The following is a 922,746-nucleotide window of genomic DNA, read 5'->3' as shown; positions in this document are numbered from 1 at the left end:
GGACTGTAACCCAAGGGAAAGCCCGGAATGTCACCTCGGATTCGGTTCGGATGTCCGTCATGGAGCCTGGCGGGATTCGCCGTCCGGATGCCCGTCATGGGGAGCCCGGCCGGGTGCACCGTCCGGGTCGTCCGATGGCGTGCCCGGAGGCGCGCGGGGCCGTACTCCGGGCGGGACCGTACCCGGCGTGCCCGGAGACGCCGTCCCCGGGCGGAGCCGTACCCGGAACGCGCAGGACCGCCCGCGGACGGTCCTGCGCGGATGCGCCTACCGGGAGAGCTGGGACAGGTCGCGCGAGGCGCCGGTGGAGGCCGAGGTGGTCAGCGCGGCGTAGGCCTGGAGCGCGGCCGTCACCGGGCGGTGGCGGTCACGGGGGCGGTAGCCGCCCAGGTCGGCCAGGAGCCGCTCGCGCCGGGCGGCCAGCTCCTGCTCCGGCACCTTCAGCTCGATCGAGCGGCCCGGGATGTCGATCTCGACGAGGTCGCCGTCCTCGACCAGGGCGATGGTCCCGCCCTCGGCTGCCTCCGGGGACGCGTGGCCGATGGACAGGCCGCTGGTGCCGCCGGAGAAGCGGCCGTCGGTGATCAGCGCGCAGGCCTTGCCCAGCCCCTTGCCCTTCAGGAACGAGGTCGGGTAGAGCATCTCCTGCATGCCGGGACCGCCCTTGGGGCCCTCGTAGCGGATGACGACGACGTCGCCCTCCTTGACGCGGTTGTTCAGGATGCCCTCGACCGCGTCCTCCTGCGACTCGAAGACCACCGCGGGCCCGGAGAAGCGCCAGATCGACTCGTCGACCCCGGCGGTCTTGACGATGCACCCCTCGGCGGCGATGTTGCCGTAGAGCACGGCCAGGCCGCCGTCGCGGGTGTAGGCGTGCTCGATGTCGCGCACGCAGCCGCCCTCGCGGTCGAGGTCGAGGGAGTCCCAGCGGGCCTCCTGGGAGTACGGCTTGACGGTCCGGATGTTGCCGGGGGCGGCGTGCCACAGCTCCCGCGCCTCGGGCAGGGCGCCGGCCGACTTCGGGTCCCAGGCGTCGAGGTAGTCGCCCAGCGTGCCGCCGTTGACGGTGGGCACATCGCGGTGGAGCAGCCCGCCCCGGTCGAGCTCGCCCAGGATGGCGGGGATGCCGCCGGCCCGGTGCACGTCCTCGATGTGGTACTTGTCCGTGGCCGGGGCGACCTTGCACAGGCACGGCACCCGCAGCGAGATCTCGTTGATCTCCTTCAGGCCGAAGTCCACCTGGGCCTCGCGGGCCGCGGCGAGGATGTGCAGGATCGTGTTGGTCGATCCGCCCATCGCCACGTCCAGCGTCATGGCGTTCTCGAACGCCTCCTTGGTGGCGATGCTGCGCGGCAGGACGCTCTCGTCGTCCTGCTCGTAGTAGCGGCGGGTGATCTCCACCAGCTGCCGGCCAGCGTCCTGGAACAGCTTCTTGCGGGCCTTGTGGGTGGCCAGGATCGTGCCGTTGCCCGGAAGCGCCAGGCCGATGGCCTCGGCGAGGCAGTTCATCGAGTTGGCGGTGAACATCCCGCTGCACGAGCCGCAGGTCGGGCAGGCGTTCTCCTCCATCTCCAGCAGCTCGGCGTCGGAGACGTCCTCGTTGGCGGCGGCGATCATCGGGTCGATCAGGTCGAGCTTCCGGCCCGCCGTCTTGCCGGCCTCCATCGGGCCGCCGGAGACGAAGACCGTGGGGATGTTGAGCCGGAACGCGGCCAGCAGCATGCCCGGGGTGATCTTGTCGCAGTTGGAGACGCAGATCAGCGCATCCGCGCAGTGGGCGTTGACCATGTACTCGACCGCGTCGGCGATGAGCTCGCGGCTGGGCAGCGAGTAGAGCATGCCGCCGTGGCCCATGGCGATGCCGTCGTCGACCGCGATCGTGTTGAACTCCCGCGGGATCGCCCCGGCCTCGCGGATCGCCCCGGCGACGACGTCGCCGACCTCGCGCAGGTGGACGTGCCCTGGGACGAACTGGGTGAAGCTGTTGGCCACGGCGATGATCGGTTTGCCGAAGTCGCCGCCGTCCACGCCCGTCGCCCGGAGCAGGGCCCGGGCTCCGGCCATGTTCCTGCCGTGAGTGACCGTACGAGACCTGAGGGCCGGCATGACGCTTCTCCCATCATCGACGCTGAGTCTTCAAATGGTACGGCCAGCGCCCGCCTGGTGAGACCCGCGGTCCATGTGTCGGACGTCCCCCGCGATGCCCGGGGCGGACGCCCGGAGCGCGTCCGGCGCGGCGGCCGCGGCGCCGAAGAGACGCGAAACGCCCGGCGGCGGGGGCCACCGGGCGTCCGGGACGGGGAACGGGGACGGGTCAGCTCTCAGGATAGCGGGAGGGCAGGACCCGCTCGGCGATCTCGTAGATCTTCCGGATCTCGGCGTCGGTGAGCGAGCGCTCCCGCTTGGTGATCCACTTGCGGACCCGCGAGCCGTCGAACACGTCGACCTCGCGGACGGTGAGGACCTTCCACGGGACGGGCGGCCCGTAGATCGCGAGAGAGGGGACGATGACGACCTCGCGGCCGAGGGCCTTGCCGATCAGCTCGGCCGCCCGGCTCGCCTCCCAGCGGGCCTCGTCCAGGCGCTTCTTCTGGTCGAACGGGCCGTGGAACAGCTTGCGGTGGGACTGCACCCGCACCGGGAGCCGCTTGTCCCACTTTTCGGAGTCGACGGCGTAGACCCCCGTGGGGCCGATGACCAGATGGTCGATCTGGGCCTCGCTGTCCGGGATCGCGCGGGCGTGCAGGGTGCGGTAGCCGCTGCGCTCCAGCCGTTTCAGCTGCGCCTCGGTGCGCCGCTCGGCGACCGAGGCGCGCCGCCAGGCGGGCACGGTCGAGTGCGAGCGGGCGCGCACCACCGTGTCGGCGATCGCGGCCAGCACGGCGGCGGTCACCCCCCAGCGCCAGCCGGCGAGCAGGAAGCCCCCCGCCACTCCCGCGACGACCGCGATCAGCAGCCGGCGGCGGAGCGGACGGTAGCGGGGATGGCCGAGCAGGCCGCGCAGGGAGGCCCGCTCGGCGGTCGGCGCGTACGTAGACGCGGGCGCGACGGGCCGAGCCGCCGGCCTCTCCTCGGCCCGGCGATCACCGACCCGGAGCGGTGACGTGCTGTTACCGTCTTCTGGCACATGACCGGAGTCCACGTGACTCACGGTAGCCGAAGTTCAAAGAGGGTGCCTAGTAGTCCCCAACTCACACTTTTGTGACCACGGTCACCCGCATGAGGGTGCGCCGCAGCGGGTATCCATACGTTTCCTCTCTAGAGAACCCCCGTCCGCCCCGAGGCCCCGTCTCCGCCGGATCTCAGCAGTCCGACCAGGTGGACGGTGATGTCCTCCAGCAGCGTCGAGACGGTCACCGGGGCGGCGGCGACGGCGGAGAAGAGGCTGGGCAGACCCGGCAGCGGAAATCCGTCCTCCCGCCCGGCCGCGCCGCCCACCTCGTTCTTGGCCAGCAGGACCCGGCTGCGCTCCCAGGCCTCGAGGACCTCCTCGGGCGAGGGCACGCCGAACCCGTGGCCCACCGGCGCCGCGTGGCGGAGCCGTACCAGCGGGGTCTCGGCGAAGGCCAGCGCCACCCGTGAGCGCAGGGCCAGGTCCTCGCGCGGGCCCGGGGCCACCCAGTCCATCGCGGTGCAGGGGCTGCGGCAGTCGGACACGCAGGTGGCCAGCGCGCCGGCGACCTGGCTGTGCTGGCGGTCGAAGTAGGCCCGCCAGCCCTCGGCGGGTTCCACGGCCACCCGCAGGGTCCGGTTGGCGGCCGACTGCTCGGACTTGGTGTGGTCGCACTCGCGGTCGCCGATCACGCCGAACCTGCTGCCGGGCGAGCTCAGCCCGGCGGGCCAGCGGACCGGGTCGCCCGCGTGGCCGAGCACCGACTCGAAGGCGAGCATCGGGAGGTACTCGCTGGCGATGTGCAGGGCGGCCACCATGGGGCTGAGCTCGCGCCGCTCCCAGCGGATCGCGATCACCTCCAGCAGCAGCCCGTAGGCCGGGCGCAGCGACTCCAGCGCGCCGCGCGGCTGTTCCCTGGGGGTCTGCGGCATGGTGCACGCCCGCGCGCGCCGCCGCAGGGCGGGGGGCACCCGCCGGGCCTCGGCGGCGAAGTCCTCGGCGTCGAGGGAGAGCAATCGGTGCCCGAACTCGCACACCGCGGCGACCTCGGGATCGTCGGTGAGGGCCTCGAGGTCGGCGAACGCGTGCCGCCTGGCGAGCGCGACGAGCAGGTCCTGTACCGAATCCATCAGCGGACGGCCTCGCTTTTCCCGGGCCGGCGGTTCGCGGAACCGCCGGCGCCGTCTCGGGGAGCGCGGCGGCGCCCCCGGCGTACGGAGTGTGCAGCGTGTGCGGAGCCCGGTGCGCCCGGTGCGGGGGCACGGCGGCGCCCCCGCCGTCCGGAGCATCCGGAGCGTCCGGAGCCGGAACGCGACGGCGCCCCCGCCGTTTCCCGCGGGGGCGCCTGCCGGTCCGGTCTGTCAGGCCGACGCGTCCCTGGCCTGGGCCCGCAGAGCGCGGCGGACGCCGTCGGCGCCCTCCAGGAGCAGGCGCCTGAGCGCGTGCGGCGGGTTGCTCTCCTCGATCAGCCGCTCGGTCCTGGCGACGGTCTCCGGGGAGACGGCCAGGGCCGGATAGCAACCGTTGGCGAAGTTCTGGGCGCTGTCGGAGGTCCAGGACTTCCAGATCCGGCCGATCTCGGCGAAGTACCGGTCGGCGTACGGCTCCAGCAGCTCGGGGTGGCGCGGGTCCATGAAGCCGCCGATCGTCGAGCGGAGCAGCGCGCCGCTCAGCCCGCCCTCGGTGATCGCGTTCCAGGCGCCGGCCTTGCCCTCGGCGGTCGGGAGGGCGGCGCGGGCCAGGGCGGCGGCGCGCTCGCCGGTCGCGGTGGGGTCGCGCAGCAGCTCCTCGGCGATGTCGGCGTCACCGAGCACGCCGCCGGAGACCAGGGCCTGGGTGAGGGTCCAGCGCAGGTCGGTGTCGACGGTCAGGCCCTCCAGGACGACCGTGCCGTCCAGCAGGCCCTTCAGGAACGCCATGTCGTCGGCGGAGACGGCCGTGGCGGCCAGGGCGTTGAGGTAGGCGAGCTGGTGGTCCGAGCCGGGCTCGGCCGCGGCGACCAGGGAGCGCAGCGCCGAGGCCAGCAGGGCCAGGCCCTCGGCCCGCCAGGCGGGATCGGCGTACTGCTGGACCGCCAGGCGGGCCTGGCGCAGCACGGTCTGGACGACGGTGATGTCCTCGACCGAGGCGATGCCGGAGGTGACCAGCGCCACGTAGTCGCGGGTGGCCATCTCGGCGTCGCGGGTCATGTCCCAGGCCGCCGACCAGCACAGCGCGCGCGGCAGCGACCCCGAGGGCCCGGCGAACTTCGCGATGCCGCCGGAGACCAGCGTGCGCAGCGAGCGCTCGTCCAGCCGGACCTTGGCGTAGGTCAGGTCGTCGTCGTTGATCAGCACCAGGTCCGGCTGGACCTCGCCGACCAGCTCGGCCACGGCCGTGCGCGCGCCGACCACGTCGAGCTCGACCCGCTTGACCCGGACGAGGGCGTCACCGGAGTAGGAGTACAGGCCGATGGCGACGCGGTGCGAGCGCAGCGTCGGGTAGTCGGCCGGAGCCTCCTGCAACACCTCGAAGCTCGTGAAGCGGCCCGCCTCGTCGACCTCGAAGGCCGGGCGCAGCGTGTTGACCCAGGAGGTCTCCAGCCACTCCTTGGACCACTCCGACAGGTTGCGGCCGCTGGTGCGCTCCAGCGCGCGCAGCAGGTCGGACAGCTCGGTGTTGCCCCAGGCGTGCTCGTTGAAGTAGTCGCGCACGCCCGCCAGGAAGTTGTCCAGGCCGACGTAGGCGACGAGCTGCTTGAGGACCGAGGCGCCCTTGGCGTAGGTGATGCCGTCGAAGTTGACCTCGACCGCGTGCATGTCGACGATGTCGGCGGCGATAGGGTGGGTGGAGGGCAGCTGGTCCTGGCGGTAGGCCCAGGCCTTCTCCACGTTGGCGAAGGTCGTCCAGGCGCCCTGGCCCCAGCGGGTGGCCTCGGCCTGGCAGAGCACCGAGGCGTAGGTGGCGAAGGACTCGTTCAGCCACAGGTCGTCCCACCAGCGCATGGTGACCAGGTCGCCGAACCACATGTGCGCCATCTCGTGCAGGATCGTCTCGGCGCGGCGCTCGATGACGGCGTCGGTGACGCGGGAGCGGAAGACGTAGTCCTCCAGGAACGTCACGCAGCCGGCGTTCTCCATCGCGCCGGCGTTGAACTCCGGCACGAACAGCTGGTCGTACTTGCCGAAGGGGTAGCGCAGGCCGAACACCTTGTGGAAGAAGTCGAAGCCCTGCCGGGTGACCTCGAAGATGTTGTCGGCGTCGAGGTGCTCGGCGAGCGAGGCCCGGCAGTACAGGCCCAGGGGGATGCCGTCGTGCTCGGAGGTCACCTTGTGGTACGGCCCGGCGCACAGCGCGGTGATGTAGGTGCTCATCACCGGGGTGGGCGGGAAGTGCCAGCGCTTGGACGCCTGCAGGGCCCCGTGCCTGCCGCGGTGCTCGGGGAGGTCCTCGATCTCGTCGGGCGCCGCGTTGGAGATCACCTCCCAGTGGGAGGGCGCGAGCACGGTCAGCTCGAAGGTCGCCTTCAGGTCGGGCTGGTCGAAGCAGGCGTACATCCGGTGGGCGTCGGCCGTCTCGAACTGGCTGTGCAGGTAGACGCTCTTGTCGACCGGGTCGACGAAACGGTGCAGGCCCTCGCCGGTGCGCATGTAGGAGCAGTCGGCGTCGATCCGCAGCTCGTTGCTCTCGGCCAGGCCCGGCAGGGGGAGCCGGCCGGTCTCGAGGTCGTAGGTGCTCACGTCGAGCTCGGCGCCGTTCAGGACGGCCTTGCGCACCTTGGCCCCGGCCAGGTCGATGAACGTCTCAGCGCCGGCCCGGGTGCTGGTGAAGCGGACCGTGGTGACGCTCTCGAAGCGCTCCTCACCCTCGGTCAGGTCGAGCTCCACCGCATACGACTGCACGCTGAGCAGCCGTGCGCGCTCGCGGGCCTCGTCACGGGTCAGATTGCCTGCCACTACCGCTCCCTCGTCGCAACTTCCTCCGCTCCGTTGCTGGAGGACTGTTCTGAATCCTGCCACGAGGGGCGGGGAATCGTCGCCTGGAAGATCGGATGACGGCCCGGCCGCCTCTCCGGAGGGCGGAGAAGATCCCCGGCGCGATCGCCCGCGAGCGGAATACGACCTCTCGCGCGAGGGGTTGTCCCCTGGAGGAACATCCTTTGAGGAGAGAGCGACCGATGACCGAGCGCACACCGGTGGACCTCTGGTTCGACCCCTTCTGCCCCTTCGCGTGGATGACCTCGCGCTGGCTGCTGGAGGTGGAGAAGGTGCGGCCGATCGAGCCGCGCTGGCACATCATGAGCCTGTACGTCCTCAACGAGGACAAGGACGTCCCCGAGGACTACCGCGAGATGATCGGCAAGGCCCTCGGCCCGGCCCGGGTGGTCACCGCGGTGCAGGAGAAGCACGACTCTGAGACGGTCGGCCGGCTCTACACCGAGCTGGGCGTCCGCTTCCACAACGAGGGCAGGGTCAAGCAGCTCGACACCCTCCGCGAGACCGTGGAGGAGGCGCTCGAGGCGGCGGGCCTGGACCGCGCGTTCGCCGACGCGATGGACTCCGACGCCTACGACGCGGCACTGCGCGCCTCGCACGCCGACGGCATCGACCGGGTCGGCCAGGAGGTCGGCACCCCGGTGATCGCGGTCGGCGACGTCGCGTTCTTCGGCCCGGTCATCTCGCCCGCGCCCAAGGGCGAGGAGGCGGGCAGGCTCTGGGACGGCGTCCGGCTGGTCGCCGGATTCGACGGCTTCTTCGAGCTGAAGCGCTCCCGCACCCGGCCGCCGATCTTCGACTGACGCACCCGGATGTCGATGTCCGGCTGAGCCGGTGGGCCGCGCGGCCGGGGAACCGGCCGCGCGTGCGACGGGAGCCGTACTCCCTCGTGCCGTGACGGCGCATGGCGGGAGCCGTGCCGCTCGCACGTGCGACGGAACGCGACAGGAGCCGTGCCGTCCGTCCGTCCGTACGGCATGCGTCCGTCCGTACGTGCATGCGTGCGTGCGTGCGCGCGACGGAAGCGGTGCCGCTCGCGCGTGCGATGAGACGTGAGGGGAGCGGTGCTCCCCTCATGCACGGTGAGATGCGACGAGACATGGCGAATGTGCGGGATATCGGCTATTCACCACCGACCGGGACGCTCCTCCGTATTCTTGGCGGACGAAGCGACGGACAGCATCCAGCCGCGCCTTTGACGGTCGGTGATGCGACGAACACGCCGCGTAGCGATCGGGACTCTCGCCTTCCCCCCGGTCCTCGCGCAAGGATGAGGGAATGCGTCACCTTTATCTGGACGGAGCATGGCGGCCGTCGGCGTCGGGCGCGAGCATCGACGTCGTCAACCCCGCGACCGAGGAACTGATCGACCGGGTCCCCGCGGGGTCGCCCGCCGACGTGGAGGCGGCCGTGGCCGCCGCCCGCGCGGCCCTGCCGCGGTGGTCGGCCACGCCCCCCGCCGAGCGGGCCAAGGTCCTCGCCGCGGCGGCCGCGCTCATCCGGGAGCGCTCCGACCAGATAGCCAGGATCATCTCCACCGACATGGGCGCCCCCTACGGCATGGCGCTCAAGGTGCAGACCCTGATGCCCGCCGGGGTGCTGGACTCCTACGCCCGGCTGGCCGAGGCCTACGAGTTCGACACCCGCAGGATCGGCAACTCCTGGATCCTGCGGGAGCCGGTCGGCGTGGTCGGCGCCATCACGCCGTGGAACTACCCGCTCCACCAGATCGTGTGCAAGGTCGGACCGGCGCTCGCCGCCGGCTGCACGGTCGTGCTGAAGCCCAGCGAGGTGGCGCCGCTGGCGGCCTTCGCGCTGGCCGGGGTCTTCGACGAGGTGGGGCTGCCCGCCGGGGTGTTCAACATGGTGAGCGGTCACGGCCCGGTCGTCGGCGAGGCCGTCGCCGCGCACCCCGGCGTGGACATGGTCTCCTTCACCGGCTCCACCGCGGCCGGGCGCCGGGTCGCCGCGCTCGCCGCCGAGACGGTCAAGCGGGTGGCGCTGGAGCTCGGCGGCAAGTCGGCGAGCGTGATCCTGCCGGACGCCGACCTGCCGACGGCGGTCAAGGCGACAGTGGCCAACGCCTTCCTCAACTCCGGCCAGACCTGCTCCGCCTGGACCCGCATGATCGTCCACCGCGACCAGTACGACGAGGCCGTCAGGCTGGCCGTGGCGGCCGCCGGCAAGTACACCGTCGGCGACCCCTTCGACGAGGCCACCCGGCTCGGCCCGCTGGTCTCCGCCGCGCAGCGCGACCGCGTCGTCCGCTACATCAACCGGGGCCAGGAGGAGGGCGCCCGGCTGGTCGCCGGAGGAGCCGACCGCCCGGCGGGCAGGGGATTCTACGTGGAGCCCACGGTCTTCGCCGGGGTGGAGCCCGGCATGGTCATCGAGCAGGAGGAGATCTTCGGTCCCGTCCTGACGATCATCCCCTACAGCCGGGGGGAGGACGAGGCCGTCGCCATCGCCGACGGCACGCCGTACGGCCTGGCGGGCGCGGTGTGGGCGGGCAGCGAGAACCGGGCCGTCTCCCTGGCGCGGCGGCTGCGCACCGGCCAGGTGGCGATCAACGGCGGCCGGTTCAACCCGCTGGCCCCCTTCGGGGGCTACAAGCAGTCCGGTCTCGGGCGCGAGCTGGGGGAGTTCGGTCTGGAGGAGTATCTGGAGACCAAGTCGCTCCAGCTCTGACCCCTCTCCGGGCGGGTCGCGGGCTCCGACCTCTCCGGGAGGGGAGCGGGTCCCGGGCCGCGGCGGACGTGCGGGCGCCCGCCCCGGGGACTCCGCGGCGGGTGCGCGGTCCCGGCCGCGGCGGACGGGACCGGGTCAGGGCGTCTGGAGCAGGACCTTGCGGGCGGCGTCCTTGGCCAGCCGGTCGACGTAGAGCATGCCGTTCAGGTGGTCGGTCTCGTGCTGGAAGCAGCGGGCGAGCATGCCGCGGGCCCGGACCCGCACCGGGCGGCCGAGGCGGTCGACCCCGGTGACGGTGACCCCCGAGGCGCGCGGGGTCCTGGCGTAGAGCGGCTTGCCCGTCTCGCGGCTCGGGACCGACAGGCAGCCCTCCTCGTCGACCATCTCGGCGTCGTCGTCGATCGTCAGCTCGGGGTTGATCACATGGCCCTTGCGGTTGCTGCAGTCGTAGACGAAGATCCGCTTCGACACGCCGATCTGCGGACCCGCCAGGCCGACGCCCTGCGCGGAGTACATCGCGGCGAACATCTCGTCGACCAGGCGGCGCAGGTCGCGGTCGAAGTCCACGACCGTCTCGGCGGGCGTGCGCAGGACCGGATCCCCGATCACTCGGATGTCGCGCATGGAGGGCTCCCGGATGTAAGGGTTCTTGTGGCGGGCCGGTCATTACTCTAGCGGGGGGTGGGGGTCCGGCCGGACATCTCCACCTGCCACACTGGGCCCGTGCGTGTCTACATCGGTGCCGACCATGCCGGCTATGAGCTCAAGAACCACCTCGTCTCCTGGCTGAAGGAGCACGGCCACGAGGTCGTCGACTGCGGTCCGACCGTCTACGACGCCGAGGACGACTATCCGCCGTTCGTCCTGCGCGCGGCCGAGGGCGTCGCGGGGGACCCCGGCAGCCTCGGGGTCGTCATCGGCGGCTCGGGCAACGGCGAGCAGATCGCGGCCAACAAGGTGCGCGGCATCCGCGCCGCCCTGGCCTGGAGCGAGGACACCGCCAAACTGGCCCGCGAGCACAACGACGCCAACGTGATCAGCATCGGCGGGCGCATGCACCCGCAGGAGGAGTCGACCAGGTTCGTCGAGCTCTTCCTGTCGACCCCCTACTCGGGCGCCGAGCGGCACAGCCGCCGGATCGAGCAGCTCGCCTCCTACGAGGCGACCGGGGAGCTCCCGCCGCTGCCGTAGCCGCCCGGCCGCGGCTCCGCCCGCCCTACCTGTCCCGGCCCCTGCGCGCCGGCTCCCTGCGGGGGGTCTCGTCGCGCAGGGGCCGCCGGTCGGCGGCCTCCTGCTGCTCCTTGGAGGGCCGGGAGACGTCCCGGGCCCGCATCGCGGTGATCGCCGTGATCTGCAAGCTCTGCAGTGCCATGCCGCCACCATAACCCGGAGGCGACCCGGCGCCGCCGTACCGGCGGGCCGGGCTCCCGAGGAGCCGGGGGCTCAGAAGACCAGGCCCGCCCAGGGGGCCGGCTCCCACGACAGGGCCGCGGACAGCTCCCGTACGGCTCCCGCCCGCGCCTCGCGTACGACGCCGGCGGCCTGCAGCGCGGTGAGCGACCGGCCGCCCAGGTAGGCGGCGCCCAGCGCGGTGACCGGCAGCACCAGGTCGGCGGCCTCCCCGGTGGGCGCGCACCGGGCCGCCCCGGTGCCGGCGGTCAGCCGCCAGCGGCCGGCGTTCCACGGGCAGACGGTGTCCTCGACCTCGACCACCACGTCCACCGGCGCGGCGTACCGGCGCGCGGGAAGGGCCCGCTCGACGTCCACGATCCGGACCCACAGGTCGTCGAGCCAGCCCGCGCGGAGCCGGCGCGGCTCGGCCAGCAGGTGGATCAGCGGATCGTCGGAGGGGCGGCTCCAGGCCTTCACCCGCGCGACCAGGTCGCGTTCGAGCAGGTGCCGCCAGAGCAGCGCGTAGGCGGCCGGGTCCAGACCGAAGAGCTCCTTCAGCCGCAGCTCGCCGTCCGGCTCGTCGTGCTCGGTGACGCCCGCCTTGATCCGGAACAGCGCGTAGCCGCGCGGGCCGCCGTCGTCCTCGGCGACGACCGCCCGGAGCGGGCCGGCGCCGTTCTGGTCGGCCTCGTGGTCGGACAGGACCGCGTCCCAGCGCGCGGACGTGCGGGCGTACAGGCCGGGACGGCTGTCGAGCGCGGCCTCGAAGACCTTCTCGAAGACCTCCCTGCTCTCGGCGGGCCTGACGATCCGCAGGCGCAGCGCGGGATCGGCCGGGGCGTGCGGGGCCAGGGCCGTGCCGCGGGTGGGGATGTCGAAGAACAGGGTGTCGGCGGCCCTGCCGTACCCGAACCGCCCGTAGATCGCCGCCTCGGAGGCGTAGAGCGCGGCGACGGCCTCACCCCGCTCGTGCAGGTCCGCCAGCTGGCGGGTCATCAGGGCGGTCAGCACGCCCCGGCGGCGGTGCGAGGGGAGCACGCCGACGGCGGTGACCCCGCCGACCGGGATCGGGCCGCCGGGGACCGTCATGGTGAAGCTGCACACCGCGGTGACGCCCACCAGCCGACCGCCTTCGAAGGCGCCCAGCGAGCGGTCGAACTCGGTGTTGTTGCGGAACAGTTCGACGCGGTGCGCGGGGAAGGCGTTGCCGAAGGCCTCCTCGTCGACGGAGATCCATTCGGACCAGTCGGATTCTGTCATCGGCCGCAGGGTGAGACTCATTCCTCCCACGGTAGGCAGAACGGCCGTTTCCGGCCATCGAATATACGTGCTTAATGATCAAGGCATTGGTCAAGTGGGCTGCCCAAAAGGCGGGCGGCCCGCTACAGTCGAGCGCATCATGAGTTCCCGACCGGCGCCGTTGATCCCCGCAGGGCTCCGCGCGTTCCTGGTGCGGGTCCCCTTCCTGGTGTCCATCGTGCGGTTCCTCCGCCGGGGGCCGCTGGCCCGCGACCGCAACCTGCTCATCACGCTGATCGTGCTGACGCTGGTGATCGGCGGACTGGCCGCCCGCGTCTCGGTCGAGTGGTTCTCCCCGGCGCTCGTGATCCCCGTCATCCTGGTCGGCGGGCTGCAGCTCCGGCTGCGGAGCCTGGCCAAGCTGCTCGGCGCGGCCGTGACCGCGCTGGCCTACGTCGGCTTCGCCGCCGGCCCGGCGCACATCGGCCCCGGGCTGCTGGCGGCCTTCGGTTTCACCGCCGTGCTGGCCGCCCTCATGTCCCGCACCCGGGGACAGCTCGGCGTGCAGGGACTGCGCGGCGACGTGATGCTGCTGGAGCTGCGCGACCGGCTCAAGAAGCAGAGCGAGCTCCCCCCGCTGCCCAAGGACTGGGGTTCGAAGGTGGTGCTCAAGCAGGCCGGGGGCTCCTCCTTCGGAGGCGACTTCCTGGTCTCCGCGCGCGACGGCGACACGCTGGAGCTGGCCCTGGTCGACGTGTCGGGCAAGGGCGTCGACGCGGGCACCCGGGCCCTGATGCTGTCGGGGACCTTCGGCGGCCTGCTCGGCTCGGTCTCCGACTTCCTGCCCGCCTGCAACGCCTACCTGCACCGTCAGCGGGAGGCCGAGGGCTTCGTCACCGCCGTCCACGTCCGGATCGACCTGGCCACGGGCGAGTACGAGATCACCTCGGCCGGGCACCCGCCGGTGGTCACGTTCGAGGCGGGGACGGGCACCTGGCGGGTCTCCTCCGCCAAGGGGGTGGTCCTGGGGGTCGTCCCGGACCTGCACTGCGAGCCCGACCGGGGGACCCTCCGCAAGGGCGACGCGCTCATGCTCTACACCGACGGGCTGATCGAGCAGCCGGGCCGTGACATCGACGCCGGTCTCGACCGGCTGCTGGGCGAGGCCGAGCGGCTGCTGCCTTCGGGTTTCGCGGGCGGGGCGCGCAACCTGGTCACCTCCATGTCGTCGGGGCACAACGACGACTGCGCGCTGATCCTCATCTGGCGGCCCTGACCCGCTCGCGGTTCCGGAGCGCGGTCCCGGTGGCAGGGGCTTCGGCTAGTCTCTTATGGGGCATTGCTGGTAAATCCGCGACCAGGGGGAACCTCTGTGGACCTGCTTTTCCTGATCGGCATCGTCCTCTTCCTTCTGGGACTGATGGCCTCGATCGGACTGCACGAGATCGGCCACCTCGTGCCGGCGAAGCTGTTCGGCGTCAGGGTCACGCAGTACATGGTCGGTTTCGGGCCGACGATGTGGTCGCGCCGCCGGGGCGAGACCGAGTACGGCGTCAAGTGGATCCCCCTCGGCGGATACATCCGCATGATCGGCATGCTGCCGCCCCGCGCCGGCGACGATCCGGGCAAGGTGCGCTCGGTCTCCACCGGCCCGTGGCAGGGCCTGATCGAGAACGCCCGAGAGGTCGCGCTGGAGGAGGTCCGTCCGGGGGATGAGGACCGCGTCTTCTACCGCAAGCCCTGGTGGCAGAAGGTCATCATCATGACGGGCGGCCCGGCGATGAACTTCGTGCTGGCCTTCGTCCTGTTCGCCGTCGTGCTGATGGGCTTCGGCGTCACGGTGCACAAGACGGAGATCGCTTCGGTCCCGGCGTGCGTGAAGACCGCCGCCCAGTACGCCGCCAACCCCGAGTGCACCGCCGCCGACGCGGCCAGTCCCGCCGCCGCGGCGGGGCTGCGGCCCGGTGACGTCATCGTCTCGGTGGCCGGCAGGCCCGCAGCCACCTGGGAGGCGGCGACCCGCGCCATCCGCGGCAGCGGCGCCGGGCCGGTGCAGATCGGCATCACCCGGGACGGGCAGCCGATGACCGTCACGGCCACCCTCATCGCCCAGGACCGCGAGTCCCTCGACGAGCCCGGCAAGACGGAGCGGGTCGGCTACCTGGGGGTCAGCCCCAAGCAGGTCATCGAGAAGCAGGACTTCGGCGCCGTGGTCGTGCACATGGGGGACATCACCTCCAGGACCGCCGCCGCGCTGCTGCGCTTCCCGGAGAAGATGGTCGGCGTCTGGAACGCCGCCTTCTCCGGGGAGGAGCGCGACAAGGACGGCCCTATCGGCGTCATCGGCGTCAGCCGCATCGGCGGCGAGATCGCGGCCTCCGACGCCCCGCTGGAGAACAAGGCGGCCGTTTTCGTCAGCCTGCTGGCCAGCTTCAACCTGGCGATCGGTCTGTTCAACCTGATCCCGCTGCTCCCACTGGACGGCGGCCACATCGCCGGCGGTCTCTGGGAGGGGGTCAAACGCGGCTTCGCCCGTGTCACCCGCAGGCCCGAGCCGGCGCACGTGGACATCGCCAAGGTGCTCCCGCTGACCTACGTGCTGGCCTTCACGATGATCATCATGGCCGGCCTGCTGATGTACGCCGACCTGGTCAACCCGATCCGCCTGGCCGGCTGACCCGGCTTCGGGCGCGGCCCGCCGCGGCGGGCCGCCGATAGGGTGGGGCCGTGGAGGACGGGACGCCCGGAGCGGTGATCGACGTGGCGCTGTTCCGGTTGCGCCGGATATGGTCGCGGCCGCTGCGCGCGCGCAAGGCCGCCGATCCGCAGCGGCCGGTGCAGATGTCCAACGTGATGGTCGTGCACGCCGTGCACAAGCTGAGCCTGGACGTCGCCGAGGTGACCGTGGGGGCCGTCGCCGAGCAGCTCGACGTCGACCCGTCCACGGCGAGCAGGCTGGTCAACGACGCGATCGGCGCGGGCCTGGTGACCCGTGAGGAGTCCGAGGTCGACGCCAGGCGGGCCCGGCTGGTGCTGAGCGCGCCCGGACGCAGGGTCCTGGAGGCGGTGGTCCGCTACCGGAGGGCCTACCTCGACGGCCTGATGGCCGGCTGGGACCGGGCGGACCGGGAGGCGTTCGCCCGGCTGCTCACCCGGTTCGCCGAGGCGGCCACGGCCCGTCCGGCGGATTCGGCCGCCCTCGACCGCCTGATCGCCGAGGCGCTGGAGGGCGGCGGGGCGCTGGAGGGCGGCGGGACCGACACGCCGGTGGCGTCCGGTACGGTCCCGGCGCCCGGTGATCCGGTGGCGCCCCCTCCCGGCACCCGGTCCGGCACGGTCCCGGACGGCGGGACCGCAGACCCGGCCCGGGGCGCGGCTACTCGCCCGTGACGCCGTCGATGTGCTCGCGGATGATGTCGGCGTGGCCGTTGTGCCGGGCGTACTCCTCGATCATGTGGACCAGGATCCAGCGGAGTGAGACCTCCTCGCCCCTGCGCAGGGTCTTGCCCGCGGTCTCCAGCGGCAGCCCGGCGGCGAGGCGCCGGGCGTCCTCGATCGCGGTCCGCCAGTGGGCGAACGCCTCCTCGGCCGAGGCGGTCTCCACGTTGTCGAAGTCCCCGTCGGGGTCCTCCCGGGTGCAGAAGAGGTCGGGCACGTCCTCGCCCATCAGGATCTCGCGGAACCAGTAGCGCTCCACCTCGGCCAGGTGCCGGACCAGGCCCAGCAGCGAGAGCGCGGACGGCGCGGCGGCGCGCAGCCGCAGTTGCTCCTCGGTCAGGCCGGCGCACTTGACGGCGAGGGTCTCGCGGTGCCAGTCCAGCCAGCTGTGCAGCATGGACGTCTCATCGGCGATGAAGGGGGGATTGACCCGTTTGTCAGTCATGGGTCCTCATCCTGCCCGCACGCCCGACCACTGTCATACCGTTTTGTCCCCGGCTGGAAGTCCTGTCCGGCCGGGGGCGGCGGGTCAGAGCATCGAGATGTGCACGTGGTCGTAGTGGTTGGCGGTGTTGCCGCCGCGGTCGGACATGAAGCGCCAGCCGGAGCCGTGGTTGATGCGCTGGCGCCAGATCACGTACTTGACGCCGAGCTTGCCCCTGTTCTTCAGGACCCAGGCGGCGATCTCGTCGCCGAGCCTGAGGCCGGCGGCCGAGGGCATCGCCCCACCGGTGCTCATCATGAAGTCGCAGGCACGGCCCAGGGGGTGTTCGCCTCCGTCGTTCATGCTCCGGTAGCAGCCGACCGTGTGGGTCAACTCGAAGCGCCGCTTGACGACGTCGCGCATGTTCCGGGTGCGGTCGGTGATGTTGTCGGGGCCGTTGGGCAGCTGGGGCACCCAGCTGCCGTCCGCGCGGCGGCCGGAGCCGAGAGGGACCAGCTGGTCCAGCTTCCGCTTGATGTCGCGGATCACCTTCTCGGCCTCCTCGCGCCGGTCCTCGACCTCCTCGGCCTCCTCGCGGAGGTCCTCGGTGAGCCGGGCGGCCCGCTCCGCGGCCTGCTTCCTGCGGTCCCTGCTGACGGCGAAGCCCTCCAGGTAGGCGGACTGCTGGGCGACGAGCTGCTCCATCACGGCGGCGGCGGCCATGTCGCCCTCACCGGAGAACAGCAGCACGGGCAGGTCGCCGGAGTTGCTCTGGTAGCGGAGCTGGGCGATCGAGTCGACCTCCTGCTTGGCCTCCTGGTAGGTCTTCTCCGCCTTGCGGAGGTTGTCCTTGGCGACGCTCTCCGCCTTCTCCGCCTTGCGCACGGACTCCCGCTTGGCCGCGTAGGCCTCGATGAGCCCGTCGACCTTCTTGCCGAGCCTCTTCAGGTCCTTGCGGAGCTCCGCCTCGGTGGGCTTGGGCTCCGCGAGGCCCGCGGCGGGGACGCCGAGGGTGAGGCCGAGCGCCGAGACCAGGCAGACGGCCGCGGCCACGCGGTGACGGAACGTGGGGGACATCGGCGATGCAGGTGACGCAGACGACGCGGGCGACGCAGCCGCCACGAACTCTCCTCTCCTTCAGCCGGCCGGGTTAGCTGACGGGTTCGGGCTGGAGGAAGCCCTTCCACTGATGTGGTTCACCCCAGATGCGGTGGTTCCCCGGCTCCCGGGCGAGGCGCCCGGGATTAGGCATATCTGCTGTTGAAGCCGATGACTGAAGGATAGTAGTGGTAATGAGATGGTCATGCGACTCCAAGCCGAGACCATGCAGTGATCAATCCGTGATCGCCGTGCGCAGGAGACGGGCCGCCTCCTCGGGCGGGACGTCGTTCACGAAAGCCCCCATCGCGGCCTCCGACCCGGCGAGGTACTTCAGCTTGTCCGGCGCCCGGCGGATGCTGAACAGCTCCAGGTGCGCGTACGACAGGTCCCGCCCGACGTTGACCGGCGCCTGGTGCCAGGCCGCGACGTACGGCATGGGCACGCCGAACAGCCCGTCCAGCCGGCGCAGCACGCCGGTGTAGAGCGGGCCGAACGCCGCGCGCTCGGCCCGGTCCAGCCCGCTCAGGTCGGCGACCCGCCGGTGGGGGTAGACGTGCACCTCGAACGGCCAGCGGGCCGCGGCCGGGACGAACGCCGTCCAGTGCTCGTTGGCGGCGACCACCCGCACCCCGGCCTCCCGTTCGGCGGCCAGGACGTCGGCGAACAGGTTGCCGCCGGTCCGCTCCCGGTGGCGCTCGGCGGCCCGCAGGGTCAGCTTCGTGCGCGGGGTGACGTAGGGGTAGGCGTAGATCTGGCCGTGCGGGTGGGCCAGGGTGATGCCGATCTCCGCTCCCCGGTTCTCGAAGCAGAACACCTGCTCCACTCCGGGGATCGCGGACAGCTCCGCAGTGCGGTCGATCCAGGCCTCCATGACCAGCTCGACCTGTGCGGGGGAGAGCGAGGAGAAGGACGAGTCGTGGTCGGAGGTGAAGCAGACCACCTCGCAGCGGCCCAGACCCGGGCGGGTCCCGCCGATCACGCCCGCCCCGGCGTGGCCGCCGGGATCATCGTGGGTGCCGGGGGGAGTGGAGAACGAGGGGAAGCGGTTCTCGAAGACGACGACGTCGTAGGAGGAGGCGGGGATCTCGGAGAGGCGGCCGGGGGCCGACGGGCAGAGCGGGCACCGGTCGGCGGGGGGCAGGAAGGTCCGGCTCTGCCGGTGCCCCGCGATCGCGATCCACTCCTCGGTCAGCGGGTCGTAGCGCAGCTCCGAGGGAGCCGGGCGGGGCGGCAGCTCGCGCTCGTCGACGGCGCCGCGGTCCGCGTCGTCGTACCGGTCGAAGTAGAACAGCTCCCGGCCGTCGGCCAGGTGGGTGAGGGTGCGCTTCACCGGCCCGCCACCTGCCTGTCCTGCTCCGGTTCGGCGATGACGAGCTCGCCCGTCTGGGCGGAGATCTCCTCGCGGGCCTCCTGGGGCAGTCCGGGGTCGCTGATGACGACGTGCGCCTCGGACAGGCGGGCGATGGTGCTGATCCCGACCGTGCCCCACTTGGTGTGATCGGCGGGCACGACCAGGCGGTGCGCGGAGGCGACCAGTTCGCGGTCGGTCTCGGCCTCCAGGAGGTTGGGCGTGGTGAACCCGGCGCGGGAGCTCATGCCGTGCACCCCGAGGAAGAGGGTGTCCACGTGCAGCCCGCGGATCGCGGCGACCGCGACCGGTCCGACCAGCGCGTCGGAGGGGGTGCGCACGCCACCGGTCAGCACGACCGTGCGGTCGGCGCGGGGCGAGCGGTGGAAGACGTCGGCGATCCGGATCGAGTTGGTGATGACCGTCAGCTCGGGGACGTCGGTGACGAAGTGGGCCAGCGTCCAGGTCGTGGTGCCCGCGGAGAGCGCGATGGCGGTGCCGGGCCGGACGAGCCGGGCCGCCTGCCGGGCGATCGCCTCCTTCTCCGGCTGCTGGCGGGCCGACTTGGCGGCGAACCCGGGCTCCTCGGTCGATCCGGGGCCGGCGGCGGTGGCCCCGCCGTGGACCTTCTCCAGCAGGCCGCGCTCGGCGAGGACCTCCAGGTCCCGGCGGATCGTCATGTCGGACACGCCGAGCTCCCGGACGAGATCGGCGACGCGGACGCCGCCGCTGCTGCGCACCCGCTCCAGAATCGCCTGCTGCCGCTGTTGGGCGAGCATTGACCCACTCCTTAATCAAACAACTTCCATCAAATTACCACATCGCGATGCAGGGAAGATGTGTGTTTGTGCTGGATAATCCTCACAAGCGGGCGATTTCCCCCTGCATGTTCTCCCGGGCGGCGATCTCCCACACCGAGGCGCCCGCGCTGTGGAAGATCGCCGGAAGGTCCAGCAGGGAGCGCAGCACGGCCGCCCGCCCGGTCCGGAACGCCTCGTCCGGGACGAAGGCGTACTCCTCGCGCACGGCCGCCGCGTAGGCGGCGTAGACCTCGGGGGGCGCGGCCAGGATCGCCAGGTCGGCGTCGCACAGCACGGCCCCGTCCGCGTCCCCGGGCTCGGGGGCGTGGGTGACGGTGAGCCTGACCAGGCGGGCCACCGCGGCGACCGCCGGGGCCGGCAGCCCCAGCTCGGGCAGGGCCCGCTCAGCCATCCGGGCGCTGCGCTCCTCGTTGTCGCCGCGCTGCGGATCGTAGACGGCGTCGTGGAACCAGGCCGCGAGCCGTACCAGGTCGGGGTCTCCGGCATGCCCGGCCAGCGCGTCGACGTGGTCGAGCACCGCCTCCAGATGGGCGGTGGTGTGGTATCTGCGGTGCGGCTCGCCGTACCGGGCGATCAGGTCCGCACCGAGCCGGTCGGCTCCGGGGCCGGTCAGGGCGCGCCAGCGGGCCATCAGGTGAGAGCTCATGCCCGGACTCTAAGGGCGGCCGCCGGACGGCCTGCGACTTGGGCCTTGTACGGCGCGCGTTCCCGGGGGACGGTGGAGGCCGGACCCGGATCCACGGACGGAGGCGGTCGCACATGGCCAGACGGGCGCGCAAGGCGCGGGCGAGGAAGAAGCGGAAGGCCAACCACGGCAAGCGGCCCGCGGCGCGGTAGCGCACCGCACCCGGTGCCCCGTCACGGACCCGGTGCCTCCGCCGGGCGCTGCGCTCCCACCGGAGGCACCGCACGGGGCCCGCGGAGCCGCAGCGTCCCGGGCCGGGACCGGAGCCTCCGTCGGTCTGTTCCCGGGCCGGGGCCTCCGCCGGAGCCGTCTCCGGGCACGGCGCGGTCTCAGCCGGCGCGGCCCCAGGCGGCGAGCAGCCTGGCCTGCAGGCCGGTGCCCGCGGGCACCGGGTGCGGATCGCCCATGACGCCCGCCTGCCGGTAGTCGTCCCCGGCGTCGGCGAACCAGGCCGCGCAGGCCTCGACCAGCTCGGGGTCGAGCCGCTCGTCCGCACCGATCGCCCGGGCCAGGTCCCAGGTGTGGATGAGCGCGTCGGCGAACAGCTCGGTGATGTACTCCGCGCCGGGCACGTCGCCGAACGAGAGCCGGACGACGGCCGTCAGGGAACCGCCCTCACCCGTCGCCTGGACGGCGGCGGCGGCCGAGGCGTCGAAGGCTTTCAGCGGGTCGTCGCCGAGCAGGTCGCCGTCGAAGGCGCCGCCGATCTCCGCGGCGCTCCGCCCGGCGAACAGCTCGGGCACGCACAGGCTCTCGCTCACCACGTGGTTGACCAGGGTACGGACGTCCCAGCCCGCGCACGGCGTCGGGTTCTCCCACTGCCCGGGTGCGATCCGGTGGACGAGGGCGCCGAAGTCGTCCAGCGCCCGCCGGTAGGCCTCCCGGATGTCGATGGTCATGTGCTGCCCTCCCGAATCATCGATTCGACCGTAACCCGTGGAGCGCCAGTAGTCAGCGCACCCGTCGGGCATGACCGGACGGGCGCTCCGGGCCCCGGGCAGGGGGCCGTACCGCGGTCGTCACGCGGCCCGCGTCCGGCGCCGGGTGTCCTGGAGCGGTGTTAGAGCAGCTTCTGCTCCACCCAGACGATCTTCCCCTGGGGCGTCGGACGGGTCCCCCAGCGGTGGGCCATCCAGTTGATGAGCTGCAGGCCGCGGCCGCTGTCGTCGGTGCCCGCGGCCTCCCGCATGACCGGCATCGAGGGCGAGCGGTCGGCCACCTCGCAGACCAGGCTCGGACCGCGCAGCAGCCGGAGCCCGACGGGCCCCGCACCGTGCCGGACCGCGTTGGTGACCAGCTCGCTCACCATGAGCTCGGTGCCGTCGGAGACGGAATCCAGCCCCCACTCGGAGAGCGTGGCGCGGACGAAGCCGCGCGCCTTCGCCGCCGAACGGGTGTCCGGCGGGAGCGCGAGCACGGCGACCTCGTTCTCGGACAGCTCGCGCACCCGGGCCAGCAGGAGCGCGATGTCGTCGCGTTCGTGTCCCGGCCGCTGGGCGCCGATCGTGAGGTCGCAGACCTCCTCCAGGTCCTTGCCCAGCTCCTCGCCCCGGCCGGAGAGCAACTGCCGCAGCGCGCCGATGCCCTCGTCGATGTCGCGGTCGCGGCTCTCCACCAGGCCGTCGGTGTAGAGGGCGAGCACGGAGCCGTGCGGCAGGGTGAGCGAGGCGGTCTCGACCGGGTCGTTGCCGATGCCGAGCGGGAGGCCCGCGGGCACCTCGACGATCTCCGTCGTGCCGTCCGGGTGCGCCAGGACCGGCGGCACGTGCCCGGCGCGGGCGATCGTGCAGAGCCGGGTGACCGGATCGTAGGTGGCGTAGACGCACGTCGCGATCTGGCTGCCGTCCAGGTCCTGGCTCATCCGGTTGAGCCGGAACAGCACCTCGCCGGGGCTCAGGTCGAGGCTGGCCAGCGTGCGGGCCGCCACCCGGAGCTGGCCCATCGTGGCGGCGGCCCGGGTGCCGTGCCCCATCACGTCGCCGACCACCAGGGCGACCCGGCACCCCGGCAGCGGGATCACGTCGTACCAGTCGCCGCCGACGCTCGCCAGGTCGCTCGCCGGCAGGTAGCGGGAGGCGATGGACAGGCCGAGGGGCTGGTAGAGGTCGGAGGGGAGCAGACTGCTCTGCAGGGTCAGCGCGGTCCGGCGCTCGTGGCCGTAGAGCCGGGCGTTGTCCAGGCAGATCGCGGTCCTGGCCGCGAGTTCCTCGCCGAGCGCGACGTCCTGCTCGTCGAAGGGGTCGCTGTCCGGCCGGCGGGTGTAGACGACGAAGCCCAGCACCCGGCCGCGCGCCTTCAACGGAACCACCAGGAAGGAGCTGTCCTCCAGCACCCTGGTCACCTCGTCGCGCTTCCAGGCGCGGCCGATCTCCCGCGCGGTGCGGGCGCCCAGCCGGGGGTACAGGATCGGGTTGCCGGTGGCCATCACCTTGGCGTACGGCGTCCAGGCGTCGTAGACGGTGACCTCGTCCACCGGGAAGGCCCGGGCGTACTCCCCGGGGACGGCGGACGCCACGCCGACCGCGAGACGCCGGACCAGCGCCGAGCCGTCGGTGCTGCGGTGCGGGAACTCGCCGTCGGTGACGAGCCGGTCCTGCACCAGGATGCCGGCCGCGTCGGCGAAGCGCGGCACGGCGACCTCCATCAGCTCCCGGCCCGTCTCGAACATGTCCAGGGTGGTGCCGATGCGCTTGCTGGCGGCGTTGAGCAGCGAGAAGCGCTCGTGCACGGAGGCCGGGCTGCCCATCCGGACCTCGCCCGTCGCGGGGGTCTTGGTCACGAAGCGGTGGTCGGCCCGCTCCGCCGGGGCGTCGGTGCTCATTCGTCCCACCGCGGCTCGGGAACGAAGGCACCACCGGTGCCGGGCACGTTCTCGATGGAGATCGCGTGCAGGAAGGACTTGAACGGCACCCGGACCTGGTCGCTCTCCGTCACACGTCCCTCCCGTGTGCTTGACTCCGGCTCGGGTCAAGCGTAAAGAATGATCTACGATGGAGTCTCATGTTTACCTGAGAAACCGCCGGATGTCTCGTCCGGGTCCGGGGACGCGCCGGAAGGCGCGGCCGGTCGCCGCTCTCAGGTGACGGGCAGCTCCTCCAGCGCGGTGTCGATGCGCTCCTGCGGCAGCGCGAAGTCCTCCATCTCCCCCGCCAGGTGGCGGTCGTAGGCGTTCAGGTCGAAGTGCCCGTGCCCGCACAGCGCGGTCAGGATGACCTTCGGTTCGCCGGTCTCCCGGCAGCGCAGCGCCTCGGCGACGGTCTCGGCCAGCGCGTGCGTCGGCTCGGGGGCGGGGACGATCCCCTCGGTCCTGGCGAAGCGCAGGCCCGCCTCGAAGCACTCGGTCTGCCCCTTGGCCACCGCCTCGAACAGGCCCAGTTCGTACAGGTGCGAGATCAGCGGGGACATGCCGTGGTAGCGCAGCCCGCCCGCGTGGATCGGGTCGGGCACGAAGCCGTGGCCGAGCGTGTGCATCTTCAGCAGCGGGGTGAGCCCCGCGGCGTCACCGAAGTCGTAGGCGTAGACGCCCCGGGTCAGCGACGGGCAGGCTTCGGGCTCCACCGCGCGGATCACCGGGTCCATCCGCCCGGCCAGCTTCTCCCTCAGGAACGGGAAGACGAGCCCGGCGAAGTTGGAACCGCCGCCGGTGCAGCCGACGATCAGGTCGGGCACCTCGCCGAACGCCGCCAGCTGCTCGATCGCCTCCTCGCCGATGACCGTCTGGTGGAGCAGCACGTGGTTGAGCACGCTGCCCAGGGCGTACCGGGTGTCGGCGGCGGCCGCGGCCACCTCGACGGCCTCGCTGATCGCGATGCCCAGGCTGCCGGGGGAGTCCGGGTCCTCGGCCAGGATCTTGCTGCCCGAGACGGTCTCCGGTGACGGGCTCGCGTGCACGGTCGCGCCGTACACCCGCATGAGGGACCGGCGGTGCGGCTTCTGGTCGTAGGAGGCGCGGACCATCCAGACCTCGCAGTCGAGGCCGTACTGCGCGCAGGCGAACGCCAGGGACGAGCCCCACTGCCCGGCGCCGGTCTCGGTGGTGAGCCGGCGGACCCCCTCGCGGGCGTTGTAGTACGCCTGGGGGACGGCGGTGTTGGGCTTGTGGGAGCCGGACGGGGAGCCGCCCTCGTACTTGTAGTAGATCCGGGCCGGGGTGCCGAGCGAGCGTTCGAGCCGCCGGGCGCGGATCAGCGGCGTCGGCCGCCAGAGCCGGTAGACGTCGCGGACGCCGTCCGGGATGGGGACGAAGCGGTCGGTGCAGACCTCCTGGCCGATCAGCTCCGCCGGGAAGAGCGGGGCCAGGTCGTCGGGACCGACCGGCTGCCGCGTGCCGGGGTGCAGGGGCGGCGGGGGAGGGGCCGGGAGATCGGCCAGGATGTTGTACCAGTTGCGCGGGATGCGGGACTCGTCGAGCAGCACTCGGGTGGCCTCGGACACGGTTCGCCTCCAGGGGTCGCTGCTCTCAGTGTCGTTCACCTCACCCGCCGTGGTCCACGCGTTTCCCTTTTGTCCTTCGAGGACGCACCGCGCCTCTTCTTCCCCCGGTACGGCGCCCGCCGCGGACGTACGCTGGAGCCGTGGAGACAGAGAAGGACTGGAGGCGGCTCCCCGAGAGGGTGCCGCCCGAGGAGACGGTCGAGGCCCATCCGGTGGAGGAGGTCCCGGACACCGCGTTCGTCGAGGACCTCCGCTTCAAGCAGTGGCTGAGCGGTCCGGCGAGCGGCTGACCGGCCGGCGGGCGGGCGGGCCGGTGTGAGAGATCCGGGCGGGCCGGTGTGAGAGATCGGAGAATTCGCCGGAAAGAAGAAGGGCCAGGTCTCCGGTTACCCGGTGACCTGGCCCTTCTTCGTGAGAGCGGACGACGGGAATCGAACCCGCGTAGCCAGTTTGGAAGACTGGGGCTCTACCATTGAGCTACGTCCGCGCGATCCGGTGTTGGTCTGGTCTAGACTTCATCCGGTCGTCAGGGCGTAATCGTACCGGAGATCCGGACCGTGCGCGTACCCGACCGCCGGGGTGTGGCGCAGCTTGGTAGCGCACCTGCTTTGGGAGCAGGGGGCCGCAGGTTCAAATCCTGTCACCCCGACATCGACCGGGCGCCGGTTCCGACCGGCGCCCGGTTCCCGTCTCCTCCGGGGTTCTTCTTTCCTCCGGGCCGTGCGGCCGGCGTCAGGCGGTGCCGCTGAAGAGCGCCCAGACGGCCTTGCCGCCGCGGGAGAGGTGGTCCCAGCCCCAGTAGCGGCTGTAGGTCTCCACGATGTAGAGCCCGCGGCCGTTCTCGGAGACGAAGTCCGGCTCCTTCGGGACGGGCGGGGTGTCGCTGGGGTCGGCCACGGCGAGGAGCACGTGGGGCGAGAGCCGCAGCAGCATCAGGGTGATCGGCGCCTCGGACCGATCGGACGGGCACAGAGCGTAGCGAACGGCGTTGGTGACGAGTTCCGAAACCACTAACGCGGCGTCGTCGCTGAGCTCGGACAGCCCCCAGTCGTCCAGCGTGGAGCGGGTCACGTCCCGGGCGGTCTTCACGGAGTCGGCCTGACGGGGGAGCGGGCAGGCCGCCGAGTCCGAGCGGTCGGCCGCGAGCAGCTCATCGAAGCCGATCTCACGAGTCGCCTGCAGGCAGGCGGCAGCCGATCGTGGCTCCTCCACCATCCTGCCGGTACCTCCCGCTGTCATCGTGAGCTCTCCGTGCCGGTTGAGAGTTTTCAAAGCTTGTGCACTATAAGCCCAATATGCACCAAGCCATCATGAGTCACGCGGGCGGGTCCTGCAAGACCCAAATGCACGTGCAGTTGCAGCGTGCAGCGGCATGTGCGTTTAAGGTACAAGGCTGACTAATAGGGCGCACGCCCAAGGCCTTGTCATAACGGCCGGAAGTGGTGACACTGTGTGCGCTGGCCCAAGTGAATAGGGAGGCGAAGTGACGCAGACCCAGCAGGGATCGGGTCCCACAGCTCTGCGCATCCTCCTGGGTTCCCAGCTGCGCCGTCTGCGCGAGACCAGAGGGCTCACGCGGGAGGAGGCCGGCCACCTGATCCGGGGCTCCGAATCCAAGATCAGCAGGATGGAGCTCGGGCGGGTCGGGCTGCGGGAGCGCGACGTCGCGGACCTGCTCACCTTCTACGGGGTGGAGGACGAGGAGGCGCGGGCGGCCGTCATGGACCTCCTGTCCCGGGCGAACGAGCCCGGCTGGTGGCACCGCTTCAACGACCTGCTCCCCAACTGGTTCCAGACGTACGTCGGCCTCGAGGAGGCGGCGGCCCGCATCCGCACCTACGAGGTGCAGTTCGTGCCCGGCCTGCTCCAGACCAAGGAGTACGCCAGAGCGATCATCACCGCCGGAGGCGCCGGCATCGCGCCCGAGGAGATCGCGCGCCGGGTGGACCTGCGCCTCGAACGCCAGCGGGTGCTGGAGCGGTCCGACGGCCCGTTCTTCTGGGCGGTCATCGACGAGGCGGCGCTGCGGCGCCCCATCGGCGGCGCCGAGGTGATGCGGGCGCAGCTGGAGCACCTGATGGACCTGATGCGCCAGCCGAACATCACGATTCAGGTGATGCCGTTCAGCTTCGGCGGGCACAGCGCGGAGGGCGGCGCCTTCAGCGTGCTGCGCTTCCACGACAGCGAGCTTCCCGACGTCGTCTACGTCGAGCAGCTCGCCAGCGCGCTCTACCTCGACAAGCCCGAGGAGGTGGACCGCTACAGCGAGGTCATGGAGCGCCTGTGCGCGGTGAGCACCACGCCCGGTGAGACCGTCGACATCCTCCGGCGCATCATCAAGGAGATCTGACCCGCGCCGTTCGCTGAGGGGTACGGGTCTGCCCTAGACTGGCCTGTGGCGCTGGACACCCGCCGCAGTGGAGCATGCCCCGAACCGCATCTCCTGAGGCTGTGCCCTGCGCCGCTCATGTGGGCGCGGCGCGCGAGCTTGCCGCGATAGCCGTACGAATTGGCGCGCGCCCGCGATCACTCGAAGCTTGATCAAGGAGACCACCCCGTGAAGACCGCTGTCGAGGAGCTCAGCCCGACCCGGGTCAAGCTCACTGTCGAGGTGCCGTTCGAGGAGCTCGGCGAGAGCATGCAGGCGGCTTACAAGAAGGTCGCGCAGCAGGTGCGCGTTCCCGGCTTCCGCCCCGGCAAGGTTCCGGCCCGCATCATCGAGCAGCGCTTCGGCCGCGCGGTGGTGCTGGAGGAGACCCTCAACGACGCGGTGCCGAAGCTGTACGGCCAGGCGGTCGACGAGAGCGACATCTTCCCGGTCAGCCAGCCGGAGATCGAGGTCACCAAGATCGAGGACGGCGAGCAGGTCGAGTTCACCGCCGAGGTGGACATCCGCCCGAACTTCGAGGTGCCCGACTACCAGGGCCTCGAGGTCACCGTCCCCGTCGCCGAGGTGTCCGACGAGGACGTCGACACCCAGCTGGACGGCCTGCGGCAGCGCTTCGCCACGCTGACCGGGGTCGAGCGTCCCGCCGCGAACGGCGACTTCGTCGTCATGGACCTCGCCGCCGCCATCGACGGCGTGAACATCGAGGAGCAGCAGGCCAACGACGTCTCCTACGAGGTCGGCGCCGGCTCGGTGCTGCAGGGCCTGGACGACGCGCTGGCCGGCATGTCCGCCGGTGACGTCAAGGAGTTCACCACCAACCTGGTCGGCGGCGAGAACGCCGGCGAGGAGGCCGTGGTGACCATCACCGTCAAGAGCGTCAAGGAGAAGGTCCTCCCCGAGCTCGACGACGAGTTCGCCCAGCTGGCCAGCGAGTTCGACACCCTCGACGAGCTCAAGGACAGCCTCCGCGAGCAGATCCGCCGCAACAAGCTCATCGACCAGGTCGTGCAGGCGCGGGAGAACGCGCTCGACGCCCTCCTCGACAAGATCGACATTCCGCTCCCGGAGAGCGCGCTCAAGGCCGAGCTCGACAACCGCAAGCACAACCTCGAGCACCAGATCGCGGAGAGCGGCCTGAGCAAGGACGCCTACTTCCGCCTCTACCAGACCACCGAGGAGGAGCGCCACGCCGAGCTCGAGGCGAACTCCGCCAAGGCGCTCAAGACCGGCTTCGTCCTCGACAAGATCGTCAAGGCGGAGGAGCTCGGTGTCAGCGAGCAGGAGCTGACCAACTTCGTGGTGCGGCGCGCCATGCAGATGAACGTCGCCCCGAACGTGCTGGCCCAGCACCTGGCCGACAACGACCAGCTCACCCTGGCCATGGTCGAGATCGTCCGCGACAAGGCCAAGAGCGTCATCGGGGACGCCGCCAAGGTCGTCGACGAGGCAGGCAACGAGGTGGACCTCAAGGCCATCTACACCGAGATCAACGGCGAGGAGCCCATCGAGGAGCCCGCCGAGGAGAAGACCGAGGAGTAGGCAAACGCTCCGCCGGAACACCCGCGGCGCCTCCACCGTGTTCGCACGGCGGGGGCGCCGTTCCGGTTTCCGGGGGCGCCCGGTTCCCGGAGCCGCGGGCGGACCAGCGGACGGGCCGCTTCCCGGGGGCCCGGAACGCCCTCCACCGGCGCCTGCGGGTCCCTCCTGACGCGGCGGAACCTCCGGGCGGGCACCGGGACGGCCGGGGGCTCATCATGCGCTGTCGGCGAACAGCACGTGGAGGGGGCATGTCCGGTAGGCGCCGCGCGTTAAGGTCACAAGCAAAGCCAATCGATTACGACGCATCGGAAGGTGACGCTGTGACCAGCCCGCCGACCTTCTACCAGCCGACCGCCTCCGGGCCCGAGTCGATGAGCCAGCCGACCGGCTCGTTCAGGCTCGAAGACCAGCTCTACCAGCGGCTGCTGCGTGAGCGCATCATCGTGCTGGGCACCCAGGTCAACGACGAGATCGCCAACCGAATCTGTGCCGAGCTGCTTCTCCTGGCAGCGGATGACTCCGAGCGGGACATCTGGCTCTACATCAACTCGCCTGGCGGGTCGGTGACCGCCGGCATGGCGATTTACGACATGATGGAATACGTGCCGAACGACGTGTGCACGGTCGCGATGGGTCTGGCCGCCTCCATGGGCCAGTTCCTCCTCTGCGCCGGCGCGCGGGGCAAGCGCTACGCCCTGCCGCACGCACGCATCATGATGCACCAGCCTTCGGGCGGCATCGGCGGCACCGCCGCCGACATCGCCATCCAGGCGGAGCAGATGCTCTACGTCAAGAAGACCCTCGCGGAGCGCATCGCGTTCCACACGGGCCAGGACCTGGCGCAGATCGAGGCCGACTCCGACCGCGACCGCTGGTTCACGGCCGAGGAGGCCAAGGACTACGGCTTCATCGACAACGTCGTCCGGAGCGCCCGCCAGGTGCCCTCCGAGGGCGCAGTCTCCTGAAGGGACACAACGTGAGTGAGTTGATCCGGCCGGGAGACATCAACGGCCGCTACGTTCTCCCCTCCTTCGTCGAGCGCACGTCGTACGGCGTGAAGGAGATGAACCCGTACAATAAGCTGTTCGAGGATCGCATCATCTTCCTCGGCGTGCAGATCGACGACGCGTCCGCCAACGACGTCATGGCGCAGTTGCTGACGCTGGAGTCGCTCGACCCCGACCGTGACATCAGCATCTACATCAACTCGCCGGGCGGGTCGTTCACCGCCATGACGGCGATCTACGACACGATGCAGTTCGTCCGGCCGGACATCCAGACGGTCTGTCTGGGCCAGGCGGCCTCGGCCGCCGCGGTCCTGCTGGCCGGCGGTACGGCGGGCAAGCGGTTCGCCCTGCCGAACGCCCGGATGCTCATCCACCAGCCCTCCACCGAGGGCGGCGGGCAGGGCAGCGACATCGAGATCCAGGCGCGCGAGATCCTGCGGATGCGCGCGCTCCTGGAGACCCTGGTGGCGCGTCACTCGGGCAAGGGCGCCGAGGAGATCCGCAAGGACATCGAGCGCGACAAGATCCTGAACGCGGAGGAAGCCAAGGCGTACGGGCTGATCGACGACATCATCCCGTCACGCAAGAAGCTCGCCAAGGCTGTCGCCTCCTGAGGAGGTAGATTGCATCGGAACGGTGCCCAATTGGGCACCTTCCGGTGCGACTCGCCGTCAGAGGGCTCACTGAGGGCTCAGAAGGCGGTAACGTCGAAACCTAAGCGGGATGACTTTTCGTACCGGGTTCCGACCGGTCTCGAAAGAACCGGACCGCGGCAGCCAGGCGGTCCCACGCAAAGGAGTATCTGGGGTGGCACGCATCGGCGACGGGGGAGACCTGCTGAAGTGCTCTTTCTGCGGGAAGAGCCAGAAGCAAGTCAAGAAGCTCATCGCCGGGCCCGGCGTATACATCTGCGATGAGTGCATCGATCTCTGCAACGAGATCATCGAGGAGGAGCTCAGCGAGTCCTCCGAGCTCAAGTGGGACAGTCTGCCCAAGCCGAGAGAGATCTACGAGTTCCTCGACGCCTATGTCATCGGTCAGGACAAGGCGAAGAAGGCCCTCTCGGTGGCGGTCTACAACCACTACAAGCGGGTGCAGTCCGGCGAGCGCGGTCGTGACGACGGTCTCGAGTTGGCCAAGTCGAACATCCTGCTCCTGGGCCCGACCGGTTCCGGCAAGACACTGCTCGCCCAGACGCTGGCGAAGATGCTGAACGTCCCGTTCGCCATCGCCGACGCCACCGCGCTGACCGAGGCGGGCTACGTGGGCGAGGACGTCGAGAACATCCTGCTCAAGCTGATCCAGGCCGCCGACTACGACGTCAAGAAGGCCGAGACCGGCATCATCTACATCGACGAGGTCGACAAGATCGCCCGCAAGAGCGAGAACCCGTCGATCACCCGCGACGTCTCGGGCGAGGGCGTGCAGCAGGCGCTGCTGAAGATCCTGGAGGGCACCACCGCGAGCGTGCCGCCGCAGGGCGGACGCAAGCACCCGCACCAGGAGTTCATCCAGATCGACACCACCAACGTGCTGTTCATCTGCGGTGGGGCCTTCGCCGGCCTCGAGCAGATCATCGAGTCCCGGATCGGCAAGAAGGGCATCGGCTTCAACGCCATCATCCGTTCCAAGGAGGACATCGACTCCTCCGACATCTTCGGCGACGTGATGCCCGAGGACCTGCTGAAGTTCGGCATGATCCCCGAGTTCGTGGGCCGTCTCCCGGTCATCACGAGCGTGCACAACCTCGACCGCGAGGCGCTCATCCAGATCCTCACCGAGCCGCGCAACGCCCTCGTGAAGCAGTACCGCCGCCTCTTCGAGCTCGACAACGTCGAGCTGGAGTTCACCCAGGACGCCCTCGAGGCCATCGCCGACCAGGCGATCCTGCGCGGCACCGGCGCGCGCGGCCTGCGGGCCATCCTGGAGGAGGTCCTCCTCTCGGTGATGTACGAGGTGCCGTCCCGCGAGGACGTGGCCCGTGTCGTCATCACCCGGGAGTCGGTGCTCGAGCACGTCAACCCGACGCTCGTCCCGCGCGACCAGCTCAGCAAGCAGCGGGCCCCGCGCGAGAAGTCGGCCTAGCCCCGGCACCCGACCCGATCCCGTACGACGGCGCCCCTGCGGATCACCGCGGGGGCGCCGTCGCGTCCGGGACCGGGTGAGAAGAGGTCCATGGACGGGAGAAGCCGGCCGGACGCCGCCGGACAGACGGGCGTGAGCCGTCCGCGCGTCCGCGACTCACCGGGCGATGGGACGACGGCTGTCCGGACGTCCTTAGAATTGGGCACCGTGACGACTCCAGAGCTGCCCACCCAGTACACACCCGCCGATGTGGAGACCCGGAGCTACGAGCGCTGGGTAGCGGAGGGATACTTCACCGCGGATCCGAGCAGTGAGCGCGAGCCGTACACCATCGTCCTTCCGCCGCCGAACGTGACCGGTGTCCTGCACATGGGGCACGCGCTGGACCATTCGATCCAGGACGCGCTGACCCGCCGGGCCCGCATGGCGGGCAAGGAGACGCTCTGGATGCCGGGCATGGACCACGCGGGCATCGCCACCCAGAACGTGGTCGAGCGCGAGATCGCCAAGGACGGCCTGTCCCGGCACGACCTCGGCCGTGAGGCGTTCGTCGAGCGGGTCTGGCAGTGGAAGGAGGAGTCCGGCGGCCGGATCCTCGGCCAGATGAAGAAGCTCGGCGACGGCGTCGACTGGTCCCGTGAGCGCTTCACCATGGACCCCGGGCTCTCCCGCGCGGTCCAGACGATCTTCAAGAAACTCTTCGACGACGGGCTCATCTACCGCGCCGAGCGCATCATCAACTGGTGCCCGCGCTGCCTCACCGCCCTGTCGGACATCGAGGTCGAGCACAGCGAGGACGAAGGAGAGCTCGTCTCGATCCGGTACGGCGAGGGTGACGACTCCATCGTGGTCGCCACCACGAGGGCCGAGACGCTGCTCGGGGACACCGCCGTGGCCGTCCACCCGTCCGACGAGCGCTACGCCCACCTGGTCGGCCGCGAGGTGGAGCTCCCGCTGACCGGCCGCCGCATCCCGGTCGTGGCGGACGAGCACGTCGATCCCGCCTTCGGCACCGGTGCGGTCAAGGTCACCCCGGCCCACGACCCGAACGACTTCGAGATCGGCCGGCGGCACTCGCTCCCGTCGATGACGGTCATGGACGAGCGCGGAGTGATCACCGCGCACGGTCCGTTCGAGGGCCTCGACCGCTTCGAGGCCCGGCCGGCCGTGGTCGCCGCACTGCGGGAGCAGGGCCGGATCGTCGCCGAGAAGCGGCCCTACCTGCACTCGGTCGGCCACTGCTCGCGCTGCAAGACGGTGGTCGAGCCCCGCCTCTCGCTGCAGTGGTTCGTCGACGTCTCGCCGCTGGCCAGGGCCGCGGGCGACGCGGTCCGGGACGGCCGGACGAAGATCCATCCGCCGGAGCTCGCCAAGCGCTACTTCGACTGGGTCGACGACATGCACGACTGGTGCATCTCACGGCAGCTGTGGTGGGGCCACCGCATCCCCGTCTGGTACGGCCCGGCCGGAGAGGTCGTCTGCGTGGGCCCGGACGAGGAGGCGCCCGAGGGCTACGTCCAGGACCCCGACGTCCTGGACACCTGGTTCTCCTCGGGGCTCTGGCCGTTCTCGACCCTCGGCTGGCCCGACCGGACGCCCGAGCTGGAGAAGTTCTACCCGACCTCGGTCCTGGTGACGGGTTACGACATCCTGTTCTTCTGGGTCGCCCGGATGATGATGTTCGGCCTGTACGCGATGGACGGCCGGCCGCCGTTCCAGACCGTCGCGCTGCACGGCATGGTCCGCGACCAGTTCGGCAAGAAGATGTCCAAGTCGTTCGGGAACGTCGTGGACCCGATGGACTGGGTGGAGCGTTTCGGCGCCGACGCGACCCGCTTCACGTTGCTGCGCGGCGCCAACCCGGGCTCCGATGTGGCGATCAGCGAGGAGTGGGCGGGAGGTTCCCGCAACTTCTGCAACAAGATCTGGAACGCGACCCGGTTCGCCCTGATGAACGGCGCCGCGGTCGGAGAGCTTCCCGTGACGGAGCTCACCGCGGCGGACCGGTGGATCCTCTCCCGTCTCCAGGAGGTCACGGCGTCCGTGGACGCCGCCTTCGAGGAGTTCGAGTTCGCCAAGGCCTCCGACCTGCTCTACCACTTCGCCTGGGACGAGGTCTGCGACTGGTACGTGGAGCTCGCCAAGATCCAGATCGCGGCGGGCCAGGAACACACCCGGCTGGTCCTGGGGCATGTCCTCGACGCTCTGCTGCGGTTGCTCCATCCGCTGGTGCCGTTCGTCACCGAGGAACTGTGGAGGGCGCTGACCGGAGGGCCGTCCCTCGTGGTCGCACCCTGGCCCACGGCCGAGGAGTCCCTGCGCGACCCCTCGGCGGAGGGGGAGATCCTCGCGGTTCAGAACCTGGTCACCGAGGTCCGCAGGTTCCGCTCGGACCAGGGGCTCAAGCCCGGCCAGCGGGTGGCGGCGCGGTTGTCCCTCGCCGGTACGGCTCTGGCCACCCACGAGAGCGCGATCCGTTCGCTGCTCCGGCTGGACGAGCCGTCGGAGTCCTTCGCGGCGACCGCGCGTCTCGACGTGAGCGGTATCGCCGTGGAGATCGACACCGCAGGGGCCATCGACGTGGCCGCCGAGCGCAAGCGGCTGGAGAAGGATCTCGCGGCGGCGCGCAAGGAGGCGGCGCAGGTGGCCGCGAAGCTGGGGAACGAGCAGTTCATGTCGAAGGCGCCGGATGACGTGGTGAGCAAGGTCCGGGCCCGTGCGGCTCAGGCCGACCAGGACATCGCCCGGCTCACCGCTCAGCTGGCCGCGCTGCCCGTCGGCTGAATCGGGAGGGTGGGGCCGGGACGCTGAACCGGCATGAGACGAGGACGCGGGGGGTTGTTGACCCCGCGTCCTCGTGTTTGGAGTCTTCTGGCGCTGGGAAGACCCACCTGTTACCGGGAAGTTGGTCACGTCAGCCGCAGAGGCTGCTAAGGTTTCTTCTTGCAGGGCGAGCCCCTGCACCTCTCCTCTCTCAAAACCTCCGCAAATCGGACGTGGCCGCGCGAGTGGACACGAACGGGATGTCGAGGTAAGTTAGAGGGGTTGCCTCGGAAACGGGGTGGTTCCGGTCGGACCGGGATCGGACGAATCGGGTCGGATTGACACGAAACGGACGATACGGTAAGATAGGAACGCAACGAAGTGGAACGCCCCGCGAGAGTGGCCTCACGGTCCGCTCGGACGGAGAACGCGTCCGTTTCTTGAGAACTCAACAGTGTGCTAAAAGCCAGTGCATGATGCACAACCCCGTCCCACCCGAACCCCTGAGGGTCGGGAGGACGGATTCCTTTGGTTGGATCATCCATCATGGATGCTTTCAGCCGGGATGGGAACTGTTCAGACATTGTTTGGAGAGTTTGATCCTGGCTCAGGACGAACGCTGGCGGCGTGCTTAACACATGCAAGTCGAGCGGAAAGGCCCTTCGGGGTACTCGAGCGGCGAACGGGTGAGTAACACGTGAGTAACCTGCCCCTGACTCTGGGATAAGCCCGGGAAACTGGGTCTAATACCGGATACGACCCGCGGCCGCATGGCCTGCGGGTGGAAAGTTTTTTCGGTCGGGGATGGACTCGCGGCCTATCAGCTTGTTGGTGAGGTAGTGGCTCACCAAGGCGACGACGGGTAGCCGGCCTGAGAGGGCGACCGGCCACACTGGGACTGAGACACGGCCCAGACTCCTACGGGAGGCAGCAGTGGGGAATATTGCGCAATGGGCGAAAGCCTGACGCAGCGACGCCGCGTGGGGGATGACGGCCTTCGGGTTGTAAACCTCTTTCAGCAGGGACGAAGTTGACGTGTACCTGCAGAAGAAGCGCCGGCTAACTACGTGCCAGCAGCCGCGGTAATACGTAGGGCGCAAGCGTTGTCCGGAATTATTGGGCGTAAAGAGCTCGTAGGTGGCTTGTCGCGTCGGATGTGAAAGCTTGGGGCTTAACTCCAGGTCTGCATTCGATACGGGCTGGCTAGAGGTAGGTAGGGGCAAGCGGAATTCCTGGTGTAGCGGTGAAATGCGCAGATATCAGGAGGAACACCGGTGGCGAAGGCGGCTTGCTGGGCCTTACCTGACGCTGAGGAGCGAAAGCGTGGGGAGCGAACAGGATTAGATACCCTGGTAGTCCACGCTGTAAACGTTGGGCGCTAGGTGTGGGGGCCTTCCACGGTTTCCGCGCCGTAGCTAACGCATTAAGCGCCCCGCCTGGGGAGTACGGCCGCAAGGCTAAAACTCAAAGGAATTGACGGGGGCCCGCACAAGCGGCGGAGCATGTTGCTTAATTCGACGCAACGCGAAGAACCTTACCAAGGCTTGACATCGCCCGGAAAGCTCTAGAGATAGGGCCCTCTTCGGACCGGGTGACAGGTGGTGCATGGCTGTCGTCAGCTCGTGTCGTGAGATGTTGGGTTAAGTCCCGCAACGAGCGCAACCCTTGTTCCATGTTGCCAGCACGCTCCTTCGGGGGTGGTGGGGACTCATGGGAGACTGCCGGGGTCAACTCGGAGGAAGGTGGGGATGACGTCAAGTCATCATGCCCCTTATGTCTTGGGCTGCAAACATGCTACAATGGCCGGTACAGAGGGTTGCGATACCGTGAGGTGGAGCGAATCCCTAAAAGCCGGTCTCAGTTCGGATTGGGGTCTGCAACTCGACCCCATGAAGTCGGAGTCGCTAGTAATCGCAGATCAGCAACGCTGCGGTGAATACGTTCCCGGGCCTTGTACACACCGCCCGTCACGTCACGAAAGTCGGCAACACCCGAAGCCCGTGGCCCAACCCACTTGTGGGGGGGAGCGGTCGAAGGTGGGGCTGGCGATTGGGACGAAGTCGTAACAAGGTAGCCGTACCGGAAGGTGCGGCTGGATCACCTCCTTTCTAAGGAGCACCGGCCAGGGCCTGCGCAAGCGGTTCTGGTCCATGCCGTGACTGCAGGCGAGTGTTCTGCACACGGCGCGCTCATTAGTGGAGCACTGGCTAGTCAGCAGTCCGGGTCGCCGGGCCGCCAGTACCGCCCGCCTCTTTCGAGGGGATGGGAGTGGGAACGGGGTCGTCAGGGGGTCGGGGCTGGTCTGCAGCACACTGTTGGGTCCTGAGGAAACGGACCTTGCGGAGCGCGGCTCCCGCCGGATGGCGGGCAGGTCGCGTTCCGGCTCGCCCCGAGTCGTCGGGGCGGGGGTTCGTGATGATCCTCGGACGGGGCCGATCTTCTGTCATACCGCTTGCCTGTGAGGGCGGGGTCTGGTGGCGGGTGGGGTCGGTGGCTGTTTGTTGTTTGAGATTTGCATAGTGGACGCGAGCATCTTTGTGGCCAAGTTTTTTAGGGCACACGGTGGATGCCTTGGCATCAGGAGCCGATGAAGGACGTGGGAGGCTGCGTTAAGCCTCGGGGAGTCGCCAACCAGACGTTGATCCGGGGATGTCCGAATGGGGAAACCTAGCACCCGTCATGGGGTGTTGCCTCCGCCTGAATGTATAGGGCGGTTGGTGGTAACGCGGGGAAGTGAAACATCTCAGTACCCGTAGGAAGAGAAAACAACATGTGATTCCGTGAGTAGTGGTGAGCGAAAGCGGATGAGGCTAAACCGTATGCGTGTGATAGCCGGCAGGCGTTGCGTGTGCGGGGTCGTGGGACCTTCTGACGGTTTCTGCCGAGACCGTAAGCAGTGAGAAATCCAGTGGGTAGTCGAAGTCTCTGGGAAGGGACGCCGTAGACCGTGAGAGCCGGGTAGGCGAAACCTGTTGGACTGCTGGAGGGGATCCCAAGTAGCACGGGGCCCGAGAAATCCTGTGTGAATCTGCCAGGACCACCTGGTAAGCCTAAATACTCCCTGATGACCGATAGTGCACTAGTACCGTGAGGGAAAGGTGAAAAGCACCCCGGTGAGGGGTCGTGAAATAGTACCTGAAACCGTGTGCCTACAAGCCGTAGGAGCGTGCACAGCTTGCTGTGCGTGATGTGACTGCGTGCCGTTTGAAGCTTGAGCCTGCGAGTGAGGGTGTGAGGCGAGGTAACCCCGTCTGGGGGAGCCGTAGGGACCCCGAGTCTGAATAGGGCGTTTGAGTCGCATGCTGTAGACCCGAAGCGGAGTGATCTAGGCATGGGCAGGTTGAAGCGTGGGTAAGACTGCGTGGAGGACCGAACCCACCAGGGTTGAAAACCTGGGGGATGACCTGTGTTTAGGGGTGAAAGGCCAATCAAACTCCGTGATAGCTGGTTCTCCCCGAAATGCATTTAGGTGCAGCGTCGCGTGTTTCTTGCCGGAGGTAGAGCACTGGATGGCCGATGGGCCCGACAAGGTTACTGACGTCAGCCAAACTCCGAATGCCGGTAAGTGAGAGCGTGGCAGTGAGACTGCGGGGGATAAGCTCCGTAGTCGAGAGGGAAACAGCCCAGACCACCGACTAAGGCCCCTAAGCGTGTGCTAAGTGGGAAAGGATGTGGAGTCGCAGTGACAACCAGGAGGTTGGCTTAGAAGCAGCCACCCTTGAAAGAGTGCGTAATAGCTCACTGGTCAAGTGATTCCGCGCCGACAATGTAGCGGGGCTCAAGTGCACCGCCGAAGTCGTGGCATTCACACATTGAGCCTGGCAGCGTGAGCTGTCTGGGTGTGTGGATGGGTAGGGGAGCGTCGTGCGGCCGGCGAAGCAGCCGAGTGATCGAGTTGTGGAGGCCGTGCGAGTGAGAATGCAGGCATGAGTAGCGAATCAGAAGTGAGAAACTTCTGCGCCGGATGACCAAGGGTTCCTGGGCCAGGCTAATCCGCCCAGGGTAAGTCGGGACCTAAGGCGAGGCCGACAGGCGTAGTCGATGGACAACGGGTTGATATTCCCGTACCCGTGGTGATGCGCCCATATCGAATCCAGTGATACTAAGGGTCCTTAACTCGATCGTCCCTTCGGGGATGGTGTCAGAGTGAACGCCTGGCCTGATCTGGTAGTAGGTAAGCGATGGGGTGACGCAGGAAGGTAGCCCATCCCAGGCGATGGTAGTCCTGGGGTAAGCAGGTAGGGAGAGAGGTAGGCAAATCCGCCTCTCATGTATCCTGAGATGTGATGCCGAGCCGATTGTGGCGAAGTGGGTGATCCTATGCTGCCGAGAAAAGCCTCTAGCGAGCATCAGTGCGGCCCGTACCCGAAACCGACTCAGGTGGTCAGGTAGAGAATACCAAGGCGATCGGGTGAACTGTGGTTAAGGAACTCGGCAAATTGCCCCCGTAACTTCGGGAGAAGGGGGGCCTTCGCTGGTGACGGGACTTGCTCCCCGAGCTGGTGGGGGCCGCAGTGGCCAGGGGGAAGCGACTGTTTACTAAAAACACAGGTCCGTGCGAAGTCGTAAGACGATGTATACGGACTGACGCCTGCCCGGTGCTGGAACGTTAAGGGGACCGGTTAGCGGGCGCAAGCCTGCGACGCTGAGAACTTAAGCGCCAGTAAACGGCGGTGGTAACTATAACCATCCTAAGGTAGCGAAATTCCTTGTCGGGTAAGTTCCGACCTGCACGAATGGCGTAACGACTTCCCCGCTGTCTCAACCGCAGACCCGGCGAAATTGCACTACGAGTAAAGATGCTCGTTACGCGCAGCAGGACGGAAAGACCCCGGGACCTTCACTACAGCTTGACATTGGCGTTTGGAGCGTCTTGTGTAGGATAGGTGGGAGACTATGAGGCTCGGACGCTAGTTCGGGTGGAGTCATTGGTGAAATACCACTCTGGTCGTTTTGAACGTCTAACTTCGGTCCGTGATCCGGATCAGGGACAGTGTCTGGTGGGTAGTTTAACTGGGGCGGTTGCCTCCTAAAGGGTAACGGAGGCGCACAAAGGTTCCCTCAGCCTGGTTGGCAATCAGGTGTCGAGTGTAAGTGCACAAGGGAGCTTGACTGTGAGACCGACGGGTCGAGCAGGAGCGAAAGCTGGGACTAGTGATCCGGCGGTGGCATGTGGAAGCGCCGTCGCTCAACGGCTAAAAGGTACCCCGGGGATAACAGGCTGATCTTCCCCAAGAGTCCATATCGACGGGATGGTTTGGCACCTCGATGTCGGCTCGTCGCATCCTGGGGCTGGAGTAGGTCCCAAGGGTTGGGCTGTTCGCCCATTAAAGCGGTACGCGAGCTGGGTTTAGAACGTCGCGAGACAGTTCGGTCCCTATCCGCTGCGCGCGCAGGAGACTTGAAAGGGGCTGTCCCTAGTACGAGAGGACCGGGACGGACGAACCTCTGGTGTGCCAGTTGTTCCGCCAGGAGCACGGCTGGTTGGCTACGTTCGGAAGGGATAACCGCTGAAAGCATCTAAGCGGGAAGCTCGCCTTGAGATGAGGTCTCCCACCCGTGAGGGGTAAGGCTCCCGGTAGACGACCGGGTTGATAGGCCGGAGGTGGAAGCGCAGTAATGTGTGGAGCTGACCGGTACTAATAGGCCGAGGACTTGACCTCAAAGTTTATGCTTGGTTTCTGCAGCGCTCTGTATCCTCGCCGGGTCCGGAGCAGCGCGAAACCGGGGTTCTTGCTCGCGTCCACTAGGCAATTCTGAGACAACAGGCATCTGCTTGTGTGTTTCATGGGGTTACGGCGGTTATGGCGAAGGGGAAACACCCGGTTACATTCCGAACCCGGAAGTTAAGCTCTTCAGCGCCGATGGTACTGCACTCGGGAGGGTGTGGGAGAGTAGGTCGCCGCCGGACATTTGTTGAGTGAGGGCCGCCCTTCGGGGCGGCCCTTTCTTGTTTTCGCGGGGGTGTTTCCGGGGTGTGGTCCCGGGAGCCGGGGGTGGTCCCGGGACGGGGTGGGCCGTCCTTCGAGGGCGGCCCCCTTCTTCCGTTTCCCCGGGTTGCCGCCCTCCGGGTGTCCTCAGGTTTCCGGGCGGTCGGGAGCCCGTCGCCCGAGTCAGTAGGCTGGGAACGTGGACTATCGAGCGGTTGAACGAGCAATCATGCAGCGCGGCGTCGAGTGGAACTTCGAGCCCACTCTGGACAGGATCTCCGCTCTCATGGACGTGCTCGGCTCACCGCAGCACGCGTATCCGGTCGTTCACGTCGCCGGTACGAACGGCAAGTCGAGCACGACGCGAATGATCGAGACCATCCTGCGGGAGAGGAACCTCCGAGTCGGCCGGTTCACCAGCCCTCATCTGATCTCGATGCGTGAGCGCATCTGCATCGACGGGGTTCCTCTGGAGGAGGAGCGCTTCGCGGAGGTCTACCAGGACGTAGCGCCCTACCTTGAGATGATCGACGCGCAGGGCAGGAAGCTGTCCTTCTTCGAGACCCTCACCGCGATGGCGTTCGCTGCCTTCGCCGACGCCCCGGTGGACGTCGCGGTCATCGAGACGGGGATGGGCGGCAGCTTCGACGCCACCAACGTCGCCGACGGCACGGTGGCCGTGATCACGCCTGTCTCCCTCGACCACGTCGACTACCTGGGACCCGACGTGGCGACCATCGCGGGGGAGAAGGCCGGCATCATCAAACCGGGCGCGACCGCCGTACTGGCCCAGCAGGAGCTTCCCGCGGCCGAGGTGCTGATGCGCAGGGCCGCGGAGACCGGGGCCGTCGTGGCGCGTGAGGGGCTGGAGTTCGGGGTCGTCTCCAGGGAACTGGCGATCGGCGGGCAGCTGCTCCACCTGAGGGGCCTGAAGGGGGACTACGAGGAGGTCCTCCTCCCGCTGTACGGCGCGCACCAGGCGGGTAACGCCGCCTGCGCGCTGGCGGCGGTCGAGGCGCTGACCGCCGGTGACGAGGCCCTCGATCCCGAGCTCGTCCGGCAGGCGTTCCTGCAGGTGCGGTCACCCGGCAGGCTCGAGGTCGTACGGCGGGGCCCCACGGTCCTCGTGGACGCGGCGCACAACCCGGGAGGCGTCCAGGCGACGCTGGAGGCCGTGCACGAGTCCTTCGACTTCGCCAGGCTCATCGCGGTGGTGGCGGTCTTCGAGGACAAGGACGTACGGGGCATGCTGGAACTGCTGGAGCCCATGGTCGACGAGATCGTGGTGACCAGGAACTCCTCGCCCCGGTCCATGGACGTCGACGAGCTCGCGGCGCTCACCGGGGACGTCTTCGGCCCCGAGCGGGTGCGCCGGGCCGAGCGGCTCGACGACGCCATCGACCTCGGCATCGGACTGGCGGACGAGGCGGGGGAGTTCGCGGGAGCGGGAGTGCTGATCACCGGATCGGTGGTCACCGCCGGAGACGCGCGGCTGCTGCTCAAGGCGGGCGAGGCCGGATGAGCCCGTCCGCAGGGGAAGGGCGAAGGATGATCACGGTCACGCCGGGCATGCGGCGGCTCTGCGCCAGCGTGCTCGGGATGGAGGCGATCGTCGCGGGACTGCTCACTCCCGTGGCGATCAACGTTCAGGGTGTCGCCCCCGCGCCGGCGGTGGCCGTGGGCATTGGGCTGGCGGTCCTGTGCGTCATCGTCACCGGCCTGCTCAAGCACCCCTTCGCCTATGTCGCCGGGAGCGTCGTCCAGGTGCTGGCGATCGTCTCCGGACTGCTGGTCCCGATGATGTTCTTCCTCGGGGCGATCTTCGCCGTGCTGTGGATTACGGCGATATTCGTCGCTCACCGTGTCGAGGGCGTGACTTCCCGCTAAAGTCGGCCAACATGGCCGTCCCCCCAACTCAGCCGACGCGGACGGTGGCCGCCGAGCCTGCGGTCCCCACGCGTGCGCCACATCCCTCCTTGCTGCTCGACGTCGTCCTCGGACTGCTCGTCGCGGTGGCGCTTCCGTTGGCGATCGTCGCCATCCCGAACACCATCTCGGTGGTGGCGGCCCTCCTGCCGCCCGGCGTCTCGCAGATCGAGCTGATCCGGGCGCACGGGCTGGCGTTGCCCTCGATGGTGATGACCGTTCCGCTGGCCGCCCTGATCGTGCGCCGACTGCGAGCCGCCCCGGTCCTGATGGCCGGGCTGACGCTGCTCGCGGTCGCCGATGCGGCGGGCGGCTTCGCCGACTCGGCGCTGACGGTCGGCGTCCTCCGGGGAGCGCACGGGATCGGCGCGGGCCTGCTCATCCCCGCCACGCTGGTGGCGGTGTGGGAGCGGCCCCGCATGCTCCGGGCCGTGTGGGCGGGCATGCTCGCGACGAGCCTCATGGCGGCGCAGGCGCTCGCCCTGTGGCCGCTGGACGCGGCCACCTCGTGGCGGGTCACGCTCCAGCCGTACCCGCTGCTGACCGGGATCGCCCTCACGCTCGCGGCCGTCTATCTCGTGCTGCGGCTCAAGGGCGACCAGGACGCGGCGGCGCTGCCCGGACCGGGTCCGGCGGAGCGGAAGCGACTGCTGCTCGCCGCCGTGCCCTCCGTGGGCATCGCGTTCCTGGCCTTCGGCACCACCTTCGACTGGTCGCCGGGGCTGGTGATCCTCACGGCGCTGCTGGCCGTCGCCGTGCTGGCGGGATTCGCCTCAGCGGGGTCCTTCGAAGGGACGGACGGGCGCATTCTCGCCTACACCATGCTGACGGTCGGGGTCGTGATCCTGTCGATGGCGGCCCAGGTCACCTACGTCGAGCTGCGCGGGCTGGGGGGTCCGGGCCTGGCCGCGCTCTGGCCCGCCTTCGTGCTGGCCGGTGCGGCGGCGGTGGCCGCCGCCGTGCTGGCGAACCGCCTGGACGACGCGGTCATGCCCATGACGGCGGCGGGCGGCCTGGTGCTCGTGGTGGCCGGCCTGTGCACGGTGAGGTTCCTGCTCCCGGCCGCCGCCGGTCCGGTGCTGATCGCCCCGTTCGTCCTGCTGGCGGCCGGCTCGGCGGTGGCCCTGTCCTCCGCTCTGCGGCTGTCCGGGGTGGGCGCCTCGCTCTTCGCGCTGTCGCTGTTCTTCCCCGGGGTGCTGGTGGGTTTCCTGCTGGGCAGCGGGATACAGGTCGCCCGCCTGAAGGAGGCGGTCGTGCGGTCGCGGGGAGGCGCGTCCTCGCAGGCGCTGGTCGACGCGTTCGTGAGCGCCCTGCACCTGTGGGCGCTGGTCGGCGGGGGCCTGGTGGTCGTCGTGATCGTGCTCTGCGCGCTCCTGGCGCGCCGGTCGGCGGCGGTCCGGCCGGGTACGGCCGACGCGGAGCAGGCCGGCGTCCGGGCGAAGGAGCGGGTCCCGGGCGCGGCCGGGCCCGGGGAGGCCGCGCAGGCGGCGGACCACGCCGGGGAGCCGGAACGTCCGGCCGCCGGGGAGCGGCCCGGCGTCGGTCCGGCGGCGGACGAGCAGGGGAGCCGCTCTCCGGAGGAGCCGGAGGTCGCGGAGGGACCCGGCACGGGGCCGGTGGTGCCCTCTCCCATGCCCTCGCCGGAGGACTCCGGGGAGGACGGGCCCGCCGATCGCGGGGAAACCGGTCGGGGACGGTAAACTGCGCCCGTTCACCGCAAGTCTGCGGTCCCATCCCGTTCAAAGGAGAACTTCAGTGTCCGAGCGGACTCTTGTCCTGATCAAGCCCGACGGTGTCGCGCGCGGTCTCATCGGCGACGTGATCGCCCGTGTCGAGCGCAAGGGCCTGAAGGTCGTGGCGATGGACCTGCGCACCCTGGACGCCGAGACCGCCAAGGCCCACTACGCGGAGCACTCGGAGCGGCCGTTCTTCGGTGAGCTGGTCGAGTTCATCACCTCCGGTCCGCTCGTCGCCCTGGTGCTCGAGGGCCCCCGCGCCGTCGAGGCGTTCCGTGCGCTGGCCGGTCTGACCGACCCGGTGAAGTCCGCTCCCGGCACCATCCGCGGCGACCACGCCCTGGAGATCGGCGAGAACGTGGTCCACGGCTCGGACTCGCCCGAGTCCGCCGCCCGCGAGATCAAGATCTTCTTCCCGGACCGCTTCTAGGCTCCCGGTTCCGCAGGCCCCGTAAGGCCCCGCCATCCCAGCTGGGACGGCGGGGCCTTATGCATGTGACTGAACGTGAGATTTTCTGGGACAGGACGGCTCATTGCGGATAGGGATGGGTACATACGGTTACAAAGCGAGTTCGCTCCGTAGTTCTCGCCGATGACCGACGGAAGGAAGGCGGCTTCCCCATGGGCAGCAGGCTCGCATTCCTCGGCCGCGACATGGCGGTCGACCTTGGCACCGCCAACACCCTCGTCTACGTGCGAGGCCGCGGCATCATCCTCAACGAGCCCTCCGTCGTGGCGATCAACACGGTCACCGGGAAGATCGTGGCGATCGGCATCGAGGCCAAGCGGATGATCGGCCGGACCCCCGGCAACGTGACGGCCGTCCGGCCGCTCAAGAACGGTGTCATCACCGACTTCGAGGTCGCCGAGCGCATGCTCCGCTACTTCATCCAGCGGGTGCACGTCCGCCGTCCCTGGGCCAAGCCGCGCGTCATCGTCGCGGTGCCGAGCGGGATCACCGCCATCGAGCAGCGCGCGGTGAAGGAGGCCGGCTACCAGGCGGGCGCGCGGCGGGTCTACATCGTGGAGGAGCCGATGGCGGCGGCGATCGGCTCCGGCCTCCCGGTGCACGAGCCGACCGGCAACATGGTCGTCGACATCGGCGGCGGGACCACCGAGGTGGCGATCATCTCGATGGGCGGCATGGTGACCAGCCAGTCGATCCGGGTGGGCGGCGACGAGCTGGACCAGGCGATCATCAACTTCGCCAAGAAGGAGCACTCGCTCATGCTCGGCGAGCGCACCGCCGAGGAGATCAAGATCTCGATAGGTTCGGCCTGCGCCATGCCGGAGGAGGGACACGCCGAGATCCGCGGCCGCGACCTGGTCAGCGGCCTGCCGAAGATGATCGTCGTGTCGGCGGGGGAGATCCGGGCGGCCATAGAGGAGCCGCTGAACTCGATCGTGGACGCGGTCAAGACCACGCTGGACAAGTGCCCGCCGGAGCTCTCCGGAGATCTGATGGACCGGGGGATCGTGCTCACCGGGGGCGGCGCGCTCCTGCGGGGCCTGGACGAGCGGCTGAGGGACGAGACGGGGATGCCGATCCACCTGGTGGACAACGCGCTCGACTCGGTCGTGCTGGGCACGGGCAAGTGCGTCGAGGACTTCGAGGCGCTGCAGCAGGTCCTCGTCCCGGAGCCGAGACGCTGATGAAGGACACACGGCAGGCACGGGCGACGGTCGGGCTGCTGCTGGCCTCGGCCCTGGTGCTCATGACGGTCGACCACAGGTCGGGGGAGAACTCCCCCCTCGGCCCGCTCCGGGGCGCGGGCACGGCGGTGTTCGGCGCCGTCGAACAGGCGGGCGCGAGTGTCGCGCGGCCGGTGGTCCGCTTCTTCGAGGCGGTGGCGGCCGCACCCGAGGCGCAGCGCCGGGTCGAGGAGCTGCGCGGGGAGAACGAGCGGCTCAGGTACGCGCTGGCCGCGCAGGCGCTGGACCACCGGCGCTCGGCGGAGCTGCACCGCCTGCTGGGCACGGCGGGGCTCGGCGGCTACGAGGTCGTGCCCGCGCAGGTGATCGCCCGCAGGAACGTGCCCGGCTTCGAGGAGGCCGTGGAGCTCGACGTGGGCAGCGCCGACGGGGTGCGGCCGGAGATGACGGTGCTGAACGGCGACGGCCTGGTCGGAAGGGTGGTCCAGGTGGGACCGTCCACCTCGACCGCCGCGCTGATCAGCGCCCCCGCCTCGTCCGTGGGCGCCCGGCTGGAGGGCAGCGGCGAGATCGGAGTGGTGCGGGGGGCCGGGGAGAACGGGCGGCTGCTGCACTTCCGGCTGCTCGACTCGGCCACGCCGATCACCCGGGGCCAGCGGATCGTGAGCTTCGGCTCGCAGCGCGGCGTGCCGTACGTGGCGGGGGTGCCGATCGGGGTCGTCGAGCGGGTGGAGGCGACTCCGGGCGAGCTCACCAGGATCGCGTACGCCCGGCCGTACGCGGATCTGACCGCGTTGAACGTGGTGGGGGTGGTGGTGCGGCCGCCGGCGCGCGATCCGCGCGACGCGGTGCTGCCGCCCGCCGGGCAGAACGGAGCCGGACGGTGAACCGCGACGCGCTCTCCGCGGGCCTGGTCCTGCTGCTGATGACCGTCCAGGTGACCTTCGTCAACCGGCTGCCGCTGCCCGGTGACGCCGCGCCCGACCTGGTGCTGCTCGCGGTGGTGGGGTACGCCCTGGCCCGCGGGGCCCGGGCGGGGGCGGTGATGGGGTTCACCGCGGGGCTGTTCGGGGACCTCCTGCCGCCCGCCGCCCACGAGATGGGGCAGTACGCGCTGGTGCTGTGCCTGGTCGGGTTCGTGGCCGGGCGCTGGGCGGAGAGCCGCCCGGAGGCCGGGCTGGCGGTGGCGCTGGGCTGCGCGGCGCTGGGGCCGGTGGTCGCGGTGGTCGTCGGTGTGGTCTTCGGCGGCGCCGAGGCCGGGGTGGTCGCGCTCACGGGCGGACTGCTGCCGGTGATGCTCTACAACGTGCTGGCCGCGCCGCCCATGGTGTGGGCGGCGACGAGGGTCGTCCGGGGCCGGGACCGCTCCCGGGTCCGGAGCCGGGAACGGGGCGCGCGGCGCGCGGGACGTCTGGCAGGAGGCCGTCCATGATCCATATGCGGCGGAGGCTGGCCGTGGTGCAGGTCCTGCTGGTGTTGCTGCTGGCGGTGGTCACCGCGCGGCTCTGGCAGGTGCAGGTGGTGCACGGCGCGCAGTACGCGGCGGCGGCGACCGAGACGCGCACCCGCGACGTCGTGGTGCCCGCCGTCCGGGGGCAGATCCTCGACTCGGCCGGACGGCCGCTGGTCCGCAACCGGACCACGCTGGTCGTCTCGGTGGACCGGACGAAACTGGGCCGGATGAAGGACAAGGGGGCGGCCGTGATGGCACGGCTGGGATCGGTGCTGGGCCGCGATCCGCGGGACCTCACGCTGCGGCTCCGCCCGTGCGACGCCCGGGTCTCCCGTCCGTGCTGGGCGGGTTCGCCGCACCAGCCGATCCCGGTCGACGCCGACGTGGACACCCCGGAGGCGCTGCAGATCCTGGAGCGGCAGGAGATGTTCCCGGGGGTCACGGCCGAGGTGCAGGCCGTACGGGACCACCCGGGCGGCGGAGCGGCCGTGCAGGCGCTCGGCTACCTGCAGCCGGTCACGAAGGAGGAGCTGGAACGGCGCCAGGGACTGAAGGCGGAGTTCTCCGGGGTGGACATGGCGGGCAGGGACGGCCTGGAGTCGGTGTACGACCAGGAGCTGCGGGGCACCCCGGGATGGCGGCGGGTCCAGGTGGACCGGCTCGGCCGGGTGCTCGGGGTCGAGCACGAGGTGCAGGGCAAGGCCGGCCACACGCTCATCACCAGCATCGACGCCAGGGTGCAGGCCGTGGCGGAGCGGGCCATCGCCGAGGCGATGAAGGCCGCGCCCAAGGCCGACGGCGCGGCTGCGGTGGTGCTGGACGCCCGGACCAGCCGCGTCGTCGCGCTCGCCAGCGCGCCCTCCTACGACCCGGTGGTCTGGGCCGGGGGCATCGGCGAGGAGGAGTACGAGCGGCTGCTGTCCGGCAGGTCCGGCAAGCCGCTGGTCTCACGGGCGATCAAGGGGGAGTTCGCGCCCGGATCGACGTTCAAGATGTCGTCGGTGGCCGCCATGTTCAAGGCCGGCTATCCGATGAACGGCCACTACAACTGCCCCGGCTCCTTCATGGTCGGCAGCCGCGCGTTCCGCAACTTCCGCGGCCGGGCGCTGGGCTCCATGACGCTGCACACGGCATTGGTGAAGTCGTGCGACACGATCTTCTACAAGGCCGCCTACGAGCAGTGGCTCAAGGACGGCGGGCTGCGGCCGAAGGGCAAGCCGCGCGAGGTGATGGCGAAGACGGCGCGGGCCTTCGGGTTCGGCCGCCCCACCGGGGTCGACCTGCCGGGGGAGTCGCCGGGGCGGATCCCCGACCGGGCCTGGAAGAAGAAGATGTGGGCCGCCACCAGGGACGTGAACTGCAGGCGGGCCAAGGAGGGCTACCGGGACGTCGCGAAGACCGACGCCGGCCGGGCGGCCTTCCTCACCAGGCTGGCGCACGAGAACTGCCTGGAGGGATACCAGCTGCGGCCGGGCGACGCGGCCAACTTCTCCATCGGGCAGGGTGACGTGCTGGTGACGCCGCTGCAGCTGGCGGCGGCGTACGCGGCGCTGGTCACCGACGGGAGGCTGCGCAGCCCCCGGCTGGGCTGGATGCTGGTCCGGCCGGACGGCACCAGGGTGAAGGAGATCAAGGTGCCGGTGCGGGGCACGCTGCCGGTCTCCGCGGCCGAGCGGGCCTACATCAAGCGGGCGCTGAGCCAGGTCGCCTCCGACGGTACGGCGGCCGGGGCGTTCACCGGGTTCCCGATGAAGAAGGTGAGGATCGGCGGCAAGACCGGTACCGCCGAGGTGTACGGCAAGGCCGACACCTCGTGGTTCGCCTCGTTCGCCCCGGTGGACGACCCCCGGTTCGTGGTCGTCGCCATGGTCTCCCAGGGCGGCCTGGGCAGCGCGGCCGCGGCGCCCGCCGTACGGAAGATCTACGAGGGCATCTACGGGTTCACCCCCAAGGGGAAGCCGGCGCCCGCGGCGCTGCCGGGCGGCGCGCCCGCGGCCAGACCTCCGATGATCAAGCAGGACGGGACCCTCGCATGGTGAACCGGGTGATCGCCGCGGCGGACCGCTCCTTCGCCCGCAGGGCGGTGGGAGCGGCCTCGCCGGTGTGGCGGGTGGACGGGGTGCTGGCGGTCGCGGTGGCGGCGCTGGCGGTGATCAGCGTGCTCATGGTGTGGTCGTCCACCAGGACCTGGGCGCCGGGCAGCACCGGGCTGGTCAAGAAGCACGTGCTCAACCTGGGGGTCGGCGCCGCGCTGGCGGTGGCGGTGACGGCGGTGAGCCACCGGACGGTGCGGGCCTACGCGCCGCTGGTCTACGGGGCGGCCCTGCTCGGGCTGATCCTCGTGATCACTCCGGTCGGCGCGGAGGTCAACGGCGCCCACTCCTGGATCATGCTGGGCGGCGGCTTCGCCTTCCAGCCGTCGGAGTTCGCCAAGCTCGGCCTGGTGCTCATGCTGGCCATGCTGCTGGCCCAGCCCGCGGAGGGCAGCGACCGGCCGCGCGGGCCGGACGTCCTGGTGGCGCTGGTGGTCGCGGCCGTCACCATGGGGCTGGTCATGCTCCAGCCCGACTTCGGCACCACGATGGTGCTGGGCGTGATCACGGCGGCGGCGCTCGTCCTCAGCGGGATCCGCAAACGCTGGCTCGTCCTGCTGCTGCTCGCCGTGGCGGCCGCGGGCGCGGCCGTCTGGCGGCTCGACGTGCTGGAGCCGTACCAGGTGGCCCGGTTCACGGCCTTCCTCGACCCGTCCACCGACCCGCGCGGCGTCGGCTACAACAGCACCCAGTCGCTGAACGCGGTCGGGTCGGGGCGGCTGTTCGGCAAGGGACTGTTCGGCGGCGGCCAGACCATGGGCAGGTTCGTGCCCGAACAGCACACCGACTTCGTCTTCACGGTGGTGGGGGAGGAGTTCGGGTTCCTCGGCTCGGTCACCGTGGTGATGCTGCTCGGGGTGGTCCTGCTGCGCGCGGTGCGGATCGCGCGGCGGTGCGGCGACCGGTTCGGCACGCTGGTGGCCGGTTCGATCGTGTGCTGGCTGGCCTTCCAGACCTTCGTCAACGTCGGCATGACGATCGGGATCATGCCGATCACCGGACTGCCGCTGCCGTTCGTCTCCTACGGCGGCACCGCGACCTTCGCCAACATGATCGCGATCGGGCTGCTCCAGGCGGTCCACCTGCGTTCGAGGGCCTTCTGACCTGCCGGGAGCCCCCCGGGGAGCGTTACATGAGAGTCTTCCGCATGTGTGCGGAATCGGACTCTCACTGGCGTCTTCCGCGTCAAGCGAACATTCTGGGAACGACGCCGGAACCCGCGATGACGGAGGGGCCGTGACATCGGAGCTCGCTGAGCGGGAGCGCGCGCTGGAACTGCTGCGCACCGCGTTCCCCGACTACCGGATCGTGTTCAGCAAGGGCCGGTGGGCCGCGGTGTCGGCGGGCAGCCCTCCGGGGGTCTGGTTCGCCGAGACGCCGGGCAGCCTGTGCGGGCAGCTCTTCCAGGCCCAGCTGCGGAGCGGCGGCACGATCGTGCCGTTCGGCCGATGACCCCGGGCCCGCGGGGCGGGGACCGCGCCACCCTGGCCTACGCGACCATCATCCGGAACCGGACGCTGGCCGCGCTGCCCGGCCCGCCGACGGCGGCCGACGTCCAGCGGATGGTGGACGAGATCCACGCCTGCGCTCCGCAGCAGACCAGGTTCAAATGCTGGCGGCTGGCGCACGGCTGGACCGTGGAGGAGGCCATCGAGCACTTCCACGCCATGTGCGACCGGCACGGCGTCAAACGGCGCGGGCTCAGCGAGCGCTCCTGGCGGGAGTGGGAGGCGGGGGCGCGGCCCGACCGCGACTACACCGACCTGCTCTGCCGGCTCTTCGAGACCGGGCCGGTCCAGCTGGGCTTCGCCCAGGACTACACGCCGGAGGGGCTGCGCGCCGCGGCGGCGCCGCCGGTGCTGGACCTGATCGCGGCCGCCGCGGACGAGGCGGGCAGCCACGCGGAGCTGGCCGAGGCGAGCGAGCTGGGCTCGGGTGCGCTGGAACGGCTGCGCACGCAGGTGATCTGGGTGGGCAAGCGCTACGTCTCCGAGGCCCCGCTGCCCCTGTTCGTGGAGATGCGCGAGCTGCAGGAGCGCACCCGCAGGGCCCTGGAGAAGCGCATCCACCCGGGTCAGGCCCGGGAGCTGTACTTCCTCACCGGGGCGTTGTGCGGGCTGATGGCGAACGTCAGCATGGACATGGACCGCCGGATCCCCGCCGACACCCTCGCCCGCGCCGCCTGGACCTACGGCAAGGTGGCCGGGCACGCGGCGCTGATGGGCTGGGCGCGCGGCATGCAGTCGTCGGTGGCGCTGTGGGACCGGCGCCACGGCGACGCGGCCAGGTACGCCGAGGAGGGTCTGACCCACCTGCGCACGGGCTCCGGCGCGACCCGGCTGCACATGCTGCGGGCCCGCGCCTACGCGATGCAGGGCCGTGCCGCGGACGCGGCCGAGGCGCTGGCCCGGGCGGCGGACGCCCGCGCGGGCGGGACCGACGAGCTGCACGACGAGATCGCCGGGGAGTTCGCCTTCCAGCCCGCCAAGGAGCGCTACTACGCGGCGGTCACCCACCTGCACCTGGGAGACCCGGCGCTGGCCGTCTCCTCGGCGCGGGAGTCGCTGCGGCTGTACGCGGCGGGGGAGCCGGAGAACCGCTCCTACGGCTGCGAGTCGATGGCGAGCGCCCACCTGGTGATCGCCCACCTGATGGAGGGGAACGCCGAGGGCGCGGAGGAGGCGATGGCGCCGGTCCTGGCGCTCCCGCCCGACCGGCGGATCGGCAGCCTGGGCGCCACCCTGCGCACCGGGCGCGCACTCGTCGCGGCCCGGCCGGACGGCGAGCGGCTGGCCCGCCGGATCGAGGGTTTCTGCGCCGCGGGCCTGCCGCAGCAGGCCCGGCACGCGATCTCCGAGAGGAACCGATGATGACGATCGCCGCCGAGGACGGGACGCTCGGCCGCGCCGACACCGCCGCGCTGGCCCTGACCTGTGCGCGGGCCGGCCTGAGCACCAGGGATGCCACCCTGCTGCGCGACTTCGCCAACGCCGTCTACCACCTGCCCGCCGAGGGCGCGGTGGTACGGCTGGCGCAGGCGTCGCCGGGCCGCCTCGACCGGCTGGCCACCTCCGTCCGGGTCACGCGCTGGCTGGCGGACCAGGGCTTCCCCACGGTCCGGCCGCTGGAGGTGCGGCAGCCGGTGGCGGCCGAGGGATACCTGGCGACCTTCTGGCGCTACGAGGCGCATGTCGGCCCGCCGCCGGAGCCGCGGGACCTCGGGGTGCTGCTGCGGCGGCTGCACGCGCTGCCGCCGCCCCCGTTCGAGCTGCCCGTGCACGATCCCTTCGGGCCGGTGCGCCGGGCGATCGGCGCCAGTCTCGTGCTCGGCGGCGACGACCGGGAGTGGCTGGTGCGGCGCTGCGACGGTCTGGCCGAGGCCTACTACGAGCGGGTGAGGTTCGCGCTGCCGTACGGGCTCGTCCACGGCGACGCGCACCGGGGCAACCTGATCCGCGGCGCGCGGGGCCTGCTGCTGTGCGACTGGGACTCGGTGTGCGCGGGACCCAGGGAGACCGACCTGATCCCGACCCTGCAGGGCGTGCGGTTCGGGCTGACCGGGCGCCAGCGCGCGGACTTCAGCCGGGCGTACGGCTGCGATCTGACGGCGTGGGAGGGCTACCCGGTGCTGCGCGACATGCGTGAGCTGCAGACCCTCACCGCCGTGCTGCGCAACGGGCACCGCGACCGCCGGGCCCGGGAGGAGCTGCGGCACCGGCTCGACTCGCTGCGAGCGGGCGACGACCGCCCGTGGCACCCTTTCTAGGCCGATACCCTTGAAGGTATGCCTGTCGAGTCACTGTTTCCCCGCCTGGAAGCGCTCCTGCCCAAGGTGCAGAAGCCGATCCAGTACGTCGGGGGTGAGCTCAACTCGACCGTCAAGGACTGGGACTCCGCGGGGGTCCGTTGGGCTCTGATGTATCCCGACGCCTACGAGGTGGGACTGCCCAACCAGGGCGTCCAGATCCTCTACGAGATCCTCAACGAGCTGCCGGAGACGCTCGCCGAGCGGACCTACGCGGTCTGGCCGGACCTGGAGGCGCTGATGCGCGCCGAGGGCGTCCCGCAGTTCACCGTCGACGCGCACCGGCCGGTGCGGGCGTTCGACGTGCTGGGGCTCTCCTTCTCCACCGAGCTCGGCTACACCAACATGCTGACCGCGCTGGACCTGGCGGGGATCCCGCTGCTGGCCGCCGACCGCGGCGACGACGACCCGATCGTGCTCGCCGGCGGCCACGCCGCCTTCAACCCGGAGCCGATCGCCGACTTCCTCGACGCCGCGGTGCTGGGCGACGGCGAGCAGATCGCCATCGCGATCACCGAGGTCGTCCGCGAGTGGAAGGCCGAGGGCTCGCCCGGCGGGCGCGACGAGCTGCTGATGCGGCTGGCCGAGTCCGGCGGGGTCTACGTGCCGAGGTTCTACGACGTCGACTACCACCCCGACGGCCGGATCCGCCGGGTCGCGCCGAACCGCCCGGGGGTGCCGTGGCGGGTGCACAAGCACACCGTCATGGACCTGGACGAGTGGCCGTACCCGAAGAAGCCGCTGGTCCCGCTGGCCGAGACCGTGCACGAGCGGTTCAGCGTGGAGATCTTCCGCGGCTGCACCCGGGGCTGCCGCTTCTGCCAGGCGGGGATGATCACCCGCCCGGTGCGGGAGCGGTCCATCACCACGATCGGCGACATGGTCGACGCGGGCATCCGGGCGTCCGGCTTCAACGAGGTCGGGCTGCTCAGCCTCTCCAGCGCCGACCACTCCGAGATCGGCGACGTCGCCAAGGGCCTGGCCGACCGCTACGAGGGCACCAACACCTCCCTCTCGCTGCCCTCGACCCGGGTCGACGCCTTCAACATCGACCTGGCCAACGAGTTCTCCCGCAACGGCCGCAGGTCCGGTCTGACGTTCGCCCCCGAGGGCGGCTCCGAGCGGATGCGCAAGGTGATCAACAAGATGGTCACCGAGGAGGACCTGATCCGGACCGTCACCACGGCCTACAGCCAGGGCTGGCGGCAGGTGAAGCTCTACTTCATGTGCGGCCTGCCCACCGAGGAGGACGCCGACGTCCTCGGCATCGCCGATCTGGCCAAGAAGGTCATCCAGGCGGGCCGGGAGGCCACCGGTTCCCGGGACGTGCGCTGCACGGTCTCCATCGGCGGGTTCGTGCCCAAGCCGCACACGCCGTTCCAGTGGGCGGCCCAGGCCGACCACGAGACGGTCGACCGCCGGCTCAAGGCGCTGAAGGACTCCCTGCGCGGTGACAAGGAATACGGCCGCGCGATCGGCCTGCGCTACCACGACGGCAAGCCCTCGATCGTGGAGGGCCTGCTCTCCCGGGGCGACCGCCGGGTGGGCGCCGTCATCCGGGCGGTGTGGGAAGACGGCGGCCGGTTCGACGGCTGGAGCGAGCACTTCTCCTACCAGCGCTGGATGGACGCCGCGGCCAAGGCCGGGGTCGACGTCGACTGGTACACCACGCGCGAGCGCGAGGAGAACGAGGTCCTGCCCTGGGACCACCTCGACGCCGGCCTCGACCGCGAGTGGCTCTGGCAGGACTGGCAGGACGCCGTGAACGACGTCGAGGTCGAGGACTGCCGCTGGACGCCGTGCTACGACTGCGGCGTCTGCCCGACGATGGGCACCGAGATCCAGATCGGCCCGACGGGCAGGAAGCTCCTGCCGCTGACCGTGGTGTGACGCGCGGCGCTTCGGCGCCGCGCGTCCCCCGGGGAAGAAGCCCGCCTCATCGGAGGTTGTCTGAGGTAGACCGTGCCGGGCACGGTCTGCCCGCCACCAGACGGACGACCGCGACCGGAAAGGAAGACACCACTCTGAAACCCGTTCCCGACGGGCCTCCGCCCGCACCCGTGGCACAGCGCCTGCGCGTGCGCTACGCCAAGCGCGGCCGCCTGCGCTTCACCAGCCACCGCGACATCTCCCGGGCCCTGGAGCGCGCGCTCCGGCGCGCGGACGTCCCGGTGGCGTTCAGCGCGGGTTTCTCGCCCCATCCGAAGATCTCCTACGTCGGAGCGGCCGCCCCGACCGGAGTCGCCAGCGAGGCCGAGTACCTCGAGATCAGCGTGACGCGGGAGTGCGACCCCGGCGGCCTGCGCGCCGCCCTGGACGCGTCCCTCCCGCCGGGTCTCGACGTGCTCGACGTCGTCGAGGCCGGCACCGGCAGCCTGGCCGACCGGCTGGAGTGCTCGGCGTGGCGGATCCGGCTGCCCGGAGCGGACCCGGCCCTGGCCAGGGCCGCGGTGGAGCGGTTCAACGCCGCCGAGCGGATCGAGGTGGAGCGCCTGACGAAGAAGGGGATGCGCCGCTTCGACGCGCGTGAGGCGGTGGTGAGCCTCGAGGCCGCGGAGGAAGCGGAGACAACAGCAGGTCAGGCGTCCAGTCAGTCATGTGTCATACTTCGCATGGTTGTACGGCACGCAACTCCTGCCGTTCGACCCGACGACGTTCTCACTGGATTGCGTCTCGTGGCCGACTTCGCGCCGCCGGTCCCTCCCGAGGTGACCAGGCTGGCGCAGGGGCCGCTGGACGTGCGCACCGGTGCGCCCGCCGATCCGTTCGGCCTGGACCGCGACAATTCGCGCGGCGGCGAGACGGAACCGGTGAGCGAGCACGTCGGCGGCGACCTATAGGACTTGGCGCCGGGCTTCGGCCCGGCGGACAGCGAGAGACGAGAGCTCCCGCGCGGCGCGGAGACGCGCCCGGGAGCTGACGGGAGAGCGCCCGCATGCTCGACAACGAGCCCAACGTCGGGGTCAACGGCCCTGCCGGGGACATAACGGAAAAGACAGTTCAGCCGCGTCGCCGGCGAGCCGCCAGCAGGCCCGCGGGCCCGCCGCCGGAGCCGGAGGATCTGGAGCCCGCTCCGGAACCGGCCCGGCGACCGGAGCCGGCCGCCGGGACCCCGGGGGCCGTGCAGGCCCCGGCCCGGGTGGAGGCGCCCGCCGGGGCTCCCGCTCCGGCCCGGGAGGCCGAGGACTCCGCTCCGGCGCAGGAGGAGGCTCCACCGAAGCGCGCCACCCGGCGCAGGGCGGCCGCCCCGGCCGCCGCGACGGCGGAGGAGGCCGCGCCGCCCGCGCGGCGCAGCCGTACCCGCAAGGCCGCGGCCGAGCCCGCCGCGGAGGAGGTCTCCGCCCCGGAGGCCGCGGCCGCCGACGAGCGCCCCGCGGCACCGGCCAAGCGGACCCGCACGCGCAAGAAGGCCGCCGAGACCGTCGAGGCGGCGGCCGAGCCGGAGCCGCCCGTCGACCTGACCACGGCCGAGGCCGCGGAGGTCGCGGCGTCGCTGCTGCTCTCGGTGCCCGCCGAGGCGCCGGCCGAGGAGGCCGAGGAGGAGACCGGCGAGGACCGGCCCGGTCTCTTCACCGACCCGTTCGGGCTGGCCGTCCAGGGACACGCCGAGGTGCCCTCGGTGACCTTCCAGGCGCCCGCAGCGGTGTTCCAGCCGCTGTTCCAGGCTCCCGACCCCTCCCTGGCCCAGCAGCCTCCCGCCCGCCCCGCTCCGGTGCAGCCGTTCGAGCCCGCCGGGATCGAGGAGGAGTCCGAGGAGGAAGAGGGCGAGGACGAGGAGGCCGAGGGCGACGACGAGGCCGGCGGCCGCCGTCGCCGCCGCCGCCGGGGCGGCCGCGGCCGCGGGAAGACGCGTGAGCAGGAGGAGGCCGAGAACGGCGACTCCGAGCAGGGCGCGGACGAGTCCGCCGCCGGATCGGCCGAGGCCGAGCGGGAGGAGGCCGAGACGGATGAGGGCGGCACCTCGCGCCGTCGCCGCCGTCGCCGCCGCCGGGGTTCCGAGGAGGCGGAGGACGTCCAGGAGGTTCCGCCGAACACGGTGGTGCGCATCCGCGCGCCCCGCGCCGGGCGCGGCAGCGCCATGGACGAGGTGCAGAGCGTGCGGGGCTCGACCCGCCTGGAGGCCAAGAAGCAGCGCCGCCGGGAGGGCCGCGAGCTCGGCCGCAGGCGTCCGCCGATCATCACCGAGTCGGAGTTCCTGGCCCGCCGGGAGTCCGTCGAGCGGGTGATGGTGGTCCGCCGCACCGGCGACCGGACCCAGATCGCGGTGCTGGAGGACGACGTCCTCGTCGAGCACTACGTCAACCGCGAGGCGAGCCAGTCCTACGTGGGCAACGTCTACCTCGGCAAGGTGCAGAACGTCCTGCCGAGCATGGAGGCGGCCTTCATCGACATCGGCAAGGGCCGCAACGCGGTGCTGTACGCCGGCGAGGTCAACTTCGACACCGCCGGGCTGGAGGGCCAGCCCAAGCGCATCGAGGTGGCGCTCAAGTCGGGCCAGGCGGTCCTGGTGCAGGTCACCAAGGACCCGATGGGCCACAAGGGCGCCCGCCTGACGTCGCAGATCAGCCTGCCCGGCCGCTACCTGGTCTACGTGCCCGACGGCTCGATGACCGGCATCAGCCGCAAGCTCCCGGACAAGGAGCGGACCCGGCTCAAGGGCATCCTCAAGAAGGTCATGCCCGAGAACGCCGGTGTGATCGTCCGCACGGCCGCGGAGGGCGCCTCGGAGGAGGAGCTCGGCCGCGACGTGGCCAGGCTCTCGGCCCAGTGGGAGAACATCCAGCGCAAGGCCAAGTCGGCCAGCGCGCCCGAGCTGCTCTCCTCGGAGCCGGACCTGACCGTCCGGGTGGTCCGGGACGTGTTCAACGAGGACTTCACCTCGCTGGTCGTCGCGGGCGAGGTGTGGGACACGGTGGACGAGTACGTCCGCTACGTGGCTCCGCATCTGGCCGACCGGCTGACGAAGTGGGACGAGAACGGCGACGTCTTCGCGGCCTACCGGATCGACGAGCAGATCGCCAAGGCGATGGAGCGCAAGGTCTGGCTGCCCAGCGGCGGTTCGCTGGTGATCGACCGGACCGAGGCGATGACCGTCGTCGACGTCAACACCGGCAAGTTCACCGGGCAGGGCGGAAACCTCGAGGAGACCGTCACCCGCAACAACCTGGAGGCGGCCGAGGAGATCGTCCGCCAGCTCAGGCTCCGGGACATCGGCGGCATCATCGTCATCGACTTCATCGACATGGTGCTGGAGAGCAACCGGGACCTGGTGCTGCGGCGGCTGCTGGAGTGCCTGGCCCGGGACCGGACCAAGCACCAGGTGGCCGAGGTGACGTCCCTGGGACTGGTCCAGATGACGCGCAAGCGCGTCGGGCAGGGCCTCCTGGAGGCGTTCTCCACCGTCTGCGAGTGCTGCAACGGCAGGGGCCTGCACATCTCGGCCGAACCGGTCGAGGGCAGGCCCGAGCCGCGCGGCACCCAGGGCAAGATGGCGGTGGAGAAGGCCGTCGCGGAGAAGCTGGCCAAGGACGCGGGAAGCGCGGTCGCGGCCAGTGGGCAGTCCGGACGTGATACGGTGACCGATGCGCTTGACGATGTCCCGGATGAGGACACGCAGGCCGTACAGGCTGCCGGAAGGGGGCGGCGACGCTCCCGCAAGGCCAAGCCGGCCGACTAGGTCCAGCCCGCCCCAGGGCGGGGGACCCATCGGTCCGGTGACCGCCGGCGCGCCATGCCGCGCCGGCAACCCGACGTTCCGCCCGGTTCGACCAGGGCACCGCAGTCCGGTACCCTGGTGAATCGGTGCGCTAGTGGCGCGCCCTGTTCGCGCGCCTACCCGGTTCGTCGGTCCAATTTCGGTGACCACAGCCGGATGCGGGGCGCAGCATCCAGCGAGCAAGTAGGCAGAAGAAGGGTTCCGCGGTGTACGCGATCGTTCGTTGCGGCGGCAGGCAGCAGAAGGTCTCCGTCGGTGACGTCCTCGAGGTGGACAAGGTCGCCGGCGAGGTCGGTTCCACGGTTACGCTGCCGACGGTGCTCGTCGTCAACGACGGCGACGTGACCACCGAGGCGGGCAGGTTCACGGTCGCCGCCGAGATCCTCGGCGAGACCAAGGGTCCGAAGATCCGGATTCTGAAGTACAAGAACAAGACCGGTTACAAGAAGCGCCAGGGTCACCGTCAGCGGTACACCCAGGTGAAGATCACTGGCATCGACCAGGCCTGAGTTTCGGGAGTTTTGCGAGATGGCACACAAGAAGGGCGCGTCGTCCACTCGGAACGGCCGTGACTCGAACGCCCAGCGGCTCGGTGTGAAGCGCTTCGGCGGCCAGCTGGTCAACGCCGGTGAGATCATCGTCCGCCAGCGTGGCACCCACTTCCACCCGGGCGACAACGTCGGCCGCGGTGGCGACGACACGCTGTTCGCGCTGGCCGCGGGCCACGTGCAGTTCGGCTTCAAGCGCGGTCGCCGCGCGGTGAACATCGTCCCGGTCGCGGAGTAGATCCGCACCGACAGACGTTAGGGCAGGGGTGGATCGCGTCCAGCGGTCCACCCCTGTTCGTGTTGCGAGACGGGGCGTTCCCGACAGCGGGTCCCGAAGATGGGGGTAGGAGAGCAGACATGCCGGACTTTGTGGACCAGGTGGTCCTGCACATCAAGGCCGGTGACGGGGGACATGGCTGCGCCTCTGTGCATCGGGAGAAGTTCAAGCCGCTGGGCGGCCCCGACGGGGGCAACGGAGGCCGCGGCGGCGACGTGATCCTGGAGGTGGACGCGAACACCGCCACCCTGCTGGACTACCACCGCCGCCCGCACCGCAAGGCCGACAACGGCAAGCAGGGATCGGGCTCCAACCGCGACGGCGCCAACGGGGCCGACGTCGTCCTGCCGGTCCCGGACGGGACCGTGGTGAAGAACGCCGCCACCGGCGAGGTGATCGTCGACCTGGTCGGCGCGGGCACTCGCTACGTCGTCGCCGAGGGCGGCCACGGCGGCCTCGGCAACGCGGCGCTGGCCTCCGCCAAACGCAAGGCCCCCGGCTTCGCGCTGCTCGGCGAGCCCGGCGACGAGCTCGACGTGATGCTGGAGATGAAGAGCGTCGCGGACGTGGCGCTGGTCGGCTTCCCCAGCGCGGGCAAGTCCTCCCTCATCGCGGCGCTGAGCGCGGCCCGGCCGAAGATCGCCGACTACCCGTTCACCACCCTGGTGCCCAACCTCGGCGTGGTCACCGCCGGAGACACGGTCTTCACCGTCGCCGACGTGCCGGGGCTGATCCCCGGGGCCTCCGAGGGCAAGGGCCTCGGCCACGAGTTCCTGCGCCACGTCGAGCGGTGCAGCACGCTCGTGCACGTGATCGACTGCGCGACCATGGAGCCGGGCCGGGACCCGATCAGCGACTACGAGGCGATCGAGGCCGAGCTGGCCGCGTACGGCAAGCTGGAGGACCGCCCGCGCCTGGCCGTGCTCAACAAGACCGACGTGCCCGACGCGCGCGAGCTGGTCGACATCGTCCGGCCGATGCTGGAGGAGCGCGGCATGCGGGTCTTCTCGATCTCCGCGGCCACCCACGAGGGACTGCGCGAGCTGACCTTCGCCATGGGCGAGATGGTCGCCGCCGCCCGCGCGGCCGTCCCGGTGACCGAGCCGACCCGCCTGGTCATCAAGCCCAGGCAGCTCGGCGACGCCGGGTTCGCCGTGCGCCGGGTCGACGAGAACACCTTCCAGGTCACCGGGGTCAAGCCGGAGCGGTGGATCCGCCAGACGGACTTCACCAACGACGAGGCCGTCGGCTACCTCGCCGACCGGCTCGAACGGCTCGGCGTCGAGGAGGAGCTGCTCAAGGCCGGCGCCAAGGCCGGCGCCGAGGTCGTCATCGGTTCCATGGAGAACGGCTACATCTTCGACTGGCAGCCCACCCTCAACGCCGAGGCGGTGCACCAGGGCCCGCGCGGCACCGACAACCGGCTCGGCTGACCGCTCCCTCCTCTCACCTGCTCCAGAAGAAAGGCACGCGTCGTGACCCCTGCGCGCGATCGGATCCGCACGGCAGCACGTCTCGTCGTGAAAGTGGGTTCGTCCTCGCTCACCACGCCGCAGGGCATGATCGACGTCGACCGGGTGGACGCCCTGGTCGACGTGCTCGCCGCCCGGCGGAGGACCGGCACCCAGATCGTGCTGGTCTCCTCCGGCGCCATCGCGGCCGGGCTCGGCCCGCTGGGCCTGGCCGCGCGCCCCCGCGACCTGGCCACCCAGCAGGCGGCCGCCTCGGTCGGCCAGGGCGTGCTGGTGGCCCGCTACACCTCGTCCTTCGCCCGGTACGGCCTGCGCGTCGGCCAGGTGCTGCTGACGGCCGACGACATGATGCGCCGTGCGCACCACGTCAACGCCCAGCGCACGCTCGGCCGCCTGCTGGAGCTCGACATCGTCCCGATCGTCAACGAGAACGACACCGTCGCCACCGACGAGATCCGCTTCGGCGACAACGACCGGCTCGCCGCGCTGGTGGCCCATCTGACCCGTGCCGACGCGCTGGTGCTGCTCTCGGACGTGGACGCCCTCTACGACGGCGACCCGCGCAAGGCGGGCTCGCGCCGGCTGACCGACGTGCGCGGCCCCGAGGACCTGGACGGGGTCGAGCTCGGCGGGGGCGGCGCGGTCGGCACGGGCGGGATGGTCACCAAGGTGCAGGCGGCCAGGATCGCCACCGGCGCCGGCGTGCCCGTGGTGCTCACCGCCGCCGCGCACGCCGCGCAGGCCCTCGCCGGGGCCGACATCGGCACCTACTTCCACCCGGCCGGACGCCACCCGGGCACGCGGCTGCTCTGGCTGGCCCACGCCGCCACCGGCCGCGGCCGCCTCCACCTGGACCCGGGAGCGGTCGAGGCGGTCGTCGGCCGCCGCAAGTCGCTGCTGCCCGCCGGGGTCACCGGGGTCGAGGGCGACTTCGCGGCGGGCGACCCGGTGGACCTGTGCGGGCCGCTCGGCGGGGTCGTCGCCCGGGGCCTGGTCAACTTCGACGCCGCGGAGATCCCGGACCTGCTCGGCCGGTCCACCCGGGAGCTGGCGAGCAGCCTCGGTCCGGAATATGAACGCGAACTGATCCACCGTGACGACATCGTCATACTGGAGCCCACCCACTAGTTCCCATGGAGTGCGACATGTCTGCGTCGTCGGGAGACCTCACGACCGCTTCCGAGGTCTCCGAAGATTTCCTGAAGGTGGCCCTGGCGGCGAAGGAGGCCGCCACCGAGCTGGCCCCGCTGCCGCGGGCGCCGAAGGACACGGCGCTGCGGGCGATCGCCGACGCGCTGGTGGCCCGCTCCGCCGAGATCATCGAGGCCAACGCGATCGACGTGGCCCGCGCCCGCGAGAACGGCACCTCCGAGTACATGGTCGACCGGCTCAGCCTGGACGCCGCCCGGATCGAGGCCGTCGCCGACGCCGTGCGGCAGGTCGCCGACCTGCCCGACCCGGTGGGCGAGGTCGTCCGGGGGAGCACGCTGCCCAACGGGCTGGAGCTGCGCCAGCTCCGGGTGCCGCTCGGCGTGGTCGGCATCATCTACGAGGGCCGTCCCAACGTCACGGTCGACGCGGCCGCGCTCTGCCTCAAGAGCGGGAACGCCACCCTGCTGCGCGGCTCCTCCAGCGCGTACGAGTCCAACACGGTGCTCGTGCGGGTCATGCAGGAGGCGCTGGCGGGCACGGAGGTCCCGGCGGGAGCCGTACAGCTGGTGCCCGGGGTGACCCGCGACTCGGTCAAGGCGCTGATGAAGGCCCGCGGGCTGGTCGACGTGCTGATCCCGCGCGGCGGCGCCTCGCTGATCGAATCGGTGGTGCAGGAGTCCACGGTTCCGGTCATCGAGACCGGCACCGGCAACTGCCACGTCTACGTCGACGCCGACGCCGACCTCGACCTGGCGGTCGAGATCCTGCTCAACGCCAAGGCGCAGCGGCCCTCGGTCTGCAACGCCGCCGAGACGTTCCTCGTGCACGCCGCCGTCGCCGACGCCTTCGTGCCGCGCGCCCTGGCGGCGCTGGCCGGGGCCGGGGTCACGGTCCACGGCGACGAGCGGATCGCCGCGTACGGCGACGCCGTGGTCCCGGCCGGTGAGGAGGACTTCCGCGCGGAGTACCTCTCACTGGACATCGCCGCCGCCGTGGTCGACTCGCTGGAGGACGCGGTCGCGCACATCAGGAAGTACGGCTCCGCCCACACCGAGGCGATCGTCACCCGCTCGGTCACCGCCTCCCGCAGGTTCGTCGCCCTCGTCGACTCCGCGGCCGTGGCGGTCAACGCCTCGACCCGGTTCACCGACGGCGGCGAGTTCGGCTTCGGCGCGGAGATCGGCATCTCCACCCAGAAGCTGCACGCCCGCGGCCCGATGGGGCTGCCGGAGCTGACCTCCACCAAGTGGGTCTACACCGGGGAGGGCCACCTGCGCACGTCCTCGGGCACGGTCATCGCCTCCTGCCCGGGCGAGTCGCGGTAGGGACGGACGGACCGCGGGGCCCGGGGCCGGGCTCCGCGGGTTCCTTCACGGTCTGGTGAAGGGCGCTGAAAGTCACGGTGTGTGAACGTGTCGACGCGCTCCGCAGTGGGCATGGGTGGTTGGATTGGCCTCCATGCAGACCGTGATCGGAATTCTCTTCGTGGGCGTCGTGCTGTTCGGCGTCGATCGTCTGATGCTGTTCCTGGAGAGCCGGGGACACGTGAACTGGCGGCGGAAGGGCCGTCTGGACCTGTCGGCCGGGCCGGTGGCCGAGCTGGAGAGCCTGCTCGTCCCCGACCGGGGGGACGGGGAGAGCGGGGAGCACGACGACCGGTGGGAGTCCGCCGAGCGGTACGGGTCCGCGGACCGGCGCGAGTACGCCGGCCGGTCGTGAGCCGCCTTCTCCTCCGCCGTGGTCTCCCTGCACGCTGATCCTTCCGGCTCCGGCGAGTCGCCGGAGATTCGTCATACCCGCCCGCTATGGTGTGGTCTCCTATGGGTGGAGGGCGGGTGGGCAGGCTCGGGCGCGTCGGCCCGTACACGCTGGTGGATCGCCTCGGCAGGGGCGGCATGGGCGAGGTCTACCTCGCCACGGCCCGGCGTGGGGAGAAGGCCGCACTCAAGATGCTCCATGACACGGTGGACGCCGACTCGGAGGCCGGCATACGCCTGGAGCGTGAGGTCCGCGCGCTCCGGCGGGTGGAGAGCCCCTACGTCGCCCGGGTGCTCGACGCCGACCTGGAGGGCGACCGGCCCTACCTGGTCATGGAGTACATCGAGGGCGACACCCTGCTGGACCGGGTACGGCGCGACGGCCCGTTGGAGGGCGCCGACCTGATCGGCCTGGCGCACGGCCTGGCCACGGCGCTGGCGATCATCCACGCGGCGGGGGTCGTCCACCGCGACCTCAAGCCGGCCAACGTCCTGCTCAGTGCTTCGGGCGAGCCCGTGCTCATCGACTTCGGCATCGCCCAGGTGCTGGACGCCACCCGGCTCACCATGACCGGCACCTTCCTCGGCACTCCGGGCTACGCCGCTCCCGAACTGTTCGCCGACGAGCCGGTCGGGGAGCCGGCCGACGTCCACGCCTGGGCGGCGACGGTCGCCTTCGCCGCGACCGGCCGTCCCACCTTCGGCCGGGGCACGGTCGAGGCGCAGATGTACGCCATCCTCAACGGGCAGGCGGACCTGGCCGGTGTTCCTGCGGCCCTTCTCCCGCTGATCCGCGCGGCCCTGCACCGGGAGGCCGCCAAGCGGCCCACGGCGGCCCTCCTCTCGGCCAGGCTGTCCCGGCTGGCACGTGCCTCCTTCGCGGATCCCGCGTCCGCGGGGGCTCCGGAGCCGTCCGCGCGGGCGATCGGCTCCCGCCGGGAGAGCAGGCGGCAGCCAGGGGCGCAGCGGAGCGGTCAGGAGAAGGCGGGGCCGGAACGGGCGGGCTCGGAGCGGGCCGGTTCCGCTCCGGTGGGGTCCGAGTCCCGGATGAGGACCGCGCTGAGGAACGGCGGGGCGCCGCGCGGCGCGCGCTCGGCCACGGGGGAGAACATGAAGCCGGGCCGCCGGTTCCCGGTGGCGGAACGGGCGGTTCCCGGGACGGGCAGAGGACGGCAGGCGGACGGCTCTCCGGCGGCGGAGGCCGTGGCGGTCTCTCCGGCGGGGACGCTGCCCGCGGGGAACCTGACCCTGATCGTCCTCGCGGTGCTGGCGGTCCCCTGCGTCGTGACCTCGGTGATCTGGCCGCCGGCCACCTTCGCGGTCACCGCCGTGTTCGTCGTCCTGACCCGCGCCGTCTGGACGGGGCACTGGCTGGTCAGGAGGCACAGGTCGGCCGGGGTCCGGAGGGCCCTGCGGGTGCTCGGCTTCCCGCTGGCCCTCGCCGGATCGCTGCTGACCGCCGCGGTCTGGCCGGGCGCCCCCGCGGCGGGGCTGGCCGGGCTCACCCTGTGGCTGGCCATGGGCGGGTCGCTGCCCCCGGAATGGTGGCTGCAACCCGCCCCGGTCCCCGTCGCCGTCGCCGGTGTCGTGTTCGGCGTGGTCTGCGGATGGATCACCGGCCGGGAGGTGGAACGGGCCGGTTCCCGGCTGCCGGAGCTCCGCAGGGAGGGCCTGCGCGCGATGGTCGTGCTGGGCGGTTTCGCCGCCGTGTGCACGGCGGCCGTGCGCGTGGTCGCGCTGGTGCTCTGAGGACCGGTCTCCGTTGAGCACCGCTCCCGGCTGGACCGTCCTAGCTCACCTTGGCGGGAGAGGCGGCCCAGGTGTTGCAGGAGGCGGGGTCACCGGTGGCGTAACCCTGCTTGGACCAGTGGACGCGGTTGGCGCCCTTGCCGTAGACGCGGGCCTCCCCCTTCACATCGCCGGTGTCCTTCACCATGCCCATCAGGTGGTTCCAGTTGGAGGTCGGCCGTTCCAGCGAGGGCCACACGCTCTTGATGAACACGCCCGCCAGGCAGTCCATCTGCAGGGAGTGCCGGCGGTTCTGCTCGTTCAGCTCGGAGGTGTTCTTGTAGGGAGCGGCCCGGTAGGCCTCGCCGATTCCGACGAGCTCCTGCACGTGGTAGGCGTACATCTGGCTCATGAGGTGAAGCAGGTAGAGGTCGCCCGTGTTCTGGAGCAGGTCCTTGTGGAGACGGATGGCGATCGTTCTCGACTCAGGGCAGTGCCACGCCTCCGAGTCGCCGAACTTGTGACCGCAGAAGCGGGCGGGGGCCTTGGTGTAGACCTTGACGACGGGCTTGGTGAACTGCAGGCCCGCCGCTTCGAGATGCGTCTTCCACGAGGCGTTCAGGCAGTTCAGCACTGCGGTCAGATACTTCTTGGCCGAAGCGGGATCGCCGTCCTTGACGGATTTCTCGGCGCATTCCGTCTCGGCGAGCGCACCGGCGCCGTACAGGGCGTTCTGCGTCAGTGTCTCGTCCTTGACGGGGTAGGCGTGCGCCGTACCCGTCAGAAGCAGACCGGCCGCGCCGGTCAGGGCGGCGATCATACGGATTCTCATGGGGCCGAACAGTAAAGCAGGCCCGTTTTGTGTGCAAATCAGTTTCCCTATGCGAAAGGTCCGGAAGGTGAACTCCCGGACCTTTCACGAACGATAGGGAAACGATACGGCTCAGTTGCCGTCACGGCGGGCGAACCGGTTGAAGATCCGCTCGCCGGCGTTGACCGCGCCCTCGGCCACGTCGCGCAGGACGCCGATGAACGGGTCCTGGGACTGCGACCACGACTCGCGGTAGGACCGGGCGGCGGCCTTGACCTCCTCGGAGATCTTGGCGCTGGAGTCGTCGGCGCGGCGGGGGTAGGTGCCGCCGAGGATCGTGTCGTACTCCCCGCTACGGCGCCACTTGTCGAGCTCGGCGACACGGGAGACCGCGAACGGGTGGGTCGTGCCGAGCAGGTTCAGGACCTTCAGCAGGCCGTCGCGGACGTCGCCCGCCGTGTCGTACTCGCGGGCCTGGTCGAGGAAGGCCTCGATGTTCATCTCGTGCAGGCGCGAACCGCCGGCGAGCTTCATCAGCGCCCGCAGGGCGGCGTCGGGGTCCTGGCCGACGAGGAGGCCGCCGCGGTCGGCGGAGAGCTCGGACTTGCGGTGCCACTCCTCCAGACCCGCCACGATCGCGCGCAGGCCGATGTAGCCGAGCGGGATCCAGGCCACGCGGGTGGCCAACCGGGTGAGGATGTCCAGCATCGTGCGGTAGACCGCGTGACCGGAGAGGATGTGCGCGGTCTCGTGGCCGATGACGAAGCGCTGCTCCTCTTCGTCCATCAGGTCGAGCAGGCCGGTGGTGACGACGATGAACGGGTCGTCGAAGCCGATGGCCTTGGCCTGGACCTGCGGGCTCTGCTGGACGTAGACCTCCGGGATGCGGTGGAGGTCGAGCACGTAGGCGGCGTCGCGGCCCATGTCGTGCAGGGCGCGGAACTGGGTGTCGCTCGTGCGCACCGCGGAGGCGAGGTAGATCAGGCGCAGGCGGCGCTCGCTGATCAGTCCGGACATCTGCTTGAGGACCGTGTCGAACCCGCTGAGAGACCGGAGGGCGACCAGCGCGGACCGGTCGGCGGGATGTTCGTAGGCGCGGGAGCTGATGCCGGGAAGCTGCGCGCGGTTGCGATCCGGGGTGGTGGTCATGTCCGGCATGCTACGTCGGCCCCGGGTGGCACGCGCGGGGGCTGGTTAAAAGCTCTGTGCGGTTCACGCGTATGGTCCATTTCATGATGAACGCTCCCACCGGCTACGGAAAGCGCCGTCTGGGCGTGATGGGCGGGACCTTCGACCCGATCCACCACGGGCACCTGGTGGCCGCCAGCGAGGTCGCCCACCACTTCGATCTCGACGAGGTCGTCTTCGTGCCGACCGGCCGGCCGTGGCAGAAGGCGGACCAGGTCGTCTCGGCGCCGGAGGACCGCTACCTGATGACCGTCATCGCGACCGCCTCCAACCCGCGCTTCTCCGTGAGCAGGGTGGACATCGACAGGCCGGGTCCCACCTTCACCATCGACACCCTGCGGGACATCTCCGAGGCCCACGGCCCGGACACGGAGCTGTACTTCATCACCGGGGCCGACGCCCTCGCCCAGATACTGAGCTGGCGCGACGTGGACGAGCTGTTCACCATCGCGCACTTCGTCGGCGCGACCCGGCCCGGCCACCACCTGCACGATCCCGGCCTGCCCGAGGGGCGGGTGAGCCTGCTGGAGATCCCGGCGCTGGCCATCTCGTCGTCGGAGTGCAGGCAGCGGGTCGCCTCGGGAGAGCCCATCTGGTACCTGGTGCCGGACGGCATCGTGCAGTACATCAACAAGCGCGGGCTGTACCGGCGGATAGAGGACTGACCAGGGCTTTCCTCAGCCGTCCGCTGGGGGAGGGCACATCGGCGAAGACGGCGTCGACGGCGGCCCTCGCCCGGTCGTCGATCTCGGCCGCCGTCGCGGGGAACTCTGCGAGGTGGGCTGTGAGAATGGTCACGACGCTGTCGGACAGAGGGATCGTGCGGTGGCCTGCGCCTACTGGCGCGACGGCCGGGTGTGGCGGTGCATCACCCCGGGCGCCTACTGCCCGAAGGCGGCCCGCACCCGCTACGGCTACGCCAAGGTCACGGGCCGCCGCTACAAGTGCTCGGTGTACGACAACGGCCAGTGGCGGTGGAAGCGCGTCTGAGCACCCCGGCACAGCGAGACGCCCGGAGGCGAGCCTCCGGGCGTCTTCCGTGTTCTGCGGAACGCCTATCCCCCCGTGATCAGGCCTCGCCCCTGCAGTCAACGCCTGGGCGACAGCCGCGGAGAAGGACGCCGGCGGGGAACCGGTCATTGCCGGGCCATCATAGTCTCGTCGACCATGACGATCTCCACAACGATCACGCCGACGAGGGGAACGACATGATCCGAGACGATCTGTTGACCGGTCCACCCGGTGAGACCGCCGGTGCCGCCCTCGCCCGGCTGAATGAGTTCAATAACGCGCTGCACGGTTCGGACTGGATTTACCAGGTCGAGTACCGGCCGGTGGGGGCCCACGCCCTCGTCGAGGCGGAGCACTACCTCAAGACGACCCTGCCTCCGAGCTACGTCCGCTTGCTGTCGGCCTATGGTCTGCCCCTGCTGCGGTATGGCAAGGACAGTAGGCCCAGTCCTCTGTTGCTGGAGCCCGGCAAGCTACGCCGGGGAGACTTCTATCTGTGGGAGGAGGACTACCTCGACCACGTGCCAGTGGAGGAGCGCGACGCGGTCATGGACCGGCTCCAGAACTCGGTGTCGTTTCGCCGCCCGGACGAGGGTGCCGATGACTACGACATGTTCCGTACGGACATGGTCAACGCCGACGGTGAAATGCCGGTCACCAGCTATCAGCACGACATGGTTTACGTCGATCCCGAGGGGTTCGCCACGTTCGACCGGTACATCGCCGCACTCGTCGATAAGTACAACCGGAAACAGGCGGCGGCCGGACCCGACTACTTCCAATGACTGAGGCTATGGGCGTCACCGTTGTCGTCATTGCGGCTTCACGGCCCAGTATTCCCGAAGGCGTCCCACCGTGCTAAGCGTCAAGCCCGTAGCACCACGAGATGCCCCGAGAGCGCCGAACCGGTCAGTAGGCGCGGGGATGGCTCCGCCAAGGGTCGGCCGTCGAAGATGCAGCTGAGCGAGGACGACCCCTGTGAGCCGACCGGCGATCGCCAAGGCCGCCACCGAGTTCCAGGCGCCGACCGCGGCCGTCGGCCTCAGCGCGGCGGCCCGGGCCGGTTCCGGCCGGCTTCCCGATCGGCCTGCGCCGGAGCACGCCGGCGGGTGAGCATGGGCGCCATGACCCCCGAGGACGACCCGCCGCTCGCGTGGCTGCACGAGTACGTCATGGCCTCCATCCGTCGCAGGCTCCAGCAGCGGCGCCAAGAGGTCGCCGAGCTGGAGCGGATGCGGCAGGCCGGCCCGGACGAGTAGCCGGGGCAAGGGCTCAGGCCCTCGGCGAAGACGGCATCGCGGGAGCACGGGCGGGCATCCCCGCAGCACGACGGCAGGTCATGCTCCGCGCTTGGGGGCGGCGGCCCGGGTGCGGTGGTGCAGGTCCAGGGCGGCCAGGGCGTCGGCCTGGCGGGCGTGCGACCCGTCGACGGCGTCCAGCTCGACCGGCTCATGGTCGGGGGTGTGGGCCCTCCAGCGGGTGCCGCCGGTCTCGACGTAGCCGATCGGCACCTCACTGCCGGGCGGCAGCAGGTAGCGGCGCCCGTCACCGAACCGCCGCGCCACCCGGTAGCCGTCTTCCAGCCGGCGCGAGGCCGGGCGCACCCGCTCCCAGTCCCAGACCGCCGGACCGGGCACGGACGCGGGCGCGGTGGCCGGGCCGTCGCCGGCGGGCCGGGCGGCGGTCTCCTGACGCTGGACGGCGACGAGCGGGTCATCGTCCTCAAAGGCCCGGTACAGCGTCGACCTGCCCACCCCGAGGGCCTTGTCGATCGCCGGAATGGTCTCCCCACGGGCCCGGCGGGCGCGGGCGGCCGCGAGCTTGTCGGCGTCGATCGCCGGAGGCCGGCCACCCTTGCGGCCTTGGGCGGCGGCCGCGGCCAGGCCGTCCATGGTGCGCTCGCGGATCAGGTCACGCTCCATCTCCGCGGCCATCTCCGCGACCAGGAACAGCATCTTGTCCGCGATCGGCTGGCCGCCGGGCCGGTGCACCCCGGCTCAGACGCCGGACAGGATGTGCAGGTTGATGCCGCGCGGCGCGAGCTCGTCCTCCAGGAACACCAGCAGTTCCTTCACGCTGCGGGCGATGCGGTCGGGCTTGTAGATGACCAGGGTGTCGCCCACCTGCATCCGGTTGATGGTCGCGGCCGGCTTCGGGCGCTCGCGGCGGGTGGAGACGGTCTCCTCGACGACCTCGCGGCAGTGCGCCGCGGCGAGGGCGTCCACCTGGAGCCGGTGGTCCTGGGCGCGGGTGGAGACGCGGGCGTAGCCGATGCGGATCGCGCTGGCCGGACCGGACGCGATAGTCGACGGAGCGTCGGGTTGCACCATGGCGGGGGAGGTGGGGGCGCTCATGCCTTCATCGTCCTGGAAACGGTCTCGTGGATCCATTTCAATGGGCGAGGTTCCGGGATGGGTTTCGGGACGATCCGGCGGGATCGTTCCTGCGGAAACACCCTCACCTAGACGATCTTCGTTGGCCGTCCCGGAAACGATCGTTCCGGCAAGCCGTGAGCATGGGGAGCTGGTCTTACGCCTCTGAGATCGGTCAGCTGCCCGATCCGGCTCAGTCACCGGCATGCAACTGGCGTGCCTGGACGTGGTCGATGACGAGGACGTGTTTGCCGTCACGGGCACGCAGGTGGAGTCCTTCGCGGTCGGCGGGGCCGTTGTCGCCGTCGGATCCTCGAGTACGGCGATCATCGTGGACGCCGGAGACGATCCGGCCGCCAGCGGGGTGCGCACCGGCAGCCGGCTCACGCTGGTCGGCCCGCTCCCGCAAGCAGCCGCCTCACGGATGCTGGAGCACGATCCCGCCTCACGTCCGATCCACCTGTTCGTCCGCGTGGCAGACGGCCTGCTCTACCTCGGAAGAGGTGAGCACGCCCACAGCCGCTGGAACCGCGATGGGCTCGACTGCTGCGATCTGCGGATCGACCCGCCGCTGGAACGCGACGTGCTCGACCGGGTGCGCCCGGCTTCTCTCCCGGTCGGCCTGCCGGGTCTGCAGTGGCTGGAGCACGTGAACGGCGACCGCACCGAGGCGTTGCGGCTTTTCATCACCGGCTGGCACCCCGTCACCGTCCCCGGCCCGGACCCGGTCGCGCCGCCGGTTCCGGTTCCCGTGGTGCTGGCGGAGTTCTACCGGCTCGCCCAGGGCCGGCCCGGCGTCCTCGGCGGGCAGAACGCCATCCGTCCTCCGGCGGAGCCGCGTATCGAGGCCGCGGGCAGGCTCGAGGTCGGCTACGAGAACCAGGGCGGGTTCTCTTGGTCGCGCTGGATCCCTCGGAGGACGACCCGGTCGTGTGGAGAACAGACGACACCGCTGAGGGCCGGCACGCCGAACGGGAGCGGTTGAGCGGTTTCCTGCTCGAGTTCTCGCTGTTCGAGGCCGTACTGGGTGCGCCGTATCACGCCTCCCATGAGCAGGTGCCGGCATCGCTCGTCGGTGAGCTGACCGGCAGGTTGCACCGGGTGCCGCTGCGGGCGTGGCTGTGGCCGCTCGCTCCGACGTCCTTCTATGCCGCCTCCGGCCTGGTCGCCTACGTCAGCCCGTGGAGCGGCGAGGAGTGCGATGTCGGGGTCGGCGTGACGCACCGCGGCGCGCTGCGTCCGCTCGGTCCTCGCCAGGATGGGCTGCTGTTGGTGCTGCGTCCGGCGCAGCCGCGCCCCAAGAGCCTGCGCCGGGCCACTCGGGCGCAGCGGCGCGAGCACCACCGCGCCACCGCCGCGGAGTGGGAGACGGCCCGGCAGCGCGGCCGGCTGCTGGATGTGGAGGTGGACGTGCTGCTGTCGCTGGTCAACCGCTCCGAGGGCGGCAGGCTCCAGGCCCTTGGGCACCTGGACCCGTGGTCGGACACGGTGCTCGATTATCGCGATCTGCCGCGGATCGAGGCTGATGTCGATCGGCTGGAGACAGCTGCTCGCGATGACGTGCAATGCGCGCTGATCGCGGCCCTGCGGGAGCTGCTGGAGTGCTGGCGTGCGGAGCCGGGCCTGATGTTGCACTGCTACGGAGATTGACCTGTCCCGCCTCAGATCGGATGGGACAGATCAGGGCGAGACCGTCTCTCGTAGACACTAGGTGTGCGGTCGCGTCCGAGATGCGGTGTAAAAGAGAACGAGCGTAGGTTGCCGTGCTGAACCGACCAAAGTTCGCACTACGCAAGGACCTACGCTCGTGGCACGCACACTACCGCCCGTCCAGGCCATCGTCACCGAGTACGACACCTGGTGCCGCCGCGACCTGTCCGGCATCGAGCTGGACTACCTGTTCGTGGACGCCTCGCACTTCAAGATGCACGACGGGCAGCGCGCCGAGCCGGTTCTGCCCGCCTGGGGCATCACCGTCGACGGCAAACCCGTCTTCGTCGGCCTGGCCCCGGCTGCCGCCGAGTCCACCGACGCCTGGCACGACTTCCTGACCGACCTGGCCGCACGCGGTCTGCGCCCGCCGCTGCTGGTCGTCTCCGACGGCGCACCCGGCCTCATCACCGCCTGCGTCAGCCTGGTGTGGGCGGTGCTGGACCGGGCCGCCCGCGGCTGGCGCGGCTTCACCATGACCTCCAAGGGCCTGCGCACCTTGCAGGACCTGCGCCGGGCCCTGCTTGCCCCGCCCATCCGGCTCCGTCCGACAACCGTCCCGGCCACCGACTCGACGCCCGAAACGGCAGCCGCCTAAGATCAGTCCGCGGCACCTACCTGATTGAGCTTTTTACACCGCTCCGAGGACGCGACCGGTGTGGCCCGGGGCAACGCGATCGGAGGTGTCAGGGTGGCTCCTGGACGGCAGACCGGGCAGGGCGTCGAGGGCTCGGACGCTGTCGGCCGCATCCCGAGCGCCCGCGACCGGGGACGTCCCGGCCCGACGCGGGCGCGGGTGGAGCGCCGTTTCCGCATGAGGACGGTGATCACGGCGGCCGTGCTGATCACGGGGGTCTGCGCCTGCGAGGCCGCCGCACCGCCGTCGGCCTCCCCCTTCGAAGCCGATCTGCCGGAGTATCGCGTCCCGCCCGAGACGCACCCACCCGCTCCGGCTCCCGTCCGGAGGGCCGAGACGCCATTCGCCCGGGCCCATCCCCGGGCCAGGGTCCTGCGGATCCCCGCCGGAGACACGATGGCCCGTGACGTCGTGGGCACCCTGCCCGACGGGCGGCTCATCGTCCGAAAGTCCTCCCGGCGCCTTCCGTACCTCGACCACGTCGACCTCTTCGACCCCGCCACCGGCCGCAGCGCGCTGCTGCAGCGCACGACGGAGCGCGAGTCGTACACCGCCGCCGCGGCGGCGCACGGCACACGCGTGGTGAAGCTCCTCGGGAACGACGAGCCGGGCGGGTGGATCCTCGAGGCCACCGACCTCCGCACCGGCCTGACCCGGGAGGTCATGAACACCTGGGGCGGTCCTGCGGGGTACTGCGGGAGGGGCTGGCCATATCCCGTCGACCTCGTTTTCCATCGAGGAGATCTCTACTTCTCCGCGTGCGTCTCCGGCGACGCGGGAGACGTGGGCGTCTACCGCATGGGCCCCGGCGACGAGATCCCCCGGCTGTGGCGGAGGGGGCTGTACGACATAGTCTGGGAGGGCGACGCCTTCCTCGCGAAATCCCCCGTCCTGACGCCGGACTCAGCTGATCCGGGTGATTTCACCGGCTCGCCGGCCCGCTACGGTCCGGACGGCACCAGACGCGGCGTTCCCGATCCGGCGTCGTACATCGTCCGGGTGGACGAGGACCGGGACCTCCTGGAGTACGGCGACGGCACCGCCGCCGGCATCGGCCCGCGTGCCAGGGGCGTCGCCGTCTCGCGGCACGGGCGCTTCGCGGTGTGGCGCGAGGGCGGGACCGGCTGGCTCCTCGACGCACGGACGCGTACGGCGGTGCGCCTCCCGGGGAGGGCGGTGGAGGAGGTGGGCATCTCCCACGCCGGGTATCTCCAGTGGAGGACGGCGGGCGTCTGCAACGTCGTTGACCTGGCGGTCCTGAACGACCGGGACTGAGCGTCCCAGCCCTCGCCTTCGTCCCCGTCTCCGTCCTCGCGGCCGCCGGAGACCGTGGCCGCCGCTTCGGAGAACTCCCGACGGCGCCCGCGGCGGCCGAGGAGACCGCCGCGGGCGCCGTGAGCGGCGACGGCGCCCGTCCACGGCCGCCGACACCGGGCGGGGGAGGTCACCGGGGCGGAGCGGGCCGGTCCGCGGGGTCGAGGAACAGGGCGGCCAGGCGGGGGAGGCGGCGGCGGGTCTCGTCGTCGTCGTCCACGTCCCAGTCCTCTCCGGCGGGGCGGTCCAGCAGGTCCATGGCGGCCACCGCGGCCGCCACCACGTCGTCGAACGACTCTGATTCGCCCTGAACGCGTTCGTACGCCCGCTGTGCCGCGTAGGAGGCGTCCTCGCAGCCGATCCAGCCGCCTTCGCCGCGGCTCATCCGCACCACCACGGGAAGCTCCGCGAGCGAGTCGGGGTCGGCGACGGCCCGGGTGAACGTCGTGCGTCCCAGCAGCATCAGCCCCGCGCGGAAGTCGGTGAAGCCGTCGTCCCCGCACCCGCCCTGGACGAGGTAGGCGGCGTTCCACAGCGGCCAGCGGTACGCGGAGTCCGCGATCTGGACGAAGATCCGCTCGAACGCGATGATCTCGGTGGGTTCCAGCTCGGCGAGCGAGTCGGTCAGGATCTCCACCATCGGGTCGTCGGGCGGGTCCCGGTCGTCGGCTCGGCTACCGGCGGATCTCCGTGCCCGCTCGATGATGTCCCACCAGGTGTCGATGTCCACCCTGGTCACCATAGCGACCGGGCTCTCCCGCCGGTGCGGGCGGAACCGGGCGGCCGGGGTCCGTGCTCCGGCCGTCCCGGCAATCGGTTTGCGGTGTGGAATCGGGTGGCACACGATAGGCGTTGTACTGACTGCCCGCTTTCGCCGCGGGCCGTGCCGGGCATCCTTAGGGGTGACAGCGCCGACTACCGGAGGACTGACCCACACCGTGACCGCAACCGACAGATCCGTCCAGCTCGTCAGGATCGCCGCCGAGGCGGCGGCGGACAAACTGGCCGACGACATCCTCGCCTATGACGTGAGCGACCAGCTCGTCATCACCGACGCGTTCCTGCTCTGCTCCGCCACCAACGACCGCCAGGTCCGCGCCATCGTCGACGAGATCGAGGAGCGGCTGCGGGTCGAGGCCGATGTCAAGCCGGTCCGCCGCGAGGGCGAGCGCGAGGGCCGCTGGGTCCTCCTCGACTTCATCGACATCGTCGTGCACGTCCAGCACGAGGAGGACCGCACCTTCTACGCGCTCGAGCGCCTCTGGAAGGACTGCCCCGCCATCGCCCTGCCGGACAGCGTGACGCAGGTCGCCGCGCAGCGTGCCCGGCCGGCGGCGCCGGAGGACGCTCTGTGAGGCTGAGGCGCACGAGCGCCGGCGAGCACGGCCGCACCGCGGCTCGCACCTCCCGGCAGGGGGCCGCATGAGCCGCCGTGTCGTGTGCCTGAGGCACGGCCAGACACTGTGGAACGTCGAGCGGCGGTTCCAGGGGCACACCGACATCCCGCTGGACGAGACCGGTGCGGCTCAAGCCGCCCGCGCGGCCGGGCTGCTCGCCTACCTGCGCCCCGACATGATCGTCTCCTCCGACCTCCAGCGCGCCCTGCACACCGCCAGGGCGCTGGGCGGGGTCACCGGCCTGGACGTGGCCGTGGACAAGGACCTGCGCGAGCGCGGCGGCGGCGAGTGGGAGGGGCTCACCCGGGAGCAGATCTCCACCGGCTGGCCCCGCGAGTTCGCCGCCTGGGAGGCTCCGGGCGGAGAGGACGTCGCCGACGTCGCCGAACGGGTCTCGGCGGCGGTCCGCCGCTGGGCCGCCCGGCTGGAGCCCGACGGGCTGCTGGTCGTGGTCTCCCACGGAGCCGCGATCAGACTCGGTGTCGCCAAGCTGATGGGACTGCCCCAGGAGCACTGGCCGGCGCTGGGCGGCCTGGGCAACTGCTCGTGGTCGGTGCTGGAGGAGGGACGCAAGGGCTGGCGCCTCCTGGAGCACAACGCCGGGACCCTGCCCGAGCCGGTCCAGAGCGACGACAGCCCCGAGGCCACGCGGACCTGATCGCCTGGTCGTACGGCTCGCCCCGGTGACGGGCGCGAGCCGTACGGGCGTCGATTAGGTGAACGGGACGATGTCCCTATATGCTTCCGGAGCGCCGCGACGAGAGCACTCGGAGCGGTGACCAGGGGCTATGGCGCAGCTGGTAGCGCGCCTCCATGGCATGGAGGAGGTCTGGGGTTCGAATCCCCATAGCTCCACCTGAGAGGCCGTTCTCGAGACGGCCCGCAGGCGGTGGACGAGATCCCGTCCGATCGGTTCGATCGGGCGGGATCTCTTTCGTTCTCCTCGGCGCCGCCACCGCCTATGGCGCCACGCGGGAGGCGTCCGCCGTCCTGTCCGGGGACGGACCGGGGCGGTCCACGGGGCCGGGATAGGCACTCCTCATCGTGCCGCGGTAGGCCTCGGGCGCCCCCTCGACGTGGTCGGGCAGCCCGTCCATGAAGGCGCGCAGCAGCGGGGTGGCGTTGTGCCGGTCGAGGTCCTCCTGCGAACGCCAGACCTCGTAGAGGAAGAAGCGGCCGTCCTCCTGCTCGTGGAGGTGGTACTGGAGGTTGCCCTCGTGCCCCCGGGACGGTTCGACGAGCTCCGTCAGGAGCCGCCTGAGCTCGTCGGCGTGGCCGGGCTTGGGGGTCAGGAATCCGTAGAGCGCCACGGGCGCCTGCGTTGTCGAGATCGTCGTCATGCGATCGACGTTAGGATGTGACACCGGTGTCAGGTTCAAGCCGCTTCTCTGTGGGGTGGATCACATGAAGATCGGGGAGCTGTCCCGCGAAACGGGCGTGGCCGTACGTCTCCTGCGCTACTACGAGGCCCAGGGGCTGCTCACCTCCCAGCGCAGCGAGGGCGGCCACCGCCATTACGCCCCCGAAGCCCCCGTCGCCGTCGCCCGCATCCGCACCCTGCTCGCCGCGGGGCTCCCCACCAGGGTCATCCGCGATCTCATGCCCTGCTTCACCGGGGACGGCACCGGGCTTCAGGCATGCGTGCTCGACCACCTCAGGGGCCGGCTGGACGAGCTGGACTCGCGCATGGCGGAGCTCGCCCAGGCGCGCAAGGCCCTGAGCGACATCCTCGAAACCTCCACCCGGGCACTCGCCCACGCCTGAACCGGCTGGAGGAGGGCGCGGGGCGAGGACGGCGCCGGTGGCGGGCAGGCGTGAAGCGGCCGTCCCGGAGCCGCTCCGGGGAGTCGTCAGACTCCGGCGTTCCGGCGGGACCAGCGGCTGCCGACCAGGCGCCGGGTGGTGCGCGGCGTGCGGTCGCGGGTGTCGGTGCGGAACCAGAGCTGGACCCGGGCGCCGCCGAGGGAGGAGGCGTCGATCCTCAGATCGCCCCCCGAGGACTCCGCGAGCCTGCGGGCGATGTCCAGGCCCAGCCCGGTGGAGCCCGCGCCGCTGGCCCCGCGCCGCAGCGCCGCCGCCGGGTCGGGGATGCCCGGTCCGGCGTCGGCGATGAGCACGCCCACCGTGCCGGAGCCCTGGTGCAGGGTCACGGTGAAGGCGGTGCCCTGGGGGGTGTGCCGGAAGACGTTGCCGAGCAGGGCGTCCACGACGGCGCTGAGCTCGGCCGCCGGGACCGGGACGCGGACGGGCGCGTCCGCGCCGATCAGTTCCCACGGCCGCTGCTGGTCCTCGGCGAGGGCGGACCAGAAGGTGAGCCGCTCGCGCAGCACCTCGGCCGCGTCGCAGGAGACGGCTTCCGGGGCGCGGGAGGGGGCGCGGGCCGCCGCGATGATCTGGTCGACCTCGGACTCCAGGCGGCTGAGGGAGTGGCGGCTCTGCTCCGCCTCCGGGCCCAGGTGGTCGAGGCTGAGCCGCAGGGCGGTCAGCGGGGTGCGGAGCCGGTGCGACAGGTCGGCGGCCATCTCGCGTTCGGCGGCGAGCAACTGCACGACCCGGTCGGCCATGGTGTTGAAGGCCTCCGCCGCGGTGACGAGTTCGGGCGGGCCCTCGGGCCGGATGCGGACGCTGAGGTCGCCGGCTCCCAGCGAGCTCGCGGCCCGGCCGAGCCGCCGGGCCGCCCGCACCATGCGCAGGCCCAGCCGGTCGGCGACCAGCACCGAGCCCGCGGCCAGCACCACGGCGAGCCCGGCCAGCACCGCCCACGACTGGGCGACGCCCCGGGTCAGCTCCTCGGCGGGTACGAAGACCTCGACGACCACGGTCCGTCCGCCGTCCAGGGCGACCGGGCGCAGCAGGAGGTAACCGGCGCCGGTCTCGACGGTGTCGGCCCTCGTCAGCCGGGAGACCGCGGCCACGGTCGCGGCGGGCGCGCGGACGGTGCCGACCGTACCGCCGCCCGGCAGGTGTACGGCTATGCGGTCCCGGGCCCCGCTGCTGGCCAGGGCGTGGGGGAGCCGGTTCGGGTCGAGGGTGATCGCCAGCACCGGGACGAGTGCCGAGGCCTGCCGTTCGGCCTCGGAGATGGCCCTGGTGTGGGCGATCTCCTTGACGATGATCCCCAAGGGGATGAGGAAGGCCAGGGCGATCATCGAGGCGCCGGCGAGTGCGAGCAGGGCGAGGGTCCGCCTCATCGGGGTGTGACCAGCATGACGCCGACCCCGCGCACGGTGTGCAGGTAGCGGGGCGCGGAGGCGCTCTCACCGAGTTTGCGGCGCAGCCACGACAGGTGGACGTCGATGGTCTGGTCGTCGCCGTAGGACTGCTGCCACACCTCGGCCAGCAGCTCCTTGCGGGAGACGACCCGGTCGGCCCGGGCCGCGAGGTAGGCCAGCAGGTCGAACTCCCGGCGGGTCAGCGTGAGCGGCACGCCGTCCACGGTGGCCTCCCTGCGGTCCAGGTCCACGGCGAGTCCTCCCGCGCGGACCACCTTCGACGGCCCGGCGGGCCGCGCGCGCCGCAGGACCGCCTCCAGCCGGGCGTTCAGGTGGTCCCCGGAGAACGGCTTGACCAGGTAGTCGTCCGCCCCGGCCTGCAGCAGGCGGACGATCTCCGCCTCGTCGTCCCGGGCGGTGGCCACGATCACCGGGACGCTGGAGACGCTGCGCACCATCTTCAGCGCCTCAGACCCGTCCAGGTCGGGCAGGCCGAGGTCGAGGATCACCGCGTCCGGGGGATGCTGGGTGATCTCCCGCAACGCGTCGAGAGCACGCCCCGCGCTGCGCACGGCGTGCCGGCGCCTGCTCAGTTCCTGAATGATCGCGGAGCGTACGTACTCGTCGTCTTCCACCACGAGAACGGTCGCCATGGGGCGTAACCGTAGTGAACAAACAGGCATCTAGGGTAATAATTCACCGCATGCGGCAGAGCTTGGGATTCATCGCGGTGTGGCTCGGCGCCACCGTGCTGGCGACATGGGTCGCCTGGTTCGGTGTCCGCGACGTGCTGCGCAGCGAGGTCGTCGACGACATGAGGATCGAGCCGCTCAGTGCCGTGAACGGACGGACCGGGGCGGCGGCGCTCCCCGTCGGGGCGCCCGCCGAGCCGACCGCGGGCGTGGGCACCCCGACCGCGACCGCGCGCTCCGAGGTGCCGGAGAAGCCCACCCGGACCCGCCCCCCGGCCACCGCCGCGCCGATGAGCCGGGCCACCGGTTCCGCCCCGCAGACGACCCGCCCGCCGAGCAGGCCGACCAGCTCCGGCAGCCCCCGGACCCGGCCGGACCCGGCCCCCGAGCCCACGGCCACCCGGACCTCGTCGGCGCCCAGGGCCTCGGAGTCGAAGGCTCCCGAGGCCAAGGCGGCGCCGGACGCGAACGTGCGGGTGGTGAACGTGAAGGGCGGCTCGGTGTCGTTCGTCATCGAGAACGGCGTCTGCCGGCTGGTCTCCGCCGCGCCCAACGCGGGCTACGAGACGAAGGTCTCCCAGGCCGACGGGTGGATCCGGGTGGACCTGATCCAGGGGGCGCACGGCTCGTCGGCCTTCTGCATCGGGCACGAGAACCGCACCGACGTCTGGGAGTTCTGACCCGCCGCCGCCGAAGAACGCGGCCGGATCACCCTGTGGGGGTCACCTCGGGCGGCGGGCCGGGAGCGCGCCCCGGAGACGCGGGGCGAGAGGTCACGGAGGCCTCACCGCCGGGGGATCACGGTCCTTCGAGTTCGCGGAGCCGTACGTCGGCCTCGGCGATGCGGTCCTCGCCGAAGACCGCCACGCCGTGCTCCTCCAGCAGGGCGGTGGTGACGCCCCGGCCCGGCAGCAGGCGGCAGCGGAAGGTGCCGTCGTAGACGGTCAGGCTTCCGCAGGAGGGACTGCCCTCCTTCAGGATCGCGATCCGGGCGCCCGCGGACCTCGCGGCGGCCAGCGCGGCGCGGGCCCCCGCCAGGAACTCCCCGGTGACGTCCGTGCCGTCGGTGGCCAGGACCCTGGCGGCGCCTGCGAGCACGGCCGCCCCTCCGGCGCCGCCGGAGATCTCCGCGGCGGGGCGGGGGACGGGCAGCCCGCCGGAGACCTCGGGGCAGAACGGGACGAGCCGGCCCTCCTGCCGCCAGCGGGCCAGTACGGCGTCGCCGCTCGTCTTGGCGGCTCCGTCGTAGCGGACCTTCCGTCCCATCAGGCAGGCGCTGACCAGGATCATCTCCACGCCCTCCAGCGTACGCGCCTCGGATCGGAGGGCGGGACGGGCGGGCAGTACCCTGTCTGCCATGTCCGCAAACCTCAGGGTGTCCCGATGATCGGGCCGCTCGCCACCGGTCTGATCGTGTTCGCGCTGGTGATCGCGCTGGTGAGCCTGCTGACGACCGCGCTGAACAAGTCGATGGGCACCGTGCTCCTCGTCGCGCTGGGCGTGCTCGAGGTCGGCCTGCTCGTCCAGGCGGGATTCGTGGTCGCCGCGCTGGTCGGGGGAGAGGGCCCGGCCGACACCGCCACGTTGATCGGCTACACGGCGGGCACCGTGGTGATCCCTCCGGTCGCCGCGTTCTGGGGGGTGGGCGAGCGCTCCCGCTGGGGTCCCGCCGTGATCGCGGTCGCGGGTTTCGCGATCCCCGGCATGGTCGGGCGGATGCTGCAGATCTGGCAGGGGATGGGATGACCGGGCGCGCAGAGCAGGGCCGGACGGGGCAGGGCCGGCCGGTGGACGGCGGGCACACGACGGGCGCCGGGCCGGGCCGGGTGCTGGTCGCGGTCTACGGGATCTTCGCGCTGGCCGCCGGAGCGCGGGCGGCGGTGCAGATCTCACGGCAGTTCGGCGAGGCCCCGCTGGCCTACACGCTGTCGGCCTTCGCCGCCGCGGTCTACCTCCTGCTGGCCGTGGCCCTGGGCCGGGGGATGCGCCGCCTGGCGCTGGTGGCGTGCGGGATCGAGCTGGCCGGGGTGCTGATCGTGGGCACGCTGAGTCTGGTGGACCCGGAGGCGTTCCCGAAGGCAACGGTCTGGTCAGGTTTCGGGAGCGGTTACGTTTTCATCCCGTTAGTCCTTCCTGTCCTGGGGCTTTATTGGCTTTCCCGCCGTAGGTAGTTAGCCCGCAGCCCTGCTGGGCAGTCCAGCCTCCCCAACCGCGAAACAGGGAGGCAGACTGTGAGCACGATCGAGCAGTCCATCGACGTGAACGTGCCGATCCGCACGGCGTACAACCAGTGGACGCAGTTCGAGAGCTTTCCCGAGTTCATGGAAGGCGTCGAGTCGGTCAAGCAGCTGAGCGACACCCGGACGGCGTGGATCGTGGAGATCGCCGGGGTCCGCCGCGAGTTCGAGGCGGAGATCACCGAGCAGCACCCCGACGAGCGGGTGGCCTGGAAGTCCGTCGAGCGGCCGCACCAGGCGGGTGTGGTGACCTTCCACCACGTGGCCCCGGACACCACCCGGGTCACGCTCCAGATGGAGTACGACCCGGAGGGCTTCGTCGAGACGGTCGGCGACTGGCTCCAGATCGTCCGGGTCCGCGTCAAGGGCGACCTGGAACGCTTCAAGGCGTTCATCGAGTCGCGCGGCGCCGAGACCGGCGCGTGGCGCGGGGACGTCCCGGGCCCGCAGGACCGCGGCGCCGACCCGCTGCTCGGCGGCGGCCTGCCGCCGACCACGCCGGGCCAGGGCCTCTGAGGCTCCCCGGGGGTCTCTGAGCCGAGCGAAGGAGCCCGGGTTCCTCTCTGTCAGAAGAGAGGGACCCGGGCTTCCACGTTGTCAGGGATCTGCCGAGGATCCGTAATGTCAGGAACAAATGCGAATTTCAGTCCTGTTACAGTTGGAGTCAGCCAATCATCCTATGAATTCACGGCCCGAGTCGGGAGGACCGAAACCGCATGAGCGTGCTCACCCAGGAGACCCGGCGCCGCACAGGGGACGCGGCAGGATCCCTGACCTGGCTGCTCGTGCTGGGGATCGTCCTGGCCGCGCTGAACCTGCGCACCGCGGTCACCAGCGTGGGGCCGGTCCTGGACGAGATCTCGGCCGGCCTCGGCATGTCCGGCGCCGGCATCGGGCTGCTCACCACCCTCCCGGTGCTCATCTTCGCCACCGTCGGGGCGGCGACCCCGGCCCTGGCCCGCAGGACCGGAGAGCACCGGCTGCTGCTGCTCGCCCTCCTCGCGCTCGGAACCGGCCTGGTGATCCGCGCGATGGCGGGCTCCGCCGAACTCTTCCTGTTCAGCAGCGCGCTGGCGCTGTCCGGCGGCGCGGTGGGCAACGTCCTCATCCCCACGCTGATCAAGCGCCATTTCCCCGGCAGGGCCGGGACGATGACCACGGTCTACACCACCGCGCTCGCGGTCGGCACCATGCTCGCCGCCGCGGCGACCGTGCCGATCGAGCGGGCCGCCGACGGCAACTGGCATCTGGCGCTCGGCGTGTGGGGCGCGCTGGCCGCCGTCGCCGCCCTTCCCTGGCTCGTGCTGCTGCGCAGCGAGCCGGACAAGGGCGAGGGCACCGGCCGCCTCGGCCTGCGGACGCTGCTCCGCAGCAGGCTGGCCTGGTCCGTCACCGCCTACTTCGGCACCCAGAGCATGGTGGCCTACATCATGTTCGGCTTCCTGCCTCAGATCCTCGTCGACGGCGGTTACACCTCGGGGCAGGCCGGGCTGGTGCTGGGCGTCTTCACCGCGATCGGCATCCCGGTCTCGATGATCACACCCTCGGTCGCCTCCAGATTCGCCGACCAGCGGCCGGCGGTGGCGGCGTTCGTCGCCTTCTACCTGGTCGGCTTCCTCGGCCTCTGGCTGGCCCCGGCCGCTCTGGCCTGGGTCTTCGCGGTCCTGGTCGGCATCGGGATGGGGTCCTTCCCGCTCGCGCTGACCATGCTCGCCCTGCGCACGCGCACCCCCGAGGCCACCGCCGCGCTGTCCGCCTTCGGACAGAGCGCCGGATACCTCATCGCGGGTGCGGGCCCCTTGGTCGTCGGCGTGATGCACGAGGCGACCGGAGGCTGGACGCTCACCTTCCTGCTCCTGCTCGCGGTGGTCACCGTGCAGCTCGCCGCCGGCTGGTACGCCGGCCGCGCCCGCTACCTGGAGGACGAGCGGGTCCAGGCCCGCTGACCCTCCCGCCCGGCCGCGGCCTGCGCCTCCTCGGGGGCGGCGCAGGCCGCGACCCGCGCCCCGGCCGCCCGCAGCGCGGCCCGCGCGGCGGCCAGGGCGCTGTGCGTGGAGACCTCGCTGAGCATGCCGGGGGCCGCGACCGAGTCGCCCGCCAGCCAGACGCCGTCCCCCCGGTCGATCGCGGGCCGGTCCCGCCAGGAGGAGCCGGGCAGGTCCAGGGCGCCGGTGCGGGCGTTGCAGACGGACTCCCGCCGCCAGGTCGCCCGCTCCGGCCAGCCCGGCAGGGCCAGGTCGGCCAGGCGCTCCAGCCTGCCGACGGCCTGGACCCTCGTCTCGCCGGGCCGGAGCGGCATCTCCAGCTGCGCGAGCGTGTGCCCGGCGGGGGCGAGCGTGCGGTCCACGAGGCCGTACTGCTCGGCGAACCCGCCCTCGTCCAGGTCGAAGACGGCGAAGGCGTCCCGGGGGCTCCGGACGAGTCCCAGGTCGAGCAGGACCGTCCGGCCGCTCTCCCAGCGCAGCGACTCGTCCCCGAGCAGGCCCCTGGCCGCGTCCAGCGAGGTGGCGACGATCACGGGTCCGCCTCCCGGCAGGCGGTCCACCCGCGAACCGGTCTCGATCCGCACGCCCAGGTCGCGTGCGCGGCCGGCCATCCGGTCGATCACCTTCCGCCAGCCGCCGACGACGTAGCGGGGAGCGGGGTACTGCGGCGCGCTCACCCGCAGCAGCCGCTCCCAGACGAAGGCGGCCGAGAGCCGCCCCGGGTCGGCGTCGAAGGTGGCGACGCCGACCAGGCCGCAGGCCGCGCGCATCGCCTCCTCGCCGAAGCGCTCCGTGGCCCAGGTGCGGAAGTCCTGCTCCACCGGGGCGGCGGTCCTGCGCTTGATCAGCGCGCTCACCAGGGGCCAGGGCGGCGTCAGAGCGAGGCGGCCGCCGTACCGGAAGCGCGAGCGGGCGAGCTCGCCGAGCGTGGGCCTGCGGAACGGCTGGACCAGCCTGCGGGCCGCCATCCAGCGCCACGGCTCGCCGTCGGAGTAGAAGACGTGCGGGCCGTCGTTGGCGACGTACGGCGCCGCGGAGGAGCGGGCCCGCCCGCCCAGGGACCGGTGGGCCTCGTGGAGGGTGACGCGCGCGCCGCCCTCGGCGCAGGCGATGGCCGCAGTGAGCCCCGCGAGCCCGCCGCCGATGATGGTGATCTCTGTGGTCATGCCCTCACGACGCGGCGGGCGGGCGTGTTCGTGACATGGCGGGGGCGACGTCCCGGCGGTCCCGGGGGCCGGGAAAACCGTTTGCGGGCGCGCCGGGCCGTGTCCGAGCATGGACGGCATGTTCCGGCACGCCGCCTCCGTGACGCCCGCCACCGCGGGCGCACCGGCGCGTGCCTCGATGCCGTTCGGCGGCGCGGAGCGCTGACCTCTTCCCGTGAGTCCGGGTGATCCGGCGGGGAGGGGTCGGCAGGACGCACGGGTCACCGGGGAGACGAGCATCGAAGGAAAGGGAACATGGCCGGGAGCAAGGCCGCCAAGCAGGTCTACACGCGGACCAAGCCGCACCTCAACATCGGCACGATGGGTCACGTCGACCACGGCAAGACCACGCTGACCGCGGCGATCACCAAGGTGCTCAGCGACCGGGGCGGGGCCGACTACGTGCCGTTCGACCGGATCGACCGGGCGCCCGAGGAGGCCGCCCGGGGCATCACCATCAACATCTCCCACGTCGAGTACGAGACGGCCACGCGGCACTACGCACACGTGGACATGCCGGGCCACGCCGACTACGTGAAGAACATGATCACGGGTGCGGCGCAGCTCGACGGCGCCATCCTGGTGGTGTCCGCGCTGGACGGGGTCATGCCGCAGACCCGCGAGCACGTGCTGCTCGCGCGGCGGGTCGGAGTGGAGCACGTCGTCGTCGCGCTCAACAAGGCCGACGGGGCCGACCCGGAGCTGGCCGACCTCGTCGAGCTGGAGCTGCGGGACCTGCTCACCGAGCACGGCTACCCCGGGGCGCCGGTGGTCCGGGTCTCCGGCCTGCGGGCGCTGGAGGGCGACCCGGAGTGGACGGCCTCCGTCGAGAGGCTGTTGCGGGCGGTCGACGACCACGTGCCGGTGCCGGTCCGCTACACCGACGCGCCGTTCCTGCTCCCGGTGGAGAACGTGCTCACCGTCACCGGGCGCGGCACCGTGGTCACCGGGGCGATCGAGCGCGGCACGGTCAGGGTCGGCGACACCGTCCAGGCCGTCGGCCTCGGTGAGGGGTTCACCGCGGTGGTGACCGGGATGGAGACCTTCGGCAAGACCATGGAGCGGGGCGAGCCCGGCGACAACGCGGCGCTGCTGCTGCGCGGGGTCCGCCGCGAGCAGGTACGGCGCGGCCAGGTGTTGGCCGCCGTCGGCAGCCAGACGGCCCACCGGCGCTTCACCGCCAGGATCCACCTGCTGTCGGCGGCGGACGGCGGACGCGGCACGGCGGTCGCGACCGGTTACCGGCCGCAGTTCTACCTCCGCACGACGGACGTGCCGGGCCGGCTGGAGCTGGGCGGGACCGGGAGCGCGCAGCCCGGGGAGACCGTCGAGGCGGCGGTCGAGCTCGGCCGGCCGGTCGCCCTGGAGGCGGGGCTGGGCTTCGCGATCCGCGAGGGCGGCCGGACGGTGGGCGCGGGAACGGTCCTCGCCGTGCTCGACTGAGGGTTCGCGCTGTTCGCGGGTCTGTTCGCGGATCTGCTCCCGGGCCTGTGCTCGAGGTCTGTTCTCCGGCCCGTTCTCCGGCTCGTGCGAGCCGGAGAACGGCGCTCGCCGGCGGTACGCCCCGGTGCCCCGCTCTCCGGGGCGGGCCGCCGGAGCGGCGTCAGGCCGGGGAGGCGAGGCGGGTCAGCTTCTCCGGGTCGGCGACGAGGTAGACCGTCCGGACCAGGCCGTCCAGGACGACCAGGGAGAACACGGAGATGGGCCGCGCCCCGGCGGTCACCACGGCCGCCGGGGCGCCGTTCACGTCGGTGAACTCCACCGCGTAACCCTCCGGCGCCGCGACGCCCAGGGACTCGGCGAACCGCCGGGCGCCCGCCTCGGTGGCGATCGCGGTGAGGAAGCGGGCGACCTTCCCGGTGCCGATGAGGGCCCGGAGCGGGGCCTTCGCCCGGCCGCCGCCGTCGGCCACCAGCGTGACGTCGTCGGAGAGCATCGCGATCAGCCCGTCGAGGTCACCGTCGACGCACGCGCCGATGAACCGCTCGGTGATCCGGCGGCGGCTCATCCGGTCCACGTCGAACCGCGGCCGCCGCTCCTCGACGTGTTTCCTGGCCCGGCGCGCGAGCTGCCGCACCGTCGCCTCCGTACGGCCGACCGCCCCGCCGATCTCCGCGTACGGCAGGCCGAACGCCTCCCGGAGCACGAACACCGCCCGCTCCAGCGGCGACAACGTCTCCAGCACCACCAGCAGCGCCAGCTCCACCGAGTTGGTCAGCTCGACCCGTTCGGCCACGTCCGGGACGGTGCCCGCCGGATCGGTGCCCACCGGCTCGGGCAGCCACTCCCCGACATGGGACTCCCTGCGGGCCTTTGCCCGCCGGAGCCGGTCGACGGCCAGGCGGGTGGTCACCCTGATCAGGTAGGCCCGGTCGTTCTCGACCGCCGCGGTGTCCGCGCCTGACCAGCGCAGCCATGCCTCCTGCACGACGTCCTCGGCGTCCGCGACGGTGCCCAGGATCCGGTAGGCGACCCCGGTCAGCAGGTCGCGGTGTTCCTCGAAGCGCTCGACGGTCACGAGTACACAGACGTATCACGGTCCCCCGCGCGTGACACGGCCGGGAAGGCCCTTCCGCCGGGAGGAACGGTGGCGCGGGACGGGCCCGGAGTGGGCTAGTATTTCTCTGCACCGCAAGGGGCTATGGCGCAGCTGGTAGCGCGCCTCCATGGCATGGAGGAGGTCTGGGGTTCGAATCCCCATAGCTCCACCTCGGGGCCGTTCTCGAAACGGTCCGCAGGTGGTTGGCGGGATCCCGTCCGATCGGCTCGATCGGGCGGGATCCCGTCGTTTTCCGAGCCCGTGAGGCCGTCGGCGGGTTCCTCCGCGAAGGCCGAACCGTGCCGCGCTCTAGGATCGGGCCATGCCGTTGACCGCGAGCGACGTCGACCGGTTCGAGGCCTCCAGGCCGCGCCTGGAGGCCATCGCCTACCGCCTCCTGGGCTCCGCGGAAGAGGCCGAGGACGCAGTGCAGGAGACGTTCCTGCGCTGGCAGGCCGCAGACGTCGGCCGCATCGAGGTTCCCGAGGCCTGGCTGACGAAGGTCCTCACCAACCTGTGCCTCAACCAGCTCACCTCCGCGCGGGCACGCCGTGAGACCTACGTGGGCCAGTGGCTCCCCGAGCCGCTGCTCGCCGGGGACCCGATGCTCGGTCCGGCCGACACCGCTGAGCAGCGCGAATCGGTCTCGTACGCGGTCCTCACCCTCATGGAGCGCCTCTCCCCCAACGAGCGGGCGGTGTACGTGCTGCGGGAGGCCTTCGACTGCCCGCACCGGGAGATCGCCGAGATCCTCGACATCACCGAGGCCGCCAGCCAGCAGATCCTGCACCGGGCCAAGAAGCACCTCGCGGACGGCAGGGCCCGCACCGAGATCGACGGGGCCGCCGCCCGGCGGATCGTCGAGGAGTTCCTGGCGGCCGCCACCAGCGGCCGGATCGAACCGCTCGTGCGCCTGCTCACCGAGGACGCCGTGTCGATCGCCGACGGCGGCGGGAAGGTCCCGGCCCGGGCCAAGGCGTTCGAGGGCGCCGTCGCGGTCGCGAAGTTCCTGCGGGGCCTGTTCAAACCCGGCGAGGCCAAGCGCGCCCTGGCCGGCGGCACGCCCGAGGTCTACGCCTGGACCGCCAACGGCGGCCCCGCCGTGGTGGCCGTCGTGGACGGCCGGGTCGTCGGCGTCATGTGCCTGGAGGTCACCGCCGAGGGCATCACCGCGTTCCGCAACCAGGTCAACCCCGACAAGCTCGAGCGCGCGACCGCGCACTGGGCGGCCACCGACCACGGGGAGCCCCTGTTCAGCGTCTTCTGATCGCGGTGTGAGGTGCTTCACACCGCGATCCTGTCAGGAAACGGCGGGCCGCCCGGTTCAGGTGGCGAATCCCCGCAAGACAGGAGCAAGGAAATGCAGCACCGCATCGTCGTCCTCGGAGCCGGATACACCGGAGCCGTCGTCGCCGGCCGTCTCGCCAAGCGGCTCCGCCGCGAGGACGTCACCGTCACCCTCGTCAACGCCGAGCCCGACTTCGTGGAACGCGTCCGCATGCACCAGCTGGCGGTCGGCCAGGACCTCAGGCCCCGGCCGCTGCGCGAGATGTTCGCGGGCAGCGGGGTCGAACCGAGGCTCGCGAAGGTCACCGGCGTCGACGCCGACCGCAGGACCGTCTCCGTCACCGACGCGGACGGCGACGGAGAGCTCGCCTATGACACGCTCGTCTACGCCCTCGGCAGCGGCTGGGACACCCAGGGCGTCCCCGGGGTCGCCGAGCACGCCCACGAGATCGCCGGTCGCCCCGGAGCGCTCCGGCTGCGCGAGCGCCTGGCCGGCCTCGACGCCGGGCGGACCGTGGTCGTCGTCGGCGGCGGGCTCACCGGTCTGGAGGCCGCGGCCGAGATCGCCGAGGCCCGCCCGGACCTCGGCGTCGCCCTCGCCGCCCGCGGCGGCCTCGGCGACTGGCTCTCGCCCAAGGGCCGCGAGCACCTGCGGAAGGTCTTCGGCGGGCTCGGGATCACCGTGCACGAGCACGCCGAGGTCACCGGCGTCGAAGCCGACCGCGTCGTCACCGCCGACGGCAGGACCGTCCCGGCCGATGTCACCGTGTGGACCACCGGCTTCGCGGTCCACCCGATCGCGAAGGCGACCACCCTGGAGGTCACCGGCACCGGTCAGATCGTGGTCGACGGGACCATGCGCTCGGTCTCGCACCCGGACGTGTACGCCGTCGGAGACGCGGCCATGGCGACGGGTCCCGGAGGCAAGCCGCTGCGGATGTCGTGCGCCTCGGGGACTCCGGCCGCGTGGCAGGCCGCCGACGCGATCGCGGCGCGCCTGACCGGCGGGAAGCTCCCGGCCGCCTCGATCCGCTACTTCAACCAGTGCATCTCACTGGGCCGGAAGGAGGGTCTGATCCAGTACGTCACCGCCGACGACCGCGCCGTGCGGGCGGCCCTGACCGGGCGGCTCGCCGCCGTCTACAAGGAACTGGTCTGCAAGGGGGCCGCCTGGGGCGTCGCCAACCCGACGCTCGGGCTGCCGGCCCGGCGCCGCCGCGTCACGCGGGAGGGGGCCGCGGCGGGCTCGGCCGCCAAGGCGCCGGCGTAGCGCACGAGGCGAAGCGTGCGGACCGCGTGGCAGGCGCTGTGCCGTACCGGCGCGCGCCCGATCCGGCCCTCGCCGCCCTCGCCGCCCACGGCCCTCTCGCCGTGGGCGGCGACCGGGGCGCCGGCTCAGCCCTCGGCCCGGACCGGTGCCTCGACGGCGCCCAGACCGGTCTCCAGGTGCGCCAGTGCCCTGTCGATCTCGGCGGGCCCGTCCACGCGCGCGTCCTGTGCCCACTGCAGCCAGACCATGGCCACGACACCGAAGACGGCACCGACGGCGTTCCGTATCCACGGGTCGTCCGCGGCGCTTCCGGCCTTGTCCGCCACGGTCTGGCAAACCTCGCGGATCAGGCCGGGGCTCCTGCGCAGGTTGGCCGCGAGCAGCTCGGGCACGGTGGCTGCGAACACCTCGCGGGCGTGCCCTGCGGCGATCTCCTCGGCGGACAGGGCGGCGAACGCCGTGCGGAACGCGCCGCGCAGCACGGTGACCGGCGCGCCCGGCGGCTGGGCGGCCAGGGCCTCGATGAGGGGCGGGAAGCGATCGAGCGCGGCCAGGTGCTCCTTCGCCGGGAAGTAGCGGAAGAAGGTGGCGGGGGAGATCTCGGCGGCCTCGGCGATCTGCTCGACGGTGGTGGCGTCGTAACCGCGCTCCCGGAAGAGCCGGAAGGCTTCGCGCAGGATCGCCTCCCTGGTCCTGGCCTTCTTCCGTTCGCGCAGCCCGTCGTCACCCACGCATCGGACTTTACCGCACTCGCAAATGATGGTTCACTCTCAATTGAGATAAGGCTCTCAAATTAATCGGAGAGCCTCACCTGGCAACGGAGGTGGCCCACCATGGGTGACGACGTCGGCGGCCTGCATCACGTGGGCCACGTGGTGCGGGACATGGGCGAGGCGACGGGGCGGTACCGCCGGCTGGGCTTCACGGTGTCGGCACCCGCCTATCCTGTTCTTCCGCGCGGGACGGGAGGCCCCGCCGAGCCCTTCGGGGTGGCCAACGCCCATGTGTACTTTCCCGGCGGCTTCATCGAGCTGGTGGCCGTCCTCGACGAGACCGGTCGCGTGCCGGGCGGGGCCCGTCCGATCCCGCTGCAGGTGCCCGATGACAGGCTGCCGGGGCTGGTGGCCGCGATCCGCGCCACCGCCGTGAACATCACGTCCTTCCTCCGGCGTTTCCAGGGGCTCCACATCGTGATCGCGGATACGCCGGACATCGACGGCGTCGCCGCGCGGCTGACGGCCGAGGGCGTCGGCCACGGCGGCGTGCACGCGATCCAGCGGCCCGTCGAGACCGGGACGGGGACCAGGATGGAGCCCGCTCGCTATCTCGAGATCTCCGATCCGGGCCTGCCCGCGGGGCGCGTTCCGGAAGGCAGGATCGGGTTCGCCGAGAACGGGCGGGCCGAGGCGCCCGGGGACCGGCGGCACGCCGGCCATCCCAACGGTGCGACCGGCCTGCGCGAATGCGTGCTGTGCGTCGCCGACCCGGAGCTGTCCGAGCTGGAGCGGCGCTACGGCACCTACTTCGGCCGGATGCGCCGCGACCGGACGGCGCCGGGCGTGGCGCGCTTCGACCGGGCGAACGTCACCGTCGTGTCCGCGTCGGCGCTCGGCGGCCTGCTGCCCGGTGAACGCCCGGCGGTCCTGCCGGCGTTCGTCGCCTACACGGTGTCGGTGCCCGACGTCGCCGCCACCGAGCGGCTCCTGCGCGGCAACGGCCTCCCGATCATCCGGACCGGCCCAGGGGAGCTGTTCGTGCCCGCCGACGCCGCCCTGGGCACCGCGGTCGGCTTCCGTCAGGACGACTGAGGCGGCCTCCGCGCGGCGGGGCCCATGACGGCCTCCGGGAGGCCGCCGGGTGGAGTCGTCGGCGGCGATCCGCCGGGACGGCCGTCGTCCGGACGGTGGACGGTGAGATCGCCGTACGCCGACAGGAGCCCGGCCAGGTCGCCGGGTGCGCCGCGGAGCGTGTGATCCAGGAACGCGGCGCTGGCCCCGGCGGTGATCCGCAGCCCCGAGGCGCGGTCCAGGGAGCCGACCAGCGAGGGCACGGGCGGCAGGTAGAGCGGTGCGTCGGTGAAGGAGAGATGCGCGGTGCCCGGGACGGTGAGCCGGTAGCCCGGAGCGGTGCCGAGCTCGAGGACCCGGGTGAGCCGGGGGATGTAGTCCGGGTCGGTGCCGGGTCCGACGGACTGGGTGAGGGCGAGCACCGGCTGGCGCAGCGGCCGTGAGGCGGGCCCGTGGGGATAGCCGTCCAGGTCGATGACGGCCGCGAACCGCGGGTCCTGCCGGGCGGCCTGCAGGGCTGCGGCCCCGCCCAGGGAGTGCCCGGTCGCCGCGGCCCGGCCGGTGTCGAGGCGGCCGGTCATCCCCCGGGCGGGGCCGGGGATCTCACCGCGGTCGACCCGGCCGAGCTGGGTGAGGACGAAGCGGAGGTCGGCGGCCCGGACCGCCGTCCAGCGGGCCGAGCGCCTGGCGTCCTCCGCCTCGTCGCCGGTGGCCGCGATCCGGGTGCGGACCGTACGGCCGTCGGCGAGGACGACGGCGGCCGAGTCGTAGGGGTGATCGAGGGCCGCGACCACGTAGCCGCGGCCGGCCAGCTCCTCCGCCCAGGCGGTGTTCTGGGTGCGCACCCCGCCCAGCCCGGGGGAGAACAGCACGAGGGGGAACCGCCCGCCGCCCTGGACCACCGCCGCGCCGGGCACCGCGTTCGTGCGGGCACGCGGAAGCCCGTCGAGCAGGAAGCCCGGCGCGCCGAGATAGCCGGCCAGGCCGTGGGCGACGGTGCGCGCCTCCTGCGGGGTGCGGCCCAGGTACTGCGCCTTGGCGGCCCTCCCGGTGTCCGCGGGTCCTCTCCGCGCGGGATACCAGAGCTGGACCACGACCGTGCGCCGGTCACCGGGATCGGGGGTGGCCGTCTCGGGGCGGTCCGGGTCGTCCCACTGCACGACGGCGGTGCCGACCTCGTGCGGCCCCGTCGGGTCGGGGAACACCGGCACCGGCAGCGCCCACGCCGCCCCCGCGCCCGCGGCGACCAGGCCGATGCACGCCGCCGATCCCAGCAGGGCCGGCCACCGCCGGGCGCGCCGCGGGGGCGGCCCGGTACGCCGCCGCAGCAGGGGGAGGACGGCGGACGGGAGCGCGAGCGCGGCGCCCGCGAGCACCGGCACCAGCTGCCAGCGCAGCCCGAGCACGGCCAGCAGCGCTCCGGCGGACACGGCGGTCGCCGCGGCGGCGAGCGCGAGCGGCCGCCGGGCACCGGCCGGTGACCAGCGGGCCGCCACCAGGGCGACCGCGGCCAGCACGGCCAGGAACTCCAGAGGGGACATGCCGGGTCCCGCGATCATCTCGGTCATCCGGCCATCGTCGGCGAGCGGACGGCGCCGGCACATCGGCCGCGGGGCGGGAACCGTCTGCCACCCGGGTAGCACCGCGCGGGCGGTCTGCGACCCGGGTCGTACCGGATGCCGCCGGTGCCCCTGGTCCGGGAGCGGGCCCGCCGCTCCCCGCCCCCGCACGCGGCCGCCGGTCCGGGACGCGCAGAGGTTTGGATCTTCCGGATCCGGGCAGCCGTCGGCCGTCCCGATGACGGTTACCAACAGGAGGCGGCCATGCTGCGCAAGCGGCCCCAGGTCGGCACGGTCGCGGTGGTCGCCCACCGGAGGAAGTCGCTCGGCGGAGGACTGGACGAGCTGCGCAGGCTCCTCGCCGACGAAGGCGTGGAGGAGCTCCTCTGGTACGAGGTGCCCAAGAGCAAGAAGGCGCCGAAGAAGGTGCGGAAGGCGCTCAAGGAGGGCGCCCGGCTGCTCCTGGTGTGGGGCGGCGACGGCATGGTGCAGCGGTGCGTGGACGCCGCCGCGGGGTCGAAGGTGACCGTCGGCATCATCCCGGCCGGTACGGCCAACATGTTCGCCGGGAACCTCGGCATCCCCGAGGACCTGCCGGAGGCGGTGCGGATCGCCTTCCACGGCCGGGACCGGAAGCTGGACCTGGGCAAGGTCAACGGAGAGCACTTCGCGGTGATGGCCGGCGTGGGCTTCGACGCGGAGATGATCAAAGACGCCGACCGGGGGCTGAAGGACCGGATGGGCCGGGCGGCCTACTTCTGGACCGGCCTCCGGCACGTCCGGGGCGAGCTCGTCCCGATGAAGATCAAGGTCGACGGGACGAAGTGGTTCGAGGGCGAGGCGAGCTGCGTGCTGTTCGGCAACGTCGGCACGATCACCGGCGGCATCGAGGCCTTCGACGACGCGCGGCCGGACGACGGCTGGCTGGAGGTCGGCGTGACCACCGCCAAGGGGCCCATCCAGTGGGCCCGCACGCTCGGCCGGATGAGCGTGAGCCGCTCCGACTCCTCACCCTTCGTCCGCATGACCCGGGCCAGGAAGATCACCGTAAAGCTCGGCGCGCCGATGGCCTACGAGCTGGACGGCGGCGCCAAGGGGACGGTCACCGAGCTCAGGGCCGAGGTCGTGCCCGGCGGACTCACCCTGCGGGTCCCCGAGCCGGACGGGCCGGAGGCGCAGGACGCGCCGGAGTGAGCGGGTCCCTGAGCCGGACGCGCCGGAGTGACCGCGGCCCGCGGCCGGGCCGCCCTCCGGCTCCGCGTCCCGGGCGGGGACGCGCCGGGCGGCGGATAACCGGTTGGACCCGGCGACGCGAGCGGGCAGCATGGCGGGCATGTCACTTCGCTTCCACGAGATCGCCGAGGGCGGTCACCGCATCCTGAACCCGTTCACCGACGAGAAGCTGGCGCTGCTCGGCAGGGTCGCCCGGCTCCGCCACGGCATGCGCCTGCTCGACCTGTGCTGCGGGAAGGGCGAGATGCTCTGCAGCTGGTCCCTGGAGCACGGGATCGAGGGCACGGGCGTCGACATCAGCGAGGTCTTCCTGGACGCGGCGCACGAACGGGCGGTGGAGCTCGGGGTGGCCGGCCGGGTGCGGTTCGAGCGGGGGGACGCCGGCGCCTACCGGGCCGAGCCGGGCTCCTACGACGTCGTGTCGTGCCTGGGGGCGACCTGGATCGGGGGAGGCCTGGAGGGCACGGTCAAGCTCATGCTCCCCGCGCTCGCGGAGGACGGGATCCTCCTCGTCGGCGAGCCGTACTGGACCGACGAGCCGCCCGCCGCGGCGTACGAGGCGTTCGGCTTCGGGCCGGACGACTTCACCTCGCTGACCGGGACGTTCGACCGCTTCGAGGCGGCCGGGACGGAGGTGCTGGAGATGGTCCTGGCCGACGGCGACAGCTGGGACCGCTACGCGGCGAGCCAGTGGTGGACGGTGAGCGACTGGCTCCGCGCCAACCCCGAGGATCCCGACGCCGGGGAGATGCGCACGTTCCTGGAGCGCGGCCGCCGGTCCCACATCGAGTACGGCAGGCGGTACCTCGGCTGGGGCGTCTTCGTGCTGCGCCGCCGTTGACGGTTACCGGCGAGTAGGAATAGGTTCTGCATACCGTCCGGTCGGTCCACGGGTGTGCCCGTGCGACTCCGGCCGGAACGGCCTGCTCCGCCGACTCCTGGAGGCACGATGACCGACGTCCAGCTCGCCCGGCAGTCCTGGCGCCGCCTGGAGCCCGTCCACGGGATGATCTATTTCGTCCCCGAGGCCGCCGAGCGCTACGCCGCCCTGGGGCTCGACGCCCAGGCGGGCTACTTCGCCTCCCGCTCGGCCGCGTTCGGCGCCGCCTCGCCGGATCTGGTCATCGCGACCTTCTACAACTTCCACCCCGGGCTCGTGCGCAAGGCGCTCCCGGCCGCCTGGGACGTCGTGACCCCGGCGCAGATGATCGAGGCGCGCTACGAGGCCGCCGACGCCGCGCTGCGCCGGGGCGGGGTCCACGAGGTGCCCGGCCTCGCCGAGACGACCGCGCTGGCCAGGCGGGCCGCGGAGCGCGCCTGCGAGCACCCCCAGGGCCGGGCGCTGTTCGCCGCGCACGCCACGCTGCCGTGGCCGTCCGATCCGCTGCTGGAGCTGTGGCACGCCCAGACCCTGCTGCGCGAGTTCCGCGGCGACGGGCACGTCGCGGCCCTGCTCGCAGAGGGGATCGGGCCGCTGGAGGCCCTGGTGCTGCACGGCGCCACCGGGACCATGCCGACGGTCTTCCTGAAGGTCAGCCGGGCCTGGCCCGCGGAGGAGTGGCTGGCGGCGGAGGAGTCGCTGCGCGAGCGCGGGCTGCTGGCCGGAGACGAGCTCACCCGGGAGGGACGGGCCCTGCGGCAGCGGGTCGAGGACCGCACCGACGAACTGGCCCTGCCCGCCTACGCCGCGCTCTCCGACGACGAGCTCGCCCGCCTGGCCGAGCTGGCCAGGGCCTTCGGCCGCCGGGTGGTCGACGCGGGCCTGCTCAGCATCGGCGGCTGACGGCCCGCCCGCCGCGCCGACCGGGACGGCCGGGGCGCCTGCCCGGTTCCCCGCCGCGCCGGCCGGGACGGCCGGGGCGCTCACGGCCCGCCCCGGTTCCCGCCCGAGCCGGTCAGCCGGTCGCGGTGGGATCGGCGACCTGGCCCAGGAAGAGCGGGACCAGCGTCGGCCGGTGGACGATCGCGAAGGCGAACGGCCGGTCGGCGCGGAAGACGGCCTCCGCGGGCGGCGGAGCGGCGGCGGGGAACGCCAGGCCGGTCACGGCGGCGGCCTCGGTGCCCCACTCGTCCACGGTGATGTTCGCCGTGTGCACCGCCCGGTCCAGGAAGAGGCCGTCGGCGATGCCGGAGTAGCCGGTGTTCCGCAGACCGAGCCGCCCCAGTGGCTCCTTCAGGTCCAGAGAGGTGGAGAAGTCCCATCGGGGCAGGGCGACGCCGACCCGGGTCGTCTCCAGCCGCCCGCCCAGCTCGGCGAGCGCCTCGGGGGCGAGCCGGTCGCCGACGGAGTCGCCCTCGTTCGGCAGGACGACCCACATGGCCAGCTCGCTCCCGGCGTAGGCGAGCTCGACGGCCTGCCAGCCCGGTCCGCTCGCGTAGGGGAGCTCGGCCTCCACACGCATCAGGTCCGTGCGGACCACCCTGCCGTCGGCGCGGGTGAAGGCGGCGGCCTCCTCCGGCGGGGCGGTGAACGGGACGGCCCAGTCGGCCTTCAGATAGAGCGCGTTCGCGATCACCAGCCTGGTGCGGGGGTCCAGCCGGTCGAACACCTTCTTGATCCGCCCGGCGGTCTGCTCCTCGGCCCAGGCGTCGATCGCCTCGGCGGCGTCCGAGGAGAAGTCCACCTGGTGTGCGCCGGTGCCGTACTCGGCGGCGAGCGTGCGCAGGAACTCCGCCCCGACGTCCAGGCCGTCCTGGACGAAGAGCCCGGAGGCGAGCCTGACGACCGGCGGCGACGCCCCGGTCTCCTGAGCGTCGCGCGGGGCGTCCCGGTCAGGCGGGGGAGGGGCCTCATCGGTCGTGGCGATCACCCGCGACAGCGTGTTGAACGCCGCGTGGGGCCCTTCCGGGGGGAAGCCGAAGACCTCGTCCAGTTCGGTCCCGGTCGCGGGATCCGCGCCCGCCCGCGCCATGCCGTACGCCTGGGCGATGCCCAGCGGGGACAGCACCGTGTTGACGCCGGGCTCGGCGACGGCGGTGAACAGGGCGTGGCCGAACGCCGCCAGGCCGGGCCGCAGGTTCGCCACCGGCGGGCCCGGTCCCGGTCCGGCGTAGAGATTGCGCTCCACTCCCTCCGCGGTGACCAGGCGGGACCCGGGCGGGCCGCACGCCGCGAGGGCGGCGACGGCGAGCAGGGCGGTGAACAGGCGACGGTACATGCCTTCCCAGACGTCCCGGGCACCGGAGCGGTTCACGGACGGGAGCCGGGATCCGGCCATGGTCCCGCGGTCAGACGGCGTATCCGGCGAAGAGCGGGAACGGCAGCAGCGCGCGGACCAGGGTGCGCCGCATCGGCCGGCCGGGGAAGTCCCTCCGCACGGCCTCCGCCAGCCTCCCGGCGGAGACGAACCGGAAGTCGTAGATCCACAGGGCCCCCTCGGGCTTCAGCACCCGGGCGAACTCCGCCACGGCGCGGTCCACCCGGTCCCAGTGGTGCATGCTCAGCGTCGAGACGACGAGGTCGAAGCCGTCGTCCGGGCAGGGCAGGTCCGCGACGTCGGCGGCCTCCAGGGTGATCCGGTCCTCCAGCCCGGCCCCGCGCACCCGGCGGCGGCCGATCGCGATCATGTCCCCCGACAGGTCCACGCCGGTCAGCCGGAGGTCCGGGCGGAGCCGGGCGAGTTCGAGGAGCAGGTGACCGGAGCCGGTCCCCGCGTCGAGGACGGCGCCGTCCCGGGGCACGGCGGCGGCGACGTCCCGGCAGATCCTGCGGAACAGGGAGCGGTTCAGGCGGCCCGCCCGCCGGTCGTACCGCTCAGCGTCCCGGCCTTCGAAGGTGGACATCGGAGAACACTTCCTCTCGGGGTTGACTTCCGGTCCCACCCTGCATGTTCATGTGAACATGAAGTCAAGCCCCGGAGAGACGGTCGAGATCGGCGAGCTGGCGGCCCGGTACGGCCTGGCCGCGCACGTCCTGCGCCACTGGGAGGCGGTGGGCCTGCTCAGTCCGGCGCGGCAGGGCAACGGCCGCCGCCGCTACGGCCCGCAGGACGACGCCCGGGTCGCGCTGATCGTGCGGGCCAAGGAGGCGGGGGCCTCACTGGAGCAGATCCGCGACCTGCTGGCCGCGGGCGACGGGGCGGGCAGACGCGAGGTCCTCGCGCGGCACCGGGCCGCCCTCGCCCTCCGGATGGAGCGCATCCGCTCGTCCATGGAGATGATCGGGCATGTGATGGAGTGCCCGGCGGAGGACTTCTTCGAGTGCCCGGAGTTCCAGCGGATGCTCGGGGCCGACCAGATCCGGACGCCCCGGGCTTCGACCGGCCGGCCGGTCGCCACGGAGTCCTCAGGCACCGAAGGCGCGGCGGTAGGCCGACGGTGAGGTGCGCATCGCCCGGGTGAAGTGGTGGCGGAAGGTGACCGGGCTGTCGAAGCCGACCGCGGCGGCGACCTCCTCGACCGGGACGGAGGTGGACTCCAGCAGGGGCAGGCTGGCCGCGATCCGCTGGGAGACGACCCAGCGCAGCGGGCTGGTCCCGGTCTGGCGGCCGAAACGCCTGATGAAGGTGCGCGGCGACACGCGTGCGGCCCCGGCCAGGTCGGCGACCGTGATGGGGCCGGAGAGGTGGCTCAGGGCCCAGTCCATCGCGCGGGCCACCGCGTCGTCGTCCTCCACGGGGGCGACCGCCGCCTGCACGAACTGGGCCTGCCCGCCGTCCCGGTGCGGCGGGATGACCAGCCGGCGCGCGACCGTGTTGGCCACGCCCGCGCCGTGGTCCCTGCGCACGAGGTGGACCAGCAGGTCCAGCCCGGCCGCGCTGCCCGCGCTGGTCAGCACGTCGCCGCCGTCCACGTAGAGCACGTCCGGGTTCACCCGGACCGAGGGGAACCTCCGCTGGAGCAGCTCGGCGTACCTCCAGTGGGTCGTCGCCTCCCGCCCGTCCAGCAGGCCTGCGGTGGCCAGCGCGAACGCACCCGAACAGATCGAGACGACCCGCGCGCCCCGGTCGCGCGCCGCCCGCAGGGCCGCCACCACGCCGGGGGAGACCTCGCCCCGCACGTCCGGCACCCCCGGGACGATCACCGTGTCCGCCGCGGCGAACGCCTCCAGCCCGTGCGGGGCCCGCATGGTGAGCCCGCCCGCCACCCGCAGGTCCGCCGGGCTCTCCGCGCAGACCGCCAGCTCGTACCAGGGCACGTCCAGCTCGGGTCGGGGGAGCCCGAAGATCTCCACGACGCACCCCAGCTCGAAGGGGGCCATGCCGTCGAAGGCCAGCACGGAGACGGTGCGGCGCGCGCCGCGCGGGACCGGGGACGGGAGGGGAAGCACCATGGCGAGATCTTAGCGATGGACGGCGTTCACGCCACTGGTGGCACGGTGCGGGACGCGGCACCATTTCCCCATGTCCACAGTCACCTTCCCCACGTCCGCAGTCACCGCGGTCCCCGCCGCCGCGAACGCCGCGGCCCTCGCCCACTTCGCCGCGCGTCTGGCGTTCGAGACCGACGTGTCCGACGTCGCCGCCGACCTGGCCTCCGGCGTGCCCGGCATCGTCGTGGTCGACTCCCGCAGCCTGGAGAGCTGGGAGCAGGGGCACGTCCAGGGGGCCGTCCACCTGCCCACCGCCGAGATCGCCGCCCGCGCCGCCGAGGTGGTGCCCGCCGGGGCGACCGTGGTCACCTACTGCTGGGGCCCCGGATGCAACGGCGCCACCCGCGCGGCCCTGGAGTTCGCCCGGCTCGGCCACCCGGTCAAGGAGATGCTGGGCGGCTTCGAGTACTGGGCCCGGGAGGGCTTCCCGGTCGAGACCGCCCACGGGGTCTCCCGCCGCCCGGCCGACCCGCTGACCGCGCCGGTCTCCGGCGTCTCCTGCGCCTGCTGACCTCTCGTCCGCCGGGCCGGGTACGGCAGGGCGGGCCGTCTCCGACGGGGACGGGCCCACCGTCCCCGGTACGGCGGGCCCGCGCCCGGGAGGAACGGCCCGCCGTGCTCGGGACGGGATCGTTCAGGAGGGCGGCCCGCCGTGCTCGGGACGGGACCGGAACCTCAGGACGGGATCGGAACGCGGATCGGCTCCAGCCCTTCGGGTTCCTTGCCCGGGTAGGCGCCGCTCAGCATGGTGGCGACCGTGTAGAGGTGCCAGGCCGTACCCGGCTTCTTCACGACCGGGTCGGCGAAGAGCCTGCGGACCTCGTCGGGCCTGACGATGGGGGCCAGCAGGTCGAGGTGGGCCAGGACGTGGTCGCGGAGCACGGCGCTGAGCGCCTCGCCCGGGCTGGTCCGCCAGCTCCAGCCGCCCCCGGTCTTCGGCGCGGTCAGGAACCCGGGCCTGCGCTGCCACGGACGGTACTTCCGGCCCTCGGTGAACCGCCACGGCTTGCCCTCGATCGGCACGTGCCGCAGCCGGGGCGCGAACGTCACGATCAGCTCGTGGATGACCTCCTCCGAGAGCCGCCACGACTGGTCCAGGGCGAGCGCCGCCCGGACCACCCGGTTGTCGAGGAACGGCCGTACCGGGTCGCCCCGGCGCAGCGAGCCCGCCCGGGCGCTCGCCTGCCAGCGGCCGACCTTGTACCAGACGTACATGTGGTCGAGCGCCTCCATGGCGTCCGGCCGCTCCTGCCAGGGCTTCGCGAGGGCGCGGGCGTGCTCGTTGGCCTCGTCGGTGAAGAGCGCGACGTCCTTGGCGAAGAAGGTGGTGTCGATCCGCCTGCGCAGGGCCTTGTCGCTCAGGTCGCTCTGGAGCAGCAGGAGGCTCCCGGCGCGCAGGGTCTCACCGCTCTGCCCCGACATGGTCGGCTTGGCACTGTAGGGCAGGTAGGTCACGATCGACTCGTAGGCCGAGGTCATGCCCTCGCAGGTGCGCAGCGTCTCGTAGGTCCGCGCCAGCGGGTGCTCCACCAGGACCGCGTCCTTCTTCTCGGCGCGGGCCGGCGGGATCACGGTGTGCCCGACTCCGAGCTCGTGGGCGATCCGCCGGGCGAGGACCACGTCCGGGTGGTCGTCGAGCCCGTTCGTCGTGGCCCGGAACGGCACCTTCGCGGCGTGCAGCAGCGCCGCCAGCACGCGGGTGTCCCGGCCGCCGGTCAGCGCCAGGTTCACCGGCTCGCCCGCCTCGCGCAGCGGCGCCACGGTCGCCAGCAGCGCCTCGGCCAGCTCCCCGACGAGGGCCCTGCGCCGCCTGCCCGAGGCGGGCGCGGGCCCGGCGGCCGGGAGCGGGACCGAGGCGACCGTACGGCGGCCGTCCCGGACGGTGATCGTCGACGACGGCGGCAGCGCGGAGACCCCCGCGTAGGGCGTCTCGTCGGAGAGGAAGAAGCCCTGGCGGATCATCGTCTGCAGCGCGGGCACGTCCCACTCGACCCGGTCGCCGCCGCAGGCCAGGTGGACCAGGAGGGCCCGGCTGCCGACCACGTGCAGATCGGGGGTCTCGGCGTGGAAGACCGGGCAGACCCGGTTGATCGCGGTGGCCGCGGAGAGCTCGCCGGGGGCCGCCCGGAACACCGAGAAGCACCCGCCGACGGCGTCGGTGCGCAATTCGGGAACGTGCGCGAGCCGTTCGACGTCCCGTGGTTCGGCCAGGTGGCCGTTGACGCCGGTCACCCGGTCGGGCTCGGTGAACAGGAGCTCGGGGCGGCGGGAGTCGTCGGGCTCGTTGGTCCAGGCGAACAGGGAGACGCCGGGGCGGTGCCACTCGCGGGCCCTGATGACCTCCGGGGGGACCGGGAACGCGGCGTCGATCGCGCCTCTGACGGTGTGCAGCACCGCATCGGGGACGCCCGCCTTGGGGTCCTTGGCCGCCAGTCCGAGATACACGCGCATGGTCCTGGATCATATGTCGTGTTTTTCTGCGACAACCCGCGCTTCGGGGAACGCCGGGTGCCGCGAACGGGATCCCTTCGCGTGCGACCGGCCGGGCGGCGGGCCCGGTGCGGGGACCCGGGCCGACGCCGTCCGGGTGCGGGCTCGGACCCGGTGCGCGGGACCGGAACCGGCGCCGTCCGGGCGCGTGCCCGGCCCCGGCGCGCGGGACCCCGTCCGGAAGGGCCGATCACACGCCGGACACGGTTCGCGCTCGCTTGGGTCAAGCGCCCGGCGTGCGTCGCCGGGACGCCGTCATAGGGGGTGACGCCCATCCCCCTGGAGGCGACATGAAGTCCCGTCCGCTCGCCATCGCCCTCGCCGTGATCGCCCTGCTGCTCGCCGCCGCGTGCGGTGGGTCGTCGGAGAGCGGCACCAGCAAACCCGTCGGAGAGCCGAGGATCCGGCAGGGCGAGGCCGCCGCCCCGCCGGAGCGGCCCGCGGGCCGGGAGGCCGAAGCCCCGGGGCCCGCGGAGACCGGCGCCCCCGACGCAGAGCGCGACTCCGCCCCCGGGCAGGTCTCCACCTTCGCCCTCGACGTGGACACCGCCTCGTACGGCCACGCCAGGCGGGTCCTCGCCGAGGGCGGCCGGCCCGACCCCGCCCAGGTCAGACCGGAGGAGTTCGTCAACTCCTTCCGGCAGGACTACGCCGAGCCCGGCGGCGACGGCTTCGCCGTGCACCTGGACGGGGCGCGCCTGCCGGGCAGCGGGGCCGCGCTGGTCCGGGTCGGCCTGCAGACCCGCGGAGCCGACCCGGAGACGCGGCGCCCGGCGAACCTGACCTTCGTGGTGGACGTCTCCGGCTCGATGGCCGAGCCCGGACGTCTCGACCTGGTCCGGGAGTCGCTGCACGGGCTCGTCGACCAGTTGGGGCCGGGGGACCGGGTCGCCGTCGTGGCCTTCAGCGACGAGGCGGAGACGCTCGTCCCGATGACCCCGGCCACCGGCAGGGCCGAACTGCACGCGGCCGTCGAGCGGTTGACCGTACGGCAGTCGACGAACCTGGAGGCGGGGCTGGCCGAGGGGTACGCCGAGGCGGCCCGGTCCTTCCGGTCGATGGCCACCAACCGGGTCATCCTGCTCTCCGACGGCCTGGCCAACACCGGTGAGACGAGCTGGCAGGGCATCCTGGACCGGGTGAAGGAGTCCGCCGGGAGGCGGATCACCCTGCTCTGCGTCGGGGTCGGCCGCGAGTACGGCGACGCGCTGATGGAGCAGCTGGCCGACAACGGCGACGGCGCCGCCGTCTACGTCGGCTCGGCCGGCGACGCCCGCGAGGTCTTCGCGGAGCGGCTCACCACCACCCTCGACCTGCGGGCCCGCGACGCCAAGGCCCAGGTCGCCTTCAACCCCTCGGTGGTGGAGTCGTACCGCCTCATCGGCTACGAGAACCGGGAGCTCGCGGCCGAGGACTTCCGCGACGACGCCCGGGACGGCGGCGAGATCGGGCCGGGCCACTCGGTGACGGCCCTGTACCGGGTGAGGCTGCGCGCCGGGGCGTCCGGCCAGCTGGCGACGGCGACCGTGCGGTGGCAGGACCCCGACACCCGCCACCCCGCCGAGGCCAGCCGGTCGCTGGACGAACGCGACCTGTCCGGCGCCCTGTGGGAGGGGACCTCGCCCAGGTTCCAGGTGGACGTGGTGGCCGCGTCCTTCGCCGAGCACCTGCGCTCCCGCGAGGCGACGGCCGGCCTGGGCCTCCGCGAGCTCGGCCGGCACGCGACCCGCCTGGCGGAGACGACCGAGGACCCGATGGTGACCGAGCTGGCCGGCCTGATCGACCGGGCCGCCGCACTCGGCTAGGCCGTCCCCGGGAGCCGTGACCGCCGGCCGCGCCCGGCGGTTACGGGGTGCGGGCGGTTGTCCTATACACTGGCTTGGTGCCGCTGGGGTGAACGCCCCGAGCGCGCACCGAGGGGCTATGGCGCAGCTGGTAGCGCGCCTCCATGGCATGGAGGAGGTCTGGGGTTCGAATCCCCATAGCTCCACCTCGAGCCGTTCTTGAAATGGCCTGAAGCACGTTGACGAGATCCCGTCCGATCACTCCGATCGGACGGGATCTCGCCGTTTCTCCGGATGGCGTGACCGTCGGCGGGCTCTTCCGAGCGGGTGTGGCGGCCGTGGTGAAGGGCTCGGGTGGTGTCCGGTCGCGTCGAGAGCAGGGAGAACACGGTCCGCCGACGCTTGACGGTGGTCTGCTATGCCTGGCGGCGGTACCTGCCGGGTGCGGTGCCGTACCGGCGCTTGAAGGCGTTGGCGAAGGCGAACTCCGAGCCGTAGCCGACCTCGCCGGCGATGGTGCTCAGGGGTGTGTCGGTCTGCCGGAGGAGGCGTGCGGCGGTGGTCATGCGCCACCACGTGAGGTAGGTCAGCGGCGGCTGACCGAGGAGGGCGGTGAAGCGGCGGGCGAAGGGGGCGCGTGACAGCCGGGCCTCGGCGGCGAGGCCGGCGACGGTCCACGGACGGGCGGGATCGCGGTGCATGGCCTGCAGCGCCGCGGCCACGGCGGGGTCGCCCAACGCCGCGGCCCAGCCGGTGGCGCGAAGCGCAGGCTGCTGGTCGAACCAGCTGCGCAGGATGTACAGCAGGAGCGTGTCGAGCAGTGCCGGGATGAGCGCGTCGGTGCCGAGGCGAGGACGTGTCAGCTCGGCGGTGAGCAGGTCGACGGCGGCACGAAGCTCGGGGTGATGTCCGAGGTGCGCGGGGATGTGGATCAGTTCCGGCAGGTCGTGCAGGAGCGGGTGGACGAGTGCGGGATCGAGCTCGTAGGCACCGCAGAGGATGACCGCGGCCGGGCCGCCGGTCTCGGAAGGGATTCCGACGGTGTCGACGGCGTACCTCGGCAGGAGGGCGGGCTCGTCCGGGCGGCAGGCGGGCCCGACGGGTCGGGTGGCCGGGCTGTCGGCCAGGGTGTGGCCCCGGCCGTGGGGCCGGAACACGACGTCTCCTGCGGTCAGGGGGAGCGGGTCGGCGTCCGGCCGCAGGATCCAGCACGGTCCCCGCAGGATCACGTGGAAGCCCACGGCGCCGGGAACGGGCGCGAACCGCTGCGCCCAGGAGCCGTGCCAGGTGACCTGTACCGAACGGGGCCGGCCGGTCCGCATGACCGCGAGCACGTCGCTCAGCACATCCATCCCCTGAGCCTAAGCGACAGAGACGATCACGCATAAAAAGAGGATCATCGAGCATTAAGCGTCTTGCGCTTCGTTCGTAAGTTGAGCACATGAAAGCCATGCGAATCCACCGGTACGGCGACGCGTCGGTCATCGGTCACGACGATGTCCCCCGCCCGGTACCGAGCCGCGGCGAGGTGCTCCTCCGCGTCGCCGCGACATCGTTCAACCCGTCCGAGATCGGGTTGCGCCGCGGCCTGCTGCGCTCGATCTTCCCGCTCGACCTGCCCTACACGCTCGGCGGTGACGTCGCCGGGGTCGTCGCCGAGGTCGGTGAGGGCGTGTCCGCGCTCGCCGTCGGAGACCGGGTCATCGGCCGGCTCGACGGCGGCGCGGCGGCCGAGTACGCGATCGCCGCAGTCGAGGTCCTGGTGGCGGCGCCCACCGCCATCCCGCTGGCGCACGCCGCGGTCCTGCCGATCGCGGGGGTGACCGCGTGGCAGGCGGTGTTCGAGCACGCGGACACCAGACCGGGGCAACAGGTCCTGGTCAACGGCACGGGAGCCATCGGCAGGTTCGCCGTCCAGCTCGCCCGGTACGCCGGGGCGCAGGTGATCGCCACCGCCGGCCCGCGCAGCGCCGAGGCGGTCCGGCGGCTGGGAGCCGACCGGACCGTCGACTACACCGCCGCCCCCCTCACCCAGCTAGTGGACGAACCGGTCGACGCACTGCTCAACTTCGCCGCGGTCGACCCCGCCCAGGTCGCGGAGCTGGCACCCCTGGTCCGGCCGGGCGGTGTGCTGGTGTCCGCCACGACCGAGGTCGCACATCTCGCGGGACCGCACCTCAGAGCGGTGCGCTTCGTGGTCCGCAACGACACCGATCACCTCACCGCTCTGGTGAAGCTGGTCGACGCCGGCGCGGTGAGCGTCGGTGTCGAGGCGTCCCGGCCGCTCGCCGAGCTCGCCTCGGTGCATCGCGACGCCGAGGCCGGACGGCTCCCCGGCAAGACGATCCTCCTGCCGGAAGGGAGCCCGGCATGACGGGCGTCCCCTCCCCGTCCGCGGTCCCGCGGCTGCACCGTGGTGCTCTCGCGGTCGCCGGCGCCGTCCTGTCCACGGCACTGGTATGGGCCGCAGCTCACGCCCTGGGGGTCGAGCTGCGCGTCGATCCCCGCAACGGCCGGCCCCCGGGAGTCGTCAACCTGCCGTTCGCAGTCATGGTGACGTTCGCCGTCTCTGCGCTCGGGTGGGGCGTTCGCGCACTGCTGCAGCGGGTCACCAGCCGAGCCTCCACTGTCTGGACGGTGCTGGCCTTCGGCACTCTGGCTGCGTCGTTCCTGCCGGTGTTCATGGTCGGAGCCACCGGAGCGACCCGGGCGGCCCTGGCCGCGATGCACCTCGCCGCGGCAGCCGTACTCATCCCCGTATTCGGCCACCGGACACCGTGACGGTCTTTCCCCTCGAGCGCGAGATCCGCATCGCCGTGCACCGGGAAATGATCATCTTCATCCTGGGAAGCGATCAACGATCGCCTCACTCGTCCGCAGATCAGGGCCACTCGTGAACACCTCACCTCGGTCCGTTCCCGAAACGGCCCGAAGCGCCTTGACGAGATCCCGTCCGATCACTCCGATCGGGCGGGATCTCGTCGTTTCCCCGGTCGGTGAGTCGCCCGGGCAGGTCGCCGTCGCAGGCCGGTCCGCTCAGTGGCCGCTGCGGCGGGGGGCGGCGGCCGGGCGGCGGGATGGATCGGTCCGGACCGTGGGCTTGAGGTCGCGCGCCGGATGTCCGTGCCGGTGCGGCGACCTGGTGCGGGGGTCGGTCCCGGCCCGGCGGATCGGGGCGGGAAGTTCGACGCGCATGCTCTCTCCTTGCGGTTCTAAGCCCGGGTGAGCCAGGTGACCTGGGTGCCGTTGCCGAAGGACTCGCGCCGGGTGGGGGTGAACAGGGTGGGGCGGAACCCTCCGGCGAACATGGGGATGCCCGCGCCGGCCACCACGGGGTAGCTCTTGAGGATGATCTCGTCGATCTCCGGGAGCAGGGAGGCGGCGAGCCTGCCGCCGCCGGCGAGGTAGATGTCCATGCCGGTGTCCTCGGCCTTCAGCCGCCGGACGAGCCCGATCGGGTCGCCGGCCTCCACCTGCACCGTGGGGTCGTCGATCGTCAGCGTGCTGGAGACGACGTACTGGCGCAGGTGGGAGTAGGGGCTGGTGGTGGGGACGTCCAGGGCCGGCTCGTAGGTGCCGCGGCCCATCACCAGCGTGTCGAAGACCTTGTTGGGCGCGTCGTCGAGGCCGACGAGCCTGCGGATGTGGGTGGGGAGCGTCTCGGGGTAGCGCGCGTTGATCCAGGCGATCATCTCCTCCGACACCGGGTAGAAGTCGACCTCGCCATCGGGGCCTGCGATGTAGCCGTCGAGGGAGACGCCGACGTAGTAGACGAGCTTTCGCATATTGAACAACTCCTGATGAAGTACTCTGTATGTAGTGGTTGAAACGTAGTACTACAAGCGGAGTGGTGTCAAGTGCGGAAGAATCCCGAGCGGCGGCAGGCGTCAGGCGCGGCTGGGTTCGGGGGTCTCGTCGAGGACCTTGGGCACGCCCCGCAGCGCGAACAGGGACGCCACCGCGAGGACGGTGAGGATGCCCGCACCGGTGAGCACGGTCGTCTGCAGGGCCCCGACGAACGCCTGCCGCGCGGCTCCGGCGACGGCTCCGGCGAGCTCCCCGGGCAGCGTCGCGGCGGTGGCGAGCGCGCCGCCGAGGGTGTCGCGGACCTGCTCCGCGGCTCCGGCGGGGAGCCCGGCGGGCAGCTCCAGCCCGCCGCGGTAGGCACTGCTCAGCACGGTCCCGAGTACGGCGATGCCCAGCGCGCCGCCCATCTCGCTCGCGGTCTCGGAGATCGCCGCGGCGGCTCCGGCGCGCTCCCGGGGGGCCGAGGCGATGACGGTGTCGTTGACGACGGCGAAGGTCAGCCCGATGCCGGTGCTGGTCAGGATCATCGTGGCGGCGAGGTAGGGGTAGTGGACCTCGAGGCCCACCCGGCTGTAGAGGGCGAACCCGGCCGCGGCCAGCGCCATGCCCAGCGCGACGGTCCGGGCGCGTCCCATCCGGGTGATCAGCGGGGCCGCGGCCGAGCCGCCGATCGCGGCCCCCACCCCGCCGGGCAGGCCCGCCAGGCCCGCCGCCAGCGGCGACCAGCCCAGGACGAGCTGGAAGTACTGGGCGAAGAGGAGGGACATGGCGATCATGGCGAACATGGCGACGAGCGTGGAGCCGACCGCGGCGGAGAACGCGCGGTTGCGGAAGAGCCGGACGTCGATGAGCGGCTCGGCCAGCCGGGCCTGACGGCGGACGAACACCGCCAGCGTGACGACGCCGACCACGGCCGCCGCGATCACCGCGGTCTGGCCGGCTCCCCCGTGGGCGGCCTCCTTCAGCGCGTAGACGACCGCGACGATCCCGGTGAAGGAGAGCGGCACGCTGACCAGGTCGATCCGGCCGGGGCGGGGGTTGCGCGACTCGGGCAGCACGGCCAGCCCCGCGACGAGGATCACCGCGACCACCGGCAGGTTGACCAGGAAGACCGATCCCCAGAAGAACTCGTTCAGCAGGGCGCCGCCCACCAGCGGGCCGAGGGCGAAGCCGGCCGCGCCGATGCTGCTCCAGATGCCCACCGCGGTGGTCCGCTCCGCGGAGTCGGTGAAGACGTTGCGGATCAGGGAGAGGGTCGACGGCATGATGGTGGCGCCCGCGACGCCCAGCAGCGCCCGCGCGGCGATGAGCAGTTCGGGGGTGGGGGCGTAGGCGGTCAGCAGGGAGGCCGCGCCGAACGCGGCCGTGCCGATGAGCAGCAGCCGTCTGCGGCCGATCCGGTCGCCCAGGTTGCCCATGGTGACCAGCAGCCCGGCCAGCGCGAAGCCGTACACGTCGGCGATCCAGAGCTGCTGGGTCGCCGACGGGGCCAGGTCCTCGACCAGCTTGGGCACGGCGAGGTGGAGCACGGTCAGGTCGACGGAGAGCATCAGCATGGCCAGGCACGCGATCACGAGCGTGCCCCACTTGCGGGAGTCGTTTCTCATGCCGTCAGCGTCGGCGACGGCGCTGACGGATCACCGACCGAGCGCTGACGGACATCGACCGGCTGCTGACGGATCATCGGCCGAGTGCGGACGGGCATCGACCGGCTGCCGACGGATCATCGGCCGAGTGCGGACAGGTGCTCGCCGATGACGGTGAGCGGCGCCGGCCGCGGTACGGCGCCGAGGACGGACCCGCCGCCGCGGACCGCCTCGACGCCCCGCGCGCGGGCCGCCTCGTAGGCGGCGTCGCCGATCAGGGCGCGGCACCGGCCGGCCACCCGGGCGGCGTCGGGATCGTCCACGGGCGGGAGGCCGCGCAGCGCGGCGCCCGCGCCCAGCAGCAGGGCGGCCCGCTCGCCGTCCCGCTCCAGCAGCGCCACCCCGGCGAGGCCTTCGGCGACGCGGGCCGCCAGAGTCAGGTCGCGGACGCCGCGCCCGGTCGTGAACGCCCGCCGGTACCAGGCCAGGGCCCCGGCGGCGTCGCCCTCCGCCTCGGCCACCCACCCCAGCGCGACGCACACGCGGGCCCGCGTCTCCTCGACGTCGAACCACCCCGCCGAGCACTCGGCGAGCGCCGCCTCGCAGCTGCGGCGCGCCTCCTCCAGGTCGCCCCGGAACCGGGCGATCTCACCCAGTCCGAGGTGGGCGGCGGCCAGCACCTCCCAGGCGCCCGCCCGCCGCCCGAGCTCGGCCGCCCGCTCGTAGTCGGCGCGCGCCCCCGCCGTGTCCCCGTCGCGGAGCCGCCCGTCGGCGCGGCGGTGCAGCAGCTCGGCCACGTCGATGGCGGCGCCCAGCCGCTCGGCTAGGGCCAGCGCCTGGTCCGTCAGCGAGGAGGCCTTCGCCCGTTCCCCGCGCCGGCCGGCGATGTCGGCCAGGCCGGAGATCGCCTGCGCCATGCCCCACCGGTCTCCGACGGACCGGAAGTCCGCGAGCGCGAGCGCGAACTCCTGCCCGGCCTCCTCCAGATCCCCGTCGAACAGCCGGAAGTACGCCCATCCGAAGTGGCCGATCGCCGACAGCCACGGGTCGTGCACCTCGATCCGCTCCCAGCGGCGCATCATCTCCCGGGCGACGTCCGGCTCCGGCGGGCCGGCGACCATCGCCCACAGGACGTTGGCGAACGGCTGCCGGGGCATGCTGTCCCGCTCGTTCATGATCTTGCGGACGGCCTCCAGGTGGGCGTCGAGCCGGCGGTCCCCGCCGCCGCCCGAGACGGCGGTCATCACGCAGAGGGCGTACTCGTCGGCCAGCCCGGCCGGGGGACCGGCGTCGAGCCCGTCCAGGAGGTCGCGGGCGAGCGCCGACGCCTCGCTGCGCAGGGAGCGCAACCACCAGTAGCACGTCAGGGCGGCCAGCAGCCGCAGGGCCGGTCCGAGGTCCCCGGCCCTGGCCGCCCGGTGCAGCGCGGCGTGCAGGTTGTCGTGCTCGTGGTCCAGCCGCTCCAGCCACTCCAGCTGCCCGTCGCGGCGCAGATGGGGGTCGGCGGTCTCGGCGAGGCCGAGGAAGTGGTCCAGATGGGCCCGGCGCAGCCGCTCCTCCTCGCCCGCCGCGGCGAGCCGCTCGGCGCAGAAGGCGCGGATCGTCTCCAGCATCCGGTAGCGGCCGCCGACCACCTCGACGAAGGACTTGTCCACCAGCGAGGCGAGGACGCCGTCGGCGTCGGCCACTCCGCAGACCCGCTCGGCGGCCTCCAGGGTGGCCCCGCCCGCGAAGACGGTCAGCCGCCTGGCCATCGTCCTCTCGTCCTCGTCCAGCAGGTCCCAGCTCCAGCCCACGACCGCGTGCAGCGTCCGGTGGCGGGGCTGGGCCGTACGGCTGCCGCGCGACAGCAGCCGGAAGCGGTCGTCGAGCCGGGCGGCGATCTCCACGGCGGTGAGCGAGCGCAGCCTGGCCGCGGCCAGCTCGATCGCCAGGGGCAGGCCGTCGAGGGACCGGCAGATCTGCACGACGGCCCGGGCGGTGGCGTCGTCCGCACCGGACTCCGCGCCGGAGCCGAGGGTGAAGTCCGGCCGCACGGCCGAGGCCCGCTCCGCGAACAACCGCACCGAGGCCGCCCGCTCGGAGGGGTCGCCCGGTCCGGGCAGTTCCAGGGGCGGGACGGGGCAGAGCACCTCGCCCGTGATGCCGAGCGCCTCCCGGCTGGTGGCCAGCACCCGCACCCCCGGGCAGGCGCTCAGCAGCCGGTCGGCGAGGCGCGCGGCGTCGTCCACCACGTGCTCGCAGTTGTCGAGGACCAGCAGGACGCTCCGGCCGGTGAGCGCGGTGACCAGCCGGCCGGTCGGGTCGGGCGCGGGCTGCTGCCGGTTCGGCGCCGAGAGCAGACCGGTCTCACGCAGTCCGAGCGCGCCGAGCACCGCCTGCGGCACCTCCGCGCCGTCGCCGAGCGGTCCGAGCTCCACGAAGCAGACCTCGCCGTCCAGGCGCCCGGCGGCCTCGGTGGCGAGCCTGGTCTTGCCGGTCCCGCCGGGACCGGTGAGCGTGACCAGCCGGCCGCCGCCGAGCAGGGCCCGGATCCGCTCCAGTTCGTCCGCGCGCCCGATCAGCGGGGTGAGGTGGGCCGGAAGCCCGCGGGGCCGGTCCGGGGGAGGATCCGCGGTGTCCGCGGTGCCGGCGGGGACGAGGGAGGGGTCGGCCCGCAGGATCGCGAGGTGGGTCGCGGCCAGCCCGGCGGAGGGGTCGGCACCGAGCTCCTCGGCGAGCCGCCGCCGGATCCCCTCGAACACCGCCAGCGCGTCGGCCTGCCTGCCGCACGCGTACAGCGCCCGCATGAGCTGCCCGGCGGGCCGCTCCCGAAGGGGGTGCGCGGCGACCAGCTCCTGGAGCACGGTCACCGCCTCCCGTTGGCGGCCGGTCGCCAGCTCGGCCTCCGCGCGGTCCTCGGCGGCGGCCAGCCGCGCCTCCTCCAGCCGTACGGCCTGCGCCGCGGCGAACGGCGCGTCGCCGACGTCGGCCAGCGCGGGCCCGCGCCAGAGGCCGAGCGCCTCCTCCAGCAGCGCCGAGGCCCCCTCCGGGTCGCCGGCGGAGAGCGCCCGGCGGCCTTCGGCGGCCAGCCGCTCGAACCGGCACGCGTCCACGGCCTCGGGGTCGACGGCGATCAGGTAGCCCGCCGGGCGGCGGACGACCAGCTCGCCGCCGTCGCCCCGGTCGCCGAGGAGGGCGCGGAGCCGGGAGACCTGCGCCTGGAGGGCTCCCACGGAGTCACCGGGGGCCCGGTCGTCACCGTAGAGGCCGCCGACCAGCCGCTCGACGGTGACGACCCGTCCGGCGTCGAGCAGCAGCAGGGCCAGCAACGCCCGCAGCCGGGGCCCGCCGACGGCGACAGCGTGCCCGTCGCCGAGCCGGACCTCCAGAGCCCCCAGGACACCGAACCGCATGGCGGGATTGTCCCAGGAGCCGGGGGAATCCGGCGAACCCGGAGAACCGGAAGAGCCCGGGAACGCGGCGAGCCGTACGGGAGGGTTCCCGTACGGCTCGCTCCGGTGCGGCAGGCGAAAGCCCGCAGAGCCCCATAGGGGCCCATAGGCCCACAGGGGTCCGCGGAGGCCCTCGGAGGCCCTCGGAGGCCCGCGGAGGCACGGTCAGCGGGCGGTGACCTCCGCGAAGTGGCAGGCCACCGGGTGGCCGTTGCCCCGGTCGACGAGTGCGGGCTCCTCGACGGCGCAGATCTCCTGGGCCTTCCAGCAGCGGGTGCGGAAGCGGCAGCCGCTCGGCGGGTTCAGGGGGCTGGGCACGTCTCCGGTGAGGATGACGCGCTCGCGGGCGCGCTCCTCCTTGGGGTTGGCCGTGGGGGCGGCCGAGAGGAGCGCCTGCGTGTAGGGGTGCGCGGGGCGGTCGTAGAGGTCGTCCCGGGGGCCGGTCTCGATGACCTTGCCCAGGTACATCACCGCGACCCGGTCGGAGATGTGGCGGACCACCGACAGGTCGTGCGCGATGAAGATGTAGGCCAGGCCGAGCCGCTCCTGCAGGTCCTCCAGCAGGTTCACCACGCCCGCCTGGACCGACACGTCCAGCGCCGAGACCGGCTCGTCCAGCACCAGCAGCTTCGGTTCCAGCGCCAGGGCGCGGGCGATGCCGACGCGCTGGCGCTGGCCGCCGGAGAACTCGTGCGGGTAGCGGTTGCCGTGCTCGGGGCTGAGCCCGACCAGGCGCAGCAGCTCCGCCACCCGGTCCGGGCCGCCCTCCTTCCAGCGCCCGTGGACCTTCAGCGGCTCGGCGATGATGTCGTTGACCGGCAGCTTCGGGTTGAGCGAGGCGTACGGGTCCTGGAAGACGATCTGCATGTCCCGCCGGACCGGCTGGAGCTGCTTGGCCGACAGGCCGACCAGCTCCCGGCCCTGGAACCGGACCGAGCCGGAGGTGGGCGTGTGCAGCTGGAGGATCGCGCGGCCCGTCGTGGACTTGCCGCAGCCGGACTCGCCCACCACGCCGAGGGTCTCGCCCTCGTCCACGTGCATGGAGACCCCGCTGACGGCCTGGACGTGGGCCACCACCCGGCGCAGGAGACCGCCGCCGCGGACCGGGAAGTTCATCACCAGGTCCTTGACCTCGAGCAGGTGGGCGCCGGTGTCCGGCTCGCGCTGGGGCGCGGGCGTCTCCTCGGTCTTCACGCTCATGCCACGGTCTCACTCTCGGTGCGGAAGAACTCGGTCGGGTCCTCGGCCGCGGCCAGCCGGTCCCAGTGGTGGCAGGCCGCGTAGTGCCCGCCGCTGTCGGTCTCGGCCAGCGAGGGCTCGGAGCTCCGGCAGACGTCCGTGGCCAGCGGGCAGCGCGGCGAGAACGGGCAGCCGGTCGGCAGGTTGATCAGCGACGGGGGCGTGCCCTTGATCGGGCGCAGCCGGGCCGAGCCGCTGCCCTTGTCCAGCGACGGGATCGACCCGAGCAGACCCGCGGTGTACGGCATGCGGGGCTCCTCGAACACCGGGTCGGTGTCGCCGAGCTCGACCGGGCGCCCGGCGTACATGACCAGGACCCGGTGGGCCATGCCCGCGATGACGCCCAGGTCGTGCGTGATCAGCACGATGGCGGCGTTGACCGCGTCCTTGACCTCCAGGAGCTTCTCCAGGATCTGCGCCTGGACGGTCACGTCGAGGGCCGTGGTCGGCTCGTCGGCGATGATGACGTCCGGGTTGTTGATGACCGCCATGGCGATCATCGCTCGCTGCCGCATGCCGCCGGAGAACTCGTGCGGGTAGCTGCGCAGCCGCGCCTCGGCCTGCGGGATGCCGACCAGGTCGAGCATCTCCTTGGCCCGGGCCAGGGCGGTCTTGCGCGGCATGAGCTCGTGCGCGAGCACGGCCTCGGCGAGCTGGTCGCCGATGGTGTAGACGGGGTTGAGCGCCGTCATCGGGTCCTGGAAGACCATGGCGATCTTCCGGCCGCGCAGGCCCCGCTGCTTGCGGGCGGACATCTTCAGCATGTCGTCGCCGCGGAACAGGATCCGCCCCTTGATCCGGGCGCTCCTGGGCAGCAGTCCCATGACGGCCAGCGACGAGACGGACTTGCCGGAGCCGGACTCGCCGACGATGCCGAGCACCTCGCGCTCGCGCAGGGTGTAGGAGACGCCCCGGACCGCGTGCACGACGCCGTCCTCGGTGGGGAACTCCACGGTCAGGTTCTCGACCTTGAGGATCTCCTCCTCCGAGGGCGGGCGCACGGCGTCCAGCGTCAGGCCGACGTGCACGTCCTCGGCGGAGTCGGTCACGTGGGAGGAGAGCTCGAAGGTGTGCGGGTCGTCCACGCGGGGCTCGATCGGCACGTTCGGGGAAGTCGTCATTAGGCACGCACCCGGGTCTGTCGGGGGTCGAAGGCGTCGCGCAGGCCGTCACCGATGAAGTTGATCGAGAGCGCGATCAGGATGATGAACAGGCCGGGCCACCAGAACAGCCACGGACGGGTCACCATGGCGCTGCGGTAGCGGCTGATGAGCTGGCCGAGCGAGGTGTCCGGCGCCTGGACGCCGAGGCCGAGGAAGGACAGTGCCGACTCCAGCAGCACCGCGTTGGCGACCGAGAGCGTGGCCGCGACGATGATGACGCCGACGGTGTTCGGCAGGATGTGCCGGAAGATGATCCGCTTGGCCGAGGTGCCGACCGCCCGGGCGGCCTCGACGAACTCCTTCTCCCGCAGGGAGAGGAACTCGCCGCGGACCAGGCGGCCCAGGGTGGGCCAGAGCACCAGGCCGAGGAAGAGCCCGAGGACGACGGCGCCGCTGTCGCCCATCATCCGGCCGATCACCGCCGCGATGATGAGCACCGGGATGGTGATCATCACGTCGGTGAGGCGCATGAGCGTGGCCTCGACCGCGCCGCGGAAGTAGCCGGCCGCTGCGCCGACGACGGTACCGACGGCGGTGGCGACGATGCCGACGAGGAACGCGATGATCAACGACTGCTGGGCGCCGCGCATGGTCAGCGCGAAGTAGTCGATGCCGATGTCGTCCTGGCCGAAGGGGTGCTCGCCGAAGCGGAAGCCGTCCCCGCCGAGGAACTCGGGGACGAGGCTGAGGGTCGGCTTGCCCTGGTTCACCAGCGCGCCGGTGTCGAGGTAGCTCTTGTCCCACCAGCCGGGGATGCCGGCGAAGCCGATCGAGCTGAACGCCAGGACGACCACGAAACCGAGGATGATCATTCCGGCGAGGGCGGCGCGGTGCCGGAAGAACCGGCGGCGGACCATCTGCCCCTGGGTGCGGGCGGTGATGGTCAGGCCCTGTGCGTCAGGGGCGGTGTCGGGCCCCGGTGCCTGCGCATTGAGCGTCATGATGGTTCTCCGATCTCAGGACAGCCGGATGCGCGGGTCGAGGTAGGCGTAGAGGATGTCGGCGATCATGTTGAAGACGACGATCGCGGTCCCGGTCACGATGAAGAACGCCATGACCGGAGCGGGGTCGACCTCGCGGAGCCCGTCGATGAACAGGTTGCCCATGCCCTGCCAGCCGAAGACGTTCTCGGTGACGACCGCCCCGCCGATGACGCCGGCGAAGTCGACGGCCATCAGGGTGGTGATCGGGATGAGCCCGTTGCGGAAGGCGTGCTTGACCACGACGGTCCGCTCGGGCAGGCCCTTGGCGCGGGCGGTCCGCACGTAGTCCTGGTTCATGACCTCCAGCATGCTCGCCCGGCTGTAGCGGGTGTAGGTCGCCAGCGAGATCAGGATGAGCGCCATGGTCGGCAGCAGCAGGTGGCCGGCGGTGTCCAGGTTCATCTGCCAGAAGTCGCCCTCGAAGTTCGGCGTGCGGGCGCCGATCGTGGAGATCGGGCGGCCGCGCACCGCGGCGCTGTAGCCGTTGAAGGCCTGGAGCATGCGGTCGACGAAGACGACGCCGCCGGTGAACAGGCCGGTGAGCACCGCGGCGGTGATCGCCTGGCGGCGCTGGAGCCCGCCGATGCCGTACCCGAGGCCGGCGCAGACCGCGACCGTCAGCAGGGCGAGACCGGCGATCTCCAGCCAGCTGGGGTCGGCGAGCAGGGGGCCGAGGACCTCGGAGGAGGCGGCGCCGATCACGGCGGCGGCCAGGGCGGCATAGAGGGGCCCGCGCTGGCGCAGCCCGGCGGACAGGACGGTGAGGCCCACCGCCCCGGCGAGCGCGATGGCCAGGGTGAGCGGGAGCCCGAAACCGGGGTCGGCGAACCAGCGGGTCACCGACAGGAACGCGAACAGCGCGCCGCCGACGGCGAGGCCGACGGCGAAGGAGATCAGCCGCCGCCTGAGGTCGCCGACGGTGAGGGCGCCGAAGACCAGGCCGGACAGGAGGGCGAGGGCGCCGATGACCGTCGGCGGGATGGCCGGGTCCTTGAGCCAGTTGTTGAACTCGATGGCCATGTACTGCTTGAGCATGACCGCGATCCAGAAGATCGGGAGCGAGAAGCAGACGAAGGCGGCGAAGGTGACGGTGTAGTCGAAGCCGCTGTACTGGCGGAGCGCCGAGATGATGCCGATGATCACACCGATGATGATGGCCATCACGGTGGCGGCGATGACGAGCTGGAGCGTGGCCGACAGGGCCTCGCCGAGCATGATCGCCACGTCGTGGCCGTCGCGGTTGACGCCGAGGTCGCCGCGGACGATGTTGCCCAGCCAGCTGAGGTAGCGAACGGGGATCGGTTCGTCGAGCTGCATGCGCTCGGTGCGGTCCGCGATCTTCGCGGCCTTGTTGGGGCTGGCGTCCTGGCGGAGGTCTTCCAACGGATCGCCCGAGAGCGCCGTGAGAACGAACATGATGACGGTGGCCGCCAGGAGGACGAAGAACGAGATGACCAGTCTCCGCGCGATGAAGACGATCATTACGTCACCTCCTGCTCTGTGAAGGACTGTAGGTGCGGGCCAGGGCCGGAACCGGAGTCTGGTGATTCTCCGGTTCCGGCCCTGGGGGTGGGTGTTCCGTCAACCGCACGTGCGGTCTGTGGGACCTAGGACGGCGGGCAGGCTACGACATCGCCCACTTGTCCATGTTCCAGGTGATGGTCGACTGCGCGGGGTTCGGCACGACGCCCTGCAGGGTCTCGTCCCAGGCGGTCAGACCGGGGTGCTGGAACAGCGGGATGGTGGCGAGGTCGGTCCAGAGGTTCTTCTCGATCTCGGCGATGATCGGGTCCTGGGCGGCCACGTCGACGGTCGAGTTCAGCTGCGCGATGAGCTCGTCGACCTTCTTGCTGGAGTAGCAGCCGTTGTTGTTGCCCTTGCTCTCGCCGTCGCACTTCTTCGGCGTGGTGAAGGTGGAGGCCCAGCCGCTGACCAGCGAGGAGCCGGACCAGGCGAACAGCGCGACGTCGTAGTTGTTGGCGGGCATCACGGTGCCGAAGAAGTCCTCGGAGCCGCCGTCCTCGATCTTGAAGCCGGCCTTGTTGCAGGAGTCGGCGATCAGCTGCACCGCGGCGGTGCGGCGCGGGTTCGGGGTCTGGTAGCCGATCTTGACCTTGAGCCCGGACTTGCCGGCCTTGTCCAGGAGCGCCTTGGCGCCCTCGATGTCCTGCTGGGCGTAGGCGCCGGGGCCGCCGCTGGCCTGCAGCACGGCGGCGTAGTTGCTCTGGAACGGCGCGACGTTGCGGATGTCGAGGGTCTTGGCGTTGGGGTCGACCGGCTTGATCAGGTTGTCGACGATCAGCTGCCGGGGCACGCACTTGGCGAAGGCCTCACGCAGCGCCTTGTCCTTGAACGGACTGGAGTCGAAGTTGAAGTCCAGGTGCTCGTAGGTGTACTGGGTGGTGGCGTTGACCTTCACGCCCTCCAGCGCGTTGAGCTGGTTGAGCACGTCCGGGCCGGGCTGCGGCTCGACGATCTGGACCTCGCGGTTCTGCAGCGCCTGGGCCTGCTCGTCCAGGGCGATGAAGCGCTCGACGACGGTCGGGGTCGCCGGCGGGGCGCCCCACCACTTGTCGTTGGCCACGAAGGTCAGCGACTGGCCGGCGTCCAGCTTGGAGAGCTTGTACGGGCCGGAGGACGGGATCAGCGCCGGGTCGGGCAGCGAGCCCTCGATGACCCAGCCCTCGTTGAAGAACTTGATGCCCTTGGCGATCTTCTTGTCGTCGAGGTCCTTGACCGCGGCGATGAAGTCCTCCTCCGACAGCCCGTCCTGCTTGGCGATCACGTGGGCCGGCATGACCTCGGCGGTGCCGGGGCCGTTGGCGTGCCAGTCGGCGAAGGGCTTGCTGTAGGTGAGGGTGAACTTCTTGCCGCCCTTGTCGCACTCGGGCATCTTCGTGTCCTGCACGCCGTTGGTGTCGGCGGAGGCGAAGCCCTTGACCTTGCCGGACTTGTACGCCCACCAGAGCATGACGTCGTCGCAGTCGATCGGCGTGCCGTCCGACCAGACGGCCTTGTCGTTGATCGTGTACTCGACGGTCAGCGGGTCGTCGGAGGTCTTCTCGTAGGTGCCGAAGTCCGTGTTCGGGGTGATCTTGCCGTTCTCCCCGTAGAGCCAGAAGCCCGTCAGCACGCGCTGCAGCGGACCGGCGTTACGGGTGGCGTTCTCGGCGGTGGTGTTGTTGTTGTAGGAGTGGAACTCCTGCTCGTAGGCGTAGGTGACCGTCTGCGCCGCGGGAGCGGAGGCCGAGGCCGAACCGGAGGCGGTGGGTTCGCTCGCCGAGTTCTCGCCCGCGCAGGCGCTCAGCAGGAGTGCACCTCCCGCCACTGCAGCTAGAAACTTGCCAGATGTCCGCGTGTGGAACACGGCAGCACTCCTTAGGGATTCGATGTGAGAACAGCCGCCAGCATGATTGAGCAAAGCTGACCATCATGACTTGCAGTCGGACAAGTGGGACTCGGGGGGTGTTGCAGACCTGAGACCGCTACCGTCCCAAGCTGTAACAAAGTCGGGCGTGAAGCGCGAAACCCTGAAATAGGTGACTATCAGGAAAAACGTAACCTTTGACCGAATAATCCCAATATGTGGGATGACGGAGAGTGATAGCCCGCGTTTGTCCGGGAAGGGCGCGCGTCCGGGAAGTCGTGTATTTCCTGGTCGCTCCACCGCCTGAGAGTGGGTCTCTCGCCACGGTGGGTGACCGATCGGCTGGAAAGAGCTTTCTCTCTTTTCCTCCCGGAGAACACCCCCTTACCGTGGCTTCGGCCTCCGCCGGGCGCCGGGCCGCAGCCCCGCCGGACTCCTGACCGGGAGAGCCGGCGTCCCGCCCTCCGGCCTCGCCCCGTCCCACGCGAGGGCATCCTTGGAGGCGTGAGCGAACACGACACGGTGGAGCAGTGGGTCCTTCCCCTGGTGGTGCGGATCGAGAGGTCCGCTCCGCCCGAGCGGACCGACGCGCTGGAGGCCGCCGCGCTGGCCGTACTGGCCCTGCTCGGTGACGCCCGGGCGGCGCAGGGCGGCGAATGGGCCGAGGCGGTGCGGAGCTGGGAACGGGGCCGGATCAGGAAGGTCGTACGGCGGGCGCGCGGAGCCGAGTGGCGGCGCGTGCTCGATCTGCCGGGACTGACCGTCGCGCACGGGACCGCCGAGGTCAGGGTCCACCCGCCGGTCCCGCTGGACGCCTGGCCCCGGGAGCTGGCGAGGCTCCAGGTCTCCGGCACCGAGCTGGCGGATTCCGCCGAACCCGGGCCGCCGGGGGAGGGGGCGGTGCTCTGGATCAATCCCCGGCTCGCGATGTCGGCGGGGAAGGCGATGGCCCAGGCCGGGCACGCCGCCCAGTTCGCCTGGTGGGGAGCCGGCGAGGAGGTCCGGCGGGAGTGGCGTGAGCGGGGGTTGGCGATCGCCGTGCGGACGGCCGACCCGGCGGACTGGGCGGCCCTGTCCGGCGGCGACCTGCCGGTGGTCCGGGACGCGGGCTTCACCGAGATCGAGCCGGGTTCGTGCACCGTGGTCGCGGACGCCCCGTGGCTGCGTCCCGGCGGTTTCCGCGCGGGTGGATCCCTCCGGGGCGCGGCCTCCGGGTAGCGGCCGGGACGGGGCGGGCCGACGGGCGGGAGCCGCGCGGCAGGCGGCTCCCGTGCCCGGATCGGAAGGCCGGCGGAACCCACTCGTTCCCGAAGTGTGATGGGTATCGCGGACGAGAAAAGAGGATTTGTCGTACGCTCCCGATCGTGCTCGATGGGTTGGGTGGTACTCCGGGGGCCCGGGAGACGGGTGTCACCCCCACGTATATGGCGGCCGAGGCGGAGACGTCCGAGCTACCCAAGATCGTCGTTGAGACGCCGCCCGTCCGCCCGGCATCACCGGTGAAGCGCTCCCGGATCGGCGACCTGCCGATGCGCGTGATCTACCGCGTCCTGGCGGGGGCCACCGCGGTGGTGGTGGCCGCGATCGCCGCCCTGGTCGGGTTCATGTCCTCCGACCCCGCTGACCGGCCGGGCGAGGAGGCGCCGGGGCGGGTCGCCGCGCCACCCGCCGCTGCGCCCTCGTCCGGCCTCGGTTCGCCGCCGCCCTCCCCGCCGGCGGCGACCCCCTCGCCCCTCGCGGCGACCTCCTCCCCGTCCGCGGCGACCTCCTCTCCCGGCCCGGCGCCGGACGGCAGCGCCGTGACCGCAGCCCTGGCGGACCCTCGCGTGCCCGGGCCGCCGCGTGACAGGAGGCTCGCCCGGTTCCCCGGCAAGGCGCTGCCGTCCAAGCGCCGCATCGAGGACGAGAAGTCCGGCGTGTCGCTGGTCCGGCTGGGCAAGCCGTGGAAGACCTACGGCGCCTCGCCGTTCTCGACCAAGCAGGTGCTGCCTCCGGTGAAGGGCGCGGGGCACCGGGCGATGCTGGTGAGCTGCCCGGTTCCGATCGAGGCGCAGGCGGACCTGAAGGACACCGCCATCCTGGCCGCGCGCTGGACGCTCAACCACCACCCCAAGGGGAGCAGGATCCGCTGGAGCGCCTCCCAGCCGCTCGAGGACGGCTGGCTGCTCGCCTACCGGGTGACGTACAAGGTGAAGGGCAAGAGCCGCTCCTCCATGGCCGCGGTGGTCCTGAGCGAGTCCGGCCGGGCCAAGCCCGCCATGGTCTTCGTGACGATCCCCGACGTCCAGCGCAAGCGCTGGCGTGACATCAACACCGCGACCTCCTCCGTCGAGCGGCTGTAGGACCCGCCACCCACCCGCCCGGCGGACGGACCCCGCCGGACCCCGCCGGGAGACGGACCGGCGGGCGGGTGGACGCGGGCGGACGCCGATAGGGTGGGCGTCGTGACCCGGCTCGTGCTCGCCTCCGCCTCGCCCGCCCGCCTCGCCCTGCTCCGCAGCGCCGGGCTCGATCCCAAGGTGATCGTCAGCGGCGTGGACGAGGACGCCGTCACCGCGGACACCCCCGCCGAGCTCTGCCTCACCCTGGCCAGGACGAAGGCCGCGGCGGTGGCGCGTGACCTGGCCGGCCCCCTGGTGATCGGCTGCGACTCGGTCCTGGAGCTCGACGGCAGAGCGTACGGCAAGCCGTCCTCGCCCGAGGACGCCGCGGCACGCTGGCGGCACATGCGCGGCCGGAGCGGCCGCCTGCTCACCGGGCACTGCGTGATCGACACCGCCACCGGCAGGGAGGCCGCCGAGGTCGGCGCCACGACGGTCCGCTTCGGCTCCCCGGACGACGCCGAGATCGACGCCTACGTCGCCACCGGCGAGCCCCTGCGCGTCGCGGGGGCCTTCACCCTGGACGGCCCGGGGGGCTGGTTCGTCGAGGGCATCGACGGCGACCACGGCAACGTGCTGGGCATCTCCCTCCCGCTCCTGCGCCGCCTCCTCTCCACCCTGGGGGTCTCCGTCCCCGATCTCTGGCGCCGCTCCTGACCTCCGCCCCGGTCTCCGGCGTCGCTCCTGACCCCCGCTCGAGCCTTCCCGTCCGGCCCTCCGGGCGGTGTCCGCACCGGCCGGCCCTACGGGCAGGTCCCTCCCGGGCCGCGGGGCACGGCGCGGCGCAGGGGACAGGGGCCTCTCCGGAACGGCGTGGCGGGCGGCGGTGCACGGCGGGCGACGGATCCCGATAATCTTCGCGGCATGGGTGTAATCCGCTCCTTCACCGGCGGCATGGGGTTCTTCCTCCAGGGACTGCGCTGGGTCGCGCGCCACCCGGGGTGGTGGCTGTTCGGCCTGATCCCGGCGCTGATCGTGTTCGTGCTCTACGCCGTGGGGCTCTACTTCCTGGGAACGAGCGCCGGCGACCTGGCCGGATGGCTGACACCGTTCGCCGACGGATGGGACGAAGGACTCCGGAACACCTTCCGGATCATGGTCGGCGTGGTGGTCTTCGGGGCGGGGCTGGTGCTGGCCGTGGTGACCTTCGCCGCGGTGACCCTGGTCGTCGGTGAGCCGTTCTACGAGAAGCTCTCGGAGCAGGTCGAACGGACCTACGGCGAGGTGCCCACCGGACACGAGCTGCCGCTGTGGAGATCGATCCCGCGGTCGATCAAGGACAGCCTGGTCACCCTCGCATACGTGCTGCTGTTCACGGTCCCGCTGTTCTTCCTGGGCTTCGTGCCGGTGATCGGGCAGACCGTGGTCCCGGTGCTGGGCGCCATGGTCTCGGGTTTCTTCCTCACGGTCGAGCTCACCGCACTGGCCATGGAGCGCAGGGGCCTGGCCCGCAGGAGCCGGTTCGCGCTGCTCCGCGGGGACAAGGCGCTCGCGCTCGGCTTCGGGGTGCTGCTGTTCCTGCTCTTCCTCATCCCGCTGGGCGCGGTGGTCGCCATGCCCGCCGCCGTCGCGGGGGCGGCCATCATGGTCCGCACGCGGCTGGCCGCCGGCGGTCCGCCCGCCGGGAACACCCCGCGCCAGGCCTTCCCGCCGGGTGGTCTCCCGCCGCAGACCCCGCCGGGCGGCCTTCCGCCCCGGAGCTCGCCGCCCGGACCTCCGCCGGGTCGTCCCTGACCCCGCCGCTCGGGCATCCGCCGGGTCGTCCCTGCCCCTGCCGGGCCTTTCGGGAAGGGGCCTCGTCCACAGGTGCGCCGACCGGCCACCGGTCGTCCACAGGGCTGCGGCGGAGGGCGGAGCGCCGGCCCCGGTCCGGCGATGCTGTCTGCCATGACGACCCACACCACCGCCTCGCCGGACCTCCCGGCCGGCCTGCCCGACCTGCTGCTCGGCTCCACCGAGGACGTCCTCGGCGCGGTGCCCTACCTGTTGGGCTTCCACCCCGCCGAGAGCCTCGTCGTGATAGGGCTGCGGGGCTCTCCGCCCAAGGGTCGCGTGCACCTCACCGTCCGGTGGGACCTGCCGCTGGCCGACCGCGATCTCGGCCGGATCCTCCCGCTGCTCCGCAAGGAGGAGATCACTCAGGTCATCGTCGTCGGCTACGGTTCCGGCCCGCTGGTCACCCCGGCGGCGGACGCGGCCGTCGCCCTGTTCCGGAAGGGCGGGATCGGGCTTCTCGACGCGCTCCGGGTGGAGGACGGCCGCTACTGGTCCTACGTCTGCTCACGCACCGACTGCTGCCCTCCCTCCGGCGCGCCGTACGACCGCGAGGCCGGTGCGGTCGCGGTCCGCGCCGTCGCGCACGGGCTGGTGGCGCTGCCCGACCGGGAGACCCTGGAACGCTCGCTCGCCCCCGTCGGCGGGACCGCCCGGACGGCGATGCGCGGGGTCACCGGCCGCGTCGCGGAGGAACTGCGCCGCCGCATCGCGGGTTGCGAGGACCCCGACGGGCTCGCGGCGGAGATCGTCGCCGACGGGACGGCCCGCGTGCGCGCGGCGATCGGGTTCTACGCCGCGGGCGGGCGGCTCGACGACGAGCAGGCGGCCAGGCTCGGGTTCGACCTGGCCGTGATCCGGATCCGGGACGAGGCGTGGGCGCTGATCACCGACGACGCCCACGACGCGCACCGCAGACTCTGGCAGGACCTCACCCGCAGGCTGGAGCCGAGGTTCGTGCCACCGGCCGCGTCGCTGCTCGCCATGGCCGCCTGGCGCGACGGAGACTCCGCCCTGGCGAGCGTCGCCCTGGCCCGCGCGCACGAGGCCGATCCCGGCTACTCCATGGCCAATCTGCTCATGGACGCGCTGCGGTGCCTGCTTCCGCCGCACGCGCTCAAGGACAGGATGCCCAGCCCCGAGGAGCTGGACCTGCAGATGGGCGTGCCCCGGACGTCCTGGCTGCTCCCCCTGGTCGTCCTCCTGGAGGAGCCGCCGGCGGGTCCGGCCGGCCCTGCGGGATGAGGAGTCAGCCCTCTTCGCGCTTGCGGCGCTCGTTGTAGGCCCGCATGCGGGGGGGATAACCGGTGAGCTGCACATCGTAGACGGGGAGGGCGAGATCGCGGGCGACCTTGCGGATCACAGCGGGGGCGCCGACCCGGCGCCGGGTCCACTCGCCGTCGTCGGCCACGGCCACGGCGGTGGTGTCGGTCGCGAAGGTCTCCGGTTCGACGTAGAACTCCACGCCGCGGCGCGACTTCGCGAAGGCGATGAGCGCCTCGATATCGGAGTCGTTCGCGGCCCGATCGAACTTCGCGATCTTCGGCCCGCGCAGACGCCTCAAACCATAGCGATCCCGCCATCTCATGCCCCTTGTTATACCTCCCCTGGCCCTTCCATGGTGGACGCCAGGGGAACTCCAGGGACGGCGTCAGGGGTAACCCCGATGTGCGGGACGGCCACCCCGGACGAACATGGAGGTCACAAGGGCGACGAAGGGAAGGTCGGTTCCATGGCGGGCACAGCGACACCACCGGTGAATCCGCGGCACGGGGGCGTGCCGGCGGCGGGGCCCAGGGCCGGTCACGCCGACCTCCGGGTGAGCAACCAGGACCGGGAGCAGGTGGTCGAGCACGTCAAGGCCGCCTACGCGGAGGGGCGGCTCGACGAGCTCGAGTTCGACGACCGGCTGGAGCGGGCGATGACCGCCCGGGTCCACGGTGACCTCATCCCGATCATGCAGGAGCTGTACGGCTCCCGCCCACCCCTGCCCGCCCCCTACCCGCCGCAGGTCCGCCCGGCACCGGGTCCGGCGCACCACGGGCGGCCCCAGGCGCGGACGGGTGGGGACCGGGTGGGCGCGGCCGCTGCGCACCTGCTCCCGCTGGCGGGCCTGTTCGTGCTGGGACCGCTCGTCATGCTGTTCGCGGCGGGCAAGACCTCCCCCTACATCCGCAGGCACGCCGTGGAGGCGCTGAACTTCCACCTGACCTTGATCGGCGCCACCATCGTGCTGGCGATCACTTTCGTGGGGGCCGTGCTGGTGCCCTTGCTCTGGGTCGGCGGAGTGGTGCTGTCGGTCGTCGGAGGGTTGGCGGCGCTGGGCGAGGGCGACTTCCGCTACCCGTTCACGCTGCGTCCGGTCAAGTGACCCGAAGGGGGCGCGCCGAGGACCGGGGCGGGCCCGGGAGCACGCGGAGCGGACCCCGGAACACGCAAGGCGGACCCCGGAACACGCGGGGCGGGCCCGGGAGCGCCGGGACGCGGACGTGTCCGTCCGCGAGGCGGGGCACCGCCGTGCCGGAGGCCGGCTGGGGGGCCTCAGAGCAGCAGCGCGCGGACCGTGTCCACGGTGTCGGCCTGCTCCGGGGTCTTGTCCGGGCGGTAGCGGATCACTCGGGCGAAGCGCAGGGCCATGCCGCCGGGATAGCGGCTGGAGCGCTGGACCCCGTCGAAGGCGATCTCGACGACGAGCTCGGGCCGGACCGTGACGGTCCAGCCGTCGGCGGGGCCGTCGGCGAGTGTCAGGAAGCGCTCGGTCTGCCAGGCGAGCAGCTCGTCGGTCAGGCCCTTGAAGGTCTTGCCGAGCATGACGAAACCGCCGCCGACCGGATCACGGGCGCCCAGGTGGAGGTTGGAGAGCCATCCCTCCCGGCGGCCGCTGCCCCACTCCGCGGCCAGCACGACCAGGTCCAGCGTGTGTCGGGGCTTCACCTTGACCCAGCCCGCCCCGCGGCGGCCGGCGGCGTAGGGGCTCTGCGGTGACTTCACCACCACGCCCTCGTGCCCCCGCCTGAGGACCTCCTTGAAGAACGCCTCGCCCTCGGCGGCGTCACCGGTGACCAGCCGGGGCGTGATCAGCTCCGCGGGAACGGCCCGGGCGAGCTCCGCGTGGCGTGCCTCGTCGGGCAGGTCGAGGAGATCGGCTCCTCCCACCCGCAGCGCGTCGAAGAAGAACACACTGAGCGGGGTCGACCGGCGGGCCCCTGCCACGTCGGCCCGGCTGGCCACCCGGCCGGAGGTGACCTGGAAGGGCTCCGGGCGGCCGTCCGGCCGCAGCGCGATGACCTCGCCGTCCAGGACGAGGTCGGCGGCGGGCAGGGCGCCGACAGCCTCGACCAGCTCGGGCACCTGGGCGGTGATGTCGTCCAGGGTGCGGGTGAAGACGGACACGGCGTCGCCGGACCGGTGGGCTTGGATCCGCACGCCGTCGAGCTTCCACTCGATCGCGGCACGACCGCCCACCCGCTCCAGTGCCGCGGCGACGGAGGGGGCGCTCTGCGCGAGCATCGGCGAGACCGGGCGGCCCACCTCCAGCCTGAAGGAGCGCAGCGCCTCGACCCCGCCGGACAGGGCCGCCGCGCCCACGGCGGGCAGCCAGCCGCGCAGCATCAGGGCCCGCCGCACCTCGGCGGCCGGTGTCCCCGACGCCTTGGCGACGGCCTCGATCATCACTCCGTCGAGCGCGCCCTGGCGGAGCTCACCGCGGACGAGCCGGGACAGGAAGGCCTGCTCGGGGCCGGTGAGCGCGGCGAACAACTCGGTCAGCAGCGCCTTGCGCGCGGCCTGGGAACCGGGACCGCTCTGCGTCTTGACGCGGGTGAGGAGGGCGTCGACCTGCAGCAGGGTCGCGGTGGCGGCGAGCCGGGGCTCGGGGAGGTCCCGCAGGGCCGCCAGGCCGACGCCGATCTGCCGCTGGGGCAGCTCACCGGAGAGGTAGGCGATGGCGATCTCCGCCTCGTCCGGGCCGACCCGGCCGAGGAGCTCCGCGAGATGCCGGACCTTCGCCAGCCGGGCGGAGTCGGCGGCCACGGCCGCGGAGGTGCGCGCGAGATCGATCAACAGCACACGGACAGCCTATGAGGCCGCGGTGACATTCCGGCGGAGGAGGTCCCCCGGGATCCCGTTCCGGCCGGTGGGCCCGGTGGACCCGGTGGTGCTCGGCCGCCGTACGGCGGACGGTGCGGTGCGGGCCGGACGGCGTGGGGTGGACGGCGTGGGGTGGACGGGGCGGGGCGGGCGATCCCGTTCGGGAGGGCCCGGCCGCGGAAGACGCGGTGGGCCGCTCCCCGGGGAGCGGCCCACCGGTCACCTCAGCGGACCCCGAGCAGGTCCACGACGAAGATGAGGGTCTCGCCGGGCTTGATGCGGCTGCCCGCGCCGCGGTTGCCGTAACCCAGGTGCGGCGGGATGGTGAGACGGCGGCGGCCGCCGACCTTCATGCCCGCGACGCCCTGGTCCCAGCCCGCGATGACCTGGCCCGCGCCGAGCGAGAACTCGAAGGTCTCGCCCCGGTTCCAGGAGGCGTCGAACTCCTCGCCGGTGGAGAAGGCGACACCGACGTAGTGCACGCTGACCTGGTGACCAGGCTTGGCCTCCGGGCCGTCTCCCTCGACGACGTCGACGATCTGCAGCTCCTTGGGCGCGTCGCCCTCAGGGAAGTCGATCTCCGGCTTCTCCAGTGCCACGTGGTTTCTCCTTGATCTGGTGCGTGCCGGCCGATGCCCGACCGGCCGAACGACTCTACGGGGTCCGGGGCCCGGCGGTGGGCGAAGGGGCACGGACATCCGGCCGGTCCGTCAGGCGGAGTCGCGGACGACCAGCTCCGTGGGCAGGATCACCGGAGCGCCGACGTCCTGCCCGGAGGCGAGTGCGAGAACGAGCCGGGCCAGTTCCCGGCCCATCTCGTGGAGGGGCTGGCGGACCGTGGTGAGCGGCGGCTCGGCGTAGGCGGCGGCGGGCACGTCGTCGAAGCCGACCACGGCCACGTCGTCCGGCACGCGGCGCCCGGCCTGTCGCAGCACCTGCAGGGCGCCGAGCGCCATCATGTCGCTGGCGGCGAACACCGCGTCGAGCCCGGGATCGTCCCGGAGCAGCTGGCGCATGGCCGCGACGCCCGACTCGCGGGTGAAGTCGCCCACCGCGACGATGGAGCGCCGGTCGGAGTCGCGCAGCACGTTGCGGTAGCCGGTGAGCCGGTCGATCCCGGCGACCATGTCCTGCGGCCCGGCGATCGTGGCGATCCTGCGGCGGCCCACCGCCACCAGGTGCCCCACGGCCTGCTCGGCGCCGCCGACGTTCTCCACGTCCACGCAGGGCGGTGCGTCCTGCACCCAGGACTGCAGGGGCCGCCCGCTGCACACCACGGGCACGCCCCGGCGGGCCAGCGCCGCGGGCAGCGGGTCGGCCCCGTGCATCGAGGCGACGATCACGCCGTCCACGTGCCCGGCCGTGGTGTAGCGCTCGATCCGCTCCTGCCCGCGCGGAGAGCCGGCGAGCATCAGCACGAGGTGCTTGTCCGAGGCCTCCGTCTCCTGGCCGACGCCGCGGATGATGCTGGCGAACATGGGGTCGTCGGAGAAGACCCGGGTGGGCGGCTCGGAGAAGACCAGCGCGACGGAGTCGGCCCGCCGGGTCACCAGGCTGCGCGCCGCGAGGTTGGGGACGTAGCCCAGCTCCTCCACGGCGCGCATCACCGTCGCGCGGATCTCCGGGTTGACGTGCGTCGAACCGTTGACCACGCGGGAGACGGTGGCCCGGGAGACTCCCGCTCTGGCCGCCACCTTCTCCAGCGTCGGCCGGGCGGTCACCGGGTCACGCCTGGACCCCGTTGCGCCGGATGACCTCGCGGTACCACAGCGCGCTGTCCTTGGGGACGCGGCGCTGCGAGGCGTAGTCGACGTAGACCAGCCCGAAGCGCTTGGCGTAGCCCTCGGCCCACTCGAAGTTGTCCATCAGCGACCAGACCAGGTAGCCGCGCAGGTCGGCCCCGGCCTCGATCGCGGCGTGCGCGGCGCGGAAGTGGCCGTCGAGGAAGGCGACCCGCCGCTCGTCGGCGACCCGGCCGTCGGCGAGCACGTCGTCGAAGGCGGCGCCGTTCTCGGTGATGATCAGCGGCGTGCCCGGGTAGTCGCGGTTGAGCCGGAGCAGCAGCTCGGTCAGGCCGGACGGCTTGACCGACCAGCCCATCGCCGTCTTCTCCTCGTCGCCCTGGACGAACGCGATGCCCTCGCTGCCCGGGTGGACCGGGTTGGCCTGCTGACCGGCGCGCAGCTCCACGGTGGTGGGGCTGTAGTAGTTGACGCCCAGGAGGTCGATCGGCGCGCCGATGATGTCGAGGTCGCCGTCGCGGACGAAGGACCAGTCGGTGAACCGGCGGGCGCGCTCCACGACGTCGGCGGGGTACTCCCCGCGCAGGACCGGGTCGAGGAAGATCCGGTTCTGCAGGCCGTCGATGTGCGCGACGGCCTCGGGGTCGGAGCCCGAGATCGGGGCCAGGTTGAGGGTGATGCCGACCTGCCGGGCCCCCGCGGCGCGCAGCTCGGCCACCGCCAGCCCGTGTCCCAGCAGCAGGTGGTGGACGGCCGCGTAGGCGTCGCCCGGGTTCGTGCGGCCGGGGGCGTGGACGCCCGCGCCGTAACCGAGGAAGGAGGAGCACCAGGGCTCGTTGAGCGTGGTCCAGGTGCCGACCCGGTCGCCGAGCCTGCCGTACACGACGGCGGCGTACTCGGCGAAGCGCTCGGCGGTCTCCCGGTTGGTCCAGCCGCCCCGGTCCTCCAGGCTCTGCGGCAGGTCCCAGTGGTAGAGCGTCACGATGGGCGTGATGCCGCACCCGTGCAGCTCGTCGACCAGCCGCTCGTAGAAGTCCAGGCCGCGCGGGTTGACCGGGCCGGAGCCGTCCGGCTGGATCCGGGGCCAGGCGATGGAGAAGCGGTAGGCCTGGACGCCGAGGTCGGCCATCATCGCCACGTCATCGCGGTAGCGGTGGTAGTGGTCGCACGCGACGTCACCGGTGTGGCCGCCGACGACCTTGCCGGGCGTCCGGGAGAAGGTGTCCCAGATGGACGGCCCGCGGCCGTCCTCGTTCGCGGCGCCCTCGATCTGGTAGGAGGCGGTCGCCGTCCCCCAGAGGAAACCCTGCGGGAAGGTCAGGTCGCCGGTCCCCCCGGTCTCTGCCGCGACCCCCGCCGACATCCCCATGGACAGGGTCATGTCTCACCGCCCCTTTCGCCTCGCCGTCAACCCCGCCTCGCCCCGAACGGCAGAGAGCGCTCTCAGTCAGCATCGCGGGTGCGTGACAGACCTGTCAAGGCGGATCATCCGCATCCTGGACAGGGGAGAGTGTGAGAAGTCGTTGACTTGGCGTTCACTCAGGGCTACGGTCCTCGGTCAGAGAGCGCTCTCTTACCCTTGCTCGCCCCGGCAGCCCGTTCTGCGGCGCCGGCAGCCCGATACCCGAGGAGGTATCCATGGGCTTCCCATCCCCCTTGCGCAGAGTAGTCGCCGCGGTGGCCGTCCTGGCCACGGCCGTGGTGACCCCGGTCGTCCTGGCGTCCCCGGCCGCCGCCGTCGCGGTCGGCGCGGGCGGTTACGCCTCCGCCCGCCCGGCCGGCACCGCCGGCCCCTCCGACTCCGACGGCGCCGCCGTCAGCCCCAAGGTCACCAGCCGGATGGCCGGCCGCGCCGTGCCGACGAACGACTGGTGGTCCTCGCTGGTCTTCCAGCGCTACGCGGGCAACCCCTACTCCGAGAACATGTACGCCCACCCGCTCTCGTTCCACGCGAACGCCAAGGGCATCAGCGTCGGCTACCCGGACAAGCCCAACATCACCCCCGACGGGCGGATGTACGAGTTCGTCCACGCGAGCGACCTCAACGTGGGCGTCTCCGGCCTCAACGCCGCCAGGACCGAGGTGGACGGCTGGGGCGACTGGAGCGTCGTGCCGCGCTGGAGCGACGGGACCCGCACGCTGCGGACCACGATCGCGCACGGCTCGCCGTACGTCTACGCCGAGGCCTCGGGCGGCAACGCGCTGGTGGAGTTCACCGGCCCGGCCAGCGTCTGGCAGAACGGCGGCAACGTCCTGGGGGTGACGGTGAACGGCCGCGACTACGGTCTGTTCGCCCCCTCCGGGACCAGCTGGTCGCTGACCGGCACCGCCTCCGCGAGCGCCCCGGCCGCCTTCTTCTCGGTCGCGGTCCTGCCCTCCCGGGCGGCGCTCCCGCTGTTCGAGAAGTACGCCTACTCCTTCGTCACCGACACCCGGGTGAGCTGGTCCTACGACGCCGACGCGGGCCGGGTGAAGGCCGTCTACACCGCGTCCACCACCGCGAGGCAGGGGAGCCAGACCGGCACCCTGCACGCCCTCTACCGCCACCAGTGGGCGAACTCCTCCGACACGATGACGGCCCACCGCTACGTCTCACCGCGCGGTGAGATGCGCGTGCGCGAGGGAGCGTCGTTCACCACGAACGCGGAGTTCAACGGCGTGCTGCCCGCCCTGCCGCTCGCGCCCGGCGCGGACAAGGCCAGGCTGCGGGCCGGCATCGACGCCGAGTTGAACGCCTCCGACCCCTACAAGGGCGCCGCCGACACCTACTGGACCGGCAAGGCCCTGTGGCGGATCGCGGCGCTCATCCCGGTCGCCAACCAGATCGGCTACACCGCCGGCCGGGACAAGGCGATCAGCCTGGTCAAGAGCCGGCTGGCCGACTGGCTCACGGCGGGCTCGGGGGAGACCGGCAGGCTCTTCGCCTACGACTCCACCTGGAAGACGCTGATCGGCTACCCGGCGGGCTACGGCACCGACAAAGAGCTCAACGACCACCACTTCCACTACGGCTACTACGTGCTGGCCGGAGCGATGGTGGCCCAGCACGACCCGGCCTGGGTCTCCGACTCGCAGTACGGCGGCATGCTGAAGCTGCTGGTCAAGGACGCGGCCAACTACGACCGCTCCGACAGCCGGTTCCCGTTCCTGCGCAACTTCGACCCCTACGCCGGGCACGCCTGGGCGTCCGGGCACGCGGGCTTCGGCCACGGCAACAACCAGGAGTCGTCGTCGGAGTCGATGATGTTCAACGCCGCCGCGGTCCTGTTCGGCCAGGCGACCGGCGACACCGCCCTGCGCGACGCGGGCATCTACATGTACACGACCGAGCGCGAGGCCATCGGCCAGTACTGGTTCGACGCCGACGGCGCGGTCTTCCCGTCGGGCTTCGGCCACGACACCGCAGGCATGGTGTGGGGCGCCGGCGGCAGCTACTCCACCTGGTGGACGGCGAACGCCGAGGAGATCCACGGCATCAACATGCTCCCGATCACCGGCGGCTCGCTCTACAACGGCGCGTGGAAGGCCGACATCAAGCAGAACATCAGCGAGCTGCGGGCCTCCAACGGCGGCCAGGAGACCGAGTGGCGCGACGTCATCTGGCAGTTCCTGGCCATGGCCGATCCCGCCGCCGCCCAGTCGCTGTGGCTGGGGGCCGACCCGGCACCCGAGGACGGTGACTCGCGCGCCCACGCCTATCACTGGATCTCCGCGCTGAACGCCTGGGGCACCCCCGACCACTCGGTCACCGCGAGCGTGCCGACGTACGCGGTGCTGGGCAACTCGGCGGGCAGGACCTACGTGGCCTACAACGCCTCCGGCGGCGCCGTCACGGTCCGGTTCTCCGACGGGCAGACGCTCGCCGTACCGGCCCGGGCGATGGCCTGGCGCGGCCCGGCGGGCAGCGGGACCGAACCGGGGGGCGGCTCCGGCCCGAGCCCGACCCCCACGCCCACCCCGACGCCGACGCCCACGAAGACACCGACCCCGACTCCGACTCCGACGCCCACGCCCACGAAGACACCGACCCCGACTCCGACTCCGACGCCCACGACCGGCGGGGTCGACGCGCGCTCCACCATCCAGGCGGAGAGCCACCAGGCCCAGTCGGGGACGGCCCTGGAAGACGCCGCCGACACCGGAGGCGGCAAGAGCGTCGCGTTCGTCTCCAACGGAGACTGGCTGCGCTTCGACGGCGTGCGCTTCGGCTCCGTGGCGGCGGGCCAGTTCAAGGCCCGGGTCGCCTCCGGGGCGGGGGCCGGGGTCAGCGGACTGGTCCAGGTCCGCCTGGACAGCCCCACGGCGGCGCCGATCGGCGACTTCGCGGTGGGCAACACCGGCGGCTGGCAGAGCTGGCGGACGATCGCGGCGAACATCTCGGGCGTCACGGGCACCCACACGGTGTACATAACCTTCAGCAGCGGCCAGCCTGCGGATTTCGTCAACCTCAACTGGTTCACCTTCTCCACGAACTGATCCCGCGGGCGCGTCTCCTGCGGGCGCTTCCGGACCGGTCCCGCGGGGGCGTACGGCGAGCCGTGCGCCCCCGCGGCCGGAGGGGCGGGGACCGTGCGGTCCCCGCCTCTTCCGTACTGAGAGCGCTCTCACAACGAACGGATAACCTGAATGCCCTGAATGACACCCGGATTTCTCAAATGAGTAACCGTAGCATCACAGTCATTGACATCCCGTTGCTGGGCGATAAGGCTACAGAGAGCGCTCTCACACTGGTTTGAGCCATCCGGCCACCACGGCGGACCGGTAACGCGGTGACCCCACGCGCCTGTCGCGGGCGGTCCAGCCGGTCCCGCCAGCCGGGCCGGCCCGGCAAAGTAATGGAGGAAGGGTCCATGTCGCTCCTCTCTCGGCCTGCACGCGCCGCCCTCGTCGCGGGTACCGCGGGCCTGGCGCTGGTCGCCACCGGTTGCGGCTCTTCCGAGCCCTCGACCCCCGCGGCGGGCGGCGGTGCCAGCACATCCGCCGAGTGCGCCCCGTTCGAGCAGTTCGGAAAGCACGACGGCAAGAAGGTCTCGATCTACTCCCCGATCCGGGACACCGAGGCAGACCTGTTCCAGCAGACCTGGGTGCCGTTCGAGAAGTGCACCGGGATGAAGATCAGCTATGAGGGAACCGGCGAGTTCGAGGCGCAGATCCAGGTCCGCGCCGACGGCGGCAACCCGCCGGACCTGGCCTTCTTCCCGCAGCCCGGCCTGCTGGAGCGCTTCGTCAAGGCGGGCAAGCTCAAGCCCGCCTCGGCCGAGGTGAAGAAGCTGGCCGAGCAGAACTGGTCGGCCGACTGGGTGAAGTACGGCACGATCGACGGCACCTTCTACGCCGCCCCGCTGGGCGCCAGCGTGAAGTCCTTCGTCTGGTACTCGCCGGGCATGTTCAAGGAGAAGGGCTGGGCCGTCCCCACGACCTGGGACGAGCTCATGACCCTCACCAACACGATCGCGGGCACCGGGATCAAGCCGTGGTGCGCGGGCATCGAGTCCGGTGAGGCCACCGGCTGGCCGGCCACCGACTGGATCGAGGACATCCTCCTGCGCGAGCTCGGCCCCGAGGGCTACGACGACTGGGTCGCCCACAAGATCCCCTTCAACGACCCCAAGATCGTCTCTGCGGTCGACAAGGTCGGCGCGATCCTCAAGGACGAGAAGTTCGTCAACGGCGGCTACGGCCCGGTCAAGAGCATCGCCAGCACCGCCTTCCAGGAGGGCGGCGTGCCCATCACCGAGGGCAAGTGCGCGCTGCACCGCCAGGCCTCCTTCTACGCCAACTTCTGGCCCGAGGGCACCAAGGTGGCCGAGGACGGCGACGTCTTCGCCTTCTACCTGCCCGGCAACGACCCGGCCAAGAAGCCGGTGCTCGGCGCGGGCGAGTTCGTCGGCGCCTTCGCCGACCGGCCCGAGGTCCAGGCCGTTCAGGCCTACCTGGCCACCGGCGACTACGCCAACGCCCGCATGAAGCTGGGCACGTACGTCTCGGCCAACAAGGGCGTCGACATCGCCAACGCGCAGAACCCGATCGACAAGCTCTCCATCGAGATGCTCCAGGACCCGAACACGGTCTTCCGGTTCGACGGCTCCGACCTGATGCCGGCCGCGGTCGGCGCGGGCACCTTCTGGAAGGGCATGACCGACTGGATCAACGGCAAGGACACCAAGACGGTCCTCGACTTCATCGAGGCCTCCTGGCCCAAGTCCTAGTCCCAGGACTTCCCGTGGCGTCCGGCTCCCGCCGGGGTTCGACTACCCCGTCGGAGCCGGACGCTCCCGTATCGGCCCGATCCTTCCGGGAGTTCCCTCGATGAACCTGGACTTCGACTTCGCCGCGGAGCAGCCGAAGCTCCTGCAGCTGCTGTACGGCGTGGTCGCGTTCTGCGCGGTGGTCGCGCTCCTGCTGCTCCTGCTCGACCGCGCCCCGATGCGGCAGAAGGCGCGGCTGCACATCGCCATCCTGCTCGCCCCGGCGCTCCTGCTGCTCGCGATCGGCCTGATCGTGCCCGCGGTGCGCACCACCCTGCTGTCGTTCATGAGCGGCGACGGCGCCTCCTGGGTGGGGCTCGACAACTACGTCTGGATGTTCACCCAGCCCGAAGCGGTCACGGTGCTCCGCAACACGCTCATCTGGGTCGCCCTCGTCCCCGTCCTGGTGACGACGGTCGGCCTGCTCTACGCGGTCCTGGTCGACCGGAGCCGCTTCGAGTCCGTCGCCAAGTCGCTGGTCTTCCTCCCGATGGCCATCTCCTTCGTCGGCGCCGGCATCATCTGGAAGTTCGTCTACGCCTACCGCCCGGAGGAGAGCGAGCAGATCGGCCTGCTCAACCAGATCGTGGTGGCCCTCGGCGGCACCCCCCAGCAGTGGCTGCTGGACCCGCCGGTCAACACGCTCTTCCTCATCGTGGTCATGGTGTGGATCCAGGCCGGGTTCGCCACCGTCGTGCTCTCCGCGGCGATCAAGGGCATCCCCGCCGAGATCGTCGAGGCGGCCAGGCTCGACGGAGCCACCCCGGTCCAGATGTTCTTCCGGGTGACGCTGCCGAGCATCCGCTCGGCCGTGCTCGTGGTGCTGGTCACCCAGTCGATCGGCACGCTCAAGCTCTTCGACATCGTCCGGACCATGACCGGCGGCCAGTTCGACACCAGCGTCATCGCCAACGAGATGTACAACCAGGCGTTCCGGTACGGCGAGACGGGCAAGGGCGCGGCGCTGGCCGTCTTCCTGTTCGTCCTGGTCACCCCCATCGTCGTCTACCAGATCCGCCAGCGCCGGGAGGCCGTCCGATGACATCCGTCTCACCCGCCGTCACGGCGGTACGGTCCGGAGCCGAGCAGGCCACCGGGCGGGTCAGGAAGCGGCTGAGCGGCAGGGTCGCCAGCGCCGTGGCGATCGTCATCGCGGTGCTGTGGACCACGCCCACCTTCGGCCTGTTCCTGTCGTCGCTGCGGCCGGAGGACCAGATCAAGACCACCGGCTGGTGGTCGTTCTTCTCCGACCCGCAGCTCACCCTGGAGAACTACCAGGAGGTGCTGTTCGGCACCTCCTCGTCCTCCGGGAAGATGGCCAGCTTCCTGATCAACTCGATCGTCATCACGATCCCGTCGGTGCTCTTCCCGCTGGCCTTCGCCGCCTTCGCGGCGTACGCGCTGGCCTGGGTGCCGTTCCGCGGGCGGAACTGGGTCTACATCGGCATCTTCGCGCTGCAGGTCGTGCCGATGCAGATGGCGCTGGTCCCGCTGCTGTCGTTCTTCTCCGAGGGCGTCTCGGTCTTCGGCCTGCAGCTCATGCCGGCCTGGGAGCTGGAGGGACCCGCGCGCTTCGCGCAGGTGTGGTTCGCGCACACCTGCTTCGCCCTGCCGCTCGGCGTCTTCCTGCTGCACAACTTCATGTCGGAGCTGCCGGGCGAGCTGATCGAGGCGGCACGGGTGGACGGCGCCACCCACGGCAGGATCTTCCGGAGGGTGGTCCTCCCGCTGGTCGCGCCGGCGCTGGCCACCTTCGGCATCTTCCAGTTCCTCTGGGTCTGGAACGACCTGCTGGTGGCGCTGATCTTCGCGGGGGGCACGCCCGACAGCGCCCCGATGACCGTACGGCTGGCGCAGATGGCCGGGACGCGCGGCAACGAGTGGCAGCGGCTGACGGCCGGGGCCTTCGTCTCGCTCGTCATCCCGCTGATCGTCTTCCTGTCCATGCAGCGCTACTTCGTCCGCGGCCTGCTCGCGGGCAGCGTCAAGGGATGAACCCGGACCGGGGCGCCCGGACCGCGGACGGGACCGGCGCCCCGGCCCCGGCGGGCCCGCGATGGGCTATCGTCGTGGCGACCGAAGATCCGAGCCGGAGGCCCAGTCGGAGGCCAAGATGAAGCGCCCCACCCTGGAGGCGGTCGCCGCCCGCGCGGGAGTGTCGCGGGCCACCGTCTCCCGCGTGGTCAACGGCCAGCCCACCGTCGCCCCGGGCATCCGCGACGTGGTGATGCGGGCCGTCGAGGAGCTCGGCTACGTCCCCAACGCGGCGGCCCGCACCCTCGTCAACCAGCGCACCGACTCCATCGCCCTGGTCGTCTCGGAGTCGCCCACCCGGGTCTTCTCCGACGACCCGATGTTCTCCACCGTGATCCGCACGGCCAGCGCGGAACTGGAGGCGGCCGACAAGCAGGTCGTCCTGATGCTGACGGGCTCGGCCCGCAGCCACGCCCGCGTGGAGCGTTACATCGCCGGCGGCCACGTGGACGGCGTCATGATCATCTCGATGCACGGTGCCGACCCGCTGCCCGCCGCGATCACCCGCATGCGCGTGCCCGTCGTCTCGTACGGCCGGCCCGCCGTGCCCGTGGACCTGCCGTACGTCGACAACGACAACGTGGGCGGCGCGGCGACGGCCGTGCGCCACCTGATCGAGAGCGGCCGCCGCCGGATCGCCACGGTCGCCGGCCCCCAGGACATGATCGGCGGCCAGGACCGCCTGGCCGGCTACCGGAACGTCATGCAGGGCTCCGACCGCCGCTCGATCGTGGCGGTCGGCGACTTCACCCGCGAGTCCGGCGCGGCGGCGATGCGCCAGCTCCTGGAGGACGACCCCGCGCTCGACGCGGTCTTCGTCGCCAGCGACCTGATGGCGATCGGCGCGCTGCAGGCGCTGCGCCAGGCCGGCCGCAGGGTGCCGGACGACGTCGCGGTGGTGGGCTTCGACGACATCGAGGCGGCCCGCTACACCGAGCCGCCGCTGACGACGGTCCGCCAGCCCGTCGTCGAGCAGGCCACCGCCATGGTCCGCCTCCTGCTCGGCCTGGCCTCCGGCGGCCCGGCGGATCCGATCATCCTCCCCACCGACCTGGTGGTCCGCGAGTCGGCCTGACCGGGTCCGGACTCGCCCGGACCGCTCCGGGGAGCCCGTGAGCGTTTCGGACGGGACCGCGGCGGACCGTCGTCACGGGGCGGGGACCCGACGGCTCGCCGACCGCTCCCGGACGGGGCGGGACGACTACCGGACCAGGTCCGCGAACAGGTTCCGCAGCTCCATTTGACTGCTCCCCTCCCTGAAGGAAGGGGATTCCCGGCTCACGCCGCCTGACGCCCCGGCGGGGCATCAGGTCTTCCGCGATCGACACCAGCCGGGTCCAGACCGGCCCGGATCAGCATCACGCGTGCGGAGTTCTCGTCCCTGGGAGACGAGGCTCCGCACGCGGTGCAGGTGTAGGTGCGTTCCGACAGCGGCAGGGCGTGCTTGGCTCTCGCTCCGCACTGCGCGCAGTCCATCGTGGTGTGCGCGGGATGCACCAGGCGGAGGTCCCGCCGGTGTTTGCGCGCCATCTCGATCAACGCTTGCTTGGTCGCTCCGATCGCCGCGTCGGCGGCCTTGCGCGCCATCGTGGATTTGGCGAGGAACTTCGGCCGGAAGTCCTCCACCGCCAGGACGTCGAAGTCACGCACGACCCGCTTCGCCCATTTGCGGGCCGTGTCGGCCCGCTGCCGAGCGACCTTCTTGTGGAGTTTCGCGGTCTGCCGGGCGGCCGTGCGGTAGCCCTTGGACGCCGCCTGCCCGCGCGCGGGCTTCCGCCGGGCCATCATCTTCTGGTAGCGCGCCAGTTTCGCGGCGGCCGTCCGGCCGTACCGGGGGTGCGGCAGATCATGGGCGTCACTGGTGGTGGTCGCGACCTCCTTGACGCCCCAGTCGACGCCGATCGCCCGGCCGGTCTGCGGCAGCGGTTCGGCCGGGGCGGGCACGACGAAGGAGGCGTACCAGTGGCCGAGGCTGTCGCGGTACACCCGCACGGAGGAGGGGTCGGCGGGCAGGTCCCGGGACCACACCACGGTCAGGGTGATGCCTCCGGCCAGGTGCAGGCGACCGTCTTTGAGGCGGAAGCCGCGCCGCGTGTAGTTGAGCGTGGGCGCGGCCAGGTCCTTCTTCTTGAAGCGGGGCATCCCGGCGCGCCGGCGCATCGGCAGCCGGGCCTTGATGTCCTTCAGAGCCTTGGCCCGGGATCTGGCGAAGTCCCGGATGGTCTGCTGCTGGGGGACCGACGCTCCGGCGGCGAGCCAGTCGTGTTCGGCGCGCCAGCCGGTCAGTGTCTTGTCGAGTGTGGCCGGGCCGCATTCCTGCCTGGTCTGGTGGGCGGTCCGGGAGGTGGCGACGCACTGGTTCCACACCCAGCGGCACCGGTCCCATTCGGCCAGCAGGGCGGCGCGGGCGGTGGACGACACGCGGAGCCGGTAGGTGTACCGGGCGTGGGCGGTGCCCTCGGTTTCCCGTAGTGTCGTCATGGTGCCATGATAACGCCATGATTCGTTTCTCGCTCAGGATTCCCGACGATCTCCATGGCCGGATCGCCGCGCGGGCAGACAAGGACCGCCGGTCGGTCAACTCCGAGATCCTGTACTTGCTGGAGGTCGCCCTCGATGCGGCCGGCGACGACGCCGGATCGCCTTGACGGCGATCCGGCCCCCCGCTACGCGGGAGGCCGGATTCCTTCCCGGCCTGAAGGCCGGGGCATCCTCCGGATTCTCTGGTGAGGCGGTTCTCCTTCGCCACGTGCCCGCATTCGGCGCACGTGCGGGAGGTGTCGGCGGGGTTCACCGCGATCAGCTCGCGACCGGCGCTTTCAGTCTTGTACGCGAGGACCGTCAGGAACACCCCCCAACCCGCATCCAGGATCGAACGGTTGAGTCCGGACTTGGCGGCGACGTTGCGGCCGGGGGCCTCGATCGCGCCGGACGCCGAGCGGGTCATGTTCGCGATCCGCAGATCCTCGTGCACGATCACGTCGTAGTCGCGGACCAGGGCGAGTGCGGTCTTGTGCGCGTGGTCGAGGCGCTGCCGCCGCACCGTGGCGTGCAGCGCGGTGGCCCGGGCCACGGCCTTGCGACGACGCTGGGAGCCGCGCTTCTTGCGGGCGAGGTCGCGCTGCGCCGTCGCGAGACGATCGGCGGTCGCGGCGAGGCGACGCGGGTTGGCCACGTGTGTGCCGTCGTTGGTGGTGACAAGCGAGGCGACGCCCAGGTCGATCCCGGCCACCGCGCCCGTGGCGGGCAGTGGTTCGGCGGGCACGTCGTCGCACGACAGCACCACGTACCAGCGGTTGCCTTCCCGCTGCACGCTAATCGTCTTCACCTTCCCGCGCACGGGCCGGTGCCGGTGGACGCGGACGTGGCCGACGCCCTGCAGCCGCACGAGCGTGGCGGTCGGGTGCTCGGGTTGGGAGTCCCACCGGCAGCCGTCGCCGTCCTTGGGCCAGGTGACGGTGCCGAACCGGCCGTGCCCCTTGAACCGGGGAAAGCCCGGCGTGCACCCGGCCTTGATGCGCTCGAAGAACGCACGGAACGCCTTGTCCAGGCGGCGCAGGGTGGCCTGCTGGGAGGAGAAGCTCCAGCGGTCCTGCCCGCCGGGGTCATCGATGCGGATGTGCTTCAGCTCGCCCGACTGGTCGCCGTAGCGGATGCTCACGCCCGCTTTGGTGTAGGCGGTGCGGCGGTGTTCCAGGGCGGCGTTGTAGAGCTGCCGGTGGTCCTCCAGGCATGCCGCGAGCGCGGCGGCCTGCTTGCTCGTGGGACGGAGCCGGAACTTGTACGACCTACGCACGGCCACCGCCTTTGGGCCGCTCGTACTGCGTCTCGATATAGCGCTGCACCGTCTCGGCCGACACCGCGCCGACCGTGGCCACGAAGTAGGACCGTGACCACAGTGTGGGCAGCTGTGAGCGCAGGTGCGGAAACTCGGCGCGCAGGTGGTGGGAGGTGAAGCCCTTGAACTGGTTGGTCACGTACGACGGCGAGTTCTTCGGGTGGGGCTTGACGAACAGGTGCGCGTGATCGGGCATCACCTCAAGCGACACGATCTCCCAGCCGTGCTCGTCGGCCTTGGCGCGGATCAGCTCCTCCATAGCCGTACCGGGTGGAAGAAAGAGCCACCCGGCACGGGGCGCAGGGTGGCGGGTGGCTCTTCGCGCAGTAGGCGGGCCGGAGGTTCCGGAGCGCCGGGACGGTGAGGGCGCCGGGGTCCGGTACGGTGCCGCGGCTCCGTACGGCTCTCCGATCCGGCCCGGTGCGGTTGTGCGGTGCCGTACGGCTCTGCTCTCCGATCCGGCCCGGTGCGGTTGTGCGGTGCCGTACGGCTCTGCGGCCCGGTGGGGCTGCGGTGCTGTCCGGCTGCGCGGACGCTGCGCGGACCGGGGGCGCGGTCCAGGGCGGAGCACGGGTCGGCGTCCGGGTTCTCAGGGCCGGCGCTGCTCCGGGGCGATCGGCCGCTGGGCCGCGGGGTCGTAGACGCCTGCGGAGGCCGGCGGCTCGACCACCACGGTGTCGGCCGGGCGCGCGCCGCCGTCCAGGACGGCGCGGGCGTGGTCGACGTGCGAGGCCGCGACCAGCACGTCGTAGCGGCCCGCGACGATGGCGCTGCGCGAGGCGAAGTCACGCTTGCCGCCGGTGAAGAAGTGGTTGAGGAACCCGAATGCGGCCCCCATCAGGGCGCCCCACAGGCCCGCCCAGAGCACCAGCACGAAGAAGGAGAGCGTGGTCGAGGTGAACAGGCCGAGGAACGCCCCGACCACGAGGCCGAAGACCAGGCCGCTGCCCGCGCCGGCGAGCGCGGCCCGGCCGTTGGTCATCCGGCCGGTGACGGTCTCCTCCATGCGCAGGTCGCTGCCGACGATCGCGACGTTCTCCACGGGGAACCCGGCGTCCGAGAGCGCGTCCACGGTGCGCTGCGCGGCCGCGTAGTTGTCGTAGCCGACCAGAGTCCTGCGGTCGACGACGACCGGCGCCTCGACGCCCATGTGCAACTGTGTCATGGTCCTGTCGCCTTTCCGAGTGGTTGTGGCTCGGGAGAAGCGGCTACCCATGATGCGCCGGGGAATGCGCGTCCCGGGCGGAATCCGCCCGGGACGGCGGGCTCACCAGCTCTGGTGGAGCGGCATCCCCTCGGTGTATCCGGACGAGCTCTGCACGCCGACCACCGCGCGCTCGTGGAACTCCTCCAGGGTGGAGGCGCCGGCGTAGGTGCAGGAGGAGCGCAGGCCCGCCACGATGGCGTCGATCTGGTCCTCGACACTGGGCCGGAGCGGGTCGAGGTACATCCGGGAGGTGGAGATGCCCTCCTCGAACAGCGCCTTGCGGGCCCGGTCGAAGGGGGAGTCCTCGGCGGTGCGGAGCTTCACCGCGCGGGCCGAGGCCATGCCGTAGTTCTCCTTGTACCTGCGGCCGTCGGCGTCGGTGCGGGCGTCCCCGGGGGACTCGTAGGTGCCCGCGAACCAGGAGCCGATCATCACGTTGGCCGCCCCGGCCGCCAGGGCCAGGGCGACGTCGCGGGGGTGGCGGACGCCGCCGTCGGCCCAGACGTGGCGGCCCAGGCGGCGGGCCTCGGCGGCGCACTCCAGGACGGCGGAGAACTGCGGGCGGCCGACGCCGGTCATCATCCGGGTGGTGCACATGGCGCCCGGCCCGACGCCGACCTTGACGACGTCCGCGCCCGCCTCGACCAGGTCGCGCACGCCGCCGGCGGTGACGACGTTGCCCGCGACGACCGGCACGCCGGGACCGAGCGCGCGGACCGACCGGAGGGCGCCGATCATCTTCTCCTGGTGACCGTGCGCGGTGTCCACCACCAGGCAGTCGATCCCCGCCTCCAGCAGTTCCTTCGCCTTGGCGGCGACGTCTCCGTTGACCCCCACGGCGGCGGCGATCCGCAGTCGGCCCGAGCCGTCGACGGCGGGCCGGTAGAGGGTGGCGCGCAGCGCGCCGGTCCTGGTCAGGATGCCGACCAGGCGCCCGTCGCCGTCGACGACCGGGGCGAGCCGGTGGCGGCCTTCGTGGAGCCGGTCGAACGCCTCGCGCGGGTCGAGCCCGGCGGGCAGGGCGAGCAGGTGGTCGGACATGACCTGGGAGAGCTGGGCGTACATGTCGACGCCCTGGCAGTCGGCCTCGGTGACCACGCCGATCGGGCGGTTCACGTCGTCGACGATGACGACCGCGCCGTGGGCGCGCTTGGGCAGCAGGCTGAGCGCCGCGCCGACGGTGTCGTGCGGCGTGAGGGTGAGGGGGGTGTCGTGGACCAGGTCGCGCCGCTTGACCCAGTCGACGACCTCGGCGACCACGTCGATCGGGATGTCCTGCGGGATCACGGTGATGCCGCCGCGCCGGGCGACGGTCTCGGCCATGCGGCGCCCGGCGACCGCCGTCATGTTGGCGACGACGACGGGGATCGTGGTGCCGGTCCCGTCGGAGGTGGACAGGTCGACGGCGAGCCGCGAGCCGACCGAGGAGCGCGCCGGGACCATGAACACGTCGCTGTAGGTCAGATCGTGGGTCGGAGTCGTCTCGTTGAGGAATTTCACCAGGCACCTACAGTGTGGAAGTCCGGCCGGTCAGGGCCGGGAAGCTGACTGGCACTACCTTATGTGTGGGCGGTCAGCGGTGTTCCTTCCCCGTTTCCAGGCCGGCCATGGGGGCTGGACGGTCACGATGAGCACTAAGATCCGGTTTGCGTGTTTGTCGGGGTGGTCGCATGAGGAGGCGCTGTGAACGTCGTTGACCGGCCGGAGATGCTCGTCGTGGGCCATGCCGTACGGACGTCCAACGCCGACGAGCTGGACCCGGCGCGGGCGAAACTGCCGGCGCTGTGGCAGCGGGCGGGCGTCCCGGGGGCCTTCGCGCACGTCCCGGGACGGGTGGACGAGAACCTGTACGCGGTGCTGACCGACTACGAGAGCGACCACCACGGGTTCTACACGCAGATCGTCGGGGTGGCCGTGCGCACCGCCGCCGCGCTGCCCGAGGGCATGGTAGCGGTCCGGGTGCCGGGCGTCCCGGCGCTGAAGCTGGAGGCCCGGGGGTCCATGCCGGGCGCGCTGGTGGAGTCGTGGCAGCGCCTGTGGAAGCACACCGAGTCCGGCGGCACCCCGCCCCGGGCCTTCAGCACCGACCTGGAGGTCCACCACCGCGAGGGCGTGGACCTCTACGTGGCCGTCTTCCCGCCGATGCACTGACCACCGCGGCTTTGGTGCACTGACCGCCGGCCCCGACGCGCCGACCGCCCGCCCCGGTGCACTGACCGCCGGCCCCGGTGCGCCGACCGCCCGCCCCGGTGCGCCGGGGCGCCGTTCCTATGCGCCGATCCCCGGTGCGCCGGCCGCCGCCCCGCCACCGGCGGACGAGGACCGCTCGTCCTCGTCCTCGTCGTCCGGGGGCGGGTCGGGCATCCGCCAGCAGGAGACGATCAGCGGCAGTACGAAGTGGGTCAGCGCCACGGCCAGGGAGAGGTAGAGCAGGGTCGATCCGGGCACCATGTGCTCGCGGCCGCGCAGCAGGCCCACCACCAGCGTCAGGCAGGCGAGGGCCGCGAGCAGGCGGGTCATCAGGCGGTGGGCCACGGCGGTGGCCCGCAGCCGCTCGCCCACCTGGCGCTCGTCCAGGTTCCGTTCGGTGAGCGCGGTCACGCCCCGGGTGGCGACGTTCATCAGCGTCACGGCCGGCAAGTAGATCACCAGCATGACCGCCAGCAGGGTGAGGACGATCCAGCGCGCCCCCTCGTCCGGGCCGGCGACCCACACCACCCCCGCCATGGCCCAGGCGAGCCCCAGGGAGAACGCCCCGGTCGCGGCGAGCAGCCGACGGCGGCCCCGGGTGGCGTACCAGCCCGGCAGGATGTCCATCTGCACGGCCTCGGCCTGGCTGATCCGCCAGGAGGCCTTACGCCCGTCGGTCACTTCTGTTCACTTCCCAGCCGCGGGAACGGCTTCAACGAGAAAACGACTTCCATGGGGACCTCGAAGTACTCGGCGATGCGCAGGGCGAGGTACAGGCTCGGGCTGTACTCGCCCCGCTCCAGGTAGCCGATGGTCTGGTAGTGCACCCCGAGCGCCGTCGCGAGCTCCTTGCGCGACACGCCGCGCTCGGCCCGGAGCATCGGGATGCGGTTGTGGACCTCTTCCGAACTCACCGCGGCCTCCTGCGGGTCATGACGACTGGGCGGCGAGCTGCCGCTCGGCGAGCCGCGAGCCGGACTCCCGCCGGGTGACCCGGCGGACCAGCACCGGGGCGAGCAGCATGCCGGCCACCGCCCAGGCGGCCAGCACCGCCGCCACGTACGGCAGGCGCCAGCTCCCGCCGATCTCCGCGGCGAGCATCGCGTCGGGCAGGAACGCCGCGCGCAGGCCGAGTCCCTGCCAGTAGAGCGGGAACGCCTGGGCGATCCACTGCACGGCCTCCGGCATGTAGGTCACCGGGAGCATGACCCCGGAGGTGACCATCAGGCCCATCATCGGCAGGCCCAGGACCGCGCCCGCGGCCTTCGGGCCGGGCAGCAGGCAGCCGATCGCCGCGCCCAGCGGGACGACGGCCACGGTGCCCAGCAGCAGCACCCAGAGCAGCGTCGGCCAGTCGTGCGGCAGCGGGGCGTCGCCCACGACGACGCCGGTGGCCAGGATCAGCGCGCTCTGCACGGCGATCTGGCAGAGCAGGGTGACCGCCCGCCCGACGAGGTAGGCGGATATCCCGCCGGGGACGGTCCGCAGCCGCAGCAGCGTCCCCTCCTCCCGGTCGGCGGCCAGCGCCATCGGCAGGGTCATCAGGGCGTTGGAGAAGACGGTGAAGGCCAGGAAGCCGGAGGTCATGAACATGCCGGAGGACACGCCCGTCCCCTTCACCTGCTCGTCGCCGATCCAGAGCAGCAGCAGGGCGAAGATGCCCGCCGTGCCGACCAGGGTGGTGGTCAGCTCTCTGCGGTTGCGCAGCAGCTGCATGTGCTCCGCCCAGCCCCGCTTGATCCCGATGCGCAGTGCCCTGCCGTTCATGCGGCCCTCCCGATCAGCTCCAGGTAGCTCTCCTCCAGCGACGGCCGCCGGATCTCCAGTCCGGGGACCGGCCCGCCGAACCTCTCGTGCAGCTCCCACGCCGCCCGCGAGGGGTCGTCGGTGGTCAGGGTCCGCTCGCGGCCGTCCTCCAGCCAGCGCACCCGCGACTGCGCCTGTACGGCCCGCGCCAGCTCGGCGGGGGTCCCGCAGGCGGTGATGCGGCCGCCGGTCAGGATCGCGGTCCGGTGCGCCAGCTTCTCGGCCTCGACCAGGTCGTGCGTGGTGAGCAGCACCGTCATGCCGTCGTCGGCCGCGAGCTTCTCGAGCAGCAGGTGGAACTCCTGCCGCGCCTCCGGGTCGAAGCCGGTGGTCGGCTCGTCCAGGAAGAGCAGCTCGGGCCGGCCGACGATGCCCAGTGCCACGTCCAGCCGGCGGCGCTGCCCGCCGGACAGGCGGCCCACCTGCTGACCGGCCTGCCCGGTCAGTCCGACGGCGGCCAGCAGCCCGTCCGGGTCGTGCGGGTCGTCATAGAACTCGCTCAGGTGGGCGATGATCTCCCGGACGCCCCACTTGTTGTGGTCGCGCCAGTTCTGCAGGACGATCCCCAGCTTGGCCCGCCAGGCGTCGCCGCCCCGCTCCGGGTCGGTGCCGAGCACGCTCACCTCGCCGGCCGACCGGTTCCTGAAGCCCTCCAGGATCTCGATCGTGGTGGTCTTCCCGGCGCCGTTGGGGCCGAGCAGGGTGAAGATCTCCCCGCGCCGGATCTCCAGGTCGACCCCTCGCAACACCTCGGCCGCGCCGTACTTCATCCGCAGGCCGCGCACACTCACTGCAGCACTCATGTGAACGAATGTAGTAGAAGTACTACATTTCGAGCAAGTTCTATGACGAAGGGCGGCACACCTGTGTTCAGGCGTGCCGCCCTCGGAGAGATGTGCGGGGCGAAGGACCCGGCGGGAAGGGCCGGTCGGCGACCGTGCGGAGGGGCGCGGCCGGCGGTCAGGCCAGCACCCCGGCCTCACGCAGCTTCGCGGCGGTCCCGTCCGGCAGGCCCCAGGAGGACAGATCCGCCAGCCGGGTGGCGGGGGAGAGGTCCGGCCCGGGCACGCCCAGCAGCCGGGGCGCCGGGGCGGGCTGCCGGACCCCGCCCACCTCGACGAACGTGCCGCGCGCCCGGTTGTGCGGGTGGTCGGGGGCCTCGGCCATGTCCAGCACGGGGGAGACGCACGCGTCCGTGCCGTCGAAGACGGCCTCCCACTCGGCGCGCGTCCTCGACCGGAACGCCTCGGTCAGCCGCTCGCGCAGGGCGGGCCAGTCGGCCCGGTCCTCGCGGTCGGGCAGATCGGTCAGGCCCATGAGCGAGACCAGCTGCGCCCAGAACTGCGGTTCCAGGGCGCCCACCGCCATGTACCTCCCGTCGGCCGTCTCGTAGGTGTCGTACACCGGCGAACCGGTGTCGAGCAGGTTGGTGCCGCGCGGGCCCCAGAAGCCGGACTGCACGCCGTGGTAGAACATCGCGAACAGCGTGGCCGCCCCGTCGACCATGGCGGCGTCGACCACCCGGCCCGCGCCGGTGCGCTCCCGCTCGATCAGGGCGAGCAGCACGCCGTACGCCAGCATCAGGCCGCCGCCGGCGAAGTCGCCGAGGATGTTGATCGGCGGCGTGGGCTTCTCGCCCGCGCGGCCGAGCATGGACAGCACGCCGGAGATCGCGATGTAGTCGATGTCGTGCCCGGCGGTCGGCGCCAGCGGGCCGTCCTGGCCCCAGCCGGTCATCCGCCCGTAGACCAGGCGCGGGTTGACGGCGTGCAGGTCGTCCGGGCTGATGCCCAGCCGCTCGGCGACGCCCGGGCGGAAGACCTCGATGACGACGTCGGCGTGCGCGGCGAGCTCCTTGAAGGCGGCGACCCCCTCGGGCGACTTCAGGTCCAGCCCGACGGTCCGCTTGCCGCGGTCCATCACGTCGCGGCGCGGCCGGTCCCCGGCGGCGGCCACGGCGGCGACCCGCTCGACCCGCAGCACCTCGGCACCGTGGTCGGCCAGCATCATCCCGGCGAACGGTCCCGGGGCCAGTCCGGCCAGCTCCAGCACGCGGACCCCGGCCAGCGGGCCCTTCCTGGGCGTGTGATCCATCGGTGACTCCTCGGTGCGCCCCGGAACGCGGCCGGGCGCGGTCGTGGCGGACGATCGCCCGGTGACACCGGGCTTCCCCTCCGGGCAAGTAGAACAACATTCGGATCGCCCTGGCAAGACGCCCCACCCACCGACCTCCACCTGTGGGAAACTTGCGGCCGTCGGTTTGGCAACGGGGAGAGTCGTATGGCATATCCGCACGGGGAACGGATGATCGCCGGGCGCTACAGGCTGATGCGCGAGCTCGGCCGCGGCGGGATGGGCGTGGTGTGGGAGGGGCACGACACGCTCCTCGACCGTCCGGTCGCCGTCAAGGAGGTGCTGCTCCCGCCGCACCTGTCCCCGGCGGAGCAGGAGCGCCAGCTGACCCGCACCTCGCGCGAGGCCAGGACCGCGGCCCGGCTCAACCACCACGGCATCGTCGCGGTCTACGACGTGGCCGAGGAGGACGGCCGCCCCTGGATCATCATGGAACTGGTCAGGGCGCGGGGCCTGGACGAGGTCGGCACGCTGCCGGTGCCCCAGGTGGCCGCGATCGGCCGCCAGGTGCTCTCGGCGCTGCACACCGCCCACCGGGCGGGGATCCTGCACCGCGACGTCAAGCCGAGCAACGTCCTGCTCACCCCGGACGGCCGGGCCGTGCTCACCGACTTCGGCATCGCCACCGTGGAGGGCGACGCCTCGCTCACCCAGACCGGCATGGTCACCGGCTCGCCCAGCTTCCTGCCGCCGGAGCGCGCCGTGGGCACCGACGCCGGCCCCTGGTCGGACCTGTGGTCGCTCGGCGCCACGCTGTACGCGATGCTGACGGACGGCAGGGGGCCGTTCGAGCGGCGCGACGCCATGGCCACCCTGGGGGCGCTCCTCACCGAGGAGCCCGACCTCGGCCGGGTCCACCCGGCGATGCGCGAGGTCCTCGCCGGGCTGCTCCAGCGTGACCCGGCGCACCGTCTCACCGCCGGGCACGCGGACGCGCTGCTGGCCGCGGTGAGCGGGGAGCCGTCCGGGCCGCTCGGCCGCACCGCCGAGAGCCGCACGTCCCCCGGCCGCACCGCGCCGGGCCACCCGGGCGGCCACCCGGGGCAGGGTCACCCGGGACAGGGCCACCCGGATCCCGCACACCGGCCACAGGGTCCGGGGCAGGGTCATCCGGACCCCGGCCGTCCGGGACAGGGCCATCCGTCCCACGGCCGTCCGTCCTGGGACGGCCTCCCGCAGGACCGCGCTCCGCAGGGCCGTACCGCGCAGGGCCATCCCGCCGGGGAGCACGCGGGACGGCACGGCGCCGGCCGCGGGGACGGCCGTACGGCCCCCGCCCGGCACTCCCCGCGGTCCCGGCGGGTCCCGGTGGCGGTGGCCGCGGTGCTGGCGGTGCTCCTGGCGGGCGCCGGCGCCGCCGGATGGATCATGTCCGGGGCGGGGGAGAGCTCCGCCTCCCGGGCCGACCCGGGCCCGTCCGAGAGCCTCCCGGCGCCGGAGGAGGAGAAGATCCGCTCCGCGACCCCCGAGGAGCCGCCCGCCCCCACCCCGAAGCCCACCCGGAGCCGGCGGGTGGCCGCCGCCGAAGCCGGGACCGAGCAGTGGAACGGCGAGGACCCGGAGCGGTGGTCCATCCGTTACCCGGCCGGCTGGAAGCCGGAGCACATCGCCGAGACCGGATACACCCACTGGACCAGCCCCGGCGGCGACGCGCACATGTCGGTGGAGGTGCTGCGCCCCGTCTCCGGGCTGGAGACGGTCCAGGAGACGCTGCGGGAGGAGATCGGCCGGTGGAGCGACATCTCCGCCGAGGAGACCGCCGAGGTCCCCACCCGGTACGGCAGGGCGCTCGACTGGCGGTTCGGCTGGGTGATGAAGGGCGGGGGCGGAGCGGAGTGGGCCTCGCCCGGCACGGACTACCGCGAGGTGCGGCGCTTCGTCGAGCTCGGCGACACCGCCATCGTGCTCACCTGGACCGCCGCGGAGTCCCAGTGGGACAGGCACCAGGCCATGATGCGCCGGGTGCTCGACAGCTTCCGGCTGGAGCGCGAGGGATGACACGGCGCGCCGGGAGGCCCCTCCCTCCCCCGTCCCGAGAGTTTTCGCGCGTTTAACGCACCCCTCCTGGTCGCACGGGCATCGGCGAGATAACGTGCTAGAGGCGATCTTTCCTGTCGAGAGCCTGGGGGTGATGTCCTGTGACGCCCACGACACCTATGTCGGCGCACCGGCGGGCGGTCGAGCAGATCAGGGAGTCCTACGCGGCGATCCCCTCCGGGGCCGCGCCCCGGCTGGCCAAGGCCACCACGAACCTCTTCCGGTTCCGCGACGGCGCCCGCGCGGCCCGGCTCTCCGCCAGGGACCTGGACCGCGTCATCGAGGTCGACCCGGTCGCGATGACCGCCGAGGTCCAGGGGATGACGACCTACGAGCGCCTCGTGGACGCCACGCTCCCGCACGGGCTCATGCCGTACGTCGTGCCCCAGCTCAAGACCATCACGCTCGGCGGCGCGGTGACCGGTCTCGGCATCGAGTCCACCAGCTTCCGGGACGGGCTGCCGCACGAGTCGGTCGAGGAGCTGGAGATCCTCACCGGTGACGGGCGTGTCGTCGTCGCCCGCGACGACAACGAGCACCGCGAGCTGTTCCGCGCCTTCCCCAACTCCTACGGCACGCTCGGCTACGCGCTCCGGATCCGGATCCGCCTCAAGCCGGTCCGGCCGTACGTCCGGCTGACGCACCTGGAGTTCACCGACGCCCACAAGTGCATGCTCGCCATGAACGAGATCTGCGAGCGGGGCGAGCACGACGGCGAGCCGGTCGACTTCGTGGACGGCACCTTCTTCGCCCCCGACGAGCTCTACATCACCCTCGGCCGGTTCGCCGAGCGCGCGCCGTACGTCTCGGACTACACCGGCATGCGGATCTACTACCAGTCGATCAGGACCAGGACCCGCGACTGGCTGACCGTCCGCGACTACCTGTGGCGCTGGGACACCGACTGGTTCTGGTGCTCGCGGGCCTTCGGGGTGCAGGATCCGCTGGTGCGCTCGCTGATGCCGCGCCGGTGGATGCGGTCCGACGTCTACCGCAGGCTCGTCGGCCTCGACCGCAGATACGGCGTGACCGCCCGGCTGGATCGCTGGCAGGGCAGGCCCGTGCACGAGTCGGTCATCCAGGACATCGAGGTGCCGGTCGAGCGCGGCGCCGACTTCCTGGAGTTCTTCCACGAGAAGGTCGGCATGACGCCGGTCTGGATGTGCCCGCTCAGGTCGGCGGAGGAGTGGCCGCTCTATCCGCTGGAGCCCGGCCGGCTGTACGTGAACTTCGGCTTCTGGGGGGTCGTCCCGCTGCCCCGGGGCCAGTTCGACGGCTACCACAACCGGCTGATCGAGCACGAGGTGCACGCGCTCGAGGGCCACAAGTCTCTTTACTCCACGTCGTTCTACCCCCGGGACGAATTCTGGCGCCTCTACAACGGGGACGCCTACTGGCCGGTCAAACGGGCGTACGACCCCGGCGGCCGGCTGCTCGATCTCTACGACAAGTGCGTACGGGGGCGCTAGGGAGGTTTGCTTCTGTGAGGCTCGCGGAGATCTTCGAGAATGTCGTCGGTCCCGATGCGGGCATCGGTTTCGCCGCCTACGACGGCAGCAAGGCCGGTCCCTCCGACGCGGACGTCACCCTGGAGGTGAAATCCCCCATCGCGGTGGCCTACCTGGCACAGGCGCCCGGCGAGCTCGGTCTCGCCCGGGCGTACGTGTCGGGCCACCTCGACGTGCACGGGGACATGTACACCCTGCTGTCGCGGATGTGGTCGCTGACCATCAACGACCTCACGGTGGCCGAGAAGCTCGCCACCGTCCGGGCCCTGGGCGTCAAGCCCCTGACGATGTGGCTGCCGCCCCCCGCCCAGGAGGTACGGCGCAGCATGATGGCCAGGCTCGGCAGCCGGCACGCCAAGCGGCGGGACGCCGAGGTGATCCACCACCACTACGACGTGTCCAACACCTTCTACGAGTGGGTGCTCGGCCCCTCCATGGCCTACACCTGCGCGGTCTTCCCCACCGCGGAGGCGTCCCTGGAGGAGGCGCAGTTCGCCAAGTTCGACCTGGTGGCCAGGAAGCTGGGACTCGCGCCGGGGATGCGGCTGCTGGACGTGGGCTGCGGCTGGGGCGGCATGGCCATCCACGCCGCCCGTGAGTACGGCGTCAAGGTGCTGGCCGTCACCCTCTCCCGGCAGCAGGCGGAGTGGGGGCAGAAGGCCGTCGCCGAGGCCGGGCTCGGCGACCTGGTCGAGATCCGGCACTCCGACTACCGCGACGTCAGGGAGACCGGGTTCGACGCGGTCAGCTCGATCGGCCTGACCGAGCACATCGGCAGGGACCAGCTGCCGTTCTACTTCCGCTTCCTGTACGGCAAGCTCGTGCCCGGCGGGCGCCTGCTCAACCACTGCATCACCCGGCCCACCGGCAGGGAGAAGACGATCAACGTCGGCGGTTTCATCAACCGCTACGTCTTCCCCGACGGGGAGCTGGAGTCCGTGGGCACCCTGGTCCGCGAGATGGAGGACGTCGGCTTCGAGATCCGCCACGAGGAGAACCTCCGCGAGCACTACGCCCAGACCCTCCGGCACTGGTCCGCCAACCTCGACGACCACTGGGAGGAGGCCGTCCGGGAGGTGGGCCGGGGCCGGGCCAGGGTCTGGCGGCTCTACATGGCCGGCTGCGTGGTCGGCTTCGAGCGCAACAAGATCCAGCTCCACCAGGTACTGGCGAGCAGGCTCGACTCCCAGGGCGGCGCCCGCATGCCGCTCCGCCCGGCCCGCGACTGGCCCTGACCCGGCGCGGGGACCGCGGCTCGTCCGGACGGCCGCCGCGGTCCCCGCCGCGCCGGGCGGGGTGACGCGGCCCCTCCGGAAGGGCGGACCGCCGTGGTCCCCGCCACGCCAAGTGAGGTGACGCGGCCTTTCCGGGAGGGCGGACCGCCGTGGTCTCCCGGCCGACCGGACCGCCGGTCGCGGCGCGGTCAGGCGGCCATGATCGGGTCGGCGGAGTCGGCCGTGACCCAGCGGCCCCTGCCGAGGCGCTTGGCCGAGTACATCGCGGTGTCGGCCGCGCGCAGGATCCCCACCGCGGCGTTCCCGGCCGCCTCGCCGGCGCAGGCGGCGATGCCGACGCTGGCTCCGACGGAGAGCTCGTGTCCCCGGAACGGCACCGGAGCGGAGACCTCGCGCAGGACGCGCTCGGCCAGGCGCACGGCGTCGTCGTGCGAGGCCCCGGGGCAGAGCAGGACGAACTCGTCGCCGCCGAGCCGGGCGACCAGGTCGCCGCCGCGCACCGCGGCCGACAGGCGCTCGGCGACCGCGCCGAGCACCGTGTCGCCGGCCTCGTGGCCGTGGGTGTCGTTGACGGCCTTGAACCCGTCGAGGTCGAGGTAGAGCACCGCCACCCCGGTGCCGGGGGCACGCATGACCCGCTCCAGGGTGTCGTGCAGCACGGTCCGGTTGGCCAGCCCGGTCAGCGGGTCGTGGTGCGCCTGGTAGGCCATCTGGGCCTGCAGCCGCTCCTGCTCGCGGACCGCCATGGTGAACCGGGTCAGCACGAAGGCCGCGCAGCCCGAGCCGGCCAGGATGAGCGCCAGTTCCTCGCCGCTGAAACCGGAGTGCCGCAGGGCCAGGGCGGGCGTGCCCAGCAGCGCCATGCCGAGGAAGAGGACCCGCGCGGGGTGGAGGGTGCCCATGCGGGAGCCGGGACGGGTCAGCTCGGCGTGACCGGGATGCAGCATGGCCGCGACGAGCACCGCGTGGCCGAGCAGCAGCCCGGCCCCGAGCCGCTCCACGTACGAGTAGTCGAGCACGTAGGGCAGCAGGTTGTAGCCGAGGTCGACGGTCAGGTAGGTGAAGACGGCGGTGAGCAGCAGGTAGGTCGGGGTGCCGCGCTCGCCGGGGGACAGGACGAGGAACAGCGCGGCCGCCAGCAGCACTATGTCTCCGACCGGGTAGAGGGCGGGCACGATCGTCTCGGCGAGGCTGTACCCGCCGCCGAAGAGGGGTTCGATCAGGAACTGCCAGGAGGCGAGGGCGGCCACGGTGGCGAGGGTCAGCGCGTCGAGCGCGCCGGCGCGGAGCCTGCCGGGCGCCCGGTGGCGGGCCATCAGGACCAGGGCCGCGGCGATGAGGGGATAGCCGCCGAGCCAGAGGACGTCGCTGATCCCGACCGAGGGCACCTCCCCGGTGAGGAAGAACACCAGCTCGATCACGTCACCGGTCAGCCAGAGCGTCTGGGCGAGCGCGATGAGCAGCCACGGACGGCGGGCGGCCCCCGCCCCGGAACGCAGCGCCGCCCACCACGCCAGGGCGCAGACCACGCCGTACACGGCGAAGTAGAGGATCTGGCCCAGCGCCGATGCGTACGTGGCGGCGGTCACGGCTGAGGCCGCGACCGCCGCAGTGAGGAAAAGCCCCGTCTTCCCGACCGTCATGTCCGTCCTGTCGGCACCGCGGGCCGGAACCTGAGGAATCCGGCCGGTCGCGGCGGCGATCGTCCGGGGTCCGGACGGTCCGGCCGGTCGCCGCGACTGACCGGAGGACGTCCGCCGGATGCGCGGAGCCCCCGGATCCCGGAGGGGACACGGGGGCTCCGCGGAACGCGGGACTAGCGGAGCTCGCGCTTGAGGATCTTGCCGGTGGCGGTCATCGGCAGCGCGTCGCGGAACTCGACGACGCGCGGGTACTTGTAGGCCGCCATGTTCTCCCTGCACCAGGAGACCAGCTGCTCCTCGGTGAGGCCGGCGCCGGGCGTGCGGATGACGTACGCCTTGACCTCCTCGCCGTGCGAGTCGTGCGGGACGCCGACCACCGCGGCCAGCGAGACCTCGGGGTGGGTCATCAGGACCTCCTCGATCTCGCGCGGGTAGACGTTGAAGCCACCCCGGATGATCATGTCCTTGGCCCGGTCGACGATCGTGTAGTAGCCGTCGGCGTCCCTGGTGGCGATGTCACCGGTGCGGAACCAGCCGTCCTTCATGACCTCGGCGGTCGCCTCGGGCCGGTTGTAGTAGCCCTTCATCACGTTGTGCCCGCGGATCGCGATCTCGCCCGGGCCCTCGCCCTCGACCGTGTTCCACTGGCCGTCGACCAGCTTCATCTCCACGCCCCAGATCGGGGTGCCGATGGTGCCGGGCTTGGTGGGCCTGCCGAGCTGGTTGAAGCTGGCCACCGGGGAGGTCTCCGACAGGCCGTAGCCCTCCAGGATGCCGATGCCGAAGGTGGCCTCGAAGTCCTTGAGGACCTCGACCGGGGAGGACGCGCCGCCCGCCACCGCTGTGGTGAGCGAGGAGGGCACCTCGTCGCCGTCGGCGTGGATCTTCGTCAGCATGCCCCAGTACATGGTCGGCACGCCCGCGAACAGGGTCACGTTCTCCTTGCGCATCAGCTCCAGCGCGGGGCCGGGTTCGAAGCGCGGCAGGAGCACGAGGGTGGCGCGGCGGCGGAACCCGGCGTTCATGACCACGGTCTGGCCGAAGGAGTGGAAGAGCGGCAGCACCGCGAGGTAGGCGTCGCCGCCCTCGGCGCGCGGGTACATCTCGTCCGAGACCATGGCGTTCATCAGCATGTTCATGTGGGTCAGCTCGGCGCCCTTGGGGCGGCCGGTGGTCCCGCTGGTGTAGAGGATGACGGCGGTGTCGTCGGGTGCGGTCTGCGCCGTCTCGAACTCGCCGGAGACGCCGTCCAGCGCCGCCCAGATCGTCTCGCCGTGCGCCGACTCGGTGGCGAAGGGGGTGGCGGGCAGCACGAAGAAGTGCTCGGCGCCCTCGGCGCCCTCGAAGCCCTGCCGGCCGCGCTCGCCCAGCGGCAGGTCCGGCAGCCCCTCGAAGCAGAAGAGCGCCTTGGCCTCGGAGTCCTGCAGGTGGTAGGTGATCTCCGGGGCCTGCAGCAGGATGTTGAGCGGCACGACGGTCGCCCCGGCCTTGAGGATCCCGAAGTACACGAACGGGAAGTACGGCAGGTTCGGGCAGGCGAGCGCGACCTTGTCGCCCTTGCCGATCCCGCGCGAGACCAGCAGGTTGGCAACCTGGTTCGCGACTGTGTTGACCAGGGAGTACGGCAGCCGCAGGTCTCCGTAGACCACCGCGGTGCGGTCGGGGCACTCCCGGGCGCTGTCCTCCAGCACGATCGACAGGTTGAGCATGGGTTGGGTCCTCCTCCGGACAAGCTCTGGCCCGTTCATCCTGGCAGGCGCAGCATACCTACCGGTAGGTAAGGAAGGTTACAAATTGACGGGCAAAGCACCGGAGCGTATGCAGGTAAGAGTCCGCTCACGGGGGAGGCGAGCCGACCGTCCGCCGGAGAAGGGGCAGTGCGCATGGAGTACGACTACGTGATCGTGGGAGCCGGATCGGCGGGATGCGTCCTGGCGAACCGGCTCTCGGCGGACCCGTCGGTGAGCGTCGCCCTGCTCGAGGCGGGCGGCTCCGACGCGAAGCTCGAGGTCCGCATGCCCGCCGGGTTCGCCAAGCTCTTCAAGACGCCGTGCGACTGGAACTTCACCACCGCCGGGCAGGCCGGGCTGTCCGGCCGGGAGCTGTACTGGCCGCGGGGCCGGATGCTCGGCGGCTCCTCCTCGCTCAACGCGCAGATGTGGGTCCGCGGGCACCGGGCCGACTACGACGGCTGGAACGTGCCGGGCTGGTCCTACGACGAGGTCCTGCCGTACTTCCGGCGGGCCGAGCGGCGCGTCGGCAGCAACCGCGGCGGGGTGTACGGCGGCGACGGCCCGATCCACATCTCCGAGCTGCGCAGTCCCAACGTCACCACGGCCGCGTTCCTGGCGGCCTGCGAGGAGCTCGGGCTCACCCGGCTGGAGGAGCTGAACGGCCCCTCCAACGAGGGCTACTGCCCGACCCCCGTCACGCAGAACCGCGGCCGCCGCTGGAGCGCCGCCGACGCCTACCTCAGGCCCGCGCTCAGGCGGCCCAACCTCACCGTGGTCACCGGCGCGCACGCGCGCCGGGTGCTCCTGGAGGACGGCCGCGCGACGGGCGTGGAGTACGGCGCGGGCCCGGGACCGGGCGGTTCCGGTGGCGCCGCCGGTCCCGGCGGCACGGTGGTGCGCGCGCGGCGGGAGGTGATCCTGTCGGCCGGCGCGATCGGCTCGCCCCACCTGCTGATGCTGTCCGGCGTCGGTCCGGCCGGGGAACTGCGCGCGGAGGGCGTCGAGCCGCTCCGCGACCTGCCACAGGTGGGCGCCAACCTCCAGGACCACCTGGCTTCGGGGATCTTCCTGCAGTGCCCCCGGCCGGTCACGCTCGCCGGGGCGGAGTCGGTGCCGAACCTGCTCCGCTTCCTGATCGGCCGGAGCGGCATGCTCACCTCCAACGTCGGCGAGGCGGTGGCCTTCATCCGTACCGGCCCCGCCGAGCCGGCTCCCGACATCGAGCTGATCTTCGCCCCCGGCCCGTTCGTCGACCACGGCTTGACGCCGCCGTCCGGGCACGGGCTGACCATCGCCTCGATCCTGCTCCAGCCGGAGAGCCGCGGCCGGATCACGCTGAGCGGCCGCGACGTGGTGATCGACCCCGGTTACCTGACGGCCGAGGCCGACGTCCGGCGGCAGGTGGCCGGGCTGCGCCGGGCCAAGGAGCTGTTCGCCACCGCGGCCCTCGCGCCTTTCACGGGGCCGCCGATGGCCCCGTACTGGGGTCCGGAGACCGACGAGGAGCTCGTCCGCTGGATCCGGGAGCGCAGCGAGACCCTCTACCACCCGGTCGGCACCTGCCGGATGGGCGCGGACGAGGAGTCGGTCGTCGATCCGTCGCTGCGGGTCCGGGGGATCTCCGCGCTGCGCGTCGCCGACGCCTCGGTCATGCCGGTCATCAACCGGGGCCACACCCACGCCCCCACGGTCATGATCGCCGAGAGGGCCGCCGAGCTGGTCGCGGCGGACCGGGCGGCGGTCGGGTGAACGGGTGACGGCGTGGCGGTCGCGTGACGACCGGGCGGCGGCCGGGTGAGCGGATGTGGCGCGGTTCACACTTGACGTAAGTGAGCACTTGCCGAAATCTGGGGTCATGACGGTGAACACGGCGGACATCGACCTGTCAGAGATCCCGTTCTGGTCCCTCCCGCAGTCCGAGCGGGCGGCCGCCTTCAAGCGCCTCCGCGAGCTGGACCGGCCCGTGTTCGTCAAGGAGAACAAGGTGCCCTTCGTCGGCCACGGGCCCGGCTACTACGCGCTGGTACGGCACGCGGACGTCTCCGAGGCCAGCCGGAACGCCGGGGTCTTCAGCAGCGAGCCGTCGGCCAACAGCATCGTGGACCTGCCCCGGTGGCTGGCGGTCTACTTCGGCTCGATGATCAACATGGACGACCCCCGGCACGCGCGGCTGCGGCGCATCGTCTCGCGGGCGTTCACCCCGCGGATCCTGGCCAAGATGGAGGAGGACCTGCAGCGGGCGGCCACCCGGATCGTGGACGAGGCGATCGCGGAGGGCCCCGGCGACTTCGTCACCCAGATCGCCGCCCGCCTGCCGGTCCAGGTCATCTGCGACATGATGGGCGTCCCGCCCCAGGCCCACGGCCGGGTGCTCCGCGCCACCAACATCATCCTGGGCAACTCCGACCCGGAGTACACCGGCATCCAGCCCGAGCTCAAACGCTGGAACGTCGCACGCGGGCTGGTCAAGCTGATGGGCGCCGGGCGCGAGCTCAACCACCTGGCCGCTCGGCTCGGCCGCGAGCGCCGGGGCCGCTCCACCGGCGACCTGACGAGTCTGCTGGTCAACGGGGAGGAGTCCCTCACCCCGCAGGAGCTCGGCTCGTTCTTCATCCTGCTCGTGGTCGCCGGGAGCGAGACCACCCGCAACGCGATCTCCCACGGCTTGAAGCTGCTCACCGACCACCCGGAGCAGCGCGCGCTGCTGACGGAGGACTTCGAGGGCCGCATCGCCGGGGCGGTGGAGGAGATCGTCCGCCACTCCACCCCGGTGATCCAGTTCCGCCGGACGCTCACCCGCGACCACTCGATGAACGGCATGGACTACCGGCGGGGCGACAAGGTGCTCCTCTTCTACAACTCCGCCAACCGCGACGAGTCCGTCTTCGCCGATCCCGACGTGTTCGACATCACCCGCCACCCCAACCCGCACGTCGGTTTCGGCGGTCCCGGCCCCCACTACTGCCTGGGCGCCCACCTCGCCCGCCGGGAGATCACCGTGATGTTCCGCGAGCTGCTCACCCGGCTGCCGGAGATCCGCTCCACCGGAGAGCCCTCCTACCTGCTGTCCAACTTCATCAACGGCATCAAGCACCTGCCGTACACGACCTGACGCGTCCGGATCGCGGCGGTCCGAGGGGCCGCGGCACGGTCCGGTGCGAAGCGCGGGACGGGCCCATCACCGGTGGAACGTGTTCTCGGCCGTGACGTCCGGCCGGAGCTGCGGCGTCCCCTGATCCGCCGGGCGTGGAGGGGTGGCGGGGGTCGAGGCGGTGTGGCAGGATCGGTGAAACCGAATGCTGTTCTAGTGGAGGCTCGCGTGACGGTTTCGCTGGGCGAGATCGACCTTTCCGACCTGGCATTCTGGGAGCGGCCGACGGCCGAGCGCGAGGCGGCCTTCGCCGTGCTCCGCGCCCAGCCCGGCCCGGTCCGCTTCCCCGAGCCGGAGATCCCCTTCGCCCCGGTGGGGCCGGGCTACTATGCGCTGGTCAGGCATGCCGACGTCGTGGACGCCAGCCGCAACGCGGAGGTCTTCTGCTCGGGCCGGAGCTCGACGAGCATCCAGGACCTGCCCGCGGAGTTCAACGAGTACTTCGGCTCGATGATCAACATGGACGATCCCCGGCACGCGCGGCTGCGGCGCATCGTCTCCCGGGCCTTCACCCCCAAGATGATCGGCCAGTTCGAGGCCGACGTCCAGGCCGAGGCCACCCGGATCGTCGACGCCCTCATCGCGGGGGGTCCCGGGTGCGACTTCGTCACCGAGGTGGCCGCCCGGCTCCCCTTGAAGATCATCTGCGACATGATGGGCATTCCCGAGGAGCACTACGGGACCGTCTTCGAGGCGTCGAACATCATCCTGTCCGGTGGGGACCCCGAGTTCATGGACGACCCCGCCCGCGCGGCCGAACTGCTCCTCGGCGCGGGGCAGCGCCTGCAGGACCTGGTCGTCTCCCTCGCAGATGCGGGCGGAGACAACCTCATCACCTCGCTGACCAGCGCCAACATCGACGGCGAGAAGCTGACGATGCAGGAGCTGGGCTCGTTCTTCATCCTGCTGGTGGTGGCGGGCAACGAGACCACCCGCAACGCCATCTCGCACGGCCTGCACCTGTTCACCGAGAACCCCGGCCAGCGGGAACTGCTCCTGGCAGACTTCGACGGGCGCATCGCCGGCGCGGTCGAGGAGATCGTACGGCTGGCCTCCCCGGTCACCTGGATGCGCCGCACCGTCACCCGCGACCACGAGATGAACGGCCACCTGTACCGCAAGGGCGACAAGGTGCTGCTCTACTACTGGGCCGCCAACCGGGACGAGTCGGTCTTCACCGACCCCCACCGATTCGACATCCTGCGGACCGAGGGGCCGCACGTGGGCTTCGGCGGGCCCGGACCGCACTTCTGCCTGGGGGCCCACCTCGCCCGGCGGGAGATCACGGTGATGTTCCGCGAGCTGTTCACCCGGCTCCCGCAGATCCGCTCGGCCGGCGAGCCCGACCGTCTCCGCTCCACCTTCATCAACGGCATCAAGCACCTGCGGTGCGATTTCTGAAGTCGGCCCCGTCGGCCCGGCCGGGCCCGTCGGCTTCGTCGGGCCCGGCCGGCCCCGGCAGGGCGACGCCGGGGCCGGGCTCACCGGCCCGAATCCGGTTCACCGTACTGGGCCTGGTTCACCGGACCGGTCCCGGTTCATGGATCCGAATCCGGTTCGTCGAGCTGAGCCCGGCTCATTGACCTGAGCGAGTACGCCCGCCAATGATGGGCGGTATGAGCGCGATGCCCGGCGAGCGCGAGCCGATCACCTCGGTCGCCGACTTCGACCTGTCCGACTACGCCTTCTGGGCCAGGCCGATGCGCGAGCGGGAGCGGGCCTTCGAACTGCTGCGCGCCCTGCCGAGCCCCGCCTTCTACGCCGAGCCGGAGGTCTCCTTCGCGCCCCGGGGTCCCGGCTACCACGCACTGGCCAGGCACGCCGACATCCTGGAGGCGAGCCGCAACCCCGAGGTGTTCTGCTCGGGGGACGGCGGCGCCACCAACATCCCGGACATGCCGCCGGAGTTCGCCGAGTACTTCGGCTCGATGATCAACATGGACGATCCCCGGCACGCGCGGCTGCGGCGCATCGTGTCCCGGGCCTTCACCCCGAAGATGATCAAGCAGTTCGAGACCGATGTGGAGGCGGCGGCCGCGAGGATCGTCGACGACCTGCTCGACAAGGGACCGGGCTGCGACTTCGTCACCGAGGTGGCCGCCCGGCTGCCGTTGAAGATCATCTGCGACATGATGGGCATCCCGGAGCGGGACTACGGCTTCGTCTTCGACCGCTCCAACCGGATCCTCGGCGGCTTCGACCCCGAATACGGCGGGGGCGATCCGGCCACCGCCGCCGAGCACCTGCTGACCGCGGGCATGGAGCTCGACCGGCTCGTCCAGGACCTCGCCGCGTACCGGACCGAGCACCCCACGGGCGACCTGACCTCCGCCCTGGTGAACGCGAACATCGACGGGGAGCGGCTCACCGGCCAGGAACTGGGCTCGTTCTTCATCCTGCTGGTGGTGGCGGGCAACGAGACCACCCGCAACGCCATCTCCTACGGCCTGCGCCTGCTCACCCGCAACCCCGACCAGCGCGCGCTCTGGCTGACCGACGTCGACGGCCACGCCCCCGGCGCGGTCGAGGAGATCGTACGGCTGGCCTCCCCGGTGAACTTCATGCGCCGCAAGGTCACCCGCGACCACGAGATGAACGGCACCCTCTACCGGAAGGGGGAGAAGGTCGTCCTCTACTACTGGTCGGCCAACCGGGACGAGTCGGTCTTCACCGACCCGCTCCGCTTCGACATCCTGCGGACCGAGGGGCCGCACGTGGGCTTCGGCGGGCCCGGGCCGCACTTCTGCCTGGGGGCTCACCTCGCCCGGCGGGAGATCACGGTGATGTTCCGCGAACTCCTCCGCCGGGTCCCGCACATCGAGGGAGGCAGCCCCCAGCGGCTCTACTCCAGCTTCATCAACGGCATCAAGCACATGCGGTGCGACTTCTAGGACGGGCGGCCCGTCCGCGTCCTAGCCCGCGGTCGTCCTGATCGCCTTGAAGACGGTGTTGACGTCGGGCAGCAGCTCCTTCTGGGCGTCCGGCACCGACATGTAGACGATCGAGGGCAGGTCGGCCCCGGTGCTCACGGCCGCCACGACCACGGTGGTCACCGACCCGTCCGAGGTGATCTCGTAGGCGGCGAGCTGCGCCGGCAGGCCGCCGACCGACAGCGTCTGCTGGGCCGTCTTGCGGGCGCTGTTGCCCTCGGGGAAGAACTTCCTGCGAGCGGCGAGCGTGACCGCGTTGATCACCGGGGCGAGGTTCTCCGGCGAGGTGTAGCGGCTCTTCAGTCGGGGAGAGAGCGGACCCGACATCACCTGCGCGAACTGGGACCTGCCCGCCGAGTCCTGCCCGGCAGGGACGTACTGCCGCGTGCTGAAGCCGTACGTCGTGGGCACGGTCGGGCGCGTGTCCAGCCGCCACGGGGCACCGAGCCGGGGGAGGGTCAGTGCGGCCCTGGCGTCGGTGAGGGTGCCGGCGACCGGTGAGGCTTCGCCCTGGAACCTCGGCAGGCGGGGGACCTTCTTCGGGGCGGTGCTCGGCTTGGGGGTGGCGGAGGGCTTGGTCGCGGCGACGGCGCTGCCGTCGTCGGTGGCGGCCAGCGGGCCGGCCAGGAAGGCCCAGAGCACCGCGCCGACCAGCGCGATCACCGCGGATCCGGCGAGGGCGAAGACCCAGACGGGCCTGCCGTTCCCGGCGAGGTCCTCCTCCTCGCCCATGGCCTGGTAGTTGTCGCCGAAGACGGTGTTCCACAGCTCCTGCTGCCGCTCCGGCGGCGGGGTCTTCGGCCCGCTGATCTGACCGGCGGTGACGAACGGCCGGTTCGGATCGGAGGGGTCCCGGCTCAGGTGCCCGCCCGCCCGGTCCTGCGCGGGGCCCTGCCCGTTCTGCCCCGTCTGGCCCGCGTGCCCCGCCTGGCCGGGCCCTCCCGGTCGCTGCCCGGGTCCTCCCGGCTGCGGGAGCTGCCCGGGCTGCGTGATCTGCCCAGGGTCGCCGGGTCGCGGCTGATCCGGGTGCCCGCCCGGTCCGGTCTGGCCGGGCCGGACCGGATCGCCCACGGGAGCGGAACCACCGGCCGGCGCGCCGAAAGCGGCGGTCCGGGCGAAGGGGTCGGCGGAGGCGAACGGGTCAGGCCGGGCGAAGGGGTCGGCGGAGGCGAACGGGTCAGGCCGGGCGAAGGGGTCGGCGGAGGCGAACGGGTCGGGCCGGGCGAAGGGGTCGGCGGCAGGGGACGGGCCGGGTCCTGCGGAGGGAGGGTTCCAGCCGGGCCGGGAGTCCGTGCCGTGCGGAGGCGTCGGGTCGGACCGGGAGTCGGCCCAGGCCGGGGTGAAGGCGGAGCCCGGCCGCTCGGAGGAGGGCACGCCCCACCCGCCGTTCTCCGCGGGGGCCGGGGCGGACGGGCGCGCGACGGCGTCCTCGCGGGACGGGGCGGACTGCCGGACGCCGTCCTGAGGGGCGGAGGCGTCCGTGCCGAACATCTGCTGCCACGAGCGGTTGCCGGGGACCGGGGCCGGCCGGGCGGCGCCTCCGGGCGGCCCGTCCTGGGGGAGCGGGAGCCGGGGACCGGTGCCGGGCGGGTCGTCCGCCCGCGCCGACGGGGTCTCGGGTGCTTCCTGCCATGCCGGAGACTGCTGAGGCCGGCTGGAATGATCCGAGGCCATGGATTCCTTACCTCCCGCACGGGTGCCCGAATTATGGGTATTGGGCATGGTCTCATGCGGGGCAGGGGGATTCGCAGGAAAACGGGGGAACGCTTCCCTGAACTGGAGGCCGGTGGGATCGGTTGGAGGGTCCTGCAGAGGCAGGCCCGCCTCCATGGGATCCGGGCCCTGCCCCGGCTCTGCTGAGTGCGCCACGGTGAAAAGGGTAAACGGCCGGGACGGGCGAGGTCACAACGGATCTATCCCCATAGTGTCTCGATCACCCCGGATGCGTGGCCGTCCCCATTGTGCTGACCTGGTGGTTCCGGTGTCTTGGTTTTGCCGTGATCGGGCACGTCGTTCCCGGTCATGAAGGAGGATTGCGAACTGCGCTAGGCTTGCACTATGCGTGCCGCGGCCCTGCTGCTTACCAGGCCGCATCGGCTCTCCCGGCGCTAGGGGGCGCCCCGCAGATCTCGCCGCGCGAGGCCGTACGGCCCGCCGCGACAGGCGCAGGATCGACGGGGTGCGCTCCACGCCTCACCGATGCGGCTGCCCTTCGCGTGAGCGGAGGGTTTTTCTATTGGGGCCGGATGGGTCCAGATCATCTGCGCAGACGTACACCGAGGGAAGAAACGTGAGCGAGCGAGCCGACATGCGACGCGAAGAGCAGCACTACGACCCGCAGGCCCTGCAGGTCAAGTGGGGACGGCGGTGGGAGGAGCTGGACCCCTTCCGGGCCTCCGGCGACCCCGCCGACACCCGCGAGAAGCGCTACATGCTCGACATGTTCTCCTACCCCTCCGGTGACCTGCACATGGGCCACGCCGAGGCGTTCGGCATCGGCGACGTCGTCGCGCGCTACTGGGTCCAGAAGGGCTACAACGTCCTGCACCCCGTCGGCTGGGACTCCTTCGGCCTGCCCGCGGAGAACGCCGCGATCAAGCGCAACGCCCACCCCGCAGAGTGGACCTACGCCAACATCGAGACCCAGGCCGCCTCGTTCAAGCGCTACGGGGTCTCCTTCGACTGGTCGACCCGGCTGCACACCAGCGACGCCTCCTACTACCGGTGGACCCAGTGGCTGTTCCTGCGCTTCTTCGAGCGCGGGCTGGCCTACCGCAAGGGCGGTCTGGTCAACTGGTGCCCGAACGACCAGACGGTGCTGGCCAACGAGCAGGTCGTCGGCGGCAGGTGCGAGCGCTGCGGCGCCGAGGTGGTCCGCCGCGAGCTGACCCAGTGGTACTTCAAGATCACTGAATACGCCGACCGGCTGCTGGAGGACATGACGCAGCTGGAGGGCGGCTGGCCCGAGCGCGTGCTGAGCATGCAGCGCAACTGGATCGGCCGCTCCGAGGGCGCCGACGTCGACTTCGTGATCGAGGGCCGCGACGAGCCGGTCACCGTCTACACCACCCGTCCCGACACCCTGTACGGCGCGACCTTCTTCGTGGTCGCCCCGGACGCCCCGCTGGCCGAGGAGATCGTCTCCGACGGGCAGCGGGCGGCCTTCGAGGCCTACCGGGCCGAGGTGGCCAAGCTGTCGGACATCGACCGGCTCTCCACCGACAAGGAGAAGACCGGCGTCTTCCTGGGCCGCTACGCGATCAACCCGGTGAACGGCGAGCGCATGCCGGTCTGGGCGGCCGACTACGTGCTGTCCGACTACGGCCACGGCGCCATCATGGCCGTGCCCGCGCACGACCAGCGCGACCTGGACTTCGCCCGCGCCTTCGACCTGCCGGTCCGGGTGGTGGTCCACACGGGCATGGCCGACCCCGGGGAGACGGGGGTGGCGACCTCCGGCGACGGCGAGATGGTCAACTCCGGCCCCCTGGACGGCCTGGACAAGACCTCCGCGATCCGCAGGATCATCGAGATCCTCAGCGAGCGGGGCACGGGCAAGGCCACGGTCAACTTCCGGCTGCGCGACTGGCTGCTGTCCCGCCAGCGCTTCTGGGGCTGCCCGATCCCGATCATCCACTGCGTCGACTGCGGCGAGGTCCCCGTCCCGGACGAGCAGCTCCCGGTCACCCTGCCCGACCTGCGCGGCGAGGCCCTGGCGCCCAAGGGCGTCTCCCCGCTGGCCTCGGCCGCGGACTGGGTCGAGGTGGCCTGTCCCAAGTGCGGCGGCCCCGCCCGGCGGGACACCGACACGATGGACACCTTCGTCGACTCCTCGTGGTACTACCTGCGCTACGTGGACCCGGACTACGAGGGCGGCCCGTTCGACGTGGAGAAGGTCCGCCAGTGGGGCCCGATCGACCAGTACGTCGGCGGGGTGGAGCACGCGATCCTGCACCTGCTGTACTCCCGGTTCTTCACCAAGGTCCTGCACGACATGGGCATGGTCGACTTCACCGAGCCCTTCACCCGCCTGCTCAACCAGGGCCAGGTGATCAACCAGGGCAAGGCGATGTCCAAGTCGCTGGGCAACGGAGTGGACCTGGGCCAGCAGATCGACGCCTTCGGCGTGGACGCCGTCCGGCTGACCATGATCTTCGCCGGTCCGCCCGAGGACGACATCGACTGGGCCGACGTCTCGCCCGCCGCGTCGCAGAAGTTCCTGGCCCGCGCCTTCCGGGTGATGACCGACGCCGGCGCGGCCTCCGCCCCGGGCGCGGACTTCACCACCGGCGACCTGGAACTGCGCAGGATCGTGCACCGGACCGTCGACGAGGTCACCAAGCTGGTCGAGACCCACCGCTTCAACGTCGCGGTGGCCCGCATGATGGAGCTGACGAGCGCGGCCCGCAAGGCCATCGACTCCGGCCCCGGCGCCGCCGACCCGGCGGTCCGGGAGGCCGCCGAGGCGCTGGCCGTCATGCTGTCGCTGGTCGCCCCGTACACCGCCGAGGAGGGCTGGGAGCGCCTGGGCCACCAGGCCTCGGTCGCCCGGGCGGGCTGGCCGGTCGCCGAGGCCGGCCTGCTGGTCGAGGAGTCCGTCACCTGCGTCGTGCAGGTCGCGGGGAAGGTCCGCGACCGGCTGGAGGTCTCCCCGGAGATCTCCGAGGACGACCTGCGGGCCCTGGCCCTGGCCTCGGAGAAGGTGCAGGGCTTCCTGTCCGGTGCGCCGCGCAAGGTCATCGTCCGCGCGCCGAAACTGGTCAACATCGTCCCCTGACGGTGACCGGAGGGGCGGGTCCCCGAGGGGAGCCCGCCCCCTTCTCGCGGTGCTCGCATCGCTCCGGCGCTCACTGCCGAGGCCCCGGCGCCGCCCGCCTCGCGGATGCCCGCCCGGGGCGGCATCCGGACCGCTGTCCCGGAGCGGCCCGGTCCCACGACGTCCTTGCCCCGGCGGGCCCGGCGCAGGGGTCCCCGGCACGACCGAGGCGCGGTCAGCGGCCGGTCGGCGTCACGACCGGGACTTCACGGCCTGGGAGATCCGGTCCAGGATCTCCGAGAGGACCGGGCCCGAGGTGGCGAAGTTCAGCCGGGCGAAGCCCTCGCCGCCGGGACCGAACGGCGGCCCCTGGCTGAGCATCACCCGTGCCTCGCGCTTCAGGAACCCGGCGGGGTCCTCGCCCAGGGCCAGCTCCGTGAAGTCCAGCCACGCCAGGTAGGTGGCATCGGGAACCCGATAGCGCACGCCCTCGGGAAGCCCTCCCGCGACCAGGCTCCGGTTGCGGGCGAGCACCGCCCTGACCTCCTGGAGCCAGCCGTCCCCGTGCGTCCAGGCCGCGACGGTCGCGTCGACCCCGAACACGTGCGCCGCGCCGTACATGTGCCTGGGCTGGGCGGCCATGGCGGCGCGCAGGGCGGGCGGCCCGAAGTGCGCCACGGAGCAGCGGATGCCGCCCAGGTTGAACGCCTTGGTGGCGGAGGTCAGCGTGACGGTCCGCTCCGGCAGCAGGGTGGCGAAGGGGACGTGCGCGGACGGGGCGTGGGTCAGGTCGGCGTGGATCTCGTCGGAGACGACGAGCAGATCGTGGCGTTCGGCCAGCTCGGCGAGGACCGTCAGCTCCTCGCGGGTGAACGAGCGCCCGGTCGGGTTCTGCGGGTTGACCAGCAGCAGCACCCGGCAGCGGCCCTCGGCGAGGCGGGCGGCCAGGGCGTCGGCATCGAAGCCCCAGGAGTCGCCCGCGGGCTCCATCGGGATCGGGAGCAGCGGCCGGCCCATCTCGGCGAGCGTCTCCAGGAAGGGCGGGTAGGTCGGGACGTGCAGCGCCACCGCGTCGCCGGGCCGGGTGGCGACGTGCAGGACGACCTGGAGGGCCTGGTTGATGTCGGTGAAGGAGCGCACGTGCGCCGGGTCGGCGCGCCAGCCGTGCCGCTGCTCCATCCGCACGGCGAAGACCTCCGCCAGCGGGCCGTCTCCGAGCTGGTCGAGCCAGGCGGGGTAGCCGAGGTCGCCGTGGACCCGGCGGGCCAGGGCCTCCCGTACGGCGGGGGCGACCGGGAAGTCCATGTCCGCGACCCAGGCGGGGATCACCCCGGGCTCGGCGAGGGACCACTTCGCCCCGTCACGGGTGATCAGGCTTTCCAACGTCAGATCGTTCAGACCGGATATGTCGCTCACCGCCCCAGCCTAGGCCGGGGCGGTGAGCGACGCGGAGATCGAGGCCCGGGATGCGCGGGCCGGACGGGCCCGGCGGCCCCGGCCGTGCGGCCACACGGCCTTCACCGGGCGGAGCCTGTGACTCAGAGCTTGCGGAGGACTGCCACGACCTTGCCGAGGACGGTCGCCTCGTCGCCCGGGATCGGGTCGTAGTTGGGGTTGTGCGGGACCAGCCAGACGTGGCCGTCCTTGCGCTTGAAGGTCTTGACCGTGGCCTCGCCGTCGATCATCGCCGCGACGATGTCGCCGCTGTCGGCGACCGGCTGCTGGCGCACGACGACCCAGTCGCCGTTGGCGATGGCAGCGTCGATCATCGAGTCCCCGGCCACCTGGAGCAGGAAGAGCGTGCCCTCGCCGACGAGCTGCTTGGGCAGGGCGAAGACGTCCTCGATGCTCTCCTCGGCGAGGATGGGGCCACCGGCGGCGATCCGGCCGACCAGGGGGACGTAGGAGGCCGTCGGACGGTTGACGGGCGCCTCGTCGGTGCCCGCGTCGGGGTCCACCCAGAGCACGGGCTCGCCGGGCAGACGGACCTCAAGCGCCCGGGGGCGGTGCGGGTCGCGCCGCAGATAACCCTTGCGCTGCAACGCCGTCAGCTGGTGGGAGACACTGGAGGTGCTGGTGAGCTGCACCGCCTCGCCGATCTCGCGCATCGACGGGGGGTATCCCCGCTGCTGCACCGAATCACGGATGACCTCGAGGATCCTGCGCTGCCTGGGGGTGAGGCCGAGGGAGTCACGCCTGCGCACCGCCAGGTCACTGACGGCCGCGCCGTTCTCTTTGTGCTCGCTCATGCGATCTCCTCGCCTCCCGGTCTGTATTCCTCATGTCGCACACAGCGACCGTACCGCCGTCGAAGATCATCTTCAAACAATTGTTCGAGTCTTCCTCGAAATCGGCGACGGCGTGGTGTACAACATCGTACGGGAGTTCGATCGACACCGTGTTCGATACACCGATCTTTCTTCGACCTGTGTTCGGCCAGGCCGGGGCGATGGGAGGGCCATGGAGGCGACCACGCGGACGGGGCGGTCCCGGCGGGGGCGGGCGTCGGGGCAGACCGCGGGACGGGCGTCGGGGCAGCCCCGGCCGCAGCTGCGGCTGATCGAGGGCGGCAGGGCGCATCTCCGGGCGGCGGACGGCGGCCGGTCGCGCTCGCGGGCGGCGGGTGAGGGGCGACCTGGGAGTGCGGGTGAAGGCCGTCCGCGGCCGACCTCGACGGGCGGGGGGCGACCGCGGCCGGCCTCGGGCGGCCGGGCGCGCCGGAGGCCCGGATCCGGACCGGAGGCGGCGGCGGTGGCGCGCAGAGGGGTCCGCCGCCCCGCCGCGAGGCCTCTCCGGCTCACCCGCCGGGGCAGGGGCGCGGCCGTGGCCGCGCTGCTCCTGGCCGCACTCGTCGTCCTCTGGGCGATCGCGCACCTCGTCCCCGTCTAGATCCCTGTCCAGCCGACCGCGGACCTCATCCCTGCTCGGAGGGGACGGAGGCCGCGGGGCTCCCGCGGGTCCGTGCAGGGGAGGCGGGGCTTCCCGGGTCCGCGCAGCGGAGATCCGGTGGTGGACCGCACCCGCTCCGCGACCTGGTGCGGGTCAGGTGTCCGGCCGCGCCCGTCCGCGGGCCCGCGCGGCGGAGATCCGGTGGTGGACCGCACCCGCTCCGTGACCTGGTACGGGAGCACGCCGGGCCGTGTCCCGCCCGTGGCGCCGTGCGCCGGATCCGTGCCGGGCCGTGCCCGGCCGGTCGCTGCGCGTGCGGGACTCCGGTGTGCCCGGGCGGGCGGCCCGGAGGGCGGGGCGGCGGCGACACGCCCGGGTGGCACCCCTGATCAGCGCCTTCACTCGGGACACTCCGATCAACTTGCGTTCATCGTCGCGCACTTCTACGGTTGCACCACAACATCTTGTGGCACCACCCGCCCCGTTTCACCATAAGTTGTGTTTCTGTTACCGCACTTCACCTTCGCGGGTGAACGGGTGCGGGCATTCCGCATGGCATGACACGGGGCGTGTGGGGCAGGTGAGCCGGTCAGGGAGGCGACGCACGTGCACTGTCCGTTCTGCCGTCATCCTGACACGCGGGTCATCGACAGCCGCTCCACGGAGGACGGCGGGGCCATCCGCCGCAGGCGCACGTGCCCGCAGTGCGGGCGCAGGTTCACCACGCAGGAGACGGTCCTGCTGATGGTGAGCAAGCGCAGCGGGGTGACGGAGCCGTTCTTCCGGGAGAAGGTGATCGCCGGGGTCCGGCGGGCGTGCCAGGGACGGCCCGTCAGCGAGGACTCCCTGGCGCAGCTGGGCCAGCGGGTCGAGGAGAGCATCCGGGCGACCGGATCCGCCGAGATCCCCGCCCACGAGGTCGGGCTGGCGATCCTGGGTCCGCTCCGCGAGCTGGACGAGGTCGCCTACCTCCGCTTCGCCTCCGTCTACCGGGGGTTCGAGACGCTGGCCGACTTCGAGGCCGAGATCAGGCAGCTGCGGGCGGACCGCTCCGCCCCGCAGGACTGAAGAATTCGATCCCCGGGCGCCGGGGGACATGAGGCGGCGCATCGATGTGGTCCGACTCGCGGGCTCCGTTCGGAGTCCCGGAAGGGGGAAAGTCATGACGGAGACGGTCAGCGGCACGGCGGCGCGCGGGGGTAAGCGCCCGCGCAAGGGGCTGAAGATGAAGCGCATCTTCACCACGCCCGGCGTGCACCCGTACGACGAGGTGGCCTGGGAGCGCCGCGACGTCGTCATGACCAACTGGCGCGACGGCTCGGTCAACTTCGAGCAGCGCGGCGTGGAGTTCCCCGCCTCCTGGTCGGTCAACGCGGCCAACATCGTCACCACCAAGTACTTCCGGGGCGCCGTCGGCACCCCGCAGCGCGAGTGGAGCCTCAAGCAGCTCGTCGACCGCGTGGTGGGGGTCTACACCAGGACCGGCGTCGAGGAGGGCTACTTCGCCACCGACGAGGACGCCGAGATCTTCGACCACGAGCTCAAGCACGCCCTGGTCAACCAGGTCTTCAGCTTCAACTCGCCGGTCTGGTTCAACGTCGGCACCGCCTCGCCGCAGCAGGTCAGCGCCTGCTTCATCCTGGCCGTGGACGACCAGATGGAGTCCATCCTCGACTGGTACAAGGAAGAGGGCGTGATCTTCAAGGGCGGTTCGGGCTCCGGCGTGAACCTCTCCCGGATCCGCTCCTCCAAGGAGCTGCTCTCCAGCGGCGGCACGGCCAGCGGCCCGGTCTCCTTCATGCGCGGCGCGGACGCCTCCGCCGGCACCATCAAGTCCGGCGGCGCCACCCGCCGGGCGGCCAAGATGGTCGTCCTCGACGTCGACCACCCCGACATCGAGGAGTTCATCGAGACCAAGGCGCGCGAGGAGGACAAGATCCGCGCGCTGCGCGACGCCGGCTACGACATGGACCTGGGCGGCAAGGACATCGTCTCCGTCCAGTACCAGAACGCCAACAACTCCGTGCGCGTCTCCGACGAGTTCATGCGCGCGGTGGAGAAGGGCGAGCGGTTCGGCCTGCGCGCCCGCCTCAGCGGAGAGGTCATCGAGGAGGTCGACGCCCGCGACCTGTTCCGCAAGATGGCGACCGCCGCCTGGGAGTGCGCCGACCCCGGCGTGCAGTACGACGACACGATCAACGACTGGCACACCTGCCCGGAGACGGGCCGCATCACCGCCTCGAACCCGTGCTCGGAGTACGTCCACCTGGACAACTCCTCCTGCAACCTGGCCAGCATCAACCTGCTGAAGTTCCTCCAGGACGACGGCTCCTTCGACATCCAGAACTTCGTGAAGATCACCGAGTTGATCATCACCGCGATGGACGTCTCGATCTGCTTCGCCGACTTCCCGACCGAGAAGATCGGCGAGACCACGCGCGCCTACCGCCAGCTCGGCATCGGCTACGCCAACCTGGGCGCGCTGCTCATGGCCACCGGCCACGCCTACGACTCCGACGGCGGCCGCGCCGTCGCCGCCGCCATCACCTCCCTGATGACCGGCGCCTCCTACCGCCGCAGCGCCGAGCTGGCCGCGGTCGTGGGACCGTACGACGGCTACGCCCGCAACGCCGACGCGCACAAGCGCGTCATGCGCAAGCACTCGGCGGCCAACGACGAGCTGCGCACGCTGGACGCCGTGGACGGCGCCATCCACGCCGAGGCCACCCGGCAGTGGACCGAGTGCCTCAAGCTCGGCGAGCGCAACGGTTACCGCAACGCTCAGGCCTCCCTGCTGGCGCCCACCGGCACCATCGGCCTGATGATGGACTGCGACACCACCGGCATCGAGCCGGACCTGGCGCTGGTCAAGTTCAAGAAGCTCGTCGGCGGCGGCTCCATGCAGATCGTCAACCAGACGATCCCGCGGGCGCTGGACAAGCTCGGCTACCCCGGCGAGCAGATCGAGGCGATCGTCGAGTTCATCGCCGAGCACGGTCACGTCGTCGACGCGCCGGGCCTGCGGCCCGAGCACTACGAGGTGTTCGACTGCGCCATGGGCGAGCGGGCCATCGCCCCGATGGGCCACGTCCGGATGATGGCCGCCACCCAGCCGTTCCTGTCCGGGGCGATCAGCAAGACCGTCAACCTGCCCGAGTCCGCGACCGTCGAGGACATCGAGCAGGTCTACCTCGAGGGCTGGAAGCTCGGCCTGAAGGCCCTGGCCGTCTACCGCGACAACTGCAAGGTCGGCCAGCCGCTCTCCGCCTCGGGCAAGAAGGCCGAGGAGAAGGCGGACAAGGCGGAGGGTCCCGCCGAGCCGCAGGTCAAGGTGGTGGAGATCAGCCGCCCGACCCGCCGCCGGATGCCCAACCAGCGTCCCAGCACCACGACCCGTTTCACCGTGGCCGGGGCCAAGGGCTACATGACCGCCTCGTGCTACCCCGACGACGGCCTCGGCGAGGTCTTCCTGAAGATGTCCAAGCAGGGCTCGACCCTCGCGGGCGTCATGGACGCCTTCTCCGTGGCCATCTCGATCGGCCTGCAGTACGGCGTGCCGCTGGAGACCTACGTCAGCAAGTTCGTCAACATGCGGTTCGACCCGGCCGGCATGACCGACGACCCGGACATCCGGATGGCCTCCTCGGTGGTGGACTACATCTTCCGCCGGCTGGCCCTGGACCACCTGCCCTACGAGGAGCGCGCCGCCCTCGGCGTCTTCTCCGCCGCCGAGCGGGCCGCCCAGCAGCGCGGTGAGGACCCGGCCGCCGTCCACTCCGAGCAGGTCATCGCCGAGCTGGCCACCTCGGCCCCGATCGAGCAGCCCCAGCAGCGTGCCGAGGCCGCTCCCGAGACCGCGGCCGGAGCGGCCTCCCCGACCGCGGCCCGGCAGGAGCCCGGCCGGGGCGGTTCCCTGGAGTCCCACCAGGGCCGCACCGCCGACGCGCCGCTCTGCATGACCTGCGGCACGAAGATGCGTCCCGCCGGCAGCTGCTATGTCTGCGAGGGCTGCGGCTCCACCAGCGGCTGCAGCTGACTCCCCGCACGGGGCGGACGCGGTGTCCGCCCCGTGCGAGCCGGTGACCGGTGGAGGAACGAGGGGACGGCGAGCCGATCGCCGCCCCCCTCGTTCACGATGCGCCGTGCGCCGGGGGCCCGGAGGCGGCCGGGGCCGGGGCGGCGGCCAGGGAGAGCGCCTCCTGCGGGGTGAGCGTGCCGCCGCGTTCGAAGCCGGCGGCGAAGCGGTCCTCGCCCAGCGCGGCGCGGACCCGCCCGGTGATCCGGTCGATGTCGTCATGCTCGGCGGGGGAGGCGGGCGGGGAGCCCGCTGCGCGGGCCGCGGCCGCCGCGCCCAGGAGCAGGGCGGCGCGGTCGTGGTCCCCGGCCAGGACCGCCGCGCCGGCCAGGCCGTCCAGTCCGATCGGCATGACGCGGGAGGCGTCGAGCCTGGCCGCCTGGTCGAGCGCCTCCAGATGCAGGCTGAGGGCGGCCGCCGCGTCTCCGCGCTGCTCGGCGGCGAAACCCAGCTCGGTCAGGACCATGGGCAGGTACGGGGGCGGTGCCGTACCGGTGTCCTGGCGCGGTGCCCGTTCCAGCACGTCACGCAGGTGGATCTCGGCGAGTTCGAGGTGGCCCTGCCTGCGGACTGCGAAGGCGAACCCCATCGCGGCGAAGATCTGCTCGGTCCGGTGTCCCTGCTCGACGGCCAGCTTCAGCGCCCGTCCGCACGACTCGGCCGCCTCCGCGTAGCCGCGACGCTGCAACGCCGTCCAGCCGACCCAGGCCAGCCGCCCGGCCGCCTCCGTCCACAGCCCGAGCTCCTCCGCCATGCGCAGCCCGTCCCGCTGCAACCGCTCGGCCCGCTCCAGGTCGCCGGTCAGCTCGGCGAGCGCGCCGAGCCAGCCGGTGGCCTCCATCAGGCCCCAGCGGTCGCCGAGTTCGGTGAACAGCTCGGCGCTGCGCCCGCCGTCGCCGCCTAGCGCGGTCAGATCGCCCCGGACGTGCGCGAGTTTGGCACGGGTGGCCAGGGCCGCGGCGGTGCCCCACCGGTCGCCGACCGCGCGGAAGCCCCGCAGCGCCCGGTCCAGCAGGTCCTCGGCGACGGCCAGGTCGCCCAGGTCGATCGCGGTGTGGGCCAGGAACCACCGGGCTCTGGCGTGCCCGGCCGGATCGCCCGCCTCCTCGTACAGCCGCAGAGCCGCGTCGCGCAGGCTCTCCCGGTCGGCGACGTCGCCCTGGAGGAACCCGAAGCCCGCGGCCCAGGCCAGGGCCGCGGCACGGAGCGCGGTGACGGAACGGGCGGCGGGCGGCGCGAGGGTCGGGACGGAGCCGTCGCACGCGCCGGCCGGCGCGGCGGGGCCGTCCGCGCCGGTGGTCAGTGCGGCGGACAGGGAACGCCGGGCCTCGGTCAGCCTGCCGCGCAGGAACCAGTACCAGGCCAGCGCGACGGCGAGGCGCAGCGCACCCTCGGCGTCGGCCTCCCTGACCGCGGTGTTGAGCGCGGCGCGCAGGTTGGCGGCCTCGGCGTCGAGCCGCCGCAGCCACCGCCGCTGGCCGGGGCCGCGCAGGTGCGCCTCGGCCCGCTCGGCGAACCCGATGTGGTGCAGGAGGTGCCGTCGCCGTACCCGGTCCAGTTCCCCGGCCTCCTGGAGCCGGTCGAGGCAGTAGGCGGCCACGGACTCCAGCAACCGGTACCGGGGCCCGTCCGGGCCGTCCACCATGACCACCAGGGACCGGTCGACCAGGCGGACCAGCAGGTCGAGCACGTCGGCCGGGTGCACGCCGTCCCCCGCGCAGACGGCCTCGGCGGCCTGCGGGGTGCAGCCGTCGGCGTGCACGGCCAGACGGCGCAGCACGGTGCGTTCGGGACCGGGCAGCAGTTCCCAGCTCCAGTCGATCATCGCCGTCAGGGTCTGCTGGCGCGGCGGGGCTCCCCGGTGCCCGGTGGACAGCAGCCGGAACCGGTCGTCCAGCCGCTCGACCAGGCCCCGCACGCCCAGCGCCCGGACCCTTGTCGCCGCCAGTTCCAGCGCCAGGGGGATGCCGTCCAGCCGTCGGCACAGGGTCGCGACCGCCGGGGCGCTCTCCGCGTCGAGGGTGAACCCCCTGGCCGCGGCGGACGCCCGGGCCGTGAACAGCTGCACCGAGGCGGTCCGTTCCAGCGCCGCGAGATCGGCGGTCCCGTCCGGCACCTCCAAGGGCGGGACGCTCCAGACCACCTCGCCGGCCAGGGCGAGCGGCTCCTGGCTGGTGGCCAGGATCCGCAGCCCCGGAGCGGTGCGCAGCAGCAGCCCGGCCAGCTCGGCGACCGGTTCGACGACGTGCTCGCAGTTGTCCAGCACCAGCAGCAGCCGCCGGTGGCGCAGCGCCCCGGCGAGCCGGTCCGCGGCGGGGCGTTCACCGGGCTCCGCGGGGGCGCCGGTGTCCCGTACGTCCAGCACGGTCATGACCGCCTCCGCCAGCCGGGACACCGCGTCCCGGTCGGCGGGCCGGTCGAGCGCCGCCAGTTCGACCAGCCACGCGCCGTCGGGGAACCGGCCGGCGGAGCCGGGCCGGGGCGCGTGGAGTCCGCCCGGACCCGGAGACGGCCCGACGCCGGGGGAGGAGGGGAGGGCCAGGATCCTGGCCGCCTCCACGGCCAGCCGGGTCTTGCCGACGCCGCCGGGGCCGGTGAGCGTCACCAGGCGGTCGGTCTCCAGCCTGGCGAGGATCCCGGCGAGCGCGTCGTCCCTGCCGATCAGGGCGGTGACCGGCACGGGCAGGCTGCCGGAGGGTCCGCCGGCCGGATCGGCCGTCGCACCTGATGCGGTGCCCGGTATGACGTCCGGTGCGGTGCCTGGTGCGGTGCCCGATGCGGCGCCCGTCGTGCGCGGTGCGGCCAGTGCCGGATCCTGGACCAGGATCGCCCGGTGCAGGCCCGCCAGTTCCGCCCCCGGGTCCAGTCCCAGCTCGTCGGCGAGCAGCGCACGCAGCTCCTCGTAGCTGCCGAGCGCCTCGCTCTGCCGCCCGGAGCGGTACAGAGCCCGCATGTGTGCGGCGCGCAGCCGCTCCCGGAGCGGGTGCGCGGTGAGCAGCTCGCCGAGTTCCCCGGCGAGGAGGGCGTGCTCGCCCAGCGCCAGCCGTACCTCCGCCCGGTCCTCCTGCGCGGCCAGCCACTGCTCGGTCAGCCGGGCGGCGGCGGCCCGGGCGAACGGCTCGTCGGCGAAGTCGGCGAAGGCCGGGCCGCGCCACGCCGCCAGCGCTTCGGAAAGCAGCCCGGACCTGGCCCGCGGGTCGCCGGTACGGCCCGCCTCGGCCAGCAGGGCGCGGAAGCCGTCGGCGTCGGTGTCGGCCCTCAGCAGGTAGCCCGCCGGGTGGTGCGCCACCAGTTCCCGGCCGCCCGGCTCGGCGTCCTCCAGTATCCGGCGCAGCTGCGAGACCTTGGCCGACAGCGCCCCCGAGGGGTTGCCCGGCAGGCGGTCGTCGCCCCACAGGTCGTCGATCAGCCGGTCGGCCGGGACCGGCCGCCCCTCGTGCACCAGCAGGTCCGCCAGGAGGGTGCGGACCTTCAGCCCCGGGACCGCCACCCGCTCGCCGGAAGCCGTCCACACCGCCAGCGGCCCCAGCACTCCGAAACGCATGAAGATCACGATAACCGCATGCCGCGGCCGATTTCCGTCTTTTACGGGACGTTCCCGGGAGCCGTAAGCCGACGGGAAACAAGCCGTAAAGGGCCTGCGGCACAGTGGAACACGCCGGCCCGGAAGCGGCCGGAGAGAACGGACACGGAGGAGGCGGGGAGATGGCGGAGCACGAACGGCTGAGAGTGGCGGTCATCGTCGGCAGCACCCGCAACGGCCGGTTCGGTCCCACCGTGGCCGGCTGGTTCACCGCCCGGGCCCGCAGGCGCGGTGACCTGGAGGTGGACCTGGTCGACCTGGTGGAGGCCGGGCTGCCGCAGACCCTCACCGACGAGGGCGAGCCCCTCCCCGGGGCGGTGGCGGACCTGGCCGTGCGGCTGGCCGCCGCCGACGCCTTCGTGGTGGTCACCCCCGAGTACAACCGGAGCTTCCCGGCCCCGCTCAAGACCGCCATCGACTGGTACTACGAGGAGTGGCAGGCCAAGCCCGTCGCCTTCGTCGCCTACGGCAGGGAGTCGGGCGGCCTGCACGCCATCGACCAGCTCCGTCAGATCTTCACCGAGCTGCACGCCGTGCCCCTGCGCGACGCGGTCAGCCTCCCCCGCTACTGGAACCTGTTCGCCGCCGACGGCACCTGGCCCAAGGCCGCCGCCGACTGCAACACCGCCGCCACGGCGGTGCTGGACCGGTTGTCCTGGTGGGCCCGGGCGCTGCGGGACGCCCGGGCCGCCCGCCCCTACGTTCCCTGAGACCGGACCGTCCCTGAGACCGAAGCGTCCCTGAGACCGAACCGTCCCTGACCCCGGACCGCACGACGCGACCCACGACACGGAGGACATCATGAGGAAGATCATCTGCTCGACCTACGCCACCCTCGACGGCTTCATCGACGACCCCCACCTGTGGTCGATGCAGCACAACAGCGAGGACGCCATGGCGTACGCGCTGGAGCTCACCCTCGGCTGCGACGCCCTGCTGCTGGGCCGCGTCACCTACGAGGGCATGGCCCAGGCCTGGCCGAACATGGGCGGCAACCCCTACGCCGACCACGTCAACGCCATCGCCAAGTACGCCGTCTCCTCGACGCTGGACGAGCCCGCCGACTGGAACAACTCCTCGATCATCCCGGGCGACCGGCTCGTGGCGGAGGTGACCGAGCTCAAGCGGCGGCCGGGTGCGGACATCCTCATCTGGGGCTGCGGCCGGCTGACCGACGACCTCGCCGCGCACGGCCTCCTGGACGAGTACCGCATCTGGATCTACCCGGTCCTCAAGGGCGAGGGAGAGCCCCTGTTCCGCAAGGAGAGCGCCGGCGCCGTGGAGCTCACCGGCACGAGGACCTTCGACTCCGGCGTGGTCGTCCTCACCTACCGGCCGGCGACCGCGGGCGGGGACGCACCCGCGGCCGGCTGAGCGGTCACGGCGCGAGCCGTTCCAGGACCTTCACGACGCGCTCGACGTCGGCCTCGGTGGTGCGCCAGTTGCTGAACGCGGCACGGAGCGCCGGCACCCCGCCGTAGACGGTGGGGGTGAGGAAGGCCTCGCCGGACTCGATGATCGCCGAGACCAGCTCCCCGGTGCGTTCCGGGGAGCCCTCCGGCGTGAAGCAGACCACGTTGAGCCGGACGGGGGCCAGCAGGCGGTAGCCGGGCAGCGCGGCGACGCGCTCGCCGAGCAGCCCGGCCAGCGCGATGTCACGCCGGACGATCTCGGCATGGCCCTCACGGCCGTAGGCGGCGAGCGTGAACCAGGCGGGCAGGGCGCGCAGCCGCCGGGAGTTCTCCGGGGTCAGGTGGACCAGGTCGACCCGGTCCAGGTCGTCGCCGAGCGGCCCGAGGTAGGCCGCGGAGTTGGCGAAGACCCGGACCTGCAGGTCGCGGCGGCGGGTGAACTGGACCGCGCTGTCGTAGGGGACGTTCAGCCACTTGTGCAGGTCCACGCAGACCGAGTCGGCCTCGCCGAGCCCGTCGAGCAGATGGGCGTGGTCCGGGGAGAGCAGGGCGAAGGCCCCGAAGGCCGCGTCCACGTGCAACCAGAAGGGATACCGCTCGCGCAGGGCGGCGATCGCACGCAGGTCGTCGAAGTCCACGGTGTTCACCGTCCCCGCGTTGGCGACCACGATCGCGGGCTCGCCGCCGAGGGACTCCAGCGCCTCCTCCAGGCGGGCCGGGTCGACGGCCTCCCGGCCGGGCAGCGCGTCGACCCTCCGGAGTGCGGAGCGTCCCAGCCCGAGCATGGACAGGGCCTTGCCGACGCTGGAGTGCGGGCTCGCCGAGAGCACGGGGACGGGGCCGAGGGCCGCGACCCCCTGCTCGGACACGCGGACGCCGCGCCGCTCGCCCACCCATTCCCGGGCGACCGCCAGGCCGGTGAAGTTGGACATCGTCGCACCGCTGACGAAGGCCCCGGCGTGTTCCCGGGGCAGGCCGAACAGTTCGCGCAGCCAGGCGACGGTCTCCCGTTCCAGGTCCGGGGCGCTGGAGTCGATGCCGGAGGTGGGGTTCTGGTCCAGTGCGCCGGTGAGCCAGTCGCCGGCCAGCGAGGCGGGGGTGGCGCCACCGGTGACGAAGCCCAGGTAGCGCGGGCCGGCGCTGGCGGCGAAACCCGGTTCCCAGCGCCGGGCGAAGGCCTCCAGCGCCCCCGCGGCGCCGATCCCGGTGACGGGCAGGGGGTCGGGCGCGGGCGGCCCGGTGGTCAGGGCGACCGGGCGGTCGTCCAGTCCGGTGAGGAGGCGTACGGCGTGGGCCCGCGCCTCGTCGAGCAGGCCGGGCAGCCGGGCGAGGTCGTCGCCGAGTCGTGCGTGCATGGCACGACCGTAGGGGGCCTGCGCGTGTCCGGTACCGGTCCAATCACGGAAACTGGCCCGATGTCCGGCATGCTCCCGGCCGGGACGCCCGACCGGGCCGTGGCGTCGCCGCGGGAGGCCGCGCGTGCTCGGGGCCGCGGAGGCGGTGGGGGAGCGGGGCCGCCACCGGGAACGGTGCGCACTCTTCCCGTCACTTGACCTGCTCCCCGCCCTGAAGGGACGGGGACTCCCGTGCCGCTCACGCGGCAGCCCGCGGCGCACCGCGCGCCGTGGAACGGGCGCTTGACGCTTCACCGACCCGGGCACCCCCGAAGTCTCCACGCCCTGAGACGACCGGCCCGGCCGCCTGTTCTCTGGCCTTGATACATTTCGCCGCGTTCACATCGGCATGCTCGACATACCCGCAGGCGGTGCAACGGAAAAGCGCTTGGCTCTCACGGCTCTTCGCATCCACCCGCCCGCAGGCCGCAACCGAGCACGTCCGGGACGTGTACGCGGCCGGAACCGCACTGACGACACTGCCGGTGTAACGGGCCGCCGAGCGCAGCGCGACCTCCAGCCCGTACCAGCCCTTGTCCAATATCGCCCGGTTCAGGCCGGACTTCTGCGCGACCCGCGCACCCGGCGCCGCGGCCGTGCCGGACGCCGACGCGGTCATCCCGCGCACCTTCAGATCCTCCAGCACAATGTGCGCGTAATCACGGGTCAGCCGGTGCGCGACCTGGGCGGTGAAATCCGCGCGGCGCCGCCGGACCCGCCCCATGATCGCCCCCAGGGCGCACACCACCCGCGCACGCCGGGCCGAGCCCTTCTCCGCCCGCGCCAGCCGCCGCTGAAGGCGCACATACCGCTCCGCCTCACCGGCCGACAGATAGCCCCGATCGTCCGCCCGAGCGGCCATGCTCTCCTCCGGCGGCTCGGAGGAGGACACGCCGAAGGCAGTGGCGTGGCGGCGGTCGAAGAACTCCCCGTCGGAGGTGACCGCGGCCGTCACCACCCCCCGGTCCACCCCGACGACCGCATCCGGGCGGGCATGCACCTGCGGCGCGCGCTGTCCGTCCTCGACGAGGAAGCTGATGAACCAGTGCTCACCGTCACGCGAGACGGTCGCCGAGCGCACCGCCCCGCCCAGCGGCCGCGACAGCCGGAACCGCACCCAGCCGAGCTTGGGCAGGAACACCCGCGCCCACCGGCGGTTGATCACCTCGACCGGGATGTGCTTGGGGGTGGGGAACCGCAACGACGGCGCCTGCCGCGTCTTGCTCTTCCAGCGGACCTTCCAGGTGCCGTGCCGGCGGTACGCCTGATCCAGGTCCTTGAGCGTCTGCTGCAGCACCTGCGCCGGGGCCTCGGCCAGCCAGGGAAACTCCTTTTTCGCCTCGGCGAGCTGCCTGCACTGCTCGGCGTAGCCGATGAACGCGCCCCGGCGACGGTAGGCGCGGCGCTGCTCCAGCGCAGTGTTCCACGCCGACCGGCACACGGCGGCGATCCGCTCGGCGAGCAGCTTCTGCCCGGCGTCGAACTCCAGCCGGTACCTGCGCCCGGTCAGCACGCGAAACACCTCCCACGCCCCATCGATCACCCGCGCTTGCGTGTGCGGACTCGAACACGTTAGCGGCCGATCCATGATCGGGGAGAGTGAACACCGGCACGGCGGGCATCGGGATTCCCGCGCTGCCCGCTCCTCGGGTCGTGGTGACCGCATAGGGGAGGAACGTCGCCGATGCCGCGAGGCCGTACCGCCCGGCCTGGCGCCTGCAGGTACCGTGTTTCACGCTCCGGGATGTCCCGCCGGGCGGCGGGGTATCCCCTGACGGGGACCGCATTCTGAAGGCCAGGGCTTTCTGCGGACCTTCGGTAAGGTCGCACCAGGGAAACAGCCGCCTTATGGGGTTGCGCGGTGACCGGGAGCAGGAGGGCCGTGCGGGATCGGGAACGGGAGACGGCGCTGCTGGCGTTGCTGGACGGCGTCACCGCGGCCCTGAGCGCCGGCGACGATCTGGAATCGGCGGCCCGGGCGACGCTGCGCGCGATACGCAAGGCGACCGGCTGGCCGCTGGGCCACATCTGGGTGCCGGAAGGCGGCGGCGACCGGTTCGTCTCCTCGGGAGCGTGGACGGGCGCGGTCAGGGAGTTCCCGCTGCTGTACCAGGCGACGGCCGCCACCCGGCTGCCTGCGGGGACGGACATCGTCGGCCGGGCAGCGGCCACCGGCGAGCCGGTGTGGTCGCGCGACGTCACCCGCGACCCGCTGTTCACCCGCGCCCGGCACGGGGCGGACATAGGGGTGCGGGCGGCGTTCGCGCTCCCGGTGGCGACCGCCGACGGTGTGGCCGCGGTGCTGGAGTTCTTCTGCCATGAGCCGGTCGAGCCGGACGAGTCGTTGCTGCGCGTACTGGCCAGCCTGAGCCGTCAGATGGGCCGGGTGATCGACCGCCACCGCGCCCGGCAGGAGGCCGAAGCCGCCCGGCGCCGGCTGGAGCAGGTCGTCGAGACCTCGGTGGAGGCCTTCGTGTCCGTCGACACCGACGATCGCATCGTCGGCTGGAACGCCACGGCCGAGCGGATGTTCGGGATCCCGCGTGACCAGGCCATCGGCACGGTCCTGCACGAGACGATCATGCCGGTCCGCTACCGGGAGGACTACCAGGCCGACCTGGCCCGCTTCCTGACCACCGGGAAGTCCCGGCTGATGGGGCGGCGGTTGGAGCTGGCCGCGCTGCGCTCCGACGGCAGCGAGTTCCCCGCCGAGATGGTGTTCTGGGCCACCCGCGAGGCCGATACGTGGATCTTCAACGCATTCGTTCACGACATCACCGACCGCCGCCGCGTGGAGCAGGCGCTGCGCGAGGCCTACGCCCAGCAGCAGGCCGTCGTGGCGCGGCTGCAGGAGCTGGACCGGGCCAAGGACGAGTTCATCGACACCGTCGGCCACGAACTGCGCACCCCGCTGGTGAGCGTCCTCGGCTACCTGGAGATCCTCACGCTCGGCAACGACGACCTTCCTCCCGGACGGCGGCTGCGGATGCTGGACGCCATGACCCACAACGCCCTGCGGTTGCAGCGGCTGGTCGAAGACCTGCTGGCGGTCACCACCACCGCCGGTGGCCGTCTGAGCGTCGATTCCGCCCCGACGCCGGTGGACGAGATCATCGCCGAGGCGGTGCAGGCGATGTCCGCCCAGGCGCGCTCCAGCGATCACCCGGTCCTGGTGCGCGTCGACGCGGGGCTTCCCCTCGTCCGGGCCGACCGGGGCCTCCTGGTGCGGGCGCTGAACGCCCTGCTGTCGAACGCGGCCAAGTTCTCGCCGGCGGGCAGCCCGATCACCGTGTCGGCTTCGGCCACCGGTGACACCGTGTCGATCGCGGTCAGCGACGCCGGTGCCGGCATCGACGCCGAGGACCTGCCGCACGTGTTCGACCGGTTCTACCGCGCCCGCTCCAGCACCGAAGCCGCCATCCAGGGCATCGGCCTGGGGCTGACCGTCGCCAAGGCCATCGCCGAGGCCCATCACGGCACCATCACCGCCACCAGCGTCCCGGGCGAGGGCTCGACCTTCACTCTCACCCTCCGGGTCCCGGATCCCGGAGAGGTGCCGGCCGTCCGGGACCTGGGCGACCGGCGCGAGGCTCCACCGCCGTGAGGGGCGGACCTCGTCGCGTCCCCGACGGCGGTGGCCGTCGCGGCGGAGGGGAGTGCTGAGAGCGCTCCGCTCCGGCGGACGCCCCGGGGCGGTGGCGGACCGTGCCCGCAGGAGGAGGGCGGCCCGTGCGGCCCGCCCGGTGTCAGGCGGTCGACCAGCGGCGGCCGATCTCCTCGGCGGTGGGCGGCGGGCCCGGCAGCGGGCCGGCCGAGGTCAGGCGGAGGGAGTCGAGGAGCAGGGCCAGGTAGCGGTGCCTCATCTGCGCGGTGCGCTCCTCGTCGCCGAGCCGGACGGAGGCGAGCTGCTCGAAGATCATCGAGAGGTCGGCGACCTCCAGTCCGGGACGGAGGATCCCGGCGTCCCTGGCCCGTTCGAAGACCTCCAGGGCGAGCCGCTCGGCGTGGGCGGACTCGCGGTGGAGGTCCTCGTCCGGGGTGAACGTCCCGGCCAGGCTCAGGGTGAGGGAGTGGGTGTCGGCCTCCACGATGCGGCGCATGAAGCGGGCGAAGACGGTCCAGGGGTCGCCGTCGTCGGCCAGGGCCGCCTCCGCCTCGGCGATGTAGAGTTTCAGCCCGTCGGAGCAGAGCTTGCGGAGCAGGATCTCCTTGCCGGCGTAGCGGCGGTAGAGCGCGCTGATGCCCACCCCGGCGCGCTCGGCCACCGCGGAGATCGGCGCGCCGGGATCGGCGACGAAGACCTCCCGGGCGGCCTGCAGGATCACTTGGTCGTTCCGGGCGGCCTGGGCCTTGCGGCCGCTCATCGGCGTGCTGCTGGTCGTCTCCATGGTGCCAATGTAAACCATGGAACATAATGTTCCGTTCTGCGCGTGGGTGAATCACCGTAATCCCGTCGCGCGGACCCGGTGATCGGGGAGTTCGGGGCCCGACGCCAGTCCCCGGTCCGACGCCCGAGGACTGGCGGCCGTCCTCCCGAGGCCCGAGGCCCGAGACCCCGGTCCGAGGCCCGAGACCCCGGTCCGAGGCCCGGGACCCCTCGGTCCGAAGCCCGGCGGCCGTCCTCGGCCCGACGTTCGGGGGCCCGGTCGGGGAGCGGTTCCCGGGTGCCGCGCATTGCGGAGATCCGGCAGGAGCGGGCCCTGTCCGCCGGGGTGGCGGCCGGACCGACGTCGGTCGCACGGGTGAACGCGGAAAGACCCGCACGAAGCGGGTCTTTCCGGGGCTTCTCAGCTCTTCGACGGTCCGGCTCAGGCTGCGGGGGTGGGACCGCTCGTGAGGGGGAGACGGACGACGTTGCGGCCTGTGTAGGCGCGCAGATCGACGACCTTGGTGTCACCGCTCGTCCTGCGGCGCGTTCCGGAGCGGATGTCCCGGATCTTGAGTCGCGTGACATATGGCGGCACGGCCACAAGCCTCTTCATTGAGCCCCCCGGCGTGATTGTTCCGTTATGCGCACTATGCACTTAATCGTATAAGACGACCGTAAAGACCTGCCTAGTAGGGCAGTCGCCGTCCCGACGGCGATCGGAGGTCCAGGTCGCAGGACCGGGTGGGACGGCGGCGGCCGCGCGGCCGGGTGATCCTGATGCGTCGCATGGTCTGCCCCTTTCCTCGCCTTCGACTATGGCCGCTCTCGCTTGACGTGCGATTGGCGGCCGCTTGCCGTACGGCTGCCGTGACGTCCACGGCGGCAAACCTATAGGTGTGGCGCGTCCGGGTTCAATGGGTTTCGTGACTCGGAGGCTCGCGGGCCTCACGCGGGGTGACGGCGGGCCGGAGGGTCGGATGCGCGGTTCTGGGTAGACCCCTCCGGGAAACGCCACGAGTTCTCGGGGGGGAACATGGCACGGTGCGAAGTCTGCGGGAACGACTACGACATGAGTTTCGAGGTGCACGCGCAGGGGGCGGTGCACACCTTCGACTGCTTCGAGTGCGCGATCCAGATGATGGCGCCGATCTGCGAGCACTGCGGGGTCCGGATCGTCGGGCACGGGGTCGAGGCAGACCGGCGCTGGTACTGCTGCGCGCACTGCGCCCGCAGCGAGGGCGAGAGCACGATCGTCGACCGGGCCGACATCCCGGCGCAGCAGGGCATGGAGCAGGGCATGGGGCAAGGCATGGCGAAGACCGCCCGGCGGTAGGGCCGCGGGTCCGCCGGGGGACACCGCCTCCGGCGGACGGCTGCGACGATCCGGTCGCGGAAGGCCCGGCTTCAGCGGACGGGCGCGGAGGCCCGGACGGGCGAGGGGGCCGCGGCCGGTCGCCTTTCGAGGACGGCCACCGCGCCCACCAGGACCACCAGGACGACCAGCTGGGCCATGGCCGACCAGAGTCCGAAGGCGACGCTCACCGGTGCGGCCAGCGCCCCCGCGATCCGCAGGCGGTTGCCGCCGATCCCGAGCACCCGGCGGAACCAGGCGCTGCCCGCCAGGAAGAGCGCCGCACCGGCGGCCAGGATGACGGCGGCCCCGGGCTTGAGCGGGTCGATCGGATGGCCGATCGCCTTCTTGACCCCGGCCGCGACCGCGACGATGCCCAGCAGCATCGGGATGTGCGCGTAGAAGTAGGCGCCGAGGACCAGCCGGGTGCGCCGTACCGGCTCGGCCCCGGCGAGGATGTGCTCGGCGCGCGTCTCGTCGTCCCCGCCGAAGTAGATCCACCACAGGCAGGCGGCCAGCGCGAGGCCGAGCGCCGCCGTCACGCCGAGGGCGGGACCGACGTGCAGCCCCTGGGCGCCGATGCCGAGGGCCACGATCGACTCCCCGAGCGCCACGATCACCAGCAGCCCGTGCCGCTCGACGATGTGCCCGGCCCGCAGTTCGAAGCCCTTCTGCCCGATGAAGTAGGGGCTGCCCCACAGCAGCAGCACCGCCATGCCCCAGAGCAGGTGGTCGTACGGCCTGCCGACCACGCCGGCCAGGCCGATCAACGCGACCCCGCCGAGGTTGAACGGGATCACCCGGGCGATGGCCGCGGTCGACTGGAGGTACAGCCCCGCGTGGACGAGGATCAGCAGCAGGTAGCCGACCGCGAACGCCGGGCCGTCGCCGTCGAAGGCCGACGGGATCGCCAGCGCCGTGATCAGGAAGCCGACCATGCCGAGCAGGATCAGCACCCGCCGGGCCGGCCGGACCGGCGGGACCGCGTTGGTCAGCCACGCGTAGCCCGCGTACATCCACCACAGGACGCCGAACACCAGCAGCACCCGGAGGGCGCCCTCGAGCGGCCTGCCCTCCTGGATGCCGTCCGCCACGAGGCTGGTGAGCTGGGTGACGGTGAAGACGAAGACCAGGTCGAAGAAGAGTTCGATCGTGGAGACGCGCAGTTCGCTCTCGGGGGGAGCGGGCTCCGCCCGCTCGGCGAACCAGCCAGGTAGCCGCATGCCGGACATTGTGACGGCAAGATCGGCGATCGCGCATTGAATAAACCACGATGTGAGACGGCGGCCTGTCGCGTCCGCCACCGGACGGGAGCGGAGGGGCGGACGAGAGGCCCGGCACACGCCCTCCCGCCGACGGGCCTCCGCGACCGGCCGGCGGGAGGTCAGCCGTCCGCCGGGGCGTCCTTGTCCCTGGCCACCAGGACGTCCGTCCGCTTGCCGGGCACGGGCCGCTCGGCCGTGCCGCGACGGCGCCGCGGCCGGGCGGGGGCGGGCTCGGCGGTCTCCCCGGGGTCGTCGTCCGGCTCCCCGGCGACCGGCGGGGCGGCCGGAGCGACCGGTGGCGCCGGGGTGCCGGAGCCTTCCGGGCCGGCCTGCCGTACCGGTGCGCCGGGGGAGGGGGCGGCCGCCTCCGGCTCGCGCAGCGAGGCGAGGACGTCGTCGGCCTCGGAGTCGGCGGCGAAGTCCTCCGCGGCCTCGGCCTCGCGCCTCTTGATCACCACCATGTGGTCGACCGACAGGCGCCCGGCCCCGTTGACGGCCAGCAGCACCGAGGCCGCGCCGAGCGCGACGATCAGGTTCACCTCGCCGCCGGTCAGCGGGAGCCCCTGGTCACCGTTGGCGATCACGAACACCGCGACGGCCTCGGCGAACAGCAGCAGCCCGCAGACGGGCACGGCCAGGCCCGCCACCAGCAGGGCCCCGCCGATGAGCTCCATCAGCATGGTCGCCCCGGCCCAGACCCCCGGGGCGGGGGCGCCCAGCGTGGCGAACTGCAGGCCGGTCGCGGTCAGGCCCGCCTCCAGCTTGTCCCAGCCGTTGGCGAAGAAGATCCCGCCGACGCCCAGCCGGGCGGCCAGGGCGGCGATGTCGTGGAGGGTTTGTCGCACGGCTCCTCATTCTGGTCCGGTCCGCCCTTCTTGCCCATAGCCGCGACCGGGAATCATCCGGACCCGGTCAGTCCGGGCCGGTCCGGTCGTCGGACCCGCGCGGCACCAGGACCGCCACCGCGGCGGCGGTGGCGCCGAGCAGCAGCACGCTGACGACGATCGTGGAGTGCAGCCCGGAGACGAAGGCGAGCCGGGCCTGCGCGAGCAGCGCCGCCCCGCCCTGGCCGCCGAGTTCCCGCGCCACGGCGTCGGCGGCGGCCAGCGACTGGCGGGCCCGCTCCATCAGCTCGGCGGAGACGCCCTCGACGGGGGCGAGCGAGGGGGCGTAGACGGCGGTGGTGACCGTGCCGAGCACCGCGACGCCCAGCCCGGCGCCGAGCTCGTAGGCGGTCTCCTCGATCGCGGCGGCACCGCCCGCGTGGGACTCGGAGGCCGAGGACATGATCGTGTCGGAGGCGGCCAGCAGCGCCACCTGGATGCCGAAGCCGATGCCGACGAAGCAGAGCGCGAGCGCCAGCGGGTGCTCCTCGGTGCCCCAGGCCAGGGTGGGGGCCAGGGACAGCGCGGTCAGCGCCAGGCCGCCGCCCATCGTGGCGCGCAGCCCGAGCCGGCGCAGCAGGTGCGCGCCCGCGAGCCCGCCGGCCACCGAGGCGGCCATCAGCGGCAGCATCCGCACCGCGGCGCCCGGCGGGCTGTCACCGAGCACGAGCTGGAGGTACTGGGCGAGCATCAGCTGGAGGCCGACCAGGGAGAAGACGGTCAGCAGCACCGCGGCCACCCCGGTGGAGAAGGACCGCCGCCGGAACAGGCTCAGGTCCAGCAGCGGAACGGCCAGCCGCCGCTGCCGGCGTACGAACCAGGCCAGCAGCGCGACGCCCCCCAGGAACGCCGCGACCCCCTCCGGGCGGCCGGCGCCCGCCTCCTTCAGGCCGAACGCGAACGCCAGGATGCCCAGCACCGACAGCAGCGCGCTCGGCGCGTCCCACGGCTGCCCGGCGCGGGTCCGGGACTCCGGCAGGATCCGCGCCGCGGCGGGCAGCAGGACCAGCAGGATCGGCACGTTGATCAGGAAGACGGCGCCCCACCAGAAGCGCTCGACGAGCAGCCCGCCGAGCAGCGGCCCGGCCGCCGCCCCGGCCGCCGCGACCGCGCTCCACACGCCCAGCGCGATCGCCCGCTCCCTGCGGTCGGTGAAGACCTGCCGGATGATGGAGAGCGTGGCGGGCATGATCATGGCTCCGCCGACGCCGAGGAGCATCCGCGCGGCGATGAGCGCGGTGGCGGTGGGGGCGAACGCGGCGGCGGCCGAGGCGGCGCCGAACACCACGTAGCCGGTCAGGACCAGGCGCCTGCGCCCGTGGCGGTCGCCGAGCGTGCCGAAGGTCAGCAGCAGCGGCGCGACCACCAGGGAGTAGCCGTCGACGATCCACAGCATCTGCACGGAGCTCGGGTCGAGCGCCGCGGTCAGGGCCGGGCCGGCGATGTGCAGCACGGTGGCGTCCACCGCGATGAGCAGCAGGCTCAGGCAGAGCAGGGCGAGGACCGACCAGCGGCCGGTCCCGGATGAGCGCGTGCCGGTCCCGGCGCGCCTGGTGTCGGCGGCGACCCCCATGGCGGTCATGCGCGGCTGGCGGGGGTACCGGCCCGGGCGAACATGCGTGGCAGCTTAGGCCATCCGCCGGAGTGGACGGGGCCCCGCCGGAAGATTGATCCGGGATGGAACGCGCCACCCGGCGCCGGAATCCGTGACCTCTCTAGAGAGATAGACCCCTCTATCCGCCGTCTAGGCAAACGGTGGTCCTCCCCGCACCATGGCGGTCGTGGGGAGTCAGAGCCAGGTGCGAGAGCCGTCGTGGTGAGCGGTTCCGGCGACCGGGACCCCGTCGGGGTCCCGGCCCCGCCGGATCCGGACGACCCGCACGGGTGGTGCGCCGCGGCCCTGGACCGGCTGGCCCGGGGCAGGCCGGAGGCCGCGCTGGAGGCCGCGCGCCGGGCGGTGGAGCACGGCCCCCCGGACGGGCCCGCCGCCGGCTGGGGCTACCGTCTCGCCAGTCTCGCCTTCGAACGGCTCGGCCGCGATGCGGAGGCCGTGGCCGCCGCCGAGGAGGCCGTACGGCTGGCCCCGGGATCCTGGGCGGCGCGGCTGCGCCTCGGCTCGGCCCTCCGCCGGGTCCCGGGGCGGTGGGCGGAGTCGTGGTCGCAGGCGGCCAGGGCGGTGCGCTACGCCCCGCAGGAGCCCGACCCGCACGTGCTCGTGGGAGACCTCGCGCTCCTGCGCGGAGAGCACGGGCGGGCCCGGGACGCCTACCGGGCCGCGCTGCGCCGGGCGGGCGACCACCCCGGCGCGAGGGTCAACCTCGGCCTGACGTTCCTGCGCTGGGAACGGCCCCGCAACCACCACGACCCCGCCTGGCCGGTCGACCCCCGCGAGACCGGCCGGACCCGGCACGCCCTGGAGACGTGGTCGCGGCAGACCCGGATCCTGCTCACCGCGGCCCTCCTCGCGGCCGTCGCGGCGGCCCTCGGTCCCGGCCTCACCGCCGAGGCGAGGATCTGCGCCGCGGCGGCGCCCGCCGCGGTCCTGGCGATCACCTTCCGGCAGGCCCGCAGGATCGGGCTCTGGTCCTACGTGCCGGCGATGCTCGCGCGCGACGTGTGGCTCGGTCTGACCGTCGCGGCCGCGCCGGTGGCGGTGGCGGCCTACGTCACGGCGGTCGCCACCCTCCCGGCGGCGCTGCCGGGCACGGCGGTGCCGCCCGGTCCCGCGGCGGGTCCGTGGACGGCTCCGGCGGGGGTGGTGCTCCTCAACGGCGCCGCGCTGCTCGCCGCGCGGGTGCTGGCCGAGGCGTGGCGGGGCCGGCCGGTCCGGGCGCTGGCCGAGTTCTCCGCGGCGGGCGGGGGCCGTACGGCCCGGCGCGACACCGGGGTGACGCTCTGGCTCGTGGCGGGCCGCGCGTGGTCGGTCCTGGCCGGGGCCGCGGCGGCCGCCGCAGCGCTGGACGATCCCCGCTGGGGTCTCGTGGCGCCGGCCGTACCGCTCGCCCTGCTCCGGGTCCACCGCGGCGGCGGCCTGGCCCCGCACCTGCGCGGGATCCTGGCCGGGGACCGCTGCCTGGCCGGGGCGCTGGCGCTCCTCGTGGCGGCCTCGCTCGCGCTCGGCGGAGCGGCCGCCGCGGCGCTCCTCGGACTCCCCGGCCCGCTGGTCCGCCTGGCGTGGCAGGCGGCGGCCGGGGCGCTGGTGGCGGCGGTGGCCGTCCACGCCACCAGGTCGGTCCGGGCGTGGTGGAGGGGCGCGCCCGGACCGCGGCGGGCCTCGCTGGCCATGTACGACGGCCGCGGCCGCCGCACGCCCGGCGACGTGCGGCCGCCGGTACGCCTGAGCGGGGAGGTGCGGCACGCCTTCGCCTCCGGCTGCGGGGTGGTCCTCGCCTACGCCGACCGGACGGGGCCGCGCGCGCTGGCCGTCGGTTCGATCGGCTCGGTCGGCCCGGCCGGGGAGCTGCGGCTGATCGCCGCCGGCGACGCGTGGGACGCGGCCGAACACGATCCGAGGGTGACGGTGTTCGTCGGCGACCCGCTGCGGCGCAGGTTCTGGGCCGAGGTGCGGGGCATCGCGATCGGCGACGCCGAGGCCGAGACGCTCCGGGTCACCCCCGAGCACGTCGTGGTCGGGGAGTATCCCGGCCGCCACCAGGGCCGCTTCCGCGACGGGTGAGCGGTCCGGCCGGACCGGCGGCCGGGACCGGCGGCGGGACCGGCGCGGCGGAGGTCCGCCCGGCGCGCGGTGCGGTGCTCGGACACGCCCAAATCCCCTCCCGGTGCGGTATAACCGGGGGCAGACCGGGGAGGCGTGATGCGGGACTCCGACAGGGCCAGGCCGGCGGGGCGGGCTGCGGCGCGGGACCTGTTCGAACAGGTGCGACTGCGCTACTTCCGCCTTTCACCGGGAAAGCGCAGGCTGATCCATGCCGCCGTGCTGGTCGGGGCGGTCGGGCTGGCGCTGGGCCTGGGCTGGCAGCCGGTCACCGCCTTCCTCCTGACGCTCGCCCTGCTCGGCTTCGCCACGCTCGCCCTGCGCTTCCCGCGCGCCGCCGCCACGGTGGCGGTGGTGGTGCCCTGGCTGACGATGACGAGCCTGCTCGACGGGCGGTTCCCGCAGTCGTGGATCCCGCTGGGGCTGATGCTCCTGGCCCTCCCGGTGGCGGGGGCCGCCCACCTGATCAGCTGGGTCCCCCCGTGGCTGACCACGCTGGCGGCGCTGGCCTGCGCGGGAGTGATCGCCCTCGTCCTCGTCCTCGCCGGCTTCCCGTCCGCCGTCGTCCTGTGGGCCGCGTACGGCACGGCCGCCGCCGTGCTGGTCTACCGGCTGGTCCAGGCCCGTCAGGTCAGGGCGGGGGCGGCGGTCCGGGAGCAGCCGGTCCGGGTCCGGGTCAGGGACGGCGGGCCGCCGCCGCAGCAGTCCGCGGACAGGGCCGCGCCGCCGCCCATCTCGGTCGAGGAGGCGCTCGGCGAGCTGGACGGCATGGTCGGCCTGGCTCCGGTGAAGGAGCAGGTGCGCTCCATCGCCGCCTCGATCGAGGCCTCCCGCCTGCGCAGGGAGGCCGGTTACGCCACCGAGCCGCCGATGCGCCACTTCGTCTTCGTCGGCCCGCCCGGCACCGGGAAGACCAGCGTGGCCAGGACCGTCGCGAAGATCTTCTACGCCTTCGGCCTGCTGGAGACGCCCTACGTGGTGGAGGCGCAGCGGGCCGACCTGGTGGGGGAGTTCCTCGGGGCGACGGCGATCAAGACGAACGAGCTGATCGACCGGGCGCTCGGCGGGGTGCTCTTCGTCGACGAGGCCTACAGCCTGATCAACTCCGGTGACGGCCAGCCCGACCGGTTCGGCTCCGAGGCGGTGCAGACGCTGCTCAAGCGGGCCGAGGACGACCGCGACCGGCTGATCGTCATCCTGGCGGGCTACGAGAAGGAGATGGGCGCCTTCCTGTCGTCCAACCCCGGCCTGTCCAGCAGGTTCGCGACCCGGGTCCGCTTCCCCGGTTACTCGGCCGGGGAGCTGGCCGAGATCACCGAGTCGCTGCAGACGCGGCGGGGCGACCGGATGGCCGGAGGGGTGCGGCCCGCGCTCCTGGCCCGGTTCGAGGACCTCCACCGCCGGGGCATCGTCGACGAGCTGGGCAACGCCCGGTTCGTGCGCAGTCTGGTGGAGGCGGCGGCGCAGGCACGCGACGTGCGGGTGGTCGGCGCGGGCGGCTCGCCCACCACCGAGGACCTGGTGACCGTCACCGGGCCGGACGTCGCCAAGGCGTTCGACGAGCTCACCGCCCGCTACCAGGATTACCAGGCCACCCCCACCCTGGAGGAGGCGCTCGGCGAGCTGGACGGCATGGCGGGGCTGGAGCCGGTCAAGCGGCAGGTGCACGCGATCGCCGCACAGCTCCGGATGGCCAGGATGCGCCAGGAGCGCGGCCTGCCCACTCCACCGCAGATGCGGCATTTCGTCTTCACCGGGCCGCCGGGCACCGGCAAGACCACCGTGGCCCGCGTCCTCGGCCGGGTCTTCGCCGCACTGGGCCTGCTGGTGCGGCCGGACGTGGTGGAGGCGCAGCGGGCCGACCTGGTCGGCCAGCACCTGGGCGCCACCGCGATCAAGACGAACGAACTGGTGGACCGGGCGCTCGGCGGGGTGCTCTTCGTCGACGAGGCCTACAGCCTGGTGAACGGCGGCTACGCCGGCGGCGACGCCTTCGGCGCGGAGGCGGTGCAGACGCTGCTCAAGCGGGCCGAGGACGACCGCGATCGGCTGGTGGTCATCCTGGCCGGATACGAACGGGAGATGGACGTCTTCCTGGCGACCAACCCGGGCCTGTCCAGCCGGTTCAACCAGCGGGTGCGGTTCCCCTCCTACACGCCGGCCGAGCTCACCGAGATCGCCGAGCTGCTCGCCGGGCGGTCGGGCGACCGATTCGACGCCCCCGCCCGTCACGATCTGGCCGACGTCTTCACCTGGGTCTGCGAGGACGGGCTGATCGACGGCCTGGGCAACGGCCGCTTCGCCCGCTCGCTGTACGAGCGCGCCGCGATGCGCCGCGACGTGCGGCTGGCCGCTCTCGAAGGCACCGCGAGCGCCGCGGACCTCACTACCATCACCAGCGCCGACGTGCGCGCCGCCGTCGACGAGCTCGCCGGCCGCTGACCCGGGTCCGCCCCGCCGCCCCGAGCCGCGACGCGCAGCGTCGCCATGTCACAGCGAGCACGTGACGAGGGAAGACGGCGGTTACCGGCCCCCGAGCCGCGACGCGCAGCGTCGCCATCGACACAGCACCTGGCCGAGATCGGACCCCGATTGGCGACTCTATGCGTTCTGATGGTTACATCATGTAGCAGTATGGCCACAGACAGCGGAGTGCTCCGGAGGGAGGGCGATGGCGGGATTCCTTTTCCGCAGGTTGCTCAACTATGTGGTGCTGATCGTCGTGGCCACCAGCCTCGCCTACATGCTGGCGGCCGGAGCGCTCAACCCCCGTGCCAACTACGAGGGGCGCAATCCGCCGATCCCTCCGGCGGTGATCGACGCCCGGCTCACCGAGCTCAACCTCAACGACAGGACCCCGGTGTTCGAGCGCTACCTGACATGGGCGGGGGGCGTCGTCCGGGGTGACTTCGGCAGGATGGTGACCGGAGGCTCGGTCAACGAGGACCTGGCCCGCCGCATCGGCGTGACCCTGCGCCTGATCACGATCGGGCTGGTCCTCGGCAGCGTCACCGGAGTGCTGGTCGGCGCCTACGCCGCGGTCAGGCAGTACGGCGCGTTCGACCGGGTGTCCACCGGCGCGTCCTTCTTCGTGCTCGCGATCCCGACCGTGGTGCTCGCGAACATGCTGATCATCGCCGCGGTCTGGGTCAACGGTCTGCTGCCCCAGCCGATCGTGTACGTCAGCGGCGAGTTCTCCGCCGGCCTGACGGGCGGGTTCTGGGCCCGGGCGGTCGACCGGATCCAGCATCTGATCCTGCCGACGATCTCGCTCTCGCTGGGCCTGATCGCCATCTACAGCCGCTACCAGCGCAACATGATGCTGGACGTGCTCGGCGCGGACTTCATCCGCACCGCGATGGCCAAGGGCCTGCGCCGCCGTACCGCGCTGATCAAACACGCGCTGCGCACCGCGCTGATCCCGGCGGTCACCTACTTCGCGTTCACCTTCGGCTCGCTGCTGGTCGGCACGACCTTCACCGAGAAGATCTTCGGCTGGCACGGCATGGGGGAGCAGCTGGTCAACTCCATCTACACCAACGACGTGAACAGCGTCGCGGCGATCAGCTGCTTCGCGGCCTTCGCGGTGCTGGTGGCCTCGCTCGCCTCCGACGTGCTGCACGCCGTCCTCGATCCGCGGGTCCGGGTGGGATAGATGAGCATCGCCGACGAGGAGCACGCCGAGGAGCTGGCGGGCGTCGAGCGGATCGGGACCCCTTCGCGCCTGCGGGTGGTCGCGGGGCGGTTCTTCCGCTCGGGGCAGGGACGGATCGGGTTCGCGCTGCTGACGGCGATGTTCCTGCTCGCGTTCGCGGGGCCGCACCTGAGCAAGTGGGGCTACACCGACAAGGACTTCACGGCCTTCCTGGCGCCGCCCTCGGCCGAACACTGGTGGGGCACCCTGCAGACCGGCGCCGACGTGTACGCCGTCACGCTGCGCGGCATGCAGAAGTCGCTGATCGTCGGGCTGCTCGCCGCGGTGGTCGGCACCGGGCTGGCGGCGGTGGTGGGCGCCTTCGCGGGCTACTTCCTCGGCTGGACCGACCGCACGCTGATGTGGGTCACCGACCTGCTGCTCGTGCTCCCGGCCTTCCTCATCCTGGCGATCATGTCGCCGCTCTTCGCCGAGGGCCAGTGGCTGCTGTTCGTGCTGATGCTGGCGCTGTTCCTGTGGATGGTCACCTCGAAGATCGTGCGGAGCATGACCATCTCGCTCAAGGAGCGCGAGTTCATCCACGCCGCCAGGTTCATGGGCGTGCACCCGATGAAGATCATCTTTCGGCACGTCATCCCCAACCTGTCGTCCCTGCTGATCGTGGACGCCACGCTGAACGTGAGCGCGGCGATCCTGACCGAGACCTCCCTGTCCTACTTCGGCTTCGGCATCCAGCCGCCGGACGTCTCCATGGGCAGCCTCATCGCCGACGGCGCCAGGACGGCGGTCTACGCCCCCTGGACGTTCTGGTTCTGCGCCGGGCTGCTGGTCGTCACCGTGCTCGCGGTGAACCTGGTCGGCGACTCCCTGCGCGACGCCTTCGACCCCACCGCGAAGAGGAACCGATGAGCGACCCCGTCCTCGAGGTCACCGGCCTCGACGTCACCTTCGGCTCCGGCCCCGGCGCGGTGCACGCGGTGCGGGGGGTCGGCTACGCGCTCCACCCCGGCGAGGTGCTCGGCATCGTCGGCGAGTCCGGCTCGGGCAAGTCGGTGACCTCGCTGGCCGTGATGGGGCTGCTCCCCGCGCACGCCCGGGTCACCGGCTCGGTGCGGCTGAAGGGCCGCGAGATCCTGGGCGCGGGCGAGAAGCGGCTCACCGCCTTCCGCGGCAAGACGATCTCGATGGTCTTCCAGGACCCGCTCTCCGCGCTCACCCCGGTCTACCGGGTCGGCGACCAGATCGCCGAGGCCGTCCGGATCCACCAGGACGTGAGCAGGCAGGCCGCGGACAGGCGGGCCGTCGAGCTGCTCGACCTGGTCGGCATCCCCAACCCGGCCCAGCGCGCCAGGGCCTTCCCGCACGAGTTCTCCGGGGGCATGCGCCAGCGGGCGGTGATCGCGATGGCGATCGCCAACGACCCCGACGTGATCATCTGCGACGAGCCGACCACCGCGCTCGACGTCACCATCCAGGCGCAGGTGCTGGAGGTCCTCAAGACCGCGCAGCGGGAGACCGGCGCGGCGATCGTCATGATCACGCACGACCTGGGGGTGGTGGCCGGGTTCGTCGACCGGGTCCTGGTCATGTACGCCGGGCGTCCCGTCGAGACCGGGCCGGTCGACGACGTCTACTACCGCCCGCGCATGCCGTACACCATCGGCCTGCTCGGCTCGGTCCCGCGGCTGGACGTGGGCGGACGGCGGCGGCTGGTCCCGATCGAGGGCAACCCGCCGTCGCCGGACGCGCTCCCGCCGGGCTGCCCGTTCGCGCCGCGCTGCCCGATGGTGGTCCCCGAGTGCGACGCGGCCGAGCCGCCGCTGGAACCGGTGGGCTCCGGCGACCGGCGGGCCGCGTGCATCCGCGCCGGGGAGATCGAGGAGGGGCGGACACCGCCCGGGGAGGTCTACGCCCGCAGCGGGGGCGGCAGGGCGGGCCGTCCCGCCGCGCCGGGAGCCGGGACCGGCGAGCGGCGCCTCCCGGCGCCGCGCGGCGAGCGCGCGACGGTCCTGGCGGTGGACGACCTGATCCGCCACTACCCCCTGATGAAGGGGGCGGTCTTCAAGCGCCGGGTCGGCACGGTGTACGCCGTGGACGGCATCGGCTTCGACATCCGCGAGGGCGAGACGCTCGGCCTGGTGGGCGAGTCGGGCTGCGGCAAGACGACGACGCTGATGGAGATCCTGGAGCTGGCCAGACCCCAGCGCGGCACCATCACGGTGCTGGGACGCGACACCGCCGCGATGACCTCCCGCGACCGGATGGCCGTCCGCCGCGACATGCAGGTGGTCTTCCAGGACCCGCTGGCCTCGCTGGACCCGAGGATGACCGTCCACGACATCCTCGCCGAGCCGCTGCGCACGCACGGGGTCGGGGATCCGGGGCCGCGCGTGCGGGAGCTGCTGCTGCTGGTCGGACTGGACCAGCAGCACGCGGCCCGCTACCCGCAGGACTTCTCCGGCGGCCAGCGCCAGCGCATCGGCATCGCCCGCGCCCTGGCGCTGGAGCCGAAGCTGGTCGTGCTGGACGAGCCGGTCTCGGCGCTGGACGTCTCCATCCAGGCGGGCGTGATCAACCTGCTGGAGGACCTGAAGGACCGGCTCGGGCTGTCCTACCTGTTCGTCGCGCACGACCTGTCGGTGGTCCGGCACATCGCCGACCGGATCGCGGTCATGTACCTCGGGAAGATCGCCGAGATCGGCCAGGTGGACCGGGTCTACGACACCCCCATGCACCCCTACACCCAGGCGCTGCTCTCGGCGATCCCGCTGCCCGACCCGGAGAAGGAGCGCTCCCGGACCCGGATCCTGCTCGAAGGAGACCTGCCGAGCCCGGCCGCCCCGCCCTCGGGCTGCCGGTTCCGCACCCGCTGCCCGAAGTTCCGCGACGTGCTGTCCGACGGGGAGCGGGAGCGGTGCGTGGACGAGGAACCCGTGATCCGGGTGCTGGACGAGGACCAGGGCGCCGCGTGTCACTACGCCGAGAAGATCAAAGTCGTATGAACCAGGAGGAACCGTGATGATTGTCCGGCGCATGGGCGTGCTCGCCGCCGCCCTGACCGTGGCGTGCGCACCGGCTCTGGCCGGCTGCGGGCAGACCGGGCCCGGCGGGGGAGGGCAGAGCGGGGCGTCACCGGGCGCCCCCGCGTCCTCGGTCAAGGCCTACGACATCAACCCGGTCGCGCGCGACCAGGTCAAGGACGGCGGGCTGCTCCGCTGGGGCCTCAACGAGTATCCGACCAACTGGAACCTCAACCACGTCGACGGCAACCTCGCGATGGTCAAGAAGGTCACCGACGCACTCCTGCCCTCGGCCTTCCGCTCGAACGAGAAGGGCCAGATCTCGGTCAGCCCCGACTACGTCACCGCCGCGAAGGTCACGGCGACCACTCCCAAGCAGGTCGTCACGCTGACGCTCAACCCCAAGGCCAGGTGGTCCGACGGCAAGGCCGTCACCTGGCAGGACTACGAGGCCCAGTGGAAGGCGATGAACGGCAGGAACGCCGACTACCGGGTCGCCACCACCACCGGATACCAGGACATCGAGAGCGTGAAGAAGGGCAGGAGCGACCATGAGGTCGTCATCACCTTCGCCAAGCCCTTCGGCGACTGGCAGTCGCTGTTCATCCCGCTCTACCCCAGGAGCACCAACGGCAGCGCTGACGCCTTCAACAACGCCTGGGTGAACAAGATGCCGGTGACCGCGGGCCCGTTCAAGTTCGGCGCGTTCGACCAGACGGCCAAGACCATCACGATCAACCGCGACGACGCCTGGTGGGGCGACAGGGCCAAGCTGGACCAGATCGTCTTCCGGGCGCTGGAGAGCGACGCACTGGTCGGCGCCTTCAGCAACGGCGAGCTGGACACCTTCGACGTCGGGCCCTCCGCTCCGGACTACGCGCGGGCCAAGGGCACCGCGAACGCGGTCGTACGGCAGGCGGCCGGTCCCGACTTCCGGCACCTGACGATGAACGGCGAGAGCGCGGTGCTCTCCGACGTGAAGGTCCGCCAGGCCGTCGCGATGGGCGTCGACCGGCAGGTCATCGCCCAGTCCGACCTGCAGGGCCTGGACTGGCCGATCGTCCTGCTGAACAACCACTTCTTCATGAACACCCAGGGCGGCTACCAGGACAACGCCGGGGAGCTCGGGGCCCACGACCCCGAGAAGGCCAAGCAGCTGCTCGACGCGGCCGGCTGGAAGCTCTCCGGCCAGGTCCGCAAGAAGGACGGCAAGGAGCTGAACCTGCGCTTCGTCGCCCCGTCCGGCCTGCAGCTCACCAAGTCCGAGGCCGAGCTGACGCAGAACATGCTGTCCAAGATCGGCGTCAAGGTCACCCTCCAGTCGGTGCCCAGTGACGACTACTTCACCAGATACATCATCCCCGGCAACTACGACATCACCGCTTTCTCCTACGTCGGCACGCCCTTCCCGGTCTCCAGCGGCTACGGCCAGTACGCCAACGCCGCCAAGGACTCCAAGGGCGAGCTGCAGTGGAACGCCAACCTCGGCCGCATCGGCTCCAAGGAGATCGACGCCGCGATGAACGCCGCCACCGCCGAGCTGGACCCGGCCGAGGCGATCGCCAAGGCCAACGCCGCCGACAAACTGATCTGGCAGGCGGTCAACGTGCTCCCGCTCTACCAGCGCCCGCAGAACGTCGCGGCCAAGAAGACCATCGCCAACCTGGGCGCCCGCGGCTTCTACGACCTGAGATACCAGGACATCGGCTTCACCGAGTGACCCCGGCGCCTCCGCGGCCCGGTGTCGTCGGCGCCCGGGTATAGAAATGATCCATGAATCTTCAGGTGACCTGGCCGCAGGTGCTCGCATGGCGGCTGAGGCGGCAGTTCGTCGACCCGGCGGCCGGGCCGGACGCGGTGTCGGTGGTCCGGCGGCTGAGCGGGGTGCAGGCCCAGGTGGCGTCCTCGGCCGAGCTCGCCGTCGCCGTACGGCGGGCGGACCCGCGGCGCGGCGAGATCGACGAGGCCCTGTGGCGCGACCGCACGCTGGTCAAGACCTGGACGGCGCGCGGCACGCTCCACCTGGTCCCCGCCGACGAGCTGCCCGCCCACGCCGCGGTCCTCGGCTCGTTCCGGCACTGGGACAAGGGGTCCTGGCAGCGCGGTCACGGGGTCACCGCGACGGAGACGGCCGCGATCCTCGAGGCGGTCCCGAAGGCGCTCGAGGGCCGGACCCTCACCCGCGAGGAGCTGGTCGAGGCCGTCATCGGGATCACCGGTGACGGCCACCTGGCCGAGGCGCTCACCTCGGGGTGGGGCGCGCTGCTCAAGCCGCTCAGCTTCCTCGGCGAGCTCTGCTACGGGCCGCCCCGGGAGGGCAGGGTGACCTTCGCCTCCCCCCGCGACCACGTGCCCGGCTGGCCCGCCGCGCTCCCCTCCCCGGAGGAGGGCGGCGCGGTCCTGGTGCGTTCCTTCCTCGGCGCCCACGGCCCGGGCACGCCGGAGACCTTCGACACCTGGCTCTACCGGGGCGGAGCCCGCAAGGCCGCCCTGCGCGGCTGGTTCCGCGACCTCGCCCCGGAGCTGGCCGAGGTGGAGGTCGAGGGCCGTCCCATGGTCCTGCTCGCCGAGCACCTCGACGAACTGGCCGCGACCCCGCCCGCCGGGGGCGTGCACCTGCTCCCCGGCTTCGACCAGTACATCCTCGGTGCCCCCCGCGACCTCGAACCGCTCCTGCCCCGGGAGGCCAGGGCGAAGGTCAGCCGCGCGGCCGGCTGGATCTCCCCGGTGGTGGTCCACCGGGGCCGGGTCGCGGGCGTCTGGGAGGCGAAGAACGGCGAGGTCGCCGTGGAGCTGTTCGAGGACGTCCCGGCCGCCGCCCTCGCCGCCGAGACCGAGCGGGTGAAGGCCCTGCTGAACCGATAGCACCGCGCGCTCCAGGCGGCCCCTCACGGCGGCCCTTCACAGCGGCCCTCACAGCGGCGGGGCGAAGTCCCATCCCCGTGCGAGCAGGCCGTCGACCACCTCGACGGCCTGCTCCAGCCGCGCGCGCGGCGGTCCGGAGACCACCAGGTGCGGTAGTCCGCGGGCAGCCAGCTCCTCGCGGAAGCGCAGGTCCATCCGGTGCCGGACCGCCTCGCCGTCCCGCCACCCGTCCTGCTCGAACGGCACGCCCTCCACCGAGGTGTGGATCCACAGGTCGTGCCGGGCCTGCGGGTGCACGGTGCCGGGCGAGCCCAGGTAGCGCTCGTGCCACAACGAGGTGGCGAACGCGTCGGTGTCGCACACCAGCAGCGGGGATCCGGCGCGGGCGGCGGCGTCCTCCCAGAGCAGTTGCCGCTCGGCGATCAGCGCGAACTCCGCGGACTCCCACTCCAGGTCGTCGAGCCACGGCTCGGGCAGCCCGGCGGCCTTGGCCCGGCGCCGTGCCAGGGCGAGCTTCTCCTCGCAGTACGTCCTGCCGTACTCGGGCACCCACCGGGTCCCCGCCCACGGCCCGCCCCGGGCGGCGTAGTGGGCCGCCAGCGCCCTGGCCAGGGTGGTGGTCCCGCTGGACTCCGCGCCGACGACCACGACGCGGCGGGCCAGGTGGCCGCGGACCGCGGGGGAGAGCCACCGCCAGCACGAGACGGGGTCGGAGCGGACCGCCGTCCCGCTCACGGGGAAGCGCTCCCGGCCGGGGTCGACGCCGACGTGGACGGCGCCGAGCCGGCGGGCCAGCTCCGGGCCGTACTCCTCGGAGGAGAAGACGGCGTCGACGGCCGGGACCTCCCCGTGCGCCAGGGCGAGCGCGTGCCGGAACACCTCGACGTGCGCCGACCAGACCTCCGGATCGTCGTAGTCGATCTCGACGTCGTCGACCACCGGGGCGATCGTCACCCCGGGCTGCGGGTGCGCCTCGCGCAGCCAGGCCGCGCGCAGGGCCAGCGGGACGCTCTCCGCGGTCGAGGCGGCGACCACCACGCTCAGCCGGGCGCACCGCGCCGCCGCGGTGTCGATCAGGTGGTGGTGGCCCGCGTGGGGCGGGTAGAACTTGCCGATCACCAGGCCGTGGGCGAAACGGGGCAGGGCGGCGCTCATGCCGCCACCGCGGCGGGCCGGGCGGGGAGGGCCCTGCGCCAGGCCAGCAGCCCCGAGACGCAGAGGGCGAGGAAGACGACGTAGAGGGCGCTGGTGAGGTAGAGGCCCTTGTAGGCGTAGAGCGGGATGTAGATCAGGTCGGCCGCGATCCACAGCCACCACGACTCCACCAGCTTGCGGGTCTGCCCGTAGGTGGCCATCAGGGACAGCGCGGTGGTCAGGGCGTCCCAGAAGGGCACCGTCGAGTCGGTCCAGGTGGCGAGGGCGAAGGTGAGCGCCGTGGCGGTGGCGGCGCCGCAGCCGGCCAGCGCCGCCCACTCGGCCCGCCCGGTCGGGCGGACCGCCGGCGCGGTCCGGCCCTCCCCGCCGTACCGCCACTGCCACCAGCCGTACAGGCCGAGCGCGACGTAGACGACCTGCAGGGCGGCGTCGGCGTAGAGACCGACGGCGAGGAAGACCAGCCCGAGCAGGATCACGTTGACGACGCCGATCGGCCAGTTCCAGATGTTCTGGCGGGCCACCAGCCAGACCGTGAGGATCCCGGTGGCGAAACCCAGGAGCTCGGCCCGGCTGGTCGGGGCTCCGGCGATGGTGAACACGGGCTGGAGGAGGGGGTCGAGGAATTCTGCGAGCGTCATGCCGTCTCCTTAATCGTCAATATGACGATAAAGGGTTTTCGGACATAACGGAACCAGGTGGCGGTACGGACGACGGCCGGCGGGGCGGGAGCCGTCAGAGACGGAAGCGGACCCGGTCGCCGGGGCGCAGCTGCGCGGCCGCTGCGAGATCGCCGGAGGCGAGGACCGCGATCACCGGATAGCCGCCGGTCGGCGGGTGGTCGGCGAGGAACACGATCGGCCTCCCGTCGGGCGGCACCTGCAGGGCCCCCGCCACCATGCCCTCGCTCGGCAGCTCCCCGCTCCGGTCGCGCTCCAGCGGGGTGCCCAGCAGCCGCACGCCGACCCGGTTGCTGTCCTGGCTCACCTCGTACGGCTCCGCGCACAGGGCGGCCAGCGCCCCCGGGGCGAACCAGTCGTCCCGGGGGCCGGGAAGGATCCGCAGGACACCGGGTGCGTCCCCGGGCGGGGGCGCGGCGTCCACGACGATCGGCGGCAGACCGGCGGACGGTCCCACCGGCAGCACCCGGCCCGGGGTGAGCGGGTCCGGGCCGAGGCCGGAGAGCGAGTCCGCCGACCGGCTGCCCAGGACCGGGGGGATGTCGACGCCGCCCCGGACCGCGACGTAGGTCCGCAGACCGGTCATCGGGGCGCCCACCCTGAGCTCGCCGCCCGCGGGGACCCAGAAGGGCGCGTACATCCCGGCGGAACCGCCCCGCAGGACGACCGGGCAGGCGGCGCCGGTGAGCGCGGCCCACGCGCCGTCCCGGAAGCGCAGCACGGCCCCGCCGAAGGTCAGCTCGATCCCGGCGGCGCCCTCGGGGTTGCCGACCAGGCGGTTGGCCAGCCGCAGGCTCGGCGCGTCGGCGGCGCCGGAGCGGGGCACCCCGAGATGCCCGTAACCGGGGCGGCCCAGATCCTGCACCGTGGCGTACGGCCCCGGCTCGACCACCTCGATCATGCGGCCGCCGGACGCGCGGGCCGGGAGGGGGCGGGCCCGGCCGTCATCCGGTGACCGCCCGGAAACGCACCCGGGTGCCGGGCGTCAGCACGGCGGGCGGATCGGCCGCCACGTCCCACACGGGCATCGGAGAGCGCCCGAGCAGCCGCCAGCCGCCCGGCGAGGCCGAGGGGTAGACGGCGGAGTAGGGTCCGGCGACCGCCACCGCCCCGGCGGGCACCGAGGTCCTCGGGGTGGCCAGCCGCGGCACGTGCAGCGCGGGGTCCAGACCGGTGAGGTAGGCGAACCCCGGGGCGAACCCCAGCCAGCCCACCACCAGCTCCCGCCCGGTGTGCCGTTCCACCACCTCGCCGGCCGTCAGCCCGCTCAGCGCCGCCACCTCGTCCAGGTCGGCGCCGTCGTAGACCACCGGGACGGTCACCAGACGCCCGGGAGCGGCCCCGTCCGGGGCCGGGGCGCGCGCGGCCCGCGCCGCCGCGGCCAGCCGGGACCTGAGCGGTCCCGGCTCGGCGCCCGGTGCGACGACCAGCACGGTGGCCGGACCGGGCACGATCTCCGTCACCCCGGCCGGGCGGTCGGCCCGCAGCAGCGCGTCCAGGCGGTGCGAGACCTCCAGCGACCCGGTCTCCACCAGCAGCCCGTGCTCCCCGGCCGCCCGGACGAGCGCCCCGTCCGGCGGCGTGCCCGCGCCGGGGCCGCCGCTCACGCGAAGGCCTCCAGGGCCACCCCGGCCCGCGCCAGGCCGTCGCGGACGGCCCGTGCCAGCCGTACGGCGCCCGGGGTGTCGCCGTGCACGCAGATCGAGCGGGGCTCCACCGGGACCTCGGAGCCGTCGGCGGCGACGACCGTCCGCGCGGTCGCCATGCGCACGGCCCGGGCCGCGACCGCGTCCGGGTCGTGGATCACCGCGCCGGGGGAGCGGCGGGGGACCAGCGTCCCGGCGGGCGTGTAGGCGCGGTCGGCGAAGGCCTCGGCGACGGTGGCGAGCCCGTGGCGGGCGGCGGCCCCGTGGACGGCCGAGCCGGGCAGGGTGAGCACCGGCAGGCTCCGGTCGTAGTCGGCGACCGCCGCCGCGACCGCCTCCGCCTGCTCGGGATCGCGGCAGACGCGGTTGTACAGCGCGCCGTGCGGCTTGACGTAGGAGACGCGGCCCCCCACCGCGCGGGCGACGCCGTCCACCGCCGCCAGCTGGTAGAGCACCTCGGCGCGGAGCTCCTCCGGATCCACCTCCATCTCGCGGCGGCCGAACCCGGCCAGGTCCCGGTAGGAGACCTGCGCCCCGATCCGCACCCCCCGGGCGACCGCGGCCTCGCAGGTGCGGCGGATGGTCAGCGGATCACCGGCGTGGAAACCGCAGGCGACGTTCGCGCTGGTCACCACGTCGAGCAGGGCCTCGTCGTCACCCAGCCGCCAGATGCCGTAGCCCTCGCCGAGGTCGGCGTTGAGATCGATCGCCACGATGCTCCCCTACAGCGGAGGTTCGTCGGGGATGTCCGCGATGTCATCGAGCGCGGTGGCCAGTTCCTCCGGGTCGTCACCGATCCGCTCGGCGATCTCGATCAGCACGTGCAGCACCTCGTGCCGGTCGTGGCCGAGGTCCAGCAGCCGCTGCGCCGCCTCCCACAACTGCGGCGGGTCCCCCTCCCACAGCCGTGCGGCGATCTCCTCGTGCCAGGCCAGGTGCTCGTCGCGGTCGAACCGGCCGGGCTCGCCGGCGTGGTCGATCTCCAGCAGGATCCGCCGGTCGCCCTCGTCGGCGGGGTTGAGCAGGTCGAGCTTGACCTCGCCGTGCTCGCCCTGCAGAAAAGGGAAGGCGAACACCCGCCGGGCCAGCGCGGACAGGTCGCCGTCCGGGAGCAGCCGCTCCACCAGGCCGCGGTCCAGCCCGAAGGTCGTGGGATCGCGGTAGGTCTCCGGGAAGCGGGCCGTGGCCTCCCAGATGCCGTCGAGCGTCGCCCGCAGCCCCTCCTCGGACAGCCCGGTGCGGGGCGCGGTGAAGCGCGCCCACGCCGACAGGACGTACGGCACGGCCTCCTGCTCGGCGGGGCTCAGCATCACCTTGCGCGGCAGCCAGTCGAGCAGGAACGTCTCGCACTTGGTCGGGCTGACCCGCAGCGGGCGGCCGAAGTCCTGGTCGCAGCCGTAGTCGATGATGTGGTCGGCGCAGCGGGAGGCCGCCGAGGGGTCCGACAGGTGCTCGGCCGCGTCCGAGGAGAGGAACTCCGCCGCCAGCATCGCCCTGCGGTCGCGGCTGTAGGGGGCCTCGCTGTGCAGCGGGGCCGGGCGCTTGCGGCCCGGGGGCAGCGCCTTGATCCGGGAGCGGGCGAAGGCGTGGTAGGCGCTGTAGCTGTCGCTGACCGGCGCGGCCGTCTTCCGGTCGCCGTACTCGGCGGTGGCCTTCATGGCCGACTCCAGCAGGGCTCTGGCCTGCTGGGGCTCGATCTCCTCGAAGCGGAGCATCGGGTTCGCCTCGGCCTCGGCCCTGGCCTGCTCCAGCAGCTTGTCGACGTGGGAGGAGACCCACGCGTCACGGGCGATGCCCCGCATGTTGTAGTCGACGACCATGACCAGCGCGTGCCGGTCCTCGCCGCTGTCCGCCCCGCGGTAGCCGAAGGTGCAGACCACGGTGTCCTGGTCGCCGTAGGCGTCGCGGGAGACGTAGCAGCCGGTCGGCTTCACCGCCCCCAGCCGGTCGGCCCAGCGGGGCCTGGCCACGTCGCGTTCGATCAGCGCCAGCGCCGCGCCCTCGGCCTTGGCGGCCTGCCGGGCGGTGCCGAGGTAGGCCAGTGCGATCAGCAGGGTCAGCGCGGCGGGGGAGCCGGCCTTGGCGGCGTAGTCGACCAGCCCCTCGCCGAGGACCTGCTCGGCGTCTCCGCGCCGCAGCCGCCGCCCCCACCAGGCGCCGACCATGTCGGAGACCATCAGCTCGGCGTCCAGCGGGCTGCTCACCGCGAGCAGCTCACGGGCGGCCAGCAGCATCTCGGAGAAGACCTCGTCGGGCGCGTGGGTCTCCCTCGGGTCCCTGCGGTGTCGGCGGCTCAAGCGGCCTCCTCCGTCGACCGGGTGAACCCCGGGCCGCCGGGCCCACCGGCTCGCTCGCTGCGCTCGCTCATGCGGGACTCCTCGCCTGCGGCGAGAGGTGCGCATGAGCGAAGGCTGCTGTGTTCCCCGGCTCGCTCGCTGCGCTCGCTCATGCGGGACTCCTCGCCTGCGGCGAGGGATGCGCATGAGCGAAGGCTGCTGTGTTCCCCGGCTCGCTCGCTGCGCTCGCTCATGCGGGACTCCTCGCCTGCGGCGAGGGATGCGCATGAGCGAAGGCTGCTGTGTTCCCCGGCTCGCTCGCTGCGCTCGCTCACGTTCCAACCTTCTCGCGTTCCCGAGCCGATGGGTGCGCGGAACGCGGCTCGGTGATCCCGATGTTACCGGGGACTTCGCGGCGGCGGCGCGGAGTTGACGATGGCTAGCAGGTGTTCGCGGGCGACCCGTTCGACGACCTCGGGGGTGGCCTCGACGCCGAGATGCTCGGTGCAGGCGCGGACGTCGGCCACGCAGCGGTCGACGGTGCCGGGGGGGACGGTGAGGAACTCGGCGGCCAGCCGACTGCTCAGGGACTCGTGGAATGTGGTCGTACCACTGGTGGAGCGGGTGGCGAGAGCGGGCATGGATGTCACATTCCTCCGGGTTACCGGGGACGTGGCCCCGGGTGGACGGCGGGGACGTGCGTTTTCATTCCACAACTTATCGCGCCGGTGTCAAGCCTCCCGGAGGGGGGCGGGAAAGCTGACTCCATCGTTGACTCCTCCTGGAGGGAGGAAAGTAAAGAACGTGTCCGCGAAGGGGCAGCCAAAACGGGCGGGAGTCAGTAGGCTGATCTTGCCGGTAGGAGACGGCGGAGGCGAGGTGGGCAGTTGTCGGGACGGTCCGGCTCGATCCTGCTAGGGTCCTGGCCGCGAACGCTTGAACGCGCCGACGGTGACGACCGCGGCGCGTGGAAGGGGTGGCGGGGGTGATGGATGCCCCGTCGTCTCCCGTGGTGACGGGGACGGGAGACCCGCGAGATCCGTGTTCCCGCGCGGATCCGGCGGCCGCGGGTCCCGGCGGCCGGTCCGCCGGTCGCGGGAGGCGGGGATCTCCTCTCCCGCCGGAGCCCCGTCGCGTTAACGTGGAGACCCCGGTCTTCGGGCCGGGGAGGTTCGTCGCATCATGGGCGGGACTTCCGCCTGAAGGCGCCCATCGCCGATGATGTACTGCAGGATCCGGTCTCCGGAGCTGCGCTACGCCAATTCGCAAGTTTGGAGATGTGCCTCGTGGGAGACCCTGGCACGCGACGGAGGTGCCGACCATGAGCGCCGAAACCTCCGTGCCCCGTCCCCGGGAGTCGGGTGTGGACATCTCGGACTCCGGCCTGCTGCAGGGCCTGCTGTCTCAGTCGCCGTTCGCCTTCGCCTTCCTCGACCCCGCCGGCCGGTTCCAGCGGGTGGACGAGGTCTTCGCCGAGATGGTCGGCCTGCCCGCCGAGCGGCTGGTGGGCCACGCCCCGGGTGAGCTGCTCCCCGCCGACCTCACCGCGCTGGTCGAGGGGGCGGTCCGCGCCGTCGTCGAGGGCGCCGGGTTCGAGAGGGACCAGCGCGTCCGGGTGCGCACCGCCGACGGGGAGACCCGTCACTGGTCGCTGACCTTCTCGCCGGTCCACGACGACGAGGGCGTGTTCCGCGCGGTCTGCCTGGTGGGCGTCGACGTCACCGAGAGCAGGCTGGTCGAGGAGAACCTGCGGCGCAGCGAGGAGCGCTACCGCTCGCTGGTCGAGGCGCAGTCGCAGCTCGTGTGGATCACCGCCCCGAACGGCGCGGTCCGGGAGGACGCGCCGCAGTGGCGCGCCATCACCGGCCAGGGGCTGGAGGAGTACCTCGCGGGCGGCTGGCTGGAGGCCGTGCACCCGGACGACCGCGCGCACACCGAGGAGGCGTGGCGTGAGGCCCTGCGCGGCCGGAACATGTTCGAGTGGAGCTACCGGGTCCGCACCCGGGCGAGCGGCTACCGCTACTTCGAGGTGCGCGCCGTACCGATCATCCGGCACGGCCGGGTGGTCGAGTGGGTCGGGGCGAACACCGACGTCACCCCGCAGCGCGAGGCCGAGGAGATGCGCGGCCGGCTGACCGACCAGCTCGGTGCCGCGGCCCTGCGCACGGCACGGCTGCAGGGCGCCACGGCCCAGCTGGCCGAGGCGCTCACGGTGGAGCAGGTCGTCCAGGTCATCATCGACGTGGGCCGTACGGCGCTGGCGGCCGACCGGTCGGCCGTGGCGCTGCTCGACTCCGACCGGTCGGTGCTGAAGCTGGTCAACAACGGCGGCATCCCCGACGTCCCGGGCGCGCCGGGCGAGGAGATCCCGCTCGCGCACTCCAGCGTGATGACCATGGCGGTGAACAGCCGCCGCCCGGTCTTCGCCGAGTCGCCCGAGAGCCTGCGCGCCCAGCTGGTCGACGCCGGCGCCGACGAGGAGGCGATCGACGGCTTCCTCGCCCACGGCGACGAGCGGGCCTGGGTGGGCCTGCCCCTGCTGGCCGCGGGCCGTGCGCTGGGCGCGCTGCGGTTCGCCTTCACCCGTCCTCAGAAGATCTCCCAGGAGGACGGCGTCTTCCTGGAGGCCCTCGCCGGGCAGTGCGCGCTCGCCGTCGAGCGGGCCACCCTGTTCGAGCGGGAGCACCGCACGGCGGAGACGCTCCAGCGGAGCCTGCTGCCGGACCGCCTGCCGGTGGTCCGGGGGCTCATGCTGGCCCAGCGGTTCCGCTCGGGCAGCCGCCACGTGCAGGTCGGCGGCGACTGGTACGACGCGTTCGTCCTGCAGGACGGCCGGGTCGCGGCCGTGGTCGGCGACGTCATGGGCAAGGGCGTCAAGGCCGCGGCGGGGATGGGTCGCATCCGCAACGCGATGCGGGCCCTGGCTCTGACCAACCCGCCGCCCGCCGCCGTGCTCACCGGTCTGGACCGCGTCTTCGAGGCGACCGAGGAGGAGGAGCAGGTTACCACCCTCGCCTACATGGTGGTCGAACCCGGGACGGGCGAGGGCACGCTGGCGCTGGCCGGGCACCCGCCGCCCCTGCTGGTCTCACCCCAGGGCATGCCGCTGCTGTGCGACGGGGAGCCGGGCACTCCGCTCGGCTGGCCGGCGAGCCGCCGGCAGTTCAGGTTCTGCGTCCCGCCCGGCCACACCGCGGTCCTGTACTCCGACGGCCTGGTGGAGAACCGCAAGCGCGGGCTGGACGCCGGGCTCGCGGAGCTTTGCTCGGTCGTTACCGAAGCGCCGCCGGAAGTTGTCAGTAGTCCCCATATGTTGTTGGATTTCCTGGTGGATCGCATGCTGGCGGGGTATGAGCAGGATGACGACGTCACGGTACTTGCAATTCATGTTCCGCCAACCACGAAGAGTGACTGAATGAAACAGTCATAAGGGTTGCTTTCGGATATCGGTGCCCCGCTTCCGTACGCACTACTGTCTTCGTCGGCCTAGGGTGGAGGGCAACCGCCAGGAGGCGGCCGTTTGGATCACGGTGTCATGTCAGAATGCTGGGCAGGTGCGTCGCGGTTCGTGCGGCCTCTCTGAGCACCACTAGAGGCATCCGCCCCTAGCGGGCATCTGAGTCCATTCTCGTCACGCTTTCCTTCGAGAGGTGTTCGTGTCGCCTGCAAGTTCGACTCGCTCGAAGCCATCCGAGCTGAACGAGCCCGTCATTCAGCAGCTGATGGAGCGGGGGCGCTCGCAGGGGTTCCTCGAGTCCGAGGATGTCCGCAAGGCCGTCGAGGAAGCGGACATTCCGATGGCGCAGGTCGCTGGAATCCTGCGCAACCTCAGCAAAGAGGGCATCATCGTACGGCTGACCGCCGAGGACTCCGCGGGCCCCAAGAAGCCCAAGGCCCCGGCCAAGCGCCGGACCCCCGCCGCACCCGCCCCGGTAAAGAAGACCAAGACCGCAGCCGCGGCGGCCAAGGAGCAGCCGGAGACCGTCACCGCGGTCGTCGGCGGTTCCGAGCCCGCACCGGTCCCTGCGCCCAAGAAGCCCGCGGCCCCGGCCAAGAAGGTCGCCCCGGCCGCTAAGAAGCCCTCCTCCGGACCCGCCAAGAGCGCCGGCCCCGAGACGCTCGCGCCCAAGGCCGACCCGAAGCCGAAGGCCGCCGCCGGGGAGGACGAGGAGGAGATCGACCTCGAGGACGTCGAGATCGAGGACTTCGACCTCGAGGTGGAGGTCGAGGACGTCGAGGTCGAGGCGGAGCCCGAGGTCGAGGCCGACGAGGAGGCCAAGCCCGAGGTCGCCGCCGACGTGGCCGCCCCGCAGAGCGAGGAAGAGGTGCTGATCCTCTCCGACGACGACGACGACGCCCCCGTGGCGCAGGTCGCCGCCGCCGGAGCCACGGCCGACCCGGTCAAGGACTACCTCAAGCAGATCGGCAAGGTCCCCCTGCTCAACGCCGAGCAGGAGGTCGAGCTCGCCAAGCGCATCGAGGCGGGCCTGTTCGCCGAGGAGCAGCTCGGCACCGACGGCGACAAGCTGCCGGTGGACGTCCGCGCGGAGCTGGAGTGGATCGCCGAGGACGGCCGCCGGGCCAAGAACCACCTGCTGGAGGCCAACCTCCGCCTGGTGGTCTCGCTGGCCAAGCGCTACACCGGCCGCGGCATGCTCTTCCTGGACCTGATCCAGGAGGGGAACCTGGGCCTGATCCGCGCGGTCGAGAAGTTCGACTACACCAAGGGCTACAAGTTCTCCACCTACGCCACGTGGTGGATCCGGCAGGCGATCACCCGGGCCATGGCCGACCAGGCGCGGACCATCCGCATCCCGGTCCACATGGTCGAGGTCATCAACAAGCTGGCCCGCGTCCAGCGGCAGATGCTGCAGGACCTCGGTCGCGAGCCGACTCCCGAAGAGCTGGCCCGCGAGCTCGACATGACCCCCGAGAAGGTCATCGAGGTCCAGAAGTACGGCCGTGAGCCGATCTCCCTCCACACCCCGCTGGGCGAGGAGGGCGACAGCGAGTTCGGTGACCTCATCGAGGACTCCGAGGCCATCGTCCCGGCGGACGCGGTCAGCTTCACGCTGCTGCAGGAGCAGCTCCACTCCGTCCTGGACACGCTGTCCGAGCGCGAGGCGGGAGTGGTCTCCATGCGGTTCGGCCTCACCGACGGCCAGCCGAAGACCCTGGACGAGATCGGCAAGGTCTACGGGGTGACGCGCGAGCGCATCCGCCAGATCGAGTCGAAGACCATGTCCAAGCTCCGTCACCCGTCCCGGTCCCAGGTCCTGCGCGACTACCTGGACTAGGTCCCCGTCTCCGGGACGGCCGTGGTGGAACGCCACGGCCATCCCGCGGATCTCTGCGACGAGAGGGCCCGCGCCGACCGGCGCGGGCCCTCTCGTCGGGTGTCGCGCCCGGACCGGCGGCTCCGGAGCGGGCGAATCCCCGTCCTCGCGGCGAAGCCCTCTCCGGCGGTTCCGGCAGTCCTCACACCAGGACGTCCAGGGTCCACGGGCGCCTGCCGCCCGGCGCGGGCCCGAGCCTGACCACGTGGCCGAGATCGCCGAGGACCTTGGCCAGCTCGTCCGGGGTCCGCGGGTCGGCGCCGCCCTCCAGCAGGCTGCGGGCGATCACCCCCCGGGTGGCCTTGGCCATGTGGCTGACGACCTTCCCGTCCCTGAGCACCCGCACCGCCACTCCCCGGCCGCCCGGCTGCCAGGCCGCCGTGTAGGTGCTGGAGCGCAGGTCCACGACCAGGCCCGGTTCGGCGTCGAGCACCGGGGTGAGCGCACAGCGCCAGAAGGCGCCCAGTCCGCCGATCGGCGGGAGCCTCACCGCCATGGACAGCCGGTACGGCGGGACCCGGTCGGTGATCCGGAGCAGTCCCCAGAGGCCGGAGAAGATCAGCAGGCTCTCCGCCGCCCGCCCGGCGGCCTCCGGGGGCAGGGAGGCGAGGCCGAGGTTGTCGTAGAGCACTCCGGTGTAGAGCTCGGCGGCCGGCAGCGCGGGCGCGGTCCGCAGCAGCAGGTTCTTCGCGACCTCGCCGGTCTGGCCTTCCGACAGGCCGAGCACGGTTCGGGCCTCCGGCCGCTCGCACAGTGCGGTCAGCGCCTCCAGGACGGTCTGCCGGGGCAGGGACGGGAAGCTCAGGGAGGACAGGTCAAGGGCGGGACCGTCACCCGCCGCGGCCTTGCCCTCCGAGGGAGGCAGCAGAATCAGCACGGTTCCCGAGCTTAGGGGCCTGCCGAGGGTCACCGGGCCGGGGAGCGGCGGTACCCGGGAACGGAAGGCGGCGGGAAGATTATATGATCTTGGATCATGACGGACGACGTGTTCGACCGCCTGGTCGACCGGGCGTGGCCGGCCCTCGGCCGGACGGACTCCGGCGGGTGGACGCTGCGCACCGCGGGCGGGGTCACCAAACGGGCCAACTCGGTCCTGCCGCTCGGAGGCAGGCGGGACCTGGAGCCGGCCGTGGACGCGGCGGAGGAGTTCTACGCCGGGCAGGGGCTGCCCTGCGCGTTCTCCGTGGGCCCGGGCGCGGCACCGGGACTGGACGGCCTGCTGGAGGCGCGCGGCTACCGGGTCGTCGATCCCACCCTGGTGATGGTCGCGCCGCTGGAGCCGGTCGCGCCGGGCGCCGGGAGGGGAGGGGCCCCGGTCCCGGGGGCGGGTCCGGCATCGGGAGGCGTTCCGGCGCCGGAGGAGGGTGCGGAGCCGGGCGGGGGCGCCGGCGCGCCGGAGGACGGCTGGTCCGGGGCGGAGGTCCGGCTCGCGGCGGAACCGGGCGCCGACTGGCTGGACGTCTGGTGGAGCGTGGACGGCAGGGGCGGCGATGACGCCCGGGAGACGGCTCGCCGCATCCTCACCGGGGTGCCCGCCGTCTACGGCTCCCTCGGAGCGGAGGCGGTGGGGCGGGGGGTCGTCCAGGGGGAGTGGCTGGGCGTCTACTGCATGGCCACGGCGGCGCACGCACGGAGGCGGGGCCATGCGCGGCGCATACTGAACGCCCTGCTCTCGCACGGGCGGGAGCAGGGCGCTCGGCATGCGTATCTATGTGTGGTGGAGGCCAACACCGCGGCCCGGTCACTCTACGAGCGGCTGGGTTTCACGGCGTCGGCCCGATATCACTATCGGGTCCGATGAAGCGAGGACCCTTATCTTTCGTCGTTGCCTGCGGTGGAGGGGGTCGCGCTGAGACGTGCCGACTCGTCCTGAATGTCGGCACCCTTGTCCCTCAGCACGGCTACGTGCTGCCGCCCGTGGTGGGCGCAGAACAGCAGCTCCCCACCGACGGGAAGGGTGGCGCGGATGTAAGCCTGGGCGCCGCACCGGTCACAGCGGTCCGTGGCCGTCAACGGCTTGGCGGGGGCGAGAGCTCCAGTCACGTATCGCCTTTCGGGTCATCCCCGACGTGGGGGATCGGGCGTCAGTCACTTGAGACAACATCTAACCGGATGCGGACGTTCCCAATCGACCTGCGAGTACGCCGAGAGCGGAATGCCGCCGGGAGTGACGGAGATCTCGCCGGGGGTAACGCGGCCCGGTCCCTGCTGGCAAGCTGGGACGCGCCGCGGCGGGAAGAACGGTAAGCTGCGCACACGTGTTCGAGCAGAGTGGGAGTGGGTGTGACCGCAGTTAGCACGGAGGCGGGTTATACGGCCCGTCATCTGTCGGTGCTGGAGGGGCTCGAAGCCGTCCGCAAGCGCCCGGGCATGTACATCGGGTCCACCGACAGCCGCGGTCTCATGCACTGCCTGTGGGAGATCGTGGACAACGGGGTCGACGAGGCGCTGGCGGGTCACTGCACGCGCATCGAGGTCGAGCTCCACCCCGACGGCTCGATCGAGGTCCGGGACAACGGCCGCGGCATCCCGGTCGACGTCGAGCCCAAGAGCGGCCTGGCCGGCGTGGAGCTCGTCTACACCAAGCTCCACGCGGGCGGAAAGTTCGGCGGCGGCTCCTACGCCGCCTCCGGAGGCCTGCACGGCGTCGGCGCCTCCGTGGTGAACGCCCTGTCCTCCCGGCTGGACGTGGAGGTCGACCGCGAGGGCCGGATCCACGAGATCAGCTTCCGCCGGGGCGTCCCCGGGGTCTTCGACGGAGACGGGCCCACCGCCAAGTTCAAGAAGAAGTCGGGGCTGCGCGACGGCGGTCCGCTCGCCCGCGACGTCACCGGCACGCGCGTCCGGTTCTGGGCGGACCGCCAGATCTTCCTGCCCGAGGCCGAGGTCTCCCTCGACGAGATCCACGTCCGCCTCCGCCAGACCGCGTTCCTCGTGCCGGGACTCACCCTGTCCGTGCGCGACAGCCGCGGCGAGGAGCCCTCCGAGGAGGAGTTCCGCTTCGACGGGGGCATCTCCGAGTTCACCGACTTCCTCGCCCGCGACGAGGCCGTCTGCGAGGTGCTGCGCCTGCAGGGGGTCGGCCACTTCCACGAGACGGTCCCGGTCCTCGACGACCTGGGCCACATGACCTCCACCGAGGTCCAGCGCGAGCTCACCGTGGACGTGGCGCTGCGCTGGGGCAAGGGCTACGACGCCACCGTCCGCTCCTTCGTCAACGTGATCGCCACGCCGAAGGGCGGCACCCACGTCACCGGCTTCGAGCGGGCCCTGGTGCGCACGGTGAACGAGCAGCTACGGGAGACGCGCCTGCTCAAGAGCAACGACGCGCCGGTCACCCGCGAGGACATCGTGGAGGGGCTCACCGCCGTGGTGACCGTCCGGGTGCCCGAGCCGCAGTTCGAAGGACAGACCAAGGAGGTCCTGGGCACGGCGGCGGCCAGCAGGATCGTCTCCCACGTCGTCTCCCGGGAGCTCAAGGAGTTCTTCACCAACCCCTCCCGCACGCTCAAGCCCCAGCTGCGCGCGGTCCTGGAGAAGATCACCGCGGCGGCCAAGGCCCGCATCGCGGCCCGCGAGCACCGCGACAACCAGCGGCGCAAGACCGCCCTGGAGAACTCGGCGCTCCCGGCCAAGCTGGTCGACTGCCGCAGCGACGACGTGGACCGCAGTGAGCTGTTCATCGTCGAGGGCGACTCGGCGCTGGGCACCGCCCGGGCGGCGCGCGACTCGGAGTTCCAGGCGCTGCTGCCGATCCGCGGCAAGATCCTGAACGTGCAGAAGGCGTCCGTCGCCGACATGCTCAAGAACGCCGAGTGCGCCGCCATCATCCAGGTCATCGGGGCGGGCTCCGGCCGGTCGTTCGACCTCGAGGCCGCACGATACGGCAAGGTCATCCTGATGGCCGACGCCGACGTCGACGGTGCGCACATCCGCTGCCTGCTGCTGACCCTGTTCCACCGCTACATGCGGCCGCTGGTGGAGGCCGGCCGGGTCTTCGCGGCGGTCCCGCCGCTGCACCGGATCGAGATCACCAACCCGGGACGGGGCAAGGAGAAGTACGTCTACTGCTACTCCGACGCCGAGCTCCACCGGGTGCTGCGCGACCTCGAACGGCGCGGCAAGCGGTGGAAGGACCCGGTCCAGCGCTACAAGGGCCTGGGCGAGATGGACGCCGACCAGCTGGCCGAGACGACCATGGAGCCCCGGCACCGGACCCTGCGCCGGGTCCGGATCGAGGACGTCCAGGAGGCCGAGCGCATCTTCGACCTCCTCATGGGCAGCGACGTGGCCCCGCGCCGGGAGTTCATCGTCGGCAGCGCGGCCGAGGTCGACCGCGACCACATCGACGCCTGAGCCGCCTGGAAGGCCGCTGCGGCCTTCCAGGCGGAGCGGGACTCACAGCTCGACCGGCACGAGCTTTCCGGTGCGGACGTCGTAGATGGCGCCGCCGACGGGCAGCCCCTCCGGAAGGAAGGGGCTGGTCCTGATCCTGACCAGGTCGTGGCGGAGCGCGGCGTCCTGGTCGGGGACCGTGTGGAACTCCAGGCTGCGGGTGTCGACGCCGTGCCGGGCGGCGAGTCCGTGCACGTCGTCGTCGGTGACCTTCGACATGCCGCAGTCGGTGTGCGGCATGACCAGCACCCGGTTCACGCCCAGGAGATAGACGGCCAGGACGAGCGTCCGCAGCACGTCGTCGGTGACCCGGGCCCCGGCGTTGCGCAGGATCTTGGCGTCACCGGGCTTCAGGCCGAACACGCCCAGCGGGTCGATACGCGAGTCCATGCAGGTGACGACGGCCAGTCCCCGGGCCGCCTTACCGGTCAGCTCCGCGTCGGTGAACGCGGCGGAGAACTTCTCGTTGGCGGTCAGCAGGTCGTCGAACGCACTCACAGGCCCACCCTTCGGTCGGTGAAATCAACAACGTCGATGATCCCTCATGTCCGTTTCATCGAGGTTTCCGGGGTCCCACTCCCGGCCTTCTGGGCTAAGATCGCGCCATCGCAGATCACTTTAGGTGATGATGATATGACGCAAAGTAGAGAATCTCGGGAAGGGCCATGAGCAGAACCGAATCCCTGGCCGGATACCTGCGCGCCCAGGCCAGGAAGAAGCTGGACCGCGTGGAGCCCCGTGACGGGGGGCGCAATGCGCGCTCGGCGCTGGCGTTGCTGGACGCGACGGCCTACGTGGAGGCGCTCGGCGAGGACGACCCGCTCCTGGTGGCCCTCGCGGACGCCGGATGCTTCGGGCCGGGAGGTGGCGGGGAGTTCCGGCCGGACGAGGAGGTGGCCCGGATCGTCCGTTTCTGGGAGGCCGGTGAGCCGCGGCAACTGCTGGCGGCCATCAGGTCCGCCCTCCAGGGATCACCGGCCTGATCGGTCGTGCATGAACCGATGAGCCGGGGGAAGGGAGGTTCCGACCATGCGCAACACCGCCATGGGGTTTTCACCGGTGACACCTGGGAGGAACCGTGGGAATCGCACGCATGCGGGCCGTCGTCCTCGACTGTCCGGACCCTGATCGCCTGGCCGGCTTCTACAGCGCGCTCCTCGACTGGAAGATCACCACGGTCGAGGACGACTGGGTGACCATCCGCGGAGCCGAGGAGGCGGAGCGCATCTCGTTCCAGAAGGCGCCGGACCACCAGCCGCCGGACTGGCCCGATCCCGCCCGCCCCCAGCAGCTCCACCTGGACCTGACCGTGGACGACCTCGACGAGGCCGAGGCGGCCGTCCTGGCGCTGGGCGCGGTCAAGCACACGCACCAGCCGGACGAGAGCGGCTCGTTCCGCGTGTATCTGGACCCGGCCGGCCATCCGTTCTGCCTCTGCGTGGCGTGAGGCCGTGACGGGGCTCCCGGGTCGGCTGAGGCGCCTGCGTGCCTTCCCCGACCCGGGAGCGCGGACCTAGTCGGCCGCCTGCGGGGCCCGTCCGTCGGCATCGGCGGAGGAGCCCGGCGAGGATCCCAGGGCGCCGCCCACGGCCGCGACCGCGTGGGTGAGGCGGAGGCCCGAACCGTCCCGGCGGCCGAGCTCCTCGGGGAGCGGGACCGGCTTGCCGGTGGCCGAGACGGCGCGCGCCGGTCCGGGGCCCGCCCAGGCGAGCAGCAGCACGTCCTCACCCTTGAGGAACCGCTGGGCGCGGACGCCGCCGGTGGCACGGCCCTTCGCCGGGTATTCGGCGAAATCGGAGATCTTGACTCCGCCGGTCTGGGTGCCGGGCAGGGCGGTGGAGGAACCGGCGATCGTCACGACTCTGGACTCCAGGGCCGGATCCACGGCGCCGAACCAGATCACCCGGGAGCCCCCGTCCAGCCGGATGCCGGCCATGCCGCCCGCCGGACGTCCCTGGGGCCGCACGATCGAGGCGGAGAAGCGCAGGAGCTGGGCGTCGGAGGTGATGAAGACCAGATCGTGCTCCTCGGAGGTCAGCTCCGCCGCGCCCACCACGGTGTCGCCGTCCTTGAGCCCGATGACCTCGAAATCGTCGCGGTTGGCCGGATAGTCGGGCACGACCCGCTTGACCACGCCCTGAGCGGTGCCCAGTGCCAGGCCGGGCCCGTCGGGATCGAGGGAGCCGATGCCCACGACCGTCTCCCCGGGGTTCAGCGCGACGTATTCGGAGACCGGGTGGCCGCCGGACAGGGACGGCGGATCCGACGACGGAGGGAGCGTCGGCAGGTCCACGACCTGGACCCGGATCATCCGGCCCTGGCTGGTGACCACGCCCACCTCGCCCCGGACCGTGCTCCGCACCGCGGAGACCAGCACGTCGTGGGGGGACCGTCCGCCCTCGCGGGGCAGCGGAGAGGCGTCGGCCGTACGGGCCAGCAGGCCGGTGGAGGAGAACAGGACCAGGCACGGGTCGTCGGGCACCTCCAGCTCCAGCGGCGCCGCGGTCTTCCGGGGGGCGCCGGAGGCCTCCAGCAGGACCGTGCGGCGGGGGGTGCCGTAGGTCTTGGCCACCTGGGCGAGCTCGTCGGAGACGACCTTGCGCAGCCGGTCCTCCGAGGACAGGATCGCCGTCAGCTCGGCGATCTCCTCACGCAGGGTCTCCTGCTCCCGGTCCAGCTCCAGCTTGTCGTAGCGGGTCAGCCGGCGCAGCGGGGTGTCGAGGATGTAGGCGGCCTGGATCTCCGACAGCTCGTAGGCCGCCATCAGGCGCTCACGGGCCTGGGCGGAGTCGTCGGAGGAACGGATGACGCGGATGACCTCGTCGATGTTGAGCAGGGCGACGACGAGGCCCTCGACGAGGTGCAGGCGCTCCTCGCGCTTGCGGCGGCGGTGGGCCGAGCGCCGGCGGACCACGTCGAGGCGGTGGTCCACGTAGACCTGGAGCAGCTCGCGCAGCCCGAGCGTGCGGGGCTGGCCGTCGACCAGCGCCACGTTGTTGATGCCGAAGGTCTCCTCCATCGGCGTCAGCCGGTAGAGCTCCTCCAGCACGGCCTCCGGGATGAAGCCGTTCTTGATCTCGATGACCAGCCGCAGGCCGCGGTGGCGGTCGCTGAGGTCCTTCAGGTCGGAGATGCCGTGCAGCTTCTTGGCCGTGACCAGCTCACGGATCTTGGTGACCACGCGCTCGGGGCCCACGTTGAACGGCAGCTCGGTGACGACGATGCCCTTGCGCCGGGGGCTGACCTGCTCGACCGCGCACTTGGCGCGCATCCGGAAGGTGCCCCGGCCGCGGGCGTAGGCGTCGCGGATGCCGTCCAGCCCGATGATCGTGCCGCCCGTGGGCAGGTCGGGGCCCGGGACGAACCGCATCAGGTCCTCGAGCGTGGCGTCCGGCTTCTTGATCAGGTGGCGGGCGGCGGCGACGACCTCGCCGAGGTTGTGCGGGGCCATGTTGGTCGCCATGCCGACCGCGATGCCGGTGGCGCCGTTGACCAGGAGGTTGGGGAACGCCGACGGCATGACCGTGGGCTCGGTCTCCTGGCCGTCGTAGTTGGGCTTGAAGTCGACGGTGTTCTCGTCGATCGACTGCACCATGGCCATGGCCGCGGCGGCCAGGCGCGCCTCGGTGTAGCGCATCGCGGCGGGCAGGTCGTCGGGGGAGCCGAAGTTGCCGTGCCCGTCGATCAGCGGCAGCCGCATGGAGAACGGCTGCGCCATGCGGACCAGCGCGTCGTAGATGGCGGTGTCGCCGTGCGGGTGGAGCTTGCCCATGACGTCGCCGACGACCCGTGACGACTTGACGTGCCCCCGGTCGGGCCGCAGGCCCATCTCGCTCATCGAGTAGAGGATGCGGCGCTGGACCGGCTTGAGGCCGTCCCGGGCGTCGGGCAGCGCGCGCTGGTAGATCACCGAGTATGCGTACTCGAGGAAGCTGGTGCGCATCTCGGCGGAAACGTCGATGTCGACGATCCGCTCTTCGAAGTCCTCGTCAGCGGGGGGCGTGGTCGTCCGTCGGGCCATATCGAACATTGTGCCGAAGAACAAGGGGTGCCCGCGACTTCAACGCCGAAGCCGGCCGCCGTGCCGCCGCCATCCGCGGCCCCGGCGGCTGCACGGGGCCGCCGCGGTCACGGCCGGGGAACCGGTGCCGCCGGGCGCGGCGGGGACGCCGGCCCTCTCCCGTCACCCCCGGTCGCGCGGACCGGCACCGGGCCAGGGCCCGGGGGTGGACCCCTCGTCCGCGTCGCCGGGGACACCGGTCCTCGCGTCGTAGACCCGGAACCCGCGCGCCCGGTAGTTGGCCAGCGCCGCCGGGCCGTCCAGGGAGCAGGTGTGCAGCCACACCCGGCGGGTCGGCTCGCGGTCCGGCCGGCGCCCGGCCAGGTCCCAGGCGCGTGCCGTACCGGCCTCCAGCAGGTGCCCGCCCACGCCCCTGCCGATCGCCCAGGGCAGGAGGCCGAAGGAGGTGATCTCGACGGCCGCGTCGTTCTGCGGGAGCAACTCGGCGTATCCGGCGGGGGTGCCGCGGTGGTAGGCCACCCAGGTCTCCACGCCCCGGTCCAGGAAGTCCGCCCACTGCCGCCAGGTCCACGGCAGCCGGTCGGTCCACTGCCAGTCGCCGCCGACGGCGGTGTAGAGGAAACGGCTGAACTCCGGGGAGGGGACCTCGGCGCGCACGACGTCGAGCTCGATCGCCGGGGGCTTGGCGGGTCGCAGGTCCGCCGGGGAGGTCTGCTCGAGATACCAGGTGGTGACGTCCATAGTGAGCCTCATGAAACCACGTCCTCGCCGGTGCCCGTATCCGGACGTAACGGTGGAGATCACATCGAATATGATCCGGCGATGCGTGGACACGGGCTGGGACGGGTGGTCGCGGCCGTGTGCCTGGCGGGCGCACTGACCGGCTGCGGAGTGATCGGAACGGTGGGCAGGGCCGCCGAGGAGGCGATGGCGGACCCGGCCGTGATCACCGAGGATGCGCCGTTCAAAGGATCCCCCTCGGAGGGGTTCGCCGAGGGGATCGCGGGGATCGAGGTCCCGGAGGCCGAGGCCGTGGGACGTTTCCCGGCCAAGGACGTCCGTGCGGCCTACAAGGTCAGCAGAAGCCTGCTGGAGGCCGCCTACCTCGACGAGCAGAGCCTGCTCTCCGCGGCGCCGGGCAGGGACAAGGAGGTCGGCCCCCTGCTGGTGGTGACCTACGAGGCGCGGTTCGTCTACGCGGTCCGGCCCGCGGGCAAGACCGGGCCCATCGTCCGGGTGATGGCCTACACCAAGTCACGCCACGAGTTCTGGCGGGACGAGCCCGGCGGCAGGCTCCGCCACTGGGAGGGCGACAGCGTCGACGGGTGGAACGCGGGAGTGGAGTGCGACTCCACCGGCCGCTTCCACCGCCCCGATTTCCGGTCCGAGGGCGGCGGTGACGGCCCGCTGCAGGACGCCTACGCCGACGGCGAGGCTCCGATGAAGGAAGGGGAGTGCGGGTCGGTGGAGGAGATCTGACCTCCGGCGGGAGCCGCGCCGTCCGCCCCGGCTCCCGGGCCCGCCGACGGCGCGGCCCGCACCCGGCGTACGGCCGGACGGCGCGACTGGACGAAACCGTCACCGGGACCTGATAGCAATGACCAGTGAGCGAAGAGCAGATGCTGCGCCAGGAGGCCGAGGAGCGCCTGCGGGCGCTCGCCGGAGAGCACGCCCGGCTGCGCGACGACCAGTGGTCGGCGATCAAGGCGCTGGTCATGGACCGGCGCCGGGTCCTGGTGGTGCAGCGCACCGGCTGGGGCAAGTCGGCGGTCTACTTCATCGCCACCGCGCTCCTGCGCGAGCTGGGCGAGGGGCCGACGGTCATCGTCTCACCGCTGCTGGCCCTGATGCGCAACCAGATCGCCGCCGCCGAGCGGGCCGGGATCCACGCGGTCACCGTCAACTCGGCCAACCCCGAGGAGTGGGAGCAGATCTACGGGCAGGTGGCCGAGGGCACGGTCGACGTGCTGCTGGTCAGCCCCGAACGGCTCAACAACCCCGAGTTCCGCGACCAGGTCCTGCCCGAGCTCGCCGAGAGCGCGGGCCTGGTCGTGGTGGACGAGGCGCACTGCATCTCCGACTGGGGCCACGACTTCCGCCCCGACTACCGGCGGCTGCGCACCCTCTTCGAGGAGCTGCCCGAGGGCGTGCCGGTGCTGGCCACCACCGCCACCGCCAACGCCCGCGTCACCCGCGACGTCGCCGAGCAGCTCGGCGAGGAGACGCTCGTGCTGCGCGGGCCGCTGGAGCGCGAGAGCCTCCACCTGGGCGTCGTACGGCTCCGCGGCGCCGAGCAGCGCCTGGCCTGGCTCGCCCAGACCCTGCACGAGCTGCCCGGCTCCGGCATCGTCTACACGCTCACCGTGGCCGCCGCCCAGGAGATCGCCGCCTACCTGCGCGAGCAGGGCCACGAGGTGGCCGCCTACTCCGGCCAGACCGAGCAGGCCGAACGGCTCGCCGCCGAGCAGGCGCTGCTCGACAACAAGATCAAGGCGCTGGTCGCCACCTCCGCACTGGGCATGGGCTACGACAAGCCCGACCTGGGCTTCGTCGTCCACGTCGGCGCCCCGCCGTCGCCGGTCGCCTACTACCAGCAGGTCGGCCGCGCCGGGCGCGGGGTCGAGCGGGCCGAGGTGATCCTGCTGCCCGGCGCCGAGGACCGGGAGATCTGGTCCTACTTCGCCTCGCTGGCCTTCCCCCCCGAGCAGGTCGTGCGCACCGTGCTGGCCGCGCTGGCCGACGGCGGGGTCATGTCCACCGCCGCCCTGGAGAGCCGGGTCGACCTCAGCCGGACCCGGCTGGAGAGCATGCTCAAGGTCCTGGACGTCGACGGCGCGGTGCGCCGGGTCAAGGGCGGCTGGGAGGCCACCGGTGAGCCGTGGGACTACGACGCGGACCGCTACGCCCGGGTCGCCGCCGAGCGCGAGGCCGAGCAGAAGGCCATGCTCGACTACCTCGACACCACCGGGTGCCGCGAGGAGTTCCTCCGCCGCCGGCTGGACGACGACTCCGCCACGCCGTGCGGGCGCTGCGACAACTGCACCGGGACGCACCGCTCGCCCGAGGTCGAGGCCCGTGCGGTCGAGCGCGCCGCCGAGAGCCTGCACCGGCCCGGCGTGGAGATCGAGGCGCGCCGGCAGTGGCCGACCGGGCTGAGCGACCTCAAGGGCCGGATCAAGCCCGAGCTGGGCGCCGAGCCCGGCCGGGTCCTGGGCAGGCTCACCGACATCGGCTGGGGCAACCGGCTGCGCGGGCTGCTGGCCGATGGCGCTCCCGACGGCCCCGTCCCCGACGACGTGTTCGCCGCGGTGGTCACCGTGCTGTCGTCCTGGCAGTGGGCGCAGCGCCCGGTCGCCGTGGTCGCGGTGCCCTCGGCCAGCCGTCCGCTGCTGGTGCGCAGCCTGGCCGAGCGGCTGGCCCAGGTCGGGCGCCTGTCCTACCTGGGCGACCTGGGCTACCGGTCCGGACCGCCCGCGCAGCGCTTCAACAGCGCCCAGCGGGTCCAGGCCATCCGGGCCACGCTCGCCATGCCCTCCGCCCTCGGTGCGGCGGTCGCCGAGGCGGGCGGCCCGGTCCTGCTGGTCGACGACCGCGTCGACACCGGCTGGACCATGACACTGGGGGCCGCGCTGCTCCGCCACGCCGGAGCCCCGGCCGTGCTGCCCCTCGCCCTGGCGGTGACGAGCTAGCCCGCGCCGCCCGGGCGCGTTACGGTTTCCCGCCATACGGGTCGGCGGTCCGCCCCCATGGCGGGCGGCCCGGCGGACGCCTAGCGTGGCCGGCGTGATCAGCCTAAAGGGATTGAGCAAGCGCTACGGCGACCGGACGGCCGTGGAGGACCTGTCGCTGGAGCTGAAGCCGGGCGCGGTCACCGGCTTCCTCGGGCCGAACGGAGCGGGCAAGTCCACCACGATGCGGATGATCCTCGGCCTCGACCGCCCGACGGCCGGGACGGCGCTCGTCGGGGGCGTGCCGTACCACGAGATCAGGCACCCGCTGCGGACGGTCGGTGCACTGCTCGACGCGCGCGCGGTGCATCCGGGGCGCAGCTGCCGCGCGCATCTGCTGGCGCTGGCGCGCAGCAACGGCATCGCGGGGAGCCGGGTGGAGGAGGTCCTCGAAGCGGTCGGGCTGGCGGACGCGGCGCACCGGCGCGCCGGTGCGCTGTCTCTGGGGATGAGCCAGCGGCTCGGCATCGCGGGCGCGCTGCTGGGCGACCCCGAGGTGCTGATGTTCGACGAGCCTGTCAACGGGCTCGACCCCGACGGCGTGCGCTGGGTGCGCCGGTTGATGCGCTCGCTGGCCGGCGAGGGCCGCACGGTCTTCGTCTCCAGCCACCTGATGAGCGAGATGCAGCTGACCGCCGACCACCTGGTGGTGATCGGCCGGGGCCGCCTGATCAGGGACGCGCCGCTGGCGGAGGTCATCGCCGACAGCGCGCTGACCGCCGTGGTCGTCCGCAGCCCGCACGCGGGCGACTTCTCCGTACGGCTCGCCGCCGCGGGGATTCGGGTGGAGCGGCCGGGTGAGAACGAGCTGGTCGCCACCGGCGCCGGGATCGAGCGGATCGGCGACCTGGCGTACGAGGCGGGCATCCGGTTGCACGGCCTGAGCACGCGCGAGGCCTCACTGGAGCAGGCCTACGAGGAACTGACCGCGGGCAGCGTGGAGTACGGCGCCCGGAAGGCGGAGGTGTGAACGATGGGGATCGGTGAACTGGGCCGGGCGGCCGCCGCCGAGTGGGCGAAATTGTGGTCGGTCCGGTCGACCTGGTGGTGCCTGGCGGGCACCGTCGTGCTCATGGTGCTGAGCGCCCTGACGCTGGGCGGGGCCACGGCGACGGAGACGCTCCGCGACGGCGGGACGGCGAGCCTCCCCGCGGGCGAACCGGTGGTCTCGGCGACGATCTTCGCCCAGTTCGCACCGGTCGCGGCGGCGATGCTGATGATCACTTCGGAGTACTCCTCGGGCGGCATCCGCACCACCCTGCAGGCCGTCCCGGTCCGCGGCCGGATGCTCGCGGCCAAGGCGCTGGTGGCGGCGGCGGTGGCGTTCACGGCGGGAGTGGTGTCCGGCGGCGCGGCGGCGGCGGCCGTCCACGTCGTGCTGTCCGGCGAGCCGTTCGACGGCCACGTCACCCTGCCGCCCGCGCAGACCGCCCTCGACCTGCTGGGCGTCGGCGTCTTCTTCGCCCTGGTGTCGGTGATCACGATCGGTGCGGGAGCCGCGATACGCAGCGCGGCGGGCACGCTGACCGCGGTGTTCATGCTGCTGATGGGCCTGCCGCTGCTGCTGGCGGCGACCGGTGCGCCCCCGGCGCTGGAGGCGGCGCTGCGCATGCCGCTGCCGGCCGGGCTGGCGTTCATGGGCAGCACCGACAACCCGACCGGCGGCCCCATCCCCTACCCGGCGGGCGAGGGACTCGCCTGGCTGCTCGCGTGGACGGCGGCGGCGGTGGCGGCGGGCCATGCCGTACTGCGCCGGCGCGACGCCTAGACTCCGCGACCATGTCGGCCGATCGGATCGCGCGCGTGTTGGCGGGGATCGTCACCGGTACGATCCTGGGCCTGGCCGAGTTGTTCTTCGTCTGCCTGCTCCGGCCCGCGGCCGTGATACCGGCGGCGCGGCCCGCCGTGGACCGCGCCGCCGCCCGGCTGGTGGCACTGGAACGGGCCCGGCTGGCGCGTCGGCTCGGCCACGGCACGCCGCGCTCCTTCCGGCCCGCAGCCGGTACGGCGCGGCCGGGCGTCCCCTCCTCCCCGGCCGCCCGCCGCGGGGCGGGCCCGGCGGCGCAGGGCGGCTGCGCCTTCCTGGCCGCGCGCGGTGTGCTCGGCGTGGCCGGCGGATACGTCTGCGCGGTGAGCCTGTTCACCGGCGGGCTCTTCCTCTTCGGCGGGCTGTGGGACCTGGCCTCGGGCGCGTCCGACTCCGTGCCGTTGGAACTGCCCGGTGTGAAACTGATCACCAGCGACTGGGTGCTCGGCCTGACGATCGGCACGGTCGCGCTGGCGCTGGCCGCGTCGGCGGTCCTCGCGGTCGACGCCGCCGACCGCCTCCTGGCCGGCCGCTTCCTGGGACCGGCCGGGCAGGAGCTGATGCGCAGGCGCATCGCCGAGCTGACCGCGACCCGCTCCGGCATCGTGCGGGCCGTCGACGACGAGCGGCGCAGGATCGAACGCGACCTGCACGACGGAGTGCAGCAGCGGGGCGTGGCGCTGGCCATGCTGCTGGGTCGCGCCCGGTACGACCCCGACGCCGCCAGGACCGCCGAACTGGTGGACCAGGCCTACGCCGAGTCCCGCCGGCTGCTGGACGAACTGCGCAGCGTGGCCTGGCGGATCTACCCGACGGCCCTCGACGAGCTGGGGCTCCAGGACGCGCTCGAGGGCGTCGCCGAACGGTCGGCGGTACCGGTGACCGTGCACTACGGACTGGCCGGCAGGCCCGTCTCCGAGGTGGAGACGGCCCTGTACTTCGTGGCCCGGGAGGCGATCACCAACGCGGTCAAGCACGCGGGGGCACATGACATCCTGGTCGTCCTGACCGAGGACGAGCGGACGGTGAGCGTGGTGATCTCGGACGACGGCTGCGGTGGCGCCGATCCTTCGGGGGGAGGCCTCTCCGGGCTGGCCCGGCGTGTCCTGGCCCTCGACGGCGACCTCGTCGTCGACAGCCCGGCGGGAGGCCCCACCGAGGTCACCGCGAGGCTGCCCAAGGCGGTGCCGTGCGAGTGATCCTGGCGGACGACTCGGTGCTGCTCCGTGAGGGCCTGAGCCGACTGCTCGGCGACGCCGGCCACGACGTCGTCGCCGCGGTCGGCGACGCACGGGCACTGCTCGACGCGGTCGAGCGGCACCGGCCCGACGTGGCCGTCGTCGACGTGCGGATGCCGCCGACCCATACCGACGAGGGGCTGCGGGCGGCGCTGGAGATCCGCGAGCGGCGGCCGGAGGTCGGCCTGCTCGTGCTGTCGCAGTACGTGGAGAAGACCTACGCGGCCGCGCTCCTGGCCGGGTCCGCCACGGGTCTGGGCTACCTGCTCAAGGACCGGGTCTCTGAGGTGGCCGACTTCCTCGACTCGCTCGAGCGCGTGCACGCGGGCGGCGCCGTCTTCGATCCCGAGGTGGTCCGTCGGCTCCTCGCCCGGACCACCCGCGCCGACCCCCTGAGCAGGTTGAGCGGGCGCGAGGCGGAGGTCCTGGAGCACCTGGCGCAGGGCTTCGTCAACGCGGCGATCGCCGCCCGCCTGCACGTCTCGCTGAGCACCGTCGAGAAGCACGTCAACGCCATCGTGGACAAACTCGACCTGCCGCGCGACCCCGACTACAACCGGAGGGTGCTGGCGGTCCTGCGTTATCTCGGCGGCTGACCGGCGGCCCGCGGCCGGCCGGTCAGAGGCGGGGGCGGGCGCCGAGGTGGGCGATGGCCTTGGCGGCCAGGCGGTTGCCCGCGGCGAGGGCCTCGGCCGGGGGCTTGCCCTCGAGCCAGGCCGGCAGGAAGCCCGCGGTGAACGCGTCACCGGCGCCGGTGCCGTCGACCACCCGCTCCACGGACTCGGCGGGGGCCCGGACGGGTTCGCTGCGGCTGTTGGAGTACCACAGCGAGCCCTCGTCGTTGAGCTTGATCACGACCTGGGGGAACCAGGCGGTGAGCACCTTGGCGGCGGCGGCCGGATCGTCACGGCCGGTCAGGACCTTGGCCTGGTCGGCGTTGGCGAACAGCAGCTTGGCGTTCTGGGTCCACTCCAGGAACGGCTCGGCGCCGGTGCGCTCCAGCGGGGCCGAGGAGGCGCAGTCGACCGAGACGGTCATCCCCGCGCGGCCGGCCATCTCCAGGGCCGCCAGTCCGGCCTCGCGGGAGCCCTCGTTGATCAGGGTGTAGCCCGACAGGTGGAGGTGGCCGCCCTGGGCGAACAGGTCGCGGGGGAGGTCCTCGGGGGACAGGGCCGCGTTGGCGCCCGGGTCGGAGAGCATGGTGCGCTCGCCCTTGTGGGTGACGAGCACCACGCAGGTGCCGGTGGGGCGCTCGGGGTCCATGACGAGGCGGGCGTCGACGCCGTACCCCATGAGCTCCATGTCGCGGTTGCGGCCGGTGATGTCGGCGCCGCGGCGGCCGATGAAGGCCACCTCCGAGCCCTCCACCGCCAGCCACGAGGCGATGTTGGCACCCGACCCGCCGCCGTGCATCGTGACCACGGCCGGTGTGTCGCTGGCCCGGGCCAGCGGATAGCGAGCCCGCGCGACCGCGTCGGTCATGAGATCGCCCACCACGACCACCCGCGTCATGATGTCCACCGCCTTGTGACTTCGATGCCGAACGTGCTTAGGGGACCGCGAAAAACCTAACAGTTCCAGGCCTGGATGGGGGGGCCGGATCGGACACGGGACCGCAGTCGATGCACAAGCGTTGCGCTAACCCACCCGGCTGGTCCGACATGTGGGATTCGCGTCTACCCTCGGGACTGTGGAGGCTCAATACCCCGCCCACTGGGAGGCGGACGTCGTCCTGTCCGACGGCGGCACCGCGCACGTGCGCCCGATCCGGCCCGCCGACGCCGACCGGCTCAGGACCTTCTACTCCCGGCTGTCCGAGGAGTCGATCTACTTCCGCTTCTTCGGCCCCCGCCCCCGCCTGTCGGACCGGGAGGTGACCCGCTTCACCAACGTCGACTACGTGGACCGGGTCGCGCTGATCGCGACGATCGGCACCGAGATGGTGGCCGTGATCCGCTACGACCGGATCGACGCGGAGGAGGCGGAGGTGGCCTTCCTCGTCGAGGACGCCCACCAGGGCCGAGGCGTCGCCTCGGTCCTGCTGGAGCACCTGGCCGAGACCGCGCGCGAGAACGGCATCGCCCGGTTCGTCGCCGACGTGCTGCCCGCCAACCAGAAGATGATGGGCGTGCTCAAGCAGGCCGGCTACACCGCGCGCAGCCGCTTCGCCGACGGCGTGGTGCGGATGACCCTCGACCTCACCCCGACCGAGACCTCCCAGGAGGTGACCGCCTCCCGCGAACACCGGGCCGAGGCCCGCTCCATCGAGCGGCTGCTGACCCCGGGCTCGGTGGCGGTGGTCGGTGCCGGCCGGGAGCCCGGCGGCGTCGGCCAGACCGTGCTGCGCAACCTGCTCGGCGCGGACTTCACCGGCCCGGTCTACCCGGTCCACCGCGAGGCGCGGGCCGTCGCGGGGGTCCGGGCCTATCCGAGCGTGACGGCCATCGACGGGGAGGTGGACCTCGCGGTGCTGGCCGTACCGGCCGACGGGGTGATCGACGTCGTCAAGGAGTGCGCGGAGAAGGGCGTGCGCGGGCTGATCGTGGTCTCCTCCGGCTTCGGCGAGACCGGGCCGGAGGGGCGGGCCCGGCAGGACGAGCTGGTCCGCATCGCCCGCGCGTACGGCCTGCGCGTCGTCGGTCCCAACTGCCTCGGCATCGCCAACACCGACCCGGCCGTCCGGCTGAACGCCACCCTCGCCGCGACCGTCCCCGGGCGGGGCAGGGTCGGCTTCTTCAGCCAGTCGGGCGCGCTGGGCACGGCGCTGCTGCAGCGGGTCGCCCAGCGCGGCATGGGCATCTCCTCGTTCGTCTCCGCGGGCAACCGGGCCGACGTGTCCGGCAACGACCTGCTGCAGTACTGGGAGGAGGACGCCGCAACCGACGTGATCCTGCTCTACCTGGAGTCGCTGGGGAACCCGCGCAAGTTCGCCCGGCTGGCCCGGCGCATCTCCCGGCGCAAGCCGATCGTGGTGGTCAAGAGCGGCGGCACCACCCAGGGCGTGCCCATCGGCCACGCCGCCCAGGTGCTCGGCCTGCCCGACACCGCGCTCAGCGCGCTGTTCGAGCAGGCCGGGGTGATCCGGGTGGACGACCTGATCCAGCAGTTCGACGTGGCCCAGCTCCTGGCCCACCAGCCGCTGCCCGCCGGGCCGCGGGTCGGCCTGGTCGGCAACTCCGACGCGCTGGCGCTGCTGGCCGTGGACGCCTGCGTGCGCGCGGGGCTGGAGCCCCGGCCGCCGGTGAACCTCGGCGCGCGCGCCGGGGCCGCCGAGTTCGGCGCGGCCCTGGCCTCCCTGCTCCCGGAGGTGGACGCCGCGGTCGCCATCTACATGCCGCCGACCCCGGGCCGGGCCGCGGAGGTCGCCGCGGAACTGCTGCGCGTCGCGGGCGAGGGCGGCAAGCCGGTGCTGGCCACCTTCGAGGGGCAGCTCGGCATGCCCGCGGAGCTGCGGGTCGGCGCGGAGGTGCCCGAGCGGGGCTCCATCCCGTCCTACGCGGCGCCCGAGGAGGCGGTCCGCGCCCTGGCCCACGCCGTGCGGTACGCGCGCTGGCGGGAGCGGCCCGCCGGCGTGCCGGTGGAGGAGCTCGACGTCGACGCCCCCGCCGCGCGGGGACTCGTCGAGCGGCTGCTGGCGGCCCCGCCGGGCGGGGCCCCGCCCGGCGGCGCTCCGACCGCGGAGACGGCGGAGACGGTGGGAACGGCGGGGATGGCGGAGACGGTGGGAACGGCGGGGATGGCGGAGGCGCTGGGGACCGTCGGGGAGGCCGTGACCGCCGGGGAGGCCGCCGAGCGGGTCCCCTCCGAGGCGGAGGTCGCGGAGCTGCTGGCGTGCTACGGGCTGACGGTCTGGCGCGCCGAGGTGGTCGCCTCGCCGGAGGCGGCCGTGGACGCGGCCGAGCGGCTGGGCTGGCCGGTGGTGCTCAAGGCCGCCGACCCGGAGGCGGCCAAGCGGGCGGGGACGGTCCGGCTCGGCCTGGCGGGCCCGGACGGGGTGCGCGACGCCTTCGCCGACCTGCTCCGGCAGCTGGGTCCCGACGCCGTGCTCGCCGTGCAGCGCATGGTCCCGCAGCCCGCGGTGCCGACCGTGGTGAGCGTCGTGGAGGACCCCGGGTTCGGCGCCGTCGTCTCCTTCGGGCTGGGCGAGGTGACGGCCCGGCTGCTGCGGGACGAGGCCTACCGGCTGGCCCCGCTGACCCGCGAGGACGCGGCCGAGCTGGTCGAGTCTCCGCGCGCGGCGCCGCTGCTCTTCGGCGAGTACGGCTACCCGCCGGTGGCGGTCGAGGCGCTGGAGGAGCTGCTGGTCCGGGTCGGCAGGCTGGCCGACGACCTCCCCGAGGTGGCCGGGCTCGACCTCGACCCGGTGCTGGTGGGGGAGTCGGAGGTGGTCGTGCTGGGGGCCCGCGCCGTACTGCGCCATCCGGGCGGGCCCCGTCCCGACGGGGGGCCGCGGCGGCTCAGCTGAGGGCCGCCTGAGGGGCGCCGCGGCGCTCGGGGTGAAACAGACGCCCGGGACAGGGCAGGATGGACCCATGAGGGAAACCCGACTCTCGACCGCGGGCCTGCGCGAGGCCATCGACCGCAGTGGCTACTACCCCGACCTGGTGGCCGACGCCGTCGAATCCGCCCTGGGCAAGGAGCAGGTGGACGCCTACGTGGTGCACCACGAAGCCACCTTCGACCCCGCCATGGAGGTGCGCCGGCACGTCACCGTCCTGGTGCTCTCGCCCACCCGCCTGCTGGTCTGCCACACCGACGAGCACCCGGCGGTGGAAGGAGTCTCGGCGTCCCACGCCTCCACGACCACCGAGGCCGTGCTCCTGCGCCGGATCCAGTCCGTGGCCGTCACCCGCGTGGTCCCCGATCCCGCCTCCTACGTCCCGGGCGTGCCCCCCACCGAGGTCACGCTCACCATCGGCTGGGGGGCGATCTCCCACATCGACCTCGAGCCGGCCGCCTGCGGCGACGAGAACTGCGAGGCCGACCACGGCTACACCGGCGCGGTCACGGCCGACGACCTCTCCCTGCGGGTGAGCGAGGCCGCCGACGGCCCCGAGGCCGTCTCCCACGTGCTCGCCTTCGCCAAGGCGCTGTCGGAGGCCACCGCCCGCGCCGCCGCCTCGTGAGCCCCCTCGTCCCGGCGTACGGCGAGGCGTCGCTGGCCGACCTGTCCTCCTCGCTCCTGGCCGTGCTGGGGATGGACGGCGCCAACCCGCTGGGGCTCGCCCCCGCCGACCGGGTGCTGCTCTTCCTCGTCGACGGCCTGGGCGCGGAGCTGCTGCGGGCCCATCCCGAGGCGGCCCCCTTCCTGTCGTCGCGGGCGGGCCGGACGCTGACCGCGGGCTTCCCCGCCACCACGGCGACCAGCCTGGGCACGCTCGGCACCGGCCTGCCGCCGGGCGAGCACGGCATGCTGGGCTACCAGCTGGCCGTCCCAGGGGCGGGCTACCTGTTCAACTGCCTGCGCTGGACCGCGTTCGGGCCGCTGATCGCGCCCGAGGAGTGGCAGCCCACCGCGACCGTCTTCGAGCGCGCCGCGGCGGCCGGGATCAGCACCAGTTACGTGGCCCCGGCCCAGTTCGAGGGCACCGGCTTCAACCAGGCCGTCTACCGGGGCGTCCGCTTCGTGGGCGCCGACGCGGTCGACGACCGGGTCGAGGGGGTCCGCCGGGCCCTGGCCGAGCCCCGCGCGCACGTCACCGTCTACTACGGCGACCTCGACGCCGCCGGCCACATGCGCGGCTGGGGCTCCCCCGAGTGGCTCGACCAGCTCGCCCGGGTCGACCGGATGGCCGAGCGCCTGGCCGGGACCCTCCCGCCCGGGTCGGCGATGTACGTCACCGCCGACCACGGCATGGTCAACGCCACCGACCGGATCGACGCCGACGCCGTCCCCGCCCTGCGCGAGGGCGTCGCCCTGCTGGGCGGCGAGGCCAGGGCCCGCCACGTCTACGCCGCGCCGGGGGCGGCCGGAGCCGTGCTGGAGTCCTGGCGGGGCGTCCTGGGGGACGCGGCCTGGGTGGCCTCGCGGGAGGAGGCGGTCGAGTCCGGCTGGTTCGGTCCCCGCGTCCGCCCGGAGTGGCTGCCCAGGATCGGCGACGTGGTCGCCGTGCCGCGGGCCGGGACCGTCGTCGTCGCCTCGGACGCCGAGCCGCTGGAGTCGTCGTTCACCGGCTACCACGGCTCCCTGACCCCCGCCGAACAGTACGTCCCGCTCCTGGAGGTGAGCACCCGGTGAGCCCGCTGATCACTCCCGGAGACCTGGCCGCGCTGCCCGCGGCGTCCGTCCTCGACGTGCGCTGGGCGCTCGGCGGCCCGCCCGGGATCGAGTCCTACCGGCAGGGGCACGTCCCCGGCGCGGTCTTCTGCGACCTGGAGGCCGACCTCGCCGCGCCCCCGGGCCCGGAGGGACGCCACCCCCTGCCGGAGGCCGGCCGCTTCCAGGACGCGATGCGCCGCCTCGGCGTCTCCGGCTCCCGGCCCGTCGTGGTCTACGACGACGCCGGCTCCACGGCCGCCGCCCGGGCCTGGTGGACGTTGCGCTACTTCGGCCATCCCGACGTCCGGGTCCTCGACGGGGGCCTGCGCGCCTGGACCTCCGAGGGGCGTCCCGTCTCGGTCGAGGCGCCCGAGCCGCCGCCCGGTGACTTCACCGCCCGCCCGGGGGGCATGCCCGTGCTCGACGCCGCCGCGGCCGCGGAGCTGGCCGCCGACGGGATCCTGCTGGACGCCCGCGCCGCCGAGCGCTACCGGGGGGAGGTCGAGCCGGTCGATCCGGTCGCCGGGCACGTCCCCGGGGCGGTCAGCGCCCCCACGACGGAGAACCTCGACCCGTCCGGGCGCTTCCACCGGCCGCACTTCCTGCGGGAGAGGTTCAACACCCTCGGGGCGGTGCCCGGCATCGCGGTGGGGACCTACTGCGGTTCCGGTGTGACGGCCGCCCACCAGGTCCTGGCGCTGGAGGTCGCGGGCATCCCGGCCTCCCTCTACGTCGGGTCCTGGTCCAACTGGGTGGCCGACCCCTCCCGGCCGGTCGCCACCGGCTGATCCCCGTACCCGAAGCAGGCGAACCCGGCCGTCCCCGTCCGTCCGGCCGCCGCGGCCAGCGCCGCCGCGGGCGGGCGCCCGGCGGCCAGCAGGCCGTGGAAGACCGTCATCAGCGCCAGGGTCTCGTCGTCGCGCACCGGGACCAGGCCCGCCACCACGCACCGCGTGCCCGACGACAGGAACGCCCCCGCCAGCCCCAGCGGCGTCCCGTCGGCGGGGGCGTGCGCCATCCCCGCGTCGCACGCCGACAGCACCACCAGCTCCGGCGGCGTGCGGATCCGGAGCAGGTCGTAGGCCATGAGGCGGCCGTCGTCGAGGTCGATGCCGGACAGCAGCGGGCTGCGCGCGCTGAACGTCCCGTGGGCCGCCAGGTGCGCCACGCCGGCCCGCTCCAGCGCCGCCAGGACCGTGTGCCGGGCCGCGGGGACCAGCTCGGTCCCCGGACGGCGCGCGGCCACCATGCGGACCTCCGTCTCGGCGCAGCGCAGACCGGGGCCGGCCACCGCCGCGGTCCCTCCGCCCGTGCCTCCTCCCGGGGGTACGGCACGCCACGCGGCCAGCCAGGCGGAGGCGCTCGGCGCGACGGTCACCGGTCGGTCCGCGTTCGACGGGAGCACCGGCCAGGGCAGGGTGTGCAGCGGCCCGGCGGGCACGATCACCAGTGGCCGGTCGCCCAGGCGGGGGAGCAGCGGGCCGAGGAGCAGCCGCTCCACCGCCGCCGCCTCCGCGGTCAGGCCGGGCGCGTCCCCGTCGAGCAGGTGCCTGCGGCGCAGGCCGTACCGGAGCCGGACGGTGGCCTCGGCGGCGGCAGCGAGGGAGCCCAGGCGGCGCAGCAGGACCCTGTCGGGTGTGACCGCGACGACGGCCAGCTCGTCGCCGTGGCGGACGAACTCGACCAGCGCGGCCTCGCCCAGCGCCGCACGCAGTTCCTCCGGACCGGGTACGGCACCGTGACCCGTTTCCGCGGCCCTCCGAACGCCCCGGGTGGCACCTGCGGGTGACTGGTCCCCGTACTGCACGCTCCTCGCGCCGACCGGGTCCCCGTACTCCGCGCTCTCCGCGCCCGCCGGGTCCCCGCAGCCTGCGATCCCCGTGCGCACCGGGCCCCGGCCCTCGGAAGAGCCTGCGGTGCCTGCGAAGCCCTCGAGGCCGACGGCGCCGCCGGTGGCCGCCCGCCACCGCTCCGCCCAGGCCAGCACCGTCCGGGCCCGGCCGGTCCGGAGGGCGAGGGCCAGGCCCAGCGCCGCCAGCGGCTCACCCCGGCGGGCGGCGCGGACCCGCTCCAGGGGGTCCCGCGACCGGACCGCGTCCGCTCCGGCGGCCGCCAGCCCCGCCCGGGCCGCGGCGAGCGCTCCCCGCCGGTCGCCCGCCGCGGCCCGGCGCAGCGCGGTCGCGTGGTGGGCGACGGGGCCGCGGCCGGAGGAGGCCAGGAGGCCGAGCAGTCCCTCGGCGGTCCGTTCGTCGCCCAGCCGGAGCGCGAGTTCGGCGGTGGCGAGCCGCAACGGCGCCGACGGGTGGCCCGCCCCGTCGAGCCCGGCCGCGCACGCCAGCATCTCGGCGACCAGCCGGTCTCCCGCGACGGGGTCGGCGGCCTCACCGAGTTCCAGCCGGGCGCTGAGCGCGATCTCGGTGGTGAGCGGGACCAGGAGCGCGCGTTCCTGGCGGATCAGTCCGGCCCGGGCCGCCTCGGCGCTCCGCAGGGCGCGGCGTGGGTCGCCGGTGGCCAGCTCGACCCGGGCGAGCATCAGGCGCGCCTCCGCGAGGGCCGTCTCCGCGCCCGCCGCCTCCAGTTCCGGCACCGCCTGGTCCAGCAGCACCCGCGCCTCACCGGGCAGCTGGGCCGAGACCAGGGCCTCGGCCAGGTCGCAGCGGACGGTGGCCAGCCGTTCCGGATAGTCGGACAGGATCCGCTCCGCCCGCCGGTAGGCGGTGAACGCCGCGGGCAGATCACCGCGCCGGGCGGCGAGGAACGGCAGGTTGCCCTCCGCCAGCGCGAGCACGTGGTCCAGCCCGGCTGCCCCGGCCAGCCCGGCGCTCCGCGTCAGATCGGCTTCGGCCGCCGCGAACTCCCCGAGGTACACGCGGGCGAGCCCCCGGTTCAGCGTCGCCCCGGCCAGGAAGGCGGGGTCCTCGCCGAGCACGCCCTCGGCGCGGTCGCAGTGGCGGACCGCCTCGTCGTAGCGGCCCAGCCGGACCAGGGCCGAGGCGCGGTTCACGCCGAGCCTGCCCGCCTCGACCGGGGTGAGGTACGGCTCGGCGGCCGCCGCGATCGTCAGGGCCTCGGCCGGATGGCCGAGCTCGGTCCTGACGTGGACGAGGGATAGCCGGGCCTGCGCGGCGCGGTGGGGCAGACCGGCGGAGAGCGCGATCCGCTCGGCGCGGCGCAGGTGCTCCTCGGCCAGGTGCAGGTCGCCCAGCTCGCGCGCGGCCAGCGCCAGCGCGCGGTGCGCGACCGCGGCGGCCTCCTCCCGGGCCCCGGCGTCCAGGACGGCGCGGGCCAGTGCGCGGGCCCGGCCGGGATCGCTGCCGGAGAGGCGGACCGCCCGCTCGGCCGCAGCGACGGCATCGGTGGCGGTGTCCATGGCGGTGCCCATGGCGGTGTCCATGGCGGTGTCCGCGGCGACGGCCGCCGTGACAGTGATGGTGACGGCGTCGGTGCCGGCCTCCGTGGTGACGACCGTCGAGATGACGGTGGCGGCATCGGTGGAGATTTCGGCGGAGGTGTCCGTGGTGACGGCCTCGTCCGGGGCCGGGCCCTTCCGGACGGCGGTTTCCGGCACGGCGGGCGGGCCGAGGGGAACGGCGGTCATTCAGGCCGGACCCGGGTCCAGCTGGTGGCGACGGGCGGATGACCCGGGCGGTGGCACACCACGCTGAACCAGCCGGGAGGCAGGCCGACGACGGCGAACTGCCCCGTGGGGGAGAGCTCTCGCGACTCGGTCAGGCAGGGGGTGCGGACCTCCGCCCGCGCTCCCGCCCCCGGGGGAGGGCAGACCCGTCCGGCCAGATCGACCAGGCCTCCGGAGGAGTCGACGTCCAGATCGACGGTGAGCCCGTCCGCGCCGAAGCGGAGCAGGCGGGCCCGTCCGGTGGAGCGGATGCCGGAGGGCGCGGGCACGGCCAGCGGCCGGGCCGTGGCGGCGCCGGGGAGCCGCAGGCCGAAGGCCGCCCGGGCGGTGGCCGCGACCTCGTCGGGTACGGGGTCGTGCCCCGAGGCCAGGCGGAGGGCGGCGATCAGGAACTCGTCGTCGGAGGAGGGGCCGAAGGAGGAGGGCGAGCGCGTCATGACGCAGCCTCCTGCGGGACGAGCAGGGAGCGGAGCCGGTCGAGACAGCGGCGCCGGGTCGGGCCGTAGCTGCCGGTGGGCATGCCCAGGCGTCCGGCCAGCTGGTGGACGCCCGCGTCGGGGGCCGCGGCCATGAGGCGGAACAGCGACCGGCAGGGCTCGTCCATGCTCTCCACGGCCCGCCACAGTCGGCGGCCCTCGTCGGCGGTCAGCACGGCCAGCACCGGATCCGCGGAGTGCCCGGCGCCGACCGGATCGGCGGGCTCGACCGGTTCCGCGGTCAGCTGCTCGCCCCGGGTCCGTCTCAGCAGGAGGGCGGCCTCGCGCCTGGCCGTGGTGCACAGCCACGAGGAGATCCGCTCCGGATCGCGGATGCCGGGCAGGCTCTCGACGAGCCGCAGCCACGTCCCCTGCACGACGTCGGACGCGTCCGCCGCGCTCAGCCCGTGGGCGCGGACCACGGACCACACCAGGGGGCCGAAGTGCTTGACCACCACGTCCCAGGCGTCCTGGTCTCCCGCCAGCACGGCCTCGATCGTGTGCTGGTCGACCACCGGCGCCTCCGTCCCCGCCGGGCACCCGGAGTGCCCGCCTGATCACTTCGGGTGGAGACTTTACCTTGGGAGGGGGACGGCGGTCCCCAGATCGGAGATCTTCCGGGTGCCGCGCGGGTCGAGGACGCGGGCCACGGCCTCCTTCGGCGCCACGTCCCGGGCGGCCGCGGCGACGGCCCCGGCCACCACGGCGGCGGCGAAGGAGGTGCCGCTCCAGCGCGCATAGCCGCGGAAGGCCCCGTACTCCAGGAAGGCGCTGGTCAGCCACTCGCCCTGGGCGCAGGCGTCCACCCACGGGCCGTAGGCCGAGAAGGGCGCCCGGTCCTCCTCCGCGGCGTCCAGGGCGCCCACGGCGACCACCTCCGGCAGCGCGGCGGGCCAGAACGGGCGGTCCGAGGCGGTGTTGCCGGCGCAGGCGACCACCGCCGTGCCGGCCAGCCCGCCCAGTGCCGCCTCCACCAGAGGGGAGGGCCGGTCGTCGAAGGTGTGGCAGCCGAAGGAGAGGTTGAGCACCTGCGGCGGGTCGGCGCGGAGCCGGGCCAGCGCCCGCAGCAGCCCCGCCTCGTCGCCGACGCCGTGCCCGTCCAGCACCTGGAGGGGGTGGAGTCGGGCTCCGGGGGCCGATCGCAGGACCAGCCCGGCGACGAAGGTGCCGTGCCCCGCCTGGGCGTCCAGCACGCCGTCGCCGTCCGCGTCGGGGGCCTCGCCGAGCTCGCGCCGCCGCTCCAGGAACCAGGGGCTCTTCTCCCACCACGGGTGCGCGGTCAGGCAGGTGTCGAGCACCGCCACGGTCACGGGGTCCTCGTCCGGAGGCGAGGGAGGGAGGGGCGCGGACGCCGGGGCGGCCGGGAAGGGGCGGGACGCCGGGCCGCCGAAGAAGAGGGGCTGGCCCATCAGGATGTGGTTGGGGGAGGCCCGGTGGCCCCGGTCGCGGACCATGGCCGTCAGGTCGCAGACGTCCACGCCGGGCGAGAGCCGTATCCGGAAGACCCCGTCGGCCTCCGCCGCCGCGGCGGTCCACCGGGAGACGGCCTCCATCCCGGCCGCGTCGGTGAGCAGCTGACCCGCCCTGATCAGGGCCGGCGAGCCCGGGACGGGTTCGACCCGCACGATGTCGGCGTCCATCTGGTCCTCCGGTGTCGGTCACCGCGTCGGTGGAAATCCTCTTCTCCGACCATGCCCCACACGGATCGCCGGGGAGCGGAAGCGGGGATTTCTTTCCGTCGGCCCCGTCTCCCGAGGCGTTCCCGAACGGGAACACCAGATCGAGTTCGGCGGTGGTCACGGTAATGCATTCGCAAAGCCCGGTAAAGAAACGGAACGGACTCCTCGGATCGAAACGGTACGGCCCGCCCGCCGCGATACGAGAGACACTCGCGACGCACCATCTCGGCATGACCCCCCTCTGGTGCGACGTCGCGACCGACGGTAGTCTCTCCTACAGTCACTTGTGATCATCCGCGCACGAGGCCGTTGGGGAAGGCGCACCTCGTACGAAACGGGAGGTCCGGTGTCTGCTCGTGGCGTGCTTTACGTCCACTCGGCTCAGCCCGCGCTGTGCCCTCATATCGAATGGGCGGTCGCGGGTGTCCTTGGCGTGCCCGTAGACCTGACGTGGACGCCGCAGCCCGCCGCGCCGGGCCATGTGCGCGCACAGGCCGAGTGGGAGGGGCGGGTGGGGACGGCCGCGGCCATCACCTCCTCGCTGATGGGCTGGCAGCGGATCCGCTTCGAGGTCACCGAGGACGCCTCCCCGGGCTCCGACGGGTCCCGCCACGCCTACACTCCGACGCTCGGCGCCTTCACGGCGGTGATCGGGGCCACGGGCGACATCCTCGTGCCCGAGGACCGGCTGCGCTCCGCCATGCTGCTGGCCCGCCAGGGCCGGGTGGTCCTGGAGGAGGAGCTGGACCGGCTGCTCGGCAAGCAGTGGGACGAGGAGCTCGAATCCTTCCGCTACGCCGGAGAGGGCGCCCCGGTCCGCTGGCTGCACGCCGCCGTCTGAGGCCGGATCCGCCGTCTCCTCCTCCCGCGCCTCACCCGCACCTCATCGGTCCCTGGAGCGCTCCGGAGGCGTTCCGCCGTGCCGGGAGCCCGTGACCGCCCCCGGGCCGGTGCCGCCCGGTGGGAAACGCCGACGGCCCCGCACGGAGCGATCCGTGCGGGGCCGTCGGCCGTCAGGGGTGTTACAGGGGGATGTTGCCGTGGGCGCCGCGGGCGGGAGTGGCCTGGGCGAGGATCTTGGCGATGGCGCCGCGGGTCTCCTCGGGCTTGATCACCTCGTCCACCACGCCGAGCTCGATGGCCCGGTCCAGGCCGCCCGCGAGGACCTCGTGCTCCTCGGCGAGCCGCGCCTCCAGGGCCGAGCGCTCCTCCTCCGGAGCCGCCGCGATCTCGCGGCGCTTGAGGATGCGCACCGCGGCCAGCGCGCCCATCACCGCCACCTGGGTGGTCGGCCAGGCGAACACCTTGGTCGCTCCCAGGGAACGGGAGTTCATCGCGATGTAGGCGCCGCCGTAGGCCTTGCGGGTCACCAGGGTGACCCTCGGCACGGAGGCCTCGGCGAAGGCGTGCAGCAGCTTGGCACCGCGGCGCACCACGCCGTCGTGCTCCTGGCCGACCCCGGGCAGGTATCCGGGCACGTCCACCAGCACGATCAGCGGCACCCCGAAGGCATCGCACATGCGCACGAAGCGGGCGGCCTTCTCGGCGGAGGCGGAGTCCAGGCAGCCGCCCAGCCGCATGGGATTGTTGGCGATCACCCCGACGGTCCGGCCCCCGAGGCGGCCCAGCGTGGTGACGATGTTCGGCGCCCACTTGGGGTGCAGCTCCACCCCGGGCTCGTCCAGCAGGCCCTTGACGAGGGGCTTGACGTCGTAGGCGCGGCGGACGTTCTCCGGCAGCAGGCCGGAGAAGTCGACCTCCTCGACCTCGGTGCGGATGCGGCCCTGGTGGCCCAGGAGCACGGCCAGCCGGCGGGCCTGCAGGTAGGCGTCGGTCTCGCTCTTGGCGACCACGTGCACGACGCCGCTGCGCTTGCTGTGCGGCTCCGGGCCGCCGAGCGCGGCCATGTCGATCTGCTCACCGGTGACGCTGCGGACCACGTCGGGCCCGGTGACGAAGATGCGGCCCTCCTGGGCCAGGATCACGATGTCGGTCAGCGCCGGGCCGTACGCCGCGCCGCCGGCGGCGGGGCCGACGACCACGGAGAGCTGCGGGATCACACCGGAGGCGCGGGTCATCGCGGCGAACACGCGGCCGACGGCGTGCAGGGACTCGACGCCCTCGGCCAGGCGGGCGCCACCGGAGTGCCACACGCCGACGACCGGGACCCGCTCGCGGACCGCGACGTCGTAGGCGTGCACGATGTGCTCGCAGCCCTCGCTGCCCATGGCGCCGCCCTGGACGCGGGCGTCGCTGCAGAACACGACGACGGGCACGCCCTCCATGCGGCCCATCGCGGCGAGCACACCGCTGCGGTCCACCGGCGTGATCAGCCGGATCGACCCCTCGTCGAGGAGGGCGGCCAGGCGCACCTGGGGATCGCGCGGATCGGCGGCCTCCTCGGCGGCCTGGGCGGTCTCGGCGACCCCGGTGCCTTCGGCGGATCTGTTCTCGAGCACAGTCATGGCGGGCTCCTGTCAGAGGCTGGTGAAGGCGACGGCGACGTCGTGTCCGCCGAACCCGAAGGAGTTGTTGATCGCGGCGATCTGGCCGTCCGGCAGCTTGCGCGGGGTACCGAGCACGAGGTCCACCTCGATGCCGTCGTCGAGGTCGTCCACGTTGATGGTGCCGGGGGCGATCCGCTCGTGCAGTGCGAGGACGGTGAAGACCGACTCGATGCCGCCGGCGCCGCCGAGCAGGTGGCCGGTCATCGACTTGGTGCCGGTCACCAGCGGGTGGCCGCCGATGACCTCCTTGATCGCGACGGTCTCCACCACGTCGCCCGCGGGGGTGGAGGTGGCGTGCGCGTTGACGTGCTTGATGTCCTGGCCGGTGAGACCGGAGTTCGCCAGGGCCCGGCGCATGGCCAGCATGACCCCGGCTCCGGTCGGCTCCGGCTGCGCGATGTGGTGGGCGTCGGCCGAGTAGCCGACGCCCGCGGCGACGGCGTAGACCTTGGCGCCGCGGGCCCGGGCGTGCTCCTCGGACTCCAGCACGACGATGCCCGCGCCCTCGCCGAGCACGAACCCGTCCCGGCTCCTGTCCCAGGGGCGGGAGGCGCCCTGCGGGTCGTCGTTGCGGGTGGACATGGCGCGCATCGCGGCGAACGATCCGATGTTCAGCGGGTGGATGGCCGCCTCGGTGCCACCGGCCACGACCACGTCGGCCCGGCCCGAGCGGATCATCTCGATGGCGTAGCCGATCGACTCGGCGCCGGTGGCGCAGGCGCTGACGGTGGCGTGCACGCCGGCCCGGGCCCCGACCTCGATGCCGATCCAGCCCGCGGGGCCGTTCGGCATCAGCATCGGGACGGTGAACGGCGAGAGCCGCTGCCAGCCCTTCTCCTTGAAGGTGTCGTAGGCGGCGAGGATCGTGGTGATGCCGCCGATCCCGCTGCCCACGACGACGCCGAGCCGCTCGGCGTCGACCTTCTCGATCCCGGCGTCGGCCCAGGCCTCGCGGGCCGCCACGAGCGCGAGCTGCTCGGCCCGGTCCAGCCGCCGTGCCTCCGGCCGGGGCAGCACCTCGGTCGGGTCCACGGCGGCGAAGGCGGCGAACTTCACCGGGACGGAGTCGGCCCAGTCCTCGGTGATGGTGCGTACCCCGGACCGACCGGCGAGGAGCGCCGACCAGGTCGAGGCGACATCTCCACCGAGGGGCGTCGTCGCGCCGAGCCCGGTGACGACGACACGTACCTGGTCTTTACTCACGTTCTGCGCTCCTTGTTCGTGCGGTCCGAGGGTGCGGTCGGGGACGGCCCCCGTCAGCCCTGGATGAAGTTGATGACGTCCTTGACGGTCTTGAGGTGCTTGAGCTGGTCGTCGGGGATCTCGACGCCGAACTCGTCCTGGGCGGCGACGGCGATCTCGACCATGGACAGCGAGTCGATGTCGAGGTCGTCCACGAAGTTCTTCTCCGGGGTGACCTCGGCGGCCGGGATGCCGGTGATCTCGTTGATGATCTTGCCGATACCAGCGAGGATCTCCTGCTCGGTCATGGCCATGTCGCGTGTTCTCCTTGGGGTCGGTTTCTTCTCGGTCCGCGCGGCGGGGCCGCGCAGGTCTCAGGGGGTCTTCTCAGGGGATCTCGACGACCTGACCGGCGTAGGTCAGGCCGGCGCCGAAGCCGAGCAGCAGGGCGAGCCCGCCCGAGGGCACCTCGCCGCGCTCGATCATCCGGGACAGGGCCATCGGGATCGAGGCGGCGGAGGTGTTGCCCGCCAGCACGATGTCCTTGGCGACGACGGCGTTGTCGGCGCCGATCCTGCGGGCGATGGCCTCGATGATGCGCACGTTCGCCTGGTGGGGCACGAAGGCCGCGAGCTCGGCGGGGTCCACCCCGGCACGCTCGCACGCCTGCCTGGCCACCGGGTGGAGCGCGGTGGTCGCCCAGCGGAACACGGTCTGGCCTTCCTGCTGGAGGAAGGAGTGGCGGTCCTTGACCATGATCGCGTCGGCCTTGTCGCCGGCGCTGCCCCAGACCACCGGGCCGATGCCGGGGGTGTCGGACGGGCCGACGACCGCGGCGCCCGCGCCGTCGGCGAAGATCACCGCGGTGCTCCGGTCGGTCCAGTCGATCCAGGGGGAGAACCTCTCGGTGCCGATGACCAGCACGTTGGTGGCCGACCCCGCGCGGATCGCGTCGTTGGCGACCGCCAGGGCGTAGCAGAAACCCGAGCAGGCGGTGTTCACGTCGAGCGCGCCGGGGGCGTCGATGCCGAGCCGGGTGGCGACCCTGCCCGCGGCGTTGGGGATCTGCGTCTCCATGGTGCAGGTGGCGACGATCACCAGGTCGACGTCGGAGGCGGGCAGCCCGCTCGCGGCGAGGGCCTTGCCGCCGGCCTGCACGGCCAGGTCGATCTCGGTCTCGGCCTCGGCGATCCGCCGCTCCTGGATGCCGACCCTGCTCCGGATCCACTCGTCGCTGGTCTCCATCGTCTTCGACAGGTCGTCGTTGGTGACCACCTTGGACGGCTGGTAGTGGCCGAAGGCCAGGATCTTCGCGCCGGGGGCGCCCTGCGAGACCTTCATCCGTCGATCAGCTCCTCGTTCGCCGTACGGGCCGTTCGCGCCACCGCACCGGTTCCGCCGGGTGCGCACCGGTTCACTGCAGGACCGCCCGGGCGGCGTCCAGGTCGTCGGGGGTCTTCAGCGCCACGGTGGCCACGCCCCGGAGGGCGCGCTTGGCCAGACCCGTGAGCGTGCCCCCGGGGAGCAGCTCGACCATCGCGGTGACGCCCCGGTCGGCCATCGTGGCCATGCAGGCGTCCCAGCGCACGGGGTTGGCGACCTGGTTGATCAGCCGCTCCAGGAACTCGCCGCCGTCGGCTACCACGGCGCCGTCGGCGTTGGACAGCAGGGCGACGGACGGGTCGCGAGGGGTGATCGAGGCGACGACCTCGCGCAGGTGGTCGACGGCCGGAGCCATGTGGGAGGTGTGGAACGCCCCCGCGACCGAGAGCGGGATCAGCCGGGCCCGCGCGGGCGGTTCGGCCCTGAACTCCTCCAGCCGCTCCAGGGTGCCGCCGGCCACGATCTGGCCGGCGCCGTTGATGTTGGCCGGGGTGAGCCCGTGCTTGTCGATCGCGGCGAGCACGTCGTCCTCGACGCCGCCGAGCACCGCGACCATGCCGGTCTCGGTCACCCCGGCGGCCTTGGCCATGGCCTGGCCGCGCTCGCGCACCAGGGTCAGGGCCTGCTCGGGGGTGAGGACCCCGGCCAGGACCGCGGCGGTCAGCTCGCCGACGCTGTGGCCCGCGACGAGGCCGGGCCTGAGCGCGCCCTCCGCCCCCGCGGACGGGTCGAGCGGGACGCCGAGGGCCTCGGCGGCGGCCAGGCCGGCGGCCACGAGCAGCGGCTGGGCCACGGCGGTGTCACGGATCGCATCCGCGTCGGCGGTGGTCCCGCAGGCGATCAGATCGAGGCCGACGACCTCGGACCAGGCGGACAGCCGGTCCGCCAGGCCGGGTATCTCAAGCCATGGGGTCAGGAAGCCTGGGGTCTGGGCGCCTTGGCCCGGAGCGACGATGACGAGCACGAAATCCAGCCTGCCCTGTAGAAGTTAGCCACATGGATAGAGATCCGAACGAACTTGGTCCACAGTTTTTTGTAGGAAACCTACGGCAGAGGTTTCGCCCGGGTTAAGTAAGGGGCGATTAGATCGCGGACGTTTCGGACAGCCGTCCGAGGATGAGGCCCACCTGCAGGGTGAACGCCGAGCGGCCCTCCGTCGGTTGGTATCCGGTCAACTCCGTGATCTTACGCAGCCGGTAGCGGACCGTGTTCGGATGTACGAAGAGTAACCGAGCCGTCGCTTCGAGCGATGTACCTTGCTCCAGATACGTGGCGAGCGTGTCGAGCAGCGGGGTGCCGACCAGCGGCAGGTAGACGTTCTGGATCAGCTGGCTCCTGGCGGCCTCGTCGCCGTCGATGGCCCGTTCGGCGAGCAGGTCCTCGGAGTGGACCGGCCGGGGGGCGTCCGGCCATCCGGCGGCGGCGCGCAGGCCCGCGATCGCCGCCCGCGCCGAGCTGGCCGCGGTGTGCAGGTCGCTCACCTCGGGGCCGATCACGATCGGTCCGGGGCCGAAGCGCGGCACCACGTGCCTGGCCGCCGCGTTGACGCTGTCGGCGCCGCCCACGATCACGATCAGCTGGTCGCCCTGGACCCCGGCCAGCATGTCCATCCCGGCCCGGCGGCCCCGGTCGCGCAGGCCGTCGATCACCGCCTGGGGGTCGTCGTCGGGCGCCCGCCCGGCGAGCACGACCACCGGGGAGGAGGTCCAGCCCAGCGCGGCGGCCCACGAGTGCAGGCCGTCGTCCACCTCGCCGCGGACCAGCGCGTCCACGATCAGCGCCTCCAGGCGGGCGTCCCAGGCTCCGCGGGCCTCCGCCTCGCGGGCGTAGACGTGGGCGGCGGCGAAGGCGACGTCGCGCGTGTAGCGGAGCATCGCCTGCTCCAGCTGGTCCTCCCCGCCCGGCGCGGCCAGCTCCCCGGTCCGGGCCTCGACCACCTCGACCACGATCCGGACGATGTCCACGGTCTGCTGCAGCGAGATCGACCGCTTCAGCTCCCGGGGGGCGGTGCCGAAGAACTCGATGCTGGGCGTGGGGCGCCCCTCGCCGGCGTGCTGGAACCACTCCACGAAGGCGGCGATCCCGGCCTGCGCGACCAGCCCGACCCAGGACCTGTCCTCGGCGGACAGGACGCGGAACCACGGCAGCCGGTCTTCCATCCTGGCCATGGCCGCCGTGCCCAGGGTGCCCATGGCCCGTTCCAGCCTGCGCGTGGTGTCCTCGCGGATCTGATCGTTCACGCAATAAGAGTGCCAGGTCGACCGGGATGCGGGAGCCGCGCGGCCGCCGTCGCGGGCGGAGCGGCCCCGCCGTAGGGCACCCGTACGGTGCGGTGCGGCGGGAGCCTAGATGACGGCCACGGCGGTGATCAGGCCGATGGCCACGTGCGTGACGGCCAGCAGGCGGGTGCCGGGCTGGAGGTCGGGCTCGGCGACCAGTTCGCGGACGGAGATGCCGGCGACCTTGTCGAAGGCGATCATCCCCACGGTCTGCACGGCGATGCCGACCAGCCCGAAGACGGCGGTGGCCAGCAGGCCCTCCTGCAGGGCGCCCCCGGAGGACCAGATCGAGGCCGCGACGATCAGGCCCACGGCGGCCAGCCCGGAGGTGGTGAGCAGGGTCGCGTTGGGGTTGCGGTCGGTCTTGATCAGCTGGCTCAGCTTGCCGGGGATGGCCAGGTCGATCACGTAGAAGCCGATGATCAGCAGGATCACGCCGAGCACCGCGTAGCAGGCGATGGCGAGCGAGCCCCGTCCGAGGAGCTCGGCGAGGGAGATGGTCTGCTCGCCGATCGGCGTGGGGAGCGGGACCGGCTGCGGGCTGGGGCTCATGTGGTTCTCTCCGTGCTGTGGGGTTCGGTGTGCTTGGGAAGATCGGAGGGCGCGGCCTGCGCGGCCTACGGTCCGATGCGGTGCGGGACGAAGGACGAGGTGTTGTCGGTGATCAGCCCGGAGGTCTCCCGGATGCCCAGGCCCGCGGCCTCGTCGCAGACCACCCAGGCGCCGAGCACCGGCCGCTGGCCGTCGAAGACCGGCAGGGGCTCGAACGCCTGGTGGACGTAGCCCTCGGAGCCGTAGCCGCCGCCGGTCCGCACGGTCCCGTCCGGGCCGGTGATGCTCATGCCCGCGCCCTCCCGGCCCAGCAGCGGCTTGGCGATGTGCGCGGGCAGGTCGCGGGGGCCGTCGAGGTAGGCGGGCAGCAGGCTCGGGTGGCCGGGGTACAGCTCCCAGAGGATCGCGAGCAGCGCCTTGTTCGACAGCAGCATCTTCCACAGCGGTTCGATCCAGGTCATCGAGACCTGCTGGCGTACGGCGTCGGCCCCGAACGGGTCGGCGACCGCCCACTCCCACGGGTAGAGCTTGCACAGGGTCCGGATCACCCGGCCCTCCACGTCGACGAAACGGAGGTTGAGCGGGTCCCAGCCGATGTCCTCCATGGCCACCGAGACGGTCGCGAGCCCCGCCTGGTCGGCGGTCTCCTGGAGGTAGGCGAGGGTCATCGCCTCCTCGCCGGTCTCGTCCATGGCGGTCCAGGCGAAGTGCGCGGGCCCGGTGGGCAGTTCGGCCGCGAGCCGCCGCCACCGGTCGATCAGCCGCTCGTGGATGGAGTTCCACTGGTCGCCGCCGGGGTGGACGTCCTGCAGCCAGAACCACTGCACGACGGAGCTCTCCAGCAGACTGGTCGGCGTGTCGGCGTTGTACTCCAGCAGCTTGGCCGGGCCCGTGCCGTCGTAGCGCAGGTCGAAGCGGCCGTACAGGTGCGGGTCGCGCCGCTCCCAGGAGCGGGCGATCTCCGGCGCGACCCACTCGGGGATCGCGAAGTCGCGGTAGCGGCCGGCGGCGATGACGTGCTCCACCGCGTGCAGGCACATCCGGTGCAGCTCGTCGACCTGCTCCTCCAGGGCCAGGACCTCGTCCATGGAGAAGACGTAGTGCACGCTCTCGTCCCAGTAGGGGCGGCCGAGGCCGCCGGGGTGGGCCGAGCGGTGGTAGGCCAGGCCGTGGCCCTCGATGGTCTTCTCCCAGCCGTCGCGGGGAGGCGAGCTCTCGCGTCTCATGGCCGGGGGGTCAGCCGCCGCTGGAGCCGCGGCCGCCGAAACCGCCGCGCTGGATCACGGTGCCCTTGCCGCGGCTGACGATGCTGACGTCGGAGGGCTTGACGGTGGTGCCTCTGGCCACCCGGGCGCCGGTCCGGACGCCGCCGTAGTACCAGCCGTAGGCGCCGTGGGAGCCGTGGTAGCGGACGGTGCCGTCGTCGTCGCAGTAGTCCTCGTCCACGACCTCGTAGGAGCCGTCGGGCAGCCGGTTGTCGAGGTTGACGCAGTCGGCCCCGACCTCCTCGTAGTCGTCCTGCGCCGCGCACGCGCCGACGATGAGCAGTGAGACGACGGTGATCCCGGAGATCACTATGGCCTTGGACGTCTTGCCGCCCGGCTCCAGCCGAGCGGGTTTGCGCGGGGGTTTCCGGGCCATCGGGTGTTTCTGCGCCATCGAGCTCCAATGCGAAGTGTCGAGACAGGGTATCCGCGGTCTTTTGACTGTTCAACCGGTTGAAGGTGCCCGAAGGTTCCCTTTTCGCGTGGAGTGTCGGTGGCGGCGCGTACCGTCGGAGTGTGAACCGTACCGATCGGCTCTACGCCCTGGTCGAGGAACTGCGCGCGGCCTCGCCCCGGCCTCGCTCCGCGCGGGAGCTCGCGGCCGGGTTCGAGGTGAGCGTGCGCACGGTCGAGCGCGACATCTCCGCGCTCCAGCAGTCCGGGGTGCCGATCTACGCCGAGCCCGGCAGGCGCGGCGGTTACGTGCTGGACAAGAGCATGTCGCTGCCGCCGCTCAACTTCACCCCCGCCGAGGCGGTCGCGGTGGCCGTGGCGCTCAGCGAGGCCTCCGGCAGCCCCTTCGCCCTGCACGCCCGCAGCGCCCTGCGCAAGCTGGTGGCCGCGATGCCCGCACCGGAGGGGGAGCGGGCCAGGCTGCTGGCCGCCCGGGTCCACCTGCTCGCCGAGCCGGAGCCGTACCCCCGGGTGTCCCGGGTGATCGAGCAGGCGCTGCTGCACCGGCGTGTGCTGGTGATCGACTACACCGACGTCAAGGGCGAGGCGACCCGCCGGGAGGTGGAGCCCGCCGTCTTCGTGGGCGGTCGCGGCGGCCACTGGTATCTCGTGGGGTGGTGCCGGCTCCGCCGCGACGCCCGGATCTTCCGGCTCGACCGGATCGCCAGGGCGGAGGAGACCGACGAGCCCTCGCCCGAGCACCCGCCGGAGCGGTTCGCGCCGCAGGTGCCGGGACTGGTCTTCGGAAATCCGGAACTGGATTGAAAACACCGACATAGGGTTGTCGCCGGGCCGGTTCATCGTAGAGGTGTTCGAGGAAATCGCTCCGAGAGGGACACCTGATGATCAACACCGTCGCCTGGTTCGAGATCGCCACCGACGACCCGCAGGGCGCGGAGAAGTTCTACGGCGAGCTGTTCGGCTGGTCCTTCGCCACCGACGAGGGGTCGGCGAAGAACGGCATGGACTACCGGCTCGTCGGCTACCCCGGCGGCGACGGGCCCAGGGGCGGCCTGTACGCCAGCGGTGGGGCGTTCCCCGGCCACGCGGTCTTCTCCGTGGTCGTCGCCGACACCGAGGCCGCCTGCGCGCGGGTGGAGAGCCTGGGCGGGGAGGTCGTCCGCAAGGTCGTCGGCAACGAGCACGGCCCCGACTTCGCCTACGTCCGCGACGTCTCGGGCAACCTGTTCGGCGTCTTCACCCCGCCGGGCGCGGCGGCCGGGGCGTGACCGCCGGGGCGGCCGGTGCTCCGGGCGCCCCGGATCCGCTCCGTGGGCGCGCACCGGCCCGCCCGCGGAGTGGCAGGCCGTCCTCCGGGTCCGTTCCGCGGGCGCACACGGGCCGCGGAGTCGCAGGCGGCCCTCCGGGTCCGTTCCGCGGGCGCGCGCGGCGGGCCCTCACCGGTCGGCGCGGGAGGGGCCCGGCCGGTCGCCGAGGGCGAGGAGCACCTCGCGCAGGAGGCCGGCCAGGGTCTGCGCGGCGGGTCCGGGCACGTCCGCGAAGAGGTCCCGGTGGGCCCTGCCGGTCGCCGCGACGAGCTCCTCGGTCAGCCGGACGCCCTCGGGGGTCAGGCGGACCCAGGAGCTGCGCCCGTCGGCGGGGTCGGGCTCGCGCTCGGCGAGCCCGGCGGAGGTGAGCCGCTGCAGGATGTTGCTGGTGCCGCCGGTGGTGAGCGAGGACAGGGAGGCGAGCCGGCCGGGCTTGAGGCGGTACGGGGCGCCGGCCCGCCGCAGCGTCGCCAGGACGTCGAAGTCGGCGTAGGTCAGGCCGTATCCGCCGAGCACGGCCTGGGTGGCCTCCTCGATGCGGTGCTTCAGCCGGGCGACCCGCTTGACGATCTCCAGCTCGACGGTCGCGGCCCCCGGCAGCTCGGCCTGCCAGGCCGCGACCAGCTCGTCGACCCGGTCCATCTCTCCCCTTGCCATGGGGTTGAGGGTATCCCTCCGGCCTGATAGCTTTCAGAAAAGCTTTTCTGATTGCTATCGAAAAAGGGGTTGCCGTGCGTCTGCTCATCACCGGCGGAACCGTGATCGACACCGAACCGGAGCCGCGGACCCTGCCCGAGGCCGACGTGCTCGTCGAGGACGGGGTGATCGCCGCCGTCGGCCCGGGGCTCGGCGCCTCCGCCGCGCGGCCCGCCGACCGGACGATCGACGCCACCGGGATGCTCGTGCTCCCCGGATTCGTCGACACCCACCGCCACCTCTGGCAGAGCGCCCTGCGCGCCGCCGCGGCCGACGCGACGCTCGGCGACTACCTCGCGCTCGTGCTCGGCCGCCTCGCCCCCGCCTACCGGCCCGAGGACGTCCACGCCGCCGGCCTGTGGGGCGCGCTGGAGGCGCTCGACGCCGGGGTCACCACCGTCTTCGACTGGTCGCACATCCAGTCCACCCCGGAGCACACCGACGCCGCGATCCAGGCCCTGCGGGACTCCGGCATCCGGGCGGTCTTCGGATACGCCCACCCCGCCCCCGGCGCGCGCCGGGAGGACGAGGTACGGCGCACCGCCGCGCTGCTCGGCACGTCCGGCCAGGTCACCCCGGCCCTCGCGGCCATGGGGCCGGTCTACGGGCCGCCGGACGAGGCACGGGCCGACTGGCGGCTCGCCCGCGAACTCGGGCTCCGGGTCAGCCTGCACGCGACCGGGACCGGCGCGGCCGAACGGCTGCACGACGCCGGGCTGCTCGGCCCGGACACCGTGTTCGTGCACGGCAACGGGTTCACCGACGAGGCCGTGAAGCTGATCGCCGACAGCGGGGCCGCCGCCTCCGTGGCACCGGCGGTGGAGATGCAGATGGGGCACGGCCATCCGGAGACCGGCAGGTTCCGGCGGGCCGGGATCCCCACCGGGCTCGGCGTCGACACGGTGGTGGACGTTCCGGGGGACATGTTCGCCGTCATGCGCGCCGCGTTCGCGGCCGAGCGGGTGCGCGGGGGCGCCCTGACCGCCGCCGAGGTGCTCCGGATGGCCACGATCGAGGGGGCGGCCGTGCTGGGCCTGGAGGACCGGGTCGGCTCGCTGCGCCCCGGCAAGCAGGCCGACCTGGTGCTGCTGCGCACCGGCACGCCCCGCCTGGCCCCGGTCCACGACCCGGTCGGCGCGGTGGTCACCGCCGCCGGGCCGGGCGACGTGGACACCGTACTGGTCGCCGGACGGGTCGTGAAGCGGGCGGGCCGGCTGCTCCACCCGGATCTGCCCGCCGTGCTCGACCGGGTGTCCCGCTCGGCGGCCCGGCTCGCGGCGGCGGCCGGGACGGGTGCCTGACCTCCTCCCGGGCGCCGGGCCGCACCGGGGAGGACGTCACGACGGCCGGATCCGGTCCGCGGCGACGACCACGACGACGCCCAGGACCGCCAGGATCAGGTTCGCGAAGATCTCGTATCCGGCGAAGAAGTCCACCCGCTCGACGACCACGCGGTTGAAGAAGTTGAGGAACGGGCTCATGAACGGCTGGACGGCCACCTGGTCGATGGTTCCGCTGACGCCCTGGAGGACCAGGAGGACCCCCAGCGCCTGGATGGGACTGCGCATGAGCCGACGGTAGGAGGGCCCGGACGCCGCGGGGATCGGCCGACGGGATCGACCTCCCCGACCGAGGTAGCGTCTTCGGCACGCACCCGGCCGACGAAAGTCGCGGCACGGCGGTACCGCTGTGATCTCGATCCGGCCGCCGCCCCGGCCCCGGCCGCCCGCGATGTGTAATGTTCGGGCAAAGCGCCGTGTCACGAGGGGTCGGCGATGTCGGAGATCGTGCCACTGCGGCCGGGGGACCCGCCGCGGCTGGGGGACTACGAACTGCGGGGCAGGCTGGGGGAGGGCGGTCAGGGGGTCGTCTACCTGGGGGAGTCCGGCAGCGGTGAGCGCGCCGCGGTCAAGCTGCTGCACGTCCGCTTCACCGGGGAGGCGCACGCGCGCTCCCGCTTCGCCCGGGAGCTGGCCGCCGCCCGGCGGGTGGAGGCGTTCTGCACCGCCCGCGTGCTCGCCGCCGACCTCGACGGCGAGACCCCGTACATCGCGAGCGAGCTGATCGACGGCCCGTCGCTGCGCCGGATCGTCGAACGCGAGGGACCGCTGGCGGGGGAGGCGCTGGAGAAGCTGGCGATCGGCACGATCACCGCGCTGGCCGCCATCCACCGCTCCGGGATCGCGCACCGCGACTTCAAGCCCGACAACGTGCTGCTCGCCCCGGACGGCCCCCGGGTCGTCGACTTCGGCATCGCGAAGATCATCGACGAGAGCGGGACGATCACCACCCGGGCGGTCGGCACCCCCGCCTACATGGCGCCCGAGCAGATCGCCGGGGAGCGGGTCGGCCGCCCCGCCGACGTGTTCGCCTGGGGGTCGACGATGGTCTTCACCGCCACCGGCAGGGCGCCCTTCGGCGGCGAGACGATCGTGGCGACGCTCAACCGCGTCATCAACCACGAGCCCGACCTGAGCGGGCTCCCCGACGGGCTGAGGGCGGTCGTCGCGGCCTGCCTGCGCAAGGACCAGGCCCGCAGGCCCACCGCGGACGAGGTGCTCAGGCGCCTGCTGGGCCATCCGGCCGAGGACGGCGCGGAGGTCTCCGACGAGGTGCTCGCCGAGGGCGTCCAGGCCGCCACGGCCGACCTGACCCGCGACGGGGCCGGAGTCCCGGCCCGGCGGTTCCCCCGGCGCCGGCCCCTCGTCCTGGGCGGGGCGGCGGCCGCGGTCGCGGGCCTGGCCGCGGCGTTCGCCCTCGTCCGGCCCGACCTCCCGTCCGGCGCCGCGGCCACGCCCGCGCCCGTCTCGCCGGCCGCCACCTCCCCGGCGCCCTCGCCCTCCACCGGCTCGCCGCTGCTCGACCGGATCGCGGCGGAGCGGAGGATCACCATCGGCTACCGCCCGGGCCTGCCCGGAGTCGCCCTGGGCAGCCCTCCGGCCGGCTTCGAGATCGAGGTGGCCCGGCGCATCGCGGCCGAGCTGAAGGTGCCCGCCGGCCGGGTCGTGTTCAAGGACGTGGGCGTGAACCGCGAGGCCGCGGTCGAGAGCGGCGAGGTGGACCTGGTCGTCGCCAACCTCTCGATCGACCCCAGGACCCGGCGCAGGGTGGCCTTCGCCGGGCCGTACTACCTGGCCCGGCGGGACGTGCTGGTGCGCGCGGGCTCGGGGATCTCCTCCCTGGAGGACCTGCGGGGCCGGCGGCTCTGCGTCCCGCACGGCTCGACCACCGCCGCGCTGATCATCGACCGGGTGGCCGGCGTCGAGCGCGTCGAGGCGCCTGACATGGCGGACTGCGCCGCCAAGGTGGCCGACGGCACCGCCGACGCGCTGCCCGGCGACGACCTGGTGGTCGCCGGGTTCGGCGCCCGGCTGAACGGGCGGTTCAAGGTCGCCGGCCTCAGGCTCACCCGCGAACCGTACGGCGTGGCGCTCCGGCAGGGGGATCGCAGGGCTTGCGAGGCGGTCAACAGGGCCGTCGCGGCGATGTACGCCGACGGGACCGTGGCGGAGCTCCTGGACCGCCACTTCGGCGCGGTGGACTTCCGGTTCGCGGCCGACCGGCCCCGCCCCGAGCGCTGCCGGTAGCCGCCGGGGCAGGGCGGGGCGGCTACGCGGGGCAGGTGGTCCCCTCCGCGGGGACCTTCCCCTCCAGCAGGTAGGCGTCGGTGACCTTCTTCACGCAGGCGTCGCCCGACAGGTAGGCGCCGTGGCCCTCGCCCTTGTAGGTGACCAGCACGCCCGTCTTCAGCTGCGCGGTCAGCTTCGGCCCCCATTCGTACGGCGTGGCGGGGTCACCGGTGCCGGCGATCACCACGATGGGGGCGGAACCGGAGGCGTCGATCTTCGAGGCCGCGTCGTCGCCGGGGACCGGCCAGGACGAGCAGATGGTCCCCATGCCGGCGCTGCCGAACAGCGGGGAGATCTTCAGCGCCTGCTTCTCGGTCTGCAGCAGCTCCGCGTCGCCGGGCCGCTCGGCGGTGTCCACGCAGCTGATGGCGGGGAAACTGCTCATGACCGTGCTGTAGGAGCCGTCGGCGCCGCGGCCGGTGTAGCTGTCGGCCAGGAAGAGCAGCCCCCGGCCGTCGCCCTTGACCGCCAGGGCCAGGACCTGGTCCAGGAGCGGCCAGGTCTGCTCGGAGTAGAGGGCGGCGGCGATGCCGGTGCCCGCCAGCCCCTGGGTGAGCTCCCGGTCGCCGACCTTGAGCGGCTCGTCGTTCAGCCGGTCCATCAGCGCCTCGATGTTCCGGTTCGCGGCGTCGGCGTCCGGCCCGATCTTGCACTGGCGGTCCTTGACGCAGTCCTTCAGGAAGGCCTCGTAGGCCTTCTGGAAACCGGCCGTCTGGACCAGGGTGCGCTCCTTCATCGAGACGCTGGGGTCCAGCGGGGCGTCCAGCACGAAGCGGCCCACCTTCTCGGGGTAGCGGGTCGCGTAGACCGCGCCGAGCTGCGTGCCGTACGACATGCCGAGGTAGTTGAGCCGCTGGTCGCCCAGCGCCGCGCGGATGCGGTCCATGTCCTCGGCGGCGCTGACGGTGCCGACGTGCGCCAGGACCTTCCCGGAGGTCCTGCCGCAGGCGGCGGTGAACTCCTCGGTGATCCGCTCGATCTCCGCGCGCTCGGCCGCGTCCTCGGGCACGCTGTCGACGGAGGTGAACTCGTCCATCTCCGCGGTGCCGCCGCACCGGACGCCGGAGCTGCGCTCCACCCCGCGCGGGTCGAAACTGACCAGGTCGTAGCGGGCGCCGAGGGAGCCGAGGGCCTTGGCGGCCTGGGCCAGGGTGTCGACGCCCGAGGCGCCGGGACCGCCGAAGTTGAACAGCAGGGAGCCGATCCGCTCCCCGGGGCCGGTGGCCTTGACGCGGATGAGGGCGAGGTCGATCGTCCCGGCGGCGGGGTCGGCGTAGTCGAGCGGCACGGCCAGCTTCCCGCACTGCTGGTCCGGGGCGGGGGTGGCGACGCCCCGGCCGTCGGCGCGCTTGATGTCGGTGCAGGGCCCCCAGGAGATCGGGCCCGACGGCGCGGCGGAGCCGCTCGGGGCGGCCGTCCCGTCGCCGTCGCCGCCGTCCCCGCCGCTGCAGGCGGCCAGTGCCGCGGCCAGCGCCGCGGTCGCGGCCGCCGCCCGGATTGCTCGCATGACGTGCTCCCCCTCCGCGTCACCCCGGACAGGGCACCCGTCCCGTTCCGGGTGGGGCCTCCACCTGGGAGGTCCCACCCGGAAGGATCTCACAGACCCATCGACTGGGTGTCGTTGCTCTCGGCGCCGCCGGCCTCGGTGACGCCGTTCTTGAGGTGGTAGCGGGAGATGGCCTCGCGCAGCACCTCCTCGTCGAGCTCGCCCCGCCGGGCGAGCTGGGTGAGCACGGCCAGGGTGATCGAGGCCGCGTCCACGTGGAAGTGGCGGCGCAGCGCCGAGCGGGTGTCCGACAGGCCGAAGCCGTCGGTGCCGAGCGAGGTCCAGTCTCCCGGCACCCACTGGGCGATCTGGTCCTGCACCGCCCGCATGTAGTCGCTGACGCCCACGAACGGCCCCTGGGCCTTCGACAGCGCCCGGGTGACGTACGGCACGCGCTGCTCGGCGTCCGGGTTGAGCAGGTTGTGCTCCTCGACGGCCAGCGCCTCACGGCGCAGCTCCGACCAGGAGGTGGCCGACCAGACCTCGGCCGCCACGCCCCACTCCTCGGCCAGCATCCGCTGGGCCTCCATCGCCCACGGCCCGGCCACGCCGGAGACCAGGATGTTGGCCTTCGGGCCCTGGACCGCCGGCGCCGGAGCGAACCGGTAGAGGCCCTTGAGCAGGCCGTCGACGTCCAGGTCGGCGGGCTCGGCCGGCTGCAGGTAGGGCTCGTTGTAGACGGTCAGGTAGTAGAAGACGTTCTCCGGCGTCTCGCCGTACATCCTCCGCAGGCCGTCCCTGACGATGTGCCCGATCTCGAACGCCCACGCCGGGTCGTAGGAGACCGCCGCGGGATTCGTCGAGGCGATCAGGGGCGTGTGGCCGTCCTCGTGCTGCAGGCCCTCGCCGTTCAGCGTGGTGCGGCCGGCGGTGGCGCCGAGCAGGAAGCCCCGGCCCATCTGGTCGGCCAGCTGCCACATCTGGTCGCCGGTGCGCTGCCAGCCGAACATCGAGTAGAAGATGTAGATCGGGATCATGTGCTCGCCGTGCGTGGCGTACGACGTGCCGGCCGCGATCGTCGAGGCCATCGAACCGGCCTCGCTGATGCCCTCGTGCAGGATCTGACCCTCGGTCGACTCCTTGTAGGACAGCAGCAGCTCCCGGTCCACGGCCTCGTAGGTCTGGCCGTGCGGCGAGTAGATCTTCGCGGTCGGGAAGATCGCGTCGAGGCCGAAGGTGCGGGCCTCGTCCGGGATGACCGGCACGAAGCGGTTGCCGATCTCCTTGTCGCGCATGAGGTCCTTGAGCAGGCGGACGAACGCCATGGTGGTGGCGACGTTCTGCTTGCCGGAGCCCTTCTTGAGCTGCGCGTAGGCCGCCTCGCCGGGGAGCTTGATCGGCTTGGCGCGGACCGTGCGCCGGGGCAGGAAGCCGCCCAGCGCCGCGCGGCGCTCCTTCATGTAGGCGATCTCGGGGTCGTTCTCGCCCGGGTGGAAGTAGGGCGGCAGGTCGGCGTCGAGCGCCGAGTCCGGGATCGGCAGGTAGAGCCGGTCGCGGAACTCCTTCAGCTCGGCCTTGGACATCTTCTTCATCTGGTGCGTCGCGTTGCGCGCCTCGAAGTCCTTGCCGAGCGTCCAGCCCTTGATGGTCTGGGCGAGGATGACCGTCGGCTGGCCGACGTGCTCGCGGGCCGCCTTGAAGGCCGCGTAGACCTTGCGGTAATCGTGGCCGCCGCGCGAGAGCTTGCGGATCTCGTCGTCGGACAGGTGCTCGACCATCTTGCGCAGGCGCGGGTCGCCGCCGAAGAAGTTCTCGCGGATGTACTCGCCCGACTCGACGGAGTAGGTCTGGAACTGGCCGTCGGGCGTGGTGTTCATCTGGTTGACGAGCACGCCGTCGACGTCGGCCGCCAGCAGCGGGTCCCAGTCGCGGCCCCACACGACCTTGATGACGTTCCAGCCGGCGCCGCGGAAGTAGGTCTCCAGCTCCTGGATGATCTTTCCGTTGCCGCGGACCGGGCCGTCGAGGCGCTGCAGGTTGCAGTTGATGACGAAGGTGAGGTTGTCGAGCTCCTCGCGGGCGGCCACGCCGATCGCGCCGAGCGACTCGGGCTCGTCCATCTCGCCGTCGCCGAGGAAGCACCACACGTGGCTGCGGCTGGTGTCCTTGACCTTGCGGTTGAGCAGGTAGCGGTTGAACCGCGCCTGGTAGATCGCGCCGATCGGGCCCAGGCCCATGGAGACCGTGGGGAACTCCCAGAAGTCCGGCATGAGGCGCGGGTGCGGGTAGGAGGGCAGGCCGCGGAAGCCGTGCGACAGCTCCTGCCGGAAGGCGTCGAGCTGCGCCTCGTTGAGGCGGCCCTCCAGGAACGCCCGGGCGTAGATGCCCGGGGCCGCGTGGCCCTGGAAGAAGACCTGGTCGCCCGACTCGCCGTGGTCCTTGCCGCGGAAGAAGTGGTTGAAGCCCACCTCGTAGAGCGACGCGGCCGAGGCGTAGGTGGCGATGTGGCCGCCGACGTTGGTGCGGGCGTTGGCCCGGGTCACCATGACCGCGGCGTTCCACCGGATGTAGGCGCGGATCCGCCGTTCGACGTGCTCGTCGCCGGGGAACCAGGGCTCGCGCTCCGGCGGGATCGTGTTGATGTAGTCGGTGCTGCGCAGGCCGGGGACGCCGACCTGGTGCTCTCGCGCCCGCTCCAACAGGCGGAGCATCAAGTAGCGGGCGCGCGTGCGGCCCTCCGTCTTGACGACGTTGTCGAGCGACTCGAGCCACTCCTGGGTCTCGCTGGGGTCGACATCAGGGAGCTGACTGGGTAGGCCGTCGCTGATGATCGAGAAACGCTGGCGTCCGGAAGCCACTGGGTCTCGCCTTCCGAGGATGGACTTTTGTCTGGTGTCGGTCACCATCCATCCTGGTCTCTTGCTCCGGAAAGTGCATCTCTACTGACCGGTAACCAGGATGTCCCCGCTGGCAGGGGCAAGGATGTGGCCTAGACCACCGATCGTAGGACGAATGGATGTGAAAGGTAACACCGGGGTCGCTCTTTTCCGGAGGACCGCAGGGTACGACCCTGGAGAGGTGGCATTTCACCGGTCTCGGAAGGAGGAGTGCGATGCGCGCGACAGTGGGGGATCAGATCCTGGTCCACGGCGACACGGTCGGCCACCACGACCGGCGGGGCGAGGTCCTCGAGGTGCGCGGGAACGAGGGGGAACCCCCCTACCTGGTGCGGTTCGAGGACGGTCACACGGGCCTGGTGGTCCCCGGCCCGGACGCGATTGTCGTCCCCGCCCAGCGCGGATCATAGGATTCCGCGTGTGAGATCCCAGATGATCGAGGTGGTGACCGGCTCGCGCGAGCGGGTGCACGACATCACCGCCCAGTGCGAGGACTTCGTCCGGTCGTGCGGGGACGGCGGCCTGGACGGCCTGCTGCACGTCTTCGTGCCCCACGCGACCGCGGGGATAGCCCTGATCGAGCTGGGGTCGGGCAGCGACGACGATCTGCTCGCCGCGCTCGCGGACCTGCTCCCGGCCGACGGCCGCTGGCGGCATGCGCACGGATCTGCGGGGCATGGGAGGTCGCATGTCATGCCGGCCCTCATCCCCCCGTACGCCACCGTCCCGGTCCTGGCCGGGAGACTCGCCCTGGGCACGTGGCAGTCCGTCGCCGTGGTGGACCTCAACGTGGACAATCACGAGCGGCGGGTCCGGTTGTCATTTCTGTCCGGCTGATTCATCGGACTAATTCACGTGTGGCCCAGTCGTTGCCGTGGCGACCGTTGACGACTGAGGGTCACAGCGTGTGGACTGTGCCGAAGCACTGTGAGCACCGCCCGCAGGAGGCGGGGCCATCGAAGCAGGAGGGACGAACGTGAGCGCGACCGCGGGTCAGGCGCAGGGCGAACGCAGCCTGGCCGAACGGCTCGGCCTCAAGCCGGGTCAAGTGGTGCAGGAAGTCGGATGGGACGAGGACGTCGACGACGATCTGCGCGACTCCGTCGAGGAGCTGACCGGCAACGAACTGGTCGACGAGGACTACGAGGACGTCGTCGACATCGTGCTGCTGTGGTGGCGGGACGGAGACGGTGACCTGTTCGACGCCCTGAGCGGGGTGGTGACCAACCTGACCGACGGCGGCCAGATCTGGCTGCTCACTCCCAAGGCCGGTCGAGAGGGCCACGTGGAGCCCAGCGACATCGGGGAGGACGCCACGACCGCCGGTCTCTCGCAGACCAGCAGCATCAGCGCCGCCCCCGACTGGTCGGGGACGCGGCTGGCCACACCCAAGGCGCGCCGGTAAGGGGTCCGGTAAGGGTCCCCCTGCCGTACGGCTCGCGTGAGCCGTACGGCAGGATGATGGTGTGCCCATCGGCCGTCGGGGTGAAGGGATCCAGCGGACATGCCAGTGCACACGGCGGTCGAGGTGGGTTCGCCGGCTCCGGACTTCGAGCTGAGGGACCAGCACGGCGCCCCGGTCAGGCTCTCGGACCACCGCGGCCGCAGGGTCCTGCTGATCTTCTACCCCTTCGCGTTCAGCGGTGTCTGCCGCGGTGAGCTCTCCGCGGTCCGGGACGAGTTCGTCCCCGCCGTCCCCGAGGACGTCCGGGTCCTCGCCGTCTCGTCCGACTCGGTGTTCGCCCTCCGCTCCTGGGCCGACCAGGAGGGCTACGGGTTTCCACTACTCTCCGACTTCTGGCCGCACGGGCAGGTCGCCCGGGCGTACGGTGTGTTCGACGAGGAGAAGGGTGCGGCGCTGCGGGGGACCTTCGCCATCGACGGCGAGGGCGTGGTCCGCTGGCGCGTGGTGAACCCGCTCCCGGAGGCACGTGACATCGCCGAGTACCTCAAGGTGCTCGCCGAACTTTCCTAAGCGGTTATCCGGCGGGGTCCTTCGGATCCGCCGACCTCGACCACTCGGAGGCGATCATGCCCTGCTTCTCGTGCGGGGCCCGGCAGACCGACCCGGTCCGCGGCGCCAGCCCCTGGAAGCGCGGGGTGCGCCGGCAGGCCCAGGTGCTCATCTGCCCGGACTGCCAGCGCGTGCACGACCTGGACCTCGACACCTGCTCCTCGTGCGGGTCCATCGCGCTCATCTGCCGGCTCGGGGAGGTGGAGTGCCGCTCCTGCGGCGCCGTACGGCTCGCCGAGCGGCCCCAGGCGGACCCCGAGCGGCCCGACGGTCTGGCCGACGAGGTCGCGGCGGCGCTGGACCGAGTGCTCGGACGGTTCTCCCCGGCCTGACCCGCCTGGCCCGGGCCAGGGCGACCTGCCCTGGGTTAGGGTGAGTCGCCGCAAAGAGGACAGGCGACGTGTCCTGCCCCACAGGGGGACGCGTCCGCTCCGGTGATCGGGAAAGGCCGGAATGAGCGAGTACGTGGTGGCCGTGGACGTCGGCGGCACCTCGATGAAGGGCGGGCTCGTCACCCGCGCCGGCACGGTCGCCGCCACCGACCGCCGCCCCACCGGGGCCGAGCTGGGACCGGGCAACGTGATCGCCGCCGTCCGCTCCTTCACCGGCGACCTCGCCGCCCGCGGAGCGGAACTGTTCGGGACGGCGCCCGCGGCGGCCGGCATCGCCGTACCCGGGCTCGTCGACGACGCGACGGCCACCGCGCTCTACGCGGCCAACCTCGGCTGGCGCGACGTCCCCGCCGCCGACCTCGTCCCCCTGGACGTCCCGGTCCTGCTCGGCCACGACGTGCGCACCGGCGGCCTGGCCGAGAGCGTGCTCGGCGCCGGCCGGGAGCTCTCCGACTTCCTGTTCCTGCCCATCGGCACCGGCATCGCGGGCGCGATGGTCATCGGCGGCGGACCGTACGGCGGGACCTCCGGCTGGGCCGGCGAGATCGGCCACGTCCCGGTCTTCCCGGAGGGGGAGCAGTGCGCCTGCGGCCAGATCGGCTGCCTGGAGACCTACGCCTCGGCCTCGGCCGTCTCCCGCCGCTACTCGGCCCGCGCGGCGTCCCCCGCCACGGCCGAGGAGGTCGCCACGCTGACCGCCGCCGGAGACCCGCTGGCGATGAAGGTCTGGGACGACGCGGTCGAGGCGCTCTCACTCGCGCTGGCCACCTACACGCTCCTGCTGGACCCCTCCGCGATCGTCCTGGGCGGCGGCCTGGCCGAGGCGGGCCCCCTCCTGGCAGACCCGCTGGCCGTACGGCTCGGCAAACGGCTCACCTTCCGCACGGCCCCGCCGCTGCGGAAGGCCGCCCTGGGCGTCGCCGCGGGCATGCTCGGCGCGGCCCTGCTCGGCTGGCGCGCGGCCGGGGTACCGGAGGCGGGGGCCTCGTGGTCGCCCGATGTGTCGAGAACCCCCGCCGTGCCGTAAGGTTGTATCCCGTCTGTGCGACGGGATTCCCCGGGCGCTTAGCTCAGCGGTAGAGCGCTCGCCTTACAAGCGAGATGTCACTGGTTCGAACCCGGTAGCGCCCACCAGCCAAAACGCCCCGTTTCCGATCATGGAAGCGGGGCGTCGTGCCATTAGCGTGCCATTAGCCGATCCGGGCGAGCACTCCCGAAGATCCGTCATCGTCGTCCGGGCGGACCTCGGAGATCTTGCCGTTCATCGCGTCGGCGATCTTCCGGTCGGCTTCCGTCGTGCGGTGCTGGTAGATCAACGCAGCTCGCACCGAGTCATGGCCCATGCGCTCCATGAGGTCCCGCAGGCTCGCGCCCGAGCTGGCCGCGATCGTGTTCCCGGTGTGCCGCAGGTCGTGGAAGTGCAGCTCCGGGTAGCCGATCTTCTTGCGGATCTCGACCCACTTGCTTGCCCGGTAGAAGTTGCTCCGCCGCATCCGAGCGCCCCGAGCCCCCGTGAAAATCAGTGCCTCAGGTTCCGACTCGGTGAACTCGGCGAGGTGATCCCGGAGCGCCGGAATGATCGCCGTAGGGATGGCGACCGTACGGGCACCGGCCCGGGACTTCGGCGGACCGACGATCAACTCTCCCGAGTCCAGCTCGACATGCTGTTGCCGAACGCTGACCGTGCCGGCGACGAGGTCGAGGTCCATTCGGCGCAGCGCCGCAGCCTCACCCCATCGCAGACTCGCGAAGGTGGCCAGCAGGATGAGAGCGCGGAGCCGTTCCGGCACCAGGTCGGCCAGCTCGAAGACCTTGGCCACCGTCAGGACCGGCCGCTCGTCCGGCTTCTCCTCCCCGGCACCCCGGATACGGCAGGGATTGCGCGGGATGATCTGGTCATCGGTCGCGGTCATCAGCACAGCCCGCAGGAACCGGTAGGACTTGGCGACCTCGGACGGACCGACGCCGTTGCCGATGAGAGTGACCCGCCACTCCCGGACCATGGCCGTATCGATCTTCCCAAGCGGGACGTTGCCGAGATGCGGAGCGACGAACCGCCGAAGCAGACCCTCGTAGATCTCCACCGTGCGTGGCCGGAGGTTGGTCCGCTCCGTGATCCACTTCGCGGCATAGTCACCGAGCTTGACCTTGGCCCGCTGCGGGTCGGTCCACCCGCCCTCGGTGAGCTTGGCCTCCAGAAGGGACAGCGCCTTGTCCGCGTCGCGTTCCCGCTCGTAGGTCGTCTCACCGGTCCGCATCCGGCCGTCCGGCCCGGGATAGCGGATCTGGAACCGGCCGGAGGGCAGCTTGCGAATGCTTCCGAACCGCCGTTTGCCTGGTCTGTTCGCCATCACGCCGCCCTCCTCTCTTCGGTTGCCGAAAGGTCTTGTTGTTCTGCTCTGGCCCGCGCTTCGTCCAGCGCCCGGCGTCGCCGTTGTTGCTCGGCCACGGCGAGAAGCAGTCGTTCCCCGAGCGGAGGAAGGCCGGGATCACCGGGCGGGACCGGCCGCCAGGTGTAGCGGCCCGGGTCGTTGTCCTCGGTTGCCGAAAGACCGAGCATCTCCAGCACCCACGCCCGCCGGTCGGCCCGGTGATCGGTCAGCGTCTTGTTCGACCACTTGCGCGAGACCAGCACCCGCCGGCCCGCGTAGCCGAGGTGTTCAGGCTTGTGCGCCTTGCCCCGGCACCGGCCCGGAGCCATCCCGGCACGGGCGTTCTTCGGCTGCACGCCGTAGCGCAGCCAGTTCGCGCACGTCGGCGAGCACGGCTCGTAGCGCAGCGCGTCGGCCAGCCGGGAGGCGTGATCACGCTGGGCCTGGTTGTCGGCCTCGCAGGTCTCACCGATCGACTTGGTCAGGTACTTGGAGATGTAGCCGATCGCCTTGTCCGCGTCCGGGGTGCCGGCCATGATGCCGTCGGCCTTGACCTGCTCACCGAAGCGGACCACGTGCAGCGGCTCGTCCTCGTCGCCGATCGCGTCCAACGCCTCGTCCCAGGTCGGCAGGACCTCGCCCGTGACGGGGTCGATGTAGTCCCCGGCCTGCTTGTCCGGGTACGGCGTGCCGTCCTCGCGTTCGGCCCGTTCCACCCAGACGGGCAGGTGCTCACCCTCGAAGCGCACCACGTCCACCGAAGGCCACCACACCTGGTGATAGGTGGCCGCCGCGATCTGCTTGATCTCCGCTCGGGACAGGGTGCCCCGCATGGCCATGTGCAGATGCGGGGCGAGCCGCTTCTGTGGCTCCACGCTCGCGAAGTACTGCACATCGAACCCGGCCACCCGGCGCAGGTTCTGCACGAACCGGTCCACCAGCTTGGCGAAGTGCAGCGCGTCGCGAGCGGCCCGCACGTAGTCGTAGGAGTCCGGATCGACGGGCACCCCGCGATTGGTCTGGATCTTGCCGTAGGAGGGCAGGGTCAGCGTGATGAACATCGACGGCCGGAACCGCCTGCCGTCCCGTCCGGTGTAGGTCCGCCCGAGCGTGGTGTTGACCTTCTTGCGTCGAGGCAGATCCGGGGCGTCCTGGCGGCGGCGGGTCGAGCGCTTACGAGCCGTCGAGGTGCGTCCGAGCACGCTGCCCCGCATCCCCGAGACCCGGATCTCGGCGTCCAGCGCGCGGATCACCTCGTCGTGCTCGCTCGTGTCCTCGCCCGCGGCTTCGGCGGCATCCTTCTTGGCCTGCCATTCGGCGCGGAACCCGATCAGCCACCGCTGTTCGTCGGTCGGCGGGTCCGCAGTGATGACGGGTTCGTCCTCCAGGTGCCAGCCCTCGCGGCACTGGGCCATGCGCAGCCGCTGATTCCGCTTCGCACACGGCGCACACTTGCTCTCCAGCGTGGCCCCGCACGGCAGATCGAACAACGTGCTCTGACCGGTTACCGCGTCGGTCCGGTACATCGGGATCGGACGCAGGCACACGCCGTACTCAGAAGCGATCTGATCGACGACGTCCCGGGCGAGCGGTTGAGCCATCCGCAGCGCCCGGGGCGTCGTCCGATCGGTCGAGCTGGTCACTTGGCCGCACCCTTGGCCGTGCTCTTACGGGTCCGGCGGACGGGCTTGGCCGGCGCAGGCTCCGGCGTGATGAGCACGAGGGATGCCTGTCCGCACTCCTCACAGGTGACCTGCTGAGTCTCTGCGTCGAGCCAGGACTTGCCCTTGGTCTTGCAGGTCGGGCAGCGGTGCCCGGTCAGCGGTTCGGCGGTCATGTCAGGCCACCTCCTCCGCCTCGATCTCGATCTCGGGCAGCGACGCCGAGGCGGTAAGCGCCTCCACCATGGCGCGGATCTCCGCATCGCAGACGTAGGCCGCCCGCACCCGCACCGGGTCCGGAGAGGTCTCCAGCCGGACGAAGCCGACGCCCGCGCCGCGCTCCGGGATCGGGGAGATCTGATCGGCCAGCGCACCGCGATCCCGAGAGCCGTCCCCGAGGACCATGTCCACCTGTTCCGACTCGTCCAGCCGGAGTGCGATCTTGTCGGGGAACAGGTTGCGGATGTTCATGACCTCCTTGCGGGGGTCCTGGAGTGCGGCCAGCACCCCGACGCCGACCGCCCGGCCCTGGGTGGTCAGCGTGGCCAGGGCCGCCGTGATGCGCTGCCGAAGAGCCTTGTCGGGCTGGTAGGCGGTCAGGAACGCGACCTCGTCCACGATCACCAGCACGAACGGGTAGGCCACCGAGGGAGTGTGCGAGCGCTGATGTCCGGCGTACAGCCCGGCCCGGTCCTGCATCAGCGCGACCGCCTCTTCCAGCGCATCGGCGCAGTCCTCCGGCGAGGAGGCGTAGCGGTGGAACAGTTCCCGACCGAAGGACAGTTCCATGAGCTTGGGGTCCAATCCGATGACCTGGACCAGCCCGGCCCGGATCGCCGGAAGCAGGCTGCGCACCGTCTGCCAGATGATCGAGCCCTTACCAGCTCCGGTGGCCCCCGCGACCAGGACGTGCGTGCCGTGCAGCTTGAGCGTCCACGGCTTGCCGTCCTCACGCTTGCCGACCGGCACCGCGCCCAGGTCCACCGTAGGAGGGATCGGCAGTGCGTCGATCGGCGTGGATAGCGGGTCGTGACGTGGGAAGGTCAGCAGCAGCCGACCGGCGCGCACGATCGAGACTCGGCAGGAGAGCGCGCCGAAGGCGTGCGCGAGGTGATCGGTCCGCTTGGACCAGTCATCGACCGACTGACCCGACAGCATCTTGACCGTGACGCGGTCGGTGAAGCCGTCGCAGGTCACGCCCAGAAGCACCGGCAGGTAGTCGCGGCCCTTCATGACCTTGGACAGGCCCGCGATGACCATGACCGGCTGCCAGTGCCGCCGGTAGATCCACAGCCACCGCCAGTAGGCCAGCAGCCGCCAGCCGACCACGGACAGGAACGACGGCCGATCGATCAGCGCCCAGGCGATGCCCGCGACGAGCACCGAGCCGACCAGGAGCGCCGCCCAGGTCCAGCCGTACCGGACGGCGATCACCACCGGGACGACGAGCGAGGCCACCGCGATCGGGTGCCTGTAGACGGTACGGACCAGACCGGCCAGGAACCGCCACACTGCGATCACGATCACGACGATCGCCGGAGTGGGCAACACGGTCGGCCGGAACACGAACGCCGTGTCCGGCGTGGTGGACACCAGATCACGCGCGGTGTCACCGGGAAGCTTTTTGAACATTACGCTTGAGTCCTCTCTGAGATTGACCGTCCGGGGAGATCCAGGGGCCGCCGGAAGTTGCCGCTTCCAGGCGGCCCCGCCTGCATGTCATGCCGTGCCGTTGCGCTCACCTGCCTTGATCGGCGACAGCCCGCGCCACATCCGCTCGACCTCGATCGCGAAGGACTGCGCGGCCTGCGCCAGTTCGCGAGCGAACATCACCGCAGAGGCGTCCAGCCGGTCAGCCGGGATCGTGACCGTGACCGTCGCCTTGTCCGCCGTGACCTCGAAGATCGGAGTCCGCGCCGGGTAGGTGCGGCAGCCCGCCGCTCCCTTGCCGTCCACGTGCAGCGAGGTCATCTGCCACGACCCGTTGCCCCGGCCCGCCATCACGCCGCGTCCTTGCTGGCCGGAGCCTGCTTGAAGCCCTGCGGCTTGACGATCGCCGATGCGCGCAGCGAGTAGGCCATACGGCCCTTGTCGTTGACGTACGGCGTCACGGTCAGGTGCTCGAACTCCACGAACTCGAACGGCTGGCCGGTCGGCGGGACCGGCTGATGCGGCGCGAGGATCTTCACCGTCGTCTCACGGGACCGTCCCGTGAGCTCCGGGTCCATGTCCATGACCCGGCACTGGTAGACCCGCGAGCCCGTCGCCTTGTCCACGGCCGGCGTGCGCCGCTTGGTCTTCTCGTCGTAGTCCTGGGCCTCAACGATCGAGTCCGGGACCAGGTTGCAGCCGTTCGGGAAAACGTCCTCGAACCTCACGCTGAAGCGTGTTCCACCCTTGAGAGCCACTGCTCTGCCTCCACTGTTGGGACCTCGGCCGATCCGAGGTCTCTACTAGGCGTCTACTCGACTAGAGGAGTTGTTGCCTGACTCCTTTATGACTCCTCTAGACGAGTTCGTCAAGCCCTACCGGGCGGGAAGTTCGTACGAGAGCACGTAGGCGTCACTCGACATCACGGTGTCGCACACCTCTACTGGGGTGCCGTCTGTGGCGTAGGCCGTACGGACCAGGTGAAACACCGGGACTCCGGGAGCGAGTTTGAGTGCCCGTACCTCATCCCGCAGGGGCATCCGCGACTTGATCTCTTCCACGAAGCGGTCGAGCCGGTAGCCCTTCTCCTCTATCCGCGCGTAGATCCCGCCCGGTCCGCTGTCGGGCTGCATGATCTGAGTACCCTTGGCGATCTTCGCGGGAACGTACGAGATCGCCGTTTCCACCGGTTGCCCGTTGATCAAATAACGGCGAGATCGAGAGATCACACGATCCTTCGGACCGAGCTTGAGGAGTTCGGCCACGTGTGCCGAGGGCTTCACTTCTGTGATCTGGATGGAGTCCACGGACGGCTTGCCGCCAGCGCCTTCGGTCTCGGCGATGAACGCTGCCTTGCCCTGCTCGCGGTGTCGGCGGGCGAACCGGTCGGAGGCCAGGCGACGCACCGGAGGGTGTGAACGGACGAAGACGCCGCGTCCGTGTTCGGCCACTGTCAGGCCCTCGCTCTGGAGGACCTGCAGCGCGTTACGGATGGTCATGCGTGCGACGCCGTAGTGTTGCATGAGCGTGGCCTCTGAGGGCACCTTGTCACCCTCAGCGAGTTGACCGCGTTCGATTGCCTCACGGATGTGATCGGCGATCTGGCGGAAGACGGCCCGGTCGCTGATCGGGTCCAGATCCGGCAAGGTCAGCGATTCGGCCACTGGCCAACTCCTCAACTCGTACATACGTGTACTACCGTCGATGATAGTGAGACATCAAACGCGGAGGTAGCCGATGAACCCCCAAGACGCGCACTCTGTCAGCGTGGCGGGTGTGATCATCGATGACCAAGGCCGAGCGCTCCTCACCCAGCGTCGAGACAACGGCCACTGGGAAGCGCCGGGAGGAGTGCTGGAACGAGCTGAGGACATCACGACGGGTCTTCTCCGCGAAGTCGAAGAGGAGACCGGCCTCCAGGTCGAGCCGGTGGCCCTGACAGGCGTCTACAAGAACATGAACCGCGGCATCGTCGCTCTAGTCTTCCGCTGCAAGGCCGTCGGCGGAGAACTCACCGAGACCGACGAGACTCGGGCCTTCCGCTGGGTCACCGCCGACGAGGTTCGCGCCTTGGCATCGGAGGCATTCGCCGTCCGTGTCCTGGACGCCATGAACAACGACCACGTGCCAGCGGTACGTCAGCACGACGGGGAACGCTTGATCAGCGCGTAGCTTGCCGAATTGTTCTTATGGGTATCAAGCGGCGGCGCGCCGCGCCGCCGTACCCCGGCCCAGCGTCGCGGACCCCGGCCGCGCATGCGGCCTGGGGGCCGGTCACGGCCGGGGCCGCACTCGGGCCGCCCGCCGACCGCCCGCCGCGTCGTAGCCACCAACGCGCCGATCATCGGCCCGCCGCCTTGTCCGACCAGGCCGGAAGGCCACATAGCCTCGAAGCGTGAGCGCGGACCTGGACCCATCGAGAAAGCGCCGTCGCTACGAGCGCGTTTGGTGGGCGACCTTCGTAGCCGCAGGCGTAGTCAACCTCATCTTGAGCGATGACTTCAGTCGGTGGGTCCGTGTCCCTGTCGGGATCGCCTTCCTGGTGGCGCTTATCTGGCTGTTTCGCCTGTCCCGGCAGGAGCGCGAGCGTGAGCGGAAGGCCGGTGCAATAGAGCCTCCGGCGGGGGCCTCGGCTCCGGGATGATCGCGATTGCCGGACCGAAGCCCGTAGGCGGCTGAGGTGAGCCTGATCGTCCCGCCCGCCACGTCCCAGGCGGAGCCCAGCAGACCGGCTCCTCCAGTTCAAGCCCGTCTATGGCCGTTGGCATCTAATGATCGAGGAAATCGGCCGGCAAGGGACACGCGAAGACGGGCTTGATCCTCCGTCCCCGGCCCGCTGCCCTTCGGGTGGGACGAGGCAGACGGGAAGATCAGGCGGGGGAGAAGCGTGCAGGTATGCACCCTGGATGGACGAGGCTGAGCGCCGTGCCATTAGCGTGCCATTCGAGCCCGGAAAGACGACTTGATCCTCATGGTCTGGAGCCTCGATGACGTGCGGCGTGAGTCATGATCACCGTGCCATTAACATGCCATTAGCCGAGCGGAACAGGGCCGAGAGGCGAGGACTCTCCCAGATGAATTCGCAGGTCAGCGGCCTGACAATAGCGATCATGGCTCCTTACAAGCGAGATGTCACTGGTTCGAACCCAGTAGTGCCCACCAGCCAGAACGCCCCGTTCCTGATCTCGGGAACGGGGCGTCGTGCCGTGGCCCACTGATCGACGTTGCCGTCAGCTCTCGTCGAACAGGTCTTCCAGCATGAGGCGAGCACGGTCGGGAACGGGTTCGTCGGGAAAGATCTCCGTGCAGAGGGCAAGGACCTCGGCTACGGAGCCGAGCGCGAGTCTCTCGACGAGGGTGCGGATGTCGCCGGTGTCCCGTCGCAGAGCAGCCAGGACTTTCATTGCGAGCAGGTGCTCTGCTGAAGCCGCGGACACACGCAGTCCCGGATGGTCGAAGACCCGGCGGGCCGAACCATCCGTGCCGGGGGCGACATAGGCGCTGGCCTGCTCGTTGAGCCACCACGACGGCAGCCCGAGTTCGGACGCGACTGCTCGTGCCTCGTCCAGGACGACTCCATGGGGTTCGAAGACGGCGTCGATGTCCCGGGTGGAGCGTCGGGCGTCGTAGGCGAGCGCCATGGCCGCTCCACCGAACACATAAAGATCGGCTACGACTCCGCGCCGGGCGAGACGATCACCAAGCCGTCGGAAAGCGTCCTCGATCGCATCCGGTCGAGAAGAGGTGCGTCGCTCACGCGACCTCCAGCTCCTGAGGGTGGATGAAAACACCACGGCGGCGGAAGGACGCGGGAGCGTGAACGAAGGCGTCCACGCGGCCGGCCGGGGTGTTGAAGGGAAACCAGAAGCGCCGGAGCCGCCGGGTCTCGGTCCACGGGGGGGCTCCCGCACCGTCCCTGGCCGCGAGGTGCTCGGCCAGTGCGGCGAGAAAGACGTCCCAGCGAGAGTCACCGGTGCTGGGAGGTTCCACGGACAACAAGCTCATCCGAGCAGAAGACGGCTCGTGGCGGTACTCCTCCAGAAACTCGGCGATCAAGCGCCAGCGTGTCTCCTCGTCAGGATGATCGGTCAGCCAACCCGCGAGCACTGCGATGGAGGCGGCCTGATACTGCTGTGCGCGCTTCATGGTTACAACGTTAGTCCAATACCGAGGGCGTGACCGGGCCGTCAGTGTCGCCCGTGAAGCCGGAGATGGTTGCGACCTCGTCGATTCCCCGGCACATGGACTCCAGATCAGAGGCCTCGTCTCCACACCGAGCTGAGCCGTCCGCTGTGTGCCGTACCGCTGCCCAGCGAGGTTCTGGCGCGCTACGACGCCACGCACGCCCGGGAACCGGCACTGCACCTTTCCTGGCTGGCCGTGGCTCTGGCTGACGCCAACGAGCCGGAGGAAGCGGTGCACACGGCCTCCCGGATGCTGCACCTGTCCGCCGATCTGACCAGCGGCCGCACGACCCAGCGCGCTCGCGTGGTTCCGGCCCGGCTCAAGCCGTACGCCGATGTCCCTTAGATACGTGAATTGCCGGCCCGCCATCCCATGAGCACCTGAGATCCTCGGCGAACTGGTCTTCCCACGGATGCCGATCAATCCTCACGAGGTTCGGTGCGGTAGGAGCACAGCTCCAGCATCTCCGGAGAGAAGCGGAGACCGGTGATTTTGCTCGCCAGGGCGAATGACCTCTCGATCGGGGAACCGATGTCCGGTCCGTCGATGTCGTGGTCGGGATCCAGGCCGACCTTGCGCATCTCCTCGACGAGGCGGTCTGGATCGATGCCTGATCGATCTTCCGGGAACATCGGTTCAAACTGGACGACGGGTTCGCCGTCGACGATGTAGACGAAGGTGTCCGAGGCGCAGTCGTGGCGGGAGACTGAAACGATCTCGGTTCCCCTCCCGACCCGGGTGTATATCTCGGGGGTGGCAGCGAGCTCCCATCCTCCTGGTTCGACGACCAGGGTCCAGTCGCCCATCTTCGCGGTGCCGATGTAATCGGCTGCGTCGCACCCCTCCGTGGTGTTCCCGTCCCCGCTGAACCGGCGGAGGACCTCCTCCGGAGTGAGACTTCGGACGAAGGCCACACAGTAGATCTCATCGAGGTCTTCGCAGTCGGAGAGCCAGCGGAACTCTTCGAGATGCTCGGTCATTGTTGCTCCTTAATCATGTGGTACGAACTACTGCAAGTACTGCATGCTGGAAAAATATAAGATCTGGCCGGGTGGTGCGTTCCCCTGGACGCTCCGGCACCGGAGTTGCCCGCCGGGTGTTCCTTCGAATGCGACGCGCCGCAAGACCCGGACGACTTCGAACCCGCAGACCGTATTCCTCGCACTCTGCATATCTCTGAGGATGTCGAAGGCCACGTCTACCTGCTCGATCCGCACGTCATCGCCGACGGCGGCGAGTGGGAGGTGTGGTATCTCGATACGCTGTACGAGTCCGGAGGCATTCGTCTCCGGTCGTTCTGGAATTTGATGGAGCACGCGTTCCAGGGCAAGCTGAACTGACTTTTTCGTCTTCAAGTGGATCGGTGGTTTTGAAATGCGGCGATGGCCTTGATCAGATGTCCGGCCTTGCTTGGCCCTGCACCGTGGTTTCGGGGGATGCGCCGGCTCACCGAGTCTGCGGAGCCTGGCGTGGGATCGGTTGGCCCGCTCCTGTGAGCCGGGCTTGTTCTTCCCCCGGCAGAGGGTGATCGCCGTCTCGGCTACCACCCCCTGATAAGCCTTGTCGGCAGAGTGATGCCGGTCGTGGCCGTGACCGGCGGCTTCCGCACTCCGGCGTGCGCCCGGCTTTCAGAGGGCCGGCGTGAACTCGTTCTGTTGATCATCCGGACGGATTTCTTTGATCTTGTTGTTCATCGCGTCGGCGATCTTCCGGCCGACTTCCGCCGTACGGTGCTGATAGATCAGCACGGCCCGCACCGAGTCGTGCCCATCCGCTCCATGAGGTCCTTCGGGCTCGCGCCCGAGCGGGCGAAGCTCAACGACGGATGGGACATCAGCGTGCGTAGCGCATTCGCAGCTCGTCCATCGCGAGGTCCCAGAAGGACCTGTAACGGTTGGCGCCCGGTTTCCACGGCGCGAGATACCAGGCTTCCCACTCACCTTCAGAGGTCCTGACGTGGGGATTGAGGAGAGCCACTCCGTCATCCCAGTAGCCGATCAGAAGGGTGTCGGGCACATACTCCCCTCTGTAACGGATGGAGTCCTGCTCCTGTCCGTAGACGAAGTAGAGCTCGTCGGGCACGCTCCAGGAGTCCTCGGGCCTGGGTCCTGACCAGCTCTCGGCGATCGAGGGATCGACATCACGGAGCCAGCCGGCTTCCTCAACACGCAGCAGACGGCAGTCATCGTCGCTGCCCCACCCGTTGGCGAACAGGAGAAACTGCCGGTAACTCGTCGGCAGCTCCACGCCCAGCCGCTCTTCAAGATCGCGGACCTCTGCTCCGGTAGCGGGAGGATGCAGATCGCCGAGTGGACCGACCGCCGGGTGATCGGAACCCTCGGTCACCGGATGCCTTGCAGGGAAGCGTTCAGGCCATGCGTACCGGGCACTCATTGTGCAGAAGGTATCCCTTTCGAATGGCTGCTGCACGTACAGCACAAAGCCAGAGCCACCCCTCCCGAAGGAGCGTCGTTCTCCTGATGCGGTCTTGGGGATGTCCTCTGGACGGCCAACTGGGTGGCAACGACCGGGGACACGGCTGGACACCGGTGGACGGCCAGGGATCGTGGCGGAAGCCGGTCCCGTCGATCGACCGGGCACCGTGCCGGACCTCCTTCGCGGCCACGGCCGCACCGGCCGGGCTCACGCCGGCGAGGGCGACCGGCCGCCCCGCATCGGCTGGAGAATAACCGTGCAGTTATTGCAGTCATCACTGCAATAACCGTAAAGTCGTACCGTGATCGATCCGTTGGACGCCGAACTGGACTTCGTGGACGAAGTCGCAGCCTTCTTCGCCCGCGAGGGCATGCCTCTGATCGCCGGCCGTGTCATCGGCTGGCTGCTCATCAGCGATCCGCCGGAGCAGAGCGCCGCGCAGCTCGCGGACGTGCTGCGGGTCAGCCGGAGCTCCATCAGCAGCGCGACCCGGCTGCTCACTCCCAGCGGTCTGGTGGAGGGAGTGCGCCGCCGGGGCGAGCGGCAGGAGTACTTCCGCATCGCGGTCGACGGGTGGAGCCGGATGCTGGCCAACCGCTACGCCAAGACGGCCGCGTTCCGCGAGCTCACCGAGACAGGGCTGCGGGCCCTCGCGGGCAGTACGCCCCAGCGGCGCGAACGGCTGCACAACGTCAACGAGCTCTACCGCTTCCTCGAGGCGGAGCTGCCGGCGCTGTGGCAGCGGTGGGAGACGCGCGCGAGCGCGCCGGCGGGAGAGGACGACCGTGCCGGCTGATCTGCGCAGCACCTACCTCACCTGCGCCGAGGGCAGGCTGCACGTCTACACCGCGGGCGGGCACGGACCCGCCGTTCTGCTGCTGAGCGGCGCCGGCATCGACAACGCCCTGCTCAGCTGGCGCCACCTCATCCCGGCGCTGGCCGCGCACCACCGCGTCTTCGCGCTCGACTGGCCGAAGCAGGGCAGAAGCCTCCCCTGGACCGGGCGGGTGACGCATGATCGCATGCTCCGCTGCGTCACCGAGGTGCTCGACCACTTCGCGATCGACTCGGCAGTCCTGGTCGGTCTCTCCCAGGGCGGGGCCCTGGCGCTGGCCTACGCCATCGACCACCCCGCTCGTGTCGAGCGTCTGGTGGCGCTCGCACCCGCCGGGATCATCTCCTTCCCGCCCGTCGTGCATCAGATCCTCTGGCTCACCGCCGGATTGCCGCTGCTCAACAGGACCTTGCCGAGCCTGATGCTCAGGAGCCGCGCGGGGATCGCCCGCTTCGCCGAGCGGGCGCTCTTCGCCGGTCCCGTCCACGACTTCGAAGACATCGTCGACGAGATCCACGCAGAGGTCCGGGCGGCGGGAGCCGGCTCGTCCGACTGGCAGAACGCCTCCATCGGGCCGTTCCGCATGCGGATCGACCTGCGACCCCGTCTCCATCTGATCACCTGCCCGACCCTCCTCATCCAGGGCGACAAGGACATCGGTGTCAAGCTCCGGCACACCAGGGCCGCCGCCGCCCTGATCCCGGACGCCCGGCTCGAAATCCTCGAGGGCAATGGGCACTGGTCCAACCGCCAGTCCCCCGACCGGGTCAACGCCCTCGTCGCGGAGTTCCTCGGCCCGCCTCACTGAACCGGTCTCCCGCGCGGGGGCGCCCCGGTTTCCCGGCCGCTCTCCGTACGGCGATCGATGTCAATCGAAGGATGAATGTGGATCAGGGCCGGGACCCGTAGCATGCGCTGGTGCGTGGTCGTGGCGCTGGGGCGCTCGGACGGCTGTCCGCCGTCGATCCGCTCGTGCTCGACGGTGCGCTGGCGCTGGTGATGTCCGTCGGGAGCGTGCTGTGGGCGGTCTACGAGCCCGGGCGCGCCACGAGACCGGTGGACGGGCTGTCGGCCGCGCTGACGGCGGTGGTGAACCTGCCCCTTGCGCTGCGCAGGCGGATGCCCTTCACCGTGCTGGTGGTGTCCGTGGCGGGGGCCGTGGTCTACCACGCGCTCGGCTACCACTACGGGCTCAACAGCATGGCGCCGCTGCTGGCCCTCTACACCGTGGCCGCGCACCGCCCCGCCGCCGCCACCGTCGCGGGCACCGTACTGGTCGTCGCGGAATGGATCCATGCCGTCGATCTGCATCCCGGAATCCAGTGGTGGTCGGCCGTCGGGCAGTCCGTCCTGGTGGCCGGTGTCACGGTGTGCATCGGCTCCGGCGTGCGACTGCTGGACGAGCGCACCGGTCGGCTGACCGAGCTGGCCGCGCGGCTCCGAGAGGAGCAGGCCGCCGCCGCGCTGCGAGCCGTCACCCAGGAGCGGGTGCGCATCGCGCGGGAGTTGCACGACGTGGTGGCGCACCACATGTCGGTGATCTCGGTACAGGCGGGCATGGGCAGGTACGTCGCCCTGGGTGATCCGGCGGCCGCGCGCGAGACGCTGGGGGTCATCGCCGACGCCAGCCACGAGGCGCTGGGGGAGATGCGGCGGCTGCTGTCGATCCTGCGCGTGGAGGCGTACGACGAGGACGAGGACCTCTACGCGATCACCCCGGGTCTGGGCGGGCTCACGCCGCTGCTCGAGCGGGTGCGCGCGGCCGGACCCGCGGTCGAGGTCCGTGTCGTGGGGGAGGCGAGGCCGCTGCCGTCCGGGCTGGACCTGTGCGCCTACCGGATCGTGCAGGAATCGCTGACCAACGTGCTCAAGCACGCCGGGGCGGCGCGGGTGGAGGTGCTGCTGGAGTACGGCGCGGCCGAGCTGACCGTCAGCGTCACCGACGACGGGACGGCGGCCCCCGGTGCGCCCGGTTCCGGGGGCGCCGGGCACGGGTTGATCGGCATGACCGAACGTGTCAGGCTCTATCAGGGAAAGATCACCGCAGGGTCCCGGCCGGAGGGCGGGTTCGCGGTGGTGGCCGTACTCCCGTTGCCCGCGCCCGCACCGGGCGGGTGACGTCCGGACGACACACTTACCTGCGAGGCGCGCGAATGGTCACCGTACTGGTGGTCGACGACCAGGTGCTGATCCGCGCGGGGCTGGCCGCGCTCATCCGCGCCGCTCCGGGCCTGGAGGTCGTCGGGGAGGCCGCCACCGGCGAGGAGGCCGTTGACCTCGCGGCGGAGCTCCGGCCCGACGTCGTGCTGATGGACATCCGGCTGCCCGGGATCAGCGGCATCACCGCGACCGAGCGCATCCTCGCGGCGGGCGGTTCCCAGGCGCCGAAGGTGCTGATCCTGACCACCTTCGACATCGACGAGTACGTCTACAACGCGCTGCGCCTGGGGGCGAGCGGCTTCCTCCTCAAGGACACCCCGCCCGAACGCCTGATCGCCGCCGTCCAGACGGTCGCCAGCGGAGACGTCCTGCTCGCCCCGAACGCCGTCAGGCGGCTGGTGGAGGCCTTCAGCGGCACACCGGCCGTACGCCCGCGCGCGCAGCCGGGCGCGCGGCCGGAGCAGCTCGCCCCGCTCACGGCGCGTGAGGTCGAGGTGCTCCAGCTCGTCGGGCAGGCCATGTCCAACAGGCAGATCGCCGAGGCGCTGTCGCTGAGCGAGGCCACGGTCAAGACGCACCTGAACCGGCTGATGAGCAAGCTCCACCTGACCAGCCGCGCGCAGGTGGTCGTCCTGGCCTACGACTGCGGCCTGATCGAGCCCGCCGGCAGGGAGTCCCGGTCGTGACGGGACCCGCCGTCCGCCGTGCCGGACGCGTGTACGGCGGGCGGTCTTCGCCCGGAGGTCCGCCCCCGCGATGTCACCTCCGGACGAAGACCTGACCGTGGGCGGGCGCCGGACCGCGCCCGGGGACCGTTACCGGCCGACGGCCGCGTTCGCCGCCGCGACCACGGCGGCCGCGGCCGCGGCGGGAACGGCGGGCTTCACGGACCCGGGCATGCGCCGGTCTTCTTCGACGGGCCGCCCCGGAGCGGGCGGCTGCCGGAACGACTGACTGCGAATGTATCCGGCCGCCGGGACCCGGGAGTCAACCCGCTGATTGATCTTCGGGTCCGCCGGGTGCGGTAGCACGCACGGCCGATGGACCGGGTGCGGTAGCCGGAGGCGGTGGCCGGCTGAGATCAGGACCTCCCACCGCCGGGGTGGCCTTCCCCTGGTGTCCGGTCCCTGCGGGCGTCTCCCGCGGCGGCGGGGAGAGGACGCCGCTCCTATCGGGAACGGAGATCGCCTGCCGCCAGGGCGAGCAGTTCGTCGACCGACCACTGGTCGTAGGCGTGCTCGCCGTACTTGCACGCGACCACCCGGCCGTCGGGGGCGATCAGGAAGTCGGCGGGCAGCCCGAGCCGTCCGCCGTGCGGGCGGGCGGCCGGCGCGCGCTCCCGCCCGCGGGCGACCTGCCGGAGGCCGCGCAGGACGGCCAGGACGATCGTCCCCCACACCCGGGGGTCGAGCAGTGCGCGGGGCGCCGATTCCACGCCGAACTCGGCGTACAGCTTCTTGTCCGGGTCGGCGACGACGGCGAACGGCAGGCCGGCGGCGTGCTCGGCCAGTTCGCCGGCGGGGGAGTGGAAGACCACCGCCTCGCGGACGCCGGCCGCCTCGATGTCGGCGTGGCGGGCGGCGAAGGAGCGCAGGTGCAGGTTGCAGACCGGGCAGCCGGCGAAGCGCCGGAACTGCAGGTGGACCAGGCGATCCGGATCCGGGACGGCGGCCGTGCGTCCGTTGACGGCGGGCAGGTCGCGGACGGGGACGTCGGAGCCGGGCTGGAGGCGCATGGGAGCTCCCTCATAGGTGTACGGCATACGCCTAAGATTGTAGGCGTATGCCGTACACTTTCGCGCACCATGCCCCGCCCTCGTTCCCTCACCCAGGACCGGATCGCCGCCGCCGCCCTCGCCGTCATCGACCGCGACGGGCTCGCGGCGCTGTCGATGCGCGCGGTCTCGACGGAGCTCGGCGTGAGCACGATGGCGCTCTACCGCTACGTCGACGACCGCCGGGAACTGGAAGGGCTCGTGGTCGAGCTGGTGCTCGGCGGCGTGGACGTGTCCCCGCCCTCCGAAGGGGCGTGGCAGGAGCGGATCGCCGTCCTGGTGGGCAGGATGCGCGACCACGTGGGCGCGCACCCGGAGGCCGTGCCGCTGACGATGATCCACCGGCACGGCTCGGCGGGGGTGCTGCGCTGGTCGGAGGCGGTGCTCGCGATCCTCGCCGAGGCCGGCCTCGACGGGCCGGAACGGGTCATCGCCCTGCGGGGCCTGCTGAGCTACGTGATCGGCGCGGTCCAACTGGAGCATCTGGGCCCGCTGTCGGGCGAGGGGACGGCCGCCATGGCCGGGCTGTCCCCGGCCGAGTTCCCCCATCTGGCCGAGACCGCGGGCCACGCGCGGCTCGTCGGCGCCGACGAGGAGTTCCGCGGCGGCCTGGCCATGGTGCTGCGGGGCATCCGGGCGGGGGCCGGTCCGTTCAGGAGCCGGGGAGGGCGCGGTTGACCGCGGCGGTGTAGGCGCGGAACGCCCCGGTGCGGTTGGCGGGATCACCGATCCAGGCGCGGTCCAGCCTCCCCCCGGCGAAGAACCGCTTCCGCTGGCCGAGGCTGATCTCCAGCTGCACCCCTCTGCCCCGCCGGTTCTTGTTGGTGATGTTGTCCGGGCTCCTGCCCCTCAGGCCCGCGGGCACCGACCTGGCGACGTTGAAGCCCGCGGCGCGCAGTTCGGCGGCGATCTTCCTGATCAGCGCCGTGTCACGGCCGCCGATGTAGGTGGTCGCCCTGGAGCCGGCCGCGCCGTGCCAGGCGACGGTGTAGTCGACCCTGGACACCAGGGCGCGGGCCTTCGGCTCGTCGAACCTGTCGGCGGTGATGTGCAGGTCGCGGTTGCCGGAGGCCTTGACGGCCGTGAACGAGTAGTAGGCGTGCCGGCCGACGCGGGCGGAGTGGTTCGCCAACTGGGTCGTCGGCGGCTCGATGGCGCCTCCGTGGACGGCGATGTGGGCCACCCGCGCCCCGCGGGGGAAGCGCTGCTCGCGCCGGTAGTCCCTGCCCTCGGTCTCGTGGGCGGCGAGCTGGGCGTAGCCGGTGTACTTGTCCGCGGGGCGGGTCCGTGCGGGTTCGGCGGGAGTGACATGCGGGTGCGCCGGAGCGGCGTGCGGGTGCGCGGGGGCGGCGTGCGGGTGCGCGGGAGTACCGTGCGGGTGCGCCGGAGCGGCGGTCAGCGCCGGTGCCAGACCGCTCACGAGCAGGACGGCGCCGATCCGCGCACCCGTTCCCGGCATCGGTGCCTCCTGAGATCGTCTCCGGTGGAGCGGCGCGGGAGGGGCCGTCGCGCACGCCTTCCCCTGCAGGTTAAGCGGTGGGCACCGGCGGGAGCGGATTGCGGCCCGGTGTGTCGGGCCGGCCGGCCGGTCGGGCTTCCGGGCCCCCGTCCCTCCGCACTTCCACTCCCTCCGCACTTCCGGTCCGGGCGGTCGTGCGGGCCGGGCGGAAGGTCCGGGCGGTCGTGCGGGCCGGGAGGAGGTCCCGCGCCGCGGAAAATGTCGGCGTGCTCTGGTAGGCCTGGGCCATGGGTGTGAGCGTTGACGAGTTCCTGGAGATGCTGGACCGACTGCCGGAGGTGAAGCAGACCCCCGGCGGTGACTGGATCGCGCTGAAGGTGCGGGGCAAGGGGTTCGGCTACCTGTGGGAGCGGACCGAGACGGTCGGCCTGAAGGCGACGATCGAGGAGCAGATCGCGCTGGTGGCGGAGCGGCCGGAGGTCTTCGAGCCCCAGTTCACCGCGGGCCGGTTCGGCTGGGTGGTGGTGCGGCTGGCGGGGATCGACGCGGACGAGCTGTTCGAGCTGGTCACCGAGGCGTGGTGCCTGACGGCGCCCAGGCAGCTGGTCGCCGCTCACGAGGCGGGACACTAGCCGGACGCCGTCAGGGGATGCGGCGCGGGGTCAGCCGACCCGGCAGGAGACCGAGGGCAGGGTCTGGTTGCCGTTGTGCATGACGGTGAAGCCGAAGGTGTTGCCGCTGCCGTTGGGCCGCATCGTCATCACGTTGCCGGTGTAGTCCCAGCTGGGGCTGCCGTTCCAGGTGGCGATGATCTTCTGCGGGCTCCGCACGGTCACGGTGGCGATCCAGGAGGCGCTGCCGGAGACGGTGACGGAGGCGTTGAAGCGGTCGCCCCACTGCTGGCCGCGCGAGATCGTGGCGGTGCAGCCGCCGGGATCGCCGGTCGGAGTGGCCGTCGGGGTCGCCGTCGGGCCGCCGGTCGGTGCGACGGCCCTGCCGGTCGACGGTGAGATCATGCCGGCGCACAGGTTGCGGCTGCGCAGGTTCGCGGCGATCTGGGGGATCGCCGCGATCGTGGTCGCGTAGTTGTCGTGCATGAGGATGACCTGGCCGTTCTGCAACCGGCCGGCCGCCTGCACGATCTGCGAGGTGCTCGCGTTGTTCCAGTCCTGGGAGTCGACGTCCCAGAGGACCTCGGTGAGGCCGAGCTGCTGTTCGATGGACCTGAGCGTGGAGTTGGTCTCGCCGTAGGGCGGCCGGAACAGCTTCGGCGTGGTTCCCGTGGCCTGCTGGATGGCCTGCTGGGTCCGCTGGAGCTCCGACTGGATCTGGGAGCCGCCCAGCTGGGTCAGGTGGGGGTGCGACCAGCTGTGGTTGGCGACCCACATGCCGGCGTCCTGCTGGGCTCTGGTCAGCGAGGGGTTGTTCTGCACGTTCTGCCCGGTGTTGAACATCGTGGCGCGCAGGCCGTTGGCCTTCAGCGTGTTCAGCAGGTTGGCGGTGGTGCCCGGGTTCGGGCCGTCGTCGAAGGTCAGGCCCACATATCCGGCGCTGCAGTCAGCGGCGGCGGCGGTGCCCGCGGAGGAGGGCAGCGCCACGACGAGCCCGGCGGCCAGAGCGGTGAGGGCGCCCGTGACGAGCGCCTTCCGGACACGGGAGAGGCGGGTGCCGCGGGGGGTGATGGTGTCGATCATGGTTGTTCCTCCAGTGGAACACTGATCGGGGACATGGGGGACATGGGGGACACGGCGGTCGGGCGGGCGCGGGGAGGGGCCGTGCTGAACCGCGCCCGCCTCACGCGCCGTCCGTGCGGGGGAGATCTCTGCCCGGGCACTCATTCTGGGGACGGTCTCTGAAACATGTCAACGCTCATCTGAAATGTTTCAGATCAAACAACCGGCCAACTCCGGCTCTGCCTCGCATGACTTCAGGAAACGGGCTTCGAAAGTTTCATGACCTTGATGATCGGCCGACGGTGTCCGGCTCCCGGGGCGACGGGCACGGTGCGCTCCTGATCCGCGGGCCACGGTCCGGCGCGTCCGGGAGCGTCCGGCCCGGCCGGGGGAGGGGTCGCTAGGATCCGGCCATGGCGGCCGAGACGTTGATCGGGAACGGGTTCGCGGAGCGCGCCGAGGCGCACCGGCGCGAGCTGCACGTGCACTGCTACCGGATGCTCGGCTCCTTCGACGAGGCCGAGGACCTGGTCCAGGAGACGTTCCTGCGCGCGTGGCGCCGCCGGGACACCCTGCGGGACGGGGACGGCCTGCGGGCCTGGCTGTACCGGATCGCCACCAACGCCTGCCTGGACCACCTCAGGGCGCACCCCCGCCGCCCGGAGCCGCGCCCGGCGCCGGCCGGGGCCGATCCCGGGCTCGACCCGCCCGCCTCGGGCATGGTCTCCTGGCTCCAGCCGTACCCCGACGAGCTGCTGGACGCGGCGGACCTGGTGATCGAGCGCGAGACGATCGAACTGGCCTTCCTGGTCGCGATCCAGCACCTGCCGCCCCGGCAGCGGGCGGTGCTCATCCTGCGCGACGTGCTCGGCTGGTCGGCGCAGGAGACCGCCGAGTCGCTGGAGCTGACCGTCGCCGCGGTGAAGAGCGCCCTGCAGCGGGCCAGGCCGGTCCTCAGGAGGCACCTGCCCGCGCGGCGGCTGGAATGGGCCGCGTCCGCCGGTCCCACCCCGGAGGACCGAGCCGTCCTGCGGCGTTACATCGACGCCGTCGAGCAGGCCGACCCGTCCATCCTCACCGAGGTGCTCCGGGCCGACGTCTGGCAGGCGATGCCGCCGGCGCCGGTCTGGCTGCAGGGGCTGGAGACGTTCGTGGCCGCCTGGGCCCCGGCGATGACCGGGCCCGAGGCGTGGGGAGACTGGCGGGTGCTCGCCGTACGGGCCAACCGCCAGCCCGCGGCCGCCGCCTACCTGCGCCGGGCGGGCGAGACCTGCTTCTCGCCCTCCTGGCTGGGGGTCCTGCGGCTCGAGGACGGGCTGGTCACCCAGATCACCACGTTCGGGGACGAGATGTTCCCCTCGTTCGGACTGCCGGCCTCACTCTGACCGGTCCGAGGAGATCCGCGGGAGACCGATTCCTTTTCCGGGCCGCACTCGTCTCATGGGGACAGGTTCATGAGAGAAGGGAAGCATCGTGTCCGATCTTCAGAAGAACGTCCAGGCCGTCGTCGACGAGCTGGTGGAGTCGGGAGCGGAACGCGGCGTGCAGGTCGCCGTCTACCGGCGCGGCGAACTTCTGGCCGACGCGGTGGCGGGGGTGGCCGACCCGGAGACGGGCCGCCCGTTCACGTCCGGCACCCCGGTCTACGCGACCTCGACCGGCAAGGGCGTGACCGCGACCGTCGTCCACGTGCTGGCCGAGCGCGGGGCCCTCGGCTATGACACCAGGATCGCGGACGTGTGGCCGGAGTTCGCCGCCTGCGGCAAGGAGAAGGCGACCGTACGGCACGCGCTGACGCACGCGACCGGCGTGCCCGGGGTGCCGGTGGACACCACACCCGAGGACCTGTGCGACTGGGACCGGATGTGCGCCGTGATCGCCGCCGCCGAGCCGTGGTGGGAGCCGGGCACCCGGTTCGGCTACCACCCGCAGACCTACGGCTACATCCTGGGCGAGGTCGTCCGGCGGGTGACCGGGAAGCCCGTCTCGCGGGTGCTCCGCGAGGAGGTGTCCGGTCCGCTCGGCGTGGCCGGCGAGCTGTTCTTCGGCGTACCGGAGTCCGAGCTCGGCCGGCTGGCCAGGATCGAGGACGCCGGACCGCCGATGGAGCTGCCCGCCGAGATGATGGCGCAGATCCCGTTCTTCAAGGTGGTCGGCGGCTACACGGCCGCACCCCTGGGGGCGTTGCCGGACGCCGCGTTCAGCAACCGCGCCGACGTGCTGACCTCCGACATCCCGGCGGGCGCCACGATGACCGCCCGCGCGGCGGCCCGCATGTACGACGCGCTGCTGGGCGGGGAGCTCGTCTCCGCCGGCCGGCTGCGCGAGCTGTCCTCCCCCGCGGTGAGCGGTGTGGACGAGGTGGCGGGCAACCCGGCCACCCTGGCACTGGGCTACTCGGTCGGCCTGACGGAGGAGATCGGCCTGCCCACCGTGTTCGGGGCGGCGGGCAGCGGGGGCACCGCGGCCTTCGCGGACACCGCCACCGGGATCAGCGTCGGCGTGATGAAGAACCGGGCTTCGGCCGGTGACTTCGGCACCGTCGAGCGGATCGCCCGGCTCGTCCTCCGGGCGGGCTGACCGTCCGGAGGACGAGCCGGGCGGGCGACGCGCCGGGCGGGTTGGCCGCTCGGCGCGCGCGGCGGACCCGCCCGGCGCGTCCGGTGCGTGTCCCGGGCGCGTCCGGCGCGGCGGCCGCGGCCGGTTCCGGGGACCCGCGGGGGGCGTCGCCGCCCCGGCGGAGCCCCCCGCGGAGCCCTGGGCGGGCCCGCGGTCAGAGGTCGCCGATCCTCGGGACCAGCTCGCTCAGCACCCACAGGGCCAGGCCCAGCGCGAGGAGGTTGATCCGGGCGCCGCCGATGCCGAACGCGGCCAGCAGGAAGCAGGCGAGAGCGAAGATCAGCAGGATGAGGGTGAGCACGGGAAGTCCTTTCCGTCCGGTGGGGCCAGCGGGGACTACCCGTGATCGTCCCGGTCATGCGCGGCGCCGCCGGTCGGTGCGATGCTGCCGCCGACCGGGCCCCCGGTCGGGCACCGGTCGGCGCCGTCCACAGCTCCGCGGGCGGCCGTCCGCGTCGTCCACAGGCTCGCGATCCCTCCGCCGGGGCGTCCTGATCCTCCTAGAATGACGTGATGACTTCCCCGCACGGCGCCCCGCAGAGCGACCCCGAGGCAGACGACGCGTCGCGCGTGCTGCGCCGGGTCTTCGGTTACGACTCGTTCCGGGAGGGACAGCGGGAGATCATCGACCACGTCGTCGCCGGCGGAGACGCGCTCGTGCTCATGCCCACCGGCGGCGGCAAGTCGCTGTGCTACCAGGTCCCCGCCCTCGTGCGGAAAGGCACCGGCGTCGTCGTCTCACCGCTGATCGCGCTCATGCAGGACCAGGTCGACGCGCTGACGGCCCTCGGCGTGCGGGCGGGCTTCCTCAATTCCACGCAGGAGCACGAGGAGCGCCGCGAGGTCGAGGCCGCCTTCCTCGCCGGTGAGCTGGACCTGCTCTACGTGGCGCCGGAACGGCTGCGCACCTCCGCGACGCTGGGCCTCCTCGACCGCGGCTCGATCGCGCTGTTCGCCATCGACGAGGCGCACTGCGTGGCCCAGTGGGGGCACGACTTCCGTCCCGACTACCTGGCGCTGTCCGCCCTGCACGAGCGCTGGCCCGACGTGCCGCGCATCGCACTGACCGCCACCGCCACCGAGGCCACCCACGCGGAGATCGCGGCCCGGCTGAACCTGGGGGAGGCCCGCCACTTCGTGGCGAGCTTCGACCGCCCCAACATCCAGTACCGCATCGCACAGAAGCGGGAGCCCCGGCGGCAGCTGCTGCAGCTGCTCCGCACCGAGCACGCCGGGGACGCCGGCATCATCTACTGCCTGTCCCGGGCCTCGGTGGAGAAGACCGCCGCGTTCCTGGCGGAGAACGGCGTCCAGGCGCTGCCGTACCACGCCGGGCTCGACGCGCGCACCCGCGCCGAGCACCAGGCGCGCTTCCTGCGCGAGGACGGCCTCGTCATGGTCGCCACCATCGCGTTCGGCATGGGCATCGACAAGCCCGACGTGCGGTTCGTCGCCCACCTCGACCTGCCCAAGTCCATCGAGGGCTACTACCAGGAGACCGGGCGGGCCGGCCGCGACGGCCTGCCGTCCACCGCGTGGATGGTCTACGGGCTCCAGGACGTCGTGCAGCAGCGCCGGATGATCGACACCTCCGAGGGCGACGCCGCCCACCGCCGCCGCCTGAGCGCCCACCTCGACGCCATGCTGGCGCTGTGCGAGACGGTCGAGTGCCGCCGCGTCCACCTGCTCGCCTACTTCGGCCAGGAGTCCGGCGCCTGCGGCAACTGCGACACCTGCCTCACGCCGCCGGAGACCTGGGACGGCACGATCGCCGCGCAGAAGCTCCTCTCGGCCGTGCTGCGCCTGAGGCGCGAGCGGGGGCAGAGCTTCGGCGCGGGCCACGTCATCGACATCCTGCTCGGCCGGGAGACCGACAAGGTCGTCCAGCACGGCCATGCCTCCCTGACGGTCTTCGGCGTCGGCACGGAGCTGAACGAGTCCGAGTGGCGCGCCGTGGTGCGCCAGCTGCTGGCCAGAGGGCTCCTGACCGTCGAGAGCGACCACGGCACGCTCGCGCTCACCGACGCGAGCGCCGACGTGCTGGCCCGGCGGCGGGAGGTGCCGCTCCGCCGCGACCCGGAGCGGGCGGCCCGCGCCGAGGCCGGGGCCCGCGCCTCCGGCCGCCGTCCGTCCCCGGCGGCGGACCTGCCCGAGGAGGCCGTGCCGGTGTTCGAACGGCTCCGCTCCTGGCGCGCCGCCGCCGCCAAGGAGCGAGGCATCCCCGCGTACGTGGTCTTCCACGACGCGACCCTGCGCCAGATCGCGACCGACTCCCCGTCCTCCCTGGCCGAGCTCGGCCGGGTGAGCGGCGTCGGCGAGAACAAACTGGCGAAGTACGGCCAGGAGATCCTGGACGTGCTCGCCTCCGGCGCCCCCCACGTCCAGGACATGCTGGAGCTCTGACCTCCGGGGGGTCAGCGCTCGCAGACGAGCCCGTCGCGGTCGGCGTCGTGATACCACGCGTACTCCGGGTGGACGCTGCGCTCGTACGGCCCGAAGCCCGCGGAGAGCGCCGACTTGCAGGTGCGGAAACGGGGGTCGGGAGACCAGCCGGGTCCCGCGTAGCCCGCCGTCCGCGCCTCGACGGGGAGCGGGGCCACCAGGTCCTTGCTGCTGTCGCACCGGCCCGACCAGATCCGCAGCCGCTTCTTGCGCGCCCGGGCCTCCTCCAGGCGCATCGTCCTGATGTAGCGGTCGTTCTTGCGGTACAGCAGCGACTTGGCGTACCCGTAGCGGATGAGGTTGCGGGCCACGGACAGACCCCGGTGGTTGTAGACGTAGAACAGGCGGCGCCCGTAGTGGTCCTTGTAGTCCCGGTCCCGCAGCAGGTAGGCGGTCCTGCCGAGGGGCAGGAGCGTGCGGGCGCGCTCCGTCGCGGAGTCGAACCAGCACCGGCCGTACTCCGGGGTGTCGAGGCCGAGCAGGCGCACCCGGACGGTCCGGCTGCTCTTGCCGAACCGGACCTCGATCGTGTCGCCGTCCACGATGCGCACCACCCTCGCCTTCTGGACGCCTCTCGGCAGGCCCGCCGCCGAGCCGGCCGCGGCGGCCGGAGAGGCGGTCAGAGGAAGGGCCACGAGGGCGGTGACGACCGGAAGGGCCAGCCGGAGAACGCGTCGCACAGAGAACCTCTCACTAGAAGGAGGGCCGGACGCGCGGAACGGGTCGGACACGACGCACGACGACCGATCCTGGAACGCTGCAAGCAGTCCCCCTCGTGGTCCCGGCGACCCGGACACGGCGAAGAGGTCCCGCCCCTCCCGCAGGAGGGGCGCGGCCCCGGCCCCATTGCCGAGGGTTTAAGTACCCCCGTGTCTCACCAGGGTAATCACCTTGATGTGATTTGGCTGGCAGGACGGGCGTGTCCGCCGATCTGCGGATCGGTCCGGGTCGTGCCGGCCCTGGGTCCCGGAGGGCCGGTCTGCCTTCGAGGACCGGCGGACCCCCGGCGCGGGCCCGAGGCTCTGGGCCGGGGACCGGTCAGGGGAGGGCGTCCCGGACACGGGAGGCGAGGCCGGCGTACTCCTCGCGGCTCAGCACGCGTCCTTCGAACGTCAACCCGTGCCGTACGGCGAAGCGGTGCACGTCCTCCGGATGCCAGGGGCCCGGGAGGTGGTTCAGCGGCGCACCGGCCCGGCTGACCACGAAGAGGCCGCGCACGTCCTCGTACCGGTAGTGCCGTACAGGCGAGACTCGAGCACCAGCCCGCTCTCCGCCGCGACCGCCTGGCGGGGGCGAGCACCCGGCGAGTCGAGCATGACCCGCCCCTGGTCATCCAGGACCGCGAGCCCGTAGACCGTCCCGTACGGGCCGGGGTGGCCGTACAGCAGCAGCGCGGCGGCCCGGCCTGCGCCGGTGAGCGGCAGCCGGACCCGGTGACGGTCCGGTGGCAGCCCGGCGACGAGGTGACCGCCGGCCACGTGAAGCCCGGATCCGTCTCCGGCGAACTCCTGGGGCCTGTCGGTCAGCGTTCTCACCTTTCCGTAGGGCGAGCGTGCCGTCTCTCTGGACGACGGATGGAGCAGACATGAAGTTCCGGCGAGATCGGGTGATCAGGGAAGGCGGTGCCGGATCGTGAGCGACCTCGGAGGCGGCCACCGGAGCCGAACCGGTTCGATCCCCGTGCGGGGAGGACGGAGCGAGAGGCGACCGCTCGCCGTACGGCCATGCCCGGTGAGCATATTCGGTGCTGGTACACAGTGAATTGCCAGGAACGGTGGGTAGCCTCCCCATGCATGAACTGGCAGCGCACCGTCAACGAGGCCCTGGTCAGGTTCACCGGATTCCAGCTCAGGCGAGCAGGGGCATCCGACTCCGCCGGGGTGGTGACCCCGGCCGTCGCGGCCGAGGGTCTCGTCCGGCCGCCCGCCGATCCGGAGGCGGACCGGCTGCTGCGCGCGCCCGTCTTCATCCTCTCGCCCGTCCGGTCCGGGTCCACGCTCCTGCGGGCGATGCTGGGCGCCCATTCCCTGCTGCACGCCCCCCACGAACTGCACGTGCGCCGCCTGACGGTGGGGTTCGGCACCTCCCTGTCGAAGAAGGCGATGGCCGCGCTCGGGCACAACCAGGCCGACCTGGAGCACCTGCTCTGGGACCGGGTGCTCCACCGGGAGCTGGTGCGCAGCGGCAAGTCCTTCATCGTGGAGAAGACCCCGGCCAACGCCTTCGCCTTCCAGCGCATCGCCACCTGCTGGCCCGACGCCCGGTTCGTCTTCCTGCTCCGCCACCCGGCCTCCATCGCGGCCTCCTGGCACGAGGCGAGCCCGGAGAAGCGCACCCCGGAGGAGGCCGCCCTCGACGCCCTGCGCTACATGAAGGCGGTCCAGCGCGCGCGCAGGGCATTGGCCGGTCTGACCGTCCGCTACGAGGACCTGACCGCCGACCCGGAGGCGCAGACGCGCCGGATCTGCGACTTCCTGGCCGTCGGCTGGGAGCCGGGGATGCTCGCCTACGGAGCACCGGAGGTGGTCAGCAAGGGCCTCGGAGACTGGAAGGACAAGATCCGGTCGGGGACCGTGCAGCCGGGACGCGACCTGCCCGATCCCGACACGATCCCCGAGGTGTTGAGACCGATATGTCGGATTTGGGGGTACCTCCCATAAGAGGGAGGAGGACCGAACCCATGAGGATCCACTACGTGCTCCTGCACGCGTACGGCATGGGCGGCACCATCCGTACCGTCTTCAACCAGGCGAACGCGATGGCCGCGGCCGGCCACGACGTGGAGATCGCCAGCGTGATCCGGCGCCGCGACACCCCGCAGTTCCCCCTCGACCCCCGGGTCGCGCTCACCACCCTGGTGGACCAGCGGGACGGGGCGCCGCCCGACTCCACCGCCCGCCGGGTCTGGCGGCGGCTGCGCGGCCGCATCGTCCCGCGCGGCGAGTTCGCCGCGCACTACTTCACCGAGCGCGTGGAGAAGGCCGCCATCGACTACGTCTCCTCGGTCGAGGACGGCGTCCTGGTGACCACCCGCCCCGCGCTGAACCTCATCTCCGCCCGCCGCGGGCCCGGCGGCGCCGTGCGGATCGCCCAGGAGCACATGAACCTGGCCACCCACCCCGCCACCGTCCGGGCGGAGATCGCCCGCCACTACGGCAGGCTGGACGCGCTCGCCGTGCTCACCGGCACCGACCGCCGGGACTACCAGCGCCTGCTGCCCGGCACGCCGGTGGTGCGCATCCCCAACGCGGTCCCCGACCTCGGCGGCCGGCGGCCGGCCGCGCACGAGAACCGGCTCGTGGTCGCCGCCGGGCGGCTCACCGCGCAGAAGGGCTTCGACCTGCTCATCCGCGCCTTCGCCCGGGTCGTGGAGGAGCATCCCGACTGGCGGCTGCGCATCTACGGCAGCGGCGCGAAGAAGGCCGAGCTGCGCAAGCTCGTCACCCGGCTCGGCCTCGAGGACAACGTGGCCCTGATGGGCCGCAGCGACCACCTGCCGGACCACCTGGCCGAGGCGTCGGTGTACGCGCTCAGCTCCCGGTTCGAGGGGCTGCCCATGGTGATGATCGAGGCCATGGGCCACGGGCTGCCGGTCGTGGCCTTCGACTGCCCGACCGGTCCCGGCGAGGTCCTGACCGACGGAGTCGACGGGCTGCTCGTCCCCCCGGGCGACGTCGGCGCGCTCGCCGCGGGCATGAGCCGCCTCATCGCCGACGAGGGACTGCGCCGCCGTCTGGGCGCCGCGGCCCGCGAGACCGTGCGCGACTACGCGCCGGACGCGGTGATGCCGCTCTGGGAGAACCTGTTCGCCGAGTTCCTCGGGGCCGGTGTGGCCCGCTGACCCCGGGACGTCGACCTGATAGTCGACCGGTCCGACCGCATCCCGGTTTCGGGAAGGGCCCAGAACTCCGTATTGATCTCCTCGTGCGGTGACGACCTTGACTGAAGATCCACGGATGTCATCGGCCTTCAGGACCTGTTGCTCAATTGTGTGGACCATGCGGGGAGCTCCAACGGCATGCCACCTTGATGCAAGGACATCAGCTGCTCCCGCGAAGTCACGCTGGATTGGGCAACGGAGTCCTTCGGTCGGGGATAAATGTGGTTGGTCCCCCAGAGGACAGGCGCTCGGTAGACGGGACGTCCCCGAGTGCGACGGAGACCTGTGAGATCCCAGAGTTCGCCCTCCTGGACCATGGAATGGACGCTAATGTGTTCGAGTCCGAAGCAGGAAAGCGGCCGGGCCGGCCGCCTAGGCGTGGGGGGGCTGTGATCCCGCCGATGGGCTACACGGCGTGTTTAGCGGAGGGGACGCCTGTCTGGTTGCCTGATGGAACCACAGCACCGATCGAAGATGTAGTAGCCCACCAGATGGCCGTACTGTCTTATGACAAGCCATGGGATACCCGGCCGGTCAAATATGGGGCGAACCAAGGCCCGCGTGATCGCTCGGTAGGCGCTCTGAAACCGACTACACCGGCCGCGTGGTTGGATGCTGGAGTGAGTTCGGTCGCAACCATTCGGCTGATGTCCGGTCGTGTCATCACAGCAACCTACGACCACCGCTGGGTCCGCCAACGTAAAGGCGGACGCCGAGCGTGGGAGTGGACCACGACCGCGGCTCTCCGAGTTGGAGATCGTATTCCCGCACCTCTGACGGCGTCTCGGTTCGGAGAGGAGGGAGATGCCTGGGATGGATATTTCGTAGGTGCGATGCTCGGCGATGGCTGTATGACCGCTCTCACTCCGGAATTCCACGGCGATCCGGAAGACGGAGCGGTGGCGTTCATGTGCGACTACGCAGCCAAGCACGGCTGCCGTGTAACCGAAACGCGGAATGGGAAGATCGTCCGTTTGAGATTCCCATTCAAGCAGTGGAAACGTAACCCTCTCACCGAGAAGCTTCGTCACTATGATGTCTGGGGCAAGCGGTGCGAGATGAAATCACTACCCAACCGGTCGTTCAGTCGAGAGTTCTGGGTCGGCGCACTCTCCGGCCTGATCGACACGGACGGGTGCGTGCGTGAGCGCACCAACGCCAAGGGCACTCTTCACGGGTGCGTCGAATATGCCACAGTCTCACGCAGGCTGGCAGAACAGGCGTCGGATTATCTGCTCCGTCTTGGTGTGACCAGCATCGTACGGGAGAGGCCCGCCAGTTCCTCCTGCTCCGTTGCCGGAGATAGGAGCATTACCAGCAGACGGCCCCTATTCGTAGTGGAGGTGAACCGCGCAACCGCGCTGGTGCGGCTCGGCGAACTGTTGGATCTGCGAGTCGGGTACAAGGCTGCTGCGCTGTCGCGTTTGGCAGGGAAGCTCTCTCATGTGCTTCCGGCCCGAAGTGAGATGTCCGGATACGACGAAGCGGTTGCTCTCGACCGGATCGTCTCCATCGCAGACGATGGCGAGCGGGCGGTGTACTGCGTGTCAGTGGAGTCGTCCACTCTGTTGGTCGTCAACGGGCTGGTGGCCGGTAGCCGTTTGAAGAATCTCGACGAGGCCGAGGTCTCCGGCGAGGTCACCCGGGCGCGGTAGCGCCGACCGGCTCGGGTGACCGCCACGAGTTCGGCGGCTTCTCCGACGCCGCCTTCCGGCTGATCCCGCTGCTGGAGGCGGGGCGGGACGCGGACTGGCCGTTCCGACCCGGATCCCGTGGGATGCGGACCGGCCGTTCCGACCCGGGCCCCGCGGGATGCGGCCCCCGCGGGGTCCGCCGGGACGGCGAGGGGGCCCGGGCCGCGACCGCGCGGGCCCGTCCGGAGCCGTGATCAGGCGGCCGGAAAAGGACTGGACGGGGTGACGCCCGGGCTTGTAGCTTGCAGGCGACCGTGACACCGCCCGAGGAGGTGAGACCCATGAACGCCGTATCACCGTGGGTGCTCCCCCTTCCGGTCATGGTCGGGCGATCGATGTAACGGTCGGGTGACCGACGCAGGTGTCGCCGGGAGCGCCTCACAGGCCAGGCACTCCCGAAAGGCGACACCCATGCACTCTTCACAGGTCACCACCGAGCCGCCGTCGGACGGCAGGGGCGAGCACGGCTCCACGGCGGGCGGCGTCCCCGGAGTCCTCCGGTCGCCGGCCCCGGCCCCCGGCGCCGATCGCCCGCCTCTCCTCTTCGACGTGATCATCGCCGGGTGCGGGCCGACCGGCGCGATGCTGGCCGCCGAACTGCGGCTGCACGACGTCCGGGTGCTCGTCCTGGAGAAGGACACCGAGCCCGCGTCGTCCGTCCGCATAGTCGGCCTGCACATCCGCAGCCTCGAGCTGCTGGCCATGCGCGGACTGCTGGACCGCGTCCTCCCGCACGGAAGACGGCGTCCGGCCGGCGGCTTCTTCGCCGCCATCCCCAAACCCGTGCCCAACGGCCTGGACTCCGCGCACGCCTATCTGCTGGGCATCCCGCAACCGGTCGTCGTCCGCCTGCTCGAGGAGCACGCGATCGCACTGGGCGCGCAGGTCCGGCGCGGTCGTGCGGTGGCCGGTCTCGAGCAGGACGGCGAGGGGGTGACCGTCGAGCTGGCCGACGGGGAGCGGCTGCGTTCGCGCTACCTCGTCGGCTGCGACGGCGGGCGCAGCACGGTGCGCAGGCTGCTCGGCGTCGGCTTCCCCGGCGAGCCCTCGCGGAACGAGACGCTGATGGGCGAGATGGAGGTGGGCGTGCCGCAGGAGGAGGTCGCCGCCAGGGCGGCCGAGATCGGCGGGACCCACCGGCCGTTCTGGCTCCGGCCCTTCGGCGAAAGGGTCTACAGCGTCGTCGTTCCCGCCGCGGCGGTCGGCGACCGCGCGCAACCGCCCACCCTCGAGGATTTCAAACAGGGGTTGCGCGCCGTCGCCGGAACCGATTTCGGCGTGCACTCCCCGCGCTGGCTGTCCCGCTTCGGGGACGCCACCCGGCTGGCCGAACGCTACCGCGCCGGACGGGTGCTGCTGGCAGGCGACGCGGCGCACATCCACCCGCCCATCGGCGGGCAGGGCCTCAACCTGGGCGTTCAGGACGCGTTCAACCTCGGCTGGAAACTGGCCGCGCAGATCCGCGGCTGGGCGCCGGAACCGCTGCTGGACACCTACCAGGCCGAACGCCGCCCGGTCGCCGAGGACGTGCTGGACAACACCCGCGCCCAGACGGAGCTGCTGTCCGACGGACCGGGCCCGCAGGCCGTGCGCAGGCTGCTCACCGAACTGATGGACTTCGACGAGGTGAACCGCCACCTGATCGAGAAGATCACCGCGATCGGCGTCCGCTACGACTTCGGCGCGGGCCCCGACCTGCTCGGCCGCCGCCTGCGCGACGTCGACGTGGAGCAGGGCCGCCTCTACGACCTGCTGCACCGCGGCCACGGCCTGCTGCTGGACCGCACCGGACGCCTGACCGCCGGCGGCTGGTCGGACCGGGTCGACCATCTCGCGGATCCCACCGCGGACCTGGACGTCCCGTGCGTCCTGCTGCGCCCCGACGGACACGTCGCCTGGATCGGCGACGATCAGCAGGACCTGGACGGCCATCTCTCCCGCTGGTTCGGCGATCCCTCCGACGCAGGTGACGGACCGGGACGAAACGGAACCGTCCGTCACATCGGCCCCAACCATGAGCATGCGTTTGGCAAAAAAGACGCGGGCATTCTGGAATGATCGGCCCGACACCCCATAGGACAGCGATACTCACGGATCGTGACCGATGCCCCTCATTGATCAAATAACCGCCTTCGTGTCCGAGCGTCCCCTCGCGACGGCCGTCATCTGCGTGGCCGCCCTGATCGTCCTGGCCCTGGGCTACTTCGTGCTCCGCGCCGTCTCCCGGGTCACGACCCGCCTCTTCCAGCGCTACGTCGCCCCCCGCCCGGTGGAGGACGTGCTGACCATCGTCGCCGCCAGCATCGCCACCGGGGTGTCCGCCCAGGGCATGTGGCGCTTCTCCGGCGACGTGCTGGGCTTCGACGGCCCGCTGCGGCTGCTGCTGTTCGCTTTCATCGAGGTCGCGGTCATCACCAGCGCCGTGCGGGCCCGCCGCAACATGCGGGAGAACTTCTCCGCGGGGATCGACGGCGTCGCCGTGTGGGCGCTCACCTGCCTGACGGCGGTGCTGTCCAGCATGGACGCGCGCAGCGCCGCCGAGGCCGTGTTCCGCCTCGCCGCCCCGCTGGTCGCCGCGTGGCTGTGGGAGCGCGGAATGGCGATCGAGCGGCACCGCATCAGCGGGCGCTCCCGGATCCACTGGCGGCTCACCCCCGAGCGCATGCTGGTCCGCATCGGGCTGGCGGAGGTCAGCGACCGTACGGCCAGCGAGGTGGACGCCCACCGGAGGCTGACCCGGGTCGCGCTGGCCGCCAAGAAGGCCCGCGCGCTCCGCGAGGCCGGGGCCTCCGACCGGAAGATGCGGGCGGCCCTCGCCAAGCTGGACCGGGAGATGGACCGGGCGGTGGAGCACACCGGCCTGGCGGTCGACGAGGCGCGCCAGGAGGCGCTGCTGTCGCAGATCGGTGCCCTCTACAACACCTCCGCGCTGATCGACCTGTCCCCGCCCGTGCCGTGGGCCCCCGAGCCGGCCTCCCCGGCGCTGCCCGCCCCCGGGCCGCGGGCCACCGTGCTCGTCGACGACGATGACGACGACGCCGAGATGGTGGACGCCGCCCCGCAGACCGCCGACCCGGCCCAGCGCGCGGCCCTGATGCGGGCGGCGCGGGAGTACTGGGACAAGCAGATCGAGCGGAGGTTCGTGCCCCGGGCGTCCGACATCGCCCACGAGACCGGCATGCCGCTGGCCACCGCCCGCGAGTGCCGGGCCCTGTGGAAGCTGGAGCCCCGCGCGCACGCGCTGATCGAGGCGGCGCAGAGCGAGCACGGCGGGGTCGACACCGGGACCTTCCCCGCCATCGAGGTGCCCGAGCCCGTGCTCACCGCCAACGGCTCGTCCTCCGGCCGCTGATCCCGCCCGTCCCCGCCCGTCCGGGCGGTGCGGCGGGCCGTACCCCCGTCCTCCGGTTCCGCCGTGCGGGTCCCGCCTCCGGGCGGCGGCCCGCACGGCGAGGTGAGGGCCGGGCCCGCCCGGGTAGGTAGAGGGCCCGGCACGGATCCGTGAGGGGGACCGATGAGCGATCCGGCGGACGACGGCGTGTTCTTCGTGGGCAACGCCACCACTCTGATCCGCTACGGCGGTTTCACGCTGCTGACCGATCCGAACTTCCTGCACCGGGGGCAGCGGGCCTATCTCGGCTACGGTCTGACCTCCCGGCGGCGCACCGACCCGGCGATCGAGGTCGGCGAGCTCCCGGCGCTGGACGCCGTGGTGCTCTCGCACCTGCACGGCGACCACTGGGACCGGGTGGCCCGCCGGGGCCTGGACCGGGACGTGCCCGTCGTGACCACCCCGCAGGCCGCCCGGCGCCTGCGCCCGCAGGGCTTCCACGGGGCCGTGGGACTGGACACCTGGAGCGGCCACGAGCTGCGCCGGGGCGGGCGCACGCTGAGGATCACCGCGCTGCCGGGCCGCCACGCGCCCGGCCCGGCGCAGGCGCTGCTGCCCCCGGTCATGGGCAGCATGCTGGAGTTCGGCACGGACGGCCGGGTGGACCTGCGGGTGCACATCAGCGGCGACACCCTCCTGGTCCCGGAGCTGGCGGAGATCCCGCGGCGCTACCCCGACATCGACCTGGCCATCGTGCACCTGGGCGGGACGAAGATCCTCGGCATGCTGATGGTGACCATGGATGGCGGGCAGGGGGCCGACTGGCTCGGCCTGATCGACCCGGACGCCGTCATGCCGGTGCACTACGACGACTACGAGGCCTTCACCTCCCCGCTCGACGACTTCCGCCGCCACGTCGAGCAGGCGGGCCTGGCCGACCGCGTGCGCTACGTCGCCCGCGGCGAGACGCTCCGCCTCCCCGTACGGCCGGAGTCCGGCGGCGCCCCCGGCGTCCCGGACGCCCGGGAGGCCCGGAGCGCCCCGGGGCCCGGAGGGGCTTCGGGCGTTCCGGAACCGGCGCGGGACGCCGCGGGGACCCGAGAGAGAGGACGACAGCCATGACCGAGACCGATCCGGAGAACACCCCGGACCTCACCGAGCGCTACGAGCGGTCGGGCCGGGTGCCGGACGACCGCGAGGACTCCGCGGGCCCGGGCGCGCCGACCGCCACCGACCCCGGCGGCCCGCCCGCGCAGATCCCCGACGACCGCAAGGCCTCCGCCAGGTCCGGAATGCCGGAGGAGGAGGGGGAGTAGGACGTCCGGCGGGCCCCGGGGAGGCCCCGAGGACCTGGCGGGCCTCGGGGAGACCTGGCGGGACCTAGGAGATCCAGGGGATCCGGGGAGGTCCGGGGAGGTCCGGGGAGGTCCGGGGAGAGGAGTAGGGCCGCCGTTGCCGGGCACTGTGCCGAACATGCGTGATGAAACGGACTATACGGTCACAGTGACCACGTGCGAGGACGGCCCCCTCCTGCTGAGAGGGCCGTTCACGCTGCTCACTCAGGACGGCCGGCCGGTGGACCCGGGCAGGGCGACGGTGGCGCTGTGCCGGTGCGGGCTGTCGTCGGTCAAGCCGTTCTGCGACGGGTCGCACAAGACGGCCGGGTTCCGGGCCGGAGGCGAACCCGACCCGCAGAGCTGATCGTGCCCGCCGGAGCCGCGCCGGTCCGGGAGAGTCCGGCATCAGGTGAGCGGCGATCATCCCGGTCCGTTCCCCGGTCTGTTCCCCGGTTCGGAGCCGCGCCGGTCCGGGAGAGTCCGGCATCAGGTGAGCGGCGATCATCCCGGTCCGTTCCCCGGTCTGTTCCCCGGTTCGGAGCCGTGTCGGGATCGGTGCCGGGGTCGGTGCCGGGCCGCCGATGCCTCTTGATCCACCGGACCGAGTGCGCGGCCACCCGCAGCCTCCGCCCCGCGTAGGGGACGCCGCCGCGCGTGAGTCGGGCGGCCAGCGCCAGCCAGCTGCAGACCGCCCGCTCCAGGATCCACACCGGGGCGAACAGCGAGGCGCTGAAGGGGAACACCCGTCGGCCCCCGGCGCGCCGCCGTCCCGCCTCGGCCAGACCCACCGCCAGTCCCGCGCCCGCCAGGACCGCCCGGTGGCGGCGGCGCCGCAGCGCGGCGGCCAGGCCGGGCAGGACGGCGAGGAAGAACGCCATCCGGGCGGGCTGCGCCAGGTCGTCGTAGGCCTGCCGTACCCGCTGGGACCAGAACCGCCCCGCCTCGGGAGGCAGCCGGCGGACGTGGAGGTCGAGGGGGCGCGCCTCGCGGCCGCCGCAGGCGCGGACCGTGCGGATGAGCTCCAGGTTCTCGAAGAGCACGTTCCCGTCGTAGCCGCCCATCCGCACGAAGGTGGAGCGGCGCACCCCGAACGTGCCGGGGTAGTCGGCGCCCAGGCCCCGGTTGAGCAGCGTGCGGGCGGTGTCCCAGCGGGCGTGCCAGGGCAGCGGGTCGAAGTGGTTCTGCGGGCGGACCAGGTCGGCCTCCTCCAGCAGCGCGCGGACCCGGGCCAGCCCCGCCGCGTCGTAGCGGACGTCGTCGTCGGCGATGACCACGTGCTCCGCCGTGGCCCGGCGCAGCCCTGTGACGACCCCGGAGACCTTGCCGTTGGCGAAGCCGAGGTCGCCGTCGGGCCACAGGTGCACGGCGAGCCCGCGCCAGCGCCGGGCGTGCCGGTCGAACAGCTCGCCGGGGGAGCCGTCGACCACGATGATCCGCGCGTGCCGGGCCAGCCCGCGCAGGTAGGCGGTCAGCTCGTCCAGGCCCGAGTCCTCCTCCCAGCGCAGGGGCAGCACGTAGTCGAGTCCCGTGCCCGGGCCCACGGCCGTGCCGATGCCTGCGCCCGTGTCCGTGCCTGCGCCCGTGCTCGTGTCCGTGCCGGGGCCGTCGGCGCCGCGGCCGGTCACGGGGCTCCCACGGCCAGGCCGGCCTCGCGCAGCGAGGTGGACCCGTGCTGCCAGCGCTCCATGACGTGCTCGGCGAAGAGCCGGTCGAGGGTGAGCGCGCAGGCGGCGCCGTACAGGACGTCACCGGCCAGGGCGGGGTGGTCGGCGGCGAAACCGCCGCACATGTCGTTCAGGGCGATCTGCTCGTGAACGGCGTCGGCCTGCACGTGCTCGTCGTAGAAGCGGCGGGCCGCCGGGTCGCCGCCCAGCCGCCGCAGGCCCCGGCTGTACTTGAGGTTGGGCGTCGAGGAGGTCATCTCGAACGCCGCCAGGTGGCCCAGCAGCGCCCCCCGGTGCCTGCGGTGGAGACCGAACAGCGACATGGTGTTGCCGATCGCCAGCGTGATCGCCGGGACCCGGTCGACGTGGGCGCCGTAGGAGTCGTCCAGGCCGAGCCCGCGCATGGTGGCCCGGAACAGCTCGGCGTGCATCCGCTCCAGGCGCCCGCAGCCGTACTCGTCCGACTGGATCTCCACCAGGGCGGCCTTGGCCCGGCCGTGCAGCCGGGGGATCGCCCAGGTGTGCGGGTCGGCCTCCTTGAGATGGTAGACCGACCGGTGCACGACGAACTCCCTGAACTGCTCCAGATCGGCCCGGTGCTGCAGGAACGCCGCCAGCGACGGCCCGTCGCCGTCGGCGGCGGCCACCAGCTCGGTCATGGCCCGGCGCAGCTGCGCGGGCGGTACGGCGGGCGGGCGGGGAACCGCCCCGGCCAGCCCCTCCTCGAACCGCCGCTCCAGCGCCTCCCGCAGGCCCAGCAGCGAGGTGTTCCACTCCCAGCGGTCGTCCACCCCGTCGAAGCCCCGGTAGTGCAGCTCGTAGCAGGCGAAGAGGGCCAGCTGGAGGTCGTCGTCCTCCAGCACCGGGCGCGCGGGATGCGGCAGCGGGAGGTCGAAGGCGTGCGGCGGGTCCGCCAGCGCGTCGAAGAGCCGGGCGGTGATCGGACCTCGGGGCAGGGGCAACTGCATCGCGGACTCCAGAGGAAGGGGGAGGGGTGATCGGTTTCCGAACGGTCGAGAATCGTCAGGGGCGGGCCATGGCAGGTCAGAGGTGGTAGACCGACACGTGGGCCGGGCTGTCGTCGGTGAACGCCGCGCCGGACCAGTCGGACCAGCGGTGCTCGCGTTCCATCCCGGCCATGCGGGCCATCAGGTCGAGCTCGGCGGGCCAGGCGTAGCGATGGTTGGCGGGCAGGAGCCGCACCTCTCCGGAGGCCAGACTGATCTTGGTGGTGCGCATCGTCTGGTCGGCCGGGAACAGCCGCGCGGCCTCCACCATGATCCGGTCCTCGGTGAGCGAGAGCAGCCGGACCGCCGAGCGGTCGTGGAACGCTCCCAGGTCCGGCACCCACGCCTCGACCACGAACCGGCCGCCGGGTCGCAGGTGTGCGGCGGCGTTGCGGAAGCAGGCGACCTGGGCGTCCTGCGAGGGGAGGGCGAAGACCGTGTTGAAGGCCAGCACGACCAGGCTGAACGCGCCGTCGGCCCGCGCGGTCGAGAAGTCGCCCACGGTCACCGGGATGCGGTCGCCTCCGGGCTTGGCCCGCAGCACCTCGAGCATCTCCGCGGAGGCCTCGACGCCGGCGACCGGCACGCCCCGCGCGGCCAGCGGCAGCGCCAGCCGGCCGGTGCCGATGCCGAACTCCAGCACGCGCCCGCCCTCGGCGAGCTCGTTGAGGCGGTCCACCGCGAGCTCCGTGGGCAGGTCCGCGGTGACGTCGTCGTAGACGTCGGCGATCCTGCGTCCGTAGGCGGACGCGTCGAAGCCAGGCACCGTGCACCCCCGATTCCGTGATCCAGGAAGTTCCCCGCGGCCTTCAGCCGGTCCCAGCCGGTTCCAACCGGTCCCAGCCGTCCCAGTCGGTCCCAGCCGGTCCCAGCCGGTCCCAGCCGTCCCAGTCGGTCTCAGCCGGTTCCGGCCGGACTCAGGCGTCCTTCAGTCGATCTGCGTGCGCGGCCTCTCCGGGGTCACTCACGCGCCGAGGTCGCGGGCGACGCCGTCCAGCCGGCCCGCCAGCCGGTCGAGCTCCTGATCGCTCCGTCCGGCTCCGGCGAGCTCGGGTTCCAGGTCGCGCCGGCTGGCGATCACGAGTCCCTCGGTCCGTTCCTCCGGCAGGACCGCGCACCTGCCCTCGACCAGGACCAGCGTCGCGCCGGGATCGGGGGAGTCCAGCAGCTCGCGGACATCGTCTCGGCTGACCAGTGCCATCTGTGACCACCTCGATGCTTTCTGTAGTGGAATGTCCACTACCCGAGACGCCCCGCCGTACACCCGGGTGCCTGATCCGTCCGGTGCCGGGCCCGTCCGGCCCTGCCGCGGCGGGGCCGGACGGGCCTAGCGTGGGGAACGTGAGCGACATGACGCGCGGCGGCCGGGTGGTCGTCCTGGTGCTGCCGGAGGTGAACCTGCTCGACCTGGGCGGGCCGGTCCAGGTGTTCGACGCGGCGGCCCACCTGGGCGCGCCGTACCGGGTGGAGTACGTCGCGCAGGCGCCGGAGGTGGAGTCGGCGCAGGGGCTGAGGTTCGCCGGGCTGGGGCCGCTGGCCGAGGTCGGGCCGCAGGACCTGGTGCTGGTGCCGGGGCACCGCCTGCGGGAGCCGGGGCCCGGACGGCCGCTGGTCCCCGCGGAGGTGGCGGACTGGCTGCGGGCCGCCCACCGCGCGGGGGCGCGGCTCGCCTCGGTCTGCAGCGGGGCGGCGGCGCTCGGCGAGGCCGGGCTCCTGGACGGCCGCCGGTGCACCACCCACTGGTCGCTGATCGAGGCGATGCGCGAGCGCTACCCGGCCGCCCGGGTGCAGGACGCGGTGCTCTACGTCCACGACGGTCCGGTGAGCACCAGTGCGGGCATCTCCACCGGGCTCGACCTGGCGCTGTCGCTGGTCGAGCGCGACCACGGGCCGGCGCTCGCGGCGGCCGTCGCCCGCCAGCTCGTGGTCTACCTGCGCAGGTCCGGAACGGAACCGCAGGTCAGCGCCTTCCTGCAGCACCGGGCGCACCTGCACCCGGCGGTCCACCGGGTCCAGGACCACCTGGCGCAGCACCTCGGCGTCCCGCACACCCTCGCCGAGCTCGCCGCGGTGGCGAACCTGTCGCCGCGCGGGCTGAGCCGGGCCTTCACCGCCACGGTCGGGATCACCCCGCTGGAGTACCGGCAGCGGCTCCGGCTGGAGCTCGCCGCGCGGCTGCTCGCCGAGACGGGCCTGACCGTCGAGGCGGTGTCCGCCCGCTGCGGCTTCCGGGACGTGCGCCACTTCCGCCGGCTCTTCACCGCCCGGTACGGCATGCCGCCCTCGGCCTCCCGGGGGTCCGGCCCGTCGGGCGCGCTCCCCGCCGTCCGCTGACCTCATCCGCGGCCTCTGGCCTCTGCCACGCCTTCCGCTCAGGAGATCTCCGTGCCCCCATCGCCCCTCCCGTCGCGTCCCCGCACTCCGCTCCGCGCCCTGGCCCGCAGGGCGCCCCGGGTGCTGCTCGGCACCGGGCTGGCCGCCGCGCTCCTGGCCGGGGCGTGCGCGGCCGGGGTGGCGGTCACGATGCGCGAGAGCTTCCCGTCCGCCCCGGGGGTCGTCCCCGCGGCGGGATGGCCCCCGGCGGCGCCGGTCCCGGAAGGGCGCACGGTCGTCGCCGTGGTGCTCGGCGCGACCGGTTCGGTGGTCGGGGACGCGCTGGCGCCCTACGAGGTGTTCGCCCGTTCGGAGCGTTTCTCGGTGTACACCGTCGCGGCCCGCAGGGAGCCGGTGGCCCTCTCCGGCGGGCTGCGCGCGCTGCCCGACCGCACCTTCGCCGAGGTGGACGCCCGCACCGTCGCCGAGCCGGACGTGGTCGTGGTGCCCGCGGTGGCCGAGCCGCGCGGGGAGAGGGAGGCGCCGCTGCGCGAGTGGGTCGCCCGGCAGGCCGCGCGGGGCGCCCGGATCCTGGGCGTGTGCGCCGGATCGGACCTGCTGGCCGCGGCCGGCGTGCTCGACGGACGCCGCGCGACCTCGTTCTGGCAGCGGATCGACGCCCTCCGGGGCTCCGACCCCCAGGTGCGCTGGGTCCGGGGGCTGCGCTACGTCCAGGACGGTCCCGTCACCACCACCGCCGGGGTGACCTCGGGCATCGTGGGCGCGCTCCGGCTGGTCGAGCAGCTGGCCGGGACCGCGGAGGCCGAGCGGGTCGGCCGCGAGGCGGCCTACCCCGGCTGGTCGGCGGGCGGCCCGCCGGAGATCCCGGTCAACCGGCCGGCCCCGGCCGACCTGCCGTACGTGCTCAACGCGGCCTTCCCGTGGGGGCGCCCGTCCGTCGGCGTCGGGCTGGCCGAGGGGGTCGGCGAGATCGACGTGGCCGCGGCCTTCGAGGTCTACTCCGGCACGTCCTTCGCCGCCCGGACGGTCCCGGTCGCCGCCGGGCCGGTGGTCAGGACCCGGCACGGCGTGCTCCTGCTCGCCGAGCCCGCCGGACCGGGGGCCGCCCCGGTGGACCGGCTGGTCGTACCGGGTGCCCGGCACGCGGGCGAGGCCGGTCCGGCGCTGACCGCCTGGGCGGCCGGGCGCGGCCTGGAGATGGTGCTGCCGCACCGGGACAGGGCCGCCGGGGAATCCGGGTTCGACGGTGTGCTGCGGGACCTGGCGGCCCGCGCCGACCTGGCCACGGCCCGCGCGACGGCCAAGTTCACCGAGTATCCGGTGGGCCATCTGGAGCTGGCCGGACCCGCCTGGCCGTGGCGTCCGACCGCGCTGGGCGCCCTGGCCCTCGCCGCGGCCGTGGGGGGCGGGGTGCTTGCCGGGAAAAGAAGGATGAATACCCTGATCGTCGTGGGTAGCAGAATGTTCAAACCCAGACGATGAAGGAGAAAAACGTGGCTCTCCCCACCCTCACCCCCGAACAGCGCCAGGCCGCCCTCGCCAAGGCCGCCGAGACCCGGGCGGCCCGCGCCAAGCTGCTGGCCGACGTCAAGTCCGGGACGGTCACCTTCAAGCAGCTGCTCGACCGGGACGACGAGATCGCCAAGCGCATCAAGGTGTCCCAGGCGCTGCGCGCGCTGCCCGGGGTGGGCACCGTGAAGGCGGCCCAGCTGATGGCGCAGGCCGACGTGGACGAGGCCCGCCGCCTGGGCGGGCTCGGCGCCCAGCAGCGCCGCAAGCTCATCGAGGCCACCTCGCGCTGACCCGCCGGCCGGCGTCGTCCGTCCGCCCGACCACCGTCCGATCGTCCGTACGATCGCTCCGGGCGGGCGGAGGCAGCGCCGGCCCGGGCGCGGGATCCCCGGCGGGGGATCCCGGCGCGCCGGGGCATACCTCCGGCCGCCGGGGGTAACGGCGCCTCCATGAGCGACGTGAGCGACGACCGTCCCGATTCCGCGCACCGCAGGCCCGAAGGGCTGGACGACGCCACCGTCGAGGCGCTGGGCAAGCTGTCCGAGGCACTGGAGACGACCGAGCGGGCCCGCGGGCACCTCTACACCTTCCACCAGCTCACCGGCCACGCCGACCTGATGCTCGACGAGGCGGTGGAGCTGCTGCGCGCCGCCGGTCACGACCGGCAGGCCGACGAGGTCTCCGCCGAGCTCGTCGGGCGCAACGTGATCGAGGGCCGGTGGACCTTCCAGATCGTCGAGGACTACGACGACGGCTACCACCGCTGCTTCCGCGACCTGGAGGAGCGGATCAGGAACGAGCTGGCGGGGGGCCGCCGCCACCTCTACGAGGCGGAGATGAAGGAGCGCCGCCGCACGCGCGGCCGTCCGGGGCACGAGGCCGTACCCGAATGAGGCGCCCGGTCGGTCCGGTGGCCCGGAGGCCCCGGGGCCCCGGCGGGCCTGACGGCCCGGGGCTCCAGACGGGCCGGGGGCATGATGTCCTCTTCGCGGGGGAGGGGGCCGCTATGAACGACGAACACGATCCCGCCGAGAACCCCTCCACGGAGCCCCAGCAGCCGGACGCGGACGGCGGTCCGCCGCCGGAGGGAGAAGACGCGCCGCCCACGGCGCCGGACGCGGCGGTGGGCGAGAGCCGGACCGTCGCGGCCCGCTCGGGAGCCGACACCGACTTCCCGGACCGGCCCATCCCGGCGGACCCGGTCGAACCCTCCCCGCCCGGAGAGGACAGCGAGGACGAGTCCCGGGCGCCCGAGCCGGAGGACATGGGGCCGTCCTCCTGAGCGCACGGGCCGGACGGGCCTGATCCCGTCCGGCCCGTCCGTGTCCGCCCACCCCGTGTGTCCGCCCGCCCCGGCCGTCTGCCCGTCCCGGCCGTCCGTGCGTCCGGCGGTCCCGTGCGTCCGGCGGCCCCCGCGATCACTCGGCGGGGCCGCCGTCCGCGCGCCCGCCGCCGGTCAGACGAAGGCCCCGGTCCCGGTGATCGCGCGGCCCACGATCAGGCTGTTGATCTCCCGCGTCCCCTCGTAGGAGTAGATCGCCTCCGAGTCCGCCACGAACCGGCCCATGCCGTAGTCGAGGACGATCCCGTTGCCGCCCATGATCTCGCGGCCCCAGCCCACCGCCTCGCGCATCCGGGCCGTGCAGAAGGCCTTGGCCATCGCCGAGTGCTCGTCCTTGTAGACGCCCGCGTCCTGGAGCTGCGCCAGCCGTACCACCATGCCGAGCGAGCAGGTGACGTTGCCGAGCATGCGCACCAGCAGGTCCTGCACGAGCTGGAAGCCGGCGATCGGCCGGCCGAACTGCTCGCGCTCCCTGGCGTAGGCCAGCGCCGTCTCGTAGGCGCCCATCATGCAGCCCACCGCCTGCCAGGCGACGCCGCCCCGGGTCTGGCGGAGGATGGCGGCGGTGTCGCGGAAACCGTTCGCGCCCTGCAGCCGGTTCGTCTCCGGGACCAGACAGTTGGTCAGGGCGACGTCGGCGTTCTGCACCGTCCGCAGAGCGATCTTGTTCTCGATCCGGGTGGCGGCGAAGCCGGGGGTGCCCTTCTCCACCACGAAGCCCTTGACCTGGCCGTCGGCCTCGTCCTTGGCCCACACCACCACCAGGTCGGCGAAGGTCGCGTTGCCGATCCACCGCTTGGCGCCGTTGAGCACCCAGGTGTCGCCCTCGCGCCGGGCGGTCGTGCGCAGCCCCGCGGCCACGTCGGAGCCGCCGTCGGGCTCGGTCAGGGCGAAGGCGCCGATCTTCTCCATCGCGGCCATCGGCGGCAGCCACCGCTCCCGCTGCTCCTCCGAGCCCAGCCGGTCGATGCTCCCCATCGCCAGCCCGTTGTGCACGCCGAAGAACGTCCCCATCGACGGGTCCACCCGGTTCATCTCAAGCACCACGAACCCGGTCAGCAGGCTCCGGGCCCCCCGGTACGGCAGGCCCGCGACGTCCAGCTTGGCGAACCCGGGGATCAGGTGGTGCGGGAACCGGGCGTCGGTCCAGGCCTCGTCGGCGATCGGCGCGACCTGCTCGACCATGAAGTCCCGGACCCGCTGCACGACCTCCTTCTCGTCCTCGTCGAGCAGCTCGCGGTAGTCGTAGAAGTCACCGGTCGTCATGGTGTCGCTCTCCCCTCTGCGGCATGTGCCCGCTCCACTGCCCGCGGGGGAGTGCGTCAACCCGGGCGGAGAGACCGGGGACGACAGGAGACGCCGGGAGCGCCGGAAAGAGTCGGGAGACGCCGGGGAGCGCCGGAAAGAGTCGGGAGACGCCCCTGGAGACACGGAGAGACACGGAGAAGCGCCGGGAGACACGGAGAGGGCCCGGGTCGCCCCGGGCCCTCTCACGGTTCGTCGGAACCGGTCACCGTTCAGTGGAACCTGTCGCCGGCCCCTTGCACGGGAATCCGGTTCCGCGGTGGTCCGGTCCGGACCCCGGTCCCCTCACCGGGAACCGGGACCGGCGCCGGTCCGCCGCCTACCGGTGGTGCCAGCTCTTGACCTTCACCCAGTCCGGGCGGCTGGAGCTGTCGTCCAGCCTGCGGTCGCCGTCGAAGACGGCGCGGAACTCACCGCTGCGGACCGCCCGGGTCTTGGCGCTGAACCGGCCGTCCCAGCGGGTGTCGGCGGAGGTCACGTACTTCCAGGCGCTGGAGCCGTTGGCGCGGAAGTAGATCTCCACCTCCTCGTGGCGCACGCCGCGCCACTTCCAGCCGTCTCGGGCCTCCAGGCGGCCCGAGAAGTAGACCGAGCGGCCCTTGCGGACCGGCTCGGGACCGGCGTTGAAACCGGCCAGGCGGGTGTCGGCCTTCCGCCAGCGCTCGACGTACTTGACGGTGAAGCCGGCCGTGTCGGTCAGCTTCTTGCCGTCCTTGCCGTAGGCGTCGGCGATCGCGACCCAGCGGCCGCGGTGGTCGGACTTGTCGAAGGTGGTGACGAAGCGCCATAGCTCACCCTCGCGGACGAGCTGGGGCTCCTTCGCCTTGAGGGCGTGCGGGGCGTCGGTGTCCGGCTTGAGCCGGAGCTCGACCTTCTCCGCCTCGGTGGTGCGGACCTCGATGGTGACCTGCGCGTCCCGGTCACCCCGGACCACGACGGGGTTCGGGCTGACCTCGCTGATGTTCACGCTGAGGTCGGCCGCCGTGGCGGAGGCCGTACCGGCTCCGACGGTCATGAGCACGGAGGCGCCCACGGCCGTCGCCAGGGCGCCAGCAGTGATCTTCCTGAACAAGATGCGTTCCTTTCCCCGTTGCTTCGGAGGCGACGCTCGGGTGATCGCCTCCACCCCCGTTAACACGCGTGCTCCGGGAGGGAAGGGGCGTGGGACTCCGGGGAAACAGATCATCAGATCTCGTTCCGGTCACGATTCGGCCGCGAGATCGCAGGTCGATCGCCTTTTCCGATGAGACCCCATCTTCCTCTAAAAAATCCGGAAAATGTCTGGTTTGCCGGGAATACGGCTCGCCGGTCCCCCGGAAATCGATTCGGCCGACGGCCGGGAGGCGGATAGCGTTCCCCCATGAGCGCCACCATCGTCGTCAAGGACCTCGCCGCCGGGCACGGGGACCGCGCCCTCTTCTCCGGCCTCGACCTGGTCGTCGCCTCCGGCGACGTCGTCGGGCTGGTCGGGGCGAACGGAGCCGGCAAGTCCACCCTGATGCGCATCCTGGCGGGCCTGCTCCCGCCCGAGGAGGGCTCGGTACGGCTCAGCCCGCCCACGGCGACGGTCGGCTACCTGCCCCAGGAGCGCGAGCGCCGGGCGGGCGAGACGGTCGCGGCCTTCCTGGCCAGGCGGACCGGGGTGGCCGACGCCCAGCGCGCGCTCGACGCCGCCACCGAGGGCCTGGTCGAGAGCCGCCCCGGGGCCGACGACGAGTACGCCGCAGCCCTGGAGCGGTGGCTGGCCCTGGGCGGCGCGGACCTGGAGGAGCGGGCCGAGGCGGTCGTCGCCGAGCTCGGCCTGGCGGTGGAGCTCGACCGGCCGATGACGGCCCTGTCCGGCGGCCAGGCCGCCCGGGCGGGCATGGCCTCCCTGCTGCTCAGCCGCTACGACGTCTTCCTGCTCGACGAGCCCACCAACGACCTCGACCTGGACGGCCTGGAGCGGCTGGAGCGCTTCGTCACCGGGCTGCGGGCCGGGACGGTCCTGGTCAGCCACGACCGCGAGTTCCTGGCCAGGACCGCCAACCGGATCGTCGAGCTCGACCTCGCCCAGCGGCGGGTGCGTGCCTACGGCGGCGGCTACGAGGCCTATCTCGCCGAGCGCGAGGTCGCCCGGCGGCACGCCCGCGAGCAGTACGAGGAGTACGCCGAGACCGTCTCCGAGCTCAAGGCCCGCGCCCTGACCCAGCGCAACTGGATGGAGAAGGGCGTCAAGAACGCGCGGCGGAAGATGAGCGACAACGACAAGATCGGCCGCAACGCCCGCGTCGAGACGACCGAGAAGCAGGCCGCCAAGGCCCGCCAGACCGAGCGGCTGATCGAGCGGCTGGAGGTGGTCGAGGAGCCCCGCAAGGAGTGGGAGCTGCGGATGGAGATCGCGGTGGCGCCCCGGGCGGGGGCGGTCGTCGCGACCCTGCGCGGCGCCGTCGCGCGGCGCGGCGCGTTCACCCTCGGCCCGGTGGACCTCCAGATCGGCTGGGCCGAACGGGTGGCGATCACCGGCGTCAACGGCTCCGGCAAGTCCACGCTGCTCGCCGCGCTGCTCGACCGCCTCCCCCTGGAGGAGGGCCACTCCTCCCTCGGCCCGGGCGTGGTCGTCGGCGAGGTGGACCAGGCGCGCGGCCTCTTCCTGGGGGACGAGCCGCTGCTGGACGCCTTCGGCGCGGCCGCCGGGGGCGCCTCGGGGAACATGGCGCCGGCCGAGGCGCGGACGCTGCTCGCCAAGTACGGCCTGCGCGCCGACCACGTGCTCCGCCCGGCCGCCACGCTGTCGCCGGGGGAGCGGACCCGGGCCGCGCTCGCGCTGCTCCAGGCCCGCGGGGTGAACCTGCTCGTCCTCGACGAGCCGACCAACCACCTGGACCTGCCCGCCATCGAACAGCTGGAGTCGGCGCTGGCCTCCTATCCCGGCACGCTCCTGCTGGTCACCCACGACCGCCGGATGCTCGGCGCCGTGCACACCACCCGCCATCTCCACGTCGATTCCGGGAAGGTCGCCGAGCGGTGACCGCCCGCGGCGGACGCCCGGGTTGACCTCTACCGAGGTCGAGGTTGCAGGCTGTCCGCAGGAACGCCCTGACGCCGGGAGACGCCATGCTCGACATCGCAGTGATCAACGCCGCCGACCCGGAGAGCCGGTCCGGAGCCAACGTGCTCCGGTGGTTCCTCGGCCAGGCCGGGCGCCGGGACGACCTGCGGCCGGACGTCGTGGACCTCGGCCGGACGCCGCTGCCGGCACCCTCGGCCCCGCGCGCCGGAGCCGGGACGCGGGAGGCCCGCGAGCTGGCCGCCCGCATCGGCGCCGCCGACGGCTTCGTGATGATCACGCCGGAGCACAACCACGCCTACCCGGCCGTCCTGAAGCTGGCGATCGACGCGGTCCGCCGGGAGTGGGCCGCCAAGCCCGCCGCGTTCGTCTCGTACGGCGGGCAGTCCGGCGGCCTGCGCGCGGTGGAGCAGCTCCGCCTCGTCCTGGCCGAGCTCCACGTGGTCACCCTGCGCGACACGGTGAGCTTCCACCGGGTGGAGACCCGGTTCGACGAGCGAGGCGAGCCGCTCGACCGGGCGGGCGTCGACGGCGCCGCGAAGGTCCTGCTGGACCAGCTCATGTGGTGGGGGACGGCCCTGCGGGAGGCGCGGGCCGCTCGGCCGTACACCGTCTGAGCGCCGGCCGTGCGGCACCCGAGCGCCGTCCGGACGTCGGTGGTGCACCGGAAGGGCCGTGAGCGGGGGCGGGGAGCAGGGCGCGGGGAGCGGGGGCGGGCCTCCGGAGGGAATCGGGGCAGGGGAGGATAGGGGCAGAGATCTATCCTGATTTGGGGGATTTGTGGTCGGCGCTCTCGATCATCGCTACCGGGGCGAACACCCCGTCCGCACACTCGCCTACCTCTTCAAGGAGGACCGCCTCAAGCTGGCCGTCGCGGTCCTCGCCTTCCTGGTCAAGCACAGCCCGACCTGGATCCTGCCGCTGATCACCGCCAACATCGTGAACGTGGTGGTCTACCAGCACCCGATCGCCCAGCTGTGGGCCAACACGGCGGTGCTGCTGACCCTGCTGCTGCTGAACTACCCGCTGCACCTGCTCTACGTGCGCTGCCTGCACGGCGCGATCCGGCGGGTGGGCACGGACCTGCGCTCCGCGCTCTGCCGCCGGATGCAGCAGCTGTCCATCGGCTACCACTCCCGGGTCAGCGCCGCCGTGCTGCAGACCAAGGTCATCCGGGACGTCGAGAGCATCGAGCAGGCCACCCAGCAGGCGAGCGACATGGGCCTGTCGGCGCTGACCATGCTGGCCGGCGGCCTGGTGGTGATCGCCTTCCAGGTGCCCGCCGCCCTCCCGGTCTTCCTGCTGGTCGTGCCCGCCGCCGCGTTCCTGGTGATGAGGCTCCGCACCCGCCTGCGCGACGACAACGAGAGCTTCCGCCGCGAGGTGGAGAGCCTGTCGGCCCGGGTCAGCGAGATGACCACGCTGATCCCGATCACCCGTGCGCACGGCCTGGAGCAGGACGCCCTGCACCGGGTCGACGGCACCCTGACCAGGGTGCTGCGCAAAGGGCTCCGGCTCGACCTGCTCAACGGCAGCTTCGGCGCGCTGGCCTGGATCCTGCTCAACGCGCTCGGCGCCGCCGTGCTGGCGGGGTCCGCGCTGGTCGCCTACTACGGGGTCATCCCGATCACGGCGGGGGACGTGTTCATGCTGAGCACCTTCTTCGCCACCCTGACCTCGGCGGTCACCGCGCTGCTCAGCCTGACCCCGGTGATCAGCAGGGGCCTGGCGTCGGTGCGCTCGGTGGGCGAGGTGCTCCAGGCGCCCGACCTGGAGCACAACTCCGGCAAGGCCGCGGTGGAGTCCGTCCGCGGTGAGGTGGAGTTCCGCGACGTCGGCTTCGCCTACGGCGGGCGCGGCGACGGGGACGGGGCGGACGGGACCGCCGAGGCGCCGGCCGTCGACGGCTTCACGCTGAAGGTCGCCCCCGGCGAGACGATCGCGCTGGTCGGGCCGTCCGGTGCGGGCAAGTCCACCGTGCTCAGCCTCGTCATCGGCTACCTGCGGCCCACCTCCGGGCGGATCCTGCTCGACGGCCGCGACATGGAGGAGATCGACCTGCGCAGCTACCGCAGGTTCCTGTCGGTCGTGCCGCAGGAGTCCATCCTGTTCGAGGGCAGCATCCGGGAGAACGTCACCTACGGCCTGTCCGGCGTCTCCGAGGAGCGGGTGCGGCAGGCGCTGCGGGACGCCAACGCCCTGGAGTTCATCGACCGCCTGCCCGGCGGGCTCGACACGGTGGTGGGGGAGCGCGGCGCCCGCCTGTCGGGCGGGCAGAAGCAGCGCCTGGCCATCGCCCGCGCCCTCATCCGGGACCCGCGCGTGCTGATCCTGGACGAGGCGACCTCCGCCCTGGACACCCGCTCCGAGGCGCTCGTGCAGGAGGCGCTGGCCCGGCTGGTGGCCGGCCGCACGGTGTTCGTCGTCGCCCACCGCCTCTCGACCGTCAGGGGCGCCGACCGGATCGTGGTCATGCGCGACGGGCGCATCGAGGAGATCGGCACCCACGAGGAGCTGATGCGGCTGCGCGGCGTCTACGCCGGGCTCCAGGGCGCCCAGCTCGCCTGAGGGACGGCGGGAAGCCCGGCCGTCACGGGAATTTTGCCGTCCCCGGTCACGGGTAGGGGCGGATCGAGGAGGATGCCATGCGAGCACTGGGAATCGACATCGGCGGGTCGGGGATCAAGGGTGCCCCGGTGGACCTGGAGAAGGGGGAGCTGACCGAGGAGCGGCTGCGGATCCCCACCCCCGACCCCGCCGGGCCCGAGGCGGTCACCGAGGTGGTCGGGCGGATCGTCCGGCACTTCGACTGGACCGGGCCGATCGGGGTCACCTTCCCCGGCGTGGTGCTGAACGGGACCACCATGACGGCCGCCAACGTGGACCCCCGGTGGGTCGGGGCGGACGCGTGCGGGCTGTTCTCCGCGGCGGCCGGGCGGCCGGTGACGGTGCTCAACGACGCCGACGCGGCCGGGCTCGCCGAGGTGGAGATCGGCGCGGCCAAGGGCGAGTCCGGGGTCGTGCTGATGCTGACCTTCGGCACCGGCATCGGCAGCGCGCTGTTCGTCGACGGCCGCCTGGTGCCCAACACCGAGCTGGGCCACCTGGAGATCCGCGGCAAGGACGCCGAGCGGAGGGCCTCCGACAGCGCCCGGGAGCGGCACGACCTGAGCTGGGACGAGTGGGCCGAGCGGGTCGAGGAGTACCTCCGCCACGTCGAGATGCTGTTCTCCCCCTCGCTGATCGTCATCGGCGGCGGGGTGAGCAAGAAGTCCGAGAAGTTCCTGCCCAAGGTGAGCGTGCGGACCCGGGTGGTCCCGGCGGCGCTGCGCAACGAGGCGGGCATCGTCGGCGCCGCCATGGCCGCCGCGCGCCTGTGACGGCACCTGTGACGCGTGCCCGCCTGCGAGGGGCACCTGTGACGGGCGCCCTGCGCCGTATGCCCGCGCCGCGCACCTGTGACGCGTGCCTGCGGCGGGCGCCGGAGAGGGGCCGGTAGGCCCCTCCCGTACGGGACCGGGCGGCCTGACGTGGGGGGTCGCCCGGTCCCGCGGGGGAAAAGGCCGCCCGGATTTTGATCCCGCTTGGCGGGCGCGATCTGCCGCTCCGGGTATGTAGCCGAAGTCAGCAAGATCGTATGCGGCGGGAACGGGAAAGACGTGACACGGCCGACGGGTGCGCAGAGTCGTTCGACCGTACCGGCCTGGGCGGTGGTGCTGGGGATCCTGCTGGCGGCCGCGGGCTGCAGGGAGCGGGGGCTGCGGGAGGCGGGCCCCGGCCCGGCCCCCTCCTTCCCCGTGGTGGCGCCGGGCGGACCGCCGGCCGCGGCGGCCGGGGCCCGATCCGGACCGCGGCGGAGGGGATGGCCGGCCCCGCTGCCCGGGACGCCCCGCAGATCCGAGCCGGTGGCGATCGCGGTGCCGCGCGCGGGGGTGGACGCGCAGCTCGTCGAGAGCGGCCTGCTACCGGACGGCCCGCCCGGCGCGCCGCCCCTGTGGCGGGCCGGACCGGCCCGCTGGGAGCGCGGGGGACCCGCACCGGGGGAGCCCGGGCGGGCGGTCGTCTCCGGGCACCTCGGCGGCGGGGACGGGCCCGCGGTGTTCGCCCGGCTGCCCTCGGTCAGGCGGAGCGACACGGTGGCGGTGACCCGGCAGGACGGGACCGTGGTGGTCTTCGGGGTGACCTCCGCCCGGTGGAGCCGGAAGCCGGTCGCGGCCCGCGGCGGAGGGCGCCGGGGCGGCCCGCCGTACCCGGCGATCAGGCTCGTGGGCCACGGCGGGGAGCCCCGCCGGTTCGTCGTCCACGGGGATTTCGCGGGGTGGTACCGGCTGGAGGACTTCCCGTCCCGGCGGCCGTCCCGCCCGGAGTACGGCCCGCACGTCCCGGAGCCGCCCGGGGCGGGACGGCCGTACCCGCAGTGGGGCGACCGCCCGTCCCGGACGGACGCGGACGGGCCGCACCTGAAACTTTCATCGAACCCGAACGGCATTCGCTGAGGTCAGCCGAGGGGAGGACTTCGCGCGACCGCCTCCGGCAGGCAACATGCTGTACACATCCAGGAAACATCCGGACTATGGGAGCGCTCCCACCCCTCGTCTGGAGATGACACTCATGAGAGATCATCCGCGCCGCCACGCCTGGCGGAACCGGGCTGCGACGACGGCGGCACTGCTGGTCGCAGCCGCCGGCCTGGCCACCGGCCAGGCGGCGACGGCCCACGCGGCCGTCGCCTGCGACGTCACCTACACGTCCAACGACTGGCAGGGCGGTTTCACCGCCAGCGTGAACCTGAAGAACCTCGGTGACGCCCTGGACGGCTGGACCCTCGGCTTCAGCTTCACCGGCGGTCAGAAACTCGTGCAGGGGTGGTCGGCCACCTGGGCTCAGGACGGGACCAAGGTCACCGCCAAGAGCATGGACTGGAACGGCAAGCTCGCCACCGGCGCCTCCACCAGCATCGGCTTCAACGGCTCGTGGAGCGGCTCCAACCCCAAGCCGACCGACTTCACCGTCAACGGGACCGCCTGCGGCGGCGCGCCCGGCAACCAGGCCCCGACCGTCAGCCTGACCAGCCCGGCGAGCGGCTCCTCGCACGCCGCCGGCGCGGCCGTGCCGCTCGCCGCGACGGCCTCCGACGACGGCGCGGTCAGCAAGGTCGAGTTCTACGTCGACGGCGCGCTGGTCAACAGCGACACCAGCGCCCCCTACTCCTACTCCGCCACCGGGCTGGCCGCCGGGTCGCACACCGCCAAGGCGGTGGCCTACGACAACGGCTCCCCGGTCCTGAGCAAGGAGAGCGCCGAGGTCCCGTTCACCGTGGCCGGCGGCGGCAACCCGTCGATCGTCGCCTCCGCCACCTCGGTGAGCGTGCCCGAGGGCGGCAGCAAGACCGTCGGGTTCAGGCTCAGCCAGGCGCCGTCCGGCAACGTCACGGTCAACCTGACCAAGACCGGTGACTCCGACGTCACCATCGCGCCCTCCACGCTGACCTTCACCAGCGCCAACTGGAACACGGCGCAGAACGTGACGGTCTCCGCGGCCGAGGACTCCGACGAGGCGAACGGCACCGCCACCATCGCGGCCGCCGCCACCGGCCACACCGGCGCCTCGGTCACCGCGACCGAGGAGGACAACGACGGCGACGTGCCGCCGGTCGGCGAGCACGTCGACAACCCCTACGACGGGGCCACCGGCTACGTGAACCCGGACTGGTCGGCCAAGGCCGCCGCCGAGCCGGGCGGCGACGCCGTGGCGAACATCTCGACCGGCGTGTGGCTGGACCGCATCGCGGCCATCGAGGGCAGCTCCTCCGCCAAGGGCCTGCGCGCCCACCTGGAGGAGGCCCTCAAGCAGGACGCCGCCAACGGCAGCAAGCCGCTGACGATCCAGATCGTCATCTACAACCTGCCCAACCGCGACTGCTCGGCGCTGGCCTCCAACGGTGAGCTGAAGATCGCCGAGAACGGTCTGAACCGCTACAAGACCGAGTACATCGACCCGATCGCCGACATCATGGACGATCCGAAGTACGCCGCGCTGCGGATCGTGACCGTCATCGAGATCGACTCGCTGCCGAACCTGGTCACCAACCTCAACGTGGACAAGTGCCAGGAGGCCAAGAACACCGGCGCCTACGTCAACGGCGTCCGCTACGCCCTGGACAAGCTGCACGCCATCCCGAACGTCTACACCTACGTCGACGCCGGCCACCACGGCTGGCTGGGCTGGGACACGAACTTCGGCCCCTCCGCCGAGCTGTTCGCCACCACCGTCGCCGGCACCGCCAAGGGCTTCGAGAGCGTCGACGGCTTCATCACCAACACCGCCAACTACTCGGCGCTGAAGGAGCCGTTCTTCTCCGCCAGCACCACCATCAACAACGGCCAGACGGTCCGCCAGTCCAAGTGGCTCGACTGGAACTTCTACGCCGACGAGCTGTCCTTCGCCCAGGCCTTCCGGCAGGAGCTCGTCCGCAGGGGCTTCAAGTCCAACATCGGCATGATCATCGACACCTCCCGCAACGGCTGGGGCGGCTCGGCCAGGCCCACCAAGGTCAGCACCTCGACCAACGTGGACACCTTCGTCAACGAGTCCCGCGTCGACCGCCGGATCCACGCCGGCAACTGGTGCAACCAGAGCGGTGCGGGCCTCGGTGAGCGGCCGCAGGCCAACCCCGCCGCCGGTATCGACGCCTACGTCTGGATCAAGCCCCCGGGTGAGTCCGACGGCTCCAGCAAGGAGATCCCGAACAACGAGGGCAAGGGCTTCGACCGGATGTGCGACCCGACCTACGAGGGCAACGACCGCAACCAGCACAACATGAGCGGTGCCCTGCCGGACGCCCCCATCTCCGGCCAGTGGTTCTCCGCCCAGTTCCGCGAGCTGCTGAAGAACGCCTACCCGCCCATCCAGTAGTCACCTGATCCGGGGGCCCCGCCGCGAGGCGGGGCCCTCCCGGGACCGGCCCGCACCGGCGCCGGAAAACGGCCCCGCCGCCTCTCCGAGAGGCGGCGGGGCCTTCCGCGTCTCCGGAGCCCGTCCGGCGCTCCGGTCCCCGGAGCGGCCCGCACCGCCTGAACCGCCCCGGAACCCGCCCCCTCCGGCACGGCGCCGGCGATATTGGGATGCGCCCCGGGAACAGGTCAGGCACCATGGGCGGTTGGCTCCTGACGTACGGGCTGAAAGTATCCTGATCTGCAGTATGGGAACGCCTCCTTTGACCTCGCCGCTCGCCGACCTCCACGCGCGCCTGCCCGAGCTGACACTCCGCGACCAGCGGCGGCTGGGCCGGCGGCTCGACGGCGCCCGCCGGGTGCGCAACCGCGCCGCGCAGCAGAAGATCGCCGCGGAGATCGGCGCCGACATCGAGCGGGCCGAGCGCCGGATCGCCGAGCGGCGGGCCGGCGTGCCCGCGGTGACCTACCCGGAGGCGCTGCCGGTCAGCCGCCGCAGGGACGACATCCTGGAGGCGATCCGCGACCACCAGGTGGTGATCGTCGCCGGTGAGACGGGGTCGGGCAAGACCACCCAGCTGCCGAAGATCTGCCTGGAGCTGGGCCGGGGCGTCAGGGGCCTGATCGGGCACACCCAGCCCCGCCGGATCGCCGCCAGGACCGTGGCCGAGCGCGTCGCCGAGGAGCTCGGCGGCTCCCTCGGCGAGGCGGTGGGCTACAAGGTGCGCTTCACCGACCAGGTGGGGGAGGGCACGCTCGTCAAGGTGATGACGGACGGCATCCTCCTGGCGGAGCTGCAGGGCGACCGCGACCTCGCCCAGTACGACACGCTGATCATCGACGAGGCGCACGAGCGCAGCCTCAACATCGACTTCATCCTGGGCTACCTCAAGCAGCTCCTGCCCAGGCGCCCCGACCTGAAGGTGATCATCACCTCGGCGACCATCGACCCGGAGCGCTTCTCCCGGCACTTCGGCGACGCGCCGATCGTGGAGGTCTCCGGCCGGACCTACCCGGTCGAGGTCCGCTACCGCCCGGTGGGCGAGGACGACGACCAGATCCAGGCGATCGGCGACGCGGTGGACGAGCTCTGCCGGGAGGGGCCCGGCGACGTCCTGGTCTTCCTCAGCGGCGAGCGGGAGATCCGCGACACCGCCGACGCCCTGTCCAAACGCAGGGACATCGAGGTCCTGCCGCTGTACGCCCGCCTCTCGGCGGCCGAGCAGCACAAGGTGTTCGCCAGGCACACCGGCCGCCGGGTGGTGCTGGCCACCAACGTGGCCGAGACCTCGCTGACCGTCCCGGGCATCAAGTACGTCGTGGACACCGGCTTCGCCCGCATCTCCCGCTACAGCCACCGGACCAAGGTCCAGCGCCTGCCCATCGAGGCGATCTCCCAGGCCTCGGCCAACCAGCGCAAGGGCCGCTGCGGCCGCGTCTCCGAGGGCGTCTGCATCCGGCTGTACGAGGAGGAGGACTTCCTGGCCCGCCCGGAGTTCACCGACCCGGAGATCCTGCGGACCAACCTCGCTTCGGTCATCCTGCAGATGACCTCCATCGGCCTGGGCGACATCGCGGCCTTCCCGTTCGTAGAGCCGCCGGACCAGCGCCAGGTCAAGGACGGCTTCGACCTGCTGGTGGAGCTCGGCGCGTTCGACGCCGCCAAGCGGATCACCCCGCTCGGCCGCAAGCTCGCCGGGCTCCCGGTGGACCCGCGGCTGGCCCGGATGGTCCTGGAGGCCGACCACAACGGCTGCGCCCGCGAGGTCATGGTCATCGCCGCGGCGCTGTCCATCCAGGACCCGCGCGAGCGCCCGGCGGACAAGCAGCAGGCCGCCGACGAGATGCACCGCCGCTTCGCCGACAAGGAGTCGGACTTCGTCTCCTACCTGAACCTGTGGAACCACCTCCAGGAGAAGCAGCAGGAGCTGTCCTCCAGCGCGTTCCGGCGGCTGTGCCGGGCCGAGTTCCTCAACTACCTGCGGGTGCGCGAGTGGCAGGACGTCTACAGCCAGCTCCGCCAGATGTCGAAGTCCCTCGGCGTCACGCTGAACAGCACCCCCGGCGACGAGCAGAAGATCCACGTCTCGCTGCTGTCCGGCCTGCTCTCCCACGTCGGCGTCAAGGACATCGACAAGAAGGGCCCGCAAGAGGGCCAGCGCCGTCCCATGACCGAGTACATCGGCGCGCGCAACGCCCGCTTCGCGATCTTCCCCGGCTCCGCGCTGGCCAAGAAGCAGCCGCTGTGGGTGATGTCCGCCGAGCTGGTGGAGACCTCCCGGCTCTGGGCCCGGGTCAACGCCAAGATCGAGCCCGAGTGGGTCGAGCCGCTGGCCCAGCACCTGATCAAGCGCACCTACTCCGAGCCGCACTGGGAGAAGAAGCAGGCCGCCGTCATCGCCTACGAGAAGGTCACCCTGTACGGCGTGCCGATCGTGGCGCAGCGCAAGGTCAACTACGGCCGCATCGACCCCGAGCTGAGCCGCGAGCTGTTCATCCGGCACGCCCTGGTCGAGGGCGACTGGGAGACGCACCACGCCTTCTTCGCCGCCAACCGCAGGCTGCTGGAGGAGGTCGGCGAGCTGGAGGAGCGGGCCCGCCGCCGCGACATCCTGGTGGACGACGAGACCCTCTTCGACTTCTACGACCGGCGCGTCGGGCAGGAGGTCGTCTCCGGCCGTCACTTCGACTCCTGGTGGAAGAAGGCCAGGCAGGCCGACCCCGACCTGCTCAACTTCGAGAAGTCGATGCTGATCAGCGAGACCGCCGGGGACGTCAGCCAGCGCGACTACCCCGACGTCTGGCGCCAGGGCGGCCTGCGCTTCCCGCTGACGTACCAGTTCGAGCCCGGCGCCGACGCCGACGGCGTCACCGCCCACATCCCGCTCTCCCTGCTCAACCAGGTCAACGTCGAGGGCTTCGACTGGCAGATCCCCGGCCTGCGCGAGGAGCTCCTCACCGCGCTGATCCGCTCCCTGCCGAAGAACATCCGGCGCAACTTCGTGCCCGCCCCCAACTACGCCAGGCAGGTCCTGCAGCGGGCCGAGCCCACCCAGGAGCCCCTGCTGGCGGTGCTGGAGCGGGAGCTGCTGCGGCTCACCGGGATCCAGGTCCCGCGCGAGGCCTGGCAGCTCGACCAGGTCCCCGACCACCTGAAGATCACCTTCCGGGTGCTCGACGGCCGCAAGCACAAGCTCGCCGAGAGCAAGGACCTGGCCGAGCTCAAGCGGAGACTGGCCCCCAAGCTCCGCCAGACCCTCTCCAAGGCCGCGGGCATGGAGCGCACGGGCCTGACCGACTGGAGCCTCGGCGAGCTGCCGAAGACCTTCGAGCAGCGCAGGATGAAGGCCTACCCGGCGCTGGCCGACGAGGGGTCGAGTGTGGCCGTGCGCATGTTCGAGACCGAGGCGGAGCAGCGCCGGGCCATGTGGGAGGGCACCCGCAGGCTGCTGCTGCTCGGCATCCCCTCCCCGGCCAAGTGGGTCCTCGGCCGCCTGGGCAACCAGGCCAAGCTGACGCTGAGCCGGAGCCCGCACGCCGGCGCCACCGCGCTGTTCGACGACTGCATCGCCTGCGCCGCCGACAAGCTGATGGCCGAGCACGGCGGGCCGGTCTGGGACGAGGCGGCGTTCGCCGCCCTGCGCGACAAGGTCAGGGCCGACCTGTTCGACACCACCGCCGAGGTGGTCTCCCGGGTGGAGGGCATCCTGGCGGTCTGGCACGCCGTCTCCGGCCGCCTGGCCGAGGCCCGCTCCACCCCCGCGGTGGAGGACGTCCGCGACCAGGTGGCGAACCTCGTCTACCCCGGCTTCGTCACCGACACCGGGTACGGCCGGCTGCCCGACCTGCTCCGCTACCTGAAGGCGGCGGAGCGGCGCCTGGACAAGCTCCCGGAGGATCCGTACCGCGACGAGCAGCGGATGCACCAGGTCCACGACGTCGAGGACGACTACCACGACCTGGTGGAGAAGCTCCCGCCCGCCAGACGCGGGGACGAGGAGGTCCGCAGGATCCGCTGGATGATCGAGGAGCTCCGGGTCAGCTACTTCGCGCAGTCCCTCGGCACGCCGTACTCCATCTCCGACAAGCGCATCCGCAAGGTGATGGAGGGCATCGACCTGGGCGTGTCCTTCCAGCGCTGAAACCGGTGGCGCCGCCGGTCGCGCCGAGCCGCCCCCGCGCACGCCGCCGGTCGCGCCGGGGAGCTCCCCGCACGCCGTGGGGCACGGCTCCGGCCGGGCGGTCCGGCCGGAGCCTCCGGAGGCGGGCTAAGCGGTCCGGCCGACGTACTCGCGCAGGTGCACCGCCGTCAGGGAGTCGCCGGTGGCGACGAGCTCGGCGGGCGTGCCGGAGAAGACCACCCGGCCGCCGTCGTGACCGGCGCCGGGACCGATGTCGATGATCCAGTCGGCGTGCGCCATCACCGCCTGGTGGTGCTCGATGACGATGACCGTGTTGCCGTCGTCGACCAGCCGGTCCAGCAGGCCCAGCAGGTGGTCGACGTCGGCCAGGTGCAGGCCGGTCGTCGGCTCGTCCAGGACGTAGGTGGTGCCGTTCCTGGCCATGTTGACGGCCAGCTTCAGGCGCTGCCGCTCGCCTCCGGACAGGGTGGTGAGCGGCTGGCCCAGGCCCACGTACCCCAGCCCCACCGCCGACAGGCGGTCGAGGATGACCCGCGCGGGGCCGGTGGTGAAGAACTCGGCCGCCTCGGCGACCGGCATCTCCAGGACCTCGCTGATGTTCTTGCCGCGCAGGGTGTACGACAGCACCTCGGAGGTGAACCGCCTGCCCTCGCACTCCTCGCACACCGTCGCCACCCCGGCCATCATCGCCAGGTCGGTGTAGATGAGGCCGATGCCCTTGCAGGCCGGGCAGGCGCCCTCGGAGTTCGCGCTGAACAGGGCCGGCTTGACCTTGTTGGCCTTGGCGAAGGCCGTGCGGATCGGGTCGAGCAGGCCGGTGTAGGTCGCCGGGTTGCTCCGGCGCGAGCCGCGGATCGGCGACTGGTCGGCCACCACCACGCCCTCCCGGCCGGAGACGTAGCCGTGGATGAGCGAGCTCTTGCCGGACCCGGCGACGCCGGTGACCACGGTCAGCACGCCGAGCGGGACGTCGACGTCGACGTCCCGCAGGTTGTGCAGGGTGGCGCCCCGGATCGGCAGGTGCCCCGTGGGCCGGCGGAAGGTCTCGCGCAGCCCGACCCGGTGGTCGAGGTAGCGGCCGGTCAGGGTGCCGGACGCGCGCAGCCCCGCCAGGTCGCCGGCGTAGCAGAGGCGGCCGCCCGCGGCGCCGGCGCCGGGGCCGAGGTCGACCACGTGGTCGGCTATGGCGATCATCTCCGGCTTGTGCTCCACGACGAGCACGGTGTTGCCCTTGTCGCGCAGCTGGAGCAGCAGGCCGTTCATCCGCTGGATGTCGTGCGGGTGCAGCCCGGCGGTGGGCTCGTCGAAGACGTAGGTGACGTCGGTCAGGCTGGAGTTGAGGTGCCGGACCATCTTCACCCGCTGGGCCTCGCCGCCGGAGAGCGTGCCGGACTCCCGGTCCAGGCTCAGGTAGCCCAGGCCGATCTCCACCAGCGAGTCCAGCGTCGACCGCAGGTTCTCCAGGACCGGCTTGATGGCGGGATCGCTGATCTTCCGGACGAACTCGGCCAGGTCGCTGATCTGCATCGCCGAGCACTCGGCGATGCTGAGCCCCTCGACCTTCGCCGAGCGCGCCGCCTCGTTCAGGCGCGTGCCGTCGCAGTCGGTGCAGTGGACGAGCTTGACCGTCCGGTCGGCGAACGCCCGCGCCTGGCCCTTCATCGACTCGCGGTCCTTGCCGAGGTACTGCCGGCGGATCTTGGGGACCAGGCCTTCGTAGGTGAAGTTGTTGGCGCCGAGCTTGACCTTGATCGGCGGCTTGTGCAGGAAGTCCTCCCACTGGGCCGGCGTGTAGTCGCGCAGTTTGACGTCCGGGTCGAACCCGTACGCCACGATGATCTGCCAGGGCCAGGTGTCGACGCCGTAGCCGGGCGCCCTGATCGCGCCCTCGTTGAGCGACAGGTCGCGGTCGACCAGCTCGTCGACGTCGATGTCGGTGATCATGCTGAGTCCCTCGCAGGCCGGGCACATGCCCTGCGGGGTGTTGAAGCTGAAGGCGTAGGCCGGGCCGACGTGCGGGACGCCGATCCGGCTGAACACGATCCGCAGCATCGTGTAGGTGTCGGTGGCGGTGCCCACGGTGGAGCGGGCGTTGGCGCCCATCCGCTCCTGGTCGACGATGATCGCCGCGCTCAGGTTGCGCAGCGCGTCCACGTCGGGCCGGTTGAGGCTCGGCATGAAGCCCTGGATGAACGCCGTGTAGGTCTCGTTGATCAGCCGCCGGGACTCCGCGGCGATGGTGTCGAAGACGAGGGAGGACTTGCCCGAGCCGGAGACCCCGGTGAAGACCGTGAGCCGTCGCTTGGGGATGTCGAGGGAGACGCCGGTGAGATTGTTCTCCCGGGCGCCACGGACCTGGATGAGGTCGTGGCTGTCCGCGGCGAGGTGAGAGGTCAGGTCTGACGCGTTACCGCTGTTGCCGACAGTCATGCCTTCAAGTCTCTCATTCAAGTCCCTATGAAGACTTTCGTTTGGATTCCGCGGCTATGCTGAGGATCCGAGCAGACAACCTTAAACTCCCTGGTAACCCTCTCACTGGAAGGACGGCCGCGTGGACCGTACCGGGCCGGGGCTGCGCCCCGTCGACCTGGCGCGGGCGGTGGGCGTCTCCACCCAGCAGATCCGCAACTACGCGGCGGCGGGCGTCCTGCCCCCGGTGCCCCGGACCGCCGCCGGCTACCGCAGGTTCGACATCCGGCACCTGCGGGCCCTGCTCGCCTACCGGGCGCTGGCCAGGGGGCACGGGCCGGACACCGCCCAGTCGATCATGCAGGCCGTGCACGTCGGGGACGTCCCGCTGGCGCTCAGGCTCATCGACGCCGGTCACGCCGCGCTGCACGAGCAGCGCCTCTCCCTCCAGGCGACGGGCGAGGCGCTCGAAACGGTCGCGGAGCAGACACCGGAGACCCCGGAGGCCCCGGAGTCGCCGCGGTCCGGCCTACGCGTCGGGGAGGTGGCCGCCCGTCTCGGGGTGCGCCCGTCCGCGCTGCGCCTGTGGGAGTCCGCCGGACTGCTGGCCCCCGGACGCGAGCCGGGCACCGGCTACCGCCGCTTCGGCCCGGCCGACGTCCGGGACGCGCGGATGATCGGCATGCTCCGCCGCAGCCGCTACCCCCTGGACCAGATCCGGTCCGTCCTCGACGGCCTGCGCCGCAACGGCAGCAGCGACGCGCTCCGCGCCGCCGTCGCGCAGCGCCAGGAGGAGCTGACGCGGCGCGCGGCGGCCATGCTCGAGGGCGCCGGCCACCTGCACCGCTACGTCACCGCCGCGGAGCCGGACGGACGGGGGACGGCGCCGATCGGGCGGAGCCCCGGACCCGGGGACGGCGGAAGTACCTAAGCACGTCAGATTCCCCGCCGTTCCCGCTTCCCTAACGTGGTGGTCACCGGAGAGCACGACCACTGAGGAGAAGCCCATGAGCGAGACGAACGAGCTGGTCCAGCGCTACCTGGCCGCGTGGAACGAGACCGACGCCGACGCACGGCGGGCCGTGCTGGCGGAGGTCCTGTCCGAGGACGCGGTGTACACCGACCCGCTCGTCTCCGTCCAGGGCAGGGACGGGCTGGACGCCACCATCGCGGCGGTGCAGGGGCAGTTCGGCGGGCTGGTCTTCAGTCTCGGCGGCGCCGTGGACGCCCACCACGACATCGCGCGGTTCACCTGGCACCTGGGACCCGAGGGCGCCGAGCCGGTCGCCGTCGGCTTCGACGTCGCGGTGATCGGCGACGACGGGCGGATCAGCCAGGTGCTCGGCTTCCTCGACAAGGTGCCGGCCGGGGTCTGAACACCCCGGGGACGGGCCGCCGGTCCGTCCCCGTCGTTCACGGAACATCATCCACGGAACGCAGGAGGAACCATGACCGCCTATGTGATCGCGCATCTCCGTGACCCGGAGGAGCTCCACCCGGAGGTGCTGGAGTACATGGAGGGCATCCAGGCGACGATGGACCCGTTCTCCGGCCGCTTCGTCGTCCACGGGGGAGCGGTGGACGTCCGTGAGGGCCGGTGGCCCGGGAACGTCGTCATGCTGGAGTTCCCGTCGGTGGAGAACGCGCGGGACTGGTACGAGTCGGCCGCCTACCGGGAGATCCTGCCGCTGCGGACGGACCATCTGGAAGGCGATCTGATCATCGTCGAAGGCGTCGGGCCCGGCTACGACCCGGCCACCAAGGCCGCCGAGCTCAGGAAGGCACTTTGACGTCCGTCAGGCGGTGACGTCGTGGTTGAAGCCGAAGACGCGCGCGCCGGTCTCCGTACGGGGCCGGTGGCTCGTCTCCGGGCCGAAGGCGACGTAGGTGCCCGGGCCGTGGACGCGGTCGCCCTCGATGACCTCGCCGCTCACGACGAAGTACGCCTCGCCGCAGGTCTCGTGGACGTCGAGGCCCGGCCATTCGGCACCCGGGGCGAGGTCGATCACCCACGTCCTGATCCCCGGCATGCCCGGAAGCGCCCGCACACGGACACCGGGACCCGGCTCCACCGGCGGGACCCCGTCGACGTCCACGGAGAGCGTCCGCCCGGGCGGCACCTGCTCCGGAATGATCACCGGGACAGGGTCTCACACTCCCAGCCGATCGGCGACCTCCCTGAGCTCGCTCCGGGAGGCCACGCCGAGCTTGGGGTAGGCCTTGTAGAGGTGGTAGCCGACCGTCCGGTGACTGAGGAAGAGCTGCGCGGCGATGTCGCGGTTGGACAGGCCCTGCGCGGCGAGCCTGGTGATCTGCAGTTCCTGCGGGGTGAGACCGGCGGCCGTGCCTCCGGCGGGCCCGGGGCCCCGGGCCGGGGCGCCGGTCGCGGTGAGCTCGCCGCGGGCGCGCTCGGCCCACGGCCGCATGCCGAGCCGGTCGAAGACCTCCAGGGCGTCGTCCAACGGCCCGCGCGCCTCGGCCTTCCGCCGGGCCCTGCGCAACCACTCGCCGTAGAGCAGCGCGGTCCTGGCGTACTCCAGCGGACGACCCTCCCGGTCGTGCAGCTCGAGGGCCGCCGTGTAACACGCCTCGGCCCGGTCGTCGGCGGCGGCGAGCAGCCCGCGGCAGCGCAGCACGAGCGCGTCGGCCCACGGCTGCCGGACCGACCCGGCCCACCGCTCGAAGCGCGCCAGGGGCTCGGCGGCGCGTTCCGGCGCCCCCACCCGCACGGCCGACTCCACCAGGTCGGGGGTGGAACGGGTGGCGCAGATGTGATGGCGCATCGGCTCGCGGGTCAGGCGCTCGAAGCGGGTGAGCGCCGCCTCGGCGCGGCCCAGGCCGAGGTCCAGCAGCCCGAGCGACCAGTGCGCCCACGGCGCGCCGGGGGAGACGGTCCCGGGGGCGGCTCCAGCCAGTCCCTCCTCGGCGTTGCGCCGGCAGGCCTCCTCCTCCCCCCTGGCCGCGTCGAGGTGGGCGAGCACGCTGCCGAACTGGCTGACCCACTGCCGCTGGCCGGTGTCGCGGGCGAGCCCCAGTGCCTCGGTCGCCGTGGCGAGCGCGTCCAGGTGCCGTCCGGTGAAGATCTCGCCCTCGGCCATGAAGAACAGCACCGTGGGCAGCCGTCCGGCGCCGCCCCGGGCGCGGTGCCCGGCGGCGAGTACGGTGGCCAGCTCGTAGGCGTCGGCGTCCTGGCCCAGCGCGAGCGCCGCTCCGCAGAGGATCGTCAGCGCCTGGTCGGGAGCCCGGCCCCGCCGCCGCACCGCTGCGAGGACGTCGCCCAGCGGTGGCGGCCGCTCGCGGCGGCCCCGGTCGAGATGGGCGAGGTAGGGCCCCACCGGCGCGAGGGGGTCCGCGTCGTCCAGCGGCAGCCCGGCCAACCGGTCCAGGGTCGCCGCGAGCTGCCGTTCCCCCAGGTACCAGGAGGTGTGGACGGCCTGGATCAGCAACACGGCGGCCCGGCCCGGGTCGGTGTCGCGGACGAGCTCGGCGCCGTCGAGCAGCGACCGGTGGGCGGTGGAGTAGGAGCCCTGCCAGAAGTCCGCGAGCGCCCGCACGTGGGAGATCCGCGCGTTCACCGCCGGGGCCCCGTCCAGCCGCCGGGCCGCGCGGTCCCCGAGGGCCCGGGCACGCCCCAGATCCCCCGCCTCCAGCGCCGCCTCCGCCGCCAGGGCCTCGCGGCGCGCCTTGGCGGCCGGGTCGGCGCTCAGCCGGGCGGCCCGCTCGTACGCCGCCGCGGCCGCCTCGTGGCCGCTGCGCCCGAGGGCGCGGGCGGCGGTGCGTTCCAGCGCGGCGGCGGCCTGCTCGTCGGTTCCGGTGGCGGCGGCCGCCAGATGCCAGGCCCGGCGGTCGGCGTGCCCGGGCGAGCCGAGGACGGCGGCGAGCGCGCGGTGGACGGCGAGGCGCTGTCCGAGCGGGGCCCGCTGGTAGACGGCGGCGCGGATCAGCGGGTGCCGGAAGCGGATCGTGGTGCCGTCGGCGTCGCCGCGGAGCACCAGGCCGGCCCGTTCGGCGCAGGACAGGTCCTCGACGGCCGCCCCCAGCGCGGCGGCGGCGGGCAGGATCACGGCGAGCTCACCGGTCTCTTCGGCTGCCGCCACCAGGAGCAGGCTCTGACAGGACTCCGGCATCCGGCTGATCCGGCCGTGGAAGGCCAGCTGCAGGCGGCCGGTGAGGGGCAGCGCGCCCGGCGGGAACGCGCCGCCGCCTTCGGCGGCCAGGGCGACCGGCAGCTCCAGCAGGGCCAGCGGGTTGCCGCCGGCCTCGGCGAGCAGGCGGTGGCGCACGGCGGGCGCGAGCGGATGCCGGTCGAGCAGGGCCGCGGCCGCCGCCGGGGCCAGCCCGGACAGACGCAGCTCCGGAAGACCGGAGGAGGGGAAGGACCCCTCGCCGTCACGGGCGGCGAAGATCATGGCCACGCCCTCGGCGTGCAGGCGCCGGGCGGCGAACACGAGCGCGTCGCGTGACGCCCCGTCGAGCCACTGCGCGTCGTCGACGAGGCACAGCAGCCCGGTCTCGCCCGCGTGCTCCGCCAGCAGGGAGAGCACCGCCAGCCCCACCAGCATCGGCTCGGCGCCGGCCGCGGGCCCGAGCCCGAACGCCGCCTCCAGCGCCTCGCGCTGCGGGCCGGGCAGCGCGGCGAGGGACCCGAGCGCCGGCCGCACCAGCAGCTGCAGCCCCGAGAACGGCAGCTCCGCCTCGAACTCGATCCCCGTGCCGCGGAGCAGCCGCATGCCCCCGGCCGCCGCGGCGGCGTGGTCGAGCAGCGCCGTCTTGCCGATGCCCGGCTCGCCGCGGAGCACCAGCGACGAGCTGGCGCCCGCCCGGGCTCCCGCCAGCAACTCGGCGATCGCTTCCTCTTCGGGCTCTCTCCCGTGCAGTCCCCCCGCGGTCATGATCCGATCCTGGCACTCCTCCGCGGAACCCGCGCCGCCGGCTCCGGCCGGACGGCGCCGGCCCCGCCCGCTCCTCCCGGACCGGCTCTCCCGGCTCACGGGACAGCCCTTAGGATGCGGTGGGCCCGTCCGAGGAGCCGTCGAGGGGCCATCGAGGGGGGAGGACGCCGTGATCCGGACGCTGGTGTTCGACGTCGGGGAGACGTTGATCGACGAGACGCGGATCTGGTCGCGCTGGGCCGACCGGCTCGGCGTCACCCGGTTCACGATGCTCGGCGTGCTGGGCGGCATGGCGGCCCTCGACCGTTCCTTCACCGAGGCCTTCGAACTGCTGCGGCCCGGTTTCGACCTGGAGGCCGAGCAGGATGCCTGGAAGCGGGAGGACCCCGGCGGGCTCCGGGTGAACTTCGACGCGGCCGACCTCTACCCGGACGTACGGCCCGGCCTGGCCGCGCTGCGCGGCCTCGGCTACGGGCTGGTCATCGCGGGGAACCAGCCGCCGCAGGCCTACGACGCGCTGACCGCGATGGACCTGCCGGTGGACGCCGTGCACACCTCCGACGGCTGGGGCGTGTCCAAGCCCGACCCCGCGTTCTTCGCCCGGGTCGTCGAGGTCTGCGGCCGGGAGCCCGGCGAGATCCTCTACGTGGGCGACCGGCTCGACAACGACGTCCTCCCGGCGCGGAAGGCGGGCATGCGCACCGCGCTGATCCGCCGCGGCCCCTGGGGCCACCTGCACGCCGCCCGCCCGGAGGCGGCCGAGGCCGACCACGTCGTCGACGGCTTCGCCGACCTGGTGGCCGCCCTGGCCGCGGATCCGCCGCGCTGACCGGGAGCGGTTCAGCGGTACGGCTCGATGTGGATCGCGCGCTCCTCGGCCGACAGGTCGCCGTCGTCGCGGCCGACGTCGGTGGCGTAGGCCTGGGAGGTCTCGTGCGGCCCGGTGCCCTGGTCGGGCGCGACCAGTCGGCTCCACTCGCGCGGCGTCCGCGGGTGGTCCGGGGCCTCGCGCCGGAGGCGCTCGCCGAAGTCGTCCCGGTGCCGGGGGTCGTCCTCGACGATCCTGTGGTTGAGGCCCAGGTCGTTGGTGGCCTGCTCGACTTCGAGCGCCTGCTCGTCGCTCATCCCGTAACGGTCCGGGGGTGATTGGCTCATACTGGGGCACTACCCCCTGAAAAGCTGAAGAACCGCAGGTCATCCCCGCTCTCGGCGTCCAGGTCAGAGACCGGCGGCGGCCCCGATGACGGAGCGCGGATCGGCCGCCCCCGCCAGCACCCCGGAGGGCAGCACGTCGATCAGATGCGCGTGCCCGAACGCGGAGCCGTACGGCAGCGCCGCGACCGGGTGGCCGCGCCGCGCCAGGCCCTCGCCCCACGGGCCGCCCTCCTCCACCTCGACCACGACCTCGTCGGGGGCGTTCCAGGTGTCGAAGCCGGTGCCCCCGGTGCCCAGCCGCCAGCGGGGGGCGCCCACGGCCTCGCCGGGCTCCCGGCCGTGCAGGAGCAGGCGGGTCAGGAGCTGCAGCACGATCTGCGGCTGCCCGTCGCCGCCCATGGTGCCGGCGACCGAGCGCAGCGACCCGTCCGGCCGGGTGACCAGCGCCGGGATCAGCGTGTGCGGGGGGCGCCGCCCGGGCCCGTACTCGGCGGGATGGCCCGGGACGAGGGAGAAACCGATGCCCCGGTTGTGCAGGTTGATGCCGGTCCGGGGTTCGAAGAGCAGGCTGCCGAAACCGGCGGCGTTGGACTGGATCAGCGAGACGCCCATGCCGTCGCCGTCCACCGCGCACAGGTAGGTGGTGTCGCCGGGCGCGGCCAGGTCGCGCAGTGCGGCCCGCCGGTCCCGGTCGACCAGGGCCCGGCGCTCGGCGGCCGACTCCAGGACCGCGTCCACCCGGGCGCCGTCGAACAGCAGCTCCGGCCGGTCGTGCCCGGCGACCCGCGACGCCTCGACGAGCAGGTGCGCCCAGAGCGGGTCGGCGGGATCGGCGGGCAGGTCGAGGCCCTCGGCGACGGCGAGCGCGAGCAGCAGCAGGTAGCCCTGGGAGTTGGGCGGCATCGTCCACACGTCGTGGCCGAAGACCCGGGTGCGGAGCGGCTCGGTCCACTCCGCGCCCGGCCGGGCCAGGTCGTCCTCGGTGTACTCCCCGGCGCCGAGGGCGAGCAGTCCTTCGCCGAACTCGCCGAGGTAGAACCCGTCCCGGCCGCCGGCCAGGGCCTTCAGCGCCCTGGCCACCCCCGGCCGCCGGACGAGGTCGCCGGCCGAGCGGGCGGAGGCGAAGTCCTCGCAGAGCGGGCCGACGGTCGTCAGGCCGGGCACCAGCAGCGGCGAGGCGGGGAAGCCGCCCTCGGCGTACCCGATCGCGGGGGCGAGCACCTCGGCCAGCGGCAGCCGCCCGTACCGGCCGTGCAGGGCCAGCCAGCCGTCCGCGCAGCCGGGCACCGGGGCGGACCGGACGTCGTGGTGGAACGGCATGCGGTCGTGGCCCTCGGCGCGCAGGCGCTCCGGGTCGGCGCCCGACCCGGCCCGTCCGGAGGCGTTGAGCGCCGCGGGGACCGGGGACCCGTCGTGCACGAGCGCGAACAGGTCTCCGCCCAGCCCGCACAGGTGCGGCGCGGTGACCGCCAGCACGGCGTTCGCCGCGACGGCCGCGTCGGCCGCCGACCCGCCCCGCTCCAGCATCGCGACCCCGGCCCTCGATGCCAGGTGATCGACCGTGCAGACCATTCCGGACCGTGCATATCGGGTGTTGCGCATGTCCAGAGCGTACGGCCGGGCTAGTCGGAGCGCACCTCCAGGCCGAGCAGTCCGGCGATCGTGACCGCCTGGCGGACGTCTATCACCGCGTCCTTGAGCTTGACGGTGAGCGGATCGACCGACGACAGGTCGCTCCCGCGCAGGTCGCAGCGGGACAGGTCGGCGCCGTGCAACCAGGCGCCGGACAGGTCGACGCGCTGGAGCGCGGCGCCCTCGCACCGCGCGCCGGTGAGGTCGGCCTCGCGCATCCGCACGTCGGTGAAGGACGCGCCGCCGAGCGCCGCTCCCGGGAGCCCGGCGAACGACCAGTCGCCGCCGGAGACCTTCAGCAGGTCGAAGGTGCAGTCGCTGAACACGCTGCCCACGAACTTGCACGCCGCGAAGGTGGCGTCGAAGAACGTGCACCGGGTGAAGGTGCAGTTCAGGAAGGCCGTCTCGGTGTGGACCGAGGCGTTGAACCGCACGTCGCGGAACGAGCACTCGGAGAAGACGGCCCCCCGGCTGGTGGCCTCGGTCATGTCCACGTCGATGAAGGCGACCTGTTCGTGGGTCTGGCCCGACAGGTCCGCGCTGTCCCAGTCCGCGGAACGGACGGTGGTGCGGGTCTCGGGCGCGGGCACGCCGTACTTGCGTTCAGCCATGCGGGGATCCAAGCAGACGGGTGCGACAGAAACCGCACGCCGCGGCAGAGGCCTCCCCGGTCGTCCGGACCGGGGCGCCGGGAGCCGGTCCGCGCCTTCGTGCCCGCTTCTCGCCATGGGGGAGGCGGGGCCGGCAGGTGGGAGGCGGGGCCGGCAGGTGGGAGGCGGGGCCGGCGGGTCGGACCGGCTCAGCCCAGCATCACGCCGAGGAACAGCGCCGCCAGCGCGGACAGGCCGCTGAGCGCGCCGAACGCGGCCAGGGCGCCCCGGGTCTTCGCCCGGGCGTGCAGGAAGGCGGCGACCCCGGAGACGACCACGACGGCCACCTTCACCTCCAGGGTGCGGCGGTAGGCGGGGTCGTCCCCGATCCCGTCGAGCAGGTTCCACACGCCGGTGGCGAGCAGGACCGCGTAGGCCGGCCAGGCCACCCGGTCGAAGGCGCGGGCGGCGGTCTTGGTCACCCCCTCGCCGGTCGCGCGCAGCGCCGGGACGAGGAAGGCGAGGGTCAGCTGGCCGCCGACCCAGACGGTGGCGGCCAGCACGTGGAGGAAGACACGCAGGGTGTCCAGCGATACGGAGAGCACGCGGCCACCGTAGTGTCCGCGCCTCCCGGTCCCGCCGCGGGGGCGGGACCGGGGCCGCCGCTCCGGCGGCCGGCCGGGGGCGGTGATGGACGGAGGGGGGCCGCCGAGGGCCTAGAGGCCCAGGTCCCGCCCGATGATCTCGCGCATGATCTCGTTGGAGCCGGCCCAGATGCGGGTCACCCGGGCGTCCATCCAGGCGCGGGCGACGCGGTACTCCTTCATGTAGCCGTAGCCGCCGAACAGCTGCACGCAGGCGTCCAGCACCTCGCCCTGCACCTCCGAGGTCCACATCTTGGCCTTGGCGGCGTCGACCGCGCTCAGCTCCCCCTCGGCGTGGGCCTCGACGCACCGGTCCACGAAGGACTGGGAGACCTCGACCTTGGTGACCAGGTCGGCCAGGACGAACTTGTTGTGCTGGAAGGACCCGATGGCCTGGCCGAACGCCTTGCGCTCCTTGACGTAGACCAGGGTCTCGGTGAGCACCGCCGCCGCGTGCGCGAGGTTCGCCACCGCCGAGCCGAGGCGCTCCTGCGGGAGCCGCTCCATCATCGCGATGAAGCCGCGGTCGACCTCGCCGATCACGTTCTCGGCGGGGACGCGCACGTTCTCGAAGAACAGCTCGGCGGTGTCGGCCTCCGGCTGGCCCACCTTGTCGAGCTTGCGGCCCCGGGTGAAGCCCTCCATCCCGGTCTCGACCGCGAACAGGGTGATGCCCTTGGCCCTCTTCTCCGGGCTGGTGCGGGCGGCCACCACGACCAGGTCCGCGCAGTAGCCGTTGGTGATGAAGGTCTTGGACCCGTCGAGGACCCAGTCGGAGCCGTCGCGGACCGCGGTGGTGCGCAGCGCGGCCAGGTCGGAGCCGCCGCCCGGCTCGCTCATGCCGATCGCGGTGATCATCTCTCCGGAGCAGAAGCGCGGCAGCCAGCGCTTCTTCTGCTCGTCGGTGGTCAGCTCCACGAGGTACGGCGCGACCACGTCGTAGTGGATGCCGAAGCTGGAGGAGAGGGCCGCGCCGACCCCGGACAGCTCCTCGCCCAGCACGGCGTTGAAGCGGTAGTCCCCGGCCGCGCTCCCGCCGTGCTCCTCGGGGACCTCCAGGCCGAGGAAGCCCTGCCGCCCGGCCTCCAGCCAGACCTCGCGGTCGATCAGCCGGTTCTCGATGAACTCCTCGGCGCGCGGCGTGACCGAGCGGGCGATGAACTCCCGGACCGACTCGCGGAAGGCGTCGTGGTCGGGGCCGTAAACAGTTCGCTTCATGGAATATCAGTATACCGACCGGTAGGTATGTTCCTGAAGCGGGGACCGGCCGCCGGGTGTCCGTCCGGTGCGGGTCCCGGCGGATCCCGGGAGGGTGCGGGCGATATGAGCGATATGGGCGGGGCGCGAAGGGGTCGCACCGGTCCGCGATGTTCGCGGTCGTCCGCCCTCGGCGTTCACCGGATGGCCATATGCCCATGTATAGACTCGCCTCGATGAACGACTTCACGCGATGGATCGATCTTGAAGGTGCCGTCAACGTGCGCGACCTCGGCGGGCTCGCCACCGTGGACGGCGGGACCACGCGCTTCGGCCGGATCTACCGCTCGGACAACCTGCAGGGACTGACCGGGCGCGACGTCGAGCGGCTCGTCGCCGAGCTGAAGCTCCGCCACGTCGTCGATCTGCGCTCCGGCCCGGAGGTGTTCATGGAGGGGCCGGGCCCGCTCACCCGCGTCCCGGAGGTGAGCATCCACCACCACACCCTGTTCGCCGAGGGTGGCAGGCACACCGACGCCGAGGCCGACACCGTCGACGTCGACCGGGTGCTGCCCTGGCAGGAGCGGGTGGAGGAGGAGAAGCTGGCCGAGCTCAGGGTGACCGGCTTCTACTACGGCTACCTGCGCGAGCGGCCCGACTCGGTGCTGGCGGCCCTGCGCGCCATGGCCCGCGACGACGGCGCCGCGATCGTCCACTGCGCGGCCGGCAAGGACCGCACGGGCGTCGTCTGCGCCCTCGCGCTGGAGGTCGCCGGGGCCACCCGCGAGGCCATCGTCGCCGACTACACCGCCACCGGCGACCGCATCGAGGCCATCATGGGCCGCCTGCGCGCCAGCAGCACCTACCGCGATGACCTCGACTCCCGCCCGGTCGACGACCACCGCCCCCGGGAGCAGTACATCGAGCAGTTCCTCGGCGTGCTGGACGACCGCTTCGGCGGCCCCGTGGAGTGGCTCGCCTCCGAGGGCTGGACCGACGACGACACCCGCGCCCTGCGGTCCCGCCTGCGCGACTAGGGACGCCTCCCGGGCGGCGGGAGAGCCCTACCGGCGGCCGGCGTGCCGCACCGGGGTCCTCCGGGATCCCGTCGGCGCCGCCGCGCGCGGCGGCACCGGGCCGGTCCCGAAGTCCCCGCGCCGGTGGGCCGCGAGGGCCCGCGCCGTGGGGGTGGCCGCGTCCGGGGAGTAACCGGCGACGGGGCCCTCGTAGAGGACGGTCCCGCCGTGCCTCCCGGGCCCCGGCCCCAGGTCGATCAGCCAGTCGGCGTGGCGGACGACGTCCAGGTCGTGCTCGATGACCACGACGGTGTGGCCCCGCTCGACGAGCGTGTCCAGCACGCGGAGCAGGGTGCCGACGTCGCCGGGATGCAGGCCCGTCGTGGGTTCGTCGAGCAGGTAGACGGTGGGCCGTTCGGTGTCGCGCAGCTCCTTGGCGATCTTGACGCGCTGGCACTCCCCGCCCGAGAGCGTGTTGAGCGACTGGCCCAGCCGCAGATAGCCGAGACCGACCTCCGACAGGTGGCGGAGGGCCGCGGCGATGGCCTCGTCCGGCAGCCGGTCCATGGCCTGGTCGACGGAGAGGTCGTCGACGTCGGCGATGGACAGGCCGCCGACGGTGTGGGCGAGCACCTCGGGGACGAAACGCCGTCCCCGGCAGGCCTCGCAGACGACCTCCTGGCCGTCCATGAAGGCCAGGTCGGTGTAGACGGTCCCGAGGCCGCGGCACCCGGGACAGGCCCCTTCCGAGTTCGCGCTGAACAGCGCGGCGGGGACGCCGTTGTGCCGGGCGAACAGCCTGCGGATCGCCGGCGCGATGCCGGTGTAGGTGACGGGGGTGGACCGGCGGCTGGTGCTGACCGGCCTCTGGTCGACGACGGTGACGTCGTGCTGGTCGGCCAGCTCGGCGGCGAGGCTGGACTTCCCGGAGCCCGCGACGCCGGTGAGGGCGGTCATCACGCCGGCCGGGACGTCGACGGTGACGCGCCGCAGGTTGTTGCGGGTCGCCTCGGCGATCCTGATCACGCCCTCGGCCGTACGGGGGACCCGCTCGGCGGACCGGCGCCGGGAGAGCGCGCGGCCGGTGTGCGTGCCGGCGCGCCGGAGCTCTGCGAAGGTGCCCTGGAAGACGAGCCGGCCCCCGTCGGCTCCGGCCCCGGGACCGATCTCGACGACCTGGTCGGCGACCGCCATCACCGCGGGGTCGTGCTCGACGACCAGGACGCTGTTCCCGCCGTCCCGCAGCCGCCCGAGCAGCCTCGTCACCGATTCCACGTCGGTGGGATGGAGCCCGGCCGTGGGCTCGTCGAACACGTAGATCATCTCGGTGAGGCCGGAGCCGAGATGCTTCACGATCTTGACGCGCTGGGACTCGCCGCCTGACAGCGTCGTGGTCGCACGGTCCAGGGTGAGGTAGCCCAGCCCGATGGCGTTCATGGCGTCGAGCCTGGCGGTGAGGGCGGCCACGACGGGGGCGACGGACGGCGTGCCGACGCCCCGGACGAACCCGGCGAGCTCGGCGACCTCCAGGCGGGCCAGCTCGCCGATCGTGCGCCCCAGGACGGTGACGGTGCGGGACCGCTCGTTGAGCCGTTCTCCGCCGCACTCCGGGCAGACCTCGGACCGGGTGAACCTGCGGATCGTCTCCTGCTTGCGCTCGGACACGTTGTCCGAGGTGTTCAGGTAGATCCGCTCGAATCGCTCGACGACCCCCTCGTAGTCCTTGGGCGGCCTGCGCCCGAGCCTCGCCGCCGCCTCACCGCCGTGCAGCAGGGCGTCCCGCTCGTCCTGGCTCCAGTCCCGCAGCGGCGTGTCCGGGCTGAAGGAGCCGATGTCGGCGTACCGCGAGTACCAGTAGCCGCCGTCGCCGAAGCCCGGGAGGAGGATCGCGCCCTGCCGCAGCGACCTGTCCAGGTCGAGGAAGCGGTCGAGGGCGGGGGCGACGACCTCGCCGAGCCCCGAGCACGCCGGGCACATCCCGGCGGGGTCGTTGAACGAGAAGCGGTTCGACTCGCCCACGGGGGGATCACCGATCCGCGAGTACAGCAGCCGCAGGTAGGTCCAGGCGTCGGTGATCGTGCCGACCGTGGAGCGCGCGTTGCCGCCGATGCGCCGCTGGTCGATCACCACCACCGGGGAGAGCCCGTCGATGTGCTCCACGTCGGGACGCGTCCACTTCGGGAGCCGGTTCCTCGTGAACGGGGGGAAGGTGTCGTTGAGCTGGTAGCCGGCCTCCGCCGCGATCGTGTCGAAGACCAGCGACGACTTCCCCGACCCCGACAGGCCGGCGAAGACGATGAGGCGGTGGCGTGGGATCTCCGCGTCCAGACAGCGGAGGTTGTTCGTACGGGCGCCCCTGATGGAGATGCTGTGCTTCACCATGCCTGTGACGGTAGGACCGGATGCGGCCGGATCCTGACCGCGATTCCGCCCATTATGGATCCATGGCCGACGTGACCGAACGCATGCTGGTACTGCTGTCGACCCTGCAGACGGGGGGCCCGTTCAGCGGAGAGGAGCTGGCCTCCCGGCTGGGTGTGAGCCCGCGGACCGTCCGCCGCGACGTCGAGCGCCTGCGGGGGTACGGCTACCCCGTCGTGACGCAACCGGGGCCCGGCGGCCACTACCGGCTCGTGGCGGGCCGCACGATGCCCCCGCTCGTCCTCGACGACGACGAGGCGGTCGCGGCGCTGCTCGGTCTCGCCACCCTCGCCGCCCTGCGCTCCGACGAGGACGGGACCCTGGACGACGCGGCCACCCGCGCCTACGGAAAACTCGACCAGTTCCTCCCGGCGCGGCTGCGCCCGCGTGCGGCCGCGCTGCGCGCCGGTCTGGAGATCGGCGCGCAGCGCGCGCCCAGCGTGAACGCGGAGGTCCTGAGCGGCCTCGCCGAGGCGATCACCGGCCGGGAGGTCGTGGCGTTCGACTACACGGACAGGCGCGGGAGGCCGAGCCGGCGGCGGGCGGAGCCGCACCGGCTGGTCCACCTCCATCTGCGCTGGTACCTGCTGGGCTGGGACCTGGGCAGGAGCGACTGGCGGGTGTTCCGCCTCGACCGCGTCGCCGGCCTCGTACGAACCGGAGCCCGGCACCCCTCCCGCGAACTGCCGGCCGGCACGGCCCTGTCGTACCTCCGCGGAGGACTGAACGCGGACCGCCGCCGGGTCCGGTTCACCGTGCGGGCGGAGCCGCACGAGGTCGCCGACGTGCTGAGGTACCAGGACGCCCGGATCGAGCGCGTCGGCGACCGGGAGACCCGGGTCACCCTCTGGCTCGACTCCTGGGAGTGGCTCGTCCAGTGCCTCGTCCTCCTGGGCGCCGACTTCACCGTCGTCGAGCCGCCGGACTTCCGGGACGCCTGCGCCGCCTTCGCCCGCCGCCTGCTCGCCGCAGCCGGTGAGGGCCCGCGGGAGCACTCGGCGGGCGAGGGCCCGCGGGGGCCCTCGGCGGGTGAGAGCCAGCAGGAGTGATCGGCGGGTGAGGAGCCGCGGGGGCACCCGGGCGGTCAGAGCGCGACGGCCACGCCCTCGGCGGCGGAGCGGCGGGCCGCCTCCAGCACGGTGAGGGCGGCCACGACCTCCTCCGGGTCGACCGGCGGCGGGGTGCCCTCGCGCAGCGCGGACACCACGGACCGGTAGAAGCCGAGGTAGTCGCCCGGCTCGGTGCGGATCCGCCGGCCGGCCTCGTCGGTGCCCAGCACGCCCCAGCGCTCCTCGGGGTCGTCGCCGAAGCCGGGGGAGCCGGGCGCCAGGCCCGCGCGCAGCCGGTCCTCCTGGACGTCGAGGCCGTGCTTGACGTAGCCGGCTCGCGAGCCCAGCACCCGGAAGCGGGGGCCGAGCTGCGAGGCCACGGCGCTGGCCCACAGGTGGGAGCGGGCGCCGTTCGCGTGGGTGAGGGCGACGAAGGTGTCGTCGTCGGAGGCGACCCCGGAGCGCCGGACGTCGGTCTCGGCGTAGACGGACGTCACCGGGCCGAGCAGGCGCAGCGCCTGGTCGACCAGGTGGCTGCCCAGGTCGTACAGGAGGCCGCCGACCTCCTCGGCGCCGCCGAGCTCGCGCCAGCCGCCCTTCGGGACGGGACGCCAGCGCTCGAACCGGGACTCCAGCCGGTGCACCGTGCCGAACTCGCCGGCGGCGGCCAGCCGCTCGATCGTCAGGAAGTCGCCGTCCCAGCGCCGGTTCTGGAACACCGTCAGCATCCGGCCCCGCTCCCGTGCCAGGCCGATCAGGTCGCGGGCCTGGCGGGCGGTGGCCGACAGCGGCTTGTCCACGACCACCGGCAGCCCGGCCTTGAGGGCGGCCTCGGTCAGCGGGACGTGGGTGCGGTTGGGGGAGGCCACCACGACCAGGTCGACCGAGTCCCACAGCTCGGCGGCGTCGGGGACGACGCGCGCGCCGTAGCGGGAGGACGCCTCGGCGGCGCGCTCGGGGTTCCCCGTCACCACCGCGGACAGCCGCAGGCCGGGCGTGGCCGCGATCAGCGGGGCGTGGAAGAACGCGCCCGCCACGCCGTACCCGATGAGGCCGACGCGCAGGTCAGTCATTGCGGCGTTCCTCGCGTTCGGCGAGGAAGGCCTCGAACTGGGCGGCGAGCTCGTCCCCGGTGGGCATCTCGGCCGGCTCGGCGATGAGGTTCTCCCGCGCGGCGCCGGCCGCGAACGCGTCGTACTGCTGCTCCAGCCCGGCGATCGCGGTGGACAGCTCCTCCGAGGCCTCGATCTGCTCGGCGATCTCGGAGGTGGTCTGCTCGGCGGAGGTGCGCAGGCCTTCGAGGGGGAACACCAGGCCGGTGCCCCTGGTGACCTCCTCCAGGGCGGTCAGCGCCGCCGTGGGGTATTCGGCCTGGGCCAGGTAGTGGGGGACGTGCACGGCGTAACCGAGGGCGTCGTGGCCCGCCTCGCCGAGCCGGAACTCGATCAGGGCCGCCACGCTGCCGGGGACCTGGACCTTGCCGAAGGCGCTGGTCCGGCCGGTGATGAGCTCGGGGCGGCTGGCGTGCGCGGTGACGCCCAGGGGGCGGGTGTGCGGGACGGCCATGGGGATGCCGTGCGCGGTCACCAGCCTGCCGACGCCCAGCCGGGTGGCGAGCTCGCCGAGGGCGGCGGCGAACAGCTCCCACTCGCGGTCCGGCTCGGGGCCGGTGAGCAGCAGGAACGGGGTCCCGGTCGAGTCGTGGGCGAGGCGCAGGGCGATCTCGGGGACCTCGACGCCCGTCCACCGGTCGGTGTCGAACGTCATGATCGGCCGCCGGGAGCGGTAGTCGAGCAGCCGGTCCACGTCGAAGGTCGCGATGACCCGATGCTCCAGCTCGGCCAGCAGGTGACCCAGGGCGAGCCGGCCGGCCCCGCCCGCGTCCACGAACCCGTCGAAGTGGTAGAGGAGCACCGGATCGGTCAGCTCAGGGACGTCCTCACTGAGCCGGTAGAGATCCGTCGGGTCGAACACCGTTTCCAGCCTTTCGTCGATCGTCTCTTGAGGAGAACCCGCGGGGTGCCCGGCGCATTCCGGGGTCGCCGCGAATCCCGGCGACCCCGGTGACCCCGGCGATCCCTGGCACCCTACCGGGGGCGGTCGCCGCGGTGCGGAACGCGGTCCGGAGGCCGGTGACGCTCGGTGCCGGGGAGCGGACAAGAGGACTATCTGCAATGGTCCGGACATTAAGGTCTAACCCTTAATACCCCATCATTCAGCGACGTATAGGAAAACTTGCACCGGTCGGCCATGCTGGGGAAGGTGGGAACCACATCTGCGCACCGATCCGACCAGAGATCCCTCCGGGTCCCGCCGCTGCCGTGCCCCTTCCCCAGTGAGGTCAACCCCTGCGTCGAAGAGGTGGACGAGGAGAGCCACGCCTGGCTCGCGGCCTCCCGCATGCTGGAGGGGGAGGGCGTGCTGGAGCACTTCCGGCGGTCCCGGATCGGCTGGCTGGCCGCCCGGACCAACCCGCTGGTGCCGCGCGACAGCCTCCGCCTGATCAACGACTGGTACAACTGGCTCTTCGCCTTCGACGACGCCTTCTGCGAGTCGGAGACGGTGGGCCACCGGGCGGCCGCGCTCGTGCGGGCGCTCCCCCCGCTCCTGGAGATCCTGGACGAGCGGCGCGAACCCGGGGCCGGCGACCCCTTCGGCGCGGGCCTGCTGGAGCTGCAGCGCAGGATCGCGGAGGTCGGCACCCCCGCGCAGCTGGAACGCTGGCGGACCACCGTCCGCGAGTACCTGTTCGCCCAGGTGTGGGAGGCGGGCAACCGCGAGGCGGACCTGATCCCCACCCCCGAGGACTACGTCCTGATGCGCCGCATCACCGGAGCGACCTACACCTGCTTCGCGCTGATCGACGTCGCCGGAGGGTACCGGCTCGAATCCGAGGAATGGTCCCATCCGGATGTGCGTACGCTCAGTGACCTTGCGTGCGACCTCATCGGCTGGGACAACGACCTGCTCTCCTACGCCAAGGAGCGCGGGCGGGACGCGGCCCGGCACAACCTGGTCACCGTACTGCGCTTCCACCGGACGGGATCGCTCCAGAAGGCGCTGGACGAGGTGGCGTCGATGCACGGCGCCGCCGTGGAGGGCTTCGTCGAGACCCGCTCGGCGGTGGAGCGGTGGGCGTCGCAGCCCGTGCTCAGGTACGTGCGGGGGCTGGAGCACTGGGTGCGCGGGCACATCGACTTCTCCCTCGGCAGCGCCCGCTACGTGCACGCCTGGCCGGAGGGGACGAGCTGGCCGGCGGGCTGAACCGTGTCGCGCGCCCGCCCGTGCGTCCCGCGTCCGCCCGCCTGCCGGGCGATCCCGGCCGGGGCCCGGGTCACGGGGCCGGCGGGCCCGGGTCACACGGCCGGTGCCGGGTCGGCGTCCTCGCCGCACTCGCCGATCGCGAGCTCGATCAGCTCCTCGAGGTTGAGCCGCTTGCCCGCGGCGAACGCCGCCTCGTGTGCCTCGTCCCCGAGCAGCTTCCGGCACTCCTTGATGCACCGGTCGTGCTCGGCGTTGAAGAAGGGCGAGTTCATCTGGGGCATGCCGAAGGAGCGCCAGTTCTGCTGGCCCGCGCCGAGCAGCCGGGACGCCAGGTCGGCCTGGCCCTGGTCGAGGACCAGCCGGGCGACGACCTCGATCACCAGGCCGATGCCGAGCACGTCGTGGAAGTAGCGCTTGAGGCGGAGCGACTCGCGGGCGTTCTGCAGCGCCTCGGCGGAGCGGCCCATCGCCTGCTGGGCCATCGCCATGGCGTACATCGCGTAGGAGCGCAGCCAGAGCTCGCCGCGCTGGGTGCACACCGCGACGCAGTCCTGCAGGAGGACCTCGGCCTCGGCCGGCTCGTTCTGCATCGTCAGCACCAGCGACAGCTCGACGATCGAGGGGAGCAGGCCGGGGTTGAGCTCCCGCCCCGTCTTGTGGAACTCGATCGCCACCCCGAGCAGGGCGCTGGCCTTCTGCAGGTCGTTCTGGAGCACGGCCGCGGTGCCGAGCATCTTGGTCGCCAGGATGACCGCGCCCGAGTCGCCGACCCGGACCGCGTCCGAGCTGCACCGCTCGGCGGCCTCGACGGCGCCGTCGGTGTTGCCCTGGCCGCTGTGCACGTAGGAGAGCACCCACAGGGCCTTGCAGCGCACCGAGCTCGGCTGCGAGACCAGGGACAGCGCCTTCTCCAGGTAGAGCCTGCCCTCGCGGGCCAGCCCGCAGGCCACCCACATGAACCAGAGCGACGACAGCAGCCGCAGGCCCGCCTCCGCCTCGCCCGGCGTGCGCAGGCAGTAGTCGAGCGCCACCCGGATGTTGTCGTGCTCGTGCCGCATCCGGACGAACCAGTAGACCTGCCGGGCCCCGGACCACGCCTCCTCGCCGCGCATGGCGAGCTGCAGGTAGTAGTCCCGGTGCCGCTCCTGGATCCGCTGCTTCTCGCCCAGCTTGTCCAGCCACTCCTCGCCGTAGCTGCGCAGGGTGTCGATCAACCGGTAGCGGTGCCCGGAGGGGGTGCCCTCGCTCAGCAGGATGGACTTCTCCACGAGGCTGGAGACGAGGTCGGTGACGTCCTCGGCGGGCAGGCCCTCCCCGGCGCAGACGTAGCGGGCGGCCTCCAGCTCGAAGTCCCCGGCGAAGACCGAGAGCCGCGCCCAGAGCAGCCGCTCGGCGGGCTCGCACAGCTCGTGGCTCCACCCGATCGCGGCGCGCAGCGTCTGGTGCCGGGGCAGCGCCGTACGGCTGGCGCCGGCCAGCAGGCTGAACCGGTCGGTCAGCAGCGCGAGGATCTGCTCGACCGACAGGGCCCGCAGGCGGACCGCGGCCAGCTCGATCGCCAGGGGGATGCCGTCCAGGCGGCGGCAGAGCTCGGAGACCGGCTCGATGTTGCGCTCGTCGAGCTCGAAGGAGGGCACGACCGCGCTCGCCCGCGCGGAGAACAGCTGGACGGACTCGTTGGTGAAGGCGTTCTCCCCCGGGACGTCGCCGGGGACGGCCAGCGGCGGGACGGAGAGGGTGTACTCGCCCTGCGCGTTCAGCGACTGGCGGCTGGTGGCCAGGATCCGCAGCCGCGGCGAGGTCTTCAGCAGGTCCTCGAAGAGCCGGGCGCAGGCGTCGACGAGATGCTCGCAGGTGTCGATGATCAGCAGGATCTCGCGGTCGCCCACCCAGTCGGAGAGGGTCTCCTCCGCCGAGCGCGCCGACTGGTCGGCGATGCCCAGCGCCGAGGTGATCGTGTGCCGGACCATCCCCGCGTCCTGCAACCGGGCCAGGTCGGCGAACCACACGCCGTCGGAGAACTGGTTGCGCACCATGTGCGCGATGCGCAGCGCGGTGCGGGACTTGCCGACGCCGCCGATGCCGGTCAGGGTCACCAGCCGCGTCTCGGGCTCCTGGAGCCGCTGCCTGAGGTTGGCCAGCAACCGGGTGCGCCCGACGAAGTTGGTGAGCTCGTTCGGGAGATTGCCGTCTCGCCGCCATCCAGCTGTTGGCGTTGCCATGGCCGCCTCACGGGGGGTAGCTGACACCTGCCCTGGCATCGTACCGCCTGGGTCGTTGGCTGTCCTTTGCGCGGAAATCATGGTGGAAGGCTTTGCTGACGGGGAAATCGCCCGCCGCGGCGGGCTGGATAGCATGAGCCCGTGACAGAGCATCATCCAGACGATCTGCGCCCGGTCGACCTCTCGGAGGACGGCCCGGCCATCCTGCCCGACCAGACCTCCGACGACACCGATCTCGGGTGGGGCGAGTGGCGTGAGTCCGGCGGCAACGACGACCGGCTGCTGGAGGACCGCCCGCCCCACTGGTGAGCGCGTCTCCCCCGGAAGGGGCGGTGGTGACGGATCCGGTCAGCCCCGCCCCGCCAGGGGGACGGTCGTGCGGAGCGCGCCGTCGTAGCTGCGCGCGCCGGAGAACGCCCCGGCGGCCTCGGCCAGTCCGTCGAGCACCGTGACCGCCCGCGCCCGGGCCGCGGCGTCCAGGTTGCGGGCGAGCGTCACGTGCGGGAGCCACCGCCCGGGCGCGTGCAGCGGGTTGCCGCCGCAGGAGCCGTCCAGCACCCGCCACACCCCCGCGTGTACGGCCAGCAGCCGGGCCTCCGGCACCACGCCCCAGGCCAGCACCCGCGCCCGCCCGGCGAACAGCAGCAGCGGCCCCAGCCTGACCGGCACCGGCAGGCCGCCGAAGGCCTCGGCGAACGCGGCCGGCGCGTCGGGCGGCAGCCGTTCGCAGACCGCCAGCGTCAGGTGGGGGCGGTTGGTCGGGTGCGGGTGCCGCGCCTGGCTGGGCAGTCCCTCGGCCGCCAGCCGGTCCCAGGCCGCGCGCACCGCCGAGTCGAGCACGTCGTCGCAGGTCAGCTCGATGGTGTGCATCCGGCAACGGTAACGGGCGCACCGTGCCCGGCGGCGGATCCCTGCCCCGCGGGCGCGAACCTTTTGCGCGGAGCGACAGTCTCACCGTGCATGGGACCGGAGCACGGACGCGGAGGAGTCACCATGACGGGTACGGGGCGGACGACGAATCGAATGGCGGCGGTGGCGGCCGGGGCGCTCGCCGCGGTCGTCCTGGCGGGCGGCGGCACCGCCGGGGCGGTCACCGGGACGGCCACCGGGACAGCCGCTGCGGAGAAGCACGCGGGAGCGGGGGAGACCGGCTGGAAGCTGCCGAGGAACTTCCTGCTCCACGAGGCCCGGGCCCGCAAGCCGGTGGCGTACCCGGAGGAGGAGAAGTGGACGATCAGCGACCGGCACGAACGCCTCAGCCTCTGGCCCTGCGGCGTGGGCCGTTCCGAGGACCGGGGCCGGGTGAGCACCCGGACGGTCACCTACACGGCGCCGGAGCTCTACCGGGCCGAGCAGGTCGTGATCTACCGCTCCGAGCGGGCCGCGCGTGCGGCCATGGCCGACCTGCGGAGGCGGGCCGGCAGATGCGAGGCCGACGAGGGCGACCAGGTGGTCGCCAGGGGCCGGACGGAGAAGATCGAGGCGGGGGACCAGGCCGTCCGGGTGATCGTCCAGAACTACGACCGCGAGGGCGGAGGTCCCGCCATCGGCGGCCAGCGGGGCGTCGTCGTGCGCAAGGGCCGCGCCCTGGTGAGCTACGTGCACGCCGGGGAGTACGGCGGGGTGCACGCCTCGGACTTCCGCCGGCAGCTGAGGGACGCTCGGAAGATGGCGGTGAAGGTCTGCTCGCTGCCCGACGTCTGCTGACCGGCCGCCGTCGTCTTCGCCGCTCCGGCCGCGCAGGCGTCGCCCTCCGGATCCGGAGCGCGGGCCCTTCCGGGACCCGCGCTCCGGACGGACCTAGGAGACGACGTCCCTGCGCCGGAAGCGGCGGAAGGCGAAGGCGGTCAGCACGGCCGCGTAGGTCACCGACACGGCCACGCCCTTGACCATGCCGCCGAAGTCGGGCTCCGGCGCCAGGGCGTCCAGCCAGGCCGTGTTCCAGAACGTCGGCAGGAACTCCCGGAGCGAGCCGAGCGCGTCCACCGCCTGCAGGATGGTGCTCACGATCACCAGGCCGACCGCGCCGCCGACCGCGCCCAGCGGCGAGTCGGTGCCGACCGAGAGCAGGAAGGCCAGCGCGGCCACCACGAGCTGGCTGACCAGTACGTAGCCGATCACGACCCCGAACCTCGGCAGCACGTCCAGCGCGGCGATCGTCTCACCCGTGCCGGGCACCCGGACGTCGTTCCAGCCGAAGGCCAGCGTCCCGGCGAGCAGCGCCATCACCGGCAGGCAGACCACCGCCGCCGCCGAGTAGCCCAGCGCGACGACCAGCTTCTGGCGCAGCAGCCGGTCCCGGGGGATCGGGGCGGCCAGCAGGTAGCGCAGCGACGACCAGCCGGCCTCGCTGGCCACCGTGTCGCCGCAGAACAGCGCCACCGCGACGACCAGCAGGAAACTCGCCGACACCGAGAGCGCGAACGCGGCGAAGTTCAGGCCGCCCTCGGTCGCCAGGTCGGAGATGCGCAGGGACGACGCCCCGGGACCGCCCGACCTGACGCCGATCTTGAACGCGATCACCAGGACCCAGGGCAGCGCGAGCAGCAGCCCGAACATCACCATCGTCCGGCGCCGCCTGAACTGGCGGACGATCTCCACCGCCAGCGGCAGCGTGCGCCCCGGCGCGTAGCCCCGCGCCGAACCGTCGTCGTTCACGCCCCGCGCGCCGGTCCCCCCGGCCGCGCCGTCACCGGTGCCGCCGGTGGTGAGCGCCGTGCCGGCGCCGCCCGCGTCCTTCATCGCTTCTCCCCGATCAGGTCCAGGAACACGTCCTCCAGGCGGGTGCCCGGCCCGCCCGGCGCGCCCGCCGGCACGCGGGCGCTCAGCAGGTCGCCCACCGGACCGGCCGTGACGAGCCGGCCGCGGTGCATGACCACCACGTGGCTGCACGTCTGCTCCACCTCGGCGAGCAGGTGGCTGGAGACGATGACGGTACGGCCCCGCGCCGCGTAGCGGATCAGGACCTCCCGCATCTCGCGGATCTGGGGCGGGTCCAGGCCGTTCGTGGGCTCGTCGAGCACGAGCAGGTCGGGCAGGCCGAGCATGGCCTGGGCGATGGCCAGCCGCTGGCGCATGCCCTGGGAGTAGGTCCGCACGGCGCGCTCCAGCGCGGTGCCGAGCCCGGCGATCTCCAGGGCCTCCTCCAGACGGGCGTCGGCGGCGGGGCGGCCGGTCGCCTTCCAGTAGAGCTCCAGGTTCGCCCGGCCCGACAGGTGCGGCAGGAATCCGGCGCCCTCCACGAACGAGCCCAGCCGGGACAGGACCGGCGCACCGGGCACGACCCGGTGGCCGAAGATCCTGATCTCGCCCGCGTCGGGGTGGATCAGGCCCATCATCATGCGCATCGTGGTGGTCTTGCCCGCGCCGTTGGGACCGAGCAGGCCGAGCACCTGGCCCTGCTCGACGGTGAACGACAGGTCGTCCACCGCCCGCTCGCCGTTGCGGTAGGCCTTGGTCAGTCCCTCGATCCGCAGCGGCACCGCGTCCAGGGCGGGGACGTGCTCGCGGGCGGGGCGGCGGCGGCCGGTGAGGATCAGCGCCGCCGCGGCGGCCAGCGCGGCCAGCGGCAGGGCCCAGGTCCACCAGGCGGGGCCGGTGGCCGGGGTGCGCAGCGCGGCGTGCACGGGCACGGTCAGCTCGGGGGAGGCCAGGGCGACGGTGTAGACGGCCGGGGCCGCGGGGGTGCTGTAGCCGAGGTCGGTCGTGGTGAGGGCGACGCGGAGCCGGTGCCCGGCCTCGAAGCGGTGGTCGACGGCGGGCAGGGTGACCGTGGCCTCGGCGGTGCCTCCCCCGGGGACGGTGATCCGCACCGGGGCGACGAGCCCCTCGGGCAGGATCGGCGCGGAGGCGCCGCCGTTCACGTCGTACAGCTTGGCGAACAGCGTCACGTCCCGCCCGGCGCCGGCCTGCTCCGCACCCCCGGCCCCCTCCGTGTCCCCGGTGTCGCCGGTGTCCCCGGTGTCCTTGGCGTCCTCGCTCTTCCCGGCGTCGCCGCCGGAGGCGATCCCGACCCGGACCCGGACGGTGGAGCTCCCGGTGACCTGGAGCGGGGTACGCAGGGGAGCGGACTCGAAGGTCGCGCTCTGGCCCGCCATGTCGATCGACACGCTCAGGTTGCCGGAACCGGTCAGGCCGCCGAAGCCGGGAACGGCCGAGATCGAGGAGGGGGAGCCGCCGGGCGGGTTGGCCACCGGCTGCTCGGGGCCGGACAGGGGGACGGCGGTCGTGGAGGTGCCGGACAGGCCCGGGTAGACGTCGGCGGTGGCGTGCAGCCGGACCGGGCGGCGGGTGCCGGGGTCGCGGCCGCCGTCACGGGTGACGGTGAACACGCCGACGCCGGGCGGGCCGGCGGGGGCGCCCGCTCCGGCGGACGCGGCGGCGGTGTTCTCCGCGGCGCCGCCGTTCCCGGAGCCGGCCGTGTTCCCAGGGGCGGTGTTCCCGGAGGCGCCCGCGGAGCCCGCCGCGGCGTCCTTCAGGTAGTGGTCGAACCAGCCCAGGGTCTGCTCGTGGAGCCAGTCGACCTCGCCGTCGCCGCCGTCGTGGCCGCCGTCGAACCAGGCGACGTGCACCGGCGCGCCGGTCGCGGCGATGGCGCGCGCGTTGGCGTCCGCGTGCCCCAGCGGGAACAGCGAGTCGCGCCGCCCCTGCAGCAGCAGGGCCGGGACCCTGATCCTGCCCTGCACCGAGACCGGGCTGGACCTGCGCAGGGTCTCCACGGCGGCGGCGGTGGCCCGGCCGGTCTCGGCGACCTGCTGGTACATGTCGCAGATCTCCGGCAGGAACCGGCCGCACCGGACCTCCTCGGCCGTCGGCGGCCGGGCCGCCCGGCGGTCCCCTCCGGCCCCGGAGGCCCCGCTCCCGTCCTCGCCGTCCTGCCCCTCCTCGGAGCCCTCCCCGGAGCCCTGCCCGCCCTGGCCCGAGAGGGCCGCCAGGCCGGCGCCGGGCTGCGGGCCGCCCCGGCTGAAGAACAGCCCGGCCCACATGCGCTTGAACACGCCGCTCTCCGGGCCCTGCCCGGTGGCATTGGGGAACAGCGCGTCGGCCAGGTCGTACCAGGTGATCTGGGGGACGATCGCGTCGACGCGGTCGTCGTGGGCGGCGGCCATCAGCGCGATGGCGCCGCCGTACGAGCCGCCCGCGATGCCCACGCGCGGGTCGCCGCCCGCGTCGAGCCGGACCTCGGGCCGCTTCGCCAGCCAGTCGACCAGCTGCCGGACGTCCTTGACCTCGTAGTCGGGGGAGTTGAGCGCGATCTGCCCGGTGGAGCGGCCGAAGCCGCGCGCCGACCAGGTCAGCACGGCGTAGCCCTCGCGGGCCAGCCGCAGCGCGGCGTCGCGGACGCTCTGCTTGCTCCCGCCGAAACCGTGCGCGAGCAGCACCGCGGGGGCCTTCCCGCCCCCGGCGGGCGGGAAGAAACTCGTGTCGAGCACGACCCGCTGGTCGTCGGCCGGGCCGTCGACCACGGTGATCATCTGGTTCTGGACCCGTACCTGCGGCTCCGACGGCCACACCAGCCACCCCGCGACGCCGGCGACGAGCACGGCGGCCGCCGCGATCCAGACGGTCGCCCTTCCCCTGAGCTTCATGGGCTGGAGCCTACTGTCCGAAACCGAGTGCTCCCTGAGAGGAATCTCAGCCGGACGACCGGTCCGGCCGTGTGGGCGGACTTCTCCGGCCGGATATCGGCCGCGCGCCACCGGGTCCTGAGGGCGTCCGTATCCCGCCGCGCGGGGCCGGGCCGTTGGCGGGAGCCGCCGCGCCGTTCAGAATCGGGTGATGAGCGATGATCACCGTTATGTCGGGGCGCGGGTCCCGCGCCGGGAGGACGCCCGGCTGGTGACCGGGCGGGCGCGGTTCACCGGGGACGTCCGCCTGCCGGGCACGGCGCACGCGGTCGTGGTGCGCAGCCCGGTCGCGCACGGGCGGCTGACCCGGTGCGACGTCAAGGCGGCGCTGGCCGCCGACGGGGTGCTGGACGTGCTGACGCCCGCGGACGCCGCCGGGGTGCGGCTGCCGTGCGTGGCGCTCGCCCCCGGCCAGCGGATGGCGGACTACCCCGTGCTGGAGGAGACGGTCCGCTACGCCGGGCAGCCGGTCGCGCTGGTGGTGGCGCGCAGCGAGGCGGCGGCCCGCGACGCGGCCGAACTGGTCGATCTGGACTTCGAGGAGCTGCCCGCGGTGGTCGGCGCGCACCTCGCGCTGGCCGCCGGGGCTCCCCTGCTCCACCCGGAGTGGGGCGCCAACCTGGTCACCGACTTCGCCCTCGGGGACCCGGCCGACGAGTGCGAGGCCGCCATCGCCGCGGCCGGGCACGTGGTCGAGCTGACGACCCGGCTGGGCCGGGTCGCGCCGTACCCGGTGGAGCCGCGCGGCGTCGTGGCCTCCTTCGAGGACGGCGCGCTGACCGTGTGGACCTCCACGCAGGCGCCGCACCACGTCCGCGACCACGTCGCCGCCGCGCTCGGGCTCGGCTTCGACCGGGTGCGCGTGCTGGCGTGCGACACCGGCGGCGGCTTCGGCGGCAAGGAGCACGTCTACCCCGACGAGACGCTGGTCTGCCTGGCGGCGGTACGGCTGGGCCGCCCGGTGCGGTGGACCGAGTCGCGCGCCGAGCACCTGACCGCCACCCTGCCGGCCCGGGACGCCGTGCACCGGGCCAGGCTCGCCTTCGACGGCGACGGCCGGTTCCGGGCGCTGCACTGCGACATCCTCGGCGACCTGGGCGCGCACCCGTCCAACGTGGGCATCTCCCCGATCGCGGTCACGGCGCTCTCGCTGCCCGGGCCGTACCGGTTCGACCGGGCGGGCGCGCGGGTGCGCGCCGTGGTGACGACCACCACGCCGACCGGCTCCTACCGGGGGTTCGGCCAGCCCGAGGCGACCTGGACCCGGGAGCGGCTGGTGGACGAGGCCGCCCGGCGGCTGGGCGCCGACCCCGTCGAGCTGCGCCTGCTCAACCTGCTCCGCCCCGACGAGCTGCCGCACACCTCCCGGACCTGGCAGCCCTACGACTCCGGGGACTACCCGGCCGCACTGGAGAAGCTGCGCACGATGGTCCGGGAGGGCCGGCCGGCGCGCCCGGCCGACGGGCGGCGGCGCGGGATCGGGTTCTCCTGCCACGTCGAGTCCACCGGCATGGGCCCCTCGGAGGCGATGCGGCAGGCGGGCATCCAGTCCGGCGGCTACGAGACCGCGGTGCTGCGCATGGAGCAGGACGCCTCGGTGGTGGTCGCCTGCGGGGTGGCGGCCATCGGCCAGGGCATCGAGACGGCGCTGGCCCAGCTGGCCGCCGACCACACCGGAGTGCCGCTGGAGCGGGTGCGGGTGCTGCTGGGGGACACGGCGGCCACGCCGTACTCGCCGGTGGGCTCGATCGCCAGCCGGTCGCTCGTGCTGGGCGGAGCAGCGCTGGTCGGGGCGGCGGCACGGCTCCGCGAGAAGATCGTCGCGATCGCCGCCCACCAGCTGGAGGCGGCCGCCGGCGACCTGGAGGTCTCCGGCGGGGCCGTGCGGGTCAAGGGGGACCCGTCGGCCCGCCGCACGCTGGCGGAGATCGCGCTCTCGGCGTGGCGGGCCTGGGACCTGCCGGAGGGGATGACGCCGGGACTGGAGGAACGGGTGACCTACGACCCGGCGGCCTACACCTACGCCTTCGGCGCGCACGCGGCGGCGGTGGCCGTCGACCCGGAGACGGGCGCGGTCGAGGTGGAGGGCTACTGGGCGGTCAACGACTGCGGCGTCGTGGTGAACCCGGCGATCGTCGAGGGGCAGATCCGCGGCGGCGTCGTGCAGGGCATCGGGATGGCGCTGACCGAGGAGGTCGTGTACGGGCCCGACGGGCAGCCCGCCGCCGACTACCTCCCCCCGTACGCGCCGGACGCGCCCCCGGTCGAGGTGGCGCTGATGCGGACGCCGTCCGCGGTGACGCCGGGCGGCATGAAGGGGGCGGGGGAGGCGGGGATCATCGGGCCGCCCGCGGCGGTCGGCAACGCCGTGGCCGCCGCGCTCCCCGAGGCCGCCGACCGGATCACCGCCACCCCCCTCACCCCCGCCGCGGTCTGGTCGGCCCTGTCCGAGCCGGGGGACGGGTAGGACGGAGGGGGTCTCCCGGCCGGGCGGCGTGTCCGGGGACCGTCGGGCTCCGCGGCCCGTCCCGTGCCCGTCCGCGTTCTGTCCGCGTCCGTCCGTGTCGTGGTACGGCACCGCCGGGACCGCCGTGCCGTACCGGAACAGGCATAACTTGGGGTTGTATGGCGAAACCCGGGGATGTCCCCGATTGCGGTCTTCGTAAACGCCGGGCATCATTTCGACGCGTGAAGCCTGCGAAAAGCCTGAGAAGAAGAGCCGCGTCGGTCGCCGCCTGGGCTCTGCCGTACTGGACCCGGGGGAAGGCCGGCCGGGAGACGCCCGCGGACCTGTTCCGCGTCCTGTACCTCGGGTGGGTGGTCGCCTTCTGCTTCAAGGTGCTGGGGGCGTCCTGGGACGTCTCCTGGCACTTCAAGTGGCTCCGCGACGACCTGGCGCCGCCGCACCTGCTCAACAGCGTCGGCACCGCCATCGTGGTCGCCCTGACCATCGTGCACGTCTACACCGGCTACGGCGTGGACCGCACGGCGCAGCGCCTCATCCAGTGGGGCACCGGCACCTTCCTGGTCGCGGTCCCGCTGGACCTGATCAACCACCGCGTCAACGGGCTCGACATCACCTCGTGGAGCCCGTCGCACATGCTGCTGTACATCGGCACGTTCTTCATGATCTGCGGGGTGATCCGGGGCTGGTTCCTCGGCGCGCCCCCCGGCCGCACGCGCACGCTCGTCCTCGGCGGGCTGTTCGTGTTCATGTTCGAGAACGTCTGGTTCCCCGCCCAGCACCAGGAGTACGGCGTCTTCGCGATCAGGTCGTGGGACGCGGGCAAGCCGGAGGCCGAGCCGATCCTGCTGCAGTTCGCCGCCGACCAGATGGGCCGCGGGGTGGACCGGGAGATGGCGGTCAACTTCGCGCTCCCGGTGCCCGACCAGGTCTACCCCCTCTACGGGGTGGTCGCCGCGATGATCGTACTGGTCTTCGCCCGCGCGATGATCGGCCGCAGGTTCGCCGCCACCGCCGTGGTCGCCACCTACGTCGCCTACCGCGCCCTGATCTGGCCGATCCTGGCGGTGGCCGACTTCCCGCGCTCGGCGGTGCCGGTCTTCCTGATCGCCGGGGCGCTCGCGATCGACCTGGCGTTCCTGATCCGGATCCCGGTCGTCCGGGCGCTGGCCGGCTCGCTCGTCGCCACCCTCGCGGTGGACCTGGCGCTCCGCTCGCAGCACTTCTGGGCGTCCCCGCCGCTGATCTCCCCGGCGACCATGGCCGCCGGCGGGGCCGCACTCGCCGCCCTGTGGCTGGGCGGCGAGTGGTTCCTCGGCCGCTACCGGCTGCGGGCCGCCGAGGAGAACGAGCCTCAGGAGATGGTCGCCGTGGTCAGCGCCACGGCCACCCCGTAGGCGAGCCCCATCACGGTGAGCTCGGCCGCCGCCCACGCGGCGACCGCCGTCGCCTCCTGCCGCTCGACGCGCGGCAGGAGGCGGAACCGGATGTGGGCGGCGAGCGGGACGAGCAGCGCCACGCTCACGGTCTTGGCCACCACGAGCAGGCCGTACTCGCTGGTCAGCAGCGAACCGGGCAGTGCGGTGCCGGGGGTCAGGGCGATCGTGGCCAGGCCGTTCACCAGCCCGGACAGGGTGACCACGGCGAGCGCGAGGCTCGCCAGCCGGGAGAACCTCGGCAGGACCTCCGCCAGCAGCCCGCGGTCCCGCGCGACCAGCAGCATGACCGTGAGCAGCCCGCCGGTCCACGCCGCCGAGCCCATCACGTGCAGCTCCATCGAGATCATGATGGGGTCGTGCCAGACCGAGTCCACCGCGTGGCCGGTGACCGGGATCGGCAGCAGGCCGAACAGGGCCACCAGGATCCGCAGCTCGGCCGGGACCTTCTCGCCGAACCGCACGGCCAGCAGCCCGATCCCGGCGTAGGCCAGCGCGCAGGCGGCGCTGAACAGCATGCCCTGGCCCGCGCCCACGTTGTCGACGTACTCGGCGATCATGCCGGGGGTGGGGACCGACCCCGGGTTCAGCTCGGCGGTCTGGAACACGATGACGGTCAGCGCCAGCAGCGCCCACGCCCAGGCGAACGAGACGGCCATCGGCCGGGTCCGGCGCATCACCGGCTCGGTGCGCTCGGGCTCGTCGAACCCGAGCAGCTTCGGCAGCAGGCTCAGCCCGACCACCGCGACCGCCGCCAGGTCCAGCAGCACCCGCAGCACCGGCAGGCCGTAGGCCACCACCGGGCCGGGCAGCTCGATGCCGGGCACCGCCTCCTCCGCGCCGAGCGCGGTGGCGACGACCACGGCGAGCAGCGCCCCGGAGACGAGCCCGCCGGCCAGCAGCCTGCGCACCGCGACCGCCTCGGGGGCGCGTTCCGCGACGGCGGTCACGGCGCCTCCGTCCGCTCACGGGTGCGGCGCATCGCCACCACGGTCGCGCCGCCCAGCAGGACCAGGGCCGCGGCGATCCAGACGACCGCCATCCCGGCGCCGCCGTTCTGCGCGGCCTCGGCCGCCTGCGCGCTCAGGCCGGGGTTCTCCACGGGGTCCCGTGCGGGGTCCTGTGCGGGGGCGCCGGAGGCGGCGGGTACGGCGGAGGCCGACGCGGCCGCGGCCGGCTGCGCGGAGCCCGGCCCCGCGGCGGTCAGGGTGAAGGCCACCTTGCCGGAGACCGGGTGGCCGTCGGAGGAGAGGATCCGGTAGCCCACGACGTACTCCCCGGCCGGGCCGAGGGGCCTGACCCCGACGCTGACCTTCGCGCCGTCGACGGCGGTCTTCCCCTCCTCCCACCGGGTGCCGTCCGGGCCGGTCAGGGTGATCAGCGCGAAGCCCTGCCGGGCGGGCTGGTCGAAGGTGAGCGTGATCCTCTCCGGCCCGGCGGCGATCGAGGCGCCGTCCTCGGGATCGCTGCCGATCAGTACGTTGTGGGCCTGGGCCGGGGCGACCGCGCCGAGCAGCGCGGCGCAGGCCAGCAGCAGGACCGTGAGTGACCGCCTCACCGATCGAGACCTTCCGTCGGGTTCGTCATGACCCGAACATATTCGCACTTCAGGCGCTCACTCCGGGAATCGGCGGCCGCCGGGGCGGGCGGGGAGGGGCCGGCGGCCCCGGCGGCGCCGGGCGTTCAGGCGCCGGAGGCGGGTGATTCCAGGGCCGAGCGCAGCGCGCCCAGGAACTCCGCGGCCTCGCGGCCGTTGACGAACCGGTGGTCGTAGGCCAGGCCGAGGGAGACGACCCTCCGGGTGGTGAAGACGCCCTCGGCGGTCTCGACGACCTCGGGGCGCGGAGCGGTGAGGGACAGGGCGCAGGTCTGGCCGGGGAAGACGACGGGGACGGCGGTGACGACGGCCTCCTCGGTGTGCAGGGTGACCATGATGGAGCCGCCCCGCAGGTCGTCCTCCCGGAAGCTCCCGTTCAGCGCCGCCTGGCGCAGCCGCATGAGGTCGCGGGCGATCTCCGCAAGCGGTCGCCCGCCCGCGTCCTTCACCACGGGCACGACCATGCCCCGGCCGACGTCCATGGTCACGCCCACGCCCACACCGGCGGCGGGCAGGCGGGCCCGGTGGGCGCCGGCCGGGGAGGCGAAGCAGAGGGGGAAGCGGTCGAGCAGCCCGCCGGTCGCCTGGACCAGCAGCTCGGGCAGGCCGATGAGGGCGCGCAGCCGCCTGGTCTCCTGCCGGGCGAACGCCAGCGCCTCCGTCACGTCGACCCGCATCGCGGTGAACGCGGCCGGGATCTCCCGGTGCGAGCGCTCGACCACCTCGGCGACCCGCCGCTGGGCCCGCGACAGCTCGACCAGGCCGGTCCCCACTCCGCCGTCCAGGTCCGCGGCGGTCGCCGAGCCTGTGGTCTCCGAGCCTGTGGTCTCCGCGTCGGCGGTCTCCGCGCCGGAGGCGGGGACCGGCGACTCCGGCGCCGAGGCGGGGACGGACGCCGGTCCGGGGGCGGCCCCGGCCGCGGGCAGGAGGTGCTCCAGGTCGGAGCGGCGGACCACCTTCACCCCGAGCGCGACCACCTGCTCCATGGAGATGCCGTGCTCATCCATGAACAGCCGGGCGGGTGCGGTGACGACCGGCGCGCCCGCCTCCGGCTCCGTGCCCGCGCCCACGCCCGGCTCCGTGCCTACCTGCGTGCCCGTGCCCGTCTGCGTGCCCGTGCCCGCCTCGGGGCCGGGGCCGGGGGCGTCGCCGTCCGCGCCGAGCCGGGCGATGACCTGGCCGGGCGCGCACTCGGCCCCCTCGGGCAGCAGGTGCCGCAGCACCCCGTCCTGCGGGGCGGTGAGCTCCTCGACCGCCTTGGAGGTCTCCAGCTCCGCGATCGGCTCTCCCGCCCGTACGGCCTCACCGTCCTTGACGGTCCACGCCGTCAGCAGGTAGACGCTGTCGTTGTTGTTGAGCTTGGGCACCGGGATGTCGGTCAAGAGAGGGCCTCCGTGATCGCGCGCTTGATGTGGTCCGGCTGCAGGAGGACCTCCCGCTCCAGGTGCGGGGCGGCCGGGATGACGCTCGCGGCGGCGCTGAGCAGGGTGATCGGGCGGCGCAGCGCGGGCCAGAGCCGGGGGTAGAGCACCCGGGCGACCTCCGTCCCCCAGGTCCCGCCCTCGGAGCCGTCCTCCGCCACGCACACGTGCCGGGCCCGCTCCAGGCCGGGCAGCTCGGGCACCGGGTACAGCCGCGCCGGGACCAGCAGCTCGCAGAGCAGGTCCTCCTCCAGCAGCAGCTCCCGCGCGGCGGCCAGCGCCCGGTGGGCCAGCCCGCCGGGGACGACGAGCGTGCAGTCGGGCTCGCCGCCGCCCTCCACGAAGACCCGGGCGGTGCCGCCCGTCCCGTCCGCGCCGCCGGTGAGCTCGTAGCGGAACAGGTCGTCCACCACGCCGCCGGTGAACATCCTGCGGGTGTAGAGGACCTTGTCCTCGAAGAGCAGGCAGGGCTGCCCGAGCGCGAACATGGCGGCCAGCAGGTCGCCCGCGTCGTGGAACGGGGTCAGCTCGAACAGGTGCAGGCCGGGCACGCCCAGGAAGTGCTTCTGCGGGCTCTGGCTGTGGGTCGGGCCGTAGCCGCGTCCGCCCCCGGAGGGGCAGCGCACGACCAGCGGGATCGGCACGGGCCTGCCGTACATGGTGGTGGACTTGGCGGCGAAGTTCACCAGCTGGTCGAAGGCGAGGGCGGCGAAGTCGGCGAACATGATCTCGACGACCGCCTTCTCCCCGGCCAGCGCCAGGCCGGCGCCGACCCCGACGATCGCGCCCTCGCTCAGCGGCGTGGAGCGCACCCGCTCGCCGAACCGGTCCGACAGGCCGCGGGTGACCTTGAAGGCGCCGCCGTACGGGTCGGCGATGTCCTCGCCGAGGACGTGCACGCCCGGGTCGGCGGCCAGCAGGTCGTGCAGGGCGCGGTTGAGGTGCTCGGCGACGCGGGTCACGGGCGCTCCCAGGCGGAGAGCGGGCGGGCGGCGACCTCGGCGGCGACGCGTTCGACCAGTTCGGCCGCCTCGCGGTCGAGCCGGTCGAAGAGCTCGGGGAGGAGCCGCGCGTAGCGGGTGTGCCAGTCGTGGCCCGCGGCCAATGCGATCTCCTCGGCGCTCCGGGTGTCGTCGCCCTTGCTGTGCGGGCCGATCCGGTGGGTGGCGAACTCGACGACCAGGGGGAGCGACTCCTCGCGCACCCGGCCGACCAGGGGCGCCAGCTCGGCGCGGATCTCGGTGATCTCGGTGGAGGCCGTGCGGTGGTGCGGGACGTCGAACGCGGCGGCGCGCCCGGCGACGGTCCCGGCCATCTGCACGCGGGTCGGGGTGGACTGGGCGATGCCGTTGTGCTCGACGACGACCAGCAGCGGCACCCGCCAGAGCCGCGCCATGTTGAGCGCCTCGTAGACCGAGCCCTCCCCCCAGGTGCCGTCGCCGATGTAGGCGCAGGCCAGGGCGCCGCTCCCCTTCAGTGACAGCGCCGCGCCGACCGCGACCGGGAGGCTCTCGCCCTGCACGCCGGTGGACAGGAAGCGGCGGTGGTAGACGTGCTGGCTGCCGCCGACCCCCGCGCACAGCGCGCCCTCGCGTCCCATGATCTCCGCCAGCAGCCCGTACGGCTCCGCGTGCCGGGCCAGGAAGTGGCCGTGGCCGCGGTGGTTGCTGAAGACGAAGTCGTCGTCGCGGAGCAGGGGGGCCAGCGCGACCGGCACGTACTCCTGGCCCAGGCAGGTGTGGGTGGTGCCGCTGAGTTCGCCGGCCTCGAACAGGCGGAGCAGGGTCAGCTCGAAGTGCCGGATGAGCAGCAGGCGCCGCAGGTCGTCCTCCGGAGGGGGAGGGGCGTTCCGCGGGCCGGCGGAGGGGATGGTCACGGTCACGTGTGCGCTCCTGGCGTGGGCGACCGCGGGCATGGCTCGGCCGCCCTGAATGAGAGGACAGGGTGGGAGCGCTCCCATCGGAGCGTAGAAGGCGCCGGGGAACGCTGTCAACGGATCTGTGAGACCGGAAAAACTTGGTGAAACCGGCAAATCCGTCTTTTGTCTAAGAAGTGGACTAACTACTTCTTTACTGCGTTTGTCCATAACCGAAAACATCGGAGAAATCTTGACGGCCTTGTCAGTGCATACCTAGCCTCCTCCGTGGGAACGCTCCCACCGCACTGAAACGAACACCTGTACGAGAAATCCCGCCCCCCGGGGCGGTCTCGTCGGCTCATCGGAGCCTCCGCACCACCTCCGACCCACCCTGGCCGCCGTATCGAGCGGCCGGTGGTCACCTCCGCTCGATCCCGCGCGGGACCGGCACCCTCTCCAGGCCGCCCTGTCCCTCGCGGCCACCGCTCTCCGGGACCGCCCCTGAAGGGCGGTCCCGCCCATGAACCCGGGAACGCGGCAGCGTTCCCCCCGCCGCAGCACGGAGGTGCCGTGACGCACACCGCCCTGTCGCCGGCCAAGCAGGCGCTGCTCGCCCAGCGCCTGGGCGGCCGTGCCGTCACCGCGGCCATCCCGCCGCGCCCGCCCGGCACCCCGCCGCCGCTCTCCCCGGCGCAGGAGCGGCTGTGGTTCCTGGAGCAGTACGCTCCGGGGACGGCGGCCTACACCGTGGCGTTCGCCGTCCGCCTGGAGGGCGAGATCGGCGAGGAGGCCCTGCGCCGGGCGCTGACGGAGGTCGCGGCCCGGCACGAGAGCCTGCGCACCCGGCTGGTCACCACGGCCGACGGCCGCCCGGAGCTCGTCGTCGACGACCTCCCCGCGGCGGAGCTGCGCATCGCCGACGGGGCGGAGGGCACGGCCGCGATCGACGAGGAGCTGGCCAGGCCCTTCGACCTGGAGCGCGGCCCCCTGCTCCGGGCGCTGCTGGTCCGCCTCGCACCCGGCGCCCACGTGCTGCTGCTCACCATGCACCACGCGGTGACCGACGGCTGGTCCTGCGACGTCGTCATGGAGGAGCTGCTCGCCCTGCACGCCGCCCACCTGGCCGGGAGCGAACCGCACCTGCCCCCGGTACGGCTGCAGTACGGCGACTACGCGCACTGGCTGCGCGAGCGCGCCGGGGACGGCTCCCACGACGCGGACGTCCGCTACTGGCGCCGCAAGCTGGACGGGCTGCCGCCGCTGGAGCTCCCCGCGGACCTGCCGCGCCCGGCCGAGCAGCGCTGGGAGGGCGCCGCCTGCGGCCTCGACCTGGACGCCGAGCTCAGCGAGGCCGTCGCCGCGGTGGGGCGCGCCCACGGCGCCACGCCGTACATGACGCTGCTGGCCGCCTTCCAGGTGCTGCTCGCGCGCTACTCGGGGCAGCACGACTTCGCGGTCGGCTCGCCGGTCTCCGGGCGGGACCTGCCCGAGCTGGAGCGGGTGGTCGGCGTCTTCGTCAACTCCCTGCCGATGCGCGCCGACCTGTCGGGCGACCCCACGTTCGCCGAGTTGCTGGACCGGGTGCGGGAGACGGCGCTGGACGCCTACGCCCACCAGGCGCTCCCCTTCGACCGGCTCGTCGACGAGCTGGGCGTGGAGCGGGACGTCAGCCGGTCGCCGGTGTTCCAGGTGATGTTCGCGCTGCAGAACTACCGGTCCAGGCCGCTGGACACCCCGGGCCTGACCATGAGCCCGTTCCCGATCGAGACCGGGGTCAGCCGGTTCGACCTGGCCGTGTACCTGTTCGAGACGCCCGAGGGGCTGCGCGGCCAGTTCACCTACAGCACCGCGCTGTTCCGCCCGGACACCGTCGAGCGGATGGCGGCCTGCCTGGAGAGCCTGCTGCGGTCGATCGTGGCCGATCCCGGGGCGCGCATCTCCGAGCTGGAGCTCCTCCCGGCCGAGGAGCGCCGCCGGGTGCTGGCCTTCGGCGAGTCCGTCCCGGCGACCCGCTTCGACGCGGAACTGGTCCACGAGGCCGTCTCCGCGCAGGCCGCCCGGACGCCGGACGCGGTCGCGGTCGTCGCGGGCACGGAAGGCGCAGGAGGCGCCGGGGGCGCCGGGAACACGGTCTCGCTGACCTACGCGGAGCTGGAGCGGCGCGCCGGGCTGCTCGCGCGCCGGCTGCGGCGGCGGGGCGTGGCGGTGGGCGACCGCGTCGCGATCTGCCTGGAGCAGTCGGCGGACCTGGCCGTCGCGGTGCTCGGCGTGCTCAAGGCCGGCGCCGCCTACCTCCCGCTGGACCCCGACCACCCGGCGGAGCGGCTCGCGTTCGTGCTCTCCGACGCCGGCGCCACCGCGGTGGTCACCTGCCCCGAGCTCCGCGACCGGGTCCCGGACGACCTGGCGGCCGTGTGGGTCGCGGAGGAGGAGACGGAGGACGGCGCCGGGGGAACCGGCGGGACCGCCGGATCCGCGGCGGGCCGTGCGGACGGGGACGACCTGCCGCCGGGCGGCGGGGCCGTCCCGGGCGACCTGGCCTACGTCATCTACACCTCCGGGACCACCGGGCGGCCCAAGGGCGTGGCCGTACAGCACCGGGAGGTCATGACCTACCTGGCGGGCGTGCGCGAACGGCTGGCGGTGGAGCCGGGAGGCTCCTACGCGCTCCTGCAGTCGCTGGCCTTCGACTTCGGCGTGACCGTCTTCTACCTGTGCCTCATGACGGGCGGCACGCTCCACCTCGTCCCGCCCCGTACGGCGGGGCGCGAGCTGGCCGCCTACCTGCGCGAGCACCGCGTCGGCCACCTCAAGATCACTCCGTCCCACCTGGCGGCGCTGCTCACCGACACGACCCCCGGCGAACTGCTCCCGAGCGAGCTGCTGATCCTCGGCGGCGAGGCCGCCCCCCAGGGCTGGGCCGCCGAGCTGGCCGCGGCCGGCCGGTGCCGGGTCGTCAACCACTACGGTCCCACCGAGGCCACGGTCGGCGTCACCACCTACGAGGTGGAGCCGCCCGCGGGGACCGCCCCGGGGGCCGGTCCCCGCCCCGCTCCGCGGGACGCCGCGCGCGCCTCCGGGACGGCCCAGGGCTCCGGTACGGCCCTGCCGATCGGGACCCCGCTGCCCGGCGCCCGCGTCCACGTGCTCGACGACGCCCTGCGGCCGGTGCCGGTCGGCGTCCCCGGCGAGATCTATCTCGGCGGCGACCGCCTGGCCCGCGGCTACCTGGGACGTCCCGGGCTCACCGCGGACCGCTTCCTGCCCGACCCGGAGGGCGGGCCGGGGGCCCGGATGTACCGGACCGGCGACCTCGGCCGCTGGCTGCCGACCGGGGACCTGGAGTTCCTCGGCCGCCGCGACCTGCAGGTGAAGATCCGCGGCTACCGGGTGGAGCTGTCGGAGGTGGAGGCCGTGCTGGCCGAGCACCCCGGCGTGGCGCACGCGGTCGCGGAGCTGCGCGGCGAGCGCCTGGTCGCCTACCTCGTCGCCCCCGCCGGAGCGGCCCGGCCGGACCCGGCCGAACTGCGGTCCTGGCTGGCCGAGCGGGTCCCGGACTACATGGTCCCGGCCCGCCAGGTCTGGCTGGACGAGCTGCCGCTGAAGTCGCACGGGAAGGTCGACCGGTCCAGGCTGCCCGAGCCGGAGGCCCTCGGCGGCGGGGACGGCGGAGGGCCGGCCGAGTTCACGCCGCCCGCCCCCGGGGCGGAGGAGACCGTGGCCCGGATCTGGGCCGAGGTCCTCGAGATCGACCGGGTCGGAGCGCTGGACGACTTCTTCGACCTGGGCGGCCACTCGCTGCTGGCCATGCGGGTCATCGCGCGGCTGCGCAGGGAGGTCCCCGAGCGGACCGTGACCGTGCTGGAGCTGTTCAAGCACCGCACGGTCCGGGACCTGGCCCGCCTGCTGGAGGGCGGGTCCGGCGGCCCGGCCCGGCTGCTGCACCGCCTCACCCCGGCCCGGACGGCCGCCGCGACCCTGGTCTGCGTACCCTTCGGCGGCGGCAGCGCGGTCGTCTACCAGCCGCTGGCCGACGCGCTGCCCGCCGACTGGGCGCTGTACTCGGTGGCGGTGCCCGGTCACGAGCTGGGGGAGGAGGCCCGGCCGGTCGAGGAGGTCGCGCGCGGGTGCGCCGAGGAGATCCTCGCCGGGATCACCGGGCCGCTGGTCCTCTACGGGCACTGCGGTCTCGGCGTGATGCTGGCGGCGGAGACCGCCCGGCTGCTGGAGGCCGCCGGACGTGAGGTCGAGGCGGTCTACCTGGGCGGGGTGTTCCCGTTCGCGCGCCCCGGGCGCGGCCTGGGCCGGCTCGGCCACCTCATGGACCGGCTCACCAGCGACCAGGGACGGATCAACGCCCTGGCCGCCGCCGGGCTCGACGTCGAGGAGTTCGAGCGCGACCAGCTCAAGCTGATCATCCACAACCGCCGCGAGGGCACCCGTACGGCCGAGCGGTACTTCACCCGGCTGTTCGAGGAGCAGACCGGCCGCCTGCGGGCACCGGTCATCGCGGTGGCGGGGGAGCGGGACCCGGCGGTGGAGTTCTACCAGGAGCGCTACCTCGAATGGCTCCGGCTCTCCGACACGGTCGCCTGCGTCGTCCTCGACGAGGCCGGGCACTTCTTCGTCAAGTACCGCGCGGACGAGCTCGCCGACATCCTGACCGGGACCCACCGGGCCCTCGCCTCGGGCGGGACGGCCGAACTGGAGCGTACGGAGGAGTCCACCTGGTGGCTCCAGGGGGTCACCCGCGCCGGGGAGGAGGGCGGCGCCGCGACCGGGGACGGAGCGACGGCCGCGGGGAGCCCGGACGGTCCGGACGGACCGGACGGATCGCACCGGCCGGGCGGGAAGGGCCGGAAACGGAAGCCGGACGCGGGCGGGCGCGGGGCGCGGGCCGCCGGGGCGGCGCCCGGCACGACGGACATCGGCATGCGGCGCTTCCTCCTCGTCTCGACGGGGCAGCTCGTCTCGATCACCGGATCGGCGCTGACCGAGTTCGCGATCCCGCTCTGGATCTACACCACCACCGGGTCGCTGGCGCGGTTCGCCCTCTTCGCGGTGCTGGGCCTGGTGCCCGGCATGCTGGTGGCGCCGCTGGCCGGGGCGATCGTCGACCGCTACGACCGGCGCCGGGTCATGCTCTGCGGCGACGTCGCCGCGGGCGGGACGCAGCTCGCGCTGGGCGGCCTGCTCTGGACCGGCAACCTGGAGATCTGGCACATCTACCCGCTGCTGGTCTGCCTGTCGATCGCGCTCACCTTCCAGCGCTTCGCCTACGGCTCGGCCATCCCGCAGCTGGTGCCCAAGCGGTTCCTGGGCCATGCCAACGGCGTCGTGCAGACGGCCAACGGCACCGCCCAGCTGATCGTGCCGCTGGTCGCGACCGGCCTGATGGCCACCATCGGGCTGGAGGGCATCCTCATCATCGACGTGGCGAGCTACGCGGTCGCCACGCTGATCCTGCTCTTCGTCAGGTTCCCCGCCGCGATGCCGTGGCGGCGGCGCGAGGGCGTGGTCGCCGAGATGATGAACGGCGTCCGCTACTCCTGGGGCAACCCCGGCTTCCGGAGCATGCTGCTGTTCTTCGCGTTCCTCAACGTCTTCCTGTCGCCGCTCTTCCTGATGATCTCCCCGCTGGTGCTCTCGTTCGCGACGCTCGACGACGTCGGCCGGGTGTCGTTCGGAGGCGGGCTGGGCGTCCTGCTCGGCGGGCTGCTGATGACGGTCTGGGGCGGGCCGCGCCGGCGCAGGCTCTTCGGAGTCCTGCTCGCCACGCTCGCGCTGTCGGTCTTCTGCCTGCTCACCGGAGTGCGGCAGGACCTGGTCGCCATCGCGGTGGGCGCGTTCGGGATGTCGTTCTGCCTGACCCTGCTCAACGGCGTCTACGCCACGATCATCCAGGTCAAGGTGCCGCAGCGGTTCCACGGCCGGGTCATCGCGCTCAACACCCTGGTCGCCTGGTCCACGCTGCCCATCGGCTTCGGCCTGGTCGCGCCGTACGGCTCGGAGGTGTTCGAGCCGCTGCTGGCGCCGGACGGCCCGCTCGCGGGCACCGTGGGCGCGGTGATCGGCGTCGGGCCGGGCCGCGGCATCGGCTTCATGTACGTCTGCTTCGGCCTGGCCATCGCGGCCATCGCGCTGGTGTCCATGCGGGTGCGGGCGCTGGCGCGGTTCGACGCCGAGGTCCCCGACGCGGTCCCGGACGACCTGGTCGGCGCCGAGGCGCTGCGCGACCGCCTGCGGACGGAGCGGCGCACGGACGGCACGGCGAAGGACACGGTGGAGGGCACGGCGGAGGGTACGGACGCGCACGCGCACGGCACGCCGAAGGACGCGGACAGGGCGAAGGGCGCGGACAAGGCGAAGGACACGGACGAGGACACGGACAAGGAGGAGGTCCCGGTATGAGTTTCCTGGTGGTGCTCAACGAGGAGGAGCAGTACTCGGTCTGGCCCGCGGACCGGGAGCTGCCCGAGGGCTGGCGGGCCGAGGGGTTCGCGGGGGAGCGGGAGGAGTGCCTCGCCCGCATCGAGGAGGTCTGGACGGACATGCGTCCGCTCAGCGTCCGGCGGGCGCACGGATGACCGGGCAGGTGGCGTCCCGGCTCGCCGAGATGGTCGAGGCCGCCTCCGGCGGGCGGCTGCCCGCCGGAGAGGTGCTGCGCTCCGAGGGCTCCCTGGCCGCCCTCGGGCTGGCCTCGCTGGAGCTGCTCCGGCTGGTCGACGCGGTCGAGGACGAGTTCGGCGTCGTCCTCGACCTCGGCGGCGGCGCCCACCTCGACAGCTTCCCGCTGCTGGCCGGCCACGTGGCGGAGAACCTGCCGTGACCCCGCAGACCCCGCAGACCCCGCCGGTCCCGCCGGTCCCGCCGACCCCGTCGGCTCCCAGGGCTCGGCGGACCTCCCCGGCCGCGCCGGTGCCGCGGACGGTGCCGGAGATGCTGGCGCTGCGCGCGGAGCAGGAACCGGAGCGGACCGCGATCGTCGTCGAGGGCGAGGGGACGCTGACCTTCGGCGAGTGGGAGCGGCGCTCCCACGCCGTCGCGCACGGGCTCCTGGGCCGCGGCGTGCGGCCGGGCGACCGGGTCGGGCTGCTGTTCGGCAGCCGGGACTGGGCCGACTTCGCCGTGGCCTACTGCGCGGTCCAGTTGGCCGGGGCGGTGGCCGTGCCGCTCTCGGACCGGCTCGCCCCCGCAGAGCTGCGGTACATGCTCGGCCACTGCGAGGCCTCCGCCGTCCTGTGCGGCCGGGACCTGGAGGCCCCGGACGGCGACCGCTGGACGGCCGCCCCCGCGGAGCTGGAGGAGGCCGGGAGCGGACCGGCCGGCGTGCGGGTCGCCCCGGAGGATCTGGCCCAGATCCTCTACACCTCCGGGACCACCGGCACGCCCAAGGGCGTCGGCGCCTCCCACGCCAACCTGGCCTTCGGCTGCGAGACCCGCCCGAACCGCCGCCGGTTCGGGCACTCGCGCCACCTGCTGCACGCCTTCCCGATCGGCACCAACGCCGGGCAGACGATGCTGCTCAACGCGCTGGACGCCCGCCCGGCGATGCTGACGCCGGCCCGCTTCACGCCCGGCCGGTTCGCCCGGCTGATCGAGTCGTACGGGGTCGGCACCGTGTTCCTCGTCCCGACCATGGCGATCGAACTGCTCAACGCCGGCCTGCACGAGCGCCACGACTTCTCCAGCGTGGTGCTGCTGGGCTCGGCCGCCTCGGCCCTTCCCCCCTCGGTGTCCGTACGGCTCACCACCGCCTTCCCCAACGCGACGGTGACGAACTACTACACCTCGACCGAGGCGGCCCCCGCCCAGACCATCATGATCTTCGACCCGGCCCGGCCGGGCGCGCTCGGGCGCCCGGCGTCCGGCGGCGCGCTGCGCGTCGTCGGGCCGGACGGCGAGCCGCTCCCGCCGGGGGAGACCGGCGAGGTCTGGATGCGCTCGCCCGCCCCCCGCTCCTACTACCGCGACGAGCAGGCGAGCGCCGAGGCGTTCCGCGGCGGCTGGGTGCGGATGGGCGATCTGGGCTACCTGGACGCCGACGGCTACCTCCACCTCGTCGACCGTGAGGGCGACGTGGTCAAGTCCGGGGCGTTCAAGGTCTCCACGCTGCAGGTGGAGGCCGCGCTGTACGAGCATCCGCAGATCGCGGAGGCCGCGGTGGTCGGCGTCCCGCACCCGGTGCTGGGCACCGCGATCGCCGCGGCCGTCGTGCCCCGCTCCGGCGGGGAGGTGTCCGTCACGGACCTGCGCGCCTTCCTGATGGAGCGGCTGGCCGGTCACGAGCTGCCCGAACGGGTGCTCGTCGTGGACGTCCTGCCCAAGAACCAGTCAGGAAAAGTCATCAAAAGGGAGTTGCGGGGGCTCTTCGGGGCCGCCGCGACGGGTCGTACGGAAGGCACGTGAGATGTCGGTACCGCTGGTAGACGAGTCGCACCGGGCGTCCCTCGCCCAGCACGGAATGTGGGTCACCGAGCGGGCGGGCGCCGGCGGCGCCGTCTACCGCATGCCGCTGGCGGTCCGTTTCGACGGTCCGCTGGACGCGGACGCGATGCTCGACGCCTGCGCGGCGGTGGTCCGGCGCCACCCCGTCCTCGCCTCCGTGCTGGCCGAGCGGGACGGGCAGGTGTGGGCGGCGCCCGGCGAGGCCCCGCCGCCGATCCTCTTCGAGGACGTCTCCGGCGGCGCCCCCGGCGCGCAGGAGCCCCCCGCGGGCGCCGGAAGCGCCGCGGACCCGGCGGGCGAGCCCGGCTCGCCGGAGTGGCTCGCCGCCCGGGTCGCCGCGGCCCCCCTCGACCTGGGGACCGGGCCGGTCTCGCGGTTCACCCTGTTCCGGCTGGGGCCGCTGAGCCACCTGCTGCTGGTCGTGGCCCACCACGCCGTCTTCGACGGCATGTCCAAGGACGTGCTCCTGCGCGACCTGGCCGCCGCCTACAACGGGGAGGAGCCGCCTCCGCTGCCGCTCTCGTACGGCGAGGCGACCCGCGCCGAGCAGGAGCGGGTGGACGCCGGGCTGGACGCGGCGGCGGAGTTCTGGCGGTCCCGGTGGCACGACGACCGGGAGGTCGCGCTCCCCGGGGCCACCGGCTCCTCGCTGCGCGCGGCTCCGGGCGAAGCGGTGGAGCTCGACCTCGGCGACGAGGTGGCCCAGGCCGCCGGGCCGCTGGGCGTCACCCGGTTCGAGCTCCTGCTGGCCGCCCTGCACGTGCTGCTGCACGCCTACGGCAACGAGCGGGTGACGGTGGCGGCGGACCTGTCCACCCGGACCGAGCAGACCCGCGACCACGTCGGGCTCTTCGTCAACGAGCTCCCGGTGGCCTCGGTCCCGGACGGGACGTTCGCCGAGTTCGCCCGCTCCCTGCGGGAGGAACTGCGCGCGGTCTACCGGTACCGGGAGGTCCCGCTGGCCCGGGCGCTGGGCGGGATCGGCCCGCGCAGCGCCCTCACCCCGGTCTCGGTGAGCTACCGGACGCGGCCGGGCGCCGACCCCGTCTTCACCGGGCTCAACGTCGCCGTCGACTGGGCGATGTTCAACGGCGCGGTCCGCAACACGCTGCACCTGCAGGTCGTGGACGCGCCCTCCGGGCTCTCGGCGGTGCTGCTGTTCAATCCCGCGGTCCTCGGCCGCGCCGGCTGCGAGGCCGTCGCGGAGCACCTGCGGGCCCTGCTGCGGGGCGTCGCCGCCCGGCCGGAGGCCCCGATCGCGGAGCTGCCGCTCCCGGCGCGCGCCGCCGGGCCGGAACACGCCGCACGGCAGGACGGTGAGCCGGGAGCCGCCGGCGAGGGCGCTCCGGAGGCGGCTCGGGAGGCCGCCGGTCCGGCCGCCGCCGCAGGTCCCGGGGGGAGCGGCGCGGCCGGGACGGAGGACGCGCTGGTCGAGCAGGTCGCCGCGATCTGGTGCGAGGCGCTGGAGGTGGACGAGGTCCGGCCGGACGACGACCTGTTCGACCTCGGCGGGCACTCGCTGACGATCACCCGGATCATCGCCCTCGTGCGCGACCGGATGGGCGTCGAGCTCTCCTTCGAGGTGTTCATCGACGACCCCACCGTGAGCGGGGTAGCCGACGAGATCGCCAGGTCCCGATGACGGCCGGAGCCGTACCGGAGCGGACGGTGCCGCTGGAGTTCGCCGGGGCGCGCGGCGGGCGGGCCCCCCTCGCCTGGGGCCAGCGGGCCTTCTGGCGGCTGATCCGCTGGCTGGACGAGGGCGACCCGTACTACAACCTGCCCTGGAGCCTGCCCGTCTACGGCAGGCGCGACCTGGACACCGTCCTGGGCGCCCTGCGCACGCTGGTCGAGCGGCACGAGAGCCTCCGCACGACCTGGACGGAGACGCCGGAGGGGCCGGTCCAGCAGGTGATGCGCGAGGGCGTGCTGACGGTCGGGGTGCTCGACGCCGGGGAGGCCAAGCCGCTCGCCGCCGCGCGGGAGGCCGCCGCCGGACTGGCGGCCACGGCCTTCGACCACGCGGCCGAGCCGCCGATCCGGTGCGCCGTCGTCACCGCCGGGGGACGGCCCCGGGCGGTGGCCTTCGCCCTGTCGCACCTGGCGGTGGACGCCTGGGCGCTGGAGATCCTCGCCACCGAGTGGCGGGCCCTGCTCGCCGGGGAGGAGCTGCCCGCCCCGGCCTGGCAGCCGCTGGACCAGGCCGCCCTGGAGCAGGGCGCCGGCGCGGCCCGGGGCGAGCGGGCGCTGCGGCACTGGCGCGCCGAGCTGGAGCGGGCCCCGATGACCCTCTTCGACTTCCCCGGGCGGACCCCGGAGGAGCCGAGGTTCGTCAAGGTGGGCATGGAGTCGGCCGCCGCGGGCGTGGCCGCCCGGACGCTCGCGGCGCGCTGGTCGGTGAGCACCTCCAGCGTGCTGACCTCGGGATGCGCCGCGGTCCTGGCGGCGCTGACCGGGCACCGCCGGGTGGCGATGCAGCTCATCGTGGCCAACCGGCACGACCCGCGGACCGCGGGCATGGTCGGCACCGCCGTACAGGATGGGCTCTTCACGCTGGACCTGTCCGCCGGGACGTTCGCCGACGCCGCGCGCGCCGGGCACCGGCAGGCGCTGACCGCCTACCGGTACGCGCACTACGACCCGGCCGCGATGGCGGCCCTGCGCGAGGAGATCGGCCGCGCGCGCGGCGGCGCCGTCGACCTGTCGGGTTACTTCAACGACACCCGGCCCACCGGCGACTGGCCCGGCCTGCCGCCCGGCGACCCGGCCGAGCTGACCGGGCGGACCCGGACCTTCCCCGTCGGCGCGTGGCCGATGGTGGACGCCACCGCCTTCTTCGCCGCCGGTCCGGCCGCGCACACCTGCCGGCTCGACCTGCTGGTCGACACCGCCCTGCTGTCCCGCGACACGGCGTACGAGCTCCTGCACGCGGTGGAGACCCTGCTGGTCCGGAGCGTCACCGGGGACGTGCCGCTCGACGGGATCGCCGAACTGTGCGGCGTCACGCCGGTGGACCGTCCCGTGCCGGAGGCCGCGCCGTGACCGGGGAGACCCGTGGGGGAGGCAGTGCCGTGACCGGAGAGGAACGGCGGGCGGCGCTGCTCGCCCGGCTGGCCGCGCTCCCGCCCGAGCGCCGCGAGGCCCTGCGCGCGCTCACCCTGGCCGGGGCGGCCACCGGCCGGAAGGCCCCCGTGGACGGAGGCGCGGGAGGCGCGGGCGCACAGCTCCCGGAGGCACCCGGGAGCGCGGAGGCGGGCCGCTCCTGGCCGCTCTCCTTCGGCCAGGAGCGGCTCTGGTTCCTCAACCGCTTCGACCCGGCCGACACCGTCTACAACACCCCCTGGTGCGTACGGCTGCGCGGCCCGGTCGACGCGGGGGCCCTCGCCGAGGCCCTCACCCGCGTCGCCGGACGGCACGACGTGCTGCGGGCCCGCTTCCGGCTGGACGGCGACCGCCCGGTGCAGGTCGTCGCGCCCGCCGGGCCGGTCCCGCTGGAGGTCGCCGAGGTCGCCGAGGTCGCCGGCGACCCGGCGCCGGCCGTGGTGGAACTCGTCAACCGGCCGTTCGACCTGGAGTCGGACCCGCCGCTGCGGGCGGCGCTGCTGCGGCTGGACGACGGGACCTCGCTGCTCTGCCTGGTCCTGCACCACATCGTGGTCGACGGCTGGTCGCTGGACGTCCTCATGCGGGAGCTGGCCGAGTGCTACGCGGCCCGGCGCGAGGGGCGCGGACCCGTGCTGGAGGAACTGCCGATGCAGTACACCGACTTCGCCGTCGAGGACAGGCGGCGCGACCGCACGGCCCGGCTGGAGTACTGGACCCGCACCCTGGCCGGGGTGCCCGTCCTGGACCTCCCGGCCGACCTGCCCCGCCCGGCCCGGTGGACGGGGCGCGGCGGGCAGGAGCCCCTGCGGGTGCCCGGCGGGACGGTCGCCCGGCTGGAGGAGGTCGCCCGCCGGGAGCGCTGCACGCTGTTCATGGCCCTGGTCGCGGCCTACCAGGCCGCGCTCGGGCTGCTGGCCGGCCAGGACGACCTCTGCGTCGGGGTGCCGGTCGCGGGGCGCGGCCGGACCGAACTGGCCCCGCTGATCGGGTACTTCTCCACGACGCTCGTGCTCCGCGCCGACCTGTCCGGCGACCCCACGTTCCGGGAGCTGCTCGGGCGCACCCGCGTCACCCTGCTGCGCGGGCTCCAGCACGCGGACGCGCCCTTCGAGCAGATCCTCGGGGCGCTGCGCCTGCCGCGCGACCTGAGCCGCCCGCCGCTGCTGCAGGCCATGTTCAACCTGCACAACATGCCCAAGGACGACCTGCTGCGCACGTCGATGGGGGACCTGGAGGTAGAGGTCTACCCGGTCCCGGCCGCGGGCCGTACCAAGGCGGAGGTCTCGGTGGACCTCTGGCGCGCGGGCGAGGGGCTGGGCGGGGTCCTCGACTACGGCTGCGACCTGTTCACGGAGGAGACCGCCCGGCGGTTCGCCCGCGCCTTCACCGGCCTGCTGGAGCGCGCCGGGACCGGCCCGGACCTCCGCCTGTCCGAGCTGGGAGGCGCTGACATGGATCCGGCACGGACCGGAGATCCGACCCCGGATCCGAGATGGAAGGGAGACGAACGGTGCTGACGACGCCGAGGACGCCGACGACGCTGGAGCTGACACGGCGCCGCCGGGACCTGACCCCCGAGGAGGTGGCGGTGAGCGGGCCCGGGGGCGAGCTGACCCACCGCGAGCTGCACGAGCGGGTCGACGCCCTGGCGGCGGTCCTGCGCGAGCGGGGCGTGGGCCCGGAGGTCCCGGTCGGGATCTGCATGGAGCGCACCGTGGGGATGGTGGTCGCGGTGCTGGCCGTCTGGGCCGCCGGCGGCGCGTACGTCCCGCTCGACCCCGCCTTCCCCGCCGACCGGCTCCGGCTGATGCGCGAGGACGCGGGGGCCGGCCTGGTGCTGACCCAGGACGGCGTGGACGCGCGGCTGCCCGGCGGGACGCCCCGCACGCTGGTGCTCGCCCCGGACGGCACGGTCCCCGGTGCGCGGCCCGCCGCGGACGGCCCGCCCGCCCCGGACGGCCCGACGGGCGACCTGGCCTACCTGATCTACACCTCGGGATCGACCGGCCGCCCCAAGGGCGTGGCGGTCCCGCACGGCGCGGTGGCCAACCTGATCGGGTCGTTCGCCTCCCTGCTGGAGCTCACCCCCGCCGACCGCTGGCTGGCCGTCACCACGCTGTCGTTCGACATCTCGGTGCTGGAACTGCTGCTCCCGCTGACCTGCGGCGCCCGGCTCGTGGTGGCCCCCGCCGACCGGGCGGCCGACGGCCCGGCGCTGCGCGCGCTGGCGGCCGAGGAGCGGATCACGGTCATGCAGGCCACCCCGGCGACCTGGCGCATCCTGCTGGAGGCGGGCGGGGTGCCCGAGACGGTCCGGACGCGGCTGTGCGGCGGCGAGGCGCTCCCGCGCGACCTCGCCGACGCGCTCGGCTCCGGCGGCGCCCGCCTGTGGAACGTGTACGGCCCGACGGAGACGACCGTGTGGTCCACGGCCGGCCCCGTCCCGCCCGCTCCGGCCCCGGTGGACCTGGGCGGGCCGATCGCCGACACCGCCCTGTACCTGCTGGACGCCGGGGGGGACCCGGTGCCGGAGGGAGAGGTGGGGGAGCTGCACATCGGCGGCGCCGGGGTGGCGCGCGGCTACCACGGACTGCCCGCCCTGACCGCGGGCCGCTTCCTGCCCGACCCCTTCTCCGGCCGGCCGGGCGCGCGCATGTACGCCACCGGCGACCTGGCCCGGATCGGCGCCGCGGGACGCCTGGAGTACCTGGGCCGGGCCGACCAGCAGGTCAAGATCCGCGGGTTCCGGATCGAGCTCGGCGAGATCGAGACCGCTCTGCGCGCGGCCGGGGAGGTACGGCAGGCCGCCGTCGCCGTGCGCGAGGGGCCGGACGGGCTGCCCCGGCTGGTCGCCTACGTCGTCCCGGCCGGCGATCCCGGCGATCCCGGCGGCTCGGGTGGCCCCGGCGACCTCGGCGACCCCGGCGACCCCGGTGGTCCGGGCGGCTCCGGCCGGCGTGACACCTCGGACGCCTCGGACGCCTCGGACGTCCCGGGGGATCCCGGCGGTCCGGGGGACGCGGACGACCCGGACGGCCCGGAGGGTGCGGGCGGGCTCTGGCCGGTGCTGCGCGCCCGGCTGCGGGCGGGCCTGCCCGAGTACATGGTCCCCGCCCACCTGGTGGTCCTCGACCGGCTGCCGCTCACCCCCAACGGCAAGCTGGACCGCGCGGCGCTGCCGCACCCCGACTGGACGCGGGTGGACGGGGCCCCCTACCGGGCCCCGTCCACCCCGGAGGAGAAGGAGCTGGCCGCGATGTGGACCGAGGTCCTCGGCCTGGCCGAACCGGTCGGGGTCGACGACGACTTCTTCGAGCTCGGCGGGCACTCGCTCACGGCCGCCCAGATCATCGCCAGGGTGCGGACGATGTTCGGGGTGGCGGTGCCGATCGTGGCGCTGTTCGAGAACCCCACGGTGGCCGGGCTCGCCCGGGAGCTCGACCGCGCGGGCGACGGGGCGGACGACGGGCCGGACCTGATGGACATGGCGGCGCTGCGCGAGCAGCTCGACGGGCTCAGCGCCGAGGAACTGGCCGCCCTCTTCGACGAACTGGCGCCGGACGCATGAGGGCGCCCCTGTCCCCGGCCCAGGAGCGGCTCTGGCTCCTGCAGCGCCTCGACCCGGGGAACGCCGCCTACAACCTCTACCTCGTGCGCGCGCTGCGCGGCCCGCTCGACCGGGTCGCGCTCGCCGGGGCGTTCGACGACGTCCTGGCCCGCCACGAGAGCCTGCGCACCCGCTTCACCGAGGAGGAGGGGGTGCCCTGGGCGGTGGTCGAGCCCCCGGCGCCCGCCGCCGTCGACTGGCCGGTCGCGCGGGACCGCGCGGAGGCCGAGCGGATGACGGCCGAGCGGGCCAACGCCCCGTTCGACCTGGCGCAGGGACCGCCGCTGCGGATCGCGGTGATCCGCCTCGGCGACGACGAGCACGTGCTCTGCGTCACGATGCACCACATCGTCGCCGACGGGTGGTCGCTCAACGTGATCCTGGACGACCTGGCCGCCTGCTACACGGCCCGGGTCTCCGGCGCGGTGGCGGAGCTCGCCCCGCTGCCCGTCCAGGCCGTCCACCACGCCCTCTGGCAGCGGAGCCGGGCCGGGCGCGCGGTGCCGTACTGGCGGGAGAAGCTGGCCGACCCGCCGCCGCCGGAGCTGCCCTTCCGCGAGGGTACGGCGAGCGGGACGGGGGACTTCCACCGGACGCACCTGCCTCCGGCGACGGCCCGGCGGCTGGAGCGGCTGGCCGGGGAGCGGCGCACCACCCTGTTCACCGTGCTCATGGCGGCCTACCAGGTGCTGCTCTCCCGGCACACCGGGCAGAGCGACGTCCTGGTCGGCAGCGTTTTTTCGGGCCGGGACCGGGTCGAGCTGGAGGGGATGGTCGGGTACGTCTCCCAGACGGTGGTCCTCCGCGGAGACCTGAGCGGCGACCCGCCCTTCACCGAACTGATCACCCGCATGCGGGGCGAGGTCCTGGGCGCCATGGCGGGCTCGTCCGTGCCGTTCGAACGGCTCGGCGAACGGGCGGAGTCGCTGCTGCCGTCGATGCTGATCCTGCACACCCAGGACGGCGGCCCCCGGCGGCCGTTCGGGGACCTGGAGGTGACCGCGATCGAATCGGGGTTCCGGCAGGCCAAGACCGACCTGCTGGTCGAGGCCTGGTCGGACGCCGGCGGGCTGGGCGTCTCGCTCTGCCTCGACACGGGGCTGTTCGGCCCGGAGGCGGGGCGCCGGCTGACCGGGCGGTTCGCCCGGCTGCTGGAGTCCGTCGCGGCCGGGCCGGACACCCCGATCTCGGAGCTGCGGATCTGGACGGACGAGGACGAGGCGGAGATCCGCGCCCAGGCCGTGCCCGGCGGAGCGGAACCGGCGGGGGGCGACGGCCGTCTCCAGGCCGTCGGAGCCGCAGCGGACACTGGGACGGACGCCGGGACGGAGGGGACGGCCGCGGCGGTCCCGGAGATGATCGCCGCGGTCGCGCGGCGGTCGCCCGGCGCCGTGGCCGTGGTCTGCGGCGGGACGGAGGTCTCCTACGGGGAGCTGATGGCCCGCGCGGACGCGCTGGCCGGCGTGCTCGGGGAGAGCGGGGTGCGTCCCGGCGACATCGTCGGCGTCTGCCTGCCGCGCTCGGTCGAGGCGATCGTCGCGCTGCTCGCGGTGTGGCGGGCCGGCGCCGCCTATCTGCCGCTCGATCCGGACGACCCCGACGAACGGCTCGCCTTCTCCCTGGCGGACGCCTCGGTCGTCCACGTGGTCACCCGGCGGAGCCTTCCCCCCGGCCGGCTCGCCGTCGACCCGTCCGGTCCGGCGGGCGGAGGCCCGCGGCCCGGCCGCGCCGGTGCGGCGGCGGGCACGGGATCCGCTGCGGCCCCGGAGACGGAGCCCGCGGCGGTCGTGGGGGCGGTCGCGGTACCCGCGGCGGTCCGGCCGGCCGACGCCGCCTACGTGATCACCACCTCGGGCTCCACCGGGCGCCCCAAGGGCGTGGTGGTGGAGCACGGGGCCGTCACCGCGCGGGTGCGGTGGATGCGCTCCGCCTACGGCCTGGCCCCCGGCGACCACGTGGTCCAGTTCGCCTCGCTCGGCTTCGACGCGCACGTCGAGGAGGTCTTCCCCACGCTGGCGGCGGGCGCCGCGCTGGTGCTGCTCCCCGACGGGGCGACCAGCCTGCCGGAGGTGCTGGCCACCCCCGCGGGCCGGCGGGTCACCGTGCTGGACCTGCCGACCGCCTACTGGCACGCGCTGGTGGAGGAGCAGGAGGAGGTGGCCTGGCCGCCCGGGCTGCGCCTGGTGATCCTGGGCGGGGAGCAGGTCGCCGCCGCGGCGGTCGAACGCTGGCGGACCCGGTTCGCCGACCGGGTCCGGCTGGTCAACACCTACGGGCCGACCGAGGCCGCGGTCATCGCCACCGCCGCCGACCTGGGCGCCGACGCGGCCTCGGGCCGCCCGCCGATCGGACGGCCGATCGGCGAGACCTCGGTCCACGTGCTGGACGAGCGGGACCGGCCGCTCCCGGCGGGCGCGACGGGCGAGCTCGTCATCGGCGGCGCGGGAGTGGCGCGCGGCTACCTCGGCAGGCCGTCGCTGACCGCGGCGGCGTTCGTCCCGGACCCGTACGGCCCGCCGGGCTCGCGCCGCTACCGGACCGGCGACCGGGCCCGCCGCCGCCTCGACGGGCGGCTGGAGTTCCTGGGGCGGCTGGACGGCCAGCTCAAGGTGCGGGGCTTCCGGATCGAGCCCGGGGAGGTCGAGAGCAGGCTGCTCGACCATCCGGAGGTGGGGCAGGCGTTCGTCACCGTCCGGGGCGAGGAGCTGATCGCCTACTTCACCGGCACGGCCGATCAGTCCGAGCTGCGCACCCGGCTGGAACGCGTGCTGCCCCGGCAGCTCGTCCCGGCCGCCTGGGTGCGGCTGGAGGCGCTGCCGCTGACCTCGAGCGGCAAGGTCGACCGCGCGGCCCTGCCCGAACCGGACCTCGTCCCGGCCGCCGGGCGGGTTCCGCCCGGCACCGACGCGGAGCGGCTGGTGGCCGGGATCTGGGAGGAACTGCTCGGGGTCACCGGCCCCGGCGTGTCCGACGACTTCTTCGCGCTGGGCGGGCACTCCCTGCTGGCCACGCGGGTGGCCGCGCGGATCCGCCGGGCGACCGGGGTGGAGGTCCCCGTCCGCACCGTCTTCGACCGCGCCACGATCGCCGGGCTGGCCGCCGCGGTGGAGGAGCTGCTGATCGCCGAGCTGGCCGGCATGACCGACGAGGAGGCGCTCAGACTGCTCGACGGCTGACCGCCGCCGTCAGGACGACGGGCGGCCCGATCCGGAACGCTGACCCCGGCGGAGCGGGAGGGACTGCTTGGCCAGGCGCTGCGCCCGGGCGGTGCCGCCGGGGTGGTCGGCGCCGTGCGTCCCGCTCGCCTTGCCCGCGCGGGAGGGCGTTCCCCCGACCGTTCCCCCGGCGGCGGGGCCGGCCTGCTGCTGCCGGGCGGCCGAGGCCTTCCGCTGCTCGTGCTGGGCCTTCGTCTGCCGTGATTTCGAACTCATGGGCACCCCCGAGAAGTGACGGCCGCTAAGGTGTCCCATGTCCGTTTTGTGGAGATGGAAACGCGGGAGTCCGGCCGGACGCGCCCTGCCCCGTTCCGCCCCCGCCGGAGATCACGGTTCTCCGCGGTGGAGACGGTAGAAGGGGTGGCCGGGGACGGGCCCGGCCCGCAGGGCGGACCTGCCGGTGACCTCGGAGCGCAGGCGGCTCTCCCCCGCGGGAGGCCGGGCCGCCGGCCGCCGGCGCGTCCGCGGCGGCACGGAACACGCTTTCCATACCTGGGGCCGACGGCGCGGGCGGATCCGTGCCGCCGGGGGAGGAACCCCGGCCAGGGCCTCGACCAGGCATGTCGTGCGAGTTCGCGACATGCGGGCACCGCTGTCCGAAACTTTCTTAAGATCCCCGAGATTTTTCGCGTCCCGCACCATAAGCGCTTTCGCGGGACGCGTCAACGGATCTCTCCCGCCAACCTCTAGATAACGGTGTGAAGACGGCCGTTGATACCGCGGAAAAGCCAATGTAACCTCAGCGCCATCTCTAGAAACTATCGGCAACGCGATGAAACTTTCAGAGATCAATCCGCGGGCAGCGGATCACATCTGCGGTAGCGACGGCAGAGGAAGGAAGACCACTGTGAAGTCGTTCAATCGGCGAAGTGTGGTGACGCTGGCGGCGGCCGCGCTACTCCTTGCGGGGTGCGGCGGCGGCGGCCAGGAGAGCAACAACGCGGGATCGGGCGGGGGCGCCTCCTCCGGGGGCAAGGTCACCGTCGAGTGGTGGACCATCCACAACATCGATCCCATGCTGGGCGTCTGGAACGGGCTGGTCAAGGACTACCAGGCCAAGAACCCCAACGTCACCATCAAGGTGAACGCGATGAACGTCGAGAACTTCAAGTCGAAGCTCACGACGGTCACCCAGTCGGGCAAGGCCCCGCACCTGTTCCACACCTGGGGCGGCGGCGTGCTGGCCCAGCAGGTCGAGGCGGGGCTGGTCAAGGACATCACCTCCGACATCTCTTCCTGGTCCGACACGCTCTCCCCGGTCGCCCTGTCGGCCTACCAGATCGACGGCAAGACGTACGGCGTCCCGCACGACCTCGGCATGGTCGGCTTCTGGTACAACAAGAAGCTCTTCGCCAAGGCCGGCATCGACGCGCCGCCGGCGACGTGGACCGAGTTCCTCGACGCCGTCAAGAAGCTCAAGGCGGCCGGGATCGCCCCGATCGCCCTGGCGGGCAAGGCCAAGTGGCCCGGCCACTACTACTGGGCCTATCTGGCCATGCGCGTGGCGGGCCTGGACGCGCTCAAGCAGGCGGCCGAGACCAAGTCGTTCGAGAACCCCGACTTCGTGACGGCGGGGCAGAAGCTCAAGGAGCTGACCGCCCTCGAGCCGTTCCAGCCGGGCTTCCTGGGCGCCGACTACGACAAGCCGGACGGCCAGGCCGCCACGATCGGCAACGGCAAGGCCGCGATGGAGCTGATGGGCCAGTGGGCCCCCAGTGTCCAGCGGGACACCTCCAAGGACCTCGGCGAGGACCTCGGCTTCTTCCCGTTCCCGGCGGTCGAGGGCGGCAAGGGCTCGGCGACGGAGGCCTTCGGCGGCGGCGGCGGTGTCGCCGTCGGTGCCGACGCGCCCCCGGAGGCGATCGACTTCCTCAAGTTCATCTCCGAGCCCGACAACCACCGCAAGGGTGTCAAGACGGGCGCCATCTTCCCGGCGGTCAAGGGCACCGAGGACGCGGTCACGGACCGGCACGCCAAGCTCGTGACGGAGAGCCTCAACAAGGCCACCGGCTACCAGCTCTACCTCGACCAGGCCTACCCGCCGGCCGTCGGCCAGCAGGTGAACGACAGCGTGGCCGAGCTCATCGCCGGATCGAAGACTCCGGAGCAGGTCGTCGCCGACATCACGACGGCGGCGAAGTCGGAGTGACGACCGAGTGAAGACGAAGGAAGGGGCCGGGCGCCTGCCCGGCCCCCCGATCGGGGAGAACCGATGAAACCGGAGACCCTGGCGGCGGACAAGCGTCCGGCGCAGCCGGGACCCCGCCGAGCGCGGCCCTCGTCCGACGGCGGCGGCGCGGCCGGCCGCCGCAGGAACCGGCGCCGCACGCTGATGACGATCACGTTGTTCCTGCTCCCGGCGCTGGTGCTGTTCGTCCTGCTGGTCCTGGCGCCGATCCTGCTCGCCGCGTACGCCAGCGTGTTCAAGTGGAACGGGTTCGGCGGGCTGCCGACCAATTTCATCGGGCTGGACAACTTCACCCGGATGTTCGAGGACCCGGTTTTCCTCGGGGACCTGTGGCGCGGTCTGATCCTGATCGTGCTCTCGCTGGTGGTCCAGCTGCCGCTCGCCCTGGGGCTGGCGCTGCTGCTCAACCAGCCCATGCGCGGCAGGGCCTTCTACCGGTTGCTGTTCTTCGCGCCGTACGTGCTGTCCGAGGTCATCACCGCGGTGCTGTTCACGATGTTCTTCTCGCCCGAGCGCGGCCTCGCCAACGAGATGCTGAGCATGATCGGGCTGGAGGAGCTCAGCTCCACCTGGCTGTCGGACCCCTCGAGCGTCATGTACTCGGTGTTCATCGTCATGACCTGGAAGTACTTCGGCTTCCACATGATCCTGTACTTGGCCGGACGGCAGGGCATCCCCAACGAGCTGATCGAGGCCGCCCAGCTGGACGGGGCGACCGGCTGGAAGGTCTTCCGCCACGTGACGCTGCCGCTGCTGGGGCCGACGATCCGCATCAGCGCCTTCCTGTCCATCATCGGCGCCATCCAGCTGTTCGACCTGGTCTGGGTGCTCACCGAGGGCGGGCCCATCCACTCGTCCGAGACGATGGCCATCACCATGTTCACCTTCGGTTTCGGGCGCTACCAGGTCGGCTACGCCAGCGCCATCAGCGTCGTGATGTTCCTCATCAGCCTGGTCTTCGCGCTCGGCTACCAGAGGTTCGTCCTGCGGCGTGACACCGAAGGGGCGATCACCGGAATGCGAGACCAGCGATGAGCCACATCAGCAGCCGCGAGCGGGCGAGGACGCAGCGCAGGCTCCGGCACCTGGGACTGCACACGATCGTGATCGCGATCGGGGCGCTGATCATCGTCCCGATCGGGTACGGCGTGCTCGGCGGCTTCAAGAGCAACCAGCAGCTGTCGACCAACCCGTTCGGCCTGCCGTCGCCGTGGGTGGTCTCGAACTACACCGACGTCCTGACCTCCCCGGACTTCTGGCGCCAGGTCGGCAACAGCACGTTCATCGCGATCGCCACGGCCCTCATCGTGGTCGCCACGGCGGCCCTGGCGGGGTTCGTCTTCGCCCGGTTCGCCTTCCGCGGGCGGGAGCTGCTGTTCACCCTGTTCACGATGGGGCTGATGTTCCCCTTCGCGGTGGCGATCCTCCCGCTGTTCGTGCTGCTGCGCGCCATGGGCCTGCTGGACAACCCGCTCGGGGTGATCCTGCCCCAGGCGGCCTTCGCCCTGCCGGTGACGATCGTCATCCTGCGGGGGTTCTTCCGGACGATCCCGGGAGAGGTGGAGGAGGCGGCGACGCTCGACGGCTGCAGCGCGTTCGGCTTCTTCTGGCGGATCCTGCTGCCGATGGCCCGACCGGCCATCGCCACGGTCTCGGTGCTCGCGGTGGTCAACAGCTGGAACAACTTCTTCCTGCCGCTGGTCGTCTTCAACAGCCCCGAGTGGTGGACGATCCCGGTGGGCGTCCAGCAGTTCAGCGGCCAGTACTCCACCGACACGGCCAAGGTGCTCGCCTACGTCATCGTGGCGATGCTGCCGGCGCTGGGGTTCTACGCCGTCGCCGAGCGCCAGCTCATCAGCGGCCTCACGGCCGGGGCGACGAAGGGCTGAGGGATGAGCGGGCGGCGCGCCTCACCGCGGGCCGGGCGGCCGGCACCGGTGGGGCGCGCCCCTTCGCGGACCCTCCCGGGGACCCCCTCGGGCGGGCTTTCACACCCCCCTCCGGAGGCCGGGGAGCGCGCCTCCGGAGGGGTCCCCTCAGTGGCGGGGCGGGGCCGTGCTCTCCCGGACGACGAGCTCGGTGGCCAGCTCCACGCGCTTGGCCTCCGGGGCGCCCGGCCCGGAGGCCACCACCATGCGGGTGGCCAGCGCGGCCATCTCCTGGAGCGGCTGGCGGACGGTCGTCAGGGAGGGCCAGGCCGACTGGGCCAGGGGCAGGTCGTCGAAGCCGACCACGCTGAGGTCCTCCGGGACGCGCAGCCCCCGCTGCCGGGCGGCCTCCAGCACGCCGAACGCCTGCAGGTCGCTGCCGGCGAAGACGGCGGTGGGCGGGTCGGCCAGGGCGAGCAGCTCGCGGCCCTGCTCGCGGCCGGAGTCCACCAGGAAGTCGCCGCGGCGGATCAGCTCGGGGGCCACGGCGACGCCGGCGGTCTCCAGCGCGGCCCGGTAGCCGTCGATCCTGGCCCGGCTGCACAGCATGTCGGCCGGGCCGCCGATGATCCCGATCCGGCGGTGCCCCAGCTCCAGCAGGTGCCGGGTGGCGGCCAGTCCGCCGTTCCAGTTGGTGGCGCCCACCGAGGCGACGTTGGGCGGGGGCTCGCCCTCGGGGTCGACGACCACGAACGGCATCGACCGGGCGCTGAGCTGGCGCTGCAGGCCGGCCGAGAGCCGGGAGGCCACGATGACCACCCCGTCGGTGCGCCGGGCCGCGATGCGCTCCAGCCAGTCGCGGCCGGGCCCGGCGTGGGTGTGCAGTACGGAGATCACGACGCTGGCCCCGGCCTCGCGCGCGGCGGTCTCGGCGCCGCGCACGATCTCCATGGCCCAGGGGCTCTCGATCTCGGAGAAGACCAGGTCGACCAGGCCCGCCGGCCCGTCGGCCTGGCCGACCCGGCGCTGGTAACCGTGCAGGTGGAGCAGGCGCTCCACCCGCTGACGGGTCTCCGGTGCGACCTCCGGACGGCCGTTGATGACCTTGGACACCGTGGGGACGGAGACTCCGGCCTCCTCGGCGATCAGCGCGATCGTCACCCGCTTCTTCGTTGGCATGGCACGGAGTGTACCCGAAAAGTTTCGGGGTTTCCTCCCGCTGTGTCACCGGTCACTGGGAGCGCTTCCATGGTCGTATTGACGCATAACGGGCAATTATCTATCCTCGCCCGAGAGCGAAACATTCGGAAGTTCAATGAAACTTTCACAAGATCTCTACTCTCCGTGATAAGGGAGATTTGATGACTCTGCGTGTCTCCGGATCCCAACTCGTCGACTCGGCAGGCACTCCGGTGAGGCTGCGTGGAGTCGGCCTCGGGGGCTGGCTCAACATGGAGAACTTCATTACCGGCTACCCGGCCAACGAGGCCGGGATGCGGGACTCGGTGCGTGAGGCGATCGGGGAGGACCGGGCGGAGCTGTTCTTCGACCGGCTGCTGACCTCCTTCTTCGGTCCCGAGGACGCCGACCTGCTGGCCGCCGCGGGGATGAACTGCGTGCGCATCCCGTTCAACTACCGGCACCTGGAGTCCGACGACCGGCCGTTCGAGATCGACGAGCGCGGCTTCCGCCACCTCGACCGCGTCATCGGCCTGCTCGCCGAGCGCGGCATCTACAGCGTGCTGGACCTGCACGCCGTGCCCGGGTCGCAGAACCAGCACTGGCACTCCGACAACCCCACCCACGTGGCCGCGTTCTGGCAGCACCGCCACTTCCAGGACCGCGTGGTGCACATGTGGGAGGCGATCGCCGACCGCTACCGCGACCAGCCCTACGTGGCCGGCTACAACCCGGTCAACGAGCCCGGCGACCCCAGCGGCAAGGTGGTCGGCCCGTTCTACGACCGGCTGGTCAAGGCGCTGCGCGCCGTCGACCCAGGCCACGTGCTCTTCCTGGACGGCAACACCTACTCCACCGACTTCTCGGTCTTCCGCGAGGTCTACGAGAACACCGTCTTCGTCTGCCACGACTACGCCCTGGCCGGCTTCGCGCACGGCGGGCCGTACCCCGGCTACACCCGCGGCGAGTGGGTGGACCGCGACCACCTGGTGCGGACCTTCGAGCGGCGCACCGCCTTCCAGCGCGAGACCGGCACGCCGATCTGGGTGGGCGAGTTCGGCCCCGTCTACACCGGCGACCCCGAGATCGACGCGCAGCGCTACCAGATCCTCACCGACCAGCTGGAGATCTTCGACGAGCACCAGGCCGGCTGGGCGCTGTGGACCTACAAGGACGTCGGCCTGCAGGGCCTGGTGAGCGCGGACCCCGCCGGGCCGTACCTGCGGCGCTTCGGGGACTTCATCGCCAAGAAGACGCGCCTGGGCGCCGACCGGTGGGGCTCCACGATGGAGGAGTCGGCCGACGTCCTGGCGCCGCTGCACCAGCTGGTGGAGACCGAGTTCCCCGAGTGGGACCCCTACCCGTGGGGCGCCCGCTACCAGACCGACGACCTGATCCGGCACATCCTCGTCGCGCAGGCGCTGCTGCCGGAGTACGCCGCCCTGTTCAAGGGCCTGTCCGACGAAGAGCTGGTCGCCCTGGCCGACTCGTTCTCCCTGCCGGCCTGCGTGCGCCGTGAGCCGCTCATCGAGCTGCTCACCGCGAACCTCGCGGGCTGAGCCGGGCCCGCCGCACCCCCGCCGAGTCCCGTCCGCCGAGAGAAGAGCACCCCCCATGAGCTCCCTCCGCTCCCTCCACTCCCTGCTGACCGCCGCCCTGCTGTGCCTGGCGACGCTCGTCGCCGTCCCGGGACCGGCGCACGCCGCGCAACCGGTGACGTACGACTTCGAATCCGGCACGCAGGGGTGGGCACCCCGCGGCGACGGGGTCTCGGTGACCGCCTCGTCCGAACTCGCCCGCTCCGGGACGGCCTCGCTGCTGGTCACCGGCCGCAGCGAGAACTGGCACGGGGCGGCCGTCGCACCGGGGTTCGCCGAAGGGCGGACCTACGCGGTCACCGCCTTCGCCCGCGCGGTGGCGGGGGAGAGCACGATCGCACTGACCGTGCAGCGCACCCCCGACGGAGGGGACACGGTCTACGAGCGCGTCGCCGCCGCCACCGTCGGGGACACCGGATGGGTGGAGCTGTCGGGACGGTACACCTTCACCGGCGCCTCCACCGATCTGCAGCTGTACGCCGAGAGCTCCGACCCGGCCGCCGCCTACCGCCTCGACGACGTCACGATCACCGAGGAGCCCGGCTCCGGCGACGGGAACGGGACGAGCACCGACTTCGAGACCGGCACCGTCCAGGGATGGCGGGCACGAGCCTCCGCCACCCTGGCCGCCACCCCCGCCGCCGCGCGGCAGGGAGGGTACGGCCTGGCCGTGTCGGACCGCTCCGCCTCCTGGGACGGGCCGGCGCTGGACGTCCTGCCGGTGATGGCCAAGGGCGCCAAGTACACGGCCTCGGTCTGGGTGCGTCCCGAGGAGGCGACCTCGCTGGGCCTGTCGATCGAACGGCGCAGCGGGGACACGCCGAGCTACGACCAGATCGCCGCGCCCCGCGAGGTCGCGGCCGGCCAGTGGACCGAGCTGAAGGGCACCTACACGCTCGGCCACGACGTCGACTTCCTGGCGGTGTACGTCGAGTCGGCCTCGGGCACCACGCCGTTCGCCGTGGACGACTTCACCCTGGTCCACGTCCCGGCGGTGCCGATCCAGCGGGACATCCCCGCGCTCAAGGACGTCCTCGGCTTCACCATCGGCACCGCGGTGCAGCGCCCCCAGACGCTCGGTGAGCACGGCGAGCTGCTGCGCAGGCACTTCGAGAGCGTCACCCCCGGCAACCAGCTCAAGTGGGACGCCACCGAGCCGCGCGAGGGCGAGTTCACCTTCGCCGAGGGCGACCACCTGGTCGACTACGCCCACGCGAACGGGCTCAAGGTGCGCGGCCACACCCTCGCCTGGCACAGCCAGACGCCCGACTGGGTGTTCGAGGGCACCAAGGCCGACGTGCTGCGCCGGCTGGAGAACCACATCCGGGCCGTGGCCGGGCGCTACAAGGGCAGGCTGTACGCCTGGGACGTGGTCAACGAGGTCGTCGACGAGAACCAGCCGGACGGCCTGCGCCGGTCGAAGTGGTTCCAGACCACCGGGCTGGACTACATCCGCACCGCCTTCCGGGTGGCCAGGGAGGTCGACCCGGACGCCAAGCTCTACATCAACGACTACAACACCGAGTTCCCGCGCAAGCGCCGGGCCCTGTACGAGCTGGTCAAGAGGCTCAGGACGGAGGGCGTGCCGATCGACGGCGTCGGCCACCAGCTGCACGTCAACATCGAGCAGCCGCACGCCTCGGAGATCGAGGAGACCATCGAGCTGATCGCCGGCCTCGGCGTCGACCAGCAGGTCACCGAGCTGGACGTCAGCGTCTACACCGACTTCGTCCAGTCCTACCCCGAGATCCCCGCCGCGCTCCTGGTGAAGCAGGGGCACCGGTACAAGGAGATCTTCGACGTCTTCCGCAGGCAGAGCGGGCACCTGAACTCCGTCACGCTCTGGGGACTGGCCGACGACGACACCTGGCTGTCGACCTTCCCCATCACCCGGCTCAACACGCCGCTGCTCTTCGACGACCGGCTGCAGGCCAAGCCCGCCTACTGGGGCGTGGCCGACCCGGCCAGGCTGGAGCCCCTGGTCCACGACGTCGAGGTGCCCGAGGGCACGCCGAAGATCGACGGCAGGCGCGACCGGGAGTGGGACCTGCTGCCCGACGTGCGCCTGGCCCGGAACGGCGACCTGTCGGCGGGGATCCAGTTCCGCCGCTCCGCCAAGGGCCTGTCGGTGCTGGCCGAGGTGACCGACCCCGCGCGGGACGGGCAGGACGCCGTCACCGTGACGGTCGGCGGAACCGACCACGTGATCCGGCGCACCGGCCCGCACGCCAAGGGCCTGCGGGCGCACGTCGGGAAGACCTCCGGCGGCTACCGGGTCGAGGCGCTGCTGCCCGCGGGGGCCTCCGGCGCCGGCGGGGTCCGGCTGACCGTCCGCGACGCCTCCTCGCAGGACGCCCTGGTCTGGGCGGGCGAGATGACCCCCGTCCCGGCGGTGCGCACGACCACGGCGGCCCGGGGCACACCGCAGATCGACGGCACCGTGGACGCCGTGTGGGCCAGGGCGCCGGAGATCCGGACCGCGACCTGGGTCCAGGGCTCGGCCGGGGCGACCGCGAGGGTGCGCACGCTGTGGGACGCCGGACGCCTGCACGTGCTCGCCCGGGTGAGCGACCCGCGGCTCAGCGAGGAGTCTCCCGACCCCTGGCAGCAGGACTCGGTGGAGATCTTCGTGGACGCCGACAACGGCAAGACCAAGGGCTACGGCGACGACGACGGCCAGTACCGGATCTCCTTCACCGGCAGGCGGACCGTCGGCGGCCCCCTGGACCCCGCCGCCATCGAGGGCAACCTGACGAGCGCGGTCCGGCAGGTGCCCGGCGGGTACGTCGTCGAGGCCACGATCGGGCTGCCGACCGCCGCCCTCGGCGGGGACGCGCTGCTGGGCTTCGACGTCCAGGTGAACGACGCGACGGGGGCGAGCCGTACCGCCGCGGCGACCTGGAGCGACCCGACCGGCCGGGCCCACCTCAGCACCGCCCGCTGGGGCGTGCTCGGGTTCGCCCGGTGAGCCGGGAAACGGTACGAGAAAGCGGAAGAGAGCACGTGAGGACGTTCGGCAACCCCGTCATCCCGGGATTCCACCCCGACCCGTCGATCTGCCGGGTGGGGGAGGACTACTACCTGGTCACCTCCAGCTTCGAGTGGTATCCCGGGGTGCCGGTCTTCCACAGCCGCGACCTGGTGAACTGGCGGCAGCTCGGGCACGTGCTGGACCGCCCGTCCCAGCTCGCGCTGGACGGGATCCGGCCGAGCGGCGGGATCTACGCCCCCACCATCCGCCACCACGACGGCGTGTTCTACATGATCACCACGCTGGTGGACGGGATGGAGAACTTCGTGGTCACCGCGACCGACCCGGCGGGGCCGTGGAGCGACCCGTACCCGCTGGACCTGCCGACGGCCTTCGACCCGTCGCTCTTCTTCGACGACGACGGGAGCGCGTGGGTCACCGCCAACCGGCCGGTCGGCGACGACGGCCTCGGCGAGGTCTTCCTGCGCGGGCTGGACCTCGAGTCCATGACCCTGACCGGGCCGGAGCACGTGCTCTGGACCGGCGCGCTGCGGGACGCGGTCTGGCCGGAGGCCTCCCACCTGTACAAGGTGGACGGCCGCTACTACCTGATGATCGCAGAGGGCGGCACGGACATCGACCACGCGGTCACGGTCGCGCGGTCGGAGCGGGTGACCGGCCCCTACCGGGGCAACCCGCGCAATCCCATCCTCACCCACCGCGACCTGGGCCGCGACCACCCGATCACCGGCACCGGTCACGCCGACCTGGTCCGCACGCCGGACGGGCAGTGGTGGATGGTCCTGCTCGCCATGCGCCCCTACGGGGGCTACCACTACAACCTCGGCCGGGAGACCTTCCTGACGCCGGTCCGCTGGGAGGACGGCTGGCCGCTCGTGTCACGGGTCGAGCCGTACGGCCCGGCCCCGGACCTGCCCGAGCACCGCTGGCCCGCCGAGCCCGCCTGCGACCACTTCGACGCGCCGCGGCTGGCGCCGTGCTGGAACCACCTGCGCACGCCGCGCGAGCCGTACTGGAGCCTGACCGAGCGCCCCGGGCACCTGCGGCTGCGGGTCCGCCCGCAGACGCTCTGCGAGCGGGCGAACCCGAGCCTGGTGGCGCGGCGGCAGCAGCACCGGGACTTCGCGGTGCACGCCTCGCTCGACTTCACCCCCGGCCCCGGCGAGTGCGCGGGGCTGGTGCTGGTGCAGAACGACGACTTCCACATCCGCTACGTGCTCACGGAACGGGGGCTGGAGGTGGTCCGCCGGGAGGGCGGGAAGGAGGAGGTCACGGCCCGCGTCCCGGTGCCGGGCGGCCGGATCGTGCTGGGGATCGAGGCGCGGGGCCAGGAGTACCGCATGCGCTGCGCCACGGCCCCGGGCGAGTGGCTGCCGGTGGGGGACCCGGTGGACGGACGCCTGCTGAGCTCCACCGTGGCGGGCGGTTTCACCGGCGCCTACATCGGCATGTACGCCGCGGGCGGGAACGGCGGGAACGGCGGGAACGGCGGGAACGGCGGGAACGGCGGGAACGGCGGGAACGGCGGGAACGGCGGGAACACGGCCGACTTCGACTGGTTCGAGTACGTCGGACTCGCTCACTGAGCCGCGGCCGGTCCGGGGGCTCCCGCCCGTTTCCCCCGGTCCGGCCGCACACCACCTTCTCGCACACCGCCTGCCCGCCCACGGCCTGCTCGCACACCGCCTGCTCGCACACCGCCTTCTCGTGCACGGTCTCCGTGTGCACGGTCTCCGTGCGGCGGTCCGGCCGTGCGGCCCGCGGCCGGTCAGCCGCGCAGCCGCCGGGCGGCCAGGGAGATCACCCGGACCGCGGCCGCGGGCGAGAGCCGTACCCCGCGCCAGAGCAGCCGGCTCGAGGCCGGGGCCACGATGAGGGCCTTGTTCCGGGCGACGCCCCGCATGACGTCGCCGGCCAGGGCGTCGACGGAGTAGAGCCGCCCCTGCGCCCGGACCGCGGCCAGGCGGGCGCCCGCGCTCGTGGCGGTCTGCGGCAGGCCCGGGTTGGCGTGGTCGAGCAGCGGGGTGTCGGTGAAGCCCGGGCAGACCACGCTCACCCGCACGCCGTGCGCCCTGGCCTCGGCCCGCAGCGCCAGTGAGAGCCCGACCACGGCGTGCTTGGTCGCGGTGTAGGGGAGCATCAGCGGGGCGGGGGTCAGCCCGGCCAGCGAGGCGGTGTTCACGATGTGCCCGAAGCCCTGCTCAATCATGATCGGGTAGGCGGCGTGCACGCCGTGGACCACGCCGCGCAGGTTCACGTCGATCGTGCGGTTCCAGTGGTCGAGGGTGAGCTCGTCGGTGGTGCCGCCGACCGCGATGCCCGCGTTGTTGAAGACGAAGTCGAGCCGCCCGTGCTCGTCCCGCACCCCCCGGACGAGCGCGCGCACCGCCTCCGGGTCGGTGACGTCGACCGCGGCGCCCGCGCAGCCGAACTCCTCGGCGGTGCGCGCGGCGCCCTCCCCGTCGAGGTCGGCGGACACGACGTGCAGGCCGCGCCGGGCCAGCTCCCGGCAGAGGGCCCGGCCGATGCCGGACGCGCCCCCGGTCACGATCGCGGTCCTGCGGCCCCGGCGGGCCGGGACACCACCGTCCGGCTCCCCGTCTCGCTCGATCATGCGGCCGCCTTCCGCGCGGGCTCGTCGTAGATCCCCATGGCCTTCCAGACCCTCCGCTGGACCCGGTTCATCATGCCCAGCTCGGCGCAGAGTTCACGGGTCCGGGAGACCGAGTCGCGGATCTCCTGCGCCATGTGGGGGTCGTCGGTGTAGACCTCCCGGACGACGTCGTCCGGGATGCGGAACGCCCTGATCATCGATCCGGGCGGGGAGAGCATGATGCGGGCCATGACGCCCAGCACGACGGGGGAGACCAGGCCCAGCAGGAGGCGGTGGAGGCGGGGCAGGCGGGGGACCCGGCGGCGCAGGTAGTGCCGGGCGAAGGAGATGTGCCGGGCCTCCTCCGCGATGTGGATCCGCATGATGACCTCCTCCAGCGGGTGCTTGATCTGCCCCTCCCGCAGCGCCTTGCGCTGCACGTGGTCGATGGGGTCCTCGCCGCCGAGCACGAAGACGAAGAACAGCTCGGTGGAGACCAGCGGGATCCAGGGCGTGATCTGGGAGAGCAGGCTGAGCGGGCCGGGCATGCCGCGGATCGGGAGTCCCGTCCGGTTGACGAACTCCTGGAACATCATCCCGTGATGCCCCTCCTCGATCGTCTCGTGGTAGACGTAGCGGAACTCGGGGGAGCCGTTCGGCAGCCGGTAGGCGTAGTTGAGCAGGCCGCGTTTGAGCAGGTTCTCGAACTGCAGGCCGATCTTCATGGCGGTCGCCACCCGCCACAGCCCGATCTTCGCGCGGACCTCGGGCGGCTGCGCGCGGTACCACGCCGAGCCGCCCAGCCGGTCGACCCCGGGCAGCTCCCAGCGCGGGTCGTCCTGGCGGACCAGGAAGTCGGGATCGTCCCAGGGGATGTCGACGTAGGGCTCCCAGTGCTTGTCGACCGACGCCTTGGAGAGGCGCTCGATGACCGCCTCGTAGGCGCGCCTCTCCGTGACCGCCCGGTCGCGCTCCTGATCGGCGGTGGTGCGCGGAGTCGCTGTCATGCGGCCCTCCCTCTCGGATCTCCTGCACCGTATTGTACGGAGAATCCAATAAGGCGGAAAGCCCGGAAAACTGAGGTCTTTCAGAACGGAGGGTCCTTTTCGTCACCCCGGAGTGGCGTCTGTCGCCCGCGGGAGGTGCGTCCTTCCCTCAGGGTTGTATTCAGCCCACCCCCCACGACCGAAGGCCGTCTTCCGGTGGCTCAGGGTGATGCCACCCTTCCCGTATGGCAGCACCGGTGTCGTCAGTGCCCCGGCCCCTCCTGGGCGCCGCCCTCCTGTTGTTCGTCAGCGCGGCCTGGGGGTCGGCCTTCCCGTTGATGAAGGACCTCATCGCCCGCATGCCGGTGGCCGACCTGCTGGCCGAGCGGTACGGCCTGGCCACGCTGGTGCTGCTCGCGCTCCGCCCCGGCTGCCTGCGCGGGCTGCCCGAGGGCACCTGGCCCACCGGGATCCTGCTCGGCCTGCTGTTCGGGGTGGGGCAGACCGCCCAGGCGGTGGCGCTGCACGACCTGCCCTCACCCGTCTCCGGGTTCACGGTCGGCTCCTACGTGGTGATCACCCCGATCCTCGGCCTGGCGGTGCTGGGCACCCGCCTGTCGCGGCGGACGTGGGGGGCGGTGGCCCTGGCGGCGGTCGCGCTGGTCTCCTTCACCCTCCTGCGCGGGACCCCCGGGCAGGACGTCTCCCTGCCCGCGCTGGGCGTCACCCTGCTGGCCGCGGTGCTGTACTCCGCGCACACGCTGGTCCTCGGCGCCTCCGGCCGGGCGCGGCGGGACGCCTACGCGGTCACCGTGATCCAGCTCGGCGTCATCGCCGCGATGACCGGCGTGCTCGCAGTCCCGGACGGCCTGACCCTGCCCCGGACCCCCGGGGACTGGGCGATCCTGGGCCACCTGTCGATCGTGGCCTGCGCACTCGGCTTCCTGGCCCGCTCCTTCGGCCAGGCCCACGTCCCGCCGGTGCCCGCCGCGGTGATCCTGTCGTCGCAGCCGCTCTGGGTGACCGCCCTGGCCGCCGTCGCCTATGGCGAGGCGCTCACCGGGAGCGTCCTGCTCGGCGGCGGGCTGATCGCCGCGGCGATGCTCCTGGTGGTGGCGCCCGGCCGCCGCCCGGCGGCGGGCGCGTCGGCGGGCCCGCCGGCGGGTGCGGGGCGGACCGGACGCCCTCCGGGCCGGCGGGTCACGGGCGCGCCACCGGCAGGCGCAGGACGAACCGGGCACCCTTCGGGCTGTCCTCGATCCGCAGGGTCCCGCCGTGGGACGCGGCGATCTCCCTGGCGATGGAGAGCCCCAGGCCGGTGCCCCCGGCGTCCCTGCTGCGGGCGGCGTCCAGCCGGGTGAACCGGCGGAAGACCACCTCCCGCTGCTCGGGGGCGATCCCGGCGCCGTCGTCGAGCACCTCCAGGACGGCGGTGTCCCCGCGCGCGGCCACGGTCACCGTGACGGCGGAGACGGCGTGCCGCTCGGCGTTGTCCATCAGGTTGGTGAGCAGCCGGGAGAGCCGGAGCGGGTCGCCGGTCACCCGCACACCCGGCTCCAGCCTCCTGACCACCTCGACCCGGCGTGGCCGGCGGTCCAGCTCGCCGCCGGCCAGCTCGCCCAGATCGACGGCCTCCTCGGCGGCGGGCGCGCCGGAGTCGAGCCTGGCCAGCGTCAGCAGGTCGGCGACGATCGCCTGGAGCCGGTCCAGGCTGGCGAGCATCGCCTGCGCCTTGGCGGTCCAGTCGACGTCCTCGGGATACTGCAGGGCCTCCTCCACCTGGGTGCGCATCGCGGTGAGCGGGCTGCGCAGGTCGTGGGAGGCGTCGGAGGCGAACCGGCGCTGCTGCTCGACCGCCTCCTCCAGCCGGTCGAGGGTCTGGTTGATGGTCTCGGCCAGCTGCCTGATCTCGTCCTCGGCGCGCGGCACCGGGACCCGGCGGCCCACGTCGGTCGCGGTGATCTCCGCGAGCTCACCGGTGATCGCGTTCACCGGGTTCAGCGCCCCGGTCACCGTGCGGTAGGCGCCGGCCCCGGCCAGCACCACGATGAGCAGGGAGACGGTGACGAGGAAGGCGAACAGCCCCGAGTGCACGTACCAGGGGATCATCGCGCCGAGGGAGTAGACGAGCCAGTCGCCGCCCGGCCGGTCGATGCGGAAGGCCACGGCGATCACGCACTCCCCGGGCATCCGGGGCGGGTCGCACAGCTCGCGGCCGGCCATGACGTCGTCCCCGCCGGGCCGGAAGTCCGCGACCGGGGGCGCTCCGGCCAGGTCGGGGGTGGCCGCGACGACCCGCCCGGAGGAGTCCAGCACCTGGCTGCCGACCCCGTTGCCGTGCTCCAGCACGGCGGGCAGCCGCCCCCGCTGGGCGAGGTGGACGACCTCCAGGGCGGCGCCGGCCACCTGGTTGGTCTGGTAGTCGCGGGCCAGGTCGTAGAGGGCGAGCGTGGCGACCGTGGTGATGACGAGGCCGGACAGGGCGGCGGTGGCGACGGCGATCAGCGTCAGCCGGGTTCGGACGGACCACGAATGACGTGTGATCACACCGACCTTCCCCCCGAACCCAGACGACCCCACCAGGCGGATTAATTGCCATTACCTGGCGATACATGGCCAAGAAGGGGCAAAGATCATCTCCGGGTCCGGTGTAGAGCAATGCTCTGTACGGCCGCGCCGCCGCTCGTTAGAGTAAGTGGGCACTGATTGGAGTGGACATGGATCTCGAGGAGTACCGGCGGCGGGCCAGGACCTGGCTGGAGGCCAACGCCCAGGACGGCCCGGACGGCCGGGCGGGGGGCGCCTCCGACCCCGGCGGGGTCGCCGCCGCCAAGGAGTTCATGGCGAAGCTGTACGACGCGGGCTACTCGGGCATCACCTGGCCGGCCGAGTGGGGCGGGCAGGGCCTCACCCAGGCAGAGGAACGCGCCTTCGCCGCCGAGGCCGCCGCCTTCACCCTGCCGACCTACGTCTTCTCCATCGGCCTCGGCATGTGCGGGCCGACCCTCGTCGACCTGGGCACCGACGCCCAGCGCCGCCGCCACCTGCGGCCGCTGCTGCGCGGCGAGGAGATCTGGTGCCAGCTGTTCTCCGAGCCCGCCGCGGGCAGCGACGTCGCCGCACTGCAGACCAGGGCCGCGGCCACCGACGGCGGCTGGGTGGTCGACGGGCAGAAGGTCTGGACCTCGGTCGCCCAGCACGCCGACTGGGGCCTGCTGCTCGCCCGCACCGACGCGGACGTGCCCAAGCACAAGGGCCTGACCATGTTCATCGTGGACATGCACGCCCCCGGCGTCACCGTCCGGCCGCTGCGCGACATGACCGGCCGCGCCCACTTCAACGAGATCTTCTTCGACGGCGTGCACATCCCCGCGGAGAACGTGGTCGGCCGCGTCGGCGACGGCTGGAACTGCGCCGTCACCACCCTGCTCCACGAACGCCTGTCGATCTCCAGTGGCGTCGGAATGGGCGGGCAGAAGGACAACCCGGTCGCCTTCGAGGCGCTGCGCCGCACCGCCGACACCGCCGACCCCGTGGTCCGCGACCGGCTCGTCGAGCTGCACATCCGCTCCCGCGCCCTGGCCCTGTTCAACCAGCGGCTCGCCCAGGAGACGAAGGCCGGGATCTTCCCCGGCGCCCGGGGCAGCGCGGCCAAGCTGCTGCTGGCCGAGCTGACCATGTTCCAGGCCGACCTGGCCACCTCGCTGGCCGGGCCGGAGGCCGTCGCCTGGATCGAGGACGGGCCCGGGGACGCATCCCCGGGCGGGACCGGGAACGGGGAGGGACCCGGGGCCGGGGCCGGGACCGGGGACGGGGCCGGAGGAGACGGCGGGAAGGCCGGGGGCGGCGGGCTGGCCCACGCCGTCTCGCTCGCGCCCGCGATGGCCCTCGGCGGCGGCACCAACGAGATCATGCGCAACATCGTGAGCGAGCGCGTGCTGAACCTGCCCCCCGAACCGCGCACGGACAAGAACGTGCCGTTCAAGGAGCTCAGGACGAGCGGAGAGGCCCCCCGATGAGACTCGTGCCCACCCCGGAGCAGCGCGAGCTGCGCGACGCCGTCCGCTCCTTCCTCGCCGCCGCCTCGCCCATGCCGGCCGTACGGCGGGCGATGGAGTCGGAGCCCGGCCACGACCCGGAGGTCTACCGGCGGCTGACCGGCGAGCTCGGCCTGACCGGCCTGACCGTGCCCGAGGAGCGGGGCGGGACCGGCGCCGGGCACGCCGAGCTGGCGGTCGTCCTGGAGGAGACCGGCGCGGCGCTGCTGCCCGGGCCGTTCCTGGCCACCACGCTGGCCGCGATCCTGCTCACCGAGACGGGCGAGAAGGAGATCCTGGCCGGCGTCGCCGCCGGGACGACCACCGCGACCGTCGTCCTCGACGGGAACCGGGCGCTCAACGGGGCCGAGGCCGACGTGGTCCTGACGATCGACGGCGACCGGGTGCTCGCCCGCACCGACGGCGAGCGGCGCCCGCTGCGGACCCTCGACCCCACCCGCCGGCAGGCCCTGGTGGAGCCGGGCGGCGAGGTGGCGGCCGTCTCCGCCGCCGGGATCGCCCGCGCCCGCGACCTGTTCGCCGTGGCGGTGGCGGCCGAGCAGCTCGGCGTGCTGCGGGCCTCGCTGGAGGCCATCGTCGCCTACAGCAGGATCCGGGTCGCCTTCAACCGGGTGATCGGCTCCTACCAGGGCGTCAAGCACCGGCTCGCCGACATGCACTGCACGCTGGAGCAGGCCGAGTCGATCTTCCGGTACGCCGCCTGGGCCGCCGACGAGGCCCCCGCCGAACTGCCCGGAGCCGCCGCGCTGGCCCAGGCGTACCTGGGCCGCGCCTGCTTCGAGGTCGCCTCCGGCAGCCTCCTGCTGCACGGCGGCATCGGCTTCACCTGGGAGCACGACGCCCACCTGTACTACAAGCGCGCCAAGGCGGACGAGGTGCTCCTCGGCCCGCCGCGGGTCCACCGCGCCCGCCTCGCCGACCTGCTGGAGCTGTAGAGCCGCACAGAGAGGGGAACCCGTGACCGACATCAGCGGGCTGCCGGGCTTCTACCGGATCGCCGAGGCCGACCCCGGGCGCAGGGCCGTGATCGACACCGACGGGACCGTCACCACCTACGGCGAGCTGCTCGCCCGCGTCAACCGGGTCTCGCACGGGCTGCGGGCGCGGGGCCTCGGCCCGGGTGACGCGGTCGCCGGGGTGCTGCCCAACGGGATCGACGCGGTGGTCATGCTCCTGGCCACCGGCCAGATCGGGCTGTACCACGTGCCGGTCAACTGGCACCTGACCGAGAGCGAGATCGGCTACATCCTCGCCGACAGCGAGGCCCGGATCACGGTCACGCCCGAGTCGGGCGGGACCGCCGCGCTGGCCGAGGGGCAGCCGGAGACCGCGCCGCGGGACCGGACCGCGGGCGCGGTCATGTGGTACACCTCGGGCACCACCGGGTTCCCCAAGGGGGTGCGGCGGCCGCTGTCCGGCGCCGAGCCGGAGCAGGCCGTCCCGCTCTACACGTGGTTCCTCGGCGAGGTCTGCGACCTGCGGCCGGGCGACGAGGTCCACCTGGTCACCTCGCCGATGTACCACTCGGCCCCGTGCGCGCACACCCTGTTCGCCCTGCACCTGGGGCACACGCTGGTGATCGCGCCGAGGTTCGACCCGGTGACCGTCCTGGAGCTGATCGAGCGCCACCGGGTCACCAACGCGATGATGGTGCCCACGATGTTCCACCGGATGCTGCGCCTGCCCGCCGAGGTCCGCGAGAAGTACGACGTGTCCTCGCTCCGGCAGGTGGTCCACACCGGCGCCGCCTGCCCGGTGGCGGACAAGAAGCAGATGATGGAATGGTGGGGCCCGGTCCTGTACGAGTACTACGGCTCCACCGAGTCCGCCATCGCCTTCGCGGTCAAGCCGCACGACTGGCTGGCGCGCCCCGGCACGGTCGGCCGTCCGGCCCCGGCGTTCGAGGCGAGGATCCTCGGCCCGGACGGCGAGGAGCTCCCACCCGGTGCGCCCGGCCTGATCCACGTCAGGTCGGCGACCAACCGGTTCGAATACCTCAAGGACCCGGCCAAGACCGCCGCCAGCATGCGGGACGGCTGGTACGCCCCCGGCGACATCGGCTACCTGGACGCCGACGGCTACCTGTTCCTGTGCGACCGCCGGACCGACCTGATCGTCTCCGGCGGGGTGAACATCTACCCGGCCGAGGTCGAGGCGGCGATCCTGGAGCATCCGGCGGTCGCCGACGCCGCGGTGATCGGGGTGCCGGACGAGGAGTGGGGACACGTCGTGGTCGCGCTCGTCCAGCCGCTGCCCGGTCCCCGGCCCTCGGCCGAGGAACTGCTGGAGCACCTCGGGCCGCGCCTGGCCCGCTTCAAGCACCCCCGGGTGGTCGAGTTCCGCGACGAGCTGCCCCGCACCCCCACGGGCAAGCTCTCCCGCTCCCGGGTCCGCGAGGACTACCTGGAGCACCGGTAGCCCCGGTGGCACCGCTCACCGGCGACCCGGTGAGCGGTGCCTGGGACCCGCGTCCGTGCCGAAGCCGGGACCACGGAGGAGCCGGGCCCGGCGGCCCTCACCCCCGCCCGCTCCGCGGGGCCCGGTCCGGAACCCGCGCGATGAGGCTCCTGCCCAGCCGCTGCGCGGGAGCCTCCACGAACCGCCAGGTCAACGCGCTGACACCGAGCAGCAGCCCCAGCACGCCCGCCAGCGCCACCAGCCGCGGACCCAGCGGTACGGCCAGCGGTTCGGGCCAGAACCGCTCGACGCCCTCCAGCAGGAGGGGATGGAGCAGGTAGATCGAGTAGCTGACCAGTCCCAGCCAGGCCAGGGCCTGCGGCACCCTGCGGCGCCGCAGCGCCATGCCGCCGGCGAAGGTGAACCAGGCGGCGGCGATCGCCGTCTGAAGCCCTGCCTCGCCGTGCGCCAGCCAGATCCCGGCCAGCGGCACCAGAGCCACCCACCCGGCCCGCCTCCAGGGGATCTGGCCCTGCTCGGCCCGGTACAGGGCGGTGCCGGAGAACATGGTGGCCAGGATCAGCAGTCCCTGCCCGGGGGCGGGGAAGCTCTGGTTGACCGCCAGCAGCGCCAGCACGGTGACCGCGATGACGATCGCGCCCGCCCGCCGTACCCGGTCCGGGCCCGCGAGCACCGCCGCCAGCCCCGTCGCCACCAGCGCGGTCACCACCAGCACGACCGCCAGCATCCGGCCCGATCCACCGGTCGAGAGCAGCGCGACCGGCAGCGTGCCCGCGCCCAGCACGGCCGCCGCGGTGAGGCCGAGCGCGCCCGCGGTGCTCCCGCGGTGCAGGCCGAGGACGTAGACCGCGGTCACCAGCAGGTAGAAGGCCATCTCGTAGGAGAGCGTCCACAGCACATTGACCAGGTTCGGTACGTGCAGCAGGTTCTGCAGCATCGTCAGATGACCCACCGTCATGGAGACCGGCCGCGACCCCCACCAGACGTGCAGGCCGTCCCACCCGGCCGCCATCAGCACCCCCACGCCCGCCAGGCACACCCCGAACAGCGGGTACAGCCGGAGGAGACGGGAGATCCAGAAGGCCCGGACACTGCCTCGCCGCTCCAGCGACGCCGGCACGATGTAGCCGCTGACCAGGAAGAACACCAGCACCCCGTACCAGCCTGGTTCGAAGACCGCCTTGACCGGCAGCCGCGCCTCGGGCAGCAGGAACTTGAAGGCGTGCTCGAAGACCACCGCCACGGCGGCGATGCCGCGCAGGGCGTCGAGCCAGGCCATGCGGCTCCCGGTCTGCCGGGCCGCGGAAAGAGTGATCATCCGGCGATGTTAACGATCAAGGGGTTGAAGGCGCTGATATACCGATAAACAACGACTTTCTGGCTGAGTGGGAGCACTGCGCGGTCCGACCGCCGTGGACGTACGGACATGGAGGCGAGATCCTCGGCCATGGAAGGCTCCGGCCGGCCGGGATTGACTTGCCCCATGACGGAGAACGGCACGGAGAAGACGACATTGGTCACGGGCGGCACCGGCAAGACCGGGAGGCGGGTGGCGGCCGGGTTGCGGGCGCGCGGCCTGCCGGTGCGGATCGGCTCCCGGGCGGGCGACCCGCCGTTCGACTGGGACGACCCGGGCAGCTGGGAGCCCGCGCTGCGGGGCGCAGGGGCGGTGTACATCTCCTACCAGCCCGACCTGGTGGCGCCCGGCGCCGTCGAGGCGGTCGGCGCGCTGGCCGGGCGGGCCGTGGCCGCCGGAGCCCGCCGCCTGGTCCTGCTGTCCGGCAGGGGCGAGGAGGAGGCGGAGCGCGCGGAGGAGGCCGTGCGGGACTCGGGCGCCGAGTGGACGGCCGTGCGCGCGAGCTGGTTCTGCCAGAACTTCGACGAGGGCCACCTGCTGGAGCCGGTGCTCGGCGGTGTGGTCGCGCTCCCGGCGGGGGACGTCGCCGAGCCGTTCGCCGACGCCGGAGACATCGCGGACGTGGCGGTCGCGGCCCTCACCGAGCCCGGCCACGCGGGCCGGGTCTACGAGGTGACCGGTCCCCGGCTGCTGACCTTCGCCGAGGCCGCCGCGGAGATCGCCGAGGCCTCCGGCCGGGAGGTCCGCTACGTCCCGGTCTCCGCCGACGGGTACGCGTCCATGCTGGTGGAGTACGGCGTGCCGGCCGAGGAGGCGGAGGTGCTGGCCGCCATGTTCGGCAAGGTCCTCGACGGCCGCAACGCCCACCTGGGGGACGGGGTCCGGCGCGCGCTGGGCCGCGCCCCCCGCGACTTCACCGACTACGCCGCGGCCGCCGCGGCCACCGGCGTCTGGAAGGGCTGAGGACGGCGGGCCGGGACGGCCCCGGGCTCAGGCGGGCCTGCCCAGCTCGGCGCGGAACAGGCGCAGGACGTTCTCGCCGAGGATCTTGACGATCTCCTCCTCGGCGAAGCCGTGCCGGTCCAGGGCCTCGGTGACCAGTGGCAGGCCGGACGGCCCGGCCAGGCCGGGGACGGCCGCCAGCACGTCGAGCCCGCTGACGCCGGCCTCGCAGCACGGCGGCGTGACGTCGTGCATGACCTCGCGGATGAAGTCCGGGCCGAGGCCCACGTGGTCGATCCCGGCCACGCCCGCCACGTGCGCGATGTGGTCCACCAGGCGGTCCACGGTGTACTCGGCGGGGTCCTCCGACAGGAACGCCGCCAGGAAGTTCACGCAGACCACGCCGCCGGTCGCGGCGACGCCGCGGATCTGCTCGTCGGTGAGGTTGCGGTGGTGGTCCCGCAGGGCGCGGGCCGCCGAGTGGGTCGCCATCACCGGCCGGGAGGCCAGCTCGAGCACGTGCTCGACACCCGACGCGCCCAGGTGGGAGACGTCGAAGACCATGCCGAGGCGCTCCATCTCCCGGACCGCCGCCACCCCCGCGGCCGTCAGCCTGCTCCCGGTCGCGTCCTCGCCGCTGCCGTCCGCCAGCGGAGTGCGGCCCCAGTGGGCGATCGAGGCGACCCGCACGCCCAGCCGGTGCAGGGCGGGCAGCAGCTCGACGCTCGCGTCCAGGCCGGGCATGCTCTCCAGCGCCAGGACCAGGGCGATCCTGCCCTCGGCGAGGGCCTCGTCGATCTGGGCGCCGTCCGTGCAGAGCCGTACCTCGGCGGCGTTCCCCTCGGCCAGCGCGTGCGCGCACTCGATCATGCGCAGGGTCTGCCGGAGCGCGCCCTCGGGCCGGTACTGGTCGTCGACGAACACCGGAAGCACCTGCAGGTCCACCCCGCCCTCGCGGAGCTGGGGCAGCCAGCGCTCCCGGAAGAACGACGCCCAGCGCTCCGGCGGCCGGGCCGTCACGGCCATCAGCAGGTCGTTGTGGGTGTCGGCGACCACGGCGCGGTGGTGCAGGTCGTGGTGCGGAGCGCTGGGGAGGTCGGCGGGCACGGGCGGGTTCCTCCTCGGGGAACGACGGTTGCGCACCGACGCTACCGCTCCGGTGCGCTCACCCGCCGAAGCGGAACGCCCCCGGCCGGGGCGTGCGGGTCAGGCGCCGGTAGAGCGTCGTCGGCCCCGGCCAGTTGTTGACCACCCGGCCCGCCGCGTTCTTGTACCAGCTGGTGCACCCCGCCTGCCAGACCATGTCGCCCATCGCCCGGTCCAGCCTCCGCCGCCAGGCGTCCATCGCCTCGGGCCGCACCTCCATCGGCCCCGCGCCCGCGAGGTACGGCAGGCAGCCCATGATGTAGCGGACCTGGCACTCGAGCATGAAGACGATCGAGTTGTGGCCCAGGTTGGTGTTGGGCCCGTACAGCAGGAACAGGTTCGGGAAGTGCGGCACCGCGATGCCCAGGTAGGCCTCCGCGCCGTCCTTCCACTCCTCGTGCAGGCGGCGGCCCTGCCTGCCGACGACCTCGATCGGCGCGAGGAAGTCGGTGGTCCGGAACCCCGTCGCGTAGACGATCACATCGGCCTCGCGGTGGCCGGCGACGGTCTCCACCCCCGAGGGCGTGACGCGGACGATCGGGTCGGTGACGACGTCCACGTCGGGCCGGGCCAGTGCCGGGTAGAAGGCGCTGTCGATGACGACCCGCCGGCAGCCGACCGGGTAGGCCGGGGTCAGCTTGGCCCGCATCTCCGGGTCGGTGATCCGGGCGTGCAGGTGCTCCAGGGCGCGCCTGCGGAGCAGCCCGGTGCTCCACCCGCCCGCCAGGGCGCTGTGCAGGGTGGCCTCGGCGTAGCGGTAGACCCACTCGCGGTAGGCCCGCTGCAGGAACGGGACGTACCGGAAGGCCGCCCGCGCCGCCGGGCCGAACACGGCGTCCGGCTTGGGGATCACCCAGTTGGGGGTGCGCTGGAAGACGTCGAGGTGACCGGCGGCCTCGGCCACCGGCGGGATCAGCTGGGCCGCCGACGACCCGCTCCCGATCACGGCCACCCGCCTGCCGGTCAGGTCCACCGAGTGGTCCCAGCGGGCGGAGTGGAAGGAGGGACCGGCGAAGGACGACATGCCGGGGATGTCGGGCAGGCGGGGCCGGTTGAGCTGGCCGACGGCCGAGACCACCACGTCGAAGAGCCGCTCGCCGTCCGCCGTGCGCACCCGCCACCGGCCCAGCGACTCGTCGAAGGCGATCGAGGTGACCTCGGCGCCCAGCCGGATGCGCGGGCGCAGGCCGTACTTGTCGGCGCAGGACTCCAGGTAGGCGAGGATCTCCGGCTGCCCCGGGTAGCGGCGGGTCCAGCTGGAGTACTTCGCGAAGGAGAAGGAGTACAGGTGCGAGGGGATGTCGCAGCCCGCCCCCGGATAGGTGTTGTCCCGCCAGGTGCCCCCGACGTCGCCGCCCTTCTCGAAGACCGTGTAGGAGCGGATGCCCGCCTGCTCCAGCCGGATGGCCATGCACAGCCCGCCGAACCCGGCACCGATGATCGCGACAGTGGGACTCATACGCCGGCCCTCCACGAGTCAGGATCCACTTACATTAAGCGATCCGCGAGCCCGGAAACAGGGGCGGAGGCGACGACGATGGCGGGGCCGGTAGTCTGCCGCACGTGTCCACCCTCGCCGACGCCGTCACCGAGCTCGAGACCCTCTACGACCCCGCCTGGGCGGAGTCGTGGGACGCGGTCGGGCTCGTCTGCGGCGACCCTGCCCAGCCCGTCCGGAAGATCCTGTTCGCGGTGGACCCGGTCGCCGCCGTCGCGGACGAGGCCCTGGCATGGGGTGCAGACCTGATCGTGACCCACCACCCGCTCTACCTGCGCGGCACGACGACCGTCGCGGCCACCACCTTCAAGGGCCGCCTGGTCCACCGGCTGATCAAGAACGACGTGGCCCTCTACACCGCTCACACCAACGCCGACGTCGCCGACCCCGGTGTCTCCGACGCGCTCGCCCGCGCCGTGGGCCTGACCGGGCCGCTGGTCCCGCTGAGCCCCGCCGCCGCCGACCCCCGCCGCGGACTCGGCCGCGTCGGCTCCCTGCCCGCGCCGACGCCCCTGCGCGACTTCGTACGGCGGGCCGCCCGGGGACTGCCCCGCACGGCGGGCGGCCTGCGCGTCGCCGGAGACCTCGACCGGGAGGTCCTGCGGGTCGCGGTGAGCGGGGGAGCGGGCGACTCCCTCCTGGGCACGGCCCGCGCCGCCGGAGTCGACGTCTTCCTCACCGCCGACCTCCGCCATCATCCGGCCAGCGAGTTCGCCGAGGCGTCGTCCTCCTCCGGCGGTCCCGCGCTCGTCGACGCGGCCCACTGGGCCACCGAATGGCCCTGGCTGGCCGACGCCGCCCGGCGGCTGACGTCAGGGTTGGCGGCGCGGGGGATTAATGTTGAGGCACGTGTCTCCGAGACGGTCACGGACGCATGGACTACAACAGCAGAGTGCGAGGAATGAAGTGAAAGCAGCCCCGGCATCCCAGAAGCGCCTGCTCGACCTGGCCGAGGTCGACTCCGTCCTCGACCGGCTGGCCCACCGCCGCCGCACCCTGCCGGAACTGGCCGAGATCGACGAGCTCGCCGCCCGCGTGGCCAGGCTGGCCACGCAGGTGATCGCCGCCGAGACCGAGGCGGGCGACCTGGCCAGGGAGCAGTCCAAGGCCGAGTCCGACGTCGACTCGGTCCGCGTCCGCGTCGAGCGGGACCAGAAGCGCCTCGACTCCGGCCAGGTCTCCTCTCCCAAGGACCTGGCCAGCCTCCAGTCGGAGATCGCCTCGCTGACCCGCCGCCAGGGCGACCTGGAGGAGGTGGTGCTCGAGATCATGGAGCGCCGGGAGGCCGCCGACGAGCAGGTCGTGAAGCTGTCCGCCGAGCGCGACGAGCTCGCCGCCGCCCGCGCCGCCGCCGAGGACCGTAGGGACGCCGTCTTCGCCGAGATCGACAAGGAGCTCGGCGAGGTGAAGGCCAAGCGCTCCGGCGTCGCCGCAGACGTCCCCGCCGACCTGCTCTCCCTCTACGAGAAGCTCCGCGAGCAGTTCGGCGTCGGCGCCGCGATGCTCCAGGGCGGCCGCTGCCTGGGCTGCCGGACGAGCCTGTCCATCGCGGACGTCAACCGCATCAAGGCCGCCCCGCACGACGAGGTGATCCGCTGCGAGGAGTGCCGCCGCATCCTGGTCCGCACCCCCGAGTCCGGGCTGTGACGTCCTACCTCGTCGAGGCCGACGGCGGGTCCCGGGGCAACCCCGGCCCCGCCGGCTACGGCGCGGTGGTCAAGGACGCGGCCGACGGCCAGATCCTCGCCGAGGACGCCGCGGCGATCGGCACCGCGACCAACAACGTCGCCGAGTACCGCGGGCTGATCGCCGGCCTGCGGGCCCTGCTGGACCTGGCCGGGGACGGCGCGGCGGCCGAGGTGCGGATGGACTCCAAGCTGGTCGTCGAGCAGATGGCCGGCCGCTGGAAGATCAAGAACGAGGGCCTGCGCCCGCTCGCCTCGGAGGCCGCGGCCCTGGCCCGCCGCCTCCGGGTCACCTGGAAGTGGATCCCCCGCGAGCGCAACACCGACGCCGACCGCCTGGCCAACGAGGCGATGGACGCCGCCGCCAAGGGCCTCCCGTGGCGCTCGACCGCCTCCGCGGCGGGGGCCGCCCCGGCGGAGGGAGCCGCTCCGACGGGGGGAGCCGTCGGCCCCGGGAGAGCCTCCGCCGGTGCCGCTCGCGTCCCGGAACGCCCCGCCGGTTCCCCGCGTTCCGGTCCCGACGCGTCCGCGGACGCCGGGCGGACCGGAGCCCCCGCGCCCGCCGCGCAGGGGGCCCTCTTCGACCCGACCGACGTCTCCGAGGTCCCGTCCGGCCTCCCGGCGAAGGCGGCCGCGGCCATGACCCCGGCCACCGGCACGGCGTCGGCCACCGGCACGGCCCCGGGCACCGGCTGGCGCCCCCCGACCACCGCGGCCACCACCCTGATCCTGCTCCGCCACGGCGAGACCCCGCTCTCCGTCGAGCGCAGGTTCTCCGGCCTCGGGGACCCCGAGCTCACCGCGAACGGCGCCGCCCAGGCCGAGGCCGCCGCGGCCAGGCTCTCGCAGCCGTCGTACGGCGTGCAGGCGATCGTCAGCTCCCCGCTCAAGCGGGCGCGGGCCACCGCCGAGGCCGTCGCCGCCAGGACCGGCCTGGAGGTGCTCGTCGAGGAGGACCTCCGGGAGGTCGACTTCGGCGACTGGGAGGGCCACACCTTCACCGAGATCCAGCGCCGCTGGCCGGACGAGCTCAAGGCGTGGCTGTCGGATCCGGCCGTCGCGCCGCCGGGCGGGGAGAGCTTCGAGACCGCGGCACGGCGGGTCGAGGCGGTCCGGGACGGGCTCGTCGAGCGCTACGAGGGCAGGACGGTCCTCGTCGTCTCCCACGTGACGCCGATCAAGACGCTGCTCCGGCTCGCGCTGCTGGCTCCGCCCGCCGCGCTGTACCGCATGCACCTCGACCTGGCCTGCCTGTCCCTGGTCGAGTACTACGCCGACGGCCCGGCCGTGGTGAAGTCGTTCAACGACACCTCGCACCTGCGCTGAGAGCGGGGCATGGGGAGGGGCGGAGCCTGCCCGGCCGGAGGCCGCCCGGGAGCGGATAAGCTAGGCGGCACGGCGGACGAGCCGGCCGGGCGGCCGCGTCGGGTCCCTTGCGGGCCCGCCGAGGAAGGTCCGGGCTCCACAGGGCAGGGTGGTCGGTAACGCCGACCCGGGGTGACCCGCGGGACAGTGCCACAGAGAACAGACCGCCTCTCGCAAGAGGGGTAAGGGTGAAACGGTGGTGTAAGAGACCACCAGCGCCCACGGTGACGTGGGCGGCTCGGTAAACCCCACCCGGAGCAAGGTCAAGAAGGGGCGCTCCGCGAGGAGCGTCCCGCGCGCGACGTTCGAGGGCTGCCCGCCCGAGCCGCGCGGGTAGACCGCTCGAGGCCGGCGGCAACGCCGGCCCTAGATGGATGGTCGCCCCTTCACGCGAGTGAAGGACAGAACCCGGCCTACAGGCCGACTCGTCCGCCTTCACCCCGCCGATCTGCATCGGAGGATGCATCTCGCCTCGGTATCCGCTCCTGTTCCACCCGGACAGAAATGATCATTTTTTCGGTGGCTCTACTTTCCCGCAGAGCAAGATGCGCCGGCCTGCCCGGAAGACTCCGCAGAGTCCGAGAGACATCACGTTCTGTGACATTCGGTACGGCTCCCCGTGACGGTTGATCGAAACAGGGTGGACCGCGCTAGCGTGCGTCCATGCAGGACGACGCCATCCCGCCCGCGAGCCGATCGGTCGGTTCCGTCGGCGGACGTGCGGTCGCCAAGGAGATCTGCCGGTGCTTCGACCAGCACAAGGTTCGTCGACGACCACGCGTGGTGCGCTTCCACGTCGAACGTCAGGACACGGCCTCTGCCGCCTGGCGCGACCTGCTCGATCTCGTGGAGGAAGCGGCGGCCGACGGCCGGGAGAAGTTCCGGCCCTTGGGCGATCTCGACCTGGACGAACGACGTCAGATCATCACCCCGCCGCCGACCATCTCCAAGCGCACCGAGGTCAAGCACCTGATGCTCTACGGCAGCAACCTGGCGCGGATCCCACCCGAGATCGGTGCGATGACCGGTCTGAGGCAGTTCACTCCCTACACCTCGCACCGCCTGCACTGGTTTCCCTACGAGCTGACCCGGTGCCTGCAGCTGAGGAACAGCACGGTCAGCACCCGCTCGCTGTACGGCAATGTCAAGATTCGGCCGCCGTTCCCTCCGTTCCAGCCGGGCAGGGCATCGATCCGCGACCTCGACACCGGTGACCTCGACCCCAAAGTATGGGGCACCGACATGATCGGGGCGTGCAGCGTCTGCGGTCGGCCGATCGCAGAAGCCGGGCTCCACCAGGTCTGGATCTCCTCGCAGGTCGGTACTGACGTATTGCCGCTCCTGGTCAACGCCTGCTCACCGGCCTGCATCGATGCGCTTCCGGCTCCCGCAGAGGGTTATGTGCCGACCCCGCACACCGGCGGACCCGGCATCGTCCAGCCGCACGCCGACTACGCATGAGCGAGATCGGAGATCATATGGGCCTCCGCGGGCAGGGTACGACGAGGGCATACGAGAGTTCGAGACGGCCGGAGACACCGAGAACCGATGAGAGACCGGACCACAGGTCAGACGCCATCCCGTAATGCCGGGCCAGGTCTCAACGGCGGGACCCCGGAGAAGTCGTCTGAGGTGGGCCTGCGACCGCCGGACAGGTACGAGTTGCGGCGCCGTGCCCGCCGGGAAGAGCAGCGCGTCCAGGCCGCCCTCCAGGTAGACGTGCAGGATCGCTCACTGGACAGGGCCGCCGTACCCGAGCCCGAGACTCGGATGCTGGAGGTGGAAGCAGGCCACCGAGACGGTGTGGAGCGGTGCCCACGGCACCCGCCTCGAGTAGTCCAGGGTCAGCAGCCGGTGGAACAGGGCGTCGCAGGGTTCCGGTACCGCGCCGCCGCACTCCGCGCATCGGGCCACCCGGACATCCCTTCCGTTCAGCAGGTCTTCCGTTCATCAGACCGGAGGAGATGGGCACACCGGACTCTCATCCCGGCCGGGTCCCGCTGCGACGGGTCCCGCTTCGAAGCGGCGAAACGTGAGGCTGATGCGAGGGTCGACAGAACGCGCGCGGGGAACGGCGTGGGCCCAGGCGAGCTGGGTGGCGGACGTCATCAGCAGGAGTGAGCCGTGTTCGAGGGCGAGCTCGGTGCGGTGGACCCGGTCGAGGCTGCGGAACACCAGACGGCGCGTCGCGCCGAGCGAGACGATCGCGATCACACTGTCCGGGACCAGCCCCCGGTAGGAGTCCTGGTGGAATCCCATGGTGTTGTCGCCGGTTTCGTACAGGTTGGCCAGGCAGTTGTTGAAGGGATGGCCGGCGTACTCGGCGACGCGGTCCGTGATCGCGGTGATCCGCGGCGGCATGTCCATCGGCTCGTAGCACTGGCCGGCGTAGTTGTACGGCACGCCGAAACTGGCCGTGCGCCGTGCCCGCATGCGCTCGTCCCAGGCCACTTCGGCCAGGAGGAAGGCGAGGTCGGCGTCGGCGTCGGGTAGTGCGCCCGTGAAGTAGCGGATGTCGAGGGGCGGTGCGGTCAACGGATTCTCCATCGCGAGGGTGGACACGAACCGGTGGCCCGAAGCGGGCGGGGCCGGCGTTGTCGATCGCGATGGGAGGACGGCACGGCCGGACTGTACCCATCTTCCTCAGTCGGATGCCAGTGAATAACCCTTCCGGCCGCCTGCCCGGCCCGAGCTCCTTCAGCGGGAGAACAGGCGGGCCGCCGCGTCCGCGGCCAACAGGAAGCCGACGGTCCAGCGGGATCGCGATCGTGCCGGGACCGCAGCCCAGCTCGGCGACCCGGCCGACCGGGCCGAGGAGTTCGGCCGGGTACGCGATGGCCACCTGGCCATGGCCCGGGCGGTGCCAGGTGCGGTGCGGCGCAGTACTGCCGAACAGGTCCTTCACGCCAGAGCCGTGCCGCGTGCTGCGGCTCAGCGCCACCTGAACATGATCACCCGTTGATCTATGCAACGCTTAACGATATATATCGCATATGGCGCTACGCGAGCAGAGCTATCTCATCCTGTTGGCCCTGGCCGACGGCCCGCTCCACGGCTACGGCGTGATCAAAACCGTCCGGGACCTGTCGGAGGAGCGAGTGCGGCTCGGCGCCGGCACCCTGTACGGCGCGCTCGACCGATTGTCGGGTGATGGCCTGGTGTCCGTGGTCAAGGAAGAGGTCGTCGGCGGCCGCCATCGCCGCTACTACGACCTGACCGGCCACGGCCGCACCGTCCTGGCCGAGGAGACCTCCCGCCTGACCCGCCTGGCCGCCACCGCTCAGCACCGCCTGTCCCTGCGGCCGCAGTGGGGAACGCGGTGACCGGACACGAGCACCTCGCCGCTGAAAACCGCAGCGGCGCCTACGCCGACCGCTGCCGCCTGCTGCTGCGCACGGCGTATCCGCCGCGCTTCATGCACGCGCGCGGCGAGGAGTTCCTGGGCACCCTTCTCGATCTGGCCGAGCCCGACCGGTCCTGGCCTGACCCGCGCACCGTGCTGGACGTGCTGCGCGCCGGCGCGGTCTGGCGCCTGCGGGAGCGCCCTCCTCTGTGGCGCTGGCTCTGCTACCGTCTGTTCGGCCTACGGCTTCCCTTGCGCTACCGCTGGTGGGTCCGTGACGACGTACGTGGCAGGTTCTTCCTCGCGCGTCTTCTCGGGACGTGGGCATTCCTGGTTTTCCTGCCGTACACGCTGGTGGACGGTCTCGGGCTGATCGGCGAGCCCGGTTCCTGGGGGCTCAAGCTCGGCGCTCTGCTGGGCACCTGCATGACCACCGTTGTCGGCCGTCGACAGATCCGACGCGACTTGCTGGCCAAGCACCGGTTCAACCCCAACGGCACTCCCATCGCTCCGAGGGTCGACGATGACGAGCCGCGGTGACCTTCGCGTGTCCCTGTGATGATCATGTGTGTTTCGAGAGGGTGAAGCGCTTCACCCGGCTACGCCGAACCTGATCGCACGCCATCACCTCTTCAGCATGCGGTCCGGTTCCGTTGCAGGTGCGCGTCCGTTCTTCCTCGCCCCGGCTCCCGTGCTTCTACCGTTCAATCCTGCCTGGATCCTCCTCGACCCCCTACCAATGGGCGTTCGCCGCGATCCGCTGCTCACTCGGCGCCCGCGCCCTCTACGATCGGCGCCGCACTGCCGGAACCGGCCATCATGCGGCCCTGCGGGTGCCGGCCAACCGTCTGGTCGGGATCTACCACGGCTGCCTGCGCCGTCGCACCGTCTATGACGAGCAGCGCGCCTGGGACATGCGAACCGCTGACGCTGCTCGACCTCGCTGAAAACCGTGCAGCTCATGAACATGCGGACATCATCGCCGCTGGTGCGGTTTCTCATTTGAATCGGCTTCCGGCAGTAGGCGACACTGCGGCATGCACTCCTGTGAGCAGCCCGGGCCGGCCTTCGCCGAGGTGGGCGGCCGAATCTATGAGGCATTGCGCTCCGGTGACCTCGATGCGGGCCCGGTCCTGGAATTGGCGTGCCTGCTGGAGGAGCGGGGCCGACGCACCGTCGCCGTGCAGGAAGTCCTCGAACGCCCTACCGCTGATCTGACGGTGGCCGACCTGACCCGGCTGGGTGAACGTCTGCTCGACGACATCGGTTTCGAACCGACCTTCGCCCTGGAACCGGGCCCGTGGGCGACGCTGGAGCAGGCGCTGGGGATCGTGGAGCGCGATGTCCGCGCCGCGGGGATCGCCGGAACGCTCCGGCTGGTCACCCCGGGCTGGGACGACAGCGGTCAGGCCTGGGTGGAATTCCAGGGCGGTCATCACGGCAACGGCATCCGGCCCGTTGCGGGACGAGATCTCCAGGGAGCGCTCGGCTTCCGGCTGGACGGCCCGCGGGGTGAAGTCGGGATCGAGTCGATCAGGTCCGGGTGCTGACGAGGTGACCCCGCGCTGTGCGCCGGTGCCCCGATGCCGGCCACGGCACGGAACGCGGCATCCCACGACCGCGGCGAGCCGCCACTCGTTTCGGTTCGACGGAAAACGGTTCGATCCCGCCCGTGACGGACGGATACCGTCTTGATCGGAGCAGGTCGATCCCGTAGGAGGGATGTTGAGGCGTAGGAGTCCGCAGGAGAAGAAGCGCCTGAGCTATGCCAAGGACCGCCGCAACGACTACGGGGAGAACGACAAGGGCTCCCGTAAGAACATCCGGCGCAGCAAACGCGCTCCTCATCGGGCGAACAGGCACCGGGCGCACCAGGTCCTCGAAGCGGCCGTCGGCGCTGTCGACGAGGGCGCCGCGGAGAAGGTCGAGCAGCGACTGCTGGTGAAGCGGCCGAAGTCCTGGGAGAAGTCCCCGGACGCGCCTCTGGGGGAGATCGTTCAGTACACCCTGCGGCGGCGGATGACGCTGGAGACCGGCGATCCGAAGCGGGACGCCGCCCGTCTGGAACGCGTCCGCCAGCGGACCCGGCAGTCGGTCGGCTGAGTGTGTCTTCCCCGGCCCCATCGCCGCCGGGGCGCGACAGGCCCTCGCCCTCGGCGACGAACCGGCCGCGACGGTCTGTGACCCGAGTACCGCTTCTCACCCGTGGTGCGGGTGCCGGCAACAGGTCCGGGCGGACCCGGGCGACCGTGGCGCGAAGGACCGCGTAGCGCCCGGCCGACCGGGCCCGGAGCGCGGTGGCGGACGATCTCGGACCGGCTACGGGCCGGAAGGCGTCCGGTCGGTGCGGGGTTCGTCGCGGCTCCAGATCTGAGTGCACCGAGGGAGGTCTTCGATGCCGCCTCCTTCGGGGATCATGCCCCAGAGGAAGGGGACCAGATACCGGGGCGGTCCGCCCAGGAGCAAGGCCAGGTCGTCTTCGGAGACGGTGAGGGTGGTTCACCCCGCGGGGTGGAAGGGGCCGGTCCCTCAGCGAGGCCGCCGTCGGTTTCGTCGAAGGAAGCGGTGAGGAGAGGGCCGGGACCGGTCCGCGGCCTGCGGTGGATCTCCCGGCTGGAGGAGATCCACCGCAGGCCGGCGGCGATGTCCGTACGGCGCGGCTCCCCGGCCGTCGCGGACGTCAGGAGCCGCAGACCGTGCCCTTGGCGGGCACCTTCCCGTCGATCAGGTAGGCGTCGGCGACCTTCGTCGTGCAGGCGTTGACCCCGTAGGCGCCGTGGCCCTCGCCCTCGGAGGTCACCAGCACGGCCGTCCTGAGCTGCTTGGTCAGCTTCGGCCCCCACGCGTACGGCGTGGCCGGGTCACCGGTCGTGGCGACCACCACGATCGGGGCCGAGCCGGTGGCGTCGACCTTCTTGGCCGCGTTGCTCCCGGCGAACGGCCAGGCCCCGCAGAGACCGCCCAGGCCGGCGCCGCCGAACATCGGATTGATCTTCCGTGCCGCGGCGTCGGTCCTGGCCTGTTCCGCGGCACTGGGCCGCTCGGCGGAGTCGGCGCAGCTGATGGCCGGGAAGCTGGTCAGCATGGTCGAGTAGGTGCCGTCGGCCCGGCGGCCGGTGTAGCCGTCGGCCAGGCCCAGCAGGAGCCGGCCGTCGCCCTTGAGCGCCGCGCCCAGCGCCTGCTCCAGCACCGGCCAGGCCTGCTGGGCGTACAGCGCCGCCCCGATGCCGGTGACCGCCAGGCTCTGGGTGAGCTCCCGCCGGTCGACCTTCAGCGGCTTGGCGTCCAGGCGCTTCCACAGGGCCCGGACGGTCCTGTCGGCCGTCTTCCGGTCCGCGCCGAGGACGCACTTGCCGGAGCCCTTCGCGGCGCAGGCGGCGAGGAACGCCTCGTACGACCGCTGGAAGCCTCTCATCTGGTCGAGGGTGCGCTGCCGGAACGAGACGGTGGGGTCCAGCGGGGCGTCCAGCAGGAAACGGCCCACCTTCCCGGGGAAAATCGTCGCGTAGACCGCCCCCAGATGCGTGCCGTACGACATGCCGAAGTAGTCGAGCCTGCTCTCGCCCAGTGCCTCACGCAGCAGTTCCAGGTCCCGGGCGGCGTTGACGGTGCCCACATGGGGCAGGATCTCACCGGAGGTCTTCTCGCAGGCCCGGACGAACTCCGCGGTGGCCCGCTTCGACCGTGCCCGCTCGGCCCGGGTGTCCGGGGTGGCGTCGGCGGCGTGGTACTCCTCCATCTCCGCGGCGTCGCCGCACCGGACGCCGGAGCTGCGCTCCACTCCGCGGGGGTCGAAGGAGACGAGGTCGTAGCGGGCGTTCAGCGCGGTGTAGGCCGGAGCGGCCAACGGCAGGATGTCCACGCCTGAGCCGCCGGGCCCGCCGAAGTTGAACACCAGCGACCCCAGCCGCTTGCCGGAACCGGTGGCCTTGATGCGGATCAGCGCCAGCTCGATGCTCTTGCCGCCGGGGTCGGCGTGGTCGAGGGGGACGGTGAGCGTGCCGCACTCGGTGCCGGCGGGAAGCTTCTGACCTTCGGCGGGCCGCATGCCGGCGCACGATCCCCAAGAGATCGTCCCCTGCCCGGCACCCGAACCGGTGCTCGTCGCGGCGGCCGGACCGCCGGCGGTGACCAGGGCCAAGGGCAGGGCGGCGGCGATCGCCGTGAGTCTCACAGGGCGCATGGGCACTCTTTTCATGATCGGAAGGTTTCTGTCGGGGTGGGGCGTCCTCCAAGAAAGATCTTGCCTTTCCTGGCCACACGCAGACAGTCGCCGATATCACCGGAGGCGTATGGATCTTGCGGGCGAGCTCGATGACAAATGTCATCTGGCCCGGAGGTGCGGAGGTCCGGAGGTCCGCAGGCCGGGGGCGCCGACCTGTCGCCGCCGATTCGCCGATTCCCGGCCGGGCCGGTGGCGGACCGGCCGGGGCCGTGCGCTGTACTACCGGTCATGACGATCGTCCGCTCGCTGGTGCTGTTCGCCCTGGCCGCCGTCTTCGAGATCGGCGGCGCCTGGCTGATCTGGCAGGGCTGGCGCGAGCACCGCGGCCCGGCGTGGATCGCCGCCGGGACCCTCGCCCTGGCCGCCTACGGGTTCGTGGCCACCTTCCAGCCCGACGCGCACTTCGGGCGGATCCTGGCCGCCTACGGAGGCGTGTTCGTCGCCGGATCCCTGGCCTGGGGCATCGTCATGGACGGCTTCCGTCCCGACCGCTGGGACGTGATCGGCGCGCTGATCTGCCTGGCAGGGGTGGCGGTCATCATGTACGCCCCGCGCGGATAGACGGCGCTGGGCGCCCTCCTCGAACCACTGCGCCCCGAACATGCACGCCCCGCGCGGATAGGCGGCGCGCTCCGCCCGCCGGCCACCGGACGGCGATCTCCACCGTCGTCCGCCCCGGCTCCGGCTCGCGGGCAGGCCGGCTGGTCCGTCTCAGGCGACGTGTTGCCAGGGGGTGGTGTGCAGCAGTTCGTCGATGCGGGGGGCGGGGACGGGTGGGGAGAACAGGTAGCCCTGGGCGTGGGGGGCGCCGAGTTGGCGTAGCAGGGCGGCTTGGTCGGGGGTTTCGACGCCTTCGACGATGGTGTCGAGGCCGAGGCTGGCCGACAGTTCCAGGATGGCTTTGGTGAAGGCGCGGGTCTGGGGGTGGTCGGCGGCGGTGGGCGGGGTGGTGAAGGAGCGGTCGATCTTGAGGATGTCGACGGGCAGGGTGCGCAGGTAGGCCAGGGAGGAGTAGCCGGTGCCGAAGTCGTCGAGGGCGATGCGGATGCCGTGGGTGCGCAGGTCGCTCAGCAGGGTGGTGATGCGCTGGGTTTCGGTGGGGGTGGTGGCCAGGAGCATGCTTTCGGTGATTTCGAGGATGAGGGCGTGGGGGGGTAGGTGGTGGCGGGCGAGGGTGTCCAGGACGGTGTGGGGGAAGGCGGGGTCGCGTAGCTGGCGGCCGGAGATGTTGACGGTGAGGGCGGTGCCGTGGTGGTGGTGCCAGGGGGTGGCGTCGGTGATGGCCTGGGTCAGGGCCCAGTGGCCGAGGTCGGTGATGAGGCCGGTGTTTTCGGCGATGGGGATGAAGACGTCGGGGGGGATGGGGCGGCCGGCGGTGGGGGTCCAGCGGAGGAGGGCTTCGAGGGCGTGGGTGGTGCCGGTGGCGAGGTCGATGACGGGTTGGTAGTGGAGGGTGAGTTCGCCTCGGGTGCGGGCGTGGCGTAGGCCGGTGGCCAGGGTGGTGTGGTGCAGGTGGGCGGTGCGCAGGTCGGGGTGGAAGAGGGTGGTGTGGTTCTTGCCGTGGGCTTTGGCGGTGTAGAGGGCGAGGTCGGCGTCGCGCAGGGCGTCGGTGGGGGTGGTGGGGGGCAGGCCGGCGAGGATGCCGATGCTGGTGGTGAGGTGGAGTTCGCGGTCGCCGATGCGGTAGGGGTGGGCCAGGGCGGTGCGGATGCGGTGGGCCAGGGTGGTGGCGGTGTCGGGGGTGGCGTTGGTCAGGACGAGGGCGAACTCGTCGCCGCCGAGCCGCGCCAGGGTCCGGCCGGGAGGGACCAGATCGCGCAGGCGGCCGGCGACGGCGACGAGCAGCTCGTCGCCGACGGGGTGGCCGTAGGTGTCGTTGACGTCCTTGAAGTCGTCCAGGTCCAGCAGGAGCAGCGCCGGCGGGAGAGGCCCCGGAGCGGCGACGGCGGCCTGCAGCGCGTCGATGAGCAGGGCGCGGTTGGCCAGGCCGGTGAGCGGGTCGTGCGAGGCGCGGTGGGCCAGGCTGCGGCGGAGCAGTTCCTGGTGGTGCAGGGCGGTGGACAGTTCGCCGGCCTGGGCGGCGAGGCGGTCGGCCTGGTGGTCCAGGACGAGGGCGCGGTTCTCGGCCAGGCGGGCGACGAGGTTGAGGCGGAGCACGAGCAGGACGGCCAGCAGCACGGTCAGGCAGATGACCACGATCCCGTCGTGGGGGTCGGGGGTGACGCCGAGGAGCAGGGGGCCCAGGCTGGAGGCCAGGGGGCCGAGCAGGGCCAGGGCCAGGAACGTGGCGGCCCGCGCCCGGGTGGAGACCTCGGAGAACGCCGGGGCGGTGCGGGCCACGCTGGGGTGCAGCGCGGCGCCGCCGATGAGGACCGAGGCACCCAGCCAGGCGATCGTGGTGACCGCGCCGGACGGCCGGCCCGTCGCCAGGTCGAGCAGCCGCGCGCTGTCGGCGACGAACAGGGCTCCCTGGGCGGCGCTGAGCAGGAGCAGCCACGGACCCCGGCCCCTGGCCAGCGCCAGCCGTACGACCAGGCCGAGCAGGAACAGGTCGATGACCGGGGTGGCCAGCGCCAGGGCGAGCTCCGCGCCGGTGTAGCCGCTGCGGTCGATCACGGGGTCGATGAAGAACGTCCAGAAGGGCATGGCCACGCCGACGGTGATGATCGCGGCGTCCAGCAGCGCGGCCCGGAGCGAACGGCTCCGCTGCCTGCTCAGCAGCACCAGGGCGGGCAGGCCGAAGGAGTAGCAGACCACCACCAGGGTGCTGTACACGCTCATGGCGCCGGGGATCTCCAGCCAGACCCAGCCGACGGCCCAGACCAGCGTGGTCGTCAGCCAGTTCATGACGCTGCCCGTGCCCAGCAGCCGCCACGGCCACTGACGGCCCAGGCGGTGCCGGCGGATCCCGGAGACGACGGCCAGCGCCGCGACCCCCTGCAGCAGCACCCAGGGCAGCACGTCCAGGGGCGGGGGAAACAGCGGGGTGGCCAGCGCGAGCAGGCCCGCGGCCGCGAGGAACACCGGCCGGCCGTACGGCTCGCGCGCGAAACGCGAGCAGGCGGCGGGGACCGCTCCACGCGATGTCCGGCTCATGTTCCCTTCCTCGATCGCCATGCGCTGGAACCGGGTGCCGGAACGACCTCCCGGCGGTACGGCGCGGGCACGGCGGATGCCGAGGGGGTGCCGTCCGGCCGCCGGGCGGGACCACCCGAGGGCTCCTCCGGTCCGGCGGATCCCTCATCGGCAGCGGAACGGAGGAACTGACGAAGAACGGGGACGACGTCGCCGCCGGCCGTACGCGCTCAGGGGCCGTCCCGCCGGACGGCGGAGGGCGGCCGGTGCCTCCCGGCCGCCCTCCGCCCACGGCCCAGGGAGCGCCGGCCGCGGTCCGGCATTCGGGGGAACGAGGCCGGACACCGGCCAACCTAGGAGGGCACGGCGGGATGCGTCTGCGGAGAAATGCACTCAGGCCCGCCGCTCCCACGCGGCCAGGATCTCGGCCTCCTTGCCGGGGTCGATGCCGTGCCGCATGCGCTCGGTGCCGAAGGACCGCCGCTCCTCCGGGACGTCGCGCAGCCAGGCCCAGGTGTCGCGGACGGTCTCCGCGACCGGCCGGCAGGTCAGCCCGGCGGCCACCGCCTTGGCCGAGGAGGGCAGCCACACGCCCGCCAGCTCGGGGATGTCGGGGGCCCAGAGCGGCAGCTCGGTCCACGGCTGCACCCCGTGGTCGAGCAGGACGCGGTCGTCGACCCAGACGAGCTCGGCGGACGATCCGGTCGCCGCCCGGCACTCCTCCAGGAAACCGCCGTAGGTGAGGCCGTCGCGGATCCCGGCGGCGAAGAACCGGTCCTGCGTGCCCGCCCCGGCCTGCGACAGGGTGAAGGCGGCGAGGTCGCGCGCGTCGATGACCTGCATCTCGACCCCGGGATCACCCGGCGCGAGCACCTTCCCGCCGCGCGCCATCCGGGTCAGCCACCAGGGCAGTCGGCCGACGTTCTCGTGCGGGCCGAGGATGAGGCCCGGCTCGACGATCAGGGAGGCGCCGTCGAACCCCTGCTCCACCGCGCGCTCGCAGCCCGCCTTGAGCGTGCCGTAGTCGCCGTCGTCCGGCCCGGCGTCGGGGGCGCACTCGAACCGGGGCGAGCCCTCGTCGGTCGGGCCCTTGCCCGGCCAGAGGGAGCAGGCCGAGATGCTGGAGATGAAGGCGTAGGTGGCGGCCTTCCCGTTGAGCGCGCGCACGGACCGGCCGACGACCCGGGGGACGAACCCGCAGACGTCGACGACGACGTCCCACTCCCGGCCGTCCGCGAGCCGCGCGAGGTCCTCGGGGGACTCGCGGTCACCCCGGACGGCCTCGACGCCCGGCAGGTCCTCGCCGCTCCTGCCCCGGTTGAACGTCGTCACCTCGTGTCCGCGCCGCAGCGCCTCCTCGGTGATCGCCCGGCCGAGGAACACCGAGCCGCCGATGATCAGAGTTCTCATGGCGTCTCATTGTTCGTGCCGTCCGGGAGGAAGGACAGCCTGTTTCACCTCCGGCGCAAGCCGTACGCCGAGAGCGGAGCGGCCGGGGGCACCGTCGGCGGAGGCGGGGGAGTGGTCGAGGACGTGGACCCTGGCGGCGCCGATGTCGAAGTACAGGCCCACCAGCTCCAGGCGCCCGGCGCGCACGCGCCGGTCCACCTCGGGGTGGGTGCGGAGGTTCTCCAGCTGCTGGATCACGTTGACCCTGCAGAGCCGGTCGAGCGGACCGCTCCCGGCGTCGTCGCCGCCGGTGGAGACGAACCGGGCCAGGCTGGGAGCGCCGTGCCGCAGCCAGTGGCCGAGGCCGGGCAGTTCGGCGGCCTTCCCGCCGCCGTCGAGCAGCGCCGCCATCGCGCCGCAGCCGGAGTGGCCGCAGACCGTGATGGTCCGGACGTCGAGCACGCCGGTGGCGTACTCGATCGAGGCCGCGACGGAGTGGTCCGCGGGTGCGGCCCCCCGGCGCGGGACCAGGTTGCCGATGTTGCGGACGGTGAACAGGTCGCCGGGACCGCTGGCGGTGATGAGGTTCGGCACGATCCGGGAGTCCGCGCAGGTGATGAAGAGGTGGGAGGGCTCCTGCTTGCGGGCCAGGCCGTGCAGCACCGGGCGGACCAGCGGCGCCGTACGGCGGTGGAACTCCCGGGCGCCGGCCAGCAGATCGGGTACGGCGGGGCCGCCGGGGTCGCCGGTGGCGCCGTCACCGGGCACGCCCCCGCCGGGAGCGCCGTCACCGGACACGTGGCGGACCGGGATCAGACCGCCGGCGGACATCGGCCTGCGCCGCCGCCGGTGGGACCAGGGCAGCCACCAGCGGTCCGGGGCCACCGGCGGGGTCTTGGCCGGGAACATCCGGGCGCCGCTGGCGGCCATGGCGTACCACTCGTCGTGGATCTCGTCGATGTCCACGGTGCCGCCGCCGCGTTCGTGGTTCTGCCGCCAGGTGTGGACGGCCTCGAAGGCGGCGTTGTCCATGAAGTCGATGTTCAGGTCGAGGTCGACCGCGGTCCCCGCCGGGATGGCGGACAGCTCCGAGGTGAGCCGGGGCACGCCGAGGAAGGTCAGCGAGCCGCCGATCAGCACGTGCCAGCGGCCGTCGGCCTCCGGCACGGCCCGGACGGTCACCCAGGTGAGGCGGCGCAGCGCCAGCAGCGCGGCGAGTCCCAGGCCGAGCAGCACGCCCTCGGCGAGGCCGAGCAGCACCACGCCGGAGAGGGTGACGAAGTAGACCGGTACCTCGCCGTGGCCGCGCAGGTTGCGGACGTGCCCGACGTTGACCATCTGGACGCCGATGAAGACCAGCAGCGCGGCCAGCGCCTCCATGGGGATGAAGGCGACGCTCCAGCCCAGGCCGAGCGCGAACAGCAGGATCCAGACGCCGTGCAGGGTCGCGGACCAGCGGCTGCGCGCTCCGGCGCGGGCGTTGGCGGTGCTGCGCACGATGACCCCGGCGACGGGCAGGCCGCCCAGTGCGCCGCTCACCATGTTGGCCACGCCCTGGGCGGTCAGCTCCTTGTCGAGGTCGGCGCGCCTGCCGTCGTGCAGCTTGTCGACCGCCACCGAGCAGAGCAGGGACTCCACCCCGGCGAGCAGGGCGACGAGCAGCACCGCGGTGGCGATCCCGTGCCAGTCGCCCAGGGGCCAGGCCGGGGCCGACCACCCGCTCAGGCCCACCGAGAGGTCGATCCGGGTGACGTCCCAGCCGAGCACCACGGCGGTCACGGAGGCGGTGGCGAGGGCCGCCAGCGGGGCCGGGACGACCCGGAGCCGCTGCGGCAGCCGGGTCCAGACGGCCAGGACCGCGATGGTCAGCAGCCCGGCGAGGACCGGAGGGCCGTGGTGGTCCGCGATCTGCCGGGGGAGCTCGGCGAGGTTCTCGACCGCGGAGGACTGCGGGGCGCCGCCGAGGACCACGTGCAGCTGGGACAGGGCGATCACCACGCCGACGCCGGCCAGCATGCCGTGCACCACGGCCGGGGAGACGGCCAGGGCCGCGCGGGCGACCCGGAAGACCCCCAGGAGGAGCTGGAGCCCGCCCGCCATCAGGGTGATCATGCAGGTGGCCCGCCAGCCGTACCGCGTGACGAGATCGGCGACCACCAGGGCGAGCCCGGCGGCGGGGCCGCTCACCTGGACGGCCGAACCGCCCAGGAGTCCCGCCACGACGCCACCGACCGCACCGGCGACGAGCCCGGCCGCCAGCGGCGCCCCCGAGGCCACGGCGATGCCCAGGCAGAGGGGCACCGCCACCAGGAAGACCACCAGGGAGGCGGGCAGGTCGTGCCGTAGCACGGAGGTGAAACCGCTTGGAGTGGTCGATGAGTCACTCTTCGTGTCCGTCCCCATGGGGCAGACCCTATGCCGAAGGCCTCCGGCGGCGGGGGTGCTTACCGGAGGCCTTTACGGATGACGGAGGAAATCAGCGGTAATAGTCGGGGTAGTCCTGATCCTGGTCCTGGCTGCGGTGGTGGCCGCCCCGTGAACCCGCGCGGCTGTGCCCGTCGGGGGCCGCGGCGGTCTCGGCGGTGGCGCCGTAGAGATCACCGTAACTCGGCCAGCTCGCGCTCCCGGTGGCGGCACTCGTGGCGGGGCCTGCGAGAGGACCCCCGACGGGGCCCGCGGGGGCCGGCTCGGGCCAGGCGACGGGGTTGGCGGGGGAGGCGTACCGGCCGGTCTCGTAGCCGTAGTCTCCGCCGGCCGCGGGGCCGGAGCCTCCCCTCGGGAGGTCGTCGTAGGGGGCGACGACGCGGGACGGGCCCGTCGGAGTCGAGATCGCGGGGCTCGGGCCGGTGAGCACGTCGTCGTCGATGGTCGCCCAGCCGGCGCTCACCTCGTAGGAGGGGGCGGCGGGAGGGGCGCTGTGGACGGGTGTCTGGTACGAGCTGTAGGAGGGGGCCGGGTCGTCCAGGATGTCGGCCGTGTTCATCGCGGCCCAGCCGCCGGAGTCCGGGGCCGTGGCCTTGGCCCAGGGATTGTCCGAGAGGGGGGTCGCGGGGGGCGTCGAGGGCGCCGCGCCGTAGGGGGAGGAGAGCGGGTCCACCGCCGGGGAGGGCGGGGGCCCGGGGGGCACCGGGGACATGGCGGGGAAACCGCCGCTGGTGGTGGGGCCCAGGGGGGGCATCGCGGCGGCCTCACCGGTGGCCGGACCGAACGCCGGGCTCTGCCCGCCGGTCGTGGCCGGATCGCCGGGGGCGGCGGGACCGGACGGGGAGACCGGAGCGCCGGGGGCGGCGGAAGGGGCGGCACCGCGCGGGTGGGGACCGCGGAGCGGGTCGTTCAGCGGGTCCGGGCGCGCCGGTCCGCCGGACCGCGAGCCGCCCGCGCCGCCCGGTCCGGCCGGGGCGTTCGACGAGGAGGAGCGGCTGCTCCGGCGGGAACCGGACCGCGGGGTGCGGCCGTCGCCGAAGGTGCCGGGGGTCGGCGCGGCGAAGGTGACGGTCTTCTGCTCGGCCAGCGAAGCGGCGCTGGGGGCCGGGTTCGGCTGGACCGGCTCGACCAGGTCGCTGAGGCCCGAGGGCAGGGACGCCGAGGCGACGGCGGGGGCGGGGGGAGCCGGGGGGACCGGCGCGGACTGGCCGGGGCGGGACCTGTTCGGCAGGGGGGCCTGCACGGTCACCGCGTCGGCGTCGGCCTCCGGGCGGTCGGGCTGATCGACGGGGCGGCTGGCGCCCATCTTGGCCCCGAGGGAACCGCCGAAGCCGCCGTCGTCCGCCTGGAGCCGCGTCCAGTAGTCGTCGTCGTAGTCGTCGGGCTCGCCGAACTCGTTCACGCCGCGCTTGCCGCGGGCGCCCGTCGGACGCGGCGGACGGGGTTTGGGCTCGTCGAACGGGGAGAGGTCCGGCGTGAAATGGTCCATCTTGGGTTCACGGGTCGCGAAGTCGTCGATGGACCGCGTGGGCGTCGACGCCTCCTTCTCGGCCATCTCCCGCAGGCGCTCCGCGGGGAGCGCACTCTCCCTGCGGTTCATCGACCGCATTCCCATGGCCACGACGACCAGTACGAGGAGCACGACGGCCACCAGGCCCACTATGACCAGGATCATTGCACCACCTTCAAGGCCATGGCCTCCCAGCGGCGCCGGTGAGGTCGCGCGGCCATCGACGCGACCTGCCCCCTGTGATCACCTGCGCTCGGACATTGGATCTGATTGTGTCGGACCACTATGAGCGTTGTCACACCCTAAGTGAAGAATCGGTAACCATTACTACCTCCGGTGTTCAGCTCATCACTCGATGTGCGTCGCGGTCAGCCGTCCCCAGGCGATCGTCTTGTCCGCGATGCTCTTCAGGGTCTCGGAGAGGGGGGCACCCTTCGCGAGCTCGACCTTCCCGTTGAGCGCGTAGACAGTGAAACGATAGTTCTCCTGAGGCAGGCACGGAGGCGCATAGCCCACTTTGCCGTTGGTCGTGCGGCCCTCCACGGCTCCGGGGGGGAGCGTGCTCTCGGCCAGCTCGTTCGTGCGCGGGTTGATGTCGAACACCACCCAGTGCACCTCGGCGCCGGCCTGGGCGTTGTCGTTGTCGGCCACGATCGCCACGGACTTCGCGCCCTCGGGCACGCGCGACCATCGCAGCGGCGGGTTGCCGACCGAGCCGCGGCAGGAGTAGTCGGACGGCAGGGGGCCACCGTCCCGCAGCGTGGGGCTTGAGACGCTGAGCGGTTCCAGCTGGAGCCGCTCGGCGGAGGCGGCGCTGCCGACCATGCCGCAACCGGAAGAGACGACGACGAACGCCGCGGACACCGTCGCCATGACGGTCCGGCGCGCGCGCGTAGACGTGTTCGACTTCCCCATGCCCGATGATGCTACGCGGATCTGGAAGGTGCACCGACCGGATCGCGAGGTTCCGTGGCGCGGAAACGTCCCGGAATCGGACAGAATCAATGGATGGACGGGGTGAGGGAGAGCGCCGAGGTGAATTTCGCCATCCTCGGGCCCCTGGAGGTCCGCCGCCGCGGTGAGGCCGTGGAGATCACCGGTCGGCGTCTGCGGGCCCTCCTCTGCCTGCTGGTCCTCGATGCCGGGCGGGCCGTGCCGACGGACCGGCTGGTCGCGGGGGTCTGGGGGGACCGGCCGCCGGCCGCGGTGACGAACGCGTTGCAGGCCCTGGTCTCCCGCCTCCGCGCGGTGCTGGGCGACCCGCGGGGTCTCGTCGAGGCGACGGCGACCGGTTACCGGCTGGCCGCCGGCCCCGAGCAGGTGGACGCGCACCGGTTCGCCCGGCTGGCGGACGAGGGCCGGGCCGCCCTCGGCACGGGCTCCCCGGCGGAGGCGGCGGCCACGCTCCGCGCCGCGCTGGAGCTGTGGCGGGGGCCGGCCCTGGCGGACCTGGGCGGTGACGAGATCGCCGCCTCCGCCCTCGCCCGGCTGGAGGCCCTGCGCCTGGCCGCGCTGGAGGATCGGATCGAGGCCGACCTGTTGCTCGGCCGGGAGGCCGGCCTGGCCGCCGAACTGCCCGCGCTGATCGCCGCCCACCCGTTCCGCGAGCGGCTGCGCGGCCAGTTCATGCGCGCGCTGTACGGCTCGGGCCGCCGGGTCGAGGCGCTGGCCGCGTTCGAGGACGCCCGCGCGCTCTTCGCCGAGGAACTCGGCGCCGACCCCTCACCCGGCCTGGCCGGCCTCCACCTGTCCATGCTGCGCGGGGAACCGGTGGACGGGAGGGAGCGGACGCCCGGCTCCGCGGTCTCCCTCGCAGTCCCGTCCGTGCCCGGCGGAGGGGCCGCTCCCGCTTTCGTGCCCGCGTCCGCTTCCGTGCCGGGACCGGCGGGGTCTCCGCGGCGGGGCAACCTGCGGGCCGGGCTCACCAGCTTCGTCGGGCGGGAGCACGACGTGGCCCGCACGGCGGAACTGCTCGCCCGGCACCGGCTGGTCACCCTGCTCGGTCCCGGCGGCGCGGGGAAGAGCAGGCTGGCGGTCGAGACGGCCGAGGCGGTGGCCGGAGGGCTGCCGGACGGGGTGTGGCTGGCGGAGCTCGCCCCGGTGGCGGATCCCGCGGAGGTGCCGGGGACCGTGTTCTCGGCGTTCTCGGCGCTGGAACTGCGCGACGGCCCGCTCGTGCGGCCCGGGCCCCTCCCCCCGCCGGCCCGCGATCCGCTCTCCCGCCTGCTCTCGGCTCTGGCGGAGAAACGGCTGCTGATCATCCTGGACAACTGCGAGCACCTGATCGAGGCGGCGGCGCGGCTCGCCGACCGCGTGCTCGCCGACTGCCCCGGCGTGCGGATCCTGGCCACGAGCCGTGAGCCGCTCGGCATCACCGGTGAGCTGACCTGGCCGGTGCCGCCGCTGGAGACCCCGCCCCCGAGCAGCGACGACCCGGACGGCGGTCCGGGCGACGCCGCGCTGGACTATCCCGCGGTCCGCCTGTTCGCCGAGCGCGCCGCAGCGGTCCGTCCCGGCTACCGGCCCGAGGCGGAGCTCGACGCGGTGGTGCGCATCTGCCGCGAGCTCGACGGCATGCCGCTCGCCATCGAGCTCGCGGCGGCCCGCCTCCGCTCCCTGTCCGCCGGGCAGATCGCCCACCGCCTCGACGACCGGTTCCGCCTCCTGACCGGCGGCAGCCGTACGGCGCTGCCCAGGCACCAGACGCTGCACGCGGTGGTGGAGTGGAGCTGGGACCTGCTGGACGAGCAGGAGCGGGCGCTGGCCCGCCGCCTGTCCGTCTTCGCGGGGGGCATCGCCCTGGAGGCCGCCGAGCGGATCTGCGCCGGAGAGGGACTGCCGCGCGCCGACGTGCTCGACGTGCTGGCCCGCCTGGTCGACAAATCGCTGGTGGCGGTGGCGGGCCACGATCCCGTGCCCCGCTACCGGATGCTGGAGACCATCCGCGCGTACGCCGCCGAACGGCTGGAGGCCTCGGGCGAGCGGGAACGGCTGCGGCTGGCGCACGCCGTCCACTTCACCGAGCTGGCGGAGGCGGCCGATCCGGGACTCCGCGACCGGCGGCAGGCTGCCTGCCTCGCCGAGATGGCGCGCGAGCACGACAACCTGTCGGCGGCGCTGCGCTGGGCGGTCGAGGGGGGCCGCGTCGAGCTGGCGCTGCGGCTGGTCGGCGCACTGGGCTGGTACTGGTGGCTGAGCGGCCACCGGACCGAGGGCGCGCACCGGGCCCGTGAGGTGCTCGGCAAGGCGGGCGGCGCCGCTCCCGGGCCGCTCGCGCTGGCCCGGGCGGTGTACGGGATCAACGCGGTCGGTGCGGGGAGCGCCCTCGACGGCGCACGGGCCGAACTGGCCGAGGCGATCCGGCTGGCCAGGGAGGAGGTCGCCCGGCCCTGGCATCCGATGGTGGCGCTGGCGGGCCCGATCGTCGCCCTCTTCCTGGGCGCCTGCCCGGACGACGGTCACCTCGACGAGATGTCCGCCCATCCCGACCCGTGGGTGAGGGCCCTGATCCACCTGTTCCTCGGGGCCGAGCAGCTCGCCGCCGGCCGGCTCGACGCCTGCGAGGCGGAGATGACGGCCTCCCTGGACGGGTTCCGCCGTCTCGGCGAGCGCTGGGGCACCGGCAACGCCCTGGCCGTGCTGGGCGAGCTGGACTTTCTGCGCGGCGAGCCGGAGCGGGGGCTGGAGAGGCTGCACGAGGCCATCGCCGTCCTGGAGGAGATCGCCGCGGTGGACGAGCTCGCCTACATGCGGGGCAGACTCGCGTTCGCGCTCAACCTGACGGGCGACCGGGCGACGGCCGGGGAACTGCTGGAGGAGTCGCTCCGCTTCGCCCTGCGCAACGGTGACCGGGTCGGCGGGATGTCGCTGCTCGCCGGCCGGGGGGACTTCGCCCGCGAGGCCGGCGACTTCGCCGGGGCCAGGCGCTACTACGCCGACGCACTGCGGATGGTGGACGCCGAACCCGGCATGCCGGTGCAGATCAGAGCGATGATCAATGTTTCGCTCGGTCTGCTGGCCGAGCAGGAGGGGGACCTCGCCCGGGCCCGCCGCCTGCTGGAGGCGGCGCTGGAGCAGGCGGCGGGCTCGACGGACGCGGGCGCGCTCGGCATGGCGCTGATCGGCATGGCCGGCCTGGTCCTGTCGGAGGGCGACCCGGCCGGGGCTGCGACGCTGCTCGGCGGGGCCGCGACCGTCCGGGGCGTCGAGGCGGTGGTCGACTTCGACCACGTGCGGATCACCGGACGCGCGAGGGCCGCGCTCGGCGAGGAGGGGTTCTCCCTCCACTACGGGCGCGGCCGCGTGCTGTCCCGCCAGGACGTCGTCTCCCTGGCGGGCCGGCTCCCGCCGCATCTCCCGGCCGCCTCACGGTAGGGGCCGCGGCTCCGGGTCCCAGCTCCCGGAGAACGGCCCCCCGCCCCCGCGGCTGGAGGGCGTCACACCCGGACGCGGAAGGCCCGGATCGCCAGGGGCGCGAAGACCACCGCGAACCCGGCCGCCCAGAGCAGGGAGATCATCGAGGCGTGGGCGACCTCGCCGCCGATCAGCAGTCCGCGGATGGCGTCGGCCAGGTGCGTGACCGGGTTGATGTCGGACCAGACCCGCAGCCATTCGGGGAAGGTCTGCGACGGCACCAGCGCACTGCTGGTGAACGTCAGCGGCATCATGGTGGAGAAGGCGATCATCTGCACCTTCTCCGGGCTGGAGGCCTTGAGCCCGATCAGCACCGACATCCACGACATGGCCAGGGCGACCACCACCAGCAGCGCCAGGGCGCCCAGCAGGCCGATCACGCTCGTCTCGACCCGGAACCCCAGGATCATGCCGAAGCCGACGAGCAGCGCGAAGGCCCACACCTGCTTGGCCGTGTCGGCGATGATCCGGCCGGACAGCGGTGCGGTCCGCGCGATCGGCAGGCTCCTGAGCCGGTCGAAGACGCCCTTGGTGATGTCGGTGTTCAGCCCGATCGCGGTGGACAGGGTGTAGAACAGGGCGTTCTGCACGAGGAGGCCCGGCAGGGCGAACTGCAGGTAGTCGCCCGTCGAACCGGAGATCGCACCGCCGAACACGTAGGTGAACAGCAGCAGGAACATGATGGGCTGGATGCTCAGGTCGAGCAGCTCCCAGGGGTTGTGCTTGACCTGGACCAGGCTGCGCCAGGCCAGCGTCATCGTCTGCCGGAGCGTGGCCAGCGGGCCGACGTGCCCGGCCGGGGCCGCCACCGCCGGTGCCGCGGTCGTCGTCATCGCCGTCATGCCGGAACCTCTTCCTTCGCCGTGGCCGCCTTCTCGGTGACGGGCTCGTCTTCGGCCCGGTGGCCGGTGAGGGCCAGGAACACCTCGTCCAGGCTGGACTTGCGCAGCGCCAGCTCGGTGGCGACGACGCCCAGGTCGTCGAGGCGGCGGACGATCGCGGGCACGACCGCCGGGTCGTGCACCGAGGCGGTGGCCCTGCCGCCGGTCAGGTCGGGGGCCTCGCCGATGACGTCGGCGACGACCTGGGAGACCAGGTCGAGGTCGGTGGGCCTGAGCGGCCGGACCTCCAGGACCTGCGCGCCGGTGGTCGCCTTCAGCTCGTCGGAGGTGCCCGAGGCGATCACCCTGCCGTGGTCGAAGACCACGATGTCGTCGGCGAGCTGGTCGGCCTCCTCGAGGTATTGGGTGGTGAGCAGCACCGACACCCCGTCGGCCATCAGGCCGCGCACGACGCTCCACAGCTCCGTCCGGCTGCGGGGGTCGAGGCCGGTGGTGGGCTCATCGAGGAAGAGCACCTGCGGCCGCCCGACCAGGCTCGCCGCCAGGTCGAGCCGGCGGCGCATGCCGCCCGAGTAGGTCTTGGTGGCCCGGCCGCCCGCGTCGGAGAGGGCGAACCGCTCCAGCAGCTCGGCGGCCCGCCGCCGGGAGTCGGACCTCGACATGCCGAGGAGCCGGCCGATCATGACCAGGTTCTCCACGCCGGTGAGCATCTCGTCCACCGCGGCGTACTGGCCCGTGAGGCCGACGAGCGAGCGCACCTGGTGGGCCTGGCGGACCACGTCGAACCCCCCGACCGTGGCCCTGCCCTCGTCGGGGCGGAGGAGCGTCGCGAGGATCCGCACCGCGGTGGTCTTGCCCGCCCCGTTCGGCCCCAGGACGCCCAGCAGGCGTCCCTGCGGGACGACGAGATCGACCCCGTCGAGCGCCCGGGTCTCCCCGTAGCGTTTCACCAGGCCCTCCGCCCGGATGGCATGCTGCATGATCGGTTCCCTTCGTCGTGTGCCCTCCCAGGGTGCCGGTCGCCACTGACACTTTCCTGAGCCCGCGCCGACGCCGCCGACTACGGGAGAGGCGGCGCTGACGGATCGCTGACGGATCGCTGAGGGGACCCCGCCGCGGGATCACCGGGAGGGCGCCGGTACGGCGCTCCAGCCGCCGGAACGCGACCGTCTAGGCTGGCGTTGTGAGCGACCAAACCGATACGAACGGGGACGTCACGAACGTGACGGAGCCGCCGGACCAGACCGGAGGCCGGGTCCGTCCGGCGCCGGGGCCCGGACGCGTCCCCCTGCGTGACCCCGCCAACCGCGTCTCCCGCAAGGCGATCACGTTGTGGCTGATGGAGGGGGCCGTCTGGACGGTGCTCCTGGTCGCCGGCTCCGTCCTCCTGGCGGGCTGGATCGGGGACGCCCGCTGGACCTGGTTGCCCGGCTGGATCGTGGACGAGATCGGGTTGCTCCCGTGGGCGGTGGGGATCGTCCTCGCGGCGCTGACCGTCACCGAGTCCCTCTGGCGCTACGCGGTGCACCGCTGGGAGCTCACCGGGGACGTGGTCTACGCGCGGTCCGGATGGCTCAGCAGGGACTGGGTGTTCGTCCCGGTCAGCCGGATCCAGACGGTGGACAAGGCCCAGGGCTGGTTCGAGCGCCTGCTCGGCCTGGCCACGGTCGAGATCCGTACGGCCTCCCACGCGGGGTCGTCCACGATCAAGGGCCTCGACTACGGGGTGGCCGCGGGGCTCGCGGAGGCACTCGCCCGCAGGGCCGAGGAACTGAGGGACGACGCGACGTGACCGGACCCCCGCCCCTGCCGGACCCCGGGCTGCCGGAGGCATGGCTCCCCGGTCACGGGCCCGCGGATCCCGGCCCGTCCGGCCCCGGAGGGCCGCCGCCGGTCACCCGGGCGCTGCGGCTGAGCCCGAAGGTGCTGCTGACCGATCCGATCCGGATGCTGCCCTCGCTCTTCCTGCCTCTGGTCGGCGTCCTGTTCCTCGGCGGGTTCTCGCCGGGCTCGTTCGCCTGGGCGGCGCTCGGCGTCGTCGGCTCGGTCGTCTACTCCGCCGTCCGCTGGGCGACCTTCACCTACCAGGTCGTCGGTGACCGGCTGGAGCTCACCCGGGCTCTGGTCAGCCGATCGGTGCGGACGGTCCCGCTGGAACGGATCCGCGGCGTCGACGTCAGCCACCCGCCGCTGCACCGCCTGCTCGGCATCGCCGTCCTCCGGATCGACACCGGGGCGGGCGGCGACGAGAAGCAGGAGGGGGAGCTCGACGGGGTGACCGAGGCCGAGGCGGAGCGGCTCAAGGCCGTACTGCTCTGGCACGCCCGGGCCCGCCTGGCGCGGCGCGCCGGGACCGCACCCGCGGGCGCCGGGTTCCCGGACCCCGCCGAGACGGGACCCGGCGGCGCGGAGGCGGGCGGCGAAGCCCTCCCCGGCTTCCCGGCGGCGGGCTCCGAGGCCTCCTCCTCGCTCCGCCACGAGGTCGGCGAGACGACTCCGGAGCGGATCTTCCTGGTGGTGCCGCGCAGGTGGCTCGCCTACGGTCCCCTCTCCGGGGCCTATCTGCTCACCCCCTTCGCGCTGCTGGCCGGCGCCGTGGGCGCCGCGTTCCAGTGGGGAGGGGAGCTCGGCGTCGACCGGCGGGTCATGTGGAGCGCCGTGGAGTGGCTGTGGGGGCACCGTCCCCTGCTGATCGCCGCCGTGGCGCTGCTGGTGCTGCTCACCCCGGTCATCGGCGTGGTGATGTACGCCGTGTTCAACTGGGACTTCACCCTGCGCGCCCGGGACGGTTACCTCATCGCGGAGCGGGGCCTGCTCACCCGCCGGAGCGTGTCGCTGGAACGGCGCAGGGTGCGCGGGTTCGAGCTGGTCGAGGGACTGGTCGAGCGCAGGACGGGGATGGCCAGGGCGTGGGCCATCGTGACCGGGCTGGGGGACTCGCAGACCCGCGGTCAGCTCCTGCCCGTGGTGCCCCGGGCGGTCGCGCTGGACGTGGTGGGGGAGGGGGTCGGCCCGATCACGACCGCCCTGCGGGCGCACCCCCCGGCGGCGCGCCGGCGCAGGCTGTTCCGGGCCGTCTTCCCGTGGCTGGTGGTCGCGGCGTGCGCCCTGGCTGCCGCTCTGGCCTGGTCCGGTCCCTGGTGGGGACCGGTGGCGGCGGCGCTGACGCTCGCGCTGCTCGGTGTCCCGCTCGGCCTCGACCGCTACCGCTCGCTCGGGCACGCCTACGACGGTTCCCGCCTGTCGGTGCGCTCGGGATCGCTGCGGCGCTCGCAGGCCGTGGTGGAACGGCGGGCCGTCGTCGGCTGGACGCTCAGCCAGACCTGGTTCCAGCGCAGAGCCGGCCTGCTGACCGTGGTCGCCGGAGTCGGAGCGGGGAGCGGGGGGTACGCGGCGCTGGACGTCGGGGAGGAGGAAGGCGTCGCCTTCGTCTCCGAGGTGACGCCCGACTGGCTCGCGCCGTTCGTCGTCTCGGACTGAGGCCTCTCCACCCGGGGCTCCGTCCCCCGCCCGGCGCGTTCCTGCGCCCCCGAGATCACCGGATCGTCCCCGGGTCTCCCGGAGGCCTCCGGCGCGGCCCGGGGACGCCGGGGGCGCGCCGGGCGGTTCCCCGGTCAGTCGGGGCGGCGGGCGCCGAACATGATCTCGTCCCAGGTCGGCACGGACGCCCGCCGCCCCCGGCCGCGCTTGGCCGGACGGGCCGGTGCGGGAGCGGGCTTGGGCGGCTCGGCGGGCTTGTCGGCCGGAGGCTTGTCCGCGGCCTTCTCCACCGGAGGCTTCGCGGTCTCGACCGGCTGCGCCGCGTCCTCCCGGACGGGCTCCTTGACCGGGGTCACCGGAGCCCTCCCGCGCGACCGGTCCGCGCTGACCCGGGCGGCGGGCACGGCGATCGGAGGCTCGGCCGTCCCGATCTCCTCCGTGTCCTCCTCTGTGCCCTTCTCTGTGCCCTCCTCCGAGGCCTCGGCGGCGGAGGAGACTCCCGGAGGCGCTTCGGCCGCCGCGGCGGCTGCGGCGGGGGGGTCCGCCTTCACCGGCTCGCCGCCGGCGTCCTGCTCCGGCGCTGCGGGTTCGGCGTCGGCGGTGCGCTCGGCGGTTGCGACCGGCTCGGATGAGACGGGTTCGGATGAGACGGGCTCGGAGACGAGCGTCCCGGACACGACGGAGGGGGCGCGTTCGCCGGGGCCGGCGGCCTCGGCGGCCGGTCCGGGCGGGAGCTCGGCCGGGCCGGTCTCCCCGGTCACCGCGACCGGCTCGGCCGGCGTCCGTACGGCGGGGAGGGCCCCGGAGGCCGTCGCGGCGGTCTCCCGGAGCACGGCGGGGAGAGCGGGCGGCGCGACGGGCTCGGGGGCGGCCGGGTCCGGAGCGCGCAGCGGCGGCACCGAGAGCATGGGCGGGGCCTCGAAGCCCTCCGGGAGCGGGGGCATCGGCGGACGCTCGTACGCCACGGGCGGTGCGGCCGCCGCTGCGGGCTCGGCGGGCGGATCGGCGGCGACCGGCGGGAACTCGGGCTCGTCCTGGGGCGGCTCCGGCTCGGACTCGGCGGGGGGCCGGGTGAGCGGGGAGACGGCCGGCGGCTCCTGGCGCAGCACGGAGGGGAACGACACGGGCGGCTGGCTCAGCGACTCCGGGACCAGCGGGGGGACCGGGGCGAGCTTGCTCACGACGCGGGGCACGAACGGCGTGACCGTGGTGTCCTCGGCCGGCTCGACGTACTCGCCGGCGGACAGGCGCATGGCCTCGTCGTCGTGCGGAGTGATGTGGCGCCGACGCGGATCGAAGAGCCACTCGGCGTGGCGCGTGTGGCCGTTCCACACGAAACCGAGCTTGATCCGCCAGAGGTTGTCCTCCCGCTTGGCGGAGTCCCAGTCGATCTCGTCGGCGGGCACGCCGCGCCGGGTCAGCCGCTCGGTGACCAGCTCGCCCAGGGTGGGGCCGGGCGCGGTGGCGTCGGGCAGCCGCACGGTGCAGCGTTGCGCCTGCTGGGCCATGTACTCGCGCTCCTGGAGCACGGGCCCTTCGAACCACCGCACCCGCTCGACGGGGATGCCCGCGGTGGCGGCGATCTCCTCGGCGGTCTCGCCGGCGCGGATCCGGGCCTGGATCTCCTTGGGGCGCAACGGGCTCTCCACTTCGATCTCGTACTGGCCGAGACGGGAGAAGTTGCCGCGGACGGCAGCACGGAGCCGGTCGTCGACGGGCAGCGTGAACCGGGTGCCCCGGCCGGCCGTTGCCAGCACGAGATAGGTCCCGTCCTCACTCACCGCGACGAGTCGGAGCTCCTGCATGCGAGTCCCTTCGTCGTCGTGCTCAATCTTCCCCCGGACCCTTGAGTGTCTCGCGTGTGCCGGTTGCCTGCCAGCACCGTACCCGGCATGTCCGAACATAGCCTTGCCGGAGAGGGCTCGCATCGATGTGACGCCAGTCACATTTGCTCTATTCGTCCGATTGAAGGACATTCGTGCGGAGCAGTGGATTCGGGTCCCCGACGGATTCTTCCCAATAATCTCCGGCCCCGTCGCGGACTTCGCACAAGAGCCGGGAAGCGCCTGGAGCGGGGAGGGCCGGGAAGGCGGGGGAGACGGGGGAGACGGGGGAGACGGTACGGGAGGCTCGGCCGGCGGGGCGGTCGCGCCCGCCGCGTCCTCCCCGCCCCGGCCCGCCGCCTGCTGTGCCCCGTCCCGGCCCGCCGCGCCCTGTGCCGCGTCCCGTGTCCCGTCGTCCTCCGCCGCGTCCTGCGCGGGGGCGGCCGCCGGCACGGCGGGGACCGCCGGGGCGGCGGCGGGGGCGGCGGGACGTGCCTGGCCGGGACGGCGGAGGAAGGTCATCTCCAGGGCTCCTCGGGGTAGAGCGGCGCGGGACACTGCGCAGTGTGCCCGCGGAGGAGCGCGGGGGGCCCGCGTGGACACGCGGGCGCGCCGTTCCTTGGCGGACCCTTGGGCGCGACCTTGCGGCCCGGGCCGGACGGGCGCCGCTCAGGGGCCCAGGATCCCGTCCAGATAGTCGTTGGCGAACAGCCGCTCCGGGTCCAGGCGGTCCCGCAGCGCCAGGAAGTCGGCGAACCGCGGGTAGACGGTGCCCAGGTAGGCGGCGTCGCGGGTGTGCAGCTTCCCCCAGTGGGGGCGCCCGCCGAGCCGCGTCATGATCTCCTCGACGCCCTCGAAGTACTCGGGGTGCGGCGTGGGCCGGTAGATGTGGCAGGCGAGGTAGGCGGTGTCCCTGCCGTAGGCGGTGGACAGCCACGCGTCGGAGGCCGGGGTGACCCGCACCTCGACGGGGAAGCCGATCTTCCAGTCGCGCAGCTCGATCAGGTCGCGGGTCTCGCGCAGCGCCCGGCCCAGGTGCTCGCGCGGGATGGCGTACTCCATCTCCAGGAACCGCACCTCCCGCACGCTCGTGAAGACCTTGTAGGAGGTGTCGGTACAGGTGGAGGCCGACAGCGCCGCCGCCGAGAGCGCGTTGATCCGGGGGATCGCGCCGGGGAGGCGGGCGCCGATCCGGCAGAGCGCGCCGAACAGCGTGTTCTCCAGGAACGTGTCGTCCAGCCAGCGCCTGAAGGCGCCCGGCGGGTCGGCCGGTCCGGGGCTGCGGTTGTTGCGCTTGGTGAGGCAGGTGTCGGTGTGCGGCAGCCAGAAGAAGTCCAGGTGCTCGTTGCCGGAGGTGAGGGCGTCGAGGGAGCCGAGGATCTCGCTCAGCGCCATCGGCCGCCGGGTGCTGCGCAGCAGGAACGACGGCTCCACCCGGAAGGTCACGGCGGTCAGCACGCCGAGTGCGCCCAGGCCCACCCGCGCGGCGTCGAACAGGTCCCGCTCCGCCTGATCGGCGGCGTCCGCCCGGACCGTGACGACCTCGCCGCCGGCGAGCACCATCTCCAGCTCGAGCACCTGGTCGGCCAGGCCGCCGACGTCGCGGCCGGTGCCGTGGGTGCCGGTCTGGATCGCCCCGGCCAGCGTCTGGGCGGTGATGTCGCCCATGTTGGCCAGCGCCAGGCCCATGCGGTGGAGCTCCTCGTTGAGGACCCGCAGCGGGGTGCCCGCCGCGGCGGTCACCCGGCCGTCGCCCGCCTGCAGGATCCCGGTCAGCCCGTCAGGGCGGAGCAGCAGGCCGTCGGTGAGGGCCACGCCGGTGAACGAGTGCCCGGTCCCCGTCATGCGCACCCGCCGCCCCGACGCCGCGGCGTCCCGTACGGCCCGGACCACCTCCTCGACCGAGGAGGGGGTGCGGACCTCGGCGGGCACGACGGACTGGTTGCCCGCCCAGTTACGGAACTCGCGCATGAATGTGAACGATACTCATGATTTCTGCTCCGCAACAGGGGGCCGCAGCCACGTCGAGCCCGCGACGCCGACGGCCGCGGCCAGCAGGGCGCAGAGGAAGGGGAAGGCGTAGGCGTTGGACGCGCCGAACAGGTCGGTGAGCCGTCCCGCGGCCCACGCGCCGAGCGCCACGCCGAACCCGATCGCGGTGGAGAGCCAGGACATGCCCTCGGTCAGCAGGTGGGCCGGGACCAGCCGCTCGATCAGCGCGTAGCCGGTGATGATCGTGGGGGAGATCGAGAGGCCGGCGACGAACAGCGCCACGGCCATCACCCGCAGGTCGCCGACCAGGAAGACGGGGGTGAGCCCGGCGGCGAACGTGCCCAGCGCCCGGACGAACCGGGTGCGCAGGGAGAGCTTCCAGGGCCGCGCGCCGTACCAGAGGCCGGACACCAGGCTCCCGGCCGCGAGCGCGGACAGCAGCAGCCCGCCGGCGACCGGGACGCCGCGCTCCTCGGCGAACGCCACCGTGATCAGGTCCACCGAGCCGAAGACCGCGCCCATGCCGAGGAAGACGCACGACAGCAGGGCGACCCCGGGGATCGTGATGGGGGTGCCGGAGTGCGTCCCGCCCCGGAGGGCCGGCGGCTCGGAGCCGCGCTGCAGGGCGAAGGCGAAGGTGCCGACGAGTGCGCAGACCACCACCACGATCAGGCCGACGTAGGGATTGACCATGGTCGCCAGGGAGGTGGCGAGCGCCGGGCCGGCGACGAAGATGACCTCGTCGGCGACCGACTCGAACGAGAACGCGGTGTGCAACCGGTCCGACCCGCTCAGCACGTGGGCCCAGCGGGCGCGCACCAGCGCGCCGAGGGAGACCGCCGTCGCGCCCGCCACCAGGCCCGAGGCGAACAGCGTCCAGGCGGGCGCACCGGCCTGTGCGCAGAGCATCAGCGCGATCAGCGCGCTCCCGTGCGCGAAGGTCAGCGGGACGATTACCCTGGCCTGACCGAACTTGTCCACCAGGCGCCCGGAGAAGGGCGCGGCGACGGCATAGGAGACGCTGACGGTGGCTGCGACCGCGCCCGCCATGCCGTACGACCCCGTCAGGGTCTCGACGAGCACGATGATGCCCAGTCCCAGCATCGACATCGGCATCCGCCCGACGAAGCCCGAGATCACGAAACCCTTGACTCCGGGCGTGCTGAACAGCTCCCGGTACGGCCCGACCACCGATTTTCCCCTTCCGCACGCCCCAGGCGTGGATCGCACTGACGATTTCGCACCAGACGGCAGCCCGGCAAGTGGTTTTCCACGCAACGGTGTGCTGTACGGCCCGCTGAGGCAAACGTGACCGAGCGTCAGAGTCTTCCCAGGTCGCGGGTGTTCATGGTGGTCCTGGCCGGATCGCTCGCGCTGACCGCCGCCGCGGGGGCGGTGGCGGTGGCGGTCGGGGCCACCGGGCCGGCCGCGGTTACGGAGACGGCGCCCGGTACGGCGGACGCCGCCCGCGCGGGCGTCTCCGACCTGAGGGAGCTCTCCCCGCGGAGGGCCTCCACGGCGACCGCCTCCGCCCCGGCCGTCCGCACCACCGGAGGCACCGGCACGGCCGGGGACACCGGGGACACCGGCGCGGCCGGGGGCACCCGGGACGCCGGCGCGGCCGGGGACGCCGGCGGGCCCGGCGCCGCCCCGACCCCGCCCCGGCTGCTGGTCATCTCCCGGTCCACCCTGCCCCAGCAGACCAGGGACGACATCGCGGGACTGGAGCACGTCCGCAAGGTCGACGCGTTCGACGGCGGCTCCGTACGGGTCTCCGGGGTCGGGCTGAACCTGCTCGCGGTGGACCCCGCCCGCTTCCGCGCCTGGGCGCCGAAGGCGGTGGCGGACGAGCAGGGCGTGTGGGACGCGCTGGCCAGGGGGGAGCTCGTCGCCGACGGCGCGGCGGTCCGGCGGCTCGGACTGGCCCTCGGCTCGCACTACCAGGTGGACGGCGGGCCCCGGCTCCGGGTCGCCGCCTCCGCCCGCTTCGGGCTGCCCGGCGTGGACGGCCTGGTGGGGCAGGAGACCGGCCGGCGGCTGGGGCTGCTGCCCGGCGTGGCGCTGCTGGTGCACGGCCCGGCGAAGGCGACGGACGCGCTCGGCGCCGGGGTGCGCAAGCTGCTGGGCGCGGGCTCGCAGGTCGTGCCGCTCGCGGGCGGTGCGGGCGGCACGGCGCGGGCGAAGGCCGGCACCGGGACCGGTACGGGAACGGGGACCGGGACGGAGACGGCGTCCCGGCCGCAGGCGGCGCGCCGGGCGTCGGTCGGGCGGCCCGGCAGCTACCTGGAGCTGTACCGGAAGGCGGCGGAGGTCTGCCCCGGCCTGTCGTGGACCGTGCTGGCCGCGATCGGCCAGGTGGAGAGTTCGCACGGGCGCAACAACGGCCCGTCCTCGGCGGGTGCGCAGGGTCCGATGCAGTTCATGCCGGCCACCTGGAAGGCCTACGGCGTGGACGGCGACGGCGACGGCGTCAGGGACATCTGGAGTCCCTACGACGCCGTCCCCGGCGCGGCCAACTACCTGTGCGCCAACGGCGCGGGCCAGGGCGGGAAGAAGCTGGAGAAGGCCGTCTGGTTCTACAACCACTCGTGGTCGTACGTCAGGAAGGTCCTGGGCATCGCCGAGGCCTACGCCCGCACCTATCCGTGACCGCGCCCGCCGCGGGATCGCGCCCGCTCGTGGAGCACGCCCGTCTGCGGAGCACGCCCGCCCGTGGCGCGTCGGCCCGGGCGCGGCGGCGCCGCCCGGCGGCGAAGGCGGCCGCCGGTCTATCCGTGGGCGCGGCGGCGCGGCGGCGCCGGGCAGCAGCCGGGCGGGCAGGCCGGCGGCTCCGGCTCGGCCAGCAGTTCGCCGACCACCGCGACGAAGCTCGGGTGGGTGCCCACGGTCGCGGCCCTGGCCAGCGGGAGGCCGATCTCCCGGGCGAGGTCCGCCGCCTCCACGTCGAGGTCGTAGACGACCTCCATGTGGTCGGAGACGAAGCCGATCGGGACCAGTACCACCGCCGGGGCGCCGAGCCCGCGCAGGTGGTCGCAGACGTCGGGCTCCAGCCACGGGACGTGCGGCGGGCCGCTGCGGCTCTGCCAGACCAGGTCCCACCCGCGGTCGCCGCCCAGCCCGGTCACGACCAGCTCGGCGGCCCGGCGCAGCTGCGCCTCGTAGGCCCCGCCGTCCGGCCCGGACGTCGCGGCCATCGAGATCGGGACGCTGTGCGCGGTGAAGACCAGCCGCGCGCCGTCCCGGTGCTCGGCGGGCAGGCGCTCCAGGGCCTCGCGGGTGTGGTCGACCATGGCCGCGACGAAGCCGGGGCGGTCGTAGTAGTGGGGGAGCTTGACGACCTCCGGGGCGCCCTCCACGGCCGCGCGGGCCAGGGCGATGTCGTCGAGGTACTGCCGGCAGGCCGAGTAGGAGCTGTAGGCCGAGGTCACGAAGGCCGCGGCCCGCTTCACCCCGTCGGCGGCCATCCGCCGGAGCGTGTCCTCCAGATAGGGGTGCCAGTTGCGGTTGCCCCAGTAGACCGGCAGGTCGACGGTCGGCTCGACGGCCGCGATCAGGTCGCGGCACTGCTGGTTGATCGGGCTGACCCCGCCGAAGCGCTGGTAGTGCGCCTCGACCTCCAGCAGGCGCTCGCGGGGGACGTCGCGGCCCCGCACGACGTTCTCCAGGAACGGCATCACGTCGTCCGGCTTCTCCGGACCTCCGAACGAGACGACGAGCAGCGCGTCGTAGCTCCCCACAGCACTCCCCACGGTTCCCACGGTGCCCACGGCCTTCATCCAACCGTATGCCCGGGCCGCCCCTCGCATCGCCATGACCGGTGTTTCGCGCGGGACGGCCGCGTGGATGCATGAACCGGGACCCGATGTAGAGGTAAGTTCGGGAAGGTGACCCCTTTTTCTGACATGCGTGACTATGTCGGCGTGCCGCGGGTGGCTTCCCTGCGGCTCTCCCCGGACGGAACCCGTCTGGTGAGCGTGGTGCAGTCCCTCAACCCGGACGGCAGGAGCTACGGGACGTCGCTGTGGGAGATCCCCCTCGACGGGCGCTCGCCGTACCGGCTGACCAGGTCCGTCAAGGGCGAGGCCGGCGCCGAGTTCACCGCCGGCGGTGACGTCCTGTTCGGCTCGCGCCGCCCCGACCCGACGGCCAAGGACCCCGGTGACCCCGACGGCGAGGTCCCCGCGCTCTGGCTGCTCCCCATGGGCGGGGGCGAGGCCCGCCAGGTCGCCTCCCGGCCCGGCGGGATCGCCGGCTTCGCGACCGGCGGCTCCGTCGTCGTCTTCGCCTCCGACGTGCTCGCGGGCGACGAGGCCACCGAGAGCGACCGGCGCAAGGCCCGCAAGGACGCCGGGATCAGCGCGATCCTGCACGAGAGCTACCCGGTGCGCTACTGGGACCACGACCTGGGCCCCGGCGAGACCCGCCTGTTCGCCGGCGTCCTGGGCGAGGACCGGCTGACCGGGATCAGGGACCTCACCCCCGAGCCGGGCAAGGCGCTGGGCAACGCCTCCTACGAGGTGGTCCCGGACGGCGGCACGGTCGTCACCACCTGGACGGTCCCGCTGCCGGGCGGGGAGCTCCGCACCGAGCTGGTCGCGATCGAGACCGCGGACGGCGGCGCCCGCCGGGTCCTGGCGGGCCAGGACGGCCACGACTTCGAGGGGCCGCTCGCGGTCTCGCCCGACGGCCGCCTGGTCGCCTGCGTGCGCAGCGGCCACGCCTCCGTCACCGAGATCCCCGAGGTCACGCTCTGGATCGTCGACCTGGAGACCGGCGAGGGGCACGCCGCGGGCGGCGACCTGTGGCCGTCGGACATGGTATGGGCCCCCGACTCGGCCTCGCTGTACGTGGCCGCCGACCACCTCGGCCGCCGTCCCGTCTTCCGCGTCCCGGCCGACGGCTCCGAGCCGGTACGGCTCACGCCCGACGACGCCGCCTACTCCTCGCTCAACGCGGCCCCCGACGGGAGCCTCTACGCGCTGCGCAGCGCCGTGGACCGGCCGGCCGGCCCGGTGCGGATCACCACCGGGGGCACCGGCGCGGTGGAGGAGCTGCCCTCCCCGGCGCCCGCGCTGGAGCTGCCCGGCACGCTCACCGAGGTCACCGCGACCGCCGACGACGGCGCGGAGATCCGGGCCTGGCTGGTGCTGCCCGAGGGCGCCTCGGCGGAGAACCCGGCGCCGTTCCTGCTCTGGATCCACGGCGGCCCGCTGTCCAGCTGGAACGACTGGTCCTGGCGGTGGAACCCGTGGATCATGGCGCGGCAGGGCTACGCCGTCCTGCTGCCCGACCCGTGCCTGTCCACCGGCTACGGACCGGAGATGATCCGGCGCGGCTGGGCGGACTGGGGCCCGCGCACCCACGCCGACCTGATGGCGATCACCGACGCGGCGCTGGAGCGGCCCGAGGTCGACGCCGCGCGCACCGCGGCGATGGGCGGCTCCTTCGGCGGCTACATGGCCAACTGGGTGGCCGGGCACACCGACCGGTTCAAGGCGATCGTCACCCACGCCTCGCTCTGGCACCTGGACCAGTTCGCCGGGACCACCGACGCCTCCATGTACTGGCAGCGCGAGTTCGGCAGGCCCGGCACCGAGCTGTACACCAAGCTCTCCCCGCACCTGTCCCTGGACAGGATCACCACGCCGATACTGGTTATCCACGGGGACAAGGACTACCGGGTGCCGATCGGCGAGGGGCTGCGCCTCTGGTGGGACCTGCAGCGTACCGGCGTGGAGTCGAAGTTCCTCTACTTCCCCGACGAGAACCACTGGGTGCTCAAGCCGGGCAACGCGGTCGTCTGGTACGAGACGGTGCTCGCCTTCCTCGCCCAGCACGTCCTCGGCCAGGAGTGGAAGCGGCCCGAGTCGCTGTCGTGAACCCCGTCTGAACCCTGCCGCGGGCCCCGTCGCGGTCACCGTCGCGGGCCCCGTGCGGTCACCGTCGTGGACACCGTGCGGTCACCGTCGTGGACACCGTGCGGTCACCGTCGTGGACACCGTGCGGGCGCCGTCGCCGGCGCCGCCGGTCCGCCCGCCGTGAACCCGGTGCGGCGGGCGGACCGGCGCACCGGGCACGATGGGGCCGACGAGTGAGAGGATCGGGGAACGACATGAGCACTGCCGCTGACTTCCTGGGACTGGCGGAGAGGATCGCCCGCGAGGCCGGGGAGATGCTCCTGGCCGAGCGGCCGGCCCGGCCCGAGGTGCTGGCCACCAAGTCCAGCTCCACCGACGTGGTGACGGCGCTGGACCGGGCCTCGGAGGAGCTGATCCGCGCCAGGATCAAGGAGGTCAGACCGGACGACGCGATCCTCGGCGAGGAGGGCGGCGTCACCGGCGAGGGAAGGGTGCGCTGGGTCGTCGACCCGATCGACGGCACGGTCAACTTCCTGTACGGCGTGCCGGAGTGGGCGGTGAGCATCGCGGTGGAGGTCGACGGTGAGATCGTCGCGGGCGTGGTGAACATCGTGCCCCGCGGCGAGGTCTTCACCGCGGCCCGAGGCGGGGGCGCGTGGCTGGCCGGTGAGCGGCTGCGCTGCAACAGCGGGGTGCCGCTGGACCAGGCGCTGATCGCCACCGGCTTCGGCTACGAGCCCGGCAGGCGCGCGGTCCAGGCGGAGGTGCTCGCGCACGTGCTGCCGCGGGTGCGCGACATCCGCCGGAGCGGTTCGGCGGCCTCGGACCTGTGCGCGCTGGCCGCCGGACGGGTGGACGGATACTACGAGCGCGGCCCGCAGGAGTGGGACTACGCGGCCGGGGGGCTCGTCGCCGCCGAGGCGGGGGCCAGGCTCGGCGGGTTGCACGGCAAGCCGTGCAACCCGGGGCTGACGCTGTGCGCGGCGCCCGGGCTCTTCGAGGAACTGCACGACCTGCTGGCCCCGCTGGATCCCGAGCGGGACGCCTGATCCGGGGTCCGGGCACACGGGAAGGCGCCCCCCGCCGCGGTCGCGCCGAGGCCGGCCGTGGTGGGGTCCGGCAGACGGGAAGGCGCCCTCCCCGAGCGGGGAGGGCGCCTTCCGCGGTGGTCAGGGCCTGATGGTCAGGGCTGGAGTGGGATGCCGTTGTCGGTGGCCAGCCGGCGCAGATCCTCGATCTCTGCGGTGAGCGTGTCGGCGAAGTAGTCGTCACCGGTGGACCTGGCCTCCTGCAGGTTCTTGTAGGCCTGGTCGAGGCGGTGTTCGATCGTGGTCGTGAACTCGCCCATCTCACCTTCTCTCTCACGGGGTCCGAAGGGCGTTCGGCAAAAGGGTGTAGGACCGCTGTACCCAGTGCCCGGCATGTCCTAAACATGGGTGTGCGATACGTCACCGGCGGCGCACCCGTCATGGTGCGGGCCTTACCGCAGGCTTACGCAGGCTGCGGCGACAATGGGGTGATGGCGGGAGACCGTCCGGCGACGCGGGTTCTCCCGGCCGTCCCCCGGTGTTCCCCGAAGTGTTCCCAGAGGTTTTCCAGTGGAGGTGCCAGGGGCCGTGCGGGTGCTTGTGGTTGAGGACGAGCGGGTGCTCGCGGACGCGATCGCGACCGGGCTCCGGCGCGAGGCCATGGCCGTGGACGTCGCCTACGACGGCGCCGGCGCGCTGGAGCGGGCGAGCTACATCGACTACGACGTGATCGTGCTGGACCGGGACCTGCCCAAGGTCCACGGGGACGAGGTCTGCCGCCGCCTGGTGGCGGAGCGGACCGCCTCCCGGATCCTGATGCTGACCGCCTCGGGCGACGTCGACGACAAGGTGGAGGGGCTGGGGCTGGGCGCCGACGACTACCTGGCCAAGCCGTTCGTCTTCATCGAGCTGGTCGCCCGGGTCAGGGCGCTCGGCCGCCGCTCGGCCCCGGCGCTCCCGCCGGTGCTGGAGCGCTCCGGGATCCGGCTGGACCCGGGCAAGCGGCTGGTGACCAGGGACGGCGCGGAGGTCGCCCTGACCAAGAAGGAGTTCGCGGTCCTGGAGGAGCTGATGCGCGCCGAGGGCGCGGTCGTCAGCCAGGAGGACCTGCTGGACAAGGCCTGGGACGAGAACATCGACCCGTTCACCAACGTGGTGCGGGTGACCATGATGACCCTGCGGAAGAAGCTGGGCGAGCCGCAGGTGATCGAGACGGTGCCCGGGGTCGGATACCGGCTGTGAGCGGGTGCTGCGGGCCGCGGGCCGGTGCGCGGCCGGGACGGGGGATGTCGTGAGCGGGGCTCCGGAGGAGCGGCCGGCGGCGGGCCGGGAGGGACGGGCGCCGGACGGAGAGGGGCGGGCGCCGCAGGAGCGGCCGGAGGCGCCGCGGGGTCCGTCGGACCCGCGGAACCCGGCGGGCCGTGCGGGCGCCGCGGGTTCGCCGGCTCCGCCGGGCCCGCCGGACCAGATGGGACGGCCACCGTTCGGTCCGGCGGAGGAGATCGGACAGGCCGTGCCGACCCACCCGATGATCAGCCCGCACTCCGAACGCGGGGAGCGCGGGGCCCCGCAGGCGGTGACCGCCGTTCGCAGGACCGGGACCCCGCCGCCGCCGAGCGGCCCGCCCGCCTGGGACGGCCCGCCCCCGGTGGGCGCCTCGCCCGTCCGGGTCTCCCCCCTGGACAGGGTGAAGCGGATCACGGACCGCGTCAGCATCCGGTGGCGGCTCACCCTCACCTACGGCGCGCTGTTCTTCGTGGCGGGCGCGCTGCTGCTGTTCGTGATGTACGTGATGGTCGCCTGGGCCATCGACGTGGCCTGGCCCCCGCACACCGCCTTCGACTACCCGCCGGAGGACGAGTGGAAGGTCAAGCAGTACTGGGCGCTGCAGCGCGACAGCGCGATCATCGTCGCCCGGCAGCACATGCTCACCAGGTCCCTGCTGGCGCTGGTCGGGCTCGGCATCCTCGCGTTGATCATCGGTTACGTCGTCGCAGACCGGGCGCTCAAGCCGATCCAGCAGATGACCACCACCGCCCGCACGCTCTCCGACTCCACCCTCGCCCACGAGCGCATCGACCTCAAGGGCCCCAACGACGAGCTCAAGGAGCTGGCCGACACCTTCGACGCCATGCTGACCCGGCTCAACGTGGCGTTCGACGCGCAGCGCAGGTTCGTGGCCAACGCCTCGCACGAGCTGCGCACCCCGCTGACGATCAACCGGACCGTCCTGGAGATCGCACTGGGCGACCCCGAGGCGTCGGCGGACCTCAAGACGCTGGGCCGTACCCTCCTGGAGGTCAACGCCCGCAACGAGCGCCTCATCGAGGGACTGCTCCTGCTCGCCCGCAGCGAGCGCGAGCTGAGCGTGCGCAAGCCGGTGGACGTGAAGGAGGTGGCCGAGACCGCGGTGGAGCAGCTCGCCCCGCGCGCGGAGGAGGCCGGTGTCACGGTCGTCGCCGAGCTGAGGAACGCCGAGACCGTCGGCGATCCGGTGCTCCTCGAGCGATGCGTGGCCAACCTGGTGGAAAACGCCATCAAGCACAATCTCCCAGAATCCGGAAAAGTCTGGGTGCGAACGGGAATGGTGGAAGGCGCACTGGTTGTTCAGGTGGCCAATACGGGGCCGCACGTCCCCGCGTACGAGGTGAACAGCCTGTTCGAGCCGTTCCGGCGGCTCAATGCCGACCGGGTCGATTCGGCCAAGGGGGCGGGACTCGGGCTGTCCATCGTCCGAGCGGTCGTGCGGGCTCACGGAGGCAACGTGGCCGCCGTCCCCAGGGACGGAGGCGGTCTCGTGGTGACCGTGAGACTTCAGCCGCGTTGATCCGGCGGGGGGCGTCTCGCTCGCGCCGTACATGTGGTTGGATGTGCCGTCGAACACGGTGGTGCATGCTGCCAATGCTGTGGTTTACGCCATATTTGGCTAACCATGCCCATTGGTGGCGGGTCCCTCGCGTGTGAGGAGGTTCGGCGACCATTCCGACGGGGTACCCCAGCAGGAATCTCTCCGTCGGTTCGGGCACAAGACGGACCTCTCGTACGTTACAACGCGCGAGCGAGCGCAGACAGATAGATGAGGGGGATGGAGCAGACCGATGGCTACCGATTACGACAGTCCACGCAAGACCGACGACGACCTCAACGAGGACAGTCTTCAGGAACTGCAGGCGCGCCGTACCGACAAGTCCTCGGGCAGCATCGACATCGACGAGACCGACCTCGCCGAGTCGCTCGAGCTGCCGGGTGCGGACCTGTCGAACGAGGAGCTCTCGCTCCGGGTGATTCCTCGCCAGGCCGACGAGTTCACCTGCGCGCGTTGTTTCCTGGTGCATCACCGCAGTCAGCTCGCCGTCGAGAGGAACGGCCAGCAGATCTGCCGGGAGTGCGCGGCCTGACGACCGTTCCGACGGCCTGTCCGAAGGTGTGTCCCTTCACCCAAGGGTAGAGGGCCGCGACCGAGGACAGCCTTGAGGAGGTTCCGCGACATGACGTCGGAGAACGAACAGACCGGTGCCGGGTCGGCCGGCTCCACGGCCGGGGGGCCGGCCGACGCACCGGAGCGTGAGGTCGCCGAGCTCGTCGGCAGGCTCGCCGATCCCGGCGAGATGGACGGAGCCGAGCGGCGGCGGCTGCTCGGCCGTCTGACGGCGGCGCTCGCCGACGGCGCGAAGAAGGCCAAGGCGTCCGGGGTGGGCCGGGGACGCTGGCTCGCGGACGTCTTCATGGCCGTGGCGCCCCGCATCCCCATCCGCGACCTGGCCACCCTCTCCGAGCACCACCACGGGCTCGTCGCCGAGGAGCTCGCCGACGACCTCGCCCGCACCGCGGCCAAGGCCACCATGGCGGTCGGCGCGATCGGCGGAGCCCTCGCGGCCGCCGAGTTCGCCGCCCCGCCCCTGCTGCTCTCCGCCCCCGCCCAGCTCGTGGCCGAGACCCTGGTGGTCGCAGCCATCGAGGTCAAGCTCATCGCGGAGCTGCACGAGGTGTACGGCGTGCAGGTTCCCGGCACCGGCGCGCAGCGGGCCGTGGCGTTCGTGACGGCCTGGTCCAAGCAGCGCGGCGTGGACCCCCTGACCCCCGCCTCCGTCACCATCGCCCTGGGCACCGCGGCCAAGACCGCGCTGCGCAACCGCCTGATGCGCACGCTCGGGCGGCACCTCACCACGTTCGGGCCCTTCCTGACCGGAGCGGTGGCCGGAGGCGCGCTCAACCGGGCCGCCACCCGGAAGCTGGCGGTCACGGTCCGTGACGACTTGCGTCGACACCGTGCTCTACCGTCCGGAAAGTCATAAAATCACCTAAATGGGGTAGTTGCTGAAGCAAGTCAACTATCTGGAGGATTTTGTGACGAGCACCAGCTCGTTCCTGATCGTCGCCAACCGTCTCCCCGTCGACCGGGTCGGAGACGACATGTGGCGGCGCAGCCCCGGTGGCCTGGTCACCGCGATCGCCCCTGTGCTGCAGCGCAGGGAGGGCGCCTGGATCGGCTGGCACGGCGCCCCCGACGAGCGGCTCGACCCCTTCGACCACGACGGCATGCACCTGATCCCGGTGCCCCTGTCGAGGCAGGAGGTCGAGCTCTACTACGAGGGCTTCTCCAACGCCACCCTCTGGCCGCTCTACCACGACGTGGTCGCCACGCCCGTCTACTCCCGGGTCCTGTGGGACGCCTACCGCACGGTCAACGAGCGCTTCGCCCAGGCCGCCGCCGAGGCCGCCGCGCCCGGCGCGGTGGTGTGGGTGCAGGACTACCAGCTCCAGCTGGTCCCCGCGATGCTCCGCAGGCTCCGCCCCGACCTGCGCATCGGCTTCTTCCTGCACATCCCGTTCCCGCCCGGCGAGCTCTTCCAGCAGCTCCCGTGGCGGCGGGAGATCCTGGAGGGCCTGCTCGGCGCCGACCTCGTCGGCTTCCAGCGGCCCGGCGGGGCGTCCAACTTCGTCCGGCTCTGCCGGCGCATGCTGGGCATGTCGCACCAGAAGCACGAGATCTACACCGAGGACGGCCGGACGGTGCGGGCCGGGGCGTTCCCCATCTCCGTGGACTTCGGCGAGCTCGACTCCCTGGTCCGCGAGCCGCACATCATCGCCAGGGCCAAGGAGATCCGCGCGGAGCTGGGCGAGCCGGAGCAGGTGCTGCTGGGCGTGGACCGCCTCGACTACACCAAGGGCATCGGCCAGCGGCTGAAGGCCTTCGGCGAGCTGCTCGCCGAAGGCGCGGTCAAGCCGGGCGAGGCGGCCTTCGTGCAGATCGCGACGCCCAGCCGCGAGCGGGTCGAGGAGTACATCCGGCTGCGCGACTCGATCGAGCTGCAGGTCGGCCGGATCAACGGCGAGCAGGGGGAGCTGGGCCAGCAGCCGGTCCAGTACCTCCACCAGTCCTACGGGCGGGACGAGCTGGCCGCGCTGTACCTGGCGGCGGACGTGATGGTGGTGACGCCGCTGCGCGACGGGATGAACCTGGTCGCCAAGGAGTACATCGCCTGCCGGAACGACCTGCGCGGAGCGCTGGTGCTCAGCGAGTTCGCCGGAGCCGCCGACGAGCTCCGCCAGGCGTTCATGGTGAACCCGTACGACGTCGACGGGCTCAAGCGGACGATGCTGGCCGCCATGCGGGCCACGCCGCACGACCTGTCCCGGCGGATGCGCTCGCTGCGCCGCCGGGTGGCCACCTACGACGTGGACCACTGGGCCAAGGAGTTCCTCACGGCGCTGGAGGCCTGAGCGGCTCCGGAGCTCTGAGCGGCTCCGGAGTCCTGACCGCTCCCCGCGGTGGCCCGCACCGCGGGGAGGGTGCACCGTGGGGAGGGCGCCCCGCCTCAGTCGACGACGTCGCGGGCGGCGTCCTTCAGCGCCCGCCAGGCGTCGTAGCGCCTCCTGGCGGTGCGGGCCATCACGATCTGCGCCACCTGCATGCCCACGCCCATCACCACGGCGTAGCCGATCGCCTCGGCGAGGCTGACGTCGAGGGAGTCGTGGTCCGCCGGGGGCTTCTTGCCCGTCGTCTTCTCCCAGACGACCGACAGGACCTTCTTGGCGGCCCACGCCGTGGCGAACCCCACCAGGCCGCCGACGGCCTTCCACGCCAGGTCCTGCTTCTCCTTCTCGTCGGTCACAGTGCTCCTCCTCCTCGACGGCGGCGCCGCATCCGATGATTCCCCTCGGATAACGAACACTAGTCTCCTTCAGCGGCGGATCAGGTGAAGCCATACCATCAGGAGGCATGACGAACCAGCGATCACTCCATGCGCCCATGCCCGAGAAACCGACTCTCGCCGGCCTGGAGTCCGTATGGGCGGCCCGCTGGGAGGCCGAGGGCACCTACCGCTTCGACCGCTCGCGCACGCGGGACGAGGTCTACTCGATCGACACCCCGCCGCCGACGGTCTCCGGGTCCCTGCACGTCGGCCACGTCTTCTCCTACACCCACACCGACGCGGTCGCCCGCTTCCAGCGGATGCGCGGCCGCGAGGTCTTCTACCCGATGGGCTGGGACGACAACGGCCTGCCCACCGAGCGGCGCGTGCAGAACCACTTCGGCGTGCGCTGCGACCCGTCCGTCCCCTACGACCCGGACTTCCGGCCCCCGGCCGAGCCCGGGAAACAGCAGATCCCGATCAGCCGCCGCAACTTCATCGAACTGTGCGAGAAGCTCACCATCTCCGACGAGAAGGCCTTCGAGGAGCTGTGGCGGCGCCTGGGCCTGTCGGTCGACTGGTCCATGACCTACGCCACCATCGACGGCCGCGCGCGGGCCGCCTCCCAGCGCGCGTTCCTGCGCAACCTCGCCCGCGGCGAGGCCTACCTGGCCGAGGGGCCCACCCTCTGGGACGTCACCTTCCGCACGGCCGTGGCCCAGGCCGAGCTGGAGGACCGCGAGCACCCCGGCGCGTTCCACCGGATCGGCTTCACCGCGCCGTCGGGGGAGCGGGTCTGGATCGAGACGACCCGGCCCGAGCTGATCCCGGCCTGCGTCGCCCTGGTGGCACATCCCGACGACGAGCGCTACCGGCCGCTGTTCGGCACCACGGTCCGCACCCCGCTGTTCGGGGTCGAGGTGCCGGTGCTCGCCCACCACCTGGCCGAGCCCGACAAGGGGTCCGGCATCGCGATGGTCTGCACCTTCGGCGACCTCACCGACGTCCTGTGGTGGCGGGAGCTCGACCTGCCCACCCGGGGGGTCGTCGGCCGGGACGGACGGCTGCTCCCCGAGCCGCCCCAGGGCGTGCCCGCCGAGCCGTACGGCGAGCTGGCGGGGAGGACCGCGCACGGAGCCCGCGAGCGGATCGTGGAGCTGCTGCGCGCCTCCGGCGAGATGGAGGGCGAGCCCCGGCCGGTGAAGCGGCCGGTGAAGTTCTACGAGAAGGGCGACAAGCCCCTGGAGATCGTCACCACCCGCCAGTGGTACATCCGCAACGGCGGGCGGGACCGCGCGCTGCGCGAGGAGCTGCTGGCCCGGGGCGCCGAGCTGGCCTGGCACCCGCCGCACATGAAGGCCCGCTACGACAACTGGGCCGAGGGCCTGGCGGGCGACTGGCTGATCTCCCGGCAGCGCTTCTTCGGCGTGCCCATCCCGGTGTGGTACCCGCTGGACTCGGGCGGGGAGCCCGACCGCTCCTCGCCCATCCTCCCCGACGAGTCCCTGCTCCCGATCGACCCCTCCAGCGACGTGCCGCCCGGCTACACCGAGGACCAGCGCGGCAAGCCGGACGGCTTCACCGGCGACCCGGACGTCATGGACACCTGGGCCACCTCCTCGCTGACCCCGCAGATCGCCGGCGGCTGGGAGCGGGACGAGGACCTGTTCCGGCGGGTCTTCCCGATGGACCTGCGCCCGCAGGGCCACGACATCATCCGCACCTGGCTGTTCTCCACCGTGGTCCGCTCCCACCTGGAGCAGGGCGTGCTGCCCTGGCGCAACGCCGCCCTCTCCGGCTGGATCCTGGACCCCGACCGCAAGAAGATGTCCAAGTCCAAGGGCAACGTCGTCACGCCGATGCACCTGCTGGAGGAGTACGGCTCCGACGCGGTCCGCTACTGGGCCGCCAGCGGCCGCCCCGGCACCGACACGGCCTTCGACACCGGCCAGATCAAGGTCGGCCGCCGTCTGGCGATCAAGATCCTGAACGCCTCGCGGTTCGTCCTGGGCTTCGGTGACCCGGACGGGCCGGAGACCCGGCACGCCGAGGTGACCGAGCCGCTGGACCTGTCCATGCTGGCCCGGCTGGACGAGGTGGTCCGCGAGGCCACCGAGGCGTTCGAGGCCTACGACTACACGCGGGCGCTGGAGCGGACCGAGCGGTTCTTCTGGGAGTTCTGCGACGACTACCTGGAACTGGTCAAGGCCAGGGCGTACGGCGGGGAGCCGGGGGAGTCCGGCGGGGCGGCCGCCCGCTCGGCCCACGCGGCGCTGCGTGAGGCGCTGGACGTCGTGCTCCGGCTGTTCGCGCCGTTCCTGCCGTTCGTCACCGAGGAGGTCTGGTCGTGGTGGCGGGAGGGCTCGGTCCACCGGGCCGCCTGGCCCGTGCCCGCCGCCCGCGACGGCGACCCGGAACTGCTCCCCGTCGTGGCCGGCGTCCTCGGCCGGATCCGCAGGGCCAAGTCCGACGCCAAGCTCTCCATGCGCGCCGAGGTCTCCCGGCTGACCGCCCGCGGCGCCCGGGCGGACCTGCTGCGGCGGGCGCAGGACGACCTGTGCGGCGCCGGCGCCGTCGAGGAGTTCGTCCTGGAGCCCGGCGAGGGCGACCTCGCCGTGGAGGTGATCCTGGCCTGACGCGGAGTGCGCCGAGGAGGCGCGCCGGCGGGGAGGACGCGAGAGCACACGACTCTGTCCTCCCCGTCGGCCGTTCCCGGCGTACGGTCGAACCACGACAGGTGAGGGAGGACAGAGATGACGCCAGGATGCGGCAGCTGCAGCTGCTACCTCGAGGACCGGGTGATCTCCGGGCCGCCGGGGGAGCGCTGACCCGGATCCACCGCGGAGGGGACCGGCCCGGGCGGCCGGTCCCCTCCCCGTCCCGGATTCCCCGCTGGGCGATAACCGCGCGCGCTCGCGGCCGGAGCGTGCCAGTCTGGAACCCGTGATCTCCGACCGGGAACGTCTGACGCAGTTGGTGCCCCGTACGCTGCTCCGCCTGGCCGTGTGGAGCCTGTGCCTGATCATCATCGGCTGGGCCGTCTTCTACGCGGCGTCGTTCGTGGCCACCCTGCACATCGTCATGCTGCCGGTGGCCATCGCGCTGCTGCTCACCGCGCTGCTCTTCCCGGTCACCCGCAGGCTCCGGCGCATGGGCCTGCGGCCGATCTACGCCACGTGGGTCACCATGCTGATCGCGCTCGCGGTGCTGGGCGGCACCGGGTGGATCATCGGGGTGCGGGCCAACGAGGAGTTCCCCCGTCTGCTCGACCAGGTGCAGGCGACCGCCAGGACGGTGGAGAACTGGCTCTACACCGGCCCGCTGCACGTGCAGCCGAACCAGCTCTCCGAGTGGGTGGGACAGCTCACCAAGCTGATCAACGTGCAGCGCGAGATGATCACCACCACGGTCCTCACCGGCGCCACCGTCGCACTGGAGGTCCTCGCCTCGCTCGTCCTGCTGCTGTTCGTCACCTTCTTCCTGCTGAAGGACGGCGACCGGATCTGGGCCTGGTTCCTGCGGGCGTTCGGCTCGGCCGCGCCCCGGGTGGACCGGGCCGGGCGGGCCGCCTGGGTGACGCTCTCCCACTACGTCCAGGGGACCGTGGCGGTCGCGGCGGTGCACGGCGTCATCATGGGCATCGTGCTGGCCGGGATGGGGGTGCCGCTCTGGGCGCCCCTGGCCGTGCTCATCTTCCTGGCGAGCTTCATCCCGATCGTCGGCATCTTCTTCGCCGGGGCCGTCGCCACCCTGGTGACCCTCGGCGCCCAGGGCCCGATCTACGCCCTGGTCTTCCTGGGCATCCTGCTGGTCGAGCAGCAGCTGGAGAACCACGTGCTGCAGCCGCTGATCGTCGGCCGGGCGGTGAACTTCCACCCCCTGGCCATCATCCTGGTGCTGGCCGTCGGCGGCATCATCGCGGGCATCGCCGGCGCCGCGGTGGCCGTGCCGATCGCCGCGGTCGTCTACCGGGCCGTGCCCGAGCTGATGAGGGGCGCGCCGGCCGCCCTGCCGCCCGCGTCGTCCCAGGTGGCCTCCGGATCCGCTCCGCCGGACCCCGCGCGGTCGGCGCCCGAGGCCGCGCAGCCGGTGCCTGAGGCCGTGCAGCCGGTGCCCCAGGCGGCGCAGCCCGTTTCCGAGGCCGCGCAGCCCGTTTCCGAGGCCGCGCAGCCCGTGCCGGACGCCACGCGGCCCGCGGCGGATCCCGTGGCACCGCCGCGGGGCTCCGCCCAGTCCCCGCCGGACCCCGCCGGGGGTCCGCCCGCTCCGGAACCCGCGCGCCGCGAGCCGGGCCTGCCCGCGGATGACGGATCGCCGCAGTCCAGAGGGTAACGTTCTGCCACGTGACCCGTTCCGCCATCACCACCCCTCCGCCCGGCGCGACGCTGCCGGAGCCGCTTCCCGGGGCGCCCGCGCCCGGCAGCCCGCTCGGCTCGCACTACAGCCGCTGCTTCGGCTGCGGCGACCGCCACCCGACAGGCCTGCACCTGTCGGCCGTCACCCCCGACGGGGTCACGGTGACCGCGGAGTTCACGGTGGGCGAGGCGCACCAGGGGGCACCGGGCCTCGCGCACGGCGGCGTGCTGGCCGCGGCGATGGACGAGGTCATCGGCATGTCCGTCTGGCTGTTCCAGCGCCCCTACGTCACCGGGCGGCTGGAGACCGACTATCTCGCGCCGGTCCCCGTGGGAACCACGCTGCACCTGCGCGCCTGGTGCACCGGCATGTCCGGCCGGAAGGCATATCTTGAAGCGGAGGGGCGGGCCGGCGCCCCGGACGGCCCGGTCGCCGTGCGCGCCGCCGCTCTCTTCATCGAGGTCGGCATGGAGCACTTCGCCGAGCACGGCGACGCCCAGGCCATCCTCGCCGAGCACCATGAGTACGAGGTGAATCCGTGACCCACCAGGTCGAGGTGCTGATCCACCGGCTCGACGCCGGGCTGCCGCTGCCGTCCTACGCGCATCCGGGCGACGCCGGAGCGGACCTGCACGCCGCGCAGGACGTCGAGCTGCTCCCCGGCGAGCGGGCCACCGTGGGCACCGGGGTGGCGATCGCCCTGCCCGACGGCTACGCCGCGTTCGTCCACCCGCGCTCCGGCCTGGCCGCCGAGCACGGCGTGACGATCGTGAACGCGCCGGGCACCGTCGACGCGGGCTACCGCGGTGAGATCCGGGTGACGCTGCTCAACACCGACGCCAAGGACGCGGTACGGCTGCGCCGGGGAGACCGGATCGCGCAGCTCGTCGTCCAGAAGGTGGAGCGGGCCGCGTTCTACGAGGTGGACCGGTTGCCCGGATCGGCGCGCGGCGCCGGCGGGTTCGGGTCCACGGGCCGCTGACGTCTCAGCGGCCGCTGACATTCCAAGGAGCGTGAGGAAGATGTTCGGACGTCGCCGTCGCGAGGAGACCCCGGTCGCCGCCGCCGAGGAGGTCGCGCAGGCCCCGGCCCGCGACTCCGGCCCGTGGGACTCCGGGGAGCCGCACCCCGAGCGGGAGCGGGTCGACCTCGGCGGGCTGCGGGTGCCGGTCGGCCCCGGCTTCGAGATCCAGCTGAACCTGGCCGGCGACCGCATCGTGGGCGCGGTCGTGCTGGCGGAGGAGAGCGCGCTGCAGGTGCAGGCCTTCGCGGCGCCCAAGCGGAACGGCATCTGGGACGAGGTCCGGGCCGAGCTGGCCGCGGCGGTCAAGAGCGCCGGCGGCACGGCCGAGGAGCGGCAGGGGCCGTTCGGCACCGAGCTGGCCGCGAAGGTCCCGGGCGAGGGCGGTCCGCAGCCGGTCCGCTACCTCGGGATCGACGGGCCGCGCTGGTTCCTCCGGGCGGCGGTCAGCGGGCGCGCCGCGCTGGACGCCGACGCCGCCGGGATCCTCGAGGACGTCGTGCGCGACATCGTGGTGGTCCGCGGTGACGAGCCCATGCCCCCGCACGAGTCGATCGAGCTGCGCCTGCCCCCCGAGGCCAGGCAGGCGATGGACCGGCAGGCGGAGGCGGGGAAGCCCGACCTCAACCCGTTCGAGCGCGGCCCGGAGATCGCCGAGCTCCGCTGACGGCCCGGCGACGTCCTGCCGCCGCCTGCCGCCGGTCCGGAGACAGTTCCCCGGCAGGGCGGATCGCGTACCCTGAGGCGATATGCGGGTTAAGGAGAAGGCGTGAGTTCGCAGGAGCCGCACAGACGGGGCGGGTTACGGGGCTTCTTCCGGCGGCTGGCGACGAGCCAGGCCGAGCTGGAGGCGGACGAGCTGCGCCAGGAGCTCGACCGGGAGGAGGGCGCGACGCCCATCGCCGCGTGTGCCGGACGCCGCCGGTTCTGCGTGACCGGTACACTGCGGACGGTGACCCTCAGGCCGAGGGGCGGCGCGCCCGCGCTCGAGGCGGAGCTCTACGACGGCTCGGACGTGATCGACCTGATCTGGCTCGGGCGCCGGCGGATCGCCGGGATCGAGCCGGGCCGGATGGTGCTGGCCGAAGGGCTCGTCAGCCTGCAGGACGGCCGGAAGGTGATGTTCAACCCGCGTTACGAGCTCCGCCCTACCGGCGGGGTGTGAGGGGACAGATGGGCCCGGAACCGGCAAGTGGGAAAACGGTGAAAGAGCAGATGACCACCACCGAGCAGGACGCGCACGACACGGTGGAGGCCGCGATCCGGTCCCAGCTCGCCAAGGCGTTCGGCGGGATCCGGGGCGTGATCGAGGCGGCCGTGCCCACGGCCGTCTTCACCGTCATGTGGATCGCCACGTCCCGGTTGCAGCTCTCGCTGATCGTCAGCGCCTCCACGGCGGTGGTCCTGCTGGTGGCCCGGCTGGTCCAGCGCTCCACCCCGCAGTATGTGATCAACAGTCTGATCGGCATCGGCATCGGCTGGTTCTTCGCCTCCCGCACCGGCGAGGCCAAGGACGTCTACCTGCCGGGCATCCTCTACAACGCGGGCTACTCCGTGGCGATGCTCATCTCGATCGTCACCCGCTGGCCGGTGGTCGGCTTCCTGATCGGCTCGGTCACCGGCGACCCGACGGCCTGGCGCAGCGACCCGGCCGTCGTGAAGCTCTGCTCCCGGCTCACCTGGCTGCTGATGATCCCGTGCGTGGTCCGGGTGGCCGTGCAGGCACCGGTCTACCTGATCGGCGGGAACGACGCGGTGGCCGAGCTGGGCATCCTCAAGATCGTGATGGGCTGGCCGCTGCAGATCGCCGCCCTGGGCGCCATGGTGTGGCTGCTGGCCCGCGGGCGCACCCCGGTCCGGCCCGCCGCCTCCTGACCGGCGGGCGCCCGGGCTGATTCGGCGGTCTCCGGCCGGAGGTCCCGCCTCCCGCCGCAAGAGCGGGGGGGGCGGGCCGTACGGTGCTCAGTGGCGGGAGAGCAGCCGGGCGAGCTCCTCCTCGACCTCCTGGCTGGCCACGAACATCAGCTCGTCGCCGGCCTCCAGCGGGTCGTCGGCGCTGGGGACCAGCACCCGGCCCTCGCGCAGGATCGCGACCAGGGCGGTGTCGGCCGGCCACGGCACCGAGCCGGCGCGCTGGCCGACCACCGGGGCGTCCTCGGGAAGGGTCAGCTCGACCAGGTTGGCCTGGCCCTGGCGGAAGGTCATCAGGCGGACCAGGTCGCCGACGCTCACCGCCTCCTCGACCAGCGCGCTGAGCAGGCGCGGGGTGGAGACGGCGACGTCCACGCCCCAAGATTCGTTGAACAGCCACTCGTTCTTCGGGTGGTTGATCCGGGCGACCACGCGCGGCACGCCGTACTCGGTCTTGGCCAGGAGCGAGACGACGAGGTTGACCTTGTCGTCACCGCTGGCGGCGACCACGACGTGGCAGTCGGCCAGGCCGGCCTCGTCCAGGGAGGAGATCTCGCAGGCGTCGGCGAGCAGCCACTCCGCCCGCGGCACCGAGTCGATCTTGATGGCCTTGGGGTCGACGTCGATGAGCAGGACCTGGTGGCCGTTCTCCAGGAGCTCGGCGGCGATGGAGCGGCCGACGGCCCCGGCGCCCGCGATGGTGACACGCATCAGTGCTCCTCCTCCGGTGCGGCGGACAGCACCTTGTTGATGCGGTCCATGTCGCTTCCGGCCGCCATGACGTGCAGGATGTCGCCCTCCTGGACCATGGAGTCGTGCCGGGGCAGCAGCGTCTCGCCCATGCGGTTGACGAACGCCAGACGGGTCCCGGCGGCCTCCTCCAGGTCCCTGGTCCGCGTGCCGATCCAGCCGGGGTGGTAGGCCACCTCGGCCAGCACGATCGTCCCGGTGGGGTCGCGCCAGAGCGGCTCGGCGCCCTCGGGCAGCACCCGGCGGAGGATCTGGTCGGCGGTCCAGCGGACCGTGGCGACGGTGGGGATGCCCAGCCGCTGGTAGACCTCGGCCCGGCGGGAGTCGTAGATGCGGGCCACCACGTTGTCGACGCCGAACGTCTCGCGCGCGACCCGGGCGGAGATGATGTTGGAGTTGTCGCCGCTGCTCACCGCCACGTAGGCGCCGGCCGACTCGATGCCGGCCTCCTCCAGGACGTCCCGGTCGAACCCGATCCCGGTGACCCGCCGCCCGCGGAACCCGGCCCGCAGTCGGCGGAACGCCTGCGGATCCCGATCGATGATCGCGACCGAGTGGCCGCCGTCCTCCAGGATGTGCGCCAGGGTGGAGCCCACCCGGCCGCACCCCATGATCACAATATGCATGCTCCCCCGCCGATCGGCTCGAGGCGGATCTTGTCTCCGGTGTACCCAGTCAGTATGGCCCGCTCCGGGGGCGTCGCGTGAGGGGACGGAGGCGGAGGGGACTAGCATCGTCAGACGTGCCGAAAGCGACGGACCTGACTAAACGCCTGTTCATCGGGCGTGCACTGCGCAGCACCCAGTTGCACGAGCAACTGCTGCCGAAGCGTATCGCGCTGCCGGTCTTCGCGAGCGACGCCCTCTCCTCGGTGGCCTACGCCCCGCAGGAGATCCTCGTCATCCTCTCCCTCGCGGGCCTGTCGTTCTACAACTTCAGCCCCTGGGTCGCGGGCGGCGTCGTGGTGGTGATGCTGACGGTCGTCGCGTCCTACCGGCAGAACGTGCACGCCTATCCCGGCGGGGGCGGCGACTACGAGGTGGCCACCGTCAACCTCGGCCGGAACGCGGGCCTCACCGTCGCCAGCGCGCTCATGGTCGACTACGTCCTGACGGTCGCCGTCTCGGTGGCCAACGGCGTCGACTACGTCGGCGCGACGATCCCGTACGTCGCGACGCACAAGCCGCTGGTGGCGATCCTCATCGTCGCCGTGCTCACGCTCGTGAACCTGCGCGGCGTCCGCGAGTCGGGCGTGGCCTTCGCCGTCCCCACCTACGCGTTCATGGCCGCGGTCCTCGTCATGGTCGGCTACGGCTTCTTCCGGCTGTTCGTCCTCGGCGACGAGCTGCGCGCGCCCACCGCGGACTACCAGATCGTCGCCGAGCAGACCAACCTCACCTCCTTCGCCGCGGCCTTCCTGATCCTGCGCGCGTTCTCCTCCGGCTGTGCCGCGCTGACCGGCGTCGAGGCGATCAGCAACGGCGTGCCCGCCTTCCGCAAGCCCAAGAGCCGCAACGCGGCCAGGACGCTGCTCATGATGGGCCTGATCTCGGTGACCATGTTCACCGGCATCATCACGCTGGGGCTGGCCTCCGGCGTCAAGGTCGCCGAGCCCGCCTACGCCCACCGCGACGTGATCATCGACGGCCACCCCGCCGGGTTCGACTACCACCAGCAGCCGATCATCGCGCAGGTGTCCGAGGCGGTCTTCGGCAGCGGATCGCTGCTGTTCTTCGCCATCTCCGGGGTCACCGCGCTGATCCTGTTCCTGGCCGCGAACACCGCCTTCAACGGCTTCCCGGTGCTCGGCTCGATCCTCGCGCAGGACCGCTTCCTGCCCCGCCAGCTGCACACCCGGGGCGACCGGCTGGCCTTCTCCAACGGCATCCTCATCCTGGCGGCCGGGGCCTGCCTGCTGCTGTGGGGCTTCCAGGCCGACGTCAGCCGCCTGCTGAACCTCTACATCGTCGGCGTCTTCGTCTCCTTCACCCTCAGCCAGATCGGCATGGTCCGGCACTGGACCCGGGAGATGCGGACGCAGACCGAGCTGAAGGCCCGGCTGCACATGCAGCGCTCGCGGGCGATCAACTTCTTCGGCGGCGTCATGACCGGCCTGGTGCTGGTGGTCGTGCTGCTGACCAAGTTCACCCACGGCGCGTGGATCGTCTGCGTGGCGATGCCGGTGCTGTTCGCGATGATGAAGGGCATCCACCGCCACTACGAGAAGGTGGCCCGGGAACTCGCCGTCGACGAGGACGCCGAGATCGACGAGTCGATGCTGCCCGCGCGCAACCACGCCGTCGTGCTCGTCTCGAAGATCCACAAGCCGACCCTGCGCGCCCTCGCCTACGCCCGCGCCACCCGGCCCTCGACGCTGGAGGCGGTCACCGTGGGCGTGGAGGGATCGGAGGCCCGGGCGCTGCAGGAGGAGTGGGAGCGGCGGGGCATCCCGGTGCCGCTGAAGACGCTCGACTCGCCCTACCGGGAGATCACCCGGCCGGTCCTGGAATACGTCAAGTCGCGGCGCCGGCGCTCCCCGCGGGACGTGGTGAGCGTCTACATCCCCGAGTACGTCGTCGGCAGCTGGTGGGAGCACATCCTGCACAACCAGAGCGCGCTGCGGCTCAAGGGCCGCCTGCTCTTCCAGCCCGGCGTGATGGTCATCAGCGTGCCCTGGCAGCTGCACTCCTCCGACCGGCTCAAGGGCCGTCCCGAGCCCTTCGCCGCCGGTGCGGTGCGCCGCCCCGGCCGCAAGGCGGCGCGACACGACGACGGCACGGCATAACCTTGCGGGTGGCTCTGCGACGCAGGGGAGGCTCGAGAAGGACGGAACGGGACATGGGGACGACGGCGATCGAACTGACGGTGGGCCCGGTGGCGCACGGCGGCTGGTGCGTGGCCCGCCACGAGGGCCGGGTGGTCTTCGTACGGCACGCCCTCCCCGGGGAGCGCGTGCTCGCCGAGGTCACCGAGGAGACGGCCCGGTTCCTGCGGGCCGACGCCGTGGAGGTCCTCGACGCCTCTCCCGACCGGGTGGTCCCGCCCTGCCCCTTCGCCGGCCCCGGCCGCTGCGGCGGCTGCGACTGGCAGCACGCCTCGCTGGAGGCGCAGCGCCGGTTGAAGACCGACGTGGTGGCCGAGCAGCTGCGCCGGCTGGCCGGGATCGAGTGGAAGGGCCGGGTCGAGGAGGTCCCGGGCGCGCCCGACGGCCTGGGCTGGCGCACCCGCGTGCAGTTCGCCGTGGACCGCGACGGCGCGCTGGGCCTGCGGCGCCACCGCTCCCACGACATCCAGCACGTGGACGCCTGCCTGATCGCCCACCCCGAGGTGGAGAACGTCGGCGCCGAGGTCATGAACTGGCGGGGCGCCTCCTCGGTGGAGGTCATCGCCTCCTCCACGGGGGACCAGGCCGTCGTGGTGGCGCCCAAGCCGCGCCGTACGGTGGCCGTGCCCGACCTCGACGAGAGCGTGGCCGTCTTCGTCGACGAGGGCAAGGGCCGCTCCCGGTCGGTCCACGGGCCGGGCCACCTGACCGAGAAGGTCGGCGACCGCGAGTTCCGCATCACCGGCAGCGGCTTCTGGCAGGTCCACCCGAGCGCCGCGGCCACCCTGAACGCGGTCGTCATGGAGTTCGCCGACCCGAAGCCGGGGGAGTGGGCCCTCGACCTCTACTGCGGCGTCGGCCTGTTCGCCGCCGGCCTGGCGGAGGCGGTCGGCCCCGACGGGGCGGTGTTCGGCGTCGAGTCCGAGACCGTCGCCGTCCGCGACGCCGAGCGCAACCTGCGCGACCTGCCGCAGGCGCGCTTCGCCCGGGGATACGTGGAGAGCGCCCTGGACCGCCACCGCATCGAGAAGGCCGACCTGGTCGTCGTCGACCCGCCCCGGGCGGGCCTGGGCCGGGAGGTCGTCGACCGCGTCGCCGGCCTGGAGGCCTCCCGGATCGTCTACGTCTCCTGCGACCCCGCCACGCTCGCCCGCGACCTCGCCTGGTTCGCCGAGCGCGGCTACCGCCTGGCCGAGCTGCGCGCCTTCGACGCCTTCCCGATGACCCACCACGTGGAGTCCGTGGCGCTGCTGGTCCCCGGCACGGCCTGACCTCCCTGCGGCCCCCTCTCCGAGGTCCGGAGGGGTCTCAGGGCAGGTCCTGGAGCGGTGCCGGGGTCCGGAGGGGTCTCAGAGCGGGTCCTGGAGCGGTGCCCGGGGTCCGGAGCGGCCTCAGGGCAGATCCTGGAGCGGTGCCGGGGCCCGGAGCAGTCTCAGAGCGGGTCCTGGAGGCAGGTCCTAGAGGGGAGGGGCCGCCAGCAGCCGGGCGACCTCGGGGGCGGGCACGGCGCCCCGGGTGGAGATCCAGGCCAGGTCGTGGCGGGCGGCGAAGCCGGCGAGCTTGCGGGCGTCGGCGGGCGAGAGGTCCGAAGGGCCGGCCAGCACGGGCGTCAGGGCGATGCGCCTCCACGCCGAGCGCTCGCCCAGGGCCCGGGCGATCTGCGGCTGGGCGGCCCGCACCGCGGCGGCGACGGGACGCAGGCGGTTGCGCCCCGGAGCCGGGGGGCGCAGCGGCACCATGAGGTTGACCGCGGTGATCCGGGCGCCCGCCTCGCGGGTGGTGCGGAGCATCAGCTGGTCCTGCGGGGACAGGCCCCTCCCGGTCAGCGGGAGGGTGAAGCTCACCGCGAGGGGCCGCCCCCGGCCCGCCGTCTCCCGCTGGAGCGCCGAGATCGCCGCGGCGCGGCGCCGTACGGCCTCGTGGTCGGCGGAGTCGCGGACCTCGAAGTCGATGTGGGCGACGTCGAAGACCCCCACGACCTGGCGGTAGGCGGCGGTCAGGCGGTCGGGCAGGGGGCAGGCCGAGGCGAGCTCCCGTCCGGCGGAGCCGCCGAAGGCCAGACCGGCGTCGCCCCCGGCCGTCCGCAGCCGGCCCAGCCGGTTGGCGACCGGGTTGACCCCCTGGTCCTGGTGGCCGCCCCAGCGGGGGGTGCAGCCGTCCTGCCCGGCGGTGAGATGGCCGAGCGTGAACCAGCGCCCACCGCTCTGCCGGGCGGCCCGGGGCAGGTGGAAGAAGGGGTCGTGGACCGCGTCGACGAACGTCACGAAGCCGGACGGGCCGGCCGCGGGGGAGGGGGCGGCCGGTGCGTCCGTCCGGCCGGAGGCGGTGCGGGCGGCGGGCGGCGGGGCCACCGCCTTGGCCCGCGCGGGCCGGCCCCACTCACCGGTCTCGGTGGGCAGGAGCCAGAGCGCGGCGCCGGTCACGGTGGCGAGCGCTCCCGAGGCGAGCACGATGAGGGCACGGGGCGGGGTGCCCGGCTCGCGGGCGTGGCGAGCGGAGGAGCGGTCTGTCGCCACGGACATGTGATCCACCCTCTCGACGACACCGGGTGATCGCTCAGGGTATCCGGGCGAACACCTACGGCATTCGGGGTTCGAACGTTAGCAAGGCGGCGTGCCGCGGCGCGAGCTTTCGGCGGATGACGGGCGGGGCGGCCGGATAATGGGTCCATGAAGTTGAGGATCTTCACTGAACCGCAGCAGGGCGCCACCTACGAGGAGCTGCTGGTGGTCGCGCGGACCTCGGAGCGGCTGGGGTTCGACGCCTTCTTCCGCTCCGACCACTACATGCGGATCGGGGCGGGCGACCCCGGCCCCGGATCCACCGACGCCTGGGTGACCCTCGCGGGCCTGGCGAGGGAGACCTCCACCATCAGGCTCGGCACGCTGGTCACCCCGGCGACCTTCCGGCTGCCCGGACCGCTGGCGATCAGCGTGGCCCAGGTCGACCGGATGAGCGGCGGCCGGGTCGAGCTGGGCATGGGCACCGGCTGGTTCGACGCCGAGCACTCCGCGTACGGCATCCCGTTCCCGCCGGTCGGCGAGCGCTTCGCCCGGTTCGAGGAGCAGCTGGAGATCCTCACCGGGCTGTGGACCACTCCCGCGGGCAAGACGTTCTCCTTCGAGGGCGCCCACTACCGGCTCGCCGACTCGCCCGCGCTGCCCAAGCCCGCGCAGAGCCCGAGGCCGCCGATCATCATCGGCGGGTTCGGCGCCCGGCGCACCCCGCGGCTGGCCGCGCGCTTCGCCGACGAGTACAACGTGCCGTTCCGCACGCCGGAGGACACCGCCGCGGCATTCGGGCGGGTCCGCGAGGCGTGCGAGGAGGCGGGCCGCTCCCCGATGGTGCTCTCGGCCGCGCAGACCGTCTGCGTGGGCGCCGACGAGGCGGAGCTCGCCCGCCGGGCCGCGGCGACCGGTCAGGACCTCGCCGCGCTGCGCGCCGGGGGGCTGGCGGGCACCCCCGCGGAGGTGGTGGAGAAGATCGGCGGGTTCGCGGAGCTGGGCGCCGAGCGCATCTACCTGCAGCTGCTGGACCTGGACGACCTGGAGCACCTGGAGCTCATCGCCGCCGAGGTGATGCGTCAGCTCTGACCGCGGCCGCCCGCGGACGGCCCGGCGCGGCCGGGGGCCGGGGACCACCCCGGCCGCCACCCGGTCGTGCCGGGCCGTCGCCCGTCCGTCCCGCCGTCCGGCTGTCGACCGGCAGTCCGCGTCGCTCCGCTGCGTCGCTCGGCCGCGTCGCCCGGCCGCTCCGGCCGTTAACCGATGGCCCGGCGAATCGGACATGCGGCAGACTGTCCCGGGTGTTGCTCACCATCTCCACGACCGTACGGCCCGCCACCGACCTCGGCTTCCTGCTGCACAAGCACCCGGACCGGGTCCAGGAGTTCGGCCAGTCGTACGGCACGGCCCGCGTCTTCTACCCGGAGGCGAGCGAGGAGCGCTGCACCGCGGCGCTGATGCTCGACGTCGACCCGGTCCGCCTGGTGCGCTCGCGCGGCCGGTCCACCCCCGACTACGCGCTGGGCCAGTACGTCAACGACCGGCCCTACGCCGCCTCGTCGCTGCTGGCCGGGGCGCTGGCGGACGTCTTCCGCACCGCGCGCACCGGACGCTGCGTGAGCCGTCCCGAGCTCGCGGCCGGGCCCATCCCCCTGGAGATCACGCTTCCCGCCCTGCCCTGCCGGGGCGGCCCCGAGCTGGCGCACCGCCTGTTCGAGCCGCTGGGCTGGGAGGTCGAGGCGCGGGCCGTACCGCTGGACGAGGGCTTCCCCGAGTGGGGGGACTCCCGCTACGTGCGGCTGTCGCTGTGCGGCGAGGTCCGGCTGGCCGACGCGCTCAACCAGCTCTACGTGCTGCTGCCCGTCCTGGACGACGCCAAGCACTACTGGATCGCCTCCGACGAGGTGGACAAGCTCGTCCGCGCCGGAGAGTCCTGGCTGGCCGCCCACCCGGAGAGGGGACTGATCACCCGACGCTACCTCGGGCGCCGCTGGGCGCTGACCCGGACGGCCTTCGCCCGCCTGGCCGAGCTCGGCGACGACGTGGAGGAGGAGCTGGAGCCCCCCGTCGAGGAGGAGACCGCCGCGTTCGGGGCCCCGGAGGACCCGGACGCCGGGCCCGCGGAGGCGCCGCCCGGCGGAACGGCCCCGTCCGGTGGAACGGCCCCGCCTGACGGAACGGCCCCGCCCGGGGAGGACGCCGTGGAGGACGCCGTGTCCGAGGGGACCGCCGTGCCCGCGCAGGGCGGTCCCGTCGATGACGGGAACGTGCCGGAGGTCGGGGGCAGGAGGCCGCTGAACGTCCTGCGCCGGGAGGCCGTGCTCGCCGTACTGGGCGAGCTGGGCGCGCGCACGGTCATCGACCTGGGCTGCGGGACCGGCCAGCTGGTCGGGGCGCTGCTGGCGGACCCGTCGTTCACCAGGATCGCCGGGGCGGACGTTTCGTCCCAGGCGCTCGCCGTCGCCGCCCGCAAGCTGCGGCTGGACCGCATGCCCGACCGGCAGAGGGCGCGGCTGGAGCTGTTCCAGGGGGCGCTGACCTACACCGACGACCGGTTCTCCGGCTACGACGCCGCCGTCCTCATGGAGGTCGTCGAGCACGTCGACCCGCCGCGCCTGGCCGCCCTCGAACGCGTGGTCTTCGGCGCCGCCCGGCCCGGCCACGTGATCGTGACGACGCCCAACGCCGAGTACAACGTCCGCTACGAGTTCCTGACGGGCATGCGCCACCCCGACCACCGCTTCGAGTGGACCCGGGCCGAGTTCGCCGCCTGGGCGGAGCGGGTCTGCGCCGAGTACCGCTGCACCGTCGCGTTCCGGCCCGTCGGGGACGACGACCCCGAGGTCGGCCCGCCCACGCAGCTGGCCGTCTTCACCCTGGGAGGGACGGAATGACCGAGGAGAACGCCGCTCTCACAGGCGGAGAGGGACCGGCGGCCGAGGCCGCGAGGCAGGAGGGGAGGGGCGGGGTGACCAGGATCGCCGTGCCGGAGATGTCGCTGGTCGTGCTCGTCGGGGTGTCCGGGAGCGGGAAGTCGACCTTCGCGCGCCGGCACTTCGCGCCGACCCAGGTGGTCTCCTCCGACTTCTGCCGCGGCCTGGTGGCCGACGACGAGAACGACCAGGCGGCCACCCCGGACGCCTTCGACGTGCTCCACTACATCGTGCGCACCCGGCTGCGCCGCGGCCTGCTCACGGTCGTGGACGCCACCAACGTGCAGTGGGAGGCCCGCAAGCAGCTCGTCGACCTGGCCAAGTCGGAGAACGTCCTGGTCGACGCGATCGTCCTGGACGTCCCCGAGGAGGTCGCGATCGCGCGCAACGAGACCAGGCCCGACCGCGACTTCGGACCGCAGGTGGTCCGGCGGCAGCGCAAGGACCTGCGGCGCTCCCTGGGGAAGATCTCCCGCGACGGCTTCCGCCGCGTGCACGTGCTGCGCGGCGCCGACGAGATCGAGGCCGCCGAGGTCGTCACGGAGCGGGCGTGGACCGACCGGCGCGAGCTGACCGGGCCGTTCGACATCATCGGCGACGTGCACGGCTGCCGCGCCGAGCTGGAGGCGCTCCTGCGCGAGCTGGGCTGGCGGGTCGGGCCGGACGGCGCGACCCACCCCGAGGGCCGCACCGCGGTGTTCGTCGGCGACCTGGTGGACCGCGGCCCCGACACGCCGGGCGTGCTCCGCCTGGTCATGGGCATGGTCGCCGCCGGGACCGCGCTGTGCGTGTCGGGCAACCACGAGCAGAAGCTCGCCCGCGCGCTGAACGGGCGCAAGGTGCGGGTCGCGCACGGGCTGCAGGAGTCGCTGGACCAGCTCGCCGCCGAGCCCGAGGAGTTCCGGAAGGCCGCGCTGGAGTTCATGGACGGCCTGATCAGCCACTACCAGCTCGACGGCGGCAGGCTCGTCGTCGCGCACGCCGGGCTGAAGGAGGCCTACCACGGCCGCGCCTCCGGCCGGGTGCGCTCCTTCGCGCTGTACGGCGACACCACCGGCGAGACCGACGAGTACGGCCTGCCGGTCCGCTACCCCTGGGCACGGGAGTACCGCGGCCGGGCCATGGTCGTCTACGGGCACACGCCGGTCACCGAGCCCGAGTGGGTCAACAACACCATCTGCCTGGACACCGGCGTGGTCTTCGGCGGGCGGCTGACCGCGCTGCGCTACCCGAGCCGGGAGATCGTCTCGGTGCCCGCCGAGAAGGTCTGGTACGAGCCCGCCCGGCCGTTGGCCGCCCCCGGCCACGAGGCGGGCCGGCGGGACCCGGGTCTGCTCTCCATCGACGACGTGCGCGGCACCCGGCACGTCGAGGTGCGCCACGGCGGCGGCCGGATCAAGGTCAGGGAGGAGAACGCCGCCGCCGCGCTGGAGATCATGAGCCGGTTCGCGGTGGACCCGCGCTGGCTGGTCTACCTGCCGCCGACGATGGCCCCGCCGGAGACCTCCCGGCTGGACGGCTACCTGGAGCACCCGGCGGAGGCGTTCGCCGAGTTCGCGGCGGCCGGGGTGAGGCGGGTGGTGTGCGAGGAGAAGCACATGGGCTCGCGGGCGGTGGCCGTGCTGGCCAGGACGCCCGAGGTCGCGGCGGCGCGCTTCGGCGTCGCGGACGGCAGCTCGGGCGCGGTGCACACCCGCACCGGCCGGCCGTTCTTCAGCGATCCCGCGGTCGCCGGGGAACTGGTGGACCGGCTCCGGCGGGCGTGCGCGCCGCTCATGGACGAGCTGGGCTCGGACTGGCTGGTCCTGGACGGCGAGCTGCTGCCGTGGTCGGCCAAGGCCGAGGGGCTGATCCGCAGCCAGTACGCGTCGGTGGGGGCCGCGGCCCGCACCGCGCTGCCGGAGGCGGTCGCGGCGCTGGAGGCCGCGGCCGGGCGGGGCCTGGACGTGGGCGGGGTGCTGGAGCGCACCCGGCGGCGGCTGGAGAACGCCGCCCGGTTCAGGGACGCCTACGCGCGCTACTGCTGGCCGGTGGCGGGGCTGGACGGCATCCGCCTGGCCCCGTTCCAGATCCTGGCCTGCGAGGGCCGGGCGACGGCCGTCACCGAGCCGCACCCGTGGCACCTGGAGATGCTGTCGCGGCTGGACGACCCGCTGATCGCGCCCACCCGGCACGTCTACGCCGACCTGGACTCGGCGGAGTCGAGGGAGGCGGCGACCGCGTGGTGGTCGGCGCTGACCGCCGAGGGCGGCGAGGGCATGGTGGTCAAGCCGGTCGCCGTGCCCGGCGGGCCGCCGGACGGCGCCGGGGAGACCGGGACCGGGGCGGACCCGGGTACGGATTCCGGGACCGGGGCCGATTCCGGGACCGCGGCGGATGCGGGGGCGGAGCCGCCGCGGCGGGAGCAGGCGCGTCCGAGCCGGGTGCAGCCGGGGATCAAGGTGCGCGGCCGGGAGTACCTGCGGATCATCTACGGCCCCGACTACACCGAGAGCCTGGACGTGCTGCGCCACCGGTTCCTCGGCCGGAAGCGCTCCCTGGCGCTGCGCGAGCACGCGCTCGGGCTGGAGGCCCTGTCCCGGCTGGCCGGGGGCGAGCCGCTGTGGCGGGTCCACGAGGTGGTCTTCGCCGTGCTCGCGCTGGAGTCCGAGCCGGTGGACCCCCGGCTGTAGGAGGTGTTCCGCGCCCGGGCGGACCCGGGGCCCGGGGTCTGCGGGGGACGTTCCACGCCCGGACCTCGGGGCGGGCCGGGGGCGGGGATCCGCGGAGATCTCAGGCCCCCGGCTCCGCGGCCGATCCCGTGATCAGCGCCTTGACCGTGAGCACCTCCTCGCCCGGGGGCCCGGTCAGGCGGATCGCGAGCTCCCAGACCCCGGCCATGGAGAAGAGCCCGCCCTCGGCCAGGAAGCGGCCGGGCTCCGGCTCCCGCGCGACGACCTCCGGCGTGGCGTGTCCCATCTCGGGCATCACGGCCGACAGCACGACGGTGTCCGCGTCGCCCGAGTCCAGCACCACCTCGACCGCGCCCTTCCCGGCCACTGGTTCGCCGATCAGCACGGTCACGGCGTAGCGCGTCCCCGCGACGGTCAGCCGGAGGGGCTCGTCGCCGCCCCGGCCGAGGACGAAGAACGCCGCGGCGGCCACCACCGGGCAGACGGCGGCGACGAGGGCACGTCTCATCGGGTCGCCTCCGGTGCTGTGACGTCGACGGTGAACGGCACGGTGACGATCCGGTCGCCGGTGGCGTACTGCGCCCAGGCGAGGTAGCGCCCCGCGGCGGGGAAGCCGAAGGTGAAGCGGAGTCTGCCGCTCCCGGCCGAGCCCATCTCGTGCACGTGCCCCAGGAAGGCCCCGTCGTGGCTCCGTACGATCAGGTGGCCCGCCATGCCGAGCCAGGGGCGCACGGCACCCGAGGTCTCGACCTCGATCGTCGCGGGGCGCCCGGCGATGGGAACGGCCGGGTGCAGCCGCGGCGGGCCCGGCCGGTCGGCGGGCCCGGCCGGGGAGGGCTCGGCGGAGGCGGTTGCGGAGGCGGGCTCGGCGGCCGCGGATTCGGCGGAGGCGGGGCCGGTGGCGGCGGTCTCGGCGGGGGAGGGCTCACCGCCGACGGTGAACTCGCCGGTGACGAGCTGCCCGCCGGAGTCCTGACGCTCCAGTTCGGCGTAGGCCAGATGGCGGCCCGGCTGCGTCGCCCGCATCCTGACCTCCAGCCGTCCGGGAGCCGTCCGCAGCGGATGCACGTGGTGGAAGGCGCGCCCGTCCTCGCTGGTGACGACCAGGTGGGCCAGTGCCTCGTGGTGCACGGCCAGGTCGTCCACCGGCAGGCCGGTGGACCCGTCGACGAGGTCGATCCGCAGGGTGAACTCCTCTCCCGCCGCCGGGCGGGCGGGGACCGTCGCCACCCGGCCCTGCGCGAACGGCCGCCCCTGCGCCCCGGCCTCGGCCGTGGGGGCGGCACCGTCCGGCGGGCTCGGCGGCAGCCACGGTTCGAGCACCACGACCGCGAAGGCGATCGTCAGCCCCACCGCGGCGCCCCCGGCCAGCAGCATCGCCGGTCTCGGCCGGGACAGCGCCCCGGTGAGCAGGCCGCCCACCATCAGCAGTCCCGCCGTGAACAGCCCCCCGTAGATCAGCGGCTCCCAGACCGGCGCGCGCTCCACCAGGACGCGGAACGGCACCACGGCGACCTCGTCCCCGGCGCGCAGCCGGAGCTCGTGGGGGCCGGCGCGCTCCACCCGCAGCGGTGTGTACCGGGGCTCCCGCCCCGCGTGCGCCGTACCGGTCACCGTACGGCCGTCGGCGACCGAACGGAGCTCCAGGGCGACGGGCAGGCCGGTGACCGGCTGGTAGGCGACGACGCCGATCCGCAGCTCGCCCGGCACCCGCTCCACCCCCTCGACCACCACGGTGAGCTCGGTGCCGGCGATCGTCTGGGCCACCCGCAGGTCCGCCCCGGCCGCCACCACGTGGGCCTCGGCCGGAACCGGCCGCACCGGCACGAGGACGGCGGCCAGGCAGGCGGCCCACACCGGAAGCAGGCGCGCCGCGCGGACCCGTCCCGGGGACGGACGCGCCACGCGGGGCGGCGCCGGGAGCAGGCGCGCCGTACGGGGCGGCGCCGGGAGCAGGCGTGCCGGGCGGGCCCGCGCCGGGTCCCGCCGCATCACGTCCGGCGGGCTTCGGGCAGGAACAGCACCCCGAGCGCCAGGCCGATCAGCCCGGCCACGGTCGGCGCGCCGGTCCACAGCTCGGGTACGGCGGGCAGCCCGCCGCCCGCCGCCGACGCGACCGCGATGAACAGCGACCAGGTCACCAGGGCCGACAGCCCGGCGAACGCCCAGTAGGCGGCCCGCCGCTCCGCCGACGGGCGCAGCCACCGGATCAGCAGGTCGCTCGCGACGCCGGCGGCGACGAAGGAGAGCAGGATCGGCAGGTTCTCGAACGCCGTCTGCGCTCCCGGCATCAGCACGCCCACCGTGAACAGGACGGTCACGCTGCCGAAGGGCAGCTGCCACCTGCGGACCAGCAGCAGCACGGGGGCGAGCAGCACGACGTTGGTGATGACGATCGAGGCCGCCAGGTCGCTCGCGCCCCCGCCGTCCGTGGTGGAGAACGCGTCCACGACGTGGACCGCGCCGTACTGCATGGCGTTGCCGTACGACACGAACAGCGAGACCAGGGTGGTCGCGAACGCCAGGCCGAGCAGTGCGGGCAGCAGCCTGCCGAGCGAGGGGCGCTCGCCCACGTCGGGGGCGCGCCAGGCGGAACGCAGCGGCGTGGTGATGATCAGCGACATCGTCGCGATCAGCCCCAGGTGGGAGGGGCTGAACAGGATGTCGATGTCCGTCTCGATGCCGAGGAACGTGTGCCACATCATGTCGGCGAAGCCGAAGGCGGCGAACGCGGGCACCGCGACGAGGCCCGCGAGGTATCCCATCGGCACGGCCGCCAGCCCCTGCCGGCCGCTCCTGGTGCCGCGCAGCACCTGCCAGATGATCCAGCCGGAGACCGCGGCGAACCCCGAGTAGAACACCGCGTGCCAGGGGGTGAAGAACGTCTCGAGCTCCGCCAGGTTGCTGTGCGCCCAGGCGTCGATCATCAGGCCGATGCCGAACCAGACCCCCAGCAGCGCCGTGACCATGTCCGTCCGGGGGGCCACCCACTCCCGCGGCTCCCCCGAGTCCGCCAACAACCGCCGTACGTCCACGCCAACCACAGCCACCGTCGGGCTCCCTTCGTCGGACGGCATTCTGCTCCCCGGGCGGACCCGTGGGAAGCCGGGCAGCCCCCCTCCCGCCGGTGCGGTTAACCGCACCTGGGCGTCACCGGCCGCGCCTAGGCGTTCAGGTAGCGGAGCACCGCCAGCACCCGGCGGTGGTCGTGCGGGCCGGCCTCCAGCCCGAGCTTGCCGAAGATGTTCGTGCAGTGCTTCTCCACCGTGCGCTCCGCGATGGCCAGCCGCTCGGCGATGGCCAGGTTCGTCCGGCCCTCCGCCATCAGCCGGAGCACGTCCCGCTCGCGCCCGGTGAGCTGGATCAGCGGATCGTCCGGCTGCCGGTGCCGGCTCACCAGCTGCTCGACCACCACGGGATCCAGCGCGGAGCCGCCGGAGCCCACCCGGCGGATCGCCGCGGCGAACTCGGCGAGGTCCGACACCCGGTCCTTGAGCAGGTAACCGACGCCCTCGACACCGCCGCCGAGCAGCTCGACCGCGTAGCTCACCCGCACGTACTGCGAGAGCACGAGCACGCCGATCTCCGGGTGGCGCCGGCGCAGGGTGAGCGCCGCCCGCAGCCCCTCGTCGGTGTGCGTGGGCGGCAGGCGGATGTCGAGGACGGCGACGTCGGGACGGTCCCCGCCGACCAGCGCCAGCAGCTCCTCGGCGTCGTCCACGGCCGCCGCCACCTGGAATCCCGCCTCGGTCAGCAGCCGGGCCATGCCCTCCCGGAAGAGGGCGGAATCCTCGCAGATCGCTACTCGCACGGCATCGTCACCCGGAGCACCGTTCCCCCTCCCCGCCGGCTGTCGAGCCGGAGACTGCCGCCGTTGGCCTCGGCGCGGTGGGAGAGCCCCCGGAGCCCGGAGCCGCGCGCCGGATCGGCGCCCCCGCGGCCGTCGTCACCGATCTCGACCACGAGGCGGCCTTCGCTCCGCGCCAGCCGCACCCACGCGCGGCCCGCCCGCGCGTGCTTCGTCACGTTCGCCAGCGCTTCGTTGACGATGTAGTAGGCCGCGCTCTCGACCGCCGCGGGCAGCGGCTCCACCATGCCGATCACGCACTCGACGGGGACGGGCGTGACGGCGGCGAGCTCCTTCACCGCTCCCGGCAGCCCGCGCTCGGTGAGCACCGGAGGATGGATCCCGTGGCTGACGGCGCGCAGGTCGTCGAGCGCCGCCAGCACGGAGGCCTTCGCCTCGCCGATCAGCGCGTCCCTCCTGCCGGAGTGAGCGGTGGCCTCGGCGAGCCCGAGCGTCATCGCCACCGACAGCAGCCTCTGCTGCACGCCGTCGTGCAGGTCGCGCTCGATCCTGCGGCGTTCCGCCTCGCCCCACCGGAGCATCCGGGCCCGTGACGCCGCGAGCTGCCGCAGCCGCGCCTTCAGATCGGCGGTGAGCCGTTCGTTCTCCAGCGCGAGCGAGGCGGCCGCGCACGCCGCCTCGACGAGCAGCGGCTGCTCCAGCAGCGCGGCGTCGTGCAGCAGTACGGCGAGCCGGGCCCCGCCCCGGTCCACCCGGGTCATCACCCGGCCGTCCTCCTTCGGCGGGAGTTCGACGGGGCTGCCCTCGGCGTCGACGTACCGGTCCTGGCCGGCCGTCCAGTAACCGACGCGCAGCGTGGGGTCGTGCAACACCGCCGCCAGCTCGCCCTCCAGGTCGCCGGGCTGCTTCCCGCCCCTGAGCCGCACCACGAGGTCCGCCACCCGGCCGCGGTCGATCCCGCGCCGGATCAGGCTGCCCAGGTAGGCGAGCGGAACCGCGATGAACGCCCCGAACATCGCGTAGACGAACAGCGGCTGCGTTCCCCAGCCCCAGCCGGCCGCCACGTGATCGGCCACGAACGCGACCGTGGCGATCAGCGAGGCGGCCGCGACCGGGGTGACCGCGCGCCGCTGGGCGGCGCTCCCCTCACGCCACCGCGCCACGGACAGGCCCACCACCAGGGCGCCCGTGACGACGACCGTCTGCCACCGGACCCCGTCGACGAGGAGCGCGACCGACCCGAGCGGCTCCGGGGGATCGGTGAGGACCGCCACGGACGCACCCGGGAGCACCACCGACTCGGCGTAGGCGACGCCGACGACGACCCTGGACGGCAGGCCGTCGAGCCGGCCGGTGGGGTAGGCCAGGAACAGGTGGCAGGCCAGGCCCGCCCACAGCCCGCAGGCGCCCAGCCAGACCACGAACGGCGCCGGCGTCCCGTCGCCGATCAGGAGCTGCTGGGGGATCCACGCGATCCCGACGGCGGCCATGAGCGGGCCGACCCGGTTGCGCGGATGGAGCCGCCAGGCCACGATCCCGGTGCCGAGGAACGACGCCCCCACCACGGCCCCGAGCGCCCACAGCGGATCGCGGCGCGCCTCCGGGAGCATCACCAGGAGCAGCCAGACCGCCACCGCCGGAGCGGCGATCGCGGTGGTGCTGATCCACGGTCGGCCGGTCATCCCTCACCCCCGGGGGATTCTACGGTCGATCGCCCCGATCCGGATGGGTATGCGGGCTCCGGAAAGAGCCGGGGCCGTGTGTCCGGTCCCCGGGTACGGTCCGGCCGGGCCGTACCCGCAGGCAATGAAACGGACAGATATGACTTAAAGCTCCCGCCAGGGGAAGAGACCGTCATGGTCGGTACCACGTCTTCCGGACCTGCGGGGTCTCCGGACACGCGTAGAGAACATCTCGGGCACGTCGTCTTCATCACCGCGGCGGCGGCGATAGGCGGTTTCCTCTTCGGCTACGACAGCGCGGTGATCAACGGCGCCGTGACCGGCATCCAGCGCCACTTCGAGGTGGGCCCGGTGGTGACCGGCTTCGTGGTGGCGATCGCGCTGCTTGGCTCGGCGGTCGGCGCCTGGATCGCCGGAGGGCTGGCCGACCGCTGGGGACGCACCCGGACCATGCAGGTCGCCGCGGTCCTGTTCGCGGTCAGCTCGGTCGGCCAGGCCCTGCCGTTCGGGATCTGGGACCTGGCGTTCTGGCGGGTGCTCGCCGGCGCGGGGATCGGGATGGCGTCGGTGCTCGGACCCGCCTACATCGCGGAGGTCGCGCCGCCCGCCTACCGGGGCCGACTGGGTTCCTTCCAGCAGCTCGCCATCGTGCTGGGCATCGCGGTCTCCCAGCTCGTCAACTACGCCATCGCGCAGACGGTCGGGGGGGACGTCAACAACGAGCTGCTCGGCATCCAGGCCTGGCAGTGGATGCTCGGCGCCTGCCTGGTCCCCGCCCTGCTCTACCTGCTCTTCGCCTCGGTCATCCCCGAGTCGCCGCGGTTCCTCGTCGCGGCGGGCCGCAGCCCGCAGGCCCGCCAGGTGCTGGCCGAGGTCGAGGCCGAGGGCACCGACCTGGACGCCCGGGTGGCGGAGATCGAGCAGTCGCTGCGCCTGGAGCACCGGCCCCGCCTGCGCGACCTGCGGGGATCGGCGTTCGGCCTGCTGCCGATCGTCTGGATCGGCATCACGCTCTCGGTGTTCCAGCAGTTCGTCGGCATCAACGTGATCTTCTACTACTCGTCGGCGCTGTGGCAGTCGGTCGGCATCAACCAGAGCGACTCGCTCCTGATCAGCTTCTCCACCTCGATCATCAACATCGTCGGCACGTTCATCGCCATCGCGCTGGTCGACCGGATCGGCCGCCGGCCGCTGCTGATGATCGGCTCGCTGGGCATGGCGGTCGCCCTCGCCGCGGCCGCGTGGGCGTTCAGCGCGGGCGTGCCGCGGGGCGAGACCGTGACCCTGCCGGAGCTGCAGGGCACCGTGGCCCTGGTCGCCGCGCACGTCTTCGTGCTGTTCTTCGCGCTGTCGTGGGGCGTGGTCGTCTGGGTGCTGCTCGGCGAGATGTTCCCCAACCGGATCAGGGCCGCCGCGCTCTCGGTGGCCGCCGCCGCGCAGTGGGTGGCCAACTGGCTGATCACCGTCTCGTTCCCGTCCCTGGCGGAGTGGAGCCTGGCCGGCGCGTACGTCGGCTACGCGGTCTTCGCCGCGCTCTCCCTGGTCTTCGTGCTGGTCAAGGTGCGGGAGACCAAGGGACGCAGACTGGAGGAGATGGGTTAGGAGGCCGCGGGAGCGGTCAGGTACACGTCCATGCCTCCTGTGAACCCGTCGTTTCCCGCGGACAGGCCTCCCGCGGGCGGATCCGCTGTGAACGGGCCTGCGGCGGACGGATCTCCCGCGGACGGCCCCTCCGCGCGCAGGCCGCCCACGAGAGCCGAACTCGACGCGGCGAGGGACCGGACGATCGGGGACGTGCTCGGCCCCTCGCTGGACGTGCTGTTCTGCGGCATCAACCCGGGGCTCTACTCCGCCGCCACCGGACACCACTTCGCCCGGCCGGGCAACCGCTTCTGGCCGGCGCTGCACCGCTCCGGCCTCACCCCCCGGCTGCTGTCGCCGGCCGAGCAGGACCTGCTCCCGTCCTACGGGCTGGGCATCACCAACGTGGTGGCCCGCGCCACCGCGCAGGCGGCCGAGCTGTCGGCCGAGGAGTTCCGCGAGGGCGGCCGGCGGCTGGCGCGCCTGGTCGCCGAGGTCCGGCCGAGGGTGCTGGCGGTGGCGGGGGTGACCGCCTACCGGACGGCGTTCGGACGGCCCAAGGCGGCGGTCGGGCCGCAGGAGGAGCGGGTCGGCGGAACGGCGGTCTGGGTGCTGCCCAACCCCAGCGGCCTGAACGCGCACTGGACGCTGGACCGGATCGCGGGGGAGATGCGGCGGCTCAGGGAGTCCATCGGGCGTGGCCCCTGCGGTGGATGACGCGGAACAGCGTCAGCGCCAGCCAGGCGGCGAAGGGGTGTCCGTGGGTCATCGGCGTCACTCCTCGGCCGGGTCGCCGTCGGCGAGGATCTGGTAGAGCCTGCGGCGGGTCTCGACCAGCTGCTGCCTGGCCTGACGGATCTGGGCCTCGGTCCCGGTCTGCAGGATCTGCATCATGGCGAAACCCGACTGGCGGGCCAGGTCCAGCAGCTCCCAGGTGCCCTCGTCGACGTCGGGCGTCATCTCCTCCCAGGGCGCCCGTACCTCGTCGGCGTGCTCGGCGATGTAGGCCAGCCCCGCCTCGGTGAGCCGGAAGGTCTTGCGGCCGTCGTTCTCCTCGGACAGGACCAGGCCCTCGTCGGTGAGCTGCTGGAGCGCCGGGTAGACCGCTCCCGGGCTGGGCTTCCAGCCGCCCTGGCTGCGCTGGGCGATCTCCTGGATGATCTGGTAGCCGTTGCGGGGCTCCTCGGAGAGCAGCGCGAGGATCGCGGCGCGGACGTCGCCCCGCTTGGCCTTGCGCCCGCGGCCGAACGGCGGGCGCCCGCCGAACGGGCCGCCGCGCCCCGGACCGCCCATGGGCCCCCGGCTCCAGTCCCAGGGGAACCCCCCGCCGCCGAACGGGCCGCCGCCCCGGTGACCGCGGCGGCGCTGCTCGTGCGGCCCGCCCTCGTAGGGGCCGGGCGGGCCGCGGTGGCCGCGTCCCGCTCCGGGCTCGTGCCGGCTCTCGGCCAGGGCGCGCCAGGCCTCCCGGGCGGCGCGCTTCATCTCACGGCGGATCTCCCGGGGATCGGCCCCCGGCCACCCGCCCATCGCGTGTGCGGACGTCATGTCGTCCTCCTCTTCCGGCGATCGTCTTGTGACCGCTCTAGACTCTTCAAAGATATATCGAGAACATTCTTGCGGCAACCCCGAATCCCTGCAGATCCGTCCTCGGCAGCCGGTCGCACAGAGGAACGCTCTGGTTACTCAACGAAAAAGTGAGATAGATCACGAGATTCTCGCCGGATTTCGGAACAAGCACCGAGACCTAGGCGTTACAAATGACATAGACGGGATTCGTTCCGTGCCGGAAGGGCTGGGGGGTGCTTTCGGTGCGGAACGGTCCCGTCTGCCGTTTCCGCACTTCTCTGCGCTTCTCCGCGTTCCCCCGCCACCGTGCCCGCGCCTTCCGGGCGTGCTCCCCGGACCGCTTCCCCGGCGTGATCCCTCCGGCGACAATGGAGCCGTCCGCCGTTCCGGGCGGCCATGCCGTACGCTCACCAGGTGTGATCTTGATGGTGGTGGTCAAGCGATGATGGGGCACACGCACGCGCTGACGGGGGCGATCGCCTGGCTGGGCGTCGCGCCGCCGCTGGCCGCGCTGCCGCTGCTCACCGAGTCCTCCCGGTTCGTCGAGACCGGCGTCATGGTGAACGCGCTGACCCCGGCCGAGTTCGTCGCGGGGGCGCTGGTCTGCGCCGGGGCCGCGATGCTGCCGGACCTGGACCATCCCAGCGCGACGATCGCGCAGACCTTCGGCCCGGTGACCTGGGCGCTGAGCAAGGGCGTCAACTGGCTGGCCGGCGGCCACCGCAACGCCACCCACTCGCTGCTGTTCGCGGCCGCGGCCGGATTCGGCGCCCACTACCTGGCCAACACCCATCCGATCGGCCGCGACGTCCTGGTCGTGCTCCTGATCGGCCTGGCCTTGCGCGCCATCGGGATCGGGGTGCCGGGCAAGAAGATCGCCTCGGCGATGGTGAACGTCGCGCTGACGGCCGGGCTGTTCCTGGTGTTCCGCTCGGACGGCGTGGGGTACGCCTGGCTCGGGGTGTCGGTCGCGATCGGCTGCCTGGTGCACGTGGTGGGGGACTGCTGCACGGAGAAGGGCTGCCCGGTGCTGTGGCCGATGAAGCAGCGCTGGCTGCTGCCGTGGAAGATCGGCATCAAGACGGGCCGCGCCTTCGAGCAGAAGTTCCTCGCCCCGGTGCTCTCCGTTGTCGTCCTGGGACTCGTCTACTGGCGCTTCCTCCTGGTGTGATCATACTGGCGGGTAACTTGATGTCGAGATATCTCTGGCGATATCTTGATGTCGAGACATCCGCTGCAACCCATCGGTGACATGCGGGTTAGGCATACCTAACCGACAGGGGCACTCGCGCGGTGCGGCAGGATTCAGTTGCGCCTTTTAGCTACGGGGCGCCAGACGACCCAGACGACCTGGTGATGAGGGAGGCGAATCGTGTCCGCGAACAGCTTCGGCAGCCGTGACACGCTCCGCGTCGGTGACGCGGCATACGAGATCTACCGGCTGGACGCCGTCGAGGGGTCGGCGCGCCTCCCGTACAGCCTGAAGATCCTGATGGAGAACCTGCTCCGCACCGAGGACGGCGCCAACATCACGGCCGACCACATCCGTGCGCTGGGCCAGTGGGACCCGTCCGCCGCCCCGAGCGTGGAGATCCAGTTCACCCCGGCCCGTGTGATCATGCAGGACTTCACCGGCGTGCCCTGCGTCGTGGACCTGGCGACCATGCGCGAGGCCGTCCGCGACCTCGGCGGCGACCCGGCCCGGATCAACCCGCTGGCCCCGGCCGAGATGGTCATCGACCACTCGGTCATCGTCGACTTCTTCGGCGGGCCGGACTCGTTCCAGCGCAACGTCGAGCGGGAGTACGAGCGCAACCGCGAGCGCTACCAGTTCCTGCGCTGGGGCCAGACGGCGTTCGACGAGTTCAAGGTCGTCCCGCCCGGCACCGGCATCGTGCACCAGGTGAACATCGAGCACCTGGCCCGCGTCGTGATGATCCGCGACGGGAAGGCGTATCCGGACACCTGCGTCGGCACCGACTCCCACACCACCATGGAGAACGGCATCGGCGTCCTGGGCTGGGGCGTCGGCGGCATCGAGGCCGAGGCCGCCATGCTCGGCCAGCCGATCTCCATGCTGATCCCGCGCGTGGTCGGCTTCAAGCTGACCGGCAAGCTCCCGGCCGGCGCCACCGCCACCGACCTGGTGCTCACCATCACCGAGATGCTGCGCAAGCACGGCGTCGTCGGCAAGTTCGTCGAGTTCTACGGCGAGGGCGTCTCCAGCGTGCCGCTGGCCAACCGCGCCACCATCGGCAACATGAGCCCCGAGTTCGGCTCCACCTGCGCGATCTTCCCGATCGACGGCGAGACGGTCAACTACCTGAGGCTCACCGGCCGCTCCGAGGAGCAGGTCGCGCTGGTCGAGGCCTACGCCAAGACCCAGGGCCTCTGGCTCGACCCGTCGGCGCCCGAGCCCGTCTTCTCCGAGTACATCGAGCTGGACCTGGCCACCGTCGTGCCGTCGATCGCCGGCCCGAAGCGCCCGCAGGACCGCATCGCGCTCTCCGACGCCAAGCGGGCCTGGCGCGCCGCCGTCGTCGACTACGCCCCGAGCGTCCAGGGCCCGGCCGACGAGGCGTCCGACGAGTCGTTCCCCGCCTCCGACTCCCCGGCGATCTCGCACGACGGCAACGGCGACAAGCCGCACGCCGCCGACCTGGCCGGCCGCCGCCCGCACCGGCGCGTCCCGGTCACGCTGGCCGACGGCACGAGCTTCGAGATCGACCACGGCGTGGTGACCATCGCGGCCATCACCAGCTGCACCAACACCTCCAACCCGTACGTCATGATGGGCGCGGCGCTGCTGGCCAAGAAGGCGGTCGAGAAGGGCCTGACCCGCAAGCCGTGGGTCAAGACCTCCCTGGCCCCCGGCTCGCAGGTCGTCACCGGCTACTTCGAGCGCTCCGGGCTGCAGCCGTACCTCGACAAGATCGGCTTCAACCTGGTCGGCTACGGCTGCACCACCTGCATCGGCAACTCCGGCCCGCTGGACGAGGAGATCTCGGCCGCGATCCAGGAGAACGACCTCGCGGTCACCGCGGTGCTGTCCGGCAACCGCAACTTCGAGGGCCGGATCAACCCCGACGTCAAGATGAACTACCTGGCCTCGCCGCCGCTGGTCGTCGCCTACGCCCTGGCGGGGACGATGGACATCGACCTGAACGCCGAGCCGCTGGGCACCGGCGCCGACGGCGAGCCGGTCTTCCTCGCCGACATCTGGCCGTCGCCGGAGGAGGTCTCCGAGGTCGTCAGCTCCTCGATCGACCAGGAGATGTTCCTGCGGGACTACGCCGACGTGTTCAAGGGCGACGAGACCTGGCAGTCGCTGCCGATCCCGACCGGCGACACCTTCGAGTGGGACCCGGCCTCGACCTACGTGCGCAAGGCCCCCTACTTCGACGGCATGCCCGCCCAGCCGGAGCCCGTCACCGACATCTCCGGCGCCCGGGTGCTCGCCAAGCTCGGCGACTCGGTCACCACCGACCACATCTCCCCGGCCGGCTCCATCAAGCCCGGCACCCCCGCCGCGGAGTACCTGCGGGCCAACGGCGTCGAGGTCAGGGACTTCAACTCCTACGGCTCCCGGCGCGGCAACCACGAGGTGATGATCCGCGGCACCTTCGCCAACATCCGGCTGAAGAACCTGCTGCTCGACGGGGTGGAGGGCGGCTACACCCGCGACTTCACCCAGGACGGCGCCCCGCAGAGCTTCATCTACGACGCCTCCGCCAATTACCAGGCCGCGGGCATCCCGCTCGTCGTCCTGGCCGGTAAGGAGTACGGCTCCGGCTCCTCGCGCGACTGGGCGGCCAAGGGCACCGCGCTGCTCGGCGTCCGCGCCGTCATCGCCGAGTCCTACGAGCGCATCCACCGCTCCAACCTCATCGGCATGGGCGTGCTGCCGCTGCAGTTCCCCGAGGGCGAGACGGCCGACTCCCTCGGCCTGACCGGCCAGGAGACCTTCGACATCGTCGGGGTCGAGGAGCTGAACTCCGGCGGCGTGCCGCGCACGGTGACCGTGCGGGCGGACGGCAAGGAGTTCCAGGCGGTCGTGCGCATCGACACGCCGGGCGAGGCCGACTACTACCGCCACGGCGGCATCATGCAGTACGTCCTGCGCTCCCTGCTCGCCAAGGGCTGACGCTTCCGCCCGCCCGTCCGCCACGAGCGGACGGGCGGGCGGAGAGCCTCACCGCGCGCCGAGAGTCTCGTCGTGCGCGGTGGGGCGGGCGCGACCTCCGCGCCCGATTCGGGGGACCACCCGATCCACAGGGCCGCCCGCGGGACACACCAGCCCGCCGGGCGGCCCTTCCGGTCGGCGGCCCAGCGCCCGACGTCCGGCATCCGCCGCTCGCTCGCGGTCCCGGGTGAAGGGCGGGCGCTCCACCGCGGTCGCCGGACCGCGGCCGTCCGGCGGTGTGCACCCCCTCCGGCCGCCGCGCCGGGACGGCGGCGAAGGTCTACCGCCCTGGCAGGCGGCCCTGCGCCACGGCGAGGGCGTAGGCCGTCAAGGTGAAGGAGTCGTCGACCTCGCCGGCAGCGATCATCGACCGGAGGCCGTCCATGCCGATCACCTTCTTTGCGTCGATGCCCTCCTCCCTCCCCTGCGCGTCGCCTGCCGCCTCGAACTCCCGGCGGTCGATGAGGCCCAGGTAGACGTCCCCGCCTCCCGGGGTCATCCCGCTGTCGCTGACCATCGCACCCAGGCGGACGAGGTCGCGCACCGCGCAGCTGAGCTCCTCGGCCACCTCGCGCCGGGCGGTCTCCTCACCGTCCGCGTTCGCCTCGGCGAACCCGCGGGGGATCTCCCAGTGCCAGCGCCGGTCGGCGTGGCGGAAGTGGCGCAGGAGGACCACCCTCCCGTCGTCGAGCACCGGCAGTACCGCCGCCGCGACGCCGTCCGCCGCCGGGCACACCCGGAAGTAGGCGCCCCGGTCCCCCGTGCGGAAGCGCACGGCGTCACGGACCATCATCGTGTACGCGTCCTGGTAGACCACGCCGATGTCGCCGTACTCCTCCGGCAGGCCGTTGGCGCGGGCCCAGGCGGCGCCCTGCTCGGAGACGAAGTCCTGATCGGCGCGGTCGAAGAGGATCTCGAAGGCGGCCTCGGGCGGATTGGCGAACAAGTGCGGCCTGGCGGCCTGCAGTTTCTCGTAGGCGGCCAGACGTGCGTCCCTGCGTGACCGTGAATCCTCTGCGCTCATGCGTTCTCCGGTGTCCCGTGGTCGCTGGTCGACCCCCTGACCCCTGCATAACCGAAACGGGATACGGGCTCAAGACAGCGGGCCGTATGCGGCCGCCGTGACGTTCCGGGTGGGGGCGGACCTCCCGGGGCGGGGCGGTTGCCCGGTGGGGCTACGGTCTCACCGTGGAAGACGAGCTTTTCGTACTTGTCCTCGCCGGCTTGTCGGTTTTCGTGGGGGCGGTCGTCCAGGGGGCGGTCGGATTCGGGCTGGGGCTGGTCGCGGCGCCGGTGATCGCGATGCTGGAGCCCTCCGTGATGCCCGGGGCGATCCAGGTCGTCAACGTCACGCTGCCGCTGCTCACGATCCTGGGGGAGTGGCGCGGGGTCGACTGGCGAGGGCTCGGGTTCGCGGTGCTGGGCAGGGTGCCGGGCAGCCTCCTGGGCGGCCTGGTGGTCGTCTACGTCTCCACCCGGACGCTGGGCGTGCTGGTCGGCGTGATGGTGCTGCTCGCGGTGGCCCTCACGGCGTGGGCGGCGGCGGTGCCGCGCAACCGGGCGACGATCACGGGTGCGGGCTTCGTCTCGGGGATCACGGGCACCGCCACCGGGATAGGCGGCCCGCCGATGGCCCTGGTCTACTCCGGGGCCAAGGGGCCGCAGATCCGCGCGACCCTCGCAGTGTTCTTCCTGCTCAGTGCCGCCCAGTCCCTGGCGGTCCTCGCCGCGCTGGACAGGCTCCCGGCGCGGTCGCTGGTCTTCGGGGCGACGCTGCTCCCGTTCCTGGTGGCGGGCTTCCTGGCGTCGGGACCCCTGCGCCGCTATCTGGACGGCGGGCGCATCAGGACCGGGATCCTCTGCGTGGCCGCGCTCTCCGCGCTGACCCTGATCCTGCACGGCAACCTGGGTTAATCCCACGTTTCTGGATTGTTACCGGCCACAACAAACTTTACCCGGACAAGGTCTGGTGTTCCAGGCCACAGCGGAATACGTTGCCGCAAACAACATTCAACGGCACGGTGATCCGCGACCCGGAGAGCCGTGCCGGTGAACTCGGCATGCCGCACTTCCCGACCCCCCATCTCTCGAAGTTCTCGAAGAAAGGACCCGTGCACCATGCGCAAGGGGATCCTCAGCCTGTCCGCCGCCGCCGCGGCGATGACCCTCGGTCTCACCGCCTGCGGGGGCGAGGGCGGCGACACCACCGCTCAGAGCAGCACCGCTCCCTCCGGCGCCGCGAGCCAGCCGGCCGCCGCCGGGAAGGTCGGCGTCATCCTGCCGGACAGCAAGTCCTCGGCCCGCTGGGAGACCGCGGACCGCAAGTACCTGGAGGAGGCGTTCAAGGCCGCGGGCGTCGCCTACGACATCCAGAACGCCCAGGGTGACAAGAACCAGTTCCAGACCATCGCCGACCAGATGATCACCAACGGCGCCACCGTCCTGATGATCGTCAACCTGGACAGCGGCACCGGCAAGGCCGTGCTGGACAAGGCCAAGGCCCAGGGCGTGGCCACGATCGACTACGACCGCCTGACCCTGAACGGCGGCGCGTCGTACTACGTCAGCTTCGACAACACCAAGGTCGGCACCCTGCAGGGTGAGGGCCTGGTCAAGTGCCTCGCCGACAAGAAGGCCGAGAAGCCGATCGTCGCCGAGCTCAACGGCTCGCCGACCGACAACAACGCCACGCTGTTCAAGAACGGCTACGACGGCGTGCTGCAGCCCAAGTACGACTCGGGCGAGTACGTCAAGGGCCCGGACCAGTCGGTTCCGGACTGGGACAACGCCCAGGCCGGCACGATCTTCGAGCAGATGCTGACCGAGCAGCCGAAGATCGCGGGTGTGCTCGCCGCGAACGACGGCCTCGGCAACGCCGCGATCACCGTGCTGAAGAAGAACAAGCTCAACGGCAAGGTCCCGGTCACCGGCCAGGACGCCACCGTTCAGGGCCTGCAGAACATCCTCGCCGGCGACCAGTGCATGACGGTCTACAAGGCGATCAAGAAGGAGGCGGACGCGGCGGCGGAGCTCGCGATCGGCCTGGCCAAGGGCGAGAAGCCGGCGGCGACCGGCACGGTCAAGGACACCGAGAGCGGCGCCGACGTGCCCGCCGTCCTGCTCGACCCGCAGGCGATCTTCTTCGAGAACGTCAAGGACGTCGTGGCCGACGGCTTCGTCACCAAGGAAGAGCTGTGCACCGGCGAGTTCGCCGACAAGTGCACCGAGGCCGGAATCCAGTAACGCGCCGAGGGAGCGGCCGGCCGGTCCCGAGGGGCCGGCCGGCCGCCCCCCGCACCCGAGGAGCACCGTATGACCCCCGTACTGGAACTCCGCGGGATCGACAAGAGCTTCGGTCCCGTACAGGTCCTGCACGACGTCGCCTTCTCCGTCTACCCCGGGGAGGTGACGGCGCTCGTCGGCGACAACGGCGCCGGCAAGTCCACGCTCGTCAAGTGCGTCGGCGGCATCCACCCCATCGACTCCGGCGAGTACCTCTTCGAGGGCAAGCCCGTCCAGGTCGGCTCCCCGCGCGACGCCGCCGGCCTGGGCATCGAGATCGTCTACCAGGATCTCGCCCTCTGCGACAACCTGGACATCGTCCAGAACATGTTCCTCGGCCGCGAGCACAAGCGCGGCATCGTCCTCGACGAGGACACCATGGAGGAGATGGCGGCCAGGACCCTGGAGAGCCTCTCGGTCCGGACCGTCAAGTCCATCCGGCAGCACGTCTCCAGCCTCTCCGGCGGCCAGCGGCAGACCGTCGCCATCGCCAAGGCGGTGCTCTGGAACAGCAAGGTCGTCATCCTCGACGAGCCCACGGCCGCGCTCGGCGTCGCCCAGACCGCGCAGGTGCTGGAACTGGTCCGCCGCCTCGCCGACCAGGGCCTGGCCGTCGTGCTCATCTCGCACAACATGAACGACGTGTTCGCGGTGTCCGACCGGATCGCCGCGCTCTACCTCGGCCGGATGGCGGCTCAGGTGAAGACCTCCGACGTCACCCACGCGCAGGTCGTCGAACTGATCACCTCTGGCCGGAGCGGGGACCTCGGCCTCACCAACGGAGTTCCGGCATGACCACCACCCTCAAGCCCGCCCCGGTCGAGGGGCCCTCGATCGCCGCCAACGCCCGCGGCTACGTCGAGCGGGTCCGCGGGGGCGACATGGGCGCGCTGCCCGCCGTGTTCGGGCTGGTCGTGCTCTGCGCGGTCTTCTCGATCCTGCGGCCCTCGTTCCTCACCTCGGGCAACTTCGCCAACCTGTTCACCCAGGGCGCCGCGGTCACCGTGATCGCCATGGGCCTGGTGTTCGTGCTGCTCCTCGGCGAGATCGACCTGTCGGCGGGCTTCGCCAGCGGTGTCTGCGCCGCGGTGCTCGCGATCCTGCTCACCGAGCAGGGGATGCCCTGGTACGTCGCCGTGGGCGCGGCGATCCTCACCGGAGCGGTGATCGGCAGCGTCATCGGCACGCTGGTGGCCAAGCTGGGCATCCCGTCCTTCGTGGTGACGCTCGCCGCCTTCCTCGGCTTCCAGGGCCTGGTGCTGCTGCTGGTCAAGGGCGGCACCAACATCTCCATCCGGGACGAGACGATCCTGGCGATCTCCAACAAGTACCTGCCGCCCGTGCTGGGCTGGGTGCTGCTGGTCGTCGGCGTCGCGGCGTACGCGGGACTGCAGCTGCTGCGCGCCCGCAAGCGGGCCGGGCGGGGCCTGACCGCCGACCCGGTCTCGCTGATCGCGGTCCGGGTCGGGGCGCTGGCCGTCCTCGGCGGTCTGGCCGTCTACTTCCTCAACCTGGAGCGGAGCCGCAACGCCGCGGTCGTCTCGCTCAAGGGCGTGCCGATCGTCGTCCCGATCATCATCGTGCTCCTGCTGGTCCTCACGTTCGTGCTGCGCCGCACCTCCTTCGGCCGGCACCTGTACGCGGTCGGCGGCAGCGCCGAGGCCGCGCGCCGGGCGGGCATCAACGTGGACCGGATGAAGATCAGCGCGTTCATGATCTGCTCCACCCTGGCGGCGCTCGGCGGCGTCATCGCGGCCTCCCGGGCCAGCTCGGTCGACCCCAACACCGGCGGCAGCAACGTGCTGCTGTACGCCGTGGGCGCGGCCGTCATCGGCGGGACCAGCCTGTTCGGCGGCAAGGGCCGGGTGCTGGACGCCATCCTGGGCGGCGCCGTGGTCGCGGTAATCGAGAACGGCATGGGCCTGATGGGCTACAGCTCCGGTGTGAAGTACATCGTCACCGGCTCGGTCCTGCTCCTGGCGGCGAGCGTGGACGCGTTCTCCCGCAAGCGCGCGGCGGCCACCGGCATGAGGTGACCGGCGCCGGTCTAAGGTGATCGATGCTCCTGACCCCCCGAAGGAACACCACGCAAGGAACACCACGCGATGCGGGCCGGCCCCTCCCAAGAGGAGATCAGACGCCACAACCTCGGCGCTCTGCTCCGTCATGTCCACCTGAGCGGGCCGACCTCGCGCGCGGAACTCACCAGCAGGATGGGGCTCAACCGCAGCACCATCATGGCGCTCACCGCGGACCTGACCGCCGCCGGCCTGGTCCGCGAGGAGCTCCCCCGGGAGACCGGCCGGGCGGGACGCCCCTCCCTGGTGGTCCGCCCCGAGTCGGCGCGGGTCTACGTGTTCGCCCTGGACGTCGGGGTCGACCGGCTGGTCGCCGCCCGGGTCGGCCTGGGCGGGGCGGTCCTCGACCGCCGCGAGACGGTACGGCGGCGCGGTCCCTTCTCGCTGGAGGAGGTCGTCGGCCCGCTGGCCGCCTTCGCCCGGCAGATGCACCGCAGGACACGGCCGGACACGGTCTGCGTCGGGGTGGCCGCCGCCTTCTCCGGCGGGGTGGCGCAGAGTGACGGCGTCGTCAGGTTCGGGCCGAACATGGGCTCGGTGGACGTGCCGTTCGGCGAGGAGATGGCCCGCCGCCTCGCGCTCGGCCTGCCCGTGACGGTCGGCAACGACGCCAACCTCGCGGCGATGGCCGAGCACCTGCGCGGCGTCGGCGTCGGCTGCCGCGACCTCGTCTACCTCCACGGCGACGTGGGCGTCGGCGGCGGCGTGATCGCGGGCGGCGCCCTGCTCGGCGGCCACCAGGGCTTCGGCGGCGAGGTCGGGCACATGGTCGTCAACCCCCAGGGCCGGCTGTGCGGCTGCGGTTCGCGCGGCTGCCTGGAGGCCGAGGTGGGGGAGCGGGCGCTGCTGGAGGCGGCCGGGCGCTTCGGCTCCCAGGTCGGCAGGGAGGCCGTGCGCGCGGTGGTCTCGGCCGCCGACCGCGGCGACATCGTCGCCCAGGCGGCGCTGAGCCGGGTCGGCGACTGGCTCGGCCTGGGCGTGGCGAACCTGGTGAACGTCTTCAACCCGGAGATGGTCGTCTTCGGCGGCATGCTGCGCGAGGTCTACCTCGGCTCCGCCGCGCAGGTCCGCAGCCGGCTGAACCTCGACGCCCTCTCCCCGTCGCGGGAGCACCTGCGCCTGCGCACCACGGCCCTCGGCGACGACGCCACCCTGGTGGGCGCCGCCGAGCTCGCCTTCGCCCAGGTCCTGGCCGACCCCCTGGAGGTCCTCGCGCGCGTCGGCTCCTGACGGCGGGCCGTACGGTCCCGGGCGCCGGTCCGCGGCGGCCGTACGGAGGCGGACGGCGCGCTCCCTGCGGGTCCCGGCACGCTCCCGACGGCTCCCGGGCCGGTCCTCCGGCGGAGGCGGCGGCGCGGGCGGCGTGCTCAGTCGACGACGCGGCGGGGGGCGGTGAAGGTGTTGCAGGCGCGGGGGGCGCCGCGCTCGAAGCCGCGCTCCATCCAGTAGGCCTGGCTGCTGCCCCTGCCGTGGTCGTTCTTCGGCCAGCTCTTGTGCCCGTTTCGGGCGGTCCACTCCAGCATGGCCTCCCAGTGCTCCGGCGTGACCTCCAGGTCGCCGGCGGCTCCGCGCAGGAAGGCCGAGGCCAGGCAGTCGGCCTGCAGCTCCAGCCGGCGGGAGAGCGCGAGCCTGGCCGAGGTCCCGGCCCGCCAGACGGCCCGGCCGTAGTAGGGCAGGATGCCCGCCAGCTGCTGGACGTGGTGGGCGTACTCGTGGGCCATGAACTGCGCGTGGTTGGGGCCGTACGGGTTCTTCAGGACGGCGCGGGTCAGGCCGATGTAGATGGTCCGGTCGCTGGAGCAGTAGTAGCCGCCCGCGCCGGCGGGCCACTTCCCGCAGGGGCTGCTCACCCGCGAGGTCGCGAAGCGCAGCTCCGGCGGGGTGAAGTCCAGCCCGGCCTTGCCGAACTGGATGCCCCAGGCCAGCCCGAGGCAGCGGGCGACGCGGGTCATGAAGGCCTTGTAGGAGGCCGCGCTCCCCGCCTTGATGCTCCCGGCCGGGCACGCCACGGAGGGCAGCACGCCGGCCGCGTACAGGGGGTTCGCGGTCGCCGCGGCCCTGCCCTGCACCAGGGCCGTGCCGGCGGGCGCCGCGGGCGCCTGCGCGGCGGCCACCGGGATCGCTCCCGCCTGACCCGCGCCCGCCGCCAGGGAGAAGGAGAGGGCGGCGGTGACGAGGGAGGACAGGTGGCCCAAGGGGAGAGCGCTCATGGTGAGGGAAAGGGTAGGGCAACTGTGGATAAAACGTATAGATTGCCCGTCTTTGCTGGCCGCGCGCTAGAGGCGAACTAGACTCGCTCTGTTACGTCAGGACAGAGGGGATGATTCCGTGAGCGAGCGCGCCGGACGGCTGGGCGGTCTTCTGGAGTCGGTCAAGGGACCACGGGACCTCAAGCTGCTGAACGCGGACGAGCTGCCGGTGCTCGCCGCCGAGATCAGGGACCTGCTCGTCAGCTCCACCGCCCGCAGCGGCGGGCACCTCGGCCCGAACCTGGGCGTGGTCGAGCTGACCATCGCGCTGCACCGCGTCTTCGACTCGCCGCGCGACCGCATCCTCTGGGACACCGGCCACCAGGCCTACGTCCACAAGATGCTCACCGGCCGGGCGGACCGCTTCGGCACGCTCCGCCAGGAGGGCGGCCTGTCGGGCTACCCGAGCCAGGCCGAGTCCGAACACGACGTCATCGAGAACTCCCACGCCTCCACCGCCCTGTCGTACGCCGACGGGCTGGCCAAGGCGTACCGGCTGCGCGGTGAGAGCGACCGCACGGTCGTGGCCGTGATCGGCGACGGCGCCCTCACCGGCGGCATGGCCTGGGAGGCGCTGAACAACATCGCCGCCTGCAAGGACCTGCCGTTGATCATCGTGGTCAACGACAACGGCCGCTCCTACTCGCCGACCATCGGCGGGCTGGCCAACCACCTGGCCTCGCTGCGCACCAACCAGCGCTACGAGGACGTGCTGGAGTTCGTCAAGGGCAACCTGACGAAGGTGCCCGTGGTCGGCGCCCCGGTCTACGACGCGCTGCACGGCGTCAAGAAGGGCATCAAGGACGTCCTGGCCCCCCAGGTCATGTTCGAGGACCTCGGCCTGAAGTACATCGGGCTGGTCGACGGGCACGACGAGCAGGCCGTCGAGGCGGCGCTGCGCAAGGCCCGCGGCTTCCGCCACCCGGTCATCGTGCACGTGCTCACCAAGAAGGGCTTCGGCTACTCCCCGGCCGAGAACCACGGCGAGGACTGCTTCCACTCGCCCGGCGTCTTCGACCCGCTGACCGGCGAGGAGAAGCCCAAGCCGCACGGCTGGACCAACGTGTTCGGCCAGGAGATGGTACGGCTCGGCGCCGAGCGCCAGGACATCGTGGCCATCACCGCCGCGATGCTCGGCCCGACCGGGCTGATCCCGTTCTCCGAGGCCTACCCCGACCGCCTCTACGACGTCGGCATCGCCGAGCAGCACGCCCTGACCAGCGCCGCCGGCCTGGCGCTCGGCGGGCTCCACCCCGTCGTGGCGGTCTACGCCACCTTCCTCAACCGGGCCTTCGACCAGCTGCTGATGGACGTCGCGCTGCACCGGCTCCCGGTCACGGTCGTGCTCGACCGGGCGGGCGTCACCGGCGACGACGGCGCCAGCCACAACGGCATGTGGGACCTGTCGATCCTGCAGGTCGTCCCGGGGCTGTCCGTCGCGGTCCCGCGCGACGAGCCGCGCCTGCGCGAGCTGCTCGCCGAGGCCGTGGAGGTCGACGACGGCCCCACCGTGGTGCGCTACCCCAAGGGCCCAGTCGGGCCCGAGATCGAGGCCGAGGGCAGGCTCGGCGGGATGGACGTGCTGCGCGCGGGCGACCCGGACGTGCTGGTCGTCTCCGTCGGACCGATGGCCGAGACCTGCCTGGAGGCCGCCGCGCTGCTCGACGCCCAGGGCATCTCGGCCACCGTGGTGGACCCGCGCTGGGTCAAGCCGCTGGACGAGGCGCTGGTGGCCGCCGCCCGGGTGCACAAGCTGGTCGTGGTGGTCGAGGACAACGGCCGGGTCGGCGGCGTGGGCGACGCGGTGGCCCGGATGCTCCGCGACGCCGACGTGGACGTCCCGGTCCGCACCTACGGCATCCCGCAGCGCTTCCTGGACCACGCCAAGCGGGCGAAGATCCTCGCCGAGATCGGCCTGACCGCCCAGGACATCGCCCGCGAGATCACCGAGGCGGTCGCGAAGCGCTCCCCGGTCCTGGAGAACCACCCGGCCCGCTGATCCCCGCGGACTCGGCCTCCCCGGCCCGCATGACCCGCCGATCACGGGGAAACACCCGGAGGTGATCCGCGGGACGGGGAGGCACCGGTGGCCGTTTTCCGAGTGAAGTCCGTCGAGCAGTCGATCAGGGACACCGAGGCGCCCGAGCACCGGCTGAGAAAGGACCTGTCGGCCCTCGACCTGACCGTGTTCGGCGTCGGCGTCATCGTGGGCACCGGCATCTTCGTGCTCACCGGCCGGGTGGCCAAGGAGACGGCCGGGCCGGCGGTCGCCCTCTCGTTCGTCGTCGCCGCGGTCGTCTGCGGGCTCGCCGCGCTCTGCTACGCCGAGTTCGCCTCCGCCGTTCCGGTGGCCGGCTCGGCGTACACCTTCTCCTTCGCCACGCTGGGCGAGTTCCCCGCCTGGATCATCGGCTGGGACCTGATCCTGGAGATGATGCTCGGCGCCGCGGTCGTCGCGGTCGGCTGGTCGGGCTACCTGACCTCGCTGCTGGAGTCCCTCGGCCTGCGCCTGCCGGCCGCGCTGGCGGGCGAGGACCCGGTCTTCAACCTGCCCGCGGCCCTCGTCGTGCTGGCCCTCACCGCGGTGCTGGTCGCCGGGGTCAAGCTCTCGTCACGGCTCAACCTCGTCGTCGTCGCGATCAAGGTGACGGTGATCCTGCTGGTCATCGTGGCCGGGCTGTTCTTCGTCGAGGCCGCCAACTACACGCCGTTCATCCCGCCGCCCGCGTCGACGCCCGCCGTCGAGGGCCTGTCGGCGCCGCTGATCCAGGTGGTCTTCGGGATCACGCCGGTGGCCTTCGGCGTCGTGGGCGTCTTCAGCGCCGCCGCGATCGTGTTCTTCGCCTACATCGGCTTCGACGTGGTGGCCACCGCGGCGGAGGAGACCCGCGACCCGCAGCGCGACCTGCCGATCGGTATCATCGCCTCGCTCGGCATCTGCACGGCCCTGTACGTCGCGGTCTCCGTGGTCGTCGTCGGCATGCAGCCGTACCGGGAGCTCAGCGAGGCCGCCCCGCTCGCCGACGCGTTCAAGGCCGTGGGCCAGACCTGGGCCGCCTCGCTGATCAGCATCGGCGCGCTGGCGGGCCTGACCACCGTCGTGATGATCCTCATGCTCGGCCAGTCGCGGGTGATGTTCGCCATGTGCCGGGACAACCTGCTGCCCCGGGGCCTGGCCCGGGTGCACCCGCGGTACGGCACGCCGTACCGGATCACGATCCTGCTGGGCGTGATCGTCGCCGTCCTGGCCGGGCTGGTCCCGCTGGCGGAGATCGCCGAGCTGGTCAACATCGGCACGCTCTTCGCGTTCGTGGTGGTCTCGCTCGCGGTGGTGATCCTCCGGCGGACCCGGCCGGACCTGCCGCGCTCCTTCCGCACCCCGCTGGTGCCGCTGGTGCCGATCCTGTCGGTGCTGTCCTGCGTCTACCTGATGCTCAACCTGCCGGTGGAGACGTGGATCCGCTTCCTGGCGTGGATGGTGCTCGGCGTCCTGCTCTACTTCTCCTACGGCTACCACCACAGCGTCCTGGCCCGCCGGCCCCGCGGATGAGACCGGGGCCCGCCCCGCGCCGGGAGAGGCGCGGGACGGGCCCTCGTGGAGGCCGGGACCGTCAGGCGGGCACTCAGGCGGGCACGGAGGCCACGCCCGGCTCCAGGAAGCGCGGCTCGGCGATGCCGGACCGGTCCAGGAACGGGGTGATGCCGCCCAGGTGGAACGGCCAACCCGCACCCAGGATCATGCACAGGTCGATGTCCTGGGCCGCGGCGACCACGCCCTCGTCGAGCATGATCCGGATCTCCTGCGCCAGGGCCCGCAGCACCCGCTCGCGCACCTGCTCGGCCGTGGACGGGGAGGCGCCGCCGGAGAAGATCGCCACCGCCTCCGGGTCGAGGGAGAAGTCCGCGCCGTAGACGCCGGGCTTGCCCGCCGCGACCAGCTTCGCCATGTTCTCCGAGACGCCGAAGCGGTCGGGGAAGGCCGCGTGCAGGGTCTCGGCGACGTGCAGGCCGACGGCCGGGCCGACCAGCTGCAGCAGCGCGAACGGGGTCATCGGCAGGCCGAGGTCGTCGAGGGCGTGCTCGGCGAGCTCCAGCGGGGTGCCCTCGTCGACCGCGGCGATGACCTCGCCCATGAAGCGGGTCAGCAGCCGGTTGACGACGAACGCGGGGGCGTCCTTCACCAGCACGCTGGACTTCTTCAGCGACCTGCCGACGGAGAACGCCGTGGCGAGCGTGGCGTCGTCCGTGGCGTGACCGCGGATGATCTCCAGCAGCGGCATCACCGCGACCGGGTTGAAGAAGTGGAAGCCCACCAGGCGCTCGGGGTGCGCCAGCTCCGAGCCCATCTCGGTCAGCGAGAGCGAGGAGGTGTTGGTCGCCAGCACGCAGGTCTCGGAGACCACGGCCTCGACCTCGGCGAACACCTGCTGCTTGACCTTCATGTCCTCGAACACGGCCTCGATGACGAAGTCGGCGTCGGCGAACGCGTCCTTGGTCAGCGAGCCGGTCACCAGGGCCTTGAGGCGGTTGGCCTGGTCGCCGGTGATCCGGCCCTTGCCGAGCAGCTTGTCGACCTCGGCGTGCACGTAGCCGACGCCCTTGTCCAGGCGGGCCTGGTCCAGGTCGGTCAGCACGACCGGGACCTCCAGGCGGCGGGCGAACAGCAGCGCCATCTGCGAGGCCATCAGGCCGGCGCCGACCACGCCCACCTTGGTGACCTTGCGGGCCAGCGCCTTGTCCGGGGCCCCGGCGGGCCGCTTGGCGCGGCGCTGCACCAGGTCGAAGGCGTACAGCCCGGCGCGCAGCTCGTCGCCCATGAGGAGGTCGGCCAGGGCCTGGTCCTCGGCGTCGAAACCCTCGTCCCGGGAGGCGGTGCGGGCCAGCGCGACCAGCTCCAGCGCCCGGTAGGGGGCCGGGCTGGCGCCGTGCAGCTTCATGTCGAGCAGCACGCGGGCGCCGTCGACCACCTGCGACCAGTCCTCGGCGGTGTGGTCGGTCCGGGAGACCTCCACCTCGCCGCGGAGCACCTGGGCCGCCCAGCGCAGCGACTCCTCCAGGAAGTCGGCGGGCTCGAACATCGCGTCGGCGACGCCCAGCGCGAAGGCGTCCCGGCCCTTGATCATGCGGTTCTGCGAGAGCGGGTTCTCGATGATCAGCTTGAGCGCGTTCGCCGGGCCGATCAGGCGGGGGAGCAGCTGGGTGCCGCCCCAGCCGGGTACCAGGCCGAGGAAGCACTCGGGCAGCGCCACCGCGGGCACGCCGGAGGAGATGGTCCGGTAGGTGCAGTGCAGGGCGACCTCCAGGCCGCCGCCCATCGCCGCGCCGTTGACGAACGCGAACGACGGCACGTCCAGCTCGCCGAGGCGGCGGAACACGTCGTGGCCCAGCTTGCCGATGGCCAGCGCCTGCTCGCGCTGCGAGACCAGGGCGGCGCCCTTGAGGTCGGCGCCGACCGCGAAGATGAACGGCTTGCCGGTGACGCCCACCGCGGCCAGGTCGGTGCGGCGCGCGACGGAGTCGATCGCCTCGTTCAGCGAGGTCAGGCCGCCGGGGCCGAAGGTCGACGGCTTGGTGTGGTCGAAGCCGTTGTCCAGCGTGATCAGGGCCATCGTGCCGGCGCCGTACGGCAGCTCGACGTCGCGGACGGCCGCCCTGGTGACGACCTCGTCGGCGAACAGTTCCTTGATCTCCGTCACTTCGCACCTTCCCAGGCGAGGTTCTCCCAGATGACCGTTCCGCCCATGCCCATGCCGACGCACATCGTGGTGACGCCGTACCGGACGTCGGGGCGCTCGCCGAACTCGCGGGCGAGCTGGGTCATGAGGCGCACGCCCGAGGAGGCGAGCGGGTGGCCGAAGGCGATCGCGCCGCCGTACGGGTTGACCCGGTCGTCGTCGTCGGCGATGCCGAAGTGCTCCAGGAAGGCCAGCACCTGTACGGCGAAGGCCTCGTTGATCTCGAACAGGCCGATGTCGTCGATGGAGAGCCCGGCCAGGCGCAGCGCCCGCTCGGTCGACGGGATCGGGCCGACGCCCATGACCTCGGGGTCGACGCCGGCGAAGGCGTAGGAGACCAGGCGCATCTTGGGGGTCAGGCCCAGCTCGGCGGCGACGTCGGCGGCGGCCAGGACGCAGCCGGTGGCGCCGTCGTTGATGCCGGAGGCGTTGCCCGCGGTGACCCGGCCGTGCGGCCGGAACGGGGTCTTGAGCGTGGACAGGCCCTCCAGCGTGGTGCCGGGGCGGGGGGCCTCGTCGGCGGTGGCCAGGCCCCAGCCCTTCTCGGCGGAGCGCACGGCCACCGGGACCAGGTCGGGCTGGATCTTTCCGTCGGCGTAGGCCTTGGCGACCTTCTCCTGGGAGGCGAGGGCGAAGGCGTCCGCGCGCTCCTTGGAGATGGCCGGGTAGCGGTCGTGCAGGTTCTCCGCGGTCATGCCCATGACCAGGGCGGAGCCGTCCACGATCTGCTCGGCCACGAACCGGGGGTTGGGGTCGACGCCCTCGCCCATCGGGTGGCGGCCCATGTGCTCGACGCCGCCGGCGATGGCCACGTCGTAGGCGCCGAAGGCGATGCCGCCCGCGACCGAGGTCACCGCGGTCATGGCGCCGGCGCACATGCGGTCGATCGCGTAGCCGGGCACGCTCTTGGGCAGTCCGGCCAGGACGGCGGCGGACCGGCCGATGGTCAGCCCCTGGTCGCCGATCTGGGTGGTGGCGGCGATGGCCACCTCGTCGACACGCTCCGGCGGCAGATTCGGATTACGCCGGATCAGCTCGCGGATGACGCGGATCACCAGGTCGTCGGCGCGCGTTTCGGCGTACAGGCCCTTGGGGCCCGACTTGCCGAAGGGCGTGCGCACTCCGTCGACGAATACGACGTCACGAGACGAAGGCACGGTTCGCTCCTCGTTGATGGGTGGCTACGCAGACCATGCTACTGGTCGGTAACAACGTTTGGCGCGGGTGGCGCGGACCGGATCCGGGCGCGCCGCGGTGAGCTCCCCCACAGCGTCCCCGGTGCCGTCCCCGGAGCCGCGTTACCGGGGTCGTCCCCGGCGCGCCGCCGGAAACGCCCCCGCGGCGCCCGCGCCGCGCCCCGCAGCGAGGTCTACCCCTTCGGAGGTGCGCGGCGGGGATCCTCTCTGGCAAGATTGGCAATCGTTTTCCAGGAGGTCGCCTGTGGTCACGCTCGAAGATGTCGCCAGGCACGCGGGGGTCTCGCTCGCCACGGCCTCGCGGGTGCTCAACGGGAGCACCCGGCAGGTGGGTGCGTCGCTGCGGGCCAGGGTGGAGCAGGCCGCCCAGCAACTGGGCTACCGGACGAACGTGGCGGCGCAGACGCTCGCCCGCGGGGCCAGCAACGTGGTCGGGCTCGTGGTCCACGACCTGACCGACCCCTACTTCGCGGCGCTGGCCGACGGGGCGATGCGGGTGGCCGAGGACCAGGGGCTGATGGTCATGGTCGCCACCACGCACCGCGATCCGGAGCGGGAGATCGCCTACGTCGCGACCCTGAACGCGCAGCGCGTGCGCGCCGTGCTGCTGGCCGGGTCCCGGATCGCGAACCCCGGGGTGACCCGGCGGCTGCGCGAGGAGCTCGACCGCTACCGGGCGACCGGCGGCCGGATCGCCTGCGTCGGCCAGGACCTGCTCGGCGCCGACACGGTGGCCCCCGGCAACGCCGAGGGCGCCGCCGAGCTCGCCCGGGCCCTCGCCGGTCTGGGGCACCGGCGCTTCGCGGTGCTGGCCGGGCCGCCCTGGCTGATCACCGCCCAGGACCGGGTCTCCGGGTTCACCGGGGCGCTCGCCGAGCTGGGCCTGCCCGCGCCGCAGCTCGTGCACGGCACCTTCGACCGCGACGGCGGCTACGGGGCGGCGGCCGAGGTCGCCGACGCCACCTGCGTGTTCGCGGTCAACGACGTGATGGCGGTGGGGGCGCTGGCGTCGTTCCGGGACCGCGGGATCCGGGTGCCGGAGGACGTCTCGGTCGCCGGGTTCGACGACATCGCCACCCTGCGCGACCTCGTCCCCTCCCTGACGACGGTACGGCTCCCGCTGTCCGACATGGGCGCCCGCGCGCTGGAGCTCGCCCTCGACCCGTCGGAGGAGGCGCGGGAGCCCCGGGTCGAGCGGGTCTCCGGCGAGGTCGTCCTGCGCGGGAGCACCCGGGGCCTCACCCCGGAAGGGTGAGGCCCGGGCCCTCGCGGTCAGGCGGACTCGACCAGCTCGCCGAACCTGGCCTTCACCCGGGCCAGGACCTCGTCGGGGTCGGCGGCCCAGACGTCGGCGTTGAAGATCTCCACCTCGATGTCGCCGGCGTAGCCCGCCGCGGCCACGGCCGCGGTCAGCGGCGCGAAGTCGATCACGCCGTCGCCCATCACCCCCCGGCCGAGCAGCACGTCCTGCGGGAGCGGGTGCAGGAAGTCGCACACCTGGTAGGAGGCGATCCGCTCCCCGGCGCGGGCGATCTGCTCCAGCACCTGCGGGTCCCACCACACGTGGAAGGTGTCGACGACGACGCCGACCTGCTCCACCGGGTGCCGCTCGGCCAGGTCCAGCGCCTGCCCGAGGGTGGACAGCACGGCCCGGTCGGCGCAGTACATCGGGTGGAGCGGTTCCAGGGCCAGCCGCACCCCGCGCTCACCGGCGTACGGCGCCAGTACGGCCAGCGCCTCGGCGACCCGCTCCCGGGCCCCCGCGAGATCGCGGTCGACCGCCCCGAGCGGCTCCGCGGGGACCACCCCGGGCAGCCCGCCGACCACCATGACCAGGCACGGGGCGCCCAGCGCGGCCGCCTCGTCGATCGCCCGGCGGTTGTCGTCCAGCGCGGCGGCGTCACCGGAGGTGAGGAAACCGCCCCGGCAGAGCGACGACACGCGCAGCCCGGCGTCGGCCACCAGCTTCACGGTCTCGTCGAGGCCCTGCGCGGCGACGTCCTGCCGCCACAGGCCGATGGCCTCGACGCCGTGCCGTACGCACCCGTCGATGGCCTCGGCCACCGACCAGCGCCTGGTCGTCCACTGGTTGAGGGACAGGCGGCTCCCCCTCGGCGTCACAGCCGGTGCCGCAGCCGGTGCCACAGCCTCTGTCGCGGTGCCTGTCACAGCCCGTGCACCTCCAGCAGCGAGCGCATGCGGCGCACGGCCAGCTCGGGGTCGCTCAGCAGGCCCGCGGCGTCGGCGAGCCGGAACACCTCGGCCAGGTGCGGCAGCGACCGGGCCGCCTGGGCGCCGTTGACCATGGCGAACGCGTCCTGGTGGCCGTTGAGCCAGGCCAGGAAGACGATGCCGGTCTTGTAGTTGTAGGTCGGCGCCTCGAAGATCTTCCGGGAGAGCGGGACCGTCGGGGCCATGATCTCCTCGTAGCGGGCGAGGTCTCCGGCGTCGAGCGCCGCCAGGGCCGCGGAGGCCGCCGGGGCGATCGCGTCGAAGATGCCCAGCAGCGCGTGGCTGCCGGAGGCGATCAGCGACGGGTAGTTGAAGTCGTCGCCGGTGTAGAGCTTCACGCCCTCCGGCAGCGCCGCCCGCAGCCCGATCTCGTGCTCGGCGTCCAGCAGCGAGACCTTGACCCCGTCCACCGCCGCCGCGTGCCCGCGGATCAGCTCCAGGAACGAGGCGGTGGCCTCGGCCACGTCCCGCGAACCCCAGTAGCCGGCCAGGTTCGGGTCGAACATCTCGCCCAGCCAGTGCAGGATCACCGGCCGGTCGGTCTGCGAGAGCAGCTTGCCGTAGACCGCGTGGTAGTCCTCCGGACCCCGGGCGATCCGGGCGAGCTGCCGGCTGGCCATCACGATGACCCCGGCCCCGGCACCGCGGACGGTCTCGATCTGCTCGGTGTAGGCGGCCACCACCTCGTCCAGCGTCCCGGCGTCCGGGGCGTGGTCGGTGCCCGCCCCGCAGGCCACCAGCACGGCCGGGTCGCCGAACTCCGCCGCCTCGGCCGCGCTGCGCCGGATGAGCTCGCTCGTGGCGGCCCAGTCCAGGCCCATGTTGCGCTGCGCGGTGTCCATGGCGTCGGCGACGCGCAGGCCGTACGACCACAGGTGCCGGCGGAAGCGCAGTGTGGCGTCCCAGTCGGCGGCGGCGGGGGAGCCGGGGGTGTTGTCGCCGAGCGGGTCGGCCACCACGTGGGCGGCGGCGTAGACGATCCGGCTCTGCGGCGGCCCGGCGGGCCGCTCCCAGACCACCGGATCGCGCAGGGTGTGCTCCCCGCCGGGGAGCGCGATGCGCGTCACGGCTCCACCGGCAGGCGGCGGCCCTCGGCGGAGGAGCGCAGGCCCAGCTCGGCGAGGCGGACGCCGCGCGCCCCGGAGGCGAAGTCGTAGGGGAACGGCGCGTCGTCCAGCACGTGGCGGACGAACATCTCCCACTGGATCTTGAAGCCGTTGTCGAACTCGGTGTTGTCCGGGACCTCCTGCCAGTCGTCGCGGAACCGCGCGGTGACGGGCAGGTCGGGGTTCCAGACCGGCTTGGGGGTGGTGGCCCGGTGCTGGATGCGGCAGTTGCGCAGGCCGGCGACGGCGCTGCCGTGCGTGCCGTCCACCTGGAACTCCACCAGCTCGTCGCGGTTGACCCGGACGCTCCAGGAGGAGTTGATCTGCGCGATGATCCCGCCCTCCAGCTCGAAGACGCCGTAGGCGGCGTCGTCGGCGGTGGCGGGGTAGGTCACGCCCCGCTCGTCCACGCGCTCGGGGATGTGGGTGACGGCCTGGGCGTAGACCGAGCGGACGCGGCCGAACAGGTTCTCCAGCACGTAGGCCCAGTGTGGGAACATGTCGAGCACGATGCCGCCGCCGTCCTCGGTGCGGTAGTTCCACGAGGGGCGCTGGGCGGTCTGCCAGTCGCCCTCGAAGACCCAGTAGCCGAACTCGCCGCGCACCGAGAGGATCCGGCCGAAGAAACCGCCGTCGATCAGGCGCTTGAGCTTGAGCAGGCCCGGCAGGAAGAGCTTGTCCTGCACGACGCCGTTCTTGACGCCCCGGGCCTCGGCGGCCTCGGCCAGCGCGACGGCCTCCTCGACGGTCTCGGCGGTCGGCTTCTCGGCGTAGATGTGCTTGCCGGCCTCGATGGCCTTGAGCACGGCCTTGACGCGGGCCTGGGTGACCTGGGCGTCGAAGTAGATCAGGTTCTCGTCGGAGGCCAGGGCCGCGTCGAGGTCGGTGGTCCATTCGGCGATGCCGTGGTCGGCGGCGAGCTTCTCGAGCTTCTCGGCGTTCCGGCCCACCAGCACCGGCCTGAGCAGGACGCGGCTGCCGTCGGACAGTGTCACGCCGCCCTGCTCGTTGATCGCCAGGACGGACCTGACCAGATGCTGGCGGTAACCCATGCGGCCGGTGACACCGTTCATCACGACACCGATGCTTCGGGGGGACATTCTCTCTGAGCCTCCTATGGAAAGCGCTTTCCAGACCACTGTACGGCAGTCGCCGCCACCGGGGCAACCACTTGCCGGGCAGCCGGGAGGGGAACGGGCGAGGCGCCCCCACCTGCACGCGACGGGGCCGTACAGTCGTGCTCACGGTCGGTGTTCCCAGCACGGCCCGGATCGCAACCCGTCTACCGTCCCGACAGGAGGAGGCATGCCGGTCTTCGTCGCCCGCCTCCTCGCCCGGATGGGGCTCCTGGGGACGTGGTGGACGCCGGCCGCCCTGCTCGCGGGCGTCTACGTGACGAGCTGGCCGCTGATGGTGCTCGCCGAACCGGAGGGCAGCGCGGTCGCCGCACCGGCCGACTACTGGTGGTACTTCGTGGTCACCGCCGCCACCGTCGGATACGGGGATCTGCGCCCGGAGTCGGCCGCGGGGCGGGTGGTCGGCACCTACGTCATCGTCGGCGGCATCGCGACGCTGACGGCGGTCTTCACCAAGCTGGCGAAGACGCTGGAACGGGCGAAGGGGAGGCGGATGCGGGGCGCCGTCACGGTGGACGCCTCCGGTCACGTCGTGCTCCTCGGCTACACGCCGGGCAGGACCGAGCGCATCGTGGACGAGCTGATCGCAGACGGACGGCGCGTCGTCCTGTGCGCCTGGGAGGACGTACCGGCCAACCCCGTGCCCGACCGCAGAGCCGTGTTCGTCCGGGGGGACCTGAGCGACGGCGCGGTGCTGCGCCGCGCCGGGGTGCAGCGGGCGCGCAGCGTGCTCGTGGACGTCCGCGACGACAACGAGGCGCTGGCCGTCGCGGTGACCGTCGGCCACGTCGCCGGGCACGTCCACCTGGTCGTCACGCTGCGCGACCTCGGCAGGGAGCGGCACCTGAGGTACGTGGACGAGACCGTGCACTGCGTCCAGTGGCACAGCCCTCACATGATCACGGAGGAGCTGAAGCATCCCGGCATCACCGAGGTCTACGCCGAGCTGATGACCCACGACGGCGCCGGCACCTACTCGATACGGCTTCCCGAGTCGCTGGGGCCGGTCCTGGTCGAGCACTGCCAGACCGTGCTCGGCCGCAAGGGCGGCGCGACCATGCTCGCCGCCCGCGCCGGCGGCGAACTGCTGGTCAACCCCGGCTGGCGGACCGAGCTTCCGTCCGGGGCGGTGCTCTACTACATCGGCTCGCGCCGGCTGACCCCCGAGTGGATCGCCCGGGCCCTGCGCGGTCGGCAGGAGGAGGACGGATGAGACGGTGGCGGCCGCTGGCCGCGCTGGCGGCCGCCCAGTTCGTCATGGTCCTCGACCAGTCGGTGATGAACGTCTCGATCAGCACCCTGGTGGACGACTTCGACACGACGGTCCCCACGATCCAGGCCGTGATCACCCTCTACTGCCTGACGATGGCCATGCTCATGCTCACCGGCGCCAAGATCGGCGACATCGTCGGCCGCCGCCGGGCCTTCGTCGCCGGCCTGGTGGTCTACGGCTGCGGATCGGCCGTGACCGCCGTCGCGCAGAGTGTGGCGACCCTGGCGCTGGGGTGGTCGATCCTCGAAGGGGTCGGTGCGGCACTGGTGCTCCCGGCGCTGGTCGCGCTGGTCGCCGGGAACTTCGAGGGACGCGAGCGCAAGGCCGCCTTCGCCGTGGTCGGAGGCGTCGGGGGCGCCGGCATCGCGGTCGGCCCGATCCTCGGCGGCTGGGCGACCACGACGCTCACCTGGCGCGTGGTCTTCCTCGGGGAGGTCGTCCTCGTCCTGCTCATCCTCCTCATGACCCGCACGCTGGCGGACGCTGATCGCCGTGGTCCGGTGCCCCGCCTCGACATCCTGGGCGCCGTGCTCTCCGCGGCCGGTCTCGGGACGATCGTCCTGGGCGTCCTGCAGTCGAGCACCTGGGGGTGGGTCGAGCCGAAGGACCCGCCCGTCGAGCCGTTCGGGTTCGCGCCGACGCTCTTCGTCATCGCGTTCGGCGGGATGCTGCTGCGGGCCTTCGCCGGCTGGCAGCGCCACCGCGAGAAGGGCGGCCGCGACCCGCTGGTGCACCTCGGCCTGCTGGGCCTGCCGCCGCTGCGCGCCGGGGTGGTGGGCCTGCTCACCCAGAACCTCATCCTCATGGGCGTCTTCTTCGTCATCCCCCTGTACCTCCAGCTCGTCCTCGGTCTCGACGCCCTGGAGACGGGGATCAGGATGCTGCCCGCCTCCGCGGCGATGTTCGTCACGGCCGCCGCAGGCTCCTGGCTGTCGTCCCGGTATCCGGTGCGCTCGATCGTCAGGACCGGCCTGGTGATCGCCGTCGTCGCCGTCCTCGTCCTGCTCGCCACCGTCCGGCCCGACCTGGCCGGCGCCGTCTTCGCCCTCGCGATGGCCCTGCTCGGCGTGGGCATGGGGCTCGTCGTCTCGCAGCTCGGCAACGTGGTGCAGTCGTCGGTCGACGCCTCGGGCCGGAGCGAGGCCGGTGGTCTGCAGTACACCGGCTGCCAGCTCGGTTCCTCCCTCGGGGTGGCCCTCGTCGGCGCGATCGTGCTGGCGGGCCTGACCGGTGTGTTCGTCTCGAACGTCCAGGCCGACGACCGCATCGCCCCCGAGGTCTCCGCCCAGGTCGGCGTGGCGGTCGAGTCGGGCGTCGACTTCGTCGCCACCGACCGGGTCCGGGCCGCCGCGCAGCAGGCGGGTCTCGACCGGGCCGCCGCCGAGGCGCTCGTCGACGACTACCAGGGGGCCCAGATCCGGTCGCTCAAGGCCGGTCTGCTCGCCGCGGCGCTCCTCGCGCTGGCCTCTTTGGCGTTCACCCGAGAGCTGCCGCACACGGCGCCCTCCTCCGCCGCGATCGCCGCTGGGCCGTGACGGTCCCGGCGCGCCGGAGAGGGCCCTCACCGCGCGCCCGGGAACAGGCCGGTCAGTCCCCGCCGGTGACCTCCAGGCGGGCCAGCGCCTCGGCCACCGGGCGGGCGGTCAGCCCGATCTGCCACTCGCGGGCGCCCAGCCCGCGCAGCCGGGCCGCGACGGTCTCCGCGTCGACGACCGCGGGCGGCTCCCAGGTCAGGCGGCGCACGGCCTCCGGCTGCAGCAGGTTCTCCGTCGGCATGCGGTGCTCGTCGGCGAGAGCGGCGACCGCGGCTCGCGCCGCGGCGAGCCGACGGGCGGCGACCGGGTCGCGGTCCATCCAGCGGTTGGCGGGCGGCGGCCCGTCTCCGGGGGCGCTGGGCTGGGGCAGCTCGGGCTCCGGCAGGGCGCGTGCCCTGGTGATCGCGGCGAGCCAGTCGCGCAGGTGCTTGCGGGCGCTGCGACCGGTGAAGGCGGGGATGTCGGTGAGGGCCTTGGTGGTGCGGGGCAACTCCAGGGCGGCGGCGACGATCGCCGAGTCGGGCAGGACCCGGCCCGGCGCCAGGTCGGCCTCGCGGGCGAGGGAGTCACGGAGCGTCCACAGCTCCCGGACCACGGCCAGCCCGCGCAGGGCGCGCACCTTGTGGATCCCGGAGGTGCGCCGCCACGGGTCGGTGCGGGGTCCCGGTGACCGGTGGGCCAGCACCGCGGCGAACTCCTCCTCGGCCCAGGCGAGCTTCCCGCTCGCCTTCAGCTCCTCGTGCAGGACGTCCCGGAGCTCGATCAGGACCTCGACGTCGAGCGCGGCGTAGCGCAGCCAGTCCTCCGGCAGCGGGCGGGTGGACCAGTCGGCGGCGGAATGGCCCTTCTCCAGCCGGAGGCCGAGGACGTTCTCCACCATCATGCCGAGGCCCACCCGCTCATAGCCGAGCAGCCGCCCGGCGAGCTCGGTGTCGAACAGCGCGCGCGGGCGGAAACCGAGCTCCGCCAGGCAGGGCAGGTCCTGGGAGGCGGCGTGCAGCACCACCTCGGCGTCGGCCAGCGCCGCGTCCAGCTCCGACAGGTCGGGGCAGCGGATCGGGTCGATCAGCGCGCTGCCCGCACCCGCCCGGCGCAGCTGCACCAGATAGGCGCGGCCGCTGTAGCGGTAGCCCGAGGCCCGCTCGGCGTCCACGGCGACCGGCCCGGTGCCCTCGGCGAAGGCGCGCACGACGCGCGCGAGGCCGGTCGGGTCCTCGATGACGGGGGGGATGCCTTCTCGAGGTTCCAGCAGTGGAACGATCGTCGTCTCGTCGGTCACGTTCTGAAGGACTCCGGATCTTCGCGACGGCGCGGCGGCAGGGTCGCCACGTCGGAGGGCAGGGGGGGGATGCCCGCCGCCAGGCACATCAGATCGCACCAGGCGGCGACATGGCCGGAGAGGTCCTCCTCCAGGGGGGACCAGGAGGCGCGCAGCTCGAGCTCCGTGGTCACCGGGTCCTCGGACTTGTTGCCGAACCCCTCGGAGACGGCCCGGGTGACGGTGCCTCCGGCGGCGGCGTAGCCGGCGGCGTGCGCGTCGAGCGACTCGGTGAGCCAGCTCCACGCGACGGGACCGAGCAGCGGGTCCTCGGTGATCTCCGGCTCCATGTCCGCCCGGACGTAGGCGACCAGCCGGAACTGGCCGTCCCAGCCCCGCTGGCCGTCGGGGTCGAAGAGCACGATGAGGCGGCCGACCGCGAGCTCGTCGTCGTCGCGGTAGACCGAGGCGCCGATGGCGGCCGAATAGGGGGCCAGGCGCTGGGGCGCGGGGATGTCCTCCAGCTCGATCTCCGGCCTGACCTCGGCCGGGCGCAGGCTCGCCACCGCACGCCGGAAGGCGGCGGGAGCGGGCGGCGCGTCACCGAGGGTCATATCGGAAGCGTAGGTCGAAACTGAGCGCATGGGGACCATCGGGGTGTTCGTGGGAGCCATCGGAGCCGATCAAACCGAAGCCATCGGGCGGTGCGGAGCGCGCGCGGCGCCGACGGGAACCCCCGGCGTCCCGGGGAGGCCGGAACCGGAGCCGAGCAGCAGCGCGTGCCCGCACTCGGAGCAGGCCCACTCGGGGCACTCGCCCGCCCCGTGGCCGTCCGGGCAGGGAGGCTGCTCGAAAACCCGCTCGGCGGCACAGGAAGCACAGTGCTCACCGCGGCGTTCGGGTGAATTCCACATCGTGGTCATCGCACACGGCCTTTCGTCGGGTCGTGGTCCGACGTTGGCACGTCGCGCCGACAATTCCGCGCAACGTGCTCGGCGTGTCCCCAAAGTGGTGCCGGAATCGATGCCGCGCGGTGATTGACGAACATTTGGACCGGCCGGGGGCCGACCCTGGTTCGCCGATGGGAGGAACTGTACCCGCAAACATGATCGCTCCGCGCCGTCTCGCGAGATCGGAGGCCTCCGGTCGCCGACTTTCCTCGGGTCTCCGGCCGAACTCCGGCGGACGGGACGCCCGGACCGGAAGGACCGCCCCGGCATGGTCGCGGATGACCGTCCGGGGCCTTTCCGGATGTGATGTCACCAGTTGACCGGTATTTCGGGCGGGCCGCGCCACCTGGGACTTGGTGCGCGGACCGGCCGGGGGGCATGGCACCCTGGGAGGGTGAATCCCGAGCTTGCCGACTCCCCGTTCCTGCGCGCCTGCCGCCGCCAGCCCGTCCCCCGCACGCCGGTGTGGTTCATGCGCCAGGCGGGCCGCTCGCTGCCCGAGTACCGGGCCGTGCGCGGCGGGGTGCCCATGCTCACGGCCTGCGCCACCCCCGACCTGATCGTGGAGATCACGATGCAGCCGGTCCGCCGCTACGGGGTGGACGCGGCCATCTTCTTCAGCGACATCGTGGTCCCGCTCAAGGCGATCGGGATCGACCTCGACATCAAGCCCGGCGTCGGACCGGTGATCGCCGACCCGATCAGGGACGCCGCCGCGGTCCGGACCCTGCGTCCGATCGAGCCCGACGACGTCTCCTACGTCACCGAGGCCGTCCGGGCGCTCACCGGCGAGCTCGGGCCGACGCCGCTCATCGGTTTCGCCGGCGCGCCGTTCACCCTCGCCTCCTACCTCATCGAGGGCGGCCCCTCCAAGAACCACGACCACACCAAGGCGATGATGTACGGCGAGCCGCACCTGTGGCACGCCCTGATGGACCGGCTGACCGAGATCACCCTCGGCTTCCTGCGCATCCAGGCCGCCGCCGGAGCCTCGGCCCTGCAGCTCTTCGACTCCTGGGTCGGCGCCGTCGCCCCCGACGACTACCGCGAGTTCGTCCTCCCCTACACCGGCCGCATCTTCGCCGGCCTGGCCGACCTGGGCGTCCCGCGCATCCACTTCGGCGTCGGCACCGGAGAGCTGCTCGGCCTGCTCGGCGAGGCCGGGGCCGACGTGGTCGGCGTGGACTGGCGGGTCCCGCTCGACGAGGCGGCCCGCCGCGTCGGCCCCGGCAAGGCGCTCCAGGGAAACCTGGACCCGGCGACCCTGCTCGCCCCCTGGGAGGTCGTCGAGCGCAGGGCGGGCGACATCCTCGCCCGCGGGGCCGAGGCGGAGGGCCACGTCTTCAACCTCGGTCACGGCGTGCTGCCGGGCACCGACCCCGACCAGCTGGCCCGCCTCACCGACTTCGTGCACCGGGCGTCGGTCCGCTGACGTCGCCCGGCGGCGAGTCGGAGGGCGCCGGTCCGGAGGGCGTCCGAGGCGTGTCCGGAGTCACCGGTCCAGGAGACGCCGGCCCGGGAGTCACCGGCCCGGGAGGAACCGGTCCGGAAGACCCCGGTCCGGGAGGAACCCGTCCGGAAGACGCCGGTCCGGAGGGCGCGGGCGGTCCCGGGCGCCTCCTGCGGCTGCGGCGCAGCCCCAGGGCGATCGCCAGCCACACCGGGACGATCACGAGCAACCAGGGGAGCAGCGCACCGAGGACCGTCAGCCCGACCTTGACGGTGGTGACGAAGGCGTCCCAGCCCGCCTCCAGACCGCTGAGGAAGCCGCCGGGCTCCTCCTCCGGAGGCTCGGGCGCCTCGGCCACCGGGCCGATCAGATTCAGGGTCAGCGTCGCCATGCCGGTGAGCGAGGCGAGCTTCTTCTGCCGGGCCTGGAGCGACTCCAGCTCCGCCTCCCGGTTGGAGATCTCCCGCTCGACCTCGAGCACCTGGCCGATCGTGTCCGCCCGCTTCAGCAGCGCGCGCAGCGAGTCCAGCGCGGACCGCGCCGACTTCAGGCGGCTCTCGACGTCGGCGACCTCCTCGGTGACGTCCTCGGTGTTCTGCTGGACCGACTCCCGCTTCCCCAGCTCCTTGCCGAACCGGTCGACGACGCCGGGGTAACCGGCGGGCGGGATCTTGAAGACCAGCGTGGAGGAGGCCTCGCCGCCGCCGAAGGCGTCCGACTTCTCCTGGGAGAGATAGCCGCCGGCCGCGGTGACGATGCGCTTGGCCGTCTCCGCCGAGGCGGCCACGTCCTCGGCGCGGACGGTCATCTGCGCGGTGTAGACGATGGCCCGCTCGGTCGGGACCGCCTGCACCTGCTCCGTCTGCCGCCGCTCGCCCCCGGCCTCGGCGGACGAGGGGGCCTCGGCGCTCTCCGCGCGGTCGAACCCCGCCTCGCCGGAGCCGCCGCCCTCGCCGGAACCGCCGCCCCGGGCGGAGGCCGGCGCCGGAGCGCCGGCGTCACTCATGGAGGGCGTCTCCGACGCGCCGCAGGCCGACGCGAACAATGCCAGGCCCACGAGAGGAACCACCAGGCGCGGGCCGTACCGGAATCTGGTCATGCATCTGGAGACGGGCATCCGAGAGCACGGGTTCGGCGGAAGGGGTCACGATGCCGTCACGTTCTCCCCGGCCGCGGGGGCGGTGGGCGGCGCCGGACGGCGCGCCCGGGGCAGGACGCGGACGGCCGCAGGGGAGCGGTACGGTCAGGAGTCATGGAAGGGAACCGGAGCCATGTGGTGGTCGTCGGCGGCGGGATCGCCGGTCTGGCCGCGGCGTGGCATCTGCGGCAGGGCGGCGGGGACGTCCGGGTGACCGTGCTCGACGGCGCCGGGCGGATCGGCGGCAAGCTCCTCGCGAGCGAGGTGGCCGGGGTCGCGGTCGACGCCGGGGCCGAGGCGATGCTCCTGCGGCGGCCCGAGGGCAGGGACCTGGCCAGGTCGGTCGGGCTCGGCGAGGAGCTGCGGCACCCCGGGGAGGCCCAGGCGGCCCTGCTGGTCGGCGGGGCGCTGCGGCCGATGCCGAGGGGACAGGTCATGGGCGTCCCGTCCGACCTGCTGGCCCTGGCCCGGTCGGGCGTGCTGAGCCCCGCGGGGCTGGCGAGGGTGCCGCTGGACCAGGTCATGCCGGCCACGCTCGTCACCACCGACGTCTCGGTGGCCGCCTACGTCCGCGCCCGGATGGGCGGGGAGGTGGTGGACCGGCTGATCGAGCCGATCCTCGGCGGCGTCTACGCCGGCCGGGCGGAGGCCCTCTCCTTGGACGCGACGATGCCCAGGATCGCCGCGGTCGCCCGTTCCGAGCGCTCCCTGCTCGCCGCCGCCCGGAAGATCACCGCTGAGGCGCCCAAGGACGCCGGTCCCGTCTTCGCCACCCTGCGCCGCGGCATGGGCAGCCTGCCCGAGGCCGTCGCCGCCGCCTCCGGTGCGGAGATCAGGACCGGGGTGATGGTCCGGGAGCTGCGCCGCGCGGGGAGCGGCTGGCGGCTGGTGGCCGGGCCGGTGCCCGATCCCGAGGTCGTCGAGGCCGACGCGGTGGTCGTCGCCGCCCCCGCCCCCGCGGCCGGCCGCCTGCTCGCGGCCGAGGTGCCCAAGGCCGCGGCCGAGCTGGCCAGGATCGAGTACGCCAGCATGGCCATCGTCACCCTGGCCTATCCGCGGGTGGCCTTCCCGCAGGCTCCGGCCGGCAGCGGCTACCTGGTGCCGCCGGCCGAGGGCCGCCCGGTCAAGGCCGCGACGTTCAGCTCGGTCAAGTGGCCGCACCTGGCCGAGGCCGACCCCAACCTGGTCGTGCTGCGCTGCTCGATCGGGCGGCTCGGGGAGGAGGCGCTCCTGCAGCGCGACGACGCCGAGCTGGTCGCCCTGGCGATGGCGGAGGCGGCCGAGATCCTGGGCGTGCGGGGCCTGCCCCTGGACTCCCGGGTCACCCGCTGGGGCGGCTCGCTCCCGCAGTACAACGTGGGCCACCTGGACCGGGTCGCGCGCATCCGCGCGGCGGTCGCGGCCCAGCCCGGCCTGGCCCTGTGCGGCGCGGCCTACGACGGCGTCGGCATCCCCGCCTGCATCGCCACCGCGCGTACGGCGGCGGCCCGGATCCTGGACCACCTGGCCTCCCGGCAGAGCGGCTCCTCCGTCGCCTGAGAGGGGGCCGGGAGGGGCGGACCGGGGAAGGGCACGGAGGTCCGGGAGGTCCGGGAGGCCGTTCCCCGCCGGACGGACCGGACGCCCTCCTCGCTAGATTTGGAGGGCGGGGGAAGCAGAGTTCCTGATGAGAGGGTGAGGACGACGGACGAGAAGCAGCGGCCCAAGGCGCGTGACCTGAACCAGGTGATCCGCTACACGATGTGGTCGGTCTTCAGGTTGCGCGACGGCTGCCCGGGCAACCGGGAGGGCCTGGCCGGCGAGGTCGAGGACCTCCTGGCGCAGATGGCCGAGAAGGACGTCGTGACCCGCGGCGTCTACGACGTGGGCGGTTTCCGCGCCGACGCCGACTTCATGTTCTGGTGGCACGCGCCGACCGCCGAGGACCTGCAGGAGACCTACTCGCGGTTCCGCCGCACCGATCTGGGCAGGCTGACCGAGCCGGTCTGGTCGGCGATGGCCCTGCACCGCCCGGCGGAGTTCAACAAGTCGCACATCCCGGCGTTCCTCGCCGAGGAGGAGCCGCGGGCCAACGTCTGCGTCTACCCGTTCGTCCGCTCCCTGGAGTGGTACCTCCTGGACGACGCCGACCGCCGCCGGATGCTCGCCGAGCACGGCCGGATGGCCCGTGACTACCCCGACGTGCGGGCCAACACCGTCGCGTGCTTCGCCCTGAACGACTACGAGTGGATGCTCGCCTTCGAGGCCGACGAGCTGCACCGCATCGTCGACCTGATGCGCACCCTGCGCGGGGCCGAGGCCCGGCGGCACACCCGGGAGGAGATCCCCTTCTACACCGGCATCCGCAAGCCGGTGAGCGAGCTGGTCAACGCCCTGCCGTGAAGCGCCCCGCGGTGACCCCGCGATGACCCGGCGGTGACTCCGGGGTGAAAGGTAAAGCCCTGCCGGAAACGGGCGGCCTCGTTCCAAAATTTTGTCATACTCAGGGAAAATCTCCCGAGTGCGAGGTCAAGGTGACCAAGGGCGAAGGTCTGGTGCGTTCCGGGCGGCACAGGGGCGGCCACCGCAGGAAGAGGTCCCGGCGGTGGAGCCGGGAGGTGTCCGTGGGGGCCGCGGCCCTGGCGGTCGCGGTCGCCGGGATCGTGGTCGTGAGCTCGTCGTCCGGCGAGGCTCCCGCCGCCGGCGGGAAGACCTCGCAGCGGGGCCCCGCGGACGGGGGAGCGGCGCCGGAGACGGCCGTGGCGCTCCCGCAGGCGGGGGTGCCGCGGGCGGCGCCCTCCGGTCCGGCGGGGGCGGACGGACGGCGGACCCCGATGGTGACCGCGGGGCTCGACGGCGCGGGCTCGGGCGCGCCCGCCGGTGATCCGGGCGGCGCGGCGCGGGAGCCCGCGGCCGGGGAGCCCGGCGCGGAGAAGCCCGGGACCGGTGAGGCCTCGGAACGGAAGGACCCCGCCGTGGCCGGTGAGGCGGACGCCGGGAAGCCCGAGACCCGTGAACCCGGGGGCGGGAAGCCCGCGAAGAAATCCGAGAAGGCCGCGAAGGTCGAGGAGGCCGAGGCGGCGGGCCGGTCCAAGCACACCGACACCGGGGCCGTCGCGTACTTCCAGCGGAGCAAGGCGGCCAAGCGGGTGAAGGACATCCGCATGGTCGGGGGATACCTGCGGATATACACCGACCTGCCGGAGTCGGCGGACAACTCCAAGCAGGCGCTCGAACTGTGCGAGACGGGCCTCGACTACCTCGCCGAGGAGGTCGGGGAGGACGACCCCGTGGTCTTCGTCCAGGCGGAGTTCGGCGAGAACGGCAACCCGGTCCTGGCCAACGTGCTGGGCCCCGACGACTCCACCTGCCGGGTCACCTACCCCAGGCCGGGCCGGTAAGGCCCCGGCCGTGCCGTCAGGGCGGATCCGCGTCACGCGCCGCGGATCCGCGACGTCTGCGGTGCCGCCTGATCGGGAGAGCCGATCCCGCTCCGCTCGAGCGTCCCCTCGCCCGCGCCGAGGGGACGTCAGAGGATCCTGACCCGGGTCTTTCCGCACATCGTGCAGCGCTGGGTGACCACCCTGCCGATGGTCTCGATGATCTCCCACCTGTGGCGGAGATGCACGGGGGCTCCTCGGGAGAAAGATCACTCTTTGGAGATCCTTGCACACTGTGCGTAGTAGTCTTTACCCGTGCCAGGGCGGGCATTCACCCGCCCGCGCGGGTGAATGCGGAAAGTCCCGGGTGTGCTCCGGAGAACCGGCCGGGGCCGGGGCTACTCGGCGGGCTCCAGCCTGAGCGAGACGGAGTTGATGCAGTAGCGGTCGTCGGTGGGCGTGGCGTAGCCCTCGCCGTGGAACACGTGGCCGAGGTGGGAGTCGCAGCGGGCGCAGCGGACCTCGGTGCGGACCATCCCGAGGGAGCGGTCCTCGATCAGGGTGACGGCCTCGGACGCGGAGGGCTCGTAGAAGCTGGGCCAGCCGCAGTGGCTGTCGAACTTGGTGTCCGACCGGAACAGCTCGGCGCCGCAGGCGCGGCAGCTGTAGACGCCCACGGTCTTGGTGTCGACGTACTCGCCGGTGAAGGGACGCTCCGTGCCTGCCTGGCGGAGCACCTGGAACTCCTCGGGAGAGAGCTGGGCGCGCCACTCGGCGTCGCTCTTGACCACCTTGTCCATGTCATGACTCTACGCGAACGCCGCGGCCGGGAGAAAAATCTTGGAGGGCGGAGCATCCTCGGGCGCCCGATCCGGCGTCCTTGTCAGTGTGGGGGGTTTTCACCTTCCAGATGAGGGATGAGATCATCCGTCCGGCCGTCCAGAGGATCAACGGGACGGTGCGAATGCCGCCGGCCGGGTGGCGCGCCAGCGCCCGGGACCGGAGAGCGGGACGGATGATCGCGGTCCGTCCCGTCGAGAGCCCGGTCCCGCCGCCGCGGCGACTCCGGGACGGACCCGTCCGTCCGGCGCCGCCGTACGGCTAACCGGGCCGGGCGGCAAAGTCTGCGTCTGATTCGGGTAAACGATGGGCCGCCTCCGGAGGGCGGCGCTTGCCTCCCGCTCCGCCGGTTCGCGAAGCTCGGCCGTGCATCGAAGACACGCGGAACACATCGGCACCGGGGGCAGAACTGTGGCGGCTATCGCAGGAGCACGACGTCTCGCGGCGGTGGGTGCGGTGACGGCCTTCTCATTCGGAGGCGCCGCCCTGGCGGTCGGGATCGGTACGGCCGCCGCCCAGGCGTCACCGGTGGACGGGCGGGCCGTGCCGGGCACATGCGAGACGATCCTGCCGCCGTGCGCGTCGCAGCCGGGCGGGGCGGCGGGACAGGCGGTGGGACAGTCCGGAGGGCGGGCCCGGGGGGACGGCGGCCGGGAGACGCGCGGTCCCGGCGGGGGGGTGTCGAGCCGCCAGGACGACGTGTGGGCGGGAGCGCTGGGCTCGGGTTCCACCTCGTCGGAGGCGCACGCCTCCGGTGGGGACGGGGACCGGTCCGGGGGCGCGTCCGGCGGGACCGGGGGCGGGGTGAAGGAGGCCTCGGGCGTGTCCCGGCCGGAGAAGACCGCCGGTGGGAAGCCGGTCCGGGACAAGGGCACGGACAAGGGCACAGGCACGGACTTCACGGACAAGGACCTCACGGACAAGGACTCCGGGAAGGACTTCACGGACAAGGGGTCGAAGGGGTGGCCGGGGAAGCCGACGGCGCCCTCCACCGGATCCTGGCCGACCGCTCCGGGCGGGGGCGGTTCGGGCGGGTCCGGCCAGAGCTGGACCGCCGTGCCCGGTGAGACGGTCTCCAGGGCCCCGGCCTCCCTGCCCGCCTCGTGGGACCCCAGGGCGGACGAGCGGCGCAGGATCCCGGAGGGCGCCCCGCAGACGGGCGGCGGGGGCCTCGCGCCGGAGGCCCGGTCCGGTGACTGGCCCCTCGCCGCGGGCGGCGCGGCGCTGCTGCTGGGAGCCGGGCTGGCGGGCCTCGCCGTACGGGGCCGCCGGTCGGCCGAAGCGTAACCGGTGCCGTCCACCGGGCGGCGGCCGACGCTCGGGGCGGCGGCGCTGGCCACCGCGGCCGGGGTGCTGCTGTGCGGGCTCGGCGTCGGCCGCATCCTCTCCGAGGAGGGCGCCTTCTCCGCGTCGGCCGGGCAGCCGCCGCCTGCGGAGGCGTCGCCGGCCGCGCCGCCGGAGGGCGTGTCGCGCCGCCCGCTCGTGCCGGTGGCCTCCGGCGGGTCGCTGGCGTACACGTTCGCCCGGCCGCTGAAGAGGTCCGTGCCGCTGACCGTGCACATCCCCAGGATCGGGGTGACGGCCCGGTTGATGCGGCTTGGCCTCGGCGCCGGGGGCGCCATCGAGAACCCGCCCCTGCACCCTCCGGACCTCGCCGGCTGGTACGCCGGAGGCCCGGCTCCCGGCGAACGCGGTCCCGCCGTCATCACGGGGCATCTCGACACCCGCACCGGGCCCGCCGTCTTCGCCCGCCTGCACAGGCTCAGGCGCGGCGACCAGATCCAGGTGCTGCGCCGGGACGGCTCCGTGGCGGTCTTCGCGGTCGACGCGAGCGAGCTCGCCGCCAAGGACGCCTTCCCCACGGCCCGCGTCTACGGTGACGTGGACTACGCCGCCCTGCGCCTCGTCACCTGCGGCGGCGCCTTCGACCACGGGACCCGCAGCTACACGGGCAACACGATCGTCTACGCCCACCTCGCGCGCGTCTACCGCCGGACCTGAGTCCCCCGCGCCGCCGTACGGCGGCGCGGGCGGTCACGGGTCGCGGGGGAGGGCGAGGGCGCGCTCGGCGATGATGTTCAGCTGGATCTCGGTGGTGCCGCCGCCGATCGTGAAGGCCCGGGTGGCGAGGACCATCCGGTTCCAGTACGGCGAGGCGGGGTCGATCGACCAGCAGAACTCGGAGACGGCCTGGGAGTGGCGCATGCCGAGGAGCTTGCGGACGCTGGAGGCCGTGCCCGGGTCGCCGCCGGACAGCTGGGAGAGGGTGACGCGCAGCCCGAGCGCGGAGATCGCCTGGCCCTCGGCCCACAGCCGTCCGGCCTGCTCCAGCGCGGCGGGGCGGAGCGCCTGCGGGCCGCCGAGCCTGCCGATCAGCTTGACCATGTCGGTGTGCTGCGAGCCGGGTCCCCAGGAGTCGCCGAGGGCGACGCGCTCATGGGACAGGGTGTCGCGGGCGACCTTCCAGCCCTGCCCGACCTCCCCGACCACCAGGTCGTCGGGGACGAAGACGTCGTCGAGGAAGACCTCGTTGAAGATCTCGTCTCCGTTGATCTCCTTCAGCGGGCGGACGGTGACGCCGGGGGAGGACATGTCGACCAGGAAGTAGGTGATGCCCTCGTGCTTGGGGGCGTCCGGGTCGGTCCTGGCCAGGCAGATGCCCCAGTGCGCGTACTGGGCCAGGGAGTTCCAGGTCTTCTGGCCGCTCAGGGACCAGCCGCCCTCGACCCGCACGGCCCGGGTGGACAGCGAGGCGAGGTCGGACCCGGCGCCGGGCTCGCTGAAGAGCTGGCACCACGTGATCTCGGTGGTGAAGGTCTTGGGCAGGAAGCGCTCCCGCTGCTCCGGCGTGCCGTACCGGACGATGGACGGCACGGCCCAGGCGGCGATGGCCAGGTTGGGGCGCCGGACCCCGGCGGCGCGGAACTCCTGGTGGATGACGACCTGCTCCAGCGGAGAGGCCGCGCGGCCCCACGGCTCCGGCAGGTGCGGCATGAGCCAGCCCTCGGAGGCGAACCGGGCCAGCCGGGTCAGCGGCTCCTCCGCGGCCAGGGAGGCGACGGCGGCCCGGATCTCCCGGCGGAAGGGCTCGGCCTCGGCGGGGAGGTCCGGCTCCGTCGCCCTGCGCACTCCGGCGGCGGCCAGGACGGCCGCGCGCTCGGCCCACTCTCCCGGATCGCCGCTCAGCGCCCGCAGGGACAGGGCGCGGCGGTAGTACAGGTGGGCGTCGTGCTCGTAGGTGTAGCCGATCCCGCCCAGCACCTGGATCGCGTCGGCGGCGCACCGTACGGCCGCGTCGGCGGCGAGCACCCCGGCCGCGGCCACCGCGAGGGCGGCCTCTCCGGTGGACGTCCCGGCGGGGGCCGCCGTGTTCTCCCCGCGCGTCCCGCCTGGATCGGAGACATGGGGGCCGGAGACGTGGGGACCGGAGACGTGGGGACCGGAGGTGAGGGGACCGGAGGTGAGGGGAGCGGCGGCGTCGAGGGCCCGGGCGGCGTCCCACACCGCGGCGCGGGCCTGCTCCAGGGCGACGAGCATGGCGGCGCACCGGTGCTTGACGCCCTGGAACTGGCCGATGGGGCGGTCGAACTGCACGCGGACCTTGGCGTACTCCGCGGCGGTGGTCACCGCCCAGGCGGCCACGCCGCAGGCCTCGGCGCCGAGCAGGACGACCGCCAGGGCGCTCACCAGCTCCGCGGTCACCCCGTCCAGCACCCGGTCGGCCGGTACGGGCCGTGCCGCCACCGCCGCCACCGCCGTCAGCGGCCGGGTCGGATCGACGCCCTCCAGCGGCTCCGTCACGCAGTCGGCGCGGTCGAGGGCGGCCCACCGGCCGTCGGCGAGCGGCAGGACGACGAGTCCGGCGTCAGGCGCGCCCAGTGCGGTCAGAAGGCGCTCGGGCCGGGCCGCGTCCCCGGCGGCCGGGCCCTGGGCGGAGGCGCCCGGCCCGGCGGTGCCCGGAGCGGGGCGCGCGGCGGGGGCGTCCGGGGACGCGACGGCCGGGGTCGCGGCGCGGAGGCCTCCGGGCAGGGCGACGGCGGCGGTCAGGGTCCCGTCGGCCAGGGCGGGCAGGAGCCCGTGCGCGGACCCGCCGCGGGAGATGATCGCCGAGGCGAGGGCGGTGGGCAGGTGGGATCCGGGGGTGCAGTGCTCGCCCAGGGCCTCCAGCGCGACGGAGAGCTCCGCCAGCCCGCCGCCCTGCCCGCCGTGCTCCTCCGGAAGGTGCAGCCCCAGCAGCCCCTGCGCGGCCAGCGCGGCACGGAAAGGCTCGTGCTCCGCGCCGCGGACCGCGATGTTCCGCCCGGCGAAACCGTGGACGGAGGCCGCGAGTGCCCGGTGCTCCCCCGTGATCCCGATGCTCATGCGCAGACTCTAGAACGGCATTCGGTTTTACGTAAGAGGGCGTGTCCCGGCCGTCACCGCCCGCCGACCGGTCCGGTGCCCGGGATCCGCCGGAGGAGGCGGCCGGACCGGCGGGGGCCGCCCGGTGTCATCGCCGCCGGTCGTGCTGCCCGCCCCCGGCGAAGGCGAAGTTCACCGCGATGATGCCGACCCAGATGACCGCGAGCACGAAGCCGGGATTGTCCAGGATGAGGGCCAGGGCCACCGTCGACGGCACGCCCAGGGCGAGGGAGACGATCGAGAGCGCGAGCCGCTGCCCGGCGGCCACGGAGGGGCGGACGGCCGGGGCGCGGGCCGCGAGCCGCTCGTCCACCCGCCGGTCGATCTCGCTGTCCATCTTCTCCAGGAAGCCCTCGACCAGGGAGTCCTCGAATTCGGGGCCGAGCTCGCGACGGGCCTCGACCGCTGCGCGCAGCTCGTCGCCGGGGGAGGATGATCTATCCATGATCGAGATATATCGTTTATGCCCGTCGATGTCCATGGAATTCAGGAAGAAGACCGTACATATCTGGTGAACAGGAAGCCGTCCTCCTCCAGGACGTGGGCCAGCCGGAGGCGGGCGAGCACGTCCGGGCCGTCCAGGACCCGGGCGGCGGACCCGCCGACCAGCATCGGGCTGACCGTCAGGCAGAGCTCGTCCACCAGGTCCGCGGCGGCGAGCTGGCCGTTGATCCGCGCCCCGCCCTCGCACAGCACCCGGCCCAGTCCCCGCTCGCCGAGCTCCCGGACCGCCGCGGCCAGGTCCACCCGGTCGTCCCCGGCCACGATCACGTCGGCGCGCCCGGCCGCCCGCGCGCGCCGGTCCGCCGGAGCCGCCCCGCAGGTGACGACGATCGTGCGCGCGCCCGGCTCCGCCTCGGTGAACAGCGGGGAGTCCAGGTCCAGCTCCAGGCTCCGGGTGACCACGGCGACCGCCGGGGCGGCGGGGCGGCCCTCGCGCAGCGCCCGCCAGGACTCCCGCGGCCGGGCCGGGCCGTACCCCTCGCTGCGGACGGTCTCGGCCCCGGCCAGGATCACGTCGGCCAGCCCGCGCAGCACCCCGAAGACCCGCCGGTCGCCCGTGCCGGACAGCCCGCCGGACAGGCCCTTGAGCCAGATCCCGCCGTCGGCGCTGGCCACCATGTTGACCCGCACGCACCGCGGGCCGGGATAGGCGTAGGCGAGGGCGAGATCGACGTCGGTCCCGGCGGGGGGAGCGGGGTGCAGGAGGCGCATCCCCCCACCCTGGCACAGCCACCGGTCGATAACGGATTCGGCGGCCCTGGTGACTTCGGGGGCCCGCCGTCACATGATTTCTTTGAAGATCAGGGAGGGTTGCGTGGGGCTGGTCGCGATCGTGACATGGTCGATCACCGCGATGGTCGGGATCTACCTGCTGTACCTGTGGCTGTCCGGCGGAGGCCTGCGGCAGCAGGCGACGAAGGTCACCCGGTTCCCCGCGGCGCTGGTCTTCGCCCACCCGGTCCTGGCGGTCTCCGCGCTGGGCTGCTGGATCGCGTACGTGCTCACCCTGCAGCGGTTCCTCGCCTGGCTCTCCTTCGGCGTGCTCTCGGCCGCCGCGCTGCTGGGCTTCGTCATGTTCACCCGCTGGCTGGGCGGCGGCCGCCACGCGCGCGGCGCCGAGCAGCGCTTCCCGGTGCTCGCGGTGCTGCTGCACGGCCTGGCGGGAGTGACCACGTTCGTGCTGGTCCTGCTCACCGCCACGGTCGCGACCGGCCGCTAGCTCCAGGAGCCGTCCCGCCGGTCCCGGGGGTCCGCCCGGTGCGTACGGCCGGCCGTCCCGCGCGTCCGGAAGGTCCGCCCGGTGCGCGCGGTCACCCCCGGGCGGACCTGGCGCAGCGGAGGATCTGCATCGAGCGCGCGGTCACCGCGATCACGGACTCCGGCGGCCAGAACTCGTCGGGGAACGGCTCGTCCCTGGCGACCTCGTCGGCGGTGTCCAGCACCGTCCGCCACGCGGAGCCGTAGCGGGCGTCCGGGAGGGTGAAGGTCATGTCCCCGTGGTGGGCGTTGATCAGCAGCAGGAACGAGTCGTCCACGATCCGCTCGCCGCGCGGGCCCGGCTCGGTGATGGCGTCCCCGTTGAGGAAGACCGCCAGCGACTTGGCGTAGCCGGTGTGCCAGTCGGCCGCCGACATCTCCGTCCCCGCCGGGGTGAGCCAGACGATGTCACGGACGCCGCCGGAGGCCGGGCGGCCGTGGAAGAACCGCCGGCGCTGCAGGACCGGGTGCCCGCGGCGGAGCTCCGACAGCGCCCGGACGAAGCCGAGCAGGTCGGCCTCGGTCCCGGCCAGCGACCAGTCGATCCAGGAGACCTCGTTGTCCTGGCAGTAGGCGTTGTTGTTGCCGTGCTGGGTCCGGCCGAGCTCGTCGCCGGCGACCAGCATGGGCACGCCCTGGGAGATGAACAGGGTGGCCAGGAAGTTGCGCCGCTGCCGGCGGCGGAGCCGTACGATCGCCGGGTCCTCGACCGGGCCCTCGGCGCCGCAGTTCCAGGACCGGTTGTCGTCGGTGCCGTCGCGGTTGTTCTCCCCGTTGGCCTCGTTGTGCTTGCGGTCGTAGGAGACCAGGTCGTTCAGGGTGAACCCGTCGTGCGCGGTGACGAAGTTGATCGAGGCCACCGGGCGGCGGCCGGAGGTGGCGTACAGGTCCGCCGAGCCGGTCAGCCGGGAGGCGAACTCCGGCAGCGCCGAGCCGTTGCCCCGCCAGAAGTCGCGGACCGTGTCGCGGTACTTGCCGTTCCACTCGGTCCACAGCGGCGGGAAGTTGCCCACCTGGTAACCGCCCGGCCCCACGTCCCAGGGCTCGGCGATCAGCTTCACCTGCGAGATCACCGGGTCCTGCTGGATCAGGTCGAAGAACGCGCTCAGCCGGTCGACGTCGTGCAGCTCGCGGGCGAGCGCGGAGGCCAGGTCGAAGCGGAAGCCGTCCACGTGCATCTCCAGGACCCAGTAGCGCAGGGAGTCCATGATGAGCTGGAGCGCGTGCGGGGAGCGGACGTTGAGGGAGTTGCCGCAGCCGGTGTAGTCGAGGTAGTAGCGCCGGTCGCCGTCGTGCAGCCGGTAGTAGGCGGTGTTGTCGATGCCCCGGAAGGAGAGCGTGGGCCCCATGTGGTCGCCCTCGGCGGTGTGGTTGTAGACCACGTCGAGGATGACCTCGATGCCCGCCTCGTGCAGCGCCTTGACCATGGCCTTGAACTCCAGCACCTGCTCGCCGCGCCGGCCGCCGGAGGCGTAGCCGTTGTGCGGGGCGAGGTAGGAGATGGTGTTGTAGCCCCAGTAGTTCGTCAGCCCCCGGGCCACCATCGCGTGCTCCGGCACGAACTGGTGCACCGGCATCAGCTCCACCGCCGTCACGCCCAGGCTCAGCAGGTGGTCGAGGACCGCCGGGTGGGCCAGCCCGGCGTAGGTGCCGCGCTGCTCCTCGGGGACCGCGGGATGGCGCATGGTGAGCCCGCGCACGTGCGCCTCGTAGATCACGGTCTGGTGGTACGGCGTGCGGGGCGGCCGGTCGGCGCCCCAGTCGAAGAACGGGTTGACCACCACGTTCTTCGGCATGAAGGGGGCGCTGTCGTAGTCGTTGCGCGCGGCCGGATCGGTGAACCGGTAGGAGAACAGCGCCTCGTCCCACGACAGTTCGCCGTCGATCGCCTTGGCGTAGGGGTCGAGGAGGAGTTTAGCGGGGTTGCACCGGTGCCCCTGGGAGGGCTCGTAAGGCCCGTGGACGCGGTAGCCGTACCGCTGCCCGGGCATCACGCCCGGCAGGTAGCCGTGCCAGACGAACCCGTCGACCTCGGGCAGGTCGACGCGCTCCTCACGCCCGTCCTCACCGAACAGGCACAGCTCCACCCGCTCGGCCACCTCGGAGAACAGGGCGAAACCGGTGCCCACGCCATCCCACGTGGCACCGAGCGGGTACGGCTCTCCCGGCCAGACTTCGCGCATGTAACCAGATTCTCCTCCAGTCGGGTCTCCCGCGCGGGGTGCGCCCGCCTTTTTCCGCCCCGGCCCGCAGGTACGGCGCGGCGCGGGCGGGGCGCGGAACGCGGCCGCGCGCGCCCGCACCGGGGCGCACGCGACCGCGGGAGCGCGGGAGCGCGGCGGTCAGCTCAGCAGTTCGGCGTTGAGGCTGATCGTGGTGCCGGCCAGGGCCTTGCTCACCGGGCAGTTGGCCTTGGCCGTCTCGGCCGCGGTCTGGAACTGCTCGGCGCTGATCCCCGGGACGTGGGCGCGGACCGAGATGACGATCCCGGTGATGCCCTCACCCGGCTGGAAGGTCACGTCGGCCTTCGTCTCCACCGACTGCGGCGGCGTGCCCGCCTGGGCCAGGCCGTGCGACAGGGCCATCGAGAAGCAGGACGAGTGGGCGGCCGCGATCAGCTCCTCCGGAGAGGTCTTGCCGCCCGGCTGCTCGGCCCGCGAGGGCCAGGACACGTCGAACGTGCCCACGCCGGAGGAGTCCAGCGCGACCGTGCCGGAGCCCTCCATCAGGGAGCCCTTCCACTGGGTCGTCGCGGTACGGGTCGTCGCCATGGCGATGTCCTTTCGATCGATCAATGTTCATGAGCGAACATACGCCGTTCAGGCGCCGGGGTGTGCGACCCGGTCGATGACGGCGTCAAGATCCAGCCCGGAGGGCAGCGTACCGAACGCCCGGCCGCCCTCACCGGAAAGCCGGGAGGCGCAGAAGGCGTCGGCGACGGCCGCGGGCGCGTGCCGCACCAGCAGGGAGCCCTGCAGGACCAGCGCCATGTCCTCGGCGAGCCGGCGGGCGCGGGACTCGATGTCGGCCGGGTCCGACAGCGACTTGCGCAACCGGTCGGCGGCGTCGTCCAACCGGCGGTCGGCCCCGGCGGCGAGCGCGACCTCGCCGAGGAACGCCTCCAGGGCCTCCGGCTCGCGGCCCAGGGCGCGCAGCACGTCCAGCGCCGCCACGTTCCCCGACCCCTCCCAGATGCCGTTCAGCGGCGACTCGCGGAACAGCCGCGGCAGCTGCGAATCCTCCACGTAGCCGTTGCCGCCCAGGCACTCCATCGCCTCGGCCGCGTGGACCGGCGCCCGCTTGCACACCCAGTACTTGCCGACGGCCAGCGCGGTACGGCGCAGCGCGGCCTCCGTGGCGTCCCCGGCGGCGTTCCCGGCGGCCCGGTCGGTCGCCCCGGCCAGGCGCGTCATCAGCGCGGTCGCGGCCTCCGACTCCACGGCCAGGTCGGCCAGGACGTTGCGCATCAGCGGCTGCTCGATCAGGCGGCGGCCGAACGCGCCGCGGTGCGCGGCGTGGTGGACCGCCTGGCGCAGGCCGTACCGCATGCCGGCGGCCGAGCCGATCACGCAGTCCAGCCGGGTCATGTTGACCATCTCCAGGATGGTCCGCACGCCCCGGCCCTCCTCGCCCACCCGCCAGGCGACGGCCCCGTGGTACTCCACCTCGGAGCTGGCGTTGGACCTGTTGCCCAGCTTGTCCTTCAGCCGCATCAGGCGCATGGCGTTGCGGGTGCCGTCGGGCAGCACGCGGGGGAGCAGGAAGCAGGTCAGGCCGCCCGGAGCCTGGGCCAGGACGAGGAACACGTCGCACATCGGGGCGGAGTTGAACCACTTGTGGCCGGTTAGGGCGTAGGTCCCGTCGCTCAGCGGCTCGGCCCGGGTGGTGTTGGCGCGCACGTCGGAGCCGCCCTGCTTCTCGGTCATCGCCATCCCGGCCAGCACGCCGCGCTTGGCGGCCGCCGGCCGGAGCCCGAAGTCGTACTCGCGGGAGGCCAGCCGGGGCTCCCACTCGGCGGCCAGTTCCGGGGCGTGGCGCAGCGCCGGGACGGCCGCGTAGGTCATCGAGACCGGGCAGCCGTGCCCGGCCTCGACCTGGCTCCAGACGTAGAACCCGGCGGCCCGGGCCACGTGCGCGCCCGGCCGCGGGTCGGTCCACGGGGCCGCGTGCAGGCCGCCGGACACCGCCACGGTCATCAGCTCGTGCCAGGCGGGGTGGAACTCGACCTCGTCGATCCGGTGGCCGTAGCGGTCGTGGGTGCGCAGCACCGGCGGGTGCTCGTTGGCCAGCCGCCCCCACTCGGCGGCCCGCTCCGTCCCGGCGAGCGTGCCGAGCCGCCGCAGCTCCTCCAGGGCCCAGCCGGCGCCCTCGCGGGCCAGGCCCTCGGTGAGGGCCGCGTCGGCGGACACGTCGTGACCGGTGAGCGGGGGGACCTGGTTGAAGACGTCGTGGGTCACGTGCGGCCTCCGCGTGAGATCGCCCGGCCCCGTCCTCGCCGGTCGCCGGGGGTTCCGTCTGCCTCTATCTCGACATGCGAACGGTCGCATGTCGAGATAGAGGCTATTCGTCCGGATACTGATGGGTAACCCCACGTGCCGCGGCGCCCCGGGCCGACGGCCCGCCGCCGTCAGAGGCCGGTGACGACGTCCCTGGCGTAGTCGTCGTCGCTCTCGGCCAGGACCCGCTCGATCCCCGCCCGGGCCCGGGGGTCGCCCCGCCGGGCCAGTCCCCGCGCGGCCTCGGCCACCGTGCCCAGGTCCTCGTCGTCGAGCCGCGCGGCCAGCGCGTCGCGGATCTGCGGGGTGTCCTCCTCCAGGCCGGCCAGGCCCGTGGTCGCCCAGTCGCGCACGTCCGGGTCGGGGTCGGAGGTCATCGAGACGAGCAGCGCCAGTCCCTCGGCGTGGCCGGGCGGCAGGACCGCGGCCAGCGCCGCCGGATCGGCCTCGGTACGGGTCCAGCCCTCGGCGGTGACGATCTCCAGAACCTCGGGCAGCGCACGCGGGTCGGCGTGGTGGCCGAGCGCGCCGAGCACCGAGCGCAGCACCCGTTCGTCGCCCTCGGTGGCGGCCATCCGGCGCAGGACGGGCAGGCTCTCCTCCAGGAAGGGCTTGGCGTCCTCGGTGAAGCCGTACTGGGAGAGCACGTCGACGGCGAGCTCGCGCCGGCGCGGGTCCTCGCTGACGCACAGGCGCACGGCGTCGTCGAAGGTCCCGCGGTCGCCGCGCCGCTGCAGCGAGGCCGCCACCGTCCACCAGGTCTCGGCCTCCTCGTCGACGTCCCGGTACGGCAGCGCCCGCTCGACCAGCTCGTCGAAGGGCAGCCACTCGCCGGTCGCGTCCTCCAGGAGGGTGGCGACGGCCGCGTGGCCGCGCTGGCACTCCAGCTGGACGGCGGGCCTGCCCTCGCCGTCCACCGCCGTGACGGTCACCAGGTCGGTGCCGTCCTCGGCGCGGGAGCGTCCCACGACGAACTCCGCGTCCTCGGGGGCCTGGTCGGTGACCTGGTCCAGCAGGGCGCTCTCCAACTGCGTGCCGAGCCAGTCGTAGGCGATGGACAGCGGCGTGTCGCCCTCCCCGTCCGGCCGGGCCGGGTCCGCCCCGGCCTCCAGCAGCGCCCGCACCGCGCCCAGCGCCCCGCGCCGGGCCGCCAGGGTGAGCGGCGTGTCGCCGTCGTCGTTGGCGTCCTCGGCCCCGGCTCCGGCTTCCAGGAGCGCGTGCAGGGCCCCGTCGCGCCCGCCGGCCGCCGCCCAGAGCACGGGCGTCCATCCACCGGCCTCCCGGCCGGCGGGGTCGGCCCCGGCCGCCAGCAGCGCCTCGACCGCCTCGACGTGCCCGCCGGCCGCCGCCGCGCACAATGGCAGCCCCTCCTCCTCGCCGCCGCTGACCCGGCCCGGATCGGCCCCGGCCGCCAGCAGGGCCCGCACGAGGCCGGTGCGGCCGGCCGCCGCCGCCCGGTAGAGCGCGGTGGATTCCGCGCCGTCCGCCGGATCGGCGGGCGCACCCTTGCGCAGCAGGGTCTCGGCCCGCTCGGCGTCGCCGGCGGTCACGGCGTCCAGAAGCTCTCGGTACATGCCTCCGGATCATAGGCGGACCCGGGCCTCCGCCGGTGGAGCGGGCCGTACGGCACGCGGTCCGGACGGCGCGGGCCCTGCGCGGGTCCTGGGCGACGCCCGGGCGCCGGTGCCCCGCGCGGCACGGCGTCCGCGGGCTTCTGCACCGTCCGGTGGACGGCCGGTCTCCTCCTCGGGGAGGAGACCGGCCCGGGGTACTCGCGATATGTTGTGACTTGTGAGTGATCCGGGTGGAATTCGAGCGTCGGACGACGAGCGGGAAGCCGTCGTCGAGCGGCTGCGGGTCGCCTCGGTCGAGGGGCGGCTGACCCTCGGCGAGCTGACCGAGCGCACGGAGGCGGCCTACAGCGCCGTCACCCAGGCCGAACTCGCCGTCATCACCTCCGACCTGCCGCCGGCCGGCCAGGCCCCGGCGCCCGCCCACGCGCCCGCGCCCGCGGGGAAGGGCGGCCGGGCGCGGCGCTGGTTCGTGGCGGTGATGGGCGACTCCAAGCGGCGCGGCAAGTGGCGCATCGACGGGGAGCTCGGCGCGGTGGCCGTGATGGGCGACGTCGTGCTCGACCTGCGGGACGCCGAGGTCCGCACCGGCGTGGTGGACATCGCCGCCACGGCGGTCATGGGCGACGTGAAGGTCATCGTCCCGGACGGGGTGGACGTCGAGCTCGAGGGCATCGCGATCATGGGGGACAAGCGGGTCGACGTGCTCGAGGCGCCCCCCGGCACGAACGTGCCGCTGATCCGGGTCAAGGCGTTCGCCCTCATGGGCGACGTCAAGGTGATCGGCGACGCCCGGGCCGGGAGGAGCAAGAAGGCCTGGGCCGCCTGGCGGGAGCAGTGGCGCGAGCTGCGCGGGGAGCTGACCGGCGAACCGTACCGGCAGCTGCCGCCGCCCGCCCCGCACTGGGAGGGGCACCTGGGGCACGCGCCGCACGGGCAGGCTCACCCGCAGCCGGACCCGTACGGGCAGCCGTATCCTCCGCGGCCCGCCGAGCCGCCCCGGGCGCCCGGGGCGGCCCACCCGCTCCCCCCGCTCCCTCCCCTCCACCCGCCGCGGCACCCCGAGCCGCCGCGCCCGCCGGAGCGCTGAGAACGGATTCCCCGGGGCGTGCAACGCCCGGCGGGGGCCGGGCGGTAGTGATTCGGTGACTGCCACCGATCAGTGAGGACTACCGCATGCGTGACCGGGCCGACTTCGAGCGCTACGTCGAGCAGCGCTCGGCCCGTCTGCTGCGCACCGCGTACCTCCTCTGCCGCGACTGGGGCACGGCGGAGGACCTGTTGCAGACGGCGCTGGCCAAGGCGTGGTTCGCCTGGCGCAGGGTCGGGGAGAACCCCGACCCGTACGTGTACCGGATCCTGGCCAACACCCATGCCACCTGGTGGCGGCGGAGGTGGAAGGGCGAAGTCCCGACCGAGACGCTCCCGGAGGAGGCGGGCCGGGATCCGGCCGCCGACCTGGGGACGCGCGACGAGGTGCGCTCGGTGCTCGCGGCGCTGCCCGCCCGGCAGCGGGCGGTGCTGGTCCTGCGCTACTTCGCCGACCTGCCCGACGCGGAGATCGCCGAGATCCTCGGCTGTTCGGTGGCCACCGTGCGCAGCCAGGCCGCCAGGGCGCTGGCCAAGCTGCGCGTCGATCCCGCGGCCCGGGCCGCGCTCACCTCGGAGCTGAGATGACGATCACTGAGAGCGATCTGCGCGATCTCTTCGACACCGACAGCGGCGACGGTCCCTGCAGGGGCGTGACCGTGGCCGACGTCGACCGGCGGGCCCGCCGCATCAGGCGCCGCCGCCTCGGCGCGGCGGGCGGGGTGGCCGCGGCGGGACTCGCCGTCGCGATGGCCGCCACCCTGCCCGCCGGGACCGCGGGCGTGGTCCCCGAGGACGTCTGGACCGGCGTCATGTCCCGGCCGGAGGGCTCACCCGCCGTCGTCGGCACGCCCAGGGGCGGGCCGTTCATCGGGGAGTTGGTCGCGCAGCGGGGATTCACGGGCGGCGGAATGCGGAAGGAGCTCACGGTCCCGACCGGAGGCGGACGGATCGCGGTGACCCTGTGGTGCAGCGGGCCGGTGACCAAGGCCGCTCTCTGGGTCGACGGCCGGCTCGTGACGGCGGGCCCCTGCGGCCGGGGAAGCGGTGAAAGCGAGGAGACGGGAATCGGCGTCACCGAGAGCCCGGTGTACGCCGTCCACTGGACGGCGCCGCCGCAGGACCGCCGTCCCGCAGGGCACACCGTGGCCGGCGCGGTGCTGCGGGCCGGCGCGGTGCTGCGGGCCGGCGCGGGCGCCTCCGGCCCGGCGGAGGCGGATGCCGGGGACCCCCTCGAAGCGCTCATCGGGACGGAGGACGTCGAAGCCCTCCTGGCCGCGGGCGGGAGCTTCGACGCCACGTGGCGGATCGAGGTCCGGCGGTTGGACGAGCCCGAATGCCGGGACGACGTACGGCAGATCGACCCGGACACCGGTGAGATGGTCGTGCTCCGGTGCGGGGACCGGGCCGGCGCGCCGCCGCGGACCCCCTGACGGGCGCCTCCGCCGGGTCAGGCGGTGGCGGAGACCTCGGTCCTCCCCAGGGCCTGGCCGTACCGCTCCAGCAGCACGGAGGCGACCTCCGGGGCCGCGCCGAGCACGTCCGCCACGGTCTCCGCGCCCGCGGCGAGGGTGTTCGCGCGGATCCGGTCGGCGAAGTGGCCGGGGGCCAGCAGGTAGGGGGCCACGACCACGCGGGGCGCCCCGGCGGCCAGCAGCCGCCGCACCTCCGCCTCCGGGGCGGGCGCCGCGGCCGAGGCGTAGGCGGCGGTCGCCGCCCACCAGCCGCGCCGGGCCCAGTCGCGGGCGATCCGGGCGACGGTCGCGTTGGCCCGGTGGTCGCTGGAGCCCGCCGAGACCAGCACCACCGCGGTCTCCGGGTCGCCGGCGGCCACGCCCGCCTCGGCCAGCCGCCGCTCCAGGGCGGTGGTCAGCAGCGGGTGCGGGCCCAGCGTCGCGCCCCGGTGCACCCGCAGCCGCGGCTGCCGGGCCGCCGCCTCGGCCAGCGCGCCGGGGATGTCCACCCGGCTGTGGTAGGCCTCGGTGAGCAGCAGCGGCAGCACGGCCGCCTCCGCCTGCCCGGCCAGCACCCCGGCGAGCGTCGGCGGGGCGTGGTCGAGGTAGGCGGCCCGCACCGGGAGCCCCGGCCGCGCCTCCCTCACCAGATCCAGCAGGTCCTCCACCGTCGCGGCGGCGCGCGGGTCGCGGGACCCGTGCGCCACTGCGATCAGCGGGACCGGCCGGGCCCGCAGGAACGGGGTGCGGTTCACGTGTGGATGCCGCACTCGGTCTTGCCCATCCCGGCCCACCGGCCGCTGCGCGGGTCCTCGCCGGGGGCCACCTGGCGGGTGCAGGGGGCGCAGCCGATCGAGGGGTAGTCGTCGTAGTGCAGCGGGTTGATCAGCACCCCGTTGTCGGCCATGTAGTTGTCGACGTCGTCCTGCGTCCACCGGGCGATCGGGTTGATCTTGACCATCTGGCGCTTGGCGTCCCACTCCACGACCTTGATCCCGGCGCGGGTGCTGGCCTCGTCGCGGCGGATGCCGGACACCCAGGCGAGGTACGGCTCCAGCGCCCGGTTGAGCGGCTCGACCTTGCGCAGGAAGCAGCAGAGGTCGGGGTTGCGGCCGAACAGCCGCGGGCCGAGGTCGCGCTCCTGCTCGGCCACCGTCCGGGACGGCCGCACGTCGATCACGTTGACGTCGTAGACCTGCCGGACCGCGTCCCGGGTGCCGATCGTCTCGGCGAAGTGGTAGCCGGTGTCGATGAACAGCACGTCCACGCCCGGCTTGACCCTGCTGACCAGGTCGATCATCAGCGCGTCGCTCATCGACGCGGTCAGGCAGAGCCGGTCGCCGAAGGTCGCCGCGGCCCAGCGGATGATCTCGATGGCGGAGGCGTCCTCCAGGAACCGCGCGGCGGACTCGACGATGTCCTGCAGGTCGAGCGCGTCGCGCTGCTGACGTAATCCGATCTCCACGTCCACCAGGGTCATCTCACCACTCCGATTCCGAGAAACTTCAGCTTGAAGGCGCGGGCGCACGAGCGGCAGTACCAGCCGCCGTCGCCCTCGTAGGGCTCCAGGTCCTCTTCGCCGCAGTACGGGCAGTGGAACGGGACCGCTCTGCCGCTCATTTGAGGTCCGCGTCGTCGGCCCGCCGCGCCCAGGCGGCGAAGGTCTCGCCCTCGTTCCGCTGCTTCTCGAAGGTGCGCAGCACCCGCTCGACGTAGTCGGGCAGCTCCGCGGCGGTGGCCTTCAGGCCGCGGACCTTCCGGCCGAAGCCGGAGTCGGCGCCGAGCGAGCCGCCCAGCTGGATCTGGAAGCCCTCGACCTGCTCGCCGGCGTCGTTCACCACCAGCTGGCCCTTCAGGCCGATGTCGGCGGTCTGGACGCGCGCGCAGGAGTTGGGGCAGCCGTTGACGTTGATGGTCAGCTGGTCGGTGAAGTCCGGCAGCCGGGCCTCCAGCTCGTCGATCAGGTGGGAGGCGGTGTCCTTGGTGTCGACGATCGCCAGCTTGCAGAACTGGATGCCGGTGCAGGCCATCGTCTGGCGGCGGAAGGTGGAGGGGTTGACCTGCAGGTCGTTGGCCTCCAGCTCCGCCACCAGGCTGTCCACCCGGTCGGGGGCGACGTCGAGGACGACCATCTTCTGCTCGATCGTGGTGTGCACCCGGCCGGAGCCGTGCCGCTCGGCGATGTCGGCGATCAGGTGCAGCTTGTCACCGCTGAGGCGGCCGACCCGGGGGGTGAAGCCGACGTAGAAGTTGCCGTCCTTCTGCGGGAAGACGCCCACGTGGTCGCGGCGCTCGCTGCGCGGCGCCGCGGGCGCGGGGCCGTCGGGCAGGGTGTACCCGAGGTACTCGGATTCGAGAATTTCCCGGAACTTCTCCGGGCCCCAGTCGCTGACCAGGAACTTCAGCCGCGCCCGGTGGCGCAGGCGGCGGTAGCCGTAGTCGCGGAAGATGCCGATCACGCCGCCGTAGACCTTGGAGGCCTGCTCGGGGGTGACGAAGACGCCCAGGCGCTTGGCGAGCATCGGGTTGGTGGACAGGCCGCCGCCGACCCACAGGTCGTAGCCCGTCTGGCCCTGCTCGTTGACGACGCCGACGAAGGCCACGTCGTTGATCTCGTGCACGGTGCAGTGCGCCGGGCAGCCGCTCAGCGCGGTCTTGAACTTGCGCGGCAGGTTGGAGAAGTCCGGGTTGCCGACGTAGTCGTCGTAGATCTGGCGGACCTGGTCGGTGGCGTCGAGGACCTCGTCGCTGTCGATCCCGGCGAGCGGGCAGCCGATGATGACGCGCGGGACGTCGCCGCAGGCCTCGGTGGTCGACAGGCCCACCGCCTCCAGCCGCGCCCAGATGTCGGGGACCGACTCGATCTCGATCCAGTGGATCTGGATGTTCTGCCGGTCGGTGACGTCGGCGGTGCCGCGGCCGTACAGGTTGGAGATGTCGGCGATGGTGCGGAGCTGCTCCAGGCTGAGGCGGCCGCCGTCGATGCGGACGCGGAGCATGAAGTAGCGGTCGTCGAGCTCCTCGGGCGCCAGGACCGCGGTCTTGCCGCCGTCGATCCCGGGCCGGCGCTGGGTGTAGAGGCCGTACCAGCGCATCCGGCCCCGCAGGTCGGCCGGGTCGATGGAGTCGAAGCCGCCCTTGGAGTAGACGTCGATGATCCGCTGACGGACGTTGAGCCCGTCGTCGTTCTTCTTCAGTTCCTCGTTCTTGTTCAGCGGCTCTCGGTAGCCGAGAGCCCACTGGCCTTCGCCCTTCGGGCGCTTGTGGTGGCGGTTGGCCGGGCGGGCCGGGGTCGTCATGTGTGCGCGTCCTTACGGATGGAAGGGAAGACGTGACGGACACGCACAGGCTCCTCCCGCCTCATCATCGAGTGCGGGGGCCGGTTCTGCTCCGCGGGAAGCGGCTACTCCGGGGAAGAACGCCTGTCGCGCGCCGAGCCGGATGGAATCAGCGAAGGGCGACGGTCAACGGGCGTTGCGACAGATCGCGCTGCGGACACGCAGAAGGTCGACGTGGCGTCGCACGACGAGCATGGGGTCCGCTGGCATGTCCATGACGATACCTTGGCGGCCCGGGATGTCCAATATCGGGTCCACACTCTGGACGCGGTCTTGGTCCGGGCTTTGGCTCGGGCCGGGACCGGCCCCCGGAGGTACGGCCTCAGCCCTGGCGGGGCCAGTCCAGCGGGGACTCCCGGGGTTCGGCGGGGGGCTGGTGCTGGCAGTCGCACCACGACCCGCCCCGGCAGTCCTCGTGGTGGCGGTCCTTGCAGGAGTCGCAGATCATGCCTCCATTGTGCGGCCGGGCCCGCGTCCGCTCCGGGAGGCCCGGTGGTGCGGGCGAGGCCGGCGGGGCGCTCCCTCTCCGGATGGTTTCTCCGCAGGTCGCACGGGCAGCGGAAGGGCGCGGATCGCCACCGGCCGGATTCGTGGGACGGAGCCGCGGGGGAATACCGTTGGATGCCATGACGTCCACTGATGCCTCGGCGCGGCGGCCGGGACCGAAGCGGCGACGGCCGCGGGGCCACTCCAGGCTGCGCCGCCACAGCGCCAGGCTGCGGGCCGGGCTCTCCTGGGTGCGCGGCACCGGCACGTGGGCGCTGGCGGTGGCCACCACGAACGCGGGGGTCACCTACCGGGTCACCGGCCTGGCGGGGGAGGCGGCCTTCTTCGCGCTGCTGTCGCTCCCGCCGTTCGTGCTGGGCCTGATCGGCGTGGTCGGCCAGCTCACCAAGGTGTTCGGGCCGGAGACCGTGCAGGACGTCAGCCTCTGGATCGACCGGCAGGCCCACCTGCTGTTCACCGACAACGCCGTGGACACCGTGGTCACCCCGCTCATCGACGACGTGCTGAGACCGGAGAACCAGGTCTCGCTGATCTCGCTGGGCTTCGTGCTCGCGCTCTGGTCGGGCTCGCGGGCGCTGTACGTCTACGTGGACCTGATCACGGTGGCCTACGGCCTCGGCGAGGAGCGCGGCATCATCCGCACCCGCCTGATGTCCTTCGGGCTCTATCTCGCGGGCCTGCTGAGCGGCCTGCTGGTCATGCCGGTCCTGGTGCTCGGGCCCGAGGCGCTGCGCGGCACGCTGCCGCCCGACTACGGAGGGCTGGTGGACGTGCTCTACTGGCCGGTGGTGGTCGTCGGATCCGTCTTCTTCCTCACCCTGCTCTACCACGTCAGCGTGCCGGTTCGCACGCGCTGGTGGCGGGAGATGCCCGGCGCCGTGCTGGCGCTCATCATCTGGATCGCCTGCGCCGCGGTGCTGCGCGCGGTGCTGGCCGACTGGTTCACGCCGGTGTCCATCTACGGCTCGCTGGCCTCCCCGATCGCGGTGCTCCTGTGGCTGTACATCACGGCCCTGGCCGTGCTCATCGGCGCCACGCTCAACGCCGAGGTGGACCGGCTCTGGCCCGCCGACGGCACGGGACGGGTCAGCCGCGGGGGACGGTCCGATATCGTCTAAGCGCGACTGGCGCATTTGGTGGAACAACCACCGGGGAGCGGAAACGGCGGAGGCCGCGCGCCTGGGTCTCCGCGTGTCGTCAACGTAGGCAGGGAGTGAAGGCGCCATGAGTGGTTCTCTTTCCAGCGTCGATCCGCAGATCGCCGATCTGATCAAGGCGGAGGAGCGCCGCCAGACCGACACGGTCAAGCTGATCGCGTCGGAGAACTACGTCTCCAAGGCCGTGCTCGAGGCCACGGGCACCGTGCTCACGAACAAGTACTCCGAGGGCTACCCGGGCAAGCGCTACTACGAGGGCCAGCAGGTCATCGACCAGATCGAGACCCTGGCGATCGAGCGGGCCAAGTCGCTGTTCGGCGTGAACCACGCCAACGTCCAGCCCTACTCCGGCTCGCCCGCCAACCTCGCGATCTACATGGCCTTCCTGCAGCCCGGCGACACCGTGATGGGCATGGGCCTGCCCTTCGGCGGCCACCTCACCCACGGCTGGTCGGTCTCGGCCACCGGCAAGTGGTTCAACCCGGTCCGGTACGGCGTGCGCAAGGACACCGGCCGCGTGGACCTGGACGAGGTCCGCGAGATCGCCCTCCGCGAGCGCCCCAAGCTGATCTTCTGCGGCGGCACCGCGATCCCGCGCACGATCGACTTCCCGGCCTTCGCCGAGATCGCCCGCGAGGTCGGCGCCGTCCTCGCCGCGGACATCGCGCACATCGCCGGCCTGGTGGCCGGCGGTGCCCACCCGTCGCCGGTCGGCCACGCCGACGTCATCTCCACCACCACGCACAAGACGCTGCGCGGCCCGCGCGGCGCCATGCTGATGGCCACCTCCGACGAGCACGCCGCGGCGCTGAACAAGGCCGTCTTCCCCGGCCTGCAGGGCGGCCCGCACAACCACACCACCGCCGCCATCGCGGTGGCGCTCGGGGAGGCCGCCACCGAGGAGTTCAAGGCCTACGCCCACCAGGTCGTCGCCAACGCCCGGGCGCTGGCCGAGGAGCTGAACTCCCGCGGCTTCGACCTGGTCTCCGGCGGCACCGACAACCACCTCATCCTGATGGACCTGACCCCCAAGGGCGTCGGCGGCAAGCCCGCCGCCCAGGCCCTGGACCGGGCCGGGCTGGAGACCAACTACAACTCGGTGCCGTTCGACACGCGCAAGCCGTTCGACCCGTCGGGCATCCGGCTGGGCACCGCCGGCGTGACCAGCCGGGGCATGGGTACGGACGAGATGCGGCAGATCGGCGTCTGGATCGACCAGGTCGTCACCGCCCTGGCCAAGGGCGAGGACGAGGCCGAGCACGTCGTCGCCCGCGTGCAGGGCGAGGTGCGCGAGCTGACCTCGCGCTTCCCGGCCCCGGGCCTGTGACCTGACCGCCCGCGCGGCGCGCGGGCGGAAAAGCGTTTGCGGACACCGGCCGGGTCCGCGTTATAGTGGACCCGGCCACGTGCCGCCCGGTGACGCCGGGTGGCGACGACACGAGAGGGAGGTGAGGACTATGCGGGCCTTTCTGACGACCCCGCCGTCCGTCAACCTCCGGGTGTCCGCCTAGCCGACTTCACAGCGCGGGGCACCCGGTCTTCCACAAAGGGTGTACCCACGTTGTCCTCGTCAGTTCTTCCTGACTTCTACGATCTCTCCGCGCTCGGCTGGAACGACTCCCTCGCCGCCGGGCTCCCCGCCGGGACGCTGCCCGCCCGGGTGGCCCGCGTCGACCGCGGCGCCGCCGAGGTGCTCTGCGCCGAAGGCCAGCTGACCGCCCACTACAGCGCCCGCGTACGGCGGGCCGCCGCCGCCGACCCGGTCGACCTGCCCTGCGTGGGGGACTGGGCCGCGCTCCGCCGGCTCCCCGAGGGGCGCTTCGAGCTGGAGGCGCTGCTGCCGCGCCGTACCGCCTTCGTCCGGGGAGGGGTGGGCCGGACCTCGCAGGGCGGCCTGTCCGGTGACTCCCGGGGCCAGGTGCTGGCCGCCAACGTCGACGTCGTCTTCGTCGCCGAGCCCGCCCTGCACGCCACCGACACCGCCGACCTGGGCCGGATCGAGCGGCTGCTCGCCCTGGCCTGGGAGAGCGGGGGGCACCCGGTGGTCCTGGTCACCAAGGCCGACCTGATCGGCGACGGCCTCGCCTTCCTGATGGACGAGGTCGCCTCGGCCGCGCCCGGCGTGGACGTGCACGCCGTCTGCTCCGTCACCGGCGAGGGCGTGGACCTCGTCCGCGGCTACCTGGAGGGCTCCCGCACCGCGGTGGTGCTGGGCGCTTCGGGCGCGGGCAAGTCCACGCTGGTCAACGCCCTGGCCGGGGAGGCGGTGATGGAGACCCAGCAGGTCCGCGCGGGCGACGGCCGGGGCCGGCACACCACCGTGCACCGCGAGCTCATCCCGCTGCCCGGCGGCGGGCTCGTCATCGACACGCCCGGCATCCGCCGCATCGGCCTGTACGAGATGGGCGAGGGCGTGGAGGCGGTCTTCGCCGACATCGAGGAGCTCGCCGAGGAGTGCAGGTTCGCCGACTGCGGCCACGACAGCGAGCCGGGCTGCGCGGTCGTCGCCGCGATCGAGGACGGCACGCTCCCCGAGCGGCGGCTGGCCAGCTGGCGGAAGCTGCAGCGGGAGGCCGCCTGGATGGCGTCGCGGACCGACGCGCGGCTCCGCAAGGAATTGCAGAGCAAGTGGAAGGTCATCCACAAGGAGATGCGGAAGGCGGGCCGCAACCGGCCCTGAGCCGCGGGGTGACCGCTGTTCGAGGTGTGGGAGGTTCTCTCCGGCCGCCGGGCCGGAGGGAACGGCCCCGGCGCCGCGCTCGCACGCGGTGGGATGGCGCCGGAGTCCCGCTCGGCGACGTCCTCGCGGTTCCGCTCTGAGGAGGGGGAGGGCCCGCACGTGACGGGCCCGGATGCGACGACGTGTGATCTCGCTGCGGTTTCAGGGGATCAGCGAGATCACACGTACGGGGGGAAGCCGGGTGGAGGTGTTCAGGCGACGGCGCTGATGCCGGCGCTGGCGGCGCGGCGCATGCGACGACGGCGCTCGGAGGCGCGCTCGTCCTCGTTCAGACCGCCCCAGGTGCCGTACTTCTCCGGACGGGACAGCGCGTAGTCCAGGCACTCGGCGCGAACGGGGCACTGGGCGCAGATGGCCTTGGCCTTGCGCTCGCGGATGTCACGCTCGGGCTGACGCTCACCATCGGGACCGAAGAAGAGCACGAGGTCCTCGCCCCGGCACGCGGCGTCATCCTGCCAGCCCCAGCTGGGCCGAGGACGGGCGGTCTGCCGACGTACCTGAGACATGAGAAAACCACCTTCTAGTGAGAAGAATTTCGGGTTACTGCCGCATTGGACGCTTTTGACATCCTTGGTGCCAACGCGTGGATCAGCCGCGATGTTCCCCGATCAGGCCGGCACGGGCGTGGCGTACCGCACAGACGTGAGCCTGTCCAGCATGACCAGCCGATAGGTGGTGATCGTGTCGGCGCAAGCCGTACCACATGGCGCCGTGAGCGTCATGGGTTCAACCACTACCCGAAAACGAGCGTCGCTACCGCGCACGATGGCCTCGGTGGCTTCGCCGTCCGACCTGGAGGACTCCACGGCCACTCCGCCGACCGAGAGCTCTCCCGTGTGGGCACGGACGAAATGCTCGGCAGCTTGCAGTGGCTCAGGAATGCCCGCGCGCCCCCGGAAACGGTCGAGAACAACCTCGCCGGACCGGTACGCGTCCGCTGCTGCGATCGCAGCAGCCTGAGACATGCTGCCGTAGTAGAGGCCGTGTGGCAAGCACACGAGATTGGCGGCGTAGCGATCGCCGCCAACATGTGATGTTTCCCATGTTCTGTCCGGCCAAACCTCGGCCAGCGAACGAGCTAGGGGAAGTCCAATGCGGGCGCAGCACACGTTGCGCTTCGCGTGCGTGCAGACCAGAAAAACCGGCTCACTCACCAGTATGCAGGACTTGGGGAGCACTCCGGCCACCAGCGCGTCAAGGTCAAGATCGTCCGGGTCTGCGATCACGGCCTCGGCGAGCCACGGCTCGGGGCCGCGCGCGTCGCCCACCATGACGTGGACGCCGGGCCCCGGGGGCGCCGTCCGGCGGCCCGGCCGGCGGATCAGCTGGGGGCGGATGCCGAGGTGCGTCGCCCGCTTGACGAGGGTGCGCACGTCCTCGGGCAGGTCGCAGTCCTCCAGGTGGGACGCCCAGGGGCCGGTGTGCTCGATGAGCAGCCAGAAGCGGGCGCCGACCGTCGCGCTGGCATGGACCGGCATCTCCGCGGTATGGCTGAACGCGGAGTGCGGACATCCCTTCGCCGTCATCCGTGCCCCCTTCCCCGAGCCCTCTCGGTCCCCCTATCCAGGCTTAGGTAAGACTAACCTAACGGTTTCGCGGGTATGGCGGCGGGTTTGAAAAAGCTCAGCCCCGGTCGGGCTCCTCCGGATAGGCGAGCGCCGCCCGCGCGGCGGGCAGGGCCGCCTCCCGGTCCTGCGGCACCAGGCCGATCCGGGTCCGCCGGTCCAGCAGGTCGGCCGCGTCCAGCGCCCCCTCGTGCCGGACCGCCCAGACGAGTTCGGCCCCGGTGACCCCGGTGGGCAGCGGTTCGGCCAGTGCCGGGTCGCGCTCCATGAGGGCGCGCACGGCCCCGGCCTCGCCGCCGTACCGCCCGGCCAGCCGGTCGGCGGGCCGGGTCCCCGCAGGGACGGCCCCGACCAGGGGCAGCCGCGCCGTACGGCTCGGCCCCGCGTCCAGGCCGCGCGAGCGCACCACCAGGTCGACCGCGTCCTCGGCCATCCGCCGGTAGGTGGTGAGCTTGCCGCCCACGACCGTGACCGCCCCGTCCGCGGAGGTGAGCAGCGCGTGCCGCCGGGACAGGTCGGCGGTGTGCCCCCCGGCGGCCAGCAGCGGGCGCAGCCCGGCGAAGGTCCCGGCCACGTCCTCGCGCCGGACCGGGGCCCCCAGCACGGAGTTGAGCACGTCCAGCAGGAACGCGACGTCCTCCTCGGGGGCCTCCGGCACGTCCGGGACCGGCCCCTCCACCGGCTCGTCGGTCAGCCCGACGTGGATCCGCCCGTCGGCCTGGGGCAGGACCAGCGCGAAGCGGTTGCCCGTCCCCGGGATCGGCACGTGCAGGCCGGCCCGCAGCTCCGGCAGGGTCTCGGGGCGGAGCACCAGGTGGGTGCCGCGCGACGGGCGCAGCCGGATCCGCGGGTCGAGCCCGGCGGCCCAGACCCCGGTGGCGTTGATCACCGCCCGCGCCCGGATCGTGGCGGTCTCCCCGGTGAGCTCGTCGCGGACCCGCGCCCCGGCGCCGTCCAGTTCCAGCGCCCGGCACCGGGTCAGGACCGCCGCGCCGTGCGCGGCGGCCGTCCTGGCCAGCGCCACCACCAGCCGGGCGTCGTCGACCAGCCGTCCGTCCCAGGACAGCAGCGCCCCGCGCAGGCCGCCGGCCCGCAGCGGGGCGGCCAGCTCGCGCGCCCGCCCGGCGGAGATCTGGGACGGGCCGGGCAGCAGGCGGCGCGGCGTGCGCGCGGCGGCGCGCAGCCCGTCGCCGAGCCGGTAGCCGGCCATCACCGCCGCCGCCCGGCGCCGGGAGACCTCCGGGGTCAGCGGGAGCAGGTACGGCTGGGCCCGCACCAGGTGCGGAGCGGTGCGGGCGAGCAGGACACCGCGCTCCACCGCGCTCTCGCGGGCCACCCCGAGCTGCCCCCTGGCGAGGTAGCGCAGGCCGCCGTGGATCATCTTGGAGCTCCACCGGGAGGTGCCGAAGGCCAGGTCGAAGGCGTCGACCGCGGCCACCGACAGGCCTCGCGAGGCGGCGTCGAGGGCCGCGCCGGCGCCGGTGGCGCCCAGCCCGACCACCAGCACGTCGACGGTCCGGCCGTCGGCCAGCTCGGCGAGTTCGCGGGCGCGGCGGGCGGCGTTGAGGGAGGAGTTCACGGCGACAGGTACCTCTCCAGGAGGGTGGTGAGTTCGGCGTCCAGCACGTCTTCGGTGACCCGGTCCGGCGCGGCGGGGGCGGGCCCGTCCGGGGCGGCCGGGTCCAGCATGGTGGCGCCGGACAGCAGGAACGACTGCGCGGTCAGCAGCACGGCCCTGGCCTGGGCGCGCGCGTCGCCGGGCCGTACGGTGCCGGCCGCCCGGCCCCGGTTGATCGCCGACTCGATCAGGGCGAGCATGGCGTCGTGGCTGGAGCCCCGGCGGTCCAGCAGGTACGGCAGGAGCAGCTCGGGGTCCACTTCGACGATCTTGCGCCAGAGCGGGTGGCCGCGCAGCGCCCGGACCGACCCGACGGCGGCGGTGACCGGGTCGTCATCGGCGAAGCGGCCCGCGACCTCGACCCACTCCCGGGTCATCAGGTCGGCGACCAGGCTCCGCACGTCGGGCCAGTGGCGGTAGACGGTCATCCGGGACAGCCCCGCCCGGCGCGCCACGTCGGTGAGCGTGGTGCGCCGCACCCCGACGGCGAGCACGACCTCGCGCGCCGCGTCGAGGAGCGCGTCGGTGGAGCCCTTCGCCGGGCCGGTCTCGTTGTGACGGTTGGACGTCATATGTCACAGTGTAGGGGTGGAGATTCCGAAGACCGCCGCCGAACCGATGCTCTGGTCCGGCTGGGGCGACCCCGCCCGGGCCGCCGACCTGCCCGAGCCGATCCGCGGGCTGCTGGCGGACCTGCTGGGCGTGCGCCCGCCCGCGAGCCCCGCGGTGCGCCTGGACGAGGTGCGGCTGCCCGCCCCGGCCCTGCCCGGGCAGGTCCTCGACGAGCTGCGCGGCGTCGTCGGCCCCGGCCACGTGCGCTGCGACGACGAGGCGAGGATCCGGCGCACCCGGGGCAGGTCCACGCCCGACCTGCTGCGCCTGCGCGCCGGGGACGGCTCCGACGCGCCCGACGCGGTGGTGCTGCCCGGCTCGCACGCCGAGGTGCTGGAGCTGCTGCGCATCTGCGCCGCGCACCGGGTCGCGGTGGTCCCGTTCGGCGGGGGCACCTCCGTCGTCGGCGGCCTGACCCCGGTCCGCGAGGGCTTCGCCGGGGTGGTCGCCCTCGACCTGGCCCGGCTGAACCGGCTGGTCGCGGTGGACACCGAGTCGATGGTCGCGGAGCTGGAGCCCGGCCTGCGCGCGCCGCAGGCCGAGGAGCTGCTCGCCGCCCGCGGCCTCACGCTGGGCCACTTCCCGCAGTCGTTCGAGTACGCCACGCTGGGCGGTTTCGCCGCGGCCCGCTCCAGCGGCCAGGCCTCCGCCGGGTACGGCCGCTTCGACGACATGGTCGTCGGCCTGACCGCGGCCACCCCGCGCGGCACCCTGGAACTGGGCCGCGCGCCCAAGTCCGCGGCGGGCCCGGACCTGCGCCAGGTGGTGCTCGGCTCGGAGGGCGCCTTCGGGGTGATCACCTCGCTCCGGCTGCGGGTGCGGCCGGCCCCGGCCGCCCGGATCTACGAGGGCTGGCGGTTCCCCTCCTTCGCGGAGGGCACCGCCGCGCTGCGGCGCCTGGCCCAGGACGGTCCCGTCCCCACCGTGCTGCGCCTGTCCGACGAGACCGAGACGATGGTCGGCCTGGCCAAGCCGGGCGAGATCGGCGGTGCGGCGGCCGAGGGGGGCTGCCTGGTGATCGCCGGCTACGAGGGGGAGGCGGCAGAGGCGGCCGGGCGCCGCGACCGGGCCGCCGAGGCGCTGACCGGTCTCGGCGGGACCTGCCTGGGGCCAGGGCCCGGCGACGCCTGGGAACACGGCCGCTACTCGGCCCCCTACCTGCGGGACTCGCTGCTCGCCGCCGGCGCCACCGTGGAGACGCTGGAGACGGCCGCCTTCTGGTCCGGCCTGCCCCGCCTCTACGACGCCGTACGGCTGGCGCTGCACGGCGCGCTCGGCTCACCGCTGGTGATGTGCCACGTCTCCCACGTGTACGCCACGGGCGCCTCGCTCTACTTCACCGTCGTCACCGCGCAGAGCGGCGACCCGCTCGCCCAGTGGGCGGCGGCCAAGCGGGCGGCCAATGAGGCGATCGTCGCGGCGGGCGGCACGATCTCGCACCACCACGGCGTCGGCCGCGACCACCGCGAGGCCTACGCCGCCGAGATCGGCGAGCTGGGCGTGGAGGTCCTGCGCGGGATCAAGGAGCGGCTCGACCCCGCCGGCGTGCTCAACCCCGGGGTGCTGATCCCCTGACCGCGCCGGCCCGCCCGTCGTGCCGGTCTTCCGGCCCGGCCTGTCGCGGGCCGGGCCGGGTCCTGCGGAGGGCTCCCGCCGGGCCTGCCCGGATGGGGGGACCGGCCCGTCACCCGGGCGGACTCGGCGGGCACGACGGGGGCCGGTCGGAGGCGGGCCAGACGTACGGCAGGTCGTCCGGCTCGTCGCCGAAGGCGGGGCGGTACAGCTCGGGGGCCTTGCGCAGCAGCGACGAGCGGTGGCTGCGGTGGAAGGCCGGGTCCCCCAGCCAGGGCGGCAGCTCGCCGGCGGCCGCCAGCTCCGGCTGGGAGCGGGGGGAGGCGACGCCGCAGCGCTCGGCCAGCTCTCCCGCCATGGTGGCCGAGCAGGTGTCGGCCCGGCCCGTGGCGCACCAGTGGCCGCAGATCTGCAGGCCGTACCGGACCAGGGCCTCCTCGTAGCCGGTCCACATCTTCACCGCGGGGTGGTTGCGCCAGCCGTACCCGTGGACGGTCAGCGCGCGCAGGATCTGCAGCGTCTCGACCCGCTGCTTGCCCAGGCGGAGCGGGTCGAGGACGCGCGCGGTGGCGTCGAAGTCCGGGTAGGGGAGGAAGGTCTGCATCGCCCTCCTGTCGTCGATCGCCTCCGGCGTGGGGGCCCCGCCTTCCGGGGTCCCGTCACATCACGATCACCTGGCGGACCGCCTCGCCGGTGTGCAGGCGGTCGAAGCCCTCGTTCACCTCATCCAGCGTAAGCCGGTGCGACAGCAGGGCGTCCACCGGGAGCACCCCGGCGCGGTACATGCCGACGAAGCGCGGCACGTCCCGGCGTGGGACGCACGAGCCGAGGTAGCTGCCGCGCAGCGTGCGCTCCTCGGCGACCAGGCTGAGCGCGGGCAGGGTGAGCTCGCGGGAGGGGTCGGGCAGGCCGACGGTGACCGTCGTGCCGCCCCGCGCGGTGGCCCGGTAGGCCTGCTCCAGGACCGGGACGACCCCGGTGGTGTCGACGACCTTCTCCGCCCCGCCGCCGGTGATCTCCCGGATCGCCTCGACGGCGTCCGGGCCGCCCGCGACGGTGTGCGTCGCGCCGAGCCTGCGCGCCAGCTCCAGTTTCGCGCCGACCACGTCCACCGCCACCAGGGTGGCGGCTCCGGCGGCCTTGGCGGCCAGCAGCGCGGCCAGTCCCACGCCGCCCAGGCCGAACACCGCGACGCCGTCGCCGGGGGAGACGCCGGCGCTGTAGAACGCGGCTCCCGCCCCGGTCAGCACGGCGCAGCCGAACAGGGCCGCGATCTCGAAGGGCAGTTCGGGGTCGATCTTCACCGCGGAGCGGGCCGAGACCACGGTGTACTCCGAGAAGGCCGAGACGCCGAGGTGGTGCCGGGGGCGGGCGCCGTCGGCGGCGGCGAAGCGCAGGCCGCCACCGAGCAGGGTGCCGTTCCCGTTGGCCGCGGCGCCCGGCTCGCACAGCGCGGGACGGCCCGCCACGCAGCGCGGGCAGTGCCCGCAGGCGGGCACGAAGGACAGCACCACGTGGTCGCCGGGGGCGAACTCGGCGCCCTGGCCGGCCTCCACGACCTCGCCCGCGGCCTCGTGGCCGAGGGCCATCGGGAGCGGCCGGAGCCGGGAGCCGTCGATCACCGACAGGTCGGAGTGGCACAGGCCCGCCGCGCGGACCCGGACGAGCAGCTCCCCGGGGCCGGGCGCCTCCAGCGTCAGCGGCATGATCTCCAGGGGCCGCGACGAGGCGTACGGGGCCGGGCGGCCCGACTCGACGAGGACGGCGGCGCGGGTGGACGTGCTCATCTAAGTGATCACCAGTTTCTCCATGGCGGCGCGCAGCGGCGCCGGGATCTCGCCGGGCCGCCGGGTCTCCCGGTCCACGAACACGTGGACGAAGTGCCCCTCGGCCACGACCGTCTCGCCGTCCTCGCGGAACAGGCCGAGCTCGTAGCGGACGCTGGAGCGGCCCAGCCTCCCGATCCTGAGGCCGACCCGGACGTATTCGGGGAAGGAGACCGGGGCCTTGTAGACGCAGTGCGACTCCACGCACAGGCCGATGGCGTCCCCCTCGTGGATGTCGAGACCCGCGGTCCTGATCAGCCAGGTGTTGATCACCGTGTCCATCAGCGAGTAGTGGACCGTGTTGTTCATGTGGCCGTAGACGTCGTTGTCCTTCCACCGGGTGGGGACCGTCTCCCAGTACGCGTACACGGACAGAACTATATTCCAGAGTGGATCGGCGGGAGGGCGCGGGGGCGGGATGGGGAGCCCCTCTCCGTTCCGGGAGGCCGGTGCGTTACCGGAGCGAGTGCGTCATGTCATCTCTTCTCGCCCATTGGATGATCCATCCAACCTAAGATCGTCCGATGTGACGGCCTACGGACTTCCCCCCGCGCTGACCCTGGAGCCCTCCGACCCGGTCGAGCTCGGCCCCTACCGCATCGCCGGCCGGCTCGGCAGGGGCGGCATGGGCACGGTCTACCTCGCCGAGGGCCCGTCGGGACCGGTGGCGATCAAGGTGATCAACCGGCACCTGGCCGCGAACCCGGAGTTCGCGGCGCGGTTCCGGAGCGAGGTGGCCGCCGCGCGCAGGGTCAGCCGGTTCTGCACCGCCCCGGTGCTGGACGCCCGGCTGGAGGGCGAGCCGCTCTGGGTGGTCACCGAGTACGTCGCGGGGCCCGACCTCGCCCGCCTGCTGCGCGACCAGGGCCCGCTGACCGGGTCCAACCTGGAGGCGCTGGCCGTCGGGGTGGCGACCGCCCTCAGCGCGATCCACGACGCGGGCGTGGTGCACCGCGACCTCAAGCCCGCCAACGTGCTGCTCTCCCCGCTCGGCCCGCGGGTGATCGACTTCGGCATCGCCCGCGCCCTGGACGCGGGCAGGGGGCAGACCGTCACCGGCACGCTCCTCGGCACCCCGGAGTACATGGCGCCGGAGCTGGTCTCCGAGAGCAAGGCGGGCCCGCCCGCCGACGTCTTCGCCTGGGGCTGCGTGGTGGCCGCCGCCGCGACCGGTTCCTCGCCGTTCGCCTCCAGGACCGTGCCGGAGGCGCTCTACCGGGTGGTCCACGACACACCGGACCTGAGCGCCCTCGACGAGGGACTGCGCGGCCTGGTCGGGGCGGCGCTGGACAAGGACCCCGCGGCCCGGCCGACGGCCCGGGAACTGCTGTCCGGACTGGTCGGCCGGAAGGCGGCAGAGGACACCGCCCGGGTGGCGGGCACGGTCCGGCTCGACCTGTCCGGCCTGGCCGGGCCGACCGCCCGGGTGGCCGCCGGCGAGGAACCCGCGAAGCGGACCCGGCTCCCGCGCCGGCCGTACCTGGTGGGCGGGGCGGTGGCCGGGGCGCTGCTGCTGGGGGCGGCCGGGGTGCTCGGCGTCCGGATGCTCGCGCAGGGGCCGCCGGAGAGCACCGACGTGCTGTACCGGGACGACTTCGGCGACGACAAGTCCGGCTGGTACAACGGCGACGGCACCCGCGTCGACACCCTGCACGGCTACACCGGGGACGGGCGCTTCACCATGGCCACGGACCCCTCGAAGGACTACCGGGAGAACAAGGCGCCGGTCAACGCCGAGGCTCCGGAGCGCGTGCTGGTCAGCGTCAAGGCCGACCTCGCCGACGGGGACCCCTACGGCGCGTGGAGCGGGGTCTTCTGCCAGTACACGCCCGACGAGACCTACTTCTCCTACTTCGCCGAGGTCAGCCCCGGCGGACGGGCGCGCATCCGCAGGAGCACCTTCGAGAGCGCCTGGGACCTGACCGCCGACGTCCTGATCCCCGGGTTCAAGAAGAACGGATCGGTGCTGCGGCTGGAGTGCGAGCGGAGCGACGGCCGGATCCGGGTGGCGTTCTGGGTGGACGACCATCTGGTGGCCGGCGTGGTCGACACGGACGTGGCGAAGGCGAACGGCAAGCCCCTGTTCGGAATCCACGTCAGGAAGACCGGCGGTGACTCCCACCCCCGCGTGTACTTCGACGACTTCCGCATCGGCCGCCTGTCCTGACCGGCGCGCTTCCCCGAACGGGCGCACGCGCGCATGATCGCGGCCAGAATATGACCATGGTCGACGTGAAGCGGGCGGCGGAGCGCGGGCGCGAGGTCTCCTCGCGGATCTCGGAGGAGGGCGCGGGCTGGGACTGCGTGGAGCTCGGAGAGTTCGCCGGACTGCGACCGCCGGGCGCGCGGTCGTTCTCCTGGCTGAACCCGCGCACGCTCTGGCGCTCGCGCAACGAGATCCTCGCCGCGCTGTTCGGCGACCCGTCGGGGCAGGTCCGGACGCGATGGACGGCGGCGCAGCGGGCGCGGGGCGCCGACCCCTCCCTCCGGATCCCGCTGGAGGTGGGGGAGGAGTTCTCCTTCCTGCTCCTCGGCGACACCGGCGAGGGCGACGCCTCGCAGTACGCCGTGGTGCCCGGCATGCTCCGGATCGGCGAGAGCACCGACTTCGCGGTCATCGCCAGCGACGTGGTCTACCCCACCGGCGCCGGCGACGAGTACGACGACAAGTTCTTCCGCCCCTACCAGGACTACCGGGCGCCGATCTACGCGATCCCCGGCAACCACGACTGGTACGACGGGCTCGGCGGCTTCATGCGCGTCTTCTGTGACGCCCCCGCGCTGGAGGCGCGGCGGGAGGGGTTCCGGCTCTCGCCCTCCGGGCTGCGCGGGCTGCTCTGGCGCAGGCCGGAGCCGATCGACGAGGAGCGGCTGGCCCGCGCCCGCGAGCGCCGCTCCGCCCCCGAGCAGCGGGCCGTGCAGCCGGGGCCGTACTGGGTGCTGGAGGCCCCGGGCCTGCTCGTCGTGGGGGTGGACACCGGGATCACCGGCACGATCGACCGGGAGCAGGCCGACTGGCTCCGGCAGGTCTCGCTGGACCCGCGCCCCAAGGTGCTGGTCACCGGCAAGCCCATCTACGTCCGCAACGAGTACAAGCCGTCGAAGCTGGAGGGCGGCGGCACGATCGACGACATCGTGACCGACCCCCGGCACAACTACGTCGCCGCCATCGGCGGGGACGTGCACAACTACCAGCGCTTCCCGGTCCGGGTCGGCGACCGGACGATCCAGTACGTCGTGGCGGGCGGCTCGGGGGCGTTCACGCACGCCACCCACACCATCCCCAGGGTCACGGTCGGCGGCGTGCACGAGGACGACTACAAGTGCTACCCGCTGCGCGGCGACTCGCTCTCGTTCTACAGCAAGCTCTACAGCGAGCGGCTGCGCATGCGCTGGCTCTACCTCACGCCGGACGAGGCCGTGTGCCTGATGTCCCAGCGGATCGGCAACACCCCGCCGCGGCCGATCGGCGGGGTGCGGATCACCCGGCGGATGCGGTGGGCGGCGCGGCTGCTCGGCTCCTGGCCGCTACCGCTCCGGCTGCCCGTGGGCAAGGTCTTCCACCGCTACCTGTCGGAACTGTCCGACTGGGACACCCCGCCGTTCTTCAAGAGCTTCCTGCACGTCTCGGTGACGCCGCAGGCCCTGCGGATCCGCTGCTTCGCCGCCACCGGCTGCCTGCCCCAGGAGATCGAACCCCCGCTCGAAGACGAGGTCCTCATCCCGCTCGCCTGATCGAAACCGTCGGTGGCGCGTGACACGCTGGGGACATGAACGTCGTGGTCGTGCCGGGGGCCGACGGGTCCGGCCTGCTCCGCCGGGCGGGGGAGGAGACCGAGGCCGTCGCGGACCTGGCGGCGGCCGTGCGGGAGCTGGAGACGCGGGCGGGGAGCGGGCCCGCCGGGGACCCGGCCGCCGGGCGGGGCGGGCGCGGCGCGGGACGGAGTGAGGACGGCGCGGGGCCGGGCGGGCGCGGCGGAGCGGGCGGCGGGGCCCCGCGCTGGGTCTGGGCCGACACGCGGGAGGTCTACCCGGCGGTGCTGGAGCGCGGGGTGCGGCTCGCGCGCTGCCACGACCTCGTGCTGACCGAGGGCCTGCTCCTGGCGCACGAGGGCCGGTACGGCGAGCCCCGGTCGGTCCGGGCGGCGCACGCCCGGCTGCACGGCCTGCCGGTGCCCGACGACCACGACGCCCGCGAGCAGGACCACGCGGGCCACCACGGGCCCGGGGCGCGGCAGGCCGTCCTGTTCGAGGAGGAGCGGCCGCCCCCGCCGGACGCCGGGCTGGTCGCCGAGGTCCACGCCGACCAGCTCCGGCGGATCGAGGCGACGGCCGACCCGCGCCGGTTCCGGCTGCTGGTCGCGGCCGAGTCGGCGGGAGCGCTGATCGCCGCGGAGATGGCCCACGACGGCATGCCCTGGCGGCGGGACCTGCACGACGCGCTGCTGGCCGAGATGCTCGGCCCGCGCCCGGTGCACGGCATGCGCCCGGCCAGGCTCCAGGCCCTGGCCGACGAGGTGACGGCCGTGTTCGGCACGTCGTTCAACCCCGACTCCGTCCAGCAGATCGTCAAGGCGTTCAAGGCCGCCGGCACGCCGGTCTCCTCGGCCAGGGCGCACGAGCTCAAGAAGATCGACCACCCCGGCGTCGCACCTCTGCTGGCCTACCGGGAGCTGGCCAGGTTCCACAGTTTCCACGGTTGGGCCTGGGCCGACCAGTGGGTCCGCGACGACCGCTTCCGCCCGGAGTACGTCGTGGGCGGCGTGGTGACCGGCCGCTGGGCGACCAGCGGCGGCGGCGCGCTGCAGATCCACCGGGCCATGCGCAGGGTCGTGGTGGCCGACGAGGGCTGGACGCTGGTCGTCGCCGACGCCGCCCAGCTGGAGCCCAGGGTGCTGGCCGCGATGGCCGGGGACCGGGGCCTGGCCAGAGCGGCGGGGCAGGCGGACCTGTACCACGCGCTCGCCCGGGCGTTCGGCGGCGAGCGCGACCACGCCAAGATCGCCATGCTCTCGGCGATGTACGGCGGGACCAGCGGAGACGCCCCCAAGCTGCTGGCCGTGATGCGCCAGCGCTTCCCCGAGGCCTACCGGTTCGTGGAGGACGCCGCCCGCGCGGGGGAGGAGGGCAGGCTGGTCCGCTCCTGGCTGGGCCGCACCTGCCCGCCGCCCTCGGCCCGCTGGCGCGAACTGGTCTCCGGGCCGGAGGGGAGCCGGGCGGCCCGCGACCGGGGCCGGTTCACCCGCAACTTCGTGGTCCAGGCGACGGCCGCCGAGTGGGCGCTGGCCCTGATGGCCGTGCTGCGCGGGCTGCTGCCCGACCCGGCCCGGCTGGTCTTCTTCCAGCACGACGAGGTGATGGTGCACTGCCCGCAGGAGCTGGCCGGCGAGGTGGCCGAGGCGGTCGGCCGGGCCGCGGAGGAGGCGACCCGCCTGCTGTTCGGCCCGACCCCCGTGCGCTTCCCGATGGAAGCCGTCGCCGTGCGCTGCTACGCCGACGCCAAGTGACGGGTTCCGGCGGGCGGAGGCGGGAGCCGGGACGCGGCGGCGGGCGGGGACCGGAGGCGGGAGCCGGATGCGGCGGGCGCGGACCGGGGCGCGGGAGCCGGATGCGGCGGCGCGGGGCGGACGGTCCCGCCGCGGACGGCCCGGCGGGGCGGCGGTTCAGCGGCGGGCGAGGGCCAGCCAGGCGCCGGTGGCGGTGACCAGGACCGCCACGGCCGTGCCGAGCACGCCGTAGGACAGAGCCTGCACGATCACTCCGGCGACGACCGTGCCGGCCGCGCCGCAGACGTTCATCACCAGGTCGGACAGTCCCTGCACGGCGGGGCGCCGGGCCAGCGGGACGGCGTCGGTGAGCATCGCCGAGCCGGAGACCAGGCCGCAGGACCAGCCGACTCCGAGCAGGACCAGCCCGGCGGTCACCCGGGGGACGTCGTGCTCGCCCGCCGTACCGGCCAGGACGGACGCGGCGAGCAGCAGGGCCATGCCGAGCACGAGCACCCGGACCCGGCCGATCCGGTCGGCGAGCCAGCCGACCACGGGGGAGAGCACGTACATGCCCGCGATGTGCAGGCTGATCACCAGGCCGATGACCGAGACGGAGGCCCCGTGGTGGTCGAGGTGGACCGGGGTCATGGACATGATCGAGACCATGGCGGTGTGGCTGACCGCGATCGCGGCCATCGCCCGCAGTGCCGCCGGGGAGTCGAGCAGCGTCCGCCAGGCGGTGCGCAGGGTCCCCGCGGGCTTCACCGCCGCCACCGTCTCCGCGGCGGGCGAGGGGGGCGCGGTGACGGGTGCGGTGGGGCCGCCGTGGGCGGGGCCGGCCGGCGTGGCCGCGGCGGACGGGGGGACCGGGCCGGTGCGGGCGGAGGCCGCGGCGCCCGGGGCGGTTCCGGTGCTCCGCGCGGACGCGGCGAGCGAGCGGGCCAGGACCAGCGGGTCCGGGCGGAGCCCCGAGGTCAGGATGCCCAAGGCGAGCAGGAAGCCCAGCAGGGCGAGCACGAACGGGCCGGCGCCCGGGGCCAGGCCGAGCCGCTGGCCGATCTGGTCGGCCGGTTCGGCGAGGTTGGGGCCGGCGACCGAGCCCACTGTGGCCGCCCAGACCACCCAGGACAGGTGCCGGGCGGAGTGCCCGGCGGGCGACAGGTCCGTGGCCGAGTAGCGCGAGGCCAGGTTGCCCGCGCTGCCGCCGCCGAACAGCACCAGCCCGGCCAGGAGCAGGGGCCACGACCCGGCGGTGACGGCGATGACGGAGATCAGGCAGCCGAGCGCCGCGCAGCCGTAGGCCAGGGTCAGTCCCGTCCGCCGCCCGCCCCGGCCCGAGGCCTTGGCGGTCGGCAGGGCGAGCAGCGCGGCGCCGAGCACGCCCGCGGTGCCCGCCAGCCCGCCGAGCGCCTCCGAGCCGGAGAGCCTGGCGACCAGCACCGAGCTGAGGGTGAAGCTCACGGCGACGCCCATGCCGCTGGTGATCTGCGCCGCGGTCAGGACGCCCAACGTCCGCCGCTGGACGGCGGCGACGCGATCCGGGCCCGGAGGGGAGATGTCAGGACTCAAGGGGGTTGTCGTCACGAGTGAAGTCTGTCATCACTCGTGACGATCCCCCCAGCGGATATTCCGCGCCCCCGTGCGTCCCGGGACCGCGGGCTCCGGGGCCGGTCTCAGGCCCCCGGGTCGAAGGTGGCGAAGAAGGCGTCCATCATCCCGGCGCTCTTCTCCCAGTCGATGTCCTTGACGACGATCGCGATCTGGTAGGCGCTGTCGGCGCCGACCACGACGTACCGGGTCCGCCCGTGCATCGGCACGATGCCGTCCGGCAGGACGTAGGTGTACTCCCAGTCGGCGGCCTTCCAGCCGTCGTAGGAGACCGGGGACACGCCGACCTCGATGTACTCGTCCAGCCCGGACCTGTCGAGCTTGCCGAGCGCGGCCACCGGGTCGGCCACGGGCACCTGGGTGACGACGATGCTCTGCGCGCCGCTCTTCGGCCCGGAGAAGACGACGGCGCCGTCGTCGCGCTCCTTCACCGTCCAGTTCTCCGGTACGGCGCCGGCGACCCCGCCCGCGCTCAGCCGCTTGAACCCCTCGGGGACCTCACCGGTCCTGCGGCTCTGCCCGCCGTCGGCGGGGGCGGAGACCGAGGCGGACGAGGTGCGCTCCCGCACGGGGCCGGAGTCGTCACCGGACGTCAGTACGAACAGCCCGGCCGCCACCACGGCGAGCACGCCGGCCCCGCCCACGGCCAGCAGGCGCGGGGTGGGGCGCCCGTCGCGCATCCAGCCGCCCTCGGAGGACGCCCTGCGGCGCGAGGTCCTGCGTCCCTCGGCCCGCTCGCGCCGGTCGGCGCTCTCCGGCCGGCCCGGCCGTTCCCGGACGGCGGTCTCCGACCGCCCGCGGGCGGACCGGTCCCCGGCCGGGGCGCCGGGGACCGGGACCTCGCCGGAGAAGCTGGACAGCGCGTCGAAGGAGGTGTCGAAGAAGGCGTCCCCGGGGGAGGTCCCCGGCGGCCGGCTCAGCTCGGCGGAGGTGCTGCGCAGCGCGTCGTAGCCGCGCCGGGTCCCGCCGGACATGCTGTCCAGCGAGGTGAACGGCGCGATGGTGACGTTCAGCGGGGCGGGCTGCCCGGGGCCGCCCGCCGGCCCGGTGGAGTACGGCCCGGACGGGCCGGAGAGCGGGTCGTGCCCCGGCCCGCCGCCCGGGGCGTCCTGCTGCGGGTCGTACGGCACGCGCACCGGCCCCGAGGGGGTCTCGATGATCCGCGAGGGCATCGGCCCCGAGGGCGGGTCCAGCGGCGGCATGAGGTGCAGCGGCATGGAGTTGCCCGGCACCGGCATCGCGGCGGGCACCTGGCCGTTGGGGCCCCGGTCGGGGGTGCTGGAGCCGTGGCTGCGCAGGACCTGCTCCAGCAGGTCCGAGACCTGGGCGGCGGACATGCGGTCGGCGGGGTTCTTGCGGAGCAGGCCCTCGATGACGCCGGCCAGCGCCCCGGCCCGCTGCGGCCGCACGGGGTCCTGGGTGAGGATCGCGCCGAGCACGGCCACCGCGTCGGGCCCCTCGTACGGGGGGCGGCCCTCGACCGCGGCGTACAGCGTGGCGCCGAAGGCCCACAGGTCGCCGGCCTGTGTGATCGGCTGGCCGGAGAGGCGCTCCGGCGGGATGTAGGCCGGCGAACCCATCAGCAGACCGGTCTGGGTGATGGTGACGTCGCCCTCCAGGGCGGCGATGCCGAAGTCGGTGAGGATCACGCGGTCGGAGGTGAGCAGCACGTTGCCGGGCTTGACGTCGCGGTGCAGGATCCCCGAGGCGTGGGCGTGGCGCAGCGCGTCGAGCACCCGGATGCCGATCTCGGCGGCCTGGGCCACCGGCAGCGGCCCGCTCTCCCGCACGGCCTGCTCCAGGGACCAGGCGCGGACGAGCTCCATCACGATCCAGGGGCGCCCGTCCTCCTCGACGACGTCGTGGACGGTCACGATCCCCGGGTGGCTGAGCCGGGCCGCCGAGCGGGCCTCGCGCATCATGCGCCGGTGCGCCACCTGCTTGCCCGCGTGGTCCAGTCCGTAGGGGAGGATCAGCTCCTTGACCGCGACGTCCCGGTCGAGCAGCACGTCGTGGGCGTGCCAGACCATGCCCATGCCGCCGCGGCCCACCGGCGACAGCAGACGGTAGCGCCTGCCGATCAGTCTGTCCTGTCCCGCCTGTCCGGTCGGTGCGGTTCCGGTGATGTTCGCGACCTCCGGTCCAGGGGGTACCTTGCCGATCAGACGGTCCGCCGACATACCCCGCCCCCAGGTCCAAGCCCATTTGTGAGGTTGGACACGATATCCGGATTGTATTCGGTAATGGAAGTTGGGGGTGAAGAAAGGACTTCGCGGCATTTGTCGAGCAAGATCGGCCCGCGGTACGACCGGTCCGTCGACCGGCCGTGGACCGGCCTTGAATCCGCGGTGAACCGGAGCGGCACCGATCCCGGACCCGCTCCGGAATGGCGGGGGTGCGATGGCGGGCGGGTGCGGCGGAACCCTCGCCGGGGAACCGGCGGGCCAACGGGAACGGCGGCTTATCGGATCGGCGCCTCCCGCGCCAGGGCCGCCAGCGCCGCGGTGAAGGCCGAGGCGGGAGGGCTCACCAGGCCCGCGCCGACCTGGCCGGTGCCCGCCACCCGGCCCGCGATGCCGGTGTTGACCGTCGGCAGCAGGCCCGTCCTCGCCACCAGCGTCACGTCCACGCCGACCGGCGTGCCCCGGAACCCCAGGCCGGGGATCTGGTAGGCCGGGTGCTCGGCGAGGGTGATCTCGTACATCGACCGGGTGGCCGCCGCCGCCTCCGCCACGTCGCCGCCGACGAACCTGACGATCGCCGGGGCCGCCGCCATCGCGAAGCCGCCCAGCCCGGCCGTCTCGGTGATCGTGGAGTCGCCGATGTCGGGGTTGGCGTCCGCCGGGCCGTACGCGCCGAGGTAGAGCCCGTCCGGCACGCCCGCCGGGCCGGTGAACCAGCGGTCGCCGAGCCCGGAGACCTGCACGCCGAAGTCGGTGCCGTTGCGGGCCATCGCGACGACCAGCGTCGAGCCGGGCACGTCCCTGGCCGCGTCGGCGCTCACCTTGCAGGCGGCCATGCCCGCGTTGAGGAAGAAGTGGTCGTTGCCGCCCGCGAAGCGCAGCACCTCGGCCGCGCGGCCGCCGGCGGCCTCCACCAGCGCGGGCGCCAGCTCGCGGACCAGCAGCGAGGTCGCGGCCCGGTTGCGGTTGTGCAGCTCGTCGCCCATCTGCAGGGCCTGCGCGATCAGCGACCGCAGGTCCAGCGGCCCGGTCAGCTCCAGGGCCGCGGCCAGCGCCGGGCCGAGCACCTCGCCCATCCAGCGCAGCCGGCCGATCACCTCGGGGCCGTAGGCGCCGTAGCGCAGCACTCTGCCGAGCCCCTCGTTGAGCGAGCAGTAGGCGGTGCCGCCGTGCTCGGCGTCGCGCACCTCGAACATCCACATCGACGGGCTCACCACCCCGGCCATCGGACCCACCGCGCGGTGGTGGTGGCAGGGCTCCAGCCGTACCCGCCCGGCGGCCAGCAACTCCTCCGCCTCCCCGGCGTCGCCGGCCAGCCCCTCCAGCAGCACCGCCCCGATCAGCGCGCCGCGCATCGGCCCCGAGGCGTGCTCCCACCCGATCGGCGGACCGGCGTGCAGGAACGTGCCCGGCGGCAGGTCCAGCGCCTCGCCGGCCGGCCGCACCCCGGCCAGCAGGGGCCGTGCGGACGTCAGCCTGTCCACCGCCCGGGCGTTGGCGGCGGCCCTGCGCGGGTCGGCCAGCACCCGCGCCAGGTCGTCCTCGGTGCCCGGCAGCGGCGGCCGCCAGTCCACCGCCGTGCGCGGTACGGCCTGCGCGTCCAGCGCCTCGCCGAGCACCGCGGCCCCGGCCGTGATCACGTGCGGCTCGCCGGAGAGCATCGGCAGGCTCATCGGGCACCTCCGGTCAGGCGGGCCGCGTGCCGGGCGGCGAGGGCGTTGGAGGCGAACACGTCCGCTCCCGCCGCGCACAGCGCCCCGGCCTGGGCGGCCAGTCCCTGCGGGTCGCCCCCGGAGCCGACCAGCGCGACGGTCACGGACACGCCGCGCGCGACGGCGGCGGCGACGGCGGGCGCGAGCCGCCCGGCGGGATCGGGGTCGGCGCCGTGGCCGAGCACCACGTCGAGCAGGACCGCGTCGCCGGGGGGCACCGCGGCCAGGGCCTCCAGGCGGAGCGCCGGATCGATCATCGGGTGGGCGCGGCCCCGGGTGTAGGCGTCGTCGCCGTAGTCGGTGAAGCCGCCGGTCCCGGCGACCAGGGCCGCCTCCGTGCAGAGCGTGCCGCCCGAGTAGATCCCGTGCAGCACCCGCGCCCGCCCGGTCGCCGCGGCGCCGTCCGCCATGCCGCCGTCCGGGACCGCGCCGGCTGAGGCCCCGTTCGCCCCGCCGTCCGGGACCGGCCCGGAGCGCGCGGCGTCGCCCGCGGCGGGCGAGTGCGGCCCGGCGGCGGGCCAGGACGGCCACTCGGGGACCTTCACCCCCAGCGCGCGCAGCACGTCCTCGGCGGCCGAGGTCAGGTCGTCCGGCCCGCGACCGGACGCCCGGCCGGGGAAAGCGGTCACCACCGGGGTGGCGAGCCCGCCGGCCGCCTGCCGGACGGCCTCCGCCACCTCCGCGTCCGGGGGCTTGGAGACCAGCACGATCAGCTCGGTCGCGGGGTCGGCGTCGAGCGCGTCCAGGGCGCGGAGTGTGGACAGGCCGCCCACCCGCGCCGACAGGTCGCGCCCGCCGACGCCGAGCACGTGGCTCACCCCCACGCCCGCCAGGTCCAGCAGGCACGCCACCTGCTGCGCGCCGGTCCCCGAGGCGGCCACGATCCCGACCGGACCGGGCCGGAGCACGTTGGCGAACCCGAGACCGGTCCCGCCGACCACGGCGGTGCCGCAGTCCGGCCCCATGACCAGCACGCCGCGCTCGGCGGCCCGCCGCTTGAGCAGCACCTCCTGCTCCACCGGGACGTTGTCGCTGAAGACCATCACCGACAGCCCGGCCTCCACCGCGTCCATCGCCTCGGCGAACGCGTACGGCCCCGGGACGGAGACCAGCGCCAGCGTCGCGGCCCCGCCCGCGGCCCGGACGGCGGCGCGCACGGTGCGCGGCGGCTCCTCGGACCCGGCCGCGCCCCCGGCCCGGGCGGCGAGCGCCGCCAGGAGCCCGTCGACCTCGGCGGCGGCCCGCTCGGCCGCGTCCCCGTCGGCGGCCCGCAGCGCCACCAGCAGGTCGGCGGGCCCGGCGGCGGGGAGTTCGAAGCCCAGCTCGGCGGCGATGCCGAGGTTGAGCCCGGTGGCCATGGCCACCACCGCGACCTCCACCCCGGGCAGGGCGGCCGCGGCCCGGCTGACCCGCATCAGGCTCACCGAATCGTGATAGATCCCGGTACGCACCCGCACCAGATCGGTGCCCGGCCGTTCAGCTCCCACCCGCTCCCACCTTCGAGATCGACCGGCCCGCGCGGTCCGCGAGGCAGAGGACGGCGGCGAGGCCGATGCGCAGCCCCCAGGCCAGGTCGGCGCCGGAGGTGTGGCCGAGCCCGAGCAGCCGGCCCAGCGCGGGCTGCAGCGGCCGGTGCCCGACCAGCGCGCGCAGGACGGCCAGCACCTCGCCGCTGGACTCGCCCCGCGCCGCGCAGTGCAGCAGCGTCGCCGAGATGGGCGTGGTCCTGCCGCGGGCGTCGAACGTGACCGCGGCGGCCAGCCAGCCGGCCAGCCAGACCGCCCGCTCCACCCCGGCGGCCGCTCCCAGGTGGCGCAGCGCCACCAGCAGTCCGGCGAGCATGTCGTCGCCGCTCGGGGTCAGGCCGGGACCCAGCCCGATGAGCTGCTCGGCGGCGGTGAGGCTGCGCAGCAGCGAGGCCTCCGCGCAACCGTCGGCCAGCAGCTCCGCGGCTCCGCTGCCCTCCAGCCCCGGGCGCCGGGGGGAGGCGTCGCACAGGCCGGTCAGCAGGGGCAGCGCGCGCGCCAGCCGTGCCGGGTCGGCCGGGCCGAGCGGCGGAGCCGGGTCCCACCAGCGGCGGACCCGCAGGCCGAGCCGCCCGAGCTCGATCGAGCCGTCCCCCACCCAGGCCTCGCCGCCCACCGCGACGCGCGGCACGGGATCGGCGACGACCATCGCGTTGGGCAGCCGGACGGCGTCCCCGGTGACCACCGCGATCACGTGCGGTTCGAGCTCCGTGCGCACCTCCAGGTAGATCCCGGCGGGAAACGCCGCCAGCACCCGCGCCGGGCGGCGGGGCGACTCCAGCAGCGGCCGCAGGGCCGTGCTGGCCGCGCCGGTCGCGTACGTTCGCGCCGGAACCTGCCGGGCCCCCGCTCTGCCGTCGGCTCTCACCGGAGCTTCCCGTCCATGGGGCCGACGGTAGGTCGGGGACGCGATCATTCCGTACGGAGAAAGGTGCCAACAGTCCGCCCGAAGATTGGCTCTTCCTGACAGGCGGTCCTATCAGTCACAATCACCACGTGACTCCTCCGCTCCTGCGAAGGGGGCGGCTTCTCGCTTCCCTCGCTCGAGGTAGGCGACGGTCAAGCCCCGACCGTTTCAGACACGGAGACAGTGACAGGGAAGCGATTCCCCGCCGGGTGAACCGACAGCCCTTCGCTAGGAGAGTGATGGAGCCTCCCGTACGCCTGGCCAGCACCGGCACGATCATCCACGGCGTCTCGGTGGGGGAGGTCCTGGGCGTCTCGACGCTGGCCGGCGCCCGCCTGATCGCGGGCGCCGGGGGGCTGGACCGGGTCGTGCAGCGGCTCAACGTGATGGAGGTCCCGGACATCCTCGCCTGGGTCAAGCCCCACGAGCTGCTGCTCACCACCGGTTACCCGCTGCGCAACACCCCGCAGTCGCTCGACCGGCTCGTGGCCGACCTGGACGAGCGGGGCCTGGCCGCGCTCGCCATCAAGCTCGGCCGCTACCTGGACGAGCTGCCCGGCGAGATGGCCGAGCAGGCCGACCGGCTGGGCTTCCCGCTGATCCTGCTCCCCGACGACGTCGGCTTCGACGACATCCTCAACCAGGTCCTCACCGACATCCTCAACCGGCAGGCCGCCGTGCTGGCCCGTGCCGAGGAGGCGCACCGGGCGCTGGTCGCGGTCGTGCTGGCCGGGGGCGGGCTGCGCGAGGTGGCCGCCGAGGTGGCCGGGCTGCTCGACGTGGCGGTGGCCGTGCTCGACGGAGCCGGGCAGGTGCTGGCGTCGGCGGGGCCGGCCGACTGCCTGGCCGCGCTGCGCACCGCGCCCGAGGGCCGCCGCACGGTCGTGCCCGTCGTGGCGGGCGGGCACCACCACGGCCGGATCGTCGCGTGCGGCCCCGCCGGGCAGGTGGGCGAGAGCGACGTCGGCATCCTGGAGCGCGCCGCCACCGTCGCGGCCCTCGTCATCACCCGCCAGGAGGCGGTCAACGCCGTCGAGAGCAAGTACCGCGCCGACTTCCTGCGCGACGTGCTGACCGGCCGGGCGGGCGGTTCCGACCGGGTCGCCTCGCGGGCCAGGGCCTTCGGCTGGGACCTGCGGCGCCCGGTCACGGTGCTGGTGGCCGAGCTCGACCCCGAGGGGGACGAGCGGCTCGTCCAGGACCGCCTGGTCGCCTGCTGGGTCGCCGCGCTGCGCCGCCACGACCCGCGCGGGGCGGTGGCCGGGTTCTCCCACGAGGTCGTCGCGGTCGTGGACGCCGCCGTGGACCCCGTCCGCCTGGCCCGGGACGCCGCGGCCGCCTTCGCCGACGGGCCGTCCGCCACCTTCTCCACCGGCGCCAGCCGTACGGCCTCCGGCGCGGAGGCGCTGCCCGAGGCGTACGGCCAGGCGCTGAAGGCCACCAGGGTCGGCCGCCAGCTGCACGGTCCCGGCGCGGTCGCCCACTTCGACCAGCTCGGGGTCTACCGGCTGCTCTCGCTGGTCAGCGACACCGCCGAGCTGCACGCCTTCGTCCGCGAGACCCTCGGCCCGCTGGCCTCCGACGACGACCCCGAGAACGCCGACCTGCGCCGGACGCTCCAGGTGCTGCTGGAGACCAATCTCAACGTCGCCGAGACGGCGCGGCGGCTGCACTTCCACTACAACACGCTGCGCTACCGGATCGGCAAGCTGGAGCGGCTGCTCGGCAACTTCACCGAGGACGCCCACCTGCGGCTCAATCTGACCCTGGCGCTGCACGTGCTGCGCATGCGCGGCATCTGACCGGTGCCCGGGCGGGGCGCAGGACCGCGCCTGTCCCGCGCCCGTCCCGCGCCCGTCCCGTGTCCGCTCCGGGCGGTGTCCGGGCGCCCGCTCCGAGGGCGGCCGCCGCGCCGTCGGCGGCCCCCTTCCGCCGCCCGGCCCTATGCTGTGGCCGTGAACGAGACCTTTGAGCTGGAGACCGACTACATCCCCCTGTGCGACCTGCTGAAGTACTGCGCCGTGACCGACACCGGCGGTCAGGCCAAGTACCTCATCTCCCTCGGGGACGTGATGGTCGACGGCGAGGTCGAGACCCGCAAGACCTGCAAGATCCGTGCGGGCCAGGTCGTCACCGGCGACGGCTTCGAGATCCACGTCGTCGCCCCCGGATCCGCCTGAGCGGGCCCGCCCCGGGCCGTCCCGCGCCCGCCGGGCCGGGCTCGGCCGTACGGCGGAGATCCGTGCCCGCGGGGCCCGCGGCCCGCCGGCGGCGGCCCCGCGCCGGCGACGCGCGCGGGGTCTCCTGGTCAGCGGGTCGGATTTGGCAGATCATGCTGATGTACGGCCGTGTCGACGGGCCTAATGTGCCCGCAACGGCAGCAAGGAGATCCGCCGGAGGGAGCGCCTGCGGGGCGGCCACCGACCGACGGCCCGGGAGAGGTGGGCTTGATGGTTGCAGGTTGGACGAAACACGGAGACGGAAAGACGCTCGCGCCCGGTGAGGTCGTCCGGCCGGACGAGCGGCTGTCCTGGCCGCGCATGGTCGGGTTCGGGGCCCAGCACGTCATCGCGATGTTCGGTGCGACGTTCGTCTTCCCCCTGGTCATGGGGCTGGACCCGAACGTCGCCATCATGTTCTCCGGGATCGCGACGATCCTGTTCCTGCTCATCGTGCAGGGAAAGGTGCCCAGCTACCTGGGCACCAGCGCCTCGTTCGTGGGCGGCGTGCTGGCGATCAGGTCGCTCTTCGGCGGCGACACCCCCGCGGTGGACGCGATCGTCACCGGGGCGATCCTCGTCGCGGGACTGGTGCTCGCCCTGATCGGCGTGGCGATGCACGTGCTCGGCGTGCAGGTCATCAACCGGGTCTTCCCCCCGGTCGTCACCGGCGCCGTCGTCATGCTGATCGGGTTCGGCCTGGCCTACGTGGTCGCGGACGTCTACTGGCCGCAGGACCAGTGGATCGCGCTGATCACCATGACGGTCACCTTCGTGATCATCGTGCTCTTCCGGGGGTTCGTCGGCCGGATCGGCATCCTGCTCGGCCTGGTCGTCGGCTTCGTCCTCTCCTGGGGGGCCGACCGGGTCTTCGGGGACATCACCGCCTACAACGCGGGCACCGGGAAGGTCGACACGCACCCGCGGGTGAGCTTCGACGCGGTCGCGAGCGCCGACTGGATCGGCCTGCCCGGCATGCACTGGCCCGACTTCAAGGTCTCCGCCGTCATCCTGGTGCTCCCGGCGGTCATCGCCCTGGTCGCCGAGAACGTCGGTCACGTCAAGGCCGTCGGCGAGATGACCGGCACCGACGTCAACCCCTACATGGGCCGGGCCATCATCGGCGACGGCGTCGGCACCGTGGTCACCAGCGCCTTCGGCGGCTCCCCGACCACCACCTACGCCGAGAACATCGGAGTCATGGCCGCGACGAGGGTCTACTCCACGGCCGCCTACTACATCGCGGCGGTGATCGCGATCCTGTTCGGCCTCTGCCCGAAGTTCGGCGCGCTGGTCGCCGCCACCCCCGGCGGCGTGCTCGGCGGCATCACCGTCATCCTCTACGGCATGATCGGCCTGCTCGGCGCGAAGATCTGGATCGAGAACCGGGTCGACTTCTCCGACCCGGTCAACATGGTCCCGGTCGGGGCGGGCATCATCCTGGCCATCGGCCCGGTCAAGCAGATGATCAGCTCCGACTTCGTCCTGGAGGGCATCGCGCTCGGCACCATCGTGGTGCTCGCCGGCTACCACCTGCTGCGGGCCATCGACGGCCGCCGGGGGAGGAGCCCCGCGGCGGCGGAGCCCGGGCCTAACGGCGGAGCCGCCGGGTGAAGCCGCCCCCCTTCGACTACCACGCCCCGCGCACCCTCGGCGAGGCGCTCGACGTCCTCGCCGGGACCGGGGAGCACGGCAAGGTGCTCGCCGGCGGCCAGAGCCTGATCCCGCTGATGAACATGCGGCTGGCCGCCCCCGCGCACCTGGTCGACGTCAACCGGCTCGGCGGGCTGGCCGCGGTCGAGACCGGCCCGGACGGGGTCCGGGTCGGGGCACTGGCCCGGCACGCGCAGGTGGAGCGCTCCGCCGGGGCCGCCGCCGTCCAGCCGCTGCTGCGCCAGGCGCTCCGGTTGGTCGCCCACCCGGTGATCCGCAACCGCGGCACCGCGGTCGGCAGCCTCGTGCACGCCGACCCGGCCGCCGAGCTGCCGGCCGTACTGGCGCTGCTCGGCGGCTCGGTACGGCTCGCGCGGCGCGGGGGCACGCGGGACGTGGCGGCGGGGGAGTTCTTCACCGGCCCGCTGGAGTCGGCGCTCCGCCCGGGCGAACTGGCCGTCTCCGCGTTCTTCCCCGCGCTGCCCGCGCGCTCGGGCACCGCCTTCCGGGAGGTGTCGCGCAGGCACGGCGACTACGCCCTGGCCGGGGTCGCGGCCCTGGTCCGGCTGGACGGAGACCTGCGGGTCGCCGAGGCGCGGGCGGCCTGCGTGAGCGCCGGGCCCGTCCCGGTGGTCGTCGACGTCACCGCCGCGTGCGGGGCCGCGCCGGCCGGCGCGGCCGACTGGGAGGCGGCGGCGCGGGCCGTGCGGGAGCGGATCGAGCCGGAGGACGACATCCACGCGACCGCGCACTACCGGCGGCACCTGACCGGGGTGCTGGCCGCGCAGGCGCTCCGGGAGGCCGCCCGCGCGGCCGCGGAGAACGCCGGGGAGAACGCCGCGGGGCGCGCCGGGGAGCAGGCGGCGGGGCGTGCGGCGGCGGACGCGGCGGGGCGGGAGGGGGCGCATGGGTGAGACGGCGCACGAGATCGCGCTGACCGTCAACGGCGTGGTCCGGCGGACCCGGGTGCCGGGGCGGCGGCTGCTGTCCGACTGCCTCCGGCACGACCTGGGGCTGACCGGCACGCACGTCGGCTGCGAGCACGGGGTGTGCGGGTGCTGCACGGTGCTGATGGACGGCGAGCCGGTCCGCTCCTGCCTGACGTTCGCGGTCACCGCCGACGGGCACGAGATCACCACCGTCGAGGGGCTCGCCGACGGGGCGCGCATGTCGCCGGTGCAGCGGGCGTTCGCCGAGTGCCACGGCCTGCAGTGCGGGTTCTGCACCCCGGGGTTCCTGTGCACGGTGACCGCGCTGCTGCGCGAGAATCCCGCGCCGACCGAGGAGGAGGTGCTGGAGGGCGTCTCCGGCAACCTGTGCCGGTGCACGGGCTACCAGAACATCGTCAAGGCCGTGCACCGCGCGGCCGAGATCATGGCGGAGGAGCGGGTGGAGGAGGCATGAGGCCCCGGAGGGCCGGTACGGCCCGTGAAGCGATCCCGCTGGGGACCCGGGCGATGGTCTCCTCGGTGAGGAGCGCGGCCCGATGACCACCAAGCTCTTCGGCGAGGCCGTCCAGCGGCGCGAGGACCCGCGGCTGCTCACCGGGCGGGGCCGCTACCTGGACGACCTCGGCGCGGGCGCGCTGGCCGCGGCGTTCGTCCGCTCCCCGCACGCGCACGCCGCCGTCCGGGACATCGACGTGTCGGACGCGCTCGACGTGGACGGGCTGGTGGCGATCTACACCTGGGAGGACCTCCCGGAGCGGCTGGCCCAGCCGCTCCCGCTGCTCATCCCGCACCCGGCGCTCACCCACGGCCGCACCGCCCGCCCGCTGGCCCGCGACCGGGTCCGGCACGTCGGCGAACCCGTCGTCATGGTCGTCGCCCGCGACCGCTACCTCGCCGAGGACGCCTGCGCGCTGATCCGCGTCGACTACGAGCCGCTGCCCGCGGTGGTCGGGGTGGAGGAGGCCGTACGGGGGGAGCGGCTCGTCCACGACGACGTGCCCGGCAACGTCGGCGCGCACCTGGTGCAGTCGGTGCCGTCCGCCGGCGGGCGCGGGGCGGCGGAGGCGATCGCGGCCGCGCCGCACCGGCTGGAGTTCCGCCTCGACATCGAGCGCAGCGCGTCCATGCCGCTGGAGGGCAGGGGCGTCTACGCCCGCTGGGACGCCGACGACGCCTCCCTGCGGGTCTACTCCAGCACCCAGACCTCCACCAGCGTGCGCATGGCCCTGGCCGCCAAGCTCGGCCTGCCGCTGCCCAAGGTCGAGGTGATCGCGCCCGACGTGGGCGGCGGGTTCGGCGTCAAGATCATGCACCCGTGGCCGGAGGAGGTCCTCGTCCCCTGGGCGGCGATGCTGCTCGGGCAGGAGGTCAAGTGGGCCGAGGACCGCCGCGAGCACTTCACCGCCTCCGCGCACGAGCGCGCCCAGGTGCACTCCGTCCGGGTCGGCTTCGACGACGACGGCCGCGTCCTCGGCCTGGATGTGACGATCCTGCACGACCACGGCGCCTACACGCCGTACGGGGTGATCGTGCCGATCATCACCTCGACCCAGCTGCCGGGACCGTACAGGCTGGGGGCCTACCGGGTCGAGTTCTCCTCGGTCTACACCAACACTGTGCAGGTCACGCCGTACCGGGGGGCGGGCCGCCCGCAGGCGGTCTTCTGCATGGAGCGGACGATGGACCGCATCGCCGCCCACCTCGGCCTCGACCGTACGGCGGTGCGCGCGGCCAACCTCATCCAGCCCGACGAGTTCCCCTACGACCAGGGCCTGACCTTCCAGGACGGCCGGCCGCTGATCTACGACAGCGGGGACTACCCCGAGTCGCTGCGCCTGCTCAAGGAGCTGATCGGCTGGGACTCCTTCGCCGCGGAGCAGGAGCGGGCCGCGGCCGGGGGCCGGCGGCTGGGGATCGGCATCGGCTGCTACGTCGAGGGCACCGGCGTCGGGCCGTACGAGGGCGGCCACGTGCAGATCACCTCCGACGGCCGGGTGCACGTCTCCACCGGGCTGACCTCGCAGGGCCAGGGCCACGAGACCGCCTTCGCGCAGATCGCCGCGACCGAGCTGGGCGTGCCGCTGGAGCGGGTCTCGGTGGTCACCGGCGACACCCGCAGGTTCGGCTACGCGGTCGGCACCTTCGCCTCCCGGGCCGCGGTGATGAGCGGCAACGCCATCGCGCTGGCCTGCCGCAAGGTCCGCGAGAAGGCGCTGCGGATCGCCGCCGACGCGCTGGAGGCCGACCCGGGCGACCTGGAGATCACCGACGGGCTGGTGCACGTCGCCGGGGTGCCGGGCGCCTCCGTCCCGCTGGCCACCGTGGCGGTGCTGGCCAACCCGCTGCGCTACGCCTTCGACGACGAGGCGGTCCGCGCCACGCAGTTCGCGGGCGCCTCGCCGCCGGACCGGCCTCCGGTCGCCGAGGGCGAGGAGCCCGGCCTGGAGGGACGCGGCTACTACTCGCCGATCCGCTCGACCTTCGCCTCCGGCATGCACGCGGCGATCGTGGAGACCGACCCGCTGACCGCCGAGATCCGCATCCTGCGCTACGCCGTGGTCCACGACTGCGGCAACCTCGTCAACCCGATGATCGTCGAGGGGCAGATCCACGGCGGCGTCGCCCAGGGCGTCGGCGGCGCGCTGTACGAGCGGATGGTCTACGACGAGCACGGCCAGCTGCTCAACGCCTCGTTCATGGACTTCCTGATGCCGTACGCCACCGAGGTCCCGCACGTGGAGACCGCGCACCTGCAGACCCCCTCGCCGCTCAACCCGCTCGGGATCAAGGGCGCGGGGGAGGCGGGCGTCATCCCGGTCTCCGCGGTGATCGCCTCGGCGGTCGAGGACGCCGAGGGCATCCCGATCACGAAGATGCCGATCTCCCCGTCGGAGCTGTTCGACCTGCGCCGGGCGGCCGGAGACCCCCGGGCGTCCTGACACGCGGGATCAGCGGGACGGGTACGGCTGCGCCGCCCGGTCTCCAGGCGTCCTGACGCGCGGGATCTGCGGGACGGGTACGGCTACGCCGGCCGGTCCGCCGGGTCGCCGACGGGCTCGGCGGCCGGCTCGGCGGGGGGCAGGTCGCGCATCCGGCGCAGCGGGGAGAGCAGCAGCGGCACCGCGGACAGCAGGCCGAGCAGCACGCTGATCCAGAGCGCGGCCCGGACGCCGGCGATCTCGCCCAGCACGCCTCCGGCGAGGCCGCCCAGCGGGAGGACGCCCCACACGACGAACCGGATGGTCGCGTTCATCCTGCCGAGCAGGTGCTCGGGGGTGACGGCCTGGCGGAAGCTGACCTGACCGACGTTGTAGACGATGACGCCGATCGAGTTCATGAACATGCCGACCGCGTAGAGCCCGAGCCTCCAGCCGGGCTCGGTCAGCGGCACCAGGAGCATGAACGGGTAGAACACCACGGCCGAGAGCCAGATGACCCGGGCCGAGCCGACCCGGCGGGTCAGCGGCCCCACGAGCGCCGCGCCCGCCAGGCCGCCGACGGCCGTCACCGAGAAGAGCAGGCCGATGGCGCCGGGGGAGAGGTCGAGCACCCGGACCAGGAAGATCATCGAGACGGCGTTGAGGATGCCGCCGGCGAAGTTCGCGGTGGCGGTGGCCGCGGTGATCATCCGCAGGATCGGGTGCCCGGCCACGTACCGGAGCCCTTCGCCGATCTCCCTGGCCAGCCCCCGCCGCGCGGAGCGCTCCGGGACCCGCTCGGCGGCGTCGATCCGGCCCAGCAGCAGCGCGGAGCCGAGGAAGCTGACCGCGTCGGCCAGCACCGCGACCGGCGCGGTGAGCACCTGGATCAGCCAGCCGCCCGCGCCGGGGCCGGCGACGCCCGCCGCCGAGTGGACGATCTCCAGCTTGGCGTTGCCGTCCACCAGCCGGTCGCGCTCGACGAGGCTGGGCAGGTAGCTCTGGTAGGCGATGTCGAAGAAGACGGTGGCCAGGCCGGTGCCGAGCGCCACGCCGTACAGCTGGGGGAGGGTCAGCGCGCCCAGCCACCAGGCGAGCGGGACCGATCCCAGCAGCACGGCCCGGGCCACGTCGGCGGCGACCAGGATGCGGCGGCGCGGCATCCGGTCCACCCACACCCCGGCGGGCAGCCCCACCAGCAGGAACGCCGCCGTCTCCGCCGCCACCAGCAGGCCGGTCTCGAACGGACCGGCCTTGAGCGCGACCACCGCGACGAGCGGGAGCGCGAGCAGGCTGATCTGGGTGCCGACCTGGCTGATCACGTCGGCGCCGAACAGGAGCATGAAGTTGCGGTGCCGGAACAGGCTGGGGGAGCTCACCTGGGCATCGTGGTCGACTCAGGGTAAGGAATCAACCCGGCTCCATCGCTTACCTCCAGCGTGGAGGACCCGGCCTTCGGGGACTTTCTGATGCCGTACGCCGCGGAGGTCCCGCGCGTGGAGGCCGTGCGCCTGTCAGACGGCGACGAGGCGCCGGAGCCAGCGTTGGACCGTGCGGATCTCGCCCTCGTCGGCGCAGCCCAGGGGTCCGTCGCTGACCAGGCGGTGGGTCGAGATCGACGTGATGTCCTCGATCCGGGCCCAGCTCCGCTGCCTGAGCCCTGAGGCCGGAGAGGAGATGAGGACGTGGTGGGAGAGGCCTCGGTCCCGGGTGGTCAAGGGGACGACGAGTGTCATGTCGATCGGGAAGCGGCAGTGCAGGTCCGAGGCCACGACCAGGGCGGGGCGCCTGCCGCGCTGTTCGCTGCCTACCGGGGTGCCGAAGTCGACCGGCCAGATCTGCCACGGAAGGACACGGCTCACCGTGATTCCTCGCCGCGCAACCAGTCCCCGGCCGCGTTGTCGGCGAGGCGGGACTCCTCCAGGTAGGAGGCCCACTCGGCGGAGTCGGCCCGGAGCCGGTCGTAGGCGGCGAGCGCGGCCTGCTCCTCGTGTTCGTCGATCAGGTGCTGCAAGGTGTCCGCGAGGGTGGCTCCGCCGTACTCGGCCGCCACCTCCGCAAGTCGATCACGCAGATCGGTGGAGATCTTGATCGTTGTCATGCGCATACTCTCCAGCATGCCTCACAGGCATACTGGAGAGTATGACCGAATCGGCATAACCGCACTTCACGCGTTACAGCGTGCTAGAAGGCGCAGGAGCCGGTGTCCGTCGCGGCGCGGTCCCCGGAAGGCCTCGATGGCCGGGTGTCCGTGCAGGAGCACCTCGCCGTCCGGGGCGTGCTCTCAGGACGCCTCGGCGGTCAGGCGGCGGCGGAAGACCCAGTACGTCCAGCCCTGGTAGCCCAGCACGAACGGGAGCGCGATCAGGCCGATCCAGGTGAGCATGCCGAGCGTGTACGGTCCCGAGGCGGCCTCGGCGACGGTGAGGCCGGGCAGCGGGGAGGGCCACAGGGCGGTGAACAGGGCGGCGCCGGTCAGCGCGATGGACGAGGCGGTGGCGGTGAACGCCCAGCCCTCCCGGCCGCGCCAGGTCAGCGCCGTCCCGGCGGCCAGGGCCGCCATCGCGGCCAGCGCGCAGGCCCACGGCCCCGGGTCGGTGCTCCACCCGGCGGCGGTCGTGGAGGGGATGCCGGACAGCGCCGCGATCCCGGCGGGCAGCACCACCGCGGAGGCGGCCAGGGCGGCGCGGCGGGCGCGGGCGCGCACCGGGCCGGAGGTCTTGAGGGCGAGGAAGACCGCGCCGTGCAGCAGGCAGAGCGAGAGCGAGAACACCCCGCCGACCAGCGCGGCGAGCGCGCCGTCGTGCAGCAGGGCGGCGAAGACCGCGCCCCACAGGAAGGCGGGCAGCGCGCTGCCGATCCCGATGCCCAGGTCGCACCAGGTCCGGTCGGAGGAGTGGGCGACCTTGCCCCGCCACTCCAGCCCGACGCCGCGCACGATAAGGCCGGCCAGGACCAGCACGATCGGCAGGTAGAACGTGCTGAGCAGCCCCGCGTACCAGGCGGGGAACGCGGCGAACATGGCGCCCACCGCGCTGATCAGCCAGACCTCGTTGCCGTCCCAGACCGGGCCGATCGTGGCGAGGGCCTGCTTGCGCTCGCCCTCGCCCCGGGAGACCAGCGGGGCCAGCATGCCGACGCCGAAGTCGAAGCCCTCCAGGACGAAGAAGCCCGTCCAGAGGAAGGCGATGACCGTGAACCAGAGGGTCGTGAGTTCCATGGGGGTTCCCCTCAGTACATCAGGGTCGGCTGGAGCGGGGCGGCGGCGTCGCGGCCGCCCGAGCCGCCGGCGGGCGGCGCCGGGAGCGCGGGTTCGGGACCCGCCTTGACGTGGCGGACGAGCAGGACGGCCTCGGCCACGGCGAGCAGGCCGTACAGGAGGGTGAAGACCGCCAGGGAGACGGCCACCTCGGTCAGGCCGACCCCGGGGGAGACGCTCGCCGCGGTGAGCAGCTCGCCCTGGACGGTCCAGGGCTGGCGGCCGATCTCGCTCAGCAGCCAGCCGGCGATCATCGCGAGGAACGGCAGCGGGAGCGCCAGCACGAAGGTCCGGGCGAGCCAGGAGGGGAGCTCGCGCTCCGGCCCCGGAGCGCGGCGGCTCCTGCGGGTCAGCCAGAGGCCCAGGACGGACAGGGCGACGACGGTCAGCCCGAAGACGATCATCACGCGGAAGGACAGGTAGACCACGGGGATGTTCGGCCGGTAGTCGCCGGGGCCGAACCGCCGGGCGAACTCCGCCTGCAGGTCCTCGGTGCCCCGGACGACGGCCTCCGGGTCGTTCGTGGCCAGGAGGCTGAGCAGCATCGGCACCTCCAGGCCCGGCACGGGGGAGAAGGCCGCCCCGGCGGTGTCGCGCTCCAGCCCTTCGGCCGCGGCCAGCTTCATGGGCTGCTGCTCGTGCAGGAGCTTGCCGGAGGCGTCGCCGGTCCCGGCGACGACCGCGCCCGCCAGCGCCGTCATGACCAGCGCGGCCCGCACCGGGGTCCGCCACATGGCGGTCGCGCCCCCGGCGCCGCGGCGCATCGGGACCGTGCGGTCCGGGTCGGCCCTGCGCTCGACGAGGATCCGGTGGCCGCAGACCGCCAGCACGAACCCGCCCGCGACCACGAAGGCCCCGGCCACCACGTGCGGGACCTGCGCGAGCGCGGTGGAGTTGGTGAGCACGGCCCACAGGTCCGTCATCCGCGCCCTGCCGTCCACCACCTCGTAGCCGACGGGGTGCTTCATCCAGGCGTTGGCGGCCAGGATGAAGTAGGCCGACAGGTTGGAGCCGATGACCGCGGCCCAGATCGTGGCCAGGTGCACCCGCCTGGGCAGCCGGTCCCAGCCGAAGATCCACAGTCCGAGGAAGGTCGACTCCAGGAAGAAGGCGAGCAGCGCCTCCAGGGCCAGCGGGGCGCCGAAGACGTCGCCGACGAAGACCGAGTACTCGCTCCAGTTCATCCCGAACTGGAACTCCTGCACGATGCCGGTGACCACGCCCATGGCGAAGTTGATCAGGAAGAGCTTCCCGAAGAACTTCGTCAGCCGCAGGTAGTGCTCCTTGCCGGTGCGGTGCCAGGCGGTCTGCAGGCCGGCGACGAAGACGCCCAGCCCGATCGTCAGCGGTACGAACAGAAAGTGGTAGACGGTGGTGATCCCGAACTGCCACCGGGCCAGGTCCAGTGCTTCCATGCCTCTCCCCCTGCGGGACTTCAGCTCTACAGGCTGTAGTTCTACTTTTAGTAGTACTACGTCTTGTAGAGCAATGGGAGGGGGAGGCGCCGCGAACCGCTGCGATCCTCGTCACATGGCCGGGCCGGGACCGCACTTCCCCGCCGGGCCGGATCGCCCCCTCCGGCTCGCGACGCCGGCTCCCCCTGCGGCGCCGGGAGCCCGTCCGGCCGCCGGCCGGGCGCGCTCCCCTCTCCGCCGGCGCTCCTCCCGTCCCGCCGGCTCCCTCGGGCGCCTGGCTCGATCATGGGCCACGGCGCGCGGCCCGCGCGTCCGCCGCGGGAGTGATCCGGGGGTACGCCGGGCGGCGGACATGATCGGGACCGTCCCGGCGCGGGGAGGGCCCGGTCGCGGCCGGGTCCGCTGCAAGCGCCCGCAAGGGGGCTGTAAGCGGCGGTACGGGGGCCTGCAAGCGCCTGGCCGTACCAATGGACCCGAGAGCCCAGGGGGGACCGGCAGGGAGCCGGGCCGAGAGGGTGACAGGGAGAGATCATGATGAAGCGACTGACCACCGGTCTGCTGGCCACCGCCGCCGCCACCGCCGCCTTCGCGCTCGCCGTCCCGGCCGCCGCGCAGGCCGCCACGCCCGCTGCCGCGTCCGCCGCGGCCGGCTCGTCGGGTTACGACTACGACGACTACTGGGGCTCCTACTACTCCGGCAACCACAAGGCCAAGGCCAACGGATGGATCGGCGTCGACTGGAACCGCCGCCAGACCTCCAACGAGGTGCACCTGCGGGGCAAGGTCTACGACCTCGACCACCGCACCTACCGCCAGGGCGGCAAGTGCGCCCTCGTCAGGGTCCAGGCGCACCGGTTCGACGACCACCACGGCTACTGGGCCGAGCGGGAGAGCTACCGGTACTGCGGCGCGGGCGGCTACAAGAGGTTCCACTTCGCCGCCGACGACGTCGACTCCGTCCGCGTGCAGGTCTGCCAGATCGGCCTGCACAGCTCCCACCCGACCCGCTGCGGTGACTGGGAGTATCTGTACACCGCCGAGTCCGAGTGATCTGCCCGGCTCCGGGGAACGCCCGCACTCCTGCTGGAGGCGGGCATTTTTCCTGTTCAGCGGGGTCGGTGTAAATATCGACCCGGATGGCTATAAGTATGGACACGGGAGGGCTGCAACTACATTCCGTTACCAGCGACCCCCGTCCTCGGGGGAGCCGGAGCAGAGATCCGGCACGAGGGACGGGGGCCGAAGGGGAGATGATGATGAAGCGACTTACCACCGGTCTGCTGGCCGTGGCCGCCACCGCGGGAGCGTTCGCGTTCACCGTGCCGACCGCCGCCCAGGCGGCCGCACCCGCCGCGGCGCCCGCCGCGGCCGCGGCGGACCGCGCCGACTCGTGGGGTCCGTACTACTCCAGCAACCGCAGGGCCTACGCCCGGGGCACGGTCGACTACGAGGGCGGCAGCGGTGCCTACCTCGTGTCGGGCGGGCTCCGGGTGAGGGGTTACCTCTACGACCGCGACTACCGCACCGGCGACCAGGGCGGCATGTGCGCCTACGCGCAGATCCAGGGATACCGTTCGGGCGGCTACGGCGGCTCCAGCGGCTGGGACCGGGGACGGACCTACCGGCACTGCGGCACGAACAACTACCGCACGATCGACTACGACAACGACTACGCCAGCCGGGCCCGCATCAGGATCTGCCAGGTCCGCCAGTACGGCGGCCGGCCGACCTACTGCGGCGGGTGGCACTACTTCCGCGACTCGGATTACGGCGGCTACGACCGCTACGACCGCTCCGAGGACGTGCCCGGCTACGACCGCTCCAGTGACAGGCCCGGCTCCTCCGGCTACCTGCCGAGCATCTCCGGCTACACGCCGAGCAGCCTCAACCGGCCGAGCAGCCTCGAGCGGCCGAACGACATCGAGCTGGAGGACGGCGCCGAGCAGAACCTCGACCGGTCGTCGGACCGCGACCACGGCTACGCGCCGGAGCACTCCCTCGACCGGGTGCCCGGTGAGGCCGAGAGCCACGTGCCCGCCCTGAACGCCGCCGAGCGGCCCGCCAACTGATCGCGGGTTCCAGGCATGGACGGCCCGTTCCCGCAGGGGAGCGGGCCGCTCCGCGTCCGGATGCGGTCCGGCCCGTTCCCCGCCCCCGTCCGCCCCCCGTCCGCCCGCCGGCCCCGCCGCAGGCGTCTCGGCTCCCGGACGGAGCCGGTTGACATCCGGAGTGAGTGCGTGGATCTTAGGTGAGGCTTCGCTGTAGTGGATCATCGACGCGGTGATCTCCCGCCGTGCCCCGCCCGCGGGGCCCGTCCCGACCACCCCGCTAAGGACCTCTCCGGTATGCACGAGACCCGCACCGGCCGGCACGCTCCCGCGCTCCCGCCGGAGGTCCGGCACACGGACCCGGGCGAGGGCTGAGGTGGCCTTCAGCGGCACCCCGCGACCGCGTCCACGCTGGTACCACGCCGCGACCGAGCTGGACGACTTCGCGATCGTCAGCTACCGGGTGCCCGCCGAGGCGCTCGCCCGGCTGCTGCCCGGCGGTTTCGCCCCGGTGGAGTTCGCCTTCGCCGGCGGGCGCGCGGCGCTGGTCTCCGCGGTGGCCTTCCGCGACCGCGACTTCCATTTCCGCTTCTGCCCGCCGGCGGCGATCGACTGCGGCCAGATCAACTACCGCGCCTACGTGACGGCGGGCGGCGAGCAGGGCGTCTGGTTCTTCGGCACGAGCCTGGACCACCCGCTGGCCGTCGTGCCCCGGTGGCTGTGGGGCATGCCGTGGCACCGCAGCCGCATCGAGATCACCGCCGACTGGGAGGCCGCCCCGGCACGCTGGCGGCTGAGCGGCGACGACGCCCGGTGCGAGGCGGCGGAGCCGCCCGTGCAGCCGTCCCGGCTGGACGGCTTCACCGGCGAGGCGCACTGGATGGAGACGCTCACCCACCCCACCCGCGGCTGGTACCGCCGCAGGGACGGCCGCGTCGGCACCTACGGCATCTGGCATCCGCCCATGCGCCCGCGCCACCTCGCCGTGGCGTCCGCCGAGTCCGCGCGCTTCGGCGTCTTCGAGCGGCTGGGCCTGACCGCGCCCGGTGCCGAACCCCACTCGATCCTGGCCCAGCGGCGGATCCACTTCGACATCCACACCCCGCCCCGCCGATTCGTCCCCCGGGACTGAGACGCGGGTGCTCCGGAACGGCAGGGGTGAGGCCGGCCCGACCATGATTCGGGGTGCGGGCAGGGGTTCATGATCCCGGCCGTCCGGAAATCCTGGAGAGTGAACCCGTCCGGCACCCACCACGCCCAAGGAGAGCCATGACCGATGTCACGACCGCCGACCCCGGAGACCGGACCAGAGGAAGCGACTACGCCGGGCTGTCGCGCCGGATCGTCCAGGCGGGCCTGCTGGAGCGGCGCCCCGGTTACTACGCCGTCCGGCTCGGCCTGGTCGGAGCCCTCTTCGCCGGAGGCTGGACCGCCTTCTTCCTGATCGGCGACTCCTGGTACCAGATCCCGGTGGCGGTCTTCCTCGCCGTGGTGTTCGCCCAGATCGCCCTCGTCGCCCACGACCTGGCCCACCGGCAGGTCTTCCGCTCCAGGCGCTCCAGCGAGATCGCCGGTCTGGTGGCGGGCAACCTCGTCATCGGCATGAGCTACGGCTGGTGGATGGACAAGCACACCCGCCACCACGCCAACCCCAACCACGAGGACCACGACCCCGACGTCTCCCCCGAGGTGCTGATCTGGTCGGAGCGGCAGGCGAGGGCCAGCCGGGGGATCGCCAGGTTCATCGGCCGCTGGGAGGCGTTCCTGTTCTTCCCGCTGCTGACCCTGGAAGGGCTCAACCTGCACGTGTCGAGCTTCCGGGCGCTGCGCCGCCCGTCGCTGCGGAACCGCGCGGTCGAGGGGCTGCTCCTGGTGGTGCACGTCGCCGCCTACCTCGGCGCGGTGTTCGCGGTGCTCCCGGTGGGCAAGGCCCTGGTCTTCCTCGCGCTGCACCAGGCCGTCTTCGGCGTCTACCTCGGCTGCACGTTCGCGCCCAACCACAAGGGCATGCCGATGCTGACCGGTGAGGACGAGCTCGACTTCCTCCGCCGCCAGGTCCTCACCTCCCGGAACGTGCGCGGCGGCTGGCTGGTCGACAACGCCCTGGGCGGCCTCAACTACCAGATCGAGCACCACCTGTTCCCCAGCATGCCGACCCCGAACCTGCGCCGGGCCCAGCCGATCGTCCGGGCCTACTGCGAGGAACTGGGCGTGGAGTACCTCGAGACGGGGCTGCTGCGCTCGTACGCGCAGGCGCTGCGGCACATGCACGCGGTGGGTGCGCCGCTGCGCGCGGGGCGCCGCGCCACCCCGCCGGAGGCCGCGGTCGGGGCGGGCGCCCCGGCGGAGTGACGACCCGCGGGCGCCCCGGCGGACTGACAAGCCGCGGGCGCGCCGCCGGGCAGATGTTGCTGTTAACCCCGCGGCCGGGGACTGTCTAGGGTGCTGAAGGTGAAGGTCGCAGGCAGCGCCGTGCTCGGCGCCGACAGAGATCGCGTGTGGTCCGCGCTCCAGGACCCGGCCGTGCTGGTGCGCACGATCCCGGGTTGCGAGCGCCTGGAGGAGACGGGACCGGACACCTACCGGATGACGGTCACGGCCGGGGTGGCCTCGATCAGGGGGCTCTACCAGGGCGAGGTCGCCCTGCGCGACCCCGACGCCCCCAGCCGGTTCGTGCTGCGCGCCCGGGGCCAGGGCGCCCCCGGCACGGTGGAGGCCACCGTGGAGGTACGGCTCAGCGAGGCCGACGGCGGCACCCGGATCGACTACGACGCCGAGGCCGTGGTCGGCGGCATGATCGGCGGCGTCGGCCAGCGCATGCTCGGCACGGTGGCCAGGCGGACCGCGGCCGAGTTCTTCGCCGCGGTGGAGCGGCACCTGCTCTCCGGTGGCGCAGCCCCGGCCGCCGGTACGGCTCCCGCCGTCCTCGGGCCCCCGGACGCGGCCGCCCCGGTCCTCCCCGGTGCGGTGGGTGCAGAGCCCGCCGTACCGGAGGGCGGACGGCCGGTCCGGGTCTTCCAACGGCCCGCCGCGCCGCAGGGGCAGGGACCGCAGGGGCAGGGCGTGCCAGTGTGGGCGGTCGTCACCGCGTTCGGCATGGGCGCCGGCGTGGCGCTCGGCAGCGCCGTGATCGGCTGGCTGCTCGGCCGTACCGGCCGCAGGGGCTGACCGTCCCCTCGCGGCGGGAGATCTTCCGGCGTAACGTGGCGGTATGCGCGAGGCACGTGCGGAGGACGCCCGGACCGAGGCCAGACGACTGATCCGCGATCTCCTCGGAGAGGAGCGGCTCTCCGCGGCCGCCCTGGTGCGCGAGGCGGAGGCCGTGCTGGGCGCCGACCGCGTCGCCCGCTGCGTTGAGCTCGCCCGCGGCGCCTCGCTGACCCGCAGGTCCGCCGAGCTGGCCTCGCTGGCCGGGCTGCTGGTCGGGACGCGTGAGCTGGGACCGCGGTGGTGGGAGCGGGCCCGGGGCGGCAAGCCGCTCGTCCCCGACGAGGTGCTCCGCTCCGCGACCGCCGTGGAGCCCTGGACCGATCTGACCGTGCTGGAGATGCTCACCGCCTGGATCGCCGACGACGCCGCCGACCGCCGGTGGGGAGAGCCCGCCGCGGCCGTGGACCTGAACTCCTGGCAGGCGGAGGACCGCGTCGCGCTGCCGGGCGGCGCCGCCCCCGGTGACAGGATCGTGCTCTCCTTCGACGCGGGCGGGCGCCTGGACGCCGTGGTGGTCCGCCGCCCGGACGGCGACCTCGGCTCCAACCTCGACTTCGACTCGCTGCGCTACTCCCGCCCGGCCGAGGCCCAGTGGAGCTGGGGCGTGGCGGCCGGCCTCGGCCCGCACCCCCTCGGCGGGGAGGACCCGAGCCCGTACGGCACGCCGGTGGACGCCGGGGCCGCCCGGACGCTGCGCGCCTGGGCGCTGCGCCACGGCGCCGGCGCGGCGCAGACCGGCCCGGAGTGGCGGGTCAGGGGCGACGTCGTCGCCGCGATCGAGCGCGTCGACTGGATGTGGCGCAGCGGGGAGTGGTTCGCCTGGTGGCGGGCGGTGTCCGCGCTCGTCGACGGCGACCCCGTGCAGCTGGACGCGCGCCTGGCGGAGATCGCCGCGGGCTCCTGAGCGGGCCTCCGCCGAGCGGGGCCGTCCTTCGGGCGTCCGCCGAGCGGGGCCGTCCCGGGTAGGGGAGGTCCCGATCCCGGCGGGCGGGCCCGCGGCGGGGACCGCGGGCCCGCTCCGTCACCTGCCCGCGATCAGCGCCGCCACCCCGTCGAGGATGCGCGCCAGGCCGAAGGCGAGGGCGTGCGCCGGGTCGGCCGCCCCCTGGTGCTCCCGGCCCGCGGCCTCGCCGACCCGGGAGGCCACCGGGAAGCGGGAGGCGTCCATCACCTTGTCGAGCAGCGGAGCGTTGACCGTCCACCACTCGGTCTCGTTCATCCCGCTGTCCTGCTGGGCCCGGGCCATGCTCGCCCCGAGCCGGGCGGTGCCCTCGACGTGGGTCAGGACCAGGGCGAGGACGGAGTCCATCTCGACGTCGGACAGCCCGACGCCGTCCAGGGGGCGCAGTTCGGCCTCGTACTTCAGCACGGCGTTCGGACCCAGGACGGGCCGGCCGCCGGGGGCCTGCAGCATCCAGGGGTGGCGCCGGTAGAGGTCCCAGTTGCGCGCGGCGACGAACTCCATCCCGCCGCGCCAGCCGCCGGGCTGCGCCGCCGGCGCGTCCACGTCGTCGTAGAGCCGCCCGTAGGCGGTGTCGACCATCAGGTCGGTCAGCTCGGCCTTGCCGGGGACGTGCGTGTAGAGCGACATGGTGCCGACCCCCAGGCGCTCGGCGACCTGGCGCATGGAGACGGCGTCGAGCCCTTCGGCGTCGGCGATCCCGATGGCGGCCTCGACGATCGCGCGCACGGTCAGCCCCGACCGCCCCGGTCTGCTGTGCGAGCTCCACAGCAGGGCCAGGCTGCGGGCCGGATCGGCGTCGGGGGCCCTTTTCGCGCTCATGGGAACGAACTCCGAATCCTCGTCACCGGCCCTATCCTAACCGTTCCGTACGATGTACGGTACGACGTACCAAACCATTCGGGCCACCGGCGGAGAGCCGTCCGGTGGTCGCGGAGCGAGGAGGGCGGAAGTGACGGACGCCGCAAGCGCGATCACCGCGCACGACGTGCGCAAGAACTACGGGGGACCGGCGGGCGGCGCGGGCCTGAACGGGTTCGACCTGCGGGTGGGGAAGGGGTCCGTCTGCGGGCTGCTGGGCCCCAACGGAGCCGGGAAGACGACGGCGGTCCGGATCCTGTCCACGCTGCTGGACATGGACGCGGGCCGGGCGAGCGTGGCCGGGTTCGACGTCCGCAGACAGGGGCGGCAGGTCCGCGAGCGCATCGGGCTGGTGGGCCAGTACGCCGCGGTCGACGAGGTCCTGACGGGACGGCAGAACCTCGTGATGTTCGGCAGGCTCAACCGCCTGCCCGCCGCGGCGGCCGCGCGGCGGGCCGACGAGCTGCTGGAGCGGTTCTCCCTGGCCGGGGCCGCGCGAAGACCGGCGAGCGGTTACTCCGGGGGCATGCGCCGCCGGCTCGACCTCGCGGCGAGCCTCATCGTGTCGCCTCCGGTGCTGTTCGTCGACGAGCCGACGACGGGCCTCGACCCCGCCGCCCGGCAGGAGGTCTGGACCGCGGTCCGCGAGCTGGTGGACGCCGGGACCACCGTGCTGCTGACCACGCAGTACCTGGAGGAGGCCGACCGGCTGGCCGACCGCGTCTGCGTGCTCGCGGCGGGCCGGGTCGTCGCGGAGGGCACCCCCGACGAGCTCAAGTCCGCCCTCGGCGGCGACCGGATCGACCTGGTGCTCTCCGGCCCGGAGGACACCGAGGCGGCCCGGGCCGTCGCCGCCCGGATCGCCTCCGGTGAGCCGGACGTCGACCGGACCGCCCACCGGATCGGCATCCCCGTCGCCGGGCGCGTCCGGGCGCTGATCCGGCTGGCCACGGAGCTGAACGAGGCGGGGATCGAACCGGAGGACCTCGCGCTCCGCCGCCCGACGCTCGACGAGGTCTTCCTCCACCTGACAGGCGGGACTCCGGCCACCGGTACGGCCGCCGGCCGCGCGGATCCGGCGGACGGGGCGGCCGCGGCCGCCCCGCAGGAGGCCTCCGGGTGAACACGGCGGATGAACACGGCGCCCCGGCGAGCCGCCCCGCCGGGAGCGTCCGGACGGGCATGACGCACGATCCGCCGACCCCTCGAAAGGAAGAAGGAACGCCGATGGACACCGTCCCCGCGGACACCTCCCGCCCGCCCGTCCCGGCGCCCCCTCCGGCGCCGTCCCGGATCGGCCGGGCGCTGGCGGACGCCTGGACCATCACTCTGCGCGATCTGACCCACTGGGCCCTGCGGCCGGGAGCGGTCGTCGTCGGATGGCTCTTCCCCGTGATGACCGTGCTGATGTTCGGCGGCCTGTTCGGCGGCGCGATCACGACTCCCGGCCCCGGCGGCTACTTCGATTTCCTGATGCCCGGCATGTTCGCCCTGGCCATGCTCTTCGGCCTGGAGACCACCATGACGGCGGTGACCACGGACGCCGCCAAGGGGGTGACCGACCGGTTCCGCTCGCTGCCGATGAGCTCCTCGGCCGTCGTGCTGGGCCGGTGCGCCGCCGACATGCTCAACTCGGTCGTCGGCCTGGCCGTCCTGGCAGGCACCGGGCTGCTGCTGGGATGGAGCTGGTACGGGGGCCGCGGTTCCGCTCTCACCGCGCTCGGCCTGCTGCTCCTGCTCCGCTTCGCCCTGCTGTGGGTCGGGATCTTCATCGGCCTGGCCGCGAGCGGGCCGGAGGCGGTGACCGCCGTCCAGATCCTGGTCTGGCCCGTGGGATTCCTGTCCGCCGTCTTCGTCGATCCGGCCACGATGCCCGCCTGGCTCGGCGCCGTCGCCGCGTGGAACCCGCTCTCGGCGACGGCCGCGGCCGTCCGGGACCTCTTCGGCAACCCGGGTTTCGCGGGGGAGACCTGGGCGGCGCAGCACGCGGAGCTCCTGGCGGTCGCGTGGCCGGTGCTGCTCACCGCCGTCTTCCTCCCGCTCTCCGTACGCCGGTTCCGGAGACTGAGGAGCTGACCCCCCGACCGGGCACGGCGGCGGCCGGGATCCCGGACGGGTGGCTCCAGGGCGCCGGAATGCAGGGCGCCGGAGTACAGGACGTCCGGAATCCCGGGCGGGCGGCTCCCGTTGGGTGAGGAAAGAGGACCGGCGGGAGGACGACCGTGCAACGAGCCGCGCAGGCGGGACTGGGAGCCGTGGGAGCCGGGGCGATGATCGTCCTGGGTCTGGACCTGGCCTACCTGGCCGAGATCGACCCGTTCCGGCGGACGATCAGCGAGCACGGGCTCGGCGAGCACGGCTGGCTCTTCGCGCTGGGCCTGGCCCTGCTCGCGGCGGGATCGCTGGCGATCGGGGCCTCCCTGGTGGGCCGGGGCGTGGCCGCGGTCCGGTCGTCCGGGACGGTCGCGCTGACCGCGTGGAGCGCGGGGCTGCTGGTGGCGGCCTGGTTCCCCAAGCACGACTGGTCCGTCGGGCCCAGCCTCGGCGGGAGCATCCACCGGGTGGGCGGCATCGTCGCGTTCCTCAGCCTGCCCCTGGCCGCGCTGGTCATCGCCAGGCCGTGGCGGCGCCATCCGCAGTGGCGCCGGCCCGCCCTCGCGGTCTCCGCGCTGGGCCTGGGCTCGCTGCTGTGGGTGCTGGGCATCGCCGGGGGCGTGGCGGTGGCCGAGTACGGCGGGCTGCGCTGGTGGCAGGTGATGCCGCTGGGCCTGGTCGAGCGCGGGATGGCGGTGACCGAGGTCGCGGCGCTGGTCGTCCTGGGCCTGTGGGCCGCCCGCGGGGGCGCGGCGGCACGGCCCGGACCGGGATCGGCCGCTCAGCTCACGCCGAGGTCGCCGGAGCGGTAGTGGCGGCGGCAGAGCACCTGGTAGCGGACCGGGTCGACGCCGGTGTCGCCGATGACGACCTGCTCACCGGTGCGGACCAGCTCGCCGTCGACCACGCGGGCGTTCAGCAGGCCGGGACGGCCGCACCAGCACAGCACCTCGACCTGCAGCCGGCTGATCTCGTCGGCGAGCTCGAACAGGCGCTGGGCGGCGGGGAACATCCGCGAGCGGAAGTCGGAGGCCAGGCCGAAGGCGTAGACGTCGATGCCGAAGTCGTCGGTCAGGTCGGCGAGCTGCTCGATCTGGGCGACGGTGTAGAAGCAGGCCTCGTCGCAGATCACGTAGTCGATCGGCTTGCGGTCGGTGACCAGGGCGACCAGGTCCAGGTCGTCGTCGACCTCGACGGCCTCGCTGCCCAGGCCGATCCGGCTGGTGATCCGCGGCCCGCCGGAGCGGTCGTGCTTGGTCAGGACCATCCCGCGCCTGCCCTGGCGACCGTGGTTGTAGTTCATCTGCAGGGCCAGCGTGGACTTGCCGCAGTCCATGGGGCCGAAGTAGAAGCGCAGGACCCCGTCCCGGTTCGCGACGGGGACGGGGACGGGGGAGAGCGCGGACGATTCGGTCACGACGGGCCAGCTTAGCGGGTTTGCCCATGGTGTTTGAGCAGGGATACAACTGGTAGGAATGCCAGGTCCCGCGTAGGTCAAGCCCGACTCGGCTTGCCTCCGACAAAGCGTGGGAGATTCTTTTGGCCGACAGAAACATGGGAGCACACCTGTGACGACCGCCAAGACCCCACCCCTTCCCCCGGCGGCGGCGCCCACGGCGCCGCTGGCCAAGATCTCCGCGGCGCCGGACCACGGCGAGATGCCGCCCGCGCTCGCGGCGATGATGACCGAGGACGAGGCCGTCGCGGCCAAGGCCGAGGCGGCCCGCTGGCGGTACGGGTTCTACGTGGTCCTGACGGGCCTGATCGTCATCCTGGTCGGGTTCGTCGTCGTCGCGATGCGCGACGGCGGCGGCGGTGCGCCGTTCGCCGGTCTCGTCGGGGTCTCCGGAGCGATCATCGGAGCCTACTTCGGCGTCCAGGTCGGGCAGTCCGGCAAGGACCGGGTCGAGGCCGAGCTGCGCCGTACGAACGAGATGGCGATCCGGCTGGCCGCCAAGGTGCACGCGCACGACGCCGACGCGGTGATCGGCTCCATCATGGGCGGCCGCCGCCGCTGACCCGCCCCGCCGGACCGCCGCCGACCGGTCCCATCCGAGGGGATCCGGCCGGCGGCGGCCCTGTTCCGAGGAGCCCGCGGCCCCGGCGGGCGGTCCGCGTCCGCGGATCGGCCGCCGGGGCGTCGCCGGGAGCGCGGGCCGGGGTCAGCCCCGCGCCTGCGGGACGACCGGGCCCTCGCTGGCCTGGACCAGGACGAAGCCCTGCCCCTGGAAGGCGAGCTGCACGGCCTCGCCGCTGCCGCGCCCGATGAGCGCCCCCGCCTTGAAGGTGCGGTTGATCCCCACCTGCAGCGAGGTGCTCCAGCAGACCGCCGACTGGCCGTCGGCGTAGGTCGGCCCCCAGGCGGCGTCGAGCATCGCCGGCGTGCCGTGCGCGGTGACCGCCACCCAGCCGGTGCCCGAGACCGTGGTGTTGAACAGGCCGCCGGCGGCGATGCCCGCGCCCTGCACCCGGTTGATGTCCCAGGACAGGTGCGGGTCGAAGGCCAGCAGGTTCCTGCCGTTGACGGTGATCGCCTCGTTCTCCAGGTAGAACAGGTGCACGTCCTGGGCGTCGTCGGCGAGGAAGAGCACGCCCTGCCCGCGCACCCGCATCAGCGGCGCGCCCTCGCCGGTGACCATCTTCTTCAGGAACTTCCCGACGCCGCCGCCCTCGTAGTCGAAGTCCATCCGCCCCTGGAAGGCGACCATCGAGCCCTGCCGGGCCAGCACGTCCTCCCCGTTCAGCTGCACGCGCAGCATCTTGGGGTTCTGCAGGGTGAAGTGGCCGGGAACCTGGCCCTGGTCCAGGTTGCCGAAGAACGAGCTGCGCAAGAAGGGAGCCTCTTCCGTTTCGTAGGGGTTCGTAGGGGATCGTCACCCGTTCAGCGATCGGGGCGGCCGGAGAGTTCCCGGTACGGGCGCGGCGGCGAGTTGCCCAAGGACCGGGAGGGGTTTCGGCAGTGTGCGCCGATTTGCGGGCTCGGCGCGACTGGGTAGACACGGGGGCATGCGCAGCGTCCGTATCGGCGTCGACACCGGGGGCACGTTCACCGACGTGGTCATGGTGGACGAGCAGACCGGTGAGATCACCACCACCAAGACCCCCTCCACCCCGGCCGATCCGGCGGAGGGCTTCATGGCGGGCATCCGCAAGGTGCTCGGCCGGGCCGAGGGGGCGGCCGTCTCGGCGGTGGTGCACGGCACCACGGTCGCCACCAACCAGCTCCTCGAGGACCGCATCGCCGACCTCGGCTTCGTCACCACCGAGGGCTTCGAGTCCGTCCTGGAGATCGCCCGGCAGAGCGTCCCCGACGGTTACGGCAACTCCTACTTCTGGGTCAAGCCGCCCCGGATCGTCCCGGCGCACCGGGTCAGGACCGTCGGCGGGCGGCTGGACCACACCGGCGCCGAGGTCCGGCCGTTCGACACCGAGGGGGCCGTCGCCGCCGCCCGCTGGTTCCGGGAGCGGGGGATCACCGCGATCGGCGTGTGCTTCCTGCACTCCTACGCCGACCCCGTCCACGAGCTGCGCATGCGCGAGGTCCTGGAGCGCGAGCACCCCGAGGCGGTCGTCTCGATCTCCAGCGACGTGCTGCGCGAGTACCGCGAGTACGAGCGGTCGGTCACCACGCTCGTGGACGCCGCGGTCAAACCGACCATGCGCCGCTACCTGGCCCGCCTGTCCGAGCGCCTCGGCATGCCGTTCTCGGTGATGAAGAGCAACGGCGGCGTGCTCTCGGCCGCGGAGGTGGTGCACCAGCCGATCACCACCGTGCTCTCCGGACCGGCCGCGGGCGCGCTCGGCGCCGCGCTGGTCGCCTCCTCCGCCGGGCACCCGTCGGTGATCACGCTGGACGGCGGCGGCACCTCCACCGACGTCGCCGTCGTGCTCGACGGGGAGCCGTCGCTCACCACCGAGGGCGGCGTCGGCCGCTACCCGTGCAGGATCCCGATGATCGACATCGTGACGGTGGGCGCGGGCGGCGGGTCGGTCGCCCGGACCTCCCCCGAGGGCGCGCTCAAGGTCGGCCCGGCCTCCGCCGGCGCCGACCCGGGGCCCGTCTGCTACGGCCGGGGCGGCACCGAGGTCACCGTCACCGACGCGCACGTCTTCCTCGGCCGGGTCCCCGCGCACCTGCTGGGCGGGGAGGTCCCGCTCGACGCCGGGGCCGCCCGGCGGGCGGTGGAGACGCTGGCGGCGAAACTCGGGCTGACCCCGGAGCGCACGGCGACCGGCGTCCTGGAGATCAGCGCCTTCAACCAGGCGAACGCCATCCGGCGGCTGACCGTCGAACGCGGGCTGGACGTGCGCGACTTCCCGATGGTGGCCTTCGGCGGCTCCGGGCCGCTGCTGGTCTGCCGCCTGATCGACATCCTCGGCCTGCCGTCGGTGATCGTCCCGCCCGACCCCGGCAACGTCTCGGCGTTCGGCCTGCTCACCGTGGACGTCAAGAACGACTACGTGCGCACCTTCGTCACCCGCGACCTCCCGCTGGAGGCCGCCGCGGAGATCTTCGGGGAGCTGGAGGGCCGGGCGGCCGAGGCGCTGGCGCGCGAGGGCTTCACCGAGCCCGTCTTCGCGCGCAGCGCCGACCTGCGCTACTACGGCCAGGCCTACGAGGTCCGCGTGCCCGCCCCGGCCGGGCCGCCGGACGAGGCCTGGCGCGCCGAGGTGCTGGACCGCTTCCACGAGGCGCACCGCGCGCTCTACGGTTACGGCTACCGCGACGATCCCCGGCACGGCGTCGAATGGGTCAACCTCCGCGTCTCCGGGATCGGCCCCATCGCCCGCCCGGTGATCGCCGAACGCCCGCCGCGCGGCCCGCACGACCCGCCTCTCGCCCCGGCCGGCACCCGCCCCGTGCACTTCGACGACGACCGGGCCCCCGGGGAGGACGGCGGCAGGGACACCCCGATCTTCCGCCGCGCCGATCTGCGCCCCGGCGACGTGGTCCGCGGCCCCGCGGTGGTCGAGGAGTACGGTTCCACGCTCCCGGTGCACCCGGGTTTCACCGCCGCGGCCGACCGCCGCGGCAACCTCGTGGTCCGCCGCGAGCCGAGCGAGAGGGCAGGAGCATGACGGCCGCCGACCCGGTGCTGGTGGAGATCGTCCAGGGCACGCTCGCCTCGGTGGAGCGGGAGGTCGAGACCGCGATCGCGCGCACCGCCCGCTCCCCGATGATCCGCGACGCGCACGACTTCCGCGCGGGCATCCACGACGTACGGCTGCGCAAGCTGACCGGCCGGTCCTACTCGGCGCTGGTCCAGCCGGTCGTCCGCGACTTCCCGGTGGCGGAGATGAACCCGGGCGACGTGTTCTTCCACAACGACGTCTACCTGTCGGAGGGCGGCATCGGCCACCTGCCGGACCTGTGCGTCACCGTCCCGGTCTTCCACGGCGGCGAGGTCGTCGCGTTCGTGCAGGCCTTCGGGCACCACGACGACATCGGGGGCGCCTGCCCGGGGTCGATGCCGTCGGGCGCGCGGAGCGTGTTCGAGGAGGGGCTGATGGTCCCGCCGATCAGGCTCTGGGACCGGGGCGTGCCCAACCGGGCCGCCCTGACCATCATGACGCGCAACTCCCGGACGCCCGACTCGCTCGCCGGCGACCTGGACGCCGAGTGCTCGGCCTGCCTGATGGGCGCGCGGCGGCTGGAGGAGCTGTTCGACCGCTACGGGCGCGAGGCCGTCGAGGACTGCTTCGAGGCGATCCTGGCCAAGACCACCGAGACGTTCCGGCGGGAGCTGCTGGCGAGGATCCCCGGGGGCGTGCACGTGTGGGAGGACTACGCCGAGCACGACGGGGTGGACGCGCCCCGGCTGCACGCCCAGCGCATCACCCTCACCGTCGACCACTCCGCCGACCGCCCCCTCGTCATCGACTTCACCGGGACCTCCCCGCAGGCCAGGGGGCCGATCAACCACGCGGGAGACTACGCCGACGGGGTGTTCCTGAAGAAGTGGCTCGCCCCGATCCTGCGCAACCTCGCCGAGACCCCGGAGCGGATGGCCGAGCTCGACGTCAACGAGGGCGTCGTCCCGCTGATCGAGATGCGCTTCCCGGCCAAGGGCACGCTGCTCACCCCGGTCTTCCCCGCGCCGACCAACGCCCGCACGTTCGTGATCCTGCGGCTGCTGGGCGTGCTGGCCGGGGTGCTGGCCAAGGCCACCGGCGGGCGCATGCCCGCCGACCAGGAGACGATCCGCTACACCGGCGTGCACGGCACCGGCGCCGACGGCGCGCCGTACCTGATGCGGGAGGTCCTGGGCGGCGGCTCGGGCGGGCGCTGGTACGCCGACGGGGAGGACACGATCCACGTCGTGCCCGACTCGCGCAACATCCCGGTCGAGTTCGCCGAGTCGCGCTGGCCGCTGCGGGTCGAGCGCCTGGGCCTGGCGGTCGACTCCGGCGGCCCGGGGCTGCACCGGGGCGGCCTCGGCTACGACAAGCACATCCGGGTGCTCCGCGACGCCTCGTTCATGTCCGTCGCCGACCGGTCGATCCTGTCCTGCTGGGGGGTGAACGGCGGGCGGGCCGGTCGGCCGTTCACGGTGGAGATCGAGGGGCGGCCGATGGAGGGTCTGGTCGACGACGCGCCGGTGCGCGCGGGCGAGGTGATCCGGATCCGCACCACCGGGGGAGGGGGCTGGGGCTGCCCGCTGGACCGCCCGGCCGAGGCGGTGGCCGCCGACGTCCGCGACGGGAAGGTCTCGGTCGAGGGCGCCCGTGACGACTACGGCGTGGTGCTGCACGGCCCGCCCGACGACCCGCGCGTGGACGCCGGGGCCACCGAACTCCGCCGCGCCGGGCTGCGCGCCCTGCTCCCGGAGAAGGGGCCGTTCTTCGACCGGGGGCCGGGCTTCCCCGCGCTGTCCGGCGGCCTGCCGTACGCGGAGGTGGACCTCCTGTGAACCCTGCCCGGCGGACCGCGCCCGGGCAGTCTGCTGATCTACATCGTAAAGACGGTAGCCCGTGACGGTCGGAAGCGGGACGCGGCCGCCGTAGGCAGTCTCCTCCGGCGGCCGCGGCCTCGGGGCCGGTGGTCGCGCCGTCAGGGGCGGTCGCCGGCGGCTGCGGCCTCGGGGCCGGCGGCCGCCGCCTGCTCGTGCAGGGCGTCCCCTGCGTTCCCCGCGTCCCCGGCCTCCCACCGCAGCAGGTCTCCCGGCTGGCAGTCCAGCGCCTCGCAGAGCGCCTCGAGCGTCGTGAAGCGCACCGCCTTGGCGCGGCCGTTCTTGAGCACCGCCAGGTTGGCGGGCGTGATCCCGACGCGGTCCGCGAGCTCGCCCACGGACATCTTCCGCCTGGCCAGCATCACGTCGATGTCGACGGTGATCGGCATCAGATCACCTCTTCCAGCTCGGCCTGCATCCGCGTCGCCTCGACGTCGCGCGCGACGGCCTGGGCGAGCAGCATCCGCAGCACGAGCACGACGAGCGCGACCCCCAGGACCGCCAGGCCGATCCCGCCGATCAGCAGGACGACGCCCGGGGGGACGGGGTCGCCCGGCGCCAGGACGACCCCGAGCGCGAACACCAGGAGGGCGGCCGCCGTGAACGCGCCGATCACGATGTCCACGTAGCGGAAGGCGGCGTGCGAGAACACCGTCCCGCGGCGCACCATCGTCACCAGCCGCCACACGCAGACCAGGACGACCTGGGCGGCCACGACGCCCAGGAAGACGATCGCGAGCAGCGGGGGGCGCAGGTAGGCGAACTCCGGGCGCAGCCCTTCCAGGTCGGAGGCGAGCAGCGGCACCATCACCGCCTGCACGAACACCGAACCCGCGAGCAGCGCCGCGAGCACGGCGCGCAGCGCGTGCACTGTCAGCTTTCCCATCGTCTCTCCTTCTATCGAGCAACGATGATAATCTATCGATATTCGATAAGTACGGCAAGAGGGCGAGGGTTCGCCGGGGTGAAGATTCGGTGCAGACTCGCTGATCATCCGCCTGCCGCATGCGAGTGCGGACCCTGAGTGATGATTTCATCACGCCAGGTCATCGATCGGACTAGCATGATCCGTCGTGAATCCCCCGCACTTCGCCTATGTTGACGAATCCATGCGCGTGTCGTCCGGTCTGTACCTGATGGCGGCCGTACTGGTTCCCCCGACGTGCGCGGAAGGCTATCGGGCGGTCCTGTGGGGCCTGCTCCTGCGCAACCAGCGGCGGCTCCACTGGCGGGACGAGAAGGACAAGCGCCGTGTCCAGCTGGTCGAGGCCATCGGCGCCCTCCGGCCCTGCGGCATCGTCGTCATCGGCACGGGCCTGGACCGCGGCCGCCAGGAACGCGCCCGCAGGAAATGCATGGAGCGCCTGCTCTGGGAATCGTCGAACCGCGATATCGGAGAGGTGGTCTTCGAATCTCGAGGGCCGCAGCTTGATGCTTCGGATAGGAAAATGATCGACATCATGCGTATCAGAAGCATGCTTCCGGACCGGATCAGGGCTGCTTGGCGGAATCCGATTGCGGATCCGCTGGTATGGATGCCGGACATCGTCGCAGGCGCGGCTTCGCTGGCAGAGATCGGAGAGGAAAGCCTGGTGAAGGCGCTCGGTAGAGGGGTGCTGATCGAACGGATCTCCGTTGATTGAGCTTTGAATAGCGCAAAGCCCGGGCTTCCGTCGTCCGGCGGTCCACCCGGGCTCACTTCCACTCCCCTCAGCGAGGGGCGGCACAACCACTGTACCCATACGGATGCGCTCTGTCACCTGGGTGGCGCGAACCCCGGGCTTCCGTCGTCCGGCGGCGGCGGACCCCGGTGGGCGGTTCCGCGAGTTCCATTTCCGCCGGATCGATCCAGGCTCCACTGACCAGCCAGGCGTCCGCAGCGCGGGGGTCATGCCGTCTCCTCCGTAGGGGATCCGGCGAGTGCCAGGGCGAAGAGCGTCTCCATGCCGTCCTGGTCGAGTCCGGCCGCGCGGGCCTGCCTGACCTGCTGGGCGAGCTGGAGGTAGGTCGCCATCCCCGACCCCCGGTCGAGGTGGAACTCGATCACCGTAATGCCTCTTTCGCTAATCGATTAGCGAAAGAGGCATTACGGTGATCGCGGAAGTCAAGTCATGGCCGGAGAGCGGTCAATCGTCCTCCTCGGTGGACCGGTAGCCGGGGACGTCCTCGAGCCGGTGGTAGACGGGCAGGCCGCGTTCCCGGGCGATCCGGACGTCCTGGTCGGCTCCGGTGGACTCGCCGGGCAGCCGCAGCACCGCGTCGCAGTGCCGCAGCAGGCGTTCCGCGGTGGGGTACATGATCTGCTCGGCCACCGGGTCGGCCGGTCCGGTGCCGCCGGCGCCGCGCAGCACGGGGAGCGCGACCCACTCGCCGATCATGGGGACGTGGCCGCTGCGGAAGATCGGCCACGCCGCCTCCTCCAGCCGGGCCAGGTTGCGTGCCATCAGTTCGGGGTCGTCGTCGGTGCCCGAGCGGTAGGGGCCTGCGATCAGAATGAGCATGGTGCCGACCGTATCGTGCAATAATCGGAAAAAACAAGGAGAAACGTGCATGCTTGCCGCTCAACGCCGTGACCTGCTGCTCGAACGCCTGCGTACGGACGGCCGGATCGTCGCCAAGGACCTCGCCGCCGAACTCGGCATGTCCGAGGACAGCATCCGCCGCGACCTGCGCGACCTCGCCGCGGCGGGGCTGTGCCAGCGGGTGTACGGCGGCGCGCTGCCCGCGTCGCCCGCGACGGCCGACTACGCCGCCCGCCGGGAGGTCCAGGTGTCCGGCAAGCAGCGGGTGGCGGCCGCCGCGACCGCGCTCGTCGGGCCGGGCAGCACAGTGATCATCGATGGCGGCACGACCGCCCTGGCCGTCGCGCGCGCGCTCCCCCCCGACCTGCGGGCCACCGTCGTGACGCACAGCCCGACCGTGGCGAGCGCGCTGGCCGACCACCGGGACGTGGAGGTCTACCTGATCGGCGGGCGGCTGTTCAAGCACTCGATGGTCGCCTGCGGCGCCGCCGCGATGGAGGCCGCGCGGGGACTGAACGCCGACCTCTTCCTGCTCGGCGTGACCGGCGTCCACCCCGAGGCGGGACTGACCACCGGCGACGCCGACGAGGCCGCGATGAAACGCGCCCTGGCGCGCCGGGCCGCCGACACCTACGTGCTGGCGAGCTCGGAGAAGATCGGCGCGGCCTCCCGGTTCGCCGTGCTGCCCCTGGCCGAGGTCGCCGGAGTGGTCACCGACGTGGGCGCGGACGACCCGACGGTGCGGGCGCTGGACGCGCCGGTCCTGCACGCCCCGTAGCGCGGCCCCTCCGGGACGTCCCCCGCGCGGTCACCGCGGAGCCCGGGCGCCTCCGTGGCGGGATCGGGCCTCACCGATCTCCGCCTCGTGGCGCACCGCCCAGTCGGCCAGCGCCGACAGGGGTTCGAGCAGTGTCAGCCCGAGCGGAGTCAGACCGTACTCGACTGCGGGGGGCGTCGTGGGGTGCACCTCGCGCCAGACCAGCCCGTCGGTCTCCAGACCGCGCAGCGTGCGGGTCAGCATGCGCTGGCTGATGCCCTCGACGGCCCGGTGCAGCTCACCGTACCGGTGCGGTCCGCTCCCGAGCAGGACCACCAGCAGCATGCTCCATTTGTCCCCCATCCGCCGGAAGACCTCCCCGACCGGGCAGGCGGCGAGCTCGTCGGCCGGTACCGGGCGGGGCAGCCGGTGGGTGAGGACGGAGGGAACACGCGTGTACGCATCGGACATGAAACTGCCTTCTTTCCGCCTCGGGCGCGGTGTTCCACCATCGAACCAGCCGATATCGAGACTACGGAGGACGGCGTGCCGGGACCACCACCGAAGAACGTGATCATCAGCGGCGGCACCGACGGCATGGGCCGCGCGACCGCCCTGGAGCGGCTCGCGAGGGGAGACCGCGTCACGGTCATCGGCAGCAGCGAGGTCAAGGGACGGGCCCTGCTCGACAGGGCGGCGAGCCCGAACCTGCGGTTCGTGCGGGCGGATCTGTCCTCGATCGCCGAGGTCGAACGGGTCGTCGCCCATATCTCCGACAGCCATGACGGCATCGACGCGCTGGTGCTGTTCGCCAACCGGGTGAGCCCCAGACGCAGGGAGACGGAGGACGGACTGGAATCCACCTTCGCCCTGTACTACCTGAGCCGCTATCTGCTCGGCCACCGGTTGCGCCCGCTCCTCGACGCCGCCCCCGATCCGGTGATCATAAACGTGGCCGGTGTCGGCAACACCGCGGGCCGGATCTTCTGGGAGGACCCTCAGCTGACGCGCCGTTACGGCCAGGTGCGCGCCCAGCTCCAGGCCGGCCGGGCGAACGACCTGCTCGGCGTCGCGTTCGCCGGCCAGGCCGGAAGCAGGGTGCGCTATGTCCTCTACCATCCTGGATTCACCCGGAGCGGGACCGGGGACCAGCAGCATCCGCTGGTCCGCGGTTCGATCGAACTGCTCGCGAGGTTCTTCGCCCGCCCGGTGGCCGACGCGGTCCGGCCGATCGTCGGGTGGATCGATCGCCCGCCGGCGGATCCGCTCTCCGCGATCGACCGCGGGAAGCCGGTCGACCCGTCCCTGAGGACGCTGGACCCCGGTGACGCCGCCCGGCTGGCCGCCTACACCGAGGAACTGCTCCGCGGACGCTGACGGCAGGCCGACCGGCGGCTCGGCGGCGTGCGCGCCCGGACCGCCGTGGGGCGGGGAGCCCTCGGCCGAGCTCAGCCGGAGGCGGCGATCGGGGCGAAGCCGCCCGGGACGTCCACCGTGCCGTCGACCAGCAGGTCGGCGCGCTCGCGGGTGCGGTCGGCGGCGAACCACTCGTCCTCGGCACGCATCCAGGTCCGCCACTGCGGCTCCAGGTGCGCGCCGTCCCGGGCCAGGGCGCGGGCCAGCCGCAGCTCCCGCGGTGCCTCCACCCACACCGCGTAGGCGACCGGGGCCGTGCGGCGGGCCGTGCTCACGCCCTCCAGCACCAGGACGGGTGCGACCGGCACGTCCACCCGCTCGGCGAACACGCCCCGCACCCAGTCGTAGCGCCGGTAACCGCCGGCCCGGCCCGCCGCCAGCGGCCCGAGCACCTGCTCCTCGACGTGCGCGAACCAGGCGGCCGGCGGCTCGTCCCACGGCACCGGGAAGTCGTCGCTGTGGATCACCTGGGCGTCCAGCGCGCGGGAGAGCCGTCCGGCGAAGGTGGTCTTCCCCGAGCCGCCGGGCCCGTCCACCGCGACGATCCGCACCGGCCCGCACGACGGCGGCAGCGCCCCGACCATCGCGGCCAGGTCCGGGAAGGAGATCGTGGCCGCCATCCCCCCATGGTGCCACCCGGCCGCGCGAGGACGGCGGGGCCGGAGCCGGCGGGGGAGGAGACACGGAGGTTACCCGCGGGTATCGTTCCGCACGGAGAGCTCGCACGCCCGCCGTGCGCCCCCGTGCCTTTCCGGGCCCTGTTCGGCTAGGATCGGCGACTCTCACCCGGAGGTCGATCTTGCAGGGAGCCTTTGGCGACATCGTCGTCCTGGACCTGTCCCGCGCGCTGGCCGGGCCGCACGCCGCGCAGATGCTCGGCGACCTCGGCGCCAGAGTGATCAAGGTGGAGCACCCCGACGGGGGCGACGAGTCACGGGGCTGGGGCCCGCCCTTCGTCGGCCCCGAGGGTGACATCTCCACCTACTTCCTGGCCGCCAACCGCAACAAGCTCTCGATCGCGCTCGACCTCAAGTCCGCCGAGGGCCGGGCCCTGGTCGAGCGCCTGGTACGGCAGAGCGACGTGCTGGTCGAGAACTTCCGGACCGGCGTCCTGGACCGGCTGGGCTTCTCCGTCGAGCGGCTGCACGAGCTCAACCCCCGCCTGGTCGTCCTGTCGATCACCGGGTTCGGCCACGACGGCCCCGAGGGCGGCCGACCCGGCTACGACCAGATCGCCCAGGGCGAGGCCGGGCTGATGAGCCTCACCGGCCCGTCGTCCGCCGAGCCGTACCGGGTGGGCGCCTCGATCGCCGACCTGCTCGCCGGCATCCACGGCGCCTACGGCGTGGCCGCCGCCCTGTACGAGCGGACGCGCACCGGCCGGGGGAAGGTCGTGCGGACCTCGCTGCTGGCCGCGGTGACCGGCGTGCACTCCTACCACGGCACCGCCTGGACGGTCGGCGGCCGGGTGCCGGGGGCGGGCGGCAACCACCACGCCTCGATCGCCCCCTACGGTGCGTTCCGCTGCGCCGACGGCATGATCCAGATCGCGGTGGCCAATGAGGGGCAGTGGCGGAAGGTCGCCGCCCTGCTGGGCATCGATCCGGAGGACCCGCGGTACGCCACGAACCGGGAGCGGTTCACGCACCGCGACGAGCTGATCGCCGACATGGAGAAGGCGCTCGCCGCCCACGACCGCGGCCACTGGCTGGCCGCGCTCGGCGGGCTCGGCGTGCCCGCCGGGGCGATCCGCTCCATCGACGAGGTCTACGCCTGGGAGCAGACGCGCTCGCAGGGGCTCGTCGTGACGGTGGACCACCCGGTGCTCGGCCCCGTCGAGCTGCCCGGCCCCCCGCTCCGCTTCGACGGCGAGCCGCCCCGCGAGCACACCGCCCCGCCCGCCCTCGGCCAGCACGGTGACGAGGTGCTGGCCTGGCTCGAGGAGCGGGAGCGTTGAGGGCCCGCCGTACGGCGCGCGGCCGGATGCGGGGAGCGGGCGTCCGCGGCGTGGGGCACGCGCGGGGAGCGGGTGCCCGCGGCGCGGCGTACGAGAACGGAGCGCCGCGGTGAGACCGGGCCGGCCGGACGCGCGGGCCCTGATCGCGGCCGTCCTCGACCCCGGCACGTGGCGGTCGTGGGACACCCCGCCCGCCGACCCCGCGGAGCCGGGGTCCGACTACGCGGCGGAGCTGGCGGCGGCGCGGGCCCGCTCGGGGTACGACGAGTCCGTCATCACCGGGGAGGGCCTGCTCGACGGGCGCAGGGTCGCGGTCGTCGCGTGCGAGTTCTCCTTCCTGGCCGGGTCGATCGGACTGGCCGCGGCCGAGCGGCTCACCGCCGCGGTCGAGCGCGCCACCGCCGAGCGGCTCCCGTTGCTGGCCGCGCCGGCCTCCGGGGGGACCCGGATGCAGGAGGGCGCGCTCGCCTTCACCCAGATGGTGAAGATCACCGCCGCGGTGGCCGCGCACCGCGCCGCGGGCCTGCCGTACGTCGTCTACCTGCGCCACCCCACCACCGGCGGGGTGTTCGCCTCCTGGGGCTCCCTCGGGCACGTCACCGCGGCCGAGCCGGGCGCGCTGATCGGCTTCCTGGGGCCGAGGGTCTTCGAGTCGCTGCACGGCTACCCCTTCCCCGAGGGGGTGCAGGTCGCCGAGAATCTCTTCGAGCACGGCCTGGTCGACGCCGTCGTCTCCGCCGAGGACGCCCGCCAGATCGCGATCCGGGCGCTGGCCGTGCTCTGCGCCCCGCGCGAGGGCCTGGATCCCGGGCCCGAACCGGACGGGAACGTCCCGGCGGTCGGGGCGTGGGAGGCCATCACCCGCTCCCGGCGGGACGACCGGCCCGGCGTGCGGGAACTGCTGCGGTCCGGCGCCCGCGACGTCACCCCGCTCAACGGCACCGGCACCGGCGAGAACGACCCCGGCCTGCTGCTGGCCCTGGCCCGGTTCGGCGCGGCCCCCGCGGTCGTGCTCGGCCAGGACCGGTACCGCCAGCGGTCCGTGGCGCCGCTCGGCCCGGCCGGGCTCCGGGTGGCGCGGCGAGGCATGCGCCTGGCCTCGGAGCTGGGCCTGCCGCTGGTCACCGTGATCGACACGGCCGGCGCCGCGCTGTCGAAGGCGGCCGAGGAGGGCGGCCTGGCCGCCGAGATCGCCCGCTGCCTGGCCGACCTGGTGATGCTCGACGCCCCGACGGTCTGCCTGCTGCTCGGCGAGGGCGCGGGCGGCGCGGCCCTCGCGCTGCTGCCGGCGGACCGGGTGCTGGCCGCCCAGCACGCCTGGCTCTCCCCGCTTCCTCCGGAGGGGGCCTCGGCGATCCTCTACCGGAGCGTGGACTTCGCCCCGGAGATCGCCGCCGCCCAGGGCGTGAGATCCACCGACCTGCGCCGGGACGGCATCGTGGACCGGATCGTCCCGGAGTCGCCGGACGCCGCCTACGAGCCGGAGGAGTTCTGCCGCCGGGTGGGCGCCGTGCTGGAGTACGAGATCGCCCGCCTGCTGGGCGGGGACCCGGCCGACCGGCTCACCGCCCGGCTCGCCCGCTACCGCCGGCTCGGGCTGTAGCGGGGCGCGGGGTCACGAGATGAGACGCCGGCAGACGGTCCCCTCTCCGTGCCCCCGGCCCGCGTGCTCACCGCCGCCGGCTCGGGCTGTAGCGGGCCGGTCGGGCGGGGACTACGGTTCGGACTTGGCCGGAGTGAGCGGGACCGGGACGCGCTCGATCCGGACCGAGACGACCTCGTCGCGGGGGACCACCACCTCGTAGGCGCCGTGGTCGACCATCCAGTAGCCCAGCGCCTCGGCCTTCAGCCCGCTGTGCCCGGTGTAGGCGATGTGCAGGCTCTCCTCGCCGTTCTCCTCCGTGGCGTCCAGGACCAGGCACGGCTCGCCGCCGAACGCGCCCACCGTGCGGACCAGCACCAGCCACTCGAGGTCCTCGCGGGCGACCGCGGCCCGCCAGTAACCCCGGGCGGGCTCGAAGCCGTCGGCGGCCTCCTCGCTGAACAGCACGACCTCGCCCGCGTCCGGGCCCAGGGCCGCCGCGTAGGTGCGCTCCCGATAGCGGGCGACGAAGCCCGACGCCACCGGCTCGATCTCCGCGCTCATGGGGCGGGCCGCCAGGTGAGGCCGTCGTAGAGGGCGAAGGGCCGCTCCTCCCGGTCGATGGTCACGTGGATGATCTCTGCCCCCGGGGGGATCGGCATCGGCATGGTGTGGAACTGCGGCACGACGTGCTCGCGCGAGGTGGTGAAGCCGTTCCCGGCGAACGGCGGTGAATCGTTCCAGTCGCCGCCCATGTGCGGGCCGTACGGCACGACGTAGGTGTCCACGTCCCGGGCGAACCAGCGCAGGAGGTAGAGCTCGGGCACGGTGACGGCCAGCTCCGAGCCGTCGAACCCCAGGTCGAGGCCCATGAAGAGCTGCGCGGGGGTGGTCAGCCGGACGCAGTCCTGCACCCGGTAGACGTACCCCGAGATCACGGTCCGCTGACCGGCCAGGTAGGGCACGAGCAACCGGGGCGGGATGACCTTCTGCATCTGCGTTCTGCGTCCAGGGGGCTCACTCACGGATGGCATTTTACGATCTCTTTGGAGAAAGCCGTCGGTGTTCGAGGCACGGGAGGGCATTGCGGGTGACAATCGTGACCTGAGGGTCCAGGACGCACGTCTGCACGGCGGGGGTCGGGCCCAGGTCGGCGCGGACCACGCCCATCGGGTCGACCAGCAGGCTCCGGCCGATGCCGAAGCCGTCGGCGGCCTCCGGGTTCGGCGCCTGGCCCACGGCCGCGGTCCAGGTGGTGTTCTCGATCGCGCGGGCCCGGACCAGGGTCGTCCAGTGCTCCTCCTTCATCGGCCCCGACCCCCACGCGGCGATCACCGCGAACAGGTCGGCCCCGAGGTCCGCCAGCGCCCGGGTCAGCTCGGGGAAGCGCAGGTCGTAGCAGGTGACCAGGCCGACCCGGAGCCCGGCCAGCTCCACGACCACCGGCTCGTCGCCCGGCTCGACCAGCTCGGACTCGCGCGCGCCGAAGGAGTCGAACAGGTGGATCTTGCGGTAGGCGGCCTTCAGCTCCCCGTCGGGGCCGATGGCCACCGCGGTGTTGCGCACCCGGGGCGCGCGCCCGTCCCCGGCGATGGGCCCGGCACCCGGCTCCGTGCCCGGCTCTGTGCCTGAATCCGCGCCCGGATCCGCGCCCGACTCGAACACCCCGGCGATCACGGCCAGGCCGTGAGCGCGGGCGGACTCGGCCAGCCCGGTGACGAACGGCCCGTCCAGCGGCTCGGCCAGCTCGGTGATGCGCCGGCCGTACCGGGTGAGCGAGGCCTCGGGGAGGATCGCCAGCTCCGCGCCGTCGGCGGCGGCCCGCTCGATGGAGCGGCGGACCTGGTCGAGGTTGGCGGAGGGGTCGGTGGAGACCGGGATCTGGCACAGGGCGATGCGGGTCACGGCTCCGACCCTATCCGGCGGTTCGGGACCCGTTCCATCCACGTCAGGCACCGCCACACCCACTCCAGCGGGCCGTACCGGAACCGGGCCAGCCACCAGCGGCTGAAGGCGACCTGCAGGGCGAGGACGGCCGCCGCCAGCGCCACCCCCGACAGCCGGGTCGGGTCGGCGGTCAGCAGCGGCAGCGACAGCAGGATGGCCGGGGTGCTCACCAGGTAGTTCGTCAGCGCCATCCGGCCGAGCGGGTTGAGGACGGCCGTGAGGGGGCCGCGCAGCCGGGTGCGCAGGAGGAGCAGCAGCCCGGTGCAGTAGGCCGTTGCGCAGGCCAGCCCGGCGGCGGTGTAGAGGCCCGTCGCGTACGTGCCGTTCCACAGCCAGACGAGCCACCCGCCCGCGGCCGCGCTCACCAGGAAGGCGGGGAGCAGCAGACGCTCGGGCGGGCGGTACTCCATCAGGGCCGCCCCGATCAGGAACAGCCCCGGGACGAGCACCACCACGAACACCCCGCCGGCGACGAACCCGCCGCCGAGGGAGGCCGCCCACGCCGTCACGGCGACTCCGAGCAGCAGCACCGCCGAGCGCGGCAGGAACGAGGCGGGCAGCAGCACCAGCATCCCGAAGAGCGCGTACGGCAGCAGCACCTCGCCGGGGTTGACCGCCCAGTGCACGGCGCCGAAGCAGGCCAGCACGGCCAGACGGCGCAGCAGTGCCAGGCGGGGATGCGGGGTCCGCCCGGCGGCGGAGCGGAGGAACAACACGAAGCTCAGGCCGAACAGGAACGAGAAGACCGGGTAGAACCGGCCCTGAAGCAGGTTCTCCACCGCCCAGTCGACGGGGGTCCGCCCCGGGTCCTCCAGGTGGCCGAGGGTGTGCTGCCAGGTGTTGACCACCATGATCCCGCAGATGGCGAAACCGCGGAGCGCGTCCAGCTCGTGAAGCCTGCGTGTCACCGGATCACCCTATTCGCCCGGCCGGGGCCGCACCGTTCGCCGCTGGGGCGACCCCGCCTCTGTCTCGGGCTCCGCGGTGGGCCCGCCGGTGCTATGTCGTGCCGCGGACGATCAGTGCGGTGGGCAGGACGCTGGGCGGGGGCGGCACGGCGGCGGTGCCGTCGATCATGGCGACGAGGGTGGCGGCGGCGGCCGTGCCGAAGCCGGCCTTGTCCTGGGCGACGGTGGTCAGGCCCGGCTGCACCAGCGCGGCGAGCTCGATGTCGTCGAAGCCGACCACCGCGATGTCCTCGGGGACCTTCAGGCCCGCCTCGGCGATCGCGCGCATCGCGCCGATCGCCATCTCGTCGCCGGCCGCGAAGACGGCGTCGGGGCGCTCGTCGGCCTCCAGCAGGCGCCGCATCGCGGCGTAGCCCCCGGACAGGTAGAAGTCGCCCTCGACCACGAGGCCGTCGCGCGCGGGCAGGCCGAGGCCGGCGAGCGCGGCGCGGTAGCCGGCCAGCCGCTCGGCGCCCGGCACCGTACGGCCCGGCCCGGCGATCGTGGCGATCGCCCGCCTGCCCCGTTCGTACAGGTGCTCCACGGCGGTGCGGGCGCCGCCGGCGTTGTCGGAGATGACGTGGGTCGCCCGGGGCCCCGTGACCGGGCGGTCCAGTGAGACGCAGGGCACGCCGCTCTCCGCGAGCCGGAGCAGGGCGGGGTCCTGCGTGCCGTTGTCGATGAAGACCACGCCGTCGAGATTGTGTCTTCTCACGGCACGGTCGTGGCTTCCCTCACCGTCGCTCGTGGCGAGCATGAGAAGGTGATATCCCCGTTCGCTCAGCGCTGTTTTCAGGCCGATGAGGATTTCCTGGAGAAAAGGGTGCCGCCATCCGGGGCGCCGGTGGTGCGTGTCCCAGACGAGGCCGATCATGTAGGACTTCTTTGTGGCAAGGGTCCGGGCGGACTCGTTCGGCAGGTAGCCGATGCGCGCCGCGACGCGGAGGACGTTCTGGCGGGTGTCGGGGTTCACCACCTCGGGGTTGTTGAAGACTCGGGAGACTGTCGCCACCGACACGCCGCACTGACGTGCCAGCTCTCTGATCGTTGCCACGACCGCACACTATCGCATCTCTGCATGTAACCGGTTTCATGTAACCGGTTACACGGGACCGTAGCCCGCCGTTCCCCTCGCGTCAAGGCCCAACCTTCCGCCACCGCGGGAAGAACTCCGGATTCCCGTGCCGCCGAATGGCCCGGACCTCACACCGTTAATTCGCCACTTGACAGGGAGACGTTTTGTCGGTGAAATTCCGTCCACCGCGTGTTGCCCGCGGTCGCACATCCTCCGCATCTCTGGGACACATCTCTCCTGCCGTGAAAAAGGAGTACCCATGTCCTCGAGAATGCTGCGCGTGCTGGCCGGAACGGCCGTGCTGGGCGTGCTCGCCGCCGGCTGCGGATCGCAGGGAGGCGACGCCGGAGCCGGCGCCTCCGGCGGCGAGAAGATCACCCTGAGCCTGAACCTCTTCGGCAACATGGGCTTCAAGGAGCTCTACGCCGAGTACGAGGCCGCGCACCCGAACATCAAGATCGTGGAGCGGACCTCCGCCTACAACGACCACCACCGCAACCTCGCCGCCCACCTGGCGACCAAGCAGGGCGCCGCCGACATCGAGGGGATCGACACCGGCTTCATCGCCCAGTTCCGCGGCCAGCCCCAGCACTTCACCGACCTCAACCAGCACGGGGCCGCGGCCCTGAAGGACCGCTGGCTGCCGTGGAAGTGGGAGGCGTCCCTGGCCAAGACCGGCGCCCAGATCGGCTACGGCACCGACGTCGGCGGCCTGGCCATGTGCTACCGCCGCGACCTGTTCGAGAAGGCGGGCCTGCCGACCGACCGCGACGAGGTCTCCAAGCTCTGGCCCGACTGGACGTCGTACTTCGAGGCCGGCAAGAAGTACACCGCCAACAAGCCCGAGGGCGCCGCCTTCTTCGACGGGGCCCCGCAGGTCTTCAACGCGATGGTCGGCCAGATGCCCGTCGGCTACTACGACACCTCCGACCAGGTCATCGTCGCGTCCAACCCGGAGCTCCGCAAGGCCTACGACCAGGTCCTGGAGGCCGTCGCCGGCGGCCAGTCCGCCAAACTCGTCGGCAGCTCGCCCGCGTGGAACACCGGCTTCGCCAAGAGCCAGTTCGCCACCATCGCCTGCCCCGCCTGGATGCTCGCCAAGATCCAGGACCAGGGCAAGGAGTTCGCCGGGCAGTGGGACGTGGCCGCCATCCCCGGCGGCGGCGGCAACTGGGGCGGGGCCTACCTGACCGTGCCCGCCCAGAGCAAGCACCCCAAGGAGGCCGTCGAGCTGATCTCCTGGCTGACCGCCCCCGAGCAGCAGATCAAGGTGTTCACCAAGCACGGCATCCTGCCGTCGACCGTGGCGACCTACGACAAGCCCGAGGTCAAGAAGCTGACCCACAAGTTCTTCAACGACGCCCCCATCGGCGAGATCTTCACCACCGCGGCGCTCAACCTCAAGCCGCAGTACCAGGGGCCGCGGGCCGGCGACATCCAGACCGCCATCCGCGACGGGATGAACCGGGTCGAGGAGGGCAAGCAGAGCGCCGACGAGGCGTGGGCGCAGATCCTCAAGGACATCGACCGCATCGACAAGTGAACCCGGGAGAAGAGCCGGGAGCCGGCGGGCGGTCAGGGCCCGCCGGCTCCCCTTCCCGCGAGGACCCGCCCGCCTCCACGGGACCCGGCCGCCTCCACGAGGCCTCCGCCGGCCCGTACGGGGGACCCGTACCAGGGATGAGACACCGATGACCTCCGTGACCACGCGGCCGCGCCGCCGCCTCGCCTACACGCTCGACGTGAAGGGCTCGCCGTACATCTACATCGCCCCCTTCTTCCTGCTGTTCGGCGCGCTCGGCCTGTTCCCGCTGCTCTACACCGCCTACGTCTCCATGACGGACTGGAACCTGCTGGAGACGACCCGCCAGTGGGTGGGGTTCGAGAACTACGCCGAGCTGCTCACCGACGACTACTTCTGGAACGCGCTGTTCAACACGGTCAGCATCTGGCTGCTGTCGACGATCCCGCAGCTGCTGGTCGCCCTGGTGGTGGCGCACATGCTCAACCGGAGCCTGCGCGCCCGGACGTTCTTCCGGATGGGCGTGCTGCTGCCCAACATCACCTCGATCGTCGCGGTCACGATCATCTTCGCCCAGCTCTTCGGCCGCGACTTCGGCATGGTCAACTGGGTGATTCAGCTGGTCGGCCTGGACCCGATCGACTGGCAGGCCGGCACGCTCAGCTCCCACATCGCCATCTCGATGATCGTGATCTGGCGGTGGACCGGCTACAACGCGCTGATCTACCTGGCGGCCATGCAGGCCGTGCCGGACCACCTGTACGAGGCCGCCACCATCGACGGGGCCGGCCAGTGGACCCAGTTCTGGAAGATCACCATCCCGATGCTCCGGCCGACGATCATCTTCACCGCCGTCGTCTCCACCATCGGCGGCTTCCAGATCATCGCCGAGCCGCTGCTCTTCCAGTCCGGCACCGGCAACCCGACGGGCGGCTCCGACCGGCAGTTCCAGACCGTCGGGCTCTACCTGTACGAGCAGGGCTTCGGCCTGTACGAGTTCGGCTACGCCTCGGCGATCGCCTGGACCCTCTGCCTGATCATCGTGGTCATGGCGCTGGTCAACTTCTCCATCACCCGACGGATCAAGAGCGGCTGAACCATGGCGACCACACTCACCCCCGCACCCGCGAAGAAGCCCGACGCCCCGCGCGAGCCGAGGCGGCGCAAGGTCCGGGCACCGCGCACCGCGGGCTTCTGGACCTACGCGGCGCTCATCGCGTTCCTGCTCGGCTCGCTGTTCCCGGTCTACTGGTCGCTCGTCGTCGCCTCGCACGACAACGACGCGATCGGCAAGGTGCCGCCGGTGCTGACCCCCGGCGGCCACCTGTTCGAGAACATCGCCCGCGTCTTCGACACCACCGCCTTCGGGCAGGCCCTGTTCAACTCGTTCCTGGTGTCGAGCACGGTCACCGTCTCGGTGGTGCTCTTCTCGACCCTGGCCGGGTTCGCCTTCGCCAAGCTCCGCTTCCGGGGGCGCAAGGGCCTGCTGGTGGCGGCGATCGCCACCACGACCGTCCCCCACCAGCTCGGCATCATCCCGCTGTACATCATGATGGGGGAGCTGGGCTGGACCGGGCGCATCGAAGCGGTGATCGTCCCCGGCCTGGTGACGGCGTTCGGCGTCTTCTTCATGACGCAGTACCTCTCCAGCGCCGTCCCCGACGAGCTGCTGGAGGCGGGACGGATGGACGGCTGCACCACGATCCGGCTGTTCTGGCACGTGGTGCTGCCCGCGGCCCGGCCCGCCGCGGCCGTGCTCGGCCTGTTCACCTTCATGCAGGCCTGGAACGACTTCTTCTGGCCGCTGGTCGTGCTCACCCCGGAGAACCCGACCGTCCAGGTCGCGCTCTCCACCCTGGCCAGCGGCTACACGACCGACTTCGCACTCGTGCTGACCGGCACCGTGATCGCGACCATCCCCATGGTGGTCGTGTTCGCGCTGCTCGGCAGACAGATCATCGGAGGAATCATGTCTGGAGCGATCAAGGGATGACGGCCATCGAAGAACGAGCCCGGCAGACCCGGCTCTTCCCCCCGGGGTTCGTCTGGGGGGTCGCCACCTCGTCGTACCAGATCGAGGGGGCGGTCGACGCCGACGGGCGCGGCCCGTCGATCTGGGACGCCTTCTCCCGGGTGCCGGGCGCGGTCGCGGCGGGGGAGTCGGGCGACCCCGCCTGCGACCACTACCACCGCTGGCGGGAGGACGTGGAGCTGATGGCCGGCCTCGGCGTCGGCGCCTACCGGCTCTCGGTGGCCTGGCCGCGCGTCTTCCCCGACGGGGACGGCCGGGTCAACCAGCGGGGACTGGACTTCTACCGCCGCCTGGTCGACGGGCTGAACGAGCGCGGCATCACCCCGTTCGTCACCCTCTACCACTGGGACCTGCCGCAGGCGCTGGAGGAGCGCGGCGGCTGGCGGGTCCGCGAGACCGCCGAGCACTTCGCCGAGTACGCGGAGACCGTGCACGGGGCGCTCGACGGCGTGCCGTACTGGATCACGCTGAACGAGCCCTACTGCTCCTCGATCACCGGGTACGCCGAGGGCCGCCACGCGCCCGGCGCCCGGGAGGGGCACGGCGCGCTGGCCGCCGCGCACCACCTGCTGGTCGGGCACGGGCTGGCGGTCGCCAGGATGCGGGCGAACGCCCGCGCCGGCGAGCAGATCGGCGTGACCCTCAACATGTCCCCGGCCGTGCCCGCGAGCACTTCGGCCGAGGACGCCGCCGCCGCGCGCCGCATGGACCTGATGGTCAACCGGCAGTTCACCGAGCCGCTGCTGGGCGCCGCCTACCCCGGCGACATGGCGAAGGTCTACGGGGAGATCAGCGACTTCTCGTTCCGCCGCGACGGTGACCTGGCGCTCATCTCGGCGCCGCTGGACTTCCTCGGGGTGAACTACTACTACCCGATCCACGCCGCGGACGCGCCGTACGAGCAGCCCGACCCGGCGCTGCGCTCGGCCTTCGACATCGGCGTGCGCACGGTGGCGCCCGACGGGCCGCCGGTCAGCGGGCTCGGCTGGCGCATCGAGCCGCGCGGCCTGCACGACACCCTCACCGGCCTGGCCGCCCGCTACCCCGGCCTGCCGCCGGTCTTCATCACCGAGAACGGCTACGGCGACGCCGGCGAGCTCGACGACACCGGCCGTGTCGCCTACCTGCGCGACCACCTGGCCGCGACCGCGGCGGCCATCGGCGCGGGGGTGGACGTGCGCGGCTACTTCTGCTGGTCGCTGCTGGACAACTTCGAGTGGGCCCGGGGCTACGCCGCCCGCTTCGGCCTCGTCCACGTCGACTACGCCACCCAGGTGCGCACGCCCAAGGCCAGCTACCACTGGTACCGCGAGGCCATCGCCGAGCAGCTGTGAGACCCCGCCTCCCGCCCCCCGCGCTCGGAGCGGCGGGCGGGGGTCTCCTCACCGCCGGCGGGAAGGTCCCGGCCGCAGGGCCGGGATCTCAGGTGCCGTCGTCTCCGGCGAGCCTGCGGTAGGCGGGCCGCAGGAGGTCCAGGATCGGGATGTGCCGCGCCTTGACCGGCGGCGCGTCGAGGATGCGCAGCAGCAGGTCGGGCGGGGTGTCGGGCAGCCGCGCGTGCTCCCGCAGGCGGGCCGGCGAGACGCCCGGCTGGTAGAAGTCCGCCAGCCGCTCGGCGAACGGCACGTCGGCCACGTCGAACAGCTCCGGCCGGTCCGCACCGGGCTCGCCGCCCTCGCCGCTCACGCGACGGCCTCGGGCCCGAGCCGGAACAGCTCGCGCAGCCGGTCGGTGGACAGACCGGTGATCCAGTCCTCGCCGGTGCCGACGACGCTCTCGGCGAGCGCCTTCTTCCGTTCGATCATCTCGTCGATCCGCTCCTCCAGGGTGCCCACGCAGATGAACTTCCTGACCTGGACGTTCCGGGTCTGGCCGATCCGGAAGGCCCGGTCGGTCGCCTGGTCCTCCACGGCGGGGTTCCACCACCGGTCCACGTGGACCACGTGGCCGGCGGCGGTCAGGTTGAGCCCGGTGCCCGCCGCCTTGAGCGAGAGCAGGAACAGCATCGGCTCGTCGTCGTCCTGGAACCGCTCGACCAGCGCGTCGCGCCGGCTCTTCGGCAGCCCGCCGTGCAGCCAGAGCACCGGCCGGTCCAGGTGCGCCGCGAGGTACGGCTGGAGCAGCGCGCCGAACTCGGTGTACTGGGTGAACACCAGGGCCTTGTCCCCCTCGCTGACGATCTCCTCGGCCAGCTCCTCCAGCCGGGCCAGTTTCCCCGACCGGCCGGGCAGCCGCGACCCGTCCTTGAGCAGGTGGGCCGGGTGGTTGCAGACCTGCTTGAGCTTCGTCATGGCGGCGAGCACGTTGCCGCGCCGCTCGATGCCCTCGCTGCCGTCGATCCTGCCCATCATGTCCTCGACCACGGCCTGGTACAGGGCCGCCTGCTCGGGCGTGAGGTTGCACCAGACCTTCATCTCCATCTTGTCCGGCAGATCGGAGATGATCGTCCTGTCGGTCTTGAGGCGCCGCAGCACGAACGGCCCCGTGGCGCGCCGGAGCGCGGCCGCCGCCTGCTCGTCGCCGTGCCGCTCGATCGGCTCCCGGTAGCGCTCCCGGAACGCCTTGGCCGAGCCGAGCAGCCCGGGGTTGCAGAATTCCATGATCGACCAGAGCTCCGCCAGATGGTTCTCGACCGGCGTGCCGGTCAGCGCGAGCCTGCTCCCCGCCGGGAGGGACCGTACGGCCTGCGCCTGCCGGGCGGCGCTGTTCTTGACGGCCTGGGCCTCGTCGCAGACGACCCGCGCCCAGGCGGGAGCCGCCAGGGCCTCCCGGTCCCGCAGGGCGGTGCCGTACGTGGTGAGGACGAGGTCCGCCCGCGCCGCCCGCTCGGCCATCTCCGCGCCGCGCAGCCGGGCGGCGCCGTGGTGCAGGTAGACGTCGAGCGAGGGGGCGAACCTGGCCGCCTCCTTCTGCCAGTTGCCGAGCAGGGACATCGGGCACACCAGCAGGGTCGGCCCCGGCCGGGCGCCGCCGGCGCGTTCGTGGAGGAGCAGGGCCAGGGTCTGCGCGGTCTTGCCCAGACCCATGTCGTCGGCGAGGACGCCGCCGAGCCCGAGGCTCGACATGAAGGCGAGCCAGGACAGCCCGCGCTCCTGGTACGGCCGGAGCACGCCGTGGAACGCGGCCGGGGTCGCGATCGGTTCCAGCCGGCGGTCCACCTCTCCGGAGAGCAGGTCCCCCAGGAGGCCGTCGGCGTCCACCCCGACCAGCGGCACCTCGTCGTCACCGCCCCGGACGACCTCCCGGACCACCTCGGCGACCGTCATCACGCCCGCCCGGCGGTTCCCGACGGCCTTCAGCGCGGCGTCGAGCTGCCGGTCGTCCAGCTCGACCCAGCGGCCCCGCACCCGGACCAGCGGCACCTTGAGCCTGGCCAGCTCGGCCAGTTCCGCCTCGTCGATCGTCTCGTCGCCGACGGCCAGGTCCATGCGGAAGTCCACCGGCCGGTCCAGCCCCAGCCCCGGGCCGGAGGCCGCTCCGGGATCGGTCTCCCGGGAACGGGCCGTGAGTTTGAGCCCCAGCTCCGTCCGGCCCGCCCAGGCGGGCAGCTGCACGCCGAACCCGGCGGCGGCCAGGAGCGGGGCGGTCCGGCGCAGGAACAGGAACGCGCCCGTGGTGTCCAGGACGAGCTCCGAGGGTGCGGGGGTGCGCAGCGCCTCCTCCAGCGCGGGGTAGAGCCGCGCCGCCCGGCCCAGCCCGGCGAGCAGCGCCTCGTCGGGCCGGGAGGGGAGGCCGGGGACGGTCTCGCCCGCCCAGACGAGCGGGGCCGGCAGGCAGAGGCTCGGATCCTGCGACGACTGGACGGCGAACTCCACCCGCCAGGACGGACCGCCCGGCGGCTGCGCGGACCGGCCGCCGGATCCGTCGTGCCCGTCGTGTCCGGGGTGCTCCGCGGTGGGATCGGTCCGGAGGGGCGGTCCGGGTTCGGGTTCGGGTTCGGGTTCGGTCAGACGGAAGCAGACCCTGACCGCCGTGTCGAACCGGTGTGCCGATTCGAACCATTCCTGGAGCGGCCGGGCCAGGCCGTCCGCCTCGGCCTGGGTCAGTGCGCCGAGTACGGCGTCCTCCCCGGTGAGGGCGACCATCCAGCGGTCCGGGAGCGGGCTGCGGCGCCCCGGCCGGTGGCCGCCGAGCAGCCGGTCGGGGAGCGCCCGCCGTACCGCCGCGTCGGTGAGGCCGGCCAGGGCCGCGAGCAGCACGCGGGCCGAGGGCCGTTCCTCCCCGACGGCCCGGCAGACGGGGGGCATCGCGGCGGCGAGCGCGTGGAAGCGGGCGGCGTAGGGGCCGGTCAGCACCGGCCGCCACCGCGCCGCGTGGCCCTGCTCCTCGGTGACGAGCCGGGGCAGCACCTGGCCGCGGCGGGTCAGTTCGCGCGCGTACTCCGCGACGACGGCGAGATAGCGCAGGGACGCGCCCGGGACCGGCGCCGGCGGGGCGTCGGAGCCGTCCGGGGACTCGTCGGGCTCGCGCTTCTCCGCGGGGGGCCGGACCGCCTCGTCGAGGCGGTCGAGCAGGTCCAGCGCCGCACCGGGCCCGACGAGCAGGGCGGGCACGCGCCAGGAGGCGATCCTCGGCTGCCGGGCGGCGGCCTCCATCCCGGAGTCGGGGGAGGGCAGCGGGCTCCGGGCCGAGCTCGGCAGGAGCAGGACGAGTTCGTCCTCGACGGCCTCACCCGCGGCCGTCGCGGCCTCTCCCCAGTGCCGCAGACCGGCGGCGACGTCCGCCGCCGGAGCCGAGAACGGATGAGAGCGGACCTTCGCCCGGGAGACGCCCGGAGCGGGGCGGGACGGATCCTCCGCCCAGAGCGCCAGCCGGTCGCCGGCCCAGACCCCGTGGATCACCAACACCGTCGAATCCTCCCCACGTCCCCGGAAACCGTACAGTTTCCGCAGACGTCGTGACGCCGTCACCGCCTGGCGGCCAGGCCATGCCACCCGGCTCCGCTCGGGTCCGAGCGGCTCTGCTCTGCTCGGCCGGGGCCGCCCGCGGTGTGCCCGCTACGCTGGCGTCCGTGAGTGATCCCCTGGTGGCGCGGATGCGCGAGTTCGGTACGACGATCTTCGCCGAGATGACGGCGCTCGCCCTGCGGACGGGCTCGGTCAACCTGGGGCAGGGCTTCCCCGACACCGACGGGCCGCCCGCGATGCTGGAACGGGCGGTCGAGGCGGTCCGCGACGGCCTCAACCAGTACCCTCCCGGCCCCGGCGTCCCGGAGCTGCGCCAGGCCGTCTCCGAGCACCGCGAGGACCACTACGACCTGGCGTACGACCCCGACGGGGAGGTCCTCGTCACGGTCGGGGCGACCGAGGCGATCGCGGCGGCGGTCCTGGCGCTCTGCGAGGCCGGCGACGAGGTGATCGTCTTCGAGCCCTACTACGACTCCTACGCCGCCTCCGTCGCGCTGGCCGGGGCCGTGCTCCGCCCGGTCACGCTCCGTCCCGTCGAGGGCCGCTTCACCTTCGACCCGGCCGAGCTGCGGGCGGCCGCCGGACCCCGGACCCGGGCGATCCTGGTCAACTCCCCGCACAACCCGACCGGGACCGTGTTCACCCGGGCGGAGCTGGAGGCCATCGCCGGGCTCTGCGCCGAACGCGACCTGGTCGCGATCACCGACGAGGTCTACGAGCACCTGACCTTCGACGGCGTCCCGCACGTTCCGCTCGCCACCCTCCCGGGCATGCGCGAGCGCACCTTGATGATCTCCTCGGCGGGCAAGACCTTCTCGGTGACCGGCTGGAAGACGGGCTGGATCTGCGCTCCGGCGCCGTTCGTCCGGGCCGTGCAGACCGTCAAGCAGTTCCTCACCTTCACCGCCTCCGCCCCCTGGCAGCTCGCCGTGGCCTACGCCCTGCGCCACGAGCTCGACTGGGTGGCCGACCTCCGCACCGACCTGCAGGCCAAGCGGGACCGCCTCGCCGAGGGGCTCTCAGCCGCCGGTTTCGAGGTCTACCGCCCCGACGGGACCTACTTCGTCCAGGCCGACATCCGCCCCCTGGGCTTCGCCGACGGCCTGGCCCTGGCCCGTGAACTCCCGTCCCTGGCCGGGGTGGTCGCCGTCCCCACCCAGGTCTTCTACGCCCACCCCGAACGCGGCCGGCACTTCGTCCGCTTCGCCTTCTGCAAACGGGACGAGGTCATCGACGAGGCCGTGACCAGGCTCCGGAAGCTCACCTGAAATGCTCTGACCTGCACGAACAGTCTGAAGAGGCCTGATGGGGTCTGAGGGCGTCCGGCGGGGTCGGCTCCCCGTTAGGCTCCCCAAATGCCTCGTTAGGCTCCCCGTTAGGCTCCCCAAACCACGTCTGTTCGAGCCTTCCGGCGCTGTCTGACCGGGTGATCCTGAGAGACGACTCCGGAGCCGAGCTGCTTGCCGCATCGCTGAGGCACGCGGAGCGCCTGGACCGCGTCGGGGAGTTGCTGGGTGCGGGATCCGAGCCCGCTGGACGTGCACACTCGACGATTGGGTACCCGCGGTCGAGGTCGAGCCTGAAGCTGACCAGTTCCCCTGATCCGGTGCGGAGCGCACGGAGCCCCGCCGGGGGCATGGGGGTGCAAGCGCGGATCCTGGGCAGGAGAAGAAAAGAGATCTTGCAGAGGTCGTGCCCGGGGTGGGCGCAGCTTGCGATTTTCGGGCGCCCCCGGCCCCCCGAAAAGGGGCCGAGAGGGGCGCCGACTGCGGTCAGCTGACGCGCTTCAGCTCCTCTATCAGTGCCTGCCGCACATCGGTCCGGCTGCGGGCCACGCGGAGCAGCGCCCGCACCGCTTCGGCCTTGTCGATCTCGATTCCGTCCAGATCCTGGCGCACTCCTCCTAGCCACTGGTCGATGTCGGCGGATTCGGCCGGGTCGAGGATCACCATGAGGGAGACCACGAGGGACGCAGGCCGTGGCGCGTCCGGAGGGAGGGGGGTGCCGTCGGGGTTCATCCCGAAACCGGCGTACAGCTCTTCTGCGGTGGCGTAGCGGCGCATCTCGATGCCGTCGCGTTGCTGGGCGGCGATCTGATCTTTGATGTAGCGCGTCTGTTCGTCATTGAGCAGCCGCACGAAGTCTTCGAAGTCGGACTCGGAGATCAGGACGGCGCGTTCCTCCGCCGAACGGGTGATCACGGTCGGTTTACCGGAGTGGACGGCACGCGAGACGACGAACCCGAGCTTGTCGCGGCCTTCGGCGATGTCGAGCGTGCGATCCTCGCTCACACTGGGGATGAACATTCTCATCTCGGCACCTTAGCCCGACTAAGGGAGATATAGGGAGATACCGCACATTGCGACCATGGGGAAGCGTGTGCAGGATGGGCTCAGTGCCGTTCCGGTTGCCCCGACCCTGCCGACTGGCCCGACTCGGCCGGAAGCAGGGTGAACGCCAGGGGCGCCCGACCAGCCGTGGTATCGATCCCGTCATCCATCGTGATCAGATGCTTCCCACCTCCTCCAACGCGGAGACCAGCGCGGCAGTGTCACGAAGTCGATCGGGGATAGGGTGCAGCTCCACCGCCACCACCGTGCCCCAATCGCGGGCCGCGCGCACTCGGCGATCGGGCATCTGGCGGTCAAGGTCGATCCCGCTGCGGTGGTCGAGCACGATTGACCGCTGCGCCGTTCACGCTTCGAGAACATCGGCGGTTCACCGCCGGTCGTCTGATGCGTGCATGGCCTGGCCAAGGAGCCTCAGCTCGTACGGGCCCGCCACGATGGACGGTGCGGACGCACGGCGCCCCCGAGCAGGCAGAGAAACGTGAGATTTGACCAGGCTCCGGAAGCTCTCCTGGGACATGCGGATTTGTCGGTGGCGCTCTGTAGCGTCGGAGGCCGTCCAGCGGATGGAGGAGCGCCGTGACCACGGTGACATCGCATGACGGCACGCGGATCGCACTGGAGCAGGTTGGGGCGGGACCGACGCTCGTCATGGTCGACGCCGCGGGCGGCTTCCGGGGGTTCGGGCCCATGGGCCCGCTCGCCGAGCGCCTCGTCGACAGGTTCACGGTGGTGACCTACGACCGGCGCGGACGGGGCGAGAGCGGCGACACCCCGCCGTACGCCGTGAGGCGGGAGATCGAGGACCTCGCGGCCGTGATCGAGGCGAGCGGAGGATCGGCGTTCGTCCACGGGTTCTCCTCCGGCGCCGTCCTGGGCCTGCTCGCGGCGGCGGCCGGGGTGCCGATCTCGATGCTCTCGCTTCTCGAACCGCCGATCGACCTCGACCGGTCGTCGCAGGAGGGTGACCAGGGTGATCTCGCGGCGGAGATCGACGAGCTTGTCACCGCCGGCCGCCGGGCCGACGCGGTCGAGCATTTCCACCGGAGCATCGGCGTCCCCGAGGAGATGACCGCGGGCATGCGGCAGGCCCCCTTCTTCCCGATGCTGGAGGGCATCGCGCACACGCTCGCCTACGACAGCCGGATGACCTCGGCCCTCTCCCACGACGCGCTCCGGTTCGTCACCGTTCCCGCCCTGGTCATCAGCAGCGAGTCCAGCGACGACCGCCTGCGTGGTTGGGCCGAGGGCGCGGCGGCGGCGCTTCCCCGGGGCCGCCATCTGGCACTCAAGGGTGACTGGCACGGTGTGCCCGACGACGTGCTGGCCCCCGCGCTGGTCGGCTTCTTCGGCGGCGGAGCCGCCTGAAGTGCCCTCTCAGCCGCCACCGGCGACCGTGGCATCGGCCTCAGCGCCGGCCTGCGTGAGGATGCGCAGCGCGTCGGCCGAGCCCGGGCCGTTCGGGGTGTACACCTCCAACCGGTGATCGGGGCTGTCGGGCTGCAGCCAGACCTGGTAGTCCACGCTCAGGGCGCCGACCGTGGGATGCCGCAGGCGCATCGTCCCGGCAGTGCAGTCGGAGACCTCCCCGCCGGCCCACATCGTCGCGAACTCGTCGCTGCGCATCGTGAGCTCACCGATCAGCTCCGCCAGACGCGCGTCGGTCGGGAACCGGCCCGCGGTGAGCCGGAGGTAGGCGACATGGACGCGGGCCAGTTCCTCCCAGTTGCGGTGCAGGTCGCGGGTGAACGGATCGAGGAAGAACATCCGCGGCACGGACGGGCGGCCGTCCGGCTGCCACGGCGCGTCGAAGGGAAGGTGCTCGGCGAACAGCGCATGGCCTGCACGGTTCCACGCCAGCACGTCGCCGCGGCGGCCGAGAACCAGCGCCGGGGTCGACTCTCCCAGGGCTGCCAGGAGTGAGAGGACCCGTGAGTGGGGCTCTTCCGCGGGCGGCGCGGACAGTCGCGGGCCGGCCGGTCGCCTGGCGAGGTTGTGCAGGTGGGCGGTCTCGACCCGGTCCAGCCGCAGCACCCGGGCCAGGGCGTCGAGCACCTGGGTGGAGGCGGTGCCCGCCTGCCCCTGCTCCAGCCGTGTGTATAACCGGCGCTCACCCCCGCCAGGTGGGCGAGTTCCTCGCGGCGCAGGCCGGGGACCCGTCCTGCTGGTCTCCATCAGATCTCCTCGAGGGGACCGTCGCCTTTAGGTGAGGGGGGATCGGGAGCGGGAGGGCCGCCGAGGCCCGAGCGTGCCCTGACCTGTCAGGTCCGCGCATCGTGGATGTCCTTCCTGGTTTTACCGTCGCTAGCCGATATCGTGGTGTTATCGTTACCGAACGTGATGGGAGGTGGGTGTGCACAGGTCGTTCACGTTCCTGCTGCGCCCCACCGCCCGACAGGCGGCGGCGCTCGCGGCGTGCCTGGAGGACCACCGGCAGCTCTACAACGCCGCTCTGGAGCACCGCCGCACCGCCTATCGCAAGGCCGGCGTGACGGTTCGGTACGGCGATCAGTCCGCCGACCTGAAACACGTCCGCGCCGATGACCCCGGCGGGCAGGGCCGCTGGTCGTTCTCCTCCCAGCAGGCCACCCTGCGCCGCCTGGACAAGGCGTTCGCCGCGTTCTTCGACCGGGTCAAGGCCGGGCGCACGCCGGGCTTCCCCCGGTTCAAGGGCCGCGGCCGGTTCGACACCGTCACCTGGCCCAAGGATGGCGACGGCTGCCGGTGGGACTCCCAGCCCGAGCACCCGTCGGCCACGTTCGTGCGGCTGCAGGGTGTCGGGCACGTCCGCGTGCACCGGCACCGCCTGGTCAAGGGGCGGGTGAAGACGATCAGCGTGCAGCGGGAGGGCTCCCGCTGGTATGTGATCCTGTCGTGCGACGAGGTGCCCGCCCAGCCCCTGCCCGCCACCGGCGCCGCCGCCGGGATCGACCTGGGCATCGCCTCCCTGGTGACCACCTCCGACGGCGGGCACATCGCCAACCCGCGTCACCTGGCCGCCTCCGCCGACCGCCTGGCGGCGGCGCAGCGCGACCTCGCCCACAAACAGCGCGGCTCCCGGCGCCGCCGCAAGGCCGTGGCCCGGGTCGCGGCGCTGCACGCCCAGGTGCGGCGCCAGCGCCTCGACCACGCCCACAAGACCGCACTCGCCCTGGTCCGGGACTACGACCTCATCGTGCACGAGGCGCTGAAGGTCGCGAACATGACGCGGTCGGCGTCCGGCACCGCAGAGCAGCCCGGCCGCAACGTCGCCGCCAAGTCCGGGCTGAACCGTTCGATTCTGGATGCGGGTTGGGGGGTGTTCCTGACGGTCCTCGCGGACAAGGCTGAAAGCGCCGGTCGCGAGTTGATCGCGGTCGAGCCCCGCAACACCTCCCGCACGTGCTCGCGCTGCGGGCATTGCGCGAAGGAGAACCGCCTCACCCAGGCCGCGTTCGCGTGCACGGCGTGCGGGCATGCCGCGCACGCCGACGTGAACGCGGCGGTCAACATCCTCAGGGCAGGGCTTGCCCTTCGTGAGGCTGCGCAAGCGGCTTAGCGAGAAGCCGCTCCCTTCAAGGAGCGGAGGAGTCACGGACGGATCGATCCTGTTCCTGGCGATGCCGCGGATCGGCCAGGCTCTCACGCCGATCGTCGACCAGGCCCTGTGGATCCTCGACGTCTACGGCTTCGCCGTCGGCTCGCTGCTGATGATCGGCGCGGCGGTGTTCGGGGCGGCTTCGGCGGCGGCGTTCGCCCCGAACCTCGAACTGCTGATCGTCGCCCGAGGAATGATGGGGGTGGCGGGCGCGACCCTGCCGTCGGCGCTGGCGGTGCTCAGCGAGCTGTTCACTGACCCCGCGGCGACGGTCTCAGGCCATCGGCATCTTCGCCGCCGCGTTCGCGGCGGAGTTCGCGATCGGGCCGGTGGCCGGCGGCCTCCTGCTGGAACGCTTCCGGTGGGGCGCGGTCTTCCTGGTCAATCTACCCGTCGTCGGGGGGGCCTCGCCTCTCGTCGGCTGCCCCGGACGGGCGTCGGCCCGAGCGGGTACTCGGACCTGCCCGATGCGGCCGGTGGTGGTTGAGGGAGGAAGGATGAGGAACGCCCGGGGTTTCGGATCACTCAGAGATTTCGGATCACTCAGAGATCCTGCGGCGTCCTTTTCTCGCCTTTCCTTCCCTCGTCGCCGGATTCCGGCGGACAATCAGGGGGCGTCTCCGGCCGGCCTCGCCGACCGGCCCCCGCACGACACGCTCGATTGTCCGATGGAAGGAGAGATCCGCGGTGGCGACGGCTGAGGTGGTGCCGAGACGGTGGTCCCTGGTGGGCCGCGACGCGGAGTTGAAGGCCTTCGAGGCGGTCCTGAATGAAACCGGTTACAGCGGTTTCCTCGTCTTCGGTGAGGCCGGCGTCGGCAAGACGCGGCTGGCGGAGGAGTGCCTCGCCGTCGCCGGCCTGCGGGGGCACGCCGTGGGCCGCGCCACCGCGACCGGCGCGGCGGCCGAGATCCCGCTCGGGGCGATAGCCCATCTGCTGCCGGACGGGGTCGACCTGTCGCACCCCGTCGCGGGCTTCGCGACCGCGGTCCGGCTCATGTCGCGGGCCTACACCGCGGCGGCCCGTCTCGTCCTGCTCATCGACGACCTGCACCTGCTCGACTCCGCCTCGGCCCTGCTGCTGCGCCAGCTCATGGAGACCGGCGCCGTCTTCCTGCTCGGCACGGTGCACTCGGGCGCCTCGTCCGCGGAGAGCGTCGTGACGCTCGGGCGGGGCGACGCCGTCCACCACGCGGACCTCGCGCCGCTGACGTGGCGGGAGACGAACGGGTTCCTCCAGGCCGCCCTGGCCGGGCACGTCCACCGCGAGACCGTCGACCGGTTGCACGCCGCGAGCGGCGGAAACCCGCTCTACCTGGGCGAACTGGTGCGCGGTGCGCTGGCCGAAGGCAGGCTGGCGAACGACGGGGAGATCTGGCGGCTGGCAACCGCCGAGCCGCTTCCGGTCACCCGCCGTCTCACGGACCTGATCCGCCACCGGCTCGCGACGGTGGCCCCGCGCGCCCGCCGCGTCCTCGACGTCCTCGCGCTGTGCGGCCCGGTGTCCGTCGCCGACCTGGAGCGCGAGCCCGGCGCCGACGTCCTGGACGAGTTGGAGCGGGCCGGACTCGTCACCACCGTCCGGGAGGGACGCCGGGCGTACGCCCGCCTGGCGCACCCCCTCTACGCGGAGGTACTGCCCGCGGACGTCACCGAGCCGCGCCGCCGGGAGATCCTGCGCGAGCAGGCGGACAGGCTGGAACGGACCGGCTCGCGCCGCCGGGAGGACGCCATGCGCCTGGCCTCCTACCGGCTCGCAGGCACCGGCACCGCCGATCCGGCCCTCCTCCTCCAGGCCGCCCGGCTCGCCTCGCACGGCGGCGACCACGCCCGCGCGCTCGTCTTCCTCCGGGCGATTCCCGAGGCGGGCCTCACCTTCCCGGCGCTGCTCCTGCTCGGCCGTACGCTGTCGGAGGCGGGCCGGCCGCAGGAGGCCGAGGACACGCTGCGCAGGGCGGACGGGGCGGCCGCCACGGAGCGCCGCGCGCTCGCGGTGGCGCTGGCGCGCACGCACAACCTCATGTGGTGCCGCGGCGCGGCCCGGGAGGAGGCCGTCGCGGCGAACGACGCCGCGCGCGACCGCGTCACCAGCCCGGCGGGCCTGTGGGTGCTGCGGGTGAACGAGGCCAACATCCTCTCCAGCCTGGGCTACCACGCCGAGAGCCTCGGCCTGCTCGACGGCATGCCGGAGGAGGAACCGCCGGCGGGCGACGTCGCGGGCGCGGTGACGTGGACGGCCGCCGCGGCGACGAGGGCCAGCGGGCTGGCCTTCATGGGGCGCGGCGAGGAGGCGGTGCGCTGGGCCGAGCGGGCCGTGGCCCTGTGCGCGAAGGCGAGGGAGGAGGGCGGAGACCACGGCCCGCAGGAGGCGGCCGCGCGCTCCGCCCTCGTCCTGGCCCTGAGCGAGAGCGGACGTCTGGAGGAGGCCCGCGCCGCCGGCGAGCACGCCTGCACCGACCCGGGCGGGGCGCCGACCGGATGGCAGCGCACGCTCCTGGCCTTCCCTCTCGCCCGCAACGCCTGGCTGGCCGGCCGTCCGGCCTCGGCGCGCCGCTGGTACGCGGAGATCGTGCACGACACCCGTCCCCAGGGGGTGATCATCCGTCCGCTCGCTCTCACCGGCCTCGCGGCGGCCGCCGCGCTGCAGGGGGACGTGCGCGCGGCGGAGGCCGCCCTCGCCGAGCACGCCGGGCTCGCGGTGCCGGTGCACGTGCCCGAGGAACGGCTCGGCGAGGCGTGGACGCACGTGGCGAGGGGGGAGCAGAGGGAGGCCAGGGCGGTGCTGAGGGCGGCGGCGGCCGAGGCCCGGGAGCGGGGCCAGTTCTCCTCCGAGGCCGTGCTCCTGACGGACCTCGCGCGGCTGGGGGGCGCCGCCGAGGCGGCGGGCCGCCTCGCGGAGCTCGCGAGGGCCGGGGGGCCCTTCACGGCCGCCCGGGCACGGCTGGCGGCCGCGCTGGCCTCGGGTGACCCGGACGGCCTGTCGGCGGTGGCCGGGGACTTCGACCGGATGGGGGCGAGCCTGCTCGCGGCGGAGGCGGCGGGCGCGGCGGCGGAGCTGTGGCGCGGCTCCGGGCGGTCCCGGCAGGCCTCCGCCGCCGCGGCGCGGTCGGCCGTGAACGCCGCCCGATGCGAGGGCGCGCGGACACCCGTGTTGCGGACGGCCGGTGCGGTGATGCCGCTCACGGCCAGGGAGAAGGAGGTCGCGATCCTGGCCGCCGAGGGGCTGGCCAGCAAGGACGTCGCGGCCAAGCTGACGATCTCCGTCAGGACGGTGGACAACCACCTGCACCGCGTCTATGTGAAGCTGGGCGTCTCGACCCGGGGGGAACTGGCCGAGCGTCTCGGCCGCACGAGCGTGTGAACCGGCGGGGCGGCGGGCACGCCCGCCATCCCGGATGAGCACGGATCGTCTCGATTTGAGTAGTCATCACTCAGGATCACCGCAGACCTCTCCTCCATCCTGGAGGAGCACGTGCGGAGGGGGCGGCCCGCCGACGCGTGTGGCGAGGCACCCGGGAGACATCCCCCCGCGACCGGTCGCTTCGGGAACCGTCCGATCGAACACCGAGGAGAGGTCTCGACGATGTTCTTCCGTCTGCTGGGACGTGTCCAGGTCGAGAACGCCGACACGTCTCTCGTCATCGCCTCCGCCCCGATCAGGGGGCTGCTCGCCGCGCTTCTCCTCGAGGAGGGGCGCTTCGTCACGGTGGAGCAGCTGATGGGGTCCCTGTGGGAGAGCCCGCCCGACTCCGCGCGCAAGAATCTGCGGCTGCACGTGGCCCGCCTGCGCGGTCAGCTGGCATCGCTGGGCCTGCGTGAGCGGCTGGGCACGCTGCGGGGAGGCGGGGGCGGCTACCGGTTGCTGGCCGCCCCCGAGGAGGTCGATGCGATCCGGTTCAAGCGGCTGACCGACCGGGGCTTCGCCGAGCTGCGTGCGCGGTCCGTGAGCACGGCGGAGGCGACCCTCGCCGAAGCCCTCAAGCTGTGGCAGGGGTCCATCGGACAGGACTGCACCGCCTCCGAGCGGTTGAGAGCCCGGTTCGCCGCCTTCGACGAGCTGCATCTGACGACGCGGGAACGACTGGTGGAGGCCCGCCTGTGCCGCGGCCGTACGATCGAGCTCGTCCCGGAGATCCTCGACATACTGACCGCCGCGCCGTTCCGGGAGAACTCCTGGGCGCACCTGATGCGCGCCTACTACCTGGGCGGCGACGCGGCGGGGGCGATCTCGGCATGGGACCGTGCCACCGCGACGCTCGGCGACCGGCTGGGGCTGGACCTCTCCGCCGAGCTGCGTGAGCTGCATCTCTCCGTGCTCCGCCGGGATGACGACGCGGTTCGCGGCCCGGTGGCTCCGGGGCCGGGTTCGGCGCATCCCGTGACCGTGCGCCCCCGCCGGGCGGCCGGCCGCAGGCCGGCGCCCCGGAGCCGCGTCGCGCTCACCGGCCCGAGCGGGTGCCCGCCGGTGTAGAGGGACGGCGATCCCCGGTTCCGACGCCTGACCGCCACCGGCACCCGCCGTGGCGGTCAGGCGAGCGGCCGGAACAGCTCGGCGATCTCCTCGGTGAGCAGGACCAGGCCGGCTCCGGTCAGGCCGATGACCACCGCCGCCGCGACACCGGCCGGTTCCAGCTCCGGGGAGGCGGTGGTGAAGGCGAGCACCGTCCCGGCCAGCGAAGCGGTCAGGAGTATCCCGTTCCGGACGAGCTGGGCGGGTCCCACCGGTGCGGACGGGGAGCCGAAGCAGTTGCAGGAGACCCGCCGACGGGAACGCACGGCCGCCGCGATCGCGACGGTGAACGCGGCCAGCAGCACCACCGCGATCGCGAACCCGGCGCCGGCCGCGGCGGGAACGGCGAGCAGCACGGCCGCGGCCAGCTCACCGGCGACGACCGCGGGGGGAACGAGGCGTCGCGGCAGCAGCGGCACCCGCGGCGCCAGCTCACCGGCGGCGGCCCGGAAGGAGGCGTACGCGTCGCGGCCGCGTAGTTTGCCGGCCGCCGAGAACACGAAGACCACGCCGATCAGAAGACGGCAGCAGACCAGTACGTACTCCATGGCGATCCCTGTCCTGGGAGGGGCGCCGCGACCGCGTGGCCGTCGCGGCCCTCTCGTGGCGAGTCCCCTGCACGGGGCCGAATGCTGTGACCCGGGCCAACCTAGGGACCTTCTGCATGGGGACGACATGCGGGCGGCATCGGCGTGGCGGTGCCGCCGAACCGACCTACCGAGGAGTGACCGAGATGAGATCGTCCGCCTTCACCCTGCTCCGCCTGGCGGCGGCCGCCGCCGAGCAGAACCGGGAGCACGACCTGAGAACGCTGCTCGCGCGGGTGCGTTCCGTCCTCGATCCCGAGGCCGACGCCCGGGACATGCTGGCCGCCTACTATCTGGCGGGACTGTCCGGCCGCGTCGAGGGGCACCGCGGCGAGAACATCTACCTGCGGGGGTACGACCAGCCGCAGATCGACCTGTTCCGCCTGCTCACCGAGCATCTGCCTTTCGTGCGTGTGGGCATGCTGGCCAACGCGCACCTGCTGGACCACCTGCGGGGGCACGCCGCCGCGACCGTGCTGTCGATCGGCATCGGCCAGGGGCACCAGGAGGGCGCCCTGCTGGCCCAGGCCGCCGCCGGGGGCCTGCCCCTGCGCCGGCTGGTCGTCATCGGCGTCGATCCCGCCGCCGACAGCCTGGCCGCCGCCGAGATCAACCTGAAGCGCGCCGGCGCCGAACACGGGATCGAGGTGACCTTCCACGCCGTGCCCGCCGCCACCGAGGAACTGGACGAGGACGCCTGGACGCTGATCGGCCGGTCACCGCGCCCGCTGCTGGCGACGGCCTCGTTCGCCTTGCACCACATGGTCGACAGGCACCCGGGGCAGGACGCGCGAGACGTGTTCCTGCACCGCCTGCGCGCCCTGGCCCCGGCCGCCGTCGCGCTGTGCGAACCCGACTCCGACCACCACCGGGCGAGCCTGCCGGAGCGTTTCGCCAACTCGTGGCGGATGTTCGGCACGCTCTTCGAGGCCATCGACGCCACCCCCCTCACCCGCGCCGAGCAGGACGCCATGAAGAGCTTCTTCGGCCGGGAGATCATCGACATCGTCGGCGCCGTCGACGAGCGCAGCCGGTACGAACGGCATGAGCCCACCGTCGCCTGGCTCCGGCGGCTCCGCCGCTGCGGGTTCCGGACCACCGTCCCGGTGATCACTCCGGAACTGGAGCGGACGCTGGCCCCCTCTCCCGACTTCACCCTCTCCGTCCAGCCCGACCACGTGCGGCTCGGCTACCGGCAGGACCCTCTCGTGTCGATGATGGCGGCGATCCCCGCCTCCGCCGCGTCACCGGATCCCGAGGGGTGAACCGGCACGCGAGGCCGGAGCGCCTGCGGGGCGGCGTGGCTCGGAGCGACTCCCGGGACTGCTGGCGACCCATGGTGAAATATGGATGCTTCGTATGTTTTGGTGCTATAGAGGGCGGTAACTACACGGAGACGGAAATTCCGTAGCCCGTGCTGTTCAGGGGTGCGACCGGCCCCTGCGGGATGGGCGAAAGCGGCTCGGCGGCGTCGCGGAGCCGTTCCAGATCGGGGGATCACCATGAGAAAGGCCATCGCAGGAACAGGACTCGCCGTGCTCCTCGCGTTCGCCCCGGCGAGCGCGTCCGCCGACGCGTTCACGACGGCGGCCGCCCCGCAGCCCCAGCAGCAGCAGGACGACGGCGGAAACGCCGGCCTGTGGGGTCTGCTCGGACTGGCGGGTCTGCTCGGACTGGCGGGCATGCGCAAGCAGCAGCACCACCGTACGGACACCCACGCGCGGAGCGGGGGATCGACCCGGGGCGACGTCATCTGAGACTCGCCCGCACCGCGCGGGAACCGTACGCGGGAAGGGCCCGGACCTGACGAGAGGTCCGGGCCCTTCCGCCGCGGAGACGCGGGCCGGGGCGCGGGCGGGTGGGCCGCGGGCCGGCCGGCGCCGGTGGAGACGCCGGACCGGCAGGCGGGCGGGAGGGCCGGCCGGGGTCAGCCGGCCGGAGCCGGGGCCGGGGCGGGCTCGGGGGACTGCGCGGAGCGCAGCGGGATCTCCTTCAGCAGCAGCACGGCCACCGCGCCCAGGACGGCGATCGGGACGCCGACCAGGAAGACGGTCTGCAGGGCCCGGGTGAAGGCCTCCAGGATGACCTCCAGGACCGGGGCCGGCAGGTGCCGGATGGCCTCCGGGGAACCCAGGGTGGAGGACGCGCCGCTGTCCAGCGGCAGGTTCGCGGCCCTGGCCAGAGCGGCCAGCTCCGAGCCGAGCCGGTTGGACAGGATCGCGCCGAAGGCCGCCACGCCGACCGCGCCGCCCAGGGAGCGGAAGAAGCCCACGCCCGAGGTGGCGACGGCCAGGTCGCTGCGGGGCACCGCGTTCTGCGCGGCCAGGATCAGGATCTGCATGGAGGCGCCGAGGCCGATGCCGATCACCGCGTTGTCCACGCCGACGACCAGCAGCGAGCTGTCGACGTGCAGCCGGGAGAGCAGGAACAGCCCGAGCGCGACGAGCAGCATGCCGCCGATCGGGTAGGCCTTCCAGCGGCCGGTCCGGCTGACGAGCCGGCCGATCACGATCGAGGCGGCGAGCAGGCCGAAGACCATGGGCAGGGTCATCAGGCCGGAGCCGGTCGGGCTCATGCCCTTGACGATCTGCAGATACTGCGGCAGGAACATCATGGCGCCGAACATCGAGGCGCCGACGAGCAGGGAGGCGAGACTGGAGAGCACGAAGGTGCGGTCGCCGAACAGGCGCGGCGGCAGGATCGGGTCGGCGGCCCTGCGCTCGGCGAGGACGGCCAGGCCGAACATCACGGCGCTGAGCGCGCCCAGGCCGTAGGTCCAGCCGGAGTTCCAGTCGAACTCCTGGCCGCCCAGGGAGAGCAGCAGCATCAGCGCGGTGGTCCCGCCGGTGATGAAGGTCGCCCCCCACCAGTCGACCCTGGCGTCGCGGCGGACGAACGGCAGCTTGAGGACCTTCTGGATGACGGCGAACGCGACCACGGCCAGCGGCACGCAGATCCAGAACGTCCAGCGCCAGGACATGCTGTCGACGATGAAGCCGCCGAGCAGCGGCCCGGCGACGGTGGAGACGCCGAAGACCGCGCCGATGTAGCCGGAGTAGCGGCCGCGCTCACGGGGCTCGACCACGTCGCCGAGGATGATCTGGGGGAGCGCGGCGAGTCCTCCGGCGCCGATGCCCTGTACGGCCCGCGCGACGATGAGCTGCGCCATGTCCTGGGAGAAGCCCGCGGCGACCGAGGAGACCGCGAAGATCACCAGTGAGGTCTGGAACATCAGCTTGCGGCCGTAGAGGTCGGAGAGCTTGCCCCAGAGCGGGGTGGAGGCGGTCATGGTGAGCAGCGTGGCGCTGGCCACCCAGGCGAGCTGGTCCTGACCGCCGAGGGTGCCGACGATCGTCGGCAGTGCGGTGCCCACCACGGACGTCGAGATCATCGACGTCAGCATGGCGAGCATGAGCCCGGCCAGGATCTCCAGCACCTGCTTGTGCGTGAAGTGCGGTCTCTCCGCGGCCTGGACCTGTTGTTCGGTCAGCATGAACCGTCCCCCATTGCATGTACGATGCATATGAAGTTAGTAGACGCCTGTTTACTCCGTCAAATCTGGAAGGATCGGGCGCGTGGACGAGGGACGGCGCCGCTGCCGGGAGGACACCCGGCGGCGCATTCTGGAGGCCGCTCGGCGCCTGTTCGCCGAGCACGGCTACGACCATGTGACGATGCGCCTGATCGCGGCCGAGGCGGACGCCAACATCGCCCTGATCAACCGCTACTTCGGCAGCAAGCGGGAGCTGTTCGCCGAGGTGCTCGCCCTGCAGGGGCGCTTCCCCGGCGTGCTGGACGGCCCCGAGGAGGAGCTGCCCCGGCGCCTGGCGGAGTACGTCGCCGAGCGGCTCCGCTCCGACCGGGGCAGCCCGGTGCTGGAGGCGCTCGCCCGCTCGTCGGCGAGCCCGGAGATCCACGGCATCCTGCGGGACCGGGTCAACTCGTCGATCATGGAGCCGCTCGCCGCGCGGCTGTCCGGTGCGGACGCCCGGCTGCGGGCCGCCGTCGCCACCGCCCTCGTCACCGGCTCCGGCACGTTCCGCCAGCTCTACGGTCCCGAGGCGATCGAGCTGCCGGAGCACGAGGCCGTGGTCGAGCGGCTGACGAGGATGTTCCAGGTCTGCCTGGAGGCCTGAGGCCTCGAGCTCGAGGTCTGGAGGTCTGAGGTCAGCCGGCGGCGATCCGGCAGGACCTGCCGGGGACGTGGTCGACCTGCAGGGTGCTGTGGTCGATGTGGAAGCGCTCGTGCAGCAGGTCGGCCAGCTCGCGGCGGATCCGGTGGCAGTCGCCGCCCGGCCGTACGGTCACGTGCGCCGACAGCGCGGGGAAGCCGCTGGTGACGGTCCACACGTGCAGGTCCTCGACGGCGGTGACGTCGGCGTGGGCGGTGAGCGCGGAGCCCACCTCGACCGGGTCCACCCCGGCGGGGGCCGCCTCGAACAGCACGCGGCCGGCGTCGCGCAGCAGCAGGTAGCCGGACCTGGCCATCAGCGCCGCGACGACGAGGGCGGCGACGGCGTCGGCCCGTCCCCAGCCGGTGAGCCAGACGACCGCGCCGGCCACGGCGGTGGCGATGAAGGCGTACATGTCGTTGAGGATGTGCTGGAAGGCCCCCTCCACGTTGAGGCTGCTCCGGTCGGCCCGGGCGATCAGCCAGGCGGCGCCCGCGTTGACCGCGATCCCGGCGAGGGCCGTGCCGAGGACCAGCGCGCCCTCGACCTCGGGCGGGTCGATCAGCCGGCGCACGCCCTCGTAGACGAAGTAGGCGACCAGGATCACGAACGTCAGCCCGTTGACCGCGGCCGAGAGGATCTCGGCCCGCTTGAAGCCGAAGGTGTAGGCGCCCCGGGCGGGACGGGCGGCCATGCTCATCGCGGCGAGCGCGAGCACGATGGAGGCCGCGTCGGTGAGCATGTGGCCCGCGTCGGAGATGAGCGCGATGGAGTTGGCGACGACGCCGGCGGCCACCTCGACCGCCATGAAGACGACCAGCAGGGCGAGCGCCCAGGAGAGGTGGCGCCGGTCGGCACCCGGGCCGTGGCCGTGGCCGTGTCCGTGACCCATTCCGAGATCCATCCTGTGAACACTTGAGCAACCGCTCAGATATCCGGTGAGGACAGCCTAACATCACGAGCCGAAGCCGATCAGCTCGGGACGGGGAGGGCGAAGCTACTAACTTTCGGCGTAAAACCGGCCTGCGGCTTGTGCGGGCCGAACCTGTGACCGCCCGGCGGATCCTCCTAGGTTGGGGTGTCTCGCCGTCGCAGGAGATGACCAGATGTCCTTTGTGCAGCGGGTACGCGCGCAGGCCGCAAGACACGGGCACGAGCGGTCCTACACCTTCGTGGAGGACCGGGCCGGGGAGTTCTCCGAGAGCCGGCTGACCTTCGCCGGGCTCGACGCGCGGGCCAGGTCGCTGGGGGCGTGGCTGGCCCGGCGGCGGATGGAGGACCGGACGGTGCTGCTGCTCCACCCCGCGGGGCTGGAGTTCCTGGCCGTCTTCCTCGGCTGCCTGTACTCCCGGGCGGTCGCGGTGCCCTCGCCGCTCCCGCAGACCGATCCCCGCGCGCTGGAACGGGCCGCGGGGATCATCAAGGACGCCGATGTCCGGCTGGTGCTGACCGACGCGGCTCACCACGGCCCGCTGACAGCCTGGCTGCGCGAGGCCGGACTCGACGGCACGGTGGAGTGCGTCGCCACCGACGCCCTCGGCCTGCCCGGACCGGAGGAGTGGACCGAACCGGAGATCGGCCCGGACACCCTGGCCTACCTGCAGTACACCTCCGGATCCACCAGCGAGCCGCGCGGCGTCATGATCACTCACGCCAACCTGCTGCACAACGAGAACGAGATCTGGCGGGCCATCGGCTCGCCCACCGAGGGCGTCGGGGTCGGCTGGCTGCCGCACTACCACGACATGGGGCTCATCGGCATGCTGCTCCAGCCGGTCTACGCCGGCGGCGACCTGTACTTCGCCTCCCCGGTCGCGTTCGTCATGCGCCCCGCCCTCTGGCTGGAGATGATCAGCCGCTACCGGGCGGAGTACACCGTCGCGCCGAACTTCGCCTACGAGTGGTGCGCCGCCCGGGTCACCGACGCCCAGACGGCCGGCCTGGACCTGTCCAGCCTGAAGTTCGCGCTCAACGGCGCCGAACCGGTCCGCACCAGCACGCTGCGCACCATGGTCCGCCGCTTCGGCCCGATCGGCTTCGGCGAGCGGGTCTGGGCCCCGGCGTACGGCATGGCGGAGGCGACCCTGGTGATCACCGCCACCCCGGTGGGACGGGGGCCGACGATCCGCCGGTTCGACGCGGCGGCGCTGGAGCGGCACGAGGCGGTCCCCGCCGGGACGGGCGTCGAGCTGGTCGGCTGCGGGCGGCCGGTCACCATGACCGTGGACGTCGTCGACCCCGAGACCCGCGAGCGGCTGGGGGAGGGGCGGGTCGGCGAGATCTGGGTGCGGGGCGGGAGCGTCGCCCGGGGGTACTGGCAGCGGGACGAGGCCACCGGCGTCGCCTTCGCGGGCCGTACGGCCTCCGGGGAGGGCCCGTTCCTGCGGACCGGGGACCTCGGCTTCCTGCTGGACGGCGAGCTCTACGTCACCGGCCGGATCAAGGACGTGATCATCGTCAAGGGGCGCAACCTCTACCCGCAGGACCTGGAGGAGGCGGCCCGCGGGGTGCACCCCGCGCTGGGCGCGGCGGCGGCCTTCGGGGTCGAGCCGGAGGACGGTCCCGCGGACGAGCACGTGGTGGTGGTGCAGGAGGTCAGACGGGAGCGCCTCGGCGGGAGCGCCGGGCACGCGGACGGCTCCGGGGACGCGGACGGTTCCGGGCACGGCGGTGGGGACGGGGCCGCGGGGGATGCCCGGGACGCCTGGGACGGGGACGCGGTGGCCGGGATGGCCCGCCGGGTCCAGGGTGAGCTGGCCCGCGCGTTCGGCGTCGGCTCGCTGAGCGTGGTGCTGGTCGAGCGCGGCGGGGTGGGCCGGACCACCAGCGGCAAGATCCAGCGCTCCCGGACCCGCGAGCTGCTGCTGACCGGGCTGCTCCCCGTCGTGCACGCCGAGCTCGCCGCAGCCGCACGGGACGCCCTGGACGCCCTGAGCGCCGCCGGAACCGCGCGGGACGCACTGGGCGCCGCCGGAACAGTGCGGGACGCCCACGCGACCGCCGGGCCCGCGGCGGCGGGGGCCGCCGCGGGGGGAACGGGTCGGGCCGCTCCGGGGGGCGTGCAGGAGGGAGAGGGAGGGTGAGCATGTCCGCTGACGCCGGGGTCGCCGTCGACCTGGAGGACATCCGGGACTGGTTGCGGGTCCGGGTGGCGGCCTACGTCGTACGGCCGCCGGAGGAGATCGACCCGCTGGTCCCGATCGCCCAGTACGGCATGGACTCGGTCTACTCGCTGGGCCTGTGCGGCGACATCGAGGCGGAGTACGGGCTCGCGGTCGAGCCGACCCTCGCCTGGGAGCACCCGACCGTCGCGGCCATGGCCGACCACCTGCGGGGCAGGCTGAGCGCCCGCCGATGACCACTCGGACGGACGCCGGGGCGGCCGGGCGGCCGGGCGTCCGTCCAGGCACCCGCACGGCCGCGCTCCCGGCCGTGCGGACGGTCACGGGGTCGGCCGCGCGGTCGGCGGGTCGGCTGCCCGGCGCGCTGCTCGGCCTGCTGTGCGGGCGGCGGGCCAAGTGGGTGGTGCTGGCCGTCTGGCTGGGCGTCGCCGTCGCGGCCGGGTCCTCCGCGGGGCGGCTGGAGTCGGTGCAGAAGGACGACATCGCCGCCTACCTGCCCGGCAGCGCCGACTCCGCGCGGGCGGTCGAGCGCATCCTCGGCATGCAGGGGGAGAGCCTCGCCCCGGCCACGGTCGTCTACGAGCGGCGCGGCGGCGTGACCGGGGCCGACGAGGCCGCGATCGCCCGCGACCTGGAGGAGCTCGCCCGGATCGACGGGGTCGTCGCCGAGCTGCCCGCGCCGACCGGCGGCAGGAGCTTCGACCGCCGAGACCTGGACCGGGAGCTGGAACCGTACCGGGACGCGAAGGGGCGGCTGCCGGAGGGGCTGCGCGCGGTCGAGGAGAAGCTCCGGATCCCGGAGGTGAAGAAGACGATCGACCTGCTCGCCGCGGAACGCTCCCGGGACGGCGAGGCGGTCCAGGTCGCGGTCGTCGTGCGCGACCGCGGCGGGCGGGAGACGGCGCAGGTCGTCGAACGGGTGCGGCGGGTCGTCGACGCCGGGCGGCCCGCCGGGCTGGCCGCGCACATCACCGGGCCGGCCGGCTTCCAGGCCGACGCGCTGGCGGTCTTCTCCACCGTGGACACCGACCTGCTGCTGGCCGCCATGGGCGTGGCGGTGGTCGTGCTGCTGGTCACCTACCGCAGCGCCGTGCTCTGGCTGCTGCCACTGGGCACCGTGCTGGTCGGCCTGGTCGTCGCCATGGGCGTGAACCGGGCCCTGGCCGCGGCCGAGGTGATCACGGTCAGCAGCGTCGCGGTCTCGCTGCTGATGGTCCTGGTCATCGGGGCGGGCACCGACTACGCGCTGCTGATCGTCGCCCGCTACCGGGAGGAGCTGCGCAGGCACGCCGACCGGCACGAGGCGATGGCGGTCGCGCTGCGCCGGGCGGGGCCCGCCGTCGTCGCCAGCGCCGCGACCGTGGTGGCGGGCCTGCTCTGTCTGACGGCGGCCGAGCTCAACTCCACCAAGGGCCTGGGGCCGGTCTCGGCGGTCGGCGTGACCGGCGCGATGCTCGCGATGATGACGCTGCTCCCCGCCGTCATGGTGATCTGCGGCCGCTGGGTGTTCTGGCCGGCGATCCCGCACCACGACCCGCACCCCGGCCCGCACGACGGCGGTCCGGCGGCCGGGGGCGCGTTCTGGGGGAGGCTCGGGCGCGGGATCGCCCGGAACCCCCGGCGGGTGTGGTCGGTCACTCTCGCGGTGCTGGCGGTCTGCTCGGCCGGGCTCACCGCCTACCGGGAGGGCGGGCTGGGCAACGCCGACGTGTTCCTCGGCAGGCCGGACTCCGTCGTCGGGCAGGAGGCCGCGGCCCGGCACTTCCCGGCGGGGGGAGCCGACCCGGTCCAGGTGGTCACCGGGGAGCGGTACGTCAGGGACGTGATCCTGGACACCGCGCAGCGGCCCGAGGTCACCGCGATCACGCTGGGCGCGGCCGGCAACGGCGACGTCCTGCTCAACGTGACCGTGCGCCCGTCCGGCGACCGGGACGCCGAGCGGCGCGAGGTGCTCGCCCTGCGCGACCGGCTGCGCGCCGTGGCCGCACCCGACGTGAACGTGGGCGGGAACGCGGCGCTCGTCGCCGACCTGGAGCGGGGCGCGGAGCGCGACCGCAAGGTGATCATCCCGCTGGTGCTGCTGGTGGTCTTCGCGGTGCTGGCGCTGCTGCTGCGCTCGCTCGTCGCGCCGCTGCTGCTGCTCGCCACCGTCGTGGTGTCGTTCCTGGCCACGCTGGGGATCAGCGCGCTGGCCTTCACCCACCTGTTCGGCTTCGCCGGGGTGGACCAGGGGTTCGTGCTGCTGGTCTTCGTGTTCCTGGTCGCGCTCGGCGTCGACTACAACATCTTCCTGATGCACCGGGTGCGCGAGGAGGCGCACCGGCACGGTACGGCGCGCGGCGCGATCCTCGGTCTGGAGGCGACCGGCGGAGTGATCACCTCCGCCGGGGTGGTGCTCGCGGGCACCTTCGCCGTCCTCGTCGTGCTGCCGCTCTCCCAGACCGTGCAGCTCGCCTTCGCGGTGGCGGTGGGCGTGCTGCTGGACACGATGGTCGTCCGCTCGGTGCTGGTCACCGCGCTCACCCTGGACATCGGCGACGCCGTCTGGTGGCCGGGTCGCCTGTCGCGCGGCCCGGCCCGGCGGAGCGGCGCCCGGCCGCCGGCGGTCCCCGGTGGCCCGGCGGCGCGCACCCCGCTGATCCGGCCCCAGGTCGTGCTCAGGACCAGGCGGCCGGTACGGCCGCGCGTCATCCTCAGATCCGCCCCCGCGGTCGTCGGGAAAAGCGAAAAAAGGGAAGGCGGTTTTAGCGGCATGTGACAATTCGAATTATTGCTCGATGGATCGGGCGTGTGATTCACTGCCAGGTGACAAATGCAGGCGGATGGTCGGGGAAAATGCGTTTCCGCCTTTCTGATGTGCTCTCACGTGCCCAAAACACATTGTCCCGGTGAAGATGGAAAGCGTGGCGACGGTGCTCGACTCGGATTCCCTCCTGCCATTGTCCGCGGCCCAGGACGGGATTCGGCGCGCCCAGCTGATCTCCCCGGGCGACCCGATCCGCATAGCCCAGTACATCGAGATCGCCGGACCGGTCGACCCCGTGCTCTTCGCCGCGGCGGTCCGGCTGGCCGCGCGCGGCGTCGAAGCCGTGCACCTGCGCGTCACCGGCGCGGGGCAGACGGTGCGGATCCGGGAGCTGGACTGCCCGTTCCTGGACCCGGGCGACGAGCGCGCCGCGCTGGAGTGGATGCGGGCGGACCTGGAGTCGCCCTTCCCGGGGGACGCGCTCGTCGCCACCGCGCTGCTCCGGGTGGCCGACGACCGCTACTTCTGGTACCTGCGCTGCCACCACGTGGTCATGGACGGCTACAGCGGGCCGATGGTCGCCAGGAGGCTGGCCGAGGTGTACACCGCGCTCGCCGAGGGCCGCGACCCCGGGCCGGGCGAGGCGGGCTCCATGGCCGAGCTGCTGGCCGAGGACGCCGCCTACCGCGCCTCCACGCGGCACGAGGCCGACCGCCGCCACTGGCTGGACCGGCTGGCCGGGCTGCCCGCCGTACCGTCGCTCTCGGCGGTGACGCCCGCGGCGGCGGATCCGGGGGCGGGCGCGGCTTCCGGGGCGGCCGCTACGGCGGCTTTCGCGGCGGCCTCCGGGACGGCCCCGCTCACCTGCCGGTTCCGGCGGCGGAGCGCGACGCTGGAGCGCCGGGAGGCCGACGCGCTGGAGCGGGCGGCGGCCGGGTTAGGCACCTCCGTCTCCGGGCTCGTGATCGCGGCCGTCGCCGCCTACACCGCCCGCATGACCGGAGCCCGGGAGGTCGTGCTCGGCCTGGCCGTGACCGCCCGGACCACCCCGCTCGCCCGCCGTACCCCCGGCATGCTCTCCAACGTGCTCCCGCTGCGCCTGGCCGCGGGCCCGGAGACGACGCTCGGCGAGCTGGCCGGGCAGGTCAACCGGGAGGTCGGGCGGCTCCTGGTGCACCAGCGGTACCGGTACGAGGACCTCCGGCGCGAGCTGGGCGGGCGGCTGTTCGGGCCGGTGGTCAACATCATGCGCTTCGACTACGACCTGAGCTTCGCCGGGCACCCGGCCACCGCCCACCCGCTGGCCACCGGCCCGGTCGAGGACCTGTCGGTCAACCTCTACGGCGATCCCGGCGGCTCCGACGGCCGCGGCGTCCGCGTCGACTTCGACGGCCATCCGGACCTGTACGGCGAGGCCGAGCTGGCCGGGCACCACGGGCGGTTCCTCCGCCTGCTGGCCGGGATCGCCCAGGCCGGTCCCGGCCGCCGCCTCGGTGAGCTCGACCTGCTCGGCGGGCGGGAGCGGGAACTGCTGGCCGGCTGGGGCTCCGTACCGGGCGAGGTCCCGGGCGGCACCGCCGTGGACCTGTTCACCGAGCACGTACGGCGCACCCCCGGGGCCGTCGCGCTGGTCGCCGGGGAGACCGAGCTCACCTACGCGGAGCTGGACGCCCGCGCCAACCGGCTGGCGCACCACCTGATCGCCCTCGGCGCGGGCCCGGAACGCCACGTCGGGCTGTCGGTCCCGCGCTCGGCCGACATGGTCGTCGCGTTCCTGGCCATCCTGAAGTCCGGGGCCGCGTACCTGCCGCTCGACCCCGGTCACCCGGCCGAGCGGCTGGCGGTCATGCTCGCCGACGCGGCCCCGCCGATCGTGGTCACCGGAGGCGGGACCACCGGACTGCTCACCGCCGGGCCGCTCGCCGCCGCGCCGGTCACCACCGGGCCGGGCGGGGCGGATGCGGCCGGGGCGGATGCAGGCAGAGAGGTCAACGCCGGGCCGGGCGCGGGTGAGACGCCCGGAGCCGCGGCCGCGCCCGGCAGGCCGGCTCCCGCGATCGTCGACCTGGACGTCTGGGACGGCACGGGCCTGCCCGCGACCGACCCCGGGAGACCGGTCCTGCCCGGCCACCCCGCCTACGTCGTCTACACCTCCGGTTCCACCGGCCGCCCGAAGGGGGTCGTCGTCACCCACGCCGGCCTGCCCGCCTACGCGCGGACCGGGACCGGCCGGTACGCCGTCACCGCCGACAGCCGCGTGCTGCAGTTCGCCTCGATCGGCTTCGACGGGGCGGTGCTGGAATGGCTGATGGCCTTCTCCGCGGGCGCGGCCCTCGTCCTGGCGCCCCCGGACGTGTACGGCGGCGAGCCGCTGGGCCGGTTCCTCGCCGACGCGCGGATCACGCACGCGTTCGTCACCCCCGCGGCGCTGGAGACGGTCCCCGAGGCGCCGCTGCCGGACCTGCGCACCCTGCTGGTCGGCGGTGAGGCCTGCCGTCCGGAACTGGTCCGCCGCTGGGCCCCCGGCCGCCGCATGGTCAACGTCTACGGGCCGACGGAGACCACCGTCGTGGTCACCACCAGCGATCCGCTGACCTCCCCGGACGACACGCCGATCGGCCGCCCCGTCCTCGGCGCCCGGCTGCACGTCCTCGACGCCGCCCTGCGCCCGGTCCCGCCCGGCACGGCCGGGGAGCTCCACGTCTCCGGCCCCGCGGTGGCCCGCGGCTACCTCGGCCGGCCCGGTCTGACCGCCGAACGGTTCGTCGCGGACCCGTTCACGCCGGGCGGGCGGATGTACCGCACCGGCGACCTGGTCCGGTGGCGTGCCGACGGCAGCCTGGAGTACCTGGGCCGGGCCGACCAGCAGGTCAAGATCCGGGGCTTCCGCATCGAGCCCGGGGAGATCGAGGCGGTGCTCGCGGCGCACCCCCTGGTCCGGCAGGCGGTGGTGCTGGCCCGCGCCGACGGGCCGGGGGACCGGCGGCTGGTCGCCTACGTCGTCGGTTCGGCGGACGCGGCCGGTGCGGTCAGGGCGGAGGGCACCGAGGGTCCGGCGGGTGCGGTGGCCGGGGAAGGGAGCGAGGGTCCGGCGGGCGCCGTGGGCGTGGCGGATGCGGATGCGGATGCGGATGCGGGCGTGGCGGGTGCGGGTGCGGGCGTGGTGGGTGCCGTGAACGCGGCGGGTCCGCTGGATCCGGACGCGCTGCGCGAGTTCGCCCGGCGGTCGCTGCCCGACTACATGGTGCCCCACGCCGTCGTCGTCCTCGACGAGCTGCCGCGCAACGCCAACGGCAAGCTGGACCGGGCCGCACTGCCCGCCCCGGCCTGGGAGCGCGGCGGCAGGGAACCGTCGGGTGACCGCGAGCGGCTGCTGTGCGGGCTGTTCGCCGAGGTGCTCGGGCTGCCCCGGGTCTGCGCCGACGACGGCTTCTTCGACCTGGGCGGGGACAGCATCCTGGCGATCGGGCTCGTCGCCCGGGCCCGCGAGGCGGGCCTGGCGATCACGCCGGGGCAGGTGTTCCGCCACCGGAGCCCCGAGGCGCTGGCGCTCGTCGCGGAGGAGACCGGGCCGGAGGCGGCCGAGGACACCGACGGGGTGGGACCCCTGCCCGCGACCCCGATCATGCGGTGGCTGGCCGAGGGCGGCGGGCCGATCGGCGGGTTCAGCCAGACGGTGGTGCTGCGGGTCCCGCCGGATCTGGGGCTGGAGGCGCTGCAGGCCGGGCTGCAGGCCGTACTGGACCGGCACGACGCGCTGCGGCTGACCTGCCCGGACGGCTGGGCGCGCCTGGAGGATCGGGACCCGGAGGCCGATGGGCCGCCGGTGCTGGAGGTGCTGCCCCGGGGCGCGGTCCGGGCCGCCGACTGCGTGAGCCGCGCCGGGACGGGCGGTGATCCGGCTGCTCCGGAACCGGGGACGTCAACGGCTGCTCCGGGAACGGGGACGTCAACGGCTACTCCGGGAACGGGCGGCGGGGTGCCGGTCTCCGCGGGGGAATGGTCGCGGGTGGTGGCCGAGGCGGCGGCGCGGTCGCGGGCGGAGCTGGATCCGGCGGCGGGCCGGATGGTGCGGGTGGTGTGGCTGGACGCGGGTCCGGGGGTGCCGGGCCGGCTGGTGGTGACGGTCCATCACCTGTCGGTGGACGGGGTGTCGTGGCGGATCCTGTTGCCGGATCTGTTCGCGGCCTGGGACGCGGCGCGCAGGGGCGAGACTCCCGCCCTGGCTCCGGTGCCGGTCTCGTTCCGGACGTGGGCGCGGATGCTCCGGGACGAGGCCCGGCGCAGGGCCGGCGAGCTGGACGACTGGGCACGCGTGCTCGGCGTCCCGGTGGCGGCTCACGACTCCGCGCGCCCGCCGTACGGCGACGCGGGCGGTTCAGGCGGGGATGCGGATGGCCTGGAGGGTGGCGCGGGCGGTCCGGGCGGGGATGCGGATGGCCTGGAGGGTGGCGCGGGCGGTCCGGGCGGGCGGTGCGGCGACGCGGACGGCCCCGCTCCGGGGTGGGGGACGTGGGACTCGCGGCGCGAACTGGTCGTGGAGCTTCCCCGCGACGTCACCGAGCCGCTGCTGGGCAGGCTCCCGGCGGCGTTCCACGGCCGGGCCGACGACGTGCTGCTCGCCGGGCTCGCCGCGGCGGTCGCGCGGTGGCGCGGGGAACGATCCATCCTGGTCGACCTCGAAGGGCACGGCCGCCACGACCTGACCGCAGGCCCTCCCGGCGGCACGGACCTGTCCAGGACCGTCGGCTGGTTCACCTGCCTGCACCCGGCCAGGATCGACGCGGGCGAAGCCGGCACCACCGGCTGGGCCGAGCTCACCGCGGGCGGGCCCGCCGCCGGAGAGGCCGTCAAGCGGGTCAAGGAGCAGCTGCGCGCACTGCCCGACCCGCTGGGCTACGGCCTGCTCCGCCACCTCGACCCCGACGCCGCCCCGGTCCTCGCCGTCCTGCCGCAGGCGGAGATCGGCTTCAACTACCTCGGCCGGATCACGGCCTCCGGGCAGGACTGGGAACCGGCCGGCGACGGCCTGATCGGGGGCCGGGACGCCGGGGCGCCGCTCCGGCACGGGATCCAGATCGACGCCGTCGCCCTGGGCGACACACTCCGCCTCACCTGGACCTGGGCCGGGGCGCACTACGCCGAGGAGGAGATCACCGCCTTGGCCGAGGCGTACTCCCAGGCCCTCACCGGCCTGTCCCGGCACACCGGCGGCGGCCTCACCCCGTCGGACGTGCGGGTCCCGCTGACCCAGCGGGACCTCGACGAGCTCGGCCCGGACATCCAGGACGTCTGGCCGCTCGCGCCCCTCCAGCACGGCCTGTTCTTCCACTCGCTGCTCGACACGGACGTCTACACCGCCCAGCTCACCCTCGACCTGGAGGGCCCCCTCGACGCGGCGAGGCTGCGGCGGGCCGCCGAACGGCTGGTCGCCAGGCACCCGGTGCTGCGCGCTTCCTTCGAGCTTCGCGCCGGCGAACCGGTCCAGTTGGTGCACCGGCGGGTGGAGGTGCCCTGGCGTCGGGTCGCGGGCGCCGATCCGGAGCGGGTGGCGGCCGAGGAGCGGGAGCGTCGTTTCGATCCGGCGAGGCCGCCGCTGGTGCGGTTCGCGCTGGTGGGGCTGGGGCCGGAGCGGTACCGGCTGGTGTTCACCAATCATCACATCGTGCTGGACGGCTGGTCGACGCCGTTGCTGGCGGCCGAGTTGCTGGCGCTGTACACCGGGGAGGAGCCCGCGCCCGCGCCGCCGTACAAGGAGTATTTGGCCTGGTTGGCCGGGCAGGACCGGGCGGCGGCGCGGGAGGCGTGGCGCCGTTCCCTGGCCGGGCTCGACGGGGCCACCCTGGTCGCGCCCGCCCTCGCCGCCTCCGCAGTGCCCGTCCCGCCCGAGCGCGTCACCGCCGAACTCGGCTCCGAGGTGAGCCGGGGACTGACCGCGCTGGCCCGGGCCTGCTCCACGACCCTGAACACGGTCGTGCAGGCCGCCTTCGGTCTGCTGCTCGCCCAGCTCACCGGCCGTGACGACGTCGTCTTCGGCGGCACGGTCTCCGGCCGCCCGCCCGAGCTGCCCGGCGTCGAGCGCATGGTCGGCCTGTTCGTCAACACGCTCCCGGTCCGGGTACGGCTCCGCCCGGACGAGCCGCTCGGCGACCTGCTGCGCAGACTCCGCGACGAGCAGGCCGAGCTGCTGCCCCACCACCACCTCGGCCTGACCGAGATCCGGCGCGGCCCCCTGTTCGACGCGCTGCTGGTGATGGAGAACTACCCCGTCGACCCGCGCACCGAGATCGGCGACCTGCGGCTGGCCGCCGCGGACGTGGCGGACGCGACCCACTACCCGGTCACGCTGCTGGTCATCCCGGGGGAGCGGATCCGCTTCCGCCTGCAGTACCGGCCGGGCGCGTTCACCGGGGCGGAGGCCGTCCGCCTGCTGGACCGGTTCCGGCACCTGCTCGGCACGCTGGCCGCCGAGGCGGAGGCGGGGGAGACCGGGTCCGGGCGGGACACGGAGCGGGGAGCGCCGGAGGTGCCGGGTGTGCAACGGGAAGCACCGGGGGCGCCGGGCGCGGGACGGGAAGCACCGAGGATGCCGGGCGCGGGACGGGGAACGGGGCCGCGGACGCTCGTCTCCCGGCTCGACGTGCTCCCGGCCGCCGAGCGGGACCTGGTCCTGCGGGAGTGGAACGCCACCATGGCGGACGCCCCGGACGGAACCTTCGGGAGGGCTTCGGATGGGACCCTCGGGAGGACTTCGGGCGGGCCGCCGCCCGGCACGCTGGCCGAGCTGTTCGAGGCGCAGGCGGCCCGCACCCCGGACGCGCCGGCGTTGGTCTCCGAGGACGAAGAGCTGAGCTACGCCGAACTGGACGCCCGCGCCGACCGGCTGGCCCGGGTGCTGGCCGCACAGGGCGTCGGGCCCGAGCGGGTGGTGGGGCTGCGGCTGCCCCGCTCCCTGGACCTGGTCGTCGCGATGTACGCGGTGGTCAAGGCGGGCGGCGCCTACCTGCCGATCGACCCGGGGTTGCCGGAGGAACGGGTCGCCGCGATGCTGGAGGACGCGCGCCCGGTCCTGGTGATCGGCCCCGGTCTGATGATCGGTCCTGAGCGGACGGCCGCCGCCGGTCCGGCCGATGTCCCGGAGGAGGGCTCCGGTCGGCGGGCCGTACCGGAGAACCCCGCCTACGTGATCTACACCTCGGGCTCGACCGGCCGCCCCAAGGGCGTGGTCGTGACCCACGGCGCGATCGTCAACCGCCTGCGCTGGGCCCAGGCGCGGTACGGCCTGCGCCCCGGCGACCGGGTACTGCAGAAGACCCCGGCGGGTTTCGACGTGTCGGTCTGGGAGTTCTTCTGGCCGCTCCAGGCGGGTGCGACCCTGGTCGTCGCCCGGCCCGACGGCCACCGGGACCCGACCTACCTCGCCCGGGTCATCCGCGAGGAGCGGATCACGACCGTGCACTTCGTCCCGTCGATGCTCGCCGCCTTCCTCGACGCCGTCCCCGAGCGGTCCGGTGGGGGCTTCGGGAGAGGGATGGAATCCCCGGACCCGGACCCGGACCCGGACCCGGACCTGGAGCGGGAGTCGGATCCGGCTCCGGACCCGGATCCGGAGCCGTGGTCGCTGCGCCGGGTCCTCTGCAGCGGTGAGGCGCTCCCGCCGGACCTCGCCGACCGGGCCGCCGAGCGGCTGGGCGCTCCGGTGCACAACCTCTACGGTCCGACCGAGGCCGCCGTGGACGTCACCGCGTGGGAGCACCGCCCCGAGCCCGGCGCGACCTCCGTGCCGATCGGCCGTCCGGTGTGGAACACCCGCGTCCACGTGCTGGACGGGTGGTTGCGACCGGTGCCGGTGGGGGTGCCCGGCGAGCTGTACCTGGCCGGAGTCCAGCTGGCCCGGGGATACGCGAACCGCGGCGCGTTGACGGCGGAGCGGTTCGTGGCGTGTCCGTTCGGTGTGTCTGGTTCGCGGGGGGAGCGGATGTATCGGACGGGGGATGTGGTGCGGTGGCGTGGGGACGGGGTGCTGGAGTTTCTGGGGCGGGCGGATGCGCAGGTGAAGGTGCGGGGGTTGCGGATCGAGCCGGGTGAGGTGGAGGCGGTGGTCGCCCGGTGTCCGGGGGTGGCGGGTGTGGCGGTGGTGGTGCGGGAGGACCGGCCGGGGGATCGGCGGCTGGTGGCGTACGTGGTGCCGGATGTCTCGGGGGAGGAGCCGGATCCCGCCGGGGTGCGGGGGTTCGCGGCGGAGCGGTTGCCGGAGTACATGGTGCCGTCGGCGGTGGTGGTGCTGGAGGCGCTGCCGTTGACGGGCAACGGGAAGCTGGATCGGGCGGCGTTGCCGGCGCCGCGGGCGGTGGGTTCCGTGGCGGGTGCGGGTGGGGGGCGGGGTCCGCGGTCGGTGGTGGAGGAGGTGTTGTGCGGGGTGTTCGCGGATGTGCTGGGGATCGAGGGCGTCGGGGTGGAGGAGTCGTTTTTCGCGTTGGGTGGGGATTCGCTGCTGGCGGTGCGGTTGGTGGGTCGGGTGCGGTCGGTTTTGGGGGTGGAGGTTTCGGTTCGGGCGGTGTTCGAGGCGCCGTCGGTGGCGGAGCTGGCGGGGGTGGTGGAGCGTGCTTCGGGGGTGGTGCGTCCTGCATTGCGGCCGGTGGCGGGGCCGGGGGGCGGGGTGGCGTTGTCGTTCGGGCAGCGGCGGTTGTGGGTGTTGAACCGGTTGGATCCGGGGTCGGGGGTGTACAACCTGCCGGTGGCGTTGCGGCTGGTGGGGCGGGTGGATGTGGGGGCGCTGGCGCGGGCGTTGGGGGATGTTGTGGGGCGGCATGAGGTGTTGCGGACGGTGTTGCCGGAGGTGGGCGGGGTGCCGTTCCAGCGGATCCTCGACGCCGCCGAGCTGTGTGACGGGTCCGGGCCGGGTGGGTTCCCGCTGGAGGTCGAGCAGGTCGGGGAGTCCGGGCTCGCCGAGGCGCTGAGCGCCTTCGCCGGACGGGGGTTCGACCTGGTGGCCGAGCCGCCGCTGCGGGCGCGGCTGTTCCGTCTCGGCCCTGATGAGCAGGTGTTGTTGCTGGTGGTGCATCACGTGGCGGCGGACGGGTGGTCGATGGGGCCGCTGGCGCGGGATGTGATCGCGGCGTATGCGGCGCGGTCGCGTGGTGAGGCGCCGTCGTTCGTGCCGTTGCCGGTGCGGTACGCCGATTACGCGCTCTGGCAGCGGGAGCTGCTGGGGGATGAGGCCGAGCCGGGGAGTGTGGCGGCGGGGCAGGCGGCGTTCTGGCGTCGGGCGCTGGCGGGGTTGCCGGGGGAGCTGGAGTTGCCGGTGGATCGTGCGCGGCCGGTGGTGGCGTCGTATCGGGGCGGGACGGTGCCGGTGGTGGTGGATGCGGAGCTGCGCCGGGGGTTGGGGGTGCTGGCGCGGGGGTCGGGGGCGTCGGTGTTCATGGTGGTGCAGGCGGCGTTGGCGGCGTTGCTGACGCGCTTGGGTGCGGGGACGGATGTTCCGATCGGAACGGTGGTGGCGGGCCGTACGGATGAGGCGTTGGACGAGTTGGTGGGGATGTTCGTCAACACGTTGGTGTTGCGGACGGATGTGGGGGGTGATCCGTCGTTCCGTGAGTTGGTGGGGCGGGTGCGGGAGGTGGGTCTGGGGGCGTTCGGGCATCAGGATCTGCCGTTCGAGCGGGTGGTGGAGTTGGTGGATCCGGTGCGGTCGATGGCCCGCCATCCCCTCTTCCAGGTGGCACTCACGTTCCAGAACACCCCGAAGGTCGAGCTCGACCTCGACGGCCTCTCGATCGGCCTGGAGCCGCTGGAGACGAATGTCGCCAGATTCGACCTGCTGATCTCCCTCAGCGAGACGGACGACGGCCTGACCGGCGTCCTCGAGTACGCCGCGGACCTGTTCGACCGTTCGACGGCCGAGGACATCGCGGCCCGGTTCGTGCGCCTGCTGCGCGCCGCGGTGAGTGCTCCGGACGTCCCGATCAGCCGGCTCGAGATCCTCGATCCCGCCGAGCGTTCCACCATCCTCGGCGACTGGGCCGGGACCGGTGTGTCCTCCGGCTCTCTTACGCCGATCACGTCTCTTACGACGATCACGGAGGAGTTCGCGGCGCGGGTGGCGGCTTCGCCGGGGGCGGTGGCGGTGGTGTGCGGGGATGTGGCGCTGACGTATGCGGAGCTGGATGCGCGGGCGGAGATGCTGGCGCGGCGGCTGGTGGGGTTGGGGGTGGGGCCGGAACGGTCGGTGGCGGTGGTGGCGTCGCGGTCGGTGGAGTTGGTGGTCGCGGTGCTGGGGGTGTTGAAGGCGGGGGGTGCGTATGTGCCGGTGGATCCGTCGTATCCGGCGGATCGGGTCGGGTTCATGGTGCAGGACGCGTCGCCGGTGGCGGTGGTGGCGGTCGCGGGGTTGGAGGGTGTGGTTCCGGGCGGGTTGCCGGTGGTGGTGCTGGAGGACGGCGGCGCGTCCTGCCGGGTGGTGCCCGGCCGGGACGGCGCGTTCCGAGACGACGCGCCCCAGGACGGGGAACTCCTGCTCCCGGATCGGGAGGACGGGGTTCCGGAGCCTCCGATGCCGGGACCTCTTCCGGACCATCCGGCGTATGTGATCTTCACGTCGGGGTCGACGGGGCGGCCGAAGGGCGTGGTGGTGACGCACCGCGCGGTGACGCGGTTGCTGGCTTCGACGCGGGGCTGGTTCGGGTTCGGGCCGGATGACGTGTGGGCGTTGTTCCACTCGTATGCGTTCGATTTCTCGGTGTGGGAGTTGTGGGGGGCGTTGCTGCACGGCGGGCGGCTGGTGGTGGTGCCGTTCGAGGTGAGCCGGTCGCCGGAGGAGTTCCTGGCGTTGCTGGAGCGGGAGCGGGTGACGGTGCTCAACCAGACCCCCTCGGCTTTCCACCAGCTCCCACCCGCCGCGCGTGACCTCGGAGACCTGCGATACGTGATCTTCGGCGGTGAGGCCCTGGAGGTCTCCCGCCTCGCCGGTTGGCACGACCGGGGGATCTCCCTGGTGAACATGTACGGGATCACCGAGACGACGGTGCACGTGACGTACGCGCCGCTGGGGCCGGACAGTCCGGCGGGGTTGATCGGGACGGGGATTGCGGATCTGCGGTTGTACGTGCTGGACGGGTTTTTGAATCCGGTGCCGGTGGGGGTGGTGGGGGAGCTGTATGTGGCGGGTGCGGGGTTGGCGCGGGGGTATGCGGGCCGGTCGGGGTTGACGGCGGAGCGGTTCGTGGCGTGTCCGTTCGGTGGGGCGGGGGAGCGGATGTACCGCAGCGGGGATCGGGTGCGGTGGGATCGGTCGGGCCGGTTGGTGTATGCGGGGCGGGCGGATGCGCAGGTGAAGGTGCGGGGGTTCCGGATCGAGCCGGGTGAGGTGGAGGCGGTGGTCGCCCGGTGTCCGGGGGTGGCGGGTGTGGCGGTGGTGGTGCGGGAGGACCGGCCGGGGGATCGGCGGCTGGTGGCGTACGTCGTGCCGGGCGGTGCGGTGGCGGCCGATGGGGAGGAGGCGGTCCTGGAGGGCGACGCGGCCGGTTCCGGCCGGGAGGCGGGGCCCGCTTTCGGCGGTGCGGGCGGGGCGCCGGGAGCCGTCTTCGACGCTGCAGGTGCGAGGTCGGGCGCGCGGTTGGCGGCGGAGGTGCGGGGGTTCGCGGTGGAGCGGTTGCCGGAGTACATGGTGCCGTCGGCGGTGGTGGTGCTGGAGGCGCTGCCGTTGACGGGCAACGGGAAGCTGGATCGGGCGGCGTTGCCGGCGCCGCGGGTGGCGGGCGGTGCAGTGGGGCCGGGCGGTGGGTCGGGTGAGGGGCCTGCGAGCGCGCGGGAGGCGGTGCTGGCGGGGGTGTTCGCCGAGGTGCTGGGGGTGGGGTCGGTCGGGGTCGGGGACGGGTTCTTCGATCTCGGTGGGGACAGTGTTCTGGCGATCCGGTTGGTGGCGCGGGCGCGTGAGGCGGGGGTGGTGTTCTCGCCGCGGGAGGTGTTCCGGCATCAGAGTGTGCGGGCTTTGGCGGCGGTCGCGACCGAGGAGGCCGCTGTCGTGGGGGAGCCGGAGGGGGCGGGGATCGGCCCGGTGGACCCCACCCCGATCATGCACTGGCTGGCCGGACGGGACGGACCGATCGGCGGGTTCAGCCAGACGGTGGTGCTGCGGGTCCCGCCGGGCCTGGGGCTGGAGGCGCTGCAGGCCGGGCTGCAGGCCGTACTGGACCGGCACGACGCGTTGCGGCTGGTCTGCTCGGGGGCGGAGGCACTGTGCGGGGACGGTCGCGGGGTGCTGGAGGTGCCGCCGTCCGGATCGGTGCGAGCGGACGAGTGCGTGCGCCGGGTGGAGGTCGCGGGCGATCCGGAGGAGGCGGTGGCCGAGGCGGCGGCGCGGTCGCGGGCGGAGCTGGATCCGGCGGCGGGCCGGATGGTGCGGGTGGTGTGGCTGGACGCGGGTCCGGGGGTGCCGGGCCGGCTGGTGGTGACGGTCCATCACCTGTCGGTGGACGGGGTGTCGTGGCGGATCCTGTTGCCGGATCTGTTCGCGGCCTGGGACGCGGCGCGCAGGGGCGAGACTCCCGCCCTGGCTCCGGTGCCGGTCTCGTTCCGGACGTGGGCGCGGATGCTCCGGGACGAGGCCCGGACCCGCACAGGCGAGCTGGACGACTGGATCGACATCCTCGACGGACCCGACCCCCGCATCGGCCACCGGCCGCTCGACCCGGACAAGGACACCGTCGCGACCGTCCGCACGCTCCGGCTCACGCTGCCGCCCGAGCGGACCGAACCGCTGCTCACCACCGTCCCGGCGGCCTTCCACGGCCGGGCCCTCGACGTGCTGCTCACCGGTCTCACCCTGGCCGTGGCGCACTGGCGCCGGAAGCGCGGCGGGCGGGGCACCTCCGTCCTGCTCCATCTGGAGGGCCACGGCCGGGAGGAGATCGCCGGCGGCGTCGACCTGTCCCGGACCGTCGGCTGGTTCACCACCCTGTACCCGGTCCGGCTCGATGCGGGCGCCACCGCCTGGACCGACGGGCGGACCGTCACCCGGGCGGTCAAACAGGTCAAGGAGCAGCTGCGGGCCGTTCCGGACAACGGCATCGGGTACGGCCTGCTCCGCCACCTCGACCCGGAGAGCGCCGCCGAACTGGACGGGCTCCCCCGGCCGCAGATCGTCTTCAACCACCTCGGCCGGGTCGCGACCGGCGAGGGTGACTGGAACGTGGTCCCGGCGGAGCTCGGCGGTCACGACCCGGAGATGCCGGTGGCCCACGTACTGGAGATCAACACGACCGTCCGCGACCGGCCGGACGGCCCCCACCTGGAGGCGGCCTGGTCCTGGCCCGACGGGGTGCTCACCGAGGCGGAGGCCGAGGAGCTGGCCGGGACCTGGTTCGACGCGCTCGGCGGGCTGGCCGCGCACGGCTCCGGCGGGCACACGCCGAGCGACCTCCTGGTCGAACTCGACCAGGACGAGATCGACCGCATCCAGACCGCCTGGGAGGACCGATGACGCAGGTCCAGGACATCCTTCCGCTCTCGCCGCTGCAGCGGGGCCTGTTCTTCCACGCCCTGCACGACGAGCACGACGTCTACACCGCCCAGGTGACGCTCGACCTCGACGGCCCGCTCGACGCGGCCCGGCTGCGGCGCTCCGCCGAACGGCTCCTGGACCGCCACCCCAACCTGCGTGCGGGCTTCTGGCACCAGGATCTCAGCCGGCCCGTGCAGGTCGTCCCGGCACACGCCGACCTGCCCTGGCGCGAGGTCGCCGGAGACGACCCCGGCCGGGTGACCGCCGAGGAGCGGGCCCGTCCCTTCGACCTGGCCCGGCCGCCGCTGCTCCGGTTCGCGCTGGTGCGGCTCGGACCGGACCGGCACCGGCTGGTCCTCACCCACCACCACATCCTGCTGGACGGCTGGTCGACGCCGATCCTGATCACCGAGCTGCTCGCGCTCTACCTGGGCGTGGAGGCCGCGCCCGCGCCGCCGTACAAGGGCTATCTGGCCTGGCTGGCCCGGCAGGACCGCGACGCGGCGCGGGAGGCGTGGGAGCGGGCGCTCGACGGGGTGGACGGGCCCACGCTGGCCGCACCCGGAGCACCCGCCGCGGCCGCCCCACCGGAGCGGGTGCGTCTCAAGTTGGACGCCGAGCTGACCAGGGCCCTCACCCGGACGGCCCGCCGCCACGGCGTCACGGTCAACACCGTGCTCCAGGCGAGCTGGGGCGTCGTGCTCGCCCAGCTCACCGGCCGTGACGACGTCGTCTTCGGCTCCGTTGTGTCGGGCCGCCCGGCCGACCTGCCCGGCGTCGAGCGCATGGTCGGCCTGTTCGTCAACACCGTCCCGGTCCGGGTCCGGCTCCGCCCGGACGAGTCCTTCGGCGACCTGCTGGCCCGCCTCCAGGACGAGCAGGCCGAGCTGCTGCCCCACCACCACCTCGGCCTGACCGAGATCCACCGCGGCGTCCTCTTCGACACCGTCACCGTCCTGGAGAACTACCCGTTCGACCCGGCCGCGGCCGGTGCCTCCCTCGGCGATCTCCGGCTCACCGGGTTCGGCTCGGCCGACGCCCACCACTACCCGCTCGCGCTCGCCGCCGTCCCCGGCGAGCGGCTCACGCTCCGCCTGGATCACCGGCCCGACCTGTTCACCTCAGCGGAGGCGGAACGTCTGCTCGGCCGGGTGGGGCGGCTGCTCGCCACGGTGGCCGGAGCGCCCGGCACCCTCGTCGGACGTCTCGACCTGCTGGAGGAGGCCGAGCGGCGGCGGATCGTCGAGGAGTGGAACGACACGGGTGATCCGGTGCCCGGCCGTACGCTGCACGGACTCCTCGAGGCGGCGGTGGCGCGGGACCCGGGGGCCGCCGCGCTGGTGGACGGCGGGACGACCCTGACCTACGGCGAGCTCAACGCCCGCGCCAACCGGCTGGCACGGCTGCTGCGGCGGCGCGGGGCGGGCCCCGAACGGGTGGTGGCGCTGCTGCTGCCGCGCTCGGCCGGCCTGGTCGTCGCCGCGCTGGCCGTGTCCAAGGCCGGTGCCGCCTACCTGCCGGTGGACCCCGGCTATCCCGCCGAGCGGATCGCCGCCATGCTGGACGACGCGCGCCCGGTCCTGGTGGTCGGCGGCGAGCTCCTCGCCGCGGCGGACGTGTCCGGTTTCGCGGAAGGGAACCTCACGGAGGACGAGGCCCGGGTGGAACTCCGGAACCCGGCTTACGTGATCTACACCTCGGGTTCGACCGGCCGCCCCAAGGGCGTGGTCGTGACCCACGAAGGCCTCGCCGCCTTCGCCGCGACGCAGCGGGACCGGCTCGGGGTGGGACCGGACGGCCGGGTGCTCCAGTTCGCCTCGCCGAGCTTCGACGCCTCGGTCATGGAGATGCTCATGGCCTTCGCCGCCGGGGCCGCGCTGGTCGTCCCGCCCGAGGGCGTGTACGGCGGTGCGGAGCTGGCCTCGGTGATCGAGGAGCGGCGCGTCACCCATGCGCTGATCCCCCCGGCGGCCCTGGCGAGCGTGCCCGCCGCACCGCTGGAGGGCTTCCGCACCCTGGTCGTCGGCGGCGAGGCCTGCGGGCCCGGGCTGGTGGAGCGCTGGGCACCCGGCCGGTCGATGGTCAACGCCTACGGCCCGACCGAGGCCACGATCGCCGCCACCATGAGCGGCCCGCTGCGCCCCGGCGGGGTCCCGCCGATCGGCTCTCCCGTCCGGGGCACCCGCGCCTACGTGCTGGACGGGCGGCTCCGCCCGGTCCCGGCCGGTGCGCCCGGAGAGCTGTACCTCGCCGGGCCGGGCCTGGCCCGCGGCTACCTCGGCCGGTCGGCGTTGACGGCGGAGCGGTTCGTGGCGTGTCCGTTCGGTTCGTCTGGTTCGCGGGGGGAGCGGATGTATCGGACGGGGGATGTGGTGCGGTGGTGTGCGGATGGGGTGCTGGAGTTTCTGGGGCGGGCGGATGCGCAGGTGAAGGTGCGGGGGTTCCGGATCGAGCCGGGTGAGGTGGAGGCGGTGGTCGCCCGGTGTCCGGGGGTGGCGGGTGTGGCGGTGGTGGTGCGGGAGGACCGGCCGGGGGATCGGCGGCTGGTGGCGTACGTGGTGCCGGAGGTCTCGGGGGAGGAGCCGGATCCCGCCGGCGTGCGGGGGTTCGCGGCGGAGCGGTTGCCGGAGTACATGGTGCCGTCGGCGGTGGTGGTTTTGGAGGGGCTGCCGGTGACGGGCAACGGGAAGCTGGATCGGGCGGCGTTGCCGGCGCCGCGGGCGGTGGGTTCCGTGGCGGGTGCGGGTGCGGGTGCGGGTGCGGGTGCGGGTGGGGGGCGGGGTCCGCGGTCGGTGGTGGAGGAGGTGTTGTGCGGGGTGTTCGCGGATGTGCTGGAGATCGAGGGCGTCGGGGTGGAGGAGTCGTTTTTCGCGTTGGGTGGGGATTCGCTGCTGGCGGTGCGGTTGGTGGGTCGGGTGCGGTCGGTTTTGGGGGTGGAGGTTTCGGTTCGGGCGGTGTTCGAGGCGCCGTCGGTGGCGGGGCTGGCTGCGCGTGTCGAGGAGGGGTCGGGGGTGGTGCGTCCGCCGGTTCGGGCGGTGGCGCGCTCTGAGGGCGGGACGGGGGTGCCGTTGTCGTTCGGGCAGCGGCGGTTGTGGGTGTTGAACCGGTTGGATCCGGGGTCGGGGGTGTACAACCTGCCGGTGGCGTTGCGGCTGGTGGGGCGGGTGGATGTGGGGGCGCTGGCGCGGGCGTTGGGGGATGTGGTGGGGCGGCATGAGGTGTTGCGGACGGTGTTGCCGGAGGTGGGCGGGGTGCCGTTCCAGCGGATCCTCGACGCCGCCGAACCGCCCGTCGAGGTGATCCGTGTCGAGGCCGATCGGCTCGGACCGGCGCTGGCCGCCGCGGCGGGACGCGGTTTCGACCTCACCGCGGAGACCCCGCTCCGTGCTTTCCTCTTCGAGACTGCTCCCGAGGAGCGGGTGTTGTTGCTGGTGGTGCATCACGTGGCGGCGGACGGGTGGTCGATGGGGCCGCTGGCGCGGGATGTGATGGCGGCGTACGCGGCCCGTTGCGAGGGGCGGGAGCCGGGGTGGGCGCTGTTGCCGGTGCGGTACGCCGATTACGCGCTCTGGCAGCGGGAGTTGCTGGGGGATGAGGCCGAGCCGGGGAGTGTGGCGGCGGGGCAGGCGGCGTTCTGGCGTGGGGCGCTGGCGGGGTTGCCGGGGGAGCTGGAGTTGCCGGTGGATCGTGCGCGGCCGGTGGTGGCGTCGTATCGGGGCGGGACGGTGCCGGTGGTGGTGGATGCGGAGCTGCGCCGGGGGTTGGGGGTGCTGGCGCGGGGGTCGGGGGCGTCGGTGTTCATGGTGGTGCAGGCGGCGTTGGCGGCGTTGCTGACGCGCTTGGGTGCGGGGACGGATGTTCCGATCGGAACGGTGGTGGCGGGCCGTACGGATGAGGCGTTGGACGAGTTGGTGGGGATGTTCGTCAACACGTTGGTGTTGCGGACGGATGTGGGGGGTGATCCGTCGTTCCGTGAGTTGGTGGGGCGGGTGCGGGAGGTGGGTCTGGGGGCGTTCGGGCATCAGGATCTGCCGTTCGAGCGGGTGGTGGAGTTGGTGGATCCGGTGCGGTCGATGGCCCGCCATCCCCTCTTCCAGGTGATGCTCGTCCTGCAGAACACTCCACCCGCCGCTCTGGACCTCGACGGGCTCTCCGTGACGATCGAGCCCTTCGTCCCGGAGACCGCCAAGTTCGACCTCCAGCTCACCCTCGCCGAGGACCCGTCCGGCGGTCTGTCCGGCGGTCTGGAGTACGCCGCGGACCTGTTCGACCGTTCGACGGCCGAGGACATCGCGGCCCGGTTCGTCCGCCTGCTGCGCGCCGCGGTCACCGACCCGGACACCCGCATCAGCCGGCTCGACATCCTGGACGAGACCGAGCGGGCGGCCGTCCTCGGCGACTGGGCGGGCACCGGAGACACGCCCCCGGCCACCACCATCGTGTCGGAGTTCGCGGCGCGGGTGGCGGCTTCGCCGGGGGCGGTGGCGGTGGTGTGCGGGGATGTGGCGCTGACGTATGCGGAGCTGGATGCGCGGGCGGAGATGCTGGCGCGGCGGCTGGTGGGGTTGGGGGTGGGGCCGGAACGGTCGGTGGCGGTGGTGGCGTCGCGGTCGGTGGAGTTGGTGGTCGCGGTGCTGGGGGTGTTGAAGGCGGGGGGTGCGTATGTGCCGGTGGATCCGTCGTATCCGGCGGATCGGGTCGGGTTCATGGTGCAGGACGCGTCGCCGGTGGCGGTGGTGGCGGTCGCGGGGTTGGAGGGTGTGGTTCCGGGCGGGTTGCCGGTGGTGGTGCTGGAGGACGGCGGCGCGTCCTGCCGGGTGGTGCCCGGCCGGGACGGCGCGTTCCGAGACGACGCGCCCCAGGACGGGGAACTCCTGCTCCCGGATCGGGAGGACGGGGTTCCGGAGCCTCCGATGCCGGGACCTCTTCCGGACCATCCGGCGTATGTGATCTTCACGTCGGGGTCGACGGGGCGGCCGAAGGGCGTGGTGGTGACGCACCGCGCGGTGACGCGGTTGCTGGCTTCGACGCGGGGCTGGTTCGGGTTCGGGCCGGATGACGTGTGGGCGTTGTTCCACTCGTATGCGTTCGATTTCTCGGTGTGGGAGTTGTGGGGGGCGTTGCTGCACGGCGGGCGGCTGGTGGTGGTGCCGTTCGAGGTGAGCCGGTCGCCGGAGGAGTTCCTGGCGTTGCTGGAGCGGGAGCGGGTGACGGTGCTCAACCAGACCCCCTCGGCTTTCCACCAGCTCCCACCCGCCGCGCGTGACCTCGGAGACCTGCGATACGTGATCTTCGGCGGTGAGGCCCTGGAGGTCTCCCGCCTCGCCGGTTGGCACGACCGGGGGATCTCCCTGGTGAACATGTACGGGATCACCGAGACGACGGTGCACGTGACGTACGCGCCGCTGGGGCCGGACAGTCCGGCGGGGTTGATCGGGACGGGGATTGCGGATCTGCGGTTGTACGTGCTGGACGGGTTTTTGAATCCGGTGCCGGTGGGGGTGGTGGGGGAGCTGTATGTGGCGGGTGCGGGGTTGGCGCGGGGGTATGCGGGCCGGTCGGGGTTGACGGCGGAGCGGTTCGTGGCGTGTCCGTTCGGTGGGGCGGGGGAGCGGATGTACCGCAGCGGGGATCGGGTGCGGTGGGATCGGTCGGGCCGGTTGGTGTATGCGGGGCGGGCGGATGCGCAGGTGAAGGTGCGGGGGTTCCGGATCGAGCCGGGTGAGGTGGAGGCGGTGGTCGCCCGGTGTCCGGGGGTGGCGGGTGTGGCGGTGGTGGTGCGGGAGGACCGGCCGGGGGATCGGCGGCTGGTGGCGTACGTGGTGCCGGATGGCACGGCGGGCGTGGACGCCGGTACGGGCGCCGGGGCGGCCGGTGCGGGTGGACCGGAGGTCGTGGCGCCGGTGCGCGGCGTGGCCGGTCCCGGCGGGGAGGCGGGAGCCGTCTCCGGTGGTGCGGTGACGGCGGGGGCGGGGCTCGTGCCGGAGGTGGTGCGGGGGTTCGCGGCGGAGCGGTTGCCGGAGTACATGGTGCCGTCGGCGGTGGTGGTGCTGGAGGCGCTGCCGTTGACGGGCAACGGGAAGCTGGATCGGGCGGCGTTGCCGGCGCCGTGGGCGGCGGACTCGGGGGTGGAGCCGGACGGGGAACCGGGGCCGGGGTCGGGTGAGGGGCCTGCGAGCGCGCGGGAGGCGGTGCTGGCGGGGGTGTTCGCCGAGGTGCTGGGGGTGGGGTCGGTCGGGGTAGAGGAGGGGTTCTTCGATCTCGGTGGGGACAGCATCCTGGCGATCCGGTTGGTGGCGCGGGCGCGTGAGGCGGGGGTGGTGTTCTCGCCGCGGGAGGTGTTCCGGCATCAGAGTGTGCGGGCTTTGGCGGCGGTCGCGACCGAGGAGGCCGCTGTCGTGGGGGAGCCGGAGGGGGCCGGGGTCGGTCCGGTGGACCCGACCCCGATCATGCACTGGTTGCGGGAACTTCCCGGTCCGGTCCGCGACTTCAGCCAGACGGTGGTGCTGCGGGTTCCGCCGGGCCTGGGGCTGGAGGCGCTGACGGCCGCGCTGCAGGCCGTACTGGACCGGCACGACGTGCTCCGCCTGACCTGCCCCGACGGTGGACGGTGGCTGGACGGCGCGGACCCGGCACCCGGTGATCCCCCAGCGCTGGAGGTCCTGCCTCCGGGTGCGGTCCGGGCCGGCGGGTGCATCCGGCGGGTGGCGGTCGACGCTCCGGAGGACGGGCCGGCCGACACCCCGGTGGACGGACCTGGCGGCGTCCCGGTGGACGGGACCGGTGGGCAGGATGTCTGGTCGCGGGTGGTGGCCGAGGCGGCGGCGCGGTTGCGGGCGGAGCTGGATCCGGCGGCGGGCCGGATGGTCCGGGTGGCGTGGCTGGACGCGGGTCCGCGGGCGCCGGGCCGGCTGGTGGTGACGGTCCATCACCTGTCGGTGGACGCCGTCTCCTGGCGGATCCTGCTCCCGGACCTGTTCACCGCCTGGGAGGCCGCGGCCCGGGGACGGACCCCGCAGCTGCCGCCGGTGCCGGTCTCCTTCCGCACCTGGGCGCGGCGACTCCGCGCCGAGGCGGAGATCAGAGCGGATGAGCTGGACTTCTGGCGCCGGACCCTGGACGGGGACACCCCGTCATCCGGTTCCGCGAGCGACGGCTCCGGACGGTCCGGCCCGGCCGGAACCCTTCCCGGTCCTCCACGGCCGGACGATCCCGCCCGGGACGGCTCCCGGCAGCCGGACCCGGCCCGGGGCGGCTCCCGGCGGCCGGATCCCGCCCGGGACACCTTCGGCACCCAGCGCCACCTCACCGTCGAACTGCCCCCGGAGGTCACCGAGCCCCTGCTGACCCGTCTCCCGGCGGCCTTCCACGGCCGGGTCGGCGAGGTGCTGCTCGCCGGGCTCGCCCTCGCCGTGGCCCGCTGCACCGGGCAGGAGTCGGTCCTGGTGGACCTGGAGAGCCACGGCCGGGAGGAGATCACCGGCGCGGCGGACCTGTCGCGGACCGTCGGCTGGTTCACGACCATCCACCCGGTCCGGCTCGAACCCGGCCCGGCGGACTGGGCCGACCTGCACGGTCCCACCGCGGCCCGGGCGGTCAAGCGGGTCAAGGAGCAGCTGCGGGCCGTCCCGGACAACGGCATCGGGTACGGCCTGCTCCGCCACCTCGACCCCGCGGCCGCCGCCGAACTGGCCGCCCGACCGGTGCCGGAGCTGGCCTTCAACTACCTCGGCCGGACGCAGGCCGCCACCGGGACCGACTGGTCCCCGGCGCCCGAATCCGGCCTGGTGGGCGGCGGCCATTCCGCGGACCTCGCCCTCCCGCACGCCCTGGAGGTCAACGCCCTCACCCTGGACGCGCCCGGCGGGCCGCGCCTGCGGGCGACCTGGTCGTGGGCGGCCCGCCTGTACGAGGAGGAACGGGTCCGGGAGCTGGCGGATGCGTGGTTCACCACGCTCACCGGGCTGTCGCGGCACACCGGCGGCGGCCTCACCCCGTCGGACCTGCTGGTACCCGTCAGCCAGGAGGAGATCGACGCGTTCGCAGCGGAACTCGACGCGGAGTGGAGCGCCCGATGACCAGTGCCGGACCGACGAGCGGTACCCGCCGGGCGGGCACCGGAGCACAGGACGCCGGACCGCGGGCCGCCGGCCCGGTGAACCCGGTGAGTCCGGCGCCGTCCGTCCCGGGCGGCCAGCTCGAGGACATCCTGCCGCTCTCACCGTTGCAGCAGGGCCTGTACTTCCACGCCCTGTTCGACGAGGCCGCGCCCGACGTCTACACCGCCCAGCTCACCCTCGACCTGGAGGGCCCGCTGGACGCGGACAGGCTCGCCGCGGCCGCCGCCCGGTTGCTGGCCCGCCACCCCAACCTGCGCGCCTCCTTCCGGCAGCGGGCGGGCGGCGAACCGGTCCAGTTGGTGCACCGGCGGGTGGAGGTGCCCTGGCGTCGGGTCGCGGGCGCCGATCCGGAGCGGGTGGCGGCCGAGGAGCGGGAGCGTCGTTTCGATCCGGCGAGGCCGCCGCTGGTGCGGTTCGCGCTGGTGGGGCTGGGGCCGGAGCGGTACCGGCTGGTGTTCACCAATCATCACATCGTGCTGGACGGCTGGTCGACGCCGTTGCTGGCGGCCGAGTTGCTGGCGCTGTACACCGGGGAGGAGCCCGCGCCCGCGCCGCCGTACAAGGAGTATTTGGCCTGGCTGGCCCGGCAGGACCGGGCGGCGGCGCGGGAGGCGTGGCGCCGTTCCCTGGCCGGGCTCGACGGGGCCACCCTGGTCGCCCCCGGGCTCGGCGACGGGCCCGCGGGGGAGCCTGGCCGGGTCCGCGCCCGCCTCGGCGAGGAGCCGACCGCCCGGCTCACCGCAGCCCTGCGCGCCCGCTCCCTGACCCTCAACACCGCGGTCCAGGGAGCATGGGCGTTGCTGCTCGCCCAGCTCACCGGCCGTGACGACGTCGTCTTCGGCGGCACGGTCTCCGGCCGCCCGCCCGAGCTGCCCGGCGTCGAGCGCATGATCGGCCTGTTCATCAACACGCTTCCCGTCCGGGTACGGCTCCGCCCCGGCGAGACCCTCTCCGGGCTGCTGACGCGCCTCCAGGCGGAGCAGGCCGAGCTGCTGCCCCACCACCACCTCGGCCTGGCCGAGATCCAGGGCCTCCACGGCGCGGGCCGGCTCTTCGACACCATGACGGTCCTGGAGAACTACCCCGCGGGCACCGCCGTGACGGAGATCGACGGAGGGCTCCGGCTCGCCGGGGCCGGGGGGACCGACGCCACGCACTACCCGCTCGCCCTGGCCGTCACCGGCGGGCGAACCGTCTCCCTGCGCCTGGACCACCGGCCCGACGCCTTCTCCCCGGCCGAGGCCCGGCGGCTCCTGGACCGGCTCGTCCGCCTGCTCGGAACCGCGGCGGCGGACCCCGACGTGCCGCTGGCCCGGCTCGACCTGCTGACGGACGAGGAGCGCGCCCTCGTCCTGGCGCCGCCGGAACGGGAGGTGCCCCCGCCGGAGGGGAGCGTGGTGAGCGCCTTCGCCGCGCAGGCGGCCCGTACCCCGGACGCCGAGGCGGTCGTGGCGGAGGGCCTGAGCCTGACCTACGCCGAACTGGACCGGCGGGCCGACCGGCTCGCCCGCCGGCTGGCCGCGCTCGGCGTGCGCGCGGAGACCCCGGTCGCGGTCCTGATGGACCGCTCGGCGGAGGTCGTCGTGGCGACGCTGGCGATCGCCAGGGCCGGTGGGGCGTACGTGCCGCTCCACCAGGGCCACCCGCCCGACCGGATGAGCTGGGTCGTGGCCGACACCGGCGCGCCCGTCCTGATCGCCGACCGCGACCCCGGCTTCGCCTGCGACGCCGCGGTGCTCCGCCTCGACACCCCGGACGGCGCAGCCGGGGCGGGATCCCCGGACGCCCCGTATGGCGCGGCCGGGACGGGATCCCCGGACGCCCCGGACGCCCCGTACGGCGCGGCCGGGGCGGAATCCTCGGACGTCCCGGACGGCGCCGAGGCCCAGAGCCCCGCCGCCGGCACGGACGGCGAGCCCGCGCAGGATCCGCGGCACGCCCGGATCCACCCCGACCGGCTCGTCTACGTGATCTACACCTCCGGCTCGACCGGCACCCCCAAGGGCGTGGCCGTACGGCACCGGGACGTCCTCGCGCTCGCCGCCGACCACCGGTGGGCCGGGCGGCACCGGCGGCTGCTGATGCACTCGCCGCACGCCTTCGACGCCTCCACCTACGAGCTGTGGGTGCCGCTGCTGACCGGCGGCACGGTCGTCGTCGCGCCGCCCGGCGAGCTGGATCCCGGCCGCCTCCGCGACCTCGTGGCACGGCACCGGCTGACCGCCCTGTTCATCACGACCGCGCTGTTCAACCTGGTCGCGGAGGAGGACCCGGCCGCGTTCGGCGCCCTCGCGGAGGTCCTCACCGGCGGCGAGGCCGCCTCGCCCCAGGCGATGCGCCGGGTGCTCCGGGCCTGCCCGGACACGGTGCTCGGGCACGTCTACGGGCCCACCGAGACCACGACCTACGCCACCTACCATGCCGTCCAGGCCGTCCGCGCCGTCCCGGGCGCCGCCGCGCCGCCCATCGGCCGACCCCTGGACGGCATGCGCGCACATCTGCTCGACGGCCTCCTCCGGCCGGTCCCGCCCGGCGCGGTCGGCGAGCTGTACCTGTCGGGCGCGGGCCTGGCCCGCGGTTACCTGGGCCGCCCCGCCCTGACCGCCGAACGGTTCACCGCCTGCCCGTACGGCACGGGCGAGCGGATGTACCGGACCGGGGACCTGGCCAGATGGACGGCCGACGGTGAGCTGGAGTACGCCGGCCGGGCCGACGCCCAGGTCAAGATCCGGGGTTTCCGGATCGAGCCGGGAGAGATCGAGGCGGCGCTGGCCCGGCACCCGTCGGTCGGGCAGGCGGCGGTGGTCGCGCGGAGCGGTCACCTGGTCGCCTACGTCACCGGCCTCGCGGTCGGCCCCGAGGGCGGCTCCCCAGGCGGCCCCGCAGGCGGTTCCACGGGCGGCCCCGAGGGCGGTCCTGCGGAGGGCTCCCCGGGCACCCCCGCGGACGGCCCCGCAGGCGGCGCCGGAGCGGCCGCCGGAGGCGCGGATCCCGGGGAGCTGCGGGCGCATCTGGCGCGGATCCTGCCCGAGCACATGGTCCCGCGGACCGTCGTGGTCCTCGACGCGCTGCCGCTCACCCCGAACGGAAAGGTCGACCGGGCCGCCCTCCCCGCGCCGGACGCGCCGGCGTCCGGGCGGGATCCCCGGACACCCGCCGAGGAACGGCTCTGCCGCCTGTTCGCCGAGGTCCTCGGCCTGGACCGGGTCGGCGCCGACGACGGTTTCTTCGACATGGGCGGCGACAGCATCGCGGTCCTGCGGCTCGTCTCCCGGGCCCGGAGCGAAGGACTGGAGATCAGTCCCCGCGAGGTGTTCGCCCGCCAGACGCCCGAGGCCCTGGCCTCGGGGACCCCCGGCGGCTCCACCGGCCGGGAGGTGCTGCTCCCGCTGCGCGCCGCCGGGGGCAGGCCCCCGCTGTTCTGCGTGCACCCCGGCGCCGGGCTCGGCTGGCCGTACTCCGGCCTGCTCCGCCATCTCGGTCCCGACCAGCCCGTCTACGCCTTCCAGGCGCGGGCGCTGACCGAGCCCGGCCACACCGCCCCGTCGATCGAGGCGGCGGCCCTGGACTACCTGGAGCGGATCCGCGAGGTCCAGCCGCGCGGGCCGTACCGGCTGGCGGGCTGGTCGATGGGCGGCCTGATCGCGCACGCCATGGCCGTCGAGCTGCGCGGACGCGGCGAGGAGGTCGCGCTGCTGGCGATGCTCGACGCCTACCCCGGCGCGGGCCCCGGTGTCGTCCCGGAACAGGACGAGGTGCTGTCCGGCCTGCTGGCCGCGATCGGCTATAGAGGATCGGGGGAGGCCGATGACATCATGGCGTTCGTGCGCGCGCACGGCGGCCGGTACGCCACCCTCGACGAGCCGACCCTGCGCGCCGTCCACCGCCACTACCGCAACGGCGTGAAGATCTCCCGTGAGTACGCACCGCGCGTCTTCGACGGGGACGTGCTCTTCTTCACCGCCGCCCGGGGCCGCGGGGCGCACGCCCCCGCCGCCGCCGACTGGAAGCCGTACGTCACCGGAGCCGTCGTCGACCACGCCGTCGACTGCGACCACGAGAGCATGCTGAACCCCGGACCGGTCGCGGAGATCGCCGCGCTGCTGAGGAAGGAACTGCGATGACCGTCAACCCCTTCGAGGACCCCGACGGCACCTACCTGGCCCTGGTCAACGACGAGGGCCAGTACTCCCTGTGGCCCGCGTGGGCGGAGGTCCCGCCCGGCTGGACCGTCGCCTTCGGCGAGGACACCCGCCAGGCCTGCCTGGACCACATCGAGGCGAACTGGACCGACATGCGCCCGAAGAGCCTGATCGAGGCGATGGGGGAGATGGGAGAATGATCCGCCGGACCGGGCGCGTGACCGGGCCCGGAGCGGGAGCCGGAGCGTGATCCGGATCCGAGCGGGGGCCGGAGCATGATCCGGGCCTGGAGCGGGGCCGGAGCGTGACCCGGGCCCGCAGCACGCGGGACCCGGAACAGGACCGGGCCCGGAGCGGAGGAGAGACCCGATGACCTGGTTGCGCTGCCCCCGCCCCCGCCCGGCGGCGACCACCCGGCTGATCTGCTTCGCGCACGCGGGCGGCTCGGCCACCGCCTACCGCGACTGGCCCGCGCTGCTGCCGGACACCGTCGAGCTGTACGGCGTGCAGCTCCCCGGCCGCGCCGACCGCTACGGCGAGCCGCTCCCCGAGAGCATGGACGCCCTGGCCGCCGCGGTCGCCGGGGAGCTGGCCCCGCTGCTGGATCGGAGGTTCGCGCTGTTCGGGCACAGCCTGGGGGCGCTGGTCGCCTACGAGGTCACCCGGCTCCTGGAGGGACGCGGCACCGGCCCGGCCCGGTTGTTCGCCTCGGGCTGCGCGGCGCCGCACGAGCGCCGGGACCGCGGATACGCGGAGTACGACGACGACCGCCTGGTCGCCGTGCTCAACCGGCTCGGCGGCACCGAGGCGGAGGTCCTGGCCCACGGGGAGCTGCGCAAGCTCGTCCTGCCGTACGTCCGCGGCGACTTCCGGCTGGCCGAGAAGTACCTCCACCGGCCCGGCCTGCCGCTGCGCACCCCGATCTCCGTCCTCGTCGGCGACGCCGACCCGGTCGTCACCCCCGCCCAGGCCAAGGCCTGGGAGGCGCACACGGTCTCGGACTTCTCCATGGCCGTCTTCCCGGGCGGCCACTTCTACCTGCAGCCGCTGCGGGAGCGGGTCGTCGCCGAGGTGACCCGGCGCATCTAGCCGATTCGCTCCGGCGCTCCCCGGCCGCCGGCGGGCCGCCGTTCAGATGATGAGGGCGGAGCAGTCCGGACGGTAGTCCCCGGGCAGCGGTCCGGGTTCCTCCAGCGCCTTGCCGACGTAGGAGAGCATCACCGGGTCCAGCGTCGTCAGGTTGTGCCCGAAGGCCCCCTCGATGAGTCCCTTGAGCGGGCAGTCGTCCTGGAGCATGCGGTTGCTCACCTGCTCCGGCGGGCCCTCGACGAACGTGGAGGCGGCCGCCTGCTCGGCCTTCAGCCCGAGGGCGGTGTAGTCGACGCCGGGCTCGACCATGGAGGGCGTGTTGAGCGCCTCCATCAGCTCCGAGCCCGGTGACAGCTCCTCGCAGGCGGTCTCCGGCCCGCAGTCCTCGCGCAGCCCCTCCGTCGTGCGGTGGTGCGGCGCCCCCAGCGTGACCAGTTCGGACACCTTCGCCGCCCCGCCCTCGAACCGCATGTACGCCCGGGGGACGATCCCGCCCAGGCTGTGCCCGACGATCGCGGCCCGCTCCGCCCCGGTCGCCCGGAGCACCCCCTCGACGAAGATCCCCAGTCTCCGCGCCGACTCCCGGACCGACCGGCTCCACCCGTAGTCGAGCGCGAAGACGCAGTGGCCCTGCTTGGACAGGTAAGCCGCCGCCACCGGCCACGTCACCGCCCCGGTGCTCCTGGCCCCGTGCACCAGGACCACCGGGTACGGCGTCGCCCCGCCGGGCCGGCAGCCGAAGTCGTTGGCGTCCGCCAGTCCCTCGGAGGCCAGCCGCCGGGCCTCGGCGACGTGGTCGACCTGCGGCGGGGGCGGCGCGGCGGGCGGCCCGCCCTCCCGGCGCACCAGCGTCTCGGCCAGCAGGACGAGCGCGGCGAGCCCGGCCGCGACGCACAGGGCGACCACGGCGAGCACCGCGGCCGTGGCGGCACGGCCGGGACGGATCCGACCCACGTGATCTCTCCTCCGGTTCTCGGGTGAGGGCGTTCAACGGTGTTCAACGGCGTTCAACGGCGTTCAACGGCGTTCGGGCCAAGCCTCGCGCTCCGCCGGGCCCGGTTCTACCGCCTCCCCGCACCGGTCGCCGCCGCGTCGTTGGCGCGGTGTGACAACCGGCGGATCCCGATCCGGCGGCCATCCTGTGTTCCTCGGCGACCGAGGGGGCCGGCGGTCCGCGCCGGTCCGGGAGCCGGGAAGCAGTTGCATGAACATGCGCTGCTATGTAAATTTATTCGCATGTCGAAGGTACTCACCTCTCTGCCCGTGGGCCAGCGTGTCGGAATCGCCTTCTCCGGAGGGCTGGACACCTCGGTGGCGGTCGCCTGGATGCGCGAGAAAGGGGCGGTCCCCTGCACCTACACCGCCGACATCGGGCAGTACGACGAGCCTGACATCGGGTCGGTGCCGGGGCGGGCCACGGCCTACGGGGCGGAGGTCGCCCGGCTGGTCGACTGCCGGGCGGCGCTGGTGGAGGAAGGCCTCGCGGCGCTGGCCTGCGGGGCGTTCCACATCCGCTCCGGCGGGCGCGTCTACTTCAACACCACGCCGCTCGGGCGGGCCGTCACGGGGACCCTGCTGGTGCGGGCGATGCTCGAGGACGACGTCCAGATCTGGGGCGACGGCTCCACGTTCAAGGGCAACGACATCGAGCGGTTCTACCGGTACGGGCTGCTCGCCAACCCGTCCCTGCGGATCTACAAGCCTTGGCTGGACGCCGATTTCGTCACCGAGCTCGGCGGTCGCAAGGAGATGTCCGAGTGGCTGCTCGCCCACGGCCTGCCCTACCGGGACAGTGTCGAGAAGGCCTACTCCACCGACGCCAACATCTGGGGCGCGACCCATGAGGCCAAGGCGCTAGAGCACCTCGACGTCGGCGTCGAACTGGTCGAGCCGATCATGGGGGTGCGGTTCTGGGACCCGGCCGTCGAGATCTCCCCCGAGGACGTCACGATCGGCTTCGAGCAGGGGCGGCCGGTGACGATCAACGGCAAGACGTTCGCGTCCGCCGTCGACCTGGTGCTGGAGGCCAACGCCATCGGCGGACGGCACGGCCTGGGCATGTCCGACCAGATCGAGAACCGGATCATCGAGGCCAAGAGCCGCGGCATCTACGAGGCTCCGGGGATGGCCCTGCTGCACACCGCGTACGAGCGGCTGGTCAACGCCATCCACAACGAGGACACCGTCGCCGTCTACCACAACGAGGGACGCCGGCTCGGCCGGCTGATGTACGAGGGCCGCTGGCTGGACCCGCAGGCGCTGATGCTGCGCGAGTCGCTGCAGCGCTGGGTCGGGACGGCCGTCACCGGCGAGGTGACCCTCCGGCTGCGGCGCGGCGAGGACTACTCCATCCTGGAGACGTCCGGCCCGGCCTTCAGCTACCACCCGGACAAGCTGTCCATGGAGCGCACCGAGGACTCGGCCTTCGGCCCGGTCGACCGCATCGGCCAGCTGACCATGCGCAACCTCGACATCGCCGACTCCCGCGCCAAGCTCGAGCAGTACGTCGGCCTCGGCCTGCTCGGCAGCCCCCAGCCGATGATCGGCGCCGCCCAGGCCGCCGCGACCGGCCTGATCGGCGCCATGCCCGAAGGTGGCGCGGAGGTCATCGCCTCCCGCGGCAAGCTCCCGGACGCCGACGAGCTCCTCGACCACGCCGCCATGGAGTCCGGCACCGACTGACCCGCCGGGGGACCGCTGAAGACGTGAGACCCGGCCCCGCCGCGGACGGCGGCGGGACCGGGCCGGTGTCGTGCGGGGCCGGCGGGCCGGACGGCCCGCCGGCCCCTAACCGTGCTCCATGTGTCCGGCGCCCCACGCCCATGCCGCGATGCCGACGCGGTTGGCCGCACCGGTCTTGCGCTGGACGTTGGCGATGTGCGTCTTGACCGTGCCGACGCTGATCGTCAGTTCGGCGGCGATGTCGGCGTTCGTCCCACCGCGCGCCACGAGCCGGGCGATCTCCAGCTCCCGGTCGGTCAGCGGTTCGCCGGGTGGTCGCTCCGGCGCCGGGGGGACGCGCAGGTGACGGAGGAGCCGGACGGTGATCTGCGGGCTGATCAGCGCGTCGCCGGCCATGGCCGCGCGCACCGCCTCGACGAGCAGCGCGGGCCCCGACCGCTTCAGCAGGAACCCGCAGGCGCCGTCGCGCAGCGCCGTGTGGACGTACTCGTCGAGGTCGAAGGTGGTCACCACGATCACCCGCGTCTCGGCGGCCAGCAGCCTGGTGACCTCCAGCCCGTCCAGACGAGGCATGCGGATGTCGGTGAGCACCACGTCGGGGCGCAGGTGGCGGGCCTGTTCGAGCGCGCTGCGCCCGTCGGCGGCCTCGGCCACGACGGTCATGTCGGGCTGGGAGTCGAGGATGAGCCGGAAGCCGATCCGCACGTCCTCCTGATCGTCGGCGATGAGGATCCGGGTGCCGCCGGGGCGACGGGGCGCGGGATCCGGCGCCCTCATGCGGCGTCCTCATGCGGGGCCTTCGCGGGCAGGAGGGCGGTGACGTGCCAGCCGTCCCGGGTGGGGCCCGCCGACAGCGAGCCGCCCAGCACGCCCGCCCGCTCCGTCAGCCCGGCCAGCCCGAAGCCGCCCCTGCGGGCGCCGTCGGAGCGCCCGCCCCTGCCGTCGGCCTCGGAGCGTCCGCCGCCGCCGTCGTCGGCGATCCGCACCCGCACCGACCGCCCCTGCGCGGTGACCTCGACCTGGACGCGGGTCGCCTGCCCGGCGTGCCTGCGCACGTTGGTGAGCGCCTCGGTCACCACCCGGTAGACCGTGGCGGACGTCTCGCGGGACAGGTCGAGACCGGGGTCGACCGTGAGGAGCACCGGCGGAGAGAAGCCGTCGACGAGCCCCTCCAGGCCTTCGACGCCCGGCAGGTGCCGGTCGCGGCCGGCGCCCGGCCGGTCGTGGAGCATTTCCAGGGTCCTGTCCATGGAGGCCAGCGCCCGCACCCCGGCCTCCTCGATGCGCCGCAGGGCGTCGGCCACCGCGGGCGGCAGCGGACCGGGCACGGTGCGGGCGGCCTGGGCCTGGACGAGCATCCCGTTGACGTCGTGGGCGACGTAGTCGTGCAGGTCGCGGGCGAGCGCGAGGCGCTGCTCCCGCTCGGCCCCGGCCACCGCGCGGCGCCGGGCGGAGTCCAGCGAACGCATGTACAGGCCCAGCGCGGCGGCCGCGACCGCCAGGAGGGACCAGCCCGCGCAACCGGTGACCATGAGCGACGGCTCACCCGGCCACAGCGCGCGCATGAGCACCGAGGCGATCGCGGCGCCCGGCAGCCCCACCGCGGAGACCACCCGGCGGCCGGGCGCACGCCGGGCCGCCAGCAGGACCAGCGTCATCAACGCGAGCACCTCGGCCATCATCCACAGCGGGGCGGAGTCCTGCCGTCCCAGTAGCGGATGGGCGGCGGTGATCGCGAGCGACACGGCCCCGGCCGCCTCCGCCGCCGGGGCGACGGGCACCCGTGGGGTGAGAACCGAGACCACGGCGCCCAGCGCCGCGAGAACCGCGATCACGTACATGGCACGGACTCTAGAACGAAAGCGGCGGCGGGCGGATCCGCCGAACGGCGGATCGTCGGGGGCCGCGGCCGCGCGGGATCCGCCGGATGGCGGATGGGCGGCGGCTCGGCCCCGGACCAGGCTGGTCGCCATGGACATGCCACCGAACACGACACTCACTCGGACAGAGACCCGATGGGCCCGATGGGCCCGGTGGGCGGCGCCCGCGGCGGGCGCGTGGTCGCTCGGCTACGGCGCGCTCGGGCTGTGGTGGTCGCGCGGCGGGCCCGGATTCCCCTTCGGGGAGGGCGACGTCCCCGACGCGCGGGCGGAGTCGCTCCTCGGCTCGGCGACCGCGGCGGGGACCGCCCCCGTCATCGCGGTCCTCGGAGCCGCGGGCGCACTGCTGGCCCTGCTCCTCGCCCTGGTACGGCCGCGCGGCGCCCTCCGCGCCGCGGTGCTCGCACCCGCCTGGGCGGCAGCCTTCACGCTGGCCGCGCTCGTCCCCGACGGGCGGGTCCTGCTCGCGCTGGCCTACGCGCCGATCGCCCTTATTGGGGCGCCGTGGGGCTGGCCCGACGTGGACTACTTCGAGGTCGCGCTGCCGTGGCCGGTGCTGAACATGCTGGTCTGCCTGGCCGGCGGAGTGCTGTGGGGAGCCGCGGCGCTGGCGTTCCAGCGGCGCACCCGGGGCGCCTGCGAGGGCTGCGGCCGGGTGGAGGGCCGGGCCGCCCGCTGGGCGAGCCCCGCCTCGGCGGAGCGGTGGGGCCGCCGGGCGGCGTACGTCGCCTTCACCGTGCCGTTGTCGTACGCCGCGGTGCGGTGGGCGTGGGCACTGGGCGTCCCGCTGCTGATCTCCGAGCGGGAGGTCGAGGAGCTCCACCGCAGCGGACTGGTCTGGGGAGGGGCGGCGCTGGCGACGATGGCGGTGCTCGGCGGGATCCTCTCGCTCGGGCTGACGCAGCGCTGGGGGGAGATCTGGCCCCGCTGGGTGGTGGGGCTGGCCGGCCGGCGGGTGCCCCCGGCCTTCCCCGTCGGGTTCGCCTCGCTGGTCACGGCCGTGCTGGCGTCGGCCGGCGCCATGATGGTGCGCATCACGGACTGGGGCGACCCGGCCGCCTGGCTGGTCAACCCGATGGCCTACTGGCCCCTGTGGGCCGTCGCGCTCGGCGTCGCCACGCTCGGGTACCACCTGCGCAGGCGGGGCGGGTGCCGGCGCTGCGGATCGCCCCGGGAGACCGTCCCCGCCCGGGAGACGCGGCCACCGGCGGGAAGCGGTGACGTCGGCCGGGACGGCGGGCGGATGCCGGAGCGGTGAGGTCGGCCGGGGTGGCGGATGCCGGAGCGGTGACGCTCGCCGGGGTCGGCGGGTGCCGGAGCGGTGGGGTCGGCCGAGGCGGTGGCGCCGGCCAGGGGGTGGCGAGTCCTGTCGAAGAGCACCCGTTCCTTGGGCAACGAGTGCCCATGAGCCGGTGCCCGGCGGGCGGCTACCGTCGCCCCTGTGGGTGAACGTGTGCTGATCGCGCTCGGCGGCAACGCCATGACGGCCTCGGACGGGAGCGCCTCCCCGGATGACCAGCGCCGTGCGGTCGAGGGGGCGATGGGCCACGTCGCGGCGCTGCTCGCGGCCGGCCACCAGGTGGTCCTCACCCACGGCAACGGCCCCCAGGTCGGCAACCTGGTGCTGAAGAACCAGCTCGCCGCCGACGTCGTGCCGCCGGTGCCGCTCGACTGGTGCGGCGCGCAGACCCAGGCCACGATCGGCACGCTCGTCCTCAACGCCCTGGAGGGCCGCGCCGCCGTCGTGGTGACCCGCACGCTCGTCGACCCCGCCGACCCCGCCTTCGCCGACCCGGTCAAGCCGATCGGCCGCTACTTCACCGAGGACGAGGCCCGCCGGTTCGAAGTGCTCGGCCAGACCTGGCGCCGCTTCGAGCGCGGCTGGCGCCGGGTGGTCGCCTCTCCGGAACCGCTGCAGATCCTGGACGCGCCCGCGGTGGCGGCGCTGATGGCCGCCGGGTTCGTCGTCGTGGCGGCGGGCGGCGGGGGAGTGCCGGTGGTCCGCACCCCTTCCGGGAGGCTGGCCGGGGTCGAGGCCGTCGTCGACAAGGACCTCGCCGCCGCCCTGCTGGCCCGGACCGTCCGGGCGGCCACCCTGGTGATCGCCACCGACGTGCCCTGCGCCTGGACCGGCTTCGGCACGCCCACCGCCCGCCCGATCGGTGCGGTCACCGCCGCCGGTCTCCGGGAACTGCAGGCGGCCGGCCACTTCGCCGGGGGCAGCATGGGCCCGAAGGTGGAGGCCGCCCTGCGCTTCGTCGAGCACGGCGGCGACCGGGCGGTGATCACCTCGCTGGAGGGCATCGGAGCGGCGGTCGCCGGGGAGACCGGAACCGTGGTGCGAAAGTGAAACCCCTAGGACGGAAAGGCGGCCGGGATGCCGGAACCGATTGAAGTGCGCAAGGTGGCCATCGAGAGCGTGACCGACGCCTCCGGGCTGGAGAGGCTGATCGACGACGGGGTGATCGAGGCGCACCGGGTGCTCGCGGTGATCGGCAAGACCGAGGGCAACGGCGGCGTGAACGACTACACCCGCATCCTCGCCGACCGGGCCTTCCGCGAGGTGCTCGCCGCCAAGGGCCATCCGGCCCCCGAGAGCGTGCCGCTGGTGTGGTCCGGCGGCACCGACGGCGTGCTCAGCCCGCACGCCACGATCTTCGCCACCACGGACCCCGGCCCGGACGCCGCACCGGGCGACGAGCCGCGCCTCAGCGTCGGCATCGCGATGAGCGACGTCATCCTGCCCGAGGACATCGGCCGCCCCGCCATGGTGGAGAAGGTCGCCGCCGGGGTGCGCGAGGCCATGAAGGCCGCCGGGATCGACGACCCCGCCGACGTGCACTACGTGCAGACCAAGACGCCGCTGCTGACCCTGGCCACCATCAACGACGCCAAGTCGCGCGGCAGGGACGTGGTGACCGAGGACACCGGCCCGTCCATGGACATCTCCAACTCCACCACCGCGCTCGGCATCGCCGTCGCCCTCGGTGAGATCGAGATGCCCCGGGCCGACCAGATCCACCGGGACCTGTCGCTGTACTCCTCCGTGGCGTCCTGCTCCAGCGGCGTCGAGCTCGACCGGGCCCAGATCGTCGTCGTCGGCAACGTCCGCGGCATCGGCGGGCGCTACCGCATCGGCCACTCGGTCATGAAGGACGCGCTGGACGCCGACGGCATCTGGGAGGCGATCCGCTCCAGCGGCATCGACCTGCCGGAGCGCCCGCACCCGTCCGACCTGAAGGGCCGCCTGGTCAACGTCTTCATGAAGTGCGAGGCCGACCCCTCCGGCAGCGTCCGGGGCCGACGCAACATCATGCTCGACGACTCCGACGTGCACTGGCACCGCCAGATCAAGGCCACCGTCGGCGGCGTCGCGGCCAGCGTCACCGGCGACCCCGCCGTCTTCGTCAGCGTCGCCGCGGTCCACCAGGGCCCCAGCGGCGGCGGCCCGGTGGCCGCCATCGCCGACCTCGGCTGACGTCCCCCGACCGGCCCGGCCTCCGCCGCCGTGCCGTACGGCTCCGCGTCCCCCGGCGGGGCCGTACGGCACGGCGGCGCGTCAGCTCCAGAGCGCGTAGACGACTCCGAGGGTCCCCACGAAGAACAGGGCCTCGACCGCGTAGCGGGCGGCCCGGGCGAGCTGCGGCTCGCCGATCCGGGTACCGCTTCCGGCCGTGTCCGGCATCGTCCTCACCTTTCCGTCTCCTCTGTCGAGGGGCATCGTCCGCGGAGCATCGTCACCCGTCCCCCGTCCCGGGCGCCCGGGGCGGGCGTCCCGGTCCGCCCGGGACGCCGGAACCGCGCGTCCCGGTCCTTATGACGCCGCCGGTAGGGTGAATGTTCGTGCCGACCATTCCGCAGCCCCTGGTCCCCGGAGACGACGGCGGCTCCGACGCCGCCGTGGCGTCCGCGCTCGCCGCCCACGCCGCGGGCACGGCCGGCGCGGCCGAGGTGATCGCCGCGCTGAGCGGCGCCCGGCTCCTGGTCCCGGTGGTCGCGCTGCTGACCTCCTCGGAGGTCGGCGAGCACGGCCTGCGGCAGGAGAAGGAGAGCGAGATGGCCCTGCCGAAGCTCGTCGGCAGGGACGGCCGGGAGGCGGTGCTCGCCTTCACCGGGGCCGAGCCGCTGCGGCTCTGGCGCCCGGACGCCCGGCCCATCCAGTCCACGACGCCCCAGGTCTGCCAGGCCGCGGTGACCGAGGGCGCGGCCGCCGTGGTGGTCGACGTCGCCGGGCCGGTGCCGTTCGTGATCGAGGGCGGCGTGCTCGCCGCGTTCGCCGCCGTGCGGTCCGGGACCCTCGATCAGCTGGGCCCCGACAGCGGGGTCACCGTGGCGCGGATGGAACAGGCCCCCGAGCCCCCCGCCCCGGCCCCCAGGCGTCGGCGGCTCGGTTGGCCGCCGCGTGGACGAGGTTGATCGTCAGGATCGCCGGAGCGACCACGGCGACGAAACCGCCGAAGTCGCGCTCGAAGACCAGGGCGAGGATCACCGCGGTGACGCCGTTCTGCTGGGCCAGCCCCAGGTGCACCCGGTCGACCACCGGCAGGCCGTGGGTGAGCACCAGCGCCGCGACCATCTGCGCGGCGAACGCGGCCAGGCCGAGCAGCACGCCCATGCCGAGGCTCGTACCGCCCACCAGCAGCAGCCCCATCAGGAACGCCGAGAGCGCGAACGCCGCGCTCACCGCCCGCAGCAGCCAGCGCGAGTCCGGCAGCCGGAGATAGAGGCCGGCCGCCGCCAGGCCCAGCATGAGGGAGCTCCACGCGGCCGACACGACCGCGCCGGCCGCCGCCAGGTAGCTCAGCACCGGCGGGGCGTTCCTGACCAGCCGCCACACCAGGTAGGCGACCAGCGCGAACAGCGCGTTCAGCCCCAGGTCGGCGAAGTAGGCCACCGACAGGCCGCCCCCGCCCGAGCCGCGCACCAGCGCCGCCGCGTAGACCGCCAGGATGATCGTCACCGGGTCGTCGAAGGACGACCACGCGCCGAGGATCGTCTTGGCCCGCGCGGAGAGCCGGTCGTCCTTCATCACGGAGGCGACCGAGAGCGGGTCGATCTGCGCGACCACCACCGCCATGATCAGGGCGCGCGGGTCACCCGAGACGAGGTACACCACTCCGGCGATGAACGCCGTCTTCAGCACCACCCCGACCGTGACCGCCAGCACGATCAGCCGGGTGTGCTCCCTGGCCTCGGCCCGGTCGATGCCGTGCGTGCTGCCGTACAGGCCGATGGCCAGCAGCAGGCTGCTGAACAGCACGTAGGCGGTGGAGTGTTCGAGGCCGTCCAGCCCGCCGAGCTCGGCGGCCAGCCAGCCGGCGGTGACGACGGCGATCAGGAGCCCGATTCGGGCCAATGCTCACTCCTCGGGACGACGGACCGCAGGTGGCCCCCCGGCTTCGGGGGGCGCTCGCGCTGGTTGATCGGGGGAAGGGTGAAGTGGCCGCGGATCATGTCCACGAGCCGGGCCATCTTGTCGTCGGCGACGTCCACCTTGCGCTGGTCGAGCGTCACCCCGACCAGGTAGCGGGCCTCGTCGACCCAGTACAGGTACAGCGCGCCGCGCTCGACGTCGAGCACGGTCCGGACGAGGATGCCGCCCTCGATCCGCCGGAACTGGTTGTTGAGCCTGCCGGTGAGCCAGTTGAGCTGGTTGCCGGCCTTCAGGTAGAGCTCCCGGCGCTCCTCCTGGGCGGTGTCGTGGAAGAAGTGCGCCAGGTCGGCGTCGTCGAGCACGTCGGTGTAGAAGCAGCACCGCCCGCCGGCGTAGTAGGCGACGAAGTGCAGGTCGTCCTGGTCGACCATGGAGACGCAGCTGCCGAGCGCCTTCTCCACCGCCGGACCGATGTCCGGCACGGTGCGGATCAGGATCTCCGACTCGCCGATCACCTTCCGCTTGGTGGCGGTCGGCAGCGGGCCCATCCCGGCCTCCAGGTACGGGAGATACAGACCCCGGTTGTACTGGACCAGCAGATAGACGCCGGTGGCGAAGGCGAACGCGCTGACCCCCGTGGTGACGAGCCCGTGCAGCTCGCCCGGGACCGAGCCCCGCCAGAGCACCGGCCCGAACGCGGCGGCGAACCCCAGCACGGCCTCGCCCGCGGCGGTGACCGTCAGCGCGGCCACCATCAGCACCGGGAGCCGGGCCCGGATCCGGCCGAGCACCGTGGCGACCGCGGCGAGCGTCACGATCACCCCGACGACCGTGACGGCGCGGGCGGTGTCGTACTCCTCGCCCTCGATGTACCACGCGAGGAACTCCAGCAGGACGGGCAGCAGGACCAGCGACGCGATGACGACCGGAAGCCGTGCGAAGCGGTCCCTGCTGTCCACGTGATCCGGCCCTCCCCGGGGTAGGAGTGACCTCCAGACTCCATGATCGCCGCGGCGGGCGTCAATGACCTCGAACGTCATGCGGACCGGCGGCCGGGGCGGGCGGGCTCCCCGCGCCGCGGCCGTGCGGGGCCCGGGACGCCGGTGCGCCGGCGACCGGGGGACAGGGGGGCTCCGCCCGGACTATGGTCGGTCGGTGATCCTCGTGCCCGCGCTCGCGGCCCTCGCCGGTCTGCTGATCGGACTGCGGTCCCGTGCCCTGGTGGTCCGGTACGCGGTCCCCGGAGGAGAACGGCCCGGCCCGGAATCCGGACCGGAGCCCGGCCCGGAATCCGGAGCGGAGTCCGAGGTCGGATCCGGGCAGGAGCCCGGCCGGGAGCCTGAGCCCGCTCACCGGTCCGGACCCGGCGGCACCTACCGCGGCGTACGGCCCGGCCCGCCGCCGCTGGCGGTGGAGGCGCTGACGGCGGCGGCGCTGGGGGCGCTCGCCCTGCGGGCGGTGGCGGGCGGGCCCCTCCCGGACCGGTCGGCGGCCGCCGTCGTGGCGTGGTCGGCGGAGCTGCTGGCGCTGTGCTGGCTGGCCGCGGTCTGCGTCCTGCTGGCCTTCGTCGACGCGGCGGTCCACCGGCTGCCCGACCGGTTCACCCTCGCCGCCTACCTCGGCACCGCCGTCCCGCTCACGGTGGCCGCCGCGGCCGGCGGCCGGTGGGAGGACCTGGCCGGAGCGGGGTTGGGCGGCCTGGCGCTGGCCGTCTTCTACCTGGTGCTGTTCCTGGTCAACCCGGCCGGGATGGGGCTGGGCGACGTCAAGCTCGCGGCGAGCCTGGGCACGGCGCTGGGCTGGTTCGGCTGGGACGTCCTGGTCGCCGGCGCCTTCCTGGGCTTCCTGGCGGGCGGCCTGTACGGCGGGGCGCTGCTGCTCGCCCGCCGCGCGAACCGCAGGAGCGAGATCCCCTTCGGCCCGTTCATGATCATCGGCACGTTCGCCGTCCTCCTGGCGGGCCCTGTCCCCTGATCTACCCTCTGCGGCCCGGAGGCGCCGACGCCACACCGGGTGGTCTGTCCGTGGACTCTGCCCGCAGGGGTGAAGATCTTTCCACTCAGAGGCTCATCTCCTTGCGTTTGTATCGAGTAATGCGAACAATGCGAATAGGGGGTGGGAGTGACTTCTATCGCACAGGTCGGCTCGGTGTCGCCTGGAGCTGTTGATCCCGAGAAGGCGGCCAGAGCGCTGCGACGCATCAACGACTACCTCGTCCACAGTCCGAGCGACAGCGAGGAATTCGAGATCCTCGTCGAAGGCGGTGGCGATCAGGCTCTGGTGCTGCCGCGTCAGGCGGTGGAGATGTTCGCGTACATCCTCGGAGCAATGGCACGAGGACAGGGCGTCCAGATCATGCCGCTCAACGCCGAACTCACGACTCAGCAGGCCGCCGACCTGCTCAACGTCTCCCGCCCGTATCTCATCGGTCTTCTCGAACGCGGTGAGATCGACTATCGCCTCGTCGGGCGCCATCGACGGGTTCGGTTCGAGGCCGTCATGGAGTACATGCGCCATGACGATCTCAAACGCAGAGCCGTGGTCGACGAACTGTCACGCCTCGGACAAGAACTCGGCGAGGATTGATCCGTGGCTCCGGTGGTCGTCTACGACGCCTGCGCGCTGTACGGCAACGCCGTTCGGGACCTGCTCATTCGAGTGGGCCGGGCGCGCCTCGTACAGCCCCGATGGGACCCATCAGATCCTTGACGAGCTCGACCGTGCACTTGCCAGGCGCCCCGCCGCGACAGAGGCGAAGCGTGAACGTCTGCGGACGCTCATGCTCCAAGCGGTGGCGGACTGCCTCGTCACCGGGTTCGAGCCGCTGGTCGAAGGGCTGAAATTGCCGGACCCGGACGACCGCCACGTACTCGCTGCGGCGATCAAAGCCGGAGCGGAGGTCATCGTCACCTCGAATCTCGCGGACTTCCCCGCCGATGCGTTGGACCCGTGGGGCATCGTCGCCAAGTCTCCGGACGCGTTCCTGTTGGACCTCGTAGACATCGCTGACAGAGTCGTCTTCTCGTGCGTTCAGCAGATAGCCGACCAACGGATCAATCCGCCGGAGACGTTGGACGAGGTGCTCAAGCAGCTTGAGCGCGGCGGTTTGGTGGAGACCGCCGCCGCGCTGCGCTTCGGCTGAGCGCACCCGGATAGGCCGTCGCAGATTCCATTGGCGACGGTCATCGCCGGTGAGATGCCGCCGGTCCCGGTTCACCGCCCGCGCAGATCCGCGACCGTGCTTCCGGTACGGCGGCGCAGCAGGACGCGCAGCGTGCCCGGATGCTCGTAGCCGACCCTGCGGGCGATGGACTCCACGGACAGGTCGGTGGTGCGCAGCAGGTGGCGGGCCTGCTCGACGCGCAGATCCTGGACGAACCGCACCGGCGAGGTGCCCATGACGCGGCGTACGGCCCGCTGGAGGGTGCGTTCGCCGACACCGAGCGCACCGGCGGCGTCGGCGATGCTGAGCGGCTGGTCCAGGCGCGCGCGGATCCAGCGCTCGAAGGCGGCGACGGTCGGATCGTGCTGGGCGAGCGCGCCGGGGATGGTGTAGGCCGACTGCGACGGCCGCTCGTCGATCACCAGGTAGCGGGCGACGAGATCGGCCAGGGCGGGGCTGCTCATCCGCACGACCGCCAGGGCCAGGTCGACGTGGCCGAAGGCCGCGCCCGCCGTGATCACGCCGTCGGAGGCGGTCACCATGCGGGTCTGGTCGAGCGTGACCTTCGGATAGCGGGGCCGGAAATGCGGCGCCAGCCACCAGCTGGTGGTCGCCCGCCGTCCGTCGAGCACCCCGGACTCGGCCAGCAGGAAGGTGCCCGTGCAGGCGGAGGCGACCGAGGCGCCCCGCTCGCGGGACTCGGCCAGCAGCCGCCGCACCTCCGCCGTCGCGGGCCCGGCCGCCTCGGCGAGGAGGGCGTCGGGCCGGCGCTCGGCGAGCGCGGGCACGATCAGCAGGTCGGCCCGCCCGGCCTCGCCGACCGGCGCGCAGGACACCAGATGCCCCGCGCCGGTGCGGACCTGCCGGGCGAAGCCGACCGTGGTCACCCGCCACGCGGGCGGCGGCTGCGGGAGCTCCTCGCGCATCGAGCCGGCCGCCTGCAGCACGTCCAGGATCGCCGCGAACCCGGAGTCGAACACGCCGTCGTACGCCAGCACCGCCACATCCATGACGGGAACGGTACCGGAGAAGTCGTTTCCGCCCCTGGGACCGGGACCGGCACGGTCTTAGGTTTCTGCTGACACCGGGATTCCTCCCGACACCGAGATGAGGAGCACCTGATGAAGATCGGACTGCTGGCCCGGATCGAGGCCAAGCCGGAGTACGCCGACAAGGTCGAGGCCCTGCTGGGCGAGGCGCTCGAACTGGCCCGCCAGGAGGACCGCACCCTCGCCTGGTTCGCCTTCCGGCTGGACGCGAACACCTTCGGGGTCTTCGACACCTTCGCCGACGAGGAGGGGCGCACCGCCCACCTGGAGGGCCGGATCGCCGCGGCGCTGATGGAGGCGGCGCCGACCATGCTGAGCGCGGCCCCGGACATCCGCCCGGTGGACCTGCTGGCGGTCAAGCTCCCCTGAGCCGGCCGCGGCGGCGGAAGGCCGCCCGCCGTTGTCCGGAAGCGGGCGGGTGGTTCCGACGTCTCCGGTGCGGGGCGCCACGGCAGGCGCCCGCTTCCGGAGAGGAGGACCCTATGCCGTCCACCACCCGCCTGCAGGCCTGCGGCGTCGCCATCGGCCCGGTGTTCCTGGGGATGTGGCTCGTCCAGGCGCTCACCCGCGAGGGATTCGACCCGGCCCGCCACCCGCTCAGCCTGCTGAGCCTCGGTGGCCAAGGCTGGATCCAGGTCGCGAACTTCATCGTCGCGGGCCTGCTGTACCTGGGCTTCGCCGCAGGTGTACGGCGGGCGCTGCATCCCGGGCCGGGCTCCACCTGGGCCCCCGCGCTGCTGGGCCTCAGCGGCGCGGGGATGATCACGGCCGGGATCTTCCCGACCGACCCGGGGGCCGGTTTCCCGCCGGGCGCGCCCGCGGGGATGCCCGAGTACACCGTCTCCGGCGTCCTGCACGAGGCGGGCTTCCTGCTGGCGTCCCTGTCGTGGACCGCGGCCTGCCTCGTGCTGGCGCGGAGCTTCGCGGCCGCCGGCCGGCGCGGCTGGCCGGCGGCGTGCCTGGCGGTCCCGGCCGGGGTCTTCGCGCTCATCGGGTGGCCCGACCCGAGCAGCCTCACCGTACGGCTGCTGATCGCGTCGGCGGTCCAGTTCGCGTTCGTGGCGGCCCTGGCGGTCCGGATCATGAGGGGCCTGCCGCGGGACCTCCGTGCCCCGCGCCGGCCGCTCTCCCCGGTCAGGCCGGGACGGCCGGGACGATCAGCTCCTCGCCGATGAGCCCGTTCAGCCGGCGGGCCTCGTCCTCGGTGAGGAGCATCAGCACCGATGCCTGGCCGTTGTCCATGGCGTGGAAGCGGCGGCCGTCGCCCTCCAGCTCGTCCATCAGGTAGGAGACGACCATCGGGTCGGCCCAGTCGTCGACGACGTCGACGGTCCAGCGCCGCCGCCGGCCGTCGGCGGTGTACTCGAGCCAGGCCTCGCCGGTGCCGAGGTCGACGTGGTCGCGCACGTCGGTCAGCGCGTCGGGGCGGCCCGCGATCAGGCAGAGCCGCCGGGTGATCTCCACGTAGGCGCCGGGGCCGTGGACGCACTCGGTGTCGAAGTTCCACACGCGCTCGGAGAACCGGCGTCCCCACGGCTCGGCCTCGACCTCGATGCCCAGCACGAACAGCAGGAGGGTGAACGGCTCGCTCTCGTACGCCTCGCGGGGGAACGAGTGCAGCAGCTCCGCCACGGTCCTGCCCGGGGCGAGGCCGATCCCGACCCCGGCGAGCGCGGAGAGCTGATCTTCGAGCGTCATGCGCCGATGTTAACGGGCGGCCGGTGCCCGCCGTCAGCCCGTCTCCGTGCCGGAGCGTTCGGCCACGTCGGTGGCGGCGGCGGCCAGGGCGAGCACGGGGAAGATCGCGTGCCCCGGCACCCGGTAGACGCCCCGCTCGGGCTGCTCGACCAGGCCGGCCGAGGCCAGCGTCTTGAGGTGGTGGTAGAGCTGGCCGGGGGAGGCGAGCCCCAGCGCGGTCTGCAGCTCGGCGATGGGCCGGGGCCCGGTGACCAGCAGCTGCAGGATCTCGAAGCGTGCAGGGTGCCCGGCGGCGGCCAGCACGGCGGCCAGCGGCCCGGCCGGCCGCCGGAGCAGCCAGCCGGGGAGGCGGCGGATCTCCCACTCCCACTGGTAGCCGCCGAAGTGGGCCCGGCCGCCGTAGGCGAACAGGCCGGTCTCGTCGTCGGCCGCCTCCGGCTCCCGCGCCGGGGGGGCGGCGAGCCGGGCCTCCAGGGCCGCGACCCGCGCCTCGAGGTCCTGGAGCCTGTCGTCGACGCCGGTCAGCGGAACCTCACCTCACTGCTGTCTCACTTCAGCGCCGCGCGCACCTTCGCGAAGAAGGCGGGGTCGGTCGCCAGTCGCACGATGAACTCCTGATGAGCATAGCTGCGCATCCCGGAGAACCAGGTGGCCTCCGGGAGCCGGTGCAGGACCAGGACGGTCTCGCGCGGCCTCTCGCCGGGCCGGGCGGTGTACATGGCCTCGCTGATGACGCCGGGCAGCGCACCGCCCTTGGTGCCGATCCGCAGCTCGGCCGGGTCGGCGCCGGGCTGCCGCATCGGCCACTCCAGGTGCCTGCTCGCCACCGGGTCCTTCCTGAGCCCGGCGAGCACCCGGCGCAGGACGCCGGGTTCGACGCGGGTCACCGTCGCGGCCCAGACGGCCTGCCGGGCGAAGTCCGGCAGCGCGGGCGTCACCTGCTTTCCCGCCTTGACGTACCGCTTCAGGCAGGCGTCGGCCGGCAGCGTGCAGCCACCGAAGGCGCGCAGGATCTCGCCGTTGATCGTGCCGACGCCGGTCCGTGCGATCCTGCGCAGCTCGCCGGGGCCGAGCCGGTCGCGGAGCAGGTCGGCGGCGGCGTTGTCGCTCTCCTCGATCATGGCGGAGACGAGCTGGTCGAGCGTGACGCTCTCGCCGGGCGCCAGCCGCTTGAGCGCGGCCTCGTGAGCGCCGCCGTCGGTGCCGGGCACGTGGTAGGCGTTCCACAGGGCCACCGGGACGCGGTCGCCCGGCGCGGCCCTGCCCCGCCGGACCGCGTCGGCGTAGGCGGCGAGATGGACGATCTTGATGCTGGAGGCCACCGGGGCGAGGCGGCCGGCGTTGTGGCTGATGCCCCGGGTCACCAGCGCGACGTCGCCGGGGTGGGCCGCGATGTAGGCGAGCACGGCCTCGACGTCCTTGAGGTCGGCGGGGGCGGGGGCGGCCGCCGGAGCGGCCGGGGCCGCGACCAGAGCGGTCGCCAGGGAGATGCTGAGGATCGCGTTCATGACTCCACGCTAACCGATAATCCGAAATTCCGGAGTATCGATTTTTTGGGAACGCGGGATATGCGGGGAGATCCGCCGGTGTCTCACCTGTTGAGCTGCGGCCATTCCAGTGGGCGACACGTGGAAGACTGGTCCCCATGTTGCGCTGGTTGACCGCCGGAGAGTCCCACGGCCCCGAACTCGTCGCGATCCTCGAAGGGCTGCCCGCCGGGGTGGAGGTGACGACGGCCGACATCGACAGGGCGCTGGCCAGGCGCCGCCTGGGCTACGGCCGCGGCGCCCGGATGAAGTTCGAGCAGGACCTGGTCACGATCGTCGGCGGCGTACGGCACGGCCGCACGCTCGGCAGCCCCGTCGCGATCCGTGTGGGCAACACCGAGTGGCCCAAGTGGGAGACCGTCATGGCCGCCGACCCGGTGGACCCGGCGGTGCTGGAGGGCCAGGCCCGCAACGCGCCGCGCTCCCGTCCCCGCCCCGGCCACGCCGACCTCGCCGGCATGCAGAAGTACGGCTTCGACGACGCCCGCCCGGTGCTCGACCGGGCCAGCGCCCGCGAGACCGCCGCCCGCGTCGCCCTCGGCCAGGTCGCCAGGGGCTTCCTCAAGCAGGCCCTCGGCGTCGACATCGTCAGCCACGTCGTCTCCATCGGCTCGGCGCAGACCACCGAGGGCGTCGTGCCGGGCCCCGGCGACATGGACGCCGTCGACGCCGACCCGGTGCGCTGTGCCGACCCGGCCGGCAGCGCCGCGATGGTCGCCGAGATCGACAGGGCCCACAAGGACGGCGACACCCTCGGCGGCGTCGTCGAGGTGCTCGCCTACGGCCTCCCGCCGGGCCTGGGCAGCTACACCCACTGGGACCGCCGCCTCGACGCCCGCCTCGCCGCCGCGCTGATGGGCATCCAGGCGATCAAGGGCGTCGCGGTCGGCGACGGCTTCGAGACCGCCCGCCGCCCCGGCTCCCGGGCCCACGACGAGATCGAGAACACCTCCGACGGCGTGCGCCGGATCACCAACCGGGCCGGCGGCGTCGAGGGCGGCATGACCAACGGCGAGGCGCTGCGCGTCAGCGCCGCGATGAAGCCGATCTCCACCGTGCCGCGCGCGCTGGCCACGATCGACGTGCTGACCGGCGAGGCCGCCCGCGCCCACCACGAGCGCTCCGACGTCTGCGCGGTCCCGGCCGCCGCGATCGTCGCCGAGGCGATGGTCGCGCTGGTCCTGGCCGACGCCGCGATCGAGAAGTTCGGCGGCGACTCCGTCGAGGAGGTCGCCCGCAACGTGTCGGGTTACCTGTCGTCGTTGGTGATCAAGTAGTCGGTGGTCGGCCGGGTGACCGGACCGACCGAGCGAGAGAGCGGATCGAGGGCTGTGATGGGACCGCGCGCCGTACTGATCGGTGCTCCCGGGTCGGGCAAGTCGACCGTGGGCAGGCTGCTGGCCGAGCGGCTCGGGGTCGCCTTCCGCGACACCGACGCCGACGTGGAGGCCGCGGCGGGCAAGCCGGTGAGCGACATCTTCGTCGAGGACGGCGAGGAGCGCTTCCGCGCGCTGGAGGCCGAGGCCGTACGGCGGGCGCTGGCCGAGCACGACGGCGTGCTCTCCCTGGGCGGCGGCGCGGTCCTGGACGAGACGACCCGCGGGCTGCTGGCCGGCCACCGCGTCGTCTACCTCGAGGTCGGCCTCTCGCAGGCGGTGAGCCGGGTGGGCCTGGGCTCGGCCCGGCCGCTGCTGGTATTCAACCCGCGCAGCCAGCTGAAGAAGCTGATGGACGCCCGCCGCCCGGTCTACGAGGCGCTGGCGGTCGTGACGGTCGCCACGGACGAGCGCGAGCCCGCCGAGGTCGTCGACGAGATCGTGAAGGGACTGGCGTGACGATCACCAGGATCAGCGTCGGCGGGGAGTCCCCGTACGACGTCGTGGTGGGCACCGGTGTGCTCGGCGAGCTCCCCGGCCTGCTCGGGCCCCGGGTGCGCACCGTCGCGGTCGTGCACCCGGAGGGCCTGCCGGAGATCGCCCGGCCCGTCTGCGGCGCGATCGAGGCGGCCGGCTACGAGGTCGTCCGGCTCCCGGTGCCCGACGCCGAGCGGGCCAAGACGGCCGAGGTGGCCGCCGGGCTCTGGTCGGCCTTCGGCCGCCACGGCATGACCCGCTCCGACGCCGTGGTCGGCGTCGGCGGCGGAGCCACCACCGACCTGGCCGGGTTCGCCGCCGCCACCTGGCTGCGCGGCGTCAAGGTGGTGCAGGTCCCGACCACCCTGCTCGGCATGGTGGACGCCGCGGTTGGCGGCAAGACCGGCATCAACACCCCCGAGGGCAAGAACCTCGTCGGCTCCTTCCACCCGCCCGCCGGCGTCCTGTGCGACCTGGCCACGCTGGTGACCGTGCCCCGCGCCGACTACGTCGGCGGGCTCGCGGAGATCGTCAAGGGCGGCTTCATCGCCGACCCGGAGATCCTGGCGCTCATCGAGGCCGACCCCGAGGGCGCCCGCCACCCCGACGGGCGGCACACCCGCGAGCTGATCGAGCGGAAGATCCGGGTCAAGGCCCGCGTCGTCGGCGCCGACCTGCGCGAGAGCGGCCTGCGGGAGATCCTCAACTACGGCCACACGCTGGCGCACGCCATCGAGCGGGTCGAGGACTACCGGATGCGCCACGGCGAGGCCGTCGCCATCGGCATGGTCTACGCCGCCGAGCTGTCCCGCCTGGACGGCCGGATCGGGATCGACCTGGTGGACCGGACCCGCGCGATCCTGACCGCGGTCGGCCTGCCCACGGCCTACCGCCGGGAGGCCTGGCCTGAGCTCCGCGACCACATGCGGCTGGACAAGAAGAGCCGGGGCGCCACGCTGCGCTTCGTCGTCCTGGACGACCTGGCGAAGGTGTCCGCGCTGGAAGACCCGCCGGAGGCCCTGCTGGAGGCCGCCTACAACGAGATCGCCAGGTGAGCGGGGCGGCGGACCCGGCACGGCGGGCGGGGCTCCCGCCCGCGCCGCGAGTGAGGAGTGAAGAGAGCAGATGAGGACCGTCTACGTTCTCAACGGCCCCAACCTGTCGCGGCTCGGCACCCGCGAGCCGGACGTCTACGGCGCGGAGACCTTCGCCGACCTGGCCGCGCTCTGCCGGCAGACCGGCCGGGAGCTGGGCCTGTCGGTGGAGGTCAGGCAGACCGACGACGAGGCCGAGCTGGTGGGCTGGCTGCACGAGGCGGCCGACGGCAAGATCCCGGTGGTGCTGAACCCCGCGGCGTTCACCCACTACTCCTACGCGCTGCGCGACGCCATCGCCCAGCGCACCGCGCCCCTGGTCGAGGTGCACATCTCCAACCCGGCCGCGCGCGAGGAGTTCCGGCACACCTCGGTGGTCGCCGCCGTCGCCACCGGGACGATCGCCGGGTTCGGCCTCGCCTCCTACGTGCTGGCGCTGCGGGCCGTCGCCGACCTGGCCTGAGCGGGACCGGAGGATTCCCATGACGCGCTACAGGTCCTTCGTCGCCCTCGGCGACAGCTTCACCGAGGGCATGAACGACCCGGCCGTGCACCCCGCCGTGGACGCCTCCGGCCTGCCGGCCGAGGCCGGGCGCTTCCGCGGCTGGGCCGACCGGGTGGCCGAGCGGCTGGCCGCGCTCGACCCGGAGTTCCGCTACGCCAACCTCGCGGTGCGGGGCAAGCTCATCGACCAGGTCGTCGCCGACCAGGTGCCGGTCGCCGTCGAGATGCGCCCCGACCTGGTCAGCTTCTGCGCCGGCGGCAACGACCTGCTCCGTCCCGGCAGCGACCCGGACCGGATGGCCAAGAAGCTCGCGGGAGCCGTACGGCGGCTGCGGGACACCGGGGCCGAGGTGCTGCTGTTCACCGGCGTCGACCCCCGCGACACCCCGCTGATGCGCCGCGCCCGCGGCACCTTCGCGGTCTTCTACCTGCACGTCCGCTCCATCGCCGACCTGTACGGCTGCCACCTGGTCGACCAGTGGTCGATGCAGGGCCTGCGGGACTGGCGGGCGTGGAGCGACGACCGCCTGCACATGAACGCGGAGGGCCACCGGATGGTGGCCGCCAAGGTGTGCGAGGTGCTCGGCGTGCCCTGCGACGACGACTGGCGGTTCACCTGGCCGCCCCGGGAGAACGTCGACCCCCGGGCCAAGCGCCGCGAGGACGTCCAGTGGGTCCGCACCCACCTCGGCCCGTGGGTGCTGCGCCGCCTGCGCGGCCGCTCCTCCGGCGACGACCTCGACCCCAAGCGGCCGGACCTGAAGCCCTTCGCCTGACGGCCGGCGCCCCGGCCGCGGAGGACGACCGGAGAAGGCCGGGGCCGGGCGGCGGAGCGCCGCACGGTGGCTCGCGACGGGGCCGGGACGCGGAGGGGCGGCGGGACCCGCCGCGGGCGGACGACGGGATCCGCGGCGGGGTCAGGACGCGGACAGGCGGCGGAGCGCCTCGCGGACCTTGGCCGGGTCGTTCGTGGGCCAGAAGGGCGGCAGGGAGGCGCGCAGGAAGCCGGCGTAGCGGGCGGTGGCCAGCCGGGGATCGAGGACCGCGACCACGCCCTTGTCGTGCTGGCTGCGTAGCAGGCGGCCGGCGCCCTGGGCGAGCAGCAGGGCGGCGTGCGTGGCGGCGACCGACATGAAGCCGTTGCCGCCCTTGGCCGCGACGTGGCGCTGCCGGGCGGAGCTCAGCGGGTCGTCCGGGCGGGGGAAGGGGATGCGGTCGATGATGACCAGCCGGAGCGACGGCCCGGGCACGTCCACGCCCTGCCAGAGCGAGAGCGTGCCGAACAGGCAGGTGGGCTCGTCCTCGGCGAACCGTTTGACCAGCTGCATCGTGGAGTCGTCGCCCTGGCAGAGCAGCGGCACGCTCAGCCGGTCGCGCAGCGCCTCGGTGGCGGCCTTGGCCGCGCGCATCGAGGAGAACAGGCCGAGGGTCCGGCCCCCGGCCGCCTCGATCAGCTCGGTGATCTCCTCCAGGTAGGCTTCCGGCAGGCCGTCGCGGCCCGGCTGGGGCAGGTGCTTGGCGACGTAGAGGATGCCGCTGCGGGGGTGGTCGAAGGGGGAGCCGACGTCCAGGCCGGACCAGCCGGACCGGTCGCCGTCGGCGGCGCTCAGGCCCCACTGGCGGGCCAGGCCGTCGAAGGCGCCGCCCAGGGCGAGGGTGGCGGAGGTCAGCACCACCGTGCGGTCGCCGAACAGCTTGTCGCGGAGCATCCCGGCGACGGTCAGCGGGGCGATCCGCAGGGTCGGGGGACGGCGGTCGGTGGCCCCGTCCAGCCAGACCACCTCGGCCCGGTCGACCTCCTCGGCGTGGCCGAAGGCGTCCAGCATGCGCTGGGCGGTGTCGTGGACCTCGTCCAGCGCGGTGAAGGCCGCCTTGCGCAGCCCGGCGCTCTCCGGGTCGTCCTTGTCGCTCGCGCCGCGCGGGCCCAGCGCGGTGACGCAGGCCGACGCCGCGTCGCGGATCAGGGCGAGCGTCAGGCCGAGCACCTGGGGCAGCTCGTCGAGCCGTCCGGGCGGCGCGACCGCGAGCAGGGCCTTGAGGTCCTCTCCCGCCTGCAGAAGCCGGTCGGCGATGCCCTGCTCGACCAGCCGCCCGACCCGCCGCACGGCCAGCGAGACGGTGTTCTCCGACAGCTCGCCGGTGACCACGGAGGTGACCCGGTCGACCAGCTCGTGGGCCTCGTCGACCACGACGACGTCGTGCTCGGGCAGGAGCGGGATGTCCTCCATGGCGTCGATGGCCAGCAGTGCGTGGTTGGTCACCACGACGTTCGACTCGGCGGCGCGGGCGCGGGCCAGCTCGGCGAAGCACTCCGTGCCGCTGGGGCAGCGCTGCGCGCCCAGGCACTCCCGGGAGCTCACCGAGAACTGCCGCCAGGCCTGCTCGTTGACGCCGGGGACCAGCTCGTCGCGGTCGCCGGTCTCGGTCTCGTTCGCCCAGTCCTGGATGCGCTGGACCATCCGCCCGGTCAGGCTCACCTCACCGGGGTCGAAGAGCTGGTCCTGCTCGTCGTCGGGCCAGCCCGCGCTCGCCTTGTAGCGGCACAGGTAGTTGCGGCGGCCCTTGAGGATCGCGAACGTGGGCTCGGCGGGCAGCAGCGGAGCGAGCGCCTCGGCCAGGCGGGGCAGGTCGCGGTCCACGAGCTGGCGCTGCAGGGCGATCGTCGCGGTGGAGACGACGACGGCGCCCTCGGAGGTCATCGCGTGCCGGATCGAGGGGATCAGGTAGGCGAGGGACTTGCCGGTGCCGGTGCCGGCCTGGACGGCCAGGTGGTCGCCGGAGTCGACGGCCCGCTGGACGGCCCGGGCCATCGCGAGCTGGCCGGGGCGCTCGACCCCGCCCACGGCCTTGACCGCCAGGGCGAGCAGCTCCTCGACCGGCGGCAGGTCGGCGCCCGCGGGGGCCTTCGGGCTCTTCGAACCCTTGGGAGCCCTCGAGTCCTTGGGGGCCTTCGGGGTCTTCGCGTCCGAGGTCCCGGAGCGGCGTTCCGCGCGGACTCCCGCGGAGCTCTCGGCGGGGCTCTCGTCCGGGTTCCCGGCGGGGCGCGGGGAAGAGCTCTCGGTGGGGCTCTCGGCAGGGCTCTCGGCGGGGCTGAGGGAGTCGGTCGGCACGACAGCCAACCGTACCCGCTCGCTCCGACAACCGGACCTGGCTCCGGAGAGTCATCAAACGGACTCGTCCCGGCGTTCCGGACCGCGGCGTTCGTCTCGCATGGCAAACTGGCGGAACCACCGCTGCGCGTACGCGGAGGACCGGGCAGGATCGTCCTCCCGGTGTGCGCGAGGCTGGAGATGGGGATGGAAAGACGGATTCGGTAGGGTTTCCAGAGGTCGAGTGGACGAATAAAGGCTGGTTAAAGCACCATGTCATCCATGTCGGAAGTTGTCCCGTTGCCGTCGTTCGGCGAGGTGTTCTTTGACGAGCGTGGCCAGGAGCGGGTGCTCCGGGTCACCTGGCACGACGGCACGCTGGTGCTGAGCCTCTGGCGCGGCGAGATGTGCACCGCCAGTTTCCGCATGCCGATGGACGACGTGGCCCGCCTGGTGGACACCCTCGACGAGGGGTTCGTCGAGGCCGGGGGCCGCTATCCCGACGAGGTCGGCGAGGACGTCCCGGCGGGGGGCCACCCGGAGCACGCCGGGCACCTGGAGCTCCCCGGCACCGGGCAGTACGCCCGGCCGCGCCCGGAGGACTACGCCCAGCCGGTCCCGCCGCCGCACTACGCCGACCCGGCGGCCACCCAGGTGGCCCCGCCGCACTACGCCGACCCGATGGCCGCACAGGTGGCCCCGCCGGAGGAGCAGCGCCCGCCCGCGCTGGGACCCAACGACGTGCTCGTGGCGCGGGGCGCGGTCCCCCCGCCGGACGCGGCCCCGGACCGCGTCCCGGGATACGGCGCGACCGACGTGGTGCCGCCCGAGAACATGATCGTCGGCGACTCGCTCCCCTACGGGGCGCCCCAGCCGGGCGAGCCGCCGTACCCGGGGCAGCCCGACCCCTACACGCAGCAGGTCCCGCAGCCCGACCCGTTCGCCCCGGCCTCCCGTCCGGCGACGGATCCGTTCGCGGCGCCGTCCCACCGGCAGGCCGACCCCTTCGCCGCGGGCCGGCAGTCCGACGTCTTCACCCCGGCGCAGCCCGACCCCTACGCACAGGCCCCGCAGCCCGACCCCTACGCGCAGCAGGTCCCGCAGCCCGACCTGTTCACCCCGGCCCCCCAGCAGGGGGCGGACCCGTTCGCGGCGCCGCCCTCCCACCGGCAGGCCGATCCCTTCGCCCCGCCCGCCGACCGGTTCCCGCTGTCGCAGCCCGACGCCTACCCCTCCCAGGGGCACTCCACCGACCCCTACGGCATCCCGCCCGTGGGACAGCAGCCCGACCCCTACGGCTATCCCGCCCCGGCCCAACCCGATCCCTACGCGTTCGTGAACCGGCCGCAGCCCGCTCCGGAACGGCAGGCCCCGCCGGGCGGGCATCCGGCGGACCTGCGCGACCTGTACAGCACACCGCCGGCCTACGACCAGCCGTACGAGCAACCGTACGACCCCGACGACCCGCTGAACCTGCGCGCCCAGCAGTCCGGGCAGCACGGGCAGCCGCCGGGGGCCCGCTCCTACCCGGACGCGCCGCACTCCACCGGCGAGCGGCTCCGCCCCGAGCAGGGCTACGACGACGTGCGCCGCGACTGGTGACGTGCCCCGCCTCCCGGCCCGCCACCGGCGGACGCCGGGAGGCTAGGATCCCTTCCCGGGTCTTCGGACGGACGGGGTGGGATGGACCAGTCGATCGCACTGCAACTGCTGGTCGTGCCGGTCGCCGCGGTCGCGGTGGCCGCCGTGTCCCGGCGCCGGGGGTGGCCCGCGCCGCTGCTGCTGGTCCTGGCCGGGCTGGTGCTCTCACCGTTCGTGCCGGAGTACGCGCTCGACCCTGAGATCGTCCTGCTGGTCTTCCTCCCGCCGCTGCTCTACTCCGCCGCGATCGACAGCTCCTACCTGGGCCTCAAGGCGGTCCGCAGGCCGGTCGCGCTGCTCTCGGTGGGGCTGGTGCTGTTCAGCACGCTGGTCATCGGCTGGGTCGTCCACCTGCTCCTGCCGGATCTGCCGCTGGCGGCGGCCTTCGCGCTCGGGGCGATCGTGGCGCCGCCCGACGCGGTCGCCGCGGTCGCGGTGGCCCGCAGGCTGGGACTGCCCCGCAAGGTGATCACCATCCTGGTGGGGGAGAGCCTGTTCAACGACGCCACCGCGCTCACCGCCTACCGGGTGGCGGTCGCCGCCGCGCTGGGACAGGGGATCACCTGGCTGGGCGCGGTCGGCCAGTTCGCCTACGCGGCGGTGGGCGGAGCGGCGATCGGCCTGGTGCTCGCGTGGCTGCTGTCGAAGATCCTCAGAGCGCTCGGAGACGCGCTCGTCGAGAACACCGTGATGCTGCTGACCCCCTTCGGGGTCTACCTCGCCGCCGAGCTCGCGCACACCTCCGGGGTGGTCGCGGTGGTGGTCGTCGGCCTCTACATCGGCCACCGCCTGCCGCGGAGCGGCTTCGGCACCCGCCTGCTGTCCGGCGCGGTCTGGAAGGTCATGGACTTCTTCCTGGAGTCGGTCGTCTTCGCGCTGATCGGCCTGCAGATGTGGCCGATCGTCACCGCGCTCGACTGGTCCGAGCCGCTGGAGCCGGTCGGCACGGCGCTGGCCGTGTTCGCCGTCGCGGTGCTGGTGCGGGGCGTCTGGGTCGTGCCCGCCACCTACCTGCCGAGGCTCCTGTTCCCGGGGGTCCGCCGCCGCGAGCCCGAGGCGCCCTCCTGGCAGCACATCACGATCGTCGGCTGGGCCGGAATGCGCGGCGTGGTCTCCCTGGCCGCGGCGTTCGCCGTCCCGGAGGACTTCCCCGGGCGGGCCACGCTGCTGTTCCTCACCTTCACGGTGGTGATCGGCACGCTCCTGCTGCAGGGGCTGTCGTTCCCCGCGCTGATCCGGCGGCTGAGGGTCTCCAACGAGCGGGAGGCCTTCGCCGACGACCTGGCGGAGGCGGGCGCGCAGCAGGCGGCGGCCGCGGCCGCCCTCGCCCGGCTGGACGAGCTGGTGGCGGACGGGGTCGCCGACGTCCACCGGGAGGTCGTGGAGCAGCTCAGGCTGCGCGCCGAGCGCCGTACCCTGAGCGCCTGGGAGCGCCTGGGCGGAGGCACCGGCCCGGGCGGCGAGGACACGCCCGGCACGGTCTACCGGCGGCTGCGCAGGGAGATGCTGGCCGCCGAGCGCGAGGTGTTCGTGCGCCTCCGCGACGAGCGGCGCATCGACGACGAGGTGCTCCGCCGGGTCATGCACGAGCTCGACTTCGAGGAGGCCACCCTGGAGCGGGACTGACCGCTCCTTCCCGCCGGTCCCGGCCGGTCACCCGTCCGCCGGTCCCGGGCGGTCCCGGGCGGTCCCGGCCGGTCACCGGACCGTCCTCCGGAGCGCGGGACGCCCGGGGTCACTCCCCGTTCCTCCGAGGGCGGGCGCGCAGATGCGCGCGTTCGCCCTGCGCGCCGAACAGGCTGAGGAACTCGACCGGTTCGGCGTCGGCGGCGCCGAACCAGTGCGGGATGCGGGTGTCGAACTCGGCCGCCTCGCCGGGGGACAGGACCAGATCCTGCTCGCCGAGGACGACCCGGAGCCGCCCGTTGAGGACGTAGAGCCACTCGTAGCCCTCGTGGGTCTGCGGATCGGGCTCCCTGCGACGGCCGTCGGCCGGGATCACGAGCTTGAACGCCTGGATGCCGCCGGTCCTGCGGGTCAGGGGCACCATGATCATGCCGTGGCGGGTGACCGGGCGCAGGTGGATGCGCGGATCTCCGGTGGGCGGCGCGCCGACGAGCTCGTCGAGCGTGACGCCGTGGGCTCTGGCCAGGGGGAGCAGGAGCTCCAGGGTCGGCCGGCGGGTGCCGGACTCCAGCCGGGAGAGGGTGCTCACCGAGATGCCGGTCGCCGCCGACAGGTCGGCCAGCGTGGTCTCGCGCTGCCGGCGCAGCGCGCGCAGCCGGGGTCCGACCGCGTCGAGCGCCTGGTCGAGGTCGTCGTCCATGTCCGCCAGCTTGCCACGGCGGCAACACCGCTTGCGTGAACGGCCTGCGGATCCGGCGGATCCCGCCGGTGGAGGGGCCGCCCGCTCCGCCGGGAAGGTCCGGCGGCGGCCCGCCGGGCCCTCCACCGGGGACGGGAGGGCCCGGCCTCAGCCGACGACCTGGTCGACGTAGCACCAGCGCCAGGTCTCGCCCGGCTCGAACGAGGAGATGACCGGGTGGCCGGCCTGGTGGAAGTGGGCGGTGGCGTGCCTGCCCGGCGAGGAGTCGCAGCAGCCGACGTGGCCGCAGGACAGGCAGCGGCGCAGGTGCACCCAGCCGCTCCCGGCGGCGAGGCACTCCTCGCAGCCCTCGGGTGTGCGCGCGGGCGGGTCCTGGGTCTCGGTGAGGTGCTGGCAGGTCGGCATGGTCGTCCCCCTCGGTGGTAACACGATCATCGTACGGCCGGTGCGGCCCGCCGCACCGTGCGGCGGGCCTTCGCGGGCACGCCGCACCGTACCGCCCGTTGGGTAGAGTCAGGACATGAGAGCCCTTCCGCGACGAACCGTCTCCCTCGCCGCCTCCGCCCTGGCCGCCGCCCTCCTGACCACCGGGTGCGCCGAGATCCAGGAGGTGAGCCAGGGCGTCGACCGGGCCCAGCAGTGCATCCAGGCCGCGGGCATCGTCACCGACACCATGGCGAAGGTCGCCGGCCTGCTCAACGACCCCGCGGGCATGGAGAAGGCGCTGAACGACGGGGCCGCCAAGCTGGGCGACGTGGCCGACAAGGCCGCCAACACCTCCCTCAAGGAAGCGGCCGACGGCGTGGCGGGCAGCCTGGAGGCCATCAACGTGCAGAACGCCAACGACGCGGTCGACGCGGCGCAGAAGGTCGCCGCCGACGGGGTGAAGTGGGCCGAGCAGCTCACCAGCGCCTGCTGAGGCCCCCCGCGCGGTCCCGGCATCCCAGGGGAGCAATCCCGGCTTCTCTAGGGGAAATGTCGCTGAAATAGCGTCGATCCCATGGAGACCCCCGGGAAGGAACCGGATCCCCGGTTCACGCTGGCCAACGAACGCACCTTCCTGACCTGGCTGAGCACCTCGCTCGCGCTGACCGCGGGCGGCGTCGCCATGGCGGCCGTCTCGCCGGACGTCTTCGTGCCCTGGATGCGGACGCTGCTCGCGGTCGTCCTGGTGTCCCTGTCGGCGCTGGCCGCGGCCATGGCCTACCCGCGCTGGCGCCGGGTCCAGCACGCCCTGCGCACCTCCGAGCCCCTCCCGCCGCCCGCCCTCGCCGCGCTGTTCGGGTACGGCGTGGCGGCCGTGGCCGTGCTCGCGCTCGTCCTGATCCTGACGGCCCGGTGAGACCGGATGCCGGAGAAGAAGGGCGTGAGCCCCGCCGGACGCGGCGGTGACCGGGCCGGCGGGCGGGCGGTGACCGAGCTCTGGGACGAGGGCCTGCAGAGCGAGCGGACCCGGCTGGCCTGGGTCCGCACCGCGGCCATGCTGGCCGCCGGCGGTCTGGGGATGGGCGGGATGGCCCTGCGCGCCGGAGCGTCCCCGCTGGTGGCCGCGCCCTTCGCCCTGACGGCCCTGTGCGGGGCCGCGCTGCTGGCCCGCACCGGCGTGCGCTACCAGCGGGTCCAGGACGCCCTCCACGGGGGCCGCCCCCTGGACGAGCGCGCCGAGGCGGTCCTGGCCTGGCTGGGCGCCCTCGCCGCGGTCGCCGCCTCCGCCGTCTTCGTCCTGTCCCGTTAAGGGCCTCCCGGCCGGCCCGGCCGGATCCGGCCGGGCCGGATCGCGGGCCGGCGCCGGGCATCCGGGCCCGCCGTACCGAAGGGCCGGATCCGCCGGACATCCGGTCCGCTGCACTGAACGGCCGGATCCGGGGCAGGGCGGACGGGATGTTCGAGGATTTCGCCGACGAGCGCGTCGACGTGGGGGAGGCGGAGCTGCGGGTGCGGCACGGCGGCTCCGGGCCGCCCGTGCTGCTCCTGCACGGCCACCCCCGCACGCACGCCACCTGGCACCGCGTCGCGCCGCTGCTCGCCACCGGCTTCACCGTCGTCTGCCCCGACCTGCGCGGCTACGGGCAGTCGTCCAAACCGCCCAGCACCCCCGACCATGAGCACTACTCCAAGCGGGCCATGGCCCGCGACTGCGTGGCGCTGATGCGGGCCCTCGGCCACGAGCGCTTCGCGGTCGCCGGGCACGACCGCGGCGCCTACGTGGCGCAGCGCCTGGCCCTGGACCACCCGTCGGCGGTGACCCGCGCCGCGGTGCTCGACGCGGTGCCGATCGGCGAGGCGCTGGCCCGTTGCGACGCGGCGTTCGCGAGGCGCTGGTGGCACTGGTTCTTCCTGGGGCAGGAGGAGCAGCCCGCCGAGCGTGTGATCAACGCCGATCCCGACGCCTGGTACCGGCTGGACCCGCGGGCGATGGGCGAGGAGGCCTGCGCCGACGTGCGCCGGGCGATCCACGACCCGCGGACCGTGCACGCCATGTGCGAGGACTACCGGGCGGGGCTCGGCGTGGACCGGGCCGCCGACGACGCCGACCGTGCCGCGGGCCGCCGGATCGGCTGCCCCCTCCTCGTGCTCTGGTCGACCCGCGACGACATGGAGGACCTCTACGGCGACGTGCTCGCGGTCTGGCGGGACTGGGCCGACGACCTGCGGGGCGGTGCCGTCGAGAGCGGGCACCACATGGCGGAGGAGGCCCCGGAGCAGCTCGCCGCCGAACTGCGCGCCTTCTTCGGGGAGCCCGGCCCGCCGGGATCCGCGCGGTGATCGCAGCACGCCTTCACCGGTCCGGCCCCCGGTCTGTCCCATCGGGTCCGGCCAGGAGGTCCGGACCCGATGGGGCGGGGCGACGGGCTCAGCAGGGCGACGGGCTCAGCGGGGCAGTCGCCCGGCGGTCTCCGCGGCCAGCCGCCGGAGGACGGGAGCGAGGTCGGGGCGGTCCTGGAGCAGCTCCTCCAGCCGCGCCCGCCAGGCCCCCGCCTCGGCGGACACCGCGTCCTCCCGCCGCTGCAGGCGCAGGCGCGTCTCGGTCAGAGCCTGCCGGTAGGCGGCGCCGAGGTGGTGCGCCACCGTGTCGGTGAGCCACCAGTAGACGTCGCAGTCCGCCGCGGCGACGAACGCGCGTGCGGCGTCCCATGCCGTGCGGGGCCGGTGTTGTACGACGGTCATGGCCGGACGGTACGCCCGATCCGGCTCTCCGGCAAGGCCGTACCGCGTCCCGGCAAGGCCGTACCGCGTCCCGGCAAGGCCGTACCGCGTTTCGGCGGGGCCGGACGGGGCCGGGTCAGGAGTCGGTGCCGAGGGCGACGGTCTCGGCGACCTCGGCGTGGCGCTCGGCCTCCTCGGCGGCGAAGCGCTCGGCGTCGAGCTTCTCGGCGATGTCCTCGTCCTGCCGCATCAGCGCATCGAGGCTCTGGCCGGCCATGTCCAGCACGCCCATGTCGGCGTAGGCCTGCTGCAGGCGGGGGCTCCACAGGCCGATGTCCTTGACGCAGGGGACGATGCGGCTGAACAGCAGGGAGCGGAACAGCCTGAGGTACTCGGAGCGGTCGACGCACTCCATGGCCTCGGCCACCTCGGACCTGTTCAGGCCGAGGTTCTCCCAGGTCTCCCTGCCGCGCAGGCGGTCGCGCATCAGGTAGCAGCCCTCGATGACGAAGTCCTCGCGTTCGCGCAGCTCGCTCTCGGACAGCCCGGCGTAGTAGTCGCGCAGCGCCATGCGGCCGAAGGCGACGTGGCGGGCCTCGTCCTGCATCACGTAGGCGAGGATCTGCTTGGGCAGCGGCTTGGTGGTGATGTCCCGCATCACGCCGAAGGCGGCCAGGGCCAGGCCCTCGATGAGCACCTGCATGCCGAGGTAGGGCATGTCCCAGCGGGAGTCGCTCAGCGTGCTGTCCAGCAGCGCCTTGAGGTGCTCGTTGATCGGGTAGGCCAGGCCCACCTTCTCCTGCAGGAAGCGGGCGTAGGTCTCGGCGTGCCGGGCCTCGTCCATGGTCTGGGTGGCGGCGTAGAACTTGGAGTCGAGGTCGGGCACCGACTCGACGATCCGGGCCGAGCAGATCATCGCGCCCTGCTCGCCGTGCAGGAACTGGGAGAACTGCCAGGCCGCCCCGTGCAGGCGCACGTCCCGGCGCTGACTTTCGCCCATCCGCTCCCAGAGCGGGGTGCCGTAGATCGCGATGGTGGTGTCGGGGATGCCGAGCACGTTGTACGGATCGACCTCCAGGTCCCAGTCGATGCGCTTGACGGAGTCCCACTGCTTGTCCTTGCCCTTCTGGTAGAGGGCGAGCATGCGGTCCCTGCCGTCGTCGTACTCCCAGGTGAAACGGGCGGCGCCGGCGGCTTCCACGTCCCACGTGGAGAGCTCGGCCGGGATCGTGTAGAGATCGTGCGTCGACATGCGGCCTCCAGAGACGTACACCGTACGTATGATTCGAGCGTGGCACGTACGGTGTACGTTCGTCAATGGGCGGGGGGAGAATGGGAGCATGTCGCCCGAGCCGCTGTCCCGTCCGCGCATCGTCGCCGCCGCCATCGAACTGATCGAGCGGGAGGGCGCCGACGCGGTGTCCATGCGCAGGATCGCGGGGGAGTTGGGAGTGGGCGTCATGTCGCTCTACAACCACGTGCCCAACAAGGCGGCGCTGCTGGACGCGGTGGCCGAGACGGTGCTGTCGGAGATCGAGTTCGCCGACGACCCCGACGCCGAGTGGACCGAGCGGGTGCGCATCCAGGCGCGGGCGTTCCGGCAGATCGCCCACCACTACCCCCGGTGCACGATGGTGGTGGTCAGCCGCCAGCTCCAGTCGGCCGCCGGGCTGCTCCCGGTCGAGCGGGCGCTGGCCACGCTGCGCAGCGCCGGGTTCGGCGGCGAGGAGGCGGTGCGCATCCTGCGCATGTTCATCGCCTACATCGTGGGCTCGCTGCTGCGGGAGGTCGGCGTGACCCCGACCTTCGCCCCGGTCCACCACTCCCAGGCGGAGATCGGGAAGGTGGACCCGGTGCTCTTCCCCGAGACCAGCTCCCTGGCCGCCGAGCTGGGCGCGTGCGACCACGAGGCCGAGTTCGAGTTCGGGCTGGAACTGCTCATCCGGGCCATCGCCGTGGAGCGCGGGCGGCACGGGTGACGCCCGGGGCCGGCGGCCCCGGGCGCCCGGCGGGAGCGCGCCCTTCCCCTGGACGCTCCCGGAGAGAAAGGGGTCAGTACCAGTTCGTCGACCGGAAGTGACCCCACGCACCGCACGGCGAGCCGTAGCGCTGCTTGATGTACCGCAGGCCCCAGCGGATCTGCGTGACCGGGCTCGACCGCCAGTCCCCGCCGCTGCCGCTCATCTTCGAGCCCGGCAGTGCCTGGGGGATGCCGTAGGCACCCGAGTAGCGGTTGTACGCCCGGTGGTTCCAGTTGCTCTCCCTGGTCCAGAGACTGTCCAGGCAGCGGAACTGGTCGTGGGACCACGCGCGGCGGGAGACGAGGCGGAACGCGATCGCCTTGTTCCTGCCCTTCGTGGTCCTCGCGAGAGACCTGGTCCCGGGCCTGGCCCGGGTGGACCAGGTGGCCAGGTGAATCCGCTCCGCCGTCCCTGCCGCGGCCGTCCTCTCCGCGACCGGCGTACGGGTCGCCTCGGTCGTACCGGTCGCCGTGGAGCCGACCACGGCGGAGGTGGCGACCACGGTCACGGCTGCGGCGCGTAAAGCGCGGTGACTGTCCAAAACCGTCCTTCCTTCGGGCCGCGTGCGGGAGACGCGTCCGGGCGCCGTGACACCCGGGAGCGCCGGCCGGTCCCGCGTCCGTGGATCGCACGAAGGACGCCCGCCCGTCCTGCTGGCATGCTTCCGGCAGGACACCGCGGCGGTCTCTCTACGCGGTTTCTAGTACGCCGGGGAAACGCCGGACGGGCCCTGCGACACGGTCGGGAAGGCTGTTTGCATGATCTTCGCGGTTGGGGGGCGGTTCGAGTGGTCCGGGCTGACCGGGACGGGCGGGCCGAGGCGGAGGAGTGGTGCAAAGATCGCCCCGGTATGGGGTTTGGATCGCCCGCATCCGTGGGAGGACGGGTTCCGCGGCGCGCCCGCCCCGGCGCGTCGCCCGGCTCCCCCGCCTCCCGGAGCCCCGCGCCCGCCCGCCGGACACCCCGTTCCCGTCCGCCGGGAGCCCCGTACCCGCCCGCCGGACATCCCGTGCCCGCCCGTCGGGAGCCCCGGCTCGCCCCCGGGACCCGTGCGCCGTCCTTGCTACCGGCCGGTTAGGCTGCGGCCATGAGCATCCGTGACATCCCCGTGCAGACCCTTGACGGCGCGCCCACCACGCTGGCCGAGCTCGCGGCGGACAGGTCCGTCCTCGTGGTGAACGTCGCCTCCCGGTGCGGCCTGACCCCGCAGTACGCCGGACTGGTCCGCCTGCAGCAGACCTACGCCGACCGCGGCTTCACCGTCGTCGGCGTGCCCTGCAACCAGTTCATGGGTCAGGAGCCGGGCACGGCCGAGGAGATCCAGGAGTTCTGCGCGACGAACTACGGCGTGGACTTCCCGCTGCTGGCCAAGACCGACGTCAACGGGGACGGCCGGCACCCGCTCTACGCCGAGCTGACGCGGGCCGCCGACACCGAGGGCGAGGCCGGCGACGTGCAGTGGAACTTCGAGAAGTTCCTGGTCTCCCGGGAGGGGGAGGTGCTCGCGAGGTTCCGCCCGGGCGTCACCCCGGAGGACCCCGCCCTGGTCAACGCGGTCGAGAAGTCCCTGTGACCTGAGTCCCGGGGCATCCCGGCCGGAGCCGTGCGGCTACGAGGCGGAGCCGTACGGCCGCGCGGGCCGTGCCCGCCGTACGGGCCGTACGGCGGTGCGGCTCACGAGGCGCGCCGGGGGCCGCAGCTGCCCCTGACGACGAGCTCGGTGGGGAGCAGCACGCCGCGCGGGCGGCGGCCCCCCTCGCGCAGCACCAGCTCGGCCGCGCGGTAGCCGATGTCCTGCGCGGGCTGGGCGATCACGGTCAGCGGCGGGGAGCAGAGCTCGGCCCAGGGCACGTCGTCGAACATGATCATCGACAGGTCCTTGGGCACCCGCAGGTCCAGCTCCCGGGCGGCCAGCACGGCGGCCTCGCCCAGCAGGTTGCCGCCGGCCAGCACGGCCGTCAGGTCGGGGCGGTGCTGCAGGAGCCCGGCCGCCGCCGCGTAGGCGGAGTCGCGGCTGCCGCGGGCGAAGACGATGAGCTCCTCGTCCACCAGGGCGCCCAGCGCCTGCCGGAAGACCGCCACGCGCTGCTCCTGGCCGGGCCCGCCGAGATAGGCGATGCGCCGGTGGCCCAGCCCGGTCAGGTAGTCGACCGCGGTCCGCACCCCGCTCCGGTCGTCGGCCAGCACGGCGGGCACGTCGCCGTGGCCGGCCGCCGAGCGGTGGGCGAACACCGTGGTCAGCCCGGTCCGCAGGGTCGGCGCCCAGATCTCCGCGTCCCCGGCCGGGACCGCGACCACCCGGCCCACGCCCTGCTCCAGCAGCATGCCGATCTGCTCCGCCTCGCGCTCGGCGTCGTCGCCGGTCGTGCCGAGGATCACCGGCTCGCCGGCGGCCCGCGCGCAGGCGAGCACGCCGTCGGCCAGCCGGCCGTAGAAGCTGTCGGTGATGTCGGGCACCAGCAGCCCGATCCCGCCGGAGCGCTGCTGGCGCAGGTTGCGGCCGAGCGCGCTGGGCCGGTAGTCGAGCTGGGTCGCGACGGCCAGCACCCGCTCCCTGGTCTCGGGACTGGCCGAGCCGCCCGACAGGACCCGCGAGACCGTGGCCACGCCGACGCCGGCCGCCTCCGCCACGTCCTTGATGGTCGTCCTGCGCGTGTTCATGGAAACGATTCCATCATGTTTTCCGTGCTCGCTCCAGCACGGAGGGATAACAGAGGCGCTGATGACGGCCTAAAACAGGCTTTTCTCTTGACAGTGATGTCCGGTTCGGGTGAGATGCATGAAAACGTATCCACTATCGGGTGAACGCGGGGTTGGCCCGAGGCGTTAAGGACTTCCATGGCTTCCATCGTTCTCAGCAACGTCGACAAGATCTACGCGGGCGGCGTGAAAGCCGTGAACGGCCTCAACCTTGAGATCAAGGACGGCGAGTTCATGGTGCTGGTCGGTCCGTCCGGCTGCGGCAAGTCCACCGCGCTGCGGATGATCGCCGGCCTCGAGGACATCAGCGGCGGCGAGATCATCATCGGCGACCGGGTGGTCAACCACCTGCCGCCGAAGGACCGCGACATCGCGATGGTCTTCCAGAACTACGCGCTCTACCCGCACATGACCGTCGAGGAGAACCTCGCCTTCGGTCTGAAGCTCCGCAAGATGCCCAAGGCGGAGATCTCCAAGCGGGTCAACGAGGCCGCCAAGATGCTCGGCCTGGAGCAGTACCTCAAGCGCAAGCCGGCCGCCCTCTCCGGTGGTCAGCGCCAGCGTGTGGCGATGGGCCGCGCCATCGTGCGCGAGCCGCAGGCCTTCCTCATGGACGAGCCGCTGTCCAACCTGGACGCCAAGCTCCGCGTCTCCATGCGCGCCTCCCTCAACACGATGCACGAGCGCCTGGGCGTGACCACCGTCTACGTCACCCACGACCAGGTCGAGGCCATGACCCTCGGCGACCGCGTCTGCGTCCTGCGCGACGGCCTGCTCCAGCAGGTCGACACCCCGCAGAACCTCTTCGACAAGCCGGTCAACCTGTTCGTCGCGGGCTTCATGGGCTCCCCGTCCATGAACTTCGTCAACGCCGAGCTGATCCGCACCGAGGGCGGCGCCGCCGTGGCCTTCGCCGGTTACAAGCTGCCGGTCCCGGACTCGACCTTCGCCGAGAAGGCCGGTCTCGACCAGTACATCGGCAGGAAGATCATCCTGGGCATCCGCCCCTCCGACTTCGAGGACGCCGTCGCCGCCAACGGCCACGCCGGCGGCTGGGTCCGCCTGCCGGTCCGCGCCGAGGTCACCGAGGAGCTGGGCTCCGAGATCAACGTCCTGTTCCTGATCGACGCCCCGCCGGTCCAGCACCAGGACACCGTGGCCGCCGCCGACGCCGGCGACGACGAGGACGCGACCCTGCCGCTGGTCGGCGACAAGTCGCTGTGGACCGCCCGGGTGAACTCCCGCAGCCACGTCCGCCCCGGCCAGAACATCGAGCTGGTCGTGGACACCCACAACCTGCACTTCTTCGACCCGGCCTCCGGCCTGGCGATCGGCCACGCGGCGAACGCCCGCATCTGACCATCCCCGTAGGACGACTGGGCCCGTGCCGCGACCCCCTCCCGCGGCACGGGCCCTTTCGCGTCCCCGCAGGGGCACCCGTACACGTCCCGGGCGGCGCGGCGTCCCCGGGGTCGCGGGCGGGCGGACCGTTCTCCGCCCCGCCAGGGAGACGACCGGCGGGACCGCGCGTCGGCACGGAGCCTCGCCAGAATGTTTCGTAATTGCCCCGAAAGTTTCTATCCGGGTGTTGCGCGCAGGCTATGCTCCAGTCGCGATCAGCGGTGATCAACCGGAAACGGCGGAAGGCGGACCATGAACGACGGCGCCCAGGAACTCCGATGGAACCACCAGGACCCCGACTACCTGCCGCCGGAGATCGACACCAGCAAACCCAGCATCGCCCGCGTCTACGACGCCTTCCTCGGGGGCAAGGACAACTTCGCGGCCGACCGGGCCGTCGCAGCCGAAGGGATGCGCCACTTCCCCGACCGCGGCGAAGGCGCACGGCAGAACCGCGCGATGCTGTTCCGCGGGGTGAGATTCATGGCCGAACAAGGCATCGACCAGTTCCTGGACATCGGCTCAGGCCTGCCCACCATGGACAACACCCACTCCGTCGCCCAACGCGTCAACCCCGGTGCGAAAGTCGTCTACGTCGACAACGACCCCATCGTGCTCGCCCACGCCCGAGCCCTCCTGCAGACCAACGACGACACGCGCGTCATCACCGCCGACATGCGCCGACCGGACACGATCCTTCGCCATCCCCAGATCGAGGGCTTTCTCGACCTGTCCCGGCCGATCGGCCTCCTCATGGTCGCCGTGGTCCACCACCTCGGAGACGACGAAGACCCCCACGGCCTCGTCGACCGCTACAAAGCCGCACTCGCACCGGGCAGTTACCTGCAACTCACCCACTTCTGCTCGTGCGCACCGGAGGTCCGAGCCCTGGAAGGAGTCCTGCTGAAGATGCTGGGCACCGGCCGGGCCCGGGACATGCCGGAGATCCTCAGCTTCTTCGACGGCCTGGAACTGGTCGAACCGGGAGTGGTCCACCTTCCCGAGTGGAGACCCGAACAGCCGGTCCGCACCCCCCTCGGGCTGGGCGGCGTCTGCATCGCGGGGGGAGTGGGCCGCAAACCCTGAACGGATCCGGCCGCCCGCCGGGGCCCGGGTCTCCGGGCCCCGGCTACTTCCGGCCGATGCTTCGGGAGATCCGGGAGGTCAGGTTGAGCGGCAGGAGCCTGCCGACCGCGACGATGGCCTTGTAGCGCAGGTCGGGCACGCTCACCCGCACGCCCCGGGCCAGATCACGCATGGCCTCGTCGACGACGTCGTCGGCCGAGAGCCACAGGAAGCCGGGGATGCCGGAGACGTTCATCGAGGCGCGCTCGTGGAACTCGGTGCGGACGAAGCCCGGGCACAGCGCCATCACCCGGACGCGGCCGCCGTCCAGCTCGGTGGCCGCGGACTCGCTGAAGTTGACCACCCACGCCTTCGACGCGCTGTAGGTGCCGCGGGTGAAGAAGGCCGCCACCGAGGCCACGTTGACCACCGCGCCCCGGTCGCGCTCCCGCATCCCCGGCAGGGCCGCCAGCGTCAGCCGGAGCACCGCCTCGCAGTGCACCTTCAGCATGCGCAGCTCGTCGGCGACCGGGACGTCGAGGAACGGGCCGCGCAGGCCGAACCCGGCGTTGTTGACCAGCAGGTCGACACCCTCGCGCAGCCGCCGCTCGACCGCGGCCAGGCCCTCCTCGCTCGCCAGGTCGGCGGGGAGGACCTCGGTCTCCACCCCGTAGCGCAGGCGCAGCTCCTCGGCGCGGGCGAGGAGGCGTTTCTCGTCGCGGGCGACCAGGACGAGGGAGAAACCGTCGGCGGCCAGGCGGCGGGCGAACGCGGCGCCGATGCCGGCGGTCGCGCCCGTGATCAGTGCGGAAGGCATGCCCGCAGTCTATTGAAAGGCCGCCCGCGGGCCCCGGGAGGACCCCGCCCGCGCCGCGAGGACCGGAACGCGGCCTCTCCGTGAACCGGTGGGAGGAGGGGCGGAGGACGCGGTGGAGGCGTGGCGCCGGAGCCGGGCCCCGTCCCGCCGGGAGCCGGGGAGCCGGGGAGCCGGGAGCCGGGGAGCCGGGGCCGGGCAAAGGGGAGGTGAAATCCGGGTTCCGATCCGGTCGGCTTTCCGGGCGGACCGGCCGGGTCTCAGAGGCGGCGCTCCCGCCGGGCGCTGTCATGGAACCGGTCGCGAGGCAGGGCAGGACCGATCCGGGGAGCGCGATGGGAGCACGGAACACACCCTCTGCCGTCGTCCCGGACGACGACCGTGAGGACATCCGGATCGCCGTCGTGATGAACGGCGGCGTCAGCCTCGCGGTGTGGATGGGCGGGGTGACGAACGAGATCAACCGGCTGGCCCTGAGCTCGCCCGACGCCCGCGGGACCCGGAAGGCCCGCGGAGCCCGTACGGCCCGTGAGGAGCGCGAGGCCGCCGGGGAGGTGTACCGGGGCCTGCTGGAACTGGTGGGCGCGACGGCCCGGGTGGACGTGATCACGGGCACGTCGGCCGGGGGGATCAACGGCGCCGCGCTGGCGTACGCCCAGGTGTACCGGGCCGACCTGCGGCCGCTGGGCCGGGTGTGGGCCGACACGGGGTCGCTGGTGCGGCTGCTCCGCAGCCCCGCGTCCCCGCACCGGCCCTCCCTGCTGCGCGGTGACGGCCACCTCCTGCCGGAGCTCGCCGGGGCCTTCGACCGGCTGGTCCCCGCCCACCGGCGGCCGGACCGGTACGTCCCGCCGCGCGACCGGCCGATCGACCTCATGATCACGGGCACCCTGATGAACGGCGAGCACGTGCCGTTCCACGACGACTTCGGCAGTCCCGTCACCGAGATCGACTCGGCGGGGATGTTCCGCTTCGCCCGGGACGCGGGCACGCGGCCGGAGGAGGACCCGTTCCACTTCTCCCACGACGTCGTGCACCGGCTGGCGCTCGCCGCCCGGTGTACGTCCTCGTTCCCCGTCGCCTTCGAGCCGGGGTTCGCGCCGGTCGGCGACCGCGGGCCGGACGGGCTCCACCCCGACCTGGGCGCGGCCGGAGCCCGGCCCGCGGTCGCCTCCTTCGCCCCGAGCCGCTACGTCCTGGACGGCGGCGTCCTGCTGAACCGGCCCGTGGAGCCGGCGCTGGCGGCGATCTACCGGCAGCCGGCGGAACGCCAGGTACGGCGGTTGCTGATGTACGTCAACCCCGCGCCCGCGCCGGCCGGCCCGGAGGAGCCCGCCCGCCACGACGCCCCGCCGGTGCTCGGGGACGTCCTGGAGGCCCTGTTCCGGCTGCCCTTCGAGCAGTCGGTGGCCGAGGAGCTCAGGCGGATCGAGGAGAGCAACGCACGCGTGCGCGGGCGCCGGGCGGAGCGGCCGGCCCTGCTGGGGGTACTGGACTGCGCGCTCGCCGCCAGGCTCATGCCCGAGTACGCGCGGGCGCAGACGCGCCGCGAGGCCACCCGGATCCACGCCGCCGCCGTCCGTGCGGGGGAGCGGGCGGCGGGCTGGCGCAGGGACGACTTCGAGGCCGCACTGGCCGCGTGCGCCGGGGCGCACGACGTGGTCCGCCAGGTGCCCGCCGGGCTGCCCGGAGACGATCCGGCCACCGCGGACTGGGACTGGGGCTTCGAAGCGATCGAGCAGGTGGGCGAGATCGCCGTCGACGTCCTCAAGCGCGCCATCTGGCTGGCGCCGCTGTCCGACCGGGAGCTCCGCCGCAGGCTCCGGGAGCGCAGGCGCGAACTCCACGACGCGCTCGCGGACCTGGCGGAGGCACGCCGGGAGGAGGAGGGTGCCTGGGCGGGGCGCGCCCGGTCGCTCCCCTCGCCGCCGCCCGATCCGCGCCACCGCCGGCGCGTGCTGTACGGCTGGCTGGCCGGGGCGACGGCCCGGACGACGTCCGAGGGCAGGCCGTCGGCGGCGGCGGAGGCGGCCGCGCGGCGGGGCGGGATCGCGCTGCGGATCGCCGCCGTGCTGACCGGGGCCCGCGACGACCTCTGGCGCGCCGCGGGCGGGGTCGGCGGGGAGGGCCCGGCTCGTCGGCCGGGGACGTCGCGGGCCACGGTCCCGGCCGCCGCCTGCGAGGCCGGGCGCCTGCGGGACCTGCTGGCCGAGCTGGTCCCCGGGGAGGGGACGGCGTCGCCCGCCGCGGCGCTCCGCCGGATGCTCGCCGTCGGCGTCTGCCGGCTCGCCGTCGCCGGTGAGCCGCCGGAGGTGGAGCAGGAGGTCGTCCTCCAGCAGATCAGCGCCCGGACGCCGAACCCCTTCGGCGGCGGTGATGAGGGGCCGGGGAAACTCGCCGGGACCAAGCTCGGCCAGTTCGGCGCCTTCTACAAGAAGTCCTGGCGGGTGAACGACTGGATCTGGGGTCGCCTGGACGGGGCGACCCGGATGGTGCAGGCCGTACTCGACCCGGCGCGCCTGCTGCAGCTCGGGTTGTCCCCGCAGGAGGCGTACCGGGGGCTGCGCGCCGTCGCGGTCGGCGGGAGGTTCGCCGACGAGCTGGCGGCGCGCTTCGACGGCGATCGCGAGCGGATCGAGCGGGAGCTCGCCTTCCTGGACGCAGGGAGGGAAGCAGACGGCCCGGGCCCGGTGGAGCCGGGCGGCCCGCTCCCGGTGGAGTCGGACGGTTCCGGGCCGGTGGAGCCGGGCGGCCCGCTCCCGGTGGGGCCGGGAGGTCCCGGGCCGGGCCCGGAGCTGACGGTCACGGTCCTGGCGGTCGCGCGCCGCCTGCACGCGGAGATCCTGGCCGAGGAGCTGGACGGCCTGGCCGAGGCCGTACGGGAGGACTCCGCCGCGGGCGCCCGGCAGGGTCCCGGTGCGCGGCGCTTCCTGGAGGCGTGGGAGGGGCGGCCGGAGCCGCCGCCGATGGAGTTCCTCCTCGAGGCCTTCACGCAGGCGAAGATCGGTGCGGAGCGGTTCGCCGACGAGGTGGGCACGCCGCTGTTCCTGCACACGGCGGGCCGGGCCGGGGCGGTGGGGGCCGCGGTGATCGTCTCGGCGCTGGGGTCCGCGCTCCGCCCGGCGCGCCTGGTGGAGCTGCCGTGGTCGGTGGCCGGCGCGGTCGGGCAGGAGATCGCGGCCCGGGTCCGGACCGGCCGGCGGGAGGCCGGAGGGCTGCTGCGGCGGCTCCTCGAGCACGGGCAGTGAGCCCCGGCGCCCCGCCGGTCAGTCCTTCATGAACCGGCTGAGCAGCTCCTCGACCTGCACGTTGAGCCGGGCCCCCCGGGGCCAGCCGGCGTAGTGGGTCAGGAAGATGACGATCTCGCGGAGCTCGTCCGGGGTCAGCTCCCCGGTGCGCAGCGCCGCGTCGAGCTGGAGCTCGACGTCGCCGTCCATCCCCTGCCCGACGAGCAGGCCGAGCAGGAGCAGCCGCCGGTCGCGGAGGCTCAGCCCGTCGCGGGACCAGACCTCGGCGAACAGGTGCTCGACTGTCATGCCGAAGAAGTCGCCGGGGACGCCTGCGGGATCGTCGTCACCGTGAACCTGCTTCATGATCTCCAATCCACGAGCCCGGCGGTCGGGAGCGGTGTCGTCAAGGTACTCGTCCATGGGTGCTCCGGTCGGCCGGTCGGGGACGGACGCGACGGGCGGCGCCGCGATCCCTCCATCCTTGGCCGGTTCCGCGGTGAGCGGTAGCTCCTTCCCGCCAATAGTCACGACATATATGAACATCCCGCCGAGAAATCACCGAGGACGCCGGAACCGCCGCTCTCCGGGAGCGTGGACCCGCGCCGTCCGGCACAGTCCAAGATCGCACAACCGGAGCCGTGTCCGGGCGCCACCCCCGGCGGAGCCCTCGTGAAGCACTCGTGAAGCACTGGCCCTCGGCGGTCCTCCGGGGCCGGTGCCCTGCGAGCCGCCCGCGACGACGTGGTCGTGCGCCGGGGATACGCCCGTTATAACCACTCCGCCGACACTCCGTAACAAATAGAGCCGATCCATCACCAAGATTTGGTCAAGATTTCCAAGATTGCCGACCAGAGAATGGGAGGGATACTCAAAAAACGGGCACGAATCTCTTGCCGACCCGCAAAGCGGAGGTACAGCCCTGGTGCGAAGTTCAAGGGCGCGGCTCGCCGCGACACCGGTGGCGCTCGTCGCCGCCCTGGCCGCAGGATGCGCAAGTCCCGAGTTCACCTACGTCCACGACGGCGACGGCCGGACCTACTTCAAGGTCCCGGCCGTCTGGCGGCAGATCGACCAGAAGACCCTGGACGCGGCCCTGGAGCGGAGCGACCCCGAGTCGGCCACCGCGCGGGTCCGCAAGCAGCTCGTCTGGTCGATCGCCTACGACGCCCACGCCGAGCCCGCCGTCCAGCACCTGTACGGCCTGGGCCCCTCCGACGAGCCCTTCGTCTTCGCCCGGGTCGCCAAACTGCTGCCCTCCGAGCTCGACGAGCTCTCCCTGAACGGCATGCGCGACGTGATCCTGCCCGTCTCCGAGGAGGTGCGCGCCCGGGCGGAGCAGATCCCCGGCTACCCGCTGACCGGCTTCGAGCTCCTGGCCGACGAGGTGCTCCACCCCGGCGACGGGGTGCGCGGGGTGCACGTGCGGTTCAACTACGCCGTGCAGGGCGCGGGGGTGCAGACCTTCGACCTCACCTCCTACCTGAGCGAGGACGGGCAGCGGCTCTCCACGATGCTGGTCCGCTGCTCGGCGGCGTGCTACCGCGAGCGCGCCGCGGAACTCGACAGGGTCACCCAGTCCTTCAAGGTCAAGCGAGCCATCGGGTGAGGAGCAGCCCGCCTATGGAGATGAAGCCGCCCCCGTCCCCGCACCCCGAGGGCCTGCGCCCGCCCGGCACCGGCCCGACCGATCCGCGCGCCGAGACCCGCAAGCGCATGCCGCTGTGGGACCGGATCAAGTTCGTCCTCGTCCTGACGGTCGTCTACCTCGTCCTGGTCTGGAACCAGATGGCGGCCAACGAGGGCAACATGACGTTCCAGGAGGGGACGCTCAACGTCGCGTACGAGGCTCCGTGGATCTTCTGGCTGCTCGGCGCCGAGCTGCTGCGGCAGCTGCACTTCCTGGTCAGCGAGCGCTCCGCCGGCTACCACCGGTTCTGGACCCGCGGCGTGTTCGGCGGCTTCGAGCGCTGGAGCCACCGCCGCTTCTCCGACTGGAACCGCTTCCGGATGGCCCGCGCCATCAAGTGGCTGTTCTGGATCGCGGTGCTGGCGCTCGTCCTCGGCGAGGTGCTGGACACCTCGCCGGCCATCGCGCTCTTCCAGGCCCCCGCGCTGCTCTGGCAGGCGCTGCCGTACGTCGCGCAGCTGGCCTTCGCGTTCTTCTTCATCGCCTTCCAGTTCATCGGCCTGTTCTGGCTGCTGTCTCGGGGCGGGGTGGAGACCTACTTCCCCGACGACATCACGACCCGCTTCTCCGACGTCTGGGGCCAGGACCACGTGGTCGAGCGGGTCAAGGAGAACATCGTCTTCCTGGAGCGGCCGGACGAGATCGAGGAGCGCGGCGGCTACGTGCCCAGCGGCCTGCTGCTGTGGGGGCCGCCGGGCACCGGCAAGACCCTGATGGCCGAGGCGGTGGCGGGGGAGACCGGCAAGCCGTACGTGTTCGTCGACCCCGGCGCCTTCGTCAACATGTTCATGGGCATCGGCATCCTGAAGGTGAAGTCGCTCTTCCGCAAGCTCCGCAAGCTCTCCCTGCGCTACGGCGGCGTGATCGTCTTCTTCGACGAGGCCGACTCCCTCGGCCGGCGCGGCTCCCTGGCCCAGCAGGGACCGCGGGGCGGCCCCGGCTTCTCCCCGCACTCCGGCGGCTGCCACGGCTTCGGCTACCTGTCGGAGGACACCCGGTGGCTGCTCCACCGGGCGGGCTCCCGCGCCGGTACGGCGGAGCCGGAGACCGGCCGCAACCGCTTCTTCATGGGCGGGAACATGGGCGGCGGCGGCGACCCCGGCACCCTGCAGGCGCTGCTGACCGAGCTGTCCGGCCTGAAGAAGCCGCGCGGCATCGTCAACCGGCACGTCCGGCGGCTGCTCGGCATGCGGCCCAAGCCGCCGCCGAAGTACCGGATCCTCGTCATGATGGCCACCAACATGCCCAACTCGCTGGACGAGGCGCTGCTGCGTCCGGGCCGCATCGACCGCATCTACAAGGTCGGCTACCCCTCCAAGGCGGGCCGGGTCCGCACCTACCGGGGCTACTTCGACAAGGTCCGGCACGAGCTGACCGACGAGCAGCTGGACAAGCTGGCCACCATCACGCCCTACGCCACCGGCGCCACGATCAAGGACCTGGTCAACGAGTCGCTGATCACCGCGATCCGGGACGGCCGGGAGGTCATCACCTGGTCCGACGTGACCCGGGCCAAGCGGCTCAAGCAGCTCGGCCCGCCCGAGGACGTGGAGTACATCGAGCGCGAGCGGCACGCGGTGGCCGTGCACGAGGCGTGCCACGCGGTGGCCGCCTACCGGACCCGCTACCACCTCGAGATCGACATCGCCACGATCGAGAAGGGCGCCGACTACCTCGGCATGGTCGCGAGCATCAAGCCCGAGGACCAGTTCACCCGGTGGAAGTCCGAGCACGAGGCCGACATCATGGTCTCGCTCGCCTCGCTGGCGGGGGAGCGGATGTTCTTCGCCGAGGACAACTCCTCCGGCGTCTCGGGGGACCTGTACTCGGCCACCTACCTCACCGCGCTGATGGAGGCGCACTGGGGGATGGGCCGCGGGGTCACGTCGGTGCCCGCCCTGCAGGAGCTGGAGATCATGGGCGGCAAGTCCCTGCCGAAGCCCGGCGGGGCCGGCGGCGCCCGGCCGGCGGGCGGCGGGAAGGGGATCAAGGTCCCGGACGTCCTCGGCGAGCGCATCGAGTACAACCTGGTGCGGCTGCTGGAGCGGACCGAGGAACTGCTGCGGGAGCACCGGCGGGAGGTCCTCTGCCTCGCCCACGCGCTGGAGACGGACAAGACGCTGAACGGCGACGACGTGGTGGCGGTCCTGGAGCAGCGCCGGGGGCCGCTGGTCGACGGCTCGGTCTACGCCTCGGACGACTTCTACGCCGAGATCGAGGAGTACCACCTGGAGGCGGCCCGGGCGCACCGCGAGCACAGCCGCGTGGCACGCGATCTGCCCGTCCCGGCGGTCGTGCCCCGGCTCGAACCCGCCGCGCTGGTCCAGGGCGCGATCGTGACGGGCAACGGCCACGGCTCCCCGGCCGTCGCCGGGACCGCTCCGGCGGGACCCGAGTTCGTGCCGTGGGCGGAGGACCGCCCGGAGCCCTCACCGACACCGTCGGCGCCGCCGGCATCCGGTCCGGTGCGGCCCGGCGGAGCGGAGCCGCGGCGAGACGGGAAGCCGCGGTACGGGGCGGGGGAGCCGCCGGAGGAGCACGCGGCCGGAGAGGTCCGCAAGGGCCCGAAGCGGCGGCGGGGGCTGCGGCGGTTCGCGGTGGTCGCCGCCAGCCTGGTCGCGCTGGCCGCGTTCACGCTGCTCGGCGCGGACGCCCTCACCGGCGGGAGGATCAGCACGGCGGCGGGCCTGGCCGGTGAGGCGGGGCGGGGCGCCTCCATGGCGGCGTTCGCCGCGGCGGTGATCGCCTGCGTGCTGGCGGGGATCGCCTTCCTGGCGGTCCGGGCCGTCCAGGCCGCCCGGGCCAGGGCGGAGACGGAGCGCGACCGGGCGGTGGAGCGGGCCCAGCTCCTGGCCGCCGCGCTCGATCCGGAGACCGCGATGCGCGTGCTGGGCTACGACGGCGGCGACCGCAGGCCGGGCTGAAAAAGGCCCCGGGGGAACCGGAGTCCGGTTCCCCCGGGGATATGTCAGTCGAACTCGCCGGCCTTCACGCCTCCGACGAAGGCGTCCCACTCGCTCTGGGTGAACGCCAGCGCCGGACCGTTCGGGTCCTTGGAGTCGCGCACGAGGTAGAGCTCATCGGCCTCGGCCTTGTGCGCGGCCAGGGCCGGGTCACCGGGCACGACGGCCACTTCCACGCAGTCGCCTCCGGTGCTGAGACTGCTCTTGCGCCACATGACGCGGGACGGATCCACAGTGGACACCCGCATTTCTCCTCTTCGTATCGGTTCTTCACAACTCTTTCGCCACCTGGGCGATGAAGGCCGCCGACGCCTCGGTGCCGAAGGCCATCGCTGTCAGGCTTCCGAACATCAGGGTGTACCGGCGCACCTCCTCCGGATCCTCCGGAACGAGCCCGCTCGCGGCCTGCTCCAGGTAGACCAGGTCGGGATCTTCGGGCTCGGGGAAGCTGAGCAGGCAGAACTTGCCGTCGACCGCGGCGTGCGCCCCCGCGGAGAACGGGATCACCCGGATCTCCACGTTGGGCAGCCTGCCGAGGTCGACCAGCCGCTCCAGCTGCTCGCGCATCACCTCGCGGCCGCCTACCCGGCGCCGGAGGACCGCCTCGTCGAGCACCGCGACGAGCTGGATCGGGTCACTCGAGCCGTGCAGCAACCGCTGGCGCGAGATGCGCACGGAGACCTTCTCATCCACTTCGGAGGGGGTGTGGGTGATGGAGGTCGCCTCGATGACGGCACGGGCGTACGGCTCGGTCTGCATCAGGCCGGGAACGACGAGCGGTTCGTAGGACCGCACGACCGAGGCCTCGGCCTCCAGCCCGATGTAGGAGTCGAAACCGGGCTTGAGGGCCTGGCGGTGGCGGTGCCACCATCCCCGCTGCCGGGCCTCCCTGGCCATCTGGACCAGGGAGTCGCGCTCCTGCCCGGTCACGCCGTACACGGTGGTGAGGGCCGCCACGTCCGTCGGCTTGGGACGGGTCAGGCCCGTCTCGTACCTCCAGATGGTGGTGTCGGTGGAGCCGATCCGTTCGGCCACCTCCACCCGTGACAGGCCGCTGTTCTCTCGCAGACGGTTCAGCTCGGCCATCAGGCGGCGATGCCGGGCGGTGGGACTTCTCCGGGACGCCACACCCGAACCTCCGATCTGCCGGCGGTAGAAACTGTGGAATTTCAATATGAGCTGTTGCAGTCCTTGATAGAAAGGTTCACCGTGAGTGAGTGTGCCATCCCAGAGCGGCGTCCGCATGGGAATGCATCCACCGGGGAATGAGGCGATCATGACGACCGGGCAGCAGACCGTTCCACCCCGATCCACGGTCACCCTCCATGGCGTGCCGGAGTCCGTGGCCCTGGCCCGGCGCCGCGTCAGGGAGCTGCTGGGCGAGTCCCATCCGGCCTGTGACGACGTGACGCTGCTCGTCAGCGAGGTCGTCACCAACTCGGTGGTCCACTCCGGCTCGGGCGGCGGGGGACGGGTGGCGATGACGGTGGCGGTGGGTCCGGACGCCGTGCTGGTGGAGGTGAGCGACGCCGGCTCGGGGCACTCGGCGCCGCACGTGCGCAACGAGCCCGAGGCGGAGAGCGGGCGCGGCATGTTCCTGGTCGACCTGCTGGCCGCCCGCTGGGGGATCCGGGAGGGCGACCCGCAGGGGCTCAGGACCCTCTGGTTCGAGGTCGCCTTCTGAGTCCCGGCGCCTTCCGGGCTGCGGCGCTTTCCGGCTGCGCGCCTTCCGGGCGCCGGGGGTCCGGGCGCCCGGGGTCCCCGGCCGCCGGGATCCGGCGGCCATAACTCCCGCATGATGTGGTGTTTGGGTCTTTGCTAACCGGCCGACTTGCCTGACCCTCGGTTCAGACGCGTGACAACCCCCCGACAACGCGTCTGAGGAGGATACGGGTGAGACGCCGTCTGACCGTCGGGATCGCCGCCCTGGCGCTGCTGTGCCTCGGCGCGACCGGGGTGGGAGCCTCCGCCGAGCCGCCGCCCAACAGCCGGTACAAGGTCGAGGGTCCGAGCGACTCCCGGCAGCGCAGCGCGGTCGCGGCCACCGGTGCCGCGATCGACCAGGTCGACCCCGCCTCGGTCGTGGTCACCGCGACCGAGGCCGAGGTCGCCGAGATCGAGAGGCTCGGCTACACCGTCACGAAGCTCGAGGCGCCCGCGCCGCCGCCGAAGTCGCTGGCCGACTTCCCGCCGGCCGACTCGGCGTACCACAACTACGCCGAGATGACCGCGGCGGTGAACAAGATCGTCGCCGACCATCCGACCATCGCCAGGAAGATCAGCTACGGCACCTCGTACGAGGGCCGCGACCTGATCGCCGTGAAGATCAGCGACAACGTCGCCACCGACGAGGCCGAGCCCGAGGTGCTGTTCACCCACCACCAGCACGCCCGGGAGCACCTGACCGTCGAGATGGCGCTGCACATCATGAACATGCTCACCGACGGCTACGGCGGCGACAGCCGCATCACGAACCTGGTGAACGGCCGCGAGATCTGGATCATGCCGGACCTCAACCCCGACGGCGGCGAGTACGACATCGCGACCGGCTCCTACCGCTCCTGGCGGAAGAACCGGCAGCCCAACTCCGGCTCGTCCTACGTCGGCACCGACCTGAACCGCAACTGGGCCTTCCAGTGGGGCTGCTGCGGCGGCTCCTCCGGCTCGGCGTCCAGCGACACCTACCGCGGACCCTCGGCCGCCTCCGCCCCCGAGGTCAGGGCGGTCGCCGACTGGGTGAACAGCCGGGTCGTCGGCGGCGTGCAGCAGATCAGGTCGCACATCGACTGGCACACCTACGGCGAGCTGATCCTGTGGCCGTACGGCTACACCTACAACGACACCGCGCCCGGGCTCACCCAGGACGACCACGACGCCTTCGAGGCACTGGGCCGGAACATGGCCTCCACCAACGGCTACACCCCCCAGCAGGCGAGCGACCTCTACATCACCGACGGCTCGATCGACGACTGGATGTGGGGCGTCCACAAGATCTTCAGCTATACCTTCGAGATGTACCCGACGAGCGCGTCGCCGGGCTTCTACCCGCCCGACGAGCAGATCGGCCCGCAGACGACCCGGAACAGGGAGGCGGTCCTGCGCTTCCTGGAGTACTCCGACTGCGTCTACCGGATCACCGGCAAGGAGGCGCAGTACTGCTCCTCCGGCCCGCCGCCGACGGCGGTCTACTCCGACGACTTCGAGACGGCGACCGGCTGGACGGCGAACCCGTCCGGCACCGACACCGCCACCTCCGGCCAGTGGGAGCGCGGTGACCCGGCGGCCACCTCCTCCAGCGGGACCAAGCAGCTCGGCACCACGGTCAGCGGCGTCAACGACCTGGTCACCGGCCGCCTGGCGGGCTCCTCGGCCGGCGCCTACGACATCGACGGCGGCGTCACGAGCATCCGCTCACCGGAGATCGCCCTGCCGAGCGGCGGGACGCTGAACCTGTCGCTGTCGTGGTACCTGGCGCACGGCTCCAACTCCTCCAGCGCCGACTACCTGAGGGTGAAGGTCGTCGGCCCGTCCGGGACGACCCAGGTGTTCCAGCAGCTCGGCGCGGCCACCGACCGCGACGGCGCGTGGGCGACGGCGACGGCGGACATCTCCGCCTTCGCCGGGCAGACCGTGCGGATCCTCGTCGAGGCGGCCGACGCCTCGGGAGCCTCCCTGGTGGAGGCCGGCGTCGACAACGTGAGGATCACCCAGGGATCCTGACCTCCGCCCCGGTGCGCGGCCGCCGCCCCGCGGCCGCGCACCCCGGCGCTCCGCCGGGCCTGACGGAGGGTCAGGCCCGGCAGACCAGCTCCCCGTGGAGCAGCGACAGCCAGCCGTCCGGCGCGGCGGCCCAGGTCCGCCAGCCCGCGGAGACGCGGTGCAGCCGCTCCTCGGTCGCGGCGCCCGACTCGAGGGCCTGGCGGGCCATGTCGGACTTCAGGATCCGCTCGGCCCACATGCCGCCCCACCACTCCCGGTCCTCCGGCGTCGCGAAGCACCAGGTGGAGGAGGTGGCGGTGATGTCGGTGAAGCCGGCGGCGCGGGCCCACGACAGCAGTCTGCGCCCCGCGTCCGGCTCGCCCCCGTTGGCCCGGGCGACCTGCTGGTAGAGGTCCAGCCACTCGTCCAGCTCGGGCAGCTCGGGGAACCAGGTGAAGGCGGCGTAGTCGCTGTCGCGGACCGCGACGATCCCGCCCGGCCGGCAGACCCGCCGCATCTCCTTCAGCGCCTGGACCGGGTCGCCCACGTGCTGCAGCACCTGGTGGGCGTGGACGACGTCGAAGGAGTCGTCGGGGAAGTCCAGCGCGTGCACGTCGGCCACGGCGAACCCGATGCCGGCCGTACCCCGCCGCTCCGCCTCGGCGCGGGCCAGGCCGAGCGCCTCGGCGGTGACCTCGGCGGCGGTGACGGCGCCCGGCGCGACCCGCTCGGCCAGGTCCGCGGTGATGGTGCCGGGACCGCAGCCGACGTCCAGCAGCGACATCCCCGGTGACAGGTGGGGGAGCAGGTACGCCGCGGAGTTCTCCGCGGTGCGCCAGCGGTGGGAGCGCAGCACCGACTCGTGGTGCCCGTGGGTGTAGACGGCGTCCTTCGTGGCCATGACCACTCCTTCGATCGAGTGGATCAACCGTAGCACCTGTCTCAATAAATGAGAGGTATCGTCTCAATAAGTGAGAAAGAGCGAATCGATATCGCTGTCTACTTGCCCTTATGGGGGAAAGAGGGCAAGACTCGAATGGGTCGTCACCGTCACCAACGGGGGTGGTTCACGTGCGCGACGAGTTCACCACGCATGAGGTGTGGTCGCTGGAGTGCCAGTGCTGCGGGCGCGTCTGGCAGGAGGAGTACGCCGTCCGCCACACGGCGGACGAGCGCGGCCACGAGGCCGTGATCTGGACCCAGGCGGGGGAGCCGGTCCAGCCCCCGTGGTCGGGGGTGGACTGCCCCGGTTGCGGAGCCTCCAAGGTGAGCGCCTTCCCGCAGGGGGGACGCCTGCGGCCGGCCGCCGCGCGGGTGGACGCGGGCTTCGGTCGCCCGCCGGTGGAGACGCTGTACTCCCCCGTCCCGCGCAAGCCGCCCGTCCCGCTCTACTGACCGCCTCCGGGGCGGCCGCGCCGACCGCCTCCCGGGCCGCTCCGGCCGGTCCGGGAGTGCCTCCGGCCGGTCCGGGAGTGCTCTGCCCGGAGGCCGGTCCGGGAGCTGCGATCACCGGGGGCGGGTCTCGCGGGTGGCGGTGGATCCGCGGGGGCCGCGCCGCAGCACGCGGCCCCCGCGGTCGGGACGACCCCGTCGGGGTCGCCCTCTGAGGGCATGCCGCGATCATGATGGGGGGAACCCCGCGAAACGGTAAAGACCTCGCGGAACGTCACGGCCGGGCCCCGGTCACCGGCCCGCGCAGGCCCGACGGCCCCACCCGTCCTCGGGCTTCCCGCGGGCCGGAGCGGGGGTCAAAGGCGGAAGCCCGGGTCGGGGACGATCTCGGCGACGTCCATCTGGGCCTTCTGCAGGCGGCCGGAGTAGTCCCAGTTCATCGCCTGCCAGCGGGTGAACTGGTCGAGCACCCACACGCCCGACTGGCGGCTGCCGTTGCCCGACTTGCCGTTCCCGCCGAAGGGCAGGTGCGCCTCGGCTCCCGAGGTGGAGTTGTTGACGCTGACCATGCCCGCGCCGACGCCCGCGCGGAACCGGAAGGCCGCCTTCGGGTCGGTGGTGTAGATCGACGACGAGAGCCCGTACCCGGGCCGGTTGGCCAGCGCGATCGCCTCCTCCAGCGTGCCGAAGGAGGTCACGCCCACGATAGGGCCGAACGTCTCCTCCAGGAAGAGCCGGTCGCCGGCGCGCACGCCGTCCACGACCACCGGGTGGTAGTAGAGGCCGCCGGAGCCGGTGAAGCCGCCCCGGGGGTTCTCCGGCGTGATCCGGCCGACCGGGCCGGAGACGACCGTGTGGTGCGGCTCGATCCAGCCGAGGTACTCCTCGTAGCGCTCGGCGAACCTGTGGTCCAGCAGCGGCCCGCAGAGCACCTCCCCGGCCGGGTCGCCGATCTCCGCCCCGGCCACGGCCGCCGTGTATCGGGCGAGGAACTCGCCGTGCACGCTCTCGTGCACGATCACCGTCCCGAGCGACGTGCAGCGCTGCCCGGCCGTGCCGAACCCGGCGAACAGCGCGCCCTCCACCGCCAGGTCCAGGTCGGCGTCCGGCATGACGACCATCGGGTTCTTGCCGCCCAGCTCCAGGCACGGCGACTGCAGATGACGCCCGCACAGCTCGCCGATCCTCCTGCCGACCCCGCTGGAACCGGTGAACCCGACCTTGTGCACCGTGCCCTCCTCCAGGGCGGTCTCCAGCCCCGCGAAGGTCTGCTCACCGTCGGCCAGGACGAGGTTCAGCACGCCGTCCGGGAGCCCCGCCGCGGCCAGCAGCCGGTAGAGCGCGTGCGCGGAGGCCGCGGCGTACTCGGCGGGCTTCCACACCACGGCGTTGCCGCACAGCAGCGCCGGGACCAGGTACCACGACGGCACCGCGACCGGGAAGTTCCCCGCGGTGACCACCGCCGCCACCCCGACGGGGACCCGGAAGGTGAACAGGCTCTTGTCCGGCATCTCCGAGGGGACGGTCTGCCCGTAGAGCCGCCGCCCCTCGCCCAGGAAGAAGTCGCAGGTGTCGACGATCTCCCGGACCTCGCCCAGCGCCTCGGCGTACGGCTTGCCGATCTCCCGGGTGACCAGCCGGGCCAGCGCCTCGGCGTTGGCCTCCACCAGCCGCCCGACCGAGGCGATCACCCGTCCCCGCACCGGCGCGGGCACCCGCGCCCACTCCGCCTGCGCGGCCGCGGCGGTACGGCAGGCGGCGGCGAACGCGCCGGCGTCGGCCAGGTGGACGCGCGCGACGACCTCGTCCACCCGGGAGGGGTTGATCGAGTCGTAGGCCGCGCCGCCGGTGGCTTCCTTGCCGCCGACGACGGAGAAGATGTCGAGGGTCACCGTTGACCTCCTTCTTAGGGCGTGTGCCCGCATTCTCCCCGTACTCCGGCGGCCCGTCACCTCCGCTCCGGCCGGGCGCGGAAACCGGAACGGGGCGGGAGCCGCGGAGTTAACGGCGGGGCCGTCCGGGCAGCGAAAGGGCCATGAGCCTGACAAGAGACGACCACAGCGTCGAGATCGGCGGCCACACGGTCTCGGTGACGGGCGGCACCGGACCGGTCCACGCCACCTGGGTGCTCCTGATCGACGGCCGGGAGGCCGACCGCGCCAGGGCGGCAGGGGACTTCACCCTCCGCGGCGAGCTGCCCGACGGCTCGGCGGTGCGCGCGGCGGTGCACCAGAGCCTGGTCGGGCCCACCGAGGTCGTCGTCCACCACGGCGACGAAGAGGTCGCGCGCTTCAGGGGCTTCGTCGCCTGAGCGGGGGAACCGCGCCGTCTCCGGCGCGTCAGTCCGCCATGCGGAAGTCGGCGAAGTCGAAGCCGGGGGAGACGACGCAGCTCACCAGCACGCCCTGGTCCCCGGCGGGGCGGGCGGCCTGCCAGGTGCCGCCGGGGACCAGGGCCTGCGGGACCTGGCCGTCCTCCACCCCCGGGCCGAGCGTCACCGTGCGGACCGGCTGGCCTTCGTGACCGCCCAGGACCAGGGTCAGCGGCCCGCCCCGGTGCCAGAGCCACACCTCGTCGGAGCGGACCACGTGCGGGCGCGACTCCTCGCCGGGCTCCAGCAGGAAGTAGATCCCGGTGGCGGTGGCGCGCGGCCCGCCGTACCCGGGCGGGGCGAGGTCGCAGGAGGTGCGCCAGGTCTCCCGGAACCAGCCGCCCTCGGGATGGGGCAGCAGGTCCAGGGCCTCGGCGAGCGGAGGGCGGGAAGACGTCGTCACCGCACCGATCCTAGGCCGTCGCCGCCCCGGTCCCGGAGGACGGACGGGACCGGGGCCGGGCACGCCCGGGACGGGCAGGCGGCGGTGAGGGCGTCCGGGACGGGCACGCGGCGGGGAGTGCGGCGGTGAGGGCGTCCGGGACGGGCACGCGGCGGGAAGCGCGGCGGTGAGGGCGTCCGGAACCATGATCGGAGGTTTTGTCGGGGCGCCCCGATAGCGTGCGGCACGTGATCGAACGGTGGAACCGGGACCAGGTGCTCGCGCTCGCGCCCGACGCCCCGTCCCAGAAGGCGGCCCAGGGGGTCTCCTCGCCCGGCAAGTGGTCGGGCGTCGGAGTCACCGCCGACGCGGTGTGGGGCGAGTGCAAGGGCAGCGGCTCCAAACCCTACCGGGCCTGCGTCGACCTGACCGAGCCCGCCTACAAGTGCACCTGCCCGAGCAGGAAGTTCCCGTGCAAGCACGCCCTCGGCCTGCTGCTGCTCTGGTCGGCCGGCGGCGTCCCGGACGCCGCCGAGCCCGCCGACTGGACGGCCGAGTGGCTGGACCAGCGCCGTGCCCGCGCGGCCAGGCCCGCCCGCGCCGAGCGGAGCGACCCGGCTCCCGATCCGAAGCGGGCCGGGCAGCGCGAGCAGCGGGTCGCGGCCGGCCTGGAGGAGCTGGAGCGCTGGCTGGCCGACCAGGTCAGACAGGGACTGGCGGGGGCACGGCGGCACGACCAGTGGGACGGGCTGGTCAAGCGCCTGGTCGACGCGCAGGCCCCCGGGGTCGCGGGGACAGTCTCCCGCCTCGGCTCCGTCCTGACGGCCGAGGACTGGCCCGCCCGCCTCCTCGGCGAATACTCCCTGATCCACCTCCTGCTCACCGCCCACCGGCGCGCGGTCCCCGAGGGGGCGCCGGACGCGCTCGGCGCGGGGCTGCGGCAGACCGTGCGCACGCGGATCGGCTTCCCCGTCGCCAAGGAGGAGGTGCTCGCCGGCGAGACGGTCCGCGACCGGTGGGACGTGCTCGGGCGGCGCGACGAGGAGCAGGACCGGCTGACCACGCGGCGGGTGTGGCTGCGCGGCAGGACGACCGGCAGGGCCGCGCTCGTGCTCTCCTTCGCCCCCGCCGGGCAGGCGCTGGACGCCTCCCTGGTCACCGGCACCACGATGGACGCCGGCCTGGCGTTCTACCCCGGCTCGGCGCCGCTCCGCGCCCTGGTCGCGGAGCGCCACGGCGCGGTCTCCGCGGGCGCGCCGCCCGGCTCCTCCCTGGAGGAGGCCCTCGCGGAGGTGGCGGCGGCCCTGGCGGGTGATCCCTGGCTCGACTCGTGGCCGCTCGTGCTCGACCGGGTGGCCCCGGTGCGGGACGGCGGGTGGCTGCTCGGCGGCCCGGACGGCGGGCTCCCGCTGCACCCGTCGGCGGGCGTGCCCTGGCGGCTACTCGCCGTCTCGGGCGGGCACCCGCTGACCGTCGCCGCCGAGTGGACCCCGCGCGGCCTGCTGCCGCTCGCCGCCTGGAACGAGGAAGGGCTGGTCGTGCTGTGAGCACTCCCGCGAACACACCGCTGAGCACCCCCGCGACCGGCGTCGCGACCTCCTGGGAGGAGCTGGTCTCCACCGCCCTCGTCGGCACCGACCGCAGGCCGCCGCCCGGCGCGGCGGACCCGGCGGCGGAGCTGCTGGCGCAGGCCGCGGTGCACACCGTGCGGGCCCGCGCCGGGCGGCGGCCCCGCCCCGGGGAGCCGCTGGAGCCCGCCCCGGCCGAGGAGCAGCCCGCCGTCCCGCGCGCCGCGGGCGACCGGCTGGCCCGGATCCTCGGCGGCGAGCAGGGCAGACTGCTCACCGAGTGGCTGCGGACCGCCGCCGGGCTCGGCCGCCGGGTCCCGGCGCACCTGCTGCCCGACCTGCTGGACCACGCCGCCCGCGACCGCTCGATCCGGCCCTACGCCGCCGTCCTCGCCGGGCGGCGGGGCCGCTGGCTGGCCCGGCTCAACCCGGCCTGGGACTTCCTGGACCAGGAGGCCGGGGCGGCCCGGCCGAGGCCGGAGGAGTGGGAGCTGGGCACACCCGGTGACCGCCGCGCCCACCTGGCCGCGCTGCGGGCCGCCGACCCCGCCGCCGCCCGCGAACTGCTCGCGGCGGCCTGGGAGAAGGAGACCCCCGACGACCGGGCGGCCTTCCTGGAGATCTTCGCCGACGGGCTCGGTCCCGAGGACGAGCCGTTCCTGGAGGCCGCGCTCGACGACCGCCGCCGCGAGGTCCGGCACCAGGCCGCCGACCTGCTCACCCGGCTGCCGGACTCCCGGCTGGCGCGGCGCATGGCCGAGCGGGCCGCCCGCTGCTTCACCGCGGCGGGCCGCCGGATCCTGGTCGACCCGCCGGAGGAGTGCGACGCCGCGATGGAGCGCGACGGCATCCGGTCCCGGCCGCCGCACGGCACCGGCGCCAGGAGCTGGTGGCTGCAGCAGCTGGTGGCCCGCACCCCGCTGCGGGTGTGGCCCGCCCTGCTCGGCCGCCCGCCGGGCGAGCTGGTCCGCGCGAAGATCCCCGACTGGGAGCGGGAGGTCACCGCCGGATGGGTCAGGGCGACCGTGCTCCAGCTCGATTCCGAATGGGCGCGGGAGCTGTTCGCCAGGGACCCGCTCGCCGACCTGCTGGCCGTACTGCCCCGCGAGGAGCAGGAGGCCGTGGCCGCCGGGTTCGTCCGGGGCCACGGCCTGGACGGGCAGCTCATCATGGTCCTCGGCGGCGCCGCCGCCCCCTGGGGGCCCGCACTGACCCGGGCCGTGCTGCAGAAGATCATCGACCTGTCCGGCACCCAGCCGTGGAACGTCGGCGAGCTGGCCAGGCTGGCCGGCGAGCGCGCCGACCCCGCCCTGCACGGCCTGGCCGAGCGCCTCTCGCTCGAACCCCCCATCCAGGAGGTCGCCGCCCTCCTGCGTTTCCGTGACGACATGCTGAAGGAGCTCATCCCATGACGACGGTGCTGCGCGCCCACGCCGAGGACCAGTACGCCGAGGAGCTGGCGGTGCTGGCCAAGGACGACGACCGGGCCAGGCCGCCGGGCTGGAAGCTGTCGCCGTGGGCGGTGACCACCTACATCCTCGGAGACGGCGACCGGATCACCCCGAAGTACATCGGGCCCCGCCGCATCGTGGAGGTGGCGGTGGCGACGCTGGCCACCGACCGGGCGCTGCTGCTGCTCGGCGTGCCCGGCACCGCCAAGACCTGGCTCTCGGAGCACCTGGCCGCCGCGGTCAGCGGTGACTCCACGCTGCTCGTCCAGGGCACGGCGGGCACCGCCGAGGAGGCGATCCGCTACGGCTGGAACTACGCCCGGCTGCTGGCCGAGGGCCCGTCCCGGGACGCGCTCACCCCGAGCCCGGTGATGCGCGCGATGGCCGAGGGACGGATCGCCCGCGTCGAGGAGCTGACCCGGATGCCCTCCGACGTGCAGGACGCGCTGATCACCGTGCTGTCGGAGAAGACGCTGCCGATCCCGGAGCTGAACGAGGAGGTCCAGGCCGCGCGCGGGTTCAACGTCATCGCCACCGCCAACGACCGTGACCGCGGCGTCAACGACCTGTCCAGCGCGCTGCGCCGCAGGTTCAACACCGTGGTGCTGCCGGTGCCGGCCACCGCCGAGGAGGAGGTGGACATCGTCTCCCGCCGGGTGGAGCAGCTCGGCCGCTCCCTGGAGCTGCCCGAGACGCTGACCGGCCTGGAGGAGATCCGCCGCGTCGTCACGGTCTTCCGGGAGCTGCGGACCGGCGTCACCGAGGACGGCCGGACCAAGGTCAAGTCGCCCAGCGGCACCCTCAGCACCGCCGAGGCGATCTCCGTCATCACCAACGGCATCGCCCTGGCCGCCCACTTCGGCGACGGCGTGCTCCGCCCCTCGGACGTGGCCGCCGGGATCGCCGGAGCGGTGGTCCAGGACCCGGTCTCCGACCGCGTCGTCTGGCGCGAGTACCTCGAGACCGTCGTCCGGGAGCGCCAGGACTGGCGCGACTTCTACCGGGCGTGCCGTGACGCGGGCTGAGCCGCGGCCCCTCCCGCCGGTGGCCCCGGGCGGCTCCGGGACCACCGGCGGGCCGCACACCCCCTCGGCCCGCATCACGACAGGAGGCGAGCGATGAACGTGCACGTCCTCGGCGTGCGGCACCACGGTCCCGGCTCGGCGCGCTCCCTGCGCGCGGAGCTGGAGCGGCTGAAGCCCGACGTCGTGCTCATCGAGGGTCCGCCGGAGGCCGACGGGCTCGTGGACCTGGCGCGGGACCCCGGCCTGCGGCCGCCGGTGGCGCTGCTGGCGCACGTGCCCGGCGAGCCGTCGAAGGCGGCGTTCTGGCCGTTCGCGGTCTTCTCGCCCGAGTGGCAGGCGATCCGCTACGCGACCGGGGCGGATGTGCCGGTGCGCTTCTGCGACCTGCCCGCCGCGCACACCCTCGCGGTGCCCCCGGACACGCCGGACACGCCGGATGCTCCCGAGGGCACCGGGGACGAGGGGGAGCGGGCCGTACGTATCGACCCGATCGGGGCGCTCGCCCGCGCCGCCGGTTACGACGACCCCGAGCGGTGGTGGGAGGACGCGGTCGAGCACCGCGGCGACACGCCGTTCCAGGTGATCGCCGAGGCGATGGCCGCGGTCCGCGAGGGGCACGTCCCCGACGCGCACGAGGCGCGGCGCGAGGCCTTCATGCGCCGCACGGTCCGCGGGGCGGTCAAGGACGGGTTCGAGCGGATCGCCGTGGTCTGCGGCGCCTGGCACGTGCCCGCGCTGACGGGCACGCCGGGCAGGGCCTGGGGCGCGGGGCTGCCGGCGGCGAAGGCGGACGACGCGCTGCTGCGCGGCCTGCCCAAGGCCAAGGTGGAGACGACCTGGGTGCCGTGGACCTACGGCCGGCTGGCGGCCTGGAGCGGGTACGGCGCGGGCGTGACCTCCCCGGGCTGGTACCACCACCTGTTCGCCGCGCCCGACCGGCCGGTGGAGCGGTGGCTGACCGAGGCCGCGGGGGTGCTGCGCGCCGAGGACCTGCCGGTCTCCTCCGCGCACGTCATCGAGGCCGTACGGCTGGCGCGCTCGCTGGCGGTGCTCCGCGGGCGGCCGCTGGCCGGGCTCGCGGAGGTCACCGAGGCGGCCAGGGCGGTCCTGTGCGAGGGCGACGACCTGCCGGTGGAGCTGATCGGGCGGCGCATGGTCGTGGGGGAGAGGCTCGGCCACGTCCCCGACGCCACCCCGATGGTCCCGCTCCAGCGGCACCTGCGCGCCGAGCAGCGGCGACTGCGGCTCAAGCCCGAGGCGTCGGAGCGCGACCTCGACCTCGACCTGCGCAAGCCGCTCGACCTGGAGCGCAGCAGGCTGCTGCACCGCCTGCGCCTGCTCGGGGTGGGCTGGGGCCGCCCGCGGGAGAGCACGGGCAAGGGCACCTTCCGGGAGTCGTGGACCCTCGCCTGGCGCCCGGAGTTCGACATCGACCTGATCGAGGCGGGCGCCTGGGGCACCACCGTCCCGGCCGCCGCCGCCACCCGCGTCCGGGACCTGGCGTCCGCCGCCGCCTCCCTGGCCGACCTGACGGCGCTGGTCGAGCGCTGCCTCCTGGCCGACCTGCCGGAGGCGCTGCCGGGCGTGCTGGACGCGCTGTCGGCGCGGGCGGCGCTGGACGGGGACGTGACGCACCTGATGGCGGCGCTGCCCGCGATGGTCAGGGCCCAGCGCTACGGCGACGTGCGCGGCACGCCCGCCGCGGGGCTGTCCTCCATCGCAGAGGCGCTGCTGACCCGGATCTGCGTCGGGCTGGCCGCCGCGGCGGCCGGGCTGGACGACGACGCCGCCCGCGACCTGGTCGGCCACGTCGACGCGGTGCACACCGCGGTCGGCCTGCTCGACCCCGGTGAGACCGCGGTGGAGGACGGGCCGAAGGCGCGCTGGCTGGGCGCGCTCCGCGCGGTGTCCCGCCGCTCCGACCTGCACGGCCTGATCGAGGGGCGGCTCGTCCGGATCCTGCTGGACGCCGGCGACCTGGACACCGACCGGGCGGAGCGGCGCATGTCCCGTGCGATGTCCGCCGGGCACCCGCCCGCCCGGGCGGCGGCCTGGATCGAGGGGTTCACCTCGGGAGGCGGGCTGCTGCTGGTCCACGACGCGCGGCTGCTCGGGCTGGTCGACGGGTGGCTGTCCGGGCTGGCCCCGGAGGCGTTCGTGGACGTGCTGCCCCTGCTCCGGCGGGCGTTCGGCGCCTTCGCCGCGCCGGAGCGCCGCTCGATCGGGGAGCGGGTCCGCGGCCTCGGCCGGGGGGCGGCCCAGGGGGCGGCCGAGGCCGACGACGACGTGGACGACGAGCGCGCGGCGGCGGCCGTGCGGACCGTGCTGGCGATTCTGGGGAGGGCCTGATGGACGACGGGGAGCGGCTGCGCCGCTGGCGGCTGGTGCTCGGCGGCGACGCCGACGGCACCGGGTGCGCGCTGAGCGGGACCGACGCGGGGATGGACGGGGCCCTGGCTGCGCTCTACAACGGCGGCGGGGAGGGCTCGCGGGAGCGGGGCGCCGGGCTGGGCGCGTCCGCGCCGAGGATCGCCCGCTGGCTGGGCGACATCAGGTCCTACTTCCCCTCGACCGTGGTCCAGGTGATGCAGAAGGACGCCGTCGAGCGGCTGAACCTCACCCGGCTGATGCTGGAGCCGGAGATGCTGGAGGCGGTCGAGCCGGACGTCCACCTGGTCGGCACGCTCCTGTCGCTCAACCGGGTGATGCCCGAGAAGGCCAGGGAGTCGGCCCGCGCGCTGGTCCGCAAGGTCGTCTCCGAGCTGGAGCGGCGGCTGGTGCAGAAGACCAAGGCCGCGGTGACCGGCGCGCTGGACCGCTCGGCCCGCACCCACCGGCCCCGGCGGGTCGCCGACATCGACTGGGACCGGACGATCCGGGCCAACCTGAAGAACTACCTGCCCGAGAAGAACACCGTGATCCCCTCGCGGCTGGTCGGGTACGGCAGGCGCCAGCGGGCGGTCCAGCGCGAGGTGGTGCTCTGCATCGACCAGAGCGGTTCGATGGCCGCCTCGGTCGTCTACTCGAGCGTCTTCGGGGCGGTGCTCGCCTCGATGCGGTCGCTGAGGACGTCGCTGGTGGTCTTCGACACCGCGGTCGTCGATCTCACCGACCAGCTGCACGACCCGGTGGAGCTGCTGTTCGGCACCCAGCTCGGCGGCGGCACCGACATCAACCGGGCCATCGCCTACAGCCAGGGCCTCATCACCCGGCCCACCGACTCGATCTTCATCCTGATCAGCGACCTCTACGAGGGCGGGGTCCGGCAGGAGATGCTCCGCCGGGTCGCCCAGATGACCGCGGCCGGAGTGCAGGTGATCGTGCTGCTGGCGCTGTCGGACGAGGGCGCGCCCTTCTACGACCGGGAGAACGCCGCCGCCCTGGCCGCGATGGGGGTGCCCGCCTTCGCCTGCACCCCCGACGCCTTCCCCGACCTGATGGCCGCCGCGATCGAGCGGCGCGACATCGGCCGGTGGGCCGAGCGCCACCTGGAGCGCCCGGCGGGCTGACGGACCCGTCCCGGCGGGAGGCGGCACGGGGGCCCGTCTTCCGCCGGGACGTCCGGCGCGCGCCCGGCAGGACGCCGCACGTCTGGCCGCCGGGACGTCCGGCGCGCGCCCGGCAGGAGGCCCCGGCACCGGTCGCCGGGGGGCTCAGTGTCCGCCGCCCTCCTCCTCGGGACGGGCCCGGAGCGGGAGCAGGAAGGCCGCGGCGAAGGCGACGGCGACCATGCCGCCGCAGACCCAGAGCGTGATCCGCATCGCCTCGGGGAAGGCCCGGCCGCCCTCCAGCAGGCCGAAGAAGAGCGTGCCGACCGCGGCGGCGCCGAGCGCCCCGCCGAGCTGCTGGACGGCGGTGAGCGTGCCGCTGGCGGAGCCGGACTCGTGCGGCTCCACGCCGGCCAGCACGATGTCGAAGAACGGCGCCATGACCATGCTCATGCCGGCGCCGGTGACGAGCAGGGCCGGGGTGAGCTGCCACGGCGTGACGCCCGTGCCGGCCAGGTCGAGGGTGACGGCGACGCCGGCCAGGCCCGCGACCATCACGACGGCGCCCAGGTGGATCAGCCGCCGGCCCGCCCTCTGCGCCAGGCCGGCGGCGTTGACGGCGATGAAGCCGAGCACCGTCCCGACGGCGCTGGGCAGGTTCGCCAGGCCCGCCTTCAGCGGGTCGTAGCCCAGGCCCAGCTGGAAGTACAGGCCGAGCACCATCGAGAAGCCGACCAGCGCGGTGAAGAAGACCAGACCGGTGACCAGGCCGCCGGTGAAGGCGCGTTTGCGGAACAGGCCCGTCTCGAGCAGCGGGTCGCCGCCCCCGCGCCGCTTGCGGGCCTGATGGCGGGCGAAGAGCGCGAGCACCGCGGCCGAGGCGGCCATGGAGGCGAAGGCCCAGGCGGGCCAGCCGAGGTCGCGTCCCTGCACCAGGGGGTAGACCAGCAGGAAGGCGGCGGCGGAGACCAGCCCCATGCCGGTGAGGTCCAGCCGGGAGGCGCGCTCGCCGCGGGACTCGGGCAGCATGGTGACGGCTCCGGCGACCGCGAGCAGGCCGAGCGGGAGGTTGATCAGGAAGATCATGCGCCAGCCGGTGCCGAACAGGTCGGCGTCGACCAGCCAGCCCGCGAGCACCGGGCCGCCGACCATGGACAGGCCCATGACCGGGCCGAAGGCGCCGAACGCGGCGGCCATCTCCTTCGGCGGGAACATCTCCTTGATCATGCCCAGGCCCTGCGGGAGCATCACCGCGCCGAACAGCCCCTGCAGGATCCGCGCGCCGGTCAGCATCTCGGGGGAGAGGGCCAGGCCGCACAGGAGCGAGCCGGCGGTGAAGCCCAGGGCGCCGACCACGAACATGCGCCTGCGGCCGTAGATGTCGCCGAGGCGCCCGCCGGTGATCAGCCCGACGGCCATCGCCATGGTGTAGCCGGCGCCGAGCCACTGGATCACGCTGGTCGAACCGCCCAGGTCGGCGCGGATCGACGGGGCCGCGATGTTGGTGATCACGGAGTCGACCAGGTCCATGACCTCGACGAGGAGGATCACGAAGAGGGCGGGCCAGCGCCATCGGTAGGGCTCGACGGCCGCGGCCTCGGGGCCGGTGGTGGCGGTGCGGGTCATGGGGGTCCCTTCGGAGGGGCGTGCGGCGGTTCGCGAACACCGTTCGTAATGTACGAACGACGTTATATGAACGAACAGCGTTCGCGTCAAGTACGTCGTTCGTTACCGGTACGGCGTTCGCCGGCCGGAAATCCGGCGGGGTAGCATCGCCGCGTGACCGACATCCCAGCCCCGCCCTGGCGCAAGACCCGTGCCCCCAGCGCTCCCCGCACCGCGCTGAGCAGGGAGCTCATCGTCTCCACCGGCCTGCGGATCGTCGACGCCGAAGGACTGGAGGCGCTGAGCATGCGCCGGGTCGCCCAGGAGCTGGGCACCGGTCCCGCCTCGCTCTACGCGCACGTGGCGAACAAGGAGGAGCTGCTCGACCTGATCTACGACCGGGTCATGGCCGAGATCCACGTCCCCGAACCCGATCCGGAGCGCTGGCTGGAGCAGCTCAGGGAGATGGTCATGGACGCGTTCCGGGTCTTCAGCTCGCACGCCGACATCGCCCGGGTGGGGCTGGCCAACATCCCGACCAGCCCCAACGCGCTGCGCATCGCCGAGGGACAGCTGGCCGTCATGCTCGCCGGCGGCGTGCCGCCGCAGATCGCCGCCCTGATGCTCGACCGGTTCGGCATCTACATCTGCGCCGACGCCTACGAGAGCGCGCTCTACATCAACCGGCAGCGCGGCAGCGACAAGGACCTCGACGTCTTCCTGGAGGAGACGTTCGGGCAGATCAAGGCCTTCTACCGGAACCTGCCCGCCGACCGCTTCCCCCGCCTCACCGCCCACGTCGACGCGCTGACCGGCCCGGACGGGGACGAGCGGTTCGAGTTCGGCCTCGACCTGATGCTGCGCGGCCTGGCCTCCTACGTCCGGGACGCCGGCGCCGGGAGTCCTACGCCCAAGGGCTGACCCGCCCGGCCGATGCGCCCGGCGGGGCGGCGGCCGTACGGTCCGATCATGACGACGACGGTTCTGGAACCTCCCCTGGGCATATTCGCGCGGCGCCACCGCGCGGTGACGATCGGCATGGTGGCCCTGATCGTGCTGGTCGCCTTCGAGGCGCTGGCGGTGGCGACCGCGATGCCGGTGGTCGGGCGCGAGCTCGACGGGCTGGGCCTGTACGCGCTGGCCTTCAGCGGGGCGCTGGCCGCGGGGATGATCGCCACCGTGCTGGGCGGGCGGTGGGGCGACCTGCGCGGGCCGGTGGTCCCGCTCTGGACGGGCGTGGCGGCCTTCGTGGCGGGACTGCTGGTGGCCGGTACGGCGCCCACCATGGACGTGTTCGTGCTGGGCCGGTTCGTGCAGGGCTTCGGCGGGGGGCTCTTCCAGGTCGCGCTGTACGTGCTGGTCTCCCGGGTCTACCCGGCCGAGACGCATCCGAAGGTCTTCTCGGTCTTCGCCGGGGCCTGGGTGGTGCCCTCCATGGTCGGGCCGGCGATCACCGGCGTGGTGGTCGAGCAGCTCGGCTGGCGCTGGGTCTTCCTGGGGGTGCCGCTGCTGGTCGCCCCCGCCGCGCTGCTGCTCTGGCGCGGCCTGGCCGCCGTCCCGCCCGGTGAGCGCTCCGGGCACACCGGGCCCGGGGCGCGGACGCCGATCGCCCGGAGGTTCGGCTGGGCGGTGCTGGCGGCCGCGGGCGCGGCGCTCACGCAGTACGGCGGGGCGGCGCGCGGGGCGGGCGTGATCCTGCTGGCGGCCGGTCTGGCGGCGCTGGTCCCGGCGCTGGTCCGGCTGCTCCCGCCGGGCACGCTGCGCGCCGGGCGCGGCCTGCCCACGGTGATCGTGCTGCGCGGGATCGCGGCCGGCACCGTCTTCGGGGGCGAGGTGTACCTGCCGCTCATGCTCACCCAGGAGCGCGGACTCTCCCCGGCGGCGGCGGGCATGGTGCTCACCGGCGGCGCGCTCGCCTGGTCGCTCGCCTCGTGGATCGTCGGGCGCAGGCCGTACGACCGGGTCCTGATCCTGCGGACCGGCCCGCTGCTGATCGCGGCGGGGCTGCTGATGATGGCCCTGACCGTGTTCCCGGACGTCCCGGTCGTCTTCGCCTTCGCCGGGGAGATCGTCATGGGTCTCGGGATCGGCAGCGTGTACCCCACGCTCTCGGTGCTCGTCCTGGAGCTGTCCGCGCCGGGGGAGGAGGGCGAGAACAGCGCCTCGATGGGCGTCGGGGAGTCGGCGTTCACGGTGATGACGGTCGCCGCGGTGGGCGCCGTCGTCGCGGCCTTCGGCGCGGCGGGCCCCGTCTACCTGGCCTGCTTCGTGCTGACCGCGCTGATGGCGGTCACCGGCACGCTCGTCGCGGGCCGGGTCCGGGCCTGACGGGAGCATGCCGGCGGCATGGCACCATGGGAAGAACGTGCCTCTTCCTCACGTTGAAGGGTGGGTCCCGCCTCCGGGCGGGATTCGCGTTCACGGCACGGGGAGACCAAGGGGAGTTCATGCCACGCGTGTGCGAGCTGGAGGTGTACCGGCTGGTCCTGCCGTACGGCAGGCGGCCGGAGAGCGTCCTCGTCCGGCTCACCGACTACGGGGGCATGACCGGCTGGGGAGAGGTCGTCGACCCCGGCCCCGCGACCTGGCCCGCCCTGGTGGAGCGGCTGGCCGGGGAACTGGTCGGCGTCGACTGGGAGCACCCGGACGAGCTCGGCGAGATCCCCGGCGGCCCGGCCGCCGACATGGCCTGCTGGGACCTGTGGGCGCGGATGCGCGGCGTCCCGCTCGCCCACGCCCTCGGCGGCAGCCGCACCTCGCTGACGGCCACCGTGCGGATCGGTGCCGAGCGCAACCTGGAGAGCCTGGTCGCCCGGGTCAACCGGCACGTCTGCGCCGGATACGCGCACATCACCATGGACGTCCACCCCGGCTGGGACATCGAGCCGCTGCGCGCCGTCCGCCAGGCCTACCCGGCCCTGGGCATCGGCCTGGACGCCCGCTCCGCCTACACCGACGTCGACGCCCTCGAGGCGCTGGACGCCTACGCGCCCTCCGTCATCGAGCGCCCGTTCACCAACCTGTCGGACCACGCCGACCTGCAGGAGCGCGTCGCCGCGCCGGTGCTGCTGGAGGTGTCGTCGGAGCGGGAGCTGGACGAGGCGATCGCCGCGGGCGCGGGCCGCGCGCTGCTGCTCCGCCCCGCCGTGCTGGGCTCCCTGCGGGGCGTGCGGCGGGTGCACGACGGCGCCGTGGCGGCCGGCTGGGAGGTCGCCTGCGCCGGAGGCCAGGGCACGGGCCTGGCCAGGGCGGCCACCGTCGCCGCGGCCAGCCTGCCCGGGTGCAACCTCCCCTGCGACGTGGCCGAACCGCCGCGCAGCGCCCAGATCGTCACCCCGCCGGTCGGCGCCTCCGGAGGGGTGGTGGCCGTCCCGCTGACCCAGCCCGGCCTGGGGCACACCATCGACGAGGAACGCGTCCGCCGGCTGGCCAAGCAGTCCCACCGCGTCTGAACGGCGGGCCCGTGCTCCGGCCGGTCCGCAGCGGCCGGTGTGCGTTCCGGTGGTTCGGCCACCGCCCGCAACCGGACCAGGCCGAACCACCGGAACGCACACCCGCACCGGCCACAGCACAGCACCGGACCCGGCCGCGGCCGTTCAGCCGCAGCCGTCGGTGATGCCCTTGGGCGCGCTCGGATCCGCCGGCCCGGCGGTCGGCTTCGCGGTGGTCTTGACGGGCGCGGAGGCGCTCGGCGTGACGGCCGGGGTGGCGCTCGGCGTGCCGGCGGAGGCGGCGGCCGGAGCGGCGGCGGTCGAGGCGCGGACGGCCTTGGCGGTGACCGTGCGGATCCTGGCCCAGTCGGGGTAGCCGGTGTTGATCAGCGGCGGCACGAACTGCACGCTGGTCACCCTGGCGCCCTTGACCTTCAGCGCCAGCGGGACCAGGTGCTCCAGCATCGGGCGCGGGATGTCCGTCCTGATCAGCTCCCTGGTGGCCAGCGCCACCTGGTTGAACCGGGCCAGCACGGTCGCCGGGTCGGCCTGCTGCAGGATGGCGCCGAGCACGCAGCGCTGGCGGCCCATCCGGCTGAAGTCGTCGCTGTAGGTGCGCGACCGGGCGAACCACATCGCGTCGGCGCCCCCGAGCTTGCGCCTGCCCGCCTTGACCACGCCCTCGTTGTACTTGCCGAACACCACGTCGTGCGGCACGGTGATCGTCACGCCGCCGAGCGCGTCGATGAGACGGGCGAAGCCCCACATGTTCACCAGGGCGTACCAGTCGATCTTCAACCCGAGCGTGTAGCCGACGGTGTCGATCAGGACCCGGGCGCCCTGCCCCTTCCGTCCTCCGAAGATCTCCGGGTGGGCGTCGGCGTACTCCCAGACCGCGAAGAGCAGGTCCTCCCGCCCGCCTCCGGGCCCGGCCGGGAGACGGAAGCCGTTCGGGAACCGCCTGGCCATCGGGCTGCCCGGCACGAAGCGGACGTTCTCCAGGTTGCGCGGGAGGCTGAACAGCACGGTGTTGCCGGTGCGCACGTCGACGCTGGCCACGTTGATGCTGTCGGTGCGGACCCCGGGCCGGTGGTCGTCGGCGTCGCCGCCGAGCAGCAGGATGTTCACCCGGCTGCGGCCCGCCCACGGGTCCTGCTCGCGCCCGGCGGGCAGCGTCGCGGCCGGGGCGGAAAAGACGCCCTCGATCGCGGTCTGGGAGACCGCGGCGTACTGGCCGACGAACCCGAACGGCAGCAGCACGGCCACCGCGAGCACGCCGGCGACCGTCCCGGCGACGGCCTGCCCCGCGGCGGGCAGCGTGCCGGGGTTCAGCACCATGAAGGAGTGCACGACCAAGGCGAACCAGGCGACCCCCAGGGCGAGCGAGGCCACGGTGACGCCCGTCAGCCAGGACGACGCCAGCAGCTGCCCGGCGAGGCTGCCGAGGTCGGAGGTGAGGCCGACCCAGAGCAGGGCGAGCAGCAGCGCGGCGTACAGCGAGAGCAGTACCAGCCCGGTCCGGCGCCAGCCCGCGCGCAGGTGCGCGGCCCCCGGCGCGATGACCGACAGCGCCGTCCACCCGATGACCGCGCCGATCCCGGGCGGTCTTGATCTGTCCCGCACCTGCTCCCCGTTTCCCGCGCTCCCCGATGCGCTTCCCGCGCCCCGTGCCCGCGTCCGAGGGCTCGTGCACTCGTGCGCCGCACAGGAGATGGTAGGCGGAAGGGCAGGTCGCGCAGGCGAAGAGCGTGTGAACAGATCAGAAAAACATCCCGATTAATCCAGACATTTGAACTGGAATAAGATTCGGTCATGTCCTTCACCGAGATCGAGTACGACGTGGCCGACGGTGTGGCCACCATCACGCTCAACCGCCCGGAACGCCTCAACGCCTTCACCTACGTGATGCGCGCCGAGCTGATCGAGGCCTTCGACCGCGCGGACGCCGACGACGAGGTGCGCGCCGTGGTCGTCACCGGACGGGGCCGGGCCTTCTGCGCCGGGGCCGACCTCGGCGGCGGCGGCGACACCTTCAACCACCGCAGGACCGGGGAGATGTTCGGCGGCGCCGACACCGTCGACGGCTCGCCGCGCGACGGCGGCGGCACGGTCGCCCTGCGCATCGCCCGCTCGCTCAAGCCGGTGATCGGCGCGATCAACGGCCCCGCCGTCGGCGTCGGGGTGACCATGACGCTCCCCATGGACGTCCGGCTCGCCTCCGACACCGCGAAGTTCGGCTTCGTCTTCGCCCGCCGCGGCATCGTGACCGAGGCCGCCTCCAGCTGGTTCCTGCCCCGGATCGTCGGCATCTCCCAGGCGATGGAGTGGGCCGCGACCGGCCGGGTCTTCCCCGCCTCCGAAGCGCTCGGAGGCCGCCTGGTCTCCCGGGTCCTGGCCCCCGCCGACCTGCTCCCGGCCGCCTACGCGCTCGCCCGCGAGATCGCCGACAACACCTCCGCCGTCTCGGTGGCCGCCATCCGCCGGCTCATGTGGTCGGGCCTGTCGGCCGCCTCCCCCTGGGAGGCGCACCGCGCCGACTCGATCCTGATGAACGTCCTCGGCGCCGCCCCGGACGCGGCCGAGGGGGTCACGTCCTTCCTGGAGAAGCGCCCGGCGGACTTCCCGATGAAGGTCAGCCGGGATCTTCCGGACGCCGTTCCCGCCTGGCCCGCCAACCCGTACGAAATATCCTGAAGCGCATGCACGACGTTCTCGGCCCCGACTACGAGCTCACGGTCCTGCCCATGCCGGACGACTACGAGGGCGAGGTCGTCGCCTCCCTCGTACGGCGCCGCGCCGCGGACCCCGCCGGCAGGGCCGTGCTCTACCTGCACGGCTTCACCGACTACTTCTTCCAGACCCACCTGGCCGAGCACTTCGCCGCCCAGGGGATCGACTTCTACGGCCTGGACCTGCGCAAGTACGGCCGCTCGCTGCTGCCGCACCAGACCCGCGGGTTCGTGCGCAGCGTCACCGAGTACTTCCCGGAGATCGACGAGGCGGTCCGGATCATCCGGGCCGAGCACGGCCACGAGGAGGTGATCCTCAACGCCCACTCCACCGGCGGGCTCGTCGCCGCGCTCTGGGCCGACCGGGTCAGGGGCCGGGGACTGGTCCAGAACCTGGTGCTCAACAGCCCCTTCCTCGACCTCAACGTCCCCGGCCACCTGCGCCTGGCCGCCGACGTGCTGCACCTGCCGCTCTCCCGCCTGCCCGCCCGCGCCGTACTGCCCCTCGGGCTGTCCACCGCGTACGGCACCAGCCTGCACCGCGACCACCACGGCGAGTGGGAGTTCGACCTGGAGTGGAAGCCCGTCGGCGGGTTCCCGGTGCACGCCGCCTGGCTGGCGGCGATCCGCCGCGCCCAGAGACGGCTCCACGGCGGCCTGCGGGTGGACGTGCCGGTCCTGGTGCTCTGCGCGGAGAAGGGCCTGCGGCTGCGCGACTTCGCCCCCGAGGCGCAGGGCGCCGACACCGTGCTCGACCCCGAGCAGATCGCCCGCTGGTCGACCAGGATCGGCGGCCACGTCACCTGCGTCCGGGTGCCCGGCGGCATGCACGACCTGGTGCTGTCGCCCGCGCCCGCGCGCGAGCGGGTCTTCGCCGAGATGGACCGCTGGCTGGCCTGCTACCGCTGAGCGGGCCGCTCCGCGCCTCCGCGGTCGTTCCCGGCGCCCGGAGGGGAGCCGGCGTCCGGCCGGGACCGGTCGCCGGAGCGCCCCGGGAGACGGCGGGAACGGCCCCGGGGAAACGGTCACCAGGGGAAGGCGAACAGGCCGTAGTAGGCCGCGGCGACCAGCAGCAGCCCGGTGCTGCCCAGGACGCCGGCGATCGCGACGTGCTGCGGGCGGCTGGGCTGCCAGCCCTCCCGCAGCGCCGAGACGACGGCGGCGGTGGCCGTCACCTCCTGCAGCAGCATCAGCACGGCCAGCCCCCGGATGACCAGCCAGCCGGCGAGGACCGCGGGCCAGGCCCCCGCCTGGTTGACCGAGAACAGCACCAGCAGCGTGATGAAGGCCAGCACCGAGGCGAGGAGCCCGGCCCCCGTCCACGCCATCCGGCGGAACCGGCGCCGGATGGGCGGCCAGAGCCGGGCGTTGGCCTCGGCCCGGGGGCGGCTGCCGCGCAGCCGCACCACCATCGCGGCGACCGGGCCGGCCACGTAGCCGACGGCGGCCAGGCAGAGCGTGAGCCCCAGGACCGTGCCCCCGGCGTACCACGGCGCGGCCGGGACGTCACTGGCCTCGTAGCGCTGGACCGGGGTGGCGCCGGCGATGCGCGGGGAGGGCGACGAGGCGCGCGAGGCCGTCGCGGGATCGGCCGTGCCGGGCAGGCCCCTGACCCAGTTGGCCAGCGTCTCCAGGTAGCCGGGGGCGAACGGGCCGCCGTGCACCCGCATGCCGTGGTCGGCCCCCTCCAGGTAGCGGATCGTGTAGGCGTCGTTGCCGCCCTCGGCGAGCGCCCGGGTGAGGGTCTGGCTGCTCTCCACGAACGGGATCGACGGATCGCGCGTGCCGTACAGGGCCAGCACCGGCTGGCGGGTCCCGCGCAGCGCCGGCACGCCGTCGTGGCGCAGGAAGTTCATGTCCACCGCGGACATCGCCCGGATGAGCAGCTCGCGCACTCCGCTCGGGGCGTGCAGCCGGTCCAGTTGCTCGCCCAGCGCCCAGCTGACCTGCCGCACGGGTGAGACGTTCGGGGCGGAGACCAGTACGGCGAAGCCGACGTCGGCGCTGCGGGAGGCCGCGATCGGCACCACCCAGCTGCCCTCGCTGACCCCCCACAGCCCGGTGCGGGCCGGGTCCACGTCGGCACGGCCGCGCAGCTGGGCCAGCATGCTCAGCGCGTCGTCGGCGAGCAGGCCGAAGTCGCGGTGGCGGAAGTCGTAGCCGGCGGTCCGCTTGTCGTAGACGAGCGTGACGACCCCGGCCCTGGCCAGCCACTCGGCCTGCGCGTCGAACTCGTTCCGCACGCCCGGCCCCGCGCCCTGCACGAAGACCAGCGCGGGATGCCGGCCCGGGGTGAGCGGCGCGCGGATCGTGGCCTCCAGGGTGGTGCCCCTGGCCGGGACGGTGACCTCCCGCACGGAGATGGGCGCCGTCGCGGAGACGGGCCGCAGCTCGTGGGCGGGCTGCGGCGGGAGCGTGCGGAAGGCCGGGTCCACCGTCAGCGGCGACGGGTCGAACGGCGGGGGCAGGGTGTAGCCCACCGTCGCCAGGGCCGCCATGATCAGGCCGGCGGCCACGCCCAACACGCCCCGGCCCACGCGCATGCCGCTCCGCTCCCCGATGGCCGTTCGTCCGAGTTCCGTCTTCGATCTTCAACCCTACCCAGAGTGGAGGAAGCGTGGGTATCCAGTGGATATCGATGAGACCGGCGAGGTGAGAGTGGCGGCATATGTCGCTGAGTCCTGTTAGCTTCAGGCGTCATGCGGGTGCTGCACACATCGGACTGGCACCTGGGCCGTTCGTTCCACCGGGAGAGCCTCCTGACGGCCCAGGGAGTCTTCGTCGACCATCTGATCGAGACGGTCAGGGCCGAACGGGTCGAGGTGGTCGTCGTCTCGGGCGACGTCTACGACCGGGCGCTGCCGTCGGTCGACGCGGTCGACCTGTGCAACGAGGCGCTGCGGCGGCTGGTCGCCGAGGGCGTGCGGACCGTGCTGATCAGCGGCAACCACGACTCCGCGCGCCGCCTCGGCTTCGGGGCCGACCTGATCGACGCCGCGGGCGTGCACCTGCGCACCGACCCGGCCCGGGTCGGCACGCCCGTGCTCGTCGGCGACGTGGCCTTCTACGGCATCCCCTACCTGGAGCCCGAGCTGGTCCGCGGCCCCTGGGAGCTGCCCGAGCGCACCCACACCGCGGCGATCGGGCACGCCATGTCCCTGGTCCGGGCCGACCTCGCGCGCCGCGGCACCCGGTCGGTGGTGCTGGCCCACGCGTTCGTGACCGGGGGGCGGGCCAGCGACAGCGAGCGTGACATCAGCGTCGGCGGCGTCGCGCACGTCCCGGTCTCGGCCTTCGAGGGCGTCGACTACACGGCCCTCGGCCACCTGCACGGCCGCCAGCGGATGAGCGAGACCGTGCGCTACTCCGGCTCCCCGATCGCCTACTCCTTCTCCGAGCTCGGCCAGGTCAAGGGCTCCTGGCTGGTGGACATCGGCCCGGACGGGTTCGCCGGCGCCGAGTTCGCCGAGGCCCCGGTGCCCCGCAGGCTCGGCCGCCTCGAAGGCCGCCTCGACGACCTGCTCACCTCGGACGCCCACGCCGACCACGAGGACCGCTGGCTCCAGGTGGTGCTGACCGACCCCGTCCGGCCGAAGGGCGCCATGGAGCGCCTGCGCACCCGCTTCCCGCACGCGCTCACGCTCTCCTTCGAACCCGAGGGCGGACCGCCGGAGAGCGCGGCCCGGCCCCGGCTGGCCGGCCGCCCCGAGATCGAGGTGGTGCTCGACTTCGTCCGCGAGGTGCGCGGCGAGGCCGCCGACGACGAGGAGACCCGGCTGCTCCGGCAGGCCGTCGAGGAGTCCCGCGCCAAGGAGGCGATGGCGTAGATGCGCCCCCACCGTCTGCACATCACCGCCTTCGGCTCGTTCCCGGGCGAGGAGGAAGTCGACTTCGACGCCCTGGCCGAGGCCGGGCTCTTCCTGATCCACGGCTCCACCGGCGCGGGCAAGACCACCGTGCTGGACGCGCTCTGCTTCGCCCTGTACGGCCAGGTGCCCGGCCAGCGCAACAGCGCCCGCAGCCTGCGCTGCGACCACGCCCCGCCCGGCCGGGGCCCGCGCGTCGTCCTGGAGGTCACCATCCGGGGCCGCCGGCTGCGCGTCACCCGCTCGCCCGCCTGGCAGCGGCCCAAGCAGCGCGGCACCGGCACCACCCTGGAGCAGGCCAAGGTCCTGCTGGAGGAGCTGACGCCCTCCGGCGAGTGGACCGGCCTGACGACCCGGATGGACGAGGCGGGCGACCTCGTCGGCGGCCTGCTCGGCATGAACCTGGCCCAGTTCTGCCAGGTCGCGATGTTGCCGCAGGGTGACTTCGCGCACTTCCTGCGCGCCGACGGCGAGGAGCGCCGCAAGGTCCTGGAGCGGCTCTTCTCGGTGAAGGTCTACGCCGCGGCCGAGTCCTGGCTCGCCGACCGCCGCACCGCGGCCTTCCGCGACCAGCAGGCCCTGCGCCGGGAGGTCGACTCCGTCGTCAACCGGGTCGAGGAGGCGGCGGGCCCGGGCCTCCTGACCGCCCTCGCCGCGCCGGCGGCCTCCGCGGAGCACACCGTGGAGCACACCGCGGAGACGCGCGATGTGGCCGCCTGGATGGAGGACGACCCGCTGGGCTGGGCCGGGGCGCTGGCCGGGCTCGCGGAGGGGGCGGCCGCGCGGGCGGCCGCCGAATGCGCCCGGAGCGAGAAGGCGGCGCTGGAGGCGCGGCGGCTGCTGGAGGACGGTGTCGCGCTCGCCGACCGGCGACGGCGGCACGCCGAGGCGCTCACCCGGAGCCGGGCGCTGCAGGAGAGCACCGAGGAACGGGCCGACCTGGAGGCCGTCCTGGCCGAGGCGGCCCGGGCCGACCGGGTGCTCCCGTTGATCCGGGAGGTCGAGCAGCGCACCGAGGCCGCGGCCAAGGCCCGCAGCCTGGCCGCCGACGCGCTCAACCGCGCCACCCCCCTCCTGGACCGGGACCCCCTTCACGGCGGGGCCCGGCCGGCGGGTCCCGACCGGCTGACCGCGCTGGAACGCGAGCGGCTGGACGAGATCACCCGGCTGGGGGAACTGCGCGCCGAGGAGCCGAGGCTGGCCGCGCTGCTCGAGGAGCGCGGACGGGTGGAGGCGGAGATCGCCCACCTGACCGGCGAGCAGCACGCCGCCGACACGCGGCTGGCGGTCCTCCCCGGTCTGCGGGCCGGGGTGGAGGCCCGTCTCACCGCCGCGCGCCTCGACGCGGCCCGACTGCCCGCCGCGGAGGAGGCCAGAAGGGCCGCCGCCCGGCTCGCGGAGCTGGAGACGGACCTCGCCCGGCTCGACGTCCGGCTGCACGACCTGGCCGAGAAGGAGACCTCGCTCGCCGAGGCCCGGCAGAAACTGCCCGCCGCGCTGGGCGAGGCCGTCGCCCGGCTGGCCGCCGTGCGGGCCGAGGCCGCCGGGATCCCCGCGGCCCGGGCGGCGGTCGCGACCGCCGCCGCCGTGCTGGACGCCGTCCGGCGGCGCGACGGCCTGACGGTCCGGCTGGAGGAGGCCCGCCGGGCCCGCGGCGTGGCCGTCGACCGCGCCCAGAAGTCCCGCGACCGGCTCCAGGAGATCCGCCAGTCCCGGATCGACGGCATGGCGGCCGAGCTCGCCGCCCGGCTCGTCCCCGGGGACCCCTGCGCGGTCTGCGGCTCGCCCGACCACCCCGCCCCGGCCGCCCCCGCCGACGCGGCGCCCACGCCGGACGACGAGCGCGCGGCCGAGAGCGCCTACGAGGCGGCGCTGAGACTGCGGCAGGACGCCGAGAACGAGGTCGCCGACCTCGCCTCCCGGCTGGACGAGACCCTCGCCGCCGCCGGCGGCCTCACCGCCGGGCAGGCCGGGGAGTCGCTCGCCGCGGCGGAGCGGGAGCACGCCGCCCTGGCCGACGCCGCCGCGGGCGAACCGCGGCTGGCCGCCGAGGTGGACCGCCTCACGGCCGAGCTCGAGGACGTGCGGGCGCAGGCGGAGGAGGTCACCGGCCTGCTGACCGAGACCCGGGCCCGGCGGGAGAGCGCCGTGACCGAGCAGGCCCTGCTGTCCTCCCGCCTCCGCGCGGACCGGCACGGGACCGGGGACGCGCGCGAGGACGGGATCGCAGGCGAGACCGGGGAGGCCGGCGCCGGGAGCGCGGACGGGACCGAGGGCGCCGGCACCGGGAGCGCGGCCGGGGACGGCGCCGCGGGGCCGGTCGCCTTGGGGGAGGGCCCCGCGTCCTCCGCGGGCCGGGCGGCGCAGGCGCTCCGCCGGGCGGAGCGGACCCTGCGGGAGCTCGGGGAGTCCGCCCGGGCCGTGCCCGGTCTGGAAGCCGAGGCGGCAGGGCTGGCCGCCGAGCTGGAGGGGCTGCGGGAGCGGTCGAGGGAACTGGCGGTGGCGCTGTCGGCCTGCCGTACGAACCTGGAGCGGATCACCGCGGACGCGGGCCTGCTGACCGCGCGCCTGGACGCGGCCCGGGGCGGGGACCCGACGCTGGCCGCCCGGCTGGAGCGGCTGGCCGACGAGGCCGGGCTGCTCCGGGAGGCCGCGGAGGCCACCCGGCGGGAGCGGGACGCCGAGGACGAACTGGAGACGGCCCGGGCACGGGCCGCGGCCGGGGCCGCCGAGGCGGGTTTCGCCGGGATCGAGGACGCCCGGGTCGCGGTCCGCCCCGCGGCCGAGCAGGAGGAGAAGGCCGAGCGGCTCCGCGCGCTCGACCGGGAGCGCGCGGCCGTCGACGCCCAGCTCGCCGATCCGGAGCTGATCGCCGCGGCGGCCGAGCCCGAACCCGATCTGGCCGCACTGAAGTCCGGCCGGGACGCGGCCGACACCGCGCACGCCGCCCTGCTGTCGGCCTCGGACCGGGCCCGCCTCCGCCGCGACCGGCTGGCCGCGCTCCGCACCGAGCTGGCCGAGTGCCTGGACCGGTGGCGGCCCGCCGCCGAACGGCACCGCATCGCCGAGAGCCTCGCCGCGCTGGCCGGCGGGAACTCCGCCGACAACCAGTGGAGCATGCGGCTGTCGGCCTACGTCCTGGGCGAGCGGCTCCGCCAGGTGGTCGCCTCGGCCAACGAGCGCCTGGACCACATGTCGGGCGGGCGCTACCTCCTCCAGCACGACCTGCGCCGCGCGGCGGGAGACCGGAGCCGGTCGGGCGGCGGGCTCGGCCTGCGGATCCTGGACGGCTGGACCGGAGTGGACCGCGACCCCGCCACCCTGTCCGGCGGGGAGGGCTTCATCACCTCGCTGGCGCTGGCCCTCGGCCTGGCCGACGTGGTCACCGCCGAGGCCGGGGGAGTGGAGCTCGGCACGCTCTTCGTCGACGAGGGCTTCGGCACCCTCGACGAGGACACCCTCGACGGCGTCCTGGACATCCTGGACGGCCTGCGCGACGGCGGCCGGGCCGTCGGCATCGTCAGCCACGTCGGCGAGCTGCGCACCCGCATCCCGGCCCGCCTGCACATCCGCAAGGAGCGCCACGGCTCGACGATCCGCCAGTAGCGGACCGGCGGGCGGGGCCCGGACCCGCGCCGGCGGACCCCGGTGGAGGAGGCCCGAGCCCCGTTCACCGAACCGCCGAGGGCGTCCGGCGGTGCGGCGGGCGTACTGCCGAGGGTGTCCGGCGGGCCCGCCGGGTCGCTCCACCGGGCCGCCGGGTCACTCCACCGGGACCGGGGGACGGCTGACGGACGACATCAGCGCCCGGACCCGTTCGGCGTGCCGGTCATGGCCGACGATCACCGGCGGCTCGTTGTACGGCATGGCGTCGGAGGAGCGGCGCAGCTTGACGTACTGCCCGCAGGCGTCCACCGCGTAGGGCTCCATGTCGTCCTGGAGCGCGCCGATCACCGTGATCCCGTAGGTCTCGCCGATCCGCCGGAACAGCGCCACGGCCTCGCGCCGGTGCTCCTTGCCGAGGTTGCGGCCCAGCTCGTCCAGGACCAGGCAGAGGTGCCCGCCGCCGGAGGAGGCGATCGCCGCCGCGCAGACCAGCTTCACGGCCTTCTCGTCCATCAGCGCGGTGTTGGCCCTGCGGTTGTACGGCACGAAGGACTGCCCCTCGCCCCGGCGCCACTTGGGCGTCACCCGCCAGGCCCAGCGCTGCTCGGGGTCGGCGGGCGCGGGCGGCACCGGGAACTCCAGCGTCGCGCCGTATCCGCCGTAGGCGGTGTCCAGCTTGTCGAACTCCTCGGCCACCCGGGTCAGCCGCGCCCTGATCGCCGCGGTCAGCGCCGCCCGGTGCACGGCGGTGGACTGGGCCGCCTCCTCGGCGCCCTTGGCGGCGACGGCCAGGTCGCGCTGCCGGGTGGCGAGCTGGACCTCGATCTGGCGGCGCTGGTGCCGTTCGTACTCCTCCTGGCCGCGCAGGTAGGACGAGAGCGCCGAGCACACGCCGGGGAAGGTCGCCTGCTCCCGCGCCGTCCGGCCCGCACCGGGCTCGGTCCGCTGCCGGATCAGGAACCGCAGCTCCTCCGGCATCTCCTCGTCCTCGCCGGGGAAGGTGTCGCGCAGCGCCTCGTCCAGGCGGCGCTCGGCGGTCCGCCACCACTCCTCGGCGGTCAGCGGGCGCTCGGCCTCGGGCAACTCCCGCAGCCACTCGCGCGCCTGCTCGGCGGTGCCGCCCCACTCGCGGGTCAGCGCCTCCAGGGCGAGCGCCTCGCGCTCCGCGGCGACCGAGGCCGCCTGCGCCCCGGCCCGGTCCCGCTCGGCCTCGTGCCGGGCCCGCAGGCCCTCCAGCCGCTCGATCTCCATGTTCCTGGTCCGGGAGCGGAAGTCCAGCGCGCCCGCCCGCCGTTCGGCCTCCGCCACCGCCGGGGAGACCTCGGCCAGCGCCCCGGCCAGCTCGGTCAGCCGGGCCCGCCGTTCGGCCAGCCGGCGCTCGACGTCGGCCAGCTGCACGGCGGCCCGGGCGCCCTCCAGCCGCCGCCCGGCCTCGGCCACCGCCTCCTCGGCGGCCCGCACGGCCCCGGCCGCCTCCTCCTGCAGGTCGCGTGCCCGGTGCAGGCGCTGCTCGGCGGCCTTGATCCGGGTCTCCCGGCCGGTGGCCACCGCCTCGAAGGCCCCCACCACGGTGACGCCCGCCGCGCTGACCAGCACCGAACCGGGCAGCGCGGACAGGGCCCGCGCCGCCGCCTCCAGGTCGGCGGCGTCGACGACGACCGCGTGCTCCTGCGGCCAGCCCCGGCCGCCGGTGCCGGCGGACGGGGCCGCCGCCCCGCCCGGCGGCACGGCGGTCCCGCTCTCCGGCGCGGCTCCCCGGCCCCCGGCCGGAACGGCTCCCCCGGGGGCGGCGCCCACCGGGAGCCCTCCCGCGGATCCGCCGTCCCGGGCGTGCTCGGCCACGTCGATCGCGTCGAGCAGGCCGGTCGCGCCCACGCCCGCCTCGGCGAGCGCCCGGAGCTGGGCGGCGGCCGGACCGCTCTCGGCGTCGTCCAGCGCGGCCCCGGCGTCCGCGACCTCGCGGTCGGCCACGCCGAGCGCCTTCAGCGCCTCGCTCGACCGGGCCCGGGCCCGGGCCAGCTCGTCCTCCGCGGCGGGCACGTCCCGGCCGTCGGCCAGCCGCCGCCGCTCCTCCAGGCCGGGGATCCGGCCGCGCAGCTCGTCCGCCGCGCTCTCCGCCACCGCCCGGTCGGCGTCGAGCCGCGCCGCGCGGGCCTGGAGCGCCGCCAGCTCCGCGCGGGCCTCGGCCAGGCTCCGGTCCAGCGTGTCGTCCTTCAGCGTGGCGATCTCCGCGCGGACCGCCTCGATCTCCTCGGCCGCCCGCTCACCCGACCGGCGCAGCCCCTCCAGGTCGGCGGCGAGCGCCTCGTCCCGCAGCACCGCGTCGCCGAGCCTGCGCGCCTGCCGGCCCCGCCAGCAGCGCAACGCGTCCGCCAGCCGCACCCGGGCGCGGTCGCGCCGGTCGAAGGTCTCCAGCAGGGTCCGGGACTCGTCCTCGAACTCCTTGAGCGTCTCCACGGCCCGCGCCGCCCGCACCCGCTTGGCGTGCTCGTCGCGGCGCGCCTCCCGCTCCTGGTCGAGCTCGGCGTCCAGCCCGGTCAGCGCGGCGATGGCCTCGAAGACCCGCTCGGGGGAGATCTCGTTGAGCGGCTGGGAGAGCAGGTTCGTGGCGACCTTGCTCCGCACCGAGGTGGACAGGAACGACACGCACCGCACGCGGTCGCCGTACAGGAACCTCGTCAGGTCGCGCGCGACCACGTCCCGCCGTCCCGCCGAACGCGGCAGGCCCGCCCAGACCTCGTCGGCCCGGACGACCCGCTCGGCCTCCGAGGCGGCGGCGGCCATCCGCACCCCCCGCGTCCACCGGACCTCCAGGTGCGGGGCCTCCTGGTTGACCCGCAGCCACACGGTCACCGCGTCGGGCAGTCCGGCCTCCGGGGCGCGGGGGTGGTCGAAGACGCCCACGATGTAGCCGTGACCGGCGCTCGCCCACGTCCGCCCGCCGCCGCCGGCCGCGAGCTCGGCGTTGAACAGCAGCTCCGCGACCGACTTGGCGCCGGAGGCGAAACGCCACTGCTCGTCGCCGAGGAGGGCCGTGATCATCGCGATGAACGAGGACTTGCCCGCCCCGTTGGAGTCCTTCGGACCGGCCCCGGCGACCACGACGAGCGTGCCGGGGACGATCGGCACGGGGTGCGTGGACAGGCGGGAGATGTTGACCGCCTGCACGGCGATCAGCACCCGGTCGCCGACCACGTCGTGGCCCGGCTCGCCCGCCCGGACCTCCACCGGCACCAGGCTCGCCTGGCTCCCGGGTGCGTCCTTCGCCGTACGGCTCGACTGCTCGGCCAACCTCGTCGTTCCTTCCGTGTTCTGCTCTGATGCGCCCGGCTGCTACCGGCGCCGGGCCCGTACGGCCGCCGCCAGCGGGGTGTGCGGCCCCGCGGCGAGGATCAGCTCCTCCTGCAGGCGCCGCCTGGCCGCCGGGGTCAGCCGGTGGAACTGCGGGCCCGGCACGTAGCCGCCCGCCTCCTCGCCCGACTTCACCTGGGTGACCAGCCCCGCGTGGCGCAGGGTCCGCAGCGCGGTCTCCAGCTCGCCGATGGGCAGCAGGGTGTGCCGCCGCAGCTCCTCCGCCTGGGCGGGGAACGGCGACAGCCAGCTGTCGGCGGGCAGCAGGCCCTCGGCCCGGGGGATCGCCACCGAGTGGACCAGGACCAGCACCAGGACGGCCCGCTCGGCCTCGCCCAGGGCGGTGCCCGCCTCGGCCGCCACGTCGTCGGCGTATCCGGAGGTCCACGTCTCCCGGCCGGAGACCAGGACCCTGCCCCGGCGCCGGAGCATCTCCGCCAGCACGCGGCGGAGCACCGGGTCGCGCAGCGCGGGGAACCGGGCCTCGTGCACCGGCTCGGCCGCGTGCTCCACCGCCATGAACGCGGCGACGACCTCCGCGCGGCGGCGCTCGTCGAACGGGGCGAGCAGGTCGTCGTCCACGCCCTCGGGGAGGTCCAGGCCCGCGGCCGCGTCGTGGCCGGTCTCCCCGGCCACGGGCAGCACGGCGGGGACGCCCTCCTCGCCCGGGCCGGGCAGGCGCCGCACCAGCTCGCGCAGCTGCGCGTGGGAGGCGGCGGGCCAGGAGGCGCACCGGGGGCCGAGCCGTACGGTGCCGTCGGCGACCACCAGCCAGGCCGAGTCGTGCAGGCGGCGCAGGGCGCCGACGGCCCAGTTGCGCATGAGGTCGTCGGAGCGGCCGATCAGCGCCCGGTAGGCCGCCAGCACGTCGTCGACGGGCGCGGGGGTCCCCGGCCACGGGTCGGCGGTCAGGTCGCTCCAGCAGCACTTCAGGGCGGCGGCCAGGACCCGCCGGGTCTCCCCGGACCGTTCCACGGCCACCGGCGCGGCCTGGTATTCGGCCAGGAGCGAGGGGGTCGTCCCGTCCGGCCAGGCGGGCAGCGCCAGACCGGTGCCGTCGCCGCGGCCCAGCCGCACCATGCCCGGGGGCGCGGCCTCGCCGGGGCCCAGGGTGAGGGGGCCGGTGGACCTGGCCCGGACGTGCGCGAGCGCCGCCGTCCCGGAGGTCTCGGCCGCCGTGGTGGCCGCGGCGGCGTCGGCGTCGCCGGATCCGGTGGACCCCGGCCGCGGGGCGGGAACCGCGGACCCGGCGGCCGAGGGCGCGGCGCCGGGCGCGCCGGTGCCGTCAGGCGTCATGGCCGGTCCTCTCCAGCAGGCCGTGGGAGAGCCAGGCGGGCTCGGCTCCGGGCTCGGCGGACAGGCCGTCGGACCAGCGCAGGCGGTAGGGCGACTCGGGGCGCAGATCGGCGGCGACGAGGTCGGCGAGCAGGCGGCGGACCGAGACCCACTCGCCGTCGGCGGTGAGCAGCTCCTCCAGCCGGGCCGAGGAACGCCCGCCGAGCGCGGTCTCGGCGACCGAGGCCAGGCGGTCGAGCCCGTCGGCGCCGGGCTCGTAGGAGTCCGCCGGACCGGGGTCGGGCAGCGCGGGACGCGGAGGGGCGGGCTGGACGGGTGCGGGGCGGGGGCTCTCGTCGACCGCGCGGACGATGGCCGCCGGATCGTGCCACGGGGCGGGGGCGTCGAAGACGAAGCCGTCGAGCACCGCGGCCAGGCGCTCCCTGTCCGCCGTCTGGGCGAACGTCCGCCAGGTCTCGGCGGGCAGCAGCGTGAGGTTCCTCGTCGTGCCCGCGGAGTCGGCGAGCCGGCCGGCGGCGCGGCGGGAGGCGTCGCTGTAGGAGTAGATGGCCGCGCGCAGCTCGGTGCAGGTGCGGTCCAGGTCGGGCCAGCGGGTCAGGATCGTGGCGTGCAGGCTCTGCGCGCGCTGGGCGATCTCCTCGGTGCCCCAGAGCGTGGGCGCCTGCTCCCGGAGCTCCTCGATGGTGCCCCCGGTCAGGGTGATGAGCTCCAGTGCCCAGAGCCGGAAGGCCCGCGCCAGGTTCTGCGCGCTGACGCGCGCCTCCTCCATCGTCGTGCGCGGGTCGGCGACGTTGAGGTCCTCCAGCGCGAGGAGCCGGTGCACCTCGGACTGGCCGCCGTCGTGGAGCATGCGCCGGATGAACATCAGGCCCACCATGCTGGTGAACGACGCCCGGTAGCGGAGCTGGTGGGGCTTGGGGAAGACCTCCCGGACCGCGCCGAGGCCCTTGAGCACCCGCAGGCGGTTCTCGAACATCTCCAGCGGGTAGGCCCGGCAGGCGTGCCGCATCTGCTCGTGGGTCAGCCACTCCTCCCCGGCCTCGGCGAACGCCGTGAACAGGATCTCGGCGATGTCGACGAGGGCCGGATCGTCCACCACCGCGCCGCTGTCGCGCGCGAGCGCGGCGAACATCCGGCGGTAGGTCGTGAGCACGGCCTCCTCGCTGAGGGCCGAGTCCAGCGTGATCTCGTGGGTCGTCTCTGGCACGCGCCCTACCGTAAGGCTTGCGCCTGACAATCCCGTCCTCCGCGTCCTCCGGACCCCTGCGAACCCCTATAAAACAGGACATCACGCCTGGTGGGGCGGTGTGGTGGCCGGAACCGGTCAGTGTTCGCCGTTCCTTCAGGTTAAATTCGGGTAACGCGGTAGTCGGCCGGTTCCACTGGGTAGCGCCGGGATCCGGGAGACGGATCGTGTGTCACCGTGAGAGGGAGACTGCGCGTGATAAATGTCCTGATAGCTGAGGACATGCACCTCGTCCGGGGGGCGATGGTCGCCCTGCTCTCGACGGAGGAGGACATCGAGGTCGTGGGAGAGTCGGGGCACGGCGACGAGGTGGTGGAGGCGTGCCTGCGCCACCGCCCCGACGTCGCGCTGATCGACATCGGCCTGCCCGGCACCGACGGCATCACCGCCGCGGCGGAGCTGCGGCGCGCCCTCCCCGGCTGCCGCACGGTCATCCTCACCGGCCTCGCGACGCCGGCCGCGCTGCGCAGGGCGCTGGACGCCGGGGCGCGCGGCTTCGTCGTCAAGGACGCCCCCGCCGGAGAGCTCGCCGGGTGCGTGCGCCGGGTCGCGCGCGGCGAGCAGGTCGTCGACCCCGACCTGGCCGTCGCCGCGCTCAGCGCCAGGGAGAACCCGCTGACCTGCCGGGAGCTGGAGGTCCTGAAAGTGGCCGCCGAGGGGGCCCCGGTCGAGGAGATCGCCGACCGGCTCTACCTGTCCGGGGGCACCGTCCGCAACTACCTGTCGCGGATCCTGTCGAAAGTCGGCGCGAGGACCCGCGTGGAGGCGATCAGGATCGCCAAGCAGGACGGCTGGCTCTGGCCGGACGACCTCAGCGAGGTCGGGCTGGTCCGCCACCGCTCGCGCGTCTGAACCCCGCCCCGCCCCGCTCGCGTACCAGGGCCCCGTCCCGCCCGCCGCGGTCGTCCGCGCGTCCCGGCCCCCGTCACCGTCCGGGCGGCGGGGGCCCGCGGCCGTCCGCGCGTGGCCCGTCACCGTCCGGGCGGCGGGGCCCCCAGCCCGGTGTGCGCCGCCAGGAAGGCCAGCATGTCCGCCGCCAGCCAGGCCGCCCGCCCGGCGGCCCGGGCGCCGTGCCCGACGCCCTCCTCGTGGCGGAGCAGGACCGGCCGGTCGCCCGACGTGGCGTGCTGCAGCGCCGCGCACATCTTCCGCGCGTGCATGGGGTCCACCCGGGAGTCGCCGCCGAACGAGGCCAGCAGCGTCGCCGGGTAGTCCACCCCTTCGCGGACCCGGTGGTACGGCGAGTAGCCCAGCAGGTGGCCCAGTTGCTCCGGGTCCTCCGCGGAGCCGTACTCCCCCCGCCAGGACGGGCCCAGGCCGGAGAGCTCGTAGCGGACCATGTCGAGCAGCGGGGCCGAGCAGACGGCGGCGGCGAACAGCTCCGGCCGCTGGGTGATCGCGGCCCCGGCCAGCAGCCCGCCGTTGGACTCGCCGCAGGCGGCCAGCATCCCGGCCGTGGTCCAGCCGTCGGCGATCAGCCGCTCCGCGGCGGCCGTGAAGTCGTCGATGGAGTTCTGCTTGCGCTCCAGCATGCCGTCGCGGTGCCAGGCGGCCCCCTCCTCGCCGCCGCCGCGCACCTGGGCGAGCGCGAAGACGCCCCCGGCCTCCACCCACGGCAGGATGTAGGCGGAGTAGGAGGGGGTCAGCGGGATCCCGAACCCGCCGTAGCCGTACAGGATCGCCGGGCGGGGCCCGGTCCCGGGCCGGGCGAGCACGACCATCCGCACCGGCGTGCCGTCGGCCGAGGCGTAGACGATCTGGCGGGACTCCAGCTCGGGCACGTCGACCGCGCCGGGCGCGGCGGCCCAGAGCGAGGTCCGCCCGGTGCGCGCGTCGTAGCGGTGCACGCTGCCCGGGGTGACGCCGTCGGTGTAGGAGAACCACACCTCGCAGCCGCCCTCGGGACGCGCGGACATCCGGCCCGCGGTGCCCAGCCCGGGCAGCGGCACCCCTCCCAGCCGCTCGCCGGTGGCCGCGTCGTGCACCCCGATCTCGCTGATCGCGTGCCGGGTCCGGCCGACGAGGAGCACCGGGCGGCCGGGGCCGTCGAGGACCGCGAAGTCGGAGATCACCGCCTCGGGGTCCGGGCTGACCAGCTCCCGCCAGCCCCCGGGGCCGGGGTCGGCCGGGTCGGCGACGCACAGCCGGCCCGTGGGCGCGTCCAGCGTGGTGAGCAGGTACAGCCGGCCGTCGCGGCCCACGGCGGGCACCGTGACCGCGTCCGCCCCCTCCTGCACCACCCGCAGGCCGGGCCGCTCGGGCGGGGAGGCGGCCAGGTCGGCCAGCCAGACGTCGTTGCCGGCCCCGGCCGGGGCCGAGACCGTCAGCCAGCGGCCGTCGTGGCTGGAGCCTAGGCCGTAGGACCGCTCCTCGGCGCAGATCACGACGTCGTCGGCGGCGGGCGTGCCGAGCCGGTGCAGGCACACCCGCCGGTCGCGGACGTAGAAGAACGCCTTGCCGTCCGGGAGCCAGGCCACCGGGGCGTAGCGGCAGCGGTCGATCGGGCCGTCCACGGTCCGCCGGGTGCCGACGTCCATGACCCGCAGCTCCGACCGCTCGTCCCCGCCCCGCGACAGCTGGTAGGCCAGCAGCCGGCCGGTGAGGTCGGGCTGCCACCGGTCCAGGACGGTCAGCCCGGAGGGGTCGAGCGCACCCGGGTCGACCAGCGCCTCCTCCGCCCCGTCCGGGCCGGCGGTGTACAGGACCGGGTGCTCCCGCCCGGCCTCGTGACGCAGGAAGAAGCGGCGTTCCCCGCGCCACAGCGGCGGCGTGACCGTTCCGGCGGAACAGAGCCCGGCCACCCGGGCGTGCCAGCGGTCGCGGCCGGGCAGGGCGGCGGCGTGCGCCCGCCACAGGTGCTCCTGGGCGGCCGACCAGCTGCGGGTCCGCGGGCTCGCCGGGTCCTCCAGCCACCGGTACGGGTCCGGTACGGCGTGCCCGTGCAGCAGGTCGGTGACCGGCTGCCGCTCGGCGGGGGGATAGATCATCTGATCGGCTCCTGGACGTCCGGGGTGAGGTCAGGCCGCGTGCCCGGAGGGCGCGTCCGGCCGGGTGCCGGGCGGCGCCTCCGCGGAGGAGGTTCGGGGGTCCCACCGGCCGACCAGGCCGGCGTAGAGGGGGGACGAGGCGAGCAGTTCCCCGTGCGTCCCCAGCCGCACGCGCGTGCCGTCCATGACGAGGACGCGCCGCGCGCGCAGGGCGGAGGCCGGCCGGTGGGCGATGACGAGGAGCGTGCCGCCGCGCCGGGCGAAGGCCTCCTCCGCGCGGGCCTCGGCCACCGGATCGAGATGACAGGTCGCCTCGTCGAGGACGATCAGGCGGGCCGGGGTCAGGTAGGCCCGGGCCAGTGCGACCAGCTGGCGTTCACCGGGGGAGAGCAGGGCGGGGCGGATCTCGGCGCGGTAGCCGCCCAGCCGCTCCACCAGCCCGGCCAGGCCGACCGCGGCCACCGCCTCGTCCACCTGCCCGGCGCCGGCCCGCGCGAGGTAGGTCAGGTTCTCCATGAGGGATCCCCGGAAGACGTACGCCTCCTGGGGGATGAGCACCCGCTCGGCCGGGGCGAGGCGGTCGGCGGGCACGCCTCCGACCAGGACCTCGCCCGCGTCCGGGCGGAGCACGCCCGCGATGAGCCCGGCCAGCGTGGACTTGCCGATGCCGCTGGGCCCGACCACGGCGAGGTGGTCCCCGTCGGGGACGGACAGGTCGAGACCGGCGATCACCGGTTCGGCGTGCGGCCCGTAGGCGAACGTCACGCCGCGCAGTTCGGCGCCCCCGTGCGCGGCCGGGAGCCGGTCCCCCGCCGCAAGCGGCCGGTCTGCGCCGGTGCGCGCCGACTCCTCGATGCGGTCGAGGGAGACCCACAACCGGACCCCGCTGACGCCCAGGCCCTCCACGAGGTTGTCCAGGGCCGGGGCCAGCGACTGCGTGACGTAGGCCAGGGCGCCCAGGATCACGCCGGCGCCGGCTCCCTCGGACAGCAGCCACGGGGTGCCGGCCAGTACCAGCACGGCCGGGGACCAGCCGCCCACAGCCAGCGAGAGGGTGCGGACGGCGGTCACCCGGGCGAGCGCGCGGCCCGCTTCGGCCTGCTCCGTCACCCGGCGCCCCACCGCGGCGGCCGCCCGCTCCTCCGCCGCGCAGGCCGCGATGTCGCGCAGGCCGCCGGCCACGGCCGTGACCGACTCCGCCGTCCGCTCGTCGGCCAGCAGGAACGCCCGCTGCCGCCGGGCCAGGACCGGCAGCGAGAGCAGGAAGAGGCCGAGACCGGCGGCGAAGGGCGGCAGCACCAGCACCAGCACCTGCGGGATCAGCGTCATCAGCCCGAGCAGTACGCTCACCGCGGTGAACACGAAGGACCTGACGACCGTGACGACCGAGGCGAGGGCGTCGCGGGCCAGCTCGACCTGGAGGTTCGAGCGGGCCACCGCCGAGGCCTCCGTGCCCGGGCCCGGAGCGGCCGACCGGTCCAGCGCGCCCTCGACGACGTGGCTGAGCAGATCCTCCCGGAACGGCTCCACGATGGCGGCGACGGCCAGCACGACCCGCTGCGCGCCGATCGCGGCGACGAGCCAGGCACCGCCGAGGACCGCCAGCCAGGCCAGGCCGGTCGCCGGTCTGCCCGCGGCGAAGCCGTCGTCGATCGCCCGCGCGACGGCCAGGCCGATGAGGAGTGCGGGCGCGCTCTCCAGCACGGACCACAGGCCGAGCCGGACCAGTACGCGCGGATCCCGGCGCAGCGCCCGCAGAACCGGCCGCTTCACGACGCGCCCGCCCGCTCCGCGGCGTCCGTCCGGCGCGGGCGGGGCCCGGGGTCGTCCGGCCCGGTCCGCCGCACCTCGAAGACGGCCCGGTAACCGGGGTCGTCCCAGAGCACCCGGTGCCGGTCGTAACCGCGGACCCGGCCGCCCTCCAGCCAGATCACCCGGTCGGCCGCCGCCGCGGTCGCGACCCGGTGGGTGACGATCAGCCGGGTACGGCCCGCCAGCTCACCGGCGAGCGTCTCGCTCACCCGGCGCTCGGTCAGGGTGTCCAGGCTGGAGGTGGCGTCGTCCAGGACGAGCAGGCGCCGGCCGTGCGCGAAGGCGCGGGCCAGGCCGAGCCGCTGCCGCTCCCCGCCGGACATCGGCGCGTCGGCGAGCGGGGTGCCGTAGCCCGAGGGCAGTCTCCTGACGAAGGCGTCGGCGCACGCGGCGCGGGCGGCCGCCCGCAGCGCCTCCAGCCGCTCCGGGGTCGGCGGGGCGTCCGGCGCCCCGGGATCCGCTCCGGGGCCGGGCTCCCGCAGGCCGAGGCCGATGGCGTCGGCGACGGTCTCGCCGATCAGGACGGGGCGTTCGAAGGCGTAGCCGACGGCATCGCCCAGCGCCTCCCGGGACAGGTCCGGCAGCTCGACGCCGTCGAGGAGCACCGCGCCGCCGGAGGGGTCGGCCAGGCGGCCCGCGAGGGCCGCGAGGACCGACTTGCCCGCACCCGACCGGCCGACCACGGCCACCGAGCACCCTCCCGGGACCAGCAGGTCGACGCCGGACAGGCCGTCGGCGGTGACGCCTCTCAGCTCCAGGGTGCCGGGACCGGGAGGCAGGGAGCGGCGGCCGTAGGCCCTGCGCGGCTCGGAGAGCAGCTCGCCGATCCGCCCCGCGGCGGCGCGCGCCCGGGCCAGGCGGCCCACGTAGCCCAGCGCCGAGCCGAGCCCGGCGCCGAGGACGACGTAGCGGGCGGCCGAATACAGCTCCCCCGCGGTGAGGTCGCCCGCGGCGAGGCGGAATCCCCCCACCCCGAGCACCGCCACCTCCAGCAGCGGCACCACGACACCGGCCTGCACGCCCGCGCGGGCGTTGGTCCGCCACATCTCCATGGCGTGCGCGCGCAGCCGGGGGAGCGGGGCCAGCACCCGGGCCTTCTCCTCGGCGTGGGTCCCGGCGGCGGCGATGGTGCGCGCCCCGGCCAGGGCGTCGATCAGCCGGGCCGCGATGTCGCCCTGCGCCTCCTGGTAGTCGCCGGCGAGGGTGGTGCTCACCCTGAGGAAGGCCCGGAGCACGAGCACGATGACGACGAGGCCGGCGGCCAGGGTCAGCGTCAGCCAGGGATCGATGAGAGTGAGCGCCACCAGGCCTCCCGCGGTGGGGATGACCAGCGCCGCCCCGGTGACGAGGGTCTCCGGCGCGCGGCCCGCCTCCTCGGCGTTGACACCCGCCCGGGTGGCCAGCTCCCCCTCGGAGAAGCGCCGGCTCAGTGCGGGCCCGGCGCCGAGCACGTGCCGCACGGTCAGGTGGCGCAGCCACTCCGAGGCCCGGGTGCTGCAGGCTCCGGTCGCCCACACCCCGAGGGCGTCGCACGCCACGGCCGCGACCACGATCGCGGCGCAGGCGCCCAGCCACGTCCCGCGGGAGGGGGCGGCCGAGACGAGGGCGTCGACCGTCCGGCCCAGGACGAACGGGAGCGCCAGCTGCGCGAGGGCACCGGTCACGGCGGTGACGGCCAGGACGCCGAGCCACGGGCCGCTGCGCCGTACGATCCGGGCGACCAGCCGATCCGACGACCGCACCCGTCCCTCCTCTCCCGGTGCCGTCTGCAAAGGAAATGCCCGGGACGGCCTCAGCAGGCCGTCCCGGACACGTGTGCCGCTAGTGGCAGAGCGCGACGCTGAGGTTGCTGGGCTTGCCGGAGTTGCAGGTCAGCGCGGTCAGGGTGCTGCCGCCGCCGCTGCCGCCGCCGGTGGGGGCCTCGAGGGACTGCAGGTCGAGAAGGACCATGGGATTACTCCAGTTCTGTGTTCGGGGGATGGGGGTGGAACCGGGACTAGTGGCAGAGCGCGACGCTGAGGTTGCTGGGCTTGCCGGAGTTGCAGGTCAGCGCGGTCAGGGTGCTGCCGCCGCCGCTGCCGCCGCCGGTGGGGGCCTCGAGGGACTGCAGGTCGAGAAGGACCATGGGATTACTCCAGTTCTGTGTTCGGGGGATGGGGGTGGAACCGGGACTAGTGGCAGAGCGCGACGCTGAGGTTGCTGGGCTTGCCGGAGTTGCAGGTCAGCGCGGTCAGGGTGCTGCCGCCGCCGCTGCCGCCCCCGGTGGGGGCTTCCAGGGACTGCAGGTCGAGAAGTACCATTCGTTCACACCTCCTTCGGTGACTCGTCGGGGTGGGACCGCTCGGCGGGCTCGTGTGCAGGCGATGCCGTTGCCATGGCGCCTGCGCCGCCGGGCGGTTGGATGAAGGGGAGGAACACCGGGCGGTCGTTCAGTGCGGTGCTCATCGCGAACAGGACTCCGGCCGTGCCGGTCGCGAAGTCCATGGAGAGCCGGAGCAGCTGGTCGCCGGGGAAGGCCAGCCCGTCGCCGTGACTCAGCGCGTGCCAGGCCAGCCCCCGGATCTGCTCGGCCAGGTCGGTGCCGGGACCGTCGGGGAAGGGGCCCAGCCCTCCGCCGAGAGCCGCGATCATGCCGGCCCGGCCGGTGAACAGCCCGGGCTGCACGAAGAACCTGCCGCGGGTGACGAGCCGGCAGGCGTCGAGCGCGGCCGCGAACCCCTCGTCGTCGCGGTGGGCCAGATAGCGGGCCAGGACCAGGCCGATGCCCACGGACCCCTCGTCGAGGTAGGGCAGGGTGCGCCAGCCCTGGTCGACCTGGAGCGTCCCGTCCTGGGTGGTCCTGCACCGCCGCAGGTCCTGGCGGAGCGCCACGGCGGCGTGCTCCAGCAGCGCGGCGTCGCCGGTGTGCTCGTAGGCGTGCAGGAAGAGCAGGGCGGAGCCGGCCGAGCCGTACATCAGGCCGGCGCGGGGGCCGGTCCCGCCGCTGAGCTCGGGCACGTCGTCGGGACCGCCGAGCCGGTCGGCGCAGATGCCGGCGGCGCGCAGCGCCGTGTCCGAGAGCGCGCGCTCACCGGTGGTCCGGGCGAGGTGGAAGAGGTTCAGGCCGATTCCGGCCAGGCCGCCGAACAGGCCGGTGTCGAGCAGTTCCCACTTCTCGCGCAGGCACCTGTCCACGATGTCCAGCGCGTCCTGGCGGTGGCCGAGCAGGTCCAGGACGTGCGCCACACCGTGCAGTCCGTCGTAGAAACCGATGCGCGCACCCCGTTCGAGGTCGCGCGCCCGGCGCCGCAGCCACTCCTCGTGCTCGGGGAGGCGTCCGGCCCCGGCCGCGTCCAGCGCGTAGAGCACCCCGGCGGCCCCGTGGGCGAAGGTGAGGCCGCCGCCGGGCTCGAACTGGGCCGGGTCGCCGGGGAAGAGCCGGTCGTCGCGGTCGGGGGTGGCGCTCGCCAGGATGGCGCGGACCATCGCGTCCCGCACCTCCGGCCAGGCGTCGTGGCCCGGCCGGGGCGCCGGCCGCGACGCCACCGGCTCCGTGCCCGTGATCGTCCGGACCGCGTCGTCGATCACCTCGGGCGGGACGGGGAAGGCCTCCTTGATCAGGCCCGCCAGCTGGGCGGCCTTGCCCCGGTCGAGCATCTGCATGATCATCAGCTGGGGGGCGAACAGCCCGATGCAGAGGCAGGCCAGGGCGTAGGCGTCCGTCTCGAGGCCGTGCCGGTCGCGGGGCGCGGCGAAGGCGGGATGGCCGAGCGTGGCGCGTTCGCGGTTCTCGGCGAGGGTCGCGACCTCGTAGTCGATCAGGACCATGCGGCCCTCGGCGGTGACGAGGATGTTGTTCGGGTGCAGGTCGCCGAAGACCACCCCGCGCCCGTGCAGGGACTCGACGGCCGCGCGGACCTTGGGCAGCACGTCGAGCACCCAGGCGGTGTAGTCGGCGAGCTCCCGCGGGCCGCACGAGGCGCGGGTCAGCGGATACTTCTGCACGAGGAGCCGCTGCAGCGGGTTGCCGTCGACGAACTCCTGGACCAGGAAGTGGTGGTCGCCCAGTGTGAAGTAGTCGACGAGCGCGGGCACCGCGTCCAGCCCGGACAGCCGCTCCAGCATGTCCCGCTCGTGCGCCAGCCGGGTGACGGCGTCCCGGTCCATGGTGTCGAGCCCGGCGTACGGACGCGCCTCCTTCAGCACCACCCGCCGGTCGGTCCGCGCGTCCCGGCCGAGGTAGACCCCGCCGCCGTTGGAGAACTGGATGACGCTCTCGATCTCGTACGGCAGGCCCGCGGTGGTGACCGCGTTGCGCGCGGCCAGGTGGGGTTCGAGGAAGGCCGGCAGCGTCACCCAGGAGGGGAGGCTGAAGGAGGGGCCGCGGACGTCCGGGACGAGGTTGCCGTCCCCGTCCTCGAGGGCCAGGACCAGCTCGCCGTTGCCTCCCGTGCAGTGGCGCGGGACGAAGCCTCCGTACCGCACGAAGAGCGGGCCCTCGCCGTACCGGAGATCGCTGAGGATGTAGGGTCCCCTCACCCCCCGCAGCAGGATGTCGAGCTCCTTCAGGGTGAGTTCGAGCTGGCTGTCGTCCAGCGGGTAGATCGTGACCAGCTTGCCGCTCGATCCGCGGGCGGCCGCCTTGGAGTTCAGCATCGTCATGACCGGCCGGCTGCGCAGGAACTTGAACGGGATGTCCCGCGGCACGCAGTAGTCCCACACCGCTTCCATGGCGCGCTCGGAGTCCTCCACGCACGCCGACACGTGGATCTTCCATCCCTGCGGCGGCACCGTCCCCTCGGCCGGCGCGTAGTGCATCCACGTGTCGGTCGCCTGGTGCGTCCAGCCGTCCGGGACCTCCCGGGACGCGAGGGGGAAATCGGGATGGCCGCCGCGGCTGCCGTCAAGAGTGTCGTAAAAGAGCGGATCCGCGAGGCAGTAAAGCTCGTACTGGTCATTCACGGGGATCTCCTTGCTGGCTTCCAAAGAGAGAATCCCGGACGTACCCGGCTATTTCCAGTTACAAGTTCCATCGCTCGAATATGCATAATTCACAGGCATGACGGTGAAGATGTGCGTCATGCGAGGTGGAGTCGATGAAGTGAAAGTTATTCAGAAAAGTCGACGGGGGCTTCGGCGACCAGCCGGAACCACCCGTCCGGCCCGGCCGCGGCGTCCACGGTGCCCCCGAGACAGGCCATCCGCTGCCGGAGATTGGCCAGGCCGCCGGCCTGCGGGTGCGGATCCGGACGCGGGCCGGGCGTGAGCGTGGAGCCGGGGGCGGGCTCGGCGGCGAGGGCTCCGGACGGGGACGCCGGCCGGGAGCGCCCGGCCGGGAAGCGGCCGGGGCCGGCCGCCCCGTCGTTGGCGACGGTCAGCCGCAGCCGGCCGTCGTGCCGGGTCGTCTCGATCACGCACTTGCGGACCGCGCTGTGCCGGAGCATGTTGGTGACGCTCTCCCTGATCACGGCGCCCAGCGCCATGTTCAGGTCCGCGGGCAGGCCGGTGGCGTCCACCTGGATCAGGCAGTCGGCTCCCAGGCTCCACAGCAGGGCTTCGGCCCGTACGGCCTCACCGTGCAGGGAGAGGTTGCGGTGGGACCGGGAGGCGTTCCGCACGGCGTGGGCGGCGTGCCGTACGGCCTGGAGCGCCTCGGCGAGATCGCCGCGGAGCCGGGCGTCGCCGTGCGCCTGCCGGTAGGCCAGTTCACTCTTGATCGACGCCAGCCACAGCCAGTGGCCCACGAGATCGTGCATGTCCCGGGTGAAGTCCTCGCGCGCCCGGGCGACGGCCCTGTCCCGCTCGGCCGCCTGCTCCCGCCTGAGCCGTCTGAGCCGCGCCCAGAGAAGGGCCGTGACGCCCAGCGAGGCGAGAAAGAGCAGAGCCGTGACCGCCACCGCGGGATGGATGTGAGACAGCATGCCGACTCTCGCCGGAGGGGGAGTAACTCCGCCATAGAACCATCTATTAGGTTAACTGTCAACAAAACCAAACAACGCTCGGTTATGTCAACGAATCCGAAATGTCAACATAGATGATGGTCAACCCGCTGTGTTGTTTTCACCGGACGGCGCTTCCGCGCCGGGCGCGGACCGGAGCCGCACAAGACGCCGACCGGAGTCGCTACGGCAGGACGAGCGGGAGCGGGACCAGCAGGTAGACGCCGGCCAGCAGGGCCGCGCCCGAGACCAGCAGGAAGAGCAGCACCCAGAACCCGCCGGGCAGGAAGGTCAGCCGGGCGAGCTGGTCGGCGTCGGAGTCGGGGGCGCGGCCGTGGCGGCGCTTGCGGCCCAGCTCGACGATCGGCCGGATCCCGCCGAACAGCAGGAACCAGACGGCCAGGTAGGCGATGACCGCGTCGACGTCCGGCGGGGCGTACCAGGTGAGCGCGGCGATCGCCCCGCCGACGGCCAGCAGGCTCACCGCCCCGAACAGGTTGCGGATCACCACCAGCATGCAGACGAGCAGTGCGACCACGACGGTGATGAGCACGGCGACGTAGCCGGAGGAGGTCAGCCAGGCGCCGCCCAGCCCCAGCAGGGAGGGGGCGACGTAGCCCGCGGCGGCGGTCAGGATCATGCCCGGACCGGTGGGCCTGCCGCGGGTGAGCGTCACGCCCGAGGTGTCGGAGTGCAGCCGGATGCCCTGCAGCTTGCGCCGGGTGAGCAGCGCCATCAGCGCGTGCCCGCCCTCGTGGGCGATGGTGACCAGGCCCCGGGAGAGCTGCCACGAGGCCGACCACGTCACCACGGCCAGTGCGGCCAGAGCGGACAGCAGCACGACCCATGCGGGCGGTCCCGGCCGGGCCGTGGTGAGAGTCACCCACACTTCGGTCAACGTTCACTTCCCCTCGCGGATGCCCCGGAACGCCAGAGCAAAGCGTCCCACGGGAACAAGTCTGGCGGAGACAGGTCCAGGGTGCTGTATACCTGTGAAGTATCTGCCGTTATTAAGCTCGAAGTGCAGAATGGCAATGATCGGGAGATGCCCGTGAGCGAGACCGACGCCACCCTCGTCAGGACCTTCTACGGCGCGCTCGCGCGCCGCGACCTCGACGCCATGGAACGCTGCTACCACCCCGACGTCACCTTCGGCGACCCGATCTTCCAGGAGCTGGAGGGCCGGCCCCGGATCATGGGCATGTGGCGCCTGCTCATGGAACGGGGCGCCGGCCTGGACGTCTCGCTCAGACGGGTGACCGCCGGCCCCCACGAGGTCACCGCCGACTGGATCGCCGGATACACCTTCACCGCGACCGGGAGGAAGGTCGTCAACCAGATCGACTCGCTGTTCCGGTTCGAGGGCGGGCTGATCGTCCGGCAGCACGACGACTTCGACTTCAGGCACTGGTCGAAGATGGCCCTCGGCAGGCCGATGGGGCTCGTCGTCGGCTGGACTCCGGCGCTCCGGGCGCGGATCCGGAGTCAGGCGATGGAGGGCCTCAGGGAGTCGATGGCCCCCGCCTGAGGCCGGTGCCCGTGCCTGCGCCGGAGCTCCCCGCCCGGCCCCGGTGTCCCCGTCCGGCCCCGGCGCGCGCCGTCCCCGCCCGGGGGAGCGGAGCCCGCCGCGGCCCGTCAGCCGAGGAGCTTGCGGGCCGCCTCCTCGATCTCGCCCTCCGAGAGCAGCACGTGCCTGGCCGCGTCGCCCAGCGGGACGAAGCTGTCGGAGGAGGTCACCCGGGCGATCCTGCCGCCGAACCCCGCGTCCAGCAGCTCCGCGACGACCCCCTCCGAGACGCCGCCGCCGCGGCGGGTCTCGTCGGCGATCAGCACGCTGCCGGTCAGCTCGGCCGCGTGCAGCAGGTCCTCGACCGGCAGCGGGGCCAGCCAGCGCAGATCGAGCACCCGGCAGCCGTATCCCTCCGCGGTGAGCCTGACCGCGGCGCGCAGGCTCATGCGCAGGCCGTTGCCGAAGGTCACGATGGTCAGGTCGCGGCCGTCGCCGTAGCTGCGGGCACGGCCGATCGGGACGTGCGTCTCCGCCCAGCGGGACGGCGGGGCGTACGGCGCGAGCCAGCCGTTGTCGCCTTCCTCGAACATGTCGCGCGCGGTGTAGAGGGCGATCGGCTCGAGGAAGACGCAGACGCTGCCGTCGGTGCGCGCGGCGGCCAGGCAGGTGCGCAGCATCGCGGCGGCGTCGTCGGGCCGGGCCGGGGAGGCGACGACCAGGCCGGGGATGTCGCGCAGCGCGGCGACGGAGTTGTCGTTGTGGAAGTGGCCCCCGAAGCCCTTCTGGTAGGCGTAGGAGGGCAGGCGCAGCACCATCGGGTTGCGGAAGGCGCCGCGGGAGAAGAACCGCAGGGTGGCGGCCTCGCCGCGGATCTGGTCCAGGGCGTTGTGCAGGTAGGCGAGATACTGGACCTCGGGGACCGGGAGCAGGCCGGACACGCCCGAGCCCAGCGCCAGGCCCAGCACCGTCTGCTCGTCCAGGAGCGTGTCGAACACCCGGTTCGCGCCGAAGCGCTTCTGCAGGCCGCGGGTGACGCCGTAGACGCCGCCCTTGCGGGCCACGTCCTCACCGAAGACCAGGACGTCGGGACGGGCGGCCAGCTCGTCGGCCAGGGTCCTGTTGATCGCCTGGGAGAGGGTCAGCGGCCCCTCGTTCTCGGGCAGCCGCCCGCCGAAGGCCCGCTCACGGGCCGCGGCGGGGGCGGCGGCCGGGACCGCCTCGGCCACGGCGCCGGGGGTGCGGGGGGCCAGCGGCTCCACGATGTCGACGGCGGAGGTCAGCTTCGGCCGCCTGGAACTCTCCATGGCCATCCGGAGCAGGTGCTCGCGCATCGTCTCGTAGCGGGTGATCAGCTCGTCGGGGGTGGCCAGCCCGGCCTCGACGAGCAGGCGGGCGGTGGCCACCAGCGGGTCGCGGGCGAGGTCGGCGTTGATCTCCCGCTTGGTCCGGTAGGACAGCTCCACGTCGGAGCCCGCGTGGCCCATCAGCCGGACGGTGCCCAGGTGCAGCAGGGCGGGGGAGCGGCTGGTGCGCACGTGGTCGGCGGCGGCCCTGGCCGCGTCGTGGGCGTCGGCCAGATCGCAGCCGTCGGCCTCGAAGTACGTGAGCAGGGGGTGGCGGGACGCCTCCACCCAGCCGCCCGGGGTGCGCACGCTGATGCCCAGGCCGTTGTCCTCGCAGACGAACAGGACCGGCATCCCCAGGCCCTGGTAGGAGCCGTAGGCGGCGGTGTTGAGGCCCGACAGGGCGCTGGCGTGGTTGACCGAGGCGTCGCCGAAGCTGCACACCGCGATCGCGTCGTCCGGCCAGGCCCCCCGCACGCCGAGCTGACGCGCGCGCTCGATCGCGAAGGCGACGCCCACCGCGCGCGGCAGGTGGCTGGCGATCGTCGAGGTCTGCGGGATCACCGCGAGGTCGGGGTGGCCGAAGACCTTGTGCCGGCCGCCCGCGATCGGCTCCTCCGCCGAGGCGACCAGGCCGAGCAGCACGTCCCGCAGGCCCTGCTCGGGCAGTCGCCCGGCCATCGCCGAGCGCACCAGGTAGAAGGCGCCGGAGCGGTAGTGGAGCAGCGCCGGGTCGGTCGTGCGCAGGGCCGCGGCGACCGCGGCGTTGCCCTCGTGACCGGCGGAGCCGATGGTGTAGAAGCCCTCGCCGCGTTCGCGCAGGAGGCGGGCGGTGACGTCCAGGAGCCGGCTGCCGAGCTGGAACTCGAACAGCTCCCGGCAGCGGGCCCCCGTCAGACTCGTGCCCTCGCGCACCGGCAGGGCCGGGTCGCGTCGGGTCCCGGCGGTCAGGCCCGCCACCGCTTCGGCGAAATGAGTCTCAACAGAGTCGCGCGCCACAAGCCTGATTATGTCCCGGCGAGCCGTCCCCGTCGCCGTCCTTGGCCTCTTTCGTCCACCGGATCTTCCGTCCGGTCCGCGGGCGGCGGGTCCACCCGGTCCGCCGGGGCGGCCGGATCCGCACCGGGACCGAGGCCTGCCGGCCGGGCCGCTGGAGGCTCGTCGCCGAAGTTAACGAACCCTAACGTCGCGCCTCGGTGAGCGCCGCGCGGGCCATGGCGTGCAGCAGCGGGGTCATCGCCTCCGGCGGCAGCTCGCCCGCGCTGTGCGGAGTCGAGTTGAGCAGGCCGAAGACCGCGTGGGTGGCCGCGCGCAGACGGGGCGGCGGGCAGCCCGGGTGCAGTTCGCTCAGCACGGTCACCCACTCCTCCACGTACAGCCGCTGCAGCCGGCGGATCCGGCGGCGGGCCGGTTCGGGGACGTTGCCCAGCTCGCGGTCGTGCACGGTGATCAGCGCCGGATGGCTGAGCGCGAACTCGATCTGCCCGGCCAGCAGGGCGTCCAGTGCGCTCTCCGCGTCGGGTGCCGCGGTGACGCGCTCGGCCGCCGAGGCGTGCAGGCGCTCGCTGATGTCCAGCAGCATCTCCGCCAGCAGCGCCTCCTTGCCGCTGAAGTGCCGGTAGAGCGCCGGCCCCGAGGTGCCGACCGCCCCGCCGATGTCCTCGATGGAGACGCCGTGGAAGCCGCGCGCCGCGAACAGCTCCGCGGCGGCGTCCAGGATCTCCGTGCGCCGGGAGCGGCGTTCGCGGGTAGGGGTACGGGCGGTCGTCACGACTCGCATGGTAGACGGTGGCGTTAACGATGACTAACATCACCGGTGGAGTTAGCGGCCGTTAACCCCCGGCAACGGCGCCGGGCGGTGATCTGCGAAGGAGGCCCGCATTGAGCAGCTGGCCGGTGCTGCGCAGCACCTGCGACCCGGGCGGTGTCGCCTTCAAGGCGAACACCGAGGTCAACGAGCGGCTCGCCGCCGAGCTGCGGGAGCGGGTCGCCGCCGCCGCGCTGGGCGGCCCGGAGAGGTCGCGGGCCCGGCACGTCGCCCGCGGCAAGCTCCTGCCCCGCGAGCGCGTGGACACCCTGCTCGACCCCGGCTCCCGCTTCCTGGAGCTCTCCCAGCTGGCCGCCACCGGCCTGTACGGCGGCGACGCCCCCGCGGCCGGGATCATCACCGGCGTCGGCCGGATCTCCGGCCGCGAGTGCGTGGTGGTCGCCAACGACGCGACGGTCAAGGGCGGCACCTACTACCCGATGACGGTCAAGAAGCACCTGCGGGCCCAGGAGGTCGCCCTCGACAACCGGCTGCCGTGCGTCTACCTCGTCGACTCCGGCGGCGCGTTCCTGCCGAGGCAGGACGAGGTCTTCCCCGACCGCGAGCACTTCGGCCGGATCTTCTACAACCAGGCCACCATGTCGGCGCGGGGCATCCCGCAGATCGCCGCCGTCCTGGGCTCCTGCACGGCCGGCGGCGCCTACGTCCCGGCGATGAGCGACGAGGCCGTGATCGTCCGCAACCAGGGCACGATCTTCCTGGGCGGGCCGCCGCTGGTGAAGGCCGCCACCGGCGAGGAGGTCACCGCCGAGGAGCTCGGCGGCGGCGACCTGCACTCCCGGACCAGCGGGGTCACCGACCACCTCGCCGAGGACGACGCCCACGCCCTGCGGATCGTCCGCGACATCGTGGCCACCCTCGCCCCCCGGCCGGAGGCCCCCTGGGAGCGCGCGCCGGCCGAGGAGCCCGCGCACGACCCCCGCGACCTGTACGGCATCGTGCCCGCCGACACCCGCACGCCGTACGACGTCCGGGAGGTCATCGCCCGGATCGTGGACGGCTCCCGCTTCCTGGAGTTCAAGGCCGAGTACGGCACGACGCTGGTGACCGGCTTCGCCCGCATCCACGGCCACCCCGTCGGGATCATCGCCAACAACGGCATCCTGTTCGCCGAGTCCGCGCTCAAGGGCGCGCACTTCATCGAGCTGTGCGACCGCCGCAACACCCCGCTGGTCTTCCTGCAGAACATCAGCGGGTTCATGGTCGGCAGGGCCTACGAGGCCGGCGGCATCGCCAAGCACGGCGCCAAGATGGTCACCGCCGTCGCCTGCGCCCGGGTGCCGAAGTTCACCGTCGTCGTCGGCGGCTCGTTCGGCGCCGGCAACTACGCCATGGCCGGCCGGGCCTACTCGCCCCGGTTCCTGTGGATGTGGCCCAACGCCCGCATCTCGGTGATGGGCGGCGAGCAGGCCGCCAACGTGCTGTCCACCGTCGGCGACGCCGACCCCGACGCGATCCGGCGGCAGTACGAGGAGCAGGGCAACCCCTACTACTCCACCGCCCGCCTCTGGGACGACGGCGTCATCGACCCGCTCGACACCCGCACCGTCCTCGGCCTGGCCCTGTCCGCCGCCGCGGGCGCCCCCCTCGACCCCGTCGGCTACGGCGTCTTCCGGATGTGACCGAGACCATGACCACGACCCAGACCACGACCCAGACCGTGGCTCCGGCCACGGCCCGTCCGCTCCGCCGGGGGCACCCCTGATGCTCTTCCACACCGTCCTCATCGCCAACCGGGGCGAGATCGCCCTGCGGATCATCCGCACGCTCCGGCGGCTCGGCATCCGCTCCGTCGCCGTGCACAGCGACGCCGACGCCGGCGCGCCGCACGCCCGCGAGGCCGACACCGCGGTCCGGCTTCCCGGCGGCTACCTCGACATCGAGGCGGTCGTCGCGGCCGCCGCGGCCACCGGGGCCCAGGCCGTCCACCCCGGCTACGGCTTCCTGGCGGAGAACACCGCCTTCGCCCGGCGCTGCGCCGAGGCCGGCCTGGTCTTCGTCGGACCGCCCGCCGAGGCCGTCGAGGCCATGGGCGACAAGATCCGCGCCAAGGCGACCGTCTCGGCGGCCGGGGTGCCGGTCGTGCCCGGCGCCGCCGAGCCGGACGACGACCTGCTCACCGCGGAGATCGGCTTCCCCGCACTGATCAAGCCGTCGGCGGGCGGCGGCGGCAAGGGCATGGTGCTGGTCCGCTCGGCCGCCGAGCTGCCGGACGCGCTGGAGTCCGCCCGCCGTACGGCCGCCGCCGCGTTCGGCGACGCGACCCTGCTGGTCGAGCGGTTCGTGGAGGACCCCCGGCACATCGAGATCCAGGTGCTGGCCGACGCCCACGGCAACGTGATCCACCTCGGCGAGCGCGAGTGCAGCCTGCAGCGCCGCCACCAGAAGATCGTCGAGGAGGCGCCGTCCCCGCTGCTGGACGAGGAGACGCGGGCCAGGATGGGCGCGGCGGCGGTCGAGGCCGCCCGGTCCGTCGGCTACGTCGGGGCCGGGACGGTGGAGTTCATCGTCCAGGGCTCCACGGCCGACTACTACTTCATGGAGATGAACACCCGCCTGCAGGTCGAGCACCCCGTCACCGAGCTGGTCACCGGCCTGGACCTGGTCGAGCTCCAGCTCCGGGTGGCGGCCGGGGAGCCGCTCCCGCTCACCCAGGACGACGTGCGGCTGCACGGTCACGCCGTCGAGGCCCGCGTCTACGCCGAGGACCCCGCCCGCGGGTTCCTGCCGACCGGCGGCCGGATCCTCGCCCTGCACGAGCCCGGCGTCCCCGGCCCCGGCCGGCCCGCCGCCGACGGGACCGTCCGGGTCGACTCCGGCCTCGCGTCCGGCGCGGTCGTCGGCAGCGACTACGACCCGATGCTCTCGAAGGTCATCGCCTGGGGGCACGACCGGCCGAGTGCGCTGCGGACCCTCGACCGGGCGCTCGCCGGCACGACCGTGCTGGGCGTGACGACGAACATCGCCTTCCTGCGGGCCCTGCTCGCCCACCCCGAGGTGGCGGCCGGGGACCTCGACACCGGCCTGGTCGAGCGCCGGCTCGGCGAGCTGGTCCCGCCCGCGGGCACCCCGGACGACGTCCTGGCCGCCGCCGCCCTGCTGCTGCAGCACGAGCTCGTGCCCGCCGCCCCGGCCGACCCGTGGGACGTGCCCGACGGCTGGCGGCCCGGCGCCGGGGCCGCGTGGACCGTCTGGCGGCTGGAGGGCCCCGGCGGCGTGACCGCGGTCGGGGTGCGCGGGCTGCCCGCCGCGGGGAGCGGGGCCGCCGAGGTCCTCCTGCCGTCCGGCGACGGCGACGGTACGGCCGGCGCGGACCGGGTCCTCCGGGCGGACCTGACCGTGGACGGCACCGACGTGCTCGTCACCCTGGACGGCGTCCGGCGGCGCTACGCCGTCGCCCGCGACGGCGACACCGTCTGGCTCGGCCGCGAGGGGAGCACCTGGGCCCTGACCCGCCACCACCTGGGCGACCCCGGAGACCGGGCGGGCGCCGGGGCGGCCGGCGACGGCGTGGTCCGCAGCCCGATGCCCGGCACCGTGCTCGTGGTGAAGACGGCGGTGGGGGAGCGGGTCGCCGAGGGGCAGCCGTTGGTGATCGTCGAGGCGATGAAGATGGAGCACACCGTGACCGCCCCCGTCGGCGGGACGGTCGCCGAGCTGCCGGTGCGCGCCGGGCAGGCGGTCGACATGGACGCCGTGCTCGCCGTCGTCCGGCGGGAGGAGGAGCCGTGACGACCAGGGGAACGACCGGAGGAGCGCGGCCCGCGCCGTACCGGGCGGAGGGCCTGCCTGAGCGGGTCACGGTCTACGAGGTGGGGCCGCGCGACGGGCTGCAGAACGAACCGGTGGTCGTCCCCGTTGAGGTCAAGGCCGAGTTCGTGGCCCGGCTCGCCGCCGCCGGGCACACGGTGATCGAGACGACCAGCTTCGTGCACCCCAGGTGGGTGCCGCAGCTCGCCGACGCCGCCGAGCTGCTGGCCGCCGTCGAGCGGGTGCCCGGGGTGCGCTACCCGGTGCTGGTGCCCAACGAGCGGGGCCTGGAGCGGGCGCTGGAGCTGGGCGTCACCGAGATCGCGGTCTTCGCCAGCGCCACCGAGACGTTCGCCGCCAAGAACCTCAACCGGACGCTGGACTCCCAGTTCGAGATGTTCGAGCCGGTCGTCGCGCGGGCGCTGGAGCACGGCCTGAAGGTGCGGGCGTACGTGTCGATGTGCTTCGGCGACCCGTGGGAGGGCCCCACCCCGATCGGCCAGGTCGTCGAGGTCGGCCGCAGGCTGCTCGACCTCGGCTGTTTCGAGCTCTCCCTCGGCGACACCGTCGGCGTCGGCACCCCCGGCCACGTGGCCGCGCTCATCGGGGCGTTCGGCGGCCCCGAGCGGCTGGCGGTGCACTTCCACGACACCTACGGCCAGGCCCTCGCCAACACGCTGGCCGCGCTGCGCGCCGGGGTGACCGTGGTCGACGCCTCGACCGGCGGCATCGGCGGCTGCCCGTACGCCGAGTCCGCCACCGGCAACCTCGCCACCGAGGACCTGGTCTGGATGCTGCACGGCCTCGGCGTGGAGACCGGCCTCGACCTCGGCGCCCTGGTGGAGACCAGCACCTGGCTGGCCGGAAGGCTCGGCCGCCCCAGCCCGTCCCGGGTCGTCCAGGCCCTGTCCAAGGCCCCGTCCGAGACCCCGCCCAAGGAGTGACAGCAGCGATGAAGCTGACCGAAGAGTACGAGGACCTGCGCAAGACCGTCGAGGCGTTCGCCCGCGACGCGGTCGCCCCGGTGATCGGGGAGCTGTACGAACGCGAGGAGTTCCCCTACGACATCGTCCGCCAGATGGGCCGGATGGGCCTGTTCGGCCTGCCCATCCCCGAGGAGTACGGCGGCATGGGCGGCGACTACTTCGCGCTCTGCCTCACCCTGGAGGAGCTGGCCCGGGTCGACTCCAGCGTGGCGATCACCGTCGAGGCGGCCGTCTCGCTGGGCGCCATGCCGATCTACCGCTTCGGTACGGCCGAGCAGCGCGAGCGGTGGCTGCCGAAGCTGGCGAGCGGCGAGATGCTGGGCGCGTTCGGCCTGACCGAGCCGGGTGGCGGCTCCGACGTGCCGGGCGGCATGCGGACCACGGCCGTGCTGGACGGCGGCGAGTGGGTGATCAACGGTTCCAAGGCCTTCATCACCAACTCCGGCACCGACATCACCGGAGTGGTCGGCGTGGCCGCGATCACCGGGCGCCGGGAGGACGGCCGCCCCGAGATCTCCACCATCCTGGTCCCGGCCGGCACCCCCGGCTTCACGGTCGCCAAGAAGTACTCCAAGGTCGGCTGGAACTGCTCCGACACCCGCGAGCTGTCCTTCACCGACTGCCGGGTCCCGGCGGAGAACCTCCTCGGCGAGCGCGGCCGCGGCTACGCGCAGTTCCTGCAGACCCTCGACGAGGGCCGCATCGCGATCGCCGCCCTCTCGGTGGGCCTGGCCCAGGGCTGCGTGGACGAGTGCCTGGGCTACGTCCGCGAACGCCAGGCGTTCGGCCACCCGATCGGCCACTACCAGGCCATCCAGTTCAAGATCGCCGACATGGAGGTCCGCGCGCACACCGCCCGCCTGGCCTACTACCACGCGGCGGAGAGGATGCTGGCGGGCGAGCCGTTCAAGAAGGAGGCCGCCATCGCCAAGCTGGTCGCCTCCAACGCCGCGATGGACAACGCCCGCGACGCCACCCAGATCTTCGGCGGCTACGGGTTCATGAACGAGTACCCCGTCGGGCGCTTCTACCGGGACGCGAAGATCCTCGAGATCGGCGAGGGCACCAGCGAGGTCCAGCGCATGCTGATCGCCCGCGAGCTGGGCCTGTCCGGCCTCTGACCCGGAGGCACGCGCGGAGGGGGCGGGGCCGGAGCCGGCGGACCCCGTCCGCGTGATCGCAGGCGGTCAGCGGTGGGGTGACCGGCCGGTGGGCCGTGCGACCGCCCCGGCGCCGTCCCGCGGACGGTAGAGCTCCCGGGCGCGGACCAGGTCGAAAGGCCCGTCCTGGTGCAGGTGCAGGAAGAAGTCCACCTGCCACGCCTGGGTGCTGCCGACCTGGCGGTTCGTGGTGATCACCCAGGGCGGGTAGACGCGGAAGGCGCGTTTCCCGCCGGAACCGTTCGCTGACACGACACCGTGCTCGCGGAGCACGTCCGTGGGGAAGACGAACTGGCCGAAGTGGTGACGGTCACGGGTGCTGATGACGAACAGGTCGACGGGGTCCGCGGCGTCGAAGGGCTGGATGGGCCCGGCCGGGGACCTCTTCCAGACGGTGACGAACCGGCCCGCCTTGGTGGGGGTCGCCTTGGCCGCGCGGAACCGGACGGAGAGGCCGTCAAGGGTGAACGCGTGGGCGGCGTAGGCGGCCCCCTCGGCTTCGGGCACCGGCTGCGAGCACGTGAACCCGCAGGGGTCGTAGGCGAGCGCCTTCGCCGCGATGAGGTCTTCGTGGACCGGGGCGGTGTCCGACCACGGTTCGAGATCGGATGAGCACGCGCGATTCGTCGTCATCCGTCCACCCTGCCACGGGTGCTCGGACGCGGTCGGCTCGGCGGGGCCGCGCTCCGGTGGAGGTGATGCGAATGCCGGCGGTGCGCCCGGTACCGGCGGTGTGTCGGGGGACCCGGGCGGCCGAAGGCGGTCACCGGCCGTCCGGGTCCGCCGGCGATCTCCGAAAAGGGGTCCGAGGCCGATCCGGTCGCGGAGTCCGGTCCGGTCACCCGTCGATTGATCTGCGTGGAACGGCGGCGCTGACCGTGATCCCCTCTCCCGGCACTCCGTTGACGGTCAGGGCGCCGCCCAGGCGCGTGAATTCGGCGCGTCTGGCGCTCAGGCAGGCGTCGAGGGCGCCGGCTTCCCCGCCGTCGGCGCTGATCGTCAGACGCAGTCCTCGGGGGGCCACGGTGAGGGCGAGGGAGGCGGTACGCGTCCCGGGCCGCCGCTCCATCTCCCGCAGGACGTCACTGATCGCACTCCGGACCGCATCCTCTACGTGGTCCGGGAGGTTCTGCTTGGGCAGGGACCATATCTCCACCTTTATTCCGGTCTGCGAGGACCAGGTGAGGAGGTGATCCTCCAGCTCCCGGGCGAACGCGGACGGTGCGCTCAGAAGCAATTCATCGTTCGGCATGCTTTCATCTGCCTATCTGGATTCGTGGCTCTGCTGCACTCATGGCGATGCGAGCCGGTTCAGCTGCGCCAGCCGCCGTCCACGGTCAGGTCGACCGCGTTGACGGCGCGGTTCTCCAGCAGGAAGACCGACGCGTCGACGACCTCGGCCACGGTCGGGACTCGGCCGGTGAGGGTCCGTTCCGCGACGACCTCCAGCAGCGCGGCCCTGCCCGCCCAGGACGGGGTGTCGGCCACGACGCCCGGATGGATCGCGTTGACCCGCACCGGCGCCATCTCCGCCGCCAGCGTGGCCACCATGCCGGTGACCCCGCCATTGACGATGGACACGGTCGTGGAGCCGGGGTACGGCCGTTCCCGGGCGATCCCGCCGAACAGCAGGACCGAGGCGTCCCGGGACAGGCGCGGCGCCAGCGTGTGCACCACCTCGGTGTAACCGACCAGCTTCAGGATCGTCAGCTCGGCCGCACGCGCATGGTCGTAACCGGCGAGGGTGTTCTGGTCGCGGTCCACGGCGACCAGGGCCAGCCGGTCCACCTCGCCGACGTCGGCGAGCGCGGCGGCCAGGGTGCCGGGCTCGGTCAGATCCAGGGCGATCCCGCGGGCCGTGCCGGGACCGTCGAGTCCGGCGGCGATCTGGGCGGCCCGGTCGGCCCGGCGTCCGGTCACCACGACCGACCGGCCCCGCCGCACGAAGTGCCGCGCCAGCTCCGCCCCGATTCCGCCGGTACCCCCGACGATCACTACCTCACCCATGTGACATGCCCTTCCTCGCGTGCGGCCGTTGCGGACGACGTTAGAAGGGCGCACTTGGAGGACGCTTGGGACGCTCTTGCGGCCGGAGGCCGGATCGGCGGGCGGGTTTCCGGAGCCGGCGGAGACCCGTGGAGGACGACGGCGGCACCGATGCCCCGCCCGACGGGAAGGGGAGGCGACGGCGATCGCCTCACCTCAGGGGCTCCCCGCCCGCCGGGGCTCGGCGGACTCCGATGCGCCGTCAGGCCGGGCCGAGCAGGTCCCACCGGTTGCCGGCGACGTCCAGGAACACGGCGATCCGGCCGTAGGGCTCCGTGCGCGGCGCGGTCACGAACTCGACCCCGGCCGCCGTCATCCGCCGGTGGGCCGCGTCGAAGTCGTCCACCCGCAGGAAGAAGCCCACTCTGCCGGCGACCTGGTCGCCGACGGCGGCGCGCTGGCGTTCGCCGTCCGCCCGGGCGAGCAGGAGGCCGGTTCCCCCGCCGGGCGGCCGGACGACGACCCACCGCTTCGGCCGGCCGTCGTTCGTCAGGGACGGCGAGTCCTCGACCGGCTCGAACCCCAGGGCGCCGGTGAAGAACTCGAGGGCCCGGTCGTAGTCGTCCACGATGATCGTGACCAGGTCGATCCGCACCCCCGTGATCATAGGTGCCTCCGGGCGGATCTTGACGCTTGTCCGGTACCCCAAGAGGATCAGGGGATGATCCCGCGCGCAGGCGTCACCGCGACAGGGCTGCTCGTGCTCTCGCTCGTACTGGCCGGGGCCTGCGGTGACGGCGGCGGCCGCGCGGACGGACGGGTCTCCCCCGGAGGCCGGGACTCCTCGGAGATCGTGACACCGGCTCCTGCGGCACCGGCGGCGCAGCGGCTGGAGACGTCCCTGGCCTCGCCCATGGCGACCTCCCCGCCCCTGCCCGCGACCGGACCGCCGCGCTTCATCGTCATCGCCAGGGAGCCGCGCGCCCGGGGGGCGGAGCACGTCAAGGAACTGGTCTACACGCCGACACGGCCCACCGTGCACGACGCGGCGACCGGGAGGTTCATCGCCGCCGTCCCGCTGCCGCCGGGGGTGTTGTCATCATGGGATCTCCTGGCGGCGGCGCCCGACAACCGCACCTTCGTGCTCTCCGGATGGACCGGGCCGGAGGATCCCATCCGGTTCTTCCGCATCACCCTCGACCAGGACGGGCGTCCGGGAGAGCCGGTTCCCGTGCCCGGCTTCGAGGGTGACCAGGGCTCCGGATACGCCGTCGCCCTGAGCCCGGACGCCACCAGGCTCGCCTACGGGGACCTGGGCGACAGCGAGGGGGGTACGGTCTCCGTCGTCGACCTCGCCACCGGGCTGCGCCGCGACTGGAGAGTGCGCAGGCCCCTCGCGGTGCACGGCCTGTCCTGGGCCCCGGACGGCCGGCGGATCGCGCTGACGGTTTCCCGCTGGGGAGTCGGAGTCCTCGACCTCGGCGCGTCCGGGGCCGATCTGCCGGCCGCCGCGCGTCTCGTCGCGCCGGACGACCTCATGCCGCAGCCGCTGGGGGCGGTGGCCTTCACCCCTGACGGCGGCGCGCTGGTCTACACGGAGGGCGACGCCGTGAAGCGCGTCCCGGCCGACGGAGGGGAGGCGCCGCGGCGCCTCGCCTCGGTGGGACTGGCCGGTACGTCGCAGATCATGCGCTTCAGCCTCGACGGCACCGGCCGGCACCTGCTCTCCATAGACCGGTGGCGGAGCTTCCGGGTCGACCTCACCGACGGTTCGGCGACGTCGCTGCCGATCATCTCGGACCAGCTCCTGTCCGAAGGCGACCTGGACGCCGCCTGGTGACGACGTGCCGCCCCGGCTGTGATCCGTGGCGGACCGCGGACCGCGGACCGGGGACGGCGCGCCGGAGGCCGCCGCTCCCGCCGGGGTCACTCCTGCGCGCGGGCCGTGACCGCGGCGGCGAGGGCTTCGCTGATGTGGGCCTCCGCGGCGGCCTTGGTGACGCCGAGGCCGGAGAGCACGCCCGTGCCGTCCTCGAGCTCCAGCAGCGCGAGCAGGATGTGCTCGGTCCCGATGTAGTTGTGGCCCAGCCGCAGGGCCTCCCGGAACGTGAGCTCCAGGGCCTTGCGGGCCTGGGGACCGTACGGGACCAGGTCGGGCACCTGCTCGGCCGCAGGAGGCAGCGCCGCGACGGCGGCCTGCCGTACGGTCTCCAGGGGCACGCCCCGCGCGACGAACAGCCTGGCGGCGATCGCCTCCGGCTCGCTCAGCAGCCCCAGCACCAGGTGCGCGGGGCCGATCTCGGGGTTGCCCGCCGCCCTGGCCTCGTTCGTCGCCGCCACCACGGCGTTCCTCGCCCGGGGGGTGAAGCGCTGGAACCCCTGGTCGGGGTCGAGGTCCGAGGGGTCGCCGGGGGTCTTCGGGACGAAGCGCTTCTGGGCTGCCTGCTTGCTGACGCCCATGCTCCTGCCGATGTCCGTCCAGGACGCGCCCGAGCGCCGCGCTTGGTCCACGAAGTGGCCGATCAGGTGGTCCGCCACCTCGCCGAGGGCGTCGGCGGCGATGACCGCGTCGGAGAGCTGGTCGAGGGCGTCGGAGTGGACCTTCTTGATGGCCTCGATGAGGTCGTCGAGGCGGACGGGGTTGGTGAGCTGAACGGGTTTCTCCATGCGTCAACCATAGGTTGACGACACTATAGCGTCAACCCAGGGTTGACGCTTTCGCGGCCGTCCCGCCCCGGGGCGGCGACGTCCGGGGCTGTCCCGCCCGACGGCCGCTCCGGCATCATGGGGGTGTGGATCTCAACTACTACGACACGCTCATCGCGGTCGCCGAGGACTGCCCGGTCGACGAGAGCACGGTGCCGCCCCCGGGCCGGGACGGGAAGAAGACGATCGCCGTCGTGCAGTTCGAGATGCTCTCGGACGGGCCGGGCGAGCTGACCCAGGAGGACGTGCTGTTCGAGACGTGGCTGAGGCGGCAGGAGGGCCTCGGCGCGGTGCCGGAGGCCGAGCGCGCGGAGTTGCGGGCGCGCCTCTTCGCGAAGCCCCAGGCGTGCCTGCGGGCCTCGCCCCTGCCGAAGAAGTACGGCTGGGGCCTGCTGTTCGACGCGCGGGGCCGCGTCACGCTGTGCCCGATGGAGTCGGAGGACTACCGGAGGATCGTCGCGGGCTCGGTCCCGGACGTCACGGTCCGCAGGGCCATGCGCTCCCGCCGGGGCTGATCCTCACGCGGTCCGCGCTCGCCGGGAGGATCGGGTCGCGGCTGCGGAACCCGTGATCCGATCCTCCCGGCCGCGACGCGGCCGCCGCCGAACGGGCCGGAGTCCGCGTGCCGTCGTCCGCGGTGAAATTTTCATCCCCCGTGAAAGCCGTTCGCACAGCTCAGAGGGTCGCGAGGTGGGCGGGAAACCGCGCATGACTAGGTGGGGGAGGGGTGTGCGGCTACTTTGGGAGCGCTCCCACCAACCCCCTAAGGAGCCGTTCGATGTCAAGAAAGTCCATTCTGGCCACGGTGTGCGCGGCGCTGGTCGTGGCCACCGGTGCCGCGGTCTCACTGGCCGCCGGAGCGTCCGCGGCCGATTCCTCCTTCTACGTCGACCCGGAGACCAGCGCGGCCAGGTGGGTCGCCGCCAACCCCGGTGACTCCAGGGCGGCCGTCATCCGCGACCGGATCGCCTCCGTGCCGCAGGCGCGCTGGTTCACCACGACCAACACCTCGACGGTCCGCTCGCAGGTGTCGTCGTTCGTCGGTGCGGCCGCGGCCGCGGGCAAGACGCCCATCATGGTCGTCTACAACATCCCCAACCGCGACTGCAGCGGTGCCAGCACCGGCGGGGCGCCCAACCACACGGCCTACCGGCAGTGGATCGACGAGCTGGCCGCAGGCCTCCAGGGACGCCCGGCCTCGATCATCCTCGAACCCGACGTGCTCCCGATCATGACCAACTGCATGAGCTCCTCCCAGCAGCAGGAGGTCAACGCCTCCATGGCGTACGCGGGCAAGAAGCTGAAGGCGGCCTCGAGCCAGGCGAAGGTCTACTTCGACATCGGCCACTCGGGCTGGCTGGGCGCGGGCGAGGCCGCGGCCCGGCTGAGGGCCGCGGGCGTCGAGAGCAGCGCCGACGGCATCGCGCTCAACGTCTCCAACTACCGGTGGACCTCCACCGAGACGGCGTACGCCAAGAACATCATCTCCGCCACGGGGATCTCCCGGCTCCGCGCGGTCATCGACACCAGCCGCAACGGCAACGGCCCGCTGGGCAGCGAGTGGTGCGACCCGGCCGGCCGGGCGATCGGCACGCCGAGCACGACGGAGACCGGCGACTCGATGATCGACGCGTTCCTCTGGATCAAGCTTCCGGGTGAGGCGGACGGCTGCATCGCCGGAGCCGGGCAGTTCGTCCCGCAGCGGGCCTACGACATGGCGATGGCGGCCCCGAACACGCCCACGGCGACCCCGACCGTGACCCCCACGGTCACGCCCACGGTGACCCCCAGCTCCACCCCCATCGCCGGCCGGGCCTGCACCGCGGCCTACAAACTGGTCAACTCCTGGCAGGGCGGCTTCCAGGCCGAGGTGACCGTCAACAGCACCGGCAGCGCGGCGCTCTCCGGCTGGACCGTGACCTGGTCCTTCCCCGGCGGCCAGACCGTCAGCCAGCTCTGGAACGGCCGGCACACCCAGAGCGGCGCGAACGTCTCGGTGCGGAACGCCGACCACAACGGGAACCTCGCCGCAGGATCCTCGGCGTCCTTCGGATTCACCGGGACCGGGAGCGGCGGCGCGCCGTCCTCCGTGAGCTGCTCCGCCGCCTGACGGGCGGAGCCCTCGACCCGGTACGGCCCGCGTCCGACGCGCATCCCCGCGGGCCGTACCGGACCCCGTCCGCAGGGTGCGGCACCGGTACGGGGCCGCGTCTCGGACCGGTCCCGCGTACGCGTGAGCCGGTCCGCCGAATGAGGATCGGGGGGTCCCCGCTCAGGGGAGCAGCAGGCCCCAGTAGAGCGCCCACGGGAGGAACGCGGCACCGCCGGTGAGCAGGAGGCCGAGACGGACCCGCTCGCTCCTCGTCTCCGCCTTCCGCCACGCCCGGACCGTCCATACGGAGGTGGCCACCGTGGTCAGCGCCGAGGCTTGCAAGGCCAGCCAGACGACCGGGCGGCCGAGCAGCACCGGCCCCGGCGCGGCCAGCTTGCCCCCGGTCATGATCAGGTAGGCCAGGAAGGCGAAGGACCCGAGCACCGAGATCAGCCCGGCGGCGCTCAGCACGCGCGGCGCGGCCGGCCTGGCCGTACGGGGCCGCCCGCGCAGCCGGCGGGCGAGGGCGGTCAACGGGTAGGCGGCGAACGCGACGATCAGCAGCAGCATCACGGCCAGCTGCACCGGCGCCGACTCCCACGGCGCCGGAGGGTCCACCGGCACGGTCGGCGTCACCTGCTCGGGCGCGGGGCCCGACGTGCTCGCCAGCGGCGGCCGCCCCGAGACGACCTCCTGGATCCAGGAGCCGACCAGGTCGGCGTACCCGGGAGCGAGGGCGGGCAGCCGGGTGACGCCGCCGTCGGGCGTGAGGTGGGCGGCGTGGTCCGCCCCGGGGAAGAACCGGAACGTGTAGTGCCGGTTGCCGCCCTTCTCCAGCGCCCGCGCGAAGATCGGCGGGGTCTCCTCGGGCGGCGTCAGCAGATCGTGGACCCCCCAGATGGCGAGCACCGGCTGCCGCACCGCGGCGAGGACCGGCTCGGGGTCGTACCAGGGCTCGGGGAACATGCCGCCGTCGGCGATCGCCCGGTACAGGGTCGGCTCGGCCCGGTCCACCAGTGACCCCGTCACCCCCGCCTTGCGCAGGCCCGCGGCGACGGCCCAGGTCTGCTGCCGCAGCGGTGCGAGCGCGTTGGCGCCGACGACCACGACGAAGGCGATGTCCCGCGAGCGGGAGGCCGTGAGGGGCGCGATCCAGCCGCCCTCGCTGAGTCCCCAGACGCCCACCTTCGCCGGGTCCACGCCCGGCTGCGCCCGCAGCGCGGCCACCGCGCCCAGCGCGTCGTCCGCGAGCGTCGAGTAGGACCGCTGGAAGAGCGAGTAGCCCTCCGACCTCTTGTCGTAGATCAGTACGGACACGCCTCTGCGGGCGAACTCCACGGCCTCGCCCATGAGCTTGGCGCGCGGAGTGCCGGTGCCGGCCCCGTGGACGAGCACCATGCCGGGCCGCCCCGGCGACGCCTTCACCGGCGACAGCACGGTGCCGTGCAGGGTGAGCCCGCCACCGCTCGGGAAACTCACCTCCTTCCCGGTCAGGTCGGCGGGAACGGCGACCGGCGCTTCCCCGGGAACGGGCGCGTGTTCGACGGCGGAGGACGGCCGGTGGGCAGCGACGGCAGCCGCGGGGGACGCTGCAAGGACCACTGCGGGGGCGGCCGTCAGGGTGAGGGCGAGGCCTGCGGCCAGGGCGATTCGATGCATGCTGCCGAAACTACTCTGCAGAGAAGTCTCGGCAAAGACTTCTCTGCAGATATCGTTCTGAAGGACTAGGGTGATCCTCATGAAGGACGAGGAGCCGTTCCTGCTCGACGACCCGGCCCGCCTCAAGGCGCTGGCCCACCCCATGCGGCGCCTCATCCTGCGCCACCTCAACATCCACGGGCCCGCGACCTCCACGACGATCGGCGAACGGCTCGGCGCGAAGACCGGCACGACCAGCTACCACCTGCGGCAGCTGGAGAAGCGTGGATTCATCGAGGAGATCCCGGAGCGCTCGGCCGGCCGGGAGCGCTGGTGGCGCAGGACCGAGAGCCCACGCGACATGCGCGCACCGACCCCCGGGCAGCTCGCGCCCGAGGACCGCCCGGTGCTGGAGGAGTTCCACCGCGTCGGCTTCGAGGAGGACCGGGCGCTGCTGGAGCGCTTCCCCGAGGCGTACCGGCGCGATCCCGACTGGGCCAAGGGCTCACGCGGTCTCGGCCGGATGACCAGGGAAGAGTTCGCCGAGTTCTTCGACGCCTACATCGCGCTGCTGCTCAAGTACAGCCCCCGGGTGCAGGACGCGCCGCCGGATGCGCGGCCCCTGTACATCCGGATGTTCGCCTTCCCCGCCGACGAACCCTGAGTCCCCGGCCTCACGCGGCCCCGCCAAGAGCCCTGCGACCGGCATCGCCGCGAGAATGCCGCCCGGTGTCGCCGGCACCGCGTCGATCAGCTCGAACGGCGGGTGCTGGGTGGGTTCGCCCAGGTGGCCGGGGGCGAAGACACCGTCGGTGACGGTGGTGGCGCGGGTGACAGAGCTGGGACGCGACGGGACCTCGGGACACGGGGGGATCTCGGCGGAGCGTCCAGCCCCGGCCATGGCGGGACGTGCGGGTGGGCCCGCCCGCCCGCCTGCCGTACCAGCGCCTCGGCTGGATTCCCGGTCCCCGGCCCGGATGACGGGCGCGGGGTCAGCTGGGCAGCTGGGCCTCCAGGCGGTAGCCGTCCACGGTCACGTAGACCTGGTCGCCCGGCCGGGCGTTCAGGCGCATCAGCACGGGCTGCAGCGAGTCGAAGACCGGGTGGTCCCGCCAGACGAGGACCACCGCGTTGTCGCCGGGGCCGGTCACCGACAGCAGCGTGCCGGGCCGCATCCCGAGCCGGGTGGCGTACCCCTCGGGCACGGCCACCGGCGCCCCGCGCAGGTGCTCGCTGGTGACCTCGATCCGCTGCCAGCGGCTGGGATCGGTGGCCGGGTTGGGCGGCGGGGGCATCGGGGAGCGCTCCCGCTGGCTGGTGATCAGGTGCGGCCGGCTGTTGCCGGACAGCGCCGAGAGCGCCGCCAGGGCGGCGCGGGGGTCGATCGAGCCGGCGTCGACCTGGGGGATCGGCTGGCCGCCGCGGTGGTGGCCGTTGGCCCCCGGCGTACGGCGGGGCAGCTGCTTGGTGCCCGTGCCGTCGGACGCGGCGGAGGACTCCCCGGGCGCCGCGGACGCGGCGAGCGCGTCCAGCCACGCCTGCGCGGAGTGGGTGCGGATGCCGAGCTGGTGCTCCATGAGCGCGAAGACGTCGGCGTCGTCCGGTTCGCTCGCGAGCAGCTGGGTGGTCCGCTCCCGCAGGCCGCCCAGGTCGCCGACGACGAGCCAGCCGTCCTGGAGCCGCCGGTCGGGCATGAGGGTGACCAGGACCCGCCAGAGCGGGGTGCCGAGCGCGGGGACCTCGACGGGGTGCGCGGGGTCGGCGCCGATGAGCTGGTCCTCGGTGGCGGCGGCGCCCAGCCACTCGGTGAGGCCGAACATGTGGCCGGTCAGCGGGGCCGACTCCGAGGAGCGCAGCCAGAGCAGGATGCGCTCCTCGGCGGCGCGCTGGGCCGCCGAGAGGGCGCCCAGGTCGGCGTTGAGCTTGTGCGCCAGCGCGCGCAGGCTGATCGGGTCGACGGCGAACAGGCGGTCCACGGCGACGGCCCGCTCCAGCGGGCTCCAGTCGCGGAACATGTTGTCCACCAGGCGCACCAGCGGGTAGTCGCTGATGTCGACCCGGGGCGGGGCGGGCGGGGCCGCCGGGACGGGCCGCTGGGGCAGCGGGGCCGGGGCGGTCTGCGCGGGGGGCGGGGCCTGCGCGGGCACCGGGACGGTCGGCGGGGCCTGGGCCGGCACCGGGACGGTCGGCGGGGAGGAGACGGCGGGCGAGGCGGGAGCGGCCTGCGCGGCGGCCGGGGCGGCCTGTGCGGCCTGCTCGGTGAGCCCCGGGATCCGGCCGAGCACCTCGCGGAACATCGCGGTGACCACCACCTCGGGGGAGGCGGGCACGGCGGATCCGGTGAGGTCGCCGGCGGTCAGGCGGCGCAGCCGGGACCAGCCGCCCAGACCGGCGATGGCCGAGCGCGCGGGCTCCGGCCAGCCTGGGAGGGTGGGGTCGACGGTGTGCACGTGCAGGGCGGGCAGCACGTCGCTCAGCGGCAGGTGCTCCCACCGGGCGACCGAGAGCCGGGCCAGCCGGTCGCAGACCCAGTCGAGCCCGGCGGTGCCGAGGGCCTTGGGGAGGGTGACGGAGGACCACCAGCCCGCCGGCAGGCGGGGGTCGGCCAGGGCTTCGGCGACCTGCTGCTGACGGCTCCAGCGCAGGGCCGGGACCAGATCACTCAGGCAGATCGATGACTCGGCATCCATCGGTTGACCGCAACCTCCCCAAAGTGACGCATGTGGCTAATGGTGCAGCCTACGCCGCAAGCTATCAATTGGTCTTAAGAGGGTAAAGCTGGTTGGAACCCAGATCAGACCGTAGGATACGCGGACGACCACCGATGACCGTAACAGCTTCGGCGCCGGCCCGGCTCCCCGCTTCCAACGCGGCCTCGTCATCGGCCCCCGTCAGCAGGGCCGTCAGCAGCCCGGCGGCGAACGCGTCCCCCGCCCCGGTGGAGTCCACGGCCTGGGCGGCGACACCCGGGACCCGGGCGACGAGACGTCCCCGCCGGGCCAGCACGGCCCCCTGGGAGCCGAGTTTCACCGCCGCCGCGCCGTACCGGAGACTGAGCCGCTCGGCCGCCCGCTCGGCGGAGGTCTCGCCGGTCAGCAGCAGCGCCTCGTCCCGGTTGGGGATCACCAGCCCGGCCGGTGCGGTCTCGCGGACGAACCGCTCGGTCCCGAAGGCCCGCAGGAAACCCGTCGAGGCGGGGTCCACGCTGCTGGACAGGCCGCGCCGGCCGGCCTCGGCCAGGACCAGGCGGGTCAGCAGCAGGCCGGGTTCGGCGAAGAGGAGATAGCCGGACAGGTGCAGGTGGGCCACCCCGTCGAGCAGGGCCGGGTCCCAGTCGGCCACGCCCAGGCGCCCGCCCGCGCCCCGGTTGGTGAGCATGGACCGCTCCCCGGTCCCGTCGACCACGGCGATCACCACGGCGGTCGGCCGTTCCGGGTCCGTGCGCAGGTACGGCCGGACCCCGGCCCGCCGCAGCTCCGCCTCGTGCCAGCCGCCGGTGTCGGCGCCGACCCGGGCCAGGAACCGCACGTCCGCGCCCAGGCGGGCGGCCCAGGCGGCGGTGTTGGCCCCCGAGCCGCCCGGGCGCAGCTCGATGTCGGCGGCGGTGTCCGTGCCGGCGGCCAGCCCGGCGAACCCGGCCTGGCCGTGCAGCGCGACGACGTCGGTGACAACGTCGCCGACCACCAGCAGGCCCCTGCCGCCCGCGGCGTCCCCGGCGCCCGCAGCGTTCCCGGCGTCCCCGGCGTCCGCGGTCCTCCCGGGCCCCTCGGTGTCCTCGGTGTCCTTCACGGGGTGTCAGTCCTCCCTGCTCCAGGACCGGGCGATCCTCGCGGCCAGGCGGACGTTCCCGCGGACGGCGGCCAGGTTCGCCTCCAGCGAGGCGCCGCCGGTGCCGCGTACCAGGTAGCCGAGGAGGAACGGGGTGATCGCCTGGCCGGTGACCTTCTCCCGCTCCGCCGCGGCGAGGGCCTCGGCGAGCACGCGGTCGTGCAGCTCCGGGTCGAGCTGCTGGTCGCGGGGGACCGGGTTGGCCACGATCAGGGCGGTCTCCGGGCCGCCGAGGGCGTCCTGGGCCCGCATCGCGGCGGCGGCCTCGTCCGGGGTCTCGATCCGCCACTCGACCGGCTCGCCGGAGGTGTGCAGGTAGAAACCGGGGAACTCGTCGGTGCGGAACCCCGCGACGGTGACGCCCCGGGTCTCCAGCCGCTGCAGGGTGGCCGGGACGTCCAGGATCGACTTCACCCCCGCGCACACGACGGTGATGCGGGTACGGCTGAGCGCGTCGAGGTCGGCCGACTCGTCCTGGGTGGCGTTCCACTCGCGGTGGACGCCGCCGAGCCCGCCGGTGGCGAAGACGCGGATGCCGGCCCGGGCGGCCAGGAACGACGTCGCCGAGACCGTGGTCGCGCCGCTCGCCTCCAGCGCCGCGGCGAGGGGCAGATCGCGGAAGCCCAGCTTGCGCAGACCGGACCCGGTGGCGATCCGCTCGAGCCCGGCGGAGTCCAGGCCGATGCGTGCGACCCCGTCCAGCACCGCGATGGTCGCGGGCACGGCCCCCTCCTCGCGGACGATCTCCTCCAGCTCGGCCGCGACCTCCAGGTTGCGGGGCTGGGGGAGGCCGTGCGAGATGATCGTGGACTCGAGGGCCACGACGGGGGAACCCTGCGCCAGCGCCTCGGCCACCTCCTCGGAGGGGCGGAGCATGTCGTCGAGCGGCTGCTGGGTGGTACGCATGAGCGGGTTCTGTCTCCTGGATCCGGGGCCGGACGGTCGCCCGGCTGGAACGGCGCAAACGGTCGTTTCTGCTTCAAACAAGCACGTTACGGCATGGTAAGGCGCGGCTTCCGCCCGGAGCCCGGACGGAAGCCGGGGCGGGGCAACAAAGAATCTACATTGTAAAGGTCGGGGGTCGTCGCACATCCCGGCGACGACCTCGGACCGCCGCCGCGAGGCCACGCCATAGCCTGGGGCTATGAGCACACTGCCCGACCTGGAGTCCCTGCGGTTGCTCGTCGACGTCGAGAGGCTGGGGAGCCTGGGGCAGGCGGCCCGGACGGCGGGCATCGCGCAGCCCTCGGCGAGCAAGCGGATCGCGCTCCTGGAGCGGCGCCTCGGCCTGACCCTACTGGAGCGCACCCCCCGCGGCTCCACCCTCACCTCCCAGGGGACGATGATCGCGGCCTGGGCGGCGCAGGTGCTCGCCGCGGCCGAGGAGCTGATGCGCGGGGCGGAGGCCGTACGGCACGCGCGGGCGGCGCACCTGCACATCGCGGCCAGCATGACCGTGGCCGAGTACCTCCTGCCGCGCTGGCTCGGGGAGCTGCAGGGCCGGGAGCCGCAGGTCCAGGTCGGGCTGGAGGTGCAGAACTCCGCGGAGGTGGCCAGGCTCGTCGGAGGGGAGGCGGGCGGGATCGAGCTCGGGTTCGTGGAGGGTCCCTCGGTGCCGCAGGGGCTGGCCTCCCGGGTGGTGGCCACGGACCGGCTGGTGGTCGTGGTCGCGGCGGGCCATCCGTGGGCGCGCCGCCGTACGCCGCTGCTCGCCGCGGAACTGGCCGCGACCCCGCTGGTGGTCCGCGAGCGCGGCTCCGGCACCCGGGAGACCCTCGACCGGGCGCTGGCCGGGCACGCCGTCGCGGCCCCCCGGCTGGAGCTCGGCTCGAACACCGCGGTCAAGGGCGCCGCCCGCGAGGGCTCGGCCCCGGCGGTGCTGAGCGGTTACGCGGTCGAGGGGGAGCTGGCCACCGGGCGGCTGGCCGAGGTGGCGACCGCCGGCATCGACCTGGAGCGCAGCCTGCGGGCGGTCTGGCGCCGGGGGCGCCCGCCCACCGGCCCCGCCGCGGTCCTGCTCTCCATCGCCCTCGGCACGGCCAGGGGCTGACCGTGCGGGCCGGTCGGCCGGGGTGCGGCGGGACCGGTCGGCCAGGGGCGAGGCGGAGCCGGTGGGGCGGGAGCCGGGCGTGAGGGGGCCGCGGATCCGGCTCCGGCCCGGCGGCGGATCCGCGGCCGCTCCGGGTGGGCGGGAGCTATAGACCTTTTTGTCTTTTTCGATATATGGTGCCCGGCATGGCACCCGCCGAGCCGACGTACCCGGTCCGCTCCCGCAGCGCCTCCCGATACGACGTCGTCGTCGCCGGAGGCGGGCACAACGGCCTGGTCGCCGCGGCCTACCTCGCCCGCGCCGGCCGCCGGGTGCTCGTCCTCGAACGCCTCGGCCACGTGGGCGGCCTGGCCGTCTCGGCCCGGGCGTTCCCGGGGGTCGACGCCCGCCTGTCGCGCTACTCCTACCTGGTCAGCCTGCTCCCGGCCAAGATCGTGAAGGACCTGGGGCTCGCGGTGGAGCTGCGCCGCCGCCGTTACGCCTCCTACACCCCGGTGGGGGAGACCGGCCTGCTGGTGGACGGCGGCGACGAGCACCGCACCGCCGCGTCGTTCGCCCGGGTCACCGGCGGGACCGCCGACCTCGAGGCCTGGCGGCGCTTCTACGCGATGACCGCGCAGGCGGCCGCCCGGATCGCGCCGACCCTGCTCGAACCCCTCGTGAGCCGTACGGCGATGCGCGACCTGGTGGGCGGCGAGACCTGGCGCGAGCTGTTCGAGCGGCCGATCGGCGAGGTCGTGGACGAGCGGTTCGCCGACGACACCGTGCGCGGGGTGGTGCTCACCGACGCCCTGATCGGCACCTTCGCCGACCCGTGCGACGAGGGCCTGCTGGCCAACAGGTGCCTCCTGTACCACGTGATCGGCGACGGCACCGGCGAGTGGAACGTCCCGGTCGGCGGGATGGGCGCCGTCTCCGGGGCGCTGGCCGGGGCCGCGCGGGCGGCCGGGGCGGAGATCCGCACCGGGGCCGAGGTGGTGGCGATCGACCCCGGCGGGGAGGTGACCTTCCGCGACGGCGCCGGTGAGCACGCGGTCACCGGCGAGCGGGTGCTGGCCAACGTGCCGCCCGCCGTACTGGCCCGGCTGCTCGGCGGCGGCGGGGACGGGCCCGCGCCGGAGGGCGCCCAGCTGAAGATCAACATGGTGCTGTCCCGGCTGCCCCGGCTCAGGGACCCGGAGGTCGATCCGGCGGCGGCCTTCAGCGGCACGTTCCACATCAACGAGGGCCGCGAGCAGCTCGCCCGCGCCCACGCCGAGGCCGCGCGGGGGACGATCCCGGGACTGCCCCCGGCCGAGGTGTACTGCCACTCGCTGACCGACCCCTCCATCCTCGGCCCGGAGCTGCGCGCGGCCGGGGCCCAGACGATGACCCTGTTCGGCCTGCACATGCCCGCCCGGCTGTTCCGCGCCGACCCCGCCGGGGCGCGGGAGGAGGCGGTGCGCGCGACGCTCGCCTCGGTGAACCGGGTCCTCGCCGAGCCGATCGAGGACTGCCTGCTGCGCGACCCGGACGGCCGCCCCTGCCTGGAGGCGAAGACCCCGGTGGACCTGGAGGCCGAGGCGGGCCTGCCCGGCGGGCACATCTTCCACCGCGACCTGTCCTGGCCGTTCGGCGAGCCGGGCAGGTGGGGCGTGGAGACCGGTTTCGAGCGGATCCTGCTCTGCGGCGCGGGCGCCCGGCGCGGCGGCGGCGTCAGCGGCATCCCCGGCCACAACGCCGCGATGGCGCTGCTGTCCTGAGCCCCGTCGCCGGCGGCGGGCGCCTCCGTCCGGGAGCCGATCCCGGCGAAAACTCAGGGTCCCTTCATGAGCCTCTCATGAAGGGTCTCTAGCGTTGCAGGCATGGGCGACGGTGGGGCGGCGCGGATACTGGTCGTGGACGACGAGCCCGCGCTCAGGGAGGCGCTGCAGAGCAGCCTGGAGTACGAGGGCTACCGGGTGGGCCTGGCCTCCGACGGGCAGGCCGCGCTGGAGGTCCTGGAGCGGGAGCCGTACGAGGTGGTGCTGCTGGACGTGATGATGCCCCGGCTGGACGGGCTGACCGCCTGCCGCAGGCTCCGGGCGGCCGGAAACCACGTGCCGGTGCTCATGCTGACCGCGCGCGACGCCGTGGGCGACAGGGTCTCCGGGCTGGACGCCGGGGCCGACGACTACCTGGCCAAGCCGTTCGAGCTGGACGAGTTGCTGGCCCGGGTCCGGGCCCTGCTGCGGCGCGGCGCCCTGGCCGCCCCGGCGGCGGAGCGGGACTCCGGCGTGCTCGTCTACGGCGACCTGCGGATGGACACCGCCGGCCGGGAGGTCACCAGAGCGGGCGTCCCGCTGGAGCTGACCCGGACCGAGTACCTGCTGCTGGAGCTGTTCATGGTGCACCCCCGGCAGGTGCTCACCCGCGAGCAGATCCTCAGCGAGGTGTGGGGCTTCGACTTCGAGCCGTCGTCCAACTCCCTCGACGTCTACGTGATGTACCTGCGGCGGAAGACCGAGACGGGCGGGCTGCCCCGGCTGATCCACACCGTCCGCGGCGTCGGCTACGTGCTGCGGACCTCGCCGTGAGGACGCCGTGAGGACGGGTCCCCGCTCCCTGCGCTCGCGGCTCACCCTGCTGGTCGCGACGGCCGTCGCGGCGGCGATCGCGGTGTGCGCGGGCGCCTGCTGGTTCCTGGTCCGCTCCGAGCTCCTCGACCAGGTGGACCGGTCCCTGCGCAGCCCGAAGGGGCCGCAGGGCGTCGAGTGGATCGAGCGGTACTGCTCCGGGGCGGAACCGGACCGCCCGCCGCCGCCCCGGCTGGCCCTCCTCCAGCTGGTCGACGCGGCCGGCCGGACGTGCGCCGTCGGCACCGAGGTCGAGGTCGTCCCGGGCGACCGGGAACTGGCACGGGCGCCCAGGGGCACGGAGGCGTTCCGGGACGGGACGACCTCGGACGGGGACGAGGTCCGGGTGCTGGTCCAGAGCGTCGGCGGCGGCCTGGTGCTGATGGAGTCCCGGCCGCTGGAGGAGTTCCGGTCCACGCTCACCGCGCTCGCCGGGATCCTGGCCGGGGTCGCCGCGCTCGGCGTGGTGGGCGCGGCGACCGCGGGCCGGCTCATCGCCCGTACGGCGCTGCGGCCGGTGGAGCGGCTGACCGGGGCGGTGGAGCACGTCGCCAGGACCGAGGACCTCGGCACCCGCATCCCGGTCGAGGGCACCGACGAGCTCGCCCGGCTCGGCGCCTCCTTCAACGCGATGACCGCCGCGCTGGCCGGGTCCCGGGAGCGCCAGCGGCGGCTGATCGCCGACGCCGGGCACGAGCTGCGCACCCCGCTGACCAGCCTGCGCACCAACATCGACCTGCTGCTGCGCAGCGAGGACTCCGGCCGCCCGCTGGAGCCCGCCCCCAAGCGCAGGCTGCTGACCGGCCTCAAGGCCCAGTTCGAGGAGATGTCCACCCTGGTCGGAGCTCTGCTCCAGCTCTCCCGGGGCGACAGCGAGCACGCGCCGCGTGTCGAGGTGGCCTTCCACGAGGTGGTCGGGGCGGCCGTGGGACGGGCCCGGCTCCGCGCCCGCGACCTGCCGATAGAGACCGACCTCGGGCCCTGGTACGTCCACGCGGACCCGGCCGCGCTGGAGCGCGCGGTGGTGAACCTGCTCGACAACGCGGTGAAGTTCTCCGCGGACCCCGGCCCCGGCGACGGCCCGGGAGGCGCCGGCCCCGGCGGGCCCGGAGGTTCTGATGATCTGGGCGGTCTCGACAGTGCCGGTGGTCCCGATGGTCCCGGTGGCGGGGCGCGGGGGCCGGTGGTGGTACGGCTCCGCGACGGCGAGCTGACCGTCCGCGACCACGGTCCCGGCATCGGCCGGGAGGAGCTGCCCTACGTCTTCGACCGGTTCTGGCGCTCGCCCTCGGCCCGGAGCATGCCGGGCTCGGGCCTGGGACTGGCGATCGTGGCGCAGGCCGTACGGGAGGCCGGGGGCGAGGTCGCCCTGGAGAACGCCGACGGCGGCGGGACCGTCGCCCGGCTGCGCCTTCCCGGTTCCCCCGTGGCGGGCGGCGGGGACTGAGCCCCGGCAGACGACCCCCGGCCGGGGGAGGGGGCGGGACGGCCACGGCGGTCCCGTCCTTTCGTGCCCGGTGCCTGTTTTTCTCATCCCGCGTTAACGGTCGCCTCAGGATCACCCAAGACCGCGTGCCGAGTCTGGGGTCATGAGAGAGCAGAACCACCGTCCGCGGAGGAGAACATGGATCAGCTGACGGTTCCGGCACCGGTCCGCACCCGGCTGGTCGAGGTCGTGGTGCCCGTCCACAACGAGCAGCGGGTGCTGGCCGAGAGCGTCCGCCGCCTGCACGCCTACCTCACCGGGACCTTCCCGTACGCCTTCCGCGTCACGATCGCCGACAGCGCCAGCACCGACGGGACCTGGCGCATCGCCCTGGACCTGAGCCGGGAGCTGCCGCACGTGCACGCCGTCCACCTGGACGCCAAGGGCCGGGGCCGGGCGCTGCGCAGGGTCTGGTCGGAGAGCGCCGCCGACGTGGTCGCCTACATGGACGTGGACCTGTCCACCGACCTGGACGCGTTCCTGCCGCTGGTGGCCCCGCTGCTGTCGGGCCACAGCGACCTGGCCATCGGCACCCGCCTGTCCCGGGGCGCGAACGTGGTGCGCGGGCCCAGGCGGGAGCTCATCTCGCGGACCTACAACCTGATGCTCCGCGGGGCGATGGGCGCGGGCTTCTCCGACGCCCAGTGCGGGTTCAAGGCGGTCCGCACCGAGATCGCCCAGGCGCTGCTGCCGGCGGTCGAGGACGAGGAGTGGTTCTTCGACACCGAGCTGCTGCTGCTCGCCGAGCGGCACGGGCTGCGCATCCACGAGGTGCCGGTGGACTGGGTGGACGACCCCGACAGCCGGGTGGACATCCTCAGGACCGTCATGGACGACCTGAAGGGCATGGCGCGCGTGGCCCGCAGGACGCTGTCCGGCCCGGCTCGCCTCCCCGTCCCGCCGCGGGTCGGGAACGCCCGGCTGCCCGGCGGGATGGCCCGCCAGCTACCCGGTTTCGTCGTCATCGGGCTGGTCAGCACCCTGGCGCACCTCCTGCTGTTCGTCGCCCTGCGGCTGCTGGTGCCCGCCGTGGTCGCCAACGGCGTCGCCCTGGTCGTCACCGCCGTCGCGAACACCGCCGCCAACCGCCGTTTCACCTTCGGCGTCACCGGGCGCGCCGGAGCGCTGCGCCACCAGCTCGAAGGCGGTCTCACCCTGGTCGCCGGCCTCGCGCTGAGCACCGGCGGTCTCGCCCTGCTGGGCCTCCTCGTGCCGGACGCGCCCACCGCCGCAGAGATCGCCGCGGTCATCACCGCCAACGCCCTCGCCACCCTGGTGCGCTTCCTGCTGCTGCGCGCCTGGGTCTTCCACCCCCGCCGGGTGAAGGAGGCCACCCGGTGAACGGCCCCGTTCCCGCGACCCCCGCCGGTCCCGGCGCGGTGCCGGGAGTCCCCGCCGCTCCGGACGCCGTCTCCGGCGGGGCCTCCACCGCCCGGGACGCCGCCCCCCGCGTGCCGGACGTCCCGCGGGCCGCCCGGCACGGGGGCCCGGCCGCCGGCGCGCCCCGGTGGGCGCGTCCCGGCCTCTGGGCCGTACTGGCGCTGGCGGCCTTCCTGCACACCTGGGCGCTCGGCCGGAACGGCGACGCCAACGACTACTACGCGGCCGCGATCCTGTCGGGCACGCAGAGCTGGAAGGCGTTCTTCTTCGGCGCGCTGGACGCCGGGTCGTTCATCACCGTGGACAAGCCGCCGGTCGCGCTGTGGGTGATGGGCCTGTCGGCGAGGATCTTCGGTTACGGCACGTGGAGCATGCTCCTGCCCCAGGCGGTCGCGGGCGTCGCCGCCGTCTGGGTCGTGCACTCGGCGGTGCGGCGCTCCCTGGCGGAGCTGCCGGGCCACGCCCCGCAGGCCGCGGGGCTGGCCGCGGCCCTGGTGATGACGCTGACCCCGATCACGGTCGCGATCAACCGGGACAACAACCCCGACACGATCCTGGTGCTGCTCCTGGTGCTGGCCGCGTGGTTCTGCCTGGAGGCGGTCCGCGGCGGCCGGACGCGCACGCTGGTCGTCTCGGCCGTCCTCGTCGGCCTCGCCTTCAACACCAAGATGCTCCAGGCCTACCTGGTGGTCCCGGCCTTCGCCCTGGTCTACCTGGCGCTGGCACCGGGCACGGTGGTGCGCCGGTTCGGACGGCTGCTGGCCGCGGGCGCGGCCCTGGCCGCCTCCAGCGGGTGGTGGATGCTCGTGGTCGACCTGTGGCCGGCCGGGAGCCGCCCCTACGTCGGCGGCAGCACCGACAACTCCGTCCGGGACCTGGTCATCGGTTACAACGGCCTCGGCCGGATCTTCGGCGGGAGCGGCCGGGGCGGCGGCGGAGGGGGCGGGTTCGGCGGGGAGCCGGGTGCGGGGCGCCTGTTCAACGAGGTGCTGGCCGGTCAGATCTCCTGGCTGCTGCCCTTCGCGGTCCTGGCGCTGGCCTGCGGCCTGGTCCTGACCACCCGCCGGTCCCTGGCCGGAGCCCGCGCCGCACTGCTGCTGTGGGGCGGCTGGCTGGTCGTGCACTACGCGGTCTTCAGCTTCTCCAGCGGTACCTTCCACCCGTACTACACCACCGCGATGGCCCCGGCCGTCGCCGCCCTCACCGGGATCGGCGGGGTGCTGATGTGGCAGGCCCACCGCGACTCCCCGGCGTGGGCGTGGGCGCTCCCGCTCGGGATCGCGGTCACCGGCGCGTGGTCGTTCACCGTGCTGCGCCGCAGCCCGGACTTCGTGCCCTGGCTGGCCTGGGCCGTGGCGGGGATGAGCGCGGTGGCGGCGCTCGGTCTGGTCGCGGCCCGCCTCGGGCGGCGGAGCAGGCTGCGGATCGCCGCGGTCGCGCTGCTCGCGGGGGTGATCGGCGGCCTGGCCGGTCCCGCGGCCTACGCGCTGACCCCGCTCGGCTCGGCCGTCAACGGGACGAACCCGACCGCGGGCCCGGCCGGAGGCGGTGGTCCCGGCGGCCTGCGGGGTTTCGACGGGATGCCGGGCGGCGCCGTACGCGGTGGGATGCGGGACGGCGGTCCCGACAGGTCCCTGAGCACGGAGATGATCGCCTACCTGAAGGAGAACCGGGGCGGGGCGACCTGGCTGGTGGCGGTGGGCAGCGCGCAGAGCGCCTCCTCGGCCATCCTCTCGACGGGCCTGCCCGTCATCGCGATGGGCGGCTTCACCGGAGGCGACCCCGCCATGACCGTGGACCGGCTCCGGGAACTCGTCGCCTCCGGGCGGCTGAGATACGTGATGCCCGGAGACGGGCGGCGCGGTCCCGGCGGCGGGGGCTCCTCCGAGGTGAGCACCTGGGTGCAGGCCAACTGCACCGTCGTCGATGCCGCGGAGTACGGCGGCACCGCGGAGAGCACCACCGGTACCGGCCCGTCCCTCTACCGCTGCGGTTGAACCGGGTGCCTCCCCCGTCCCCGGCGTACCCGCCGGACCGTCCGCACCGGCGGTCCCGGCGGCCGTCGCCGGACGGGGCGGGGGAGGCGCGCTGCTGTAGTCTTGCGCCGTGCAGAGCGGAGAAGGGGCGCGCGGCAGCCGCGCGGACCAGGCGGACCAGCGGCGGGCGGAGCTGCTCGAGGCCGCCCGGAGGGTCGTGCTGGAGCGGGGGCTGGCCGGCACCCGCGTCGCCGACATCGCCAGGGCGACGAACGTGAGCGGCGGACTGATCCACTATCACTTCGCCACCAAGGACGATCTCATCACCGAGATGCTCCGCAGCACGACCGAGTCGGAGATCCAGCGGCTCAGGGAGATCGTCGACGGCCCGGGGACGGCGGTGCAGCGGCTGGACAACGTCCTGCGCCTGTGCATCCCGGCCTCCCGGGACGACCAGGGCTGGATCCTCTGGCTCGACGCCTGGGCGGTCGGGGTGCGCGAGGAGCACGTCCGGACCATCCTGCTGGAGTTCGAGGGCGCCTGGATCGAGATCCTCCGAGAGGTGATCATGCAGGGCGTGATGCTGGGGGAGTTCGTGTGCGACGACCCGCAGGGCGCGGCCGAGCGCCTCGACGGCATGCTCGACGGCCTGGCCATCCGCTACACCCTGGACGCCGGGAACATGTCCAGGAGCCGGCTCCTTCACCACGCCCGCGTCGCCGCCGCCCGCGAGGTGGGCCTGGACCCGTCGGTCTTCCCCGTCTCCTGAGCGGGACCGGGCGCGCGCCGGAGGACGGGCCTTCCCGGGCGCGGACGTCCGGCGGGCACGGGTCCTGCGGGCGGGGCCGGGGGCGCCGCGCTCAGGCGGGCATGGCCGCCAGGAGGTAGGCCAGCCGGGCCGCGGCGGCCTCGACGTCGTCGGCGCTGCCGAGCCGGTAGCCCCACGAGGTGATGAAGCCGCCGTCCGGCGCGCAGGTGACGGTCTCCGACAGGGTTTCACTGAACCGGTTGCGGACGCGGACGTAGGCCGGGTCGCCGAGCGACACGCCCGACAGGGACAGGTCGGCGTGCAAGCGGGTCGCCGTGGCGAACCTCTCCAGACAGGACAGCGTGTCGAGCATCGTGCCTCACCTCCGTCCCGTCGAGGATTGCACGATCTTCAGAACTTAATCAAGCAATTGCGGCGATCATTCGGCCGATTGCCGGGTCAGATCGTCCAGCACCCGGACGATCACCGCCCGCGCGTCCTCGCGGAAGGCCGCCACCTCGCAGAACTCCTCGAAGGACCGCTCGTAGAAGGTGACGTCCTCCGGGTCGCGCAGGACCAGGTTCCTGGTGCGGGTGGGCACCGCGACCTGCTCCCGGTCGTAGATCCAGAAACCGTTGAGCAGGGCGGACGGCAGGGGCGCCTCGAAGGGGACCACGCCGAACTCCACGTTCGGCAGCGCGGTCACGGCGAGCAGCCGGTCAAGCTGGCCGCACATCACGTCCAGCGGCGCCAGCCGGTAGCGCAGCACCGCCTCGGGCACGATGAAGCGGAACCGCTTGCGCTGGTCGTAGAGGATCTCCTGGCGCTGCATGCGGACCCGGATGGCCGCGTCGACCTCGTCCGGGGCGTTGTAGAGGCGCTTGAGCCGGGTGAAGACGCTCCGGGCGTACTCGGTGGTCTGCAGCAGGCCGACGACCAGGCCCGGCTCGAACGCGCGCAGCAGCGTGGTCCGCGACTCCAGGTCGCGGATGTCCTCCTGGAGCGCGGCCAGGCCGCTGCGGTGCCGCTGCCGCCAGGAGTCCTGGCGCTCCAGCAGCCCGGTGAGCTGCTCGGTGAGCTCCTCGACGATCTCGGGGGCGGCTCCCACGGCCCGCCCCCACGCGCCGATGTCGTCGACGGTGGCGGTCTGGCGGGCGTTCTCGATCCGGGAGACCTTGGAGGCCTGCCAGCCCAGCCGCTCGGCGAGTTCCTTGCCCGACAGGCGGGAGGCCTCCCGCAACTGCCTGAGCTGCACGCCCATCCGGGTGCGGGCCTGCTGGAACTCGCTCATTCCTCGTCCTCCTGGTGGGCGGCCTGCACGAGGGTAGACGCCGGGTTCGGATCATGCCATAGGGCGGGCGCAATCGTGATCGACATGTGCGGCGGGGGTCCCGCCGCCGGTCCCGGGGGCGCCGCGGCTCAGGAGAGCACCCGCCGGGCGATGTCCACCAGCAGCTCGCGGGGGACCTCGACGGCGGTCTCCCCCTCCAGGACGTGCCGGAGCCCGGCCAGGGCCTCGGCGTCGGTCACCTGGAGCCCCTGGACGACGACGGTGCCGCGGTCGGTCTCGTAGAGGGAGGGGCAGGCGCCCGCCTCCGACGTGGAGCCGAGAAACCGCAAACGCATGATGGGTCCTTCCCCGAACGACATTCGCAACGCAATTGCGCGCAATCCTAAATGGATCAAAGGGGAAAAACAGTACGGATCGTCGAACTCCCAGGAACCCGGGAGCGGCGGACCGGCCCGGGGCGCCCCGCGGTCCGCGCACCCGGTGCGCGGCGGGCCGCACCGGACGCTCACAGCAGGGCGCGCGGGATGTCCGTCACCGCGGCGCGCAGTTCCTCACCCAGCGCCTTGGCCTGGGCGTCCATGCGGGGACTGGAGGCGACGCCCCGGCCGAGGAGCCCGTGGACGACGAAGTTGAGGGCGAGCAGGTTGGGCAGGTCGAAGCGCTCGACCACGAGACCGGCCGTCTCCGGGAGGAGCTCCCGCAGCCGCCCGGCCGTCAGGTGCTCCGAGAGCCACGCGAACCGCTCGGCGGTCCCGGTCCAGACGCCGAGGTTGGCGTTGCCGCCCTTGTCGCCGGACCGGGCACCGGCGATCGTCCCCAGCGGAGCCCGCAGGGTCGGCCCCCCGCCGACCGGGAGGGACGCCCGCACGACCTGCCGGGGGGACGGCCGTACGGCCTGCGGGGAGGACGGCCGCAGGGTCTCGGGCGCGGGTGGGGGGACCGCCGCGCCGGAGGCACCGGCGGGCGAGGGCGGCGGGTCGGCGGGCACCTCCCGGCCGTCGAGCAGGACCCGCGGACGGACGGCGTCCGCGGGTACCAGGCACGGCCAGTAGACCCCGTACGGCGAGGCGTCCCCCGGCGGGGCCAGGCCGTGGAAGCCCGGATAGGAGGCCAGACCGGTCTCGACCACGGCGGCGGAGAAGGCGCGGCCGGCCTTCCCGCGGTCGGGGTCCATCACGGTGACGCGCAGCAGCGCGGTGCCCGCGAGCGGGGTGAGCTCGACGTGGACCTGCTCGAAGGAGTCCCGCGGCACGCGGGCCCAGACGGCGTCCAGCGCGAGCCGGGCCTTGGCCTCGATGTCCAGGCCGGTCAGCACCATGGTCATGGTGTTGCGGTAACCGGCGGGGTAGGTGACCGCCACCTTGAGCGTCTCCGGCGGCGCATCGCCGCGCACCCCGGAGATCCGGACGCGGTCCGGGCCCTGCTGCTCCAGCCGGATCGTGTCGAACCGGGCCGTGACGTCCGGCCCGAGGTAGCGCGGGGAACCGATCTCGTAGAGCAGCTGGGCGGTGACCGTGCCGACGGACACGGTCCCGCCCGTCCCGGGGTGCTTGGTGACCACGCCGGACCCGTCGGCCTCCAGCTCCACCAGCGGGAACCCGCAGTGCGGCAGGTCGGGCACCTCGCCGAAGAACGCGTAGTTGCCGCCGGTCGCCTGGCAGCCGCACTCGATGACGTGCCCGGCGACCACCGAGCCGGCCAGCGCGTCGTGGTCGCCGGGGCCCCAGCCGTACCGCCAGATCCCCGGCCCGGTGACCAGCGCCGCGTCGGTGACGCGGCCGGTCACCACCACGTCCGCCCCCGCCGCGAGCGCGGCGGCGATCGGCCGCCCGCCCAGGTAGGCGTTGGCGGTCAGGGGCGTCGCGGTGAGCTTCTCGCCGGTGTCGGCGTTGACCGCGTCACCGAGGACGCCGAGGTCGCCGGTGAGGTCGTCACCGGTCACGCAGGCGACCCGGACCCGCAGCCCGAGCCGGTCGGCCAGCTCCGACACCGCCGCGGCGCACCCGGCCGGATCCAGCCCGCCGGCGTTCGACACGATCCGGATGCCCCGCTCCAGGCAGGTGCCGAGGACCTGCTCCAGCTGCGCCAGGAACGTCGGCGCGTAACCGGGACGGCCGTTGCGCCGGTTGCCCGCCAGGATCAGCATGGTGAGCTCGGCCAGCCAGTCGCCGGTGAGCACGTCGATCGGCCCGCCCTCGACCATCTCCCGGGCGGCCGAGAGGCGGTCGCCGTAGAAGCCGGAGCAGTTCGCGACGCGGAGCATCAGGCGCCCCGGACGGGCTCTCCGCCCCCGGCGGCCTCCGCCGCCCCGCCCCCGGTGGTCCCGGCGGGCACCGCTCCGGCGGCTCCGGGCTCCCCGGCGGCCTCCCCGGGCTTCCCGGTGCTCTCCCCGGACTCCGCGGCGGCCTCCCCGGAGTCCGACGGCTCCGGCTGCGGCACCCAGGACGGCAGGCGCTTCGCCATGAAGGCGGCGATGCCCTCCTGGCCCTCGGCGGAGGTGAACCGCTGGGCCGACAGCTCGGCCATCCGGCGCATGCCCTCCTCCACCGGGAGGGCCGGCACGGTCCGCACGAGCTGCTTGGTGATCGCCAGCGCCTCGGGGCCGCCGCGCAGCAGCATGTCGGCGTAGCGGGCGACGGTGGCGTCCAGCTCCTCCGCCGGGACGGCCCGGGTGAGCAGGCCGATCTCCTGGGCGCGGGCGGCGTCGAAGACCTCGCCGGTGAGGAGGTACTCGGCCGCGGCCCGGGGGTCGAGCCGCCGCAGCACGGTCACCGCGATCATGGCGGGCACCACCCCCAGACGGACCTCGGTGAACGCGAACGAGGCCGTGTCCGGCGCGATCGCGAAGTCGCACGCCGCGACCAGACCGAGCCCTCCGGCGCGCGCGGTGCCGTTCAACCGGCAGATGACCGGCTTGGGACTCTCCCAGATCATGCTCATGATCTCCGGGAAGGACGCCGTCACCGGCGCCTCGTGCGCGCCGCCCGGCGCGGAGCGCTGCTCCTTCAGGTCCGCTCCGGCGCAGAACACCGGCCCGGTCCCGGTCAGGACGATCACCCGCACGCCCTCGTCGGCCAGCGCCCAGTTGAGCCGGTCCTCCAGGTCGCCGAGCAACCGCACGGACAGCGCGTTGCGGTTGCGCGGCGAGTCGAGCGTGATCGTGGCGACCCCGCCGGACACCTCCTTGCGCACCAGCCGCTCCACCGGCCAACCCCCGTCGGTGTTCATCGCGCCCACTTCCCTCTCCGGCGCGCCGCGGACGGGCCGTCTCCCGTCCCGCGTGGCGCGTTCACCAATCGTCTTCAGTGCGGCGGCCCGGCCTTCAGGCCGGGGTCCCCGACTCCGGCTCCCCGATCACGGCCAGTACGGCTCCCGCCTCGACCCGCCGGCCCGGCGCCGCGTCCAGGCCGGTCACCGTGCCCGCGGCGGGCGCGGTGATCCGGTGCTCCATCTTCATAGCTTCCAATACCACGACCACCTGTCCGGCGGTGACCTGATCGCCGGATGCCACCTCGACGCGCAGCACGGTACCGGGCATGGGCGCGAGCAGCGAGCCGGGGGCCGGGCGCTCGACCGGCTCGGGCAGGCGGGGCAGGGGCGTGAGCCGTACGGAGCCGAGGGGGGAGTCCACGTACGCCACGCCGCCGTGGTGGGCGACCTCGAAGCGGTGCCGTACGCCGTGGGTCTCCAGGACCACCAGGTCCGGTGCGGCGGCGATCAGGACGGTGTCCGGGAAGCCGTCGGCCCGCAGGCCGTCCCTCGTGATCCGGTAGGCGACCGTGCGGACGGCGTCGCCGCCGGACGGGGCCAGGCCGGTCGCACCCGCCGCACCCGCCGTGCCCGCCACGCTCATCGCGCCCCCTGTGCCGCCTGTGCCGCCTGCACCGACCGTGAAGGCGGCGTGCTGCGGCTGGGAGACCACGTTGCGCCACCCGCTCGGCAGCCCTGCCTGCACGGTCGCCGCAGCCCGGTTCGCGGCGGCCCGGGCGAGGGCGGCGGCCAGGGCGGAGAGCGAGACCGCGTCCGGGCCGCCGGGGCCGGTCGGCTCTCCGGAGGCGGTGGACCCGCCGGGTCCGCCGGAGGCTCCGGAGACGGGGCCGGCCCCGGACGGTCCGGACGGCCCCCGGTCCGTGACGGCGAGGCCGTGCCGCTCCAGGAAACCGGTGTCGGTCTCGCCGGACAGGAACGCCTCGTGGCGCAGCACCGCGACCAGCAGGTCCCGGTTGGTGACCGGGCCGTGGATCCTCGCCCGGGCGAGCGCGCCGGCGAGCCTGCGGGCGGCGTCGGCGCGGGTCGCGCCGTGGGCGATCACCTTGGCGAGCATCGGGTCGTAGTGCACGCCCACCTCGGAGCCGTCCTCGACGCCGGAGTCCAGTCGCAGGCCGCCGGAGACGGGGGCGAAACGGGCCGTGACGCCGGGGACGTCGAACCGGTGCAGGACGCCGCTCTGCGGGAGCCAGCCCAGCGCGGGGTCCTCGGCGTACAGGCGGGCCTCTATCGCGTGGCCCGAGGGGGCGGGGGGCGTCTGCGGCAGGGCGTCGCCCTCGGCGATCCGCAGCTGGAACCCGACCAGGTCGAGGCCGTACACGCACTCGGTGACCGGGTGCTCGACCTGGAGCCGGGTGTTCATCTCCAGGAAGGCGACCGTGTCGTCCCGGACGAGGAACTCGACGGTGCCCGCCCCGACGTAGCCGACGGCTCGGGCGGCGTCGGCCGCCGCCGCGCACAACCGGGCGCGCAGCGCGGGGGAGACGGCGGGGGAGGGGGTCTCCTCGATCACCTTCTGGTGCCGCCGCTGGATCGAGCACTCCCGCTCGCCCAGCGTCCAGACCGTGCCGTGCGCGTCGGCCAGGACCTGCACCTCGATGTGGCGGGCGCCCTCCAGCAGGGGCTCGACGAAGACCGCGCCGTCGCCGAAGGCCGACTCCGCCTCGCGCCGGGCCGACTCGACCGCCCCCGGGAGGTCGTCGGTGAGCCGGACGATCCGCATCCCCCGCCCGCCGCCCCCGGCCGAGGCCTTCACCAGCAGCGGGATCGCCCAGCCGGACGCGTCCCCGCTCATCCGGGTGAAGACGGCGTCCAGGTCCCGGTCGAGGTCCTCCATCGAGTAACCGGGGCCCGCGGTGAAGTGGGGCAGGACCGGCACCCCCGCCTCGGCCATCAGCGCCTTGGCCCCGATCTTGGAGCCCATCGCGGCGATGGCCTCGGGACCCGGACCGACCCAGGTCAGCCCGGCGCCGAGGACGGCCCGGGCGAGGTCCGCGCTCTCCGACAGGAAGCCGTACCCGGGGTGGACGGCGTCGGAGCCGGTCCGCAGGGCGGCCTCGACGATCTTCCCGATCGACAGGTAGGTCTCGGCGGGCGCGACGCCGGGCAGCCGTACGGCGTGGTCGGCCTCGGCGGTGTGCGGCGCGCCGGAGTCGGCGTCGGAGAAGACCGCGACGGTCTCGATGCCGAGGTCGCGGCAGGTGCGGAAGATTCGGCGGGCGATCTCGCCCCGGTTCGCGACGAGCAGGCGGCGGATCACGGCTCGACCCCTCGTGACGCCGAGGACACCGGGGGCACCGCAGGGACCGGGGGCGCCGCGGGGGATCGGGACGACGAGGACGCTGGGAGCACGGTCACATCCGGAAGACGCCGAAGCCCGAGGGCTCCGGGACGGGGGCGCTGTTGACGGCCGACAGGCACAGGCCCAGGACGGTGCGGGTGTCGCGAGGGTCGATGACCCCGTCGTCGTAGAGCCGCCCGGACAGGAAGAACGGCAGCGACTCCGCCTCGATCTGCGCCTCGACCGCCGCGCGCATCGCCGCGTCCGCCTCCTCGTCGTACGGCCTGCCCCGGGCCTCGGCGGCGGCCCGGCCGACGATGGACAGCACTCCCGCGAGCTGCGCCGGACCCATGACGGCCGACCTGGCGCTCGGCCAGGTGAACAGGAACCGGGGGTCGTAGGCCCGCCCGCACATGCCGTAGTTGCCCGCGCCGTAGGAGGCGCCCATGACGACCGTGAGGTGCGGGACGGTCGAGTTGGAGACCGCGTTGATCATCATGGCGCCGTGCTTGATGATGCCGCCCTGCTCGTACTCCCGGCCGACCATGTAGCCGGTCGTGTTCTGCAGGAAGAGCAGCGGTGTGCGCGACCGGTCCGCCAGCTGGATGAACTGGGCGGCCTTCTGGGCCTCCTGGCTGAACAGCACGCCGCGGGCGTTGGCCAGGACCCCGACGGGGTGGCCGTGCAGCCGCGCCCACCCTGTCACCAGGCTCGGACCGTACAGGGGCTTGAACTCGTCGAACTCGCTGCCGTCCGCGATCCGCACGATCACCTCGCGCGGGTCGAAAGGGATCCGCAGGTCCTCCGGCACGATGCCCAGCAGCTCGTCGGGGTCGTGCAACGGGTCCCGCACGGGGCCGGGCGCGCGGCCGCGCTTGACCCAGCCGAGCCCGCGCACGATCCGGCGCCCGATCCGCAGCGCGTCGTGCTCGTCGGCGGCCAGGTGGTCGGCGAGGCCGGAGACGCGGGCGTGCATCTCGGCGCCGCCCAGCGACTCGTCGTCGGACTCCTCACCGGTGGCCATCCTCACCAGCGGCGGCCCGCCGAGGAAGACCTTGGCCCGCTCCCTGACCATGACCACGTGGTCGCTCATCCCGGGCACGTAGGCGCCCCCGGCGGTGGAGTTGCCGAACACCAGGGAGATCGTCGGGATCCCGGCGGCGCTCAGCCGGGTCAGGTCGCGGAAGATCCGCCCGCCCGGGATGAAGATCTCCTTCTGCGTGGGCAGGTCCGCCCCGCCCGACTCGACCAGGTTGACCAGCGGCAGCCGGTTCTCCATCGCGATGTCGGCGGCGCGGAGCGTCTTGCGCAGGGTCCACGGGTTGGACGCGCCGCCCCGCACGGTCGGGTCGTTGGCGACGACCACGCACTCGACGCCCTCGACCACCCCGATGCCGGTGACCACGCTCGCGCCGACCGGGAAGTCGCTGCCCCAGCCGGCCAGCGGTGAGAGCTCCAGGAAGGCGGAGTCGGGGTCGACCAGCAGCTCGATCCGCTCCCGCGCGAGCAGTCCGCCGCGCGCCCGGTGCCGCTCGACGTACCTGCCGCCGCCGCCCGCCACGGCCTTGGCCTGCTCGGCCTCCAGCTCGGCCAGCCTGGCGAGCATCGCCTCGCGCCGGGCCCGGTACTCGTCCGAGGAGGTGTGCAACCCGCTCACCCTCCCTCCATCGCGGCTCCGTCGGCGCGGTGGGTCCGGCCGGTCCGCCGGGCCGGCGGACCCCGCCGGCCCGGATGTCCGCAGTGTGGCACACCGGGCGGCCGGTCCGCCTCCGTCGGACCGGTGCCGTCGGACCGGTGCCGTCGGACCGCCTCCGTCGGGGCGGCGCCGGCGGGTCAGCCGCAGTGGCTCCAGCCGCTCTTCCAGGACAGCGAGCCGTGCGAACCGCCCCAGATCACGCACTTCTTGGCGGCGGTGAGCCGCACCGGGCCCGCGTAGGCGGTGAAGTTGCCGGGGTTGCTCCCCGACGAGCCGCCCCGCACCTGGAGGATCGCGTTCATCTTGACCTTGCCCGGATGGACGTACCGGGACAGGGTGACGACGCAGTTCTGCTTGCTGGTGGCGTTGTAGAGCAGGTGGATCGTCGCGCTGCCGCCGAGCGCGTGGGAGTTGATCTGCTTGAAGCCCGACCCGCACACCTGGGCCGCGGTGAAGGTGTTCGGCTTCAGCGTCGGCTTGGAGGTCGGCTTGGAGGTCGGCTTGGGCGTCGTCTTCGTGGTGGCCGAGGGCCTGGCCGTCGGCTTCGCGGTGGTCCGGGAAGGAGAGGGAGCGGGCCCGGAGGTGCCGCCGACCTCGCCCGGCTGGGACGGCTGGTCACCCGGCTGCAGCGTCTCGTCGTCCGGGCGGGAGGTGGCCTTCCGCGTCGGGCGCGGCGTCGGCTTCGCCGCCCGCCCGTCGTCGTCCGGACGGGACCGGGAGTCGCCCGCCGCCGGTTCTCCGGAGTCGGCCGGGCCGCTCGTGGGCTCCGGCGCGGGGCTCTTCTTCTTGACGGCCGGCGAGGGGGAGGCCGAGGCCGGGGGCGGCTCGTCGGGGGTGAGCTCGGTGACCGGCTCTTCGACGGGCTCCACGGCGGGCTCCTGCCGTTCCGCGGAGGAGGCCGCCGGGCCGGCGGCCCTGGAGGCGGCGGCCTTCTCGTTGTTCTGCAGGACGACCACGGTCCCGGTGGCCACGCCGAGGGCGGCCACGGCGGCCACCCCGGCCAGCAGCAGGCCCATCGGGCGCCGCGGTCGGGACGGCCGTTCCGCGGAACCGGCCGCCTGCGCCCCGCCCCGCCCGGGGGCCGCGGCCTGCGCTCCGCCCGGCCCGGGAGCCGCGGGCCGCGGGCCGACCGCCCCGGAGGGCCCGGGGCCGGGGGTCCCCGAGGACCCGCCCTGTCCAGGAGTCCCTGGAGCCCCGCCCTGCCCGGGAGCGCCCGGGGCCCCGGACGGTCCGGCGGGTCCGGGAGGCGGGACGCGGAGCGCCGGGGCGGTGCCCGACATGAGGTGGCCGACGAGCTGCTCGGCGGTGGGCCGCATCGCCGGGTCCTTGGCCAGGGCGGCGGCGATCAGGTCGCGCAGCGGCCCGGGGTCCAGCCGGCCCAGGTCCGGTTCGACGGTCAGGATCCGGTTCATCACCACGGGGATGGAGTCCTGGCCGAACGCGGGCGTCCCGGTGGCGGCGAAGACCATGGTCACGCCCCAGGCGAACACGTCGACCGCGGGCGTGGCCTCGCCGCCGCTGAGCTGCTCGGGCGCCAGGTAGGACGGCGTTCCCACGGACGTCCCGGTGGCGGTCGTGCCGGGGGAGTCCAGGGCCCTGGCGATGCCGAAGTCGATCACCACCGGACCCTCGGGGCCCATCAGCACGTTGGCGGGCTTGAAGTCGCGGTGCAGGATGCCCGCGCGGTGGATGGCGGACAGGGCGGTGGCCGTGCTGACGGCCAGGCGCTCCAGGGAGGCGCCGCGGCGCGGACCCTCGGTGTCGACGAGCCGGCGCAGCGACGGGCCGGGCACGTACTCGCTGACGATGTACGGCCGACTGCCGGCCAGATCGGCGTGCAGGACCGGCGCGGTGCAGAACCGGGCCACCCGCTGGGCGACCGAGACCTCCCGCAGGAAGCGCGCGCGGGCGTCGGAGTCCGTCGTCAGCCCCTGGTGGAGGAGCTTGACGGCGACCTCCTCGCCCTGAGGCCCCCGCCCCAGGTAGACGACTCCCTGGCCGCCCTCGCCGAGGCGTCCGGTGAGCTCGAACGGTCCCAGCCGCCGAGGATCCTCCGCCGTGAGCGGCTGTACCACGATGACCCCCCGGCAAAACCTGAAAATTCGGTTATGTGGGGCAGCACGCTACCAGTGCGGGAGGGGAGGTGGATGATCTACCGGTTCCCCGGCCTCAAATGGCCTTGCCCGGGTTGAGGATGCCGAGCGGGTCGAAGACCCGCTTGATGCCGAGGTGGACCTCCTCGGTGACCGGCCCCGCCTCCAGCGCCAGCCAGCGCCGTTTCAGCAGTCCCACCCCGTGCTCCCCGGTGAGCGTGCCGCCCCGGTTCAGGGCCTCCCGGAAGACCTCGTCGGCGGCGGCCCAGACGTCGGGCGGCGGCTCGGGCAGCCCGCGGTCGAAGACGAAGACCGGGTGCAGGTTGCCGTCCCCGGCATGGGCCACCGTGCAGATCAGCACGTCGTGCCGGACCGCGATCGCCTCGATGGCGGAGATCATGTCCGGCAGCGCCGAGCGCGGCACGCACACGTCCTCGACCAGGCAGGCGCCGAGCCGCTCCTTGGCGTGGTAGGCCAGCCGCCGCAGGCCGATCAGCTCCTCGGCCTCCTGGGGACCGGCCGCCACCGCGACGAACGAGGCTCCGTTCTCCTCGCACAGCTCGCGCATCCGCTCGGCCACCGCCGGCCCGTCCGGCGCGTCGGACTGCGCGATCAGCATCGCCTGGACGGCCGGCTCCAGGCCGATGTTCCGCCAGTCGTCGATGGCCTTGAGGGTGGCCCGGTCGAGCATCTCCAGCAGCGACGGCTGGCAGCCGGCCGCGATGACCGCCGCCACGGCCGCCGCGGCGTCCCGCAGGGAGCCGAACTCCGCGGCGAGCGTCGCGGGCGGGGCCAGGGGCGCGCGGCGCAGCCGTACGGTGGCGGAGGTGATCACGCCGAGGGTGCCCTCGGACCCGACGAACAGCCCGGTCAGGTCGTAGCCCGTCACCCCCTTGACCGTCCGCCTGCCGGTGGTGAGGATCCGCCCGTCGGCCAGGACGACCTCCAGGCCCAGCGCCGAGTCGCGGGTCACGCCGTACTTCACGCAGCGCAGGCCGCCGGCGTTGGTGGCCAGGTTGCCGCCGATGGTGGAGATCTCGTAGGAGGAGGGGTCGGGTGCGTACATCAGGCCGTGCTCGCGGGCCGCGCGGTCCAGGTCGGCGGTGATGACGCCGGGCTCCACCACGGCGATCTCGTCGGCGGGGGAGAGCTCTCTGATCGCGGTCATCCTCTGCAGCGCCAGCACGACGCACCCCTGCACGGCCGTCGCGCCGCCGGCCAGGCCGGTCCCGGCCCCGCGGGGGACCACCGGCACCCGGTGCCGGGTGGCCCACTCCATGACGGCGACCACGTCGGCGGTGCTCTCGGCGAGCACGACGGCGAGCGGGCCGCCCGGCTCCAGGAACGTCCGGTCGCGGGCGTAGGAGTCCGTGACGTCGGGGTCGGTCAGCACCTTCCCGGAACCGAGCGCGGCGGTGAGTTCAGCGATAGCGGTCACACCCGGACTGTACGGCCCGCGGGACCGGTCCCCGTACCGCCCGTAAGCCCGGTTTCGGACCCGCCGCCCGTGCGCATCCCGGCCCGGAGTCATCGTCCGGCATCGTGCCGTTAATTAATGCTCGTCCCTTATGTCCCAGTTGTGAGATATCTTCCAACAAACCGATTGATCACATTTTTACAACATCAGTCGGACGGTTTACCTCTGCTTTATTCCGTCCTCTAACGTCCCGCACGGTGCGCAAATAGGCGCGCCGGGGAACGTCCGCGCCCGGCGAACCCGGGCAGGGAGGGTATCCGTTGTCCAGCAGAGGCAGAGGCAGAGGCGCGCGCAAGCGCCTTCTCGCGATCGTGCCCGTTCTCGGGCTCGCCGCCGCGGGACTGTCCGTCAGCGGCGTGTCGGCCCAGGCCGACAGCTCGGCCGCACGATACGTCCCGTCGTCGAGCGACTACTACATCAACTACGCGCCGCCGCGGATCCAGAGCGACAGCACGGCCATCGACGAGCGGTTCCAGCGCGGCGCCGCCAAGCGGTCGGGCCTGGCCCACGCCCAGGAGGTCGACCGGAAGTTCGCCGAGGGCAACCCGGTCGCCGCCAAGACGCTCGCCTCGCGGGAGACCCGGGCGATCAGGACGGGCAAGAACCCCTTCGACTTCATCTTCAAGAAGGCGGGCAAGACCCAGCAGGCGAAGCTGCTCACCCTCCTCATCGAGTTCAACGAGAACGCCAACGACGACTTCTCCGGCTTCAGCCGGCCCAAGTCGATCGACGACGTCAACGACTGCGTGACCGAGCCGCCGGGCACCAAGATCAACGGCCCGCTGCACAACAAGATCCCCGACCCCGCCTCCTCTGGCGCCGGCAGGGACAACAACACCATGTGGGTTCCGGACTTCAGCCCGGAGCACTACAACAAGATGCTCTACTCGGACAAGGGGATCACCAAGCGCGTCCGGATGGACCTCACCGACCCCCGGGACGGTAAGAAGGGCATCGACATCTCCGGCCACACCATGAAGAAGATGTACGAGGAGATGTCCAAGGGCGCCTACACCGTCACCGGTGAGGCGATCGGCTGGATCAAGGTCCCGCACTCGGAGGCCTGGTACGGCGCCGGCCGCTGCGGCACCATCCCGCAGGACATGTCCGGCCACCCCGACAACCCGGCCGGCCCCGCCGCGCTGGGCGTCGACGCGGTCAACGTCCTGGCGCAGCAGAACCCGGACTTCCCCTGGGCCGACTACGACGTCGAGGACACCGGCGACGCCGACGGCGACGGCAACACCCTGGAGCCGGACGGTGTGATCGACCACCTCGTCCTGGTCCACGCGGGCGCCGACAAGTCGGGCGGCGGCGGCGCCGAGGGCCCCTACGCCATCTGGGCGCACTCCAGCGCCATCGCCGGCGGCTACACGATCCCCGGCACGGACAAGAAGATCTCCAACTACATCGTGCAGCCCGAGGACTCCGGCGTCGGCGTCTTCGCCCACGAGTACGGCCACGACCTGGGCCTGCCGGACTTCTACGACGCCTCCGGCGGCGGCGACACCAGCGTGGACTTCTGGGACCTGATGTCCTCCGGCTCGCACGCCGGCCCGATCATGCAGTCGATGCCGACCCACATGGGCCTGTACGCCAAGTGGGTGCTCGGCTGGGCCGACCCGAAGATCATGAACCCGGGTGACCGCAAGCAGCTGGTGACCATCGGCCAGGCCTCCCGCACGCCCAAGCACACCGCGGACGGCGTGCGGATCAACCTGCCCGACAAGAACGTCACGATGGCCGTCCCGCACAGCGGCGGCAAGCTGTGGTGGTCCGGCAACGACCAGAGCTGGGCCGACGTCAAGCTGACCCGGGAGATCCAGGTCCCCGCCGACGGCGACCCGCGCTTCTGGATGTGGAACCAGTACGCCATCGAGGCCGACTGGGACTACGGCTTCGTCGAGGTCTCCGCCGACGGCGGCGCCACCTGGGCCGAGCAGAAGGTCTACGACGAGGCCGGCACGCTGGTCACCACCGACGACGGCTACGACGACCCGAACAGCCGCATGCACGACTACGGCGACAAGAAGTACGGCCTCACCGGCGCGACCGACGGCTGGCGGCACGACTACGTGAGCCTGGCGCCGTTCGCCGGCAAGACGATCCAGATCCGCCTGCGCTACGCCACCGACGCCGGGTTCGAGGACACCGGCTGGTTCGCCGACGACTTCTCCGTGACCGCCGGCGGCGCCACCGTGTGGAGCGACGACGTCGAGGGCGGCGACAACGGCTGGACCGCCGTCAAGGGCACCTTCACCGACACCTCCGGCGCCGGCTGGCACACCCACAGCGGCAGCCTGCAGACCGCCCAGTACTACCTGGCCGAGTGGCGCAACTACGACGGCTTCGACAAGGGCCTGCAGTACACCTACGACACCACCTGGTCGCACGAGAACGCCTGGAAGGTCGAGCGGATCAAGTACAACGCGCCCGGCCTGCTGGTCTGGTACCGCGACGCGGCCTACCCGGCCAACAACGGCGACGCGCACACCTTCGCGCTCCCGTCGGTCGGGCCCAAGGGCGAGATCCTCGTCGTCGACTCGCACTACGAGCCGCTCCGCCGCAGCGGCGAGGCGGCCGAGAAGGACCCGTCGGCGCTGAAGAACATCCCGTCGCGCCCGCAGTCCTCCAACGCGGCCTTCACCTTCGGCAGGACGTACCCGTTCACCGAGTGCATCGAGGGCGAGCCGTTCACCGAGTACTGCACGAAGTTCCCGGCCCTCCCGGCGGTGAAGACCTTCACCGACGCCAAGACCTGGTACCCGGGTCTGGAGGTCCGTGACGGCAACCTGTTCTACCGCCACCGCGACGCCTCGGCCGTCGTCCCCTCCAAGGGCGACCAGCCGTACTCCACCCGGGTCGTCAACCCCGACGGCACCCCGGCCACGGAGCTGTACGGCACCGACATCGGCGGCGGCCACGTCCTCGGCACCGGCAACCCGGGCGACGAGGGCAAGGCGCTGGGCGTGGAGCTCAAGCTGATCTCCCCGCTCCCGGCGAACCTGGGCGTCATCGTCCAGGTGACTCCGGCGAAGAAGTGAACCCGGTGGTGACACCGGGCAGGTAGACCCGCAGGACCGCAGGAAGGTCCGCCACGGGATCAGGGCCACGCCGTCCACGCGACGGCGTGGCCCTACGATTTGCAGGGAGCAGCGCGACGAAGAGGGGCAGAGTGGGAGAGCTTCGCAGCAAGGCCGAGCACACCGAGGCCGTCCGGACCGGCCGGCGGGCCTGCGTGGTGGTCAACACGCGCTCGCGCCGCGGCCGCCGCCGCTACCCGCAGGTGCTCCGCACGCTCCGGGCCGAGGGCTTCGACCTCCTCGGCGTCTTCCCCGTGGAGGACCCGAAGCGGCTGCGCGAGATCTTGGACGCCGCCCTGGAGCCCGGCCCCGACCTGCTCGTCGTCGGCGGCGGGGACGGCACGCTCAGCGCCGCCGTCAAGCACGTCGCCCACCGCGACGTCGCCCTCGGCGTGCTGCCGCTGGGCACCACCAACAACTTCGCCCGCAGCCTCGGCCTCCCGCTGGACCTGACCGGCGCGATCAGGGTGCTGCGCACCGGCAAGGTCGCCGACATCGACCTCGGCATCGCCGGGGACCGGGAGTTCGCCAACCTGGCCAGCTTCGGCGTCTCGGTCGAGGTCGCCGGGACGGTCAGGCCGTGGCTGAAGCGCCTGCTCGGCCGGGCCGCCTACCCGCTCACCGCCCTGACGATCCTCCCCGGCCACCGGCCGTTCCGCGCGTTCATCACGGTCAAGGGCCGGCGCCACGAGCTGCTCACCCACCAGCTCAACATCGCCAACGGCCGCTTCCACGGCGGCTGGCAGGTCGCCCGCGACATCAGCATCGACAACGGCCTCCTGACGGCCTACCAGCTCGGCTCGGGCAAGCGGCTCCGGCTGCTGGTGGAGACCCTGGTCCGGGCCGCCACCGGGCGCTGGCGCAGCCTCGCCGGCGGCCCCTTCGTCATCGGCACCGAGATGTACCTCGAGACCGACCCCCCGATGGCCGCCGACGTCGACGGCGAGGTCCGCCTGATGACCCCCCTCACGATCAGGACCGTGCCCAACGGCCTGCGCGTGATGGTCCCGGAGGACTTCGTCGACTCCTGAGCCGGGGAGCGGGGCAAGGGCTTCGCGATGGCCGCCGGTGAGGCCGGGGACCCGGCCGGGCGGTCGGCCGGCTGATTGGGACGCGCCGTCCCGGGTAGCCGTACCTCCTCGACAGATGGAGGAGACATGGCGTCCCTGATAGCCCGCATCCGCAGCTACCTGAGCAGCCCGCAGGGGCGGCGGAACCTCGAGAAGGCCAAGACGATGGCGCGCGACCCGCGCAACCAGCAGAAGGCGCGCGGGCTGCTGGCCCGCCTCCGCGGAGGCCGGAGCCACCACCCGACGAACCGCTGGTAGGCCCCGGCCCCTCCGGTGAGGCGGGGACCAGGGGCACGGACGGTCGTGACCCCGGTCCCCGCCCGGCCGGCGACCCGGTCGCCGGTCGGCCGGGCTCTCCGGCCGGCGGAGGGCCGCGGTCGTCGGCCCCGGCCGGCCGCTCAGCCGGCGAACGGGTCGCGCCTGCGGAAGGGGGCCAGGGCGAAGCGGGCGGCCGCCTTAGCAGGGGTGAGCCTGCGGACGTGGGCGCCGTTGCGGGCGCGGGTGACCACCCGCTCGGCCAGCCAGGGGGCGACGACGTCGACCGGGTCGGCCAGGATCGAGAAGATCTTCTTGGCCCTCTCCAGCTCCTCCGGACCGTATCCGCAGGTCAGCAGGTCGGTGACCACCATGCCGGGGCTGAGCAGGCCTGCCGAGACCCCCGGGGGCACCTCCTCCGCCAGGGCGCGGGTGAGGTAGGCGAGCGCGCTCTTGGTGGCGCCGTACACGCCGAGGCCGGGCACCGTGCGGCCGTCGCCGCCCAGGCCCTCCATGTTCCACACGTGGCCCCCGCCCTGGGCCGCCATGCCGGCCACGGCCACGGCGGAGCCGTTGAGGGCCCCGAGGAGGTTCACCTCCACGACGGCGCGGGCCTCCTCCTCCGGGATTCGCCACAGCGGGGTGCGGGCGTGCGAGACCCCGGCGTTGTTGATCCAGATGTCGACCCGGCCGTGGCGCTCCACCGCGGCGTCCCACAGGGCCTGGAGCCGGGCGCGGTCGGTGACGTCCGCGACCATCGCCAGCACGTCGAGTCCGGCGGCGGCCTCCCGCACGGTGCCGGCCCGGCTGCCGCACAGCACCACCCGGTGGCCGCGAGCGGCCAGGCAGCGGACCAGGCCGAGGCCGATGCCCCGGGAACCGCCGGTCACCACGATCGTCTTCGTCATGATCCCCTCCCACGCCGGGCCGGCGGGCGGTGCGGCGCGGGGCGGTCCGGGCGGCTCAGGCCGAGGTGATCAGCGTGATCAGCTGCTCGCGGAACCCGGAGTAGTCCTCCAGCGCGCCGAAGAGCGTGTCGGAGCCGCGCTCCTCCTCGCGTGCCTCGCCCAGCACCCGGAGCCCCGAGGCGGTGATGCCGACGAGGGCGCGGCGGCGGTCCCGCGCGTCCGTCTCCTTGACCACATGGCCGCAGCGCCGCAGGTGGTCGATGGTCCGGCTCATGGTCTGGTCGGTGACCCGGCACAGCACGGCGAGTTCGCGCTGGGTCAGCCTCCCCTCCGCGACGTGGTGCAGGACGATCAGCCCCGCATGGGTCAGGCCGTGCGCCGCCAGGAAGGCGTGGAAGCGCCCCTCCACCACGCGGGCCGCCACCGAGAGCAGGCGGCCGGTGGGCCAGGAGCGGATGTCGGCGCGCACCGCGTCCGGATCCTGCGCGATGTACTGCTCGTCCCCTTCGGCCACCGGCCCATTGTCCCAGACGCACGTCCCCGGCCTCCGCCGTTGTTCAGCCCGCTGATCGATCGGATAATATTCAGCATGCTGAATATTTCGGACGAGCGCAACGCCCGCCGCGCCCTCCTGCTCGGCGTCGCGGCCAGCGCGGTGCTCACCGGGATGGTGTGGCTGCTCGGCCAGCGCCTGCACGGCATCCGCCTCCTGCCCGACCAGGGCGCGTCCTGGTACTACTGGAAGCTGCCGGAGCCGACCGTGTGGACCCGCGCCTCGGCCTGGCTGGGCTACGCGGCCCACCAGGCGGCGCTGTGGGGGCTGATCTACTACGCCCAGACCCGGGTCCGCCGCTACACCTCCGGCCTGCACCCGGTCAACGTCGCGGCCCTCGCGGTGAACTTCGGCTTCGTCCTCCTGCACACCCTGCAGACCCACCTGTTCTACGACGGCCTGGCCCAGGACGTCTCGATCTTCAGCTCGCAGGGGTCGGTGGTCCTGCTGCTGGTCGCGGTCCTGCTGATGGAGAACCGGCGTAGGGGCCTGTTCCTCGGCAGGCCGGCGCCGATCGGCGAGCGGGTGACGGACTTCGTCCGCCGCTACCACGGCTACCTGTTCGGCTGGGCGGCCGTCTACACCTTCTGGTACCACCCGATGGAGGCCACCAGCGGGCACCTGATCGGCTTCTTCTACATGTTCCTGCTCCTGCTGCAGGGCAGCCTCTTCCTGACCCGGGCGCACACCGGCCGCTGGTGGACCTTCACCCTGGAGGCCATGGTGGCGGTGCACGGCACCCTCGTGGCCGTCGCGGCCTCCGGTCCCGGCGGCGCCTGGCCGATGTTCCTCTTCGGCTTCCTCGGCGTCTTCGTCGTCACGCAGATGCACGGGCTCGGCCTGTCCGCGGCCGCCAGGTGGCTGCTCGCAGCCTGCTACGCGGTCGCGGTCCTGGTGGTGTACGGCGTGCGCGGCTTCGGCGCGGTCGACGAGATCGTGCGCATCCCGGTGATCGAGTATCTGCTCGTCGGCGTGCTGGCCGCGCTGGTCTGGGCGGGGCTGCGCGCGGCCGGGCTCGCGCGCCGGCGCAGGCCCGCCGACGTGTCCCAGGGCGGGAACCGGTAGGTCTTCAGCCGCCGGTGTCCTTCGGATGGCGGGGCGAGGCGTAGACGATCCAGATGGTTCGGGTGGCGTCATCGATGGCGTAGCGGACGCGGCTGCCGCTGGTGACCTCGAATTCCCATTGCTCCATTTCCTGGCCGTTATGGCGATGGGTCGAGAGGTCACCGCGCAGGCGATGCTGACGCTCGTGGTCCGCCCGCGAGCGTGGATCGTCGCGCAGCGCCTCAAAACACCGGCGGGTGTTGGCCAGAGCGTGACGGCACAACTCCTCCCAGCCTTTGACCGCATCGCCGGTACCGAACCGGAGGTCCCATTCGTCGTCCGGAGGCGGGACCGTGACCCGGTCCCCGCGCTTCGGGCTCACGCTGAGACCTCGACCGGTCCGAAGTCACCGCTGGTGGCCTGGCGTGCCTGGGCATGGTGCGCGGGATCGGCCTTGATCCGAGCGGTCGCCCGCCAGCCGGCGATGACCTCCTGCGTGGTGACGTCGACCTCCAGTTCCGCGGCGTCGGAGAGCGCCTCGACCAGTTCGAGGGTGAAGGCGCGCAGTTCGGCGGAGGTGAGGTGGCGCACCCAGGGGAAGACCTCGGGCATGGCGATGACCAGTGTGCGGGCGGTCGGATCGTGCTTGAGGAGGGCGAGGAACAGACGGGACGCGGTGGCCAGTGTCTGCCCTCGCTGGTCTTCGCGGTCGGCGGCGGTCAGGTAGAAGTCGGGGGCGTCGCGGTGGGTGATGCGCACCCGGCCGAGGCGTGCGGCGCGTTCGGCGACGGCCCGGGGGTTTCTCGACAAGTCCGAGAAGGTGACGGCGTCGGCGTTGCTGATGCTCACGCCGCCATCCTAAGTCAGAACACATTCTGAAGACGGTGAACTACGGGAAGGGTGGGATGCCGTCACCTGCCGGGAAGCCACGCGACCGAGTCAGCGGTCGGCTCGGGCGAGTGGCTTCCCGGCAGGGCTCTCAGGCCGTCTGCCGCGCGGATTCCAGCCGGGCCTCCGCCTCGTCCCAGGCGGAGGCGTCGCCGGAGGGCTCGTAGCGGCGCAGCGGTTCGACCCGCGCCGCCAGGGCGCGCATCTCGGCGAGGCCGGCGACCTCGCCGGCCGCCCGCGCCTGGACCAGCACGTTGCCCAGCGCGGTCGCCTCGGCGGGGCCGGCCACCACCGGCAGGCCGCAGGCGTCGGCGGTGAGCCGGCAGAGCAGCGCGTTGCGGGAGCCGCCGCCGACCAGGTGGACGGTCTCCACGTCGTGGCCGGACAGGGCGACCGCCTGGCGGATCGCCCGCCGGTGGCCCAGGGCCAGGCTCTCCAGGACGCAGCGGACGAGCGCCGGGGGAGAGGAGGGCGGCTCCTGGCCCGTGCGGCGGCATTCGGCCGCGATCCGGGACGGCATGTCGCCCGGGGGCAGGAAGACGGGGGCGTCCGGGTCGACCAGCGCGGCGAACGGGCGCTCGTGCCCGGCGGCCTCCAGCAGGCCGCCGAGGCCGGCGCCGGGCCAGGCCCGCAGCGACTCCTGCAGCAGCCACAGGCCCATGACGTTGCGCAGGTAGCGGACGGTGCCGTCGATCCCGGCCTCGTTGGTGAAGTTCGCCGCCCGCCCGGCCTCGGTCAGCACCGGGGCGGGCAGCTCCACCCCGGCCAGCGACCAGGTCCCGCAGGAGACGTAGGCGAAGCGCGGGCCCGGGGCGGGCACCGCGGCCACCGCCGAGGCCGTGTCGTGGGAGGCGACCGCGGTCACCCGGCAGGTGCGGCCGATCTCCGCGGCCGCCTCGGGCAGCAGGGGGCCGATCGGGTCGCCGGGCCGGCGCAGCGGCGGGAAGATCCGCGCCGGGAGACCCAGCCGCTCGATCAGGCCGGTCGCCCAGGACCGGGTGCGCACGTCCAGCAGCCCGGTGGTCGAGGCGTTGGTCACCTCCGCGCCGATCTCCCCGGTGAGCAGGTAGGCGATCAGGTCGGGGACGAGCAGCATCGTCGCGGCGCGGCCGAGGTCGTCGGCGAGCAGCTGGTAGACCGTGTTGAACGGCAGCACCTGCAGCCCGGCCACGTCGTACAGGGTCTCGGCGCCGATCTCGGCCGCGACCCGCTCGGCGATGCCGCCGGTCCGCTCGTCGCGGTAGTGCACCGGGTCGCCCAGCAGGGATCCGGAGGAGTCGAGCAGCCCGTAGTCGACCGCCCAGGAGTCCACGCCGATCGAGGTGACCGGCCCGGCGCGGCGCAGGCCGTGCAGGACCTCCCGGTAGAGGCCGCGCAGGTCCCAGTGGAGCCCGCCGGGCGTGCGGACCGGGCCGTTGGGGAAGCGGTGCGCCTCGGTCAGGGTCCGGCCGTCCCAGACCATGACCCGTCCGCTGGAGGCGCCGAGGTCCACGGCGGCGAAGCGGCTCACCGGGTCGACTCCCTGGCCACGAGCTCGGGCTGGAACATGATGTGCTGGTGGGCGTGGGTCTCGGGGTTCTCGCACTCGTCGAGCACCAGCTCGGTGGCGATGCGCCCGAGCTGGTGGGTGGGCTGCCGCATGGAGCTGAGCGAGACGGCCGAGGCGGCGGCGAACTCGATGTCGTCGTAGCCCATCAGCATCACGTCGCCCGGCACCCGCACCCCGGCCTGGAGCAGCGCGCGCAGCACGCCGAGCGCCAGCAGGTCGTTGGCGCAGAAGACGGCGTCCGGCAGGCCGCCGGCGAGCAGGTCGCCCGCGGCCTTCTCCCCGGCGCGCGCGTTCATCGCGGCCATCTCGGCGACCCGCAGCCGGTCCGGGCCCAGCCCGGCGGCCTCCAGCGCGGCCAGCGCGCCCTGCCGCCGCTCCAGGCACTGGCGGATCGTCAGCGGGCCGGACACGTAGGCGACGCTCCCGGCGCCGCGCGCCAGCAGGTGCGCCACCGCGGTCCGGCCGCCCGCCACGTCGTCGACGGCCACCGCGCACTGGTCGGGCCGGTGCGCCGGGTGGTCGACCAGGACGACGCTGATACCGTGCTCGCGCAGCCGGTCCAGCCGGCTGAGGTCCTCGTCCGTGGGGATGATCAGCACCCCCCGGACCCGCTGCTCGGCGAGCACGCGCAGGTTGCGCTCCTCCTTGGCGCGCGACCCGGCGGAGTTGCCCAGGATCACGGCGTAGCCGCGCTCGCTCGCCGCGTCCTCTATCCCGGCCGCCACGTCGGTGAAGAAGGGGTTGCCGATGTCGATGACGCTCAGGCCGAGGGTCCTGCTGTGGCCGGCGCGCAGGGTGGAGGCCGAGCCGTGACGGACGAAGCCGAGCTCGCGGATCGCCTCCTCGACCCGTTCCCGGGTGGCGGGGGCGACCTTGGCGGGCCGGTTGAGCACGTTGGACACCGTGCCGGGGGAGACGCCCGCGCGGGCGGCGACGTCCTTGATACTGACCGTGGTCACGGTTCCTGATTAAAACGTATCAACGCTTCGGGCGCCAGTCGCGGCCGCCGTGGAGCGGGTGGTGGGCGTTGACAGTCCGCGAAACGCCACCCTACCGTCCCCGGCTGTCAGTAAAACGTTCTACATGCGAGGTCATCCCATGATCCGAGCCGCCATCGTGGGCGCGGGCGCCGTCGCCGCGCACGGGCACATCCCCGCCCTCCGCGCCCACCGGGACCGCGTCGAGCCGGTGGCCGTGGTCGACGTCGACGGGGCCAGGGCGCGGGCGTTCGCCGCCGAGCACGGCATCCCGGCCGTCCACACCGACCTGACCGGGATGCTGGCGGCCGAGCGGCCCGACCTGGTGCTCGTCTGCACCCCGCCGCACCTGCACGCCGGCCAGGCGGTCGAGTGCCTGGAGGCCGGGGCCTGGGTGTGGTGCGAGAAGCCGCTGTGCCGCTCGCTGGCCGAGTACGACCGGATCCAGGCCGCCGAGGGCTCCGAGGACCCCGAGGGTGCGGGCGGCCCCTATCTGACGGTCGTCTACCAGCAGCGCTTCGGCCGACTCGACGGAGGCCTGGGGCTGTGAGCGGATACAGGGGATTGAAACGTTCTTCCCCGGAGGACGCCGGACCGGGAATCCGGTACCCCGTGGATCTGTAACGTTCGGGTAACCCGGGCGGGGGAGGGGACAACCGCGGATTCCCAGATGACCGTCACTGCCTGGGAAAACGCTTCCCAGTACGGCTCCGCCGCGTGTCCGCGCCGACGGGCGGCGGGTGGGCGGCGGAGAAAGGGGTCTTGTGCGCCAGATAGAGGAACGTTTTAATCCCCGGTTAAGCGGACGTGACACGTTCGTGTGAGCGATCACACCCCTGCGATGACTGCGACGTGAAGGGCGGTGGGCGGCGTGCGCGGCGGTATCGCCTACGGCGGGGACTGGAACCCCGAGCAGTGGCCCGAGGAGACCTGGCCGCAGGACGTCGCGCTGATGCGCGAGGCCGGGGTCACCCGGGTGAGCGTCGGGATCTTCGCGTGGTCGATGCTGGAACCCGCCGAGGGCGTCTACGACTTCGGCTGGCTCGACCGGGCGCTGGACCTGCTGGCAGGTGCGGGCATCGAGGCCTGCCTGGCCACCCCGACCGCCGCCCCGCCGCCGTGGTTCGGCCACGCCTACCCCGAGGCCCTGCCGGTGGACGCCGACGGGCGGCGGCTGCACCACGGGAGCCGCCAGGGCTTCTGCCCCAGCTCACCGGTCTACCGGGCCAAGGCCCTGGAGATCGCCGAGCGGGTCGCCCTGCGCTACGCCGGCCATCCGGCGCTGGCCCTGTGGCACGTGCACAACGAGTACGGCTGCCACAACGCCCGCTGCCACTGCGACGTCTCCGCCGAGGCGTTCCGCGGCTGGCTGCGCGAGCGGTACGGCACGCTGGAGGCGCTCAACGACGCCTGGGGGACGGCGTTCTGGTCCCAGCGCTACGGGGACTGGGACCAGATCCTGACGCCCCGCGCCACCCCGAGCTTCACCAACCCCGGTCAGCAGCTCGACTTCCGCCGGTTCAGCTCCGACACCCTGGTGGGGCTCTACACCGCCGAGCGCGACCTGCTCAGGAAGATCACCCCCCGGGTGCCCGCGACCACGAACCTGATGGCCGGCGTGCACTGGGACATGGACTGCTGGGACTTCGCCGCCGAGTTGGACGTGGTCGCCACCGACCACTACCTGGCCGGCGGGCGCGCCGATCCGCACATCGACCTGGCCTTCGCCGCGGACCTCGCCCGCTCCCTGGGCGGGGGCCGCCCGTGGCTGCTGATGGAGCACTCCACCAGCGCGGTCAACTGGCAGGGCCGCAACCTGGCCAAGACCTCCGGCGAGCTGCGCCGCAACTCCCTGGCCCACCTGGCCCGGGGCGCCGACGCGATCATGTTCTTCCAGTGGCGGGCCTCGCGGGCCGGGGCCGAGAAGTGGCACTCGGCGATGCTGCCGCACGCGGGCACCGAGACCAAGATCTGGCGGGAGACGGCCGCGCTCGGCGCCGAGCTGGCGGGCCTGGCCGAGGTGGCCGGGAGCACGGTCCGCGCCGACGCGGTGATCCTGCTCGACCACGCCAGCGTCTGGGCCCAGGACCACCCCGCCCAGCCCACCGCCGACCTGGACCCGGTGGAGGAGGCCAAGCGCTGGCACGCGGCGCTCTGGCGGGCCGGGGTCACCTGCGACCTGGCCCGCCCCGAGGCGGACCTGTCCGGCTACCGCCTGGTGCTGGTCCCCGCGCTCTACCTGGTGAGCGACGCCGGGGCGGCGAACGTGGCGGAGTTCGCGCGGCGCGGCGGCACCGTGGTCGTGGGACCGTACAGCGGGATCGTGGACGAGTGCGACCGGGTCCGGCTCGGCGGCTATCCGGGAGCGTGGCGGGAGCTGCTCGGCGTGACGACCGAGGAGTTCTTCCCGCTCCGGCCGGACCACCGGCTCCGGCTGACCGGCGGCGGGACCGGCCGGATCTGGAGCGAGGCGGCCCGCGCCACGACCGCCGACACGCTCGACGCCTACGCGGACGGTCCCCTGGCCGGCTCGCCCGCATGGACGCGCAACACGTGGGGCGCGGGGGCGGCCCACTACCTGACCACCCGGCTCGACGACGCCGCCCTGGCCGCCGTGCTCGCCGCGGCCCGCACCGAGGCGGGGGTGGAACCGGCCGCCGCGGCCCCGCCCGGGGTCGAGGTCGTCCGGCGCTCGCACCCCGACGGCCGGTCCTACCTGTTCGCGGTCAACCACACCGGCGCCGAGGCGGTCGTCGCGGCCTCGGGCACCGCCCTGCCGGGCGGTGAGGCCGTGGACGGCGCGCTGAGGGTCCCCGCCGGGGGCGTGGGCGTGCTCCGCGAGACCGGCCCGGCCGGACGCCGATCGGCGCACCCGTGAGCCGCCGCACTCGGGAGAGACGGCGGCATGCCGTACCGCGACCCCGCTCCACTCCTCGGGGCGCGTCCGGCGGTGCACGGTGACCGCCTGGTCGATCAGGCTCTACGCGGCCTGCGACGAGCTGCTCTGGGCGGCCAGGCTCAACCTCGCCTGGATCGCCTTCACGCTCGCCGGAGGGGTGGTCCTGGGCGTCGGCCCGGCGACCGTCGCGGCGTACACGCTGGCCCGCCGGCACGCCGGGCACGAGTCGTTCCCGCTGTGGCGGGAGTTCGCGGCCGTCTACCGGAGGGAGTTCCTGCGCGGCTCGCTGCTGGTGCTCCCGCCGATCGCGGCGGCAGCCGTCCTGGCCGGCAACCAGCTGTACTTCTCGGCCCTCGGGCCGGGGGCGCAACCGCTCCGGGCGGCGACCCTCGCGGCGCTGGCCGCGCTGGCCGCCGTCACCGCCTACCTGCTGCCGATGTACGTCCACTACGACCTGCCGCCGCTCGCCTGCCTCCCCCGGGCGTCGCGGCTGGTGCTGGCCCGTCCCGCGTCCTCGGTCCTGCTGCTGTTCACCCTCTCCGCGGTGGTGTTCGCGGCCGCGGCCCTCCCGGTCCTGGCGCTCACGCTCGGCGCCGGGGCCTGGATCCAGTTGAACACCTGGCTCTGCCTGCGCTTCTTCGAGGAGAACGAGGCGTTCCTGCACCCGAAAGGCGACTGATGAAGACCACCCCCCGCCGGCTCCTGGCCGGAACGATCGCGCTGACCACGGCGCTCCTCGCCGCCGCCTGCGGCGGCGAGGACGCGGGACGGCAGGCCGCGAGCAACGAGCTGACCATGATGGTCCCGCTGTTCGGCACCGCCCCCGACCCCAAGGGGGAGGTGCAGCAGGCGGTCGAGAAGATCGTCGGCAAGAAGCTCAAGATCAGCTGGGTGCCGAACGCCGAGTACGGCGACAAGACCAACGTCGTGCTCGCCTCGGACAAGATCCCGCAGGTCATGGTGGTCCAGGGCAAGACCGCCGCGTTCGTGCAGGCCGCGCAGGCCGGGGCGTTCTGGGAGCTCACCGACAGGCTGGACAAGTACCCGAACCTCAAGGCCAAGTCCGAGCAGTCCGAGCTCAACGCCTCGATCAACGGCAAGGTCTTCGGCATCTACCGGGTCCGCCCGCTGCTCCGCTCGGCCGTGCTGTACCGCAAGGACTGGCTGGACAGGCTCGACCTGAAGATCCCGGAGACCGTCGACGACCTCTACGAGGTCGCCAAGGCCTTCACCGAGAAGGACCCGGACGGCAACGGCAAGAAGGACACCTACGGGCTGATCATCCCCAAGTGGCCCACCCCGGTCTTCTGCAGCTCCAGCCCGTACAACGTGATCGAGACCTGGTTCGGCGCCCCCAACTGCTACGGCGACCGCGGCGGGAAGCTCACGCCGACCTTCGACACCGAGGAGTTCTACGCCGCCAACCGGTGGCTGAAGAAGATGGTCGACGAGGGCCTGGTCAACCCCGACTTCGCCACCCTCGACTCGGCCAAGTGGAACGACCCGTTCTACCAGGGCAAGGGCGGCATCATCATCGACGTCAACGTCCGCGCCAGCCAGATGTACGGCCTGCTCAAGGAGCAGGACCCGGAGAACTACGGCGACAAGCTGGCCATGGGCGGCAACCTCAAGCGCTCCGACGGGCAGAAGTTCTCCCACCCCTTCGACGGCTACAACGGCTTCCTCGCCGTCTCCAAGCAGAGCGTGCGCACCGAGGCCGAGCTCGACGACGTGCTGAAGGCCCTGGACCGGCTGGCCACCAAGGAGGGCCAGGCCCTGCTGGCCAACGGCATCGAGGGGCGCAACTTCAAGCTGGAGAACGGCTTCGACGTGCCGATCAACGACGACGACCCGGCGGTCAAGACGATCAACAACGACGTCGACTTCGCCTTCGTCCAGCTCGGCACCTGGGCCACCATCGGCATGGGCGTCTACGAGCAGATGCCGACCAACGAGGCCGAGCGGGAGAACCTCAGGCTCCGCAAGGAGCTGGTGGAGCTCGACCTGCGGACGGCCGTGCACAACCCCGCCCTGCCGATCGTCTCGCCCGCCTATGTCAGCAAGGGCGCGGTCCTCGACCCGATCGTCTCCGACGCCCGGGTGAAGTTCCTGGCCGGCGAGATCACCGAGGAGCAGCTGCGGGCCGAGGTCAAGCGCTGGCACGAGAGCGGCGGCGACCAGGTCGTCGCGGAGATCAACGACCTGCACGCCGAGCTCGGCGGCAGCTGAGCCGGTCCGGTCCGGGCCGCCCCGGGGCCGCCCTGGGTCGGTTCCGAGCCGATCCCGGGTCGGTTCCGAGCCGATCCCGGGCTGACCCCGAGCCGATCCACCGGGGCCCGGCGCGACCGCCGGGCCCCTCCCGAGAGAAAGGAGGCCGCTTTGGCCACCGACCTGGCGAAGCCTCCCGTGGAGACGGCCCCCGAGCCGGGGCGCGCCTCCGGCAGGGTGCCGCTCCGCACGGCGCTGCCGCGCTACCGCTGGCTGTACCTGATGCTCGTCCCGGGCCTGGTCTACTTCGCGGTCTTCAAGTACCTGCCGATGTACGGCCTGACGATCGCGTTCCAGGACTTCGTGCCCTTCCTCGGTTACTCCGGCAGCGAGTGGGTCGGCCTCAAGCACTTCGAGGCGCTGTTCACCGGGCCCGACTTCGGCCGCCTGATGTTCAACACGCTCTACCTCGCGGTGCTGACGGTGCTCTTCGTCTTCCCGGCCCCGATCATCGTCGCGCTGATGCTCAACGAGCTCCGGGTCAACGTGCTCAAGCGCTCGATCCAGTCGCTCATCTACATCCCGCACTTCCTGTCCTGGGCGATCGTCGCGTCCCTGACCTATCTGCTGCTCGCGGTGGACTTCGGGGTGATCGCCCGGTTCGTGCACGATCTGGTCGGCGGTCCCAGGGTCGACTACGTGGCGCAGCCGGACTGGTTCCGGCCGATCATCATCGCGCAGACGCTGTGGAAGGCGACCGGCTGGGGCACGATCATCTACCTGGCCGCGCTGGCGGGAGTGGACCCGAACCTCTACGAGGCGGCCCGCATGGACGGCGCGGGGCGCCGGCGGCAGTTCTGGCACATCACGCTGCCCGCCATCCGCCCCACGATCGTGGTCATGGCCATCCTCACCTCGGGCAACCTGCTCGACTCCAGCTTCGAGCAGATCTGGCTGATGACCAACTCGCTGAACCGCTCGGTGGCCGACGTGTTCGACACCTACGTCTACTACATCGGCATCACCCAGGGCGCCTTCAGCTACTCCACCGCCGTCGGCCTGTTCAAGGGCCTGGCCGGCGCCGTGCTGATCTTCGGCTCCAACTGGCTGGCCAAGCGCCTGGGCCAGCGCGGACTGTTCTAAGGAGCGCAGGCGATGTCCGTCAACCACTACAAGTCGCCCGGCAGCCGGGTGTTCGACGCGCTCAACATCCTGCTGCTCACCGGCCTGGCCCTGATCATGGTCCTGCCGCTGCTGTACGTCCTGGCCGGGTCGTTCGCCACCGAGTCGGAGATCGCGACCCGGCCGTTCTTCCTCTGGCCGGAGAAGTTCGTCACCGACACCTACGCGTACATCTTCGGCACCGACACCTTCGTGCGCGCCCTGATCACCACGATCTGCGTGACGGCGGTCGGCACGGCGGTCCAGCTCATGCTGACGCTCACCATGGCCTACCCGCTGGCCAAGAGGTACCTGCCGGGCCGCACGCTGGTGCTGAACCTGGTCATCTTCACGATCGTCTTCGGCGGCGGCATGATCCCCACCTACCTGGTCGTCCGCGACCTGGGGCTGCTCGACAGCTACTGGGCGCTGATCCTCCCGCTGGCGATCAACCCGTTCTACCTGATCATCGTCAAGAGCTTCTTCCAGGAGCTGCCGCAGGCCCTGGAGGAGGCGGCGCGCATCGACGGCTGCAGCGAGATGGGCGTCTTCTTCAGGATCGTCCTCCCGCTCTCCAAGCCGGTCATCGCGACGTTCGCGCTGTTCTACGCGGTGGGCATCTGGAACGACTACATGTCGCCGCTGCTGTACATCGACGACTCCAGCAAGTGGACGCTGCAGGTGCTGGTCCGGCAGTTCACCAGCGCCGACGCCGAGAACGCGCTCGCCCAGCTGGACTCGGTCTTCTTCCCGGCGGAGGGCCTGAAGTTCGCGGTCGTCGTCATCGCGACGCTGCCGATCCTGTTCTTCTACCCCTTCCTGCAGAAGCACTTCGCCAAGGGCGTGCTGATCGGATCGGTGAAGGAGTGACGGCCGCGGAGGCGGCGGCCGGACGAGCCGCGCCCGGACGAGCCGCGCCCGGAGGTGCGGAGGCGGCCGGAGACGCGGCGGCCGGTGCGGAGGGGGCCGGGGGAGCGACGGTGCTGCGCTGGCTGGAGCGGCCGTGCCGGCAGGGCGTGGCCTGGGGAGTGCCCTGGCCGCGCGGTGCGCTGCGGCCCGGGGTCCCCTTCGCGCTCGCCGACGGCACCCCGGTGCAGAGCTGGACCACCGCGACCTGGCCCGACGGCTCGGTCAAGTGGTCGGCCCACGCCATCGGGCCGCAGGCCGTACCCGCCGGGTCCTACGAGCTGGTCCCCGGGGCCGAGCCCGCCGCGCCGGACGACCCGGTGACCGTCGCCCGCGCCGGCGACGGGCTGCGGGTCGCCACCGGACCGGTCGCCTGGATGCTGCCCGGGCCGGGCGGGACGGACCTGATCGCGTCCGTCGCGCACGGCGGCACCGAGATCGTGCGCGGGGTGCGCCTGGTCAGCCTCCGTCAGGACACCCCCGACGAGGACGGCTCGCGCGTCCGCGTACCCGCCGCCGGCGTCGTCTCGGCGGTCGCCGTCGAGCAGGACGGCCCGGTGCGCGCGGTGGTGCGGCTGGAGGGCCGGCACGTCGAGGAGGACGGGAGGTCCTGGCTGCCCTTCACCGTGCGCCTGTACTTCCACGCCGGGGCGCCGGACGTGCGCGTCGTGCACAGCTTCGTCTGGGACGGCGACGCCTCCGCCGACTTCCTCGCCGGTCTGGGCCTGCGCGCCGAGGTGGTCATGCGCGACGAGCCGCACGACCGGCACGTCCGGCTGGCCGGGGCGGAGGGCTTCCTCACCGAGGCCGTCCGGGGCCTGACCGGCCTGCGCCGCGATCCGGGCGAGGCCGTACGGCGGGCGCAGACCGAGGGCCGACCGGTCGGTGGGATCGGGAACCCGGAGGTGGCCGGCCGGCTGCACCTGATCCCGGTCTGGAACGACCACACCCTGGAGCAGCACAGCGCCGACGGCTTCACCCTGCGCAAGCGCACCGCGCCCGGGCACGCCTGGGTCACCGTCCCGGCGGGCACGAGGTCGGAGGGCTACGGCTACGTCGGAGGCGTGAGCGGCGGCCTGGGCTTCGGCCTGCGCGACTTCTGGCGGCTGCACCCCACCCGGCTGGACGTGCGCGGCGCCGCCGTGGGGGCGGGGGAGGCCGCCGAGGTCACGGTCTGGCTCTGGTCGCCCGGCGCGCCCCCGATGGACCTGCGCTTCTGGCACGACGGGATGGGCCAGGACACCCACGCCGGGCAGCTCGAGGGCCTGGAGATCACCTACGAGGACCACGAGCCGGGCTTCGGCGACCCGCACGGCGTCGCCCGCACCCACGAGCTGACCCTGCGGGTCCACCCGGCCACCCCGCCGAACGCGGAGCTGGCCGAGCACGCCGCGCTGCTGCAGGCCCCCGGCCTGCTCACCGCCGCGCCCGAGCGGCTGCGCGCGGCGGGGGTGTTCGGCGTCTGGGCGCCGCCCGACAGGTCGGACCCGGCCGCCGCGGAGATCGAGGACCGGCTGGACTTCCTGTTCGACTTCTACCTGCGCCAGCGCGAGGAGCGCCGGTGGTACGGGTTCTGGGACTACGGCGACGTCATGCACGCCTACGACCCCGACCGGCACACCTGGCGCTACGACGTGGGCGGCTACGCCTGGGACAACTCCGAGCTCTCGCCGGACCTGTGGCTGTGGTACCAGTACCTGCGCACCGGGCGGGCCGACGTCTTCCGGTTCGCCGAGGCGATGACCCGGCACACCGGCGAGGTGGACGTCTACCACCTGGGCCGGTGGAAGGGGCTGGGGTCGCGGCACAACGTGCAGCACTGGGGGTGCAGCTGCAAGCAGCTGCGCGTCTCCAGCGCCGTCTACCGGCGCTTCTTCCACTACCTGACCGCCGACGAGCGCACCGGGGACCTGCTCGACGAGCTCGCCGCGCCCGAGGAGACGTTCCTGGCCGTCGACCCGCTGCGCAAGGTCCGCCGGGACGCCTACACCCCCGACCCCGCCGCCCTGGCGGTGGGGCTCGGCGTGGACTGGGGGGCGCTGGCCGCGGCCTGGCTCACCCGCTGGGAGCGGCACGGCGACGAGCGGGCCCGGGACCGGCTGCTGGGCACGATGGCGGACATCGCGGCGCTGCGGCACGGCTTCCTCACCGGGGAGGCCCGCCTGGACCTGGCGACCGGGCGGTTCGACACCACCCGGGAGGCCGTCGAGGTCTCCCACCTGTCGGCGGTGTTCGGGCTGCCGGAGGTCTGCGCCGAGCTGATCGACCTGGACCTGGGCGTGCCCGGCTTCGAGGAGGCCTGGCTGGACTACTGCCGGCTCTACCTCGCCGGGGCCGAGCGGCAGGCCGCCGAGCTGGGCCGGGCGCTGGAGGGCGTCTCGCTCGTCCAGGCGCACAGCAGGCTCGCCGCCTACGCCGCGGCCCGCACCGGCGACGCGGAGCTCGCCCGGCTCGCCTGGCGCGCGTTCTTCCGGGACGAGGGAGACCGGCTCAACGTCAACCCGCTGCAACGCGAGCGCGACTGGCGGCTGACCGAGGTCCGCGGCCCGGCGGTGCTCATGCCGGTCACCGAGGCGCCCTTCGTCTCCACCAACGACGCCGCCCAGTACGGCCTGGCCGCCATCCAGAACCTCGCCCTGCTCGGAGACCGGATCACCGTCCCCTGACCCGCCTGCGACCGCCGCGCCCCGGACGGAGCACGGACGACCCCGTGGACCCCCTCCGGAGGCGGGTGCGGCGGTCGCGGGCGTCCCTGGACGGCCGGTCCGGCCGACGACGCTTGCCCTGTCGGCTGCTTAAAACGTGTCACCTCATATCGCTGTCCGATTGCGTAGAGCTTCACGCCTTATTGCCGATTTATCCGCATTGACAGGGCGGTGCGTACGCCGTACCTTCCTGGAAGCTCTTAAAACGTTTTGAGAAATCTGGAGCCCGTGTGCAGCGCGTCTGCTTCCTGCTGAAGGTCCGGTCCGAGCGGCTGGAGGAGTACCGGGAGCGGCACCGGGAGGTGTGGCCGGAGATGCTCGACGCCCTGCGGCGGGCGGGGTGGCGCAACTACTCGCTGTTCCTGCGTCCCGACGGGCTGCTGGTGGGCTACCTGGAGACCGAGGACTTCGCGGCCGCCCGCGCGGCGATGGCCGGGACCGAGGTCAACGCCCGCTGGCAGGCCGAGATGGCGCCGTTCTTCGAAGCCCTCGACGGGCGCCCGGACGAGGGCATGAGCCCGCTCGACGAAGTGTTCCACCTGGACTGATCGGGAAGACATGACCACCGACATCAAGGCCGCGCTGCGGGCGCAGGCCATCGAGACCCCCTCCTGGGCGTACGGCAACTCCGGCACCCGCTTCAAGGTGTTCGCCCAGCCCGGGGTGCCGCGCGACCCGTTCGAGAAGCTGGCCGACGCCGCCCAGGTGCACGCGTTCACCGGGATCGCGCCCAGCGTGGCGCTGCACATCCCGTGGGACCGGGTGGACGACTACGCGGCGCTGTCCGCGCACGCCGCCGGCCTGGGCGTGCGGATCGGCGCGATCAACTCCAACGTGTTCCAGGACGACGACTACCGGCTGGGCAGCGTCACCAACCCCGACCCGCGGATCCGGCGCAAGGCGACCGACCACCTGCTGGCGTGCGTGGACATCATGGACGCCACCGGCTCCGACACGCTCAAGCTCTGGTTCTCCGACGGGATCAACTACCCCGGCCAGGACGACCTGAGGGCCCGCCAGGACCGGCTGGCCGAGGCACTGTCGGAGGTCTACGACCGGCTCGGCGAGGGCCAGCGGTTCCTGCTGGAGTACAAGCTGTTCGAGCCGGCGTTCTACGCCACCGACGTGCCCGACTGGGGCACCGCCTACGCGCACTGCGTCCGGCTCGGGGAGAAGGCGCAGGTCGTCGTGGACACCGGGCACCACGCGCCGGGCACCAACATCGAGTTCATCGTGGCGTTCCTGCTGCGCGAGGGCAGGCTCGGCGGCTTCGACTTCAACTCCCGCTTCTACGCCGACGACGACCTGATGGTCGGCTCGGCCGACCCGTTCCAGCTCTTCCGGATCATGTTCGAGGTGGTCCGCGGCGGCGGGTACGGCCCGGACTCGGGCGTGGCGTTCATGCTCGACCAGTGCCACAACATCGAGCCGAAGATCGCCGGCCAGATCCGCTCGGTGATGAACGTGCAGGAGGCCACCGCCAAGGCCCTGCTGGTGGACACCGGCGCGCTGGCCGCGGCGCAGGCGGCCGGGGACGTGCTCGGCGCCAACGCGGTGCTGATGGACGCCTACGACACCGACGTGCGGCCGCTCCTGGCGGAGCTGCGCGCGGAGGCGGGCCTGGAGCCCGACCCGATGGCCGCCTACGCCCGGTCGGGTTACTTCGAGAAGGTCTGCGCCGAGCGGGTCGGCGGCACGCAGGCCGGCTGGGGCGCGTGAGCGCCGGGCGCCCGGGCCGGAAGCCCGCCGCGAGGGCCCGGCCGAGGCGTCCGCTCCGCCCCGGGGACGCGGCTTCGCGGACACGGCTCACGACCGCTCCGAGAAGACCGCTCCGAGGACACGGCCGTGCGGACACGGCCTTGAGGACACGGACGATTCGTTGAAGGACTCGTTGGGGGACACCGTCATGACGTCACCGGTCGAAGCACTGCTGCGGCGCTCGCACGCGCTCGGCGCCGACCCGCGCAACACCAACTACGCGGGCGGCAACACCTCCGCCAAGGGCACCGCCGCCGACCCGGTCACCGGCTCCGAGACGGAGCTGATGTGGGTCAAGGGCTCCGGCGGCGACCTGGGCACGCTGAGCGAGGCGGGCCTGGCCGTGCTGCGCCTGGACCGGCTGCGCGCCCTGGCCGGGGTCTACCCGGGGGTCGAGCGCGAGGACGAGATGGTCGCCGCCTTCGACCACTGCGCCTTCGGCCGGGGCGGCGCCGCGCCCAGCATCGACACCGCGATGCACGGCCTGGTCGACGCCGCCCACGTCGACCACCTGCACCCCGACGCGGGCATCGCGATCGCCACCGCCGCCGACGGCCCCGAGCTGACCCGGCGGATCTTCGGCGACCGGGTGGTCTGGGTGCCCTGGCGGCGGCCCGGCTTCCAGCTCGGCCTCGACATCGCCGCCGTCAAGGCCGGCAACCCGCGGGCGATCGGCTGCATCCTGGGCGGCCACGGCATCACCGCCTGGGGGGACACCTCCGCCGCGTGCGAGGCCGGCTCGCTGGAGATCATCCGCACCGCCGAGGCGTACATCGCCGAGCACGGCCGCCCCGACCCGTTCGGCGCGGTGCTGCCCGGCCGCGAGCCGCTGCCCGGGTCCGCCCGGCACGCGCGCGCCGCCGCGCTGCTCCCGCTGGTGCGCGGCCTGGCCTCGACCGACGCCCCGCAGGTCGGCCACTACACCGACACCCCCGAGGTGCTGGACTTCCTGGCCCGCGCCGAGCACCCCCGCCTGGCCGCGCTCGGCACCTCCTGCCCGGACCACTTCCTGCGCACCAAGGTCCGGCCCCTGGTGCTCGACCTGCCCGCCGACGCGCCCCTGGAGGCGGTGACCGCGCGCCTGCGCGAGCTGCACGCCGCCTACCGGGCCGACTACGCCGCCTACTACGAGCGGTACGCCACGCCGGAGTCCCCGCCGATGCGCGGCGCCGACCCGGCGATCGTGCTGGTGCCCGGGGTCGGCATGTTCTCCTTCGGCAGGGACAAGCAGACCGCCCGGGTGGCCGGCGAGTTCTACGTCAACGCGATCAACGTGATGCGCGGCGCCGAGGCGCTGTCGTCGTACGCGCCGATCGAGGAGTCGGAGAAGTTCCGCATCGAGTACTGGGAGCTGGAGGAGGCCAAGCTCCGCCGGATGCCCGCACCCAGGCCGCTGGCCGCCCGGGTGGCGCTGGTCACCGGGGGCGGCTCGGGCATCGGCGCGGCCACCGCCCGGCGGCTGGCCGCCGAGGGCGCGTGCGTGGTGGTCGCCGACCGTGACGCGGCCGCCGCGGAGAAGGTCGCCGCCGGGATCGGCGCGAAGGCCCACCGGACGGGCGACGCCGCGATCGCCGTGGAGATGGACGTCACCTCCGAGGAGCAGGTCGCCGCCGCGGTACGGCAGGCCGTCCTGGCCTTCGGCGGCGTGGACCTGGTCGTCAACAACGCCGGCCTCTCGCTGTCGCGGTCGCTGCTGGAGACCACGGCCGCCGACTGGGACCTGCAGCACGACGTGATGGCCCGGGGCTCCTTCCTGGTCTCGCGGGAGACCGCCCGGGTGATGATCGACCAGGCGATGGGCGGCGACATCGTCTACATCTCCTCCAAGAACGCCGTCTTCGCCGGCCCGGACAACCTGGCGTACGGCGCGGCCAAGGCGGACCAGGCGCACCAGGTGCGGCTGCTCGCCGCCGAGCTGGGCGGGCACGGCATCCGGGTCAACGGCGTCAACCCCGACGGGGTGGTGCGCGGCTCGGGCATCTTCGCCTCCGGCTGGGGCGCCAACCGGGCCGCGGTCTACGGGGTGGAGGAGGAGAGGCTGGGCGAGTTCTACGCCCAGCGCACCCTGCTCAAGCGCGAGGTCCTGCCCGAGCACGTCGCGGCGGCCGTCTTCGCGCTGACCGGCGGCGACCTGGGTCGCACCACGGGACTGCACGTCCCGGTGGACTCGGGGGTGGCGGCGGCCTTCCTGCGCTGAGCCCCGCCCCTCACGCCCGGTCCGGGACCCTCCCCGCCCGGTCCGGGACCCTCACGCCGACCTGCCCGAGATGCGGCGCAGCGCCTCCCGGAACCGGCCCGGCCGGGCGGGCTCCGGCCGTACGCGGGGTGCGGGGGCCAGCCCGTCGCGGGCCCGCAGCAGGTCGGCGAGGGCCTCGGCGGCGGAGGGGCGCTTGGCCGGCGTGTGGTCGCGCATCCGGCGCAGCAGGTCCATCACCTCCGGCGCGATCCCGGGCGCGGCGTCACCCGGCGCGGGTTCGGCGTCCGGGCTCGCGGGCGGCAGCGCGCCGGTGAGCAGCCGGAAGGCGATCACCCCGGCCGCGTAGACGTCGGAGGCCGCCGTCATCAGCTCCGGCCTGGCCTGGCACTCGGGGGCCACGTAGTGGGTGTCCAGCACGTTGGGCAGCTCGTTGGCCACGGTGTGCGCGCGCGGGCCGGGCTTGGCGTAGTCGAACCCGGTCAGCATCGCGCGCCCGTCCTCCGCGACGAGCACGCAGGCGGGACTGAGCGCCCGGTGGACCACGTTGTTGGCGTGCACGTGGGCCAGGCCGTCCAGCATGTCCTCCACGATGCCCACCAGCGTGCCGAGCCGCTGCGCGGCGGGCGGCGCGTGCCGCCCGGAGGCGCCCAGGTGCAGGTGGAGCGCGCGGCCGTGCACGTCGTCGAGGACCAGCACGAACCGGCTCTCGTCGTCGACGGCGAAGAAGTCGCGGGAGCGGACGACGCACGGGTGCGGCGGGATCCGGGTCAGGGCCTGGTAGGCGTTGGTGATCAGCCGCCGCTCGGCCTCCCGCGGCCCCTCCTCGGCCAGCGGGTCGGCCCGGTACACCCGGAGCAGGACCGTCTCGCCGCCGCGCACCGTCGCGTTGACCGCGCGGTACTCGGTGACCCGGTTGTCCCCGCCGAGCTCCTCCTCCACCTCCCAGTTGCCGAACCTCGGGGGCGCGGTGGAGCGCCGGACGCTCCCGTTCAGCGCCTCGATGATCGCCGTCCGGTACGGTCCGGTGTCGGTGCTGTAGCCGCGCCGGACCCGGGAGGCGTCGCCCAGCGTCGCGATCAGCCCCGGCAGGTCCGTGACGTGCCGGGAGTCGCGGCCGGCCGGGTCGACCAGCTCGGCGCCGGCCCCGGTCAGCACGACGACGCTGTCGACGTAGACGCGCTCCAGCTCCCGGCGCGCCCGCATCAGCAGGCCCTTGAGCGCCCGCCCGTTGCCCCGCAGCTTGCTGACCGGGGAGCCGAAGGCGCTGCGCCGCTCCGGGAACCACCGGGTCCCGGCCACCTCGATCCGGCCCCGGGTGCCCTTGACGTCGATGACGCACAGGGAGTGGCCGGTCAGCACGACCAGGTCGACCTCGAAGGAGTCGTCCTCGCGCGGCACCTCGATGTTGTGCAGGAGCAGCCAGTCGCCGGGCGCGTTGTCCCGCAGGTGCGCGATGACCCGCCGCTCGGCGTCGTTGACCGGGCGTCCGCCCCCGACGATCTGTGCCATGTCGAGCGTGCCGCCTTCCTCGCCGCGTTCCGGGCCTGACGTCGGATCCCGGGTGGAGTCCGTGTCCCGGGCGGGATCCGGGCCCGGAACGGAACCCGTGCCCCGGACGGAACCCTCGTCCCGGACGGAACAAGGTTCCCATCCTTGCCTGTATACCTGCATTTCCGCCACTCGCTAGTCTGGCCGCCGGGAATCGTGATCAAGACGGGCGGGGACCGGTGGACTTCCTGGTGGTGGTGGGCCTGGCGGCCACGGTCGCGGTGATGCTGGCCGGATTCGCGGTGGCCGCGCGGCGCGTGCTCGGCCTGCGCTTCGGCGCGGTTCGCACGCTGCTGGCCGGGGCGCTGGTGATCGCCATCATCGGGCCGCTCATGCAGGCGTTCGCCGGGACCGTGGACCCCGCCGACACCGGGATCACCCCGCTGTGGTTCTTCGTCCTGGCGGTGCTGTGCGCGCTGCTCGCGGGTCTGGTGTTCCTGGTCGTCGCGGAGGCGCTGGTGCCGCCCGGCTCGCTGCCGGGGCCGCTGGAACTCGTCCGGGCGGCGCGCCGCAGGGCGGTCAGGTCGCGGCGCTACCTGCAGATCACCCGCATCCTGATCCGGCACGGCCTCGGTCCCTACCTGCGCGGGCGCGACCCCGGCCCGAGCGCCCCGGCCGGCCGGGCCCGGACCGCCGAGGCGCTGCGCCTCGCCCTCGACGAGGCCGGCGTCACCTTCGTCAAGCTCGGCCAGATCATGTCCACCCGGAGCGACCTGCTGCCCCCGGAGTTCGTCGAGGAGCTGCGGCTGCTCCAGGACCGGGCGGCCCCGGCCCCGTGGGCGGAGATCGAGCGGGTGCTCGTCGCCGAGCTCGGCGGGCCGGTGGAGGAGGCGTTCGCGGAGTTCGAGCGCGAGCCCCTGGCGGCGGCCTCGATCGCGCAGGTCCACCGGGCGCGCCTGAGCGGCGGCGAAGAGGTGGTGGTCAAGGTCCAGCGCCCGGGGATCGCGGCCGTGGTGGAGCAGGACCTCGACATCGTGGCGCGCCTGGCCCGGTCGCTGGAGCGGCGGACCGGCTGGGGGCGGGCGTTCGGCGTGGGCGAGCTGGCCCGGGGGTTCGCCGAGGCGCTGCGGGAGGAGCTCGACTTCCGGGTCGAGAGCGCCAACATGGCCGCCGTGGCCGCCGCCGCCGCAGGGGAGCCGGTCCACGTCCCCGCGCCCCGGCCGGAGCTGTCCTCGCGGCGGATGCTGGTGATGGAGCGGCTGGCGGGCACCCCCTTCGGCGGTGCCGTACCGGAGGGGGCGGACCGGCAGGGGCTCGCCAGGACCCTGCTGGAGACGCTGCTCCGCCAGATCATGGTGCACGGCGTGTTCCACGCCGATCCCCACCCCGGCAACATCATGCTGCTGGAGGACGGCCGGCTGGGGCTGCTGGACTTCGGCTCGGTGGGACGGCTCGACGCCGCGCTGCGCGGTGCGCTGCAGCGCCTGCTGGCCGCCCTGGACCGGGGTGACCCGCTGGGTGTGAGCGACGCCCTGCTGGAGGTCGTGGCGCGCCCCGAAGAGATCGACGAACGCGAGCTGGAGCGCGACCTCGGCCGGTTCATGGCCCGTCACCTGGTCACCGGGGCCGCCCCCGACATGCGGATGTTCTCGCATCTGTTCCGCGTCGTCTCCGCGCACGGGCTGTCGGTGCCGCCCGAGGTCGCGGCGGTCTTCCGGGCGCTGGGCACCGTCGAGGGGACACTGGCGCGGCTCGCCCCCGGATTCGACATCGTCGCCGAGGCCCGGGCCTTCTCCGCCCGCCACCTCGCCGAGCGGGGCGGCCCGGAGGGGATCCGGGAGGCCGCGGCGCAGGAGATGCTGCACCTGCTGCCCATGCTGCGCCGCCTGCCCCGCCGGGTGGAGCGGATCGTCGGCGCCGCCGAACACGGCCGGTTCGGAGTGAACGTCCGGCTCTTCGCCGACGAGCGCGACCGGCGCTACGTCACCGGGGTGCTGCACCAGGTGCTGCTGACCGTCCTGGCGGCCACCACCGGGGTCATGGCCGTCCTGCTGCTCGGCACCGAGGGCGGGCCGTCCGTCACGCCCGGGGTCGGCCTCCTCCAGCTCCTCGGGTACAACCTGCTGGCGATCAGCGCCATGCTGGGACTGCGCGTCCTGGTGCTGATCTTCCGCTCGGAGCGCTGACCCGGCGGCCGTCGCCGGGCGGTCCCGGCCGCATGTTTGCCGTGGCAGGAGAGGGTAGCGCCTACCTCTGTAGGGAGGAGGCGCGTCACATGGCGAACAGTACGAAAGATGGCCTTTCCACCGGCGAGCTGATCAAGCAGATCTCGGAGGAGGTCTCCCGGCTGGTCAGGGACGAGATCCGGCTGGCCAAGATCGAGCTCGGGGAGAAGAGCCGGCACGCGGGACGGGGTGCGGGAATGGTCGGCGGGGCGGGAGTCATCGCCCTGTTCGGAGGCGGCGCACTGGTCGCCGCGGTCATCCTGCTCCTCGCCCAGGCGATGCCCGCGTGGGCGGCCGCGGCGGTCGTCGGCGCGGTGCTGCTGCTCGCGGCCGCGGTGCTCGGGCTCCGCGGCAAGCGCCAGGTGTCCGCGGCGGGCTCGCCCGCCCCACAGCGGACCATCCGCAGCGTCAAGAACGACATCGACGCCGTGAAGGAGAGGGCACACCGATGAGTGAGACCGACCCGGGTCGCGGCAGGGACGTCGCTCCCGCGGGCGCGACCGGTTCCCGCAGGCAGGAGATCGGCACCCCGGTGCCCCCGGACGAGCGCGGGTCCCTGAACATCCCGCCGAACGAGCCGAGGGGGGCCGCAGGCTCCCGGGGCGAGGGGACGCCCACCGACGACCTCGGGCTCCCGCCCTGGGAGAGCGACGGGACGCCCGAACTGCTCAGACGCGACAGGGGGTCCGCCCGCGGGCCGGAGACCCCCGAGGAGGCCGTGCGGCGGGAGATCGAGGAGACCCGCCGGGAGCTGGGAGACAGTGTGGAGGCACTGGTGCACAAGACCGACGTGAAGGGCCGGGTCCAGGAGAAGGCGGCCCACATGGGCGACGACCTCAAGCGCATGGGCGCCGCCACGGCCGGTACGGCCACCGGCATGCTGGACCGCGTCAAGGGCGCGGCGCCCGAAGTGCTGGACAAGGCCCGGCAGGCCACGCCCGCCGAGGTCAGGCACGCCGCGGAGAAGGTCTCGACGGAGGCCGGCCGGCGGCCCTTCGCGACCCTGGCCGTGGTCGGCGCCGTCGCGCTGGCCGTCGTCCGCGTCATGCGGCGCAGGCGGGCCGCGCGGTCCGAGCCGACCGGCGTCCTCGGGCTCTGGAAGGGCAAGCAGGTCGACGTCGCCCGCGTCCCGTGGCTGGGGAAGGGCAGGCAGGTCTCCGTCGCCCGCGTCCCCTGGGTCAGAAGGGGTCCGGGAGTCGGCACGGCCCGTGTCCCGCGGGTGAGGAAGAACCGGTAGATGAGCGCAGCGCGAGCCGCCGGGGCCCCCGGGAAGGCGGGCTCCGGCGCCCCCGAGACGCCCGCGCAACTGCCGCCGAGGGCCTGGTGGGGGGTCCTCAAGCGGACGGTCGGAGAGTTCCGGCGGGACAACGTGGCCGACTGGGCCGCCGCCCTCACCTACTACGCGGTGCTGTCGGTCTTCCCCGCCCTCATCGTCCTGGTCTCGCTGTCCGGCCTGGTCGGACAGGACGTGATCTCCACGATCCTCAGCCAGGTGGCGGCGATCGCCCCGCAGGACGTCACGAACCTGGTCGAGCAGCAGGTGGGGAACCTGCGGCGGAGCGGCGGCACCGGCCTGGTGGCGATCTTCGGTCTGCTGGTGGCGCTCTGGTCGGCGTCCGGCTACATCGCGGCCTTCGTCCGGGCGGGGAACGCCATCTACGACATCGAGGAGGGCCGGCCGTTCTGGAAGCTGACCCCGCTGCGGGTCGGCCTCACGCTGGTGTTCGTCGTCCTGATGGCCGCCAGCGCGGTGATCGTCACCTTCACCGGTGAGCTCGCCCGCGTCGCGGGCGAGGCCCTCGGGTTCGGTGAGACCGCGGTCACGGTCTGGAACTACGCCAAGTGGCCCGTCCTGCTGCTGATCGCCTCGGCCCTGGTGATGCTCCTGTACTGGGCCGCGCCCAACGTCCGCCAGCCCGGATTCCCCTGGATCAGCCCCGGCGGCGTGCTGGCGGTGCTGCTGTGGATCGTGGTCTCCCTCGGATTCGCGGTCTACGTGGCCAACTTCGGCTCCTACAACAAGACCTACGGCACGCTCGGCGCCGTGGTGGTCTTCCTGGTCTGGCTCTGGCTGTCCAACATGGCGATCCTGCTGGGCGCCGAGTTCGACGCCGAGCTGATGCGGGCCAAGAAGATCGCCACGGGGCATCCGCCGACCGCCGAGCCGTACGCCGAGCCCCGCGACCCCGCCGAGGAGGACCCCGACCGCCCCGAGGACGGCGGGGTGTCGCGGCTCGGCTGAACGCCCGCCGCCGCCGAGCGTCCGTCCTCGCCTCGCCGGCCCGCGCTCACCGGCGGGGCACCGGATGCATCCGCGGGACGGGTCCCGGCCGAAGACCCGGATAGTGATCGCACGCTCTTTGCACGATTCCGGGAGATGAACGGGCCGGAAGCGGGCAGGGGGCACGGAGCGGCCACCCGCGGGCCGACCCGGCCCGCGGACCCGGCGGGGAGCCCGCCGGTCCGGTGGAGAACGAGGAGCGCGCATGGGCCCGACCGTGGTGATCGGAGCCGGGCTCGGTGGCCTGGCCGCGGCGATGCGGCTGGCCGCCGCGGGACGGGACGTGACCGTGGTGGAGGCCCGCGACGTGCCCGGCGGCTGCTGCGGGACCGCGCGGCTGGGGGAGTACCGCTTCGACACCGGGCCGTCGGTGCTCACCATGCCCGGCGTCCTGGCGGACGCCTTCGCCGCGGCGGGCGAGGATCTGGAGTCCTGGCTGCCGCTGCGCCGGCTGGACCCGTACTACCGGCTGCGCTACCACGACGGTTCCCACCTGGACGTCGTGGCCGGCGAGGACGCGATGGCCGAGGAGGTGCGGCGGCTGTGCGGGGCGGCGGAGGCGGGCCGCTACCGGCGCTTCCGCGCCCGCCTCGCCGAGCTGTTCGCGGCCGAGTGGGACGCCTTCATCGACCGGGACATGACCCGGCTGCGGAACCTGGCCCGCCCGGCGGCCCTGACCAGGCTGGCCGCGCTGGGCGGTTTCCGGCGGCTGGACCGCCTGGTGGCGGGCCACCTCACCGACCCCCGGCTGATCAGGGCGCACACCTTCCAGGCGCTGTACGTCGGCCTCTCGCCCCGGCAGGCGCTCGGCATCTACGCGGTGATCGCCCACATGGACACGGTCGGCGGCGTCTACTTCCCCCGCCACGGCGGCATGCACGCCATCCCCCAGGCGATGGCGGCCGTGGCGGAGAAGGCCGGGGCGCGGCTGCGGTACGGCGTGCGCGCCGTCCGGGTCGAGACCGGCTCCTCCGGGGTCAGCGGCGTCCTGCTCGACACCGGCGAGCGCCTCGCCGCCCGCGACGTCGTGGTCGCCTGCGACCTGCCGGACGCCCACGCCGGGCTGCTGCCGCGCGGCGCGGGCGACTGGCGGCTGCGCCGGCCCCGCTACTCCCCCTCCTGCCTGGTGCTGCACTTCGGCCTCGACCGGCGCCTGCCCGGCCAGGCGCACCACACCCTGCACTTCGGCCGGGAGTGGCACTCCTCCTTCGCCGACCTGGCCCGGGGCAGGCCGCAGGGCGATCCGAACCTGCTCGTCACCTACCCCGAGTCCGACTCCGGCGCCGCGCCCGCCGGGCACGCCACGCTCACCGTGCTGGAGCCCGCGCCCAACCTGCAGCGCGCCCGCTGGGACGGGCTCACCCCGCGCCTGGAGGAGCGCCTGCTGGGCAGGCTCGCGGACCTCGGGTACGGCGACCTGTCCGGAGCCCCCCGGCTCGGCTTCGACCCGCCCGGCTGGGCCGGGCTCGGCCACTCGGCGGGCACGCCGTTCGCGCTGGACCACCGGTTCCGGCAGACGGCCTGGTTCCGCCCGGCGGGCGCCGCCCGGCGGGTCCCCGGCCTGCACTTCGCGGGCATGTACACCGCGCCGGGGGTGGGGGTCCCCCCGGTGCTGATCTCGGGCCGGCTGGCCGCCGAGCGCATCCTGGAGGCCCGCCGATGACACCGCCGCCCACCCCGCCGCGAATTCCGTCCCCGCCGCACGTCCTGTCCTCGCCCCAGCCCCCGTCTCCGTCCGTGCCGCGCGTCCCGTCCGTGCCCGCGCCCGGACGCCCTCCCGTGGCACCGCCTCCCGTCCCGCTGACCCGCAGCTACGAGCTCTGCCGCCGGCTGAACGCCCGCCACGGCCGCTCCTACTACCTGGCGACCCTCCTGCTCCCGGCCTGGAAGCGTCCCCACGTGCACGCGCTGTACGGCTTCGCCCGGCACGCCGACGAGATCGTCGACTCCTTCACGATGACCGGCGACCGCGAGGCCGCGCTCGACGAGCTGGCCGGGCGCCTGGCCCCCGCGCTCGCCGGGGAGGCCACCGGCGACCCGGTGCTGCCCGCCTTCGCGCAGACCGTGCGCTGCTTCGGCATCGACCACGCCGACGTCGAGGCGTTCCTGGAGTCGATGCGGGCCGACCTGACCGTCACCCGCTACGACACCTACGACGACCTGCTCGGCTACATGGAGGGCTCGGCCGCCGTCATCGGCACGATGATGCTGCCCGTGCTCGAACCCCTGCCCGGCATGGCGGAACGGGCGCGCGAACCGGCCCGCCAGCTCGGACTGGCCTTCCAGCTCACCAACTTCCTGCGCGACGTCGCCGAGGACCTGTCACGCGGCCGGGTCTACCTGCCCCTGGCCGACCTGGACCGGTTCGGCGTCTCCGTCGCCGACCTGGGCCGGAGCACGCCCACCCCGGCCCTGCGCGACCTGCTGGCCTTCGAGACCGAGCGGGCGCGCGCGCACTACCGGCGGGCGGCGGAGGGCGTCGCCCTGCTCACCCCCTCCTCCCGGCCGTGCGTGCGCGCGGCCCACGAGCTGTACGGCGGCATCCTCGACCGGATCGAGGCCGCCGGTTACGACGTGCTGGGCGGCAGGGCGACCGTGCCCCGCCGCCGCAGGCTGGCCGTCTTCGCCCGCCACCTGTCCGCGGCCGCCGCGGCGGGCCGGGCGGAGCGCCGGGCGGCCGGGGCGCTGCGGCCCGGGTGGGAGGGCCGCTGACCACCATCCATCACCGTTGCCAGGAGGACACGATGCCGGAACCGGTCGTCGTCGACGCGATGGGCGGGGACCACGGGCCCGCCGAGACCGTCAGGGGAGCCGTGACCGCCCTGCGGGAGCACGGGGTGCCGGTGCTGCTCGTCGGCCGGGCCGAGGAGATCCGCCGGGAACTGGCGCGGTACGGCGCCTCCGGTGAGATCGAGGTGGTCCACGCCGAGGAGGTCGTCCCGATGGGGGAGCGGGGTCCGGGGGCGCTCGCCGGGACCTCCAGCATCACGGTCGGCTGTGAGCTGCTGAGCCGGGGGGCCGGGGCCGCCTTCGTCTCGGCCGGTTCCACCGGGGCGGTCGTCTCGTGCGCGATCCGGAGCGTCGGCCGGGCGGAGAGCGTGCTCCGGCCCGCCCTGGCCATCGCGCTGCCCCAGGTCACCGGTGGTTCGAGCGTGCTGCTCGACGCCGGGGCGACCGCCGACCCCACGCCGGAGATGGTCGCCGGGTTCGCGCTCCTCGGCACCTCCTACGCCCGGCTCGTGCTCGGCACGGCGGAGCCGACGGTGGGCCTGCTCTCGATCGGCTCCGAACCGGGCAAGGGCAACCGGCTGACCCGCAGGACCGAGGAGCTGCTCCGGCGGCTGCCGCTGCGCTTCCACGGCACCGTCGAGGGCCACGACGTGCTGGCGGGCGTCGTCGACGTGATCGTCACCGACGGATTCACCGGCAACGTCGTGCTCAAGAACGTCGAGGGGGCGGTCAGGACGACCCTGGCCATGATCGCGCACGCCGGGATCGCCCGGCCGGACGAACTGCGGGAGGTGGCCGGTCGCTACGACCCCGAGACGCACGGCGGAGCCGCGCTGCTCGGGCTGAGCCGCACCGTCGTCGTCGCGCACGGCTCCTCGCGCGCCCGCACGATCGCCCGGGCGTGCGTGGTGGCACGCGACCTCGCCCGGGGAGGGAAGCCGGTCCGGGCACCGGGGCACCGCGCGGCGGAACCGGCCCGGTGAGCCGGCTACGGCCGGGGGCCGAGGGAGGCGGGGGACCCCGCCAGGGGGTCGGTCCCGTTCCACGTCCCCGCGCTGCCGTAGGGGGCGAACCGGGTGAACATCTCCTCCGCGTACCAGCCCTCGTCCCGGGTCCGCCCGATCACCCGGCGGTGCGCCCGGCCCCGGTGGGCGAAGTCCCGGACCGCGGCGGCGTCGCGCCAGAGCGAGAACGTGGCCTGCCGGGCCAGCGGCCACTCCCCGACGCCGACGGAGGCCAGGCAGCCGTCCTGCTCCCGGAGCAGGGCGTCGACGGCGGGGACCGAACGGTAGAACGCGACCAGCCGGGACGGCCGGATCGACGCCCTGGTCAGCACGGCGACCGGACCGGAGCCCTCCCGCGGGCCCGGCGGCCCGTCCCGGCCGGCGCCGTCCCTGGCCGCTCCGGTTCCGGCAGACCCGGTTCCGGCAGGCCCGGCTCCGGCCGGGCCGTCCGCGATCGGACCGAACGGGTCCACCCCGCCCCAGCTCCCGCGCGAGGCCAGCGGCGCGAGCCGTACCTGCCAGGACTCCACGGTCTCGTCGCGCCAGCGCGCCGCCACCGGGGAGCGGGCCAGGAAGGCGTCCAGGTCCCGCTCGGCGCGCCAGACCGCGAACAGCGCCCAGCGGCGCAGGTCCGCGCCGAGGCTCATGGACGCGCCCCGGCCGGACCCCAGCAGCCGCCGGAACACCAGTCCGGGGGTGCGCGCCAGCACCGGCCGGTCGAACGCCATGTGCCGCATGGCCCCCAGATCCGCATACCTGACGAGGTGGAACGAGGCGATGGTTCCCGTGCCCCTGCCCCTGCCCCTGCCCGTGGCCGTCATCGGCGCCTACCTCCTCGGATCCGTGCCGGTCGCGGTGCTCGTCGCCCGCGCGCACGGCTTCGACCCGCGCGCGGTCGGCGACCGCAACCCGGGCTTCTGGAACATGAAGGAGCGGCTCGGCGGGAGGGCCGCCGCGCCGGTCTTCGCCGGTGACATGCTCAAGGGGGCCCTCGCCGCGCTGCTCGCCCTCTGGGTGAGCGGCGGGCACACGGCCGGGTCCGGCGCGGTCTCCGGCCCCAGCACCGTCCCGGTGTACCTCGCCGTGGCGGCGGCGATGGCCGGGCACGCGTGGCCGGTGTTCGCCGGGTTCCGCGGCGGGCGCTCGATCCTCACCTTCGCGGGCGGCTTCGCGGTCGTCTGCCCGCCCGCCTTCCTGCTGGGCCTCGCCGTCCTGGCCGGCACCGCCCTGGCCGCCCGCTCCTTCGCGATCGGTGCGCGGGCCGGGGTGTTCGCCCTCCCGCTGCTGCAGCTGCCGTTCGCGCCGGCCGCGCACGTCGCCGGGACCGGCGCGCTGATGTGCCTCATCGGGTTGCGCTTCGGCCAGGCCGCGCGGACCGCCCGGCGCCCGTCGTGACCTTCCGGGCGGGCCGCCCCACCCCCGGCCCGGCGGCCGTCTCCGGTCCGCCGGGGGCGGCGGCCGGGGCGGTCCCGGGGACGGCTCCCGCGGCGGCCGCCGGGTAGGACCGGCCCCGCCAGGTGCGGACGGGCCGCAGGGTCGCCGCGGTCAGCCGGAAGGCCGCCAGCGGGTCCAGCAGGGGGGAGAGCAGCGTGCCGGGTCCCGGCCGGGTGTAGCTGCCGCGCAGTGCCCCGGCCAGCAGCAGCCGGACCGCCAGCAACGCGAGGTCGAGCCGGGTGGGCCGGCCCGCGACCAGCCGGATCGGGGGCAGCGCGGCGGTGAGCCAGAGCACCGCCAGGTCGGCGGCCTGGCGCCCCGGGGAGGTGACGTCCCGCAGCGGGAGCGAGCGGCCCCACTCCCGCCACACCTCGGCCGCGGACTCGTGCATGTCGACCTCCAGCAGCCCGCCCGAGTCCAGGAAGCCCACCGACCAGCCGTCCGCGGCCAGGGTCCTGGCCAGCGCCACGTCGTCGGTCAGGTGCCCGCGGACCCGGGTGAACCCGTCGGCGGCCAGCATCGCCGTACGGCGGAAGGCCGTGCACTGGCCGTTGGCCACCACCCGGTGCGGCGGCGGAGGGGAGGACGGGCCGATCGGGCCGAACCGGTAGACCAGCGTGGCCAGGAACGCCGAGTGCAGCGCCTGCTCGGCGATCCCGTCGCAGACGAACCGGGGGCCCACCGTGACCAGGTCGTAGGAGTCCAGGGCGGCCGCCACCGCCCCGAACAGGCCGGGCGCGGGACGCGCGTCCGCGTCGAGGGTGACCACGACGTCGCCGAGGGCCGCCTCGGTCCCGTGCCGCAGCGCCCACTGCTTGCCCACCCAGCCCGCCGGCAGGGGAGGGGCGGCCAGGACCTTCGCGCCGAGTCCGGCGGCCAGCCGGGCCGTGCCGTCGCGGGAGCCGTCGTCGACCACCACGACCTCCGCGACGGCCGGGTCGGCGAGCGCCGCCGACACGCACGGCCCGATACGGTGCTCCTCGTCGCGGGCCGGGACCACCACGGAGATGCGCGGGCCGCGCCCGGGCCCGGCCGCGGGGGACGGCCGGCCGGGCCCGGGACCGTCCGCGGGGGAGGACCGGCCGTCCCGGGGACCGGTCACGGGGGAGAGCGGGGGCAGGCGGGTGCGCCCGCGCGCCAGCCGTACGGCGACCACCACCGCGGCGGCGGCCTGGCACGCGGTGAGCGCGGCCAGGGCGGCCCGGACCGGATCCCGACGGCCGGTCCGGGTGGTGGCGGCCCGGGCGGCGGTGGTGAGGGCGGTGACCGGGACGGCGCCGATCGGGACGGCGGTCCGGGGGCGGGCGGAGCGGGTCACCGGGGGAAGTCCTCGGCCACCAGCGACGCCACGATGCGCCCGCCCATCGCCACCAGCGGCAGCCCGCCGCCGGGGTGAGCCGAGCCGCCCACCAGGTACAGGCCGCGCAGCGGCCCCCGGTTGCCGGGGCGGCGCAGCGGGGCCAGCGGTCCCGCGTAGGCGCCGCCGTAGATCGCCCCGCCCCAGGCGCCGTAGCGGTCGCGCAGGTCGGCGGGGGTGAGCAGGTCGACGAAGCGGAGCCGGCCCGACAGGTCGAGACCCCGGCCGGCCAGGCGTTCCAGCACCAGGTCCCGGTAGGCGTGCGGGGACATCGGCCACCGGCCCGGGTCGCGGGCCGGGACGTTGACCAGCATGGTCCAGTTCTCGCAGCCCTCCGGGGCCTGCGACGGGTCGTCCACCGCCGAGCAGCCGACGTAGACGGTCGGGTCCTCCGGCGGGCGCCGCCGGTCGAAGACGTCGGCGAACTCCCGCTCGTAGTCGGCGGAGAAGAGCACCGTGTGGTGGGCCAGCCCCTCGGTCCGGCCCTCCACCCCGGCCATCATCAGGAACGCCGAGGAGGACAGGCCGAGCGAGGCGATCCGCCGCAGCCGTCGCCGGTCGGGCAGCAGCCGCCCGTAGAGCGCCGCCGCGTCGGTGTTGGCGACCACGACCGCGGCGTGCTCGCGCTCGCCGGAGGCCAGCCGTACGCCCCGCACCCGGTCGCGGTCGGCGAGCAGCCCGGTGACCTCGGCGCCGAGGACGACCTCCACGCCGGCCTTCTCCAGGGCCGCGGCGAGCGCGTCGGCGAGCCGGGGCAGCCCGCCCGCCACGTACCAGCCGCCCTCGCCGTGCTCGATCGCGGGCACGCAGGCCAGTGCGGCGGGCGCCCGGTAGGGGCTGGAACCGGCGTAGGTGGCGTAGCGGCCGGCGTACTGCAGCAGGCGCGGGTCGGTGAAGAAGCGCCGGGCCAGCCCGTGCAGGGTCCGGCCGGGCGCGACCGCCGCCAGGTCGGACAGGCTCCCGCGCGGCGCGGACCGGGACGGGGAGACCGGCGGCCCGGCGAAGAAGCCGCGCGCCGACGCCTCGTAGCACCGCCGGGCCCAGGCGTGGAACGCCCGCCAGCCGGCCCCCTCGCCCGGCGCGAGCCGCTCCACGGCCCCGGCCATCCGCTCCGGGTCCCGGGGTGCCGTCAGCACCGAGCCGTCGGCGAAGCGGTAGCGGCACAGCTCGCGCGGTTCCACCAGGTCGAGCTCCAGCCCCAGGCCGGTGAACAGGTCCGGCAGGGTGAGCAGGGACGGCCCTTCGGAGAAGGTGAAACCGTCGCGCCGGTGCTCGGCGAGCTTGCCGCCCAGCCGGGGCAGCCGCTCGTAGAGCCGGACCCGGTGCCCCTCGCGGGCCAGCAGCAGCGCGGAGACCATCCCCCCGACGCCGCCTCCGACCACGATCACTTCCGCCATCGACGCCTCCAGGCGAGCAGGACGAACACACCCATGCAGATCCCCCCGGCGGCGGCGACCAGCGGGTCGGGCGGGTCGAAGACCACCGCGAAGCCGATCGTCTCCATGACCGCCATCACCGTGTACAGCGCGGCCAGGCCGGTGCTGCGCGCCGCCGGGTCCGGCAGGGAGAGGTCGATCAGCACCATCACCAGCAGCGACACGGCCAGCCAGCCGGCGAAGTTGCCGAGCGGGACGCCCCGGTAGGGACCGGGCTCGTGCCACACCCACAGGCCCAGCCGGATCATCTGCGGATCCAGGAACAGGTCCCACGCGGTGAGCGCCGCCGCGCCCAGCGCGACGCGCGCCGCCCGGCTCGCCGGCGCCGCCGCGGAGGCCGCCGCGTGGGCCGCCAGACCCATGCCGCCCCAGGCCAGTGCGACGATCACCGGGACGCCGCCGGGCTGCGGCTGGAGCAGGCCGGTGTAGTGGTAGTCGCCGAACGGCACCCCGGTCCTCGTGCCGATCCACTCCGCGGCGTAGCCGGCCGCGACGGCGGCGGCGAAGGCCGCGGCCGCCCGCGGGAGGGTGTGGACCGCCGCGGCGAAGGCGAGCGCGGCCGCCGCCAGCAGCAGCACGACCACGCTGGTGAGCAGGATCGGCCGCGGTTGCAGCCCGGTCGCGACCTGCGCCGCCACCATGGCGGCCAGCAGCGCCGTCCCGGCCCGGCCCGCCGCCGCGGGCGCGGCCGGAATCCCCGTCGCGGTCACCGCACATCCCTCCCCGCTCCCGGCCACCCGTGCGCGTCTCCCACGGAGACTCCTTCGAGTGGTTCTCTCCTCCCGGACGCATTCCGCACCCCACCGGGGGATCTTCTTCGGGAAGAGCTTCGGGAAGGCCCGGCGTCCGCCGCCCGCCGGGCCGTACGAGCTCTGACGCCGCCGACACCGACACCACCGGCGCCGCACGGACGCCGACGCCCACGCCACCGGCGCCGCACGGACGCCGCCGCCGGCGCCCCGACCGGCGCGCACGGACGCCGCCGGAGCGGCCGGCCCGCGCTCGCGGTCACTGCACGCTGACGTCCAGGAAGATCGGCTTCTTCGCGGGGAACAGCGGGGTCCCGTCCTCGCTGGTCATCTTCCAGAAGATCTTGCATCTGGCCGGGCCGGCGGCGGCGCGGACGCGCACCGCTATGTCGGTCGTCCTTCCCGGCGCGGTCGGCTCGATCGCGATCCGCTCGGGGGCACGGCACGGCGTGCTGTTGATCCGGGTGAGATACCGCCCCTCCCAGGGGACGGTTCCGGCGTTGCGGATCCGCCACACCTTGGTGAAGTGCGCCTTCCTGCGCACCGTGCTCCCATCCGGGTAGGTGACGTCCCCCTCGAAGACGGAGTCGTCACTCGACTGCGCCGTCCATGCCGGCGATTCGTGCGGCACGGCCTTGTCCGGCGCCTTCTCGCCACCGAACGGCGAGAACGCGGCGACCAGCGCGCCGGCGCCACCGGCGAGTACGGCGGACAGCACGCCGAGGACGACGGGCCTGCCGATGCGGATGCGGAGCGGCCGCGCGGCCGGAGCGGGACCGTCCGCCACGGACCCGCCCTCTGCGAGCCCGCCCTCTGCCGGTTCGGCCACCGTTCCCGTCCGCGCCGGTCCGGTCTGCGTCGGCTCGCTCTCCGCCGCGGGGGAGGCCGGCGGACCCTGGGTCCCGGCCTGCTCCCAGTACGACCGCCACTCCCGCTCGGTCTCCCGCTCGTCCTGGCCCAGCCGGTCGACCGCGAGGACCCGGACGAACTCCCACGTCGTCTCCCAGGTCGGGAGCGTCCGTCCCCGGGCGGCGGCGGCCAGCGACGACTTCGAGGCCGCCGCTCCCAGGCGGGAGGACATCTCCGCGAAAGACGGGTCGCCCGCCCTCTCCTTGAGCTCCCAGAGCCGGTGCGCGAGCAGCGCCACCGGACCGGACTCCGGATCGGGCCGGGCGGGCCTCCGCCCCCGCCTGGGCCCCGGCTTCTCCGGGAGCGAACCTGGCGACCTGTGCACGTCCGGTGACTCCGGCATCCCCTACCCGTTCTGGTCGGCACCGCCCGGCATCCGCGTCCGCGGATCCGGCGCGACCCTTTCCGGCAACACGCTTTCGAACGGAGTAGGTTACCGGAAGCCGCCGGACGCCTCCGATCGGCGTCGCGGACGCCCCATGGCACCGTCAGGACTCTCGTCGGCCGGTCAGCCGGACGCCGCCGTCGACCGGCCATCGGCACGCTGCCCTGGCCGGCCGGTCCGACCGGCGATCGACACGCTCGCGTGGTCTCCGGGCGCGACGAGAGCCGCCGTCTCCTCCCACGCGATGTCGCGCCGTCCGCACGAGCACGCCTCGACGCACCCCGTCGCGGGTACGGCGGCGCCGTCGCCGATCGCGGCCGTGACCCGACCATGACACGGCGCGGACGAGGCGAGGACACGGCCCGGAGACGCTGTAACCGTCCGCCGGACCGAGAGCCGCGGCGAATATGATCATGAATGGGAGAGGGCATGGCTGATGACAGGCGATGGGACCGGCGCTCACTGCTGCGGGGCGCCGCCGTGCTGGCCGGGGCGGCCGCGACGGTGCCGCTGCTCGGTGAGGCGGCCACGGCACGAGCCGGCGGCGGTGACGCGGACGCGCTGTTCAAGGCCGGGAGGTTCGAGCAGGCCGGCCGCGCGTACGAGGAGATCCTGAGAAGGGACCCCGAGAACCTGCACGCGGCCCGCCGGCGCGGCTACGTCGGGCTGCTGGCCAACCGGTTCCGTGACGCGGAGAGATACCTCAAGCTGGCCGTCGCTCTGGCGCCCGATGACAGGGACGCCAACCGATTCCTGGCCGACTGCTACATCCGGCAGGACAAACTCTCCCTTTCGGCACCGCACTGGCGAGCCGCCGGCCAGGAGAGCTACGCCGAATGGTTCGCGACGTTCTCCGGCGAGCCGTACCAGGTCCGCGGCGACACCGCGCAGCTGCCCTGGAAGCAGATGGACCCGGAGCCGCTGGTCGAGGCCTCGGTCAACGGCGGGCCGCCGAAGCGCTTCACGTTCTACACCGGCGCCCCGTCACTGCAGGTGTCGGCGACGGTGGCCAGGGAGGCCGGGCTGAGGCCCGTCGCCAGTGAGGAGATCGATTACTTGAACGGCACCGTATGGGTGCACTACGGGGCGCTGGACTCGTTCCGGTTGGGCGGCATCGAGCTGCGCAACGTCCCCGTGAGCTGGTCGGCGACGGAGTCGGGCGCGGACGTCGACACCGACGCCGACGGCATGATCGGCATGTGGGTCTTCTACCACCTGCTGACCACCTTCGACTACGCGGGCCGGCGGCTGGTCCTGCGGCGCCGGACCCCCGAGACGGTCGGCGAGGTACGCGCCGCCGCCGAGCGGGCGGGCACCGCGCCCCTGCCGATGTGGCTGGCCCGGGAGAACGCGCTCCACAGCAGGGGCAGGGTCGCCGGCGCCGCCGGCTCCGGCACGGGGGTGGTGGGTGTGCTCTTCGGCGGACACAGCGAGGTCGCCGGGATCGTGAACGGGGAGACGGCCGAGCGGTTGCGGGTCCGCGTGGACCGCGACCGCCCGGTCGAGACCTTCGCCGGCAGCCACCCGGCCGTCGCCTATCCCTGCTATCCGAAGGAGATGCGCCTGGGCGGCGTCGCCGCCGACGGCGTCTACTGCTTCACGAACCCGGCCGCACCCCTCGCCCCCAACGGGTTCGACGTGGCGGCCGCCTTCTTCCACAGCTTCCACAAGCCCAGCACCGTCACCCTCGACTTCACCGACATGAACCTCTACGCCGCCCGCGGGCAGGCCGCCTGACCGCCGCGGCGCCGTACACCGAGCGCGGCACCGCCGGGCGCCGCATCAGCCGATCAAGGAGCGGCGCGGGCCCGCCTTCCGCTTCGGCGGGAGCCCGGACGGTTCCCCGGCCGGGCTCCCGCCTGCGCGGTGCGATCCGCGGACCTGCGGCTTCCGGCTCACTTCATGATCCGGACTCCGAGCGGCTAGGCCCGGCCTCCGTCGGTGATGGACACGATCGAGGCGGTCTGGAACTTCTTGTGGCCCTTCCCGTTGGCCCCGACGACGGCCGTGTAGGACTTGGTGGTCCAGCCCAGGCTGTACTTGATGTTCAGCTTGCGCTTGTTGTTGCAGCGGTTGCTCCAGTACACCGTCACGGAGGTGTTCCCGTCCCCCCACGACCAGGCGAAGCAGCCGGCGACGCCGCGGTGGACGTCCGCCGACGCCGGAGCCGCGGCGCCGACGCCGAGACCGGCGGCGGCGAGGGAGGCGGCGGCGAAGACGGCGGCGCGGGTGCGCAGGCCGGTCCTGCGAGACGACATGGGCATGAAGGTCTCCTCATCCGGTGAATGTGTTCGTTCGACTGCGGTCACCGCACCGATCGGGTCGGTCCGGTGATCTTCGTTGCGGCTCCGCCCGCGGGGCGGAGCTGGACATCGGGCGGTTCCCCGGCTGCGGGTGCCGGGGGACGCGGGCCCTAGCAGCTGCCGGGCAGCGTCACCTTGTTGGGCATGCTGTGGTCGATCTTCTTGCTGCCCTTGCTCTTGGCGCCGACGGTGAAGCACTTGTGGAAGATCGTGCCGTTCTCGCGGACGAACTGCAGTTTGACGGCCCGCTTCTGGTTGCAGTGGTTGTTGTAGTACACGGTGGTGGTCACGTTGCCGTCGCCCCACGAGACGTTGATCTTCTTTCCGCTGGGCGACGCGCACGCGGCGGACTTCCGGTGGACGTCGGCGGAGGCTCCCGCGGTCCCGGCACTGGCGACGGACGGGGCGCACAGCACGGCGAGAGCGGCTACGGCGGGCACCAGTTTCCTGTACTGCAAGGTGGTCTTCCTTCGTTCTCCGACACGGACCCGGCCGGTTCGGCGACCGGCGGGGGAGGGCGCACCGCGGTCGGGGACCGCGGGCGCCGAGGACTCGATCAGCTTGCCCGCCGCCCCCGTCCCGGCCAAGCGATCTTCGTCCAGAGCTGCGGCTTCGGATTTTCGGACGTCGGACTTTGGACTTTGGACAAATGGGAAGCCGCCCCGGACGCCGCCGGGAGCTGGTGCGACGACCTCGTCGGTGGAACAATGTTCCGGTCTGACGCCGCCGGGATGCCGGGCGACGCGGGGACCACGGCGGAGGGGGAGGCATGAGGTTCGGGCGCACCTACGAGGAGTTCGAGGTCGGCGCCGTCTACAGGCACTGGCCCGGGAAGACGGTGACGGAGTACGACAACCACCTGTTCTGCCTGCTGACCATGAACCACCATCCCGTCCACCTGGACGACAACTACGCGGCGACCACGGACCACGGCCGGAACCTCGTCGTCGGCAACTACGTCTACTCCCTGCTGATCGGCATGTCCGTGCCCGACGTCTCCGGGAAGGCGATCGCCAACCTCGAGGTCGAGTCGCTCAGGCACGTCGCCCCCACGTTCCACGGGGACACGGTCTACGGCGAGACGACCGTGCTGGACAAGCGGCGGTCGGCCTCGAAGGAGGACCGCGGCATAGTCCGCGTGGAGACCAGGGGGCACAAGCAGGACGGCACCCTGGTCTGCGTCTTCCGTCGCAGGGTCATGGTCCCGACGGCGCTCTACCTGAAGGAGCGCGGCGAAGAGCCGGGACGTCCGGTTCCCCTCGCCTGAGGCCGGGACCGGTCCGGCGGCGATCCGGGGACCGCGCCCGCCTCCCCGTGCCACGATCGACGAAAGGACGTCCAGGGGTGGACTTCGAGCTGAACGACGAGCAGCGGCTGTTCCAGCGGACCCTGCGGGAGTTCGTCGACTCCGAGATCGTGCCGGTCGCCCCGGAGTGGGAGCGCACCGGCCGCTACCCGGCCGAGATCGTCGACCGGTTCCGGCAGCTGGGGCTGTTCGGCATCACGATCCCCGAGGAGTACGGCGGGCTGGCGCTGGACCGGGTCTCGTTCGCCCTGGTCTTCGAGGAGATCGCGCGCGGCTGGATGGGCGTGGCCGGGGTGCTCGGCTCGCACTCCCTGGCCGCGTGGATGATCGCCCGGTACGGCACCGAGGAGCAGCGGAAGGCCTACCTGCCGGACCTGGCCACCGGCGCCCGCCGTACCGGGATCGCACTGACCGAACCGGGGGCGGGCACGGACCTGCAGGGCATCCGGACCCGCGCGATCCGCGACGGCGACCACTACGTGGTCAACGGCACCAAGACGTGGATCACCAACGCCCGGCACGCCGACCCGATGCCCGTCCTGGTCAAGACCTCGATCACCGAGCCCGCCCACCGCGGGATGTCCCTGATCCTCGTCGAGGCCGGCACCCCCGGCTACACGGTAGGACGCGACCTGCCCAAGCTCGGCTACCGGGGCACCGAGACCTGCGAGGTCGTCCTCGACGACGTGCGCGTCCCGGCCTCGGCGCTGCTCGGCGGGACGGAGGGCCGGGGCATGCAGCAGGCCCTGTCGGCGCTGGAGCTCGGCCGGATCAACATCGCCGCCCGCGCGGTGGGCGTCTCCCAGTGCGCCTACGACGCCGCGCTGGCCTACTCGCGCGAGCGCCACGCCTTCGGCAGGCCCATCTCCGACTTCCAGGCCATCCAGCTCAAGCTCGCCGACATGGCCACCGAGATCCAGGCCGCCCGGCTGCTCACCTACTGGGCGGCGGTCCGCTCGGAGAGCGGGGCGGTGACGGCCGAGGCCGCGATGGCCAAGTACTTCGCCTCGGAGGTCGCGCTCCGGACGACCATGGAGGCCATGCGGGTCCACGGCGGCTACGGCTACTCCCAGGAGTTCGTCGTCGAGCGCCTCTACCGCGACGCGCCGCTCATGGCCATCGGCGAGGGCACCAACGACGTCCAGCGGATGGTCATCGCCCGGTCCCTCGTCGCGGGCGACTCCGCGGTCGGCTGGTGAGCCGGACGGGAGCCCGCCGGGGCGGAGCGCGCTTCCGCGACGGAGCGGGCCGCCGGTGCGAAATGTGAGGTAACCCACTCCGGAAAACTGTCCGATCGGTCAAGCCCTGACCGATCGGACAGGCATTCTTGAGGAGGAGGTGGGTTTCGATGTCTCGCAGCGCCCGCTCGGGCACCCGTGAGGAGATCCTGGACGCGGCGTCCCGGCTCTTCGCCGCGACCGGTTTCAAGGGCACCTCACTGCAGGACATCGCCGGGGCGGTCGGCTGCTCCAAGGCCGCCCTGCTGTACCACTTCGACGGCAAGGATGCGATCCTCGCCGAACTGCTGGCACCCGCGGTGGAGGCGTTCGAGACGCTCGACGCCCGGCTGGCCGTCCTCGACGACGAGGCCGTACGGCGCGCGGCCGTCGAGGGGTTCGTGGACCTCGTGATGCGCTTCCGGCGAGAGGTCACCGTCCTGTACGGCGACCTGCCCGACCTGCTCCAGCGCCCGGCCTTCGCCGGGGTGCAGGAGATGACGGACCGGCTCCTGGCCGCGCTCACCGGCCGCTCGGCCGAGCCCGCGGCCCGCGCGGCGGCGCTGCTGGTGCTCGGCGGCGTCCCGGTCGCCTGCATGGAACCGTGCGGGATCGGCGACGACGATCTCCGCTCCGCCCTGGTCCGCAGCGCGGCCCGGGCCCTCGACCCCACCGGCGCCTGACGGCGTCCCCGACCTCACCCACGCCCGGCGGCGTTCCCGCCGCCTTCCGCTCTTTCCAAAGTCCCGACATTTCCGACAAGGATGCTTCATGGCAACCCTGCTCTACCGGCTCGGCCGGGCCTCGTTCCGCCGCCGGCGGCTGGTCCTCGCCCTGTGGCTCGCCGTACTGGCCGCCCTCGGCGGGTCCGCCGCCGCCTTCATGGGGCCCATGGCGAGCAACTTCTCGATGCCGGGCACCGAGGCGCAGCGCGCGCTCGACACCCTGGCCGAGGAGTTCCCGCAGGCCTCCGGGGCGACCGGCACCATCGTCGTCGCCGCCCCCGAAGGGCGGCAGCTGGCCTCCCCGCAGGACCGGGCGACCCTGCAGGCGCTGGTCAAGGAGGCCTCGGCGCTGCCCGGCGTGCTGGCCGCCCTCGACCCGTTCCAGACCAAGGCGCTCTCCCCGGACGGCCGCTACGCCCTGATCCAGGTGCAGTTCGCCGCCCGCGGCGACGAGGTGACCGACGCCCAGCGCGACGCCTACGCGAAGGTGGGCGCCGCCGCCGAGGGCACCGGCCTGCGGGTGGCGGCCGGCGGCGAGGTGACCAGCGCCGAGCCGGAGATCGGCTCCACCGAGGCCCTCGGCGTCCTGGTGGCGGCGATCGTCCTGGTCATCACCTTCGGCTCCCTGGTCGCCGCCGGGATGACCCTGCTCAACGCGCTCATCGGCGTCGGCGCCGGCATGGCCGGGCTCTACGCCCTCAGCGGCGCCGTCGAACTGACCACCACCGCCCCCATCCTCGCCCTCATGCTCGGCCTGGCCGTCGGCATCGACTACTCGCTGTTCATCACCTCCCGGCACCGGCAGAACCTCGCCGACGGCCTGGAGCCCGAGGAGGCCGCCGCGCGCGCCGTCGGCACCGCCGGATCGGCCGTCGTCTTCGCCGGCGCCACCGTGGTCATCGCGCTCGCGGGACTGACGGTGGTGGGCATCCCGTTCCTGACCATCATGGGCCTGGCAGCCGCGGGCACCGTCGCCGTCGCCGTACTGGTCGCGATCACCCTGCAGCCCGCGCTGCTCGGCTTCGCCGGCCGCCGCGTCCTGCCCCGCAGGCAGCGCGCCACCGCGCCGGAGAACGGTGCCGCCGGGAAGACGGAGGAGCGGCAGCCCCTCAGCTTCCGCTGGGGCTACTTCGTCACCCACCACCGCCTGCCGTTCATCCTCGCCGGCGTGCTCGCCCTGGGCGCGCTGACCATCCCCGCGGCGGACATGCGCCTGGCGCTGCCCGACGCCGGCACCGCCCCGGCCGGCTCCTCCCCCCGCGAGGCCTACGACCTCACCGCTGAGGGCTTCGGCCCCGGCTTCAACGGCCGGCTGGTCGCCGTGATCACGGCCGACTCCGCGCCGGCCGCCCAGCAGGCCGTCGCGCAGGCCCAGCAGCTGATCCAGAGCACGCCCGGCGTCCTCGCCGCCGCCCCGCAGGGGTTCAACGCCGCAGGCACCACCGCACTGCTGTCCGTGATCCCCAAGACCGGTCCGACCGACGAGGCGACCGAGACGATGGTCCACGAGATCCGCGAGCGGGTCGCCGGCGTCTCCGGCGCGGAGATCGCCCTGACCGGCGTCACCGCCGTCGGCATCGACATCTCCGAGAAGCTCTCCGACGCCCTGCCGGTCTACCTGCTGCTGGTCGTGGGCCTGTCCATCCTGCTGCTGATGCTGGTCTTCCGCTCGGTGCTGGTGCCGGTCAAGGCGGCCCTGGGCTTCCTCCTCACCGTCGGCGCCACCTTCGGCATCACCGTCGCGATCTTCCAGCAGGGCAACCTGGCCGGCCTGGTCGGCCTGGACACGCCCGGCCCGCTGGTCAGCTTCCTGCCGATCCTGCTCATCGGCATCCTGTTCGGCCTGGCCATGGACTACCAGGTCTTCCTGGTCTCCCGGATGCGGGAGGACTTCGTGCACGGCGACACCGCCCGCCAGGCCACCGTCAACGGCATGGGCCACGGCGGCCGCGTCGTCACCGCCGCCGCGCTCATCATGATCTCCGTCTTCGGCGGCTTCGTGCTCATGGACGACCCGATCATCAAGTCGATGGGCTTCGCCCTGGCCATCGGCGTCGCCATCGACGCCTTCGTGGTCCGGATGACGATCGTGCCGGCCGTGATGTCCCTGCTCGGCGACGGCGCCTGGTGGCTGCCCCGCTGGCTGTCGCGCGTCCTGCCCAACGTCGACATCGAGGGCGAGCAACTCCGCGCCCACCTCGACCGGGAGACCGCGAAGGTCCCCGCGGGCGTCTGACCCGCCCGACCGATCGCGGTGCCGCGCGGCCTGGAAGTCCCGCCCGCGCGGCCCCCTCGCGGGGCCGCGTCCCGGACTCCGGGGCGCGGCCCCGCTCGGCGGTGACGTCACCGGGGCGGGTGCGGGCCGGGCGCTCTTCCGGTCCGCACCCGCTCGGTAGCTCCCATTAGCGGCGGTGCAGGCGGAAGTAGTCGAACTCGGCCGTGGCACCCGCGCCGCCCAGCGAGATGAGCCCGACGCGCAGGTCGGCGTCGGCAGGCAGGGTCCACACGCCGCCGAAGACCCACCTGCGGCCGTCGCGGCTGGTGGCCGCGCGCAGTTCGTGCTCGCCGTTGCGCCGGTCGACGCGGTGGATCAGGCGCAGCCAGGTCTCCTCGGCGGGGGGCCCGACGATCGTGCCGCCGTAGGCGATCCGGCCCTCGTACGGCATCTCCTTGCCGAACTCGGTCTGACGGGTGTTCCAGATCGCCGCGTGGACGAGCTTGGTGTAGAGGTCGTCACCGGCGTAGGCGATGAGGCCCGCCTGCTGGTAGTTGCGGACGCTGTCGGTCCCCAGGTCGATGCGGAGCCTGGTCTCGGCGGTCCAGTCGCCCTCCGGGACCTCGCGCAGCAGGACGGAGGCGGTGTTGTCCTCCCTGTTCAGCTCGGCGGCCTGGGTCGGCCAGCGCAGCGCCCCGCCGGTGACCTCGCCCTGCGGCCCGCGCACCCAGCTCCAGCCGGAGCCCAGCCCCGTGCCGTCGAACTCGTCGCTGCGGCGGCGGTCGACCGGGCCCGGGCGGGGAGTGGGCGCGACCTTCACGGGGCCGGTACGGCCGGGTGCCCGCTGCGGGTCCTCCGAGGCCCATGCGCCGCCCCGGACGGTCGGCCAGCCGTCGATCCAGTCGAGCCGGTCGATCAGCATGGGCCGCTCGTTGATCCCGAACGGCTCGTCGAGGTAGGGGTCGGCGCGGTCGATGGCGTGGTACACCAGCCAGTCCTGGCCGGCGGGGTCGGTCACGACGGCGTTGTGCCCGGTGCCCACCCAGCGGTTGCCGTTCGGCGCGATGACGATCGTGCCGCCCGCCCGCGAGGTGACCAGCGGCACCTTCTCCCGGTCGAGGTAGGGGCCGGTGATGGCGCGCGAGCGCCCGGCGTAGACGCTGTAGCCCGTGGTCGGCCCGGCGCAGCAGTCGGCCGAGGAGGCGAACAGGTACCAGTAGCCGCCGCGGCGCACCAGGTAGCCGCCCTCGAACTTGTTGTCGATGGCGATCATCGTGGGCTCGCCCACGGCCTTCCTGCCGGTGGGGTCGAGGCGCGTGATGAAGATCCCGCCGTAGTAGGAACCGTAGACGAGGTACTCGGTCCCGTCGGTGTCGACGGCGTGGGCGGGGTCGAAGGTCCACTTGAAGTCGCCGGAGGCGCCGGCGCCCCGGCGCGGCCCCACGACCGGGGCGCCCGAGTCGGTCCACGGGCCGGCCGGCGTCGGCGCGGTGGCCATCCCGATCGCGTTGTCGCCGGGCTCCGGTGTGACGGTGGTCTGGGTGACCACGTAGTACAGGCGGTACTCGCCGTCCACACGCCGGATGTCCGGCGCCCACAGGCTCGCGCCCGCCGCGGTGTCGGCCCAGGCCGGCAGGGTCCGCTCGGTGAAGGCGTCGCCGACGTAGGACCAGTCGACCAGGTTCCGCGAGCGGGAGAAGGGCAGGTGGTGGCGGGTCCCCTCGCCCTCGCGCAGGGGGTCGCTGGTCCCGAAGGCGTACCACCAGCCGTCCTCACCCCGGACGATCGCCGGATCGGCGAAGGTGTCGGAGAAGGAGCCGCTGACCGGGTTGGTGTAGGTGCCGGGCCCGCGGCCCGCGGCCGGTCCGCCCGCGGCCGGTCCGCCCGCGGCCGGTCCGCCCGCGTCCGGTCCGGCCGGGGCCCGTCCGGAGGAGGCCGGGGACCGGCCGGCGGCCTCCGGGGCGGGGGCGGGATCCGCCGCCTCGGCGGCCGGGGCCGCCGCGAGCAGGCAGGCCAGCCCCGCCAAGGTGACGATCATGCGTCGAACGACTCTGGCACCCATGAAGACCTCTTCCGCTGCGCCTCGCACGTGTCCCCGACCGGACGCCCCCGTTCCCAGATCTTTCTACAACGTTGTATTCAACGTTGTACATAGTCGGCGGCCACCATCCTGGGGCGAACTTCACCGCGCCCGCGCCTGTCCTGCGCCCGTCCCGCCCGTCCCGCCCGTCCCGCACGCCCCGCACGCCCCGCACGCCCTGCGCGCGCCGGCGGGGCCGGTGCGGGCGGACGGCCCCGGAAGAGGGTGCCCGGCACGGCCGGGGGGCGGATAGGGTCCGGGGCGTGGAACCCGTCGTGGCCGTGCTGCTGGTCGTCGTCCTGGTCGGCGTGCCCGCCCTGGTGCTCTGGAGGGTGCTGCGCGGGCGGCGGGAGCTGGGCAGCAGCCCCGCCGAGCGGGCCACCTTCGAGACCCTGCACACCGCCTCGCTCGCGGCCCCGCCGCTGCGGGCCGGGCTGACCGAGGCGGGCGCCCAGAAGGCCTCCCGGCACCTGCGCGCGCTGCTCGGCTCACCGGCGCTGGCGGTCGCCGACGAGCAGCGGCTGCTGGTCTACGACGGCGAGGGCGACCACCATGCCCGCGAGGCCTTCGAGCACGCCGGCAAGACCCTGGCCGACGGCCGGACCCAGGTGCTGGGACCGGAGATAGTCTCCTGCGACCTGCCCGAGTGCCCGATCCGGTTCGCCGTCGTGGTGCCGCTCACCACCGACGGCCGGGTGGTGGGCTCGCTGGCCGCCTACGGCGGCCACGCCTCCGCGGGCCTGGTCCGCGCCGCCCACGAGGTGGCGAACTGGGTGAACTCGCAGCTGGAGCTGGCCGAGCTCGACCGGTCCCGGACGCGGCTGATGGAGGCCGAGGTCCGGGCGCTGCGCGCGCAGATCTCCCCGCACTTCATCTACAACTCGCTGACCACGATCGCGAGCTTCGTCCGCTCCGACCCCGACCGCTCCCGGGAGCTGCTGCTGGAGTTCGCCGACTTCACCCGCTACTCCTTCCGCAGGCACGGGGAGTTCACCACGCTCGCCGAGGAGCTGCGCTCCATCGACCGCTACCTGACCCTGGAGCGCGCCCGCTTCGGCGACCAGCTCCAGGTCACGCTCCGCATCGCGCCCGAGGTGCTCGCGGTGGCGGTGCCGTTCCTGTGCCTGCAGCCCCTGGTGGAGAACGCCGTACGGCACGGCCTGGAGAGCAAGCCCGGCGTGGGGCGGATCTCGATCCTCGCCGAGGACTCGGGGGCCGAGTGCCGGATCAGCGTCGAGGACGACGGGGTCGGCATGGACCCCGAGCGGCTCCGCCGCATCCTGGCCGGTGACGCCGACGCGCGGTCGGGGACCGGGGGAGTGGGCCTGGCCAACGTGGACGAGCGGCTGCGCCAGGTCTACGGCGACGAGTACGGCCTGGTGGTGGAGACCGGCCGGGGCGCCGGGACGAAGGTGAGCGTCCGCCTGCCCAAGTACCATCCCGGAGTGTCCGCCGACTAATGGGAGCCACCGGGCCGGCTGTTCGGGCAGACTGACCCCGCCCTCCGCCGACCCGGAGTGTCCGCCGACCGACCCGGCCCTTCCGCCGGCCGACCCGCCCTCTCCCCCGGAGGATCGATGACCGCAGGCCGTACGGACGCCCCAGGACCGGCGACCGCCCCGGACGCCGGGAAGGCCCCGGTCCCGCACGGGCTGGGGCGGCGGTTCTGGATCCTGTTCGCCTCCAGCACCGTCTCCAACCTGAGCGACGGCGTGGGCAAGGTCGCCCTGCCGCTGCTGGCGGTCACCCTCACCCAGGACCCGGTGCTGGTCGCGGCGCTGTCCTCGCTGACCATCCTGCCGTGGCTGATGTTCGCGATCGTCAGCGGCGCCCTGGTCGACCGGGTCGACCGCCGCCGGGCCATGATCATCGCTCAGCTGGTCAGGACCGCGGTCGTCGGGCTGCTCGCGGCGGCGGTGCTGGCCGGGCAGGCGGCGCTGTGGATGCTCTACGCGGCGGCCTTCACGCTGGGCGCCGTCGAGACGCTCTACGACAACGCGGCCCACTCGATGACACCCTCCGTGGTCCGGCGTGACCAGCTGGAGAAGGCGAACGGCCGGATGGAGGCCGCGTCGGTCGTCGCGGACGGCTTCCTCGGCGCCCCGCTGGCGAGCGCGCTGTTCGTGGTCGCGGCCGCCTGGCCGTTCCTGGCGAACTCGCTGGGCTTCCTGCTGGCGGGGGTGGTGCTGCTCCTGCTGCCCGGCCGCTACCGGGCCGGGCGGACGACGGAGCGGGCGGACGGGCACGCGGCCGGCGGAGCGGACGGGCACCCGGCCGGGCACGCGGGTGAGCCGGAGGGCGGACGGGCGGGCGGAGCGGTGGCCGGGCGGCGCGCGAACCTGCGTGCGGAGATGGCCGAGGGCCTGCGCTGGTTCTGGAACCACCGGCTGATCCGCGGGCTCACCGTGGTGGCGAGCCTGACCGGGGCGGCGTTCCAGGCGATGATGTCGGTGATGGTGCTGTTCGTGACGGACGTGCTGGAACTGCCCGCCGCCGCGTTCGGCTGGTTCGTGCTGGCCTCGGCCGCCGGCGGGGTGGCCGGCGGGCTGGTCGTGCCGGTGCTGGTCCGCAGGTGGTCGCGGGCCGTGGTGATGGGCGTGGCGCTGACCGTCCCCGGCGCCTGCTTCGTGCTCATCGGCGCCTTCCCGTCCCCGGCGGCGCTGGCGGTCTCGATGGCGCTCGGCGGCGGGGCGCTGCTGGTCTGGAACGTCCTGATCATGTCGGTCCGCCAGGCCCTGGTCCCGCCGCACCTGTTCGGCCGGGTGCTGGGGGCGATCCGCACGGTGCTGTGGGGCCTCATGCCGCTCGGCGCGCTGGCCGGCGGGCTGCTGGGCAGGGCGTACGGCTTGCAGACCCTCGCGGTCGTCTGCGGGTGCGTGCTGCTGGCGCTCATGGTGCCGCTCTCCCTGACGCTGCACCGCCACGGAGCGCTGCTCCGTGCGCTGAGCAGGCCGGATACTGTTGACACGTGATGTCTGATTCATCACCCTCTAGGGATTCCCCTGACGCACGACCCGGAGGAGCGAGCGTGACCGGCCTGCGTGTTCTGGCGGTGGACGACGAGCTGCCCGCGCTCGAGGACCTGGCCTACCTGCTGCGCGACGACCCCCGCATCGACGAGGTCTCCCTGGCCAGGGACGGCGCCGCGGCGCTGCGCGTGCTGGACCGCGCCATCGCCGACGGGCGGCCGATCGACGCGGTCTTCCTCGACATCCGGATGCGCGGCCTGGACGGGGTGGTGCTCGGCAGGCTGCTCTCGCAGTTCGCGAACCCGCCCCGGGTGGTCTTCGTGACCGCCTACGAGGAGCACGCGGTGGACGCCTTCGAGATCAAGGCCGAGGACTACCTGCTCAAACCGGTCCGCCCGGAGCGGCTGGCCGAGGCCATCCGGCGGGTCTGCGTCTCGGCGGAGCTGCCGGACGGCGGCGGCGACGGCGGCGGCGGCGGCGGTGCGGGCCGTACCGACCCGCAGACGATCCCGGTGGAGCTCGGCGGCGTGACCCGGTTCGTCTCCAGCACCGACGTCCGCTACGTGGAGGCGCAGGGCGACTACGCCCGCCTGCACACCGCGGGCGGCAGCCACCTGGTCCGCATCCCGCTGGCGACCCTGGAGGAGCGCTGGGCCTCGGCCGGGTTCGTCCGGGTGCACCGCAGTCACCTGGTCGCGGTCAAGCACATCGACGAGCTGCACATCGACTCGGGCCGCTGCGTGGTCCGCATCGGCGAGACCGAGATCCCGGTCAGCCGCCGCCACACCCGCGAGCTGCGCGACCTGCTGGTACGGCGCGCCCGCAGGGGCAGGTCCGAGTGACGGCCGGGCGGGGCGCGGGCGACGGCGGAACGGGACGGAACCCGAGCGGGAGTACGGGACGGAACCCGGGCCGGAGCACGGAGCGGAGTGCGGACCGGAGCACGGGCCGGAGCGCGGACCTGAGCACGGGCCGGAGCACGGGCCGGAGCGCGGAGCGGGACGCCGGAAGGGGACCCGGCGAGGAGGGCGACGAGGAGCGGGGGACCGCGCCGCGGCGCCGCGGCGACCGGGCGCTGCGCGTGGCCGACCGCTTGGTACGGCCCGGCGAACGGCCCCGCCGCGAGGTGGTGACCAGCCCCAGGACCCAGGCGGCCCGCCGCTCTCGATACCCCGCCACCCGGGAGATCGACGAGCAGACCCGCCTGGGCGAGGTGTACATGCGCTCCCTGGTGCGCACCCAGTTCCGGCTCGCCCTGTTCGTGTGCACCGTGCTTGCCTGCGTGGTGGGCGGCCTGCCGCTGCTGTTCCTGCTCGTGCCGGAGCTGCGCGAGGTGCGGCTGCTCGGCGTGGGACTGCCCTGGGCGCTGCTCGCCGGGCTGGTCTACCCGGGGCTCGTCGCCGGAGCCTGGCTCTACGTACGGCAGGCCGAGCGCAACGAGCGCCACTTCGCGGACCTGGTGGAGCGGCAGTGACCGCGAAACCGGAGGGGCGGACGGCGGTGGGGACCGGGACGACCGTGGGACGGGCGGCGGAGGCCCGGACGACGGCGGGACGGGCGGCGGAGACCCGGACCGCGGGGGAGACGGCGGCCGGGGTGGACGGCGGCCGGACCGGAGGCCCGGAGTGAACACCGCCTACGGGGTCTCGGCGGTCGTCGTCGTGGTGCTGGCCGCCGTCCTCATCGGGATCTTCGGCCTCCGGCTGTCGCGCACGACCTCCGACTTCTACGTGGCCTCCCGCACGGTCTCGCCGCTGTGGAACGCCTCCGCGATCGGCGGGGAGTACCTTTCGGCCGCGTCGTTCCTGGGCATCGCCGGGCTGATCCTGGCCTACGGCGCCGACATGCTCTGGCTGCCGGTCGGCTGGACGGGCGGCTACCTGGTGCTGCTGGTGCTGGTCTCCGCGCCGCTGCGCCGGTCGGGCGCCTACACGCTCCCGGACTTCGCCGAGGCCCGCCTGGAATCGATGATCGTGCGCCGCAGCGCCAGCGTGCTCGTGGTGCTGATCGGCTGGCTGTACCTCATGCCGCAGTTCCAGAGCGCCGGGCTGGTGCTGCGCACGATCACCGGCGCGCCGGTGTGGGCCGGCGGCCTGCTGGTGGCCGTCGTCGTCGCGGTCAACGTGCTCTCCGGCGGCATGCGCTCCATCACGTTCGTGCAGGCCTTCCAGTACTGGCTCAAGCTCACCGCGCTCGCCCTGCCGGTGGTCTTCCTGCTGCTGGCCTGGCGGGCGGACGGCGCCCCCGCCCCGGGCGGGGAGACGCCTCCGGTCTTCGCCGAGCGGACCACGGTCACCGTCGCCGTGGACGTCACCGTGAGGGTGGCCGAGCCGGTCGAGGTGACCGTCACCGGCCGGCTGGACGGGCGCCCCCTCGACCGGGCGCGGATCACGCTGGCCCCCGGCCCGCACACCGTCGCCCACGAGACGACGGTCACCTTCCCGGCGGGCGCCGCGGTGCCGCACGCCGAGAACCTGCCCGCGCTCACCGACCGGCAGTGGGCGCTGCCGCTGGAGAGCAGGGACTACCCCCTGTACTCGACCTACTCGCTGATCCTGGCGACCTTCCTGGGCACCATGGGCCTGCCGCACGTGCTGGTGCGCTTCTACACCAACCCCGACGGCCGGGCCGCCCGCCGTACCACGCTGGTGGTGCTCTCGCTGCTCGGCGCCTTCTACCTGCTGCCGGCGGTCTACGGCGCGCTCGGCCGGATCTACGCCCCCGAACTGCTGATGACCGGCCGCACCGACGCGGTGGTGCTGACCCTGCCGGGCCGCCTGGTCGGCGGTACGGCGGGCGACCTGCTCTCGGCGCTGGTGACGGCGGGGGCGTTCGCCGCGTTCCTGTCCACCTCGTCGGGGCTCACGGTGTCGGTGGCGGGGGTGATCGGGCAGGACATCCTGCGCGGCGGGGTGCGCTCGTTCCGGTTGGCGACGGTGCTGGCGGTGATCGTCCCGCTGGCGCTGGCCACCGCGGCGCGCTCGCTGCCGGTGGCGGACGTGGTGGGCCTGGCGTTCGCGGTCGCCGCCTCGTCGTTCTGCCCCCTGCTGGTCCTGGGCATCTGGTGGCGGCGGTTCACCGACGCGGGCGCGATGGCGGGGCTGCTGACCGGCGGGGGGCTGGCGTGCGCGGCGGTGCTCGCCACGATCGTCGGCGGGCCCTACCGCGGCCTGCCCGGCGCGCTGCTGGCCCAGCCGGCCGCCTGGACCGTCCCGATCGCGTTCCTGGTCATGGTCGTCGTCTCACTGCTCACGCCGGGCCGGATCCCGAAGGGCGTGGCCCGCACGATGGTGCGCCTGCACACCCCCGAGACGCTGAAGGTGGACCGCGGGGACTGGCGCCCCAGAGGGGCATGAAGCGTCCCATCGGTGACGCTGGGTACTTACCGGAGCATCGGGGTGAGCTTCGGGGGGTTCCATGGGCGGGTCGGGGACGCGTGCCGTCACGGCCGCGCTGGTCGCGCTGGCGGCGGCGGGCGCGGCGTGCGGCGGCGGAGGAGGAGGCGGTGGGGAGGGCCTGTCCCCGCAGGTCGTCGTGACACCCGACGACAGCCTGGTACCGACCCGGGGAGGGGAGGACATCCCCGCGGTCGCGGTGGGGGCGCTCAAGGAGTGCGACCGCCGCCTGCGCGCCGGGGAGAACGCGCCGCTGGCGGAGTCGATGGACCGGCTCGCCGCGATGACCTCCCCGGTGACCCTGTCCGTCTGCCGGGCCTGCGGCGGCACCGCCAAGATCAACCTCGAACGCTTCCGGGAAGGGCTCGCGGACCTGCGGACGGCCGAGGAGATGCGCCGCTACTTCCCGGATTCCGTGCGTGGCGATCTGCTGGAGCTGACCTTCCGCTCCCAGGTGGTGGGATACGCCGCCTTGGGGGACGAGGCCGAGGCGCGGCAGGCGCTCACCGCCCTTATCCGGTTGGAGCCGGACGCCGCCGGGGCGTACGTCAGGGAGTGCGAGGCGGCCAGGCCGCCGGACTCGCGCGTCCGGTGCGAAATGCCAGCGCCGGGGGCGTCGTCCCCGCAGACCGGTGAGCCCGGGGAGAGCCCTGGGACGACCTCTCCGGGGACGGAGCCGCCGTCGGTCTCTCCGGAGCCGGAGGAGAGCCCGGACGAGGAAGGGCCCGGCGCGACTCCGGAGGGGGAGACGGAGTCACCGTCCTCCCCTGACTCCTCCCCGGAGCCGGAGGCCAGCCCGACCGAGGACGGATCCGGGCCGGGTCCGGACGAGGACGAGACCGGACCCGGCCCGGGAGAGGAGACGGAGTCGAGTCCGGCGGAGGAGGACCCGGGCACCGAATCGCCTGGAGGCGTGGGGGCGCCCGGATCCGGCCGCTCCCGTCCGGGCGGGAACTGAGCGGCCGGGCATGGGGCGGACGGCGGGAGGGCCTGACGGCGGCGAGTCCGGATCGCCGGACTCCGGTACGGCGCCGGATCGAGGAGAGCAGCAGGACCGGGCCTCCTCGGACTTCGCCCGGCTGTGGCACGTCCTCGCCAACGTCGTGGCGCCGACGACGCTCGTCACCTCGCTCATGGTCTATTTCGGCTGGGTGCAGTCGAACATCGTCTACGGGGCCTTCGGCATGGACCAGAGCGTTCTCCGGCTCTCCTTGCAGGACTACATGTTCCGCAGCGTCGGCGCGACGATGGAGCCGCTCGCGTGGCTGCTGTTCGCCATCGTGGTCCTGGTCCCCCTGCACGTGCTCTTCGTCCGGCTGCTGAGCGGCCACCGCGCCGTGGCTCGGTGGGTCGTGCCGGCGGTGGCCGCGGTGGGGTTCGTTCTGTGCCTCGTCTGGATCATCGGCGGGACCGGGGTGTTCCGGTCGGCGCTGCCCATCGTCCCGATGAGCCTGGGACTGGGGGTGATGCTGCTGGGGTACGCCGTCCACCTCCATGCCGTGGTGGTCCACCGGCGGATCTGGCCGAGCGGCGAGTCGCCGGCACTGCGGATCGTGGGACGGGTCTCCTTCGCGGGACTGCTCCTCCTCACCCTGCTCTGGTCGGCGGCCGTCTACGCGCAGATACGCGGTGCGGGCATGGCCGGAGACCTGCTGGCCGACTCCAGGCGGCTGCCCGGCGTCGTGGTCTACGCGCCCGACCGGCTGCGCATCGAGGGGCCGGGGGTGGTGGAGCGGGAACTCAGGCCGTCACCTGGGGAGAAACCGCGCTACCGCTACCGCTACGACGGGCTGAGGCTGCTCATCCGGGCGGACAGGCACTACTTCCTCCTGCCGGTCTGCTGGACGGTGGGCGGAGACTCCCGGGCGATCGCGCTCCCGGAGGATCCGGCGGTCCGCCTCGAGTTCTTCCGCCTGCCCAGGGAGTATCGCTCCACCTGCCCCGCCGCGCCGCCGCCGGGATCGGATCTCCCTCCTCCGCCGTCCGCGCCACGGGAGTCACGCCTTCCATCGCCGTCGCCGCCGGGATGACACATCCGGACCGGATCACGTGCCGTTCGGCGCACGGGAAGGACCTTTCACCGCAGACCGTACCCAGCTGAACGCGGCCGGGCGGCGGCTGGGCGAAGAACGCGTGCGGGGGTCTCCTCGCGGGGTACCCGCCGCTCCTACGGTAGCCGTGATCCAGATCACATTCATGGGAGGTCTCCCCCTTGACCGCCAGACAACATGACGCATCGGTTTACGAACAGGCGCAGGCGAGTGAGCGCTTCCAGGAGCTGAAGCGCCGCTTCCGCGCCTGGACGTTCCCGATGACCGCCGCCTTCCTCGCGTGGTACCTGCTCTACGTGGTGTTGTCCGGCTGGGCGCGCGACTTCATGGGTGCCAAGGTGCTGGGCAACATCAACGTCGCCCTGATCTTCGGTTTCCTGCAGTTCGTCTCCACGTTCGGCATCGCCTGGGCCTACTCACGGCACATGGAGAAGAAGATCGACCCGATCGCCGACGAGATCCGCCACGAGATCGAGGGGCGGACCGAATGAGCTCCCAGACCCTGTCGACCATCCTGTTCCTGGTCTTCGTCGCCGCGACGCTGGGCATCACGTTCTGGGCCAGCCGACAGACCAAGACCGCCGCCGACTACTACGCCGGCGGCCGGTCCTTCAGCGGCGCGCAGAACGGCCTAGCGATCGGCGGCGACTACATGTCGGCCGCCAGCTTCCTCGGCATCGCCGGCATCATCGCCCTGTCCGGTTACGACGGCTTCCTCTACTCGATCGGCTTCCTCGTCGCCTGGCTGGTGGCGCTGCTGCTGGTCGCGGAGCTGATGCGCAACTCCGGCAAGTTCACCATGGCGGACGTGCTGGCCTTCCGGATGAGCCCGCGCCCCGTCCGCACCGCGGCGGGCGTCTCCACCATCGTCGTGTCGATCTTCTACCTGCTGGCCCAGATGGTCGGCGCGGGCGCGCTCGTCGGCCTGCTGCTCGGTGTCACCTCGCCGACCGGCAAGGCTTTGACGATCGTGGGCGTCGGCATCCTGATGATCATCTATGTGGTCGTCGGCGGCATGAAGGGCACCACCTGGGTGCAGATCGTCAAGGCCGTGCTGCTGATGGGCGGCGCGACCCTGGTCACCCTGCTGGTCCTGGGCAAGTACGGCTTCAACCTCTCCTCCCTGCTGGGCGACGCCGCCGCGAAGAGCGGCAAGGGCGCCGCCTTCCTGGAGCCCGGTCTGAAGTACGGCACCGAGGCGCAGGGCCTGGCCGGCAAGCTCGACCTGATCAGCCTTGGCCTGGCGCTGGTGCTCGGCACCGCCGGCCTGCCGCACATCCTGATCCGCTTCTACACCGTGCCCACCGCGAAGGAGGCCCGGAAGTCGGTCCTGTGGGGCATCGGCATCATCGGCAGCTTCTACCTGCTCACCCTCGTGCTGGGCTTCGGCGCGGCGGCGCTGGTCGGCGGCAAGGCGATCCTGGCACAGGACAAGGCCGGCAACACCGCCGCGCCGCAGCTCGCCCAGGAGGTCGGACGGCTGATCTTCGGTGACGTGGGCGGCACGATCCTGCTGGCGATCATCGCGGCGGTCGCCTTCGCCACCATCCTCGCGGTCGTCGCCGGCCTGACGCTGGCCTCCAGCTCGTCCTTCGCCCACGACCTGTACGCGCACGTCTTCAAGCGCGGCAACGTCACCGACAAGGAGGAGGTCCTGGTCGCCCGGATCTCCGCCTTCGTCATCGGAGCGTTCTCCATCGGGCTCGGCATCCTCGCGCAGGGGCAGAACGTGGCCTTCCTGGTCGCCCTGGCCTTCGCCGTGGCCGCCTCGGGCAACCTGCCGGCGATCCTCTACAGCCTGTTCTGGAAGGACTTCAACACCGCGGGCGCGACCTCGGCCATCTACGGCGGCCTGGTCTCCGCGCTCGTCCTGGTGATCTTCTCGCCGGTCGTGTCGGGCAGCCCCACCGCGCTCTTCCCGAACGCGGACTTCTCCTGGTTCCCGCTGAGCAACCCGGGCCTGCTCTCGATCCCGATCGGCTTCCTGGCCGGCTGGATCGGCACCAAGCTCAGCAAGGAGTACAACGCGGCCAAGTACGCCGAGATCGAGGTCCGCGCCCTCACCGGCGTCGGCGCCGAGAAGGCCGCCGAGCACTAGCCCGGCGCACCTGACGTCCGGCGGTCCCCGCCACGGAGACCGCCGGACGGGTCCCGGGCCCCGGCCGCGAAGGCCGCCGGACGGGTCCCGGGTCCCGCCGAAGGGCCCGGCCGCCTCGGGGCGGCCGGGCCCTTCACCCGTTCGGCGGCCCTAGCGGGAGGCCTCGTCCAGCAGGGCGAGCTCCTCGGCGGTCAGCTTCACGTCGGCGACCGCGAGCAGCGGCCGGAGCTGCTCGACGCTGCGGGCGCTGGCGATCGGCGCGGCGACGGTGGGCTGGGCCGCCAGCCAGGCGAGCGCGATCGTGGCCGGGACGGCGCCGTGCGCGGCGGCCACCTCGTCCAGCGCGGCCAGCACCCGCGGGCCGCGCTCGGTCGCGAGGTACTCCGACGCCTTGGCCGCCCGCGGGCTGTCCACCCGGGCCCCCGGCCGGTATTTGCCGGTCAGGAAGCCCCTGGCCAGGCCGTAGTACGGCGTGCTGGTCAGGCAGCCCTCGACGACCGTGTCGCGCAGCGCGCCCTCGTAGCCGCGCTCCATCAGGTTGTAGTGCTGCTGGAGCACCCCGTAGCGGGCCAGGCCCTTCTGGTCGGAGATCTCCAGCGCCTCGGCCAGCCTGCCGGCGTCGTAGTTCGAGGCGCCGATGTTGCGGACCTTGCCCTCGCGGACCAGCGCGTCGAACGCCTCCAGGGTCTCCTCCAGAGGAGTCTCCGGGTCGTCGAAGTGCGCCCAGTACAGGTCGATGTGGTCGGTCCGCAGCCGCCGCAGCGAGTCCTCCGCGGCGGCGCGGATGTTCGCCGCGGAGAGTCCCGGACGGGTCGAGAGAGAGCTGACCTTGGTGGCCACCACCATGCGGTCGCGGTTGCCCCGGGAGGCCATCCACTCGCCGATGATGGTCTCCGATTCGCCGCCGACATGGCCGGGGACCCACTCGGAGTAGGAGTCCGCGGTGTCGATGAAGTTGCCGCCCGCCTCGGCGTAGGCGTCCAGGACGGCGAAGGACGCGTCCCGGTCGGCGGTCCAGCCGAAAACGTTGCCGCCCAGGCAGAGCGGGAAGAGGTTCAGCTCAGAAAGGCTCATGCCAGCCACTCTATTCCCCGGCGTTCGCTCACTTCCTGAGCATCCGGGGAGATCGTCCCGGGATTAGCATGTGCCGGGTCGGCGCACGGGCGGAGGCGGCTCGCATGGCACCCGGTTCACGGCTACGAGGGCTCCTCGTCGGGGCCGTGGCCGTCACCGGGCTGCTCGTCCTGGTGGTGGCCGCGGCGATCGCACTGATCACCGCTCAGCGCCGCCCGGCCGTCGAGCCGACGGGCACCCCCGCCACCGGGGGACCCCGGGCGGGCGCGACCCCGGAGACCAGCGAGACCCCCGAGGCGCCGGAGGGGATCGAGGTCGTCAGGGAGCGGCGGCTGGACGGCCGCCGGATGGACCTGACCCTGCGCTCGGCCGCACTGGACGACGTCACCACGGTACGGCTGCTGCTGCCCGAGGGCTGGTCGGCCGGTTCCGGGCGGACCTGGCCCACCCTGTGGCTGCTCCACGGCGGGCTGGACGACCACCGGGGCTGGTCGAGGTCGGACGTCGAGCGGCTGACCGCGGCCGCCCCGGTGATCGTCGTGATGCCCGACGGCGGCAGGTGCGGCAGCTACTCCGACTGGTACAACGGCGGCCGCGGCGGACCGCCCCGGTGGGCCGCCCACCACCTGGAGGAGTTGCTGCCCCTGCTGGAGAGCCGGTACGGCGCGGGCGGCGACCGGGCGATCGCCGGATACTCGATGGGCGGCCAGGGGGCGATGCTCTACGCCGCGACGGGCAGGTTCAAGGCCGCGGCCTCCTTCAGCGGCGCCGTGCACACACTGCTGCCCGGCGTCGACCTCGCCGTCATGCTCGGCACCACCGCGGGCTGCTTCGGCACCGACTGGAAGCGCATCTGGGGCGACCCGCACGGCGACCGGAGGGTCTGGGAGGAGCACAACCCCTACCACCGGGCCGCCGAGCTGCGCGGAGTCCGCCTCTACGTGGCCGCGGGTGACGGGCGCCCGCAGCCGGGCGAGCTGTTCGGCGACGTCACCGAGGAACTGGCCCGCAAGGCGGCCACCGCCTTCGCCGGCCGGCTCGGCGAGCTGGGCATCCCGGTCGAGACGCACTTCTACCGGGGCGGGCACGACATGACCTACTGGAACAGGGAACTGCGCCGCGCGCTGCCCATGCTCCTGTCCTCAGTCGGGGCCGGTGACTGAGCGCGTACGGCCCTGTTCCCCCGGCGACATGGAATCCGCCCGGCCCGCGAGGTTATCGTCGGGCTGTGGGAAGCCTCCGTCACCGCGCCAGGAGATCGCGGCGCCCCGGCGGCCCCGGCGGGACGGGGGAGCCGGACGCGCGCGCCCGCATCCTGGACGCCGCCGAGGAGCTGTTCGCCCGCGACGGCTACGAGGCGACCCCCACGGCTGAGATCGCCCGCCTGGCGGACGTCCCCAAGGGGCTCGTCTTCCACTACTTCCCCCGGAAGATCGACGTGCTGGTCGCGCTGGTCGACGAGCGCACGCTGGTGCTGGAGGAGTCCCCGGAGGCTGAGGCCGTCCCCGGCGACGCGGCGGGCGCCCTGTCCCGGCTCGCCCGCCGCCTGCCGATCAGGGCCTCCCCGGCCATGCGGCGCATCCTGTTCCGCGAGGCCGACACGCACGGCTCGGTCCGCGCCCGGCTCGGCCACCTCAACGGTGAGATCATCCGCCGGGCCAGGTTCGCGCTGGAGCTGGCCCGGCCCGGCGCCCGGGGCGACGCCGCCCGGCTCGAGGTCGCGGCGGTCACCTTCGCCGCCGTCCTGCTCCACCAGGAGAACCTCTGCCAGCTCACCGGCCACCACATCGACCCCGACGCGGTGGCCGAGCTGATCGTGCACGCCCTGGCGTGACCGGCGCGACCTGCCGGCCGTTCCCGGCCGGGAGGGCGCGGCACTCGGGCGTGCGGCTCGGACCGGGCCCGGCGCCGCGCGGTCCAGGCCCGGACTCAGGCCGGGAGAGCAGGCTCAGACCGGGGGACCGGACTCACCGGGAGACCGGGTTCAGACCGGGCTCGGCTCCACGACCGGGGCGGAGGCCGCCACGGCGGCCGGGACCGGGACCGCAGCAGGAGCGGCGGCCGGAGCGGGACCGGCGGCCGGAGCGGGACCGGCCAGTTCCACCAGCTCGTCCATCGCCTCTTGGAGGTGGCCCATCAGCCGCCAGACGTCCTCGACCCGGTCCGGGCAGGCGACGATGCCGAAGTCGAGCGAGCCGTCGTAGGAGAAGCAGGTGATGCTGAGCCCGCCGGTCGCGTCGCTGAGCACCGACAGCGGGTGGTAGCCGAGCACCCGGGCCCCGCACAGGTACAGGGGGAACTGCGGTCCCGGCACGTTGGAGACGATCAGGTTGACCGGCGGGGCCCCCATCGAGGCCAGCCGGAAGAGCGCGGGCGTGGCCAGGGCGGTCACCGGCGCGGGCATCATCGAGGTCAGCTCGCTGGGCCAGGCGGACGGGGAACCGGCGAAGCGGCGCTTGGCGGTGCGCATCGCCGTTCCCACGGCCTGCAGCCGCTCCCGGGGACAGGCGACGTCGGTGGGCATCGGCGTGATCATGGCGGAGATCTGGTTGCCGACGGCGCCCTGGCCGTCCCGACCGCCCTGGCCGTCCTGTTCGCTCCGGCCGCCGCGGACGCGTGCCGTGCGGACCGAGACCGGGACCGCGGCGATCAGCGGCCGGTCCGGGAGCGCACCGCGCTCCTCGAGCCAGGAGCGCAGCGCCGAGGTGCACAGGGCCATGACCACGTCGTTGACGCTGATCCCGGACGACCTGGCCACCCGCCGGACGTCGGCCAGCGGGACGGAACCGTACGAGAAGCGCCGGCGGGCGCTGATCGGGCCGTTGAACGGGGTGCGCGGGGCCGCCAGCGAGGGCAGCGCGGGCAGGTCCCTGGTCGTCCCCCGGATCATCCGGGTCGTGGCGGCCACCAGGCGGGCCCCCGGCAGGGTGGCGGCGAGCGGGATCGCGTCGAGGTCGGCCGCGGCCCGGCCGAGGGAGCGCAGCGCCCGCAGCGGATGGGTCGCCGACCGGGTGACGGCCCCGGCGAGCATCGTGACGATCCCCGGCGCGGCGGTCGGCCGGCGCTCCGCGGGCGGCTCGACCGCGCGCGGCTCGGGGGTGAGGTCCAGCAGGGCGGCCAGCGTCTCCGCGCCCGACACCCCGTCGATGGCGCAGTGGTGGACCTTGACGTACAGCGCGGCCCGGCCGCCGGTCAGGCCCTGGATCAGGTGCATCTCCCAGAGCGGGCGGCGGCGGTCCAGCCGCCGTTCGTGGAGCCGGGCGACCGCCTCGGCGAGCTGGGCGTCGTCGCCCGGCATCGGCAGGGTCGTCTCGTGCACGTGGTGGGAGACGTCGAAGGAGGGGTCCTCCGCCCAGTACGGATGGTCGAGGCCGAACGGCACGCTCACCAGGCGCAGCCTGAGGGCCGGGGCCAGGTGCAGCCGGTCGCGCAGCAGCGCGATCAGTGCCTCGCGGGTGATCCTGCCCTCGGGGGTGCGGCTCGGATCCAGCACGGCCACCCCCGCGACGTGGGCGGCGGTGGTCGCCGACTCGGCGTGCAGGAACTGCGCGTCGAGCGGGGTCAACTGGCGCATCGGCTGGGCCTCTCGGCGGAGAGAATGGGAACGGACCGTTGGAACGGACTCTGTCATCATCACCCCGGTTCGTTTCGTCTGCGTTTCCGTGGAGCAACCGGAGGAGTCTTTCAGATGAAATCCGCAATAGCGAACGCCGATTTCGGTAACGTGTCCTGCCTGATCAACGCATGCGGAGGTCATGCGGGTGCGGTGGCCGTTTTTCCCGTTGGGATTGTGTTTCCGTGCCGCTGGAGGTTTCGCTAGACGTTTATGACCCGCACCGGACAGCGCACAACCGCGTTAAAGAGATATCCCAATTCGTTGTAAGGGCTCTCCATGGGCTGGGTGGCGCCGGTCTCGTCGGTCGCGCGGGCGAGCAGGGTGTACGAACCGCTCGCCGGGGGGTTCCAGGTGACGTGCCAGCGGGTCCAGGCGCGGGCGACGTGCGCGCCGTGCAGCAGGGCCGGCCGCCAGGAGGCGCCGCCGTCGACGCTCACCTCGACCGAGGTGATCCGGCCGCGGCCGGACCAGGAACGGCCGCGCAGCACGTGCGGGCGCCCGGCGGCCAGGACGGCCCCCCACGGCAGCTCGAAGGCGCTCTTGGCGTCGTGCACGGTCAGCGGGGGACCGCCCCCCGGCGGGTGCTCCCCGCCGAGCATCCGGTAGAACTCCGTGGTCCACGGCGAGGACAGCGGCTCGGCGGAGACCTCGATGTCGCCCACCCACTTGACCGAGGCCAGCCCGATCCACGACGGCACGACCAGCCGGACCGGGTGCCCGTGGTCGGGCGGGAGCGGCTCGCCGTTCATCTCGTAGGCCAGGATGACGTCGTCGAGCGCCTTGGCGACCGGGATCGGCCGCCGCACCCGGCCGTGGTCGACGCCGTCGGCCACGTAGCACGGATCGAGCCCGCGCGGCATCACGTCGACGGCGCCGGGGGTGATCCCGGCGAGCTTCAGCACCGCGGCCAGCGGCACCCCGCGCCAGCGGGCCGCCCCGGCGGCGCCGAGCCGCCACGGGGTGCCGGAGACCTCCTGGTGCTGCTGGTCGGTGAAGAATCGCCGGCCGTTGCCCGCACACTCGATCAGCACGTCCCGGGTCACGGAGGGCAGGGCGAGCAGCTCCCGGTAGCCGAAGCTCCTCGGCGCGCGCAGACCCGAGCCGTGCAGCTCCAGCCGCCAGGCCGCCGCGTCGATCACCGGGGTGCGGGTGTGGTTGCGCACGAAGAACCGGTCGGTGGGCACGTGGTAGCCGACGCCGCGCATGGCCTCCCAGCGCATCTCGGCGCAGGAGCCGTGCACGTCGAACAGCTCCGGCGGCAGCGGCTTGACGATGGGCCCGGCGGTGGGTTCGACGACGGCCTCGTCCGGCATGCGGCACCATCCCCTCCATTGCTGCTATTACCTACTAGGAAAGCATGCAATCTCGTGGGGGGTGCGGGTTCGCGGATCCTCAGCGGCCCAGGAAGGCCAGCAGCCGCTCCAGCGGCCAGGCGTTCACCACGTCCTCCGGGGTCAGCCAGGCGCGCTGGGCGATGCCGACGCCGAAGCGCTGTCCCGCCAGGTGGGGCACCGCATGGGCGTCGCTGTCGATGGAGAAGACCACGCCGTGGTGGCGCGCCAGCCGTACCAGGTCGTCGGGGAGGTCGGAGCGGTCGGGCATGGAGTCGATCTCCATCGCGGTGCCGGTGCGGGCGGCCGCGCGGAAGACCTCGTCCCAGTCGGCGTCCACCGGCTCGCGCCGGCCGATCAGCCGGGTCGTGGGATGGCCGATGACGTGGACGTGCGGGTTCTCGCACGCGGTGACCAGCCGCCGGGTCATCTCCTCGCGGGACTGCCCGAAGTGGGAGTGCACGCTCGCCACGCACACGTCGAAGCCGGCCAGGATCTCGGCCGGCCAGTCGACCGAGCCGTCCGGGCCGATGTTGAGCTCGGTGCCGTGCAGGAGCCGCATGTCCGGATATCTACCCTGAAGTCGCTTGATCTGCTCGCGCTGCTCCAGCGCCTTCTCCAGCGTCATCCGGTGCATGGCCAGGTCCGGGGCGTGGTCGGTGATCGCGTAGTAGGAGTGGCCGCGCGCGGCGGCGGCGGCCACCATGTCCTCCAGCGAGGCGATGCCGTCGGTCAGGTCGGTGTGGGTGTGCAGGTCGCCGCGGAGATCCTCCAGCGTGACCAGCCGGGGCAGCCCGCCCTCCAGCGCGGCGGCGACCTCTCCGCCGTCCTCGCGCAGCGCCGGCGGGATCCACTCCATGCCGAGCGCCCGGTAGACGTCCTCCTCCTCGGCCGCCGCGATCACCCGGTCGCCGTCGAAGAGGCCGTACTCGGAGAGCTTCCAGCCCTTCTTCACGGCGATCTCCCGCAACCGCACGTTGTGCGCCTGCGACCCCGTGAAGTACAGCAGGCCGGCGCCCCACGACCCGGCCGGGATCAGCCGCAGGTCCACCTGCACGCCCTGGTGGGTGCGGATCGAGGTCTTCTTCGCGCCCGAGGCGATGACCTCCGCGACGTACGGCTTGGCCTTGAAGTCGTCCATGAGCGACTCCGGCGCGACGGCCAGCACGTCGACGTCGCCGGCGGTGTCGCGCATCCGGCGCAGCGACCCGGCGTGGGCGATGCGCTCGGCCCCGTCCCGCAGCGAGGCGACGACCCGCTCGGCCAGCTCCATGGCCACGCCGACGTGCACCCGCGCGCTGGTCCGCGCCAGCTGCTCGACGCCCCGCAGGAGGTTCTCCTCGGTCTTGGGACCGAAGCCCTTCACCCCCTTGAGCCGGCCCGCCCTGATCGCCTCGGCGAGCGCCTCGGGGGAGTCGACGCCGAGCTCCTGGTAGAGGAAGACCGCCTTCTTCGGCCCGAGCGAGGGCACCCGGGTCAGCCTGCGCACCCCGTCGGGGACCTTGGCGCGCAACTCGTCGAGCTGCCGGAAGCCGCCCCGCTCGAGGTATTCCTCGACCTTCTTCGCGATCGCCTCGCCCACGCCGGGCACGCTCCGCACGGCCGTGGAGGCGATGTCCTCGGGGAAGCCCGCGATGGCCTTGGCGGCCTTCTGGTAGCTGCGGACCCGGAACGCGTCACCGCCCGTCATCGCGAACAGCTCGGCGTACTCCTCCAGGGCGGCGGCCACATCGTCATTCGCTCGTGTCACGGGCCCACCCTAAGAGATCGCACCGACGGTTCCGGGCCCACGGCGACACCGGGCCCGGCGGGCGGCAGGAGCCGTGCCAGCGGCGCGGGCAGCCACCAGCTGCCCCGCCCCAGCAGCCGCATCAGCGCCGGCACCATGACCAGGCGGATCAGGACCGCGTCGATGGTGATCGCCGCGGCGACGGCGAAGCCGAGCTGCCGGACCTCCTGCCGGTGCCCGGCGAGCAGCCCGGCGAAGGTGACGACCATGACCGCGGCGGCCAGGGTCACGGTCCGCGCGCTGTGCTGCAGTCCCAGCGCGACCGCCGCGGTGTCCCCGGCGCCCGCGCGGCGGTACTCGGCGATGCGATGGACCACGAACACCTCGTAGTCCATCGACAGGCCGAACACCAGCGTGAGCAGGGCCACCGGCAGCACCGCGGAGACCGCCGGAGTCCCGGACGGCCCCTGGAACACCCAGACCGTCAGCCCGAAGGCCGCGGCGACGGTCAATAGATTCAGCAGCACCGCCTTGAGCGGCAGCAGCAGACTGCGGAAGGCCACGGACAGGAACAGCAGCGAGCCGGACAGCACCAGGGCCGCCACCTGCCAGAGCCGGTCGGTGCTCGCGGCGCCCAGGTCGGCCGTCATCGCGGCGGGCCCGCCGACCAGCACCCGCTGCCCGGCGGGCAGCAGGCCCAGGGCCGGCGCCCGGGCGATGCGCTCGTTCAGCGCGGCCGCGCCCGCCCGGTCGGGCGGCTGGTCGCTCAGCACCACGACGACGGTCAGGTCGCGGCCGTTGTCGGCGGGCACGGCCAGCGCCACCCGCGGATCCGCGCGCAGCGCGGCCACCAGCGCGGAGGTGTCCACCGGAGGAGCGCCCGGGGGGTGGGGCAGCAGCAGCGCCGTCAGCCCCGCCACCCCGTCGGCCTCCATCCGGGCCAGGCCGCGCCCCGCGTCCGTGCCGGCGACGGACGCCCGGTCGACGTCCATGCCCAGCCGGAGACCCGGCAGCGGGGCGGCGGCCAGCAGCAGGAGCGCGGTCGCGCCGGCGAGGTACGGCCACGGGTGGCGCATCAGATGCCGCGCCCAGCGCGCCCACCCGCCCTCTTCGCCCTCGCGGGCCACGCCGTGTCTCCCGGTGGCCCGGCCGGACCCGCCGCGCCGGGGCAGGGCGCCGAATGCCAGGAAGCGGTCGCATCCGGCCAGCAGGGCCGGCAGCAGCGTCAGCGCCCCGGCCGGTGCCGCCACCGCGGCCACCACGGCGGGCAGGGCCAGCGAGCGGACCGGGCCGACCCGTACGGCGAGCAGGGCGCACGCGGCGAGGGCCACCGCCACCGCGCACCAGCACACCGTCGTCCCCGCCGTGGCCGTCGCCGTCCCGGCCGCCGCGAACCGGTCCAGGCCCCGGCCGCGCGCCTGCCGGTACCGGAACGTGATCAGCAGCGCGTAGTCCATGCCCAGCCCCAGCGCCACCGAGCAGGCGACCGTCAGCGTCAGCGTGTCCGGCCCGGCTCCCAGCCCGGGACCCGCCGCGGCGAGCACCCCGGCGGTGACCGCGACGGCGGCCCCGGCGACGACCAGCGGCACCAGCGCCGCCCCCAGCGACCCGAGCCCGGCGGTGAGGATCAGCAGCGCCAGCGGGACGGCCACCGCCTCGGCGGTCCGCAGGTCGGCCAGATCGACCTCCTTGACCTCCGCGAACAGCGGCGTCACCCCGACCAGGGACGCACCGACCGTGCCGCCGGACGCCCGCCCGGCCGCCTCCCGCAGGACGGACGCCTGGTCCGCCAGTCGCCGCTGCCGCGCGGCCTCGTCCCCGGTGAGCCCGACCAGCGCGTACAGGTTGCGCCGGTCCTGCCCCGGCGCCGGCGGCAGGACCTGGACCGCGCCGACCCCCGGCCGTCCGGCCAGCGCCCGCAGCGCCGCGCCCACCGCGCGCAGGTACGCCGGATCGGAGGCCGCCGGGCCGGTCGGGGTGGTCGGCGCGGTCGGGGTGGCCGGAGTGGTCGGGGCCGCCGGGCCGGTCGGCGCGCTCGGGCGGGTTGGGGCGGCTGGGCCGGTCGGTGCGGTCGGGGCGGTCGAGGTGAAGGCGGCGACCACCTGCTCGGAGCCCATCTCCGGGAACCCGCGCTCCAGCAGCGCGGCGGCCCGCGCCGAAGGGGAGCCCGCCACCTCCAGCGAAGGGCCGCCCAGGGTGCGGACCAGCCCCGGCAGCAGCGCCAGCGACACGACCACGGCCAGCAGCCACACCCCGGCCACCGGCCGGCGGTGCCGCGCCGCCCACGTCCCCAACCGGCCCGCGGGCCCGGGAGGCCCCTCCGGCGGGCGGGGCGGGGCGGGCCCGGTGCCGAGTCGTTCGGCCGGCAGCGTCATCGATCGTCTCCGGGGTGGGCCCCGGCCTCCGGGCCGAGGGTGCAGGACGGGGAACCGGTCCGCGGTCTCCGCGGGACGCCGCCCGGGCCGGTCGGGAGCCGATCGGGCGGACCGGCCGAGGGGCCCGTCCGCCCGCGCGCTCCGTGCGAACCCGCGGATCGCCTCCGGGGATCACCACCGCATGCTACAGATGGTCTCGATAGAACTACTCAGGGTAATGAGAATCACCGAGGAGAACCATGACCGTCCCACCCCGGACCGCCGGCCGTACCCGCCGCGACGGGCGCCGCACCCCGCGCCGGGCGGTGCCCGGCCCGATCACCGCGCTCACCGCGGTACTCGCCGCGGCGCTCGCCGCGACGGCTCCCTTCGCCCCCGCCGCGACGGCCCGCACCGCGCAGGTCTCCGCCGCGCCCGCCCTCACCGACGCCCGCATCTCCGCCGCCCCCGCCAAACTGGTCTGCACCGCGGCCACCGAGCCGGGGCGGCCGGTCACCTTCACCCCGGCGGTCGGCCTGCTACCCGCCCCCGTCGAGACCAAGGGCACCCTGCGGCTGAGCTCCTGCACCTCTCCCGACGGCTCCCAGTCCCGCCTCAAGAGCGGGCGGCTGGCCATGAAGGGCTCGGGCCGGGCGAGCTGCACCGGGGTCTCCGGCCTGCGCAGCCAGGGCACCATCACCTGGTACGACTCCCGCGGCCGGGCCGCGGGAACCTCCAAGATCCGATCAGGGTCCCGCGAACTGTCCGGGACCAACCCCGCCGACGCCCTCCTGGTCGGCAAGGTCGTCTCCGGCCCGATGAAGGGGCGCCGCGTCGCGGGCAGCGCCACCCCCACCACCGACCTCACGTCCTGCACCGTCAGCGGGGTGTCCGCCGTCGAGGGCAGCGGCCGGCTGACCGTCTCCTGACGACCGGTCCCCTCGCGTCAGGGACGCACCTGGTAGACGTGGTTGACCGGGGTCGAGGCGACCAGGCGCACGTCGGTGAAGCCCGCCTCCTCCAGCACCCGGCGCAGCGCCTGCCCGCCCGCCTGCGCGCCCATCGCCGAACCGCCCTGGGAGACGGCGTTGGGCACGCACATGTAGGTCGAGGCCGCGTAGAACATGCGCCCCATCGGATGGAGGTTGTCCTGGACCCGGTCCCCGGCGGCCGGCTCCACCAGCAGCCAGGTCCCGCCCTCGCCCAGCGCCTCGCGCATGCGCCGGGCCGCACCGACCGGGTCGCCGTAGTCGTGCAGGGCGTCGAAGGTGCAGACCAGGTCGTATCCGCCCGCAGGGATCTCGGTGGCCGCGCAGACCGTGAACCGCGCCCGCTCGGAGACGCCCGCGGCCTCGGCGGCCTTGCGCGCCCGCTCGATCGAGACGTCGTGGTAGTCGTAGCCCTCGAACTCCGAGGCCGGATAGGCCTGGGCCATCAGGATCGTGGTGACCCCGTACCCGCAGCCGACGTCGGCCACCCGGGCGCCCGCGGTGAGCCGCTCGTGCACGCCGTCCAGGGCCGGGATCCACTCGGTCACCAGGTGCGCGGCGTACCCGCTCCGGAAGAAGTCGGCGACCGACGCGACGAGCTCGTCGTCCTGCTCATGCCAGCCGATGCCCTCCCCGCTGCGCATCGCCGCCTCCAGCCGGTCGAGCCCGGTCAGCGCGCGTACGGCGAAGCGGAACATCGTCCCGAGGTTCAGCGGCCCCCGCGGGTTGAACGCCAGCGCGTGCTCGGGCGACATGCCGTACCGGTCGCCGTCCGGGTCGTGGGTGAGGTAACCGCCGGCGGCCTGGGCCCTGACCCACTCCCGCACGTAGCGCTCGGCCGTACCGGTGCGCCCGGCGAGCTCGGCGGTCGTCAGCGGGCCGCCGGCCAGCGCCTCGTAGAGGCCCAGCCGCATGCCCAGCACGACGAGGCCCGCGGAGGTCGTGGCCCCGGCGTCGACGATCGCCCTGCCCAGCAACTCGTCCAGCCGCTCGGAGTCGACGTCCAGCGAGGCGGGGTCCGGCCACCCGCCGCCCGTCTGCGGGCCCGCGGCGGTGGTGTCGAGATGGGACATGATCAGGTCCTTTCCGGTGAACGGTCGCCCGGAAGCGTGCCCGCGATCCGGGGCCCCCACCATGGCCTTCTCCACACCCGCAGTGCGTACTACGACACGGCGCCGGGGACGTTCCGGGGGAAAACTTCAGCGGGGGATGCGCCGCCCGTGCACTCCCGCAGACCCGTCTCCGCCCCGGCGGCCCGTCACCGAGGCGCCGGGCCCCTGTCGCCTCCGGCGCGCCGTCCGCCCGGCCCGCTCAGAGGCTGACGGGACGGGGCCGGTACGGCTCGGCGAGGAAGGCGATCTCCTTGTCGGTGAGGGCCAGCTCCACCGCGGCGACGGCGTCGTCCAGGTGGCGGTCCCTGGTCGCGCCGACGATCGGGGCGGTCACCGCGGGCTGGTGGAGCAGCCAGGCCAGCGCCACCCGGGCCGCGGTGACCTCGCGCTCCCGGGCGACCTGGGCGACCCGGTCGAGGATCAGCCGGTTGTTCTCCTCGTCGGTGTAGAGGGCGTCGATGCGGGGGTCGCTCCCGGCGCGGACGGTGCTCTCCGCGGAACCCGCGCGGGCGAGCAGACCGCGGGCCAGCGGGCTCCACGGGATGACCCCCACGCCCTGGTCCGCGCAGAGCGGGAGCATTTCGCGCTCCTCCTCACGATAGAGAAGATTGTAGTGATTCTGCATCGAGACGAACTTCGTCCAGCCGTTGGCCTCGGAGACGTGCTGGGCCTTGGCGAACTGCCAGGCGGCCATGCTGGAGGCGCCGAGGTAGCGGGCCTTGCCCGCCTGCACGATCTCGTGCAGGGCCTGCATGGTCTCCTCGATGGGCGTCTCGTCGTCCCAGCGGTGGATCTGGTAGAGGTCGACGTGGTCGGTGCCCAGGCGGCGCAGGGAGTCGTCGATGGCCGCGTGCAGGTGCTTGCGCGACAGGCCGCGGTCGTTGGCCCCCTCGCCCATGGGGAAGAAGACCTTGGTGGCCAGGACGTAGTCGTCGCGGCGGGGGAACAGCCGGGCCAGCAGCCGGCCGGTGACCTCCTCGCTGGCGCCCCGGGAGTAGACGTCGGCGGTGTCGAAGAACGTCACCCCGGCCTCCACGGCCCGCCGCACGATCGGCTCGGCGGCGGCCTCGTCCAGCACCCACTCGCCCCACCGGGCGGGATCGCCGTAGCTCATCATGCCCAGACAGACCCGGGAGACCTTCAACCCGGTCGTCCCCAGCCGTACGTACTCCATCCCATCCTCCTGATCTCGGCAACGGCGCCAGCCTACGACCGGGTGATCAACGCCTGCGCGCCGGCCGGGCGCGGGCCGGGACAGGCGAGGCGGCTCGCGGTTACCGGCGTTGCCGCCAGTCGGCCCGGGTGAGTCCGTACTCGACTTCGCCGTGCTCGGAGCCCTCGATGGCCTCGGGCCAGTCCTCGGTGAAGTTCCGTAGGAACGACAGGCCGACCTTCTCCATCACCCGGCGGGATCGGGTGTTCACCGCCATGGTGTTCGCGACGACCCGTTCCACCCCGAGGTCGGTGAACCCCTTGCCGACCAGGGCCCGGGATCCCTCCGTGGCGTAGCCCCTGCCCCAGGCGGCCCTGTTCAGCCGGTAGCCGAGTTCGACCACGGCGGGGCTGTGGTCGTCGAGGGGGCGGAACTCGAACCAGCCCAGGAAGGTTCCGGTGGCCTTCTCCTCGCCGGCCCAGTAGCCACGGGTGCCGAAGCACGGGTAGTCGCGAAGCAGCCGGGGCAGGACCCGCGTCCGGATCGTCTCGTGGTCCGCCGGCCGGCCGCCGTTGATGAAGCGCATGACCTCGGGGTCGTCGTCCAGCGCGAAGAGGTGGTCTGCGTCGGCGTCGGTGAACGGGCGCAGCACGAGCCGCTCGGTTTCCAGGAAGACGTCCATGCCGCGATCTTCGCCGTCGGCGGTGGAGTGCGCCACCGGATATCCCCGGCAGGGGAGGCGGCCGTGTTCGTCACCGGTGCTCGGCACCGTAGGACGACACCCTAGGGAGCGCCGGGGATTCCGGGCCGGAGCCGGACCCTGCTCGCGTGGTCTCCCGCCTCCACGAGCGCCTGGGAGGAGTCCTCCCGCAGGGACCCCTCCCAACCGCAGTCGCAGACCGCCACGTATCCTCCGCCGGTCACGCCGTCTTCCCTCGCGGCGCGTTCCTCGATCCCGCCGACGTGCTCCGCCCGCCCGTTCCGCGTGACCAGGACGGCGGTCGCCATGAGCATGACCGCTCCACCCGCCACGAGCCCTCCGAGCAACCCGAGGTAACCCGCGTCCGAAGCGGTCTCCACCAGATAGGGATCGGCCCCGGGCAGGTACACCAGCACCATGGAGGTGAGGAGCACGACCCCGCCGCCCGCTCCCGCCGATCCCCACGTCATGCGCAGCGCCGGTGGGACGCGGCCCAGGACGGCGGGGACGATGACGACGTCCGCGGCGACGACGGCGCCGCCCAGGACGTGGAGGGTGAGCGCCGGAGGCCAGAGGGGCCGGACGGCGGGGAGAGCGATCAGCCCGGCGAGGATCAGAGCGCCTGTGGCGAAGGCGAGTGCGGGACGCCTGTCGAAGACCATGGTTCCTCCTCGCAGGGAACAACGGATCTCCCCGGACGTCGGTGCCCTCTTTCTTGTGATTCGAGCCGGTCTCGTCCAGTGGAACACCCGGCCCGGAGATCACAGTTTCCGTAGATTCGATCCCATGACTGATCGACCCTTCGAAATCGTCTGTGAGATCGAGCCGCCGACCCGCCCAGACCTCAAGCACGTCCGCCACCAGATCGGCACCCTCAGCCGGATCGCCGGCTCCTTCCTCGTCCCGGACAACCACATCGGCCGGGCCACGGTCTCCAGCGTCGCCGTCGCCCACGAGGTCCAGGCGATGGGCGGGCGGAGCATCGCCTGCCTCAACTCCCGCGACCGCAACCTGCTGGGCTTCCGCCGCGACCTGCTCACCGCCGCGGCGTACGGGGTCGACCAGTTCCTGTTCGTGTACGGCGACAAGCCCGCCACGGGCAACCGGACCAGCGACCTGACCGTCCGTTCGATGATCGAGGAGGTCCGCAGGCTCGGCGAGGATCCCGCCTTCGCGGGAAGTCCCGCCTTCCGGGTCGGCACCGCGGCCGGGCTGCGCCCGCTGCCGGCCTGGAAGCGCGCCGCCGACTTCGTGTTCGTCCAGGTCTGCTTCTCGCTGGAGGCGCTGCTGCGGTGGCGCGAGGCCAATCCGGTGGACGTGCCGGTCTACGCCGGGGTGATGGTCATCGCCAGCGAGAACCACGCCCGCCGCCTGGCCGCCGCGATCCCCGACATCGACATCCCCGCGGACCTGGTGGAGAGGGTGGCGGCCGACCGGCTCGCCGGGGTCGGGGCGGCATGCGAGCAGGTCCTGGCCATCCGCGACTCGGGCGCCTTCGACGGGGTGCACCTGATCCCGGTGGCCCGCTACCGGGAGGTGGAGTCCCGGCTGTCCGGGGCGCTGTGAAGGCCCGCCCCGGATGCTCCCGGGCCTAATCCAGGGCGCACAGCAGCCGGGGCAGCACCTCCAGCTGGAAGGCCTTGGCGTCGCTCGGCTGCTGGTTGGCGGCCAGGGCGACGCGGCGGCCGTCGTCGGTGGCGCCCGCCAGGGTGCGATAGCCGACGAATCCGCCGCCGTGGCCCCACCAGTCGCCGCCGCAGGGCAACGCGGTGCGGAACAGGCCGAGTCCCGCCTGCGCGCCCGGCCACATCCGCTCGGGATCGGCCGGGACGGTGGTGCGCATCTCGGCCAGCTGCTCGGCGGGGAGCAGCCTGCCGCCGAGCAGGGCGCCGTAGAAGCGGTCGAGGTCCTGCGGGGTGGAGATGAGGGCGCCCGCCGCGTGACCGATGGAGGGGTTGAAGCGGGTGGCGTTGTGGTAGACGCCCTCGTCGAGGACGTAGCCGTCGGCGTGCCTTCCCGCCACGTCGTCCCTGGTGCCGGGCCAGTAGGTGCCGGTCAGCTTGAGCGGCTTGATGACGCGCCGGGTGATCAGCCGGCCGATGTCCTGGCCGGTCGCCTTCTCCGCGGCCAGGGCGGCCAGGACGGCGCCGGTGGAGGAGTAGGCCCAGCCTTCGGTCCGGGGCATCTCGAGCCCGGTGGCGACCAGCCGCTCCGGCTCGACGGTGGTGAAGCGCAGCGCGAGCTGGTCGATGGTCTCGGCGTAGTCGCCCAGGCGGGCTTCGTGCCGGAGCGCCCTGCGCAGGGTGATCTCCGGTTCCAGCTCGAACCGGGGCAGGTAGTCGCTGATGGGCGCGTCGAGGTCGAGCCTGCCCTCCGCGGCGAGCTGGAGCACCACGACCGCGGTGAAGGTCTTGCTGACGCTGCCGACGCGGAAGCGCTCGTCCCCGCGCATCTTCGCGCCGGTCTCCCGCCTGGCCGCTCCGGCGGCCAGCCGCCAGGTGCCGCAGCGGGGGCTGGTGACGGATACGGCGAGGCCGGGGGAGACCTTCTGCTCGACCGCGGTGTCCAGCGCGGTCTGCAACCGGCCGCGTACGGCGGAGCACGAGGGCGACGACGTGTCGGCGGCGGCCGGGAGGGCGAGGGCGGTCAGCAGGGCGGAACCGGCGCAGGCGGCGGCCAGTACGGTGCGGATCGACATGTCCCGATCATGGCCGGGGGCCGGTGGCGGGGGATCGGCCGGAAGGCGGCCGCCTCGTCGGCCGTCCGGCCGATCCGGGCCGGACCCGTATCGGCCGTCCGGCCGGTCCGGAGACGCGCGGTCGGCCTCTCCCGGGCGTCGCGGCTCCCTCACACCGGTCCGAGGCGCAGGCCTGAGCGCTCGCGGAAGGAGTCGAGCGCGCCCGGCGCCGCCGTCCCGACGCGCAGCGTCGAGGTGATGTGGCAGTAGTCGGCCAGCACCCGGCTCGACCGGTCGGCGAAGCTCAGCCAGTCGCCGCCCTTGCACACGTCGCGGGAACCGACGTAGCCGAGCAGCGACTCGACGGTCCCCAGATCCCCCTTGCGCAGCCGGACGGAGGCCTGGTGCGGCAGCGACCGCACCGCCTGCCGGCAGGCGACGTTGATCAGGAAGGCCGACAACCTCCTGAACCGGCTGTACCACCGCTCGCCCGGACCGGAGCGCCCCTGGACCCGGGGATCGGGCCAGCCGTGGTCGTCCGTGGACACGCTCCACTGCGCGGGCCACCGGTTCTCCCCGCAGAAGAGCAGCGCGCCGGCCTCGACGTCCAGCCGCCCGGGAGCGCTCACCCGGAGGGTGTACTCGCGGCCGCCGGTCCCCATCAGCTCCGGGTGCCGGCCCGCCGCGGCGTAGTAGCCGCGCAGGGCGTCCGGCAGGGCGAACCCCAGGCGATCCTCGGCCGCCGCGATCTCGGCGCGGGGGCAGCCGTCCTCCGGCCTCCAGGTGCCGTACGCGGTCGACATGAGGTCCTGGAGCAATTCCTCGATCATGATGGGTCCCTCGTCCGGCGGATCAGAGAAGCAAGTTGACCACGACGGTGAGCAGGATCGAGAGCAGGACGGAAATAATGATCATGGTCAGGCATCCGGCGGTGCCGCCGAGGAACCTGATCTCGGTGTTTCCGATGCGCATGCCGTTCGGCTACCCGGTGGCGGCCGGGGAAACCGCCGGCCGGCCGGAGCGCGTCCGGGCTCAGGGCATCACCTCCTCACCGTCGCGCCGGTGCCGCCGACCCGCATGATCGTCCTGATCGCCACCACGCCGTCGGCCCGCGGCCGGGGGATCTTCACGGGGGGATATCATCCGGATACGGCCCGAAGTATTGATTTCCACGAAAGGCGTCATACGACAATGGACGTGCTGGCCCGTAACAACGTCCAGATATCGGGGAATCCTTCGGGAACGCCGATGATATTCGCCCACGGATTCGGCTGCGACCAGAACATGTGGCGGTTCGTCGCGCCGGCCTTCGAGGAGGACCACCGGGTCGTGCTCTTCGACCACGTGGGGTACGGCTCGTCGGACCTGGCGAGCCACTCCGCGGAGCGCCACTCCACCCTCGACGGATACGCCCGCGACCTGCTGGAGATCTGCCGGGAGCTCGGCCTGGAGCGGGCCGTCTTCGTCGGCCACTCGGTCGCCGCGATGATCGGCGTCCTGGCCGAGATCGAGGAGCCGGAGCGCTTCGAGCGGCTGGTGCTGGTGGGCCCGTCGCCCTGCTACATCGACGACGGCGACTACGTCGGCGGGTTCAGCCGGCAGGACATCGACGAGCTGCTCGAGTCGCTGGACAGCAACTACCTCGGCTGGTCCGGCGCGATGGCCCCGGTGATCATGGGCAATCCGGACCGGCCCGAGCTGGGCGAGGAGCTGACGAACAGCTTCTGCCGCACCGACCCCGCGATCGCCCGGCAGTTCGCCAGGGCGACCTTCCTGTCGGACAACCGGGCCGACCTGCCGCGGGTGCGGGCGCGCACGCTCGTCCTGCAGTGCTCCGAGGACGTGATCGCCCCGCCGCAGGTGGGGGAGTACGTCCACCGGATGATCCCCGGCAGTGAGCTGGTCCTGATGAAGGCGACCGGGCACTGCCCCAACCTGAGCGCCCCCGAGGAGACCGTGGCCGCGATCCGCTCGTTCCTGCGGGGCTGAGAGGGGACGGGACCGACGGGACGGGACCGCGCCTGTGGCCCAGCCGGACGAGGCCGCCACGCGGATGCATGAGCCTCCGCTGACAGGGGCCGTCGAGGACGACTTCGGCGACCTCTACGAGCACGCGCCGTTCGGCTACCTGTCCACCCTCACGGACGGGACGATCGTCAGGGCCAACGCCACGTTCCTCACCATGGCGGGACGCACCCGCGCAGACCTGGTCGGCCGGGTCCGCTTCCCCGCCCTCCTGCCGGTGGGCGACCGGATCTTCTACGACACGCACTTCGCCCCCCTGCTCGCGATGCAGGGAGAGGTCAGGGAGATCGCGGTCGAGCTGAGGCGCCCCGACGGCACGAGGCTGCCGGTGCTGGTCAACGCGGTGGTCAAGCCCGCCGCGGAGGGGAGACCGGCGGTCATCCGCCTGTCCGCCGTGGCGGCCGCCGACCGCAGGCGGTACGAGCGCGAGCTCCTGCGCGAGCGGCAGCGGGCCGAACGCTCCGAGGCCGAGGCCCGCCACCTCGCGCAGATCCTGCAGGCGAGCTTCGTGCCGGCGGCGCTGCCCGCGGTCCCGGGCCTGGACGTCGCCGGGGTGTACCGGCCCGCCGGCAGCGGCGACGAGGTGGGCGGCGACTTCTACGACCTCTTCGAGACCGCGCACGGCTGGGGACTGTCCCTCGGGGACGTGTGCGGCAAGGGCGCGCGGGCGGCGGTCGTCACCAGCCTGGCCCGGTACACGCTGCGGGCCGCGGGCATCCGGGACGCCCGGCCCGCGGAGGTCCTCTCCCTGCTCAACCAGGCGCTCCTGCGCGAGCGCACGGACCGCTTCCTGACCGCGGCCTACGCCCGGATCCACCACGACGGCGCGGGGAGGCCGCGCCTGAAGCTGTCCCTCGGCGGGCACCCGCCCCCCGTCCGGATCTCCCGGGAGCACCCCTCCGGGCCGGTGGGCCGCCCGGGAGACCTGCTGGGCGTCTTCGACGACCCGAAGCTGCGCGAGACGGAGGTGGAGCTCTCCCCGGGGGACGTGCTGCTCTTCTACACCGACGGGATCACCGAGGGGCGGGGCGCCGACGGCGTGATGTTCGGGGAGGAGCGGCTGCGGCGGTCCCTGGAGGCGGCCCGCGGCGCGGACGCGCAGGGCGTCGCCGAACACCTGGTGGACGAGGTGGTGGACTTCCAGTCCGGGCTGCCGATCGACGACATCGCCGTCCTCGTCCTGCGGGTCCCCGACTGAGGGGCAGGCCGGCCGCGCGCCGCCGGCCTGCCCGACGGGTCCGCCGCGGGAGCCCGACTACGAGGCCAGGTGGCGCGACCACCACTCCAGCACGGCCTCGAAGCGCTGGAGGCGGTGCCGGGGCCGGCCGCTCCGGGTCAGCTCGTGGCCCTCGCCCGGGAAGAGCAGGAACTCGGCGGGCACGCCGTTCCGGCGCAGCGCGACGTACATCCGCTGGGCCTGCTCGACCGGGCAGCGCCAGTCCTCCTCCGAGTGGACCACCGCGAACGGCAGGGTGATCCGGTCGGCGTGCTGGAGCGGGCTCATCGCGCGCTGGGTTTCGGGGTCGGGACCGCAGTAGGCCTCGGCGAAGAACCAGCCGATGTCCGAGGAACCGGTGAAGGAGTCCCAGGCGTTGACCGCGCGCTCGCTCCAGGCCGCGCGGAACCGCTCCCCGTGGTGGGCGGCCAGCCAGCTGGTCATGAACCCGCCGTAGGAGCCGCCCATCACGCCCACCCGGTCGGCGTCGCACTCCGGCAGGGCCAGCGCCGCGTCCAGCAGGGCCAGCACGTCGTCGGCGTCGACGGTGCCGAGCGCGCCGACCACCGACCGGCCGTGCGCCTGGCCGTACCCGGCGGAGCCCCGGGGGTTGGGCAGCACGACCGCGTACCCCGCGGCGGCGTAGACCTGGGTCTCGTCGAGGAAGCCCCAGCCGTGCTGGTGGAACGGTCCGCCGTGCACGTTCAGCAGGACCGGGTGCGGCCCCTCGCCCTCGGGCAGCGCCACCCAGCCGTGCACCGGGTAGCCGTCGGGGGCGACGGCGGTGATCTCCCGGAGCGGGCGGGCTGCGGGCAGCGGCCCGCAGAAGTCGGCGAGCGTCCCGCCCGCGTCGGCGACCAGGCCGGGGTGCTCGGGCGTGGACAGCACGGCCACGGTCCGGCCGCGCCAGGCCGCGAACGCCTTGACGGCCGACCGCTCGCCCAGCACGACCGTGAGCTTGCCCAGCGGGACGCCGGTGGAGGAGTCGAGGGGCACCAGGCGCAGCTCGACCGCGCCGCGCACCCGGACCGCGACCAGGACGCCGCCCTCCACCGGGAGCGGGGTCAGGGACTCGCAGTCCACCGACTCCTCCTCGGTCAGCCGGACGCCGGTCGGTACGGTCGCGGACCCGGCGCCGGTCGGTACGGTCGCGGACCCGGTCGGTACGGTCGCCGGCTCGGCGCCGAGCCGTACGGGCGCGCGGTAGAGCCCGGTGTTGCGGGCCACCGCGTCGATCCCGGAGAACTCCGTGCCCAGGAAGACCACGTCGCCGCCGGGGAGCACCGCCGGGCGGGCCGCCGAGCCGGGGCCGCGCACCACCGGGACCGGCTCGCCGCCCAGCGCGGGCACCGCGTACAGGTCGGTGTGCAGGCTCTCGGGGTCCAGGTCGCGGGGGGCCGAGACCAGCAGGTGCTCGTCGCCGTGCCAGCAGGGGTCGTCGACGTCGTAGCGGTCGCCGGTCAGCGGCACCGGCTGCGGGATGTCGGCCAGCGCGTTGACCACGTACAGGACCTTCCGGCGGTCCTGGACGAATCCCACGTTGTCGCTCCGGTAGCGGAAGCCGGTGATGCGGCGCGGCGCCTCGGCGGCGGGGCCCACCCCCTCCTCGGTGCCGTAGCGGCCCGCCTCCGGGGTCCGGGCGACGAACGCGATCCGCCGCGAGTCGGGCGCCCAGACCGGGGCGCCCGCGCCGAGCGGCAGGTCGGTGACCGGGCGGGGCTCGCCCCCTCCGGTGGGCATCACGTGCAGCTGGGGCCTGCCGCCCGCGGTGGCCCGGAGGAAGGCCACCCAGGCGCCGTCCGGGGAGATGCTCGGCGCGGTGTCCAGGTCGCCGTGGGTGAAGGGGACCGGCGGGCCCTGCGGCGGGATCCGCCACAGGCCTCCCCGGTAGGCGTCCGCCTTCAGGTCGGGGTGGGCCACGTCGACGAGGAGGAGATCGTCGTGGAGGGTCACGCTGCCGGGAACGTGCAGCAGGGCGAGGTCTTCTGGGCGCATGGCCTGGGACGTTATCACCCGATGAAGAACGCTATACCGGGCACCGGGTCTGTCCGGATCACCGGTCGGGTACCGGTTTGTCGACCGACTGAATCGTGATGTGTGGGGACGGAAGCCGTGAACGGACGTGCCATGGCCGCGGTGAAACGCACGATCTACCGAGCCCTGTACGGCTCCCGCTACGACCGTGTGCCCTGGGGGCAGCGGATCTACGTCCGGCCGGGGGAGCGGCTGGCCCGGGAGGTCCAGTGGCGGCTGCGGCTGCGCCGGGCCGAACTGCTCACGCTGGCGGAGTACCGCGAGCGGACCGATCTGGGGGAGATCGAGGAGTTCGTCGTCTGCCACCTGTGCGGCGACAGCCGCCAGCAGCCGCTGTTCCGCCCCACCGGGCCCAAGGGCCGGTGGAGCTACCAGGTGGTGCGCTGCCCGGGGTGCGGGTTCCTCTACCGCAACCCCAACATCCGGCCCGAACGCCTCGGCGACCTGTACGCCAACGGTTACAGCGCCTTCCTCACCGGCAAGTACGCCGCGGACCGGCGCCGCCGCTACCGGCTGACCATGGACTCCTTCCACCCGGTCTTCGCCCAGGGGGGAGGGCGGCGGCTGCTGGACTTCGGCTGCGGGGCCGGGCTCTTCCTGGAACTCGCCGAGCAGCGCGGGTTCGACGCGGCCGGGGTCGACCTGTCGCCGGACTCGGTGGCCGAGGCCAACCGGCGGCTCGCCCGGGCGCGGGCCTACCACGGCACCCCGGAGGACGTCCCGGAGATCGCCGTGGGGGGCTTCGACGTGATCACCCTCTGGTCGGTCCTGGCCCACCTGCCGCGCCCGCTGGACGACTTCCGGCGCTTCCGCAGCCTGCTCGCGCCGGGCGGGGTGCTGATGATCCTCACCGTCAACGCCGCCTCGCTGCAGCTCAAGGCCCGCGGCAGCGCGTGGAACGGGTTCACCAAGAACCACCTGATGTTCTACTCGGCCGAGACCATGCCGACGCTGCTGCGCCGTACCGGGTTCGCCGGGGTGGCCTTCACGCCCTTCTACGGCGACACCGTCGAGGCGGGCACCACCAAGCTCGCCGAGCCGCTGCAGCGGCGGCTCCGCCGCAAGGTCGAGGCGTCCGACGGCGGCAACATGCTGCGCGCGCTGGCCTTCGCCGACGACGAGGCGATCGACCGCTGGGGCGGCGGCCTGAAGGTCCGCCGCCTGCCCAAGTACGAGGGCTGACGGGCGCGCCCGATCCTCAGTGTCCCCGCAGGCGGGGCTTGTTCGCCGCCCGTGTCCGGCGCGGGGCACCCCGGCGGGCCGCGCGGCACCCCGCGGGGGTCAGGCGTCCTGGAGGCGGAGCGTCCGCAGCGTCCGCAGGGCGTCGCGGGCGGGGGAGCCGGCGTCCGTCGTGTAGAGCACCACGCGCTGGTCGCGGTCGGGGACGTGCAGGGACTGGCAGGAGACCTCGATCACGCCGATCAGCGGGTGGCTCATCCGCTTGCGCTGGTTGCGCCGGATCTCCACGTCGTGCGTCTGCCAGAACGCCGCGAACTGCGGGCTGAGGGCCAGCATCTCCGCGACCAGCTCGCCGATCGAGGGGTCGTCGGGGTAGCGCGCGGCGGCGGCGCGCAGGTCGGCGACCGCGGCGCGGGCGAAACCGCCCTTCTCCTCCTCGCAGAGGCCGGCGCGCAGGTCCGGGGAGGAGAAGACCCTGCGCACCACGTTGAGCTCCCGGGGCTCCGCGCGGTCCAGGTCGCCCATGAGCACGCCCGCCAGCGGGTTCCAGGCGAGGATGTCGTACTTGGCGTCGACCACGTAGGCGGGTACGTCCTCCAGGGAGGCCAGCAGGTTCAGCACCCCCTGCGGCACGTCCCGCGAGGGCCTGCCGCCGGGCGCCGGGGCCTCCCCGGCCAGGTGGAACAGGTGGGCGCGCTCGTCGGCGGTCAGCATCAGCGCCCGGGCCAGCGCGCCGAGCACCTGGCGGGACGGGTGCGGCCCCCGGGCCTGCTCCAGGCGGATGTAGTAGTCGATGGACATGCCCGCCAGCTGGGCCACCTCCTGGCGGCGCAGCCCCGGGGTGCGCCTGCGCCCGCCGCCGGGCAGCCCCGCCTCCCGGGGCGTCAGCCGGGCGCGGCGGTTGCGCAGGAATTCGGCGAGTCCACTGCGGTTCATGCCCTCCATCATGGCCGGAGTCCGCGCCCCGACGGCGGCCCGAGGGTGGTACCGCCGGTCCCAGCCTTCCGGGGTCTCTCCCGCCCCCGGCGGACCCCGGCGAGGGTGAGGGGCATGATCGCTCTCATCACGGGTGCCACCAAGGGCATCGGACACCAGATCGCCAGACTGCTCGCCGAGCGGGACGTGACCGTCCTGGCCGCCGGCCGGGACGCGGAGCGCGGGCAGCGGGCCGCCGACGGGATCGGCGCCCGGTTCGTCCAGCTCGACGTCACCTCCGCCGAGTCCGTCGCCTCCGCCGCCAAGTGGATCGAGGCGGAGTACGGCCGGCTCGACATCCTCGTCAACAACGCCGGGGTCCTCCTCCCCCAGGAGGACCCGGCTCCCAGCGCCACCCCGGTGGACGTGCTGCGCGCCACCTACGAGACCAACGTCTTCGGGGTGGTCGCCGTCACCAACGCGATGCTCCCGCTGCTGCGCCGCGCGCCCGCCGCGCGGATCGTGAACATGTCCAGCGGCCTGGCCTCCCTGGCCCGGGCCACCGACCCGCAGGACCCCTTCTGGGAGAGCAACTACCTGGCCTACAACTCCTCCAAGTCGGCGCTCAACATGGTCACCGTCGCCTACGCCAAGGAGCTGGCCGGCACCCCGATCAAGGTCAACGCGGCCGACCCGGGGTACTGCGCGACGGACATGAACGGCCACAGCGGCCCCCGCACCGCCGAGCAGGGCGCGGCCGCCGCCGTACGGCTGGCGCTGCTGGACGCCGGCGGTCCCACCGGCTCCTATCAGGACGAGGACGGCGTCCTGCCCTGGTGATCTACCTCACCGGCGGATTAGACGGCGGCGGACGGGACAGAGAGGGGAGGCGACGCGAATCGCGGTGGAGACCGCCTGAATGATCGGACGGTGAGATGGGGCAGCAACTCGACAAGGACCGGTTCTCGGAGGCGGAGTTCGCCCGCTTCGGGGAGCGGCTGGCCGAGCAGCTGGCGGAGCTCCGCGAGCTGCTGGCCCGGCCGGGGTTCGGGACGGGGCCCATGACCATCGGGGCCGAACTGGAACTGTTCCTGACCACGCCGGACGGCCGCCCGCTCCCGCGCAACCGCGAGGTGCGCGACACCGCCGGGGACGACCGGCTCACCCTGGAGCTCGGCCGGTTCAACCTGGAGGTCAACCTCACCCCGCTCCCGCTGGCGGGCAGGCCGTTCGCCGCGCTGGAGAAGGAGCTGCACGAGACCATCGCGGTGGTGGACTCGGCGGCGGCGGAGCACGGCGGGCGGTCGGTGGCGATCGGGATCCTGCCGACCCTGCACGAGTTCGACTTCACCCAGGGGGCGATGAGCGACGAGAGCCGCTACCGGGCGATGAGCCGCGGCTTCCGGCGGCTGCGGACCGAGCCGTTCCGGGTCCGCATCCACGGTGTGGAGCAGCTGGAGCTGGAGGTCGAGGGCGTGATCCTGGAGAGCGCCAACACCTCCTGGCAGGTGCACCTGCGCACCGCGCCCGCCGACTTCGCCCGCGTCTACAACGCCGCCCAGCTGGCGATGGGACCGGTCCTGGCGGTCAGCGGCAACTCCCCGGGCTTCCTGGGCCGGCGGCTGTGGGAGGAGACCCGCATCGCGCTGTTCGAGGAGTCGGCCGACGACCGCGACCTGGAGCGGCTCGGGCGCCGGGACCGGCGGGTGGCCTTCGGCTCCGGCTGGGTCAGGAGCGCCGAGGAGCTGTTCGAGGCGTGCGTGCGCGACTACGAGCCGATCCTGCCGATGATCACGCCGGAGCACGGCCCCGGCCGGGACGGGGCCCCCGCCCTGGCCGAGCTCCGGCTCCACCAGGGCACGGTCTGGCAGTGGAACCGGCCGGTCTACGACCCGGCGGACGGCGGCCACCTGCGGGTGGAGATGCGCGCCCTGCCCGCCGGGCCGACCCCCGTCGACATGGCGGCCAACACGGCCTTCCTGCTCGGTCTCACCTCCGCCCTGGCCGTCGAGCCGGTCGAGGAGTTCGCCTTCGCCTCCGCCTACCGCAACTTCTACCGGTCGGCGATCGAGGGCCTGGACGCCTCGCTGGCCTGGCCCGGCAGGCGGGACGAGGTCCCGGCGGCCCGGCTCGCCCTGGACCTGCTGCCGCTGGCCGCGGCCGGGCTGGAGCGGGTGGGCGTCGAGCCGGGCGAGGCCGAGCGGATGCTGGACGTCGTCCGGGAGCGCGTCACGCGGCGCCGTACCGGATCGGTCTGGCAGCGCGAGGCGCTGGAGGCGCTGGGCGGAGACCGCGCCCGGATGGTGACCCGCTACCGGGAGCTGGCGCAGACCGGCGACCCGGTGCACACCTGGCCCGTCTGACCCGGCCCTGTGCGGCCCTCCGGCGATGCCCTGCGCGGCCCCTCCCGGGTGAGCGCGGCCCGGATGATCGCGAAAGGGATTCGACCGGCATACTCATGAATTCCGTACCTTGATCCGCCAGACTGGGCGGGACGGGAGGACTCTCATGAGCGCGATGAAGGCCGTGTCCGCGGGACCGTTCGAGCTGAAGCGCGATGACGACCGCTTCAGCGCCGGGATCCGGGTGCTGGAGCGGGAGCTCGAGCGGGTGACGCTGGACGCCGTGCTGGCCAAGGCCAACCGGGCCGCCACCCGGCGGGGCTCCACCGGGTCGGGGGCCTTCGGCTCGATGAGGCCCCGGCCGGTGGACTGGTACTGCTTCGACGCCGCCGACAACGCCTTCCCCGACTGGTACCCGCAGGGGCTGACCTGCTCGTCCGACGCGGGCGCGGCGGGGAACGTGTTCGTGGTGAGCTGGTACTACAAGCCGGAGGCGGGGGAGCGGGGCGTGCGCCTGTCCTTCCTGAACGCCGCCACCCTCCGCTACCGGCACGTCCTGCTCGTCGAGGCCCGCGCGGACGGGGGCATCGCCCCGATCGACATCCACGCCGGAGGCGTCGCCTGGTACGGCCACCTGCTCTACGTCGCCGACACCGTCCGGGGGTTCCGGGTCTTCGACACCCGGCAGATCTTCGAGGTGAACGGCGGGGACGACCGGGCGATCGGCGGGGCGAAGGGCGTGTACAACGCGTTCGGCTACCGCTACGTGATGCCGCAGACCGGCGCGTGGACCACCACCACCGGGGCCGCCCGGTTCTCCTTCGCCGCCGTGGACCGCAGCGCCGACCCCGACCTGCTGGTCTCCGGCGAGTACGTCGACGAGCCGGGGGAGACCGGCCGGGTGGCCCGCTGGCGGCTGGACCCCGACGGGGCCCTGCGGGCCGGGGCCGACGGTGCCGCCGACGGTGTCGCCGCGGCGCTCGACGCCTACGCGCTGCCCGCCGGCAGGATCCAGGGCGCCCTGTCGTACGACGGCGCCTGGTATCTCAGCCAGGGCGCCGGATCGCAGCGGAACGGCACCCTGATCGAGGTCGGCGACGGGATCGTGCGCAGGCCGTACCCGGTGGGCCCGGAGGACCTCGCCTGCGTGCGCGGCCGCGGGCAGGTGTGGAGCGTGACCGAGTTCGTCGGCCGCCGCGTGATCTACGGCGTCCCCCTCTGAGGCGCCGCCCGGCCCGGGCCCGGGGCGCCGCGGTCTCTCCGACCGGAGCCGGCGGATCCGGTCGGAGAGACCGCGGCCGGACGGAGCGGGAACCGGATCCGCCGGGAGGCGTTCGCCCGCGTCCTCACCGTCAGTGCAGCGAGCCGCCGGTCAGGCGCAGATCGTCGTGGACCAGGCCGGCGGCCGTCACGATCGCGGTCAGCGCCTCGGCGACCATCGTGACCGGCATGGACGGCATGGACGGCCCGCCCTGGTCGAGGACCTGCCCGGGGGCGGCCGGCACGTGCACGAAGCCCCCGCGCACCTGCGGGAACTCGGTGGCGATCAGGTGCATGAGGCCGTAGAAGACGTGGTTGCAGACGAACGTCCCGGCGCTGTGCGACACGCTCGCCGGCACGCCCGCCTTCCGTGCCGCCGCCACGCAGGCCTTCACCGGCAGCGTGGCGAAGTAGGCGGCCGGCCCGCCGGGGACCACCGGGCGGTCCACCGGCTGGTCGCCCGCGTTGTCGGGGATGCGGGCGTCGTCGAGGTTGATCGCGACCCGTTCGACCGTGACGTCGGCCCGCCCGGCCGCCTGCCCGACGCAGACCACCACCTCGGGCCCGTGCTCCAGCATCGCCGCCCGCAGACGGTCGGTCGCCGCGCCGAACACGCACGGCAGCAGTACGGCGTGCGCGCCGGGCACCAGCCGCACCGCCTCCCACGACGGGTTGACGGTGGCGCCGTCGAACGGCTCGAACCCGGCCAGCAGCGCCCTCATCGCCGGGCCGCCGGCAGGGCGCAGGCCGGGGTGCCGCCGGGCAGGCGGTGCCGGTTGGCGGCGACCAGCCGGTAGAGGCCGTGGGCCGCCCACCGCAGCGGCGGGAGCCGGAGCGCGAACCCCAGCGCGCTCCACGGCATCCCCGCGGCGATCAGCAGCCGGGCGGCGGCCTGCGCCCCGCCGTACACCCGGCCGCGCTCGACCCAGAGCACCTCGCGGTCCGCCCGCCGCGGGGTGGTGCCGAGCGCGGTCAGGTCGGCGGACTGCCAGGGCGTCACGCGGGCCCGCACGCCGATCCACCGCTCGGCGAAGTGCACGCTCGCCGTGCAGAATCCGCAGTCGCCGTCGTAGACCAGCACTGGTCGTTCTGTCATAGACAAACCCTACTTGTCACCTTCTGTGCTAGGACCGTCCAGGTAGCGGAAGGCCTCGTGCGCGGAGCGGACGCTCTCCCGCAGCGCCCGCTCCAGCCGGCCGGCGTCCTGCGTCAGGTGGTCGATCTCCGGCACGGCGAGCGCGTCGGCGCCCGTCTCGGCGAGGAGCTCCTCGTACCGGGGCAGCCGCGAGCGGAGCAGCTCGACCTGCTGGTGGGCGCGGAAGGCGCGCTCGGCCTCGGCGACATGGCCGGCGTAGCGCTCCAGCGCCTCGACGCGGGCGACGACGGCGGCCTCGCTGGCGGCCAGCGCCCGCTCCAGCGGCGCCATCGCCGCGGCCACCTCCGGGGTCCTCGCGTCGTGGCCGAACCGGCCGTGCTCGTCCCGCAGGGCCGACAGCTTGGCCAGCAGCCGGGCGATCTCCCACTCCTGGGCCGGGAGCATCACGGAGTTGCGCGCGTCGTCGAGCAGCCCGGAGGCGTTGACCTGGGAGCGCAGGACGTACTCGACCGCCTTGCGGGTCCGCTCGCGCAGCTGCTCGGCGGGGGCGTCGAAGTCCTCCGGGAGCAGGTAGCGGTCCTCGTACCAGCGGGCGTTGCGGTAGACCTCCTGCTCGGTGTCCTCGCTCTCCAGGGGCCCCTCGCGGGCGACCAGGTGGCCGGTGAAGACCACGAAGAGGAGCAGTGCGGGGACGAACACGAGGATCCGCCCGTCGTCGGCGCGGAGGGCGCCGCCGAGCAGCAGGAGCGAGACGATCGCCCCGCCGACCTGCAGCGCCCGGACCGGCAGGCCGGGGGCGTCGATCCGCGGCTCGGGGGTCCATCCGGCGCGGATGCGCGACAGCAGCGATCCGTTCCTGCGGAACAGATCGGCGACCTCCGCAGGAACCTCCGGGTCGACCGCCACGTGCTGCACCGGCTCGTTCTCCCCTTTCCCGCGGTCGGACCGTAGTCGAGAAATCTTATTTTCGGCTATCCGTCGAGATAGCGGAACGCCTCGTGGGCGGAGCGGATGCTGGCGTTCAGAGCCTGCCGCAGCTGGTCGGCGTCCTGCGCCAGATGGCCGATCTCCGGAGCCATCAGCCGGCCCGCACCCGCCTCCGCGACGAGCTGCTCGTACTCCGGGAGCTGGGCGCGCAGGGCCTCGATCTGGTGGTGGGAGAGCAGCGCCCGCTCGGCCTCGGCGACGTGGTCGGCGTAGCGCTCCAGCGCCTCGACGCGGGCGACGACGGCGGCCTCGCTGGCGGCCAGCGCCCGCTCCAGCGGCGCCATCGCCGCGGCCACCTCCGGGGTCCTCCCGCTCCTGGCCATGTCGTGGTGCCTGGCCCGCAGGGCCGACAGCTTGGTCAGCAGGCGGGCGATCTCCCACTCCTCCGCGGGGAGCATCACCGAGTTGCGGACGCCGTCCAGCAGGCCCATGGCGTTGACCCGGGAGCGCAGGATGCGGTCGATCGCCTGCTGGACCCGGCCGAGCAGGTGGCGCGAGGGCGGATCGAAGTCCTCCAGGACCAGGAAGCGGCCGCGGAACTGGACCGCGTGGCGGTACAGGACGCGCTCCAGGGAGTCGGCGGGGGTGGGCTTCCTGGCGAGGTAGAGGATCGCCATGACGATGAGCTCGATCCCGGCCAGGACGATCAGGGGGAGGGCGCCCACCCCGGCGGCGACGAGGGTGACGAACGCCAGCACCAGCGTCAGCGCGAAGACTCCCAGGACCGGGCCGGGGATCCGCGAGCCGTCCCGCGCCTCGGGGTTCCAGCCGCGGTGGAACCGCGACAGCAGCGGTCCGTTCCGGCGCATGAGGTTGGCCACCTCCGCGGGCACCTCCGGATCGACCACCACACGCAGCACGGGCCCGCCCCCTTCGCCGAAGCCAAAAGCATACCTATCAACCCGATTTCGGGTCAGGCGTGCTTCCATGGTGCCTCTTCGCGAGGCCTGCGGTGTCCTCCCCGCGGGTGATTCCGGCCGCCGGTCAGGACGCGGCGGGGACCCGGGAAGGGCGGAAACGAAGCGGTCCCCCGGCCTGGGGCCGGGGGACCGCTGGTGGTGGACGATACAGGGATTGAACCTGTGACCTCTTCCGTGTCAGGGAAGCGCTCTCCCGCTGAGCTAATCGTCCTCGGGTGAACCAGAGCGGAAGACGGGATTCGAACCCGCGACCCTCACCTTGGCAAGGTGATGCTCTACCACTGAGCCACTTCCGCGCGTCCCGCTGCGGGTCTCCCCTCGCGGCGCTCGCAACACTTTACCGGATCCCGCGGGCTCCGGCGTCCGTGCGGTGAGGTGGAGACGGGATTTGAACCCGTGTACACGGCTTTGCAGGCCGTTGCCTCGCCTCTCGGCCACTCCACCAGCCAGATCCCGAGGGACCTGTCAGAGCGGAAGACGGGATTCGAACCCGCGACCCTCACCTTGGCAAGGTGATGCTCTACCACTGAGCCACTTCCGCGTGTTTCCCGGCGAATTCGTCCGGGGCACGGGAGAACTCTAGCGCGTTCCCGGAGTGCGCGCGTCCAACCGGGCCGCCCGCCACGGCCGCGGGACGCTCAGCTCCGGAGCCGGACGACGTCCTCGGCCCGGACGAACATGACCCGGTGCCCGAACTGGATCTGGTGGTAGCGCGTCGCGCCCCGGATGAGGCGGTGCTTCGACGGGTCGAAGGTGACCGCGTGCAGGTGGGAGCCGCGCCGGGTCAGGCCGAGGCTGTAGCGCTGGCCGGCCGGGAGCCGGTACTGCAGCGGGACGGGCCGCTGCCGCTTCACCCCGCGCGGGTAGGCCGAGGCCTCGGGGTACGGCCTGCCGTACAGCCTCACCGAGGCCAGGCCCGGCCGGGGGGTGACCACGGGACCGCGGGCGCGTACGGAGGTCCGGGCGCCGGCGGGGTCGTGGAACCAGGCCTTCTGGCCGAGGTACCAGATCGCGGTCCAGTCGCCCCGGCGCTCGGCCAGGGCGTAGCGCTGGCCGGTCGAGGCGCGGGCGGCGTGGTCGTAGACGCTGTGGCTGGAACCCCCGGTCGGGTGTTTGCCGACGTCCCTGACCAGCGGGGCGTCGTCCGCCGGGGCGGTGCGCAGCCAGACCGAGGACGCGCCCGCGGGAGGGCAGGGGCGCGACCCGCCGCCGCACCCGGTGAAGTGGGGCCGGTGGACGGCGTAGCGGGGCAGGATCGTCACCGAGCGCGCGGGCCGCCGGCCGGAGAGGGCGGTCAGGGCGGCCAGGGCCGGCCGCGGAGCCCGGGCGGCCCGGTCCAGCGGGCGGCCCAGCAGCTCGAAGTAGTGCTCCCAGTCCCAGTAGGGGCCCGGGTCCTCGTGCATGCCGCGCACGGTCGCCGGGGTGGCGCCGGGCACGTTGTCGTGGCCGAGGATGTGCGCCCGGTCCAGCGGCACGCCGTACCGCCGGGCGAGGTGGCGGACCAGCCGGGCCGAGGCGCGGTACATCGCCTCGGTGTACCAGGCGCCGCCGCGGGCCAGGTAGCCCTCGTGCTCCAGGCCGATGGAGCGGGAGTTGACGTACCAGTTGCCCGCGTGCCAGCCGACGTCCTGGCCGCGCAGGTGCTGGGCGATGTGGCCGTCGCTGGAGCGCAGGGTGAAGTGCCAGCTCAGGTAGGCGGGGTTGGCCGCGAGCCGGGTCATGGCGTCGTAGCTCGTCTCCCCGTCGTGGATGACGATGTAGTCGATCTCCCTGCGGCCCTCGTAGCGGTCGTGGTTGCCGTAGCGGCCCTCGCCCAGCTTCCGGTAGGCGGCGGGGATCCACTCGCAGGAGACCCCGCGGGGGCAGTCGGGCCCGGTCCTGCCCCGGGTCTCCTGCCGCAGGGCGAGGCGCCGGGGCGCGCGGGCGTCCCGGTCCGTACGGCCCGCCTCCGCGCGGCCCGCCGGGGCCGCCGGGGTCAGGGCCGGGTCCGGGCGCAGGACCACCCGCTCGCCGTCGTCGGTCACCCGGGCGGCTCCGGTGCGGAGCGTCGCGTAGACCTCGTCGGCGAAGACCGCCGCGGCCCGGGCGTCGCGGGTCGCGGGATAGCGGGCCACCGCGTCGTACCAGTGGGCGGGACCGGCGCCCGGCCGTCCTCCGCCGCTCCGCTGGTGGTGGGCGAGGAGCGCGGCGCCGCCCGTGATGTTGGCGGCCGGGTCCAGGCGCAGCCGGGCGGGGGAGATCCCGGTCAGGCTCGCGGCCCGGTGCAGGGTGTCCGGCGGCGGGACCCGGTCGCCGCGGGCGGCGGGGCGGGGCGCCGCCACCCGGAGCGGCCGGGTCTCGTCGCCGCGCGGGTCCGCCCCGGCCGCGCCGTGGTGGTCGTCGCGGTGGCGGCCGGGGGAGGCGGCGGTGCGCGCGTCGACCAGGTGCATGGGACCGTACCCGCCCGAGACGCTCGGCCTGCCGCCGTGGGCGTCCCAGCGGGACTGCAGGTAGGAGACGGCGAGCAGCAGGCTCTCCGGCACGCCGTACGTCCGGGCGGCCCGGGCGAAGGCGGCCTGCCTGCCCTGGTGCGGACGTTCCCGCATCCGGCTCTCCGGGCCGTTCCCCGAGCCGTTTTCCAGGGCGCTCTCCTCGCCGTTCCCCGGGGCGGGTTCCGGGCCGTTCCCGTGGGCGTTCCCCGGGGCGGGTTCCGGGCCGGGGAGCGGAGGCGGCTGCGGGCCCGTCCGGAGGTTCGGTTCCGGGGCGGCGTGGGCAGAGGGCGCGCCGAAGGCGGCGGAGACGACGAGAGCGGCGAATACGGTGATGCACGGCAGGCGGCGCATAGTGGTTCCTCCCGCCCGGACCACTACCCACAGTAACGATCAACTACCGTATGTGATTCATGTGGTCGATCGGACGGAATCGCTGATTTCCTGCCCGATTCCGGGCAGGAAAGTTGGCGAATCGCGTTCCCCCTGCATATCGTCCTGGTCTGTGTCCACCGCATGGCATCCGCACGAGGAGCTGATCACTCATCTGACCCGGACGAGCGCGCTCGGGCCGGGAGAGGCGGCGCGGGTGGTGGCGGACGTGCTGGCGTACTTCTCAGAGGGGACCGAGGAGTACGTCCGGCGGCGCCACGCCGAGCTCAAGGCGAAGGGGCTGGTCAACGACGTCGCCTTCCCGCGGATCGCCGCGGAGCTGGCGGCCCGCCGCGTCTCGCCGCCCGAGCTCTCCCTGCGCCAGTTGCGACGGATCGTTTACGGATAAAACCGTACAAAGGGTACAAATATCTCAGTGAGAGGGTGATGATCATGTGTGGAATCGTGGCCTACGTCGGCCCGAAGGACGCGGCGCCGATCCTGCTGGAGGGCCTCCAGCGCCTGGAGTACCGGGGCTACGACTCGGCCGGCGTGGTCGTCTCCAACAAGGGCCTGAAGATGCGCAAGGTCAAGGGCCGCGTGGCGGACCTGGCGGCGGCCGTGCCCGCGCGGTTCAAGGGGACGGTCGGCATCGGCCACACCCGCTGGGCCACCCACGGCGTGCCCAGCGACGTCAACGCCCACCCCCACCTGTCGAACGACGAGCGCGTCGCGGTCGTGCACAACGGCATCATCGAGAACGCCGACGAGCTGCGGGCCAAGCTGGAGGCCGACGGCGCGGTCTTCCTGTCCGAGACCGACACCGAGGTGCTGGCGCACCTGATCGCCCGGACCGTCAAGGAGACCGACTCGCTGGAGGAGGCCGTCCGCCTCGCGCTCAAGCGGGTCGTCGGCACCTACGGCATCGCCGTGCTCGACGCCGAGCGCCCCGGCGAGGTGGTCGTGGCCCGCAACGGCAGCCCGATCGTGCTGGGCATCGGCGAGAAGGAGATGTTCGCCGCCTCCGACGTGGCCGCGCTGGTCCGCTACACCCGCCAGGTGGTGCACCTGGAGGACGGCGAGCTCGCGGTGCTGCGGGCCGACGGGTTCAACACCTTCGCCAGCGACGCGCGGGAGACCGCCAAGGAGCCGCTGACCGTCGACTGGGAGGCCGCGCACTACGACACCGGCGGCTACGAGCACTACCTGCTCAAGGAGATCTCCGAGCAGCCCGACACCGTCGCCCGCACCCTGCGCGGACGCCTCGACGAGCGCTTCAACGTCGCCCACCTGGGCGGCCTCAACATGGACGCGCGGGAGACCCGCTCCTTCCGCCGCGTGAAGATCATCGGTTGCGGCTCGGCCTACTACTCCGGCCAGATCGGCGCCCAGCTCATCGAGGAGCTGGCCCGCATCCCCGCCGACGCCGAGCCGGCCAGCGAGTTCCGCTACCGCAACCCGGTCGTGGAGGCCGACACCCTGTACGTGGCGATCAGCCAGTCGGGGGAGACCTACGACACCCTCGCGGCCGTCCAGGAGCTCAAGCGCAAGGGCGGCCGGGTGCTCGGCATCGTCAACACCGTCGGCAGCGCCATCGCCCGCGAGTGCGACGGCGGCGTCTACCTGCACGCCGGACCTGAGGTCTCCGTCGCCAGCACCAAGGCGTTCACCTCGACCGCGGTGGCCTTCGCGCTGCTGGCCCTGCACCTGGGCCGGGTGCGCGACCTGTCGCCGGCCGACGGCCGCCGGATCTGCGAGGGGCTGCGCGCGCTGCCCGACCAGATCAAGGAGATCCTCGCCCTGGAGCCGCAGGTCAAGGAACTGGCCGAGAAGTACGCCGACTCGCCGAGCATCATGTTCGTCGGCCGCGTCCGGGGCTACCCGGTGGCGCGCGAGGGCGCGCAGAAGCTCAAGGAGATCTCCTACGTGCACGCCGAGGCCTATCCGGCCAGCGAGCTCAAGCACGGCCCGCTGGCGCTGATCGGCCCGGAGATGCCGACCGTGGCGATCGTCCCCGACGACGAGCTGCTGGACAAGAACCTCACCACGCTGGGGGAGATCCGTGCGCGCGGCGGGCGGGTGCTGATGGTCGGCCACCGCGTCGCCGACCCCAAGCTGGCCGACGACTGCCTGGTCGTGCCCAAGAACGAGGTCGAGCTGGACCCGATCCTGCTGGGCATCCCGCTCCAGCTCTTCGCCTACCACGCCGCCGTCGCCCTGGAGCGGGACGTGGACAAGCCCCGGAACCTGGCCAAGAGCGTCACGGTGGAGTAGCCGGAACGCTGCGCCCGCTACGTCCCGTTCTGTGGCGGAAAGTAATGGTGCTGTAACCTAGAGTGCCAAGGGCACCCTGGGAAAGGGGCACCTATGCACCGTAGGCGGTTTTTCTGGATCACCGCGGGGATCGCGGTCGCCGCGGCGGGATGCGGGACGACGGGCGGCGCCGGACCTCCGGTGCCGGAGAGGTTGTCGGTCATCGCGCCCGCGGCCCGCGGGCGCGAGGCCGACCGGGTGGCCCGGGCGCTGGCGTCGGCGCTGACCGGCGACGGACTGGCCCGGACGGTCGAGGTGGAGAACCACCCGGGCGGGGCCGGGGCCGCCGCCCTCGCGGCCCTCGCCGCGTCGCGGACCTCCGGTGCGCCGTTCACCCGCGAGGGCGGGCTGCTGGTGGCCGGGATGCCGATGGTCGCCGGGGCGGAGACGTCCGGCGCCGCCCCGCTGGCCGAGTCCGCCACCCCGCTGGCCCGCCTGGTCGGCGAGTGGGCGGCGCTGGCGGTCTCCGCCGACTCGCGGCTGCGCTCCTTCGAGGACTTCGCCGCCCGGCTCCGCCGGGACCCCGCCGGGCTGGTGGTCGGCGGCCGGGCGGCCGGCGGCCCGGACCACGTCCTCTACGGCATGATCGGCAAGTGCCTGGGCGTGGACGCCCGCCTCCTCGAGTACACCGGGTACGCCGGGGCCGACCAGGCCGTCGAGGCGCTCGGCGGCGGATGGGCCGCCGCGATTCTGGCCCCGGCCCGCGTCCTGGCCGCCGGGCTCGCCTCGGGACGCCTGCGCGTGCTGGCGGTCTCCTCCCGCGAACGGATCGACGGGATCGAGGCGCCGACGCTCATGGAGCTGGAGGTCCGGCTGGAGTACGCCGACTGGCGCGGGCTGCTCGGCCCGGGGGAGATGAGCGCCGAGGACCGCGAGGCCGCCGTCGCGCTCTGCGACCGGATCGACGCCTCCCCGCGCTGGCGGGAACTGTGCGCGCGCCAGGGCTGGGAACGCGTGTACCTCAGCGGCGACGACTTCCGGCAGTGGCTCGCCACCGAGACCGAGCGCACCCGGGGCGTGCTCTACGAACTCGGGCTGCTGGGCTCGTCCGACACAAATTGTAGGGCCGGTTGCGCGATCCGCCCCTAGATGTAGGATCCTCCTCGTTGCTGGTTCGCCCCTGGCGGGGCGAGGAAAGAGGGAACCCGGTGCGATTCCGGGACTGCCCCGCAGCGGTGAACGGGAACGACCGCCGTCAGAGGCACTGGGGAGACCTGGGAAGCGACGGCCAGTAGGAAGCGCACGAACACGCCCGTGAGTCCGAAGACCTGCCGGTGACGCGTGGAAGGGGAGCCGGACCGGGCTCCGGGACGCCCGAGGGCGGTCCGGACCGCCCGGTGGGCGGCCCCGGCCACGCAAGCGGTCCAGGGCTTCGAGGGAGGGCCCGCGGACGAGGCGGTTCCCGCATGCCCTTCCTGCGGCCGGGATCCGCCCTCCGACGCGCGCCCGTTCCTCGAGAGCCGTACACACGGGGAATTCCAGCGCGCGAGGGGTGGCACGTGACACAGACCATGGCAGAGGCCGCGATCGGCACGGCGGGTGACGCGGCGGGCGGCGCGACCGGCACGGTGGTGACCGGCACGGCGGGTGACGCGGCGGGCGGCGCGGCGGGCGGTACGACGGCCGGCGCCGTACCGGGGGCGGGAACCGGCCCGGACGCCCGCCGGCTGGCCATCGAGGAGGCCGCCGCCCGGGTGATCACCGACCCGGAGAACTCCAGGACCGCCGCCGGGCTGCTGGACGGGCTGATCGCCGACGAGGCCGCCGAGCACGGCGTCCGGACCTTCTCGGAATCCGTCGCCGCCACCCACGCGGCCGGACTGGTCGCCGACCGGCTGGCGGAGTTCGTCGCGGCCAACGCGGCGGAGCTGGACGCGCTGGTCCGCGAGGAGACCCGGTTCGAGTACTTCGGCCTGCGCACGGTCTACGACCGCTACCTGCTGCGCCACCCGGAGACCCGCAAGGTCCTGGAGCGCCCGCAGCACTTCTTCCTCCGGGTGGCCTGCGGCCTGTCGGAGACGGTGGCCGAGGCCGCCGAGCTGTACGGCCTCATGACCACGCTGTCCTACCTGCCGAGCTCGCCGACCCTGTTCAACTCCGGCGCCCGCCGCCCGCAGCTGTCGTCGTGCTTCCTGCTCGACTCGCCGCGCGACGAGCTGGAGGCCATCTACGAGCGCTACGGGCAGGTCGCGCGCCTGTCGAAGTACGCCGGGGGGATCGGCATCGCCTGGACCCGGGTGCGCTCGCGGGGCTCGCTGATCCGGGGCACCAACGGCCACTCCAACGGCATCGTGCCGTGGCTGCGCACGCTGGACTCCAGCGTCGCCGCGGTCAACCAGGGCGGCCGGCGCAAGGGCGCCGCCTGCGTCTACCTGGAGACCTGGCACGCCGACATCGAGGAGTTCCTGGAACTGCGCGACAACACCGGCGAGGACGCCCGCCGCACCCACAACCTCAACCTGGCCAACTGGGTGCCGGACGAGTTCATGCGCCGGGTCGAGGCGGACGCGGCATGGTCGCTGTTCGACCCCAAGGACGTCCCGCACCTCACCGACCTGTACGGCGCCGCCTTCGACGCCGCCTACCGGGCCGCCGAGGAGGCCGGGCTGGCCGTGCGGCGGATCCCGGCCCGGACCCTCTACGGCCGGATGATGCGGACCCTGGCCCAGACCGGCAACGGCTGGATGACCTTCAAGGACGCGGCCAACCGCACCTCCAACCAGACCGCCCGCCCCGAGAACGTCATCCACCTGTCCAACCTCTGCACCGAGATCCTCGAGGTCACCAGCGACGCCGAGACGGCCGTCTGCAACCTCGGCTCGGTGAACCTGGCCGCCCACCTGGCCGGGGACGGGGTCGACTGGGAGCGGCTGCGCCGCACCGTCCGCACCGCCGTGCGGTTCCTGGACCGCACCATCGACCTGGGCTTCTACCCGACGCCCGAGGCCGAGGCGGCCAACCGCCGGTGGCGGCCGATCGGGCTGGGCGTGATGGGCCTGGCCGACGTGTTCTTCGCGCTGCGCCTGCCGTTCGACTCGCCGGAGGCGCTGGAGCTGTCCACCCGGATCGCCGAGGAGATCGCGCTCGCCGCCTACGGCACCTCCGCCGACCTGGCCGCCGAGCGGGGCCGGCACCCCTCCTACGGCGAGACCCGGGCCGCGGACGGGGTGCTCCACCCCGACCACTACGGCGACGGCCACAGCGACGGCCGCAGCGGCGGTCACGGGGCCTCCCGGTCCGCCGCGCGCTCGCCCGAGTGGGCCGCGCTGCGGGAGCGGATCGCGGAGACCGGCCTGCGCAACTCCCTGCTGATCGCGATCGCGCCGACCGCCACGATCGCCTCCATCGCCGGCTGCTACGAGTGCATCGAGCCGCAGGTCTCCAACGTCTTCAAGCGCGAGACCCTGTCGGGCGAGTTCCTCCAGGTCAACCGCTACCTGGTCCGCGACCTGCAGGCGCGCGGGCTGTGGAACGAGCGGATCCGGGACGCGATCAAGCGGGCCGACGGCTCGGTCCAGGACATCCCGGAGATCCCCGCCGACCTCAAGGTCCTGTACCGGACCGCCTGGGAGCTGCCGCAGAAGGCGCTGATCGACCTGGCCGCCGCGCGCACGCCGTACGTCGACCAGGCGCAGTCGCTGAACCTCTTCATGGCCACCCCGACCATCGGCAAGCTCTCCTCGATGTACGCCTACGCCTGGAAGTCGGGCCTGAAGACCACCTACTACCTGCGCTCGCGCCCCGCGACGCGGATCGCCCAGACCACCGTGGCCGCCGCCCCGGGCGCGCCCGCGCCCGCCGCGGTCGCCGACCCCGAGGCCGTCGCGTGCTCCCTGGAGAACCCCGAGGTCTGCGACGCCTGCCAGTAGGCCCGCCCGGCGCCCCGCCGCGACCCGACGCGCCCTGCCGCGCCTTCGTGCCTTTCCGCGCCTTTCCGTGCCTTTCCACGGCCCGGCGCGCGATCCGGCGACCTCACGCACGACCTCACGCACGACCCGACGACGACACGGAGACATCCAGCATGCTGCTCGACCCCGGCATGGACCTGACCCTGCGGCCCATGCGCTACCCGGACTTCTACGAGCGCTACCGGGCCGCCATCCGCAACACCTGGACGGTGGAGGAGGTGGACCTGAACTCCGACCTCGCCGACCTGGCGAAGATGACGGACCAGGAGCGCCACCTGATCAACCGGCTCGTGGCGTTCTTCGCCACCGGCGACTCGATCGTGGCCAACAACCTGGTCCTCAACCTCTACCAGCACGTCAACGCCCCCGAGGCCCGGCTCTACCTCAGCCGCCAGCTGTTCGAGGAGGCCGTGCACGTCCAGTTCTACCTGACGCTGCTCGACACCTACCTGCCCGACCACGACGAGCGGGTCAAGGCCTTCGCCGCGGTCGAGCACATCCCGTCGATCAGGGACAAGGCCGAGTTCTGCTTCCGCTGGATCGACTCGCTCGGCGGGCTGGACCGGCTGGAGACGAGGGAGGACCGCCGCGCCTTCCTGCTCAACCTGATCTGCTTCGCCGCCTGCATCGAGGGCCTGTTCTTCTACGGCGCCTTCGCCTACGTCTACTGGTTCCGCTCCCGCGGCCTGCTCGGCGGCCTGGCCACCGGGACGAACTGGGTGTTCCGCGACGAGTCCATGCACATGGAGTTCGCCTTCAGCGTGGTGGACACCGTGCGAGCGGAGGAGCCCGGTCTCTTCGACGACGAGCTCGCCGCGCAGGTCGTCCGGATGATGGAGGAGGCGGTCGCGGCCGAACTGGCCTTCGCCGCCGACCTGTGCGGCGACGGCCTGCCCGGGATGGGCGTCGAGGCGATGCGGGGCTACCTGGAGTACGTGGCCGACCAGCGCCTGGCCCGGCTCGGCATGCCCGTCCGGTACGGCACCGCCAACCCGTTCGCCTTCATGGAGCTGCAGGACGTGCAGGAGCTGGCGAACTTCTTCGAGCGCCGGGTTTCTGCGTATCAGGTGGCCGTCGAGGGGAATGTCACATTCGACGAGGACTTCTGATTATGGGCCAGCCATAGGGGAAACCTCTCGCCGGTAAAAAGTCGACGAGGGGGGACGCCGTCCGTGATGGACTGGATCATCATGCTGGTCGCCGTACTGGCCGCGGTCGCGGCCGTGGAGGTGGTGAGGCGGGTGCTGCGCTCACGACTGATCGGGGAGAAGTGGGTCCTCGCCGGCCCGCTGGTGCGGCGCTGCACCTGGCCCGCGTTCGCCACGGCCGCCGTGGTCGCGGCCTACACGGTCTACGAGCCGGGTGCCATGGCCGACGGCGAGGCCAACCAGAACATCCAGCGGCTGCTCAGCCTGGCGATGATCGCCTCCATCACGTGGCTGGTCATCCAGGCCGCCTACGCGGTGACCGACGTCGTGCTGGAGCGGCTGCTCAAGGTCGAGGGCGAGCGCAACCTGCGGGCCCGGCGCATCCGCACCCAGATCGCGCTGGTCCGCCGGGTCGCCTCGGCGGTGGTCGTCGTGGTCGCGCTGGGCGCGATGCTCTTCACCTTCCCGCAGATGCGCGCGCTGGGCGCCGGACTGCTCGCCTCCGCCGGCATCGCGGGCGTGGTCGCGGGCATCGCGGCCCAGTCGACGCTCGGCAACCTGCTCGCGGGACTGCAGCTCGCCTTCAGTGACGCGATCCGGCTGGACGACGTGGTCGTGGTGGAGAACGAGTGGGGCCGGATCGAGGAGCTGACCCTCACCTACGTGGTCCTGCGCCTGTGGGACGAGCGCCGGCTGGTCCTGCCCGTCTCCTACTTCACCACCAACCCGTTCCAGAACTGGACCCGGCACGGCAGCCGGGTGATCGGCCACGTGATGTTCCGGGTCGACTGGTCGGTCCCGGTGGACGAGCTGCGCACCGAGCTCTACCACGCGCTGCGCGAGCACCCCCTGTGGGACCAGAAGGACTGGGTGCTCCAGGTCACCGACGTCCTGCCCAACGGCCTGGTGGAGCTGCGCGCGCTGATGAGCGCCGCCGACTCCGCCAGCGCCTGGGACCTCAAGTGCGACATGCGCGAGCACCTGGTGAGGTTCGTCCGGGAGAAGTACCCCGAGTCGCTGCCCCGCTTCCGGGTCGAGACCTCCGCCTGAGGGCCTTTCCTACGCCTCGCCGGCCGGCTGGTGCTCGGCGCAGTCCACCCGCAGGGCGGCGTCCCCGAAGGGCGTGTCGAGCAGGCGGCAGTGGTGCGGCAGGTCCGGGTCGTCGTGCGCGGCGCGGGCGAAGAAGCGGCAGGTCACGCAGGTCCGGGCGACTGCGAGCACGCCGGTCCCGTGGAGGCGGGCCACGAGGTCGAGCAGGAAGCGCAGGGTGGCGGCCTTGTCGGCCTCCGGGGCGCCGCCCAGCCAGGCGGTGACGGGATCGGACCAGTGCGCCAGCTCGCCGGCGAGTCTCCGGCCGGCGTCGGTCAGCAGGAGGACGTGGCTGCGCCGGTCGCCCGGATCGGGTTCCCGCCGGACGAGCTCCTTGCGGCGCAGCGCCGTGAGCGCCTCGCTCATGGTGGCGGCCGAGACGTCGAACTCGGCGGCCAGGTCGCTGGAGCGCGGCGGCCGCGCCCTGCCGGACAGGTGCAGCAGCAACTGGGTCTGGATCGGGCTCAGCCCGTTGGCGTAGGCCTGCCGCCACAGCAGGGTGCGCACCGCGTGCCCGGTCCGCTCCAGCGCCGCGGCCAGCCGACGGTCCAGGTCGGCGCCGTCGGCGGCCGTCGGCGCGGCCGTGTCGGCCGGTAGCGGTCCTTCCTGCTGCACCGCTCCTCCATTCGTCAGTAGTCCTAAGCATAGAGGTTGACAGGGGCTCCACGCTCTTCTAATTTACTTCGGAGTCCGAAACTTAGGACTCCGAAAGAAAGAGAGGGTCACCATGTCCCGAATCCAGATCCGGGGGCGCCGCCTCACCGTCGCGGCGGCCCTCGGCCTGCTCGCCGCAGGCCTGCTCGCCACGCCCGCGGCCGCCCACCCGGGCGGGAAGGGCCATCCGGACGGGAAGGGCCACCGGCACGCCGCGGAGCACGACGGCATCCGCTCACCGCGCGGCGACGCCCGCCCGTCCGCCTTCGACCTCGTCCGCACCAGCGTGCGGCGCGACGGACGCCACCTCGTCTTCACCGAGCAGGTGCGCGGCCGCGCCGGCTCCGTGCGGCCCGAGCGGCACGGGTCCTTCGCCGGCAGCGAGGTGCTCAGCTATGTCTGGCCCACCTCGCTCGACCCCTCCGCGGTCGGGTTCACCGCCGGCAGCGGCACCCTGGCGCTCGCCGCGACCTCCCACCCCGACTTCGACGACACCCCCGGCTACGACGAGGACCGCAACGGCCGCACCGACGACGACGGCGCCCGCTGGCACAGCCACTGGGTGGTCCTCGTCCCCGACACCACCCGCCCCGACGGAGCGCTGAAGGTGCGCGACATCGCCGAGGGCGAGAAGCCGGACCTGCCCCGCACCTGGCCCGGGGTGCCGCTCTACCTCGACAGCCCGCCCTACCCGACGCGGCTGGACGCCCACACGGTGCGGATCCGCGTCCCCCTGGCGGACCTGGGCTTCCCGAAGGACTTCGCCTACGACGGCGTCACCGCCGCGCTGCGGATCAACGCCGATCTGCACGATCCGCTGCTGCGGGTGAGCAACGTGCTCGACGTCGCCTCCGGTGACCTCTCCCTGCCCGGGCGGGTCGGGCGGGGCTGAACCCCGCCGCGGATCTCCGCCGTGCGGGCGCGCCGCCTCGGGGGTCGCGCCCGCACACGGGACCGGAAGCCCTCACCGGGGGGCGCAGGGGATCCGGGACCCTCACGGGGAGACGGGGGATCCGGGACCCTCACGGGGCGTTCGACGGCCGGAGCACCCGGGCGGCTCCGGCGATCAGGGCGGTGGCCAGGATCCACCCGGAGGCCACCAGCGTCCAGGCGAGCCACCGGGTCCAGCCCACCGGCTCCCAGGCCCCGCGCTGCTCGAAGACGCTCACCGGGACCAGCAGGTCCAGCGTGTAGACGAAGGCGTTGAAGTGCCGGACGTGGTCCGGGTCGATCTTCACCGGCGGCACGGACGAGAAGACCGCCGTGCCCGCGGCCAGCAGCACCACCGCCCACAGCCCGGCCAGCCAGGGGCGGTAGCCGTACCCGACGGCGACGTCGAGCAGGCGGCCCCAGAACCGGCCGGTGGGCCTGAGCGTGCCGCGGTGCTCGCGCTGCTTGGCCAGCAGCACCCGGCGGGCGTCCGGCTCGTGGCCGATCCGCCGGTACCAGGCGGCCAGCTGCTCGTACGGCTGCGGCCGGTAGCCGCCCGGGTCCCGGCCGACCCACGAGAGCCGCTCGGCCACGGTCCACGGGCCGCGCAGCGCCTCGTAGGTCAGCCCGTTGAGCTGGACCCGGTCGGGGTAGGCGGCGGGGTGGTCCAGCAGCACGCCGATCCGCGAGTAGCCGAGATTGGCCTCGCCCTCGATCGCCGACGGCTTGAGGATCAGCTCGTCCACCTGCATGTGGCTCAGGTGCAGGGACCGGTCGGGCGCCTCCAGCGTCGCCCGGTCGAACGAGAGCACGCCGTTGATCCGCGCCCCGCGCAGCCGCACGGTGCCCACGGCGGTGAACCCCGCGCTGAACTCCGCCGCCGAGGACTCCAGGAAGTCGGCGTAGACGGCGTACGACGTGGCCGGGCTCTCCCGGAAGCCGGAGTGGCCGTACGGCTCGACGGCCGTAGGCTCGGCGGTCGCGGTCGCGGTCGCGGTCGCGGTCGCGGGTTCGGGCTCGGGCCCGGCGGCCGGGAGAGCGGAGTGCCGGGTGGCGGTGATCGACGCCTCCTGCAGGTAGAGGCCGCCGTTGAACCTGGCACCCACCATGCGCAGCCCGCCGGTGGCCCGCAGGCCCCGCAGGAACGCGCCGCCGTCCACGACCGCGCCGCCGGCCCAGACGGCCCAGCGGTGCCCGTCCTCCAGGCCGCGCTCCCGCCGCTCGGCCTCGCTGTACGGCCTCCTGACGTCCTCCATGAACCGCATCAGGTCGGGGTCGGCCGCGTCCGGAGGGCTCACCCGCGCCCTGGCGAGCCGGAGCTGGCCGGTGATGTGGGCGTTGTCCATCCGCAGGCCGCGCAGGGCGGAGCCGTCGAAGTCCAGCAGCCCGTCGACGGTGCTGCGCGCCGCCCGGACCCGGCCCAGTTCGCAGCCGCGGAAACGCAGGCCCTGGGTCTTCGCGTCGCTGATGTCGACCGTCCCGGACAGGTGGCAGTTGAGCAGGTGGAGCTTGGCCCCGACGGCGGCGTCCGACAGGTCCAGGTTCCCGGTGATCCGGGCCCCGGCCAGCCGCAGGCCGGGCGTCGCGCCCGGCTCCGGCTCCCGTGCACCGAGCAGTAGCGCCGCGACGACCTCCGCCCGGACCGTCCGCTCCGGCCCCCAGCACTCCCCGTTCGCCGGGTCGTCGGCCTCCGGATCGCCGGAGCGCAGGTCCACCCAGGCGCCCGTCTGATAGGCGTCCCAGAGCCGCCGCTCGGCCGGGCTCAGCCGCCGGAACGGACGCGTCAGTCGCATGCGGGCCCCTCCCGGGAGCGGTCATCGGCGGGGCCGCCCGCCGTACGGGCGCGGGGCCCGCCTCATGATCGGATCAGGGTCAAGGGAGAATCTATACCGTGCAGATCCGCAACGGCTTCCGGCTGACCATCGGTGACCCCGCCGAGCACGTCGCCACGCTCGTGATCGACCGGCCCGGCAAGCGAAACGCGATGAGCGCGGACATGTGGCGGGCGCTGCCCGGCATCCTGGAGCCGCTCGCGACGGACCCGGCCGTACGGGTGCTCGTGCTCACCGGAGCGGGCGGGACCTTCTGCTCCGGCGCGGACATCTCCGAGATCGCCGAGCTGTCCGAGGACGGCGACGACACCGGCCTGACCGTCACCGCGGAGCGGGCGCTGACCCGGTTCCCCAAACCGGTGATCGCGATGATCGAGGGCTTCTGCGTGGGCGGCGGCTGCCAGCTCGCGCTCGCCTGCGACCTCCGCCTGGCCGCCGGCGGCGCCCGCTTCGGGATCACCCCGGCCAAGCTCGGCATCGTCTACCCGCTCTCCTCGACCCGCCGCCTGGTCGAGCACGTCGGCCCGTCCGCGGCCAAGTCGCTGCTCTACACCGCCGACCTGATCGACGCCGCACGGGCGCTGCGCATCGGCCTGGTCGACGAGGTCCTGCCGGCCGGGGAGCTGGCCGGCCGGGTGTACGGCCTGGCCAGCACGATGGCCGGGCGGTCGCAGCTCACCCTGGCGGCCGGCAAGGAGATCGTGGACGGCCGGACGGGGGAGGAGGCCTTCCGGGCCTGGCAGAAGGCCTCCCGGGAGGAGCTGGCCGAGGGCGTCGCGGCCTTCCTGGAGCGCCGCCCGCCCCGCTTCACCTGGGGCCGGTGACGGCCGGTCCCGCCACGGGGCGCGCCCCGGCCGCGGAGGACGGGATCCGGCCCCCGGCGCGGGGTGCGGACGGCGGCAGCCCGCCGCCGTCCGGCGCGGCGGGCCCTACCGGTCGACGATCTCGTTCTTGCCGATGACCACGACGCCGCTGCTGGTGACCGCGAAACGGGAGCGGTCGTGCTCCAGGTCGAAACCGATCCGGGCGCCGTCCGGGATGACCACGTTCTTGTCGATGATGGCCTTGCGCACGATCGCGCCCCTGCCCACCTTCACGTTGCCCATCAGCACGGAGTCCTCGACCACGGAGTGGGAGTGCAGCACCACGCCGGGGGAGAGGACGGACCTCTCGGCCAGACCGCCGGAGACGATCACCCCGGAGGAGACCAGCGAGTCGATCGCCCGGCCGACCCGGTCGCCGTCGTTGTGCACGAACTTCGCCGGGGGGAGCGGGTCGTGGCCGGTGTAGATCGGCCAGCGGTCGTTGTAGAGGTTGAAGAACGGGTGCGCCGAGATGAGGTCCATGTGCGCCTCGTAGTAGGCGTCCAGGGTCCCCACGTCGCGCCAGTAGCCGCGGTCGCGCTCGGTCGAGCCGGGCACGACGTTGTCGGCGAAGTCGTAGACCTCGGCGCTGCCGCTCTTGACCATCATCGGGATGATGTTCCCGCCGAGGTCGTGCTTGCTGGTGGGGTCGAGCGCGTCCTCGCGGAGCGCGTCGATCATCGCCTGGGTCCGGAAGACGTAGTTGCCCATCGAGGCGTACACCTGGTCGGGCGCGTCCGGCAGGCCCACGGCGTCGGTGGGCTTCTCCCGGAACGCGGTGATCCGCCGCCCCGCCGGGTCGGTCTCGATCACCCCGAACTGGTCGGCCAGCGACAGGGGCTGCCGGATCGCCGCCACGGTCACGTCCGCGCCGGAGTCGATGTGCTGCTCCACCATCTGCCGGGGGTCCATCCGGTAGATGTGGTCGGCGCCGAACACGATGACGTGCTCGGGCATCTCGTCGTAGACCAGGTTCAGGTTCTGGAACAGCGCGTCGGCCGACCCGGAGAACCAGTGCGGCCCGAGCCGCTGCTGCGCCGGGACCGGGGTGACGTAGTTGCCGAGCATCGCCGACAGCCGCCAGGTGCGCGAGATGTGCCGGTCGAGGCTGTGGTTCTTGTACTGCGTCAGCACGACGATCTTCAGGTAGTGACCGTTGGCCAGATTCGACAGCACGAAGTCGATCAGCCGGTAGATCCCTCCGAACGGCACCGCCGGTTTGGCCCGGTCCGCAGTCAACGGCATGAGCCGCTTGCCTTCACCGCCGGCGAGCACGATCGCGAGGACTCTCATACCCAGGACCTTAACCTGACGAAGGGGGATGAAACACTAGGGTGTGACCATGCGAGTCGATCTACTGAGCCGCGAGTACCCGCCGGAGGTTTACGGCGGTGCCGGAGTGCACGTCGAGTACCTCGCCAGGGAGCTGAGGGCGCTGGCCGACACCCGCGTCCGCTGCTTCGGGGCCCCGCGGACCGAGCCCGGGACCGACGCCTACCGGGTCCCCGGCGGGCTGGGGGCGGCCAACGCCGCGCTGCAGGTGCTCGGGGTGGATCTGGAGATGGCCGCGGGGTGCGAGGGCGCCGACCTCGTGCACAGCCACACGTGGTACGCCAACTTCGCCGGCCACGTGGCCAAGCTGCTGTACGGCACGCCGCACGTGGCGACCACCCACAGCCTGGAGCCGCTCCGGCCGTGGAAGGCCGAGCAGCTCGGCGGGGGGTACACCCTCTCGTCATGGGCCGAGCGGACCTCCCTGGCCGCGGCCGACGCGATCATCGCGGTCTCGGAGGGCATGCGCCGGGACGTGCTCGCCTGCTACCCGGAGATCGACCCGGCGCGGGTCTCGGTGATCCACAACGGCATCGACACCGACGAGTACGCCCCGGACCCCGGCACCGACGTGCTGAAGAAGCACGGCATCGACGCCGGCCGGCCGTACGTCGTGTTCGTCGGGCGGATCACCCGGCAGAAGGGCCTGGTCCACCTGCTGCACGCGGCCCGGGACCTGCACCCCGACGCCCAGCTGGTGCTCTGCGCGGGCGCCCCCGACACGCCCGAGATCTCCGCCGAGGTGACCGGCCTCGTCCGGGAGCTGGAGCGGGACCGGGCCGGGGTCGTCTGGATCTCGGAGATGCTCCCGCGCCCCGAGGTGATCCAGATCCTCACCCACGCCGCCGTGTTCGTCTGCCCCTCGGTCTACGAGCCCATGGGCATCGTGAACCTGGAGGCCATGGCGTGCGAGACCGCCGTGGTCGCCACCGCCACCGGCGGCATCCCCGAGGTCGTGGCCGACGGCTCGACCGGGCTGCTGGTCCCGATCGAGCAGACCGCCGCGGACGGCACGCCGGACGACCCGGCCCGGTTCGCCGCCGACCTCGCCGAGCGGGTCAACCGGCTGCTGGCCGACCCGGCGCTCGCCGCCGAGCTGGGCCGGGCCGGGCGGATCCGGGCCGTGGAGCACTTCTCCTGGGCCCGGATCGCCGAGCGGACGATGGAGCTCTACCGGTCGCTCGTGCCCTGACGGGTCCGGAGGGGGTCAGAACCCGATCACGGGCTCGGGCCTGACGGGGAAGTTCACCGAGCGGGCGATGAAGCAGTACGCGTGGACCTCGCCGTGCAGGCGCTCGGCCGTGGCCGCCATCTCGGCGGAGGCGACGGTCACGGCCGGCCGGAGCACGACCTCGGCGAACCGCCCCGAGCCGTTCCCGTCCTCCAGCATGACGCCCTCCGGCTCGTCCGTGTAGCCGGTCACCACGACGCCGTTGACCGTGCACAGGTGCAGGTACCAGAGCATGTGGCACTGGGAGAGCGAGGCGACGAGCAGCTCCTCGGGGTTCCAGCGGGAGGGGTCGCCCCGGAAGGCGGAGTCGGACGACCCGGCCAGCGGCTCCTTGCCCGGGGCGGAGACCTCGTGCTCCCGGCCGTAGCCGCGGTAGCTCGCGGTGCCCTCGCCGCGGTTCCCGGTCCAGGTGACGGTGAGCCGGTAGCGGTGTTCGCGTGTCATGCCGGAATCATGGCGGAGCGATCGCGACCGGAACCGGCCGGGGCGCCCGCGGAAGGGCGCACGGTCCACGGCGGCCGTGTCCGCCGGGCCGCCGGAATCCGTACCGCGGGCGGGGCGCGCCCGCGGGGACCTCCGTCCGCCGCGGGCGCGCCCGGGAGCCCTACGCCTCGGCGAGCACGCTTCCGTAGGCGCGGGCGGCCAGGTCCGCGATGAGCCCGTGCGAGCCCAGCAGGGCGGCGCACTCGATCCCGGCGTCCCCGGCCGCCGCGTCCGCGAGCCCGGGATCGGCCTCGGGGCCGATCAGGCAGGGGGACAGGGCGATGCGCCCGGCGCCGATGCCGCGCAGCCGCTCGGCCGCGTCGGCGACGGAGGGGGCGCCGTCCAGGGAGGCGACCAGCACGGGGAGCGTCAGCCGGGAGGCCAGCAGCACGGCCGTCGGCTGCGCCTCCACCGCCCCCCGGTCCCCGCCGACCGTGGCCAGGACGACCGCGTCGACCGGGCTGGAGACGTTGAGCAGCCGCACCCGGTCGGGCCTGGCGAGGTCCTTCTCGGCGAGCCGGATGTGCAGGGCCTCGGCGAGCAGCGGGTGCGGGCCGAGGTGCTCGGTGACCGTCACGGTCGCCCCGCTCGCCGCCACCGCCTCGGCGATCATCCGGTCGGCGGCGGGGTGCGGCCCGGTCAGCAGGGGCACCACGATGGCGGCCACGCCGTCCTCGGGCCTGGAGCGGGCGGCGGCCTCCAGTTCGGAGGTCAGCTCCTTGCCGTCCTCGCCGAGACCGGCCAGGCGGACCTCGATCTGCGGGTTGTCGACCCGGACGGTGGCGGCGAGCTCGGCGGCGGCACCGGACGCGTCGCCGGGTACGGCCAGCACGAGCGCGGGGGCCTCGGGCGGGAGCTGGGAAGGCACGGGCCTGCGGTGCCGGCCGGAGGGCCGGGCGGCGCGTCCGCGCACGGGGAGGCTGGAACTCTCACTCACACGCGCGAACTCTAGGGCCATTTCGGTCGCTCCGTCGCCGGAAAACGGCAGCGATTCCGTCACAACCTGCCGGGACGCCGGAGGAGGCGCCCCCACCGCGCCCTCTCGAGTCCTCCCGCACTCCCGCACTCCCGCGGTGCCCCGCCACGGGTGCCCGTCGCGGTGCCCGCCGCAGCGCCCGGCACGGTGCCCGCCACGGGCGCCCGCCGCCGTGCCCCGCGGCGCCTTCGCGGGACCGCCGGGGGCGCGCCCGGAGCGGTCAGGTGTCGCGCTGGCCCTCCCACTCGTCCTCCAGCGCCGAGTGCACGATGGAGTCGCGCCAGGAGCCGTTGACCCGCACGTGGTGCCGGATCCTGCCCTCCTCGACCATCCCGGCGACCAGCATCGCGAGCTGGGCGGCGGTGTTGGCAGGGGAGCGGGCGCCCCAGATGCGGTGCAGGCGCAGATGCTTGAAGCCGAACGTCAGCAGCAGCCTGATCAGGTCGGTGCCGATCCCCCGCCCCCAGTGGTCGGGACGGAGCCCGAGGCCGATCTCCGCGCTGTGCGGGTGGTCGGCCTCGATGTGCAGCCGGGCGACGCCGATGACCTCGCCGCCGTCCAGGTCGGTCACCGCCAGCACGTAGAGCCGCCGGGGCTGCACGCCCGCGGACTCGATCGCCTCGGCGACGATCTCCTCGACCTCCTCCCTGGTGCGGGGGTCGAACGGCAGGTGCTCGGTGGTCGCCGGATCGCCGTACACGGCGTGCAGCGCGTCCACGTCGGCGGGCGTCACTTCCCTCAGTCCGAGTCTCTTGCCGGAGATCTCAACAGGGCGCATGCGCAGACGCTAACGTCTCACGCGTCCCGCGGCTAGAGATGATTCCGGTCAGGATCATTTCCCGATTTCGGCGCGATTCGTCGCGGGCGGCACCCGGGTGGCCTGGGGAGCGCTCTCCGGAGCGATCAGCAGGCCGGCGGCGGTGACGGCGAGGGCCGCGACCACGTAGAGGGAGATCGCCACCGTGGTCTGGAACCTGCCGAGCAGCTCCAGGGCGACGATCGGGGCCAGCGCGCCGCCGAAGATCCCGGCGACCTGGTAGCCCATCGAGGCGCCGCTGTAGCGCAGCCGGGTGCTGAACAGCTCGGCGATGAACGCCGCCTGCGGACCGTACATCGCGGCGTGGCAGGCCAGCGCCACGATGGAGGCGAGCGCGATCACCGGGAAGGACCTGCTGTCCAGCAGCGGGAAGAAGGCGAACACCCACAGCGCGGTCGCCGCCGCGCCCGCCAGGTAGACCGGGCGCCTGCCCACCCGGTCCGACAGGGCGCCGAACAGGGGGATGAGGAGGAGCTGGACGGCCGAGCCGATCAGCACCGCGTTCAGCGCCACCCCGCGGTCCAGCTTCAGGGTCTCGCTGACGTACGAGAGGCTGTAGGTGACGAAGGTGTAGAAGGCGACGTCCACCCCGATGCGCGCGCAGAAGGCCGAGGCCAGCGCCCGGGGGTGGGTGCGCAGGACCTCCACCAGCGGCATCTTCGCCTTCTGCCCGCTCTGCTCCACCTCGGCGAAGAGCGGCGACTCCACGATCCGGAGCCTGATCCACAGGCCCACGGCCACGAGCAGGCCGGACAGCAGGAACGGCACCCGCCAGCCCCAGGACAGGAACGCCTCCTCCGGCAGCGCCGCGGACATGATCCCGAGCACGCCGGCCGCCAGCAGGTTCCCGGCGGGCACGCCGGCCTGCGGCCAGCTCGCGTTGAAGCCGCGCCGCCCGGGATCGCCGTGCTCGATGGACATGAGCACGGCACCGCCCCACTCGCCGCCCAGGCCCAGTCCCTGCAGGAAGCGCAGGGCGACCAGGAGCAGCGGCGCGGCGACGCCGAGCGTGGCGTGGGTGGGCAGCAGGCCGATGAGGAAGGTCGCGATGCCCATCAGCAGCAGGGTGGCCACCAGCACGTTCTTGCGGCCGGCGCGGTCGCCGAAGTGGCCGAAGACGATGCCGCCCAGGGGGCGGGCGACGAACCCGATGGCGTAGGTGAGCAGCGCCAGCAGTGTGCCGGTGAGGGGTTCGAAGGTGGGGAAGAAGAGCTTGTTGAAGACCAGGGCCGCGGCCGAGCCGTACAGGAAGAAGTCGTACCACTCCAGGGAGGTGCCGATCAGTCCGGCGAGGACGACCCGCCGGGTCTGGGAGCCTGCCATCGCGCTCGCTCCTTACGCTGGGGATTAGATTCAACATAAGGATCGTTCAACAATTCGACAATAGGCTTGTTCGATGATTCTGTGGGGCCGTGAACGACGCCGTCGCCGAACTCGAGCACGACCGCGACCGCCTGGGGCGCAGCAGCACCGCCGAGCGGGTCGCCGACATCCTGCGCGAGCGGATCGCCGAAGGGCTCTTCGCGCCGGGCCGGCGCCTGTCGGAGGAGGCCATCGGGACGGCGCTCGGGGTCTCCCGCAACACCCTGCGCGAGGCCTTCCGGCTGCTCGGCCACGAGCGCCTGCTGGAGCACCGGCTCAACCGCGGGGTGTTCGTGCGGATGCTCTCGGCCGAGGACGTGGCCGACCTCTACCGGGTGCGCCGGGTGATCGAGGGCGCCGCCGTACGGCACAGCGCCGGAGCCCCGCCGGAGAGGTTCGCCGCGGTCCGGCGGGCCGTCGCCGACGCGGCCCGCGCCGCCGAGGAGGGCCGCTGGCAGGACGTGGGCACCGCCAACATCCGCTTCCACCAGGCCCTGGCCGCGCTGAACGGCAGCCCCCGGCTGGACGAGGCCATGCGCCAGCTCCTGGCCGAGCTGCGCCTGGTGTTCCACGTCATGGACAACCCCCGCGACTTCCACGAGCCGTTCGTGGCCCGGAACCTGGAGCTGCTGGAGCTGCTGGAGGCCGGACGGGCGGAGGAGGCCGGGCGCGCGCTGGAGTCCTACCTCGACGACGCCGAGGAGCTCCTGGTCCGGGCGTTCGCGCCGGACCGGTGACCGCGGGCGGATGGGGGACAATGGGCGGATGACCCCGCCTGTCACGGATGCCGCCGACGTCGATGTCCGCGTGCTCGCCGGTCCCGGCCTGGTCGCCGACCTGCGGCTGCTGGCCGAGGTCGCCGACCGGGAGTTCGCCGCGCTGGGGGTGCGCGGGAGCGTCGCGGCGCTCCCCGGGGCCGCCGAGCTGGAGGCCGCGGTCCTGGAGTCCTCCGGTCCCCTGGTCGTCCTGCCCGGGCCCGACCCCGAGGCGCGAGCCCTCATCGCCCGGCACCCCCGCGCCGTCTGGCTGGACCTCCACCGGGTGGCGGAGCCGGCGGGCCCGGGGCACCTGCACGGGCGCGGGGTCTGGGGACTGGCCTGGGCGATCCGCCACGCCGTGCACCGGCTGCTCCGGCCCGCCCGCCGGGTCGCCTACGGCGCGCACCCCGACCAGTGGGCGGAGGTACGGCGGCCGCATGGGTCGCCGGACGAGTCGTGGGACGGCCCGCGAGGTGACCGGCAGGGCGGCCCGGGGGGTGATCGGTGGAGCGGCTCGGGGGACGACCCGAAGGGCGGTCGGCGGGAGCCGGTCCCGGTGGCAGTGGTGCTGCACGGCGGCTACTGGCGGTCGGTCTGGGGCGCGGACCTGATGGACGCGCTCTGCGCCGACCTGGCCGGGCGCGGCCTCGAGACCTGGAACCTCGAGTACCGCCGCCCCGACCGGCACGGCTGGGCCGCGACGACCGCGGACGTGGCGGCGGGGCTCGCCTTGGCGGCGGAGGGCGCGCGGGGGCCGGTCGTGGTGATCGGCCACTCCGCGGGCGGCCAGCTCGCCCTGCGCGCGGCGGCCGACGACGGCCGGGTCGCGCTGGCGGTCTCCCTGGCGGGGGTGCTCGACCTGGTGGAGGGCGACCGCCGCCGGCTCAGCGGGGGCGCGGTCGCCGCCGCCCTGGGCGGTCCGGCCGACGAGGAGCCCGAGGTCTACGCCCGCTCCAGCCCGCTGGAGCGCCTCCCGCTGAAGGTCCCGCAGCTCGTCGTCCAGGGCGACGGGGACGACCTCGACCTGGTCGACCTGGGCCGCCGCTACGCGAGGGCCGCCCGCGCCGCGGGCGACGACGTGACGTACCTGGAGGCGGCCGGCGACCACTTCGACGTGATCGACCCCGCCTCGCCGATCTGGCGCACCACCGCCGAGATGATCGCCGACCGGGTCCTGCGGGGCCCCGAGGGTCCGCCGGGAGGCCGGTGACGCGGCCGCTCAGGGGGAGAGCGGGCGCCAGGGCACCGGGCTGGAGAGCACCATCATGCTCGACGGGTGACCGTACGGCGCCAGCCGGTCGATCAGCTCCTCGAAGGCCGTCATCGAGGCGGCCGACACCCGCATCAGGCAGCACGTCTCCCCGGTCACCCGGTGCACCTCCAGGATCTCCGGCCAGGCCAGCGCCTGCTCGTCGCGGAGCACGCACCGCGGCCCGTAGCACGACATCCTGATCAGCGCCGCCACCGCGCGCCCGGCCCGGGCCGGATCCACTCGGGCGTGGTAGCCGGTGATCACCCCGGACTCCTCCATCCGCCGCACCCGCTCGGCCACGGCCGGGGCGGACAGATGGACCCGGCGGGAGAGCTCGCTGTAGGAGAGCCGGGCGTCTTTCTGCAGCTCAGCCAGGAGTGCCCAGTCCATCGCGTCCACTGTCACGCTCCGTCATCCGCAAACCGGAGCAGCCGTACGGCCTTCCGATCTCAAAGTAAACCATTCGATCGCCTTTATCATGTTATTTCGGTATTCGAGGGAGTGGGACAGGATGGAAGGGAGACCGTAAGAGGGGGAGAAGTGAACAGCATCAAGCAGCGCACCGAGCGGGAGCGGGCCGAGCGGGCCGCCGAGAACGAGGGGCTGCCCACGCTCGGATTCGACTCCGCCACGCCGTACGACGACTACGTGGGCACCGCGGTGCTGCACCGGCTCCAGCGCACCGTCACCGACGCGCCGGAGGAGCTCGCGTTCCTGGTCACCACGCAGGTGATGGAGCTGTACTTCGGGCTGCTCCGCTCGGAGTGGCGGCTGGCCCAGCGGCAGCTGGACGACGACGACGCCGCGGCCGCGATCACGACGGTCAAGCGCAGCGTCCGGCACTTCGAGGCGCTCAACGCGGCCTGGTCCTCGCTGAGCTGGCTCACCCCGGCGCAGTTCAACCAGTTCCGCGACGCGCTCGGCGAGGCGTCCGGCTTCCAGTCGGCGTACTACCGGCACGTGGAGTTCCTGCTCGGCATCAAGTCCGAGGCCATGATCCGCCCGCACCGCCGCAACCCCGAGGCGTACGCCGAGCTCGTGGACGCGCTGGCCCGGCCCAGCCTCTACGACTCGGTCCTGGCCTTCCTGGCCCGCAACGGCTTCGCGGTCCCGCGCCAGGCGACCGAGCGCGACCATGCGGCCGAGTACCAGCCGAGCCAGCAGGTGGAGGCGGTCTGGGCCGAGGTCTACGCGAGCCCGCTGGCGCCGCTGGCCGAGGCGCTCACCGACCTGGCTGAGCAGTTCTCCGACTGGCGCTACCGCCACCTGATGGCGGTCCGCCGATCCATGGGCGCCAAGCCCGGCTCGGGCGGATCCAGCGGCATGACCTGGCTGGAGCGGAGCATGCGCCGGGAGATCTTCCCCGAGCTCTGGACCGCCCGCACGCTGATGTGAGACGGCCCGCGCCGGGACGGATCAGCGTTGCTTAACGGACGACCCAACGAAGACTAACTGGACCTGAAGGCTGGTGGGCTGCCAGGCTCGGGCCATGACGTTCTCCGGTGTCCTCGTCCCGCTGATCACCCCGTTCGCCGCCGACGGCGAGGTCGCCGCCGAGGCGCTGGAGGGCCTCGCGCACGCCGTGCTCGACGGAGGCGCGAGCGGCCTGGTCGCGCTCGGCACCACCGCCGAGGCCGCCATGCTCACGGAGAAGGAGCGGCGGGCGGTCGTCGAGGTGTGCGCCCGCGTCCGCCGGGAGCGGGGGGCGACGCTGGTGGTCGGAGCCGGATCGAGCGGCACCCGCGGCACCGCCGAGGCCCTGCGCGACCTCGGCGGGGTGGCGGACGCCGCGCTGGTCGCCGTGCCGTCCTTCGTCCGCCCCGGCGAGGCGGGGGTGCTGGCCCACTTCACCGAGCTGTCCCGGCGCAGCCCGGTGCCGCTGATCGTCTACAACGTCCCGCACCGGACCGGCCAGGCCGCGGGCGCCGCCGCACTGCGCGAGATCGGCGCGCTGCCCGCGGTGCGGGGGGTCAAGCAGGCGGTCGGCGGCGTCGACGCCGACACCGTCGCCCTGCTGACCGACCCGCCGGAGGACTTCGCGGTGCTGGCCGGCGACGACGCGTTCCTCTCCGCGCTGCTCGCCCTGGGCGCCCCCGGCGGCATCGTCGCCACCGCCCACCTGTGCACCGCCGACTTCGCCGCGCTCGCCGAGGCCTGGCGCTCCGGCGACGCCGCCCGCGCCCGCGCGCTCGGCCACCGCCTGTCCGCCCTGGCAGCGGCCGTGTTCGCCGAGCCCAACCCCACCGTGCTCAAGGGCGTGCTGCACGCGCGGGGCCTCATCCCCACCCCGTCGGTACGGCTCCCGCTCCTCCCGGCCCGGCGCGAGTCGGTCGAGGCGGTCCTGCGGCTGCTCTGAGCGGCCCCGCGTCGAGCCGCCACCGGCCGATCCCGTCTGAGCGGGGCCGGGGCGACCCCGGCTTCTCCTCCGGCCCCGTCCGGCGCGGGTCGCGCCGGACGGGGCCGGTCAGCCCGGTTGGCAGCCCGGGCAGTAGAAGAGGTTGCGGCCGACCAGAGACTCGGTGCGGACCTCGGTCCCGCAGACCAGGCAGGGCATGCCCGAGCGCCGGTAGACGTAGACCTCGCCGCCGTGGTCGTCGACCCGGGGCGGGCGGCCCATCGCCTCGGGCGTGTGCTCCTCCCGGACCGTGTCGATCCGGCCCGCGCGCACCCCCTCGGCCATCAGGGCCGCCAGGTCGGCCCAGACGGCCTCCCAGCGCTCGCGGGTCAGCTCGCGGCCGGGCGTGGCCGGGGCGATGCCCTGGCGGAACAGCACCTCGGCCCGGTAGATGTTGCCCACCCCCGCGACCACCGACTGGTCCATCAGCAGCGCCGCGACGGACGTGCGGCTGCGTGAGATCCGCCGCCAGGCGAGGTCCGGATCGGCGTCGGGGCGCAGCGGGTCGGGGCCGAGCCGGGCGTGCAGCGCCTTGACGTCGACGGGGTCCAGCAGCTCGCAGGTGTTCGGGCCGCGCAGGTCGGCGTGGGCGTCCGCGCCGGTCAGGCGGAGCCGTACCGCGCCGACGGGGGCGGGGGCGGGCACCGGGCCGAAGGCGTACTTGCCGTAGATGCCGAGGTGCACGTGGAGCCAGCGGTCGTCGTCGAAGCCGAGCAGCAGGTGCTTGCCGTGCGCGTCGGCCTCCCGGAGCACCCGCCCGTCGATCTGCCGTGCCCCGGCGGCGAACCTGCCCTGCGGGCTCTCCGCGCGGATCGCCCGCCCGGCGAAGACCCGCCGGTGCTCGGCGGCCAGGCGGTGGATGGTGTGTCCTTCGGGCATGGGCGAAGGTTATCCGCTCGTCAGGGGAGCGGGGGCGGGCCCGCGGCGCAGGAGCGCGTGGAGGGCCGCGGCCAGGGAGGCCCCGGCGGCGTAGGCCGCCAGGTCGGCCGCGCCGAACGTGCTGCCGAGCACCAGCCGGGCCACCGTGCTCGCCTCGGAGAGCGCGGCGGGCACGGGGGTGAGCTGGGCGAACTCGACCGCCCAGCTGAAGGCCAGCGCCCCGGCCGCGGCCCGGAGCGGCGCGGTGCGCGGTAGGGCGAACACGATGATCGTGTGGATGAGCACGGTGTAGAGGGCGTCGCCGCCGTACGCGCCGAGCGGGCCGTCGGCCAGCGCCCGCAGGGTCAGCCCGGCGGCGACGGTCGCCGCGGCCGCCAGGGCGGCGGGCAGGCGGGAGCGGAGGGCGTCGGGCACCGCCCCACCATAGCGGCCGCCCCGGCCCCGACCGCCCCGGCCTCGACCGCCGTCCCCGGCGGCGCGGCGCAGCCCGACCGGCGGCACGCCTGTCGTGCTGGGGAAACCCCTACATCACCTCCGCGGGGGCGACCGCATCCCGGGTGAGGCGGGTGAAGGCGTCGTGGACGATCTCGGCGCTGGTGGTCGCGTCGAGGGTGAGGCCCTGGTGGTCGCCGGGGAATTCGATCGGCTCGGTGCCGAGGCGCTCGGCGAGTGCGAGGGCGGAGCGGGAGGGGAGGCCGTCGGGCGAGGCCGCGCCGACTCCGACGGCGATCCGGGCGGCGGCGGAGCGCAACGCGGAGAGGTCCGGCACGAAGCGCAGCACGGGCAGCAGGACGTGGGTGAGGAAGAAGTCGATGTTCCCTTGGATCCGGCCCATCATCTCCAGCGCTTCGGGAGGCATCTGGGAGAAGTCGGGCATCTGCGGCGGGCCGCTGGGCTCCCCCTCGATCGTGGTGAGGAATTTCTGCATCGCGGCGCCGGGCCCTTCGGCGTGGTAGGTGTCCTGGACGTTCTGGAACACCGCCCGCCAGCGCTCGCGGTCGGGCAGTATCTCCGGAATCGGCGGCTCGTGCGCCACCAGGGCACGGACCTGCTCGGGGTGGCGGGCGACCAGGTCCAGGGCGGTGAGCGCGCCGCCGCTGTTGCCCAGTACGTAGGCGGGCCCGCCGCCGTGCGCGGTGAGCAGCCGGTGCGCGTCCTCGGTGAAGACGGCCACGTCCTGATCGCGGGCGGGCCCGGTCAGCGGGCTGCGCGACAGGCCGCGCTGATCGTAGGTGATGACGGTGTACCGGGTGGACAGCGCCGCGGCGAGGCCGGACAGCGCCCCGGCGTCGGCGGGCGCGCCCGGGATCATGAGCAGCAGCGGCCCGGAGCCCCTGATCTCGTGGTGCAGGTTCGCTCCCGGAACCTGGAGTGTCCTGATCTGGACGTCGTTCATGGTCTTCTCCGTTCGTGGTGGGTTCAGAGCGGCCGGTAGGTCAGGTCCATGACGCCTGTGGCGAAGGTGGCGGATCGGAGCAGCTTCAGGGGCACCCGGTCGGCGCCTTCGGGGAAGAGCCGGAGGCCGGTGCCGAGCACGACCGGGTGGACCAGGAGACGGAGCTCGTCGATGAGCCCGGCCTTCAGCAGGGCGCGGGTCAGGGTGATGCTGCCGGACAGGTTGATGTTCCCGCCCGGCCGGTTCTTGGCCTCGGTCAGCGCGGTGACGACGTCGCCGTCCAGCACCGTCGAGTTCGCCCAGGCCGCCCCGTCCAGGGTGGCCGAGACGACCATCTTGGGCAGGCCGTTGATCCGGTCGGCGAGCGCGCCGGTCTGGTGGGGCCAGACCGCGGCGAACGTCTCGTAGGTCACCCGGCCCAGCAGCAGGGTGTCGGCCTCCTCGTGCATCGCGCCGACCGCCGCGTTCATCTCCTCGTTCAGATACGGGAAGTGCCAGGTCTCCGGCGCCTCCACGACCCCGTCCAGAGAGACGAACAGTCCGGACACGATCTTTCGTTTCGCTCTCATTTCGCTGCTTTCGTTAGCATGTGCCGCTGGTCCCCAACGATGGCGTGCCGGGCTGACCTGCATCAACGCGTGATCAGCGAAGCGGCGGTTAGCCGGACTCAACGATCGGAGGGCACGATGCTGGAGCGGCAGGAGACCCAGGTCTTCCTGGCACTCGCCGACGAGCTGCACTTCGGTCGCACGGCCGAGCGCCTGCGGCTCACTCCGGGACGCGTCAGCCAGACGATCAAGAAGGTGGAACGGCTGGTCGGCGCGCCGCTGTTCGAGCGGACCAGCCGCCGTGTCCGGCTCACGCCGCTCGGCGCCCGGCTGGCCGACGACCTGAGGCCGCATGTGAAGGGCATCGAGGACGCGTTCCAGCGGGCGGTCGACACGGGACGGGGCGTCACCGGCGTGCTGCGGGTGGGATTCCTCGGCGCCCTCGCCGGCCAGCTCCTGCTCAAGTCCGTCGGTGTGTTCGCCGCCCGTCACCCCGACTGCGAAGTGCACATCCACGAGACGCAGTGGCACGACACCGTCTCCCGGCTCTTCGACGGCGACGTCGACGTCCAGATCACCGACATCCTGTTCGCCGCCCAGCCGGGCCTCACCCCGGGCCCGGTACTGGTGGCCGAGCCGCGCCTGCTGGCCGTCCCGGCCGATCACGCCTTCGCCGGAAAGGACGCGGTACCGGTGGCGGTGCTCGCCGACCACCCGGTGATCCAGGTGCCGGTGGACATCCCGCGGAGATTCCAGTCCGACCGGACCCCGTCGCGTACCGGGGACGGGCTGCCCGTCCCCCAGGGCCCGCGGGCGACCAGCTTCGGCGAGGCCCTCGCCCTCATCGCCGCCGGTCAGGGCGTCTTCCCCGTCGGCGAGCACGCCGCCCGCTTCTATCCTCGCCCCGACATCGCCTACGTCCCCCTCCAGGACGCCCCGCCCATCCAGTGGGGTCCCATCTGGCTCACCACCAACGCCAGCGGCCGCGTCCGCGAGTTCGTCCGGGCCGCGACCGACGCGGCCCGGTGAATCCCGAAGCGGTGCGGGTCGGCTCCCTGACGGGAGAGGACCGAGGTCACGGATGACATCGGCGAGGGAGCGGATCAGTTCGTTCTCCGCCTCGCTATGCCACCACACCGGCGCGTACGGCGGCGGGCCGCGCCCGATCGGGCGGCCGCGGCGTGGGAGCCGCCCGGCCCGGCGCCCGGTCAGGGCAGCGGCGGCAGGCGGGAGCCGTACAGCCAGGAGGCGAAGAACGTCTCGTACGACCTCGGGGTGAACTCCAGGGCGAGGTCGACGAACATCTCCGTGGTGACGGAGCCGTGCCGGTGGGCGGCGGTCCAGGCACGCAGCAGCGAGAAGAACGCCAGGTCGCCGATCCCGGTGCGGAGCGCGTGCAGGGCCAGGGCGCCGCGCTTGTAGACGCGGTCGTCGAACAGGTCGCGGGCGCCGGGATCGGCGAGCACCAGGTCCTGGGGGAGGGCGGCGAGACGGCGGTGCCAGTGGGCCGCGTGCGCGGCGGCGGACGGGCCGCCGGACTCCTCCGACCAGAGCCACTCGGCGTAGGCGGCGAACCCCTCGTGCAGCCAGATGTGGCGCCAGCCGGCCGCGGTCAGGCTGTTGCCGAACCACTGGTGGGCCAGCTCGTGGGCGACCAGCCGTTCCTCGCCGCGCGCGCCGTCCACGTGGTTGGCGCCGAAGATCGACATGCCCTGCGCCTCGACCGGGATCTCCAGCTCGTCCTCCGTCACCACCGCGGTGTACGGCGCGCGGAACGGATAGGGGCCGAACCGGTCGGTGAACAGCGCCATCATCCGGTCCTGGCGCCCGAAGTCGTTCGCGGCCCGCCCGGCGAGCCTCGCGGGATGGAACAGCAGCATCCGGGGTCCGAGCTCCGTCCGCCGGTAGCGACCGATCTGCACGCTCGCCAGGTAGGTCGCCATGGGCTCGGCCTGCTCGTACACCCACGTGGTGGCCTGGCCCGCGCGCCGCCGCTCCACCAGCTCCCCGTTGGCCACCACCGTGTACGGCGAGGCCGTGGTGACCGCGATCCGGTAGGAGGCCTTGTCGTCCGGCCGGTCGTTGCAGGGGAACCACGACGGGGCCCCGACCGGCTGGCCGGCCACGATCACACCGTCGGTCAGCTGCTCCCAGCCGACCCCGCCCCAGTGGCTGGAGACCGGCCGGGGAGCGCCCGAGTAGCGGACCTCGACGGTGAACGGTCCCGGCGCCGGCCGACCGGGCGTGAGATGGAGCCTGCCGTCGCGGTGGGTGAAGCGCGCGGGACGCCCGTCGACCAGGACGCCGCCCACGCGGAAGGCGCCGAGGTCCAGGGAGATGCGCTCCAGCGGCCGGACGGCCGTCGCCGAGAGCCGGGCGACCGCGCCGAGCCGGTTGGCGGACACCTTGTACTCCAGGGACAGGTCGTAGTGGCCTACCCGGTAGCCGTCGTCGCCGTGCGTGGGGAAATAGGGGCGGTGGGTGGTGCTCGGAACCGGTCTCACGTCCTCGGGGAGCGGGTCGTCCATGCGGCGATCGGGTTGCCGAACCAGCGGGTCCCCGGCGGCACGGACTCGCCGCGCATCACCAGGGACGCCGGGCCCACGGTGGTGTTCTCCCCGACCGTAGCCGCGGGCAGGACCACCCCGTGCGGGCCGAGCGTCGCGCCGTTCCGCAGGACGACCGTATCGATGCTCATCACGCGGTCGTGGAACAGGTGCGTCTGCAGGACGCAGCCGCGGTTCACCGACGCGCCGTCGCCCAGGGAGACCAGATCGATCTCGGGCAGCCAGTAGGTCTCGCACCACACGCCCCGGCCGATCCGCGCGCCCATCGAGCGCAGCCAGAGGTTGAGCGGGGCGGTTCCCAGCCACTGCTGGGCGAACCACGGCGCGGCCAGCACCTCCACGAAGTTGTCGGCCAGCTCGTTGCGCCAGACGAACGAGCTCCACAGCGGCCGGTCGCCCGCGGAGATCCGGCCGAGGATCACCCACTTGGCGGCGGTGGCGACCGCCGCGGCCAGCACCCCGGCCCCGGCCGCCACGACCCCGGTCAGCAGCGCCGCGACCGCGAAGCCGTACGCGCCGGCGAGCCGCTCCAGCACCGCCGCCGCGAGCACGGCGAGCGCGACCGTGGCCATCGCCGGGACGAGCCGGCACAGCTCGACGGCGGCCCGGGCCGCCCTCAGCCGCGCCGGCGGGTCGTAGGTGCGGCTCCGGTCGCCGTCCCCGGCGGCGCGGCGCAGCTCGACCGGGGGCATGCCGAGGTAGGACGAGCCCGCCCTGGCCTTCTTCGGCGCCGCCGACAGCACCGCGACCAGGCCGTCCTTGGGGACCTTGCGGCCGGGCGCGGTCATCCCGGAGTTGCCGAGGAAGGCCCGCTTGCCGATCCGCACGCGGTCCACCCGGAAGCGTCCGCCGTCCAGCTCGTACGGCGCGACCATCGTGTCGTCGGCGAGGAACGCGCCGTCCCCGACCGAGGTCATCGAGGGCAGCGCCAGCACCGTGGACAGCTCCACGTCCCGGCCGACCTTCATGCCGAGGGCGCGCAGCCACAGGGGGGTGGCCGCACTCGCGTACAGCGGGAAGAGCCACACGCGCGCCATCGACATCAGGCGGCCGGTGGTCCACGCCTGCCACGCCTGGCGGCCGTGGATCGGATGCAGCCCGGCGCGCAGGCCGACGGCCAGCAGCCGCACCGCGACCAGGACGACGAGGGCGAAGGCCGTCATCGAGACCACGGTGGCGAGCGGCACGCCGTACAGGGCGCCGGCGAGGGTGCCCTCCCGGGTCAGCAGGAGGAGACCGGGGACCGCCGCGGCGACCGGCAGGAGCCCCAGTGCCAGCGCGGTCAGCCCGTAGACGGCCGTCCAGAGGGGGGAGCGGGCCGGGCGCTCACCGGGGGAGCGGCGGGCCCGGCCCGTCCGGGCGGCAGGCACCCCCGCCCAGCGCTGGCCGGACGGCACCGGACCGGCCACCGCCGAGCCCGGGGCGATCTGGGCGTTCTTCCCGATCCGTGCACCGGGCAGGAGCGTGGAGCGGGCCCCGACCACGGCCCCGGCGCCGATCCTGATCTCGCCGACGTGCACCAGGTCGCCATCGATCCAGTAACCGTTCAGATCGACCTCGGGCTCGACCGCGGCGTTGCGGCCGAGCCGGAGCATGCCGGTGACCGGCGGCGGGGAGTGCAGGTCCGCGTCCGGGCCGATCCGGGCGCCGAGCGCCCGGGCGTAGTGGGTGAGCCAGGGGGCGCTGGAGATCCCGGCCACGCCCAGCTGCCCGGCGAGCCGGTCGGCGAACCACAGCCTCAGGTGGACCGCTCCGCCCCGGGGGTGGGAACCGGGCTCCAGCCGGCGCAGCAGCAGCCGCGCACTCCCGGCGGCCAGGGCGATCCGCCCGGCGGGGCTGACGAACAGCACCCCGCCCGCCAGCACCCACCACCAGGACACGGCCGCCCACGGCGGACCGGCGAGGTTGCCGAGGACGGCCAGGCCGACCAGCCACCGCATCCCGCCGGCGGTGAGCAGCACCACGGTGAGCAGGGCCTGCACGACCGAGGCGCGCCGCGGCACCGGCGTGACCGGCCGGACCGCGGCGGGCGCCTCCGGGGCGTCCAGGGCGGCCAGGTGCGCGGCGAGCGCGCGCAGCGTCGGATGGTCGTAGACGTCGCCGACGGTGACCGCCGGGTGGCGTTCCCGGAGCGCCGACACCAGCCGGGCCGCGGCCAGGCTCGTGCCGCCCTCGGCGAAGAAGTCGCCCTCGGTCACGCCGAGGACGTCCCGCCAGCGGTCCGCCACCCACGGGTCGGTGTCCGTACCCGTGCCCGTCGCCGGGTCCGCGTCCGGTCTCCCGGCTGATCCCGCGCCGGCGGCCGTGCCGGGGAGCGGCCAGGGCAGGGCGGCCCGGTCGATCTTCCCGGAGGTGCGGGTCGGCAGGTCGCCGACCAGGGCGAGCCGGGGCACCAGCGCGGCCGGCAGCGCGTCCCGCAGCCGGTCTCTGGCGTCCCGCAGGTCGAACCCCGCGCCGGGCACGACGTATCCCACGAGCAGCTGGTGCCCGCCGCCGGTCGTGCGCACCGCCGCGGCCGCGCCGGACACGCCGGGCAGCGCCTGCAGTGCGGCGTCCACCTCGCCCAGCTCGATCCGGCGCCCGCCGAGCTTGACCTGCTCGTCCGCCCGGCCGCAGAAGACGAGCCCCTCGGGCTCGGCCCGGACCAGGTCGCCGCTGCGGTAGGCCCGCTCCCAGCCGAGGGACGGAAGCGGGGCGTACTTCTCGGCGTCCTTCTCCCGGTCGAGGTAGCGGGCCAGGCCGACGCCGCCGATGACCAGCTCACCGGTCCCGCCCAGGGCGACCGGCTCCCCGTCCGCGCCCACGACGGCCAGGTCCCAGCCGTCCAGCGGCAGCCCGATCCGCACCGGTCCCTCCCCGGTCAGCGGCGCCGCGCACGCGACCACCGTCGCCTCGGTCGGGCCGTAGGTGTTCCACACCTCCCGCCCGGGTACGGCCAGCCGCTCGGCCAGCTCGGGCGGACAGGCCTCACCGCCGAAGATCAGCAGCCGGACGTCGTCGAGGCTCTCCACCGGCCACAGGGCCGCCAGCGTCGGCACCGTGGACACGACGGTGACGCCCATCTCGACCAGCCACGGCCCGAGGTCCATGCCGGTGCGCACCAGCGCCCGGGGGGCGGCGACCAGGCAGGCGCCGTGCCGCCAGGCCAGCCACATCTCCTCGCAGGAGGCGTCGAAGGCCACCGACAGGCCCGCCAGCACCCGGTCGCCGGGACCGATCGGCTCGTCCCGGAGGAACAGCCGGGCCTCGGCGTCGACGAACGCCGCCGCGCTGCGGTGGGTGACCGCGACCCCCTTGGGCCTCCCGGTGGACCCCGAGGTGAAGATGATCCACGCGTCGTCGTCCGGGCCGGGCCGGTCGGCTCCGGCCGTCCCCGCCGCGCCGCGCCCCGTCCCGGGCTCCGCTCCCGCACGGGTCTCGCGGTCGAAGAGGACGATCTTCCCGCCCTCGGTGACGACCGCGCGGACCCCGGCCTCGGAGAAGACCAGCTCGGCCCGCTCGTCGGGGTCGTCGGCGTCCACCGGAACGTAGGCGGCGCCGGCGGCGAGCACGGCCAGGATCGCGACGTAGAGGCCGGCCGTGCCCGACGGCACCCGCACCCCCACCCGGTCACCGCGGCCGACGCCGGCCTCCCGCAGCTCCCCGGCGAGCCGGTCGGCCTCGGTCCGCAGGCCGGCGTAGTCGAGACGGGTCCGCCCGTCGTCCAGCGCCGCGGCGCCGGGACGGCTCCGCACGGTCTCGTCGAGGATGTCGAGCAGTGTCCGGGCGGGAGGCGCCGCGCCCCCGGGGAAGACCGCCCGCGGCGGCGCATGCCGAACGTCCAGAACAGTGGTGTGCAAGCGTCTCTCCCAGTCGCGCGACCGTGACCCCGGGCGACCCCCGGCGTGTCGCGCTCACGGCCTGTGCCGCTCTGGGATGCCACTCGTTATCTCAGTGTGACAACACAAGATCGAGCTCACGCCATTCCGGGGGCGGAGGTGATATTTCTCCTAGTGAGTGTGGCGGATGGTAACTGAAGCGCTACTAAGTGTGATATATCATGGTTTCCGGGTAAACAGTCAGGCACCCCCTCAATCAGAACGGCGGAGCCCGGGACTGCCGCCCGTCCGAGGAGGTCATGTCGATCATGGAGAGTCTCGAGAGCCGCAACGTGCCGGTGCCCACGGGGAGGCCGCCGGAGGCCGCGCCCGTCGCCGAGCTGAAACTCGTGATCGGCTCGGAGTCCGAGGAGACGGTCGTCACGCTGGCGGGTGGTCTCACCATGGCGACCGCCTGCCTGCTGGGGCGGGTCCTGACCGAGCTGGTGGACCAGGGGCACCGGTTCCTCGTCCTCGACGTGAGCTCGCTCGACTCCTGCGACGGCGCCGGCTGGACGCTGCTCCTGGGCATCCGCTGGCGTCTGGCCACCGTCTCGGGGCGGCTGAGGCTCGCCGGCCTGCCGCCCCGCCTGATGCGTTCGTGCCGCCAGATGGAGCTGGCCGAGGTGTTCGAGCTGGACGGGCTGACCGCGGAGCCGGTGGGCTGAGGACCGGGGCCCGGCCGCCGCGCGGGGCTCGCGCGGCCGAGGGCTCCCGCCGGTCTCCCGGCGCCGGGGTCCGCCTGCCGTACGGGGGCGCCGCTACCTGGCGGAGGCTCTCACGGGGGCGGCGGGCTCGGGCAGCGGCCGGGTCTGCTCGACCAGCAGCCGCGCCACGTCGCGCAGGCAGTGCCGCCGCCGGTAGGCGGCGCGCTGGCGGGCCGCGCCCGAGCCGCCGGATCGCAGCCGGTTCAGCACGTCCGTGACGAAGGGCAGGTCGCCGCTGAGCTCCAGGGCGGGCCGCGCCCGCTGCAGCAGGCCGCCGACCAGCTTCCAGGCCGGCCTGCGCCTGCCGGAGAGCAGGTCGTACCCGCTTCCCTCCAGCCCGTCGTGGGCCGCCCGCCAGTAGGCCACGTTGAGCAGCGTCTGGTCGACCGCCGGAGCGGGCAGCCCTCTCCTGACGTCGGCGAGGGCGACGGTGCACAGCGCCCTGACCAGGCCCGCCAGCGCGACGGCCTCGTCGACGGTCGCGCACGCGTCGGCGCCGCGGAACTCCAGGGTGGGCAGGTGGTGGGAGGGTCTGATGTACCAGTAGACCATTCCCCGGTCCATGATGGCCCCGGTGGCGTACAGGGCGTCGACGAGGGCGTCGTAGTGCTCCGGCGAGGAGAAGAACGGTGGCGGCCCGGCGCTCGGCCAGCGGGTCCACTGCACGATGCGCCAGCTGGCGTGCCCGGTGTCGGTCCCGTCGGCGATGGGGGAGTTGCTCATCAGCGCCTGGAGCACCGGGAGCCAGGGGCGCAGGTGGTTGCTGACCTGGACGGCCTCGCGGCGGTCGGGGACGCCGACGTGGACGTGGCAGCCGCAGACCCCCTGCCCCCGCAGGATGCCGTCGTACTGCCGCTGCATGCGCTGGTAGCGGGGGGAGGGGGTCAGCGACGGCGGTCCGGTGTTCCCGAGCAGCGCCGTGCCGGAGGCGGCCAGGCGGACCCCGGCGTACTCGGCCGCGGCGGCCGTGGCGGTCCGGAGCTCGGCCAGGTCGTGCCGGAGCCGTTCCAGGTCGGTGTGGACGAGGCTGTTGGTCTCGATCTGGAACCTCATGAGCTCGGGGTGGACCCGGTCGGCGAGCGGGGCGCCGATCCGCCTGCGGACGGCGTCCGCCACGGGGGCGACCGCGCCGGTCTCGGGATCGACGATCAGGAACTCCTCCTCCACGCCGACGGTGAGCACCTGGTCGGCGGAGGAGAGTGCGGCGGTGAGGGAGTTCACGCCCGCGGCTTCCCGCTCCCGGCGGAGCGTCCGGTGGGAGGTGCGAAAAAACCTGACATCGCAATCATATATTTTCTTTCCTCACATAAGTTATGAAAGGGTAGAAATGTCTACTTCCCTGGGTGAATCCGACAAAACCCCATATAGCGCTCTCGACGTCCCGTGCATGACCGGCGTCTTCCTGCGATTCCGGCCGATCATTCCGTAATCGGCCGCATCCTCTCCGTGGTTTCCGGCAGGCTGGAGCGGAGCACCTGCGACACGGGAGACGAGATGCACGGTGAGCACGGCCCCACCCCCAGGTCCGTACGGCGCGGCCGCATGCCCTACGACGACTCCCCGCCCGAATTCTCCGACCCGCCCGGTCACGGCGGGCAGGACGGAACGGTCACGCTCCCGCGTTTCCCCGGAAAGGGCACGCGGGCACGGCCGCGGACCCTCCGCGGAGGCCTCTCCGGACCCGTGCTCGTCGGGGGATTCCTCCTCCTGGCAGGAGCCGGCGGGCTGTCCTCCGTGTGGCTGGGCGAGGCCGGGCCGTCCGCCGCGCCGGGCCACGGGAGCCCGCTCCCGGCCGCACCCCCGGCGGGCGACGGCCTGGGGGCCGCACCCGGGAACGCGGACCCGGTACCCGCTCCCTCCCTCACCTCCCGCGGCGCGCCCTCGGAGGGACCGTCGGCCCGCCCGCACGCCGGGGCCGGGAAGGAGCCGGCGGACGGGTCTCCTCCCGGGGCGGCGGACGGCCTCCCGCCGGGTGCCGAGGCCGGATCCTCGGCCCGGATCACGGCCGCGCCCGAGGCGGCCCCGTCGGGTGCCGCCGTCGTGGAACGCCCGCGGCCCGCGGTGACGGCCGTCCGCGGGGACGGGACGGCACAGGGCGGCTCCACCGGCTCCACCGGGGCCGGCGGGACGGCCGCCGCGGGGCGCGGGCCCGGGGGCGCGGCGATCAAGCCGGCCGTACCGCCCGGCCGGACGCCCCCCGCCGGGACGAGGCCGTCCGCCGACGGACGACCGCCGGGGGGGACGGGGCCGTCCGGCGGAAGGCCGCCCTCCGCCGGGGAGGACGCGCTGGGTGACGGGCCCGTATCCCGCGGAGACGGCGCGGGATTCGGGACGGGAGGCGGGACGCGACCCGGGACGGGAGGCGGCGGGTCCGACGGCGCCGACGCCCTCGACCAGCGCTTCAGCAGCGCCTATGTCTGCAGGCGCCTGCCCCGCGGCGACTGGCGCCACGCCTACTGCGTACAGGTGTGGGAGGACTTCAGGCGGACCAACGGCCTGCCCTGATCCGGGGAACGGGCCGGATGCGGTCACGGCCCTTCCGGCCGGCCGCCGCGTCACACCATCGCCTGCCCGCCTGCCCGCCTGCCCGCCTGCCCGCCTGCCCGCGCGGTCGTTCTCGTCGACTCAACCGGGTGGCGGGGGGAGCGGCGGCAGGGCGGCGACGGCGGCCTCCCGGTCCGCCCCGGTGGCCTCCAGCAGATCGACGACGACGGACCGCAGCTGGGCGGTCATGGCGTCGGTGGACAGCCCCGACCGGCCGGGGGGCATCTCGGCCAGCCGGGCCGCCGCCCCCATCACGGCGGCCCTGGTCCCGTCGGGCGGCCGACCGGCCGCGAGCTCGTCACGGAACAGGAGCACGGCCCCGGCGAGCTCCCGCAGGGCCGCCGGGAGCGCGGCGGGCGGCGACTCCGCCTGGCTCAGGGCGACGACGGCCCGCCGCGACAGCACCCGCATGTTCCGCAGCGCGAGGTCGACCGGCGTCCAGGCCGTCTCGTACCGGAGGAAGCGCTGACGCCGCCGACGGCGCAGCGGCGCGATGGCCGTGATCTCCCGGCCCGTCTCCAGTGCCTGGCCGAACGCCTCCACCTCCGCCTGGGTGTCCCTGACCTCCGCCAGCACGGCCGCGGCGCGCTCCGGATCGGCCCGCTCCACGGCCTCCGCCGTACCGTCGAGCGCGGCGGCCAGAGCCTCCAGGACGGCCTCGGCGTGCCGGTGCACGATGGCGGCCGGGCTGGCGGGCAGCAGGGCGACGGCGGCGATGCCCAGCACCCCGCCGATCAGCGCGTCGACCATGCGGTCCAGCCCTCCGGTGCCGCTGGGCGGCAGCAGGGTGGCGACCAGGACCGCCGACGACCCCGCCTGCAGCACGATCAGCGTGCCGCTGTCCAGGAACACCGCGGTGCCCATCGCCAGGGCCACCACGAGGGCGATCTGCCAGGGCCCGGAACCGATCTTGAAGATCAGCAGGTCGCCGACGCCCACCCCCAGGCTCACCCCGGCGACCAGCTCGGCCACCCGCCGCAGCCGCTGGCCGACGGCGACGCCGATGCAGACCACCACGGCGATCGGCGCGAAGAAAGGGCGCTCGTGGCCGAACAGGTCCGTGGCCACGACCCACGCGAGCCCGGCCGCCACGGAGGTCTGGACGATGGAAGGTCCCATGAAGGCCAGCCGCCGCAGCCGGCCCCGCACATCGACCTCCACGGAACCTCCTCCTGACGTGCACCCTTCCGCAGATGCTGCCACACCCGCCGACGAGTACCTCACCGATCCGCGGGTAGCCGACGGCGGGTCGGAACGGACGACGGAGGGGGACGGACGTGGGAAACGGGTCCGGGACGGGACGGCTGCGCGAGGTCGCGCGCGAGGTCTTCGGCTGGGAGGACCTGCGCGACGGGCAGCTCGAGGCCATGCGCCACCTGCTGGACGGCGGCGACGCCCTCGTGGTCATGCCGACCGGCAGCGGGAAGTCGGCCGTCTACCAGGTGCCCGCGCTGCTGCTCGACGGGCCCACGGTGGTCGTCTCGCCGCTGATCGCCCTCCAGCGCGACCAGGTCGCGGGCCTGGCCGAGGCCGACGCCGGCGGGGCCGTCGCGGTCAACTCCGCGCAGTCCGGCGGCGAGGCCTCCCTCGAGGCCGTGCGGGCGGGCCGTACCGAATTCGTCTTCCTCTCACCCGAGCAGCTCGCGAAACCGGAGACCGTGGACCGGCTGCGCGCCGCCAAGCCCTCGCTGATCGCCATCGACGAGGCGCACTGCGTCTCCGCCTGGGGCCACGACTTCCGCCCCGACTACCTGCGGCTCGGACAGGTCGTCGAACGGCTCGGCCACCCGCCCGTGGTGGCGCTGACCGCCACGGCCACCCCGGCGGTCCGCGAGGAGATCACGGCGTCGCTGGGCCTGCGGGACGTGCTCCACGTCGTGCGCGGGTTCGACCGGCCCAACCTCGACCTGGAGGTCCGCCGCTTCGTCACCGACGAGGACCTGCGGCGGGCGCTCGTGGAGGACGCCGCCTCCCGCACCGGCCTCGGCCTGGTCTACGTCGCCACCCGCCGCGCCGCCGAGGAGTACGCCGAGGCGCTCCGGGAGGCCGGCCGCAGGGTCGAGCCGTACCACGCGGGCCTGAAGGCGGCCGACCGGCACCGCGTCCACGAGATGTTCCGCGACGACGAGCTCGACGCCGTCGTGGCGACCTCGGCGTTCGGCATGGGCATCGACAAGCCCGACGTGCGGTTCGTGCTGCACACCGCCCCGCCGGAGTCGCCCGACTCCTACTACCAGGAGATCGGCCGGGCCGGGCGGGACGGGGACCCCGCCGCCGCCGTGCTGTTCTACCGGCCGGAGGACCTGGGACTGCGCAGGTTCTTCGCCGGAGGCAGGGCCGACGAGGAGCTGCTGCTGCGGGCCGCGACGCTGATCTGCGGGCACGGCGGCACCGTGCCCGCCCGCGAGCTGCGCGAGGTGCTCGACGTCAGCGCCACCCGCCTGACCCGGGCGGTGAACCTGCTGGAACGCGCGGGCGCCGTCGAGGTCACCGCCGAGGGCGACCTGCGCGCGGTCCCCGGCGGGCCCGGCCCGGAGAGCGCCGTGGAGACGGCGGTGGGACTGGAGGAGACCCGCCGCCGCATCGACGACTCGCGCATCGACATGATGCGCGCCTACGCCGAGACCACCGGGTGCCGCCGCCGGTTCCTGCTGGAGTACTTCGGCGAGCCGTACGAGCGGGCCTGCGGGAACTGCGACACCTGCCGGGCCGGTGTCGCCGAGGCCCCCGAGGTCGACGACGGCCCCTTCGCGATGCACGCCCGGGTACGGCACAGCGCCTGGGGCCCGGGAACGGTGATGAGCCGGGAGAACGACCGGGTCACCGTCCTGTTCGAGGAGGTCGGCTACAAGACGCTCTCCCTGGAGGCCGTCGAGCGCGACCACCTGCTGGTGGCCGGTTGAGGAGGAGCCGCCGGAGGGGCCGACGGGCGCGACCCGGCGGGAGCGCCCGCGGAATGGAGCACGGACGGGGAGGGCGGGGCCGCGCGGACGGCCTCAGTCGTCCCCGAAGACCTCGGCGATGGCGGTGGCGGTGGCCGCGCGGGTCACCCAGGCGGTCAGGACCTCGGGGTCGGTGCAGGAGGCGATCCGCTCACGCTGGGAAGAGCTCGGCGTGAGCCCGCGGGTCTCCAGGATCAGGACCAGCATCTCCGCTTTCGTGCGTGCCTCCGCGATGGCCTCCCGCCGTCGCATGAGCCGCTCGATGCCGCTCTCGGTCTCCGGGGTGACGGTGCTCATGATCTCCTCCAGCCGTGCGCGGACCGGCTCCGCGAGATGTCCGAAAAGATAATCGTAATAAACAGGGCCCCGCTCGTCCTCGACCTCGGCCATGGCGGTTCCCACCGTGGCCACCACGTCGAAGTCGTCGCTGTGCGCGATCGCGCTCAGCACGGCGAGTTCGGGGGAGGCCAGCACGTCCTCGGTGGTACGGGGGAGCGGAAGCTGATCGGGGCCGACGACGACCGGGCGGAGCAGCATGCACGAGTCGGTCGGCATGATCGGCCGGTCGTAGCGGGCGGCGACGGCCTTGTTGAGGCAGACCACGACGAGGAGCACCGCGCACCGGTGCCGCCCCATCAGGCCGCCGACGTAGGCCGCCCAGGACCAGACCTTCCGGTCGTCCCAC

Annotated in this window: 767 protein-coding genes, 10 tRNA genes, 3 rRNA genes, 1 other RNA gene, 4 pseudogenes and 3 riboswitches (1 of these 788 running past the window's edge); of the genes and pseudogenes, 431 read left to right on the top strand and 354 right to left on the bottom strand. The window is 73.3% G+C overall.

The annotated features are described in order from the left end of the window. Positions 1–267: 267 nt before the first annotated feature. The 4 genes from ilvD to pepN all read right to left on the bottom strand — a co-directional run bounded on the left by ilvD (position 268) and on the right by pepN (position 7,047). The gene (gene ilvD / locus HS048_RS29430) at positions 268–2,106 is read right to left on the bottom strand and encodes a dihydroxy-acid dehydratase (RefSeq protein WP_068903650.1); all 1,839 of its coding nucleotides are present in this window, start codon (positions 2,104–2,106) and stop codon (positions 268–270) included. A gap of 208 nt (positions 2,107–2,314) precedes the next feature. Beyond that, a complete protein-coding gene (locus HS048_RS37655; protein WP_239320729.1) occupies positions 2,315–3,127 on the bottom strand; it encodes a nuclease-related domain-containing protein in 813 nt (270 codons plus the stop codon). Between the two features lie 131 nt (positions 3,128–3,258). Beyond that, positions 3,259–4,242 carry a hypothetical protein gene (locus HS048_RS29420; protein ID WP_068903657.1) on the bottom strand — a complete coding sequence of 328 codons (984 nt, stop codon included), beginning with the start codon at positions 4,240–4,242 and terminating at the stop codon, positions 3,259–3,261. A gap of 231 nt (positions 4,243–4,473) precedes the next feature. Continuing rightward, positions 4,474–7,047 (bottom strand): aminopeptidase N, encoded by a 2,574-nt coding sequence (pepN, locus tag HS048_RS29415; RefSeq protein WP_068903659.1) that lies wholly within the window; start codon positions 7,045–7,047, stop codon positions 4,474–4,476. Positions 7,048–7,268: 221 nt separating this feature from the next. Between pepN and HS048_RS29410 the strand changes: the two genes are divergently transcribed. After that, complete coding sequence (locus tag HS048_RS29410) at positions 7,269–7,889, top strand: DsbA family protein (RefSeq protein ID WP_068903661.1); 621 nt, start codon at positions 7,269–7,271, stop codon at positions 7,887–7,889. Between the two features lie 475 nt (positions 7,890–8,364). Further along, on the top strand, positions 8,365–9,774 hold the full coding sequence (locus HS048_RS29405; protein ID WP_196469289.1) for an aldehyde dehydrogenase family protein: 1,410 nt from the start codon (positions 8,365–8,367) through the stop codon (positions 9,772–9,774). Positions 9,775–9,909: 135 nt separating this feature from the next. Here HS048_RS29405 and def read toward each other — a convergent pair whose 3' ends face one another. After that, a complete protein-coding gene (gene def, locus HS048_RS29400; protein ID WP_068903665.1) occupies positions 9,910–10,398 on the bottom strand; it encodes a peptide deformylase in 489 nt (162 codons plus the stop codon). 99 nt (positions 10,399–10,497) lie between these two features. On the opposite strand from def, the gene HS048_RS29395 reads away from it, so the two are divergent. Next, the gene (locus HS048_RS29395; protein WP_068903667.1) at positions 10,498–10,965 is read left to right on the top strand and encodes a ribose-5-phosphate isomerase; all 468 of its coding nucleotides are present in this window, start codon (positions 10,498–10,500) and stop codon (positions 10,963–10,965) included. Positions 10,966–10,990: 25 nt separating this feature from the next. Here the strand turns inward: HS048_RS29395 and HS048_RS29390 are convergent, their stop codons facing one another. Both HS048_RS29390 and HS048_RS29385 read right to left on the bottom strand, forming a co-directional pair. Continuing rightward, positions 10,991–11,146, bottom strand: a complete 156-nt coding sequence (locus tag HS048_RS29390; protein ID WP_157237510.1) for a hypothetical protein — start codon at positions 11,144–11,146, stop codon at positions 10,991–10,993. Between the two features lie 71 nt (positions 11,147–11,217). Beyond that, entirely contained in the window at positions 11,218–12,447 is a 1,230-nt protein-coding gene (locus HS048_RS29385; protein WP_068903669.1) for a GNAT family N-acetyltransferase, read from the bottom strand. Between the two features lie 118 nt (positions 12,448–12,565). Here HS048_RS29385 and HS048_RS29380 point away from each other — a divergent pair, with 118 nt between their 5' ends. The 3 genes from HS048_RS29380 (at position 12,566) to HS048_RS29370 (ending at position 15,795) form a co-directional block, all read left to right on the top strand. Next, positions 12,566–13,681 (top strand): PP2C family protein-serine/threonine phosphatase, encoded by a 1,116-nt coding sequence (locus tag HS048_RS29380; RefSeq protein ID WP_084009041.1) that lies wholly within the window; start codon positions 12,566–12,568, stop codon positions 13,679–13,681. 96 nt (positions 13,682–13,777) lie between these two features. Next, on the top strand, positions 13,778–15,082 hold the full coding sequence (locus tag HS048_RS29375; protein ID WP_231647632.1) for an RIP metalloprotease: 1,305 nt from the start codon (positions 13,778–13,780) through the stop codon (positions 15,080–15,082). A gap of 50 nt (positions 15,083–15,132) precedes the next feature. Next, complete coding sequence (locus HS048_RS29370; protein WP_196469288.1) at positions 15,133–15,795, top strand: MarR family winged helix-turn-helix transcriptional regulator; 663 nt, start codon at positions 15,133–15,135, stop codon at positions 15,793–15,795. Here HS048_RS29370 and HS048_RS29365 read toward each other — a convergent pair. The 5 genes from HS048_RS29365 to HS048_RS29345 form a co-directional block, all read right to left on the bottom strand. Further along, entirely contained in the window at positions 15,782–16,288 is a 507-nt protein-coding gene (locus HS048_RS29365; protein WP_196469287.1) for a DinB family protein, read from the bottom strand. The genes HS048_RS29370 and HS048_RS29365 overlap by 14 nt on opposite strands. A gap of 84 nt (positions 16,289–16,372) precedes the next feature. Further along, positions 16,373–17,320: a hypothetical protein gene (locus HS048_RS29360; RefSeq protein WP_231647633.1), complete on the bottom strand. Its 948-nt coding sequence runs from the start codon at positions 17,318–17,320 to the stop codon at positions 16,373–16,375. 72 nt (positions 17,321–17,392) lie between these two features. After that, positions 17,393–17,528, bottom strand: a riboswitch (cyclic di-AMP (ydaO/yuaA leader). Between the two features lie 72 nt (positions 17,529–17,600). Next, positions 17,601–18,698 (bottom strand): galactose-1-phosphate uridylyltransferase, encoded by a 1,098-nt coding sequence (galT, locus tag HS048_RS29355; protein WP_196469286.1) that lies wholly within the window; start codon positions 18,696–18,698, stop codon positions 17,601–17,603. Then, complete coding sequence (locus HS048_RS29350; protein ID WP_068903679.1) at positions 18,695–19,495, bottom strand: DeoR/GlpR family DNA-binding transcription regulator; 801 nt, start codon at positions 19,493–19,495, stop codon at positions 18,695–18,697. The genes galT and HS048_RS29350 overlap by 4 nt, the downstream gene beginning before the upstream one ends. 82 nt (positions 19,496–19,577) lie before the next feature. Beyond that, positions 19,578–20,183 (bottom strand): HD domain-containing protein, encoded by a 606-nt coding sequence (locus HS048_RS29345; RefSeq protein ID WP_196469285.1) that lies wholly within the window; start codon positions 20,181–20,183, stop codon positions 19,578–19,580. Positions 20,184–20,296: 113 nt separating this feature from the next. Between HS048_RS29345 and HS048_RS39205 the strand changes: the two genes are divergently transcribed. Continuing rightward, entirely contained in the window at positions 20,297–20,374 is a 78-nt protein-coding gene (locus HS048_RS39205; protein WP_373293985.1) for a 50S ribosomal protein bL37, read from the top strand. A 177-nt stretch (positions 20,375–20,551) separates the two neighbouring features. On the opposite strand, the gene HS048_RS29340 is transcribed toward HS048_RS39205, so the two are convergent. The 3 genes from HS048_RS29340 to HS048_RS29330 form a co-directional block, all read right to left on the bottom strand. Further along, positions 20,552–21,121: a TIGR03086 family metal-binding protein gene (locus tag HS048_RS29340; protein ID WP_068903683.1), complete on the bottom strand. Its 570-nt coding sequence runs from the start codon at positions 21,119–21,121 to the stop codon at positions 20,552–20,554. Between the two features lie 161 nt (positions 21,122–21,282). Further along, positions 21,283–23,043 (bottom strand): SpoIIE family protein phosphatase, encoded by a 1,761-nt coding sequence (locus HS048_RS29335; protein ID WP_068903685.1) that lies wholly within the window; start codon positions 23,041–23,043, stop codon positions 21,283–21,285. 254 nt (positions 23,044–23,297) lie between these two features. Next, positions 23,298–24,656 (bottom strand): TrpB-like pyridoxal phosphate-dependent enzyme, encoded by a 1,359-nt coding sequence (locus HS048_RS29330; protein ID WP_068903686.1) that lies wholly within the window; start codon positions 24,654–24,656, stop codon positions 23,298–23,300. 140 nt (positions 24,657–24,796) lie between these two features. Between HS048_RS29330 and HS048_RS29325 the strand changes: the two genes are divergently transcribed. Continuing rightward, positions 24,797–24,946 carry a hypothetical protein gene (locus HS048_RS29325; protein ID WP_157237511.1) on the top strand — a complete coding sequence of 50 codons (150 nt, stop codon included), beginning with the start codon at positions 24,797–24,799 and terminating at the stop codon, positions 24,944–24,946. 126 nt (positions 24,947–25,072) lie between these two features. Here HS048_RS29325 and HS048_RS29320 read toward each other — a convergent pair. After that, positions 25,073–25,143: transfer RNA gene (locus HS048_RS29320), tRNA-Gly, on the bottom strand. An 88-nt stretch (positions 25,144–25,231) separates the two neighbouring features. On the opposite strand from HS048_RS29320, the gene HS048_RS29315 reads away from it, so the two are divergent. Next, a tRNA-Pro gene (locus HS048_RS29315) sits at positions 25,232–25,305 on the top strand. 83 nt (positions 25,306–25,388) lie between these two features. Here the strand turns inward: HS048_RS29315 and HS048_RS29310 are convergent. Beyond that, complete coding sequence (locus HS048_RS29310; RefSeq protein ID WP_230881921.1) at positions 25,389–25,895, bottom strand: ATP-binding protein; 507 nt, start codon at positions 25,893–25,895, stop codon at positions 25,389–25,391. A 244-nt stretch (positions 25,896–26,139) separates the two neighbouring features. On the opposite strand from HS048_RS29310, the gene HS048_RS29305 reads away from it, so the two are divergent. From HS048_RS29305 to HS048_RS29155, 31 genes are all read left to right on the top strand, one after another. Then, positions 26,140–27,006, top strand: a complete 867-nt coding sequence (locus tag HS048_RS29305) for a helix-turn-helix transcriptional regulator (protein ID WP_196469284.1) — start codon at positions 26,140–26,142, stop codon at positions 27,004–27,006. A 207-nt stretch (positions 27,007–27,213) separates the two neighbouring features. Beyond that, positions 27,214–28,584, top strand: coding sequence for a trigger factor (gene tig, locus HS048_RS29300; protein ID WP_196469283.1), 1,371 nt, complete (start codon positions 27,214–27,216; stop codon positions 28,582–28,584). A 320-nt stretch (positions 28,585–28,904) separates the two neighbouring features. Further along, positions 28,905–29,549, top strand: coding sequence for a ClpP family protease (locus HS048_RS29295; RefSeq protein WP_153054624.1), 645 nt, complete (start codon positions 28,905–28,907; stop codon positions 29,547–29,549). An 11-nt stretch (positions 29,550–29,560) separates the two neighbouring features. After that, entirely contained in the window at positions 29,561–30,205 is a 645-nt protein-coding gene (locus HS048_RS29290; RefSeq protein ID WP_068903692.1) for an ATP-dependent Clp protease proteolytic subunit, read from the top strand. Positions 30,206–30,398: 193 nt separating this feature from the next. Then, complete coding sequence (clpX, locus tag HS048_RS29285) at positions 30,399–31,676, top strand: ATP-dependent Clp protease ATP-binding subunit ClpX (RefSeq protein ID WP_068903694.1); 1,278 nt, start codon at positions 30,399–30,401, stop codon at positions 31,674–31,676. 198 nt (positions 31,677–31,874) lie between these two features. Beyond that, positions 31,875–34,460, top strand: coding sequence for a valine--tRNA ligase (locus HS048_RS29280; RefSeq protein ID WP_196469282.1), 2,586 nt, complete (start codon positions 31,875–31,877; stop codon positions 34,458–34,460). A gap of 563 nt (positions 34,461–35,023) precedes the next feature. Further along, positions 35,024–36,547, top strand: a 16S ribosomal RNA gene (locus HS048_RS29275). Between the two features lie 431 nt (positions 36,548–36,978). Beyond that, positions 36,979–40,102, top strand: a 23S ribosomal RNA gene (locus HS048_RS29270). A 131-nt stretch (positions 40,103–40,233) separates the two neighbouring features. Next, a 5S ribosomal RNA gene (rrf, locus tag HS048_RS29265) occupies positions 40,234–40,350 on the top strand. The 16S, 23S and 5S rRNA genes sit together here, the layout of an rRNA operon. Positions 40,351–40,598: 248 nt before the next feature. Next, positions 40,599–41,891, top strand: a complete 1,293-nt coding sequence (locus tag HS048_RS29260; protein WP_196469555.1) for a folylpolyglutamate synthase/dihydrofolate synthase family protein — start codon at positions 40,599–40,601, stop codon at positions 41,889–41,891. A 26-nt stretch (positions 41,892–41,917) separates the two neighbouring features. Continuing rightward, entirely contained in the window at positions 41,918–42,256 is a 339-nt protein-coding gene (locus HS048_RS29255; protein WP_068898918.1) for a DUF4233 domain-containing protein, read from the top strand. An 89-nt stretch (positions 42,257–42,345) separates the two neighbouring features. Further along, positions 42,346–43,995, top strand: a complete 1,650-nt coding sequence (locus HS048_RS29250) for a hypothetical protein (RefSeq protein WP_196469281.1) — start codon at positions 42,346–42,348, stop codon at positions 43,993–43,995. 55 nt (positions 43,996–44,050) lie between these two features. Then, a complete protein-coding gene (gene ndk / locus HS048_RS29245; protein ID WP_068898916.1) occupies positions 44,051–44,461 on the top strand; it encodes a nucleoside-diphosphate kinase in 411 nt (136 codons plus the stop codon). Positions 44,462–44,652: 191 nt separating this feature from the next. Beyond that, positions 44,653–45,684, top strand: coding sequence for a rod shape-determining protein (locus tag HS048_RS29240; RefSeq protein WP_068898914.1), 1,032 nt, complete (start codon positions 44,653–44,655; stop codon positions 45,682–45,684). Continuing rightward, positions 45,684–46,571, top strand: a complete 888-nt coding sequence (gene mreC, locus HS048_RS29235) for a rod shape-determining protein MreC (RefSeq protein WP_068898911.1) — start codon at positions 45,684–45,686, stop codon at positions 46,569–46,571. Before HS048_RS29240 ends, mreC begins: the two co-directional genes overlap by 1 nt. Continuing rightward, positions 46,568–47,116 (top strand): rod shape-determining protein MreD, encoded by a 549-nt coding sequence (mreD, locus tag HS048_RS29230; protein WP_068898909.1) that lies wholly within the window; start codon positions 46,568–46,570, stop codon positions 47,114–47,116. The genes mreC and mreD overlap by 4 nt, the downstream gene beginning before the upstream one ends. Then, positions 47,113–49,176: a penicillin-binding protein 2 gene (gene mrdA / locus HS048_RS29225; protein WP_196469280.1), complete on the top strand. Its 2,064-nt coding sequence runs from the start codon at positions 47,113–47,115 to the stop codon at positions 49,174–49,176. Before mreD ends, mrdA begins: the two co-directional genes overlap by 4 nt. Next, a complete protein-coding gene (rodA, locus tag HS048_RS29220) occupies positions 49,170–50,333 on the top strand; it encodes a rod shape-determining protein RodA (RefSeq protein WP_230881919.1) in 1,164 nt (387 codons plus the stop codon). The genes mrdA and rodA overlap by 7 nt, the downstream gene beginning before the upstream one ends. A gap of 133 nt (positions 50,334–50,466) precedes the next feature. Next, a complete protein-coding gene (locus HS048_RS29215) occupies positions 50,467–50,682 on the top strand; it encodes a hypothetical protein (protein WP_068898904.1) in 216 nt (71 codons plus the stop codon). Further along, entirely contained in the window at positions 50,679–52,100 is a 1,422-nt protein-coding gene (locus tag HS048_RS29210) for a hypothetical protein (RefSeq protein WP_196469279.1), read from the top strand. The genes HS048_RS29215 and HS048_RS29210 overlap by 4 nt, the downstream gene beginning before the upstream one ends. Then, a complete protein-coding gene (locus tag HS048_RS29205) occupies positions 52,100–52,996 on the top strand; it encodes a phosphotransferase enzyme family protein (protein WP_068898900.1) in 897 nt (298 codons plus the stop codon). The genes HS048_RS29210 and HS048_RS29205 overlap by 1 nt, the downstream gene beginning before the upstream one ends. An 18-nt stretch (positions 52,997–53,014) precedes the next feature. Next, complete coding sequence (locus HS048_RS29200; protein ID WP_196469278.1) at positions 53,015–54,925, top strand: TIGR03960 family B12-binding radical SAM protein; 1,911 nt, start codon at positions 53,015–53,017, stop codon at positions 54,923–54,925. 170 nt (positions 54,926–55,095) lie between these two features. Further along, entirely contained in the window at positions 55,096–55,875 is a 780-nt protein-coding gene (locus tag HS048_RS29195; RefSeq protein ID WP_068898897.1) for a TIGR03936 family radical SAM-associated protein, read from the top strand. Positions 55,876–55,970: 95 nt separating this feature from the next. Further along, positions 55,971–58,712 (top strand): Rne/Rng family ribonuclease, encoded by a 2,742-nt coding sequence (locus tag HS048_RS29190; protein ID WP_196469277.1) that lies wholly within the window; start codon positions 55,971–55,973, stop codon positions 58,710–58,712. A gap of 245 nt (positions 58,713–58,957) precedes the next feature. Further along, positions 58,958–59,260, top strand: a complete 303-nt coding sequence (gene rplU, locus HS048_RS29185; RefSeq protein WP_068898894.1) for a 50S ribosomal protein L21 — start codon at positions 58,958–58,960, stop codon at positions 59,258–59,260. A gap of 19 nt (positions 59,261–59,279) precedes the next feature. Then, positions 59,280–59,537 carry a 50S ribosomal protein L27 gene (gene rpmA, locus HS048_RS29180; protein WP_068898892.1) on the top strand — a complete coding sequence of 86 codons (258 nt, stop codon included), beginning with the start codon at positions 59,280–59,282 and terminating at the stop codon, positions 59,535–59,537. A 119-nt stretch (positions 59,538–59,656) separates the two neighbouring features. Continuing rightward, the gene (gene obgE, locus HS048_RS29175; RefSeq protein ID WP_068898890.1) at positions 59,657–61,009 is read left to right on the top strand and encodes a GTPase ObgE; all 1,353 of its coding nucleotides are present in this window, start codon (positions 59,657–59,659) and stop codon (positions 61,007–61,009) included. A gap of 42 nt (positions 61,010–61,051) precedes the next feature. Then, positions 61,052–62,176, top strand: coding sequence for a glutamate 5-kinase (gene proB, locus HS048_RS29170; RefSeq protein WP_196469276.1), 1,125 nt, complete (start codon positions 61,052–61,054; stop codon positions 62,174–62,176). A gap of 17 nt (positions 62,177–62,193) precedes the next feature. After that, on the top strand, positions 62,194–63,525 hold the full coding sequence (locus HS048_RS29165; RefSeq protein ID WP_068898974.1) for a glutamate-5-semialdehyde dehydrogenase: 1,332 nt from the start codon (positions 62,194–62,196) through the stop codon (positions 63,523–63,525). Positions 63,526–63,667: 142 nt separating this feature from the next. Then, positions 63,668–63,919, top strand: a complete 252-nt coding sequence (locus HS048_RS29160) for a hypothetical protein (RefSeq protein ID WP_196469275.1) — start codon at positions 63,668–63,670, stop codon at positions 63,917–63,919. 116 nt (positions 63,920–64,035) lie between these two features. After that, positions 64,036–65,706, top strand: a complete 1,671-nt coding sequence (locus HS048_RS29155) for a serine/threonine-protein kinase (protein ID WP_068898886.1) — start codon at positions 64,036–64,038, stop codon at positions 65,704–65,706. Between the two features lie 40 nt (positions 65,707–65,746). Here HS048_RS29155 and HS048_RS29150 read toward each other — a convergent pair whose 3' ends face one another. Together HS048_RS29150 and HS048_RS29145 are read right to left on the bottom strand one after the other, a co-directional pair. Next, the gene (locus tag HS048_RS29150; protein ID WP_196469274.1) at positions 65,747–66,517 is read right to left on the bottom strand and encodes a neutral zinc metallopeptidase; all 771 of its coding nucleotides are present in this window, start codon (positions 66,515–66,517) and stop codon (positions 65,747–65,749) included. Positions 66,518–66,628: 111 nt separating this feature from the next. After that, positions 66,629–67,654 (bottom strand): M48 family metallopeptidase, encoded by a 1,026-nt coding sequence (locus HS048_RS29145; RefSeq protein WP_191894903.1) that lies wholly within the window; start codon positions 67,652–67,654, stop codon positions 66,629–66,631. A gap of 74 nt (positions 67,655–67,728) precedes the next feature. Between HS048_RS29145 and nadD the strand changes: the two genes are divergently transcribed. The 5 genes from nadD (at position 67,729) to HS048_RS38305 (ending at position 69,954) form a co-directional block, all read left to right on the top strand. Continuing rightward, positions 67,729–68,349 (top strand): nicotinate-nucleotide adenylyltransferase, encoded by a 621-nt coding sequence (gene nadD, locus HS048_RS29140; protein WP_196469273.1) that lies wholly within the window; start codon positions 67,729–67,731, stop codon positions 68,347–68,349. 160 nt (positions 68,350–68,509) lie between these two features. Then, positions 68,510–68,674 carry a hypothetical protein gene (locus HS048_RS29135; protein WP_196469272.1) on the top strand — a complete coding sequence of 55 codons (165 nt, stop codon included), beginning with the start codon at positions 68,510–68,512 and terminating at the stop codon, positions 68,672–68,674. A gap of 218 nt (positions 68,675–68,892) precedes the next feature. Next, complete coding sequence (locus HS048_RS29130) at positions 68,893–69,480, top strand: hypothetical protein (protein ID WP_196469271.1); 588 nt, start codon at positions 68,893–68,895, stop codon at positions 69,478–69,480. Between the two features lie 193 nt (positions 69,481–69,673). Next, the gene (locus tag HS048_RS38310; RefSeq protein WP_255529734.1) at positions 69,674–69,808 is read left to right on the top strand and encodes a hypothetical protein; all 135 of its coding nucleotides are present in this window, start codon (positions 69,674–69,676) and stop codon (positions 69,806–69,808) included. A gap of 11 nt (positions 69,809–69,819) precedes the next feature. Further along, positions 69,820–69,954 (top strand): hypothetical protein, encoded by a 135-nt coding sequence (locus tag HS048_RS38305; RefSeq protein WP_255529733.1) that lies wholly within the window; start codon positions 69,820–69,822, stop codon positions 69,952–69,954. 78 nt (positions 69,955–70,032) lie between these two features. On the opposite strand, the gene HS048_RS29125 is transcribed toward HS048_RS38305, so the two are convergent. Continuing rightward, complete coding sequence (locus HS048_RS29125) at positions 70,033–70,587, bottom strand: helix-turn-helix domain-containing protein (protein ID WP_230882321.1); 555 nt, start codon at positions 70,585–70,587, stop codon at positions 70,033–70,035. 24 nt (positions 70,588–70,611) lie between these two features. Continuing rightward, positions 70,612–71,025: pseudogene (locus HS048_RS29120) on the bottom strand (recombinase family protein); the annotation flags it as partial. Positions 71,026–71,272: 247 nt separating this feature from the next. Between HS048_RS29120 and HS048_RS29115 the strand changes: the two are divergent. The 4 genes from HS048_RS29115 (at position 71,273) to HS048_RS29100 (ending at position 74,689) form a co-directional block, all read left to right on the top strand. Continuing rightward, the gene (locus HS048_RS29115; RefSeq protein ID WP_196469268.1) at positions 71,273–72,052 is read left to right on the top strand and encodes a hypothetical protein; all 780 of its coding nucleotides are present in this window, start codon (positions 71,273–71,275) and stop codon (positions 72,050–72,052) included. After that, complete coding sequence (locus HS048_RS29110; protein WP_196469267.1) at positions 72,049–72,717, top strand: hypothetical protein; 669 nt, start codon at positions 72,049–72,051, stop codon at positions 72,715–72,717. The genes HS048_RS29115 and HS048_RS29110 overlap by 4 nt, the downstream gene beginning before the upstream one ends. Before the next feature lie 157 nt (positions 72,718–72,874). Further along, the gene (locus tag HS048_RS29105; RefSeq protein WP_196469266.1) at positions 72,875–73,375 is read left to right on the top strand and encodes a transposase; all 501 of its coding nucleotides are present in this window, start codon (positions 72,875–72,877) and stop codon (positions 73,373–73,375) included. A 93-nt stretch (positions 73,376–73,468) separates the two neighbouring features. Then, entirely contained in the window at positions 73,469–74,689 is a 1,221-nt protein-coding gene (locus tag HS048_RS29100) for a hypothetical protein (RefSeq protein ID WP_196469265.1), read from the top strand. A 169-nt stretch (positions 74,690–74,858) separates the two neighbouring features. Here the strand turns inward: HS048_RS29100 and HS048_RS29095 are convergent, their stop codons facing one another. Then, on the bottom strand, positions 74,859–75,458 hold the full coding sequence (locus HS048_RS29095) for a DUF4240 domain-containing protein (RefSeq protein WP_196469264.1): 600 nt from the start codon (positions 75,456–75,458) through the stop codon (positions 74,859–74,861). A gap of 208 nt (positions 75,459–75,666) precedes the next feature. Between HS048_RS29095 and rsfS the strand changes: the two genes are divergently transcribed. From rsfS to HS048_RS29080, 3 genes are all read left to right on the top strand, one after another. Further along, positions 75,667–76,083 (top strand): ribosome silencing factor, encoded by a 417-nt coding sequence (gene rsfS, locus HS048_RS29090; protein ID WP_068898876.1) that lies wholly within the window; start codon positions 75,667–75,669, stop codon positions 76,081–76,083. A 67-nt stretch (positions 76,084–76,150) separates the two neighbouring features. After that, a complete protein-coding gene (locus HS048_RS29085; RefSeq protein ID WP_191894899.1) occupies positions 76,151–76,783 on the top strand; it encodes a histidine phosphatase family protein in 633 nt (210 codons plus the stop codon). Between the two features lie 124 nt (positions 76,784–76,907). Beyond that, positions 76,908–76,980 (top strand) — tRNA-Ala (locus HS048_RS29080). A gap of 104 nt (positions 76,981–77,084) precedes the next feature. Here the strand turns inward: HS048_RS29080 and HS048_RS29075 are convergent. Beyond that, a complete protein-coding gene (locus HS048_RS29075; RefSeq protein ID WP_068898872.1) occupies positions 77,085–77,465 on the bottom strand; it encodes a putative quinol monooxygenase in 381 nt (126 codons plus the stop codon). A gap of 64 nt (positions 77,466–77,529) precedes the next feature. Between HS048_RS29075 and HS048_RS29070 the strand changes: the two genes are divergently transcribed. Beyond that, positions 77,530–77,889, top strand: coding sequence for a MerR family transcriptional regulator (locus tag HS048_RS29070; RefSeq protein WP_068898870.1), 360 nt, complete (start codon positions 77,530–77,532; stop codon positions 77,887–77,889). Between the two features lie 86 nt (positions 77,890–77,975). On the opposite strand, the gene HS048_RS29065 is transcribed toward HS048_RS29070, so the two are convergent. Beyond that, entirely contained in the window at positions 77,976–79,316 is a 1,341-nt protein-coding gene (locus HS048_RS29065) for a HAMP domain-containing sensor histidine kinase (protein WP_068898869.1), read from the bottom strand. After that, complete coding sequence (locus HS048_RS29060; protein ID WP_068898867.1) at positions 79,313–79,990, bottom strand: response regulator transcription factor; 678 nt, start codon at positions 79,988–79,990, stop codon at positions 79,313–79,315. The genes HS048_RS29065 and HS048_RS29060 overlap by 4 nt, the downstream gene beginning before the upstream one ends. A gap of 50 nt (positions 79,991–80,040) precedes the next feature. Here HS048_RS29060 and HS048_RS29055 point away from each other — a divergent pair, with 50 nt between their 5' ends. Beyond that, complete coding sequence (locus HS048_RS29055) at positions 80,041–80,709, top strand: hypothetical protein (RefSeq protein WP_196469263.1); 669 nt, start codon at positions 80,041–80,043, stop codon at positions 80,707–80,709. A gap of 118 nt (positions 80,710–80,827) precedes the next feature. Here HS048_RS29055 and HS048_RS29050 read toward each other — a convergent pair whose 3' ends face one another. Further along, positions 80,828–81,325 carry a DUF523 domain-containing protein gene (locus HS048_RS29050; RefSeq protein WP_196469553.1) on the bottom strand — a complete coding sequence of 166 codons (498 nt, stop codon included), beginning with the start codon at positions 81,323–81,325 and terminating at the stop codon, positions 80,828–80,830. Between the two features lie 87 nt (positions 81,326–81,412). Between HS048_RS29050 and HS048_RS29045 the strand changes: the two genes are divergently transcribed. The 4 genes from HS048_RS29045 to HS048_RS29030 all read left to right on the top strand — a co-directional run bounded on the left by HS048_RS29045 (position 81,413) and on the right by HS048_RS29030 (position 84,212). Next, on the top strand, positions 81,413–81,775 hold the full coding sequence (locus HS048_RS29045) for a hypothetical protein (RefSeq protein WP_068898861.1): 363 nt from the start codon (positions 81,413–81,415) through the stop codon (positions 81,773–81,775). Further along, entirely contained in the window at positions 81,772–82,200 is a 429-nt protein-coding gene (locus tag HS048_RS29040) for a hypothetical protein (RefSeq protein ID WP_230881917.1), read from the top strand. The genes HS048_RS29045 and HS048_RS29040 overlap by 4 nt, the downstream gene beginning before the upstream one ends. Positions 82,201–82,260: 60 nt before the next feature. Continuing rightward, positions 82,261–82,782, top strand: coding sequence for an SRPBCC family protein (locus tag HS048_RS29035; RefSeq protein ID WP_231647448.1), 522 nt, complete (start codon positions 82,261–82,263; stop codon positions 82,780–82,782). A 200-nt stretch (positions 82,783–82,982) separates the two neighbouring features. Continuing rightward, entirely contained in the window at positions 82,983–84,212 is a 1,230-nt protein-coding gene (locus tag HS048_RS29030; RefSeq protein WP_068898860.1) for an MFS transporter, read from the top strand. Here HS048_RS29030 and HS048_RS29025 read toward each other — a convergent pair. Next, positions 84,179–85,417: an FAD-dependent oxidoreductase gene (locus HS048_RS29025; RefSeq protein WP_196469262.1), complete on the bottom strand. Its 1,239-nt coding sequence runs from the start codon at positions 85,415–85,417 to the stop codon at positions 84,179–84,181. The two genes, HS048_RS29030 and HS048_RS29025, sit on opposite strands and share 34 nt — an antisense overlap. A gap of 294 nt (positions 85,418–85,711) precedes the next feature. Between HS048_RS29025 and tuf the strand changes: the two genes are divergently transcribed. Next, a complete protein-coding gene (tuf, locus tag HS048_RS29020; protein ID WP_196469261.1) occupies positions 85,712–86,899 on the top strand; it encodes an elongation factor Tu in 1,188 nt (395 codons plus the stop codon). Positions 86,900–87,059: 160 nt separating this feature from the next. On the opposite strand, the gene sigJ (HS048_RS29015) is transcribed toward tuf, so the two are convergent. After that, complete coding sequence (sigJ, locus tag HS048_RS29015) at positions 87,060–87,974, bottom strand: RNA polymerase sigma factor SigJ (RefSeq protein WP_196469260.1); 915 nt, start codon at positions 87,972–87,974, stop codon at positions 87,060–87,062. 117 nt (positions 87,975–88,091) lie between these two features. On the opposite strand from sigJ (HS048_RS29015), the gene HS048_RS29010 reads away from it, so the two are divergent. The 3 genes from HS048_RS29010 (at position 88,092) to HS048_RS29000 (ending at position 90,552) form a co-directional block, all read left to right on the top strand. Next, positions 88,092–88,164 (top strand) — tRNA-Ala (locus HS048_RS29010). Positions 88,165–88,317: 153 nt separating this feature from the next. After that, positions 88,318–89,262: an RNA polymerase sigma factor SigJ gene (gene sigJ, locus HS048_RS29005; RefSeq protein WP_068898852.1), complete on the top strand. Its 945-nt coding sequence runs from the start codon at positions 88,318–88,320 to the stop codon at positions 89,260–89,262. Between the two features lie 93 nt (positions 89,263–89,355). Beyond that, positions 89,356–90,552, top strand: a complete 1,197-nt coding sequence (locus HS048_RS29000) for an NAD(P)/FAD-dependent oxidoreductase (RefSeq protein WP_068898850.1) — start codon at positions 89,356–89,358, stop codon at positions 90,550–90,552. Positions 90,553–90,677: 125 nt separating this feature from the next. Here HS048_RS29000 and HS048_RS28995 read toward each other — a convergent pair whose 3' ends face one another. After that, complete coding sequence (locus HS048_RS28995) at positions 90,678–91,283, bottom strand: TetR family transcriptional regulator (RefSeq protein WP_196469259.1); 606 nt, start codon at positions 91,281–91,283, stop codon at positions 90,678–90,680. Between the two features lie 102 nt (positions 91,284–91,385). On the opposite strand from HS048_RS28995, the gene HS048_RS28990 reads away from it, so the two are divergent. Beyond that, the gene (locus HS048_RS28990) at positions 91,386–92,360 is read left to right on the top strand and encodes a VOC family protein (protein WP_196469258.1); all 975 of its coding nucleotides are present in this window, start codon (positions 91,386–91,388) and stop codon (positions 92,358–92,360) included. On the opposite strand, the gene HS048_RS28985 is transcribed toward HS048_RS28990, so the two are convergent. Next, positions 92,348–93,907: a hypothetical protein gene (locus tag HS048_RS28985; protein ID WP_230881916.1), complete on the bottom strand. Its 1,560-nt coding sequence runs from the start codon at positions 93,905–93,907 to the stop codon at positions 92,348–92,350. The two genes, HS048_RS28990 and HS048_RS28985, sit on opposite strands and share 13 nt — an antisense overlap. Positions 93,908–94,162: 255 nt before the next feature. Here HS048_RS28985 and HS048_RS28980 point away from each other — a divergent pair, with 255 nt between their 5' ends. The 3 genes from HS048_RS28980 (at position 94,163) to HS048_RS28970 (ending at position 96,914) form a co-directional block, all read left to right on the top strand. Next, positions 94,163–95,092, top strand: coding sequence for a diacylglycerol kinase family protein (locus HS048_RS28980; RefSeq protein ID WP_196469257.1), 930 nt, complete (start codon positions 94,163–94,165; stop codon positions 95,090–95,092). 139 nt (positions 95,093–95,231) lie between these two features. Further along, on the top strand, positions 95,232–95,972 hold the full coding sequence (locus HS048_RS28975; RefSeq protein WP_230881915.1) for a cyclopropane-fatty-acyl-phospholipid synthase family protein: 741 nt from the start codon (positions 95,232–95,234) through the stop codon (positions 95,970–95,972). A 108-nt stretch (positions 95,973–96,080) separates the two neighbouring features. Further along, on the top strand, positions 96,081–96,914 hold the full coding sequence (locus HS048_RS28970; protein ID WP_068898844.1) for a hypothetical protein: 834 nt from the start codon (positions 96,081–96,083) through the stop codon (positions 96,912–96,914). A 112-nt stretch (positions 96,915–97,026) separates the two neighbouring features. Here HS048_RS28970 and HS048_RS28965 read toward each other — a convergent pair whose 3' ends face one another. Next, entirely contained in the window at positions 97,027–98,289 is a 1,263-nt protein-coding gene (locus HS048_RS28965) for a serpin family protein (RefSeq protein ID WP_196469256.1), read from the bottom strand. Positions 98,290–98,359: 70 nt separating this feature from the next. Continuing rightward, on the bottom strand, positions 98,360–98,914 hold the full coding sequence (locus HS048_RS28960; protein ID WP_068898840.1) for a class I SAM-dependent methyltransferase: 555 nt from the start codon (positions 98,912–98,914) through the stop codon (positions 98,360–98,362). A gap of 58 nt (positions 98,915–98,972) precedes the next feature. On the opposite strand from HS048_RS28960, the gene HS048_RS28955 reads away from it, so the two are divergent. Further along, on the top strand, positions 98,973–99,452 hold the full coding sequence (locus HS048_RS28955; RefSeq protein WP_196469255.1) for a MerR family transcriptional regulator: 480 nt from the start codon (positions 98,973–98,975) through the stop codon (positions 99,450–99,452). Here HS048_RS28955 and HS048_RS28950 read toward each other — a convergent pair. Continuing rightward, positions 99,417–100,403 carry a helix-turn-helix domain-containing protein gene (locus HS048_RS28950; RefSeq protein ID WP_068898836.1) on the bottom strand — a complete coding sequence of 329 codons (987 nt, stop codon included), beginning with the start codon at positions 100,401–100,403 and terminating at the stop codon, positions 99,417–99,419. The genes HS048_RS28955 and HS048_RS28950 overlap by 36 nt on opposite strands. 70 nt (positions 100,404–100,473) lie before the next feature. Here HS048_RS28950 and HS048_RS28945 point away from each other — a divergent pair, with 70 nt between their 5' ends. Further along, complete coding sequence (locus HS048_RS28945) at positions 100,474–100,953, top strand: rhodanese-like domain-containing protein (protein ID WP_068898834.1); 480 nt, start codon at positions 100,474–100,476, stop codon at positions 100,951–100,953. 164 nt (positions 100,954–101,117) lie between these two features. Here HS048_RS28945 and HS048_RS28940 read toward each other — a convergent pair whose 3' ends face one another. After that, positions 101,118–102,893 (bottom strand): asparagine synthase-related protein, encoded by a 1,776-nt coding sequence (locus HS048_RS28940; protein WP_196469254.1) that lies wholly within the window; start codon positions 102,891–102,893, stop codon positions 101,118–101,120. A gap of 329 nt (positions 102,894–103,222) precedes the next feature. Between HS048_RS28940 and HS048_RS28935 the strand changes: the two genes are divergently transcribed. Further along, entirely contained in the window at positions 103,223–104,737 is a 1,515-nt protein-coding gene (locus HS048_RS28935) for a von Willebrand factor type A domain-containing protein (protein WP_196469253.1), read from the top strand. A 112-nt stretch (positions 104,738–104,849) separates the two neighbouring features. After that, positions 104,850–104,922 (top strand) — tRNA-Ala (locus HS048_RS28930). Between the two features lie 210 nt (positions 104,923–105,132). Here HS048_RS28930 and HS048_RS28925 read toward each other — a convergent pair. Continuing rightward, the gene (locus tag HS048_RS28925) at positions 105,133–106,068 is read right to left on the bottom strand and encodes an AraC family transcriptional regulator (RefSeq protein ID WP_196469252.1); all 936 of its coding nucleotides are present in this window, start codon (positions 106,066–106,068) and stop codon (positions 105,133–105,135) included. An 89-nt stretch (positions 106,069–106,157) separates the two neighbouring features. Between HS048_RS28925 and HS048_RS28920 the strand changes: the two genes are divergently transcribed. Then, a complete protein-coding gene (locus HS048_RS28920; protein ID WP_068898827.1) occupies positions 106,158–107,090 on the top strand; it encodes an NADP-dependent oxidoreductase in 933 nt (310 codons plus the stop codon). Next, positions 107,087–107,497 (top strand): DUF6069 family protein, encoded by a 411-nt coding sequence (locus HS048_RS28915; protein ID WP_068898824.1) that lies wholly within the window; start codon positions 107,087–107,089, stop codon positions 107,495–107,497. Before HS048_RS28920 ends, HS048_RS28915 begins: the two co-directional genes overlap by 4 nt. 255 nt (positions 107,498–107,752) lie before the next feature. Here the strand turns inward: HS048_RS28915 and HS048_RS28910 are convergent, their stop codons facing one another. From HS048_RS28910 to HS048_RS28870, 9 genes are all read right to left on the bottom strand, one after another. Beyond that, positions 107,753–107,911, bottom strand: coding sequence for a hypothetical protein (locus HS048_RS28910; protein ID WP_196469251.1), 159 nt, complete (start codon positions 107,909–107,911; stop codon positions 107,753–107,755). A 17-nt stretch (positions 107,912–107,928) separates the two neighbouring features. Beyond that, positions 107,929–108,501 (bottom strand): dihydrofolate reductase family protein, encoded by a 573-nt coding sequence (locus HS048_RS28905; RefSeq protein ID WP_196469250.1) that lies wholly within the window; start codon positions 108,499–108,501, stop codon positions 107,929–107,931. Positions 108,502–108,603: 102 nt separating this feature from the next. Then, on the bottom strand, positions 108,604–110,130 hold the full coding sequence (locus tag HS048_RS28900) for an MFS transporter (protein WP_196469249.1): 1,527 nt from the start codon (positions 110,128–110,130) through the stop codon (positions 108,604–108,606). 116 nt (positions 110,131–110,246) lie between these two features. Further along, on the bottom strand, positions 110,247–113,504 hold the full coding sequence (locus HS048_RS28895; protein WP_196469248.1) for a BTAD domain-containing putative transcriptional regulator: 3,258 nt from the start codon (positions 113,502–113,504) through the stop codon (positions 110,247–110,249). A 204-nt stretch (positions 113,505–113,708) separates the two neighbouring features. Further along, positions 113,709–114,743: an ABC transporter ATP-binding protein gene (locus HS048_RS28890; RefSeq protein WP_068898816.1), complete on the bottom strand. Its 1,035-nt coding sequence runs from the start codon at positions 114,741–114,743 to the stop codon at positions 113,709–113,711. Next, the gene (locus HS048_RS28885; RefSeq protein ID WP_196469247.1) at positions 114,740–115,903 is read right to left on the bottom strand and encodes an ABC transporter ATP-binding protein; all 1,164 of its coding nucleotides are present in this window, start codon (positions 115,901–115,903) and stop codon (positions 114,740–114,742) included. Before HS048_RS28885 ends, HS048_RS28890 begins: the two co-directional genes overlap by 4 nt. Next, a complete protein-coding gene (locus tag HS048_RS28880) occupies positions 115,903–116,886 on the bottom strand; it encodes an ABC transporter permease (protein ID WP_068898812.1) in 984 nt (327 codons plus the stop codon). The genes HS048_RS28885 and HS048_RS28880 overlap by 1 nt, the downstream gene beginning before the upstream one ends. A 15-nt stretch (positions 116,887–116,901) precedes the next feature. Beyond that, positions 116,902–118,410 (bottom strand): ABC transporter permease, encoded by a 1,509-nt coding sequence (locus HS048_RS28875; protein ID WP_068898810.1) that lies wholly within the window; start codon positions 118,408–118,410, stop codon positions 116,902–116,904. A 142-nt stretch (positions 118,411–118,552) separates the two neighbouring features. Then, positions 118,553–120,256: an ABC transporter family substrate-binding protein gene (locus HS048_RS28870; RefSeq protein WP_231647446.1), complete on the bottom strand. Its 1,704-nt coding sequence runs from the start codon at positions 120,254–120,256 to the stop codon at positions 118,553–118,555. A 543-nt stretch (positions 120,257–120,799) separates the two neighbouring features. Here HS048_RS28870 and HS048_RS28865 point away from each other — a divergent pair. The 5 genes from HS048_RS28865 (at position 120,800) to HS048_RS28845 (ending at position 125,694) form a co-directional block, all read left to right on the top strand. Further along, a complete protein-coding gene (locus tag HS048_RS28865; protein ID WP_307832687.1) occupies positions 120,800–121,513 on the top strand; it encodes a peptidyl-tRNA hydrolase in 714 nt (237 codons plus the stop codon). Between the two features lie 146 nt (positions 121,514–121,659). Further along, a complete protein-coding gene (locus tag HS048_RS28860; protein WP_196469246.1) occupies positions 121,660–122,637 on the top strand; it encodes a hypothetical protein in 978 nt (325 codons plus the stop codon). A gap of 102 nt (positions 122,638–122,739) precedes the next feature. Further along, positions 122,740–123,333, top strand: a complete 594-nt coding sequence (locus tag HS048_RS28855) for a nucleoside triphosphate pyrophosphatase (RefSeq protein ID WP_084008576.1) — start codon at positions 122,740–122,742, stop codon at positions 123,331–123,333. A gap of 207 nt (positions 123,334–123,540) precedes the next feature. Beyond that, positions 123,541–124,410 (top strand): EI24 domain-containing protein, encoded by an 870-nt coding sequence (locus HS048_RS28850; protein ID WP_084008565.1) that lies wholly within the window; start codon positions 123,541–123,543, stop codon positions 124,408–124,410. Positions 124,411–124,563: 153 nt separating this feature from the next. Continuing rightward, positions 124,564–125,694, top strand: a complete 1,131-nt coding sequence (locus tag HS048_RS28845; RefSeq protein ID WP_196469245.1) for a DUF4192 domain-containing protein — start codon at positions 124,564–124,566, stop codon at positions 125,692–125,694. Positions 125,695–125,698: 4 nt separating this feature from the next. Here the strand turns inward: HS048_RS28845 and HS048_RS28840 are convergent, their stop codons facing one another. Next, positions 125,699–126,037: a hypothetical protein gene (locus tag HS048_RS28840; RefSeq protein ID WP_068898800.1), complete on the bottom strand. Its 339-nt coding sequence runs from the start codon at positions 126,035–126,037 to the stop codon at positions 125,699–125,701. Positions 126,038–126,181: 144 nt separating this feature from the next. On the opposite strand from HS048_RS28840, the gene HS048_RS28835 reads away from it, so the two are divergent. Beyond that, positions 126,182–126,820: a DUF1707 and DUF4870 domain-containing protein gene (locus HS048_RS28835; protein WP_230881913.1), complete on the top strand. Its 639-nt coding sequence runs from the start codon at positions 126,182–126,184 to the stop codon at positions 126,818–126,820. A gap of 170 nt (positions 126,821–126,990) precedes the next feature. Here HS048_RS28835 and HS048_RS28830 read toward each other — a convergent pair whose 3' ends face one another. From HS048_RS28830 to HS048_RS28815, 4 genes are all read right to left on the bottom strand, one after another. After that, complete coding sequence (locus HS048_RS28830; RefSeq protein WP_196469244.1) at positions 126,991–128,517, bottom strand: ATP-dependent DNA ligase; 1,527 nt, start codon at positions 128,515–128,517, stop codon at positions 126,991–126,993. A 245-nt stretch (positions 128,518–128,762) separates the two neighbouring features. Further along, positions 128,763–129,137: an FKBP-type peptidyl-prolyl cis-trans isomerase gene (locus tag HS048_RS28825; protein ID WP_189236414.1), complete on the bottom strand. Its 375-nt coding sequence runs from the start codon at positions 129,135–129,137 to the stop codon at positions 128,763–128,765. 111 nt (positions 129,138–129,248) lie between these two features. Continuing rightward, positions 129,249–130,259, bottom strand: coding sequence for a LacI family DNA-binding transcriptional regulator (locus HS048_RS28820; RefSeq protein ID WP_196469243.1), 1,011 nt, complete (start codon positions 130,257–130,259; stop codon positions 129,249–129,251). Between the two features lie 4 nt (positions 130,260–130,263). Then, on the bottom strand, positions 130,264–131,661 hold the full coding sequence (locus HS048_RS28815) for a GH1 family beta-glucosidase (RefSeq protein ID WP_230881912.1): 1,398 nt from the start codon (positions 131,659–131,661) through the stop codon (positions 130,264–130,266). A gap of 257 nt (positions 131,662–131,918) precedes the next feature. Between HS048_RS28815 and HS048_RS28810 the strand changes: the two genes are divergently transcribed. The 5 genes from HS048_RS28810 to HS048_RS28785 all read left to right on the top strand — a co-directional run bounded on the left by HS048_RS28810 (position 131,919) and on the right by HS048_RS28785 (position 139,637). Continuing rightward, the gene (locus HS048_RS28810) at positions 131,919–134,756 is read left to right on the top strand and encodes a glycosyl hydrolase (protein WP_230881911.1); all 2,838 of its coding nucleotides are present in this window, start codon (positions 131,919–131,921) and stop codon (positions 134,754–134,756) included. Between the two features lie 374 nt (positions 134,757–135,130). After that, a complete protein-coding gene (locus HS048_RS28800; protein WP_068898788.1) occupies positions 135,131–136,489 on the top strand; it encodes an ABC transporter substrate-binding protein in 1,359 nt (452 codons plus the stop codon). 106 nt (positions 136,490–136,595) lie between these two features. After that, positions 136,596–137,570 carry a carbohydrate ABC transporter permease gene (locus HS048_RS28795; RefSeq protein WP_196469547.1) on the top strand — a complete coding sequence of 325 codons (975 nt, stop codon included), beginning with the start codon at positions 136,596–136,598 and terminating at the stop codon, positions 137,568–137,570. Further along, positions 137,567–138,523, top strand: coding sequence for a carbohydrate ABC transporter permease (locus HS048_RS28790; protein ID WP_191894859.1), 957 nt, complete (start codon positions 137,567–137,569; stop codon positions 138,521–138,523). Before HS048_RS28795 ends, HS048_RS28790 begins: the two co-directional genes overlap by 4 nt. 118 nt (positions 138,524–138,641) lie before the next feature. After that, positions 138,642–139,637 (top strand): LacI family DNA-binding transcriptional regulator, encoded by a 996-nt coding sequence (locus HS048_RS28785; protein ID WP_068898784.1) that lies wholly within the window; start codon positions 138,642–138,644, stop codon positions 139,635–139,637. A gap of 203 nt (positions 139,638–139,840) precedes the next feature. Here HS048_RS28785 and HS048_RS28780 read toward each other — a convergent pair whose 3' ends face one another. Then, the gene (locus HS048_RS28780; protein WP_196469242.1) at positions 139,841–141,043 is read right to left on the bottom strand and encodes an RNA-guided endonuclease TnpB family protein; all 1,203 of its coding nucleotides are present in this window, start codon (positions 141,041–141,043) and stop codon (positions 139,841–139,843) included. Between the two features lie 17 nt (positions 141,044–141,060). Here HS048_RS28780 and HS048_RS28775 point away from each other — a divergent pair, with 17 nt between their 5' ends. Beyond that, positions 141,061–141,210 carry an Arc family DNA-binding protein gene (locus HS048_RS28775; RefSeq protein ID WP_196469241.1) on the top strand — a complete coding sequence of 50 codons (150 nt, stop codon included), beginning with the start codon at positions 141,061–141,063 and terminating at the stop codon, positions 141,208–141,210. A 68-nt stretch (positions 141,211–141,278) separates the two neighbouring features. Here HS048_RS28775 and HS048_RS28770 read toward each other — a convergent pair. From HS048_RS28770 to HS048_RS28755, 4 genes and pseudogenes are all read right to left on the bottom strand, one after another. Then, positions 141,279–142,358 (bottom strand): annotated as a pseudogene (locus tag HS048_RS28770) (RNA-guided endonuclease InsQ/TnpB family protein); the annotation flags it as partial. After that, a complete protein-coding gene (gene tnpA / locus HS048_RS28765; protein WP_230881910.1) occupies positions 142,351–142,659 on the bottom strand; it encodes an IS200/IS605 family transposase in 309 nt (102 codons plus the stop codon). The pseudogene HS048_RS28770 and the gene tnpA, both read right to left, overlap by 8 nt. Positions 142,660–142,989: 330 nt before the next feature. Next, positions 142,990–143,565 carry a general stress protein gene (locus HS048_RS28760; RefSeq protein WP_191894857.1) on the bottom strand — a complete coding sequence of 192 codons (576 nt, stop codon included), beginning with the start codon at positions 143,563–143,565 and terminating at the stop codon, positions 142,990–142,992. 102 nt (positions 143,566–143,667) lie between these two features. Then, on the bottom strand, positions 143,668–145,107 hold the full coding sequence (locus HS048_RS28755) for a GuaB1 family IMP dehydrogenase-related protein (protein WP_196469240.1): 1,440 nt from the start codon (positions 145,105–145,107) through the stop codon (positions 143,668–143,670). Between the two features lie 183 nt (positions 145,108–145,290). Between HS048_RS28755 and HS048_RS28750 the strand changes: the two genes are divergently transcribed. Continuing rightward, entirely contained in the window at positions 145,291–145,758 is a 468-nt protein-coding gene (locus tag HS048_RS28750) for a GyrI-like domain-containing protein (protein ID WP_068898777.1), read from the top strand. Between the two features lie 117 nt (positions 145,759–145,875). On the opposite strand, the gene HS048_RS28745 is transcribed toward HS048_RS28750, so the two are convergent. The 5 genes from HS048_RS28745 to HS048_RS28725 all read right to left on the bottom strand — a co-directional run bounded on the left by HS048_RS28745 (position 145,876) and on the right by HS048_RS28725 (position 149,697). After that, positions 145,876–146,478, bottom strand: coding sequence for a hypothetical protein (locus HS048_RS28745; protein WP_068898776.1), 603 nt, complete (start codon positions 146,476–146,478; stop codon positions 145,876–145,878). Next, entirely contained in the window at positions 146,475–146,678 is a 204-nt protein-coding gene (locus HS048_RS28740) for a helix-turn-helix transcriptional regulator (RefSeq protein ID WP_068898956.1), read from the bottom strand. The genes HS048_RS28745 and HS048_RS28740 overlap by 4 nt, the downstream gene beginning before the upstream one ends. 49 nt (positions 146,679–146,727) lie before the next feature. Next, the gene (locus HS048_RS28735) at positions 146,728–147,564 is read right to left on the bottom strand and encodes an ABC transporter permease (RefSeq protein ID WP_068898774.1); all 837 of its coding nucleotides are present in this window, start codon (positions 147,562–147,564) and stop codon (positions 146,728–146,730) included. After that, positions 147,561–148,406, bottom strand: coding sequence for an ABC transporter ATP-binding protein (locus HS048_RS28730; protein ID WP_191894853.1), 846 nt, complete (start codon positions 148,404–148,406; stop codon positions 147,561–147,563). The genes HS048_RS28735 and HS048_RS28730 overlap by 4 nt, the downstream gene beginning before the upstream one ends. Positions 148,407–148,563: 157 nt before the next feature. Continuing rightward, on the bottom strand, positions 148,564–149,697 hold the full coding sequence (locus HS048_RS28725) for a CaiB/BaiF CoA-transferase family protein (protein ID WP_196469239.1): 1,134 nt from the start codon (positions 149,695–149,697) through the stop codon (positions 148,564–148,566). 186 nt (positions 149,698–149,883) lie between these two features. On the opposite strand from HS048_RS28725, the gene HS048_RS28720 reads away from it, so the two are divergent. The 3 genes from HS048_RS28720 to HS048_RS28710 all read left to right on the top strand — a co-directional run bounded on the left by HS048_RS28720 (position 149,884) and on the right by HS048_RS28710 (position 154,516). Beyond that, positions 149,884–151,734: a serine/threonine-protein kinase gene (locus HS048_RS28720; protein ID WP_196469238.1), complete on the top strand. Its 1,851-nt coding sequence runs from the start codon at positions 149,884–149,886 to the stop codon at positions 151,732–151,734. A gap of 158 nt (positions 151,735–151,892) precedes the next feature. Further along, a complete protein-coding gene (locus HS048_RS28715) occupies positions 151,893–153,242 on the top strand; it encodes an FAD-binding protein (protein ID WP_196469546.1) in 1,350 nt (449 codons plus the stop codon). A 14-nt stretch (positions 153,243–153,256) separates the two neighbouring features. Further along, positions 153,257–154,516, top strand: coding sequence for a cyclopropane-fatty-acyl-phospholipid synthase family protein (locus HS048_RS28710; protein WP_068898763.1), 1,260 nt, complete (start codon positions 153,257–153,259; stop codon positions 154,514–154,516). Between the two features lie 188 nt (positions 154,517–154,704). Here the strand turns inward: HS048_RS28710 and HS048_RS28705 are convergent, their stop codons facing one another. Continuing rightward, complete coding sequence (locus HS048_RS28705; protein WP_196469237.1) at positions 154,705–156,159, bottom strand: GGDEF domain-containing protein; 1,455 nt, start codon at positions 156,157–156,159, stop codon at positions 154,705–154,707. Between the two features lie 173 nt (positions 156,160–156,332). Beyond that, positions 156,333–157,868: a long-chain fatty acid--CoA ligase gene (locus tag HS048_RS28700; RefSeq protein WP_068898759.1), complete on the bottom strand. Its 1,536-nt coding sequence runs from the start codon at positions 157,866–157,868 to the stop codon at positions 156,333–156,335. 174 nt (positions 157,869–158,042) lie between these two features. Here HS048_RS28700 and HS048_RS28695 point away from each other — a divergent pair, with 174 nt between their 5' ends. From HS048_RS28695 to HS048_RS28680, 4 genes are all read left to right on the top strand, one after another. Then, positions 158,043–159,641: a GMC family oxidoreductase gene (locus tag HS048_RS28695; RefSeq protein WP_196469236.1), complete on the top strand. Its 1,599-nt coding sequence runs from the start codon at positions 158,043–158,045 to the stop codon at positions 159,639–159,641. Positions 159,642–159,747: 106 nt separating this feature from the next. Continuing rightward, entirely contained in the window at positions 159,748–161,004 is a 1,257-nt protein-coding gene (locus HS048_RS28690; RefSeq protein ID WP_196469235.1) for a cytochrome P450, read from the top strand. A gap of 207 nt (positions 161,005–161,211) precedes the next feature. Further along, entirely contained in the window at positions 161,212–162,444 is a 1,233-nt protein-coding gene (locus HS048_RS28685; protein WP_084008563.1) for a cytochrome P450, read from the top strand. Between the two features lie 215 nt (positions 162,445–162,659). Continuing rightward, a complete protein-coding gene (locus tag HS048_RS28680; protein WP_068898752.1) occupies positions 162,660–163,934 on the top strand; it encodes a cytochrome P450 in 1,275 nt (424 codons plus the stop codon). Positions 163,935–163,955: 21 nt separating this feature from the next. On the opposite strand, the gene HS048_RS28675 is transcribed toward HS048_RS28680, so the two are convergent. Next, on the bottom strand, positions 163,956–165,647 hold the full coding sequence (locus tag HS048_RS28675; RefSeq protein WP_196469234.1) for a hypothetical protein: 1,692 nt from the start codon (positions 165,645–165,647) through the stop codon (positions 163,956–163,958). Between the two features lie 634 nt (positions 165,648–166,281). Between HS048_RS28675 and leuS the strand changes: the two genes are divergently transcribed. Continuing rightward, positions 166,282–168,750, top strand: coding sequence for a leucine--tRNA ligase (leuS, locus tag HS048_RS28670; protein WP_068898748.1), 2,469 nt, complete (start codon positions 166,282–166,284; stop codon positions 168,748–168,750). A gap of 231 nt (positions 168,751–168,981) precedes the next feature. On the opposite strand, the gene HS048_RS28665 is transcribed toward leuS, so the two are convergent. Continuing rightward, positions 168,982–170,145, bottom strand: a complete 1,164-nt coding sequence (locus tag HS048_RS28665; RefSeq protein WP_307832685.1) for an aminotransferase class I/II-fold pyridoxal phosphate-dependent enzyme — start codon at positions 170,143–170,145, stop codon at positions 168,982–168,984. Between the two features lie 122 nt (positions 170,146–170,267). Next, positions 170,268–170,978, bottom strand: coding sequence for a transcriptional repressor LexA (gene lexA, locus HS048_RS28660; protein WP_068898746.1), 711 nt, complete (start codon positions 170,976–170,978; stop codon positions 170,268–170,270). Positions 170,979–171,480: 502 nt separating this feature from the next. Here lexA and HS048_RS28655 point away from each other — a divergent pair. From HS048_RS28655 to HS048_RS28645, 3 genes are all read left to right on the top strand, one after another. After that, positions 171,481–171,618 (top strand): hypothetical protein, encoded by a 138-nt coding sequence (locus HS048_RS28655; protein ID WP_196469233.1) that lies wholly within the window; start codon positions 171,481–171,483, stop codon positions 171,616–171,618. Positions 171,619–172,224: 606 nt separating this feature from the next. Beyond that, positions 172,225–172,686, top strand: a complete 462-nt coding sequence (nrdR, locus tag HS048_RS28650) for a transcriptional regulator NrdR (protein WP_068898744.1) — start codon at positions 172,225–172,227, stop codon at positions 172,684–172,686. A 94-nt stretch (positions 172,687–172,780) separates the two neighbouring features. Beyond that, positions 172,781–175,654: a vitamin B12-dependent ribonucleotide reductase gene (locus HS048_RS28645; RefSeq protein WP_196469232.1), complete on the top strand. Its 2,874-nt coding sequence runs from the start codon at positions 172,781–172,783 to the stop codon at positions 175,652–175,654. A gap of 94 nt (positions 175,655–175,748) precedes the next feature. Here HS048_RS28645 and HS048_RS28640 read toward each other — a convergent pair whose 3' ends face one another. After that, entirely contained in the window at positions 175,749–179,237 is a 3,489-nt protein-coding gene (locus HS048_RS28640) for a BTAD domain-containing putative transcriptional regulator (RefSeq protein ID WP_196469231.1), read from the bottom strand. Positions 179,238–179,398: 161 nt separating this feature from the next. On the opposite strand from HS048_RS28640, the gene HS048_RS28635 reads away from it, so the two are divergent. Further along, positions 179,399–179,986 (top strand): NADPH-dependent FMN reductase, encoded by a 588-nt coding sequence (locus HS048_RS28635; RefSeq protein WP_196469230.1) that lies wholly within the window; start codon positions 179,399–179,401, stop codon positions 179,984–179,986. Between the two features lie 91 nt (positions 179,987–180,077). Next, complete coding sequence (locus HS048_RS28630) at positions 180,078–180,650, top strand: dihydrofolate reductase family protein (RefSeq protein ID WP_068898738.1); 573 nt, start codon at positions 180,078–180,080, stop codon at positions 180,648–180,650. Between the two features lie 4 nt (positions 180,651–180,654). Here HS048_RS28630 and HS048_RS28625 read toward each other — a convergent pair whose 3' ends face one another. Next, positions 180,655–182,043: a pyridoxal-dependent decarboxylase gene (locus HS048_RS28625; protein WP_196469229.1), complete on the bottom strand. Its 1,389-nt coding sequence runs from the start codon at positions 182,041–182,043 to the stop codon at positions 180,655–180,657. 238 nt (positions 182,044–182,281) lie between these two features. Continuing rightward, complete coding sequence (locus tag HS048_RS28620) at positions 182,282–183,670, bottom strand: transposase (protein WP_230881909.1); 1,389 nt, start codon at positions 183,668–183,670, stop codon at positions 182,282–182,284. Positions 183,671–183,964: 294 nt separating this feature from the next. Between HS048_RS28620 and HS048_RS28615 the strand changes: the two genes are divergently transcribed. Then, on the top strand, positions 183,965–185,686 hold the full coding sequence (locus tag HS048_RS28615; protein ID WP_196469228.1) for an ATP-binding protein: 1,722 nt from the start codon (positions 183,965–183,967) through the stop codon (positions 185,684–185,686). Positions 185,687–185,828: 142 nt separating this feature from the next. Here the strand turns inward: HS048_RS28615 and HS048_RS28610 are convergent, their stop codons facing one another. Then, positions 185,829–186,470, bottom strand: coding sequence for a TetR/AcrR family transcriptional regulator (locus HS048_RS28610; RefSeq protein WP_230881908.1), 642 nt, complete (start codon positions 186,468–186,470; stop codon positions 185,829–185,831). A gap of 1,014 nt (positions 186,471–187,484) precedes the next feature. Between HS048_RS28610 and HS048_RS28605 the strand changes: the two genes are divergently transcribed. Further along, positions 187,485–187,784 carry a hypothetical protein gene (locus HS048_RS28605; RefSeq protein WP_191894836.1) on the top strand — a complete coding sequence of 100 codons (300 nt, stop codon included), beginning with the start codon at positions 187,485–187,487 and terminating at the stop codon, positions 187,782–187,784. Between the two features lie 71 nt (positions 187,785–187,855). Here the strand turns inward: HS048_RS28605 and HS048_RS28600 are convergent, their stop codons facing one another. The 3 genes from HS048_RS28600 to HS048_RS28590 all read right to left on the bottom strand — a co-directional run bounded on the left by HS048_RS28600 (position 187,856) and on the right by HS048_RS28590 (position 191,533). Then, positions 187,856–189,025, bottom strand: coding sequence for a low temperature requirement protein A (locus tag HS048_RS28600; protein ID WP_068898950.1), 1,170 nt, complete (start codon positions 189,023–189,025; stop codon positions 187,856–187,858). A gap of 161 nt (positions 189,026–189,186) precedes the next feature. Further along, positions 189,187–189,912 (bottom strand): DoxX family protein, encoded by a 726-nt coding sequence (locus HS048_RS28595; protein ID WP_196469227.1) that lies wholly within the window; start codon positions 189,910–189,912, stop codon positions 189,187–189,189. Between the two features lie 67 nt (positions 189,913–189,979). Continuing rightward, positions 189,980–191,533: an MFS transporter gene (locus HS048_RS28590; protein ID WP_068898725.1), complete on the bottom strand. Its 1,554-nt coding sequence runs from the start codon at positions 191,531–191,533 to the stop codon at positions 189,980–189,982. A gap of 231 nt (positions 191,534–191,764) precedes the next feature. On the opposite strand from HS048_RS28590, the gene HS048_RS28585 reads away from it, so the two are divergent. The 7 genes from HS048_RS28585 to HS048_RS28555 all read left to right on the top strand — a co-directional run bounded on the left by HS048_RS28585 (position 191,765) and on the right by HS048_RS28555 (position 203,206). Further along, on the top strand, positions 191,765–193,627 hold the full coding sequence (locus tag HS048_RS28585) for a hypothetical protein (RefSeq protein WP_196469226.1): 1,863 nt from the start codon (positions 191,765–191,767) through the stop codon (positions 193,625–193,627). Between the two features lie 138 nt (positions 193,628–193,765). Continuing rightward, positions 193,766–196,108, top strand: coding sequence for an AAA family ATPase (locus HS048_RS28580; RefSeq protein ID WP_068898721.1), 2,343 nt, complete (start codon positions 193,766–193,768; stop codon positions 196,106–196,108). Between the two features lie 229 nt (positions 196,109–196,337). Beyond that, complete coding sequence (locus HS048_RS28575) at positions 196,338–197,321, top strand: ABC transporter permease (RefSeq protein ID WP_068898719.1); 984 nt, start codon at positions 196,338–196,340, stop codon at positions 197,319–197,321. After that, a complete protein-coding gene (locus tag HS048_RS28570) occupies positions 197,322–198,230 on the top strand; it encodes an ABC transporter permease (RefSeq protein ID WP_068898717.1) in 909 nt (302 codons plus the stop codon). Next, positions 198,227–200,323 (top strand): ABC transporter ATP-binding protein, encoded by a 2,097-nt coding sequence (locus tag HS048_RS28565; RefSeq protein ID WP_196469225.1) that lies wholly within the window; start codon positions 198,227–198,229, stop codon positions 200,321–200,323. Before HS048_RS28570 ends, HS048_RS28565 begins: the two co-directional genes overlap by 4 nt. A 16-nt stretch (positions 200,324–200,339) precedes the next feature. Beyond that, entirely contained in the window at positions 200,340–202,061 is a 1,722-nt protein-coding gene (locus HS048_RS28560; RefSeq protein WP_230882306.1) for an ABC transporter family substrate-binding protein, read from the top strand. Between the two features lie 53 nt (positions 202,062–202,114). Beyond that, positions 202,115–203,206 carry a winged helix DNA-binding domain-containing protein gene (locus tag HS048_RS28555; RefSeq protein ID WP_196469223.1) on the top strand — a complete coding sequence of 364 codons (1,092 nt, stop codon included), beginning with the start codon at positions 202,115–202,117 and terminating at the stop codon, positions 203,204–203,206. A gap of 48 nt (positions 203,207–203,254) precedes the next feature. On the opposite strand, the gene HS048_RS28550 is transcribed toward HS048_RS28555, so the two are convergent. The 7 genes from HS048_RS28550 to HS048_RS28520 form a co-directional block, all read right to left on the bottom strand. Next, positions 203,255–204,361, bottom strand: coding sequence for an AAA family ATPase (locus tag HS048_RS28550; protein ID WP_196469222.1), 1,107 nt, complete (start codon positions 204,359–204,361; stop codon positions 203,255–203,257). Then, the gene (gene pnuC / locus HS048_RS28545) at positions 204,358–204,999 is read right to left on the bottom strand and encodes a nicotinamide riboside transporter PnuC (RefSeq protein WP_196469221.1); all 642 of its coding nucleotides are present in this window, start codon (positions 204,997–204,999) and stop codon (positions 204,358–204,360) included. The genes HS048_RS28550 and pnuC overlap by 4 nt, the downstream gene beginning before the upstream one ends. A gap of 94 nt (positions 205,000–205,093) precedes the next feature. Then, positions 205,094–205,939: a biotin-dependent carboxyltransferase family protein gene (locus tag HS048_RS28540; protein ID WP_196469220.1), complete on the bottom strand. Its 846-nt coding sequence runs from the start codon at positions 205,937–205,939 to the stop codon at positions 205,094–205,096. A gap of 43 nt (positions 205,940–205,982) precedes the next feature. Then, complete coding sequence (locus HS048_RS28535) at positions 205,983–206,645, bottom strand: allophanate hydrolase subunit 1 (protein ID WP_196469219.1); 663 nt, start codon at positions 206,643–206,645, stop codon at positions 205,983–205,985. Beyond that, entirely contained in the window at positions 206,642–207,397 is a 756-nt protein-coding gene (locus tag HS048_RS28530; protein ID WP_196469218.1) for a LamB/YcsF family protein, read from the bottom strand. Before HS048_RS28530 ends, HS048_RS28535 begins: the two co-directional genes overlap by 4 nt. Before the next feature lie 9 nt (positions 207,398–207,406). After that, positions 207,407–208,918 (bottom strand): hypothetical protein, encoded by a 1,512-nt coding sequence (locus tag HS048_RS28525; protein WP_068898948.1) that lies wholly within the window; start codon positions 208,916–208,918, stop codon positions 207,407–207,409. 440 nt (positions 208,919–209,358) lie between these two features. Beyond that, entirely contained in the window at positions 209,359–209,601 is a 243-nt protein-coding gene (locus tag HS048_RS28520) for a hypothetical protein (protein WP_068898700.1), read from the bottom strand. Between the two features lie 680 nt (positions 209,602–210,281). Here HS048_RS28520 and HS048_RS28515 point away from each other — a divergent pair. Together HS048_RS28515 and HS048_RS28510 are read left to right on the top strand one after the other, a co-directional pair. Beyond that, a complete protein-coding gene (locus HS048_RS28515) occupies positions 210,282–212,375 on the top strand; it encodes a SpoIIE family protein phosphatase (protein WP_196469217.1) in 2,094 nt (697 codons plus the stop codon). 241 nt (positions 212,376–212,616) lie between these two features. Beyond that, the gene (locus tag HS048_RS28510) at positions 212,617–214,257 is read left to right on the top strand and encodes an RNA polymerase sigma factor (protein ID WP_196469216.1); all 1,641 of its coding nucleotides are present in this window, start codon (positions 212,617–212,619) and stop codon (positions 214,255–214,257) included. A 181-nt stretch (positions 214,258–214,438) separates the two neighbouring features. On the opposite strand, the gene HS048_RS28505 is transcribed toward HS048_RS28510, so the two are convergent. Next, entirely contained in the window at positions 214,439–215,173 is a 735-nt protein-coding gene (locus HS048_RS28505) for a YaaA family protein (RefSeq protein WP_196469215.1), read from the bottom strand. 96 nt (positions 215,174–215,269) lie between these two features. On the opposite strand from HS048_RS28505, the gene HS048_RS28500 reads away from it, so the two are divergent. Beyond that, the gene (locus tag HS048_RS28500; protein ID WP_230881907.1) at positions 215,270–216,097 is read left to right on the top strand and encodes an N-acetyltransferase; all 828 of its coding nucleotides are present in this window, start codon (positions 215,270–215,272) and stop codon (positions 216,095–216,097) included. An 11-nt stretch (positions 216,098–216,108) separates the two neighbouring features. Here HS048_RS28500 and HS048_RS37650 read toward each other — a convergent pair whose 3' ends face one another. Then, on the bottom strand, positions 216,109–216,339 hold the full coding sequence (locus HS048_RS37650; protein WP_068898692.1) for a hypothetical protein: 231 nt from the start codon (positions 216,337–216,339) through the stop codon (positions 216,109–216,111). Between the two features lie 240 nt (positions 216,340–216,579). On the opposite strand from HS048_RS37650, the gene HS048_RS28495 reads away from it, so the two are divergent. Continuing rightward, positions 216,580–218,652: a type IIA DNA topoisomerase subunit B gene (locus HS048_RS28495; RefSeq protein WP_191894817.1), complete on the top strand. Its 2,073-nt coding sequence runs from the start codon at positions 216,580–216,582 to the stop codon at positions 218,650–218,652. 42 nt (positions 218,653–218,694) lie between these two features. Here HS048_RS28495 and HS048_RS28490 read toward each other — a convergent pair whose 3' ends face one another. Next, positions 218,695–219,189 carry a carbonic anhydrase gene (locus HS048_RS28490; protein ID WP_068898688.1) on the bottom strand — a complete coding sequence of 165 codons (495 nt, stop codon included), beginning with the start codon at positions 219,187–219,189 and terminating at the stop codon, positions 218,695–218,697. A 167-nt stretch (positions 219,190–219,356) separates the two neighbouring features. Here HS048_RS28490 and HS048_RS28485 point away from each other — a divergent pair, with 167 nt between their 5' ends. Both HS048_RS28485 and HS048_RS28480 read left to right on the top strand, forming a co-directional pair. Further along, entirely contained in the window at positions 219,357–219,674 is a 318-nt protein-coding gene (locus HS048_RS28485) for a hypothetical protein (protein ID WP_196469214.1), read from the top strand. A gap of 95 nt (positions 219,675–219,769) precedes the next feature. Beyond that, positions 219,770–220,138, top strand: coding sequence for a VOC family protein (locus HS048_RS28480; protein ID WP_307832684.1), 369 nt, complete (start codon positions 219,770–219,772; stop codon positions 220,136–220,138). Between the two features lie 66 nt (positions 220,139–220,204). Here the strand turns inward: HS048_RS28480 and HS048_RS28475 are convergent, their stop codons facing one another. Both HS048_RS28475 and HS048_RS28470 read right to left on the bottom strand, forming a co-directional pair. Then, positions 220,205–222,712: a DNA topoisomerase (ATP-hydrolyzing) subunit A gene (locus HS048_RS28475; RefSeq protein WP_196469213.1), complete on the bottom strand. Its 2,508-nt coding sequence runs from the start codon at positions 222,710–222,712 to the stop codon at positions 220,205–220,207. A gap of 162 nt (positions 222,713–222,874) precedes the next feature. Beyond that, positions 222,875–223,465 carry a GNAT family N-acetyltransferase gene (locus HS048_RS28470; protein WP_374058797.1) on the bottom strand — a complete coding sequence of 197 codons (591 nt, stop codon included), beginning with the start codon at positions 223,463–223,465 and terminating at the stop codon, positions 222,875–222,877. A 69-nt stretch (positions 223,466–223,534) separates the two neighbouring features. Between HS048_RS28470 and HS048_RS28465 the strand changes: the two genes are divergently transcribed. The 6 genes from HS048_RS28465 to HS048_RS28440 all read left to right on the top strand — a co-directional run bounded on the left by HS048_RS28465 (position 223,535) and on the right by HS048_RS28440 (position 230,081). Beyond that, positions 223,535–224,191, top strand: coding sequence for a hypothetical protein (locus HS048_RS28465; protein ID WP_196469212.1), 657 nt, complete (start codon positions 223,535–223,537; stop codon positions 224,189–224,191). 140 nt (positions 224,192–224,331) lie between these two features. Further along, a complete protein-coding gene (locus HS048_RS28460) occupies positions 224,332–226,401 on the top strand; it encodes a RecQ family ATP-dependent DNA helicase (protein WP_196469539.1) in 2,070 nt (689 codons plus the stop codon). Positions 226,402–226,495: 94 nt separating this feature from the next. Beyond that, positions 226,496–227,410 (top strand): ABC transporter ATP-binding protein, encoded by a 915-nt coding sequence (locus HS048_RS28455; protein ID WP_196469211.1) that lies wholly within the window; start codon positions 226,496–226,498, stop codon positions 227,408–227,410. Between the two features lie 3 nt (positions 227,411–227,413). Beyond that, a complete protein-coding gene (locus HS048_RS28450) occupies positions 227,414–228,208 on the top strand; it encodes an ABC transporter permease (RefSeq protein WP_068898677.1) in 795 nt (264 codons plus the stop codon). 11 nt (positions 228,209–228,219) lie between these two features. Beyond that, positions 228,220–229,446 (top strand): sensor histidine kinase, encoded by a 1,227-nt coding sequence (locus tag HS048_RS28445; protein ID WP_196469210.1) that lies wholly within the window; start codon positions 228,220–228,222, stop codon positions 229,444–229,446. Next, on the top strand, positions 229,437–230,081 hold the full coding sequence (locus HS048_RS28440; protein WP_068898673.1) for a response regulator transcription factor: 645 nt from the start codon (positions 229,437–229,439) through the stop codon (positions 230,079–230,081). Before HS048_RS28445 ends, HS048_RS28440 begins: the two co-directional genes overlap by 10 nt. Before the next feature lie 22 nt (positions 230,082–230,103). On the opposite strand, the gene HS048_RS28435 is transcribed toward HS048_RS28440, so the two are convergent. Continuing rightward, a complete protein-coding gene (locus tag HS048_RS28435) occupies positions 230,104–230,997 on the bottom strand; it encodes a carbohydrate kinase family protein (RefSeq protein ID WP_191894926.1) in 894 nt (297 codons plus the stop codon). 178 nt (positions 230,998–231,175) lie between these two features. Between HS048_RS28435 and HS048_RS28430 the strand changes: the two genes are divergently transcribed. The 4 genes from HS048_RS28430 (at position 231,176) to HS048_RS28415 (ending at position 236,532) form a co-directional block, all read left to right on the top strand. After that, positions 231,176–233,950 carry a bifunctional GNAT family N-acetyltransferase/acetate--CoA ligase family protein gene (locus HS048_RS28430; RefSeq protein WP_307832683.1) on the top strand — a complete coding sequence of 925 codons (2,775 nt, stop codon included), beginning with the start codon at positions 231,176–231,178 and terminating at the stop codon, positions 233,948–233,950. Positions 233,951–234,017: 67 nt separating this feature from the next. Then, entirely contained in the window at positions 234,018–234,611 is a 594-nt protein-coding gene (locus HS048_RS28425; protein ID WP_068898669.1) for a DUF5998 family protein, read from the top strand. Continuing rightward, positions 234,608–235,723: an alkaline phosphatase family protein gene (locus HS048_RS28420; RefSeq protein WP_068898667.1), complete on the top strand. Its 1,116-nt coding sequence runs from the start codon at positions 234,608–234,610 to the stop codon at positions 235,721–235,723. Before HS048_RS28425 ends, HS048_RS28420 begins: the two co-directional genes overlap by 4 nt. Then, positions 235,720–236,532, top strand: coding sequence for a sulfurtransferase (locus HS048_RS28415; protein WP_068898665.1), 813 nt, complete (start codon positions 235,720–235,722; stop codon positions 236,530–236,532). Before HS048_RS28420 ends, HS048_RS28415 begins: the two co-directional genes overlap by 4 nt. Here the strand turns inward: HS048_RS28415 and HS048_RS28410 are convergent. The 4 genes from HS048_RS28410 to HS048_RS28395 are packed head-to-tail and all read right to left on the bottom strand — an operon-like array spanning position 236,472 to position 241,497. Further along, positions 236,472–239,342 (bottom strand): CHAT domain-containing protein, encoded by a 2,871-nt coding sequence (locus HS048_RS28410; RefSeq protein WP_196469208.1) that lies wholly within the window; start codon positions 239,340–239,342, stop codon positions 236,472–236,474. The genes HS048_RS28415 and HS048_RS28410 overlap by 61 nt on opposite strands. Beyond that, positions 239,339–239,818 carry a hypothetical protein gene (locus HS048_RS28405; RefSeq protein ID WP_196469207.1) on the bottom strand — a complete coding sequence of 160 codons (480 nt, stop codon included), beginning with the start codon at positions 239,816–239,818 and terminating at the stop codon, positions 239,339–239,341. Before HS048_RS28405 ends, HS048_RS28410 begins: the two co-directional genes overlap by 4 nt. After that, positions 239,815–240,372 (bottom strand): RNA polymerase sigma factor, encoded by a 558-nt coding sequence (locus HS048_RS28400; protein WP_068898660.1) that lies wholly within the window; start codon positions 240,370–240,372, stop codon positions 239,815–239,817. The genes HS048_RS28405 and HS048_RS28400 overlap by 4 nt, the downstream gene beginning before the upstream one ends. Positions 240,373–240,432: 60 nt before the next feature. After that, positions 240,433–241,497, bottom strand: coding sequence for a S8/S53 family peptidase (locus tag HS048_RS28395; protein WP_196469206.1), 1,065 nt, complete (start codon positions 241,495–241,497; stop codon positions 240,433–240,435). 385 nt (positions 241,498–241,882) lie between these two features. Between HS048_RS28395 and HS048_RS28390 the strand changes: the two genes are divergently transcribed. Beyond that, positions 241,883–242,377 (top strand): DUF3145 domain-containing protein, encoded by a 495-nt coding sequence (locus tag HS048_RS28390; protein WP_068898656.1) that lies wholly within the window; start codon positions 241,883–241,885, stop codon positions 242,375–242,377. A gap of 181 nt (positions 242,378–242,558) precedes the next feature. Here the strand turns inward: HS048_RS28390 and HS048_RS28385 are convergent, their stop codons facing one another. From HS048_RS28385 to HS048_RS28345, 9 genes are all read right to left on the bottom strand, one after another. Beyond that, on the bottom strand, positions 242,559–244,001 hold the full coding sequence (locus HS048_RS28385) for an acyl-CoA carboxylase subunit beta (RefSeq protein ID WP_196469205.1): 1,443 nt from the start codon (positions 243,999–244,001) through the stop codon (positions 242,559–242,561). A 12-nt stretch (positions 244,002–244,013) separates the two neighbouring features. Then, entirely contained in the window at positions 244,014–245,246 is a 1,233-nt protein-coding gene (gene fabF, locus HS048_RS28380) for a beta-ketoacyl-ACP synthase II (protein WP_068898654.1), read from the bottom strand. Positions 245,247–245,299: 53 nt separating this feature from the next. Then, entirely contained in the window at positions 245,300–245,539 is a 240-nt protein-coding gene (locus HS048_RS28375) for an acyl carrier protein (protein ID WP_068898652.1), read from the bottom strand. A gap of 73 nt (positions 245,540–245,612) precedes the next feature. After that, a complete protein-coding gene (locus tag HS048_RS28370) occupies positions 245,613–246,566 on the bottom strand; it encodes a beta-ketoacyl-ACP synthase III (RefSeq protein ID WP_068898650.1) in 954 nt (317 codons plus the stop codon). A 73-nt stretch (positions 246,567–246,639) separates the two neighbouring features. Next, the gene (locus HS048_RS28365) at positions 246,640–247,572 is read right to left on the bottom strand and encodes an ACP S-malonyltransferase (RefSeq protein WP_068898648.1); all 933 of its coding nucleotides are present in this window, start codon (positions 247,570–247,572) and stop codon (positions 246,640–246,642) included. Positions 247,573–247,690: 118 nt separating this feature from the next. Beyond that, a complete protein-coding gene (locus HS048_RS28360; protein ID WP_068898935.1) occupies positions 247,691–248,800 on the bottom strand; it encodes a CdaR family transcriptional regulator in 1,110 nt (369 codons plus the stop codon). A gap of 153 nt (positions 248,801–248,953) precedes the next feature. Further along, positions 248,954–249,439 carry a DUF350 domain-containing protein gene (locus HS048_RS28355; protein ID WP_084008556.1) on the bottom strand — a complete coding sequence of 162 codons (486 nt, stop codon included), beginning with the start codon at positions 249,437–249,439 and terminating at the stop codon, positions 248,954–248,956. Between the two features lie 65 nt (positions 249,440–249,504). Next, the gene (locus tag HS048_RS28350) at positions 249,505–250,665 is read right to left on the bottom strand and encodes a glutathionylspermidine synthase family protein (protein WP_196469204.1); all 1,161 of its coding nucleotides are present in this window, start codon (positions 250,663–250,665) and stop codon (positions 249,505–249,507) included. 10 nt (positions 250,666–250,675) lie between these two features. Further along, positions 250,676–251,098 carry a hypothetical protein gene (locus HS048_RS28345; protein ID WP_230881906.1) on the bottom strand — a complete coding sequence of 141 codons (423 nt, stop codon included), beginning with the start codon at positions 251,096–251,098 and terminating at the stop codon, positions 250,676–250,678. Positions 251,099–251,220: 122 nt separating this feature from the next. Between HS048_RS28345 and HS048_RS28340 the strand changes: the two genes are divergently transcribed. Beyond that, complete coding sequence (locus tag HS048_RS28340) at positions 251,221–251,922, top strand: YafY family protein (protein ID WP_068898642.1); 702 nt, start codon at positions 251,221–251,223, stop codon at positions 251,920–251,922. A 77-nt stretch (positions 251,923–251,999) separates the two neighbouring features. Further along, positions 252,000–252,386, top strand: coding sequence for a VOC family protein (locus HS048_RS28335; protein WP_068898640.1), 387 nt, complete (start codon positions 252,000–252,002; stop codon positions 252,384–252,386). Positions 252,387–252,554: 168 nt separating this feature from the next. On the opposite strand, the gene HS048_RS28330 is transcribed toward HS048_RS28335, so the two are convergent. After that, positions 252,555–253,082 carry a MarR family winged helix-turn-helix transcriptional regulator gene (locus HS048_RS28330; protein ID WP_068898638.1) on the bottom strand — a complete coding sequence of 176 codons (528 nt, stop codon included), beginning with the start codon at positions 253,080–253,082 and terminating at the stop codon, positions 252,555–252,557. Positions 253,083–253,156: 74 nt separating this feature from the next. Here HS048_RS28330 and HS048_RS28325 point away from each other — a divergent pair, with 74 nt between their 5' ends. Beyond that, positions 253,157–254,422, top strand: coding sequence for an amidohydrolase family protein (locus tag HS048_RS28325; RefSeq protein ID WP_196469203.1), 1,266 nt, complete (start codon positions 253,157–253,159; stop codon positions 254,420–254,422). A 36-nt stretch (positions 254,423–254,458) separates the two neighbouring features. Here HS048_RS28325 and HS048_RS28320 read toward each other — a convergent pair whose 3' ends face one another. Beyond that, positions 254,459–254,689: a hypothetical protein gene (locus HS048_RS28320; RefSeq protein WP_068898634.1), complete on the bottom strand. Its 231-nt coding sequence runs from the start codon at positions 254,687–254,689 to the stop codon at positions 254,459–254,461. Between the two features lie 207 nt (positions 254,690–254,896). Between HS048_RS28320 and HS048_RS28315 the strand changes: the two genes are divergently transcribed. After that, positions 254,897–256,708: a bifunctional serine/threonine-protein kinase/glutamate ABC transporter substrate-binding protein gene (locus tag HS048_RS28315; RefSeq protein WP_196469202.1), complete on the top strand. Its 1,812-nt coding sequence runs from the start codon at positions 254,897–254,899 to the stop codon at positions 256,706–256,708. A gap of 22 nt (positions 256,709–256,730) precedes the next feature. Here HS048_RS28315 and HS048_RS28310 read toward each other — a convergent pair whose 3' ends face one another. Both HS048_RS28310 and aceE read right to left on the bottom strand, forming a co-directional pair. Beyond that, a complete protein-coding gene (locus HS048_RS28310) occupies positions 256,731–258,257 on the bottom strand; it encodes an alpha/beta hydrolase (RefSeq protein ID WP_196469201.1) in 1,527 nt (508 codons plus the stop codon). Positions 258,258–258,346: 89 nt separating this feature from the next. Further along, the gene (gene aceE / locus HS048_RS28305) at positions 258,347–261,094 is read right to left on the bottom strand and encodes a pyruvate dehydrogenase (acetyl-transferring), homodimeric type (RefSeq protein ID WP_068898628.1); all 2,748 of its coding nucleotides are present in this window, start codon (positions 261,092–261,094) and stop codon (positions 258,347–258,349) included. Between the two features lie 254 nt (positions 261,095–261,348). Here aceE and HS048_RS28300 point away from each other — a divergent pair, with 254 nt between their 5' ends. From HS048_RS28300 to HS048_RS28270, 7 genes are all read left to right on the top strand, one after another. Then, on the top strand, positions 261,349–261,543 hold the full coding sequence (locus HS048_RS28300; RefSeq protein ID WP_084008555.1) for a DUF1918 domain-containing protein: 195 nt from the start codon (positions 261,349–261,351) through the stop codon (positions 261,541–261,543). A gap of 10 nt (positions 261,544–261,553) precedes the next feature. After that, positions 261,554–261,970 (top strand): secondary thiamine-phosphate synthase enzyme YjbQ, encoded by a 417-nt coding sequence (locus HS048_RS28295; protein WP_068898624.1) that lies wholly within the window; start codon positions 261,554–261,556, stop codon positions 261,968–261,970. A gap of 139 nt (positions 261,971–262,109) precedes the next feature. Further along, the gene (locus tag HS048_RS28290; protein WP_068898622.1) at positions 262,110–262,538 is read left to right on the top strand and encodes a DUF3052 domain-containing protein; all 429 of its coding nucleotides are present in this window, start codon (positions 262,110–262,112) and stop codon (positions 262,536–262,538) included. 99 nt (positions 262,539–262,637) lie between these two features. After that, the gene (locus HS048_RS28285; protein ID WP_068898620.1) at positions 262,638–263,108 is read left to right on the top strand and encodes a peroxiredoxin; all 471 of its coding nucleotides are present in this window, start codon (positions 262,638–262,640) and stop codon (positions 263,106–263,108) included. Positions 263,109–263,164: 56 nt separating this feature from the next. After that, positions 263,165–263,479, top strand: a complete 315-nt coding sequence (locus HS048_RS28280; protein WP_068898619.1) for a hypothetical protein — start codon at positions 263,165–263,167, stop codon at positions 263,477–263,479. A 121-nt stretch (positions 263,480–263,600) separates the two neighbouring features. Further along, positions 263,601–264,566 (top strand): ROK family protein, encoded by a 966-nt coding sequence (locus HS048_RS28275; protein ID WP_068898617.1) that lies wholly within the window; start codon positions 263,601–263,603, stop codon positions 264,564–264,566. Between the two features lie 32 nt (positions 264,567–264,598). Next, positions 264,599–264,673: transfer RNA gene (locus HS048_RS28270), tRNA-Val, on the top strand. A 56-nt stretch (positions 264,674–264,729) separates the two neighbouring features. On the opposite strand, the gene HS048_RS28265 is transcribed toward HS048_RS28270, so the two are convergent. The 7 genes from HS048_RS28265 to HS048_RS28235 all read right to left on the bottom strand — a co-directional run bounded on the left by HS048_RS28265 (position 264,730) and on the right by HS048_RS28235 (position 270,886). After that, positions 264,730–265,890: a site-specific integrase gene (locus HS048_RS28265; RefSeq protein WP_196469200.1), complete on the bottom strand. Its 1,161-nt coding sequence runs from the start codon at positions 265,888–265,890 to the stop codon at positions 264,730–264,732. Further along, positions 265,890–267,554, bottom strand: coding sequence for a replication initiator (locus tag HS048_RS28260; RefSeq protein ID WP_196469199.1), 1,665 nt, complete (start codon positions 267,552–267,554; stop codon positions 265,890–265,892). Before HS048_RS28260 ends, HS048_RS28265 begins: the two co-directional genes overlap by 1 nt. Beyond that, on the bottom strand, positions 267,551–267,748 hold the full coding sequence (locus tag HS048_RS28255) for a hypothetical protein (RefSeq protein ID WP_196469198.1): 198 nt from the start codon (positions 267,746–267,748) through the stop codon (positions 267,551–267,553). The genes HS048_RS28260 and HS048_RS28255 overlap by 4 nt, the downstream gene beginning before the upstream one ends. Before the next feature lies 1 nt (position 267,749). Beyond that, a complete protein-coding gene (locus HS048_RS28250; protein WP_196469197.1) occupies positions 267,750–269,204 on the bottom strand; it encodes an FtsK/SpoIIIE domain-containing protein in 1,455 nt (484 codons plus the stop codon). 87 nt (positions 269,205–269,291) lie between these two features. After that, entirely contained in the window at positions 269,292–269,576 is a 285-nt protein-coding gene (locus tag HS048_RS28245) for a hypothetical protein (protein WP_196469196.1), read from the bottom strand. After that, a complete protein-coding gene (locus HS048_RS28240) occupies positions 269,573–269,950 on the bottom strand; it encodes a plasmid replication, integration and excision activator (protein ID WP_196469195.1) in 378 nt (125 codons plus the stop codon). Before HS048_RS28240 ends, HS048_RS28245 begins: the two co-directional genes overlap by 4 nt. Before the next feature lie 147 nt (positions 269,951–270,097). After that, on the bottom strand, positions 270,098–270,886 hold the full coding sequence (locus HS048_RS28235; RefSeq protein WP_196469194.1) for a GntR family transcriptional regulator: 789 nt from the start codon (positions 270,884–270,886) through the stop codon (positions 270,098–270,100). Positions 270,887–270,959: 73 nt separating this feature from the next. Here HS048_RS28235 and HS048_RS28230 point away from each other — a divergent pair, with 73 nt between their 5' ends. Further along, the gene (locus HS048_RS28230; protein ID WP_196469193.1) at positions 270,960–271,394 is read left to right on the top strand and encodes an NUDIX hydrolase; all 435 of its coding nucleotides are present in this window, start codon (positions 270,960–270,962) and stop codon (positions 271,392–271,394) included. A 1,058-nt stretch (positions 271,395–272,452) separates the two neighbouring features. On the opposite strand, the gene HS048_RS28225 is transcribed toward HS048_RS28230, so the two are convergent. Beyond that, a complete protein-coding gene (locus HS048_RS28225; protein WP_307832682.1) occupies positions 272,453–272,881 on the bottom strand; it encodes a DUF6036 family nucleotidyltransferase in 429 nt (142 codons plus the stop codon). Between the two features lie 94 nt (positions 272,882–272,975). After that, positions 272,976–273,368: a hypothetical protein gene (locus HS048_RS28220; RefSeq protein ID WP_196469191.1), complete on the bottom strand. Its 393-nt coding sequence runs from the start codon at positions 273,366–273,368 to the stop codon at positions 272,976–272,978. A gap of 234 nt (positions 273,369–273,602) precedes the next feature. Here HS048_RS28220 and HS048_RS28215 point away from each other — a divergent pair, with 234 nt between their 5' ends. Then, positions 273,603–273,752, top strand: coding sequence for a hypothetical protein (locus HS048_RS28215; protein WP_196469190.1), 150 nt, complete (start codon positions 273,603–273,605; stop codon positions 273,750–273,752). A 74-nt stretch (positions 273,753–273,826) separates the two neighbouring features. Here the strand turns inward: HS048_RS28215 and HS048_RS28210 are convergent, their stop codons facing one another. Then, complete coding sequence (locus HS048_RS28210) at positions 273,827–274,387, bottom strand: DUF6461 domain-containing protein (RefSeq protein ID WP_196469189.1); 561 nt, start codon at positions 274,385–274,387, stop codon at positions 273,827–273,829. A gap of 105 nt (positions 274,388–274,492) precedes the next feature. Between HS048_RS28210 and HS048_RS28205 the strand changes: the two genes are divergently transcribed. Further along, positions 274,493–274,747 carry a hypothetical protein gene (locus HS048_RS28205; protein ID WP_196469188.1) on the top strand — a complete coding sequence of 85 codons (255 nt, stop codon included), beginning with the start codon at positions 274,493–274,495 and terminating at the stop codon, positions 274,745–274,747. A gap of 493 nt (positions 274,748–275,240) precedes the next feature. Here the strand turns inward: HS048_RS28205 and HS048_RS28200 are convergent, their stop codons facing one another. Next, positions 275,241–275,801, bottom strand: coding sequence for an SMI1/KNR4 family protein (locus tag HS048_RS28200; RefSeq protein ID WP_196469187.1), 561 nt, complete (start codon positions 275,799–275,801; stop codon positions 275,241–275,243). Positions 275,802–276,144: 343 nt separating this feature from the next. Between HS048_RS28200 and HS048_RS28195 the strand changes: the two genes are divergently transcribed. From HS048_RS28195 to HS048_RS28180, 4 genes are all read left to right on the top strand, one after another. Continuing rightward, on the top strand, positions 276,145–276,639 hold the full coding sequence (locus HS048_RS28195; protein ID WP_196469186.1) for a GbsR/MarR family transcriptional regulator: 495 nt from the start codon (positions 276,145–276,147) through the stop codon (positions 276,637–276,639). Beyond that, positions 276,629–277,486 (top strand): alpha/beta fold hydrolase, encoded by an 858-nt coding sequence (locus HS048_RS28190; RefSeq protein ID WP_374058796.1) that lies wholly within the window; start codon positions 276,629–276,631, stop codon positions 277,484–277,486. Before HS048_RS28195 ends, HS048_RS28190 begins: the two co-directional genes overlap by 11 nt. A gap of 110 nt (positions 277,487–277,596) precedes the next feature. After that, complete coding sequence (locus HS048_RS38300) at positions 277,597–278,796, top strand: sensor histidine kinase (protein ID WP_196469185.1); 1,200 nt, start codon at positions 277,597–277,599, stop codon at positions 278,794–278,796. Positions 278,797–278,831: 35 nt separating this feature from the next. After that, complete coding sequence (locus HS048_RS28180; protein ID WP_196469184.1) at positions 278,832–279,524, top strand: response regulator transcription factor; 693 nt, start codon at positions 278,832–278,834, stop codon at positions 279,522–279,524. A gap of 482 nt (positions 279,525–280,006) precedes the next feature. Here the strand turns inward: HS048_RS28180 and HS048_RS28175 are convergent, their stop codons facing one another. After that, entirely contained in the window at positions 280,007–280,573 is a 567-nt protein-coding gene (locus HS048_RS28175) for a peroxiredoxin-like family protein (RefSeq protein WP_196469183.1), read from the bottom strand. Between the two features lie 69 nt (positions 280,574–280,642). On the opposite strand from HS048_RS28175, the gene HS048_RS28170 reads away from it, so the two are divergent. After that, positions 280,643–281,290, top strand: a complete 648-nt coding sequence (locus HS048_RS28170; protein WP_068898591.1) for a TetR/AcrR family transcriptional regulator — start codon at positions 280,643–280,645, stop codon at positions 281,288–281,290. Here the strand turns inward: HS048_RS28170 and HS048_RS28165 are convergent. Further along, positions 281,265–282,071 (bottom strand): poly-gamma-glutamate hydrolase family protein, encoded by an 807-nt coding sequence (locus tag HS048_RS28165; RefSeq protein ID WP_196469182.1) that lies wholly within the window; start codon positions 282,069–282,071, stop codon positions 281,265–281,267. The two genes, HS048_RS28170 and HS048_RS28165, sit on opposite strands and share 26 nt — an antisense overlap. A gap of 317 nt (positions 282,072–282,388) precedes the next feature. On the opposite strand from HS048_RS28165, the gene HS048_RS28160 reads away from it, so the two are divergent. Continuing rightward, positions 282,389–282,703, top strand: coding sequence for an MmcQ/YjbR family DNA-binding protein (locus HS048_RS28160; RefSeq protein ID WP_373293836.1), 315 nt, complete (start codon positions 282,389–282,391; stop codon positions 282,701–282,703). Between the two features lie 30 nt (positions 282,704–282,733). On the opposite strand, the gene HS048_RS28155 is transcribed toward HS048_RS28160, so the two are convergent. After that, the gene (locus HS048_RS28155) at positions 282,734–283,765 is read right to left on the bottom strand and encodes a polysaccharide deacetylase family protein (protein WP_196469181.1); all 1,032 of its coding nucleotides are present in this window, start codon (positions 283,763–283,765) and stop codon (positions 282,734–282,736) included. Positions 283,766–284,157: 392 nt separating this feature from the next. Between HS048_RS28155 and HS048_RS28150 the strand changes: the two genes are divergently transcribed. Both HS048_RS28150 and HS048_RS28145 read left to right on the top strand, forming a co-directional pair. Further along, on the top strand, positions 284,158–285,129 hold the full coding sequence (locus HS048_RS28150) for an RNA polymerase subunit sigma-70 (RefSeq protein ID WP_068898582.1): 972 nt from the start codon (positions 284,158–284,160) through the stop codon (positions 285,127–285,129). Positions 285,130–285,217: 88 nt separating this feature from the next. Further along, complete coding sequence (locus HS048_RS28145) at positions 285,218–286,324, top strand: serine hydrolase domain-containing protein (RefSeq protein ID WP_196469180.1); 1,107 nt, start codon at positions 285,218–285,220, stop codon at positions 286,322–286,324. 193 nt (positions 286,325–286,517) lie between these two features. On the opposite strand, the gene HS048_RS28140 is transcribed toward HS048_RS28145, so the two are convergent. Then, complete coding sequence (locus tag HS048_RS28140) at positions 286,518–286,664, bottom strand: hypothetical protein (RefSeq protein WP_157237486.1); 147 nt, start codon at positions 286,662–286,664, stop codon at positions 286,518–286,520. Positions 286,665–286,876: 212 nt separating this feature from the next. On the opposite strand from HS048_RS28140, the gene recQ reads away from it, so the two are divergent. Then, positions 286,877–288,766, top strand: coding sequence for a DNA helicase RecQ (gene recQ, locus HS048_RS28135; protein WP_196469179.1), 1,890 nt, complete (start codon positions 286,877–286,879; stop codon positions 288,764–288,766). Positions 288,767–288,777: 11 nt separating this feature from the next. On the opposite strand, the gene HS048_RS28130 is transcribed toward recQ, so the two are convergent. From HS048_RS28130 to HS048_RS28120, 3 genes are all read right to left on the bottom strand, one after another. Beyond that, positions 288,778–289,485 (bottom strand): thermonuclease family protein, encoded by a 708-nt coding sequence (locus HS048_RS28130; RefSeq protein ID WP_196469178.1) that lies wholly within the window; start codon positions 289,483–289,485, stop codon positions 288,778–288,780. Positions 289,486–289,843: 358 nt separating this feature from the next. After that, entirely contained in the window at positions 289,844–290,023 is a 180-nt protein-coding gene (locus HS048_RS28125) for a hypothetical protein (protein ID WP_196469177.1), read from the bottom strand. Then, positions 289,981–290,340 carry a hypothetical protein gene (locus HS048_RS28120; protein WP_196469176.1) on the bottom strand — a complete coding sequence of 120 codons (360 nt, stop codon included), beginning with the start codon at positions 290,338–290,340 and terminating at the stop codon, positions 289,981–289,983. The genes HS048_RS28125 and HS048_RS28120 overlap by 43 nt, the downstream gene beginning before the upstream one ends. Positions 290,341–290,598: 258 nt before the next feature. On the opposite strand from HS048_RS28120, the gene HS048_RS28115 reads away from it, so the two are divergent. From HS048_RS28115 to HS048_RS28080, 8 genes are all read left to right on the top strand, one after another. Then, positions 290,599–291,465 carry a sulfotransferase gene (locus HS048_RS28115; RefSeq protein ID WP_196469175.1) on the top strand — a complete coding sequence of 289 codons (867 nt, stop codon included), beginning with the start codon at positions 290,599–290,601 and terminating at the stop codon, positions 291,463–291,465. Positions 291,466–291,485: 20 nt separating this feature from the next. Continuing rightward, positions 291,486–292,646, top strand: coding sequence for a glycosyltransferase family 4 protein (locus HS048_RS28110; protein ID WP_068898571.1), 1,161 nt, complete (start codon positions 291,486–291,488; stop codon positions 292,644–292,646). An 872-nt stretch (positions 292,647–293,518) separates the two neighbouring features. After that, complete coding sequence (locus HS048_RS28105; RefSeq protein ID WP_196469174.1) at positions 293,519–294,340, top strand: LAGLIDADG family homing endonuclease; 822 nt, start codon at positions 293,519–293,521, stop codon at positions 294,338–294,340. A gap of 450 nt (positions 294,341–294,790) precedes the next feature. Beyond that, positions 294,791–296,437 (top strand): rifampin monooxygenase, encoded by a 1,647-nt coding sequence (gene rox / locus HS048_RS28100; protein ID WP_196469173.1) that lies wholly within the window; start codon positions 294,791–294,793, stop codon positions 296,435–296,437. Positions 296,438–296,513: 76 nt separating this feature from the next. Further along, positions 296,514–297,731, top strand: a complete 1,218-nt coding sequence (locus HS048_RS28095; RefSeq protein WP_307832680.1) for a hypothetical protein — start codon at positions 296,514–296,516, stop codon at positions 297,729–297,731. A 162-nt stretch (positions 297,732–297,893) separates the two neighbouring features. Next, positions 297,894–298,832: an MBL fold metallo-hydrolase gene (locus tag HS048_RS28090; RefSeq protein ID WP_196469171.1), complete on the top strand. Its 939-nt coding sequence runs from the start codon at positions 297,894–297,896 to the stop codon at positions 298,830–298,832. Then, on the top strand, positions 298,829–299,026 hold the full coding sequence (locus HS048_RS28085; protein ID WP_068898563.1) for a hypothetical protein: 198 nt from the start codon (positions 298,829–298,831) through the stop codon (positions 299,024–299,026). Before HS048_RS28090 ends, HS048_RS28085 begins: the two co-directional genes overlap by 4 nt. Before the next feature lie 157 nt (positions 299,027–299,183). After that, on the top strand, positions 299,184–299,411 hold the full coding sequence (locus tag HS048_RS28080) for a CDGSH iron-sulfur domain-containing protein (RefSeq protein ID WP_189237426.1): 228 nt from the start codon (positions 299,184–299,186) through the stop codon (positions 299,409–299,411). Here HS048_RS28080 and HS048_RS28075 read toward each other — a convergent pair. The 4 genes from HS048_RS28075 to HS048_RS28060 all read right to left on the bottom strand — a co-directional run bounded on the left by HS048_RS28075 (position 299,338) and on the right by HS048_RS28060 (position 302,919). After that, complete coding sequence (locus tag HS048_RS28075) at positions 299,338–300,672, bottom strand: glycosyltransferase family 2 protein (protein WP_307832679.1); 1,335 nt, start codon at positions 300,670–300,672, stop codon at positions 299,338–299,340. The genes HS048_RS28080 and HS048_RS28075 overlap by 74 nt on opposite strands. Then, positions 300,669–301,679, bottom strand: coding sequence for an iron-containing redox enzyme family protein (locus tag HS048_RS28070; RefSeq protein ID WP_068898561.1), 1,011 nt, complete (start codon positions 301,677–301,679; stop codon positions 300,669–300,671). Before HS048_RS28070 ends, HS048_RS28075 begins: the two co-directional genes overlap by 4 nt. A 76-nt stretch (positions 301,680–301,755) precedes the next feature. Further along, positions 301,756–302,484 carry a class I SAM-dependent methyltransferase gene (locus tag HS048_RS28065; RefSeq protein WP_068898559.1) on the bottom strand — a complete coding sequence of 243 codons (729 nt, stop codon included), beginning with the start codon at positions 302,482–302,484 and terminating at the stop codon, positions 301,756–301,758. A 198-nt stretch (positions 302,485–302,682) separates the two neighbouring features. Continuing rightward, positions 302,683–302,919: a hypothetical protein gene (locus tag HS048_RS28060; protein WP_068898557.1), complete on the bottom strand. Its 237-nt coding sequence runs from the start codon at positions 302,917–302,919 to the stop codon at positions 302,683–302,685. Positions 302,920–303,068: 149 nt separating this feature from the next. Here HS048_RS28060 and HS048_RS28055 point away from each other — a divergent pair, with 149 nt between their 5' ends. The 5 genes from HS048_RS28055 to HS048_RS28035 all read left to right on the top strand — a co-directional run bounded on the left by HS048_RS28055 (position 303,069) and on the right by HS048_RS28035 (position 306,846). Continuing rightward, complete coding sequence (locus HS048_RS28055) at positions 303,069–304,052, top strand: GlxA family transcriptional regulator (RefSeq protein WP_196469536.1); 984 nt, start codon at positions 303,069–303,071, stop codon at positions 304,050–304,052. 51 nt (positions 304,053–304,103) lie between these two features. Next, positions 304,104–305,534, top strand: a complete 1,431-nt coding sequence (locus HS048_RS28050) for a DJ-1/PfpI family protein (protein WP_196469170.1) — start codon at positions 304,104–304,106, stop codon at positions 305,532–305,534. Positions 305,535–305,545: 11 nt separating this feature from the next. Beyond that, positions 305,546–305,854, top strand: coding sequence for an integration host factor, actinobacterial type (mihF, locus tag HS048_RS28045; protein ID WP_068898552.1), 309 nt, complete (start codon positions 305,546–305,548; stop codon positions 305,852–305,854). 159 nt (positions 305,855–306,013) lie between these two features. Continuing rightward, positions 306,014–306,457: a hypothetical protein gene (locus tag HS048_RS28040; RefSeq protein ID WP_068898550.1), complete on the top strand. Its 444-nt coding sequence runs from the start codon at positions 306,014–306,016 to the stop codon at positions 306,455–306,457. Between the two features lie 113 nt (positions 306,458–306,570). Then, complete coding sequence (locus HS048_RS28035; RefSeq protein WP_068898548.1) at positions 306,571–306,846, top strand: hypothetical protein; 276 nt, start codon at positions 306,571–306,573, stop codon at positions 306,844–306,846. A gap of 174 nt (positions 306,847–307,020) precedes the next feature. Here HS048_RS28035 and HS048_RS28030 read toward each other — a convergent pair whose 3' ends face one another. Beyond that, positions 307,021–308,172 (bottom strand): acyl-CoA dehydrogenase family protein, encoded by a 1,152-nt coding sequence (locus HS048_RS28030; RefSeq protein WP_196469169.1) that lies wholly within the window; start codon positions 308,170–308,172, stop codon positions 307,021–307,023. 358 nt (positions 308,173–308,530) lie between these two features. Further along, on the bottom strand, positions 308,531–309,283 hold the full coding sequence (locus HS048_RS28025) for a hypothetical protein (RefSeq protein WP_196469168.1): 753 nt from the start codon (positions 309,281–309,283) through the stop codon (positions 308,531–308,533). A 288-nt stretch (positions 309,284–309,571) separates the two neighbouring features. Here HS048_RS28025 and HS048_RS28020 point away from each other — a divergent pair, with 288 nt between their 5' ends. The 7 genes from HS048_RS28020 (at position 309,572) to hrpA (ending at position 322,355) form a co-directional block, all read left to right on the top strand. Then, positions 309,572–311,221, top strand: a complete 1,650-nt coding sequence (locus HS048_RS28020; protein ID WP_196469167.1) for an ABC-F family ATP-binding cassette domain-containing protein — start codon at positions 309,572–309,574, stop codon at positions 311,219–311,221. An 86-nt stretch (positions 311,222–311,307) separates the two neighbouring features. Then, a complete protein-coding gene (locus HS048_RS28015; protein ID WP_068898541.1) occupies positions 311,308–311,877 on the top strand; it encodes an NADPH-dependent FMN reductase in 570 nt (189 codons plus the stop codon). A 163-nt stretch (positions 311,878–312,040) separates the two neighbouring features. Then, positions 312,041–313,828, top strand: coding sequence for an ABC transporter ATP-binding protein (locus HS048_RS28010; RefSeq protein ID WP_196469166.1), 1,788 nt, complete (start codon positions 312,041–312,043; stop codon positions 313,826–313,828). A gap of 77 nt (positions 313,829–313,905) precedes the next feature. Then, positions 313,906–314,640 (top strand): polyphosphate--glucose phosphotransferase, encoded by a 735-nt coding sequence (ppgK, locus tag HS048_RS28005; protein ID WP_068898537.1) that lies wholly within the window; start codon positions 313,906–313,908, stop codon positions 314,638–314,640. 330 nt (positions 314,641–314,970) lie between these two features. Beyond that, positions 314,971–315,756 (top strand): sortase domain-bontaining protein, encoded by a 786-nt coding sequence (locus HS048_RS28000; protein ID WP_196469165.1) that lies wholly within the window; start codon positions 314,971–314,973, stop codon positions 315,754–315,756. 115 nt (positions 315,757–315,871) lie between these two features. Further along, positions 315,872–318,175, top strand: a complete 2,304-nt coding sequence (locus HS048_RS27995; RefSeq protein ID WP_196469164.1) for a glycoside hydrolase family 6 protein — start codon at positions 315,872–315,874, stop codon at positions 318,173–318,175. Positions 318,176–318,461: 286 nt separating this feature from the next. Further along, positions 318,462–322,355, top strand: a complete 3,894-nt coding sequence (gene hrpA, locus HS048_RS27990) for an ATP-dependent RNA helicase HrpA (RefSeq protein ID WP_068898531.1) — start codon at positions 318,462–318,464, stop codon at positions 322,353–322,355. Between the two features lie 126 nt (positions 322,356–322,481). Here the strand turns inward: hrpA and HS048_RS27985 are convergent, their stop codons facing one another. Continuing rightward, entirely contained in the window at positions 322,482–324,785 is a 2,304-nt protein-coding gene (locus tag HS048_RS27985) for an excinuclease ABC subunit UvrA (protein WP_196469163.1), read from the bottom strand. Positions 324,786–324,906: 121 nt separating this feature from the next. Here HS048_RS27985 and HS048_RS27980 point away from each other — a divergent pair, with 121 nt between their 5' ends. The 3 genes from HS048_RS27980 (at position 324,907) to HS048_RS27970 (ending at position 326,554) form a co-directional block, all read left to right on the top strand. After that, complete coding sequence (locus HS048_RS27980; RefSeq protein ID WP_196469162.1) at positions 324,907–325,695, top strand: MerR family transcriptional regulator; 789 nt, start codon at positions 324,907–324,909, stop codon at positions 325,693–325,695. Positions 325,696–325,771: 76 nt separating this feature from the next. Beyond that, the gene (locus HS048_RS27975; protein WP_196469161.1) at positions 325,772–326,140 is read left to right on the top strand and encodes a nuclear transport factor 2 family protein; all 369 of its coding nucleotides are present in this window, start codon (positions 325,772–325,774) and stop codon (positions 326,138–326,140) included. 72 nt (positions 326,141–326,212) lie between these two features. Beyond that, complete coding sequence (locus tag HS048_RS27970) at positions 326,213–326,554, top strand: DUF1330 domain-containing protein (protein ID WP_068898524.1); 342 nt, start codon at positions 326,213–326,215, stop codon at positions 326,552–326,554. A gap of 6 nt (positions 326,555–326,560) precedes the next feature. Here the strand turns inward: HS048_RS27970 and HS048_RS27965 are convergent, their stop codons facing one another. Together HS048_RS27965 and HS048_RS38580 are read right to left on the bottom strand one after the other, a co-directional pair. Beyond that, positions 326,561–326,902, bottom strand: coding sequence for a cupin domain-containing protein (locus tag HS048_RS27965; RefSeq protein WP_196469160.1), 342 nt, complete (start codon positions 326,900–326,902; stop codon positions 326,561–326,563). Positions 326,903–326,914: 12 nt separating this feature from the next. After that, on the bottom strand, positions 326,915–329,656 hold the full coding sequence (locus HS048_RS38580) for a LuxR family transcriptional regulator (RefSeq protein WP_196469159.1): 2,742 nt from the start codon (positions 329,654–329,656) through the stop codon (positions 326,915–326,917). Between the two features lie 169 nt (positions 329,657–329,825). Here HS048_RS38580 and HS048_RS27955 point away from each other — a divergent pair, with 169 nt between their 5' ends. Continuing rightward, positions 329,826–330,485 carry an HAD family hydrolase gene (locus HS048_RS27955; RefSeq protein WP_307832678.1) on the top strand — a complete coding sequence of 220 codons (660 nt, stop codon included), beginning with the start codon at positions 329,826–329,828 and terminating at the stop codon, positions 330,483–330,485. An 11-nt stretch (positions 330,486–330,496) separates the two neighbouring features. On the opposite strand, the gene HS048_RS27950 is transcribed toward HS048_RS27955, so the two are convergent. The 5 genes from HS048_RS27950 to HS048_RS27930 form a co-directional block, all read right to left on the bottom strand. Then, positions 330,497–330,781: a DUF5709 domain-containing protein gene (locus HS048_RS27950; RefSeq protein WP_230881903.1), complete on the bottom strand. Its 285-nt coding sequence runs from the start codon at positions 330,779–330,781 to the stop codon at positions 330,497–330,499. 93 nt (positions 330,782–330,874) lie between these two features. Beyond that, positions 330,875–332,413, bottom strand: a complete 1,539-nt coding sequence (locus HS048_RS27945; protein ID WP_068898517.1) for a gamma-glutamyltransferase family protein — start codon at positions 332,411–332,413, stop codon at positions 330,875–330,877. A gap of 20 nt (positions 332,414–332,433) precedes the next feature. After that, the gene (locus HS048_RS27940; protein ID WP_196469158.1) at positions 332,434–333,054 is read right to left on the bottom strand and encodes a pentapeptide repeat-containing protein; all 621 of its coding nucleotides are present in this window, start codon (positions 333,052–333,054) and stop codon (positions 332,434–332,436) included. Positions 333,055–333,242: 188 nt separating this feature from the next. Then, positions 333,243–333,638 (bottom strand): hypothetical protein, encoded by a 396-nt coding sequence (locus tag HS048_RS27935; protein WP_196469157.1) that lies wholly within the window; start codon positions 333,636–333,638, stop codon positions 333,243–333,245. A gap of 111 nt (positions 333,639–333,749) precedes the next feature. Next, positions 333,750–334,895: an acyl-CoA dehydrogenase family protein gene (locus tag HS048_RS27930; protein ID WP_068898511.1), complete on the bottom strand. Its 1,146-nt coding sequence runs from the start codon at positions 334,893–334,895 to the stop codon at positions 333,750–333,752. A gap of 215 nt (positions 334,896–335,110) precedes the next feature. On the opposite strand from HS048_RS27930, the gene HS048_RS27925 reads away from it, so the two are divergent. Next, positions 335,111–335,911: a tyrosine-protein phosphatase gene (locus HS048_RS27925; RefSeq protein WP_068898508.1), complete on the top strand. Its 801-nt coding sequence runs from the start codon at positions 335,111–335,113 to the stop codon at positions 335,909–335,911. Positions 335,912–335,938: 27 nt separating this feature from the next. On the opposite strand, the gene HS048_RS27920 is transcribed toward HS048_RS27925, so the two are convergent. Beyond that, on the bottom strand, positions 335,939–338,272 hold the full coding sequence (locus tag HS048_RS27920; RefSeq protein ID WP_196469156.1) for an excinuclease ABC subunit UvrA: 2,334 nt from the start codon (positions 338,270–338,272) through the stop codon (positions 335,939–335,941). 62 nt (positions 338,273–338,334) lie between these two features. Here HS048_RS27920 and HS048_RS27915 point away from each other — a divergent pair, with 62 nt between their 5' ends. Next, the gene (locus HS048_RS27915) at positions 338,335–339,360 is read left to right on the top strand and encodes a YafY family protein (protein ID WP_068898507.1); all 1,026 of its coding nucleotides are present in this window, start codon (positions 338,335–338,337) and stop codon (positions 339,358–339,360) included. 35 nt (positions 339,361–339,395) lie between these two features. Here the strand turns inward: HS048_RS27915 and HS048_RS27910 are convergent, their stop codons facing one another. Together HS048_RS27910 and HS048_RS27905 are read right to left on the bottom strand one after the other, a co-directional pair. Further along, complete coding sequence (locus HS048_RS27910; protein ID WP_196469155.1) at positions 339,396–340,433, bottom strand: Gfo/Idh/MocA family oxidoreductase; 1,038 nt, start codon at positions 340,431–340,433, stop codon at positions 339,396–339,398. Beyond that, on the bottom strand, positions 340,426–341,334 hold the full coding sequence (locus HS048_RS27905; RefSeq protein ID WP_196469154.1) for a proteasome assembly chaperone family protein: 909 nt from the start codon (positions 341,332–341,334) through the stop codon (positions 340,426–340,428). Before HS048_RS27905 ends, HS048_RS27910 begins: the two co-directional genes overlap by 8 nt. Before the next feature lie 288 nt (positions 341,335–341,622). Here HS048_RS27905 and HS048_RS27900 point away from each other — a divergent pair, with 288 nt between their 5' ends. Then, the gene (locus tag HS048_RS27900; RefSeq protein ID WP_196469153.1) at positions 341,623–342,624 is read left to right on the top strand and encodes a hypothetical protein; all 1,002 of its coding nucleotides are present in this window, start codon (positions 341,623–341,625) and stop codon (positions 342,622–342,624) included. Between the two features lie 92 nt (positions 342,625–342,716). Here the strand turns inward: HS048_RS27900 and HS048_RS27895 are convergent, their stop codons facing one another. Then, the gene (locus tag HS048_RS27895; RefSeq protein WP_191894733.1) at positions 342,717–344,846 is read right to left on the bottom strand and encodes an ATPase; all 2,130 of its coding nucleotides are present in this window, start codon (positions 344,844–344,846) and stop codon (positions 342,717–342,719) included. A 141-nt stretch (positions 344,847–344,987) separates the two neighbouring features. On the opposite strand from HS048_RS27895, the gene HS048_RS27890 reads away from it, so the two are divergent. After that, positions 344,988–345,155: a hypothetical protein gene (locus HS048_RS27890; RefSeq protein WP_191894732.1), complete on the top strand. Its 168-nt coding sequence runs from the start codon at positions 344,988–344,990 to the stop codon at positions 345,153–345,155. A 39-nt stretch (positions 345,156–345,194) separates the two neighbouring features. On the opposite strand, the gene HS048_RS27885 is transcribed toward HS048_RS27890, so the two are convergent. After that, entirely contained in the window at positions 345,195–345,716 is a 522-nt protein-coding gene (locus HS048_RS27885) for a 2'-5' RNA ligase family protein (protein ID WP_068898491.1), read from the bottom strand. Positions 345,717–345,839: 123 nt separating this feature from the next. On the opposite strand from HS048_RS27885, the gene HS048_RS27880 reads away from it, so the two are divergent. Next, on the top strand, positions 345,840–346,553 hold the full coding sequence (locus tag HS048_RS27880) for a hypothetical protein (protein WP_196469152.1): 714 nt from the start codon (positions 345,840–345,842) through the stop codon (positions 346,551–346,553). Between the two features lie 93 nt (positions 346,554–346,646). Here the strand turns inward: HS048_RS27880 and HS048_RS27875 are convergent, their stop codons facing one another. Then, entirely contained in the window at positions 346,647–347,588 is a 942-nt protein-coding gene (locus tag HS048_RS27875; protein ID WP_196469151.1) for an ABC transporter permease, read from the bottom strand. Beyond that, positions 347,585–350,434 carry an alpha/beta fold hydrolase gene (locus HS048_RS27870; protein ID WP_196469150.1) on the bottom strand — a complete coding sequence of 950 codons (2,850 nt, stop codon included), beginning with the start codon at positions 350,432–350,434 and terminating at the stop codon, positions 347,585–347,587. The genes HS048_RS27875 and HS048_RS27870 overlap by 4 nt, the downstream gene beginning before the upstream one ends. A gap of 190 nt (positions 350,435–350,624) precedes the next feature. On the opposite strand from HS048_RS27870, the gene HS048_RS27865 reads away from it, so the two are divergent. Both HS048_RS27865 and HS048_RS27860 read left to right on the top strand, forming a co-directional pair. Further along, entirely contained in the window at positions 350,625–352,940 is a 2,316-nt protein-coding gene (locus HS048_RS27865; protein WP_196469149.1) for a xanthine dehydrogenase family protein molybdopterin-binding subunit, read from the top strand. 221 nt (positions 352,941–353,161) lie between these two features. Beyond that, a complete protein-coding gene (locus tag HS048_RS27860; protein ID WP_196469148.1) occupies positions 353,162–354,334 on the top strand; it encodes a hypothetical protein in 1,173 nt (390 codons plus the stop codon). Here the strand turns inward: HS048_RS27860 and HS048_RS27855 are convergent. The 5 genes from HS048_RS27855 to HS048_RS27835 form a co-directional block, all read right to left on the bottom strand. Further along, positions 354,292–355,323, bottom strand: coding sequence for a copper resistance D family protein (locus HS048_RS27855; protein WP_196469147.1), 1,032 nt, complete (start codon positions 355,321–355,323; stop codon positions 354,292–354,294). The genes HS048_RS27860 and HS048_RS27855 overlap by 43 nt on opposite strands. Further along, a complete protein-coding gene (locus HS048_RS27850) occupies positions 355,320–355,931 on the bottom strand; it encodes a copper resistance CopC family protein (protein WP_196469146.1) in 612 nt (203 codons plus the stop codon). Before HS048_RS27850 ends, HS048_RS27855 begins: the two co-directional genes overlap by 4 nt. A 125-nt stretch (positions 355,932–356,056) precedes the next feature. Then, positions 356,057–357,352: a 2-oxo acid dehydrogenase subunit E2 gene (locus HS048_RS27845; RefSeq protein WP_196469145.1), complete on the bottom strand. Its 1,296-nt coding sequence runs from the start codon at positions 357,350–357,352 to the stop codon at positions 356,057–356,059. Beyond that, positions 357,349–358,353: an alpha-ketoacid dehydrogenase subunit beta gene (locus HS048_RS27840; protein WP_196469144.1), complete on the bottom strand. Its 1,005-nt coding sequence runs from the start codon at positions 358,351–358,353 to the stop codon at positions 357,349–357,351. The genes HS048_RS27845 and HS048_RS27840 overlap by 4 nt, the downstream gene beginning before the upstream one ends. Next, positions 358,350–359,273 carry a thiamine pyrophosphate-dependent dehydrogenase E1 component subunit alpha gene (locus tag HS048_RS27835; RefSeq protein ID WP_307832677.1) on the bottom strand — a complete coding sequence of 308 codons (924 nt, stop codon included), beginning with the start codon at positions 359,271–359,273 and terminating at the stop codon, positions 358,350–358,352. The genes HS048_RS27840 and HS048_RS27835 overlap by 4 nt, the downstream gene beginning before the upstream one ends. Positions 359,274–359,819: 546 nt before the next feature. Here HS048_RS27835 and HS048_RS27830 point away from each other — a divergent pair. From HS048_RS27830 to HS048_RS27790, 9 genes are read left to right on the top strand one after another with little or no spacing between them, the layout of a single operon-like run. Next, a complete protein-coding gene (locus HS048_RS27830) occupies positions 359,820–365,660 on the top strand; it encodes a non-ribosomal peptide synthetase/MFS transporter (protein WP_196469142.1) in 5,841 nt (1,946 codons plus the stop codon). After that, positions 365,657–365,836, top strand: a complete 180-nt coding sequence (locus HS048_RS27825; protein WP_068898470.1) for an MbtH family NRPS accessory protein — start codon at positions 365,657–365,659, stop codon at positions 365,834–365,836. The genes HS048_RS27830 and HS048_RS27825 overlap by 4 nt, the downstream gene beginning before the upstream one ends. Beyond that, a complete protein-coding gene (locus HS048_RS27820; RefSeq protein WP_068898468.1) occupies positions 365,833–366,078 on the top strand; it encodes an acyl carrier protein in 246 nt (81 codons plus the stop codon). The genes HS048_RS27825 and HS048_RS27820 overlap by 4 nt, the downstream gene beginning before the upstream one ends. Then, positions 366,075–367,658 (top strand): class I adenylate-forming enzyme family protein, encoded by a 1,584-nt coding sequence (locus HS048_RS27815; protein ID WP_307832676.1) that lies wholly within the window; start codon positions 366,075–366,077, stop codon positions 367,656–367,658. The genes HS048_RS27820 and HS048_RS27815 overlap by 4 nt, the downstream gene beginning before the upstream one ends. A 1-nt stretch (position 367,659) precedes the next feature. Then, positions 367,660–369,339: a condensation domain-containing protein gene (locus HS048_RS27810; protein WP_196469141.1), complete on the top strand. Its 1,680-nt coding sequence runs from the start codon at positions 367,660–367,662 to the stop codon at positions 369,337–369,339. Beyond that, a complete protein-coding gene (locus tag HS048_RS27805; RefSeq protein WP_196469140.1) occupies positions 369,336–370,739 on the top strand; it encodes a condensation domain-containing protein in 1,404 nt (467 codons plus the stop codon). Before HS048_RS27810 ends, HS048_RS27805 begins: the two co-directional genes overlap by 4 nt. 29 nt (positions 370,740–370,768) lie before the next feature. Beyond that, a complete protein-coding gene (locus HS048_RS27800; protein ID WP_196469139.1) occupies positions 370,769–372,319 on the top strand; it encodes a condensation domain-containing protein in 1,551 nt (516 codons plus the stop codon). After that, positions 372,313–374,370, top strand: coding sequence for a non-ribosomal peptide synthetase (locus tag HS048_RS27795; protein ID WP_196469138.1), 2,058 nt, complete (start codon positions 372,313–372,315; stop codon positions 374,368–374,370). The genes HS048_RS27800 and HS048_RS27795 overlap by 7 nt, the downstream gene beginning before the upstream one ends. Then, complete coding sequence (locus tag HS048_RS27790) at positions 374,367–377,585, top strand: non-ribosomal peptide synthetase (RefSeq protein WP_196469137.1); 3,219 nt, start codon at positions 374,367–374,369, stop codon at positions 377,583–377,585. Before HS048_RS27795 ends, HS048_RS27790 begins: the two co-directional genes overlap by 4 nt. A 9-nt stretch (positions 377,586–377,594) precedes the next feature. On the opposite strand, the gene HS048_RS27785 is transcribed toward HS048_RS27790, so the two are convergent. Beyond that, positions 377,595–377,840, bottom strand: a complete 246-nt coding sequence (locus HS048_RS27785; RefSeq protein ID WP_196469136.1) for a hypothetical protein — start codon at positions 377,838–377,840, stop codon at positions 377,595–377,597. A 631-nt stretch (positions 377,841–378,471) separates the two neighbouring features. Between HS048_RS27785 and HS048_RS27780 the strand changes: the two genes are divergently transcribed. From HS048_RS27780 to HS048_RS27770, 3 genes are all read left to right on the top strand, one after another. Continuing rightward, the gene (locus tag HS048_RS27780; RefSeq protein ID WP_231647436.1) at positions 378,472–379,773 is read left to right on the top strand and encodes an extracellular solute-binding protein; all 1,302 of its coding nucleotides are present in this window, start codon (positions 378,472–378,474) and stop codon (positions 379,771–379,773) included. A 63-nt stretch (positions 379,774–379,836) separates the two neighbouring features. Continuing rightward, complete coding sequence (locus tag HS048_RS27775) at positions 379,837–380,847, top strand: carbohydrate ABC transporter permease (RefSeq protein ID WP_068898455.1); 1,011 nt, start codon at positions 379,837–379,839, stop codon at positions 380,845–380,847. Beyond that, positions 380,844–381,701 (top strand): carbohydrate ABC transporter permease, encoded by an 858-nt coding sequence (locus HS048_RS27770; RefSeq protein ID WP_068898453.1) that lies wholly within the window; start codon positions 380,844–380,846, stop codon positions 381,699–381,701. The genes HS048_RS27775 and HS048_RS27770 overlap by 4 nt, the downstream gene beginning before the upstream one ends. A 147-nt stretch (positions 381,702–381,848) precedes the next feature. Here the strand turns inward: HS048_RS27770 and HS048_RS27765 are convergent, their stop codons facing one another. Continuing rightward, a complete protein-coding gene (locus HS048_RS27765; RefSeq protein ID WP_196469135.1) occupies positions 381,849–382,859 on the bottom strand; it encodes a LacI family DNA-binding transcriptional regulator in 1,011 nt (336 codons plus the stop codon). Positions 382,860–383,041: 182 nt separating this feature from the next. Between HS048_RS27765 and HS048_RS27760 the strand changes: the two genes are divergently transcribed. Genes HS048_RS27760 through HS048_RS27750 form a run of 3 tightly spaced genes read left to right on the top strand, consistent with a single transcriptional unit; the run spans position 383,042 to position 389,035 of the window. Continuing rightward, the gene (locus HS048_RS27760) at positions 383,042–384,418 is read left to right on the top strand and encodes a glycoside hydrolase family 5 protein (protein ID WP_196469134.1); all 1,377 of its coding nucleotides are present in this window, start codon (positions 383,042–383,044) and stop codon (positions 384,416–384,418) included. A gap of 55 nt (positions 384,419–384,473) precedes the next feature. After that, a complete protein-coding gene (locus HS048_RS27755) occupies positions 384,474–387,425 on the top strand; it encodes an endo-1,4-beta-xylanase (RefSeq protein ID WP_196469133.1) in 2,952 nt (983 codons plus the stop codon). A 35-nt stretch (positions 387,426–387,460) separates the two neighbouring features. Next, a complete protein-coding gene (locus HS048_RS27750) occupies positions 387,461–389,035 on the top strand; it encodes a glycoside hydrolase family 43 protein (protein WP_196469132.1) in 1,575 nt (524 codons plus the stop codon). Positions 389,036–389,217: 182 nt separating this feature from the next. On the opposite strand, the gene HS048_RS27745 is transcribed toward HS048_RS27750, so the two are convergent. Further along, positions 389,218–390,063, bottom strand: a complete 846-nt coding sequence (locus tag HS048_RS27745) for an SDR family oxidoreductase (protein ID WP_068898443.1) — start codon at positions 390,061–390,063, stop codon at positions 389,218–389,220. Continuing rightward, positions 390,060–391,049: a diiron oxygenase gene (locus HS048_RS27740; protein WP_068898440.1), complete on the bottom strand. Its 990-nt coding sequence runs from the start codon at positions 391,047–391,049 to the stop codon at positions 390,060–390,062. The genes HS048_RS27745 and HS048_RS27740 overlap by 4 nt, the downstream gene beginning before the upstream one ends. A 224-nt stretch (positions 391,050–391,273) precedes the next feature. Between HS048_RS27740 and HS048_RS37625 the strand changes: the two are divergent. After that, positions 391,274–392,131: pseudogene (locus HS048_RS37625) on the top strand (DMT family transporter); the annotation flags it as partial. A 97-nt stretch (positions 392,132–392,228) separates the two neighbouring features. On the opposite strand, the gene HS048_RS37620 reads toward HS048_RS37625, so the two are convergent. Then, positions 392,229–393,575: a cell wall metabolism sensor histidine kinase WalK gene (locus HS048_RS37620; protein WP_068898438.1), complete on the bottom strand. Its 1,347-nt coding sequence runs from the start codon at positions 393,573–393,575 to the stop codon at positions 392,229–392,231. A gap of 170 nt (positions 393,576–393,745) precedes the next feature. Here HS048_RS37620 and HS048_RS27730 point away from each other — a divergent pair, with 170 nt between their 5' ends. The 3 genes from HS048_RS27730 to HS048_RS27720 are packed head-to-tail and all read left to right on the top strand — an operon-like array spanning position 393,746 to position 397,504. Beyond that, complete coding sequence (locus tag HS048_RS27730; protein ID WP_196469131.1) at positions 393,746–395,047, top strand: acyl-CoA dehydrogenase family protein; 1,302 nt, start codon at positions 393,746–393,748, stop codon at positions 395,045–395,047. Next, on the top strand, positions 395,044–396,021 hold the full coding sequence (locus tag HS048_RS27725) for an acyl-CoA dehydrogenase family protein (RefSeq protein ID WP_196469130.1): 978 nt from the start codon (positions 395,044–395,046) through the stop codon (positions 396,019–396,021). Before HS048_RS27730 ends, HS048_RS27725 begins: the two co-directional genes overlap by 4 nt. Before the next feature lie 22 nt (positions 396,022–396,043). Beyond that, positions 396,044–397,504 carry an AMP-binding protein gene (locus tag HS048_RS27720; RefSeq protein WP_196469129.1) on the top strand — a complete coding sequence of 487 codons (1,461 nt, stop codon included), beginning with the start codon at positions 396,044–396,046 and terminating at the stop codon, positions 397,502–397,504. A gap of 97 nt (positions 397,505–397,601) precedes the next feature. Here HS048_RS27720 and HS048_RS27715 read toward each other — a convergent pair whose 3' ends face one another. After that, on the bottom strand, positions 397,602–398,822 hold the full coding sequence (locus tag HS048_RS27715; protein ID WP_196469128.1) for an acyltransferase: 1,221 nt from the start codon (positions 398,820–398,822) through the stop codon (positions 397,602–397,604). 165 nt (positions 398,823–398,987) lie between these two features. Between HS048_RS27715 and HS048_RS27710 the strand changes: the two genes are divergently transcribed. Beyond that, complete coding sequence (locus tag HS048_RS27710) at positions 398,988–399,824, top strand: NAD(P)H-binding protein (protein ID WP_196469127.1); 837 nt, start codon at positions 398,988–398,990, stop codon at positions 399,822–399,824. 27 nt (positions 399,825–399,851) lie between these two features. Here HS048_RS27710 and HS048_RS27705 read toward each other — a convergent pair whose 3' ends face one another. Together HS048_RS27705 and HS048_RS27700 are read right to left on the bottom strand one after the other, a co-directional pair. Then, the gene (locus HS048_RS27705) at positions 399,852–400,910 is read right to left on the bottom strand and encodes a dipeptidase (RefSeq protein ID WP_307832675.1); all 1,059 of its coding nucleotides are present in this window, start codon (positions 400,908–400,910) and stop codon (positions 399,852–399,854) included. Positions 400,911–400,968: 58 nt separating this feature from the next. Beyond that, a complete protein-coding gene (locus tag HS048_RS27700) occupies positions 400,969–402,408 on the bottom strand; it encodes an NAD(P)/FAD-dependent oxidoreductase (RefSeq protein ID WP_196469126.1) in 1,440 nt (479 codons plus the stop codon). 104 nt (positions 402,409–402,512) lie between these two features. Between HS048_RS27700 and HS048_RS27695 the strand changes: the two genes are divergently transcribed. The 5 genes from HS048_RS27695 (at position 402,513) to HS048_RS27675 (ending at position 406,958) form a co-directional block, all read left to right on the top strand. Further along, positions 402,513–403,352 (top strand): Nif3-like dinuclear metal center hexameric protein, encoded by an 840-nt coding sequence (locus HS048_RS27695; protein ID WP_068898425.1) that lies wholly within the window; start codon positions 402,513–402,515, stop codon positions 403,350–403,352. Between the two features lies 1 nt (position 403,353). Continuing rightward, positions 403,354–404,094, top strand: a complete 741-nt coding sequence (locus HS048_RS27690; RefSeq protein WP_196469125.1) for a zinc ribbon domain-containing protein — start codon at positions 403,354–403,356, stop codon at positions 404,092–404,094. Continuing rightward, positions 404,091–405,458, top strand: coding sequence for a bifunctional RNase H/acid phosphatase (locus tag HS048_RS27685; protein WP_068898421.1), 1,368 nt, complete (start codon positions 404,091–404,093; stop codon positions 405,456–405,458). Before HS048_RS27690 ends, HS048_RS27685 begins: the two co-directional genes overlap by 4 nt. Positions 405,459–405,535: 77 nt before the next feature. Beyond that, positions 405,536–405,929: RNase P RNA component class A (gene rnpB, locus HS048_RS27680), an RNA gene on the top strand. A 231-nt stretch (positions 405,930–406,160) separates the two neighbouring features. Next, positions 406,161–406,958 carry a hypothetical protein gene (locus HS048_RS27675; protein ID WP_196469124.1) on the top strand — a complete coding sequence of 266 codons (798 nt, stop codon included), beginning with the start codon at positions 406,161–406,163 and terminating at the stop codon, positions 406,956–406,958. A 270-nt stretch (positions 406,959–407,228) separates the two neighbouring features. Here the strand turns inward: HS048_RS27675 and HS048_RS38295 are convergent, their stop codons facing one another. Both HS048_RS38295 and HS048_RS27665 read right to left on the bottom strand, forming a co-directional pair. Beyond that, on the bottom strand, positions 407,229–407,411 hold the full coding sequence (locus HS048_RS38295; protein ID WP_196469123.1) for a DUF5946 family protein: 183 nt from the start codon (positions 407,409–407,411) through the stop codon (positions 407,229–407,231). A 36-nt stretch (positions 407,412–407,447) separates the two neighbouring features. Continuing rightward, positions 407,448–408,032, bottom strand: coding sequence for an alpha-ketoglutarate-dependent dioxygenase AlkB (locus HS048_RS27665; RefSeq protein ID WP_196469122.1), 585 nt, complete (start codon positions 408,030–408,032; stop codon positions 407,448–407,450). 458 nt (positions 408,033–408,490) lie between these two features. On the opposite strand from HS048_RS27665, the gene HS048_RS27660 reads away from it, so the two are divergent. From HS048_RS27660 to HS048_RS27645, 4 genes are all read left to right on the top strand, one after another. Continuing rightward, positions 408,491–408,820 (top strand): PadR family transcriptional regulator, encoded by a 330-nt coding sequence (locus tag HS048_RS27660; RefSeq protein ID WP_196469121.1) that lies wholly within the window; start codon positions 408,491–408,493, stop codon positions 408,818–408,820. Then, on the top strand, positions 408,817–409,380 hold the full coding sequence (locus tag HS048_RS27655) for a DUF5313 family protein (protein WP_196469120.1): 564 nt from the start codon (positions 408,817–408,819) through the stop codon (positions 409,378–409,380). The genes HS048_RS27660 and HS048_RS27655 overlap by 4 nt, the downstream gene beginning before the upstream one ends. A 497-nt stretch (positions 409,381–409,877) precedes the next feature. Further along, positions 409,878–410,390 carry a hypothetical protein gene (locus HS048_RS27650; protein ID WP_196469119.1) on the top strand — a complete coding sequence of 171 codons (513 nt, stop codon included), beginning with the start codon at positions 409,878–409,880 and terminating at the stop codon, positions 410,388–410,390. Between the two features lie 172 nt (positions 410,391–410,562). Further along, positions 410,563–410,943: a hypothetical protein gene (locus HS048_RS27645; protein WP_196469118.1), complete on the top strand. Its 381-nt coding sequence runs from the start codon at positions 410,563–410,565 to the stop codon at positions 410,941–410,943. A 577-nt stretch (positions 410,944–411,520) separates the two neighbouring features. Here the strand turns inward: HS048_RS27645 and HS048_RS27640 are convergent. Next, complete coding sequence (locus HS048_RS27640; RefSeq protein ID WP_196469117.1) at positions 411,521–413,023, bottom strand: alpha/beta hydrolase; 1,503 nt, start codon at positions 413,021–413,023, stop codon at positions 411,521–411,523. A gap of 270 nt (positions 413,024–413,293) precedes the next feature. Here HS048_RS27640 and HS048_RS27635 point away from each other — a divergent pair, with 270 nt between their 5' ends. Beyond that, positions 413,294–413,626: a YnfA family protein gene (locus tag HS048_RS27635; protein WP_196469116.1), complete on the top strand. Its 333-nt coding sequence runs from the start codon at positions 413,294–413,296 to the stop codon at positions 413,624–413,626. Between the two features lie 150 nt (positions 413,627–413,776). Here HS048_RS27635 and HS048_RS27630 read toward each other — a convergent pair whose 3' ends face one another. From HS048_RS27630 to HS048_RS27610, 5 genes are all read right to left on the bottom strand, one after another. Beyond that, positions 413,777–416,161, bottom strand: coding sequence for a bifunctional diguanylate cyclase/phosphodiesterase (locus tag HS048_RS27630; protein ID WP_196469115.1), 2,385 nt, complete (start codon positions 416,159–416,161; stop codon positions 413,777–413,779). Between the two features lie 372 nt (positions 416,162–416,533). After that, the gene (locus HS048_RS27625) at positions 416,534–417,550 is read right to left on the bottom strand and encodes an NAD-dependent epimerase/dehydratase family protein (protein WP_068896081.1); all 1,017 of its coding nucleotides are present in this window, start codon (positions 417,548–417,550) and stop codon (positions 416,534–416,536) included. A gap of 6 nt (positions 417,551–417,556) precedes the next feature. Next, positions 417,557–419,932, bottom strand: coding sequence for a SulP family inorganic anion transporter (locus HS048_RS27620; protein ID WP_196469114.1), 2,376 nt, complete (start codon positions 419,930–419,932; stop codon positions 417,557–417,559). A 73-nt stretch (positions 419,933–420,005) separates the two neighbouring features. Beyond that, entirely contained in the window at positions 420,006–421,628 is a 1,623-nt protein-coding gene (locus HS048_RS38290; RefSeq protein WP_196469113.1) for a hypothetical protein, read from the bottom strand. 183 nt (positions 421,629–421,811) lie between these two features. Continuing rightward, positions 421,812–422,378, bottom strand: a complete 567-nt coding sequence (locus tag HS048_RS27610) for a YbhB/YbcL family Raf kinase inhibitor-like protein (RefSeq protein WP_196469112.1) — start codon at positions 422,376–422,378, stop codon at positions 421,812–421,814. 93 nt (positions 422,379–422,471) lie between these two features. On the opposite strand from HS048_RS27610, the gene HS048_RS27605 reads away from it, so the two are divergent. Continuing rightward, positions 422,472–425,837: a BTAD domain-containing putative transcriptional regulator gene (locus HS048_RS27605; protein WP_196469111.1), complete on the top strand. Its 3,366-nt coding sequence runs from the start codon at positions 422,472–422,474 to the stop codon at positions 425,835–425,837. Positions 425,838–425,899: 62 nt separating this feature from the next. Here the strand turns inward: HS048_RS27605 and HS048_RS27600 are convergent, their stop codons facing one another. Beyond that, a complete protein-coding gene (locus HS048_RS27600; RefSeq protein ID WP_068896071.1) occupies positions 425,900–426,718 on the bottom strand; it encodes an ABC transporter permease in 819 nt (272 codons plus the stop codon). Beyond that, on the bottom strand, positions 426,715–427,698 hold the full coding sequence (locus HS048_RS27595; RefSeq protein WP_196469110.1) for an ATP-binding cassette domain-containing protein: 984 nt from the start codon (positions 427,696–427,698) through the stop codon (positions 426,715–426,717). Before HS048_RS27595 ends, HS048_RS27600 begins: the two co-directional genes overlap by 4 nt. Positions 427,699–427,901: 203 nt before the next feature. On the opposite strand from HS048_RS27595, the gene HS048_RS27590 reads away from it, so the two are divergent. Beyond that, positions 427,902–428,510, top strand: a complete 609-nt coding sequence (locus HS048_RS27590; protein ID WP_307832674.1) for a PH domain-containing protein — start codon at positions 427,902–427,904, stop codon at positions 428,508–428,510. Continuing rightward, complete coding sequence (locus tag HS048_RS27585) at positions 428,507–430,198, top strand: PH domain-containing protein (protein ID WP_307832673.1); 1,692 nt, start codon at positions 428,507–428,509, stop codon at positions 430,196–430,198. Before HS048_RS27590 ends, HS048_RS27585 begins: the two co-directional genes overlap by 4 nt. Before the next feature lie 134 nt (positions 430,199–430,332). Here HS048_RS27585 and sepH read toward each other — a convergent pair whose 3' ends face one another. The 3 genes from sepH to HS048_RS27565 form a co-directional block, all read right to left on the bottom strand. Continuing rightward, entirely contained in the window at positions 430,333–432,003 is a 1,671-nt protein-coding gene (gene sepH / locus HS048_RS27575) for a septation protein SepH (RefSeq protein ID WP_230881902.1), read from the bottom strand. Between the two features lie 687 nt (positions 432,004–432,690). Next, positions 432,691–433,992, bottom strand: coding sequence for a D-arabinono-1,4-lactone oxidase (locus HS048_RS27570; protein ID WP_196469108.1), 1,302 nt, complete (start codon positions 433,990–433,992; stop codon positions 432,691–432,693). A gap of 15 nt (positions 433,993–434,007) precedes the next feature. Further along, the gene (locus HS048_RS27565) at positions 434,008–435,204 is read right to left on the bottom strand and encodes an MFS transporter (RefSeq protein ID WP_196469107.1); all 1,197 of its coding nucleotides are present in this window, start codon (positions 435,202–435,204) and stop codon (positions 434,008–434,010) included. Positions 435,205–435,321: 117 nt separating this feature from the next. Here HS048_RS27565 and HS048_RS27560 point away from each other — a divergent pair, with 117 nt between their 5' ends. Continuing rightward, positions 435,322–436,662, top strand: coding sequence for a lytic transglycosylase domain-containing protein (locus tag HS048_RS27560; protein ID WP_307832672.1), 1,341 nt, complete (start codon positions 435,322–435,324; stop codon positions 436,660–436,662). A 119-nt stretch (positions 436,663–436,781) separates the two neighbouring features. On the opposite strand, the gene HS048_RS27555 is transcribed toward HS048_RS27560, so the two are convergent. Then, on the bottom strand, positions 436,782–437,750 hold the full coding sequence (locus tag HS048_RS27555) for a ferrochelatase (protein WP_196469529.1): 969 nt from the start codon (positions 437,748–437,750) through the stop codon (positions 436,782–436,784). Between the two features lie 165 nt (positions 437,751–437,915). Between HS048_RS27555 and HS048_RS27550 the strand changes: the two genes are divergently transcribed. Both HS048_RS27550 and HS048_RS27545 read left to right on the top strand, forming a co-directional pair. Then, positions 437,916–439,892: a S9 family peptidase gene (locus HS048_RS27550; protein ID WP_196469106.1), complete on the top strand. Its 1,977-nt coding sequence runs from the start codon at positions 437,916–437,918 to the stop codon at positions 439,890–439,892. A gap of 233 nt (positions 439,893–440,125) precedes the next feature. Next, positions 440,126–440,920: an inositol monophosphatase family protein gene (locus HS048_RS27545; protein WP_068896053.1), complete on the top strand. Its 795-nt coding sequence runs from the start codon at positions 440,126–440,128 to the stop codon at positions 440,918–440,920. A 134-nt stretch (positions 440,921–441,054) separates the two neighbouring features. On the opposite strand, the gene HS048_RS27540 is transcribed toward HS048_RS27545, so the two are convergent. After that, positions 441,055–441,219, bottom strand: a complete 165-nt coding sequence (locus HS048_RS27540) for a hypothetical protein (protein WP_189237307.1) — start codon at positions 441,217–441,219, stop codon at positions 441,055–441,057. A 268-nt stretch (positions 441,220–441,487) separates the two neighbouring features. Between HS048_RS27540 and HS048_RS27535 the strand changes: the two genes are divergently transcribed. From HS048_RS27535 to HS048_RS27515, 5 genes are all read left to right on the top strand, one after another. Then, entirely contained in the window at positions 441,488–442,141 is a 654-nt protein-coding gene (locus HS048_RS27535) for a response regulator transcription factor (RefSeq protein ID WP_068896051.1), read from the top strand. Positions 442,142–442,367: 226 nt separating this feature from the next. Continuing rightward, a complete protein-coding gene (locus tag HS048_RS27530) occupies positions 442,368–443,726 on the top strand; it encodes a cell wall metabolism sensor histidine kinase WalK (RefSeq protein WP_068896230.1) in 1,359 nt (452 codons plus the stop codon). Positions 443,727–443,997: 271 nt separating this feature from the next. Beyond that, the gene (locus tag HS048_RS27525; RefSeq protein WP_012893211.1) at positions 443,998–444,297 is read left to right on the top strand and encodes a DUF4193 domain-containing protein; all 300 of its coding nucleotides are present in this window, start codon (positions 443,998–444,000) and stop codon (positions 444,295–444,297) included. Between the two features lie 90 nt (positions 444,298–444,387). Next, on the top strand, positions 444,388–445,194 hold the full coding sequence (locus tag HS048_RS27520) for a hypothetical protein (RefSeq protein WP_068896049.1): 807 nt from the start codon (positions 444,388–444,390) through the stop codon (positions 445,192–445,194). A 52-nt stretch (positions 445,195–445,246) separates the two neighbouring features. After that, positions 445,247–446,623 (top strand): trehalose-6-phosphate synthase, encoded by a 1,377-nt coding sequence (locus tag HS048_RS27515; RefSeq protein ID WP_068896047.1) that lies wholly within the window; start codon positions 445,247–445,249, stop codon positions 446,621–446,623. A gap of 95 nt (positions 446,624–446,718) precedes the next feature. Here HS048_RS27515 and HS048_RS27510 read toward each other — a convergent pair whose 3' ends face one another. After that, positions 446,719–447,015: a DUF4235 domain-containing protein gene (locus HS048_RS27510; RefSeq protein WP_068896045.1), complete on the bottom strand. Its 297-nt coding sequence runs from the start codon at positions 447,013–447,015 to the stop codon at positions 446,719–446,721. Positions 447,016–447,122: 107 nt separating this feature from the next. Here HS048_RS27510 and valS point away from each other — a divergent pair, with 107 nt between their 5' ends. The 7 genes from valS (at position 447,123) to HS048_RS27475 (ending at position 454,288) form a co-directional block, all read left to right on the top strand. Further along, on the top strand, positions 447,123–449,672 hold the full coding sequence (gene valS, locus HS048_RS27505) for a valine--tRNA ligase (RefSeq protein ID WP_196469105.1): 2,550 nt from the start codon (positions 447,123–447,125) through the stop codon (positions 449,670–449,672). 307 nt (positions 449,673–449,979) lie between these two features. Then, positions 449,980–451,368, top strand: a complete 1,389-nt coding sequence (locus HS048_RS37600) for an AI-2E family transporter (protein WP_196469104.1) — start codon at positions 449,980–449,982, stop codon at positions 451,366–451,368. A gap of 11 nt (positions 451,369–451,379) precedes the next feature. Continuing rightward, the gene (locus HS048_RS27495) at positions 451,380–451,934 is read left to right on the top strand and encodes a PaaI family thioesterase (RefSeq protein ID WP_068896039.1); all 555 of its coding nucleotides are present in this window, start codon (positions 451,380–451,382) and stop codon (positions 451,932–451,934) included. After that, a complete protein-coding gene (dut, locus tag HS048_RS27490; RefSeq protein ID WP_068896037.1) occupies positions 451,931–452,374 on the top strand; it encodes a dUTP diphosphatase in 444 nt (147 codons plus the stop codon). Before HS048_RS27495 ends, dut begins: the two co-directional genes overlap by 4 nt. Positions 452,375–452,414: 40 nt before the next feature. After that, positions 452,415–453,080, top strand: coding sequence for a DUF3710 domain-containing protein (locus HS048_RS27485; RefSeq protein ID WP_068896035.1), 666 nt, complete (start codon positions 452,415–452,417; stop codon positions 453,078–453,080). Between the two features lie 102 nt (positions 453,081–453,182). Next, positions 453,183–453,578 (top strand): OB-fold nucleic acid binding domain-containing protein, encoded by a 396-nt coding sequence (locus tag HS048_RS27480; protein WP_068896033.1) that lies wholly within the window; start codon positions 453,183–453,185, stop codon positions 453,576–453,578. Between the two features lie 38 nt (positions 453,579–453,616). Continuing rightward, on the top strand, positions 453,617–454,288 hold the full coding sequence (locus HS048_RS27475; RefSeq protein ID WP_373868883.1) for a DUF3159 domain-containing protein: 672 nt from the start codon (positions 453,617–453,619) through the stop codon (positions 454,286–454,288). Positions 454,289–454,375: 87 nt separating this feature from the next. On the opposite strand, the gene HS048_RS27470 is transcribed toward HS048_RS27475, so the two are convergent. Together HS048_RS27470 and HS048_RS27465 are read right to left on the bottom strand one after the other, a co-directional pair. Next, the gene (locus tag HS048_RS27470; RefSeq protein ID WP_068896030.1) at positions 454,376–455,035 is read right to left on the bottom strand and encodes a TrkA family potassium uptake protein; all 660 of its coding nucleotides are present in this window, start codon (positions 455,033–455,035) and stop codon (positions 454,376–454,378) included. Then, complete coding sequence (locus HS048_RS27465) at positions 455,035–455,700, bottom strand: TrkA family potassium uptake protein (RefSeq protein ID WP_068896028.1); 666 nt, start codon at positions 455,698–455,700, stop codon at positions 455,035–455,037. Before HS048_RS27465 ends, HS048_RS27470 begins: the two co-directional genes overlap by 1 nt. A 116-nt stretch (positions 455,701–455,816) precedes the next feature. Between HS048_RS27465 and HS048_RS27460 the strand changes: the two genes are divergently transcribed. Together HS048_RS27460 and HS048_RS27455 are read left to right on the top strand one after the other, a co-directional pair. Continuing rightward, positions 455,817–457,859 (top strand): APC family permease, encoded by a 2,043-nt coding sequence (locus HS048_RS27460; RefSeq protein ID WP_196469103.1) that lies wholly within the window; start codon positions 455,817–455,819, stop codon positions 457,857–457,859. Between the two features lie 53 nt (positions 457,860–457,912). After that, on the top strand, positions 457,913–459,169 hold the full coding sequence (locus tag HS048_RS27455) for a class I SAM-dependent RNA methyltransferase (RefSeq protein WP_196469102.1): 1,257 nt from the start codon (positions 457,913–457,915) through the stop codon (positions 459,167–459,169). 186 nt (positions 459,170–459,355) lie between these two features. On the opposite strand, the gene HS048_RS27450 is transcribed toward HS048_RS27455, so the two are convergent. Beyond that, on the bottom strand, positions 459,356–460,420 hold the full coding sequence (locus HS048_RS27450; RefSeq protein WP_068896023.1) for a hypothetical protein: 1,065 nt from the start codon (positions 460,418–460,420) through the stop codon (positions 459,356–459,358). 147 nt (positions 460,421–460,567) lie between these two features. Between HS048_RS27450 and HS048_RS27445 the strand changes: the two genes are divergently transcribed. The 3 genes from HS048_RS27445 (at position 460,568) to HS048_RS27435 (ending at position 466,007) form a co-directional block, all read left to right on the top strand. Further along, positions 460,568–461,491: an LLM class F420-dependent oxidoreductase gene (locus HS048_RS27445; RefSeq protein WP_196469101.1), complete on the top strand. Its 924-nt coding sequence runs from the start codon at positions 460,568–460,570 to the stop codon at positions 461,489–461,491. Between the two features lie 212 nt (positions 461,492–461,703). Continuing rightward, a complete protein-coding gene (locus tag HS048_RS27440) occupies positions 461,704–463,296 on the top strand; it encodes a 3' terminal RNA ribose 2'-O-methyltransferase Hen1 (protein ID WP_196469100.1) in 1,593 nt (530 codons plus the stop codon). Between the two features lie 74 nt (positions 463,297–463,370). Continuing rightward, positions 463,371–466,007, top strand: a complete 2,637-nt coding sequence (locus HS048_RS27435; RefSeq protein ID WP_196469099.1) for a polynucleotide kinase-phosphatase — start codon at positions 463,371–463,373, stop codon at positions 466,005–466,007. Between the two features lie 100 nt (positions 466,008–466,107). Here HS048_RS27435 and HS048_RS27430 read toward each other — a convergent pair whose 3' ends face one another. From HS048_RS27430 to HS048_RS27410, 5 genes are all read right to left on the bottom strand, one after another. Then, a complete protein-coding gene (locus tag HS048_RS27430) occupies positions 466,108–466,515 on the bottom strand; it encodes a hypothetical protein (RefSeq protein WP_196469098.1) in 408 nt (135 codons plus the stop codon). Then, positions 466,512–468,002 carry a hypothetical protein gene (locus HS048_RS27425; protein WP_196469097.1) on the bottom strand — a complete coding sequence of 497 codons (1,491 nt, stop codon included), beginning with the start codon at positions 468,000–468,002 and terminating at the stop codon, positions 466,512–466,514. Before HS048_RS27425 ends, HS048_RS27430 begins: the two co-directional genes overlap by 4 nt. Next, positions 467,999–469,057: a hypothetical protein gene (locus HS048_RS27420; protein WP_307832671.1), complete on the bottom strand. Its 1,059-nt coding sequence runs from the start codon at positions 469,055–469,057 to the stop codon at positions 467,999–468,001. The genes HS048_RS27425 and HS048_RS27420 overlap by 4 nt, the downstream gene beginning before the upstream one ends. A 113-nt stretch (positions 469,058–469,170) precedes the next feature. Further along, the gene (locus HS048_RS27415) at positions 469,171–469,818 is read right to left on the bottom strand and encodes a response regulator transcription factor (RefSeq protein WP_068896016.1); all 648 of its coding nucleotides are present in this window, start codon (positions 469,816–469,818) and stop codon (positions 469,171–469,173) included. Continuing rightward, on the bottom strand, positions 469,809–471,497 hold the full coding sequence (locus HS048_RS27410) for a sensor histidine kinase (RefSeq protein WP_196469096.1): 1,689 nt from the start codon (positions 471,495–471,497) through the stop codon (positions 469,809–469,811). Before HS048_RS27410 ends, HS048_RS27415 begins: the two co-directional genes overlap by 10 nt. Before the next feature lie 174 nt (positions 471,498–471,671). Here HS048_RS27410 and HS048_RS27405 point away from each other — a divergent pair, with 174 nt between their 5' ends. Both HS048_RS27405 and mug read left to right on the top strand, forming a co-directional pair. Then, a complete protein-coding gene (locus HS048_RS27405) occupies positions 471,672–473,099 on the top strand; it encodes a sugar porter family MFS transporter (protein WP_196469095.1) in 1,428 nt (475 codons plus the stop codon). A 183-nt stretch (positions 473,100–473,282) separates the two neighbouring features. Further along, positions 473,283–473,795: a G/U mismatch-specific DNA glycosylase gene (gene mug, locus HS048_RS27400; protein WP_231647262.1), complete on the top strand. Its 513-nt coding sequence runs from the start codon at positions 473,283–473,285 to the stop codon at positions 473,793–473,795. Positions 473,796–473,852: 57 nt separating this feature from the next. Here mug and HS048_RS27395 read toward each other — a convergent pair whose 3' ends face one another. Then, positions 473,853–474,623 (bottom strand): PadR family transcriptional regulator, encoded by a 771-nt coding sequence (locus HS048_RS27395; RefSeq protein WP_196469093.1) that lies wholly within the window; start codon positions 474,621–474,623, stop codon positions 473,853–473,855. A gap of 463 nt (positions 474,624–475,086) precedes the next feature. Here HS048_RS27395 and HS048_RS27390 point away from each other — a divergent pair, with 463 nt between their 5' ends. Then, entirely contained in the window at positions 475,087–475,815 is a 729-nt protein-coding gene (locus tag HS048_RS27390; protein ID WP_068896005.1) for a metal-dependent hydrolase, read from the top strand. A gap of 201 nt (positions 475,816–476,016) precedes the next feature. Next, positions 476,017–478,788, top strand: coding sequence for an aconitate hydratase AcnA (gene acnA, locus HS048_RS27385; RefSeq protein ID WP_196469092.1), 2,772 nt, complete (start codon positions 476,017–476,019; stop codon positions 478,786–478,788). 319 nt (positions 478,789–479,107) lie between these two features. On the opposite strand, the gene HS048_RS27380 is transcribed toward acnA, so the two are convergent. After that, on the bottom strand, positions 479,108–479,851 hold the full coding sequence (locus tag HS048_RS27380; RefSeq protein ID WP_230881900.1) for an NUDIX hydrolase: 744 nt from the start codon (positions 479,849–479,851) through the stop codon (positions 479,108–479,110). Between the two features lie 200 nt (positions 479,852–480,051). On the opposite strand from HS048_RS27380, the gene HS048_RS27375 reads away from it, so the two are divergent. From HS048_RS27375 to HS048_RS27355, 5 genes are all read left to right on the top strand, one after another. Beyond that, entirely contained in the window at positions 480,052–480,741 is a 690-nt protein-coding gene (locus HS048_RS27375; protein WP_230881899.1) for a sulfite exporter TauE/SafE family protein, read from the top strand. Positions 480,742–480,945: 204 nt separating this feature from the next. Beyond that, a complete protein-coding gene (locus HS048_RS27370) occupies positions 480,946–482,070 on the top strand; it encodes a sugar ABC transporter substrate-binding protein (RefSeq protein WP_196469090.1) in 1,125 nt (374 codons plus the stop codon). A gap of 69 nt (positions 482,071–482,139) precedes the next feature. Then, complete coding sequence (locus tag HS048_RS27365; protein WP_068895995.1) at positions 482,140–482,904, top strand: ATP-binding cassette domain-containing protein; 765 nt, start codon at positions 482,140–482,142, stop codon at positions 482,902–482,904. Next, complete coding sequence (locus HS048_RS27360) at positions 482,901–484,145, top strand: sugar ABC transporter permease (RefSeq protein WP_068895994.1); 1,245 nt, start codon at positions 482,901–482,903, stop codon at positions 484,143–484,145. Before HS048_RS27365 ends, HS048_RS27360 begins: the two co-directional genes overlap by 4 nt. Before the next feature lie 69 nt (positions 484,146–484,214). Then, complete coding sequence (locus HS048_RS27355) at positions 484,215–485,417, top strand: ROK family transcriptional regulator (RefSeq protein ID WP_196469089.1); 1,203 nt, start codon at positions 484,215–484,217, stop codon at positions 485,415–485,417. Positions 485,418–485,554: 137 nt separating this feature from the next. Here HS048_RS27355 and HS048_RS27350 read toward each other — a convergent pair whose 3' ends face one another. Then, positions 485,555–486,397: a neutral zinc metallopeptidase gene (locus HS048_RS27350; RefSeq protein WP_084008141.1), complete on the bottom strand. Its 843-nt coding sequence runs from the start codon at positions 486,395–486,397 to the stop codon at positions 485,555–485,557. Between the two features lie 118 nt (positions 486,398–486,515). Here HS048_RS27350 and dxs point away from each other — a divergent pair, with 118 nt between their 5' ends. Both dxs and HS048_RS27340 read left to right on the top strand, forming a co-directional pair. Next, positions 486,516–488,435 (top strand): 1-deoxy-D-xylulose-5-phosphate synthase, encoded by a 1,920-nt coding sequence (gene dxs, locus HS048_RS27345; RefSeq protein WP_231647252.1) that lies wholly within the window; start codon positions 486,516–486,518, stop codon positions 488,433–488,435. Between the two features lie 87 nt (positions 488,436–488,522). Then, positions 488,523–489,986 carry an amino acid permease gene (locus HS048_RS27340; protein WP_068895988.1) on the top strand — a complete coding sequence of 488 codons (1,464 nt, stop codon included), beginning with the start codon at positions 488,523–488,525 and terminating at the stop codon, positions 489,984–489,986. Positions 489,987–490,059: 73 nt separating this feature from the next. Here HS048_RS27340 and HS048_RS27335 read toward each other — a convergent pair whose 3' ends face one another. Continuing rightward, on the bottom strand, positions 490,060–492,132 hold the full coding sequence (locus HS048_RS27335; RefSeq protein WP_068895987.1) for a 3-hydroxyacyl-CoA dehydrogenase NAD-binding domain-containing protein: 2,073 nt from the start codon (positions 492,130–492,132) through the stop codon (positions 490,060–490,062). Continuing rightward, on the bottom strand, positions 492,129–493,328 hold the full coding sequence (locus HS048_RS27330; protein ID WP_068895985.1) for a thiolase family protein: 1,200 nt from the start codon (positions 493,326–493,328) through the stop codon (positions 492,129–492,131). The genes HS048_RS27335 and HS048_RS27330 overlap by 4 nt, the downstream gene beginning before the upstream one ends. A 283-nt stretch (positions 493,329–493,611) precedes the next feature. On the opposite strand from HS048_RS27330, the gene HS048_RS27325 reads away from it, so the two are divergent. Then, positions 493,612–494,622 carry a LacI family DNA-binding transcriptional regulator gene (locus HS048_RS27325; RefSeq protein ID WP_196469088.1) on the top strand — a complete coding sequence of 337 codons (1,011 nt, stop codon included), beginning with the start codon at positions 493,612–493,614 and terminating at the stop codon, positions 494,620–494,622. A gap of 17 nt (positions 494,623–494,639) precedes the next feature. Here the strand turns inward: HS048_RS27325 and HS048_RS27320 are convergent, their stop codons facing one another. From HS048_RS27320 to HS048_RS27310, 3 genes are read right to left on the bottom strand one after another with little or no spacing between them, the layout of a single operon-like run. Then, the gene (locus HS048_RS27320; protein WP_307832669.1) at positions 494,640–495,488 is read right to left on the bottom strand and encodes a sugar phosphate isomerase/epimerase; all 849 of its coding nucleotides are present in this window, start codon (positions 495,486–495,488) and stop codon (positions 494,640–494,642) included. Between the two features lie 44 nt (positions 495,489–495,532). After that, the gene (locus HS048_RS27315; protein WP_196469086.1) at positions 495,533–496,666 is read right to left on the bottom strand and encodes a dihydrodipicolinate synthase family protein; all 1,134 of its coding nucleotides are present in this window, start codon (positions 496,664–496,666) and stop codon (positions 495,533–495,535) included. Next, positions 496,663–497,805 carry a Gfo/Idh/MocA family protein gene (locus tag HS048_RS27310; protein WP_196469085.1) on the bottom strand — a complete coding sequence of 381 codons (1,143 nt, stop codon included), beginning with the start codon at positions 497,803–497,805 and terminating at the stop codon, positions 496,663–496,665. Before HS048_RS27310 ends, HS048_RS27315 begins: the two co-directional genes overlap by 4 nt. Before the next feature lie 205 nt (positions 497,806–498,010). On the opposite strand from HS048_RS27310, the gene HS048_RS27305 reads away from it, so the two are divergent. Continuing rightward, complete coding sequence (locus HS048_RS27305; RefSeq protein ID WP_196469084.1) at positions 498,011–499,054, top strand: ion channel; 1,044 nt, start codon at positions 498,011–498,013, stop codon at positions 499,052–499,054. Then, positions 499,051–500,649: an MFS transporter gene (locus tag HS048_RS27300; protein ID WP_196469083.1), complete on the top strand. Its 1,599-nt coding sequence runs from the start codon at positions 499,051–499,053 to the stop codon at positions 500,647–500,649. The genes HS048_RS27305 and HS048_RS27300 overlap by 4 nt, the downstream gene beginning before the upstream one ends. 52 nt (positions 500,650–500,701) lie before the next feature. On the opposite strand, the gene HS048_RS27295 is transcribed toward HS048_RS27300, so the two are convergent. Beyond that, positions 500,702–501,928 carry a ribonuclease D gene (locus HS048_RS27295; protein WP_196469082.1) on the bottom strand — a complete coding sequence of 409 codons (1,227 nt, stop codon included), beginning with the start codon at positions 501,926–501,928 and terminating at the stop codon, positions 500,702–500,704. Next, entirely contained in the window at positions 501,925–502,521 is a 597-nt protein-coding gene (locus HS048_RS27290; protein WP_068895972.1) for a DUF3000 domain-containing protein, read from the bottom strand. The genes HS048_RS27295 and HS048_RS27290 overlap by 4 nt, the downstream gene beginning before the upstream one ends. 730 nt (positions 502,522–503,251) lie before the next feature. Between HS048_RS27290 and hemE the strand changes: the two genes are divergently transcribed. Then, positions 503,252–504,289, top strand: a complete 1,038-nt coding sequence (hemE, locus tag HS048_RS27285; protein ID WP_068895970.1) for a uroporphyrinogen decarboxylase — start codon at positions 503,252–503,254, stop codon at positions 504,287–504,289. Here hemE and HS048_RS27280 read toward each other — a convergent pair. Next, positions 504,255–505,313 carry a DUF4349 domain-containing protein gene (locus HS048_RS27280; RefSeq protein WP_068895969.1) on the bottom strand — a complete coding sequence of 353 codons (1,059 nt, stop codon included), beginning with the start codon at positions 505,311–505,313 and terminating at the stop codon, positions 504,255–504,257. The genes hemE and HS048_RS27280 overlap by 35 nt on opposite strands. Before the next feature lie 246 nt (positions 505,314–505,559). On the opposite strand from HS048_RS27280, the gene hemG reads away from it, so the two are divergent. The 3 genes from hemG (at position 505,560) to HS048_RS27265 (ending at position 508,825) form a co-directional block, all read left to right on the top strand. After that, the gene (hemG, locus tag HS048_RS27275; protein ID WP_068895967.1) at positions 505,560–506,984 is read left to right on the top strand and encodes a protoporphyrinogen oxidase; all 1,425 of its coding nucleotides are present in this window, start codon (positions 505,560–505,562) and stop codon (positions 506,982–506,984) included. A gap of 135 nt (positions 506,985–507,119) precedes the next feature. After that, positions 507,120–507,827: a hydrogen peroxide-dependent heme synthase gene (gene hemQ, locus HS048_RS27270; RefSeq protein ID WP_068895965.1), complete on the top strand. Its 708-nt coding sequence runs from the start codon at positions 507,120–507,122 to the stop codon at positions 507,825–507,827. Positions 507,828–508,042: 215 nt separating this feature from the next. Next, positions 508,043–508,825 (top strand): hypothetical protein, encoded by a 783-nt coding sequence (locus tag HS048_RS27265; RefSeq protein ID WP_196469081.1) that lies wholly within the window; start codon positions 508,043–508,045, stop codon positions 508,823–508,825. A gap of 377 nt (positions 508,826–509,202) precedes the next feature. Here the strand turns inward: HS048_RS27265 and msrB are convergent, their stop codons facing one another. Further along, positions 509,203–509,604, bottom strand: a complete 402-nt coding sequence (msrB, locus tag HS048_RS27260; protein WP_068895962.1) for a peptide-methionine (R)-S-oxide reductase MsrB — start codon at positions 509,602–509,604, stop codon at positions 509,203–509,205. Between the two features lie 496 nt (positions 509,605–510,100). Here msrB and HS048_RS27255 point away from each other — a divergent pair, with 496 nt between their 5' ends. Then, positions 510,101–510,931, top strand: a complete 831-nt coding sequence (locus HS048_RS27255; protein ID WP_196469080.1) for a hypothetical protein — start codon at positions 510,101–510,103, stop codon at positions 510,929–510,931. A gap of 3 nt (positions 510,932–510,934) precedes the next feature. Then, positions 510,935–511,645 (top strand): class F sortase, encoded by a 711-nt coding sequence (locus HS048_RS27250; protein WP_068895956.1) that lies wholly within the window; start codon positions 510,935–510,937, stop codon positions 511,643–511,645. Between the two features lie 33 nt (positions 511,646–511,678). Here the strand turns inward: HS048_RS27250 and HS048_RS27245 are convergent, their stop codons facing one another. From HS048_RS27245 to HS048_RS27235, 3 genes are all read right to left on the bottom strand, one after another. Then, positions 511,679–514,006, bottom strand: a complete 2,328-nt coding sequence (locus HS048_RS27245) for an acyl-CoA dehydrogenase (protein ID WP_196469079.1) — start codon at positions 514,004–514,006, stop codon at positions 511,679–511,681. 127 nt (positions 514,007–514,133) lie between these two features. Beyond that, on the bottom strand, positions 514,134–514,490 hold the full coding sequence (locus HS048_RS27240; RefSeq protein WP_196469078.1) for a hypothetical protein: 357 nt from the start codon (positions 514,488–514,490) through the stop codon (positions 514,134–514,136). 41 nt (positions 514,491–514,531) lie between these two features. Further along, complete coding sequence (locus HS048_RS27235) at positions 514,532–515,260, bottom strand: pyrimidine reductase family protein (RefSeq protein ID WP_196469077.1); 729 nt, start codon at positions 515,258–515,260, stop codon at positions 514,532–514,534. 103 nt (positions 515,261–515,363) lie between these two features. Here HS048_RS27235 and HS048_RS27230 point away from each other — a divergent pair, with 103 nt between their 5' ends. Continuing rightward, the gene (locus HS048_RS27230) at positions 515,364–515,768 is read left to right on the top strand and encodes a hypothetical protein (RefSeq protein ID WP_068895951.1); all 405 of its coding nucleotides are present in this window, start codon (positions 515,364–515,366) and stop codon (positions 515,766–515,768) included. Between the two features lie 91 nt (positions 515,769–515,859). Here HS048_RS27230 and glgX read toward each other — a convergent pair whose 3' ends face one another. The 4 genes from glgX to HS048_RS27210 form a co-directional block, all read right to left on the bottom strand. Beyond that, a complete protein-coding gene (gene glgX, locus HS048_RS27225; RefSeq protein ID WP_196469076.1) occupies positions 515,860–517,989 on the bottom strand; it encodes a glycogen debranching protein GlgX in 2,130 nt (709 codons plus the stop codon). A 159-nt stretch (positions 517,990–518,148) separates the two neighbouring features. Continuing rightward, on the bottom strand, positions 518,149–518,577 hold the full coding sequence (locus HS048_RS27220; RefSeq protein ID WP_068895948.1) for an OsmC family protein: 429 nt from the start codon (positions 518,575–518,577) through the stop codon (positions 518,149–518,151). Positions 518,578–518,625: 48 nt separating this feature from the next. Next, positions 518,626–520,263: an isovaleryl-CoA dehydrogenase gene (locus tag HS048_RS27215; RefSeq protein ID WP_307832668.1), complete on the bottom strand. Its 1,638-nt coding sequence runs from the start codon at positions 520,261–520,263 to the stop codon at positions 518,626–518,628. Between the two features lie 170 nt (positions 520,264–520,433). Then, entirely contained in the window at positions 520,434–521,876 is a 1,443-nt protein-coding gene (locus tag HS048_RS27210; protein ID WP_196469074.1) for an ankyrin repeat domain-containing protein, read from the bottom strand. 217 nt (positions 521,877–522,093) lie between these two features. On the opposite strand from HS048_RS27210, the gene HS048_RS27205 reads away from it, so the two are divergent. The 3 genes from HS048_RS27205 to HS048_RS27195 all read left to right on the top strand — a co-directional run bounded on the left by HS048_RS27205 (position 522,094) and on the right by HS048_RS27195 (position 524,395). Next, positions 522,094–522,963 (top strand): DUF1707 domain-containing protein, encoded by an 870-nt coding sequence (locus HS048_RS27205; RefSeq protein ID WP_307832667.1) that lies wholly within the window; start codon positions 522,094–522,096, stop codon positions 522,961–522,963. 86 nt (positions 522,964–523,049) lie between these two features. Continuing rightward, the gene (locus tag HS048_RS27200; protein WP_068895941.1) at positions 523,050–523,550 is read left to right on the top strand and encodes a SigE family RNA polymerase sigma factor; all 501 of its coding nucleotides are present in this window, start codon (positions 523,050–523,052) and stop codon (positions 523,548–523,550) included. Further along, a complete protein-coding gene (locus HS048_RS27195; protein ID WP_196469073.1) occupies positions 523,547–524,395 on the top strand; it encodes a hypothetical protein in 849 nt (282 codons plus the stop codon). Before HS048_RS27200 ends, HS048_RS27195 begins: the two co-directional genes overlap by 4 nt. 17 nt (positions 524,396–524,412) lie before the next feature. On the opposite strand, the gene HS048_RS27190 is transcribed toward HS048_RS27195, so the two are convergent. The 6 genes from HS048_RS27190 to HS048_RS38280 all read right to left on the bottom strand — a co-directional run bounded on the left by HS048_RS27190 (position 524,413) and on the right by HS048_RS38280 (position 528,202). After that, positions 524,413–525,171, bottom strand: a complete 759-nt coding sequence (locus HS048_RS27190) for a sirohydrochlorin chelatase (protein ID WP_307832666.1) — start codon at positions 525,169–525,171, stop codon at positions 524,413–524,415. Next, complete coding sequence (locus HS048_RS27185; protein WP_068895935.1) at positions 525,168–525,896, bottom strand: phosphoadenylyl-sulfate reductase; 729 nt, start codon at positions 525,894–525,896, stop codon at positions 525,168–525,170. Before HS048_RS27185 ends, HS048_RS27190 begins: the two co-directional genes overlap by 4 nt. Then, a complete protein-coding gene (locus tag HS048_RS27180) occupies positions 525,893–526,036 on the bottom strand; it encodes an Insertion element protein (RefSeq protein WP_068895933.1) in 144 nt (47 codons plus the stop codon). Before HS048_RS27180 ends, HS048_RS27185 begins: the two co-directional genes overlap by 4 nt. After that, positions 526,033–527,715 carry a nitrite/sulfite reductase gene (locus HS048_RS27175; protein WP_196469072.1) on the bottom strand — a complete coding sequence of 561 codons (1,683 nt, stop codon included), beginning with the start codon at positions 527,713–527,715 and terminating at the stop codon, positions 526,033–526,035. Before HS048_RS27175 ends, HS048_RS27180 begins: the two co-directional genes overlap by 4 nt. A gap of 165 nt (positions 527,716–527,880) precedes the next feature. Then, positions 527,881–527,964 carry a putative leader peptide gene (locus HS048_RS39200; protein ID WP_373293860.1) on the bottom strand — a complete coding sequence of 28 codons (84 nt, stop codon included), beginning with the start codon at positions 527,962–527,964 and terminating at the stop codon, positions 527,881–527,883. A gap of 112 nt (positions 527,965–528,076) precedes the next feature. After that, the gene (locus HS048_RS38280) at positions 528,077–528,202 is read right to left on the bottom strand and encodes a hypothetical protein (protein WP_255529732.1); all 126 of its coding nucleotides are present in this window, start codon (positions 528,200–528,202) and stop codon (positions 528,077–528,079) included. Positions 528,203–528,380: 178 nt separating this feature from the next. Between HS048_RS38280 and HS048_RS27170 the strand changes: the two genes are divergently transcribed. The 3 genes from HS048_RS27170 (at position 528,381) to rsgA (ending at position 532,098) form a co-directional block, all read left to right on the top strand. Beyond that, the gene (locus tag HS048_RS27170; RefSeq protein WP_230881898.1) at positions 528,381–529,379 is read left to right on the top strand and encodes a YihY/virulence factor BrkB family protein; all 999 of its coding nucleotides are present in this window, start codon (positions 528,381–528,383) and stop codon (positions 529,377–529,379) included. Continuing rightward, positions 529,372–529,453: riboswitch (ZMP/ZTP riboswitch) on the top strand. It overlaps the preceding gene by 8 nt. Positions 529,454–529,485: 32 nt before the next feature. Beyond that, the gene (gene glyA / locus HS048_RS27165; RefSeq protein WP_068895928.1) at positions 529,486–530,745 is read left to right on the top strand and encodes a serine hydroxymethyltransferase; all 1,260 of its coding nucleotides are present in this window, start codon (positions 529,486–529,488) and stop codon (positions 530,743–530,745) included. A gap of 234 nt (positions 530,746–530,979) precedes the next feature. Continuing rightward, on the top strand, positions 530,980–532,098 hold the full coding sequence (rsgA, locus tag HS048_RS27160; RefSeq protein WP_068895926.1) for a ribosome small subunit-dependent GTPase A: 1,119 nt from the start codon (positions 530,980–530,982) through the stop codon (positions 532,096–532,098). Positions 532,099–532,349: 251 nt separating this feature from the next. Here rsgA and HS048_RS27155 read toward each other — a convergent pair whose 3' ends face one another. From HS048_RS27155 to HS048_RS27140, 4 genes are all read right to left on the bottom strand, one after another. Then, the gene (locus HS048_RS27155; protein WP_012893126.1) at positions 532,350–532,664 is read right to left on the bottom strand and encodes a WhiB family transcriptional regulator; all 315 of its coding nucleotides are present in this window, start codon (positions 532,662–532,664) and stop codon (positions 532,350–532,352) included. Positions 532,665–532,766: 102 nt separating this feature from the next. Next, a complete protein-coding gene (locus HS048_RS27150) occupies positions 532,767–533,684 on the bottom strand; it encodes a sucrase ferredoxin (protein WP_196469071.1) in 918 nt (305 codons plus the stop codon). A 97-nt stretch (positions 533,685–533,781) separates the two neighbouring features. Then, positions 533,782–535,302: a glycerol-3-phosphate dehydrogenase/oxidase gene (locus tag HS048_RS27145; RefSeq protein ID WP_196469070.1), complete on the bottom strand. Its 1,521-nt coding sequence runs from the start codon at positions 535,300–535,302 to the stop codon at positions 533,782–533,784. Then, entirely contained in the window at positions 535,299–535,913 is a 615-nt protein-coding gene (locus HS048_RS27140; protein ID WP_068895921.1) for a TetR/AcrR family transcriptional regulator, read from the bottom strand. The genes HS048_RS27145 and HS048_RS27140 overlap by 4 nt, the downstream gene beginning before the upstream one ends. Positions 535,914–535,959: 46 nt before the next feature. On the opposite strand from HS048_RS27140, the gene HS048_RS27135 reads away from it, so the two are divergent. Then, complete coding sequence (locus HS048_RS27135) at positions 535,960–537,528, top strand: FAD-binding oxidoreductase (RefSeq protein ID WP_068896220.1); 1,569 nt, start codon at positions 535,960–535,962, stop codon at positions 537,526–537,528. Positions 537,529–537,637: 109 nt separating this feature from the next. Here the strand turns inward: HS048_RS27135 and HS048_RS27130 are convergent, their stop codons facing one another. Genes HS048_RS27130 through HS048_RS27120 form a run of 3 tightly spaced genes read right to left on the bottom strand, consistent with a single transcriptional unit; the run spans position 537,638 to position 539,720 of the window. Then, positions 537,638–538,129 (bottom strand): MSMEG_6728 family protein, encoded by a 492-nt coding sequence (locus HS048_RS27130; protein WP_196469069.1) that lies wholly within the window; start codon positions 538,127–538,129, stop codon positions 537,638–537,640. A 55-nt stretch (positions 538,130–538,184) separates the two neighbouring features. Then, the gene (locus HS048_RS27125; protein ID WP_196469068.1) at positions 538,185–539,312 is read right to left on the bottom strand and encodes a zinc-binding dehydrogenase; all 1,128 of its coding nucleotides are present in this window, start codon (positions 539,310–539,312) and stop codon (positions 538,185–538,187) included. Then, entirely contained in the window at positions 539,313–539,720 is a 408-nt protein-coding gene (locus tag HS048_RS27120; protein WP_196469067.1) for a thioesterase family protein, read from the bottom strand. 157 nt (positions 539,721–539,877) lie between these two features. Between HS048_RS27120 and HS048_RS27115 the strand changes: the two genes are divergently transcribed. From HS048_RS27115 to HS048_RS27105, 3 genes are read left to right on the top strand one after another with little or no spacing between them, the layout of a single operon-like run. Next, positions 539,878–541,518, top strand: coding sequence for a serine/threonine-protein kinase (locus tag HS048_RS27115; protein WP_196469066.1), 1,641 nt, complete (start codon positions 539,878–539,880; stop codon positions 541,516–541,518). Positions 541,519–541,574: 56 nt separating this feature from the next. Next, the gene (locus tag HS048_RS27110; RefSeq protein ID WP_196469065.1) at positions 541,575–543,086 is read left to right on the top strand and encodes a metallophosphoesterase; all 1,512 of its coding nucleotides are present in this window, start codon (positions 541,575–541,577) and stop codon (positions 543,084–543,086) included. 35 nt (positions 543,087–543,121) lie between these two features. Further along, positions 543,122–544,858, top strand: a complete 1,737-nt coding sequence (locus tag HS048_RS27105) for a bifunctional 3'-5' exonuclease/DNA polymerase (RefSeq protein WP_230881897.1) — start codon at positions 543,122–543,124, stop codon at positions 544,856–544,858. A gap of 156 nt (positions 544,859–545,014) precedes the next feature. Here HS048_RS27105 and HS048_RS27100 read toward each other — a convergent pair whose 3' ends face one another. The 5 genes from HS048_RS27100 to HS048_RS38275 all read right to left on the bottom strand — a co-directional run bounded on the left by HS048_RS27100 (position 545,015) and on the right by HS048_RS38275 (position 552,737). Further along, positions 545,015–546,424 carry an MFS transporter gene (locus HS048_RS27100; protein WP_307832664.1) on the bottom strand — a complete coding sequence of 470 codons (1,410 nt, stop codon included), beginning with the start codon at positions 546,422–546,424 and terminating at the stop codon, positions 545,015–545,017. An 89-nt stretch (positions 546,425–546,513) separates the two neighbouring features. Then, positions 546,514–548,628, bottom strand: a complete 2,115-nt coding sequence (locus HS048_RS37595; RefSeq protein ID WP_230881896.1) for a serine/threonine-protein kinase — start codon at positions 548,626–548,628, stop codon at positions 546,514–546,516. 281 nt (positions 548,629–548,909) lie between these two features. Further along, positions 548,910–550,304: a DUF1116 domain-containing protein gene (locus tag HS048_RS27090; RefSeq protein ID WP_196469064.1), complete on the bottom strand. Its 1,395-nt coding sequence runs from the start codon at positions 550,302–550,304 to the stop codon at positions 548,910–548,912. After that, positions 550,301–551,830: an FdrA family protein gene (locus HS048_RS27085; RefSeq protein ID WP_307832663.1), complete on the bottom strand. Its 1,530-nt coding sequence runs from the start codon at positions 551,828–551,830 to the stop codon at positions 550,301–550,303. Before HS048_RS27085 ends, HS048_RS27090 begins: the two co-directional genes overlap by 4 nt. Next, positions 551,820–552,737, bottom strand: a complete 918-nt coding sequence (locus tag HS048_RS38275; protein ID WP_307832662.1) for a DUF2877 domain-containing protein — start codon at positions 552,735–552,737, stop codon at positions 551,820–551,822. The genes HS048_RS27085 and HS048_RS38275 overlap by 11 nt, the downstream gene beginning before the upstream one ends. A 278-nt stretch (positions 552,738–553,015) precedes the next feature. On the opposite strand from HS048_RS38275, the gene HS048_RS27075 reads away from it, so the two are divergent. From HS048_RS27075 to cutA, 6 genes are all read left to right on the top strand, one after another. Further along, positions 553,016–554,578 (top strand): PucR family transcriptional regulator, encoded by a 1,563-nt coding sequence (locus HS048_RS27075; protein ID WP_068895902.1) that lies wholly within the window; start codon positions 553,016–553,018, stop codon positions 554,576–554,578. A gap of 153 nt (positions 554,579–554,731) precedes the next feature. Continuing rightward, the gene (locus HS048_RS27070) at positions 554,732–554,956 is read left to right on the top strand and encodes an RNA-binding S4 domain-containing protein (protein ID WP_068895901.1); all 225 of its coding nucleotides are present in this window, start codon (positions 554,732–554,734) and stop codon (positions 554,954–554,956) included. A gap of 270 nt (positions 554,957–555,226) precedes the next feature. Then, positions 555,227–556,609: a uracil-xanthine permease family protein gene (locus HS048_RS27065; protein WP_196469062.1), complete on the top strand. Its 1,383-nt coding sequence runs from the start codon at positions 555,227–555,229 to the stop codon at positions 556,607–556,609. Next, a complete protein-coding gene (locus HS048_RS38980) occupies positions 556,606–557,562 on the top strand; it encodes a xanthine dehydrogenase family protein subunit M (protein ID WP_196469061.1) in 957 nt (318 codons plus the stop codon). Before HS048_RS27065 ends, HS048_RS38980 begins: the two co-directional genes overlap by 4 nt. Then, positions 557,555–558,052, top strand: coding sequence for a (2Fe-2S)-binding protein (locus tag HS048_RS27055; protein ID WP_068895898.1), 498 nt, complete (start codon positions 557,555–557,557; stop codon positions 558,050–558,052). Before HS048_RS38980 ends, HS048_RS27055 begins: the two co-directional genes overlap by 8 nt. 82 nt (positions 558,053–558,134) lie before the next feature. Then, a complete protein-coding gene (gene cutA, locus HS048_RS27050; RefSeq protein WP_196469060.1) occupies positions 558,135–560,537 on the top strand; it encodes an aerobic carbon-monoxide dehydrogenase large subunit in 2,403 nt (800 codons plus the stop codon). Between the two features lie 83 nt (positions 560,538–560,620). Here the strand turns inward: cutA and HS048_RS27045 are convergent, their stop codons facing one another. The 5 genes from HS048_RS27045 to HS048_RS27025 form a co-directional block, all read right to left on the bottom strand. Next, positions 560,621–561,895 carry an MFS transporter gene (locus tag HS048_RS27045; protein ID WP_196469059.1) on the bottom strand — a complete coding sequence of 425 codons (1,275 nt, stop codon included), beginning with the start codon at positions 561,893–561,895 and terminating at the stop codon, positions 560,621–560,623. Positions 561,896–562,030: 135 nt separating this feature from the next. Next, positions 562,031–562,378: a type II toxin-antitoxin system PemK/MazF family toxin gene (locus tag HS048_RS27040; RefSeq protein WP_196469058.1), complete on the bottom strand. Its 348-nt coding sequence runs from the start codon at positions 562,376–562,378 to the stop codon at positions 562,031–562,033. Further along, a complete protein-coding gene (locus tag HS048_RS27035; RefSeq protein ID WP_084008132.1) occupies positions 562,375–562,617 on the bottom strand; it encodes a hypothetical protein in 243 nt (80 codons plus the stop codon). The genes HS048_RS27040 and HS048_RS27035 overlap by 4 nt, the downstream gene beginning before the upstream one ends. Positions 562,618–562,800: 183 nt before the next feature. Beyond that, positions 562,801–563,736: a cytochrome d ubiquinol oxidase subunit II gene (gene cydB / locus HS048_RS27030; RefSeq protein WP_196469057.1), complete on the bottom strand. Its 936-nt coding sequence runs from the start codon at positions 563,734–563,736 to the stop codon at positions 562,801–562,803. 11 nt (positions 563,737–563,747) lie between these two features. Further along, positions 563,748–565,190: a cytochrome ubiquinol oxidase subunit I gene (locus HS048_RS27025; protein ID WP_196469056.1), complete on the bottom strand. Its 1,443-nt coding sequence runs from the start codon at positions 565,188–565,190 to the stop codon at positions 563,748–563,750. Positions 565,191–565,721: 531 nt separating this feature from the next. On the opposite strand from HS048_RS27025, the gene HS048_RS27020 reads away from it, so the two are divergent. From HS048_RS27020 to HS048_RS26995, 6 genes are all read left to right on the top strand, one after another. Next, positions 565,722–566,240: a hypothetical protein gene (locus HS048_RS27020; protein ID WP_196469055.1), complete on the top strand. Its 519-nt coding sequence runs from the start codon at positions 565,722–565,724 to the stop codon at positions 566,238–566,240. Positions 566,241–566,446: 206 nt separating this feature from the next. Further along, positions 566,447–567,259, top strand: a complete 813-nt coding sequence (locus HS048_RS27015) for a hypothetical protein (protein WP_196469054.1) — start codon at positions 566,447–566,449, stop codon at positions 567,257–567,259. A 355-nt stretch (positions 567,260–567,614) separates the two neighbouring features. Further along, entirely contained in the window at positions 567,615–568,370 is a 756-nt protein-coding gene (locus tag HS048_RS27010; RefSeq protein ID WP_196469053.1) for a DUF2071 domain-containing protein, read from the top strand. Positions 568,371–568,507: 137 nt separating this feature from the next. Continuing rightward, positions 568,508–569,590 (top strand): acyl-CoA desaturase, encoded by a 1,083-nt coding sequence (locus HS048_RS27005; protein ID WP_068895881.1) that lies wholly within the window; start codon positions 568,508–568,510, stop codon positions 569,588–569,590. A 99-nt stretch (positions 569,591–569,689) separates the two neighbouring features. Next, positions 569,690–570,406, top strand: coding sequence for a carbon monoxide dehydrogenase subunit G (locus HS048_RS27000; protein WP_068896204.1), 717 nt, complete (start codon positions 569,690–569,692; stop codon positions 570,404–570,406). 43 nt (positions 570,407–570,449) lie between these two features. Beyond that, the gene (locus HS048_RS26995; protein ID WP_196469052.1) at positions 570,450–571,352 is read left to right on the top strand and encodes a hypothetical protein; all 903 of its coding nucleotides are present in this window, start codon (positions 570,450–570,452) and stop codon (positions 571,350–571,352) included. Positions 571,353–571,469: 117 nt separating this feature from the next. Here HS048_RS26995 and HS048_RS26990 read toward each other — a convergent pair whose 3' ends face one another. After that, positions 571,470–572,231: a TetR/AcrR family transcriptional regulator gene (locus tag HS048_RS26990; RefSeq protein WP_068895877.1), complete on the bottom strand. Its 762-nt coding sequence runs from the start codon at positions 572,229–572,231 to the stop codon at positions 571,470–571,472. Between the two features lie 130 nt (positions 572,232–572,361). On the opposite strand from HS048_RS26990, the gene HS048_RS26985 reads away from it, so the two are divergent. From HS048_RS26985 to HS048_RS26975, 3 genes are all read left to right on the top strand, one after another. Then, positions 572,362–573,393 (top strand): ATP-binding cassette domain-containing protein, encoded by a 1,032-nt coding sequence (locus tag HS048_RS26985; RefSeq protein ID WP_374058795.1) that lies wholly within the window; start codon positions 572,362–572,364, stop codon positions 573,391–573,393. 104 nt (positions 573,394–573,497) lie between these two features. After that, positions 573,498–574,346 carry an ABC transporter permease gene (locus HS048_RS26980; RefSeq protein ID WP_196469050.1) on the top strand — a complete coding sequence of 283 codons (849 nt, stop codon included), beginning with the start codon at positions 573,498–573,500 and terminating at the stop codon, positions 574,344–574,346. Positions 574,347–574,492: 146 nt separating this feature from the next. Next, on the top strand, positions 574,493–575,176 hold the full coding sequence (locus tag HS048_RS26975) for a DUF998 domain-containing protein (RefSeq protein WP_196469049.1): 684 nt from the start codon (positions 574,493–574,495) through the stop codon (positions 575,174–575,176). On the opposite strand, the gene HS048_RS26970 is transcribed toward HS048_RS26975, so the two are convergent. After that, on the bottom strand, positions 575,146–575,781 hold the full coding sequence (locus HS048_RS26970; RefSeq protein WP_068895870.1) for a thymidine kinase: 636 nt from the start codon (positions 575,779–575,781) through the stop codon (positions 575,146–575,148). The two genes, HS048_RS26975 and HS048_RS26970, sit on opposite strands and share 31 nt — an antisense overlap. A gap of 151 nt (positions 575,782–575,932) precedes the next feature. Here HS048_RS26970 and HS048_RS26965 point away from each other — a divergent pair, with 151 nt between their 5' ends. Beyond that, entirely contained in the window at positions 575,933–576,382 is a 450-nt protein-coding gene (locus HS048_RS26965) for a hypothetical protein (protein WP_068895868.1), read from the top strand. Positions 576,383–576,526: 144 nt separating this feature from the next. Here HS048_RS26965 and HS048_RS26960 read toward each other — a convergent pair whose 3' ends face one another. Then, on the bottom strand, positions 576,527–577,195 hold the full coding sequence (locus HS048_RS26960) for an AIM24 family protein (RefSeq protein WP_196469048.1): 669 nt from the start codon (positions 577,193–577,195) through the stop codon (positions 576,527–576,529). A 175-nt stretch (positions 577,196–577,370) separates the two neighbouring features. On the opposite strand from HS048_RS26960, the gene HS048_RS26955 reads away from it, so the two are divergent. Together HS048_RS26955 and HS048_RS26950 are read left to right on the top strand one after the other, a co-directional pair. Then, complete coding sequence (locus tag HS048_RS26955) at positions 577,371–579,443, top strand: hydantoinase/oxoprolinase family protein (RefSeq protein ID WP_196469047.1); 2,073 nt, start codon at positions 577,371–577,373, stop codon at positions 579,441–579,443. After that, complete coding sequence (locus HS048_RS26950; RefSeq protein ID WP_196469046.1) at positions 579,440–581,275, top strand: hydantoinase B/oxoprolinase family protein; 1,836 nt, start codon at positions 579,440–579,442, stop codon at positions 581,273–581,275. Before HS048_RS26955 ends, HS048_RS26950 begins: the two co-directional genes overlap by 4 nt. A 221-nt stretch (positions 581,276–581,496) precedes the next feature. Here HS048_RS26950 and HS048_RS26945 read toward each other — a convergent pair. Both HS048_RS26945 and HS048_RS26940 read right to left on the bottom strand, forming a co-directional pair. Beyond that, a pseudogene (locus tag HS048_RS26945) lies at positions 581,497–581,703 on the bottom strand (helix-turn-helix domain-containing protein); the annotation flags it as partial. Next, entirely contained in the window at positions 581,703–582,200 is a 498-nt protein-coding gene (locus HS048_RS26940; RefSeq protein ID WP_068895859.1) for a DUF2975 domain-containing protein, read from the bottom strand. The gene HS048_RS26940 and the pseudogene HS048_RS26945, both read right to left, overlap by 1 nt. 187 nt (positions 582,201–582,387) lie before the next feature. Here HS048_RS26940 and HS048_RS26935 point away from each other — a divergent pair, with 187 nt between their 5' ends. Next, the gene (locus HS048_RS26935; RefSeq protein WP_196469045.1) at positions 582,388–582,957 is read left to right on the top strand and encodes a hypothetical protein; all 570 of its coding nucleotides are present in this window, start codon (positions 582,388–582,390) and stop codon (positions 582,955–582,957) included. A gap of 245 nt (positions 582,958–583,202) precedes the next feature. On the opposite strand, the gene HS048_RS26930 is transcribed toward HS048_RS26935, so the two are convergent. Together HS048_RS26930 and HS048_RS26925 are read right to left on the bottom strand one after the other, a co-directional pair. Continuing rightward, on the bottom strand, positions 583,203–583,361 hold the full coding sequence (locus HS048_RS26930) for a hypothetical protein (RefSeq protein ID WP_196469044.1): 159 nt from the start codon (positions 583,359–583,361) through the stop codon (positions 583,203–583,205). Positions 583,362–583,440: 79 nt separating this feature from the next. After that, complete coding sequence (locus tag HS048_RS26925; RefSeq protein ID WP_196469043.1) at positions 583,441–583,815, bottom strand: DUF4406 domain-containing protein; 375 nt, start codon at positions 583,813–583,815, stop codon at positions 583,441–583,443. A 49-nt stretch (positions 583,816–583,864) separates the two neighbouring features. On the opposite strand from HS048_RS26925, the gene HS048_RS26920 reads away from it, so the two are divergent. Then, positions 583,865–584,614, top strand: coding sequence for a DeoR/GlpR family DNA-binding transcription regulator (locus tag HS048_RS26920; protein ID WP_196469042.1), 750 nt, complete (start codon positions 583,865–583,867; stop codon positions 584,612–584,614). Positions 584,615–584,644: 30 nt separating this feature from the next. On the opposite strand, the gene HS048_RS26915 is transcribed toward HS048_RS26920, so the two are convergent. Further along, entirely contained in the window at positions 584,645–585,064 is a 420-nt protein-coding gene (locus HS048_RS26915) for a helix-turn-helix domain-containing protein (RefSeq protein ID WP_196469041.1), read from the bottom strand. Positions 585,065–585,139: 75 nt separating this feature from the next. Between HS048_RS26915 and HS048_RS26910 the strand changes: the two genes are divergently transcribed. Next, complete coding sequence (locus tag HS048_RS26910) at positions 585,140–585,970, top strand: SDR family NAD(P)-dependent oxidoreductase (protein WP_307832660.1); 831 nt, start codon at positions 585,140–585,142, stop codon at positions 585,968–585,970. Positions 585,971–586,041: 71 nt separating this feature from the next. Here HS048_RS26910 and HS048_RS26905 read toward each other — a convergent pair whose 3' ends face one another. After that, positions 586,042–586,629 carry a uridine kinase gene (locus HS048_RS26905; protein WP_068895850.1) on the bottom strand — a complete coding sequence of 196 codons (588 nt, stop codon included), beginning with the start codon at positions 586,627–586,629 and terminating at the stop codon, positions 586,042–586,044. Between the two features lie 179 nt (positions 586,630–586,808). Between HS048_RS26905 and HS048_RS26900 the strand changes: the two genes are divergently transcribed. Both HS048_RS26900 and HS048_RS26895 read left to right on the top strand, forming a co-directional pair. After that, entirely contained in the window at positions 586,809–587,966 is a 1,158-nt protein-coding gene (locus HS048_RS26900; protein WP_196469040.1) for a CaiB/BaiF CoA-transferase family protein, read from the top strand. Positions 587,967–588,075: 109 nt separating this feature from the next. Next, positions 588,076–589,569, top strand: coding sequence for a carboxyl transferase domain-containing protein (locus tag HS048_RS26895; protein WP_196469039.1), 1,494 nt, complete (start codon positions 588,076–588,078; stop codon positions 589,567–589,569). Between the two features lie 111 nt (positions 589,570–589,680). Here HS048_RS26895 and HS048_RS26890 read toward each other — a convergent pair whose 3' ends face one another. The 5 genes from HS048_RS26890 to HS048_RS26870 form a co-directional block, all read right to left on the bottom strand. Beyond that, on the bottom strand, positions 589,681–590,112 hold the full coding sequence (locus HS048_RS26890) for a hypothetical protein (protein ID WP_191896919.1): 432 nt from the start codon (positions 590,110–590,112) through the stop codon (positions 589,681–589,683). Next, on the bottom strand, positions 590,109–590,573 hold the full coding sequence (locus HS048_RS26885; protein WP_307832659.1) for a hypothetical protein: 465 nt from the start codon (positions 590,571–590,573) through the stop codon (positions 590,109–590,111). Before HS048_RS26885 ends, HS048_RS26890 begins: the two co-directional genes overlap by 4 nt. Positions 590,574–590,583: 10 nt before the next feature. Next, positions 590,584–591,453 (bottom strand): carbon-nitrogen hydrolase family protein, encoded by an 870-nt coding sequence (locus HS048_RS26880; RefSeq protein ID WP_196469038.1) that lies wholly within the window; start codon positions 591,451–591,453, stop codon positions 590,584–590,586. Continuing rightward, positions 591,450–592,403: a DUF418 domain-containing protein gene (locus HS048_RS26875; RefSeq protein ID WP_307832658.1), complete on the bottom strand. Its 954-nt coding sequence runs from the start codon at positions 592,401–592,403 to the stop codon at positions 591,450–591,452. The genes HS048_RS26880 and HS048_RS26875 overlap by 4 nt, the downstream gene beginning before the upstream one ends. A 91-nt stretch (positions 592,404–592,494) precedes the next feature. Then, complete coding sequence (locus tag HS048_RS26870; RefSeq protein WP_068895832.1) at positions 592,495–593,496, bottom strand: LacI family DNA-binding transcriptional regulator; 1,002 nt, start codon at positions 593,494–593,496, stop codon at positions 592,495–592,497. Between the two features lie 280 nt (positions 593,497–593,776). Between HS048_RS26870 and HS048_RS26865 the strand changes: the two genes are divergently transcribed. The 4 genes from HS048_RS26865 to HS048_RS26850 all read left to right on the top strand — a co-directional run bounded on the left by HS048_RS26865 (position 593,777) and on the right by HS048_RS26850 (position 598,405). Next, positions 593,777–595,060: an ABC transporter substrate-binding protein gene (locus tag HS048_RS26865; RefSeq protein ID WP_068895831.1), complete on the top strand. Its 1,284-nt coding sequence runs from the start codon at positions 593,777–593,779 to the stop codon at positions 595,058–595,060. 148 nt (positions 595,061–595,208) lie between these two features. After that, positions 595,209–596,135, top strand: a complete 927-nt coding sequence (locus tag HS048_RS26860) for a carbohydrate ABC transporter permease (RefSeq protein ID WP_196469037.1) — start codon at positions 595,209–595,211, stop codon at positions 596,133–596,135. 3 nt (positions 596,136–596,138) lie between these two features. Further along, on the top strand, positions 596,139–597,032 hold the full coding sequence (locus tag HS048_RS26855; RefSeq protein ID WP_196469036.1) for a carbohydrate ABC transporter permease: 894 nt from the start codon (positions 596,139–596,141) through the stop codon (positions 597,030–597,032). Continuing rightward, complete coding sequence (locus HS048_RS26850; protein ID WP_196469035.1) at positions 597,029–598,405, top strand: GH1 family beta-glucosidase; 1,377 nt, start codon at positions 597,029–597,031, stop codon at positions 598,403–598,405. The genes HS048_RS26855 and HS048_RS26850 overlap by 4 nt, the downstream gene beginning before the upstream one ends. Positions 598,406–598,493: 88 nt before the next feature. On the opposite strand, the gene HS048_RS26845 is transcribed toward HS048_RS26850, so the two are convergent. Both HS048_RS26845 and HS048_RS26840 read right to left on the bottom strand, forming a co-directional pair. Continuing rightward, entirely contained in the window at positions 598,494–598,757 is a 264-nt protein-coding gene (locus tag HS048_RS26845; RefSeq protein WP_196469034.1) for a hypothetical protein, read from the bottom strand. Beyond that, entirely contained in the window at positions 598,754–601,918 is a 3,165-nt protein-coding gene (locus HS048_RS26840; protein ID WP_196469033.1) for a DEAD/DEAH box helicase, read from the bottom strand. Before HS048_RS26840 ends, HS048_RS26845 begins: the two co-directional genes overlap by 4 nt. 164 nt (positions 601,919–602,082) lie before the next feature. On the opposite strand from HS048_RS26840, the gene HS048_RS26835 reads away from it, so the two are divergent. Next, complete coding sequence (locus HS048_RS26835; protein WP_196469032.1) at positions 602,083–603,246, top strand: pyridoxal phosphate-dependent aminotransferase; 1,164 nt, start codon at positions 602,083–602,085, stop codon at positions 603,244–603,246. A gap of 504 nt (positions 603,247–603,750) precedes the next feature. On the opposite strand, the gene HS048_RS26830 is transcribed toward HS048_RS26835, so the two are convergent. Further along, positions 603,751–604,290: a type II toxin-antitoxin system prevent-host-death family antitoxin gene (locus tag HS048_RS26830; protein ID WP_196469031.1), complete on the bottom strand. Its 540-nt coding sequence runs from the start codon at positions 604,288–604,290 to the stop codon at positions 603,751–603,753. 193 nt (positions 604,291–604,483) lie between these two features. Continuing rightward, positions 604,484–604,654, bottom strand: a complete 171-nt coding sequence (locus HS048_RS26825; protein ID WP_157237456.1) for a hypothetical protein — start codon at positions 604,652–604,654, stop codon at positions 604,484–604,486. A gap of 251 nt (positions 604,655–604,905) precedes the next feature. On the opposite strand from HS048_RS26825, the gene HS048_RS26820 reads away from it, so the two are divergent. Then, positions 604,906–605,694 (top strand): alpha/beta fold hydrolase, encoded by a 789-nt coding sequence (locus HS048_RS26820; RefSeq protein WP_196469030.1) that lies wholly within the window; start codon positions 604,906–604,908, stop codon positions 605,692–605,694. A 9-nt stretch (positions 605,695–605,703) separates the two neighbouring features. Here HS048_RS26820 and HS048_RS26815 read toward each other — a convergent pair whose 3' ends face one another. After that, positions 605,704–606,381: a transcriptional regulator gene (locus HS048_RS26815; protein WP_307832657.1), complete on the bottom strand. Its 678-nt coding sequence runs from the start codon at positions 606,379–606,381 to the stop codon at positions 605,704–605,706. Positions 606,382–606,679: 298 nt separating this feature from the next. Between HS048_RS26815 and HS048_RS26810 the strand changes: the two genes are divergently transcribed. From HS048_RS26810 to HS048_RS26795, 4 genes are all read left to right on the top strand, one after another. Continuing rightward, the gene (locus HS048_RS26810) at positions 606,680–607,864 is read left to right on the top strand and encodes a transposase (protein ID WP_307832656.1); all 1,185 of its coding nucleotides are present in this window, start codon (positions 606,680–606,682) and stop codon (positions 607,862–607,864) included. A gap of 293 nt (positions 607,865–608,157) precedes the next feature. Next, positions 608,158–608,604, top strand: a complete 447-nt coding sequence (locus HS048_RS38975; protein ID WP_307832706.1) for a hypothetical protein — start codon at positions 608,158–608,160, stop codon at positions 608,602–608,604. Then, the gene (locus tag HS048_RS26800; protein ID WP_196469028.1) at positions 608,591–611,263 is read left to right on the top strand and encodes a LuxR C-terminal-related transcriptional regulator; all 2,673 of its coding nucleotides are present in this window, start codon (positions 608,591–608,593) and stop codon (positions 611,261–611,263) included. Before HS048_RS38975 ends, HS048_RS26800 begins: the two co-directional genes overlap by 14 nt. Positions 611,264–611,485: 222 nt before the next feature. Further along, positions 611,486–612,373: an AfsR/SARP family transcriptional regulator gene (locus HS048_RS26795; RefSeq protein ID WP_068895812.1), complete on the top strand. Its 888-nt coding sequence runs from the start codon at positions 611,486–611,488 to the stop codon at positions 612,371–612,373. 56 nt (positions 612,374–612,429) lie between these two features. Here HS048_RS26795 and HS048_RS26790 read toward each other — a convergent pair whose 3' ends face one another. Continuing rightward, on the bottom strand, positions 612,430–612,960 hold the full coding sequence (locus HS048_RS26790; RefSeq protein ID WP_068895810.1) for a MauE/DoxX family redox-associated membrane protein: 531 nt from the start codon (positions 612,958–612,960) through the stop codon (positions 612,430–612,432). 185 nt (positions 612,961–613,145) lie between these two features. On the opposite strand from HS048_RS26790, the gene HS048_RS26785 reads away from it, so the two are divergent. Continuing rightward, positions 613,146–614,264, top strand: a complete 1,119-nt coding sequence (locus HS048_RS26785; RefSeq protein ID WP_196469027.1) for a GRAS family protein — start codon at positions 613,146–613,148, stop codon at positions 614,262–614,264. 237 nt (positions 614,265–614,501) lie between these two features. Then, on the top strand, positions 614,502–614,756 hold the full coding sequence (locus tag HS048_RS26780) for a WGxxGxxG family protein (protein WP_196469026.1): 255 nt from the start codon (positions 614,502–614,504) through the stop codon (positions 614,754–614,756). A gap of 170 nt (positions 614,757–614,926) precedes the next feature. On the opposite strand, the gene HS048_RS26775 is transcribed toward HS048_RS26780, so the two are convergent. Beyond that, positions 614,927–616,492: an MDR family MFS transporter gene (locus tag HS048_RS26775; RefSeq protein ID WP_196469025.1), complete on the bottom strand. Its 1,566-nt coding sequence runs from the start codon at positions 616,490–616,492 to the stop codon at positions 614,927–614,929. Between the two features lie 82 nt (positions 616,493–616,574). Between HS048_RS26775 and HS048_RS26770 the strand changes: the two genes are divergently transcribed. After that, positions 616,575–617,135, top strand: a complete 561-nt coding sequence (locus HS048_RS26770) for a TetR family transcriptional regulator (protein WP_196469024.1) — start codon at positions 616,575–616,577, stop codon at positions 617,133–617,135. Positions 617,136–617,166: 31 nt separating this feature from the next. On the opposite strand, the gene HS048_RS26765 is transcribed toward HS048_RS26770, so the two are convergent. Further along, positions 617,167–618,063: a cation diffusion facilitator family transporter gene (locus HS048_RS26765; RefSeq protein WP_230881895.1), complete on the bottom strand. Its 897-nt coding sequence runs from the start codon at positions 618,061–618,063 to the stop codon at positions 617,167–617,169. 214 nt (positions 618,064–618,277) lie between these two features. Between HS048_RS26765 and HS048_RS26760 the strand changes: the two genes are divergently transcribed. The 8 genes from HS048_RS26760 to HS048_RS26715 all read left to right on the top strand — a co-directional run bounded on the left by HS048_RS26760 (position 618,278) and on the right by HS048_RS26715 (position 649,894). After that, positions 618,278–620,254 (top strand): fatty acyl-AMP ligase, encoded by a 1,977-nt coding sequence (locus HS048_RS26760; protein ID WP_196469023.1) that lies wholly within the window; start codon positions 618,278–618,280, stop codon positions 620,252–620,254. Positions 620,255–620,256: 2 nt separating this feature from the next. Next, positions 620,257–620,529, top strand: coding sequence for an acyl carrier protein (locus HS048_RS26755; RefSeq protein ID WP_196469022.1), 273 nt, complete (start codon positions 620,257–620,259; stop codon positions 620,527–620,529). Continuing rightward, entirely contained in the window at positions 620,526–623,051 is a 2,526-nt protein-coding gene (locus HS048_RS26750; protein WP_196469021.1) for an MMPL family transporter, read from the top strand. Before HS048_RS26755 ends, HS048_RS26750 begins: the two co-directional genes overlap by 4 nt. A 136-nt stretch (positions 623,052–623,187) precedes the next feature. Next, the gene (locus HS048_RS26745) at positions 623,188–636,522 is read left to right on the top strand and encodes a non-ribosomal peptide synthetase (RefSeq protein ID WP_230882206.1); all 13,335 of its coding nucleotides are present in this window, start codon (positions 623,188–623,190) and stop codon (positions 636,520–636,522) included. Next, positions 636,519–644,621, top strand: a complete 8,103-nt coding sequence (locus HS048_RS38575) for a non-ribosomal peptide synthetase (RefSeq protein WP_304609698.1) — start codon at positions 636,519–636,521, stop codon at positions 644,619–644,621. The genes HS048_RS26745 and HS048_RS38575 overlap by 4 nt, the downstream gene beginning before the upstream one ends. After that, a complete protein-coding gene (locus tag HS048_RS26730) occupies positions 644,618–648,787 on the top strand; it encodes a non-ribosomal peptide synthetase (protein ID WP_230881894.1) in 4,170 nt (1,389 codons plus the stop codon). Before HS048_RS38575 ends, HS048_RS26730 begins: the two co-directional genes overlap by 4 nt. Further along, positions 648,784–649,005, top strand: coding sequence for an MbtH family protein (locus HS048_RS26720; RefSeq protein WP_068895791.1), 222 nt, complete (start codon positions 648,784–648,786; stop codon positions 649,003–649,005). Before HS048_RS26730 ends, HS048_RS26720 begins: the two co-directional genes overlap by 4 nt. Positions 649,006–649,174: 169 nt before the next feature. Next, positions 649,175–649,894 (top strand): thioesterase II family protein, encoded by a 720-nt coding sequence (locus HS048_RS26715; protein ID WP_196469019.1) that lies wholly within the window; start codon positions 649,175–649,177, stop codon positions 649,892–649,894. Between the two features lie 42 nt (positions 649,895–649,936). Here the strand turns inward: HS048_RS26715 and HS048_RS26710 are convergent, their stop codons facing one another. Next, positions 649,937–650,848 (bottom strand): triacylglycerol lipase, encoded by a 912-nt coding sequence (locus HS048_RS26710; RefSeq protein WP_196469018.1) that lies wholly within the window; start codon positions 650,846–650,848, stop codon positions 649,937–649,939. A gap of 282 nt (positions 650,849–651,130) precedes the next feature. Here HS048_RS26710 and argG point away from each other — a divergent pair, with 282 nt between their 5' ends. Further along, complete coding sequence (gene argG / locus HS048_RS26705; RefSeq protein ID WP_068895785.1) at positions 651,131–652,576, top strand: argininosuccinate synthase; 1,446 nt, start codon at positions 651,131–651,133, stop codon at positions 652,574–652,576. Between the two features lie 105 nt (positions 652,577–652,681). On the opposite strand, the gene HS048_RS26700 is transcribed toward argG, so the two are convergent. Continuing rightward, positions 652,682–653,353, bottom strand: a complete 672-nt coding sequence (locus tag HS048_RS26700) for a response regulator transcription factor (RefSeq protein WP_196469017.1) — start codon at positions 653,351–653,353, stop codon at positions 652,682–652,684. Further along, entirely contained in the window at positions 653,350–654,417 is a 1,068-nt protein-coding gene (locus HS048_RS26695) for a sensor histidine kinase (RefSeq protein ID WP_196469016.1), read from the bottom strand. Before HS048_RS26695 ends, HS048_RS26700 begins: the two co-directional genes overlap by 4 nt. 130 nt (positions 654,418–654,547) lie before the next feature. Here HS048_RS26695 and HS048_RS26690 point away from each other — a divergent pair, with 130 nt between their 5' ends. The 3 genes from HS048_RS26690 to HS048_RS26680 all read left to right on the top strand — a co-directional run bounded on the left by HS048_RS26690 (position 654,548) and on the right by HS048_RS26680 (position 657,934). Further along, positions 654,548–655,714, top strand: a complete 1,167-nt coding sequence (locus HS048_RS26690) for a hypothetical protein (protein ID WP_196469015.1) — start codon at positions 654,548–654,550, stop codon at positions 655,712–655,714. A gap of 183 nt (positions 655,715–655,897) precedes the next feature. Next, the gene (locus tag HS048_RS26685; protein WP_196469014.1) at positions 655,898–656,806 is read left to right on the top strand and encodes a carbamate kinase; all 909 of its coding nucleotides are present in this window, start codon (positions 655,898–655,900) and stop codon (positions 656,804–656,806) included. A 27-nt stretch (positions 656,807–656,833) separates the two neighbouring features. Continuing rightward, positions 656,834–657,934 carry a ring-opening amidohydrolase gene (locus HS048_RS26680; protein WP_068895778.1) on the top strand — a complete coding sequence of 367 codons (1,101 nt, stop codon included), beginning with the start codon at positions 656,834–656,836 and terminating at the stop codon, positions 657,932–657,934. A gap of 81 nt (positions 657,935–658,015) precedes the next feature. Here the strand turns inward: HS048_RS26680 and HS048_RS38270 are convergent, their stop codons facing one another. Next, positions 658,016–658,150, bottom strand: a complete 135-nt coding sequence (locus HS048_RS38270) for a hypothetical protein (RefSeq protein ID WP_255529731.1) — start codon at positions 658,148–658,150, stop codon at positions 658,016–658,018. Between the two features lie 149 nt (positions 658,151–658,299). Here HS048_RS38270 and HS048_RS26675 point away from each other — a divergent pair, with 149 nt between their 5' ends. Continuing rightward, positions 658,300–658,872 (top strand): SseB family protein, encoded by a 573-nt coding sequence (locus HS048_RS26675; protein WP_191896361.1) that lies wholly within the window; start codon positions 658,300–658,302, stop codon positions 658,870–658,872. Here the strand turns inward: HS048_RS26675 and HS048_RS26670 are convergent. Both HS048_RS26670 and HS048_RS26665 read right to left on the bottom strand, forming a co-directional pair. Next, positions 658,781–659,812 (bottom strand): hypothetical protein, encoded by a 1,032-nt coding sequence (locus HS048_RS26670; protein WP_196469013.1) that lies wholly within the window; start codon positions 659,810–659,812, stop codon positions 658,781–658,783. The genes HS048_RS26675 and HS048_RS26670 overlap by 92 nt on opposite strands. After that, positions 659,791–660,789: a hypothetical protein gene (locus tag HS048_RS26665; protein WP_196469012.1), complete on the bottom strand. Its 999-nt coding sequence runs from the start codon at positions 660,787–660,789 to the stop codon at positions 659,791–659,793. Before HS048_RS26665 ends, HS048_RS26670 begins: the two co-directional genes overlap by 22 nt. A gap of 196 nt (positions 660,790–660,985) precedes the next feature. Between HS048_RS26665 and HS048_RS37560 the strand changes: the two genes are divergently transcribed. The 3 genes from HS048_RS37560 to HS048_RS26650 all read left to right on the top strand — a co-directional run bounded on the left by HS048_RS37560 (position 660,986) and on the right by HS048_RS26650 (position 662,972). Then, the gene (locus tag HS048_RS37560; protein ID WP_307832655.1) at positions 660,986–661,804 is read left to right on the top strand and encodes a prepilin peptidase; all 819 of its coding nucleotides are present in this window, start codon (positions 660,986–660,988) and stop codon (positions 661,802–661,804) included. Between the two features lie 147 nt (positions 661,805–661,951). Continuing rightward, positions 661,952–662,416 (top strand): excisionase family DNA-binding protein, encoded by a 465-nt coding sequence (locus HS048_RS26655; RefSeq protein WP_307832653.1) that lies wholly within the window; start codon positions 661,952–661,954, stop codon positions 662,414–662,416. After that, positions 662,346–662,972, top strand: a complete 627-nt coding sequence (locus HS048_RS26650; RefSeq protein ID WP_230881893.1) for a PIN domain-containing protein — start codon at positions 662,346–662,348, stop codon at positions 662,970–662,972. Before HS048_RS26655 ends, HS048_RS26650 begins: the two co-directional genes overlap by 71 nt. A gap of 71 nt (positions 662,973–663,043) precedes the next feature. Here the strand turns inward: HS048_RS26650 and HS048_RS26645 are convergent, their stop codons facing one another. Next, positions 663,044–664,003, bottom strand: a complete 960-nt coding sequence (locus tag HS048_RS26645; RefSeq protein WP_196469011.1) for a GlxA family transcriptional regulator — start codon at positions 664,001–664,003, stop codon at positions 663,044–663,046. Between the two features lie 111 nt (positions 664,004–664,114). Here HS048_RS26645 and HS048_RS26640 point away from each other — a divergent pair, with 111 nt between their 5' ends. Together HS048_RS26640 and HS048_RS26635 are read left to right on the top strand one after the other, a co-directional pair. Then, positions 664,115–664,411, top strand: a complete 297-nt coding sequence (locus tag HS048_RS26640; protein ID WP_196469010.1) for a putative quinol monooxygenase — start codon at positions 664,115–664,117, stop codon at positions 664,409–664,411. Positions 664,412–664,524: 113 nt separating this feature from the next. After that, positions 664,525–665,217, top strand: coding sequence for a DUF998 domain-containing protein (locus HS048_RS26635; RefSeq protein WP_196469009.1), 693 nt, complete (start codon positions 664,525–664,527; stop codon positions 665,215–665,217). Here the strand turns inward: HS048_RS26635 and HS048_RS26630 are convergent. The 3 genes from HS048_RS26630 to HS048_RS26620 form a co-directional block, all read right to left on the bottom strand. After that, complete coding sequence (locus tag HS048_RS26630; protein ID WP_196469008.1) at positions 665,177–665,740, bottom strand: hypothetical protein; 564 nt, start codon at positions 665,738–665,740, stop codon at positions 665,177–665,179. The two genes, HS048_RS26635 and HS048_RS26630, sit on opposite strands and share 41 nt — an antisense overlap. Before the next feature lie 33 nt (positions 665,741–665,773). Next, positions 665,774–666,043, bottom strand: coding sequence for a helix-turn-helix transcriptional regulator (locus HS048_RS26625; protein WP_196469007.1), 270 nt, complete (start codon positions 666,041–666,043; stop codon positions 665,774–665,776). A gap of 245 nt (positions 666,044–666,288) precedes the next feature. Continuing rightward, positions 666,289–667,248, bottom strand: coding sequence for a serine hydrolase (locus HS048_RS26620; RefSeq protein WP_196469006.1), 960 nt, complete (start codon positions 667,246–667,248; stop codon positions 666,289–666,291). A 137-nt stretch (positions 667,249–667,385) separates the two neighbouring features. Here HS048_RS26620 and aroC point away from each other — a divergent pair, with 137 nt between their 5' ends. The 5 genes from aroC to HS048_RS26595 all read left to right on the top strand — a co-directional run bounded on the left by aroC (position 667,386) and on the right by HS048_RS26595 (position 671,514). Next, on the top strand, positions 667,386–668,564 hold the full coding sequence (gene aroC, locus HS048_RS26615) for a chorismate synthase (protein ID WP_068895761.1): 1,179 nt from the start codon (positions 667,386–667,388) through the stop codon (positions 668,562–668,564). 57 nt (positions 668,565–668,621) lie between these two features. Beyond that, positions 668,622–669,122 (top strand): shikimate kinase, encoded by a 501-nt coding sequence (locus HS048_RS26610; protein ID WP_068895760.1) that lies wholly within the window; start codon positions 668,622–668,624, stop codon positions 669,120–669,122. Beyond that, a complete protein-coding gene (gene aroB, locus HS048_RS26605; protein WP_068895758.1) occupies positions 669,119–670,195 on the top strand; it encodes a 3-dehydroquinate synthase in 1,077 nt (358 codons plus the stop codon). The genes HS048_RS26610 and aroB overlap by 4 nt, the downstream gene beginning before the upstream one ends. A 70-nt stretch (positions 670,196–670,265) precedes the next feature. Then, positions 670,266–670,697 carry a type II 3-dehydroquinate dehydratase gene (gene aroQ / locus HS048_RS26600; RefSeq protein WP_068895756.1) on the top strand — a complete coding sequence of 144 codons (432 nt, stop codon included), beginning with the start codon at positions 670,266–670,268 and terminating at the stop codon, positions 670,695–670,697. A 19-nt stretch (positions 670,698–670,716) separates the two neighbouring features. After that, positions 670,717–671,514 carry an SGNH/GDSL hydrolase family protein gene (locus HS048_RS26595; protein WP_068895754.1) on the top strand — a complete coding sequence of 266 codons (798 nt, stop codon included), beginning with the start codon at positions 670,717–670,719 and terminating at the stop codon, positions 671,512–671,514. Between the two features lie 141 nt (positions 671,515–671,655). Here the strand turns inward: HS048_RS26595 and HS048_RS26590 are convergent, their stop codons facing one another. After that, on the bottom strand, positions 671,656–673,623 hold the full coding sequence (locus HS048_RS26590) for an ATP-dependent DNA helicase (protein ID WP_068896190.1): 1,968 nt from the start codon (positions 673,621–673,623) through the stop codon (positions 671,656–671,658). 486 nt (positions 673,624–674,109) lie between these two features. Between HS048_RS26590 and HS048_RS26585 the strand changes: the two genes are divergently transcribed. Beyond that, positions 674,110–675,429: a hypothetical protein gene (locus HS048_RS26585; RefSeq protein ID WP_196469005.1), complete on the top strand. Its 1,320-nt coding sequence runs from the start codon at positions 674,110–674,112 to the stop codon at positions 675,427–675,429. Positions 675,430–675,510: 81 nt separating this feature from the next. Continuing rightward, positions 675,511–677,094, top strand: coding sequence for a Na+/H+ antiporter (locus HS048_RS26580; RefSeq protein WP_068895748.1), 1,584 nt, complete (start codon positions 675,511–675,513; stop codon positions 677,092–677,094). Between the two features lie 109 nt (positions 677,095–677,203). Here HS048_RS26580 and HS048_RS26575 read toward each other — a convergent pair whose 3' ends face one another. Then, positions 677,204–677,794: a helix-turn-helix domain-containing protein gene (locus tag HS048_RS26575; RefSeq protein WP_068895746.1), complete on the bottom strand. Its 591-nt coding sequence runs from the start codon at positions 677,792–677,794 to the stop codon at positions 677,204–677,206. A gap of 147 nt (positions 677,795–677,941) precedes the next feature. After that, positions 677,942–678,199 carry a ubiquitin carboxyl-terminal hydrolase 14 gene (locus HS048_RS26570; protein ID WP_068895744.1) on the bottom strand — a complete coding sequence of 86 codons (258 nt, stop codon included), beginning with the start codon at positions 678,197–678,199 and terminating at the stop codon, positions 677,942–677,944. 115 nt (positions 678,200–678,314) lie between these two features. Here HS048_RS26570 and HS048_RS26565 point away from each other — a divergent pair, with 115 nt between their 5' ends. The 4 genes from HS048_RS26565 (at position 678,315) to HS048_RS26550 (ending at position 680,560) form a co-directional block, all read left to right on the top strand. Further along, positions 678,315–678,713 (top strand): hypothetical protein, encoded by a 399-nt coding sequence (locus HS048_RS26565; protein WP_068895742.1) that lies wholly within the window; start codon positions 678,315–678,317, stop codon positions 678,711–678,713. A gap of 81 nt (positions 678,714–678,794) precedes the next feature. After that, positions 678,795–679,136 carry a YidH family protein gene (locus tag HS048_RS26560; protein WP_068895740.1) on the top strand — a complete coding sequence of 114 codons (342 nt, stop codon included), beginning with the start codon at positions 678,795–678,797 and terminating at the stop codon, positions 679,134–679,136. Positions 679,137–679,160: 24 nt separating this feature from the next. After that, complete coding sequence (locus tag HS048_RS26555) at positions 679,161–679,529, top strand: DUF202 domain-containing protein (protein WP_307832652.1); 369 nt, start codon at positions 679,161–679,163, stop codon at positions 679,527–679,529. A gap of 146 nt (positions 679,530–679,675) precedes the next feature. Continuing rightward, on the top strand, positions 679,676–680,560 hold the full coding sequence (locus HS048_RS26550) for an alpha/beta fold hydrolase (protein WP_196469004.1): 885 nt from the start codon (positions 679,676–679,678) through the stop codon (positions 680,558–680,560). Positions 680,561–680,665: 105 nt separating this feature from the next. Here the strand turns inward: HS048_RS26550 and HS048_RS26545 are convergent, their stop codons facing one another. Beyond that, entirely contained in the window at positions 680,666–680,962 is a 297-nt protein-coding gene (locus HS048_RS26545) for a hypothetical protein (protein WP_196469003.1), read from the bottom strand. 115 nt (positions 680,963–681,077) lie between these two features. Beyond that, positions 681,078–682,193: a ferritin-like domain-containing protein gene (locus tag HS048_RS26540; RefSeq protein WP_068895734.1), complete on the bottom strand. Its 1,116-nt coding sequence runs from the start codon at positions 682,191–682,193 to the stop codon at positions 681,078–681,080. A gap of 88 nt (positions 682,194–682,281) precedes the next feature. Between HS048_RS26540 and HS048_RS26535 the strand changes: the two genes are divergently transcribed. Further along, positions 682,282–682,920 (top strand): TetR/AcrR family transcriptional regulator C-terminal domain-containing protein, encoded by a 639-nt coding sequence (locus HS048_RS26535; protein WP_084008122.1) that lies wholly within the window; start codon positions 682,282–682,284, stop codon positions 682,918–682,920. A gap of 73 nt (positions 682,921–682,993) precedes the next feature. Here the strand turns inward: HS048_RS26535 and HS048_RS26530 are convergent, their stop codons facing one another. Beyond that, positions 682,994–683,470: a lytic transglycosylase domain-containing protein gene (locus tag HS048_RS26530; RefSeq protein WP_231647240.1), complete on the bottom strand. Its 477-nt coding sequence runs from the start codon at positions 683,468–683,470 to the stop codon at positions 682,994–682,996. A gap of 579 nt (positions 683,471–684,049) precedes the next feature. Between HS048_RS26530 and HS048_RS26525 the strand changes: the two genes are divergently transcribed. Further along, positions 684,050–684,535: a glutathione peroxidase gene (locus HS048_RS26525; protein ID WP_068895730.1), complete on the top strand. Its 486-nt coding sequence runs from the start codon at positions 684,050–684,052 to the stop codon at positions 684,533–684,535. 101 nt (positions 684,536–684,636) lie between these two features. Here the strand turns inward: HS048_RS26525 and HS048_RS26520 are convergent, their stop codons facing one another. Continuing rightward, entirely contained in the window at positions 684,637–685,623 is a 987-nt protein-coding gene (locus HS048_RS26520) for a LacI family DNA-binding transcriptional regulator (protein ID WP_068895729.1), read from the bottom strand. 177 nt (positions 685,624–685,800) lie between these two features. Here HS048_RS26520 and HS048_RS26515 point away from each other — a divergent pair, with 177 nt between their 5' ends. Both HS048_RS26515 and HS048_RS26510 read left to right on the top strand, forming a co-directional pair. Then, entirely contained in the window at positions 685,801–687,021 is a 1,221-nt protein-coding gene (locus HS048_RS26515) for an ABC transporter ATP-binding protein (RefSeq protein WP_068895727.1), read from the top strand. A 294-nt stretch (positions 687,022–687,315) separates the two neighbouring features. Then, positions 687,316–688,149 (top strand): SAM-dependent methyltransferase, encoded by an 834-nt coding sequence (locus HS048_RS26510; protein WP_068895725.1) that lies wholly within the window; start codon positions 687,316–687,318, stop codon positions 688,147–688,149. Positions 688,150–688,192: 43 nt separating this feature from the next. Here the strand turns inward: HS048_RS26510 and HS048_RS26505 are convergent, their stop codons facing one another. Next, the gene (locus HS048_RS26505; RefSeq protein WP_196469002.1) at positions 688,193–688,945 is read right to left on the bottom strand and encodes an SDR family oxidoreductase; all 753 of its coding nucleotides are present in this window, start codon (positions 688,943–688,945) and stop codon (positions 688,193–688,195) included. A gap of 332 nt (positions 688,946–689,277) precedes the next feature. Between HS048_RS26505 and HS048_RS26500 the strand changes: the two genes are divergently transcribed. Then, positions 689,278–692,190, top strand: a complete 2,913-nt coding sequence (locus tag HS048_RS26500; protein WP_196469001.1) for a patatin-like protein — start codon at positions 689,278–689,280, stop codon at positions 692,188–692,190. An 18-nt stretch (positions 692,191–692,208) separates the two neighbouring features. Here the strand turns inward: HS048_RS26500 and HS048_RS26495 are convergent, their stop codons facing one another. Further along, a complete protein-coding gene (locus HS048_RS26495) occupies positions 692,209–692,592 on the bottom strand; it encodes a carboxymuconolactone decarboxylase family protein (protein WP_191896331.1) in 384 nt (127 codons plus the stop codon). A 502-nt stretch (positions 692,593–693,094) separates the two neighbouring features. On the opposite strand from HS048_RS26495, the gene HS048_RS26490 reads away from it, so the two are divergent. Together HS048_RS26490 and HS048_RS26485 are read left to right on the top strand one after the other, a co-directional pair. Continuing rightward, positions 693,095–693,778 carry a hypothetical protein gene (locus tag HS048_RS26490; RefSeq protein WP_153054129.1) on the top strand — a complete coding sequence of 228 codons (684 nt, stop codon included), beginning with the start codon at positions 693,095–693,097 and terminating at the stop codon, positions 693,776–693,778. Positions 693,779–693,792: 14 nt separating this feature from the next. Next, on the top strand, positions 693,793–696,783 hold the full coding sequence (locus HS048_RS26485; protein WP_230881892.1) for an AAA family ATPase: 2,991 nt from the start codon (positions 693,793–693,795) through the stop codon (positions 696,781–696,783). Positions 696,784–696,827: 44 nt separating this feature from the next. On the opposite strand, the gene HS048_RS26480 is transcribed toward HS048_RS26485, so the two are convergent. Continuing rightward, positions 696,828–697,064: a DUF397 domain-containing protein gene (locus HS048_RS26480; RefSeq protein ID WP_373868869.1), complete on the bottom strand. Its 237-nt coding sequence runs from the start codon at positions 697,062–697,064 to the stop codon at positions 696,828–696,830. Positions 697,065–697,092: 28 nt separating this feature from the next. Continuing rightward, complete coding sequence (locus HS048_RS26475; protein WP_196469000.1) at positions 697,093–697,908, bottom strand: helix-turn-helix transcriptional regulator; 816 nt, start codon at positions 697,906–697,908, stop codon at positions 697,093–697,095. 190 nt (positions 697,909–698,098) lie between these two features. Between HS048_RS26475 and HS048_RS26470 the strand changes: the two genes are divergently transcribed. Then, positions 698,099–698,506 carry an ATP-binding protein gene (locus HS048_RS26470; RefSeq protein ID WP_196468999.1) on the top strand — a complete coding sequence of 136 codons (408 nt, stop codon included), beginning with the start codon at positions 698,099–698,101 and terminating at the stop codon, positions 698,504–698,506. A gap of 209 nt (positions 698,507–698,715) precedes the next feature. Beyond that, a complete protein-coding gene (locus HS048_RS26465) occupies positions 698,716–700,542 on the top strand; it encodes a M14 family zinc carboxypeptidase (protein WP_196468998.1) in 1,827 nt (608 codons plus the stop codon). Positions 700,543–700,612: 70 nt separating this feature from the next. On the opposite strand, the gene HS048_RS26460 is transcribed toward HS048_RS26465, so the two are convergent. Further along, positions 700,613–701,422, bottom strand: coding sequence for a class I SAM-dependent methyltransferase (locus tag HS048_RS26460; RefSeq protein WP_068895708.1), 810 nt, complete (start codon positions 701,420–701,422; stop codon positions 700,613–700,615). A gap of 170 nt (positions 701,423–701,592) precedes the next feature. Here HS048_RS26460 and HS048_RS26455 point away from each other — a divergent pair, with 170 nt between their 5' ends. Beyond that, on the top strand, positions 701,593–701,916 hold the full coding sequence (locus HS048_RS26455; RefSeq protein ID WP_068895706.1) for a hypothetical protein: 324 nt from the start codon (positions 701,593–701,595) through the stop codon (positions 701,914–701,916). 353 nt (positions 701,917–702,269) lie between these two features. Here HS048_RS26455 and HS048_RS26450 read toward each other — a convergent pair whose 3' ends face one another. Then, entirely contained in the window at positions 702,270–703,805 is a 1,536-nt protein-coding gene (locus tag HS048_RS26450) for an aldehyde dehydrogenase family protein (RefSeq protein WP_068895704.1), read from the bottom strand. 143 nt (positions 703,806–703,948) lie between these two features. Between HS048_RS26450 and HS048_RS26445 the strand changes: the two genes are divergently transcribed. After that, positions 703,949–704,224 (top strand): hypothetical protein, encoded by a 276-nt coding sequence (locus tag HS048_RS26445; RefSeq protein ID WP_068895702.1) that lies wholly within the window; start codon positions 703,949–703,951, stop codon positions 704,222–704,224. A 28-nt stretch (positions 704,225–704,252) separates the two neighbouring features. On the opposite strand, the gene HS048_RS26440 is transcribed toward HS048_RS26445, so the two are convergent. Then, positions 704,253–704,687 (bottom strand): cupin domain-containing protein, encoded by a 435-nt coding sequence (locus HS048_RS26440; protein WP_068895700.1) that lies wholly within the window; start codon positions 704,685–704,687, stop codon positions 704,253–704,255. Positions 704,688–704,914: 227 nt separating this feature from the next. Between HS048_RS26440 and HS048_RS26435 the strand changes: the two genes are divergently transcribed. The 5 genes from HS048_RS26435 to HS048_RS26415 all read left to right on the top strand — a co-directional run bounded on the left by HS048_RS26435 (position 704,915) and on the right by HS048_RS26415 (position 712,219). Beyond that, complete coding sequence (locus HS048_RS26435; protein WP_196468997.1) at positions 704,915–706,213, top strand: SWIM zinc finger family protein; 1,299 nt, start codon at positions 704,915–704,917, stop codon at positions 706,211–706,213. Next, positions 706,210–707,646 (top strand): DUF5691 domain-containing protein, encoded by a 1,437-nt coding sequence (locus HS048_RS26430; RefSeq protein ID WP_307832650.1) that lies wholly within the window; start codon positions 706,210–706,212, stop codon positions 707,644–707,646. The genes HS048_RS26435 and HS048_RS26430 overlap by 4 nt, the downstream gene beginning before the upstream one ends. Beyond that, on the top strand, positions 707,643–708,710 hold the full coding sequence (locus HS048_RS26425) for an AAA family ATPase (RefSeq protein WP_068895698.1): 1,068 nt from the start codon (positions 707,643–707,645) through the stop codon (positions 708,708–708,710). Before HS048_RS26430 ends, HS048_RS26425 begins: the two co-directional genes overlap by 4 nt. 93 nt (positions 708,711–708,803) lie before the next feature. Further along, a complete protein-coding gene (locus tag HS048_RS26420; RefSeq protein ID WP_196468996.1) occupies positions 708,804–711,059 on the top strand; it encodes a DUF5682 family protein in 2,256 nt (751 codons plus the stop codon). Beyond that, positions 711,059–712,219: a VWA domain-containing protein gene (locus HS048_RS26415; RefSeq protein ID WP_196468995.1), complete on the top strand. Its 1,161-nt coding sequence runs from the start codon at positions 711,059–711,061 to the stop codon at positions 712,217–712,219. The genes HS048_RS26420 and HS048_RS26415 overlap by 1 nt, the downstream gene beginning before the upstream one ends. A 144-nt stretch (positions 712,220–712,363) precedes the next feature. Here HS048_RS26415 and HS048_RS26410 read toward each other — a convergent pair whose 3' ends face one another. Further along, positions 712,364–713,824 carry an MFS transporter gene (locus HS048_RS26410; RefSeq protein ID WP_196468994.1) on the bottom strand — a complete coding sequence of 487 codons (1,461 nt, stop codon included), beginning with the start codon at positions 713,822–713,824 and terminating at the stop codon, positions 712,364–712,366. A gap of 153 nt (positions 713,825–713,977) precedes the next feature. Between HS048_RS26410 and HS048_RS26405 the strand changes: the two genes are divergently transcribed. The 3 genes from HS048_RS26405 (at position 713,978) to HS048_RS26395 (ending at position 717,255) form a co-directional block, all read left to right on the top strand. Beyond that, entirely contained in the window at positions 713,978–714,724 is a 747-nt protein-coding gene (locus tag HS048_RS26405) for a TetR/AcrR family transcriptional regulator C-terminal domain-containing protein (RefSeq protein WP_068895690.1), read from the top strand. Between the two features lie 48 nt (positions 714,725–714,772). Then, the gene (locus HS048_RS26400; protein ID WP_230881890.1) at positions 714,773–716,131 is read left to right on the top strand and encodes an MFS transporter; all 1,359 of its coding nucleotides are present in this window, start codon (positions 714,773–714,775) and stop codon (positions 716,129–716,131) included. 119 nt (positions 716,132–716,250) lie between these two features. Next, entirely contained in the window at positions 716,251–717,255 is a 1,005-nt protein-coding gene (locus tag HS048_RS26395) for an enolase C-terminal domain-like protein (RefSeq protein ID WP_068895689.1), read from the top strand. Positions 717,256–717,399: 144 nt separating this feature from the next. Here the strand turns inward: HS048_RS26395 and HS048_RS26390 are convergent, their stop codons facing one another. After that, positions 717,400–718,857: an LCP family protein gene (locus tag HS048_RS26390; protein WP_307832649.1), complete on the bottom strand. Its 1,458-nt coding sequence runs from the start codon at positions 718,855–718,857 to the stop codon at positions 717,400–717,402. Positions 718,858–719,046: 189 nt separating this feature from the next. Between HS048_RS26390 and HS048_RS26385 the strand changes: the two genes are divergently transcribed. Both HS048_RS26385 and HS048_RS26380 read left to right on the top strand, forming a co-directional pair. Then, positions 719,047–719,928, top strand: a complete 882-nt coding sequence (locus HS048_RS26385) for a crotonase/enoyl-CoA hydratase family protein (protein WP_068895687.1) — start codon at positions 719,047–719,049, stop codon at positions 719,926–719,928. Positions 719,929–719,933: 5 nt separating this feature from the next. Next, positions 719,934–720,872, top strand: a complete 939-nt coding sequence (locus HS048_RS26380; RefSeq protein ID WP_068895685.1) for an alpha/beta hydrolase — start codon at positions 719,934–719,936, stop codon at positions 720,870–720,872. 116 nt (positions 720,873–720,988) lie between these two features. On the opposite strand, the gene HS048_RS26375 is transcribed toward HS048_RS26380, so the two are convergent. Further along, a complete protein-coding gene (locus HS048_RS26375) occupies positions 720,989–722,506 on the bottom strand; it encodes a S9 family peptidase (protein WP_196468992.1) in 1,518 nt (505 codons plus the stop codon). 156 nt (positions 722,507–722,662) lie between these two features. On the opposite strand from HS048_RS26375, the gene HS048_RS26370 reads away from it, so the two are divergent. Together HS048_RS26370 and HS048_RS38570 are read left to right on the top strand one after the other, a co-directional pair. Continuing rightward, the gene (locus HS048_RS26370) at positions 722,663–723,790 is read left to right on the top strand and encodes an exonuclease SbcCD subunit D (RefSeq protein ID WP_196468991.1); all 1,128 of its coding nucleotides are present in this window, start codon (positions 722,663–722,665) and stop codon (positions 723,788–723,790) included. Continuing rightward, on the top strand, positions 723,791–727,435 hold the full coding sequence (locus HS048_RS38570) for an AAA family ATPase (protein ID WP_196468990.1): 3,645 nt from the start codon (positions 723,791–723,793) through the stop codon (positions 727,433–727,435). Between the two features lie 156 nt (positions 727,436–727,591). Here the strand turns inward: HS048_RS38570 and HS048_RS26360 are convergent, their stop codons facing one another. Genes HS048_RS26360 through HS048_RS26350 form a run of 3 tightly spaced genes read right to left on the bottom strand, consistent with a single transcriptional unit; the run spans position 727,592 to position 733,289 of the window. Beyond that, positions 727,592–730,726 (bottom strand): chromosome partitioning protein ParA, encoded by a 3,135-nt coding sequence (locus tag HS048_RS26360; RefSeq protein WP_230881889.1) that lies wholly within the window; start codon positions 730,724–730,726, stop codon positions 727,592–727,594. Between the two features lie 42 nt (positions 730,727–730,768). After that, positions 730,769–732,082 carry a hypothetical protein gene (locus HS048_RS37545; protein WP_304609697.1) on the bottom strand — a complete coding sequence of 438 codons (1,314 nt, stop codon included), beginning with the start codon at positions 732,080–732,082 and terminating at the stop codon, positions 730,769–730,771. Beyond that, on the bottom strand, positions 732,072–733,289 hold the full coding sequence (locus HS048_RS26350; RefSeq protein ID WP_196468989.1) for a hypothetical protein: 1,218 nt from the start codon (positions 733,287–733,289) through the stop codon (positions 732,072–732,074). The genes HS048_RS37545 and HS048_RS26350 overlap by 11 nt, the downstream gene beginning before the upstream one ends. 234 nt (positions 733,290–733,523) lie before the next feature. Here HS048_RS26350 and HS048_RS26345 point away from each other — a divergent pair, with 234 nt between their 5' ends. Continuing rightward, on the top strand, positions 733,524–734,180 hold the full coding sequence (locus tag HS048_RS26345; protein ID WP_068895675.1) for a DNA-binding response regulator: 657 nt from the start codon (positions 733,524–733,526) through the stop codon (positions 734,178–734,180). 119 nt (positions 734,181–734,299) lie between these two features. On the opposite strand, the gene HS048_RS26340 is transcribed toward HS048_RS26345, so the two are convergent. The 9 genes from HS048_RS26340 to HS048_RS26300 form a co-directional block, all read right to left on the bottom strand. Beyond that, on the bottom strand, positions 734,300–736,315 hold the full coding sequence (locus HS048_RS26340; protein WP_196468988.1) for a prolyl oligopeptidase family protein: 2,016 nt from the start codon (positions 736,313–736,315) through the stop codon (positions 734,300–734,302). Positions 736,316–736,345: 30 nt separating this feature from the next. Beyond that, on the bottom strand, positions 736,346–738,088 hold the full coding sequence (locus tag HS048_RS26335; RefSeq protein ID WP_196468987.1) for an ABC transporter ATP-binding protein: 1,743 nt from the start codon (positions 738,086–738,088) through the stop codon (positions 736,346–736,348). Further along, on the bottom strand, positions 738,085–739,869 hold the full coding sequence (locus HS048_RS26330; RefSeq protein ID WP_196468986.1) for an ABC transporter ATP-binding protein: 1,785 nt from the start codon (positions 739,867–739,869) through the stop codon (positions 738,085–738,087). Before HS048_RS26330 ends, HS048_RS26335 begins: the two co-directional genes overlap by 4 nt. Positions 739,870–739,948: 79 nt before the next feature. After that, complete coding sequence (locus HS048_RS26325) at positions 739,949–740,077, bottom strand: SapB/AmfS family lanthipeptide (RefSeq protein ID WP_153054127.1); 129 nt, start codon at positions 740,075–740,077, stop codon at positions 739,949–739,951. Positions 740,078–740,123: 46 nt separating this feature from the next. Further along, the gene (locus HS048_RS26320; RefSeq protein WP_153054127.1) at positions 740,124–740,252 is read right to left on the bottom strand and encodes a SapB/AmfS family lanthipeptide; all 129 of its coding nucleotides are present in this window, start codon (positions 740,250–740,252) and stop codon (positions 740,124–740,126) included. Positions 740,253–740,298: 46 nt separating this feature from the next. Continuing rightward, a complete protein-coding gene (locus HS048_RS26315; protein WP_153054127.1) occupies positions 740,299–740,427 on the bottom strand; it encodes a SapB/AmfS family lanthipeptide in 129 nt (42 codons plus the stop codon). Between the two features lie 4 nt (positions 740,428–740,431). After that, the gene (gene lanKC / locus HS048_RS26310) at positions 740,432–743,068 is read right to left on the bottom strand and encodes a class III lanthionine synthetase LanKC (RefSeq protein ID WP_196468985.1); all 2,637 of its coding nucleotides are present in this window, start codon (positions 743,066–743,068) and stop codon (positions 740,432–740,434) included. A 146-nt stretch (positions 743,069–743,214) separates the two neighbouring features. Next, the gene (locus HS048_RS26305; RefSeq protein ID WP_196468984.1) at positions 743,215–744,027 is read right to left on the bottom strand and encodes a sensor histidine kinase; all 813 of its coding nucleotides are present in this window, start codon (positions 744,025–744,027) and stop codon (positions 743,215–743,217) included. A gap of 202 nt (positions 744,028–744,229) precedes the next feature. Continuing rightward, a complete protein-coding gene (locus tag HS048_RS26300; protein WP_374058794.1) occupies positions 744,230–744,928 on the bottom strand; it encodes a M50 family metallopeptidase in 699 nt (232 codons plus the stop codon). 162 nt (positions 744,929–745,090) lie between these two features. Here HS048_RS26300 and HS048_RS26295 point away from each other — a divergent pair, with 162 nt between their 5' ends. Beyond that, positions 745,091–745,573 (top strand): nuclear transport factor 2 family protein, encoded by a 483-nt coding sequence (locus tag HS048_RS26295; protein ID WP_196468982.1) that lies wholly within the window; start codon positions 745,091–745,093, stop codon positions 745,571–745,573. 107 nt (positions 745,574–745,680) lie between these two features. On the opposite strand, the gene HS048_RS26290 is transcribed toward HS048_RS26295, so the two are convergent. Continuing rightward, on the bottom strand, positions 745,681–747,897 hold the full coding sequence (locus HS048_RS26290) for a thiamine pyrophosphate-dependent enzyme (RefSeq protein WP_196468981.1): 2,217 nt from the start codon (positions 747,895–747,897) through the stop codon (positions 745,681–745,683). A gap of 181 nt (positions 747,898–748,078) precedes the next feature. After that, entirely contained in the window at positions 748,079–748,678 is a 600-nt protein-coding gene (locus tag HS048_RS26285) for a TetR/AcrR family transcriptional regulator (protein WP_068895661.1), read from the bottom strand. A gap of 101 nt (positions 748,679–748,779) precedes the next feature. Here HS048_RS26285 and HS048_RS26280 point away from each other — a divergent pair, with 101 nt between their 5' ends. From HS048_RS26280 to HS048_RS26265, 4 genes are all read left to right on the top strand, one after another. Beyond that, positions 748,780–750,348: a carboxyl transferase domain-containing protein gene (locus HS048_RS26280; RefSeq protein WP_196468980.1), complete on the top strand. Its 1,569-nt coding sequence runs from the start codon at positions 748,780–748,782 to the stop codon at positions 750,346–750,348. 82 nt (positions 750,349–750,430) lie between these two features. Further along, a complete protein-coding gene (locus HS048_RS26275; protein WP_196468979.1) occupies positions 750,431–752,458 on the top strand; it encodes a biotin carboxylase N-terminal domain-containing protein in 2,028 nt (675 codons plus the stop codon). Next, a complete protein-coding gene (locus tag HS048_RS26270) occupies positions 752,455–753,420 on the top strand; it encodes a hydroxymethylglutaryl-CoA lyase (protein WP_196468978.1) in 966 nt (321 codons plus the stop codon). The genes HS048_RS26275 and HS048_RS26270 overlap by 4 nt, the downstream gene beginning before the upstream one ends. A gap of 8 nt (positions 753,421–753,428) precedes the next feature. After that, positions 753,429–754,583: an acyl-CoA dehydrogenase family protein gene (locus HS048_RS26265; RefSeq protein ID WP_196468977.1), complete on the top strand. Its 1,155-nt coding sequence runs from the start codon at positions 753,429–753,431 to the stop codon at positions 754,581–754,583. Positions 754,584–754,649: 66 nt separating this feature from the next. Here HS048_RS26265 and HS048_RS26260 read toward each other — a convergent pair whose 3' ends face one another. The 4 genes from HS048_RS26260 to HS048_RS26245 all read right to left on the bottom strand — a co-directional run bounded on the left by HS048_RS26260 (position 754,650) and on the right by HS048_RS26245 (position 757,263). After that, positions 754,650–755,255, bottom strand: coding sequence for a MepB family protein (locus tag HS048_RS26260; RefSeq protein ID WP_196468976.1), 606 nt, complete (start codon positions 755,253–755,255; stop codon positions 754,650–754,652). A 205-nt stretch (positions 755,256–755,460) separates the two neighbouring features. Further along, positions 755,461–755,874 (bottom strand): hypothetical protein, encoded by a 414-nt coding sequence (locus HS048_RS26255; protein ID WP_196468975.1) that lies wholly within the window; start codon positions 755,872–755,874, stop codon positions 755,461–755,463. Positions 755,875–755,933: 59 nt separating this feature from the next. Next, positions 755,934–756,629, bottom strand: coding sequence for an SDR family oxidoreductase (locus HS048_RS26250; protein WP_196468974.1), 696 nt, complete (start codon positions 756,627–756,629; stop codon positions 755,934–755,936). A gap of 241 nt (positions 756,630–756,870) precedes the next feature. Then, positions 756,871–757,263 (bottom strand): VOC family protein, encoded by a 393-nt coding sequence (locus HS048_RS26245; RefSeq protein ID WP_307832648.1) that lies wholly within the window; start codon positions 757,261–757,263, stop codon positions 756,871–756,873. 66 nt (positions 757,264–757,329) lie between these two features. Here HS048_RS26245 and HS048_RS26240 point away from each other — a divergent pair, with 66 nt between their 5' ends. Continuing rightward, a complete protein-coding gene (locus HS048_RS26240) occupies positions 757,330–758,448 on the top strand; it encodes a WD40 repeat domain-containing protein (RefSeq protein ID WP_196468972.1) in 1,119 nt (372 codons plus the stop codon). Positions 758,449–758,534: 86 nt separating this feature from the next. Here HS048_RS26240 and HS048_RS26235 read toward each other — a convergent pair whose 3' ends face one another. Beyond that, a complete protein-coding gene (locus tag HS048_RS26235) occupies positions 758,535–759,275 on the bottom strand; it encodes a Clp protease N-terminal domain-containing protein (protein ID WP_196468971.1) in 741 nt (246 codons plus the stop codon). A gap of 125 nt (positions 759,276–759,400) precedes the next feature. On the opposite strand from HS048_RS26235, the gene HS048_RS26230 reads away from it, so the two are divergent. Both HS048_RS26230 and HS048_RS26225 read left to right on the top strand, forming a co-directional pair. Continuing rightward, entirely contained in the window at positions 759,401–759,829 is a 429-nt protein-coding gene (locus tag HS048_RS26230) for a DUF6157 family protein (RefSeq protein WP_068895651.1), read from the top strand. 263 nt (positions 759,830–760,092) lie between these two features. Beyond that, on the top strand, positions 760,093–761,424 hold the full coding sequence (locus tag HS048_RS26225) for a glycoside hydrolase family 6 protein (RefSeq protein ID WP_196468970.1): 1,332 nt from the start codon (positions 760,093–760,095) through the stop codon (positions 761,422–761,424). Between the two features lie 162 nt (positions 761,425–761,586). On the opposite strand, the gene HS048_RS26220 is transcribed toward HS048_RS26225, so the two are convergent. After that, positions 761,587–763,065, bottom strand: a complete 1,479-nt coding sequence (locus HS048_RS26220; protein WP_196468969.1) for a S9 family peptidase — start codon at positions 763,063–763,065, stop codon at positions 761,587–761,589. Positions 763,066–763,144: 79 nt separating this feature from the next. Here HS048_RS26220 and HS048_RS26215 point away from each other — a divergent pair, with 79 nt between their 5' ends. Beyond that, on the top strand, positions 763,145–763,708 hold the full coding sequence (locus HS048_RS26215; RefSeq protein ID WP_196468968.1) for a transcriptional regulator: 564 nt from the start codon (positions 763,145–763,147) through the stop codon (positions 763,706–763,708). Positions 763,709–764,036: 328 nt separating this feature from the next. Here HS048_RS26215 and HS048_RS26210 read toward each other — a convergent pair whose 3' ends face one another. The 3 genes from HS048_RS26210 to HS048_RS26200 all read right to left on the bottom strand — a co-directional run bounded on the left by HS048_RS26210 (position 764,037) and on the right by HS048_RS26200 (position 767,778). Continuing rightward, entirely contained in the window at positions 764,037–765,734 is a 1,698-nt protein-coding gene (locus tag HS048_RS26210) for a hypothetical protein (protein WP_196468967.1), read from the bottom strand. Positions 765,735–765,798: 64 nt separating this feature from the next. Further along, positions 765,799–766,833, bottom strand: coding sequence for a carbohydrate kinase family protein (locus tag HS048_RS26205; RefSeq protein WP_196468966.1), 1,035 nt, complete (start codon positions 766,831–766,833; stop codon positions 765,799–765,801). Positions 766,834–766,839: 6 nt separating this feature from the next. After that, the gene (locus HS048_RS26200; RefSeq protein ID WP_196468965.1) at positions 766,840–767,778 is read right to left on the bottom strand and encodes a pseudouridine-5'-phosphate glycosidase; all 939 of its coding nucleotides are present in this window, start codon (positions 767,776–767,778) and stop codon (positions 766,840–766,842) included. Between the two features lie 238 nt (positions 767,779–768,016). Between HS048_RS26200 and HS048_RS26195 the strand changes: the two genes are divergently transcribed. From HS048_RS26195 to HS048_RS26165, 7 genes are all read left to right on the top strand, one after another. Next, complete coding sequence (locus HS048_RS26195) at positions 768,017–768,922, top strand: LysR family transcriptional regulator (protein ID WP_068895645.1); 906 nt, start codon at positions 768,017–768,019, stop codon at positions 768,920–768,922. Positions 768,923–769,107: 185 nt separating this feature from the next. Continuing rightward, complete coding sequence (locus HS048_RS26190) at positions 769,108–770,664, top strand: NAD(P)/FAD-dependent oxidoreductase (protein WP_196468964.1); 1,557 nt, start codon at positions 769,108–769,110, stop codon at positions 770,662–770,664. A gap of 102 nt (positions 770,665–770,766) precedes the next feature. After that, entirely contained in the window at positions 770,767–771,477 is a 711-nt protein-coding gene (locus HS048_RS26185) for a response regulator transcription factor (RefSeq protein ID WP_196468963.1), read from the top strand. A 7-nt stretch (positions 771,478–771,484) separates the two neighbouring features. Then, on the top strand, positions 771,485–772,963 hold the full coding sequence (locus HS048_RS26180) for a HAMP domain-containing sensor histidine kinase (RefSeq protein WP_196468962.1): 1,479 nt from the start codon (positions 771,485–771,487) through the stop codon (positions 772,961–772,963). Positions 772,964–773,140: 177 nt separating this feature from the next. Beyond that, positions 773,141–774,343: a bifunctional glycosyltransferase family 2/GtrA family protein gene (locus HS048_RS26175; RefSeq protein ID WP_196468961.1), complete on the top strand. Its 1,203-nt coding sequence runs from the start codon at positions 773,141–773,143 to the stop codon at positions 774,341–774,343. Continuing rightward, on the top strand, positions 774,340–776,379 hold the full coding sequence (locus HS048_RS26170; protein WP_307832646.1) for a glycosyltransferase family 39 protein: 2,040 nt from the start codon (positions 774,340–774,342) through the stop codon (positions 776,377–776,379). Before HS048_RS26175 ends, HS048_RS26170 begins: the two co-directional genes overlap by 4 nt. Before the next feature lie 109 nt (positions 776,380–776,488). After that, on the top strand, positions 776,489–777,127 hold the full coding sequence (locus tag HS048_RS26165) for a TetR/AcrR family transcriptional regulator (protein ID WP_196468960.1): 639 nt from the start codon (positions 776,489–776,491) through the stop codon (positions 777,125–777,127). A 91-nt stretch (positions 777,128–777,218) separates the two neighbouring features. On the opposite strand, the gene HS048_RS26160 is transcribed toward HS048_RS26165, so the two are convergent. The 9 genes from HS048_RS26160 to HS048_RS26120 form a co-directional block, all read right to left on the bottom strand. Continuing rightward, positions 777,219–777,479 carry a hypothetical protein gene (locus HS048_RS26160; protein ID WP_196468959.1) on the bottom strand — a complete coding sequence of 87 codons (261 nt, stop codon included), beginning with the start codon at positions 777,477–777,479 and terminating at the stop codon, positions 777,219–777,221. 66 nt (positions 777,480–777,545) lie between these two features. Continuing rightward, positions 777,546–778,397, bottom strand: a complete 852-nt coding sequence (locus HS048_RS26155) for a helix-turn-helix transcriptional regulator (protein WP_068895634.1) — start codon at positions 778,395–778,397, stop codon at positions 777,546–777,548. A 128-nt stretch (positions 778,398–778,525) separates the two neighbouring features. Further along, entirely contained in the window at positions 778,526–778,732 is a 207-nt protein-coding gene (locus HS048_RS26150) for a hypothetical protein (RefSeq protein ID WP_068896153.1), read from the bottom strand. A gap of 170 nt (positions 778,733–778,902) precedes the next feature. Continuing rightward, positions 778,903–780,660, bottom strand: a complete 1,758-nt coding sequence (locus tag HS048_RS26145) for an acyclic terpene utilization AtuA family protein (RefSeq protein ID WP_196468958.1) — start codon at positions 780,658–780,660, stop codon at positions 778,903–778,905. Then, positions 780,660–781,625 (bottom strand): enoyl-CoA hydratase-related protein, encoded by a 966-nt coding sequence (locus tag HS048_RS26140; RefSeq protein WP_307832645.1) that lies wholly within the window; start codon positions 781,623–781,625, stop codon positions 780,660–780,662. The genes HS048_RS26145 and HS048_RS26140 overlap by 1 nt, the downstream gene beginning before the upstream one ends. 94 nt (positions 781,626–781,719) lie before the next feature. Continuing rightward, the gene (locus tag HS048_RS26135; RefSeq protein ID WP_196468957.1) at positions 781,720–783,924 is read right to left on the bottom strand and encodes a biotin carboxylase N-terminal domain-containing protein; all 2,205 of its coding nucleotides are present in this window, start codon (positions 783,922–783,924) and stop codon (positions 781,720–781,722) included. Between the two features lie 94 nt (positions 783,925–784,018). After that, positions 784,019–785,551, bottom strand: a complete 1,533-nt coding sequence (locus tag HS048_RS26130) for an acyl-CoA carboxylase subunit beta (protein ID WP_196469510.1) — start codon at positions 785,549–785,551, stop codon at positions 784,019–784,021. Positions 785,552–785,778: 227 nt separating this feature from the next. Then, a complete protein-coding gene (locus tag HS048_RS26125; protein ID WP_196468956.1) occupies positions 785,779–787,716 on the bottom strand; it encodes a serine/threonine protein kinase in 1,938 nt (645 codons plus the stop codon). A 94-nt stretch (positions 787,717–787,810) separates the two neighbouring features. Beyond that, the gene (locus tag HS048_RS26120; RefSeq protein ID WP_307832644.1) at positions 787,811–789,172 is read right to left on the bottom strand and encodes an FAD-linked oxidase C-terminal domain-containing protein; all 1,362 of its coding nucleotides are present in this window, start codon (positions 789,170–789,172) and stop codon (positions 787,811–787,813) included. A 350-nt stretch (positions 789,173–789,522) separates the two neighbouring features. Here HS048_RS26120 and HS048_RS26115 point away from each other — a divergent pair, with 350 nt between their 5' ends. The 3 genes from HS048_RS26115 to HS048_RS26105 all read left to right on the top strand — a co-directional run bounded on the left by HS048_RS26115 (position 789,523) and on the right by HS048_RS26105 (position 793,622). After that, entirely contained in the window at positions 789,523–792,255 is a 2,733-nt protein-coding gene (locus HS048_RS26115; protein ID WP_307832643.1) for an immune inhibitor A domain-containing protein, read from the top strand. 131 nt (positions 792,256–792,386) lie between these two features. After that, positions 792,387–793,325 (top strand): diacylglycerol kinase family protein, encoded by a 939-nt coding sequence (locus HS048_RS26110; RefSeq protein WP_068895621.1) that lies wholly within the window; start codon positions 792,387–792,389, stop codon positions 793,323–793,325. A 126-nt stretch (positions 793,326–793,451) separates the two neighbouring features. After that, entirely contained in the window at positions 793,452–793,622 is a 171-nt protein-coding gene (locus tag HS048_RS26105; protein WP_196468953.1) for a hypothetical protein, read from the top strand. A gap of 140 nt (positions 793,623–793,762) precedes the next feature. Here HS048_RS26105 and HS048_RS26100 read toward each other — a convergent pair whose 3' ends face one another. After that, the gene (locus tag HS048_RS26100) at positions 793,763–794,527 is read right to left on the bottom strand and encodes an SDR family oxidoreductase (RefSeq protein ID WP_196468952.1); all 765 of its coding nucleotides are present in this window, start codon (positions 794,525–794,527) and stop codon (positions 793,763–793,765) included. Positions 794,528–794,582: 55 nt separating this feature from the next. After that, complete coding sequence (locus HS048_RS37540; RefSeq protein ID WP_307832642.1) at positions 794,583–795,041, bottom strand: MarR family transcriptional regulator; 459 nt, start codon at positions 795,039–795,041, stop codon at positions 794,583–794,585. Positions 795,042–795,116: 75 nt separating this feature from the next. Between HS048_RS37540 and HS048_RS26090 the strand changes: the two genes are divergently transcribed. Further along, on the top strand, positions 795,117–796,145 hold the full coding sequence (locus HS048_RS26090) for a hypothetical protein (RefSeq protein ID WP_230881886.1): 1,029 nt from the start codon (positions 795,117–795,119) through the stop codon (positions 796,143–796,145). Positions 796,146–796,149: 4 nt separating this feature from the next. Here HS048_RS26090 and HS048_RS26085 read toward each other — a convergent pair whose 3' ends face one another. The 4 genes from HS048_RS26085 to HS048_RS26070 form a co-directional block, all read right to left on the bottom strand. Continuing rightward, on the bottom strand, positions 796,150–796,506 hold the full coding sequence (locus tag HS048_RS26085) for a hypothetical protein (RefSeq protein ID WP_196468951.1): 357 nt from the start codon (positions 796,504–796,506) through the stop codon (positions 796,150–796,152). Next, positions 796,503–796,973 carry a hypothetical protein gene (locus HS048_RS26080; RefSeq protein ID WP_196468950.1) on the bottom strand — a complete coding sequence of 157 codons (471 nt, stop codon included), beginning with the start codon at positions 796,971–796,973 and terminating at the stop codon, positions 796,503–796,505. The genes HS048_RS26085 and HS048_RS26080 overlap by 4 nt, the downstream gene beginning before the upstream one ends. A 130-nt stretch (positions 796,974–797,103) precedes the next feature. Next, positions 797,104–798,474 (bottom strand): rhamnulokinase family protein, encoded by a 1,371-nt coding sequence (locus tag HS048_RS26075; RefSeq protein ID WP_230882174.1) that lies wholly within the window; start codon positions 798,472–798,474, stop codon positions 797,104–797,106. Positions 798,475–798,518: 44 nt separating this feature from the next. Next, positions 798,519–799,520, bottom strand: a complete 1,002-nt coding sequence (locus tag HS048_RS26070; protein ID WP_196468948.1) for a LacI family DNA-binding transcriptional regulator — start codon at positions 799,518–799,520, stop codon at positions 798,519–798,521. A gap of 139 nt (positions 799,521–799,659) precedes the next feature. Here HS048_RS26070 and HS048_RS26065 point away from each other — a divergent pair, with 139 nt between their 5' ends. The 10 genes from HS048_RS26065 (at position 799,660) to HS048_RS26020 (ending at position 813,372) form a co-directional block, all read left to right on the top strand. After that, positions 799,660–800,088: a Gfo/Idh/MocA family protein gene (locus HS048_RS26065; protein WP_196468947.1), complete on the top strand. Its 429-nt coding sequence runs from the start codon at positions 799,660–799,662 to the stop codon at positions 800,086–800,088. A 321-nt stretch (positions 800,089–800,409) separates the two neighbouring features. Next, positions 800,410–802,416, top strand: coding sequence for a beta-galactosidase (locus HS048_RS38970; RefSeq protein WP_196468946.1), 2,007 nt, complete (start codon positions 800,410–800,412; stop codon positions 802,414–802,416). 79 nt (positions 802,417–802,495) lie between these two features. Beyond that, on the top strand, positions 802,496–803,116 hold the full coding sequence (locus HS048_RS26055) for a DUF624 domain-containing protein (RefSeq protein WP_307832641.1): 621 nt from the start codon (positions 802,496–802,498) through the stop codon (positions 803,114–803,116). After that, positions 803,116–804,666, top strand: coding sequence for an extracellular solute-binding protein (locus tag HS048_RS26050; protein ID WP_230881885.1), 1,551 nt, complete (start codon positions 803,116–803,118; stop codon positions 804,664–804,666). The genes HS048_RS26055 and HS048_RS26050 overlap by 1 nt, the downstream gene beginning before the upstream one ends. A gap of 150 nt (positions 804,667–804,816) precedes the next feature. After that, positions 804,817–805,788, top strand: a complete 972-nt coding sequence (locus HS048_RS26045) for a sugar ABC transporter permease (RefSeq protein ID WP_068895612.1) — start codon at positions 804,817–804,819, stop codon at positions 805,786–805,788. A 12-nt stretch (positions 805,789–805,800) separates the two neighbouring features. After that, entirely contained in the window at positions 805,801–806,676 is an 876-nt protein-coding gene (locus tag HS048_RS26040; protein ID WP_068895610.1) for a carbohydrate ABC transporter permease, read from the top strand. A gap of 110 nt (positions 806,677–806,786) precedes the next feature. Beyond that, on the top strand, positions 806,787–809,378 hold the full coding sequence (locus HS048_RS26035) for a Tat pathway signal sequence domain protein (protein ID WP_196468945.1): 2,592 nt from the start codon (positions 806,787–806,789) through the stop codon (positions 809,376–809,378). A gap of 269 nt (positions 809,379–809,647) precedes the next feature. Further along, positions 809,648–809,965 carry an L-rhamnose mutarotase gene (locus HS048_RS26030; protein ID WP_196468944.1) on the top strand — a complete coding sequence of 106 codons (318 nt, stop codon included), beginning with the start codon at positions 809,648–809,650 and terminating at the stop codon, positions 809,963–809,965. A gap of 10 nt (positions 809,966–809,975) precedes the next feature. Beyond that, a complete protein-coding gene (gene rhaI / locus HS048_RS26025; protein WP_196468943.1) occupies positions 809,976–811,136 on the top strand; it encodes an L-rhamnose isomerase in 1,161 nt (386 codons plus the stop codon). 187 nt (positions 811,137–811,323) lie between these two features. Beyond that, a complete protein-coding gene (locus HS048_RS26020) occupies positions 811,324–813,372 on the top strand; it encodes a bifunctional aldolase/short-chain dehydrogenase (RefSeq protein WP_196468942.1) in 2,049 nt (682 codons plus the stop codon). 51 nt (positions 813,373–813,423) lie between these two features. Here the strand turns inward: HS048_RS26020 and HS048_RS26015 are convergent, their stop codons facing one another. Next, a complete protein-coding gene (locus HS048_RS26015; protein WP_196468941.1) occupies positions 813,424–814,881 on the bottom strand; it encodes an NERD domain-containing protein kinase family protein in 1,458 nt (485 codons plus the stop codon). Positions 814,882–815,099: 218 nt separating this feature from the next. On the opposite strand from HS048_RS26015, the gene HS048_RS26010 reads away from it, so the two are divergent. From HS048_RS26010 to plsX, 7 genes are all read left to right on the top strand, one after another. Next, on the top strand, positions 815,100–817,046 hold the full coding sequence (locus tag HS048_RS26010; RefSeq protein WP_068895600.1) for an AarF/ABC1/UbiB kinase family protein: 1,947 nt from the start codon (positions 815,100–815,102) through the stop codon (positions 817,044–817,046). An 89-nt stretch (positions 817,047–817,135) separates the two neighbouring features. Beyond that, positions 817,136–817,537: a phage holin family protein gene (locus HS048_RS26005; protein WP_068895598.1), complete on the top strand. Its 402-nt coding sequence runs from the start codon at positions 817,136–817,138 to the stop codon at positions 817,535–817,537. Then, the gene (locus tag HS048_RS26000; protein WP_068895596.1) at positions 817,534–818,322 is read left to right on the top strand and encodes a DUF3618 domain-containing protein; all 789 of its coding nucleotides are present in this window, start codon (positions 817,534–817,536) and stop codon (positions 818,320–818,322) included. Before HS048_RS26005 ends, HS048_RS26000 begins: the two co-directional genes overlap by 4 nt. After that, positions 818,323–819,327 carry a YihY/virulence factor BrkB family protein gene (locus HS048_RS25995; RefSeq protein ID WP_196468940.1) on the top strand — a complete coding sequence of 335 codons (1,005 nt, stop codon included), beginning with the start codon at positions 818,323–818,325 and terminating at the stop codon, positions 819,325–819,327. 244 nt (positions 819,328–819,571) lie between these two features. After that, on the top strand, positions 819,572–821,029 hold the full coding sequence (gene crtI / locus HS048_RS25990; RefSeq protein ID WP_196468939.1) for a phytoene desaturase family protein: 1,458 nt from the start codon (positions 819,572–819,574) through the stop codon (positions 821,027–821,029). Positions 821,030–821,145: 116 nt separating this feature from the next. Beyond that, positions 821,146–822,078: a phytoene/squalene synthase family protein gene (locus tag HS048_RS25985; RefSeq protein WP_307832640.1), complete on the top strand. Its 933-nt coding sequence runs from the start codon at positions 821,146–821,148 to the stop codon at positions 822,076–822,078. A 32-nt stretch (positions 822,079–822,110) separates the two neighbouring features. After that, the gene (gene plsX, locus HS048_RS25980) at positions 822,111–823,079 is read left to right on the top strand and encodes a phosphate acyltransferase PlsX (RefSeq protein ID WP_196468937.1); all 969 of its coding nucleotides are present in this window, start codon (positions 822,111–822,113) and stop codon (positions 823,077–823,079) included. A 5-nt stretch (positions 823,080–823,084) separates the two neighbouring features. Here the strand turns inward: plsX and HS048_RS25975 are convergent, their stop codons facing one another. Beyond that, complete coding sequence (locus HS048_RS25975) at positions 823,085–823,921, bottom strand: spheroidene monooxygenase (RefSeq protein WP_230881884.1); 837 nt, start codon at positions 823,919–823,921, stop codon at positions 823,085–823,087. On the opposite strand from HS048_RS25975, the gene HS048_RS25970 reads away from it, so the two are divergent. Continuing rightward, the gene (locus tag HS048_RS25970; protein ID WP_196468936.1) at positions 823,878–824,495 is read left to right on the top strand and encodes a glycerol-3-phosphate acyltransferase; all 618 of its coding nucleotides are present in this window, start codon (positions 823,878–823,880) and stop codon (positions 824,493–824,495) included. The genes HS048_RS25975 and HS048_RS25970 overlap by 44 nt on opposite strands. Here the strand turns inward: HS048_RS25970 and HS048_RS25965 are convergent. The 4 genes from HS048_RS25965 to HS048_RS25950 form a co-directional block, all read right to left on the bottom strand. Beyond that, positions 824,443–825,852 (bottom strand): glycosyltransferase family 2 protein, encoded by a 1,410-nt coding sequence (locus HS048_RS25965; protein ID WP_307832639.1) that lies wholly within the window; start codon positions 825,850–825,852, stop codon positions 824,443–824,445. The two genes, HS048_RS25970 and HS048_RS25965, sit on opposite strands and share 53 nt — an antisense overlap. Beyond that, positions 825,849–827,288 carry an NAD(P)/FAD-dependent oxidoreductase gene (locus HS048_RS25960; protein WP_230881883.1) on the bottom strand — a complete coding sequence of 480 codons (1,440 nt, stop codon included), beginning with the start codon at positions 827,286–827,288 and terminating at the stop codon, positions 825,849–825,851. The genes HS048_RS25965 and HS048_RS25960 overlap by 4 nt, the downstream gene beginning before the upstream one ends. Continuing rightward, positions 827,276–828,037: a carotenoid biosynthesis protein gene (locus HS048_RS25955; RefSeq protein WP_307832638.1), complete on the bottom strand. Its 762-nt coding sequence runs from the start codon at positions 828,035–828,037 to the stop codon at positions 827,276–827,278. Before HS048_RS25955 ends, HS048_RS25960 begins: the two co-directional genes overlap by 13 nt. Positions 828,038–828,335: 298 nt before the next feature. After that, positions 828,336–829,223 (bottom strand): NBR1-Ig-like domain-containing protein, encoded by an 888-nt coding sequence (locus HS048_RS25950; protein WP_196468935.1) that lies wholly within the window; start codon positions 829,221–829,223, stop codon positions 828,336–828,338. A 576-nt stretch (positions 829,224–829,799) separates the two neighbouring features. Here HS048_RS25950 and HS048_RS25945 point away from each other — a divergent pair. Next, positions 829,800–831,107, top strand: a complete 1,308-nt coding sequence (locus HS048_RS25945) for an aspartyl protease family protein (RefSeq protein ID WP_196468934.1) — start codon at positions 829,800–829,802, stop codon at positions 831,105–831,107. Positions 831,108–831,292: 185 nt separating this feature from the next. Here the strand turns inward: HS048_RS25945 and HS048_RS25940 are convergent, their stop codons facing one another. Further along, on the bottom strand, positions 831,293–831,634 hold the full coding sequence (locus HS048_RS25940) for a hypothetical protein (RefSeq protein ID WP_153054126.1): 342 nt from the start codon (positions 831,632–831,634) through the stop codon (positions 831,293–831,295). 149 nt (positions 831,635–831,783) lie between these two features. Further along, complete coding sequence (locus tag HS048_RS25935) at positions 831,784–832,131, bottom strand: hypothetical protein (protein ID WP_153054125.1); 348 nt, start codon at positions 832,129–832,131, stop codon at positions 831,784–831,786. A gap of 311 nt (positions 832,132–832,442) precedes the next feature. Between HS048_RS25935 and HS048_RS25930 the strand changes: the two genes are divergently transcribed. The 4 genes from HS048_RS25930 (at position 832,443) to HS048_RS25915 (ending at position 837,157) form a co-directional block, all read left to right on the top strand. Next, positions 832,443–832,940 carry a MaoC family dehydratase gene (locus HS048_RS25930; protein WP_068895574.1) on the top strand — a complete coding sequence of 166 codons (498 nt, stop codon included), beginning with the start codon at positions 832,443–832,445 and terminating at the stop codon, positions 832,938–832,940. A gap of 77 nt (positions 832,941–833,017) precedes the next feature. Continuing rightward, positions 833,018–834,178 carry an acyl-CoA dehydrogenase family protein gene (locus tag HS048_RS25925; protein ID WP_196468933.1) on the top strand — a complete coding sequence of 387 codons (1,161 nt, stop codon included), beginning with the start codon at positions 833,018–833,020 and terminating at the stop codon, positions 834,176–834,178. Between the two features lie 149 nt (positions 834,179–834,327). After that, a complete protein-coding gene (locus tag HS048_RS25920) occupies positions 834,328–834,879 on the top strand; it encodes a TetR/AcrR family transcriptional regulator (RefSeq protein ID WP_196468932.1) in 552 nt (183 codons plus the stop codon). Positions 834,880–834,967: 88 nt separating this feature from the next. Next, on the top strand, positions 834,968–837,157 hold the full coding sequence (locus HS048_RS25915) for an MMPL family transporter (RefSeq protein ID WP_196468931.1): 2,190 nt from the start codon (positions 834,968–834,970) through the stop codon (positions 837,155–837,157). A gap of 166 nt (positions 837,158–837,323) precedes the next feature. Here HS048_RS25915 and HS048_RS25910 read toward each other — a convergent pair whose 3' ends face one another. Then, positions 837,324–839,198 (bottom strand): family 43 glycosylhydrolase, encoded by a 1,875-nt coding sequence (locus HS048_RS25910; RefSeq protein WP_196468930.1) that lies wholly within the window; start codon positions 839,196–839,198, stop codon positions 837,324–837,326. Positions 839,199–839,479: 281 nt separating this feature from the next. On the opposite strand from HS048_RS25910, the gene HS048_RS25905 reads away from it, so the two are divergent. From HS048_RS25905 to HS048_RS25860, 10 genes are all read left to right on the top strand, one after another. Then, complete coding sequence (locus tag HS048_RS25905; protein WP_068895566.1) at positions 839,480–840,676, top strand: sensor histidine kinase; 1,197 nt, start codon at positions 839,480–839,482, stop codon at positions 840,674–840,676. 117 nt (positions 840,677–840,793) lie between these two features. After that, a complete protein-coding gene (locus HS048_RS25900) occupies positions 840,794–842,188 on the top strand; it encodes an MFS transporter (protein WP_196468929.1) in 1,395 nt (464 codons plus the stop codon). Between the two features lie 56 nt (positions 842,189–842,244). Then, positions 842,245–843,027 (top strand): LytTR family DNA-binding domain-containing protein, encoded by a 783-nt coding sequence (locus HS048_RS25895; protein ID WP_196468928.1) that lies wholly within the window; start codon positions 842,245–842,247, stop codon positions 843,025–843,027. Positions 843,028–843,266: 239 nt separating this feature from the next. After that, positions 843,267–843,659, top strand: coding sequence for a hypothetical protein (locus HS048_RS25890; RefSeq protein ID WP_196468927.1), 393 nt, complete (start codon positions 843,267–843,269; stop codon positions 843,657–843,659). Further along, positions 843,656–843,814: a hypothetical protein gene (locus tag HS048_RS25885; RefSeq protein ID WP_196468926.1), complete on the top strand. Its 159-nt coding sequence runs from the start codon at positions 843,656–843,658 to the stop codon at positions 843,812–843,814. The genes HS048_RS25890 and HS048_RS25885 overlap by 4 nt, the downstream gene beginning before the upstream one ends. Next, positions 843,811–845,541, top strand: coding sequence for a cation acetate symporter (locus HS048_RS25880; RefSeq protein ID WP_068895561.1), 1,731 nt, complete (start codon positions 843,811–843,813; stop codon positions 845,539–845,541). The genes HS048_RS25885 and HS048_RS25880 overlap by 4 nt, the downstream gene beginning before the upstream one ends. Positions 845,542–845,602: 61 nt before the next feature. After that, entirely contained in the window at positions 845,603–846,538 is a 936-nt protein-coding gene (locus HS048_RS25875) for a hypothetical protein (protein WP_196468925.1), read from the top strand. A gap of 10 nt (positions 846,539–846,548) precedes the next feature. After that, the gene (locus tag HS048_RS25870; protein ID WP_196468924.1) at positions 846,549–847,610 is read left to right on the top strand and encodes a hypothetical protein; all 1,062 of its coding nucleotides are present in this window, start codon (positions 846,549–846,551) and stop codon (positions 847,608–847,610) included. Between the two features lie 182 nt (positions 847,611–847,792). After that, positions 847,793–848,122 (top strand): DUF485 domain-containing protein, encoded by a 330-nt coding sequence (locus tag HS048_RS25865; protein ID WP_068895556.1) that lies wholly within the window; start codon positions 847,793–847,795, stop codon positions 848,120–848,122. Further along, positions 848,119–849,729, top strand: coding sequence for a cation acetate symporter (locus tag HS048_RS25860; protein ID WP_068895554.1), 1,611 nt, complete (start codon positions 848,119–848,121; stop codon positions 849,727–849,729). The genes HS048_RS25865 and HS048_RS25860 overlap by 4 nt, the downstream gene beginning before the upstream one ends. 150 nt (positions 849,730–849,879) lie before the next feature. On the opposite strand, the gene HS048_RS25855 is transcribed toward HS048_RS25860, so the two are convergent. Then, positions 849,880–850,803 carry an aldo/keto reductase gene (locus HS048_RS25855; RefSeq protein ID WP_196468923.1) on the bottom strand — a complete coding sequence of 308 codons (924 nt, stop codon included), beginning with the start codon at positions 850,801–850,803 and terminating at the stop codon, positions 849,880–849,882. A 104-nt stretch (positions 850,804–850,907) separates the two neighbouring features. On the opposite strand from HS048_RS25855, the gene HS048_RS25850 reads away from it, so the two are divergent. Next, positions 850,908–851,966 carry an alpha/beta hydrolase family protein gene (locus HS048_RS25850; RefSeq protein WP_196468922.1) on the top strand — a complete coding sequence of 353 codons (1,059 nt, stop codon included), beginning with the start codon at positions 850,908–850,910 and terminating at the stop codon, positions 851,964–851,966. A gap of 65 nt (positions 851,967–852,031) precedes the next feature. Next, positions 852,032–852,637, top strand: a complete 606-nt coding sequence (locus HS048_RS25845; protein ID WP_068895549.1) for a TetR/AcrR family transcriptional regulator — start codon at positions 852,032–852,034, stop codon at positions 852,635–852,637. A 150-nt stretch (positions 852,638–852,787) separates the two neighbouring features. Here the strand turns inward: HS048_RS25845 and HS048_RS25840 are convergent, their stop codons facing one another. The 4 genes from HS048_RS25840 to HS048_RS25825 all read right to left on the bottom strand — a co-directional run bounded on the left by HS048_RS25840 (position 852,788) and on the right by HS048_RS25825 (position 859,854). Beyond that, positions 852,788–854,377 (bottom strand): wax ester/triacylglycerol synthase family O-acyltransferase, encoded by a 1,590-nt coding sequence (locus HS048_RS25840; RefSeq protein WP_196468921.1) that lies wholly within the window; start codon positions 854,375–854,377, stop codon positions 852,788–852,790. Between the two features lie 242 nt (positions 854,378–854,619). Next, positions 854,620–855,732, bottom strand: a complete 1,113-nt coding sequence (locus tag HS048_RS25835) for a sulfite oxidase (protein ID WP_196468920.1) — start codon at positions 855,730–855,732, stop codon at positions 854,620–854,622. Positions 855,733–855,811: 79 nt separating this feature from the next. Then, on the bottom strand, positions 855,812–857,500 hold the full coding sequence (gene polX / locus HS048_RS25830; RefSeq protein WP_068895545.1) for a DNA polymerase/3'-5' exonuclease PolX: 1,689 nt from the start codon (positions 857,498–857,500) through the stop codon (positions 855,812–855,814). Next, positions 857,497–859,854 (bottom strand): MMPL family transporter, encoded by a 2,358-nt coding sequence (locus HS048_RS25825; RefSeq protein WP_196468919.1) that lies wholly within the window; start codon positions 859,852–859,854, stop codon positions 857,497–857,499. The genes polX and HS048_RS25825 overlap by 4 nt, the downstream gene beginning before the upstream one ends. Before the next feature lie 239 nt (positions 859,855–860,093). On the opposite strand from HS048_RS25825, the gene HS048_RS25820 reads away from it, so the two are divergent. After that, a complete protein-coding gene (locus HS048_RS25820; RefSeq protein ID WP_196468918.1) occupies positions 860,094–860,762 on the top strand; it encodes a hypothetical protein in 669 nt (222 codons plus the stop codon). 17 nt (positions 860,763–860,779) lie between these two features. Here the strand turns inward: HS048_RS25820 and HS048_RS25815 are convergent, their stop codons facing one another. The 4 genes from HS048_RS25815 to HS048_RS25800 all read right to left on the bottom strand — a co-directional run bounded on the left by HS048_RS25815 (position 860,780) and on the right by HS048_RS25800 (position 864,449). After that, positions 860,780–861,895 (bottom strand): methyltransferase domain-containing protein, encoded by a 1,116-nt coding sequence (locus HS048_RS25815; protein ID WP_196468917.1) that lies wholly within the window; start codon positions 861,893–861,895, stop codon positions 860,780–860,782. 238 nt (positions 861,896–862,133) lie between these two features. Then, positions 862,134–863,108 carry an aldo/keto reductase gene (locus HS048_RS25810; RefSeq protein ID WP_196468916.1) on the bottom strand — a complete coding sequence of 325 codons (975 nt, stop codon included), beginning with the start codon at positions 863,106–863,108 and terminating at the stop codon, positions 862,134–862,136. Positions 863,109–863,208: 100 nt separating this feature from the next. Beyond that, on the bottom strand, positions 863,209–863,805 hold the full coding sequence (locus tag HS048_RS25805) for a GNAT family N-acetyltransferase (RefSeq protein ID WP_307832637.1): 597 nt from the start codon (positions 863,803–863,805) through the stop codon (positions 863,209–863,211). Between the two features lie 65 nt (positions 863,806–863,870). Next, complete coding sequence (locus HS048_RS25800; RefSeq protein WP_196468915.1) at positions 863,871–864,449, bottom strand: hypothetical protein; 579 nt, start codon at positions 864,447–864,449, stop codon at positions 863,871–863,873. Between the two features lie 124 nt (positions 864,450–864,573). Between HS048_RS25800 and HS048_RS25795 the strand changes: the two genes are divergently transcribed. Next, complete coding sequence (locus HS048_RS25795) at positions 864,574–865,353, top strand: methylenetetrahydrofolate reductase (RefSeq protein ID WP_196468914.1); 780 nt, start codon at positions 864,574–864,576, stop codon at positions 865,351–865,353. 25 nt (positions 865,354–865,378) lie between these two features. Here HS048_RS25795 and HS048_RS25790 read toward each other — a convergent pair whose 3' ends face one another. Together HS048_RS25790 and HS048_RS25785 are read right to left on the bottom strand one after the other, a co-directional pair. Continuing rightward, positions 865,379–866,485: a serine hydrolase gene (locus HS048_RS25790; protein ID WP_196468913.1), complete on the bottom strand. Its 1,107-nt coding sequence runs from the start codon at positions 866,483–866,485 to the stop codon at positions 865,379–865,381. Between the two features lie 149 nt (positions 866,486–866,634). Next, positions 866,635–867,294 carry a hypothetical protein gene (locus tag HS048_RS25785; RefSeq protein ID WP_196468912.1) on the bottom strand — a complete coding sequence of 220 codons (660 nt, stop codon included), beginning with the start codon at positions 867,292–867,294 and terminating at the stop codon, positions 866,635–866,637. 418 nt (positions 867,295–867,712) lie between these two features. Here HS048_RS25785 and HS048_RS25780 point away from each other — a divergent pair, with 418 nt between their 5' ends. Both HS048_RS25780 and HS048_RS25775 read left to right on the top strand, forming a co-directional pair. After that, positions 867,713–868,453 (top strand): alpha/beta hydrolase, encoded by a 741-nt coding sequence (locus tag HS048_RS25780; RefSeq protein WP_307832636.1) that lies wholly within the window; start codon positions 867,713–867,715, stop codon positions 868,451–868,453. 64 nt (positions 868,454–868,517) lie between these two features. Continuing rightward, positions 868,518–869,687, top strand: a complete 1,170-nt coding sequence (locus tag HS048_RS25775) for a PP2C family protein-serine/threonine phosphatase (protein ID WP_196468911.1) — start codon at positions 868,518–868,520, stop codon at positions 869,685–869,687. Positions 869,688–869,744: 57 nt separating this feature from the next. Here HS048_RS25775 and HS048_RS25770 read toward each other — a convergent pair whose 3' ends face one another. After that, positions 869,745–871,700: a S9 family peptidase gene (locus HS048_RS25770; RefSeq protein WP_196468910.1), complete on the bottom strand. Its 1,956-nt coding sequence runs from the start codon at positions 871,698–871,700 to the stop codon at positions 869,745–869,747. Positions 871,701–871,841: 141 nt separating this feature from the next. On the opposite strand from HS048_RS25770, the gene HS048_RS38265 reads away from it, so the two are divergent. After that, the gene (locus HS048_RS38265) at positions 871,842–872,921 is read left to right on the top strand and encodes a class I SAM-dependent methyltransferase (RefSeq protein ID WP_196468909.1); all 1,080 of its coding nucleotides are present in this window, start codon (positions 871,842–871,844) and stop codon (positions 872,919–872,921) included. Positions 872,922–873,020: 99 nt separating this feature from the next. Here HS048_RS38265 and HS048_RS25760 read toward each other — a convergent pair whose 3' ends face one another. Beyond that, on the bottom strand, positions 873,021–873,854 hold the full coding sequence (locus tag HS048_RS25760; protein ID WP_196468908.1) for a helix-turn-helix transcriptional regulator: 834 nt from the start codon (positions 873,852–873,854) through the stop codon (positions 873,021–873,023). Between the two features lie 114 nt (positions 873,855–873,968). Between HS048_RS25760 and HS048_RS25755 the strand changes: the two genes are divergently transcribed. From HS048_RS25755 to HS048_RS25745, 3 genes are all read left to right on the top strand, one after another. Beyond that, a complete protein-coding gene (locus HS048_RS25755) occupies positions 873,969–874,673 on the top strand; it encodes an SDR family oxidoreductase (protein WP_068895520.1) in 705 nt (234 codons plus the stop codon). A 95-nt stretch (positions 874,674–874,768) separates the two neighbouring features. Next, positions 874,769–876,196, top strand: a complete 1,428-nt coding sequence (locus tag HS048_RS25750; protein ID WP_068895518.1) for a glutamate--cysteine ligase — start codon at positions 874,769–874,771, stop codon at positions 876,194–876,196. Between the two features lie 145 nt (positions 876,197–876,341). After that, positions 876,342–877,397 carry a hypothetical protein gene (locus tag HS048_RS25745; protein ID WP_068895516.1) on the top strand — a complete coding sequence of 352 codons (1,056 nt, stop codon included), beginning with the start codon at positions 876,342–876,344 and terminating at the stop codon, positions 877,395–877,397. Positions 877,398–877,527: 130 nt separating this feature from the next. Here the strand turns inward: HS048_RS25745 and pcp are convergent, their stop codons facing one another. The 9 genes from pcp to HS048_RS25700 all read right to left on the bottom strand — a co-directional run bounded on the left by pcp (position 877,528) and on the right by HS048_RS25700 (position 883,023). Beyond that, positions 877,528–878,157, bottom strand: a complete 630-nt coding sequence (pcp, locus tag HS048_RS25740; RefSeq protein ID WP_068895514.1) for a pyroglutamyl-peptidase I — start codon at positions 878,155–878,157, stop codon at positions 877,528–877,530. Beyond that, a complete protein-coding gene (locus HS048_RS25735) occupies positions 878,154–878,531 on the bottom strand; it encodes a thiol-disulfide oxidoreductase DCC family protein (protein WP_196468907.1) in 378 nt (125 codons plus the stop codon). The genes pcp and HS048_RS25735 overlap by 4 nt, the downstream gene beginning before the upstream one ends. Before the next feature lie 9 nt (positions 878,532–878,540). Then, a complete protein-coding gene (locus HS048_RS25730; RefSeq protein WP_307832635.1) occupies positions 878,541–879,446 on the bottom strand; it encodes a hypothetical protein in 906 nt (301 codons plus the stop codon). A 56-nt stretch (positions 879,447–879,502) separates the two neighbouring features. Next, entirely contained in the window at positions 879,503–880,378 is an 876-nt protein-coding gene (locus tag HS048_RS25725) for a hypothetical protein (protein WP_307832634.1), read from the bottom strand. A 196-nt stretch (positions 880,379–880,574) separates the two neighbouring features. Continuing rightward, positions 880,575–880,649: transfer RNA gene (locus tag HS048_RS25720), tRNA-Val, on the bottom strand. A gap of 13 nt (positions 880,650–880,662) precedes the next feature. Then, positions 880,663–880,734, bottom strand: a tRNA-Gly gene (locus tag HS048_RS25715). Between the two features lie 77 nt (positions 880,735–880,811). Further along, positions 880,812–880,882: transfer RNA gene (locus HS048_RS25710), tRNA-Cys, on the bottom strand. Positions 880,883–880,907: 25 nt separating this feature from the next. Further along, a tRNA-Gly gene (locus HS048_RS25705) sits at positions 880,908–880,979 on the bottom strand. Between the two features lie 97 nt (positions 880,980–881,076). Further along, positions 881,077–883,023 carry an N-acetylmuramoyl-L-alanine amidase gene (locus HS048_RS25700; protein WP_230881882.1) on the bottom strand — a complete coding sequence of 649 codons (1,947 nt, stop codon included), beginning with the start codon at positions 883,021–883,023 and terminating at the stop codon, positions 881,077–881,079. A 388-nt stretch (positions 883,024–883,411) separates the two neighbouring features. On the opposite strand from HS048_RS25700, the gene HS048_RS25695 reads away from it, so the two are divergent. The 6 genes from HS048_RS25695 (at position 883,412) to HS048_RS25670 (ending at position 891,697) form a co-directional block, all read left to right on the top strand. Next, positions 883,412–883,687, top strand: a complete 276-nt coding sequence (locus HS048_RS25695) for a hypothetical protein (protein ID WP_068895504.1) — start codon at positions 883,412–883,414, stop codon at positions 883,685–883,687. Positions 883,688–883,725: 38 nt separating this feature from the next. Further along, positions 883,726–885,552: a glutamine--fructose-6-phosphate transaminase (isomerizing) gene (gene glmS / locus HS048_RS25690; RefSeq protein ID WP_230881881.1), complete on the top strand. Its 1,827-nt coding sequence runs from the start codon at positions 883,726–883,728 to the stop codon at positions 885,550–885,552. A gap of 180 nt (positions 885,553–885,732) precedes the next feature. Then, the gene (locus tag HS048_RS25685; protein ID WP_196468905.1) at positions 885,733–886,680 is read left to right on the top strand and encodes a tripartite tricarboxylate transporter substrate-binding protein; all 948 of its coding nucleotides are present in this window, start codon (positions 885,733–885,735) and stop codon (positions 886,678–886,680) included. Positions 886,681–886,684: 4 nt separating this feature from the next. Then, positions 886,685–886,882: riboswitch (cobalamin riboswitch) on the top strand. A 208-nt stretch (positions 886,883–887,090) separates the two neighbouring features. Continuing rightward, positions 887,091–889,460, top strand: a complete 2,370-nt coding sequence (locus HS048_RS25680) for a ribonucleoside-diphosphate reductase subunit alpha (protein WP_307832633.1) — start codon at positions 887,091–887,093, stop codon at positions 889,458–889,460. A 152-nt stretch (positions 889,461–889,612) separates the two neighbouring features. Next, entirely contained in the window at positions 889,613–890,608 is a 996-nt protein-coding gene (locus HS048_RS25675) for a ribonucleotide-diphosphate reductase subunit beta (RefSeq protein ID WP_196468904.1), read from the top strand. 66 nt (positions 890,609–890,674) lie between these two features. Next, positions 890,675–891,697, top strand: a complete 1,023-nt coding sequence (locus HS048_RS25670) for a mechanosensitive ion channel family protein (protein ID WP_230881880.1) — start codon at positions 890,675–890,677, stop codon at positions 891,695–891,697. Between the two features lie 9 nt (positions 891,698–891,706). Here the strand turns inward: HS048_RS25670 and HS048_RS25665 are convergent, their stop codons facing one another. Continuing rightward, entirely contained in the window at positions 891,707–892,351 is a 645-nt protein-coding gene (locus HS048_RS25665) for a MarR family winged helix-turn-helix transcriptional regulator (protein WP_196468903.1), read from the bottom strand. Positions 892,352–892,463: 112 nt separating this feature from the next. Here HS048_RS25665 and HS048_RS25660 point away from each other — a divergent pair, with 112 nt between their 5' ends. Continuing rightward, positions 892,464–893,282, top strand: coding sequence for a hypothetical protein (locus HS048_RS25660; protein ID WP_196468902.1), 819 nt, complete (start codon positions 892,464–892,466; stop codon positions 893,280–893,282). Between the two features lie 130 nt (positions 893,283–893,412). Here the strand turns inward: HS048_RS25660 and HS048_RS25655 are convergent, their stop codons facing one another. Further along, positions 893,413–895,113, bottom strand: a complete 1,701-nt coding sequence (locus HS048_RS25655; protein WP_196468901.1) for a pentapeptide repeat-containing protein — start codon at positions 895,111–895,113, stop codon at positions 893,413–893,415. Between the two features lie 98 nt (positions 895,114–895,211). Between HS048_RS25655 and HS048_RS25650 the strand changes: the two genes are divergently transcribed. Beyond that, positions 895,212–895,976 carry an enoyl-CoA hydratase-related protein gene (locus HS048_RS25650; RefSeq protein ID WP_307832632.1) on the top strand — a complete coding sequence of 255 codons (765 nt, stop codon included), beginning with the start codon at positions 895,212–895,214 and terminating at the stop codon, positions 895,974–895,976. 105 nt (positions 895,977–896,081) lie between these two features. Here HS048_RS25650 and glgC read toward each other — a convergent pair whose 3' ends face one another. Then, positions 896,082–897,308: a glucose-1-phosphate adenylyltransferase gene (glgC, locus tag HS048_RS25645; protein ID WP_068895496.1), complete on the bottom strand. Its 1,227-nt coding sequence runs from the start codon at positions 897,306–897,308 to the stop codon at positions 896,082–896,084. Between the two features lie 49 nt (positions 897,309–897,357). Here glgC and glgA point away from each other — a divergent pair, with 49 nt between their 5' ends. After that, positions 897,358–898,539 (top strand): glycogen synthase, encoded by a 1,182-nt coding sequence (gene glgA, locus HS048_RS25640; protein ID WP_068896120.1) that lies wholly within the window; start codon positions 897,358–897,360, stop codon positions 898,537–898,539. A 15-nt stretch (positions 898,540–898,554) separates the two neighbouring features. Here the strand turns inward: glgA and HS048_RS25635 are convergent, their stop codons facing one another. The 4 genes from HS048_RS25635 to HS048_RS25620 all read right to left on the bottom strand — a co-directional run bounded on the left by HS048_RS25635 (position 898,555) and on the right by HS048_RS25620 (position 902,177). Continuing rightward, positions 898,555–899,022: an OsmC family protein gene (locus HS048_RS25635; RefSeq protein ID WP_196468900.1), complete on the bottom strand. Its 468-nt coding sequence runs from the start codon at positions 899,020–899,022 to the stop codon at positions 898,555–898,557. A gap of 160 nt (positions 899,023–899,182) precedes the next feature. Next, positions 899,183–899,998: a hypothetical protein gene (locus HS048_RS25630; protein WP_307832631.1), complete on the bottom strand. Its 816-nt coding sequence runs from the start codon at positions 899,996–899,998 to the stop codon at positions 899,183–899,185. A 259-nt stretch (positions 899,999–900,257) separates the two neighbouring features. After that, complete coding sequence (locus HS048_RS25625) at positions 900,258–900,815, bottom strand: GNAT family N-acetyltransferase (protein ID WP_068895490.1); 558 nt, start codon at positions 900,813–900,815, stop codon at positions 900,258–900,260. Positions 900,816–900,869: 54 nt separating this feature from the next. Continuing rightward, on the bottom strand, positions 900,870–902,177 hold the full coding sequence (locus HS048_RS25620) for an MFS transporter (RefSeq protein WP_196468898.1): 1,308 nt from the start codon (positions 902,175–902,177) through the stop codon (positions 900,870–900,872). A gap of 89 nt (positions 902,178–902,266) precedes the next feature. Here HS048_RS25620 and HS048_RS25615 point away from each other — a divergent pair, with 89 nt between their 5' ends. Together HS048_RS25615 and HS048_RS25610 are read left to right on the top strand one after the other, a co-directional pair. Beyond that, on the top strand, positions 902,267–902,953 hold the full coding sequence (locus HS048_RS25615; RefSeq protein WP_196468897.1) for a GntR family transcriptional regulator: 687 nt from the start codon (positions 902,267–902,269) through the stop codon (positions 902,951–902,953). Between the two features lie 28 nt (positions 902,954–902,981). Next, on the top strand, positions 902,982–904,184 hold the full coding sequence (locus HS048_RS25610) for a S9 family peptidase (RefSeq protein ID WP_196468896.1): 1,203 nt from the start codon (positions 902,982–902,984) through the stop codon (positions 904,182–904,184). A gap of 9 nt (positions 904,185–904,193) precedes the next feature. On the opposite strand, the gene HS048_RS25605 is transcribed toward HS048_RS25610, so the two are convergent. Then, positions 904,194–904,616, bottom strand: coding sequence for an Lrp/AsnC family transcriptional regulator (locus HS048_RS25605; protein WP_196453548.1), 423 nt, complete (start codon positions 904,614–904,616; stop codon positions 904,194–904,196). 150 nt (positions 904,617–904,766) lie between these two features. Here HS048_RS25605 and HS048_RS25600 point away from each other — a divergent pair, with 150 nt between their 5' ends. Together HS048_RS25600 and HS048_RS25595 are read left to right on the top strand one after the other, a co-directional pair. After that, entirely contained in the window at positions 904,767–905,621 is an 855-nt protein-coding gene (locus HS048_RS25600; protein ID WP_068895483.1) for a tryptophan 2,3-dioxygenase, read from the top strand. A 94-nt stretch (positions 905,622–905,715) separates the two neighbouring features. Further along, positions 905,716–906,582 (top strand): dihydrodipicolinate synthase family protein, encoded by an 867-nt coding sequence (locus HS048_RS25595; protein ID WP_196468895.1) that lies wholly within the window; start codon positions 905,716–905,718, stop codon positions 906,580–906,582. 108 nt (positions 906,583–906,690) lie between these two features. Here HS048_RS25595 and HS048_RS25590 read toward each other — a convergent pair whose 3' ends face one another. The 4 genes from HS048_RS25590 to HS048_RS25575 all read right to left on the bottom strand — a co-directional run bounded on the left by HS048_RS25590 (position 906,691) and on the right by HS048_RS25575 (position 909,465). Further along, a complete protein-coding gene (locus tag HS048_RS25590; protein WP_191898019.1) occupies positions 906,691–907,500 on the bottom strand; it encodes an Fpg/Nei family DNA glycosylase in 810 nt (269 codons plus the stop codon). Positions 907,501–907,509: 9 nt separating this feature from the next. Further along, entirely contained in the window at positions 907,510–907,914 is a 405-nt protein-coding gene (locus HS048_RS25585) for a DUF2809 domain-containing protein (RefSeq protein WP_196468894.1), read from the bottom strand. Positions 907,915–908,023: 109 nt separating this feature from the next. Beyond that, positions 908,024–908,896, bottom strand: a complete 873-nt coding sequence (locus HS048_RS25580) for an alpha/beta fold hydrolase (protein ID WP_196468893.1) — start codon at positions 908,894–908,896, stop codon at positions 908,024–908,026. 23 nt (positions 908,897–908,919) lie between these two features. Continuing rightward, entirely contained in the window at positions 908,920–909,465 is a 546-nt protein-coding gene (locus HS048_RS25575) for a dihydrofolate reductase family protein (protein ID WP_191898022.1), read from the bottom strand. Positions 909,466–909,582: 117 nt separating this feature from the next. Between HS048_RS25575 and HS048_RS25570 the strand changes: the two genes are divergently transcribed. Then, the gene (locus HS048_RS25570) at positions 909,583–910,473 is read left to right on the top strand and encodes a LysR family transcriptional regulator (protein WP_196468892.1); all 891 of its coding nucleotides are present in this window, start codon (positions 909,583–909,585) and stop codon (positions 910,471–910,473) included. 179 nt (positions 910,474–910,652) lie between these two features. Here the strand turns inward: HS048_RS25570 and HS048_RS25565 are convergent, their stop codons facing one another. Further along, positions 910,653–911,972: a M1 family metallopeptidase gene (locus HS048_RS25565; RefSeq protein ID WP_196468891.1), complete on the bottom strand. Its 1,320-nt coding sequence runs from the start codon at positions 911,970–911,972 to the stop codon at positions 910,653–910,655. Continuing rightward, the gene (locus HS048_RS25560; RefSeq protein WP_230881879.1) at positions 911,945–915,850 is read right to left on the bottom strand and encodes a Pls/PosA family non-ribosomal peptide synthetase; all 3,906 of its coding nucleotides are present in this window, start codon (positions 915,848–915,850) and stop codon (positions 911,945–911,947) included. Before HS048_RS25560 ends, HS048_RS25565 begins: the two co-directional genes overlap by 28 nt. Positions 915,851–916,137: 287 nt before the next feature. On the opposite strand from HS048_RS25560, the gene HS048_RS25555 reads away from it, so the two are divergent. Further along, the gene (locus HS048_RS25555; RefSeq protein ID WP_196468890.1) at positions 916,138–916,536 is read left to right on the top strand and encodes an STAS domain-containing protein; all 399 of its coding nucleotides are present in this window, start codon (positions 916,138–916,140) and stop codon (positions 916,534–916,536) included. A 93-nt stretch (positions 916,537–916,629) separates the two neighbouring features. On the opposite strand, the gene HS048_RS25550 is transcribed toward HS048_RS25555, so the two are convergent. Next, positions 916,630–917,796 (bottom strand): glutamate--cysteine ligase, encoded by a 1,167-nt coding sequence (locus HS048_RS25550; RefSeq protein ID WP_196468889.1) that lies wholly within the window; start codon positions 917,794–917,796, stop codon positions 916,630–916,632. A 225-nt stretch (positions 917,797–918,021) separates the two neighbouring features. Between HS048_RS25550 and HS048_RS25545 the strand changes: the two genes are divergently transcribed. Further along, positions 918,022–919,080, top strand: coding sequence for a hypothetical protein (locus HS048_RS25545; RefSeq protein ID WP_196468888.1), 1,059 nt, complete (start codon positions 918,022–918,024; stop codon positions 919,078–919,080). 120 nt (positions 919,081–919,200) lie between these two features. Here the strand turns inward: HS048_RS25545 and HS048_RS25540 are convergent, their stop codons facing one another. Further along, positions 919,201–920,280, bottom strand: coding sequence for an aromatic acid exporter family protein (locus tag HS048_RS25540; protein ID WP_231647219.1), 1,080 nt, complete (start codon positions 920,278–920,280; stop codon positions 919,201–919,203). A gap of 116 nt (positions 920,281–920,396) precedes the next feature. On the opposite strand from HS048_RS25540, the gene HS048_RS25535 reads away from it, so the two are divergent. Next, complete coding sequence (locus HS048_RS25535) at positions 920,397–922,022, top strand: RecQ family ATP-dependent DNA helicase (RefSeq protein WP_196468887.1); 1,626 nt, start codon at positions 920,397–920,399, stop codon at positions 922,020–922,022. Between the two features lie 93 nt (positions 922,023–922,115). Here the strand turns inward: HS048_RS25535 and HS048_RS25530 are convergent, their stop codons facing one another. After that, positions 922,116–922,746 carry the 3' portion of a hypothetical protein gene (locus HS048_RS25530; protein WP_196468886.1) on the bottom strand. It continues 212 nt past the right edge of the window, so 631 of the gene's 843 nt are visible here — the last part of the coding sequence; its start codon lies beyond the right edge, outside the window — the gene reads right to left on this strand; the stop codon is at positions 922,116–922,118.

The organism is Planomonospora sp. ID91781 (assembly GCF_015711595.1).
Lineage (GTDB): Bacteria > Actinomycetota > Actinomycetes > Streptosporangiales > Streptosporangiaceae > Planomonospora > Planomonospora parontospora.
Note: the sequence above shows the minus strand (reverse complement) of the source record. Positions and strands in the feature narration are given on the sequence as shown.

Excerpts from the sequence above, each read along its gene's own strand:
- HS048_RS38290 (WP_196469113.1), bottom strand. The coding sequence starts at position 421,628 with ATGATCCTGGTCATAGTGGGCCTGGTGGCCGTCGTGCTCCTCGTACTG.
- HS048_RS27135 (WP_068896220.1), top strand. The coding sequence starts at position 535,960 with ATGCTCTGGTCCGGCTGGGGCGACCCCGCCCGGGCCGCCGACCTGCCC.
- HS048_RS28560 (WP_230882306.1), top strand. The coding sequence starts at position 200,340 with ATGATTGTCCGGCGCATGGGCGTGCTCGCCGCCGCCCTGACCGTGGCG.
- HS048_RS27715 (WP_196469128.1), bottom strand. The coding sequence starts at position 398,822 with ATGATCACTCTTTCCGCGGCCCGGCAGACCGGGAGCCGCATGGCCTGG.
- HS048_RS25940 (WP_153054126.1), bottom strand. The coding sequence starts at position 831,634 with ATGCCCATGTCGTCTCGCAGGACCGGCCTGCGCACCCGCGCCGCCGTC.
- HS048_RS26515 (WP_068895727.1), top strand. The coding sequence starts at position 685,801 with ATGGCTTCCATCGTTCTCAGCAACGTCGACAAGATCTACGCGGGCGGC.
- HS048_RS26760 (WP_196469023.1), top strand. The coding sequence starts at position 618,278 with ATGTCCTTTGTGCAGCGGGTACGCGCGCAGGCCGCAAGACACGGGCAC.
- HS048_RS28920 (WP_068898827.1), top strand. The coding sequence starts at position 106,158 with ATGAAAGCCATGCGAATCCACCGGTACGGCGACGCGTCGGTCATCGGT.
- HS048_RS25595 (WP_196468895.1), top strand. The coding sequence starts at position 905,716 with ATGACGTTCTCCGGTGTCCTCGTCCCGCTGATCACCCCGTTCGCCGCC.
- HS048_RS27110 (WP_196469065.1), top strand. The coding sequence starts at position 541,575 with ATGGTCGACGTGAAGCGGGCGGCGGAGCGCGGGCGCGAGGTCTCCTCG.
- HS048_RS28520 (WP_068898700.1), bottom strand. The coding sequence starts at position 209,601 with ATGCCCGCTCTCGCCACCCGCTCCACCAGTGGTACGACCACATTCCAC.
- HS048_RS29055 (WP_196469263.1), top strand. The coding sequence starts at position 80,041 with ATGCGGCAGAGCTTGGGATTCATCGCGGTGTGGCTCGGCGCCACCGTG.
- HS048_RS28200 (WP_196469187.1), bottom strand. The coding sequence starts at position 275,801 with ATGAGTGCCCGGTACGCATGGCCTGAACGCTTCCCTGCAAGGCATCCG.
- HS048_RS29350 (WP_068903679.1), bottom strand. The coding sequence starts at position 19,495 with ATGCTCGCCCAACAGCGGCAGCAGGCGATTCTGGAGCGGGTGCGCAGC.
- HS048_RS27195 (WP_196469073.1), top strand. The coding sequence starts at position 523,547 with ATGACGATCACTGAGAGCGATCTGCGCGATCTCTTCGACACCGACAGC.
- HS048_RS28500 (WP_230881907.1), top strand. The coding sequence starts at position 215,270 with ATGACGGACGACGTGTTCGACCGCCTGGTCGACCGGGCGTGGCCGGCC.
- HS048_RS27755 (WP_196469133.1), top strand. The coding sequence starts at position 384,474 with ATGAGCTCCCTCCGCTCCCTCCACTCCCTGCTGACCGCCGCCCTGCTG.
- HS048_RS26890 (WP_191896919.1), bottom strand. The coding sequence starts at position 590,112 with ATGAGCGCGGAGATCGAGCCGGTGGCGTCGGGCTTCGTCGCCCGCTAT.
- HS048_RS27710 (WP_196469127.1), top strand. The coding sequence starts at position 398,988 with ATGACGGAGAACGGCACGGAGAAGACGACATTGGTCACGGGCGGCACC.
- pnuC (WP_196469221.1), bottom strand. The coding sequence starts at position 204,999 with ATGACGCTCGCAGAATTCCTCGACCCCCTCCTCCAGCCCGTGTTCACC.
- HS048_RS25915 (WP_196468931.1), top strand. The coding sequence starts at position 834,968 with ATGGCAACCCTGCTCTACCGGCTCGGCCGGGCCTCGTTCCGCCGCCGG.
- HS048_RS26745 (WP_230882206.1), top strand. The coding sequence starts at position 623,188 with ATGGAAAGCGTGGCGACGGTGCTCGACTCGGATTCCCTCCTGCCATTG.
- HS048_RS26505 (WP_196469002.1), bottom strand. The coding sequence starts at position 688,945 with ATGCCTTCCGCACTGATCACGGGCGCGACCGCCGGCATCGGCGCCGCG.
- HS048_RS29405 (WP_196469289.1), top strand. The coding sequence starts at position 8,365 with ATGCGTCACCTTTATCTGGACGGAGCATGGCGGCCGTCGGCGTCGGGC.
- HS048_RS26265 (WP_196468977.1), top strand. The coding sequence starts at position 753,429 with ATGAAGCTGACCGAAGAGTACGAGGACCTGCGCAAGACCGTCGAGGCG.
- HS048_RS26915 (WP_196469041.1), bottom strand. The coding sequence starts at position 585,064 with ATGTCCGATGCGTACACGCGTGTTCCCTCCGTCCTCACCCACCGGCTG.
- HS048_RS28880 (WP_068898812.1), bottom strand. The coding sequence starts at position 116,886 with ATGACGCTCAATGCGCAGGCACCGGGGCCCGACACCGCCCCTGACGCA.
- HS048_RS28040 (WP_068898550.1), top strand. The coding sequence starts at position 306,014 with ATGAGCGACGTGAGCGACGACCGTCCCGATTCCGCGCACCGCAGGCCC.
- HS048_RS26020 (WP_196468942.1), top strand. The coding sequence starts at position 811,324 with ATGACGTCACCGGTCGAAGCACTGCTGCGGCGCTCGCACGCGCTCGGC.
- cydB (WP_196469057.1), bottom strand. The coding sequence starts at position 563,736 with ATGGAACTCACGACCCTCTGGTTCACGGTCATCGCCTTCCTCTGGACG.
- HS048_RS28220 (WP_196469191.1), bottom strand. The coding sequence starts at position 273,368 with ATGAAGCGCGCACAGCAGTATCAGGCCGCCTCCATCGCAGTGCTCGCG.
- HS048_RS28630 (WP_068898738.1), top strand. The coding sequence starts at position 180,078 with ATGAGGAAGATCATCTGCTCGACCTACGCCACCCTCGACGGCTTCATC.
- HS048_RS27940 (WP_196469158.1), bottom strand. The coding sequence starts at position 333,054 with ATGGCTGAACGCAAGTACGGCGTGCCCGCGCCCGAGACCCGCACCACC.
- HS048_RS28565 (WP_196469225.1), top strand. The coding sequence starts at position 198,227 with ATGAGCGACCCCGTCCTCGAGGTCACCGGCCTCGACGTCACCTTCGGC.
- HS048_RS29380 (WP_084009041.1), top strand. The coding sequence starts at position 12,566 with ATGAGTTCCCGACCGGCGCCGTTGATCCCCGCAGGGCTCCGCGCGTTC.
- sepH (WP_230881902.1), bottom strand. The coding sequence starts at position 432,003 with ATGCAGGAGCTCCGACTCGTCGCGGTGAGTGAGGACGGGACCTATCTC.
- HS048_RS25975 (WP_230881884.1), bottom strand. The coding sequence starts at position 823,921 with ATGACGGCCACGGGCAGGGGCAGGGGCAGGGGCACGGGAACCATCGCC.
- HS048_RS29125 (WP_230882321.1), bottom strand. The coding sequence starts at position 70,587 with ATGGACGGCCTGGCCGCGGCCGCCGCCCAAGGCCGCAAGGGTGGCCGG.
- HS048_RS25960 (WP_230881883.1), bottom strand. The coding sequence starts at position 827,288 with ATGGCGGAAGTGATCGTGGTCGGAGGCGGCGTCGGGGGGATGGTCTCC.
- HS048_RS26090 (WP_230881886.1), top strand. The coding sequence starts at position 795,117 with ATGCTGAATATTTCGGACGAGCGCAACGCCCGCCGCGCCCTCCTGCTC.
- HS048_RS26575 (WP_068895746.1), bottom strand. The coding sequence starts at position 677,794 with ATGGACGACGACCTCGACCAGGCGCTCGACGCGGTCGGACCCCGGCTG.
- HS048_RS27150 (WP_196469071.1), bottom strand. The coding sequence starts at position 533,684 with ATGACGGCGAAGGGATGTCCGCACTCCGCGTTCAGCCATACCGCGGAG.
- HS048_RS25745 (WP_068895516.1), top strand. The coding sequence starts at position 876,342 with ATGAGCGCGATGAAGGCCGTGTCCGCGGGACCGTTCGAGCTGAAGCGC.
- HS048_RS27290 (WP_068895972.1), bottom strand. The coding sequence starts at position 502,521 with ATGACCCTCGGTGACGCGCCGCCCGCTCCCGCCGCCTTCCGGCGTGCG.
- HS048_RS26720 (WP_068895791.1), top strand. The coding sequence starts at position 648,784 with ATGACCGTCAACCCCTTCGAGGACCCCGACGGCACCTACCTGGCCCTG.
- HS048_RS25565 (WP_196468891.1), bottom strand. The coding sequence starts at position 911,972 with ATGGACGACCCGCTCCCCGAGGACGTGAGACCGGTTCCGAGCACCACC.
- HS048_RS27005 (WP_068895881.1), top strand. The coding sequence starts at position 568,508 with ATGACCGATGTCACGACCGCCGACCCCGGAGACCGGACCAGAGGAAGC.
- HS048_RS26595 (WP_068895754.1), top strand. The coding sequence starts at position 670,717 with ATGACGCGCTACAGGTCCTTCGTCGCCCTCGGCGACAGCTTCACCGAG.
- HS048_RS28945 (WP_068898834.1), top strand. The coding sequence starts at position 100,474 with ATGTCCACAGTCACCTTCCCCACGTCCGCAGTCACCGCGGTCCCCGCC.
- HS048_RS28090 (WP_196469171.1), top strand. The coding sequence starts at position 297,894 with ATGAGCGATCCGGCGGACGACGGCGTGTTCTTCGTGGGCAACGCCACC.
- HS048_RS25635 (WP_196468900.1), bottom strand. The coding sequence starts at position 899,022 with ATGACACGCGAACACCGCTACCGGCTCACCGTCACCTGGACCGGGAAC.
- valS (WP_196469105.1), top strand. The coding sequence starts at position 447,123 with ATGACGAACCAGCGATCACTCCATGCGCCCATGCCCGAGAAACCGACT.
- HS048_RS25750 (WP_068895518.1), top strand. The coding sequence starts at position 874,769 with ATGGGGCAGCAACTCGACAAGGACCGGTTCTCGGAGGCGGAGTTCGCC.
- HS048_RS28350 (WP_196469204.1), bottom strand. The coding sequence starts at position 250,665 with ATGAGACGCGAGAGCTCGCCTCCCCGCGACGGCTGGGAGAAGACCATC.
- HS048_RS28775 (WP_196469241.1), top strand. The coding sequence starts at position 141,061 with ATGATTCGTTTCTCGCTCAGGATTCCCGACGATCTCCATGGCCGGATC.
- HS048_RS29210 (WP_196469279.1), top strand. The coding sequence starts at position 50,679 with ATGACCCCGGGCCCGCGGGGCGGGGACCGCGCCACCCTGGCCTACGCG.
- HS048_RS26225 (WP_196468970.1), top strand. The coding sequence starts at position 760,093 with ATGTCAAGAAAGTCCATTCTGGCCACGGTGTGCGCGGCGCTGGTCGTG.
- HS048_RS28425 (WP_068898669.1), top strand. The coding sequence starts at position 234,018 with ATGAGGGAAACCCGACTCTCGACCGCGGGCCTGCGCGAGGCCATCGAC.
- HS048_RS26765 (WP_230881895.1), bottom strand. The coding sequence starts at position 618,063 with ATGGGTCACGGACACGGCCACGGCCACGGCCCGGGTGCCGACCGGCGC.
- HS048_RS28310 (WP_196469201.1), bottom strand. The coding sequence starts at position 258,257 with ATGCGAGCAATCCGGGCGGCGGCCGCGACCGCGGCGCTGGCCGCGGCA.
- HS048_RS29045 (WP_068898861.1), top strand. The coding sequence starts at position 81,413 with ATGATCGGGCCGCTCGCCACCGGTCTGATCGTGTTCGCGCTGGTGATC.
- HS048_RS28990 (WP_196469258.1), top strand. The coding sequence starts at position 91,386 with ATGGGTGACGACGTCGGCGGCCTGCATCACGTGGGCCACGTGGTGCGG.
- HS048_RS28385 (WP_196469205.1), bottom strand. The coding sequence starts at position 244,001 with ATGACTGTGCTCGAGAACAGATCCGCCGAAGGCACCGGGGTCGCCGAG.
- HS048_RS27950 (WP_230881903.1), bottom strand. The coding sequence starts at position 330,781 with ATGAGCGACGAGCAGGCGCTCGAAGTCGAGCAGGCCACCAACGACCTG.
- HS048_RS27280 (WP_068895969.1), bottom strand. The coding sequence starts at position 505,313 with ATGAGTGACGCCGGCGCTCCGGCGCCGGCCTCCGCCCGGGGCGGCGGT.
- HS048_RS29150 (WP_196469274.1), bottom strand. The coding sequence starts at position 66,517 with ATGAGAATCCGTATGATCGCCGCCCTGACCGGCGCGGCCGGTCTGCTT.
- HS048_RS28890 (WP_068898816.1), bottom strand. The coding sequence starts at position 114,743 with ATGAGCGTGAAGACCGAGGAGACGCCCGCGCCCCAGCGCGAGCCGGAC.
- HS048_RS27790 (WP_196469137.1), top strand. The coding sequence starts at position 374,367 with ATGAGGGCGCCCCTGTCCCCGGCCCAGGAGCGGCTCTGGCTCCTGCAG.
- HS048_RS27810 (WP_196469141.1), top strand. The coding sequence starts at position 367,660 with ATGTCGGTACCGCTGGTAGACGAGTCGCACCGGGCGTCCCTCGCCCAG.
- HS048_RS26620 (WP_196469006.1), bottom strand. The coding sequence starts at position 667,248 with ATGAACGCGATCCTCAGCATCTCCCTGGCGACCGCTCTGGTCGCGGCC.
- HS048_RS26200 (WP_196468965.1), bottom strand. The coding sequence starts at position 767,778 with ATGCGTACCACCCAGCAGCCGCTCGACGACATGCTCCGCCCCTCCGAG.
- HS048_RS25570 (WP_196468892.1), top strand. The coding sequence starts at position 909,583 with ATGCTGGAGCGGCAGGAGACCCAGGTCTTCCTGGCACTCGCCGACGAG.
- HS048_RS26955 (WP_196469047.1), top strand. The coding sequence starts at position 577,371 with ATGCGCAGCGTCCGTATCGGCGTCGACACCGGGGGCACGTTCACCGAC.
- nadD (WP_196469273.1), top strand. The coding sequence starts at position 67,729 with ATGATGAACGCTCCCACCGGCTACGGAAAGCGCCGTCTGGGCGTGATG.
- HS048_RS27220 (WP_068895948.1), bottom strand. The coding sequence starts at position 518,577 with ATGGCGACGACCCGTACCGCGACGACCCAGTGGAAGGGCTCCCTGATG.
- HS048_RS28840 (WP_068898800.1), bottom strand. The coding sequence starts at position 126,037 with ATGAGATGGCGGGATCGCTATGGTTTGAGGCGTCTGCGCGGGCCGAAG.
- HS048_RS26395 (WP_068895689.1), top strand. The coding sequence starts at position 716,251 with ATGCCACGCGTGTGCGAGCTGGAGGTGTACCGGCTGGTCCTGCCGTAC.
- HS048_RS26995 (WP_196469052.1), top strand. The coding sequence starts at position 570,450 with ATGCGCGAGGCACGTGCGGAGGACGCCCGGACCGAGGCCAGACGACTG.
- HS048_RS25555 (WP_196468890.1), top strand. The coding sequence starts at position 916,138 with ATGGAGAGTCTCGAGAGCCGCAACGTGCCGGTGCCCACGGGGAGGCCG.
- HS048_RS28925 (WP_196469252.1), bottom strand. The coding sequence starts at position 106,068 with ATGGATGTGCTGAGCGACGTGCTCGCGGTCATGCGGACCGGCCGGCCC.
- HS048_RS25860 (WP_068895554.1), top strand. The coding sequence starts at position 848,119 with ATGAGCTCCCAGACCCTGTCGACCATCCTGTTCCTGGTCTTCGTCGCC.
- HS048_RS26065 (WP_196468947.1), top strand. The coding sequence starts at position 799,660 with ATGATCCGAGCCGCCATCGTGGGCGCGGGCGCCGTCGCCGCGCACGGG.
- HS048_RS28435 (WP_191894926.1), bottom strand. The coding sequence starts at position 230,997 with ATGACGCGGGTGGTCGTGGTGGGCGATCTCATGACCGACGCGGTCGCG.
- HS048_RS27970 (WP_068898524.1), top strand. The coding sequence starts at position 326,213 with ATGACCGCCTATGTGATCGCGCATCTCCGTGACCCGGAGGAGCTCCAC.
- HS048_RS26785 (WP_196469027.1), top strand. The coding sequence starts at position 613,146 with ATGAGATCGTCCGCCTTCACCCTGCTCCGCCTGGCGGCGGCCGCCGCC.
- HS048_RS26015 (WP_196468941.1), bottom strand. The coding sequence starts at position 814,881 with ATGGCACAGATCGTCGGGGGCGGACGCCCGGTCAACGACGCCGAGCGG.
- HS048_RS25575 (WP_191898022.1), bottom strand. The coding sequence starts at position 909,465 with ATGAGAGCGAAACGAAAGATCGTGTCCGGACTGTTCGTCTCTCTGGAC.
- HS048_RS27020 (WP_196469055.1), top strand. The coding sequence starts at position 565,722 with ATGATGAAGCGACTGACCACCGGTCTGCTGGCCACCGCCGCCGCCACC.
- HS048_RS26950 (WP_196469046.1), top strand. The coding sequence starts at position 579,440 with ATGACGGCCGCCGACCCGGTGCTGGTGGAGATCGTCCAGGGCACGCTC.
- HS048_RS27450 (WP_068896023.1), bottom strand. The coding sequence starts at position 460,420 with ATGTCCGTGGCGACAGACCGCTCCTCCGCTCGCCACGCCCGCGAGCCG.
- HS048_RS26520 (WP_068895729.1), bottom strand. The coding sequence starts at position 685,623 with ATGAACACGCGCAGGACGACCATCAAGGACGTGGCGGAGGCGGCCGGC.
- HS048_RS28460 (WP_196469539.1), top strand. The coding sequence starts at position 224,332 with ATGCTGCGCCAGGAGGCCGAGGAGCGCCTGCGGGCGCTCGCCGGAGAG.
- HS048_RS27570 (WP_196469108.1), bottom strand. The coding sequence starts at position 433,992 with ATGCGCGAGTTCCGTAACTGGGCGGGCAACCAGTCCGTCGTGCCCGCC.
- HS048_RS27235 (WP_196469077.1), bottom strand. The coding sequence starts at position 515,260 with ATGCGCCTCCTGCACCCCGCTCCCCCCGCCGGGACCGACGTCGATCTC.
- HS048_RS28255 (WP_196469198.1), bottom strand. The coding sequence starts at position 267,748 with ATGACCGCCGAACCGCTGACCGGGCACCGCTGCCCGACCTGCAAGACC.
- HS048_RS26415 (WP_196468995.1), top strand. The coding sequence starts at position 711,059 with ATGGACGACGGGGAGCGGCTGCGCCGCTGGCGGCTGGTGCTCGGCGGC.
- HS048_RS27455 (WP_196469102.1), top strand. The coding sequence starts at position 457,913 with ATGGGGACGACGGCGATCGAACTGACGGTGGGCCCGGTGGCGCACGGC.
- HS048_RS29310 (WP_230881921.1), bottom strand. The coding sequence starts at position 25,895 with ATGACAGCGGGAGGTACCGGCAGGATGGTGGAGGAGCCACGATCGGCT.
- HS048_RS27545 (WP_068896053.1), top strand. The coding sequence starts at position 440,126 with ATGAGCACTGCCGCTGACTTCCTGGGACTGGCGGAGAGGATCGCCCGC.
- HS048_RS25995 (WP_196468940.1), top strand. The coding sequence starts at position 818,323 with ATGAGCGCAGCGCGAGCCGCCGGGGCCCCCGGGAAGGCGGGCTCCGGC.
- HS048_RS27605 (WP_196469111.1), top strand. The coding sequence starts at position 422,472 with ATGGACGGGGTGAGGGAGAGCGCCGAGGTGAATTTCGCCATCCTCGGG.
- aroC (WP_068895761.1), top strand. The coding sequence starts at position 667,386 with ATGTTGCGCTGGTTGACCGCCGGAGAGTCCCACGGCCCCGAACTCGTC.
- HS048_RS28915 (WP_068898824.1), top strand. The coding sequence starts at position 107,087 with ATGACGGGCGTCCCCTCCCCGTCCGCGGTCCCGCGGCTGCACCGTGGT.
- HS048_RS25620 (WP_196468898.1), bottom strand. The coding sequence starts at position 902,177 with ATGGCAGGCTCCCAGACCCGGCGGGTCGTCCTCGCCGGACTGATCGGC.
- HS048_RS27600 (WP_068896071.1), bottom strand. The coding sequence starts at position 426,718 with ATGACGGCGATGACGACGACCGCGGCACCGGCGGTGGCGGCCCCGGCC.
- HS048_RS27370 (WP_196469090.1), top strand. The coding sequence starts at position 480,946 with ATGCGCAAGGGGATCCTCAGCCTGTCCGCCGCCGCCGCGGCGATGACC.
- HS048_RS25820 (WP_196468918.1), top strand. The coding sequence starts at position 860,094 with ATGACCGTCCCACCCCGGACCGCCGGCCGTACCCGCCGCGACGGGCGC.
- HS048_RS28210 (WP_196469189.1), bottom strand. The coding sequence starts at position 274,387 with ATGACCGAGCATCTCGAAGAGTTCCGCTGGCTCTCCGACTGCGAAGAC.
- HS048_RS28695 (WP_196469236.1), top strand. The coding sequence starts at position 158,043 with ATGGAGTACGACTACGTGATCGTGGGAGCCGGATCGGCGGGATGCGTC.
- HS048_RS26650 (WP_230881893.1), top strand. The coding sequence starts at position 662,346 with ATGACGATCTCAAACGCAGAGCCGTGGTCGACGAACTGTCACGCCTCG.
- HS048_RS26860 (WP_196469037.1), top strand. The coding sequence starts at position 595,209 with ATGACCTCCGTGACCACGCGGCCGCGCCGCCGCCTCGCCTACACGCTC.
- HS048_RS29145 (WP_191894903.1), bottom strand. The coding sequence starts at position 67,654 with ATGCCGGACATGACCACCACCCCGGATCGCAACCGCGCGCAGCTTCCC.
- HS048_RS28540 (WP_196469220.1), bottom strand. The coding sequence starts at position 205,939 with ATGATCGAGGTGGTCGAGCCGGGGCCGTACGCCACGGTGCAGGATCTG.
- HS048_RS29205 (WP_068898900.1), top strand. The coding sequence starts at position 52,100 with ATGACGATCGCCGCCGAGGACGGGACGCTCGGCCGCGCCGACACCGCC.
- HS048_RS26790 (WP_068895810.1), bottom strand. The coding sequence starts at position 612,960 with ATGGAGTACGTACTGGTCTGCTGCCGTCTTCTGATCGGCGTGGTCTTC.
- HS048_RS26755 (WP_196469022.1), top strand. The coding sequence starts at position 620,257 with ATGTCCGCTGACGCCGGGGTCGCCGTCGACCTGGAGGACATCCGGGAC.
- HS048_RS28055 (WP_196469536.1), top strand. The coding sequence starts at position 303,069 with ATGACGCGCGGCGGCCGGGTGGTCGTCCTGGTGCTGCCGGAGGTGAAC.
- HS048_RS26445 (WP_068895702.1), top strand. The coding sequence starts at position 703,949 with ATGAGCCTGACAAGAGACGACCACAGCGTCGAGATCGGCGGCCACACG.
- HS048_RS27770 (WP_068898453.1), top strand. The coding sequence starts at position 380,844 with ATGAGCCACATCAGCAGCCGCGAGCGGGCGAGGACGCAGCGCAGGCTC.
- HS048_RS29075 (WP_068898872.1), bottom strand. The coding sequence starts at position 77,465 with ATGACGACGATCTCGACAACGCAGGCGCCCGTGGCGCTCTACGGATTC.
- HS048_RS26940 (WP_068895859.1), bottom strand. The coding sequence starts at position 582,200 with ATGGGAAAGCTGACAGTGCACGCGCTGCGCGCCGTGCTCGCGGCGCTG.
- HS048_RS28155 (WP_196469181.1), bottom strand. The coding sequence starts at position 283,765 with ATGATCGACACCATCACCCCCCGCGGCACCCGCCTCTCCCGTGTCCGG.
- HS048_RS27105 (WP_230881897.1), top strand. The coding sequence starts at position 543,122 with ATGAACGTCGTGGTCGTGCCGGGGGCCGACGGGTCCGGCCTGCTCCGC.
- HS048_RS26630 (WP_196469008.1), bottom strand. The coding sequence starts at position 665,740 with ATGACGCTCGAAGATCAGCTCTCCGCGCTCGCCGGGGTCGGGATCGGC.
- HS048_RS28375 (WP_068898652.1), bottom strand. The coding sequence starts at position 245,539 with ATGGCCATGACCGAGCAGGAGATCCTCGCTGGTATCGGCAAGATCATC.
- HS048_RS26850 (WP_196469035.1), top strand. The coding sequence starts at position 597,029 with ATGACGGCCATCGAAGAACGAGCCCGGCAGACCCGGCTCTTCCCCCCG.
- HS048_RS27630 (WP_196469115.1), bottom strand. The coding sequence starts at position 416,161 with ATGAGCCGGACATCGCGTGGAGCGGTCCCCGCCGCCTGCTCGCGTTTC.
- HS048_RS28485 (WP_196469214.1), top strand. The coding sequence starts at position 219,357 with ATGAGCAGAACCGAATCCCTGGCCGGATACCTGCGCGCCCAGGCCAGG.
- HS048_RS26610 (WP_068895760.1), top strand. The coding sequence starts at position 668,622 with ATGGGACCGCGCGCCGTACTGATCGGTGCTCCCGGGTCGGGCAAGTCG.
- HS048_RS28740 (WP_068898956.1), bottom strand. The coding sequence starts at position 146,678 with ATGCTCCGGGCCGAGCGCGGCGTGTCGCGCAAGGAGCTCGCGACGGCG.
- HS048_RS28335 (WP_068898640.1), top strand. The coding sequence starts at position 252,000 with ATGATCAACACCGTCGCCTGGTTCGAGATCGCCACCGACGACCCGCAG.
- HS048_RS28345 (WP_230881906.1), bottom strand. The coding sequence starts at position 251,098 with ATGGCGCAGAAACACCCGATGGCCCGGAAACCCCCGCGCAAACCCGCT.
- HS048_RS25920 (WP_196468932.1), top strand. The coding sequence starts at position 834,328 with ATGTCTCGCAGCGCCCGCTCGGGCACCCGTGAGGAGATCCTGGACGCG.
- HS048_RS25780 (WP_307832636.1), top strand. The coding sequence starts at position 867,713 with ATGATATTCGCCCACGGATTCGGCTGCGACCAGAACATGTGGCGGTTC.
- obgE (WP_068898890.1), top strand. The coding sequence starts at position 59,657 with ATGCCGGACTTTGTGGACCAGGTGGTCCTGCACATCAAGGCCGGTGAC.
- HS048_RS28285 (WP_068898620.1), top strand. The coding sequence starts at position 262,638 with ATGCCAGTGCACACGGCGGTCGAGGTGGGTTCGCCGGCTCCGGACTTC.
- HS048_RS28515 (WP_196469217.1), top strand. The coding sequence starts at position 210,282 with ATGAGCGCCGAAACCTCCGTGCCCCGTCCCCGGGAGTCGGGTGTGGAC.
- HS048_RS25700 (WP_230881882.1), bottom strand. The coding sequence starts at position 883,023 with ATGCGGGAACGTCCGCACCAGGGCAGGCAGGCCGCCTTCGCCCGGGCC.
- HS048_RS26535 (WP_084008122.1), top strand. The coding sequence starts at position 682,282 with ATGTCGCCCGAGCCGCTGTCCCGTCCGCGCATCGTCGCCGCCGCCATC.
- HS048_RS28330 (WP_068898638.1), bottom strand. The coding sequence starts at position 253,082 with ATGGCAAGGGGAGAGATGGACCGGGTCGACGAGCTGGTCGCGGCCTGG.
- HS048_RS27025 (WP_196469056.1), bottom strand. The coding sequence starts at position 565,190 with ATGGAAGCACTGGACCTGGCCCGGTGGCAGTTCGGGATCACCACCGTC.
- HS048_RS26500 (WP_196469001.1), top strand. The coding sequence starts at position 689,278 with ATGGGAGCACGGAACACACCCTCTGCCGTCGTCCCGGACGACGACCGT.
- HS048_RS28960 (WP_068898840.1), bottom strand. The coding sequence starts at position 98,914 with ATGTCCACCTTCGAAGGCCGGGACGCTGAGCGGTACGACCGGCGGGCG.
- HS048_RS27130 (WP_196469069.1), bottom strand. The coding sequence starts at position 538,129 with ATGCAGACCTTCCTCCCCTACCCGGACTTCGACGCCACCGCGCGCGTC.
- HS048_RS25785 (WP_196468912.1), bottom strand. The coding sequence starts at position 867,294 with ATGATCGAGGAATTGCTCCAGGACCTCATGTCGACCGCGTACGGCACC.
- HS048_RS28320 (WP_068898634.1), bottom strand. The coding sequence starts at position 254,689 with ATGCGCAGTCCCATCCAGGCGCTGGGGGTCCTCCTGGTCCTCCAGGGC.
- HS048_RS26400 (WP_230881890.1), top strand. The coding sequence starts at position 714,773 with ATGACGACGACGGTTCTGGAACCTCCCCTGGGCATATTCGCGCGGCGC.
- HS048_RS25770 (WP_196468910.1), bottom strand. The coding sequence starts at position 871,700 with ATGCGCCCAGAAGACCTCGCCCTGCTGCACGTTCCCGGCAGCGTGACC.
- HS048_RS28705 (WP_196469237.1), bottom strand. The coding sequence starts at position 156,159 with ATGACGGTCGGGAAGACGGGGCTTTTCCTCACTGCGGCGGTCGCGGCC.
- HS048_RS29060 (WP_068898867.1), bottom strand. The coding sequence starts at position 79,990 with ATGGCGACCGTTCTCGTGGTGGAAGACGACGAGTACGTACGCTCCGCG.
- HS048_RS28700 (WP_068898759.1), bottom strand. The coding sequence starts at position 157,868 with ATGCTCAACCTGTCGATCGTGCTGGAGGACAGCGCCCGGGAGTGCCCC.
- HS048_RS25735 (WP_196468907.1), bottom strand. The coding sequence starts at position 878,531 with ATGACAGAACGACCAGTGCTGGTCTACGACGGCGACTGCGGATTCTGC.
- HS048_RS27785 (WP_196469136.1), bottom strand. The coding sequence starts at position 377,840 with ATGAGTTCGAAATCACGGCAGACGAAGGCCCAGCACGAGCAGCGGAAG.
- glmS (WP_230881881.1), top strand. The coding sequence starts at position 883,726 with ATGATCATGTGTGGAATCGTGGCCTACGTCGGCCCGAAGGACGCGGCG.
- HS048_RS26370 (WP_196468991.1), top strand. The coding sequence starts at position 722,663 with ATGCGGGTGCTGCACACATCGGACTGGCACCTGGGCCGTTCGTTCCAC.
- HS048_RS28815 (WP_230881912.1), bottom strand. The coding sequence starts at position 131,661 with ATGACCCTGTCCATGGGGATGTCGGCGGGGGTCGCGGCAGAGACCGGG.
- HS048_RS27805 (WP_196469140.1), top strand. The coding sequence starts at position 369,336 with ATGACGGCCGGAGCCGTACCGGAGCGGACGGTGCCGCTGGAGTTCGCC.
- HS048_RS27470 (WP_068896030.1), bottom strand. The coding sequence starts at position 455,035 with ATGCGTGTCACCATCGCGGGCGCCGGGGCCGTCGGCCGCTCCATCGCC.
- HS048_RS28835 (WP_230881913.1), top strand. The coding sequence starts at position 126,182 with ATGGCGGGCACAGCGACACCACCGGTGAATCCGCGGCACGGGGGCGTG.
- HS048_RS29385 (WP_068903669.1), bottom strand. The coding sequence starts at position 12,447 with ATGAGTCTCACCCTGCGGCCGATGACAGAATCCGACTGGTCCGAATGG.
- HS048_RS26580 (WP_068895748.1), top strand. The coding sequence starts at position 675,511 with ATGGACCAGTCGATCGCACTGCAACTGCTGGTCGTGCCGGTCGCCGCG.
- HS048_RS26695 (WP_196469016.1), bottom strand. The coding sequence starts at position 654,417 with ATGTACGTGATCGCGGTTCTCGCGGCGCTGGGCGCCGTGGTCTCGGTT.
- lexA (WP_068898746.1), bottom strand. The coding sequence starts at position 170,978 with ATGAGCGAGCACAAAGAGAACGGCGCGGCCGTCAGTGACCTGGCGGTG.
- HS048_RS26005 (WP_068895598.1), top strand. The coding sequence starts at position 817,136 with ATGGCGAACAGTACGAAAGATGGCCTTTCCACCGGCGAGCTGATCAAG.
- HS048_RS27730 (WP_196469131.1), top strand. The coding sequence starts at position 393,746 with ATGGATCTCGAGGAGTACCGGCGGCGGGCCAGGACCTGGCTGGAGGCC.
- HS048_RS27930 (WP_068898511.1), bottom strand. The coding sequence starts at position 334,895 with ATGAAGCGAACTGTTTACGGCCCCGACCACGACGCCTTCCGCGAGTCG.
- HS048_RS28315 (WP_196469202.1), top strand. The coding sequence starts at position 254,897 with ATGTCGGAGATCGTGCCACTGCGGCCGGGGGACCCGCCGCGGCTGGGG.
- HS048_RS28905 (WP_196469250.1), bottom strand. The coding sequence starts at position 108,501 with ATGCGAAAGCTCGTCTACTACGTCGGCGTCTCCCTCGACGGCTACATC.
- HS048_RS26050 (WP_230881885.1), top strand. The coding sequence starts at position 803,116 with ATGAAGACCACCCCCCGCCGGCTCCTGGCCGGAACGATCGCGCTGACC.
- HS048_RS26565 (WP_068895742.1), top strand. The coding sequence starts at position 678,315 with ATGAGAGCCCTTCCGCGACGAACCGTCTCCCTCGCCGCCTCCGCCCTG.
- mreC (WP_068898911.1), top strand. The coding sequence starts at position 45,684 with ATGAAGGACACACGGCAGGCACGGGCGACGGTCGGGCTGCTGCTGGCC.
- HS048_RS28895 (WP_196469248.1), bottom strand. The coding sequence starts at position 113,504 with ATGCGGTTCGGTGTCCTGGGGGCTCTGGAGGTCCGGCTCGGCGACGGG.
- HS048_RS26160 (WP_196468959.1), bottom strand. The coding sequence starts at position 777,479 with ATGCTCGACACGCTGTCCTGTCTGGAGAGGTTCGCCACGGCGACCCGC.
- HS048_RS29200 (WP_196469278.1), top strand. The coding sequence starts at position 53,015 with ATGCCTGTCGAGTCACTGTTTCCCCGCCTGGAAGCGCTCCTGCCCAAG.
- HS048_RS39200 (WP_373293860.1), bottom strand. The coding sequence starts at position 527,964 with ATGCCAGCGGACCCCATGCTCGTCGTGCGACGCCACGTCGACCTTCTG.
- crtI (WP_196468939.1), top strand. The coding sequence starts at position 819,572 with ATGGGCCCGACCGTGGTGATCGGAGCCGGGCTCGGTGGCCTGGCCGCG.
- HS048_RS27895 (WP_191894733.1), bottom strand. The coding sequence starts at position 344,846 with ATGGCAACGCCAACAGCTGGATGGCGGCGAGACGGCAATCTCCCGAAC.
- HS048_RS28360 (WP_068898935.1), bottom strand. The coding sequence starts at position 248,800 with ATGGGCACCCTGGGCACGGCGGCCATGGCCAGGATGGAAGACCGGCTG.
- HS048_RS28645 (WP_196469232.1), top strand. The coding sequence starts at position 172,781 with ATGACGGAGACGGTCAGCGGCACGGCGGCGCGCGGGGGTAAGCGCCCG.
- HS048_RS28910 (WP_196469251.1), bottom strand. The coding sequence starts at position 107,911 with ATGCGCGTCGAACTTCCCGCCCCGATCCGCCGGGCCGGGACCGACCCC.
- HS048_RS25835 (WP_196468920.1), bottom strand. The coding sequence starts at position 855,732 with ATGCCGGACGAGGCCGTCGTCGAACCCACCGCCGGGCCCATCGTCAAG.
- HS048_RS29165 (WP_068898974.1), top strand. The coding sequence starts at position 62,194 with ATGTCTGCGTCGTCGGGAGACCTCACGACCGCTTCCGAGGTCTCCGAA.
- HS048_RS27925 (WP_068898508.1), top strand. The coding sequence starts at position 335,111 with ATGAACGACTTCACGCGATGGATCGATCTTGAAGGTGCCGTCAACGTG.
- HS048_RS29410 (WP_068903661.1), top strand. The coding sequence starts at position 7,269 with ATGACCGAGCGCACACCGGTGGACCTCTGGTTCGACCCCTTCTGCCCC.
- HS048_RS26195 (WP_068895645.1), top strand. The coding sequence starts at position 768,017 with ATGAGCACACTGCCCGACCTGGAGTCCCTGCGGTTGCTCGTCGACGTC.
- rox (WP_196469173.1), top strand. The coding sequence starts at position 294,791 with ATGCACTCTTCACAGGTCACCACCGAGCCGCCGTCGGACGGCAGGGGC.
- HS048_RS27865 (WP_196469149.1), top strand. The coding sequence starts at position 350,625 with ATGAGCGATGATCACCGTTATGTCGGGGCGCGGGTCCCGCGCCGGGAG.
- HS048_RS29420 (WP_068903657.1), bottom strand. The coding sequence starts at position 4,242 with ATGGATTCGGTACAGGACCTGCTCGTCGCGCTCGCCAGGCGGCACGCG.
- HS048_RS27645 (WP_196469118.1), top strand. The coding sequence starts at position 410,563 with ATGTTGAGGCGTAGGAGTCCGCAGGAGAAGAAGCGCCTGAGCTATGCC.
- HS048_RS28800 (WP_068898788.1), top strand. The coding sequence starts at position 135,131 with ATGTCGCTCCTCTCTCGGCCTGCACGCGCCGCCCTCGTCGCGGGTACC.
- HS048_RS27660 (WP_196469121.1), top strand. The coding sequence starts at position 408,491 with ATGGCGCTACGCGAGCAGAGCTATCTCATCCTGTTGGCCCTGGCCGAC.
- HS048_RS28935 (WP_196469253.1), top strand. The coding sequence starts at position 103,223 with ATGAAGTCCCGTCCGCTCGCCATCGCCCTCGCCGTGATCGCCCTGCTG.
- HS048_RS28070 (WP_068898561.1), bottom strand. The coding sequence starts at position 301,679 with ATGCAGTTGCCCCTGCCCCGAGGTCCGATCACCGCCCGGCTCTTCGAC.
- HS048_RS27675 (WP_196469124.1), top strand. The coding sequence starts at position 406,161 with ATGCAGGACGACGCCATCCCGCCCGCGAGCCGATCGGTCGGTTCCGTC.
- HS048_RS28405 (WP_196469207.1), bottom strand. The coding sequence starts at position 239,818 with ATGACGCGCTCGCCCTCCTCCTTCGGCCCCTCCTCCGACGACGAGTTC.
- HS048_RS27305 (WP_196469084.1), top strand. The coding sequence starts at position 498,011 with ATGCCGGTCTTCGTCGCCCGCCTCCTCGCCCGGATGGGGCTCCTGGGG.
- def (WP_068903665.1), bottom strand. The coding sequence starts at position 10,398 with ATGCGCGACATCCGAGTGATCGGGGATCCGGTCCTGCGCACGCCCGCC.
- HS048_RS26410 (WP_196468994.1), bottom strand. The coding sequence starts at position 713,824 with ATGACCCGCACCGCCACCACCGGCCCCGAGGCCGCGGCCGTCGAGCCC.
- HS048_RS27530 (WP_068896230.1), top strand. The coding sequence starts at position 442,368 with ATGGGACGGCCACCGTTCGGTCCGGCGGAGGAGATCGGACAGGCCGTG.
- HS048_RS28730 (WP_191894853.1), bottom strand. The coding sequence starts at position 148,406 with ATGAGTGCTGCAGTGAGTGTGCGCGGCCTGCGGATGAAGTACGGCGCG.
- HS048_RS25670 (WP_230881880.1), top strand. The coding sequence starts at position 890,675 with ATGGACTGGATCATCATGCTGGTCGCCGTACTGGCCGCGGTCGCGGCC.
- HS048_RS25825 (WP_196468919.1), bottom strand. The coding sequence starts at position 859,854 with ATGACGCTGCCGGCCGAACGACTCGGCACCGGGCCCGCCCCGCCCCGC.
- HS048_RS29040 (WP_230881917.1), top strand. The coding sequence starts at position 81,772 with ATGACCGGGCGCGCAGAGCAGGGCCGGACGGGGCAGGGCCGGCCGGTG.
- HS048_RS25675 (WP_196468904.1), top strand. The coding sequence starts at position 889,613 with ATGCTGCTCGACCCCGGCATGGACCTGACCCTGCGGCCCATGCGCTAC.
- HS048_RS25790 (WP_196468913.1), bottom strand. The coding sequence starts at position 866,485 with ATGTCGATCCGCACCGTACTGGCCGCCGCCTGCGCCGGTTCCGCCCTG.
- HS048_RS26545 (WP_196469003.1), bottom strand. The coding sequence starts at position 680,962 with ATGACCGTCGTACAACACCGGCCCCGCACGGCATGGGACGCCGCACGC.
- HS048_RS27180 (WP_068895933.1), bottom strand. The coding sequence starts at position 526,036 with ATGAGCGGCAGAGCGGTCCCGTTCCACTGCCCGTACTGCGGCGAAGAG.
- HS048_RS27200 (WP_068895941.1), top strand. The coding sequence starts at position 523,050 with ATGCGTGACCGGGCCGACTTCGAGCGCTACGTCGAGCAGCGCTCGGCC.
- HS048_RS27075 (WP_068895902.1), top strand. The coding sequence starts at position 553,016 with ATGGAGCCTCCCGTACGCCTGGCCAGCACCGGCACGATCATCCACGGC.
- HS048_RS38580 (WP_196469159.1), bottom strand. The coding sequence starts at position 329,656 with ATGACCGCGGGGGGACTGCACGGGAGAGAGCCCGAAGAGGAAGCGATC.
- glyA (WP_068895928.1), top strand. The coding sequence starts at position 529,486 with ATGAGTGGTTCTCTTTCCAGCGTCGATCCGCAGATCGCCGATCTGATC.
- HS048_RS26865 (WP_068895831.1), top strand. The coding sequence starts at position 593,777 with ATGTCCTCGAGAATGCTGCGCGTGCTGGCCGGAACGGCCGTGCTGGGC.
- cutA (WP_196469060.1), top strand. The coding sequence starts at position 558,135 with ATGACCACCAAGCTCTTCGGCGAGGCCGTCCAGCGGCGCGAGGACCCG.
- HS048_RS28080 (WP_189237426.1), top strand. The coding sequence starts at position 299,184 with ATGCGTGATGAAACGGACTATACGGTCACAGTGACCACGTGCGAGGAC.
- tuf (WP_196469261.1), top strand. The coding sequence starts at position 85,712 with ATGGCCGGGAGCAAGGCCGCCAAGCAGGTCTACACGCGGACCAAGCCG.
- HS048_RS28640 (WP_196469231.1), bottom strand. The coding sequence starts at position 179,237 with ATGCGTTTCGGAGTGCTGGGGCCGCTGGCGGTGTGGACGGCTTCCGGC.
- HS048_RS27175 (WP_196469072.1), bottom strand. The coding sequence starts at position 527,715 with ATGACGACCCCGGCCCGCCCGGCCAACCGCCACCACAAGCGCCCGAAG.
- plsX (WP_196468937.1), top strand. The coding sequence starts at position 822,111 with ATGCCGGAACCGGTCGTCGTCGACGCGATGGGCGGGGACCACGGGCCC.
- HS048_RS28575 (WP_068898719.1), top strand. The coding sequence starts at position 196,338 with ATGGCGGGATTCCTTTTCCGCAGGTTGCTCAACTATGTGGTGCTGATC.
- HS048_RS27125 (WP_196469068.1), bottom strand. The coding sequence starts at position 539,312 with ATGAGCACGTCCACCCGCGCCGCCGTCCTCGTCGAGTCGGGCCGCCCG.
- HS048_RS28060 (WP_068898557.1), bottom strand. The coding sequence starts at position 302,919 with ATGGCACTGGTCAGCCGAGACGATGTCCGCGAGCTGCTGGACTCCCCC.
- ppgK (WP_068898537.1), top strand. The coding sequence starts at position 313,906 with ATGCGAGCACTGGGAATCGACATCGGCGGGTCGGGGATCAAGGGTGCC.
- HS048_RS26795 (WP_068895812.1), top strand. The coding sequence starts at position 611,486 with ATGTTCTTCCGTCTGCTGGGACGTGTCCAGGTCGAGAACGCCGACACG.
- HS048_RS28720 (WP_196469238.1), top strand. The coding sequence starts at position 149,884 with ATGGCATATCCGCACGGGGAACGGATGATCGCCGGGCGCTACAGGCTG.
- HS048_RS25610 (WP_196468896.1), top strand. The coding sequence starts at position 902,982 with ATGACCCCGCCTGTCACGGATGCCGCCGACGTCGATGTCCGCGTGCTC.
- HS048_RS28230 (WP_196469193.1), top strand. The coding sequence starts at position 270,960 with ATGAACCCCCAAGACGCGCACTCTGTCAGCGTGGCGGGTGTGATCATC.
- HS048_RS26000 (WP_068895596.1), top strand. The coding sequence starts at position 817,534 with ATGAGTGAGACCGACCCGGGTCGCGGCAGGGACGTCGCTCCCGCGGGC.
- HS048_RS27985 (WP_196469163.1), bottom strand. The coding sequence starts at position 324,785 with ATGACTGTCGGCAACAGCGGTAACGCGTCAGACCTGACCTCTCACCTC.
- HS048_RS27920 (WP_196469156.1), bottom strand. The coding sequence starts at position 338,272 with ATGGTGAAGCACAGCATCTCCATCAGGGGCGCCCGTACGAACAACCTC.
- sigJ (WP_068898852.1), top strand. The coding sequence starts at position 88,318 with ATGCCGTTGACCGCGAGCGACGTCGACCGGTTCGAGGCCTCCAGGCCG.
- HS048_RS25945 (WP_196468934.1), top strand. The coding sequence starts at position 829,800 with ATGGCTGATGACAGGCGATGGGACCGGCGCTCACTGCTGCGGGGCGCC.
- HS048_RS26315 (WP_153054127.1), bottom strand. The coding sequence starts at position 740,427 with ATGGTACTTCTCGACCTGCAGTCCCTGGAAGCCCCCACCGGGGGCGGC.
- HS048_RS26375 (WP_196468992.1), bottom strand. The coding sequence starts at position 722,506 with ATGCGCGTGGGCCGGGGCGTGTTGGGCGTGGCCGCCGGCCTGATCATG.
- HS048_RS25660 (WP_196468902.1), top strand. The coding sequence starts at position 892,464 with ATGTCCCGAATCCAGATCCGGGGGCGCCGCCTCACCGTCGCGGCGGCC.
- HS048_RS26140 (WP_307832645.1), bottom strand. The coding sequence starts at position 781,625 with ATGAACACCGACGGGGGTTGGCCGGTGGAGCGGCTGGTGCGCAAGGAG.
- HS048_RS27185 (WP_068895935.1), bottom strand. The coding sequence starts at position 525,896 with ATGACCCTGGTGGACGTGGAGATCGGATTACGTCAGCAGCGCGACGCG.
- HS048_RS28845 (WP_196469245.1), top strand. The coding sequence starts at position 124,564 with ATGACGACCCACACCACCGCCTCGCCGGACCTCCCGGCCGGCCTGCCC.
- HS048_RS29345 (WP_196469285.1), bottom strand. The coding sequence starts at position 20,183 with ATGAGCTCTCACCTGATGGCCCGCTGGCGCGCCCTGACCGGCCCCGGA.
- HS048_RS27300 (WP_196469083.1), top strand. The coding sequence starts at position 499,051 with ATGAGACGGTGGCGGCCGCTGGCCGCGCTGGCGGCCGCCCAGTTCGTC.
- HS048_RS27065 (WP_196469062.1), top strand. The coding sequence starts at position 555,227 with ATGGTTGCAGGTTGGACGAAACACGGAGACGGAAAGACGCTCGCGCCC.
- HS048_RS25855 (WP_196468923.1), bottom strand. The coding sequence starts at position 850,803 with ATGAGCCTTTCTGAGCTGAACCTCTTCCCGCTCTGCCTGGGCGGCAAC.
- HS048_RS27380 (WP_230881900.1), bottom strand. The coding sequence starts at position 479,851 with ATGAGCGCAGAGGATTCACGGTCACGCAGGGACGCACGTCTGGCCGCC.
- HS048_RS26560 (WP_068895740.1), top strand. The coding sequence starts at position 678,795 with ATGGAGACCCCCGGGAAGGAACCGGATCCCCGGTTCACGCTGGCCAAC.
- HS048_RS26920 (WP_196469042.1), top strand. The coding sequence starts at position 583,865 with ATGCTTGCCGCTCAACGCCGTGACCTGCTGCTCGAACGCCTGCGTACG.
- HS048_RS27945 (WP_068898517.1), bottom strand. The coding sequence starts at position 332,413 with ATGCGCAACACCCGATATGCACGGTCCGGAATGGTCTGCACGGTCGAT.
- HS048_RS27410 (WP_196469096.1), bottom strand. The coding sequence starts at position 471,497 with ATGACCGGCCGACCGTGGATCAGCACCACCGCGATCGCCGCTCCGGCG.
- HS048_RS28265 (WP_196469200.1), bottom strand. The coding sequence starts at position 265,890 with ATGGCGAACAGACCAGGCAAACGGCGGTTCGGAAGCATTCGCAAGCTG.
- HS048_RS25655 (WP_196468901.1), bottom strand. The coding sequence starts at position 895,113 with ATGCGACTGACGCGTCCGTTCCGGCGGCTGAGCCCGGCCGAGCGGCGG.
- HS048_RS26700 (WP_196469017.1), bottom strand. The coding sequence starts at position 653,353 with ATGAGGGCGCCGGATCCCGCGCCCCGTCGCCCCGGCGGCACCCGGATC.
- HS048_RS28030 (WP_196469169.1), bottom strand. The coding sequence starts at position 308,172 with ATGACGACCGGTGACTTCTACGACTACCGCGAGCTGCTCGACGAGGAC.
- HS048_RS28760 (WP_191894857.1), bottom strand. The coding sequence starts at position 143,565 with ATGACACAGTTGCACATGGGCGTCGAGGCGCCGGTCGTCGTCGACCGC.
- HS048_RS27910 (WP_196469155.1), bottom strand. The coding sequence starts at position 340,433 with ATGACTGACCTGCGCGTCGGCCTCATCGGGTACGGCGTGGCGGGCGCG.
- HS048_RS29070 (WP_068898870.1), top strand. The coding sequence starts at position 77,530 with ATGAAGATCGGGGAGCTGTCCCGCGAAACGGGCGTGGCCGTACGTCTC.
- HS048_RS28105 (WP_196469174.1), top strand. The coding sequence starts at position 293,519 with ATGCTCGGCGATGGCTGTATGACCGCTCTCACTCCGGAATTCCACGGC.
- HS048_RS28465 (WP_196469212.1), top strand. The coding sequence starts at position 223,535 with ATGCGTGGACACGGGCTGGGACGGGTGGTCGCGGCCGTGTGCCTGGCG.
- HS048_RS28635 (WP_196469230.1), top strand. The coding sequence starts at position 179,399 with ATGGCGGAGCACGAACGGCTGAGAGTGGCGGTCATCGTCGGCAGCACC.
- HS048_RS26305 (WP_196468984.1), bottom strand. The coding sequence starts at position 744,027 with ATGCTGTCTCACATCCATCCCGCGGTGGCGGTCACGGCTCTGCTCTTT.
- HS048_RS29025 (WP_196469262.1), bottom strand. The coding sequence starts at position 85,417 with ATGACCACAGAGATCACCATCATCGGCGGCGGGCTCGCGGGGCTCACT.
- HS048_RS29390 (WP_157237510.1), bottom strand. The coding sequence starts at position 11,146 with ATGGCACTGCAGAGCTTGCAGATCACGGCGATCACCGCGATGCGGGCC.
- pcp (WP_068895514.1), bottom strand. The coding sequence starts at position 878,157 with ATGAGGGCGCTGCTGGCCGGGTTCGAGCCGTTCGACGGCGCCACCGTC.
- HS048_RS26285 (WP_068895661.1), bottom strand. The coding sequence starts at position 748,678 with ATGCGAGTCGTGACGACCGCCCGTACCCCTACCCGCGAACGCCGCTCC.
- HS048_RS28395 (WP_196469206.1), bottom strand. The coding sequence starts at position 241,497 with ATGGACGCCGACATCGTGCGGGTCGAACCCGTCCCGGGCTCGCCGGCC.
- HS048_RS26325 (WP_153054127.1), bottom strand. The coding sequence starts at position 740,077 with ATGGTCCTTCTCGACCTGCAGTCCCTCGAGGCCCCCACCGGCGGCGGC.
- HS048_RS27760 (WP_196469134.1), top strand. The coding sequence starts at position 383,042 with ATGACTCTGCGTGTCTCCGGATCCCAACTCGTCGACTCGGCAGGCACT.
- HS048_RS26385 (WP_068895687.1), top strand. The coding sequence starts at position 719,047 with ATGTCCTTCACCGAGATCGAGTACGACGTGGCCGACGGTGTGGCCACC.
- HS048_RS27395 (WP_196469093.1), bottom strand. The coding sequence starts at position 474,623 with ATGACGTCCGCACACGCGATGGGCGGGTGGCCGGGGGCCGATCCCCGG.
- HS048_RS28980 (WP_196469257.1), top strand. The coding sequence starts at position 94,163 with ATGCTGCGCAAGCGGCCCCAGGTCGGCACGGTCGCGGTGGTCGCCCAC.
- argG (WP_068895785.1), top strand. The coding sequence starts at position 651,131 with ATGTCGAAGGTACTCACCTCTCTGCCCGTGGGCCAGCGTGTCGGAATC.
- HS048_RS28445 (WP_196469210.1), top strand. The coding sequence starts at position 228,220 with ATGTCGGCCGATCGGATCGCGCGCGTGTTGGCGGGGATCGTCACCGGT.
- HS048_RS37595 (WP_230881896.1), bottom strand. The coding sequence starts at position 548,628 with ATGTCGGCGGACCGTCTGATCGGCAAGGTACCCCCTGGACCGGAGGTC.
- HS048_RS26730 (WP_230881894.1), top strand. The coding sequence starts at position 644,618 with ATGACCAGTGCCGGACCGACGAGCGGTACCCGCCGGGCGGGCACCGGA.
- HS048_RS26260 (WP_196468976.1), bottom strand. The coding sequence starts at position 755,255 with ATGACGACGAATCGCGCGTGCTCATCCGATCTCGAACCGTGGTCGGAC.
- HS048_RS28725 (WP_196469239.1), bottom strand. The coding sequence starts at position 149,697 with ATGGATCACACGCCCAGGAAGGGCCCGCTGGCCGGGGTCCGCGTGCTG.
- HS048_RS29065 (WP_068898869.1), bottom strand. The coding sequence starts at position 79,316 with ATGAGGCGGACCCTCGCCCTGCTCGCACTCGCCGGCGCCTCGATGATC.
- HS048_RS28950 (WP_068898836.1), bottom strand. The coding sequence starts at position 100,403 with ATGGTGCTTCCCCTCCCGTCCCCGGTCCCGCGCGGCGCGCGCCGCACC.
- HS048_RS26175 (WP_196468961.1), top strand. The coding sequence starts at position 773,141 with ATGGATCAGCTGACGGTTCCGGCACCGGTCCGCACCCGGCTGGTCGAG.
- HS048_RS27390 (WP_068896005.1), top strand. The coding sequence starts at position 475,087 with ATGATGGGGCACACGCACGCGCTGACGGGGGCGATCGCCTGGCTGGGC.
- HS048_RS26075 (WP_230882174.1), bottom strand. The coding sequence starts at position 798,474 with ATGGTCTGGGACGGCCGGACCCTGACCGAGGCGCACCGCTTCCCCAAC.
- HS048_RS26855 (WP_196469036.1), top strand. The coding sequence starts at position 596,139 with ATGGCGACCACACTCACCCCCGCACCCGCGAAGAAGCCCGACGCCCCG.
- HS048_RS27525 (WP_012893211.1), top strand. The coding sequence starts at position 443,998 with ATGGCTACCGATTACGACAGTCCACGCAAGACCGACGACGACCTCAAC.
- HS048_RS29240 (WP_068898914.1), top strand. The coding sequence starts at position 44,653 with ATGGGCAGCAGGCTCGCATTCCTCGGCCGCGACATGGCGGTCGACCTT.
- HS048_RS28160 (WP_373293836.1), top strand. The coding sequence starts at position 282,389 with ATGCTGGACCGACTGCCGGAGGTGAAGCAGACCCCCGGCGGTGACTGG.
- HS048_RS26150 (WP_068896153.1), bottom strand. The coding sequence starts at position 778,732 with ATGCGTTTGCGGTTTCTCGGCTCCACGTCGGAGGCGGGCGCCTGCCCC.
- HS048_RS26830 (WP_196469031.1), bottom strand. The coding sequence starts at position 604,290 with ATGAGAATGTTCATCCCCAGTGTGAGCGAGGATCGCACGCTCGACATC.
- HS048_RS25775 (WP_196468911.1), top strand. The coding sequence starts at position 868,518 with ATGCATGAGCCTCCGCTGACAGGGGCCGTCGAGGACGACTTCGGCGAC.
- glgX (WP_196469076.1), bottom strand. The coding sequence starts at position 517,989 with ATGCGCGAAGTCTGGCCGGGAGAGCCGTACCCGCTCGGTGCCACGTGG.
- HS048_RS27055 (WP_068895898.1), top strand. The coding sequence starts at position 557,555 with ATGGGTGAGACGGCGCACGAGATCGCGCTGACCGTCAACGGCGTGGTC.
- HS048_RS26040 (WP_068895610.1), top strand. The coding sequence starts at position 805,801 with ATGTCCGTCAACCACTACAAGTCGCCCGGCAGCCGGGTGTTCGACGCG.
- HS048_RS28690 (WP_196469235.1), top strand. The coding sequence starts at position 159,748 with ATGACGGTGAACACGGCGGACATCGACCTGTCAGAGATCCCGTTCTGG.
- HS048_RS27360 (WP_068895994.1), top strand. The coding sequence starts at position 482,901 with ATGACCACCACCCTCAAGCCCGCCCCGGTCGAGGGGCCCTCGATCGCC.
- recQ (WP_196469179.1), top strand. The coding sequence starts at position 286,877 with ATGACTTCCCCGCACGGCGCCCCGCAGAGCGACCCCGAGGCAGACGAC.
- HS048_RS28165 (WP_196469182.1), bottom strand. The coding sequence starts at position 282,071 with ATGCCGGGAACGGGTGCGCGGATCGGCGCCGTCCTGCTCGTGAGCGGT.
- HS048_RS28600 (WP_068898950.1), bottom strand. The coding sequence starts at position 189,025 with ATGCGGCTACCTGGCTGGTTCGCCGAGCGGGCGGAGCCCGCTCCCCCC.
- HS048_RS28175 (WP_196469183.1), bottom strand. The coding sequence starts at position 280,573 with ATGCGCCTCCAGCCCGGCTCCGACGTCCCCGTCCGCGACCTGCCCGCC.
- HS048_RS26190 (WP_196468964.1), top strand. The coding sequence starts at position 769,108 with ATGGCACCCGCCGAGCCGACGTACCCGGTCCGCTCCCGCAGCGCCTCC.
- HS048_RS39205 (WP_373293985.1), top strand. The coding sequence starts at position 20,297 with ATGGCCAGACGGGCGCGCAAGGCGCGGGCGAGGAAGAAGCGGAAGGCC.
- HS048_RS26640 (WP_196469010.1), top strand. The coding sequence starts at position 664,115 with ATGAAGATCGGACTGCTGGCCCGGATCGAGGCCAAGCCGGAGTACGCC.
- HS048_RS38280 (WP_255529732.1), bottom strand. The coding sequence starts at position 528,202 with ATGATCTGCGACTCCTGCAAGGACCGCCACCACGAGGACTGCCGGGGC.
- HS048_RS28790 (WP_191894859.1), top strand. The coding sequence starts at position 137,567 with ATGACATCCGTCTCACCCGCCGTCACGGCGGTACGGTCCGGAGCCGAG.
- HS048_RS27245 (WP_196469079.1), bottom strand. The coding sequence starts at position 514,006 with ATGAGCATCGGGATCACGGGGGAGCACCGGGCACTCGCGGCCTCCGTC.
- HS048_RS26510 (WP_068895725.1), top strand. The coding sequence starts at position 687,316 with ATGAACGACGGCGCCCAGGAACTCCGATGGAACCACCAGGACCCCGAC.
- HS048_RS28020 (WP_196469167.1), top strand. The coding sequence starts at position 309,572 with ATGAGCGCCACCATCGTCGTCAAGGACCTCGCCGCCGGGCACGGGGAC.
- HS048_RS28355 (WP_084008556.1), bottom strand. The coding sequence starts at position 249,439 with ATGAGCCCCAGCCCGCAGCCGGTCCCGCTCCCCACGCCGATCGGCGAG.
- HS048_RS28675 (WP_196469234.1), bottom strand. The coding sequence starts at position 165,647 with ATGGCCTCGGATCATTCCAGCCGGCCTCAGCAGTCTCCGGCATGGCAG.
- HS048_RS28590 (WP_068898725.1), bottom strand. The coding sequence starts at position 191,533 with ATGACCGCCATGGGGGTCGCCGCCGACACCAGGCGCGCCGGGACCGGC.
- HS048_RS26990 (WP_068895877.1), bottom strand. The coding sequence starts at position 572,231 with ATGAGCGCGAAAAGGGCCCCCGACGCCGATCCGGCCCGCAGCCTGGCC.
- HS048_RS28610 (WP_230881908.1), bottom strand. The coding sequence starts at position 186,470 with ATGGAGACGACCAGCAGCACGCCGATGAGCGGCCGCAAGGCCCAGGCC.
- HS048_RS26780 (WP_196469026.1), top strand. The coding sequence starts at position 614,502 with ATGAGAAAGGCCATCGCAGGAACAGGACTCGCCGTGCTCCTCGCGTTC.
- HS048_RS28850 (WP_084008565.1), top strand. The coding sequence starts at position 123,541 with ATGGGTGTAATCCGCTCCTTCACCGGCGGCATGGGGTTCTTCCTCCAG.
- HS048_RS27640 (WP_196469117.1), bottom strand. The coding sequence starts at position 413,023 with ATGCGCCCTGTGAGACTCACGGCGATCGCCGCCGCCCTGCCCTTGGCC.
- HS048_RS29335 (WP_068903685.1), bottom strand. The coding sequence starts at position 23,043 with ATGAGCACCGACGCCCCGGCGGAGCGGGCCGACCACCGCTTCGTGACC.
- HS048_RS26980 (WP_196469050.1), top strand. The coding sequence starts at position 573,498 with ATGGACACCGTCCCCGCGGACACCTCCCGCCCGCCCGTCCCGGCGCCC.
- HS048_RS28780 (WP_196469242.1), bottom strand. The coding sequence starts at position 141,043 with ATGACGACACTACGGGAAACCGAGGGCACCGCCCACGCCCGGTACACC.
- HS048_RS27550 (WP_196469106.1), top strand. The coding sequence starts at position 437,916 with ATGCGTGACTATGTCGGCGTGCCGCGGGTGGCTTCCCTGCGGCTCTCC.
- aroQ (WP_068895756.1), top strand. The coding sequence starts at position 670,266 with ATGAGGACCGTCTACGTTCTCAACGGCCCCAACCTGTCGCGGCTCGGC.
- HS048_RS26570 (WP_068895744.1), bottom strand. The coding sequence starts at position 678,199 with ATGCCGACCTGCCAGCACCTCACCGAGACCCAGGACCCGCCCGCGCGC.
- HS048_RS26750 (WP_196469021.1), top strand. The coding sequence starts at position 620,526 with ATGACCACTCGGACGGACGCCGGGGCGGCCGGGCGGCCGGGCGTCCGT.
- HS048_RS28940 (WP_196469254.1), bottom strand. The coding sequence starts at position 102,893 with ATGCGCGTGTATCTCGGACTGGCGGCCAAGGACCCCAAGGCGGGCGTC.
- HS048_RS27610 (WP_196469112.1), bottom strand. The coding sequence starts at position 422,378 with ATGGGGAAGTCGAACACGTCTACGCGCGCGCGCCGGACCGTCATGGCG.
- HS048_RS26340 (WP_196468988.1), bottom strand. The coding sequence starts at position 736,315 with ATGATCTATCCCCCCGCCGAGCGGCAGCCGGTCACCGACCTGCTGCAC.
- HS048_RS26645 (WP_196469011.1), bottom strand. The coding sequence starts at position 664,003 with ATGGATGTGGCGGTGCTGGCGTACGACGGCGTGTTCGACTCCGGGTTC.
- HS048_RS28570 (WP_068898717.1), top strand. The coding sequence starts at position 197,322 with ATGAGCATCGCCGACGAGGAGCACGCCGAGGAGCTGGCGGGCGTCGAG.
- ilvD (WP_068903650.1), bottom strand. The coding sequence starts at position 2,106 with ATGCCGGCCCTCAGGTCTCGTACGGTCACTCACGGCAGGAACATGGCC.
- HS048_RS26275 (WP_196468979.1), top strand. The coding sequence starts at position 750,431 with ATGCTCTTCCACACCGTCCTCATCGCCAACCGGGGCGAGATCGCCCTG.
- HS048_RS27880 (WP_196469152.1), top strand. The coding sequence starts at position 345,840 with ATGACGGGTACGGGGCGGACGACGAATCGAATGGCGGCGGTGGCGGCC.
- HS048_RS26105 (WP_196468953.1), top strand. The coding sequence starts at position 793,452 with ATGGCGTCCCTGATAGCCCGCATCCGCAGCTACCTGAGCAGCCCGCAG.
- HS048_RS25875 (WP_196468925.1), top strand. The coding sequence starts at position 845,603 with ATGGGCGGGTCGGGGACGCGTGCCGTCACGGCCGCGCTGGTCGCGCTG.
- HS048_RS26485 (WP_230881892.1), top strand. The coding sequence starts at position 693,793 with ATGGAGATGAAGCCGCCCCCGTCCCCGCACCCCGAGGGCCTGCGCCCG.
- HS048_RS27035 (WP_084008132.1), bottom strand. The coding sequence starts at position 562,617 with ATGACAACGATCAAGATCTCCACCGATCTGCGTGATCGACTTGCGGAG.
- HS048_RS28975 (WP_230881915.1), top strand. The coding sequence starts at position 95,232 with ATGTCACTTCGCTTCCACGAGATCGCCGAGGGCGGTCACCGCATCCTG.
- HS048_RS25900 (WP_196468929.1), top strand. The coding sequence starts at position 840,794 with ATGACCGCAGGCCGTACGGACGCCCCAGGACCGGCGACCGCCCCGGAC.
- HS048_RS28985 (WP_230881916.1), bottom strand. The coding sequence starts at position 93,907 with ATGACCGAGATGATCGCGGGACCCGGCATGTCCCCTCTGGAGTTCCTG.
- HS048_RS29115 (WP_196469268.1), top strand. The coding sequence starts at position 71,273 with ATGCAACTGGCGTGCCTGGACGTGGTCGATGACGAGGACGTGTTTGCC.
- HS048_RS28115 (WP_196469175.1), top strand. The coding sequence starts at position 290,599 with ATGAACTGGCAGCGCACCGTCAACGAGGCCCTGGTCAGGTTCACCGGA.
- HS048_RS28810 (WP_230881911.1), top strand. The coding sequence starts at position 131,919 with ATGGGCTTCCCATCCCCCTTGCGCAGAGTAGTCGCCGCGGTGGCCGTC.
- HS048_RS28250 (WP_196469197.1), bottom strand. The coding sequence starts at position 269,204 with ATGTTCAAAAAGCTTCCCGGTGACACCGCGCGTGATCTGGTGTCCACC.
- HS048_RS26255 (WP_196468975.1), bottom strand. The coding sequence starts at position 755,874 with ATGCCGAACGATGAATTGCTTCTGAGCGCACCGTCCGCGTTCGCCCGG.
- HS048_RS26475 (WP_196469000.1), bottom strand. The coding sequence starts at position 697,908 with ATGGCCGAGCTGAACCGTCTGCGAGAGAACAGCGGCCTGTCACGGGTG.
- HS048_RS27825 (WP_068898470.1), top strand. The coding sequence starts at position 365,657 with ATGAGTTTCCTGGTGGTGCTCAACGAGGAGGAGCAGTACTCGGTCTGG.
- HS048_RS29190 (WP_196469277.1), top strand. The coding sequence starts at position 55,971 with ATGCTCGACAACGAGCCCAACGTCGGGGTCAACGGCCCTGCCGGGGAC.
- HS048_RS38570 (WP_196468990.1), top strand. The coding sequence starts at position 723,791 with ATGCGCCCCCACCGTCTGCACATCACCGCCTTCGGCTCGTTCCCGGGC.
- HS048_RS29340 (WP_068903683.1), bottom strand. The coding sequence starts at position 21,121 with ATGACCATCGACATCCGGGAGGCCTACCGGCGGGCGCTGGACGACTTC.
- HS048_RS25850 (WP_196468922.1), top strand. The coding sequence starts at position 850,908 with ATGGCACCCGGTTCACGGCTACGAGGGCTCCTCGTCGGGGCCGTGGCC.
- HS048_RS26235 (WP_196468971.1), bottom strand. The coding sequence starts at position 759,275 with ATGGAGAAACCCGTTCAGCTCACCAACCCCGTCCGCCTCGACGACCTC.
- HS048_RS27620 (WP_196469114.1), bottom strand. The coding sequence starts at position 419,932 with ATGGGGACGGACACGAAGAGTGACTCATCGACCACTCCAAGCGGTTTC.
- HS048_RS27765 (WP_196469135.1), bottom strand. The coding sequence starts at position 382,859 with ATGCCAACGAAGAAGCGGGTGACGATCGCGCTGATCGCCGAGGAGGCC.
- HS048_RS28875 (WP_068898810.1), bottom strand. The coding sequence starts at position 118,410 with ATGATCGTCTTCATCGCGCGGAGACTGGTCATCTCGTTCTTCGTCCTC.
- HS048_RS27015 (WP_196469054.1), top strand. The coding sequence starts at position 566,447 with ATGAAGCGACTTACCACCGGTCTGCTGGCCGTGGCCGCCACCGCGGGA.
- HS048_RS28785 (WP_068898784.1), top strand. The coding sequence starts at position 138,642 with ATGAAGCGCCCCACCCTGGAGGCGGTCGCCGCCCGCGCGGGAGTGTCG.
- HS048_RS28300 (WP_084008555.1), top strand. The coding sequence starts at position 261,349 with ATGCGCGCGACAGTGGGGGATCAGATCCTGGTCCACGGCGACACGGTC.
- HS048_RS27465 (WP_068896028.1), bottom strand. The coding sequence starts at position 455,700 with ATGCATATTGTGATCATGGGGTGCGGCCGGGTGGGCTCCACCCTGGCG.
- HS048_RS26320 (WP_153054127.1), bottom strand. The coding sequence starts at position 740,252 with ATGGTCCTTCTCGACCTGCAGTCCCTCGAGGCCCCCACCGGCGGCGGC.
- HS048_RS27875 (WP_196469151.1), bottom strand. The coding sequence starts at position 347,588 with ATGAAGGACGCGGGCGGCGCCGGCACGGCGCTCACCACCGGCGGCACC.
- HS048_RS27140 (WP_068895921.1), bottom strand. The coding sequence starts at position 535,913 with ATGACGTCCAACCGTCACAACGAGACCGGCCCGGCGAAGGGCTCCACC.
- HS048_RS26470 (WP_196468999.1), top strand. The coding sequence starts at position 698,099 with ATGACGACCGGGCAGCAGACCGTTCCACCCCGATCCACGGTCACCCTC.
- HS048_RS25870 (WP_196468924.1), top strand. The coding sequence starts at position 846,549 with ATGGGGCGGACGGCGGGAGGGCCTGACGGCGGCGAGTCCGGATCGCCG.
- HS048_RS28110 (WP_068898571.1), top strand. The coding sequence starts at position 291,486 with ATGAGGATCCACTACGTGCTCCTGCACGCGTACGGCATGGGCGGCACC.
- HS048_RS27405 (WP_196469095.1), top strand. The coding sequence starts at position 471,672 with ATGGTCGGTACCACGTCTTCCGGACCTGCGGGGTCTCCGGACACGCGT.
- HS048_RS28555 (WP_196469223.1), top strand. The coding sequence starts at position 202,115 with ATGAATCTTCAGGTGACCTGGCCGCAGGTGCTCGCATGGCGGCTGAGG.
- HS048_RS25755 (WP_068895520.1), top strand. The coding sequence starts at position 873,969 with ATGATCGCTCTCATCACGGGTGCCACCAAGGGCATCGGACACCAGATC.
- hemG (WP_068895967.1), top strand. The coding sequence starts at position 505,560 with ATGGAAGGGAACCGGAGCCATGTGGTGGTCGTCGGCGGCGGGATCGCC.
- HS048_RS25760 (WP_196468908.1), bottom strand. The coding sequence starts at position 873,854 with ATGAACCGCAGTGGACTCGCCGAATTCCTGCGCAACCGCCGCGCCCGG.
- HS048_RS28955 (WP_196469255.1), top strand. The coding sequence starts at position 98,973 with ATGAAGTCAAGCCCCGGAGAGACGGTCGAGATCGGCGAGCTGGCGGCC.
- HS048_RS27310 (WP_196469085.1), bottom strand. The coding sequence starts at position 497,805 with ATGTCCCCCCGAAGCATCGGTGTCGTGATGAACGGTGTCACCGGCCGC.
- HS048_RS27870 (WP_196469150.1), bottom strand. The coding sequence starts at position 350,434 with ATGAAGCTCAGGGGAAGGGCGACCGTCTGGATCGCGGCGGCCGCCGTG.
- HS048_RS27350 (WP_084008141.1), bottom strand. The coding sequence starts at position 486,397 with ATGAGCGCTCTCCCCTTGGGCCACCTGTCCTCCCTCGTCACCGCCGCC.
- HS048_RS25910 (WP_196468930.1), bottom strand. The coding sequence starts at position 839,198 with ATGGGTGCCAGAGTCGTTCGACGCATGATCGTCACCTTGGCGGGGCTG.
- HS048_RS27635 (WP_196469116.1), top strand. The coding sequence starts at position 413,294 with ATGACGATCGTCCGCTCGCTGGTGCTGTTCGCCCTGGCCGCCGTCTTC.
- HS048_RS26680 (WP_068895778.1), top strand. The coding sequence starts at position 656,834 with ATGCCGGAACCGATTGAAGTGCGCAAGGTGGCCATCGAGAGCGTGACC.
- HS048_RS26145 (WP_196468958.1), bottom strand. The coding sequence starts at position 780,660 with ATGCTCCGCGTCGCGAACTGCTCCGGCTTCTACGGCGACCGCCTCTCG.
- HS048_RS27725 (WP_196469130.1), top strand. The coding sequence starts at position 395,044 with ATGAGACTCGTGCCCACCCCGGAGCAGCGCGAGCTGCGCGACGCCGTC.
- HS048_RS28680 (WP_068898752.1), top strand. The coding sequence starts at position 162,660 with ATGAGCGCGATGCCCGGCGAGCGCGAGCCGATCACCTCGGTCGCCGAC.
- HS048_RS27995 (WP_196469164.1), top strand. The coding sequence starts at position 315,872 with ATGAGAGATCATCCGCGCCGCCACGCCTGGCGGAACCGGGCTGCGACG.
- HS048_RS28965 (WP_196469256.1), bottom strand. The coding sequence starts at position 98,289 with ATGTACCGTCGCCTGTTCACCGCCCTGCTCGCCGTCGCCGCCCTCGCG.
- HS048_RS28150 (WP_068898582.1), top strand. The coding sequence starts at position 284,158 with ATGGCGGCCGAGACGTTGATCGGGAACGGGTTCGCGGAGCGCGCCGAG.
- HS048_RS25590 (WP_191898019.1), bottom strand. The coding sequence starts at position 907,500 with ATGCCCGAAGGACACACCATCCACCGCCTGGCCGCCGAGCACCGGCGG.
- HS048_RS26100 (WP_196468952.1), bottom strand. The coding sequence starts at position 794,527 with ATGACGAAGACGATCGTGGTGACCGGCGGTTCCCGGGGCATCGGCCTC.
- HS048_RS28450 (WP_068898677.1), top strand. The coding sequence starts at position 227,414 with ATGGGGATCGGTGAACTGGGCCGGGCGGCCGCCGCCGAGTGGGCGAAA.
- HS048_RS26690 (WP_196469015.1), top strand. The coding sequence starts at position 654,548 with ATGGACATGCCACCGAACACGACACTCACTCGGACAGAGACCCGATGG.
- HS048_RS26585 (WP_196469005.1), top strand. The coding sequence starts at position 674,110 with ATGTCGGAAGTTGTCCCGTTGCCGTCGTTCGGCGAGGTGTTCTTTGAC.
- HS048_RS28735 (WP_068898774.1), bottom strand. The coding sequence starts at position 147,564 with ATGAACGGCAGGGCACTGCGCATCGGGATCAAGCGGGGCTGGGCGGAG.
- HS048_RS27625 (WP_068896081.1), bottom strand. The coding sequence starts at position 417,550 with ATGAGAACTCTGATCATCGGCGGCTCGGTGTTCCTCGGCCGGGCGATC.
- HS048_RS29030 (WP_068898860.1), top strand. The coding sequence starts at position 82,983 with ATGAGCGTGCTCACCCAGGAGACCCGGCGCCGCACAGGGGACGCGGCA.
- HS048_RS28035 (WP_068898548.1), top strand. The coding sequence starts at position 306,571 with ATGAACGACGAACACGATCCCGCCGAGAACCCCTCCACGGAGCCCCAG.
- HS048_RS26495 (WP_191896331.1), bottom strand. The coding sequence starts at position 692,592 with ATGGACGAGTACCTTGACGACACCGCTCCCGACCGCCGGGCTCGTGGA.
- HS048_RS25970 (WP_196468936.1), top strand. The coding sequence starts at position 823,878 with ATGGTTCCCGTGCCCCTGCCCCTGCCCCTGCCCGTGGCCGTCATCGGC.
- HS048_RS27740 (WP_068898440.1), bottom strand. The coding sequence starts at position 391,049 with ATGACAGCGACTCCGCGCACCACCGCCGATCAGGAGCGCGACCGGGCG.
- HS048_RS26240 (WP_196468972.1), top strand. The coding sequence starts at position 757,330 with ATGATCCCGCGCGCAGGCGTCACCGCGACAGGGCTGCTCGTGCTCTCG.
- HS048_RS28970 (WP_068898844.1), top strand. The coding sequence starts at position 96,081 with ATGACCGACGTCCAGCTCGCCCGGCAGTCCTGGCGCCGCCTGGAGCCC.
- HS048_RS27885 (WP_068898491.1), bottom strand. The coding sequence starts at position 345,716 with ATGCACACCATCGAGCTGACCTGCGACGACGTGCTCGACTCGGCGGTG.
- HS048_RS26550 (WP_196469004.1), top strand. The coding sequence starts at position 679,676 with ATGTTCGAGGATTTCGCCGACGAGCGCGTCGACGTGGGGGAGGCGGAG.
- HS048_RS26295 (WP_196468982.1), top strand. The coding sequence starts at position 745,091 with ATGCCCGTGAGCGAGACCGACGCCACCCTCGTCAGGACCTTCTACGGC.
- HS048_RS27820 (WP_068898468.1), top strand. The coding sequence starts at position 365,833 with ATGACCGGGCAGGTGGCGTCCCGGCTCGCCGAGATGGTCGAGGCCGCC.
- HS048_RS25930 (WP_068895574.1), top strand. The coding sequence starts at position 832,443 with ATGAGGTTCGGGCGCACCTACGAGGAGTTCGAGGTCGGCGCCGTCTAC.
- HS048_RS28715 (WP_196469546.1), top strand. The coding sequence starts at position 151,893 with ATGTCGGCGCACCGGCGGGCGGTCGAGCAGATCAGGGAGTCCTACGCG.
- HS048_RS28900 (WP_196469249.1), bottom strand. The coding sequence starts at position 110,130 with ATGAGAAACGACTCCCGCAAGTGGGGCACGCTCGTGATCGCGTGCCTG.
- HS048_RS27365 (WP_068895995.1), top strand. The coding sequence starts at position 482,140 with ATGACCCCCGTACTGGAACTCCGCGGGATCGACAAGAGCTTCGGTCCC.
- HS048_RS26905 (WP_068895850.1), bottom strand. The coding sequence starts at position 586,629 with ATGGCGGCCACGATCTCCTTCCCGGACCTGGCCGCGATGGTCGGGGCG.
- HS048_RS38305 (WP_255529733.1), top strand. The coding sequence starts at position 69,820 with ATGACCCCCGAGGACGACCCGCCGCTCGCGTGGCTGCACGAGTACGTC.
- HS048_RS25810 (WP_196468916.1), bottom strand. The coding sequence starts at position 863,108 with ATGGAGTACGTACGGCTGGGGACGACCGGGTTGAAGGTCTCCCGGGTC.
- HS048_RS26250 (WP_196468974.1), bottom strand. The coding sequence starts at position 756,629 with ATGGGTGAGGTAGTGATCGTCGGGGGTACCGGCGGAATCGGGGCGGAG.
- HS048_RS27155 (WP_012893126.1), bottom strand. The coding sequence starts at position 532,664 with ATGTCTCAGGTACGTCGGCAGACCGCCCGTCCTCGGCCCAGCTGGGGC.
- HS048_RS27430 (WP_196469098.1), bottom strand. The coding sequence starts at position 466,515 with ATGAGACGTGCCCTCGTCGCCGCCGTCTGCCCGGTGGTGGCCGCCGCG.
- HS048_RS25625 (WP_068895490.1), bottom strand. The coding sequence starts at position 900,815 with ATGCGCCCTGTTGAGATCTCCGGCAAGAGACTCGGACTGAGGGAAGTG.
- HS048_RS26635 (WP_196469009.1), top strand. The coding sequence starts at position 664,525 with ATGCCGTCCACCACCCGCCTGCAGGCCTGCGGCGTCGCCATCGGCCCG.
- HS048_RS27915 (WP_068898507.1), top strand. The coding sequence starts at position 338,335 with ATGGCCGACGTGACCGAACGCATGCTGGTACTGCTGTCGACCCTGCAG.
- HS048_RS25800 (WP_196468915.1), bottom strand. The coding sequence starts at position 864,449 with ATGGTCTTCGACAGGCGTCCCGCACTCGCCTTCGCCACAGGCGCTCTG.
- HS048_RS28620 (WP_230881909.1), bottom strand. The coding sequence starts at position 183,670 with ATGGATCGGCCGCTAACGTGTTCGAGTCCGCACACGCAAGCGCGGGTG.
- HS048_RS28550 (WP_196469222.1), bottom strand. The coding sequence starts at position 204,361 with ATGAGCGCCGCCCTGCCCCGTTTCGCCCACGGCCTGGTGATCGGCAAG.
- mrdA (WP_196469280.1), top strand. The coding sequence starts at position 47,113 with ATGATCCATATGCGGCGGAGGCTGGCCGTGGTGCAGGTCCTGCTGGTG.
- HS048_RS26540 (WP_068895734.1), bottom strand. The coding sequence starts at position 682,193 with ATGTCGACGCACGATCTCTACACGATCCCGGCCGAGCTCTCCACGTGG.
- HS048_RS27485 (WP_068896035.1), top strand. The coding sequence starts at position 452,415 with ATGTTCGGACGTCGCCGTCGCGAGGAGACCCCGGTCGCCGCCGCCGAG.
- HS048_RS37545 (WP_304609697.1), bottom strand. The coding sequence starts at position 732,082 with ATGACGCCTGACGGCACCGGCGCGCCCGGCGCCGCGCCCTCGGCCGCC.
- HS048_RS27595 (WP_196469110.1), bottom strand. The coding sequence starts at position 427,698 with ATGCAGCATGCCATCCGGGCGGAGGGCCTGGTGAAACGCTACGGGGAG.
- HS048_RS29130 (WP_196469271.1), top strand. The coding sequence starts at position 68,893 with ATGATCCGAGACGATCTGTTGACCGGTCCACCCGGTGAGACCGCCGGT.
- leuS (WP_068898748.1), top strand. The coding sequence starts at position 166,282 with ATGCGACGCGAAGAGCAGCACTACGACCCGCAGGCCCTGCAGGTCAAG.
- HS048_RS29260 (WP_196469555.1), top strand. The coding sequence starts at position 40,599 with ATGCAGCGCGGCGTCGAGTGGAACTTCGAGCCCACTCTGGACAGGATC.
- HS048_RS29365 (WP_196469287.1), bottom strand. The coding sequence starts at position 16,288 with ATGACTGACAAACGGGTCAATCCCCCCTTCATCGCCGATGAGACGTCC.
- HS048_RS28170 (WP_068898591.1), top strand. The coding sequence starts at position 280,643 with ATGCCCCGCCCTCGTTCCCTCACCCAGGACCGGATCGCCGCCGCCGCC.
- HS048_RS27090 (WP_196469064.1), bottom strand. The coding sequence starts at position 550,304 with ATGAGCCTGCCGATGCTCTCCGGCGAGCCGCACGTGATCACGGCCGGG.
- HS048_RS28280 (WP_068898619.1), top strand. The coding sequence starts at position 263,165 with ATGCCCTGCTTCTCGTGCGGGGCCCGGCAGACCGACCCGGTCCGCGGC.
- HS048_RS26420 (WP_196468996.1), top strand. The coding sequence starts at position 708,804 with ATGAACGTGCACGTCCTCGGCGTGCGGCACCACGGTCCCGGCTCGGCG.
- HS048_RS25840 (WP_196468921.1), bottom strand. The coding sequence starts at position 854,377 with ATGCGCCAGTTGACCCCGCTCGACGCGCAGTTCCTGCACGCCGAGTCG.
- HS048_RS27445 (WP_196469101.1), top strand. The coding sequence starts at position 460,568 with ATGAAGTTGAGGATCTTCACTGAACCGCAGCAGGGCGCCACCTACGAG.
- HS048_RS27240 (WP_196469078.1), bottom strand. The coding sequence starts at position 514,490 with ATGGATAGATCATCCTCCCCCGGCGACGAGCTGCGCGCAGCGGTCGAG.
- HS048_RS28180 (WP_196469184.1), top strand. The coding sequence starts at position 278,832 with ATGGTCACCGTACTGGTGGTCGACGACCAGGTGCTGATCCGCGCGGGG.
- HS048_RS28605 (WP_191894836.1), top strand. The coding sequence starts at position 187,485 with ATGGCACGGTGCGAAGTCTGCGGGAACGACTACGACATGAGTTTCGAG.
- HS048_RS27210 (WP_196469074.1), bottom strand. The coding sequence starts at position 521,876 with ATGTACCGAGAGCTTCTGGACGCCGTGACCGCCGGCGACGCCGAGCGG.
- HS048_RS28015 (WP_068898541.1), top strand. The coding sequence starts at position 311,308 with ATGCTCGACATCGCAGTGATCAACGCCGCCGACCCGGAGAGCCGGTCC.
- HS048_RS28470 (WP_374058797.1), bottom strand. The coding sequence starts at position 223,465 with ATGAGGCTCACTATGGACGTCACCACCTGGTATCTCGAGCAGACCTCC.
- HS048_RS26525 (WP_068895730.1), top strand. The coding sequence starts at position 684,050 with ATGAGCATCCGTGACATCCCCGTGCAGACCCTTGACGGCGCGCCCACC.
- HS048_RS29255 (WP_068898918.1), top strand. The coding sequence starts at position 41,918 with ATGATCACGGTCACGCCGGGCATGCGGCGGCTCTGCGCCAGCGTGCTC.
- HS048_RS26715 (WP_196469019.1), top strand. The coding sequence starts at position 649,175 with ATGACCTGGTTGCGCTGCCCCCGCCCCCGCCCGGCGGCGACCACCCGG.
- HS048_RS27975 (WP_196469161.1), top strand. The coding sequence starts at position 325,772 with ATGAGCGAGACGAACGAGCTGGTCCAGCGCTACCTGGCCGCGTGGAAC.
- HS048_RS26185 (WP_196468963.1), top strand. The coding sequence starts at position 770,767 with ATGGGCGACGGTGGGGCGGCGCGGATACTGGTCGTGGACGACGAGCCC.
- HS048_RS28885 (WP_196469247.1), bottom strand. The coding sequence starts at position 115,903 with ATGACGACTTCCCCGAACGTGCCGATCGAGCCCCGCGTGGACGACCCG.
- glgC (WP_068895496.1), bottom strand. The coding sequence starts at position 897,308 with ATGAGAGTCCTCGCGATCGTGCTCGCCGGCGGTGAAGGCAAGCGGCTC.
- HS048_RS28085 (WP_068898563.1), top strand. The coding sequence starts at position 298,829 with ATGACCGAGACCGATCCGGAGAACACCCCGGACCTCACCGAGCGCTAC.
- HS048_RS26380 (WP_068895685.1), top strand. The coding sequence starts at position 719,934 with ATGCACGACGTTCTCGGCCCCGACTACGAGCTCACGGTCCTGCCCATG.
- HS048_RS28410 (WP_196469208.1), bottom strand. The coding sequence starts at position 239,342 with ATGACCGCCGTTCCCCTCGGCCCGCCCGCCGTGCCGGAAACCGCCGTC.
- HS048_RS27775 (WP_068898455.1), top strand. The coding sequence starts at position 379,837 with ATGAAACCGGAGACCCTGGCGGCGGACAAGCGTCCGGCGCAGCCGGGA.
- HS048_RS26775 (WP_196469025.1), bottom strand. The coding sequence starts at position 616,492 with ATGCTGACCGAACAACAGGTCCAGGCCGCGGAGAGACCGCACTTCACG.
- HS048_RS28625 (WP_196469229.1), bottom strand. The coding sequence starts at position 182,043 with ATGCACGCACGACTCGGCGACGACCTCGCCCGGCTGCCCGGCCTGCTC.
- HS048_RS25795 (WP_196468914.1), top strand. The coding sequence starts at position 864,574 with ATGACTGATCGACCCTTCGAAATCGTCTGTGAGATCGAGCCGCCGACC.
- rpmA (WP_068898892.1), top strand. The coding sequence starts at position 59,280 with ATGGCACACAAGAAGGGCGCGTCGTCCACTCGGAACGGCCGTGACTCG.
- HS048_RS27700 (WP_196469126.1), bottom strand. The coding sequence starts at position 402,408 with ATGAGTCCCACTGTCGCGATCATCGGTGCCGGGTTCGGCGGGCTGTGC.
- HS048_RS28525 (WP_068898948.1), bottom strand. The coding sequence starts at position 208,918 with ATGCTGCTGGCCGCCCGTGAGCTGCTCGCGGTGAGCAGCCCGCTGGAC.
- HS048_RS26220 (WP_196468969.1), bottom strand. The coding sequence starts at position 763,065 with ATGCATCGAATCGCCCTGGCCGCAGGCCTCGCCCTCACCCTGACGGCC.
- msrB (WP_068895962.1), bottom strand. The coding sequence starts at position 509,604 with ATGGACAAGGTGGTCAAGAGCGACGCCGAGTGGCGCGCCCAGCTCTCT.
- HS048_RS27170 (WP_230881898.1), top strand. The coding sequence starts at position 528,381 with ATGACGTCCACTGATGCCTCGGCGCGGCGGCCGGGACCGAAGCGGCGA.
- HS048_RS27355 (WP_196469089.1), top strand. The coding sequence starts at position 484,215 with ATGCGGGCCGGCCCCTCCCAAGAGGAGATCAGACGCCACAACCTCGGC.
- HS048_RS26130 (WP_196469510.1), bottom strand. The coding sequence starts at position 785,551 with ATGCTCGCCAGGCTGGCCGAGCTGGAGGCCGAGCAGGCCAAGGCCGTG.
- HS048_RS28475 (WP_196469213.1), bottom strand. The coding sequence starts at position 222,712 with ATGGCCCGACGGACGACCACGCCCCCCGCTGACGAGGACTTCGAAGAG.
- HS048_RS26925 (WP_196469043.1), bottom strand. The coding sequence starts at position 583,815 with ATGCTCATTCTGATCGCAGGCCCCTACCGCTCGGGCACCGACGACGAC.
- HS048_RS28580 (WP_068898721.1), top strand. The coding sequence starts at position 193,766 with ATGCGGGACTCCGACAGGGCCAGGCCGGCGGGGCGGGCTGCGGCGCGG.
- HS048_RS38575 (WP_304609698.1), top strand. The coding sequence starts at position 636,519 with ATGACGCAGGTCCAGGACATCCTTCCGCTCTCGCCGCTGCAGCGGGGC.
- hrpA (WP_068898531.1), top strand. The coding sequence starts at position 318,462 with ATGGGAACGCCTCCTTTGACCTCGCCGCTCGCCGACCTCCACGCGCGC.
- HS048_RS27650 (WP_196469119.1), top strand. The coding sequence starts at position 409,878 with ATGCACTCCTGTGAGCAGCCCGGGCCGGCCTTCGCCGAGGTGGGCGGC.
- HS048_RS25580 (WP_196468893.1), bottom strand. The coding sequence starts at position 908,896 with ATGAACGACGTCCAGATCAGGACACTCCAGGTTCCGGGAGCGAACCTG.
- HS048_RS25605 (WP_196453548.1), bottom strand. The coding sequence starts at position 904,616 with ATGGACTGGGCACTCCTGGCTGAGCTGCAGAAAGACGCCCGGCTCTCC.
- HS048_RS29000 (WP_068898850.1), top strand. The coding sequence starts at position 89,356 with ATGCAGCACCGCATCGTCGTCCTCGGAGCCGGATACACCGGAGCCGTC.
- HS048_RS28370 (WP_068898650.1), bottom strand. The coding sequence starts at position 246,566 with ATGAAGGTCTCGCAGGGCGCCCCCGGCGCGAAGATCCTGGCCTTCGGC.
- HS048_RS26425 (WP_068895698.1), top strand. The coding sequence starts at position 707,643 with ATGACGACGGTGCTGCGCGCCCACGCCGAGGACCAGTACGCCGAGGAG.
- rhaI (WP_196468943.1), top strand. The coding sequence starts at position 809,976 with ATGACCACCGACATCAAGGCCGCGCTGCGGGCGCAGGCCATCGAGACC.
- HS048_RS26460 (WP_068895708.1), bottom strand. The coding sequence starts at position 701,422 with ATGGCCACGAAGGACGCCGTCTACACCCACGGGCACCACGAGTCGGTG.
- HS048_RS26210 (WP_196468967.1), bottom strand. The coding sequence starts at position 765,734 with ATGGATGCCGAGTCATCGATCTGCCTGAGTGATCTGGTCCCGGCCCTG.
- HS048_RS27745 (WP_068898443.1), bottom strand. The coding sequence starts at position 390,063 with ATGATCGAGCGAGACGGGGAGCCGGACGGTGGTGTCCCGGCCCGCCGG.
- HS048_RS28275 (WP_068898617.1), top strand. The coding sequence starts at position 263,601 with ATGAGCGAGTACGTGGTGGCCGTGGACGTCGGCGGCACCTCGATGAAG.
- HS048_RS26155 (WP_068895634.1), bottom strand. The coding sequence starts at position 778,397 with ATGAGCGAGTTCCAGCAGGCCCGCACCCGGATGGGCGTGCAGCTCAGG.
- tnpA (WP_230881910.1), bottom strand. The coding sequence starts at position 142,659 with ATGGAGGAGCTGATCCGCGCCAAGGCCGACGAGCACGGCTGGGAGATC.
- HS048_RS26215 (WP_196468968.1), top strand. The coding sequence starts at position 763,145 with ATGAAGGACGAGGAGCCGTTCCTGCTCGACGACCCGGCCCGCCTCAAG.
- HS048_RS27540 (WP_189237307.1), bottom strand. The coding sequence starts at position 441,219 with ATGGGCGAGTTCACGACCACGATCGAACACCGCCTCGACCAGGCCTAC.
- HS048_RS29085 (WP_191894899.1), top strand. The coding sequence starts at position 76,151 with ATGAGCCGCCGTGTCGTGTGCCTGAGGCACGGCCAGACACTGTGGAAC.
- rodA (WP_230881919.1), top strand. The coding sequence starts at position 49,170 with ATGGTGAACCGGGTGATCGCCGCGGCGGACCGCTCCTTCGCCCGCAGG.
- HS048_RS27520 (WP_068896049.1), top strand. The coding sequence starts at position 444,388 with ATGACGTCGGAGAACGAACAGACCGGTGCCGGGTCGGCCGGCTCCACG.
- glgA (WP_068896120.1), top strand. The coding sequence starts at position 897,358 with ATGCGAGTCGATCTACTGAGCCGCGAGTACCCGCCGGAGGTTTACGGC.
- HS048_RS25815 (WP_196468917.1), bottom strand. The coding sequence starts at position 861,895 with ATGTCCCATCTCGACACCACCGCCGCGGGCCCGCAGACGGGCGGCGGG.